Source organism: Halarcobacter bivalviorum, assembly GCF_003346815.1.
Classification (GTDB): Bacteria; Campylobacterota; Campylobacteria; order Campylobacterales; family Arcobacteraceae; genus Halarcobacter; species Halarcobacter bivalviorum.
Genome location: NZ_CP031217.1, coordinates 1,153,429 through 2,076,174, shown reverse-complemented (window position 1 = coordinate 2,076,174; position 922,746 = coordinate 1,153,429). Strand labels below are relative to the sequence as shown.

Sequence of the window (922,746 nt, the reverse complement as noted above, 5' to 3'; positions counted from 1 at the left end):
AAAACAAATAGAAGAAGAACTTCAAAATATAAATGTTTCAATAACTAGTAGTTCTAAAGAATATGCACCTCTTAAAGAACATATTGTAACTCTTAATTATCAAATTAAGGATAAAGAAAAAGAAAAGGCTAAAACTAGAGATAACATAAAGAGATATGAGAAGCTAATTAATGATTATTATGATGATAGATTAAAAATTGAAGGAGTATTATCTGCAAAACAATTAATAGGAAAAATTTCTCCAGATATTGCAATATGCCCATTATGTAAACATGATGTGGAACATATTAAATTAAAAGAAGAATATTCTATTCATAATGAAGAAAAGTTAGGCTCAGAAGTCAAAATATTAAATAAAAGAATTAAAGACTTAACAGGACTAATTGAAAAAGAAAAAGAATCTTTTAGAAACAGTGAAATAGAATTATCTAAACTTATAGAAGAAAGAGAACAATTTAAAAAAAGTGTTGATGAAGAATTAAAAGAACATATCTCTCCTTATTTGACAAAAAGAGATGAACTTATTAAACAACAATCTACTTTAATAGAAAAAGAACAACAAATAACAAAAGCTTTAAAAATTAGGAACGAAGAAAATAATTTGAATAAAGAAGTTGTTAAGTTAGATGAAGATTTGAAAGACCTAAAAGAAAAATTAGATGAATTAACTTCTTCCCAAGTTCAGATTGATAATGTTTTAAATGACTTAAAATTAATTTTAGAAACATACTTAAAATCTATTGATGTTAAAAATAGGACAGGAATTGGTATTAGTGAAAAAACATTTTTACCTATATTAAGAAATAAACAATACAATGAAATTACTTCTGGTGGTGTTAGAACTGTTTTATCTATGGGATTTTTATTGAATATTCTTGAATATAGTTTAAATAATGATATAAACCATCCTAGGCTATTAATGATAGATACAGTTGGAAAATATCTACAAAAAACTAAAAAAGAGTATTTATCAGATACTGATGAAAAAGAAGATATTAAAGAAGAAATAAGAAGTGCTGGTAAATATAAAGCTTTATACGAGTATATAATTAATTTATCAATAAAAATGGAAGAAGCTAATAAAAGTTGTCAAATTATTTTGGTTGATAATGATGTTCCTCCTTTTATAGAAGAAGAGTATAAAGGTTTTATTATTAGACGATTTAGTAAAGATGAAAATGATGATTTACCAATTGGTTTAATTGATGATTATAGTGAAGATATGTATTAAAAAACAATGATAGTAGGACTAGAATGGAATTAGTATATTTATGGGTTGAAGATTATAAAAATATAAAAGAACAAGGTTTTAATTTTAGTCCTAGATGTGAATGTAGTTATGATAAAGATACAGAAGAACTAACAATAACTGAAAAAGAATATATAAATATTTTTCCTGATAATCTTAATGTTAGTGCTATTGTAGGAGAAAATGGAAGTGGGAAGAGTAGTGTTGTAAAGCTAGTTTTGATGTTAATATTTTTTAAAAAGTATGATGCTACATCTGACTATAACCATGAAATAGCCATACTAAAACAAGAATTAAATGCTAAAGCTTTATTTCTAATTATTAATACAGTAGATGGATATAAAAAGATATGTTTAAATACAGATATTAAAAATGATAGAATAACCGAAATAGATAATGATGATATTGATTTTTATTCCATTTATTTTAGTTATATGCTTGACACTTTACAAAATAAAGAAGATTACTGGATGTGGAATTTATATCATAAGTCAGATAATTATGAAACACCAATACTATTAACTCCAAATAAATTTCATAAAGATTTTTTACAAAATAGTATAAACTTGGATGATATTGAGTATGTAAATATCAATCATAGTATTAAGTTTTATAAAAAAAATATAAAAACAAAAATTAACGACTTCTTTAATCCAAATAGAATTAAGTTATATTCAGATAATCCTTCTACTGTTCAAGAAGTTGAATTTGATTTTTTTGGAAAAGTTGCTGGAAAATTCCTAAACTTAGTTAATAAAAAAAATGTAAATATATATTATGAAGACATTGACAGTAAGAAAACAAAAAGAGAAAAAACTGAAAAATATTACAAAAATATAAACAAACAATTAAATATAATTAAAGATTTAGAAACTAAAAAACAATATAAAGAAATAAATTTATTATACATAGCTTTTAAAATACTATCATCTACAAAAAGTGGTTTTCAAGTTCAAGTTTATGATGCTATTGATAAGTGGTTTGATGGAAGACTTTATGAAGATAGTTTTTTAGAAGAAGGTATTATTTTAATTGAACAAAATATAGAACAAATATTTATTAATGATACTGTTAAATATAATAATGAAAAAATTAATAATTGTATCGGGTTCTATAAAAATACTTCAGATAATAAAGAAGAAATTTTAAATAAGCTATTAGATAGAGAAATACTTGAATTATCAGCTTTTGAAGATATATCTATTATATTAATCCCTTGGTTAAATTTAGAATTGTTAGAATATAACAAAAGTTTCAATAGTTTAAGCGGCGGTCAAAAACTATTTTTTACATTTATGGTAAATATGATGTATGAGGTATCAAATTTGATGCAAGTAGAGGAATATAAAACGATAAACTTATTTTTAGATGAAGTTGAATCAAGTTATCATCCAAACTGGCAAAAAGAGTTTATTAAAAATATATCAAAGGCTTTAGGAAATATTGATTTAGAAGATAAGAAAATTAATGTATTTTTTTCTACACACTCTCCATTTATTCTCTCAGATTTACCAAAAGAAAATGTGATTTTTTTAGAAAAGTACAAAAAAGATGAAGATGGAAATCAAGAAGTTGGCAATTGTAAAGTATCAAAACCAAATATAAAACAAACTTTTGGAGCAAATATTCACACCCTTTTATCCCATGGTTTTTTTATGGAAAAAGGGCTTATCGGGGAGTTTGCAAAAAAGAAAATACAATCTATAATTAATTATCATAATGAAATTAAAGAAGAAAAGATAACAAGTAGTATTAGAATAGAATATGAAACTAATAAACAAAAAGAGTTTTGGAATATTCAATCTATTATTGGAGATGAATATTTACAACAAGTAATTAAAAATCATCTTACAGAGATAGAAAAAATTGTTTTAGGAAATGATGCAGCAAAACAAAACGAAATCAATAGATTACAGAGTCAAATTGATTTTTTAAAGGGTGAAAATGCTTAAAGTTAGGTATTCTCCTGATATAGAAGAAAAATACTTCGATGTAATTGCAGATAGTAAAGCAGATAAATTTAATGGACTAACTTTTAAAGAATATTATAATAAAAATTATAAAAAAATATTACAATTTGATTTAAAAGAAATACTTTGTGGAGATTTTGAAAAATTACTTAGTATAAAAAATAAAATAGGAAAAAAGAATAATAATAGTGTAAAAAGTTTTTTTAATTATGACAAATCTAAAATTAATAAACAAAACCCTTTAATTTCAAAATTACAACCAAAAATATCTAAGTTTTTTGAACAAAATGTAGAGGTACATACTTGCTATTACTGTAATATTGATTTTATTAATATTTTTAAAAAACAAAATGAATTAAAAAATGGGTTTACTTTAGACCATGTTTTAGAGAAAGCAGAATATCCATACTTTGCACTTAGTCTTTATAATTTAGTTCCATCATGTTATGTATGTAATAGTAAGGTTAAAGATTCTAAAATTCCTTTTGATAATTTTTCTCCCACAAACAAGAATTTTGATTTTAATGAAAAAGTAAAGTTTAAGTCTTTTATTACAAATTATAATCTGCAAATAAAAAAAGAAGATGATTTTAATATCAGACTTATTGAAAATTTTTCAAATGTATATGACAAATATATTGAAAGTTTAAATTTAGATAATAGGTATAATTATCATAAATATAAAGTTTTAGAAATGATTGAAAAAAGAAGAAAATATCCAGATAGTAGAATAGAAGAATTAGCAAATCTAACAAATCAAAGTGTAGAAGATATTAAACAAGATTTATTTAGCATTTATATAAAAAAAGAACTTCATATCAGACCATTGAGTAAATTATTAAAAGATATAAGTAAAGAATTAGGATTGATTTAGATAAAAATTAGGAGTTATTGTGACATTAAATGGATTGTTAGAGTTTTTACATCAAACTTCAGGCTTATTTGTTATGTTATTTGTTCTATTACCTATAATTTTGTATTTGGAGAAAAAAGATAATATCAGACTAAATAAAAATAAAGATAAATACAAAAATTACTTGATGTCTGAACTAGAAAATGGACATATAAATAGTTCAAATGATTTAAGAAGAATTTATGGTACAGTTCTAAATAAACGATATTTCTTTCTAGAAGATTGGTCTAATGAGTGCTTAATTGAATACTCTCAACAAAAAGAATTTGATGAAATTAAATACAAAATTTTATATGATACAATCTATAATTTTAGTGTTGAAGAACCATTTTCAACACTACCTGAAGATGAAAGAAATTTGCTAGAAGATATCAAAGAATATAAGGATAAGGACAACACTATTTTTAATGAAAAACTTATTCAATTATCAAAAGTTGTCAAACTTCGTTATGATAAACAAAACAAAACTGAGAAAATAAATAAATATTTGACCTATTTTTCAATTATTATTACAACTATTTCAATTTTTAAATCTATTTAAGGTAAATGACTTTAAAAAAGCTTTAAAATTACTTTATCCGAATATTTGATAATGATGACCTTTTAGAGTTATAGATGATTGAATGTTAAACTACATTCATTACTACACCATAAAAGCCCTTTGAAAAAAGGGCTTTTATGACAGGTTAGTGTAGTAAATGTAGTAAATTCTGCAAACATATCAATTAAAATTTACATTCCAAACCATACCACTATTAGCTCTTTTAGAGGTAAACTTCAATTTTTTCATCTCTTTATTAAAAATAGTCTTTGTAATAGATTTCTCACCCTCATTTTTACAAAACTTTAAAAACCTATCATACATATTTTGAAAGCTAATAGTTTCATTAATAGAGTGTTTAATAGAATATTCTCTAACAAATCTTGCTGTTAAATTAGATTCTTGCATAAAGTTATCTAAAAAATCTTGACATCTTTTAGATATGAATATCTCCTCATTTTCCAAGACTTCTTCAATCCCTTCAATAATCCAATTTAAAACACCTGCTTTATTTTTTAAAATCTTTTCATGTAGCTTTTTATCTTGTTTATCTAAAGGTATAGTTTTTTCAAATGGAATAAAAATCATCCTTCTAAAAAAACCTACTGTTTGTTCAATGTCTGCATCATCAATTTTATTGATGTTGAAAATCATTTTTGCATATCTTTTCATGATAAAAGGTTGTTGATAAATTGGTCTAACTTGTATATGTTCCCCTGATGCCAATTGTTTAAATATTCCAAAATCAATTTTTTTCATATTTATATCTGAACAATAATTTATAAGTTTGTTCTCCAACTCTGCTCTTTCATAGCCTTTTTGATTAGTTAAAGTTTCTAAAGAATAATGTGTAATTAAACTTGGGTCAAGTAAGCCATCTATTATCTCAAAAGTTACTGATTTACCATTTCCTCCCGTACCATATAAAAAAGGAACTTTTTCAAGTTTAATAGAGTGAATAAAAAGACTCCCTATTGCTTGTTGCAATGTCTTTTGTGTATCTCTATTTGGTAAAACATAATCTAAATACTCTAATAGCCTATGATTTTCTCTATTTTTATCATATTCAAAGTCTAATTGATATGTTAAAAAATGATTAGGTTGAAAATTTAAAAGTTTTACACCATCAGAACGAATTTGTAGTGTGCCATTTTTTAGATTGATTAGTGTGATACCTGTAACTTCTATATTTACAAAAAAATCAGATTGTAATAATTGCTTATATATAGTATCAATAAACTTTGAATCAATATATAAAAATTCTGGTACATTTAATTTCATTACTATAATCTTCAAAAATTCTTTAAATAAATTTATCTCAATATTAACCCAATAAGTGTCATTATAGATATATATAGAATTCCCATCCTTTGAAAATTCCCAATTATAATCATCTTTTAAATCACATAGTGTTTTAAAAACTCCAATCTGATACTGTTTTTTTCCACTTGTTCTAATATTTAAAGGATTATTACTTGTCATTTGTTCTGATAGCACTTCCCAAAATGATTCATCTTTTGATGGAACATCTACTAAATAAAGGTTTAATAACCTTTTCAAGTCTTTAATTTTTATGCTATCAGTTCTTTTGGTAGAAATATGGTAGGTTGAGTTATCAATTTTTTGATACCTTTTATTAGATGATTTTCTTCTATTTTCAAATTGCTTTTGTTTGCTCTTTTCCTCTAAGAGAGCATCTTCTTCAAGATGCTTCTCATAGTCTTCATTTATTTCAAAGTCAGATTCATCAAACTCTTCATCCTCTGGATTGCAAGGAGGAGGATTATAATCTAAATCATCAATATCGAAATCATCAAACTCTTCATCTTCCGGATTACCATAACCAGGTGAGTTTAAATATGAATTATCCATTTATTTCCCCTCTATTATAGAGTCTTGAAAAAGAGGACTTTTATTTAAGTCATAACATTTTGAATTAATACCAAAAAGTTTACAAGTTATTTTTTTAGATTGTATGCCAAGTTTTTCTGAATAATAATTACCTATAATTTTATCTTTTTCCTCATAAGAGTTTTACAATAGTTTTTAAAAATAAAAAGGATTTGTAATGAAAAAGTTATTATTAGTAGCAGTAGGAGTAAGTGTAGTAGCTTCTGTAGCATTAGCACAAGGTATGATGGGACAAAATAGTAATGGGCATATGATGAACCAAAAAGAACAAGTTCAAAATAATCATATGAATAATTCTGGAAATCACATGAATAACTCAGAGATGATGAATCATGGGAAACAAGGAACTCAAATGAATAATTCAAAGATGATGAAGCACGGAAACTAACAAGCCAGTATAAAGTTTAATTTTTTGGTTAAACTTTATACTTAAAAAAACTACTCATTCTCTTCTAATGTTTTTTTCATCTGTTTATACTCTTCTTTTGTTATTTCACCTTTTGCTAGGCGTTTTTTTAAAATATCAATTGCTGAGCTTTTCTCTTTTTTAAACATAGATAATAAAAGAAAAAATATAATAAACCAGAAGATAAGCATTGTAAACCCATGAAACATTGTCATATTTGTATTCATATACTCAAACATTTTATATCCTTTTTTGTTTGATATAGTTTATATGTATAATGAGGAAGTAGTGTGTAAAACTATGTTTTAAACCTTATTTAAATAAAATACATTTTTAATAATTACTGTAAAGATAAATAGGACGATTATGGAAGAATTAGAGGTTTTAGTATTACTTGATGTATCAGGATTAGAAGACAAAGAGAAGTTTGAAAAACATGTAAAAAGAGAAGGTTTTAAAGCAGTTGAGGGTGAAAATTTTGTATATACTGCAAAGTCTACAACAACAACATTTTCTACAAAAGCATATATTTTAGAAGTATTTAAAAAGGGTCTTCAAAAAAATGAGTTTTTAGAAGCAAATTTGATTTTCTTACTTAATGAGACACCTTATCCTGCTTATTATTATGATAGAACTACAAATGACTTTGAAGAAGTAAAAGAAGAGAAATAGTGAAAAACATATATGAGTATTTAAAAAATTTAAAGGAAGAGAAGAAGTTAAAAGAGTGTGAGCTTTTAATCGTAAATGATGATAAACAAGCTCAAATAGCAAGTGATATTGTCTCTTTTTTAGGTTTTAAACCCTTTACTCTTGCTGATTTTAGAGCAAATTTTGGAGATGATTTATTATCTTTTTCTACTGAACTTCAAGATATAACAAAAGCTTTAAATGAGTACTACTCTTATAAAAAACAAGACAAAATCTTAATTGCTCCTATTAGAACAGCCTCTTTTCCTATGCCAAAAGATAAATGTTTTGACTCTTTTGAAATAAGTTTTGCAGATACTTTAAATTTAGAAGAGTTAAAAACAAAGCTTTATAACTGGGGATACTATTTTGTAGATATTGTTACAAGTGAAGCTGAGGTTTCTATTAGAGGAGATATTCTAGATATCTGCCCTTTAGGAAGTGAAACTGGATATAGAATCTCTTTATTTGATGATGAAGTAGAGAGTATTAGAGAGTTTGATATAGAAGACCAAAAATCTTCAAAAGAGGAGATTGAGAGTTTCAAAATTACTCCTGCTTTTTTAGCCTTAGAAGAGAGTGCTTTAGAAGAGATAAATGAACAAATACAGAGTGTTGAAAGTGATGCTTTTATTAAAGATATTCACTCTTTAGGTTTTTGGTATTTAGGAGAATTAGGAGAGTATTTACCTCAAAAACTAAACTCATATGTTACCTTAGAGGCTTTAGATGAGTTAGAAGAGGTTTATGTTTTTGAAGATAAAAGAGTAGCAAAAGAGAAGTTTTTGACTCTACCTCAAGTACGAAGGGCTAAAAACTATCAAGAAGTTGCTCCTGCAAATATAAAAGAGTTTTTAACTTTCCATGAAGACAAAAAAGTAACTATTATCTCTTCTTCTGAAGCTAAAGTAAAATCTTTTGATTTAGAGCTTTCAAACTCAAATATTAATTATATTTTTGAAAACTATATTATTAATCTTGTAGGAAATGATGAAGTAATTATTTCACTTAATAAAGAGATTAAAAAAAGAAGAAAGAAAAGAGTACGATTAGTTCTTGATGAGTTACAAGAAGGGGATTTTGTAGTTCATGAAACTCATGGTATTGGTCAATATAGAGGAATTGAACCTGTAGTTGTTATGGGAGCAAAAAGAGATTTTGTGATTGTAATGTATGCAGGGGATGATAAGCTTTTAATTCCTGTTGAGAATATTGATTTAATTGATAGATATGTAGCTGATGGAAACTCTTATGCTGTTGTTGATAAGTTAGGTAAGGGAAGTTTTGCCAAACTAAAAGAGAAGGTAAAAGATAAGTTATTTGCAATTGCAAATGATATTATTAAACTTGCTGCTGCAAGAGAGCTAGTAAATGGTATAAAGATAAATACTGAAAAACAGGTTTTAGCAAACTTCCAAAATAGTGCAGGTTTTGAATATACGAAAGACCAAACAAGAAGTGTTAGGGAGATTTTTGAGGATTTAAGTTCTGGAAGAGTTATGGATAGACTTCTTTCAGGAGATGTTGGTTTTGGTAAAACAGAAGTAGCTATGAATGCAATCTTAGCAACTGTATTAGAAGGACATCAAGCTATTTTTGTATGTCCTACAACTTTACTTGCTTCTCAACACTTCCATGGAATGAGAAAAAGATTTGAAGAGTTTGGTATAAGAATGGCTAAACTTGACGGAAAGTCAACTGCAAAAGAGAAAAATGAAGTTAAAAAATCACTTGAAGAGGGTAGTTTAGATTTAGTAGTTGGAACTCACTCTCTTTTAGGTGTGAAGACAAAAGATTTAGCTCTTGTAGTTATTGATGAAGAGCATAAGTTTGGTGTAAAACAAAAAGAGAAATTAAAAGAGCTTAGAGAGGATGTACACATTTTTTCTATGAGTGCAACACCAATTCCAAGAACACTAAATTTAGCCCTTTCAAAACTAAAAGGTATGAGTTCACTTCTTACTCCTCCAAGGGAGAGATTAGGTGTTAGAACTTATGTAAAAGAGTATAGTGATAAACTTATAAAAGAGATTATTTTAAGGGAAAAAAGAAGAGGTGGACAACTTTTCTATGTACACAACAATATTGCTTCAATAGAGGCAAAAAAAGCAGATATTGAAGAGATTGTACCAAATATTAAAATAGAGATTATTCATTCTAAAGTTAAACCAAAAGATGCTGAAGAGATTATTGAAAAGTTTGATAATAAAGAGTTTGATATTTTACTTGCTACTTCAATTGTAGAATCAGGACTTCACTTACCAAATGCAAACTCAATTATTATTGATGGAGCTGATAGATTTGGTATTGCTGATTTACACCAATTAAGAGGAAGAGTTGGTAGAAGTGACAAAGAAGGTTTCTGTTATTATGTGGTTGAAGATAAAAAGAAAATCACTAATGATGCAATAAAAAGATTAGTAGCCTTAGAGTCTAACTCATATTTAGGGAGTGGAACAGCTTTAGCACACCAAGATTTAGAAATCAGAGGTGGTGGAAATATTATTGGAGAAGCACAAAGTGGTCATATCAAACAAATAGGATATGGACTATATTTAAAGATGCTAGAAGATGCCCTTGCTAGTTTAAGTGGAGAGACAAAAGAGGAAGCTAAAACTGTTGATATTAAACTAGCTATCTCTGCTTTTATTTCAAGTGATTATATCGTTGAGGATAGAGTAAGACTTGAGCTTTATAGAAGACTTTCTAAATGTCATTCAAAACAAGAAGTTTATGAGATTGAAGAAGAGATGGAAGATAGATTTGGAAAGCCAGATATTCCAACAAAACAGTTTTTAGAACTTATTATTATAAAAATACTTGCACTTAGTCAAGGTATTAAAACTATCTCATCTTATGAGATGAATATAACATTTGTAAAAAGCGATGAAACTAAAGAGACTATAAAAAGTCCAAGTAAAGATGATGACGATATTATCGAAACAACATTAAAATTTTTAAATAAAAAAGGGTAGGGTAAACCTTACCTTTTTCTATTTGGAAGATAGCTAAACAGCATATAAATTACAAATACCATTACAAATACAATTGCAATAGAATTGAAACTTAATTCAACTTCTGGTCCCATACCTCTTTGATAGTTTTTAGGCATAAATAAAAACATTGTAGAAAGTAACATGAAAGAAGAAGTTACGATAGCAATTAGATGTGCAAAAATCATATGAAATCTTTGTTTATAAAAATCTTTGATGATTTTCCAAGTTATAAACGAAGCTGTAAATACAATAATTAGTACAATAATTTTATCATAATTTGGTTCCATATAAATCCTTAAAAAAAGTTATGATTATTGTATGTATATATTACTTAAACCCTTATGATATAACTATTTTATTTCGTCCTGTTCTTTTTGCAGTGTATAGATTTATATCAGCTCTTTTTATTGTATCTTCTATGCTTTCATCTTTTTTATAAATAGTAGCCCCAAAACTACAAGTAAGTTTTCCTATAATCTCAAAGTCATGATTAAAAACAATTTGTCTTAAATGTTCTAATGAATTATATAAAGTATTATTTGAACTATTTTTCATAATTAAAATAAATTCTTCTCCTCCCCATCTAATTAGAGAGTCCTCTTTTCTTGTAGAAGAATTTATTAGTTTCACAAGTTCAACAAGGGTTTTATCTCCTATATCATGTCCATAAGTATCATTTACCTTTTTAAAGAAATCAATATCAATAAAACATAGAGCAAAAGAGTTTGCTGGATTTTGCTCAAAATCATAAATAAATCTTCTATAAATTAATTCAAAATACTCTCTATTATAAGCATTTGTTAGTTTATCATGAATTGTTTTTTGTTGTAATTCTTGATTTATTAAAATTGTCTCAGTAATATCTGTAAATGTAACTATAAAATGATTATTTTCAAAGCTATTAATTGTTACAGAAAAGGCTTTTTTTATTCCTTTTTGATCATTTATAGCTACAACTCTATCAGGTTGGGGAAGTTTCTGTAGTTCTTGTACCCATTTGTTTTTCTCTTCTATTTTATTAAGATTAAAATAGTTGTCATCTTCTAAAAATAGGTCACAAATACAGTTATAATCTTCTAAAAAATGAGGAAGATTTCTATAATTGAAAAATTCAAAGAAACTTCTATTTGCAAATTGAAGTTTTTCTCCATCTGTAAGAATTACAATATTTAGTTGTAAATCAATAAATTTATATAGTTTATCATAAGCATTTTTTTGTGAATTAATATCACTAATAATACCTTCAATATAGTATTTACCATGATTTTTCATAAGTTTAAATCTATCTTTTACCCAAATATAATTTCCTGATTTGTGTCTTAGTCTATATTTTAATGTCACAGATTTTTCTATATTTTTATCAATTAGATTATTTAGAGTATATTTCACATGATTTAAATCTTCTTCTAAAATTAAATCTTCAAAAGATAGTTTTTGATTATTTATTAGGTCTTCACTTTTATATCCTAAAATAGTCTCTAAACTATTATTTAAATATATTACAGCTTGTTTTTTATCAATCCCTCTTTTATATACAATATCTGGAATATTTGATACTAATAATTCAAACTCTTTTTTTGAAACTTCAGACTCTATTTGATATTTTTTTATTTCAGTAATATCTCTTAATGTTCCTATAGAACGAATTACTTTTTTCTCTTCATCATAAATATGATGTGCTTCTTGTTTTATAAATTTAATATTTCCCTTTGCAGTTACAATTTTAAATTCAGTATTATAATCAATAAGGTTTTTAAAGAAGTCATTGTAAACAGAATTAATTCTTTTATAATCTTCTTTATGAATAAACTTCATAAAGTTTTTGTATGAAGGCTTTATTTCATCTTTTGAGATTTCTAAGATATTGAAAAATTCGTCACTCCAAATAAGTTTTTTATTTAGATTATCTCTTTCCCAATAACCAATATGTCCCATAACTTGTAGGTCATCTAGAATTTCATCTTTATGTTTTAATTGGATCTTTCTTTTTTCTGATTTAAATAAAAAATAGAAAAATAGAAAGTTTAGAATAAGAAAGAAGATTAAAGATAATTTAAATTTATCAATAGAATCTTGTAAAAGTGGATGTTCTCTTGAGATGATTAAGTAAGCAACATTCTCTTTTGAAATAGCATTTTTAATAGGCAAATAAGTTGTAATAAATCTTTTATTTTTATACATAGAAGTAAAATTAAATATTTGATTAGTCTCTTTTTTTGCTAAAAACTCTTTTGTATTTTTATCAATATAATCTTTACTAATATCTTCAATAAGAATATTTTTTGTACTACTTATTGTTTTTTCATGATAATACTTTGGATTTGTTTCACAAACCCTGTAGTTAAAAATCTCACTATTAAATACTTTTTTATCAACCACTTCTTTTTTTATTATAAAATCAATTGTTGAGTCTAAATCTTGTTTTAAAGAGTTGATTATTTCACTCATAGAAACAGAAATCTCTACACTACCTAAATATTTCATTTTATAACTAAGAGGGTAAACAAATCTATAACCATTAAAGATTCTTCCTTCTTCAAAACCTTGAATAGCTTGTTTATTATCATTTACATATTTTACAGTTGCTCTAATATTACTTAAGTTATCTCCAAATTTTTCAGGACGATGAAATCTCAGGAAACTCTCATTATCTTTTAGATGAAAGTGAAGTTGTTTTATTCTAAAACTATTCATATTTTCATACATATAAAGAAGTTCTTTATGAAGTTTTTCTCTTAATATTGCTTTTTGCTCAAAACTACTTTCATAGGCATCAAAAAGTATAGTTTTAACTTTTTTTGTATCAAGCATATTAAAATATATGATGTTTGAATTTGTTTTATGGGAATCAATTATTGTTTTATATGTGACTTCTACTATCTCTTTTTCAGAATTAAGTTGCTGTTCAATTTTATTATTTATCAAATAAAGAATGATGAAAACAAAAGTAAGAGATGTGACAATAAAAGTTATAAAAAGTATTTTTAAATTATTATTCATTATTATAATATATCTTTTATTTTAATTGTAATAAAAAAATACTTTCTATAAGATAAAAGTATTAGGAAATGTTATTAAAAAGTTTCTCCTAAAGAGTAACCTTTATTTGAGTGATTAACAATAATCCCATAGTAAGTTAAGTCTCTAATTCTTTTTACAATATTTCTCATTGTGAAAATAGACATTTTTTTGTTTTTCCATACTTCTTTATGAATCACATCAAAGTCTACAATTTTTCCTTTATTTTGCATAAGTAGGTTAAATAAACCATTTTGTAGTTTTGTAAATTGAATAATCTTTCCTGATTTGTCTAATAAAGCATTTTTTTGTTTATCATAATAGAAACCCTCGTCAAAAATAACTTTATTATTTATTTGTTCGTTAATTAATTGTTCTATTGTTTCTTCTATTGGAAGTTGAATTTCTTTTGCTTTTTCAGTTAAAAACTCTTCCATTTCACTTGATAGTTTTATAGTAATATCTTTACTCATTTCTTTCCTCATATATACAATAAAATATAATTATTATTGTAACACAAGTGCTTATCTTAAAAGTTTAATCCAAGCTAAAAATAATGTTAAATTTTAAAATTTGTCACAAAAATCACAAAAATTTTATCAATTTTGTATATTTTAGACTTTTTTTTGAAACAAATATGTGACATATAATATATTTTTGTATATTTTTTTACTCAAGATTTTTTATTAGTTTAATATGTTATAATCCGATAAAATAATAAAGTAATAAAGAGTTAATTACATCAAGGAGAATAAATGATAAAAAAATGCCTGTTCCCTGCTGCTGGATATGGAACAAGATTTTTACCTGCAACAAAAGCTATGCCAAAAGAGATGCTACCAATTTTAACTAAACCATTGATTCAATATGGAGTAGAAGAAGCAATGGAAGCAGGATGTGACGTAATGGCAATTATTACAGGTAGAGGGAAAAGAGCTATTACAGATCATTTTGATATTTCTTATGAATTAGAACATCAGATTCAAGGTTCATCAAAAGAGAAAATGCTTGCTGATATTAGACATATTATTGATAAATGTACTTTTACATATACAAGACAAAATGAGATGAAAGGGCTAGGAGATGCAATTTATAAGGGTAATGCCCTTTTAGGAGACCAAGACCCTTTTGCTGTAATCTTAGCAGATGACTTATGTGTAAATCCTGATGGAGATGGGGTATTAACTCAAATGGCAAAATTATACGAAAAATATAAATGTTGTATTGTTGCCTGCATGGAAGTTCCAACTGAAGAAGTACATAAATATGGTGTTATTGAGGGAAATGAAATAGAAGAGGGTGTATTTATGGTTTCAAATATGGTTGAAAAACCTGAAAATGATAAAGCACCATCAAACTTAGCAGTTATTGGAAGATATGTTTTAACTCCTGATATTTTTGAAATTATTAAAAATACTAAACCTGGTAAAAATGGTGAACTTCAAATTACAGATGCTCTTTGTACTCAAGCAAAAAATGGAATGGTAGTTGCTTATAAATTTAAAGGTACTAGATTTGATTGTGGTAGTGTAGATGGTTTTGTTGAAGCTACAAATTACTACTATAACTTAGAGAAAAAGAAAAAGGCTTAAAAGCTTTTTTCTTTATGTAAAACTAACTGTAAAATAACTGTCACTAAACAAGATATTACAATAAACACCCAAACAATAAAATCTAATTTTACACCATATAATAATGAGGCTAAAATAGCTACAATAGCTGGATTAATATAAGTATATGACATAATAATCTTTGGATTTAAAATAGCAGTTGCTTTTTGATATAAATAAAGAGTAAATAGAGTTGTCATAATAATTAAGTAAGCTATATTTACAGCATATTCTCCTCTTACTAAATGCCAATTTAATGGAATATCAAAGATAAGTAAAATTATAGCCATCCAAAAAGAACCACCAAGAAGAATTGAAAAAACCATTACAATAGGCTTTTCATCTTTTTGAAAAGTTTTTAAAAAGATAGAATAAAAAGCCATTAAAAACATACTAGAAAAGAAAATATAATCTCCACTATTTAAAGAAAAAGATAATAGTAAATCTAAACTTCCTTTAAAAATAACTCCACAAGTACTAATTGCAGCTAAAAAGAAAATTGCATATTGTTTAGGACTTATTCTATCTTTAAAAAAAGGAATACTTAAAAGAGCAGTTAACAAAGGAGTTAGTGTATATAAAGCCCCCGTATTTAAAGCAGTTGTTGTCTCTAGTGCAATAAGTTGAAGTACAAAAAACCCAGCATAAAAAGAACTTAGTATGGTACCTCTTCCTAGGGTATGAATAATAGAATTTCTATACTCTTTTTTAAATAAAACAAAAGGAGCTAAAATAATAGCTGAAACTAAAAACCTAAGTAGAATAAGAGAAAAAGGGTCAATTAAGCCTGCTAGATTTTCAACTGCAATAAACGAGCCACCAATTAAAATAGTGGCAAGTATGATATAAAAGTGACCTTGAAATGTAGTACTATTCAATTTCAATAGCTTTTTTTACACAAGCTTCAATTGAGGTATCATCTGCAATAAGAGGTTTTATATTTTTTGGAAAATGTTTTGCTGTTGTTTGACCAATTGAAATAGCATGAAAGCTATTATCCCATTCAAAGTTTTTTAAGAAGTATTCTATTGTAGATGGAGAAGAGAATATTATCTTAGAGCCTTTAGGAATTTTAACTTTTTTTTCTAATTTCTTGAAGTTGTTTTCATAAATAGAAATCTCTTCACAATTAACTTCCAAATCTCTTAGAATGTCAACTAATTTAGAAACAGTCTTTTCTCCTCTTAGGTATAAAACTCTTTTGCCTTTTAATTCTTCTGCTATCTCAAGTGCAAATTTATCTCCATGTTTCTCTTTACCTACAAATTCTAAATTACCATTTAGACTTCTCACAAGCTTTGCACTTTGTGGTGAGATTACATAAGAAGGGATTTTCTTCCATGATTTATTAAAAGAGTTTATAGATTGAATTGCATTTTTAGAAGTAAAAATTAAAGCATCATACTCTTCTAACTTTATCTCTTTTGGAATAAATTTAATTTCAAAAAGAGGGATGTTTTTTGCCCACTTTACTTTTTTGTTGCTAAGTACAAAAATATTTTTTCTATTGTTTTTAAAATTTTCAGCAACAGAATCTATTGCTCTTTTTATTCTTGACATAATTGAATTCTTTCCATTTACAATTATTGACCTATCTGGTAAGACATCAAACTGTATATGTTTTTTTGATAAATAATATGTGATTTTAGTGAATTCTCTTTGAGTATGAGAATTACAATAGTTTTGATCTAGTTTGATTATATTTGATTTTGGATCGTATTCATAATAGATTAGATTTAATGAATCAATCAGCTTCTTTATTTTCATAATCAATATTTCTCCTACATATAAATGTAATATATGTTTTTTATGATTAATATACTCTTAAATAAGGGGTATATTAGTCTAACTTTGAATTTAAATAATCAAAAATAATATTTTGGTTTTGGATAAAATCAAATAACTCTTTTTTTCCAACAACTTTTTTCAACTGATTTTGTAAACTTTCAATAAAAAAGTTTGCCTCCTCTAATAATGCTTTTCCTTTTTTATCCAGATTTATAATTTTCTCTTTTTTGTTTTTTTCTTGATTTAATGTGATATATGAAAGTTCACACAATCTATTTATACTCTTATGCGTAGCTTGTCTTGATTGATTTAATTTTTTTGCTAATTTAGAGATTGATAAATCATTTTCATTTTCTAAATATGGAAAAATTAATAAATTTGAAACTGATAATCCTTGATAACCCTCTTTTGAAAGATGATTTAAAATTAATTGATTAAAAACTTTTGAAGTTTCAAGGGATAAAAAACATATTGACATTGTAAACCTAGTTGACAAAAATTATTATTTTTGATACTCTTCTAAAAAGTAACAAGGAATTATACCATGAAATATCTTATTCAAATCGATTTCCCACATAATGGACCTTTTGGTAAAGAGATGTTAGGTTTTATGGCTTATTTAGCAAAAGATATTGCAAATGAAGCAGGGCTTGAATTTAAAATTTGGACTGAAAATGAAGAGACTAAAGAAGCAGGTGGAATATATGTATTTAATAATCTTGAAGATGCAAATAGATATTTAGACAAACATACAAAAAGACTACAATCTTTTGGATATGATAATATAAAAGCAAAAATATTTAATATAAATGAAGAGTTAAGTGTACTTTCTAAAGCTAGTTTTTTAAAGAATTAAATATCTTTAAAAAACTCAGTTATATCTACTTCTAATACATATGCAATCTTTGCAAGATGTTCAATATTAAAATGATAATTCTTATGACAAATCTCACAACATGAAATAACAGTTACTGATTTATGACCAATTGCATGAGCTAGGCTAAGTTGGGAAACTTTTTTTTCTTTTCTAATTCTTTTTACATTTTGTCCAATTTTGATATATATATTTTGAATATAATTTTTATCTAAATTTTTTATTTCTTTCATTCTAACTCTATATAAGAAGTTTTTAAATTATATATCGTTAGCATTTTAGCTGCAACTTTATATATAAAGTTAAATGGAATTTGAAAGGAATTTTTATGTTAGAAATTTCACTTATTTTTTTAAACTTTTGCCTAATAATAGCCCTTTTCAGAGAAATAAAATCTTTAAAACAAAAAGTTTATGAGATAAGTTTTCAGAAAGAATTATTAACAAAACAATTAATAAAAGAGTTAAAAAGTAACCTTTATGTTATTTCTGCAATTAGTAGTGGAATAGAAATGAATCTAGAATATAATAAATTAAATAAAGAAACTTTAATAAAATCATTAAAAGATATATCGTCAAATATCAAAACTTTTGAGAATAAAGTTAAATGTTTAGAGAAAAAATTATTTGAATAGAGGTTAAATTTTTATTTTGGTGGAGATGTCCGGAATTGAACCGGAGTCTTAAAACAGCTACTACCAGCGTCTACATGCTTAGAAGGGTTGAAAAATTTCACTTCACAACAGCTCAACCCGCAAAAGCAATTGCGAAGCTAAGATTTAAAAGTGTCTCAAATTAGCCAAATCAGTTCTAAGATGATAATCTATCTAGGGTGAACCCACTAAAATCTACTTAGATAGAATCAGTAGTGTGAGCCTCCGAGGCCTCAAGCCCTAAGGCGAGTCCTATAAGTTTGTTAAAACTTACGCAGCTTTTGCGTAAGCTGGAGCGTAATCAGTATTGTTTGCGTCTAAAAAAAATGAACCGCGTAACGGCATGTTCAGGCCGACATGCAACTGATCCTCACTGCTCTAATCGATACCAAGTCATCCCCATTAAATAAAGTGGAATCATAGCACTTTTTTTATATAATATTACTTATGAATTATATTGAATTAGATAAAAAACATACTTGGCACCCTTATAACTCTTTGCCAACGAAAACAAAAATCTTAGCAGTAAAGAAAACTTTTGCTCAAACAATCGTTTTAGAAGATGGTACAGAACTTGTTGATGCTATGAGTTCATGGTGGAGTGCAATCCATGGATATAACAATCCAAAATTAATAGAAGCTTTAGAAAAACAAGCAAATATTATGCCTCATGTTATGTTTGGAGGACTTACTCATGAGCCTGCAGCAGTTCTTTGTGAAAAGTTAGCAAAACTTACAAACCTTCCTAGTATTTTTTTAGCAGATAGTGGAAGTGTTAGCGTTGAAGTAGCACTTAAAACAGCAATTCTTTATCAAAAAGCAAAAGGTAAAAATGTAAATAAATTTATTGCTTTAGAAAATGCTTATCATGGAGATACTTTAGGTTGTATGGGGGTTTGTGACCCAAATAATAGTATGCACTCTTTATATGGAGAGTATTTACCAAATAATATTTTTACTTCAGTTGAAAATATTGAGCAGGCTATAATAAAACATCATAAAGAAGTAGCGGGTGTAATTTTAGAACCAGTAGTTCAAGGTGCAGGTGGTATGAAAATTCATAAACCTGACTATCTAAAAAGGGTTCGAGAATTATGTACTAAATATGATATAATTTTTATTGCTGATGAGATAGCAACTGGGTTTGGACACACAGGAAAAATGTGGGCTTGTGAATATGCAGAAGTTATACCTGATATTTTAACTATTGGTAAATGTTTAACTGGTGGTATGATGACATTAGCTGCAATGTGTACAACAAAGCAAATAAGTGATACAATTTCAAATTCAGAGATTGGTGTACTTATGCACGGTCCTACTTTTATGGGTAATGCCTTAGCTTGTAGTGTTGCAAATGCAAGTATTGATCTTCTTTTAGAATCAAATTGGCAAGAAAAAGTTTCTAATATAAATAAGATATTTAGTGAAAAACTATCTTCTTTAGAAGGTATTGAGATAGTAAAAGATATTAGAACAATTGGTGCAATTGGTGTAGTTGAGTTAAATAATCCTGATTTTGCACAATTTATTCAAGATGAATGTGTAAATCAAGGGGTATGGATAAGACCATTTGGAAAATTAATTTATTCGATTGTTGCATACACAATTACTAATGAAGAGTTAAATAAAATTTGTGATGCAATGATTTATGCTGTAAAAAAAGCAAATATTCAATTTAAAAATATGGAGCAAGATAGATGAAAAAAGGTATTTTAATCATTGGTGCAGGTGGAGTAAGTAGAGTTGCTACAGTTAAGTGTGCTATGAATATTGATACATTTGAAAAGATTACATTAGCGTCAAGAACACTTAAAAGATGTGATTCAATAGCAATGGATATTAAAGAGAGACTTGGAGTAGAGATTGAAACTGCACAAGTTGATGCTGATGATATTCCTCAATTAGTAAGTTTAATTAAAGAGGTTAATCCAAAGCTTGTTTTAAATGTTGCGTTACCTTATCAAGATTTAACAATTATGGATGCTTGTACGGAAGTAGGTGTTGATTATGTGGATACTGCAAACTATGAACACCCAGATGAAGCAAAATTTGAATATAAAGAGCAATGGGCAAGAGATGAACAGTTTAAAAAAGCTGGTATCAAAGCACTTTTAGGTTCAGGTTTTGACCCAGGTGTAACAGGTGTATTTTGTGCTTATGCTCAACAAAACTTATTTGATGAAATTCATTATATAGATATTATGGATTGTAATGCTGGTGATCATGGATACGCTTTTGCTACAAACTTTAATCCAGAAATCAACTTAAGAGAAGTATCTGCAAATGGTAGATATTGGGAAAATGGTGAGTGGATTGAAACAAAACCTTTAGAGATTAGAGTAGACCATGATTATCCAGAAGTTGGAGTTAAACCTTCATACCTTTTATACCATGAAGAGTTAGAGTCTTTATCTAAAAATATTAAAGGTTTAAAAAGAATTAGATTCTTTATGACTTTTGGAGATGCTTATATTCAACACATGAATTGTTTACAAAATGTAGGTATGTTAGGAATTGAGCCAGTTGAACACCAAGGTCAAAAAATTATTCCAATTGAGTTCTTAAAAACTTTATTACCAGATCCAGCATCTTTAGGACCAAGAACAGTAGGTCTTACTAATATTGGTTGTATTATTGAAGGTATTAAAGATGGAAAGAAAAAGAAAATCTATATCTATAATATTTGTGACCACCAAGAGTGTTATAAAGAGACGGGAGCACAAGCTGTTTCTTATACAACAGGAGTTCCAGCAATGATTGGTTCTAAAATGCTTTATAAAGGTATTTGGGATGGAACTGGTGTATTTAATATTGAAGAGTTTGATGCAAAACCATTTATGGATGAGTTAATGACTCAAGGACTTCCTTGGAAAATCCTTGAATTAGACGTATAATAAAATGACAAATACTGAAAAAATAACTGACATAAACAAATTACCTTCTCCCGCATTTATTTGCGAGGAGGAGCTTCTAGAAAGAAATCTAAAACTACTTAAAAAAGTGCAAGAAGAAGCAGACGTAAAAATTTTACTAGCTTTAAAAGGTTTTGCTTTAAAAGCTAGTTTTGAACTTTGTAGAAAATATCTTTATGGATGTTGTGCAAGTGGTTTACATGAAGCCCTTTTAGCAAAAGAAGAGTTCCAAAAAGAAGTACATACTTATTCTCCTGCTTTTAAAGATGAAGAGATAGATGAGATTATAGATATTTCAAATCACTTAGTATTTAACTCATTTTCTCAACTTGAAAGATATGGTAAAAAAGCATATGGAAAAACTTCTATTGGACTTAGAGTAAATCCTGAATATTCATCTGTTGAGGTAGATTTATATAACCCTTGTGGTGCTTTTTCAAGATTAGGTATTACAAAGAAAAATTTTCAAGCAGATAAACTAGAGCTTATAGAAGGTTTACATTTTCATGCACTTTGTGAGCAAAATGTAGATGCCCTAGAGGGTGCTTTAGCAAACTTTGAGAAAAACTTTGGGGAATATTTAGTAGGGATGAAATGGGTAAACTTTGGTGGTGGACATCATATTACAAGAGCTGATTATGATGTGGAAGGATTAATTAAACTATTAAAAGAGTTTAAGTTAAGATATCCTCATTTAGAAGTTTATTTAGAGCCAGGAGAAGCAGTAGGTTGGCAGACAGGTTACCTTATGGCAACTGTTTTAGATATTGTTGAAAATGGAATGCAAATAGCCATTTTAGATACTTCAGCAGAGGCTCATATGCCAGATACTTTAGCAATGCCATATCGTGCAGAGATTAGAAATTCTGGTTTAGCAAATGAAAAAAAGTATACATATCGACTAGGTGGAAACACTTGCTTAGCAGGTGATATTATCGGAGATTACTCTTTTGATGAGCCTTTAAAAGTAGGGGATAAAATTATTTTAGAAGATATGATTCATTATACTATGGTTAAAACAACTACTTTCAATGGAATTAAGTTACCATCTATTATAATAAAGGATAATAAGGATTGTTACCAAATTGTAAATAATTTTGGATATAATGCCTACAAATCAAGATTATAAAATAATAGATTGGAAAAGTTTATGGGTCAAGATAGAAAAATTATTAATGAAGAATTCAAAGATGAAGAAGAGATTGACACTCATAGAAGTGAGAAACATAAACCTAATAACTTTTCAAGAAAAAGAGAAGAGTTAAGAACTAGAGGCAAAAAAGTTCAAATTTGGGTTAAAAAAGAGACTTTAGAATATCAAAAGGAGTTAACAAAACTTCAAATTGAATTACTAAAGTTTCAAAACCATGTAAAAGATCAAGGCCTTAAAGTTCTTATGCTTTTTGAAGGTAGAGATGCTGCTGGAAAAGGTGGTACAATTAAAAGAATCACTGAGCATTTAAATCCTAGGGGTGCTAGAGTTGTAGCCTTAGAAAAACCAAGTGATGTTGAAAAAACTCAATGGTATTTCCAAAGATATACAAAACATTTGCCAAGTGCTGGAGAGATAGTTTTATTCGATAGGTCTTGGTATAATAGAGCTGGTGTTGAGCCAGTTATGAGTTTTTGTACTCCTGAAGAGCATCATGAATTTTTAAGAGAAGTTCCTGAGTTTGAACAAATGCTTGTAAAATCTGGAATTATTCTTCTTAAATTTTATTTCTCTGTATCAAAAAAAGAACAAGCTAGAAGGTTCAAAAAAAGAGAAATTGACCCATTAAAACAGTATAAATTATCTCCTGTAGATAAAGAGTCTCAAAAGCTTTGGGATAAATATACAGTAGCAAAATTTTCAATGCTTATGTCTTCTAATACAGACCATGCTCCATGGACAATTATTAGAAGTGATAATAAAAAAAGAGCAAGAATTAACTGTATAAAACATATTTTATCAATGGTTGATTACCCAAATAAGATTGATTCGCATGAAATTATAATGGATAGTGAAATATTAGTTTCTGGTACAAAAGAGCTAGAACATATGGAACAAAAAAATAAGTTTGCAAAGGCATAGTTAGAATGAATTTAAGTGATTTTGAAAAAACAGAATTTAGTGGCTTATATATCTCAAAAGCTGCACATCCAACTTTTGGAAAAAAATACATAGCAAGATTTCAATATGATAAAAAAAGATATGTGAAAGTACTTGGTTATACAAAAAAAGATAATCTTACTAAAAAAGCTGCACTTACTTTAATGCAGAAGTTTAAAGACTCAATAGTTGTTGATAAAGAAGAAGTTCCAACAAAAACAAATATCAATGATAAAAATTTTGATAAAAAATATCAAGAGTTATTTGAAGAAAATAAAAATTTAAAAACAATTTTAGGTGATTTTAAAGATTTAGACCCTGAGACATTAAGAGATGGGATTCAAAAAATTTATGACCTTGAAGAGTTAAAAAAATATCAAATTGAGTTAATTAAACTTCAAAACTATCTTGAAGAAGAGAATAAAAGAATGATTATTTTATTTGAGGGTAGAGATGCTTCAGGTAAAGGTGGTGCAATTAGACGAATCACTAGATATATGAATAACAAACACTATAGAGTTGTTGCTTTGGGTAAACCAACTGAAACACAAAGAAATCAGTGGTTCTTACAAAGATATATTCAACACTTCCCTACAGGTGGAGAGATGGTTTTATTCGATAGGTCTTGGTATAACAGAGCTATGGTTGAACCTATTTTTGGATTTTGTACAAAAGAAGAGTATGAAATCTTTATGGAAGATGTAGTAAATTTTGAGCAAGATTTAGTAAGGCAAGGAATGATTTTAATTAAACTTTATTTCTCTGTTTCTAAAGATGAGCAAAAAAGAAGATTTGATAGAAGAATCAATGACCCTCTAAGACAATGGAAGTTTTCAGAAGTTGATATGCAAGCACAAGATTTATGGTCAGAGTTTTCTGAGAAAAAATATGAAATGCTTAGGAGAACATCTTCAAGAGCTGCACCTTGGCATATTGTAAGAAGTGATGATAAACATAAAGCAAGATTAGAAGCTATGAAAATCATCTTAAATTCTGTTGATTATGATGGAAGAAACTATGCCTTAAATTTTGACCCAGATGAAACTATTAATATCTCTGTTCAAAAAGAGTTAATGCAAATGAGAAAAACAGCAGATTACTAGTAATCTGCTACCAAGGAGTTGAAGTCTCTTCACTTCGCTCTTTGGAATCAAACTTTTTAAGCATAACTGGAACCTCTTTTGAGTCTAGTTTATTTAGCCATTTTTGTTCTTCGGCTTCACTTATCTCTTCATTTTGTTTTATCTTCTTTTCTTCTGAGTTAGAGTTATTATTTTTCTTTTCTTGTTTTTGTTCATTTTCTTTATTATTTTTTTGATTTTTAGACTCTTCTTTTTGTTTGTCTCTCTCTTTTTGTTTTTCGTTATCTTGGTTTTGATTTTGCTGTTGCTGTTGGTTATTTTGTTGGTTTTGTTTCATTGCTTTTAAAACCTCTTCAAGATTCTCTTTTGTCTCTTTGTCCTCTTTTATTTTTAAAGCTTTTTCATAAACTCTTTTTGCATTTTCTAAATCATTTAATTTAACATAACTATTACCCATATTATGAAGTTTTTTATACTCTAGTTCTTGATTTGAAGTTACTATGTTTTTATAGTGCATTAAAGCTTTTTTGTACTCTTTTTCTTTATATAAAGAGTTTGCAAGGTTGTAGTGTGATTCAGGTGTTTTAATAACTTTTTGGAACTCTTTTGAAGCTTTTTCATACTCTTGTTTTTCATAATGTTTATTTGCTTTATCTATAGTCTTAAAATCAAACTCAAAAGCGTTTGCTTGATTGTTTGATAGAAATATAGCTAAGAATATTATTACAAGATTTTTACTCTTTCTAAAAAAGTCTGGTCTTGAAGAAAAAGCAATTAATAAAACAAAAAGAGCTAAAGCCAGTGGATAATAGAATAATTCAGTATATGTTTTATAGTTTTTTGATTCTTTTTTCTCTTTTTGAGAAGAGATATTTATTTCATCTATTAGCTGTTTTATATCCTTATTAGTTGTTGAAAAGTTAATAAATGCTCCATTTGTATTTAGACTTAAATTTTTTATATCTTCATTTAATTTCACAGTAACAATAGAACCATCCTCTTTTGTAAGAAAACTACCATTTTCAAGTTTGATAGGAGTTGGTGTATCTGTTGCAAGAGCAAGAGTATAGATTTTTATTTTATTCTCTTTTGCAAAATTTATCTCTTTTTCATAAGTAGAATTGTTTCCTCCATCTGTTATTAAGATTAAGTTTTTGTCTTTATAATCTTTTAATAGCTTTTTACTAACTTCCAAAGTAGAAAAGATATTTGAACCATTATCAAAGTTTAAACCAGTATCAAGTCTATTTACAAGTATTTTTAAAGAGTTAAAATCCTCTGTAATAGGGGAAAGGATAAAAGAGGATTTAGCAAATAAAATTACAGCTATAGAGTTTTGTTTTGCATAATCAATTATTTCAAGAATTTTTTTCTTTCCAAAAGTAAGTCTATTAGGAAAAATATCTGTAGCAAGCATTGATTTAGAAACATCAAGTGCAATTACAAAAGAGACGGTTTCTTGAGTAAGTTTATGCTCTTTTTCATCAAAAACAGGCCTTGCTAAAGAGATAGTCATAAGAATTAAAGCTATAAAAAATAGAATATTTCTTGTTGTCTTAGTCATATATTTATTTTTAACAGATAGTTTTGCCAATGCCTCTTTATCAAAATATTTTTGAAACTTATCTCTATTTGTGGTAATCAAAAACATTAAAATAATAATTGGAATTAACATAAAAAAAAGTACATTTGGATATAAAAATTGCAATAAAAAATCCTCATAAAATCTTAGTTTTTATATTTTATATAATACTTAGTAACTTTTAGATAAAATCACGACTAAAATTAAAATAATCGGAGTAGATTTAATGGAATTTAACGCAAACAGAGTTGACGAAGCTAATGCAGTTATCACTTCAACAATCTCTAAAGAAACAATTGAAAAAAATATAGATAAAGTAGCTCAACAAGCTGCTAGAACTATGGATATTCAAGGTTTTAGAAAAGGTAAAGTACCTGTAAGAGTAGTTAAGCAAAGATATGCAGATAAATTAACAGAAGATGCAGAGGGTGAAGCAGTTAGAGGTGTTTTAGTTGATGCACTAGCTGAATTAAAAATTGCAAATGAAGATTTAATTGGTGAGCCAACTTTTGGTAAATATGACAAAAAAGAAGATGGTTCAATTGAAGTTGAAATCAAAGTTGCTTGCAAACCAAATGTAGATTTAGGTGATTATAAATCATTAGTTCCTGCAGTTGAGAAAAAAGAAGCTGATGCAAAAGAAGTAGAAGCTAGATTAGAAGAAATTGCAAAACAATCTGCACCATTAGAAAAAATCAAAAGAAAAAGAATGGTTAAAGAAGGTGACTTCGCAGTAATCGATTTTGAAGGTTTTGTTGATGGTGTTGCATTTGAAGGTGGAAAAGCTGAGAAGTATCCATTACAAATCGGTTCTGGTGCATTTATTCCAGGATTTGAAGATCAAATTATTGGTATGAAATATGAAGAGGAAAAAGATGTAGTTGTTACTTTCCCTGAGTCTTACCAACAAAAAGATTTAGCTGGTAAAGAAGCTACATTCAAAGTAACTTTACATGAAATTCAAGAAAAAGTTGCTCCTGAATTAGATGATGAATTTGCAAAAAGAATGTTACCAGGTGAAGAAAACCCAACTGTTGAAACATTAAAAGAGAAAATTGCTGAGCAAATTACTGGTGAAGCAAAAGCTATTTATTATAGAGATGAATTAAAACCAGCATTTTTAGATAAATTAGTTGAAACAATCAACTTTGCATTACCTGCATCTGTAGTAGACCAAGAAGTAAACTACTCTTTAAATAATAAAGTTAGAACTATGACTGAAGAAGAAATCAAAGAATTACAAGAAGATGCTTCTAAAGTTGAGGCTATTAGAGATGAATTAAAAGCTGATGCTGAAAAATCTGTAAAAGCTACATTTATTGTTGATGCATTAGCAAAAGCTGAGTCAATTGATGTAACTGATCAAGAAGTTACACAAGTTATTTACTTTGAAGCAATGCAAACTGGTCAAAACCCTCAAGAAGTATTAAATCAATACCAACAAGCAGGATACTTACCAGCAATTAAAATGTCTATGATTGAAGAAAAAGTTATTACTAAATTATTAGACGAAAAAGCAGGAAACTAAAACCTAAAATAGGATTGAAAATGAGTTATATACCATACGTAGTTGAGAAAAGTGGAAGAGGTGAAAGAAGTTATGATATTTATTCAAGACTTCTAAAAGATAGAATTATTATGCTAAGTGGTGAAATTAATGACCAAGTAGCTTCTACAGTTGTTGCTCAACTTCTATTTTTAGAAGCTGAGGATCCAGATAAAGATATCTATTTATATATCAACTCTCCAGGTGGAGTAATTACAAGTGGTATGTCAATTTACGATACAATGAACTATATTAAACCTGATGTTTGTACTATTTGTATAGGACAAGCAGCTTCAATGGGTGCATTCTTATTATCTTCTGGGGTTAAAGGAAAGAGATACTCTTTACCTAACTCTAGAATTATGATTCACCAACCATTAGGTGGAGCACAAGGTCAAGCAACAGATATTCAGATTCAAGCAAAAGAGATTCAAAGAATGAAAGAAATGCTTAATAAGATGATTTCTGAGCAAACAGGACAAGATATTGAAACTGTAGAAAAAGATACAGATAGAGATAACTTTATGAGTGCTGATGAAGCTTGTAAATATGGTTTAATTGATGAAGTAATTTCAAGTCATAAGTAAAAAGATGATTAGAGAAGTTTTAACATATCCAAATAAACTACTTAGAACAAAATCAAGTGATGTAGAGAAGTTCGATAGTGAACTTCATACATTACTAGATGATATGTATGATACTATGATAGCTGAGAATGGCGTAGGCTTAGCAGCAATTCAAGTTGGGATTCCTTTAAATGTATTAATTATCAATTTACCAAATGAGGAAGACATACAAGAAAAAGAGGATTTAATTGAAGCAATTAATCCTGTAATTACTCATAAAGATGGAGTACAAATTTTTGTAGAGGGTTGTCTTAGTGTTCCTGGTTTTAATGAAGAAGTTAAAAGAGCACAACATATAATTGTTGAATACTATAATAGAGATGGTGAAAAACAAACTATGGAGTGTGAAGATTTTTTAGCAGTAGCATGGCAACATGAAATGGAACATTTATCAGGACATCTTTTTATAGAAAATCTATCAATTACAAAAAGAAAAAAATTTGAAAAAGAGTGGAAAAAGAGACTAAAAAATAAGAACTAGTATCTTCTCTTATTAAAATCATAATATAATACTCTACTAGCTAGGAGTATTATTATGAGTAATGAAAATTCAAAACTACAAACACTTCAATTAGAAGAAAAAATCTCAAAACTTACTTTAGAAAACGAGTCTTTAAAAAATCAATTATTTAAAATTGAATATTTATATAACTTCTTTAATAAATATGCTATTAACTCAGAAACAAATAAAAAAGGGGAAATTACATATGTAAGTCAACCTTTTATAGATATTTCTGGATATACTGAAGAAGAATTAATTGGCTCAAATCATAGTATTGTAAGACATCCAGATATGAACAGTGAAGTTTTTAAAGAGATGTGGGAAACTATTACTGCAAAAAGAGTTTGGAGAGGTGAAATAAAAAATCAAAAAAAAGATGGTGGTTTTTATTGGGTTGATTCTATTATTTTTCCTATATTAAATCAAAAAGATGAGATTGAAGGATTTAAATCTATAAGATTTGATATAACTGATTCTAAAAGAGTTGATGACATTTTTGAAGATATACTTGATGTGGATGATAGTATAGAATTTTAATAATATTTAAATTTATTTTATGTTGCTTTATATATAATTAATAAAATTATTTAAAGAGCTAACATGAAAATCATTAAATCAGCAACTTTAGTTAATATTGAAGCAAATGAAGTAAATGTTGAAGCAACTTTTACAAAAGGACTTCCTAGTTTTACTATAGTAGGGTTACCTTCTGACCAAATAAAAGAGTCAAAAGATAGAGTAAAATCTGCATTATTAACAAATGAATATAAATTCCCTCCTAAAAAAATTACAATAAATCTTGCACCTAGTGAAATAAAAAAAACTGGTACTCACTTTGATTTGCCTATTGCTCTTTTAATCTCATTATATGAAGATAAAAAAATAGTATTTGATGATATTCATATCTTTGGAGAACTCTCTTTAAATGGCGAAATAAAAGATAGTAATAATATCTTTCCTATCATATTATCCCTTGCAAAAGAGAACAAAATCAAAAATGTACTTGTTTGTAATAAAAGTGCAAAAAAGATAAGTAAGATACCAAATATAAATATCTATTGTGTAAAAAACTTATTAGAAGCAATAGCTTTTTTCCATGCAGAAGATAAAAAAATATATTTATATAAAAAAGAGATATTTAAATATGAAAAATTAAATATAAATGGAAAAGAGTACTATTTTGAAAACTTTTATGAGAATGATTTTATAGATATAAAAGGACAAGAAAATGCAAAAAGAGCAGCTTTGATTGCTGCTGCTGGAAATCATAATATATTATTAGAAGGAAGTCCAGGGTGTGGAAAGTCAATGCTTGCAAAAAGATTACCCTTTATAATGGCTCCTATGAGTTTAGATGAGATTTTAGAGATAGCAAAACTTCAAGCTTTGGATTTAAAAGAGCCTGACTTTAGACCTTTAAGAGTCTCTAGATCTCCTCATTGTTCTTCTACAAAAGCATCTATTGTTGGAAGCAGTAATAGTTTAGGAGAGATAGCCTTAGCCAATGCAGGAGTGCTTTTTTTTGATGAGTTACCTCATTTTCCTACTTCTATTTTAGAATCTTTAAGAGAACCTCTTGAAGATAACTCTTTATTAATTAGCCGTGCAAATTCTAAAGTAAAATATAAAACAAAATTTTTATTTATAGGAGCAATGAATCCTTGTCCTTGTGGAAATTTACTCTCTAGAAATAAGAGTTGTAGATGCAATGAGTTAGAAATAAGAAGATACAAAAATAGATTAAGTGAGCCTTTTTTAGACAGAATAGATTTATATGTAATTATGAATGAAACAAATATAGAAGATAAACCAAGTTTTAACTCTAAAAGTCTACATGAAAAAGTGATTGAAGCTTTTAAAATGCAAATTTTAAGAGGACAAGATGAATTAAATGGGAAATTAAATGACAAACAAGTAAATAAATTTTGTATTTTAGATGAAGAATCAAGAGATCTTTTATATAAAGCAACTAATAATTTTAATCTTTCTTTTAGAAGCATGAATAAAGTTTTAAAAGTTGCAAGAACTATTGCTGATTTAGAAAGCTCATTAAATATAAAAAAAGAACATATCTTAGAAAGTTTAAATTATAGAAAAAGATAAGTCTAAAAAAGCAATATTTTATGCTACAATTGAAATAAATAATATTTTTGAGATTAATTATGAAAAAAAAATTTATTCTAATTATATTTTTTATTACTCTAAATTTGTATTCAAATGAGCTTAAAATTGGAATGAGTGCAGACTTTTCTGCTTCTATTTCATATTTAGGTAATAATATGAAAAAAGGTATAGAATCTTACTTTCATAATATTAATAAGACCTCTTCTTTTAAGTATAAGTTAATTGCTTATGATGATAAGTATAATCCAGTTTTAGCAAGTCAAAATGTTGAACAATTAATACATAAAGATAATGTTGTTGCTTTACTTGGAAATACAGGAACTCCGACAACAACCGTAACTCTTCCTATAATAAATAAAAATAAAATTCCATTAATTGGTCCTTATTCTGGAGGAAAAATTTTAAGGGATTCTTTAACTAATAAATATAGCTTCAATTATAGAGTAGGTTATTATAATGAAGTTAGTCAAATAGTAATACATCTTTTGAATCAAGGTCTAAAGCCAGATGAACTTGCAGTTTTTTCTCAAAATGATACTTATGGAGATAGTGGATATCTTGGAGTTTTAGAAGCCTTTCGAAGTAAAAACTTAGAGATGAAAGAGATTATTCACGAAAGATATACAAAGGAGACTAGCAATATTGAGTTTGGGTTAAGTAAGTTACTTGATTATAATAAAGATTTTAAAGCTTTTATCATAGTAGGTGTTAATAAAGCAACTACAAAATTTATTGAATATGCAAAAGAAGATTTCCCAAATGCAAAGTTTTTCTTAATCTCAGCTATGAATATTTCTACAATCTCAAACAATCTTAAAAAGTATGAAGATGATATTTACTCAACACAAGTTGTTCCTTTGTTAGATAAAAATCTTGATATTGTAAATGAATATAAAAATGATTTTAAAGAGCTTTATCCAAACGAAAAATTTAATTTAATTTCTTTTGAAGGGTATATCATTGCAAAACTTTTTCATGAAGTTATAAAAGGGTTAAAATTTGAAGAAATAGATAAAAAAAGTATTGAAAAAAAGTTATTAACTATTGATAATATAGATATTGGTTTAGGTTTTAAATCAAGTTTTAATAATAAAAAACATCAATATAGTAATCGTGTTTGGCTTACAAAAATGAAAAATGGTCAGCTTCAAAATGTTTCTTGGGAAGAGATATTAATAAAGTAGGAGTTAGTTATGTTAAAAATCTTTCAAAAACTAACCAAAAATCTATCTATAAAAAATATTGTTTTACTTGGTGTTATTGTAATGGCTTTAATAATAACAGTCTTTGTAGTAACAATGACTTATCTCTCTTCAACCATCAAATATGATCAAAAGACTTTAAAAAATATTTTAGATTTAGAAAAACAAAATCAAAATGTATTAACAATAATTCGAAAAATAAACTATATAGAAAATAAGATTATTATTAGTGAAAGTTTAGATGAACTAGAAAAAATAGAGAATGAACTAATTAATAAAGATAGTGTAAATTTAATCTATAAAGAAGGAACATATTTAGTAAATTATAATAAAAAAGTTGAAGAAGTTTCAAAGAATTTACTTGATTTAATAGAAGCTCAACAAAATATATTTTCAAAAAAATATGTAGTTCTTTTCTATAAAGAAGAGATAAAAAGTTATAAGAAAAGAGTTGATAGTTCAATTAAAAAAATTATAGATGAAACAGAAGGTTTGTATGGTAAATCATCACTTTTTAGTAAAAGATATACAAGAAGAAATAAACAAAATATTGACTTAGCCTTTTTATATAAATTTGAAAGAGTTATGAGTCTAAGTAAAGATTTAGATAGTTCGGCAAGTATTCTTTCTGGTTTAATAGCAAATATATATTCTACAAATGATTTAAATGTGATTCGTTCAATAAAATTAAATAGTTTATCTCAGGTAGTAAGTTTATTTGAAAATAGTTCTATAAAAGTATTTGAATATAAAGAGTTTGACAAGAGATTTGAAGAGAACATTTACAGTATAAATCAAGAGTTTTATCGAATAAAGGATTTATTAACTCTTTTTATTTCAGCTAAAGAACAAATGCTTTTTGAAGAGAAAAAGTTATTTGATTTATTATCAGAAAGAACAATAATGAACAAAGATTTAGTAGAAAAAATAAAGAACTTAAATCAAATTTCAGAAAAAATTGAAAATGATATTTTATCTCATTCTGATTTTATATCAAAAACTACAACTATTGTAATTATTATTGTTGGAGTTGTTTCTTTATTTTTACTTTTTTTAGCTGCTAGTACATTAATTTATAGAATCAATTTCCCTTTAGATTTTATTATTAATTATATAGAAAAGATAAAGAGTAAAAAAACAGGACTTTCATCTAAACTGCCAATTGTTATAAATGATGAATTTGGAAAACTTTCTAAATCTTTTAATTCAATGACTTCTACTATAAATAAAAATATTAAAGAGATACAAAATTTAAATAAGGAGATTGAAGATACACAAAAAGAAGTTATTCTTACAATGGGTGCAATAGGTGAAACTAGGTCTAAAGAGACGGGTAACCATGTAAAAAGAGTTGCTGAGTATTCAAAAATATTAGCAATAAAATATGGATTAAGTGAAAAAGAAGCAAGCTTATTAAAAGAGGCAAGTCCTATGCATGATATAGGAAAGGTAGGAATTCCAGATTTTGTATTGAAAAAACCTGCAAAACTTAATGATGAAGAGTGGCAGATAATGAAAACCCACGCTCAACTTGGTTATGAGATGTTAAAGCATTCAAATAGAAAGATTTTAAAAGCAGCTGCAATTGTTGCAAAAGAGCATCATGAAAAATGGGATGGAAGTGGTTATCCTGAAGGTTTAAAAGGTGAAGATATTCATATATATGGAAGAATAACAGCTGTAGCAGATGTCTTTGATGCTTTAGGTAGCGATAGATGCTATAAAAAGGCATGGCCTTTAGAAAAAATATTAGAACTTTTTAAAGAAGAAAAAGGAAAACATTTTGATCCTAAGTTAGTTGACTTACTTTTTGAGAATATTGACGAGATAATATATATAAGAGATAAGTATAAAGATATTTTTGATTGAATTAACTAAGTCTTTAAAATTCCACATTAATTCCTCATATATTACATATTCCCTCCATATTAGACTTTTATAATGCTATTTATCAAAACAAAAGGATTTAAATATGAAAAAAATTGTAACTTCAGTTTTAGGAACTACTTTATTAGCTGGTTCGCTATTTGCAGCAGGTAATCAAGGAATGTCAGGAATGGAACACTCAAAGATGAATAAAGATCATATTCAAAAGTGTGAAGCTTTTATGAAAAAATATCAAGTAAGTCAAAGTAGTTGGACTCCTCCTCAAAATATACTTACAGACTTATATCAAGCAGCTGAAAGCTAATTTAAATTATTTATCTTAAATCTTCAAGATGATTATCTTGAAGATTTTTATAAATGACTCTAAAACTTTTGATTCTATTTTAGAAAGTCTATATGTTTTTCTAGTTCTATTAATAAAAAAATATGAATATGTTCATTTAAATTTGATATGAAATCCTATGAAATTTATGAGGATTGAGTATGGATATGTTATAATCCAAAAAAAATAGTAAGGATTTATATGACTAAATGTGGTTATGTATCTGTAGTTGGAAGACCAAATGCAGGGAAAAGTTCACTTTTAAACTGGTTAGTTGGTGAAAAAATTGCAATGGTTTCTCATAAAGCAAATGCAACAAGAAAAAGATCAAACATAATAGTGATGCATGAAGATGATCAAATTGTTTTTGTAGATACTCCAGGTATTCATGAAACAGAAAAACTTCTTAATCAATTTATGTTAGATGAAGCATTAAAAGCAATAGGTGATTGTGATTTAATTTTATTTTTAGCACCTGTTACAGATAAACTAACACATTATGAAAATTTTTTAGAAAAAAACAAAAAAAATACAAAGCATATTTTACTTCTTACAAAAATTGATAATGTATCAAACAATGAAGTATTAGAGAAAATGAAAGAGTATGAAGAGTATTCAGATAAATATGAGGCTGTAATTCCCGTATCAATTAAAAAACAAACAAAACATTCAGATATATTAGATGTTGTAGTAAAACATTTACCAGAACATCCATATTTATTTGATCCTGAAATTATGACTACAGAGCACTTAAGAGATATCTTTAAAGAGTTTATTAGAGAATCAATTTTTGAAAATATTTCAGATGAAATACCTTATGAAACAGATGTAATTGTTAATAGAGTTGAAGAGAAAAAAGATTTAGATGTAGTAAAAGCTACAATTATTGTTCAAAAATCAACTCAAAAAGGAATGATTATTGGTAAAGGTGCAAGTGCAATTAAAAGAATTGGTAAAGATGCAAGAATCAAAATCGAAAAACTTACTGGAAGAAAGTGTTATTTAGAGCTTTTTGTCTCTATTAGAAAAGGTTGGACGAAAGATAAAAAAGGTCTAAAAGAGCTAGGATACGACGTAACTTTTTAATTAAATAATATAAAATATCATTTTCATTAAACTATATTAAATCTTTTTAATAATAAAATAAATTATCTTTTGTTATTAAAGGATTTGATATAGAAACTTATGAAATAAAATCTACAGAAAAAATATCAGGCAAATATCTTAAAAGTTATATTTTAACAAACCTAAACAAAGATGAAATATTTATAGCTAAAGAGAATTTTATCTATGCCTCTTATTTATCTTCATTAAAAAAATATCAAATAATTATTTTTCATAAAAAAATAGTTCCAGAGATTTTTTTACATAAGTGTGAAAGCAGTAGTGAGTTACTACTTACTAAAAACTATTTTTGTGTTTTTCAAAATAAAAAAGTCTATTTTTATCAAGAAATAAAAGAAAATATAGAAGAAGAACAACTATTAGACTTTATTAAAAGTAGTTTTAATATTGAAAAAATAAAGATAATAAAAGCTATTAAGATAGATGAAAAAGTAAAGAAACAATACTTTTTTATAAGACAAAAAAATAGTTCTCTTTTTATGATTTTTTTAATTTATATTTTCCTTATTATCATATTTTTCTTTTTATATTTCATGGAAGATAAAAAAGAAGATACTCTTACTATTAAAAATTTAAAAGAAAAACTAGAGAAAGAAAAAACTAATAATAGTTTTCACTATATATCAAGTGAACTTATCAATTTATATATATTAGCAAAAGAGAAAAAAATCACAATATCTTTTTTTGAGTATAAAGATGATACTTGTGTTATTGAATTAAACTCTTTAAATAAGAAGAGTATTTATGAATTTTTAAATAAGTATAAAGCTGTGATAAATAGTTTCAGCTATGATGAGTTAAAAGGAGGTTATAAAGCAAATGCAACTTTTAAATCATTTAGAAGATAGTTTTGAAAAATCTTCTTTAAAAGTAAAAATAGAGTTATTTTTATTTCCTTTAATTCTTGCTTTTTTATTTTTTTATATTTTAAAAAATAGTGAAGATAATTATACAGGCAATACCTTTAGTGGAAATATTTTTATTCAAAAAAAGCAGATGGATAAATCATATATTGAGCTAATTAAAGATATTGAAAATTATCTTTCAAAAAATCAAATAGAGCTAATAAATATTTCAAATTTTAATGAAAAAATTCAGATGGAACTAAGTTCCCAACTTGTTAAAAGTTTAAAGTTTCTTAATTTTATTGAAAATTATAATAACTTCTCAAAAATTGAAAGTATAAAGATAGATAATACAAAGGTCTATCTAAATCTTAATTTTCAACAATCATATGTAAAAAAAGAGAATAAAAATATAGAAGAGCAATTGAAGTTTTTAGAAGAGTATGAAGAATATACAAAGAAACTTGAATTAAAAGCAATTGTAGGCAAAATGGTTTTGATAAATGATAAGTGGCTTACAATAGATGAAAAAATAAATAATAGTTTTACTCTTCTAAAAATAAATAAAGATAGTGTAATTTTAGAAAAAGAAAAAATAGAGTTTGAGTTAAGGCTTTATAAAAATGAATCTCTATAAACACTTAATAAATTATGATTATGTAAATAGTTTTGAAATAAGTAGTTTAAAAAAAGCCTTAGTTTTACCAATCTCAAATGATGGAATTTATTGTAAGTTTTTTGTTTGTAAAAACTCTGATCATTCTTTATTAGCACTTAATTTAATTATTGAAGAAATAGAGATAGAGCAAAAAGAGATAGAGTTTTTTTTAAGTGATATAAAAAGCAGAATAAAACTTTTTAAACTAAGTAAAGAGTTGTTAAGACAAAAAGAGATTAATCCTTTAAAAATGGAGGAGTTTTTTAATCATCTATTAACTAAAGCACTTATCTTAAGAGTTAGTGATATTCACTTTGAAACTTTAGAAATAAGTATGCTTATTCGTTTTAGAATAGATGGAGAACTAAAGAGTTTTTATATTTTTGAAAAAGAGTTCTTTAAAAGTATAAGTTCTTATATAAAGATGTTATCAAGATTAGATATTACAAAAATAAGAAATCCTCAAGATGGTAGATTTAGTTTTGAGAAAATTGATTTTAGAGTTTCAACAATGCCAACAATAAGTGGAGAATCAATTGTTATTAGAATATTAGATAACCTAAATGTAAAAGATAGTTTTGATAATTTAAATTTCTCTTCTCATATAATAAAAAGTTTTAAAGAGATTCTTTGTTTAAAAGAAGGACTTATTCTAATTACAGGACCTACAGGAAGTGGGAAAAGTACAACTTTATATTCTTTAATCAAACAATTGAATTCTCAAAATAGAAAAATCATAACTATAGAAGACCCAGTTGAATATAAAATTGAACAAGTACAACAAATCAATATAAATGAAGAGATTGATTTAGGCTTTAAAAGTGTATTAAAAAATATTTTAAGACAAGACCCTGATATTATTCTCATCGGGGAAATAAGAGATGCTTTTTCTTTATCTATAGCATTACAAGCTTCCTTAACTGGACATTTAGTTTTAGCTTCAATTCATGCAAACTCAAGTATTGAAACTATATCAAGATTAATAGATTTAAAAGCAGACAAATTTTTATTGGTAAGTACCTTAAGGTATATTATCTCTCAAAGATTAGTTCTAAAATTATGTACTTGTAATGAAAAAGGGTGTGAAAAGTGTAATTTTAAAGGTTTTTTAGGAAGAATAGGTATTGCTGAGAGTTTAAAAATTAATGAAAAGATAAAAAAATATTTGATGGAAGATGACTTTTTAATCAAGATTGAAAACTATTTAAAAAAACTTAACTTTAAAAGAATTTTAGATGATGGATTAAAAAAAGTTGAAGAGCAAAAAACTACACTAAAAGAGTTATATAAAGTAATAAGTTCTTAAGATGAAATATATAGTTAAATATCAAGAGAATAATAAGATTAAAACAAAATATCTTAGTGAAAAACAGTACCTTAATAAAGAACTTCCTAAAAATATAATTAGTATAAAAAAGAGTTTTGATTTTTTTAATATTTTTAAGAGCAAACAGAAAATATATAATAGAGTCTTAATAGATATTTTATATGAGTTAAATTTGATGTTGGAAGCTAATATCTTATTTGATGAAGCCTTTGATATTTTAATAAATTCAGCAAGCAATGAGCAGATAAGTCAATTTCTAAAGAGTTTAAAATATAGCTTTTCAAATCATATAAATATAAGTGATAAGTTAAAAGAGTTTGCTTTTGACTCTTTTATTATAACTCTTTTTAAAATTATTCAAGATAGTGGAAATCCTAAGAAACATATAAATATTTTATATGAGATATTAAAAGAAGAGGAAGAGCTAAAAAGAAGTATAAAAAAGGTTTTTGCTTACCCTTTGATTCTTGTTGTCTCTTTTATTTTTGCACTTATTGGAATTTTTAATTATGTTGTTCCAAAATTTGAGAGTATGTTTCTTCAAAATGATATAAAAATAACTCTTGCTACAAAAAGTCTATTTTTTATTAAAAGCCTTTTTGAACAATATTTTTTTCTTCTTATTTCATTAGTTATTTTAATTGTTTTTCTAATAGTTACAATTTACAAAAGGAATGAAAAATTAAGATATTTTTTAGATAAAAAGCTGTTTTTATCCTTGCCTTTAATAAGTCAAATATATAGATATAGAATCTTGTATAGATTCTTTTATCTTGTACATAGTTTGCTTCTTTCAAGATATGAGTTTAATGAAACTATTAATAAGTGTAAAACTTTAATAAACAACAAATACTTTTTAGATAGAATTACACGAATTGATAGTTCCCTTAAAAGTGGTAAATCTATTTACCAAAGTTTTAAAAAAGCAAATATCTTTGATGAGGTTGTTTTAAATATTATAAAAACAGCTGAAATATCAAACTCTTTAGAGAAAACAAGCTATGAAATTAGAACTATCTATAAAAAAAGATTTAATGAAAAAGTAGAAATTTTTTCTATATTTATAGAACCTATATTTTTTATTTTGATTATGGCACTTATTGTTTGGTTAATATTAGCAATATTTGTTCCACTTTGGAGTATAGGTGATATATTAAGAACTTAAGAGGATTTTTTATGAGTAAAGAGTTAGAGTTTGAAAACTCTGTTAAAAATATTTTAGAGTATATTGGTGAAGATGTAAATAGAGAAGGTTTAGAAAAAACTCCAAGTAGAGTTAGAAAAGCTTTTGAATTTATGTGTGGGGGATATAAACAAAACCCTGAAGATATTATTAATTCAGCACTATTTACAAGCTCAAATGATGAAATGGTTGTAATAAAAGATATTGAATTTTATTCAATGTGTGAACACCATATGTTACCAATTATCGGAAAAGCACATGTGGCTTATATTCCAGATGGAAAAGTAGTTGGGCTTTCTAAGATTCCAAGAGTTGTAGATGTTTTTGCTAGAAGATTACAGATACAAGAGCAGATGACAGAACAAATTTGTGATGCTTTACATAAAGCATTAAATCCAAAAGGTGTTGCAGTTATGATTGATGCAAGACATATGTGTATGGAGATGAGAGGAGTTGAAAAGATTTGTTCTACTACTGTAACTTCTGCACTAAGAGGATTATTTAAAAAAGATAAAAAAACAAAAGATGAGTTTCTTTCAATTGTAAACTCATCATTAAGAAAGTAAGCTTTAAAGCTTACTTTTTATAGCAAGATAACTTTCGCTAGCATTAAGAAACTGAAAAAACCTACAATATCTGTTACTGTTGTAAGTAATACTGTACTTCCAATAGCAGGGTCTATATTAAACTTTTTAAGTAAAAGAGGAATTGAAGCCCCAAAGAAACCAGCACTAAATAGATTTATTATCATTGACATTGCAATTACTAAACCAAGTAAGGCTTTATCAAACCAAACCCAAGCAATTAGACCAATAACTAAAGCAAAAACCAAACCATTTAATAAAGAGATAACTACTTCTTTTTTTATAGCACTTTTACTATTATCAAAATCAATATCTCCTAAAGCCATTTGCCTAACCATAACGGCAAGAGTTTGAGTTCCAGCATTTCCACCCATTGAAGCAACGATTGGCATTAAAATCGCAAGTGCTACATATGATTGAATTGTTTCATCAAAAAGACCAATTACAAGTGAAGCTAAAATGGCAGTACCAAGATTTAAAAATAGCCAAAACCCTCTTTTTTTTGCAATTGTAAATAGGTTATCATCATGCTCGAAATCATCATCAACCCCTGCTAATTGGTACATTTGTTCTGTTGCATTTTCTTCGATTACATCTAAGATATCATCCGAAGTAATTCTACCCATTAGCATACCTTGATAACCTACAACCGCAACAACAGAAAGGTCATATTTTTCAAACTGTTTTGCTACATCATCAATATCATCTTTATCTTGTACTACAAAAGGTCTAAATTTATTCTCTTCATGGGAATTAAGTATCTCTTCATAAGTTTTTGAAAAATCAAAAATAATTAAGTCTTCAAGTAAAATAGAAGCAAGAAGTTTTTTATCATCATTTATAATAAAAACTTGGTGAATATTCTCTAATTCATCTTTCTCTTTTCCCTCTTTTAGTCTATTAATTGAGTCTTGAATACTCTCTTTAATATTTGCAGAGAAAAGCTCTGTTTGCATATAAGAACCAGCTTCATCTTGGTTATATCTTTTAAGCCAGTTAATCTCTTCTTGGTCTTCCTCTTCTAAACCTTTAAAAACCTCTTTTGCTTTGTTTTGGTCAATACCTTCAATCTCTTGAATAATATCTGTTGCATCATCAGAATCTAGTTCATCAACAGCTTCTGTAAGTTGCTTAATAGAAAGTTCTTCATAAACATCTTCTCTTAGATATTCAGGAAGCTCAAGAATTACTTCTCCTAGAAACTCTTCTGGGATTTTTTTGATTGTGTCAAAGAAAGTTGCACTATTATCAGAGTGAATTTTTTTTAAAGAGTAAGCTATATCACTGGGATGAAGGTCTTCTATCTTATTTAGAAGTTCAACAGCATCAGTTATAACTCTTTGTTCTGACATTAAATATTCCTAATTGAAATTGGAGAGCTTAAAGTAGGGTCTTCAAGCTTAGTTGGAATTAACACATTTAACTCTTTTGTATGACCTTTTAATCTATTAGACATAGTTTTTGCATACTCTATAAAAACTTTTTTCTCATTTCCTTTAAGTTTACTCTTCGTAACCTTTATGATTCTTAAAGGATCAATTGCTTGTCCATTTCTATATAAACCTAAGTGCAAGTGTGGTCCAGAACTTAATCCTGTACTTCCTACATATCCAATATGTTGACCTTTTTTAACTTTGCTTCCACTTCTTAAACCACCTTTAAATTTATGTTGGTGAGCATAAAGTGTTCTTAATCCATCTTTATGTTGGATTATAATTGTATTCCCATATCCACCTTTTCTTCCTCTAAAAGTGATTCTTCCATCAGCAGCAGCATAGATTTTTGTTCCTCTAGGAGCTGCATAGTCTACTCCTAAGTGAGCTCTATATCTTTTTAAAACAGGGTGAAATCTTCTTTTTTGAAATTTACTAGAAATTCTTGAATAAGTAACTGGAGTTTTAAACGTAAAATTTGTCAAACTTTTACCATTTATATCATAATATTGACCATCTCTTTCATGTCTAAAAATAAAGTTATTATCTCCATTTATCTCAACCATCGCAGCAATAATTTCAGGTTGTCCAAAATATTTCCCAAGTCTTATTTTTTGTTTATATTTAATTACAACAAAATCACCTTTTTGCATTCCTCTAAAGTTAACACTTGATTTAAAAGCACGAATAAGTTCATTTGCAAGATTTCTATTATTTGTTTTCTTCATAATATCAATGTATGGTGAGTGTGAAGTTTCTAAAACTAAAGTCTCTTCAATCTCTTGATATGAAATAGGTAAGGTTTGGAATTTATAAGTACCATCTTTTTGTTTAGCTATATGAAGTTGAATATCTTCAGATACAGGGATTAAAACTTGATTTAAACTATTATCTTCATCTAAAAGTAAATGATATGAAATACCTGCATTTATCTCAGAACATAACTCTTTATCCTCTTTTTGTAGATCAAAATATAAAGATTGAGGGATTTTATATTGTTCTAAAAATGTTAAAAAGGTTTCCCCTTTTGGCCAACTTAACTCTTTTACCTCTTTTGCAAAAACAAAAGAGCTTAAAAACACAAAAATTAATAAAATGATTTTCTTCACATGACTTCTTTATACTAAAATTAGAAAAATTATTATACAATCCGCAACTTGAAGAGTTAATAAAATTTTTGGGGATTTTGATGAAAAAAACGGTACTTTTTTTATTTTTTATGTTTACTTTTTTATTTGCTGATTTAGTAGATATCTATCGAACACAGGGCTTAGATGCTGTAAAAGCAGAGCTTGAAAAAGAGTTAGTAAAAAAAGAGTATTGGGAAAATTACTTAAGTAATAAAAATGTTGAGTATGGTTACTATGAATCTAAAGAATATCTTATAGTTGCAGAAAAACAAAAAAAAGAATTAAAAGTATTTAAAGTAGAAAAAGATGATTATAATCTTCTTTTAAAAGATAATATTATTGTTGGAGAAAAAGAGGGAGATAAGCAGATAGAAGGGGATTTAAAAACACCTGAAGGTGCTTATGTTTTAACAAAAAAACTTACAAAACTAGACCAATTTTACGGACCATTAGCCCTTGTAACTTCTTATCCAAATACTTTTGATAAAACATTAAATAAAAATGGACATGGTATCTGGATTCATGGAATGCCATTAAATGAAAAAAGAGAAGAGTTTACAAAAGGTTGTATAGCTTTAGATAATGATAAACTAGAGATTATTGATGAGAGTATTGCTTATGATAAATCTATTTTATTAATAAGTGATGAACATCTTAAAAAGACTACAAAAGAAGAGATAAGCACAATTTTAGCAGCAATCTACAAATGGAGAGATGCTTGGAAAAGATCTGATATAGACGAGTATTTAAATTTTTATTCTGATTCTTTTAGAAGACATGATGGAATGTCTTTAGAAAATTTTGCAAAATATAAAGAGAGAATTTTTAATAAAAAAGAAGAGAAAAAGATTGAGTTTACAAATATTAATATTGCTCCTTATCCAAACTCATTAAATAAGCAAATGTATAAGGTTATAATGGATGAAGATTATAAAACAAAATTTTATACTTTTGTAGGGAAAAAAGAGCTATATATTGAGCTAAAAGATAATAAAGTAAAAATCTTAGCTGAGGGTTAAAACAAATACTAAGAGCTTTTTTTGTATAATCGCCTCTAATTATAAACTACCATAATTTAAGGCGGAAGATGCAAAAAGAAGAGATGAATCTTGAAGAGATAGCACTTGCACACTCTTTAACACTTGAAGAATTCGAAAATATCAAAGAAATTTTAGGAAGAGAACCAAACTATGTAGAGATTGGAATTTTCTCTGCAATGTGGTCTGAACACTGTTCTTATAAATCAAGTAGAAAATATTTAAAAGGTTTCCCTACAGAAGCACCATGGGTTATTCAAGGTCCAGGTGAAAATGCTGGTGTAATTGATATTGGTGATGGTTATGCAGCAGTATTCAAAATGGAATCTCACAATCACCCATCTTTTATTGAACCATATCAAGGAGCAGCAACAGGTGTTGGTGGAATTATGAGAGATGTATTTACAATGGGTGCTAGACCTGTTGCAAGTATGAACTTAATTCAATTTGCTGGAATTGAAGGTGATAGTGAAACTGCTAAAAAACACAGATATTTATTAAGAGGTGTTGTTGCTGGTATCGGTGGATATGGTAACTGTATGGGAGTTCCAACTATTGGTGGACAAACTAACTTTGAAGAGTGTTATGCAGGAAATAACCTAGTTAATGCATTTAACTTAGGTATTGCAAAAGCTGATGAAATTTTCTATGGAAGAGCTGAAGGTATCGGAAATCCAGTTATGTATGTAGGAAGTAAAACTGGTAGAGATGGACTTGGTGGAGCTGTAATGTCATCTGCTTCATTTGATGAAGATTCTGAATCAAAAAGACCAACTGTTCAAGTTGGAGATCCATTTACTGAAAAACTATTATTGGAAGCTTGTTTAGAACTATTTAAAGAGGATTTAATTGTTGGTATCCAAGATATGGGTGCAGCAGGACTTACTTCTTCTTCTTTTGAGATGGCAGGAAGATCTGGTTCAGGTATGATTATGCATTTAGATAAAGTACCAGCTAGAGAAGAGGGTATGACTCCTTATGATTTCATGTTATCAGAATCTCAAGAGAGAATGTTAATTTGTGCTAAAAAAGGTGCAGAGCCAAAAATTATTGAAATTTTTGAAAAATGGGAATTAGATGTTGCTGTAATTGGTGAAGTAACAAGTACTGGAAATATGGAACTATTCTGGCATGGTGAAAAAGTTGCTGATGTTCCAGTTCAACCAGTTTCTGAGCAAGCACCTGTTTTAGATAGACCAGTTGCAAAACCAGCATATTTAAATGATATTACAGAAATCTCTTTAGATAAAAATATCTCAAATCAAGAAGCATTTGATAAATTATTCTCTGATATGGAAGTAGTGGATAAATCTTGGGTTTATAATCAATATGATTCAATGGTACAAACAAATACTGTAAAAGGACCAGGTAAAAATGATGGTTCTGTAATTAGAATTAAAGAGACAGGAAAAGCTTTAGCTATGTCTGCTGATTGTAATACAAGACAATGTTATATTAACCCTGAACTTGGAGCAGCAGCAGCTGTTATGGAATCTGGAAGAAATGTTGCTATGACAGGAGCTACTCCTAAAGCAATTACAGATTGTCTTAACTTTGGTAACCCACAAAACCCTGAAGTAATGTGGCAATTTGCTCAAGCTTGTGAAGGTATTAAATCTGCTTGTAAAGAGTTAAATACTCCAGTAATTGGTGGAAATGTATCTTTATACAATGAAACTAATGGAATTGGTGTATTCCCAACACCTGCAATTGCAATGGTTGGTGTAAATGATGACCAAAATAAAGTTTTACCATCAGCTTTACAAGAAGATGGAAATACTCTATATCTTTTAGGTGATACTAAATCTGAGTTTGGTGCATCTTTATATCTTAAAAAACTATATGGAAAAGTTGCAGGAACTCACCCAGAAGTTGATTTTGCAAAAGAGCTTAACTTATGGAATACTGTAATTGAAGCAAATAATCAAGGTTTATTAAAAGCTGCAAAAGATGTTAATGTTGGTGGTTTAGCAATTGCATTAGCAAAAATGGCAGTTGTTGGAAACAAAGGTTTAGAAGCAAATATTAAATTAGCTGATGAAAAAGATTTATTCTCTGAAACTTTAAGTAGAGCAGTTGTTGAAGTAAGTGCTGAAAACAAAGCTGCATTTGAAAAACTTTGTACAACAAAAGGTATGAGTTTTACTGAGCTTGGATTAGTTGGTGGTGGAAGAATTGCTATCAATGATATTTATGTTGAGTTAGATGCTGCTAAAAAAGTATATTTCAATAGATTTAAAGAAGTAATTGAACAAGACTTATAATAAAGGTTTTAAAATGCAACAATATATTAAAGATTCTTCAAAAAGTGTTCAAGAGGTTGTAGATACAATTTGTGAAAAAGCATCAAACTATAAGTTTGGTGTTTTACATATTCATAATGTAAAAGAGACTCTTAACTCAAAGGGTGTAGAGTTTGATGATGAGTGTCAAATTCTTGATGTATGTAACCCTGGTGTTGCAAAAGAGTTTTTAACTGCAAATAGAAATCTATCTGCAATTATGCCTTGTAAAATCTCTGTGTATAGCAAAGATGGTCAAACAAGTGTAGTTATGAATCCAGTAGAGGATTTAGCTAGACCAATTGAGCAGTCTGTATTACCATTAGCAAAAACAACACAAGAGACTCTATATAAATTAATAGATGAAGCTATCTAAGCTTTATCTATTAAACACTATACATTATCTGCGATAAAAATATAATCATAATAACTAAAATAAATGGAAGTCTATGACCTTTAAATACAAAAGGTTGAATTCCAAAAAATACTTGTAAAACTCCCCTTAACCCAAGCCATAATCCTAAAACTGCTTTTAATGATAATAGGATTTGAAAAGAAGAGAAATTATAGTCTGGTGGAAGGTTTCCAAAACTAATATGAAATAAGTAGATTCCAGATATTACAGCTACAACTAAAGCTTTTGGAACAATTGCTCTTGTTAATTTTGCAAAATAACTTCTTACTTCTTTATACTTTTCTTCACTTAGACTTTTTTGCATTCTCATTAATATAAGATTATCAGTAAAAAGAAAACCTGCATAAATAAATACTGAAAAAATATGAATAAGTTTTACAAGTAAAAAACTCATTAAAAACTACCTAATTGTTGTTTTACATTTTCATTTGCCATTGAGATATTCCAAGCTGGCTCCCACACTAAATCTACTTTAGCTATTTGAACTTTAGGAAGTTCTCTTAGCACGGCTTCTTCCACCCACTGTACAATTAATTGATGTAAAGGACAAGCTTTAGTACTAAGTGTCATTGTTACAACAACTTCCATTTTCTCATTACAACTTGCATCATAAATAAGCCCCATCTCTACAAGGTTAAAACCAACTTCAGGATCAATTACAGTTGAAACTGCTTTAAAAATTTCTTCTTTAGAATACATATGTTTCCTCCTTTATTTTTGCCATATATAAAATATCTTTTAATAAAAATATTACACCAAGAGTTAAAAAGCATAAGCCACTTTTATAAAGAGTATCACTCTCCAAAAGAAAAGAGAGACTTACTATTATCACTCCAATAGAAGAGTTTAAAAATTGAAAATTTGAGCTTTTTTTAGGAATTAAATCATTTAACATTGGTACTCTTTTTTTACCTACAAATATTGAAAACCTTTCATACCAAACTAAAAAAGGTACAATTTTATATAAATGACCACTTATTAAAAAACCAATAAAACCTACAAAAAGAAGCCATGATGCACAAAGTAATAAGTTATCTTTAGAATAGAAAAAATAGATGAAAAACAGAGATAATGAAGTAAATAGACTAAAATAAGAAAACAGCATACTTTTAAAATAGATATCTACTTCAACACGAACTCTTTTTTTATAAATCACAAAGATTTGAAGAAAATATAAAAACAATGAACTTATACAAAGTGTATATGCAATATCCTCAACAAGAGTAATTGAAGAAAAAGTAAAAAAGAGCATAAAACAAATACTAAAACATAAAAGAATAAAAGCTGTTTTTACATAAACCCAAGTAAAACTATGACTTAACCAAAACATTGGAAGAAGTATTAAACTCATACTCATAACTGTAGTTCCAACATATCCAAAGAAAACTAAAAAAATATGTGCTTTTAAAAGTTTAAAAGAGTCAAAAGAGAAAATTCCAGAGTAATTTAAGGCTAAAGCAATCCCTATAATTACTCCTAAGAGTAAAAATATATTAGAGATGATAATTGTACTTATAATGAAATTTATTTTTTTAACTTTTAAGATTGTTAAAAAAGTCTCTATTAGAAATATAAAAAGAGCAATAAGAACTGTAACTCCTCCAAAGGGAAGTAAAATAGGTAAATTATAAAAGCCAAAAGCCATTAATAATGTCCCTAAAATCATTAAAGGGTAAATAGCATAATATAAATCAACTGCAAGATGTCCCACTTCTAAAACTACTGGAATTAGTTGAGCCATAGCTCCTAAGATAATAAGCATTACAAAAGCTAATAGAAAAATATGAACCCAAGCTAATGTAGAACTATTAAAGTAGTGTAAATTCTCAAACTCAAAGCCAAACATCAATAAAATTGTTACTACAAAAGTACTTACTCCTATAATAAAAAATGGGGCAACAAGTTTAAAAGGTGGTGCAAAAGCAGTTGAAATATTCATTAGTGATTACACCCTGAACCAGAACAACTATTTTGAGTAAAATCAGTAGTATTTATTGAACCTACTTTTTTTCTAAAAATAATTCTTGCAAAACCATTATCTAACTCTTCAACAAAATAGTTAAACTCCTCTTCTACTTTTGGAAATAGACCTGCTGGTGATTTATGATTAATCATAACTAATTGACTATTTTCATCTAGTAGTTGTAATCCTGCCATTGCATTTACCATTGGTTCTGGTGGTCCACATCTACTTGTATCAAAATGATAAGTAGTTAAGCCATCTTCTATTGATTTGAAAAAATCAACTGTAGCACCTTGAACTTCTATTTTTTCCATTTTATATCCTTTTTTTTTCGAAGTTTAACCTCTTTAGTAATTTAATTTGTTGATGCCAATCAATAAGTTTAAGTAATAGTGAAAAAGCGAGCTATAAACAAAACTTAAGTATAATCCGACTATTAAACTATCAAAAAAATAATCAAAAGGTAAAACTTAAAATGAGAGCATTAATCAGCGTTAGTGATAAAAGTGGTGTTGAAAATTTTGCAAAAGAGCTTGTAGAATTAGGTTATGAAATCATCTCAACAGGTGGTACATATAACAAACTTAAAGATGCAGGAATTGCAGTAATCGAAGCAAATGAAGTTACTAAGTTTCCAGAGTGTTTTGAAGGAAGAGTTAAAACTTTAAATCCATATATTCATGGTGGAATTTTACATAGAAGAGATAAACAATCTCATCTTGACCAAGCAAAAGAGTTAGGTGTAGAAGGTATTGATTTAGTATGTGTAAACCTTTATCCTTTCAAAGCTACAATTGAAAAAACTGATGATTTTGAAGAGATTATTGAAAATATTGATATTGGTGGACCTGCAATGGTTAGATCTGCTGCGAAAAATTTCGATTCTGTAATTATTGTAACTGATACGCATGATTATGATTTAGTATTAGAGAATCTAAAAAATAATACTAACACTGTAGAGTTTAGAAGAGATATGATGATTAAAGCATATGAGCATACTGCTGCATATGATTCAATGATTGCAAACTATATGAATAAAAGATTTAACAACGGTATGGGTGAAAAACAGTTCATCGTTGGAGAAAAAGTATTTGATACAAGATATGGAGAAAATCCACACCAAAAAGGTGCTTTATATGAGTTTGATAAGCATTTATCTGAAAAATTTATTCCAGTAAAAGGTGAAGCATCTTTTAACAATATGGGAGATATTTCAGGAGCTGCAAAAATTGCTGCTAACTTTGGTGATGATAATGCTGTATGTATTGTAAAACATGGTAACCCTTGTGGTTTTGCTATTAAAGATACTTTATTAGAGTCTTATACAGAAGCTTTAAAATGTGACCCTGTATCTGCATTTGGTGGAGTAGTTGCAGTTAATGGTGTAGTTGATGGTGAACTTGCTAAAAAAATGAATGAAATCTTCTTAGAAGTTGTATTTGCTGCTGATTTTACTGAGGAAGCACTTGAAGAGTTTAGTAAGAAGAAAAGACTTAAATTATTCAAACAAGGAACTGCTAAATTAGACCTTGCAAATGATGATTTCAATTTTAAAATTGTTGATGGTGGATTTGTTTATCAAGATTCAGATTCAGTTGGAGTTGATGAAGTTAAAAATGCTGAATTAAAAACTTCAAGAGAAGCAACAGAGCAAGAGAAAAAAGATATGGAAATCGCTGTAAAAGTAGCAGCAGGTACTAAATCTAACTGTGTTGTTTATGTAAAAGATTCTGTAGTTGTTGCTATTGGTATGGGTATGACTTCTAGAGTTGATGCTGCAAAAGCAGCACTTAGAAAAGCAGAAGATATGGGAATTGATGTAAGTGGTTCAGTTCTTGCTTCTGAAGCATTCTTCCCATTTAGAGACTCAATTGATGCAGCAGCAGCTGGTGTTAAATGTGTAATTGAGCCAGGTGGTTCAGTTAGAGATGATGAAGTTATTGAAGCTGCTAATGAACATGGAATGGCTTTATATTTTACGGGTGTTAGACACTTTTTACACTAATTAATATTATAAAAGAAAGATTACTTAAAAGGTAATTCTTTCTTTTTATTAAAGGAAAAAAATGAAATCTAAAGTTTTAAAATATATTTTACTAATAGGTTTGATTTTTTTTCCTACTTTCTTACTTTCAAATGACAGCATAATTCAAAATGCTTTTTTCTCTTCTAAAAGTGATGTTCAAGTAAAAGGTTCTGGAAAAGTTATCAAGATATTGAGTGATGATAATAAAGGTTCAAGACATCAAAGATTTATAATAAAATTAAAAAATCAAATGACACTTCTCGTTGCTCATAATATAGACTTAGCCCCTAGAATAAATAGTTTAAGAGTAAATGATTATATAGAGTTTTATGGTGAATATGAGTGGAATAACAAAGGTGGAGTAATTCACTGGACTCATAAGGACTATAGAGGAAATCATCCCCATGGTTGGATTAAGCATAAAGGTATTACTTACGAGTAAACCTTAAAAGTAAGAACTCTTACTTTTAAATGTCTAATTAAACTACTAATACTTAAAATTAAACCCTTGCTTCTAAACTGTGGAATTAAATTTACTAAAGACTCTTTACCATGTTCATTTATATGATTTACTATTAGGTCTCTTTTTGTATCTGAATCTAAAAGTAGTTCTTCTACTTTTGTTGCATTGTTTGTTTTTATTGCTTGTAAAAGTTGTGTTGATGCAGGAATAAATGTCATTATTAATACTCTCCAAAATAAATTTCGATGGAATAATGACAAAAAAACTCTTAGTATGTATAAGTTTTTATGTTACCATTTTGTAACTAAGGGTTAAATATCAACTAAAGTTTTCAAAACAATTTTTTATGTATGATTTAAACTCTAAAAATAGTTTACTTTTATATTTATTCTTATGGTAAACCATAAAAAGTTCTCTCTCAAATTTTAGATTTTTGATTTTAATTTCAAATAATTTTTTCTTTTCTAATTCCTCTTTTACTGCAAGTTTTGAGATACAAGTTATTGTCTCTTTATTATTAAGTAAAATATTTTTTATCTCTTCAAAATTTGATATCTCCATTATTATATTCATTTCATCTTGATACTTTAGTTTACTTAAAAATACTTCTCTTGTGGCAGAGCCTTTTTCTCTTAATAGCCAATTATATTTATATAGTTGGTCGATATAGTACTCTTTTTTAGTAAGCTCTTTATTTGATGAAACAATTATAAGTGAGTCATTTGCTACTTTTTCTTTTATAATATTTGCTTCATTAAAATCACTTTCCACAAAACCTATATCAATACTTGAGTTTAAAATAGAGTCTAAAATCTCTTTTGTATTTATAGAGTGTTTTGTAATATGTATTTCATGATTAGAGATAAATTTATAAATGCATTGAGATATGTTTATACTATTAAAGGTTTTACTTGCAGCAATTTTTAAATCACCTTTTAATCTATCAGAACTAAAACTCTCTTTTGCATGGATTAAATCTAAGAAAGGTTTATATGATTTTTCTTTAAAAAATCTTCCTCTTTCATTTAGTATAAGTTTTCTTCCTATTCTATCAAAAAGCTTTTCATCAAGTTTTTTTTCTAGAGAATTAAGACTAATAGAGATAGCTGATTGTGTCATATTAAGTTTTTTAGCCACATTTGAAAGGTTTGTTTCTTCACAAAGTTTAAAAAAGATATCTAGTTCTTTAAAAGTAATCAAGGAATTTCCTTATTAAAAATATTTATGATTATATCAAAAATAATTAATTTTACAAATATCTACTAAATTACTATAATTTCAAAAAAAGGAGAAAAAATGGAAAAATTTAAAGAAAAAAACTTTTATATTGGAATCCTTATAATCTTTATTTTAACACTGCTTGCTAACTATATTTCGCAGTTTGATTTTTTTAATAAACTTGGATTATCTTTACTAATTATCTCAATCTTAATTGGAATGATAATAACTAATATTTTTAAAATCAGATTGCCACAAAGTTTTGATAGTGCTATTGCTTTTTGTACAAAAGAATTATTAAGAATGGCAATTGTATTTTATGGTTTTAGATTAACTTTTAATGAGATATTAGATATTGGTTTTAATGGGGTGATAGTAAGTTTTTTAATTGTTCTTACAACTTTTATTTTAGGATATTTCCTTGGAACAAAGATTTTAAAACTAGATAAAGAGATTACTATTTTGACAAGTGCAGGAAGTGCTATTTGTGGAGCTGCTGCTGTATTAGCTACAGAAGGTGCTTTAAGAAACAAAGCTTATAAAAGTGCTATTGCAGTCTCTACTGTAGTACTATTTGGAACTATTGCAATGTTTTTATATCCATATTTAATAAAAGCAGGTTTCATAAACCTAAATAGTGAGCAAACTGCGCTTTATATAGGAGGAACCTTACATGAAGTAGCTCATGTAGTAGGTGCTGCAAATGGTTTTGAAAATGAACTTATAGAAGAGAATTCTGTTGTTGTAAAGATGTTAAGAGTTATGCTTTTAGCTCCATTTTTAATAGTGGTTTCACTATTTTTAATAAATACAAAAGAAAAAAAAGAGAAAAGTAAAGTTGTAATCCCTTGGTTTGCACTATTTTTTATCTTGGTTGCAGTTTTTAATTCATTTGATTTTTTACCTAAAGAAGTAGTTATTACAATAAATAAAATAGATACTTTTCTTTTAGCAATGGCAATGATGGCATTAGGATTAAAAACAGATTTAAAAAGTATAAAACAAACAGGGTTTAAACCTATTCTTTTAGCCTTAATACTTTTTGTATGGCTAATATTTGGGGGTTTATTTATAATAAAGATGCTTAGTTTATAAATAATGTTATAACATAGTAAAATTTTTAAGTAAAATAAGTTAGTTATTTTAATATAATAATCTAAATTTAAAAAGGGTTACTGTGTATATTAAGCTTTTTAAAGTGTTTGCTCTTACACTATTCTTTTTTCTTTCTTCCTCTTTATATTCAAAAGAGTTGAAGAAGGTAACTCTTCAACTCTCATGGTTTAATCAATTTCAATTTGCAGGTTATTATGTAGCAAAAGAGCAAGGTTTTTATAAAGATTATGGTTTAGATGTAGAAATAAAACCTTTTGATTTTGGAGTAAATGTTCCTGAGTTAGTTGATAGAGGTGAGGTTAATTTTGGAGTAGATAGAGAAACTCTAATTTTACAAAGAGTACAAGGTAGAAAGCTAGTAGCTCTTTATGCTCTTTTTCAAGATTCTCCACTTATTCTGATTTCAAAAGATGATAATAAAATAAATAGTGTAGAAGATTTTGAAGATAAGAAAATAATGACGACAATAGATGACTCAAGTGAAGTTTCTATTAAAGCAATGCTTCTTTCAAAAAGTTTAAAAGCAAGTGATTTAATTTTTGTAAAACACTCTCATAATATAAATGATTTAATAGATTCAAAAGTAGATATTATGTCAGCATATTTATCAAAAGCACCATATGAATTGCAAAAGTTAGATATACCTTATAAAGTATTTAATCCAAGAGACTATGGCTTTGATATGTATAGTGATTTTTTATTTACAAATGAAGATATGATAGAAAATCAATTAAATACAGTACTAGCTTTTAAACATGCTTCTTTAAAAGGGTGGCAATATGCGTATTCACATATAGATGAAACAGTTGATTTAATTTATAATAAGTTTAATGAACAAAATTTGTCAAAAGATGAATTAAAATTTGAAGCAGAAGTATTAAAAAGGTTGTCATTTTCAAAAACAGAGGAATTAGGTTTAATAAAAGCAGAAAAAATTCAAAGAATTTATGACTTGTACAATGTTATGGGCTTAGCTCCAAGAAAAATAGATTTAAATAAGTTTGTTCTTTATGATAATTTTAATGAAAACCTTGAACTTACAAAAACAGAGAGAAATTATATTCAGCATAATAAAGAAGTAAAAATGTGTATTCTTCCTAATTTAAAACCTTATAGTTTTATTGAAGATGGAAAATTTCATGGATATGTAGCAGATTATTTGGCTTTAATTGAAAAAAAATCAGGATTAAATTTTAAACTTGTAGAAACTCAAAATTTTAAAAATTCATTAGATTACGTAAAAAATGGTGAATGCGATATTTTAGCCTCTGCTCAAAATGTAAAAGAAAGAAAAATGTTTATGACTTTTACAGAACCTTTTCTTACAACTTCTTTAGTTTTAATTACAAAAAATACTACAAATTTTATTGATGATATTTCAATATTAAAAGACAAAAAAATAAGTATTTATAAAAGTTACTCTTTTAATAAGTTACTTAAAGAAAAATATCCAAAATTAGAGTTTGTAGATGTTGAAAATATAGATGAAGGAATTGAAAAAGTAGAAAATGATGAAGTTTTTGGACATGTTGACTTTTTATATTCTTCTTGGAATAAAATTCATGATTTAGATAGTCCTGATTTGAAAATTTCAAGTAAACTTGAAGAGAATGTCCCTTTATCGATAGCAATAAACAATAATAAAATTTATTTAAATAGGATTCTTCAAAAATCAGTAAAAAGTATTAGTGAAGAAGATAAAGAGAGATTACTTACGAAGTGGGTTGCTATTGAGTATAAAAAAGAGTTTGATTATAAAACTTTATATCAAATTATTTTTCTATTCTTAACAATTTTCATTATCTTTTTTTATAGACAGTTATTACTAAAAAAGATGAATACAAAGTTAACTCAAGTTGTAGAAGAAAAAACAAAAGAGTTAAAAAGAATAAATCAAGATTTAGAAAAAACAATAAAAGAAGAAGTAGATAAAAATTTAAAGAAAGATGCTCTTTTAACAAAACAATCAAAGATGGCAGCAATAGGAGAAATGTTACAAAATATTGCTCATCAATGGAGACAGCCTTTATCAGTAATTTCAACAGGAGCTAGTGGTTTAAAACTTCAAAAAGAGATGAATGGAAAAATTGATGATAAACTTCTTGAAGATACCTTGACAAGTATTGTAGAGACTTCTGTTCATTTATCTACAACGATTGATGATTTTATGCACTTTTTTAAACCTAATGAAGAGAAAAGAGTTTTTAATATTCAAGATACAATAAATAAGACCTTGAATATTTTTGATTATAATTTACATAGTGGAAAAATAAATGTTGTAAAAGATATTAAAGATATTAAGCTAATAAATTATGAGAGTGAATTAATTCAAGTTATGATGAATATTTTAAGTAATTCAAAAGATGCTTTTGTGGAGAGACAAATAGAAAATAGAATTATTTTTATCTCTACAAAATTAGAAGGAAATAAGATTTTAATCTCAATAAAAGATAATGCTGGAGGAATACCAGAAGATATTTTAGATAAGATTTTCAATCCTTATTTTACAACAAAACATCAATATCAAGGTACTGGTATTGGACTTTTTATGTGTCAAGAAATTATTACAAAACATATGAAAGGTGAAGTATTTGTTTCTAATATTGAATTTGAACATGAGAAAAAGAAGTATAAAGGTGCAGAGTTTATTATTACTTTAAGCACAAATTATAGTTAATAGAAAATATTATGAAGAAGATAAAATTAAAAAAACTTATAAAAAATCTACCTAAAAAACCAGGTGTAATGGCAAGGGATAGATTTTTTAATTCAGCTGTATTAATTCCTTTGATTAAAATAGATAAAAAATACTATGTTTTATTTCAAAAAAGAGCAGCTCATATTAGACAAGGTGGGGATATTTGTTTCCCTGGTGGAAGATATGAATCTAGTGATAAATCATATAAACATACTGCACTTAGAGAGACTAAAGAAGAGTTAGGAATAGATTCAAAAGATATTAAAATTTTAGGACAATTAGATACTTATGTTGCTCCTATTGGTGCTGTAGTAGAATCTTTTGTAGCAAAAATAAAGAAAAAAGCTTTAATGCATATGCATATTGATAAGAATGAAGTAGAAAAGACAATATTAATACCTATTGAGTTCTTTAAAAATAACCCTCCTATTGAATATACTTTAAAATATGAAGTACACCCTTTTTCTATCGATAAAAATGGCGAAAAACAGGTATACTTTCCCGTTGAAGAGCTAAATCTTCCAAAGATGTATCATAAACCTTGGGGACATAAAAAGCATAAAGTTTGGGTATATCAATATAAAGGCGAAGTTATTTGGGGACTTACAGCTGTAATAATAAATGATTTAATTAAAAAATTTTAAAAGGAATTTGATGAATTCAATCTTAATAAATCAAAGTGAAATTTTTCCATCAAAAGTAGTATGTATTGGAAGAAATTATGTTGACCATATAAAAGAGTTAAATAATGAGACTCCTGATTCAATGGTATTCTTTTTTAAACCAAACTCTTCAGTTTCAAAAGAGTTGATTTTCCCTAAAGGAAATAGTTCTTGTCATTATGAAGCTGAAATCTCTTTTTTAATTGAAGAGAATAAAATTTCTGCTGTTGCTTTTGGTTTAGATTTAACATTACGAGAAGTACAAAGTAAGCTAAAAGAGAAAGGTTTACCTTGGGAGAGAGCAAAATGTTTTAATAACTCAGCAGTATTTTCAAGATTTGAAAGTTTTAATGGAAATATAGATGAACTGGAAGTGGAACTTTATATAAATGATGAGTTAAAACAAAAAGGTGGTGTATCTTTAATGATAAACAAACCACAAGAGATTATTAAAGAACTTTTAACATTTTCTAGTTTTGAAGATGGTGATATATTGATGTCAGGCACTCCAAAAGGGGTTGGAGAGTTTAAAATAGGAGATATTTTTATAGGAAAAATTTTATATAAAGAGAAGGTAATAGTTGAACAAAGATTTGAAGTTCTTTAAGAGTTTTAACTATTTTGTTTTTTTATTAAAAGATTTTTTTCATTTTGATAAAATCATCAAATATTAATTCAATGAGGCTCTAATATGAAATATAATGAATTAACTGCTGAAGAGGCTTATGTTATCGAGAATAAAGGTACAGAAAGACCTTTTAGTGGAAAATATAATGACTTTTATGAAGAGGGTATTTATTTATGTAAAAAATGTAATGCTCCTTTATATAAATCAGATGATAAATTTTCATCAGGTTGTGGTTGGCCTAGTTTTGATGATGAAATAAGTGGTGCAATTAAAAGAGTACTTGATGCTGATGGTAGAAGAGTTGAAATAGTTTGTGCCAATTGTAATGCACATCTAGGACATGTATTTGAAGGAGAAGGCTTTTCTTCTAAAAATACAAGACATTGTGTAAACTCTCTTTCTTTAAAGTTTGAAAGTAAGAATTGTGAATGTCAAGAACACGCAGTTGCATATTTTGCAGCTGGATGTTTTTGGGGAGTTGAGTATTATTTTGAAAAACTAAAGGGTGTACATAGTGCTGTTTCTGGATATATGGGTGGACATGTGGAAAACCCAGATTATCATTCAGTTTGTACAGGAACAACTGGACATTTAGAAGTAGTAAAAATTGAATATGATGAGTGCCAAATTCCATATAAAGAGTTAACAAAATTATTCTTTGAGATACATGATTTTACTCAAACAAATGGACAAGGTCCCGATATAGGTAGTCAATATCTATCAGCAATTTTTTATTTAGATGAAAAACAAAAAAATGTAGCTTTAGAGTTAATAGATGAGTTAGAAGATATGAACTATAAAGTAGCTACCTCTCTTCATGAGGCAAGTAAGTTTTATGAAGCAGAAGATTATCATCAAGATTATTATGAGAAGACAGGAAAAGTTCCTTACTGTCACTCTTACAGAAAGGTATTTAAATAAAATAGAGAGAAAATCTCTATTTTATTAGAATTATAGAGCTCCTAAAATATAGTAAACTTCTTTTCCTTCTAGTTTTTGTAGTTGAATATTATATTTATTTGCCCAATGAGAAACTTCTTCATGAAACTCTTCTAAAATTTCATCAGCATCATTCTCATCACACTTAATTTTTAAGTATTTAGTTGAGTTAGATAATCCAACATAGGCATTCATTTTTTTTAGATGATCATTTAAACTAATTAAATGTTTTGAAAATTTATTAAAATCTTTTGTTTGTGAGATAACTTCTTCAGCTTGTTTAATTGAAGAGTCGTTTTTTGAGTAACCTAATTGTGAAAGTAAAACTTCAGGTGATACTTCTATATGCATATTTTCTTCCTTTTTATAATTTTGATAATCTTATCAAAAAAAATGTAAATTTGTATTAAAAAATATATATTATATAGAGAGTTTTACTTAAGGAATTAAAAATTCCTTTTTCATGTTTTCACTTAGTAGTTTTAAATTTTTTTCATCAACCTTACTCTTTGCATAAGTTATTAAGTTTTTTACATTATTATGAAATTTTTTGAAGAAATCAATCATCTTTGGATCTATTTTATTTGTATTATTTACATGGGCAAATTCATCAATCATAGTTACAACTAAATCAAATTTTCCCATAAATACAGCATAATTAATTGGTAGTACTCCATAATTGTCTGCAATATTTACAATACTATTATCATAAGAGTGAACTAATTTAAAAGTTCTTGTACAATCTCTCCATACCACATTATGAATAAATGTTCTACCTTTTTTGTCAACACTTTTTAAATTTGGTTTGGCTTCAAGTAAAAGTTTTAAAGTATAAATACATTTATTTAAAATAGCTTTGTGAATAACTGTTGATCCTAAATCATCTTTCTCATTTATATCCACTCCTAAATTAATAAGACTTTGTAAAGTTTTTAGATAAAGCTTTTGTTTTTGGGCAGTTGAAGTATCTGCTTTTTCTATTAGATAAAAAACAATATTATGATGATTTAAATCTTTTTGATTTATATTTATTCCATATTTTTTAAGAAGTTTAAAAACTTCAAAGTTATAATAAATTATTGTATCAAAGAATAGAGGTTTAGCTTTAGAATTATATTTTTTTAAATCAACCTTTGTATTTTTTAATAAATATTCGAGTAAGTCATAATAATTGTTATCATATGAACTTTTTTCAATTAAAGAGTAACTTATTATTTTTTGATTTCTATAGTGTAAAATCAGTTCAATAAGCTTTTCTATAATAGTTGAATCATGATTATCTCTAATATTAACATCAGCTCCTAATTCAATTAAAGATTTTATAATCTCAATATTTCCAAAACCTCTATAACAAGCCTCTGTTAAAACAGTTTGCCCTTGAATATTTTTTTGATTTATATTGAATTTATTTGTATTTAAAAAAAGCTCAATTAACTCTTTATCTTCACTTCTTATAGCTTGAAATAACACAGTCTCTTCTTCTTTATTTAAACTATTTAAGTTTATATCAAAAGAGATAAGTTTTTGAATTAATTTAAAATGAGAAAGTGCTTGTATAGCATTCAATTCGTTTTTTGCTTTTATATAATTATCAACAACATAATTTAATACAGTTTTATTTTGAAAATCTTTATTATTTACTTCACAACCATATTCTATAGCTTTTTCTACTAGTTTTATATTTTCAATTCCTTTTTCAATCGCATAAAAAAGGAAGTTTTTACCATTTTTATCCCCTAAAGTAGGGTTTGCACCATGTTCTAAGAGTTTTCTTGCTAATTCATAGTTATTAAAAGCTGGGTCTTTATGTAAGATTATATTTTTATTTTTATTTACACAGTTAATATCAATTTTTTCATTTTTTAAAACTGCATCTAAAATCTCACTACTTCCATTTGATACAGCATCAAATACTAGATTGTTCCCATAGAAATCTTTGTTTCTTATATCATCAGTTTTTTCTAATAAGTATTTATAGGTTTTACTTCCTGAAATAATTGCTTCTTGTAGAGCAGTACGGTGATAAAAATTTTTGTGATTAACATTAGCACCTTTTTCTACTAAGAATTTTACTACAGAAGTATTATTTGATTTTACAGCATAAAAGAGAACACTCTCTTTATCTGAGGTTAATGATTCTAGACTTAAACCTTTATTTATAAGCCATTTAATTGATTCTAAAAGTGCAGATTTTGCACATAAATGCAATAAAGTTTCTTTTTTTTCGGTAAGTTCATTTAAGTTAATATCATCAGTATAATTAAACTCAAGTTCATCAGGGTTAAAGACTTTGTTAAATAAAGCATTTTTGAAACCTTCTTTTGAAGGCTGCTTTCTGTTAAAAATTTTTTTTAGCATTGTTTTTTACTTTTCTAATATTTACATAGCTAAATTATATAACTAATAGCTAAAATAATTATTAAAAAATAGACCAAAAAGTTATAATTGTGACTTTTAAGGGTCAAATAGAGAACTCTTTTTTCATATTATCACTTAAAATTCTTAAATTTTTAACATCTACATTGTTTTTTGCATACTTTGTAAGTTCATTTAAATTATTATGAAATTTTTTGAAAAAATCTTTCATTTTTGGACTAATTTGATTTGTATTATTTACATGAGCAAATTCATCAATCATGTTGATTACTAAGTCATATTTCCCCATAAAAACTGCATAGTTAATAGGTAATATCCCATATTTGTCAGCAATATTAAGTACACTATTATCATAAGAGTGTACTAGTTTAAAAGTTTTCGTACAGTCTTTCCACACTATATTATGAATAAATGTTCTTCCATTGTTATCTACACTTTTATAATTTGGTTTAGCATCTAGTAAAACTTTTATTGTATAAATTGAACTATTTAAAATAGCTTTGTGAATTACTGTTGAACCTAGATTATCTTTATTGTTTATATTTACTCCTAAGTTTATTAGGCTTTGAAGAGTATTTAAATATAGCTTTTGTTTTTGTGTAGTTGAAGTATCTGCATTTTCAATTAAATAGCTTAATACATTATTATGTTCTAAATCATTTTGATTAATATCTATTCCACTTTTTTGAAGAAGTTTAAAAAGCTTAAAATTATAATAGATTATAGTATCAAAAAACAGAGGTTTTGATTTTGAAGTATATTTATTTAAATCTACTTTTGTATTTTGTAAAAGATATTTAAGAAGTTCAAAATAGTTGTTTTCATCAGAACTTTTTTCAACTAAATAAAAACTTATCTCTTTTTTATTTTCATAATAAAGAATTAAATCAATTAGTTTTTCAATTAAAGTTGAACCTTCATTATCTCTTTGATTAACATCTGCTCCTAATTCTAGTAAGACTTTAATTACTTCTATATTTCTATACCCTTTTAAACAAGCCTCTTCTAAAACAGTATAACCTAAATAGTTTTTTTGTTTGATATCTATTTCTTGAGATAAAAAAAGATTAATAAGTTTAATATCTTCTTCTTTTATAGCTTGAAAAAGAATATTCTCCTTTTTTTGATTTAAGTTATTTATATCTATTTTAAAATCTAGTAATTTTTTTATAAGTTTGAAATAAAAAAGAGATTTAGGAGACTCTTTTTCTTTCAAATAGTTATTTACAGCATAGTTTAATACAGTATCATTATTTTTATTTACACAGTTTATATTTAAATTTTCATTTTTTAAAACATTATCTAAAAGTTCATCGTCTCCACTAGAAACTGCGTGGAAGATTATACTATTTCCGTAAAAATCACTATTATTAAGATCTGTTGTTTTCTCTAATAAGTATTTATAGGTTTTACTTCCTGAAAGAATAGCTTCTTGTAAGGCTGTACGATGATAAAAGTTTTTATGATTTACATTTGCACCTTGTTCAACTAAGAATTTTACAGTAGCAATGTTATTTGATTTAACTGCATAAAATAATACAGTCTCTTTATCTTCTGTTTGAGCTTCAAGACTTAAGCCTTTATTTAGTAGCCATTTTATTGATTCAATGTAAGCAAATTTTGCACAAAGGTGTAATAAAGTCTCTTTTTTTTCAGTTGTTTTATATAAATTTACTTTTTCACTATAATGAAAGTTTATTTCATCAGGATTAAATATTTTATTAAATAAGGCATTTTTAAATCCTTCTACAGAAGGTTGTTTTCTGTTAAAAATATTTTTAAGCATCGTCATTTCTCTTATATCGATAATAAATATTATATAATCAATAGCTAAAAAAAGCATAAAAAATTTAATGTAAAAGGAAAATAATGAGTGTTTTGTTAAATATGGCAATGTTTCCCACAGATCAGACAGAGAGTAAAAGTGAATATGTGGCAGAAGTTATTAAAGTAATTAGAGATTCAGGTTTTTCTTATCAGTTAACTTCAATGGCAACTATAATTGAAACAGAAAAAATATCAGAAGCTTTAAATATTGTACAAAAATGTTATGAAAAACTTGAAGAGTTAGGTTGTAATAGAGTCTATTCTACTTTAACTTTTGATATTAGAAAAGGTAAAGAAAATAGACTTAAAACTAAAATTGAATCTGTAGAGAAGAAAATAGGGGAAGTATCAAAATAGAGTTGCTTGATTTTGGTCATCAATTCCTTTTACTTTAAAACTAAATCTATGTTCTAAAGATCTTCCATGTGTTTTAATTGCTTCAATATGAGCTTTTGTTCCATAACCTTTATGTTTTTCAAATGAATAATTAGGATAATCTGAAGCAATTTCACACATATATCTATCTCGACTGACCTTTGCAAGAATAGAAGCTGCACTTACTTCTTGAATAGTTGCATCTGCTTTTATTTTATATTGTAAATTTGAAATCCCAAATGAAGTATTACCATCCATTAAAAACTCACTTGCTTCATTTTTTAATTTTTCCATAATCTCTGTAATAGAGTTTTTTAAACAAGTACTTAGACCTTTTTCATCTAATGTTTTTGCATCAGTAAATACAATATGATACGAACACTTCTTTTTTATTTCATCAAATAGTTTTTCTCTTTTTTTTTCACTTAATTGTTTAGAATCATTTAAGCCCTCAACTTTTTCATTGATTATAGCTCCAGCAACAACTAATGGCCCTGCAATTGGACCTCGTCCTGCTTCATCTATTCCACATAACATCTATTCTCCAAATAATTAAATTGTTTTTTGTATAATAGTAGATTGTTTATTAAAAGTGGGAAGAGTATGTTTAAAGTTTTAGTAGGAGTTATTTTTCTAGGAATAGTAAGTTTTTATTATGGGATGAAAGAGGACTCAAATAGTATTAAAATAGGATTTTTAGGTGGTTTAAGTGGTAAGTATTCTAATTTAGGACACTCTTTATTAGATGGAATGACTTTAGCTTTTGAAGAAGAAAATTATAAAATAAATGGAAAAGAAATAGAAATTATTTCTAAAGATGATAGACAAAAAACAACTTTTGTAAAACTTGCAATGGAAGAGTTTAAAAAAGAAGAAGTTTCTTTAATTTTGGGAAGTGGTACAAGTTCTATGACAAAAGTTGCATTAGAGAGTATAGATGAGAGTTATAATCCTATTCTTATTTCTGCTTCTGCAAGTAGTAGTCTTTTTTCAAAAAAAGATGATAATTTTTTTAGAACGCAAGTTTCTCAGTCAATAGAGAGTTTTGAAAAATTAAGTAAGCATTTAATAGAAAACAAGATAAAAAATATCTATACGATTTATGATTCAAAAAATAAAGCTTATAGTGAAAGTTATGCAAACAATTTTGAAAAATCTTTTGTTTTACATGGAGGAAACCCTTTTGTTTCTGTAAAAGAGATTTCAAAAGATTTTTCATTTATTTTTAATGATATAAAAGAGAAAAAAGAGCTTGATGCTGTAATTATTATTGCAAATACAATTGATACTGCAAAGTTAGTTCAATATTTAAGAATAAATGGTTTAGAAAAATTAATTATAGGTTCAAGTTGGTCGAAAAGCTCTGAGCTTTTAGAAGATGGAGGAAAGTATGTAGAAAATATGCTTTTTCTAACATCATATAACAATAGCTCACAAGAAAAAAAATATTTAGACTTTGTAAGAAAATATGAAGAAAAATATAAAACCATACCTTCTGTTTTTGCTTCACAAGCTTATGAAACTGCAAAAATTATAATAAAAGCTTTAAAACATAATGAAGATTTAAATAAATTTAAAGATACAATATTGACTATTAAGAGTTTTGAAGGATTGCAAGGTACCATTGAATTTGATGAATATGGAGATATTAAAAGAGATTATATTTTAATGACTATTAAAAATGGTCGTTATGAACCTATTTAAGGATTTTTATGAAAAAGTTGATTTTTATTTTTGTATTAATATCTTTGGCTTTTTTAGCTATTTTTATAAGTTCTTCTAAAAAAGATGAAGAGATAAAAATAGCCTTTGTAGGTGCTTTAACTGGTAAATATTCAGTACTTGGTAATGCAATGGTAAATGGTATTTTATTAGCTTTTGAAGAGATTAATTATGAAATAGATGGTCGAAAAATAGCTTTTGTTTTAAAAGATGATAAACAAGATGAAGATTTAAATAAAAATATAATTAACAACTTAATAGCAAATAATACAAAAATTGTCATAGGAAATGTTACAAGCTCTATGTCTAAAGTCTCAATGTCAATAATTAATAATTATGATGATATTTTTATGATTTCAGCTTCTTCTGCAAGTAATGAGTTTTCAAAAAAAGATGATAACTTCTTTAGAGTTCATGTTGCAAATAATGCACAAAGATTTGACTCTTTCACTAATTATGTAATCAAAAACAACTTCAAAAAAATATATGGGATTTATGATCCTTATAATGAAACTTATGCAAAAGACTATTTAATTAATTTTGAAAAAAGTTTAGTCTCTAAAGGTGAGAATAAATTACTTACTTATGAAAAAACAGACATAAATTTAGATTTATTAGTAGATAATATAAAAAAGAAAAATCCTGATTTAATTTTGATTTGTGCAAACTCAGTAGACTTTGCAAGAATAATTCAATATGTGAGATTAAAAGGAATAACAACTCCTTTTGCTTCTGCTGAATGGGCAAGAACTCCTTCTTTTATAGAAAACTCAGGAAAAGCTTCAGAAGGAGTTATTTTTAATATCGACTATGATGAGAAGTCTTCTAATCCAAATTATAAAGAATTTGTGAATAAATATGTAAAAAAATATGGTATTCCTCCATCAATGTATGCTTCAAAAGCTTATGAATTAAGTAAAATTATTATTGAAATATTAAAAGTGGGAGATGAAACTGAGATTAAGCAGAATCTTTTAGCAAAAAGAGAGTTTGAAGGACTTCAAGATAAAATAATCTTTGATGAATATGGAGATGTAATTAGAAAATATTATAATTTTAAAGTTATTAATGGGGAGTTTGTACGAGTAGATGAATAAAATCAAAAGTTTAAAAAAAGAGATATTACAGCTATTAGTTTTATTTTCTATTTCTGTAATTGTAATTATTGGTATTTTAACTATTTGGAAATTATATGATTCAAAAATTGAAATAATAAAATATAATCAAAATTTAATTTTAAAGCAAGTTGATAAAGAAGTAGAAAAACTACTTAGTGATATAGAAAATATAGCTCTTTATATTTCAGAAAACTATTCATATAACTATTTACTTTTAAAAAATATTGTAGAAACTAATAATAATATCTCTTCTATTTTGATTTTAGACAATAAAGGAATAATTGAAGATTTTTATGCAATTTCAAATTTAAATATCTATAGAGGTTTTGATTATTCAAATAAAACTTATTTTAAAGAAATAAAAAACAATAAAAAATATTTTTGGAGTAATGTCTTTTTATCTTCAGTTGATGAAGAACCAAGTATTTCTTATAGTTTTAGAATGGGAAGTAAAATTGGTGTAATTATGATTAATTTAACAGAATTATCAAACTTTCTTCAAAGATTTAAAAATACAGATGGTTCTCATATGCTAAGAATTTTTGATAGAAGTGGAATTATGATTTTAAATCCAGATTCTAGACAATTTGTATTACAAAGGTTTAATGCAAGTTCTACTTCTTTATATACTGAATTAATAAATAAAGAAAAACCATTTACACAAGTAATTTTTTCTTCAGTTACAAAAAATGAAAATCAATTAGGCGCATATATTAAAGTTAAAAAGACAGATTGGAGTATTGTTGTAAGACAAAGTCATGATGATATTTTAAAATCACTTACTTCAATTATTGTCTCAATAGTTTTAATTGTTCTATTCTTTTCTTATATTGCAATATTTTTAGCTATTAAAATTTCAAAAAAAGTGTTTAAGTCTTTTGATGAAATGCAATCAATCACTTCAAAAATTGCTGATGGAGACTATAATATTAAACTCAATAAACTTCATTATGAAGAGCTAAATAATTTATTAAATAGTTTTAATAAAATGCAAGAAAAGATTGATAGAAGAGAAGATAATCTAGAAAAATCCTTAGCTAGTTTTAAATCTTTATTTAACTCAACAATGGAATCTATTGTCTTATCTCAAAATGGAAAGATAATAGATGTAAATGATATAACAATGAAACTTTTTGAGACTAAAAATAAAAAGGATTTTTTAAATAAATCAATGTTTGATTTCATAGAAAAAGAGTACCATGAAGTAGTTAAAATAAATTTATTTAAAAATACAGAACCTTATGAGGTAGAGTTAGTTAGACCAAATGGTAGAAAACTTCAAGCATTAGTACAAGGAAAAATAATAGAGTTTGAAGGAGAAGATATTAGATTAACAGCTATTATTGATATAACAGAGTTAAAACAAAAAGATAAACTTCTTTTCCAACAAAGTAAAATGGCTTCTATGGGAGAGATGATAGGTAATATCGCTCATCAATGGAGACAACCTTTAAATACAATTAGTACTTGTGCAAGTGGTATAAAATTTGAAAAAGAGTTTGGCATTTTAGATGATAAAAGAGTATTTGATACTATGGATATTATTGTTGAAAATACTCAGTTTTTATCTAAAACAATTGATGACTTTAGAAACTTTTTTAAATCAAATAAACAAGCAGAAAGTTTTGAAATAAAAGCTATTATTAAAAAAGGGTTAAAACTTTTAGATGCAAGTTTAAAGAGCCATGAAATTGAAATCAGAGAAAATTATTTACAAGAAGAACTTTTATATGAAGGCTTATCAAATGAATTTATTCAAGTTGTTGTTAATATAATTAATAACTCTAAAGATGCCTTTATTTCTAATAATATTGAAAAAAGAGTTATTCAAATTGATGAAAAAATTGAGTTTAATAATTATATCTTAGAGATAAAAGATAATGCAGGAGGAATACCTTTAGATATTATTGATAAAATCTTTGATCCTTATTTTACAACAAAACATAAATCTCAAGGTACAGGAATTGGGCTTTATATGTCTCATCAAATAATAGTTGATCATATGAGTGGAAATATTAGAGTTAAAAATAGTAACTTAATAGTTGAAAATAGGTTTTATAAAGGGGCTTGTTTTAGAATAGAGTTACCTTTACCTAAATAACTCTTGACAAACTATCACTCAAGTTGCTATAATTTCTTTAGCAGTTAAATACTAGGAGTGCTAAAATGAAAAAATTATTTGAAAAACTTACAAATCAGATGGCTGAAACTATTGATTCGTCAGTAGCATTAGCTTTACATAATAAAAACCAAGAAGTAGAAGTTATACACTTTTTATGGGCATTATTAACAAATACAAATTCTGTTTTAAATCAATTATTAAATAAAATGAATATAGATAAGGTTGCAATTGAATTAGAAGCAAAGTCAGCTGCAGCAAAATTAACTTCTGTATCTTCAGTGACAAAAGAGAATATAAAACTATCAAGAAACTTTGCAAACTCTTTAGAGAAAGCAGAAGGTCAAGCAATAAAACAAGGTGATAAGTTTATAGCTATTGATACTTGGTTGGTTGCTAACTTTGATACGAAAGAGATAAAAGAGATTTTAGGAAAATATCTTGACTTAAGAGAAGCAGCAAAAGAACTTGAAGCTATGAGAGCAGGTACAACAGTTGATTCTGCAAGTGCTGATGAAAATTTTGATGCTTTATCTAAATATGGAATAGATTTAAATAAAAAAGCTATTGATGGTGAACTTGACCCAGTAATTGGAAGAGATGAGCAAATCAATAGAATGATGCAAATTCTAATAAGAAAAACAAAAAATAATCCTATTTTATTAGGAGAACCAGGAACTGGTAAAACAGCAATTGCAGAAGGTCTTGCACAAAGAATAGTAAATAAAGATGTACCAACTTCTTTACAAAATAAAAAAGTTGTGACTCTTGATATGAGTGCAATGATTGCAGGTGCTAAATATAGAGGTGAATTTGAAGATAGATTAAAATCAGTTATAGATGAGGTTAAAAAAGCTGGAAATATAATTCTTTTTATTGATGAAATTCATACAATCATTGGAGCAGGAGCTAGTGAAGGAAGTATGGATGCCGCAAATATCTTAAAGCCAAGTTTAGCAAGGGGAGAGTTACATACAATTGGTGCAACTACTTTAAAAGAGTATAGAAAATATTTTGAAAAAGATGCAGCAATGCAAAGAAGATTTCAACCTGTAAATGTAAATGAGCCAAGTGTAAATGAGGCATTGCAAATTTTAAGAGGTATAAAAGAGAAACTTGAAACTCACCATAATGTAACTATAAATGATTCAGCCTTAGTAAGTGCAGCAAAATTGTCAAATAGATATATTACAGATAGATTTTTACCAGATAAAGCGATTGACTTAATCGATGAGGCAGCAGCAGAACTTAAAATGCAAATTGAGAGTGAACCAATTGCCTTATCAAAAATAAAAAGAGAGATTCAAACTATTAATGTAGAAAAAGAAGCTCTTAAAATGGAAAAATCTAAGAAAAATGAAGAAAGACTTCAAGCAATAGAAAAAGAGCTTGCAAACTTAAATGAAGAGAAACAATCTTTAGAGACAAGATTTCAAAATGAAAAAGAGACATTCAATGCAACAAGTTCTTTAAAAGCAAAAATTGATGAATTAAAAACAAAAGCAGCAAGAGCAAAAAGAGAATCAAACTTTGAAGAAGCAGCTTCAATAGAGTATGGAGAAATACCTACATTAGAAGCAAAAATAAAAGAGAATGAAGCAAAATGGGCAAAAATGCAAGAAGAGGGAACTCTTTTAAGAAACTCAGTTGATGAAGAGGCAATTGCAAGTATTGTTTCAAGATGGACAGGAATTCCAGTAAATAAGATGATGGATTCTGAAAAACAGAAAGTTTTAAAAGTAGAAGAGGTTTTAAGAAAGGATGTAATTGGACAAGATGAAGCTTTAAAAGCTATCTCAAGAGCAATTAAAAGAAATAAAGCAGGATTAAGTGAAGATAGTAGACCTATTGGTTCATTTATGTTCTTAGGACCAACAGGAGTAGGAAAAACAGAGAGTGCAAAAACACTTGCAAGATTCCTTTTTGATGATGAAAAATCACTTATAAGATTTGATATGAGTGAGTATATGGAAAAACATGCAGTATCAAGACTTATTGGTGCCGCACCTGGATATATTGGTTATGAAGAGGGTGGACAATTAACAGAAGCGGTTAGAAGAAAACCTTATTCAGTGATTTTATTTGATGAAATTGAAAAAGCACACCCTGATGTATTTAATATTTTATTACAAGTGTTAGATGATGGAAGATTAACAGATAATAAAGGTGTAACTGTAGATTTTAAAAATACAATTATAATATTAACTTCTAATATAGGAAGTTCTAAGATTATTGAAATTTCAGATAAAGAAAGTAGAAGAAAAGAGGTATTAAATGAGCTAAAGGCTTATTTTAGACCAGAATTCTTAAATAGATTAGATGATATTATAATTTTTGAACAATTAGGATTAGAAGCAATTACAAATATTGTTAATATTATGTTTGAGTCAATTAAAAGAAAAGTTGAACAAAAAGATATAACAATTTCATTAACTTCTAGTGCAAAAGAGTATATTGCTAAAATTGGTTTTGACCCTGTATATGGAGCAAGACCACTTAAAAGAGCAATTTATGAAATAGTAGAAGATAAGTTAGCAGATTTAATTTTAGAGGATAAAATAGCCGAAGGTTCGTCTGTTGAGTTTGATATTAAAGATAATGAAGTAGTTGTAAATATTAAATAAATTTAAGGAAACTCTTAAACTAAACAAAATTTAAGTATACTTTAAATATAATACGCGACTTAATTTGTGAATAGAGGAATTAGATTATGAAAAGAACATATCAACCACATAACACGCCAAGAAAAAGAACGCATGGTTTTAGAATCAGAATGAAAACTAAAAACGGAAGAAAAGTTATCAAAGCAAGAAGAGCTAAAGGTAGAAAAAGATTAGCTGTTTAAGTAAACTTCACCGTCTTAACAATTCAAAAGATTTTAATCAACTTTATAAAAGCGGCAAAAAGTGGCATACCCACACTTTTGTCGCTTTTTTTTCGTCTAGTGAAAAGTTAAACTTAGCATTTGTTGCTTCAAAAAAAGTAGGAAATGCTGTTAAAAGAGCTAAGGCAAAAAGAAAACTAAGAGCACTTTGTCTAAAATATGAAAATAGACTACTAAGTGGCAAATATATTTTTGTAGCAAAAGATATGATTTTTGAAAAAGATTATAAATCTTTTGAAAAAGATTTTTTATATGCTATGAAAAAACTTCAATTATTTAAGACAGATGAATAGAATATCTAAATACCTAATTAGGTTTTATCAAAAATATTTATCTGTTATATCTTTTGGGTCATGTAGATATTACCCATCTTGTTCTAATTATGCCCTGTGGCAATATGAGAACAATACTTTTTTTAAGGCAACTTATTTTACAATATCACGCATATTAAGATGTAATCAACTTTTTGCTGGTGGATTTGACTATCCTGTTGTAAAAATAGTAAAGCATAATAATATCAATTTTAAAAAAATCAAAATCAAATATTGGCTAGTTCCAATGGCAGATGATAAATACCTCATAGTAAAAAATCGGGAGTGGAAAAATAATAATGATGAATAACAATATGAACGACAATGGCGGTATGCAAAAAAGAATGCTAATAATGACACTTGTAGTGTTTGCATTTTTTATAGCTTATGAATTTTTAGTATTAAAGCCTCAACAAGAAGAGAAAGCAAAACAGCAAGAAATTGCAAAAGAGCAAAAGCAAAATAGTGCTCCTGATGTAACAAGTGTATCAAATGCTCCAGTAGCACAATCACAAGATGATATGAATAAATCAATTCAAGCCTTATCATCAAAAGCAATTGGTTCTTCAAATATTTTAACTACAATTAAAACTAACAGAAATATTATTGAAATTGATAGGTTAGGTAGAGTAGCACAAGTTACTTTATTAGAAGCAAAATATAAAGATGAAGATGGAAATCAAATTAAACTTTTTGAAGCTGATCAACTAAGACCTTTAGAAGTTAGATTTGCAAATACTAATATTAATGATGAAGCTTTTAAAGTATCTTATGAAACTACTGCAACAAATGTTGATGCAACTAAAGAGGCTCAAAAATTCACACTTGTTCAAAAACTATCAGATATTACATTAACTAAAAACTTTACTGTTTATCCAAATGGACACTACGATTTAGATATTTCAACAGATAAAAAAGAGCAATACTTTATTACAAATGGTTTTAGACCAAATGTATTAGCAGATATGTATGCTGACCATGGTTTATATTTAAAACTTAATGATGGAACAATGGAATTAACTTCAGATGAAGATTTAGATAAAGTTAAATCTTATACTGGAATTAAATTTGTTTCAAATTTTGATAGATATTATGCAACAGTTATTTATAACTTTGATAACTCTTTACAAGTATCTTTAATGCCAGATAACAACAATAACCCACAAGGTTTTGTTCATGTTACTGAAAAAATTTCATTCTCAGGTTATATGGGACCAAAGCACTTTAATGATTTAAAAGCTTTACACCCTGAATTAACAGATGTAATTGAGTATGGATGGTTTACATTTATTGCTAAACCTATGTTTACATTACTTCAATTTATTCAATCATATGTTGGAAACTGGGGTTGGACAATTGTTATATTAACAATTTTAATTAAACTTGTTTTATATCCTTTATCATATAAAGGTATGGTATCTATGAACAAGTTAAAAGAACTTGCTCCAAAAATGAAAGAGATCCAAGAAAAATATAAAAATGATAAACAAAAACAATCAATGCATATGATGGAGCTTTATAAAAAGCATAATGCAAACCCTATGGGTGGTTGTTTACCATTAATTTTACAAATTCCTGTATTCTTTGCAATCTATAGAGTTTTATTAAATGCAATTGAATTAAAAGGTGCAGAGTGGATTTTCTGGGTACACGATTTAGCAGAAATGGACCCATATTTTGTATTACCAATTTTAATGGGTGCTTCAATGTGGTTACAACAAAAAATTACACCTAATACTATGCAAGATGAGATGCAAAAGAAGATTTTCCAAATGTTACCAATCATCTTTACGTTCTTCTTCTTATGGTTCCCAGCTGGTTTAACTCTATACTGGTTTGTAAACAACGTATTTACTATTGCACAACAATACTATATAAACCAAATGTTTGAGAAAAAAAGAGCTGCTAAAAAATAGAGGAGTCTATTATGAAAAAATTTGAAGCAACGTGTTTAGAAGAAGCTTACGAACTCGCAACATCAGAGTTTGAATGTTCTATAACTGACTTAGATATTGATATTATCCAACAGCCAAGTAAAGGATTTCTTGGCTTTGGAAAGAAAAATGCTATTATTACTGCTTCATCAAGAAGACGAAGAAGAGATAATAGAAGACCTAAAGAACAAAAATTTAGAAAAAAAGATATTAAAATTGAAGATGTTTCTAAAAAAATAGAAGACTCAAATAGAAGAGACGAAGAGACATACACTTCAAAAACTTACAAAACTGAAAAAAAATTAAACTCTGTTCCTAATGTAGAATCAAAAGAAGAGATTTTTGATAAGTTCTATTCTGAAGCTGATAACAAAAATGAAATCTCAAAAATTATTGTAAAAAAAGAAGCACAAGAGATTATTACAGAAGTAAAAGAAGGTTTACGCTCTTTATTTGAAGATACTTGTTATGGTATTGATAATATAAAAGTAGAATTTTATGATGAAAATACTCTTTATATAGAGTTTACAGGAACTGATTCTGCTTTATTAATTGGTAAAGAAGGGTATAGATATAAAGCCTTATCATATATTTTATTTAACTGGATAAATGAAAAATATGGTCTTATGCTAAGACTTGAAGTAGCAGAGTTTTTGAAAAACCAAGAGGCTTCAATTCATACATACTTAGAACCAGTAATTGAAACAATTAAAGAAAAAGGTAATTTCAAAACTAAACCATTAGATGGTATTTTAGTTCATATTGCACTTAAAAAATTAAGAGAAGAATTCCCTGATAAATATGTTGCTGTTAAAACTAATATCAGAGGGGATAAATACGTACTTGTAAACGAATATAGAAGTAAAGAGCAATAAATTGTTGGATGATAATACAATTGTTGCCATTGCAACTGCAAATGGTATTGGCTCAATTTCTATTGTAAGAGTTAGTGGTAGAAATGCCCTAGCTATAGCTTTAAAACTTTCAAAAAAACAAGAACTTAAACCAAGAGTAGCAACTCTTGGGACTATTTACAATTCAAACAATGAAATCATTGACGAAGCTCTTTTAATCTATTTTAAAAACCCATACTCTTTCACAGGGGAAGATATTGTTGAGTTTCAATGTCATGGTGGAGTAGCAATTTCAAATATAATTTTACAAGAAGTATTAAAGTGTGGAGCAAGACTTGCTAATCCTGGAGAGTTCTCTAAACGGGCTTTTTTAAATGGAAAAATTGACCTTACAAAAGCAGAAGCAATTGCTAAGATTATTGAAGCAAGAAGTGAAGATGCTGTTAAACTTTTAGCAAAACAGTTAAAGGGTGAGTTAACAGAGTTTGTAAATGATATTAGAGAAGATTTACTTTTTATGCTTGCTTATACAGAGGTAAATATTGATTATGCAGAAGAGGATTTACCAAGCGATATTTTTGAGCAAATTCAAAATAAGCTAGATAAAATCAAAGATAAACTATCAAATACTTTAGATGCAAGTAAAAGAAGAGAAGGTTTAATAGAAGGTTTTAAAGTAGCAATTGTTGGAAAACCAAATGTTGGGAAATCTTCACTTTTAAATAAACTTCTTAATTTTGATAGAGCAATTATTTCTGATATTGCAGGAACAACTAGAGATACAATAGAAGAGTCTGTTAAAATAGGAACTCATATTATAAAAATAGTTGATACAGCAGGTATTAGAGAAGCTGATGATGTTATTGAAAAAATAGGAATTGAAAAATCTATAGAAGCAGTAAATGAAGCTGATATTGTAATTGCTCTTTTTGATAATAGTAAAGCTTTAGATAATGAAGATAAAAAGATATTAGAACTTTTAGAAAACAACTCTCAAAAAGAGATTATAACTGTTTTAAATAAATGTGATTTAGAAAATAGTTTTGAAAAAGAGAGTTTAGATAAAGAATTCATCTCTTTAAGTACGAAAGAGACAATAACTCCTCTTATTAAAAAAATAGAGACTATTTTAGACTCAAATACTCATAGTGATGATATGACTTTAGTATCTAAACGACAAGTTGATGAAGTTGAAAATACTTATTATCATATACAACAAGCTACACTACCTCTTGAAACAGGAGAGTTAGAGTTCTTTGCATATCATATAAATGAAGCATTACACTCAATCTCAAATATCACAAGACCATATGAACATGACCAAATGTTAGATGTAATGTTTGGCTCTTTTTGCTTAGGAAAATAGTAAAGAATGAAAGAAAGTTATGACTTAGTAGTCATAGGAGCAGGAGCTGCTGGTATGATAGCAGCAATTGTTGCTGCTAGAAACTCTTTAGATGTTATTATTTTAGAACAACAAGAAAAATTAGGTCCTAAATTAAAAGCCACAGGTGGTGGTCGATGTAATCTTACAAATACTCTTTCAAATGAAGACTTTATGAACTCTTTTGGAAAAAATGGTAAGTTTATGTATGAAGCATTAAGAGATTTTAATTATGAAGATTTAATCTCTTTTCTTGGAAATATAGGTGTTGAAACTCATATTCCCGATGGCTTTAAAGTCTTTCCTGTAACGCATAACTCTTCAACTATTATAAATGCCTTAGAACAAGAACTTATAAATGTTGGTGTAGAGATTGCATATTTAACAAAAGCAGATGATATTATTTTTGAAGAGAACCTTGTAAAAGAAATACTTACTTCAAAAGGTAAGATAAAAACTTCAAAAGTAGTAGTTGCTACAGGTGGTTTAGGTTATCCAAAACTTGGAGCAAATGGAGATGGATATACTTTTGCAAAAACTTCTGGACATAAAGTTACTTCTTTACATCCTGCTATGATACCCTTGCTTACAAAAGATACTTGGGTTGCACAATGCCGTGCAGATACAATTGCAAAAGCTCAACTAAGGGTTGATATAAAAAAATATAAAAACCTTAAAAAAACTGGGGATTTAATCTTTACAACTAAAGGTATTAGAGGACCCGTTGTTTTAGATTTTTCAAGGGAAATAACACCTTTGCTTGAGAAATATAAAGAAGTACCTATTTTAATAAATATGTTAAAAGGGATGAATGAAGAAGAACTTTTCTCTTATATAAAAAAAAGAACAAGTGAAAATATAGATTTTAATATCTTACAAACTTTAGAAACACTTTTACCTCAATCTGTAATAAAAGAGCTTTGCCTTTTAGTAGAAGCAGATTGTGAATTGAAGTTTAAAGATTTAAAAGGAGAAGTAAGACAAAATTTAGTGAAAATTTTGGTAAATACTCCTTTAACTATTAATGGCCATTTAGGTTTTGAAAGAGCGATGATAACAAGAGGTGGAATTAGCTTAAAACAGATTGACCCAAAAACTATGCAGAGTAAACTTGTGAAAGGTCTATATTTTTGTGGAGAAGTGGTTGATTTAGATGGACCATGTGGTGGTTACAATTTACAATGGTCTTTTGCAAGTGGAAATCTAGCAGGAAAATTGCTAGATTAATCTACTTTTATATGCTCTATTAACCTTGCATTTGATTTATCAATAGAAGTCCAAGAGTTACAATCAAACTCTATTTTTACAACTTCTCCCATTAAAATCTTCTCTTTTAATCCAGCTAAAGTAACTCCTAATGCAGTTAAAGAAGGATTATGACCTATAATCATAAGAGTATCTACATTATCAAAAGTATAAGTAATAGATTCAATAACTTCATTTACAAAAGCTTGGAATAAAACTTCATTATACATAATATTCTTTGAGTAACCAAGCTCTTTTGCTACAAGTTCAGCAGTTGTTTTTGTTCTTTTTGCTGGACTTGCAACTAATAAATCAGGTAAAATATTTTTTTCTTTTAATACTTTTGATATTTTTTTTACGTCTTCAAGACCTTTTTTTGTAACTTCAATATCATAATCATCTACATTTAGATTTGAAGTATCTTTTTGACCGTGTCTCATTATAAAAAGTGTTTTCATTTATTATGTACCTACGCAAGTAATTGTTTTAGATTATTTTAAGTACTTTTAACTTGTAAAGTAATAAAAAATAAAAAAATAGTAAAATTTTTTTAATACTTTTTTTTAGGATAATCAAAAGAGAGGAGTTTTGCTCTTTTTTTATTTACTTCTCGCCAGCTATCACAATCAAATTCTATTTCTAATATTCCACAAGTTGGAATATTTTCATTAAAGTCAACTAAATAAAATCCAAGCATGTTTAAACCTGGATTATGACCTACTAAAAAAACTGTATCATAATCATCATCTATAAAATTTATAACTTCGAGAATAGTCTTTAAAGAGGCTTCATAAAGATGTTCATCATAAAGAATAGGAGACTTATAAGCAATGTGTTTTTTTATGATTTCTGCTGTTTTTTTGGTCCTATAAGCAGGACTTGCAATTATTAAATCAGGATTAGCATTTTTTTGTCTTAAAATATCAGCCATAAAAGGGGCATTTTTTTTACCTCTTTTGTTTAAAGGTCTATCAAAATCATCTAAATTAGGATTTGACCAATCAGATTTTGCATGTCTTATTATATATAGCTTTTTCATCTTATCTCCTAAGCACAAATATTATATCTTTTTTTGTATAATTATTTAAGATATTAATAATGGAGTTTTATTTGGGTTATGATTTAGAAAAAAAATTAGTAATAGCAATCTCTTCAAGAGCCTTATTTGATTTAGAAAACGAGAATGAAATTTTTGAGAAAAAAGGACTTGATGAATATTATAAACATCAAATTGAAAAAGAGGATGAGCTTATTGAAAAAGGAACAGGTTTTAGACTTGTTAAAAATTTACTAAAAATAAATGAAGATTTTCCAAATGATAAGCAAGTTGAAGTAATTATTCTTTCAAGAAATAATGCAGCAACTTCATTAAGAATTACAAAATCAATTGAAAAATATGGCTTAGATATAGCTAGATCTGCTTGGAGTGGGGGTAATGATATTGCAAAATATTTAAAGCCTTTTAAAGTAGATTTATTTTTATCAGCTAATGAGTTAGATGTTCAAAATGCAATAAATGAAGGAATTGCAGCAGCAAGAATTTTGCCTTATAAAAATGAAGAAGATGAGTATTCAAATCAAGTTAAAATTGCATTTGATGGTGATGCCGTACTCTTTTCAGAAGAATCAGAAATTATCTATAAAACTCAAGGGTTAGAAGCTTTTTTAGAGTATGAAAAGAAAAATGCAAGTAATGCTTTACAATCAGGACCTTTTGCACAATTATTAAGAGTTATCTCTAATATTCAATCAAAATATCCTCAAGAGCAAACACCTATAAGAACAGCATTAATTACAGCAAGAAACTCCCCTGCACATGAAAGGGTAATTAGAACACTTTCTCAATGGGGAGTAAGACTTGATGAATCTTTCTTTTTAGGAGGAGTAGATAAGTATGAGGTTGTGGAGGCTTTTGGTGCTGATATTTTCTTTGATGACCAAGATGTTCATTTAGAGAGTACTTCTAAAAAAACACCAAGTGCAAAAGTACCATACCACGATGATTCCATACTAAAAAAGATATAATTATTTAACATCTATTAATTATTTGATGTTAAACTAAGAAAAAATTTAAAGGAGAATTATGGAACAAATTAAAACAGTATTTTTATTAACTCTTCTAACAGTATTATTTGTATTTATAGGATACTCTTTTGGTGGTTCAAATGGAATGTTAATTGCATTTTTACTAGCAGGAGGAATGAACTTTTATGCATACTACTATTCAGATAAACAAGTATTAAAGCATTATAATGCAACGCCAATAGAAGATAGCTCTCATCCAGTATATAGAATTACACAAAAACTTGTACAAAAAGCTAATCTTCCAATGCCAAAAGTCTATTTAATACCAGACCATACACCTAATGCTTTTGCTACAGGAAGAAACCATGAAAATGCAGCAGTTGCAGTTACCATGGGTTTATATGAAATGTTAAATGAGGAAGAACTTGAAGGGGTAATTGCCCATGAGTTATCTCATATAAAACATTATGATATTCTTATTGGTACAATAGCTGCAGTTTTTGCAGGAGCAATTGCAATGATTGCAAATATGATGCAATTTGGTGCAATGTTTGGAGGGAATAATAGACAAGGAGCTCATCCAATTGTGATGATTATTATGGCTATAATTTTACCTTTAGCAGCTTCAATAATACAAATGACAGTTAGTAGAAGTAGAGAATATATGGCAGATGAGGGTGCAGCAAGAATGACTAAAAATCCTGCTGGTTTACAAAGTGCTTTAGCAAAATTAGAAAATTATGCTAGAAGAGGGCATGAAATTCATAATGCAACAGAGCAAACAGCTCATATGTTTATTGTAAATCCTTTTTCAGGTAAAAAGACTTCATTTGGGGATTTCTTTAGAACGCATCCTACAACTGAGGATAGAATAGCTAGATTAGAAGAGTTAAAATATGAAATTCAATAAGAGAGTTTTCTCTTATTGAAATATATCTACAAGTTTATCTTCAGTGATTTCTTCTTGTAAAATAGGATAAATACCTTTTGCAATTAAAGAAATTTTTAAATCATAATCAATATTTTCAAGTAAAAAGTAGTTTGTTTTATAATCATACAAAATATCTGGTAAAACATTACAAGCTGCTTCTTCTTCATTTTCATACATTGGATTATTAATACAGTTAGAAGATTTTAATTTATAGTCTTTAATGAAGTAGATCCAGATATATTTTGCAGTTGCATCTGCATAATCTAATTCTGTATTGCTATTTGAACATACAGCAATATGAAATTCATTTTTAATTTCATGTACTTTGATATTACTTCCAGTAATCAAAGCAAGTGAGATTTTTTTTCTTGCACTTTTGATAATTCTTGCAAAAGTAGCTCTTGATACATTCATTTTTTTTGCAGCATCTTCTTGATACATACAAAATGAATCCATCAAATGGATAGCTTCAAGCTCTTCATGAAGTAAAATTACATCTTGCGTAGCTTTGAAATCTTTAGGTCCAAAGTACTTGGACACTGGTTTTAATTCAAGTTTTCTTTGAAGTTTTTCTCTAGCCATTAATAACCTTGTAATTTATATAGTGAAATTTTATCATAAAATGTTTAAAATATACTTGACATATGCTCAAAAAATTGTTATAATTCGGTCATATGTTCATAAAGTGATATAACATTCATTCCTACATGTTTGTAAAATAAGTGTGTGTGATCTTCTTTTTTAGTGTGACCTATTATGGTTTTCTTATTTTACATACTAAATATATTATATTTACTTATATGGAATATATTTTTAAACATCAGTTACAATTAGGAACAAAATATATAATTGTCTTTTCCCTAGTCATTACTTTTTTTTCACTCTTTCTAATTTGTACTGATGTTTTGAAAATCTTTCTTTTCCAACCCTATTTAAATTCAAGGAGTTACTATGTATAGAATAGTGTTCCCAACAAATGAAAAAATGAGTTATCTCTCAAAAGTAGAAAGCTCTTTCGAAGATTCAAAATATCTTACAGTACTTCATGTAACAGGACAACAAATAACTGAAGTAGAATTAGTTAAAAACACTCATCCTCATACAAAAGAAGATATTTTAAAAGAGTGTAAAGATAACCATTACAGAATTTTAATTTTACCTCAAAAAGAGAATCTGCCTCTTAATGAATTAAAAGTAAATGGTACATCAGTTTTTATTGCTTCAGAAAACAAAAGTGTTTTAAATACATTTAGTGATTTTGTTCAAGACAAATTAAAACGAGCATAAAAAAAGCGGAGAAAACTCCGCTGTCCTTTCAACTTGACCAAAGTAAAGGCTTGGATGAATACTACAGAAATATTCTTAAATCTTAAGTAAATTTACCTATTAATTGTAAACTTTTTTTATATTTTCAAGCTTACTACTCATATTTAAAAGTAGCATATCTGCAAGAACTAATGACATCATAGATTCAGCAACAACACTTCCTCTAATTGCAACACAAGGGTCATGTCTACCTTTTAGCTCACAATTAACTTCATTATTATTAATATCAACTGTCTCTTGCTTTAAGAAGATTGAAGGCGTTGGTTTAAAATAAACTTTTACATCAATATCAGCACCAGTACTAATTCCACCTAGAATTCCACCACAATGATTTGTTTTAAAGCCATCTGCTCTCATTTGATCATTGTTTTCTAAACCTTTTTTAGCACTTGCTTCTGTTCCATCTCCTATCTCTATAGCTTTTACTGCATTAATTCCCATCATAGCATTTGCAATTTGAGCATCTAGTCTATGATATAAAGGTTCACCAAGTCCAGCAGGAGAGTTTTTTACTTTTACTAAAGCAACTCCACCAACTGAGTTATGCTCTTTCTTTGCTTTTGTAATTGCATCTTTTTGAAACTCTTCTTTATCTTTATCAAGTGAAAAAATCTCTGAAGTTTTAGCAAAATCAAAATCCTCTTTAGAAGATTTAATACCATCTATTTCACAAATACCACTTAAAACTTCAATTCCAAGTTCTTTTAATAAAAGTTTTGCAATAGCACCAGCTGCAACTCTTGCTGCTGTCTCTCTTGCTGAACTTCTACCTCCACCTCTATAATCTCGAATTCCATATTTCTCAAAATAAGTGAAATCTGCATGACCTGGTCTAAATAGGTCTTTTACATTTGTATAATCTCTACTTTTTTGGTTTTCATTAAAAATAACCATAGAGATAGGTGTTCCTGTAGTTTTACCCTCAAATACTCCACTTAGAATTTCAACTTTATCTGACTCTTTTCTTGGAGTTGCATAAGCATTTTGTCCAGGTTTTCTTCTATCCATTTCTGCTTGAATAAAATCTTCATCAACAGTAATTCCAGCAGGTACACCATCAACGATACAACCTAATGCTCTACCATGACTCTCTCCAAATGTTGTAAATCTAAATTTACTACCAAAACTATTCATTTTCCCTCCCATTATGCTCAAAGCATATAATTTTCTACTTTTTTTTAGTTATTTGCTTTTAATTTATCAATAGCAATTTTTGCAACAGCTTGTTGTGCTAACTTTTTACTTTTTCCTATTGCTTTCCCATAAGATTTTCCATCAATCCAAATTGATACTTCAAACTCTTTTTTATGGTCTGGTCCATAAGAACCTTCTATTTTATATTCAGGAATAGTTCCAAACTGTGCTTGTGTTATCTCTTGTAATGCAGTTTTATAATCACTAAATAATACATCTAAATTGATTTTGTCATAAGAGTTTTCTAAAAGTTTTAAGATTATTGGTTTTAAAACTTCTAAACCTGATTCTAAATAAATAGCACCCATAATGGCTTCAAAAGCATCTGAAAGAATAGAGGCTTTACTTCTTCCTTTGTTTCTCTCTTCGGCATTTGATATAAAAATATAGTCACCTAATTTAATCTCATTTGCTAACTTAGTAAAACCTGTTTCATTTACTAAACTTGCTCTAATCTTTGAAAGTTCCCCTTCATTTGATTGAGGAAATTTTTTAAATAGATATTCTCCTACAATTAGGTTTAAAACAGCATCTCCTAAAAACTCCAATCTTTCATTGTTATAAGGCTTTTTATAGCTCTTATGAGTAAGTGCTTCGATTATCAGATCTTTGTTTTTAAACTGATAATCCAAACACTTTTCTAATTTTGAGTAATCACTCATTATTTTCTCCTTTTAATTTTTCAGCTTCAGTGCGTGCAAGTATATCACATCTTTCATTATGAAAATGTCCTGCATGCCCTTTAACCCAATTTGCTATTATAGTGTGTTTTTTTGAAACATCTACATATTCTTGCCATAGTTCTATATTTTTTACAGGTTTTTTTGAAGAATTTTTCCAATTATTTTTTATCCAAGCACTTAGCCATTCATTTATTCCTTTTACTACATAAGTAGAATCAGAAATAATATTAACTTTACAAGGTTCTTTTAAAGCTTTAAGTCCTTCAATTACCCCTTTAAGTTCCATTTGATTGTTTGTAGTATTATCTTGAGCTCCACTTAACTCTTTCTCTTTTCCTTTATACTCTAAGATAGTACCCCAACCACCAGGGCCTGGATTTCCTAAAGAAGAGCCATCACTGTAAAGATTGATTTCTTTCAACTAAGTCCTTTGTAAGATGATGTTTTACATCAAAAGTTAGAATATTTTGGCAGTTTGGACATCTTGTATCAAACATAGGATGAATATGCTTACAAGATTTACAGATAAATTCAAAGTCAATTGTTGCTGGAATTTTATGATCATGTGTATTAAGTGCAATTAAAATATCAAATACAAAATCATCACTATGATTTAAATTATTTAAATACCCCTTGGCATTATACAATTCAGTTAAAAAATTGCTTTTTGAAACTTTCTCAAAATTAATATCTTCAAAATTTAAAAACCACATTAAATCAATAAGTTTTTTCTCATCAAAAAGTTCCATATTCTCCCAAAAAAACTCTTTATTATATGAAAGATAAAATTTAGCAATTAGTCTTTGTACACTAGGATTATTTTTAAGTGTTTCTAATAACTCAATACTTTTCTTTTCGAAAGATTTAATGGGATCATTTATTAAAATAAGAGTTTCAATAAAGATTTTATCTTTAGTTGTCTCTTCTCCTATTTCATCTAAACAATCAATAATCTCTTTTGCATTATTATAATCTTTTAGTTTTTCATTTATCACTAATAAGTATTTTAAAGCATGAGTATTTCTAGGTGAAAATTTTAGAATTCTTAAGAAAATATCTTTTGCTCTTTGCATAAAACCACCTTTAAAATAAGTAGTTCCTAAAAGCTCAAGTAATTCCTCTTTTTTAACCCTATCTGTTACATGTTCTAAAAGAGCTAAATATACAGAAATAGCCTTATTGTAGTTTCCTTTATGAATAAAAGTTGAAGCTAATAAAATTATTGAGTCAAAAGGAAGGTTATATGTCTTATATAGATGAACATAATCCTCTTCTTTTAGTTTTCCTATTTCAAATCTTTTAAGTAGTTCTCTATAGTCTTTTCTTGCTTTTCTCTCTTTATATAAAGAGAAAGAATAAGTTAAAAATGAGATGGTAAAGATAAGAGTGAAAAATATAATTACACCAAATAATGGGTCTCTGTACTCAATTACAAAACTATCCAAAAAATGCCTTAAATATAAAATATAAATTATCATATCATAAAAGCACATATACTATTATAAATTTTTAGGTATAATCGCAAAATGATAACAAAAGACTCAATAGAAAATTTAAAAAATCACTTAGACGTAGTAGATGTAGTATCTCAATTTTTGGAACTTAAAAAAAGTGGTGCAAATTTCAAGGCTTGTTGTCCTTTTCATGGGGAAGATACACCATCTTTTGTTGTGAGTCCTCAAAAACAAATTTATCATTGCTTTGGTTGTGGTGCTGGTGGTGATTCTATAAAATTTGTAATGGAATATGAAAAGTTATCATATCCAGAAGCTTTAGAAAAGCTAGCTTCTATGTACAATGTATCTCTATCTTATGATAATACAAATCAAAAAAAACAAGATACTAAAGTTCTAGAAGAGGCTAATAAATATTATCAAAAACTATTTGTATATAATCAAACAGCAAAAGAGTATATTAAAAGTAGGGGAATTTCTGAGTTTTCAATTGAAAAATTTGAAATAGGTTATGCTCCAACTTCAAATGATACAGTTAACTTTTTAAAAACAAATCAATTAAATTTAGCAGAAGCAAAAGAGTTAGGTCTTATAGATACAGGACATAATGGTTTATATGCAAGGTTTATAGAAAGAATTACTTTCCCTATTTATTCAATTAGCGGGAAGATAGTAGGTTTTGGTGGAAGAACTATCTCAGGACATAGTGCAAAATATATAAACTCTCCTCAAACAAAACTATTTAATAAATCTAAATTACTATATGGATATAACTTAGCAAAAGAGAGTATTTATAAAAAAAATAGAATGATTGTTACGGAAGGGTATTTAGATGTGATTATGCTTCATCAAGCAGGTTTTGATACTGCTGTAGCAACTCTTGGAACAGCATTAACGAAAGAGCATTTACCACTTCTTAGACGAGGAGAACCTAAAATTATCTTAGCTTATGATGGAGATAAAGCTGGATTAGCAGCAGCTTATAAAGCTTCAGTAATGCTTTCTCAAAGTGATTTTGAAGGTGGAGTTGTAATCTTTACAGAGGGTAAAGACCCAGCAGATATGGTAAATGATGGAAAGATAGAAGAGTTAAATAAGATTTTCTCAAATCCACAAAATTTTATTTCCTATACACTTGATTATATTATTTCAAACTATGATATAAACATTCCAAGTCAAAAACAAAAAGCCTTAATAGAAACAAATGATTATCTTAAAACTTTAAATGAACTCTATCAAGATGAATACAAAAGATATTTAGCTCAAAAATTAAATGTAAGAGAAAATCTAATAAAAGTAAGTTCTGATATGAGTAGACGAAATGAAGTTAATTTAACTAAAATTGATATTGCAGAACTTTGTATTATTAGAGCAATATTAGAAAATCCTAAAAGATTAGATATGGTACTTGATATTGTTGATATCTCAATGTTTGAGTATCATAAAAATGAGTTTGAACTATTAATAAACGAACCTACAAATACCATATTAAATGGAATATTATTAAATGATAAACTTGAAGTTTATGATGAACAAAGATTAAAAGAAGAGTTAATTGTTTTATTATATACATTTTATACTAAGAAATTGACTTCTTTAAAATATGACCAAACTTTAAATTTAAGAGAAAAAGGTTTTAAATTAAGAAAAGTTCAAGATAATTTAAGACAATTAAAACAAGGTAAACTTGTAAGTTACAATCTTTAATAAAAAATTTATCTAAAATCAATATAATTTTTGTAAATTTTAATTCTTAGGAATATATATGGAAAAAATAAACTCTAATAGATTACCACAAGCAATAGGTCCTTACTCACAAGCTGTAAAAGCAAATGGTTTAATTTATACTTCTGGACAAGTTCCATTAGATGTAAATGGAGATATGGTAGAAAGAGATATTAAAACTCAAACAAGACAAGTATTTGAAAATTTAAGAGTTCTTTTAGAAGATGCACAAAGTGGTATGGATAAAGTAATTAAAATTACTATTTATTTAGAAAATATTGAAGATTTTGCAGTTGTAAATGTACTTTGTGCAGAAGCATTTGGAGATCATAAACCAGTTAGAAGTACCGTTTCTGTGAAGGGTTTACCTATGAATTCGATGGTTGTAATAGATGCAATTGCACAACCATATGATTATTATTAAAATAAAGATTTTCGCTTAAAGAAACTTTAAACTACAATTAGGTAGTATTTCGTCCCGTTAAAGCAAAAAGTTAATAAAGAATTGATAAGTTAGAGGAATAAATATGTACGCAATTATTAAGTGTGGTGGTAAACAGTATAAAGTAACTGAAGGTGATATCCTAGATATTGATTATACTGGAAAAGCTGCTAAAGAAACTCTTGAAATCACTGATGTTTTAGCTGTTAATGATGGTGAATTAAAAACTGGTGATGCTGTTTCTTCTGCAAAAGTTGAAGCAGAGGTTGTTTTAGATGGAACTGGTGTAAATAGAGCTAAGAAAGTTATCATTTACAAAAAAAGAAGAAGAAAAGATTCTAAATTAAAAAGAGGTTTCAGAAAAAGCTTCACTAAAATTAGAATTACTAAAATCGCTGCATAATTTAAGGAGATAAGAAATGGCTCACAAGAAAGGTCAAGGAAGTACTCAAAATAATAGAGATTCAGCTGGTAGAAGACTTGGTGTTAAAAAGTTTGGTGGAGAAAAAGTTAGAGCTGGTAATATCATTATTAGACAAAGAGGTACAAAAGTACACTGTGGAGAAAATGTAGGAATCGGTAAAGATCATACAATTTATGCACTAATTGATGGTGTTGTAAAATTTGAAGTGAAGAATAAAGATAGAAAGAAAGTTTCTGTATACGCTTCATAAAAAGTTTTAATAAGTTAATTTTCTCAAAGGGTGTAGTGCTTTTGCCTACACCCTTTTTTTTTATTTAAGCTTTATGTATAAAGCTCTTTTTATAAAGGAATTAATGTGTTTGTAGATAGTGTTAAATTCACTGTATCATCTGGAAAGGGTGGACAAGGTTGCTCTTCTTTTAGAAGAGAAAAGTTTGTTATCAAAGGTGGACCAGACGGTGGAGATGGTGGAAAAGGTGGGGATGTAGTATTTTTAGTTGATAGTAATACAGATACTCTATCTTGGTATAAAGGAAGAACAGTTCTAAGAGCTGAAAATGGAAAACAAGGTGAAGGTAGAAATAAAACAGGAAAGTCAGCACAACCACTTGTATTAGTTGTACCTCCAGGAACACAAGTAATCGATAATGAGACAGATGAAGTAATATTAGATCTTTTAGAAGAAGGACAAAGAGAAGTTTTCTTAGAAGGTGGAAAAGGTGGGTTAGGTAATACACACTTTAAAAACTCAAGAAATCAAAGACCAACATATTCTCAGCCAGGACTTCCAGGAGAGATAAAAGAGATTAGACTTGAATTAAAACTAATTGCAGATGTTGGTTTAGTTGGATATCCAAATGTTGGAAAATCAACATTAATCTCTACTACTTCAAATGCAGCTCCAGAAATTGCTAATTATGAATTTACTACTTTAACTCCAAAATTAGGTGTGGTAGAAGTAGGAGAATATAATTCATTTGTAATGGCAGACATCCCTGGTATTATTGATGGAGCAAGTGATGGAAGAGGTTTAGGATTAGAGTTCTTAAGACATATAGAAAGAACTAAAACACTTCTGTTTATGATTGATATTGCAAACTATAGAACTACAAAAGAGCAATATGATGTGCTAAAAGAGGAAGTTAAAAAATTCTCTGAAGAGTTAAGTGGTAGAAATTTTGCAATTGCATTAACAAAAATTGATGCTTATTATGGTGAAGATTTAGAAGGTGATATAAAAGATTTTATTGAAGGTTTAGGATTAGAAGTTTCAAATGAAAATTCTTATGGTTTTGATAAAAAGTTACCTTATTTTGTGCAAGATTTAACTTATTCTAAATTTGATGAAAATAAACCATTTTTTATTTTACCAATATCTTCTGTTACACATTTAAATACAGATTCAATTAGATTTGCTTTATATGAATTAATAGGACAAAATAAATAATGAAAAGAATCGTTATTAAAGTAGGGAGTGCTGTTCTAAGAGAAGGAAGCGCTTTAGCTGTTGAAAGATTAAATAATTTAGTTGATTTAATAGCAAAATTAAAAAAAGAGAAGGGACTAGAAGTGATTTTAGTTTCATCTGGAGCTGTTGCAGCAGGAAATACTGCTTTAAATCTTGATAAAACTCAAATTTTAAACAGACAAGCTCTTGCCGCAATTGGTCAGCCTCTTTTAATGAAACACTATAAAAAAAGATTTAGAGAACATGATTTAAAATGTGCTCAGATGCTTCTAGTAGAAGAGGACTTTGATTCAAGAAAAAGATCATTAAATGCAAAAGGTGTAATGGAGATACTTTTAAGTAATGATATTATTCCTATTTTAAACGAAAATGATGTAATTGCAAATAAAGAGTTACTATTTGGAGATAATGATCAGTTAGCAGCTCATGCAGCACACTTTTTTGATGCAGATTTATTAACAATTTTATCAGATGTAGATGGTTTATATGATTCTAATCCCCATGAGAATCCTGAGGCAAAAATGAGAAAAATTGTAAATCACATCGAAGAAGATGAATTACAAATGAAACATACACCTAATTCAGAATTTGCTACAGGTGGTATTGTAACAAAACTTAAAGCAGCAAATTTTCTATTAAAAAGAGATAGAAAGATGTATTTAACTTCAGGTTTTGATTTAACAAATGCATATGATTTTTTACTTGATGAAAATCATAAAAGTGGAACACTTTTTAAAAACGCATAAAAAAGGATAATATTGTGTCTAAACGAATTGTTTTTATGGGAACACCAGATTATGCAACAAAAATATTTGAGAGACTAATTAATAGCTCTTATGATGTTGTTGCTCTTTATACTCAACCTGACAAACCAGTAGGTAGAAAACAGCTTTTAACACCACCACATATAAAACAGTTTTGTTTAGACAATAATATAGAGCTTCCAATTTTTCAACCTGAAAAACTAAGAGGAAATAAAGAAGTAGAAGAAGAGCTAAAAGCTTTAAATCCAGATTTTATTATAGTTGCGGCATATGGACAAATTTTACCCCTAGAGATTTTAGAGATAGCTCCTTGTATTAATCTTCACGCTTCTTTATTACCAAAATATAGAGGAGCAAGTCCAATTCAAGAATCTTTATTAAATGATGATGAATATACAGGTGTTACTTCTATGCTTATGGAAGAAGGATTAGATAGTGGAGATATTTTAGCTTTACAATATCTAAAAATTACACCTACAATGGAAGTTGCAGAAGCTTTTGCAAAACTATCTGATATTGCAGCAGAACTTACAATCACAACTTTAGATAATTTTGAAAAAATTGAACCTAAAAAACAAAATGAAACAGAAGTAAGTTTTTGTAAAAAGATTAAAAAAGAGTATGGACTAGTTGATTTTTCAAATGCAAAAAGTTTATATTTAAAATATAAAGCTTACTCTTATTGGCCTGGAATATTTATTGAAAATGGTCTAAAACTAAAAGATATTAAATTAGTTGAAGAAACATCAAATAATAATGAAGGTGAAATCTTAGATATAAAAACTGATTCTATTATAATTGCTTGTAAAAAAGGTTCAATAGAGGTTCAAACTCTACAAGCACCATCTAAAAAAGCTTTAAATGCAGTAGAATATATAAAAGGGAAAAGAGTCTCTTTAGGCGATATTCTAGAGTAATTTTACTACTATGCTAAATAGTAGTAAAATCCTGTAACACTTAAAAGTGATAATAATACTCCAATAACTAAAGCATTAATTGCTAATCTTTCATCAAGACCACCTTTTATTGCTAATACTACAGCCATAGTCATAGGTGGCATAGCAGCTTCTAAAATTGTTGTTTTACTCCAAGTATCATCTAAATTATAAAAAGCAGAAAAAGCAAGTAATACAATTATAGGAATAACAAACATTTTAATAATAATCGCAGTTGTAACTATATTTAACTTATAGAAAATATTTTTTAACTCAAGTTTCATACCAATAGCAATCATAGCAATAGGAACTAAAGTTGCACCAATAGTTTCCATTGTATTCATAACAAATAGTGGCATCTCAAAGTTTTTTGCAAATACAGTTAAAAAGAACATAATAATTGGTGGGAAAAATATTACACTTCTAACTATACCTTTAAAGTTAACATGTTGACCACTTCCCCAATTTATAATAATCATTCCTAAACTAACTAATAAAAGAAACGAACCAAATAGATCATAAATAAGTGCGTATACTACATAATCTTGACCATAAAAAGTATCTATGTATGAAAGCCCAATAAATGAAGTGTTTCCAAAAGTTGCAACAATCATAAAAGTAGCAAGTATTTTCTTCTCTAGTTTGAGTAATTTTCCTACAAAATAAGCTAATAGCAAGTTACCTAAGATTATGGTGTTAAACATAAATACTAACTCTAAAGTTTCATAAGTTAAATTTAGAGGATAGATTTTTGCAAAAACAATAGCAGGAAGAGAAAAGTAAATAATAAACTCAACTAACTCTTTTGAATTATCTTTAAAAAATATTTTAAATAAATAACCAAAACTTAAATACAAAGCAATGGGTAAAACCGGATCTAGCATGTGACAATCTTCTCTTTTTAAAAAATTATATTTAATAATCTCTTGTAAGTTAATTATGTATAATCAAATATGGAAATAATAAATTTAGAAGAGGTAGATTCAACACATACCTACCTCAAAGAGTTGATAAAAAAAAATAGTTTTACAACTCCTTTATGTGTAACAGCAAATTATCAAACAAATGGTATAGGAAGTAGAGGAAACTCTTGGCAAGGAAAAGAAGGAAATCTTTTTTTCTCTTTTGTTCTTGACAAAAATAGATTACCTAATGATTTACAAATACAAAGTGCCTCTATATATTTTTCATATCTTTTAAAAGAAGTACTAAAAAGTCAAGGTTCAAAAATTTGGTTAAAATGGCCAAATGATTTTTATGTAGATGAAAAAAAAATTGGGGGAACAATTACCTCAGTTACAAAAGATTTAATATATTGTGGAATAGGTTTAAATTTATCCCATGTAAATAGTGATTTTGGGTATTTAGATATAAAAATCGATAAAATGTATATATTAAAATTATATTTTAGAAGTTTAGAAAAAAAAATTTCTTGGAAGGAAATTTTTAACTCTTTTAAGGTAGAATTCCAAAAGAGTAGAAAATTTAAAGCTACAGTTGAAAACAACAAAGTTTCATTAGAAAATGCTGTTTTAAATGGTGATGGTTCTATCCAAATTGACGATAAAAAGGTTTTTAGTTTAAGATGACTGAGGTTATTGCAATTGCAAATCAAAAAGGTGGTGTAGGAAAGACTACCACTGCCGTAAATTTAAGTGCTGCATTAGCACTTGAAGGTAAAAGAGTATTATTAATAGATGCAGATCCACAAGCTAATGCTACTACATCATTAGGTTTTCATAGAGATACATATGAGTATAATATTTATCATGTAATGTTAGGAACAAAAGAGTTAAATGAAATTATTCTTGATTCTGAAATTGAAAACTTAAAAGTAGCACCATCAAATATTGGATTAGTTGGAATTGAAAAAGAGTTTTATAAAAATGTCAAAGATAGAGAGTTAGTTTTAAAAAGAAAAATTGACCCTGTAAAAAAAGATTATGATTATATAATTATTGATTCACCACCAGCATTAGGACCAATCACTATTAATACATTAAGTGCAGCTAATTCTGTACTAATACCAATTCAATGTGAGTTTTTTGCATTAGAGGGTTTAGCACAGTTATTAAATACTATTAAATTAGTTAAGCAAACAATTAATAGACAACTACAAATCAGAGGTTTTCTTCCTACAATGTATAGTGCTCAAAATAATCTTTCAAAACAAGTTTTTGCAGATTTAGCACAACATTTTGAGAGTAAACTTTTTAAAGTTGATGAAAGCTCATATGTAGTTATCCCTAGAAATATTAAACTGGCAGAAAGCCCAAGTTTTGGTAAGCCTATCATGTTGTATGATGAAATGGCAGCTGGAACAAAAGCATATACAAACTTAGCAAAAGCAATTGCTGGATAATTTTAAATAAAGTAGGATTTTAATATGGCATTAGGTAGAGGACTTGGAGAATTATTAGGTGAAGTAGAAACGGCTTATGAAAATTCAAATTCAAAATCTCAATATGGAAAGATTATTGAAATTGATGTTGAAAAAGTTAAACCAAACCCAAATCAACCTAGAAAAATATTTGATCAAGATAAATTAAAAGAATTAGCAGACTCAATTGTAGAGCATGGACTTCTACAACCTGTAACAGTAATAGAAGATGAAAATGGATATATTTTAGTTGCAGGTGAAAGAAGATTAAGAGCTCATAAACTTGCAAAGTTAGAGACTATTAAAGCTACAATCGTAAATATTGAAGATTTTAAATTAAGAGAATTAGCTTTAATTGAAAATATTCAAAGAGACGATTTAAATATTATTGAATTAGCTTTTTCTTATGCCCAACTAATAAATGAGCATAATATTACACATGATGAGTTGTCAAAAAAGGTATTTAAATCTAGAACTTTAATTACTAATACCTTAAGATTGTTACAATTATGCTCATATGTACAACAGCTACTTGCTAATGACAAAATCTCTGCTGGTCATGGTAAGATAATGCTTGGACTAGATGAAGATACACAAAAAAAAGTTGCAGATTCTATTATTGGTCAAAAGCTTTCAGTTAGAGAAACTGAAGACTTAGTAAGGCAGTTAAAAGCTGATGATAATAAGGCTTTAAAGAAGAAAAAAACTATTAAAAATTATGATTTTAAACCACTTGATAATGTAATTGAGCATTTAAAAAAGAGTGATTTAAAAGTAAAAGCTGAAAAGAACTATTTTAAAATTGAAATTAAATCTCAAGAAGATATTGAGAAAATTTCTAATTACTTTCGTAACACTTTGTAAAATTCTTTCTTAGATTTCTATATTTTAATATAAATTTATACTACTTTTAGATAAAATTTAAGCAGTTTTAGTCAAACTAAACTGTAAAAAATATGGAGGAATGAATGTTAGACATAAGTCCTGTATTATTGCTAAGCACAGCAATAATCTTTCTTTTCGTTGTAGCAAGACTTAACAGTTGTCTATTTGTACCCCTATTAAAGCATATGGATGATAGAGATAAATCTATTAAAAAAGATTTAGAAAATGCTCAATCAAACTCTGCTGACGTAGATGGTATGTTAGAAGAAGCAAGCCATGTAATTGCCGAAGCTAAAAAAGAAGCAGCTGCTATAAGAGACCAAGCTTACAATGAAGCTAAAGAAGTAGCTGATGCTAAACTTGCAAGTGCTAAAGAGGAATTAGAAGCTAAAACTCTTAAGTTCGCTAAAGAACTTGAAGATGAAACTAAAGCTTTAAAGGAATCATTAGTTGCTGCAATGCCTCAATTTAATGAGAGCTTAAAAGCTAAGATTAGCTCAATTTAATTTAGGAGGTTAAGGTTGAAAAAATTATTACTACTTGGATTAGCTTTAGCTCCTATGGCGTTATTAGCTTCAGCTGAAGGTGCGGAGACAAACTACGATATCGTACAAAGAACCGTTAACTTTATTATTTTTGCTGGTATAGTATGGTACCTACTTGCAGACAAATTAAAAGCTTTTTTTGCTGGTAGAACTGCTTCTATTCAAGCTGAGCTTGATAAAGTTCAAGATACTTTAAAAGCTTCTCAAGAAAAAGTTGAAAATGCAGCTAAAAAACTAGAAGAAGCAAAAAAATTAGCAAATGAAATTGTTGAAAATGCAAAAACTGATATTGACTCTGTTAAGAAAAGAGTTGCTGATGCAGTTGATGCAGAAATTGCAAATCTTGACAAAGGTTTCGATGAAAAAGTAAAAATTGAAACATCAAAAGCTAAGAAACAAATCGTTTCTGAAGTTCTTGAAGAACTATTAAGTTCTGATAATGTTTCAATAACTCAAGATGAGTTAGCAAACATCGTACTTAAGAAGGTTGCATAATGAATGATTTAATAGCAAAAAGATATGTAAAAGCATTATTAGATGGTAGAACTGTAGAGTCTGCAACTACTATTTGTAATGATTTAAAAACTATTTCTTCTGCATTTGCTGAAGAAAAATTTATTTCTATTATTGCTTCTTCTGAAGTAAAAGCAGAAAATAAGATTGAATTAGTTTTATCATTTTTAGATAATACAAGTGATGAATTAAAAAACCTTGTAAAATTATTAGGGTCGAAGAAAAGACTTGACATTATTCCTGATATTGCAAGTGAATTAGAATCACAAGTAGCAAAAATGAATAATTCATATACTGGTGTAGTATATTGTAACAAAGAATTATCAGCTGATTATATCTCTACAATTGAGAAAAAATTTAGTGAAAAATTTAATGTACAATTATCGCTATCACAAAATGTTTGTGATTATGATGGTATCAAAGTTGATATTGATAGTCTTGGTGTTGAGATTTCATTCTCAAAAGATAGACTTAAGTCACAAATGATTGAACATATTTTAAAAGCAGTTTAGAACTTATAAAGGAGATATTGAATGGGTGCAAAAATTCAAGCAGATGAAATCAGTTCTATCATTAAAGAAAGAATTGATAACTTTGAATTAAATGTAGACGTTAACGAAACTGGGAAAATCATCTCATTTGCAGATGGGATTGCTCAAGTTTATGGTCTTAAAAATGTAATGGCTGGGGAGCTAGTAGAATTTGAAAACGGTGAAAGAGGATTAGCATCTAACTTAGAAGAGTCTTCAGTTGGTGTTGTTGTTCTTGGAGCTGGTGTTGGTCTTAGAGAAGGTACTTCTTGTAAAAGATTAGGAAAACTTCTTGAAACTCCAGTTGGTGATGCAATGGTTGGTAGAGTTGTTAACGCACTTGGTGAGCCAATTGATGGAAAAGGTACAATTGAAGCTGCAGAGCATAGATTCGTAGAAGAAAAAGCTCCTGGAATTATGGCTAGAAAATCTGTACATGAACCACTACAAACTGGTATTAAAGCAATCGATGCATTAGTTCCAATCGGAAGAGGGCAAAGAGAGCTTATTATTGGAGATAGACAAACTGGTAAAACTACAGTTGCAATCGATACAATTCTTAACCAAAAAGGTGAAGATGTAATTTGTATTTATGTTGCAATTGGTCAAAAAGCTTCTTCAGTTGCTTCTGTTGTTAGAACATTAGAAGAAGGTGGAGCAATGGATTATACAATTATTGTTAATGCATCAGCTTCAGAATCATCTGCTTTACAATTCTTAGCACCATATACAGGTGTTACTATTGGTGAGTACTTCAGAGATAATGGTAAACATGCGTTAATCGTTTATGATGATTTATCAAAACATGCAGTTGCATATAGAGAAATGTCTTTATTATTAAGAAGACCTCCAGGTAGAGAGGCGTTCCCAGGGGATGTATTTTATCTACACTCAAGATTATTAGAAAGAGCTGCAAAAATGTCAGATGAGTTAGGTGCTGGTTCTATGACTGCGTTACCTATTATTGAAACTCAAGCTGGAGACGTTGCTGCTTATATTCCAACAAACGTAATTTCTATTACTGATGGACAAATTTTCTTAGAAACTAACCTATTTAACTCTGGTATTAGACCTGCAATTAACGTTGGTTTATCAGTATCAAGAGTTGGTGGTGCGGCACAAATTAAAGCTACTAAGCAAGTTGCTGGTACTTTAAAATTATCTCTTGCACAATATAGAGAACTTGAAGCATTCGCACAATTCGCTTCTGACTTAGATGAGTCAACAAGAAGAGAGCTTGAGCTTGGACAAAGAATGGTTGAAGTATTAAAGCAAGGTGTTAATAAACCACTAGTAATTGAAAAACAAATTGTTATTATTTATGCAGGTACAAAAGGTTATTTAAATGATGTAGCTGTATCTGATGTTGTTAAATACGAAGAAGAGTTACACTCTTTCATCGAGCAAAAATATGCAAATATTTTAGATGATATCAAATCTAAGAAAAAATTAGATGATGAAACTGAATCAGCATTAAAAGCTGCATTAGAAGAGTTCAAAACTGTTTTTAATGCTAAATAAGGATTAGCACATGGCTAACTTAAAAGAGATTAAATTAAAAATTGGAAGTGTTAAAAACACTCAGAAGACTACAAAAGCTATGAAGCTTGTATCTTCTGCAAAACTTACTAGAACTAGACAACTATCTGATCAAGCTAGAAGTTATGCTAAGAAGATTAATGAAGTTCTTTCTGAGATCGCAAATAGAGTTAGCAAAGTTCAAGATGGGGGTAACCACAATAAAGCGTTTATTCCTAATGAGAACCCAAAAACTGTAGATTTAGTTTTTGTTACTGCTGACAAAGGACTTTGTGGTGGTTTTAACATGACTACTATTAAAAAAGTTAGTGAATTAGCAGCTCAATATGAGTCTCAAGGTGTAACAGTAAGATATAGAGTAGCTGGAAGAAAGGGAGTTGATTACTTCTCTTTCCAAGGTAAAGAGTTATTACAAAAAGTAACTGACTTATCTTCTGCACCAGATTATGATAGAGCTTCTGATTTTATTAATGAAGTAGTTGAAGATTTCAAAAAAGGTGAAACAGATAAAGTTGTATTAATTTACAATGGATTCTTAAATATGCTTACTCAAGAAATTAGAGTAAGAGATTTATTACCAATTAGTTTAGAAGATGTTGAGGCAACTGAACAAGAAACTTCTATGCTAGAAATTGAACCAGATGATGATGAAGAAGTGTTAGAAGAATTAACAGGTAAATATATTGATTTCAATATGTATTACTCATTAATTGACTCTTTAGCAGCAGAACACTCTGCAAGAATGCAAGCTATGGAAGCTGCAACTAACAATGCTAAAGATAGAGTTAACTCTTTAACAGTAGAATACAATAAAGCTAGACAAGCTGCAATTACAACAGAGCTGATAGAGATTATCAGTGGTGTTGAAGCATTAAAATAATTTAAAGGAGCTGCCCGTATGAAAGGTAATATTATTCAGGTAATGGGTCCTGTTGTAGACGTAGAGTTCGACGGATATTTACCAGAAATTAACGAAGCTATTGAAGTTACATTAGCGGACGTTAACCAAGATAGATTAGTTCTAGAAGTTGCTGCACACATTGGTGATAGTAGAGTTAGAACTATTGCTATGGATATGACAGAAGGTTTAAAAAGAGGACAAGAGTGTACTGCTACTGGTGGACCAATTAAGGTTCCAGTTGGTGAAGCTGTTCTTGGTAGAATTTTCAACGTAATTGGTGATCCAGTTGATGAAGGTGAAGCTATTCCTGCAGAAACTGAAAGATGGTCAATCCATAGAGCTGCTCCTTCTTTTGAAGAGCAATCAACTAAAACAGAAATGTTTGAAACTGGTATCAAAGTAGTTGACTTATTAGCACCATATTCAAAAGGTGGAAAAGTTGGACTATTCGGTGGTGCTGGAGTTGGTAAAACAGTTATTATTATGGAACTTATCCACAACGTTGCGTTCAAACACTCAGGTTACTCAGTATTTGCTGGTGTTGGTGAGAGAACAAGAGAAGGTAATGACCTTTATCACGAAATGAAAGACTCTAACGTACTTGACAAAGTTGCATTATGTTATGGTCAAATGAGTGAGCCTCCAGGTGCAAGAAATAGAATTGCATTAACTGGTCTTACAATGGCTGAATACTTCAGAGATGAAAAAGGTCTTGATGTATTAATGTTCGTTGATAATATCTTTAGATTTGCTCAAGCAGGTTCTGAGATGTCAGCATTATTAGGAAGAATTCCTTCAGCGGTTGGTTATCAACCAACATTAGCTAGAGAAATGGGTGCATTACAAGAGAGAATTACTTCAACTGCAAAAGGTTCTATTACTTCTGTTCAAGCAGTATATGTTCCTGCGGATGACTTAACTGACCCAGCTCCAGCTTCAGTTTTCGCACACTTAGATGCAACTACAGTACTTAATAGAAAAATTGCAGAAAAAGGTATTTACCCTGCAGTTGATCCACTAGATTCAACTTCAAGAATCTTAAGTGTAGATGTATTAGGTGAAGAGCACTATGGCGTAGCTAGAGGTGTTCAATCTGTATTACAAAAATACAAAGATTTACAAGATATTATTGCAATTCTTGGTATGGATGAGTTATCTGAAGAAGATAAACTTGTTGTAGCAAGAGCAAGAAAAATTGAAAGATTCTTATCTCAACCATTCTTCGTTGCAGAAGTATTTACAGGATCTCCAGGTAAGTATGTTGAATTATCAGATACAATTGCTGGATTCAAAGGTATCCTAGATGGTAAATATGACAACATTCCAGAAATGGCATTCTATATGGTTGGTGGAATCGACGAGGTATTAGCAAAAGCTGAGGGAATGAAATAACAAATAAGGCATGCTTATGGATACACTAAAATTATCAATAGTTGCACCAAATGGTCAAATCTTTAGTGATGACGTAAAATCTGTAACTCTTCCAGGAAAAGAGGGAGAGTTCGGAGTTTTACCAGGACATGCTTCTTTAGTATCATCATTAACTGTTGGCGTAATTATAATAGAAAAAGCAGATTCAACTGATGCAGTTGCAATTAACTGGGGTCACGTTAAAGTAAGTGAAAGTGCTGTTGACGTATTAGTTGACGGGGCTGTAGCTCTTACTTCTGGACAAGATTCTGAAATTGCAAGAAACATTGAAGCTGCAAAAGATTTAGTTAACTCTGTTAAAGATGCAAATGTATCATTAGCAGCAGTTGAGGCTAAAATCAACTCATTCGCTTAATAATGATTGATTCAGCTTTAAATTATTTAAGTAATGGTAGTGCCATAACACTTTTAGTGTTATGGTCACTTTCATTATATATGGTATTAGTTTTTTGGATATTTATCTACAGATTTCTATCTTTGAAATCTTCTATTCTTACTGAACAAAAATCACTTGAGGCATTAACTTCTAGAAGTTCAACATTAAGTCCAATGTCAGCACTTAATAAATGTGCAAATGGAGTTAATAATAAAGAGATTCTTGATGCTTGTGAAATAAATATAATTAAAGATGCTAGTGTTGGAATTTCATGGATGTCTATTATTGCATCTACAGCTCCTTTTATAGGTCTATTTGGTACAGTTGTAGGAATTCTTGAATCATTTGCAAAATTTTCAAGTCATTCAAAAGTTGGTTTTTCTGTAATTGCTCCCGCAATTTCTGAAGCTTTAGTTGCAACAGCAGCTGGAATTTTTGTGGCAATATTTGCATATACATTTCATCAAATTTTAGTAAGAAAAGTTTATGAGTTAAATACTTATATTAAGGCACAAGCAAAAATCTTAATTGCTAAAGGTTAATCATGTTTGATTATAATCAAAAACCTGATTTAAATATTACTCCTTTAGTTGATATTATGCTAGTGCTTCTTGCAATTTTAATGGTAACTGCACCTGTGGTAGAGTTTGAAGAGCCAGTAAACCTTCCAAAAGGAAGTAAATCTCAACAAATCCAAGCTGTTAAAAAAATCGATATTCTATTAACAAAAGATAAAAATATAAAAATTAATAAAAAGAGTTTTGAGTTTTCTACTTTTGCAGATAATTTTGTTCTTTTTGCAAAAGATAAAGATAGAAAAACACCTATACATATTCGTGCAGAAAAGACTTTGATGTATGATGATGTTATTTATATTTTAAAGTCAGTTAAAGAAGCTGGTTTTACTAAAGTTTCACTTATTACAGATGGATAATTATGCAGGATAAAAACTACTTTTATCTATCAGGTATCATATCTGTCTCTATTTATTTTATTGTTGGTTTCTTCTTTCTTTTATATATTAGTGCTCCAACAGCTAAAAAATTTGATATTAATACAAAAGCTACTGTTTTAGAGCTAGAATTAATTTCAACAAAATCAAATGAAAAAAAAGTTGCTAAGAAAAGTGAGAAAGTTGAAGAAGAGATTGTAAAAAAAGCTACTTCTCGTTCAGATAAACAACAAGCTGACTTTAAATCATTATTTGCTAATGTAAAAACAAATACAAATAAAGTTGTTGAAAAAGATGTTTCTACACAACAAGCATCAATAGATCCAAGTAGATTTAAATCAAAATTTGAAAAAGAGAAAAAAAGTGACAATACACAAGTTTCTAAACTTTTAAGTGATGTTAAAACAACTACAAATCAACCAGTTGTAAACTCTGCAAGTAAAGGGGAAGAACATGAATACTTTTCAAAAATTAAACAAATTTTATGGGAAAGATGGAATCCAAAATTATTAGAAGATGGTCTTGTTGTCAAAGTTCTTGTAATGATTACTAATAGCGGTGAATTTGATTATCGAGTAATAAAATATTCAAATGACATTCGTTTTGATGAATCATTAAAAGAGTTTTTAAATGCTCAAACTAAGGAAGTTTTTCCTACACACAATATTAACAGTAAAGTTGATATTATAATAAACTTTAAATCGGAAGGTTAAATATGAAAAAAATATTATCACTTTTATTTTTAATTACAACATTTGTTTTCGCTGCTGATGCAGAGTTAGATATTATTAAAAAGTCAGGTTCTCTTCCTAAAATCGAAGTTTCAGTTTCTCCAAAAGCTATGAATGCAGTTTTAACTAATAAAGTTGCAAAAATGATTGAAAAAGATTTAATGGTTAGTGGACATTTTGATGTAGTTGCTTCTTCTCAAGTGGTAGATTATAATTCAAATCCAGATATGCTGGTTTTATCAAATAAAGGAACAGACCTTTTTGTAAATCTTGATGCAAATGTAAGTAGTTTTGGTGGTTATACTGTAATGCTAAAAATGTATGATGTAAATGCAAAAAAGATGGTATTAAATAGAAGCTTCTCTACTTCAAAAGAGGATAGATTTCCTTTTATTGCACATAGAATTGCAATCACTATAAATAAACATCTAAATGCCCCTTTAATTGATTGGATGGATAAATTTGTAATCTTTTCACAATATAAAAGTGCAAGAAAAGCAGATATTATAATTGCAGACTATACTCTAACTTTTCAAATGCCTGTAATTAGAGGTGGATTAAATATTTTCCCAAAATGGGCTAGTGATAAACAAGATAGTTTCTATTACACAACATATGACAGTGGTATTCCAACTTTAGTGAAAACTAATATTTATACTAGACAAAGAGAAGTTATAATGCAAAGTGAGGGAATGCTTGTTGCTTCTGATGTAAGTTCTGATAGCAAAAAAGTTTTAATTACAGCTTCTCCAAATCATCAACCTGATATCTATCTTTATGATACTGTTACAAAAACAAAAAAGAGGTTGACTACATATAAAGGTATTGATGTAGGTGCTCATTTTATTGATAATGAAAAAAGAATAGTTTTTGTATCTGATAGATTAAAATATCCAAATATTTTTGCAAAAGATATTGGTGGAAGAGGTGTTGAAAGATTAGTTTATCATGGAAATAATAACTCATCTGCTACAACTTATAAAGATTATGTAGTTTATACAAGTAGAGATAGAAACAATGAATTTGGTTCTTACACTTTTAATCTTTATTTAATGTCAACAAAGAGCGACTTCCTTAAAAGATTAACTTCTAATGGAAGTAATCAATTTCCTAAGTTTTCAAAAGATGGGGAGTCTATTATTTTCTTAAAAACTGTAAATAATAGAAGTTCTATAGGAATAATTAGATTGAATTATTCAAAATCATTTACATTCCCATTAAAAAATGGAAAGATTCAATCAATAGATTGGTAATTATATAAACTTACATTTTATTTATACAAAGATATACTAGTTTTATTATAATACTTCAATAAAGGAGTTAAAATGAAACTAGGTGTATCTTCTTGCCTTATTGGAACAATGTGCCGATATGATGGTACTAACTCAAAAGATGGCTTTATTACAAATATTTTACAAGAGTACTTTGAATTTGTCCCTTACTGTCCTGAAAAGATGATATTCTCTACTCCTAGAGAAGCAATTAGATTAGTTAATATTAAAGATGAAATAAGAGTAGTTACTTCAAATACAAAAAAAGATGTAACTGAGGAATTAAAAAATATTTCTCAAGTATGTATTGAACAGATGCAAAAAGATGAATTATGTGGTTTTATCTTAAAATCAAAATCTCCTACATGTGGACTTGAAAGAGTAAAAGTTTATCAAGAAGTTGAAGCTCCAAGTGAAAAAAAAGGTGTAGGAGTTTTTGCTGAAAAAATAAAAGAGAATTTTCCTTTACTTCCTGTAGAAGAAGAGGGTAGATTAAATGACCCTTGGCTTAGAGAAAATTTTTTAATGCAAATCTTTGCTTATAAACATCTATTTGAGTTTTTAAAATCAAATCCTTCCTTTAAAGAGTTAGTTGAGTTTCATACTTCATATAAATATTTAATCTATTCAAAATCTCAAAGTTCATATAAAGAGCTTGGAAATATTGTTGCTAATCATGATAAAAATTCTATTGAAGAGGTTTTAGCTTTATATAAAGTAGCCTTTTTGGAGGCTATTTCACAAAAAGGAAGTATCTCTAAAACTTATAATGTACTCTTACATATTTTAGGATATTTTAAAAAGCTTATTTCTAAAGAAGAAAAACAAGAGATGTTAGAAGCAATGGAAGAGTTTAAAGAAGAGATTATCCCTTTAATTGCTGTAATCAAACTACTAAATATCTATACAAAAAGATTTAATTTAGAGTATTTATTACAACAAAAATTTTTAAACCCTTATCCAAAAGAGTTAGCACTTAGGTCAACGGTAAAGGCTTATAAATGAAACAAATTCTTTGGTTTAGAAGAGATTTAAGAGTTTCTAATAGTGCATTATTACACTATGCAAAAAATGAAGTTCTTCCTATTTTTATTTTTGATAAAAATATTTTAGATTCTTTACCTAAAGATGATAGAAGAGTTACTTTTATTTATGATTCAGTACTTAAATTAAAAAAGAGTCTAAAAACTTTAGGTTTAGATTTAGCAATATTTTATGATGAGCCAATAAAGGTATTTGAAAAACTAAAAAATGAGTTTGATGAAGTTTTATGTTCAGTTGATTTTGATTCATATGCAATAAAAAGAGATAAAGAAGTAGAAAAACTTCTTCCTTTAAGAAGATTTAATGACTCATTTATTTTAAACCCAAATGAACATCTTAAGAGTGATGGAACTCCTTATAAAGTATTTACACCCTTTTATAAATCACTTAATTTAATAACTGAAGCCTCTTCAATTGAAGAGTATAAGTTGAATGAAAATATAAGATTGTCTTCTTTTGCTTATGACAATACTCCTTCTATAAAAGAGTTAGGTTTTGAAAAACAAGAGTTACCCTCTTTTTTATATAAAGATGCAAAAAGTTTGTTGGAGGAATTTTTGTTAAAAATAGAAAGCTATCAAGAAGATAGAGATTATTTTTATAAAGATGCAACATCAAAATTATCAGCTCATTTAAGATTTGGTCTTATTTCTGCTAAAGAGATTTTTAATATTGTAAAAAAATCAAATGTTAATAATTATGAATTTTTCATAAGAGAACTTTTTTGGAGAGAGTTTTATAACTATATTCTTTTTCATTTTCCAAATTCTGAAAAAGAGAATTTTAATGGAATTAAAATAGAGTGGAATAAAGATGAAGAGGATTTTAAAAAGTGGTGTGAGGGGAAAACAGGAGTACCAATTATAGATGCGGCAATGATTCATCTAAATCAAACAGGACTTATGCATAATAGATTAAGAATGATTGTCTCTTCTTTTTTAACGAAAAATCTTTTTATAGATTGGAGAAAAGGAGAAGAGTATTTTGCTTTAAAGCTTTTAGATTATGAGGCTAGTTCAAATATTGGTTCTTGGCAATGGAGTTCTAGTACAGGAGCAGATGCAGCACCATATTTTAGAATTTTTAATCCCTATACTCAATCTTCAAAGTTTGATAAAGAAGGAATTTTTATAAAATCTGTAATAAAAGAGTTAAAAGATGTTGATGCAAGACTATTTCATACCGAAAATGCTTTATCTTCAAACTTATTTTTTGATTATCCTAAAGCAATGGTAGATATCTCTTTATCAAGAAAAAGAGCAATTGAACTTTTTAAAAAGGCTAAAGATGAAAGTTTATGATTTAGCTATAGTAGGCTCAGGAATGGGAGGAAGTATGCTTGCTTCTTTAAATAAAGAAAAGCATATTATTGTTTTTGAAAAAGATTCAAACCTTGGTGGCTGTGCAAGTACCTTTAAAAGATTTGGAAACTATTATAATAGTGGAGCTACAACTCTTGTAGGTTATGAAAAAAATCATCCTTTAAAAGAGATTTTTGATAGAGCAAATGTAAATTTAGATTTAGAGAAAAGTGAAATTGCAATAAGGGTTGTTCAAAATGGTAAAACAATAGATAGAGTTAAAGATTTTGAAGAGTTCTTAGTAAATATAGAAAAAGTATATCCTAATAAAAATAATAGAGTTTTTTGGCAAAAAATAAAAGAATTAGATGAGAAGTTTTGGAGTTTAAAAAAGTTATACTATTCTAAATATAGTTTAAAGGCTTATTTAAAAACTTTTCTTTCGGTATGTGAATTATTAAAAGTTTATAAATTTGATCTTTTTAAAAGTGCAAAGAGTTTTATAAAAGAAAGTTTAGGAGAGATTTCAAAGGAGTATCAAGATTTTATAGATGCTCAACTTTTAATTACTCTACAAACTACTTCAAAAGATATCTCTTTACTCTCTTTAGCTTTAGGTTTAGCATATCCTTTCCATGATGTTTTTTATGTAAAAGGAGGAATGGGTACTATTTTTGATGAGCTATTAAATAAAAGTGATGTTCATAAGAAAGAGGAAGTTCTTGAAGTCATTCAAGAAGAAGATATTTTTACAATAGTTACAAAAAAAGATAAATATAAAGCCAAAAAAGTAGTTCTTAATTCAACAATTTATGATAGTAATAAACTATTTAAAGATGAAAAAATAAAAAGTTACTATCAGCAGTTCTCTTTTAATGACCAAAGTGCTTTTTTATTAAACCTAACAGTAAAAACCTCTTTTGCTTTTTTATCACACTATCAAATAATATTAAAAGAGAATATACCTTTTTCTATCTCTAACTCATTTTTTGTTTCAACAAGCCTAAAAGAAGATGATAAAATGTCAAAAAATGGAATAAGTATTACAATCTCAACACATACAAAAGCAAACCTTTGGTTTAATTTGGAAAAAGAAGAGTATAAAAAAAGAAAAAAAGTAGTTGAGACTTTTATAATAGATAAATTTTTAGAATACTTTGATAAGATAGACAAAGAAGAGATTCTTATATCTTTTAGTGGAACGTCAAAGACCTTTAATAGATATATTAATAGAGCAAATTGTGGAGGTAAAGCAATTACTTTAAAAAATATATTTAAAGTACCAAGTTGCAAAACTCCAATTAAGGGTTTATATAATGTTGGTGATACAATATTCGCAGGACAAGGTTGGCCTGGTGTTGCCTTAGGGGTAAAGATTTTAGAGGAAGAGTTAAATGGATAGTGTAAAATTAAAAATCTCAATTCTTGATTGGTTATATATAATATTGATTGGAGCTTGCTTTGGTTTTTTAATCTCTTTATTTTTATATTTTATAAATGATGAAGTGCAAACTCTTTCTACTATTTTATTTAGTACTATAAGTGCTATTACTATCTCATTTTTTGCATTTATCTTAATTACAATTTCAAATGATTATATTTTACCCCGAGTAAATGAAAAATTTTGGTATTTAATTAGTTTTATTTTCTCTTTCTTTTCAGGCTTTTTAGGTTTTTCTTTCTCTTATTATATATTCTCTTTAAGTGAATTTAATATTATAACTTTTATAAAACCTTTTTGGTTCGATATTAGTATGACAATAGGTTTTCTTACTTTTCTTATTGGAGTAATACTTCATCAATTTATTTCAATGAAATATAAAAATGAATCAATAAATAGTGAGGTTTTAGAGACTAAGATTAAGGCTTTAGAAGGGGAGTTAAATCCTCATTTTTTATTTAATGCTTTAAACTCTATTTCGGAATTGATATATTTAGACCAAAAAAAAGCTGAAAAAGCAACCTTAGATTTATCACGATTTCTTAGAAATGCAATAAATAAAGATAGTTTAATCTCTTTAGAAAATGAATTAAAAATGGTAAAAACTTATTTAGAGATAGAAAATATAAGATTTGAAAATAATATTAATTTATCTATTAATATAGAAGAAGAGGCAAAGATAATTCAAGTACCAAAATTCTCTATTCAATTATTAGTTGAAAATGCAATAAAACATGGATATAAAACAGAACAGTTGGATATTGAGATTGAAGCTAAAGATAATCTTATAACGGTTACAAATAATGGAGTTTTACCAAGTAAAGTAGTATTTGGAACAGGTTTAACAAATTTACAAAAAAGATTAAATTTATTAAATGTTGGGAAATTAGAGTATAAAGTAGAAGAAAAGAAAGTCTCTTTTCTTATAAACATAAAAAGGTAAAAAATTTGAAGATACTAATTGTAGATGATGAAAAACTTGCACTTTCAAGATTAAAAAGAATTTTAAGTGAAGAAGGATATAACAATATTGTAGAGTGTTCAACTCCAATTGCTGCAATAAAAGAGCTTGCAAAAAATAGATTTGATGTAGCCTTTTTAGATATTTCAATGCCAACAATGAGTGGACTAGAATTAGCAAATACTATTTTAGAAATATCTTCTGATACTTTTATTATCTTCCAAACAGCACACGAGGAGTATGCCTTAGAAGCATTTAAAAGTGGAGGTTTGGATTATCTATTAAAACCAATCTCTAATGAGAGTGTACAAAAATGTATGGAGAAAATAAAAAAGTTTATCTCTTCAAAAACTGAGGAAAGTAGAAAAATTTTAGCAAAAAGAGGAAATAAAGTATATCTAATCTCTTTAGAAGATATCTATTATATTAAAGCAGATTTGGATGAAGTTATAATAAGAATAAAAGAGACAGATGCTTATGTTAGAAAAAAAATAGGAGATATGGAAAAAATCTTATCGTCTAAAAACTTTTTTAGAGTACATAGATCTTATATAATAAATGTAGATAAAATAAAATCAATGCAAAGCGTTGAACAATCAAAATTAGAGGTGTCTTTTACTGATATTGATGATTTGGTAACAACTTCAAAAGATGGAGCAAAAGATTTTAGAGAATATTTAGATAATAAAACTATATAATAAAGTAGAATATCTAATTAGAAAGGATTTCAAATGAAAACTATAGCTATTACTGGTTCAGGTGGATTTGTCGGAACAAATATAAAAAACTTTTTTTCTAAAAAAGATTTTGAAATAATTTCAATTAGAAGAGAAGATATTAAAAATAGTTCAAAATTAAAAGAAATTATAAATAAAGCAGATATTGTAATTAATCTTGCAGGTGCAAATATTATAAATAGATGGACAGATTCTTATAAAAAAGAGTTATATAGTAGTAGAATAGATACTACATCTGCATTAGTTCAGGCAATGGCAAGTGTTGAAAACAAACCTAAACTATTTATCTCTACTTCAGCAGTTGGAATTTATAGTAATAAAGATTGCTATGATGAAGAGTCTTTTGAATATGCAAATGATTTTTTAGCAAAACTTTGTCAAGATTGGGAAAAGGAAGCATTTAAAGCAAAAGAGTATGAAATAAGAACTGCTATTTTTAGATTTGGAATTGTTCTTGGAAAAGGTGGAGCTTTAAAAAAGATGTTATTACCTTTTAAACTAGGAGTAGGGGGAACAATTGGAGATGGAAATCAACACTTCTCTTTTATACACATAGAAGATTTACTAAATGCTTATAAGTTTTTAATAGAAAATATTGATTTAAATGGAGTTTTTAATTTAACTGCTCCAACTCCTACAACAAATAAAGGCTTAACACAAGCTTTAGGAAAAGCCTTAAATAGACCAACTATTTTCCCTGTTCCTGAATTTGTTTTAAATATGATTTTTAGTGAAGGTGCTAAGGTTCTTACAGATGGACAATGTGTAAAACCAAAGCGTTTAGTTGATGGTGGATTTATATTTAAACATACAACTATAGAAAACTCAATTAATAGTTTAATAAAAGAAAATGAATAAGTTTGAAAAGAGTAGCTTAATAAATTGTAAACAAGATGAACTTTTTGAGTTTCATCTTTCAATGGATAATTTAAAAGAAATTACACCAGATAATATCAAAATAATTTTTTTACAAGAGAACTTCTTTCCAAAAGAAAAAGAGATTTTAAAGATAAAAACAATAAAAAATTTTATTCCAATAATTTGGGAAGTTAAAATAGAAAAAATAGAGAAACCGAATCTCTTAGTTGATATTGCAATAAAATCACCGTTTTTATATTGGAAGCATTCACATATTTTTACTAAAAAAGGGAACTTGTGTGAGTTGAAAGATATTGTTGAGTATAAATTGCCTTTTGGTAAAATTGGAAATTTATTTAATTTTTTAATAGAAAAAGAGTTAAATAATATGTTTTCCTATAGACATAAGAAGACTAAAAAATTATTAGAAAAATAATATCAAGATAAACAAAAAATATTTGCTTCTATTAATAAATAACTTAAAATGAAGTAATGTACCATTAAGTTTAGATTTAGTAAAATCAATTCAAATTTCGAAAAAGGGAACTAGTTATGAAAAAATTAAGTATCTATACTTTTCTAGTTGCAGCAGTATTATTTACTGGTTGTAGTCAAAAAGAAGTTGAGGTTTCTAATGCTCAATCAGATAATTCTGAATCTGCATTAAACAATATTGATAATTCAAATATCCAAGATGAAGTTCTAAATGACTCATTAGTTGAAAGTAGTGAAGAGGGTTACTACTATATGATTAATGGTAAAAAAGAACTTATCAAAAATATCTATTTTGGATTTGATAAATATGATTTAACTTCAGATATGAAAAATGTTGCAAAAGAGAATGCATCTAAATTATCTGGTGTTCAAGCAGGAACTACTATCAAAGTAGAAGGTAACTGTGATGAATGGGGAACAGATGAATATAACTATGCATTAGGATTAAAAAGAGCTAAAATTGTTAAAGATACTTTAGTAATGGATGGTGTTGATGCAAATTCTATTAAAGTTGTTAGTTTAGGTGAGAGTAATCCAATTTGTTCTGATAAAAACTCAACTTGTTGGCAAAAAAATAGAAGATCTGAGCATAAATTAGTTAAATAATAGATGATTAAAAAATTACTATTTTCTAGTTTAGTAATCTCTAGCACTATAACTGTAACTGCAAATGAAGTTTCAGTTTTTGGTGCGGGGGACTTGGACTCAAAAAATCCTTATGGATTAAGTTCTGCAGAAAAAAATATTTTAAATAATAAAAAAACTCTAGGAAATATTGACTCAAAAGTAAAAGATGTTAAATATACAGTTGGTTCATTAAGTGAAAGAATTGATGGATTAGAATCAATTTATGAAGGTGATTCTCAAAAACTTAATAAAACAGTAATCAAATTAAATGAAGTTATTAAAAAGCTTGAAGAAAATTCTAGTATTTCTACTAAAAACTCTTCTGATATTGAAGCGTTAAAAACAGTTACAACTCAAATTCTAACAATGCAAGAAGAACTATCTTCTCAATATAAAACAAATATCACAAATTTAAAAGATGCGTTATCAAAATTAAGTCAATCAGTAAATAAACTAAATAATACATATATCTCTGAAAAAGAGTTTAAAGATAATATGAATCAATTTATTACTAGAGCAGAGTTTGAAGCCTTAAAAAATTCTTTAGGTGTAAAAACTAGTACTAAAACTACAACTAAAAAAAAGTCTAACAAGGTATTATCATACAAAGAAAAAGATGCAATGTTAGAAGAAGCAAAATCATTATTTAAAAAAGATCACTTTACCAAAGCAATTCCAATGTTTGAAGAGCTTGTAGCATTAAACTTTAAACCTGCGGAAGGTAATTTTTATCTAGGTGAGATTTGGTATTATAGAAAAAAATATGAAGATGCAATCTCTTATTTTAAAACTTCTGCGATGCTTTATGATAAAGCAGATTATATGCCAAAGCTTTTATTACACAGTGCTATTTCTTTCGAAAAAATAAAAGATTTTAGCAATGCAGCAAATTTTTATAACTCTTTAATTGGAATTTATCCAGACTCTAAAGAAGCTAAAATTGCTACAAAAAATTTATCAAATATAAAATAAACAATAATTAGGAGAAAAAATGTCAAAAGTAATTGGAATTGAATATACATTAAAAGATGCACATTCAGGTGAACAAATTGATTCAAATGTAGGTGGAGCAGCTTTAGAGTTCGTTTCAGGTAAAGGTCAAATTATTCCAGGTTTAGAGAGTAAATTAGTTGAGATGACTGAAAATGAGCAAGCAGATGTAATGGTTGAAGCTAAAGATGCATATGGTGAATTCAATGAAGAAGCTGTACAAACTTTACCGCTTGAGCAATTCGCTGGTATTGAATTAAAAGAGGGTATGTCTTTATATGGTACTGGTGAGCAAGGTGAAACAGTTCAAGTAACAGTAAAATCTTTCAATGATACTGATGTAACAATTGATTACAATCACCCATTAGCTGGAAAAACTTTAATGTTCTCTGTAACTATTTTATCTTTAAGAGATGCTACTGATGAAGAGATTCAAACAGGAGTTGTTGGTGGAATGGCTGCTATGGGTGGTGGTTGTTGTGGTGGCGGAAGCCATGACCATGGTTCTGAAGGTGGTTGTTGTAGTTCTGAACCACAACAACAATCTCATGGTGGATGTGGTTGTAGCCACTAATTTACTCAATCTATTAAATAAAAAGGCTCAGGAGTTCTCTTCTGAGCCTTTTTATTTTACTGACTATAAAACTTAAGTATAATTACAACTAAATTTATTTTAAAAGGTATACAATGAAAAAAGTAGCTTTTATCTTTCCTGGACAAGGTAGCCAATCTATTGGTATGGGAAAAGATTTTTTTGAAAATAGTGAACTAGCTAAAGAGATGATTTCAAATGCTAGTAAAAGATTAAATATTGATTTTGAAAAATTACTTTTTGAAGAAAATGATAAGATAGGACAAACAGAATATACACAACCTGCAATTTTACTTGTAAGCTCAATTGCAAATGCGATATTTAAAGAAAAATGTGATATTCAACCAGAATTTGTATTAGGACACTCTTTAGGAGAGTTTTCAGCATTAGTAAGTGCAGGAGCAATTGATTATTTAGATGCAGTTGAACTTGTACATAGAAGAGGTCTATTTATGACTGAAGCTTGTAGTGGACAAGATGCAGGAATGATGGCATTAGTAGGGCTTGATGATACAGTTGTTGAAAATATTTGTGAAGAGCAAAGAGAAACAGGAAAAAAAGTTTGGCCTGCAAACTATAATATGGATGGACAATTAGTATTAGCAGGAATTAAAGCTGATTTAGAAAGTTTAGTTGATACTTTTAAAGAAGCAGGAGCAAAAAGAGCAATTGTTTTAGATATGTCAGTTGCTTCACATTGTGAACTATTAAGAAGTTCAGTTGAGAACTTAAGACCATATTTACAAGAGTACTTAAAAGATGAATTCTCTCCTGTAGTTTCAAATGTTACAGCACAAGCTTACTCTACAAAAGATGAAGCAGTAGAATTACTTTCTTCTCAATTAACTAGTCCTGTAAAATATAAACAATCAGTTGCAGCAAATGCAAATAAAGTAGATTGTTTTATTGAGTTTGGGAATGGAATTGTATTAAAAGGTTTAAATAGAAAAATTTGTAAAGATGTTCCTACATTAAATGTAAGTGACTTTGCATCTTTAGAGAAAGTACTTGGAGAACTAAATGACTAAATTAGCAATTATGGGAGCAATGGAGGAAGAGATTGAACCTCTATTAGCTCATTTTGGTGAAGCTAAAATTACTGAGTATGCTCATAATAAATATTATGAAGTAACATATAATGGATTAGATATAGTAATTGCATATTCAAAAATAGGAAAAGTATTTGCTTCTTTAACTGCAAGTACAATGATTCAAAAATTTGGATGTGATACATTACTATTCTCTGGTGTAGCAGGGGGAATTAATCCTGCTTTAAAAATTGGAGATTTAATCATTGCAGATAAACTTTGCCAACATGACTTAGATATTACAGCATTTGGACACCCTCATGGTTTTGTGCCAGGAGGTAAGATATTAATTGAGACTACTAAACAATTAAGAGAAGTTGCTGTTGAAGTTGCAAATGAAAACAATATAAATGTAATTGAAGGAACAATTGCTACAGGTGATCAATTTGTTCATTCTGAAGAAAGAAAAGATTTTATTCAAAAAACATTTAATGCAGATGCATTAGAAATGGAAGGTGCAAGTGTTGCTGTTGTATGTGATTCTTTAAATATTCCATTCTTTATATTAAGAGCAATTTCAGATACTGCAGATGGTGGAGCAGATATCGATTTCGATGAATTCTTAAAATCATCAGCTAAAAACTCAGCAGATTATCTAGTAAAGATAATAAATAAACTTCAAAAATAATAATAAAATTATTAAAGCAACAAATATAACTAAAAAAAGTTATATTTGTTAAAAAAAACAGTAAAAGCCGAAGAATTTCAAAATTTAAGGAAACTTTTAGAAAAAAGCCTTGACAAAGGGAAAAAAATCTATTATAATTCCCGTCCAATTTCAGAGGAACGACTCAAAAAGAGAGTCACTAGAGTTTCGAAGAGATGGGAGATCTTTAACAATTTAGAAGGTTTATGAATAACTTTTATAAACCGAATATGAAATTACAACAAACAAGAATATATGTAAATATATCCTTGTCTATTTAACAAGTAATCTAAGATAATTAATTATCGAAGAGAGCTTAATAACAAAGCTAATGCTTTACAATGAGATTTATTTTGTAACTGAAGAGTTACTAAATAGTCAGAGAATTAAACTTTTTTTTATGGAGAGTTTGATCCTGGCTCAGAGTGAACGCTGGCGGCGTGCCTAACACATGCAAGTCGAACGAGAACGGACTTAAGCTTGCTTAAGTTGTCAGCTAAGTGGCGCACGGGTGAGTAATGTATAGTTAACCTGCCCTCGAGAAAGGAATAACAGATGGAAACGTCTGCTAATGCCCTATATGCCCATAATACATAAGTATGCTGGGGAAATGCTTTAGTGCTCGAGGATGGGACTGTATGGTATCAGATAGTTGGTGAGGTAATGGCTCACCAAGTCAATGACGCCTAACTGGTTTGAGAGGATGATCAGTCACACTGGAACTGAGACACGGTCCAGACTCCTACGGGAGGCAGCAGTGGGGAATATTGCACAATGGAGGAAACTCTGATGCAGCAACGCCGCGTGGAGGATGACACTTTTCGGAGCGTAAACTCCTTTTATATAGGAAGATAATGACGGTACTATATGAATAAGCACCGGCTAACTCCGTGCCAGCAGCCGCGGTAATACGGAGGGTGCAAGCGTTACTCGGAATCACTGGGCGTAAAGAGCGTGTAGGCGGGTTATTAAGTCAGAAGTGAAATCCTATGGCTCAACCATAGAACTGCTTTTGAAACTGGTAACCTAGAGTATGGGAGAGGTAGATGGAATTTCTGGTGTAGGGGTAAAATCCGTAGAGATCAGAAGGAATACCGATTGCGAAGGCGATCTACTGGAACATTACTGACGCTGAGACGCGAAAGCGTGGGGAGCAAACAGGATTAGATACCCTGGTAGTCCACGCCCTAAACGATGTACACTAGTTGTTGCCATGCTAGACATGGCAGTAATGCAGTTAACACATTAAGTGTACCGCCTGGGGAGTACGGTCGCAAGATTAAAACTCAAAGGAATAGACGGGGACCCGCACAAGCGGTGGAGCATGTGGTTTAATTCGACGATACGCGAAGAACCTTACCTGGACTTGACATTTACAGAACTTTCAAGAGATTGATTGGTGTCTGCTTGCAGAAACTGTAGGACAGGTGCTGCACGGCTGTCGTCAGCTCGTGTCGTGAGATGTTGGGTTAAGTCCCGCAACGAGCGCAACCCACGTCGTTAGTTGCTAACAGTTCGGCTGAGAACTCTAACGAGACTGCCTGGGCAACCAGGAGGAAGGTGTGGACGACGTCAAGTCATCATGGCCCTTACGTCCAGGGCTACACACGTGCTACAATGGGGTATACAAAGAGCCGCAATACCGCGAGGTGGAGCAAATCTCAAAAATATCTCCCAGTTCGGATTGTACTCTGCAACTCGAGTGCATGAAGTTGGAATCGCTAGTAATCGTAGATCAGCAACGCTACGGTGAATACGTTCCCGGGTCTTGTACTCACCGCCCGTCACACCATGGGAGTTGAACTCATTCGAAGCGGGGATGCTAAGATAGCTACCCTCCACAGTGGATTCAGCGACTGGGGTGAAGTCGTAACAAGGTAACCGTAGGTGAACCTGCGGTTGGATCACCTCCTTTCAGAGAAGAGAAGTTAGATTCGTTTCTAACTTCCAAAGCTATCAAAGATAGCAGTAATTCATGTTCGGTTTATAAAGGTTATTTAAAATAGGTGACAAATGGGCCTATAGCTCAGCTGGCTAGAGCGCTCGACTGATAATCGTGAGGTCCCAGGTTCAAGTCCTGGTAGGCCCACCATTATAAATAATCTGTTAAAGTTATAGGTTAAATGTTGGGGATATAGCTCAGCTGGGAGAGCGCCTGCCTTGCACGCAGGAGGTCAGCGGTTCGATCCCGCTTATCTCCACCATCTATTAAAAAGCTAAATATAAGTTCAAAAGAGATTGAATTTATATTTGGTTTTATACAACCAAAATGCGTTACCTTGAAAAAATGAGAATTTTTTTAAGATAGCATGATATTTAAAAATTTAATGTTAAAGTCTTTAATTTTTTCGTTTAAATCAATATCTTTCGTATGAAGATGATTTAAAAAACAAAAAATTTCATATCTAATAAAATAGATAGACACAACTAACTTATTTAATACAGAAGTATTTAATAAGATAGTAGCCAAGGAATAATTATTCAAAAAGGTTAAAGTAAGAAATTACTTTATCTCAAATAAATAAGCTATTAAGGGCTAATGGTGGATGCCTTGACTGTAAGAGGCGATGAAGGACGTACTAGGCTGCGATAAGCTTTGGGGAGCCGCCAAGAGGCATTGATCCAGAGATTTCCGAATGGGACAACCCAGCATATAGAGATATATGTTACACGAAAGTGGGCGAACCTGGTGAAGTGAAACATCTCAGTAACCAGAGGAAGAGAAATCAAATGAGATTCCGTTAGTAGCGGCGAGCGAACGCGGATTAGGGCAAACCCTATGCTTGCATAGGGGGTTGTAGGACCATAACATGAGACTAAAGAAGATAGATGAAGTAGTTGGAAAGCTACAGCATAGAAGGTGATACTCCTGTAATCGAAATTTTCAATAGCTCTAATGGTATCCTGAGTAGGACGGAACACGTGATATTTTGTCTGAATCCGGGGGGACCACCCTCCAACCCTAAATACTACTTACAGATCGATAGTGAACAAGTACCGTGAGGGAAAGGTGAAAAGTACCCCAGTGAGGGGAGTGAAATAGAACCTGAAACCATTAGCTTACAATCATTCGGAGCCCTATGATTTATCAGGGTGACGGACTGCCTTTTGCATAATGAGCCTGCGAGTTGTGGTGTCTGGCAAGGTTAAGTCAAGTACGAAGCCGTAGCGAAAGCGAGTCTTAATAGGGCGAATTAGTCAGATGCTGCAGACCCGAAACGAAGTGATCTATCCATGGGCAGGTTGAAGCTGGTGTAAGAGCCAGTGGAGGACCGAACCGGTAGGCGTTGAAAAGTCTTCGGATGACCTGTGGATAGGGGTGAAAGGCCAATCAAACTTCGTGATAGCTGGTTCTCTCCGAAATATATTTAGGTATAGCCTCTAGTAGTAGCATGTAGGGGTAGAGCTCTGACTGGGCTAGGGCTGCTCACCGCGGTACCAAACCCTATCAAACTTCGAATACTACATGTGTAATCTAGGGAGTCAGGCGATGGGTGATAAAATCCACCGTCGAGAGGGGAACAACCCAGACTAACAGCTAAGGTCCCAAAGTTACATCTAAGTGGAAAACGATGTGGAGTTACTGTGACAACCAGGAGGTTGGCTTAGAAGCAGCCACCCTTTAAAGAAAGCGTAACAGCTCACTGGTCTAGTGATTCTGCGCGGAAAATATAACGGGGCTAAGATGTACACCGAAGCTTTAGACTCAATTTATTGAGTGGTAGGAGAGCGTTCTATTCAGCGTTGAAGATGTACCGGTAAGGAGCGTTGGAGCGGATAGAAGTGAGCATGCAGGCATGAGTAGCGAGAAAAGAGGTGAGAATCCTCTTCGCCGAAAACCCAAGGTTTCCTACGCGATGCTCGTCATCGTAGGGTTAGTCGGGTCCTAAGTCGAGTCCGAAAGGGGTAGACGATGGCAAATTGGTTAATATTCCAATACCAACATATAAGCGCGATGTGGGGACGCATAGAGTTAATCGAGCTCACTGATGGAATAGTGGGTCGAAGGACGTAGGTTGTTACTTAGGCAAATCCGGGTAACGTTAGACCGAGATCTTACAGGCCGTTGACGCCCTCCGGGGAAGATTCGGAATCGATGATACTGTCGTGCCAAGAAAAGCCACTAAGTATATTATATGTTGCCCGTACCGTAAACCGACACAGGTGGGTGGGATGAGTATTCTAAGGCGCGTGGAAGAACCCTGGTTAAGGAACTCTGCAAACTAGCACCGTATCTTCGGTATAAGGTGTGCCTACTTCTGTATAGAGACTTGCTCTCAAAAGCGGAAGAGGTTGCAACAAAGAGTCCCTCCCGACTGTTTACCAAAAACACAGCACTTTGCTAACACGTAAGTGGATGTATAAGGTGTGACGCCTGCCCGGTGCTCGAAGGTTAACTGATGATGTTAGCGTAAGCGAAGCATTTGATTGAAGCCCGAGTAAACGGCGGCCGTAACTATAACGGTCCTAAGGTAGCGAAATTCCTTGTCGGTTAAATACCGACCTGCATGAATGGCGTAACGAGATGGGAGCTGTCTCAACCAGGGATCCAGTGAAATTGTAGTGGAGGTGAAAATTCCTCCTACCCGCGGAAAGACGGAAAGACCCCGTGCACCTTTACTACAGCTTGACACTGTAGCTTGGATATTCATGTGCAGGATAGGTGGGAGGCTTTGATACTAGGACGCCAGTACTAGTGGAGCCATCCTTGAGATACCACCCTTGAATATTTGAGTTACTAACTGGGATGAGTTATCCTCATTCAGGACAATGTCTGGTGGGTAGTTTGACTGGGGCGGTCGCCTCCTAAAAAGTAACGGAGGCTTACAAAGGTTAGTTCATGGCGGATGGAAATCGCCAGTTGAGTATAATGGCATAAACTAGCTTGACTGTGAGACATACAAGTCGAACAGAGACGAAAGTCGGTCATAGTGATCCGGTGGTTCTGTGTGGAAGGGCCATCGCTCAAAGGATAAAAGGTACGCCGGGGATAACAGGCTGATCTCCCCCAAGAGCTCACATCGACGGGGAGGTTTGGCACCTCGATGTCGGCTCATCGCATCCTGGGGCTGGAGCAGGTCCCAAGGGTATGGCTGTTCGCCATTTAAAGCGGTACGCGAGCTGGGTTCAGAACGTCGTGAGACAGTTCGGTCCCTATCTTCCGTGGGCGTAGGAAAGTTGAAGAGATTTGTCCCTAGTACGAGAGGACCGGGATGAACGTACCACTAGTGTACCAATTGTTCTGCCAAGGGCATCGTTGGGTAGCTATGTACGGATGTGATAAGAGCTGAAAGCATCTAAGCTCGAAGCCAACTCTAAGATGAACTTTCCCTGAAGATCCCAGCAAGACTAGCTGGTTGATAGGCTAGATGTGTAAGCGTTGTAAGACGTTTAGCTGACTAGTACTAATAGATCGTTTGGCTTTTTTATATAATTTCTTGGACTACTATCTTATTAAGTACTTAAAATAGTATTTAATAATTGTGAAAGACTTAACATTAAAACTTTAAACTCTTCAAAGAGTTGAGTATTAAGAGCGAAATTGAATAATAGCATTATTCATTATTCACTATTAATTATTCATTAGTATTAAATGCAACGCTTTTAATACTCAACTTGCTGGTGGTTTTAGCGAAGTGGAAATACCCAGACCCATTCCGAACCTGGAAGTCAAGCACTTCTGCGCTGATAATACTGCAGGGTCCCCTTGTGGAAACGTAAGTCGCTGCCAGCTCTTGAGTATTTACAAGGCTTATCTTTATCAACTTCTTTTAAGTTGCTAAGGGTAAGCCTTTTTTTTAGCCTTCTTTTATTTCCCCCCTCTAATTCTTCTTTTATTTTATTGTTTTAAAAGTCTCATTTTAGTTTTATTTTATTCTTTATCTTCTTTTTATACTTAAAATGTAATACAAAAATATCATAAAGTGATACAATGAAGTATAAATAAAAAAGGAGTCTGTCATGTATGAAGGAATTAAAATTCAAAATAGTAGTCAAACTGTTGATTTAAATACTTTACCTAAGACACAAAATGGTGAATTAATATTAACAGGTATTGAAACGTTGAAAGTTTATCTTTCTAATGGAGCTTCTTATATAGATGCAAAATTTGAAATTCTTGAAAATAATAATGATATTAAAGTTGCATTTGATGATGCAGAAGGTAATGAAGTCATTGTTATTTTAAGAGGATTAAATGATTTATTATTCGCTAATAGTGAAGAGATACCACTATTTGAAGTTTTTGATGGAAATATTAGCTTAGTTTCATTACGAACAGTGGATGATTTACAAGCAGCAGCTGCAGGTGGTACTACATCATCTGATGTAGCAACTGCTGATGAAATAGGTGCTGATAACTTAGATTTAAGTACTACTTTTGATGGGCCTTTAGATCCAAATGGGTTTGGAAGGCTTGGTGAACCAATTGTAGTTGAACCAGCAGCTGGAGATGTTCCAATTACTTTTTCAGGTGATTTAGTTGCAAATATTACCGAAGATAGAGGTCAAACTCAAGATGGTGTCTTTTCTGGAACTATTTCAAATAGTGCAAATTTAGATTTTGTTACTCAAACTATTACTACATCATATGGATTATTTTCTATTAACAGTGTAGGAAATTGGACTTATGATTTAAATGAAACGTTACTTTCAATTCAAGGACTTTCAAGTAATGAATCAATAGTTGATAATGTAATAGTTAATTTAGTAGATGGTAATAGCTCTTTTCTTATTGGTATTACCATTAATGGTTTAAATGATAAACCAGAAATAGAAGATATCACGATAGGTTTACTAGCAGATCAAGAAAGTGAAGCAGAAACTTTATTTGAAACATCTTCAAAAACTGATGTTCTTGGCTTAGATGATACAGAAAGTGAATCAAATAATCAATTTATAGGTCCTATAGATATAGTAGATAAAGATATAAATGATAGTCACGAATTAAATATAATTTCAGGTAGTGAAAATATATTTGATCCATCTAATTCAGGTGTTTCCTTAGATGATATCTCTATTTCTTTAGTTTATAATAATCAAACATCTCAATGGGAATATAATATTAATGGAGATTTCTCTAAACTTGCTGCAGGAGAAGTTTTAACTCTATCTTTTGATTATCAGGCTAATGATTTAGGTGGTTTTAGTGGAGATACTGGATTAGATGATACCTCAAATGAGGATTCTTTAAGTGATATAAAAACAATTACTTTATCAATTCTAGGAACTAATGATAAACCAATTATCACTGATATTTCAGCTTCTAAAAATATTGAAGAAACAAATTCAAGCTTATCAACAAGTGGTGAGATAACTGTTTTTGATACTGATACTACAGATAAAGTTAGAGTAGAAGTTGAATCTGTAACTATTAATGGAACTTCTACTAATAAACCAACAGAAGCTGAGGCTTTATCTATGTTTGGTTTTTCTTCAGCAGAAGTTTTAGATAGTACGCAAATTTCCAATTCAATAACTTGGGAGTTTAATTCGGGTAATGAATCTTTTGATTACTTAGCAGAAGGTGAAACAATTGTTTTATCATATAGAATTCAAGCAATTGATGATAATTCAATTTTAAATACGAACTCAATAAATGAATCATCGTCTAGTGAATATAAAACTGTAACGGTGACAATCACAGGAACAAATGATGAAGTAGTGTTATCATCAACAGTAGTAGATGGAGCAGTATTAGAAGATGCGAATGATCCAGTATTAAGTGATAGTGGAGAGATAGGATTTACAGATGTAGATTTAAGTGATAGTCATACAGTAAGTGTAGGGAATGCGTCAGCAGGAGCATTAGGAGTATTAACAGCAAGTATCACAGAAGGGAATGATGGCGATGGAGCCGGAGTAGTAAGCTGGGAATATGAAGTATCAAATGCAGACGTACAATACTTAAGTGCAGGAGAGACAAAAGAAGAGAGCTTTGATATCACAATAGATGATGGGAAAGGTTCAACAGATGTAAAAACTGTAACGGTGACAATCACAGGAACAAATGATGAAGTAGTGTTATCATCAACAGTAGTAGATGGAGCAGTATTAGAAGATGCGAATGATCCAGTATTAAGTGATAGTGGAGAGATAGGATTTACAGATGTAGATTTAAGTGATAGTCATACAGTAAGTGTAGGGAATGCGTCAGCAGGAGCATTAGGAGTATTAACAGCAAGTATCACAGAAGGGAATGATGGCGATGGAGCCGGAGTAGTAAGCTGGGAATATGAAGTATCAAATGCAGACGTACAATACTTAAGTGCAGGAGAGACAAAAGAAGAGAGCTTTGATATCACAATAGATGATGGGAAAGGTTCAACAGATGTAAAAACTGTAACGGTGACAATCACAGGAACAAATGATGCGCCAATAATCACAGGTGGACCAGATAGTGCTCAATTAATAGAAACTGATTCTAGTTTAACAGAGAATGGAGAGTTAACAGTATCCGATGTAGATATTTTAGATTTAGTATCAGCTTCGGTAGATTCTGTTACTATAGGTGGAACATCAACTACTAAACCAACAAATGCAGAGGTTCTAGCAATGCTTTCACTTTCACCACTTGCTATTTTAGATAATACAGAAACTACAGATACTTTATCTTGGAGTTTTGATTCTGGAAGTGAAGCTTTTGATTATTTAGCAGAAGGTGAAACATTAATTTTTGAATATACAATTAAAGCTACAGATGATAAGGGAGCTTTTGATACAGAAACAGTAACTATTACAATTACAGGTACTAGTGATAATGAACCACCTGTTTTACAAACTGATAGTTTTGATATAGTAGAAGATTCAGCTATTGGTGCTTATGTAGGTACGGTGGTTGCAACTGATCCAAATGGTGATTCTCTTACTTTTACACTGTTAAATCATACAGATAAGTTTGCTATTGATGCTAATGGAAATATTACATATATAGGAGATGAGTCTAATAAACTTAACTATGAGGATGTTAATCAATATACATTAAATATTCAAGTTTCAGACGGAGAATTAACAGATGTAAAAAACTACACAGTAGATATTCTTGATTTAAATGAAAATGTTTCAGGGGGAGGAACTGAAATTCTAAGTGGTGAAGGTTTTACTGGAACAGAAACAAATGATAATGCAAACCATATACATACTACATCAACTACAATTGATAGTGTTGTTATTGAGAATGGAGAGTCATTTGATTTTACCTTTGGTTATACTGATAATGGGGGTGCTGTTCATACAGCAAATGTTTATGATATAAATGGAGACCTTATTGTTTCTCAATCTTTTGTTGCTGTAAAAGGAGAAGGAAGTATTACCTTTGAATATACAAATACTGAAGGTTCTGATATAACAATAAGTAAATTAGAGTTAGTAAGTACAAATAGTGGATTTAACTTTGATTCATATAGTATTAATTACTCACTTACATCAGACCAGATTTTAACATTAGATGAAGTTGATACTGATGGAGATCAAATTGATTTTGCAAGATTACTTGAAGATTCAACAAATGATTTAACATCTCAAGAAGAACCAAACTCTTTAGATACTATTAATATGAATACAGGAGATCATATCTTATCTAATATAAGTGTTGAAAAAGTATTATCAATAACAGATTCAGACAATACTTTAAAAATTATTGGAGATAGTGGAGATAGTATAGATTTAGATTTAGGAAATCAAACTGACTATGATAATGGAACTCCTGTAAATGATAAATGGTATGTAGATTCAACTCAAAGTACAGTAAGTGAAACAGCTTATGTTTCAACAAATGGTTCAGATATTGTAACTTTACTAATTGAAAATGATGTAAATGTTATCTAACTGAACAGTAAACTAAAAGCCTAACTTTTAATGGTTAGGCTTTTTATATAGACTTTTGTTATAATATCAATAAAAAAGGTCTTTTTTGGAAAATATTGATATTGCACAAATACTTAAAAATGCAATTAATAATAGTGAAAATTCTTATAAAACAGAGCATATTCTTTCAGGAATAGATACAACTCAAGCCTCTATTTTAGCAAATGATAATAAAATCTTAAAAATTTATACTCAAGAAAATGATATTTTAACTCTTAATCTTGCAAATGAAAATAAAGAAAAAGGTGAATGGAAACAAATATCATCAAATGATAGTGAGAATTTTGCAACATTTATTTCTACAGTTGATAATGAAATTAAAATTTTAGTAGATGAAACTAAAGTAGAAACATTAATTTAGTTGATAGCCAATACCAAATATATTTTTTATTGAATCTTTTCCTATTTTAGTTCTTAATCTTGAAAATAGAGATTTAAAAGCAGATTTTGTGATTATCTCTTCTGCCCATAAATATTTTTCAATCTCTTCTTGTGTTAGAGTTTTTTCTTTATTTAATATAAGAAATTCAAGTAACCTATATTCGTTTTTTGTTAATTTAATCTCTTCATTGTTTTCATTATTAATAGTCTTGTTTTTATAATTGTAAGAATATCCATTATTTAATTGAACAGATAGCTCTCCATTATTTAAAATATATTTTGCAGTTTGATTTAATGCAAAGATAAACTCTTCTGTTTTAATAGGTCTTATTACAAAATCAATTAATTGTAATCTAATCATTTCATATAAATATTTTTTATTTGTTTTCTTTGATAATATTATTATAGGAATCTGAGAGTTAATTTTCCTAATTATTTTACAAAATTCAATACCACTCATTTGGGGTAAGTCTATATCACAAATAATTACATCTGCTCTTAATGAGACAAACCTTTTTAATGCTCTTTCTGCACTATTTATAATTGTAATATCTTTAAAAAAAAGCTCTAAAATATCGAGTTCTTTTTTAGAAATATTATTCTCTTTACTTATCATAACAACTTTAAGGTTTTTCAATATGTTTTTTAAATTGTAATTCATAATGTCTCATTGATAATAAGTTTTGTCATTTAAAAATTATAGTTTAAGTTATCTTAAAGAATTATATGATAGATTTAATTGTAATAAAAAAATTTACAATGGTTGGGAAATTATTAGGAGCATTACTTGTAATATACAAAGGATAAATTATGAAAAATCTAACAATCAAACTAAGTATTCCTCTTGCAATAATACTTAGCACAACAAATTTAAGTGCGGTCACAATAAAAGAGACAGTTGAGACTACAATGTCTACAAACCCTAAGATTCTTTCCATTATGGAAAACAATAAAGCCTTTAAGTACTATTTAGATGAAGCAAAGGGTGGATGGTATCCTAAGTTAGATTTAACTACTTACATTCAAACTAAAAAAACAAAAATTAATCCAGAAGATGGAGATAAAACTTCAAATATTTCAGGTGGTCCAAATATTCAATTAGATTTTGAACAACTGTTATTTGATGGTGGTTTAACTACTTCAGAAATGGATGAAGCTAAATATAGAGAAGAATCAAATAGATATGCAAATGAAAATCTTGTTGACAATGTGATTTTTGATAGTATTAGTGCATATTTAAATATGGTTAAGTATCAAAATAGTTTAGAAGTTACAAAAAATAACCTTGCAATATATGAAGATTATTTAAGAACAGCAAAAGATACAGAACAGATTAGTGGAGAGATTCTTCAAAAAGCTCAAGTAAATGCAAAAATTCACTTTACTAATAGTAAATGGCATGAACAATCTAATAATTACAATATTGCTGCAAGTTCATTTGAAAGATTTGTAGGGATAAAACCTGAGGGAGCTGTTTGTAGACCTTATATTGATTCAAAATTAGTTCCAGCTACTTTAAAAGAGTATATTGATCAAGTTATTGTAAAAAACAACTTGATTTTAGAACAAATTATTAATATAAAAGAACAAAGAGCTGTAGTAAGTCAAAGAGATTCTTCTTTCTATCCAACTATAAAATTTAAGGCTCAAGGTCTTTATGATAAAGATAATATTGAAGATAAAGAAAAAACTCAATTATATACAGCAAGAATTGAACTTAAATATAATCTTTTTAATGGAAATATAGATAAAGCTAAAAAAGAGAGAGAAAAACTATTTTTAGAACAAGTTCAAAAAGAGTTAGATGTTGTTACAAAACAAGTTATAGATGAGGCAACAACAGCATATAATAGTTTTCAATCTATTCAAAAAAGAATTGAAGAGTTAAAACTTTATATTAAAGATAATGAACAAGTTTTAGAAATCTTCAAAGATCAATTTGAAGGTGGAACAAGAACTTTTATCGATGTATTAAATATTGAAAGAGATTTATATAGTGCTAAAGAGGATTTAGTTTCTGCAGAGTTTGATTTAGATTTAGCATATTTCAGTATGTTTAATAGTATGTCTCAATTAAAAGAGTCAGTTTTATATGCAAATAATAGTTCATGTGAAAAAAGAACAGAAGTAAATAGTTCACAAAAAGCTGAAGCAACAAATGAACTTGATGGTTTATTAGAAGAGAGTGTTATTACAACTAAAAGTGTTGAAACAAACTCTGAATATGTATTATTCTTAGCTTCTTTTAAAAATGAGCAAATAGCAAATGAACAATTAGCTCTTGCAAAAGCTGAAGTAGGAACTACATATAAAACTAAAATAATTAAGTCAAATGGATTTAATACAGTGATTGTATATGATGTAAGAGAAAAAGAAGAGATTCTAAAAGTAAGAGAGATGTTAAGAGATAAATTTCCAGGTTTATATTTTAGAAAAACAATTACAAAATAATAGGATTCATTTTGGAAAATAGAGATTTTGACTTAAATGCAGACTTTGAAAAAATGTTAGATGAAAGAAAGGTAGATACTTTAGTTGAGTGTTTACTATTTCTTTCTAAATTTCATAAAAGAGCAGTATCAAGAGAATCTTTAGTTTCCGGCCTAGCAATACATGGTTCTTTAATGACTCCTACTTTATTTGTTGAATCAGCAAAAAGAATAGGGCTTATTGTAAAGTCTTCAGTAAGAGATATCAAAAGTATTTCACAATTAACTCTTCCAGCAGTAGCTTTATTAAATACAAATAAAGCTTGTCTTCTTTTAAAAATTGATGAAAATAAAAATCAAGTAACTTTGATATACCCAGATATAAGTTCAGGTGAAGTTGTTGTTGATATTGATGAGTTTAAAAAAGAGTATACTAGAAATCTTTTGATAATCAAACCTGCTTATAATTTTAGAAATAGAGTTGAAGATGACATAATCATTGAAAAAGATAAAAAATGGTTTTGGCATACTATGAAAAAAAATTTAGGTATCTATTATCTTGTAATTATTGCAGCAATATTAATAAATATATTTGTTTTAGCAATTCCTTTGTTTACAATGAATGTATATGATAGAGTTTTACCAAATAAAGCAACAGATACTTTAGTTGTATTACTTCTTGGAATATCTATGGTACTTGTATTTGATTTTATATTAAAAATTATGCGTGCATATTTTATTGAACAAGCTGGGAAAAGAGCTGATATTAAAATGTCTACAGCTATTTTCAATCAACTATTAAATATTAAGTTAAATGCAAAACCTGCTTCAACAGGAGTATTTGTAAGTAGATTACAATCTTTTGAGAGTGTAAGAGAATTTTTTACAACTGCAACAATTACTGCTTTTGTTGATTTACCTTTTGTAATTTTATTTATAGTGATAATCTTTTATATTGCAGGTCCTTTAGCTTATGTATCTTTAGCTTCAATGGTAATTGCAATTTTATTTTCATGGATTATGCAAAGACCTTTAAAGCAAACAATTTTAAATGCAGCAAAAGAAGACCAGATTAAACAGACAGTTTTAACTGAAGCTGTAACAGGTTTAGAGATTATAAAAAGTGTAAAAGCACAAAATAGAATGCAAACTCATTGGAATAACTCTGTATCTCAAACCTCTTATTTTGGAAATAAATCTCATTACTTATCTCAAATAGTAAGTTATTTTGTAGGTTTTATTTCTCAAATTTCAAGTATTGGTATAGTAGCAGGTGGAGTTATTCTAGCAAATGAGGGTCAAATTACTTTAGGTGCAATTATTGCAGCAATGATTTTAAATAGTAGAGTAATTGCTCCTGTCTCTCAAATTGTAGGAATGATAATAAGACTTGATAGAACAATGTTGTCTTTAAATAATATAGATGAGATTATGAAGATGCCATTAGAGAGAACAAATTCTCAACAATATTTAAGTAGACCTAATTTAGATGGAGATATTGTTTTTAAAAATGTAAGTTTTGCATATTATAAACAAAACTTTCAACTTTTAAGAAATATAAACCTTAGAATAAATAAAGGGGAAAAAGTAGGAATTATTGGAAAAATAGGCTCTGGAAAATCAACAATAATTAAACTACTGTTAAATCTGCATGAACCCTCAGAAGGTTCAATTTTAATAGATGGAACAGAGATTAGGCAAATAGACCCTGTAGATTTACGAAAAAATATAGGATATGTACCCCAAGAGACATTTTTATTTATGGGAACAATAAAAGACAATATTAGTATCTCTGACCAATTTGCAAGTGATGAACAGATATTAAAAGCTTCAAAGATTGCAGGAGTACATGATTTCCTTGGAAAACATCAAGCAGGTTATGATTTTATTGTAGGTGAAAGAGGCGATGGTTTAAGTGGAGGAGAAAGACAAGCTGTAACTTTAGCAAGAGCAATTGTCTCTAATCCAAATATTTTGATTTTAGATGAACCAACAAATTCGATGGATGATTTAAGTGAAGAACACTTTAAAAATAGATTAGCTCCAATAATAGAAGATAAAACAGTAATAGTAGTTACACATCGACCATCCATGTTATCTTTAGTAGATAGGATTATTGTAATTGATGATGGAAAGATTATTGCAGATGGACCTAAAAATCAAATTGTATCTGCATTTGGAAATTCTAAACAAGTAGTAAAAAAGGTATTAAAAGAAGATGAAAAATCAAAATGATATAAATTTTATCAATACTTTATATTCACAAGAAAATGCAAAAATAGAAAAAAAGATAATACTCTTATTCTTTTTAATAGTGATTTTTTTTATTTCTGCAATTGTTTGGGCTTTTTATGCTGAGGTAGATGAGTTAGCAAGAGGAAGTGGGAAAGTAATTCCTTCTGAAAAAATACAAACAATTCAAAGTTTAGATGGAGGTATTATTTCTGATATTTTAGTTAGTGAAGGTGACAAGATAAAAAGAGGGCAAGCCTTAATGAAAATTGATACTACAAGATTTCAAGCAAGCTTAGAAGAGAATCAAAATATTTATAATCACCTTTTAGTAACAAGAATAAGATTATTAGAAGAATCAAAAATTGATTTAGATAAAGAGATACCAAACTTAGATTTTCCAGAAGAGCTAAAAAAGAAAGTAAATGGTTTTGCTTTAAATGATGAGATTCTATTTCAAAAAAGAGTCTCTGAATTAAAAAGTACAATAAAAATATTGGATGACCAATATGAACAGAAAAAACAAGAATTAGTAGAAACAAAAAGTCAAATGGAACAACTTAGAAAAAGACTACTTATTATAAGAGAAGAGATGGACACTATAAAAAGATTAGTTGATAAGGGTTCTAAATCAATTGTTGAATTACTGAATATAAGAAAGGAATATAATCAATTAGAAGGCGAGTATATAAGTACAAAACTTTCAATTCCTAGATTAAAGTTAGCAATACAAGAGTTTACAAATAGAAAAGAAGAGAGAATAAGAAAATTTAAATCTGAAGTATTTAATGAATTACAAAAGTTAAATACAGAAATCAATAAATATGAATCTAAATTAGTATCAGCCCAAGATAAAATAGAAAAAACAGTTTTAGTCTCTCCTGTAAATGGAATAGTAAAACAAATAAATATAAATACAATAGGTGGAGTTGTTAGGTCAGGAGTAGACTTAATTGAAATCGTACCAAATAGTGAAACCTTATTAGTTGAAGTAAAAATAGACCCTAAAGATATTGCTTTTATAAATCCAAGTCAAGAAGCAGTTGTTAAATTAACTGCCTATGATTTTTCTATATATGGAGGATTAGAAGGTAAAATTGTAGAAATATCTGCTGATAGTATAAAAGATGAAGATTCAAAAGAAAATAGAACATATTATAAGGTAGTAATTAAAACAAATAAAAACCATTTAGAAAAAAATGGAGAGAAACTTCCTATTATACCTGGTATGATAGCCTCTGTTGATATTAAGACAGGGAAGAAGACTATTTTAGATTTTATTCTAAAACCTATTCTAAAAACTAAGCAAAATGCCTTACATGAAAGATAAAACTCAGTAAAGTAAAAAGAATTTCAAAATTTAAGGAAACTTTTAGAAAAAAGCCTTGACAAAGGGAAAAAAATCTATTATAATTCCCGTCCAATTTCAGAGGAACGACTCAAAAAGAGAGTCACTAGAGTTTCGAAGAGATGGGAGATCTTTAACAATTTAGAAGGTTTATGAATAACTTTTATAAACCGAATATGAAATTACAACAAACAAGAATATATGTAAATATATCCTTGTCTATTTAACAAGTAATCTAAGATAATTAATTATCGAAGAGAGCTTAATAACAAAGCTAATGCTTTACAATGAGATTTATTTTGTAACTGAAGAGTTACTAAATAGTCAGAGAATTAAACTTTTTTTTATGGAGAGTTTGATCCTGGCTCAGAGTGAACGCTGGCGGCGTGCCTAACACATGCAAGTCGAACGAGAACGGACTTAAGCTTGCTTAAGTTGTCAGCTAAGTGGCGCACGGGTGAGTAATGTATAGTTAACCTGCCCTCGAGAAAGGAATAACAGATGGAAACGTCTGCTAATGCCCTATATGCCCATAATACATAAGTATGCTGGGGAAATGCTTTAGTGCTCGAGGATGGGACTGTATGGTATCAGATAGTTGGTGAGGTAATGGCTCACCAAGTCAATGACGCCTAACTGGTTTGAGAGGATGATCAGTCACACTGGAACTGAGACACGGTCCAGACTCCTACGGGAGGCAGCAGTGGGGAATATTGCACAATGGAGGAAACTCTGATGCAGCAACGCCGCGTGGAGGATGACACTTTTCGGAGCGTAAACTCCTTTTATATAGGAAGATAATGACGGTACTATATGAATAAGCACCGGCTAACTCCGTGCCAGCAGCCGCGGTAATACGGAGGGTGCAAGCGTTACTCGGAATCACTGGGCGTAAAGAGCGTGTAGGCGGGTTATTAAGTCAGAAGTGAAATCCTATGGCTCAACCATAGAACTGCTTTTGAAACTGGTAACCTAGAGTATGGGAGAGGTAGATGGAATTTCTGGTGTAGGGGTAAAATCCGTAGAGATCAGAAGGAATACCGATTGCGAAGGCGATCTACTGGAACATTACTGACGCTGAGACGCGAAAGCGTGGGGAGCAAACAGGATTAGATACCCTGGTAGTCCACGCCCTAAACGATGTACACTAGTTGTTGCCATGCTAGACATGGCAGTAATGCAGTTAACACATTAAGTGTACCGCCTGGGGAGTACGGTCGCAAGATTAAAACTCAAAGGAATAGACGGGGACCCGCACAAGCGGTGGAGCATGTGGTTTAATTCGACGATACGCGAAGAACCTTACCTGGACTTGACATTTACAGAACTTTCAAGAGATTGATTGGTGTCTGCTTGCAGAAACTGTAGGACAGGTGCTGCACGGCTGTCGTCAGCTCGTGTCGTGAGATGTTGGGTTAAGTCCCGCAACGAGCGCAACCCACGTCGTTAGTTGCTAACAGTTCGGCTGAGAACTCTAACGAGACTGCCTGGGCAACCAGGAGGAAGGTGTGGACGACGTCAAGTCATCATGGCCCTTACGTCCAGGGCTACACACGTGCTACAATGGGGTATACAAAGAGCCGCAATACCGCGAGGTGGAGCAAATCTCAAAAATATCTCCCAGTTCGGATTGTACTCTGCAACTCGAGTGCATGAAGTTGGAATCGCTAGTAATCGTAGATCAGCAACGCTACGGTGAATACGTTCCCGGGTCTTGTACTCACCGCCCGTCACACCATGGGAGTTGAACTCATTCGAAGCGGGGATGCTAAGATAGCTACCCTCCACAGTGGATTCAGCGACTGGGGTGAAGTCGTAACAAGGTAACCGTAGGTGAACCTGCGGTTGGATCACCTCCTTTCAGAGAAGAGAAGTTAGATTCGTTTCTAACTTCCAAAGCTATCAAAGATAGCAGTAATTCATGTTCGGTTTATAAAGGTTATTTAAAATAGGTGACAAATGGGCCTATAGCTCAGCTGGCTAGAGCGCTCGACTGATAATCGTGAGGTCCCAGGTTCAAGTCCTGGTAGGCCCACCATTATAAATAATCTGTTAAAGTTATAGGTTAAATGTTGGGGATATAGCTCAGCTGGGAGAGCGCCTGCCTTGCACGCAGGAGGTCAGCGGTTCGATCCCGCTTATCTCCACCATCTATTAAAAAGCTAAATATAAGTTCAAAAGAGATTGAATTTATATTTGGTTTTATACAACCAAAATGCGTTACCTTGAAAAAATGAGAATTTTTTTAAGATAGCATGATATTTAAAAATTTAATGTTAAAGTCTTTAATTTTTTCGTTTAAATCAATATCTTTCGTATGAAGATGATTTAAAAAACAAAAAATTTCATATCTAATAAAATAGATAGACACAACTAACTTATTTAATACAGAAGTATTTAATAAGATAGTAGCCAAGGAATAATTATTCAAAAAGGTTAAAGTAAGAAATTACTTTATCTCAAATAAATAAGCTATTAAGGGCTAATGGTGGATGCCTTGACTGTAAGAGGCGATGAAGGACGTACTAGGCTGCGATAAGCTTTGGGGAGCCGCCAAGAGGCATTGATCCAGAGATTTCCGAATGGGACAACCCAGCATATAGAGATATATGTTACACGAAAGTGGGCGAACCTGGTGAAGTGAAACATCTCAGTAACCAGAGGAAGAGAAATCAAATGAGATTCCGTTAGTAGCGGCGAGCGAACGCGGATTAGGGCAAACCCTATGCTTGCATAGGGGGTTGTAGGACCATAACATGAGACTAAAGAAGATAGATGAAGTAGTTGGAAAGCTACAGCATAGAAGGTGATACTCCTGTAATCGAAATTTTCAATAGCTCTAATGGTATCCTGAGTAGGACGGAACACGTGATATTTTGTCTGAATCCGGGGGGACCACCCTCCAACCCTAAATACTACTTACAGATCGATAGTGAACAAGTACCGTGAGGGAAAGGTGAAAAGTACCCCAGTGAGGGGAGTGAAATAGAACCTGAAACCATTAGCTTACAATCATTCGGAGCCCTATGATTTATCAGGGTGACGGACTGCCTTTTGCATAATGAGCCTGCGAGTTGTGGTGTCTGGCAAGGTTAAGTCAAGTACGAAGCCGTAGCGAAAGCGAGTCTTAATAGGGCGAATTAGTCAGATGCTGCAGACCCGAAACGAAGTGATCTATCCATGGGCAGGTTGAAGCTGGTGTAAGAGCCAGTGGAGGACCGAACCGGTAGGCGTTGAAAAGTCTTCGGATGACCTGTGGATAGGGGTGAAAGGCCAATCAAACTTCGTGATAGCTGGTTCTCTCCGAAATATATTTAGGTATAGCCTCTAGTAGTAGCATGTAGGGGTAGAGCTCTGACTGGGCTAGGGCTGCTCACCGCGGTACCAAACCCTATCAAACTTCGAATACTACATGTGTAATCTAGGGAGTCAGGCGATGGGTGATAAAATCCACCGTCGAGAGGGGAACAACCCAGACTAACAGCTAAGGTCCCAAAGTTACATCTAAGTGGAAAACGATGTGGAGTTACTGTGACAACCAGGAGGTTGGCTTAGAAGCAGCCACCCTTTAAAGAAAGCGTAACAGCTCACTGGTCTAGTGATTCTGCGCGGAAAATATAACGGGGCTAAGATGTACACCGAAGCTTTAGACTCAATTTATTGAGTGGTAGGAGAGCGTTCTATTCAGCGTTGAAGATGTACCGGTAAGGAGCGTTGGAGCGGATAGAAGTGAGCATGCAGGCATGAGTAGCGAGAAAAGAGGTGAGAATCCTCTTCGCCGAAAACCCAAGGTTTCCTACGCGATGCTCGTCATCGTAGGGTTAGTCGGGTCCTAAGTCGAGTCCGAAAGGGGTAGACGATGGCAAATTGGTTAATATTCCAATACCAACATATAAGCGCGATGTGGGGACGCATAGAGTTAATCGAGCTCACTGATGGAATAGTGGGTCGAAGGACGTAGGTTGTTACTTAGGCAAATCCGGGTAACGTTAGACCGAGATCTTACAGGCCGTTGACGCCCTCCGGGGAAGATTCGGAATCGATGATACTGTCGTGCCAAGAAAAGCCACTAAGTATATTATATGTTGCCCGTACCGTAAACCGACACAGGTGGGTGGGATGAGTATTCTAAGGCGCGTGGAAGAACCCTGGTTAAGGAACTCTGCAAACTAGCACCGTATCTTCGGTATAAGGTGTGCCTACTTCTGTATAGAGACTTGCTCTCAAAAGCGGAAGAGGTTGCAACAAAGAGTCCCTCCCGACTGTTTACCAAAAACACAGCACTTTGCTAACACGTAAGTGGATGTATAAGGTGTGACGCCTGCCCGGTGCTCGAAGGTTAACTGATGATGTTAGCGTAAGCGAAGCATTTGATTGAAGCCCGAGTAAACGGCGGCCGTAACTATAACGGTCCTAAGGTAGCGAAATTCCTTGTCGGTTAAATACCGACCTGCATGAATGGCGTAACGAGATGGGAGCTGTCTCAACCAGGGATCCAGTGAAATTGTAGTGGAGGTGAAAATTCCTCCTACCCGCGGAAAGACGGAAAGACCCCGTGCACCTTTACTACAGCTTGACACTGTAGCTTGGATATTCATGTGCAGGATAGGTGGGAGGCTTTGATACTAGGACGCCAGTACTAGTGGAGCCATCCTTGAGATACCACCCTTGAATATTTGAGTTACTAACTGGGATGAGTTATCCTCATTCAGGACAATGTCTGGTGGGTAGTTTGACTGGGGCGGTCGCCTCCTAAAAAGTAACGGAGGCTTACAAAGGTTAGTTCATGGCGGATGGAAATCGCCAGTTGAGTATAATGGCATAAACTAGCTTGACTGTGAGACATACAAGTCGAACAGAGACGAAAGTCGGTCATAGTGATCCGGTGGTTCTGTGTGGAAGGGCCATCGCTCAAAGGATAAAAGGTACGCCGGGGATAACAGGCTGATCTCCCCCAAGAGCTCACATCGACGGGGAGGTTTGGCACCTCGATGTCGGCTCATCGCATCCTGGGGCTGGAGCAGGTCCCAAGGGTATGGCTGTTCGCCATTTAAAGCGGTACGCGAGCTGGGTTCAGAACGTCGTGAGACAGTTCGGTCCCTATCTTCCGTGGGCGTAGGAAAGTTGAAGAGATTTGTCCCTAGTACGAGAGGACCGGGATGAACGTACCACTAGTGTACCAATTGTTCTGCCAAGGGCATCGTTGGGTAGCTATGTACGGATGTGATAAGAGCTGAAAGCATCTAAGCTCGAAGCCAACTCTAAGATGAACTTTCCCTGAAGATCCCAGCAAGACTAGCTGGTTGATAGGCTAGATGTGTAAGCGTTGTAAGACGTTTAGCTGACTAGTACTAATAGATCGTTTGGCTTTTTTATATAATTTCTTGGACTACTATCTTATTAAGTACTTAAAATAGTATTTAATAATTGTGAAAGACTTAACATTAAAACTTTAAACTCTTCAAAGAGTTGAGTATTAAGAGCGAAATTGAATAATAGCATTATTCATTATTCACTATTAATTATTCATTAGTATTAAATGCAACGCTTTTAATACTCAACTTGCTGGTGGTTTTAGCGAAGTGGAAATACCCAGACCCATTCCGAACCTGGAAGTCAAGCACTTCTGCGCTGATAATACTGCAGGGTCCCCTTGTGGAAACGTAAGTCGCTGCCAGCTCTTGAGTATTTACAAGGCTTATCTTTATCAACTTCTTTTAAGTTGCTAAGGGTAAGCCTTTTTTTTAGCCTTCTTTTATTTTATGCCTGCATAGCTCCAACGGTAGAGCAATTCCATGGTAAGGAAGAGGTTACTGGTTCAAATCCAGTTGTGGGCACCACTTTTTAATGAACTCTATTTTTTCTTATTATTTGTTGTAATAACTTTAAATAACCTATCAAGATTATAATTGCTATATAAAATAGTTGCATTATTGTAAGTGATTTTTGTGCCATAATAAAATGTATAGTAATAAGAATTAGACTTAAATAGATTAATTTATGATAGGGTTGATAAATTTTAAATAATCTATTTGTTGATGTGATTGCCATAAAAATTAGGATTAAAAAAGCACCCATCCCTAAATAGATAAAAGGTTTATCTAAAGTCTCTTTAAAAATAAAATCAATATTTAATTCTGCATCTAAAACTGTAAAATTTAGAAAATGTATCAATGCATAAAAAAATCCATATAAACCTATCATTCTTCTATATTTTAAAATATTAAAGTGTTTTTTTATAAGGGATATTAAAATTGTAAAAAATAGTATAACTGTTGAACTAATACCACTTATTGTATAAATATATTTTATTGGGTCTTTTACATTTTCTAAGATGAAAAGTTCAAATAATGCAAATAAAAAAGGAATAAGTAGTAATAAAAATAGTAAAGATCTTTTCATATTTGTCCTTTAAAAATATTTTTTTAAATCCATTCCTTTATATAAATAAGAAACTTCTTTTTCATATCCATTGTACATTAGGGTATTTTGTTTAAAAAATTTTCCTAATACTCTCTCTTTTTTTTGTGACCATCTTGGATGATCTACATTTGGATTAACATTTGCATAAAAACCATACTCTTTCGGGTTTGATTTTTGCCAAGTATTTAGAGGTTCTTTTTCAACAAATGAAATTTTTGAAATAGATTTTATTGATTTAAATCCATATTTCCATGGGATAACTAATCTAATAGGTGCTCCATTTTGTTTTGGTATTTTTGAACCATATAGACCAACAGCTAAAATTGATAACTCATTCATTGCTTCATCTAATCTTAGTCCTTCAACATAAGGGTAATCAATAGCTGGAAAAAGCATATTAGCTTGATCTGGAAATATATCATCATCTAATAGGGTCTCAAATCTTATATATTTTGCTTTTGAATTAGGCTTTGCATATTTTATAAAATCACTTAGTTTTATACCTATCCATGGTACAACCATAGACCAGCCTTCTACACATCTAAATCTATATATTCGTTCATGTAGAGTAAATTTTTTAATTAAATCATCAAAATCTATTTCAAACTCTTTTTCTATTAAGCCATCAATACTTATTTTCCATCCAGTTGTATCTAAAGTATGGGCCATATCTTTTACTCTTTCTTTTGAAGTAGTAAATTCATAAAAATTATTATATGAAGTAATTTGTTCGTAGCTATTTAATTCTAAATTATTTAGATTTTTGTCTTTTATAAAACTTAGGTTTTTTATAGGAAGTTGTTCTTTTGCTAATAATTCTACAATACTACTTGATGCAATTACTGAAGCAGCACCAAGTTTAATAAAACTTCTTCTTTTATCAAATAGCTCTTTAGGGGTAATTTCTTTTTCATTTATATGCCAAGAGGGCTTTTTTAAATATTTCATTATAAAATCCTTTAGAGTAATTATAATGAATTTTAAATCTTTTCTGTTAAGTTAGTGTGTAGTATAAAATAGAGGAGTTCCTCTATTTTTTTATTGCTGTGAAAACAGCTTCATAATTAGGTTCATCTGTTATATCTTCACAAATCTCTTTATGTATAATTATCCCATTTTCATCTGTTACAAACATTGCTCTACATGTTACACCTTCAAGTGGTCCATCGGCAATTAATACTCCATATTTTTGAGCAAACTCTTTATTTCTAAAGTCACTTCCTACTTTCAAATTTTCAATACCTTCTGTTGTACAGAATCTACCAGCAGCAAAAGGTAAATCCATAGATACTACAACCATCTCAACATCAGTAGTTGATGCTTCTTCATTAAATTTTCTTGTCTCTTCTGCACAAACAGGAGTATCTAATGAAGGAACAGCTGCAATAATTTGTGCTTTACCACCAATTTTTACTTCAGATAAATCATGTGCAATAACTGTAACTTCTGGTGCTTTATCTCCAATATTTAGCTCATTACCAGATAGATTAACAATGTTTCCTTTCAATTTTGTTGTTGCCATTTTAAACCTTTTAAAAATTTTTTAAAGATTGTATCTAAATTAAAAATATAATGAACTTATGAAGATTTAGTTATTATTAAAAAAAATAATTACAATTAAAAAAAACTTTATTACTATTTTATTATAATTGTCTATTAATACTTAAGGTTAAATATGAAAAATATATCTATCCGTGCTAAATTAATTATTCTTTTTATTTTAATAAAAATAATTCCTTTGCTAATTATCGTTTTTATTGCATATGAAGGTGTAATAAGGTTGGAAACTTATTTAAATGATAGTACACGGTACTTATTCAATGAAAATAAAGAGATTATTTTAAATACTGCTAATGAATCAATTGAAGATAGTGTAAAGTATTTAGATAAAAAATCTCAACTCTCATTAGAGAGGTTAAGCCATGAAATTGCTAATAAAGTAGCAGAGTTTTTATATGAACGTGATAAAGACTTACTTTTTTTATCTAAATTAGATATTAATAATAAAGTTTTAAAAAGTTTTTATGAAACAAAAAATAGAGATATTATTCTCCATGAAGATTATATTTATGATGATAAAACTAGTTCTTGGATAAGTACAAATGAACCTAAACAAATCACTAGAGAAAAAACAACAGCTAGTTTAAAAGATAATGAAAAAGAGTTTAATTATACAGATCCTTTAATTTTAACAAGAAAATCAATTCCTCTTTATAAAGAAGTTGTATATTTTGATTTAAAAGGTAATGAAAAATATAAAATATCAACTATTAGCAAAGAGTTAAAAAATATCTCTAATAGAAAAAATACATATATTAACTCAGAGAAATATTTTAATGAGATTAAGACTTTAAAAGAGGGTGAAATATATGTATCTGATGTAATAGGTGAATATATAGGAACAAAAATTATAGGGCCTTTTACAAAAGAAAAAGCTCGAAAAATGAGTATTGAGTTTGAACCAGAAAAATATGCTTATGCTGGTAAAGAAAATCCAGTAGGAAAAGAGTTTGAAGGGATTATTAGATTTATTACTCCTGTATTTAAAAATAGTGTAAAAGTAGGATATATTTCATTAGCTTTAGACCATAAACATATTATGCAATTTACTGATACTTCAAATCCTTCAAGTAATGAAGCAATACAAAATATAAATGATGCTAAAAATGGAAATTATGCTTTTATGTGGGATTATGAAGGTAAAAATATTTCACATGCAAGAGATTATTTTATTGTTGGGTATGATAGAAATACTGGTGAAAAAGTTATCCCTTGGCTTAGTAGTGATTTAGCAAAAAAATTTAAAGAGTCTAAACTTGAAATTAATGAATTTTTAGCAACTTATCCAAAATTTGAAGAGCAATCTTTAAAGAAAAAACCTAATATTGAGCAGTTAAAAAAGAGTGGGAATGTAGGTTTAGATTGTAGATATTTAAATTTTGCACCTCAATGTGAAGGATGGATGCAGTTAACTCAAAATGGAGGTTATGGCTCTTTTATTATTTTTTGGAGTAATGTTTGGAAACTTACAACTGCAGCCGCAATTCCTTATTATACAGGTAAATATGGAGACTCAAAAAGAGGTTTTGGTTTTGTAACAATAGGTGCAAATGTTGAAGAGTTTCATGCAGCTGCAAATGAGACAAGAAGAAGTATTTCTAAGATTTTAGATACTCAAACAGAAAATATGAAAGAAGTTGTAGATGAAAATAAAGCAGAAGTTGCAACATTTATTCATGCTCTAATAAATGAGTTATCTATAGTAACTCTTGTGATGATTATATTAATAATTATAATTGCAATGTTAATTTCAAAATATATTACTTTAAAAATTGAGAAAATTTTAGAAGGTACAAAAAGATTTGCAAATAATGAACTTGACTATAGAATAGAAGTCTCTTCTCATGATGAAATTGGTAAGCTTGAAACCTCTTTTAATAGTATGGCAACTCAAATTAAATCATTAATTTCAAGTCAAATGAAAGCTTTAGAAAAAGCACAAAAAGCGGATGAAGCGAAATCAACATTCTTAGCAAATATGAGCCATGAGATAAGAACACCATTAAATGCAATAATAGGATTTTCAGAGATACTAAGTAATTCAAAAGAGTTAACAGTAGAAAATAAGAAACAAGCACAAATAATCCAAACAAGTGCAAGCTCATTATTAGCAATAATAAATGATATTCTAGACATAAGCAAAATAGAGAGTGGAAACTTTGAGATTTCAATAGAAAAAAATGACTTATATTTTATAAGTGAACATGTAGTAGAACTCTTTTCAAAAAGAGCAAGTCAAAAACATATAAGCCTAATCTTTAACATAGACCATAAAATACCATTATGTGTATATACAGATGGAGTAAGATTAAGACAAGTATTATCAAACCTTCTAGCAAATGCAATAAAGTTTACAGAAAAAGGGAAAGTATCTTTAAATATAACTCTTATAGAAGAAAAGAATAATAAAAGCAAAATAAGATTTGAAATAGAAGATACCGGAATAGGAATAGCAAAAGAGAAAGTAGATAATATCTTTAAACCTTTCGTACAAGTAGATAATAAATCAAATAGAGAATATGAAGGGACAGGTTTAGGTCTAAGTATCTGCTCTCACATAGTACAAGCTTTAGGATCAACTTTAAAAGTAGAGAGTGAAGAACAAAAAGGAAGTAAATTCTATTTTGAATTAGAATTAGAGAGTTGTGATGATAATCTACATATCTCAAAAAGCTTTTTAAATCAATTGAAATTTAAAGTAACAAAAGAAGATAGTGATTTATATCACTATATAAAAAGATACCTAAATATCTTTGGAACTATCACAAAAGAAGGTGAGAAACCAGATATTCTAATCTGCTCTTGTGATAAAACAAAAGAGAATCTAAATAGAATGAGAGAAGAGTATAAAGATATACCAATCTTAATTCTTTTTGAACATGAAAATGAGATAAAAGAGTTCGAAGTAAGAGCAAATGAACTTGCTTTAGTATTACCCTTTTATGCATCAAAAGTAAATGATTCTTTACAAGAGTTACTAAGAAAAACAAAACAAAGAAAAACAGTACAAGAAGAGATAAAAACAAACTATAAAGCAAAAGTATTAGTAGCAGAAGATAATGAAGCAAATCAAGAATTAATCTCTTATATCTTAGATAGTATGAATATAGAATACTCAATACAAGAGAATGGATTAAAAACCCTAGAAGAGTATAAAAATAACTCATATGATTTAATCTTAATGGATATAAATATGCCAATCTTAGATGGAGTAGAAAGTTTTAAACAAATAAGAATATATGAAGAAGAGAAACTCTTAAAACAAACACCAATAATAGCCTTAACAGCAAATGCAATAAAAGGAGATAAAGAGAGATTTCTTAACTTAGGAATGAATGATTATCTAAGTAAACCAATTAATACAGAAGAGTTAAAAAAGATTTTTGATAAATACCTTCCTAAAAAAGAGGAAGAAGAGATAAAAAAAGAAGAAATAGATATGACTAAAATAATAGATAAATTAGGAGTATCAGAAAATATAGCAATACTAATAATAAACAAATTTAAAAAAGATATTCTACAAGATATGCAAGAATTAGAAGATAAAATAAAAGCAGATGATAAAGAAGCAATATCACAAAAAGCACATTATATAAAGAATTCTTGTTTAAATCTTGCCTTAGATGAGATTTGTTCTTTATTAGAAAAACTTGAAAACCCTAAATTATCTAAAAAAGAGTATGAAGATATCTTTAATCCTCTTCTTATCTCAATAAAAGCTATTTTATAGCTTTTATTGAAGTTTCACTTAGAACTATTTTTTTATCATTAATTAGTTTTGTTAAAGCTGCTTTAAAAGCTTTTTTACTCATAGCAAAAGTCTCTTTTATCTCATCAGCTTCACTTTTATAAGTAAAGTTTAACTCTCTATTATTACTTTCTAAGATAGTTAAAATTTTATTTGGATTATCTTCTGTATTCTTTGCACCAATTTTTTGTAAAGAGATGTCTACTTTTCCATCTTCTCTAAGAAGTTTAATATAAGCTCTCTTTTTATCACCTATTTGAATTTTCTCAAAGATTTCATTATGATAAATAAGACCTTCATATTTATTATTTACAATTACTTTAAAACCTAAAGGTGTTTTTATAAAAGGAATAATTTCTACTTCCTCATTTTGTGCAAAATTTTTATCTGCTTTTTCTAATTTGAATTTTTCTGTACCTATTAATCTATGAGTCTTTTCATCTTCAACTATTTGTACAACTTTTTTATCTGAGATATTAAAAGTTGATTTTTGTCTATTTTTAGGAACTAATAAATCTTTTGGAAGCCCCATATCTAAAAAAGCTCCAAATTTTGCAGTATCTATTACTTCAAGTGCAACAAAATCATTTTTATAACCGTAAGGCTTAAGAGTAGTTGCAACTAATCTATCTTCACTATCTGTATAGATAAATACTTCAATTAAAGAGTCAATTTGCATCTCTTTTGTAATATAAGCATTAGGTAAAAGAACTTCTTCATCATCACCTGCTTTTAGATATAGTCCTGGTTCACTTACTCTTGATACTTTTAAAGTGTTTATTTCACCTAGATTTATTTTTTTATTCATTTCTTTCCTAATATTTTTACAAGTAGAAGAGTAATTACTCCTACAATAATGATACTAGCTCCAGAACTTAAATCATAAAAATATGAGATAAGTAATCCACAAACTGTAAAAAAGCTTGCGAATAATGAACTAATAATCATCATAGAAGAGAGTTTCTTTGCAAAAAACTCTGCTAAAAAAGTTGGAATAGTAAGTAAAGCTATTACTAAAATTAATCCAACAACTTTTATTGCTGCAACAACACTTAATGCTGCAAGAATAAGAATTAAAGTATAAAAGAATTTAACAGAGATACCTCTTAAACTTGCGAACTCACTATCATAAGAGACTGCTAATATCTGTTTATAAAATAGAGAAACTGATGTAATGATAAATAGATTTAATACTAGTAAATAATAAACATCTTCTTGTGATACTGCAATAATTGAACCAAAAAGATAAGACATTAAATCTACATTATATCCTGGTGTAATATCAATAAGAATTATTCCAATTGCCATACCTAATGCCCACATTATACCGATAATTGAATCTATTCTACTTCTATTTCTTAAAGTGATATTTGCAATGATTATTGCTGTAACAACTGCAAATAAAGTAGCTCCTAAAAGAATAGGAAGGCTTAAATAAACAGCAAGTCCAATTCCTCCATAAGCACTATGAGCAATTCCTCCTGCTAAAAAAGTAATTCTATTTACTACAACTAAAGAACCAATAATCCCTGCTGCAATAGAAACAAGGATACCGGCAATTAGTGCATTTTGAATAAAATCATATTGTAAGGCTTCAAGCATTTCTTCTCTTTATACATGTGTTGAGTTACAGCAAACTTGCTTTTTCCCAAGTGCTGAAAGTAATTCCACTTCACATAAGTGTTCGTTTTCATCATATTTTTCTTCAATATTTTTTAGATGATGATATACAAGTTTTTTATTTATGTGAGCAACATTTTTAGCATAGTTTAGTAAAACAGAGATATCATGACTTACAACTACAATAGCTATTGATTTATTTAACTCTCTTAATAAATCATATACTTCTTTTTGACCTTTTACATCAATACTTGCAGTTGGTTCATCAAGAAGCATCAATTTAGGGTTAGAACAAAGTGCTCTTGCAATAAAGACTCTTTGCCTTTGTCCTCCGCTTAAATCTCCAATTTTATTATTTGCAAAATTTTCCATACTTACTTTTTTTAAAGAGTTCATTGCACAGGCAATATCCTCTTTTGAATATCCAAAAAGTTTTTTCTTTTTAGGAGTATGTCCCATTAAAACTACTTCTAAAGCAGTAATAGGAAAGTCAATATTTAAATTTGTATTTTGAGGTACATATCCAATCTCATTTTTATTTAGATATTTTTTTATTTCACCTTTTTTAGGCTCTAAAAGATTTAATATAAGTTTTAATAGTGTAGATTTTCCTCCACCATTTGGACCGATAATTGCAAGAAAATCATCTTTTAAAATATCTAAATTAATATCTTCTAAAACATTTTGTTTATCATAAGAAAAAAAGATATTTTTTAGTTTTATAACAGTATTCATATATTTTTTGTTACCCCTTATAAGGGCGTGATTATACTATATTAAGTAAAGAAAAGTCAATCAGTAAAGATTTTGATTTTTTCTAAAATAGAGTGCCATAAAATTCCAAGATATTCATGCATTGCAGATTCTGTTTTTTTCAAATTTATAGCTTTAGGAATACTTAGATAAGTACCATCATTTTTTGATAGATAATCTGTTGGTGCTGCAATTGGATTTAACCATTGTGTTTCAAATATTTTCATAGCTCTTGGCATATGTGCAGCTGAAGTTACAAGAATAAAAGGTTCTTTATTTATAGTTTCTTTTGTTTTTATAGCTTCTTCTTGTGTATCTCTTACTTCTTCATGGGTAATTATATTCTCTTCTTTTACTCCAAATTTTAATGCAAGATTTTTCATCATAACAGCATTAGATACTTTTTGGTCATCTTTATATCCTGAAAGTACTAACTTTGCATTATCAAGTTCTTTGTAGATTCTTATTCCTTCTGAAAGTCTCATTAGTGCAGTTCTTGAAAGTTGCGAAACTTCAGATAAATCTTCATTGTTTATATGTCCTGAACCTAAAACTAAAACATATTTAATTGATTTGTCAATTTGAATATATGAAGGGTATTTATTCTCTAAAGGTTGAATAAGTGCATTTGAAAAAGGAGAATAGGCTATAAGTGCTGTCCATAAAAAAGCAATAATCATAAAAAAATTAGCTTTTCTTTGTTTTTGTATTAATAAATAGAAAAGACCAATAACAAATAAAGTTAAACCTATTGATAGTGGCATTAAAAAAGTAGAAATAATTTTTTTAAGAGTGAATAACATTATTTTAGATTTTTTCTCCAACTAAAAATGAAGTATATCCTACAACACTTTTATCATCTTTTGTTCTATCATAACTTGTACAATAATGAAGAAATTTAGTTTCATAATTATTTTTAATCGCAGTGTCAAGAATAGCTTTTATGCCAACCTTTCCACAAGCTTCACATTCTTTGTCAAGCAATGATAAATCTTTATTAATTATACCATTTAAGCAAATATTGTCAAGATAGTTTGCCTTTTTTAAAGAATAAAAATGACTTAAATCTGTACTTATTACAATTAAGTTATTTTTTGATTTTAATATTTCATCTATTAATGAAGATAATTCTTTATAATCCATATCTCCATAAACAATTTCTATAATTTTTGAGTTAGGAAAATAGTTTTTGATAAAAGGAGCTTGGGTTTCAGTTGAGTGTTCAAAGTGGGCATCTTCATCAAAGCATAGAAATTCAAATTTTTCTTTTAAATCTTTTACTAGCTCTTGAGCTATCTTAATATTTCCTAAAGGAGTTTCATACTCTTTATAGTCTGATATAGAGGCTCCTTTTAAGTAGTGTCTATGTGAGGGACCTATTACAATAATATTTTTAAATTGCTTTTTAGAAGAGATGTTATATGCTAAGTTTGCTGTAAAACCACTATAAATGTAACCTGCATGGGGAACAATTAAAGCTTTTACTTCTATCTCAATTTTATCTTCAAGAGTAAAATTAGAGTTAAAATGTTCAATATATCTTTTAATCTCTTCTTTAGTATCTGGATAAAAACTTCCACTTACTACAGTTTTTCTAATATCCATTAAATCCATCAAATACTCCTTCAAGTTTTTTATTACAGCTAGGACAAGAACTATTTTTTAGATTATATTTCTTTACATCAAAAAATTCTCTTGAAATAAGAAGTTCTTTACAATTTGAACAATAGGTATTGTTCTCATATCCAATATTCCCAATATAAACATATTTTAATCCCTGTTCTTTAGCTATATCGTAAGCCTCTTTTAGTTTTGCAAAAGAAGTTCTTGGAAGTGATAACTCTTTATAATCAGGATGAAAAGCAGAGATATGCCAAACTGTCTCTTCCCCAAGGTTTTCTTTTATAAATTTTACAATATTTGTTATCTCTTTTTTTGAATCATTTTTTGTAGGAACTAATAAGGTGGTGATCTCAGTATGAATATTATTCTTTTTTAGATGGATAAGATTTTCTAAAACTTGATGTAAATTTCCACCAAGACTTTTTTTATAATAGCTTTCATTGAAAGATTTTAAATCAACATTTATTGCATCAATTACACTGTTCATATCTTCAATTACTTCTTTACTTTCAAAACCATTACTTACAAATACAGATTTGATATTATATTTTTTAGCCTCAATGGCAATATCTTTTGCAAAGGGATAAAAGATAGTTGGTTCATTGTATGTATAAGAGATTGATTTACAGGCTCTTTGTTTTGCAATATTTACAACTTCTTTAGCAGAGATATAGTTTGATTTATCAATTTTCTTTTCTTGGGAGATTCCATGATTTTGACAAAAGTTACAATGAAAATTACATCCTACTGTACCTAAAGATAAAGATTTTGACTTTGGTAAAAAATGATATAAAGGTTTTTTCTCAATGGGATCTATATTAAAAGCACTAATATGACCATAAACTAAGCACTCTATTTTATTTTGAGTATGCTTGTTAACTCCACAAATACCTATATGTCCCTCTTTTAAATCACAATAATAAGAGCAAAGTAAACAAATTAGCTTACCATTTTTAGAACTCTTATAATATTTCATTTTAAGACTTTTTTATTTTTTGAACTTCATAGATTTGAATTTTTGGATATCCTGATAATTTATTAGGATTTAATCCTGCTTTTTTACAAAGATGAGAGATAAACTCTTCAAAATTTGGAAGTTGTTCCCAAACTTGAGGAAGAAAAGTTGCTTTTTTCCCATCAAGTTCTAAAATAACTCCGTGTTTATTTGGAATTAGTTTTTGTTTTAACTCTTCAAAATCATTATAAATAAGTTTTTCTGCTGGAGTTAGAATTGAGATTTCTATTTCTAAGTTTATAAATTCTTCAAAACTAAGTCTATTAAATCGTAAATCGCTAAAAGCAGCAGCTCTTGCATTTGAAATAATATCATCAAAAAGTGATTGGTAGGCATTAAGTGAACCTACACAACCTCTTAATTTCTTTTCTAAGTATAAAGTAACAAAAGTTGCTCTTTGTTCCTTTAAAATAGAAAATTGTTCTTTCAAAGAAGAATCTATTGAAATATTATCATTAAATTCACTCTCAATTGCATCAGAGGCTAGCTTTAAAAGAACATCTTCTATTTTCATTTGAGTCCTTAATTTAGTTTTGTAATATCTTTAATTGCTTCAATAAAAATATCATCATCATTTACACATTTACAAACTCTATAATCTTTAATTCCTATTTTATCTGCTTCTTCTTTATATTCAATAGACAATTCAAAATCTGTTTCAGAGTTATCTATTATAAAAGCAATAGGGTAAATAAGTACATTATCATCTTTATATTTTTCTAGTTCTTTATCTAAGGCTGGCTCAAGCCACTTCATTGGACCAACTTTTGATTGATAAGCTAAAGAGATAGATTTAAATTTAACACCTTTTTTTTCTAAAAGCTTTGATAAAATTTCAACATGATCATTTACTTGTTTTTCATATGGATCACCTGCGTCAACAATCTTTTGAGGAAGTCCATGGGCAGAAAAGATTAAGTTAAAATCTTCAGTTCTTGCATTTGAAACCTCTTTTGTAATTGAGTTTATAATTGCTTGATTATAGATTTCATTTTCATAAAAAGGTTCAATAATTGTTAAATTAAACTCATTTTTGGCTACTTGCTCAAAATCTTCCAAAGATGATTTTGTTGTCGTTGTTGAATATTGTGGGTATAAAGGAAGTAAAATTACATCTTTTATCTCTTTTTCTTTTAGTTGATTAATACACTCTTTTGCAAAAGGAGGAGTATATCTCATTACCTGAAAGGTTTCAGCTTCTTGTAGGCTTTTATTTAATTTATCTACAAGTTTTTCTGTTAAAGGGTTAAGTGGCGAAAATCCACCTATTTCTTCGTAGTTTTCCCAAGCTGAATTTAATCTTGAAGTAACTATAAATTTTGCAATCATTGATCTTAGAAAGTTGCTTTTTACAGTTAAAATATTTTTATCATTAAACATGTTTGTAAGGAACATTTTTAATTCATTTTTATTTCTTGCCCCACCCATATTTAAAAGTACTAATGCTTTTTTTGAAACTTGGCTCATATATTTTAATCCTTTTGTAATTCGTTTAAATTAATAATTTTATCGCTGCACCAGTTGGCAAGACTGTTATCGTGAGTAATTAAAAGCATACCACATTTATCTAAATTGTCTATTAATAAATTCATAACCTCAATTGCAACAATATTGTCTAAGGCTGAGGTAGGTTCATCTACTAATAATAAATCAGGTTCCATGAGTAGTGCTCTTAAAATAGAACATCTTTGAAGTTGCCCACCACTTAATTCATGAGGTTTTTTATTTATTAAATCAAAATCTAGATTTAGCTTATCTAAAAAGTTTTCTAATTTTCTTTTTATTTCTTCATTAAAAAAAACTACATCTTTGATTTGCTCAAGTATGATAAATGATGGATGAAAAGAGCTGTAAGGGTCTTGATAAACAGATGAAATTTTTTTAGAAGTAATAGTTCCTTTTTGTGGTTTTAAATTATTTGAAATAAGTTCAAATAGAGTACTTTTCCCACTTCCACTAGAACCTACAATAGAGATAAGTTCACTCTTTTTTACTTCTAAATTAAAATCTTTGTAAATAAGTTTATCTTTTGCGTACCCAAAAGATAAATTTTCTATGTTTAATACAGCATCTTCTTTATTCATTCTTTGTCCTATTTTAGAAGCTAACTATATAAAAAAAATGATTAAAATTTATTTTTATTGAATTACAATTTGATTTTTATGTGTAACATGAAAAGAAATATTATGTTTGTTTAATAAATCTGTTACAAAAACTAAAGCAGAAGTTGGGATATTATCAGAAAGAAAAGAGTCCCTATCCTTACAATACTCAAATTTTAAGTAGGGATATTCTATTTGAACTTTCTTTTTTATTTTTTTTAGTTTAAACTCTTTTTCTGAAAGAAATTCATTTTCACAAGTAAACTTTCTACTTAGAATTTTAGTTAACTGATTTTGAGAAAGAGGTTTAATAATAATATTCTTTTTAAATTTATCTTTACATAAATCGCAATTTCTTTCTAAAGGACAATCATAACTATCACTTAGTAAGAAAATTTTTTGCATAGGATTTTTTTCTACAATTTCTGTTACAAGTTTTTTACCTATATCATCATTGTAATCAATGAAAACTTTATCATATGTATGTTGTGAAATAAAATAGATAATATCATTATAGTCTGATGCTTTGTCTACTATAATTTCTATAGGGTAAAGATTAATCATATTACAAAACTTTTCTAAGTCCTGCTTATTGTTATCATATATTAAAATTCTCATAACTTATTGTACTAAAAAAGTGTCTCAAAAGTGTCTCATTTTATTAAAAAATATATGAAAAGTATATTTTTTAGATATATTTTTTTATAGTCAAATATAGATTTTCTATCTCTATTGGCTTTTTAAGATGAGCATTCATTCCACACTCATGAGATTTTTGAATATCTTCATCATAACTATTTGCAGTAAGGGCAATAATTGGTACTTTTTTATTGTATTCTCTAATAATTTTTGTTGTTTCGTAACCATCGAGTTTAGGCATTTGAATATCCATTAAAATAATATTTATACTAGGCTCTTTTCTTATAATTTTAATAGCATCTTCTCCTTTTGAAACAATTTTTAATGTAGCATTTGTATCTTTTAATAAACCAGCAATAATTTGTTGGTTTAATTTATTATCTTCTACTAATAAAATAGTTTTATTTGAGAAGTCAGGTTTTACTTTTTTCTCAATTTCTTTTACTTCTTTTTCACAATTTTTTAATTCAAGTTCAAAAAAGAAGGTTGTTCCTCTATTTTTTTGTGATTTTAACCAGATTTTTCCATTCATTAAATTTACTAAATCTTTAGAGATAGCAAGACCTAATCCTGTACCTTCATATTTTTTAGAGGTACTTAAATCTCCTTGAGAAAAAGATTCAAATATTTTTTTCTCTTCATTCTTATTTAAACCTATACCACTATCTTCAATCTCAAAATAGATTTTATTATCTTTTTTTTGTAAAATTTTTAATCTAATAAAGCCTTCATTTGTAAATTTTACAGCATTATGTAAGATGTTTGTTAATACTTGTGAAACTCTTAGTTTATCTCCATAGTAATATTCACTTAACTTTTCATCATACTCTAAAATGAACTCTAATTCTTTCTCTTCTAAATCTAAATCAATATAATCAATGCAATCACTAATTACTTCTCTTAAACTAAAAGGGGCATTATGAAACTCTATTTTTCCTGCTTCAATTTTAGAGAAGTCTAAAATGTCATTGATAATTCTAAGTAAAGAGTTTGCACTTTTATCAATTTTTTCCACATACTCTTTTTGTTCTTTTTTTAAATCAGTTTCAAGAACTAGATGACTCATTCCTATAATTGAGTTCATAGGTGTTCTAATTTCGTGACTCATATTTGCTAAAAATTTTGCTTTTGCTTTTGTTGCTTCATATGCTTTGTTTCTCTCTTTTTGCAACTGTTTATTAAGTATTGATAGTTTTCTATTCCAATAAAGAGTAATTAAAATAATGATTAAAGAAATTACAAATAGTTGCCAAACTAAAGTATAGTCTGTTTTGATTTGAAAATTTGTTTTAACCCATCTATTAAAAACTTCTTCTTTAATATTTTCATCAATTAAAGTTAAGAGTTTTTCAAAAATAGAGTTTAGTAAAGGAAACTCTTTACTTGAAGCAATTGATAAGTGCATCTCCCCATTTAATTTACCTGAAACAGCAAGGGAACCTATAAAGTTTTTCTGAATGATATGATTTATAACAATTGAATTATCTATAAAACCAAAAACTTCTCCTGTTTCTACTTTTGATAAACCTTCCTCTACTGAATCAACTTCAATAATATCAACTTTTGGATATTTTGTTTTAAGTGTTTCATATAAAAAGTGACTTCTTAAGACTGCAAATGATTTATCTTTTATTGAATTAATACTATCAAAGAAAGGAACATTTACTCTTGTTGCTACAACTATATTTGCTGTTATGTATGGTTTTGTAAAATTTAAATACTCTTGCCTTGATTGAGTTGTTGCCGCAAGTGGTAAAATATCACATCTTTTTTCTTTGATTTTTAATAATGATTCTTCCCAAGTATTTGTATGAATTAATTTTATTTTTACATTTAAATCTTTTGTAATAATTTTTAAAATATCTGCAGAAATACCTATGAATTGTCCATCTTCAATCTTTTCAAAAGGAGTCCAGTTAGGTGCAACACAAATATTTAAAACTGCTTTTTCTTTTAAAAAGTTTTTTTCTTCTTCTGTTAGAATAATATCTTTTTTATAGAAACTAGGAGCATTATAATAGATAGTTAGTTCTCCTAAGTTATTATATGTGTACTCTTTTTTTTCAATAATATCTTCTTTTATAAAGCTGTAGTGTTTATATTTTTCAGGAAGTTGATTTGTAAAAATAACTTGATTGTTTTCATCTTTATATGCACTAATTAAATTTTCATTTAAATAGATATCTTTTATCTCTATTGCTGAAATCAAGTTATTTTGGAAATCTAGTTCAATCTTCTCTTTTAGACCTTCAATAGCAAAATTAGAAAGATAAATTACACTTGACTTTGCAATAATTTCTGCTGTTTTTTGAATATTGTTTGTATTTATTGTTAGACTGGTGTAAGTTTTATCATTCGGAGTTTGCTCTAGCAAATATTTTTTTATACTAAAATCTATAAGTAAATAGATTAATACTGTAATTAATGCAGGTATAAAAGTATAAGCAAATCTTAGTAGAGGTCTTCTTCTCATCTTTTATCTATATCTTCCAATAATTTTATCATAGGTTCCATCTGCTTTTATTTCATCAAATGCAACTTGCCATCTTTTTATAATTTTATCATCAGTCTCTATATTAAATGCAATATAAAGTTTTGACTCATAAAAAGCTTCCATTTTTACTGGTATTATCTTTTTTTGCAAATTTAATTGTTTTAATTTATACATAAAAGAGTTTTCTTCAACTGGATATAAATCAGTTTTATTTTCTAATAATTTATTAAAACTATTATTTGCTAAAGTATTAATATCAAGATTTGTAAAACCAAATTCACTTAATACTTCTTTTGTAATAGTATCTTCTGCTACTGTAATAGAAGATACTTTTTTTGCATCTTCTAAAGAGTTTATATTTAAATCATCTCTAAAAGCATTCTTAAAAAATCTAATTTCCATTGAAGAGATAGGTCCTACCCATTTAAAAAGATTTTCTCTTTGTTTGGATTTAGTTGTTAAAAAAAGAGCATATCCTTTTTTCTTCAAAGTAATATTATAACCTCTTTTCCAAGGAAAAACTTTAATCTTTTTTTTATTTCCAATTCTTTTTTGAATCTCTTTTATTAAATCAATACTTATCCCTTCTAATCCATCTTTTGTCTCAATTTGATATGGAGTCCAAGGTTCTGTAAGAGGCTGTATCTCATCCTTTGAAAATAAAAAACTAATAAATAATAATAGTATAAATAAAATTTTCATGAGTTGCCTTAAAATAATTGATTAAAGATTATATAAAAAAAGTAATAAAAGTTCTTAAAATATTTATGATAATGGTTATCAATATAAAGAAAATTTAAGCTTTCTCTTGTTAGTATTCTGATATTCATTATCATTAAAGGATGAAAAATGTCAGTTTTAATTATCGGTGGAGACAAAATAGATACTATAAAAGGTATTTTAGACCAGTTGGGAAGTTTTTCTATTACCCATTGGGATACTAGAAAAAAATCAAGTGCTTGCAGAAAAGATATTCCTCAAAATACAGATTATGTATTAATGTTAACAGATTTCGTTAATCATAATGCTATGTATAAATATAGAAAAGAAGCAAAGAAAAAGAATATTCCTGTAATTTGTACAAAAAGAAGTGCAAGTTCTGTTTATTGTGAACTTTGTAAATTTCTTAATATTAATAAATGTGAGGACTAGATGAGTGAAATGATTATAAATGAACTTAATAGTTTTAAAAACTATAAGTATGAGTCAACAACAAGTAGGGTAGTAAATTTAAAAAACATCTCTGATGCAGATTTAGATGAGTTTCTAGCAATTACACATCTTTTGGATAGAAACTATATTAAATATAAATTTACAACAAATATTGATATTAGAATACTGGGTAAAAAATAAAGGAAATTAATGTCTAATTTAATTTTAAAAAAAGAGATAAGAAGTGTTATTAGAAACTCTGGACAAGAAGTAAATTCAAAAATGTTATGTTCAATTGTAAAACTAATGAATATGAGATATAGAGATTTAGATAAAAGAAGAGTAGTTCTATTAACAAATGAACTTCTATATGAGTCAAAAGCCTAATGAAAAAATTTGGTTTTAATAGTAAGAATGAGTTTCTTCCTTCTTTTGATAAGTTTCAAAGTAATATGAATAAAAGATTAATGTTTTTAAAGCTATTTAATCAACAAGTTCCTTGCTCTTTAAAATTTACAAAAAAGGAATTAAACTCATGTAAAGAGAATCAACTCTTTGATATTTTTATCAAAAAAGTATTTTATAATCTGCAAGTAAATAGTAAATACTCATCAAAAATTAATATTGATATAAAAAAGACACTTTTAATAAATAAGTTTTTTAAAAAACTAAGCCTAAGAACAGAATTAATGCCAACTAAATATTCTATTCTTACTAATGATATTTCATCATTAAAAAAATCTACTGACCTAATAAATATACTGCTAGAAAATGATTTTTCTTTCTTTTTAGATGGAGAAGAATCTTTTAAAAATTTTGTCTCAAATAAGATATTAAATTCTTCAAAAAATAGAGAAGTTAATATTTTCGAGGATTCAATTGATATTGTTTCAAAAGAGCTAATGTTTCAAACTAAAATTTTTACTTTTTGGGAGTTCATTAATAGTAAGAAACTAGACATTGATAAACATATTAAAAAAGCGATTGATTGTATTAATAAAAGTGAATTTAAACAAGTATATTTAGTATATCCCAAAAATGAAAAATTTTATAAACACGTAAGTGTTAGATGTAATGATGTTTTAAGTAGTGAATATGAGATTAAATTGATTCCATATTCAATGCGTTCAACACTAAGATAAATTTAAAAAGGAAAAAAATGAAAGCAATATTTTATGCAACAAGTACAGGTAATACAGAAGAGGTAGCAAATAAGATTCATGAAAAATTAGAAGGATTTGAGTTAATAGATATTTCAAGTGAGGGAGTATCTAGAATGAGTGAATGTGATTCAATTATTATTGGGGTATCAACTTGGGGAGAGGGGGAGCTTCAAGATGACTGGGAAGATTGTTTTGATGAACTTCAAGAAATAGATTTTTCTGGTAAAAAAGTTGCTCTTTTTGGATTAGGAGATCAGGAAAGTTATGGTCATGAGTTTGTTGATGCTTTAGGAATTATGTACGAAACACTAAATGAAAAGAATGCTTCAATTTATGGAAAAACTTCAATTAGTGGTTATGAGTATGAATATTCAAAAGCTGAGGTAGATGGGGAGTTTGTAGGTTTAGTAATTGATGAAGATAATCAAGCTGAACTAACAGATGAGAGAGTTACAAACTGGTGTAATGAGATAAAAGTTATATTATAGTATTGATAATTGTTCTTAAAATCAAGAAAAATTAAAGTTTATTTTGTTACTATTCAAGTTCAATTCAAGCTGGTTGAATTACACACAAGGAGAGTTATATGAAAAAAGTAAGTTTAATTGCAGCTTCATTATTAGTAACAACTAATTTAGTTGCAAATAGTTTTGATGAAGCATTTAAAGCTGGAACTGTAAGTGGTGATATTACACTATATGGTGAGAGACAAAATAATAGTGGTGGAAATAAAGACTCTGGTTTTACTATGGGTTCTATTGGTCTTTCTTATGAAACTGGAGAATTAAATGGTTTTAAAGCAGCAGTAGGTTTTAGAGGAAATCATGATTTTTCAGAAGTAGAAAAAGATGATTATTCTGATGGAAGTGAAAAAGAGGCTATTGTTCATACTGCAAATATCTCTTATGCAAATGAGTATTTAGGATTAACTCTTGGTAGACAAGAGGTTGATTTAGAGTGGTTAGGTGATTTTCATGAGGCTGCAGTACTTGGAATTAAAGCAATTCCAGATACAACAGTTATTCTTGGATATACAAAGAGAAAAGCTGTTGCAGATGCAGATGCACCTTTAGAAGATTTTGCAGATTTTGGAACTACTGATGAAAATAAAGAGATTGATTATGCAGCTGTAATAGATGCAAAATATGAAGGAATAAAAGGTTTAACTGTTAATCCATACTATTATGATGCTGATAATTTAGCAAATTGGTATGGTTTAAAACTTGATTATGATACTGACTTATTTGGAATAACTTTACATGGTGCAAAAAGTAGTGAAGATGTAAATAATGTAGATGATGGAGATATTGCTCATCTTGAAGGTAGATTAAATATTGCAGGATTTGGATTTAATCTTGGATATGTAACTACTGATAAAAGTGGTGGAGCAGGTTCTATGTCAACTCTTGGAGACAATATCAATCCTTTTGATACTTTAAGAGGTGGAGATGGAGAAAGAGTTTATGATGCAGATACTGATACAACTTATTTAAATGTAAACTATAAAATTGCAGATGTAGAACTTGGTGCAATGTATGGTGAAATGAAATATGGAAGTGATAAAGATAAAGAGTTTGATTTTACTGTAGATTATAGTATTACAGATAACTTATCTGTTGGAGCTCTTTATGTAAATTTAGATGCTGAAAATAGTGATGATGATTATGATAAAGTAACTTTAACTATAGAGTACTCATTTTAATATAAAAAAGAGCCTTTTGGCTCTTTTTACACTTTTAGATAATTTCATCTTTATCTAATTCTACAAACTCATTTTCATTTATTGCATCTTCATGAAAATACTCTATTTTATTTTCTGCCATTTCTAAGTGTTTTAATTTAGCAATATGAAATATTGCATCTCCTTCTTGAATTAAAGGAATTTCAGATTTCCCAATAATAATACCATCAAAAGTTGCTCTTATTTCATAGCTTATATCATCTAAAGGTTCATCTACATAAGCAATAATTTCATCCTCTTTTACTGTTTCTCCTAAACCCTTAATAGTTCTAATGATTCCACTCTCTGTTGACCTTATCCATTGACTATTCTTTGCAATAATTGGAAGTTTATATTTTTTTCTTTTTGTTGATTTAGGAAGCATATCTAAATCTCTTAGAACATTTACTATCCCTTTTACTCCAATTCTAATAGACTTTTCATCAAACCTTAGTGCTTCTCCTGCTTCATAAAGTAAGATGGGAATACCTTTATTTTGTGCTTCTTCTCTTAAAGAACCATCTCTTAATTCAGAGTGTAAAACAACAGGTGCTTCGAAGGATTTTGCTAAGTCATAGGTAAAAGGATTATTTATATCTGTTCGTATTTGTGGTAAGTTTGATTTATGAATAGAGGCAGTATGTAAATCGATACCAAAATCACATTTTGTAACGATTTCATCAAAAAAGATTTTTGCAATTCTACTTGCTAAAGAACCTTTTTTGGAACCAGGAAAAGAGCGATTTAAGTCTCTTCTATCTGGCATATATCGTGAAAGAGTAGTAACTCCATAAGTATTTACAATAGGAATTAAGATTAGTGTCCCTTTTAACTTTTTTAAAATAGTAAGTTTTCTTAATCTTCTAATTATCTCTATACCATTTAATTCATCCCCATGAATTGCAGCGCTTACAAAGATAGTAGGACCAACTCTTTTCCCTCTTATAATTCTTACAGGAAGCCTCATAGGAGAGTGATATAGCTTTGGAAGTTTTAAATCAAGGGTTATATTCGTCCCTTTCTCTATCTCCGTATCAGCTATTATTAACTTCTCCATTTTAAGCTCCTATATTATCTCTTTTAATTTTCCTTTTTTTATTTGGTCCTGCTTCTGGTACATTTTTTTCAATATAATCCATGATTTTTCCTGCAATATCAATACCTGTTGATTTTTCTATACCTTCTAATCCAGGGCTTGAGTTAACTTCCATAACAAGAGGACCACGACTAGATGGAATCATATCAACTCCACAAACTCCTAATCCCATAGCTTTTGCAGCAGCTAAAGCAGTAGCTTTTTCTTTTCTATTTAACTTATAAGAAGTAGCACTTCCTCCTTGGTGTAAGTTTGATCTAAAATCTCCTTCTGCACCTTGTCTTTTCATAGCCCCAACAACTTCTCCTCCTACAACCAAGGCTCTAATATCAGCACCTCCTGCTTCTTCAATAAACTCTTGTACAAGTAAGTTTACATCCATTCCATAAAAGGCATCTAATACTGACTTCGCAGCTTTTTCACTATCTACTAAAACAACACCAACACCTTGAGTTCCCTCTAAAATTTTAAGAACTAACGGAGCTCCACCACTTAGAGCAATAACATCTTTTGCTGTAGATTTATTTGAAGCAAAAACTGTTCTTGGCATATCAACACTATTTTTTGATAAAACTTGTAAACTTCTTAGTTTATCTCTACTTCTAGCAATTGCCAAGTTTCCAGAAGTACTAAATACATCCATCATCTCAAAGTGTCTAACCATAGCAGTACCATAGAATGTTCTACTTGCTCCGATTCTAGGAATAATCGCATCAGGAGTAGGAAGTTTTTTCCCTAAATAGTTGATTAATAGTTCACCTTTGATAATCTCAATTGTACACTTTAGATAATCAACAACTCTTACTTCCCAACCTTTACTTCTACCTGCTTCAACTAATCTTTTTGTTGAATATAATTTTGGGTTTCTTGATAATATATATACTCTCATATAGTCCTCTTTTATTGTTGTTTTGATAGATATTCTTTTGATACATCAACAAGAAATCTTTTACTTAAAAATTTTCTTCCAATTAACATAGGTAATTTCATATCTGCTCTATTTGTAAGTGTAATTATACTTTTATATCTTTTGCCCATAAACTCTACACTAACTTTAATAGAAGGTCTAATTTGTAGTTGTCCATTTGAACTTTTTACTTTTTTTAATTTGTATAAAGGCATACTCATTCTTTTTCCATGGTAAGATGGATGTACATCATCAACTAATGTAAAATGTACTATCTCATTTTCAATGATTATATCATCACAATGCAAAGCATTTGAGTCTGCACCAGTATCAATTTTGGCATCTAATTCTTCTAATTCTAAATCGATTATAGAAATAAGTTCTTTTTTTCCTACTATTTTCATATTGAAGTTTACTTTTTTTGGTTTAGATATAAAATTTAATTTATAATATTATGCTAGCATAAACTTATTAAAAATAGGGGTAAAGTAGTTTAAAAAGGGAAAAGAAGAGGGGATTATTCCTCTTCTAATAAGTGTTCATATCTTTTATCTGTTAGTAATTTCATAAAAGCAACTAAAGCTTCTACTTTTCTATCATTTTGTTTTTTAGCTTTTAACTCTTCTAAAGAGATAGTCTCTTTTACTTCTGGTTCATCCCAAGGTTTATTTGTTTCTGGATTAATTGTTCTTTCTTTATTATTATATTTATCATAAAACTCCACAACAGTTTTTAAATCCTTAAATACTCCATTGTGCATATATGGACCTGTAACTGCTACATTTCTTAAAGTTGGAACTTTATATTTTCCTAAATGTTTTTCATCGATAACTTTTGGATTTGCTAATAAACCTTTATCAATCTCTTTTACCCCATTTACTGCTCTTAGTTCATGGTTAATTGGTGTTCCTATATTATGGTATTCAAAATTTGTAAATGTTTCACCTTCTGAATCCTCTTTTTTGCTAAGGTGGCAATTTGCACAAGAGTTATTTGCATTTGAGAAAAATAGTGATCTTCCTAAATCCTCTAAAGGTGTTAAATCATACTCTCCTCTTAAATATCTATCATATTTTGAATCAAAAGGAGCAAACTCTTTTGTTTGTTCAAATTTTTCTATTGAATCTGTCATTGCACTATAGGCTTTCTCATTTGAAGAGAAAATATCTTCTCCATAAATAGTTTTAAAAGTCTCAATATAATATGAGTTCTCTTTTAATCTTTCAACAACAGCTTCTTTTGAAGGCATTCCCATTTCAATAGGATTTGTGGGAGGTCCTCCAGCTTGACCGGCTAAAGTATCTTCTCTTCCATCCCAAAATTGTCCACCAATATATTTATCATTTTTTTTATCATAGTGAAATTTTGGACTAAACATAGCATAAGCTGCACTTGGAGCTTGTCTATCACCTAAAGATTTCCCATCATCTCCTAGTGAAGCCATACTCTTAATTCCATTGTCTCTGTCATCTGCAAAACCAGCATCTGGATTATGACATGTGGCACAAGCTTGAGTTCTATTTTTTGAAAGGTTTTTATCAAAAAATAGAACCTTCCCTAATTGTTCTTTTTGCTTTGTCTGCTTTAAAATCTCTTCTTTTGATAATGTAGAGTTTGTACACGCAGTAAAAACTAAAGCAGTAGTTACCAAAGTAACTAAATTTAAATATTTCATTAACTTCTCCTTCTTAAAATATTTATAAATGGTAGTAGTAATAAGTTTTTAAGTGAGTTATACTCTTTCATTTGCTCTTTTCTTAGCCCAAATTTTAAAACCTGAACTTCATTTGAGAGTTTTAGTGTTCCAAAAACTCTATCCCAAATGGCTAAATATCCACCATAATTTTTATCAAAAAACTTTTTACTATGGTGAATTTGATGTTGTTTTGGAGAGATAAACCATTTCTCTAAAAAACTAAAGTAGTTAAGAGGAATATGAGAATGTCTTAAATTTGAACCTAATAATGAGAAAATAAAGACAAAGATATTTGCTCCAACTACTTCATAAACTCCAATTTTTGAGCCAAAAAAGTATAAAAAGATACCTGTTGTAAAACCAATACTTAATGAGTATCTAAATCCAAAAAGAATATTTTCAATGGGATGAACTCTATAAAAAGTTAAAGGGTTTAAAACTTTTGCACTATGATGTATCTTGTGAAACTCCCAAAGAAAAGGAATTGTATGAAGGAATCTATGTAACCAATATCTAGTAAAATCACTTACAACAAAAAGTGTAACTGTATAAAAAATAATAACAACTTCATAAGAGATTGAGTTTATATGATTAAAACCAAACTCTAAATATAGAACCTTTCTTATATATAAAGCAACACTATTTGCACTAATTACTATTGGAAAAATCATTAATGTCTTAATAAAATATGAAAGAATAAAGTAGTAATAATCTAGCTTTGCACTAGGGTGTAGCCAAAGAGTTTTAGAGAAATTTACTCTTTTATATTTTTTATTAAAGTATAAATAGATTATTCCAATAGCAATTGATGAGATAATATAAACCCAGAAAGTTCTTTTATCTGGGTTTATTAAGTACTCAAAGAGTAAAGGAGAATTCAAGTTTAATCCCCATCTGCATCAATGATTTTTGCATTGATTGATAACTCTTCAATCAAATCTAAAAATAGAACTACATGAATAGTGTTTGCTTCATCATAAAGCTTTTTTGCCTCTTTAAAATTATCATTTTTGATTTGTTTATTTAAAGAGATAGCTTTTGAAATAGACTCTCTTAAAACATTAACTTGTTTGTTATGAGTTAAGTCTTCTAAGTAGTTTCCATAATCGTAATAGGCTTTGTTATCAAAAACATTTTTATAAGTATTTAAAATTGCACCAATTGCTAAAGAGGAGTTTTTACTAAGAGCATATTCAGCTCTTTTATTATCAAAACTATCTTTATATTTTTTACTTAATCCTACAACATCTCCAATTCTCCACTCTTTTAGTTTGTAAGTATTTTGAATAAGTTTATTGATTAAAACTCCATTTGCTTTTTTTAAATCAGATAAAAAGTTTTTATGTTGTTTTTTATATTCAGTATTAATATCTTCTAAGTGAGAAGTGATTTTTTTAGTGATTGTTAATGCAAAGTCTTTAACTCTTTCATCTTTTAAATCTTTAGCATATAAAAGATATTCTAAGGCATTTATTGATTTAAGTGAGTTTTTAAACAGAGCAATTTTTGGCTCATCTTTGCTTAATAAAGCTCTATCCAGTTGTGCTTTTATATCTTCATTTCCATGATGATATATATCAATTAATCTAGGTGTATCAATATACTCTTCATTTAAATCTCCTAAGATATATAAAGATTGAATACTTTTCCAAGATACAATTAACTCTTGAAAACTTTTTTTACTTAGTTCAATGTTTTGTTGAAAAATAGCTTCTTGTAATTTTGTTGCATCTTCAACTGCTTTTTGTGAATCTTTTAAAATCACATTTTCATAAATTGTATTTAATACTCTCTCATTTTTTTTATCAATGGCTGCATTTGATAGAGTAATTAAACATACAAGTGTAAAAATTATCTTAAATAATTTCATCCTATAACCTCTCTAAAAATTTTAATAATTGTTCTCTTTTCTCTTTTGGTAAATTCATAAAAGCCTCTTTTGAAGCTTTTGCTTCACCACCATGCCAAAGTATTGCCTCTTGGAAATCTCTAGCTCTTCCATCATGTAATAATCTTGGTTTTTCTGTATTTATTTTGTCATGGAGAGATAATCCCCATAAAGGTGCAGTTCTCCACTCTTGTCCATTTGCTATAAATTCACTTCTTCCATCAGCTAAACCTTCTCCCATATCATGTAGAAGTAAGTCTGTAAAAGGTGAAATCTCAATACCACTTTTTGTAGTAAAAGAATCCATATGACATTTTGCACAAGAAATCTCTTTAAATAGGGCTAATCCCTCTTTATAATCTTTATCTTTTTTAGTACTAAAAGTCTCTCTTTTTTTAATATAAAACTCAATTGCTTGAAGTCTAAAATCAGGAAGATCTATCTTATCTCTTGCTTTTGGTGCTTCTTTACAAGCTTTTTGTTTTTCGGTACATCTATCTTCATTAAAGATAGTTGTTGTTAAACCCATATCATTTATAGCAGCATCAGCTGTTTGATGAATAATTGAGGTATTATTAGCTTTCCAAGAGTATTTTCCTAACTCTTTTTTCTTTGTAAGGGGAGAATAAGCAAAATTTGCTCGTCCAGAAATACCATCTTTGTTTTTATCAAATTCATCAACATTTGCTAAAATGTCTTCTTCTGAAATATCTTCTAAAAGCCCTAAACCATTTAATGAAGGTGCAATTCTAAAAGTAATAATTGTATCTTTATGAAGTTCTCCATACTGTAAATCATTTAATACATAAGTAGGTTTTAAAATAGTATCAACTTCTCCATCTGGAAATTTAACTTTTATCTCTTCAAATTTTATTTCAGGTTTAGCTTCATATTTTACATCATGAATACCATTTATTGCTATTTGTCCTCCATAAGTAGGCTCTGGAAGTAAAGCATTTTTTTCTAAAAACTCTAACTGTTCTTTTAAACCTTTTGAAGGAAGTGAAAGTTTAGCAATAACTGCTCTTGATAGTTTTCCCTCTTCATTAAAAAGATTACCTCTACCATTATTTGGATGACAACTATTACAGGTGTTTGCATTAAAAAGTGGTCCTAATCCATCCCTTGCTGTCGTTGCACTTGGAGCTTCAACCCAAGGAATTTTAAAAAAACTTCTTCCTAATATAAACTTGTCATACTCTTCATCACTAAGATTTTTTACAGGCTTTAATAAAGTAGTTTTGTCTCTTTTTTCTGTTATTTCAGAGCCATTAGCTAAAACTGCAAAAAGCCCAGTAGCAAAAAATGCTACGAGGCTTTTATTTATAAGGGTTTTATAGCTTGATTTGAACTTAGATTTTTGTTTCTTCTGGATCTGTAACATCATCTGTACTTAAAGAGATTCCATTTGCTTTTGCAACAGTTACCATTTCATCACCAAGTTTTCTCATCTCATTTTTAAGTTTTACAATAACTTTTGCCATTGGATTATCTGGTTGAATTTGATAATCAAAGTGCTCTTTTGTTTTTGCAGTTTTATCAACTAAAGCAATTTTTTCTTCGATTGAAGCCATTAATTTTTCAATTCTTGCTTTATCTTCTGTTGATACTTTATCTAATAGTGAAAGTCCATAAGACTTACCATTATATGTTGAAGTTAAAATATTTTTAAAACCTTGATAATTTGTTACTATATCTCTATGTGTATTATCAGAGAAGCAAGAGTGTTCATCCTCTTCTGATGGAGTTAAAACAGCAACTGCGATTCTTTCATTTGCAAGTTCTGATTTAATAAATACACCCATTCCTGCAATAACTTGTTTTAAAGCTTCTTCTCTTGATAGGTTTTTAGAACTATTTTCACCGCTTAGTTTTCCTTGGAAAGCAGCTTGATATAAACCATCTTTAGACCAAGCACTTGCAACTACTTCTAAATCTGCAACAATTTTTTCAGATGCAGCTTTTAAATATGCTAATCTTCTTTGAGAATTAACATCAGATGTAAAATCAGAAAGTGGTCTTTGTCCCGCAGTTTTAGCACCATTTGTTATTGCATCTTTTACAAAGTTTGAGTAATCTTGGTCTTGTCCCCATAAGATAAATTCAACGGCATGGTATCCAGTAGAAACATTAGCTTCTCCACCATTTTCATTTAAATCAGTTAACGCATCAATAGTGATAGTAGTTACATCTACAGCTTTTGAATCTTCTCCACCTGGATTAAATTCTCCAGTTGTATCAATAATATTCCCAGCAGTTCTTTTCCCATTTGCATCAATTGTATAGTCAATCATATTTTCATCTAAAGGCCAAGCATTTAATTGTCCTTCTAAAGCACCATATTTTTCAGATACCCAACCTTCTTCTGCATCAATTGGACCATTTGATAATCTGAAAATTTCAGTTTGTCCATAAGATTCTCTTGATTTTAACCAAGCATTTTTTGCTTCTTGTAAAGTCTCTTCTGTAGGGTTTTTAGCAAAGTCATTAATAGCACTCTGTAAAGCTTTTGCATCATTTAAAGCATCTGTATAATTTTCATTTGCAATTTTTGCATAAGCACTTAGGATATCTACTTTTTTCATTTGCATATGAGAATGAGTTTTAGCATCTGTATTTGAAGCGGCACAACCAGCAAAAGCTAATGCAGCTGCAAAACTAATACTTGCTGTTAATAGTTTTGTTTTATTCATAATTTTCCTTTTGATTGTTAAAATGATAGTCGTTATCAAATAATTTGAAATGATTTTAAAAAAAATACACTTAATCAATACTTAATATTGATAGCTCTTATCAATGAATTATAGATTTTTTAAATGATTTCTAATAGTATTTATTAATTCATTATTGATTGTTTTCATATCTATTTCATTTTTAAAACATTCATATTCTTCTAAAATGAACATATAGTTATTTAATGTATTGATTAGTTTCTTATCTTCTATTAGTAGGACGAGTTTTGAGATAATTGTTCTAATAATAACTTTTTTTTCTGTTAAGTTTTCACAAGTGATTGTTACAACTTCATCGCTTAAATTTGAGAAGGCACTAAGCTTTTTCTCTCTTAGCCATTTTTTACTGTCTTGTTTTTGAGAAATTTTTGAACTGATTACTGAATCAATTAGTTTTGTAGCAATAGTTCCAAATAGGGCATTGCTAGCAATTGTATTTATTGCAGGAAGTGCAATCATTTAAAATCCTTTTCATTGATAATAGCTATCAAAATTATAAGGGAAGAATTCTTAAAAACTGTTTAAAATGATAATAACTATCATTAATATAATATTAAGTATAGTTAATATAGTATTTTGATACTGATTATTAAGGTTAAAAGATGAAAAGTGATAATATAAACTCAAATTTGCATAAAAAAAATATAAAAATCCATAGTAATCTATGGAAAGTTTACACAGTAACTTTACTGCTTAGTCTAATAATTATTTATATAAAAGGGTAAGAATGAATAAAAAGCATGGAATAACTTTTGAAACATTTTTAAAAAACTTTAAACTGCATGTTTCTAAGTTAGGGTTTAAAAACTCAATTCAAAAAGATTATATTTTAAAGATTCTTTTCTATTGTGATGAACACTTAACTGCAGAACAGATTGCACATAAAGTAAAAGTTGAGTACAACATTGATGTTGGTATTGCTACAGTATATAGAACTGTAAAGTTTTTTGAAGATTTAAATTTAATTGATAGTTTAGATGTTGGAGACAGTGTAAAAAGATATGAGCTTAAAATTGCTGAACATCATGACCATTTAGTTTGCACTTCTTGTCATAAAATAATTGAATTTACAGATGAAGTAATTGAAGAAAAACAAGAAGATATTGCAAAAGAAAATAATTTTATCTTAAAAGATCATGCAATGATTATTTATGGTTTATGTGAAGATTGTCAATAAATTAAAATGAATATTAATAAAAAAGTTTCTCTTCTTTTTGTTTTGATTTTTATACTTTCTTTTTTATTCATTTCAATAATTGTAAAAAATAGAATAGTAAATATTGAAAATATAGAAGAGAAAATTATTATAAATAATATAAAAAAAGTTCAAAATATTCTTAATAACTATTATGAAAAGATTAAGAATATTAGTTATGAATACTCTACTCATAGCCATATTATTGATATTGTAAAAAATAGAGATAAGGAGAAACTAAATAGCTTTTTTAATAATAAACCAGATTTTATGAAGAAACTCAATTTAACTTATTTTATTCTTTTGGATAAAGATAAAAATCCTTTATTTTCTAAATATTATGATCTAACTTCAGATGAGGAACTATATGCTTCTAAAGAGCTTTTTACATATCTAAAAAAGAGTGATTTAAGTAAACTAGATTCTAAAAACAAATATCTAACTTTAAATTTTGAAAAGATACTATTTAGTGTTGAAAAGATTATAGTTAATAATGAGATAGAAGGTTATATTTTTACTGCAAGAGCTATTAACTCTACTTTTTTAACAAAAGTGAGTGAAGTAATAGAGGATTATGCAAGTTTAGTTACAAATTATGGTTTAAAAGATATTCAAAAATTAAAATATGAAAATGAAGAGATAAGTTATAGTATTAAAAAAAATAGTGAAGAGAATCTATTTTATTATTTAGAGTTTTATGATTTATTTGAAAAAGAGAATTTTTATATTAGATTCCAAAATAAACGAGAAGTTTACAATAATATGATTATTGAATTAAAGTATATTTTATCTCTTTTTTTAGCTATGTTTTTAATAACAATGATTATCTTCTTTATTTTTATGAATAAACTTTTTGTAAATAGAATAAATTATATTACCAGTGTAGTAAAAAAAGTCTCTTTAAATGAGACTTTAAAATATAAGTTGAAAGTTAGTTATGATGATGAAATTTCATATTTAGTAAGAAAAATAAATGAGATGTTTCGTGTTATAAATGCTCAGCAAGATTTAACATTAAAAAAAGAGAGAGATTTTTTACAGTCTGTTTTAGATACTCAACAAAATATTATTATGATTACAGATGGAAAAGAGATTCAAAGTGTAAATAGAAAATTCCATGAAATTTTTAATAGTACAGAAAACTTTTTAGAAAATATTGCCCTAATTGATAATAAAACAAAAGCAAATTTTATTGCTGTTGCAAAACGATATAACAATAAAGATATTCCTGCAAAATTTAAATTTACTGATGAAGAAAGATACTTTACTTTTCATGTTTCTAAATTAGATATTAGAAAATATTTAATTTGTATGAATGATGTTTCTACTTTAAATCATAAAATTAATCATCTAACTTTTAGAGCAACAACAGATGAGCTTACAAGTGTTTATAATAAAGCTACAATAACAAATTATGCAAAAAGATGGTTAGAGAATAAAGACTTCTCTATGATAATTTTTGATATTGATTACTTTAAAAAAATCAATGATACTTATGGACATTATGTGGGAGATGTAATTTTAAAAGAGTTATCAAAACTTATCTCTTCTGAAATCTCTAAAAATGATATTTTAGGAAGATTTGGTGGAGAAGAGTTCTTACTTTTGATAGATGATACTTCAAGTTTAAATATAATTAAAATAGCAAATAGAATAAGAAAAGTGGTTGAAGCCAAACTTTTCCTTGTAGATGAACATAAAATTTATATAACTATTTCTATGGGATGTACGGTTTGTATTTATGATGAAGAGTTTGAAATAATTTATAAAAGAGCCGATGAAGCTTTATATGAAGCTAAAAAAAATGGAAGGAATAGGGTTGTTTTTTATTAAAAAAAATAACATTTATTGATAGTGATTATAAGTTTATAATAAGTTAGCATTAAGTTTAAGATAGAATAATTATAAAAAGGAAATTGATGATAAGTACAGAAGATATTATTAAAATAGCAAGTTATTTTACAGTAATAGCTCATACTCCTGGAAGACTAAGAGTAAGAGTTAATCCAAAGATTAAAAGTGAAAGTGGAAATATCACTTTAGAAGATATTGAAAATCTTCCAAATAAAATAAATGGAATAAATAGTATTACTATAAAAAAAATAATAGCTTCAGTAACTATTACTTATGATCCAACAGTTTTTTCTCCAGCTCTTTGGGAAGATTTAATTGCCAATAGAAATTTAGATGAAATAACAGAGTTAATAAATAATCTAGCAAAGGAGGTTGTGTAGTTGCCAGTAAATTTAGATGAGGCTTTATTAATTAGCCAACGGATTGATGTGAATGATCCTCAACCAATAGTTTCTCAAGCTCTTAGAATTGCAATTTATGATGAATGTAAAGCCTATGAAGCTTATGTAAGAATTATTGAAAAGTTTGGGTTAGTTCAACCTTTTGTTCATATAAAAGAGTCTGAAGCTAGACACTATTCAGCTTTAATCTCTTTATTACAAAAGTATAATGTGGAAGTACCAGTTAATGATTGGCACTTAAAAATTGAAGCACCAAATAGTTTTATAGAAGCATGCGAACTAGGTGTAGCAAGTGAGATACAAAATATAGCTATGTATGATAATCTTTTACAACATGTTCAAGAAGCTGATATTAGAGATGTTTTTTATCAACTACAAGCACACTCATATAATAATCATCTTCCTGCTTTTAGAAATTGTATTTTAAACCATTATAGTGTAGCAAATGATGTTCAAGGTTTTAATCAAGAACAAGTTATGAATAAAATTGGCGAATATCAGATGATTTTAGAAGATATGTTAAATGGAAATATGGATGAAACAAAACTTACAAAGTTATTTTCAAAGTTAAATATCTCAATGGTTTCAGGTGCAGCATTAGGTGCAGCAGCGGTTGCGTTTTTAAATGACTATATGAATAAACAAAATAAGGAGTAAGTCATGGCTTTACCATTTGTATTAGGATTAGCAGTAGGAGCAGGTGCAGTTATTGCTTTTAGTAAATCAGATAAGATAAAAGAGAAAGCAGTATCTTTATTTTCTAAATCAAAAGATGTAGCAAATTCATCTTTAGAAAAAGGAAAAGAGAAAGTTGAAGATGTAAAAGATACAATCAATGCAACAGCAGCTTGCATTAAAGAAAAAAAAGAGCAACAGAAATTAGCAAAAGAGTCAGAAAAAAAGGAAGAAAAATAGATGAATCAACCTCTTATAAATAATCCAGCAAATCCAATTTTAAGAAGTGTTATTACAGGAGCCGTAGCTTCTGCCGTAGCTTCTGGAACTATAAATATGAGAAAAGTAAAAAATGAAGAAATCTCTACACAAGAGGCTTTAAGAGATACTTTAAAAAGAACTTCTCAAGGTGCAATTGCAACAGGAGCAGCAGTAGCTACAGCTAACTATTTAACACAAAAAGGTGGTTTATTTAAAGCTTTAACAACTATTTCAGTTGGAATGGCTGGTATTTATGCCCTTGAAGTTTTAGATGACAAGTTAAATAATCAATGCAATGAGTTAGTTTGTGAAGAGACTAACTTAGTAGAGCAGGAGTAATTTTATGAATCAAAACAATAATCAAAATATGAATATGAATCAAATGGGAATGAATCCAAATCAACAAAATATGTATGATTTAAATATAGATAATACAAGAGTTGGAGCAACTCCTTCAATGAATATAAATCAAAATCCATATATCAATCCTCAACCTAATCAACAGTTTGGGGCTCCTGCTACTCAAAATCAAGGTTTATTTAATAACTCTGATTTTGTAAAGGGTGCTTTAATTGGTGCAGCAGTAACTTTTCTTTTAACAAATAAAGGGGCTCAAGAGACTATTATGAAAGCAGCTTCAAAAGGAAGTGAACTTTTTCAAGCAGGAATGGAAGAGTTAAAAGAGAGATATGAAGATGCAAAAGCTCAAATGGAAGCAAATCAAAATCAATAGTTATGAATAATCAATTTAAAATAGTACACCAAACTAAAAATAGAATTAGATATAAATATTCACTTTTAGATAATCAATATTTAGATGAGAATATTTTAAAAAAGGATTTAGAAAAACTAAAGGGTGTAGAAGCTGTAAGAGTTAATAAAACAGCTAAAAGTGTTATTATAAATTTTGAAGATGAAGCTACTATAAAAGAAGTAGAGAAGAGATTAGTAACTTTAACTTTAGAGGATTTATTAGAGTCTTGTAAAAATGAGGCTGTATGCGTCTCTTGTATTAGTGAGGAAGACCCAAGTTTAAAAGGAATTATAAGAGCTAGTTCTGCATTACTTGCAGAAAGGCTTACTAAAAATGATTTTCTTAAAGCTTCAATCTCTTCTTTTGCTGCAGCTCCTTTATTACTTGAAGGAAGCAAAGAACTTTTTGAAGAAGGGCTTACTTCTAAAGTATTAGAAAGTGCAGCAGTTGGTATCTCTTTATATAGAAAAGATTATTTAGCTGCTAACTCTACAAATGCAATGTTAGAGTTAGGAGAGTATATAGAAGAAACAACTGTACATAAAAGTGATGATTTATTAAAAGAGCTTGCTAAGCCAAATGTTGAAGAGGCTTGGATTGAAAAGATTGTTAAGGGTAAAGTTACAGAGGTTTTAGTTAAAAGTAGTGAGATTAAAACAGGTGATGTTGTAATTGTAGGTGTAGGAAATACTGTACCTGTAGATGGACATATCTTAGATGGAAGTGCAAGTGTAAATGAAGTTTCAATGACAGGAGAAGCTGAACCTATTATGAAACAAAGAGGAGATAGAGTTATCTCTGGTACTATTGTAGAAGATGGAAGATTAAGAATTTGGGCTGAATACGTGGGTGCTGATACTGCAACACAAAGAATTAAACACTACATAGAAAACTCTTTAAATGAAAAATCTTCAGTACAATTAAAAGCTACAAAACTAGCTGATAAGTTAGTGCCTGTAACCTTAGGACTTGCTGGAACTTCATATCTTTTAACGAAAGATTTTGAAAGAATGGCTTCTATCTTACAAGCTGATTACTCTTGTGCTTTAAAGCTTGCAACCCCAGTTGCTTTTAAAACAACAATTTCAAAAGCAGGGCATAATGGTATTATGATTAAAGGTGCAAAATCTATTGAATCTTTAAGTAGTGCTGATACTTTTGTTTTTGATAAAACAGGAACTCTGACAGAAGGGGAACTTGAAGTTATCTCTGTAGAGTCATATGATGAGCAGTGGAGTGAAGAAGATTTATTAAATCTTACAGCTTCAACAGAAGAGCACTATTTCCATCCTGTTGCTGAAGCAGTTGTAAAAGCAGCAAAAGAGAAGGGCTTTGTTCATATGCACCATGAAGAGGTTGAGTTTATTGTAGCTCATGGGGTAAAAACAGAGGTTGAAGGAAAACAAGTTGTAATTGGAAGTAGACACTTCTTAGAAGATGATGAAAAGATTGATTTTGGAAATGCAAAAACAAGAATTCAAAAGTCTTTAGACAATGGGAAAACACTTCTTTATATAGGTTTTGATGGAAAACTTTTAGGCACAATCTCTTTAGCTGACAACTTAAGAAAAAATGCAAAAGCTTCAATTAAGAGATTAAGAGAGCTAGGTGTTAAAAATATTGTTATGTTAACAGGAGACACCAAGAAAAAAGCTTCAATGATTGCTGAAGAATTAGATATTGATGAGGTAAGAGCAGAGCTTTTACCAACTGATAAAGCAAAAATTGTAAAAGAGCTTATGGATGAAGGTAAAAAAGTAGCCTTTGTAGGTGATGGAATCAATGATGCTCCCGCACTTATTTCTGCTCATGTGGGTATCTCTATGAGTAGGGGAGCTGATATTGCAAAAGCAACAGCAGATGTAAGTTTATTAAAAGATGATATTGCGGCAGTTGTAGAGGCTAAAGAGCTGGCAAATGATACAATGAAATTAATCAACAATAATTTTAATGCAACAGTAGGAATAAACTCTGCTATTTTAGCAGGAGCTACCTTTGGACTATTTTCTCCAATACAAACAGCAGTACTACATAATGGTACAACTATTGGCTTATTATTAAACTCTATAAAAGGGGTAAAAGTAAAAAGTAAGAGTATTTAAACTCTTGCTTTTTATTTGAAAACCTCTTCTTCTAATTTATTTAATTTTTTATCAAATAAGCTTACAAAATAGTTTTCTTCATCTGTATATCTAATCAAATAATATTTTGGATTTGAGATAAGTTGTAGTCTCATCTTTTTATAATCAAACTCTTTTAAGTCAATTTTTTTAAACTCAAAACTATGGTAATCAAGCAAATAAAAATCACTATTTTTACTAATTGCATAACCAGCAAACTGCTTTTGTCTATTTTCACTTATTCTAATATAAGCTAAATCAATCTCTTTGGGATATGAAATCTCATTTAAATAAGTTATATCATCGGCTCTATTTAATCTAAAGAGTCTATTTTTTGAATCAAGAAAGAAGTATCCTAAATCAAAAGGTTTTAAATTTGTAGCTTTCCCCCACACTTTTTTGATAGGAAAAGATACCTTATGTTTTTTTGTTAAAGAGGTAAGTTCTTCACTTAGTTTTTTGTCAAGTTTTTCATCAAAATTATAAGCTGTAATTTTCTTATCTTCAAAAATTAAAACTTCTTCTGGAAATTTAATCATTCCTATTTTACTATTTGGATTTAAAAAAGGGTAGAGTTTAAGTTCTTGTTCTTTTAAAAATTCTGGTTTAAAAGAGAAGCTTAACCTTGAGTCTCGAATTAGCTCTTTATCAAAAGTTTCAGTATCAATCATAATAGGAAGCTTTTTTTGAATATCTAAATTTCTCCAATATACAAAAGGTAAATATGATTCATAAGTCTCTCTATCAAAAGTTTTTTTATCTTTTATTCCATACTCAAAATTATGCTCTCCAAAGTTTTTTTGATAAACAAACTCTTTTATAATAGGAGAGTAGAAAATATAATATTTATTAAACTCTTTTTTAAACTCTTCTTTATAGGAAATACTTGCAAAATAGCCTACTATAAAGATAGAACTTATAGTTAAAAACTTAAAAGAAATAGTATTTACTCTTTGCTCTTTAATACTATAAAAACTATCAAGAACTAGCGTTATCAGAAATAATGAGACAATAATCCATAATAAATCATTTGTATTAAAAATATTTTTATGAAAAATAAAAATAAATAAAATTGAAAGCGAGAGTTTTATAATACTTATAGTAGAGTTTTTTTCTATAATAGCACTACTTACTCCAAAATATAAAATCAAAGAGCCTAAAAAATAGAAGAAAAAATCTTTTAATGCAATAGTTATAATTTCACTTGGGTAATAAAAACTAAGAATATAAGAAGTAGAAGAACTTATAAACAAAGATAGAATAGATATATAAATAGCTCCTACAAAAAGATGTAAAAAAATAGATTTTGAGATACTTATTGGAAAATGAATTATCATTTTAACTCTATTTTTTACTCTTTCTGGAATAAACTGAAATAAAGAGATAGCAATACTTATTAAATAAAATAGATACGCTAAATAATCATAAGGTTTTTGTTCTAAACTAGAAAACCTATACCACATCATTGATTCTGGTTCTACAGTTTTAAATAGAAACTCTAAATTAATATAAAAGTGAATTAAGACAGAAATAGTAATAAGAAATAGAAATAAAACTAAATACTTGATTTTAAGCCACTCTTTTTTTATAATTGCTTTTATCATTAGTATTTCCCCACAAAACCTAAAAATTTATCTTCAAAAGTTGTTTCAAGTTCTTTTAAATTTTTAATATCATAAAAGCTATAAAGCTTTTTATTGTTTTTATACTCCTCAACCCTATGAATCAATCTCTTTTCTATCTTTTCATTATTAAATTCATAACATCTAAACTCTTTTATAAAGTTATTAATTTTGTTTTGATAGATTTCTCCACCTTTTTGAACTATTATAAAATCATCAATTAAATCAACTAAATCTTCCATTACATGAGATGTTATTAAAACTGTAATCTCTTTTTCTTTTATATACTCTTTTAAATAATCAATAAAAAGCCTTCTATATCCTGCATCTAAGCCCATTGAATAATCATCTAAAATTAGTAGTTTTGCATTTTGTGCAAAAAGACTTCCTAAAACTACTTGAGATTTTTGCCCAAAAGATAAGGTACTTAGTTTTTGTTCATAAGCAAAACCCATTAAATCAATTAGTTCATAAAATATCTTTTCATCCCAGTTTGTATAAAAAGATGAAAAAAATTTTTCATACTCTTTTATACTCATAAAGTCATAGGATATAAATCCTTCATGAAGTAAAGCTATCTCTTTTTTTGCTTTTACAGAAAGATTATGAGAGGGTTCATTAAATATTTTGCATAAACCATTTTTGGGTTTGATATAACCCATTAAGATATTGATTAAAGTAGATTTTCCTACACCATTTTTCCCTAATATTCCAAAGATTGAACCTTTTTTTATTTTTAGGTTAAGGTCTTTGTAAATGATTTTCTTTGAATAACTATGAGATAAATTCTCTATTTCTATTATATATTTGTTTTCCATAAAAAGCCTAAAGTATTTATAATTATGATAATTGATATTGATTATAGTCTAAAAAGCTTTATTTTCTATAAAAATATAAGTTATTAATAGTAATGTTGATTATTTATTAATTAGAAAGAAGTTATAATAAAATTATATTATAACTTATGGAATTATATGAAATCAAAATATAAAGTAGTATTGTTAATCACATTTTTATTAATTATTCTATCTCTTAGTATCTCTTTTTTAAACTATTATATCTCTTCTTCTTCAATGCAAAAGCAGCTTAGAAATCAAGCTTTACCATTGTCTTTAGATAATATTTATACTGATATTCAAAAGCATATTATTAGACCACATTTTCTTGCTTCAACTATGGCAAATAATAGTTTTTTAAAAGAGTGGTTAAAAAAAGAAGAAGACTTAGAAGAGATTAAAAATTATTTAAAAGATATAAAAAAAGAGTATGGCTTATTTAATACTTTTTTAGTATCTGAAAAAAGTAGAAAGTATTATTCACAAAATGGTTTTTTAGAGGTTGTGTCTAACGCAAACTCTTTAAATAGATGGTATTTTGACTTTATTTCTAAAGATAAAAAACATGAGATAAATTTAGATTTAAATAAGTTTATGTCAAATAACTTAATTATGTTTTTAAATTATAAAATTTATGATGAAGATAAAAAGCTTTTAGGAGTTACTGGTGTTGCTCTTAATATCTCTTATATAAATGAACTTTTAAAAACTTTTAGAACAAACCATAATTTTATAGTTACTTTTTATAATAAGAGTGGGAAAATTATTCTTTCTGAGAGAAATATAAATTCTGCAAGTAGTATCTTTGATAAAAAAGAGTTATTAAAGTATAAAGATGAAATTTTACAAGAAAAGTCAACAATCATTGAGTATAAAAAGGATGGGAATACTTATCTTTTAAATTCTAAGTTTATTCCAGAGTTAGACCTTTATTTAACAGTTGAAGCAAATCTAAAAGAGTTTAATTCAAAAGCTGTAAATGTATTATATTTCAATATTTTTGCTTCTTTAATAATAACCTTTGTAATAGCCTTTTTAGTATCTTTGATTATTAAAAACTATAGTAAAAAATTAGAGTTTCTATCACACCATGACACACTAACAAAAATCTCAAATAGAAGAGATTTTGAGGCTAAACTAAGATTACAATTTAGTCTAATGAAAAGAAAGAAAAACAATATCTCTTTAATTTTTATAGATATTGATAATTTTAAATATTTAAATGATAGATTGGGACATCATATAGGAGATAAAGTATTAGTAAGAGTTGCAAAAATATTAAAATCAGATATTCGAGAAAGTGATATTTTAGCTAGATGGGGAGGAGAAGAGTTTATTATTGCTTTAATTGATTCAAGTGTTAGTGATTCTAAAAATCTAGCCCAGAAATTAAGAGTTCTTATTGAAGGTGATATTACTTTAAATAAACTTATGAGTGGAACAATAACAGCAAGTTTTGGAATAACAAAATTAGATGAAAAAGACACGATAGAAGAGGCAATATCAAGAGCAGATAAAGCCATGTATCTATCTAAAAATAATGGGAAAAATCAAGTATCGATTTTATAAGAGTTTTTATCTATAAAAGATACAAGTTTATTTTTACCCTCTTTTTTTGCCACAGAAAGTGCATCATAAGTTTTGTGTAGTAAAGAGTCTAGATTATCTTGAGGACTTTCTAGTGCAGCAGCACCTATACTTGTAGTAATAGCTATTTTTTGTTCTTTAAATTCAAATTTTAATTCTCTTGTTTGTTCTAATAATCTTTTTCCTAAAGTTTGAGCAGCAGCAAGTGAAGTCATAGGTAATAGTAATAAAAACTCTTCTCCACTATATCTAGCTAAAATATCAGAATCCCTAATACTATCTTTTAATAAATTTGCAAATTCTTTTAGAATTGAATCTCCAAAGGTATGGCTACAAGTCTCATTTACTTGTGTTAAGCCATCAATATCTAAAACCATTAGTGTAAGGCAGCTATCATATCTATGTGCTAATGAGATTGCTTTATTAGCATGGTCATTTAAATATCTTCTATTTCCAATACCAGTAAGTGAATCTTCAAAAGCAAGTGCTTTTAATTTTTCATTTGCATTAAATAGCTCTTCATCTTTTTGATTGATTAACAAGTCTAGTTCTTTATTTAGTTTTTCTAAATTTTGTTTTGCAAGTTTTAATTCAGTAATTTCTCTTGAAATACCAATGATTTTTTTCTCTCCACTTTTTTCATCATTAATAGGAATAATCATTGTATTATAGTATCTTTCTTCTCCATCAACTTGAACTGATTCTTCTTCCATTATTGGAGTATTTTCTTCAAGACATTTAAGATACTTCTTTTCTAGAAAACAAGCATTTTCTTCTCCTAAAAAATCTTTTAGTTTTTTATTTATAATCTTTTCATTTTGACCTAGGTTTTCCATTTGAGAAGGATTCATTTCCTCAGCAATAAAATCTCCATCTTTATCCAATGTTGCAAGAAACATATTGTCTTTTGAGTTAGTCCAAAAATGTTCAAATAAGTTTAGTTTACCTTTTTCAATATTTGAAATATTATTCATGTGTTCTCTTCTTAAAAAATAATTTAATTAATGATAACTTAATGTCTATGAAAATTTTATTAAAACAGCTTTTTTATGTTTATTGATTATCAAATTATTTATTTAAATAACAAATAATTTTAATTGTTTTTTATGAATAATAACATATAATTTAACAAATTTTGAAATAGGGAATTCATGAGACTACTATTTATTTCTCTTTTTATTATAAGCTCTTTATTTTCTACGGAGTTAGAAAACTTATTAAAAGAGTATGAAAGTTCATCTAAGAACTCTTTGAAAACATTAAATGAAAAAATGGGTTATGTAATTGTTTATACAAAAGAAGAACTAGAACTTATGCAATACAATAATCTTTCTGATGTATTAAAAGAGATTCCAGCAAATAATTCTAATATAAATAGATTTGGTCTTAATACTATTTCTTTATCAGGTAGTAAAACAGATGTAACAGGCTTTTTTAGACTTTATATAAATGACCATGAAGTAAGTGCTATTTATAATCAATCTCCTTCTTTAACTTGGCTACAAATGCCAGTTTCTATGATAGACCATATTGAAGTGTATTATGGAGAGGGTTCTTTTACCTTAGGAAATGAAACAGGAATTCAATTTATTAGAGTATATACAAAAGATGCAAAAAAAGAGAATGGAAATGAACTTTATGTTACTCAATCAAATAAAAGTTCAAACTCTCAAAGCTTTACTCACTCTTCACTTTTAGGAAATGGGTGGGCTTATCTTTTACATTTTACAAATAACAATAGCTTTTCAAAAAGAGAATATAACTCTTCTTCAATTAATAATAATCTAAATTCTCAATATTTTTTTATAAACTTGAATAATGAAAAGAGCAATATTGATATTGGATATTCAAAAATTGAAAAAGATATTTATACTGGATACTCTTCTGACTTTATTCCTTCTGATGGAGAGTTAGATTCTAGTAATTTTTTTATTCATACAAGTAGATATTTTTTAAAAGATAATTCTTTAAAAGCAACTTTTTCTTATGATATAAATAATTTTACTTATGAAGAAAAAAATAAAGAAGGTATGTTTATAGTTCCTATAATTGATTTATCAAAGGTAGGTTTAACTATGCCAAAAGAGTACAATGAAGATATTAAACTTACAAAACTTTCAAGCTCTTTATCAAAAGAGTTTAACTTTGATAGACATGAAGTTTTTACTGCAATAAATTTTAAAAGAGAAGAATATAAAACAAATAATAGAGAAGCTATTAATTTTTTAGGTAATAAGAATGATATTGGTCAATACAATAATTTTGATAGAACAAATGTTTTTTCTTTTATGTTTCAAGATGATTATAAACTATTTGATAATCTACATTTAATAGCTAACTATAAAATTGATAAATATGAGAGAGCAGGAGAGGTTTTAAAAGATGAAACCCAACAACTTTATAGGGTTGGAGCAATTTATTTATTAAATGATTATTTAGGTTTTAAATCTTTTTATACAAAAAGTTATATACCTCCTACTTTTTATAACATAGATTTTAAAAGTAATAATAGTGAAGAAATAGATACTCAAAAATATAAATATTTTACTTTTGCAAGTGTATTTACTTTTGGTAATTCAAAATTGAATATTGATTATTATAAAGTAAATATAGATGATTTTGTTTACTTAACTCCTATTGGATTTGTAAATATTGAAGATAGAATTAAAACAAGTGGTGTTATTTTTGATTATGAATATATAATTAATAAAAATAATAAAATTAAACTGAACTATTATACAAGCAATTTAAATACAAAATTAAATAATTCTAATAAAGGTGGTTTTCTTAAATATATGGGAAAATATGAGAAAATTGATTATTTTGCTTCATTAATTTATAAAAACTCATATGAATATTTAGATGTTGAGATTGATGATAGTTATAACCTTAATTTAGGTTTTACATATAACTATACAAAAAATCTAAGTTTTAGCCTAAAAGCTGAAAACCTTTCAAATAAATCTACAGCTTCTCTTTTTAATAATGGGATTGGAGGAGAAAATATCTCTTTTGAAGATTATGAAAAAAAGGTAACTTTTGGAATTAGGTGGTTATTTTGATGAAACTATTTTTTATAACCATATTAATACCTTTAATACTTAATGCTAATAAATATACATATTTATTGGATAAATATCAAAAAGAGACGGAACTGGAGGCAAAAATTGTTACAAAAATAGCAAAAGATATTTTAGTAGATAAACCTATTTATTTGTATATTCCTCATATGCAAGAGTTAGATAAAAAAATCTATTCATTAAGTGTAAAAGTAGTACAAAATTGTAATAAAGCAAATTTTATTTTTGTAAAGTATAGTAAACCTTACCCTTGTGAGAAAAAACAAAATCCTCACTATCTTTTAACTAATAATTATAAACAGTTATTGTCAAATAACAATTTTTTAGGAGCTTTTTTTTGGAGTAAAAGTAGACCTAATATTGTTCTTGTAAGAGAACGATTAAAGCAAAAAAAAGTTGAATTATCAAAAGAGTATGAAAGATATATTGAGGATATAAAATGAAAACACAAAATCCTTTTTTAAGTAGATTTTTTTTAATTTTTATCTCTATTTTTGTCTCTATATCTTTATTTCTTCTTCTTTCTGGAATAACTAAATTTGAAGAGAGGTTTGAAAATAAAGTATTAGAGGTTGTAACTGCTGATATTATAGGTATTATAAAAAATACATCTAAGTCTATAGAGGATAATTTAAAAGGTTCAGATAACTATATAGAAACAATTAAAAAATCAACTATGACTAGAATAAATATTGAAAATAAGTTAAGTGTTCTTTTAACAGAAAATATTAAATATGCGTACTTACTTTATAAAGATAAAAATGATGTTTTTAGATTTTTAGCAGATGGAGCTTCTGGGGAATATAAAGCTTTTTTAAATCAAAAATTTGATGTAGAGAGTTCTCAATGGTATGATATTTATAAAACTAAAGAAGCTATCTTAATCAAACAACCTTTACTACACCAACTTTCAATTACTTATTTAGAACCTATCTTAAAAGATGAAAAAGTTGAACTTCTCTTAGTAATTGATTTTTCTATTGAAAAAACAAAGGATGTAAATGAAGTTATAACTTTAGTGAAAGATATTATTATCTCAATAAATATATTAGTTGTTATTTTTATTTTAATTTTAATAATTCAAACACTCAAATATTATACTGTTAAAAAAACTGCATATATTGATAAGCTTACAAATGTTTATAATAGAAACTATTTACAAGAGAATGAAGATAAAATAAATTTAGAGGATTATGTGTTAGCTGCACTTGATATTGACTATTTTAAAAAAGTTAATGATACTTTTGGTCATAATGCTGGAGATTTAGTCTTAAAAGAGGTTTCTAAAACTATCTTAGAATCTACTCGTTCTAAAGAAGATATTATTATAAGATATGGAGGGGAAGAGTTTATTATCCTTGCTAAAAAAATAAAAGGTAATGAAGAAAAAAGTTTAAGTGTAATTGAAAGAATTCATACAAATATTCAAAAGAAAAAATTTAGAACTTCAATTGGAGAAACAATCTCTATTAGTGTTTCAATAGGAGTAAATTTATATCCAAATGAGGCAAGAAATTTTAAAAATGCCTTTAAAATAGCAGATGAAGCACTTTATAGAGCAAAAGAAGAGGGAAGAAATCAAATAATTATTGCAAAAGAAAAAATATAAAATATAATATTTATTTATTGATAATTTTTATCCACTTAAAGAGATTTTTATCTTTTTTATGTGAAACTTGATTGTAGGTTAGATTTAATCTGATACAAATAATAAATAAGGAGTATGTCATGGGAGGAAAGTGTCCAATAACAGGTTTAGGTGGTAATCCAGCTGCAGGTAATAAGGGAACTTATAATAAAGATTGGTGGCCAAACCAATTAAATCTAAAGATTTTGTCTCAACATTCAAATAAGGTTTCTCCTCTAGGTGAGGATTTTAACTATGCAAAAGAGTTTGAAAAACTAGATTATGAAGCTTTAAAAGAAGATTTAACAGCTCTTATGACAGACTCACAAGAATGGTGGCCTGCTGATTATGGGCATTATGGACCATTATTTATAAGAATGGCTTGGCATAGTGCAGGAACATATAGAACAGGAGATGGTAGAGGTGGTGCTTCTACTGGAAATCAAAGATTAGCTCCACTTAATAGCTGGCCTGATAATGCAAACTTAGATAAAGCAAGAAGACTTCTTTGGCCTATAAAACAAAAATATGGAAATAAAATTTCATGGGCAGATTTAATGATTTTAGCAGGAAATGTTGCTTTAGAATCAATGGGCTTTAAAACTTTTGGTTTTGCTGGTGGACGAGAAGATATTTATGAGCCAGAAGAGGATATCTATTGGGGAAATGAAGAAGAATGGTTAGCAACAAGTGATAAAGAAAACAGTAGATATTCAGGAGAAAGAGATTTAGAAAATCCTCTTGCTGCAGTACAAATGGGATTGATTTATGTAAATCCAGAAGGACCAGATGGTGAACCAAATATTTTAGCCTCTGGAAAAGATATAAGAGAGACTTTTGCAAGAATGGCAATGGGAGATGAAGAGACTGTTGCTCTTGTTGCAGGAGGACATACTTTTGGAAAATGTCATGGTGCAGGAGATGCTTCAAATGTTGGTGCAGAACCAGAAGCTGAAGGTTTAGTGGCACAAGGTTTAGGGTGGCTTAGTAAATTTCTAAGTGGAAAAGGTGATGACACTATTACAAGTGGTATCGAAGGTGCTTGGACTGCAAATCCTACTCAATGGGATAATGGATATTTTGATATCTTATTTGGATATGAATGGAACTTAGAAAAGTCACCAGCTGGAGCTTGGCAATGGACTCCTATAAATCCTAAAGAAGAAGATTTAGCGCCAGCAGCTCATGATTCTAGTAAAAAAGTTAAAACAATTATGACAACAGCAGATATGGCGATGAGAATGGATCCGATTTATGGACCAATTTCAAAAAGATTCCATGAAAATCCAGAAGAATTTGCTGATGCTTTTGCAAGAGCTTGGTTTAAATTAACACACCGTGATTTAGGACCAAGGTCAAGATATTTAGGTCCAGAAGCTCCAAAAGAAGAACTAATTTGGCAAGATGTTGTTCCTCAAGCTAATTATGAGATGATAAATAAAGAAGATATCTCTTTATTAAAAGAGAAAATATTATCTTCAAATATTAGTATATCAAAGTTAGTATATACAGCTTGGTCATCAGCTTCAACATATAGAGATTCAGATAAAAGAGGTGGAGCTAATGGTGCTAGAATTAGACTTGCTCCTCAAAAAGATTGGGAAGCTAATCTAGGAACACAAGAAGTTATCTCTAAGTTAGAAGAGATAAAAAATGAGTTTGATAATTCAAGTTCAAAAAAAGTTTCACTTGCAGATATGATTATTTTAGGTGGGTGTGCAGCAATTGAAAAAGCAGCAAAAGAAGCAGGCTTTGAAGTAGAAGTTCCTTTTGATGCAGGAAGAACAGATGCTACACAAGAACAAACACATGCTGATTCTTTTATTCATTTAGAGCCTATTGCTGATGGATTTAGAAACTACCAAAAGAAAAAATATGCTATAAGTTCAGAAGAGTTACTTGTAGATAAAGCTCAATTACTAAATCTAACAGCTCCTGAAATGACTGTTTTAGTAGGTGGTATGAGAGTTTTAGGTGCAACATATAATAACTCAGCAAAGGGTGTATTTACTTATAGACCAGAAGTTTTAACAAATGATTTCTTTGTTAATCTATTAGATATGGAAAATATTTGGAAAAGTATAGATGAAGAGGAAGAAGAGTTTGAATGCATAACAAGAAGTTCTACAAAAGTAAAATGGACAGCAAGTAGAGTTGACCTTGTATTTGGTTCAAATTCACAGTTAAGAGCAATTGCTGAAGTTTATGCACAAGAAGATGCAAAAGAGAAATTTGTAAAAGACTTTATTTCTGCATGGAGTAAAGTTATGAATGCAGATAGATTTGATTTAAAATAAGAGTAAAAGGCTTTTGCCTTTTGCTTGTAAAATATGGTGCGACCGACGAGATTTGAACTCGTACACGCTGAGCGCACCACCCCCTCAAGATGGCGTGTCTACCAATTTCACCACGGTCGCAGTTAAAAGAGTGAAATTATAGCTTTTTCATCTTATAAATTTTCTTAACTAATTATTGATTTTAAGCAAAATTGTATTTAGAGAAAAGCCAAAGGCTTATTCTCTAAATTTCTTTTTATGTACATTTGCAAGAATTTTGTTTGCTAAGTCAGAAGTGTTTTTAGCAATATCGTGTGTTTGAGCTGCCACTGAAGCATTGTTTTGTGTTTGTTGGTCAAGTTTATTGATTACATCATTTATTTGTTCAATACTTGTTTTTTGTTCTTTTGAAGCATCAGAAATATCTTTTATTGCTCTTGTTGTTTTTTCAATGTTCTCATTTAATTTTGTATATCCAGCAATCATATGATCAGCTATTTTTTTACCATTATTTGTTTTATCTGTTGCATTTTCAACAAGTGTTTTAATCTCTCTTGCTGCTTCTGCACTTCTTGTTGCAAGGTTTCTAACTTCTTGTGCAACAACTGCAAATCCTTTTCCTGCCTCTCCTGCAGTAGCTGCTTCAACAGCTGCATTTAGTGATAGAATATTTGTTTGAAATGCAATTTGATCAATCACAGTAATAGCTTCAGCAATTGATTGTGTTTGTTCATTGATTTCATCCATTGATTTTACAGTTGATGTTGCTAGATTTTGACCTTGTGCAATAGATTGAGATAACTCATTTGAGTGTTCAGTCATTTCAGCTATTCTATTTGTGTTACTTACAACGGTACTTGTAATTTCTTCAATAGAGGCAGCAGTCTCCTCAAGTGATACAGCTGTTGTATTTGATGATCTATTTAAAGTATCAACATTAGATAAAAGTACATCAGAACTTTTTTGAAGTTCTAAACCATTTGCTTTATTTTCTTGAAGCATTTTATTGATGATATTACAAAGGTCATTTAATCCTTTTGCTACATTACCATTTGCATTTGGAATTGTGTCTACAAAGTTGAAGTTTGAGTACTCTTTTAATTGTTGTACAATTGGATTGATATCTTCATTTACATTTACTTGAATAGTTTCAATCATACTATTTAAGATATCTTTTAATTCATCAAGAGATTTATTTGTTGTACTTTTATTTACTTTGATATTTAATTTTCCATCATTTATATGATTTACAACTTGTTTTACTTCTTCTATAAGTTCTTTGTCTTTTTCTAAACTTGTTGCAACTGATACCATCTCTTGGTCAATCATATTTGCCATATTTCCAAATTCATCATTTGTTTTTATTTCAAGTTTAGAGATATTTGATTCTTCACCTTTTAAATATCTAAAGAAAAATTGTAATCCACTTTCAACTTTTTTAATTGGAGCAAGTACTTTTAATAGTGAATAGAAAATAAAAACTACAATAATAAGTAATAAAACAATATAAAGAACAATCTCTTTTAAGACATTATTATTTATCTCTTCATAGATTGAGTCTTTTTCTACTTCAATTACTGTTTTCCAGTTTGTATTTTCAATTGTACTATAAGCTACAAGTTTTTCAATATTATCTCTTGACGCTTCTTTGAAGTCTGATTTATTGTTTGTTAAAACTTGTGGAAGTATGCTATCTGGTTTATTTAAAAGTTCTTTGTTTTTATGAATGATTACATTGTTCTCTTTATTTGCTAAATAAGCAACTCCAATACCTGGAATTTTAATATTCAAAATAGTTTCAACAATTGTATCAATAAAAATATCAGAACCAAGAACACCTACAAGTTTTCCTTTTTGAATCAAAGGAGTATAAACTGATACTACTAATTTTTTTGTAGATACATCTACATAGGGATTTGATACACCAGATTTCTTTGTTTTAACTGCATCTTGATACCAAGGTCTTGTTCTTGCATCATAGTTGTCTTTTTCTATACTTAGAATATCTTTATTTGATAAGACTAAAGAACCACTATCTTCAAAACCAATATAGACATCAACAAAATTACCAGCTTTTGTTCCTAATCTTAATTTATCTATAACTACATCATTATCTGCTGTAATAGAAATATCTTGAAGTTCATCAACAATTGCTTCAAGAATATCTGTTTTTGACTGTATATAACTATTGATAAAATTAGAAGTATCAACTGCAATACTTAATTCCTCTTGTTTTACAAGATTATACTCTGAGGTATAACTACTTTTTGTATTATAAAAACCAAGTATAACAAAAGATATAAAGGTACTTAATAGTACAACTGTTAGAATTTTACTTTTGATACTATTTATTTTCATGTGAGTTTCCTTGAAAGATATTAAATAATGATAACATGAAAACATATCAAAAAGGTAACAAAAATGACCAAATTATAAAATTTATTTATTTTTTAATTCTTTACTCTTATTTAGATAATAAAATTTTAGATAAAAAAAATCTAGTTACTTGTCAAAGCCTATATAGTCACTTATTTGTCACTATTCTTATTATTTTATAAATTAAAAAAATTAATAATATATTTATAAAAAAATTAAGTAATAATAAAGTTAATAATCAATATCATTAACAAAATATATAAATATTTTTTATATATTTAAAAAAATAAAGGAAAAAATATGAAAAAAATGATTTTTTTAATTGTTTCTGGTTTTGTTCTTTCAAGTGACCTTTTAGCTCACTTTCAAATGGTATATACTCCAAATACTGCTTTAAAAAAGGCTAAAACAATAGAGTTTAGACACATCTTTACTCATCCTTTTTCTGATGAACATACAATGGATATGGTAGGAGTAGAAGAGTTTTATGTTATTAATAAAAACAAGAAAAAAGATTTAAAAGATAGCCTAAAAGAGATTACATTTAAAGGAACACATAATAGTGCAAAGGCTTTTGAATCTAAATATAAAGCCCAAAGAATGGGAGATCATCTATTTATTTTGAAGCCTAAGCCTTATTATGAAAAAAATGAAGATGCTTATATTCAACAAATCACTAAAACTATTATAAATGTAGCTGGAACTCCTACTGATTGGGATAGTGAACTTGGTCTAAAAGCAGAGATTGTACCTTTGACAAAACCATATGCACTTTGGGAAGGTGGAAGCTTTACAGGTATTGTAAAATCAAATAAAAAACCAGTACCTTATGCAGAAATTGAAGTAGAGTTTTTAAATAGAGATATTGATTTGGAAAATAATAAAATGGGAAAATCTTTAATTGAAGCTCCTCAAGACTCTTTTGTGACAATGACAATTAAAGCAAATAAAGATGGGGAGTTTACTTTTACTATCCCAAAAGCTGGTTTTTGGGGATTTTGTGCATTAGGTGTTGGTGTTGACAAAGAGTATAAAGGCAAAGAATTAAGTCAAGATGCAGTTATTTGGATTGAAGCAAAACCTATGAAATAAATATAATAATAGATACTATTTAATTCAAGTTTTTATTAATAGACAATAAAATAAAATTACAATTATACTTTTATTTTAGAGGATGAAAATGGCTGGATTATTAGGTTATTTATCTGTTTTATCAGATGATATTAGCTCCTTAGCTGGTAAAACAATGGCTACAACTACAAAAACGATTGCAACATCTTTTGATGATGTAGCAGTTCTTTTTGATGATATTGTAACTTATACAAAACTAGCAAGTGTTAAATCTTCAGGTTTAGTTATTGATGATTTAGCAGCAATTGCTAGTTTTACAAATGAAACTACTTCAGATATTTTAAAAAAAGAGTTAAAAGATGCAAGTAGTGTAGATGAGTTTAAAACAAATATTAAAAAGCTTCCAAAAGAAGAACAAGAAAAAATAGTAAAAGAGTTAGAGCAAATAAGAGAAGTTGCACTTTTTGAAGCAAAAAGAAAAGCTGCAAAAAGAGAACTTCCTATTGTTTATAAGATTGCCCTAGGGAGTTTAAAAAATAAGTTTGTTATTATACCTCTTGTTTTACTTATGAGCTTTTTAGCACCTTGGCTGATTGCTCCAACTCTAATTTTGGGTGGAATTTATTTAGCTTATGAAGGTGTTGAATCTATATTAGAAAAGTTAAGCAAATCACATGAACAAAAAGATGAAAAAGAGACTTTACAAGAGCTGTCAAGTGAAAGTTTAGAAGAAGAAAAAGTAAAAAGTGCAATAAAAACGGACTTTATTTTATCTTTTGAAATTATTGTTATAACTTTAAGTTTAGTGGAGAATAGTGATTTTGTTACAAAACTTTCAGTATTAGTATTAATAGGGCTTATCGCAACAATAGTTGTTTATGGTGTAGTTGCTCTTATTATCAAACTTGATGATATTGGTTTTTATCTTCAAGAAAAGAGAAATAGTATATCAAAAGCTGTGGGAACACTTTTTGTAAACTCTATGCCAAAAATTATAAAAGCTATTTCTATTATAGGAACAGTTGCAATGCTTGCTGTTGGTGGTGGGATTATTGCCCATGAAACTCATATATTAAGTACTTTACAAGAGTATTTAAAAACTATTGCATATATTGGTTCTACTTTCATTTTTCTAAGTGAAATAGTTTTAGGAGCAGTAGTAGGTTTTATAGCTGTAAAGTTACATGAACCTTTTTTTAAATTGATTTTAAAATTTAAATTAAGTAAGTGATTTTTCCATATGAACTGTTTGTAAAGAGTTCTTTTCATCAAGTATTATTTTAAACCCCATTTCCTTCCAAAAAGGGAACCCTCCCGGTAGGAAATAGTGGGTATGTAGATACATTTTCTCATATTTTTTCTCACTAGCAAATATATTACATAATTGGAGTAATTTTGAGGCTATACCTTTTCTTCTAAACTCTTCTTGAATATAACATCTTCCAATCTCAGCAATATTTTTCTTATCATATCTTTTCTGTAAATTAATGATTCTATTATCATATAAAGAGATGCTTATTGCTCCTATTATCTCTTCTTTTTCTGTTAAAGCAATAAAAAAAGCATTCTCTTTTTTATTCTTTATTAATTCTCCCATTTTTTCATAAAGTTTAATATATTGTGATTTTGAAATGCGTTTATCATAATGTTTAATATATTCTTTTATAATATAGTCTTTAGTCTTTTTTTCAAAGCTACTAGTTACTTGTAAAAAACTAAGTTCTAACTCATTTTTCATTTTTTTCCTTTATAAATATTACAGAATTAATTAATTCTTTTGTATAAGAATTTTGTGCTTTTTTTAAAGAATTTATTTTCAAGCTTTCTATAATTTTTCCTTTTTTTAATATTTTTATCTCATCACATAAAGAACTAGCAACTTGTAAATCATGGGTAATAAGAAAATAGTTTAAATTTTCCTCTTTTTTTAATCTTTTTAAAAAAGTAATAACTTTATTTTTAGTAAATATATCAAGAGCATTTAATGCTTCATCCAGAATTAAAAAAGAAGGTTTAGCTAGAATAGCCCTTAAAATACAAACTCTTTGTAATTGTCCTCCACTTAATTCATGTGGAAACTTATCTAAAATATTTGGTAAAAGATTTAACTCTTCTAAAAATTTATTTAATTTAATTTCATTAAAAAATTTCTTTTCTAACCAAAAGGGTTCTTTTATAATTTGCTTTACTTTAAATAAAGGATTTACAGAGCTTCTATAATCTTGAAAAACAATATTAATTTTGGGAATATTTTTTATTATCTTACCTTCAGAAGGTTTCTCAATATCTAAGATTAATTTACAAAGAGTAGTTTTTCCAGAGCCACTCTCTCCTATTACTGCAATAGAAGTTGAACTATCTATAGAAAGGTTTATATTATCTAAAGCTGTTTCTGTTTTGTATTTTTTAGATACATTTATTATTTCAAGCATGAAATAAAACCTTCAGATAAATTTTTTTGTGTTTTTAGCAAAAACTTTGTATAACTATTTTTGGGTTTATAAAAAATATTGTTTTTTGTTGATTTTTCTTTTATATTTCCCTCTTTTAAAATGATAACTTCATCAGCAAGGTATGAAATAAGAGCTAAATCATGGGATACAAATATTATTGTTTTTTTTAAATTTTTGAAAATTTCAATAATCTCTTTTTGATTTATAGTATCTAATGAAGAAGTAGGTTCATCAGCAACAATAATATGCTTATTTTGAACTAAAGCGATAGCAATCATTACTCTTTGTAGTTGACCACCACTTAATTCATGAGCATAACTAGTAAGTATTTTTTCAGTGTTATTTAATCCTACTCTTTTAAGGGTCTTCTTACAAAGCTCTATTTTTTTCTCTTTTGATAAAGGTATTTGAATACTCTCCAACATGTGAGATTTAATTTTATATAAAGGATTGAATGCATTCATAGCTTCTTGTAAAATAATAGAAAAACTATTTTTAATAATTTTACTATTTTCTAAAAGTTCAATATTATTTAATTTAATACTTCCTTTTACTTTTAAGTTTGAAGGAAGAATGCCTAAGAGTGTTTTACAAAGTAAAGATTTACCACTCCCACTCTCTCCTATTATTCCTAATATTTTATTTTTATCTATAGTTAAATTTATATTGTTTAATAAAATCTCTTTTGTTGTCTTATTTTCAATAGTTAAATTATTTATTTGTAAATAACTCATGATTCATCTTTCACATTTAAATTATAATGAGGATCTAAAGCATCTCTAATAGAATCTCCTAAAATATTAAAAGATAGTACAACAAGAAGTATCATTATTCCAGGAGGTAGCATTAAGTAAGGATTAATAGTCATTAACTCTTTTGCTTCATTTAACATAACTCCCCATTCACAAGCAGGAGCTTGAATTCCTAGCCCTAAAAAAGAGAGTGCAGAAATACTTAAAATAATTGTTCCAACATTTAATGTTGCAAGCATTATAAGGTCACTTAAAATTAGAGGTATAAGATGTTTTCTTAATATAATAGTAGAAGGAATACCAATAGCTTTTGAATAATGGATGTAATTTTTATCTATGTGTTCTATTGTAAAAGAGTATATCATTCTTGTATACCAAGCTACTTTCGAGATTATAGCTGCAATTATGATATTTTCTATACCTGTTCCTAAAAAACCAATAATTGCTAACATCATTAATTCACTTGGAAAAGATAACAAAATATCACAAACTCGTAAAATTATAGCTTGTAAACTTTTAAAAAAACTTGCCAAAACTCCTAATACTAATGCAATAAAAACAGTAATTATCATTGCAAGTAGGGCATAAAATAAAGTTGTTCTAATTCCATAAATAAGTCTTGAAGCAGTACATCTTCCTAAATGGTCAGTTCCTAAAGGATAAGTAAAACTTGAAGATAAAAGTTTGTTGTCTAAATCAACTAAATAAGGATCATTTGGAGAAACAAAAGGGGCAAAAACTCCTAATAAAATGATACAAAATATAAAACAAAAACTAGTAAAAGCAAGTTTGTCTTTTTGTATTTTTAATATAAAATCTTTTCTCATTTATTAGCTCTTAATCTAGGATCTCTTATTTGTATCCAAATATCTGCAAAAAGATTAAATATAATAAAAAGTATTGCAGTAAAAAGAACATAAGCTTGAATCATTGGATAATCTCTTGAAAAAATAGCATGAATACATAGTCTTCCTAATCCTGGTAAAGCAAAAATATTTTCAATGATTACTGTTCCTGCTAATAATCTAGGTATAGACATACTTAAAGCTATAATAAAAGGGTTAATTATACTTTTTATCTGATGTTTCAAAATTTGATATTTATATAATCCTCTAGCTTTTGCATAAGTAATAAATAAGGAGCTTCTTACTTGTATTAAAGAGTTTCTTATTATTCGAATAAAAGTACAAATATATACAATAGTTAAAGTAATTGCAGGAAGAATTAAACCATTCATTTTTTCCATGCCATTAGAAGGTAAAATATTTAAGTGAATAGAAAAAAGCCATATCAACAATAATGCAAGCCAAAAACTAGGTGTTGCAGATGAAATAAAAATAGCAATTCTAATCAGTTTATCAAAAATAGTGTTTTCATAAATAGCACAAATAATTCCAATTGTTAAACCAAAAAAAGCAATTAATATTAAAGCAATAATTGTTAAAGTTAGAGTAGTAGGAAGTGCTTTTAAAATCTCCTTTAGTACAGGCTCTTTTGTTTCATAACTAAGTCCAAGATTTCCTTTAAAAATATTTTTTAACCATAGAAGATATTGTATATGTAAAGGTTTATCTAGTCCTAATTCTTTTTCTGTTTCTTTAATGGCTTCAGGAGTTATGATAATAATATTATTGACTCTTAGAGTTACTTCTGCTGGACTACTTGGATTTAGATTCATAAGTATAAAACAGATTAAAGTAACACCTAAAGAAAGGGGAACTATTAGAAGAACTCTTTGTATTATAGACTTTATCATTTAGTATTATCAAAATAGAATTTCTCAAAAGGTATTTCATATTGAGAAAGATTGAAATCAACGCCTTTTAGTTTTGGATTAAAGACAACTTTTACTCTTGAATAACTTAATGGAATATATATATTTTCTTCATGAATATAAGTAAGAATATTTTTATATAGGAGCTCTCTTTTTATCTTATTTTCTTCAATTAATATATTTTTAATTGTTTCATCAAGCCAACTTTTTTTAGCTAAACCACTTTGTGCTTGAAAGTCTCCATGTGAGGGTATTCTCCATGATGAAATAAATGATTGTGGGTCATAAGGTATTCCCCATGATAGAGCGTACATCAAATCAAAATTACCAGTTTTCTGCCTATCAAAAAAAGCTTGTTTCTCCTCTCCAATAATATTTAATTTTATACCTATTGATTTTAGATTACTTTGAATGTATTCGCTAATTATTTTTTCTTGAGCATTATTTGCATTATAATATAACTTTAAAATAAGCTCTTGTCCATTTTTATATCGTAAGCCATTCTCTTGTAAAATCCATCCAGCATTATTTAGAATACTTTTTGATTTTTCTATATTAAATTCTTTTTTTTCTAAGTCAATATTGCAGTAAGGTGTAGTTTTAGAAAATAAGGTGTTTGCAATAGTTTCTGAATTATTTAAAATTCCTTTTATAATTGCTTCTTTGTTAATAGCATGTGATAAAGCTTTTCTAACCTCTATATCTTTAGTAAACTCTCTTTTTGTATTTAAAAGTATTGTTCTTGATGCGATAGGATTACTAATTAATGTTTTTAGTTTTTTTTCTTGTTGAATTTGAGTAAAAGCATTTAAATTTATCATATCTCCATTTGAACCAAAAATTAAATCAATTTCCTCTTTTTGAAGAGATAATAAAATTGACTGATGGCTAGGAATTACTCTCCATTTAATTGAATTAATTTTAGGAATATTATTCCAATGTTTTGAATTCTTTTCAAATAATGCATAATTGTTTTTTTGATATTCTTTTAATATCCAAGGTCCTGTTCCCACATAACAAGAGACTCCTTTTTTTGTTTCATTATTTTTAAAACAAGAAGGTGAAATAAATCTAAAAGGTCTTGTCATAGATAATTCTGTCAGGGTAGGATAATATGCATTTTTTAAATTTAATTCAAAGGTATATTCATTAATAACTTTAGTAGATTCAATTGTATTTACAAGTTCTAACCAAGCGTGCCTAGTTCTATTATTTAATATGGCATCAAAATTTGCTTTTATAGTATTTGCATTTAATTTTGTCCCATCTGTAAAAAAAATATTTTCTTTTAACTCAAAGGTATAAGTTTTTGCATTATTCGAAATTTTCCAACTTTTTGCAAGCCAAGGTTTTATACCTTCTTTAGTATTTATAACTAAAGGTTCAAATACCATATTTTGTGCAGCCATTTCTCCACTATACAAGTGTGGATTGATATCTCGTATATCTTTTGTACTAGCATAGACAAGTTCATTTTTTACTTTGTTATTGTTTGGTTCTGAGCAAGCAGTAAAAATTATTGCAAAAAGAGCAATAAGAAGTGTAGTTATTATGTTTTTCATTTAATTTCTTTTTAATTAATTATAAATTTTTTAAGTAAAATGAAAATAATTTTTTAGTCTTCTTATGTATTTTTAGAACTTGCAATATTTTAATAACTAGGATAAAAAGTATAAGAGAAAAATTTAGACATAAAAAAAGGCCAAGAGTAAAACTCTTGACCTTTTTAAGTATTTATAAAATCTGTAGTTTTATAAATTACCCTAGGAATGGGTTAGCATATAATGCGATCATCGCAATAACTAATGCATAAATAACTTGAGCTTCGATCATCGCTAATGCAATGAACATAGTAGTCATTAATTTTCCACCTAAACCTGGGTTTCTAGCAGTACCAGCGATTGTTGCAGCAGCAGTGTTACCCATACCGATAGCACCACCAAGTGCAGCAAGACCAAGACCAATACCTGCAGCAACTACAGAGTAAGCTTTTAAAGTTTCGTTTGCAACCGCACCATCAGCAGCGAATGCAGCACCAGCGATAGCTAGCATTAAAAGAACGATTTTTTTCATTCTAGATTCCTTATAAAAATTTTATATTCAAAGTCTGTTCGGCTTGCGTATCCCTACTTATCACTTTGATTGGCAAGATTTTACCTCAATGAACTTTAAAGTTCTATTAGAAAACAGCTGTTTTTATGAAAAAAATATTAGAAAAAATAAATAATAAAAAGTTCAATTTGTTTAATGTATAATTGGTCTTTATTCACAGAAGGAACTAATATGAAAAAACTCTTTATCTCTCTTACTATCTTGATTTTATTAATTATTGTCGCTGTTTACGGAATTCTCTTTACTTCTCCTGGAAACTCTTTTGTTGCATCAATAATTGAAAATAAAGTTAATGAAGGTCAAAAAGATGTGAGTTTAAAAGTAAATGATTTTGTTCTAACTCCAAATGATATTTTATTTAAAGCTACTATAGATGATAACTCAGTTATTAATATTGAAGGTAAGTTAAATATTTTTGCAAAGAGTGTAGATTTAAAATATGATATTAATATTAATGATTTAGCAAAATTAGAAAATCTAACAAAACAGAAACTAAATGGTTCTTTTGCTACGAAAGGTATAGTAAAAGGTAATCAAGAGTTTGCAGTTGTAGAAGGTGAGAGTTTTGTTGCTTCTGGTAAAACAACATATGATATTTCTTTAGTAAACTTTAATCCAAAAGAGATTTTATTTTCTATAAAAGACGCAAAAATTGATGAACTATTGCACATGGTTAATCAACCAAAATATTCAACAGGTCTTTTAAATATTGATGCTGTAATTAAAAATGCAGATATAAATAATCTTGATGGAATTGTTAGTTCTACAATTACAAATGCAGTTTTAAATAGAATGGCAATTCAGCCAAAAGCAGATAAAAGAGCATACCCTCCAATTGTTTACTCTTCTAAAACAACAACTAAGCTTTCAGGGAATATTGCCTCTTCAAAAGTTGATTTTGATAGTTCAATAGCAAGTTTAAATATTAAAAAAGCAGATTTCAATTTAAAAGATAGTTCTTTAGTTAGTGATTATAAACTTTTTGTAAAGAGTTTAGCAAACTTAGAGCAGTTAATAAATCAAAGATTTAATGGAAACTTTACAGCAAGTGGTGATGTTGAGTATAAAAATGGAAATTTAAAATTATCTGGAATAAGTGATATCTTTAAATCAAATACAACTTACAATATTACAACAGAAAATAATAAAGCAAAAACGGTAAAAGTTAAGGTAACTGATGCTGAACTTGCTTATATTTTAAACTTTTTAAATCAACCTAAATTTGCCATTGGAAAGTTAAATATTGATGCAAATATTTTAAATGCAGATATAAATAATTTAGATGGTAAAGTTCTTACAACTTTATCAAATGGAATAGTAAATAATGCTGTTGTAAATAAAGAGTTTGATAAAAAACTAATAGATAAAATAAGTTTTGATACTCAAATAGATACTTCTTTAGATAAAACTATTGCAAGTTCTATTGTTGATGTAAACTCATCTCTTGCAAATATTGATATGAAAGAAGCAGTTTATAATTTAAAAGATTTAGTATTTACAAGTGATTATCTTTTAACTGTAGCTAATTTAAGTAAACTTAATGATGTAACTGGACAAAAAATGAGAGGTGAAATCTTATTAAATGGAAATATTAAACAAGCAAAAGATGAGTTAAAAGTAGATGGAACTTCAAAACTTTTTGGAGGGGATTTTAATTTTACACTTTTAAATGATAATTTTAATGCAAAAATTGCTGGTGTTGAAGTAAAAGATTTAACACATATGATGTATTATCCAGAGATTTTTACTTCTAAATCAAATATTGATGTAAACTTTAATACAACTTCAAAAATGGGTACTATCAAGGGAAGTCTTGTAAATGGACAATTTATTGAAAATGAATTTTCAACAATAATTAATAGTTTTGCTAAATTTGATATTACAAAAGAGATTTATAAAAGTGTAGATATTGATAGTAAAATAAATGATAATATCATTAATACTTTAGTTGATATGCAAAGTAAATATACAAGAATTAAAGTTTCAAATAGTACTTTAGATACAAAGAAAAATAGTATTGACGTTTTAGTTAAAACTCAAATTAAAGAGTATGAGTTTGATACTAAAATTAAAGGAAATTTATCTAATCCAAAAGTAAAAGTAGATACAAGTAAATTTGTAAAAGATAAAATAAAAAGTAAAGTAAAAGAGAAGTTGGAAGAGAAATTAAAAGATTCTATTTTAAAAGATCTTTTTAATAAAGCTCCAACTCCTCAAGAACAGATTAGAAAGCCTGCTTCAAATGAAGAGATTGCAAGAGCTTTTAAAGAGATGTTTGGTCAAAACTAATAGTTATTTTAGTTCTTCTGTAAGTGGTAGGGAAACTCCTACCCAAGAAGCAACTCCTCCTCTATACCAAAGAATCTTATCCTTTGGAAATCCTATTTTTATCAATGTTTTTATAGCTCTAGGTGATTGCGCACACCATGAAGCATTACAAAAAAATAGAGCAGTTTTTACCTTTGAAAAATCATATTCATCTTTTTTTAGTATTTTTATTCCTAAAAGATTAAAGGCTCGCTTATACTCTAATTCAAAATCTTCATCATACTCTAACTCATCATAAGGAATATTTGTAGCACTAGGAATAGTTCCCTTATCAAACCAATCCTTTGTTCTACTATCTACTAAAATGTAGCTCTCTGGATTTTGTTTTAGATTGTTTTCTATAAACTCTAAGACTTCAAGTTCAGCATAAGTTTTGATATCTTTATGAAGTTGTAGGGGCTGAATGGTTCCTTTTGTAGTGATAAATGTTTTTTTACATTTTTCATTTACTTTAGAAGATGCTAGGTTCTCACTTTGGAAAGTTTCTACATCTACTGCAAGATTTAAACACTCTTTATAACTATTTCTTTCTATTAGATATTTCTTTTTTATCCCATTTGAGTAAGTATGTTCTACTTCTACTCCTTTTAGGGGAAGCATTATTGGATTCGTTGCATTTAGATAAACAAAAGCAAAAAGAGTAAGAATAAGACTTTTCATAAAGAACTCCTAAATTTAATTTATTGTAAGCTAATAGCTAAAATAATAGCTTTATTGATTTGAAAAAATGATTACAAGGATTTAATAATGTCAAAAAGAGTATTAGTAACGGGTGGAAATAAAGGAATTGGTCTAAAAGTTGTAGAGAGATTTTTAGAATTGGATTATGAGATTATTACTGTTGCAAGAAATTATGATGGCTTTCCATATAAGGATAATAAAAATATTACTACTATAGAGTATGACTTATCTGATGTTGATGGATTAGCTTCTTTAGCTAAAGAAGTAGGGGATATTGATATTTTGATTAATAATGCAGGTTATATGCAACCAAAATATACTTACAATAACTATCCAAAAGAAGCGAAAGAACATATTATGAATGTTGACCTTTATGCTCCAGTTGAATTAATAAATCTTTTTAGTGAGGGAATGAAAAAAAGAGGTTTTGGAAGAATTGTAAATACAGCTTCAATTGCAGGACAAATTGGACATCCTGATGTTTGGTATGGAATTGCAAAAGCAGGACTTATAAATGCTACAAAAATTTATGCTAAGCTTTTAGGAAGTGAGGGTATTACTGTAAATTGTGTTGCACCAAGTGCTGCTGAAACTGATATGCAAAAAGATAATGATGAAGCAAGAAAAGCAGCTTTTAAAGCTGCCGTTGTAACAAATAGATTTGCAGAACCAAAAGAGGTTGCAGAAGCAATTTTTTGGTTAGCAACTGATTGTCCAGAATATATAAATGGAATTACAATAGATATAAATAATTGTTTTTATCCAAGATAGGTTTTAAAACCTATCTTATAATTTTTCTACTTTTCCATTAACACCGATAACATTATATTTAAAACCATAACCATAATCCACATCCGTATTTATAGTTCCAGTAACTTTTATTTTATCACCAATTTTTACTTTTTCATCTTCATTCATTGACCTAAAAATCATTGCATCATTGTTGTTTTTAATTTTAATCCAAGTATTTCCCATAACTTTATTTGAAACTTCAACAACTTCACCTTCCAAAGTTACGTTTTTATTTTTATATTTCTCTTTGTTTTTTTGAATAGCTTCAATATTTGTTTGAATAGCTTTTTCATTTGAAGTTGTGATTTTGCCAAATTCTGGATTTGGTTTTTTCATAGCTTGTCCATGAATTCCATGAATATTGTCAACTCCATGAATAGCTTTCTTTTGACCATCTATCTCTGCAAAAAGTACTTTATCAAAAGTTCTTCCTAAAGTTTTACTCTCGAAGTTTTTCATCCATGTTGATTCTTTTAAAGTTACGTTATCTCCAACTTTTACATCAGTTTTTGGAATTGCAGCCCAAATATCTTCTTTCTCTTTTTTAATTTTAATATATACATAAGCACCAGAATCTTTTATCTCTAAAATTTTTCCTGTATGTAGTTTATCTGCTGCTAAAAGTGTATTTACTGTAAGTAATGTTCCCACACAAGCAATAGTTAATTTTTTAATCATTTTTATCCTTTACTGAATAGTTATTCATATAATTTTATCAGAAAAAGTATTTGAATTTATTGACATAGGTCATTAACATAAGTTTATGTATAATAGATAATTATTTTATATATAAAAGGTAAGTGATAATGTTAAAAAAACTTTGGTTTCAAGTTCTTCTTGGAATGATACTTGGGGTTGCTTTAGGTCTTATACTTTCTCCTAGTGCTTTTGCATTAGTACCAGAACATATTGCATTAAACATTGCACCTTGGGTTGCCTTAATAGGAAATATTTTTCTAGCTTTAATAAAAATGGTTGTAATTCCACTTGTTATGAGTTCAATAATACTAGGAATAACAAGTTCCCAAGATATGGATACTTTAAAAAACTTAGGAATAAAAATTGCTCCATATTTTGTTTTTACTACTATTGTTGCAGTTACTATTGGAGTTATCATCTCATATATTATTATGCCTGGAGATTTTGTATCAAAAGATATTTTAAATACTATTTCAACGGCTACTGTTGCTATTAAAGAAGTTACTACTTTTAATGAGATTTCTTTACCTGATTTAATAGTTGGATTAATACCTGTAAATACGGCACAAGCTAATTTGGATGGAAATATTTTAGCCTTTGTAATTTTAGCAATTTTTGTAGGAGTTGCTTTAATGACGATGAATGAAGAAGAGGCAAAGCCTATGAAGGATTTAGCAAAATCTTTTCAAGCTTTTTCTATGACAATTGTTCAATGGGCAATGAAACTTGCTCCATATGCTGTTTTTGGTCTATTATGTAGTATTACTATTAAAATAGGATTTGATGCTATTTTTTCTATGTCAATGTATGTTTTTACTGTATTACTTGGACTTTTTTCTCTTTTATGTTTTTATTTAATTATTGTTTATACTGTAGGCAAAATAAAACCATTAGATTTTTTAAGAAGAATTAGAGAAGTTCAACTTATGGCTTTTTCTACCTCTTCTTCAGCTGCTGTTATGCCTCTTTCTATGAAAACAGCAGAAGAGCAGTTAAATATTCCAACACCAATATCAAAATTTGTTATTCCTTTAGGAGCTACTATAAATATGGATGGAACTGCAATTTATCAAGTTATCGCAGCACTATTTTTAACCCAACTTTTTGGAGTTGAGTTATCCTTAGTAGAGGTTGTTGTTTTAGCTCTTACAACTGTTGGTGCTTCAATTGGAGCTCCAAGTACTCCTGGGGTAGGTATCGTTATCTTAGCAACAATTTTACAAGGTATTGGTGTACCAGTTGAAGGAATTGCTTTGATTTTAGGTGTTGATAGAATTTTAGATATGTGTAGAACTACTATTAATGTTACAGGAGATTTAACTGCTTCAATAGTGATGAGAAGACTAACAAATTTTTCAGTAGAGGCTAAAAAAGTTGCAGAAGAGATTAAAACTGCTTAAAATAAGTCTTTTTTAAAGACTTATTTTTTTAAATAGGTAAAAATAAATAGTGAAATAATTATTGATAAAATAATAATATTTGAAAAAATCAAAATAGTAAAAAACAGTATAGAAAGTATAAAAGAAGCACTTTTTAAAAAACCTTTTTCAAAAAGCATAATTGCAGTAATAAGACCAATTAAGGCATTTGCTATAAAAAAGGCATCTGAATAGGCTACTAATTCATCTAAGGTAATAAAATCTAAATAAACTAAAAACAAAGTAATAAGATATAAAGATGATAAAACATTTAATGCTCCAATTGGAGAGTTATTACTTGAATGCATTGATGTATATGAAGTAAGTTTTAGTGAAGCAATTAATCTTGCTACTGCTCCAACAAATAAGATTAATGTACCAATACAAAGAATTAAAGAGATAGTCGCTAAAACAATATTTGAAAAAGAACCAAAAATAGGTTCAATCAACCACACAAGTTTAAACTCTTGCTCTCTTGGGAACTCTCCTAAAGTAATCGCAAGAGCTAAAAAAATATAAACTATTGAAATAACTATTGCTGAAAAAACAATTGATTTTGTAAGTGTTTTTGTATCATCTACTTCTTTAGAGTAGTTTCCTATTACTTCCCATCCAACAATAGACCAAAAAACAACAAGTAATGAATATCCAAATTCATTAAAACTGATTTGTGGAAGAGTAAAACTATATTGGTTTACATTTAAAAGAATAATTATACTTGAAAGTAAAAAAACAACAGTTATTACTGAACTTACAATTAGCATTAGTTTTCCAATAAAATTAACCTTTGATAATAAAAGCAAATAAGTAACTAGATATACTAAAAGAGCTAAAACTTCAAGGTTTGTATTAGGGAAAAGATTTTGAATAAACTTTGCTGCAATAATAAGTACGGCAACTGGTCCAAAAAAAACAGCACAGATTAGATAAAAAGAGGTTAATAGTTGATATTTTTTACCCATAACTTCTTTAGTGGCTAAACTTACTCCACCTTCTCCTGGGAAAAGAGTTGCAAGTTTTCCAAAAATAAGTGCAAAAATAAAACCTAATATTAAGATTATCCCCCAAATTATTAAAGAGAAAGAGCCTATCATATTATAAACTAAAGGTGGAAGTAAAATAATCCCAGAACCTAAAATAGGGCCTATAATTAGACCCGATAGTGTAAAAGTATTTAATTTTTTATTGTTCAATTTTTTTCTTTTTATATAGTTTAATATTATTTAATATTTTAACTGCAATTATAGTCATTATTGTCCCAATAATAATTGAAATTGTGATATTTTCTTTTAAAAATATTGCACTTAGTGTAATTGCTGCAAAAGGTACTAAAAAAATAAAACTACTTACATTTGCCGCTCCTAATTTTTCTATGCCTAAGAAGAAAATAGTATTTGCAAAAGTAGATGCAAAAATAGTAATTGCAAATAGATTTATATAAAAAATATAATCAAATTTTTCATAAGCAATTGTAGAAAAATCCATAAAAAACATAGACATTAATGAAGTGACTATATACATATAAAAAGTAAAAACAATAGGTGAAATATTTGTAGCTTTAGAACTTACAATTGTTAATAAAGGCCATAAAATTGAAGCTAAAATAAAATATAAATTATGAACAACAAAAATTTCATCAAAGTTTGCACCCCAAACATTTAACATAGTTAAAACACCAATAGCACCTAAAAGTAGGGCAAAGTAATCTTTTTTTTCTATTTTTTTACTTCCTAAAAGTGCAAGGATTAAAAAAGTATTAATAGGAATAAGAGTCGTAACAAAAGCTCCACCTAAACTTGCAGTTCCTAATTTTGTACCTAGAAAAAAGTATTTCATATAAGCTACTAAAATTATAGAAGTAACAATTACAAGAAAAAAACTTTTTTTATCAATAGTAAACTTTTTTCTAAGAACTAGCATTATAGGTATCATTGTGATAGCTGTAATAATATATCTAAAGAACATAACAGCATATTCATTTATATAGCTACTTAGTATTTTTACATTTACCCAAGAGCCACCCCAGCCAATCATAGCAAAGAACATTAGTATATAAAAAATATTTTTATTTGAATCTGTCATAATATAATCTTTTTGATTGGATTATACTATTTAGTCAAGGTATTTGTCTAGAATAAAATTGCGAAATATAAAAATTATTTTTTTAAGTAAGAGGGAGAATAACCGAAGTATTTTTTAAAGTTTCTACCAAAGTGAGATTGGTCATTAAATCCAACATTTAAACTTGCTTCACTAATTTTAGAACCATTTTTTATTAGATTATTTGCTTGATTAAGTCTTTCATTTATAATAAAAGCATGGGGAGTTATTCCAAACTCTTTTTTAAATAGTCTTAAGAAGTGAAATTTACTTAAATTTACATTTTTAGCTAAAATATCTAATGTAAAGTCACAGTCAATTGAATCTTTAATAAATTCATAGGTATCTTTTACTATTTTTTTATCTTCAAATATTTTTTTATACTCTTTTATATAAATTGTATTTGATAGAATCAAACTTGAAAGAGCATCAATTAAAAGTGTTTCAATTACTAATTCTTCTTCTTTTTTAAAGTAAGCATTAAAAAAAATGTGAAGTTTAAAAAAGAGTTCTTTATTATCAATAATATGTCTTTCAAAAAAAGGTGTCTTTCTCTCATGAAAAATTTGTTCATAAAGATTTGAGATAAGCTCAACTGTTGGGTAAAAGTTTACATGAGACCATTGTGATGATTTTCCACAATGAACTTCTCCTGGATTATTTATTCTAATTGATTGTTCATATGAAGTATATGATTGATAAGTATTATAAGATTTTAATAGACCTTCATAGGTAAGACCAATTGTATAGGTATCATGGTAATGTTTTGTAAAGTCATCATTTGAAAGTTTAACATTTTCAAAAAGTATATTTTCTAATAGTCTTCCCATACGAAATTATAGCAAAACTATTAGAAATTACTAGAATAATATTGCTATTTTAAAATAGCTAAAAGACTCTCTTTTATTTTACTTGGATCAGAGAAATGGTCTACTTTTGCTACAAAGTTTCCTTCTTTATCAAATAAATAAATGTAAGAAGTATGAGATACAGAATAACCCATTGCTGAGTCATTTAATGCAACTTTCTCATAATAAGTATCATATCTTTTAGTTATATCATCAATATTTTGTTTATTTGAAGTTGCACCAATAAAGTTTTTATGAAAATATTTAGCATACTCTTTTAAGCTTGCTAATTTATCTCTATCTGGGTCTACACTTATAAATAAACCTGTAAAATCTTTTGTTTCTTCTTCACTAAAACTCTTTAAAGCTTGAGATAAAGAACTAAGAGAAGTAGGGCATACATCAGGACAGTATGTATATCCAAAATAGATTGCTAAAGCCTTACCTTTAAAATCATCTTTTGATATTTTTCCATCAACGGTTTCAACTGTAAAGTCATATTTTTGTTTCTCTTTATATTGTTCAACAAAAGGTTTTAAAAAAGAGATTAAAATAACTGAGATTACAAAAATTATCCCAAGTCTTAAAAAGTTTTTCATTATTAGTCCGTTTTAAATTGAAATCTTGCCCCAATATTTTCTGTGGCTTTTTCTATTCTTATATCTGCATTCCATTCCATTTTCCCTAAAGGACATGTAGGAAGTGTTCCTATCGCTTCATAATTACCATTTCCTAAGTTTTTAACAGGAAGATAAAATTCACCCATTGCCATATTTGTAGCATAGATATTTAAAGCTAAGTTTTTTAAATTGGCATTATTACTTTTAATAGTAAATTTAAGAGGTTTCATTAAAGGAATAGTTTTTGGTTCTACATCTAAAGTAAAAATAGTTCCATCTTGAATTTTGATAGTACAAGAGCTTTTATGTAGGTCACATTGACTATTTTGTGTAATAAATTTTGCTTCACCTTTTAAAGATTGATAAATTTTATTAAAGTCAATAAGAAAATAACCTACAACAATAAAAAGTACAATACCAAGTTGTAGTATTATACTTTTTATATTGTTTTGTTGTTTTTCAGCCATAACAATTAGTTTTTCATTCCCTTATGTCCGTGGTGTTTCATTCCACCCATTACAGTTTTAACAGGAGCAATTATAGTTTTTGTCTCTCCATTAGATAATTCTAATGTTAACTCAACATTTTCTCCTACTTTTAAAGGATTATATAATCCAATTAACATAATATGAAAACCACCTGGTTTTAATACTGTTTCAGAGTTAGCAGCTACATCAATTTTAGGAACTTGATACATCTTCATAACACCATCTTTCATGTCATGTGTATGAAGTTCTACAACTTTTGATACTTTAGATGTAGCTTTTACAATTGCTATATCTTTATCACTAATATTTACAACTGTCATAAATGCAGCTGAATTTGGTAATCCTGGAGGTGTCGCTCTAACATATGAATCTTTTACTTCAATGCTTGAAGCAAATAGAGCTGTTCCTGCAACTAATAAACCAAGTAGTGTCTTTTTCATTTATAAGCCTTTAATTAATTTTATAATTATTGTACAAATTATTTGTTAAATAATTGTTAATTTTTCTTAACTCTTAATAATAAAAACACACCAATTACAGCAGCAACGAATGAAGCTGCAAATACACCAAGTTTAACTGCTGAGATTACTTCTTCACTAGCAAAAGCTAAGTGAGTAATAAAAATTGACATTGTAAAACCAATACCTGCAATAAATCCAACTGCTAGGATTTCACTCCAAGAAATAGTATCTGGTTTTTTAACAATATTAAATTTGTGAGCTAAATATGTAAATCCTAAGATACCTACTGGTTTACCAAATACTAGACCTAAAACAACACCAAGAACGATTGGTAAGTTTGCATGAACAGTTGAGAAGTCAATTAAAACTCCTGCATTTGAAAATGCAAATAATGGCATAATAAAAAATGCTGATAAACCATGTAAATTATGCTCTAATCTTACTAAAGGGTTTTGAACTTTATCATATCCATATCCAATAGTTTCAAGTGCATCAATTTGATGATGATTTAAAACAGGAACATCATCCATATTTTTTTCAAACTCATCAATTGATTCTCTAGTATCACTAATAAACTCTTTTTCATCAATTTTAGAGCTAATTGGAATTGCAAATGCAAGTAATACACCAGCGATAGTTGCGTGAATACCAATGGCATGAATATAAACCCAAAGAGCAATACCTAATAAAAGGTAAGGTAAAAGATTAGTTACACCTCTTTTATTTAAAATCCAAATAAGTGCATAAACTATACCCGCATGAATAAAGTACTGTGATTGAATTTCACTTGTATAAACAGTTGCAACAACTAAAACAGCACCTAAATCATCAACTACTGCTAATGCAACTAAAAATAGTTTTAATGCAGGATTTACTCTTTTCCCTAATAGCATTAAAATACCAAGTGCAAAGGCAATATCAGTTGCCATGGGAACACCAAATCCTAATGGATTATCAGGATTTAAAGCAACATAAATTAATGCAGGAACTGCCATACCACCAACTGCTGCAATTAAAGGAAAAGAAGCTTTATTTACAGTTGAAAGTTCTCCAATTAACATCTCTCTTTTAATTTCTAAACCAACCATTAAGAAGAATAATGCCATTAATGCATCATCAATCCAATAAGTTAAGGTCATAGAGACTTTTATCTCACCAATATTTATTCCAAGAGGTAAATGCCATAAGTCGTAATAAGCTTGTCCAAGACTAGAATTAGCAACTATTACAGCAGCAACAGTTGCAACAAAAAGTAAAATACCACTTAGGGCTTCTTTATTGATAAACTTTTCTAAAGTAATCAATGGTTGAATCATACGTTAATTTCCTTTATGTAAACAATTTGGGCAGATACCCTTTATAACAATATTATCTATTTTATATCCTACTAAATTAAAAGTGGGTTTTTCGTGTATACACTCAATTTTCGAACAATTGGTGCATATGAAGTGAGAATGTACATTTTTTTGAATCTCAAAATATCTTTTTCTATCATTAGATTCAAAAGAGGTAATTATATTTTCATCCTCGAAAATAGAAATATTTCTATAAAAAGTAGCTTTATCCATAGATAACTCATCTTTTATATCTTCATAAGATAAAGGATGACTATTTTTAATAAGAATTTCTAAGATTGCTCTTCTTGCAGTTGTAAGTTTTACATTTGATTTATTGGCTATTTTTTCAACGTTCATGAATAAATTATATCTTATTAATTTTAAATTTCCTATACTTGAATATCTAAAAAATACAACTAAGTTGCATAAAAGTTTTAATATATTAATATTCCAAATAAAATGCAACTGTGTTGCAAAAATAAATTAAAGGTATAAGATGAAAAAAATTCTATTAGCTTTTTTTGCATTATCTTCTCTATTGATTTCTAAAGAGGTTACTGTTAGTATCACGCCTCAGAAGTTTTTTGTAGAAAAGATTGCAGGAGATAAAATAAATGTAAATGTTATGGTTAAACCAGGAGCTTCACCAGCAACTTATGAACCAAAAGTTTCTCAAATGAAAAAATTAGCAAATTCAGAAATTTATTTTTCAATTGGTGTTCCTTTTGAAAATGCTTGGTTAGAAAAATTTGAAAATGCTAATAAAAATATGAAAATTGTTGATACTTCAGAGGGTATAAAAAAGTTAGAAATGGAAGCTCACTCTCATCATGAGCATGAAGAACATCTTTCAAAACATGAAGAAGAAGGACATAATCATCATGACCATGGACCAGAAGGACATGAACATAAAGAAGAAGCCCATGAACATTCTGGATTAGATCCACATATTTGGTTAGAGCCAACATTAGTAAAAAATCAAGCAAAGATTATCTATAGAGAGCTAGTTAAACTTGACAAAGAGAATGAAGAGTTTTATAAAAAGAATTTAAAAAAGTTTTTAATTGAACTAGAGACTTTAGACCAAAATATAAAAACTATTTTAGAAAAATATGAACATAAAGCTTTTATGGTTTTCCATCCATCATGGGGATATTTTGCTAAAAAATATCATTTAGAGCAAATTGCTATCGAAATTGAAGGAAAAGAGCCAAAACCTTCTCAACTTATTGAATTAATTGATGAGGCTAAAAAACATGATATTAAAGTTGTTTTTGTAGCACCTCAATTTTCTAAAAAAGGTGCAAATACTATCTCTAAAAGTATAAAAGCAAATGTTGTAACAATTGATCCTTTAGCTCTAAATTGGGATGAAAATTTATTAAAAGTAGCAAATGAAATTGCAAACTCTTATAAATAGATTATTCCTACTATCTTTTCTTTTAAGTAGCACACTTTTTGGGTGTGCTATTTGTACTGTTTACTCTCCTGAAACAAAATTTTATATTGAAGTTAAAAGTTCAGAAAAAGAGATTGAAACTGCAAAAATCACTTGGGTACTTACAAGAGATTTTACTGATTCTTTAAAAGAGGTTTATGATACAAATGCTAATAACTTTTTCGATAAAGAGGAGTTAGAAGTAATTGGTGAGGCAATTTATGAGTATGTAATTCCTCGAAACTATTTAGTTCAACTATCTTATGGGAAGATTTTAGATAAAGAGAATAGTTTAGATGTAAAAGTTTCTAAAAAGAGTGTATATATTAAAAACTCTATTTTACATTTTGAGTATACTTTAGATTTAAATTTTCAAATCAAAAATGAACATGTCTTGTATTTTAGAATAAATGACAATGAAAACTATTTTATTCTGGTTCATTTTGATAAACTTTCAAAAATAAATAGAATAAAAGATATAAAAACTACAAAAATTTCTACAAGGGATGAACTTATTTTTAGTTTTTCTTTATTAAATGCAAAAAAAGAAGAGAGTTTAGAGCAAAATGAGTTTAAGCAAATAGAAAAAGTAGAAGAGAAAATAAATGAATCTTTATATGAAGAACAGAGCAAAGAGCAAGAAGAGACTATTTTAAAAGAGTTTGTAACAAAGGTAAAATATTATCTTGTAAGAATAGAAAATGGAGATAATCTAGCTTTACTTATGCTTTTAGTAGTCTCGTTTATTTATGGAATTATTCATGCTTTAGGTCCAGGTCATGGTAAATCTTTAGCCTTTTCATATTTTATGGCAAATAAGAGTTCTTACTCTAAAGCTTTTATGATTTCTCAAGCTAGTGCTTTTATTCATATTATTGGAGCTTTGATTTTAGTTATTGTTTCAATTTTTGTTTTACAATCAGTTTTAAACAATTTTGTAAATGATTCAGTAGAAATACTTACTAAGGTTTCAGCTGTATTGATTATGCTCTTAGCTATTTTTATTTTATATAGAAAAATTAAAAATAAAGGTTGTTCTTGTAGCTCTTGTTGTTCAAATTCTCCAACAAATAAGACTAATTCCCTTTGGAGTATAGACAAACCTAAAGAGGTAAATAGTTTAAAACCAAACTTTATGAAGCAAGATTTATATTTTGTTTTAACTTCTGGACTTATTCCTTGTCCTGGTACAGTAGTTTTATTTATTTATGCTTTTGTTTTAAAGACATATTTTGCAGTTATCTTAGCTTCAATTGCTATTAGTTTTGGGATGGGCTTAGTAATATTTGCAAGTTCATTTTTAGGAGTAAGTTTAAAAAATTTAAGTGAAAAATCGCATAGAGTAACTTATGCTTTAGAGATAATTGCACCTATAGTAATGTTTATTTTAGGTATTTTTTTATTTTTAAATGCACAAATTTTTTAATTGATTAAAATCAACAATTAAACTTTTCTAATTGATTATACTTCCAATAAAAAGGTTTCAAATGAAAAAGTTTAATATTTATGATAATTTAGAATATAGTCAAGAAAAAGTTTTAATTTCAGTTATGTTTGATGATGAAATAAGAAAAGAGATTCGAATTGTTTTTTCAAAAAATCAAATTATGAAAGACCATAAAACAAAGTTTCCTATTATTGTTGAGTTAGTAGAGGGTTCTATAGACTTTGGTATAGAAGAGCAAGTTTATACTCTAAAAAAAGGTGATATAATAGCTTTAGAGGGTGATATTATGCATAATCTAAAAGCAAATGAGAACTCAATTGTAAGATTAAGTTTATCTAAAAATGATAATACAAATAGAGTAAAAGGTGTACTTAAACTCTAATTGCTATTTTTTAATTTTTCGAACTCATTGATTATCTCTTCAATGGGTTCAACTCCTACAGAAATACGAATTAAATCAATAGGTAATCCGACTTCTTTTAAGTGTTCTCTTCCTTGTTTAGTTTGAATTAAATCATAATGAGCAAGATAAGTGTATGGCATAAGAAGTGTGAATTCAGTACCTAAGCTAGGTCCTTTTGCAAAATTAAGCTTATCATAGCTTTGTGTTAGAGGCTTAGTAAATTCAACTGAGATAACTCCACAATAAGAATTTTCATCAATTATTGCTTGTGAATAAAGTTCTTTATTGTTTTCATCCATACAGTGATATACTTTTTTTATAAAGCTTGCTTTTTCAAGATATGAGATTAATTTTTTTGTATTTGAAGAGATTGTTTTTACTCTTTTTTCATAATCTTTTATTTGAAAAGCAAGTCTTTGTATCTCTTTGATATAAACAGGCTCACAGTGTTTAAAAAATTCCCAATTCATATGTGATAGGGGATGCTTTTTATTTAAAATAATAGCTCCCATTAAAACATCTGCATTTCCACAGGCAAATTTTGTAAGAGATTCCACAAAAATATCTGCATATGAAGTTAGGTCAAGATTATAAGGCGTTGCAAATGTTGTATCAATGATTAAAGGAATATTATATTTATCACAAAGGGCTCTTACTCTTTTTAAGTCAAAACATTTTAAGAGAGGGTTAGTTGGTATCTCTGTAATAATTGCACTTACTTTTAAACCATTCTCTTTTAAGTACTCTTCTAATAACTCTAATTTATCAAGATGTGGAAAACTTTTCTGCTCTTGATAGTGATGATTTACTATATTCATGGTATCAAGATAGAGCCATCCTAATTGAACTAAAACAGTTCTTCCATTTTTGGCTTGTATTGAATTTATTCCTCTAACAACTGAATAAATAGCATTCATTCCAGATGGAGCTAAATGTACATTCTCTTTTGGTTGTTTATAAGCATTTGCTAAAGTTGATATAACTATATCTTTTGAAGTATCTTTATCTTCTAGTATTTCTTGATGTAAACTTGCAATTAAACCTTTTTCAAAAAGATATTTTTCTGCTAGTCTTGATGAAAGATTACAACCTACATGTTGGATATATGATAATACTCTTTGTAGTTGACAAGTTCCATTTTGTACTAAAATCACTCCAAAAGGTTCATATATCTCTATTTTATTGTGGATATAATATTTATCACTTACAAGTTTAACAGCTCTTTGTGAACTTAAAAGTACTACCTCATAACTATCACTTACTCCATATTTTTCTTTGATATAAGAGGCAAGTTGTTTTAAATAAGGATGAAGAATAAATCTTGGATAACCACTCTTTATTATTTCTAAAATTTCTGGTGTTTGTTCTTCATAATCAATCACATCTTGTAAGTTTGGCATTGAAACAGATACTGCGTGTACATTGTTTACAGGAAGTGTTTGCCCACAAGGAATATGATTGAAATAGGTATTACTCATTTTTATTTCACTGCCTGTTCAATATCAGCTATTAAATCTTCAATATTCTCTAATCCAATAGAAAATCTAACTGTACCTTCAGCTATTCCAATTGCTTCTAGTTCTTCTTTTGAAAAAGAGGCATGAGAAATTTTTGCAGGAATTTCTACCCTTGAATCAGGACTTCCAAAAGAGCACTTCTCTCCAAAGATTTTAGTATTTTCAATAAATTTTTCTGCTAATTCTAAACTTTCAAAGTCTGCACAAAAAACACCAGGAATATATTTCATCTGTTTTTTAGCTAAGTCATATTGAGAATGAGACTCTAAAGCAGGGTGAGTTACTTTTGTAATATATGGCTGTTCTTCTAAAAATTTAGCGATTTTTATAGAGATGTCTTGATGCTCTTTCATTCTAATTTTTAGAGTTGGAATTCCAAGAGAGATTAGATATACATCCATTGGATTTTGGCTTCTTCCTCCTGCATTTGCATAATAATGAATCTCTTTACTTAACTCTTCTGTTTTAGCAACAATTGCACCGGCAACTACTGCTCCATGTCCAGAAATATACTTTGTTGTAGAAAATAAAGAGAAATCTGCACCTAAATCTAAAGGTTTTTGAGAGATAAATGTTGCAAGAGAGTTATCAACTGCAAAAAGTGCATGGTATTTATGAGATAATTTAGCAACTTCTTCTAAATCAATAATTTTAAGCCCAGGATTTGTAGGACTTTCACAAAGAACTAAATCAATAGGATTGTTTTTTAATATCCCTTCTAGTTCCTCAAAGTTTGTAAAGTCAGCAAAATGAACTATTACATTATATTTCTCTTTAAATACTTTTAATAATCTAAATGTTCCACCATAACAATCAGCTTCAACTAAAATTTGTGAGTTTGCTTTTAAAACTGTTTCAAATAAAAGTGCAACTGAAGCAATCCCTGTATGAGTACAAACACAACCCGCTCCACCTTCTACTTGTGTAAATAAATTTTCAAGCATCTCTCTTGTTGGGTTATCACTTCTTGTATAGTCATAAATTTTATCACCATCTTGCTTTTTTAAATCAAAAGTTCCTGTATTATAAATAGGAAAGTGTGAAGCACCTGCTACATCTTCAAATGGAGCAAATTTAGCTATATGGCTTAATGAGGTTTCAACATGCAAATCTTTCATAATAGTCCTAGTTTTTTCGTGGATTATAGCCAATTTTTTATAAGAGATAAAATCAGTAAAAAAGAAGTATAAGATTTTATAATATAAGATTTTATTTAAAGAATTTCTTTTTTTAATCTATTGACACTTTTATGTCAATAGATTATTTGAGAAGATTAAATTCGTCCATTTAATAATTGGATTAAAGAGTTTTTTAGTTCTTTAAAACTTAAAACTCTTTTCCCATTATTATTTTTTGCAAATTTTTCAGCCTCTTCATATGTTTTAAAAGCAGGTAGGTCATCTCCTGCTGGTGAGATTTTATTACTTCCATATACATAATAAGCTTTTTTAGCATCAATTGCTTTAAGTGTTGAATAATCAGTAACAATCAACTCTTTTATTTCATCTTGTGTTTTTATATTTGCATCAGGCCATTTTTGAGGATTGAAGTAAAATTCTAACATAGATTTTGGACTTACAAAAAAGTACTCTTTTGACTCTTTATTTACAACTTTTCCAACCCAACTTGGATTTTTATAAACCAAGAATTTTCGGATTAGACCTTTAGTTTCTTTATCAAAATTCATTGAATAAGACTCTTTTGCATTAAGGTTTAAACCTAAGATAAAGCAACAAAATAAAATAATGTTTAATAAATTTTTCATAAATAAATCCTTTTAAATTAAATCTTTTTTAGCAAATATTTTATATCCAAAGATAGCAAATATAAATCCTAATAAGATAGGATAAAAAACAGAAAAAAGAACAAAAGTTGTCTGTTTAAATGTATCTAAAATATAAAAAGCAACAGGCCCCATAACTGTTAGTTCGGGGTCAAATAAAGATATAGCTGCCACTCTAAATATCTCCATTGGATTTAGAAGGGCTATTGTAATAATAAATCCTTCTTCAAACCTATTTTGCATCATAAGTGAAATAAGAGCAATATCTATAAAAGCTAATAAGAATATCCAAATAAAAAAAGAGACTCCCAAAGCTACTTCACTTGTTTTTACAAAAGAGGAGATAAAAAAAGCAATTCCTAAAAAAGCAGAAGTTAATGCAAATAATAAAGCTGTGTATAAAAAGAAAATATCCCAAGGAATAGTTGTACTTATTATCATGCCATAAAATAAGGCAAATAACATTGCTAAAAATACTGGTAAAAATACTGTAGTAAATCTTCCTAATATTTTCCCCCAATAATATTGTTTTAAAGAGATAGGGAAAGAGAGCATATACTCTAAAATATGAGTATCTCTATCTCCTGAAATAGAACGAACTGTAGTAATTAGTATAAAAATAGGCAAAATCACAATTGTAATTTGAATATACATAAGTAAAAGCCTACTTAATCCACTAAAACCCATAACTTGTGATTGAGTTACACCTGCTATAAAAAATAGAGCAATCATCCCTCCAAAAACTAAAGAGTAGACAATGAACCATTTTGTTCTAATTGATTCTTTTAAATCTAAATAGGCTATTAAAAATAGATTTTTCATTATCTTCCTTTTTCTAATACTCTTTTTTCTACTTCTTTAAAATCAATTATTTCAGAATTCTTTTCTGTGATTGATTCTTTTTTTTCATTTGCAGAAAAACCATAAGCCATTGGTGTTTTATGTACAGTATCGTAAAAAGCACTTCTAGCATCTATCCATTTTGAAGTTTTTACATCTGTAATCCAAATTTTTGCTTTATCTTTCCATGAGATTTTATTTTCTTTAAACCATAAAATAGCACAACCTATATCATCAAACTTATATATTTTATTATCTTCTTGATTTTTAACTTGTACTGTATGTTTTCTATCACTTAAAATCATTTTACATCTTTCACAAGTATCTCTATCCCAATGAATTTCTGCATATTCAGTTGGTGTTTTTTTCTCACAGGCACTAAATAATAGTGCTATAAAGAAAATTGATAAGATTTTAAATATATTTTTTTTCATAAAAACTCCTTTATTTTTTTATCTGAAATAACTTTTCCTAAATCCATATAAATTTGTCTATTTACAATATCTTTAACTTCATCAAGTCTATGAGTAACAAATAAAGAGATTTTCTCTTTTTCATTTTGTTTAAGAAGTCTGAAAAAATCATCTCTTGCTTCAGGGTCTAAATTAGCTGTTGGTTCATCATAAATAAGAATATCGCTCTTTTTAGCTAAACTAATTGCAATAAGCATCTTTTGTTTCATTCCTCCTGAGAGTTTAAAAAAAGATTTATGTAGATTGTTTTTAATATCTAGTTTTATCTCATTTGCATAGTGTAGTATTAACTCTTTTTCTACTTTTGCACTTATTTCAATGTATTTTATTAACTCCTCAAGATTTAATTTTATAGGAGGAGGAAGTTGTGGAACAAAAGAGATTTTTTCTAATATCTCAATTCTATTTTTTATAGGATTTAGCCCTTCAATTAATACTTCACCTGAAGTAGGGTGGTAATATCCCATAATTGATCGAATCAGAGTTGTTTTTCCTGCACCATTAGGTCCCATAATAGCGACATGATCATTTTTATTAAAAGCTATACTTACATCATCTAAGGATAGATGTGAAGCAAATTTTTTTGTAAGATTTGAAATTTCTATCATTTTATATTAACCCTTTTAATCTAAAATCATATTTTAAGGCATCAGAGTGACATACATCTATGCACCTACCACATAAAGTGCAGTCAGCACCTGTTATATACTCTTTTTTTATATTTTTCTCTTCTCTTTCTTTGTCATATTTGGCTTTTGTTAATTCTAAAACTTGATTTTCAAAACAAACATCATGACAAACCATACAATGGTCACAATTATCATTCCATTGGATTCTTAAAGCACTAACTTTTCCTAAATAACCATAAGTTGTTCCTATAGGACAAATATATGTACACCAAGCTCTTCTTGAAAAGAAGACTTCTATTAAAAACACAATTAAAACCCAAGAAAGAGCTAAACTCCAACCGTAGGCAACAAATCTACTTAAAATACCAACTATATTAATAGTTTCAAAAACTAAATAACCACTTGTAAAGGCTAAAATCATAAACATAATCCAAAAAACATGTCTTACTCTATGATTAAATCTTCGCTCTTTTATAATTTTTTTTGAAACCAAACTATTATGAATTTTTTCAGCAATTTCACTTAATAGTCCATAAGGACAGACCCATGAACAGTATGTTCTTCCTCCTATAAGAAGATAGAAAACTATAATTGTAGTTGTTCCAATTATTATATTTACAGGCATTTCATAAGTAGCAAGAAACATCTGAATGGTAGTAAAAGGGTCAATTAAATGAAAACCTAAAAATCTTGAGCCATTTAGTGTTCCTTCTAATATTTGAATATCAATTGAAAAAGATAAGAAAAAGAGTAAATGAATAGCAATTACTACTAACCATCTTTTCATTCTATAAGAAAAATATGTTTTCCCTTCTTTTGTTTTATCAAAGAATGTTGATATAAAGGATGAATTTTTTATTGTCTCTTTATTATTCCATTTATCCATTTTTAATCCTTATCTCTTTAATTATTTAAAGCTTCTTTTTTAGCTTTAAATTGTGAAATTTCTTTTGCAAAATCTTTAAGTTCTTCTTCTGAAAGATTTAATAATAAACCTTTCATAATAAGGTTCTCTTTTCTTCCTGCTTTAAAATCAACTAAATCTGTATATAGTTTTTCTTCTGATTGCCCAATAAGAGCAGGGCCCATTAGTTTTTTACCATTTTGTAAGCCTGAACCATCCACCCCATGGCATGAAGCACATTTACTTCTATAAGCATTACTGATTTCAAAAGTTGCAGTATTTCCCGCTTTATCCCTAAGTGCTTTTAGTTTTTCTTGTTCTATATCTTTTTCTTTAATAGGATCAATTTTAGTTTTTTGTTCAATTTTTGCTAAGTCTGAAATAGCATGGCTTCCTTTTCCTCCATGAAATGCTCTTCCATTATTGTAGGTGTATATCATTAAACCTAAAATACAGAGTGTAGAAAGAATAGCAATTATCTTTTTCATTTTATTTTCCTAACTTCTTTGTTAAACTCATAGATTTCATTTGCAAGTTTTTTTATATTTTCATCACTCATTTGTTTTACTAAATCAGTCATTAAAACATTTGCATCTTTATTGTTTTTAAATTTAAGAATAGAGTTATAAATAAAATCAGCATCTTTATCTAATAAAGAAGGACCTATTATTCCATTTGCGTAATCATTGTGACAAGCAGAACATTTGACAATAAATTCTTTACTAAGTTTTTTTACAAGTAATGAAATTTGTACTTGTTCATAAGGACTTCTAATATGAAGATTTGCTTCAATATTTGTACGAGGGGTAACTCTTACAGCAGCATCTTCATTTGCTGGCTTAGAATTAGGGTCATACTCACTTTTAACTCCATTATAATTGAAATAATAAGTTTCATTTTTTTTATTTACATGCTCTTTTTGAGCAACTTTTATCTCTTCTTTGTTTTGATTTTCTTCTATTTCAATTTTAAGTTCACTCTCTTTTTCTATAAGAGTACTTTTCTCTTTTTTTTCTGTACAACCAGAACTTATTAAAAGAAGTGCTACAAGTAATAATATTTTTTTTATCATGATTTTAATCCTTTGATATAATAATCTTCATATGTTAATCTAGGTTTTACAACAATAGCTGGTTCATTTGCTGGACATAACTCTTCACAAACACCACATCCAACACATCCTTCATATATTTCAGGTCTTTTTCCTTCTTCTTCAGGAACCATAGAGATTGCACTTAAAGGATTTGGTAAAGGGCACATATCTGCACAAATAGTACAAGGCTCTCCTTCAAACTTATCAAGTTTTTCTAACATATCAAGTTCTAGTTGGGTTATATTATTTTGCTTGTTAACAAAATCATGGATTCTTTTACTATGACCTTTAGGAACAGGAGTATTTGTTAATGCAATACACCTATTTTTAAACTCTAAAACTGCAATTCCCATTTGTATCTCTTCTGGTTTTTCAATTTTATGGTCTAAAGCTCCACTTGGACAGGCTAAAACACAAGGTACAGCACTACAAGCATAACAGCCTCTTTCTCTGGCATCTATATATGGAGTTCCTACTCCGTGCCCCTTTGCCATATCTGCTAATTTGATTGAGTGGTATGGACAAACTTGTAAACATTGTCCACATTTAATACAAAGTGCTAAAAACTCCTTTTCTTCTACTGCTCCAGGAGGTCTAAGTCTCATCTCTGCTTGTAGTGCATAAGGACTTATTATAATACCTCCACCAAGACTCAACCCTAAAATACCAAGTGTTGAGAACTTAATAAAATCTCTTCTTTTATTGCTCTTTTTTATCATAATTAAATCCTTGTTTTTTTAACTTTGGTTTTTCATCTTGTAATAAAAATATTGGTTCACTAAAAGGAGCTAGTTTTGCAAGAAAGTTTAATAATGAGATAACAGGAGAACCATAAAAAAATTTAACTGTTGGGTTATATACCCAAAGTTGATCTGCATATTGATATATTTTATGCGGAGTATCTCCTATATTGTCTCTATTTTTATCAAAACCTTCATAACTATCCCAATAATTTCCAACTATTTCATTTTGATAGGTTCTCGCACCTCTACTATCATTTACAACATCCTCAATATTTCCAGAAATATAGTTTCCTTTAATAATATTGTTTTCACTAAGTGAGTGAAAATGAATACCTTCTGAGTTATATAAAATTTGATTTTCTTCTATCCAATTATTTGTGTCTGGTTCAAAAGGAGAACGATCAATATAAATTCCTATTGCATTGTAAATAACTGTATTTTTTTTAAGAGTGAAATTTGAAACATCTTTAAGTCCTATTCCCATACCAGTAGTACCTAAAGAACTTTTTACAACATTTCCTGTAGCAATAGTGTCTTTACTATACATAAAGAAAATACCTACAGAGTTATATTGATAAGTATTATTTCTTACAAAGTTTTTACCTGCATACATAAAATGTAAAGAATATCTATTATATTCTCCAAAGTTTTCTGATATTTCATTTCCATGAGAGTACCAAACTACCATGTCTCTTGATTTTACTAATTTGTTTTTTGTAATGATATTGTCATTTGAATACCATAGTCTAACCCCATCACCTCTAAGGCCTAAATCTAACTTTTTTGAAGTTATATAGTTGTTTGAGAAAATTGAATTATTTGTTGTTGAGATATCAATACCAAAAAGAGAGTCTCTAATAATACAATTAGAAATTTCTGATTGTTTTGAATCTGAAATTTTTATTCCAGAGTCTATATTCTCATGTTTATCCCCACTTCCTTGAATAGTTAAGTTTTTTAAAGTAACATAAGGACTTTTAATTGTAACTACAGTACCTTCTCCTTCTCCATCAATGATTACACCTTCTTCTTTCCCAATAATTGTAAGAGGTTTATTTATTAAGATTGAACCTTTATATACTCCTTTTGAAAGTTTTAGAATTGAACCTTCTTTAGCTTTATCTATTGTCTCTTGTAATAGATTTGCTTTTAAAAAAGTAAAAGATAAAAAAAGAGTAAAAATCAATAGCTTTAGCATTTTTTAAACCTTATAATCAATCTTTGTTTCTTTCATTGCTTTATTTTTTGAAAGAATAGATAAAAGTGAAAATAGACCAATTAACAATAAAATATAAAATCCAATAGTAGGATATGAATGAGTTGTAAATTGAGCAATTTTTCCATCTCCAAAAACAGTTGGCATAAAGGGTTTTATTTTAAAAGCACCCCAATCATGTAGATTGTGGCCAAACCAATATAACCAATAAGAATAATCTGCAATAAATAAAAGAGGTAGTGCTGCAGGGATGTACATTATGTATGTAAAAATCTTTTTATGAAAAAGAATAAAATAAATCATAAATAAAGAAAGACCTAATAAAGCATATATTCCTATTTCTCTTTCAAGTACTCCACCTTTCCACATAGGGTCCATCCCTACATAGTGATTAATTGTATTCATCTCATGAACCTCTCCTGAAAATCCATCAAAATGGAAAAATACAGGAATTCCCTCTGGAAAAGCTTTTTTAGGATAGTTTGGTGCTTCTAAACTACAGGTCCAAATAGGAAGTGAAGCAACACCAATTTCAGAAGAAGTATCAATCATTTTTTCTAAATCATTGAAAGCTTCTTTTGGTACAGTTGTACTTTTATATCTACCTTGATTGTAAAAATTCCAAACCTTAATTGCTAAAGAAGAGATTTCATCTTCTTTTCCTGCATCAATTTTATTTAAAGTTCCATGGAAAGCAATCATTGGAAAAGTAAATGCTAAGGTCATTAATATTAGTGCAATTAGGGCATAAATTTTTGATTTTATAAAACTTGTATGCATTTTTTTTGTCCTTCTTCGTAGAGTTTTAAAATATAAGTTACTTTTCTTAGCTTATATTTTAAATCTTCGTGTATAAAGAAGAGAAGAGAGTATTTTCTTCTCTTCTTCTTCTTTTTTAGAAAAGGTTGGCATTTTCATCAATCCATTTTAGATATTCAATAATGTCTTTTGTCTCTTCTTCTGTCATATGTTGATTAGGCATTTTTAAATTAAAATAATCAATCATCCCTTTTACATATGGATCATCATACATTGTTTCTGGTTCTAGAATAAATTTACTAACCCATTTAACACCATTTTCATGTCTTTGTAAAACTCCTGTTAAGTCAGGTCCTGAAGATACTTTTCCTATTACGTGACATCCATTACAACCACCTTCTGCAAAAGCTTTTTCTCCTCTTGCAGCAGAAGCACTTTGCTTAGTTGCAATTTTTCTAACTAAAGTATCTTTTGCTCTAATCCCAACATCGGCTGTTTTAACCATTAGTTGCCAAATCATGTTTTCAAAAAGAATTGCTTTTTCAATATCTCCTTTTTTGAAAGCTTCATCTGATTTTTTCTTTTGTTCTGGAATTTTGTTGTATTGGTCAAGTGCATCTGTTACTAAATCTGCAACAACTTTATGGTTTTCAAATTTATTATCTTTTAAAAATTTAACTACTGATTGAATAACAGCATCTGTTGCTTTATTTACCGCAACAGTTTTGTCATATTCTGCTTTTAACTCTTGCGTAGTCATTGATTTCATTTTTAACTTTTGTGCACTCTCATATTTTTTGTTAGGATCTTTAACCATTAAATATCCCATCATTTCTAAGTGAAGCGCAGAACAAAACTCTGTACAATAGTAAGGGAATACCCCTTCCATATCAGCAACAAACTCTAAAGTTGTTGTTTCTCCTGGTTCTAATGAACCGTGTTGGTTATAGTTATCAATTGTAAATCCATGTGTTTCATCTTGTGCTCTTTCAAGATTTGTCATATGAATAGTTACTAAATCACCTTTATTTACAGTAATTCTTTCAGGGTTAATATGTGACCTAACTAAAGTAGCATACACGGTTACATGATTTCCCTTTCTTTCAATTCTTTCTTGTCCCGCAAGAGTTTTTCCAATATGCTCTTTTCCTGTTTTACTATTAGTTCCCATTTTGTATCTTACATGAGGATGTAATTTACTAGCTCTAATAGCAACAGCTTGATGAGGTTCTCCTAAAGGTAGAGGCATATCAACTAAAAGGTCCATTGTTTTACCAGAAATATCAATTAATTGGTGATTTTGAGGATGTAGAGGTCCTACATTTTGGAATCTATCAATTGAAAGTTTATTTAAAGCAATGATATATTCCCCTTGAGGATCTGCTGATTTTCCTTCCATTCCTGCAAGGTGACCAATGTTATAGTGAACATTCTCTTTATCTAAAACTTTTAGTTTTTTATAATCCCATTTTACAACTTGAGAATCAACATATAAAGAAGTATATACTTGTCCGTCAATAGGTGAATATTGATTATGTAAAGGCCCAAGTCCTAACTCTAATTGTCCATGTAATGATTTTTTCATATCAAGAATAGGAATTCCATAAGGGTCTTTCCCTGAATACTCTTTATTATCAATTAGTTTTTTGATTTTTCTAAAATCATAAACTGAAGCATGAGTATCTAGTTTCCCACAAACAATAATATATCTACCATCAGGAGATACATCTACTCCATGGGGAGATTTAGCTTCGGGAATTAAAAATAGGGCATTATTTTTAACTGCAACATCAATTGGAATAACTCTATGGTCATTAACAATTTTTACATTTTTAGGATTTTTTGCAAGTTCTGCAAGTTTTTTCCAGTTGTATACATGTAAAAAGTCAGTATCATTTCTTGACATACCAGCTTCATTTGGTGGCATTCCTACTTCTATTCCACCTGTATACATCTCTGTATTAAATGAGTTTGTAAATCCCCAACCATTACTCTCTCCTTTTCCTGCATCAGATAAATCTTGATGATAAGGAGGAAATTCAATAGTAAAAGAGTCTTTAGGTAAAATTCGCCCAATTTTTGGGTCAAATTTCCACATAGTTACTCCACCTCTATAAGTCTCTTTGTAGTCCTCTATAGGGTGATATTCATTATCAAAAGGTGCTGCATATTGAGCAGCTTCAATAATAAATTCAGAATTAGGTGTAAAGAAAGCACCACCATGGTCAGATTTGAAAACTGGATTTGGAACAATCTGTTTTGTTTCAAAATCTCCTAAGTCAATAATTGCAATTCTAGGATTTGCTTTATCATTAATTGCTAACCATTTTCCATCATATTTTCCATCAGTTTCAGATAAAGCAGGGTGGTGTGTATCTCCCCAGTTAATCTCTTTACCTCTGATATTTCCTTGTCTTAATATTGCAAGTGAGTCTTTATCGTATCCATACCCTTGCCAAGGCTCTGGGGTAAATACTCCAATATATTTTAGAATTCTCATTGAGGGAACACCATAAACAATTACTTGTCCTGATTGTCCACCTGATGAAAAAACAACATATTTGTCTTTGATTCCAGTAGGGTTATATGTTTTAGCTGCTCTAATAACATCAATTTCAGAGAGCCCTCTTTCTTTCATTACTTTAGATAATTCATTTGTTGCCCCTAATGCAACAGAAGTTGTAAGTGTACTACCCAAAACTAACGAAGAGAGTATTTTATATGACTTCTTCATCTTAACTTCTCCTTCTTACAAAAAGTTAATAGTATTAATATACTATTTTCGTCGACTGCATAAATTGACAAATATCAATAAAAAAAGGAAGTTTTAAAATTAATTAAAACTTATTTCATATAATTAATATTTAATCTTAAAGTAATTCTATAATAGGGTAAGTTTCTTTTGGGTCGCTGTAGTTTTAAATTTTTGAAAATGATAAAATTAGTTATTCTATCATGTAACCAAGCTTTGATACTGTTTTAATAATATCAACTTTTAGTTTCTTTCTTAATTTAAAAACTAAGTTTTTTAGGGCACTTGGTGGAGCTTCTTCATAGATATATAGTTTATCTTCTATTTTATATTTAGTTACTAGATTTCCTCTGTGACTTAAAAGTATTTCTATAAAATCAATCTCTTTATTTGTTAAAAGTGTAGTCTCTTCTTTATAAGTAAAGGTTTTATTATCATAATCATAATAACAATTTTCTGCTAGCTTAATTATTGTTCTTGAATGTTTTATTAGAATTTTTGCACATGATTCAAGAAGTTCTGATAAATTAATTTCTCTAATAGGTTTAACAGCATATTCAACTAAGGATAACTTAATTGATTCTAATAAAAATTCTTGATTTGTATAGGCACTTGTAACTATAATAGGAATCTCTTCATTTTCTTTTCTTATAGTTTTAATTAAGTCTAAACCATTTATTTTAGGCATTTTAAGGTCAGTAATAAGAATATCAGGTTTATGTTTATAATAGAGTTCTAAAGCTTCTTCTCCATCAGAAGCAGTATAGACTTTTTGTACATAAAGGAGTAATACCTTCTTAAAACTATCTCTTAAATTCTCTTCATCTTCTGCTAAAAGAATAGAAGATTTTTTAAGTTTAATCTCATATTTTTCTATCATTTTTATAGTCCATTTTTAAATCTGATGAAAACTATGATAGCATTATTAGATTAAAAATATTTAGGACTATTATGTTTGAAAGCTTAAGTTTTACTAAAAGATATGTATTAGCTTTAACGATTATTGCGTTTTTATCACTATTGGCTTTTTTTAATTTAAGTAAGCTTTTAAGTATTCAATCAAATGATGCCAAGCTCGTAAATATGAGTGGTAATCAGAAAATTATTACTAGAGAAATTGCCTTCTTTGCAATTTATTATAAAATTGATAAATTAAAAGTAAAAATTAAAGAGATGGAAGAAAATCATAAAACTTTAACTTCTTTAGAACTATCAGATGAATTAAAAAATGTCTATTATGGAGAAAAAATTTATTTAGATAAAAAAGTTAGAGAGTATCTTTTTCATGCTAAAAGATTTTATGAAAATAGAGATGGAAGAAGTCAAAACTATGTATTAAAAAACTCTGAAAGTTTATTGCTTGATTTAGAAAAAGCAGTCGTAGTTTATTTAAAAGAGGCACAGGAAAATACAAGAAAATTACAACGTGTAGAAACTTTTATTTTAATCTCAACTTTAATCACTTTACTCTTTGAAGCATTATTTATTTTTATGCCAGCAAATAGAAAAATAAATAAAAGAACTAATGATTTGATTATGGAAAAAGAGTTTTCAAATGCAGTAATTGAATCAAGTACAAATGCTATTATTACCCTTGATAGTAATTTTAAAATAAGAACATTTAATAAAGAAGCCCAAAATATATTTAAATATACAAAAGATGAGATGTTAAATAAATCAGAGTTTGAAAAAATTGTACCTAATATCTATGAAATATTAAACTCAAAAAATATAAAGAATGTTCAAGAAGTGGAAGCAGTAAATAAGAACTTAGAAAGATTTCCTATTAGAATCTCTTTTGGGACAAGTGGAGAAAATAAAGATATTGCAATTGTTGCAAATATTCAAGATATCTCTAAAGAAAAACTCAATGATAAAATACTTGAACAACAATCTAAGTTTGCAGCATTAGGGGAAATGATTGCTATAATCGCCCATCAATGGAGGCAACCCTTAGCTCAACTAAGCTTTAACTGTATGTATATAAGAAAAAAGACTAAAGATGAAGAAATCTTAAAAGAAGCAGTTGTAAATGAAGAGATTATTCAATTTATGTCAGAAACAATTACAAATTTTCAAGATTTTTATAAAAAGACAGAAAATACAGTTTTTAATCCTATTATTTCAATTGAACAGGCTTTAAAAATAGTAGATTCTATTTTAAGGTTAAATGAAGTGACTTTAATAAAAGAGATAGATTCTCAAATAAAAATCTATGGGAATTCAAATAGTTTAGCCCATATTGTTTTATCAATAATTCAAAACAGTATAGATATTATAAAATTAAACAAGATAGAAAACCCTATTCTTCAAATAACTCTTAAAGATACAAAAGAACATATTATTTTATGTATAAAAGATAATGCAGGAGGAATAAAAATAGAGCCAATATCAGATATATTTAAACCTTTTAATACAAAAAAAGAGAAGTCTTCTACAGGAATAGGATTATATATGTCAAAGATGATTATAAAAAATCAATTTAAAGGTTGTATTGAAGCTAAAAATGTTGAAAATGGTGCAGAGTTTACTATTTTCTTACCTCATTAACTGAGATATCTCAGTAAGTAAACTACTTACCGAAATATTCTTCTTCAAGCTCTTTTAATGTTTTTGCATTTTTGATTCCATACTCTAAAATTATGAGTTTACCATCTTTTAAAAATGCAATTGCAGGAACACCAAGTAAGTCAAAATGACTTGCAATATTCATCTCTTTTCCTACGTTAACTTTATAGATAGTTACATCATCTCGCTTGTTTTTACTATACTCTTTAATGTTCCAACCCAGAACCTTACAAGCAGGTCAATATACACTATAAAAATCTATGATTACATTTTTATTAGCAATTTTATCTTCAAAATCTATTTCTGAAAGTTCTTCAAAAGCGAATAGTGAAGAAAAGCTAAATAAAAATAAAAATAAAAACTTTTTCATCTTTTCTCCTTTTATATGTTATTTGTAATATACCTTAACTTTATAAAGTATTTGTTTAGTTAAATGAGAGAAAAAACATCTTATTTTATAATTCGGAAATTATATTAAGGTATTTAATGAAACTAAATGAATTAGAAGTAGATTGTGATTATTTTGAATTTGCTGAAAAGTTTTATCAAAAAGTAAAACCACAACCACTTTTAGAAGCACATCTTATAAGTTATTCTAAAGAAGCTTGCAATTTGATAGGCTTAGATTATGAAGAGTGTGAAACAGAAGATTTTATTGATTTTATAAATGGTAAAAATTTTTTAAAAAACTCTATACCTTATGCCCAAGTTTATTCAGGTCATCAGTTTGGATATTATGTTCCTCAATTAGGAGATGGACGAGCTATAAATTTGGGGAAAATTAGCAAATGGCATTTACAAACAAAAGGAGCAGGGCTTACTAAATATTCACGACAAGGGGATGGTAGAGCTGTTTTAAGGTCTAGTATTCGAGAATATATTATGAGTGAGGCTATGTATGCTTTAGGAGTACCAACTACGAGAGCATTAGCTCTTATTGGTTCAAGTAGTCCAGTTTATAGACCTTATGAACAAGAACAAACAGGTGCAATAGTTTTAAGACTCTCAACTTCATGGATTAGAATAGGAACCTTTGAATATTTTGCAAAACAAGATGATATAAAACATTTAAAACAACTTCTTGATTATGTAATTAAAAATTCATATCCTCATTTACAAGGAGTTGAATACTCTTATGAAAGATTCTATTTTGAGCTTGTAGATAGAACTGCAAAACTTATATCACAGTGGATGGCTTATGGCTTTATGCATGGAGTTATGAATACAGATAATATGTCTACTTCTGGACTTACAATTGATTATGGTCCTTTTGCTTTTATGGATAATTTTGAAATGGGATGTATTTGTAATCATACTGATATAGAAGGAAGATACTCTTATTCTAATCAACCTTATGTAGCAAGATGGAATTTAGAAGTATTAGCTCATGCTTTAAAAGATGTTTGTGATGAGAAAAAGTTATTAGAATATCTTCAAACTTTTATCTCTTCAAATCAAAAACATTATTTAGAACTTATGAATAAAAGATTAGGACTAGATATTGATTTAGCTGGCGATTCAAATATTGATTTAGTCCTTGAATTACTTGAAGCTTTAGAAGTATCAAAATGTGATTACAATTTCTTCTTTTGGCAATTGACAAATCTTGATTCTTTTGATGATTTTTCAGCTATTTTAGATTTTGTACCATATAAAGAAGCTTTATTAGATTGGCTTGATAAATATAAAGAAATAGTAAATAAACAAAATCAAGATTTAAAATTTATGAAAGAAATAATGAAAAAAACAAATCCTAAATATATCATTAAAAACTATATGCTTCAAGAGGCAATTGAGATGGCTGAAAAGAAAGATTTCACTTTAGTAAATGATTTGTTAAAGATAGCACAAAGCCCATTTGATGAGCATAAAGAATTTGAAAGGTATGCAAAACCAACTTTAAATAAGTTTGCAAATTTACAACTTTCTTGTTCTTCATAAAAGACCACTTTCTCTACACTTTTTTTTAATAAAATAAATAAAATAATTAGAAACTGACCAGTGGTCGGTTTTTAAATTTGATTTAAGCTTTCTTTTTCTATACTTCGATTTGAGTAATTGACCGACGGTCAGTCAAAAAGTAAAACTTTTGATTACTTTTATCTGAGAGGAGATAAAACGTGAGCCCAAGAAAAATAAATAAAGAAGAGAAAAGAAGAGAGATTGCACTATCTTGTTCTGATTTAATTCATGAAGTTGGAATGAAAAAACTTACTGTTGCTGAGGTTGCGAAAACAGCAGGAATAGGTAAGGGTACTATCTATGAATATTTTGAAAACAAAGAAGATATTATTTTTGAAATTATAAATATGCATATAGAACAGCACCATGAAGAGTTTACAAAAGAGGTTGCAAAGTTAAATACTATTGAAGATAAATTTGAACTATTTTTTGATTTTGTATTAAATAATTCAGAAGAAAACATGAAACACTTCAATGGATATAAAGAGTTTTTATCGATTGTTTTAGCAGAAGAAAACCCATCAATGAAAGAGTTTAATTGTGAGAAAAATGAATTTTTTGGTGGAGAACTAATTAAAATTTTAGAAGATTCTATAAAAAAAGGTGAGATAAAAGAGGATGCTCTTAACTTAGCAGATGGAATTTTAACTTATCATAAAGGACTTGCTCTAAGAAAAATGAGTCAAGCGAATTTCGATGTTAGAGCAGATTATGAAAAGTTTATTGGAACTATTTTACAGCTAATTGAGATTAAAAAATGATAAACCCAAAGTATAGAAGGCTAACTTTTGCCTTTTTTATGTCTTTATTTATGAGCTTTATTATGAGCATGGTTATTACCTTTATAAATCTAGGTTTTATTGATGGATTTATAGGTAAATGGATGGAAGCATTTGTAAAAGCCTTTATATGTGCTTTTCCAATAGTATTTTTTGTTGCTCCTATGGTACAGAAAATTACAAATAAATTAATTAAAGAGGAAAAATAATGATAAAAAAATTATTAAGTTTAACTATTTTTTCTGCTTCACTTTTTGCTATGGGAGGTCCTTCTTTAGTAGAGACTTCAAAAATTGTAAAATCAGAAGTTAACCCTTTACAAGAGTTTGTTGGAACTATTAAGTTTGATAAAAAGTCAGTATTAGCTGCACAAAACTCTGGTGTTGTAAAAGCAATCAATTTTGAAGTTGGAGACAAAGTAAAGAAAAATAAGACTCTTGTTCAAATTGATGCAGATATTTTAAATGCACAAGTTGAATCAGCAAGAGCAAATGCAACAACAACTAAAAAAGATTATGAGAGATATACAAAGTTATTAGAGCAAAAATCTATCTCTCAAAAAGAGTTTGATGATGTAAAACTAAAATATATTACTGCAAAAAGTACTTTAAAAGAATTAGAAATTCAAGCTATAAAAAAGCAAATTAAAGCTCCATATAATGCTGTTGTAGTTGAAAGACATATTGACTTAGGTGAATGGGTAAATGCAGGAACACCTCTTTTAACAGTAGTAAATACTTCTAAAGTAGAAATTACTTTTAATATTCCTTTATCAGTAGTTAATGGCTTAAAAAAAGATGATGTTTATGAAGTAACAGTTGCAAATAGTAGTTTAAAAGCAAGATTACTTGCTGCTATTCCAGCAGGAGATAAAGTAACAAGAACTTTTCCTGTTAAATTTAAAGCAGATATAAAAGATGAATTTGTATTTGATGGTCAAGAAGCAAAAGTAAGCCTTTCTAAAAATGGTAAAACTGAAGCTTTAGTTGTACCAAGAGATGCTGTTATTAAAAGATTTGGACAAAATGTTGTATTTACGGTTACAGATAAAATGACAGCATATATGACACCAGTACAGATTGTAGGTTATCTTGGAGATAAAATTGCAATTGCTGCGGAAGGTTTACACGAAGGTATGGATGTAGTAAAAAAAGGGAATGAAAGAGTATTCCCTGACTCTCCTGTAAAAGTATTAAATAAATAGAGATAAATTGTTATTTTTTTAAAAAAGAAATTATAAGCTAAAAGGTTCCCCTGAAATTTGGGGAACAAGTTAAAGGAATATATAAATGGATTTAATTAAGTTTTCCATAAAAAACCCAGTAACAATAATAGTTTCTGTACTAATAGTAGTATTATTTGGTTTTTTATCATTGTCAAAACTTCCTTATCAATTAACTCCTACAGTAACTAAACCTGAGATTAAAATTACTACGGTTTGGCCTGGAGCAACTCCCTATGAAATAGAGAGGGAAATTATTGAAGAGCAAGAAGATACCCTAAAAAGTTTAAATAACTTAATAGAATATGAATCAAGTTCAAAAGATGATTATGGAGAAGTTACACTAACTTTTAAATTAGGAACAGATTTAAGAGCTGCTTTACAAGATGTATCAAATAAATTAAATGAAGTAAGTTCATATCCTAGTGATGTAGAAGAACCTGTAATAGAAACAGCAACAGCAAGTCCTGTTATTTGGATGATGTTACAAACTTTAGATAATAACACAAGACATATTGATGAATATAAAACATTTTTTGAAGATGAAATCAAACCAGTTATTAGAAGAGTTGACGGTGTTTCTGGAACTATGGGTGGTGGAGGAAGAGAACAAGAGATGCAAATTGAGTTTGATGTTAACAAACTTGCTTCTTATGGTCTTACTATTCCTCAAGTTATAAATATTTTACAAAATGAGAATGTAGATGTATCTGCAGGACTTCAAAATTTAGAAAGACGTTCTTATAGAATTAGAACAGTACATAAATTTAAAAGTATAAAAGATATTGAAGAGGTTATTTTAATCTCAAATAGAGAACAAAGAGTAAGAGTAAAAGATATAGCAAAAGTAAATTTTGGATATGAAACTCCAAGTACTGTTGCTATGTTCTTAGGAAAAGATGGTATTTTTTTAGGTGTTCAACCAAGTTCTGAAGTAAATGTTGTAAAACTAACAAATGATGTAGAAAAAATAGTAAATGAATTAAATGCAGGTATTTTAAAAGATAATGGCTTAAAAATTCATTGGATTTATGATGAGAGACCATATATTGTTGGTTCTGTTGATTTAGTTCAACAAAATATTATTATTGGTGGTATTTTAGCCGTTCTTATTTTAATAATCTTTTTAAGAAGTATTTCTCCTACAGCAGTTGTTTCTGTAGCTATTCCAATTTCTATTATTGGAACATTTATTATTCTTTCTGCAATGGGAAGAAGTTTAAATACTATTTCGCTTGCAGGTATCTCTTTTGCTGTTGGTATGCTGGTCGATGCTGCTATTGTTGTTTTAGAAAATATTGATAGACATAGAAAAGCAGGGGAGAGTATTTCAGAAGCTGCTTATAAAGGTGCAAGTGAAGTATGGGGAGCTTTAATAGCTTCTGCTCTTACAACTATTGCTGTTTTCTTACCTATTATCTTCTTAGAAGATGAAGCAGGACAACTATTTAAAGATATTGCAATTGCTGTAACATCAGCTGTAACCTTCTCTTTATTTGTTTCAATTGCAGTTATTCCAATGCTTTGGAAAAAGTTTGCTTCTTTTTCTAAAAAAGAGATAAAAGAGAGTGGAAAAATAGTTGAAATAGGACATAAAGCAGTTAATATAATTATGTCAGTAGTAAATCTATCACTTAAAGATGTTAAATCAAAAGTAATTACTATTTTATCATTAGCTATTTTTTCTGTGGGAACAATTTATCTTCTATTTCCTAAGCTTGATTATTTACCACAAGGAAATAAGAATTTAATTTTTAATATCTTAATTGCTCCTCCTGGTTTATCATATGAAGAAAGATATGAGATGGGTGCATACTTAATGAAAGGTATAGAACCACATGTAAATAAAGATGTAGTCGATATTCCTGGTTTAAATAGAGCTTTTTATATCTCTTTTGGAGATTTTAATCTTTTTGGTGGAACATCTGTTCATGAAGATAGAGCAAGAGACTTAATTCCTATGTTTGCTCCACTTGTGAATTCTATGCCTTCTATTTTTGGTGTATCTATTCAATCAGGAGTTTTTGAAGATGGAATTGGAGAAGGAAATAATGTAAATATTGATATCTCAGGTGAAAAGATTGAAGATATTGCAAATGTAGGAGCACAGCTTTTTGGTGCAACAATGCAGACTTTACAAGGAAGTCAAGTTCGACCAGTACCATCAGTTGAGTTACTTTATCCTGAAGTAAGGTTAAAGCCCAATCAGGATGCATTAAGAGCTTTAGGTCTTAGTTCTAAAGATTTAGGAGTAACTGTTGATGTTCTAATGGATGGAAGAAAAATTGGTGATTTTGAACAAGAGGGTAAAAAGAAAATAGATTTAGTATTAAAAGCTGATGATGAGATGATTAAATCTCCTGAAGATATTTTAGCTTCTCAAATAGCTTTACCTAACTCTTCTTTAGTTCCTGTTTCATCTTTGGCTACAACAGAGTTTACTACAGGTATTAGTGAAATTAGACACCTAGATGGGAAAAGAACAATTACTCTTCAAGTAACTCCTCCTCAAGGTATGACTATTGAAGAGGCAATGAAGATTATTGGTGGAATGCTTGAGGGAATGAAAACTCAAGGAATGATTCCTTCATCAGTAGAAATTGGAATGTCAGGAACAGCAGATAAGTTAACTGAGACAATAGGTTTACTTTTAGGAAACTTTATATTAGCCTTAGTTATTGTTTATTTACTTATGGCATCACTATTTGGAAACTTTTTATATCCAATAGTTATTATGTTTACAGTTCCTTTAGCAACAGCAGGTGGGTTTATTGGTCTTGCTTTAACAAATACCTTTATTGCCCCACAAACTTTGGATATTTTAACTATGCTTGGATTTATTATTTTAGTTGGTATTGTTGTAAATAATGCAATTTTAATAGTTCACCAAAGTTTAAATTATATAAGAAATAAAGGAATGGAACATAAACAAGCAGTAATTGAAGCTACAAGAACAAGGGTTCGACCTATTTATATGTCTTCAATGACTTCTGTTTTTGGTATGTTACCTTTAGTTTTAATTCCAGGACCAGGAAGTGAGTTTTATAGAGGTTTAGGTTCTGTTATTACAGGTGGATTAGCCTTCTCAACTATCTTTACAATTTTTGTTACTCCTGCACTTTTAATGTTTTTCATTAAGTTAGAGCAAAGAGTTAAAAATAAAAAGAGTAAAGAGCCTGTTGATGTTAGTAAATCATAAGGAAGTTTTTATGAATAAAAAAATAGTAAAACTTTTACCCCTTACATTTTTAGGGGTAAATTTATATGCTTTAGATTTAAATGAAGCTATTGATATAGCTTTGATAAATAATAATAGCTATATTAAACAACAATATATTTATGATGAAGCAAAAGCAAATGTAAGAAAAAGTAGAGCAGGTTTTTTACCTAAAGTAGATACTTCTTATACATACAATGCAAATAAGTATGACTTAGGTGAGGGTAAAGATAATGCAAATGCAAGTGCTATAATTTCATATAATCTTTTTAGTGGATTAAAAGATTATTATACATTAGATGCTGCACAAAAAAATAAACTTGCTTCAAAATATACTTTAGAGGCTTCAAAACATGATTTAGTATATGAAACAAAAGTGAAGTATATAAATTATTTAAAGAGTTTAAAAAATATTGAGACCATAGAAAATGCATATAAACTTTTACAAAATCAATATAAAGATGCACAAAGTAAGTTTGAACAAGGTTTATTAGCAAAAAATGATTTACTTCAAGTAAACGCACAAATGCTACAAGCAAAACAAAATTTAGCAAGAGCAAAAGCAGATTCAAAAGTTTCTTGGTATAACTTAAAAAATATTTTAGGTGGCGAGTTATCTAAAGATGAGAATATTAAAGATTTAAATAAAGATACTTTTTTTATTTTTGATTATAAAGAGGATGAAATTTTTTCAAGAAGTGAGATTAAAGCATTGAAAAATAGTATTGAAGCTTTATTGAGTCAAAAAAATGCAAACTCTTATGGAACTTCACTACCATCTGTATCTTTAAATTTAGCACATACAAAATATGGAGAAGATTCTTCTTTAAATTCTGATACTTTAGAAAATGATGAGCAGTCAACTGCAACTGTAAATGTAAAATGGAATCTTTTTAATGGTGGAGCTGATTATGCTGAAACTATCATTTTAAGAAAAAAGAGTTTACAAGTTAAAGAGGATTTAGAGGAGTTAAAATTAAATATAAAACTTCAATATGAAAATGCAGTTGAGGAGTATGATGTTTCTAAGTTAAACTATGAGACTGCAAAAATCTCTTTAGAGCAATCAAAAGAGAATTATAAAATTGTAAATAATAGGTTTAAAGAGGGTTTATCTACAACTACAGATTTAATCAATGCAAACTTTTTATTAGCACAAGCAAAACAGAGTTTTGATAATGCTTTTTATGATAGATTTTTAGCTAAGGCTTCTTTAGACAGAATTTTAGAAAGATAAAGCTTGAAGTAATTTTACTTCAAGTCAATCAAAGAACTTGAATTCTTTTTCAAGTTCTTCTTTTGTTGCACCTTCTTCTTTTCTTTTTTTAAACTTTTTCATTGTTTTATAATATTTAAATGTTTGAAAAAGTGCAAAAATTATAAAAAATAGTACTAATATAGAAAAGATTAAAAAAATTATTTCCATATTATTCTCCTGTTATTTTGAACCAAATCCTAAAAAGTTTCCTGACTTCTCATTTTTTTCTTCAAGTTGTTTTTTACTAGGAACATTTTCTACTCCCTTGAAGTCATCGAACCATTTTAATTGTTCTGGTGTTTTAGTTTCAACCTTGTTTCTATCCGCTGAACTAAAGTCAAAGCCACCATTTGCAAAATCCATTTTGTCATAAATAAGATATGCAAAAATTATTATTGCTATTGTAACAAGTATTCTAAATGTCACTTGTGATACAGTTGTTGCAACTGTTTTTTTCTTTTGTATTTTATATTCTTTTGCCATAATAGACATTATTACATAAAAATTATTAAATCAACTTTTATAAAAAGAGGTATTTTTTTATAAAGTTATAATAATAAAAAAAATTTTTTGATACTATTTTGACACCTTTCTTTTGTAAAATTGGGTAAATTTTTCAGGACAAGTGATGGAGCGAATTAACTACAAATACTCTTTTTTAGCACTTTTTTTTATTTTTACTTTATGTCTTTTAGGTCTACTTTTTTTTGCTTTTCAAAGTACACATAAAAATGATATTAATAAGATTTCATTGGAACAAATGAGAAGTAAGGCTTATGAAAAAGAGAAAGAACTTTTGCTGTATATAAAAACATATAATCTTGCAATTTCTTCTTTAGCTCAAAGTGAACTTTTAAATAGGTATATAAATAAAAAAGAGAATAAAAAAGAGTTAGAAGAGTTATTTTTAGTTGTAAAAAAAAGCTTGCCTTCTGCAATACAAGTAAGATTATTAGATATAAATGGAATGGAAAAAATCAGAGTAGAAGGTGCTCCTAGTGGTAAATTTGGAGATGAAGAGATTTCATTTATAGTTCCTGAAGAAAGATTACAAGATAAATCTAGTAGAGACTATTTCATTCGTTTTAAAAATTTAGAAGAAGAAATAGGCTTTTCTAAACTTGATTTAGAAAGAGAATATGGAAAACTTGTTTTACCTAAAAAAGTATCATTAAGAATAGGAAAAGTTGTCTTTAATGAAAAGGGTGAAAAAGCTGGAGTTTTAATCATAAATATAAGTTTTGATGATTTTTTAAAGCAGTATGAAAATGCTTTGCTTTATGATGTTATGATTGTGGATAACTTAGGTAAGTTTATTTTACATTCAAATCCTGAATATGGTATAAAAAGTGATAAGTATGATACTTACTTATTAAAAGATGCTTTTGACTCTTTTGATGCAAGAAATGCACTATTTTATGAAGAGTATCTTTCAAGCACTTTTTATAGTAAAAAATTGCACTTTTTTGAAACAGGACAAGAGTTAAGATTAGTATTAGGCTTAAAATATCATGATTTAGCTGTTCAAAATAAAAAAGATAGAGATATTACTTATTTGGTTTTTATTATATTGATTTTATTAACTCTTCCTGTAATTATCTATTTTTCAAAAACTCCTGAGCTTTTAAAAAATAAGTTAAAAACACAAATGGTTACAGATAATTTAACTTATTTACCAAATAAAGAAGGACTTTTATTTAATTATAAAAATAATGAAAGCAGAAATAAAATTGTAATCATTTTAGAGATAGACAATTTCTCTAAAGTTACAAATGCTTATGGATATAAAGTAGCAAATCAACTTATTAAATCTATTGCAAAGTTTTTAACTTATTATGAATTTACTGATAGATTTTATGAGCTATATAAAATAGATAAAAACTCATTTGCTTTTATCTATAATTTTGATAATAAAGAGTTATTAAAAAAGGATGTAGAGACTCTTTTTAAAGATATTGAAAATGAAGAGTTTGAGATTAGAAATAACTTTAAAATTTTAGTTGAATGTACAATTGGAGTTAGTAGTACAGAAGAAGCAACAAATATTGCAAGAAAAGTTCAAGAAGCTGAGATCGCTTTAGAAACAGCAAACTTTATAAAAAGCAATATTTATATTTATAATAGAGAAGATAAAAGAGTTGAATTAAATAAAGATAATATTAGATTAGCAAATAAAGTAAAAAAAGCTATAGAAAATGATGATGTTATAGTTCACTTTCAACCAATATACAATAATAAACAAGAGATGATAGAAAAATATGAGACTTTAGTTCGTCTAAAATATGAAGATGAGTTACTCTATCCAGATAGCTTTTTATCTATTGCCAAAGATATTAAAAAATATAAAAAGCTAACAAAGTCTATTATAAAGAAGTCTTTTGAGTATTTTCAAAATCTTGAAACAGAATTTTCTATAAATTTAAGTGCAGAAGATATTTCTTCCGAGGAAATAAGAACTTATATTTATGAAAATATTGAAAAATATAAAGTAGGGCAAAAATTAGTTATAGAACTTGTTGAATCAGAAGCAATTGAAAACTATGAGGAGTTTTTAAATTTTATAAAAGAGGTAAAAGCTTTAGGTTGTAAAATTGCAATTGATGATTTTGGAAGTGGCTATTCTAATTATCAATATATTATTAATCTAAATGAGTATATTGATTATCTAAAGATAGATGGAACACTAATAAGAGATATTCATGAAAATAGAAAAACTCAACTTTTGGTTGGAACCTTAAAGTTTTTATGTGACAATTTAGGGATTAAAACTATTGCTGAATATATAGAAAATAAAGAAATTTTTGATTATGTAAAATCGATGGGAATAAATTATTCCCAAGGATATTACATAGGTAAACCTAATGAAAAAATAGTAGAAGATTAATTGAAATTTTTAAATAAACCTCTATTTATAAAAACAAAAAAGAAGATACCTACAAGCATAGATATAAATAAAAACATAGTTATATTCCAACCAAAATTTGCATATACAAATGATGGGGCAAAAGAACCAATTGCTCCACCAAAATAGTAGAAACTAAGGTACATTCCTGAAGTAAGTGCTTTTTGATTTTGTTTTAATGAATTTGCTATTCTTGTAGCAACTGTATGAATGATAAACATTCCTAAACAAAATAAGAATACAAGTGAAAATAAGAATAAGGCATTTGAACTAAAAAATCCTATTGTAGCAAGGAAGAAAATAGCAATTCCTGCTAAAACAGTTGGTAGCTCTGTTTTAAATAAAGCAATGATTTTATGTATAGTAAGTGAAACTACAATTCCAACACCATATCCAAGATATAAAAGACCAATTTGTGTCTCTGTAATATCTGGAACTTGTTCTTTTATTCTAAATGGTAAAATATTTAAAATACCACCAAAAATAAAGAAGATAACAAACATTAAAGAGTAGATTACTACAAACCTTTTATCTTTTAAAATATTAGTAATATCATTTAGTTTAGGTTTTGCTAATTGTGTATCCCCTTCAAAAGATAGTTTTCTTATAAAATAAAGACCAAGTAAAAGTGCTAATGAAAGTGAAAAGAATACAACTCTCCACCCAAATTCTGTAGCAATAAAACCTGAGAAAACTCTTCCTACAAGTCCACCAAATACAGTTGCAGCAACATAAATAGACATATTTACTTTAGTATTCTCTTTATCATTTGCTAAAATAGTCATACAAGCAGTTAAAATAGCAGGTACAATCATTGCTTCGATAGTTCTAATAGTCAAGAAAACTTCATAAGTATTTGAAAAACTTAAGGCTAAATTTGTCACAAAAAGTGTTATTGAAGCTACTGTTAACACAGTCTTTGTTTTTACTGACTCTAAAATATATCCATAAATAATAGGAGATATTGCTAAAAAAAGCATAATAACAGCTGTAAAAGATGAAGCTTTTACAACTGATACATTAAACTCTTTTGCTAATAGAGGTTGAATAGGTTGGGTAGCATACATTACAGATAATAAAACTGTAATTGTATAAATAATAATTAGAAGCTCATTTCTTTTCATTTAAATATGAGCTCCAGAAACAGCCATTACTTCCTTTCCTTCTTCACTAATCATTGAAGGATCCCAAGGAGGATCAAAAACTAAATGAACATATGCCTCATCAATAATATCTGCTGTTTGAGTTACATATTTAACTTGTTCTACTAAACTCTCTGCTACTGGACAAGCAGGAGAAGTTAGTGTCATCTCTATTGTTGCAAAAACATAATTGTTTTTCTCTTCAAAATCAATTTTATATATTAATCCTAAATCATAGATATTTACTGGTATTTCTGGATCATATACTGATTTTAATCTTTTAATTACATCTTCTTTTAAAGCCTCTTTATCTTCAATAAGTGACATTTATAATCCTTTTATGCTTTTAAAGCATACTCTTTAATTTTTTTCATCATACCAATTACTCCACTTTGTCTATTTGGAGTAATAACTTCACTAAGACCTAATTCATAAACAATATCCATATCTGCTTCTTTTAACTCTTCAATTGTTGAGTCAGAAAAGATTTTTAGAATAATATAAACTAGACCTTTAACAATAACTGCATCAGAAGTTCCTTTGAAAAATAGCTTATCTTCTTTTCTCTCACAAATTAACCAAACTTGTGAAGTACAACCATGAACTATATTTTCAGCAACTTTGTATTGAGAATCTAACTCCTCTAATTTTTTGCCTAAATCAATAATGTATTCATATTTTTGTAGTTCATCTTCAAAGAAGTCTAAATCCTCTTTTATCTCATGAACTCTTTTTTCAATAGTTGTCATTTTTATCCTTACCTTAGCATATCAAGAGCTTTTTTTAAAGCAGTAATTAACTTATCAATATCCTCTTTTGTATTATAAAAAGCTATTGAAACTCTAATAGTCCCTTTTATATTAAGTTGTTTCATTATGGGTTGTGCGCAGTGATGTCCTACACGTAAAGCAATTTTCATTTTATCAAGTAAAATTCCAATATCATCATGGATAATATTTTTGAAATTGAAACTTTTACTTCCAATAGAATCTTCTGTATCATTATAAAAAATAATATTTGGTAATTTGCTTAACTGATCAGTCAAATACTCATAAAGCTCATGCTCTTGTTTCATTATTGCCTCATATCCAACTTTTTCAAGATATTCTAAAGCCTTTGCAAAGCCTATAACTCCAGCAATATTTTGAGTTCCTGCTTCAAACTTATAAGGAGAGTCAAGCATTGTAGATGAAAGAAAATCTACCTCATGAATTGTTGCTCCTCCTGTTTGATAAGGTTCAAGCTCTTTTAATAAAGACTCTTTTACATAAATAGCCCCAACTCCTGTTGGTCCAAAAGTTTTATGTGCTGATATTGCAAAAAAATCTACATCTAAATCTTGAACATCAATATTCATGTGAGCTAAACTCTGTGCCCCATCGATCATTACTACAGATTTGTATTTATGAGCTAATTTTATAATTGCTTTAATATCATGGATTTTTCCAAAAGCATTTGAAATATGAGTAATACTTACAAATGAGTTTGGATTTTGTTTTAAAATATCTTCATACTCTACAAAATCAAAATCTAAATTATCATTGCAAGAGACTACTTCCAGTCCTTCACCTAAAGTTCTTCCTTGCATATGCCAAGGTACAATATTAGAGTGATGTTCTAAAGAAGAGATAATTACTTTATCAAATTTTTTAGCATATGAAGAGGCTATAAAATTAATAGATTCTGTAACCCCTTTTGTAAAAATAATTTGCTCTTTTGTTGGAGCATTTATAAATTTTTGCAAAGTTTTTCTTGCATTTTCATAATTTAATGTTGCTTTATTCGCATCCCCAAAAGAACTTCTATGTGTGTTTGCACAATATTTTTCATAATACTCTACTTGAGAAGTGATTACTTCTTTTGGTTTTTGTGTTGTTGCAGCATTATCTAAATAGACAATATCACTATTTGAAAAATAGGGAAAATCATTTTTAAACATAACTGCTCCTTTTATAATCTATTACAAAATCTTTTATTTTTGAGTCTAAAATAGTATCTAAAATCTCATTCTCTATAGCTTTTAATAAAATCTCTTTAGCCTTTTGTTTATCGATACCTCTTGATTGTAAATATAAAAGTTGCTCCTCATTTAATGAACCAGTTGTTGCTCCATGACTAGCTTCAAGTTCATCTATATTTATCTCTAAATGAGGTTTTGCAAAAATAGTAGCATCATCACTTAATAAAATAGTATCTGTGCTTTGATAAACTTTAGAATAAAAAGCTTTCTCATTTACTTTTGACATAGCTTCAAATACAGCTTTTGAACTATCATTTAAGATATGTTTATATCTTATTTGACTTTTATTGTTTCTATTTTCATGGACTGTGTTAAATATTGAAGAACTATTTGCACTTTGCTTTAGGTTTACAAACCCATTTATAGTTAAAGTTGCATTCTCTTTTTCTAAACTGGTGTTATAAATAGAAAGAGCAAAACCTTTACCTAACTCAAAGTTTGTATGATTTAGTTTTGAGTTATCAGCTAAGTTATTTACATAATTGATTAATAATGAGTTGTTTTCTTCTAAATCCTCTATTTTTAAATACTCTAAGCTTGAGTTTTCTAGAAGATTAAACTCTCTATTCACACTATAAAAATTATTGTTTTTTTCATTTATAAAAACTTCAATTACAGAGGCTTTTACATCTTTTGAAACATTTATTCTTAAAGAGTTAGTGTTTATACTATTTTCATTTTCTAATTTATGAATAATTATTATAGGCTCTTGACTATCTTCTTTAATATTTAGTTCATAGTTTTTTGTATTTAATCTCTCATTTATTTTTACTAATTCATTTGTTCTACATAAAATAGAGTGACTCTCTTCAAGTTCTAAATCTAGTTTATAGTTTTTTGAGTATTCAAACTCTTTTTCTAAGATAGGATTTAGATTTATTTTTCTAAAGTCTTCATCTTTTTTTGTTGGAAAGTTAATATCTTTTAAATCTATTAGTTTCATAATTACTCCAATCCTTGAAACCCAACACTATCAAGGTGTTGTGCTAAAGTGTAGTCTCCTGTTTTAACTATTTTCCCATCTTTTAAAATATGTACAAAATCTGGTTTTACAAGACTTAAGAGTTTGTCATAGTGTGTAATCATTAATAAAGATTTAGATTTGTCTTCTAATAGGTTATTAATAACTTTTGCTACACTCTTTACAGCATCAACATCAAGCCCAGAATCAATCTCATCAAGCATGATTAAATCAGGTTTTAAAAGAAGAAGTTGAATAAGTTCATTTCTTTTTTTCTCTCCACCTGAAAAACCATCATTTAAATCTCTTTGTAAAAGTGATTTATCAATCTCAAATTTAGATAGTTCCTCTTTTGTATATTTTAAGAAGCCCATTGCATCTAACTCTTCTTCATTATGATATTTTCTTTTTTCATTTACAATAGTTTTTAGAAAATAACTATTATTTACTCCTGGAATCTCAACTGGATTTTGAAAACTTAAAAAGATACCTTCTTTAGCTCTTTGTGAAACATCTAAATCTAAAAGATTTTTATCTTTATATGTAATTTCTCCACCAGTAACTTCACAATCATAATGGTCACTAATTGTTTTTACTAAAGTTGATTTTCCTGCACCATTTTGTCCCATAAGTACATGAATTTCACCTGGTTTTATCTCTAAATTTAAACCTTTTAAAATCTCTTTATTTTCTATATTTACTTTTAAATCTTTAATACTTAACATCTATTTTCCTTTAAAAATGTTCTCTTTTTCGTTTTATCCAACGCTTCCTTCTAAAGAGATACTTAATAACTCTTTAGCTTCTGCTGCAAATTCCATAGGTAGTTCTTTTAATACCTCTTTACAAAATCCATTTACAATCATAGCAATTGCATCTTCTTCATCAATACCTCTTGCTGATAGATAAAATAGTTGTTCTTCAGATATTTTTGAAGTAGTCGCTTCATGTTCAATATGTGCACTTGAGTTTTTAATTTCATGGTATGGATAAGTATGTGCTTTACATTTATGTCCAATAAGAAGTGAATCACACTCTGAAATATTTCTTGCATTTTTAGCATTTTTCCCTACACTTACTAAACCTCTATAGGCATTTACTCCATTCATTGCAGAGATACCTTTAGAGATAATAGTAGATTTTGTATTTTCTCCTAAATGAATCATTTTACTTCCCGTATCTGCTTGTTGAGAACGACTAGAGATAGCTACAGAGTAAAACTCTCCTACAGAGTTATTCCCTTTTAATACACATGAAGGATATTTCCATGTTAAACTAGAACCAGTCTCTACTTGTGTCCAAGAGATTTTTGAGTTATCTCCTTTACATAAACCTCTTTTGGTAACAAAGTTTAAAATACCACCTTTCCCTTCTTCATCTCCTGGATACCAGTTTTGAATAGTTGAATATTTAATCTGTGCATTTTCTAAGGCTACTAACTCTACAACTGCTGCATGAAGTTGTCTCTCATCTCTACTTGGAGCAGAGCAACCTTCATTATATGAAACATAAGAGTTTTCATCACAGATTATTAGAGTTCTTTCAAACTGTCCAGTATTTAAAGCATTTATTCTAAAATATGTTGAAAGTTCCATTGGACATCTAGTATTTGGTGGAATATAAACAAAACTTCCATCTGTAAACACAGCACTATTTAATGTTGCAAAATAGTTATCATTTTTACTAACAACTGAAGCTAAATATTTTTTTAGAAGTTCAGGATGATTATGTGCTGCTTCTGAAATAGAACAGAAAATAATTCCTAATTTTTCTAACTCTTCTTGATAAGTAGTTTTTACTGATACTGAATCAAATACTGCATCAACTGCAACTCCTGCAAGCATTTTTTGTTCTTCTAATGGAATCCCTAATTTTTCGTATGTTTTTAAAATTTCTGGGTCAACTTCATCCAAAGAGTCTAATGCTTTTTTAGGAGCACTAAAATATGAAATATCTTGATAATCTATTTTTGGGTATTTTAAATGTGCCCAGTCTGGTTCTTCCATTTTAAGCCATATTTTGTATGCTTTTAATCTAAAGTCAAGTAACCAAGCAGGTTCATTTTTCTTTTTAGAGATAGCTTTTATTACATCTTCATTTAAACCTTTTGGAAAAGTGTCACTCTCTACAAGTGTTTCAAATCCTAGTTTATAGTCTTGTTTAAGTATCTCTTTTAAATGTTTGTTGTCACTCATTTTAAAGCCTTTGTTTAATTAGGACTAAAATTGTCCTATTTAAGAAAATTTAACATATGTTCATTAAAAAATAGTATAAGTCTAAAACTAATATTTTACTTTAAATTAGTTTTCAATTTAGTTTCAAGATATTAATATGTGAAATAGAGTAGATTATGCGTTTCAATTTTACAAGGATAAATATAATGGAACTTATTTTTATAAAAAACAGAGATGATAAATATTTTAATGAAGCTTGGAATCTTTATTTAGATTCTTTTCCACAGATAGAAAGAAGAACTTTAGAAGAGCATTTTGAAGTATTAGAAGATGAAAATTTTAAGATGCTTTGTTATGTAAAAGATGAGGTTTTAATTTCAATTGTGTGTTTTTGGACAATCTCTTCTTATACTTTTTTAGAACATTTTGCAATAAATAAAAATTTGAGAGGTCAAGCATATGGTTCTAAGATTTTACAAAAATTTATAGATGAAAATAAAAATATTGTTTTAGAAATAGAGCCAATTATTGATGAAATAACTCAAAAAAGATTAAACTTTTATGCAAAGTTTGGCTTTGTAGTAAATGAGCATGAACATTTTCAAATACCTTTTAGGCAAAAAGCAGAAGAGTTAAAACTTCTTTTATTATCTCAAAATATTCTTTCAAAAGAGGAGTATGAAGAGTTTTATAAAGCCTTAAAAAAATCTCTTAAAAGATTTTAAGAGGCTTTATTTTTTGATTTTTGCTTCTAATTTATTTGTATAATAAGAGATAGGATAAGTTAGAAGTAAATAACCAAGAGCAAGAGGGATATAACTCTCTAAAGTTGAATAAGTATAAGCATTAACTTCTTGTGCATTCATTGTAAATTCACTAATTGAGATAATAGAAAGTAAAGATGAATCTTTTATTATACTCGCAAATTGACCAGTTAATGCAGGTAACATTCTTCTAAAAGCTTGTGGAAAAATCACATATCTATACATTTGGTAATTTGACATGCCAAGACTTAAGCTTGTTTCAAATTGCTCAACTTCTATAGATTCAAGAGCACCTCTTATAATCTCACTCACATAAGCTCCTGCAAAAAGTGCAAGAATTACAGTACCTACAATATATCTATTTTCAAAACCTAGATTATTTGCAAAAACATAAAAAAAGATAAGTATTTGTACTAAAAGGGGAGTGCCTCTTATAATCTCAATATAAAATCTGGAGAAAAACCTAAGAAGAATAAATTTTGAGTTTTGTCCATATGCAAAAAATAGTCCAATTGCAAAACTTAGAATAAGAGCAAAAAATGAGATTATAATAGTCATTATAAAACCATCAATAAACTTCTCTTTATATTCATAAACACTTTGCCAGTTGAAACTATAAGAGATATTTTTAAACATAAAATATAGTGTTACACAAACAAGCACTGTAAGTAGTAGTAAGTTAAAAAGATAAGAAACCCTTGAGAGTTTTTTATCTTTTTTAAATCCTAATTCATTTATAAATAGATATTTTAGTTTAATTTTTTAGTCCTAAAAGAAAAATGCAATGCCAAGTTCATCAAAAGTTTTTTTAGCATCAGTTAAATATTTATTTGCAAAAGAGTCAAATGTCCCATCTTCTTTTGCTTCTTTAATAAAAGCATCTACTTCTTTTTTTAGAGGCTCATCTTTTCTTAATGCCACTCCCCAATACTCAAAATCTTTTTGAAAAGGTTGAAGTAGTGCAACTGTAGTATCTTTATGTTGAGAATAGTTTTTATAAATAGTTAATTGATCATATAAAAAGCCATCTGCTTTTCCTTGAACAACTTCTAAAACACAAGCAGACTCTTTATCAAAAACTAAAACATCAGCTTTTGGTAAATTATCTTTAGCATAGAGATGTCCTGTTGAGCCTTTTTTTACTGCAACCTTTTTTCCCTCTTGATTTAAATCTTCAATAGTTTTAATTTCAGAGTTTTTATTTGCTAAAATTGCTAAAGAAGATTGAGCATAAGGTATTGAAAAATCAATTGACTTTTTTCTCTCTTGAGTAATAGTCATAGAAGAGATAATTAAATCTATTTTTCCTGTCTTAAGAGAAGGAATAAGACCATCCCACGCAATATTTTCAATAATTACTTCTCTTCCTAACTTTTTACCTAAAGCTTTAGCAAAATCAACAGATACTCCTGAAGGTGTTCCATCTTTTTCACTCATTTCAAATGGAGGATAAGCAAGTTCCATTCCTACTTTTAATACTTTCTTCTCTTCTTTTGTTTGAGAAGAGTTTTCATTACATCCAGAAATAAATACCATTAAAAACGGTACTATAAGAGTTAATAGTAATTTTTTTAACATAATTAATAACCTTTAAAGTTTTTTACATTATCTCATAAGAAACTTATTTTTTTATTAGAATTAATTAAAAATATCTACTTTTTTGAATTAAGACTATTTTTATCCTATTTAAAATATAATTACGCGATTTAATTAGAATTAACACAAAATTATGGAATAATAAAGTGTTAAAATGTAAATAAAATAGGAATAAGAATGGAAGTATACTTAGACAATAATGCCACAACTAAGGTTGATCCTGAAGTATTCAAAGCAATGGAGCCTTTTTTCTGTCATATTTATGGGAATCCAAACTCGCTACATAAATTTGGAGCAGGGACTCACCCAAAAATGGTTGAAGCTTTAGATTACTTATATGCTGGAATTAATGCAGCAGATCAAGATGATATTATTATTACTGCAAATGCAACAGAGAGTAATAACACTGTAATTAAAGGAATTTGGGTAGATAAAATTTTAAATGGAAATAAAAACCATATTATTACAAGTGAAGTAGAACACCCATCTATTACTGCTGTATGTAAATTTTTAGAGACACAAGGGGTAAGTGTTACATATCTTCCTGTAAATGAAGAGGGTGTATTAGAAGCACAACAAGTAGCAGATTATATTAAAGAAGAGACAGCACTTGTATCTATTATGTGGGCAAATAATGAAACTGGAAAACTTTTTCCAATTAAAGAAATAGGTCAAATCTGTAGAGATGCAGGAGTACCATTTCATACAGATGCAACTCAAGCAATAGGAAAAATTCCTGTAGATGTACAAGCTTGTAATGTAAACTATTTATCTTTTTCTGCACATAAATTTCATGGACCAAAAGGTGTTGGTGGATTATATGTTGAAAAAGGTTTTGAATTAACTCCATTATTACATGGTGGTGAACAAATGGGTGGTCATAGAGCTGGAACTGTTGATGTTGCATCTATGATTGGAATGGGAGTTGCTATGAAACTTGCAACTTCACCAGAGGCATTAGCGTATGAAAATACAGAAGTTAAAAGATTAAGAGATAAATTAGAGAGTGCAATTCTAGAAATTCCTGAAACAATTGTAATTGGTGGAAAAGAGAATAGAACGCCTAATACAACACTTATTTCAATTAGAGGTGTTGAAGGGGAATCTATGCTTTGGGATATGAACCAAAAAACTATTGGTGCATCAACTGGTTCAGCATGTGCTAGTGAAGATTTAGAAGCAAACCCAGTAATGAATGCATTTGGAAGTGATAGTGAATTAGCTCATACAGGTGTTAGGTTTTCATTAAGTAGATTTAATACAGAAGAAGAGATTGATTATGCAATTAGTGTAATCAAAGGTGCAATTGCTAGATTAAGAAGTATCTCTAGCTCATATGCATATACTCCAAAAAATCACGTATCAGAATTATAAAAGATAAAAGCAACTCGTTGCTTTCTTTAGAGTTTTGTTACTTTTAACAATTTTTTATAAATTGTGGTAAAAAGTAGAAAAAATTGAAGTCCCTTTTCAAATGGGACATTTTAAAAGGAATATTATAAATGGCAAAAAATGATTTAATTAGTGGATCAATTTGGGATGAATACTCAAATCAAGTTATTAGAAGAATGGATAATCCAACTCACCAAGGTGAAATCACTGAAGAAAGAGCAAAAGAGTTAGGTGGAAAACTAATTATTGCTGATTTTGGTGCAGAATCATGTGGAGATGCAGTAAGACTTTACTGGTGTATTGAAGAAGAGACTAATAAAATTTTAGAATCAAAATTTAAATCTTTTGGATGTGGTACTGCAATTGCTTCAAGTGACGCTATGGCTGAATTATGTGAGGGTAAAACAGTTGATGAAGCTGTAAAAATTACTAATATTGATGTTGAAAAAGCATTAAGAGATCATCCAGATGTTCCTGCTGTACCACCTCAAAAAATGCACTGTTCAGTAATGGCTTATGATGTTATTAAAAAAGCTGCAGCTACATATAAAGGTGTAGATATGGAGTCTTTTGAAACTGAAGTTATTATTTGTGAGTGTGCAAGGGTAACATTAGGAACTATTCAAGAAGTTATTAGAATTAATGATTTAAAAACTGTTGAAGAGATTACTGATTATACAAAAGCAGGAGCATTTTGTAAATCATGTATTAAACCAGGTGGGCATGAAGAAAAAGATATCTATTTAGTAGATGTATTAAAAGATGTTAGAGCTGAAATGGAGCAAGAAAAATTAAAAGAGGCTGCTGATGCAAGTGCTGCAGGTAGTGCAACTTTTGACAAAATGACAATTGTTCAAAGAATTAAAACAATTGATGAAGTATTAGATGCTGATATTAGACCAATGTTAATGATGGATGGTGGAAACATGGAAATTATTGATATTAAAGAAAATATGCCATTTTATGATTTATATATTAGATATTTAGGTGCATGTTCAGGATGTGCTTCAGGTGATACTGGAACACTTTATGCAATTGAATCAGTACTTAAACAAAAAGTTGATGAAAATATTAGAGTTTTACCAATCTAATTAATTAATTTTACTTTAAAATAAAAGGTCTATGCTTTGCATAGGCCTTTTTTTATGACTATAAATACCATCATAATTTATAATTTGATATAATCCAATTTAATTAGCTAAAAAGTAGGAATGTTATAAATGTCAAATCAAAATAATCAAATACTTAAAAATACAAATGCTCAAATTTTAGATGAATTTAATGCTTCAATTATGTTTGATAAAGAGTTATATGCTCAAGATATAAAAGGAAGTATTGCTCACTCTGCAATGCTTTGTGAACAAGGTATTTTAACAAAAGATGAACAAGAAGCGATAGAAAAAGGTCTATTACAAGTAAAAAATGAGATTGAAAGTGGAGAGTTTAAATTCTCACTTGTTTATGAAGATATTCATATGGCGGTTGAGTCTAGACTTACTGAAATTATTGGAGAGCCAGGGAAAAGATTACATACAGCAAGAAGTCGAAATGACCAAGTTGCAACAGATTTTAGACTTTATGTCCAAGAAAAATCTCTTTCTATAAAATCACAATTAAAAGAGCTAGTAGAAACTTTTGTAAATGTTGCAAGTAAACATACAAAAACTTTAATTCCAGGTATGACACATTTACAACATGCTCAACCATTAAATTTTGGATATCATATGTTAGCTTATGCAAATATGTTTAAAAGAGATTATGAGAGATTTGAAAGTTCATATGAAAGAAATAATTATTCTCCTTTAGGAAGTGCAGCCTTAGCGGGAACTCCACATAATATTAATAGAGATTCTACTTGTGAAAAATTAGGATTCAAAGCTCCTACGGCACATGCAATGGATACAGTATCAGATAGAGATTTTGCTTTAGAAATTCTATTTAATATCTCAACAAGTATGATGCATATTTCAAGAATTGCAGAAGAACTTATTACTTGGTCTTCATATGAATTCCAATTTGTAAGAATGTCTGATGAATATGCAACAACTTCTTCAATTATGCCTCAAAAGAAAAACCCTGATGTACCAGAATTATTAAGAGGAAAAACAGGAAGAGTTTATGGAAATTTAATCTCTTTATTTACAGTAATGAAAGGATTACCTCTTGCATATAATAAAGATACACAAGAAGATAAAGAGGGAGTTTTTGATTCAGTTAAAACAATTGAAATCTCAATTTCTATTTTAAATGAAGTAATCAAAACAATGATTGTAAATGTAGACAAAATGGAATCAGCTTGTAAAATAGGACATTTAAGTGCTACTGATTTAGCTGACTTTTTAGTACAGAAAAAAGGTATGCCATTTAGAACAGCATATTATATTACAAAAGATGTAGTTACTTGTGCAAACTCTTTAAATAAAGATATTTCAGAACTTTCTATAGATGAAATTAGAAGTGCAAATGATGAGTTAAAAGAGATAGATGATGAAATAGTTATGTATTTAGATTTAAGAAACTCAATGAATGCAAGAACATCATTTGGTGGGACATCAACACAACAAACAGAGATTCAAATAGAGAATTTTAAAAAGTGGTTAGAGAATAACTAATAAAAAAGACTAAATTTAGTCTTTTTTATTTTAGTTTGCTAAATATTGTTTAGCTGCTTCATATAAAGCTTGGATATCAGTTTTCCCGATAAATCCATCAACTCCAATACTATGCATTTTATTTTTTACTGCATCTGTAGTCATAGATGAGTTTACTACAACTGGAATATGAGCATATTTACTACTTTGTTTTACAAATGATGCAACTTGGAAACCATCAGTTTCTGGCATCTCAATATCTGTAATAATTAGTGCAACACTTTCAGGATCAATCTCTTCTAATCTATCAAGTAATAATGCACCATTATTGTAAATTTCATAATTGATTCCAGCTTTTTTGAAGAATTTACTTAATACTTCTCTTGCAACACCTGAATCTTCAGCTGCTAATACAAGTTTATGGTTATTGAACTTAGATTCAACATATTTATTTAATGTATCTTCTCCATCATCTGTCCAACCTAAATCTTTTAATAATTGCTCAGCATTAAATACAGTACATAATTCATCTTTGTTATTTACTTTTACATAAGTAGTATATGTAACTTTAGAGTTAGTTTCTTCTGTATGTCTTAATTCATCTGTTGTTTTTTCAACTATATCAAGCATGTCTCTAATTAAAAAACCAACTTTTTTATGATTAAATTCACAATAAATAATTAGTTTATATTCTTCTTGTTTTAATTTTGGAATACCAAGCCATGCATCAAGATTAATTAAAGTTACAGGTTCCCCTCTAATAGTTGCAATTCCAGCAACAACAGCACTATCTGATGGAGTATCGTTTATAGTTACTTCTTCTGCAATAACAAATGCTTTAACTTTTGCAATATTAATTGCATAAATATTATTATGACCAGTATAGAAAACAGCTAATTGCTGTACATTTCTTAAATGACCTTGTGTCATTTGCTCGACACTATTAATACCACTCATGTATGCCCTTTTTGACTAATATACTAGATTATATACGTTTTTATCTTACAATAAACTTTAAAATATTACTAAAATATTACTTTACTTGTCTCTGCTTAGTAACTTATTTATGGTAATTGCAGCCATCATAAAGCCGAATGAACCAGTTACTGCTTCAAAGCTACCTTTTTCTATACAATTAGGATTTTCTCCTGAAAAAACAACTTTAAATTTCTTTTTAAAACCTCTTTGTTTAAGTTCAGTTCTAATTTTTCTAATAAAAGGGTCATTATATGTTTCCCAAATAGATTTGTATTCAATCTTACTTGGGTCTAATCTTTTAGCCCCTCCACTTGTACTTATTATTTTAGTAAAGTATCTTTGAATTAAGTGAACTTTTGGTGCAACATCATCAATTGCATCTAAAATATAATCATATGAAGAGAAATCAAAATTATCAATCCATTCAGGAGTTATTTTTGCATGAATGGCTTCAACTTTAGGATATCTCTCTTTTAAAGCCTCAACTTTTACTCTTCCTACATTTCCATGACTTCCTAATTGTCTATTCATATTAGATTCTTCATAAGTATCAAAATCAACTATTGTAATATTGGTTAATCCTGTATTGTAAAGTGAGTCTAAAGCAAAACTTCCAACTCCTCCTACACCTAATAAAATTACCTTTGCATTTTTTATTTTTTCAAAATTCTCTTCACCAAATAGTTTTATGGTTCTATCATACTCTTGCATATCTACTCTTTTATTAATTTTTCGATATTATATCAAATTAATACATAATGAAAATAAAACAATATATAGGAGGCTTATCGTGGATAAAGAGCCAATGACAAGAGTAGGATATACAAAGATTACTGGGGAATTAGAATTTTTAAAAAATAAAGAGAGACCTGAAACTGTAATTGCTCTTGATGAAGCAAGACAGCTAGGAGATTTAAAAGAGAATGCAGAATATCATGCAGCAAAAGATAAATTAGCTTTAATAGATGCTCAAATTGCAGAATTAGGGTCTATTATCTCAAAAGCAATTATTATTGACCCAGAGAGCTTACCCCATGATAGAATAAGTTTTGGTTCAACGGTAGAATTACTTGATTTAGATAAAGATGAAGAGTTTACATACTCTATTGTAGGTGGAGTAGAATCAAATGCAGAGAAAGGATTGATTTCATTTAATTCTCCTTTAGCAAAACAACTTTTAGGAAAAGAAGAGGGAGAAGAACTAACTGCTTCATTACCTGGAGGAGAGACTACTTTTGAAATTTTAAATGTATATTATAAGGAGTTAGAACTATAATGAATGTAGCAATTATAGGTGCAAGTGGTTATACAGGATTAGAGTTAATTAAGATTTTAATTAACCATCCTACTTTTAATATTTCATATATTGCAAATTCAACAGGGAATGAAAATGTTCAAGAACTTCATCCTTGTTTAAAAGATGTACTTGATGTAGAGGTTTCTAAAGCTGATGCTAAAGATGTGGCAAAAGTTGCACAATTGGCTTTTTTAGCTCTTCCTCATAAAACTTCAATGTCTTTTGCTAAAGAACTTTTAGAATTAGGAGTAAAAGTAGTTGATTTAAGTGCTGATTATAGATTAGAACTTGAAACTTATGAAAAACATTATTGTCCTCATGAAGATAAAGAACATATACAAGATTCAGTTTATGGTTTGCCTGAATATTATAAAAATGAAATTAAAGATTCAAAACTTATTGCGAATCCAGGGTGTTATCCTACGGCATCACTTTTAGCTCTTTTACCTTTTATTGATTATATTGATACAGATGCACAAATTTTTATTGATGCAAAGTCAGGGATGAGTGGAGCTGGAAAAGGATTAAAAGAGGTAACTCATTTTGGAAACTTAAATGAAAATTGTCACTCATATAGTCCTTTTAATCATAGACATATGCCAGAAATAGAAGAGAAAGTAAGACTTATAAAAGGGGCAAAATGTCAGATTAATTTTGTACCACATCTACTTCCTGTAACAAGAGGTATGTTAGTCTCTGTATTTGCTACTTTAAAAGAAGAAATAGATGCTAAAAAAGTATTGGAAGAAGCTTATAAAGACTCTTCATTTGTGAGAATTAGAAATAATCCAGTAGATTTAAAATCAACTGCAGGAACAAACTTTTGTGATATTTTTGTAGAAACAAATGGTAAAGCTCTTTTTATTAATTCGTCAATTGATAATTTACTTAGAGGTGCTTCATCTCAAGCAGTTGTAAATGCAAATATCATGTGTGGTTTAGAAGAAGATGAAGGAATACCTAAAATAGCTTATGTTCCATAATTTAGAAAATAATTCATTATTTATAGCTGACTCTCATTTTAATAAAAAAAATCAAGAGTTGTTAACTCTTTTAGAAAAAATAGTTAATAAAGAATTGACCCCATCACAACTTTTTTTGATGGGGGATATGATTGACTTTATTTCAGGAGAGAGTAAATACTTTATTAAAATTAATAAAAAAGTGATTGATTTGATAAATAAAATATCTCAAAATATTGAAGTATTTTATTTAGAAGGAAATCATGATTATAATCTACAAAAACTATTTCCTTTTGTAAAAGTTTATAAAAGAGAAATGCAACCTATCTTTTTTAAATATGAAGATAAAACTATAGCTTTAGCCCATGGAGATATCTTTACTCCTTGGCATTATAATCTTTATTGCAAGATTATTAGAAATAGACCTTTATTGCATTTTTTAAATCTAATTGATTTTAATAATTTTATTTCAAAAAAAATAGAAGAATCACTTCTTCAAAAAAATATCTGTTCTATGATTAGTGATTTTGATTTATTTGCAAAAAAGAGATTAAAAAATTATGATGCAAATATTATTATAGAAGGTCATTTTCATCAAGGAAAAATATTCAAAAGTGAAAAACAAAAATATGTAAATATCCCTTCTTTATGTTGTAGTAAGCAATATATGATTTTTAATGGAGAATTTCAAGGAGTTAATTTATGATTAATGAAAATACAATTATGACTTTTCTAATTGTAATTGCTGTAATTATTGTAGTTTTATTAGTGGTTATAATTATGCTAATAATGCAAAATAGTCCTAATCGAAATGGTAAAAAGAGTAAAAATAAAACTTCTTATCATAAAGTAAATATGCCTAGTGTTGCAGGACTTAATTTACCTTCTCAACTTGAAAAAATGTCAAAAGCTGAGGTATTAAATATTACAAAAAAAGTATATGAATCTTATAAAATTTTTGATTATCAAAAAATGGATATTTATGAATTAGATAAAAAAGAGTGGCATACTTGGCAAATCTCTTTTTTATTTATGATGTTTAAAAATAACCAAGAGTTTTTTATTCCTGAACAAAACAAAATTTTCCATCCTTTTTTAATAAAGGCTTCTGCAAATGATATGAAAAGTTTTTTAAGAGGTTTAATTAAAAAATATGAAAACCATGTAGATACAACTCAAACAAGAGATTCTTTATGTAAAGAGTATTTATGGTCAAATAAAGATATCTCAATACTATTTTATTTTTTAGCAAATTATAAAAACTATTAAAAGGATATATCATCACACAATTTAAAGTTAATAGTGAATATGAACCAGCAGGAGACCAACCTAAAGCAATTGAAGATATAAGTAACTCTATTTTATCTGGAAATAAATATACAACTTTAGAAGGAGTTACTGGTTCTGGTAAAACTTATACTATGGCTAAGGTTATAGAGAAAACACAAAAGCCAACACTTATTATGACTCATAATAAAACCTTAGCAGCCCAGCTTTATTCTGAATTTAGACAATTTTTTCCAAATAATCATGTGGAGTATTTTATATCTTATTATGATTATTATCAACCAGAAGCATATATACCTAGAACAGACCTTTTTATAGAAAAAGACTCTTCAATTAATAGTGAACTTGAAAGATTAAGACTTAGTGCTACTGCTTCTTTACTTAGTTTTGATGATGTAATTGTTATTGCTTCTGTTTCAGCTAACTATGGTTTAGGGAATCCCCATGAATATAAAGCAATGGTTCAAAGAATTGAAGTTGGTTTTGAATACTCTCAAAGAGAATTTTTACTTAAACTTGTAGAGATGGGATATAAAAGAAACGACTCTTTTTTTGATAGGGCTGATTTTAGAGTAAATGGGGATGTAATTGATATTTATCCTGCATATTTTGAAGATGAGTATATTCGTGTTGAATTTTTTGGAGATGAAGTTGAATCAATCACTAAACATGAATATTTAACAAATGAAAAAACAAAAGAGCTAGAAGAAGCAATTATCTATTCTGTTAACCCTTTCGTTGTTACAAGTGAGAATTTAGGAAAAGCTGTAAAACAGATTGAAGAAGAGTTAGATGAAAGACTTGACTATTTTACAAAAGAACAAAAGTTAGTAGAGTACCAAAGATTAAAACAAAGAGTTGAGTTTGATTTGGAGATGATTGAGGGAACTGGTATGTGTAAGGGTATTGAGAACTATGCCAGACATTTAACTGGACTAAAACCAGGAGAGACTCCTTACTCTTTAATGGATTATTTTGAACAAATAGGAAAAGATTTCTTACTAATTGTTGATGAATCTCATGTTTCACTTCCTCAATTTAGAGGGATGCATGCTGCGGATAGAAGTAGAAAAGAAGTACTTGTTGATTATGGCTTTAGATTACCAAGTGCTTTAGATAATAGACCTTTAAAATTTGATGAGTTTATAAATAAAGCTCCTTCTTATCTTTTTGTAAGTGCAACACCAGCAGATTTAGAGTTAGAAAAGAGTGAAGTAGTTGCTAAACAAATTATTCGTCCAACAGGACTTCTTGATCCAGTTATTCAAATTGAAGATAGTGAATACCAAGTAGAAAAACTTCATGATGAGATAAAAAAAATAGTTGCCAAAAATGAGAGAGTTTTAGTAACAGTTCTAACAAAAAAGATGGCAGAAGAACTTACTTCTTATTATTTAGATTTAGGAATTAAAGTTAAATATATGCACTCTGATATTGATGCAATTGAGAGAAATCAAATAATACGAGAGCTTAGAATGGGAGAGTTTGATGTTCTTGTTGGAATTAACTTACTTAGAGAGGGACTTGATATTCCAGAGACTTCTTTAGTTGCGATATTAGATGCAGATAAAGAAGGTTTTCTAAGAAGTAGAACTTCTTTAGTTCAAACTATGGGAAGAGCTGCAAGAAACCAAAATGGAAGAGTGATTTTATTTGCTAAAAAGATTACTGATTCAATGAAATATGCAATTGATTTAACAAATGAGAGAAGAGCTTTACAAGAGGCATTTAATAAAGAGCATGGAATAACTCCAAAAACAACTAAAAGAGCAATTGATGAAAATTTAAAACTTGAAGAGTATGATGATGTTGCGTGGAAAAAACAAAAGCTTGAAAAAATGCCAGCAGCAGAGAGAAAAAAGATATTAATTGAGTTAAATAAGAAGATGCAAAAAGCAGCAAAAGATTTAAACTTTGAAGAAGCAATTAGACTTCGAGATGAGATTGAAAAACTAAAGAAGGCTTAAAATGAATATTGGAATTTACATTTACGATAATGCTGAAGTTTTAGATTTTTCTGGACCCTATGAAGTCTTTTCAGTAGCTAATAGATTTTTAAAAGAGAAACATAATCTATTTTTTATTTCTGAAAAAGATGAAGTAGTAAAAGCAAGAGGTGAGTATAAAGTATTAAGTGATTATACAATTAAGTCTCATCCTAAGCTTGATGTTTTAATTGTTGTAGGTGGTGTTCATACTGCTGAACTTGAAAAACAAAATGTAATTGATTGGATTTTTCAACAAACAAAAACAGCAAAACTTATTGCTTCTGTATGTACAGGTATTTTTTTATTAGCAAAAGCAAAAGTAGTGATAAATCATAGTGTAACTACTCACTGGGAAGATATTGAAGATTTAAAAAATAGTTTTCCAGCTTTAAAAGTAAAAGAGAATATAAGATGGGTTGATGAAGGAGATATTGTAAGTTCAGCTGGAATCTCAGCTGGAATTGATATGAGTTTACATCTTGTTTCAAAACTTTATAATGAAAAATTAGCCCTAAAAACAGCAAAACAGATGCAATTTGATTGGAAAAAAAACTAGAAGGAAAAGGCTTTGGCAAACTTAAAAAAAGCAACTAAAGAAGAGATACAAATAATAAAAGAGGCTTTTGCTGAAAAATATGCAGGTGCTGTAACAGAGTTAGAGTATAAAAATGATTATGAATTATTAATTGCAATTATCCTTTCTGCTCAATGTACAGATAAAAGAGTAAATATTATAACACCTGCACTTTTTGAAAAATATCCTGATGTTTTTTCTCTTGCTGAGGCTTCTTTAGATGATGTAAAAGAGTTACTTAAAACTTGTTCATTTTTTAATAATAAAGCAAAAAATATTATAAAAATGGCTCAAAGTGTTATTGAAAACTATGGAGGAGATATCCCTCACAATCAAAAAGAGCTTATCAAACTAGCAGGTGTTGGAAATAAAACTGCAAATGTATTTATGATTGAATTTGAGGGGGCAAATTTAATGGCTGTAGATACTCATGTATTTAGAGTTTCTCATAGACTTGGACTTTCATATGAAAAAACAGTTGAAAAAACAGAAGCAGAATTAGTAAAAAAATTAAAAGATGATTTACATATTTTTCATCAAGCAATGGTTCTTTTTGGAAGATATACTTGTAAAGCTTTAAACCCAGATTGTAATTCATGTCTTTTCCCTCATGTATGTAAAACAACAAAATCTTTTAAACCTCAATAATAAAAGAAAAAATTAGTTTTAAAATTTTATTTACAACTTTTATTATAATTGTTATTATTAATTAATTCCAAAAAAGGAGTTAATTATGAAAACAAGTACAAAAATAGATTCAATTAGATTAGCTCACCATTTTAAAAAAGATACAATAAATCTTTTTTATGTGGAAAAACCATATGGGGAATATAGTGACCCTGTAGTAAAAATAGAAATTTTAGAAAATGACAAACTTACAGGTCAATTAGAAATTCCTTTTGAAAATATTGATAACCTCATTGAGAGTTTACAAAAAGTTAGAGAAAAATATGAAAATGATAATGCTTTAGATATTCATGAAGAACTCTCTGCAAATATTGGAGGAGGGCAATAATCTATTTTAAGTTTTTTAAAATAGATTATTTTTTGAAGTTTATTGTTTTGTACACTTTTCTTCTAGTTTTTCAAAGTTTTCAAAAATGAACTCATCTTCTATTTTTTTAACTTTTACATTTTTAGAACTACAAATATATTCTTCATTATTTTTTACTACAATATAATCAAAGTTATAAATAAAATTAGTTTTTGAACTAACCATTTTATTATTTAATCTTTCATATGAAAATTTTTCAATTTTTGCATTATATACTTTCTCATATTTTGTTTTAAAGATTTGTGGTACTTTTTGCTCTTGATTTTCAAACAAATAATATACTAAACTAGAACCTAAAACTAAAATAGCAATTAAAATCATAAACTCTTTAGTCTCAAATTTATTGTTAATCTTATATATTGTAAAAGCAATTAAAATAATAAATAAAATAGCTATCAACATTATTTGCATATTAGTTTCCTTTTAATCTTTTTTTGAATTCTTCTTTACTCAAATATTTATTTGATTGAGGAAGTTTTTTTGTAGATTTATCAAGAGAACTTGAAACAGGTTTAATTGCTTTATATTGCTTATTTGTTGATATATCTTTTATTAAACCATCTTTTAAATTATCTAAAATAGTCATTACTGTTTTTAGATTTTTTTCCTCTACCTCAAGTGTAATTTTTGCCATTAAAATTCCTTTGGTGAAGTATATCATAAATAAAAATAAAAAATATTTTAATACAAAGCTTAATAATATATAAATTTTAACAATTAATTAACAGTTGAATATTAAAATTAACAAAAAAATCAAGGATGATTATGAAAAAGATTATTTCTTTATCAATGGCTTGTACTTTGTCTCTTTTAGCAAATGAAACAGTTGATTTACCAACTATTGAAGTTTCTGAAAAGATAAATAAAAAAGTTGTAAAAAATATAAGTAAAGAGGAGATTAAATCAGCAGATTTAGCTGAAACACTAACAAAAAAAGTTCCTTCTATCTCTTTAGTTAGAAGAAGTGGAATTGCAAATGATATTATCTTAAGAGGTGCAAAAAAAGATAATATAAATATCTTAATAGATGAAAGTAAAATTTATGGAGCTTGCCCTAATAGAATGGATCCTGCAACTTCTCATGTATTAACAAATAACATTGAAACGGTAGAGGTTATTGAAGGTCCTTATGATGTTGAAAATTTTGGTACTTTAAGTGGTTTAGTAAAAGTAAAAACTAAAAAACCAACAGAAGAGTTATCAGGAGAGGTAAATCTTAACTTTGGAAGCTATGGATATAAAAAAGGTTCATTTTCTGTAAGTGGTGGAAATGAGCATATAAAACTATTATTATCAGCTTCAAAAGAAGAATCTGACCAGTATGAAGATGGTGATGGAAATGATTTTTTAGAACAACAAATTGAAAAAGATGTACCTTATGCAAATAGATATAAAAGCAATGGACTTGAAGCTTATGAGAAAGAGACTATTCTTACAAAAGCAATTTTTAATATTGATGATTCTTCAGAAGTAACTTTATCATATACAGCAAATAGAAGTGATAATGTTTTATATCCAAATACACCAATGGATGCCGATTATGATGACTCAGATATTTATACTTTTGATTATACAAAAAGAAACTTAGGAGATTTTTCAAAAGAGTTAAATTTAGAGTATTATTATTCAAAAGTAGACCACCCAATGAGTACTGCATTAAGAAATAGAACAGCTGGCATGATGCCTCCTATGGCTATAATGACAAATCATATGAAATCATCAATTTGGGGAACTAAACTTAAAAATAAACTTGATTTTGCAAATGGAGAGTTAACTGTAGGACTTGATACAAGTACAAGAAACTGGAGAGGTAGAATGTATAACTCTATTGGAACAGTTGATAGTACTTCATTAACTTCAACGGATACAAGAAATATTGCATTGTTTTCTTTATATAAAAAATCATTTGGTGCTTTAGACTTAGAAGTGGGAGCAAGATATGATGATACTAATATTGATGCAACAGATTCAAGTAAAACTGATAAAAACTATAATCAATTAAATGGACATGTTTTCTCTATTTATAATATAGATAAAGATACTAAAATTTTTGCAGGTGTAGGTAAATCTTCAAGAGTACCAGACGCAAGAGAATTATATTATGGTGCAACAAATAATGATTTAAATGCAACTAAAAACTATGAAGTTGATTTAGGTTTTGAAAAAACTATTGGGGATTTCAATATAAAGACAAAACTATTTTATTCAAGACTTGATGATTATATTTATAATACAGGAGTATTTGAAAATATTGATGCAAAAGTTTATGGTACAAGTGTTAGTGGTTTTTATTTAATAAATGATGATTTTACTCTTGATTATGGTTTAGCTTATCAAAGAGGGAAAAAAGATGGAAATTATGAAGATAAAGATTTAGCAGAGATTCCACCTTTAAAAATGAATTTGGCTTTAGTTTATGAAAGAGATACTTCGAAATTTACAACTGAAGTTGTAGCAGTAGATGATTGGAATAACTATGATAGTACTGCAAAAGAACAAGAGTTATCAGGATATGCTGTATTAAATATGAAATATGATAATCAATTCCATAAAAATTTTAATATCACTTTAGGAGTTGATAATCTATTTGATAAAACTTATGCTTCAACAAATACTTATCAAGATGTAAGATATGTTGAAACAGGAGGAGATAGAGTATTATTAAATGACCCAGGAAGATATTTTTACGTTAATTTAAAATATAGTTTCTAAAAATTGACTAAGAAGTTTTTTCTTCTTAGTCAAAATCCATTCTAACTTGAGTTTGTCCTGTTGTACAAAACTCTTCATCTATTTTTCTAGCAATAGCTCCAAAATCGACACCTTGAATCTCTTTAAAAGATTTCATAATCTGTTTTTTACCATTTACTAGCTCTTTTGATTTAATTCCATGAGAGATAGATAGACTTGCTTCAACAAAAGCAGATAATTTATCACATTGTTTTAAAGCAACACCATCAATTGCATTGTATTTATCCATATTATATTTTGAAATATCATTTACTAATTTTATCTCGCCATCTTCATAAATTCTATTTTCAAATTCATCTTTATGGTTTTCAAACATACCTAATAAATAACAAAATTCATCATGAATAGAGTCTGGAATATTTGGTAAAATTGCATCATTTATTTTTTTGATTTCATATTCAGCAATAATATCTGATAAATCATCTACTGAATATTTTACAGGTGTTATAATATCTCTTGTAAGAGCTTCTGGTAAATCATGGAATAGTGAAACAAAGAAGTTGTTTTCTAATCTTTTTTCACAAGCATTTACTTTTATAGAATAAAAATAAGAGAAAATTGCAACTGTAAGCATATGCCCTAAAACAGAAGTTTCTGGTACTCTTGGTGTTTGTGCCCATCTTTTTTGGAATCTTAATCTTCCACTTAAATCAACAATTTTTGCTAATTTTTTATTTAGTGCAATCTTTCTAACACCAATTAATTCATAATAATCTTCAATCTCTTCATCTACACTTTTTTTAACATCTTCAATATCAGAAAGGAAAGCTGAAGTTTGATATACAATAGAAAACTCCCATCTAGTAGCAAGATAAGAGGCTGCTTTTAAAATAAATCTCTCTTTTTTATAGATATTTGGATTGTTTAAATACTCTTCAAACTTTTGTAAAAAGATACCATTATCAATCTCTTCTAATGAGTCTTTTAAATTTGCAATAACCCAAGAGTTTATCTCTTTGGCTCTTTTTTGTAAAGCATTTCTAAAAACATCAGGTCTAATATCAGTAACTACAACTCTTCTTAAGAACTCAAAAACACCAGCTTCTATTAGATGAGTATAGTTTATATCTTTTTCAAGTTTTGCTATAAAATAAGCAATAATAAATTTATGAGCTTGTTTATCAAGTTCAACTAACTCAACCATTCTTGGGTAGTCATTCCAGCGTTGAATAGAAGCAGAAGAAAAGATATAATCTATTATTTTGGGATTAATCATTTATCATCCTTTTTCTCTTTTGAGTCATCGGTAAAGAAAATCATTTTTTTACCTAATAACATTAAAGCAACAACTGTTAAAACTACTAAATATGCAACCCAATCTTCTCTCATTTTAACTCTTTTTTTTGCTATCGATTATCACATAATAATGATAAATAGGTGCTTAGAAATTATTTTTTTAATTTTTGACGCAAAATTAAAAATTAGGTGTATAATTCCGCAAAATTAATCTAAGGATAAATAATAAATGTCAACTTTGACAATAAACAATTATACGCTTAAACATTTTGATTTAAGAGCAAAAGAGGAAATGCAAAACTATTTAAAACAAGTAAATGTAAACCTAAGTGATTATACATTTTCTGGTAATTATGTTTGGTTATCAACAGCAACAGGTTTTTATGCTATTGTAAATGATACTTTTTGTCTTTTTATTTTAAACTCAGGTGAGATGTCAATGCTTCTTCCTCCTTTAGGGAAAAAGAAGAATACATATAAAGCGATATTAGAGTGCTTTGAAATTATGAATACACATAATAGTAATAGAAACTACTCTAAAATAGAGTATGTACATGAAAATATTCTTGAAGGTTTTGTTGATTATTTAGAAGAGGGTACTTTAATTTATGAAATGTTAAAAGACTTTATTATTGAAAAAAAGCTTGTTGATTATATCTATAAAGTAGAGGATTTAATTGATTTAAAAGGGGATGCTTATAAATCAAAAAGAAATGAGATTAATAAGTTTAAAAAGATATATCCAAATCATAGGTTAGAGATTCTTGATAAAGAAAAACATGGAGCAGATATTTTAAATCTTTTTAATAAATGGGTAAAAGATAGAACAACTTATATGCCAAAAGAAGAGGTTGAAGTATTTTTAGATGGTATCTATTTTGAAAGATTTGCAATTAAAAGATTAATAAATGATTATAATAATTTAGATTTAATTGGTTTAGTAATTTATATTGATGATGAGATAAAAGGTTTCACTGTAGGTGAAAATATAAATGAAGATACAGCTAGTGTAATCATTGAAAAAACAGATTTTGAGATTTTAGGTTGTGCACAATTTATATTTAGAGAGTTTACAAAACTTTTAAAAGATAAATATTTAGTTGAGTATATAAATGTTGGCGATGATATGGGATTTGAAAACTTAAAAAAAGTAAAAATGTCATATAGACCAAATATGTTAATTCCAAAATATACAATTTATCAAAAATGAAAATAAGTAGAGCTAGTAAAGAGGATATAAAAAGACTTTTTGAGATTGAAAATAGTCTCTTTAAAGATGATATTTTTGCTTTAAAACTTAGTTCTTTTTATTATCATATAAAAAGTAGTATTATCTATAAAGTAAAAATAGGCGAAACCGTAGGCTATATCCTTTGGTTAAAAAGGAAAAACTTTTTTCGTCTATATTCTTTAGCTATTTTGGATAAATATCAAGGTTTAGGTTTAGCTAGTTCTTTAATTGAATATAGTTTAAAAAATTTAGAGAAAAAGCCTTTACAGCTTGAAGTTAGAATTTCAAATAAAAAAGCAATAATGCTTTATAAAAAGTTTGGTTTTAAAGAAGTGAAGATTTTAAAAGAGTATTATAAAGATGAAGATGGAGTATTAATGAGGCTTGAAAGATAAACTTTCAAGTCTCTTATACTCTACAAGAACCAAATAAAGCGTTGATTTTTTCAACTCTTCCTTCATGTCTTCCACCTTCAAAAGAAGAAGAATCCCATGCATCAATGATAGCTTCAATCATTCCATATCCAGAAACTCTCTCCCCTAAACAAATTACATTTGCATCATTGTGTTCTCTTGCCATTTTTGCAGAATATTCATTGTGACAAAGTGCAGCTCTAATTCCATCAAATTTATTAGCTGCCATAGACATTCCAATACCAGAACCACAAATTAAAATTCCTTTGCTTCCTTCATTTGCTAATACTTCTTTACATAATTTAGCTGCAAAATCTGGATAATCAACTCTATCTTTTGTATTTGGTCCTAAATCGATTACCTCGTGACCTTTCTTTTCAAAAAGTTCTTTTACAAAAGCTTTAAAATCAATACCAGCATGGTCTGCTGCAATAAAGTATTTCATTTTAGTATATTCCTTTTTCATGATTTATTTCTATGTCTTTACCTTGCATATCTTCTTCTAAAGATTCAACAGTTCTAAATACTCTTTCCCATCTAACTTCTTTGTTCTCATCCCATGAGAAATAGATAAACCAAGGTTTTCCTACAATATATTTATAATTTACAGTTCCCCAGAATCTTGAATCATTTGAGTGGTCTCTATTATCACCCATCATAAAATATTCATCTTCTGGTATTTTAATAGGCATCATATCAAATAATTGATAAGGCTGTAAACCATCTCTTTTTACACTTGGGTCATTGTGAATACCAGGATGTTCATCTCTATATGGATTTACCACAAAAAGTTTTCCACCTGTTTCAATAATCTTCTCTTTAGGATAGTTTGCTCTTACGAACTCATTTCCCTCTTTTGGATGTAAGAATAGATGTTTCTCTTTTAATGCAACAATATCTCCTGGAAGTGCAACTGCTCTTTTTACATAGTGAATATTGTCATTATTTGGATATCTAAATACTACAATATCTCCTCTTTTTGGTCTAGGGCCATCTATTAAATGTCCATTTCCTTTAAAGTCAGGTAATACTTGTAGTTCTATCCATGGAATTCTAGGAACTGGAATACCATACGAAAACTTTTTAACAAAAAGCATATCTCCAATAAGAAGGGTATTTTTCATACTTCCACTTGGAATTACAAATGCTTGTGCAACAAAAAATATAATTGTTAATACAATTACAATTGTACCAGTCCATGAAGAGGACCAGTTATATAATTTTCTAAGCATTATTTACTTTCTCTTTTATCTCTTAAATATGCTGCTTTAAGAGTGTTTTTTAATAACATACCAATTGTCATTGGACCAACTCCACCTGGTACAGGAGTCAAAAATGAACATTTAGTTTTACAATCTTCAAAATCTGCATCCCCAGTTAACTTTCCAGTATCAAGTCTATTAATACCTACATCAATAACTACAGCACCTTCTTTTAACATATCACCTTTTAATAAGTGAGGAACTCCAACTGCAATTACAACAATATCAGCAGCTTTTGTGTGAGAAGCTAAATCTTTTGTTCTTGAGTTACAAACTGTTACTGTTGCTTTAGCATTAATTAAAAGTGATGCCATTGGTTTTCCAACAATATCAGATGAACCAATTACAACAACATTTTTCCCGCTTAATCCAATATTGTACTCTTCAAACATTCTCATTACACCAAATGGTGTAGCTGGTAGAAATGCATCTAAGTTAGATACCATTCTTCCTACATTATATGGGTGAAATCCATCAACATCTTTTAAAGGGTTAATAGCTTCTAAAACAGTAGTTGTATCTATATGTTTTGGTAATGGTAATTGAACTAAGATACCATCAAGTTTTGGGTCATTGTTCATCTTTTCAATTAACTCTAATAACTCTTCTTGTGTTGTAGAAGAATCTTTTGTATGAACTTCTGAATAAATACCTGCAGCTTCACATGATTTGTGTTTACTATTTACATAAGTTGCACTTGCTGCATCATCACCAACAAGAACTACAGCTAGTCCTGGAGTGATATTTTTTTCATTTTTAAGTTTTTCAACTTCAACTCTTACTTCTTCTTTAATCTTATCTGATAATGCTTTTCCATCTAGTAATGTCATTAGGTTCTAGCCTCATATCTATTTAATTTTAAGCTAGTATAATATCCAAAACTTTTTTAATATCGAATTACATAATAAAGGCTTATATTGAAGTTTATATCTTTTATTTTACTTATAGTAAGTGCTCTTTTTTCAAATCCCATTGATAACTCATTTATTACTAAGTTTGAGTATGGAGCAATGTTATATGAAAACCCAAGGGGAGTAGGGTGTATAAAATGTCATGAAAAAGGTAATAAACCAGTAGTTATTGCTAAATATAAAGAGATAGATAAAAAAACAAAAAAATTAGTAGAGAAAAAAATTATTGCTCCTGCCATAAATAATGTATCTTTTGAAGTTTTTTTAGATAAATTGAGATCAGATAAAACAGAGTCAAAAGTTATGCCTACATATTTTATGACAAATGAAGAATTAAAGTCATTATATTACTATATTAAGAATATAAAATAGGGCTTAAACAAATCTTAATAAAAATTTAAGTAAAATACGCGTTCAATTTTAAAACAAAGGAAAGTTATGTTAGAGGGTATCGCAAGAGATAGTATGACAAAACAAGCAACTAAAACTTTAAGAAGAGATGGTTACTTAATTGCTAACATTTATGGTAAAGGTTTAGAAAACGTTAATGCAGCATTCAAAAAGAATGATTTCATTAAATATTTAAGAAACAAAACAACTATCGCATTTGATGTAAATGTAGATGGAAATGTATTAAAAGTAGTTGTACAAGAATATCAAAAATGTCCAATCACTTCTGATTTATTACATGTTGATTTAATGGTTGCACAACCAGGTGTTAAGGCTACTTATAAAGTTCCTGTAACTGTTGAAGGTACACCAAAAGGTCTTAAAAATAAAGGTCTTTTTGTATTCCACAAGAAAAGAGTTCCAGTTAAATGTACATTTGAAAACTTACCAGAGTCTTTCCATTTACAAATTTCTGACTTAGATACTGGTGACAATATCTTAGTAAGAAACTTAGTATTACCAGAAGGTGTACAATGTTTCTTAGATCCAAGAGTACCAGTTGTAGGTGTAATTAAAGCTAAGTAATTTTAGGTTTACAATGCACTTAATTGTAGGTCTTGGAAATATTGGTGAAAAATACCAATTAACTAGACATAATGTAGGTTTTTTAGTTATCGATGAGATGACTAAAGGCTTACAGTCTTCTTCAAATATAAACAAATCAAACTTTAAAGCAGATCTTTTAAAATCTGGCTATAACTTATTTGCTAAACCAACTACATATATGAATAATTCTGGACAAGCTGTTGTCTCTATAAAAGATTATTATAAAATTGATATTGAAGATATTATTGTGATTCATGATGATTTAGATTTACCTTTTGGAACTGTTAAGTTTAAAATAGGTGGAGGACATGGTGGTCATAATGGTTTAAGATCAATTGATTCTCATATTGGTAAAGAGTATATTCGTGTGAGAATAGGTATTGGTAAACCAGCAGATAAAGCTGATGTTGCAAATTATGTATTATCAAACTTCTCAAAAGAGGAATTAAATAAATTAGAAGGTATAATCACTCATACTATTAAAGCAATTGAAGCACTTAAAAGTGAACCAATTGACGAAGTAAAATCAAAATTTACATTGAAATAATAATATGAGCATAATAACAAAATACATTCTAAAAAAATATCTAATTAATTTTATAATTGTACTAATGTCATTACAACTTTTTTTCGTTGGGATGGATTATTTACAAAATTCAAAAGATTTACCAAACTCTGCAAATTTACAACTTTTATATCTTATGTATAATAGTTTTTTTACTTTAACATTAACATTACCATTATCTTTAGTATTCGCTTGGATAGTTACTTTAGTGATTTTTGTAAGAAATAATGAGCTGGTTGCATTTTCTTCTTTAGGTGCAAGAAGAATAAATATTTATTTTCCTGCAGTAATTAGTTCTTTTTTATTACTAACTGTTTTAATAGGTATTCAAACAACACCACTTGCTTACTCTTATGAACAAAAAAAGAAAATACTTGATGGAAACTATTTTTCTAATACAAAAAGTGATATCTTTTTAAAATATGATAATAATTTTATCTATTTTAAAAAGCTTCATCCTTTAAGAAAAGAAGCAGAAGATATACATATTTATAAAGTTGAAGATAGAGATTTAGTTGAGACTATTATTGCTAAAAAAGCCTATTTTCAAAATAATAAATGGTATGTAGTTGATGCAAAAATAGTTAAAAAACCAAAAGAGATGAACTTTGAAACATCTAGACTTGAAGTACGATATGAGAAGTTTTTAAACACTTTAGAGGGCTTTAAACCAAAAATCTTAGATAATGTATACGAAGAGAAATCTAGTTTTTCTATTTTAGATGCAATTTCTGCATTATCTTTACTTGAAAAGCAAGGTGTAAATACAGATAAAATTCGTGCAGCTATTTATTATGAAATATTTATTCCTTTTTTCATACTGCCTTTAATTATGATTATCTTTATTTTTACTTCTTTAAATAGAAGATTTTTTAATATGGGTAGTTACACTTCTTTAACAATTTTTGGAACACTTGTTGTTTGGGGAGTTTTCTTTATGTTATATAAATTCTCTAATAGTGGAGTGATAAAACCAGAACTTTCTTTATTATTACCTCTATTTGTATGGTTTAGTATTACATATCTTATTTATAGAAAGAGAAAGAAATATGAGTAAAGTAAAAGCCTATGGAATTTTATTATATAAAATAGAAAAAAATAGCATTAAAATTTTACTTTGTAAATCAGTTAAAAGTTTAGATAGATGGGGTTGTTTAAAAGGTGTTATTCTTAAGAGCGAGAATGCCAAAGAGTGTGCAAAAAGAGAGTTTAAAGAAGAGTGTGGAATTAATGTTCAAACTTATCTTTTTGAAAAATATTTTTCTCAGGAAAATGAAGAAAAAGATATTGGTATTTGGATAGTAAATGCAAAAAAAATTGAGAATATAGATTCTTATTTCACAAAAGATAAACTTCAAGAAAACTATCTATCTTGGGAAAATTCAAAGGTTAAATTTTTTGATATTGATGATTTACCAAAAATAAAACATAAACAAGTTCATCTTATTGCAAAAATCAAGGATTTTTTAAAAAATATGAATCAATCCCATTAGCAATGCCTTCTGCTAAAGCCTTTTGATATTTTGAATTATATAGTCTTTTAGATTCTTTAGGATGAGTTATATATCCTAATTCTATTAGAACTGATGGCATTTGAGCTCCAACTAAAACCCAAAATGGTCCTTCTCTTACCCCTCCATCAATTACATCTTTATGAATTTTTCTTGTACTAAAAAGCATGTTTCTTTGAATATCAATTGATAGTTTATGAGAAGCAGTAATTCTTGGTCTATTAAGTGATTCTAAGAAAGCTTTTTTTGTTGAGCCACTCATATTTCTTACATCAGAACTATTCTCTTTTGCTGCAACTCTTTTAGCTCTTTCACTTCTTGCTGGACTTAAGAAGAAAGTTTCTATACCGTTTAGTTTGTTTACTTTTGATTTGTGAGCAGCATTAGCATGCACTGAAACAAAGATATCTGCTTTTTTTTCATTTGCTAAGATAGTTCTATTTCTCACTTTTATAAATCTATCTTTATTTCTAGTTAGATAGACTTTATATCCTCTTTTTTTCAAATAAGACTCAAGATATTTTGTCACTTCAAATACAACTATTTTTTCATATCTTTTATTAGGGCCAACTGCTCCTACATCTTTACCACCATGTCCAGCATCAATAACAACTACTTTATTAAGCCCTGGTCTATATTGAACTTTTTTTGCTTTTTTAACTATTTTATTTGTAGTTGTTTTATTCTCTTTTTCTACATCTAATACTTTTAAGATAAGTCTTTTATTATTTACAAAAAAGTATATAGTTTTTAGATTTTTATTATCTTCAAAAAGTATTCTTAGTGTAGTAGGTGTTTCTTGTTTTATTACTATTTGTTTTACACCATCAATTTTTAATTTTGTGGGATGTGCATCTTTAAAACTTCCTTTTATATCATATATATCTTGGAAGCCAGATTTAGCTTTTTCTTCTGAAAATTTTATAAAGTTTTTTGAAACAGGAGATTTAAAATCAATAATAACCATGTTATTTCTTGATTCTACAGATTTTATTGTATATTTGTAATTATCAGTATCTTCTTTTATTTTTTTAGAGATTTTAGCTTTTTCTATTTTTTTAGGTTCTTCAATTTTAATTGGTTCAATTTTGATATGTTTTTTATTTTCTTTATTATATTTATTTAATTCAGATTCATATTTTGAAATATTTTTATTTAGTTTTTTCCCAGTAGAAATAAGTATTTTTAAGTTATCAATTTCTTTGGCTTTATCATTGTTCAGAACAGCCTTTAGGTATTCCATTCTTGCATTATTATAATCATCAAGAGTATTTGCAAGAACAGAAAAGTTTGTTAATAGTATAAATAGAGTTAGAAGAAAAAACTTTTTAAGAATTTTATTCTCCTTTTATCAGTTTTTCCATTAGCTCATGAACTGAAATTATTTTATCCATTCTATAACCATTTGAACCTGTGAAGAATAAACCTGTATCTAAGTCACCTTGATAAGCAGCTCCTAGTCTATCTGCAATACAATATCCAACTGCTTTTGCTTCAACCCCTCTATGACATGGTGCAACACAGTTTGAGATACAAGCTACTTTAGGAGCAGTTTTATTTTCTATAGAAAATTGTAAGTTAGTTCTTACAGCTCTTGCTGGTAATCCAACAGGTGATTTCATAAGTTTAATATCTTCTTCTTTTGAGTCGATAAGAACTTTTTTAAGAGCAATATCAGCATCACATTCATGTGTTCCAATAAATCTTGTTGCCATTTGAACTCCAGCACAACCAAGATTTAAAAACTTGTCAATATCATTCTTATCCCAAATCCCACCAGCTGCAATTATAGGAATATCTTCTCCCCAGTTTTTTGCTTCTTCAATTACAGGTGGAACAATATTTTCTAATTGGAATTCCTCTTTAAAACAATCTTCATATTTAAATCCTTGGTGTCCACCACTTAAAGGACCTTCAACGATTACTGCATCAGGAATTTTATTATATCTTTTCCATTTTTTACAAATAAGTTTTAAAGCTCTAGCACTTGAAACAATAGGAACAAGAGCTACATCTGGATAATCTTTTGTAAATTCTGGCATATTTGTTGGGATACCAGCACCTGTGATAATTATATTAATACCTGCTTCACAAGCATCTTTTACAACTCTACCATAATCATTAATTGCATAAAGAATATTACAAGCTAAAGGTGCATCCCCACAGATTTTTCTTGCATTCTTTACAATTTCATTTAAGGCATCTTTTGAATAAAAGTTTGCAACATCTTTTGGTTTATCTTTTCTAGTTATAATATGTACATTTTCACTTTTATAGTATCCTGTACCAACTGCTGAGATTACTCCTAGTCCACCTTCTTTACTTACAGTTCCAGCTAATCTATCCCAGCTAATTCCAACACCCATTCCCCCTTGGATTATTGGATGCTTTATCTCATATTTACCTATTTTCAAACCTGACCTTCTTTATTTTATTATTATCTTAGCGAAACTTTTTTTACCTTTTTGTAAAACATATTCACCTATTTCTAAATTTAATTTATCATCACTAATTTTTTCTTGATTTACTGAAACAGCATTTGATTTCACATCTCTTCTTGCTTGAGAAGTAGAGTTTACTAATCCTGCATCAACTAATGCTTGACAAATCCAAATACCATTTTCAAATTCGAATTCTGGCATATCTGTTGGAATATCTTTTTTAGCAAATACTTTTTCAAATTCTAGTTTAGCTTCTTCTCCTGAACCTTTACCATGATATCTATCTACAATTTCTACAGCTAAGGCTTCTTTTACTTTTTTAGGATGTAATTTACCATTTTCTACATCACTTTGAATTTGTGCAATTTCTTTTAATGATTTTGCAGATAACAATTCATAGTATCTCCACATTAAATCATCAGAAATAGATAATACTTTTCCAAACATATCATTTGCTTCATCTGTAACACCAATATAGTTACCTAATGATTTAGACATTTTTTGAACTCCATCTAAACCTTCTAAAATAGGCATCATTAATACAGCTTGTTGTTTTTTACAGTTATATGCTTTTTGTAAAGTTCTTCCCATAAGTAAGTTAAACTTTTGGTCAGTTCCTCCCATTTCGATATCAGTATTCATTGCAACTGAATCATAACCTTGAAGTAGTGGATATGTAAACTCACTTACAGCAATAGGAGTGTTACTTGCATATCTATTAGCAAAATCATCTCTTTCTAGCATTCTTGCAACTGTTAAATTTGAAGCAAGATTAATTAATCCAGCTGTTCCTAGCTCTTTTAACCATTGTGAGTTAAACATTACTTTTGTTTTCTCTGGGTCTAAGATTTTAAAAACTTGCTCTTTATAAGTCTCCGCATTTTGTAATACTTGTTCTGTACTTAAAACTTTTCTTGTTTCACTTTTTCCTGTTGGGTCACCAATAGTTGCAGTAAAATCACCAATTAAAAATTGTACAATTCCTCCAAATTTTTGGAATGTTGCCATTTTTTGAATTAGAACAGTATGTCCTAAGTGTAAATCAGGAGCAGTAGGATCAAAACCAGCTTTTACATAAAAATTCTCACCGTTTTCATAATAGTTTCTAATAAGCTTTTCAATTCTTTCAATATCAATTATTTCCGCAGTTCCTCTTTGAATTTCCGCTAAAGCTTCTTTAATTTGTTCTTCCATAAATCCTCTTTTTAAACTTATTTGTTATATGCATCTTTTTTTGAAAAGAATTCAATAACTTTTGCTTTTTTTTCTATTAATTTTCTTACTTCTTCAATATTTGATTTATTAACTTCAAATTCAATATCACAATATTGTCTGTAAGAGTGTTTTTCTCTACCATAGTCAACAGATAAAATATAACCTTCAAATTGACTCATATACATAAGAAGTCTTGCTAACTCACCTTTAGTATTAGGTAAGCTAACTACCATTTTATAGTGGTAAAGTGTATCTTTTGTCCATTTACAAAAAAGCATTTCATCATTGCTCATGAGCTTTTTATAAGCTTTGTCACACATTTTATGATGAATAACTGCTTTATTTCCTTCCCTAAATGCTACGATTTCATCGGCAAACTTAGGGTGACAACAGTGGTCAAATGATACAGAATTAATACTAAAATTCGAATATATAAGTATATTATCAAATTTAAATTTTTTGATTTTACTAGTATACATTTTAAATCTAGCTACAAAACCTTGTTTTTCTATTACTTTTTTCTCAATTTCATGTTTTAAGTGTTTAAAGTAATCAAGATTTTGTGGAACCTTTTGTAAAGACTCTGTTTTTACTAGTGATGTAATGTTGTCAAAATATTTTGAAAAGAGTGTATTCAAAATATTTCTACCTGCTAACTCATCAATTTCTCTTAATCTTTGAGAACATAAAAACTTAATTTGTTTTTTAGCTCTAGTTGTTTTTACTAAATCAGTCCATGAACATCTAGGGATTGCATAGTCAACAGTTTTGATTGATACAATATCAGAACTTTTCAATTCTGTCAATAAAGGTTTTTTTACTTTATTGATGTGACACTCTACTGCATTTCTACCTACATCAGTATGTACTGCATATGCATAATCTAAAGCAGTAGAACCACGTGGAAGATTAAAAGTATCCCCATGGGGAGAATAAACTACTATATCTTCTGAAAATAGGTCATCTTTTGTATCTTGATAAAATTCTTCTATATTCTCAGTTGAGTATTCTAGGGATTTTAGCCAATTTAAATTTGGTTGATGCTTAGCTCCACTTTTGTACATCCAGTGAGCAGCAATACCATATTCAGCAATTTTATTCATTTCAAAAGTTCTAATTTGTACTTCATATATTTTAGAGTTATAAAATACAGTTGTATGAATAGTTTGATAACCATTTTCTTTAGGGGTCGAAACATAATCTTTAAATCTAGAAATAAGTGGTTTATACTCTAGGTGTAAAAATCCAAGAACTTTATAGCAATCAATATCTTCTTCCACTAAAATTCTAATAGCAAGTAGGTCAAGTACTTCATCTATACTTACACCTTTTCTTTGCATTTTTAAATAAATTGAATAGTGGTGTTTTATTCTACTATTGATTTGTATTTTACTTAAGTCATAACCATTTTTTTCAAGTAGCTTTTTAGTAGATGAAATAAATTTATTAAATGTTAGTTGAATAGCATGTTGATGTTCTTGTATAAACTCATCAATCTTTTTATACTCTTGTGGGTAGATGTAAAAAAAAGCTAAATCCTCTAAAGTATTTTTGATAGTAGAAATACCTAATCTATGTGCAATAGGAACATATACCACAAGGGTCTCTTCTGCAATTCTTAATTGTTTTTTATGAGGAAGGGCATCTAAAGTTAACATATTATGTAATCTATCACAAAGTTTTACAACTAGTACTCTTACATCATCAATAGATGCAATAAGCATTTTTCTAAAAGTAAGTGCAGATGCAATTAGTTTTTTATCTGAATCAGAAGGAGCTAATTCATGTTCTCTAATTTCATCAATCTTTGTAAGTCCATCAACCATATGGGCAACTTCATCTCCCCAATTACTTCTAATAAAATTAATATCATATTTAGTATCTTCAACAACATCATGAAGTAAAGCAGTAGCAATTACATTTTCTTCTTTTGAAAAGTGAGAAGCAATAGATGCCACAAGTATTGGATGAACTGAATAGGGTTCTCCACTTTTTCTATATTGTCCTTTGTGAGCCTCAATAACAAAGTCAATAATATCTTGAAGTTTTGGAGTGATTTTTGCTTCTGAATAAAGAAGGTGGATAGCATCATCAAGAGTATTTATACTCTCTATTTTTTCTATAAATGGATCCATATTGATCTTTTTAATTAATTATAAAAGCTTAAAGCTTTTATAATTAATTTTTATCTACTAAACCTTCTATTTTTAGTAGGCCTTCAGCAATCTCGTCAATTGCAATATCAGTATATTTCATATTTTGAGTATTTTTTTCAAGTAATGGTTTTGCACCTTTACTTAATTCATCAGCTCTTTGTCCAACAGCAATAGATAAAATATATCTATCATTATTTACTTTTTCTAAAGCTTTTGCCATTCTTTCTTCTAGTCTCATATTTTTCCTTTTGTTGGTTCCCAAAAAAGGGAGTTTTTATATTTTTTAAATGTTAGTTATGTTTATTTAACAATTGAACATTTTGAGTAGTCACCTTGGATAATCTTTAAAAGATTTCCTTTTTCATTCATATTTGCAACTACTATTGGAAGTTTATTATCTTTTGCTAATGCAATAGCTGTATCATCCATAACTTTGATATGATCTTCTAATGCTTTATCATAAGTTATTGTATCAAGTTTTACTGCATCTTCATATTTCATTGGATCTTTATCATATACACCATCAACTTTTGTTGCTTTAATTAACATTGCAGCATCAATTTCTGTTGCTCTTAAAGTAGCAGCAGTATCTGTTGTGAAATAAGGGTTTCCTGTTCCAGCAGAGAAAATTACAACTCTACCTTTTTCTAAGTGTCTTTGTGCTTTTCTTACAATAAATGGTTCAGCAATTTGCTCCATTTTAATTGCAGTTTGAAGTCTTGCACTTAAACCTTTGTGTTCTAAAGCTTCTTGCATAGCAACACCATTGATTACAGTTGCTAACATACCCATATAGTCAGCACTTGTTCTTTTAATAACACCATCAGCTGCAGCAGTAACACCTCTTATAATATTTCCACCACCAATAACTATCCCAACTTCGATGTTATTATTAACTAACTCTTTAATTTCATTTGCAATATAATCTAAAATTTGAGTGTCAATACCATATCCATCAGCACCAGCAAGTGCTTCACCTGAAAACTTTACAAGTACTCTTTTGTTCATTTTGTTCCTTTTATTATTGCGTGATTGTATCTAAAAGATTCTAAAAAAAAAGTTAATAAATTTAACTTAATGCCCATTCATAAAATGGTAAAACATTAATTTGTAAGGACTCTTTTTTTATAAATTCATTATTTGAAACAGTAATAATATAGATATTTTTGATTTTGTATTCATGTGCAGTTTTTAATACTTTTTTTAGTTGACTTGCCATTAGCATTGAGTTAAAAAAAGGTATAGAGCAGATTGCTATATTTTTGTTTGGTAAATAAAAATCAATATAATCTAGATAAAATATGTCATCTTTTTGATTTAATAACTCTTGAAAAATAATATTTGTTAATTCATTTTTAAATTTTTTCTTATGGGTAATTGAGTTTAAAAAAGCTGAATTATAAGAGTATATTTTTTTAGTAGCTTTATCTTGATTAAATTTTTTTATAAAATAAATAATTTTTTCATCTTCAAATTTTTTGCACATAGCATAAAACTTATCTTTTGAGATTTTTATCTCTTGTTTTAGATTAATAAAAAGTTGATTTAAGGATTTTTTTTCATCAATATTTTCAAATAATATTTTTAAAATCTTTTCTGTTGTTATATCATAAGCATAGAGTTTTAAAATATTTTGTAGCTCATAATAGACTTTATATTCAGGTAAGTTAACAGATTGTGGAAGATTTCCATGTTTTAAAAAGGTATTGAAACTTTGAGTAATATTTTGATTTTTATTTTCATGTAATAAATATTCTTCAAAATCTAAAGGAGTAAGAAAGAGATTTTTATAACCTTTTAACTCTTTTTTTTCATAAGTAGAGATAATAACACTTTCACAATAGGGTATTTTAAATGAGAAATCAAAATTTTCAAGTATTAGTACTTTTATATTATTTCTAAATATGTATTCTTCAAGATTTTTTTCAATAATCTCTTTAGAGTTTCTAATATCATTAAAATCAATATATAAAAACTCTTTTGTCTCAAAGTTTGAGAGATAATCAAAAATTAAGAAGGTTTTTCCAGACCTCAAAGGGCCTGAAATAATTGTTTTTGGATGAGTTATCCTAGTTTTTCTCTCTTTAAAGTTTATTTTTGAAAGTTCAAATTCATGACAATACTCTAAAGTATTCATTTTCTTTTTTCATATAAATTAACAGCTTCTTTTACTGCATTAATATAACTTTTTGTATTAAGTTTTCTATCTTTTTTATATGCAATATCAAAAGCTGTTCCATGGTCTACAGAAGTTCTAATAATAGGAAGATTTAGACTTACATTTATACTTTGGTCAAAATATAAAGCTTTTAAAGGGGCTAAGCCTTGGTCATGATACATTGCTACAAAATATTTGTAGTTTTTTCTTGACATTGGAGAAAAAGCTGTATCTGGAACTAAAGGACCTTTAAAAATATTTTCATTTAATATCTTATTTGCTTTTTTAATAGCTTTGAAAATCTCTACTTCTTCATCTCCTAAAACACCATTGTCACTTGCATGAGGATTTAATCCTAATACTGCAATATTATTTGAGTTTACACTTTTTTGGAAATCTATTAGAAAAGTGGTTAAATCTTTTTCATTGATTTTTTTAGGAACTTTTTTTAAAGCACAGTGTTCTGTGAATAAAGATACAAACATTTTTTTGCATCCTAACATCATAATTGCATTTTTACCAAAAAAGTCTCTTAATACTTCAGTATGCCCTTTATATTTTATGCCTGCTTTATTCCAAGACTCTTTATTTACAGGCAGAGTTACTATTGAAGAAACTCTGTTTTTAGAAGCTAAATCAATTGCTTCACAAAAAGAGTCATAAGAGAATTTACCACTTTTTTTTGTAACTATTCCAGGTTTTATTTCAAAATCACCTTTTATATTATGAATTTGAAAATCTTCTGGAATTTGAAGATTTAAAAGCTTTGCAGCTTCTTTTAGCATACTTTTATTTATACAATAAATAGGAATACAATATTTAGATATTTTTGCATGTGCAAGTAGTGCAATTTCTATTCCAATACCGTTTAAATCGCCAATTGAGATGGCAATTTTAGGTTTGTTTTCTAAACTCATAACAGTTCTTTCATATCTTTTATTGCTTTTTCTAAACCTGTAAACACAGATCTAGCAATAATACTTTGTCCTATATTTAATTCTTCAATTGCTTTTATAGATGAAATTAGTCCTACGTTTTGGTAATTTAAACCATGACCTGCAGCAACTTTAAGATTTAATTCTTGTGCTAAAGAAGCACCTTTTTTAATCTCTTTTCTACTTTTATGTAATAAGTCTTTTAATACTTTTTTAGGAAGTTCAAACTCTTCAATTGTATGATGTGTTTGACTTAAATTACTATGAAGCATTGCATAGATATTTGCAAAAGTTCCAGTATGTAATTCAATCCATTCAACTTTTAGTTTTGAACTTAATTCAATCATCTCTTTTGTTGGGTCAATAAATAAAGATACTTCAATTTCATTATCATGTAGTTTTTTAATTGCATTTTTGATTTTCTCAAAGTTTGCATCTAAATTTAAGCCACCCTCTGTTGTAACTTCTTCTCTTTTTTCAGGAACAAGTGTTGCTCTCGCAGGTTTTAGCTCACAAACTATATCAATAATCTCTTCATCAATTGAACACTCTAAGTTTACTGGTAAAGAGCTATGTTTAATAATTGCTTTTGCATCATTATCATGGATATGTCTTCTATCTTCTCTTAGGTGAATAGTAATCTGGTCTGCACCTGCAACTTTACAAATTCCTAAAGCATCTAAAGGGTTTGGGTCATTTATTTTTCTAGCTTCTCTTAAAACAGCAATATGGTCAATATTTACACCTAATAACATACTCTTCCTTTTTATGATAAATCTTTTAGTGTTGCAATATTTGCAGCAAGTTTATTATGAACTTCTAAATACTCTAGTTCAGGCTTTGAATCAGCTACTACTCCAGCCCCTGCTTGGAAGATAACTTTATCTTCTGTAAGCATTGTTGTTCTAATAGTAATTGCTGAATCCATATTTCCATCAAAACCAAAATATGCAATACTTCCAGAGTAGAAGTTTCTTTTTATTCCTTCAAATTGGGCAATTAATTCCATCGCACGAATTTTGGGAGCACCTGTCATTGTTCCTGCTGTAAAAGTTGCAGCAAAAAGGTCAAACATATCATATTTTTCATCATCAATCATAGCTTCAACATCGGATACAATATGCATAACATGAGAATATCTTTCAACTCTCATAAGGTCAGTAACTTTTACTGTTCCTTTTTTTGCAACTCTTCCCACATCATTTCTTCCAAGGTCAATAAGCATAATATGCTCAGCTCTCTCTTTTTCATCACTTAGTAGTTCTTGTTCAAGCTCTAAATCTCTATCAATATTTTTTCCTCTTTTTCTTGTACCAGCAATTGGTCTTAAGAGGATATGTCCATCTACAAGTCTTATCATTACTTCAGGAGAACTTCCTGCAATACAAAACTTTTCAAACTCTAAGAAAAATAGGTATGGACTAGGATTTTTACTTCTTAAGGCTCTATAAAAACTTAAATGGTCAACTTTAGCTTTTTGAATAAATCTATTAGACATAAGTATTTGAAAAACATCTCCTGATCTAATCATCTCTTTAGATTTTGCAACCATTTCAAAGAACTCTTCTTTTGTGTAATTAAATTTACCTTCATCTAAAAGTTCTGCTTTTTTTAGTGGTTGATAAATATAAGGAGAGTATAACTTCTCTTCTATTTTTTCTAAATCTTCTTTTTTCTCTTCTAAAGAAGTTATCATTACTAATTTTGAAGTTTTATGTGAAAATCCTAAAATAATTTTAGGTCTAACTAGGTCTAAATCAGGAATGTTTAATTGGTCAACTAAATTATCCATTGAAGCTTTTAGTTTTGGTTCAAACTCTTTTCCAATATCATAACCAACATTTCCAATAAAACCATCAATTAAGCCAATACCTAACTCTCTAGCTTTTTGTTTGTAAATTGATTTGTCAAATTGTTTATAATATTTTTGTAAAAATTTTAAAGGATTTGAATTAACTTCTTTTGTCTTTCCCTCTTCATTCTTAAAATAGGTTTTATTATTTTCATGCCAAACCCTTTCTCTTTGTCCAATAAAAATAAATGAGTAGTTCCCATCACTAGAGTTTATTGTACTTTCAAAAAGAAAAGTAAGTTCATCTTTATATAGTTCTTTAACTTTTTCATAGATCGAAACAGGTGTGAATTGATCTAGAAAAAGTTCTTTTGAATAAAATTGCATTATAGATATAGCCTTTTAGAATGTTAAAATAAATGCCCCAGAAATATTAAGTTCTTTTTTAATATTGTCTATCGCAAGTTTTGCCTGACCTCTTGAGTTATAAGGACCAATTAAAACTTTATGGAACATTTTATTGTTTATTGAAACTTTATAGATTTTATATTTGAAACCTTTTTGAGTAATTGTTGTTAAATATTTGTCATTTGGCATTTTAGAAAAAGCACCAACTTGAACATAAGTTCCCACTGGTTTTTGTGTAACAGTTGGAGTTACTTCTTTTTTAGGAGTTGTCTTTTTTACAACAGGCTTAGGTTCTTCTTTTTTAACAACTGGTTTTGGCTCAGGTTTTTTAACTACAGGTTTAGGCTCTGGTTTTGTCTCTTTAGTTACATTGAAAACATCTGGTTCTGTTTTTTCAACTTTTTGTTCAACAACCTTTTCTTTTTCTTCAATTTTTTGAAGATCAAGTTTTGGATCAGCTACTTCAGAAGCTGGCTCTTTTTGATTCTCTTCTTGAATATTCTTTAATTTCTCATTGATGATTTTTTGATATTGCTCTTCAATATTCTCATCTTCGATAATAGTTTGAGTATTCTCTTTTCCTGCTTTAGAAAAAGACTCATTTTCAGTTGAATCATTTGTTAAAAGACGAATAATTATAATTGTAAGTAAAAATAAAATTACTAGAACTAGACCTAATACTAAATACTTCTTTTTGTTTTCATTATTTGTACTTGAAGAAGTAGCTTTTCCTAGCATAATATCGCTATATTCTTGTTCTTCTTGCATTCTAATCTCTTTATCTAAATCAGGATTTAATCTAGGCTCTGGTTGTTCCTGATGATTTTGTTGTTCTTGATAAATAGCTTGTGCACTTTTAATTTCATTTAATCTTTGTTCAATCTCAGTTTCTTCTTGTTTTAACTGAACTTTTTTTATAAAATCTTCGCCTTTAATTTCCATAATTAATCCTTATTAATTTCGGTTTGACTCCCTTTAGTAAGTCGACTGGTTATAGATAACAAAGTTATTAGCTAAATCTTTAAGCTCTAACTTGATTTGCTCTTGTAAATCAGTATTATTAATATCATCTAAAATATCAGCAATCTTATTTGCAATGAATTCGAACTCTTTCTCTTTCATTCCACGTGCAGTTAATGCAGGAGAACCAATTCTTACACCACTTGTAACAAATGGAGATCTTGTCTCACCTGGTACTGTATTCTTATTTACTGTAATACCTGCATTTTGTAATGCTGCATCTGCATCTTTCCCTGAAAAATCTTTATTTAAAAAGCTTACTAATACTAAGTGATTATCTGTTCCACCTGATACAATATCATATCCTCTTGAAACTAATACCTCTCCTAGTTTTTTTGCATTTGCTTTTACTTGTTTTGCATACTCTTTCCATGATGGATCTAAAATCTCTTTAAATGCTACTGCTTTTGCTGCTATTACATGTACTAATGGTCCACCTTGTAATCCTGGGAAAATAGCTGAATTGATTTTCTTTGCAATCTCTTCATCATTTGTCATAATCATACCACCTCTTGGACCTCTTAAAGTCTTATGAGTTGTAGTTGTTACAACATCTGCATATGGAAATGGAGATTGGTGCTCTCCTGCTGCTACTAATCCTGCAATGTGTGCAATATCTGCAAATAAAATAGCTCCTACTTCATCAGCTATCTCTTTAAATCTTTTAAAATCAATCTCTCTTGCATATGCTGAAGCACCACATACTATGATTTTTGGTTGTACGATTTTTGCAATATCTAATACTCTATCATAGTTAATTCTACCATCTAGTTCTACTCCATAATAGAAGGCTTGATAGTTTTTCCCTGAAAATGATGGTTTTGAACCATGAGTTAAGTGTCCACCATGAGATAAATCCATACCTAAAATTTTATCTCCTGCTTGTAATAATGCTGCATATACTGCACCATTAGCTTGGCTTCCTGAATGTGGTTGAACATTTGCATAAGAACATCCAAAAATTTCACAAGCTCTATCTATAGCTAATTGCTCTGCTTTGTCAGCAAACTCACATCCACCATAATATCTTTTATATGGATAACCTTCTGCATATTTGTTTGTAAATACAGAACCCATTGCTTCCATTACTGCTGCACTTGTGAAGTTCTCACTGGCTATCATCTCTAAGTGTGTTGTTTGTCTCTCTAACTCTGCTTCTATGATATCATAGATCTCTTTATCTGCTTGCTCTAATCTTGCCTCTGTTACGTAGCTCATTATCATTCCTTCTTTGGTTCTTAGTTTTCTTAGCTCAAAAAAATAGTACTTTTAATACTATTTTTCATCTTCTTCATCAGCATGTAAATCAATCTCATGTTTGATTGGTTTCATTGCTGGGAATAGTAATACATCTCTAATAGAGTGTTCATTTGTTAACATCATTACAAGTCTATCAATACCAATACCTTGACCTGCACAAGGTGCCATACCATAAGATAACGCATTTACAAAATCTTCATCCATCTCATGTGCTTCATCATCTCCTGCATCTTTAGCTGCAATTTGACCTTCAAATCTTTCAAGTTGGTCAAGTGGATCGTTAAGTTCTGAGAAAGCATTTGCAATCTCTTTACCTGCAATAAATAATTCAAATCTATCAGTTAAGTGAGGTTTTTCATCACTTCTTCTAGCTAATGGTGAAATTTCAACTGGATACTCAGTAATAAATGTAGGGTTGATAAGTTTATCTTCTACATACTCATCAAATAACTCACCTTGTAATTGACCTAAATTCATAGCTTCATTTACTTCTAGGTTTTTCTCTTTCATGAAAGCAATAATTTTATCTTTGTCTTCAGTAATATCAGCTGGAACACCACCAATTGTAGTAAGTGATTCAATTAATGGAACTTCAGAAAATTTAGTAAAGTCAATTTCAACATCTCCATATGGAAGAGTCATAGGTAAATCTAAATGCTCAAAAAGATATTCAAAATACTCTTTAGTAATTTCAATTAAATCTTTATAAGTTTTATATGCCCAATAAAACTCAATTGAAGTAAACTCAGGGTTGTGAGTTGCATCCATACCTTCATTTCTAAAATTTCTATTAATTTCAAATACTGCTTCAAATCCACCAACAATTAATCTTTTTAAATATAATTCAGGTGCAATTCTTAAAAATCTATCTACACCTAAAGCATTGTGATGAGTAACAAATGGTTTAGCATTTGCTCCACCAGGAATTGGGTGCATCATTGGAGTTTCAACTTCTAAGAAACCTTTATCTTCAAAAAATCTTCTTGTTAAAGAGATAACTTTTGATCTAATATGAAAAGTTTTTCTAACTTGTGAGTTCATAATTAAATCTAAATATCTTTGTCTATATCTTAACTCTTTATCCTGAATACCGTGGTATTTTTCTGGTAGTGGAGAGATAGCTTTAGTTAATATTTTTAAGGCATGTACATGTAGAGATAATTCACCTTTTCCAGTAATAAAAGGGTATCCAGTTACTTCAATAATATCTCCAACTTCAATATTTTTCTTGAAAACATCATTATAAAAACCTTCAGGTAAGTTGTCTCTTGCTACATAAACTTGTAAAATTCCACTTTCATCTTCAATTTTTAAAAAAGATGCTTTTCCCATAAGTCTAAAGAATTTAATTCTTCCAGCTACTGTATAGTGCCTTTTTTCATCTCTTTTGTCTTCTTTTTGGAAAATATCTGTATTAACATTTAAATATTTACTAATTGTAGTATTTCTAGCACTATTATTTGCATATGGGTTTACACCTAATTCTCTTAAAACATTCGCTTTTTCTATTCTTTGTTGTATATATTTATTTTCAAACAATATTAATTTCCTTTTTCCGTATTTGTATTATTAGTTGTTTCTTCATTTGAAATTGAATTAACAATATTTTCAGTTGCTTCTTTTGTTGCATTTTCAATCTCTTGATTTACTGCTTCTTTTGTAGCTTCAATTGTCTCATTTGTTTTAGTTTTTAATTCATCAAATGTTTTCTTAGCTTCTTCTGTAATATTTACTTTTTGTCCATCTTCTGGAGAGATTTTTTCTTCAATTTTTTTAGTAAAATCTGCTGGGTCTAACTTAATAATAAAATCACCCGATTTCACTAAAAGAGGGAAAGTAATAGAGTTTGAAACTTTTTCATTCATAAGGTTTCTAAATGACTCAATTTGATAAACAGCATAAGTTATAACTGAAAATATAAAAAATATTTTTGCACTTCCAAATAGGAATCCTAAGATTCTATCAAAGATACCAAGTCCACTTGCAGAGAAGATATTACTTATAATAATTCCAGCAACATATAAAATAATCCAAAATCCAATAAGACCTAAAATAAAACCAATAAGTTTAATTGTTGCACCATTCTCTAGTGCTAAAATAGGAGCAATGATATTTCCTATATCTTCTGAAAGTCTTGATGCTATGAAAATACCACCTATTATTCCAACTAAACCAAATACTTCTTTAATGAAGCCCTTCATAAGTCCCTTTAGACCAAGTAAAACAGTAATACTTAAGATTATTATATCAAATGCAGTGAACTCTTGCATAAATATCCTTATATTTTATAATATGGCGCAATTATATCTTAGTTTTTCTAAAATAAAAGTTTAAGAGAAATTAATCTTTTTCTGCTAGAATTCTTCTATTATGAACAATGTAAAAAGATATCCAACAAAAAAGATTTTCGTAGGTGATGTTGCTATTGGAGGAGATGCTCCAATATCAGTTCAATCTATGACATACAGTAAGACTTCCGATGTGGAAGCAACAGTAGAACAAATTAGAGCATTGCATTTTGCAGGAGCAGATATTGTAAGAGTTGCAGTACCTGATTTAAGTGCAGCTAATGCCTTAAAAGCTATTAAAGAACAAACTTCATTACCGCTTGTTGCAGACATACATTTTAATTATAAATTAGCATTAATTGCAGCAGAAGTAGTAGATTGTATTAGAATTAACCCTGGAAATATAGGAGATAAAAAAAGGGTTACAGAGGTTGTGAAGGCTTGTAAACAAAGAAATCTTCCAATTAGAATTGGGGTTAATTGTGGTTCTTTAGAGTCTCAATTTGAAGATAAATATGGTCAAACTGCTCGAGGTATGGTTGAAAGTGCTGATTATAATATTAAATATTTAGAGGACTTAGGTTTTGATGATATTAAAGTATCTTTAAAAGCTAGTGATGTACAAAGAACTGTAGAAGCATATAGAATGTTAAGACCTATGAATAACTATCCATTTCATTTAGGTGTTACAGAAGCTGGAACACAGTTTCACTCTACAATTAAATCTTCAATTGCCCTAGGAAGTTTACTTCTTGATGGAATAGGAGATACTTTAAGAGTATCTATGACGGGAGAACTTGAAAAAGAGATTGAAGTAGGACGAGCAATACTAAAAGATGCAGGTTTAGTTCAAGAGGGATTAAATATTATTTCATGTCCAACTTGTGGAAGAATTGAAGCTGATTTAGTAAGTGCAGTTGCAGAAGTAGAAGAGAAAACAAAACATATTAAAACACCTTTAAATGTCTCTGTAATGGGATGTGTTGTGAATGCCTTGGGTGAAGCAAAAGCAGCTGATGTTGCAATTGCTTATGGAAAAGGTGTAGGACTTATTATTAAAAAAGGTGAAACAATTGCAAAGCTTCCAACTGACCAACTTTTAGATAGATTTTTAAAAGAGGTCGAGTTTGAAGCAAAGAAAGAGAGTAAGAATTAGTGGATAGTGTATATAGTATAAATATAGAAAGAGCAGTTTTAAGTTCAGTACTTTTTAATCCTGAAGAGTTAGAGGATATTTTAGGAGTTTTAAAACCTAAAGATTTCTATCTTCCTGCTCATCAAAAAATCTTTGAGGTAATGACTAGACTTCATGATGAGTCAATGCCTATTGATGAGGAGTTTATTAAAAAAAGAGTTAACTCAAAAGATGTTGATGACTCTATTTTACTTGAAATTCTTTCTGCAAATCCTATTACTAATACGCTAGCTTATGTAAGAGAGATAAAAGATGGCTCTGTAAAAAGAGAGCTTGCTACTCTTGCAACAACAATTAAAAAAGTTGCAATTGAAGATGAAGTTAGTGCAAATGATGCTTTAGATGTGGTACAAGGAGAACTTTATAAAATCTCTACAGATAGTGCAACAAGTGAATTAAAGCATATGGAAACTATCACAAGTGATACTCTTACTTATATTAAAAAAATGAAAGAGAGAGGTAATACTCACTTAACAGGAAGAACAACAGGGTTTTATGATTTAGATAAAAGAACAACTGGTTTTAATGAAGGGGATTTAGTAATTCTTGCAGCAAGACCAGCAATGGGTAAAACAGCCCTTGTTTTAAATATGGCTTTAGCCAATGTTGAAGCAGGAAATGGTGTTATCTTCTTTTCACTAGAGATGCCAGCAGAGCAACTTATGTTAAGGATGCTTGCAGCTAAAACTTCCATTCCTTTACAAAATCTTAGAAAAGGTGATATGGATGATAATCAATGGGCAAACTTAACAGCTGCCTTTGAAGATTTAAATCAAAAAAAGCTTTTTGTTGATGATGGTGGAAGTATTAATATTAATCAATTAAGAGCAAGAGTTAGAAAACTAGCACAAAATGAAGAGAATAAAATCTCTATGGTAATCATCGATTACCTTCAACTTATGCAAGGTACAGGGAATAAAGATAGACACCAAGAGGTTTCTGATATTTCAAGGGGACTTAAGATGCTTGCTAGGGAGATGAAAATTCCTATTATTGCTCTTTCTCAGTTAAACAGGGGACTTGAAAATAGACCAGATAAGAGACCAATGCTTTCTGACCTTAGGGAATCAGGAGCTATCGAGCAAGATGCTGATATTATCATGTTTGTTTATAGAGATGATGTTTATAAAGAGAGAGAAGAAGCAAGAAAAGAGAAAGAGGCTTCTGATAAAGGAGAAGAGTATAAATCTAAATTCGTAAATAAACCTGTAGAAGAGGCTGAGATTATTATAGGAAAACAAAGAAATGGTCCTATTGGAACAGTAAAACTTGACTTCCAAAAACAATTTACAAGATTTATTGATAAAGAAAATGCAAATGATGCTCCAATTGAAGTAGTTTTTGAGTCAATTGCAGATACTGAAAAAGAAGCAAATATAGAAGTTCCTCAGATTTTATAATATTTTAAATTATTTGTATTTAAGAAAGCTAAGGTCATAATTATAAATCTTTTTTAAAGGTTTTATTATGAAAAAAGCTTTCTCTTTACTTGAATTAATCTTCGCCATTGTTGTTATAGGCATTATTGCATCTTTTGCAATTCCTAAATATATTGATACTAGAGATAGTGCTCTTGCTTCTACTATAAAACGGGATTTAATTACCGTTATTACTTCTGTTCAAAGTTACTATTTAATAAATAATAAAATTGAAAAAATATCTGATGCTGTAAGTTTAAATGAATCAAATTGGAAAATTGATGATAAAAAATTAGTTTTTAATGACAAAAAAGAGGAGTGTCTAAGCTTAGAACTAAAAGAGTCTAGTATAATTATTACAATTGATCCCTCAAAAGGAAGAGTATGTAAAATACTTGATGAGATGGGAGTAAAGAATGAAACATTTGATTTAATTTAAGGAAATTGATGACAAAAGGACTTTTTTTAGATAGAGATGGTGTTGTAAATATTGAAAAAAACTATCTTTATAAAATAGAAGAATTTGAGTTTTTTGATGGGATATTTGATTCTCTAAAAAAAATACAAAAGCTTGGATATAAAATTTTTATAATTACAAATCAATCAGGTATAGGAAGAGGATATTATTCAGTTGAAGATTTTGAAAAATTAACTTCTTGGATGATAAAAGAGTTTAAAAATAATGAGATTGTAATATCGCAAGTTGAGTTTTGTCCCCATGGACCAAATGATAATTGTACATGTAGAAAACCTAAAACTGGTATGATTGATAAAATCTTAGAAAAACACCAAATTGATTTAGAAAATTCTTGGTTAGTAGGAGACAAATCTTCTGATATAAAATGTGCAAAAAATGCCGGAATAAGCAATACAATTCAAGTTAAATCAGGTCATGATTTTGATGAAAATGAGTCAGAAGCTAAATATATTTGTGAAACTATAAAAGATATTTCGGAAATTATACAGACATAATATTTATTTAGATAGAATAATTACACTTTGTAAAAAATATTGTTAGGATTAAAATGGAATTGACTAAAGAAGATAAAAAAATAATAAGTAATTCTATTAGAGATATAAAAGATTTTCCTAAAGAGGGAATCGTATTTAAAGATATTACAACACTTTTAAATAATAAAGAAGCTTACCAAACCTTAATGAATCACTTAGAAGAAAGATATAACTCATATAATTTAGATTATGTAGCTGGAATTGACTCAAGAGGTTTCATTTTTGGTGCAGCGTTAGCTGACAGACTAAAAGTAGGTTTTGTTCCTGTTAGAAAAAAAGGAAAACTACCAAGTACAACAGTTTGTGAAAAGTATGAACTGGAATATGGTTTTGATGAAGTTGAAATTCATTTAGATGCTTTTCCAAAAGCTAAGGCAAGAGTATTATTAATTGATGACTTAATTGCTACTGGTGGTACTGCAAATGCTGCAGCAAAATTAATAAAACATGTAAATGCAGATTTAGTTGAAGTTTGTTTTTTATTAAATCTTACATTTTTAGATGGTGCCAAAAAAGTAAGAGAACATGCACCTGTATATTCAATATTAGATATTTAAAGAAGCGATATGAAAGAAAATAACATTTATATTCCACAAAAAAGTAAATATGATCCAGATGAAAATGGTCACTTTGGAGAGTTTGGAGGAAGATTTGTTCCTGAAACTTTAATGCCTATTTTAAAAGAGTTAGAAGCAGAATACAATAAATATAGATTTGATAAAGAGTTTTGGGAAGAGGTTAATGCTTTATTAAAAGATTATGTAGGTAGAGAAAACCCTTTATATCATGCAAAAAATATTTCTGAAGAAATAGGTGCAAAAGTATATTTAAAAAGAGAAGATTTAAACCATACTGGTGCGCATAAAGTAAATAATGTAATTGCACAAGGTCTATTAGCAAAAAAACTAGGAAAAACAAAAGTTATTGCTGAGACAGGAGCTGGGCAACACGGCGTTGCTACAGCAACTATTGCAGCACTTTTAGGTTTAGAATGTACTGTTTTTATGGGTGCAAAAGATGTTGCTAGACAAGAGTTAAATGTATTTAGAATGAAACTTCTAGGTGCAAAAGTAGTTGCAGTTGAGAGTGGAAGTAGAACTTTAAAAGATGCAATGAATGATGCAATTAGATATTGGGTTACAAATGCAAGAGATACTTTTTATATCATTGGAACTGTTGCTGGACCACATCCTTATCCTTTAATGGTTAGAGATTTTCAAGCAATCATTGGATATGAAGCAAGAAAACAGATTCTACAAAAAGAGGGAAAACTTCCTGATTATGTAGTAGCCTGTATCGGTGGAGGATCAAATGCAATTGGAATGTTCTCACACTTCTTAGAAGATAAAGAAGTGACTTGTGTGGGAATAGAAGCAGGTGGTTTAGGACTAGATACAAATATGCATGGTTGTTCTTTAGAAAAAGGAAAACCAGGAATATTACATGGACAGTGTTCATATCTTTTACAAGACGAAAATGGACAGGTTTTAGAAGCTCACTCTATTAGTGCAGGGCTTGATTATCCTGGCATTGGACCTGAACACTCTTTTCATAAAGATAATAAAAGTGTTTCATATGACTCAATCACTGATGAAGAAGCTATAAATGCATTTGTTTGGTTAAGTCAAAAAGAGGGAATTATCCCAGCTTTTGAATCTGCTCATGCAATTGCTTATTTAAAAAAAGCAAAAGATAAATTAAAAGGTAAAACAGTTATTGTTAATTTATCGGGTAGAGGTGATAAGGATATGGTTCAAGCTAAAGAAATTTTAGATTTTGATTAAGGCTAAAAATGAAAGTAGTTCTAAAAAATAATTCAGGAAAAATACTTTTTGTAGTAGTAGCCTTATTTGTAATTTTTTTAGGTTATAGCTTATATCAAGCACCTGTTGAGGGTATTGAAAATAGATTTATTTATCTTCTAAAAACTTATGGATATATAATTTTATTTGCTTGGAGTATTTTAGAAGGTGAAGCTGGTCTTGTGATGGCAGGACTATTATCACATACTGGTGATATGAATATGTATATGGCAATATTTATTGCAGGACTTGGTGGTTTTGCAGGGGATCAAATCTATTTTTATACTGGAAGATTTAACAAATCTTATGTTCATAAAAAATTCAAGGGTCAAAGAAGAAAATTTGCTTTAGCACATATTTTATTACAAAAATATGGTTGGCCAATTATTTTTGTACAAAGATACATGTATGGAATGAGAACGATTATTCCAATTTCTATTGGATTAACAAGATATAGCGCAAAAACTTTTGCTTTTATTAATCTAATAAGTGCTTGGTGTTGGGCAGCTATTACTATTGTGCCTGTTTGGTATTTTGGTGAAGAGATTTTAATTGTATTAAAATGGTTAAAAGAACATTGGTATTATGCACTTCCATTTGCATTACTTATCGGTGGAAGTATAGTTTATTATTTTCATATAATGACAAAGAAAAAGGAGAAATAGATGATTTTAAATTTAGTTGAAAAAAATATAAAAAAAGTTAATGCAGATTTAGAAATTATTATTACAGATTCTATTAAAAATATTAAAGAAAAAGAGATATTAGAAAATTTAAGTTTTGAAGCAAAAGACGAAGCAGTAGTTCTTCTTCCTGAATCAAAAAAAATATTTGTAGGTCATGAAGCAAAAGATTATGACTCTATTGCAATTGCAATAGCAACAGCAGTTAAAAAGTTTACTTCTACAAAATTTACAAGTGCAAAAATTGTTGTTGAAAAACAAAATTTAAAAGCTTTAACTGAGGGTGCTTTATTAGGTGCTTATACTTTTGATAAATATAAATCAGAGAAAAAAGAAGAGAAAGAAAAAGAGCTAATTTTTTGTATTGAAAAACTTACAAAAACTACTAAAAAGATTTTTGAAGAATCAATTGAAATAGCAACAGCTGTTAATAGAACTAGAGATATGGTAAATACAGTTCCAGAAGATTTTTATCCTGAAACTATGGCAAATGAAGCAAGAAAAATTGCAAAAGAGGCAAACCTATCTTGTACTATTCATGGTGAAAAATATTTAGAAAAGAATGCAATGAATGCAATGTTAAGTGTAGGAAGAGCTTCAAGACATGAGTCTCAACTTATTCATTTAACATATAAACCAAAAGATGCAAAGAAAAAAGTAGTTTTAGTAGGTAAGGGGTTAACTTATGATTCTGGTGGTTTATCTTTAAAACCAGCTGATTTTATGACTACAATGAAATCAGATAAAAGTGGTGGTTGTGCAATTTTAGGTGTTATGAGTATTATTTCTAAATTAGAATTACCAATTGAAGTTCATGCAGTTGTTGGTGCAGTTGAGAATATGATTGGTGGAGATGCATATAAACCAGATGATGTTTTAAAAGCTAAAAATGGAACAACAATTGAAGTTAAAAATACTGATGCAGAGGGAAGATTAGTACTTGCTGATTGTTTATGTTATGCACAAGATGAGATTAAAGATATTGATTATATTTTTGATTATGCAACATTAACAGGTGCTTGTGTTGTAGGTGTTGGAGAGTATACTTCTGGAATTATGGGGAATAATAATGAGTTAGCAAATGAAGTTGTTTCTTGTGCTCATAAAGCAGGTGAGTATGCAACTGTATTACATTTCAATAGATTTTTAAAGAAGACTATTAAATCAGAAGTAGCTGATATTTGTAATATTGCAAATACAAGATATGGTGGTTCTATAACTGCTGGAATCTTTTTAGAAAAATTTATTTTAAAAGAAAATAAAGAAAAATGGGTACATCATGATATAGCTGGACCAGCATATGTAGAGAAGCCTTGGGGGTATAATCCATTTGGAGGAAGTGGTGCAGGAGTTAGAATGACTCTTGAGTTTTTAAAGAATATTAAATAATGTTATAGTATATTTTCATTAGGAGAAAAAATGATAAATATTGAGAAGAAACCTAAAGTTTTAGTAATTGGTGACTTAATGATTGATTCTTATCTTATTGGTTCTTGTGATAGGATTGCTACAGATGCACCTATTCCTGTTGTTGATATAAAAGAAGAAAAGTCAGTATTAGGTGGTGCAGGTAATGTTATTAGAAACCTTGCTTCCCTTGGTGCTAAAGTTAGTGTAATGTCTGTTGTTGGAAATGATGACAATGCTAAACTTTTAAAGCATCTATTAGATGAAATTCAAACAAAATCTTTTTTAATTGAACAAAAAGGAAGAAAAACATCTAAAAAAACTAGAATTATGGCAGGAATTTCTCAAGTATTTAGATTTGACCACGAAAGTAAAAACAATATCTCCTTTGATAATGTAAAAAGTCTTTATTCCAAATTAGTAGAAAAGATTAAAGCATATGATGTAATCTTATTAGCTGATTATGGAAAGGGAGTTTTAACAAAAGACTTTACACAAAAGATTATCTCTTATGCAAATAAAAATTCTGTTAAAACAATTGTTGATCCATATGGAAGTGACTATTCAAAATATAAAGGTGCAACTTTAATTATTCCAAATAAAGAAGAAGCACAAGCAGTAACAAAAATAGAAATTTCTAATGATGATAAATTGTTAGATGCTTTAAAAGTTATTAAAAAAGATTTTGAGACAGAATATGCAATTATAACTTTAGCAGAAGAAGGAATTGCAGTATTAAAAGAGAATAAGTTATCAGTAATGCCAACTGTACCATTAGAAGTATATGATGTAACAGGTTCTGGAGATACTGTTTTAGCATCTATTGGGTATGCATTATCTTTAAATAATAGCATTTATGATTCAGTTGAATTTGCTAATTTAGCTACAGGTGTAGTACTAAGAAAAACAGGAACAGCTACAGTTTCAATTGAGGAGATTCAATCTGATCAGGTTTATTTAGATAGAAAACTAATTGAAAAAAATTTAGCTTGTAAAGTAAAATAACAAAAATAGGAAACGACATGGAAAACAGTTATTCAGTTTTATATGCAGAAGATGACGAAAACGTAAGAAAAAACTATGTTTTATATTTAGAAAAATATTTTGACAAAATCTATGAAGCAAGTGATGGATTAGAAGCTTTAAATCTATATAAAGATAAAAAGCCAAATATCTTACTTCTGGATATTACTATGCCACAGTTAAATGGTTTAGAAGTTATTAGAAAGATTAGAGAAGTTGACCAAACTACACCAATTATTGTTTTAAGTGCTCACTCTCATAAAGAGTACCTTTTTGAAGCAATTAAATTAAATCTAGTAGACTATTTAATTAAACCAATTAACAGAAATGAATTTAAAGAGGTTATCGAAAGCTCTTTTGATAGATTAAAAAATAATACTGTTGAGCATGAAGATAAAGTTGTTATCAACAATAAGTGCTATTGGGATGCAAGATCTAGAATTCTTTTCTTTAAAGATAAAATCGTAGATTTAACAAAAAATGAGAGAATTCTTTTTGAATTACTATTAAATAAAAAGAATCAAATTGTAAAACCAGTAGAGATTTCATCATATGTATGGAACACTGAAAATAACATAAATGATGCAAGTATTAGAAACTTAGTAAAAAGATTAAGAAAAAAATTACCAGTAGATATTATTGATAGTATTTATGGTAGTGGTTATATTTTAAATTATTAATTAACTATCCTATATCAATAGATTAAAATTTTTTTGGTATAGGATAATTTTTGATTTATAATTTTAAAACTTAAGATATATGGAATAAATTCTATTTTCATATATAAATATCATTAAATATTTTTGATTTGCAAAAGTTGACGCTTTTAGCTGTTTTTTTGCCTTTTTCGTTTATAATCTATTTTAAGAATATTCCAATTTTGTTTATTAAATTACTAGCTTGAAAAGTATTTAGAATTATTAAAACAAATGAATTTATATAAAAAATAGAAAAAGGAAATAAATGGGATTAGGTGTAGGTATAGTAGGGCTTCCAAACGTAGGTAAATCAACAACTTTTAATGCTTTAACAAAAGCACAAAATGCAGAGGCTCAAAATTATCCTTTCTGTACAATTGAACCAAATAAAGCAATAGTTCCCGTACCAGATAAAAGATTAGATGAATTAGCAAAAATTGTTAATCCAGATAAGATTCAACATTCAACAATTGATTTTGTAGATATTGCAGGTCTTGTTAGAGGTGCTAGTAAAGGTGAAGGTCTAGGAAATCAATTTTTATCAAATATTAGAGAAGTAGAAGTTATCTTACACATGGTTAGATGTTTTGATGATGGAAATATTACTCACGTAGAAGGGGATGTAAATCCTTTAAGAGATATTGAAATTATTGAAACAGAACTTATTTATGCTGATATTACTCAGTGTGAAAAGAAAATTGAAAAATTAAAAAAACAATCTAAAGGTTCTAAAGAAGCAGCAGCTATGTTAGTTGTAGCAGAGGCTTTATTAAAACACTTAGAAGATCTTCAACCTGTAAAAACTTTTGAAGATATTGAAAATGATTTATTTCTTCAAATGGACAAAGAGTTAAGGTTTTTATCAAATAAAGATGTAATCTATGGTGCAAATATGGATGAAGACTCTTTAATGGAAGGTACAAATGAGTATGTTGAAGTATTAAGAGCTCATGCAAGTGAAGTAAATGCTGATGTAATTACTCTTTGTGCAAAGATTGAAGAAGAATTAGTTGGAATGGATGATGATGAAGCAAAAGAACTTTTAACTGATTTAGGTGTAGAAGAATCAGGTTTAGAACAAATTATTCATAAAGCTTTTGATAAATTAGGTCTTCAATCATATTTTACAGCTGGAAAAATTGAAGTTAGAGCTTGGACTATTAGAAAAGGAACGAAAGCTCCTCAAGCAGCAGCAGTAATCCATAATGATTTTGAAAAAGGATTTATTAAAGCTGAAGTTATCTCTTATGAGGATTTTATCTCTTTAGGTGGAGAAGCTAAATGTAAAGAGGCTGGAAAGTTAAGACTAGAAGGTAAAGATTATGTTGTTCAAGATGGTGATGTAATGCACTTTAGATTTAACGTATAATTTGATATAATTATGTTACAAAAAAATATAGTTGCAGGAGAATAAAATGACTGGTACTATTATTGAAAAAATTGAAGCCTTACCACCTCTTCCAAAAACAATTCTTGATATAGAAGAGTTTAGAAAAAAGAATGAGAAAGAGGCTTTTGAATTATTACAGATCATTGAAAAAGATGCTTTAATCACTTCAACATTATTAAAAGTATCTAATTCTGCAATGTTTGGATTTAGAAGTAAAGTTGAAACAGTAAGTAAAGCAATTAACTTACTTGGAATTAACTTTACAATCTCTATTGCAATTGGTGGAACAGTACAAAATCTTTTAAAATCAAACTTATCTGTTTATGGAATAAATAGTGATGATTTTATGAGAGCTTCAAATTTAGCTACAACTTTAACTGCTTTATGGTTAAATAAAGTATCATATGATTTAAAAGAGGAGCTTGTTCTTCCTGCATTATTACAAGAAGCAGGAAAGTTTATTCTTGCCGATGTTTTAGATAGTGAAGATAAAGCAGAAGAGTTTAAAAAGTTAATCTCTTCAGGATATACAATTGCACAAGCTGAGAGAGAGTGCTTAGGTGTTACTACTTCTCAAATTACAGCTAGTATTTTTAGACATTGGAAGTTAAGTGAGAATTTAATCTCTGTAATTGAACATGTTGATAATTTAGATGATTGTGATGAAACTTGTATTGCTAAATCTCAAATTTTAGAAGTAATTAAAACAATCTGTAATATACAAGACCCTTTAAGTGTTGAAAATATTGAAAAAGGTATTGCAAAAGCAACTTCTTATAAATTAGACACTAAAACTTTAAAAGAGGCTATAGAAAAACTAGAAGATAGGTTATTAGAAGAGTAATCTATCTTATAGCCCTTGAAGTAGAATATTCCATAAGTATTCAATCTCTTTATCATCAAAAAGTATTAAATTCTTATTTAAAAACAACTCTTTAATCTTTTTTTCATCAAATTTTTTACTATAACTACAAGAACTATGAGTAGGCATAAAACTTCTAACTAGTGAAAAATTTTTAGTAATTTTAGATTCACATAAAAAACACTCAAAATCTGTATGAAGTCTTCCTTCATAATCCAGTATTTCAAGATAATTTTTACAAATAGCTCTTTTAGGATTTTGTTTTATCATTTCATGAACAAGTTTATCAAGAAGATTAAAATAAAAATCATCTATTGTCTCCACATCTTTTAAGTGTGGATAAAATAATTTTATAAATCTTTGCCAGCAATAAAGTTTTTCTGTATCAAATATCCATTGAAAACCTAATTGAATAACATCTTTTAATCTAGGAATAGATGTTTTTATATTTGTTTCTAATTCAAAATCAATTTTATATCCAATATTTATATTAGAATGTCTTGCTCCATAAAATCTATAACAGGTATAAACATGATTTTCTGTTAATATAGTAACGATAAGGTCATCATCTTTAACCTTTTTTACATCTATAATATAACCTTGCATTCTCTTCTTTTCTCTAAAATTGGAAAAAAATTATAACAAAGATAAAATAGATATTTGCTTCAAATATTTATTATGATAGAATAAAACAAATTTTTTGAATTAAAAGGGAAAATTGATGGAATTTAGTAACGTAAGTATTGCTAAAGAAGCAAATATCTTATTTGATGGAAATATTACAAGTAGAAGTATTACATTTGAAGATGGAAGTAAAAAAACTTTAGGAATTATGCTTCCAGGAGAATATGAATTAAACACAGTAAATAAAGCAACAATGGATATTAGTTCAGGTGTGGTTTCAGTTATGTTACCTGCTGAAGATTGGGTTGAGTATGTAGCTCCTGCAACATTTAAAATTGCTCAAAACTGTAAATATAAATTAAGAGTAACTTCTTTAGTAGATTATTGTTGCTCTTTTGAAAAAGTTTCTTAATAGCAATATAGATTAAAAGAGAGAGTTTTATGCTCTTTCTTCTATCTCTTCATCCCAAAGAACTGATACTCCATATTCTAAATCAGTTATCACATATTTATAATACTCTTTTGTTCCTGCTTTTCCATGAAGTCTTACTATAATTTGTTCATTATTTAAAAGGTTTTTCATTTCATTTTCAGAGAAACTTCTTTTATTCCATCTTAAAAAAGCATTTGAATATACTCTAAATCTACAAGTTGAATCAGCAGTAAAAACATATTGTTCACTTTCATCATACTCTTTTTTTGCATTTTCACAAGAGTAAAGTTTGATATTTTTACCTTTTACATTTATTTTTTTAGAGATAACATTACCATCACAATAAGGGCATTTGCCAAGTATCATTAAAAACCTTTTTTCTTCTAATTTTATCAAAAAAGAGTATTTGGATTAAAATATTTGGCAAAATGCAATATTAATCTTTAAAAACAGATAGTACTAGAGTTTTTAATTCCTCTTTCATCTCTTCATTCATATTTTTTTTATTTGTATATAGATAAAAAGGAACAGTATTTCTCATAGATTGTTTTAATCTTTTTCTTAGCGTTGAGATTTCATCTAAATTGATTAAATTTTCACAATCATAAAGAGAAAAATCTTTTTGAATACCTATTTTAAAAGATACTGTTTGATAGGTAAAAAATAGTTCTTCTTCTTGGTTCTCCCATTTTTTTATAAAGTTATCAAGTAAACCTTGAAGTTTTACTAAATTTTTAGGAGTGATATAACCAAAACTCTCTCTAAATTGGTATCTTTCAACAGTAGAAAAACCAAGTACTTTATAAAATTCATTTAAATTCTTCCATGGACTTCTAAAAAATCTTTTTCCAAAAAGTACTTCTTCAAAACAGTATTTATACTTTTTTTCTAAGTGAGAAAGAGTGTTTTTATTTTTTAAAGTAAAGTACTCATTTTTAAATAAAGAGATTAACCAGTTTTCATCTAAAATTGAGATTAAATCTAGTTTTTTATCAGTATTTGTCTCTTTTTGAAAATCCCAAAGTAATGAAATACCATTTAAAAAATCAGTTTTTTTCTCTTTGCTTTCAAAATACTTTGAAGATAAAAACTGTACCACATTTTCTAGTAAAGCATCTGTTTTTGCAATTCCGTGATTATAAATCACTTTTTTATAAAGGTTAAATCTCATCTCTAACATATGCTCAATATCAATTAATCCCATATCAAAAAAGCTTAGATGGTATGAGTTTTCTTCTTTTACTAATACAGCTTGTTTTGTAATTCTTATATGATCACTTGGTCCTGTAATATAACCACTTGCTAGCATATCTCTATTAATATAATCAAGCCTATCAGCATCTACCGTTGAGTCAATAATCTTGTGTAGAGTTGAAAAGTTAAACTCTTTGTAAACTCTATCTTCTAAGATATAAATACATAATGTTTTAATAAGCTTAATTAACTCTTTTTCATTGCTATCTTTTATAAAATCAAAAATTTCAAATTCAAAAAGAAGTTTGATTAACTCTTTTCCTATTGCTTCGTGTAATACTAAAGTAGAGTTTTTAGTAATATCCTCATAAAGTTTTATAAATTCAAGTTCTTTTTCTTCAAGCTTTTCTTTTTTAGAAATTTCATAATATACTTTTTTTAAAGCATTTTCTATTTGATGAGAAAAAGGTAGGTGTCCTACATCATGCATTAATCCTGCAATTCTTATTGCTTGTAAAAAAATAGTATAAACTGCTCTATCTTTTTTATTTTTTGTTGGAATAGTAAATTCATATAAAGCTTTATTATCAAAATAACTTAAATCATCAAAATTGATATTTAATTTCTCTTCTTGAACTATTGCTTTTATAACTCTTTTTAAATCTTTTAAAAACTGATTTTTTGTCTCTTTGTTTGCATTTAAGAGTGAATTTTTAAAGATATAAGAGCTTAAATGCATTGTTCCTAAAGAGTGAATAAATCTTTTTGTTGTAATTGAAGGATAAGAGAAATAGGCTAAAGCATTTTGTGTAATAAACTGTAGCCTATTAAGTATTTTTGTTTGTAAAATTTTATCTTCAAGTTTTGTATATGGAATATGATTATATATCGTATCGTTTATTAATCTATTTTGTATTGTGTTTCCTTTCAAATATTCTTTCTGTAAATTCAGCAAATTTACCTCTTACTGCTTTTTCTAACTCAATGGCAAACATATTTATCTCATCATGTTTATGTCTGGTTTGTTTTAGAAGAGTTGTAAGACCATTATTATATTTATTTAAATATAAATTATCGATTTGTCTATTTGAACCAATTACAATCGCCATACAAGATTCATCAAGTCTACTTAAGATAAGTTGAGTAGTTTTCTCTGATGAGTTTTGCCACTCATCCATAATAACAACTGCACTAGAAAGAGTTCTACCTCTTGCTTCTCCAGGCCAAAGTGTTTCAATACAATATTTAGAAGTAAGCTCAGAGATTTTAGATTCTATTGACTCTTTATTTTCTCTGCTTTCATTTTTTTTAAGATGTTTCTTTGCAATGAATTCTAAAGTATCTTGAAGTGCCATATTATAAATACGAAATTTTTCATCATTTCCTGCTAAATATCCTACATCTGCACCTTTATCAAGAGATTCAATAGAGTTTCTTACATAAACAATTTTATCATAATGCCCTAAATCAATTAATCTCATGGCACTTACAATAGACATTAATGTTTTACCTGAACCAGCTTTTGCATCAATTACAAGTAAATCAAACATATCTGTTAAGATAGCTTTCATAAATAGTTTTTGTTTTAGATTTACAGGTTTTACTTGTAAGGATTTAAAATCGGCTTCACTTAAAAGGTTTATTTTTTCATTGATAATTATTCCATGGCAAGAGTTTCCATCTTCACTCTCAAAGATATAGCAAAAGTTTTCATTTTTGTACTCTTTATCATACTCTTTTATATCAGCTTTATCTAAAGAATTAAAAAGAGAAGAGTCAAGTTTTATATATTTTACAAATTCAAAATCTGGAACTGTAGATTTATCATCATGTAGAGTTTCAGCTTTAATACCTTTAAATAGGGCAAAAGTTCTTGCATAAACATCTAAAGATAAAAAGATAGTTTGATGACCTTTATAATAATCTTGTGCTATTGCAGCAACTTCGATTATTCTTTTATCATTACTTTCACTAAGATGAGTTTGCTCAATTTCTGATTCATATTTATCTTTAGAAATAATATGTAAAGTTAGTTCATCATTATAAAGTTTTACAACTTTAAAGCCTAGTTTATAATCAACTTCTTTTATTTTCATTTTTGCTAAAAGTCTTGCAAACTCTCTTGAATAAAATCCTAGCTCATTAGTTAACTTTTTTTTGTCTTCAAGTTCTAATAAAACAGTTTCTGGGATTACAATTGTATTTGTGCTGTTATCTGAGATTCTATTTAGATTTTGCATATTTTGCAAAATAATATTTGTGTCTATTACATAAATTTTATCTTTCATAGAAAAATTATAGCATTAATTAGTTGCAAGTCAATAACAAAGAGTATATTAATTATCACATGGTAGATAAATAATAAAAGAAGCACCTTTATAATCAATATTATTATAGTTGAAAGAGATATTTTCAACAAAGATTTCACCATTCATATTTTTAGTAATAATCTCTTGACTCATATATAAACCTATTCCTGTACCTTGTGCTTTATGTTTTGTTGTAAAATAAGGTTCAAAGATTCTTGAAATAATATCTTCTTTTATTCCTCCAGCATTATCTTTAATATTTATTTTAAGAAGTTTGCCTTTTTTTGAGACATTTATAAAAATATATTTTTTATATGAAGACTCTTTTTTTATAAGTTCATCTCTCGCATTGTTTAAAATATTTATTACTACTTGGATAAATTCATTTTCTAAATTTGTAATATTCATATCAAAACTATTTTTTATAATTTCAATATCTTTATTATGGAATTGTACATAAACTAATGATAAAGCTTTATCTAAAGCTTTCTGAATAGAGAACTCTATTTTATTTTTATCTATTCTAAAAAAGTTTCTAAAGTCATCAATAGTTTTAGATAAATATTGTGCTGAATTATTGATTCCTTCAAGACTATCTTCTAAAAAGCTTTCATCTAGGATTCCTAGTTCTTTTTGAAGTTTTAATCCTGTTGCTGTTGTAGAGATAGTAGAAAGTGGTTGTCTCCATTGATGAGCAATATTTCCTATCATTTCGCCCATTGCTGCCATTTTTGATTGTTGAGCTAAGATATTTTGTTGTCTAGTATTTTCTAATAGATGTTGTCTAATTTCATTTTTATATTTTTTAAATTTTCTTTGTAAAACTTTTGAAAAATAAATAGAACTAATAAGTAAGAAAATTGCTAAGAAAATAGATACTTTTAAGGTATTATAAAAACTCTCTTTATATTTATTTTCTATCTCCTCTTTTTTTCTATTAATTGCTTCTTTTAATTCATCTTCATAAAAACCTGTTCCTACAACCCATTGCCAATCTTCTAATCCTTTTACATAACTAATTTTTTTAATAGATTCTGTTCCATCAGGTTTTGTATGCTGAATATATTCATAAAAACCTTGACCTTTTTTTGATATTTCTATTAACTTATCAATTACACTTTTTACTTTTTCTGTGTCGTTATTAGTTATAGCATCATTGCCTATATACTCTTTTTTTATGTGGCTTAAATAAATAGAGTCATAAGTGATTATAAAGATATACCCATTTTTACCAAATCTTAATTTCTTAATATGTCCTAAAACTTTTTCTTGAACTCGTTTTTCAAACTCTTTTACATATTCTCCTGTACCTATAAACCAATCAAAAGGTGTAAAGTTCTTTACGAAACCAAGTTTTTCTCTCATAATATCTGGTTTTTTAGGATTATACCAATACCAAGAATAGAAAGTTTCATCTTTTTTAGAAAGAATTTCTTTCATATCTTGAATAATATAAGTTCCTTTTGAATCTTGATGATTTATTAGATTTTTACCTTCCCACTCTTCTTTATAAGGAAGTAGTAAATTCTTTCCACTTTTTTCATAGATAAAATAGTATCCTCTTCCTTCATTGAATCTAATATCTCTTAAGGCATCAATTATAAGTTTTTTTATTAAAGCAGGTTCTTTATCTTTGTTCTTTTGATATATTGAGTTAGCAATTGAATAAGCATTCTCAACTGCATTTTTTAAAGAGTGTTCTAATTCTTGTTGAGTATTTTGTTTTTCTCTTACAATAAAATCATATGTTGAATTAACTCTTGTTTCAATGATTTTTTTATTCTCTTCTATGTATTCTTGTGTAATTCTATTTTTTTCTTTTTCAAATGTTTGGTTCTTATCAATAAATTGAAAAATAATAATTATTAATGATAAAATAATAATAAAAAAGGAAGGTGTATATTTAATTATTTTTAAAAGTTGTTTTTCGTTTTGAAATATCATCCCACATAGCCTAAAAAATGTATAAAATTATAACTTTTTAGTAGTTAAACTTAGATATACTTCCTATAAAAAATGGAAAAATATGAAAAATTTTTTTACAAATCAACCTTTAATTGAGATTTATACTTTTTTTAATAATAAAAAAAATGAAGAAATAATAAAAATAAATGTTATTAATCCAGATTTATGTTTAAATAATTATGCAGGGGAAATAATAATAATTGATGAAAAAGAGTATATTTCAAGGTCATATAAGTCTTGGAATGATTTAGCAGAGAAATTTTATTTTAGAATGATGACTCCTAAAATAGTTGATAAACATTTTGTTGAGCTAAGTTTCATAAAGCTAGAAGAAAAGAGTTTTCATTCAATCAAAGAGGTTGAAGAAAAATATGGGGTTACTTCTGAATTTTCAAGAATTAATAAAAATGAAGAGCCGGAGTTTTTTTATTCATATCTGCAAGCTTTAAAGAATACAAAAATTGAAAAAAGAAAAAGAGTTTTAAATTTAGGTGTAAACAATGCTGAAGAATTTGAATTAATAAAAAGTGCTTTCAACGAAGAGTTTAAAAATATTGAGTTTACTGGGATTGATTATTGTTCTTCTGCTATAAAAAGTGCTAGTGAAAAGTTCAAAGAAGATAAAAATGTAAAGTTTTATGTACATGATATTAATTGTTTAGATGAATTAAATCTAGGTAAATTTGATCTTATTATTTCTATAGGAACTTTACAAAGTTCAAATTTAGAATTTAATTCTATTTTTATGCATATAGTTCAAAATTATTTAAAAAAAGATGGTGCAGTTATTTTAGGTTTTCCTAATTGTAGATGGGTTGGAGGAGAGGTTATATATGGTGCAAAAGCTCCAAATTATAGTTTTTGCGAACAATCATTATTATATAAAGATGCTTTCTTTTGTAAAAAGTATTTGCAACAAAAAAAGTTTAGAGTAACACTTACAGGTAAATATTATACTTTACTTACTGCTACTTCTATAAGAACATCATAAAAAAGTATTTTCTATAATAAGGCTTTATTTACACAGACTTTACACAAGAAAATTATAAAATAAAAGAAAAAATAGGACGTTTAGTTAGAATGAAAACAATTAATTCAAATTTTGTACTTGCGATGTTTATTATAGCTTCGCTTGCTACTTTGGGATCACTTTTTTTTAGTGAGGTAATGGAGTTTATTCCTTGTAGTATGTGTTGGTATCAAAGGATTTTTATGTATCCTTTAGTTTTAATATTTTTACTTAATCTGTTATATCCAGATGATAAGTTATTTAAATATTCAGCTCCACTTGTTGTAGTAGGTTTACTTTTTGCAATTTATCATAATCTATTAATGTGGGGTATTATTCCAGAAAGTGCAGTTCCTTGTAAACAAGGAGTTCCTTGTTCAACAGAATATTTTGAATATCTAGGATTTATTAATATTCCATTTTTATCACTTGCTGCTTATGTTTTAATTGCAATATTATTAATAAGTGGACAGAAAAAAATCAAATCATAAAAGGAAAAAATATGATAAAAAAATTATCTTTAGTTTTTATTTCATTGTTAGCGGTTTTCTTATTTACTGGTTGTAACTCAAATGATGAAGCAGCAACAGTAGTAGAAAATAACACAAATTTTGAAGAGCTAAAAAAACAGAGTAATAAGACATATAACTTAAAAACAACAGATGGTAGAGTTATTACTTTAAAAGTTGAAAATGATGTTTTAACATCAGAAGAGTTAAAAGGAAAGTATGTTTTACTTAATTTTTGGGCAACTTGGTGTCCTCCTTGTATAAAAGAGATGCCTGTATTTAATAAAATGTATGAAAAATATAAAGATAAGTTTGAGCTAATAGGGATTTTATTTGAAAGAGATAAAGATGCTCAAGAGTTAGCAGCTTTTATGGAAAAACATAATATTAAATTTCCTATTACAGTAGGTGAAGAAAACTTTAGAATGGCAAAAGCTTTTGATGATGTTAATAAAATACCAGAATCTTTTCTTTATGGAAAAGATGGAAGATTTTTAAAGAAATATGTTGGAGAAGTTGGAGAAAAGGACTTAGAAAACTATCTTAGTAAATAGTTTATGAGGTTTATTTTAGTATACTAATAACTATTTTTTACACTTAAAGGATAGTTTATTATGAATGATTTTTTAACTATTGCAAAAGAATCTAACTATAATTTATTTCAAATTTATAAACAAGCACCAAATGAGACTTTAATAATTATTGCAGGGCTACTAGTTTTAGTAGCACTTGCATATTTTTTTATAAATAATAGTATAAAACGTTCACTTGTTTTAAAAGAACTTTCAAAAATTGATGAAATTAAAAATTTCAATGACTTAAATGCTAAATTAGTACTTTTTGTAAATGAATTACCAAAAAGAGGAGTTCGTATTGCAAACTCACTTGATGAGAATAAAGAGAAACTTTTTTATAAAACTTTAAAAGTTTTATCATCTTTTTCTATAAAAGAAAAGATAGAGAAGTATCAAATTATAAGTAAAAGATTTGACTCTTTATCTTCTAATTCAAAAAAATATAACAATGATAAGCTTAGTTCGTATTTTAAAGAAAAAGCTTCTTCTCTTTTAAGTACTGACTTAAATAAAGAGATAGAAGAATATTTTAATTCAACATATTTTACTTGTGAAGAAGTAGAAAATGTAAACTCAATTATTAAATATGCAAATAAGCAAAACTCACCTTGGCAAATCCTAGATAAATTTTTTGCAAATTTAAGTAAGTTTAGTTTTTCATATAATTTAGAATTATTTAAATTTATAGAGAAATTAGATAAAGAGAACTCTAATCAAATCTTTGATTATTGTAATGAAAAAATTGAAAAGATATTCTCTTCTGGTGAAGATGAGGTATCAATCAATATCTTAGAGTATTTATATAATAAAGATGAAAAAAATAGAGTATATGAATATATTAAAAGTTTAAAAAATAGTTTTTATTTACAACAGCTTTATAATCAACTATTCAATAAAAAAGAGGATTTAAATTTAGATTTAGCTTTTATTGCAAATCCTACTAAAATTGAAAATGAGTACAAAGATTATATAGATAACTCTTTAACTACAAATTGGAGAGATAAAGAGCATATTGAATTTGTATCAAAATCTCCTGGTGTTTTAGAAGTTTTAGGACATACTGAGTTTAGAAGTTTAATTGAAAGAGTTGATAGAATTAAAACTGATATTGAAAATAATAAAAAGATTGAAGAGGCTTTAATGATTGCAAAAAGAGCAGAGTCAATTGCAATTGAAGCAAAATCTTTTAATCAGTCAAGTTCTAAAAAGAAAGAAAAACCAGTAGTTCAGCCAAGAGTTGATTAAGGTCTAATTTGGAACTTCTTTTATTTGTACTAATTGTAGCTTTATTTGCTTTTTTATTCTTCTTTTTTGCTGATAAAACAAAAAATAAAGAGTATCGTTCATCAGCTTTAAAAAAAGAGGAATTAATTCAAAAATATGAAGATGAGATGCTAGAAATTATTGAAAAATATAAAAATGATTCTTCATTATTAACAACTAAGAAAATCGAGTATTTAAAGAAAGCAAGTAATCAGTTACACAATAATATTTTTTTTACAGAGAAAGAAGCTAAAGCCTTAATTCAAAGGCTAGCCTCTTTTTAATTAAAACTCTGCACTAGCAACCCAGTTTTCTGGTTCTTCAAGAAAATGAACAATCTCTTCAAGTATTTTTTTGTGTTTAACCTCTTCATGAGCTATTTCTAGAAAAATCTGTCTTTCATTCTCATCATCAATATCTTTTGATTTTTCAATATAAAAATTATGAGAGTTTTCTTCTCTAGAAATTGCATCTTTATAGTAGTTTATCTGTTTCTCATCAAAAGCTACATTATCTTTCTCTTTTGAAAGAGTTGCAAAGATAGTATCAGTATCAGTAAGTAAGTTTAGATTTTCTAAATCTAATTTTTCTTTTTTCATCATGCTTTTAAAAACATTGTAGTGTTTTACTTCTTCATCTGCAAGCATAGTAAATATTCTTTTTAAACCTGCATTAGGTGATATTTCAGCCATCTCTCTATAGTAGGCTTCTCCCTCTTTTTCTACCTTCATTGCATATTCATAGACATTCATTTTCTTCTCCCTCTTGAAGTAACAATTAGTATTACTATAATATCAAACAAAAAAAATAAAGTCAATGAATATTTATGTTTTAATTATAAGGCTCACTAATAGGAGGAAAGCTTTCAAAGGATTTTTTTATTGCTTTTTCAATAGAGCCTTTAAACTTTGAAGCTTGCATTGGTGAAGCAAATTGGATAAAGTCTTCAGACCATTGTAAAGTTTTTTCTCTTTTATAAGCAAAAGCAACATTTTTGTTTAGTTCATCTTTACATCTTCTAAAAATAGTTTGTGCATAGTTATTAATATAGATAAACTCTTTAGGATTTACTTTTTCTCCCCAAGCAAAAAATACAAATTTTCCTTTTGGAATAATATTTTTACAATCTAAATACATGATATCTCTATCAAATTCAGTGTTTTGTTGAGAATAATAAATTTCTAAATCACTATCAAACTTCATTAATAGTGATGAAGCATCAATATTTTTTTCTACAAGATTAAATAGGTTAATTATTTCAACAAGTTTACCATCAAACTTACCTTGCATTGCATGTTTAAATAAAGTAATATAGTTCTCACATTTTAATTCAATCATTTCATCAAATTTATCAAAGTCTTGATCAAGTAAATACTTATTTGAATCATAGCCAATAGGAGTAACTACTGGGTTATATAAAATTATAGTACCAATAATATTTTTCTTTTTATCTTTAGTTGTTTTTATTAATTGTTTTAATTGTTTGGCATCAATCTCTTCATTTTCTTTATTAAAGTATAAATAACTAGATGTTAAAAACACCTCTTCATACTTAGTTTCAAGTGTTCCAAAATATTGCATGTTAATCCTTATAATAGTCTTGAAATAGTATCTAAAGAATTCTCATAATTTGTTAAAAGAAGATTAAAACTTAAATAAGACTAAAATACTCCTATTTGTTTTAAACTCTGTTTTTTAGTTAAGAGTAGTTTGATAAGATTTCAATACATTAAAAAATTTTGATGTAAACTACACAGCCAAAACTTAATGAGAGCGACATTTTTTATTCTTCTCCTTCGCTAATGCTTGCTCTCATTATTTTATAAATCTAACTTCATTTATAGTATAATCCACTTTTTAATTATTAGGATTACTTATGAGATATGAAAATATGAATTCTTTTATTGTTATGGATATAGTAAGAGAAGCACAAAAATATGAAGATACTATACATTTTGAAATAGGGCAACCAGATTTAACTCCAAATGAAAAGGTAAAAGAGGCTCTTAAAAAAGCTGTTGATGAAAATAAGTTTTCTTATACTGAGAGTTTAGGTCTTTTTGAACTAAGAGAGAAAATTGCAAAACATTATAAAAAAGAGTATGGTGTAAATATTGATGAATCTCAAATTTTATTGACTCCAGGAACTTCGGGTGCTTTTTTAATTGCTTATACATTAACGTTAAAACATAATGGTAAATTAGGACTTAGTGACCCTTCTTATCCTTGTTATAAGAACTTTGCAAATATGCTAGATATTGAACCTATTTTTATGAATATTAATAAAGAGTGTGATTATGAATTAAAAGTAGAACATCTAAAAAAACACAAGTTAGATGCTTTACAAATCTCTTCACCTTCTAATCCTACCGGAAATATCTATTCAAATGAAAATTTAAAAGAGTTAATTAATTATTGTGAAGAAAATAAGATTCATTTTATTTCTGATGAGCTTTATCATGGACTTATTTATGAAAAAGAAGCAGCAACTGCTTTAGAATTTAGTGAAAATGTTTTTGTTATTAATGGTTTTTCAAAGTATTATTGTATGCCAGGTTTAAGGCTAGGATGGATAGTAGTTCCTAAAAATTTAGTAAGAGAAGCAGAGATTATTGCACAAAATATATTTATTTCAGCTCCTACTTTATCTCAATATGCTGCTTTAGAAGCATTTGATTATGAATATTTAGAGCAGATAAAAAATAAGTTTAAAGCAAGAAGAGATTATTTATATACAGAACTAAATGAGATTTTTAGTGTTGATGCAAAACCTGATGGAGCTTTTTATCTTTGGGTTGATGTTTCAAAATATACAGATGATAGTTTTGCTTTTGCTAAAGAGCTTTTAGAGAATATTCATCTTGCTACAACACCTGGTAAAGATTTTGGTAAAAATGAAACAAATAAGTATCTGAGATTTGCCTATACAAGAGATATAGAGCATATGAAAGAGGGAATTAATAGGTTAAAAGAGTATCTAAAGAGTAGATAAGAGCTCTTTTAACTCTTCAAGTTTTTTTATATGATAACTTGCATTTGTAAAATCATGAGTTTTTGTAAATTCATTATGAACTATTACACATTCAATTCCTGCATTAAAAGCAGAACTTAAACCTCTTTGAGAATCTTCAACAACTATTGCCTCTTCTTTTTTTGCATTAAATCTTTTTAGTCCTGCAAGATAGGGGTCTGGTGCTGGTTTAGCCTTTACATACTCTTCAACACATAAAGAAAAATCCATAAAATCAACGATACCTCTATTTTTATGAATTAATTCAAAGTCAACTCTTCTTGATGTTGTAATAATTGCCATTCTATAAGATTTTGAAAGTTCTTCTAAAAGAGTTTTAACCCCTTTTATTTCGATATTTTTTGTTTGTAGGAAGTCTTGATAAAAAAGGTCTCTTTTTTCTCTTTGTTTGTTTACAAGCTCTTTTGAAACTCCTTCTTCAAAAGCAAGTTCCCATGCAGTTCCACCTCTTGCCATAATTTGAAGATATCTATTTAGTTCAAGATGAATATTTAGCTCTTTTAAAGCCTTTACATTGGCTTCATAATACCACTTTTCTGTTTCTACTAAAACTCCATCATTGTCAAATAAAATAAATTTTTTCATTTATCATCATATTTTTCAAACTCTTCATCATAAAAACATCCAAGTTGACAATGTCTTACTTTTATATCTGAGTTATTAATTGTTGAACCAACTTTTCTTAAACTTGAACCTTTATCTCTTGCTGTATACCAAGCTACTTCACAATCAATTTTTTTATCTTGGGCAAAATTTTTAGAGAGTTTATCATAGATGTTATCATCTAGCTCTGAGAAGTTTAGTTTACCAAAAACACCAAGTTCACAGTTAGTAATTTTAATATTCATTGATCTTGTTATTTCTGCCATGTCTTTTGGCTTCATACCTATAAGTCTAGCAACTTTAAATGCTTTTAAGCATGAAAGTTTACCATCTTCATCAAGATTTGTAAGAAGTAAATCTCTTTGAATATTATCAAGTTTTTTCATTAATTTATATAGCCTTAAAATTTTTTGAATTTTACAATTATAACATACTAATGTGTAGCATATGTGATAATCATATTTATATTAAAAAAAAAGCAGAGCAAGGAGAAGCTCTGCTTTTTATAAAGGAGATTGTTTGTTCGCAAAAATGCTCTGAGTAAGTTCGCGGTTACTCATCGCTTAATAAAATTATAATAGTTAACAATTAATTGAATAGTAACAAAAAATTAACAGTTGGTTAATGCCTTTAAAATCTCCCATTTATTCTTTGGTGGAGTATAGTTTTTGAAGTTTGTATATATCTTTTCAATATCATCACTAACAATAATTGAATCTAAATGTTCCTTTAGCATAAAGCCTTCATTTACTGCTGTATTTAAAAATCCAATCAATTTATCATAATAGCCATTTACATTATAAAAAGCACAAGGTTTATTAGAATAACCTACTTGAATAGAAGTAAGTATCTCTGAAATCTCCTCTAATGTTCCACAACCACCTGGATATGCAATAAAAGCATCAGAAAGTTCTTCCATCTTTGCTTTTCTTTCTCTAATACTATCTACTTTAATAATATTAGAAAGTTTTTCATTCTCTAGTTCTTTATTTGCCAAATCATGAGTTATAACTCCATAAACAGGAATATCTTTCTCTAGGGCATAATTAGAGATAACACCCATTAATCCTGCTTTACTTCCTCCATATACAATAGAACAAGACTTCTTTGCTAAAAAATCAACCATATTTAAAGCAGTTGTTTTATAAATCTCATTTTTCCCAAAACTTGAGCCACAATATATTGCTATATTCATATTTTTAAAGTCCTCATCTTTTTATCTCCATATGGTTTTAATAAGATTAATAATTTAGGAAGTAAAAGTAGGGCAGAGCTTAACATTGTTGCCATAACAATTACTGTTAGTAGTCCAAAATAAATAGTTGGAATTAAATTTGATAAAACTAAAATAGAGAAACCAACAATTACTACTAATGAGGTATAAGTCATTGCATATCCTATACTTTCATGACTTCTTTTCATTGCTTCTAAATAATTATGGTCTTTTTTATACTCTTCATGGAATCTGTGAATATAGTGAATTGTATCATCAACTCCAATTCCAATAGAGATAGCTGCAATAGTTATAGTCATAATATCAAGTGGAATATTTAACCAGCCCATAATCCCAAAGATAATTGAAATAGGTACAATATTTACAAGTATTGCAATTGTTGCAATTAATACAGACCTAAATAGAATTAAAAACATAATAAATAGAATAACTACAACAAAACCAAGAGTTTTTATTTGTGAATCAAATAGTGATTGAAGCATATTATTATATAAAACCATTAGATTTGATAATCTAAATTCAATATTTGAACTATTAATAACTTTAGGTAGCTCAGAGTTTATTTTTTTTAAAAGTTCATCTCTTCTTAACTCTGGATTTGAATCAATTATTCTTGTAGTGATTCTTGCTTGATTATTTTCAATATTTATATATGGGCTTAAAATGATTTTTTTATACTCTGGTGGTAATTTATTATATAATAAAGCAAGGGTAAAACTATCTAACTCTTTATCTTCATTTAATAGTTTTCCTACTTTAGTTAAAGTTGCTAATGATTGTACTTTTCCTATCTCATCAATTGTCTCTAAATAGTCATGTACTCTTGTAATAGCATCTAATTTATCTTTTGTAAACCAATATTGTTTATCATTTGAATCTATTGCAAATTCATCTTCAAAAGAGTCAAAACCACTCTCTTGTTTTTTCTTTTGTTTCTCTTCTTTAAAAGTAAGAACAACATCTAAAGGGGTTGTTCCTCCTAAATTTTCATCAATTACTTTCATTCCTTTATAAATTTGAGTAGATTCTTTAAAATAGTTAATAAAACTGTTTTCAACGATTAATTTTGTAGTACCAGTTAATGAAAAAATAACAACAAGAATACTACCTAGAATAATCTTTTTACCATGATTTTCTACTAAATATGTAGAGATTGAAATAGTATTTAATTTAAAGTTAGACTCTTTTGTACTATTAACTCTTTTTAGAAGAATTAATATAGCAGGAAAAACAATAAAGGCAATTAATAAAGAGATAGCAATTCCTGTACTCATCATCCAACCAAGGTTTTTAACTGGCTGAATTCCTGATAAAACTAAAGAACCAAATCCTGCAATTGTAGTAATAATAGCAAAGAAAGAGGGGTTTAGTTTTGAAAGAATAGTATTTATTACAAGTTTATATTGAGAAGCGTGTTTATATTTAGAACTAAGTTCTCTATATCTTACAATTAAGTGTAAAACAATAGAGATAGTAATAATTAATTGTAAAGCAATAAAGTTAGATGAAATAACTGTAACTTCCCAAGCAAAGAAACCTAAAGCACCTGCTGTTGAAACTACAGATAAAATACAAATCAATAAAGGAAGAGTAATCCAAATACTTTGTTTGAAAATAATCCATAAAATAAAAATAAGCAGTAAAATTAAAGTTGAACCATAAATCACTAAATCGTTTTTAACAAAAGTGATAATATCATCAGCAATCATATTTACTCCACCTAAAAAGAGTGAAGCTTCATTTTGATATTTTGATATGATATCTCTTATTTCTGAAATTGTTTGACTGTTTTCTGCTCTTTGAATATCTCTAAACTTTTTAAAGTCAATCTGGATTTGATTTAGTTTTATTAATTCTTCTTTTGAGATAGTGTTAGCTCTTTTTTTATCTAAAAGCTCTTTTCTTTTATCAATAAAGTTAAAATACTCTTTATTTTCTTTTAAATTTAAAACTAAAGCAGTTGTCTTAAAATCAGCACTAACTAAAGCATTTTTATATATTTCTGATTCTAAAAACTCTTTTTTCACTAACTCTTTATTTGGATTACTTTTTTCTAAAGTTCTTACATTATCAACTAGCTTTGATAGTTTTTGAACTGGAGATTGAAGTAAAGGAACATTTAAAATAGAAGTAACTGAGTCAATATTTTCTAATTTTACTAATTCATCAGATAATTTCTTTAAAGTTTTTAATGATTCTTCTGATAATAAATCCTCTTTAGGAGAGTAAGTAATAAGTAAAAAGTCTGGATTATAGTAAAGTTTAGAAACTTTTCTTGCAAATTGTAAATCTTTGTCATTATCTAATAATAGAGTTTCAGAAGAGGCATCAATTTCTAACTTTGTAGAGTAATATCCTAAAAATATTACTCCTAAAAGAAGAATAAAAACTGTTTTAAAAGGGTGCTTAATAACAGTTAAGTCGAAAATCTTTTTTGTCATATCTTAACTATTTTTTTGTATCTAAATTTTTTAGTAATTCATCAAAAGATTTATCTTTTAAAAATCCTGCAAATTGTTGTCTATATGTTTGAATAATACTTACTCCAACTAAGTTGATATCATAAATTTTCCATTCATCTTCTGTTTTTTGATAAAATTTATAATCAATGTCAAAGTTGTCTTTCTCACCAATTAACGTAGTATTTACTACCAATCTATTTTTCTTTGGCTCTTGAGTTCCTAAGAATTTAACTTTTTGGTCTGTATATAAATCAAGTTTATTTAAATAAGATTTTTTTAAAACTTCTGTAAATAAAAAAGAAAACTCTTTTTGTTTTTCACTTGATAATGAATTCCATTCTTTTCCTAACGATAATCTAGCCATTAGTGTGTAGTCAAAAACTGGGTCCATAATTGAGATAATTTTAGATGATTTTTCTTCTTTTTTTAACTCTTTATTTTTTAAAATTGATAATACACTATTTACTTTTTCTACCATAAAAGGTTCAATATTCTCTTTCTTTACTGCAAATAGTAGAGTTGTAGAAACTAAAAGAAGTATAAAATATTTTTTTAACATAATTATTCCTTAATCTCTTTTTCTCTTCTTTGATTATAAGCATCTTTTAGAAGAGAGTATAAATCAATAGCATCTTTTGTAAAGGCTTCATATTTACCTTGATTTAATGATGAATGATTTACAAATTTAATTGCTTGAATTGCTACTGTTTTCTCTGTATTATTAGGTATTTTATATCCATAAGAACTCATGTCTGTTAAAGGACTTATATAACCATCCGCAACAAGACCAATACTGTCTCTTAAGTTTGATGGTCCAAAAAATGGTAATACAATATGAAAACCTTCTCCTATTCCATAAAAAGCAAGAGTTTGACCAAAGTCTTCATCTCTTTTTTCTAAATCCATTTTTGTTGCGGGATCCATCAATCCTGCAAGTCCAAAAGTAGAATTAATTGTAAATCTACCTAACTCTTCAAATGCATATGCGAATTTCAATTGAAGAAGATTATTAACAAACCTAATAGGGAAAGTGATATTATCAATGAAGTTTGAAATACCTGTTCTCGCTACTTCAGGAACAACCTTTGCATATCCTTTTGCAGTTGGTGCTACAATGTTTAAATAAACATAATGATTAAATGAAGTCATAGAACGATTGTATCCTGAAAGAGGATCAAAACTTTCAGTCTTTGTACTAAATTCATTACTAAAATCATCTTTTTCTATTTCTTGTGCAAAACAAATGCTTGTAAGCATCAAAAAAAGAACAACCAGTTTTCTCATTTTAACTTTTCCTTGTGTGTGTAAAAGAATTTAGGATAGCAAATAATATTATAAAAGTAGCTTAATACTATAGATTATTATTTAATAACTCAATGGCTTGTAGCGGATCTACTAGGATACCATGAATTCTGAAAGAGAAGTGTAAATGTGGACCTGTTATTCTTCCTGTACTACCGCTTAAGCCGATAATATCGCCTTTCTTTACAAAGTCACCTACTTTAAAGTTCTTTTTACTTAAATGATAGTAACCACTATAAATTCCTTGTCCATGATCTATAACAATAGATTTTCCTGCATAAAACCTATCTTCTGCAATCACTATTTTTCCATTATTTATAGCTTTAATAATTGTTCCATTTTTTGCTCTAAAATCAGTACCACTATGATAAGATTTTAAAGTTCCATTATAGACTCTTTTTTTACCAAAATCACTAGTAATTTTACTATTTATAGGATAAATAAAATCATCTTTTATATATAATTTTGGGGTAGTTTTATTATAGATATTCATTGCTCGCTTGTATTCTTTGTCTACACGCTTCTTATTTTTATCATTTAAAGTTACTTTTGAGTTATCTGTTACTTTGATAATTTCACTTTTATAGTTTCCATCAATTACTTCAATATTAATACCTTTAAAAACTTTTTTATTGTTCTTTATATATGAAACTATTATCTTGTACTTATCAAACTCTTTATAATAAGAGATTGGTACTAAAGCATAATAGCTATCTTTTTTATTTGGTATTTCAAAAAAGTCAATGTTGTGTGAATCAATTGTTAATTTTGGATTTTTGATATTTTTCTCTTCAAGTTTTAAAAACAGAGTATTTGCATTTTTTATTTTTTGAGATGAGATATCAAGTGCAAAAATTAATTGATTAATAATAAATAAAAGTATTAGGATTTTTTTCATAAAGGAATATTAGCAAAAAAATATTATTACTATCTTATAAAGCTATTATAACAAAAAGGGTATAATACGCGAAAATTAAAAAAGTTTATGGAGTTTTTTATGGGTAGAGCCTTTGAGTATAGAAAAGCAGCAAAAATGAAAAGATGGGGAAATATGTCAAGAGTTTTCCCAAAACTAGCAAAAGCAATTGAAATTGCAGCAAAAGCTGGTGGTGGTGACCCTGACATGAATCCTGTTTTAAGAACTGCAATACTAAATGCTAAAGCACAAAACTTACCAAAAGCAAATATTGATGCAGCTATTAAAAGAGCAACAGGAAAAGATGCGACAAACTATGTTGATGTAAATTTTGAAGGGAAAGGTCCTCATGGTGTTCTAATTTTTGTTGAGTGTGCAACTGATAATAATACAAGAACCGTAGCAAATGTTAAAATGCATTTTAATAAAAATGGAGGACAAGTTGTTCCTACTGGTTCTTTAGAGTTTATGTTTGATAGAAAAGCTATTTTTGAATTTGATAAACCAGAGATGGAATTAGAAGAGCTAGAACTTGAACTAATTGATGCTGGATTAGAAGAGATTGAAGAAGAAGATGGTTTATGTATTGCAATTGCAAATTATACTGACTTTGGAAATATGAATACTAAATTTGAAGAGTTAGAAATTGAGCTTAAAAAAGCTGAATTAAAAAGAATTTCAAACAATCCACAAGAGTTTACAGAAGAGCAACAAGAAGAGATTGGTAAATTATTAGAAAAGCTTGAAGATGATGATGATGTTCAAGCAGTATTTACAAATATGGAGTAATAAATAACATAGATTTCTATGTTATTTACTCTTTTGAATTTTATTAATTATATTTTTAATATTATTAATTCTACTAGTTGAGTTAGGGTGAGTTGAAAGAAATTCAATACTTTCTTTTTTACCTTCACTCATATTTTCCCAAAACTTAATTGCTTCACTTAAATTATATCCTGCTTTATACATTAGATATATCCCAATTTCATCAGCTTCACTTTCTTGCATTCTTCCATATGGCATTAAAACTCCATATTGAGCTCCTAAACCATAAGCAATATTAAAAGCTTGAGAATATTGAGGAGCTTGGGAATTTAGGGCAATATTACCTATTGCTTGTAGTCCTTGAGAAAGCATACTTGCACTTACTCTTTCTGCTCCATGTCTTGCTAAAGCATGGGCTATCTCATGGGAAATAACTGTAGCAAGCTGGTCATCATTTTTAGCAACTTCTAAAATTCCAGTATAAACTACAACTTTACCTCCTGGAAGGCAAAAGGCATTTTTAGCTTTATTTTCTACTAAATTAAATTCCCACTTATAATTTTTATTTGCAACTTTTGCAATTTTCTTACCAATTTCAGCTACTCTTTTTGCATCTTTACTATTAGTTATAACTTTTGATTCTTTTAAGGCTTTTTTATAACTCTCTTCACCTAAAGCTAACTCACTCTCTGTTGAGATTAAAATCATTTGATTTCTATTTGTATATGGTGCTTTATTTGTACATGCAATAAAAAACATTGAAAGAAAGATTAGAAAAAATATCTGTTTTAGTTTCAAAGTGACTCCTTTTTTGTGATTTAATTTTATCAGAAAAAAAATTATTTTAAGAATAAGAGAGTAAAATCCAATTTTAGTATAAGAGGAGTATAAGATAGAATGAATCACTCAAAAGGAAATATATTAGGACTAATTACAATACTATTATGGTCTTCTTTAGCCTTATTTACTGTTTTTTCAGGAAATATTCCACCTTTTTTATTATTATCTATCTCTTTTAGTGTAGCTTCTTTTATAGGTTTTTTTGTATTAAAAAAACAGAAAAAATCTTTTAAAGAGTTATTAAAAATCTCTCCAAAAGTTTATTTAATTGGAATAGTGGGTCTTTTTGGTTATCACTTTTTCTATTTTTTAGCAATAAAAAATGCACCTGCTATTGAAGCAAATCTAATCAATTATTTATGGCCTTTATTAATAGTACTTTTTTCTGCATTTTTACCAAATGAAAAATTAAAATGGTTTCATATTTTAGGAACTATTCTTGCTTTTATTGGAGCTTTTTTACTTGTTTTAAAAGATGGAAGTTTAGAGTTTGATACAAAATATATTTTAGGATATAGTTTTGCTTTAGTTGCTGCTTTTTTATGGTCATCTTATTCAGTAGTTTCAAAAACTTTAACCCATGTTCCAACTTTTGCTGTTACGGGTTTTTGTATTCTTACTGCAATTTTGTCATTAGTTTCTCATCTAATTTTTGAAACAAGTTATTTGCCTAATTCTTTAGAACTTTTTTCAGCAATCATGTTAGGATTAGGTCCCGTTGGAGGAGCTTTTTATTTATGGGATTATGCTTTAAAAAATGGAGATATAAAACTTTTAGGTTCTTTATCTTATTTAGCACCATTACTATCTACATTACTTTTAGTTTTAGTTGGAATTTCAGAAATGACTATAATAATTGCTTTAGCTTGTAGTTTTATTATCTTAGGTTCTTTAATTAGCTCTAAACAATATTTAAAAATGATAAAAAAAGTTCTTTTTAAATCTTAATTACATAAATTCCTTCAAAATCAACACATACTTTATTATCTTCTATAATTTGAGATTTAATTCTTAACGAGCCACTTCCTTTTGTTTCAAGCTTCTCTTTTAATCTTTCTATTTCCTTTTGATTTGGGAATAGTGTTTTACAATATAAAGCTTTTTTTACAGGTGCTCTATATGCTGTATCACTTTTAATTACTGCAATCATTGTATCTTTATATTTTAGTTGTTCTTCAACAATTAAATAACAAGCACTCCACGAAGAAATTGTAACTAAGGTACTTAAACTTCCAGCAAAAGCAGTTTTCTTATCATTGATATTTGGCCCAATGGGTGCAGAAGTAAATAATTTGTTTTCTTCAATTTTTTCTATTTTCATTTGCATATATTTTGTTAAAGGTATTTGTTCATGAAGTTTGTTTTCTAGTTTTTTAAGCAAAAAAATCCTTTTATTTTTAATGGTTATATTTTAATATAAAAAATTTTTGTACTTTATTAATTATTTTTTATTTAATATATATGTACAATCCAATGCTTTAATGTACAAAAATTGTACACGATAAAAATCTAAAAAAAGTTTTTTATTTATTTTAATATTTTTAAGCTTCCCCTATTGTTCGAAAGGGCTTTGGCTTAGGCTAGTAAATATCTTTTTTATTACTTTTTGTAACTTTTTTTTAAAGAATAAAAAATTGTAACTTACTTAACAGAAATTGTACATTAAAGCAAATAAACATTATGCTATACTAGTGCTACAAATTTATTAGGAGATCTATATGAGTTTATTAGCTACTTATAAAGCACATACCCAAGAGAGATTAAACGAAGGTGGATTACCACCATTAGCGTTAACTGCTGAGCAAACTGCAGAGTTAGTTGAATTATTAAAAGCTAACCCAGTTCAAGAAGCAGAGTACTGCTTAGATTTATTTAAAAATAAAATCAACCCAGGTGTTGATGATGCTGCATATGTAAAAGCTGCATTTTTAAATGACATTGTTCAAGGAAATGTTACATGTTCAGTTCTTTCTAAGACTGAAGCTGTTGAAATTTTAGGAACAATGATGGGTGGATTTAATGTTACTCCACTTATTGAAGCATTAAAAGTAGAAGAAGTTGCAGAAGTTGCAGCTACTCAATTAAAAAACACTATTTTAGTTTATGATGCATTCAATGATGTAAAAGATTTAATGGATGCTGGAAATGCTAAAGCAAAAGAAGTTATTGAGTCATGGGCAAATGCAGAATGGTTCACAAACAAGCCAGCATTAGAAGAAGAAATTAAATTAACTGTTTATAAAATCCCAGGTGAAACAAATACAGATGATTTATCTCCTGCAACTGTTGCATTTACAAGACCTGATATTCCATTACACGCAACTGCAATGTTACAATCAAGAATGGAAAAACCATTAGAAAAAATGGAAGAGTTAAGACAAAAAGGTAATCCTTTAGCATACGTTGGTGATGTTGTTGGTACTGGTTCATCAAGAAAGTCTGGTATTAACTCTGTTCAATGGCATATGGGTAGAGATATTCCAGGTGTTCCAAATAAAAGAACTGGTGGTGTTGTAATTGGTTCTATTATTGCTCCAATTTTCTTCAATACTGCAGAAGATTCAGGTTGTTTACCAATCGAAGCTCCAGTTGATGCTTTAGAAACTGGTGATGAAATTATCGTTAAACCATATGCAGGACAAATTCTTAAAAATGGTGAAGTAGTTTCTGAATTCAAATTAGCTCCAAATACTATGACTGATGAGATGAGAGCAGGTGGAAGAATTCCTTTAATTATTGGTAAAGGATTAACTGCTAAAGCTAGAGATGTATTAGGATTAAGTGCATCTGATATGTTTATTACTCCTGAGCAACCAGCAGATTCTGGAAAAGGTTTCTCTCAAGCACAAAAAATGGTTGGTAGAGCTTGTGGAATTGAAGGTGTTAGACCAGGTATGTATGTTGAGCCAATCGCAACTACTGTTGGGTCACAAGATACAACTGGACCAATGACTAGAGATGAGATTAAAGAACTTGCTGCACTATCTTTTGGTGCTGATATGGTTATGCAATCATTCTGTCACACTGCTGCTTATCCAAAACCAGCAGATATTAAATTAAGACACACTTTACCAGATTTCATCAACTCAAGAGGTGGTGTTACACTTAAGCCAGGTGATGGTGTTATTCACTCTTGGTTAAATAGATTATGTTTACCAGATACAGTAGGTACTGGTGGAGATTCTCATACAAGATTCCCAATTGGTATCTCTTTTCCTGCAGGTTCTGGTCTTATTGCTTTCGCAGGTGTTACTGGAATGATGCCTTTAACTATGCCTGAGTCTGTATTAGTAAGATTTAAAGGTAAAATGCAACCAGGAATTACTTTAAGAGATTTAGTTAATGCAATTCCATATCAAGCAATTCAAGATGGATTATTAACTGTTCCTAAGAAAAATAAAAAGAATGTTTTTGCTGGTACAATTATTGAGATTCAAGGTTTACCAGATCTTAAAGTTGAGCAAGCATTTGAATTATCTGATGCAGCAGCAGAAAGATCAGCAGCAGCTTGTTCTGTTCAATTAAACAAAGAGCCAATTATTGAGTACTTATCTTCAAATATTGCATTAATTGAAAAAATGATTGAAGAGGGTTATGAAGATGCAAGAACTCTTCAAAGAAGAGCTGATAAAATGAAAGAGTGGTTAGCAAACCCTGAATTAATTGAACCAGATGCAGATGCTGAATATAAAGCAGTTATTGAAATCGATTTAGATCAAATTAAAGAGCCAATTTTAGCTTGTCCTAATGATCCAGATGATGTTGCTACATTATCAGAGATTTTAGCTGATGATAACAGACCTAAGAAAATTGATGAAGTATTCGTAGGTTCTTGTATGACTAATATCGGATTATTTAGAGCTTTAGGTGAAGTATTAAAAGGTGAGGGTGAAGTTCCTGCTAAATTATGGGTTGCTCCTCCAACAAAAATGGATGAAGCTCAATTAACAGAAGAGGGATATTATGCAGTATTCGCAGCAGCTGGTGCGAGACTTGAAATTCCTGGATGTTCTTTATGTATGGGTAACCAAGCACAAGTAAGTGAGGGTTCAACTGTATTCTCTACGTCTACAAGAAACTTTGATAACAGACTTGGTAAAAACTCTAAAGTATATTTAGGTTCTGCAGAAGTTGCAGCAGTTGCAGCACTTTTAGGAAGAATTCCTACAGTTGCAGAGTACATGGAAATTGTACCTAAGAAAATTACTGAGCAAAATAAAGATGGAGTTTATAAATACTTAAACTTCCACCAAGTATCAAAAGAGCATTTAACTACATTAGTTACTTCAAGATAATACTTCAAAAGATAAAGAGATTTTCTCTTTATCTTTTTTTTTCATATAAATATTATATGAATATTCATTTACTATTAACTTTTTTCATATTATAATAAAAATAACAAATTTTAAATCCAAGGAACAATGTGACTTTAAAAGAAGAAAAGAAAAATTCAATTATTGAAAAGTCTTTACTACTGTTCTCTAAAAATGGTTTTTATAATACAACAATTCCTGATATAGCAAAAGCTATGAGTATGAGTGTTGGGAATATGTATAACTATTTTAAATCAAAAGAAGAGTTAGCAAAGTTTGCCATTAAGTATTCAACTAATATCTTAGCTAGAGATTTAAGAGAAATCAATCAACTGCAAATTTCATCTAAAGATAAAGTATTCTTATTTACAAAAAAATATTTAGAAAATGTTCAAAAATCACCTGAAGTAATTGAGTATTTTTTAAGGGTTTATTTATCAAATAGAGAAGTTTTTAATAAAGATTGTGAAGGCTTTTTATGTGTAAGTGAATTTGTAACAGAAGTTATGATTTTACTAGATGAAGGTGCAGCGAGTAAAGAGTTTAGACAACAAGACTTTTTCCCTGCTTTTGCTATGATTATGGGTGCTCTTGGTGGTTTTGCTTTTCTTTCAGGAGAAAAGGTTTTAGATAAAGAGATTGTATCTTATTCTGATGCTGTAGCCCAAAACATCTATAGAGCTTTAAAGTATGACGAGTAGGGAGTGTAGTAAACCTAAAATAGTTTGGCTTCAAGCTATAACTTGCAATGGAAATACTCACTCACTTTTAAGTGCAAATGCAAATAGATTAAAACTATTTTTAGATAGTTTTAATCTTATTTATCATCCTTCTTTAACTACAGAACTTCTATTAGAAGAGTTACTTCAACAAAATGAAGAGATTGACTTTTTACTTGTTGAAGGAGCAATTACTTCAAATAAAGATTTCTTTCAAATATCTAATCAAACTACAAGTGAAGTTTTAAAAAAGCTTGTTTTAAAATCAAAATATTTAATTGCTGTCGGTTCATGTGCTTCTTATGGTGGAGTTCATAAAAAATTTGAACAAAATAGTGATATTTTTGGTTTAGAAGAGGCTTTAGAAAAAAAAGAGATATCTTCTTTATTTCATCCTATAATAAATCTTACTGGCTGTCCTGTACATCCTGAATGGATTTTTCAAACTCTATTTTCATTAAAAGAGTATAAAAAAATTGGACTTGATGAAAAAGGAAGGCCTAAAGAGATATATTCTCATTTAGCACATCATGGTTGTACTAGAAATGAATATTTTGAATGGAAAGTTGAAGCCAAATCTTTTGGATTAAAAGAGGGCTGCCTTTTTTATGAGCAAGGGTGTCGAGGACCTATGACTCACTCAAATTGCAATAGAGTATTATGGAATGATGTAAATACTAAAACAAGAGCAGGAATGCCTTGTATTGGTTGTACAGAGTTTGATTTCCCAAGGGATAATATGTTGGAAACAAAAAAGAATATAGGTATTCCTGACCAAGTACCAATTGGTGTTAGTAAAAGAGCATATCTATCTCTTGCTGGAGTTGCAAAAACTTTTAAAATTGAAAGATTACATGAAAGAATTATTAAATGAAAACTGTTGATATTGTAGAAAGAATAGAGGGTGAAGCAAAATTAGTTTGTCAATGGGAAAAAAATAAAATTTCTGATGTAAGAGTAGAGTTTTTAAATTTTAGAGGCTTTGAATATATTTTAAAAGGGAAAGCTCCTTTAGATGCTTTAGTTTATACTCCAAGAATTTGTGGGATTTGTGGACAAGCTCACTTAAAAGCAACAGTTGAAGCTTTAGAACAAATTTATAAAAATCATAATGAAGAATTAATTATAACAAATAAAGCAAAATTACTTAGAGAAGTAGGCTTAAATATAGAGATTATTGATTCTCATATAAAATGGTTTTATATGTTTATTATGCCTGATGTAGTTAAGTTTTCTAATAATGATTATTCAGAATATAAAGCGTTAAAAGGTAAAAAATGGTTAGAGGCTTCTGCTTGTGCAAGTGAAGTTATAAAAGTATTAGCTATTATTGGTGGTCAATGGCCTCATACTTCATATATGATACCTGGTGGAGTTGTTAGTGATCCTACTTTACTTGATTTAACTACTATGCAAAATTATATTGATTATGGAATTAAGTTTTTTGAAAATAATTTAGTTGGTATGGAAATTGAAAACTATTTATCTTTTAATGAAGCAGAAGACCTTTATAAAGTAAAAGCAGATTTAAAAGATTTTATTACTTTATCTTTTGAAAATGGTTTTGAAAAAATAGGAAAATCATATAATAGACATTTAGTGTTAGGAAGTTCTTTATCTTTTGAAGAGGGAAAAATCAATAAAAAACTAATCAAAAATATTGATTTCGAAAATATAGAAGAACTCTCTTTAAACACTTTTAATATTGATAAAAGTAAAAATTCAAAAGATGCATATACTTGGTCTAAAAGTGCTTTATATGCAAATAACTTTTATGAAACAGGTCCTTTATCAAGAACTTTAGTACAAAATAGAAAATTTATTTCAAGTGTACATAAACACTATAAAGACTCGATGTTTACAAGAGTAATGGCAAGAATGGATGAACTTGGTTTTTTACTTAAAAAAACAAAAGAATTAATAAAAAGAGTTGATATAAGTGAAGATTCTTTTATCAAACCTAAGATTTCTATAAATGAGTTTAAACATGGATTAGCAGAAGTTGCAGTTGAAGCTTGTCGAGGTTCACTATATCATGAAGTAGAAATTGAAGATGGAAAAATATCTAAATATGATGTTATTACTCCTACTGTTTGGAATTTAGGTCCTGGTATAGATGGAAAACTTTCAACTTCGCAAAAAGCAATAATAGGAACAAACTCTATAGAAAAAGCAAAACTTATTTTACGAAGTTTTGATGTTTGCTCTGTTTGTACTACTCACTAATTTTTGTTTCATTTAGAAACAAATCTTGAAAAAATAAAAAAAACTTTAAAGACTACATATCTTATGTAGTTTTAGAACTTAGCTTTCTTAAATTTCCCTTTAAAAAGATTGTCTTATTTTTCAATGCTACGCTCATGCTACGTTATTATAAGAAATTGTTATTTTTAGTAATTTGACATTAAGTAAGAAAAAGTTAAGTTTATAATGAGATAAATGAATGTTCATTTAATAAGTAAAAAGGAGAGGAAATGGTTGATTCTCAAGAGATGGTAAAAAAAGTTTTTACCCAGAATTCTGCAAGAATTGATACAAACAAAGGTGATGCTTATTACAACTCGCTTTTTGAAAAGGCAAAAGAGAGACTTAAAGCATTAAGAGCACAACCTGCACTAAAAGATATCGATATGATGGAAGTAGTGGAGAGTGAAGGTGTAAACAGAAGAGATTTTATGAAGTGGGCAAGTGCTACAACTGCAACACTTATGTTACCTCCTATGTTTACTCCTTTAGTTGCTGAAGCAACTGAGCTTATGAATAGAGTTCCTGTAATTTGGATTGAATTACAAGACTGTGCTGGTAATTCAGAAGCTATTTTAAGGTCTTCTACTCCTACTGTAGATGATTTACTTTTTGATGTTCTTTCATTAGAGTTTCACCATACTTTAATGGCAGCTTCAGGACATCAAGCAGAGCATCAATTAGAAGATGCAATGCATCATTTCAAAGGAAAGTATCTATTATTTGTTGAGGGAGCTATCCCGACAGCATTAAATGGTCAATATGGAACTATTGGTCCTAGTGGAGAGACTTTCCAAGAGCATTTAGCTAGATTATCAAAAGATGCAGCAGCAGTTGTAGCAGTTGGTACATGTGCAACTTATGGAGGTGTTCCTGCAGCAGCTCCAAATCCAACAGGTGCAGTTGGTGTAATGGATTTAGTAAAAGGTAAACCTGTTATTAATATTCCTGCTTGTCCCGCAAATCCTGCAAATATGGTTGGTGTAGTTTTACATTATGTATTAACAGGTCAAGTTCCAGAACTAGATTCACTTCTTAGACCAAAATTTGCTTTTGGTTATAGAATCCATGATAATTGTGAAAGAAGAGCTCACTTTGATGCTGGTGAATTTGTTGAAGAGTGGGGAGATATTGGAGCTCAAAATAATTTCTGTTTATATAAAGTAGGTTGTAAAGGGCCTATGACATTTAATAACTGTTCAATTATTAGATATAACGAAGGTGCGAACTGGCCTATTGGTGTTGGACGTGGATGTATTGGATGTTCTGAACCAGATTTCTGGGATAAATATGCATATGAAAGACCAATGGCAGATGCAAATATTAAAGCTCCTACTGGTGGAGTAGAAAAAACTGTTGATGAGTTTGGTTTAGGATTATTAACAGCAACAACAATTGGTATTGGTGTACATGCAGTTGCAAGTGCAGTTGCAGGGAAAAGAACAGTTCACAGTGAAGATGAGGAATAAGAGATGAGTAAACATGTAGTAATAGATCCAATAACAAGAATCGAAGGACATCTTAGAATTGAAGCAGTAATTGATGACAATAATGTTATTCAAGAGGCTTATAGTTCTTCAACGATGTTTAGAGGTATTGAAGAAATTTTAAAAGGTAGAGACCCTAGAGATTGTGGTCTTTTAGCTATGAGAATTTGTGGTGTATGTACAGGAACTCACTATCAAAGAAGTATTGAAGCAGTTGAACATGCTTTTGGTGTTACTATTCCAAAAAATGCAAGACTTGTTAGAAACCTTATGCAAGGTGGATTATATATTCATGACCATATTGTTCATTTCTATCATTTACATGCACTTGACTGGGTAGATATTACAAAAGCTTTAGAAGCTGACCCTAAAAAGACAGTTGAAGAGGCTCAAAAGTGGGCAAAACTTTCAGGTCAAAGACCATGGAATGCTTCTGAAGATAATTATGCAGCAGTTCAAGAAAGAGTTGCTAAGTATGTAAAACAAGGAAGACTTGGTATTTTTGGAAATGCATATTGGGGAAGTAAAGCATATAAATTAACTCCTGAGCAAAACTTAATTGGTCTTTCTCACTATTTAGATGCTTTAGAATTACAAAGAGAAGTAGCAAAAGCACAAGCTATTTTTGGTGGTAAAAATCCACACCCTCAATCAATTGTAGTTGGTGGAGTAACTTGTGTTCAAGATATTAAAAATCCTGTAAGAGTTGCAGAGTTTAAAGATATTATTCAAAGAGCTCTTAAGTTTACTAAACAAGCATATTTACCAGATGTTTATATGGCTGGAACAATGTATGCTGATGAAGCACTTGCTGGTGTTGGTGGTGGTCTTGGTAACTTTATGTCTTATGGAGACTTTAACTTAGATGATTTACCATTCTATGACTCTGCAAAACTATTCCCTTCAGGTGTAGTTATGAACAAAGATTTATCAAAAGTTTATGATTTAGACCAAACAAAAATTACAGAAGATGTAACTCACGCTTGGTATGAAGGTACAACAAATAAACATCCATATGATGGAGTTACTAATCCTAATTATACAGGGTTTAAAGAGAAAAAAGATGGTATTGCATATTTAGATACTGATAAAAAATACTCTTGGATTAAATCTCCATTATATGATGATGAGAGAATGGAAGTAGGACCATTAGCAAGAATGGTTGTAGGAGTTGCAAGAGGTGATGAAAGAATTACTAAATATGTAACAACATTCTTAAAAAATGGAAACTTACCAACAAAAGTTCTTTTTTCAACAGTAGGAAGAACAGCAGCACGTGCAATTGAAACTGAATTAATGTGTGAAGAAGTTATTAACTGGTGTGATGAATTAGCAGCAAATGTTGCAAGTGGTGATTTATCTACTTGGACTGAGTTTGATTTTGACAAAGTTGCAAAAGATGCACAAGGTTATGGTATGGCAGAAGCACCAAGAGGTGGTTTAGGTCACTGGGTTAAAATCAAAGATGGAAAAGTTATGAATTATCAAGCTGTTGTTCCTTCAACTTGGAATGCAGCACCAAAAGATTATAAAGGTAGATTAGGAGCATATGAAGCTTCATTAGTTGGAACTAAAGTTGTAAATCCTGATGAGCCTTTAGAGATTATTAGAACAGTGCATAGTTTTGACCCTTGTATCGCTTGTGCAGTTCATATTGTAGATACAAATGGTAAAGAGTTAGCCGTTTATAAAGTAGATCCTTTAGGAGGATGCCGTGCCTAAAATGAAGCGGGTTGAAAGAATGACCCCAATCATGCGAATCATTCACTGGATGAATGCTATTTGTATGATTGTAGCGGTTGCAACCGGGCTATATATTGGATACCCATACTATCAAACATTAATTGCAGACCCTGCAGTTGATAAATATGTGATGGCATGGAATAGATGGGGACACTTCATAGCTGCAATTATCTTTGATGTTACAGCTATCTTAATTGGTTATTTATATCTTTTTTCTAGGTTTGAAAAGCCATATAAAAAGATTTTACCAACAAAGAAAAACTTTATAGAGTTTTGTGAAGTATTCTTTAACTTAATGACATTTAATAGAAGAAAGAAATTTGATTCAACACATAGTGATTCTTATAACATTATGTTTTTTACACTTTTTCATATTCTATTAGTATTTATGTTATTAACAGGACTTCAACTTTATGTTCATGGTTTAGCATCTGGTACTAGTTCTATTGGAGCTTGGTGGCCTTGGATGTTACACTTTGCAACTGATTGGACTTTAGATGTATTTGGTGGAAATATGGGAGTTAGAATTGCTCATCATACAGCTATGTATTTAATTCTTATGTGGGTTATGTGTCATATTTATTACCAAATATGGAGAACAATTTTCTGGAGAGAAGGTGACATCAATATTGTATTTGGTGGAACAAAATTTGTTAACAAAAATATTGTTAATTCAAAAGGTGAAGTAGAAAAAAACGATTAAGATAGTTTTATTTTTACTTCAAGAGGCTATGGCTACAATGCTATAGCCTTTTTTTATGAAGATTCATTAAAATCAATAATTTTGATTTTAGTGAGTTTTTTAATTTAATAGGATTTTTTATGAAAAATATTGTAGTTGGGGTTGGAAATGTATTGTTTAAAGATGAGGGTGTAGGAATTTATGCTTCTAAATTTTTACAGGAAAATTATGAGTTTGATGATAGTTTAGAGATAATTGATGGTGGTACTTTAGGTTTTAAACTAATGACATATTTTCAAGAGTATGATAATGTTATTATTTTAGATACAGTTTCTGTGGAAGATGAAGCAGGTTCAATTTATAGATTGCCTTCTGAGGTTCTTCTTGGAATGGGGCAATATAGAAAAACTGCACATGAAGTTGAGATTGTAGAGATGCTTGAGATTTGTTCAGTTTTAGATAAACATGCAACAGTTACAATTCTTGGAATTATTCCAGAAGATATTGAATCAGTAGAGATAGGATTAACTCCAAAACTAGAAGAGAAGTTTGAGGCTTTTATTTCACAAGCTTTGCAAGAGATTGAGAATATTGGTGTAACTATTAAAAAAGTTGATAATAAAGATTTAAAAACAGTTGCACAAGGATTAATTGGAAGTTATAATGGTGAACATTTAACAAGAATTCCAAATGAGGAAGATACAACATGGAACTAATTTATAAAATTGATTTTAATAGTACAAATTTCTATTTTAAACATATTATAGATGATTTAATTCAAGAATCTACTATAAATGCATATTCTAAAATGTATAGAGGATTTATTCTTTTAGTTTGTGAAGATGAAGCTGAAAAAATTGAGAATTTTTTTAAAATACTTGAAGAGAAATTACCTTTATCAATCTTCATTTCAAAAGCACAAGTTCTTGAAAAGTTTGATTTTGAAGCATTTGAAGAGTTAGAAGAACAAGATGTAAAGTTAAATCTTTCATTACTTACAAATGATGAAATTACAAAAACTATAAATGAAAACAATATAGATTTTTCTAATGATATTGAAAAAATAAAAGGAGGTGGAGTATCTAGATTTGAGACTCATAATGGCTTAAAAGATTTATTTTTACCTTCAGTTGAACAAAGGGAAAAGTTTGAAAAACTAGGTTATGAAGTAAAACTTTTAATAACAAATATAAATAAAATCTCAAATCTAGTTGATATTTCACAAAAAGATTTACAACTATTATGTTCAATAGAGAGACCACTTATTAAACTTAAATTTAAACTTTTAAAAAATGCTAAATCAGAATTTTCAAGTACAAGATTTATTTATGCAAAAATACCAGATGATAAAGAGACTCTACTTTTTGCGCAAGCTTTAAAAGAAGCAGGAATTGATTATTTACTTTATATTAATGATGAGGTTTATCAAGATGGCTTAAAAGTTACATATAATGAAGAACAAAATATTATAATTCATGGAGAAAAGGGCCTTTTCCCTAAATATGATTTTGATTTAAAAAGAAGAGTAAATTCTAGTTTAGATTATTTTGAAGAGTATGGCTCTGTTTATAAAGCATGTATTGCACAATTTAATAAAAGATTAGTATCTACAATTGGAGTTTATTTCTCATATAAAAGTGATGAATCAGCAATAAAAATTAATAGTGTTGAACATGGTGAAAAAGATATAATTTTAGTTCCAAATGTAGTAAATAATATTGAAAAATGTTTTGAAGATATAAAAAGTATTGATGAGAATACAAATAGATTAATTGATAATTATAAAAATAAATTTTCAAACTATTTTGAAAAAGAATTTAAAGACAAAGATTTAGATGGTTTTGAAGCTATTTTAAATATGTTAGCTTATGTTTTAGGAATGAAAGATTATAAACAGTTTGAAGATACTGCTTTAATGTTTACTGGAAAAAGTGGACTTCAAATAGATATGAAAGTTGTAAAAATAGATGATAAAAACTATTTAGACTATAGAAGAATAATTCAAAGTACAATGAGTTATAAAATGGCAGGAGTAGAAAATAGTCTACTTGCATACTCTTTTTATGAGTCTTTATGTGATTTTATTTCAGATAATATAAGTGAAATACAAAATGAAATAAATGCAAAAGATATTATTCTTTGTGGTGATATGTTTGCAAACTCTATTTTACTTTCAAAAGTAAAGAAAAAACTTAACTCTATCAATATTTTAATTCCAAAAGAATATCCTTTAGATTACTAAATAATTTACAATAAATTGGCTCAAAGTTACAAAATGAGTCAATTTATTTAAAAAAATGAACAATCATTCATGTTTTTTGATTTCGGTCAAGAAACTTTAACCTTTTATAGTATAGAATTTTATTAAATTAATAAAATGAATATTCATTCATTAGGCGAAGGATGGATTTTGCAAGAGCAAAGACTATATGAAAAACTGACTAAAAGGTTAAATGACTTAGAGAGACTTCCTAGACTAAAAGAGAATAAATCTATAGAGAGTCATTTAGAAGAAAATGGTGTTTCAAGAAGAGATTTTATGAAGTGGGCTACTGCTATTACTGCAATGCTTGCTCTTCCTGGTTCTTTTACACCACTTGTTGCAAAAGCTGCTAAATTAAGTGATAGACTTCCAATTATCTGGTTACATATGGCTGAGTGTACAGGATGTAGTGAATCACTTCTTAGAACAGATGCCCCAACTATTGATTCATTGATTTTTGATTATATTTCATTAGAATACCATGAAACATTAATGGCAGCAGCAGGTTGGCAAGCTGAACATAATTTAGAACATGCAATTGAGGCTTATAAAGGGCAATATATTTTAATGGTAGAAGGTGGAATTCCTTCTGGAAATAGTGCTCACTATTTAACTATTGGTGGACATGGACATACGGGTGAGTATTCTGCTAAAAAAGCATCTAAAAATGCTGCAGCAATATTTGCTATTGGTACATGTTCTTCTTATGGTGGAGTTCAAGCAGCAATTCCAAATCCTACAGGAGCCGTTGCTCTTTCGAAAATCACTGATAAACCAGTTATTAATGTTCCAGGTTGTCCTCCAAGTGAGAAAAATATTGTTGGAACTTTATTACACTATATTCTTTATGGAACACTTCCTGCACTTGATGCATATAATAGACCAAAATGGGCTTATGCAAAAAGAGTACACGACTTATGTGAAAGAAGAGGGCACTTTGATGCAGGTGAATTTGTTGAAGAATTTGGTGATGAAGGTGCTAAAAAAGGTTATTGTTTATATAAAGTAGGTTGTAAAGGACCATATACTTTTAATAACTGTTCAAAAAATAAATTTAACTCGCATATGTCTTGGCCTATTCAAGCAGGACATGGATGTATTGGATGTAGTGAACCTGATTTTTGGGATACTATGGGACCATTTGAAGAACCAGTTGCAAATAGATTATATAACACAGTATTTAAAGGGCTTGGTGCAGATGCAACAGCAGATAAAATCGGTGTAGGATTATTAACTGTTACAGGTATCGGTATTGCAGCACACGCAGCTATTTCAAAATTTAAAAACCCGAAAGATGGAGAGGAGTAAAATATGGCAAATAAAAGAGTTATCGTAGACCCAATTACAAGGATTGAAGGACACTTAAGAATTGAGGTTGAAGTTGATGAAAACAATGTAATTCAAAATGCTTATTCTACTTCTACTTTGTGGAGAGGTTTAGAGACAATTGTTAAAAATAGAGACCCAAGAGATGCAGGTTTTTTAATGCAAAGAATTTGTGGTGTTTGTACTTTCTCTCACTATCGAGCAGGAATTGAAGCAGTTGAAGATGCACTAGGTATTGTTCCTCCATTAAATGCAAAACTTACTAGGTCTTTAATGAACATGGCTTTATTTATGCATGACCATGTGGTTCACTTTTATCATTTACATGGACTTGATTGGGTTGATGTTGTTTCTGCACTTGATGCAGACCCTGCAAAAGCTTCTAAAGAGGCATTTGATTATGCAGAGTTTCCAATTGCAACTGGAGAAAATGACCTTAAAAAAGTTAAAACAAGAGTAAAAGAGTTTGTTGCTAAAGGACAATTAGGACCTTTCGCAAATGCTTATTGGGGACATAAAACTTATAGATTAACTCCTGAACAAAACTTAATTCTTTTATCACACTATTTAAAAGCTTTAGAAGTTCAAAGAGAGTTAGCAAAACTTATGGCTATGTTTGGTGGTAAACAACCACACCCACAAAGTTTAACTGTTGGTGGTGTAACATGTGTGATGGATTTATTAGACCCAAGTAGAATGGGTGAGTATTTAACTCTATTTAAAGTTGGAGCAGACTTTATTGAAAATGCATATCAAGCAGATGTTGTAATGGCTGCAAAGATGTTTAAAGATGAGCCATCTGTTACTGCACCAGCTGGTGTTATGAATTTCATGTCTCATAAAGAGATGCAATTAAATAGAACAGAGTTTTTATTTGATTCTGGAATTATTGAAAATGGGGATTTAGCAAAAGTATTTGAAATCAATGAGGATTTAATTACTGAAGAGGCAACTCACTCTTGGTACTCTGATAATGAAGCTTTACATCCATATGAAGGGAAAACAAATCCTAACTATACTGGCTTTAGAGATATGGATACAGTTGGACCTGATGGTAAAATGATTCACTCTAAAGTAGTTGATGAAAAAGGAAAATACTCTTGGATTAAATCTCCTAGATATGATGGAAAACCAATGGAAGTTGGACCATTAGCAGCTATTTTAATCTCTTATGCAAAAGGAAATGAAAAAATTGTTCCACTTGTAAATGATTTCTTAGCTAAAACAGGTCTTCCAAAAGCAGCACTATTTACAACTTTAGGAAGAACAGCAGCTAGAATGATTCAGTCACGTGCAATTGCAAAACATGGATTAGAAGCATTTAATACTTTAATTGAGAATTTAAAAGTAGACCAAGATACATATACTTCATATAAAATTGATAAAGATAAAGAGTATAGAGGAAGATTTATTGGTGATGTTCCAAGAGGTATGCTTTCTCACTGGATTAGAATTAAAAATGGTGTTGTAGAAAATTACCAAGCAGTTGTTCCTTCAACATGGAATGCTGGACCAATTGATTCATTAGGACAAATGGGACCTTATGAAGCAAACTTAGTAGGATTAAAGGTTCAAGATTTATCTCAACCTTTAGAGATTATTAGAGTTATCCACTCTTTTGACCCTTGTATTGCTTGTGCTGTTCACGTAATGGACAAAAAAGGTAATGATTTAGGAACATATAAAGTAGATCCAATTTACGGACTATCTTGTTAAGGGAGTAGTCATGATAAAAAAACATTATGAGTTCTCGTTTTGGGTTAGAGTTACTCACTGGGTAAGAGCTATAGCAATTGTAGTTCTTACTTTTACTGGGTTTTATCTTGCAATTCCTTTTATTGCACCAGCACTTAATCAAGGAGAGCCAAATAACTATCTATATGCTTTAATGAGATCATGGCATATTATTTTTGGTTTCCTTTTAATTGCAGTTACAATAGGAAAATTTTATCTATTTTTATTTGATAAACAAAGTAAGATAGAAAGAGTTTCTTTTTGGGATTTTATTAATCCAAAAGTTTGGGTTAAACAGATTAAATACTATTTATTAATAGGAAAACATGCAAGATTAAAAGGTGTATATAATCCTTTACAATTTGTTGCTTATTTAGGTGTATATATTACTTTAGTAATAATTTGTATTACAGGTTTAATTTTACATATTCATGTTTATCATGGAGGTCTTGGTGGATTTTTATATGATTATTTAAGACCATTAGAAGTTATGTTAGGTGGACTAGCTTGGGTTAGACAACTTCATCATATAGCTATGTGGTTTTTTATAATCTTTTTACCAGTACATATTTATCTTGCAATTTTTAATTCTGTTTATGGAAAAAGTGGAGCAATGGATTCTATTATTTCTGGTTATAAATGGGAAGATGAACATAAATGAATATTTTAATATTAGGAATAGGAAATATCCTATTCCAAGACGAAGGAATAGGGGCTCACTTTATTCATTATTTAGATGAAAAATATGAGTTTGAAGCTAAAGAATCTACTGTTAGTATTGTTGATGGTGGTACTTTAGCACAAAGACTTATTCCTGAAATTGTAAAATATGATGAGGTTATTGTAATTGATTGTATTGATGCAGATAACTCAAAACCTGGAGATGTTTATTTCTTTGATTATCATAAAGCTCCTTCTTTTATCAATTGGCAAGGAAGTGCCCATGAAGTAGAGATGCTTCAAACACTTAATATGATTGATATGAATAAAGATTTACCTCAAACAAATGTATTAGGAGTTATTCCAAAAAGAGTAGCTGATGATACTACTTTTGAGTTAAGTAAAGAGATTATTGATGCCGTTAAATTAATGGAAGAAGTAATAATTAAACATCTTCAAAAATTAGATATTGAAATGAAGATTAAAAGAGAAGTGACAATTGAAGAGATTGCTCAAATCTCTTTTAAAAGAGATATTATAAATGGTCCTAAAATATAAATTTAAATATAAAGCTACAAATAAAACTTATGTAAATATTTTATACTCTATTGTAGAAAAGTATGAGTGTGAGTATAAAATCTTGCAGGATTTAGAGCATGTTTATTTATTAGTTGAAGCACAAGATGAAAAAATTATAGAAGAGTTATCAAATGACCTTTCTAAATATTTACCAATGTCAATTTACTATGAAGGACTTGAAGTTGATGTTGTAAAAAAAATGCCACAAATTGAGTCAATAAAAGCAGAAGTGAAATCCTTAAACTCATTTTGTCCTTCTTGTTTAGAAGAAGTAGAAAAAGAATCAAGTGCGAACTTTTATAATGCTTTCAATTTCTGCAAGACCTGTAGTACATTTGAGAATGCTACATTTATTTTAGATAATAAAGAAGAGAAATCATCAAAAGAGTTATTTGAAAGATTAGCTTTTTTAATAAATGAAAACAAACGAATAAAAATAAAAAGTGTTAGTGGGATATTTGTTTTCAAAAAACTTGAATCTCTTGAAGATGTAGATGTTCTTTTATGTACTAATTTAAAAAATATTTCAAAATTAGTAGTAGAAGATAAACAAGCAATTGTAGCTCTTGCAAGTATTGAAAAACCTCAAATTAAATTTAGAATAAATGAAATTTATAAGATGAAAAATCAAGCTATAAAAGAGAGTATAGAAATAAGAGTTGCAAATGATTTAACTCTTTATTTACTCTCTAAAGAGCTTGAAAAATATGAAATAGATTTTTTACAAATAGAAGATGAAAATTCTTCTTATAATAGTTTTTTAGATGTAAAAGCTGATGTTGAAGTAAATATTGATATTCCAAAAATTATCTATTGTGAGAATAAGAAGCTTATACTTGCTTCAAACTCTTATCCTAAGAATCTTGATGTGATTTATGAAAGATTTGAAGAAAAAAATAAAGCTCAATTTATGACTGTTTTATCAGAAAATATGCTTTTTGATAAAGCAATTTTAAACTTCTATCTTTCAAGAAAAAATGATGATAGATTTACTTTTTATTCTGAAGAGTTAAATGGTTTTGTTGATATTTCAAAAAGCTTTTCTTTACCTAAAGATATGAGTGAACTTTATAAACAAATAAGTGAATCAAAAAGTGGAGATAGACTTTTAGAAAACTATAAAAAGAAGTTTTCGCTTGAGTATGAAAACTCTTTATCTTTTGATTTTAAAGCTTTAGGAATAAAATCATTTTTATCATATTTTAAAGTAGCAAAAGAGATTTTAGGTTTTGAAAATGAGATTTTGATAAATGCACAAAATTGTCATTTAGAAAAAGGACCTAGAGTTGATTTTAAAATGATAGAGAATGAAAAACTCTCATTAAGAGAGTTTGATTATGTTTCTATGTTTAAATCAGCAATGAGTTTTAAACTAGCAGGAGTAGATGAAGTTACTCTGTCTTTAGGTTTTATTGATAGTTTAGCTAGTTTTATTGCAAGTGAAGTTGATAATATAAATGACTTTTATGAAGTTGAAGGTGTAAGTTTATGTGGTGATATGTTTACATATGATATATTTACTAAATTAGTTTTAAAAAATATTACAAAGAACTATAGAATCCATTTCAATAGGGAGTTTGTAATAGATAAATAAAGAGGTTAAATGCTTACATATAAAATTAGAGTAAAAGGTATTGTTCAAGGAGTTGGATTTAGACCTTTTGTTTTTAATTTAGCCTCAAAATATTCTATAAATGGTTGGGTAAATAATGATGAAAAAGGAGTAAATATACTTGCTTTTTCATCAAAAGAAAATATTGAAAACTTTATAAAAGAGTTAAAAGAAAACCCACCACCTCTTTCAAAAATTGATTCTATAGATATAGAAGAATTAAACTCAACAAAGATATATACGAAATTTGAAATAAAAAAAAGTGAAACAAATAATAACAAATCAACAATTATAAGTCCTGATATGGCTATTTGCCAAGATTGTATTGATGATATAAATGATGAATCAAACTTTAGAGCAAACTATGCTTTAACAAATTGCACCAACTGTGGACCAAGATACTCTATAATTAAAACAGTTCCCTATGATAGATGTAATACTTCAATGGCAGAGTTTATACTTTGTGAAACTTGTAAAAAAGAGTATGAAGACCCAACAAATAGAAGATATCATGCTCAACCAGTTGCTTGTGAAAAATGTGGACCACAAGTTAAACTTTATGATAAAAATAATGAGAAAATCCTTTCATCTTTTAAAGCTATAAAAGAAGTAGCAACTTTAATAAATAGTGGAAAAATAGTAGCCATAAAAGGCTTAGGTGGCTTTCATTTAGTTTGTGATGCAACAAATGAGGAAGTTGTAAATATTTTACGGCAAAGGAAAAATAGACCTACTAAACCCTTTGCAGTGATGTTTAAAAGTATAGTGCAAATAAAAGAGAATACCTCTTTAACAAAAAAAGAGGAAGAGCTTTTAACTTCAAAAGAGAAACCCATAGTTTTAGTTAGAAAAAAAGATAAGAGTAGTTTATCAAATAGTGTTGCCCCAAATATAAATAGGTTAGGGTGTTTTCTTCCATACACACCTTTACATCATCTGCTTTTTAGGTTTTTAGATAATCCAATAGTTGCAACAAGTGCAAACTTAAAAGATGAACCAATCATAAGATTTAAAGATGAAGTCTTAGAAAAACTTGGAAATGTTATAGATTTTGTACTGGATTTTAATAGAGATATTGTAAATGCTTGTGATGACTCTGTTGTTCAAGTTGTAAATGATGAGATTTCTAAATTAAGAAATGCAAGAGGTTATGCTCCTACTTCTTTGAAATTAGAGAAAAAAGTTTCTAAAAAAATATTAGCCCTTGGTGCAAATCAAAAATCAACCATAGCTTTAGCCTTTGAAGATAATCTTATTTTATCACCTCATATTGGGGATTTAAACTCAATTGAGTCAATGGAGTATTTTACAAGGACTATTGAGACTTTTAAAAACTTTTATGATTTTGAGCCTGATTTAATAGTTTGTGATAAACATCCAAATTATGAGAGTACAAAATGGGCAAAGAGTTTAAATAAAGAGCTTATTTTTATACAACATCATTATGCTCATATCTTGTCAACAATGGCAGAGTATAAGTTAAAAGAAAAAGTTCTTGGTTTTGCTTTTGATGGAACAGGATATGGAGATGATGGAAATATTTGGGGTGGAGAGGTTTTTATTTGTAATAATAAAACCTATGAAAGAGCCTATCATCTAAAATATTTTAAACTTTTAGGTGGGGAAAAGGCAGTAAAAGAACCTAGAAGAGTTGCATTATCCTTACTTTTTGATACTTTTACTTTAGAAGAGGTTTTATCTTTAGATAATAGTATTGTAAAGCAGTTTAGTGAGCAAGAAATTAAAATGTTTCATATGGTTTGGTTAAAAGGTTTAAATACTCCTCTTACTAGTTCTATGGGAAGACTATTTGATGCAATAGCATCTTTGGCTAATCTTGTACATTTTCAGAGTTTTGAAGGGGAAACTGGACTTGCAATTGAACAAAATTATGATGAAACTATTGTTGAGAGTTTTGATTTTGAAATTATTGAAAAGCAAATTGACTTATCCCTGATGATTAAACAAATAGTACAAGAAAATGATATAAAAGTTATTTGTTCTAAATTTTTAAATACTTTAGTTAAAATAATTTTAACTATCTCAAAAAATCATGAAAATTTACCACTGCTGTTTAGTGGTGGAGTCTTCCAAAATAAAAGCTTATTAGAACAACTATCAAAGGCTTTAAATCATAAGCAAATAAAATATTACTATTCAAAAGAAATTCCTTTAAATGATGGGGGAATTTCAGTTGGGCAAATCTACCATTCTTTATAATATATAATATTATAATAATATATAAAGAAATATTATTTTAAAATATAAAAAACTATAAGGAAGAAGAATGAAAAGTTTGTCAATTATATTTGGTGCAATTACTTCAGTTTTTATATTTACCGGATGTTCTGTAAATGTTCAGAATATAAATAATGTTTCTAAAAAAGAAGATTATTCTAAATTAAATGAGATAACAATGATTGGTTATAAAAAAGGAACTGAAATTAAGTATCGTAAAAGGACACTTAATAAATGTAAAGCTGATTATGAGTTAATTAGTAATAAAGTAATGAAGCTTGCTTTTTTAGAAGAAAAGTTTATTATGAGAGATATTGATATTAAATTTATAACAGATAATAGTGAGCCAATATCAAGAGTTTTAATAGTAAGACCTGCTTTGTATAATTGTGCATATAAATTAGTTGATGTTGAAGTTTCTCTTTATGATATAGAAGAAGTTACTCAAAAATGGAAAAGTCAAGAAAAGAAAAATAGTATAAAAGATTTAACAGAATTAAAAGATAGTAATATTATTTATAGAAAAGTTCTTACTCTTAACCAAGCTGATATTATGAAAAAAGATAGTGATATTCTTGCAGAAACTATAATAAAAGCTTTATCAAAGGTAATTGACCTTCCTAAAGTAACAAAAGATCTTGAAACTGTAAAAAAAGAGCAAGCACTTAAATATATAAGTTGTGATAATGCCCCTACAGAGTTTGGTTTATGGCAAAAAAACAATGGGACTTTATGTATTGGAAAGATTGGACTGCAAAAAGCTAAGCAAAAATTTTCACAATCAAGTAATGATATATTTAATATGGCTACAGGACAAAAGCATTATAAAATAGATAATACTACATGCAAAGATTTAGTTTTAACTTATGCAAGCGGAAAAAAAGAAGATGATACTGTTAGTTTAAGAGATACATATAAAAATCAATTATTAAAATATTATGATAATAAATGTGAAATAGATAATATAAATGAAGTTAATTTTATTTCTTGTAAAAAAGATAAAATAAAAGAATATTATTTGGAAAACAGTAAAACTTTTGAAAATAGAATTTATGATAAAAACCTAGTTCAAATGGATGAAATGTGTTTTAATAAATTTAAAAAAGCTTTTACTTTAAATAAAAATACTCAATTATGGCAAACTATTTATGGTTCAAATAATTTAGGGTGGAATACTTTTGGAGATAATAGTTTAACAAAAACAAAGTATGATATAAATGGATATGATATAAATGGTTGGAATAAAGAAGGAATTAATAAAGATACTCAAACAAAATATGACAAAAATGGTTTTACAAAAAATGGTGAAAATAAGTATGGAATTGATAAAGATGGATGGAGCCCAGTACTTAAAAAATTTGTAAAAACAAAGTCAGAAAAAGATAAAATCTCTACTTTTAAAGTAAGAGATTTCAAATCATTTTCTACAAATGATTTATATAATAGGTCTAACTATGATAAAGTTTACTTATTAAAAGAAAATGATGGTATGAAGTTAGTAGCTGAACAAAAAATTAAAAATAATGATAAAGTAGTAATGATAAAAAAATACTTTTTTAAAGGTAGAAATAAACCTATTTTTAATTTAAAAGATCCTAGTGCTCCTGCTTTTGAAGCAATAGAATTTGAAAAAATAATAGAAGAAAAAGTTAATTAATAAAAATTAAACCTAGGAGCTACTATTATCCTAGGTTTATAACTAAATAATATCATTTATCATAAATATAAAGTTTTTTCAAAATTTCAAAAAATTACATAAAAGTCACAACTTTATTTAACTTAAATTTTGCTAGAATCGTTGCTTTGTATTAAGGAGAAGCATTGATTACTTCAAGATTTAGTAAACTAGGATTCATTTTAGCTGCTGTAGGATCGGCAGTTGGTTTAGGTAATATCTGGAAATTTCCATATGTTACTGGAGAGTATGGTGGTGGTGCATTTGTACTTGTTTATTTAATTACTGCACTTTTTATTGGTGTTTTTGTTCTTATTTCTGAATTAGTTATTGGTAAATTAGGAAGAAGTGATGCTGTAACTATGTTTGAAACTTTAGCAACAAAACATAAAAAGTTATGGAAATATGCAGGTTTTATTATAATTGTTCCATTAATTATTCTTGCTTATTATTCTGTTGTTATTGGTTGGATTTTCCATTATATTGCAATCTCTATTCAAGGTTTACCTCAAACAGTAGAGCAGTCAAAAGATATTTTTATAGGTCTTTTAACTACTGATATTCAGACTCAATTACTTTATCATACTGTTGTTTTTGTATTAGTTACTGCAATTATTTTACAAGGTATTAAAGACGGAATTGAAAAAATAAATAAAATTTTAATGCCATTATTAGGTATTATCTTAGCAATTTTACTTGTTTATTCAATTAATGTGGATAGTTTCTCTAAAGCTTTCCAATTTATGTTTAACCCTGATTTTACAAAACTATCTTCTGAAGCAGTAGTTGTTGCAATTGGACAAGCATTTTATACACTATCTTTAGGTATGGGTATTATTATTACATATGCAGCTTCATTACCAAAAGATAGTAATGTTGTTAAATCATCTATTTTAATCTCAATTATTGATACAATGGTTGCAATTGTTGCTGGTCTTATCATCTTTACTCTTTTATTTGATAAAGGAGCTGAATCAACAAAAGGGGCTGGATTAGTATTTATCTCTTTACCATCAGTATTTTATGAGTTTGGTTCAATTGGTTCTTTTTTAGCATTATTATTTTTTATTGCTATTGCTTTTGCTGGTATTACTTCTGCAATCTCTATGTTAGAGCCAACAGTAGAGTATTTTGAAAATAGATTTAACTTCTCAAGAATTAAAGCTGCAATGATTTGTAGTATTTTCTTTTATGTATTAGGTATTGCTGCACTATTATCTAATATTGAATCTTACTCTTCTGTTCTTATGATAGGAGAAAAGGGTTTATTTGATTGGTTAGATTTTGTTTGTTCTACAATTTTAGTACCAATAGGTGGAATCTTAGTTGTTGTATTTATTGGACATTATATGGATAAAGAAGCAGTTGAAAATGAGCTTATTCCATTAATGGGTACTGCTTTAACAAAATTCTGGTTCTTTATGGTTAGATTTGTAATTCCATTTGCACTAATCATTGTAATTTTAAATGAGACAGGAATTTTTAAATTCTAATCTAAAAAAATGTACAATTAGAAAAAATAAAAAGCAGAGGCTTAGGTCTCTGCTTTTTTTATAAACTTTAAAAAGGAAACAGATGATTAAAACAACTAATGAAATCTCAACTGAAGATGGATATTCAAGATATAATTTTTTTGAAATACATCCAGATTTAGAAGCTATAATTCATAAAGATTATCAAAAATATGGAACTAAAGATTTTGATAGAGATGAGTATTGTGAAGAGATGTATAAACAAAACTTTTATGATAAATATGATGAAGTAGCATATAAAGAAGTTTATGAAAGATATATCAATAATCAAAATTTCAAAGATAAAGCAAAATTTATTTATAGCATTATTGATTTTGATAAGTATAAAGAGTTTGTAGCTTTAAATGAGACAATTGAAAATCCAGCTGAGTTAATTATTTCATATAGTATTTTAGATAATTCTGGAGTAAAAGTAAATATTTATAATATCTCAATAAGTGATATTGCTTTTGTATTTTAAATAAATAGTTAGAATTTTCTAACTATTTATCTTAATTGTATTTTTCCCTTCAAACTCTTTTTCATCAGCATTTTTTACAATAGTATTGGCAATTTCTGAGGTATTGATTGCAATATTTTGTGTCTTGCTAGCAATTTGTACATTGTTTTGTGTTTGTGTATCTAAAGAGTTAATAGCACTATTTATTTGTAAAATACCTATTTGCTGTTCTCTTGATGCATTTGAAATATCAGAAATAAGTTCTACAGTTTCATTGATATTCTCTTTTAAATTTGAATATCCTTCTTTCATCTCATTTGCTATTTCTTTACCTTCATTTGCTTTTATTGTTGCAGTTTCTACTAAGGTTTTTATCTGTTTTGCAGCTTCTGCTGATCTATTTGCAAGATTTCTTACTTCTGCTGATACCACAGCAAAACCTTTACCTGCTTCTCCAGCTGTTGCAGCTTCAACTGCTGCATTAAGAGAAAGAATATTTGTTTGAAAAGCAATTTGGTCTATTACAGAAATAGCTTCATTTATGGAACTAACTTGTTTATCTATTTCATTCATAGCTTCATTTGTTTTAAGGGCTAAGCTTTCTCCTTTATTTGCAGAGTTTGTTACATTTTTTGTTAAGTTATTCATTTGAGAGATTTTATTTGTTGTAAGAGCAATATTACTTGTAATCTCTTCTAAAGCAGAAGCTGTCTCTTCTAATGATGTTGCTGCTTCATTTGAACTTCTATTTAAAATATCAACATTTCCTAAAAGAGTTTTTGCACTATCATTTAAAACTAAACCATTTTTTTTGTTTTCAATTAACATTTTTGTAATAGAGATACCCAAACTATTTACTCCTGTAGCAAGTTTTTCTAAATGCTCTTTTATCCCTTTTGTATCGACTTTTTTAAGATAGTTGTAGTTTGAGAATTCTTCTAAAACATCTAAAATATTCTCAATATTATTTTCTAAAGTATTTCCCATATTATTTAATACATCTTTTAATTTATTTAAAGAGGGATTAGATACTTCAGTAGTGATTCTTTGACATAAGTCTCCTTGTTCAAACTCACTTAGAACTAAAACAGTCTCTTCTATTATCTTTTTATCTTCTTCAATACTCTTTTTAGTTTTTAAAATATTTTTATTTACTATTTCTGCCATAATTCCAATCTCTGTTTTTGAATTACTTTTAAATAATTCAATATCAGATATTTCTCTATTAACATATTTAAAAAAGTTTAATAAACCTTCTTGGAACTCTTTTAATTCACTACTAATATTTCTAGGAATAAAAATTGCTATTAATGCAATAAAAGTAAGAACAATAATAGAAACAAGAGTTAAAATAATTTGAATAGCACTATTAGTACTTGAAACATCATTTCCTATAAAAGTTTGTTCTTTTTTAACAGACTCTTTTATTGTTTCTGCTGTTTGAGCTATTTTTGGTTCTAAAATATTCATCTTATCAATAAAACTATTTGTTATATTAATTGCTTCTGTAATACCTTTTAAATCACTAATATAAAAGTTTATAAACTTAGTAGCCTCTTCAAAACTTTCAATATTATTTTTATTTTGAAGTTGTTCATTTATTATGGCAATTCTTTTTTTAAGTAAGGTAAACTCTTTTTTTGCTTCTTGATTATCTACTTCCTTACTTGAAATTAGAAACTTTGTTGTATGTAATCTTGCTAGAAGCAAAGTTCTAATACTTTGTGCTACTTCTAATGCAGTATTTGAGTTATTGCTTTTTTCAACTTCTTTCATAATTGAAGTTAAAAGTGATTCAATATTTTTTCCATATACACTTAGGTTTGTAAAGAGTTCATCTCTTAGACTCATATAAATAATTACATCTGCAAACTGTTTTTTGTACTCATTCAAATCAGTTTCCATCTCTTTGATTAAAGTAGCTCTTCTCTTATCTTCTACGCTACTTTTTACTTCTTTTATATATTTTTCATTTATATTAAAATAAGTCATAAATTCATCAATGTTTTTTTGTGAGCCTGTACTTATAAAATCTTTTACATTCATTTTTAAAATAAGCATATTAGCTTGAATTTGATTTATTAAGTGGGTTTCATTTGACATAGTTCTATAGGTTTTAAACCCAGTTATAGATTTGTCAATTCCAAAAATACTATATGCACTTACAAGTATAAGTAAAATAGAGATTATCGAAAAAGCGATAGTTAGTTTTCTTTTAATAGAAAAATTATTCATTTTTACTCCGATTAAAATTGATAATGAATATCAAAAAGAATTAATAAAAAGTAAAATAATAATTAAAAAATAAAAAAACTAGCTTAAAAATAAGGTATTTTGATTATAAATATTAGAATATATTATAAAGATAACAAATTAATAATAAAACCACTTTTTTAGTGGTTTTATTATGTAGGAATTATGTAGCTTAACTATTGATTTTAAGAGGCTTTACTCTTCTTTCAATAATAAAAGCTCCAAAAGGAATTAAAGATAAAACAAATAGTTGTAAAATAAATCCATTTTCCCACTCTTCTTTAATTTTTGCTTCTAAAAGAGAAATCATAAAAATAATAAATAAAACTCCGTGAGCCATTCCTACAATTTTAACTAATGATGGTTCTCCACCAATATATTTTATTGGCATAGCTATAAATACTAAAATTAAAAATGATAAACCTTCAATAGCAGAAATTACTCTAAATCGTCCTAAAGCATTACTAAGCATCTAATTTTTCCTCAACTTTTTATGAAATTATATTGTAAAAGGATTATACTTTGTTTAGAGTGGAAATTAAGTGTACTAATTAAAGTATAGATTTTTTAGGATTTTTATTTGCTCATTTTGTAGATAATTAAATTTGAATTCACACTCTTTTAAATAGAAGAAGAAGTTTTCTTCATCTATTCCTTTATACTTACGAAGATTCTTTTCTAAATATTTCCAAAAAATATTTAAAGGAGTAGAGTATGAATCTTTTGAAAAAACTTTATGCCATCTTAAAAAGTTTTCAAAAGTTTTGTTGTCTTCTTCATTGTTATAAACTGGAAGTTTTGGCATAAGTAGAGTATAGATTTTTTCATTTGAATAAAAACCTATAATATTTATTGCATTGTATAAAGACTTTTTTTTGATTTTTTTCTGTTTATCTGTAAAATAATAAAACTCTTCATATGAACTATTATCTTTGATTGAAGAATGATAAGCATCTTCTAGATAGTTTGCAATAAGTTTTCTAAAAAGGTCATATCTATTTTTGATTGTACGGTAATTTACATTTAAAAGTTTTGCACATTTGTTTGCACTAACTTGATTACAAAAAAACTCTATTACATTAATATCTGTTTCGAATTTTTTTACAGAAAACTTTCTTTTACAAAAGGAGCATTTTTTGTAATTGTCTTGTAAGTCATATAAATGTTTGTTGTTGCAAAAGGGACATCTTTTTATCATGGTAACAATTCTACTATTTTTGTCCTAAAAGTACATAAGTCTAGGATGATATTAGCTAAATTTCAGTTTTCTGTAAATAAACTGCTATATATAAATGAATATTCATTAAAAGGAAAAAATATGTGTAAAGATTGCGGTTGTAGCATCACAGACCATCACCATCATCATAGTCATGAACACTCTCATGACCATAGTCATTCTGATTCAGCTTCTCATCAAGCTGCTCATGAAACACTTCATCATAACCCACAATTAAATGATAGTAAAACAGTTGCAGTTATAAAAAAGATTTTAGATAAAAATGACCATGAAGCTGCTCATAATAGAGCACATTTTGATAAACAAAATGTTTTAGGTATCAATCTTATGTCAAGCCCAGGAAGTGGAAAAACAACTCTACTAGAGCATTTAGCACCTTTAGTTGATTTTAAATTTGGTGTAGTTGAAGGGGATTTAGAGACAAATAAAGATGCTGATAGATTAAAAGCAAAGGGAATTAAAGCTGTTCAAATTCAAACAGGAAGTGCTTGTCACTTAGATGCCTTTATGGTTCATAAAGGTTTACATGATATGCCTTTAGAGGACTTAGATGTATGTTTTGTAGAAAATGTTGGTAACTTAGTTTGTCCAGCTTCTTATGATGTGGGAACTCATTTAAATATAGTTTTAGTATCTGTACCAGAAGGGGAAGATAAAATTGCTAAGTATCCAGTAATGTTTAGAACTGCTGATTTAATTCTGTTTACAAAAGTAGACTTACTTCCATATTTTGAATATGATTTAGAAAAAGAGAAAGAGTGTGCAAGAAAATTAAAACCAAGCGTTGATATTTTAGAAGTTTCTACAAAAGATGAAGATAGTTTAAAAGCTGTTGTTGAGTGGATTAATTTTAAAAGAAAGATGAGATAAGCGTAATTCATTACGCCCTTTAGAGTTTGCTTCTTTAAATGGAATTTATTTCCATTGGTAAAAGAAGTTATTAAATATATAGGTCCCTTGCAAGGTACCCTAAAAAAATCTGATGATTTTTTTAGGCACCGATAATGGGACATTTTTTAAGGAGAATTAAAAGGTGTGTTTATCAATCCCTTCAAAAGTAACTCATATAGATGAGGAGAATAATATTGCAACTGTAGATACTATGGGAGTTGAAAGAAAAGCTTCTTTAGACTTAATAGATCAACCAGTTGTTGTTGGAGATTATGTATTAATCCATATTGGTTTTGCAATGAATAAAATAGATGAAGAGGATGCTTTAGCCTCTTTGGAAGTTTATAAAGAAATAATAGAAAAAATGGAAGAAGAGGAGCGTAGGCAAGCTATACTAGAAGATGATGCTTGCGCAAATAGAGGCTAAAATGAGTCAATTAAAGCTAAAGGATTTATATGATGGGTTTAGAGACCCTGAGACAATAAAAGCTTTTAAAAAAATCATTGAAGAAGATGCTAAAAAACTTGAAAAACCAATAAATATTATGGAGGTTTGTGGTGGACATACTCATACTATTATGAAGTATGGAATACCTCAATTATTACCTTCAAACATAAACTTTATACATGGTCCTGGATGTCCTGTTTGTATTATGCCAAAAGAGAGAATAGACCATGCATATATTTTAAGTATGCAAGAGGATGTAATCTTAGTAACTTTAGGGGATATGATAAAAGTACCTGGAAGTAATGGAAGTCTGCAAGATGCAAGAAGTAAAGGTGCTGATGTAAGATTTGTATACTCTCCTATGGATTGCATAAAAATTGCAAATGAAAATCCAAATAAAAAAGTTATCTTCTTTGCTATTGGTTTTGAGACAACTACACCTATGACTGCTGCTTTATTAGATGTTGTAATAAAACAAGATATAAAAAATATATACTTTCATATAAATCATGTGACAGTTCCTGAGGTAATGAAAGAGTTGATAGATAGTAGAGATGAACATGTTGATTCATATAACCATCAAATAGATGCTTTTTTAGGACCTTCTCATGTTTCTGTTATTAGTGGAAGTAAAATATATGAAGAGTTTCCAAGAGATTATAATAAACCAGTAGTAGTTGCAGGTTTTGAGCCAGTAGATGTAATGCAATCAATCTTAATGATAATTAAACAATTTATTGAAAATAGATGTGAACTTGAAATAGAGTATAAAAGATTAGTCTCTTATGAGGGAAATATAAAAGCACAAGAATTAATCAATAAATATTTTAAAAAAAGCTCTTTATTTAAATGGAGAGGTTTAGGAAATATCAAAGATTCTGGACTTAAACTTAGAGATGAATATTTAACATATGATGCAGAACATATTTATAAAGATATTTTACCTATAGGGGAAATAGAAGACCATAAACTTTGTATTTGTGGAGATATTTTAAGGGGAATGGCAACTCCTCCTGAGTGTACTATTTTTGGAACAGCATGTAAACCAAGTACTCCTATTGGTTCTTGTATGGTGAGCAGTGAAGGTGCTTGTGCGGCATACTATAAATATGGTAATCTCTTATAAAAGGATATTAGACTTCATCTTTATATATTATTTCATCGTTGAATCTAAAAATTTAAATAGTCATTTACTAGAAGTAAACTTCTACTTAAATTTTTAGCTCTGTCTTGAACTAGAAATAAAATATAAAATCTACTATCCTTTTATATAAGAAGAATAATTAAGAATAAATAGTTAAAGAGAAAAGAAATGAAAACAATAACTTTAGCCCATGGAAACGGTGGACAAGAGAACAATGAACTTATTTCAAAGGTTTTTTATAAAGCCTTTAAAAATGATATTTTAGACAAAAGTGAAGATGCAGCAGTTATTGAAGATGGTAATTTAGCTTTTTCAACTGACTCTTTTACTGTAAGCCCTCTATTTTTCAATGGAGCAGATATAGGAAAATTAGCCATTTGTGGAACTTGTAATGACTTAGCTATGATGGGTGCAAAACCTAAATATTTAACTTGCTCTGTTATTATTGAAGAGGGTTTTGATAAAAGAACTTTAGACAAGATTGTAAAGAGTATGAAAGAGGAGCTTGAAGTAAATGGTGCAATTATTGTAAGTGGTGATACAAAGGTAGTACCAAGAGGTAGTGTAGATAAAATCTTTATAAATACAACTGGTATTGGAGAAATACAATATAAAGGTATTAGTTCAAACAATATTACAAGTGAAGATACTATCTTAGTAAGCAGAGATATAGGAGCACATGGAGCAACTATTTTTGCAAGCAGAGAAGGTATTGATATGAATACAAACCTAAAATCTGATTGTGCTTCACTTTATCCACAAGTAAAAGCTTTAATTGATGCAGACCTTAAAATAACTGCTTTAAGAGATGCTACAAGAGGTGGAGTTAGTGCCGTTTTAAATGAGTGGGCAAAACAATCTAATATCTGTATCGAAGTAGAAGAGGCTTCTATTCCAATATCTGATGAGGTAACTGGTATTTGTGAATTACTTGGTTTTGAAGCAATGGCTTTAGCAAATGAAGGAACATTTGTACTTGCTATTAAAAATGAAGATGCACAAAAAGCTTTAGAGATTTTAAAACAGACAAATGAAACAGCTTCAATTATAGGTTCTGTATCTGCTGAACATCTTGGAAAAGTTGTATTAAACTCTGCTTGGGGAACAAAAAGATTTTTAGAGTTACCAACTGGTGAATTACTACCAAGAATTTGTTAAGAGTTTAGATGAAAATCCTACTTCTTATTAGCTCTTTTAATTCCTTATCTCAAAGAGTATTTTGTGAATTAAAAGAGTTAAACTATGAAGTTCGTATATGTTTATCTTCACAAGAAAACTTAATAGAAGAGATAAAAGAGTTTAACCCTTCACTTATTTTTTGTCCCTTTTTAAAAGAGTATTTAAAAGAAGATATAACTTCAAACTATTCTACTTTTATTTTACACCCTGGAATTATTGGAGATAGAGGTCATCAATCTTTAGACCATGCTATTAATGATGAAAAAAAACAATGGGGTGTGGTAATATTAAAAGCAAATGAAGAGTTAGATGCAGGAGATATTTATGCAAGTTCTAACTTTTTTATGAGAGATACAAGTAAAGCTTCAATCTATAGAAATGAAGTTTGTGATGCTACTTCAAAAGCTTTAAAAGAGTTACTTATTAATCTAAAAAACACAGAGTTTAAACCCATACCACAAATAAAAAATGAGATACATCCAAGATTAACACAAGAGAATAGAAAAATAGTTTGGGAAAAAGATACAACTCAAGATATTATCAAAAAAATAAATATGAGCGACTCTTATCCTGGCGTAAAAGAGGAGTTTTTTGGAATCACTTGTTTTCTTTATGGAGTACACAAAGAGAGTAATTTTAGAGGCAAACCCAAAGAGATAATAGCTAAAAGAGATGGAGCTATTTGTGTTGGAACAATTGATGGAGCTGTTTGGATAAGTCATTTAAAAGAAGAGAATAGGTTTAAATTACCTGCTACTTATGTTTTAAAAGAGAAGTTAAAAGGTGTAAAAGAACAAAGAATACCTTTAATCCTAGAAAATAAAGAAGAAACCTTTTATGAGATATATGTAAAAAGAGAAGCTGAGATTGCTTACTTATATTTTAATTTTCATAATGGAGCTATGAATTCAGAACAAGCAATAAGACTAAAATATGCAATTGATTTTTTAAAAGAGAATTGTAAAGTTCTAGTTCTTTGTGGAGGAGAAGAGTTCTTTTCAAATGGAATACATCTTAATATTCTTGAAGATAGTAAAAAACAAGGAGAAGATGGCTGGAGTAATATAAATGCAATGAATGATGTAGTTAAATCAATTCTTTTTGCAGAAGATATTATAACAGTTGCCTCTTTTTCAAAGAACTCTGGAGCAGGGGGAGTTTTTTTAGGACTTAGCTGTGATTATACTATTGCAAAAGAGGGCGTAGTTTTTAATCCTCATTATAAAACTATGGGATTAACTGGCAGTGAATATCATACATATACTTTTTATAAAAGAGTAGAAAAAAGTGTAGCTGATGAGATTCTTACAAAAACTATTCCTATAGGAAGTAAAAGAGCAAAAGAGATAGGAATGCTTGATGAGGTATATAAAGAAGAGGACTATGAACAAAACTTAGAAAAGTTTTGTCAAAGCCTAATCGAAGATGAAGAGAGTTTTGAAATTTTTATAGAAAAAAAGAGTGATTTTCTTTTTGAAAATGAGTCTAAGATAGAATTATGTAAAGAGAAAGAACTAAAAATAATGTATCCAGAATTTTGGGATAAGAGTAGTACCTTTCATAAATTAAGAAATGAGTTCATTTATAAAAAAGAGCATAAAGAGAGTTTAGAAAGATTAAAGGAGTTATCAAATGCATGAATATTCAATTGTTCAATCACTTTTAGAGTCTTGTGAAGAGCATGCAAGACAAAATGAATCAACAAATGTAACAAAAGTTATTGTTAAAATAGGAGTATTATCAGGAGTAGAACCAGACTTATTACAAACTGCATTTGATACATTTAAAGAGAAAACAGTATGTGAAAATGCCGACTTTATAATAAATAGACAAAAAGTTGTAATTACTTGTTTATCCTGTGATGAAGAATCAACTCTTGAAAAAAATGAGTTTGCTTGTCCCAAATGTAACTCAACACAAGTAAAAGTTATAGATGGAGAGGATATGTATTTAATGAGTTTGGAAATGAACTAATTTTTTATACTATTTTTCTATAATTTATACACAATTTATAAAAACTTTTTGCTTTTTTATGCTAATGTATTAAGTATTTTTTTTAAGGAGAGTGTATGAAAAAAGTAATTAGTTTAGCTCTTGCTTCAGCATTAACTGCTGGTGTAGCAATGGCAAAGGAGATTAAAGTTGGTGCAGTTATGCCTATGTCAGGTCCTTTAGCTGCATACGGACAAGTAACAAACTTAGGTGTTGAGTTAGCACACAAACTACAGCCTACGTTAAAAAATGGGGATACAGTTAAAATAGTACTTATTGATAATAAAGGTGATAAAGTTGAAACTGCAAATGCAACGACAAGACTTATTTCATCTGATAATGTAGTAGCTATTTTAGGTGCATTAACATCTACAAATACAGCACAAACAATTGCAATTGCAGACAAGAAAAAAGTTCCAGTAATTGCTTCTGTTGCTACAAATGATAAATTAACAGCAAGAAGAACATTTGCAAATAGAGTTTGTTTTACTGATTCATTCCAAGGGGAAGTAGTTGCAAATTATGCAAAAGAGCAAGGTTATAAGACAGCAGTTGTTGTAGTTGACCAAGCACAAGTTTACTCTTTAGGTTTATCTAAAGCTTTTGAAAAAGCATTTAAAGATAATGGTGGAAAACTATTAAAGAAAATTAAAGTTACATCTGGGGACAAAGATTTTAAAGCAGTTGTTTCTCAAATTAAAACATTAAATCCAGACTTCTTATTTTTACCTTTATATCATCCAGAAGCTTCTATGATTGCTAGACAATCTAAACAGTTAGGTTTAGAAAAACCAATGTTTAGTGGAGATGGTGTTGCAAATCAAACATTTATTGATTTAGGTGGAGAGTCAGTAGAAGGTTATATGTTTACAGACTTCTTTGATTATACAAATCCTCCATCACAAACTTCAGCAGAATTTATTAAATTCCATGAAAAAGAGACTGGTAAAAAAGAGGTTAACTCATTTACAGCACTTGGAGCAGATACTTATAATATCTTAATTGATGCAATGAACAGATGTGAAGATCCAACTGATTCAATTTGTGTTAATAATGAAATTAAAAAGACTACAAATTTTGATGGTGTTTCAGGGAAAATCACTATTAATAATGAAGGTAATGCAACAAGATCAGCAGTTATCAAAGAGATTAAAAATGGACAAGCAGGTTTTAAAGCAACTGTAAATCCATAATTTATTTTTACTTCAAAAAAGTCTAGCAAATGCTAGACTTTTTTTTTACAATAAAAAAAGTTATTACATTACAATTACAAATTACTTTTTTTATTGTATTTATTATGACAAGAATCGGGGAAAAGAATGGATATAACAACGTTTATACAACAAATGGTAAACGGTTTTAGTTTGGGTAGTATGTATGCCCTTATTGCAATCGGTTACACAATGGTTTATGGGGTGTTAAGGCTTATTAACTTTGCACATGGTGATATTATGATGGTTGGTGCCTTTTTAGGTTATACATTTATTTCAATTTTAGGATTACCTTTTCCTATTGCAGTTTTACTTGCAGTAGTTTTATCAGCTTTAGCAGGTATTATCACAGATAAAATTGCATATAAACCTTTAAGAGATGCACCTAGAATTTCTTTATTAATTACAGCAATTGGTATCTCTTTTTTCTTAGAAAATGCCTTTACAGTATTTGCTGGTGGAGTTCCAAGAGCTTTCCCAGTTCCCGAATATATGGAAAATATCTTTACTGTAGCTAATATCACTTTTTCAGTCTCTTCTATTATGGTTCCAGCTGTTACTTTATTTTTATTAGTAGGAATTTTATTTGTTTTATATAGAACAAAATACGGAATGGCAATTAGAGCTTTATCATTTGATATAAAAACAGTAAATCTAATGGGAATTGATGCAAATATGATTATCTCTATTGTTTTTGCACTTGGTTCTGCACTTGCAGCTGTTGGTGGAATTTTCTGGGTTGTAAATTATCCTTCTGTTGAACCTATGATGGGTGTTTTAGTTGGACTTAAAGCCTTTGCCGCAGCAGTTGTTGGAGGTATTGGTTCTGTAACTGGTGCTGTTTTAGGTGGATTTATTATTGGATTTACTGAAGTTGTTGTTATCGCTTTTTGGCCTGAATTAGGTGGTTTTAAAGATGCTTTTGCTTTTATTTTCTTAATTTTTGTATTAATTTTTAAACCAACTGGAATTATGGGTGAAGATTTAGAAAAGAGTAGGTTTTAATCATGATGAACGATACTATTTTCACAAAACAAAGATTAATAAATTTAGCTTTAATAGTTGTTGCAATATGGTTTACTCATTTTGCACAAGTTACTTTCGACCCATATACTGTAAGAATTATAAATAATGTTGCTATTTTTATAATTTTAGCTGTTTCATATAACCTTATCAATGGGGTTACTGGACAGTTTTCTTTAGAGCCAAATGGATTTGTTGCAATTGGTGCTTATGTTACAGCTATTTTAATTGTTGATGCAGATACTATGCTTTATCAATATGATATTGCTGACCCTTCTGAGTGGGTTTTAGCTTTACAAGCTGATTTTGCTTGGGCTTTATTAATAGCTGGTTGTTTTACTGCATTAGTTGCTTTAGCACTCTCTTTTCCAGTATTTAGAGTAAGAGGAGATTATCTTGCAATTGTTACTCTTGGTTTTGGTTTTATTATTAAAATCTTAGCAATTAATAATCCTCAAATCACAAATGGTTCTTTAGGGATGAATGATATTCCTGAGTATTCAAATCTATATTGGACTGGTGGTATTGCTATTTTTACAGTTCTTGCTATTTTAAATATTATCTACTCAAAATATGGTCGTGCTATGAAAGCAGTTCGAGATGATGAAGATGCAGCAACTGCAATGGGTGTAAATACTTTTAAAATCAAAACTTATGCTTTTACTACTTCAGCATTTTTTGAAGGTGTAGGTGGTGGATTATTAGCTGCTTTATTAACTTCAATTAGTCCAGATTTATTTACATTCTTCTTAACTTTCCAACTATTAATTATTATCGTTCTTGGTGGACTTGGTTCTACAACAGGAGCAATTTTAGGAACAATATTTGTTATGGCAGGATTAGAATGGATGAGATTCCTAGATGAGCCAATGAATATTTTTGGTTTTGAAACAGAAGGAACACCTGGTATGAGAATGGTTGTATTCTCACTAATTTTAATCATTGTAATGCTATTTGCAAGAGAAGGTTTAGTAGGTAAAAAAGAGCTATTTGAATTAAAATGGTTTAAAAAGAAAAAAGGTGGTAGCAAATGATTTTAGAAGTACAAAATGTAACTAAAAAATTTGGTGGTGTTACTGCTATAAAAGATACTACTTTTCATGTAAATGCAAAAGAGATTTATGGTCTGATTGGTCCAAATGGTGCTGGTAAAACTACTATGTTTAATATTATTACTGGAAACTATGAACCAACAGAGGGTGCTGTAAAGTTTCATGGACAAAGAATTGATGGGATAAAACCTCATAAGATTGTTCATAGAGGAATAGCAAGAACTTTTCAAAATATTAGACTTTTTAACTCAATGTCAGTACTTGATAATATTCTAATTGGCTTTGATTATCAAGCTGAATATAGCTATTTAGAGGCTATTTTTAGATTACCAAGATTCTTTAAAGAGGAAAAAAGAGTTAAAAAAAGAGCTTTTGAGATTATGGAAGTTCTTGGAATTGCCCAGTATGCAGATGAGATGGCAACTGCTTTATCATATGGAAGTCAGCGAAAAGTAGAAATAGCAAGAGCTTTAGCAGCTTCTCCACAACTCTTATTACTTGATGAGCCAGCAGCAGGTATGAATCCTCAAGAAACCCATGAATTAGCAGAACTTTTCTTTAAAATTAGAGATGAGTTTGATGTTACAATTTTACTTATTGAACATGATATGAAGTTTGTAAATAAACTTTGTGATAGAGTAATGGTTTTAGACTATGGGAAAACAATTTTTGAAGGGCATATTAAAGATGCTATTAAAGATGAAGAAGTAATAAAAGCTTATCTTGGAGATTTTAAACATGCTTAAAGTAAGAGATTTAAAAGTATATTATGGCTTAATTAATGCCGTAAAAGGTATTAATTTTGAAGTAGGTGAAGGTCAGATAGTATCACTAATTGGTTCAAATGGAGCAGGAAAAACTTCAACTTTACAATCAATTGTAAATGATGTTAAAAAAACAGGGGATATAGATTTTAAAAATAATAATATCTCAAAAATGAAGACTCATAAGATTATTCAAAATAGTATTGCATTAGTTCCAGAAGGAAGAAGATGTTTCCAAAATTTAACAATTGAAGAAAACCTAAGAATGGGTGCTTTTAACAATGATGAAAATTATGAAAGACTTCAAGACCATATGTTTGAACTTTTTCCAAGACTTATTGCTAAAAAAGGACAACTTGCTGGAACTATGAGTGGTGGAGAGCAACAGATGTTAGCAATTGCAAGAGCTTTAATGAGTTCTCCAAAACTTCTTATGCTTGATGAACCCTCTTTAGGGCTTGCTCCAAAAATTGTTGGAGAGCTTTTTGAGATTATTAAAAAATTAAGAGATGAGGGAATTACTATTTTATTAGTAGAGCAAAATGCTTTTGCAGCTTTAGAAATTTCTGATTATGCTTATGTTTTAGAAAATGGAGAAATAGCCCTTGAAGGAACTGGTTTAGAGCTTATTGATTCAGATGAAATTAGAAAAAAATATCTAGGTGGTTAAAAACCACACTAGATATACACTTTATTTAACTACTATTAACTTTAATTTTATACAATTCACTTTTATATTTATAAATACAAATATTTTTTAATTAGGATTATTATGCTTTTAATGAAATTAGAACCAAAAGAGAAATTCTCATTTTTACAACTAGCACACTATTTAGCGAGAATTGACAATGATTATGGAACAAGAGAACAAGAAGTTATTTTAGAGTATTGTGCAGAGATGGGGATAGAAAATGATAATGATTTTGAGTTAGAGAGTTTTGATTTAAAAACTACTTTAAAAGATTTTAAAAGCCAAAAGAGTAAAAAGATTGTTCTTTTGGAGCTTATGATTTTAATTCATGCAGATGATAAATTTGATTTTCAAGAGAGAAATCTTATTTTACAAATAAATGAAATTTTCCAATTGCCTCAAAAAGATATAGAGTTTTATTCTCAATGGGGGAAAGCTGCTGCTGCTTTATACACCCAAGGTAAGCTATTTATAGAGTAGTAAAATGAAACTTTTTTCATTTTAAATAATTTAATTGGTTTATTTGGATAAAATAATTGCTATGGATATCATCAGTACGTTAACTAAAAAAATTGAAAAACTTATACATGAATATGAACTTCTTAAAAAAGAGAATGAAATATTAAAACAAAATCTTGATGATTTAAAAAATGAAAATGATGAATTAGAGAGAAATAACCAAGATATGCTTTTAAAAATCGATAGTACTTTAACTTTCGTTGAGGCAAAGAGTAGTGGAAAATAAAGTGACATTTCATATAAATAATATGGCTTATACTATAAATGTAGATGATAAATTGAAAGAAGAGATTACAAGATATTTATCTACAGAAAAAAACTTAGATACAAAAGAGCTTTTAGCAGCTTATATTAGGGTGTCTCAACAATACCTTAGATTAAAAGATGATGTTGAGACTGTAACAAATAAGATACCAAATTTATAGTATCTATGAAGAGGGCATTTTCACTTATTGAAATTATTATTGTTATTGTAATTATCTCAATAGTTACAAGCTTCTTAATAGGTAAATATGCTAACTCTTTAACTAACTCTACAAAAATAACTATTAAAGCAGATATAGCTTTGATTAATAGTTCAATCTCAAAACAAAACTCTAAAAATACTCTTTTAAATGAAGAAAAAATCAACTCTTTAGATAATGCAACTTTTGATCAAAAGAACTCTTTACTTTTTACAAAGGTTTTAGATAAGCCTCTATTGTCTACTAATCAAATGGAAAAAAGTTTGGGTAAGTGGATTAAAATCTCAAACAATAGATATAGAGTATTTTTTGAAAAAGATAAATATTTAGAGTACCAATTTATTGATAATAGTTTTAAATGTAAAAGTAGCTTAGAGCTTTGTAGGGAGTTTGAATAATGAATTATTATGAAGTAGCAATATTAAAATCTCCCTTAGAAGCTTTAACTTTTCAAGCAGAAGAAGAGATAGAAATAGGTACTAAAGTAGAAGTTGTACTTAGAAATAGAAAAAACTTTTGTGAAGCAGTTATTATAAAAAAAGTAGAAGAACCTACTTTTAAATGTACTAATATTCATACTATTACAAACTTTTTTTATGATGAAAAGATGTTAGAAACAGCTAGATTTATCTCTTTATATTATGTTTGTTCAATGGGAGAGGCTTTATCTATTTTTTCTGCTTTCAACAAAGATTTTAGGGAAGAAGATTTAACTTTTAGTTTTGATTCTCAAATAGAGTTATCAGTAAAACAACAAGAGGCCTATGAGTTTTGTAAAGAAAAAAAGCAAGCTCTTCTTTTTGCAAATACAGGAAGTGGGAAAACAGAGGTTTATATTAAAGCTATTGAAGAGGTTTTAAATAGAGGTGGTCAGGCAGTTTTATTAATGCCAGAAATCTCACTAACTCCTCAAATGCAAAAAAGATTAGAAAAAGTATTTTCTAGTTCAGTTGCAATTTGGCACTCTAAAATCACAAAAAAGAGAAAAGAGAGTATTCTTCAAGAGCTACAAGAGGGAAAAATAAAACTAATTGCAGGAGCTAGGTCAGCACTTTTTTTACCTTTTAAAAATCTTCAAATAATTATTGTAGATGAAGAGCATGATGAGTCTTATAAAAGTGATAGTAAACCTAGATATCATGCAAAAGATTTAAGTGTTTATATTGCAAAAAAATATGATATAAGATTAATTTTAGGGAGTGCAACAGCTTCTTTGGCCTCTTTTAATAAAATTCCTTATTATAGATTAAAAGAGACTTTTTTTGATACAAGAAAAAAAATAGAGTTTGATGATTCTTCTTTAGATTTATCCCCAAAAGTTTTAAATAAAATAGGACAAACTTTAGCAAATAAAAATCAGGTTATTGTTTTTTTACCAACAAGAGCCAACTATAAATATCAGATTTGTACCTCTTGTGGAAAGTCTGTAGAGTGTCCTTATTGTTCTGTTTCAATGAGTTTACATAAAAATGATTTAGCCTTAAAGTGCCACTATTGTGGTTTTGCTCAAAAGATACCAGATACTTGTCCTTCTTGTAATAATGGAGTAATTCATAATTTAAGAGTAGGGACAGCTGAAATAGAGCAAAAACTTATTGAACTTTTTCCTGATAAAATAATCAAACGATTTGATAGAGATGAGATAAAAACTGATAATAAACTAAAAACAGTTTTAAATGATTTTAATAATAATAAAATTGATGTTCTTGTTGGAACTCAAATGTTATCTAAAGGTCATGATTATCATAATGTAAAACTTGCAGTAGTTCTTGGAATAGACTCTATTTTAAATATGAACTCATATAAAGCAAGGGAAAAAGCTCTCTCATTACTTATTCAAATAGCAGGTAGAAGTGGAAGAAAAGGGGATGGTGAAGTAATTGTTCAAACTCAAAATGCAGATTTCTTTGCTGAGTATCTTCAAGAAAATGATTATGCAGAGTTTTTAAAAGAGGAGTTAGAGTTTAGACAAGAGCTTTATCCTCCTTTTTTAAAGATGGCTAAAATCACTTTTGCTCATTCAAATGGTTTAAAAGTTAAAGATGAATTGGACAAATATGTAAAGCTTTTAAAACAAAAAGAGAATATCCAAGTTGTAGGTTTTGGACAATCTGCAATTTTTAAATTATCAAATAAATATCGTTATGAGATTATTTTGCGTTCTTCAAATGTAAAAGCTTTACTTCAAGCTTTACATTCGGTTACTTCTCCTATGGCAACAATTGACATGGATACAGTATATTAATTTATCTTTAGTCTCTTTATTGTATAATCCAAGCAAAAATAATAAGGAAAAATAATGGCTTTTACAAAAGATGATTTTAAAGAACTAGTATCAAATATCCAATCTCAAGCATGGTATAAAAACCCAATCGGTTTTGGTATCGCTAAAGTAGATAGAGGACAATTAAATCCTGATAAAATTTTACAAGCTACATATCCAGTAATTAACTGGGAAGAAAATTATGGAAGTGCAGCAATTTTCTTAAATGCTTTAAAAGAAGCAGGAGAAGAAATTGATACTTCAAAATCAGAATTAGTATTCAAAATTAGTGATAAATTTTTAACTTCTTGTATTGAATCTTTCAGGCCATATATTCCTGAAGCAAAAGGAAATGAACATAAAAATGTTCAAGTTATTTCTACATTAGCTTCTTTACCAATCGACTCTGGTCTTACTGCTGATGATTATAGAGTAGTATTTATTTTTGAAGATGCAAACCCTCTAAGTGCAGAATCTGTATATTTAAAACTTTATGCTTTATCAACTGGAAAAGCTGCATTAAGAAGCTTAAATCTAAATGGTGCATTTGGTCAATTACATAATAGTGCATGGGTTGGAAATAAACCAATTGAATTAGAGTGGTTAAGAGAGAATGAAATTACATTAAAATTATCTGGTAAATATCCAAGTATCACAAAAGTTGATAAATTCCCACAATTTTTAGACCATGTAATTCCTGCTGATAACACAAGAATTTTAGACACAAATAAAGTAAGAATGGGTGCTCAATTAGCAGCTGGAACTACTGTAATGCCAGGTGCTGCATATGTTAACTTTAATGCTGGAACAGAAGGTGCTGTAATGGTTGAAGGTAGAATCTCTTCTTCAGCTAAAGTTGGTGCTGGTTCTGATGTTGGTGGAGGAGCTTCAATTCTTGGTGTTCTTTCTGGAACAGATGGTGTTCCTGTAACTATTGGAGATAATACACTATTAGGTGCTAACTCTTGTACTGGTACTTCTATTGGAGATTCTTGTATTCTTGATGCAGGAGTAACAATTTTACCAGGTACAAAAATTACTCTTTCAGAAAAAGCTGTTGAGCAATTAAAAGAGATTAACCCAGGTAAAGAGATTTCTACTGTTATGAAAGGTATGGATTTCTTAGGTGTAAATGGAGTTCACTTTAGAGTAAATTCTCAAAATGGTCAAACAGTTGCGATGAGATCAACTAGAGAAGTTAAATTAAACGCTGACTTACACTAAATAAAAGAGAAGTTTCTTCTCTTTTATATCCCTATTGTTTCTCCATCTTCTGGAACTAAAACAGATTTTTCAATATTGTTTTTTTCAATAAACTCTTTTAACTCTTTTCTTGTGATGGCACTATGTCCTACTGCTTCTAAATGTGTTGCAATAATTGTTGCTTTAGGTAAAGTTAAATGAGCTTTTAAAGTATCCTCTTTTCCCATAATTATAGAACTTCCATCTGCAAGTTGTGCATCTCCTGCATTTAAAATTATAACTTCCGGTTGATACTTGTTTATTGTATTTTCTACTTCTTTACACCAAATAGTATCTCCTGCAAGATAAGTTGTTTTTTCATTTTTATGGGAAAAAATAACACCACTTACAACACCAAGTTTTTCTTTATAGTTTTTTATAAGTTCATCAGAGCCATGTTGACCCTTTGTAATAATAAGTGCTATCTCTTCAAAATAGCTATCTTCACTTAGTATTTTTATATTATTAAAACCTTTATGGGCTAAAAACTCTTTATCTTTTTGATTTTGTACGAATATAGTTTTGTTTTTATCTAAGTTTTGAATAGCTACTTCATCAAGATGATCTGGATGAGTATGAGTTACAATAACAGCATCACAGTCAACTATTTCATCTATTCTTATTGGAAGTTCAACCCTTGGCCAAGAAAGGTGGCTATTTAAAGTATTTTCAAATCCAGTATAGGCTTCTTTTTTTGCTAAAACGGGGTCTATTAAAAACTTTTTCCCTGCAAAATAAACATGTGCTGTTGCGTTTCTTATTTGTGTAAATTTCATAATAAATCCTTTTTCTTTTGTGGATTTTATTATTTCATAGTAAGAGTTTTTGCAAAAGAGGTAAAAATGACATAAAAAAGGTTATTTTAGACAAATTATAAAAAGAGAAGAAAATCTTCTCTTTTAAAGTTTTTTTAGTTTAAGTCTAAGTGAGTTTAATACAACTGTAACAGAACTAAAACTCATAGCAATTCCTGCATAAACAGGAGAAAGCATTAAACCAAAAAATGGATATAAAACTCCTGCTGCTAATGGAATACCTATTGCATTATAAATAAAGGCCCAAAAAAGATTTTGTTTGATAATCTTCATTGTCTCAATTGAAAGCTTGATACTTTTAGTTATAGAGTTAAGTTCATTGTTTATTAAAATTATATCTCCAGCATCTTTACTTATATCAGCTCCTGAATTTAGAGTAACACCAATATCAGCTTGTTTGATTGATGGAGCATCATTTATTCCATCTCCTACAAACATGACCTTGCCTTTTTTTTGAACCTCTTTTATTACATCATATTTTTGAGTTGGAATAACTTCACTATAAACTTTTTCAATACCAATTTTAGAGGCTATTTTAGAAGCAGTAATTTTATTATCACCTGTAAGTAAAATAGGTTTTATATTTTCTTTTTTTAGATTTTCAATTAACTCTTTAGCATTCTCTTTTAACTCATCTTCAAGGGCAAAAGAGCCAATACTTTCATCTTCAAATGAAGCTAAAATAACACCATTTGCTAATTCTAATCTCTCTTTATAAAACTCTAAATGAGAAGTTTTTATTTTGATATTATTCTCTTCTAAAAGTTGTATATTTCCAAGTAGAATTAGCTTTTTATCTATTTTTGCTTTTATTCCTCTTCCTGCAATAATCTCTAACTCTTCTATCTCAAAAGACTCTTTTTTTATATCTTTTAAATAAGTTACTATTGCTTTAGAAATAGGGTGTTCACTTAAGCTTTCAATAGCAAAGATTTTAGAAAAATACTTTTCATCTATATCTGTTTTTGTTACTGCTATTTCGCCTTTTGTAAGTGTTCCAGTTTTATCAAAAACAGCATATTTTATATCTTTTATAATCTCTAAGATTTCAGGGTTTTTGATTAGAATACCTTCCTTTGCACCTTTACTAACTGAACTTACAATAGCAATTGGAGTTGCAAGTCCTAAAGCACAAGGGCAAGAGATAATAAGTACAGAAATACTTGCTAAAATAGCATTTTGCATATCTCCAAAAGTAGCCCAAATTATAAAAGTAGCAAGGGCTATAATAATAACAGCAGGAACAAAAATATTTGCAATTTTATCAGCAAATCTACTAATAGGTATTTGTTTACTTTGTGCTGATTTTAGAAGCTTAATAATCTTAGATAAAGTAGTATCACTTGCTAGTTTTGTCACTTTTACAGTGATTACTCCATTTGTATTTAAAGTTCCAGATAATACTTCAGCTCCTATTTCTTTAAATACTGGCATTGATTCCCCGGTTATCATAGAAGTATCAATATCTGCACTACCTTTTATAATCTCTCCATCAGCAGGTATCTTTTCGCCAGTTTTAACTAAAATCTTATCCTCTAGTTTTAGTTCACTAGCTAGTACTTCTTTAATATTCTCTTTTTCATCAAATAAGTTTGCAATTTGAGGAGCTAAAGTCATTAACTTTTTTAAAAAATCACTCGCTTTTTGTTTTGAACGTTCCTCTAAAAATCTTCCTAATAATACAAAGGAGATAATAACAGCTGCTCCATCAAAGTACATAAACTTTAAATGTTCAGGGAAAAAAGATGGAAAGAAAACAACAAAAGTAGAATAGAAATATGCAGCACTAGTTCCAAGGGCGACTAAAACATTCATATCATAGTTTTTATTACTTAAAGCCTTATATGTTAACTTATAAAATCTTGCTCCACAAAAGAACTGCACAACTGTGGCAAGGGCAAAGATAGCATATTGTTTAACAGATGCATCAACTATACTTGAAAACATAATTACAAACATAAAAGCAGTTATCGTCATAGAAATAGAGAAAAGATTTTTTAGTTTTTTAAACTCTTTTTCTTGTGCTTTTTCAAGATGAGAAAAATCCTCTTCTACTTTATATCCTAACTGTTCAATTTTTTTTATTAAACTCTCTTTTGACATAGTTTCAGTATCAATAGTAAATTCTCCTTCACTAGAAGCAAAACTTACTTTTGAACTTTGCACACCTTTTTGTTTATTTAAAAATTTTTCTATTCCATTAGAACAGTTTACACAAGTCATTCCTGAAATATTTAAGTTTATTTTTTCTTTAGACATGATTACTTCTTTTCTTTGAGTATTAGTTTGAGCAACTCTTTTATATATTCATCTTTTATAAAATAAAAAGACATCTTTTTATCTTTTTCAAAATCAACTATTCCATATTTTTTTAATATTCTTAGTTGATGAGAAACATGAGATTGAGGGATTTGAAGTAAGTTTGTCATCTCTCCTACACAAATCTCATAATCAATTAAAGCGTATAATATTTTTGCCCTTGTTGGGTCTGCTAAAGCTTTGAAGACATTTGAAATATCAACTAAAGTCTCTTGTGAGGGAAGTATCTTATTTATATCAGAAATAAAACTGATATCTTCACAACAAGACCTGATTAGTTTTTTTTCTTTACAACAAGACATTTTATTCTTCTATAATCTCAAATCCAAGTTCTTTCATTTCTTCTTTAAACTTTATCTCTTGTTTTTCATCTTTTATTTCAACAGATACTTCTCTTGGTTCTTTACTTAAATCAATTGTAATTTCTCCAAACTCCTCTTCAAGTGAAGCTTTAATAAGGTTTGAACAACTTCCACAAGCTATATTATTTGCTCTATATAGTTTTTTCATCTTTAATCCTTTTATATGATAAATATTTCATATGATATTATCATCATGTGAAATAAATGTCAAGGTTTTTTTGGGTAAAATTTGACTTATAAAAAGTCATTTAGGACAAAAATGAAGATTGCAATAGTAGTTTTAAAGAATGTATTAAAGTCAACAGCTTATGGAATAGAGGAGATATTTTCTTTTAATAATAAGCTTTGTAAGTCAAAAGAGGAAGAGGAGATAGAGACTACTTTTGTAGGTTCTGAAGAGTTTAAATATTTTGATTGTAAACCTTTTGATGAAAGGATAGTTTATGATATCGTGATTATTCCTCCTATGTTAAAAGATAGACTTGAGGAGTTAATTACAAAAGAGTTAATCTCTTGGTTAAAGTTTCAACATTCAAAAAAAGCTCTTTTAGCTTCTGCTTGTCTTGGAAGTATAGTTTTAGCAAAAACAAAACTACTTGATAGAAAAAAAGCTACAACTCATTGGGCATATGAAGAGTATTTTAAACTTAATTTTCCCAAAATTAATATTGATGTAAATAAAATTTTAATTGATGAAAAAGATATTATAACTGCTGGTGGAGTAACTGCTTATGTGGATTTATGTCTATATCTTATTGAAAAATATTTTAGCAATAGAACTGCTACTCAACTTGCAAATTTACTAGTTGTTGATAAGGGTAGGGAGTCTCAACAATCATATAAAAGTTTTTCTACAGTTTTTTTATATGATGACAAAGAGATAAAAGAGCTTGTTTTTTGGTTGAAAGAAAATCTACATCAGCAAATATCGATAGAGGATTTAGCCAAACAAATAGATTCTTCTTCTAAAACCTTTACAAGAAGATTTAATAAGGCTTTAAATATTTCACCAATAAAGTATTTACAGATTTTAAGAGCTGAAAAGGCAAAAGAGTTATTGATTTGTACAAATAAAAGTTTTAGTGAAATCACTTTTGAGGTAGGTTATTTTGATGAGAATAGCTTTAGAAAACTATTTAAAAAACATACTTCTTTAAATCCTATAGAGTTTAGAAAAAAGTTTCAACAAGTAATAACTACTTAACCATAGATAATATCTCATGTAAAACTTCACTCTCTATTACAACTGAGATAAAAAAGATGATTTCAAATTTAAATAAAATGGCTCTGTTTATTCTTTCATTTAAAAAATTGAAATCATTTTTAAACATATCATGTGCATGCATAGAAAAACTATGTGTTACATTTTTTTTAAACCAATATATATAAGCCTCTCTTTTTACAATATCTTTTTTTGAAATAATTTCATGTAGAAAATAGAGATGTAAGATTGAAATGAAAAAAGAGGATATTAGAAATATATTTTCAGATAAGTAATAAATTAAGATGATTATAAAAGGATAAGTGATTAGAAAACAACTAATTTTTTTGTGATGATGATAAATGTAGTTAATAAAAAAGTATTTTGAACCTAAATCATTGGACATACTTTTATTAAAAATCAAAACATTTATGTAGATTATTATAAAAGTAATAAGATGTAAATGAAGTAATGAAAACATGCTAACTCCTTCAAATGACTGAATAGCAATCTTACCTCTTAAATTTATAAAAAGTTTAGTTAATTAAAATAGGGTATTAATAACAAAATTAAAATTTTAATCTATTTCTAAAGTAATAAAAGAGTATTTTTTAAATTACTCTTTTATTTATTATATTTGATAAAGTCTATAAAAATGATATCTAAAATTACAAAACTAGATAAAAAAATAGCATATTTCCCAACATGTTTGGTATGTAGAAAAGACTACCAACCAAAGATAAGTGAATATTTAAAAGAGATGGTGCTTTAATTTTATGTTCCAATAATAGTAGCAACTATTTTTCTAGAACCACCAAAATCTCTATGCTCCCCTAAATAGATACCTTGCCAAGTTCCAAGATTAAGTTGACCATTTGTAATAGGTATTGAAAGGCTTGTACCAAAAAGTGAAGATTTAATATGTGCTGGCATATCATCTTCTCCTTCATAAGTATGGTCAAAGTAAGATTTATTTGATACTACATCATTCATAAACTTTTCCATATCACTTCTTACAAGACTATCACAGTTTTCATTTATTGTAAGACTTGCACTTGTATGTTTAATAAAAAGATTTAATATTCCTACATTTATAGAAGATAGTTCAGGTAACTTTGAAAGAATTTCATTTGTGATTAAATGAAAACCTCTTGTTTTTGCATTAAGGGTAAACTCTTTTTGAATTGTTTTCATATTTTTAGTATTTTAAAATACTCTTCCCTTGAAATCTCTTTTGCTCCAAGACTTTCTAAGTGTTCATTATGAACTTGGCAGTCTATAATATTTATACCATTTTCTTTTGCTTGTTTACATAAATGGTAAAAGGCTACTTTTGAAGCATCTCTTTGTTTTGCGAACATACTCTCTCCACAAAAAACATCATCAATTAATACTCCATATAAGCCACCTACTAATTCATCTTCTAAATAAGTTTCAATAGAGTAGGCAAGTCCAAGTTTATTAAGGTTTGTATAGGCTTGAATATAATACTCATTTATCCAAGTATCATCTTCATGTTTTCGTTTTATATTTGCACAGTTTCTCATAACCTCTTCAAAATTCTCATTTGTCTTAACAATATATCCCTTGTTATTCAAGGTTCTTTTTAGACTTTTTGTTACTCTAAATTCCTCTGGATATAAAACCATTCTTTTTTGAGGGCTAAACCAATGAATATGATTGTGTTCATCCATAAACCAAGGAAATAGACCATTTTCGTAAGCATTAATTAGTCTTTGAGGGTGAAAGTCTCCACCTATGGCTACTAAATCATTATTCATCATATCTAAAGTGGGAAAGTCAAAATTGTCATCATCAAGTAAATAGATTTTTTCAACTGGTTCTAAAAGTTTCATAAATGAATATTATCCAAAAAAAGTTAAATGAACTTAAGTATTTGAAACTTTAATTATGTTATTCTACGACCTTGAATAAAAGGAGTTTGTATTGACAATTGGAAGTACACAAAAAGAGTTAGAAAAACATCTTAAATTTTTTAATGATAGTTTAAAGTCTAATAACTCTTTTTTACAAACATTATTTGATACAGTTCCTAATCCAATGTTTTATAAAGATAGAAAAGGTAAATACTTATACTGTAATGATGCTTTTTCAAAAACAATTTTGGGTATTAGTAAAGAAGAGATAGAAGGAAAATCTTTATATGATTTACCTGATCTTATACCTACAGAGTATGCAGATATTTATTACAAAATGGATGAAGAGCTATTTAATAATCCAGGTGTTCAAAATTATGAAACAAAAGTTAAGTGTGCAGATTCACAAGTTAGACACTATAATTTTTATAAAGCAACTTTTGTAGAAAATGATGATGTATTAGGTTTAGTAGGAGTTATGTTAGATATAACTTCTTATAAAGAAGCTTTAGAAGAGTTAGATAATAAAAATAAGTTATTGTCTAGTCTTAGTAATACTGATTATTTAACTAACTTAGGAAATCGAAGATATTTTGAAAATATCTTTTCAAAAAAGTTAGCTCATCTAAAAAGAACTAATCAAGAGTTTTCTTTTGCACTTGTTGATATAGATTTTTTCAAAGACTATAATGATACTTTTGGACACCAAAGAGGTGATGAGGTATTAGCAGAAGTTGCCTCAATAATACAAGATACCCTAACAAGAGAAAATGATTTTTGTTTTAGACTTGGTGGAGAAGAGTTTGGTTTACTATTTAATACAAATTCTGTAGAAGATTCATTTTTCTTAATGGAAAAACTTAGAACAAAAATCATAGATAAAAAGATTGAAGCAGCAAATAATTCAATCTCTCAATACCTTACTGTTTCTATTGGATTGGGAAATATTTTAAAAGCAAATAGAGATTTTACAACAAGGGATTTATATAATAAAGTAGATAAATTATTGTATGAATCTAAAGAGAATGGAAGAAATCAAACTAGAGTGAAAGATTTCATCTAGTTTGATTCTTTTTTATTTTTGATTAAATTTATTTCTATTTACAGCTTCAACAATATCATTTGCAATTGAGTTTGTCTCTTGTGCAATGAAGTTTGTTTTATCTGCAATTGAAGCATTTTCTTGAGTAAATCTATCTAATTGATTTACTGCATCACTAATTTGGTTCATTCCTGAACTTTGTTCATTTGCTGCATTTGTTACATCATTGATTAAATTATTAGTTAATTTGATATTTTCTTCTAATTCTTGGAAGCCATTAATCATTTCAGAACTAATATTTTTACCATCATTAGCTTTAATTGTGGCATCTTCAACTAACTCTTTAATCTCTTTAGCTGCTTCAGCTGACCTACTTGCAAGGTTTCTAACTTCAGCTGCAACAACAGCAAAACCTTTACCAGCTTCACCAGCAGTTGCTGCTTCAACAGCTGCATTTAATGAAAGAATATTTGTTTGGAAAGCAATTTGGTCAATTACTGTAATTGCTTCATTAATCATTGTAACTTTTTCATTTATCTCTTCCATAGAAACAGAAGTTCTAGTTGCTAAATCTTTACCTTTATGTGCAGAATTTTGCGTTTGAGAAGAGATTTTTAACATCTGTTGTGCTTTCTCATTTGTTTGTCTAATATTACCAGTAATCTCTTCAATAGAAGCAGCAGTCTCTTCTAATGAAGCAGCTTGACTTGTTGCATTTTCACTTAAAGTTCTAACATTAGTAGATAATTCTGTTGATTTATCTTGTAATGTCTCTCCATCTTCTTTATTATCTTGTAAGATAGTTGTAATCATTTTATTTAGATTTAAAATATCATTTCCAATTTTTCCACTTGTAGAAGAATCTAAAGTTTTAGTAAAGTCTCTATTTGCATATTGTTCAAGAACTTCACTTAGAGCATTAATATTTTTACCAACTAGTTTTTCAAGATTATCAAGCATATTATTAAGAAGATTTTTAAGCTCTTCTAATGATTCATTATTTGTAGTTGATGAAATTCTATTTTCTAAATAACCGTCACTAACTCTATTTACAATAGTTTTTACATCACTTATAACTTTGTTGTCTTGCTCAATGATAGTCTTTGTTTTATTGATATTTTCATTAATTAATGAAGCCATCTTTCCAATTTCATCATTTGCAGTAACTTCAATAGGATTAATATTCTCTGTTTCTTTATTAACATATTTAAAGAAATCTAATAATCCATTTTGGAAATAACTTAATGGGTTAAATACAACTTTATTTAGAATAAAAATTACTAAAACTGTTAAAACAACAAGTAAAATTAAAACTGTAATAACTGAATTTAAAATAGAAGAAGAGATATTCTCTTCTGTTAGTTTATTTAGCTTTTGTAATTGCTCTTCTGTATCTACGATATATGAACCAGTTCCTATAATCATATCCCAAGGTTCAAACCTTTGAACATAAGAGAATTTTTCAAAATCTCCTTCTCTTCCTGGAATAGTCCAGAAGTATTTAACTAAACCACCTTCTTTTGATGCATTTGCAGTTTTTACAATTTCTTGATAAAGATATTTACCTTTTTTATCCTGTAAATCTTTCATATTTTTACCAACTAAAGCATCACTTGCTCCATGTGCAGTAACAACATGATTTGAGTCATTTACCCAAAAATATCCATTATCTCCATATTTCATTGACGCAATTGCTTTTAAAGCCTCTTGCTTCATCTTTTCACTTATATCATCGATATAAGCTCCTGTACCTATAATCCAGTTGTAAGGTTTAAAAACTTTTACAATAGAAGCTTTAAATACAGTTTTTTTACTACTTGGATTATAAAAAGAGTATTCAATAAAAGTTTGATCTTCTTTTACTTTTTTCAAAGCATCAACACCAAGTTCTACAAAAGGAACTTTTGGTGTATTTTTAAAATATTGTCCACTAAGTTCTTTTTTTATTGGATGCATTACCATTTTATAGTTAAAGTCATTAATCCAAAAATAACCAGAAGTACCATACCTAGTACTTTCTACGATAGACATTATTTTTTCTTTTAATGCTTGTTCACTTAAAATATTTTTATTCTTTTCATATTCAGCTTCAATGATAGAGAATAAGAATCCCGATTGTTCTGTAATATAACTTTCTACTTCGCTTTTTACTTTCTCTTTAGAAGTTCTTTCATAGTATGATTCAACTGTTTCAAAAGCTAAAGATACATAGTTTTTTAATTCTTGTTCTTTATTCTCATAAGCAGTTTTTTCTGTTTGTGTAGTTACTATTTGAGCTTCATGTTTTAATGAAGAAATTAATTCAAACAACATATAAAATGCAACAACAAGTATTGCTATAATAACAGTTGATAAAAGCTTAACTTTGATAGAAGCATTATTTATCATTATTTATCCTTTATATTTTTGTCACATATATAAAATTATAGCATAATTTTTTTTTATTTTTTATAAAATGATTAAGAGAACACCCATTATATGGTGTTGATACTAATTATTATTTTTTGTTACTTTTATGACCGATAATCTAGTAAATGACACTTATAGGTAGATAAAAATCTAATTCAAAGTATTCATTATTGTTAATAAAATGATTTTTTTTGTAAATAGAATATGAAGGAATTGTTTTAGCTTCATAACCTGAATTAGGAAGCCAATCATTGTAAATATATGACATATATTTTAAAACATCTCCATATTTACCCTTTAAAGTAAAAATAGCACAAGTAGTACTAGGTAGTTCAAGTATAGGAAGGTTTTTAAATTTTTGATCATCGATTTTAATACAAGCAATATATGAAGCTTCGTTTTTATGAGTAATTGTTGGATTATCATGTTGGATTCCTATTTGAATAGGGTTTTCTATTTTTAATTCATGTGCTAAAGAGATTAATCTTTGCCAAGTATATTTGATATCTTCATTATAACCTTTATGTCTTATATACAAACATTTGATTTTTTCACACACTTTTATTGTAGGTTCAATTTTTTCTTTTATCTCTAAGCTTTCATAGCTTTTAATAATTTTTGAGGAAAATTTTTTATAGCCATCTTTTTTCCACTCTTTTGGAGTAAAATTAAATTTCTTTTTAAAAGCTTTAATAAAAGAAGAATGAGAGTTAAAACCACAAGCATTTGCTATTTCACTTATTGTTGAGTATTTATTTACTATTAAAAGATTTGCAGCTTTTTGTAATCTAATTGAAGTAATCATTTCAAAAAGATTAAGTCCTGTTTCTTCTTTGAAAATTCTATGAAGATGATATTTACTAATAGAGTTATTATGTGCTAATTCTTCAAGGGTAATATTTAGTTCAATATTTTTATTAATAAAATATATAGTGTCATTAATAATTTTAGAACGAATCATTTTAGTATCTTTTTTCATATCTTAATTATATCTAAAAATAGCAATATAAGACAAAAAAAATGAAATTTAAGATAAAGAATAAATTTTGAAAATATAGTAAAGTATTGTATATAAAAAAGAGGGAAGAGATGAAAACACTAAAAAGATCATATATTAGAGAAATTCTTGATGCAACAACTGAAGAGACAATCTCTTTTGCAGGTGGTTTGCCAAATGAGAAGTTATTTCCATTAAAACAGATTAAAAAAGCTACAAATAAAGTATTAAAAAATGTAAATGCTTTACAATATAGTAAATCAATAGGAGATATTAATCTAAGAAAAAAGATTGCAAAAATTTATACTGAAAAATTAGATTTTCCTACAAAAGAAGATGAGATTTTAATAACAACAGGTTCTCAACAATCATTTGACATTATTAGTAAAACTTTTGTTGATAAAACACTATTTGTACAAAAACCTAGTTATATTGGTGCTTTAGGTGCATTTAAAATTTTAAATAAAAAGTTAGAAGATTTTGAAACAATTGAAAACTTAGAAGGAAGACTTAATGAAGATGATACTTTATATTTAATGAGTGATTTTTCAAATCCTACTTCTATTTGTATGACAAATAAACAAAGAGTAGAGTATGTAAACTTATTAAGTAAAAAGAGTGCCTATTTAATAGAAGATGGAGCTTATAGTCTGTTAAGTTTTAATGGGAAAATTAAAAAACCAATTGCTTCTGCATATAAAAAGAGTTTTCATTTAGGTTCATTTTCAAAAATAGTAGCACCAGGTCTTAGAGTAGGTTGGATTAGAACTTCAAAAGAGAATATTGAAAAACTACTAATTGCAAAAGAGTCACTTGATTTACACACTTCAACATTAAGTCAAATGATTATAAATCAATATTTAGAAGATAATGATTTATTTAGACATATTAAAACTATCTCTTTTGAATATGAAAAAAAGATGCAGTATATGGCAAAATGTATGAAAGAGTATCTGCCTTCTTTTGAGTTTGAAAAACCCAAAGGTGGAATGTTTATTTATGGCAAATTTGAAGTTGATAGTTTAGAATTAGCAAAAAAAGCTCTTGAAAAAAATGTAGCTTTTGTTCCAGCTTGTGTATTTGATGTAAATGAGGAAAAATCTACTTATGCAAGATTTAACTTCACAAATACATCTAGAAAGCAGGTAAAAAGAGGTATTAAATTAATTGCAGAAATAATAAGTAAATCTTAATATTATTTTATATCAATAAGTTACATATTTTATACAGTTTTTTAGTAAAAATAGAGCTAACATTCTGTATAATTGCTCCTTAATTTTCAATTTTAAGGACAACTTTATGTTTAAGCTAAAAGAACATAAAACAAATGTTTTTACAGAATTTTCCGCTGGATTTACAACATTTTTAACAATGATGTATATAGTTCCTGTAAATGGTTTTATTCTAGCCGATGCAGGACTTCCAATGGAAGCTGTAATTACTGCTACTGCATTGATTACTATTTTAGCAACGCTATTTAGTGGATTATGGTCTAATACACCAATTGCTATGTCAGTTGGTATGGGACTAAATGCATATTTCTCTTATGGATTAGTATTAGGAATGAAAATACCTTGGCAAAGTGCATTAGGTATCGTATTTCTTTCTGGGGTACTTTTCGTAATTTTATCTTTTACAAACTTTAGGGTTTGGATTATGACTTCTATTCCAATGAATTTAAGACGAGCTATCTCTGCTGGTATTGGTACTTTTATTGCATTTATTGGTTTAAAACAAATGGGAATGATTGTAGATAATCAAGCAACATTAGTTTCACTTGGAGATTTCTCAAACTCTAATGTATTACTTGGTGTTTTAGGATTAGTATTATCTTTTGCTTTTTATTCGTATAGAGTAAAAGGAGCTTTTGTTCTTTCTATTGCTATTACTTCAATAGTAGCTTGGTCATTTGGACTTGGGGAATTACCAAAAGAGTTATTAAGTGCTCCTGCTTCAATTGCTCCAATTGCATTTGAGCTTGATATTGCAAGTGCATTAACACTATCATTACTTCCTGTAATTATTACATTCTTAATTACTGATATGTTTGATACATTAGGTACACTAACTGGTGTTGGAACAAGAGCAAAACTATTTCAAGAGAATAATAAAGATGATAAATCTTTACAAAAAACATTAGAAGCTGATGCTATTGCTACAACAGCAGGTTCTTTAATAGGTGTATCTACAACAACAGCATTTATTGAAAGTGCATCTGGAGTTGAAGAGGGTGGTAGAACAGGATTAACAGCTGTATTTACAGCAATGTTTTTTGTTTGTACGCTTTTTATGTTACCATTATTTAAGTCAATTCCAGGAAATGCAATTTATCCAGTATTGGTTGTAGTTGGTGTATTAATGTTTACAGAATTAGGTAAAATTAATTTTGAAGAGACAGATTTAGCAACAAGTGCAGGAGCATTTTTTATTGTATTTTTAATGCCATTAACATTTTCAATTACAAATGGTATTGCTGCAGGATTTTTAGTTTATACAATAATTAAAGTAGCTAAAAATGAATACAAAGATTTAAACATAGGAATTTTAGTAATAACATTCATAAGTTTATTAGCATTTATTTTATAAGGGTTTTATTTGGAAAAGTATTATTACGGATACGAAGAGTTTAGAGACGATACTCAAGTTTTAGTTGATAAGTGTAGAGATTTTGAACCAGATATTCTTCTAGCAGTAGCTAGAGGAGGTTTAACTTTAGCACATCTAATGTCACAAGCACTAGATATGAGAAATTTATATGCATTAAATTCAATTCATTATGAAGGTGAATTAAAACTTGATACATTTAACATTTTTAATATTCCTGATGTATCTCATGCAAAAAGAGTATTAATTATTGATGATATTGTTGATTCTGGTGAAACAATGAGAGAAATTTTAAAAGTATTACATGAAAAGTTTCCAACAGTTGAATTCAAATTAGCAACAATTTTTAGAAAAGAAACAGCAGTTTTACAACCTGATTATTCAGTAAAAGAAGCTGACAAATGGATTGACTTCTTTTGGGAAGTTGACGTTAAATAACAGTTTAGATTATTCTAAACTGTTGTTCTCTATAAATTATATACTTTCTACATAAATCTTTACTATTTCAGATTACTTTCAAGAGATTTTATAGTATAATGTTTTCACAAATTTTTAATTATGGAATAGGACATTATGACTTTTATCGAATTTAAAAAACTTTTATTAGATGCAGAACTTACGATACCAAAATTTACAGCTTTAATTAAAGTTAGTGAAAAAAACATTCAATCTTATAAGAAAAAAGAGCAAGTTCCCAATGCAATAGCTGCTGTAGCTGCATGTTTTGCAAAAATGAATCAAGAGGGAATTGATTATAAAACTTTAATTAATGATTTAGATTTAATTAAAAAAGAGAAAAAAGGTGCAGGTTTTTCTTCAAAAAAGAAAGATAAAAAATAAAGAAAACGATTAATCTTTTTTAGCTATACTTCCCAAAAAATTTTAGGGAAAGTATATGGAAATAAATAAAAATGTTAGATTCTTTCTAACAATTTCTTCTATTATGATGGCTTTAGCCATTGCAATCGGGGCTTTTGGAGCTCATGGTTTAAAATCAATTGTATCAGAACAACTTTTAGTTACATACAATACTGGTGTTGAATATCATTTCTATAATACTTTAGGTTTATTTGCAGCAACTTTTATGATCTATTTAAAACCAGAATCAAAAAGTGTAAGAGTATCTGCATGGCTTATTTTAATAGGAATGATAATTTTTTCATTTTCATTGTATGCGTTAGTATTATTAAATATGCCTATTTTAGGTGCAATTACTCCTATTGGAGGAACACTTTTAATTATCGCATGGATAATGTTAGCAATTTCATTTTATAAGGAAAAGTAGTAGATGAGTGTAATTGAAAAGATTGAAAAAATTAGAGACGCTAAGTGGTTCTCTAATCTAACAACTTTTATTATTTTAGCTTATGCTTCAGTTTTAGGATTTAAAACAATTGATGAAGTAGAAGCAAATTATGCAATATTTTTACAGTTTGCAGATGCTTTTGTAACTATATATTTCATTTTTGAAATAGCTATTAAGATGGCAGCAGAAAAGAAGTTTATAAACTTCTTTAAATCAGGTTGGAATGTTTTTGATTTCACTATTGTTGTAATAACTTTATTACCTTTAGAACAATCAGGATTTGCAGCAATTGCAAGGATGCTAAGAGTATTTAGAGTATTAAGATTATTTACTGCAAGACCAGAATTAAAAGCAATTATTGATATGCTAATTAAAGCTATTCCTTCAATAATTGATATTGTGATTTTAATGTTTATTATTTTCTATATTTATGCAATTATAGGAAACTTCTATTTCCAAGATTTACCATCTGGATTATGGAAAGATTTCTTAGTTTCAATGCTTACACTATTTAGGGTTCTTACTTTTGAAGACTGGACGGATGTAATGTATGAAGCAATGGAAGTTTATCCAATGGCTTGGATATATTTTGTATCTTTTGTAATTATTGCAGCTTTTGTATTTTTCAATTTGTTTGTTGCAGTTATTATTGGAGAGATGCAAAAAATTCAAGAAGCAGACTTCCATGATGAAGTTCACGAAGATAGCAAAAAATTAGATATTCTTTTAGAAGAGATGAGAACTTTAAAAGAAGAGATTAAAGAATTAAAGAAAAAAGAGTAATGAAAAAAACAGTTTCAATATTAGGTACAGGTTGGCTAGGTTTTCCCCTTGCTAAATCCTTCCAAAAAGAGTTTAATGTAAAAGTCTCTATGAGAGATGAAACAAAAAAACAAGAGTATATAAATGAGGGATTTATCCCTTATTTATTAAATGAAGAGAAGTTAGATTTTTTAGATGAACTTCTTGAAACAGACTATCTTTTTATCAATTTCCCACCTTCAAAATTTAAAGATTTTAAAAGTTTTTTAGAAAAAATTTATTCCCATGAAAAATTAACAAAGATTAAAAAAATTATTTTTGTAAGTTCTACTTCTATTTATCCAGATGAGGAAAAAACATTTACAGAAGATGAAGTTTTTACAAATCCTAAATCACAAAAAATTTATGAGATTGAAAAATTGATAGAGGATAAAACAGATATTATTTTTAGATGTGCTGGTCTTATGGGTGCAAAAAGAATATCTGGAAGATATTTTGCTGGTAAAGAGCTTGATTGTGAAGATGTAAAAGTAAACTATGTTCATTTGGATGATGTTATATTAGCAACTCATTTTGTAATAGAAAAAGATTTAGAAGGAATTTTTAATCTTTGTAGCCATGAACATCCAACAAGAAAAGATCTTTATTTTAAAAATGCAGAAGAGTTCGGTTTTGATAAACCAATTTTTAGTGAAAAAAAGAGATATCTTGAGAGATTAATAGATGGAAGTAAAATAGAGAAAGTAGGGTTTAAATATAAATATCCAAACCCTTTAGAGTATAAATACTAAGCGTTAGTATTAAATGCTCTATCTCCTGCATCTCCAAGACCTGGTCTAATATATTTATTATCATCTAGTCTTTCGTCAATTTGTGCAATATATATATCTACATCAGGATGAGCTTTTTGAACAGCTTCAATACCTTCAGGTGCACCTAAAATATTTAAAGAAACAATTCTTTGAGCACCTTTTTCTTTTAAATAATCAATACCATCAATTAAAGAACCACCTGTAGCAATCATTGGATCTAATAATAAAACAGTTTTACCTTCTAAGTTTGGTATATTTTCATAAAATAGTTTAGATAAAGCAGTCTCTTCATCTCTTTTCATTGCTAAGAATCCACTTTTTGCATATGGAAGAGTTCTTAAAATACCAGTAAGCATTGGTTCTCCAGCTCTTAAAATTGGAACAAGAACAAGTTTTTGAACTTCTAACATCTCCACATCTAAAGGACCTTGCCATGTTTCAATATTTGTAGTAATAGTTTGAAAATCTTGTAAAGCTTCAGCTGCAATAATTCTTGAGATTTCTTCTATAGTAAGTCTAAATTCATTTGAAGCAGTTCTAACATCTCTTAGTCTATTTACAAGATGTTTAACAACCACATTTGTACTTTCTTTATACATAATATAATTCCTGATTATTTTAGTTTTATGGGGTTTATCATAGCTAAAAATTACTTATAAATTGCAGATAAGTTTACTAAAAATTAACCTAAACTTAGCTACTATAATTAGTTTAAATTTTTACTAAAGAGGACTGATGAAACCTACTGACTATAACTTTAGAGTTAAAGACTCTCTTCTAGGTATTCAATTTCTATTTGTTGCTTTTGGTGCACTTGTTTTAGTTCCCATCTTAACTGGACTTGACCCAAATGTTGCATTATTTACAGCAGGAATTGGTACTTTAGTTTTTCAATTTGTGAATAGAGGTGCAATTCCTCCAATCTTTCTAGCTTCTTCGTTCGCTTTTATTGCTCCAATTGCACATGGTGTAAAGACTTGGGGAATAGCAGCAACTATGTCAGGACTTGTAGCAGCAGGTCTTTTATATGTAGCCCTTAGTTTTTTAATTAGATTAAAAGGTGATGGATTTTTACATAAATTATTACCACCTGTTGTTGTAGGGCCAGTTATTATGTCTATTGGTCTTATTCTTTCTCCTGTTGCTGTTAATATGGCTATGGGAAAAACAGGAGATGGTGCAATTGAGTTAATTGCTTTTGATAAAGCTATTGTTATTTCAATGGTAGCACTATTTACAATGGTATTTATCTCACTATTAGGAAAAGGAATTTTTAAATTAGTTCCTATTTTAGGTGGTATTATTGCAGGATATATTACAGCATTATTTTATGGGGTAATTGATTTTTCAGCAGTTGAAAAAGCTACTTGGTTTGCTATGCCTAATTTTACTGCACCAGAGTTTAACTGGCAAGCTATTTTATTTATTTTACCAATTGCAATTGCACCAGCAATAGAGCATATTGGAGATATGTTAGCTATTTCAAATGTTACAAAAAAAGATTATTTAAAAAAGCCAGGGCTTAAAAACACTCTATTAGGAGATGGTTTAGCAACATCAATTGCTTCACTTTTTGGTGGACCACCAAATACAACGTATTCAGAAGTAACAGGTGCTGTAACAGTTACAAAAGCTTATAATCCAGCAATTATGACTTGGGCAGCAATTTGTGCTATTTTATTAGCTTTTGTTGGTAAATTAGGTGGTTTATTAGCAACAATTCCAGTTCCAGTTATGGGTGGAATTATGCTTTTATTATTTGGAATTATTGCAAGTATTGGTATCTCTACTTTAGTTAGGGCTGATATTGATTTTAATTGTCCAAGAAATTTAGTTATTGTATCAATGATTTTAGTTTTCTCAATTGGAGGAATGACTTTTAACTTTGCAGGAGTTCCTTTCTCAGGAATTGGGCTTGGTGCAATTATTGGTATTTTCTTAAATCTTATTTTACCTAAAGCAAGAAAAGAAGACCATATTATATAGTTAGAGTAATCTAACTATATAATAGTTCTTAATTAATTCTACATAATATTTTTTCTATAATAAAATTTAAATTAATAATAGGAGTTCTTATATGGCAAAAGAACATAGTTTCGATATCTCTGCTAAACTTGATATGCAAGAGATGAAAAATGCAGTTATACAAGCTCAAAAAGAGATAGATAATAGATATGATTTTAAAGGTGTAACAAAAGAAATAGATTTTAATCAAGGTGCAAAAACTTTAACTTTAGTAAGTTCAAGTGATAATAAAATTGATGCAATGTATGATATTTTAATAGCAAAAATGAACAAAAGAGGTTTATCTATTAACTCTTTAGAAGAGTTAAAAAAAGAGGATAGCTCTGGAGCTAATAGAAGATTTGTTTATTCTATTGTTGATTCAATTAAAGCAGATGAAGCAAAACAAATCCAAGTTGAAATTAAAAAATTAAAAGTAAAAGTAAAAGCAGTAAATCAAGGTGATGAAATTAGAGTTACTGGAAAAAATATTGATGATTTACAAACAATTATGAGACATTTAAAATCACTTGAATTTAAATCTCCTTTAGTTTTTGATAACTTTAAGTAGTACTCTTCTTAGAGTACTATAAATAATCTCTACAAATGCTATTTTAAAGCTATTCTTCAATAAAAAAACTTTTTAAAAAACTAAAATTATCTAGCTAAAATATATATAATATTTAAAAAAATCTGTTACAATGAATGAAAAAATTTTGGTGAAGAGTGAAAGATTTAAATTTAAAGTGTTTAAAAGAGATTACAATTTTATATGCAGAAGATGATCTTGTAATTCAAAAACAAACAGCAGGTATTTTACAAAGTTTAGTAAAAGAAGTTCATATTGCTAATTGTGGGAAGGAAGCAATTGAATTTTATGAAAATAGTAATATTGATATTATTATTACAGATATAACGATGCCAAATATGAATGGTATAGACTTTGCAAAAGAGGTAAGAAAAAGTAATAGTGAAATACCTATTATTGTAATTAGTGCGCATAATGATAGTAATATTTTAATTCAAGCAATAGAAATAGGGATTAGTAGATTTATTTTAAAACCTTTAAATATCTCTGATTTAATTCAAATTGTTACTGAATTTGCTGAGAATATTTGTAATAAAAATGAAAAAGTTAATGTAACAAACCTTTTAGAACAATATAAAAATATTGTTGATACAGATTCTATTGTTTCTAAAACTGATAAAAATGGAATCATCACTTATGTAAATGAGCGATTTATAGATATTTCTGGTTATTCAAAAGAGGAATTAATTGGGAAACATCATAATATAATTAGACATCCAGATACTCCTAGTGAAGTTTTCAAAAAAATGTGGGATACAATTGCAAATAAAAAGCAAGTATGGCAAGGTGTAGTTAAAAATCTCTCTAAACAAGGTAAATCATATTATGTAAGGTCAACCATTAAACCTATTTTGGATGTAAATGGTAAAATTATTGAATATATTGCAATAAGACAAGATATTACTCCTCAAGAAAAGACGAGAAAGTTCTTACAAAAACAAAATTTTGAAAAAATCTCAAATTTAAATGATGCCCTAAAAAATCAAGAACAGTATGAAAATGTAATTAATCAAATAAATATAGTTTCAAGATTTGATTTACAAGGAAGAATAACCTATGTAAATAAAAGATTTTGTAAGTTAATTGAATATACAAAAGAGGAACTTATAGGTCAAACTTTCAAAAAAATAAGGCATGAAAAAACAAAAATAGAGACATCAAGACAGATGTGGAAAACTGTTAAAAGTGGAAAGCCTTGGAGTGGAAAATTAATGAATAAGTCAAAAACAGGTAAGACTTTTCATTTAGACGCTGTTATCTCTCCTATTTTTAATCAAAACAATGAAATTATAGAGTTTATTTCTGTTTGTCATAATATCACTTCAATTATTGAACTACATAAAGAGCTAGAAGATACTCAAAGAGAAATTATTTATAGAATGGGTGAAATAGGGGAAACTAGGTCTAAAGAGACTGGAAACCATGTAAAAAGGGTTGCTGAGTATTCTAAACTTTTAGGTAAACTTTCTGGATTACCTGATTTAGAAATAGAGATACTATTTATGGCTTCTCCAATGCATGATATTGGGAAAGTAGGTATTCCTGATAGTGTCTTAAATAAACCTGGAAAATTAAATGAAGAAGAGTGGGAGATTATGAAAGAGCATAGTGAGCTTGGATATAATATTCTTAAAAACTCAAAAAGAGAGATTTTAAAAGCAGCTGCAATTATCTCTTATCATCACCATGAAAAATGGAATGGAGCAGGTTATCCTCAAGGTTTAAAAGGTGATGAAATTCATATCTTTGGAAGAATAACAGCAATAGCAGATGTTTTTGATGCTTTAGGTAGTGATAGATGTTATAAAAAAGCTTGGGAATTAGATAGAATTCTTGAGCTTTTTAAAGAAGAGAGAGGAAAACATTTTGATCCTACTTTAGTGGATTTATTTTTCAATAATTTAGATGACTTCTTAAAGATTAGAGATACTTATGTAGATTAGTCTTTACACTTAGTAAACAAACTTTCAGTATAATTTTTTAGTTTTAAAAAAGGATTATACTTGAAAGTTCTACTTCTAGAAGATGACCCCGCACTAAATGATTTATTAAATGAACATCTAGTTGACCAAGGTTTTGATGTAACTTTATGCATAAATGGTCAAGAAGCCTTAGAGTATTTAGTTGATGATGTTTTTGATTTTGCACTTTTAGATATAAATACTCCAATACTTTCAGGTATTGATGTTTTAAAAACTATTCGAACTGATTATAAAAATCAAACACCAGTTATTATTTTAACAGCTTTTCAAGATATGAAGCATCTAAAAGAGTCTTTTGAGAGTGGAGTAGATGATTATATTAAAAAACCTTTTGATTTAGAAGAGTTAGACCAAAGAATAAAAAAGTTATGCAAACAGTTTAACTTGGATAATAATAGTGAGATAAAAATCTCAGAAGAGATGACTTTTTTACCTGAACTTTGCCAGTTACATTACAAAGGTACAATTAAACACTTAGCTCAAAAAGAGAGAGATATTCTTAGTTATTTTTGTAAACATAAAAATAGAGTGATTTCTAGTGAAGAGTTATTACAGAATATTTGGGCATATGAAGAGATGCCAACTGATGCTACAATAAGGGTTTATATAAAGAATTTAAGAGAAGCTTTGGGTAAAGATAAGATACAAACAATTAGGGGAATAGGGTATAAATTTGAATAAAAGTGAAAGAAACGCATTACTTAGTTTTTTATCAATATATATAAGTTCTGCAATGCTTCTTTTAGGAGTGTTGTTTTATTTTTATTATAAAGAGCAATATAAGTCTTTACAAAAGAGTTGTAGTATGGAGTTAATCAATGCTTCAATGAAGGTAAAAACTGATATTTTAAATGCCTATATGAATAATGAAAAATATATTCCCGTAGCTTTTGATAATAAAGATATTAGATATGCTCTTTATGATAAAGATAAAAACTATTTATTTTCAAATTTAGATAGAGAAGATGCAGTTGATTTTACAAGAAGATTTTATGAAAAAGCAGAACAACACTTCTTTATACAAAAACTTGAAGAAGATAATATTCCTATAAAATATATTGTTATTGAGACTTGTCAAGGTGTAGAGAGTATTAATAGATTAAAGGTTTATCTTACAATTATCTTTTTCTTAAGTTCTATTTTTATTGGTTTTGTTGCATTTTTCTTAGCAAAACTTTTACTAAAACCAGTACGGGAAAAAGTTGTTTCAATGGATAACTTTATAAAAGACTCTGCCCATGAATTAAATACACCAGTTTCTGTCTTAATGACTTCTGTTTCAATGTTAAAAAATGGGAAAAACCCAGAAAAGATGATGAAGTATATTTTAAGTAGTTCAAAGCAAATTTCTCAGATTTATAATGATATTCACTTCTCTGCTTTTAATGATATAAATGAGAGTCTAGAAGAGAAATTTAATTTAGCTCAATTAGTAGAAGATAGTGTAGACTTTTTTAATGATATTTCTGTTACTAAAAATATTAAAATCAAATCTGATGTTCGAGATTTAAAAGTTTTTATGGATAGAACAAAGGCACAAAAATTAGTAAATAATTTGATTTCAAATGCAATAAAATATAGTGGTTTTAATTCAACTATAAAAGTTACTCTTATTGATGGAATATTAAGGGTTGAAGATTTTGGAATAGGTGTAAGTGAAGAAGACCAAAAAGAGATTTTCAAGAGATTTAAAAGAGGAAAAAATATTGAAGGTGGTTTTGGTATTGGTTTAGATATTGTAAATAGAGTATGTAAATCTTATAATTTAAAGTTAAACCTTGAATCAAAAGTAAATCAAGGTTCAACCTTTTCAATAGACTTTAATTCTGTTATTTGCCTATAGGATTAATTTTTAGTGTAATTATAATAGGTTCTGAGTCACTTACTGCAAGTGTAGAGCCTATTGACCTTTTATTATGACAAGACAACTCTCCTTGGATTGTTTGTAAGACATGCCAGAACTTTTCATTAAAAGGTGTACTTATTTGTCTTAATTGATGTTCAAAAATATCATCTACTATAATCTCAATTAAATGGTGGTATATTATTTTATTAGTTTGTCTTTGAAGTCTATAGTTTTTCATAATAATTAGATTGTTTTTATAAGCTGTTTGCTCTTCAGGAACTAATTCTGTATGTTCTTTTACTTCTTCAATTTCTTTGTCTAATTCTTGCTCTAAAAGTTCAATTTGCTCTTTACAAACTCTTTTAAAATCAGGTTTTAGATTTATTATTTTATTTAATATAAGTTCATCTTTTAAAAGGTCTTTTTCCACTGTATGAGTATAGATTCTATTTCTTTCATAATCATGATGAATAGCATAGAAAATTTGCATGGCATAAGATATATATACATACTTATCTTCTTTCCCATCTTTAAAATCAATACCATGGGGAGAAATAATCTCTTTAGGTCCTGTATATTTTAATTGCATTTATAACCTTTTATAATAAAAATCTAGATAATTTAATTTACTAGCATTTTATTTAAAACTATATAAAATTAGGTATAAAGGTTAAAAATGAATAATAAAATAGAAGAGTTTAAAATAAAACCCTTAATTGAACCAAAATATGTACATCCAGTTAAGATAGAATATAAACAAAATGGTAAAGATAAAACTTGGGAAGCAGTAAGAAATTTTGACTCGGTATCAATTCTAATTTATCATGAAGAGAAGAAATCTTTTTTATTGGTAAAGCAGTTTAGACCAGCAGTTTATTTAAATGATAATAGTAAAAAATTTACTTATGAATTGTGTGCAGGATTAGTAGATAAAGATGCCTCTTTAGTTCAAATAGCGAAAGAAGAAATAGATGAAGAGTGTGGCTTTGATGTACCTTTAAAAGAGATTGAAAAGATTACCTCATTTTATACTAATGTTGGAGTTAGTGGAGGTTGTCAATATCTTTATTATGCAAAAATAGATGATAGTATGAAAATTCATGAGGGTGGTGGAATTCATGATGAACAAATAGAACTTATGTATTTACCCATTGAAGAGTATAAAGAGTTTATGTATGATGAAACAAAAGCAAAAACACCTGGATTAATGTTTGCTTTTATGTGGTTTATGGAAAATAAATTAAAATAATTAATTTAATACTTAAAGAGACAAAATTATTATTAATAAATTATAATATAAAAAATATAAAAATAATTTCTATTTATTATATGAGAGATATAATGCACCATTTTTATGTGAAATAGGACCTATACCCTTACCAAGGTTTGGTGCATTTTTAATTGCTTCATAGATAAATTTATTAGATATGATAATTGATTCTTCTAAACTTTTTCCAAGGGCTAAATTTGCTGTTATTGCACTTGAAAAACTACATCCTGTACCATGTGTATTTTTTGATTTAATATAGAGTGTCTTATATTTTTTAACTCTCTTGTTTATATATAAGATATCAACACTTTTTTCTTTTTCAATATAATTTTTTATCAATGTAGAACATTTTAAATTTTCTATTTCCTCTATTGATTTCTTACAATTAATTTGATAGTTTAAAAGTGCTTTTGCTTCAAACTGATTTGGAGTTATAATAGTTACATAGTCAAAAAGTGTTTTCAAATTTAAAAGTGCATTTTCATTTAATAATACAGAACCGTTTTTTGATATACATACAGGATCTAAAACTATAGGAATTTGTAAATCTTTTATGAACTCTCTAATTAGATTAATTATTTCATTTGAATAAAGCATTCCTATTTTTATTGCACTTATGTCAAAATCTTTGAATATCATTTCAAGTTGTTCTTTTACAAAAGATGGCTTAATCTCTTTTATACTTCTAACTCCAGTTGTATTTCCAGCAGTAAGTACTGTTAATACTGTACATCCAAAAACATTAAATGCTTCAAATGTTTTTAAATCAGCTTGTAATCCTGCTCCACCACTACAATCACTACCTGCTATACTTAATACAATTTTCATTCATAACCTTTAATCTAATTTTATATAGATAGTATATTGTAGTTGATAACTAAATGGAAGGTATAAAATAAACATAAATATATATTATTTGTACATCAGTTTTTTTTGTTCCCTAAATTCTAATGGAGAATATGAAGTATTTTGTTTGAAGAATTTTGAAAAGTGTGAACTTGTGTTAAATCCTAATTTATCTGAAATTTTTGCAATAGTTAAATTACTATAAGTTAGCTCTCTTTTTATTTCAATAATATTTCTTTCAAAAATTAATGAAGAAACAGTTTTATTTAGGTATTTTTTTGTTAACTCATTTAATCTTTTTGTAGTCAAATCTAGTTCTCTTGCATAAAAAGCTGCTGATTTTTCATTTATAAAATTTTTTTCAATTAAGTCTAACAGCAGATATATTCGTTCATCTTTATAGTAAAGATTTTCAGAAGATTTTTTAAATTTTAAGACATATTCTAAAATTGAACCAAATAAATATGCATTTAAAGAATTGTTTTGTTCTTCTTCTAGCATTAATATTAGTAAACTAATATTATCAAAGGTGTGTTTGGGTAATTCAATAATTGGAAAAGAACTCTCTTCATAAAGTTGATTTACCATATTATAAGAAGGTAGAAAATCTTTTGAGAAGTGAAAGATGATTCCTTTACAATCATCTGGAAATCCATCTTGAATCCACTGATGTACTTGTCCGGGTTTTATTATATATATAGTATTTGGTTTTAAATTATATACTTGAAAATCAATAGTTAATTTTAATTCTCCTTTTGATATACAAACAAGCTCATATAAAGAGTGTTGATGCAAATTAAAATCAAGATTATTAATTTTTTTTATATTAAATGACTTATTAAATATAGTCTTATTTGATTCTTTTTCCATATATTATTTTAACATTTTAGTTTATATATTTCTTTTAATGAAAGTTTTAATTCTACGGATTTTAAAAATAATAGACTTATCAAGATATAAATAAATGTAGTTAGAAACACAATATAAATTAATAAAGGAAACTTCATAGTATTAGAAAAAATAGGAAAAATTATTCTACTTATTAAATAAATCTTAAAATATTAAATTAGTATATTTTTATTACTAAAAAAACTAAAATGTTCAAATTATACAACTCATTGTATGAATCTGCTATTGAAAATATCCTATACCTCTTGTAGGATAGATGTATGAATTTGATAAATAATAAAACAGTAAAACAAATTGTTTTTGCACTACTAAGTACAAGTAGTTTATTTGCACAAACTAATTTGGATTCGCAGTTAAAAGAGTCTGCTGAAAAAGTTTTTAAAACCTATTGTTGGGGTTGTCATCATCAAACCTCAATTGCATTTGGACCTTCTTTTAAAGAAATAGCAAATAAAAGAGAGAAAGGAGAAATTATGGGATATATAGCAAGTCCCCTTTCATTATATAAAGAGCAAGGCTATAAAAGAAGTGTGATGCCATCATTTGCAAATCATCTATCAGCAAAAGAGTTAGATGTAATAGCAGATTATATTATTTCTTTTAAGGAGGATAAGTAATGTTTAGATTATCTGAACTAATAAAATCAACCTTAGAAGATATTCCAAGTAGAGGACATAGTGGTTCGATTATGATATGGAATTTTACAAATAGGTGTAATCTATTTTGCCATCATTGTTATAGTAAGGCAGATCCAAATAATATGGATTTATTAAGTTTTGATGAAATAAGAAAAACAATACCACAACTTATAGAATCAGGTATTAGATTTGTTATTTTTAGTGGTGGAGAACCCTTAATTAGAAGTGATATTTATGATATTGCCCAAGAGATGAAGAAGCATAAGATCATGACATATCTATCTACAAATGGAATGTACATAAATGAGAAGAATGTAGAAAAAATCATCACTACATTTAACTACATAGGAATAAGTATTGATGGTAAAGAAGAAGTACATGATTATTTTAGAGGACAAAAAGGTTCATATAAAAAAGCAATAAAAGCAATTAAATTAATCCAAAAGAATGGTGGAAATGCAGGAGTTAGATTTACTCTTACAAAAGAGACAAAAGATGATTTTTACTCAATATTTGAGCTTGTGGAGAATTTAAATGTAAATAAGTTTTATATTTCTCATCTTGTTTATTCAGGACGTGGAGAGGATAATTTAAAGATTGACTTGACAAAAGAGGAAAGACGTGAGTGTGTTGAGTACATAATTGATAAAGCTTTTGACTACTATAACTCAAAAAAAGGTATAGACCTTGTAACTGGAAATATGGAAATGGATTCTATATTATTATTAAAAAGATTTGAAAAAAATTATCCAAGAAAAGTTGATGATTTAATGAGAAGGTTAAAACTTTGGGGTGGTAATAATTCAGGTATTAGAATAGGAAATATGGATTGGAAAGGAGATGTTAAACCTGACCCTTTTTTCCCAAAAGTTATCGGTAATTATTTAAAACAACCATTTGAAAATATTTGGAGTAATACAGATGATGAGATAGTTAATAAGCTTCGAGAGATTCCAAGAAAAATATCAGGTAAATGTGAAAATTGTAAATATATATCAATTTGTAATGGTGGAAGTCGAAGTAGAGCTTATGTGATTCATAATGATTTATGGGCAGAAGATCCATCATGTTATTTAACAAATGAAGAAATAAAGGCATAAAAATGAAAAAAATATTTATATTACTTACTCTTTTGTTAGTAAATACTCTTCTATCAGAGGAGAAGCTTTTTATTATTGAAAGAGAAACAAACTCAGTTGCAGTTATAAAGAATGAAAAGAAAGTATCTAGGATGAATGATATGGGGAACACAAACCATAGTTTAATTAAATTTGATGGTGATAAAGGTTTTATTATAAGCCGTGATGGATATATTATAAAATTTGATAATAATACTGAAAAAATAGAAGCAAGATATAAAACAAGTAATAGTGCAATTGGTTTTACAATTGGCAAAAAATATGTAGCCGTTGCAAATTATGATGATACTAGTGTTGATATTTTAGATAAAGATTTAAACTTAATAAAAAAAATACAAACAGGTTCAAGAAATGTGGGCATTAAAATTTATAAAAATTATTTAGTTTTTGCACAAATGGATAGTGATACCTTATCTGTATATGAGGATATAACGAAGGGAGAAAAATTACCAGATTTTAGATTAGTAAAGAATTTTAAAAATATTGGAATTATGCCTTTTGATGCCATGATAAAAGATAATAAATATATAGTAGGTTTTTTTAAATCAAGTTTCTTTGGAACTATTGATTTAGACACAATGACTTATAAAAAAGTACAAATATATTTAGCTGATAGGAAATTAGTATTAAAAGTACCTCATTTTGGCTTATGGTCTATTTCAAATAGTAAAGTTTTTGTACCAGCTGTAGGAGACAATAAAGTTCTTGTATATGACTTAGATTTTAATTTTGTAAAAAATATAGAAATAGAAGGTTTGCCTGTTTTTACAAGTTTAAGCCCAAATCAAAGATATTTAGCTGTAACACATAGTGGTGATAAGTTTCCAGTAGTTCAAATAATTGATACTCAAGAATTAAAAGTTATAAAAAGATTTGAGTTTAAGGGAAAAGTTTTACATCTTAGATGGTCAAAACAGACACCAAATCTATATATATCTGTAAATGATACAAATTATGTAGCAGTTGTAGATTCAAAAAGTTGGAATGTAGTTAATCAAATAGAGAATATAGAAAAACCATCAGGGATTTTTCTATATGAAATAAAGGAAAAATAGTATGAAAAAAGTACATTTAATAGGGGCTGGGCCAGGAGATATAGAACTTTTAACAATAAAGGCTCATAAATTAATAAAAGAAGCAGAAGTAATTGTATTTGACAGACTTGCAAACTCTAAAATACTTGAACTTGCACCTAAATGCTGTAAATTTATTGATGTTGGTAAAACAGATGGACATCACCCTGTAAAACAGGATGAAATAAATAAGATACTTTATACACTAACTAATAAATATGACAATATCGTTAGGTTAAAAGGTGGAGATCCTTTTGTCTTTGGTCGTGGTGGAGAAGAAGCCCTTTATTTAAAAAACAGAGGAATTGAATTTGATATTATTCCAGGGATCAGTTCTTCTGTTGCAGTTCCTGCATATGCAGGGATACCAATTACGCAAAGAGGTATTACAAGCTCTTTTAGAGTTATTACAGGTCATGAATGTAAAAAATGTAAATCTCAGATTAATTGGGAATCTTTTAAAACAGATGAGACTTTAGTTTTTTTAATGGGCTTACATAATATCAGAAAAATTGCCAAAAATCTAATAAAAATAGGAAAAGAAGTGACTTTACCTATTGCAGTAATTAGTAAAGGGACAACAAGTGAACAAATTGTTGTGGTAGGAACTCTAGAAAATATTGTGGAAAAGGCAAAAGGTTTACCAACTCCTGCGTTAATAGTTGTTGGTAATGTTGTGAATTTAAGAGAAGAATTAAATTGGTTTAAATGAGATGGAACACTTAACTTTTGATTCATATGATTCATTTAAAATGATAAATATTGGGAAAGAACATAAAAAAGAGTTCTTCAAAGCCCATCGTCATGAATTCTATGAAATTATTTATATAACAAAAGGAACAGGGATACATAAAATAGATTTTGAGACTTATGAAATGAAAGAAAACTCAATCTATTTAATAAGACCCCATCAGGTTCATGAATGGATACTAGATGAATTTGATAGTCAATATGATGGATATATTCTTTGGTTTTCTGAAAACTTTCTTTTCCATAAAAAGATATTAACAAAATTATTTGATATCCATACTTGCTTAATTGAAGTTGATGAAGAAACAACAAATCAATTAAATTGTTTGATTAAAATGATGGAATATGAATTAAATAATACAAAGGAATTAACATCTAGGATATTTAATTTATTTTTGTTTTATATAAATAGAAATAAAGTAAAGAATAATAAATCAATATCAAAAGATCAAAGAATTTATAAATTAAATTCTCTCATTGAAGCAAATTTTGTAGAAGAAAAATCAGCAAAGTTCTATGCGGATAAATTAGAACTCACTACAAAAAGATTAAATGAATTAACAAAAAAAGACTTGGATAAAACATTGTCCTCTTTGATTATTGAGAGAGTTATTGTAGAAGCAAAAAGAGAACTTATTCATAGTAGTGATTTGACTATTAAAGAGGTGTCAGAAAAGCTTGGTTTCCAAGAAGTGGGTCATTTCTCAAGATATTTTAAAAAATATAATGGTTCTTGTCCACAAGCTTTTAGAAATAAAAATAATCTAATAGGATAGATAATGATAGATGAAATTTTATATATTATTCAAAAAGATTTTCCAATGGTTAAGAAGCCATTTGAAAATATAGGAAAAAAAATTGGTATAAGTGAAGATGAAGTTATTTCAATAATAAAAGAGCAAAAAGATAAAAAGATGATTAGACAAATTTCTGCAATCTTTGATACAAAAAGTTTAGGATACAAATCATCTTTAGTTGCATTTAAAATAGATGAATCAAATATTGAAAAATCAACATCAATAATTAATGCTCATCCTGGAGTTTCTCATAATTATGAAAGAGATCATTCTTTTAATATTTGGTTTACTGTTGCTGTCTCTCCAAGTAGTAAATTAGGACTTGAAAATACAGTTAAAAAATTAGCTGAACTTACAAGAGCTAAAGAGTATATAGTATTACCAACACTAGAGATGTTCAAAATTGCTGTAAAACTAGATACAACAGGTAAAGAAAAGAAGAAAGAATTTGTTAAAAAACATAAAAGGATAGACGTTGAAATAACACCATTACATTATACTTTGATAAAAGATTTACAATATGATTTAGATATTGTTTCAGAACCTTTTAAAAAGATTATAGAAAAGTATAAAATCTCTTATACTAAACTATTTGAAATAATTGATGACTTGAAAAAAAGTGGTATCATGCGAAGATTTTCTGCAATTTTATATCATAGAAATGCAGGATTTAATGCAAATGCAATGGTAGTTTGGGAGTTAAAAGATAAAGATTCAATGGAGGCTGGTAAACTTGCATCTACTTTTACTGCAGTAAGTCATTGTTACTTAAGACCTAGATATAAAAATTGGCCATATAGTTTATTTACAATGATTCACGGAAAAACAAACGAAGATACACAAGCTGTAATTGATGAAATAAATAAAGAAGTAAAAGCAAAATCTTATATGCCCTTATATTCGTCAAGAGAGTTTAAAAAGGTTAGATTAGAATATTTTACAGATAGTGAAGAAAAATGGGAAAAAAAATATTTTCCCTAATCTTCAAGAAGGTAAAGTTCTTTTTTGTGTAAATTATATACACCTAATTTTTTAGTTTATTTAATTGGTTTTTTAAATAATAAATTAAAAATAATGCAGTTAAATAAGTGATCATAAGGATACTTATCCAGATTTTTGTAATATCTAAATTTAGAATAGAAATAATCATATAGAAAACTATAGGAGATATGATGATTTGTCTAAGGAAGTTTACTGTAGGAATGATTTTTGGTTTTTTCAAACCTTGTAACATTGCAATGCAAACAAATATTAATGATGTCCCTATTAAAGCTAATGATTTATAAATTATATACTCATAAGCCATATTTATTACACTACTATCTTTATCAAAAAGTAGAAGTATATACTCTCCTAAAAGAGTTAAAATCGCAATACCAATGATACTAAATGTTAAAGTATATTTAATCGCTTTATAAAATATCTCTTTTATACGATTGATCTTTTTGGCTGCAAGGCTACTTGATACAAGAATGGTAATAGCAACATTGATTCCAAGTATTGGTAAAAGTATTAATTGTTCAATTCTATATCCTATTCCAAAAGCTGCAACTGCCTTATATCCATAGTAAGAAATAAAGTAGATTAAAAGTATATTTCCAAAAGACATAATAATCATATTTAAGCTTGATGGATATGCTTGTTGTAATAGCTTTATTATTGGCTTTTTTGATGGTTTAAATTTAAATATATTAGAGCAATTTATTAGTTTTTTATCAAGTAACTTTTTTAACATATAAATAAAAATAATATAGTAAATTAACGAAGTTGAAAATGCAACTCCAGAAAACCCTAAACTAGGAATAAAAGTAAATCCATATATAAAAATAGGAGTTAAAATTATATTTAAGATCAATCCTATTGCTAAAATATTTCTATAGCTTTTGGTATCTCCATGTGCAGCTAGAATGGCATTTATATTTAAACTTAAAAACATTGGAATAATACTAAATAACATAATTTGCATATAATTAATTGCAAAAATTATTGATTCTTCTTTTGCATTCATAAGTATAAAAATATCTTCTAAAAAGATATAAATGAATAAACTTAAAAAAAAGGCTAAAGAAAATACTAAAAAAATGCTATTTTGAATAAAAACACTTTTTAGTTTATTTTTTCTCTTTCCAATACAAAATCCAATATGAACTCTGGTTGCAATGCTGAAACCAAAATTTATTGCTAAAATAAAAAACAAAAGCATTGAACTAAAAGAAAGAGATGAGAGAGTGTGAGTAGATATTCTACTTACATAAAACGTATCTACAATGTGATATAAAATATTAAATAAAAGTCCAGTTGCCGCAGGGAATGCTATGTTTCTCAATAAAACATCAATATCTTCTGTAATAAGTTTATTTGCCCTTATCATGATTAACCTTAATAAAAAAACGATACTACCAAAGGGTAGTATCGTTTAAGACAGAAAGAATATATTGTATGAATATTAATTACCAACAACTACATTATCAGGTCTAGCAGCAGAGAAAATACCAGCTGGCACTTCCATATCTACAGTTTTAACAGTTTTAAGTGTTTTTGAATCTATAATTACAAGTTTGTTTCCTTGATATCCAGAACTGACATATAGATATTTACCATCAGATGTATACTCAGGGAAGTGTGAATGTCCACCTATATCAATAGTTTTTACAACTTCTAAAGTTTTCTTATCAATAAATTCAATTCTTCCATCATCTTTTCCTTTATTACTAACAATATCAACAGCTACATAAGGAGCTTTTGGGTGAGCAGCAGGTGACTCTGTAGCTCCTGATACCTTTATTTGTTTAATTACTTCAAAGGTTTTTGCATCAAATGCGGTAACAACTGATTTATCACAAGAAGGCCCACTTCCAATATTTGTACCAAAACCAACAAGTCTTGAACCAATCTTCGTAATAGCTCCTGAACCTGTATGTGGTTGACAACCAGCTTTTATGTCTTTAATTTTTGTTTTTTTCTCAAAATCAATAACAGCAAGTTTATTGTCATCATATGAAGCAATTATCATCTTCTTCCCATCTGGAGTTAACATTGCATCATGAAGATGTCTTCCTACATTTTTAATCTTTTTGATAGGTAAAGATTCTTTACTTGCATCAACTAACCAAACTTGACCAGATTGTTCTAATGCAAAGGCAATATGATTATTATATGGGGTTGCTGTGATACTTCCAGAATCTGACTCAACATATTTGCCATCAAGATCCATGCCTTCAAGTTCTAAATATTTTACAGGCATAAGTGTTTTAGAATCTAAAATAACTGCAGTATTTGGAACGAAAGAGCCAGCAGCGATATATTTACCATCATATGAAACTGCTAAAGACGGACCTGTGTAACCAACTTTTACACTTCTTACCACTTGCATTGAGTATAAATCAACTTTAAATACTCTACCTCCATCAGTTTTAATATAAGCCCATCTTCTATTTTTTGGATCAAAGTTAACTACATGTGGGGCATCTCTTGTAATAATTTCACCAACTATTTCATTCTTTTTATTAAAGAAAACAACTTTTGAATCTTTACCATTAGAGTATGTTCCTCTACTAACTACAGCCATTAAGTCATTGATTTCACCAATTTCTTTAAATGGTTTTTTAGGTAATTTAGCTTCATCCGCTATATTAACAATTAAAGAGTGCTGAATATCTCTTTTATCCCATTTTAAATTTTCTTGTGGGTAGTTTTTGATTAGTTTTGCAAGTGTATTAATTTGCTGTTTATTTAATCTATGTTTCCATGAAGGCATCAGTGTATTTGCTGTTCCTTCAGCAATCATTGCTTCTAAACCAGATATTGGCATCATATCATACTTTTCAATTGTTAATTTAGGGCCAATAAATCCACCTCTATCAGCTCCATGACAAGATGCACAATTTTCAATATATAAAGCATCAGCGGCAGATTTATCAAAATCTTCAGCTAAAACATTTGTTGTAGTACCTAGTAATACACCAAGTGTAGATATGGCAAGTAAACTATGTTTTACATTACTGATTAATTTATTAGTTTTCATTTTTTCTCCTTTAAAAACTAAACTGATTTTACTATTTCTTTAAATAACATTAAAATCTTATATTAAAAATTAATATTAAACAATAACTGATTTATACAATTTATTGTCAGATATGTACATTTAAAAGAGATTTTATACTAATGTTGGAGTTAGTGGAGATTGTCAATATCTTTATTATGCAAAAATAGATGATAGTATGAAAAATCATAAAGGTGGAGAAATTTATGATGAAACAAAAGCAAAAACACCTGGACTAATGTTTGCTTTTATGTGGTTTATGGAAAACAATAGAAAAGTATTACAAAAGTGAACTTTATCAAAATAGTTTTATAAACAGTCATAGTTATTGAAAAGGTATATATTTATTATTATATAATAATTTTAATATTTTTTCTAAGGCTATAAAATGAGTTTTTCTACACAACTTAATTTAATATTTGAAAATCCTTCTAAACATAGGTATGGGTACTTTGTACAGTTTTTTATATACTTAAATATTCTAGTAAGTATAGTTGTAATGTTTTTAGAAACAGAAAAAGAGTTAGTAGAGTATTTTGATATATTTAAAATGATTAATACTATTAATATTTTTCTATTTACTATTGAGTATCTTTTAAGGATTTATTCAAAAAGTAATAATAAATTAAAATATATGTTTACACCATTAATGATTATTGATTTAATAGTTCTTATTCCTTTTTATTTATCTTTTTTAAATATAGATTTAGGTTTCTTAAGAGGTCTAAGAATACTTAGAATTTTTAAACTTTTTAGACTTGCCAAGTTTAATGATTTTGATAAAATGATTATTGAAATAATAAAAGAAAAGAAAGAAGAACTATTATACATAGTTGTAGTTTTATTTATTTTACTTTTTACACTAACTCCTTTAGTATATTTTGTGGAATCAAAAGCTCAACCTGATGTTTTTACAAGTATGTCAAGTACTTTATGGTGGTCTATTACAACTTTTACAACTGTAGGCTATGGTGATATGTATCCTATAACTACTGTAGGAAGAATATTAACAACAATAGTTAGTGTTTTAGGGATTGCTTTTTATGCAATTCCAGGAAGTATTTTTACAAGTAGTCTACTTGATAAAATAAATGAAAAAAGAAAGAATAAAAGTAATAAAAGCTTATAAATCAAGCTTTTATTATTAATGCTCCTCCTGCAGTTATCATAACAGAACCGGCTGCAAGATTCATTTTTCTTTTTGCTTTTTTACTTTTGAATAACTTTTTTGCTCCACTTGCACTATAAGCATAAGTTAGCATTACTGAGCCAAGTACAAGTATAACAAGTAAACAAACAATAAAAATATCACTAAGAGTCAAGGTTTGTAAATTCATAAATGTAGGTAAAAAACCAAGATAAAAGAGAATAACTTTAGGATTAGCTAGAGTTATTATTAGTCCTGTCATAAAGTTTTTTTTCCAAGATAATTCTTTTACTGCATCTACATTAGTTTTTTCTTCCTTTGAAGTTAGGATTTTATATCCTAAATAGATTAAATATGCTCCACCTAGATATTTAACAAGAACAAAAAGTTCTCCTAAAATTGAGGCAATGGCATTTAAACCATAAATAGCAAGTAATAAGAAGATAATATCCCCAAGAACTAAGCCTGCAACTAAAATCGCAGCATGAGAAAAACCACTAGCCAAACCTCTTGATATAGTTGCAAATACACCAGGACCTGGTGTTATAGCTAACAAAAACATAGCTGAGGAAAAGGCTAAAATATTTAATAAATCCATATCTTTATCCTTTTTGATAGTTTGAAAGCTCTATTAGATTTTTATCTGGGTCTCTTATGTAAATAGATTCAATCTCTCCTAAAGCTCCGGTTCTTTTTACAATATCATATTCAAGTTCTATTCCAAAACTATTGATATGTTTTTTTGCTTCTTCTAAAGAGCAATTTATAATAAAACATAAGTCTGCACTTCCTTCTTTTACATTAAAAGCTTTTGGTTCAAACTCTTTTCCTAACTGATGTAAGTTTATTTTAGAGTTACCATATTTTAAAGCAACTCTTGACTCTTTGAAAATCTCTTTTTCCATACCTAAAACATTTGTATAAAACTCTACTGTTTTAGCTATATCCTTTACTGTTAAAACAAAATGGTCTAAGTTTTTAATAGTTAACATTCTTTTCCTATCTTGATAAAGAGATACCAAAATTTATTCTTGTAATATCTTCATTATAATCAATTAAACTATCTCCATAACCACTTGAAAGTTGAATATGTCCAAAAGTGTTTTTTGAACCAAAAAATGGGAAAGTCCAATCAAGTTGTCCATAGCTTCTATTATTATTTGATTTTAAATTATTTCTAAATAGAAGTTTAAAAGTATGCTCTTTATATGGATAAACAAAAGTTACATCCCCATAACCTAAATAGTCTTGAATATCATGGTTATCATCGCTATTTTTATCCTCTTTTATTCTATACCAAACTCTAGGGACTATAAATAAGTTTTCATATTGAAAAAAGCTTTCTAAATAGATTCTATTCCATGACCTTGACTTCTCTTCACTTTGTCCATTTGATTCATGTAAAAAACCTGCTTTAAAAGCTTTTAAGGCTGTTTTGTCTTTTTTCCCATATGGAATAGTTACAAAAACTTCAGGTTTATAATTTGTCTCTCTAAAAGGAGATGAATCATGGTATAACTGCCACCATGAAGTTTGGGTATAACCAAAATAGAAAGTTTCATCAAGACCAAAGAAGTCATGAATGATTGGTTTTTTTATACTTAATTGAAATTTTGTTTCATTTCTTTTTCTATCATCTCTTGATTTTGTATCATATGAGATAGGAAAGAAGTAGTTTTCTTGATAAGGATAAATATCAAAAGATGATTCTAAAATTTGCTCAATTGTAGATTTTGTCTCTTTATCTTCAATTGTATTAAGATTCTTCTTTATTGGTTTAATCTCTGGTTTTTCAACTATTGCAATAGCTTCTTCTTTTGGAAACTCTATTGTTTTATTTTCTGCAATTTTTTTATAAATAAGCATTGCATTTTTATAGTCTTGTTTTTTTTCATATTCTTGTGCTTGCTTTAAAAGCTCTTCTTTATCTTGAGCATTTAAAAGTAAACAAAAAAGAGGTAATAATAAAAGTTTTTTCATTTTATAATTCCTAAACTATACTCTAAGTTTGCACTATTTACTAAATGAGCATAATAGGTGTTTACAAGGTTTGATTTTGCTTGTGTATACTCTAATTTAGCATCATTTAATTCAAGTAAATCATTTAAACCTGCTTTATATCTTTGTTGTGCTAAATCTAAGTTTCTTGTAGCTAAATCTAAACTAAGTAAGCTAATCTTTATAGTTTCAAAGCTTTGTTTTGTATTTAGATGAGCATTTGTCACTGCTTCGATTATTGCTAATTCTTGTTGCTCTTTTTGTTTATATGAAGAGCTAAGATTTGAAAGGGCAATTTTTCTATTTGCATCCCTTGAAAAGCCTGTAAAAATATCCCATTTTAGATTTAATAAAACAGCAGTTTGATTTGAATCTAAAGAAGTAATATCATCAGAATCTTGTTCATTATAAGAAGCACTCACATCAATAGTTGGTAAATATTGATAAGTTGCATTTTTAAGATTTTGTTTATTTGCATTAATCAATGAATCATATTTTTTTATTTCAGCTCTATTTTTTAGCGCAATTCCAATTAGATTATTAGTATCTTGATAATTTAAAGTAGCATTTTTTGCAAGAGAGTTAATATTTCCTTTATCTACTTGAACACTTAAATCTTCACTTATATTTTTTCCTAAGATAGAGATAAGATTTGTTTTTGCTCTTTTTAAATCATATTGAGCTTGAATAAGTTTTAAATTTGAGTTTGATAATTGAAGTTGGGCATTTGTAATATCTATTTGAGTTCTAATACCTGCTTTAAAGTACTCTTCTGCTTGAGAGAGTTGTAATTCATCAAGCTTAACAGCCTCTTTTGCCACAATTATTTGTTGGTATTTATTTAAAATCTCAAAATATGCTTTTTTTACTGCTAATACTATCTCTTGTACTGTAGAAGTAACATCATTACTTGAAGCTTCAACATTATAACTTGAAGCTTTAATAGCACTTGTTGTTTTACCGAAATCATAAATAAGTTGATTTGCACTAAGGGTTACACTATTTACAGTACCATCTTCTTTTATTCCATTTTGTTTAATATCATACTCTCCTGTATTTGCTACAGAAGTAACTTGAGGAAGATATAAAGCTTTAGCTTGCCTAAGTTTTTGTTCACTTACATCTTTTTGATTTTTAGTTATTTGAATATTTGTATTATTATTTAAAGCAATATCTATTAGCTCCTCTAAAGATAACTCTTTTGCATTTGCTGATACTAGAAAAAAACAACAAAAGCTTGTAATTAAGAATTTTTTATTGAACATCTGTTTTCTCCTTTCTTGCTTCTCTTAATCTTTGTAAAACTACAAAAAGTACAGGGGTTAATAGTAGAGTTAAAAATGTAGACATAATCATCCCTCCAAATACAGCAGTACCTAAAGATTGTCTTGATACAGCTCCTGCACCACTTGCAAAAACAAGAGGTAAAATACCAAGTAAAAATGAGAAAATAGTCATTAAAATAGCTCTAAGTCTAAGAAGAGAGGCATTTATTGCTGCATCAACTATAGTTTGTCCTTTATCTCTTAACTCTTTTGCAAACTCTACAATTAAAATAGCATTTTTTGAACTCATACCAATAAGAAGTACAAGTCCTATTTGAGTATAAGTATTATTTAAAAGTCCTGCCATCATATTAGCGCCTAAAGCTCCAAACATAACTGTTGGAATAGGAAGCATAATCATTAAAGGCATCATCCATGATTCATATTGTGCTGAAAGGAATAAAAATACCATTAAAATCGATAATAAGAAGATATACATTGCTGCATTTCCTGCTTCTTTTTCTTGTAAGCTCATACCTGCAAACTCATATCCTACTTCACTTCCTAAAGTCTCTTTTGCAACTTTTTCAATTGCTTTAATTGCATCTCCTGAACTATAGCCATCTTTGATATTATGAACTCCATTTATTGCAATACTTTGGTATGAATTAAAGTGAGTAATTGTACTAACTCCACTTGTTCTTTTAATCTCAACAATAGCACTTAAAGGAACAATATCTCCTTTAGAATTTTTTACAAAGAAGTTATTTATTGAGTTCTTTTCTTCTCTAAAGTTTTGGTCAGCTTGAATAAAAACTCTATATGTTTTTCCATATTTATTAAAATCATTTACATATAAAGAACCAAGGTAGGTTTGAAGTACAGAGAAAACATCATTTAGTTTTAATTCTAAAGAAGCAACTTTATCTCTATTTATATCAATATAGTATTGAGGATAGTTACTATTAAAACTAGTATATGCCATCATAATAGATTTTTCTTCATTTAATTTTTGTATAAAATCATGTGCTCTTTGTTCAAACTCTTTAATATTCATTGATTGAAGATTTTGAAGTTTTACTTCAAAACCTCCAACTGCTGAAATTCCTGGAATTGAAGGCATATTAAATACTTGAATAGTAGCATTTTCAATTTGCTCACTAGCTTTTTTATTTATTATATTTGTAATAGAATCAACAGAAGTCTCTTTTGTAGTTCTTTTTTCCCAATCCTCTAAAACTAAGAATATTGTTGCATTAGATGAGTCTAAAGCTCCACTAATTAGATTGAATCCTGAAACAGAGATAACATCTTTTACCCCTTTTGTCTCTTTCATTAATTCAACTACTTTATTTGCTGTATCTTCTGTTTTATTTAAAGTTGTTCCTGCTTGTAAAGCAACTGAAGCTACAAGTGTTCCTTGGTCTTCATTTGGAATAAATCCAGTTGGTAAAGTTTTAAAAGCAAAATATGTTAATCCTAATAAAATAATATATACAAATGCTGCAACTTGCCAGTACTTTATAATCTTTTCTAAGATTTTTTTATAGATTACTTTAAAACTCTCTAAGGCATTATCAAATTTCTCAAAGATAATATTTTTTTTATCTTCTTGTGAGTTTTTTTGTTTTCTTTTTAAAAGTGTTGCACAAAGAGCAGGTGAAAGTGTAAGTGCATTAATAGAAGAGATAATTACTGCAAAAGCAATTGTTGTTGCAAATTGTTGATATAAAGCTCCTGAAATTCCTGGAATAAAAGTTACAGGAACAAATACGGCAAGAAGTACTAAGGTTGTAGAAATAACAGGTGCAAAAACCTCTTTCATAGCTGTTTTTGTAGCCTCTTTTACACTTAAGTCAGGATTTTTTTCTAAGTTTGATTCAACATTTTCAACTACAATAATAGCATCATCAACAACAATACCAATTGCTAAGATTAGACCAAATAAAGTTAAGGTATTAATTGAAAAATCCATAGCTAGAAGTAGGGCAAAAGTACCTATTAAAGATACAGGAATAGCAATTGCTGGAATAATTGTTGTTCTAAATGATTGTAAGAAGAAGTAAACTACAAGTAAAACAAGAAGTAAAGCTTCAAATAGTGTAACAATAACCTCTTTAATAGAAATCTCTACGAATTTTGTAGTATCATAAGTTGGTTTTACTACTACGCCTTCAGGAAATCTTTGTTTTAGTTGTTCTATCTTTTCTCCAACTTGTTTTGCTACATCTAAAGCATTTGCTCCAGGTAATTGATAAATACCTAACAATGCAGTAGGTTTATTGTTTAGTTTTGCAGACCAGCTATAGTTTTCTGCTCCTAATTCAACCCTTGCTATATCTTTAATTCTTACTTTACTTCCATCATTATTATGTCTTACTATGATGTCTTCAAACTCTTGTGCTGATTCAAGTTTTGTTTTTGAAGTAAGAGTGTATTGAAATTTATTTGAAGAGCTATTTGGACTTGAACCAATAGAACCTAAAGCTGCTTCTGTATTTTGTTCTTTAATTGCGGCAATAACTTCATTAATACCAAGGTTTAAACTTGATAATTTATCAGGATTCATCCAAATTCTCATAGAGTATTTTCTTTCTCCTAAGTTTTGAACATCTCCCACTCCATCAATTCTTTTTAATTCTTCTGAAATATTAATACTTGCAAAGTTTGATAAAAATAGAGCGTCATGGCTTGGATCGTTTGATTCTATTGTAAGAATTTGAACCATTGAAGTTGACTTTTTCTTTGTTGTAACTCCCCTTTGTTTTACACTATCTGGTAAAATTGGTGTAGCAAGAGCAACTCTATTTTGTACATCAATTGCAGCTACATCTAAATCATAGCCTGATTCAAAGTATAAATTTATAGTAGAGTTTCCATCTGAAGAGGAAGTTGAATCCATATAAATCATACCTTCAATACCATTTAACTGCTCTTCTATAGGAGTTGTAACAGAACTTTCAACTACTTGTGCACTTCCACCTGTAAAAGTTGCACTAACTTGTATAGTAGGTGGTGTTATTTGTGGAAACTGTGCAACAGGTAATAAATAAAGTGCAATAAGTCCTACAATCATAATAAAGATTGAGATAACTTTTGCAAAAATAGGACGGTCTATAAAAAATATTGAGAACATAAAATTCTCCTAAAATTTAATTGGGTTTGCTACTTGGGTAGCCTCTACACTCATACTGTTTCTAAGTTTAGTAATATCACTTACAACAACTTTATCTCCTTCTTGTAAACCTTCAGAGATAATTACTAAGTCATTATTACTATAATTTAATTTTAATTGTCTTGTCTCTATTTTATTTTCAGCATTTACAACTAGAACATAAGGTCCTAATTGGTTTTGACCTAAATTATTAGGACTAATAGCAATTACAGGAATTTGATCAGTAATAAATAGATTAATCTCTACAAAAGTTCCTGGAAGTAGAAGATTATCATCATTATTAATTATAGCTCTCATAGCAACTGTTCCTGTAGTTTCATTTGTAACACTATCAATAAAATCTACATAACCAGTTGTTTTTACAGTGTTGTATTCATTTTGAGACTGAATAACTTCAACCTTTGGTTTCTCTTCAGATTTATATTTTTTGATTAATGAAACTTCATCTGTACTAGGATTAAAATTTGTATATAAAGGGTTTGATTGAACAACTTTTGCTAACTCTGTAGAAGAAGCATTTATCATATTTCCAATATCAACTAAAGGTTTTCCAATAACTCCATCAATCGTAGCTTTTATCTCTGTATATTCAACATCAAGTTTTGCTTGTTTTAAAGTTGCAATATCTGCATCAACTACAGCTTTTAACTGTTTTTGTTCAGCAATTAATTGGTCAAGTTTCTCTTTTGGAGCAAGACCTTTTTCTACTAAAGGAGAATATCTTTTTACATTTGCAATAGCCAGATTTAAACTTGCTTTATCTTTTTGTAATGAAGCCTCTTTTTGCTCAACAATATTTTTATATTTGATATCATCTATTTTAAATAGAAGTTGATCTTTTTTTACTTGGTCTCCAGCTTCAAAATATCTATTTTTTAATTCACCTGTAACTCTTGACGTAATAGATACATCTTTAAATGCTTCTGTTTTTCCAGAAAAATTTACCCAAATAGGATAAGTCTGTTTTTTTATAGTATGAACATCAACCTTAACTTTTTTTTCTTCAAGGGGAAGTTTTTGTTCTTCTTTTTTATCGCTACAAGCAGAAAAAACAACTAAAGTAATAATCGTTAAGCTAAATATAAATAGTTTTTTTAATTTCATATCTTTTACCTTTGATATTTTAATTATTAATAATATACTATAATATACCTTTAAGAAAAAAAGGAAATACATTGTCCGAAGAGTTAGAGAAAATAACTATTTGTAAAGATTGTGGTCTTGTTTTAAATAAACCACAATTAGATTACAATCATCAATTTCATTGTCCAAGATGTAATGCTTTGATTTATAAGTATGGACAAGATTACTTAACAGTATTACTTTTTGCAATAACTTCAATAATTCTTTTTATACCAGCAATCTTTTTACCTCTATTAAGTCTTGAAATATTAGATTTGAAGCAGACTACAACTTTAGTAGAGACTCTATTAATATTTTTTAAAAATGGATATACCGCTGTTTCTATATTGATTACTTTTATTGGAATAATAGTTCCTCTTTGTATGTTAATATTAATTATGTCTATTTTAATTCCTTTAAAATTAGGTAAAAGTGCTAAATATGTTTCCAAACCATTGAAGTTTTACGAACATCTTTTAGAGTGGCAGATGGGTGAAATATATATGATTAGTATTGTAGTAGCAATTATTAAACTTCAAAAAATGGCAACTTTAGATATAGGTATGGGTTTTTATTTCTTTTTATGTTTTTTACTGATGATGTCTTTGACTATGGCATTATTTAATCCTTATGATGTTTGGAATGAAAATGAAATACAAAAGTGATAAAGACTTAGGCTTAGTTTTGTGTAAACATTGTAATAGTGTTTCAAAGGTAAAAGAAAAAGTTTGTAGAAAATGTAAGAGTAAATTAAAACAAAGGGATGAATATTCGTTAGTTAAAACATTTAGTTTTACTATTGTAGCAATTATTTTTTTGTTTCCAGCAAATATTTTACCAATGATGGAAGTTACTACTTTAGGTGTTGTTGAAGCAAATACAATTTTTGATGGTATTGTTTACTTTTTTCAAACAAAATCTTATTTAATAGCTTTTGTTATCTTTGTCGCTAGTATTGCTGTACCAATATTTAAATTAGTAGTTTTATTATATCTTTTGTATATAACTAAGTATAATAAAATATCATTAGCTAAAAATGCTACAAAATATTATAGGATTATAAAATTTATAGGTAAGTGGTCAATGCTTGATATCTTTGTTGTTGCTTTAATGATAGTAATGGTTCAATTTGGAAATTTATCAAATATTACAGCAGGATTAGCTGCTGTGGCTTTTACTATTGTTGTTATTTCAACAATGCTAGCAACCGAGAGTTTTGATACACGAACATTATGGGATAAGGATTAATAAATGAATGAAGAAATAGAACATGAAAGTGTAAAAAAGAGTAAAAAAATAGTATTTTTAATTTGGCTTCTACCTTTTATTGCTTTACTTATTTCTGCATCAATGTTATATAAACATTTTGATAAGCAAGGAGAAGAAATAGGTGTTTATTTTGATAATGCAGAAGGTTTTCTTGTTGATAAAACACCTTTGAAATATAAGGGAATAAAAATAGGAGTTGTGACAAGTATTGATGTTGATGAGACAAATTTAAATAGATTTTTAGTAAAAATAGAAGTTGATAAAAATGCTTTATCTTTAGTTGCAAAAGAGGGAACAAAGTTTTGGAAAGTGGAACCTAAAGCTTCACTTACAGAGATTTCAGGTTTAAATACTATTTTAAGTGGTATTTATATTGAAGCAATGCCAAATGCTCAAAGTATAGAAGAGATAGAAAAATTAGAGGAACAATATACTTTTGAAGCAGCTTTTGAAAGACCAATTAACTATTTTGAAGAGGGGTTGTTTTTAACTTTAAAATCTTCAAAGGGTAGTTTAGAAGTAGGTACACCTATTTTATATAAAAGTTTTGTAGTTGGTAAAGTAGTAAAGAAAAACCTGAAGAATGATAATATTTTTTATACACTATTTATTGAAGAAAAATATAAAAGTTTAGTGAAAAAAGATAGCAACTTTTGGAATATCAGTGCTATTGATTTAAAAGCCTCTTTAAGTGGTATAAAATTTAAAGTAAATACATTAGCTTCTTTAATTGCAGGAGGAATAGAGTTTGATTCAAATATATTAGCTTCTCCTTTAGCAGATACAAACAAAGTATTTAATCTTTATGATAGTAAAGAGGATATAGCTTATTTAGAAGACTATGTAATTTTAGAAACAGAATTTGAACATAATTTAGAAATAGAGTTTACAAAACTTATTTATAATGGAATTGAAGTAGGGTATGTTGATGATATTAGTTATTTATTAGAAGATAAAAAAAGCTATATTTTTGTAAAACTAAAAAAAGAGTTTGCTTCTTTATTAAAACATACACCATATTTTGAAATAGTAGAACCAAAGCTTTCCCTTGACAAGTTAGGAGAAATATCAAAACTTGCAAAAGGTACGTATATAAATATTACTAAAACTAAACTTGAAAAAACAGAAGAAAAAAGTATTTACTCTTTATATAATGAGCCTATAAAAAGAGATATTTATAAAATAGTTTTAAAAAGTGATGATACCTTAAAAATAGCAGAAAACTCTCCTGTTTATTTTAAAGATATAAAAGTAGGAAAAGTTAGTTCAAAAAAACTACATACAAAATCAGATGAATTAAGAGTTGAAGTTGAGATTTTCAAAGAGTTTAAATATTTAATAAATGATAGCTCAATATTTTATGTGCAAGCTCCTATAGAGGTAAATGCAAGTTTAGAAAACATATCTTTTAAAACAGCACCTTTAGGAGCTTTTCTTAACTCTTCAATCTCTTTTGAAACAAGAGATTTAAAAGAAAAAAGAAGTGTAAATAGATTTTATCTTTTTGATAGTTATGAAAAAATGTTAGAGGCAAAATATTTTTCTCAAAAAGGAAAAAGATATATAGTTACTTTAGATAATGCAAATAGAGTTTCAAAAACAAACTCTATTTATTATAAAGGTGTAGAAGCTGGTAAGGTAGTAAATAAAAAATATAATGAAAATACAAAAAAAGTTGAGGTAGAACTTTTTGTTTTTGATAGTTTTGCTAAATATATAAATGAGAGTACAAAGTTTTACTCTATAAGTGGTATTGATGTAGATGTCTCTTTAAGTAAATTAAATATAAAAACCCAATCTTTAAATACTTTAATTAAGGGTGGAATCTCTTTTGTAAGTTTTGATGAAAAAGCAAAAAATGTAAAAAATTATCATAAGTTTAGATTTTATAATAGCTTAGATGAAATAAATAATGAGATGAAATTTAATAATAAAGGCCTAAGAGTAGTAGTTCTTGCAAAGAGTAAAAGTTCTTTAAAGGAAAATTCACCAGTTTTATATAGACAATTACAAATAGGAGTTGTTGAAAATTATAAACTTTCTGCTGATGGAACAAGAGTTGAACTTCAGTTATATATTGATGAAAAATTTAAACACTTAATAAGAACAAACTCAGTTTTTTATAATGCAACTGCCTTTGGAATGAAAATAAATCTTTTAGGTGTAAAAATAAATACAGAAACTTTAGAAACTCTTCTTACAGGTGGTATTTCATTAGTAACTCCAACAGAATATAAAGAAAAAGCAGAGAATATGATGAGGTTTGAACTACATGATGATGTTCAAGAAGAGTGGTTAGATTGGAATCCTAAGTTTGAAAAACTATAAAAAGATTAAAATATTTTTTCAAGAAAAACAATGGTATAATCCCGAAATTAATTAAAAAGGTAATTATTTATGCTTGTAGCACCTTCGATTCTTTCTGCTGATTTTGGTAAGCTTAATGATGAGATAAAAGCCATCTGTGATGGTGGTTGTGATTATATTCACGTAGATGTAATGGATGGACATTTTGTTCCTAATATGACAATTGGTCCAGTGGTTGTAAACCCAGTAGCAAAAGTTGCAACAAAACCTTTAGATGTACATTTAATGGTTGAAAATAATACTTTTTTTGTGGAACTATTTGCACCTTTAAAACCAGAATTTATATCTTTTCATATTGAGAGTGAAAAACATCCTCATAGACTTATTCAAAAAATTAGATCATATGGAATAAGACCTGCAATAGTTCTAAATCCACATACTCCACCTGAAGCTATTGAGTACTTATTAGAAGATTTAGATATGGTTTTACTAATGTCTGTTAATCCAGGTTTTGGTGGACAAAAGTTTATTTCAAGTGTAGTTGAAAAAACAAAAAAATTAAAAGAGTTAATTAATAAAAGAAATCCTACATGTCTAATTGAAGTAGATGGTGGGGTAAATGATAAAAATATTCATGAGTTAAAAGAAGCTGGTGTTGATATGGTAGTTGCTGGTTCTTATGTATTTGGAAATGAAGATTATTCAAAAGCAATAAAGAGCTTGCAGGTTTAATATATGAAAGTTAAAATCTGTGGAATAACAAATTTAGAAGATGCTTTAGCTGCTGTAGAAGCTGGTGCTGATGCTTTGGGTTTTGTTTTTTACAATAAAAGTCCAAGATATATAGAACCTTTTGAAGCTAGAAAGATAGTTGATGCAATTCCTCCTTTTATTCAAACAGTAGGTTTATTTGTAAATGAAAACTGTGGTTTTATTAATCAAGTTTGTACAAATGCAAAAATGCAATTAGCTCAAGTTATTGATGATGATAGTTTTACTGACTTTGAAGCCTTAAAATTTAAATATATGAGAGTAATAAGAGCTAAAAGTGAAAAAGATATTATTGAAAATATCAATAATTATATTTTAGTAGATGCTTTTGTTGACTCTTTTGGTGGAGCAGGGAAGAGAGTTGCTTTAGAGTGGTTTAACCATGTGGATTGTTCTAAAATTGTTCTTGCTGGTGGTTTAACAGAACACAATGTATCTGAAATAAAAGGATACCCTTTTTATGGAGTTGATGTAAGTTCTGGTGTTGAAGCAAGCAAAGGCAAAAAAGAGAAACAAAAAATGATTAACTTTGTAAAAGCAGTAAATGAAATCCAATAAAAATTTCTATATGGGTCTTATTGATAGACTGAAAAAAGCTCCAATTGACTTTGATGATTTTTTAGATATTTTATCTAGACACAAAGAGAGATTTTTTGATAATCCTGAATTGGAGTTTGAATTACTTCTTTCAAATGGATTTCCTTTAGATATTGAAGAAAATAAAGTCTTTTTAAAAACTACTAAAACATTAATTCCTGAACAAACTTTTTGTATTGTTGATATTGAAACAAATGGTGGACATGTAAATAAAGGACATCAAATAATTGAAATTGGAGCTGTAAAATATAGAAATGGAGAAATTATTGATTCTTTTGAGTCTTTAGTTTATGCAAAAGATATTCCAGAATATATTCAAAGTGTTACAAATATCACTCCTAAAATGCTAGAAAATGCACCTTTTTTAAAAAATGTTCTTGAAAAATTTAAACTCTTTTTAGAAGATGATGTTTTTGTAGCACATGATATTAAGTTTGATTATAACTTTATTTCAAGTTCTTTAGAAAAATATCATTTAGGAAAGTTATATAATAGAAAACTTTGTACTATAGATTTAGCAAGAAGAACTATAAAAGCAGAGAAATATGGTTTAAAATCTTTAAAAGAGCTTTTAAATATAGATATAGATAATCATCATCGAGCTTATAGTGATGCTTTAAGTACAACATATATTTTAAAAGAGTCTTTAAAACATATAAGTAAAGAGATTCAAACAGTAGAGGATTTAATAAATTTCTCAAAATCTGCAAAACCTGTAATGCCTAAAATGGAAGTAAACCATGGTAAAAGAGAACAAAAGAAAGATAATATAGAAAAGGAAAACTAATGTTTACTCAAGAAAAATATTTAAAGGCTTTAAATTTTGCCGCAAAGGCACATGGTGAACAAAAAACACCTTATGGAGTTCCTTATCTAACTCATTTAGCTTCAGTAGCAATGGAAATAATTCATGCTTGTGAGCAATCACAGTTAAAAATAGAGAAAGCAGATTTAGCAATAACTGTTGCTTTATTACATGATACAATAGAAGATACTGATGTAACTTATGATGATTTATATAGTGAATTTGGAGCAGAAGTAGCAGAAGCAGTTGAAGCTTTAACAAAAGATAAAACAATAGAGTCTAAAAAAGATCAAATGGCTTTAAGTATAAATAATCTTTTAACACAACCTTATGAAGTGCAAATGGTTAAATTAGCAGATAGAATAACAAATATGCAAAAACCACCTGAGTCTTGGGATAGTTTAAAGGTTTTAAATTATCAAAAAGAAGCAAAATTTATTCTTTCTTGTCTTAAAAATTCGAATCTATATTTATCTAAAAGATTAGAAGATAAGATAAATGAGTATGTAGTTTATATAAATAGATAAGTTTAGTTAAGAACTTTTAAAATTAATTTTGTAAAAAGTTCTTGCTCCTCTTTTTTTAGTTTAGAAAAATAGTTATCTTCAAAAGATATTATCTCACTGATTGCTTTTACCGTAATCTCTTTACCTAAATTTGTTAATTGTACAAGTTTACTTCTTTTATCGAGACTATTTTCAACTCTTTTAATATATTTTTTTGATTCTAACTTCTTTAGAATTTTTGTCATTCCCCCTGAAGAAAATACCATTACTTCATAGAGTTCTGTTGGACTCATTGTATGAGTATTATTTGTCATATAAAATAGAGAAGATAAAATATCTAATTCACTTTGATTTAAAGAAAACTTCTCCTTTAAAAGTCTATCTCCATGTTCAAATAGTTTTCTATGAAGAATAAAAAAAGGAATAGTTACATTCATTGACTCTTTAAATACCTGAGGAGTTTGTTCTTTTATATTTTTTAAATTAGTTTCAAATTGTTTAATATCCATAAGTAATTATAACAGATTTAAACTTATCTTTCCAAGAAAGATAAAATTAAGTTTTTCAATGATATATTTCCATCTATCTTTCTAGGAAAGGTAATAAAAGGATTAAAATGACAGCATGGATGTATTTAATTTTAGCAGGTATTTTAGAGGTTGGTTTTGCTTCAATGTTGAAGCTTACAGAAAATTTTACTAGATTAATACCAACTATTATATTTTTAGTATTTGCAAGTGGAAGTTTTTATTTTCTAACAAAAGCAGTGGAGCAAATACCAATGGGAACAGCTTATGCAGTGTGGACAGGAATAGGGGCTTTTGGTACGATTATTATTGGAATATTTTTTTATAAAGAACCAGCAAGTGCATTAAGATTATTCTTTTTATTTACTCTTATTGCTTCAATTATAGGACTTAAATTAGTTAGTAAATAGTTTAGAAGATATCTTCTAAACTATTTTACTTTTTTAGCGTATTCTAAACCTAAATCAAAAGCTTTATTATTTATATCATGAACTTTTTCAGGAACTTTTGAAAGCATTGTCGCTCTTAAAGTATCATTATCAACTGTATAACCAGTCATATGATTTGCAATAGCTAAAGCAAGAACAGATTGGGTAATTACATTTCCTACTTCTTCTTTTGCAATAGTAATAATAGGAATTTCATAAATATTCCATCTTTGTCTATCTTCTTCAGTTGGTCTTACAAGATTAGGTTCAACTACAATAGTTCCTCCATCTTTAACACCACTTTTAAACTGGTCATAAGAGATTTGTGCAACTGAAAGCATAAAATCAATTTCTCCATCATTTGCATATGGATATAAAATCTCTTCATCTTCTAAAGTGATATCAACAACTGTAGGTCCACCCCTTACTTGAGAAGTATAAGTTGCAGTCTTTAATCCATATCCACCAGCTTTGATTTTAGCAGCTGCAAAAATTGCACCAGCAAGAAGAACACCTTGTCCACCAACACCAGTAAATCTCATTAATGTTTTAGCCATGATGTCTCCTAAAATTCTACTTTTGTATTATTTTGATGTGCTTGTTGCACAAGTTTATACATATCTGTATACTCTCTTGCTTCTGTATCATGTTTTAAAATACCAGTTGGAAAAAGTTTTCCTTTCTCTTCATTTTCTTCTAATTTATCATACTTAGTTTTTGCCATAGTGATTTCATCAATCCACTCTAAGTTTTCCATAGCAGTTGCCATTTTATTTTTTCTACCAAGGTTAACATGGCAATTTGAAAAAATATCAAAGAAAGAGTAACCTTTGTGTTCTAAACCTTTAACAAAAATTTTTTCTAATTTTTTAGGGTCAAGCATAGTCTCTCTTGCAACAAATGAAGCTCCTGCTGCCATTGCTAAATCACAAGCATTAAAAGTAGGGTCAATATTTCCTCTTTTTGCAGTAACTGTCCACATTCCTTGTGGAGTAGTTGGCGAAGTTTGAGAGTTAGTTAAACCATAGATAAAATTATTGATAACTATTTGGTTTATATCAATATTTCTTCTACAACCATGAATTGTATGGTTTCCACCAATTGCAAGACCATCTCCATCACCTGTGATACAAATTACATGTTTATCTGGATTTGCTAATTTAATTCCTGTTGCATAAGCAATTGTTCTACCATGAGTTGTATGCACAGTATTACAGTTAATATATGAAGAAAATCTTCCAGAACATCCAATTCCAGAAACAACACAAACATCATCCATATTCCAACCAAGTTTATCAATTGCACGGATAAGTGCTTTTAAAATAACACCATCTCCACAACCCCAACACCATAAAGTTGGCATTTTGTTAGTTCTTAAGTATTCATCATAATTAAATGCCATTTTATAATCCTTTTACTTTTTCAATAATCTCTAAAGGAGCGATTGGTCTACCATTTGCTTTAAATAATTTGTGAAAATCTCTTCTTCCACTTGCTCTTTCAATTTCTTGAATATATTGACCCATATTTAGTTCTATTACTAAAGTTTTTTGGATTTTATCGCACCACTCTTTGATTTTCTTTTCAGGGCTTGGCCAAAGTGTAATTGGTCTAAACATACCAATTTTTATACCTTCTTGTCTTAGTCTATTAATAGCCTCTTTTGCTGATAAGGCAACAGAACCATATGCAATAATCATAATCTCTGCATCCTCAAGTAAATACTCTTCAAAAGATTCAATTTCATCTAAGTGAGCATCTACTTTATTAAAAAGTCTATTCATTAAGTTTTGACATGTTGCAGCATCTTCCGTAGGGTGTCCTGTTGCATCATGATGTAATCCTGTGTAGTGATATCTATATCCTTTAAACATAGGATTTAAGATTGCTGGTTCATCAGCTGGTACATCATAAGGTCTATACTCTTTTGCTTCACCTTCAAAAACTCTTCTTGGTACAATTGAATTTTTTACTTCCTCTAAATCAGGAAGAGTAGCTTTACCACTCATATGTCCAATAGTCTCATCTAATAATACAAACACGGGTTGCATAAATCTATCTGCTAGGTTAAAAGCTCTTACTGTTTCAGTATAACACTCTTCAAGCGTTGAAGCACAAACAGTAATAGATTTGAAATCTCCATGAGTAGGAGCTTTCACTTGATTTATATCTCCTTGTTGTACTCTTGTTGGAAGTCCAGTTGAAGGACCACCTCTCATAACATCTATAATTACAAGAGGAACTTCAGCAATATATCCTAGTCCAATATTTTCAGCTTTTAAAGATATTCCTGGTCCTGATGTTGCTGTTAAAGATCTTTTACCACTCATTGCCGCACCTAATGCCGCACAAATACCTGCAATTTCATCTTCCATTTGAATAGCAGCCCCACCATTTTTTGGTAAAAGGTCTGAAATTGTATGCATAATTTCACTTGATGGAGTAATAGGGTATCCACCAAAGAATTCACAACCCGCATCAACTGCAGCAATAGCAGCTAAGTCATTTCCTGTTGAAATTAATTCTCTTGCCATTAATTCTCCTTAAGCATCAAGTTTTCTATAGTTGTTCTTTTTGATTGCTTCACCTCTTTGTCTTGCTTCATCACTTAATTTTGCAAATTTATACTCTTTTCTATCCGCAACATAAATAGCAAAATCTGGACATGACAATTCACAGTCTGTACAACCAATACAAGAATCTTTTTCAATAATTTCTACCATAGCACCTAGAGTAGAATGAGGCTCAGGTCTCATAGCAAGAACTCCAGCTGGACATACTGAAACGCAAACATCACAGGCTTTACATCTAGTCTCATCTACCCATACAGGAGTATTTTCAGGAGCTTTCATTATTGACATATGCTCTCCTTTAAATTTTTAGTAAATATAATTAGTTATTCTAAATTAATATTAAAGTATGATAACTAAATTAAATATATAAAAAAGAATTAATAATTGATATAAAACCTTATTTTATGGGCTTGTTACTATATGTTACAAGCATAAAAGTAAAAATTACATTTATTTTTTCAATCTATTTTTCACTATTTACTTGTATCACTAAAGTTAAATATATTATTAGGTATAATCACAAAAAATTATTTAGGGGTTCTTTTTGCTTTTATATCAGCCAAATGGTGGCTATTGTTACAATAGTGATACACATTTTTTATTTAACTTTATTTGTGATAATTTAAAAAAGTTTAAAAATATAAAAGGTGATTTGCTTGATATAGGAAGTGGAAGTGGAATTTTAGGTCTTTTAGTTGCAAGAGATTTTGAAAAATTGAATTTAAATCAATGTGAAATACAAAATACTTTTCAAGAGTTGTCTCTTAAAAATGCAAAGTGCAATAAAATAGAGACTACAATGCATAAAGGCTCATTTTTAGAGTTAGAGTTTGATAAACAGTTTGATATTTGTGTTTCAAACCCTCCTTTTTATCATAGTGATGTAATAAAAAGTGAAAATGAAAATATAAAAATAGCAAGATATAATGATAGTTTACCTTTAAATGAATTTATTAAAAAAGCTTCAAAACTTTTAAAAAGTAGTGGTAAATTCTTTTTTTGCTATGATGTTAAACAATTAAATGAAATTATATTTTATTTAAAAGAGCATAAGTTAAATCTTGAGTCTTTACAGTTTGTTCATCCTAAAAAAGATAAAGATGCTACTTTAGTATTAGTTTATGCAAGAAAAAACTCTAAGTCTTTACTTAGTGTTTTAAAACCTTTAGTTGTTTTTGAAAATGAAGATTTTACAGATGAAGTTAAAGAGATATATAAAAAATCTTCAACACATAGTATAAAAGTGGAAATATGAGTTTAATAAAAAAAGATGGATATGATTTTGCTTTTAACCCAAAGGGTTGTGAAACCTGTAATGGAAACTGTTGTATAGGTGAAAGTGGAAATATTTGGGTAAATAAAGAGGAAATAGAAAGATTAAAGAATCATTTAAATATTTCATTAGAAGAGTTATCTAAAAGTTATATAGAAAAAAGAGGTTATAAATATAGTATAAGAGAGGTTAAATTAGCAGAAGATAATTATGCTTGTATTTTCTTTGACTTAGAAAAAAAACAGTGTGGTATTTATGAGGCTAGACCAACTCAATGTAGAACTTTCCCTTTTTGGGAATATTTTAAAAAGAATAAAGAAGAGGTTATAAAAGAGTGCCCAGCTATAGAAACACTTTAGTAATTTTATTAAGTATATTTCTTTTTTTTGGTTGTTCTTTTCAATCAAATAATACTTTAGTAAAATATGATTTTGAATATAAACCTTATCAAAATGAAAATGAGTTAATTCTTCATGCCTTAGAGTATATTAAAGAAGGTAATAGAATAAAAGCAAGTAATCTTTTTTTAGAACTTTTTCATAAAACATTAAATGATGAATATCTTTTTGAATATGCTAGATTAGCTTTTTCAATTAGAAAGTATGATGAAATAATTAATGTAATTGAATCAAATCAAAATAATATAGTGAGAAATGAAGAGAAAGTATTAAAAATATATATTCTTTCTTTAATGCAAAAAAAAGAGCTTGACAAAGTAAAAATAAATTTAGATAAATTATTAAAAATATCTAAAAGTGATAGTAATAAAGAGTTATTAGCAAATTATTATTTATTAAAAAAAGATTATAAAGAAGCAAAAGATATTTTTGAAGAAGTATATGAAAAGTCTTTAACTTCTGCAACTTTATTAAATCTTGTAGATATTATGTATACTTATTTAGGGGAAAAGAAAGAAGCAATAAACTATTTAGAATCACATTTAAATATTTATGGTTGTGATAATTTAGTTTGTTCAAAATTACTTGGATTTTATCAAGAACAAAATGATATAAATGGAGTAATCTCAGTTTTAAAAAGAACTTATACAAGTTTTAAAGAGAATGATAATGTTTATACTCTTGATAAAGTTTATAAACTACTAATGTACTACTTAGAAAAAAAAGATATTAAAGAAGCTATTTCATTTTTAGAAGAGACAGGTGCAAATGATGAAAGACTTTTTGTACTTTATCAAAATGCAAGAATGCCAGAGAAAGCTTTTGCTTTAGTAAAAAAATTATATGATGAAACTGGAAATTTAGACTATCTTGCACAAATTGCAATGTTAGAATTTGAAGTGGCGAAAGATAGAAAAGAAGTATTACCAAGTGTAATTAAAAAATTTGAAGATGTTTTAGCAGTTTTAGATAATCATATTTATCAAAACTATTTAGGGTATATTTTAATTGATTTTGATATAGATGTTAAAAAAGGGCTTGGTTTAGTTAAAAAAGCATTAGAAAAAGCACCAAATAATTTAGCCTATATTGACTCTCTTGCTTGGGCTCAATATAAGTTAGGTGATTGTAAAAATGCAAAAATAAATATGAAAAAAGTTGTTGATAGCACTGGATTAAATGATGAAGAAATTAGAATTCACTGGGAAAAAATTAAGGAGTGTAGTAAGTGATATTAGATGAAATAAATAGAAGAACGTTAGAAGATGTTGAAAGAAGAAAAAAAGAGTATTCTCTTGATTGGTTAGGAAGAAGTTTAAGTGCAAATCCTTTTCCTCCTAGAGATGTAAAACCTTATTTAACTTCTACAAAAGAAGAGCCAATTAGAATTATTGCAGAGGTTAAGAAAGCAAGTCCAAGTAAGGGTGTAATTAAAGAGGATTTTGACCCTTTACAAATTGCACAAGATTATTCTGTAAATGGAGCAAATGCAATTTCAGTTCTAACTGAGCCTCACTATTTTCAAGGAAACTTAGAGTATTTAACTCAAATTAGAAGATATGTACCAACACCACTTTTAAGAAAAGATTTTATTTTAGATAAATATCAAATTGTTGAAGCTTTAGTTTATGGAGCAGACTTTATTTTACTTATTGCAAAGAGTTTAAGTACAAAAGATTTAAAAGAGCTTTATGAATATGCACTTCATTTAGGTTTAGAAGTATTAGTAGAGATACATGATAAAGAGGATTTAAAAAAAGCTATGCATTGTGGAGCTAATATTATTGGAATAAATCATAGAAATCTTGAGACATTTGAAATGGATATGAATCTTTGTGATGAGTTAATTCCAATGATTCCAAATGGAAAAATTATTGTAGCTGAATCAGGGGTTTCAAATATTGATACTATAAAAAGATTACACTCTATTGGAGCAGATGCTTTTTTAATTGGGGAACATTTTATGAGAGTTCCTTCTATTGAAGAAGAACTACAAAAATTTAAAAATGCTTTAGCATAATAGCTAAGGTATTTTTATTTCTAGTATAAGCGTAAGAGCTAGATTATAGCTCTTCGCTAAATACTTTACTTAGAATTTCACTTTCACTTAATTCTTTTCTAACTTCAGTTTTTGGTGGATTTTTAATAAGTAAAACCATCTCTTTTAAGTCATCTAAGTTATATTTTGTAAGGTTGTTGATTAAAGTATCGTTTATCATCTCTTTTTTTAAAGTATCGTTATTAATCATTTTTCCAATAACGGTTTGAAGATTTTTTCTTGTTCTATCAAATACTTTTTCTTCTTCTGTTAAAACTTTACACTCTTTTTCTAAATAAGTAATAAGACTATCACCTTTATATTTATATGTTTTAACCGTGTTATATACAAATTCTTGAGACTTAACATTTTCTAAATAAACATTTGTAAAAACATATCCTCCAACAGCAACAAGACCAACAAGAGATTTAACTGGGTTATGAGAACAAATAAAGTCTTCTTTTACTCTTACTGGTGCATACTCTAAAGAAGTGATATTATTTCTTAATACAATAAAGTTTTTATTTACTTCAATTGGTCCACCTTTTAAAGAGACCAATTCATTTTTAAATGCTAAGAAATCTCCATCAACTCTTTTAGGACTTCCTTCTAAAGTTGTAAGTTCATTATCACTAATATCAAAATCACCTTCCACTTCATGAAATCTAAGAGGAAGTTTTGATAGATTTTCCAATTTTCCTGATAATCTTACATCTCCATGTACTCTTACTGAGTTATCTGGAAGAACATGGTACTTTTTAATACCCATTCTATGTAACCATCTTTCTACTTCATCTTTAGTTGTTAATGCAAGTAAAGGTTTATAGATATGTCCAATTACCTCTTCACCTTTATATTTCCACATTTTTTTCTCTTCATCGAAGTTTCTAGAAATGTGATTTAGTGAGATATCAGTAAATAAGTTCCAAGAGATTTCATCTGCAATATCATTTAAGTTTTTAAGTTGATTCCAATAACAAATATAGTCTTGTCCAACTGTAATAGGACCACCTCTTAATAGTTCAAGTCTATTTTTAGAACAATCAAAAGTTCCTTCAACATATTTAGGACCACCTTCTAAAGAAGTAAGTACATTATTTGAGCAATTAAAATAGTTTGAAATACTTCTTGGAGCACCTTCAATAGACTCTAGTCTATTGTTTGAACAATTATAATAACCTGCTACTTCTTTTGGTCCATATGATAGGTTATTTTTAATTTCATTGTTTGAACAGTCGAAATCTCCAACTTCATTTGGTGCACCGAAAAGTGATGTTAATTTATTATGTGAACAGTTAAAGTCTCTAACTACTTTTTTTGGAGAACCTTTTAAACTTGTTAGATTATTGTTTGAAATGTTAAAATACCCATCTACAACGTCAAATTTTACAGGAAGTTCGTCTTCTTCAATTTTACCTTCTAGATTAACACTACCATGTACTGTGATATATAAGTCTTCAGATATAGTGAAATTTTCTATACCCTTTTTAGTTAACCACTTCTTAACCTCATTTACATCATTCATCAAATGCCTTTAAAATATTTAGAAATATTTTGAATATTATATTCATTATATCATATTTTATTTTACATTTTTATATACAAAATTAAAATAAATATGAAAGATTGAATAGTTTTAAAAAAAATAAATTAAAAGCCTATAAAATGGGCTTTTATAGAGTTTTTAAATAGTTCGAATTATTTGAAAAATATTATAGTTATAGATATAACTTACAATATTATTTAAAAGATTATTTTTTATATAGATTAAAAAGACACAAAAATTAATTTGTATCTTTTTTTCTTGTTTTTAGTAAAGAAATTATTCCAAAAATACCAAATAAAAAACCTAATGCAGATATGATATTTAAATATCTATCATAGGGAGTTTTTTCAAACTCTTTTACATTTTGTTTTTCATCTATTGTTACATGAAAACTTTTTAGATGAGAACCATGATCACTTGGAACATCAATATCAACTTTCCATTTTCCATGACTATCTGGAACAAAAGCAAAATTACCATTTAAATCAGTTTTTCCTTTTGTAAAAGGTAACGAGCTTTCAGGTGCATAAATAGTTATTTTAGCATTATCTATTGCAATATTATTAGGTGCTGTTACTCTAATTGCTACAGCACCATCAACAATATTATGAAATACTCCATGTGCAAAAACAGTAGCAGATAATAAAAGCGATAAAAATAGAGTTCTTAATATCATAACTATTTTACTTCAAATGAGATACTACTTTGAATAGTGATATTACTAACTTTTGGATCACTTATTTCACTTGAATAATATTGTGCTGCAATAATTTGTAAACCTTTTGATTTAACTGGAATATTAGCTATTCCAAATTTATTTGTTTTGATATTTAAGTCCTCATAATCTGATGTTTCAAATCCTGCTCCTTCTAAAGCTTTACCATCTTTTACTACTAATACAGGTAGGTTTTCTCCAGCTTTAATTGTAAGAGGATTGATTAAAGGAATAACTTCTAAAGGAAGTCCTGATGGTTTTAAAAAACTTTCATTCCATTCAAAAAATCTTTTTCCATATTTGATACTTTTTAAAGTATTGTAAACAATTCCTTTATACTTAGAAGGCTCAATATTTTCATATCCATTTTCACCTTTTACCCAATATCCTGCATCAAAAACTAAACTAATCATTGCAGGTTTTTTAGCAGTTAATAAAACAGGTTGTTTTTTTGAATAATCAATTCCTGTATTTATCTCTTTATTATTTGTATCAAAGGCTAAAGCACCTTTTAACTGATTAGATTTATATTCTTGAAATTTTCCATGTGCCCAAAAATTTGCTTCATATGTATTGTTTGGACCTTTTTGTGCTGTAACTTGATGTGCAAACAAAGTTGCAGTTGATAATAGTAATGAAATTGTAAGTTTTTTCATTATAATCCTTTCTAAATGATTTGTAGGATTCTAATTGAAAAAGAATAAACTTGAAATAATTTTTTTGTGATGTTATGTATTTTTAGAACTAAAGAGTTTTAAATAAAAGAAAAAATTCTTTTATTTAAATAGTGTTGAACCAACTCTAATCATATTTGAACCACAAGCAATTGCAAGTTCAAAATCAGAACTCATTCCCATAGAACAATATTTTGCTCCATAAATTTTAAGTTCATCAAAGATATTTTTAGTAGTCATAAAAGAGTCTTTGATAATATTTCTATCATCTACATGAGCTCCAATACTCATTACTCCTTTAAGTTTGATATTTGGACACTCTTCTAAGATTTTTTTATAAACTTCAATAGCTTCTTCTGGCATTACACCTGTTTTACTATCTTCTTTTGCAGAGTTTATTTGAAGTAAACATGACATTTTTTTGTTTTTTGCTTCAAGTTTTTTATCTAATTCTTGAGCTAATTCAAAAGAGTCAAGTGATTGCATTAAAGTAGGATTTAAATCAATAAGATTGTTAATTTTATTTTTTTGTAATCTTCCTACAAAATGCCACTCAAGAGGTAACTCTTCTAAGTCTATTGATTTTTGTTTTAAATCTTGAACTTTATTCTCTCCAAATGCTCTTTGTCCAGCACTGTATAAAGTGGCTACATCTTCACTTGTAGAGTATTTTGAAATACCAATAATTTTTACAATATGGTGTTCAGAAACTCTAAGTCTTGCAGCTTCTACTTTTGAAATTACTTTATCAAGATTTTCTACAGCTTTTGTTTTATCCATTTTCTATCCTAAAAATAATCTATTAATATCGTTATAAATACCAAGCAACATTAAAGAGCCTAAGATTACCCATCCTGCGATAGTTAGATACATAAATACTCTATCACTAGGTTTTCTTCTTGCAATTATCTCATAAAGGTTAAACATAATATGTCCACCATCTAAAGCAGGAATTGGAAGTAAATTTAATACTCCTAAATTCACAGAAATAAGTGCAGTAATTGCAAGTAGAGCAATTATAGAAGATTCACTTGCATCAGAAATAACTTTTCCAATAGTAATTACTCCACCAATTTCACTACTTGGAATAATTCCTTGAATAAGTTTTTGAACTCCTAAGAAAATCATCTTTGATGACTCAATAGTTTTATCCCAAGCAAAAGAGATAGCACTTACAGGGTCATGGTAGATTGTTACAACTTTAGGTGCAGGAGAGATACCAATCATTCTTTTTTTGATATTTTCTCTAAACATATTTTGTGCATCAGAAACATGAGGATTAATAACTTTTGAAATAAATTGTCCATCTCTTTTTATATAAAAGTTTAAGGCACCTTCAGTTGAGATAATAGTCTCTCCAATTTGTTCCCAAGTTTTAATTTCAGTATTATTGATTCTAATTATTTGGTCACCTGGTTTAATACCAGCTTTAAGTGCAGGAGAGTTCTCTTGTACGGTTCCAACAGTTGGGCTTAAAGAGTTTGCTCCTGCAAGTGCAATTACAAAATATAAAATTGCTGCAAGGACAAAGTTTGCAAAAGGTCCTGCAAAAAGTATAATTATTCTTTGCCAAGGTTTTTTATTGTTATATGAATCTGTTCCATCTTCATAAAGACCAGGTTTTGTATCATCTTGACCTTTCATTTGAACATAACCACCAAGAGGAATAAGAGCAATTTGCCATCTTGTTCCTCTCCATACTTTAGAGTAAATTTGCTTTCCAAAACCAATTGAAAAAACATTAACTTTTACTCCAAAATATCTAGCAGCTAAAAAATGTCCTAATTCATGAAAAAATACTAAAAATGAAAGTACAAGTAAAAAAGTTATAGTACCCAATTATTTTCCCTTATGCTTTTTAAATCTTATAATAGTCTCTTAAATATTCATATCCTGAATATAAAGTTAAGATAACTGCAATCCATAAAAGTGTGGTTGCAAATGGCCAGTTCATAATTAAAAATCCAATTGCAATCATTTGAACAACAGTTTTGATTTTTCCTGCCATTGTTGAAGCAACACTTTTACCTTCACTAACAGCAACAACACGAAGTCCTGTAATAAAAAACTCTCTTGATAGTATTAAAAATACTGCCCAAGCAGAAGCTCTATCTATAATCATAAGACCAATAAATCCTGCAAGCATTAACATTTTATCTGCAAGTGGATCTAAAATTGCACCTAATTTTGTCATTTGATTCCAACGTCTTGCTATAAAGCCATCAAAGAAGTCAGTAACAGAAGCAAGTACAAAGATTAAACCAGCAAAGTAATCAAGCCAAGACGGATGCCATGAAGCAAAAACAGAAGAGTCTCTTTCTAGTAAAAACCATAGCATTAGCGGAGCTAATGCTATTCTAAAAAGAGCTAAAGTATTCGGTAGATTTAAGGCTTTAGACATTATTTAAAAGTTGTCCCACCATCAACAATTAAAGTGTGCCCAGTAATCCAAGAAGCATCACTTGTACATAAGAAATAACAAGATTGTGCTAAATCTTCTGGCTGACCAATTCTATTTAATGGAGAGTATTCAGCAGTTTTAGCTTTAACTTCTTCATAGTTAGTAAACGCTTTAAGTGCATCAGTATCAATAGGACCACCAGATACAGCATTTACTCTAATATTCATCTCTCCAAGTTCAGTTGCTGCATATCTAACCATTGCTTCAACTGCTGCTTTATTTGTACCATGTCCAGAGTAGTTTTCAATATATACTAAGTTTCCTGTAGAAGATAAAGAAACGATTGCCCCTCCACCAACTTTTTCCATTCTTTTTGCTGCTTGCTGTGCTCCACAAACAAAAGCATTTACTGTAGCAGTATAGATATTATTTAATCCTCTAGGTTTTAGTTTCATAAATTTACCATATCCACCAACTACAGCTCTACCATAAATCATTGCATTTGAAATGAAGAAATCAACTCTATCAAAGTCTTTGTCAATCTCTAAAAATAGCTCTTTATAGTTTTCAGGCTCTAAGATATTAAAAGGATATGCTTTACACTTTACGCCAAATTTTTCTTCAACATCTTTGCATATATCTTCAGCAATTTGTGCATTTGAATTATAAGTAAAAGCAACATTTACACCATTACTAGCAAATTTATATACACACTCTTTACCGATACCTTTTGTACCACCAGAAATTACTAAAGTTTTACCTTTCATTTCGTTACTCATTATTTAATTACCTCATAATTTTTTAAAATTTTTTCTATCTCTTTTAAGTTTTGTGCACTTGGTGCAGTTAAAGGAAGTCTATACTCTAATGTATCTAATAATCCTGCTATATACATTGCTGCTTTGATAGGGATAGGATTACTTTCACAGAAAAGTACAGAATTTAAAGGATATAAATCCTCATTAATTTTTTTAGCTGTTGCAAAATCTCCTTCTAAAACCGAATGTACAAGTTTTGATTTTAAGTTAGGTAGAATATTAGCTGTTACTGAAATATTACCTTTACCCCCACTTGCTAAAATTGGAAAATCAATACCATCTTCACCAGAAACAATAACTAAATCTTTTCTTCTTGATTGTAATTCAACAATTTTTTCTAAAGACCCACTTGCTTCTTTAATTGCATATATATTTGAAACATCATCATATAATCTAATTACTGTATCAGTTTCAATTTCAACACCTGTTCTTCCTGGTACATTATAAAGCATAAAAGGAATTTCAACAGAGTTTGCAATTGCTTTATAGTGTTGATATAAACCCTCTTGTGTAGGTTTATTATAATATGGAGCTACCGATAATAGTCCATGTGCACCAACTGCTTGTGCATGTTTTGCAATATCACAAGCTTCATGCGTAGCATTAGAACCAGCCCCTGCAATAACTTTTGCATTTGTTCCCTTACAAGTTGCAACTGCAACAGAGATACAATCTTTATGTTCGGCATGAGATAAAGTTGCACTTTCACCTGTAGTTCCTACAGGAACAACTACATCAATACCTTGTTCAATTTGTCTTTTAATTAATGATTCATATTTTTCTAGATCAACTTTTCCATTTTTAAATGGTGTAATCAATGCGGTCATCGCACCGGTAATAATTTCCATATATTTCTTCCCTTCGTAAATTATTTTTCTTTTTTTAATATCACTGTTGTTGAGTTTTTCTTTGTTAAATATTTTTTAGCAACTTTTGAAATATCCTCTTTCTTTAGCTTTTCAATATTCTTTTCATACTCAAAAAGTGGTTTTGTATTTCCTCTTACAAAATAGCTACCATATAAAGAAGCTACTGAACTAGAACTCTCTAAAGAGAAAATAAAATCAGCTTTCGTATTTATCTTAATTCTTTCAATCTCTTTTTGGCTAATCTTTCCATCTTTAATATTTTTAATAATATTATCAATCTCTTTTTTTACATCTTTTGCTTTAATTCCTTCATTACACACAGCTACAAAAAGGAATAGACCTGGATCTGTAAGTTCTAAGTTATAAGCATATACTGAATTAACCAGTCTTTTTTCATCTACAAGGATTTTTTGTAAATAAGAACTTTTCCCTGCACTTAATAACTCACTTAAAGCACTTAATGCAACTTGATCCTCATGTTCATAGTTTGGAATATGAAAAGCCATTGCAAGCATTTCAACTTGGCTATCTTTATAGATAGTGATATTTTTTTCACCATCTTGTTGTGGCTCAACCATATGTACTTTTTGAGGAATCTCTTTTTCATTTTTGATTTTTGCAAAATACTTTTCGCTTGCTTCAAAAACTTCTTCTTTAGTAATATCTCCTGCAACTACAATAACTGCATTTTTTGGTTGATAATATGTAGAATGGAAATCTTTTATATCTTCAATTGACCAGTTCATAATATCTTGTGTAAAACCAATTGGAGTCCAATGATATGGATGGTAAATATAGGCATTGTTAAATAGTCTATATTGTAAATATCCCATTGGGTTATTATCAGTTCTCCATCTTCTCTCTTCTGCTACTACATCTCTTTCTGGTTGAAACTCTTCATCTTTTAAAGTTAGGTTTTGCATTAATTCTGCAAAAAGCTCTAAAGATTTTTCCATATTCTTTGAGCTAGATTTAATAAAATACTTTGTGTAGTCAAAAGATGTTGAAGCATTATTTACTCCACCAAATCCTTTAACAATTTCATCAAACTCACCAGCTTTTAGGTTTTCTGTAGATTTAAAATTTAAATGTTCTAGCATATGAGCAATTCCACTTTTACCCATAATCTCATTTCTACTACCTACATTATAAAAGATATTTGTAGAAACAACATCTGAACCATTATCCATCTCTATTGCAACTATTTGTAAACCATTTTCTAAGGTTTTAGTATGATATTTTAATAGACTATTAGCCATTAAATCTCCCGTAAAAATAATGAATAGCGAAAAGTGAATAATGAATAGTTTTAATCTTTTTATACTCATACTTTCCTCTATTTTTTTTATATTAAATCAGAACCTATTACTTCTGAAATGTTATTAAAACCATCTTTTTGCATTAGTTCTAAAATCTCTTCATTGATTTTTCTAACCATAGATGGACCTTCAAATACAAGCCCTGAATAAGCTTGAACAAGTGTTGCTCCAGCTTTTAATCTTTTATATGCTTCTTCTCCTGTTGAGATACCACCAACAGAGATTAAAATTGTTTTTCCAAATAACTCTTTTGCAATCTCTTTAAAAAGATCCCTTGATTTTTCAGTTAAACAAGCTCCACTTAAACCACCAAAATTTTGGCAATTTGGAACTAATGAATAATCAATAGTTGTATTTGTAGCAATAATACCTGCTGCACCTGCATTAACTGCTGTCTTACAAAGTTCAATTGCAACATCTACTTCCATATCAGGAGCAATTTTAAGAAAAATTGGTTTATCAGTAAGTTCTTTTGCCATAGAAAATAACTCAGTAATAAATTTTTCATTTTGTAAATCTCTTAAGTTAGGTGTATTTGGACTAGAAATATTAATAACTAGATAATCACTACTATCTTTAAATTTTCTTATTAGTGCTTTATAGTCTAATAAAGCATGCTCTTCAGGTGTTGTTTTATTTTTACCAATATTTGCCCCAACTGGAATAGTAAAAGGGTAAACTTTTTTTAGGTTTTCTAAAACAATTGAAGAACCTTCATTATTAAATCCCATTGCATTTTGAACTGATTTTTGCTCTGGATATCTAAACATTCTAGGTTTTGGATTTCCCTCTTGTGCTCTTGGAGTCATTGTTCCAATTTCAGTAAAACCAAATCCTAAAGCAGGCATAGATTTAATCATTGTTGCATTTTTATCAAATCCTGCAGCTAAACCAACTGGATTTTTAAATTCTATTCCAAAAACTTCTTGCGTAAGTTTTGGACTCATTACAAAATTTTTCTTTACCATATAATCATTTAAAATTCTGCAGTTAGGTAAAACTCTTAATGCGTACTCTCCTAAATGGTGAGCTGTCTCAGGTTGAAACAAAAATAATATTTTCTTTAATGTGTTATAGGTAAACAAATATTTCCTTTTTTATGAAATTTTAACATTTTATCTAAAAAGTATTGAAAAAAACTTGATATTAGATATTTGCAAGATTGTAAAGTCTTTGATACTCTTTACAATTATTTAATAACTCTTCTTCACTGCCTACACAAACAATTTCACCTTTTTTGAATACTGCTATTTTATCAGCATTTTTAATAGTACTTAATCTATGTGCAATAACAAAAGTAATTCTATTTTGACATACTTCATCTATTACTTCTGAAATAATTGATTCACTCTCATTGTCAAGGGCTGAAGTTGCTTCATCTAAAATTAAAATTTGAGGGTTTTTATATAAAGCTCTTGCAATAGCAATTCTTTGCCTTTGTCCTCCACTTAGATTTGTACCAAATTCATCTAAAGTAGTATAAATACCATTTTCCATATCTTTTACAAAATCATAAGCATGAGCCTGTTTTAGAGCTTCAATTACTTTCTCTTCATTTAACTCTTCACCATAAGCTACATTTGCGGCAACTGTATCATTAAAAATATAAACTCTTTGTGTAACTACAGATATATTTTTTCTTAAATCTTTTATGCAAATATCTCTTAGGCAAGTATTATTAAATAGAATTTGTCCTTTACTTGTGTCATAAAATCTAATAATAAGATTTATAAGTGAAGATTTTCCTCCTCCACTATCTCCAACAAGAGCAACTTTTTCTCCAAGTTTTGCAGTTAAATTAATATTTTTTAAGGCTACAAAATCTTCATATTTTAACTCTACATCTTTAAACTCAATAGATTCAACTTTTTGAGGAATATTTTGTTCCCCTGTTAAAATTGTAGGTTTGATTTCATAAACAGTTAAAATTCTTTCATGGGCTGCAATAGCACTTTGTAGTTTATTATAGATTGTTGATAATCTTTTAATTGGTGCATAAAGCATAAAAAGTGCAGCAATAAATGACATAAAAGTACCTGTTGTCATTTCTCCTTTAATTACTAAACTTCCACCATAAACTATTACAATAGCAGCTGCAATAGCCCCTAAAAACTCCATTAGAGGAGAAGTTAATTCTGAAGTTTTAACTGATTTAATATTTATATCAAAAAACTTTTTATTGTGTTTTTCAAATTTTTCTAACTCAGTTTTTTCTGTAGAGTTTGCTTTAATAATCTCAACATTATTAAAAATTTCACTTAAATGTGAAGTAATATCCGAAGCTTTTTCTTGTGATTTAAAAGATAGTTTTTTCATCTTTTTTGCTAAAACTGTAAGAGGATAAATAGCTAAAGGCATAACTACAAGTCCATAAAAAGCTAATTCAGCACTTTGATAAATTACAACACCAATTAAAGCAATAATTGTTAGGATTTCTCTAATCATTCCTGCAATTTGGCTTGAAACAGCAGATTGAATTTTATTAATATCATTTGTTACTCTTGAGATTAACTCTCCACCATGTTTTTTCTGGAAAAAATCTATATCTAAAGTTAGAATATGAGCTAAAAGTTTATCTCTTACAATTCTAATAATATCTTGACCAATATATGAAGTATAGTAGATTTGAATATACTTTCCAACACCTTGTGCTGTTTGTACGGCTATTAGTAAAACAGGTACTATATATAGCATTTGTTGGTCTTTTTCAATGAATACTTGGTCTAAAAGAGGTTTTACAATATAAGCAAGTCCTGCACTACCTGCTGCTACCCCTACAATACCTATAAGCGCAAAAAATATTTTTAGTTTATAATCTTTGTAATATGGTAAATAGTATTTAAAAAAATCTTTCATTATTTTCCTATGTTTATTTTAAAAAGGTAATATTATATCTAAAGTTTACTAAAATACAATGTTTTAAGGTTTTTTAGCCCAAACTCTTTTAAGGTTAAAATTAATAAAATAAATCCACTTAATGTACTTGCAAAAGCAAGTCCAGCTGCACCATAAGGTTTGATAAGTAATAATGAAAAAATAATATTAAAACCTAAAGCTTTCATAGAGATTTTTGCAGCTAAAAACTGCTTCTCATGTGAATATAACCAAAGAGAAAATATTTTTGCTAAACCATATGGTAAAAGACCAATAAGATACATTGTTAAAATAAGTGCTGTATTTAAAGTGTCTTCATTTGTAAAAGCACCTCTTTCAAATAGAAGCCAAATTATCTTCTTATCAAATACAATTCCAATTAGTGTTGCAAAAGAAAGTAGGGCAATTAAAATAATCGAAGATTTTTTCATAAGTTTTAGAGCTTGGTTTTCATCTTTATTTTTAATAGCTCTTGCAATCATTGGAAAAAGAGCAATAGAAGTTGCAATAGCAAAAAGAGCGAGGGGAAGTTGAAAAACTCTATTTGCGTAATAAAGATAAGAGATTGAACCACTTACTAAAAATGAAGCAAGCCAAGTATCTAAAAATGCAGAAATATGTGCTGTTGAACTACCAACTGTAGCACCTAAAAAACTTTTATAAAATCTATTTTCCTCTTTTTTTTGATGTTTTCTAAAGGTAAATATTTTACATAAGTTATATTTTTTTACTGCAAATAAATGTACTAAAACTTGTAAAATACCACCTACAAGTACCCCATATGAAAGATAAAAAGTAATCTCATATTTTTCTAAATCTTTTGAGATTAAAAGTGCTGCAATTAGTGCAAGATTCAAAAGAGCAGTAGAATATGCTGTTGTTGCAAAATGGTGTTTATATTGTAAAAGAGCTGCCATAAAAGTTACTACAAAAATAAGTGGTAGATAATAGAAGTTTATAGCCACTAAAGGTGAAGCTAATGCAACTGTTTGTTCATCAAAACCTAAAGCAATAGCTTTTGTAATAAGTGATGAAAAAAGAGTTACAACAAGGGATAGGACAATTAAAAAAGCAAAAAGTTGTAAAAAGATAATAGATGAAAATCTAATTTTATATTTTGCTTTTGCATATGAAGGAATAAAAGCTTGTGTAAAAGCTCCTTCTGCGAAGATTCTTCTAAAAAGATTTGGTAATTTAAAGGCTACAAAAAAGATATCTGAATAGATATTAGCACCTAAGATAGAAGCAGTTAATAAGTCTCTAACAAAACCTAAAATTCTAGAGACTAAGATACCACTGCTATTTGTAAAGATTGATTTAATTAACATATATAATATCGCTTTTATTGAAAATAACTAATTGAATTTTATCGACATAATATCCAATTTGTGCTCTTTTTATGATAATAGAAGAGCCATTGGGAGGAATAATTTCTTTATTTTTAAAATATATAGCTATTTTTTTATTATCAAAATAAAAGTATCCTTTATTAAAAGTTCCTCTTATCTCTTTTATAATCTCATTTTGATTTTTTAAATCAAAAGGGTTGATTTTTGTGATATCTAGATAAAGATTTTTATAATCAACTATTTTGCCCTTATAATTTTTTATTTCAAACAAGCTTATCTCTTTTAAACCATTATACGTTTTGATTTTTTTTATAATTAAATCATAAGAAAAACCTTCTGATAACTCATCACTTTTTTTATAAACAAAAATAGCTCTATTATTTTTTTGTTTGATAATGATATTTTTATCATCTTTTAATAAAACAATGCAATCTTTTAAAAGAACTTCTTTTTCTAAATTTTCTAGCTTATATAAGTCTTCTATTTTTTTTATCTCTTTTATATTTTGTTTCTCTTGTTTTAAGATAGAGAATTTTGCAAGTATTGGAAGATGGTCTGAATAACCTTTAGCTAAGTGAACTTTATTTTTAATTTGCCATCTATTTATTCTTTTATTTTTATATAAATAGGTTGGCTTAAAAATAGAAAAGCTATTTGAAACATAAGAGATTTTTTTATTATCAAACATAGAGTAGGGTAAAAGAATATTATCAGGAGTAACATTTCTTCCTCTAAACTTACTGGAAAATCTCTCTTCTATACTCTTTTCTAACCAAGGATTAAAATGAACTGTTGCTTCTTTATATTTTAATATATTCTCTTTTGTAATAATTTTATCTTCTATATAACTATTTAAAACATGGTTTATTCCTGTAAGTGCATTTGTAGTGTTTAATCTTTTTTCATTAAAGATAGTTTCATATTCATTATAATTTGAGTTAAAATCTCCTACTAAAATATAATCATAATCTTTAGGTAAAAGCTTAATTCTATCAAAAAGTTTTTTTGCATATTTTATTCTATAGTTTTCAGGAACTGCTTTTGAAGGCCAATGATTATTAAATACTTTAAACTCATTATTTTCAAAAAGAAAAGTAGTTTCTAAAATGGGTCTAAAAAGTTTATTTGAAAACTTAACTTCAATTGTTTTCTCTTCAATAATTTTTATTTTACTTAAAAATCCTAATCCAACACTTGAATTTTTATATTTATTAAAAGAGAGATATTTATATTGAGGGAGTTTTATTTGTAAAAGTTTTAGAAGTTCTTTATTTTCAATCTCTTGTAAAGCAATAATATCTGCATCAATCTCTTTTATTACTTTAATTATATTTTTTAATTTAATATCAAAAGTTTTTCTATTCCAGTTTGATTTTGTGTTAGGTTTGTACTCTTTATAATCACTTTTATTTAAAGTTAAGTCAAAAAGATTTTCAACATTATATGAAGCAATAGTAAACTCTTTTGAGAATAATAAAGTAGAAAAAAGAAGTAGTAGGCTTAAAAATCTTATCAAAAATATCTCCTAAAAGAAGATATTTTATCAAAGAATTGTTTTAATAATTATTTTTTACCGTTAAGTCTTGTTTGATACTCTTGTGGATGTTTACATACTGGGCAAACTTTTAGGGCTTTTTTACCTCTATGAACATGTCCACATACTTCACAAATCCACTCTTCTTCTTCATTTTCACTGATAAATTCTTCACCAGCTTCAAGTCTTGCTAGTAACTCTTTGTACATATTCTCATGTTCTATTTCAATATTTCCAATAAGTTTTAGCATATTTGAAATTTGTGTATGTCCTTCATCTTTAGCAATTTTTGCAAAATCTGGATACATAGTCACATTTTCATAACTTTCACCTGCAATTGCAATTTTTAAATTCTCTACAGTATCTCCAAACTCTTTTCCTGTTAGAAGTTCGTTACAGGCTCTTAACTCTAATTTAGCATGCATTTTTTCATTATCAGCTGCTCTTTGGAAGTGTGCTGCAATATCTCTGTATCCTTCTTTTTGAGCAATTTTAGCAAAATATTCATATTTGTTTCTTGCCATAGATTCCCCAGCAAAAGCTTTCATTAGATTTACAGCAGTTAAGTTTTCTGTTATCATTTCCATTTTTTCACCACAACAATGAAGTTCTCCACCACCAACTTTTTGTACTTCTACTACATTTCCGCATTTATTACATCTATATGACTCATATTGTCTCATATTTTATTTCTCCTTCATTAAGTTTGTGATTATTATGTTTAGGTGAACATATAATTAAAAATTATAGTTTACCTAAACTTAAGATGGAATATTAGATTAAGCTAAAGAAGCTTTTATCATCCAAATATTTTTTTCTAAGTGAGCAATATTGTCATCTGCAAAAGTTGCTGTTGTACTATCTTCATTTTCAGCTGCAAGTTTTGATAATTTTTTAAACTCTTTTAAAAATAGTTCAAAATCTTTAAGTATATTTTCTAAAACATATTTTGCATCAAAATCTGTTTTTTTATCTTCTTTAATAAAAGAATTAGACTCTATATCACTTAATAACACTAAAGGTTTATCTCCTACTTGAAGAACTCTTTCTGCACAGTCATCATATAATGTACTAAATTGTTCATACATTTTTTCAGTCATTTCATGAATAGGAAAAAACTGCATACCTTTTATATTCCAGTGGTAGTTATGTAGTTTTGTAAACATAACTAAAGAACTAGCTTGCATTATTTTTAATTGTTTAACTGTTTTTTTCATTTTAATTCCTTTTGGATAATTTTTTTCTTTTAAGAATTATAATCCATATAATCTTAAAGGAAAATTATTATCTTCTACTAAATTTAATTAATCAAATAATTTTTACATTTTTTGTATATTATTCACAATATAAAACTCTGCAAATAAAAAACTAAAGTTAGTTTTTAGTATTATTTTATGCAGGAAAGGGGATAGAAATGATTAATAGCTCAATTTTATTAAAAGAGTATAATTTAAAAGTTACTCCACAAAGAGTTGCAATTGTTGATGAATTATATTCAAATGGGCATATGAATATTGATGAACTTTATAAAAAGTTATTAGAAAAATTTCCTTCTATTTCTCTTGCAACTATATATAAAAATGTAAATGCAATGGTAGAAAAGGTATTTTTAAATGAAGTAAAAATTCCTGATGCAAAGTCTGTTTATGAATTAGCAAAAGAGGAACACTCTCATCTTGTATGTTCTTCTTGTGGAATGATAGAAGATATTATGATAGATACATCAATATTACAAAGCTCTATAAAAGCTCAATCTGCTTTTAAAATTCAAAATGTAGATGTAGTTTTTTCTGGACTTTGTAAATCTTGCCAAAAATAAATCAAAATAGTCTTTTAAAGACTATTTTGAATAACTAATCCTAGTACTACTAATAAAACAATACCAGCACTTTTATTATAAAGTTTATTAGCTGCAATAAATACTAACATTACAGATACTATAAATGCAGCTGCTATATCAAAGAAGTTTTTACTTAAATCTACACTTAAATCATTTAACATTGAACTTATACCTAAAACCATTGTAAAGTTTGCAACATTTGAACCAATAATATTTCCAATTGCTAAATCTGCATTATTATTCATTGCTGATTTGATTGAGATTGTAAGTTCAGGTAAAGATGTTCCAAATGCAACTAAGAATAGTCCAATAACCCATTCACTAATTCCAAAAGACCTAGCGATATTTCCTGCACTATCAATTGCAAAATCTGCACCTGCAACTACAAAAATAAAACCTACAGTTAATAAAGCTAAAGTCTTAGGCCATTCAAATTTCTCTTTTGCAAGTTCTTCATCAATTTCATCAACTTGATTTGAACCAATAAGAAAAAGTAAATAAGCTCCCATTAAACATACAAATAAGATACCATCTACAAAGTTTAGTTTTCCATCTATAGCCATTAAAATAAATACTAAAATAGGAAATAAAGACCAAGCAGAATCTTTTGCAAAAATATCTCTATTTGGATTGATTTTTTTAGCTAATAAAAATACTGCACCTAAAACTAATGAAATATTAAAAATAGTACTTCCAATAACATTTGCAACAGCAATATCTCCACTTCCTTTAATTGAAGCTGACATTGAAACTGCCATTTCAGGTAAACTAGTACCAACTGCGATTAGTGTTGCACCTATAATAAAGTGTGAAATATTATAATGAAGTGCAATTTTTTCACTTTGTTGAATAATAAACTCTGCACCATAAATTAGTGCTCCCATTGATACAATAAATATCAAAAAATCCATTTATGAATTCCTTACAATTAAACTATTTGGTAGATTGAATTTTTTAATCAACTCTTCCTCTTTTTGACGATGTTCTCCATTGTCAACTTCGTGATCATAACCTAAAAGATGAAGTAAACCATGAATAAATAAAAGTTTTAATTCATCTTCAAAACTATGTTCATACTCTTTTGCTTTTTGATCAACATAATCAACTGATATTACAATAGAACCTAAAGGCATATTTGGCATATCAAAATCTAATGGAAATGATAATACATCAGTCGCTTTATCAATATTTCTGTGCTCTTTATTTAATATTTGAATCTCTTCATTATTTGTAAAAATTAACTCAATTTCTTTTGTAGTTAATTCTTTCATAATAGTTTCAAGTCCTGAAATATCAATATCTAAATCAGTTTGATTATCTAAGTCAATCATTAAGCATTTCCATTTAATTTTCGCGGATTATATCTAAAATATTATAAAGAGGAGTATAAAAAAGATTTGCTTTATTTTTTGCTACAATAAATAAAAAACTTTAGGAGAGAAAATGGAATTAGAAATAGGGACACAAGCAACTATTGAGTTTAAAGTTAAATCTTCTGACTTAGCAAAAAATTTAGAAATCTCAAAAGAGGATGATTTTCCAGAAGTTTTTGCTACTGCAAGATTAACTGCTCTTATGGAGTGTGCTGCTGCAAAGGTATTAATTCCACTTTATGAAGAGGGACAACTATCAGTTGGAGTAGAAGTAAATTTAAAACATCTTGCACCAACTTTAGAAGGGGATATTGTAAAAGCTACTGCAACATTTATTGGAATGGAAGGCAAACTTTATAAGTTTGAAGTTGAAGCTGAAGATTCTGCTGGAAAAGTTGGTGTGGCAACACATACAAGAGCTATTGTTACAAAAGAGAGATTGATGGCTGGGGCAAATAAGAGAGTAGGAAAATAGATTGAGCTTAAAATAGCTCAATCATTTTAGAAACTTCATCAACTGCAAAAGCTTTTAAATCTAATTTTAAATTAGGTTTTTGTGCTACTACAGCTTTTTTTATACCTTGGGCTTGTGCCTCTTTTAACCTTAAATCAATTGAATAGACATCTTTTATTTCACCTGTTAAAGAAACTTCTCCAATAAATACAGACTCTTTTGAGACAGGTCTATCTCTAAAACTAGAGATAATTGCAGCAATAACTGCTAAGTCAGCTGAACTCTCTTTAATCTTTATACCACCTGAGATATTAATAAATACATCATAATGATTTAGGGGTAAATCGATTTTCTTTTCAAGAAGTGCAAGAAGCATATTTAATCTATTTGCATCAAAACCTGTAGCACTTCTTTTTGGATTTGGATAAGTGCTTTCTGTAACTAAGGCTTGTACTTCTATGATTAAAGCTCTTGTTCCTTCCATGGTAACAGTTAAAGCTGAACCACTTTGAGCTTTTGTTTTATCAAAAAACTTTGAGGCTATATCTTTTGCTGAGATTAAACCTTCTCCTGTCATCTCAAAGATTCCAATCTCTGATGTTGAACCAAATCTATTTTTAAAACCTCTAAGCATACGCAATTCTTTACTAGATTCACCCTCAAAATATAAAACAGTATCAACCATATGTTCTAAAACTCTTGGTCCTGCAATAGAACCATCTTTTGTAATATGTCCGATAATAAACATGGCAATATCAGAATCTTTTGCTTTTCTCATAAGTTCAAAGGTTATCTCTCTTACTTGAGAAACACTTCCTGGTGCACTTGTAAGATTTGAAGAGTAAATTGTCTGAATAGAGTCAATAATACAAACTTCATAATTTTCTCTTAAAAGTTCATCTTGAATCTCTTCAAGTTTTATTTCACTAAGAAGATATAACTCTTTATGGTTTGCATCTAATCTATTAGCTCGAAGTTTTATCTGTCCTGAACTCTCTTCCCCTGAAACATATAAAACTTTTTTACCACTTGCAGCAATTGAACCTGCTACTTTTAAAAGTAGAGTTGATTTTCCAACACCTGGACTTCCTCCTATAAGAGTTAAACTTCCAGGAACAATTCCTCCTCCTAGAACTAAATCAAATTCATCATTGTTTGAAGAAAATCTTACAACATCATCTTGTTTGATTTCCGTAATAGGTGTCGCTTTTGAAGTTGTATTTATTACTTTAAAGGTTTGTTTAAGTACTTCTTGTTGCTCTTGATTTAATTCCATAAAACTATCCCAAGAACCACAGTTTGGACATTTTCCTAGCCATTTTGTACTTTGTTCTCCACAAGCTTGACATTCAAAAAGTGTTGTTTTCTTTTTTGCCATTTTCTTTTCCTTTTAAATTCTGTTGCAATTATAATCACTTTTTTATTATGGATTAAAAAATATATCAAAATGTAAGATTTTAATATGAAATTCACATAACATATAATATTATGTAATTTATTATTTAAATTGGAGTTAATATGAAAGCTTTATTATTTATTGTTTTTATTTCTATATCGCTTTTTTCTAGGGAACTTAAATATGAAAATTTATTGCAAACTTTCCCAAAAGATTATAAGTTAGCATATAAAAAGATGCAAAATAATATATCTTTTTATGAGTTTATTCCTAAAAATGAAGAATTAGAAAATTGGACACAAATGATTACAACTAATATTTATCATAGAAATATAGGATATTCAGTTGATGAGTTTATAGAAGCTATGAAAGTAGCTTGGAAAAAAAGTTGTAAAGAGTCATTTTTTAAAGATATTGATGGTTCTAAAGAAAATGGTTATACTACAAAAACTATTATGCTTCATTGTAAATTGAGTCAAGTTACAAATAAAGAAGAGACTACTTATTTAAAGGCAATAAAAGGTAGAGATAGCTTTTATTCTGTGCAAAAAGCTTTTACTGGAAAATTTTCAAAAGAGAAAGAAAAAAATAGTATTGAATATTTAAAAAATGTAAAAGTATGTGATTCAAGACTTTTTACTTGCCCATAGATTATTTTATTTAAGTAATAATTTTATTTTTTATTAATAGTTGGTAAAAAATTATTTACTTAGGATAATAATTATTTATTTACAAAACCCCTGATATAGGAGATTTTAATAACTTATAAATTTAAATTTTATAAAAAAATTAAGTAAAAATTTATTTACTTTTAAAAGATTTGTTTATATGATATGCACCGAGGAGAGAAGGAGTGAAAAATGTTTAACAGTATTAAATTGAAATTAATGGCGTTAGTAGTACTTCCAGTATCATTAGCAATATTAATTACTACATTCATTACTATTAATTTAACATATAAAAATAGTAGTGAAACAATCAAAGAATTTGATAGCTCAATTGTAGGGGAAAAAAAAGAGCTACTTAAAAATCAAATTCTAACTGCATATACAATTGTTGATTCAATTGTTAAAGAGTCTTCAAATAAAGAAGAAGCAAAGCAAAAAGTAATAGATGTAATCTCTAAGGCTAGATTCTTAAATGGAAGTGGATACTTCTTTGCATATGAGAAGATAGGAGATGATTATTATTTTGGTTTTCATGCTACAAAGCCTGAATTAAATGGTGCTAAAACTGATATTATGAAACCAGATATTAAAGGATTTGCTTTTAGAAAAGCTTTAATTGATACTGCAACTGATGATACAAAGTTTGTAGAATATTTTTATAAAAAGCCTAATACGGAAGAGGTATTAAAGAAAATGGCTTTTTCAAAATATATCGAAGAATTAAATTGGACAATAGTTACAGGTATTTATGTTGATGATATTGAAGCTAAAATTGCAAAAGTTGAAGAAAAAGTTGATAGTGATGTAAATTCATTAATCTACACATTAGTAACAATTATAGTAGTTATTTTACTTATATTAGTTGCAGTTGTTTCTTATATTTCAAAAATTTCTATTGTTGATCCATTAGAAGTATTTGAAAAAGGTCTTCTTTCATTTTTATCATTTTTAAATAAAGAGAAAACTGATGTTGATTTAATTGAAGTAACAACAAAAGATGAAATAGGAAAGATGACTAAAAAGATTAATGAAAATATTACAAAAATTCGAGAAACAATCAAACAAGATGAAAAAGTTATTGAAGATGTTTCTAGGATTGTAACAGATGTTAGTTCAGGAATTTTAACAAATAGAGTTGAAGCAAAAACTAGTAATACGGTAATTAATGAATTAACTAAAAATTTAAATGAGATGATTTCTAGTTTAAATAGTACAATCACACATACAATTGATGTATTAAAAGCTTATGAAAAAAGAGATTTTACTAAACAAACTACTTTATCATGTCAAGGACAATTATGTTCTTTAATGAGTGGAGTTAATAATTTAGGAAAAGAAATTTCTTCTATGTTACAAACAAATTTAGATAATTCTAATGTATTAGATAGAAGTGCAGATGATTTATCTTCTAATATGGAGAGATTAACTGTAAGTGCTAATCAACAAGCAGCTTCGTTAGAAGAGAGTGCTGCTGCTTTAGAAGAGATTACTCAAACAATGAGAGAAAATGCGAATAATATTAATGAGTTATCATCAAACTCTGTTTCATTAAGAGATGAAGTAAATAAAGGCAAAGAGTTATCTAAAAAGACAAGCTCTTCTATGGAAGATATTAATTCTCAAGTTGAAGCAATTAATGAATCAATTACAATTATTGATCAAATTGCTTTCCAAACAAATATTCTTTCATTAAATGCAGCTGTTGAAGCAGCTACTGCAGGAGAAGCAGGAAAAGGTTTTGCCGTTGTTGCTGCAGAAGTTAGAAATCTAGCTAATAGGTCAGCCGAAGCTGCAAAAGAGATTAAGGATTTAGTTGAAAGTGCAACTTCAAGTGCAAATCAAGGAAAAGCAATTGTTCAAACAATGTATGAAGGGTACGAGCAATTAAATAGCAATATTTTAAATACAACAAGTATTGTTGATACCGTAACAACTAATTCAAAAGAGCAAATGCTTGGAATTGAACAAATCAATAGTGCAGTTTCTCAACTGGATAAAACAACTCAAGAGAATGCACAAATTGCTTCAGAAACAAATGATGTAGTTAAAAGTGTTAAAGAAATGGCTACTACAGTTGTTGAGGAAGTAAGAAAATCTAAATTCTAAAAGAAAAGGCTTTTGCCTTTTCTTCTTATTTTATCTATCAATTATAAAGCACTTTTTTGTAGAATGTCATTATTATTCTTTTAAGGAAAAACATGACAATAATATATATTCACGGCTTTGGAAGTAGTGGACAAGGTGGTAAAGCCTCTTTATTTAGAGAGTATTTTGAAGAAGAGATTATTGCTCCTTCTTTATCTTATGTTCCTAAACTTGCAATTGATACTTTAGAACAACTAATTGAACTTTTACTTGAAAAAGATGAAAAAATAGGTTTAGTAGGTTCTTCTTTAGGAGGATATTACTCTATTTATTTAGCTAACAAATATGATTTAAAAGCAGTTTTAATTAATCCTGCAATTTATCCTTATAAAACCTTAGATAAAGTTGGTATGTGTATGAACTATTATGATGGTACTTCTTTTGAAGTTAGTTCTGAGCATTTACAGACTTTAAAATCATTAGAAGTACATAAACTTGAGAATCAAGCTAATTTTTTAACACTTTTACAAACTGAAGATGAAGTTTTAGATTATAGTGAAGCAGTAGAAAAATTATCTCAATCTGAACTTGTAATAGAAGAGGGTGGTAATCACTCTTTTGAAAATATTGAGAGTTATTTTAGAAAGATTTACAGTTTTTTAGATAGGTAAAAATGCTTTTATTTTAAAGGAGTTTTTATGATTAAAAATAGTTTAAAAGGTATGTTAAAAGTTGTTTTAACTATATTTTTTTTAAGTACAAGTTTGGTATTTGCTAATACTATCACTGGTAACAATAGTTTTAATACAGCTTACCCAATAGGAACTTGGCAATATCATGGTTCTATTATAGGAGAGTTAAAAGCAGATCAGACTGAAGCATATTTTTCATTTAGAGTTAATATGGGAGATAGGGTTTATGTTAAAGTTTCTCATGAGGATTCAGATCAAGGAAGAAGTTTAGAAGTTTTTGATCAATTTCAAAATATTCATGATGCCAATGACGGAGTTTATGGTTCTTCTTCTTATTCACCTTTTATAATGGTATCAAATATAGAGGGTATTTCTTCAGGTCAGTTGTTTTATATAAAAGTTACAAGAGGAAATAATACTGGTAGTATATTTTTTACTGTAGCAATTAATAATAGAATAAGTGGAGGTTTAGCAACTTTTGATTTTGCAGGAACAGCTACTCATCCTGGAAATCCAAATATACTTGACCCTAATGGAGTTGATTCTTCAGTAATTTCTATGGACTTAACTGATAGCTCACGAGTTCCAGCAGGTGCTATTGTAAAATCTATAAGAACAGAAGGAAAGTTATCAAAAAATTTAGGAGGTATTGTTCATAAAATTTCTCCTGCTGAAAATAATATTTGGTATACTCAAGAAGGGTCAAGTTATAATATTTCTGCAGCTGATGATTTAGAACTTGCTCAAAGGTGGGATTTTAAATATAACTTTAGAGGTACAAGCCCTTCTAATATGAAATATGTAAAAGCAACTGTTACTTATGAGTATGATATAACATCAGGCTTTGAGCGTTAATTTAAAAAAGAGAACATTAAAAGTTCTCTTTTTTAATTAGTACTAAACATAAATAGGATTTATTTTTTTAGAATTTTGAAGGTCATCAATCCAATCAGTTTTTCCAGAACCAAAGTTTTCAGCTTGAAAGACATCATAAAAAGAGCCATTTTGATAATCAATAGATAAAAGTAAATCAGGAACAGAGTGAAAACCATTTTGAGCGAGATTATCTAAATCTTTTTTATAAGAAGAGGTAGCAAGACCTTTAAACTGATCAGGTATTTGATCACTATTTTTAATATTTTCTTTGTAAATTTCAAAAATATCAATACCCTCTTGAGTAAGAAACTTACCATCGACTAACTTTAAATCATTTAAATTATAACCAGTCATATCCATAGTATCTCTAATCACACTAAAACGATTGTACTTTTCATCAGAGACTTGAGAAGAACCATTAGATGCACTGTAAAGGATATGGTAAAAGAGTTGTTTAGCATTATTACCATTTAAAGCATCTTGTAAAGAATTAATAAGATTTTTATCTTCAAGTCCAGAAATAGAGACTTTATAACCATTAGGGTCAATAGTAAATCTAAGTTTAGTATCTTGAGGTAAAGAGAGCTTATTTACATCTAAAAGTTCAGAGAATTGCTTATTGACTTCTTGACGCTGAAAAGCTTTGTTTCTAGCGACTTCAACATCTCCATATAAAAAACCTCTTTCTCTAAAAATTGGGTCAGGGAAAGAAGCACCAGTAGTGAATTTCCCCCATTTTAAATAATTAAATTCATTTTTATAAGCAGCATTTCTCTCTTTATCTGTTAGCCCTTCTATATAGTATGGAGAGTGAGAGTTAAAGTATTTATCTTTCATATGATTAATAGGACTTTCAAATTGTTTAGTAAATTGAATAACTTTAGAATAATGTTCATTTAACATTTTTATTCTTAAAGCAAGTTCCCCTTTATATTCGTTTCTAGCTTTTATAAGAGTCTCTTCTTTTGAGAGTTTTTCTTCTTTATTATCAACATTGTTTTTATTTTCTTCATTAAGAACTTTTTTATTATTTGTTAAACTTATTGAAGAGTAAGAACTGTTTGAATTAATAATCATAAAAACTCCTTTAATAATTCTTTGTATGATTTTATTTGAATTCTACTTTATACATGATTAAAATATAAAATTATATTATTAATGATAATTTGATAAAATTTGAAATTATAGTTATTTTAGAAAGATTTACAGTTTTTTAGATAGTTAAAATAGGAAGATATTTTATCTTCCTATTTCTATAGAATTATTTTATAATTTTTCCGTAAGGTCCAAATTGATGCTCTTTTGATTCCATATTTGGTCTATAAACATCTGGAGCTTTTACTCTTTCATCTGGGAAGTCAGAAGTTCTATTTATTTTTTCAGGTCTATAGTGACTATCTTGATTCATATAAGCAGCTACATCGTAAGCCTCTTTATCTGTTAAGATAGGATTCTCTTTTGTTGCACCAAGTGGCATATTAGATTTAATAAAATCTGCTGCTTTTAGTATTCTATACATACCTGCACCTTTATTATAAGTGTCATCAGTTCCCCATAATGCTGGGAACATATATCCATTTGCTTTTCCAGGATTTTTAACACCTAATCCATCTGCTCCATGACATGAAGCACAGTGTTGTGTATATACTACTTTACCATTTTCTAAATCAGCTTTATTTTGTTTAATCATTTTTCTATCAATTTTAGCTAATCTTCTACCTTCAACATTTGCTCCACCAACTGGATAACCTTGGCTTAAGAAGTGCATATAAGCTTTCATAGCTTTCATCTCTTTACCTTCTGCTGGTAGAGGATAACCATTCATACTTCTTTGCATACAACCATTAATTCTAGCAGTTAAAGTTCCAATTGCATCTTCTCTTGGTCTATATTGAGGAAACTCTCCATAAGTTCCAATAAAAGGTGCTGAATATTTTTTTGTTCCTGCATCTAAGTGACAGTTTTGACATGAGTTATTATTACCAGCATATCTCATACTTACATCATCAACTTCAGGTCCAATATATTTATAAGTATGAACAATTAACTCTTTTCCATACTTAACAAGTTTTCCATATTCATTATCTGGAAGCTCATCAATATTTGGAACTACATATTCCATTTTAGGTTTTTTGAAACCTCTATCTTCTCTCTTTTTTAACTCTTTTGGTTCAAATGCAAGAGCACTTGTAGCAACAAAAGATACTAAAGCTGAAAGTAATACTAATTTTTTGCTAGTTAGTTTCATAACTTCTCCTTCTTATTTTCTAAGAGTATTATAGAAATATAAAGTTAGTTTTATGTTTACTTTTAATGATATGATTTAAGCTTAGTTAAAGAAAGTGTATTGAAAAAGAGTTCCATTTTCTTCATTTGATTCAAGAAAAATATCTATATTATTTATTTCACAAATATTTTTTACAATATTAAGTCCAATTCCAAAACCACCCTTTATATGGTTCTCTTTTTCATATCTATTAAAGATAGTTTTTTTATTTTTTATAGCTTTCCCTATATTATGAACACTAAAAATTATAGACTCATTTTTTTTCTTTAATATTATACTTATTGTGGTCTCTTGCTTTGAGTATTTTATCGCATTTGAGATTGTATTATCAATAATTCTTTGTAAATGGGTTCTATTTATTAAACTAAAAAGATTATCTTCTATTTTTAAATTAAATTTAATATTCCTAGTATTTGCTAAACTTTCAAATTGATCAATCCTTTGTTTTAGTAAGTAGCTAAAGTCAATATTCTCTTTATTATATTGAACGCTTTTCTCTTTTATTAAGTATTCAATATCTTCATAGACTAAAAATAGATTCTTTGTAGCATTTATTGAACGCTCTAACTCTTTAGACTCATTTCCTTTTGCTTCTAAGATTTCAAGATTTAATTGAATAATTCCAAGGGGTGTTTTTAATTCATGCATTGCATCATTAAAAAAAGCATCTAAATACTCATTTGCTTTTTTATATGGCTCAATACTAGCTTTTATGATTAAATAGATTGAGATAAAAATAAAAAGCCCAATACTAAGAGATAAGATTAAAATCTTTAGATATATTTCTTCAAAAGAGATTTTTTTCGTAAGGATTAAATACTTAGCATTTAATCTATTATTTGATAATTCAACCTCAATACTCATTTTAGAGTTATCATCTATATTTAAATCTCTAGTTTTATAAATGATCTTTTGCTCAGCTGTTAATAAGGTAGCTTCAAACTTGAAAGATTTTGGAAAAATAAAAGTATCACTTTTAGAGTTTGAAAAATCATAAATAGCTCTTTGAATTATTTGAGCATGCTCTATTAATAGTCTATTTTGAGTATTTTTATAACTTTCTAATTCAAGATTTGTATAAAAATATGTAGGAATAGCAATAAATATAAAAAATATTGCAGTATAAAATAAAGAGATTTTTAAAATAAAGTTTTTACTCTTCTCTATCAATTTTATATCCTATACCTCTTTGGTTTTTTATAAGCTCTTTTGAGGTTTTATCTCGTATTTTTTTAATGCAAACTCTAATATCTGCTTCACAAATATATTTATCTTCCCAAACTTCACTTCTAAGTTGTTCTATACTTATATATTGATTTTTATTTGAGACTAAACAAAACACAACTTCATTCTCTTTTTTTGTTAGAGTTATTACTTCTTCATTTAAATATAGCTCTTTTTTTAAAATATCATAAGTGAAGTTTGGTTTTAGTCTTATTTTTTGTGAGTTTTCATTTGCATAAAAAAGTTTAATAAGTTGTTCAATTCTATATTTTAACTCTTTTGGAGAGAAAGGTTTTTTTATATAATCATTACATCCAAGCTCATAACCTAAACTTAGATTATTTATATCTGTTAATGAAGTAATATAAATAACAGGTGTATTATCACCATTTTCTCTAATTGTTTTAACTAATTCATAACCACTTAAAGTAGGAACCCTAATATCAAGTATTAAAAGATGGTATTTATTTTCATATATGGCACTTAATGCCTCTTCCCCATCTTCAAAATCATCAATTTGATAAGATAATGATTCTAAATACTCTTTGATACTCTCTCTATAATCAATATCATCTTCAAGTAGTAGTAGTCTCATTTTATTTTTACCTCAGAACTTATATTTACAGTCTCATAATCATAGCTATTATTTATATTAATATGCTTATTGTTTTTTATTGCAGTTAGAATATATCCTAAATGATTGTTTTGTAAATCATAATAAGAAAAATATGCAAAAGAGTGCTCTTTATTTGAAATATAACCATAATCTTTTAGATTTTCTAAATCTAAATCCTTTAGAAAGTTGATTTTCGTTTTATTTACTAAAATATAGTTTGAAATCTTTTCATTTGCTTCTAAATCATTTGCTATATCTAAATATTTTTTATCTAAAAGTACAAAGAGTTTATAGCCTTTTTTCTTTAATTCTTTAGATAAGTATTCAAAATCAATAATTGCTTCAATTGAACCTACATACTCATTATTTATTATAATTGGAGAGATGGCTTTTATATTTAATCGTTTCCCTAGTTCGATTGAAACAATGGGTTTTTTTTCTTCTTTTACTTTAACTAAGCCTTGCCTAAAAGAAGCAAGAGGTACATCTTTTATATTAATATCCCAACTTCTTAAAAAAGTAGTAAGATTTTTATTATGAATTTGAACTTCAAAATTACTATCTTGTAACTGCTTTAGTGTTTTTATTTTTCTATTTACTATTTCAAAGGTTTGTTGTCTATTCTCATTTAAAAAACTATTTACAATCTCTTTATCTTCTGAAAGTAGAATTGCTAAAGATAAGGCATATCTTTTCTGTTCTTCAAAAAGGTTTTTTGTAGTTGTAAGAGAGTTTTCAAGGTTATTTAAAAGATTATTACTATTGTTTAAATTATTAAGAAAATAGAAAATTAAAAAGATAAAAAAAGAGGTGATTAATAGTATTATAGATAAATACTTATTTGTTTTTGAGTTTAAAAGTCTCAAGTTTCACCTCTTTTAGGAGTTGATTATTGTTCAGCAGTATAAATTTGGTCTAATAAAGAATCAACAAAATCATCTGGACTAAACTCAATTAAATCATCTTGCTTTTCACCAACTCCAACATAAAAGATTGGTAATTCAAGTTGATTAGAAATAGAGAATAAAGCTCCACCTTTAGCAGTACCATCAAGTTTTGTTACAATAATACCATCTACTCCAACCATCTCATTAAAAGCTCTTGCTTGTGCAATTGCAGTATTACCTTGTGTTCCATCTAAAATCATAAGTTTTTGATGAGGAGCACCATCTTGTGCTTTACCACATACTTTTACTATTTTTTTAAGCTCATTACTTAAGTTAGTTTGTGTTTGTAATCTTCCTGCTGTATCAATAATTACATTATCAATATTTTTTGCAACAGCAGAAGAGATAGTATCATATGCTACTGCACTAGCATCATGTCCTTGTTTTGTTTTAATAATAGGTACATTGATTTTGTCAGCCCAAGAACTAAGTTGCTCAATAGCAGCAGCTCTAAAAGTATCTCCTGCTCCTAAGATAACACTTTTACCTTCATTTTTACTCTTTTGTGCTAATTTTGCAATTGTAGTTGTTTTTCCTGCTCCATTAACTCCAATAATAAGTCTTACAAAAGGTTTAGGAAGATTTGATAAATCTACATCAGGTGCATGTTCAAAAAGCATTACAAGTCTATGTCTTAACTGTTTTCTTGTAATCATTTCAGGAAGACCATCCATTGCTTTTTCAATAATCTCATATTCCATATCAGCTTCAATTAGCATCTCTTCAATATCTTCAAATGCAATTTTTTCTTGTTTTTGAGGAACTACTGATTTTATATTTTCAAATGTTTTTGATAAGGCTCTTGTAAAAAAACCTTTTGAAGACTCTTCTTCTCTTTCTTCAATAACTTTAGGTTCTTCTTTTACGTCAGTTTCTTCTATTTTTTCTTCAATAGTCTCTTTATTTTCTTCTTGAAGAACTACTTCTTCAACAATTTCTTCTTCTTTTTTCTTTTTAAAAAAACTAAACATTAATTATTTTCCAAGGGCATTATCTATATCTAATTCCATCATCTCTTCAGGAACTATACCAATATACTTTTGAACAACTTTTCCTGTTGTATCAACTAAAAACATAGTAGGAATACTTTGTACTGGACCAACTAAATTTGCAATTTTAAAATTATCATCACTATTTGTAATAGGGTATTCTATTTCATACTCTTCAATAAATCTATTTAATTCTTCTTGAGTTAATAAAGTACCATCTTTTTTACCTAAGTTTAAACCAACAATTTCAAATTGCCCATTATATTTTTTCTTTAAATTATTTAAATGAGGAATTTCTGCTCTACATGGAGGACACCAAGTAGCCCAAAAGTTTAAAAGAACAACTTTTCCTTTTAACTCATTGATTAAAACTTCTTTATCTTTTACTTCAATATCTAAGCTTTTCATGTCATGTGTTTGTAATATAAATTTAGTTTGCTTTTTTTCTATAATTTCCTTTTTTTCCTCTTTTGTATCACATGCGGTAAACAAAAGTGTAACAGAAATTATTAAAAATGCTATTTTTTTAAACTGCATTTTAATTCCTTATTGGTAGAATATTTAAGGTAAGAATTTTACCCAAGTAAGGCTTAAATATGAAAGAAAGTCACAAAAGTGATTTTAGAAAATCGTGTATTAAAAGATTAGAGTTTTCAAGCCGCTTTTTAAAGTTTTATAAAGATAAAAAAACAGTAGAGAAATTAGAAAAATTTATAGAATTATATAATTTCAAAAATATATTGTTATATATTCCCATGAGTATGGAAGTAGATGTACTTCCTTTGATTAATAAGTTAAGAAAGAGACAAATTAATGTTTTTGTTCCTTTCATGTACAAGGACAGTTTTAAATTAGTAAGATATAGATTGCCATTACAAAAGAAGAGATTTGGCATTAGGGAGCCAAACAACTCTTTTTGTATTCAACCACGAATTGATTTAGCCATTGTCCCAGTAGTGGGAATGGATAAAGAGTGGAAGCGAATAGGTTTTGGTAAAGGAATGTATGACAGGTTTTTTTATAGGTTAGATTATAAACCTACTATTGTTTTTACTCAATTAACACTTTGTAAAGCTAACGAAACACTAAGTAATAAATACGATATTCAAGCTGATTTTGTAATTACAAATTAAGGTATTGATATGGAATTAGTAATCGTAGGTGTTGTGGTTGCAATTATAAGTGTTGCAATTACAGTATTCGTAGTAAAAAAAATAAATAAAGCAAAATTTGATATTTATATTGAACAAGCAAAAGCAAAAGCAAAAGTTATCGAGCACGAAGCTAAAGTAATCTTAAAAGATGCTCAAATTAAGGCAAAAAAAGATTATGATAGAGAGTTTAGAAGTGCGAGAAAAGAGTATGATGATATGCTTTCTCAAATTGAAAGAAAAGAGAAAGAGTTAAATCATCATTTAGAGTCTGAATTAAAAGCAATTAAAGAACAAAAAGCTGAGATAGTTGAGAAAAATGAAAAAATTACAACTATTAAAGAGGGTCTTAAAAGACAACAAAAAACATATGAAGAGAAAATTTCACAAGCTATTAAAGTTTTAGAAAATGCTTCTGGTCTAACAGAAAAAGAGGCAAAAGATCTTATGCTTGAGAAAGTAAAAGAAGATAGCCGTGCAGAGATTGCATCTATTTTTAGAAAGAAATATAAAGTAGCAGAATTAAAAGCAAAAGATGAAGTGAATAATATGCTTTCACAAGCTGTTACAAGATATGCAGGAGAGTTTGCTGCTGAAAGACTTATCAATAATATTCCAATTAATGATGAAGAGACAAAAGGAAAGATTATTGGTAAAGAGGGGCGAAATATTAAAGCTCTTGAGATGTTATTAGGTGTTGATATTATTATTGATGATACACCAAATACAATAACTATTTCATCTTTTAACCTTTATAGAAGAGCTATTGCTACTAAAACTATTGAAGAGTTATTAGAAGATGGAAGAATTCAACCTGCAAGAATTGAAGAGATATATAATAAAGTTAAAAATGAGTTTGATAACAATATCCTAAAAGAGGGTGAAGATGTTATTATGGAGCTTGGAATTAAATCTATGCATCCAGAACTTGTAAAACTTGTAGGAAGATTAAGATATAGAGCTTCATATGGTCAAAATGCTTTAAAACATACATTAGAGGTTGCTAATTTAGCTGGTTTATTAGCTGCTCAAATGGGTGGAGATGCTGTTTTAGCTAGAAGAGCAGGTATCTTACATGATATTGGAAAAGCATTAACACATGATATGCCAGGAAGTCATGTGGATTTAGGAGCTGAAATCTGTAGAAGATATGATGAGCCCGATACTGTTATAAATGCAATTTATGCTCATCATGGACATGAAGAACCAATCAATGTAGAGAGTGCCGCAGTATGTGCAGCAGATGCATTAAGTGCTGCAAGACCAGGTGCTAGAAGAGAAGTTCTTGAAAGTTTCTTAAAAAGAGTAGAAGAGGTTGAAAATATCTCTACTTCTAAAACAGGTGTTATTAATGCTTATGCAATTAATGCTGGACGTGAAGTAAGAGTTATAGTAAAAGCTGAGTTAGTAAATGATGATGAGGCTATTTTACTTGCTACTGAAATTGCTCAAGAGATTGAAGAAAAAGTTCAATATCCGGGAGAGATAAAAGTAAATGTAATTAGAGAGCTTAGAGCTTCTTCTTATGCTAGATAGAAAAAGGTTAATCCTTTTTTTATCTTTTTCTCTCTTTTCTTACACTAATAATCCAAAAATAATTTACAAATATAGCACAAACAATACTTGAAAAAACTCCAAGGACTAAAGCTCCTGTCCAAAGTGAAAGAGCTATTTGGTCAAAATTATCATACATAGAATCAAAATTAAACTCAACAGCGTCAGCAGCTCCTAGAATTAGGTTTCCTAGTTTATATTCAAAATAAAAAAGTGGTGGCATTGTAAAGGGATTACTTATAAAAATTAAAGCAAAACTTATTGGTAGATTTACACTAAAATAAATAGCTAAAAAAGTTGATAAAATCATTTGAAATGGCATAGGTAAACAAGCTACAAAAATGCCTATTAATACCCCACCTACAACTTTTCTTCTTGATAAACTCCAAAGCTCTCTTTTGTGAAGAAAATTACCAAATATTTTTAAAAATTTTTGTTCTTTTATTTTTTCATGAGTTGGGAGTACTTTTTTTAATTTCTTTCTTGGCAAAGAAACCCTTAATAATAAATTTTTTGAATTTTATCAAAGAAAATGTATTTTTTTTATTATAAGGATAACTTAAAACCTAATTTTTTATAAACTTAAAGATATAAAAATAATAAAACAAGAGCTACACCAGCAAGAGTAATGTAAATACCTCTTTGTCTAAATCCATATTTTCCTTTTACCATAAAAATAGCAGAAATAGCTAGAAAAAATAATATAACTGAATAAGCTAAAGCAAGATATGCCCATTTATCCTCACTTGAAGATTTATGTGCATTTACTAATACATTTATAAAAGTAGGGTATGCACTGATTGAATAGATTAACTCTCCTGAGTTTTTATAATATGTTACAAATTTCATATCTTTTTTTCTAGAAATTTGATATTTAATTAGTTCTGGATTTTCTTCTAAAAGCTCAAAATCATTTAAAACAGATTTTTTTAAAACATGAGTAGGAAGCTCTTTTTTCTCTTCATTTTTATCAAAAGCTAAAACTATTTTGTCTTTTAATCTCTCTTCTTGTAAGCTTTTTTCAATCTTTGCAGTTAGAATATACTCTTTTTCAAATAGATGCAAGTCTCTTACAGAAAGGATAATCCCTGATAAAGAGTAAATAATTGTTATCCCAATAACAAGATAACCTAAATCTCTATGCCATTCTCTAAGTAAAACTGATAGTTTTTTGTTTTTTTTCATTATAACTCCAAAAAATATTTTTTGGAATTATAATATGTATAGTTAAACCTAAGTTTAACAGTAAGGATTTTTTAGGCTTTTTTAAGTTCTTGAAGTAAAAGTAGTTCTTCTTGTGTATTTAAATATTTATTATCTGTTTTTTTCAGTTTTTTAAGCTCTTTTATCTCTTCTGTTAATTCATCTAATTTTTCTTTTATATTTTGTAAATTTAAAGAAATTACAGAATCACTGCTTTCTTCTTTATTCTCTTTTTTTATTTCATCTGCATCTTTAATTACAAGACCATTTCTAGATTTTTTAAATTCATTAACCATTTTTTCTAACTCGTTAATTAATCTTTCAATCTCTTTAGTATCAACAGAGCCATTCTCTCTTTTTTTATTAATCTCATTTAAAATCTGTTCTTTTAATTTTTCAAGAGCTTCAAGTTCATCTTTAGTGAAACCAGTTTTTAATAAAGAGATAATATCCTCAACTAACTCTCTTAAACTTTTTTCTTCTTCTTTTACGCTCTTTTTATCATCTGCTTTTTCTATCTCATTTTGGAATCCAGTTGTAGGAGTCTCTTTTGTTTTATTATTACTTTGAGTAGAGTAATTGCTTGTTTGAAAATTGTTTTCTATGTACAAAATCAATCCTTCTAATAATCTGCTTGATTATAATCTAAAAGTTTTTAAACTTCAACTAAAACAAAGGCTTAATAAAGTTTTACTATAATACGAAAAATTTAAGAATTAAGAGTATTATGAAAAATAGTAAACCAACTACAAAAATTATCGCAGGTAAGTTTAAAGGTAAGATACTAGAACTACCTTCTTTAGATGTTACTAGAAGTTCAAAAGCAAGACTGAAAGAGTCTTTTTTTAATGTATTACAATTTGATATTTGTGATAAAGTTTTTATTGAGAGTTTTGCTGGAAGTGGAAGTATTGGATTAGAAGCTATTAGTAGAGATGCTAAAAAAGCCTATTTTGTTGAGTTAGATAAAAACTCATATAAAATATTAATTAAAAATTGTAAAGTAACTGACCCAAATAAATGTCAAACTTTTTTAGGTGATACTTTTGTACAAACACCAGCAATTTTAGAAAATCTTAGAAATTCAAGTGATGAATTAATTTTATATATAGATCCACCTTTTGATTATAGAGAAGGGATGGAAGAGATTTATGAAAAGTCTTTTGAAATGATTAAAAATATTAAAAATGAAAATATTTTTTTAATTGTAGTTGAGCATGTCTCAACACTAGAAATACCAGAAGTTTTAGGAAACTTTCAACTACAAAGAACTAAAAAGTTTGGAAAAAGTTCTTTATCTTATTTTGAATATATAAAGTAGTAATATGACAAAAGTGGCTTTTAGTTTATTAATATCAATTATCTTATTAGTATTCTTTTTGCCATTTTTTTATGGAATTTCCCCTTATGAATTAAATCCTTCAAAAATACTTCTTGCTCCATCTTTTGAACATCTAATGGGAACTGATAGGTTAGGAAGAGATATTTTTGCAAGAATCTTACAAGGTGGACAAACTTCTTTAATAATTGGTTTTTTAAGTGCAAGTATTGCTTCTTTGATAGGGCTTTTTATTGGAATAAATGCAGCTTTTTTTAAAGGTAATGTAGATAAAGCAACAATAATTTTAATAGATTTATTTTTAACTTTTCCTACTTTCTTTTTATTACTTGCTCTTGTAGCTTATATTCAAGCTTCTATCTTAGTTTTAGTAATAGTGATTTCAATAACTGGTTGGATGGGAATGGCAAGACTTATTAGAAGTGAAAGTTTTGCAATAGGGAATCAACCGTTTATAAAAATTTTAAAACTTGCAAATGTATCAAAATCAAAAATTATTTTTAAATATTTTGCACTACTTTTAGCACCAATTTTTCTTATTTCATTTACTTTTGGAGTGGGTGGAGCAATTTTAGCTGAATCAGGTCTTTCATTTTTAGGTTTAGGTGTAAATCCTCCTGCTATGTCTTGGGGAAGCCTTTTAAGTGATGGAAAAGCTGTTATGGATATAGCTTGGTGGGTTAGCTTTTTCCCTGGGCTTATGATATTTCTAATTACCTTTTGTTTAATGCATATTTCTGATTATTTACAACAAAAGTTTAATACAAAAGAGATACAAAATCCTTAACTAATTTAAGTAGTTTTATTTTAAAGCTTTTATTTTTAACTTTTCTGTTACATTTGTTCAATAGAAAAAGGAAAATAAATGAGGCTAACTAATAATTTACTTCATCTGTCTTTAAGAGAAGCTTTTCTAGATATAGTTCCTTACTACATCATAAGTTCAATTGGAATTCTTTTAATTGATGTATTTAATATAGATAAACAAAATGCAAATGTAGTAGTACTTGCTTTATTAAATATTACAGATATCTTCATCTATGTATTTCCTCTTTTTCTAACTATTTGCATCGCGCATCATTTAGCTAATAATTATCATGTTCATCGATTTATTATAATTGGAGTCTCTTTACTTGTTTTTATAAGTCTTGCTTGGACTATTGATGAAAATCAAAACTTTCATTATGAAAAAAACATGACTCTATATGCTTTAATTATTCCTATAATTTGTATGTATTCTTATCTTTTTTTATCAAAGATTTCATTTCTTCAAATTATAAAAGAGGATTTGGTTAGTAAGCAGTTAAAAGTAGTTGTAAATTCGATAATTCCAGTATTAATTATTTATATCTTTTTTATTTTAATTCTTCCATATTTAAGTCTATTTGTTCAAACTATTTTATTTGATGTTTTTCATGATACTGTTGAGTCTTTATCTTTGATGGCAAAATCATTTATTCAGTTAGTTGTTACACATGTGGTTTGGTGGCTCACTGGTATTCATGGAACTCATGTTTATATGATATTTGCAGATACCAGCTATTTAAATGAAGAGATATTTAAAAATCTTACTGCTGATGTTTTCTTTTTTGCTTTTTTAGTTACAGGTGGAGCAGGGGCAACTTTATCTTTACTTATTGCAATTGTTTTAAAATCACGGAATGAATATGATAGAAAGATTGCATATATTTCTTTACCTTTTGCTGTATTTAACATAAATGAAATATTACTTTTTGGTTTACCTCTAATTATGAATTTAACTTTTGTAATTCCCTTTTTACTTGTACCTATTTTTAATTTTGCAATGAGTTATATGTTTTTCTCTTATTTTCCTATCCCTGAAAGTACTTATACTATTTCATGGACTACTCCTGTATTTTTAAGTGGATATTTTTTAGGAAATGGACAAACTTTCATTTTTGTTTTACTTCAATTAATTAATCTAGTAGTTGGAGTATTTATCTATTATCCATTTTTAAAAAAATATGAGGAAGATAAATCTTTAAATCAAGATGCAAAAAAATTAAGAGATAAATTTGGTATTAAAGAAGAGATTAATACTATGAATGAGCTTAAGTTTTTAAAAACTCAAGCCGAGATTATTCAAGAACAAAGTGACACTCATAAAATGGTTGATGAACTTATTTCAGGAGATTTATTGCTTTATTATCAACCAAAAATAGATGTTACTCAAAACAGATGTTATGGTTTTGAAGCTTTACTTAGATTTAGTAAACCAGATGGAACTATAACGGGACCATATTTTATTTCACAAATTGAAAAAGCAGGTTTTGCCTATGTAATTGATTTATGGGTGATAAAAAAAGTATATGAAGATTTAAATAGATGGAGTATACAAGGTTTTAATCCCAAAATTAGTATCAATCTTTCTCCTGAATCAATAAGTGATACCTATATTGTAGATAAAATTATCAAAAGATTAAAAGGTAAAAATATTGAAATAGAGATATTAGAAAGAACCTTTGCTGAAGAGCATAGTGTTTTTATGAATAATATTATGAAACTAAAAAGAAATGGTTTTGTAATTAGTGTTGATGACTTTGGTACAGGTTTTTCTTCTTTGCAATATCTTCATACTTTACCTGCAAATATAATTAAACTAGATAAGGCTTTACTTGATAATACAAAAACTATTGAAGGAAAAACTTTATATAGAAATATCTCTAAAATGTGCTTGGACTTAAACTATATTCTAATTGCAGAAGGAATTGAAACTCAAGAGGATAAAGAATTTGTACGAAGTGTAGGAATAAATATAATCCAAGGCTTTTATTTTTCTCAAGCAATCCCTTTTGAAAAAGTGAAAGATTACTGTAATAATTTTTGAAACTTTTTTGAAACTTTTAAATAATTAATGTTATAATTCCCGACTTTTTTACTAAAGGATTACTTTGAGTAGTACTATAAAATTATTATTAATTTTAGCTATTTTACCGATAGCTCTCTTTGCTGATGGAAAAGATAATGCTGTAACTTATGGTGCTTTAACTCTGCTTCCACCCTTGGTTGCAATTGTTTTAGCATTTATTACTAGAAATGTTATCTTCTCTTTATTTATGGGGATATTTACTGGAACATTTATGGTAAATATTAGTGGTGCAAATATTTTTGCTTCTTTTTTTAATGCCTTTGTTGATATGTCAGGGAAAATGGTTGGTTCTCTTGCAGATTCATGGAATGCAGGTATTGTTTTACAAGTATTAACAATTGGTGGTTTAATCGCAGTTATTACTAAAATGGGAGGACCAAGAGCTATTGCAGAAAAACTTGCTGCAAAAGCAAAAACTCCAGCAACTGCACAATTTTATACTTGGTTAATGGGTTTCTTTATTTTCTTTGATGATTATGCAAACTCTTTAGTAGTAGGTCCAATTATGAGACCTGTAACAGATAAACTAAAAGTTGCAAGAGAAAAATTAGCTTTTATTATTGACTCAACAGCTGCACCTATTGCAGGATTAGCACTTATTTCTACTTGGGTTGGATATGAATTATCATTAATCAAAGATGCTTATGTATCTATTGGGCAACCAGATATAAATGCTTTTGCTATTTTCGTAGAAACATTGCCATATAGATTTTATAATATTTTAATGCTGGCTTTTGTTTTTATCTCTGCACTTTCTTTAAGAGAATTTGGACCAATGCATACAGCTGCAAAAAGAGCTTATGAAAAAGGACAAGTTACAAATCCTAAAACTGATTCAAACTTAATGAATCAAGAAAACTCTTTTATGATGCCTAAAGAAGGAGTTTCTTACTCTATTTTTAATGCAATTATTCCAATCTTTGTTTTAATTATTGTTGCAATTGTTGGATTTTATATTAATGGTATTAGTGGCTTAGAAGGTGAGACGTTAAAAGCAGTACAAGCAGATCCATACTCTTTTGCTTCTATTCAATCAGCATTTGGAGCAGCAGATGCTTCTATTGTTATTTTTGAAGCAGCACTTTTAGCTTCTTTAGTTGCTATTGGAATGGGTTTACAACAAAAAATCTTCTCTTTACATGAAGCGATTGAAACTTGGGTATTTGGGGTTAAAGCACTTGTAATTACAGCTGTGATTTTAATCCTTGCTTGGTCTTTATCATCAGTTATGAAAGAGCTTGGAACAGCACAATATTTAGTAACAATGTTATCTGATACAACACCTCAGTTTATTTTACCAACTATTATTTTTGTATTAGGTTCTATTATCTCATTTTCAACTGGTACATCATATGGAACAATGGGTATTTTAATGCCTTTAACTATTCCATTAGCAAGTGCAATTGGTATTCATACAGGATTAGAGGGTACTGATTTACATAACTATATTGTATTAAATGTAGGGGCAGTTTTAACTGGTGCTATTTTTGGAGATCATTGTTCTCCAATTTCTGATACATCTATTTTATCTTCGATGGCATCATCTTGTAATCATATGGACCACATCTCTACGCAGTTACCATATGCACTTTTTGTAGGTTTTGTTGCAATTGTATTTGGATATTTACCTGCAGCATTTGGTGTATCTGTTTATGTATTGCTTCCTCTTGGATTAGCAATCATTTATTTAGTAATAAGATTCTACGGAAAACCTTATATGACAAAATAATAAAAAAGAGGAAAAACTCCTCTTTTTTATATTCTATTTAAAAGCTTATCAAGTAAGTTTGTACTTAATACTCTTTTTGCAAAACCTAAAATATGTGTAGCTTTCGTAACATAATACCTTGGCTTTGGTTTTTGTGTCTGCATAATTTTTAATACAATATTTGCAACTGAAGTTGCAGGAAGATTAAAAGGTGTTGTATCTTTGTCATTTTCAAGCCTATCTTTTAACTCTTTTTTATATGTTGGAGTAAAAAAACTATTTTCAATATCAATATTTTTATTAAACTTTTTAAGGGCATTTTCTCTAAATTTTGAAGTTACAGGCCCAGTATTTATTGTAGAGATATAGATATTACTATCACTAACTTCTTGTCTCATAGTATCTGCAAGACCTTCAATTGCATATTTAGAAGCATTATATGCACCTCTAAATTTAAGAGAGATAATTCCTAAGACAGAAGAGTGTTGAATAACCTTTCCATATCCTTGTTTTCTAAAGATTTTCATAGCTTGAATAGTTGCTTCATGTAGTCCAAAAAGGTTTGTTTCAAACTGTTCTTTTAGTGTTTCAGTACTAATATCTTCTACGGCTCCGGGTTGTCCATAACCAGCATTATTAAAAATAGCATCTAGTTTTTCATCTTTTTCTAAAATATATTCTAAGGCTTTTGTTATATCTTCTTTAATTGTTACATCAACTTTTAAGGCATTTAACCCTAAGTTTTTAAGTTTTTCTACATCTTCTTCTTTTCTAGCACTTGCATACACTTTGTATCCATTCTCTTTTAAAGTAAGTGCTGTTTGAAATCCTATTCCAGTGGAACATCCTGTTATAAAAATATTTTGCATTTATCGTCCAATTTATATTCATTTTTGAATGGAATTATATCAGAAAAGAGTAAGTAACTTCTAAAGAGTTTAATTGAATCTTTTTGATATGATACAAATAAAAAATAGAAATGAAAATGAATAAAATTAAAAAACTTTTAGACGAACAAGTTTGTAGTAGAAACTCTAAATGTGAACTTTCTTATGATAAACCAGACCCACTTTTAGTTGCTAGTAGATATAAAGATGAATATATAATACTTTTATGTGCTTTATTTGCTTATGGAAAGGCTTCTTTAATAGTAAAATTTTTAGATAGTTTAAATTTTGAATTATTAGATGAAAAAGAGGAAATAATAGAAAAAGAGCTTGATCGTTTTTATTATAGATTTCAAAATAGTGAAGATGTAAAGAGTATCTTTAAAACTTTTAGAAGAATGAAACAAGAAAATAGCCTAAATGATATTTTTCTTAAAACCTATAAAAAAGAGAATAATCTTTTAGAAGCACTTGATAGTGTAATTTTAAAGATATATAATCTTGCAAACTATAACTCACAAGGTTTTACTTTTTTAGTCTCTAGTCCATTAAAAAGAGATAAACAAGGAGTAATAAAAGAGATAGGAAATGCTCCATATAAAAGATGGATGATGTATTTAAGATGGATGGTAAGAGATGATAACCTTGACTTAGGTTTGTGGCAAGGAGTTGATAAAAAAGATTTAATCCTTCCTCTTGATACACATACTTTTAAAGTATCTCAAAAACTTGGATTACTTGATAGAAAAACTTATGATTTAAAATCTGCACTTTTAGTAACTGAGAAGTTAAAAGAGTTTGATAAACAAGACCCTATAAAATATGATTTTGCTCTATATAGAATAGGGCAGGAAAAAATAAAAATTTAAAAATAAATAATTAAAAAAATACTTAAATTTAATAATATGACTTAAAAACGACCTATTTTGATATTAATAACCTAACTTTAATAATAACTTAACAAATATATTTATAATATATTTAAATGCTTAATTAATTAATGAGAGTTTCCATGATTTACATAGTTTTAGCTTTTATAACAATCTTTTTTTCTTCTTGTAGTTCATTGAATATTAATTTTCCCAAAGAAGAAGTTGTATCAAAGAAAGTATTAGAAAGAAAAACTGTAGTAACACTTCTTTCAGATGAACAAAATAATAAAACAAATATAACTTATTCTGAAGATAGTGATTTATTAATCTATGGAGATAGAACAAATCCTAATAAGATAACTTATACGGATAAGGAAAATTTTCAAAGTTGGGGAAAAGATGATATATTTAATTTTATTTTTTAGTTTAATGTTTTTTATAGTTGTGCAAATTGAAAAAAGAATTATAGATTCTAAGTATTTAATAAAAAAAGCACATAAATATAGACATGCAACAAGAAAAGAGAGAGTTGAGCGAAGAAAAGAGATTGAAGAGTATAAAAAATCTTTAACTCATAAATATTATTTAGACAAAGGGTTAAAAGACCCTGAAATAAAAAAAATGCTTGATAAAAATAGATATAAAAGCTTAGATGCTTTTAGATTTGAAGCTAGACTTTTTTATTATGGTTTTTTTATCTCAATATTATTTGGTTTTATCTTTACTGTAACTGGGCTTTATAAAGATGAGTTTATCAGCTCTTTATATCCTTATATAGAACCATATTTTAAAGTATTTTATCACAACTTTGAAAAATACACTTTCAATCCTTTATCTTTTAAAGTTTGTTTTTCTTGGATTTTTGTTTTTAGTTGCTTTATGATAATTATTATTAGTTTCTATATTTTTAAATATCCTCAAAGAACAATTTATTTTGGTTTGATAGATAATACTATAAAAAGAAATCTTATAGCTTTAGGGATAGGGTGTTTTCTACCAATTTTAATATTTCATACTTTTAATAGCTATCATCAAGGATATTATATGAAATTAGGATTATATAAATTTCCAATATCATTTGGTATTTATTTTATTTTTATAATATGTTTTTTTATCTCTATTTTATTGCCATTTGCTGTTTTTAAACAATTAATAAACAAATTTTTATCATACCTAAAAGGAAAAACTCATGTCAACTAATCAAGAAAACAACTCAAATGTAAAAGACTTTTTAGATATAGATAATCTACAAATACCAGTTTCAAAAAAAGAAATAGAAGGTGGATATGGGAAAATAAATCAATATACTACACAAGATGTAGAGTATGTTTTTATAGTACCAAATGGTGATAGTTCAACAAGTACTTATGCTACATTTACAGATGGCTTTAATCAAAAGGGAGCATAATGAGAATATTATTTAAATGGTTGTTTAGTAAGGTAAAACCAATTTATATTATTCCTATTTTAATAATAGTTGGTTTTTTATCTATTTTTATATTTCCTACTTTTATAAGCTCAAATATATTAATTAAAGCAGAATTTCCTCTTGATAAATCACCAAATCCAGAAGCTAGTAAACATTTTATTAATGCAATGGAACATAAAACTAAAATAGCAAACTTACATAAATCTGTTGATTATGATAATCCTATAATGAAACCATTTCTAGATGATTTATATTTTGAATATGAAAAAGGCAAGTCCTTACTTCCAAAAAACTCAGCAGAAGATGTGTACTGGTATGTAATACTTTTTAGAGGGATTCATGGAATAGGAGGTTATCCTCAAAGAAAAGATATGTCTTTATCTTATAAAAATATGTATTCAAAAGAGGAATATAAACAACATTATCAAGAAATAGTAAATAAGATTAAAAGATTAGCAACTGATGATTTTAATTTTGATGTACCAAGAATCACTCAATACAAATATGAATTTATGGTTAATTTAATTGGTGAAGTTATGTCTTTATTAGGTGAATATACGTATGAAGATAATAAAGCTTTTTTAAATAAAGAATACTTGCAAGATATAACTGACATATATGTATATTATAAAAATTTTTCGAAAAAATATTTACCACTTGCAAATAAACAAAATGAAAATATTGTTAGAGATATTTATATGAAAATAAGACTTTCTACATATATTTTAACTTTTAAAATACAACAAACACGAAAAGCAAATTGTGAAGATATAGAGTATAGAAATTTAATAAAAAATATAAAACTATTAAAACAGATGAGTTTAAATCCAAAATATAAAAATCAAACTTTTTATTATGAAGGGATTTTTCATAGAGTAGAATGGGTATATAGTATATTAGAAGTAAGTGAAAAATATTGTCCTAAATTGAAAAAAGATACAGAAGAAATACTAAAATATGTTAATCCAAAATTACGAAAAAGACTAAATAAGGAGAAATAGATGGCAACTAATAAATATGAATTAAGTGTAACTGCATTTAAAAGTGAAGAAGAGTATAAGGATTATATTGAAATATCAAATAAAATAGATGCTTTTTGTAGTAAAGCTAAGATATTAGAAACTGTTGCAAAGTCAAATGAAAATATTGATTTTATTTTTTGAAGAAAGGTTACATAATGAAAATAATATTTAGTTTAATAATCAGTCTTATGATTTTAAATGATGGGATATGAGATTTTTAATAGAGTTTATAAAGAAAAGATAGCGTAATTGGAAAATAATATTGAACTAATTCCTGATAAAGATGGATTTTTATTTGAGATAGAAGATAAAGTTTATCTAGTAACACAAGTGTATATAATAGTTTTCTTTAGTGCATTGTTCCTACTTTTGTTTTATCTAGCTGATTTTAGTTTAACAAATCTATATGAACATGGCAGATTGGGAAGATTAGTCATAGTATTTAGTATACCTATATATTTATATTACATTATCAAAACTTTATACTATGTTTTAATACAGAAAAGAAAAAAAATCAAGTTTTATGAAACTAATATTTTACTATCAAATAGTGTTTTAATTGTCTTGAATGATACAAAAAAAATGTATAAATTAAAAATTAGTCTTATTTCTCAAAAAAAAGAAAGTTTAAGTGTATTGAATAAATTATTTGCTGTGTTGGTATTTCCTTTTGTTGCTATGGTTCTTTTATCAGCTATATGCAGTATATACCTTAGCTATAGAAAATTATATCTTGATAATTTACTTTTTATAACTAATAAAAATGAAAAAATAGGTGGAGTTGCTTATAATTTATTAAATCAAAAAGAACAAATAAAAGTCAAATTATATTTTGAAAAGTATTTAAATATAAATATTGATGAATTAGAACAAAGATTAGTTTTAATACCAAATGAATAATTAGGAGAGAAGTAAAATGGAAAATACTCAAAATAATACATTGGAATTCCAAATTGGTGTAACGGCAAATACAAATGAAGATAACTTTAATGATATTGAAAAATACAATTCAATGGAGGCTTTAAAAGACCCTTCTTTAGAGGAAAATTCTAAAAGAGCAATTGGTACAGGACTTATTGTTTTAGGAACGGTGTAGCTGTAAGTTCTTTACTTGTTATTGGTAGATTTTATTGGAAGACTTAAAAGCTACTAAGCCAGAAGAGTATCAAAATATGGTAAATAGTGGTTTTAGTAACTAGGAAGTTAAAAGAGTTTTATTACCAACTCTCTATAAAATATTACTTTAATCTATAAACATATAAATATTGAAAAATAAAAATATATATTATAAAAATAATATTATTAATACTTAATTATTTATTTGTCTACTAAAATACTCAAAATTAAATTTATCCATAAAAGTTACAATTTTTTTATGAATTTTTCTTTCTTTAAAATAATTTAAAAACTAACTATATTCTATTAAATATGAAAAAAAATAATTTAAAAACTTAAAAATAAGCATATTTTATATAAAAAATATTTATTTAAAATCATGTATAATTTTTGTAAGTAAGGAGTAGTTTAGTTCAAATTAATTTGAATTTAATTGTAGTTATATTTTAAAAAATAATTTTTTTATTTTTTATGAGATAAGAAAAGGGGAAAAAATGAGTATTCAAAAAAAGTTTTTTGGATTAAGTGTTTGTGTTTTAGTAGGATTACTTACAATTTTATTTATTCAGATGAATAGTTTAAGTCAAATTCATAAGCTTTCAAGTGCAAAAATTTTAGCACATGATTTAAAAATATCTCAACTTGAGTTACGAAAAAATGAAAAAGATTTTTTAGTTAGAAAGGAGTTAAAATATGAAGAGAGTCTTTTATTAACTTTCAAAAAAATAGAAAAAGAAATCTCTTCTTTAAATTCAATTTTAATTGATTTTGATATTTCTGAAGAGGCTTCAAATGAATTTCTATCAATAATTAAAGATTATAGAAATATTTTCTCAAAAATTGTTGAAATTCAAAAAGAGATAGGTTTAACTTCAAAAGATGGTTTATATGGTTCTTTAAGAACAAGTGTTCATAAAGTAGAAGATTTTGCTGAGAAAGTAAATGATTTTGAACTTTTAGCAAAAGTTTATGAATTAAGAAAAGTAGAAAAAGACTTTATGTTAAGAAATGATGATAAATATATTTCAAGTTTTAATACAAAAATTGATAATTTGATTGAAAATATCTCTAATACTGAAATGAAGTCGTATTTAGAAGCATATAAAAAAGATTTTATAAAATTATCACAAAGTGAACTTATAAAAGGTCTAAGTGAAAAAGAAGGGCTTTTAGGTGAACTTAGAAAAACTATAAAATTAACAGAAACTTCTATAGAAAAACTTGAAAAAGCTTTAGATGAAGAGATTGAAGAAAAAGAGAGTTTCAATGAATGGCTCTCAATATTGTTAACTCTGTTTATAATTGCATTTTTAATGGTTCTTTTCTATTTTATTGGAAAAAATATAGTTAATACTCTAAAAGATTTTGAGAAAGGACTTTTAAGCTTTTTTAGATATTTAAATAATGAAACTAGTTCAATAGAATTATTAAAAGATACAAGTAAAGATGAGTTTGCTCAAATGGCAAAAGTAGTAAATGAAAATATCACTAAGATAAATGAAGGACTTAAAAAAGATACAGAAGCTGTAAATGAAGCTTTAAATATTGTAGAAAAAGCAAAACTTGGGCATTTAAATTTACAAATTACAACAGTTCCAAATAATCCTCAATTAGTTCAATTAAGTAAAGCACTAAATTCTATGATTGAAAATATAAAAGGAAATATAGATTCTATTTCATCTGTATTAAAAGAGTTTAGTAATTATAAATTTGTAAGTAAAGTTGACAATAAAGGAATGGAAGGAGACATTGCTGCTTTAATTAATAGTGTTAATTTCTTAACAGATGAAATTTCTAAACTTCTAAAAGAGTCTTTGACTATAGGTATGACGTTAGATAGTTCTTCTGACCAATTAATTTCAAATGTAGATAAATTAAATATAAGTGCCAATGAAGCTGCAACTTCTCTTGAGGAAACAGCTGCTGCACTTGAAGAAATTACAAGTACTATTATCAATAACTCGGAGAACATTGCAAAAATGAGTAATTATGCTCAGGAATTAAGTTTATCAGCAAAAGATGGTCAAAACCTTGCAAATAAAACAACTATTGCAATGGATGAAATAAATACACAAGTGACAGCTATAAATGAAGCAATTATTGTAATTGATCAAATAGCTTTCCAAACAAATATTCTTTCATTAAATGCTGCTGTTGAAGCAGCTACTGCAGGAGAAGCTGGTAAAGGTTTTGCAGTTGTTGCACAAGAAGTAAGAAATTTAGCAAGTAGATCAGCAGAAGCTGCTAAAGAGATAAAAGATTTAGTTGAAAATGCAAACCTAAAAGCAAATGAAGGTAAAAATATTAGTGCAAATATGATAAGTGGATATGATAAATTACTTGAAAATATTGATAAATCAACTCATATGATTAATGAAATTACGAGTGCAAGTAAGGAGCAAAAATCAGGAATCACACAAATTAATGATGCAGTTACTCAACTAGACCAGCAAACTCAGCAAAATGCTGCAATTGCAACTCAAACACATGATATTGCATTAAGTACTGATAAAATAGCTAAAGAGATAGTATCAGATGCAAATGCCAAAGAGTTCTTAGGAAAAAATGAGGTAAATCTTAGTTCTTTAGATAATAAAAAAGAAATTAACAAGGAAGTAAAAGTAGATGAAAAAATAGAGGAAGATAGTGATGAAGAAGAACCAGACCAAAAGTGGGAAAGTTTTTAAAAAAGTAGAGTTATAAAAACTCTACTTTATTTCTTCCATTTTCTTTAGCTTTATATAAAGCTTCATCTGCTCTATTAATTAATTTTTCAGCATTATCATTATCTTTATAAACAGAAATTCCAAAGCTTGCAGTTTTATTTTTTATTACTGGAAAGTTATGTTTTTCAATTTTTTCTCTAATTTGATTTGCAAGTTGTTTTATACCTTCAAGATCTGTATGTGGACAAATGATAATAAACTCTTCACCTCCCCATCTTCCTACTGTATCTGTATTTCTAATATTTTCTTGTAAAATTTTAGAGATTTCTATTAGTGTTGTATCTCCTACTTGATGACCAAAAGTATCATTTACTTGTTTAAAATAATCAATATCTATTATCATTATAGAAAATTTTTCATTGTATCTTTCAGCTAGATTTAGTTGCTCAATCATAACTTCATCTAGTTTGATTCTATTATAAATGTTTGTTAATTTATCTGTAATAGAAAGTCTATGTAGTTCTAAGTTTTTCTCTTTTAGCTCTTTTGTTCTTTCTTTTACTTTTTGTTCTAATTTATATTGGTACTCATAGATAGATTCACCCATTTCAAGCATTGCATTTGATAGTTCTTGTATTTCAAATACTCTACTGTTGATTTTTTCAAGTTCTTCATATTTTCTATCTTTTACTTTATTACTTTCAAGTTTTAATTTTAATACAGGTTTTACAATTACAGAAGCAAAGTACCAAATTAATGGAAGTAAAAATATAAAAAGTAGTATTGTGAAAATAATCATTAGATTAAAGTATTTAGAGTATTGGTGCATTACTTCATCAACAGATACGATTGTTATTAGGTATTTGTATATTTCATCATCTAGTTTAGAAAAATTTATAATATACTCTTCAGAAGATATTTCATAAATTGATTCTTCTTTATTTTGCAGTTGCTCTTGTAGTAATAATTGTATTTCAGAGATAATTTTTTTATCATCTGTTGTTGCACTTATTAGTTCTTTATCTTGTGCAAAAACAAAACTATTCATAGTTTTCATAGAATTTAAACTTGCAACAGTTTTATTAAGGTTATTTAACAAAACATCAATTGCAAAAGTAACATTTTTATTGTATCTTTTTGCATAAGTCATTCCAGTAGAGTCTATATTTTTAAAAGAGTAGGGTTTACTTTTGATTATTTCTTTACTGTTTTTATCTGCTTTTATATACCAAGGCCTTGTTGTCGCTAAATAGCTATTATTATCCTCTTTTGTATCAATTAATTTAAGTTCATTATCATATGTATATAAAACTCTTTTTTTCTCATTTTTACCATCAATATAAATTAACAACCAACGAGATTGATTACTTAAAGAGTATTGGTTTCTTAACTCTTTATCAATATTTAAATTTATGATTTCAAAAAAGCTATTATCACTAAAAGCAAAATAAGCTGCATATAACTCTTCATTTTTTTCTAAAATTTTGGTTAGTACTTTGATATATGATTCTTTATCCTTATTAATCTCTTCAATTGAGTCTAATTTTGAAAATGAAGAGCTTATTGCATCAATAAAAAAACCATTTACTTTGTCTAATGTTTTTAGATTATTTTTTACCTCAGAAGATATTAGCTTAAAATTATTGTTTGACATCTTTTGAGAAAACTCTTTTCCGTAAACAGCTTGAATATATACCATAAATACGATAATAAACAAAGATAATAAAATAAACAAAGATAAAACAGTTACCCTAAATGGAATATTTTTTAACAACACTTTTCCCTTTTTTATAAAATGTAACATTGATTTTATCTAAATGATAATTATTTTCTACTGATATAAATTATATAATGATAGTGATTATTTAAATAGGTTGGAAATGTAATATTTAATTTGGATTAAATTTAGTATTTGAAGTAAAGAAGAGGGGAGAGTTTAAATAGTTGTCCCATCTTCTATAATGATTTTATTTCTTCCATTCTCTTTTGCTTGATATAAAAGCATATCTGCTTTTTGAATAGCACTTTCATATGAAGGGTGGTTATTTCTTATTGCAACTCCAGCAGAGAAACTTACATGAATTTTTTCTTTTTTATATAAAAAGTCATTGTCATTTATAATTGCTTTTATTCTTTTTAAATATTTTAATAATTCTCTTTTTAGATTAAAATGAACCACTGCTACAAACTCTTCTCCCCCATATCTTCCAACAATGTCAAACTCTCTTGTATTTTTATTTAAGACTTTTGCAAAAGTAGAAAGAATAATGTCTCCAGCTTGATGCCCATGTGTATCATTTATCTTTTTAAAGTGGTCTAAGTCAAAAAAGATAATTGCATATTGAGTATTATTTCTTTCAAAACTAGCTTCAATTTTTTTAACTTCTTCTTCATAAGCACCTCTTGTTAGAACACCTGTTAAGTGGTCTTTAGTACTTTGTTCTCTAGTTTTATCTAACTCTTCTTCTAGTTTTTTAATTTTTTGTTCTAAAGCTTCTACTTCAGATTTTCCAGAAGAGAGTTTTTCCCCTACATGAGACATCTCATTTTCAATTGTTAAAGCTGCATCAATAAGTTTACTTTGAAGTTCTGTTAATTCTTCAAAACCATTTGATTTTTGCATATCAATAGACTGAATTTGAGTTTTAATATTTGAAACCTCTTTTGAACCTTTTCCACTACTATGAATTGCATCATTAAAGTATTGACCCATAAGTGTTAAAAGTTTAGCTATATCAGAAGTTTTTTGTTTAACTACTTTTTTATCCGCTTCAAATCTTTTTGTAATAAACTCTTGCATCTCTTTTTGAATATCTTCTTCAAAAAGTAATGCAGGAGAATTTCCTATTTTTATAGAAAACTTTTGTAGGCTTTCATCAACATCAATACTAATTGACGGAGTTACTGCTTCTTGGAATAGTTTTGCCAAAGTATTTACATTATCTTTAGAAACTCTATTTAATAAAATAGGAATCATATCTTCAAAAGTTTGAATACCCTTTGTTTCAATTTCAATTTGCTCATTTTTTGAAAGTTTACTTACTAATTGTTTAAATTGTTTACACTCTTTTATTGAAAGATTGTAAGTTTTAGAAACATTACAAAACTCTTTATGGTACTCATTTGGAGTTGCTGGAATACCTTTTTGTTTTAAATTGATTAAAGTATCTTTTACAATACTATTTATTTGATTCTGCATTACTATTCCTAAAAAATTTAAATATTATCCAAGCAGTTTTTTTGTCATCTCATTAATTCTTTTTCCATCTGCAACACCTGCAAATTTCTTTGTTGCTTGTCCCATAACTTTTCCCATATCTTTCATTGTTGTAGCTCCAACTTCTAAGATAATCTCTTTCATACCTGCTTCAAGTTCTTCATCTGATACTTGTTGAGGCATATACTCTTTGAATACTTCAACTTGTTCTTGCTCTTTTTCTACTAAATCTTCTCTTGAAGCCTCTTTATATTGAGCAATAGATTCTTCTCTTTGTTTAATACCTTTTTGAATAAGTTTTAAAACATCTTCATCAGTTAACTCTTTTCTTTCATCTACTTCAATTTGTTTAATCATTGTATTAATAGCTCTAATAGAGTCTCTTTTTACAATATTCTTTTCTCTCATAGCTATTTTTAAATCATCTTTTAACTGTTGTTTTAAACTCATAAATTCCCTTTTCTTTAATTATTATTATCTAAAAAAATTATAACTTAATTTCGTTAAACTACTTGTTAAAGCTCTCTACTAGCTCTTCAAGCTCTAAAAATCTTTCAACTTTTTCTTCATAGATTGCTTCTACTTCTTCTAGCTCTTTTGAAACAGCAACAATTCCTTTTTGTTCATAACAAGCAGGATTAGCTAAACAAGAATTTATTTCTTCAATTTTCATTTCTAATTCTTCTATTTCTTTTGGTAAAGAGTCATAATCTCTTTGGTCTTTATATGAAAGTTTTGTTTGCTTTTTTTCTTTATTTGTTAGTTTTACAGTACTTGTATTTTCTTGTTTTGTACTCTCATATTCTAAAGCATCGAGTTCTTTTAACTCTTTTTCAATTTCTAAATATTCACTATAAGGTTGAAAACTCTCTTCTACAAGTCCATCTTGACCTTTAAATACAAATAGTTTTTTAGCAATCTTATCTACAAAATATCTATCATGAGATACAAAAATTAAAGCACCTTGAAAGTTTTGTAAATACTCTTCTAAAATATTAATTGTAGGAATATCTAAATCATTTGTAGGCTCATCAAGGATTAAACAATCTACTTTTTTTGTAAAAAGTAAGGCAAGTGCAACTCTATTTTTTTCTCCACCACTAAGTACACCAATCTTTTTGTCTAAATACTCTCTTGGAAATAAAAAGTTCTTTAAATATCCAAATACATGCATATTTCTTCCATCATCTAAAATAACTCTATCCCCACCATTTGGACAAAAAGTTTCCATTAGATTTTTAGAATCATCTAACATCTCTCTTTGTTGGTCAAAGTATCCAATATTAAAATCACCTTTTTTGAATTTTCCACTATCAACTTCTAATTTTTCCATAAATATTTTAAGCAAAGTTGATTTTCCACTTCCATTTGGGCCTACTATTGCGATTGTGTCTTTTTGTAAGATTCTAGTTGTAAAATCACGGATTAATTCTTTCTCTCCTAATTTCTTGCAAACATTATCTAACTCATAAAGCATTTTTTTTCTATTTTGTTGCTTTGCTTCTGTATTAAAAGCTTTTTGCTCTCGTTGTAGTTCAATAGACATTTTTTTGATAGCACCAGGATTAGTTTTTGCTTTTTTCTTTAATTCAAAGTACTCTGCTTTTCTTCTTTCATTTCTTTTTCTTCTAGCAGTAACACCTCTTTGCATCCAATGTGCTTCTCTTTTTACAAGTCGAAGAAGATTTTCATGGTCTTTTTGCATATTTTCTAAAATTTGCTGTTTTTGCTCTAAGTATGAAGAGTAACCTCCATCAAATCTTCTTAGTTTTCCAGCGTCAATTTCTACAACTGAAGTAGCAATATTGTCAATAAAATATCTATCGTGAGAGATGAAAAGTAGGGTAAAGTTGTTTTTTAAAAGTAAAGACTCTAAAAATTCAACCATATAAACATCAAGGTGGTTTGTAGGCTCATCAAGAAGTAATACATCAGGTTTTTTAAGTAAAAGTCCTGCTAAAGATACTCTCCTTTGTTCTCCTCCACTTAAAAGAGTTACATCTTTATCTTCGTATTGTTTTAATTGAAACTCTTTTAGAACTCTCTCTATTGTATTATCTAAATCCCAAGCATTATGAAAATCTATATAAGTAGCTAATTCACTTTGTCTTTTTAATAACTCTTGATTTTCATAATCAGTTGCTACTTTAAAAGTAATCTCTTCATACTCTTTTTTTGCTTGTTTAATTTCTGCTAATTGTTCTTCAATTGCATCTCTAACTTTAAGACCTGCTTTAAATTTTGGTTGTTGGTCAAGCATCTCAATTTTTAGAGATTTATCAATTGAAATTTCTCCATAATCAGCTTCAACTTGATTCATAATGATTTTAAAAAGTGTTGACTTTCCTTGACCATTTTGACCAATAACAGCTATTCTTTGACCTTCTAGTAGAGTAAAGTTTACATCTTTTAAAACGGTTTTTATATCATATTGTTTTGAAATGTTTTGTAAGTCGATTAATGCCATTTATTTATTAAAACTCCCATAAAATCTATATTCTTTATAGATTTAAATTGACTTGTATTTGCTGAAATATTGATAAGTTGTGTCTAACTTTGACAAATTAGACACAAGTGTCATAAATTATTAAAAACCGTATCATATAAGTACATATCAATACACAAATATCTTTTAAATTAAAGTATATATTTTATCTAAAAATCTGTTATAACTGGCTTTTTATTTTATATATTACATCTTGTAATACATTCTTATAATCAAAAGTTTATTTGGTATTATAAATTAACTTATAAATATAAAGGTCGTTATATGGACTTTAATAAATTACAATTGATAGCAGAAGAAATTGATAAATATGCTTTTTCAAATGATAAAAATAGTTTAGAAAATAAACTTATTGAACTTGAAAAACTTAATTTTGAAGATTCTTCTTTACAATCTATTACATATTACTTTATTGGTAATATTTGGTCTTCATTAAGAAGAATAAATCATATAGGAGAAAATAGTAATATTTGGAAAATTGAACAAAAAGAGCTTTTTAATGAAATATATTACTATAGAAAATCAATTAATGAAAAAGGTTTTGATAATTTACAACTTGAGTATAAATTATATATCTATACAAATTTAGCAAATGCCTTCAGTCATTATGGACGAACAATTAATGCTCTTAAATATTATGATAAAGCATTATCTTTATTTCCTAATTTTGAAATGGCTTTAGTTAATAAAGCAGAGTGTTTAAGAAGTTATTCACAACTAAGTTATGATTGGAGTCATAAAGAAATATTTCTTAAAAAATCTTATGATATATACCAAGTTGGAGCAGAGGTCTTATATAATATTTTACAAGAAAGAGAAGATGAATATTATTCAAACATACTGAGTAATATAATGCTTGATATATTTGAAATTGAAGAAGTTTTAGGAAAAGAACTTTTAGCGCAAGATTATGATTTAAATTCTTATCCTTTAAGAAACTATAAAAATGAAAGTGAATACAGAGAATGGGTTTTAAAGAATACTTTATTTTTAAATCCTATGAATGATTTAGGACTTAATAGTATTGCTACACATGACCCTCTTCATATGCCTGATATGAAAATAGAGATTGAAGTAGGTTTCCCGAAATATATAACACATTTTAATCAAATGAAACAAGAGTATATAACTTATCGTCATTTGTTATTTGAGGGAATAAATTCTTTTACAAAAAAATTCTATGATAAGGATACTCATATTATAGATGATTATGATTATAATTTATATGATATAAATATAGAAAAAGTTAAATTAGCATTTAAAAGTTTCTATTCACTATTTGATAAAATAGCTTTTTTTATAAATGATTATTTCGCTTTAGGTTTAGATGAAAGAAAAGTTGATTTTAGAAAAGTTTGGTATGTAAAAAACGATATTAATTCAAAATTTGATAACTTTGAAAACTTAGCACTAAGAGGACTTTTTCTTATTAGTAAAGATTTGTTCTTCAATGATAAAGATAAAAATTCAAAAGAGTATATTGAGGTGTTAGAACCTAATGCTAAAGAAATTAATAAAATACGAAATCATTTAGAACACAAATTTATAATGATTAAAATTTTTGATGTGGAGAACTTTGAAAAAGTAAAAGATAGAGAAAGATGTTTTTATATTACTGACAAAGATTTAATTAAAAAAACAATTTACTTAGGACAACTTTTACGAGAATCATTAATTTATCTTTCTTTTTCTGTTCATAGGGCTGAAAAGAATAAGTATAAAAATGGGAAATATTTGCCAATAAATCTAAATATAATTAAATAATGTTGCAATTTGACATATTTTTAAAATTTCTAAAATCTATTTGTTATTATTCTCAAAATATTACAAAGGAGTTTTATGGAATTTTATGATTTACTATTTAGATTTCTACAGTCAAAAGGTGCAAAAGACTCAATGTCAATATATGAAGAGTATTATACTGAATGTATAAAGAATAACTTACATGTTATTACAGCGGATAAAAATATGGCTTTAAACTTTCCTATATTTAAAGAAATTATGTCTTATGAAAATATTAAAACTATTTTTAAATATCCTAACTTATGTTTTCTAAATCCTGAAATTATGAAAGGAATGGAAAATGGTAAAGAGGCCCCATTAGCAATAGACTATTCTGTTAGCTTTGAAGCCAATACATCAAGGTATTTACATGATTATCTGAAATATGGAGAAGATAAAGTTCCTGAAAAGTTTATTAAAACATTAAAGTTTCTTTTAGATAATAACATTAATCTTGACCCAATGTTTTATATTTTAGAAAATGTTGCAAAAGGTGAAGATAGTTCAGAGTTTTATGAAAATCTAATAAGTATAAAAAAATTAATGACTTGTGATATGCAACATTATAATGACACAAAAAAAGACAACGATTCTATGGGTGAAATCAAGTCAATTTATACTGATGAAAAAGTTATCCAAGATGTAAAGAATGAAATAGGATCTTTAAAAACAGAATTTAAAGAAATGTTAGATGTTACACAAAAAAATCATTTAATAATGAGAGTACTTTTACTTTTAATCATTGTTGCAAGGTTCAAATATAAAAATAATATGAAACAACAACTTGAATATATTGTAAAATTTATGAATGATAAAATTAGGACTATGTTCTTAAGAGAATTATCTATAGGTGTAGAGTATTTTGAGAAAAAGCAATTAGAATTTTTTAATAAGACTAATAACAAAGAAACTTTTTTTGATGCAATAGATAATATGGCATGGGACTTTACAGTTATTAGGTTATTAGAAATGTATTTTTCTTCTAAACCCAATCCTGATGCAGACTTTTTTATTCCTTTTATATTCACTTTAGATAAAGGTTTATTAGAGTCAATTGAAATGTTCTATTGTAAAGATTTTTTAATTTTTAAAAATGAGAAAAGAACAGACCCAATCCCATATAAATCATTAATGCCAAAATTTGAAAAATATAAACTTGATAAATATTTTACAGTAGATGCATCTTTAAATAGAGTTAATTCAGAAGAAGCAGATTTTGAAGTTCTTTATAAAGAGTTAGAAGCGGAAGTAATCAAAGTTCGTAAGTTATAATAATTACTTACTGTGACACTTCATATAAAATAAGTCAAGAGAAAGAAGCCAACCAATCTAAAGATTGGCTGTCATCTTTCAAATCTTTTATAAAAAGAGGTAAAATATCTATCCATAGACCTTTTCAGTCTCTTTATCTATATATGGCACTTGTATTAAGCTTTTTTGGCTTGTAATACCATCTTTTAAAATCATTCGATTTCTGTTAAACTCTGTAACTTTAACTCTTGTAATATCTTCTATACTCTCTTTAGTTTCTATGCTATTGTTGATATTAAAATCTGATTTAGTTTTCATTAGTACTTTTGATTGGATATTTGCCAACACATTCGATGGTAGATTAATCGAATCTATCTTTAGAGCAAAAACTAAAAATATAATTTTGGCTGCTCTTCCTTTTTGAAATATTTCAATCATCAAGTTATAGATTTCATCTTTAATCTTTTTTGGATAAGCACTAATAGTTCCTATCTCATCAATTATTACAAGTAAAGTTTTACCTTGATATAGTAAATCTCCTGTTTCTTGCATAGCTTTAAATCTATTGTTCATTATCTGCTTTATCTCTTTTAATAGTTCAAGTATATCCTCAACATTGTCAATAAACTTTACATATGGAAGTTTTGAGTATATGTATAGTTCAACTTCTTTTAGGTCAATCATATATGTATAGTCTATATATTCCTCATTTAAAAGTATTGAATATACCAAGCAATTTAATAGATTACTTTTTCCATAAACACTTTCCCCGACACTTAATAATTGTGTCAAATTGACTTGTAAATTAGTGGTTTTGTTTTAATTACTTATTCAGAAATACCAAGAGTAGGGTGTTAATTGATTTTGGGAGAAGACAAGTTTTGTAAGTCGATTAATGCCATAAAGTTTTAATTCTCCCAAGAATTATTTTATAAAATATTTAGTTTATATAAAAAGTTTTTTACTATAAAGATAGATATATTATCTAAAAAGTAGTTAAATGTTTGTTACAAGAGAGTTTCAGGCTATTGTGTTATTATGCAATAATATACTATGAAAAATTTTTAAAGAAAAGTAAAATATAGAAAAGATTTATATAGAGTAGAAATGGATAAGTTTATATATAAAAATAATCAACTGGGTATTACAGCTTTATCAGCAAAAATGAATAAATTTTCTTATAAAAAACATGCCCATGAAGAATATGCTTTAGGTGTTACTTTAAAAGGAATTCAAGAGTATAAATTAGAAGGTTGGTCAAAAGCTTCATATGCAAATGGAATAATGCTATTTAATCCAGAACAAGTACATGATGGAAGAGCAAGAGATTATGAAGAGGGTTTAGAGTATGTAATGCTTTATATAAATCCAAAGCTATTTTTAGAGGGCTTAAATAAAAAAGAGATATTGACTTTTTCTGAGCCAATTGTTTATAAAGAGAAATTAAAATGGGATATTATCAACTTATCTAAAGCTATTTTAAATGGAAAAAATGAAGCTCTAACAAATGAATTATATTTAGAACTAGTAGATAATTTTGCTTCAAAAGATTTTTTCAAAGAGTATAAAAATGAAAATACATTAGTAAAAAAAGCAAAAGAGATTATCTTTTACGAACTTGATAATGTTTTATATCTTGAAGATATTGCAAAAGAATTAAGTATTTCAAAATTCGAGTTTATAAGACTTTTTAAGACAAATACAGGAATTACACCTTATCAATATTTTCTAAATTCAAAGTTAATTCATGCAAAAAAGTATTTAGAGATTACAAGGGATATTTACGGGGCAGTTGTTGAGTTTGGTTTTAGTGATTTATCTCATTTTAATAGACATTTTAAAAGAGTTTATGGATTAACACCTTTTCAGTATATTTCACAACTTTAAGAATAAAACTTATTGTTTTACACTTAAAGCAAACTCTTTTTCTAAAGCTTTTGGGTTAGTTAGCAGTTTTTTGTATATATCTTTTGAAAAATTATCTGGAAAAATCTCTTCTTCTTTATTTTCTATTCCTTCAAAAATTGCTTTTGCAATCTCTTCTGGAGAAGTTTTTGGCATTTCTTGACCCTTTGTCATAGCTGTATCAATAGGACCAGGAAGTATTTCATGAACATAAACTTCTTTATTAGCTAGTTCAGCTCTTAAAGCTTGTGTTATTGAGTGTAAAGCACTTTTAGAAGCACAATATAAAGCCATAATAGGAAGATTAATTAAGGCTAAAATAGAAGTGATATTAACTAATGAACCACCTTTATTTATCTTGTTTTTTAAAGATTCACAAATATTTAAGGTACCAAAAACATTTACTTCAAAATCAGTTTTTATATTGTCATTCAAAACTTGATTACTATTAAATCCTGCATTATTTATCACAACATCAATATTTTGAATTTGCATTGAAAAGTTTTCAACAGAAATTTTATTTGTAATATCAAGTTCTAAAATCTCTATGTTTTCTTGATTTTTTAAGTGATCTAAACTTTTGATATTTCTTGCTGTACAATATATCTTTTTTGCATTTAAGTTCTGTGCATATTTAACAAGTGCGCTTCCTAACCCACCATTTGCACCAGTTATTAAAATAGTTTTATTAGATAAATTCATTATTATCTCTCTTTATTTATTTCAAAATCATCATATGGATCCATATGAATATTTATAATCCAATCTTTTTTAGGGTCAAGATTTTTTATTTTGTCTTCAATTTTATCAGAAACTCTATGTGCATCCATTAGAGTAATTAAACAATCAAATACTAAATGAACTTCTACAAAAGTTTGACTTCCTGCCTCTCTTGTTTTAAGTAAATGATGAGTATTTACTTTTTCTTCATTTTTAATTATTTCAATTATCTTTTCTACAATCTCTTCATCAACTGCTCTATCAAGTAAAACTAAAATTCCATCTTGAATTAACTCATAAGCAGAATAGATAATAAAAAGTGAAATTCCTCCACCTACAATAACATCAATTAACTCAATTCCTGTAAAGTTAACTAAAATAAGAGAGATAAAAACAGCTGCATTAGTATAAACATCTGTTTTATAGTGTAAGGCATCTGCTTTAATAACCATACTACCAGTCTCTTTGGCAACACGATTTAAGTAAATAACTAAACTTACTGTGATTACTATTGAAATAGTCATTACAATTAATGAGATTTCTAAATATTGAGAAGTCTCTTCATTAATAGCTTTTTTAATTGCTTGATAAAGTAGAAATAAACCAGAGATACAAATAATTGTACCTTCAATAACAGAAGCTAAGGCTTCAATCTTTCCTCTTCCATAGTTAAAATGTTTATCGGCTGGTTTCTCTGAGTTGCTTATAGCAAAGTAGTTAAAAATAGATACAAACATATCAAGTACAGAGTCAATGGCAGATGCAAGTACTGCAACTGAACCACTTGCAATTCCTACAACTAATTTAATTAGTGTAAGAATTGCTGCAACGCTACTTGATACAACCGTTGCTTTTCTTTGTGGGGTCATATTATGCGAAATTCTCTTCTACAAATTTTCTAATTCTTCTAATACCTTCTTCAATTGTAGGTAAGTCAGTAGCAAAAGAGAATCTAAAATAACCTTCCGTTCCAAATGCAAGACCAGGAACAACTGCTACACCTTCTTTCTCTAAAAGGTCAGCAGAAAATTTCATAGAGTCTCCACCAATTTCTTTGATATTTACAAAAAGGTAGAATGCACCTTTTGGTACAACACAAGAGATTCCATTTATTGCATTGAAAGATTCAACAGCAACATTTCTTCTTTTTTCAAACTCAACTCTCATAGTCTCAATATCTGCATCAGCACTTCCATCTAAAGCAGCTACAGCAGCTTCTAAAGTGATAGAGTTTACATTTGAAGTAACTTGACCTTGTAGTTTAGTCATAGCTTTAATTAAAGCTTTATTTGGACTTGCCACATAACCATATCTCCAACCAGTCATAGCAACTGCTTTACTAATTCCATTGATAGTAACAGTTCTTTGGAACATATCTTCACTTACAGATGCAACAGCAGTGAAGTTTTCTCCATCATACATGATTTTTTCATACATTTCATCTGAAAATACTAAAATATCAGTATCTTTTAATACTTCAGCTAACGAAAGAAGTTCTTCTTTTGTATAAACAGAACCTGTTGGGTTTGATGGAGTATTTAAAAGTAAAACTTTTGTTTTTGGTGTAATTGCTGCTTTTAATTGTTCAGCAGTAATTTTAAATTCTGTTGAATCATCTGTTTCAATAAAAACAGGAACACCATCAGAGAATTTTACTTGCTCTGGATATGTTACCCAGTAAGGAGCAGGAATAATTACTTCATCACCTTCTTCAATTAGACATTGAAATAGATTAAATAATGAGTGTTTTGCACCATTTGATACAATGATTTCATCTAACTCATAGTTTAATCCGTGATCAGTTTTTAACTTCTTGATAATTGCTTTCTTCGTTTGAATGGTACCTTCTACAGCTGTGTATTTAGTATGTCCATCTTTTATAGCTTGGATTGCTGCTTGTTTGATAACTTCAGGTGTGTCAAAGTCTGGCTCACCTGCACTAAAACTTAAAATGTCTTTACCTTGTGCTTTTAACTCTCTTGCTAAAGCTGTAATTGCCATTGTAACTGATGGCGATAGGTTTTCCATTCTACTTGCAATTTTCATTTTATGTTTGTCCTTTAGTAAATTTAAAGTATGATTATATCTATTATATTCTTAGAAAGTGGTCTCAATAAGGTGATAGAAGAGTTTAAAGTTAAAATAAATCAAGAAATATATAATGTAACTATAAGAAAGAAAATATCTAATAAACACGTATATTTAAGGCTTAAAGATAAAAACTTATTGGAAATATCTTCATATAAATATTTTTCAAAAATTGATGCTCTTGATTTAATAAATAGACAAAAAGAGTGGATAGTTAAAAGAAGAGAATACTTTTTTAATAAAGAAAAAAATAATAATAGTTATTTATTATATGGAAAAAGATATTTAAAAAATAATTTAGATGATAAAGAGTTGGAGTTATATTATAAAGAAGAAGCCAAGAAAATAATCCCCAAATTAGTAGATGAATTTGCAAAAAAAATGAATCTTTTCCCAACCTCTATTAAATATAGAAAAAATAAGAGAACTTGGGGTTCTTGCAACTATAGAAATGGACTTAACTTTAATATCTTACTTATTCAGTTTCCCATTGAAGTAATAGAATATGTTGTAATCCATGAACTTGCTCATATAAAACATAAAAATCATTCAAAAAGTTTTTGGAATTTGGTTGAAAAATATTGTCAAGATTATAAGCAAAGAGAAAAATTACTTAAGAGTTTTTTATAATAGCTCTTATCTCTTCTACTTTTGCACGAAGTTTTTCATCTGTGATATAGTTGGTAAAAATACCGTGAGAACGCTCTATAAAGAAAGGAGCTTCCTCTTTTTTTTCTTCTTTTTTTTCTCTTTTATTAGTAACGAAAAATTTTAACTCATTTACTTCAATAGGTGGATACTTTTTTAATAGTGTATTTATTAAATTCTTGTTATACTCAAACTCCATTTTATAAACAGGATGGGTTAATACAAAGTATAAAATATCTGCTTTTATATAAGCAAATTTTACACCCTTTTTTAAGGTGGCTGGTAATAATTCAATAAAATCTTGAATTGTTTTTTGTGTATTAATCTTTCTGAATTCAGGACTATTCTTAAGATGACTAAGTATTTCGTTAATTTTTTTCATACTCTTATTATAGCAGGAGTTTTATTATCTTTTAGTGGATGTGGTTACAAAGCACCACCAACATATGTAGAAGATACTAAAAAAGAAGCTTCAAAATAATGGTATATGACTATATTATTATAGGTACAGGTGTTGCAGGATTAAATGCAGCAAGATTAATTCCAAAGGATAAAAAAGTATTAATACTTTGTAAAAAATCTCCTTGGGATTGTAATACTTTTTGGGCACAAGGTGGTGTCGCAACTGCAGTTGATAAAGATGATATAGAACCTCATATTAAAGATACTTTAGTTGCTGGTGTTAATCAAAATAATAAAGAAGCAGTAAGAGTTTTAAGTGAAAACTCGAGAGCTTGTATAAATGATTTGATTTCAGCAGGATTAGAGTTTGATTTAAATGATAAAGGACAATTAGCTTTTACAAAAGAAGCAGCTCATAGCAGAAGTAGAATTTTACATGCTGATGGAGATGCAACAGGTAGAATGGTTCATCTTTTTTTACTTTCACAATGTAACCATGAAATCAGAACAAATGTAGTAGTTAATGATTTTTTAATTGATGATGATATTTGTTATGGAGTTCAATTCTTTACTTCAGAAACTGATGAAGAAATAGCTTATGCTCATACTACAATTATTGCAAGTGGTGGTGTAGGCTCTATATATAAATATCATACTAACTCAACTGCAATAGCAGGAGAAATCCAAGGTTTATGTGTTGAAAAAGGTTTAAAACTAAAAGATATGGAAATGATGCAATTTCATCCTACAGTAGTAAAGGGTACACATTTTGCTAGAAAACCTCTATTGAGTGAAGCTTTACGAGGTGAGGGTGCTTATATTGTAGATGAAAATGATTATAGATTTTTATTTGATTACCATGAAGATGGAGAGTTAGCTCCTAGAGATGTGGTAAGCCGTTCTATTTTTGATTATCATAAAAAAACGGGATTAGGAATCTATTTATCTTTTGATAAATTTGAAAAGAATTTCTTTATAAAACGATTTCCAAATATCTATGCAAATTTAAAAGACTTAGGTTTTGAACTTCCTTTTGAAAAAGTGCCAATTTCTCCTGCCTTTCACTATGCAATGGGTGGAATTCAAACTGATATAAAAGCAAAAGTTATTGGAATGAAAAATCTTTATGCTATAGGTGAAGCAGCTTGCAATGGAATACATGGTGCAAATAGACTTGCTTCAAACTCTTTACTTGAAGGAATTGTTTTCTCAAAAATTGCTGTTGAAGAGACTTTAAAAAATGATTTTAAAATAGATGAGAAAAACTACAAAAAAGAGATAAAAAAGTATATAAGAAATAAACAAATAGACAAGAAAATAAAAGACTCTTTACGAAAACTAATGTGGGAAAATGCTGCAATTGTTAGAGATAGAAAGGCTTTACGACTTACTCTTGAAAAAATAGATAAATTTTTAGAAGAAGATGTGGGAAGACTGCTACATTTAAGGCTACTTACGGCAAAATCTATTTTAAAAGCTGCGGTTGAAAGGGAAGTCTCAATTGGAGCTCATTTTATTAAGGAGTAACAATGTTAAAACTGTTGATAGTATTTTTTCTGTCATCTATAACATTATTCGCTGCGGGTGGTGGTTCTGCCTCAGGAGAAGTTGCAGCTGATCTAACTATGACATGGGTTGGATTTGCGTGTTTGTTTATATTTGTTGTTGGTTATTATTTCGTTGCGGCGGAAGAAAAGTATGGTATCGATAAGGCTAAACCAGCTTTATTTATTGGTACATTTATGTTTATTTTAGTTGCGTTATATTATGCGTTAAATGGTTTAAATATGAGCTTAGTTCATACACAAGCGCAACACTTAATTTTAGAAATTGCTGAAATTTTCTTTTTCCTTTTTGTTGCAATGACTTATATTGAGTCATTAATTCATATGGGAGTTTTTGATAGATTAAAATATAACCTTGTTTCTAAAGGCTATAGTTATAAGAAGATGTTCTGGGTAACTGGATTTATCGCATTTTTCTTATCTCCAATTGCAGATAACTTAACTACTGCATTAATTCTTTCTACTGTATTAATTACAATTGAAAAAACAAGAAAAGATTTCTTAGTACCAGGTGCTATTAATATTGTTGTTGCAGCAAATGCTGGTGGTGCTTGGTCACCATTTGGAGATATTACAACTCTTATGGCTTGGACTGCAGGTAAAGGTACTTTCACAGACTTTTTATTCCTTTTCCCAGCATCAGTTACTGGATATTTAGTAACGGCATTTTTATTATCTAAATTTGTTCCTGAAGATAAACCATCTTTTGATGCTTCAAAAGAGTCTAAACCAGAGATGGCTCAAGGTGCAAAAGTAGTAATGGGACTTGGTGTATTTACAATTTTTTGTGCGGTAATGTCTCACCAAGTATTACATTTACCAGCTATGTGGGGTATGATGTTCGGTCTTTCTTTACTTAAAGTTTATGCTTATGGTTTAAAAAGAAAATTTGGAACAGATCACTTTAATATTTTCCACTCTATGGCAAAAATTGAAAATAATACATTAATGTTCTTCTTCGGTATTCTAGCAGCAGTTGGAGCATTATATTTTATTGGATGGTTAGGATTAGCAGTTGTAGTTTATCAACCAGATGTATTAGGTCCAACTTGGGCAAATATTGGTGTTGGTTTCTTATCTGCAATCGTTGATAACGTACCAGTTATGTCAGCAGTACTTAAAGCAAATCCTACAATGGGGCTTGACCAATGGATGCTTGTAACACTTACAGCAGGTGTTGGTGGTTCTATGATTTCATTTGGTTCAGCAGCAGGTGTTGGTGTTATGGGTAAATTACATGGTATTTATACTTTTGGTGCTCATATGAAACTTGCTTGGACTATTGTAATTGGATATTTTGTATCTGTTGCAGTATGGTATTTACAATACGAAATCTTAGGTTTTTATCACATAGCTTAAAAATATTATAATTGTATGAAGGCTTTTCCTTCATACAATATTTTCCTCTCTTAAATTCTCTATTAATTAAATTCAAATCACATTTTAGATATAATCGCGGATACTTTAAAACAAAGGAATCTGTTTAATGAAACATGTACCAATAGTTGTATTAGATTTTGGTAGTCAATATACACAAATTATTGCAAGAAAGCTTAGAGAAGCAGGTGTTTACTCTGAAATTGTGCCTTATAACGAAAGAATTGAAGATATCTTAGCAAGAACTCCTAGAGGTATTATTCTTTCTGGTGGACCAGCTTCAGTTTATGCTGCTGATGCTTATCATCCTGATGAAGAAATTTTTAATTTAGGTCTTCCTATTTTAGGAATTTGTTATGGTATGCAACTTATTTCTCAATTCTTTGGTGGTAGTGTAATTCCAGCTGATCATCATGAATATGGGAAAGCAAAACTTACATTTGAAAAAGAGTGTGAAATTTTCAAAGATACAAATGATGGTCAAACTGTATGGATGTCTCATGGAGACAAAGTAGACCAACTTGCAGATGGATTTGAAGTTATTGGAACTTCTGAAAACTCTCCTTTTGCAGCAATTGCAAATGAAGCTGAAAGAATTTATGCATTTCAATTTCACCCAGAAGTTTATCACTCTGAACAAGGTTCTTTAATCCTTAAAAACTTTGCAAAATATATTTGTGGATGTGAATCTACATGGAATATGGGTTCTTTTGCAAAAGAACAAATTAAAAAAATCCAAGACCAAGTAGGAAATAAAAAAGTTCTTTGTGGTGTATCTGGAGGAGTTGATTCTTCTGTAGTTGCAACACTTTTAGCTGAAGCTATTGGTGACCAGTTAATTCCTGTATTTGTAGATAATGGATTATTAAGAGCAAATGAGAGAGAACAAGTAGAAGCTATGTTTAAAAGTAGAGGTGTAAACCTTGTAACTGTAGATGCTTCTGAAACTTTCCTTTCAAGATTAGCAGGTGTTACTGACCCTGAAACAAAAAGAAAAATCATCGGAGAAACTTTTATTGAAGTATTTGATATAGAAGCTAAAAAACACGATGGTATTGAGTTCTTAGCACAAGGTACTTTATATACTGATGTTATTGAATCAGTTTCAGTTAAAGGACCTTCAAAAACAATTAAATCTCACCACAATGTTGGTGGACTACCTGATTGGATGACTTTTGAACTAATCGAGCCATTAAGAGAAATATTCAAAGATGAAGTAAGACTTTTAGGATTAGAGCTTGGATTACCAAAAGATATGATTGGAAGACACCCTTTCCCTGGACCAGGACTAGCTATTAGAGTTATGGGTGATGTTAATAAGCCTGATTTAGAACTTCTTAGAAAAGCTGATACTATCATGTTAGATGTATTACATGCAACTGGATTATATGATAAAACTTGGCAAGCATTTACAGTACTATTAAACGTAAAATCTGTAGGTGTTATGGGTGATAACAGAACTTATGATAACACTGTATGTGTTAGAATAGTAGAAGCTACTGATGGTATGACTGCTACATTTGCACATATTCCACATGATATTTTAGAAACTATTTCTAGAAGAATTATCAATGAAGTTGATGGGATTAATAGAGTGGTGTACGACATCTCTTCTAAGCCTCCTGCAACTATCGAGTGGGAATAATTTTTTTGTCGTAATTTCGACGCACCTTTCTAAGGATACGAACTTCGACGTACTTTAAGTACGTCTTTGTTTAGTTTTTTAATTGAATTTATACTTTTCTAATATAATTTAATAATATTATTTTATTTTTTTTGATAAACTTTACTTGCTTTATTAAAAAGGATAGTAATGTATAACAGTAAATCAACTATGTTTAATTCAAAACTTTTCTTGAATTTTTTTAATGATAAAACTGATTTTTTGGATAGTTTTTTTAATAAAAATCTATATTATAAAATAGCTCATTATTCTCAACAAGATAAAATTGACGAAGTCAAAAACTGGTATAAAAGTGAACGTCTTGTATTTGTTCTAGGTGCTGGAACTTCAATAGATTATGGTTTACCTAGTTGGGATGAATTATTACAAAAATTATTTCTACTTACAATTAAGTCAGATAATGACTCTCAAAAGGATAACAAGTCAAGTGTTCTTGCAAGAACTTTTAATAGTGTTTTTGAACCAAGTTCATTAATTTCAGCGCGTTATTTACATAGTTACTTTAAAAAAAATAATCCGAACTCAACAGTAGCATTTGAAAAATCAATAAGAGATGTTTTATATGAAAATATTGATAAAAACCTTAAAGATAGTGATTTATTAAAAGAAATTAGGCAATTTTGTATTGCAGCAGGAAGAAGTCCTAATTTAGATTCAATTATTACGTATAATTATGATGATATTATAGAAGAATGTCTTAGAAATATTGATGTGGATATTCCATTTACACCTATACATGCAAGAGGAATGAATTATAAAAAAAATCAATTACCAATTTATCATGTACATGGATACTTACCTAGACAAGGTAAGCTAACATCTAAAAATAAAGTTGTCTTAAGTGAGAATGGATATCATCAGCAATATACTGATACCTATGGTTGGAGCAATTTAATTCAAATCAATAAGTTTAAAGATTATAACTGTTTATTTATTGGAGTTTCTTTTTCAGATCCAAATTTAAGAAGGCTTCTTGATATTGCGAAAAATGAAAGAGGGGATGATGAAATTCATCATTTTTGTTTAAAAAAAAGATATGATAAAAAGAAAGTAAAAAAAGAACTAGAAAAGCTATTGTCAGAAGATCCCCGACTTTTAGATGAAAAACAAAGAGCAAATATTGAATTAGATGATGTTGTTAATGATTTAATTAAATTAATGCAAAAATTTGAGGAAAATGATGCAATTTCTTTTGGTGTTGGTTTAATTTGGGTTGATGATTATAACGAAATACCATTAATTTTAAAAAATATTAGAGAATAATCTGAAGGTTAAATAATGATTAATGATAATTTAGATTCTATAATAATTGAGGTGGAGAAATTAGTTAATGAGAGTCCTTATGAAATTACAAGTTTTCCTTCTAAGAAAAGATTAAAAGAAAAAAGAACACATCTTATTATGTTTCTTGAGCAAGCAAAGAATATTTTAAATGATAAAGAACAAGTAATTACTGATTTTATAGATTGGGAAAAAGATAAAAAACAACTATTAAAGCTTTTAATTGATGATATTAAACTTTATTTATCAGAAAATAATTTAAAAACTTCTAATACTTTAGTTTTTCTTACGCAAACAATAATAACATCTGACGCATTATTTCACATATCAAAGTCAAATATATATAAAAATGCATATTCATCAATTGATTTATTATCTAATAATAGTCAGCTTGATTTCTTTTCAATACCTTTTAAAATAAGACTGGCCATAGAAAATAAAATAAAAGAGATTATAGGATTTAAAAGTTGTAGCATTAAAAGAAATGGAAAAGAAGAGTCTAACTCTCAAAAGATTCCAATTACATTAGTTTTAAATGAATTAAAAGGGGTTAAGTCATTAAAGTTGCCTTGCTCAGTAGATGATATTACTAATATTTACATTTGGTCATGTAATTTTTGCCATACAGCTCAGAAAGAGTATATATGGACTATTCTTAAAGCTTTTGAACTTTTATATCCACTTTTTGATTACGAGTTAAAAAAAAGAAATGAATTTTCTATGTATGACTTCTGGAAAAATGAAGGATTAAGTGAAAATGAAATATCTGATAATATTATCAAATATAAAGGTACACTTTATCCTATATTGTATTTTGAAAAGCCTTCGGATTTAAAAGACTTAGAATTTAGATTAAATAATAGTAGAAATAACAAATTAAAGCCTTATACTTTTAATTTGTCATTAGAATCTGTGAGTGATATAGTTGGATTTTATTCAAGCAAAAATAACAAGTTTTATTAATGCTAGTTTTTGAAATTGCAAAAATTGAAAAATAGGGTCAGGTTATGAGTTTCCACTTTTACCTTTATTTATAGCTGAGTTTAGATGTTTAAGTTTAAAAGTGACAGAAAGCTATATATTTTATTTCATTCATCATTTATAACTATTACCTCTTTACAACTCCATATACGCTATTATTCTAAAAAATATTTAATAGGCAATAAATGCAACAAACAGCACTAAAAGTACTAAAGTCTGGTCAAAATGTTTTTCTAACAGGTTCAGCAGGTACGGGTAAAACTTATGTTTTAAACGAATATGTTTTATATCTAAAATCAAGAAAAATTATTCCTACTATTGTAGCTCCTACTGGTATTGCAGCTTCTCATTTAAATGGTCAGACGATACACTCTTGTTTTTCACTTGGGTTAAAAGATAGTGTAGATGAGCATTTTATCTCTTTACTTTTAGATAAAAAGAAATTACAAACTAGATTTAAAAAGCTAAAGATTCTTATCATCGATGAAATATCTATGGTGAGTCCAAATATCTTTACTGCTATGGATAAAATTCTTCAAGCCTTTAAAGAAAATGATAAGCCATTTGGAGGTATTCAAGTGATACTTTCAGGAGATTTCTTTCAGTTGCCTCCTATCTCTCAATCAAATGATTCAAAAAGATTTTCATGGCAAAGTCCTTCTTGGAAAGAGCTTGATTTACAAACGTGCTATTTAGAGAAGAAGTTTAGACAAGATGATAATCAACTAATCTTCGTGTTAGATGAGATAAGAAGTGGACAAATCTCACAACAAACCTATGATATTTTAAATCAAAGACATCAAAAAGAGTTAGGTATAGAGTTTACTCCTACAAAACTATATACTCATAACTTAGATGTTGATAGAATAAACAATAATGAGCTTAATAAACTTTCCACTGGGGCTGTTACATATAGCTATGAAAGTGAAGGTGCAAAAACAAATATTGAAAAACTATTTAAATCTGCTCTTGTTCAAGAAGAGCTAACACTTAAAAAAGATGCTGTTGTTATGTTTATTAAAAATAATCCAGAAAAATACTATATCAATGGTACCACTGGTGTGGTTATTGACTTCTCAAAAGATGAAAAACAACTTCCAATAGTAAAACTATCAAATGGTTATATCATAAAAGTAGAATATGAAGATTGGGTTATTGAAAACGACAAAGGAAAAGTATCAGCTAAGATTTCACAAATACCTTTAAAACTTGCATGGGCTATAACTATTCATAAATCTCAAGGTATGACTTTAGATGCTGCTCAAATTGATTTATCTAAGACTTTTGAAGTAGGGCAAGGATATGTTGCATTATCAAGAATCAAAAATATAGAAGGTCTAAAACTAATGGGATTTAATGAAAAAGCTTTAAGTGTAGACCCTCTTATTTTAAGTATCGACCCAAGAATCAAACAAGCTTCAAAAAAAGCATATGACAAAATAGAGTCATATGATGAAAGGCAATTAGAACTTATAAATCTAGCATATATAGAAAAGCTTGGAGGTTTAATCGACCAAAAAGCAATAGCTAAAGAAAAAGAGGTATTAGATAAAGAACCTCAAATAGAAGAAAAAATAGCAAATCATATCAAAACAAAAAATCTAGTGCAATCATCTGATACTTTAGAAATCTTAGCAAAAAATGCAGGGTTTTCAGTATCTACTATTATGAAGCATTTATCTTTGATAAAAGAAGAAGAACCACGATTTGACATCTCAAAATATATGCCAAACTTAAGTGTTATAAACAAAGTTAAAAAAGTAGTAAATGAAATAGAAGATGCTAATAATGAAGAAGACTTTACTGAAGATGGAAAGATAAAATTAAAACCAATATTTGTAAAGTTAAATGAAGAAATATCTTACAATGACATAAAAATGGTTTTAATTTAAAAGTTGTTAAAATCACGAATCTAAAATAAAAACCATTAAAGGCCATTTTAATGACAGCTATTAGTCAAGAAAATCAAGTTGAATCACACCACCACTTCAAAATGTTCAAACCATGGGGCTGTGTAAGTCAATTTAAACCAAGACCAAAAAAGAGTAAGACTTTGTTAGGTGATTTCTTTGACTTTCCAGAAGAGACTATGGCTATTGGTAGGTTAGATATGGACTCTGAAGGGTTACTTCTACTTACAACAGATGGGATGGTAAGTTACAAAGTTAGAGATAAGAGTATAGAAAAAGAGTATTATGTTCAAGTAGATGGGGAAATCACTGATGAAGCAATACAAAATCTACAAAGTGGTGTAGAGATTAGTACAAATGGTAGTATCTATAAGACTCTTCCTTGCAAAGCTTACAAGTTAGAAGATGAACCAAAATTGCCACCTCGTGCTAGAAATATTCGAAAATCAAAGCATGGTCCAACTTCTTGGGTATCGATTACTATTACTGAAGGAAAGTTTCGACAAGTACGAAAGATGACAGCAGCTATTGGTTTTCCTACTTTAAGATTAGTAAGAGTTCGTATAGGAAATATTCATCTAGGAAACTTACTTCCAGAAGATGTTATCGAATTAGACAACCTAGATGAAGCACTTACTTGATAAAATAGGATTTATACTTTTAAAGGAACTTTTCAATGCAAGAAAATGAACTAAAAGCTTTTATAAAACAAAACTCACACTTAATATTTCAGTATATAAACAAAGAACTATTAAAAGAGATAGGAGTTATGTCTCCTAATTTTTTTGTAAGATTAGTTGATGAGTTCTTCAAAAAAGAAGACAAAAGAATTTATTGTGATAACTTGACACCTGATACTTTAGGATACTTTTCTTTAGCAGAGATTTTAGGTGAGGCTAAACAGGCATTTCCTTTCTTTAGAAAAGATACTTTGACTTTAGATTATATATTTAAAGATGCAAAGGTATATTTCAACCATGTGAAATTTAGTATAAAAGACAACACTTTTTCTATCTATTTAATTCAAACAAAAGCAGGGGTTAGTACACTAGAAGAAGAGATTATAAAGTATTCAAAACAGTTTCCTATGAAAACAACTGGCTTAGAAGAGTTTATCTCTAAAAATAGTGATAATGTATTAGATGAAAGTTCAAAGAAACTAAAAGAAGATATAGAAAAGATTTTATAAAGTAGGAGTATTCATGAAAAGGATAGTACCTTTTGTAAGTGGTTGTGATGAAGAGACTACAAATTTATGGTTAGAGCATTTACAAAGACAAATGAGTGAATATAAAATAATTCCTTTTGAAGAGTTATCAGAAGAACAAAAACTATCTTCAACTGTAGCAATAGTAGCAAACCCAAATCCAAAAGATATAGCCCAACTAAAAAATCTAAAATGGATACAAAGCTTATGGGCTGGAGTTGAAAAACTTCTGCAAGACCTTCCAAACTCTTCTTTTAAAATAGTTCGTATGACTGACCTACAATTAGCTAAAACTATGGCTGAGTCAGTTTTAGCATGGACTTTATATTTGCATAAAAATATGCCACTATATTTAAAACAGCAAAAACAAAAGCAATGGAAACAGCATATAGAAACATTGCCAGAAGAGAGAAATATTTTAGTTCTTGGTTTAGGTAATCTAGGTTTGATGAGTGTACAAAAATTAAAAGAAAATGGTTTTAGTGTTTCTGGGTGGGCAAGAACTAAAAAAGAGATAGAAGGTGTTACTACTTTTTATGAAGAAGAGGGTTTAATACAAGCTTTAAAAGGTGCTGATATAGTAGTTTGCCTCTTACCTCTTACCGATGAAACAAAAAACTTACTTAATAAGCAAAAGCTAGATTTACTTCATAAGAAAGCTTCTCTTATAAACTTTGCTAGAGGGGCAATTATAGATTATGAGTACTTAGCTAAAAGATTAGATAAAAAAGAGCTTTGCCATGCTGTTTTAGATGTATTTGATATAGAGCCATTACCTAGTAGTTCTTCTTTTTGGGAAAATGAAAATATAACAGTATTACCTCATATCTCAGCTCCTACAAATATGAAAACAGCTTCAAAGATAGCTTCAAAAAATATTTTAGAATACTTTAAAAAAGGTATTATCCCACCTTTTGTAGATACAAAAAAAGGTTACTAAAAAAGGGAATAAACCCTTTTTATAACTCTTTTACATAAGTAATATAATCTTGTGTATATTTATTAAGAGTCTCTTCACTTAAAACTGTTTCTGTATCATAAGTAATATAAGCTTTTTTATAATTCATCTTTACATATTCTGCTGTAATCTCAAAAGGATACAAAAACTCTTCAACAGTTTTTTTATCTTTTCCTGTTGTACTAAATGCTTTTTTAGCTCCACCACAAGAAACAACAACTGCGAAAGACTTGCCTTTTAACATAGATGCTCCTGCATGGGCAAAACCTGGTGCTAATACTGTATCAAACCATTCTTTTAAAAGAGAAGGAGAACTAAACCAATACATTGGAAATTGAAAAAGAATAGTATCATGTTCTAAAAGTAGTTTTTGCTCCTCTTTTACATCTATTTTAAAGTCAGGATATTTTTTATATAAGTTATTAATTGTTATGTTCTTCATATCTTGAATACCTTCAACTAATCTTTTATTTACTATTGATTTTTCAATATCTGAATGTACTACATTTACTAATATTTTCTTCATTTTAAACCTTTTAATATAATTTGAGCGAATTGTATTGTAAAATAAAATAAAATGTAAGTATGTACTTTTTTGTAGTATACTATACAAAAGGATAGTATAAAAGTGAAACAATCAGACTTCAAGCCCCCTAATAGACACACCTTTTGGTTATACATTATCTCTAATATCAGGGAAATGGAAAATGGTAATTTTGTATTTATTAGATGAATATAAGGTCATAAGATACAATGAATTACAAAGAAAAATAGGTTCAATTACTTATAAAATGCTGAGTTCTCAATTGAAAGAGTTAGAATCAAGTAAATTAATAAATAGAAAAGAGTATCCTTCCATACCTCCTAAAGTTGAATATAGTTTGACAAAAAAAGGAGAGTCCTTAATACCTATTTTAGATGAAATGTGTAAATGGGGTTCAAAAGAAAGACCTGATTTACTTCAATATATAGAAGAATAATTTATAAATAAAAATTTCAAGGAATAAAATGAAAATAGCAATACCAGTAAAAGATGAAAAATTAAGCTTTTTCCCAAATGCAGGGCATACTCCTAAGTTTGCTGTATATACAATGAGTGGTTCAGGAATGTTCAAATCGTTTAATCTAGATGAAATAAAACAAAATCCTAGAAGTGATATCGACCATAGTAATCCAGAAGAAGAGCATGCCTGTGATCATTCACATGATGATGCTGATCATATTGAACAACACAATAAAATGGGAAGAGCTTTAAAAGAGTGTGATTATATTGTAGTTAAAAAAGCTTGTAAAAATACTGCAAAATCATTTACAAGTGAAGGAATAAAACTTATAAAATACAATGGTGATTCTTTTGAGTCAACTAAGATTTTAAATGAACTATCTTCAAAGTTTGTATAAACAATAAATTATAGATAAGAAAAATAGTGAAAATCTCATATCACCGTAGACGTAAAATGAAAACTAGAAGAATAGCTTTGCGAAAACTACTTGAAAGAGGAATTGAAGACCCGAAGGATTTAGCAAAAGAGCTTAAGGTAACAGTTCCTACTATCAAAAGAGATTTAGAAGCTATGGAAACTATGAGTGAGGAGGATTTCACTTTTCAAAAAAGACAAACTCCTCAAGAAATACTTGATAAAAAAGATGAAATCTTACGAATGTTAGATGATGAAGAGTATTACACCGAAAGTGGTGATATAAATATAAGTAAAATAATTCAAGAACTAAAGACAAGTAGAGCTACTGTTATGTCTGTATTAAATGGTGAATGATTTATTGAAAAACATCTTTTTTTAAAGTACAATACGCCAAATATACTATTTTAATAAGTTATCACTACAAATACTACTAAGAAAATAGAAGGAAATACTTGCCTCAAAATATTAACTCTTTTCAAAAAATAAAATCAATAGATACTGGTGTTCTTTTTATGCTTTTAAGTTCTCTTTTTGGAGCACTTAATGGAGCAATAGCAAAAATATTATCTGATTCTATGGACCCTGTTGAAGTGGTTTTTTATAGAAATTTGATTGGAGGTTTGATTATTTTATATAGTCTACAAAAGATAAAAGTCTCTTTTAATACTTCAAAAATTCATCTGCTTTTTTTAAGAGGTTTATTTGGTGGAACAGCGATGGTACTGTTCTTTTACACTATTTCAACTATTCCTCTTGGAGAAGCTGTTGTTTTAAATAAAACGTCGCCTTTTTTTGTGACAATTCTTGCATACTATTTGATGAAAGAGAAGATTAATCTAGCTACTTTTTTTGCTCTTATTATAGGTTTTATAGGAGTTATATTTATTATGAAACCTTTTGGTATAGAGATTTCTTTGGACCATATCTTTGGTATTTTAGGCGGTTTTTTCTCAGCTGCTGCTTATGCAACTATAAAGAAAATCAAAGATATTTATGATGCTAGAGTTATTATGCTTTCTTTTATGGGAGTTGGTATGCTTATTCCTTTAGGTCTATTTTTATTTACTCCTTATGTACAGTTTCAGATACATACTGACCCTTTTATTTGGAGTTTAATTGCTTTTATGGCTCTTATTTCTACTGCTTCACAATGGTTATTAACAAAGGCATATAGTCTAAGTAAGGCTAGTATCATTGGTGTTGTTAGTTATACTAATATTCCTTTTGCTTTAGGCTTTGGTGTTATCTTAGGAGATAGTTTCCCTGATATATATACATTTATTGGTATTGTACTTATTGTTATTGGTGGGATTTTAGTAAGTAAAAAAACTACAAAGAGTGAAAAAAGAGATTAGTATGAGTTTTAAAATAGATGATTATTGGGAAGAAGAGTTTGTAAAATACAAAGAAAAGGAACTTTATAAAATTTATTTTGATAATTGCACCTTTATAAAGTGTGATTTCTCAAAGGCTTTAATAGATTCTTGTAAATTTACAGAGTGTACTTTTATCAATTGTGATTTATCTTTGGCCTCTTTGAAATCCTCAACATTTAATGATGTTAAATTTGAAAACTCAAAGTTAATAGGTATCTCATGGAGCTCTTGTGATGAGCCTTTTGATGTTAACTTTGATTCTTGTAATATTTCTCAAAACTCTTTTCATCTTTTAGATTTAAGAAAGATGTTATTTAAAAACTCTATTATAAAAGATACTGGTTTTGAAGAGTGTAATTTAGAAAAAGCTATTTTTGATAACTGTGATTTAGAGCTTTCTTCTTTTATAAAGAATAATTTAAAAAAAGCAAACTTTGAAACATCAAAAAACTATCTTATTGACCCTAAATTAAATGATTTAAAAGATACCAGCTTCTCTTTACCTGAAGCTCTTAGTTTTTTAACATTACTTCCTATAAAGATTAAATAATTTATTTTAATATAAAGTTAAAATAATATTATTTTTATCAAATTAAATATATAATTCTTAAAATTATCAAAAGGTGGGATTATATATGAAAAATAATTTTAAAATAGTTGCAAGTTCATTGCTTGTATTATCATTATTTACAGGATGTTCTACTTGGTCTTCAAGTCAGGTTCAAATGACTCCTAATTCAAAAGTAGAGGCAAAAACTCAAAAAGAGGAAGTGATTCTTTCAGAAGGTGATATTACTGATAAAAAATATAGTGTCCTTGCAGAACTAAGTGTTGATGTAAATAAAACTACTCTTTTTCATCCAGATCCTACAAAAGAAGCTGTTAATGAAAAGCTAAAAGAAGAAGCATCAAAAATAGGCGCAGATGCAGTTGTTTTTGTAAGATATGGTACTGTAGGTATTTCAATGGTGAGCTGGGGGAGTTTAAATGGTAAAGGTCGAGCAATTAAGTTTGTTAAATAAAATTGTTTTTCTACTGTTAATAACAGTTTTTTTTAATTCATGTGCAAAAAATGCACCTGATTTACCTAAGGACTATAGTTCAGTTAATAGTAATGAGGAAATTCGAGAAACAGATTTTGAAAAAGAACTTTTAATTCTCTCATGTGATGAGATTATAATTCAGATAAAAGAGCTTAATACCTTCAATGAAAAAAATATTGATAAAATAAACTCTACTCGAACTCAAAATCAAGCAATTGGGTATGCTTCTACAATTCTTTTTCCTCCATTATGGTTTGCAATTGAAACTCATAGTGAGACAAAAGATAAGATAGATGAAGTTTATAAACAAAAAGATATATTATATAAACTTCAAAAATATAAAAGCTGTAATTAATTTTTATGTTAGAATAATCTAACTATAAAATAAGGGTAATAGTTATGAAAGAAGCTATAAAAATATCAGAAAATGAAAACTACAGTGCTATTGATTTAGGGGATTTAAATAAACTGATGGAGTACTCTTTAATTCATCCTATAAATAAACAAGAAATAGAAGGAAAAGTATTTTTAAAAGATGCTACAAAGTCAAGTGGTACAGAGATATCTTTTAATTCTCTTCCTGCAAATACTGCACAACCATATTTTCATATTCATAATAAAAATGAAGAGACATATATTATTTTAAAAGGTCATGGTTTTTTTCAAGTTGATGAGGACTGTTTTGAAATAAAAGAGGGTAGTACAATTAGAGTTGCACCTAAAGGTGTAAGGGGTATAAAAAACTCTTCTGATGATATTATGATTTATTTGGTAGTTCAAGCAAAAGAGAACTCTTTAGAAGAGTATACAACAGCTGATGGAACTAGAGTTCCTTATGAAGCTAAGTGGTAAAGTGATACCTACAAAGGTATCCTTTATTTTTAGTTGAAATCAAAGTTTTGAATATGATTATCTATATGCTCTTCTAGCATTTTTTTATATTCAGAAATAAAGTATTCCATAGCTTTCTCTTTTTCTGCTTGAAAATCTTCTGCTGATTTATATTCTCTTGCTGCTAACCATGCATTAAATCTTGCAACACCATACATAAAAGAAGCACTAACTTCTCCTGGAGTCACATATTCATTTATTTGTGCATTTGCAGTTTGAATATGCTCATCAGCTCTTCTTACAAACTCTTGTTTATTTTCCATTTATAGTTCCTTTTATTTTGTTTTATATATTAATTTATAGTTTCTATAGAAGTTTATGTTTTCCATTAGAAGTAGGGCAATTATTCCCATAACCCAGTATAAAAACCATAATGAAATCATACCTTCAAAACTTCCTTCACTAAAATAGTCAACTACTTGAAAGATAAGAAAAAACATAACAATAGATTTAAATGATAGGTTTGAGTTTTTATTAAAATCTATTAACTCATAATCTTTTAGTTTTATTTTAAAAAATATAAAAGCTACTATTAGAGGGATTAAAGCTAATAAAAATAGATATTCTTCTTTTATTATCTCTAAAGTTTTTTCTTGACCAAATACAAAAAAATAAGTTGCTATGATTCCTATTAGGGCTAGTGGAAATAGTATTTTTGGATTATTCAATTTTTGTGTCCTAGTTTTTATTTGGAATTCTATCTAAATAGAAATTAAAGCAAAAATGCTAGAATTCTTCAAACTATAAAAATAATGAAAAAGATTAGCCATGGAAAAACTATTAATTTTAACAGATATATTCGGGAAAAACTATTTTTCAAAGGAGTTATTAGCTTTTGATGAGTATTATATTTTAGACCCTTATTAAGAGGAGTTTATTTTATTTGAAGATGAACATGAAGCTTATAGTAAATATATAAAAGTGTGTGGACATGAAAAGTATTTACAAAAAGCAAAAGAGTTTTGTCTTAAAGAAAATAAAGAAAAATTAAAGATAGAAATAAGTGATTTTGAACACGGTTTTATGAATAAAAAATCAAAAAATTTTGATAAAAAAGTTTTTGGAAAATATAAAGCATATCTAAAAGCTAAGCTAAGAAGCTTAGCATTTTAGATTAAAACTTATAAGTATATTTAGCAGAGATTACATGGTTTGTATAATCACTACCTTCACCTTGAAAGTTGTAAGAGAAGTTAATATTTGTTAAATCATTAATATTATTTTCATAACCTATACCAAGGTCATAACTAAATCTACCATTGTCAATACCTTCTGTTTCAAAAGATAAACCAGAAGCACCTTGATAAGAAGAAGATACAATATTATTATCATCTTTTAAGTCATAACCAATATTTATATTTCCAAATAGATTTGAATTTTCATTTAATTTATAAAATCCAAGAGCTCCTATACCTAAGATAAGCTCATTTGCAGTAAATTTATCAACCTCTAAGTTTAAAGCATCAGCTCCACTTTCACTATAATTTGGAGATTCAAAATGTCTATAAGTAGTTGATACTAAAGGTTGTAATAGAAGTTTTTCATTTACTCTATAATCTCTTAATAGTCTTAAATCAATAGATGCTACGTTTGAAGTATAATCAGCTTTTGCACTAGTACCCATAAATTCAATACCTCTATTACTTGAAGTATCTTGCCAAGAGTATCCTACTTGATAAAGAAGATTTGTTTTATTATCAAAAATAGGTGTATTACCATAAACAATTAAACTATAAACATCAATATCAGAAGTTTGAGAAACATTATTTACTTCAACATCAGCATTAGTATAGAAGAAACCAAATCCAATTTGTTTATTTTCAGCATATTCCCCATCAAAACCAAATCCAATACCATAAGTATCAATATCAAAACCATTTATACCATCTTTATCATCTTGAGAACCTCTAGAACCATAAGGTTTAATCCAAATGTTTTTTTCAGATAACATTGAATCCCCAGAGTTAAGACCTGCACCATTTAGGTTTACATTTTGTCTTTGAGAAACAATATTTGAAACATTGTTTGAAATTTGATTTGCTGCAGTAAAACTTGATGTCGTTGTTTGTGGCGTCGTACTTTCAACTGCTTTTGCAACTGCACTGTCAGATGAAAGATTGTTAATCGCAATAATGACATTTTGCATTCTGGCATTACCACTTGAACTATCTAAAACACGTGCAGCATCTTGAGCAGGTTGTTTTCCTCCTCCTGAAATAGTAGAGTTTAAAATTGAAGAAGTTGCTTCTGGCTCAGAAGAAGTTGCTTCTGGATCAGTTGTTAAAGTAGTGATGATAACCCCATCTGGACCTGTCACTAAAAATTCAACGGTACCTGTTGCAGGATTATATGAAGTCGTAACAAGATAATAAGTTGTATCTGCACTCAATACCACATCATCAAGTAATGCGTGACCAGAACCTGCTCCATCATCATTTCCTACAATGATATTATTCATTGGATTGTCTTTGTCAAATGATGAATACAAAATTAAAAAAGGATCACCAACTGTTCCTCCTGTAGTTGAAAAATCATACGTACCTGCAGTTGTAACGTATACAGATTGAGAAAGGTAACTATACAGTGTTGTACTTTGGCTACTAAAGTTACTTGGAGTTATTTGATCTACATAATCAACATTTGAATCTGGTCTGTAGAATTGATTTGACTCATACAGTGTTGCTGAACTTGAAGTACCAGCTACTGCTCTTAACTCTTGTGTTCCTATAACTGATGAAAACAGTATAGCACTGGTCAGAAGTGAGAGTTTTGTTTTTGTTGTTTTCATAATTCTTCCCTTTTGTAATTTTATAAATTATTTAAAAGAATTCTATAAAAAAATAATCGGAAATCTGACGGATTTTTTTTTGTTCATTTTGATATAATACGGCTGGGAGAAGAAATTTGATTTTTAAATATATAATAATATTAAATATTTTATTGATGTCACTATTTGGAAATAATTTTTTTAATATAGAGATTAATGAAAGAGATAAAAGTGTTGATAATTTTGATTTTCTATACTATAAAAGTAATGAGAATATAACAATTAAGGAAATTGTAGATATAAACTTCAAAGAAAAATCTTCTAATAATTTTTCTTTAGGCTATGTTCCCCAAGAGCTTTGGATAAAGTTAAAAATAAAAAATAATAGTCAAAACTCAAATTTTATTTTAACAGTAAATGAGCATTTTTATGAAAAATTCAATCTATATTATTTTGATAAAAAATGGATAAAAAAAGAGAATGGTATGTTTACTTCTATAAAAAATAGAGAAGTAAAAACAAATAAATTATCTTTTATCATAAATTTACCACAAAATGAAACAAAAACTTATTATCTTCAATTAAAAGGTAAATATGCCTATTTTGGAAAGTTATTATTATATACTAATGATGAGTTTTATTTAAATAATCAATTGGGTATTAATACTTTTTATACTTTTATTTTTGGTATTTTTACAATTATTTTAATTTTTACTGCTTTTTTATTTTTTAAGTTAAAAGAGAAAGTTTATTTTTTCTATTTTGGTTATAGCTTTTTTTATTTAATTTATACTTTAAATATTAGTGGTGTTTTAGCATATGTAGATTTACATTATTATGTTTATGAATTACAAGCAACAGGAGCTTTTACTACAGCTTTTTTAACACTCTTTTCAATGAAATATCTTAATACAAAAAATCATTTAAAGTATTTTAATATTTTATTAACAGTCATAACTTATATTTTATTTATTTTAGGTTTTTTATTAATATATTCATATACACCTTGGAATAAAGTAATTAATAACACAGTAGGTTTTATAAATTTATTATTAATTATCTCTTCTATAATTTTATATTTTAAAGGTTATGTATATACAAAATATTATATTTTTATCATGCTTTTATTTTTTACTTTTATAATCTTATTTACTTCTATGGTTGGTGGAGTTTTTGAATACAATGTTATTACAAGACATGGTTATATTGGAGCTTCTACTTTAGAATTAATATTTTTTACACTTCTTTTAGTAAATAAATATGCAGTGGCAAAAAATAGACAAATTAAGTATCAAAATGAGTTGCTTTTATTTAAAAATAATCAAGAAATACTTTTAAAAGAAGAAGTTGAAAAAAGAACTGAAGCATTAAATAGAACAAATAAAAAACTTTCAAACTTAGTAAATGAAAGAGAACTTCTTTTAAAAGAAGTTTTTCATAGAGTTAAAAATAATTTTCATATGATTATAGGAATGCTTTGGTTTGAATCTCAAAAACATAAAGAAAATGATATTTTTACAGAGTTAACAAATAGAATTAAATCAATGTCTAAACTTCATGAATATTTACTTTATAGTTCAAAAGATTTAAAACATATTAGTACAAAAGATTATTTACATGGAATTATTGACAACATAATTATTTCCTACTCAAGAAAAGAGTTTTATCTTAACTATAAGATTGATGATACATTTTTAGAGTTTGAGGAAGCTCTAAGTTTAGGGGTAATTATAAATGAAATTATAAGTAATAGTATAAAACATAATAAAAATATAAATAATCATATCTCTTTGTCTTTTGAAGAAGTGAATAGTATTTTAAAGCTAGAAATAAAAGATAATGGAAAAGAATTCTCCCTTCTGGAAAAAGGCTTAGGTTTAAATTTAGTTGAGGAGTTTTCAAGAAAATTAAATAATTCAAAATACTTTTTTTCTTTTGAAAATGGTACTTGTTTTACTCTTGAATTTTTAAAAAAGGAGATAAATGAATAAAAGTGAATTTAATATATTAATAGTAGAAGATGAGTTTATTGCCTTTGCATATTTAAAAAATATTTTAGAAAAAATGGATTTTATAAATATTTATAATGCTAGAAATTCAAATGAGGCAAAAGATAAAGTTTCAACTTATAAAATTAATTTAATTTTTATGGATATAAATATTGATGGTTCAATTGATGGTATCGCATGTGCTAGATTAATAAATGAAAAAGATAATATTCCAATTATATATACGACAGCATATGCAGATATGAATACTATAAATGATACTAAAGAGACTAATATGTTTGGATATATAATTAAACCTTTCAATTATGAAGATGTAGATGTAACTTTAAGTGTGGCAATGAGATTTTTAGAAAAAGATAATACTACTTTAAATATTATTGATGAAGAACTTACCCTAACAAAAGATTATAAATATTATAAAAACTCTAAAACCTTAAAAAAAAGTGGAGTAGTAGTTAATCTTACGAAAAAAGAGTTAGAGATATTCAATCAACTCTCTTTAAAAATTAATCAAAATATATCTTATGAGTTCTTAATAGATGAAGTTTGGAAAGGAAAGGAAGTTTCACTATCAACAATAAGAGATACAATTTCAAGATTAAAAAGAAAAGTACCTGAGTTAAATATCCAGAATGTAGCAAATTATGGATACATATTAAAACTAAACGAGTGATTTTATGTCATAAACATCTTAATATGTTAAGATATCTTTTTTATTTATGAAGGACAATATTATATGAAAGAGAAGATATATTTAATTCCTGGTCTTATGACAGATGAAAGACTTTGGAGTAGAGTAAAACCTTATTTAGATGAAAAATATGAATTAATACATTTACCAATACCCTATAGTGAAGACTTTGATGAAATTAATAAAATATTAGATAAACAAATAACTGATGAGAAAATCAATTTATTAGGTTTTTCTTTAGGTGGTTATTTAGCAACTTATTATACAGTTACCTTTCCAAACAAAGTTAAAAGATTGTTTCTATTAAGCTCAACTCCTAGTGCAACAGAAGAAAAAGATATTCCAAGAAGAGAAAAAAAACTACAAGAAGCAAGAGAAGGAAATTTCACTTTATTAGATGAAAAAAAAGCAGTAGAGCTTTTAGAAGTTAAAGATGATAAACAGTTAGTGAAGCTTGTATGCGATATGTTTAATGAATTAGGAAATGAAACTTTTGCTTCTCAACTTGCACTTACACTAAAAAGAGAAGAACTTTTTACTAAGTTAAATGAGTTAAAAATACCAACATATCTTTATTATAGTTTAGAAGATAGGTTATTAAATCATACCTCTATAAAAGCTTTAGAAAAGATAGAGCATGATTTTAAAATAAACCATAGAGTAGGCACTAGCCATAATATCTCTTTAGAAGTTCCAAAAGAGTTTTGTAAAGAGATTGAACAATGGATGCAAATTTAAAAGGAAAGAGATGACATTTTATGAGTTTGGTTTAAAAGAACCAATAAATAAAGCCTTAACTGAACTTGGTTTAGAAAAACCAACACAAATTCAAGAGAAGGTAATACCTTTAGTTTTAGAAAAATTTGATGTAATGGCTAAAGCACAAACAGGAAGTGGAAAAACAGCAAGTTTTGTTCTTCCTATTTTAGAAAATTTTATGAATAATTCTTATGAAGGTAAAGCTAAAATAAGAACTTTAGTTCTTGCTCCTACAAGAGAGTTAGCTCTTCAAGTATCAAATAGTTTTCAAAGCTTAAGTAAATACTTTCATAAAAAACCAAAAATAACTACAATTATTGGTGGAGAAGATATTTCTCAACAACTTCTTGATGTACAAAAAGGAAGTGATATTGTAGTTGCTACAGCAGGAAGATTACTTGATATTATCTCTAAAAAACAAATCAATTTATCAAATTTGGAATATTTTGTATTAGATGAAGCTGATAAATTACTTGACTTAGGCTTTCAAGAAGAGTTAGATTTAATTTTAGAACAAATACCAAAAAAAAGACAAAATCTACTTTTCTCAGCAACTTATCCCCAAAAAGTTTTAGAAATAGCTTCAAAGATAACAAAAGAGGCAAAAGAGGTTTTTTTAGAGCAAAGTCAAACAGTTGAGCTTATAAATCAAAGAGCAATAAAAGTAAATAGTGAAAATCGTTCAGCGCTTTTAAGATATTTACTTAAAGAGTATAAGTGGGATAAAGTTTTAGTTTTTATGGCTACTAATAGAGCTGCTGATAATTTAGCAGCTAAATTTAGAAAATATGGTTTTAATGCAGAGTCTTTTCATGGGCATTTAGATCAAGAAGAGAGAAATTATACTTTAGAAGATTTTAAAAATAAAGAGATAGATATTCTATTTTCTTCTGATATTGCTGCAAGAGGTTTACATATAGAAGATATCTCTTGTGTTGTAAATTATGATTTACCAAGGTCTCCTGCTGATTATGTACATAGAATAGGAAGAACAGCAAGAGCAGGTAAAAGTGGAGAAGCAATCTCTTTTATTACTTTGGAAAACTATGAGCATTTTAAACTTATTGAGAAGCGTGCTAATATTAATCTTGAAAAAGAAGTGATTAAAGGTTTTGAGTTAGAAGGTACACCTTTAACAAAGAAAAAGGGTGAAGCTCCTGTAAAAGGGAAAAGAAAAAGTAAAAAAGATAAATTAAGAGAAGCTAGAGCTAAAAAGGATAACCTTTAGTTTCTAGCTAAAACTTCAATCAGATGAAACCCAAACTCTGTTTTAACAGGACCTACTACCTTATTAAGAGGAGTGTTTTTAGAAAAAACTACTTCATCAAACTCTTTTACCATATCACCTTTAAAAAAACTACCTAAAAATCCCTTTCTTTTTCCCGATGGACATTTAGAATATTTTTTAGCAGCTTTTTCAAAAAGTATCTCTCCTTCGATTAACTCTTCTTTTATTTGTTGTGCAAGTTTTTTATTTCTTACTAAAATATGTCTAGCTGTTGCAGATGCCATAATAATCCTTACTATTATTTGTTGTTATAAATTATTGTGGTAGTATATATTGTAAATACAAATCATTTGCTTATAGGAGCAGGTTATGATTAAAAAAATTGCTTTAATACTTGTGTTATTCCCTTTTTTAATATTTGCTAAAACAGATACTTTTAATTATAAATTAGAAAATTTAGTTTCAAATTTAGGAAAAGTTTGGGGAATGGTTGTTCTTGATAAAGATAGAGTTTTATTTACTGAAAAAAATGGAAAAATAGGAGTACTAACTCTTTCTTCAAAAAAAATAGCTTACTTAAATAATACACCAATTGTTTATTATAAAGGACAAGGTGGTCTTTTAGATGTACAAAAAAGTCCAAATTTTGAGAATGATAAAAGTTTATATTTTACCTATGTGAAAGAGTTGATGGGTAAAGGAGTTACAACTTTAGCAAGAGCAAAATTTATAGATAATAAGTTACAAGAATGGGAAGATTTACTTGTAACAAAATCAAGTAGTGACACCTCTAGACATTTTGGTAGTAGAATTACTTTTGATGAAGAGGGACATTTGTATTTTACTGTAGGAGATAGGGGTGTCAGACCAAATGCACAAGATTTAACAAATCATGCAGGAACAGTAATAAGATTAAATCTTGATGGAACTATTCCTAAAGATAATCCTTTTTTAGAAAATCCAGAGGCTTTAGATGAAATATACTCTTATGGACATAGAAATATTCAAGGAATTTTTTATGATAAAAAAACAAAGCATTTATGGGCTATAGAACATGGACCAAGAGGTGGAGATGAAATCAACTTAATAGAAAAAGGAAAAAATTATGGTTGGCCTATTATTTCCTATGGAAAAGAGTATTGGTCTCCTGTTTCAGTAGGAGAAGGAACACATAAAGCAGGTATGGAACAACCTATAAAATATTATTCTCCTTCTATTGCTCCAAGTTCACTAATTATCTATTCAGGAAAGCTTTTTAAGGAGTTAGAACATAAGTTTTTAATAGGGTCACTTAAACTTACTCATCTAAATATTATAACTATGAATAAAAATGCAAAATCTATAGATGAACAGAGAATTTTATAAGATTTATATGAGAGAATAAGAAATATAATTGAGTTAAAAGATGGTAGAATTTTATTCTCTACAGATAGCGGAAAAATCTATCTTTTAAAAAGATAGTTTCATAGTGTGAAACAGAAATAAATTAATATATTTTGTATATACTGTATTAATTCTTGTTTCAATAAGATTTCTTAAATTAAATAGGGGGAATTAATTATGGCAAAAAGAATTTTAGTATTAGCAGGTGATTTTGTAGAAGATTATGAGTTAATGGTACCTTTTCAATGTCTATTAATGTTAGGTCATACTGTAGATGTAGTTTGTCCTGATAAAAAAGCAGGAGAGCAGATTAAAACTGCAATTCATGATTTTGAAGGGGATCAAACTTATACTGAAAAACCAGGACATAATTTTACATTAAATGCAACATTTGATGAAATTGATGAAACAACATATGATGCACTTGTTGTTCCAGGAGGAAGAGCTCCTGAGTATATTAGACTTAATCCTAGAGTAATAGAGATTGTAAAAGATTTTAATAATAAAAATAAACCAATTGCATCTATTTGTCATGGGATTCAAGTTTTAGTAGCTGCTGATATAGTAAAAGATAGAACATGTTCTTGCTATCCAGCTTGTGCACCTGATTTAAATATGAGAGGTGGTTCTTGGATAGATATTGGATATGAAGCTGCTCATGTTGATGGAAACTTAGTTACAGCTGCTGCTTGGCCAGCACATCCAGCTTGGCTTGCAAAGTTTAATGAACTTTTATAAAACTTGTGCAAAACTATTAATTTAGTTTTGCATAAGGATTTAAATGTCAACTCAATTACAATCTCTAACAAAAGGTTTACAAGTTTATAAAGAGATAATAAACTATGGAAAACCTATCTTAGCCTCAGCTCTTTGTGAAAGATTAGATATAAATAAAAGTACTATGTCTAGGATTTTACAAACACTTAAAGAAGAGGATTATATTACTTATTTAGATAACTCAAATGAGATTATTCCTAAATCTTTAGAAGATAAAACTACTCAAAAGACAAAAATTCAAATTCTTGTAGAAAAAACAAAACCCATTTTAGAAAATATTTATGAATTAACAAATGAGTGTGCTTATTTTGGCGTATTTGATGATTATAAAGTTTTATATGTAAATCAACTTGATAAATCAAATAGAATAAAAACAAGAAATAGTATAGGACTTCAAGCTCCTTTACATACAAATGCCCTTGGGAAATCTATTTTAGCTTTTGGTAATTATGATTTAGAACTTATTAAGTTAAATCATTATACTCATAACACAATCACAGATATAAGCTTTTTAGAAAAAACCATTGATGAGGTAAAAGAAAATGGTTATTCAATTGATAATAGTGAATATCAAGATAATATGTGTTGTGTAGCAGTCCCTTTATTTAATCATGAAAATATTTTAATAGGTGCTGTAGGAATCTCAGGCTTAAAAGAGAGGTTATCTTTAGAGAAATTAAATTTTTTAGGGAAAGAGATTTCAAAATTAGTTTCAGAGCAAAGAGTTATTTGCTAAAGAGAGTTAGTGGCCTCGACCTAACATCTCAGTAGCTTCTGTAATGATTAAAAAACCTTCTTCAGGGTCTGTTTCTTTAAGCATTTGCCTTAAAACTTGAAGTTTATTTACTTCAACAATTAGTAAAATCATTCTTTTATCTTGTCCTTCAAAAAGGCCATCTCCTTTTATGATAGTTCCTTCAGGACCAAGTTGTTCAGTGATTTTCTTTTTAAGTTCATCTGTTTTTTTACTTACAAGGTAAACAACTTTTTTATTTAATCTACCAGTTAAAATTGTATCAATTATTCTAGTTGTTATATAAATACTTACAATACTGTATAAAACTCTTGCTGTATCTTCAAAAATAAATAAAGATGAAAGAATAATAAGTGAGTCAATTACTAAAATTACAGTTCCTGGTTTAATTTCAGTTTTAGAAGCAACTATTCTTGCAACAATAGTTGAACCTCCTGCACTAGAGTTTCCTTTTATAACAAGTGCAAGTCCAACACCAATAAAAATACCACCAAAGATAGAGGCTAAAGGCATTTCAAGTATAAAGGGGTTTAGGTTTACTACTTTGTCAAAAAAATCGATGGCAAGAGAGATTATTAAAATAGTTATAACTGTTCTAATTGCAAACATTTTACCTAGATATTTCCAACCAATAATTACTAAAGGAAGGTTAACTGCTGTGATAAGTGTACCTATTGTAAAAGGGGTAATATAGTGTAGTAATAAGGCAAGACCAGCAGTACCACCTGTAATAATCTTATTTGGAGAGAAAAAGCCAACAATTCCAAGAGCTAAAATAATTGAGGCAAAAACTATATAAGCATAGTTTTTTAATTCTTGATTGAGATTGAATTCTTTCATTAAAATCCTAAATTTTTAATGGAAGAATAGCAACTTTTGTGTAATAAAAAGTTTATTTGTGAAATTAATATGTAACTTTTTTAAATAATTACTTTGGTCTAAATCTTAATAAATCATCTAAATAGTTATCATAATTATATTGATAAGTAGTTAGTTTAATTTTAATTGTCATATCCTCTTTTGTGTCAAAACTTACATCAATTGTATAAAATGGTTTTAAAGAAGGAGTTGCATTATATTTAGATTTTAAAGATAAAATAGTCTCTCTTAAGGTTTTAAAATCTACATCAATAGCATTTATATATTCTATTAGAGTCTCTTTTGTTTTTTCTATATAAGGCTCTAAATCAAAATCATTACTAACTGTATATTTAAATTCTATATAGTCTAAATCTGAAACAGTTTTATGAATAATCTCTTTTTCATTTAATACTTTATTTTCTAAAGATAGAAGTTGTCCTGTCATCTCATTTTTATAGATAGTTTTAAAAAGATTTACCTTTGTAATTTTACAAATCTCATTTGGTTTTTCTTTAAAATAAAACTCCATTCCTTCATAAATTGTTGTTAGAATAGAAGATTTATAGGCTAAACCTAAGAAGATATTGTTTAATTGCTCTTTTATTGAAAAAAGTAAAATAAGAATTAGAGCTGATAGAACAGGAATTATTAATGCAAGATTATTATTTGAGATAATTAAAAATGAGATAAATAAAAATATAGCAATATATAGTTTTGATAAATTCTGTTTTTTTAGGTTTAAATTTGCCTCAAGATTGATTCTTTTTAACTCTATTTGAGTCTTATTTATTTTATTTTTATGGTATCTATGTAAAACAAAAATATTTATAAGATAAACAATTGTCATTGTAATTGTTAATAAAATAAGCTTACTATAGTCAAAATCATTAAATATGCTAAATAGGTTTTCTAAATCAGTAAAAAGGTTTTTAAGAACGTTCATTTATTATCCATTGAATTATTTAAAAGTGCATTATACTGTAGTTTCTTTGAATTAAATGAAAAGTAATATTAGATGAAGTGTTAAAATTGAGTAAAAAGCAGAGCTAAGTCTGCTTTTTAGTGGCTTTGTAGGTTTTTAGGTGTACATTTTTTAGAGATTATACATAGAGGACAAAAATCTGCAAGTCCAGCAATTAAAGGAATAATTCCTAAATAAAACCATGCGATACCTGTAAAAAATCCAATAGCAATTAGTACAATACCAATTAAGATTCTAAATTTTCTACAGAAATTTCTAAACTTATCAAACTTGTTCATTATAAGTTCCTTTTATATATTTTTTATAATTTTATCTTATTTAACTTAAATAAATTTTACTTATACTAATTAAATTTATCAAGATTAATGATTTTTTAATGCTACGCTTTGTTGATATAATATTTATTAAAATTATAAAAGAGGTTTTTTATGAATAAAGAGCAAGTAAAGAGAGAGTTTGCAGTAGTAATTAGAAATGCAAAAATAGCAGCTGCAATATTTTTTATACTTTTAACGCCAAGTATTGTAATGATTATAAAAGATGTTAATTATGTTTTAGGACAAGACCAAGACTTTTGGTTTCGTGCAGGAATTGCAGGTTTTGTAATATATATGGGGTTTACAATTTTTTTATGGAAATGTCCAAGTTGCAAAAAGTTTCCTGGAAGAGGGTGGTTTAGAAAAGAGTGCCAAAATTGTGGAGTAGAACTTTCTTAAAGGGTTAGTTTTAGCCCTTTAAGCCTTTGTTTTTACCTTTAATATTTATCTTATCTAAATTAATATTAGATTGATAAACTAAAACTTCAACACCTTCTTTTGTCACTTCTTCAAAAATTTCATTATATTTTTTATCTATTTCATATGCTATTCTAAAAGGTAAATCATCTGTTCTTTGGATAACATAAAGCATAACAGCTCTGTGACCTTCTTTTACCATATCTCTTAACTCTTCTAAATGTTTTTGACCCCTTGTAGTTTTTGCATCAGGAAAAGCTAAAGTCTCACCTAGGTTTAGACTTACACTTTTTATCTCTACAAAACATTTTTTATCACTGTCATTATTCCAAAGAAGAATATCAATTCTACTATTTTGATTTCCATACTTTTGTTCAGGTTTGATATTATCATATCCTTGAAGCTCTTTAATAGTTCCATTCTCAATAGCTTCAATTGCAATTTTATTAGCAATACCAGTATTTGTACAAATTAGGTTTTCTTTTATTTTTGTAAGTTCTAGAGTATATTTTAGTTTTCTTTTGGGGTTATCATGAAAAGATACCCATACCTCGCAGTTTTCTTCAATACATGAAGTCATAGCTCCACTATTTGGTACGTGAGCTGTAATCTCTTCTCCTGTATCAAGTGTAATATCCGCTAAAAATCTTTTATATCTTTTTATAAGTTTTCCATGAATAAGTTTTTCAAATTTCAAAATAGACCTTTTTGTTTTTTCTATTTTATAGAACTTGACTTATTTTCATATAAAATCTTGAATATAAATAAAATAGATATAATCTCATATGGAAAAAATTAAAAGAGTTTTTATTGATGGAAGTGTAAATCCAAAGAGTAAAATAGGTATAGGTGCATTTTATCTTTGTGATGAGATAGAAAAGTTTGATGAAAAAGAGATTATTACTAAAAAGTTTGAAGATACCTCTTCTACTAAACTAGAACTAGAATCTTTACTTTGGGCTTTAAAGCAGATTAATACAAAAGAAAAGCTTCATATATATACTGATTGTCAAAATATTTTTTCACTTCTAAATAGAGAAGATAAACTAAAAAAAAGTAATTATTTTACTTCAACAAATAAAAAAATCAAAAGCCATTTACTTTATGAAGAGTTTTTTTATTTAAATGAGCTTTATAATTTAGAGTTTATAAAAGTAAAAGGGCATAAAAAAAGTTCATTAAAAGATGAAGTTGATTTGATTTTTTCACAAGTAGATAAAAAAGCAAGAAAAGAGCTTAGAAATATTATTTTGGCTACAATTCCAAAATGAAAGAATTAATAACAGAATATGGATATCAAAAATTTATAAAAGAGTTCAATAATCTTCTAAGAGTAGAAAAACCTTATTGGGTAAAAGAGAAAGAGATAGCAGCTCAATTTGGTGATAGAAGTGAAAATGCTGAATATATCTCTGCAAAAGAGATGATTAGAAATATTGATAAAAGATTAAGATTTTTAGATAAGATTATTAAAAATAGTGACGTAATAGATATAGATAAAATCCCTCATAACAAAGTAAACTTTGGTTCTTGTGTGAAACTTTTAGATTTAGAGAGTGAAGAAGAAAAAACTTTTTGTATAGTTGGGACATATGAAACTAATCCAAATGAAAATTTAATCTCAAATAAATCTCCATTGGGAAAAGCACTTCTTGGAAAAGAGTTAAATGAAGAGTTTGAATTTAATATAAATGAACAAACTTTTGAATATGAAATAATAGAGATAAAAAAGTATGAATATAAGTGAGTTAGAGAATCTTTTAAAAGAGAATTTAAAAGAGAAAACAAAAGAGTTTAAAAGAATTTTTCATGGAAGAGGAAATCTTTATGATGGATACTCTTTTTTAACAATTGATAGTATAGATAAAATACTTTTTGCTACTTTCTTTGAAGAGATAGGGAAAGAAGTAGAAGAAAAACTTTTAAAGCTTTTAGAGTCAATTTATGAAGAGTATAGTTTTGAGTGTTTAGTTTTACAAAGAAGATATTTAAATGGTGGTGAAAATGAGATTTTAAAAGGTATTTTGCCCCGTGAAGCAGTAGCTTGGGAAAATGGTTTAAAATATCAGCTAAATTTTTCAAATAAAAATATTGGTTACTTTGCAGATATGAAAAATGGAAGAGAGTTTATCACTTCTATTTGTGAGGGTAAAAATATTTTAAATCTATTTTCATATACTTGTGCTTTTTCAGTTGCTGCAATAAATGCTGGTGCAAAACAAGTAGTAAATGTAGATATGGCTAAAAATGCTTTAAACACAGGAAGAGAGAACCATAGAATAAATAGTTTAGACTCTAAAAATGTAAAGTTCTTACCTTTTAATATTTTAAAATCATGGAGTAAAATAAGAAAGTTTGCTTCTTATGATATTATCATTATAGATCCACCTTCTTTTCAAAAAGGTAGTTTTGCAGCAAGTAAAGATTATAGAAAAATAATAAAAAAACTTGATGAGCTAGCAGCTGAAAATTGTATTGTATTATCCTGTCTAAATGCCCCTGAATTAGACTCTTCTTTTATAAGAGAGCTATTTCAGGATGAGGCTTCAAGTTTTAGATTTATAAGAAAAATTGATAATTTGAGTACATTTCCTACAAATGAGGAAGAAAGAAGTTTAAAAAATTTAGTTTTCCAAAAAGCTTAATATTTTTTTAGATAAAATCAGCCTACTTTAAGAATAGGGAAATGTTTATGGTTGAAAAAAATCGTTGGTTGATGGCTTTATCTGCTGTAGGTGTTCATATTTGTATTGGGTCTGTATATGCTTGGAGTGTATATGTAAATCCAATTCAAACACAAATGAACTGGACTTTGACAGATGTAACAATTGCATTTAGTATTGCAATTTTCTTCTTAGGATTAAGTGCAGCACTTATGGGAAAATTTGTTGAAAAAAATGGTCCTAGAGTTTCTGCAATAATCTCTGCTTCTTTATTTGCTTTAGGAACAGCTGGTTCTGGTTTAGCAATTTTAATGGAATCTAAAGCCTTATTATACTTTTTTTATGGTGTTTTAGGTGGCTGTGGTTTAGGAATAGGGTATATTGCTCCTGTTTCAACTCTAGTAAAATGGTTTCCTGATAAAAGGGGAATGGCAACTGGTTTAGCAATTATGGGATTTGGTTTTGCTTCTGCTATTTGGGGTCCTACAATTGAAATTCTAATCGAAAAAGTTGGAATTGCTTCTACTTTCTTTATTTTAGGTGCTATTTATTTTGTAGTAATGTTTTCATCTGCTTTATATTTAGAAAAACCAGAAGAGGATTTTTTACCTAAAAGATTTAAAAAGAAACTAAAAGAGGGTAAAAAGAAGTTAAAAAAAGATTTACAAATTTTAGGTTTAAGTGAAGCTATAAAAACACCAAGATTTTATGGTCTTTGGTTAATGTTATTTATTAATGTAACTTGTGGTATTGCTATTATTGGAGTTGCTTCTCCACTTTTACAAGAAGTAGTTGGAATCTCTGCAATTGCAGCAGCTGCAGCAGTTGGACTAATGGGTATCTTTAATGGTGCAGGAAGAATTTTTTGGGCTTCATTAAGTGATTATTTAACTAGACCAGTTGTTTATATTATCTTCTTTTTAACTCAAGCTATTGCTTTTTATGTATTACCATCAATTACTGAAATAGTGATTTTCCAAGTTGTTTTATATTTTATTATGACTTGTTATGGTGGAGGTTTTGCTTCAATTCCTGCATATATTGGAGATATCTTTGGAACAAAAGAGCTTGGAGCTATTCATGGATATATCCTAACAGCATGGGCAGCAGCAGGTTTAGTTGGTCCACTTATTATCTCTATTGTAAAAGATATGACAGGTAGTTATTCTCAAACATTATATGTTTTTGCAGCATTTTTTATAGTTGCTCTTATTGTTTCAATTGCAATGTTAATTAATATCAAAGCAATTCAAAAAAAACAAAAAGATAGTATTATCTAGATTAAAAATTGACTCTATGATATAATAAAATTTTATATTTATGGAGTCTTTTTTATGCCTTATGAAATAATCTTTTTCTCTTTTCTTGCTGGTTCAACAGTTTTTATTGGAGGGCTTTTCTCTTATTTTTTTGAAAAAACAGTTTTAAATAGACAAATCAAAATAAAAATCATTCATTTCTTAACTGCTTTTGCAACAGGTATTATGCTTGCTGCAGTTGCTTTTGTATTAGTACCAAAAGGGATGGATACTCTTTCTATAGGCTTTAGTATCTCTATTTTTTTACTTGGAGCCATTGTTTTTTATTTTTTAGATGATTATATAAATAAAAATTCTGCTTCAATTCCTCAATTTATTTCTATGCTTTTAGATTTTATCCCTGAATCTATAGCCTTAGGTGCAGTATTTGTATATGATTATAATACAGGTATTTTATTAGCAATATTTATTGCTTGTCAAAATTTACCTGAAGCCTTTACTTCTTATATAGAATTAAGAGCTTCTGCTTTCAGAAAAAGTAGAGCATTATTACTTTTATTCATTTTTAGTTTTATAGGAGTAGTTTTCTCTTTAATAGGTTTTTATTTATTAAGAGATAGGCCTGAATTAACTTCATCTTTAATGTTGTTTGCCGCAGGTGGAATTTTATATCTTATTTTTGAAGATATAGCTCCTTCTATGAAGTTAAAAGATAGTAGGTTTATAGCTTTTGGAGTAAATTTAGGTTTTATAGTAGGGATGCTATCAGAAGCGATGTTATAAGCTTTTATTTTAAGCTTATAAACTCTTCTGAAGGCTTACCAATATGATATCCTTGGCAGTAATCAATTTCTAACTCATCTAAAGTATCAACAATCTCTTGGCTTTCTACAAATTCAGCAATTGTCTGGATATTTAACTCTTTTGCTAAAGTTACAATAGAGTTTACAAAAGCTTTGTCTTTTTCATCTTTATTTATATTAATAATAAAATCACCATCAATTTTTAAATAATCAATAGGAAATTTCTTTATATAGTGGAAAGATGAAAAGCCTGAGCCAAAATCATCAATTGCAAATTTATAGCCTTCAAGTTTTAGATTGTGTACAAACTTTTCAAGTAAAGAGAAGTTTTTAACTGTCTCTCTTTCTGTTATTTCAAAAACAATTTTTTCTTTATTTATATTATATTTTTTTACTAATATATTTATTTGATTAATAAAATCATTTACTATTAAAGATTTTGGAGATAGATTAATAAACAATACTCCTTCATAGCCTGTTTCATAGATTTTCTCAAAGGCTTTTTCAATAACCATTAAGTCCATTTTATTGATTAACCCTCTTGCTTCTGCAATTTCAATAAACTCAAAGGCTGAGAAAATTTTATCTTTATGTTTTACTCTCATTAATAATTCATGAATAACTAGGTTATTATCATTACTAAGAGCAGGTTTTATTGGTTGGAAATATGGATGAATCTCATTATTTTCAATAGCTGAAATTAAAAGAGCAGATTTTTCTTGATTGATTTTTAAAATCTCTGAAACATTATCTTTAGTTGGAAGTTTTATTGAGTTTTTACCTTCATCTTTTGCTTCATACATCATGTGGTCTGCAATTATAAATAGTTCTTTTTGAGAAGTAGTATGGTCAGGATAAACTGAAATACCTATAGAAATAGTAACTCCTACATATGTTCCATCAGGAGCAAGAAGTTTTTCTTGAGAAATTCTTTGAGAAATTCTTTGTGCTACAGTATATGCTCCATTTGTATCACACTCAGGTAAGATAATTGTAAATTCATCTCCTCCATATCTAGCAACTATATCTTCATCTCTTTTTTCTTCTTCTAAAATATCAGCAATTGTCTGTAAAAACTTGTCTCCAAAAGCATGACCAAAGTTATCATTTATTGGTTTAAAGTTATCACAATCAATAATCATCAATGCAAAAGAGTAGTTATGTTTCTTAGCTCTTTTTATCTCATAAATCATCATATCATTAAATACTCTTTGATTAAAAAGGTCAGTTAAAGGGTCTCTTGCTGCATAATATTCTAAATCTTGAGTATATTTATTAATTGCTTTTACAGAACCAACTAAATTTGCCATTGTTGTTAAGATTGAGTCAACAACAATATATCTAATTGGGTCTGTTGATAAAACAGATTGTAAACCAATACCAACAATTCCTCCAATTTTTGGAGTATCTAAAAATAGTGATTTTGATCTATATTCAATATCAGCTTTTTGTAGGTTATAAAGTTTTTTATCTCTATTTGCAATAATATGTTTTATTTTAAAATCAGTCATTCCTTTGAAATATTCTGAAGTTTTAATTACACTATTAATATACTCTTCAAATACTTCTTTTACTTCATCTTGTGGATTACCAAGCCAGAAAATATCTACTTCAAATTGGTCATCATCAACTCTAAACATAGTCATTAGAGTATAGGTTTCCATAATTTTATTGATTTCAAGAAGTAAATCACAAATATATTCTCTCCAATCTTTTACTACATCAGAGGTAATAATAAATTTATCAAGAAGTTTAATTTCAAATTCTAATAACTCTTTATCAACAGCCACATTTTTAAGTTTTTCAGCCATATTATCTACGTTTTGAATTATTTCATTAAACTCTTTAAAATAGAGGTCTATATTTTTTGAATCAAATTGTTTAAAATCATCAACTGAATTTATATTTTCCACTTTTTCTTTAAATAGATCAAGGCTTTTTGTGATTTTTTTATTTGTATATCTTGAAGAGATAAAAGCAGAAATAAGGAAAATAGGGATAATGATTAAGAAGAAGATAATAAATTGAAATTTTGATTCATTAAAAATAGTATTTAAATCTTGTTTTACTTCAACCATTCCTAATATATCAGAAACCTTTGCATTAGCATGACACATAAGACACTCTTGAGAAGCCTTTAAAGGCATAATATTTCTTACAACATTATCTTCAAAAGATTTGTATTCAGGAATTCTTCCATTTAATACGTCTATTAAAGTTTTATCTTTTTGTTTTTCTTCCATTTCTCCAAAAAGCTCTTTTACTTTTTCTGAACGATAAATATTTATCTCATAATTACTTCCAGCAAAATTCTCTTCTAATGAAGCTGTAAAAAGATTTAAATCTTCTCTACTCCAACCTTTTCTCATAATTTGATACATAGAAGAGAATACTTGATTAGAAATAGTAGTTGAGTGTTCAATTGATTCTTTTTTTGTTAGAGAGGTATGTAAATATGTACTAAAAGCAAAGCAAATTATAAAAATTATTCCTACTAAAATAATTTTACTTGAGAAAATATAATTTTTAAATGTTTTTGTGTTCATATAGAGCCTTATAAAGAGTTAAATAATATTTTTTAAAATTATAAAGTATCAAAATAACCATTATATAAAGCTTATGTATAGTTGAAGTTAATTATATAATAAAAAGATTTTAGATTTTTCTTACATCAAAAAAAGAACCACTTTCAAATTTATTTTTTCTTTCTAAGGCTTGAAATAATCTTTTTGCTGCTTCAAAAGGTTTTTGAATTTCTCCATCTTTTAAAATTTTTGCAGAAGTAAAAATTTCATCATCAATATTAAATCTAATATAATCAGTCATAGGTGTTTCAATTACACCTGGTGCAATTGCAAATAATTTTGTATTTATCATCTCTTTTGCATAAAGGTTTAATAGCATATTTAGTGAAGATTTAGATAAAGAGTATGAACCCCAACCTTTTGAACCTTTTTTTGAAGCTCCTGATGAAATACCTACAATAGTATCTACTTTAATTGTTGCTAAGATATCAAGTAACTCTTTGTTTGCAAAAAGATTTAGGTTTAAAACTTCTTGAATCTCTTTTGTTGATAGTTTTGTAATCTCTTTTATTTCCCCTAACATACCTGCATTTAGAAACACAGTATCAAGATTATTAATCTCTTTTATAAAAGGTGTTAACTCTTTTTTTATTATATCTATTTTTGAAAGGTCAAAAGCTTTAAAAAAGAAGTTTTCATTTTCAATTTTTGGTTTGTTTCTACTTATACCAAAAACTTTGTACCCTTTTTCTAGATATAAGTTTGTAAGTGCCAAACCAAGTCCAGAACTACAACCTGTTATTAGAATATTTTTCATTTTAGCTCCCATTTATATTTTTTATCATCTTTTATTTTTGAAAAGTATAGTTTTCCTGCATCTCTCCAAGCATCTAATACAATACTATTTTCAAAATTTATATCTTTTCTTGTTAAGATAATGGCAGTATGTTCAAAATAATTATTTCGATTTGAAACAATTTTTTTAAATTTAAAACTTTTATATTTTTTATAATTTATATATTTTAATAAATCATTTGCATAATGATAACAAAAACCTTTTTGTTTTAAATTTAGATTTATTAAAGTGTTATGTATTAAAGGATGAGTGTTGACTTTATAGCTTTTAGCTAAAAAAACAGAGTGTAAAATGATATTTGTTGAGAAGTCACTAGCCTCGTTTTTATCAATATATTCTGAGGATTTAATAATCAAGTTATATAACTTTTTAGAATTATTATTTAGATTGTTTTTTGTTACATTATTCTTATTTGCACATGCAGTTAAAAATATAATAATGAATATATATAGTAGAGTCTTCTTCATGGCTTTATTATAATTTTATTTTATTAAAGAGACTTTACAAATGGTTATTCTTTGGCTATAATCCTCAAAAAACAATAAAATATGGAGAAAGAAGATAAAATCTTCTAGGTAGAGTGCGGCATTTAAAAATAAGTCAAGACATAAAAAATTTAAATTTTTCAAAAATTGAAGAAAACTTATTCTATTATAGATATGATTTACGAAATATCAAACCTTTATTAAAATCCAACGAACACGATGAATCAATTGAAAATCTTGCTACCTTTAATAGTTTTAGAGGTGAAGTTTATGAAAATATAATTTATGAATTATTATTACAGTATGCAGTAGAAAATGAATCAATTAAAGAGTTTGTGTTAAAAGGACCACATCAAAATAGGATTGATAAAGAGTATAAAACAGGTCTGATGATAGATAGAAGTCTACAAATAGTATATAAGTCAAATTATAAAGATATTTCTGAATTTGATGCACTGTTTTTTACAGAAGATGCTTTATATTTTGTAGAAATGAGTACTTCTAAAAAAACAGTAAGTTTAAATAAAAGACTTGATAAAAAATATGCTTTATTAAAGCTTTTATTCCCTCATCTTCATATTAGAGCTCTAATAATTCTCACAGAAGGTACAGTTGGTTTAAGACGATTTCCTTCTTATTGTACGATTTGGATTACAAAAGACTTAGAAGATATTGATTTTCTTAAAAAAATAGTATTTAATAGAAAGAAAAATGGTTTCAAAACCTCTTTTAATAGCTCAAAATTTATAGAAGCTTATACAATTGAGCATAAAAAATTTATATATTTTCAAACTTTAGAATGGATTTTAAGAAGATCAAGACAAGCAAAAGATTTTATTGTAGACTTTAGTTTCTTAAAATCTAAAAAACTTATGAATTATTTCGATATTTATACAAAGTTATATATAGGATTTCTAAAAAATGAAGAATTCAAAGAATTAGTTCCTTCATATGATGCAGAAATCTTAAATGTTTGTGTAACAATAGAAAAAATTAATAGTACAGACTTTGATATTATATATTATGTAAAAAATATCAATGGAAAATTAAGAAGAGTAAGATTAACTAAAAAAGAGACTTCAATTAAAGAAAAAGAGTTAGATGGTTTTACAAATGCAGAAGTTAGGTTTATGAAGTATCTAATTGAAGATAAATATTATTTAACTCTTGATGAAGTCAAACAGATAAAAGCTAATCTAAAAAGTGGACTAAAACAGTAGCCTTGACTGTATTTTATCATAGTCATAAATATCATCTCTAAATTGAAGTTTGTTATTTTCAACCCAAGCGGTTAAATAGACTATATGAATAGGTATCTTTTTTGATAGTTTAAAATCTTTTTCTTCTAAATTTTTTATGCTTTTATTTTTTTCAAAACTTGTTTCATCTTCCTTAAAAATAATTTTTTCAAATAATTCAAAGGGTCTTTCTAATCTAATACAACCATGAGATAAAGTCTTTTCATTTAATGTAAAATAGTGTTTTTCAGGAGTATCATGAAGATATACTGAATATTGGTTAGGAAATAGAAATTTGATTCTTCCTAAAGGATTTGTTCCTCCAGGTGTTTGAATAAATCTCATTGGAGCTTCTTTTGGTGTTCCTATTAAGTCATTATCTAAGTACATATTCCAATCAACATTACTTACATCAAATTTTAAAGAATTAGTATCCCAATTTTCATGGACATTTATATTTTCATTTTCTAAATAATCACTATTTTTTACTAACTTAGGAATAATCTCTTTTTTAACTATTGTTTGAGGTATTTTCCAGTAAGGATTTACTATTATTTCAGACATTCTATGACTAAAAATAGGAGTAGGAAATCTTTTTTTACCTACAATAATATCCATTTTTAATTGTACTTCTTTATCTTCATAAAACTTTAGTTTATATGCAGGAATATTTATAAGAATAAACTCATTTCCTAAATTTCTTGGTAGCCATCTCATTCTTTCTAGGTTTATTCGAACAGTTTTAATCTTTTCTTCAACAGGAGTATTTAGTTTTTCTATTGTTTTTTCACCAATTATTCCATCAGCTATAAGGCCATATCTTTTTTGAAAATTAATTACAGCATTAAAAAGAGTCTGATCATAATACTCTAAGCAGTTTTCTATTTCACTTTCACAAAAGATAGAATCTAAGTCATTACTTTGATATAATCTTTGCCTAATCTGTCTGATTTGAGGATAAGAATTACCTTTTTTTAGTATAGTTTTAGTTTCAGGAATAGTTATATATCCGCCACTTTGTGAGATTTCTTCTAATCTTTTTATTTCATTTTCTAAATCTTTTGCATAAGGAAAAGTATAATTTACTTCATTTATTGCAAGATTTATATCTTGTTTTTCAATAGCTTTTCTTAGAAGGGTAATAAAGTTTTTTCTTACTTCATATTTAGCCCACTTAGCTTTTATCTCATCTTTTTCTTCAATCTTTTTTAATTCATCTAAAAATATTTGCCAATTTATAACACCTTTAGCTAAATAAGTCATATATTCATGATAAGTTTTTGTTAAGAGTATATCTAATTCAATTAGGCTATTTTTAGTTAAATAGTCTCTGTGTTCTAATAAGTTTTCAATTTTCTCAAATTTAAAGAGCTTATTTATCTGTGGTTTTAAGATTTTATCTTGTTTTATTTTGTTAATTAAATCAAAAGCTAAATCTTTTATTTGATTATTATTTTGAATCCAAATAGCTTTATTTTCAAAATGATAATAATATTTTAAAATAGTTTTATCTTTAGGAGATATAACTATTTCAAAAGCTTTATTTTCAGCATATAGATTATAAATAAGAAAAGTCGAAAGAAAAAATATTTTTAAACTCATATTAAAATAACCAAATTAATTTTTTCAATTATAGGTTATTTTTACTAAAATGTAAAAAAAACAAATTAAATTTTTAATTCTCAAATAACAAGAAGTGTTACGTTTAAACTAATTTTAAGAAATGTGGCAATATAATTTATTTATTAAAAGGAGCTTATTATGGAAGCTGTAGAACTAAATTCAAAGAGTTTCAATAAGTATGACCTTCAATCAAATAAAAGTTTATCTTCTGAAAGAAGTGAACAAAAAATTGATACAAATAGAGAATATAAAGAGAATTCAATTCATAATTCTGCTGTTAATGTATCAATTTCAATGGAAAGCATAAAAGTATTTTTAAATATTAAGAGTGTTGAACTATCTCAAGCAAACACCAATGCTCAAAATTCTTTAATGAATATTATTAATAATACTGAACTATATGATTTCCTTTCAGGAAAAGAGATTGATGGAGGTTTTAGTCTAGCATCAATTGGTTATGAAGGAAAACCTATTACAAAGTTATCTCCTGAAGAAGCAAAAGAATTAGTTTCTGCTGATGGTTTTTTTGGAATAGATAAAACTTCACAAAGAGTTAGCTCTTTTGTAATTGATTTAGCCGGAGATAATATTGAAGCTTTAAGAGAAGCAAGAAAAGGTATTGTTCAAGGATTTGAAGAAGCAGAAAAAATGTGGGGAGGCAATCTTCCGGAAATCTCTTATCAAACACAAGAGAAGACATTAGATATAGTAGATCAAAAAATTGCAGAACTACTTAAAACAGATGCTCAAAAAGAGTTAGAGAATATAGAAGAAGTGAATCAATAGATTTTAAATCTAGGTTCACTTTTCTTTTCTGCACATTTTATCTGATAATCAACCATTTTCTCAAAAGGTTTACTCATATTATTTAACTCTTCAATTTTTAAATTCTCATAATTATAATTATTTAATAACTCCAAGATATATTGGGTTGATTCAATAGTTGAAAGACAGTATTCACTAGGTTGTCTTTTTATTTTAAAAGCAGATTTTATTTTAGTAGTAAAACTTAGCATTTTTAGTTTTTGTAGATTTGTACTCTCTTTAATGATTTTTTTAGAACAAGGCCAAGTAGAATCAATTATAAAAATAACTAAGTTTTTATCTGTATTAATTTTTTTACTACTTAAATCATGACTATTCTCATCTGGATAGAGTAAATAAGATTCATTTTCTGGATTTTCTATTATTTTATTTATTTTTTTATGGTTTGTAAAATTTATACCAATATAAAGTTCTGAGTTACTTAAACTATTTTTTGTAAATTGTCCTGTTCCATTTTTAGTTTTTCGAAACTCTTTAGGATGCATTAAAATTATAAATTTTGTTTTTGTTTCTATTGTATTTATATATTTGCACATACATGAACTCTCCGGTCTATAGCATGTATAGCAAAAATCTCTTTTTCTAAATTCTTCTTTTTTATTCATTATGCAATTTTACTTTATTTTTACTAAGTTTCTTGTTTTATGAGTATTTAAGAGAAATTTATACATAATAGATGTAATAAAATTACATAAAAAATGTAAAAAATAAATAAATGGAGTCTAAGATTAAATCTGAAAAAAAGAAAAAACTTATAGTAAAGAATGTTTTTAAGGTTTTTGGAAGTGAACCAAAAAAAGCTTTAAAAATGTTAAATGATGGTCTATCCAAAGAAGAAATATTCGATAAAACTGGAATGACTATTGGTGTTCAAGACGCTAGTTTTGAAATATATGAAGGTGAAATATTTGTAATTATGGGACTTTCTGGTTCTGGAAAATCCACTTTAGTAAGACTACTTAATAGGTTAATAGAGCCTACTTCTGGAAATATTTATATTGATGAAACAGATGTTACAAATTTAAATGATAAAGAATTAATTAATATTAGAAGAGAAAAAATATCAATGGTTTTTCAATCTTTTGCTTTAATGCCACATATGAATATTATTGATAATGTATCTTTTGGTTTGGAATTAAGTGGTATTTCTAAAGAGATAAGATATGAGAAATCTAGAAAAGCTTTAGAGCAAGTTGGTTTAGCCCAACATGAATTATCTTATCCTGATGAATTAAGTGGTGGAATGCAACAAAGAGTAGGACTTGCAAGAGCATTAGCCAATAATCCAGATATTATGCTTATGGATGAAGCTTTTTCTGCACTTGACCCTCTAATTAGAACAGAGATGCAAGATGAATTAATTGAGTTACAAAGTAAAGAGCAAAGAACAATTGTTTTTATCTCTCATGATTTAGATGAAGCTATTAGAATAGGGGATAGAATTGCAATAATGCAAAATGGTGAGATTTCTCAGATTGGAACACCTGAAGAAATTGTAAATAATCCTGCAAATGATTATATTAAATCTTTTTTTAAAGGTGTAGATGTAACTTCTGTATTAACAGCAGCTCATATTGCTAAAAAAGTAAAACCAACTATAATAAATAAAGATAGTACAGGAATTAATTCTGCTTTACAATATATTGCAGACCTTGATGAGGATTATGCTTATTTTATTGAAAAAAATGGAAAATACTTAGGGATACTAACTTTAGACAGTTTAAAAGAACAAAAAAAGTTAGGTGGGACAATTATGGATGCAATTTATTGTGATAAGTCAATAAATGAAAACCTACAAATATCTGAATTTATTTCAGATATTGCAGAACATAAATATCCTTTTTCTGTAGTTGATGATAATGGAAAATATAAAGGAACTATTTCAAAAAGTAGATTATTAAAAGTATTAGATGAAGGAGTTGACAATGAGTAATGATCCTTGGGGAAATGCTTCAACTGCACAAGAAAATAAAGAATCTTCTGTTGACTGGATGAATACAGAAGTTATTGAAGAAAAACCAAAAGAGTTTGATTTCTTTAATCCTTTTGAACAAAGTCTAATTCCTTTTGATACTTGGACAAATAATTCTATTGATTGGCTAGTAGCAAATTTTAGGGAGTTTTTTTTAGCAACAAAAATACCTATTGATATAGTATTAAAAGCAATAGAGGGATTTTTATTATATTTAAATCCTTATGTGGTAATTTTATTTTTTGTTTTTCTTGCCTTGCAGTTTTCTACAAAAAAGATGGCAATAGGAACATTAATTTCTTTTTTAATCATTGGTTTTATTGGTGCTTGGGAAGAAGCAATGATTACTTTAGCTTTAGTTATTACAGCAGTAGTTTTTTCATTGTTTATTGGAATACCTCTTGGTATTTGGAGTGCAAAAAGTGAAACTGTAAATAAGATTGTTCGTCCTATTCTTGATGCAATGCAAACTACACCAGCTTTTGTTTATTTGATTCCTATTGTAATGTTATTTGGAATAGGTAATGTCCCTGGAGTTATTGTAACTATTATTTTTGCCTTACCACCTCTTATAAGACTTACAAACTTAGGAATTAGACAAGTTCCAGAGGATTTAATTGAAGCTTCAAGGTCTTTTGGAGCTAGTTCGATGCAGATGTTATTTAAAGTTCAAATTCCAGTAGCAATGCCAACTATTATGGCAGGTATAAATCAAACTTTAATGTTAGCACTTTCTATGGTTGTAATTGCCTCTATGATTGCAGTTGGAGGTTTAGGACAAATGGTATTAAGAGGAATAGGAAGACTTGATGTTGGCCTTGCTGCAGTTGGAGGTTTAGGAATTGTTTTACTTGCAGTTATTTTAGATAGATTAACTCAAGAGATGGGGAAACGAGATAAAAATGATAAAAGAAAATGGTTTGAAAAAGGTCCTATAGGCTTTTTTTATAAATTATTAAATAAGGAGAAATAAATGTTTGCAAAAAAAATATTAATATCAGGAGTTTTATCTTTAGCACTTGCAAGTAACTTATTTGCTGCAAAAGTAACTGCACTTAAAACAACTATAGCAGAAGAAGCATTTCAAATGGAAGTTGTCGCAGAAGTTTTAAAAAAGATGGGACATGAAGTAAAAATTTCAAATGATATGGATTATGAAATTGCTTATCAAACCTTAGCAAATAATGCTAATAGTGATGAAGTCTTTTTTATTGCTTCAAGTTGGGATCCTTTACATAATGGAAAAATTGAAAATATTGGAAAAGATAAAATAGCTAAATTCTCAGAATATATTTCAAACTGTGCTCAAGGTTATTTAATAGATAAAAAAACAGCAGAGAAGTATAATATTAAATACTTTAATGATTTGAAAGACCCAAAGATTGCGAAACTATTTGATACTAATGGTAATGGAAAAGCGGACTTAACTGGTTGTAATGCTGGATGGGGTTGTGAGAAGGTTGTAGAGCATCAGTTAGATGCATATGGTTTAAGAGACACAGTTGAACATAATCAAGGTCAATACTCAGCTTTAATAGCAGATACGATTGCAACTTATAAAACAGGTAAACCAATTTTATATTACACTTGGACTCCTTATTGGGTAAGTGGAAAGTTAGTTCCTGGTAAAGATACAGTATTTTTACAAGTAACTCATAGTGCCAATCCAAATACAGCTTCAACAAAACTTCCAAATGGTGCAGATTATGGATTTAATGTAAATTCTCAAAAAATTGTTGCAAATGCAGGAGTTAAAAAGCATAAAGATATTGCAAAATTATTTGATATTATTAAACTAAGTGTAAATGATGTAAGTGGACAAAATATGCTTATGGCAAGTGGACAAAATAAAGAAAAAGATATTAAAAGACATGCAAAACTTTGGATTCAAAAAAATCAAACAAAAATTGATAGCTGGATTAAAGAGGCAAAAACTGCAAAATAGCAGAGTTTAATAGAGATTTTTATCTCTATTAACTTCTTTTTATATAAAAAGCTTTATAATTCATTAAAAAAAGGATAATGTTTGGCTTTACTTGATAATGCTAAAGATGTTCTTCCTTTAAGTAGTATTGCAGAGTTATTAACTGCAAAAGTAAGAACACTTAAAATGTATGAAGACAAGGGTCTTCTACCTTCTAAAAAATTAAATAAGAAACTTTACTCTATAAATGATGTAAAAATTATTGCATTTGTTCACTATTTAGCAAGTGTTAAAAAAATTAATGCAAATGGTATTAAATATATTCTTGAAATGTTAGATAATAATATGGATGAAAAAAATAGAACAGCATTTTTAGAGTTAGTTGAAAAAAATTTAGAAAAACTTTCTGGAGTTGATGTAACAGATGTAGAAGTTATATAACTTCTACTCTTTTTTGTGACCTGTTTGCTCTTTTCTATTTATAAGAGTAAAAATTTCTTCTTTTTCTATATTATAAGCTTTTCCAAAACCTAAAATTGCTTCACCTGAAATAACTTCAAACTCAAAAAAAGAGAAATCTTTCATTTCTTTTAGCATAGAAACTATTTCTCCATGTTTTTCTTCAAATAAAGAGATTAGTTTTATAAACTCTTCATTATCTCTTTGTAACTTTTTAGTTTTACATTGATAAACAACTCTTTTTCTAGCAAAGATATTATCACTTTTACTTTCATCTTCAATAAAAAATATTGAGCTATTTTCATTTAAAGTTAAATTATAAGAGTGTTTAGCCATAGAGCTTAGGTATACGTAAAACTTGCTATCTTCTAAGAGAAAAGGAGCATAACTTGTAAAAGGTATGTTATGCTCATCTAAAGAAGAGATTACTAAACTTTTAAAGCTAGATAAGAACTCTTTTATGCTTCTTTCGATGCTCTTTCCTTTCTTTTTGCTTTCATTTTATTTAAAGCAAGTCTTCTCATATCTGCTGTAGTATCAAGTTCATCCATAATTTCTAAACCAAGTAAGGTCTCAATACAATCTTCTAATGTAATAATACCTTCTGTTTGGTCATAGTTATCAAGAACGATAAACATATGCTCTTTCTTTTGAATAAACTTGCTTAAAGCTTTTCCTACGGGAATATTTTCATTTAAGGCAAAAACTGGTTTCATAATAGATTCCATAGTAGCATTTTTATCTCTAATCGCTTGTTTAAAAAGTTTTTTAGTAAGAACAACACCTACAATATTATCAATAGTTTCATCATATACAGGAACTCTTGAGAATTTGTATGTTCTTTTATCTTCTAAAATATCTTTTATTATAGAATCTTTATTAACAGAGTACATAACTGATCTTGGTGTCAAGATTTCTTTGATTTTTATCTCATTTAATGTTAGAGTATTTTCAATAATATCTGATTCCAAATCACCGATAACACCTTCTTCTTCACTAAGTAGTGTTGTATGAATTAGTTCTTCTCTTGAAATTGAATCACTTGTCTCTTTTCCTTTAATTTTTCTAGTAACAAACTGAGTTGTTTTAATTAAAGGATATGTAAAAAATATAAAAAACTTAATAATTCTTGCTGCAAGTGGAGCTAATTGTTTCCAATATACTGCACCAATTGTTTTTGGAATAATTTCAGCAAAAAATAAAATTGCAAATGTTAGAAAGATAGACACAAACATTACTAATGTTTTGTCTCCACTAAATACATTTTGTGCTTGTACCCCAATAGCAGTTGCACCTAAAGTGTTTGCAATAGTATTAAGAATTAAAATTGAAGCAATTGAACTATCAATATCTGTTTTTAAACTTTTAAGAAGTTTTCCTGTATCAGGATTTTTATTTTCTAAAACTGAGATATATGAAAAGTTTGTCGAGAGAATCACAGATTCTAAAACTGAACATAAAAAAGAAATACCAATAACGGCAATAAAGAGGAATATTAAAAGTTCCATAATGAACCTTTAAACAGTACTAAGCTACGCCTCTGGGAACTATCTTCCAATAATTACTCCTTCTATTTGAATAAAATTAACAACGTATAATACCAAAATTTATCTTTAAAACATTATTTTTGACAAAAAAATGAAAAATTTTGTATAATTAGGTATGTTGCAAAAGGAGGGTATCATGGAATATGGATTAATACCTAAGATTGACCAAGCTGCACAAAATTATCAGTTATTGGTTCAACAAGTTCAGCCTTCAAATGAAATTGCAAAACTAAAAGAACAAAATGAAGCAAAAGAGATTGTTAAAGAAAACTTTTTAAAACCAAAAGAGAAAGAAGAGGTTTCTGAGTCTTCAACTACTATAAAAGCAGTCCCTTATCAAGAAGTTGTTCTTACAAATTTAAATTTTGGATTTAACAATAGTTCAAAAGATTTTTATGTAAAGGCAATTAGAGGTGAAGCTGAAAATCAATATCCTACGGATGAAATGATGAGGCTAAAAGCTTATTTTATTGCACAAGCAAAAGCAGAAGCAGCTAAAGAAGCTATGTAAGCTTCTTGCTGTTTTTATTTAAGAGTTTATCTCTTTATCTAAATAGTATCCAGTGTAAGAGTTTGTTTTTTTATGATTTGCTGCTAACTCTTCAGGTGTACCTTCTGCTACAACTTTTCCACCTTTACTTCCACCTTCTGGTCCCATATCAATTACCCAGTCAGAATTTTTGATAATATCTAAGTTATGTTCAATTACAAGTACAGAGTTTCCTACTTCAACAAGATGATGTAATACTTTTGTTAATCTATCAACATCTGCAAAATGTAAACCAGTAGTTGGTTCATCTAATACATAAAGAGTATTTCCTGTATCTTTTTTACTTAATTCTTTTGATAGTTTAATTCTTTGTGCTTCTCCACCTGAAAGGGTAACTGCATTTTGTCCTAAAGTAATATATCCAAGTCCAACATCTGAAAGTGTTTGTAGTTTTGCTTTTATTTTAGGTACCTTTACAAAAAACTCTAAAGCTTCATCGACACTCATATTAAGTACATCTGAGATATTCTTACCCTTATATAGAATCTCTAAAGTTTGTGCATTATATCTTTGTCCTTGACAATCATCACATTTAACCATAATATCTGGTAAGAAGTGCATTTCAATTTTGATTTCTCCTTCTCCTTGACACTTCTCACACCTTCCACCTTTTACGTTAAATGAGAATCTTCCAATCTTATAGCCTCTAAGTTGCGCCTCTTTAGTTTTAGAAAAGAGAGTTCTAATCTCATCCATAAGACCTGTATAAGTTGCAGGATTTGATCTTGGTGTTCTACCAATAGGACTTTGGTCAAGGTAGATTACTTTATCAAGTTTTTCTAAACCTTCAATCTCTACCCCATCTACTTTTTTTACTTTTCTTGCATGGTTTAATAACTCTTTTGCAACTGGAAGTAGAGTTTGTAAAATTAAAGATGATTTACCAGAACCAGAAACCCCTGTAATTGATACAAGGTTTTTAAGAGGTAGTTGTACATCAAGGTTTTTAATATTGTTAATAGTTACATTTTTGATTTTTATAAAATCCTCTTGTGGTCTATTATGAACATAATCAATCTTTTTCTTTCCACTTACATATTGCGCAGTTAAAGTTTTTGCTTTATTCATCTGTTTTAATGTTCCAGCAAATACAATTTCTCCACCATATTTACCAGCCTTTGGACCAATATCCACAATATAGTCAGCTGCTTCAATTGTCTCCTTATCATGTTCTACAACAATTACCGTATTACCTTTTTCTTGTAATGCTTTAAGTGTTTTAATAAGTTTACTTGTATCTCTTTCATGAAGACCAATTGACGGTTCATCAAGTACATACATAACTCCTGTAAGTCCCGAACCAATTTGTGAAGCAACACGAATTCTTTGTGCTTCTCCACCTGAAATAGTTCTTGCATCACGTCCTAGCGTAATATATCCTAATCCTACATCATATAAAAAAAAGATTCTCTCTTTTATCTCTTTTAAAATAGGAGCAGAAATCATCTTTTCTTGGTCAGAGAAATATTCAAAGTTTTTTTCATCTTGGAAAAATTTATGTGCTTCTTCAATAGGTTTATTAATAATATCAGCAATAGTTTTTTTTGCTACAAATACACTTTGAGATGATGGTTTAAGTCTGTTTCCTCCACAATCTGAACAGATTTTTTCAGTCATGAATTCTGCCATCTCTTTTTCATCTTTAATCATATCATAGGCAATTTTTACTATACCTTCCCATTTTCTAGTAAGGTTATGTCTTTTCCAAGTAAATTTTGCTTCTTCAATTCCCCCATGTAAAACAGATTTTTTCTGATGTTCTGGTAATTCTGCAAAAGGTATAGTTATATCAATATTAGCAGCTTCACAATATGCCATAAGCATTTTAAAGTAGTAACCTTTATTAAAACCATAAATAATCTTAATAGCTCCATCTTCTAATGGTAACTCTTCATTGATTACTTTTTTCATATCAAGGGTATATCTAATTCCTAAACCATCACAAGAAGTACAAGCTCCTTTGGGAGAGTTAAAAGAGAATGATAGAGGTTCTAAAGGTTCAAAAGAGATTTTACAATCAAAACAAGCCATATGTTCAGAGTAGTGAATATGTTTATCACATCCTACTTCTTCATGATTCATAACTTCTACTTCCAATTCTCCAAAAGATTCTTTTAATCCTTTCTCAACATCTTGTGCAATTCTATCTTTGTTTTCATCTTTTACAACAACTCTATCAATTACAACTTTGATTGTATGCATTTTATTTTTTTCAAGCTCAATATCTTCATCAAGTCTTGCCATTACACCATCAATCATAGCTCTTACATAACCTTTACCTCTAAGGCTTTCAAGTAAATCTGCAAAAGTTCCTTTCTTTCTATTTACAAGGGGAGCTAAAATTACAATTTTTGAGTTTTCAGGTAGAGTTAAAACTTGTGCTATTACATCAGAAGCACTCATTTGAGAGATAGGTTCTCCACATTTATGACAATGTTGTTTTCCTACTCTTGCATATAAAAGTCTAAAGTAGTCATAAACTTCAGTAATAGTTCCAACAGTTGACCTTGGATTTTTAGAAGTTGTTTTTTGATCAATAGCAATAGCAGGTGTTAAACCTTCAATTCTTTCAACATCTGGTTTACCCACTTTATCTAAGAATTGTCTAGCATAAGCAGAAAGTGATTCAATATATCTTCTTTGTCCCTCTGCATATAAAGTATCAAAAGCTAAAGTTGATTTACCAGAACCACTAAGTCCTGTAAATACAACTAATTTATTCTTTGGTATTTCTAAGTTTATATTTTTTAAATTGTTTTCTTTGGCATTAAAAATTTTAATTGTATCTTGCATAATATTCCATTGTCATAAAAGTTTTAAGCAGGCATTATACCAAATAAAAATGAAACTAGATAGAGATAAAATGTTAGTTAATAAATTTTTAGTTTCTAGTAATAATAAATAAATTATATGGGTATTTATCTACTTCTAAAACTCTAATAAGTTTTTTAATACTTTATATTATAATAATAACACAATAGTAAATAGGGAAGAGTATTGAATAAGTATATAAATAGTTTTGAAATAGAGAATGAGAAGTTCTACTATTTTGATATTAGAAGAGTAATTAGTGAAAATAGTGAGTTATCAAAATTACCAATAGTTTTAAAAATTTTACTAGAGTTAAACTTACGAAATGCAAAAGATGAGTTTGAGTTTAATGAGATAGTAAAGGTTTTTAAAAGTAGGGAGGCTAAAGATATATATTTTTATCCTTCAAGGGTTATCTTACAAGATTATACGGGAATACCTATATTAATAGATTTAGCTTCAATAAGAGACTCTTTACAAAAGAGCAATAAAGATGTTTTAAAGGTCAATCCTAAAATAATGGTTGATTTAGTTATTGATCACTCTTTAGATTTTGATAATAGTGATGAGCTAACTGAAGAGTTAAATAAAGAGAAGTATGAGTTTATAAAATGGGCTCAAAAATCTTTTAGCAACTTAAGAGTTGTTCCTCCTGGTTCTGGAATTTGTCATCAAGTTAATTTAGAATATCTTTCAACAATCATACATTTAGATATTATAGATAATAAAAATTTTATATATCCAGAAACAATTATTGGTACTGACTCTAATACTAATATGATTAACTCTTTAGGTGTCTTAGGTTGGAGTGTAAATGAACTAGAAATAAAGAGTTCAATTTTAGGAATGCCTATTAAGTTTAAATTACCAAAGGTAGTTGGAGTAAATATCCATGGAAAACTAAAAGAGGGAATAACTTCTTCTGATTTAGTTTTAACTCTAACAAGTATTTTAAAAGAGCATGATATAAAAGGTAAATTAGTAGAGTTTTATGGAGAAGGATTAAAGCATCTGACTTTAGAAGATAGGTCTACTATTTCTAATATGGCACCTGAGTATAATGCAATCTCTTCTTTTTTTGCAATAGATAATAAAACAATTGAATATTTTAACAAAACAAGAGCAAGTGAAGATTATTCTCAATTATTAAAAGAGTATTTACAAAGACAAGAACTTTTTTATAGTGATGAGGTTTTAGATTTTGATGAAGTAATTGATTTAGATTTAGAAAAATTAATACCTTCTATTGCAGGACCTAATAATGTTCAAAATAGTGTTTCTATTGATGAGTTAAAAGAGCAACAAATAAATAAGAGTGGTTCTTATTTAAAAGACTTAGATATAGTTATTGCTTCAATAACTTCTTGTACTACAACTTCAAATCCTTATTTAATATTACATGCAGCTTTAGTTGCTAAAAAAGCTTATGAGTTTGGACTACATACAAAAGAGTATATAAAGAAATCTTTTTCTCCAGGTTCAATGGCTATAAAAAGATTTTTAGTAGAACTTGATTTGATGAAGTACTTAGAGCATTTAGGTTTTTATATAGTAGGCTACTCTTGTCAAAATCTTGGAAGTTTAGAGGATAAGTTTGAATTTGATATTAAAGATAATAAATTAGATGTATGTTCAATAACTTCAGGAAGTAAAAACTTTGAAAAAAGAGTTAATACTTTAGTAAAATATAACTACTTAAGTTCTCCTTCGTTAGTTGTAATTTACTCTATAATAGGAACTACAAAGTTTGACCTTTTTGATAATGTTATTAGTACTATAGATGATAAAGATATTTACTTAAAAGATTTATGGCCAAGTAGTAAAGAAGTAGGAGAGTATATGAGTAAGTTGGATTATACTTTATATAAAGAGATTTACAAAGATATATATAAAGGTAATGAGTTCTGGCAAAAACTAGAAGTTGAAGCTACTTCTACTTATAATTGGAATAAAGAGTCTATACAAATACAAGCCTTATCTTTTTATGAAGAGTTAAATTTAGATGATATAGAGATTTTAGATGCAGGAGTACTTACTCTTTTAGAAGATAATATCTCTTCTTCTTTAATAGCCCCAATGGGACAAATCTCTCTTTATTCTCAAGCTGCTAAATATTTAGAAAAAAGAGGTGTTAAGTCTTTTGAATATAATAGTTTCGAAAGTAGAAAAGCAAATGCTCATATTCAATTAAGAGCAGCATTTGATAATCCTAAAGTAAAAAATAAAATGGTTTCAAAAGAGGGTGGATATACAATTGATTATGAAACAAGTGAGATAGTTTCAATTTTTGAAAAAGCTGAAAAGTTTAAAAAACTTGATAAACCTTTACTTATTTTCGCTGGCGAAAATTTTGGAATAGGAGAAAAAAGAGAGTGGGCAGTAAAAAGTATAAAACTATTAGGAGTAAAAGCTATTATTGCAAAATCTTTTGATGAAGAGTATAGAAAGAGTTTAATATATTATGGAGTTTTACCTTTAGAATTTTTAGAAGATGATATTGACTCTTTAAAATTGAAAGGTGATGAAAATATTTCTATCTTAGCAGATAAAATAAAAGTTGAAGGAAAAGTAAAAGCATATATAAATAGAGGTTTCGATGAGGTAGTTGTTAGATTAAAAATAAGGATTGATACTCAAGAAGAAGTAGAATATTATAAAAAAGGAGGAGTTCTTCCTTTTTTATTAAATAGTTAAACTACTTTATAAACCATTGAAATAAAAATTACAAGATATAAAATAAGAATATACTTTTTGTAAGAAGTTGATTTTATACTATTTTTTAGTTTTATTCCAAAATATACTCCAATTAAAGAAGCAATACCAACGGTTGCTCCTTCTTGGAAAAGCATTTGATTACTTAGAGATAAAGAAGTAAATCCTGCTACAGAAGAGAAGATTACGAAAAATAGTCCTAAAGAAGTAGCTTTTTTTAAATCATAGTTTAAAAATCTAACAAGTAGGGGAGTTAATAAAATTGAACCTCCAACTCCAATACTCATGGCAATTGCTCCAATTAAAGCACCTACAATAAATAAAAAAAGTTTATTACTACTTTTCTTTTCATCTTCATGGATTTGAGCAGGAGATTTAAAGATAGAAACTATTGAGTAAAATAAAATAGCTATAAATATATATTGTAGAACTTCATTTGAAACATTAGTAATAATATAACCACTTTGAAGTCCACCAAAAAAGCCACCAATTCCAATTATTAAACCATCTTTTAAAACATCTTTAGCTTTTTTAGAATTTAGAAAAGAACCATAAATTGAAGAAAAAACCATTTGCATAATAGAGATTGCAACAGCTTCTTTCATAACAAACCCAGTAAATAAAAGCATTGGAACAAGTACCATTCCCCCTCCAACTCCAAAGAAGCCTGAGATAAATCCAGTCATTGTTCCAAATAGTAGAAGTTCAATCATTAGCTTACTTTTTTATAGAGTTCATTGCATTTATAAACTTATTATAATCTTCTTCTAATTTTTTATCTTTATCACTTACATCTATACCATCTTCTTCTTTTAGAGCCTCTTCTAAAATATGAATTCTTTCAATAAGATATTTAAACATCTCTTTATTGATATCTGGTAAATCATCATGTGCAAGTTTGCAGTTTTTCTTATCTTTTTTAATAATTTTTGCAGGAACTCCAACTGCAGTAGAGTTTTTAGGAACATTACAAACAACTACAGAGTTAGCACCAACTTTAGAGTTTTTATCTATAATGATATTCCCTAGTACTTTAGCACCACTTCCAATAACTGCATTTGATCTAATTGTTGGGTGACGTTTCCCTTTATCAAGACTAACTCCACCTAAGGTTACTCCTTGATAAATAAGTACATCATCTTCAATAATTGTAGTTGCACCAATAACAACTCCAATAGCATGGTCAATAAACACTCTTCTACCAATAGTAGCAGCAGGATGAATATCTGTTTTTGTAAATAAAGAACCAAAACCAGTAATTGCTCTTGCTAGTTTCTTCCAACCCTTTAAATATAATCTATTTGCAAGTCTATGATTTATAATTGCCCAAACACCTGGATAATTAAAAAATAGTTCAAAACTAGAATCTAAAGCAGGGTCATTTAGTTTAGGAACAGAAAAATCCTCTTTTATTTGTTTCCATAAAGAGAGTTTCTTTTGTTCTTCTAAAACTCTTTGTTTTATTTGCTCGTGTATATTTTTATCTTCTTGTTCCCTCATTAATGACTCCATGAAGTTTTTAAATAACTGTTCTCATTTAGGTATTTCTTTAAAATTACATAAGTACTTTTATCAAGGCTACTTTTTAGTATCTTTTTTATCTCTTTTGTATCGTAATCAATATCTTCTAGAATATCAATAATTTTTTGTGATTCAATTATCTTTTCTAGTTTTAATTCATTATTTTCAAAAACTACATTCACTTCAGTAGGATGAGAAAATAGATTATGTCTCATACCTAAAGTATCTTGGTATGCTCCTACATTAAAAAATGCAAGATAATACTCCTCTTTTTCAAGGTTTACATCGTGTAAATATAGAGGTTTTTTTGCATTAAACTCAATTTCTCCATCACTATCACAAGTAATATCCCATAAAGAAGCACTTCTTGTAGGTTTCTTATCAAGATGAGTGATAGGCATAATAGGGAATTCTTGATTTATTCCCCAGAAATCTGGAAGAGATTGGAAAATAGAGAAATTTAAAAGATATTTTTCTTGAATTTTATTATCTATTCTTTTCAACTCTTCATAATCAGCAATTTCAAGTAAACTAATTGCTTTTTTGATAATTAGCTGAGCTAAAATTTCTGCATTACTTCTATCTTGTAAATCAATATAACCTAAATCAAAAAGTTTTAATAGTGACTCTAAGTGGTCCATACTATCATGCATATATTCTAGAGCAGTTTTACCATTCATATCTTTATATAATTCATTTAACTCTTCAATTAAAGGAGGGTTTTCTTCTTTTAGTCTTAAGTTACTTAATTCATACTCTGCTGAAAAAAGTTCTAATACAGGAGTTACTAAAACTGTACTATTTGCAGAGATGAATCTTCCTGATTCTGTAAAGATATTTGGTTCTTCTACACCTTTTTGTTTTGCAATATTTTTTAATGTAAAGATTACATCATTTGCAAACTCTTGTAGATGATATTGTGTTGTTCTATGATATTGAGAATATTCAACTGCTAATCCACCACCAATATTAATTGCTTTTAAGTTTGTAGCACCCATGTTTTTTAGTTCAGCATAAATATGACCTGATTCTTTTAAAGCCTTTTTTAGTGGTTTAATATTTGTCATTGCTGAACCAATATGGAAATGAATCATTGTTAGATAGTGAAGAAGATTATTGCTTTTTAATAATTCATAAGCTTCTAAAATCTCAGTAGAACTTAATCCAAATTTTGAATCAATTCCTCCTGATTTAGCCCAAGCTCCACCACCACTATTAAATAGTCTTACTCTAATTCCTACATTTGGTGTTGGTAAAGAAGTCTCTTTTTCAACTTCTAAAATCATTTTTAATTCATTTAAACCTTCAATAATAACAGTAATATTGTGTCCCATTTTTTTTGCAATAAAAGCTAAATGAATCATCTCTTTATCTTTGAATCCATTTATTGTAATAGGTGCACCTATTTTATTATAAGTCATTGCTAAAAATAGTTCTGCTTTACTTCCTGCTTCTAATCCATAACCAAACTCTTCACCTGATTTTATTAGAGGTAATAAAAAGTTTGGAAGTTGATTAACTTTTAAAGGAAAAACTGCATTAAATTTTCCTTTATAATCATACTCATTTATTGCATTATTATAAAGAGTATATAGTTTCTCTATTTGTAATCTTGTCAAGTGAGGAAATCTAAGAAGAAGAGGTCCTTTGAAATCTTGTTCTCTAATATCTCTTACAATATCAACTAATGCTGGTTTTGATGCATAATTTAATTTAGCTAATCCATTTTCAATAATGAAGTTATCTTCACCCCAAATATCTATTCCATAAGTGTGCAATTAAAAATCCTCTACTTTTATAGTTTTTTCTTCTTGTGTTTTAATATTTTTTATATAAATTGTATTATCATTTAGTTCATTTTCTCCAACTAAAGCTACAATATTTGCACCATGCTTTTCAGCAATTTTAAAGTGCTTACTAAAACCTCTTGGTGTATATTCCATAATAGTTTTAGTAGTTTCTCTTTTTTTATTTGCAATTTTTGTTAATTGATTTAATGCTTTTTCATCCATTGCCCCAAGATAAATTATCTCTTCATCTTGCTCTTTTATTTTAATTAGTTCCAATAATCTTTCAATTCCAATTGCAAATCCAATTCCAGGAGTTTCTCTTCCACCTAAAAACTCAACAAGTTTATCATATCTTCCTCCACCTGCAATTGCACTTTGAGCTCCAATTTCATCTGAAGTAAATTCAAAAGCAGTTTGAGAGTAGTAATCTAAACCTCTAACTAGATTTGTATCTATAACATAATCAATACCATTAAAGTCTAAAATCTCTTTTAATTTTTCAAAGTCTGTATCACAATTTTCACATAGATTATTAGTGATTTTTGGAGCATTGTATAATAGTTTTTGACAGTTTTCATTTTTACAATCTAAAACTCTAATTGGATTAGTTTCAATCCTTCTATTACAGTCTTCACAAAGCTCTTCTTTAAAACTTGTTAAATGCTTAATTAGATTTTCTCTATACACAGGCATACAAGTTGGACAACCTAAAGAGTTTAGTTGTAATTTAAACTTAATACCAAAGAAATCTAAAATATCTTTTAACATCATAATAATGTTTGCATCTTCATACACTGAAGCTTGCCCAAATACTTCACAACCAAATTGGTGGAATTGTCTTAGTCTTCCTTTTTGAGGTCTTTCATATCTAAACATTGGCCCATAATAAAACCATCTATATGAACCACCAGCTCTATCAAATTTATTTTCAACAAAACTTCTTACAACACCAGCTGTTCCTTCAGGTCTAAGACACACATCATTTTCACCTTTATCTATGAATTGATACATCTCTTTATTTACAATATCAGAGCTTTCTCCTACAGATCTTTTAAATAAAGCTGTCTCTTCAAGAATAGGTGTTTCAATATAAGAAAAACCATAGTTTTTAGCAATTCTTGATGCATTTTCAATAAAGTAGGTAAAGTATTTACTATCTTCATTTAAAATATCATTCATTCCTCTTAAACTTTGAATATTAGCCATTAATAAATCCTTCTATTTTTTCTGCAATTTGTTCGATGCTTAGGCTTGCATCAATATAAATATGATTTAAATTTAACATTTCAATTGTTTTTTTCATTCTTTCTTGAATATCTAATAAATAGTCTATTCCCCGTGATTCTATAGAATCATTTGATTTATTTCCAAGTCTTTTTGTTAACTCTTCTTTTGAAAGTTCCAATAAAATAACATGTGATGGTAAAGTATTTTGAGTTGCTATTAAATTTAAGCTTGTAACAACTTCAAGGGGTAAATCTTTTGCATAAGAGATCCCACTAATAGCACTTCTATCACTTATAATCATTTTCTTTTCATTTGGTTTTATTATCTGTTCAATGTGCTCAGCACGATCTGCAAGAAATAAAAACATTTCAGCTGTTTTACTTTTAGCTTCCCCATTTAAAGCCATTTCTCTTAGCTTTAAACCAATTTCTGTTCCACCTGGCTCTTTTGTAAAAATAGCTTCAGTATGGTTCTTTTTTAAGATATCAAGTTGAGTTGATTTACCAGCAGTATCAACTCCTTCAATTACTACATACATTTTAAAACCTCGTCAGGTACAAGATGGCAGAACTTCCCATCAAATCTAATGATTTCTCTAACTATTGTTGAACTAACAAAAGCATTTTCAAGTGTAGGCATAAGATAAAGAGTTTCAAGCTTTTTATTAATTGAAGAGTTTGCATACCCCATTTGAAGTTCATATTCAAAGTCTGAAACAGCTCTAAGACCTCTAATAATAGTATGTATTTCTAAGTCTGTAGCTAAATCTACTAATAAAGTATCAAAGCCAATAACTTTAACTGTTTTCATATCTTTTGTTGCTGCTTTTGCAAACTCAACTCTTTGTTCATGGGTGAACATTGGGCCTTTTCTTTCACTTTTTGCAACAGCAATTACAACTTCATCAAAAATATTAGTAGCCCTTCTTATAATATCCATATGTCCATTTGTGATTGGATCAAAAGTACCACTGTAAATAGCCTTTCTGTAAGAATCAATAGGTTTTTTTGAGTTATTTGCCATTTTTATTCCCATCTTTTATATAAATTGTGGTCAATTTTTAGTAAATCAAACCATTTTCCTATTATAAAATCCTCCATCATTTCTAAAGAGTCTTGCTTTGAATAATAAGCTAAAATAGGTGGAGCTATAACTACCCCTAAATTAGAGAGTTTTAGCATATTTTCTAGGGCAATTGCAGAAAAAGGCATCTCTCTTGGAGCTAATACAATTTCTCTTTTTTCTTTAAGCATTACTGTAAATGCTCTAGTAATAAGATTGTCACTTATTCCAACTGCACATTTTGCAAGAGTATTCATAGAACATGGAAGGATAATCATCTTGTCTGTTTTAAAAGAACCTGATGAAATAGGAGCTTCTATTTGTGTTTCTTTATAGATAAAAGAGTTTTCTCTTAACTCTAAAAGATTTTTTATATTTAGATTTTCTTCAAGTTTTAAAGCTTTTTTAGCGCTTTTAGAAATAACTGCATGTACTTCAATTTCTTTAGGAAGTTTTTGTATGAATTTAAAACCTAGCCTTGAACCACTAGCTCCAGTTATTGCAACAACTAATTTCATTTAAAACCTTTACGATTATTTAGAAGAAATAGATGTTATCCAAAAATCACTTTATTTTCAAAAGAATTATAAAAAATCTTTAAAATAATTATCTTTGCTTGTATAAAAATTAATCTAATTTTAAGCATTGTTTGTATATCATTTTGTATAACTTTTTTATATCTTAAATTTAACAAAATGTTAATTTATAAATATAAAATAATACTTTTTGTAAAAGGAAATATCATGTCTAGAGTTTTAAGTTTTGTAAGAGTAAATAACAACAATGAAGTTTATACTAAGTCTCAAGTTGAGGGGATTGAAAAATATGTAGAAAAAAACAATATTTCTATTTCTCAAAATATTGAAATTGAGATTGATACACCTGACCAAGAAAAAAATATTTTAGAGTTTTTAAAAAATTGTGAAGCATCTTCTACACTTTTAGTTTATGATTTAAATGTTTTTGGAAGAACAATTGAAACAATTTTAGAGATTGTAAAATTTCTTTTATCTAACAAAATAAGAATTATTGTGATAAAACAAAACCTAGATTTAATTGATGATAAAGATATGTTAACTCAAATGATACTTGGAGTTATTTCTATGACTGTTGGTTTAGAAAAAGAGTTAATGAGTTTAAGAACAAAAGAGGCATTAACTGCAAAAAAATTAAAAGGTGAAAATTTAGGTAAACCAAAAGGTACAATTCAAAAATCTAAATTTGATAAACAAAGAGATAAAATTGAAGAATTATTAGCAGTTGGATTATCTGTTAGAAAAATTGCTAAACTTTTAGGTTATAATAATCACATAGGTTTAAATAACTATGTTAAAAAAAGAAATATTAGACATAATCTTCCTAATACTTTAGATATTGCTAGCTAGGAAGATGAAGAGAGCATGATATGTTTGCAATTTATAATAAGGGTGGCTTAAACTTTAGAAGTACAATAGACAATCTTTATTCTCTTTCTAATGTAGATTCATTAGCAAGAGCTAGAAACAATGTACAAGAAGGCTTACCTAAAGATCATTCTGTAAAAAATAAAAAAAGATCGTTTAAAGACTTTTTAGAAAAAGATGCAACACAAGCGTATAAAGAAGTTGCAAACATTGATACAAAAGAACCTATCTTTCATATAAGTGATTTAATGAATACTGAGGTAATCACTTTAAAATCAAATAATACAATTCAAGAAGCCTTTGATATTATGGAAGAGAAGCAAATTAGACAAATTCCTGTACTTGACAAAGAGACTAATAAAATAATAGGTATGGTAACTCATAAAGTTTTATTAGAATATATATTTAATGATTTAGAATATGCAGAACATAATGCCCAAAGAACTTTAGATATTTTAGAATTAAGAGAAGTTATTACGGCTGATCCAGTTACTGATATTAGAAGAGTAGCTAAAGTAATGGTAGATTTTAGTTTAACTGCAATTCCTGTTGTGGATAAAAATGATAATATTCAAGGAATTGTCTCACGAGCAAATATTTTAAAAGCTATTGCAAATACTCCCCCTTTACAAATTTGGGGTTAAATTTAATATATTTTTATTTTAAATAAAACAATCTAACAAATAATTAATAAATCAATTATAAAATATTTTCCTATAGATATTTTGGAGAATATATTTGAGTACAATAAAGATTTTAGTTTTAGAAAATGAAGACTATTCTAATACTCAGATTATTGATGTACTTAGAAAAAATGGTTTTATTGTAGAAATTTGTGAGAATGAAAATGAATTTCTTGAAAATATATATTATAAACATTACGATTTATATCTTATTGGTATAAATGAAGATTCTCTAGCACGATTTCAATTAATGAAAATATTAAATGAATTTCAAGATTCAACTTTAAAATTAGTTATCTCTTCTCTTCCTAATTTAATAAAAAAATCTTTTATTTGTGGTTGTGATGAATGTTTAATAAAAAATTTAATGGACGAAAAAGAGCTTATATTAAGAATTAAAGCTTTAGTAAGAAGAGAATTTAAAATTTGTAATGATTTTATAAAGATAGGGAAAAACATTAAATATGATATTTTTAATAAGAGGATTTTTAAAAATAAAAAAGAGATTAGTTTAGGAGAAAAACCTCTACTTATATTAGATTATCTTTTAAAATCAAGAGGTATTTTTGTTTCTTCTGAAAACTTAGAAAATGGAGTTTATCCTGCAAATAGTGAATCTAAAAATGGTTCAATAAGATTTCATATTCATAAATTGAGACAGTTAATTGGAAGTGATATAATTATTTCTAGTAGAACTAATGGATATAAAATAAACCTTGATAAATAAAAAGGAAGAAGAGAAGACTCTTCTTTCTTTTTTTATAGAGAGTTTTTAAATAGAATATAAAAGCCCCAAGCAAAATAGACTATACACCAACTAGAAAGAATCCAAAGCACAGAGTTTGCAAGCAGGGTAACTACTTTATCTTTTGAGGCATCAAAGTATCCATCATTTTTTCCAACTTTCCATGCTATGGTTGCAATAAAAGTAACACCTACTGCACCTAAAGAGATAAAAGTTAAAATGAACATACTAATTGAAGACCATTCTATATTTAATGGATATTCATAGATGTTATATCCTAAATTATTCATTATATTAAATCTTAAATATTCTCTAAATCCAGAAATTACTAAAAGAAAAACTAGAAATAATATTGATGTAAGATAACTATTTTTTAATTTAATAGTTGTAAAAATAAGTAAAAAGCCAAAGAGTATAATTAAAGATGAAAAAAAATCTGTAGCTTTTCCTATTTCTAATGACCAAATCAAAAAAAGAATTAAACTTAATAAAAAACCTGAACTTGCGATTTTAGTTCCAAAATTTTTAATTTTTATGAGAAATTTTTTATTTGCATTTTTAGTATTTTCTAAAAAATCACTATAGTTTTGTAAAAATAATCCCACTGCAGGAATACTTAAACTTATAAAAAATAGGTATCTAAAAGTTTCTGGATTAAATGTTAAACCAGAAGTATCTATTATGCCATTAGGGGCATACCACTCTAACCATTTTTCAGGTTGAATTGCTTGTACTGAAAAGATATGCATAAGTAGACCTGCAAATAGTAGCAGTAAAAAAGAGATGATACCTATTAATTTAGTAGAAGTAGCACCTTTTTTATTTGCATAATAGTACCAATAATACATACTATAACCTATAAGTAAAGTATAGATAAAAATAACAACCCATAGACCAGATAGGGTGTTTATAGTATACCAGTTTGGGTCATATATTACTTGAGTAAAAAGTAAAGGGGCAACTCCTAAAACAATAAGTAAAGAGACACTTACTTTTCCTGTTTGAAGTAAATGAGGTGTTAAAAATTTCCATGTTTCATCACTTTTTTGTTTATAAGTTCCATATAAAGATAGACCTAAACTTCCCAATGATAAAAATACAAATAAAGCATGAAGTGCCCAAGTTAAAATATATAGACCTTGAAATACAACAGGATAAAAAGGAACTCCTGCTGGATCTCTTAATAGATTTAAAATATCAGCATTCATTAGTTCTCCTTACTATTTTGTGCTGCAATCCAAGTTGCAATTGCGTCAAACTCTTCATCAGGTAGGTCAATTCTTGGCATATAAGAGATAGCACCTGTTGCTAAAGAGTATTGTAAAAATGATTTAATCATATCTTTATCTTGTCCTACAAACTTATCAAGAAGTGGTCTAAATTTTCCAGTCTTCTCTAATGAGTGGCAGTTTGAACAAGCTATTTTTGTCAAGATTTCTCCAACTTCTAATTTATTCTCTTCAGTAATTGTTTTTAGTCTTTGGGGAATCCAAATATTTGTTTTAAGTAAACCATGTTTAGCAATAATCTCTACTTCATTTTTGATATTCTTACCAGGAACTTCTCTTCCCATAATTTGATTACTATAAACATATTGACCTACCACATATGGTTTTCTAATACTCTCTCTTAATTTCTCTCCTGGCCAAAGACCAAAAATAGCAATTATAAAAAGCATAGTTATAGAGAAAGGTTTATTAATAATAAGTGGCTTAAAGATAGCAAGTGCAAAATATAAAGAGAATACTATTATTAAAATAGCCTTATTCATTATCATATCTGCCATATAAATTTCTAGCAAAAGTTTTGCATTATCTGGTAGTGTTGTCATGTACCACATAAAACATACTAAGGTTATAAAACCTCCAATAAAACTTATAATACCCATTTTTTTTGTTAGTTCTATTCTTAACTCTTTATTTCCTAAAGCAGAAGCAATAATTAAACCTATAACTCCTGACATCATAATCATAAATCCTATTCTTAGAAAAAGATGAGGAAAAGTTGTTAGTCCAAAGAAAGCATCACTTACTGAACCTGTTTGATAAAAGGCATCATTACCTGGCCACATCATAAAACTAATAATTCCGATAATTAAAAATAGTGTTCCAACTGAAGCTAAAGCAAAGGCATAAGTTAATTTTAGATGAGTTTTCTTATCAATTTTATTTATAAAGTAAACGAGGGCAAAAACACCAACTACTTCAAAAACAAAAAATACCCATTCTGTTGCCCATACCCACACAAAGTTGTGGATTAAAGCACTAATTCCTCTGGGACTTGCAGCTGTTGCAGTATACCAAATACCTGGTCCTGTAATAGAGCCAACAACATATGAAAATATTAGCAAAAACATTCCATATTTTTTCATATACTCATAAAGGTCATTTCTATTCTCTTTGTATGCCTTATGTGCAAGAAATGCAAAGAGTAAAGCAGCACCAACTGAAGTATGTGAGGCTAAAATATGAATTGTCCCAGTAATTCCCATAATCCAGGCTGAGCCTATTTCAGGAAAGTAAAAAAGAGGAAACATTCCAATTTGTTCCATTCTTGTTCTCCTTATATATATTTATTTTGCATTTTTGCAAAACTTAAATGCTATGTTAATGCTACACTGTTAATTTTATGTTATGTTTTATTTCTATGGTTATTAATACTTACTTCAATCAACTTATAGTAGAATATTCAACTTTTTACGATTGGAGATACTATGAAAGTACTATTATTAAAAGATGTTAAGGGAACTGGAAAAGAAGGTGAAGTTGTAGAGGTAAAAGATGGATATGGTAAGAATTTTTTAATTGGAAAAGGTCTTGCTCTACATGCAACAAACGAAGTTCTGAATAAATTTAAAGCACAACAAAGAAAAAAAGCTGAAATCGAAGCACAAGAGTTAGAAGAGGCTAAAGAGCTTGGAGAAAAATTAGATTCAACAAAATTAACTATTAAACACAAAGTTGGTGCAAATGGACACCTAATTGGTTCAGTAACTAATAAAGAGATTAGTGAAGAGTTAAAAACACAGTTTGATATCGATTTAGACAAAAAAGCATTAACTTTAAAAACAAAAATTAAAGCAGAAGGTATTTTTGAAGTTGATTGTAAATTAGGTCATGGAGTTCATGCAACTTTAAAAGTGGATATTATAGGAGTTGAATAGTGTTTGACGCAACTACGATACTTGCTTATAAAGGACAAGGACAAGCTGTAATAGGTGGAGATGGTCAAGTTACTTTTGGAAATACTGTTTTAAAAGGTAATGCTACAAAGATTAGAAGACTTTATAAAGATAAAATTTTAGCAGGCTTTGCAGGAAGTACTGCTGATGCATTTAATCTTTTTGATATGTTTGAAGCTCACTTAGAAACAACAAAAGGTGATTTATTAAAAGCAGTTATTGCTTTCTCTAAAGAGTGGAGAAAAGATAAAGTTCTTAGACGATTAGAAGCTATGATGATTGTTTTAAATAAAGAACATATCTTTATTCTTTCTGGAAATGGTGATGTTGTTGAACCAGAAGATGGAAGTATAGCTTCTATTGGAAGTGGAGGAAACTTTGCTATTTCTGCGGCAAGAGCACTTGCAAAGCACTCACAATTAAAACCAGTGGATTTAGTAAAAGAGTCATTAATGATTGCTGGAGAACTTTGTATTTATACAAATCAAAATATTAAAATATTAGAGATAGAGGATTAATAATATAATGAATATGACACCTAAAGAGATTGTTGCATATTTAGATGATTATGTAATTGGTCAAAATAATGCTAAAAAAACAATTGCTTTGGCATTAAGAAATAGATATAGAAGAATGAAGGTTGAACCAGAACTTCAAGAAGAGATTATGCCAAAAAATATTCTAATGATTGGAAGTACTGGTGTAGGTAAAACTGAGATTGCTAGAAGACTTTCAAAAATGATGGGTCTTCCTTTTATTAAAGTAGAAGCATCGAAATATACAGAAGTTGGTTTTGTAGGAAGAGATGTTGAATCAATGATTAGAGATTTAGTTTTTGAATCAGTTAATTTAGTAACAAAAGAATTTGAAGAAAAAATTAAAGATAAAATTGATGAAGAGATTAATAGAAAAATCATTGAAATTCTAGTTCCTCCACTTCCAGAGGGAGCAACTGACAGTGCAAGAGAATCTTTTATAAAAACATATAATAAGATGGAAGAAAAACTTATTGCAGGTGAGTTAGATGATAAAAAAATAGAGATTGAAGTTCCTAAAAAAGCTCATGTAGAGATTATTGATTCTTCTTTCCCTATGGATATGAGTTCTATGCAAGAGAGTCTTAATAAAATGCTTGGTGGAATGAATAAAGAAAAGATAAAAAAAGAAGTAACTATTAAAGATGCAAAAATCCTATTAAAAGATGTTGCAAGTGAGAGTTTACTTGATCAAGAAGCTATTAAGATTGAAGCTCTTAAAAGAGCAGAAAATGGTGGGATTATCTTTTTAGATGAAATTGATAAAATTGCCACTGGTTCAAAATCTCAAAATCAAGATCCATCAAAAGAGGGTGTTCAAAGAGATTTACTTCCAATTGTTGAAGGAAGTTCTGTTCATACTAAATTTGGTCAAATAAAAACAGACCATATTTTATTTATAGCTGCAGGGGCATTTCATGTCTCTAAACCAAGTGATTTATTACCTGAACTTCAAGGAAGATTTCCTTTAAGAGTCGAACTAGAAAATTTAGATGAAGAGGCTCTTTATAAAATTTTAACTAATACAAAAAATTCTTTGCTTAGACAATATAAAGCTTTACTTGCCGTTGAAGATGTAGAGTTAGAGTTTGATGATGAAGCAATACATGCCTTTGCAAAATATTCTGTAACAGCAAATGAAAAAACTGAGGATATTGGGGCAAGAAGACTTCATACAGTTATTGAAAAAGTTATAGAAGATATCTCTTTTGAAGCAGATACAAAAGCAGGTGAAAAAATTATTATTACTAAAGAGCTAGTTGAAGAAAAACTAGATGATATAGTAGATAATGAGGATACAGCAAGGTATATTTTATAAAATAAGCAAGAGTTTAACTTTATTTTTGATAAAATGAGTTAATTTGTAAATTGGAGTAAGTCAATGAAAATTGTAACATTTAAAGAAGTTGAAGAATCATTAATTGATAGTAGTAAACATACAGTTGAACATTTTCAAAGTGGTTGTAGTGGAGATGCTCAAGTTGCTATTATAGATATTAATACAATTTTTGATTTTGAAGAAAATAAGCATGAAGCTTGTGCTGAGAATTTTATTTCAGTTGCTATAATTGATGATGATAGTGATTATGAAGCATTTAAAAACTTTGGAATTGATGCTTGGATTAAAGGAAGTGACTTACAAGATTTAAATTCATTATTAAATTTAATTGAAAAAAGGCATTTCTCATAATTATAGATTCTCATTGTCATTTAGACAATATCCAATATCAAGATGATATTGATGAAGTAATTAACCGTGCACTTGAAAATGGAGTTAAAGGTTTTTTAATTCCAGGTGCAGACTTAAAAGATCTTCCAAAAGCTTTAAAACTAGCAGAAAAATATAAAGAAGTATTTTTTTCTGCTGGTGTTCATCCTTATGATATAGACACTTATGATAAAAAGACTTTAGAAGAGTATCTTACTCATCCTAAATGTATTGCTGTAGGTGAATGTGGTTTAGATTATTATAGACTACCAGAAGATGAAGAAGAGAAAAAAGAGAATATAAGAGTTCAAAAAGAGGTTTTTATTGACCAAGTAGAACTTGCTAAAAAGCTTAAAAAACCATTGATTATTCATATCAGAGAAGCTTCAAATGACTCTAAAATAATTTTAGAAGAGTATAAGGCTAAAGAAGTTGGTGGGGTACTACATTGCTACAATGCAAGCGAACATCTTTTACCTTTAGCTAAGCATAATTTTTATTTTGGAATAGGTGGAGTTTTAACTTTTAAAAATGCTAGAAAATTAGTTGAAGTTTTACCTAAAATACCATTAGAAAAATTGATTCTAGAAACAGATTGCCCATACCTAACTCCTCATCCTCATCGAGGAAAAAGAAATGAGCCTTATTATACAGTTTTTGTAGCTCAAAAGGTTGCAGAATTACTTGAAATGCCTTTATCAGAGGTTGAGAGACTTACTGTAAATAATACAAAAGAGTTATTTAAGCAGTTTTCTACAATAATTTAGATAAAATATTTCCTATTTTAAAAAAATAGGACAATATTTGAAAAGAGTAATTTCTCTAATACTAATTTTTTCTATATACTCTTATGCATCACTAATAGGTTCAGCTTACTCTCAAAGAGACTTACAAATTTTAGAGGATTTAGATATAAATCCATCTTTTATTAGTGATTATAAGCTACAAAAAGTATATACCCAATATCAAAGTAAATATAATTCAAGTAACTATGTTGAAAAATTAAATGAGGCTTCGTTATTTGTTCCAAAAATAAAAGAGATACTAAGAGAAGAAGGTATTCCCGATGTATTTATTTATATGGCAATGGCTGAATCAAACTTTACAATGGATGCAAAATCAAGAGTAAGGGCTACTGGTCTTTGGCAATTTATGAGTGCTACAGGAAAAAGATATGGTTTAGAAAATGATTTATATGTTGATGAAAGAATGGATTTAATTAAATCAACTAAAGCAGCAGCAGATTATTTAAATAGACTACATGATATTTTTGGGAAGTGGTATCTTGCTGCAATTGCATATAATTGTGGTGAAGGTAGAGTAATTGAAGCCATTGCAAGAGCTACAATTGATTTATATGTTGAAAGAAATCCTCATATGAAAAATGATAAGCAAATTGATGAATATAGAAATATTATAAAAGCCTATCAAGAAAAAAGAGTAAAGTTTAGAGAAGTTAGAAAAGTTTATAATGAAGTTAAAAAATGGAATATTGAACCTGATATCAATGATTTATTAACTGTTCAAACAAAAATTAGTAGACAATATATTCCTAGTGAAAGTAGAAGATATATTAGAAAAATTATTTCACTTGCAATGATGAAGTCTCAAAGCTTTATTAGACATGAAGAAAATTCACACTTATTAAATATGGGAATCTCTACTACAGTAGCAACTGTACAAGTAAAAGGTGGACTTCACCTACGAAATATTGCAAACTCAATAGGCATGAGTTATGATGAGCTTTTAAGCTTAAATAAACATATTAAACAATCAATTATTCCTCCTACAAAAGAAGTTTATGAAATAAATATTCCATATAGTAGATTAAGTAGATTTAATGAAACTAAAGATAGTATAAAAGATACTAAATTTGTAGTTCACATTGTAAAAAGAGGTGATACTTTATATGGACTTTCAAGAAAATATAGAATTCCATATAGTTTAATTAAAGATTACAATAAGCTAAAAACAAATAAGTTAGCTTTAAAGCAGAAGATTATTTTACCTATTCCTAAAGATATGATAGGAAAAATAAAATTTTCAAATGATAATAGCTATACAAGCAATAAAAAAAATTATACTGTTAAAAGTGGAGACTCTTTATATTCAATTGCAAAGAAATATAAAATTAATGTTGAAAAATTAAAAAGAGATAATAATTTAAAAACATCACTTTTAAAAATTGGAGATAAAATTGTTATTAGGTAAATCAATAAAAACTACTATTTTTTCTACTGTATGTGCAACAATTATTTTTACAGGTTGTTCAACTAAGTCTACATCAGGTTCATATATCCCTTATTATGGTGGAAGTGAAAAGAAGAATAAAACTTTTAAGCCATTAGGTGATCAAGCGATTAAAAATTCAAAAGCAATGCATCGTGCAACTATGAGACCTTATAAAGTTCATGGTAAATGGTATTATCCTACTTTAGCAAAGGTTGGAGATGTTCAAACTGGTATTGCTTCTTGGTATGGACCTAATTTTCATGCAAAACTAACTTCAAATGGTGAAATGTATGATATGTATGCAATGACAGCTGCACATAAAACTCTTCCTATGAATTCAATGGTAAAAGTTGATAACTTAGAAAATGGGAAATCAGTTGTTGTAAGAATCAATGATAGAGGACCTTTTATTACAGGAAGAATTATCGATTTATCAAATAAAGCTGCTCATGCAATTAATATGGTTGGAAAAGGAACAGCAAATGTTAGAGTTACTGTTTTAGGGTTTAATGCAAAAATTGCTCAAACAGAAGAAGAGAAACAAGAAACAGCAACTGTTGGAAGATATTATGTTCAAGTAGGTGCTTTTAGTAGATTAGAGGGTGCAAAAATTACAAAAAGAAAATTTGAGCTAATACTAGAAGATGGATATAATGTTATAATTAAAAGTACTGATTTACATAGAGTTTGGATTAGTGGATTTAGATCAGAACAAGAAGCACAAGATTTTAAAGAAGCAAATGGTCTAAAAGGTGCACTAATTATTGCAAAATAGGAAAAAACATGACAGAGATTAATAGAAAAACAAAAGAGACTGATATTAAATGTAAACTTGATATTAAAGGTAATGGAACATCTAAAATTAATACAGGTGTAGGTTTTTTTGACCATATGCTTGAAGCTTTATCAAAACATAGTGGTATTGATATTGAACTATCTTGTGATGGAGATTTACATATTGATGCACACCATACTGTAGAAGATTGTGGAATTGTTTTAGGAAAAGCTTTAAAAGATGAGATTTTTCCAATTGAAAATGTAGAAAGATATGGGAATGCGACAGTTGTTATGGATGAAGCAGCAACTACATGTGCCTTAGATTTATCAAATAGACCTTTTTTAGTTTATGAAGTTAATGTTAGTGGAAAAGTAGGGGAGTTTGATGTTGAGCTTGCTGAAGAGTTTTTCCATGCTTTAGTTATGAATGCCGGTCTTACATGTCATATAATTAATGAAAGAGGAAGAAATAAACACCATATTTTAGAAGCGAGTTTTAAAGCTTTTGCAGTAGCTTTAAGAAGAGCTATGGCTAAAAATGAAAAACTAGGTGTTCCTAGTACAAAAGGTGTTTTATGATTAAGTTAATTGTTCTTGATGTTGATGGTACATTAACAAATGGACAAATAACTTACACAAATAGTGGAGATGAATTAAAATCTTTTGATGTAGCTGATGGTTTAGCAATTGCAACATGGACCAAAAAATTAGATAAAAAAGCAGCTATTATTACAGGTAGAACATCTAAAATTGTAGAGCAAAGAGCAAAAGATTTAAAAATAACGCATCTTTACCAAGGTGTGCATAATAAAGATGAAATTTTAGAAAATATTTTAAAAGAAGAGAATATCTCTTGGCATGAAGTTGCTGTAATTGGAGATGATTTAAATGATTATAAAATGTTAAAAAAAGCTGGACTTTCATTTACTCCTGCAAATGGGTCAAAATATATAAAAGATATTGTTAATATTAAGTGTGAAGCCTTTGGTGGAAGTGGTGCAGTAAGAGAGATGATTGAATATATAGTAAAAGAAGATGGTATTGAAGAGGAATTTATAAACTCATGGCTATAAGAGCATTTGTTTTAATTCTTTTAGTTTTATCAGTAACTAGTTATTTTATTCCGGTTAAAAATATAGTTAAAAAAAATAGTGAGCAAGAGATACCTTTATTAGTTTTTAATGATTCTACAATGTATACACTTACAACTGATAGTATGAATAGAATTGTTTATGCAAAAGAGGTTTTTAGGTTTAAAGAGAGAGATGTAATGCATGAAGGTGCATTAACTCTTAAAAAATTAGATAAAGATAATAATTATGTTACAGATGTTTTATATTCTGATGTAATAGTTAAAAGAGCTGATATCTATAAGTTTTTTAAAAATGTAAGATTTAGAAGAGATAATATTATAGCTTTAGATACAGATGAGCTTTTTTATAATGTAAAAGATGAAGTTGTTACTAATACTTTACCATTTAATGGTATATATAACAATAATTTAATCAATGGAGAGAATCTTTATTTAGATATGAAGAGTTATTATATGAAATCAAATAATACTCATTTTGAAATTGATATGAAAAAATAGATGAAGGAAAATATTTTATGAAACTATTATTAAAACTAGCACTGCTATCTACTTTGGCTTTTGCTAATGCAAGTAGTGAAAAACTTATAATTGATGCAAAAAACTTTGAAACAGATGATAATAAAGGTATTTCAATCTTTACAGGAAATGTAAAATTAAAAATGGCAAAAGATAGGCTTAATTCAGATAAATTAGAAGTTTTTATGACGCCTAATGCAAAAGGTAAAAACTTAGAGCCTTTAAAATATATTGCTACTGGAAATGTAAGTTTTACAATTTTTTCAAATGGTAAACACTATAATGGAAAAGGTAATAAAGTAATTTATGATCCTAAAAAACTTGAATATACTGTAATTGGAAAAGGTTACTTAAATGAAGTAACAGAAGATAGAAAGCTTTATGGAGAGAAGATTTTTATTAATCAAGAGACAGGAAATGCAAAAGTTAGTGGGACAGATAATAAACCAGTAAGGTTTATTTTAAATATTGATAGTGGTAAAAAATAATGAAAATAGTAGATGCACAGTTTTTAACTTCAGCTCAAAGTATTGTAGATTCTCCAGCACCTGATAGAGCAGAAGTTGCTTTTTTAGGAAGATCAAATGTAGGTAAATCTTCTTTATTAAATACTTTAACAAATAGAAAAGGTTTAGCTAAATCTTCTTCTACTCCAGGAAAGACTCAATTAATTAATTATTTTGAAATTAAATTCAAAACAGGAAATGAAGAGTTACCTTATCTTTATGCTAGATTTGTTGATTTACCAGGATTTGGTTATGCAAAAGTATCAAAGAGTTTAAAAAGAGAGTGGAATAAGAATTTAACAGGATATTTAGAAGAGAGACCTTGTTTACAAATTTTTGTTCATTTAATTGATGCAAGACATCCTGAATTAGATATTGATAGAAATGTTGATGAGTTTTTATCAACTATTAAAAGAGGAGATCAGATTATTCTTCATGCTTTTACAAAAATTGATAAATTAAAACAAAATGATTTACAAAAACTAAAAAGAGCTTACCCAGATGGTGTTTTTATCTCTAATTTAAAGAAAAAAGGTTTAGAAGCACTTCAAAATAGAATTACAGGATACTTATTTGGAAATTAAATTTTATAAACCTGATGTAACTCATATTGCTTCAATGCAAGCATTAGTAAAAGAAGAAGTAGAAAGTGGAAAAATTCTTCTTCGAACAGAAGATGAAATGGCTAATACTATAAGATCTTATACTATTGTTGAAGTAGATGGAGAGATGGCAGGTTTTACAGCTTTACATATTCATTCTTGCAGATTAGCAGAAGTTAGAAGTTTAGTTGTATCTAAAAAATTTAGAGGCTTAAAACTTGGACAAAAACTTGTACAGGCCTGTATTGAAGAAGCAAAAAAATATAAACTTCAACAGATTTTATCTTTAACTTATGAACAAGGTTTCTTTGAAAGCGTAGGTTTTACAAAAATTGAGAAAGAAGATATTCCTGAACATAAAATTTGGGCAGATTGTATTAGATGCAAACACTTCCCTATTTGTGAAGAAATAGCAATGGTATACGACTTATGAAAAAAATTCTGCTTTTAGTAATTAGTACTTTTCTTTTATTAAAAGCAGATTCTTCAGTTATCTACAAAACTAATTTAATTAATCTTACAAAAGAGGAAAAACTCTTTTTAATCGAAAAACATATCAAATGTGTAGTAACAAAAAACTGGCCACCTTTTAATTATGAAGAAAATGGTAAATTAGTAGGTATTTCTCATGATTTTTGGGAGTTAGTTAAAAATAAAACTTTAATTGATTCAGAATGTAAAGCAGTTGATAGTTTTCAAGATGCAATTACTTTAATTAAAGAGAAAAAAGCAGATGTAGCTTTATCTACAGCAATTACTGACAATAAATTATATTATGGTAGATTTTCTAAACCTTATGTTTCTTATCCAATAGCAATTGCTACAACTTTAGATAAACAATATATCTCTAGTACAGAATCATTAAACAATAAAAAAGTAGCTGTGGGTAAATTTTATAGTACATATCAAATATTAAAAAGCAAATATCCAGAAGTAGAGTTTGTAGAGGTTAAAGATAATATTGAAGCCTTAAAACTTCTTTCAAAAGGAGAGGTTTATGCTGTAATTGATATTTTACCTGTGTTATCTCTTATCATTGCAGATTATGGCTTTAAAGATATAAAAATAAGTGGAACTACTGAGTTTAACTTTGATGTTAGATTTATGGTTAGAAGTGATTATGAAGAGCTTATTCCAATTATAAATAAGGGAATTGAATCAATAACTCATAAAGAATCAAATGAGATAAAAAATAGATGGTTGTCTGTAAGGCTTGAGAGTATTGTTGATTATTCTAGATTTTGGGAAATTAGTTTTATTGGTATTTTAGTTTTACTAATTTTATCATACAGACAATATATTTTAAATAGACATAATAAAAAACTTCAAGAAGCTAATGAAGAGATTGAAAAAAAGACAAAAGAGTTAGAACAAAAGACTAAGCAAGTTGCAAAACAAAAAGAGCTTTTTGAAAAGATTTACCATGAGTCAACAGATGGTATTTTATTAATGCTTTTAGAAACAAAAGAGATTATGGATTGTAATGATTCTGCATTAAGAATATTAAAGTATAAAAATAAACAAGAGTTTTTAGATTTAGAACTTTCAGACCTTTTCCCTACAAAACAACCAAGTGGGCTCTCTTCGGTTTTTAATATATATAAAATGCTTGATACTGCAATTGAAAAAGGTTCTAACTCTTTTGAATTTGTTTTTAAAAATAAAAGAAGTAAAAATATTTGGCTAGAAGTTGTTTTTACTACAATTACTCTTGATGATAAAAACTTAATACATGTTGTTTTAAGGGATATTGATAAAAGAAAAGAGATGGAAGAGGAGTTAAATATTTTAACTCATAATCTAGAAGATAAAGTAAAACAAGAAGTAAAAAAGAATGAAGAAAAAACAAAACAACTTCTTCAACAAAGTAGATTGGCTCAAATGGGAGAGATGATCTCTATGATTGCTCATCAATGGAGACAACCCTTAACGGCAATCTCTGCTACTACAAATAATTTATTACTTCGTATGATGATTAAAGATCGACCAAGTGATGAAAACCTAAGAAGAGAAATTTCTTTGATTTCTGATTATTCTCAACACTTATCAAATACTATTGATGATTTTAGAAACTTCTTTAAATCAGATAAACAAAAAATAGAGACTACCTTAGAGAGTATTGTTTCAAACTCAATAAATATTATAAGAAATTCATTAGAGGGGAATAATATAAAACTAACAGTAAATTTCAACTGTTATGAGAGTGTTAATGTTTTTGCTTCGGAAGTAAATCAAGTGGTTTTAAACCTTATTAAAAATGCAGAAGATGCTATTTTAGAAAATAAGGTTGAAAAAGGAGAAATCAAAATTTCAACTTCATGTGAAGATGATTTTTGTTTTATTGAAATAAGTGATAATGGGGGAGGAGTCCCTGAAATGATTATGGAAAAAATCTTTGATCCATATTTCTCAACTAAAAAATCAAAAGAGGGAACGGGATTAGGTCTTTATATGAGTAAGATTATTGTTAATGACCATTGTAAGGGAGAGTTATCAATTAAAAATAGCTCAGAGGGAGCTATTTTTAGAATTAAGATACCATTTTTGCCTAATTAATAATTTTATTAAGATGATTTTTGATAATCACAGGAACAAAGAACATTGATACTATATAAGATATTAATGTTCCTCCAATTAAAGCAACTCCTAAGCCACCAAATACAGCATCAGTAGCTAATAATGTTGAAGCAAAAACCATTGTTAAAACTGTTAAAATAATAGGTTTTGAACGTGTTGCTGTTGCTTTTGCAATTGCTTCATTTATACTAAGACCTTTTTCCTCTACTAACTGTTTAGAAAAATCGATAATAAGTGTTGAGTTTCTTGAGTTTATTCCAATAAGACCAATAAAACCTATTAAAGAAGTTGCAGTTAAATAAAAAGTATCACTTGTAATTAAATCCATAATTATATGAGCAAAGATAACTCCAATTATTGAAATAAAACTTGCAAGAACAATTCCTCCTGAAAGAGCAAAACTTTTATAATATACAACCATTAAAAAGAAGATTAGTACAAGAGCAATAATAAAAGCTCCACCTAAATCTATAAAAGTATCTATTGTGACTTTTAACTCTCCATCCCAAACTAATTTAAACTTCTCATTTGTAAGTTTATTTGTAAATTCAAGATTTAGCATATCAGCTTTTGTTACTTCATATTTATCATCAAAGTTTTCTAAAAAATCATTCCTTGCATCAAGTAGAGGGTAGATTTGACTATCTTTATTTGTTTCAGCAATAACATTTATCATAGAAGCTAAATTTTTTGAAGTAAGTGTTGCTTCTTTTTGAACTTTTTTTATTGAGATAAGTTCACTTAAAGGAACAGTGAAACCATGTTTATTTATAAGTTTTAATTTTGAAAACTCTTCTACAATAGCCTCTTTATCATTACTTTTGAAAATTCTATTTTCATTTAGTCTTAAAAAAATTGGTATTTGGCTTTGTTTATCACTTTCATTTACAACAGCTATTTCTAGACCTTCATAGGCTAAATAGATGCTATTTTTAACTTGTTCTAATGAGATACCACTTTGTATGATTTTATTGTTATCAAGTTTTATTTCAAACTTATTATAAGCCTCATCAGCCATAATATCAACATCAACTAAGGTTTTTTGCTTCTTTAAAATAGCTGCTACTTTTTCAGCAAATTCTCTTCTATTTTCAAAAGAGTCTCCTCCATAAATTTCTGCAACAATTGAGGCTAATACAGGAGGACCAGCAGGTAATTCAATAAGTTTTATATTTGCATCATATTGTGAACATCTCTTTTGTAACTCTTCTCTTATCTCACTTACAAAATTATAACTTTGAATATCTCTTTGTGAAGCTTTTTTAATATTTACCATTATTTCAGCTTGAGATTGTTTATCTTTTAAAGCACTTTGCTTAACTAAAGCTGCAAAATCTAAAGGTTGGCCTTCTGCAATAAAAACAGAGATATCTGTAACTAGCTCTTTATTTATTAGTATCTGCGAAATACATGAAGTAACTTCTTTAGTTTGTGAAGTAGAAGAACCATCTTTTAAATCTACATATACAGAAAAAGTATCAGAATCTTTACTTGGCAACATTTTTGCTTTTGTAATCTCTGTTGGAAAGGTTAAAACACTTAAAATAAATAAAACTAAAGTGATAAGATATATCATTAAAGATTTTGAAGGGTTTTCAAGTATTGAATAAATAAATTTTTCTAATTTCATCTTCAACCCTTATAAAAATTTTTTTACTAAATATGGAGTAAAAACATATGCAACTATTAGTGAAACAATAAGTGCAATAGGAACAAAAACAGGAAGAGGGTGCATAAATTGACCCATCATTCCCCCAACAAAGAACATAGGTATAAAAGTCATAATAATAGCAATTGTTGCAATATTTGTTGCATTTCCTATCTCATTTGTTGCATTTATTGAAAGAGTTTTTATATCAGTAACATTTTTATCCTCTTTTTTATGTCTTACTATATTTTCAATAACAATAATAGCTGCATCAACCAACATACCTAAACTAACTATAAGAGCAAAAAGGGTGATTCTATTTATGGTCTCATCAAATAAGAATCCTATAAAAAGAGTAAGAGATAAAATCATAGGAACTAATAATGATACAATCATAGCCTCCTTTAGTCCAAGTGAAAAAATTAGTAAGATAGCTATAATTACAATTGAAATTAAAAGGTTTTGTACTAAAGAGTTAACGGCATTATTTGCTGTATAACCATCATCTCTTGTAATTACATATTTAATTCCTTTTTTAGCAAATTCCTCTTTTTGTTCTTGCATAAAAGAGAAGACTTTTTCATTTATAGTAACTGAGTTTGTTCCTTTTAATTTAGAGATAGTCAATGTTACTTGAGAGATACCATCTTTTAACTCTTTTGTATAAAGTACTGCTTCTTTTTTATTTTGAATATCATGAGACTTTTCAATCCTTGCTATATCTTTTAAATAGATAGCTATTCCAAAATTATATGAAACAATAATATTCTCTAAATCCTCTTTTGATTCGATTGCATTTTTGATATTCAAAATTGTTAAATCATTTTGAAAATTGTCACTTGTTATAGTTGAAGAAGTATGTGCTAAGGCTTTTATTCTATTTGCAATTTGACCTAAAGATAGATTATATTGTGAGAGTTTATTCGCATCTATATTTATATTATATTGGTCTTTTTTTTCTCCTTTTAAATCAACAAGAGCAACATTCTCAATTTTGTTTATTTCATGTCCTAACTTACTTACTTCATTAAAAAGTTCTGCCTTTGAAATAGAGTTATCTTTTGCATAAAAAGCAATAGTTGCAATTGGAATATCTGTATCTATATCCATTGTTTTTACTATAGGAGGAAAAGCTCCTTTAGGAAGCATATCCATATTTCTCATTACTTGGTCATAAAGTTTTAAATTTGACTCTTCTTTATCTTCTCCAATAAAATATTGCACTTGAACAATGCCTAAAGAGTCTTTTGCATAAGAGTAGATATGTTCTACTCCTTCTATTTCTCTAATTTTTTTCTCTAAAGGCTCAATAATAACTTTTTGAATTTCACTTGGTTTTGCACCAGGAAGAGCAACTATTACAGCTCCACCACTTACTTTTATTTGAGGATTCTCTTCCCTTGGCATAAACTCCAAAGAGATAAAACCTAAAGTAAGGATAAATATCGCTAAAATAGCTGTAAGAGGGTGCTCAATAAAAGTTTTAGCAAGCCTTCCTGCAATATTTAATTCATTATTCATTTACAAATTCCAAAAAGAGTTTTGCATACATACCTGGGTAGAGTTTTTTATCTTGTTTATCAAAATCTATTTTTACAATAAAAGAGTGAGTCATACTTTGAGTATCTGGAATAATTGAAGTGATTTTACCTTCAGTTTGAAAAGCTAATGATTCAATAAATACTTTTACCTTTGTTCCAATTTTTACTCTTTGTAGGGCACTTTCAGGAATAGATGTTTTTATTTTTAAAGAGTCTAAATCTGTTAAAATAAGTGCTGGCATAGAAGGAATAGCAATCTCTCCTTCTTTTATACTCTTTTTAATAATTAAGCCATTATTTGAAGCTTTTATATTTAGATATTCATATTGAGTATTTACTTCTTTTATTTTTGCTTTTGCAATATTTAGTAAATTTTTTGTATTGTCAAGTTGTAGTTTTAATTGCTCTAATTCATATTTTGCAACTAAATCCTTCTCATATAGTCTTTTATATCTCTCATAATTTAATTTAATATTTGCAAGACTATTCTCTAACATCTCTTTATTATACAAAGCCTCTTTTTTTAAACTATCAATATTAGAAGAGTCAATTGAATAAAGAGAATCTCCTTTTTTTACAAAATCTCCCTCTTTTACATAAACTTTTTTGATAAGTCCCATAAATTTACTTGAGATAATCTTTTCATTATCAGAGATTACTGTACCACTTATTTCCATTGCTTGTAAATTTATAATTAATAAAATAGTTAAGATTAAAATTTTTTTCATATATTTTCTCCAAAAAGATTATTTCCAATTGCTAAATTAAGAGTTGCAAGAGCTAAAGATTTTTCATATAAAGCAAGTATATATAAAGCTTCATTATTTCTATAAATAGCCTCTTGTTTAAGAAGTTCAGACATTGAAATTAGTTTATTTTTATACATTAGTTTTGATTGTTCTAAGACATCTAGAGCTAACTCTTTTGCTTTAAGTTTCTCTTTTAAAACTTTTGTTTTTGCTTTTAATGTAAGTTTAGCTTTTTTGATTTCTAATTTAATACTATCTTCTAACTCTTGTTTTTGTAATAAAGATTTTTTATACTCTAATTTACTCTTCTCCAAATCACTTGCTCTACTTGGGTCAAAAAGTGCAATTTTTATTCCAATTAGGGCTAAGTAGTAATCCTTTTCATCATTACTTGTGATTTTATTATCATTTATTCCATACTCTAAATGAGAGTAAATATTGGGATAATAAGAGGCTCTATTTAAACTGATATTCTTTTTATAAATATCATTTGCAGTTTTAATAATCTTTATTTCATCTCTTGTCTCTAAAGCTTTTTCAAATGCACTTTGTTCATTTATATCTACTTCATAACTTTTTAGCTCTTCTACATCTGAGATATTTTCAATTCCTGTTAAGAATGAAAGATAAGCTAATGAGAGTTCAAAATTATTTTGAGCTTCAATTAAAGTACTTTGGGCATTTAATTTTTTAACTTGAGCCTGTTTTTTATCAATTTTAGTAACTAAACCCTCTTTATAAAACTCATAGGCTATGGTTTCATATTTTTCAACTGCTATTTTTGCCTCTTGTGCGGCTTTTACAAACTTTTTAGCCACAACACTATTATTATATGCTTTTAATACCTCTAGTGATAGATGATTTACATTGATATTTAATTTAATCTCTTCTGCTTTTTTTTGTAAGCTAATCATATCTTCTTGGTTTGAGAGTTTAAAACCTGTGAACAAAGGGATATTATAAGTGATTTTACTATTAAAATTTTTTCTACTTTCTGGGTAGTTTAAATCTTTTGGTTCTGTATTTATGGGCTCTTTAAATTGAGAAAAACCAAAATCCTCAAAAGTAGCCTCTCTTGAAGAGAGTTTATAATTAAAGACATAACCAGCATGGTTTGTTTTACTTGCTTCGTGAATTAGATTTAAATTTCCTAAAGAGTAAGATTTGATTTTAACTAAATCTTGATTTTTCTCTTCAATCTCAATCTTTTGTTGCTTTATTTTTTTACTATTTTCTAAAGTACTGTTAAGAGCTTTTTCAAAAGAAATTGTTTGAGAAAAACTAAGAGTTGATAGTAATAATAAATATAATATCAACTTATGCATATCTGCTCCTATGAATTATTTTGTGGGATTATACAATAAAAAATAGTATAAATCTATTATAAGAAAAAATTATTTAAATTTATCTTCTGTTTTTTTAGTTAGAAGTGCTAATAGTAACACAACAATAGCAATTATTAAAAAGCTAATAATTTCGTTTTGTAAATTTTCCATAAATGAGTTCCTTTAATTTATAGTATAATATTTTTCATAAATTTTAAAAGGGATAATATGTATTTAAAAGATTCTGACTCTATTGAAAAAAATCAAATTCCTAAAACAGTTGATGCAAGTATTGCTGTTTTAACACCAAATAGTGACAAAGATTTTATAGTAAGGAAGATATTATTAAAAAGTGGTGGTTCTATGCCAAATCATACAAATATAATTCAACACCAACAATATGTAGTAAGTGGAGAAGCTAAAGTTGTAGTAGGTAAAGAAGAGTATAGAGCAAAGCAGGGTGATTTTATATATATTCCAGCAGGAGTAGAACACTATTATGAAGCCTGTTATGGTAGTGATTATGAGTTTTTATGTATGATTACTACAAAAGAGGATGAGATTACTTTTATATAAAAGTAATTTTTTACTCTTACTTCCTTGTAAGTAAAAAGCTAATAGTATATATAAAAAAATATTATTAATTAGAGAAAATATTATGTATAAATTGCTATTAGTTCTTCTTATATCTACTTATTTATATTCAAACACTACTTTTTCAGAAGAAGAGCTATCTTATATCTCAAATAAAAAAGTTATTTATATCTCAAATGAATTTGATTATGAGCCATATGATTTTAATAGAGAGGGAAAACCTTCTGGTTATTCAATAGAACTTTTAAAACTTATTTTTAGAGATAGTGGACTTAAAATAGAGTTTATAACAAAGGATTGGGACTCTTTATTATCTGACGTAGAAAATAAAAAAATAGATTTAATTCATACAATTTATAAAACCCCACAAAGAGAAAAAAGTTTAATTTTTTCTACTGGATATTCAAAAGTAATTCAAAGTTATATTATCCGTAAAAATGAAAAAGATATAGATAATATAAAACAACTTTTTGGTAAAAAAGTAGGTATTTCAAAAGGTTGGAGTGAAGAGAGTTTTTTTAATAAATATCCTCAAATTGAAAAGATATATTATAAGAATATAGAAGAGAAGTTATCTGCACTTAGCCTTGGCAAAATAGATGCTATTGTAAATAGTGATAATGTTGCGAAATATTATATTAAAAAATATGGATATGGAACATTAAAGGTATCAAATCCTGTAAAAGAGCAGTTTGGTTCAAGATTAGATGACCATCATTTTGCAAGCCACAAAGATAATCAAATCTTAATTTCAATTATAAATAAAGCTTACGATAATACTTCTTTAGAAGAGATAGAGAAGCTTCATAAAAAATGGTTTGGTAGTTTCTCTATAAATCCTCTTATTTTCACTAATGAAGAGCATGAATATATTCTTACAAAAAAGAGTGTAAATCTTTGTATTGACCCAAATTGGTTACCCTATGAAAAGATTGATAAAAATGGTAATCATTCGGGAATGAGTGCTGATTATTTTAAAATCTTTTCAACACTTTTAAATTTAGAATTTAATTTAGTAGAGACTAAAACTTGGAGTGAATCTTTAAATTTAATAAAAAATAAAAAGTGTGATTTAGTCTCTTTAATTACAAATACAAAAGAGAGAAAAGATATTTTTAATTTTACTTCTACTTATTTAAAAACACCAATAGTTATAGCAACAAAACTTGATGTTTCGTTTATTGATAGCTTTAATAAAATTGGAAATAAAAAGATTGCTTTAGTTAAAGATTATGGTTTTGAAAAGATTTTGAGAGAAAAATATACAAATTTAAATATTGTTCATGTTGATAATATTTTAGAGGGTTTAGAGTTAGTAGCAAAAGGTAAAGTATTTGGATATGTAGACTCTTTTGGTACTATAAGTTATACTTTTCAAACACAGCAGACAAATGAGCTTAAAATAGCAGGAAAAGCAGATATTGAGTGGGAATTAAGTATGGGAATAAGAAAAGATGAACCTTTACTTTTATCAATAATGCAAAAGGCTATTGATAGTGTAGATTCAGAGCAAAAACAAGCTATTTTAAATAAATGGATTTCTATTAAGTATGAAAAAGGAATAAATTATAGTTTACTTTGGAAAATATTTTTTATTTTTTTACTAGTACTTCTATTTTTTATTTATAAACAGTATCTAATGAAAAAAGCAATAAATGAATTTTCAGAGTTAATTGATTCAACAATGGAAGCTATTTTAATTTTTAGAGATTATAGTGTAATAACTGCAAATAAAAGTGCAATTGATATTTTTAAATATAAAAGTAAAGAGGAGATAAATAAGGCATATTTCTTTAATTTTATTTCAAAAGAATCAAAAGAGTTAGTAGGTCAAAAACTAAAAGAGAAAACAAAAGAACCTTTTGAAATTTTAGCAAAAAGAGCTGATGGCACAAAGTTTAATGCTTTGATTAAAGAGGTTGAATTTAAATCAAAAAAAATTATGATCTTAAGTGTAATTGATATTACTCATATTAAACAATTAGAAGCCCAAACAAAACAAGCTCAAATGGGAGAAATGATAGAGAATATTGCACATCAGTGGCGACAACCTTTAAGTACTATTTCTACAATTTCTTCTGGAATAGGTTTGAATATTAGTTTAAATGTTCCCCCTTCATATGAAGAAATCTCAAAAGATATGGATAAAATTGTAGAGACTACTAAATATCTCTCTAATACTATTGAAACTTTTAGAAATTTTTTAAGAGAGAAAAAAGAGTTAAGAGAGGTTATTTTACAAGATAGAATAAATTTAGTATTAGATATTGTAAAAGACTCTTTACGCAATAGACATATAAAATTAATAAATAAAATAGAGGAAACACCTTTTAAAGTTGTAACTATTATTGGTGAGTTAGATCAGGTTTTAATTAATATTATAAATAATGCAAAAGATGCTTTAAAAGAGCAAAAAATAGAAAATCCTTGGATAGAAATAGAGTTAAAAAAAGAAGAGAGTATTTTTGTTATAACAATTGAAGATAATGCTAAAGGAATAAAAGAAGAGATAATGCCAAAAATTTTTGAACCTTACTTTACTACTAAACATAAATCTCAAGGAACAGGATTAGGTTTACATATGAGCTATAAGATAGTAACTGAGAGTTTAAAAGGTAAAATATATGCCCAAAATACAGAGAATGGAGCAAAGTTTTTTATTGAACTTCCATATTCTGTAGTTTGATTTATCATTTAAAGGATTGGGCTAGATTTCCAATAATTAATGACCATCCATCAATTACAATAAAGAAGATAATTTTTATAGGTAAGGAGATCATTACTGGTGGAAGCATCATCATCCCTAAAGACATTAAAATAGAAGCTACAATAATATCAATTACTAAAAATGGTAAGAAAATTAAGAAACCAATTTCAAATGCAGTTTTAAGTTCACTTACAATAAATGCAGGCATTAGAAGTGTTAAAGGTACATCATCAATATTCTTAGGATTTTCTTCTTTTTTTATTCTATAAAATAGTGCTAAATCTTTCTCTCTAGTATTTTTAATCATAAACTCTTTAAAGGGTTTAACCCCTTTTTCAAAAGCTACTTCATAACCAATTTTTTCATCCATATATGGTTTTATAGCATCATCCCAAGATTTTTTAAAATAAGGTTCCATAATAAAAATAGTTAAAATAAGTGATAATGAGATAATAATTTGATTTGGTGGTGTTTGCTGTAATCCAAGTGCTTGTCTAAGTAATGAAAATACAATAATAAGCCTTGTAAAACTAGTAACCATTAAAATAAGAGTTGGAGCTAGAACAAGTAGCGTTAAAATAATTGCAATATTAATTGTTTTTACAAATTGTGCTGGTTCTTCAAGTGCTGCAATAGATAGGTTTATCACAGGGGGAGTTGCTTCTTGAGCAAAAAGTGAAATAGAAAAAATGAATAAACTAATGATTAGTTTCAAATATCGTCCTCAAGTAAAATAAGAAATTACTATATCTAAAAAGTTATTAAATCTCAAAAGTGTTAGTTCGGGTCTTTTATATAACCAAACTCATAAAGTTTTTTATAAATATTTTTAACTAAAAGACCTGCCGCACTTCCACCATGTCCACCATGCTCAACAATAACAGTAACAACATATTTTTTATCTGCTTTATATGGTCCATAAGCTGTAATCCAAGCATGAGATCTATGATAATACTCTAGTTCACTCTCTTTCATTCTTTTCTTTTCTGATTGAGGGATAGCAACAACTTGTGCAGTTCCTGTTTTACCAGCCATAGTTACAATACTATTTCTTGAATATCTATATAAAGTACCATTTTTGTGGTTATTTACTTCATACATACCTTTTCTTATAAGTTCTAAATGTTTTTTATCATAGGGAATTTCAACTGGTTCTACATAACTATCTTTTGCAAAATGTGGAGTAGGAAGTTTTCCACTAGCTAAAAAGGCTGTATATCTAGCAATCTGCATAGGTGTAGTTAACATCTCTCCTTGTCCAATTGAAGTAATAACGGTTTCTCCTACATACCAAGGAAGATTATGTCTTTTTTGTTTCCACTCTTTATTTGGATTTGTTCCATAGTGTTCATTATCTAAATCAATACCAGTTTTTACACCTATACCATATTTTGCTAAGGTTTCTGAAATATTGTTTATTCCAATTTTTAAACTACCTTTATAAAAAAAGTCATCACAACTCTCTCTAATAGCTTTTATAAAGCCAACTTTTCCATGACCAGTAGTTTTCCAACATCTAAAGTTTCTTTTTCCTAAAGTAATAGCTCCTGTATCAAATACAGTATAACTAGGCTTAATACCATTTTCTAAAAATGCTAAAGCAACCCCCATTTTAATTACAGAACCAGGAGGATATTTTCCATTAATAAGTTTATTTGTAAAAGGGTGGTTAAAATCATTTCTCATTTTATCCCACTCATCAGTAGAAATACCATCAACAAAGATATTATTATCAAACTCTGGGAAAGAACCAGCTGTTAATAACTCTCCTGTTTGTGCATCCATAACTATAACAGCTCCACCTTTTCCTGGAAAATTATCTTGAATATATTTTTGTAGTTCAATATCAATTGAGATTGTTAAGTCATTATCACTTGAAGGTTTTTTCTCTTCAAGTACTTCTAGCTCTTTATTTAAAGCATTTACTTTAATATTTTTAAAACCTAATTCACCTTGTAATTTATTATTATAATATTTTTCAAGACCAATTTTACCTATTATTCCACTATGCTTTGAAAAAGGATTTCTTTCTATATCAAGTTTAGAAGCTTTTCCTACATAACCAATTATATGTGAAGCATTCTCTTCATAAGGATAAACCCTTTTTACCTCAGATTTGATTTGAATATCATCTAAAGAATTAAAAAGTGTGTATTTTTTAAAGAACTTGTCATAAGGGATATAATCAACTACTTGTACGAAATCATGTTTATAAGGAGAATCAGATTTTTTATACTCTTTATAAAGGAATTCTTTATCATACTCAGGAAAATGTTTATTTATTAGTGTAATTAGCTTATCTAATTTCTTTTTATTTTTATATGATCTTAAATGAGGTCTTAGATTAATAGAAAATCCTAACTTATTCATTGCTAGTGCTTTTCCATTTCTATCTTTGATTATTCCTCTATTTGGAACATCATAAACTTTTTTAATATAATTTCTTTTTGACAACTCTTCATAATAAGTATTTGATTTAATACTTAGAAAATATACCCTTGCTAATAGAGTAATTATTACAAGTAAAATAAAAATAAATATTAATTTTAATCTAATCAAATGAATATCCCAAATATTATTAAATCAAGTACTAAATTAATCAATAAAAAGAAATTTAGTTGAAAACTTATATCATTGTTTAAAAGCCACAATAGAAGTAAACCACAATAAAAAATTACAAGATAAACATATAAATTTATTCCATCAACAGATAAAACTCTGCTTACATAAGGAATAATGAAAGCATAAATAAAAAATGATAATAAAATAATTGAAAAGGGTTTGAAACCACTATTTATCTCAATAATTAAAATAGTGAAACCTAAGAAAAAGAGGGTGTAGTTATAGTTTTTTTCCATACAAATATAAAAAGCTATAAAAAGTATACCAAGAAGCATAATAGGGAAAAAATAGATTGATGAGATTGTATTAATAATTAGTGCAAAAATACAAAATAGAAAGATATAAAAAGGGTTGTCTAAATTATTAATTTTCATCAGTCATACAGTTCTTCATTTTTTAGGGATTATATTAAAACTATACTTACATAAATATCAAATTGTATCATTTACTTTTTCTTGTTCTCTTTTTTTTCTTTCAAGGGTAGTTAAATCATAGATAAAAGCAAAAATTTCTGAAACAGCTTTATACATACTAGGGGGAATCTCTTTATCTATATCAATTGCAGAAAGAAGTTCTACTAAGTCCTCATCTTTTTTTATGGGAATATCATTATCTTGAGCAATTTTTATAATATTGTTAGCAATTTCTCCTTTTCCTTTTGCTACAATTTTAGGAGCATTATCAATCTCCATTTCATAATCTAAGGCAACTGCTTTTTTTATCTCTCTTTCTTGCATTTTATACCTTTATATCGATTCCAAAACCAATATTATCACTGTTTTGAGTATAAATATCTGTTTTTTTAATCTCCTCTTTTTTCTCATTTTCAAAATTTAGAATATGAATGTTTATAGGAATTAACTCAACAGAGTTTAAAGCTCTTTTTAATTTATAAATATTTTCTTGAATAGCTTTTTTAAAATGCTCTTTTGAGGCATAAACAGTTAAGTCTAACTTATTTTTATCATAAAGACCTAATAATAATCTAGTCTCTCCAAACTCTTTTAGATTTAGATTTATCTCACAATAAAATTTTTCATCTTTTCCTTCTCTCATAGAGATAGAACCATCTTCTAAAATATCCCAAATAAAAGGAATATAGACATTATTGCTATTTGAAACTAAAGATAAGAGTTGATGATACTCGATTTGTGTAAGAATCTTATCAATTTGTTTAGAGTTCTCTGCTACTTTTGAATCCGGATTATTAACTAATTCTTCTTGCATTTTTAATAATAGAGTTTTCATATCATTTTGTAGAGTTGTACTACTATTTTGAGGCTTTTCATTTTTTAGTAAATGTTGGGCAAAGTTTTCTATTGTCTGTTCTAATTTCACAAGAGTTTTATTTATTTTTTCAAAACTATTTTGATTTGTATTTCCTAGATTCATTTGCTCTATTGTAGTTTTTAAATTTTTAATTAAACTATCAAGATTTGAACTTAAATTGTTTATTAAAGGTTTTAAAGAGCTACTGTCTAAATTTTTGTTTTGTAATAAGTTATCAAGCTGAGTTAAAACTGTTTGTTTATTTGGAATATTTTTATCCAATAAAATTTCATTTTTTAAATTTAAAAGAAGATCTTTTATTTGGCCTTGAGCTTCACTTTTTATTTGATTTGTTTGTATTTGAGAAGATAGAGTTTGTAAAATATTTTCTATTCTTTCTACTGAAACAATTTGCCTATTTTGTAAAGAAGAAAGTACATTTTTTAAATTACTTACTATTTCACTAAGCTGTTTATCTTGGGGTAAAATATTATTATTTAGAGTACTAGTTGTTTTAGCTGTAAACTCTTTACTTTGAAGTAAATTATCTATTTGAGTTAATAAAGCTTGTTTATTTGGAATATTATTGTTTTGTAGAATTTCACTTTTTAAATTAAGTAAAAGTTCTTTTGTTTTAGCTAGATTTTCTGTTTTATTATGAATTAATGTTTCAATTTGATTAACAGAACTATTATCTATTTTTGATTGAGTTAATTGAATTTGATTTGAAATATTTTTTAAACTACTTGTTAATTGCTCTAAAGTAGCTGTCTGCTTATTTTGTAAAGATTTTCCTATACTATCTAATTGTTGAGTTAAGTTTTTTAAATCTTTTACATTTTCACTAAGATTAGCTTCTTGTCCTTTTTTATTTTGAGACAAGATTTTATCGATTAATTGGGAAATATTTTTTGCTTGTGGTAATTCAATATCTTTTAAAATAGTTTTTATTTGATTTAATAGGTTTTCAAGATTTTTAGGCAAAGAAGTTTTTGATTCCGCTGCTGCTAACATTTTTGATTCTAAAAAGATACCAGACTTATCTAATGAACTTTTTAAACTCTTTTCATCAAGATTTGTTAAATTTTTTAGAAAATTTTCCAATAAAGGTTTAAATTTTTGTATAGTTTCGTTATTTGTTGGATTTTTTAATAAACTCTCTACATTTTTAGTAAAACTACCTAAGTCTTTAAAAACAGTTGAGTTTTTTAATAAAGTTTCAATAGAAGAGTTGGTTTTTGCTCCAACTTTAGCTTGATTGAATAAGTTTTTTAAAATATCTTCTACTGTAACTTCACCATTTTTTATATTTGAAAGAGTTTTAACATCTGCTTGTTTTAAAGCATCATTTAAAACCTTATTATTACTTGGTAAAAGAATTTTTAGTAGATTATTATTTGAAACTAACATGATTTAAGTATATCATAAATTATTATATATATTGACTTCAAATATTTATTTTTGTACAATCAATTTGATTAATAAAGGTTGAAGATGAAATTTGAAGTAGTTACTCCTATTGATGGCTTTGAGAAAGAAATAGAATTTGAATTATCAAAGTTAGATGATTTCTTTTTTATGATAAAAGGTGTTGAAACAGGTGAGACTATAAGGCTTATGAATTTTGGTGCCTTAAAATCTTTAGAGTTTGAACTTCCAGAAGATTTTGTTTCTAAATTAGAAATAGAAAGAATTGAAGATATCTCAATTTTTTATATCTTTGTCCTACAAACTACAACTTCAGATTCTTCAATGAATATTTTTGCCCCATTAATAATGAATAATAAATCAATGAAAATGGGTCAAATTCATTTAGACTTAGAAGAGCTAGGCTTAGATAGTTTAAATGATATACTTCCAAAATTTTAAAATAAAGACTTGAATATTTATGCACGAAAAACAACTAAGAGTTAGGTATATTAGAGTATTAGAAAAGTTTTTTACAAGAACTGTTTCTTTACTAAAATTAGAGAATTTTGATAAAGATCTTTTTAAAGAGAGAACTCTTAAAAACTATGAAGATATAAAAAGGGTTAAAGCAGTAGATTTAAATTCTCAATATCTTACTAACTTAATAGCTTTTATCAATAAAACACTACAATCTTTACAAAGTACTACAGATGAAGACTTTGAAAATGTAAGAACAACTCTTTTAAAAGAAGCAAATCTTTTACAAAAAGAGAAAAAAAGAAGTACTTATAAAAAAGATAAACACAAAAATTCTAAATTTGATGATGGATATTAAGATTGTCTCAATCAGAAAATCAAGAACATAAGACTTTTAATCTCTCTGGAGTTTTAAAAAAAGTTTTATATAAAAACGACGAAACAAACTATATTATTGCTGTTTTAGAAAACAATCAAAAAATTTGTGGAAACTATTTTGATACAGATATTGAAAAAATAGTAGGTGAAGAGGTTTTATTAAAAGGAAACTGGACAACTCATAAAAAATATGGAGTACAGTTTGAATTTGAAATTTTGGAGCTAAAAGAGGCAGAAATGTTCTTTTTTCTTACAAAAATAGTAAAAGGAGTTGGTAAAAAGTTTGCCCATGAACTTTTAGAGAAATATGAGGAAGAAGAACTTGTTGAAATTTTAAATGATAGACCAGGAGAGCTTCTACAATTTAAAGGTATAAAAGAGAAAAAGTTAGAAAAAATTGTTGCTTCTTGGCAAAAATTTAAACACTTAAGAGAGTTGGGTAAGTTTTTATCTAAGTTTGGAGTAACTTCAAATTTAATAAATAAAATCTATTCTCATTTTTCTGAGGTAGATAACTTAATAGAGAAAATTAAAAATAATCCATATATTCTTATACATATAAAAGGTATCGGTTTTAAAAGAGCTGATGAGATTGCAAAAGCTTTAGGAATTGACCCAAAATCAGATTTTAGAATTTCTGCTTGTATTAACTATACTCTAAGAGAGTTTTGTGACAATAATGGAAACTCTTCTATTGATAAATCACATTTGTATAGACTTTTAGATGAAAATTTACATTTTAAAAATGAAGAAATTTTATATGAAAAAGTAATCTCTGATATGCTTGTAGAAGAGGAAGTATTTCAAACAAATGAACATAGAATCTCTCCCTCAATGTTATATTTTGCAGAGAGAAGAATTTTAGAGTTTTTTCAAAGAAGAAAAGATGAAAGAAACAGAAAAATAATTGCCTCTTTTGATGAATATATAGTAAGAAAAGAAAAAACCTTAGGTTTTGAATTAAGTGAAGAGCAGAAAAAAGCAGTAGAACTTATAAATGATGGACATAAAACACTTTTTTTAATAGGTTATGCTGGAACAGGAAAATCAACTTCGAGTAGGGCAGTATTAGAACTTCTTGAAGAGATAGTCTCTTATGATGATATTATTACTATTGCTTTAAGTGGTATTGCAAGTCAAAGAATTTCTGATACTACAGGTTACAATAGTTCCACAATACAATCTTTATTTGTAAAACATGAAGATAAAGAGTTTTTCCCTCATAAAGTAATTCTTCTTGATGAAGCTTCAATGGTAAACTCTGTAATGTTTTATAATCTTATAAAAAAGATTTCTGATGATACAATTTTCATAATTGTGGGAGATGATGGACAGCTTCCTGCAATTGGTGCAGGTAATATTTTAGCAGATGCAATTAAATATGAGTTAGCACCAATTTGTAAATTAACAAAAATTTATAGACAAAGTGAAGACCAAGCAATTGCAGTTATTGCAAATGATATAAGACAAGGACAAGTTCCAGAGTATAAAAACAATTATAAAGATTTTGAATTTATAGATGTTTCAATTAATAACTATTATGCGGTTAAAAATTCCTCTTCTCAAAGTGAATTTTCTGATGTAAGGTCAAGAATCTCTGAATCAATTTTAAATATGATATTAAATATTTCTAGTCATTATATACGAAAATATTATGAATATATAAAGAAAAAAGAGATTTCTTCTGCTTTAACACTTTTTCAAGTAATTACTCCTATGAAAGCTGGAGTTTTAGGTGTTGAAAATTTAAATATGCAACTTCAAACGCTTTTTAATCATACAAAAGGGAAAGCTTATAAAAGCAAACTTTATGAATATAAAATGAGTGATAAAGTTATTCATATAAAAAATGAGAATATGAAAGCTCAAACAATGCAGATGTATAAAACTAATTCAACAGAGTTTTTAGAAAAAAGAGTTTTTAATGGTCAATTAGGTTTGATTATAAAACTTAATTTTGAAGAGAACCAATGTATCGTTTTATATCCAAATGATGATATGGTAGTCTTTTATGAATTTGATGAGTTAAGTTCTTTGTTATCCCTTGCATATTGTTTAACTATTCATAAAACACAAGGAATGGAGTATGAAAATGCATTAATTCCTATGAGTTTTTCTCACTATATTATGCACAATACAAAGCTTTTATATACAGCAATAACAAGAGCAAAAGATATGTGTTTTATTGTTGGAGAAGAAGAGGCTTTTAAAAGTGCTTGTAAAAGAATAGAAACTACTAAACGAGAATCGGTCATAAATGACCTTCTTTCAAAAAATCTTTAAAACAATTTTACCTTTATAAAAGTAATTATTATGTATTATATCTAAAATTTTTTAGAGGATAATATTTTATGATAACGTGGATGCAAAGACACAAAAAATGGCTTGTAATAACTATTTGGATAAGTACAATAGCCTTTGTAGGAGCTGGTTTTGTAGGATGGGGGTCTTACGATTATGGTTCTAAAGGTGGTGCAGTAGCTGTTGTTGCTGATAGAGAAGTAAGTGTAGATGAGTATCAAAGAGAGTACTCTAATCTTTATGAACAATATGCAAGAATGTTTGGAGATCAGTTTAATCAAGAGATGGCTGATAAATTAAAACTAAAAGATGCAGCATACAGATTAGTTATTCAAAAGAACCTTATTTTAGCTTTTGCAGATGAATTAGGTTTAGATGTTACAAATGAAGAGATTGCAAAAGAGTTAGTTAAAATACCTGCATTTTTAAAAGATGGAAAATTTGATAAAGATACTTATATCAAAGTTTTACAACAAAATAGATCAAACCCTACAGAGTTTGAAGCTTCTGTTAAAAGAGATTTACTTTTACAAAAAGTTGAGTCTTTATTCCAAATTAAAACATCACAAAATGAATTAAAAAATCTAAATGAATTACTTTTTGCTGAAGATAAAGTAAGTATTAAAATCTTAAATGCAAATGATGTAAAAGTAAATATTAGTGAAGAAGAGTTAAAACAATATTGGGAAGAGAATAAAAATAGCTATGTTTCAGAACCGACTGTAAAATTAGCAATTGAAGAGATTAATGTTGATTTAAAATCTTTTTCAGATGAAGAGCTACAAGAACATTATAATAATTTTAAAACAGATTATGTAAAAGAAGATGGAAAAATTAAATCTTTTGAAGAAGCAAAAGAGGATATGATTCAAGCTTTAAGTGAAAAAGATACAAAAAAAGATGCTTTAAAAAAATATTTAAAACTTAAAAAAGCAGAAGAAAACTTCTCTAAAGAAGTTGAAATAGAAGAGAGTAAATTAGCTTTCGCAGAAGAGGGAATTGAAAAAATCAATGAAGCTGTTCCTGGAGATGTTTTAAAACCATTTGTTAGTGATGGAAAATATCTTATTGTAAAAGTTTTAAATAAAGGTCTTCCTAAACCATTATCTTATGAAGCTGCAAAAGCAGAAGTTTCTAAAGACTTTGAAAATATTGCTTTAGGAAAAGAGTTAGAAAAAGTAGCAAAAAAAGAGCTTGAGAACTTTAATGGTACAAGCTTAGGATATGTATCAAGAAACTCTTTTGATAAAGTTCCTGGTTTACAAGCACAAGAGGCTTTACAGTTTTTAAATCAACTTTTTGCAAGTACTGAAAAACAAGGACAAGTTAATTTAGGAAATAAAATTGTATTATTTAAAATAGAAGATACAAGATTAGGAACATATGATGAAGCTAAAAATGAAGCTGTATCATCTACTGTTGATAGATTATTAAATCAAGAGTTAGTAAATAACTTAATCAAAAACTTACAAAATAGGTATGAAGTTCAATCTTCAATAACTTTAGAGGAGTAGTAATTGAATAAAACCCTTTTAGCAATTGACATTGGTTCATCTAATATAACAGCAGTTATTGCTAGAAACAATTTAGACTATAAAATTAATATATTAGGAACTGGCTCATCAAAAAGTAGTGGGATAAATAAAGGTGTGATATCAAACATTGAGGCTGCTTCAAAGAGCATAAAAGATGCTGTATTGATTGCTAAAAAAAATACAACTGAAGAGTTCGACTCTACAATTGTATCTATATCTGGGGCTTATACAAAAGGAATTAGAAGTGCAGGGAGCGTAAATGTTCCTAATGGTTTAATTACAGAAAATGAAATTAACCAAGTACTTCAAATGGCTTTATACAATGCTACAATTATCCCAGAGTATGAAGTTGTACATGTAATTCCTATTTCATATAAAATTGATGATTCTTCAGATGTAGAAAATCCATTAAATATGAATGGTTCAAGACTTGAAGCTTCTGTTTTTGTTTTAACTGCTAAAAAAACTGCTTTAACAAATATCAAATCTGCTATGAAAATAGCAGGGCTTACAGTAAATAATTTTATTCTTGATGGATATGCTGCTGCTATTTCTGTTTTAGATGAACAACAAAAAAAGTTTGGTGCAACAGTAATTAATATCGGTTCAACAACTACAGAATTTGTATGTTATAGAGGAAATTCTATGATATATAATGGTTTTATACCTGCTGGTTCAAACCATATTACAAATGACTTATCTGTAATGCTTCACACACCTCCAATTGCAGCTGAAAAAATTAAAACTGAATATGGTGATTTATTAAAAACAAGTGAAGAACTTTCAAATAAAAAAATTAGAACACCAAGAATTGGAGATGAAAAAAACTCTTCAGAAATCTCTTTAGAGTATGTACAAACTATTGTTCATGCTAGAGTAGAAGAAATTTTATCTTTAGTAAAAAAAGATTTAAGAAAGAGTGGAATTCATGAAAATTCAGGTGCAGGAATTGTTTTAACAGGTGGAATGAGTAAACTAAATGGAATTAAAGAATTAGCTTCTTTAGTTTTTGATAATTTCCCTACAAAAATCTCAAATCCAGTTAATATTGAAAATGGTTATTTAAGTTTTGAAGATTCAAAAATGGCAACAATTGTTGGTATTTTATTATATTCTTTAGATCCTAATAGGGGATTTGAATTAGATTCAAATAAGAACTTAATTAAAAAACTAAAAACAAATGATAATATTTCTAAAATTGATGATGATATAGCTTTATCTTCTGTAAAAGAAAAAGTAGTTCAAAAAGAGCAACCAAAAATTAGAAGAGAACAAGAAACAAGTACATTGTCTAAAACAAATCCAGATGGTGCGACAACACTAACTAGATTGCCAGAAAACAGCAAAAAGAAAGGTGTTGGGAAGATCTGGAATATGATCACGGAGTGGTTCTAATGGATAATAATTTATTTAAGGTGGATGATATTAAAGTGGAAATGCCAAATAAAACTCTTTCAGATAATGTAGCCAAAATATCAGTAATTGGTGTTGGTGGTGGTGGTTGTAATATGATTAACCACATGATAAATGAAGGTTCTCATAAAATTGATTTAATTGCCGCAAATACAGATTTACAAGTATTACATATTTCAAAAGCACCAAAAAAGATTCAATTAGGTATTAAACTTACAAAAGGTCTTGGTGCAGGTATGAAACCTGAAGTTGGAAGAGATTCTGCTGTAGAGAGTTATGAAGATATTAAATCTGCATTAAATGGTGCAGATATTGTATTTATTGCTGCTGGTCTTGGTGGTGGTACAGGAACAGGTGCTGCTGCTATTATTGCAAAAGCTGCAAAAGAGATTGGAGCTTTAACAGTATCTGTTGTAACTAAACCTTTTACTTGGGAAGGTAAAAAAAGAGCAGGGCTTGCAAATCTTGGTTTAGAAGAGATTAAAAAAGTATCTGATTCAATTATTGTCGTTCCAAATGATAGACTTTTAGAGATTATTGATGAAAATGTAGGGATGAAAGATGCCTTTAAAATTATTGATAATATTCTATATCAAGCAGTAAATGGAATGACAGAAGTTATTTTAACTCCTGGAAATTCAGATATTAATACTGACTTTGCTGATGTTAAAACAATTATGCAGCATAAAGGTATGGCTTTAATGGGTATTGGTAAAGCAAAAGGTGAAAATGCTGCCCAAAGAGCTTTAGAAGATGCTATTGACTCTCCTTTACTTGATAAAGTATCTTTAGGTGGAGCAAAAGGTATTTTAATTCACTTTAATATCCATCCACAAGTTTCACTTTTCGCTATTAATGATGTAATGTCAAAAATTCATGATACAATTGATTCAAATGCTGAGATTATTTTTGGTACAACTTCTGATAGTACATTAGAAACAGATGAAGTGAAAATTACCATTGTCGCAACTGGATTTGAGTCTAAAAATGACCCTATTGTAGAAACTGAAGATGTTCCAGATGCTAAAAATAATCAGATTACACCTGATGATGAGAATTATTTAGATATTCCACCATTAATGAGAAACTATAGAGTACAATATAGTTTAAATAAAGAGTAGAACTTCTCTACTCTTCAAAAATTACTACATCATAAGAACTTTTTTTAATAACTAAAGCCTTAGAGTTTGGAACAATTCCAAATTTATTAATATCTTTCATTTTAATTTGATATGTGCTAATCTCATCTTCTAAGTTTTGTATTTTTTTATTTAACTGTAAAATTAAATCAACTCCAGCTAAATTTATCCCTAACTCTCTTGTTAAAGTAAGCACATATTTTATATGGTCGATATCTTTTTGCGAATATAGTCTAATTTTTCCATTAGTACGAGAGGGTTTAATTAATCCCTCTCTTTCATACTGTCTTAAAGTTTGTGGATGAATATTTAAAATTTCAGCAACTGCTGAAATCAAGTATACTGGTTCATTATAAGCGTTAGTATCCATGATATCTTCTCCTATAAGTTTTCAGGTAGTTTCTCTTTTAAAATCTCTTTAAAATCTTCATCAAGCTCATCAACTTTTGGTAAAACAATATTAGCTTTTAAGTGAAGGTCACCTCTTGTTGAAGTTTTCCTATCAAGTACACCTAACTCTTTTACCCTAAATTTCTGATTTTGTTTTGTATTTTCAGGTACCTTTAGAGTAATTGTTTTATGTATTGTTTTAATTTCAATCTTTCCTCCAAAAAGTGCAGTTTTTAGCGGAATATCAAATTTTTTTGTAAGTGTTGAACCATCTCTTTCATATTCTGGACTAGAAGCTACATTTATTTTGATAATTAAATCTCCTCTTTGCCCTTGGTATGATTTACCTTTTCCTTTTGCTCTAATCTTTTGACCATCACTAATTCCTTCTGGAATTTTAATATCAAAAGAGTCATTGTTTAAAGAGATATGTTGTTTTCCTCCAAGGATTGCCACATCAAAAGGAATAGTTATTTGAGCTTGTGTATCTAAATCAGGCTCTTCATATCCTCCAAAGCCTCCAAAACCACCAAATCCTCCTTGAGAGAAACCAGATGAACCAAAGCCACCTTGTCCTCCACCAAACATTTGTCTTAAGATCTCATCTAAATCAACACCTTGCCCTTGACCTCTTGCAAAGTCATGGAAGTTTTGACCACCAAACATAGAATCACCAAATTGGTCATACTGTTGTTTTTTCTCTTTATCACTTAAAACTTCATAGGCTGCATTGATTTCTTTAAATTTATCTTCTGCACCTTCATCCTTATTTACATCAGGATGATACTTTCTTGCCAATTTTCTATAAGCTTTTTTAATTTCGTCAGCACTTGCATTTTCGCTAACACCTAATGTCTCATATAAACTTTTTGCCATTTTTTAACCTTTTAATTGTTCCAATTAAAAGGGACCTATTTATATCTGACTTCTTTTAACAAAATAGTAAACTATTTTTAAAGAAGCAAACCTAAAGAGAGCAATGAGTTGCTCTTTTATTCCCTTATAAATAGAACATAAAATCTATTAATTATAATAGATATTTTAGCATAAACTTGAGTCAATGTCAATCAAGTTTGGAATATAAATGAGTCATTATAGCTTAAGATAAAAGTAGATTTAACACTTTTTAATCATATTTTAGTAATGATTCTTTTATGTTTGAAAAAGATGAATGGACACAGCAAGAGCTGTTTAAATATACAAATGAATTAGATAAAGAAGGTATTAAAGTAGTTTTAATAGATACTATTTTAAAACCCTTGGAAAAAATAGAGACAATAACTTATAATCCTTATGAAATGATAGAATATCCTAAAGGAACAGTTTTTGTATTTTATTGTGATACTGGTAAAACTACAAAAGAGAGACTTGATTTTTATAAAAAGAAGTTCCCTGAATATAAATGTGTTAGTTTAAGAGGTGGAAGAGGTTATTGGAGACCTAATTATCAATTATTAGAAGAGATGAATTAAATGGATAAAAAAAGCTATAAATATGTTATTGTTGGAGCTGGAATTGCAGGTTGCAGTACAGCTTATTTTCTTTCTAAATACTCAGATTCAATTTTATTAATTGATAGAAATTGCTCTTTAGCTCAAGGAGCAAGTGGAGCAGCAGGAGCTTTTCTTTCTCCTCTTTTAGGAAAACCAAATAGTTTTAAAGATTTAGTTACGGAAGCTTTAAATTTTTCAACAGAGTTTTATAAAGAGATTTGTCCTGAAGAAATAACAAATTGTGGAGTTGTTAGAATTCCAAAAAATAACGAAGATGAAGAGAAGTTTCAAAGTTATAAACCTTATATGGATTTTGATTTTAAAGAAGAAGAAAATGGATATTTTTTTGAAATTGGCTCACAAGTAAACTCTTATAATATTTGTGAAGTTTTAGCTAAAGATGTAGAAAAAAAGTTTAAATATGAAGTAAAAACTTATAAAAAAGAAAACTCTTCTTGGCTTATAAATGATGAGATAAAAGCAGAAAATTTAATTATTTGTACTGGGGCTGACATCTCTTTAATAAAAGAAAAATACTTTAATATAAGAGCAGTTTGGGGGCAAAAGATAGATATTCATTCTACAACTTGTTTAAGTAAAAACTATCATAAGGCTTGTTCACTTTCTCATTCTACAAAGTTAGAGAATGAAAACTTATATTTAACTTCTATAGGAGCAACTCATAATAGGATCGATTGTAATCTTAAGGTTTGTAACTGTTGTTTATCAAAAGAGCAGTTAACTGAAAATGGTTTTAATAGCTATACAAGTGAGCTTGTGAGAAAAGATACCCAAGAACTTTTAATAAAAGCAAATGATATAAAACTTATACATGAACCAAAAGTAGTAGATATTAAGATTGGTCCTAGAGCTTCAAGTATTGATTATTTTCCTATGGTAGGAAAATTAATTGATTCTAAAAAAACTTTAGAAAAATTTCCTCATTTAAAAAATGGTTCACATATAAAAAATGAGATGTTAAGTACTATTGATAACTTATATGTATTAAATGGTGTAGGAGGAAGAGGTTATGTTCTTTCTCCATATTTAGCAAAAAATTTAGTTGATGAAATCCAAAAAAATAATTTTTTAAATGTGGAGATTTCTACACATAGATTATTTAAAAGATGGGTTAAAAAATTATTTTAATAAATCATTAATTTTATGTCGATATGATTTGTGAATTTTTTTTGAAGGACTATAAATGGCAAATTTACTAAAAGTTGTTTTTTTAGGTTTAATAGGTTTTGCACTACTGGTTTTTTTTACAGCAGAAAAGCCAAAGCAAATTGTTGCAAACGAAAATGTTGTTAATATTGTAAAGTATGATTCTTTACCATCAATTTTTGAAATTGTAGGAAAAGAAGATAAAGTTAAAAAAGAAGATCTATTTAAAAAAGACGAAGATACTTTAATTGTAGTAGGAAATCATGACTCTTTAGCTGTTGTAAAAGAGTTACCTAAATATTTTGAATTAACTAAACCATATGTTATGGTAGCAAATATTTCAGCTGCTCCTTGGTTTGTTAAAAAAATGTTTATCCCTGGAAAGTTAGAAGAGTTAAATAGTGATTCTAATATTCCTATGATTTATGATTTTGAAGGTGAGATGGTTAATGTTTTAAATGTTACAGATAACTCAAAAACAAAATTTATTGCATTTATCTTATCTAAAGATGGTGCTATCTCTAAACTTTATGAAGGTGAAGTTAAAGAGGGTGCTTTAGATGGTTCAATGAATGAAGAAGAAAAGAAAAAAGTATTAACTCCTCTTTTTGATTCTTTAAAAAATATATAAACTCTCACAAACTAATTAAGACAATTTTTGTCTTAATTAGAAAATCTACATTATTTTTATTAATTACTTTTTAAGTTAGTTTTGTATTATTATATTACGAATAAATTATTTTAAAAAGGAAAATTATATGAAACATGAATTAATGAAACTACCTTATGAATTAGATGCTTTAGAGCCACATATGTCTAAAGAGACTTTAGAATTTCACTATGGAAAGCATCACCAAACATATGTTACTAAATTAAATGGTTTAATTGAAGGAACAAAATATGAAAATCTTTCATTAGAAGAGATTGTAAAAGATTCTGAAGGTGGAGTATTTAATAACGCTGCACAAGTATTTAATCATGATTTTTTCTGGAATGGATTAACTCCTAATGGTTCTGAAATCCCTTCTGAAGTTGAAGCAGCATTATCTGAAGCTTTTGGTTCTGTTGATGGATTTAAAGAAGAGTTTACAAATGCAGCAGTTAATAACTTTGGTTCTGGTTGGACTTGGCTTGTTAAAAATGGAGGTAAATTAGAAATTGTTTCTACTTCAAATGCAGGTACACCTATTACTTCAGGATTAACTCCAGTGTTAACATGTGATGTATGGGAACATGCATACTATATTGATACTAGAAATGCAAGACCAGTATATTTAGAAAACTTCTGGAAACTTGTTAACTGGAATTTTGTAGCACAAAACCTAGCTAAATAATTATAATAAAAGAGGGTTTTACCTCTTTTATTTATTTAACCAAGATAAAGCTTCTTTTTCTGCTTTAAATGTTTTTATCTCTCCTGAGATAAACCAAGAAGATATTTTAGCTCCAATTTCAAGCCAGCTTTTATTTGTAATAATTGCAATCTTATCAAATTCATTTCCATGCTTTAAACCTAATTTTAAGTCATCCCAAGCAGCTTTTATTTCCCAACCTTCAAGTTCACTACAATCGAATAAAGCTTTAATTTTTGGCTCTTTAATCTCTTTTAATGCTTTATCTAACATTGGAGTAATAATTTGATAATCTTCGTGTGTGAGTTTTCCAATAGCCTTTAGATATAAATAAAACTCTTTATCTACTCTTTGTAAACCAATTGAAAGACCATGTTTATGAGTAATCATAATAGACTCCTTTTTTATAAAGATGTTCTATTATGATTGTATTAATATTTAGTTTAATATTTTAGAAAATAGACTATTTAGATGTAGCTACATTAAATTTACCTACTGCACAAGAAACAAAGCTTTTAGCAGTAGTTGCAGCCTTTTCAAAGCCACTTAATTCATCTGTTGTTAGAGGATAACCTAAACTTCTAAGTTTTAATTTTAACTCTTGCATTTTTTCATCATTTATATCTAAAGTAATTTGTCTTGGATGAACATCTAAATTTACTTCAACTTCTCCAAACTCTTCTTCTAGTCCTTTTATTAAAGTATTTGCACAACCACCACATTTTACATTGTGTACTTCAACTGTTTTTTTCATTTGGTAAACCTTTATTTACTTTTTGCAAGTATATCAAAATATAGTGTTTTTAAAAGAATTTTTCTTCTAAGACATCTACTAAAGTTTGTACTGATTTTACAGAGTTATCAAAAAGTGATTTTTGCATCTCATTTAACTCTAATTCAAAAATCTTTTCAACTCCTTTACTTCCAAGCATAACAGGAACTCCAGTTACAATATCTTTATATCCATACTCTCCATTTAGATATACAGAACAAGGATAGATTTTCTTTTGATTATTTAAGATTGCTTCAACCATAAGTGAAGTAGCATGGGCAGGAGCATAATATGCAGAACCTGTTTCAAGAAGTTTTACAATTTGAAGACCACCATTTTTTGTTTTTTCAACAATTTCAGTTATCTCTTCTTTTGAAAGAATTTCTGTAATAGCAACACCTGCAACAGTAGAGTAGTTTGGAAGAGGTACCATATCGTCTCCATGTCCACCCATTACAGAAGATTCTATTTGTCCTGCACCAAAACCAACTTTTTCTAAAATAAAGTGAGACATTCTTGCACTATCTAAAATACCAGCCATTCCTACAATTTGATTTGAAGAAAAACCTGAAGTTTTAAGTGCTGTATAAACCATTGCATCTAAAGGATTTGATACTACAATTACAATAGCATTTGAAGCATAAGTCTTTACATCTTCAATTACACTTTGCATTATCTTTGCATTTGTAAGAAGTAAATCATCTCTACTCATTCCAGGTTTTCTTGGAATACCAGCAGTAATAACTACTACATCACTATTTTCTAAATCTTTTCCATCTTTTGCAGCTTTAACTACAGTATGAGATTTTGCAGCATTTGCACTTTGTGAAATATCTAAAGCCATAGCTTGAACAATATTTTCACGAATATCTTTTAGTACAATTGAAGAGCAAATACCTTTATTTGCTAAAGCATATGCTAAAGTTGAACCTACATTTCCAACTCCAATAATACTTACTTTTTTATTAACCAAGATATTTCCTTTTTCTTTTTTGTGATTATAACTTTTTGGGTATAAAAAAAGGCAAAGCCAAAGCCTTGCCTTTTAATTTTTAAGAATTGGTTTATTAACCAATAATTGCGTTTAATGTAGCAGATGGTCTCATTGCAGCAGAAGCTTTTGCATCATCTGGTAAATAGTATCCACCAATATCAGATGGTTTACCATGACCTGCAACTAATTCAGCAACAATTTTATCTTCATTTTCAGCCATTGCTTTTGCAATTGGTTCAAATTCAGCTTTTAATTCAGCATCAACATCTTGTGCTGCTAATTCTTGTGCCCAATACATTGCTAAATAGAAATGGCTTCCTCTATTATCAATTGAACCTAATTTTCTAGCTGGAGATTTATCATTTAATAGGAAAGTTCCAGTAGCTTTATCTAAAGTATCAGCTAAAACTTGTGCTTTTTTGTTGTCTTGAGTATTTGCTAAGTGCTCAAAAGAAGCAGCTAAAGCCATGAATTCACCTAATGAATCCCATCTTAAATAAGACTCTTCAACAAATTGTTGTACGTGTTTAGGAGCAGAACCACCAGCACCAGTCTCAAATAATCCTCCACCTTGCATTAATGGAACGATAGATAACATTTTTGCAGATGTTCCTAATTCTAAAATAGGGAATAGGTCAGTATTATAATCTCTTAAAACATTTCCAGTTACAGAAATAGTATCTAAACCTTTTCTCATTCTCTCTAAAGATTTTTTAGTTGCATCTAATGGAGACATAATAGAGATATCTAAACCAGAAGTATCATGGTCTTTTAAGTATTCATTTACTTTTTTGATTAATTCAGCATCGTGAGCTCTGTTTTCATCTAACCAGAAAATTGCAGGAGTATTTGAAAGTCTTGCTCTTGAAACTGCTAATTTAACCCAGTCTCTAATTGGAGCATCTTTAGCTTGACACATTCTGAAAATATCACCTTCTTCAACATCAAATGCAAATACTTCATTTCCATTTTTATCAGTAACTTTGATAGTTCCTTTAGCTTCAGCTTGGAAAGTTTTATCATGAGAACCATACTCTTCAGCTTTTTTAGCCATTAATCCAACATTTGGAACAGTTCCCATAGTTCTTGGATCTAATGCACCATTCTCTTTACAATCATCAATAACTGCTTGGAAAGATTTAGCATAACATCTATCAGGAATCATTGCTAATGTATCTTCTTCTTTATCATCAGCATTCCACATTTTACCACCACCTCTAATCATAGCAGGCATAGATGCATCAACAATTACATCTGATGGCACGTGTAAGTTTGTAATTCCTTTTGCAGAGTTAACCATAGCTAGTCTAGGTTGTTTTGCATATACAGCTTCAATATCAGCTAAAATTTCAGCTTTTTTATCAGCATCTACTTCATCTAATTTAGAGTATAAATCACCAATACCATTGTTGAAATTTACACCTAATTCATCAAATAATGCTCCATGTTTTTCAATTAAATCTTTAAAATATACTTTTACTGCATATCCAAACATAATTGGGTCAGAAACTTTCATCATTGTAGCTTTTAAGTGTAAAGATAATAATACATCTCTTCTTTTTGCTTCATCAATAGCTTCTTGATAGAATTCTTGTAAAGCTTTTGCTCTCATTCTAGTTGCATCAATTACTTCACCAGCTTCTAATGGAGTTGAAGCTTTTAATACTTTTTCATTTCCATTTTCATCAACAAAAGAGATTTTAACATCATTTGCTTCAGTCATAGTAGTAGAAACTTCTGCACCGTAGAAGTCATCCCCAGCCATATAAGCAACATCAGTTTTAGAAGTTTTAAGCCACTCTCCCATTCTATGAGGGTTGTTTTTTGCATAGTTTTTTACAGCACCAGGAGCTCTTCTATCTGAATTTCCTTCTCTTAATACTGGGTTAACAGCAGATCCTAAAATTTTTGCATATCTAGCTGTAATCTCTTCAGATTCATCATAGTTAGGTACATTATAACCTTTTGATTGTAGCTCTGCAATCGCTGCTTTTAATTGTGGAATAGATGCAGAGATATTTGGTAATTTTACAATGTTAGCATTTGGATCTTGAGTTAATTCACCAAGTTCTGCTAAGTGATCACCAATTCTTTGTTCTTCAGTTAAGTTCTCAGGGAAGTTTGCGATAATTCTTCCTGCAAGTGAGATATCTTTTGTTACCATTTCAATACCAGAACTTTTCGTAAAAGCTTTGATAATAGGTAAGAATGAATATGTTGCTAAAGCTGGAGCTTCATCAACTTTTGTGTATATGATTTTTGACATGTCTATTCCTAAGTTTTGATTTTAAAGTAGAAACATCATATCACTATTTAAATTTATGATAAATGAATTTTTTACTTTCTAAACTTAGGAAATTTTCATTGTTTCAAATTTTCACATACTATTTAACATTATCCCATAAAGATTTGATAGAAGAAGGGTTCTGTTTTGTTACATCTGTACTCATTATTTTCTTCGCTTCTTTATCATATTTATTTTCAACTTTTTTTACTTTAGTGTATGTTTTTTCAACACCTCTATTAGCATTAATATTTTTTATGTGTTCTTGATAAGAGCTTGTAAACTTATGTAATCCCGTTGAATTATCTCTAACAAAATATAAATATTCACTCTTTACTGGAAATATTGCAGCTTTTATTGCATTTAAGCTAACTGCACAAACAGGATGCTCCGGAAGACCTCTATTTTTATATGTATTGTATGAACTATTATCTTCTCTAATTCTTTGAGCAGTTACTTTAACATGAGAATATTCTCCATAATTTAATGTTCCATCCATTTGTAAAGCCATACCACGTCTTAATCTATTATAAATAACACTTGATACAAGAGGCATCTCATCTACACTTGCTGCTTCTTTTTGAATAATTGAAGCCATAATAATATAGTAGTACCATTTTCTCTTATCGTAGTATCCAAAGATTTTTTTAGAAAACTCTTCATACTGTTTATTTGTATTAGAAAAAAGATAGAAAAGTAAATGGTCTTCTTTCATTCCATATGGTAAAGAGTATGTTTCTGCTAAGATATTACCATCTGCTTTATAAGCATGCTCTTGATAGATTTTATTTAGTTTATCTTCTGAAAGATTAAATTTTTCAGCAATCTCTTTTAAAAAGACATATGAAGTTTCACCTGGGATTAAAGTGATAGTTTTTAATGCTGCTTTTGATGTTGTTAATTTATATAAAAAATCAGCTTTTTTCATATATTGAGCTTTTAAATCAATCCACCCACTTTGTGGGTAACCTAAAAAATTTATTATATATTTATCTATATTATTTAATTCATAACCTGTTTTGTTTAAATGTGTTATAATACTATTTGTACTACCTTTAGGAATATATAATACTTTCGTTGAAGTTAACGGGATATTTACATAAAATAGTACTGTAATTGCTGCTATAAGGACAAACTCAATAATGCTAAAAGTTATTAAACTACTTATAATAACTCTCTTACTCTTTTTTTTATTTTCCATTTTTCTCATTTTTTCTGGGATTAAGATTGATTCATTTTCATTGGGTAATTTTTCAATTTCGAAATTGTATTTAAAATATGATAAAAAACTTATTTTAGAAGCTGAAGAATTGGTTTTTGATTATATTTCGAGCAAAGAAGAAGTCTCTAGTGAGGACCTTAAAAAGAGATTTTTACAAGTTCCAAAGATATTAGACTATTTTGAAAAAATAGATATTGAAAGATTAAAAGTAAAAAATAATGAAATTACAATTTTAATTGATAATGAAGAGATTTATGTAGATACAAAAGATATTAATGTTTCTGCAAATCTGAAGTTTATAGATGAAGAGCTTCAAATGCAAATATATTCTATATATGCAAAAGATTTAAATCTTACTCTTTATGGTGAATCTACAATTAATGCTTCTAAAGGAACAATTAAGTTCTTTGGTTACTTTAATAAAGATGATATGGATGGCGAATTAAATTTAAATTTAACGGAAGAACTTTTAGATTTTTATGTAAATACTACTCATTCAATTAAATCTTTAAAATTCTTGAAAAAGATGTTTAGACTTGATGAAGTTGCTGAAGCTTGGATGTATGACAATGTAGAAGGAAATATAGACTTAAACTATCTATATGGTCAAATTGATTTAAAAAAACAAGAGGCTATTTTAGATTCAATTAAAGGTCAAGCAGTTATCAAAAATGCAAAAATAAGATTTCATCCAGATGCAAAAACTGTAAATACTCCTACCTTAAAAATTGATTACAAAAATGATACTTTGTTTTTTGATTTAGAAAAGCCTATGTATGGAAATAGTGAGCTTTATGGAAGTAGGGTATCTATTCCTCATTTAACAAGTATGGAAAAAGGTACTGTTATTGTTGATTTAAAAACTAAATCAATATTAAATGATGATATTTTAGAAATTTTAAAAGCTTATGAGATAAAACTTCCTTTAAAACAAATAGATGGTAAAACAGACTCTTCTTTAGTATTAAATATTCCTTATCTGGCTTCAAAGAAGATGAGAGTAGATGGAAAGTTTATTGTAAATAATGCAAATTTAAAATTAAATGATTTTGAATTTTTTACTAAAAGTGCAAATGTTGTATTAAAAGATAATATGGTTCATATAAAAGACTCTTTAGTAAAACATAAAGAGTTAATTGAAGGGAATTTAAATTTAGATATAGATACTAATACCTTAACTGCAAAGGGTTCTGTTGATGTAATAGACTTTAATCTTAAAGCTGAGGATAAATCAATTTTAAATTTAAATAAACAACATATTCCTTTAGAGATTAGTTTTAAAGAAGAGACTAAAATTGATTTAAAAAGTTTAAAATCAAAAATTCTAATAAAAGATGAACTTTTCTCTTTATCTGTTGATGAGTTAGCTTTACTCTATGAAAACTCTGATTTATTAAAAGAGATTAATATTAAAAAAGGTAATTTAGAGGTTAATATCAAAGGAGAGAATGATATTACTTTTAAAACTAATGTAGAAGGATTAGATTTTCCTTTTGAAAAAAATGCAGAAAAAATCACTAAATTAGAAGCTGTTGGTGTTATTACAGATAAATTTACTGAAATAAAAACAAATGACTCTGATATTGATATTATCTTAAAAAAAGATGAGCCTGCTTTAATTAAATTGTCAAATATAGATATTGTTTTAGATGAAAAAGAAGGTACGTTAAAAGATGATTATCCTGAAATAAAATTAGATTTAAAAAACTCTAAAATTAAAATAGATAAAGATAATATATATAAAGCAACTTGGGCTAAAGTAGATATAAATAAAGAAAGAATATTTTTTAAAGCAAAAGCTATTGACCTATCATTACCTTTTTCAAAAGAGGGTCAAAAAGTAGAAGAACTAGAATTAGAAGGTACTTATAAAGATAAAGTTGTAAATATAAAGTCCACAGACAATAATCTAAAATTAGATTATGATATAAATAAAAACAAAATATCAGTTAATCTTAAAGATTATGATTTAGTTTATGATACAAATGAAGTCATTAAAGAAAAGGATACTCCTTTATCATACTATATTGAAGGAATGAACTCTGATATTATTGTAAATAAAGATTATGTAATAAAAGCTACTTCTTATAACTTTATATTTGCAGAATCTAAAACAGATGTTAAATTAAAATATAAAAATACATCTTTTATATATAATCAGGATTTTAATGGTAATTTGAAACTAGAAGCCAAAAATATGAATGATAAGTTTTTGAACTCTTTATTAAATAAAGATTTAATTAGTGGTGGTACTGTAAATATTTCTGCTCATGGTAAAAATAATGTAGTAAATGGGACAGCTTATATAAAAGATAGTAAAATTAAAGATTTAGCTATTTTAAATAATTTATTAATTCTTATAAATACTTCGCCTGCTCTTATTAATCCACTACTTGCAATACCATCAGTAGTTGGAATGGCTACAAATGGTGGATTTAATGTTAATGGGTATAGAGTAATAGAGGGAACTGTTGATTTCACTTATGATTTCACTAGTAAAGCTTTAAATATGTTTAAAATTTTTACTAAAGGAAATGGTGTTGATTTTGATGGTTATGCAAATATAAATTTTGCTAGTTCTAATATTGATTCAAAATTAAAACTTATCTTTTTAAAAGATTATTCTAGAATTGTTGGGGGAATCCCAGTGATTAATTATATTTTCTTAGGTGATGAAAAAAGGGTTGATACAGAAGTTGAGATTTATGGAACATTAGAAGATCCAAAATATAAAACTAACTTAACTAAAGATGGTGTGAGTGCACCTGTAAATTTCTTTAAAAGATTAATAGAAACTCCAAAGAAAATATATGATTCAATAAGTGAGTAGAAAAGTTTTTCTACTCATTTCTTAATACATCAATTACATCAATATTTGTAGCTTTTTTAGCTGGATAATATGATGAAATTAGTACGATAATTGCAGCTCCAATAACAATTGAAATAAAATCAAGAGTTGATAGGTCTAAAGGAAGTTTTGAAGTTCCATAAACATCTGCTGGAAGTGAGATTATTTCAAATGTATCTAAAATCCACATTCCTAAGAAACCTAAACAGATTCCTACAAAAATACCAGAAAAACCGATAATAGTACCTAATTTTAAAAATATTTTCTTAACTTCTTTTGTAGAAGCTCCCATAGATAAAAGTAGTGCAATCTCTTTTCTTCTACTCATAACTGTCATAAGTAAAGAAGAGATAATATTTAGTGAAGCTACTAAAATAATAAGCATTAATACAATAAATAGAGCTTTTTTCTCCATTTCCATTGCTGCAAAAAAGTTTCCATTTTGTTGCCACCAACCAACAACTCCTGCACCATTTAAAGCTAAGAACTCTTTTAAAGCCACAATATCTTTCATAGCATTATCAGAATAAACATGAATTCCATCATAAATTGTAGCAGGTTTTTTTAATAGTGTTTGTAGAGCTTCAATTGAAGTATAAACATAAGTTTTATCATAAGCATGAAGACCTGATTTAAATGAGCTTTTATATGTGAATCTTTTTAATTTAGGCATCATAGATAAGCCAGTAGGAGTTAGTGAAGTAAAATATAGAGTTACTTTCTCTCCTGAAGATAAATATAAATTTTCTCTAATTCCATCTCCAACTATAATATCATATTTACTTAGAGTTAAATTTTTAACAGCTTTTTCATAAATAGAGTTAATTGGAGCCTCTCTTTTTGGGTCAACTCCGAAAATCATACCTCCATTCATACTCTCTCCACTTTGTAAAATAACTTGAGAACTTAAATAAGGAGAAAATTTTAGTTTAGGAAACTCTTTTTCTAAAGAAGTAAGTAATTCTTGATTAACACTATTATGAAACTTAGGATAGATAGAAAGAGGGTAGTTCATTGTAAAAAGTTTATTTTCAAACTCTTTTGCAGTACCATTCATAATGGCCATAGTAATGATTAAAACCATCACCCCAATGGCAACACCAATAAATGCTAAAATAGCACTTATTGATATAAAAGGATTTTTTTTGTCAAATTTTAAATATTTTTTGACAATAAAATTTACTAATTCTTTATTCAAATTAGTTTCCTGCCACTAAACCTCTTTTAGGTCCACTTTTTCCATGGCAATGTTTATATTTTTTACCACTTCCACAAGGACAAGGTTCATTTCTTGCAATTTTCTTTTCATTTGAAAGAATTTGTTGCTCTTCTATATTTGTAATAGCACCTTCATTTGCTTCTTCCATTTGTGCTTTCATTCTCTCAAGTGCTTCTTGCTCTTTTTGTGCATCATCTCTACTTTGAAGTTGTACTGTAAAAAGAACTTTTATAATTTCATTTTTGATATTTCCAATTAATTCAATGAACATATTATATGACTCTTTTTTATACTCAACAAGTGGATCTTTTTGGTTATAACCTCTAAGTCCAATACCTGTTTTAAGAGTATCCATAGAGTATAAGTGTTCTCTCCAAGCCTTATCTAAAATTTGTAAATAAAGAATTCTTTCAATTTCACTTTTTTGTTCAGGTGCAGCAACACTCATTTTTCTTTCATATACTTCTTTTATAATAGAAATTAATTTCTCTTCTAAAGATGAGTAATCTTCAGCAAGAATATCTTCTTTTTCTACTAATAAGTTAAGCTCTTCTTTGAATTTTGAAATAATATATTCATAGTTGAAATCTTCAGAAGGCATACCATCAATAATCTCTGCATGCATAAGAAGGTTTTGAATATATTCAGCTCTATTTTCATCTAATTTTGAGTTTATATCATAGTCAGGATTTAGTAAATCATTTCTAAATGAGTAGATTACTTTTCTTTGCTCATTTGCTACATCATCATACTCAAGTAGGTGTTTTCTACTTTCGAAGTGCATTGCCTCAACTTTTTTCTGAGCATTTTCAACAGCTCTTGTAACCATTTTTGATTCAATATGCTCACCTTCTTCAATACCAATTCTTTCCATGATACCTTTAATCTTATCACTTCCAAAAATTCTAAGAAGATTATCTTCTAATGAAAGATAAAATTGAGACTCACCAACATCACCTTGTCTTCCTGATCTTCCTCTTAATTGGTTATCAATTCTTCTTGATTCATGTCTTTCTGTTCCAATAATAGCTAAACCACCTAAGGCTAAAGTCTCTTCATTTAACTTAATATCAACTCCACGCCCAGCCATATTTGTAGCAATAGTTACAGCACCTTTTTGTCCAGCATCTGCAATAATTTTTCCTTCTTTTTCGTGTTGTTTTGCATTTAATACTGTATGAGGAATTTTTAATTTAGATAACAGACTATGTAGATGCTCTGATTTTTCAATAGAAGCTGTACCTACAAGTACTGGTTGACCTTTTTCATGATACTCTTTAATCTTTTTTGCAACTGCATCAAATTTTTCTACTTCACTTTTATAGATTAAGTCATTTTTATCAATTCTTTGAATAGGTACATTTGTAGGAATAGATACAACATCTAAGTTATAAATTTCTGCAAATTCAGTTGCTTCTGTTTGCGCTGTACCTGTCATACCTGCTAGTTTGTTATACATTCTAAAATAGTTTTGGAAAGTAATATCTGCAAGTGTTTGAGACTCTTCTTGAATAGAAACACCTTCTTTTGCTTCTAAAGCTTGATGTAATCCTTCAGAGAATCTTCTTCCTTCACTTAATCTTCCTGTAAATTCATCTACAATAATAACTTCATTATCTTTTACTACATAATCAACATCTTTTACAAAAATATAGTTTGCTTTTAAAGCTTGGTCTAGATTATGTGATAACATTGCATTTTCTAAAGAGTATAAGTTATCTACTTCAAATAATTTCTCTGCTTTTTCAATACCTTCTTCTGTTAATAAAACAGATCTATTTTTTTCATCAACTGTAAAATCTCCAGTAGTGTATGGCTTTTGAGAGGCATCTTTAGGCTCAATTAATTCACCTTTTTCTAGTTGTAATGCTATTTGATTTGATTTTACATAATCTGCACTTTTATGATTTGTTGGACCAGAAATAATAAGAGGTGTTCTTGCTTCATCAATTAAAATTGAGTCAACTTCATCCACAATAACAAAATTGTGTTCTCTTTGAACTTTTTCTTCAAGTTCATAATGCATATTATCTCTTAAATAATCAAATCCAAACTCATTGTTTGTTCCATATGTGATATCTGCACTGTATTGCTCTTTTCTAAGGGTATCATCTTTTAAATCACCAGTAATTGCACCTACTTGAAAACCTAAAAAGTTGTATAAAGGTTCTAGTTCAGAAGCATCTCTACTTGCTAAGTAATCATTTACAGTAACAACATGAACTCCTTTTCCAGTCATTGCATTTAGAACAACAGGTAATGAAGCAACTAAAGTTTTTCCTTCTCCTGTCTTCATCTCTGCGATTCTACCGTCATTTAGAACCATCCCACCAATTAGCTGAACATCATGGTGTCTCATCTTTAAAACTCTTCTACTTGCTTCTCTTGTGATTGCAAAAGAGTCATTTAAAACATCATCTAATTTTAATTCTTCTTTTTGAACTTGTTCTTTTAAGTTGTTGAAAGTAGTTTGTAGCTCTTCATCACTCATTGCTTGATATTTAGCCTCTAAAGCAGTGATTTGATCAGCTCTTTTTCTATATCTTTTTACTTCTCTGTCATTTGATGTACCAAAAAATTTTGAAAAAACATTAATCATAAAATAAATTCCTTTTAACCAAATCCTTCGCCATACTTTTAGTTTAATTTGGTATTAGTTATAATCGCAAGATTATATAAAAAACAAGGTTAAACTATGGTTTATAAACTTTTACTATTGACAATTATTACAGTTTCAAATCTATTAGCAGTAGATGAATTAAAAGATATAAAAACTTTTCAAGCAGATTTTATTCAAACAGTTAGTAATCAATCTAATAAAACAATTTCATATGAAGGTAAGGTTTTTATTAAGAATAACGATAGAGTTTTATGGAAATATATAAAGCCAATCGAAAAAAATGTTTTTTTATTAAATGATATTGTTGTAATTGATGAGCCTGAATTAGAACAAGTAATTTATACACAATTAAAAGAGGAATTAAATATTCTTAGTATTTTACAAGAGTCTAAAAAAATCTCAAAAAATAAATATGAATCATTTTTTTATAATAGAAAATATGAAATTTTATTAAATAATAAAGAGATAAAACAAGTATCTTATAAAGATGAATTAGATAACACTATTATTATAGAGTTCACTAATGTTGTACAAAATGAGGAGATACCTACAGACTTTTTTAGATTTATTCCACCAGATAACTATGATATTATAAAAAAATAAAGAATATTTAGCTACTATTTCGCCCAAGGTACAACAGACAATAGCTTGAGTTTCTCAAGAGGAAAGTCTGGGCTGCAGTGAAGCATGGTTCCATTTAAAGAATGGCTAGGGTAACCTAAGGGACAGTGCAACAGAGAGTAGACCGCCAATTTATTTTGGTAAGGGTGAAAGGGTAGGGTAAGAGCCTACCAGCACTTTAAGTAATTTTAGTGGCTATGTAAACCCAACCAGCAGCAAGAAGAGCTTGGTAATAAGCTTCACGCTATTGTTCTTCGCACGATTGCTTAAGTAATTTAGCAACAAGATAAATTATTGTCAAATACAAAATCCAGCTTACAGTTGTACCTTCTTCTTATAAGCACATATTATTAGGCTTTTACTAAGCTTTAAATATCTTTTATTTTTACAATATTACTAAATAAATCAAAGTCTTTCCCTAAATCTATATTTATACTATTTATAGTTGTATATTTTTCTTATTTTTATATTATTTAATTAAAAATAATCTTATTGTATATCTTTATAAACTACTATAAAATAAGCTTTTTAGAAATATTAATTTTTCTTTTGTAAAATTCCAGTCGCATTATTATTACATTATTTATTGGAGTACTAATGAATTTAAAAAGAAAAATTGTAATACCTTTTTTATCTCTTTTTTTATTGACAAATTTAAATGCAAATGAAAAGATTGATTCTTTTTCAAAGGCAAAAAAATTGATGAAGAAAGTTTATAAAGAAAATCAAGTAACTTTTTATTCAAATTGTAAATATAACTATAGAGATAAATCAAATATGATTTTAAGAGATAGTTGTGGTTATGAGCCTAGAAATGAATATACAAAAAAGGGTAAAAAAAATCAAAGAGCTACTAGAATAGAGTGGGAACATGTGATACCTGCTGAAAACTTTGGTCGACAATTCGTTTGTTGGAGAGAAGGAAATAGTACCTGTGTTAAAGACAATGGAAAAACTTACAAAGGGCGTAAATGTTGTTCTTTCGTTGATGAAAAATTTAGATTTATGGAAGCAGATATGCATAATTTAGTACCTGCAATAGGAGAGCTAAATGCGGATAGATCTAATTTTAGATATGGAATTATTGAAGGTGAGAAAAGACTTTATGGTCAAAATATTGATTTTGAAGTAGATTTTAAAAATAGAATTGCAGAACCTGCTGATAATATAAAAGGAAATATTGCTAGAACATATTTTTATTTTGAAAAGCAATATGGTATGAAAATATCAAATAAAGATAAGAAACTATTTAATGCTTGGAATAATCTTGATCCAGTAGATGATTGGGAAAGAAAAAGAAATAATTTAATCTATAAAATACAAGGCAATAAAAACCCTTTTATAAATTAAAGTAAGAAGATAATATTTAGACACAAAAGTGTCTAAATATTTTAGAAACCTGCTGAGTATCCTCTACTTGAGTGACTCTTAATTAAACCATAATAAGTTTTATCTCTTATTTGTTTAATCATGTTTCTAAGTGTAAAGATTGATGTATTTTTATCTTTCCATGCACTCTTTTTGATTGCTTCTACATCAACAATTGTTCCTTGACTTTTAAGAATAGTATGAAAAATGTTCATTTGTGTTTTAGTAAGTCCAACATCAACATTTTTTCTATCAAATACTTTCTTTAAAACTTTATCATAGTAAAAACCTTTTCCAAGATCAATTCTACTATCAACTTGTTGGCTAATGATTTCTTTTAAAGTCTCTTCTAGAGGTAAGTTAAATTCTCTAGCTTTACTCTTTAAAAATCTTTCCATCTCTTTTGTTAAATCTATTGTAATATTGCTGCTCATAATGACACCTCATATTTTTATTTTAATTATAACACATATAATTATAGAAAAACTTAAAATTGAGACATTTGTGAGACAATTCTTGCCAATTTTTTAAAATTGTGACAAAAATGATAAGGAAGTGTATTATTTATTTTTATTCCAAAGCTCTAAAAACTCTTTTCTATTATAGATTTTTGCACCTAAATCAACTTTGTATTGTAGCTGAGGATGCCCTAGATTCCACATTTTAAAGCCATTTGTTTTTAAATAATTATTTAAAAGTACTAATTGTAATTTTCCCCAATTATTATATTTTTTATTTTTTGTTGTAAATCCTGATAAAGATGTATAAATTGAGCCAATTTGGTAGCCAATTTCTCCAGAAATGAGTTTTTTGTCATTTTTTTCGTATAATTCTATACTTATTAAATTAAAATTTTGATATAAGCTAGAATTAATTTTAATGTTATTTAATATATTGCAATACTCTTCTGTAAGCCATGAATTGGGATGATAAGCGTTTATTTGCTCTAAAACTTTTTCAAAATTTTGACTTATATCAAGAATATAGTTATTTTCTTGTATCAATTTTTTTACTTTTTTAGAGACTTTTATATCATTGAAGTCTAAAACAGCGTAGTCAAATTGAATTTCAGGTAGTAATACAAATTGATTGTTATGATACATTGAGGTTGTTATAAAACCTTTTTTTGCAGCTTCGACATAAAATTCACAAGATAAATCATCACTCCAGTAATAATTCTCTTTCATATTAGAATAGATATGATTATTTAAAATTTCTTCATCTTGTAAATCTTCTAGTGTCAAATAGTAAATAATAGCTTATCCTTTTATATAAGTTGATTCTTAATAAATTCCAAATAATGACCTTCTTCCTCTTCAAGTTCATTATGAGTTCCACTTTGGACAAGTTTACCTTCATTTAAAACATAGATTTTATGTGCATTTTTTACAGTACTTAATCTATGTGCAATAGTAATTACTGTTTTATCTTCTAAAAACTCTTTAAGAGCATTAAATAATTTAGCTTCTGTATGTACATCCAAAGCAGAAGTTGATTCATCAAAGATTACTACACTAGGATTTGAAATAATCATTCTTGCAATAGATAATCTTTGTCTTTGTCCTCCACTTAGCCTTATTCCATGTCTTCCAACTATTGTATCTAGCTTCTCTTTCATATTTAAAACAGTCTCTTTTAATTGAGCTATCTCTAAAGCTTGATATATTTGTTCATCATTTATAGTTTCATTTCCCATTGTGATATTAAATCTAAGAGTATTATTAAATAAAATAGGCATTTGTAGTACAAGAAAAATTGATTCTCTTAATGATTTTTTATTTATATCTTGAATACTGATATTATTGTATAAAATCTCTCCCGAATCTTTTTCATAAAAACCTGCAATAACTTGACTTAATGTAGTTTTTCCACTTCCACTTGCTCCAATCAGGGCAATTTTTTCTTTAGGTTTTATTTCAAATGAAAGATTTTCTAAAGTTTTTTTATCTTTATTATATGAGAAACTTAGGTTTTTTATTTGAATAAAGATATCTTGTTTTTTTTCTAATTCTAAAGTTCCACTGTTCTCTTCTTTTAGTGTAAAGATTTTATTTATTCTTTTCATTGCTGCATTTGCAGTAGTATAAGAGTATTGCATTGAAAGAATATCTTGAACAGGAGTCATAATAAACCAAATATAACCAAACATTGCAAACATCATACCAATACTTAAATCACTATATGCAACCATAAGTAAACCAGAAGCTCTTAATATCTCAAAAGCTGCCAGAAATACAGTGAAAGAGAATCTTTCATAAGCAACACTTTTGTAGTTATATTCATTTGAAGTCTCTTTTATATTATTTGCTTTTGAAATTGAGTTTTTAAAGAAGTAATTCTCTTTGTTACTTGCTTTTATTTGTCCAAAAAGTTCAAGTGTTTCTCCAATATCATTTTGAAACTCTTCAATTGCTTGATTCTCTTCTTTTTTTAAAGTACCTACTTTTTTAGAGATTTTTTTTGATATTAACATTATTATAGGTTGTATTAATAAAATCATTAATCCTAAAAGAGGATGAATTGCAATCATTACTATAGAAACGGCAATTAGGGTTAAAACAGAAGCAACAAATTTACTTGCACCTTTTATTATAAAGTCATCAAGAGTATTTACATCTGTTACTAAATTTGCAGCAATAGAACCACTTCCTAAACTCTCATATTCATTCATACATACTTTTTCAAGATGTAAAATAGCTTTTTTTCTTATTTCAAAAGTGATATATTTAGAGATTTTTGTAAAAATTTTTGTTGTAATTACATTTAAAACAAAGTGAATAAATCTTAAAAAGATTACAGCGATAGTTACTATTAGAATATAATAAAAAGCATTTCCCATTCCAATACTATTATTTATTGTATTTAGAAAGAAACCTGGTTTATTTAACAGTACTTCATCAACTAAAGCAGGTAACATTAAAGGTATTGGTACACTAATGCATATCGCAAAAATAGTTACTACTTGCCCCCAAATAAGGGCTTTTTTATTTTTAAGTAGTAATTTTAGTAAATACTTGAGATTTATTTGTTCCATTTAGATTAATTATTTGCTTAGTTGTTCACAAATATCTAATTTCATTCCTTCATGGTAAGTACAGTTTAATCCACACTGATAAGTACCTCTTTGTGTTAAACCTAAATTTTCTAGCTCTTTTTTTGATTCAACTTGACACTCTTGTAATGTTTTATAAACTCCATGTTTTTTACTTCTCTTTTCATTTGCTTTATCTGGATAAATTAGTGATGTCCATGTCTCTTCTTTTTGTTGTCCACCAAAACATCCTGAAAGAAGAAGTGAAGCGAAAATAGAAAGTAATAATGTTTTTTTCATATAGGTTTTTCCTTTGAAGTTTGAATATATAGTATTCTTTACGATTTTTCTACAATTAATATGTTATCATATCAAAAATTATTTAAGAGAAACAAAATGAAAAAATTAATAATTATTTTTATATTTGCACTTTTTGCTACATTTGCATATGCTGAAAACTATTCTGAAATGAGTACTCAAGAACTTATTTCTATTATGGGTTATGTTGATAAAAAAAATCAAACAAAATTTGAAAATGAATTAAAAAGTAGAATTTCAACAATGACTCCAAAAGAGAAAACTATGTATCAAAATAACTTAAAGAAGATGAAAAAATAATGAAAACAAAACTATTACTTCTTGAAGATGATTTAACATTAAGTGAAACAATAGTTGATTATTTTGAAGAGCAAGGCTTTGATGTTGTAGCTGTTTATGATGGGGATGAAGCAAATGAAATAATATATGAACAGAGCTTTGATCTTTTTTTATTTGATGTGAATGTTCCTTCAATAAATGGTTTTGAACTTTTAAAAGAAGTAAGAAAAGAGGGGAATAAAACTCCTGCAATTTTTATAACTTCATTAAATTCTATGGATTCACTAGAGCAAGGCTTTGAAAGTGGTTGTGATGATTATATTAGAAAACCTTTTGAGCTAAAAGAACTTTTATTAAGAGTTCAAACAATTATAAAAAGGGAGTATTCTAATAAAGAGGATTTTGTTCAGATTTCTGAGAATATAAAATTTAATACAAAAACAAATGAGCTTATAAAAGATAATGAAGTGCTTTTATTAAATTTTAAAGAGCTAAAACTTTTAAAATTCTTTTTACAAAATTCAGATGAGCTTTTATCTCATGAAAGAATATACGATTATGTTTGGGATTATGATGAAGAGCCAAGTGATAATTCACTTCGAACTTATATCAAAAACTTAAGAAAAGCCCTAGGGAAAGATAAAATTGTTAGTCTTAAAAAGCTTGGATATAGATTTAACTCAAAGTGAGAAAAAAACCCTTTTAGGCTTTTTAACTCTATATTCCTTTTTCACAATAGTTATTTTACTATTTATCTCTTTTTTATATTACTCTTTTCAGAAGAATTTAATGCTTCAAGAAAAAAGAGTATTAATGCAAAACTACTCTAGTGAACTAATTTTTAGACTAAAAGACTTACATATTAATTTTGATAAATATAAATTCTATCCAAGAGATGAGAAGTTTAATTCTGCAATATATGATAGTGATAAAAAACTGATTTTTTCTACTTTAGAGTCTAAAAAAATAGATTTTAATAGTGAAGTTTATACAAGTAATTCAAAACTTCATTTTGTAGAACAACCAGAATCTTACTATTTAGGTGCAAAATATGTTGTATTAGAAATAAATGATGACCTTATTTGGTTTGAAAATTTAAAAAAAGAGATAGCTTCTTTTATTTTACTTGCTTTTATTTTTATGGTTTTTCTAGGATATTTTTTATTAAGACTTTTTTTAAAACCAATGAGAGATGCTTTACATTTACTTGATAGATTTATAAAAGATACAACCCATGAATTAAATACTCCTGTTGCTGCAGTTATTTCAAATGTTGAAATGATTGATATTGATTCTTTAGATGAGAAGTTAGCAAAAAAGATAAAAAGAATAGACACAGGAGCAAAAACTATTTCAAATATCTATGAGGATTTAACTTATCTTACTTTAAATAATAAGATTATCTCTCAAGATGAAAAGTTAAATTTATCAAAAATAGTAAAACAAAGAATTGAGTATTTTAAAACATTAGCAGATGTAAAGAAAATTAGTTTTGAAACTTCAATAAAAGAGGAAGTCTCAATTTTTTGTGATAATAAAAAAATCTCTAAAGTAATTGATAATCTTTTATCAAATGCAATTAAATATAATAAGATAAAAGGCGTAATTAAAGTTACTCTAAAAGAGAACTCATTAATTATAGAAGATAGTGGGAAAGGTATGAGCCAAGTGCAAGTTGAGCAACTATTTCAAAGATATACTAGATTTGATAAGAGTGTAGGGGGTTTTGGAATAGGGCTTAATATTGTTTCTATGATTGCAAAAGAGTATAACTTTAAAATAAGTGTAAAATCAGAACTAAAAGTAGGTACAAAGATGGAGATTTTATGGGTAAATTAATTTTAATTTTATTGCTTTCAACACTTTTTTTATCTTCAAATGATGTATATGAACAAAATTGTGTAAAGTGCCATAATAACTTACCAGTATCAATAGATAAATACTTTTATCGATATCTTTTAAAATATAGTAGTGAGCGTAGTGTAAAAGAAGCAATGAAAACTTATTTAAAAGAGCCTACAAAAGAGACAACAATTATGCCGGAAGCTTTTATTAAAAGGTTTGGTGTAAAAAAAACAACAAAACTTACAGAAGAAGAACTACAAAAAGCTTTAGATATTTATTGGGATAAATATAAAGTTTTTGGAAAATTAAAATAAGAAAAAAACTTTCACAATCACTTCACGATTAACTTTTATACTTCTCTTATAAAAATTAAGGAGTATGAAATGAAAACTACAAAAATCTTAATGACATTAGCAATTTTAGCTGGTACATCTTTATTTGCAAGTGATGGAGCAAAACTTTATAACTCTTGTGCTGCATGTCATGGTGCAAATGCAGAAAAAAAAGCTTTAGGAAAATCTGAAATAATCAAAGGTTGGAATGTTGAAAAAACAGTAGCAGCTTTAAAAGGTTATAAAGATGGTTCTTATGGAAAAGAGATGAAAGGTGTTATGAAAGGTCAAGTTTCAAGACTTTCTGATGAAGATATAAAAGCAGTAGCAGAGCATATTGCTACTTTAAAATAAGGCCTAATTTAATTTAGGTCTTATAAAAGGATTTCTTATGAAAAAATTATTAATAGTATCAACTTTTTTAGTAAGTTCTCTTTTTGCTGGTGGTGATAGATTTCATGACTATGTAAAAGTGAAATATTCAGAACCTATTTATGAATATGTTTATGAACAAGTTCCTCAAACTCAATGTTCAGAAGTAAGAAAAAAAGTTAGAGCATATGATAATGATTCATATGTAAGAAATGATAACTTAGGAATTGATACTCTTGTTGGAGTTGCAGCAGGAGCAGTTTTAGGTAGTCAAGTAGGTAAAGGTAATGGTAGAGTTGCTGCACAAATCGTTGGTGGTTTATTAGGTGGTAAAGTTGCCCATGAAATTAGAAACAACTATAACTCAAACCAAAGCTATAGATATGTAAATACTACAGAGTGTTTTGATACTTATGAAAATGTTGAACGAAAAGTTATAACTGGATATAAAAATCATTTTGTATATAAAGGTATAAAACACTATAAAATCACTAAAAGACCTAAAGATAGAATAAAAATAACTCACTCAATAAGTTTTTAAAAGCTAAGGAAATAATTCCTTAGCTTTTAAGTAAGTAATCTAGTAACAATATTTTGATTTATATTGCTAGATTGTGCTGCCCCATAAGCTCCTATTTGAGCTAAAATATTTTGTTTATTAAAATTTGAAATCTCTTTTGAATAATCTAAATCAGAAAGTGTAGAGTTTGCAGCAGTTGTTGATGTATATTGTGAAAATAGATTTCTTCCAGAACTTTGTAATTGATTTTGAGTAGAACCTAATTCTCCTCTATAATCATTTACTCTTGTAAGAGCAGTATCAATATCTCCTAAGTAAGCTCTTGCTGTACTTGCATCAAAAGAAGAAGGATCTTGATTTAATAAATTTTCTAATCCAACACCAACTGTATTTGATTGTACAGTTTGAGTTTCAATAATATCATCTGTTGAAGTTCCTGCTTGAAATTGTTGTCCTACTGTTTCTGCTTGATCATCACTTGCTTTTTGTAATAAAGTTTGATCATTATATTTTGTACTAGAAGCAATATTGTCAAAGTTTTTAAGTAAATCTTTTATCTCTGTTAAGATTTGTTCTCTTCCTTCTTGTGAAGTTGTATCTGTTGATGCTTGAAGAAGTTTCTCTTTTACATTATCTAAAATATTAGATTGTTCACTTATTGATTTATCTGCAATTTGTAAAGAGGCAAGGGCACTATTAACATTGTCAATTGACTGAGTTAATCCACTTGCTTCGGTTCTTAATTTATCTGAGATAGATAAAGAAGCAGCATTATCAGCAGCACTATTTATCTCTTTCCCTGAGGAGATTCTATTTAAAGATTGATTTAAATTTAAATAAGGCGATTGATCCAGTTGTACATTATTGATTTGCATAACTTACTCCTTACAGTTATATAATAAATTGTATGACTTCTTACTTTAAATAAAAATTAAGCATAGTAATTAGTTTTTTATAAATAATTTAATAACAAGCTGAGATATATATTAAAAAAATGTTTTAAAATAATATTAATAGAAAAGAAAATTTAAAAAATTGATACTATTATAGTACTATTATCAAGGAGTTATATGAAAGTACTAAAAAAAGAAGATAAAATGTTTTTTAATAATAATGATATTTCATTTGGAAATGTAAGTATAAAAAATGATGTTCTTTTTTTAGAAATAATAAAAACTCTACCTGCTTTTAGAAATTTAAATTATGCTACAAATACTTTATTAGGAATTTTATCTTTTGTAAAAAGAGAGAGAAAGTATAAAAAAATTTATCTAAATCCTCTACCTCTTGATACAAATGGCTTAAATCTAGAAAAATTAATCTGTTTTTATGAAAAGTTTGGTTTTATAAAAAGTAGTGAAGCTAATAGAGCTTATCCATTTTTAATGGAAAAGAATCTATTAGTTTAAATAGTGCTTTCTTTTGCAATTTTAATAATAAAACTTGCACCATTATCTTTATTTTTGACAGTTATATCCCCATCAAAACTCTCTTGAATAATTCTTTTTGAAATGGTTAATCCAATTCCTGTTCCTTTATCTTTTTTTGTAGTAAATCTATCATCAAAAACTTTAGATAAATCCTCTTTTTCAATTCCACCTGCATTATCAGAAATTTCTAATAAAATATACTTTTCTTCTAGTATTGCTTCTATTATTATCTCTTTGTTTTCAGATATCTCTTTATTTACTAAAAATTGGTCTAAGGCATTATTTAATATATTTAGAATAACTTGACAAAGTTCACTTTTATATCCGTATACTCTCAATTCTTTAGGAACATTATTCTTTAGTTCTACTGAGTTCTTTTTAAATCTAAAGAAAAGTATCTTTAGAATTTTATTAATGCAGTCATGAATTACAAATTCACTTTTTATTTTATCTGGTGATAAAAAGTTTCTAAAATCAGTTGCTGTTTCACTCATAAAATCAACATTCTCTGAGATAGTTAGAATATAGTTTTTTCTTTGCTCTTCTGTTAAATTATGCATCTCTAAGTTTAGCTCTAATGCTTGAGAAGTTACTTTTATAATGCTTAGAGGTTGTTTCCATTGATGAATAATATTATCTATCATATTACCCATTTCTGCAAGTTTAGCTTTTTCTGTCAGTAATTTTTCTGTTCTTATTCTTTTATCTAACTCTTCACTAACTTTCTCTTCTAGTTTTTGATTTAAAGTTTTCATGGCAGTTATGTCAATAGCAATACTTAAAATATATGTTTTGTTGAATAGACCTAAAAAAGAGAGCTTTATAATTCTTGTATCATAATATAATTTCTTATTGTTTTTTAAAACAATTGTATCTACAAATTTAACTTTTTGTTTTTTTAAAACATCGATGTCTCTTTGTTTTGAAGTGTGGGGTAAGTGTTTATCTATGAAATCATAAGATTTCTTTCCAATAAGTTGCTCTTTAGAGGTAAATCCATAAAGTTTTACAAGAGAATCATTTACTAATAAAAATAGACCTTTATTATCTTTTAAGCAAATAGGAAAAGGAATATTATTAATAAGGCTATCTAGTATTTTCATTCTAATTGATTGAAGATATGCTCCTAATAAAACAAAAGGAATTGAAAGTACAAATAAAACAATAAAGAAAAAAGCAACTTTTTCTGTCGTTTCTTTCATATATGTATCATAAATCTCTTTTTTTATTGAATAGATAATATAAAAACTGTTATCTGTTAAATCTATTTTATTTAAATAAAAAATTAGGTTTTTATCAAAAGAGCCTTTTTCTGATTTTTCTTTATTAATTAAAGTATTAATATTTTTAATTTCATCTTCTACTTTATAATAAGTTTTTCTTTGAGTACTCCAGTTTTTATTCTCATCTGGATGAAGTAAGAAGTTACCATATTTATCCATAAAATAAACATTGAAAATATCTTTATCTTTTATCATTTTCAATAAATCACTTGCTAAAAAGTTAATTATTAAAATTCCTTCTAATTTATCATTTTTATAAATAGGAGTAGAAACTCTAATTGTAGGTTTAAAAGGTAATTCAATTCTTTTATTTTCTACATTTAAATCAAAGTCAGATATATAAACTTCGCCATCTTTTAATGATTTCGTTTTTATAAAATAGTATCTATCACTTTTATTTTGTAAGTTTTTTGCTATATTTATCTCTTCATTGTTTTTATCAATTCTTATTATTTCATTTCCATCTTTATCTAGAAATCGAAGTTGAAAAATATTTTCATTAGCTTTTGTAAAATCAATAAAGTCTTCAACTAAATATGGAAATATATTTTTTTCATTATTTATAAAACGATTTAAATCTTTATTCTCTTTTAGTGCTTTTAATATTAGTTTATAATGATTAATTTCAGATTGTAGTTTCTTATATGTCTCTTTAAATTCTGTTTTGGCAATATTCTGTTTTGAGTAATATAATAGTTCTTTTTGTTGATTATTAAAATATATAAAAACAATTATTGCAAGAAGGGTATTTATTATTCCAATTGTGATTAAAAAAAGTAAGGTATTTTTTCTTACAGAGATTAAATAAGACATAATCTACTCCTGTGTTAATAACAAATAATAACATTTAATAATACTTAAAGCAATAGATTTTAAGTAAAAATAAGATTATTTTTTTATACTAAAAAGGATTATAAAGTAGGGTTTAACATATGTCACGTATTTTAATCTCTAGTTAGGTACTCTATGTGACTTTCGAATTTTTCAAAGAAATTTTTTCTTGCTCTTCTTATTAATTCATCAAGTTCAAAGACACAAGATATAGCGTCAAGCTCTTTAATAAGAAATAGTTTGTTATCAATTAATCTATAAATATAAAGTTTTGTATCAATAGCTGAATTATTATGAATAATAATAGAGTAGTTTTCAAGATATTTTTCATTTAAAATTAGTTCTTTAAATTTTTTAAAGCTATACTCTTTATCTATATATCGTGCTTCTATATAATATACATTTTTTTCTTTTATATTATTATCAATATAACTATTTTCATATTCAATAAAATTTGATTTAATAAATTCAAAATCACAAGATTCAATATTGTTGTCTACTAGTTCTATTTTTATTTTTTCATTCTTTTTTTCTGTTTTTATAATATTTTCTTCTTTTATATCTCTTTTATTATCAATTTTTTCAATTTCATCATAAAATATAATATCTTCATAATTTTTTTCTTTTAAAAATTTTTTTAGAAGATTTGAAAAAGTAGGGTAATCTAATGAAGAGTTTTTATCATTTCTTGCTTTTTTTAAAGAACCTGCCTCTAAGAGTTTTAGATATAACTCTTTTGACGAAGGATTTTTTTCTTCTGAAATATAAAAAGCAATAGTTTTTATATTCCTAAAAAATAGAGTAAATAGTAATCCTTCTTCATACTCTTTTTTCAAAAACTCTTTACAATATTTTTCATATGATGAACGAGAGATTAAATCTATATCTTTACTATATCTTTCAATTTGTTTTTTTGTTGATAGGCCACTTTTAAGAAGTAATTTTACTTGATTTAAATTATTTAGAAAGATATCTTTCTTACATTCTATTTCTTCATCTAAATTACTTGAAGAGATTAAATCATTAAATATTTTTTCTTTTAGGGACATTTTAAGCCTTTAACTATTATATATCTATATTAAAACTATAATATAACTATTATTAAACTATATTGAAACTATGAAAAATAGAAAAAATTAAATCTTTGAAGTAAAATTAAAAAATTGAAGGATTAAAAATTAGGCATAAAAAAAGGATCCATCCGAAGATGAATCCTTTATAAGTTGTAATAATCTAAAAAAAGATTACTTAGCTACAGCTTCTTTTAAAGCTTTTCCAACTTTGAATTTTGCTACAGTTGTTGCTGGTACTTTAACAGTTTTATCAGTTCCAGGAACTTTTGCAGTTCTTTCAGCTCTATCAGCTGTAGTAAATGTTCCAAACCCAATGAAACTAACAGATTCTTTTTTTACTAAAGTTTCAGTAATTGTCTCTAATACTGCATCAACAGCACCCTTTGCATCTTTTTTAGAAAGACCAGCTTTTGCAGCAACTGCATCAATAAATTCAGCTTTGTTCATAGACGAACTCCTTGTGTAAGATAAAAATTTAATAAACTTTATAGTAACTAACCTTTAAAATAGCTAAAAAACCTGATATGTTGGGGTTAATTTACTATAAAATTTAACTATTTATTATTTATATGTCGATTTTATGCTTAAAAGTCGACAAGAATTCTCTAGAATAGCGATTCTCTTTACTAAATTATTGATGTCTCTATCGTATACATATGTACCTACACCTTTGATTACCATCACATGTTCTTCAGACTCTTTTAGATACTTTGTTATCTCTAAAGAGTTTCTATCGTACCATGAATTGAAATCTCCTGGATCATAAACTTTTATTTTAGAAAACTCTGTTTTTCCAAAATAATCATCAAATATAATCTCATCATGCTCAAAAGTATAAGCAGTTGTATAAATAGGCATTCCAAAAGCAATATATTTTGCTTCATGGATATTATTATATATAGTAGAGTGAATCTCTGATTCAATACTTGCTACATTCCATCTATAATCTCTTTTATTCATATTTAATTTACAAAATGACTTTTCTGTCATTTCATCAAAAATTGCATCAGAAGTATTAATTATAAATGTATTATGGTCAACCTTTGAAGATATAGCACCATGATAGATACCAAAGAAATTTTTTCTAAACATTGTTAAAGATAAGTCACTAAGTAGCTTCACTGTATTTGGGTCTATCATTTTAAAAAACCTTAAATAATTTTTTGGGTATTATACATAAAAATTACTAAGGACACTTTTAATGCAAATTCCCCATATTCCAGTACTTTTTCAAGAGACAATAGCTGCTTTTGAGAATATAAATGATGGCTATATAATTGACTGTACAACAGGATATGGAGGACATAGTGAAGGTTTATTAAAAAAATATCCAAATATATCTTTAATATGTAATGACCAAGATGATGAAGCTTTAAACTTTTCAAAACAGAGATTAAAAGATTATGAAAATAGAGTAACTTTTAATAAAGGGAACTTTGAACATGTAATTGAAAAATTTAAAGCTGAGAATATTAAAGGTGTTTTAGCTGATATTGGAGTATCTTCTTTACAATTAGATAAAGAAGAGAGAGGTTTTGGTTTTGAAAGTCCTGTTTTAGATATGAGAATGAATCAAAATCAATCTTTAGATGCTGCAATAGTTGTAAATACTTATTCTCAACATGAGTTAGAAAGAGTATTAAAAGAGTATGGAGAAGTAAGAGAGTATAAAAAAGTTGCTTCTTTAATTGTAAATAATAGACCTTTCTCTTCTGCTAAAGAGTTATCATCTTTATTAGCAAAAAAAATGCATAAGGGTAAAATCCATCCTGCAACACTTCCTTTTCAAGGAATTAGAATTGAAGTAAATGATGAATTAGGTGTTTTAGAGAGACTTTTTGATTCGCTGGAAAATGCAAAATTAAAAGATTGTATTATAGCTATTATCTCTTTTCACTCTTTAGAAGATAGAATTGTAAAAAACTATTTCAAAAAATGGAGTAAATCTTGTATTTGTCCTAGTGATGCTTTTAGATGTACTTGTGGAAATAACCATGCTTTAGGGAAAGTTATCACAAGAAAACCTATTATTCCTACAAAAGAAGAGATAAAACAAAACCCTAGAAGTAGAAGTTCTAAGTTAAGGATTTTTAAATTTGATTAAACTAAACTCTAAAAATTCTTTATTGTTTGTACTTGGTGCTTTAATTTTAGCATTAATTTTATTTTTTCCAAAAATTTATTTAGCAAATAATATATACTATGTAAGTAAAGATATTAATAAACTTTATGGACACTATATTTCATTAAAAGAAGAGAATAAATTCTTAGCACAACAATTAGAAGATATGAAGTTTAAAAATCAGATAGAAGATTCAATAATAATCTATTCAATAGAAGAAGCTTATGATAAAAACAATAATTAATTTTGCACTTAAAAAACCTATTCTTAATCATTTCTTACTTTTCTTTTTATTAGTCCTGTCAATACTTGCTTATTTTAAAATTCCTAAAGAGATTTTTCCTCCTGCTTCTTTAGATGCGGTTTCTATTACAGGAGTATATGCAGGTGCTAGTTCTGATTTACTTGATAAGATGGCTGTTGAAGATTTAGAAGATGAATTAGTCTCTTTAGAAGAAGCAAGTGATATTACTTCTATTGTAAAAAATGGCTTTTTCTCAATTAATATTAAACTAAAAGGTGGATATGAAGCTCAAGATGTTATTGATGATGTAAAAGATATTGTAACAAAAACAAAAGTTAATTTTCCTTCAGATATGGATGAACCAATTGTAAAAGAGGTTATAGGTGAGATTCCTCTAATTACAGTTGTTGTTTATGGAGATGAAACGAAAGAGAGGTTACTTGAAGTAGCTGATGATTTAAAATCAAGGATTTCAACTTTAAAAGATTTAAGTTCTATCTCTATTTGGGGAGACTCTGATAAAGAGTTATTAATTAAATTTGATGAAAATAAAATAGTTGCATATGGGTTAAATCTACAAGATGTTATTAATTCTGTACAAAATATTAGTTCAATATTTCCAGCAGGGATTATAAAAGATAGTACAAGACACTATTATTTAAGTACTTTTAATGGCGAAAAAGATATTAATAAAATCAATAACACTATAATTAAAGTTGCAAATCAAAGAGTTTTATTAAAAGATATTGCAAAAGTGGAGTTTAAACTTGCAGATGTAGATAATATCTCTCACTTTAATGGAAAACCTGATGTCTCTATTGGAATAAACAAAAGTGACACAGGAGATGCAATTGAGCTTGTACAAGATATTAAAAATATTTTAATAAAAGCAAAACAAGATTATCCTACTTTAGAGTTTGATACTCATACTGATACTTCTGTTTGGATTAAAAATAGACTTAATACTGTAGTTTCAAATATTCTTTTTGGTCTTTGTCTTCTTTTTATGGCACTTTTTTATTTTATTAATGTAAGAATTGCTGTTGTAATTGCAATAGGAATTCCAACTTCATTTATGATAGGTCTTATTGCAGCTGAAGCGATGGGATATAGTCTTAATATGTTATCTCTTCTTGGAGCTTTAATTGCTTTAGGAATGTTAGTTGATGAAGCTATTGTTGTGGGAGAGAATATATATAGACATATGGAGATGGGAAAAAATAGATTTCAAGCTGCTCTTGATGGAGCAATTGAGGTTTATCCTGCTGTTTTAACTGCAACTGCTACTACAATTTTTGCTTTTTTACCGATTTTACTTATGACAGGAGAGGTTGGTAAGTTTATGAAAATCTTACCAATTATGATTACAATACTTCTAATATCATCTTTAGTAGAGGCTTTTTTCTTTTTACCTTTACATGCAAAAGAGATTTTTGATGTTCATAAAAAAGAGAAAAGGTCTGATAGAATTTGGGAAGTAAATAAAAAAATCTATAAAACAGTTTTAGAGTTTTTATTAAAGAAAAAGTATATCTCTTTATTTATAATGGTTTTTTCTATAATTTTAGCAACTATATTTATCTCTTCTCAATCAAGATTTCAATTTTTGCCAGATTTTGATTCTACCCAAATATATTTAAATGGTTCAGTTGGAGTTGGTAAAAAAATTGAGCAAACAGAGGCTTTAGTTGAAAAGATAGAGAGAAAAATTATAGATGAATATGATTTTGCAAATAATATTGATTCAGTCTCTTCCGTAATTGGAATGAAATTAGATGGAAAAAATCTACCTCAAAATGAAGAGTTTTATTTTCAAATTTTTATAAATCTATATGAACGAGCACCACAAAATATTTTTGATAAATATGTTAATCCTTATTTATCTCCAAAATATGATGATAGAGATATGATTAGACAAAAATCAGCACAAGAGATTGAAGAGGAATTAAAGGTTTTACTTAAACCTTTAAGTAGTAGTAAAGATTATGAAGAGTTTAAACTTTATGTTCCTGGTGCAGGTATTGTAAAAAATGATTTAGAGTTAGCAATTTCGGGTTCAAATCAGCAAGATATTAATAAGGCAGTTAAAGTTATCAAAGAGAAGTTAAACTCAATTACTGGTGTTTCAAATGTTGCAGATGATATTTTAGTTGGAAATATAGAGTTAAAATTCAAAGTAAATGAGTATGGACAAAAACTTGGGTTTACAGAAAACTATATTGTTTCAGAAGTTCGACCTTTCTATTTTAAAGGTGCTTACTCTAAAATGTTTGATGATAAGGGAATTGTAGAGGTAGTTTTTCAAAGTAAGAATAAAGATGAATTAGACTCTATAAATAGATTTGAAGTTTTAATACCTGGAACAGAGCAGAAAGTTCTTTTAAAAGAGGTAGTAGAGATTGTAAGAAAAAATGCTCAATCTCAAATTTTTAAAGAGAATTCAAAAAGAATAGTTTCTATTACAGCAAGTATTGATAAAGTAACTTCTTCTGAGGTTTTTGAACAATTAAATCCTATTTTAGAAGAGCAGAAAAAATTTGTTTCTATTGATATAAAAGGAGAGCAAGAAGAGAATGAAAAAGTTCAAAAAGAGATGGCTCAGGCAGCTTTAATAGCTATAATTCTGATTTTCTTAGCTTTAATTTGGATGTTTGATTCTTTGGTTAAACCTTTAATTATTATTTCAACTATACCTTTATCAATTTTAGGTGTTTTAGTAGGGCACTTAATTTTAGGTTTACATATTACTATGCCAAGTTTAATTGGTATGGTTGGACTTGCAGGTGTTATTGTAAATGATGGAATTATTATGATGGACTTTATTAAAAAAGCTAAAAATTTAGAAGAGATGCAAGAGTATGCACTTATGAGACTTAGACCAATTCTTTTAACTTCAATTACTACAATTTTAGGTTTATCAACATTAATGTTCTTTGCTTCAGGACAAGCTTTGATTCTTCAGCCAATGGCAGTAGCTTTAGGTTTTGGTATTTTATGGGCTACAATTTTAAATCTATATTATGTACCCATGGTATATAGAATTGTATATTTAAGAAAAGCAGAATAGTTAAAACTTTTCTGCTTTTTTTATAATAGAGTTAATCATATTATTAAAAACCAAATAGTGTAGAGGGATTAAAGAGTACCAATATAATCTTCCCAATACTCCCTTTGGATAAAAATATGCAGATTGAATAAGTCGGTTTTCAACTATTTTAAACTCAAGCCATGCTGTTCCTGGAACTTTCATTTGAGCATAAAGAAGTAATCTTTCATTCTCTTTTATTTCAACAACTTTCCAAAAATCTAAGCTTTCACCTACACTTAATTTATATTGGTTTTTTCTTCCTCTATGAAGACCTACTCCTCCAAGTAATTTATCTATGAAACCTCGTATTTCCCATAAAGAATCATAGGCAAACCAACCATCTTTCCCTCCAATACTTGTAAAACTTTTGAATACTTGCTCTTTTGATAAGTTATTAAAACTTAACTCTTTTCTATCTAGAAAAATAGCATCAGCAATCTCTTTATCATGGTCTTTGTCCCAAATTTTACCAGAATAGTCGGTATCTGACCAACGACTTATAACTTGATTTGTCTCTATCTCTTTTACAGCTTTTTTTACAGCTTCAAGATAAGAGATTGTTTTAATATTTGGGAAATACTTTTTTGCATGATTATTTTGAATAATAACTTCTGATTTTAAACCTTCTATTAAAGCTTTTGCAACTTTAAATTGAACAGGAGTAAAAAGATTTAACCAATAAGATGAGAGTGTAATTGATAAAAAAGGAAGAGGGATTAACACTCTTTTTAAACCTAAAGCTTTTGCTGTTTGAAGCATCATCTCTTTGTAGGTTAATTGTTCACTTCCTATATCTATAATAAGATTTTGTTTCTCTTTTAAAACTAAAGCCTCTTCTAAATAGTTTAATACATCATCAACGGCAATAGGTTGAGCTTTTGTATTTACCCATTTAGGTGTAGTCATAATAGGAAGTTTTTCTGTTAGGTTTCTTATTATCTCAAAACTTGTACTTCCTGAGCCAATAATTACTCCAGCTCTAAACCAAAGTGTTTGTATATTTTTGTTTGAACTTAAGATTTCTCCTGTTTCTATTCTACTTAGTAGATGTTCACTTGTTTGTTCATTTTTTACTCCAAGCCCACCAAGATATATAATTTTTTTAACTCCACATTTTTGAGCTATTTCAACAAAGTTTTGTGCAGATTGTTTATCCAGATTCTTATAATCACTTCTTGAAAGAGAGTGTATTAAATAGTAGGCTACATCAACATCTTTAAGTGCTTTTTCTAAGTTATCTTTATTAAAAGTATCTCCTTCAAATACTTCTATATTTGCAGGTAGATTTGAAGAGAGAGTTTTTTTATTTCTTACATAAAGTCGTAGTTGAATATTTTTGTTTTTTAGCAGTCTTTGTTTTAATCTTCTACCGATATATCCTGTAGAACCAGTAAGTAGAACTTTCATGATATATCCTTTCTTTTTTTCTATTATAGCAAGCTTTAAAAATATCTTTTCTTAGTTTTTTTCTTCATCTAAAATAACAAAGCCTTGTAACTTATCAATAACAGTATTTGAATCATCATAGTTAAGTAATTCTTTTCCAAATTCTAAAGTAGTAATTACATTTTTACCTATAATATTTCTTCCTTTTTTATTTAGATAAACTTTTGTTTTTACTCCCCAAACATTATGCATTACAAGAGGTTCATTTTTACTAGCTCCAATATAAAGCATAATATGTCCTTTTAAATAAATAAGGGTTTTAAAAGGTTTTGCATTTTTTACAATAAACTCTTTTTTTTCTTTATTTGAAAGCTCTTTAATATTGAAATATTTTCCACTAAAGGTTTGTTGTCTAGAGTTTCTACCAAGATAAATACCAAAAGTAGTATAAAAATCTTGAGTAAAGCTAGAGCAGTCTCTAAATCCAAAGATTCCTCCCCAACCATATTGTTCAGCAATTAATTCATTTGCTATTTTTTCAATATTTTCATTATTAAAAACTAAAGGTTTTGTAGTAATATTTTCATCTTCAATTTCTATTTCTTTTAAATAGGCATTATGTTTATCATCTTTTTTTGCAAGAAGATATTTACTATTTTTTGAGATAGGAAAAATAGTACCTAGTTGAGTCTTTTCTATGAAGAACTCATCATAAATATTTAGTTTATCTTTGATTGTTATGGCATAGCTATTTGTTTTAAATTCTTTTATAAACTTTTCATCAACAAAAGCTAAATCGTTAGTATTAATCCAACCAAAGAAAGAGGGTGTTTTAATATAAGCCCAGGCTTTATCTTTAGAAAAATGAGAAATCAATACAGGTGTATTTATTTTTATATGAGAGTTTTGATTATAATCAAAAGGAAAACCTTGCCCTGCATTATAAGGATTGTAAAACATCATTTCTTTTGTAGGTAAAACTCTAACATTACTATTTTTTATAGTAATTGCTCTTATCAATTCTGTTTTAAACTCTTCAAAATTTGAATTCTCAAAATGTTTTTCAAACCATGATTTAGAGGCTTTTGAATAGTTTTGTAAATAGATATTTTCATTTTTAAATTTTACTGCCCAATTTGCTTCTTTTTTAGAGATTTTTATTATTGGATTATCCCATACTCTAAAATATATTTCAAAGAATTTATCATTATATTTTTCTTGTTCTTTAAATTCTAAATTTTTATTTAAATAGAATTTTGCTTCTTGTGGATACTTTTTAATATCTTCAATTTCAACATTTTTATTAGCACAAGAGGTAAATAATATTGTTATGGATATTAAAAAGCTTGATTTTATTAATTTAGATAAAAGCATTTAATACAACCTCCTTATTTTTTGGAGATTGTATCATAAGTAGAGTTTTTAAAAGTTGAATTTTCTTTTTAATTTAAAGAAGTAAATTATAGTTTTATATTGTATAAAAATAAAAGGAATCATTAATAGAAAATATGCAAGTGAATATTTAGCAATAACTTCATTAAATGTAAGTCCAAAGTTAATAAAAAACATTCCAAAAACAAAAAAAGCAACCCCTGGACAAATAAGTGCAAAAGAGACAGAAGATCTTGTTTTCTCTTCTTCTACATAAGTTTCAAAATATCGATTCATCTTCATTACTTTATATCCTAATATTCCAAAAATAATTTGAATTGAAAGAATTGTAGAAGTTAGAGTAAATAAAGAAGATTTACTCATATTTGAATCAAAGTTATGGTCAAGTCCAAAAGATACTCTTATCATCATAATTCCTAAAAGTGTAAGAATTGGTAAAATAATCCATAAAGAAGGACTTGCTTCTAAAGAGATACCTTGTTCAAACATATTTTTAAACCCCATTGTTATTTTAATAATTAGTAATAAAATAGCAAAAGAACCAAAAAAGATAGCACCAAAAATTCCTAGAGCATTTATTACAATATTATGACTCATAGCTCCTGGTGCTGCAAATCCAACTGAAACCATAGCTAAAGCAAAAATTGAAATCATCTGAGAAAGGTTATTGTTTTTTGTAAAATCAAAGTCACCTGTTACTAAAAGTCTTGAAAAATATGTAAAAACAATTTTTAAAGCATAATATCCAGCAATTACAAATCCAAGTAGAGCAAAGGGAAACATATATTCCACAATAGACCAAAGATTTGGTACAAAAACTGCTCCTAAAACAAAACATACATTTATAGTCATTGCATATGTTAAAGGAATAGTCATTAAAGTAATTTCTGCATTTGATGTTATTAAAGTTTTATAGTTTTCACTTTTTTTATAAAGATTAAATTGTTTTGTATTCCAAATTAGTAATTTAAAATGAAAAAAAGAAAATAATATTATTCCAAATAAAGCTAAAGCAATAATAAAAGAAAGCCAAGTTCCTTTTATAAGCTCAGGAAATATATGATTAAAAGTTGCCATCGGTGTATCTTTGTGCGGTACTAAAAACATTAAATACATAAAAAATGAGACAGAAAGTCCACCAGCACCTAGTGATGCTAAAAAGCACATAGGGTTAAATTTTTCTCTAAGAGTCATAAAAATCCTTTTTAATATGATATAAAATGATGAAAATATACTCATTTTTTGTTTAAAATATTATTAGTTTATTATAATATTTACTTATAGTTTAAAAATTACGCTACTTTATATTAAGTTCTTACTTGATAAGATATCTAATGTATAAAATTTCTGTAAGTAAAGAACTATTTAATGATATTCAATTAAAAAAATTAAAAATTCTAGAAAAGAGTACTTCCTCTTATTGGAAGCGAGAATTACTTGAACCCAAAATTATAAATGATAAAATAAAATATAGTATAAAACAGATTGATAAAATTAAAATAACTAATGGTTTGGGAGAAGAAAAACCTCAAATGATTATTGAGTGTATTAAGGTTGACTACTCTTTTAAAAAAGATCTTTTTGAGTTTCACTTAGGAAGAATTATTGAACAAAAAAATTCTAATTTAGATGAAAACTATAAAGATAGTTTAATTCAAGAGCTTCTTAGAGAAAGAGCATTATTAGAAGATAGTATGAATAGGGATCATTTAACAGGAGTTTATAATAGACGTAAAATGGAAAATGATTTAGCTATGTTTATACACCAAAATAATAAAGACCTTTTAACCGCTGTTTTTATTGATGCAGATAGATTTAAAGGAATCAATGATAATTTTGGACATGATACTGGAGATAAAGCTTTAGTATATTTAGCAAAAAAGCTACAAGAGTATTCAAATTTTTTAAATGGGGAAGTCTATAGATATGGAGGTGAAGAGTTTTTAATTCTTTGTTTTCTTCCTCAATATGAACTTAAACCAAAATTATTGGAATTAAAAGAAGAGATAAAAAATCAAAAAATTTATCATCCTAAACAAGATATTACTTTAACTGTTAGTATGGGTGTCTCTTTTTTTAAAGATTGTAAAACAAAAGAAGAATTACTTAAAAAAGCTGATAATGCAGTATATAAAGCAAAAGAGCAGGGAAGAGATTCTATTGTGTTAGTTTAAAAACTAGGAAAATTCCTAGTTTTAATTATTTAGCAATTTGATTAGCAATTGCTTCAATATCAGCTTCAGAAAGACCAGCTACTTGAGCTTTCATTAAACCTTTCATAGGTCCTCCATAAGAATCATCTTGGTAACCTTTCATTGCAGCAATGAATTCAGCCTTAGTCATATCTTTGATAACTTTAGACTTACCTAAAGCAACTTTTTCTCCATTTGCACCGTGACAAGCAACACATTTAGCATATGGGTTAGCGAATGCTACACATGCAAGAACAGAAGTTAAAAGTAAAACTTTTTTCATTTGAAATCCTTTTTTTTAATTAATTCTTAGAATTTTAACCTAATAAACTTAATTTTGCTTTGATTTATATCAAAGATAAACTAACTTTAAGTTTGATAATTAAAATCCTTATTTTTATCGCTAATTTTATGAACTCATTGTGTAGAAATTGTGGAGAAAATAGAGGAGTAATAACTAATATAGTTAAACTATATTAGTTATCTTTTAAAAGCTCTTGTTTAAGCTCTTCTTTGTTTATTTTACTTTTATCACTAGGAACTAAAGGTAAAGATTTTTTATAAATTATTTTATTTGGAATCATATATGAAGCTAAATGTTTTTTTAACTCAAAAACAATCTCTTTTGAAGCTATTTCACTTCTTGCACTATAAACCATTACAATCTCTTCTTCAATCTCTTCATTTGCAATTGAGAAAATAGCACATTGTTCAACCATAGGAAAGTTCTTAGCTACTACAGATTCAATCTCAAAAGGACTTACTCTAAAACCTCTTGTTTTGATCATATCATCATGTCTTGAAACAAAATAGAAGTAACCCTCTTCATCTTTATAAACATAATCCCCTGTTGCTACAACTATTTCATCTGTTAGTTGTCCCTCTAGGTTAATTACATCTTTCAAGATTTGAATAGATTTAAATCGCTCACTTGTTTCAACAGGAGCATTCCAATATCCTTTATAGATATATCCACCTCTATGAATTAATTCACCAATTTCTCTTGGTTTACACTCTTTACCTTCTTCATTAAGAACATAAAGTTCAACATCTGGAATAGGCTTACCAATTGAGTCTGGTCTTATCCAAATTTGTGATGGTTCTAAATATGTAGACCTAAAAGCTTCTGTTAATCCATGCATTGAATAAAATTTTGCATCAGGGAAGTACTTATCTAGATCATTTAACATTTTATGAGTTACATTACCACCTGAAGAAGTAAGAACTCTAACCTTTGCTAAAAGGTCAGCACTAGGAAGTTTGTGTTCATCTTCATCAAACATTGAAGAGATATTAATAGGCATTAAAGGTACTACTGTAACTTCATCATTTATTAAATGGTTAAAGAAATCACCAGCAAGAATAAATCTATGTAAAGCTAAAGTTGCTCTTTTATATAAAGAACAAAAAATTTGATTTAATCCATAATCAAGATTAAAAATAAGTGTCCCTGAGATAACATCATCTTCTTTTAAATCTAAATATGAAGATACTACCCTTGCTGAATCAATAAGATTTCTATGTGAAATTACAATACCTTTAGGTGTTCCTGTTAATCCAAATGAATATGTAATTACAGCATTATCATGTCCATTTATTGTACAAGAGTAAGGTTTATTATAATATTTAAAAATCTCTTCAAATGAAGCAATATCTTTATGTGTAGTTTCATAAGAAATAATTTGTCCATCAAAATTAATCTCTTCAATTGATTCTAGTTTTAATCTATCTGTAATAATACATTTAATATCACAATCTTTAATTATATACTCTACTTGCTCTGGTTTAAGTAGTCTTGTAAGAGGAACTAATACATAATCCGTTGATAAAATACCTAAAATAGCAATTACTTGTTCTATACTTTTTGTTGAGTAGATACCAATTCTACTACCTTTTGGTAAATTAAGTTCACTAAGGTAAAAGGCTATTTGATTAACTTTTTTTAGTAGGTCTTTATAATTTATCTCTTTTTCATTGAACTTTATTGCAATTTTTTCTGGATGAGAAACATTTGCATCTTCAATAAGTGTTCTAATACAGTTAATAGACATAGTAGCTCCTTTTTTATTTTTCTAACATTCCAAGTGTCCATACATCATAATTATTATCCATTACAATTGTAGGATTATGGCTTGAATTTAATATTTTTTTATAGAAGAATGTTACTATATCTTCTATTTCTTCTTGTTTTAATACTTTTGTTATACCACCAGTAAAAACTACTGAGTTAAGTGCAAGAAGTTTTAAATTTACATAGGCTTGTCTATATGCTGATACTTTACAAAGTACTAAGAAGATAGCAAGTTGCATTAAAACTCTTGTTGATTTTTCACTTGATTCATCAAAAATATTTTCTGTAACTTTTAAGTGAGCTAATAGTTCATATACAAACTCATTGTTTTTTGCAGCAAAGATTAAAGACTCTTTTGATTTATAAACACCAAGTTTTTTAAATACAAGTCTATCATACTCATTTTGGGTTACCATATTCTCATCAACTAAATCTTTTGAGTAGTGAATATCTGTAGTTGCTCCACCGATATCAATTAAGATATATGGATCTGCAACTTTAAATTTTGAGTCAATCATAGGTAGAGTTTTATTTACTATATATGGAGTTGAAAATATTTGATTTGAGGTAATATCATACAGGTGTTTAATATCTTCTTTCCCCATAATATCAGCTTGATAAAGATTTGTTAAATACTCTTTTAGATTCTCTTCTTCCACATGAAGTTTATCATTGATTATATTTGGTAAGATAACTAAGTTTTCAATATTTTTTTGTAAATAAGGAGCATCTTTTTTACTTCCTACATAAACAATATTTGAGTAGTTTAACTCTTTTAAAAATTTAAATAGTTTCTCATCAAAGATATTTGAAACAGAGTCAATTCCTCCTACAACTATTACAACATCAATTAAATCACTTGGAATAGAAGTTGTCTCAATATCTTTGTATAAGACTGTATCAATAATATTAATACCAGAATTAAAAGCGATATTTGTTGCATATTTTAAAGAAAAAGAGTTAGAAATACCAATAATAAGAGTACTTAATCCTCCATTTGCTGATGAACAAATATGAATATTTTCTTTTTCATAGTTTTTGATAATTTCACCACATTTATAAGTTAAATCATCATAAATATCTTTGTTAAAATCTCTAAAGTGTTGTTGTACACTATCTTTTGTACATAATTTAAAATATGTACTTCCTACATCAATTAATAGTTTGTTTTCTAATTTACTCATTGCATAATTCCTATATCATGGATAATATCATTTACAATAGATGTTGTATCTTTATTTAAATCACATTGATTTTTTTCATATTCAAAACATCTATCTGGAATTGGAACTTTCCCTCTTTTTATGATTCTAATATTCTTATTTCTATCTCTTACTGTAATCATCTCATTGTTATTTATAATATGAGGAGAGAAAGGTACATCAATTGTTCCATTTTTAATTGAGTTAAATACTTTTCTCCAAAGAGTATCAGCGGGGTCATTAAATACAGCTTCCATAATAGCCATAACTTCAGCTGTTAAAATTTCCTCTTCTTCTTTATCAACAATATTTGGTAATCCATTTAAAATTCTAAGAGTATATTGTGTATTTGCAACTGTTTCTGCATTTGCCTCTTTTGTAGGAATTCCAGAAGCTTCTTGTTTTGTTTTTGTAATAATTTTATTTGCACCAACCATAGCAGCAATTACTGTACTCATATTTATAAGTTGAGAAGCATAGTTTTGATCCATAGGGAATGCACCCATCCATTGGTGATAAACTAAGTGAATATCAGCATCAGTAACACCAATCTCTTCTGAATAGTGTTTTGCTAATTTTCTAAGTACTGCTCCCATTACAATATCTTGATTCATTGAACCAGTTTGAGAAAATGATACAGAGAATGATTTAACACCTTCTTCAAGTGATAATAACATCTCTAAAAGTTGGATTACAATAGTAATACAAGGAGGAACAAGTGTTGCTGTTAGTGGACCAAATGATTCTCTATTGATTGGTTCATTTAGTTTTGAGTATTCAGCACAAACTCTCTCTACATACTTCCAGTAAAGGAAAGCTTTATCTAAAGGAAAGTTTTTAGAATAAGGTAGTAAATATGTAATTGGTCCACCTTCAATTTCAAAGATACCAGAAGCAATTGCTGTTTCAATAAGTAGTCTTGCATCAGGAGTACCATGTCTTAATGAAATAGGTTTATTAAAATGTGTCATCATTTTTCTTGATGTTCTATATCCATGGTTAATTAAAGGATAACCATTTAACATATCAACTTCGTTCTCTTCACTAAGTCTTAACATCTTTTTTGCAGTTGCATAATCATTAAGTCTTGTATTTGAGTCAATAGTACAAGGTAAAACATCTACATTTGCTTTATCAAAGAACTCATAAAGAGCAAACATTTTATCGTATGTTGGGAAACCACCTCTTGGTTGAACCAGCATTTTATCTTTTGTTTTAAAATTATAAGAGATAAAAAGATCTTTTGAAGCATTTTTTACAAACTCTTCAACTTCAGCGAAATCAAAATTATCAACATATTCATTGTTTAAGATGATATTTCTTTCTTCTTGTAATAAACTCATTTATCTCTTTCCTTCATGAATTTTTCTAATTCATCTAAGCCTGTATTTAAATCAACCTGATGAAATACTAAGTCAAATCCATAATTTTTAAATCTTGGAACAATATCTTCTGCACTTCCTGTTCCTACAACTAAGTTTCCACCTATCATAAAAACTACATTATCAAGAAGATTTCCGTATTTTGCTTTTAAAATTTTCACTTCTCTACACCAACCTTCTGCTTCTCCATTTAATGAAGAGATTAAAAGAATGTCAGCATTTGTTTCAATCACTGCATCAACAAACTCTTCTAAGTAAGTATTAACACCTAAGTTAAATACCTCAAAGCCTCTTGCTTGCAGTGAAAGTTCTATAAGTCTGTTTGCTACAACGTGGATGTCGTTTCCAACTACACCTGTTACTACTTTCATATGATTACCTATTTTGTTTATTATTAAAAGGCAAATATTATATCTAATTAGTGGTTATAAATTTATTAGAAAAAGTTATGGTAGCTACCAAGAAAACAATCTCTTTAAAATAGTTTTCTAAAAATTATAAGAAAGTTTTAAATTAATTGCTTAACTAGTAGATAGGTGTTTACTAATCTCAGCTATAGACTCTTTCGCAATGATTTTTGCAAGTTCTGAATTATGTTTTTTGATTTGATAATCTCTATTTTTAACTAGTATGTAACTTGGTTTAAAAGAGTCTTTTATTTTTGTGCAAGAGCTTGAAATAAAAGTTTTTTTATAGATTTTTGAAAATAATAGTTCTTTATTTTGTTTTAATACATCAATTTTTGTCTCTAAGTAAAAAGTTTTTTTACTACAAGGTATTTTAACTTTGCCATATTCTATACAAATTCTTGAATTTTTAGTAATTCTATAATTTAAACATTTAGTTGTATTTGTTTGTTTATAAAAGTGTTCAAAATCCATTTTTGAACTTAGAATTCTAGTTTTAATTACAGCATCACTACTATTTTTATTTAAAGTTAACTCTTTTTTTAAATTTAAAAGTTCTTCTTTTAGATATTCATTTAAGTTTAATGTATCATTTTCAATTTTTTGTATATAAATAGTTTCAATTTCTTTATTTTCAGTAACTATATTTTTATTTGATATCTTTTCATTTTTTACACTGCAAGCTGTTATAAAAAGTCCTAAAAATATCGATATTATTGCATTTAAGATTATTTTCATTCTTTCTCCTTTTATAAGAAATGCAATTATAATATAAAAAAATTAATTAATTAAGATAATTAACACTCAATTAACATTTTTATATTAAACTTACATCATAAGAAAATTAAAACCTCCTACTACCAATAATTTTAATTTTCGTCAGCATAAATTGAATATATTTGAATATAGCTCTGTTAAAATTAGCAGAGCTTTTTTTATTTTCGTAGATTTAATCCAAGTTAATATATTATTATCAAAATTTTTTAGGTAAATAATGGAAAGTATTAGTATTCTAACAATAATCACAATAGCATTTTTAGGATCTTTCGGACACTGTATCGGTATGTGCGGAGGAATAGTTGTAGCTTATTCAAGTACAAAGGTAAATAGTACTTGGAATAAAAGAAAACAAGCAAGCTCTCATATTTTATACTCTTTTGGAAGAATTACTACATATGTGATTTTAGGTGCTTTTTTTGGACTTATTGGCTCAGTTATTACTTTTAATAATACAGCAGGTGGAATACTTTTAATTGTAACTGGAATTTTAATGGTTTTAGTTGGTCTATCTTTAAGTGGAAAGCTAAAATTTTTAACTTCAATTGAACACTCAGTTTCAAAGTCTGAACTTTATCAAAAAAGCTTTAGAAGGCTTTTAAGTTCAAACTCTTTATTTAGTTTCTATTTTCTTGGAATGTTAAATGGTTTATTACCTTGTGGTTTTGTATATGTTTTCGCAATTACAGCTGCAAGTACTGCAAATCCTATGTGGGGAGCATTTGTAATGCTTGTTTTTGGACTTAGTACAATCCCTGCAATGTTTTCTTTAGGTTTTTTTGTAGGAATCTTTAAACAATTAGCACTTAGAAATCTATTTATAACGCTTGCTTCAATTTTAGTGATTTTATTTGGACTTTATACTATGTATAATGGTTATAACTTTATGAAAGGGCAAGATAAAGTTATTCTTAATTCTATAGATTAAGTCTTAATTTATAAACACTTTTTATTTTAGTGCATTAAAATTCCTCAAAAATTTATAAGGAGGTAATAAAGTATGGCAAAAAGTTTTAAAAAATACTTCTCATTTTTTGGAATATTAATTGCAACGGTTAGTTTAAAAATAAGTTCTTTATTAACTAGCTTACATCATCTTATAGATGTTAGTATTCCAAAAATTATGAATAAACTTCATATCTCATCTTTAAAACCAATCAAACTTTATTCTACTAATAAATATAACACACAAGGAAAAAATTAATGCAAAAACAAAAAGCATGTTTAAGCGTAGTTGCTTCGCTTTTTTTAGCAACAAATCTATACTCTCAGACAGAACAATTATCAACTATCAAAGTTACATCTTCTTATTTGAATTCAAATGAAAAAACAGCAACTTTCTCAACTGAAATTTATACTAAAGATGAAATAGAAAAATCAAAATCAAAAGATGTTTATGATTTTTTAAATTCTCAAACATCAATTAATATCGCTCCTAATTATGGTAATACTTTTACTCAAATGATTGATTTACGAGGATATGGGATTGGTAGTGGATATCAAAATGTTGTTGTAACAGTTAATGGAAGAAAACTTAATAATGTAGATATGCAATCACAGTTATTATCAGCAATTCCTATTTCAAGTATTGAAAAAATAGAAATCATTAAAGGTAGTGGTTCTGTTCAATATGGAGATGGAGCAAATGCTGGAGTTATTAATATTATAACAAATGGTAAAAATGAGAACTATATCATGGCTCATATAGGAAATGATGATACTAAAGGTGGTACTTTAAGTTTAGGTTTTAATAATCAGGACTTAATTATAAATGCTCTTGTAGATTATAGTTCTACAAATGGTACAAGAGAAGATAGTTTAAATAATAAAGATTCAAACCATAATAGAAATAGAAAATTTGAAGTAATTTATTTCCCAACTGAAAAGTTAGAATTAAGAGCAGGAAGAGTGCTTTCAGATATGCGTTTAAAGTATGCAGGTCCTTTAACAAAAGATGAATATAAAGATAATCCAAATCATTCATCTAATTTAAATGAACAATATCTAAATAACTATGTTACTACACTTGGTTCAACATATAACTTTAATGATAACTACTCTTTAGATATTAATTATAGTGATGAAGATAAATTAAGTAGATTTTCTTCAGGATGGCAATCAAACTATGAGTATGAATCATTTAATGCTTCACTTAATATAAAACAAAATGATTATTCTGTTGTTGTAGGAGTAGATAGTTTTGATGGAGATAGAATAAGTTCTGCAGATATTACAAACAAAACAAATAAAGCACTATTTGTATCTGCTGATTATCAAGTTTTAAACGATTTAAAAGTTTCAGCAGGACTTAGAAGAGAAAAAGTAGAGTATGAATATAAGCCAACAGCAGGAGATAGTTTAAGTAATGATGAGTATTTAAATGCTTATGATATTGGTGTTAATTATTCTTTATCTAATTCTTCATCTATTTTTGCTAACTATAATAGATCTTACCAAGCACCAGATATTGATAGGTTCTTTAAAACTGATTGGATGACAGGGATAACTTCATTTAATGGTTTAATAAAACCTATGAAAGTAAAAAATTATACAGTTGGATATACCAATATTCAAAAAAACAATAAACTTAAAATCTCACTTTTTAGAAGTGATTTAACTAATGAAATTTATTTAGAACCAATTAATTATGTAAATACAAATATTGATAAGTCGCATAAATATGGTTTAGAAGTTTTTGATAAATATTTAATTAACGAAAATCTATATGCATCAATCAATTACTCTTATATTATTTCAAAAATTGATAGAGAAGATGAAGGAAATGGAGCTTATGATGGTAAAGATTTACCTGGGGTGTCTAAACACAATCTTACATTAAATTTAGGATATACTTACAAAAGATTAAATACAATTCTGTCATACACTTATAGAAGTAATGCATATGCTGCTAATGATTTTGAGAATAATTTTGATCAAAAGCAAGAAGCATATAAGTCAACAGACTTAAGTGTTTCATATAACTTTAATAATATAGAAGTTTTTGCAAAAGTACAAAATCTATTTGATGAAGATAATGGTTTATGGATTTCAGATGATAGAATTTATCCTGTTAATTTTGAAAGAACATATTATGCAGGAATAAAATACAAATTTTAAAATAAAATGACAAAAAGATTATGAAAAAATATTTAATAGCTTTTCTTTTTATTGTTAATCTCTTTGCTAATAATCAAGGCGAGCAAAGAATTATAACACTATCTCCTTCATTAAATGAGATAGTGTTTGCCCTTGGAAGTGGTAAAAATATAGTTGCAAACACGCAATATTGCAATTATCCATCAGAGTCTAAAAATATACCTAAAGTAGGGGGATACTCTTCAATATCTTTAGAAAAAATGCTTTTAGCAAAACCTACTTTAGTATTTGCTCAAAACTATGATGAAGAACTTCTTTTAAATTTAAAAAAATTAAATTTAAATTATCACTCTTTTAAGACAGATAATCTAACTTCTATAAAAAGTACAATAATAAATCTCTCTAAACTTCTTAATAAAGAGGAAAAAGCAGAAGAGTTAGTAGCAAATATTGACAATAGTTTAGAAAAATTAAAAAATATTGTTATAAATAAAAATATTTTAATAGTGATTAGTCCTAGAACTGATTTAAATAAAACAATTTATGTGACAGGAAATAATCTATATTTTAATGATATAATTAAAGCTTCTGGAAATCAAAATGCTTATAAATCTAAAAGTTTAGCTCAACCTATGGTAAATGTAGAAAAAATTATTAAAATGAATCCAGATATTATAATTTTATTAGCCCCTTATATTCACGAAAATAATATTAGTTTTGATGAGCTAAAAGAGCCTTGGAGAAAACTTCCAACAATAGCTTCAAAAAGTGATAATATCTATATTATAGATAAAGAATATGCTGGTATTCCTAGCCATAGGGTAGTTTATTTTATGGAAGATTTTAAAAATATATTAGAAAATGTTAGAGATAAATAAGTTTACAAATCATATTTTAAAAGATATAAGTTTCTCTTTGAAAGAGGAGGAACATCTAATAATTCTTGGTGCAAATGGTGCAGGTAAATCAACTCTTGCAAAAGTTTTATCTACACTTATTTCAAATGACAAAGTAAAACTATTTAATGAAGAGGTAAACTCTTTAAGTGATGAAAAAAGAGCAAGATTTATTAATTATATTCCTCCTAAACTAGAAATCTTTGATGAATATATAACTTTATATGAGTTTTTAGAACTTTCATTTATAGAGAAAATTAATAGAAAAAAATTAGAAGAGATTATCTCTTTATTAAAGCTTGAAAAGATTAAAAATAGGGCTTGTAATGATTTAAGTTCAGGAGAGAAACAACTTTTATTATTAGCTTCAAGTATTATTCATAATGCCAAAATCACAATTTTTGATGAACTTACTGCAAATATGGATATTACAAGAGTTCAAGAGGCTTTTTTGATATTTAACTCTAAATATTTACAACAAAAGATAATCATCACTCATAATTTAGACCTTGCCTTTCATTTAAAATATAAAATTCTTTATTTAGAAGAGGGTGAAGTTAAGTTTTTTGGGCAGAGTAAAGAGTTTTTTTCAAAAGAGATTTTATCTAAATTTTATCAAAACTGTTTAAAAGTTGTTGATGGACATTTGGTGGTAAAACTATGAAATATCTTATTTATATTTTATGTTTTTTACTTATTGTAGTTTCATGTTTTATAGGTGAAACAACAATTTTATTAAATGAAATTTTTGATAGTTCTACTACTTCATATATGATTTTTTGGGAGCTTAGAGTTCCTAGGATTATATTAGCCTTTTTTGTAGGAGCAGTTTTAAGTCTTAGTGGACTTATTTTTCAAACTATTTTTAAAAATATTCTAATAACACCATATACTTTAGGAATAGCCAGTGGAACTACACTTTTTACTGCAATTTCAATTGTTTTTTTCCCTATGCTTGCTCTTTATATTTCAGGTATTTTTGGCTCTTTTCTAACAATTTTTATTTTATATTTTATTTCAAAGCAGATAAATAAGAACTCCACTTTTGCTTCAACAAACTCAATACTTTTAATAGGAATAGCCCTTTCATTTTTTTACTCTTCAGCTTTAATGTTGGTGTTCTTTTTAAGTACTTTACAAGAGAATTATTCAATAGTTAGATTTACTCTTGGAAGCCTTGATGTAGTAGGTTATAATAGTTCTTTAGCTGTATTTGTTGTTGCAATATTTCTTCTTTTTATTAGTCTTTTTCATAAAAAAAATATAAAACTGCTACTTCTTTCAAATGATATAGCTTTTTTAAAGGGCTTAAATGTAAATAGAGTGAATTTAATACTTCTTCTTACAATCTCTTTAGCCGTTGGAGTTAGTATTAGTTTTGTAGGACCTATTGGTTTTGTTGGGCTTATTATACCACATATTTTAAGGCTTATTTATAAACAAAGTGCAGATAAACTTATTTTGCCTGTATTCTTTTATGGAGGAGTTTTTTTAGTGCTTTCTGACTTGATTTCAAGAGTTATAAGTACTGCTTCTGCTTTACCTATTGGAGTTGTTACTTCTTTTATTGGAGCTCCATTTTTTGTATATTTACTAATTAGAAGAAATAGAAAAACTCAATAAAATAATTTTTATCTGTTATTTAATAAATATTACCTATAATTCGCACATAGAAACTAATAAAGAATAATAAATGAATAAATTTTTTAAAAATAATGATACAAAATCTGCTTTAGAAGCACAATATGAAGCTCAAAAGATAGCTTTTGCTCCTATAATTTTTCAAGTTGCAAGGTCAATGAGAGATTTAGGAGTTTTAGAGGCTTTATATAAAAATAAAACAGGCTTAACTTTAGAAGAATTAACTTCAAAAATAGAACTTTCAAAATATAGTATTCAAGTTTTGTTAGAGACTTCACTTAGTGCTGATATTATAAAAATAGAAGATGAAAAATATTTTATAACTAAAACAGGTCAGTTTTTATTAAAAGATGAGATGACAAAAGTTAATATGAACTACAATCATTATGTTAACTATTTAGGGCTTTATGATTTAGATGAAGCTTTAAAAAATAATAAAGCAGAAGGATTAAAAAGAATAGATGAAAACAATGAGACTATCTATCCAGCTTTATCAACACTTCCTCAAAAGATAAAGAAGAGTTGGTTTGAATTTGATCATTTCTATTCAGATAATGGTTTTCCTCATGCTATAAAGATTGTACTTCAAAATAGTCCTAAAACTATTTTAGATATAGGTGGAAACACGGGAAAGTTTTCAAAAGCAGTTATTGACAATTCTACTGATACAAAGGTAACTATTGTTGATTTACCACAACAAGTAGCCCTTGCGAAAGAGAATACTTTAGCTGAAAAGTATCAAGAACGAATCAGTTTTATAGAACAAAATATCTTAGACCATTCAAAGGCTATTCCAAGTGGTTTTGATATTATTTGGCTTAGTCAATTTTTAGATTGTTTTGATGAAGAAAATATTATAAAACTACTAAAAAGAGTAAAAGAGTCTATGGGTGAAGATAGTAGACTTTATATTATGGAACCTCTTTGGGATAAACAAAGATTTGAGACATCAGCATATTGTATTATTAATACTTCTCCATATTTTACAGCAATGGCAAATGGTTATAGTAAAATGTTTAATTATGAAGATTTACAAGAGTATATTAATAAAGCTGGTTTACAAATAGAAAAAGAGATACATAATATAGGGATTTGTCAAAGTATAATTATTTGTAAATAATTATACTATTAGCAAAAGTAAAGAAGCAAGTATTAAAATATCCATTTTTAATTTTATTGAAATTGCTTTTTTTACATCCTCTTTTTTTATCTCTTTTTTTCCTTCTCCAAAATAAGGCTTTTCTTTAACTTTTCCAAAATAAGACGTAGGTCCTCCTAAAGAGATATTTAAAGCTAATGCCATAGCTGAAATTGGATGACCTGCATTTGGACTTTCGTGTTTTTTTCCATAGGTATAAAACTTTTGAAAAGCAGTTTTACTAAAAAATAGAAGTGAAATTAAAAGAGCAGTTATTCTTGCGGGAATATAGTTTGCTACATCATCAAGTTTTGCTGCAAACTTACCAAAGTTTTCATATTTTTCATTTCTATATCCAACCATTGAATCTAAGGTATTAATTGCTTTATAAATAAAAGCTCCAACAATACCAAAGAAAGCTAAATAAAACATTGGAGCTATAACCCCATCACTTAGGTTTTCAGCATAAGTTTCAATAGCAGCTTTATTTATATCACTCTCGCTCATTTCCTTGGTATCTCGACTAACAAGCATAGAAATAGCATATTTGGGATTATCTGAGCTTATTACTTCTTTTACACTATCATATAACATTTTAGAAGAGATAGTAAAAGAGCAAAGTAGGGCTTGAAAATATATATTATCAATTTTACTTAATAAAAAAGTAACTATAAAAACAAGAGACAATAAAGAAATAGTCAATAAGAATCCTCTAAAAATGGTATCTTTATAAAACTTTTTTTCAAACCATTTTATGTAATTCCCTAAAAGAATAATTGGATGGTAAAGAGTTTTGATTAGATGAAACTCTCCAAAGATAAAATCAATTAGATATGCAAAAAATAATAGTTCTAAATACATTTTGCTATATCTTCAAAGGCTTTATTTAGAAGTTCAATACTTTTTTTACTTTTTACAGCAATTCTTATATGCTTCTTTCCTAAAAAATCAAAGTTAGAACAATCTCTTATCATAATTTTATAAGGTAATAATTTTTCTTGAAGTTCTTTTGCTTTTATATCTTTTAGTTTTACTAAAATATAGTTAGCTTCACTTTGATGTATCATTTTGATAAAGGAATGTTTTTCAAGAGTAGAGCATAGTAGTTTTAAATTCTCTTTATTTCTTTTTTTTGCTTTTTTGTAGAACTTTTTATACTTTAAAACCTCTATTAAATAGTTCATATCGAAAGTAGAGATTTTCCACATAGGTTCTTTTTCTCTTAATTTTATGATATTCTCTTTTGATGAGATAATAGTACCAACTCTAATCCCAGCAGATGAATAAAACTTTGTCATAGATTTTAGAATATAAAGTTTGTCATACTTTCCTAAATATTTTGTAGTTGATTCATAATCTGTAAACTCTAAAAAGCTTTCATCTATTAAAATAGTACACTCTTTTTTTATCCAAAAATTTAGTAGTTCATTTATGTTATAACATTTTGCATCAGGGGTTGAAGGGTTTACAAATATTACAAAAGAACCTTTTTTTACCTCTTTTTTCATATCTTTAAATCTATTAATTAATTCAATTTCATATCCAAAATTTTGTGCAGCTTTCTTGTATTCTAGGTATGCAGGAGAGTAAATAGTACAATGTTTTAGTTTTAGATTTTCAAAAAGTTTAAAAATAGCAGAACTACCACCATTGTATAGTTCAATTTGTGATTTCATTACGTTGTAATGTTTTGAAATAGCTTTATAAAGTTTGTCATAATTTGGATATGAAGATATATCCAAACTATTAAAATCAATATCAAGTTTTGGTTTTAAAAAGTTTATATTTGAAGATAAATCAATTACCTCTTTAACTTGACATTTTGCTTTACGGGCAAAACTTTTTACATCTCCACCATGCTGAAATTCTTTCATTACTTTTCTAAAACCTTACCAGTTCTTAAGGCATATGCCCAATCAGGTCTTCTATTATCTTCTGCTTTTTTTGCTGCTTTTTCATAATCATAAGCAACTCTTACTTGTTCAATACTATATTGATTCTCTTCAACTGTTAAAATGGTATATGCAGCATCTGGAGTATGGTTTTGCATCTTGTGTTTTATGGGAAACTCATCCTCATATGCTTGAAGTCCTACAGAACCTGGATTAATAACTATTTGTCCAGTGTTTAACTTATGAACTCTAGGCAAATGAGAGTGCCCACAAAAGATAAAAGGTGTTTCAATATTATCTGTTAGTTTTATAATCTCTTCATCTCTTCTTAACGTTACTTCGCCATTTGAAATATCTTCTAATAGATATTGGCTATCATCAAAGTAAGTTCCATGAATCATATAATATGTTCCACCAATGATTTTTTCAAATTGTAAGTCTTGAATCCAATATAAAACCTCTTCTCCTAAGTTTTCATAGGTATATCGTAAAGTAGGGTTTTTTTCTAGTTGATCTAAACTTGCTTCAAGGATTTCTCTATCCTGATTTCCACAAATATTTATAAATTTGTTTTCTCTTATTATTTCATATGTAGCTTTTGGTTCTATTGGTCCATAAAACATATCTCCAAGATTTAAAACTACTTCAATATCTCTATTTTTAATATCTTTTATAACTTCTTGTAAAGCATAAATATTTGAATGAATATCAGATAAAATCGCTATTTGCATTTATTGCCTCTTTTAACTTATTTATTTTTTAGTTCGCCATCAAGTTCATATTTATTTAAATACCCTCTTGGTGTTAAAACTTTTCCATTTTTAGTTAGTTTTGAATTAGAATTGCAAATTATAATAAGTGTTGACATAGAAACAGCTGGATGCTCAATATCTTGGTCTATTAAATCTTGAGCAGTAGTTATAGTGATTTTCTCTTTTTCATCTCTCCCTACATGTGAAGCAATAATTGCTATTCTATCTTGATATCCATTTTCTAAAGCTCTTAAGAAATTTTGATAAGGAAGAATTCTCTTTTTAGATTTTGGATTATAGATACCTAAAACAAAGTCACAATCAAGTGCTGCTTTTACTCTTTTATCAATTAAATCTATATCTGTAAGCCTATCTGATAAAGAGATAATAGAAAAATCTTGTGATACAGGAGCACCAACTTTAGCTGCTGCTGCCAAGAATGAAGTAACTCCAGGAAGTGAGATAAGTTCGATTTCATCCCATAGGTTTTTTTCATCTATAATTTCTACAATTAAAGTAGCCATTCCATAAACATTTGCATCTCCATTTGAAACAATACAAGTTGTTTTTCCTTCACTTGCATATTGAATTGCTTGGTTACATCTCTCTATTTCATGTGTCATTCCAGATGTAAATAGCTCTTTTCCTTCAATTAACTCTTTTAATTCTCTTGCATATTTACTATATGAAACTACAACTTCGCAAGTTTCTAAAGCTTTTCTTGCTTCTGGTGTGATATATGATGTTCCACCAGCTCCTGAACTAACTATATATAATTTTTTTGCCATTTTATTTTCCTTTTTTATACTGCTGCTGCAATTGTGATTTTTTTGAAGATAACTTCTTTTTTAATTATTAACTCTTTATATTTTGAAATCAAAATAGAAGAGGGCTCTGCCACTCCTTTTAGTCCAAAAAACTTTGTAGCTTGTGAAGGACTAAACTCTTTTTCAAGGGAATTTATCTCTTTTTCATTATAAAATTTAATATCAAAACTGTATTTTTTTGCAAACTCTAAAAGTCCTTTTTCATCTGCTTTTGCTTCAAAGGAAGCTATGTTTTCTATTTGCTCTTTCTTTAGAGCATACTTTTTTAAAAACCAAAAAAAAGCTTCTTCAATATCTTCAAAAGAAGTTCCTCTATTACAACCAATACCTAAATATACTTTAGGTTTTAAGGTTAAATTCTCATCTGAAAATGGAGTTATATTTACGCAAAGCTCATTTGATGATTCATCTACTCTTTTTAGATTTGTTTTATTAGAAATTGTTTCAAAAATACTCTCATAAGTTTTAACTTCTACTTCTTTTTTGTTTAGAAGGGAGTTTGAGATTTTTGCTAAACATTTTAGGTTTTCTATTTCAAAACTGTTTTTCTTTGCAAACATATCAAAAGCAAAAGTATTTGTTTGGTCTGTTGCTGTTGATACAAAGTTCATGCAGTTTGGTAATCTTGAAGCAATAATTTCACTTAATTCATTTGCTCCACCAATATGCCCACTTAGAAGTGGAATGATTTTTGTTAAATCCATACTCATAACTATAATAGCTGGGTCTGTTGCTTTGCTTTCAAGTAGAGGTGCAATCTTTCTAACAACAATTCCCATAGCTAAGATACAAATTATTGCATCATATTTTTTCCAACCATCTTCTAAAACAGTATCTATTTTTTCATAAGTTTTAAAGTTGTTTAAAGAGTGTTCTAAATCTTTTTTTCCATAAATTACTACTTCATAATCTTTTAAATAGTCTACTAATCTTGAAGCTGAGTCAAGGCTTGGTTGATTTATAGAGACAAGAGCTATTTTTAATTTACTCATTTTTTCCCTTTAACTCTTTTACAAGTGGTTTAACATAAAGATGTGATTCCTCTGTCTCTTCTTGCTTTAGAAAGTCTCCAAATAGAATTAAAGCTACACCATTTATATGTGAAACTTGATTTTCAATATCAGAAATTGTTCCTTTGAAAATTTGTTCTTCTTTCCAAGTGGCTTTTTCAACTACCCAACAAGGAGTATCTGGTGAATATCCCATTTCAAGAGCTTTTTTCTTTAATTTTTTAAGAAGTAAAATTGATAGATAAAATACTAAAGATGAGTTTTTACAAGCAAGTATATTCTCTAATTTTTCAGGGTTTGGAGTTTTTCCTTCAACACGAGATAAAATAATTGTTTGAGAAACTCCTGGAATAGTGTATTCTATCCCAAGACTAGCAGCAGCACCAAAAGCTGCCGTGATACCTGGTATAACTTCATATTTTATATTTTGCTCTTGTAAGAATTCTATTTGCTTTGCAATAGTCGAATAAATAGATGGGTCCCCTGTATGAACTCTTGCTATTACTTTATCTTTGTATTTTTCTAAAAAAGCAAATATCTCTGGATATTTCATTCCTTGAGAGTCTTCTATGATAGCCTCATCTTTACACCAAGAAAGAACTTCTTTGGGTACAAGTGAACCTGTATATAAAACTACATCAGCTTTTTGAAGTATCTTTTGTGCTTTTACTGTTACTAAGTCTGGGTCACCTGGACCAGCACCTATAAAATATACCATCAGTTTTCCTCTTCTTGTTTTTTTATTTTTATTTGAAATAGTTGTCTCTCAGGTTCTACTAAATCAAGTTTTCCTTTATAAGTTGTAAGGGAGATTGAGTGAATTTCATACTCTATACTTGCTTCATTTAATACAGTTAACATTAGGTTTAGATGTTTTAAAGTAATTGCATTTATAAGCATAATTCCTTTTTTGTCCAACTTTTCATAAAGCTTTGGAAGTTGTTTTATAACTTCAACTCCACCACCACCTACAAATATTCTTTGTGGTATTTCTTCTAAGCTGTTAAAGTGTTCTTGAGCTTCACCAACTAGTAGTTTTGTATTTACTACATAATGATTTGTTAGATTATGTTTTATAAACTCTACTCTTGTTTCATTTTTTTCAAAAAGTGTTGTTTTAACCTTGTATCTTTTGTATGCTTCTATTGCACAAGAACCACTTCCTGCACCAATATCCCATAAAAGATTGTTTGGTTCTAAATCAAGGTTTTGTAAAGTAAGTTGTCTTTTATACTTTTTTGTAATCATACCTCGCTCAGTTTCAAACTCTACATCTTCACTAATGATATTTTTAGATTCGAACTCTTTTTTAATAAGTAATACAAAAGGTTGAGATAAATCAAGAGATTTTTCATCAAACTGAAGTAAATTTATCTCTTCTATTTTTTCATCTACAAATCCTAGCTTATAACCTATAGTTGTAGTTATACTTTTAGCTTTGAAAAAAGAAAGGGCAGATTTTAATCTTGCTATTGTAAACTTATCACAAAGTACAAATGTGTATTTATTTTGTAAAAAGTTTTGTAAATCAAAATCAACTCTTCCATGTAAAGAAACTACATCAATTTCAGTTTCACTAATAAAAAGTTTCTCGCACATATAAGTCTTAGAAGATGTGTTATTTACGATTTTCACTCTGTCTTTTGGCAAGTTTTTAGCAATAATTGTTCCAGCCGAAAAAAATAGAGGCGAACCAGTAACTACATATAAAATCTCTTCTTTGTCATAGTTTTCTAAAAGATACTCTTTTGCTTCTTTATATTTTAGTTTTAGAATATTTGAAGCCTCTTCTTTGAAGTTTGAATCACAGATAATCTTATCAAACCTGCTAATATCAAAGTCTAAATTTGTAAAGGTATAATCTCCCATACCATTACCAGCTATTGTTACCATGTTTTTACCATCCTAACACCTCTTTTTGTTCTAATATTATGGCTTTTACATTTGATGTTTTAAACCATTGTTTTATTTGTTTGTTTGCTTTTTTTGTAATCATTTCATAAAAAGCATCAAGTAATCCCACTTTTTCAAGCTCTTGGGATATACCTTTTACTGTTAAAGTTGCTTCAATATCAACTTCATAGCCTAGGTTCTCTTTTATGTCTAATTGAAGTTTTGTAAAGTCAATTACTCCAAATCTATTGTGGGTATTTTTAAAGCCTTGATAAACCTTTGTCATCTTTCCTATTCCACACAAAAAGATTACTTCTTTTGCATTTTGTTTTGTTGCAAGTTCAACTGAATCATAAACAAAATTTCCTATTTCTATGATTGCCTCTTCATCTGCTTTAGAACAAGCTACTTTAAAAGCAGAGTTTCCAAGGGTAAAATAGATGGTTTCATAGTTATTTTGTATAGCAAATTCTATTTCAGTTTTTACTGAGTCTATATACGCTGAACTTGATACAGGTTTTACAATTCCTGTTGTTCCAAGTATTGAGATACCTTCAAGTACTCCAACTTTTGAGTTTGCTGTTTGTTTGGCTATTTCTTGACCATTTGTAACGCTTACACAACATTTTAAATGTAAATCTTCTTTATTTTTTGTTTTTATTTCAAAATACTCTTGCATAGCTTCTAATGGAGCAGGGTTTATAGCAGGATAGGGGGCTTGTATTTTTAGTCCCTTTTTTGTTACTACTCCCACACCAAGACCAGCATATATTTCTAAACTATTTGTTCCACAAGAAAAAATTTGAGGTTTTTGAAAAGTTGGATTTAATAAAAAGTTTTCTATATCAAAATCTAGGCATACAACTATTTCACACCCTTTTGTTACATCTAAATCATCATTGTCTATTTTATTTGTTTTAGTTGTTGTTTGAGAATTTGTAACTAAAAATGTATCTAAACAAGACCTAAATGCAGCAACTGTGTGAGTTCCTGTTGTATAACCTTTTCTTAAAACTTTTTTTTCAGACATAAGCTATTATTGAATCTCTTTCATTGCGTGAATTGTTCTTCCAATAAATAGTATCGCTGGAGTAAGTTTTTTTAACTCTTCAAAAAACTCTTCATTTTGCTTGTTTACCTCATCAAGGGTAAATATTTTTTGTGAAGAATCATTTGTTGTTCCCTTACTTAATACTGCTATTGGTAAGTCTTTTGGAAAATCAATACTTAGAAGATACTCAACGATATTTTTAATATTGTGAACACCCATTGTAATAATTAGGTTTTCTCTATCATGGTATGATTTAACAATGCTTTTAAAAACATCAATATCATGTCCTGTAATAGTTCTATATGAGTCATTGAATTTTCTATCTACAAGTGGTAGCATAAAGCTTTCTGGTACAGAAGTTGTTGAACTTACTCCTGATACTATCTCTACATCAAAGCCAGCTTCTTTTATAGCTCTAACTTCTTCATATCCACGACCAAAAACAAAAGGAGTTCCACCTTTTAGTCTTACAACAACTTCATGGGTTTTTGCATACTCAACTAAAAGCTCATTTATCTCTTCTTGTTGTTTTAGGTGTTTACCTTTTCTTTTTCCTACATTAACTTTTAGACAATCTTCTTTACAGAACTGGAAAACCTCTTCATTTACTAAGGCATCATATAAAATTACATCTGCTTGTTCTATTATCTTTACAGCTTTTAGAGTAAGTAAATCTAACTCTCCAGGTCCTGCACCAACTAAATATATTTTTTTAATCATTTTTGTATGTGTCCATTTCTGACATAGGAACTATTTTAAATTCAGCCATGTCAAGTTTTTCATTATTGCTTAATGCTTTAAATAATTTTACCCACTTTTCTTTATCATACTGATGAACATTTTTAAGCCAAATAGCATTATTTTCCAAATATCCATTTCTTTGTGTATTTTCATAAATATTAGCAACAGATCTAAATCTACAAGCTCCAAAACAACCAGTTCTTACAACTTTGATTCTCTCTTCACCCTTTGATAGATTTAACTCTTTTATAACTTCTCTTAAAGTAGCTGCAACATCTTTTCCTTTGTGAGCCTTTGAACATCTTTCATCATCACATAAAAAAAGTTGAGTTTTAAAGTGCATAATAGGTTTATTTGCATCAAACTGTTTTGGTTTACAAGTAAAACCATCTGCTACAACACTACCCATTGTGTTGTAAAGTACTTCTTTTTTATTTTCCATTATATTTCTCATCTTTATCATAATCTTTGATTAGCTTATAGATGGCATGAAGAGTTGCTACTGTCATAGTAGAACTTCCAAATCTTCCTTCCATAATAATCCCTGCTACATCAAAATGGTCACAGAACTTTCTACCATAAGCTTTTGATTCAACAACATTTACAAAGCCAACTGGAAATAGTAGTAAAGCAACATTGTTTAAATCTACTTTTTGCTCTATTAACGTATTAATTGCAGCATAGATAAAAGTAGGGGCATTTCCACATGCAAGTACTAAAGGCTCATCTTTATGTTTTTTAATAGCCTCAACTACAGCTGCATAACTTCTTGTTGTTTTGTTTTTTTCTGCCATTTCATATGTAAATGGTTCGTTGATATAACATACAACTTCATTTTCATACTGCTTTAAATAAAAGTCACTAAGTCCAACTTTTATCATATTTACATCAACTATTATCTTTGCTTTGTTTAATAGTAGTTTTTGCACCTTTTTAATTGCATCTTTTGAAAAGTAGATATTGTTTAATACTTCATCAAAACAAGTAGTAGTATGAATAAGTCTACTTATTACCTCTTGTTGTGCTTCATCAAACTCATTTATTTTTTTATAATCTTTTAATTCTTCACTAATCATTTCAAATGATTTATTTGAAATATCAGCACCAATATTTATTGGTGGTTGTTCTAGTTTAAATTCCAAAGTAATCCTTTAATATATTTATATTATTTCTAAACATTGTATGTAGATAAGTTCCATATACATTTTTTTTCTTCCAAGCTCCTACTTCACCTTTTGAGTTAATCTTTTTACTTAAAATATCACAGCCCAAAGAAGTATCAAGGGGTTTTGTATAGTGAAAAGCATGACCTTTTAAACCACTTTGACTATAGTAATAGCCAAGACGTACTCTCTTATTGGTAAGTGAAAAGCTTACTTCTAAGATTTTTGCCATCTCTTTTTTATCTACACCCTTACTTAAATATAAAAGCCCTGCACACTCTGCATAGATATGTTTGTTTTTATTTATATGTTCAATTAATGATGCTTTGAAGTTTTGTGAATTTTTAACTCTTTCATAGGCTTCTTTTGTTTCTACATAACCTCCTGGTATAAATACAAAGTCACTATTAGAGCTAATTTTTTCATCTTTAGTTGAACTAATAACTTCTACTTCATTAAATAACTCTTTTAAAGTTTCTAAGTTATCATGATATAAGAAGGAGAAGTTTTTATCATAAACAACAGTAGCTTTTTTGTTTATCTTTTTTATCTCTTCAAAGGGATAGTTTGATATAGATTCTTTTTCATATAAAGATATCTCTTTTAAAGTTTCTAAATCAATATTCTCTAAAACCTCTTTAGAGATATTTTCTAAGACCTCTTTTTTTGCATCTTTTAAATCAAGTCCTAAGTGAGTATCTCTTAAACTTGGTAAATCTTTTTTTATCCAGCCAAGTACTTTTATCTCATTTTTACCTTGGAAGTCTTGTTCTATTTGTTTTTTGATTAATTCAAAGTGCATTTTTGAAGAGACTTTATTTAAAACAATAGCTTTTATAGTGTTATCTTCTTTATAGGTTTTAAGACCTTTTAATACAGCACTAATAGTTATATATGAACCGCTAGCATCAAGAAGTAAAATAGTTGGAATATTTAATAATTTTCCTATATCATAAGCTGAACAACCTTTATCCATACCATCATAAAAGCCCATTACTCCTTCTAAGATAGAAACTTCTTTATTTGAGTATTTATTAAAAAGCCATTTTACTTGAGGCTCATTCATTATAAAGGTATCAAGATTTATTGATTTTGTGTTGCAAACTATTTCATGAAATTGTGGATCAATATAGTCTGGACCAATTTTAAAAGGTCTTACACTCTTTTTAAAATAGTATAGTAATGCAGTAGAAAGAATAGTTTTTCCCTGATTTGATGAAACAGCAGAAATAAGAATTGAGTTCACTTTTACCTCTATATAATTTTTTTTAGCTATACTTCAGCCATGAAAAATCTTAGAGGGTATAATAAACGTTACTTTAAATTGTCAACAATTGCGATGTTTTCGACAATAAATAAGTTATGTAGTGTAGAAACTAATAACAACTTATACCACAAAAGAGCTTATGAAAACGAAATAAATTCTTTAGATCCCCCAGAAAATTCTCAAATTTTACTAACATTAACAAAATAATCAATTTTAGATTACAAATTTTACTTTACATTTTAATTTTTTAATAAAGGACTACCTATGCATATAGAAGCAGGTGTTGTGCATGGCGCAAAAATGGCTTTAAGTTATGGGACGGCTGCCGTTTCATTTGGTATTGCTACAAAATTAGCAGTTGAGACAATCAAAAACAGTGGGTTTTTACCTACAATAGTTAAAACATTAGTTGCTACTATTTTAGTATTTATGTTTTTTGAGGTGTTTCCTCATCATCCAGTTGGGGTATCTGAGGTACACTTTATTTTAGGTTCAACGCTATTTTTAATTTTAGGAGCTGCTCCTACAGCATTTGGTTTAGCAGCAGGTTTATTAGTTCAAGGTCTATTTTTCGCACCTTTTGATTTACCACAATATGCGATTAATGTTACTACTCTTTTAATGCCTTTATTTGCAATGATGTATGTAGCAAATAGAATTATTCCTAAAAATATGGCTTACAAAGATATTAAATATAAAGATGCTTTAAAACTATCTTTAATGTATCAAGGTGGTATTGTTACTTGGGTTGCTTTTTGGGCTCTATATGGACAAGGTTTTGGTGTTGAAAATTTAAATGCCGTATTAGCATTTAGTTCTGCATATATGAGTGTTGTTATTTTAGAACCATTTATTGATTTAGCAGTTCTTGCAGGTGCAAAAGCATTAAGTAGTTTCAAATCAAGTCCTTATGTTGAGGCAAGATTATATAATAGCGCAAAATAATGAAAAGATTTAGACATTACAATAGAAAAAGAGCTATTGTATTAGCTTGTTTTGGTTCAGTTATTGAACAACAAAAATATTTGGACTTAGAAGCTAAAGTAAAAGAGGAATACCCAGATTGTGAGGTGTTTACCTCTTTTTCTTCAAGAATGGTAATTAAACTTTTAAAGAAAAAGAAAAAAGAGATTTATAAAAATCTTCCACAAACTCTTGCAGATGTAGATATGCAAGGATACAAACATGTGGTGGTAGTTTCTGTAAATATCTATCCTACTGATGAACATGAGTTTTTAAAGAAAATTGTTGATGGTTTTAAACACTTTTCTTTGGCAAATCTTGGTATTACTAATGCTTTATTAACAACTACAAAAGATACAACATCGTATTTAAAAAATTTAAATGAGCAAGTAAGTAAAGAGGATACTGCAAACTTATATATTATTCATGGAACACCAAAATTAAATACAGTTGGAATTGATTCTATTTCTTATACAAGTGATTTGCTTGAGATGATTGACGAAAGAAATTTTGCCTGTTCTTTAGAAGGAGCTTTCCCATATTTTGCAATTAATGATGCAATAAAACAGAAGATTAAATCAAAAGGCTTTAAAAAGGTTCAAGTTGTTCCTTTACTTTTAGTTAGTGGAAATCATTATATAAAAGATATGTTTGAAATAAAAGATGATTTAAGTGATGAATTTGAGTCTTTTATTGCACCTTCTTTAACACAAAGTGAGAACTTTAATCTTTTAGAGTTACCTCAAACACAAGAGATTTTTATAAAGAATATCAAAGAGTCATTTAAGATGCTTGGTATTAGTCATAAAACAATGACATATTAGGAAAATATATGAAGTTATATATGGTATCTTTAGGCCCTGGTGATTATGAACTAATCACTTTAAAGGCCTTAAAAGCTTTACAAACATGTGATGCAATCTGTATTCCTACAAAAAGTGCAGATAATAGTTTTACTAGGTCAATGACTTATAAAATAGTTAAAAAACTTATGGATGAGTATGGTTTTGAAAAAGATATTATTCCAATGTATACTCCAATGAAGTTTAAAACTGATGATTGGCAAAGGCAAGTTGATATAATCGAAGACTCTTTTAAAAAATATGATAGCTTGTCTTTTGTAACCTTAGGAGATAGTGCTGTTTATAGTACTGTATACTATTTACTGGATATTATAAAAGAACAACATAAAGAAGTTTATGAAAATAGTGAAGTTATTCCTGGAGTTACTTCTTTTTCTCATGCTTCTGCAAAGGTTAAAAAACCACTTTGTGTAGGTGATAGTAGTTTTATTATAAGACCTTTACATAAAAGAAAAGTTCCTTTTACAACTGTTTATATGAGACCAAAAATTGGAATGACTACAGATAAAATAAAAGAAAAAAATGATATATATACCTTTGAAAATCTAAACTACAAAGGTGAGACGATTTTGGAACATAAAAAAGAGAAGGTTGATAAATATATGACTCTATTTATTGATTTTCATAATAGAAATGAACAAATTTAATAAAAAGGCTATTTCCTCATTAAAAGATATAATATCATCAAGAAGAGACATAAGAGGGAATAGATTTTTAAATAAAAAGATTGATGATACTATTTTAAATGAATTATTAGAAGCTGCTAATAATGCTCCTTCAGTAGGTTTTTCTCAACCTTGGAAATTTATAATAATTAAAGATAATAAACAAAGAGAAAAAGTCTACAAAAACTTTCAAAAAGAGAATAAAAAAGCAAAAAAGATTTTTAAAACAAATGAAATCTATCCAAACTTAAAACTTGAAGGTATAAAAGAGTCTTATTTAAATATTGCCGTTTTATATAAAAAACCTAAAAAAGATGTCTTAGGTCAAACTACTCAAAAAAAAGTCGGAGAATATAGCGTTGTTTGTGCTATTCAAAATTTTTGGCTTATGGCTAGAGCTTATGGTATTGGAGTAGGTTGGGTTAGTATTTTAAAACCAAAAAAGATTAAGAAAATATTAGATATAAATGAAGATTATAAATTGATTGCATATTTAACAGTTGGATATGTAAAAGAGTTTATAGATGAACCAGAACTTAAAAAAATTGGTTGGGAAAAGAAAAAAACTCTTGAAGAAATTACAAAGTTATAGGAAAAGTTATGATAAAAAATATTCTTGGTACAAATGATTTAATAGAGTTTTTAAGAGGTAAAAGAGCAACTTTTTTATTAGCAATAAGTAATACAAAAACTGCTGATATTGAAGGAATTACACAAGCTGGAATACCAGGGAAAATATATCTAACTCCTACATTAGATAGTGAGTTTTTAACATGTGGAGAAGTTAGAAGTTTAGAATCTATTGCAGAAACTCCTAAAGGCGTACCAACTCCGGCACTGCTTACAAGGGCTACTCATCTTTTAAAACCTTTTTCAAATATTGAAGTTTTAAACTTAGGAGTACAAGTATTACCTAAGATAGATTATTTTAAAACACATGATTTCAGTATTGCTCCTTCTGAAGATATTTCAACAGGTGCAAATATTGATGCAATGGATGTATTTAAAAAGGGTTTAGATTTTGGACAAGAGTTTGAGTGTAAAGATGATTATATTATTCTTGCTGAATCTGTTCCAAGTGGTACAACAACAGCCGCAACAACTGCTCTTGCTTTAGGTTATGAGTGTAAAGAGATGTTTAGTAGTAGTTTTAAAAATGTACCAAATGATATAAGAAATGAAACAATTGAAAAGGCACTTTCAAATATAAAAGAGAGTGATGATATTTTTGCCAGACTTTCAAAGGTATCAGATAATATGCTTATCTTTGTAGCAGGATTTCTTTTAGGTTTAAATAATCAAACAAAAGTAATTTTAGCTGGTGGTACTCAAATGGCTTGTGCTTTATTGATTGTAAATTCAGTTTTAAAACAGATGGAAGGACATTTAGAGACTTCAAATCTTGCTCTTTGTACTACAAAATGGGTTTATGAAGATGAAAAGAGTGATATAAAAGCACTTTTAGAATTAAATGATTTAAAAGTAAGTGCTTATTATGCTGACTTTGACTTTTCATTATCAGAACATCCTGCTTTAAAGCTTTATGATGAAGGGGAAGCAAAAGAGGGAGTTGGAGCAGGTGGTGCATTAACTTATGCTTTATTAAATGGAATTTCAAAAGAAGAGCTTACTCAAAAAGTAGAAAGTTTTTTAGGTTAAAAATGAAAATACTATATTTTGGTGGTCAAAAATCTGGTAAATCAAATCTAGCAGAAAAAAAGGCTTTAAGTCTAAGTTCTAAGAAACCATATTATCTAGCAACCTATGATAATAGTTTTAATGATAAAGAGATGCATAAAAGAATTGATAAGCATAAGCTTCAAAGAAAAGATGAATTCCTTACAATAGAAGAACCAAAAGATTTACTAAAGGTTTTACCAAAAAATTTAAAGGCTGAGGAAACTTTTTTAGTGGATTGTATGTCTATGTGGTTATTTAACAATATTCAAGAAGATGAAGAGTATTTAATAACTCAATTAGAAGAGATTTCAAAGCTTGATGCAAATATTGTTTTTGTTTTAAATGATGTAAACTCTGGAATCATTCCCTTTGATAGTGAAAGTAGAAAGTTTGTAGATATGACAGGAATTGTTGGACAAAAATTAGCACAGATTTGTGATGAAGTTTATGAAGTGAAGCTTGGCTTAGCAAGTAGATTAAAGTAAAGAAATGAAAAATATATCAATCTTTGGTACAAGTAGTGATGCTGGTAAATCTACAATCACTTTTGTAATAGCAAAAATTCTACAAAAGATGGGTTATAGTGTAGCTCCTTTTAAAGCTCAAAATGTTTCAAACAATGCTTTTGTTTGTGATGATGGTAGTGAAATAGCAGTAGCTCAATACTTTCAAGCAAAAGTTTTAGGAGTTGAAACCTCTTATCATCTAAATCCAGTACTTTTAAAATCAGGACGAGGAAGTTCTGCTTCTCTTATAGTTGAAGGTAAAGTTGTTACAAATAAAGATGTAAGAGAGTATTACCGAGACTTAGATTTACTTAAACCAGCTGTAAATAGATGTTTTAACTATCTTAATGAAAAGTATGATTGTATAGTTTGCGAAGGTGCAGGAAGTCCAGTAGAGCTTAATCTTATGGATAAAGACCTTTCAAATATTTATATGGCTGATGAGTTTGATACAAAAATTATACTTGTTGCAGATATTGAAAAAGGCGGAGTTTTTGCTTCTATTTATGGAGTTTACCATTTATTGCCCGAAAAACTTCGTAAGAATGTAATTGGTGTAATAGTAAACAAGTTTAGAGGAGATTTAACTCTTTTTGATGAAGGTGTTAGAATAATAGAAGAGGATTTTAAAATACCTGTTTTAGGGGTATTACCTTATACTCCTTTTAATTTAGGTTTTGAAGATTCTCAAAGCTTGAAAAACTACGCTCAAAATAGTAGAAATGCAATTTTAAATATAGCAGTTATTTTTTATCCGTATATGAGTAACTATAATGATTTTGAGCCTTTAATAGCCCATGAGCAAATCAATTTAGAGTTTGTAGAGACAAATATTTCATTAGATAAATTTGATATGGTAATAATGCCTGGTTCTAAACTTGTAATCAAAGATTTAAAATGGCTAAAAGAAAATGGCTTATTTGATAGAATAAAAGCATATCAAGGCAAACTTTTAGGTATCTGTGGTGGTTATGAGATGATGTTTGAAACTCTTAATGATTGTTATGCTTTAGAAAATGATAAGCCTACAAAAGAAGAGGGGTTTAGTTTCATAGATGATGAAATAGTTTTTGAAAAAGAGAAAACACTAGAAAAAGGAAGTTATGAAATCTTTGGTGTAGAGCTTGAAGGTTTTGAAATACATCACGGGAAGAGTAAAAAATATCCACTTTTTTATCAAAACAGAAATATCTATGGAACTTTTGTACATGGAGTTTTTGATTCAGATGAATTTAGAACTTATCTTTTTAAAGATTTACATCAAGAGTATAAAGAGTTTGATTTTAAAGCCTATAAAAAAGAGCATATAGATAGTTTTATTTGTTCTTTAGAAAAGAGATTAGATATAAAAAGAATAATAAATGAAATTAGTGAATAAAGATTTGATATTAGGACTAAAATTTGCCTTTAGTTACTTTTCAATAATACCAATAAAGTTTGATAATAATGTAGACTTATCAAAAAAAGAGATTATCAACTATTTAATGTTTTTTCTTCCTCTTGTGGGTGCTGTTTTATCTCTTGGGGCTTGTCTTGCTTTTTATCTTCTAGAAGATTTATCTTATCTTGGAGCAATTATTTGTGCTTTTTTATATATGATGTTTTATGGTTTTATTCATACTGAAGCTATTTTAGATGTGGTAGATGCTTTATACGCTAAACATAGTGGTAAAGATGCCTATAAAGTCATAAAAGAGCCTACAATTGGAGCTATGGGCTTTTTATATGCTTTAGGCTTTGTTTGTATTAAAGTAGCAGCCTTAGTGATGCTTTTTTTAAATCAAATGTATTTAGAAATAATTGCAATTGCTATTATAAGTAGAGTATCAGTACAGTTTATGACAAAAACAAATGAGTTTAAATCCTCTTTTGTAGGCTTAATGAAAAGCTCATTTACAAGCTTTAAAATAGCCTTTGCTCTTTATTTTATAGTATGTTTAGTTCTTATTGGTTTTAAAGCCTTTACACTATTTTTTATAGCTTTAGTTTTTACTTTTTTATTCTCACTATTTTTAGAAAAGAATCTTGGTTTTCTAAATGGGGATACTTTAGGTTTTAATTTGGAATTTGTTGAGATAGTTCTTTTTATAACAGTTTGCTTATTTTGGCTAAATTAAAAGAAAATCAATGGCTATTATAACTTTCCTAAGACATGCACCATTAGCTTTAAAAAATCAAAAGTGTTACAATGGACATATTGATTTAGAAATTGATACTTCACTTGTAGACTATAAAAAAATAGAAAGTTTACAAAAACAAAAATATGATTTAGTCTACTCTTCTGATTTAAAAAGATGTACACAAACTCTAGATTTACTAAAACTTTTTTATATAAAAGATGAAAGATTAAGGGAAATAAAGTTTAAAGATGAGTTTGAAGGGAAATCCTTTGATGAGATTTCAAAGATGCCCATCTATGATGAAAGATACTTATCTTCTTTTGAAGTTTGGCATGAGTTTATTGCTTTAGAATCAATTGAAAAGTACAAACAAAGAGTAAAAAACTTTTTAGCTACTCTTCCTAAAAATAAGGATATTTTAGTTTGTTCCCATGGAGGAACAATTAAGCTAATTCACTCTCTTTTAACAAATATAAAATATGAAGAGAGTAGTTATTCAATCTCATATTTGGAAAGCCTAGAGATTAAAATATAATCTAAGCTTATAATTAATAAATAAGTTTAATTAATAATAGTTTTAACTTATTTGATATATAATTCAACATTATAATGGTTTGATTTTTGATTTAACACTTTTTGGTAAGTGAGCAAAAACAATGGTAGTGCTTTCTATAAATTGACCGTTTTCCCAGATTGATATATCAACGGTCATACTCTTCTTATTGAAAGTTTTTAACTTTATTGTTTTATTATCCTGCTCATATTCAATATTCATTGAGTTTAAATCAATAAGTGGTTTTTTAGCCATCCTTCTCCTTCGTCAAACCATTATAAGCTATTTTTTTAAAAGGTATTTTACATGAAGCAATCTGAAACTATCAAACATATTCCTTCAAATAGACTTCAATTTTTTCCAATTATGATGTTTGCAGTTGTAATGGGATTTTCTGGACTTTCATTAGTTTTTTCAAAAATGGAAGAGATTTTATCTTTCTCTTATTTTATTTCTTTGGTTTTTACTATAGTTTCAACTCTACTTTTTTTTATAATTTTTTTTCTTTATGGAAAGAAGTTTTTTAAATATAAAGAGGAAGTAAAAAAAGAATTAGCTCATCCTATAAGAGTAAATTTTTTTGCTGCTTTTTCTATTTCTATGCTTTTATTGTCACTTTTATATAGAAATTTATGGCAAGAGTTATCTTTTGGCTTTTTTATTTTTGGAGCAGTAGTTCATATTTTCTTTACTTTTTATACTATTAAATATTGGATAAATAATAATCTTGAAGTACAACATTCAAATCCTGCTTGGTTTATCCCAATAGTTGGAAATATCATTGTTCCAATTGCTGGAAAAGGTTTTATTGATGATTCTATTTTATATTTTTATTTCTCAATAGGAATTTTCTTTTGGATAATTTTATTTGCTATTATTTTAAATAGAATTATCTTTCATAATCAATTTGCTGCAAAATTTATGCCAACACTATTTATTCTTATTGCTCCTCCTGCAATAGGGTTTATTTCATATATAAAACTTACTTCTTCTTTAGATTTTTTTGCACATATTCTTTATAGTTTGGCTCTATTTTTTACTATCTTAGTATTTGTGATGTACAAAAACTATATAAATATTAAATTCTTTATCTCATGGTGGGCTTTTACTTTCCCTATGGCAGCAGTTACTTTAGCGACTTTGTTGATGTATGATTTAACTTCTAATAGTTTTTATGCTGTTTTATCTTATATTTTAGCTTTTATTACAACTTTTGTGGTATTTTTAGTTGCAAAAGAGACTATTAAACATATGTTTAAAAAAGAGATATGTATAATGGAGTAATCTTCTTTTAGAAAGGATAATAATGAAATATAGATATATAGGAAGAAGTGGTTTAAGAGTTACTCCAATTTGTTTAGGAACAATGACATTTGGTTCTACTACAACAAAAGAAGAAGCTTTTAAAATAATGGATAAAGCATATGATAGAGGAATAAATTTTTTAGATACTGCTGAACTTTATCCCGTACCTCCAAAAGCAGATACAGCAGGAATTACAGAAGAGATAGTAGGGGAGTGGTTAAAAACAAAACCTAGAGAATCAGTTATTTTAGCTACAAAAGTAGCTGGAGCTGCTTCTGGATGGTTTGTACCTCCAATTAGACATGGCTTAACTTCTATTGATTCATTTCATATTAAAAGAGCAGTTGAAAAGAGTCTAAAAAAACTTCAAACAGATTATATTGACCTTTACCAAATGCACTGGCCTGATACAGTTGTACCAGTTGAAGAGAGTATGAAAGCTTTTGATGAGCTAGTACGTGAAGGAAAAGTAAGATATTTAGGAACTTCAAATGATAGTGCCTATGGTCTAACAAAAGCAAATGAAGTTTCAAAATATAATAATTTAGCTAGATTTGAGTCTATTCAAAATAACTTTTCTCTTTTAAATCCAAGATTTCATGATGAGTTAGCAAATGTATGCCGTAGAGAAAATATTTCACTACTTCCATACTCTCCAATAGGTGGAGGAGTTTTAAGTGGTAAATATAATGGTGGTTTTTATCCAGAAGATTCAAGATTTGGTATTTATATGAAAAACAAAAGTACAAGAGTACAAGCTATGGCAAATAGATTTGTAAATGATAAAACTTTAGAAGCTACAAAAAGATATATGTATCTTGCAGATGAGTATGGAATATCTCCTGTAACACTTGCAGTGGCTTATTCTATGCATTTTGATTTTATTGCTTCAACTATTATTGGAGCAAGAGTTTTATCTCAACTTGATGACTCTTTTGCTGCATTTGATTTCAAAATTGATAATGAATTAATGGGAAAAATAGAAGAGATTCAAAAAGATATCTTATATCCAATGGGTTAATATTTATAGGGAAAGTTCCCTATAAATATCTATTCTGTAATATCTTCACCTTTTACATGAATTTGATGTCCTTCTCCTGCATCAAACACTGCACTATATGAACCTTTTGGTATATTAAAAGTTATTTCACTATTTTCATTCATTTTTGTTTCTAAAATCTTTTTATCACCTTGTAATATAAAAAAGTTTACACCACTAGCACTACTTCCATCACTAAAACCACCCTCACAAGTGATAGTATTATCTCCATTATTAAAGCAACTCATTAAAGCACTATGTGCAAATAAGAAGTTACTTAATAAAGCCAAACCTATTAATGTTTTTTTCATTTTTTATCCTTTGTTTTTAATTTTTAAGCCACCATTCCAATTTTGATTTTTTTGTGGGAATAGGGCAATTATTATTGTAGTTAAGACTACACTTATATAAAAATAACTCATTGCCTCAAAACCACTCCAATCAAAAGTATTCCCTAAAGTAAATATTAGTGAAGCAAGAGTTATTCCTAAAAAGATTGGAAAGAAAATAGCAAATAACATCCACTTGTAACTATTAGTTTGCATTTTTACAACAATCATAGTTGCAATACAAGGTGGAGTTAAAATCATGAAAATTATAATTGCAGTAGCATGAAGAGGAGTATATCCACTATTTAAAGCCATAGCTTCTTCTGCTCTCATATTATCTGCTTTATTGTTTTCATATAAAGAACCAAGAGTTGCTACTGCACTCTCTCTTGCTGCGAAAGAGCTTAAAAAGGCAACATTTATCTTCCAGTCAAATCCAGCAAATTGAGAAAATGGTTCAATGGCACGACCTGTCATACCAAGTAAAGAGTTCTCTACTTTTTCATTTTTCATCTCTCTTAAAATAGCTTTTCTTTTTGAAGAGAGATCTCTAAGTGCTTTATTTATTTTTTTTGCTTCTTTATCCCTTTTTGGTTTTATATATTTAAAGAAAGGTTCATTTTTTATTAAGAATTTTCCATCAAGAGCTTTTGCAGCTTCATTTGAAGAGATTGTCATTCTTTTTGCTCTATAGTTATCATAATAGTTTAATAAGGCTATTACTTCTTCTTTTGTATTAATCTCTTCATAATAGATAGAATCTTTAACTTTCTTATCAAAATTATTTAGAGCAAGGATAGATTTATTTTCAAACTCAATTTTTGATTCCTCTTTTAAGCCTGGAAATTGAAGCATGGCAAAAAGTATAATAGCTACAGCAAGAACAATAGTCACAACTTTTTTAATATATATCCATACTCTTTGACTAGCTCTAATTATCACACCTTTAAAAGTAGGTAGATGATAAGGAGGTAATTCCATTAAAAAAGGAGCAGTCTCTCTTGTTTTTAAAATCGTACTAGTAATAAATTTTGCAACAATCATTGCAATAAATAGTGTAATAGTAGAGATAAAAAACATCATTATTGCCATATCAGGTTTAAAAAAGGCTCCTAAAAGAAGGGTATAAAATGGTACTTTTGCAAGGCAATTCATATATGGAACAGAGAATATTGTAGCCATTCTTGCTCTTTCATCAGCAATCCCTTTTGTGGACATTACCCCTGGCACAGCACAACCTCCAACCATAGCTCCACCTAAAACTAAAGGAAGAGTAGATTGCCCATGAAGCCCAAATCTTCTAAAAACTCTATCTAAAATAAAAGCCATTCTAGGCATATATCCTACATCTTCCATAATTGCAATAAGTGCAAAAAGTATAAAAAAGATAGGAAGATAGTTCATAAGAGCATTTGCACTATTTACCATCCAAATACCAAAATCTGTAATCATAGGAACATCAGTAAAATTAGCCTCAGGTAAAATATCAATTACAAAGTTTTTAAATGAAGCTAAAATAGGCCAAGTATAATCTGTAAGTTTATATCCCCATACAATAGAAATTTGATAAACCATAAACATAAAAAAGATTAGAATAGGAATAGCAAGGTATCTATTTAATATGATTTTATCAGCTTTATCTGTAAGGGTCTCTTTACCTTTATTTGTCTCTTGTATTGTTTTATGAAAAATAATATCGGCTGCTTCATATCTATAAGAAGCTAGAAAAGAGGCTGGATCTTTATCATAATTATTATGAAAAGAGTTTTCTTCTTTTTTAATAAGCTCTTCAATATCTATAACATCTTCTTTTAATCTATCTACAATAGTTTTATCATTTTCTAAAGCTTTGATAGCTAACCATCTTCTATTTTGAAGTGCATTAGTTTTAGAAATTTTAGATTCAACATTCTTTATATGGTGTTCAAACTCATCATAATTTATTTTAAATTCATTATAGTTGTTTTCATTTTTAGAAGTCTCTACAATACATTTCATAATATCTTCAGCACCAAGACCCTTTGCTCCACTTGCTTCTACAACAGGGCAATTTAGCATCTCAGATATTTTCTTTGAGTTGATTTTTATGCCTCTTCTTGTAGCAACATCCATCATATTTAAAATAACTACTACAGGTTTACCAATCTCAAGTAGTTGGAAAGTTAAATACAAATTTCTTTTAATATTTGAAGCATCAATAACATTCACTATTACATCAGGATTTTCATCTAAAATAAAATCTTTTGCAACTCTCTCTTCTAAAGAGTAAGAGCTAAAAGAGTAAGTACCTGGTAAATCAACCATCTCAATTCGGTGTTTATCATAAGTAAAATATCCAGTCTTTTTATCTACAGTTACTCCTGGATAATTTGCTATATGTTGTTCTATTCCACTTACTAAGTTAAAGATAGTTGATTTTCCACAATTGGGTTGACCAGCAAGAGCTACTTTGATTTTTTTCATTAAACTACTTCCTCTATCTCAATAAGTTTTGCTTCACTTCTTCTTATACTTAGATGATAATTATGAAGTTTTAGTTGCATAGGGTCAAAAAGTGGTGCTTCTCTGATTATTTCAACTTCAACATTATTTATAAAACCCATATCAAGAAGTTTGTGTAAAAGCTTTCCTTTAGTATGAAGTTTTTTTATTTTTGCTTTCTGTCCATTTTTTAAAAGAGCTAAACTTTTAATATCACTTTGCATAGTTTTAGTCATTTCTTTTTTGTTCCACAATTTTTGCTACCACAATTGCAACCATTGTTTTTAAATATTTTATTAAATAAGTAAAAAGCTGCAAGTAGAGCAATGATTATAATGATTAGATTTTCCAAGAGAGTCCTTTATAGGTATAATTATGATAATTACTATCAATAAATTAAAAAGAAATAGTAATATTAATAAACTTTACATATACTTAAAATTGAATTATTCATGATAATAAAAAATCAAAAAACTTATTAATAATTAATATTTGATAACAATTATCAGTTTTGTTTAAAGATAGAAAAGCTATAATTATGAGAATTATTATCAAGGAGTTTAATTTGCCTTTTTTATTACCTTTAGCTACAATACTTACAGCAGCAATTACTGTTAAAACATTAGATAAAACATCTAAAAAAATCAGTAAAAGAAAAGCAAGGAAAACAAAAAATGAAATTTGATAAAGAACTTCAACGAGAAGCTGCAAAAATAGGTATGACAGCAACTCTAGGTGTAACAGTAGTAACATCTTTATTTATGAAAAATAGTGCAGCAAAAAAAGCACATATAATTGCGGGTTCTGCATTTTGTGGTTTTGCTTTATGGCATACTTTTCTTTATGATTCAAAAAGTAAAAAAGCTATTAAATCAGTAGAAGTTGAGAATAAAGAGAATTAAATAATATAGTTATTATCAAAAATAACTCTATCTCTTCCTTCTTTTTTTGCTTGATAAAGTAAAGTATCTGCTTTTTTCTTAGTTTCAAGATAGCTTTCATATTTATATCTAAAGCTAACTCCCGCACTAAACTCAATATTAATACTTATATCTCTATATTTAAATTTTGTAGAATCAATAAGAGTTTTCACTCTTTTAATATATTTATAAAGCTCTTTTTCTTCTTCATAATTAATTAAAGCAATAAACTCTTCTCCACCATATCTAGCTACTGTATCTTCTTTTCTTGTTAAGCTTTTTAAAATGCTTCCAAAAGTTTTTAAAACAGTATCTCCAAATGAGTGTCCATAGGTATCGTTTATTTGTTTGAAATGGTCTATATCATAAAAAACTATGGCATATTTTGAGTTGAATATTTCATGTTTTTTTTCTATTTTTTTAACTTCTTCTTCATAAGCTCTTCTATTTAATAAAGAAGTTAGAAAATCTATAGATTTCTCTTTTTTTACAATGGCAAGCTCTTTTTGAAGGTTATCTATCTTTTCATTTAAACTATTGAACTTTTGTTTACTTTCCCCTAGGATAATTCTATTATCTTGCATTGAGTTTTCTATACTATAAATAGTATCAATAAGTTTAGATTGAAGTTGTCCCAGTTCTCTTTGTGAAGAGTTTGAAATATTTAATTCTTGAAGTTCATTTTTAATATTTTCTATTTTTTCACTAGCATTAGAACTCTCTAAAATAGTTTTATCAAAATATTTTTCCATTAAAGTACTAAGTTTAATAATATCATCTGTTTTATTTTTAAGAACTTGTCTATCAGCATTTACTCTATTTTTTGTAATAGTTATTAACTGATCAATTGAATCTTTTTTTAATAAATCAACTGGATTTTTTGAAATCATTTCAATAAAACTATTTATTTTATCATCATTATTAAAATCAATTGAAGGCATAATTATTTCTGATAAATTTTCAACAAAATATTGTAAATTTGTTTGAAAAATATTATCACATCCAGCTAATAATGGTAGCTCTTTCTCTTTTACTGTATCCAATGTAATTTTCATAATCTCTTTAGTACTTTTATTCACTAGAGTATTTTCCTTTAATTAAAATGCAAAGTATAACCGAAAGTATATTTATAATTATTTAAATTATAAAGTAATTTCTGTAATTTTGCTTTTTTAGAATTATTAGCTTTACTAATAATATAAAAATAAAAGTTACTATATAATCACAAAAATAGATTTAGTAGAAGTATGATGAAAGATAATTTAGAAAAAGAAGCTTATAGATTAAGATTTGAGTATTTTAATACTTATGAAAAAAAAGAGAATAAATGGCATGAAACTTATAAAAAACATCAACTATATGATGTTGTTGTAAAAAGCTTAGATTATAAGTTTCATGAGATAGGTCAGGCAATGCCAAAACTTCTTGAAGATATAAAAACATAATGGTTTTTTTATAGAAGAAATTAGTTAAACTTAAATATTATCTCTAAAACCTGCAAAGGCACTTTCAACACTTGGAATATTTTTATAATGAGTTTTAGTTAATCTTACATTTTTAGTTTTAAGATCACAAATTGCAATTCTAAAATTAGAACCCATAAATGGTTCTACTACACAAATTATTTCATCTCCAATCTGTCTTGTTGCATACACAGTTCCTTGAAGAGAATTAAAAAAGTATTTTGGATAACTTAATGGTGTTATTTCAACAATATCAATAGATTCTTGATTTTCTAGCGTTTGAACTATATCCATAGCATCTTCATAACTATCAAATTGAATACACCAATCATCAAAATATTTATTAAAATGTTCTAAATCTTCATCTAGAAATCCACCAGCTAAAGATTGTAAAGCAAAAATAGACACAAATCCCCTTAAATATATTAGTTTAAAACTAATTTTAACATATTTTGATTTTAAATATTGAATATATAAGAGTGGTATAGTTAAGCATATGATAAAAATTATACATAAACAGTATATTTTAACTTTGGTCAAACTTAAAACTGTGACATCAGTCGTGACACATTTTTGATATAGTTTTGATACAATTTTTTATAATTGTTAAGAAGATGATTATTTTTGTAATTAAATAATTTAATTAAAGGTATATAATGATAAAAGCATTTCTTTCTCATTCTAGCAAGGATAAGAGTTCTTATGTTAGGTTGGTAGCAGACAAGTTAAAGAATAAGTTAAGTATTCACTATGATGAATATACATTTGAAGCGGGAAACCTTACATTAGACGAAATTATGGATAGTCTAAAAAAAACTGATTTATTTGTTTTTTTTATATCAGATTCATCTTTAAATTCTGAATGGGTAAAAAAAGAACTATTAGTTGCAGAGAAAAGATTAGGAAAAGGGATTAGCCAGTTTTATCCTGTAATTATAGATAAAAATATTACATTTGAAGATAAAAGAATTCCCGATTGGCTAAAACAAAATTATAATTTAAAATATGTTTCAAAACCAACTATTTCAGCAAAAAGAATAGAACAAAAGCTAAGGCAAATTTCATTAGAAAAACATCCTAAATTAAAAAAGAAAAATAATTTATGTATTGGTAGAAACAAGATTCTTGATGAGTTTGAAGAAAGAATAGATGACTATTCTAAAAAAACTCCTAAGTGTATAGTTACCTCAGGCTTTCCTCAGATAGGTAGAAGAACTTTTTTGAAATTTGCAATGGAGAAAACTGATATTTGTAAACAATATTATTTACCTTATACTATTTATTTAGATATAAATGATAGTATTGAAGATTTTATTTTAAAAATTAATGATTTAGGTTATTTAGATATTGATTCAAAACTTCATAATTTACTTATGAAGAGCCAAGAATATAAAGTTCAATTGGCAGTAACAGTTTTAAAAGAATTACAAGATAACAATGAAATAGTTATTGTTCTTGATAATGGTGCAATTATAAATTATGAAAGGAAAATATCAAAATGGTTTAAAGATATTATCCTTTCTGAAGATCTTTCAGATAAGACTGTTATATGTACTGCATCAAAATATAAAGTTAATTTCTCTGAATTAAATAGTGATGAATTTTTTTCTATACATGTTGATGATTTATCTGTATCTGAGAGAAAAAGATTATTTAAACGCTTATTAGAAATATATGAAATAAATTTAAGTATAGATGACTTTATTTTAATAAGTAATCAATTTCAGGGTTTTCCAGAACAAATATTATATACTGTAGATTTTATTGCTAGAACAAATATTGAAAATGTAAAAGATAATCTTCATTTAATTAGAGAATTTAATGATGAAAAAGCATCAATGCTAATTAAACATTATAATGAGAATGAGCCTATATTGTCTTTTATTAGATTAATAGCACAATTTGAAATTATTAGCTTAGATTTCTTATTTAATATTGTTGATTCTAAAGTATTTATGCCTATTTTAGAACAATTAGTAACAGAAAATATTTGTGAATATTTTGGATATGATGGCCAGTTTATAAGGTTAAATGATTCTATCAGAGATTATATTATAAGAAATAAATTAGAAGTTAAAGAAGAGTTTAAAGAGAAAGTTAAAGAACATGTAATTGATTTTATTAAATCAGATAATAAGTATGAATTTGATTCTTCAGATTTCTTGTTTTCAATAAAAGAAGCAATATTAAATGAAGAAATAATTGATGAAACTTTACTTTTCCCTTCACATTTTTTAAGAACAATGAAAGATTTGTATCATAATAGAAATTATACACGGGTAATTGAATTAGCTGATAAAGTCCTTGAAAAAGAAGATTTTATTGATTATTATTTGGTAAATGATATAAAATACTATTTATGTCTTGCTTTAGCTAAGAGTAGAGAAAAAAGGGTACTTTCAGAAGTACAAAGATTAAATGGAGATCAACATAATTTTATTTTAGGATATTATTATAGAATAATAGGAAAATATGATTTGGCTATTGAGAGATTAAATAGAATAGTTAATTCAAAATATATACAAGCAAGAGCAAAAAGAGAAATGGTTCATATCTATATTCAAACAGAAGGGTATTCTAATGCATTAACATATGCAAAAGAAAATTATCTTGAAAATAAAAATAATATATATCATATATTACTTTACTTCACATGTATAATTTATAGCGATAAAAACCAAAATAATAAAAGTATAGCTTACCAATTAGCTACAGAACTAGAAGAGAAAAGTGAAGAAATACAAACAGATATGGGTAGAAGAGCACAAGCTTTATGTGTTGCTATTTATGAAAAAAATCATGAAAAATCAATACTTTTGATTAATGAAGCTATTTATGCATTTAAAGACAGTCATTATCCTTTATTAACAAAGTTCGATATTGCTACTTTTTTCAATGATATTAAATCAATGAAAGAAGCTATTTTTTCTTTAGAAGAATTTAATTTAAATGGAACAATTTCATTAAGAACGTATATTAAACAAAAAGCTTACTTGCTTGCTAGTGAAGGAGATTTATCATCAGCAATAGCTTTAGTAAATAAAGAGTTAAAATCATATCCAGATGAATCTAAAGATTTTATTTTACAAAAATTAAATAAATTATCAAATAAATAATAAAATATTAGTTCTCTAAATTTATTTGTAATTTTAATTTTATATGAGAAGATTTTTATAGTTTAGATTAGAATTAAAGAATAGGAAACTTGATATTTAAGTTGAGAATATATAGATTTTGTAAGAAATTAATATTAAAGAAAGAACTATATATAATCTTAGGTATACATTTGCAAGTACAATGATTACAAAAGGTCAAAATATCCTTTGGGTATCAAGAATGTTAGGATATAAAGATATATCAATAACATTAAAAGTATATGCAAGATTTATAAAAGAAAATGAAGAGGAAAGGTTAGAGAATTTATCAAAAATTGTTCCCTTTTTTGTCCCTTTTCTTAATAAATAAAATAAGAAGTTCTATTTTAAAGGTTATACAGAGTGAAGATAAGAGTTTATTATGACTTTACTTACTTTCATAAGAATACCTTAGAATAGGGCTTATTTAAGGCTTTATAATTTCTAAAATTGATGAAAATGTTGCATTTTTGAACATTTTTTGGCACAAATCTGGCACACGATTTTATATATTAAAGGATTTAAAATAAAACTTGAAAAAACTATAGATAACAATAACCGACATTTGGTAATTTTTATTCATGGACTTACCGGAAGTAAAGACACCTTTAAAAATGAAAATGATGAGTATTTTAGTGAGTTTTTTTCAAATAAAATAAAGTCTGTAGCAGATATTGCATATTTTGTATATCCTTCTAGTGCAAATATAAAAAAATATATATCTACATTATTAGCAAAGATACCAAAAGTCAATAAATATTTTGTAAAAAAATACAATGAAGATTTAGAAGTTATAATTAATCATTTAAGTGAATTAGTATCATTAGAAATACCTAATTATGAAAAAATTAGCTTTATTGGACATAGTATGGGTGGATTAATTGCTAAAGGAGTATTAATAAATCATTTAAATCATTTAAATAAATTTAATTTTTACATAACACTTGCCACACCACATAGAGGTGGTAATTTTGCAAAGATAGGGTCATTTTTTAATAATCATATTACTGCATTAAAAAAAGATTCACCTTTTTTACTTAAATTAGATACTGATTATGAAGTTAAAATCAATAAAATTAATACTCACTATTATCGTGCTATTTTTGATAAATATGTGACTAGAGAATCTTCTCATCCCATTCATCACAATATAAGACCTACCTCTATTGAATGTAATCATACTGAAATTGCAAAACCAATAGATAATTATGAATTAGGAGAGTTAATACAACATATTAATCTATTACTTGAGGATTTTTTAAATTTAAAAGACATTTCTTTTTCCAATAACTTTAAAGAAAGTAATTTGTTTCAGGGAATAGGTTACTCAATAGTAGATATACAACATCAAAATAACGATAATTATGTATTATTGAGTAAATTCGATAAAACTAGGAATGTTCTTTTAAAATTGAATGAAAACTTTGAAATAGATACTTCATTTTCAAATAATGGTATCTTTGAATATTCTGAATATGAAAATATTGATTTAAAAAAAATCTTATTTGATGATGAATTTATTTATATAATTGGTCATATTGTTATAAATAAATATTTTTCTATTTGTATTTTAAAATTAAAAAAATCTAATTCAAGTTTTAGTATTAAATTTTATGATGAGCAATTTGCTGACCATAGATATGCTATGGATTCAATAATGAATTTAAATAATGATATTTTTACTGTTGGTAAAAGTTTTAAAAATGAACAACTTTATTTAACTAAAATAAAAAGTAATGGGAATATAGATACTATTTTTGAAGAAAATTTAAATAACAATAATTTTATGGATAATGTTTGGTTGAATACAATAATTCAAAAAGATAATTATATAATAGTTGCAGGTCGAGATAACAATCATTCTGCATATATTGATAAGTTTTTTGATAATGGTCAAATTGATTTAAACTTTGGGAATAATGGAAAAGTTATAATTAAAGGTTTCTTGAGGGTTGAAAAGCTTGCCTTTGATTCAAAAGATAATATATTTATAGTGGGTGTTCAAAATGAAGCAAGAGTTGTAAAGATTAAAAAAGATGGTAATATTGACTTAGGTTTTGGTAATAATGGTATATTTGATTGTATTGCAAATGAAAGAACAGAAGCAGTAGATATTTTGGTTTTAGAGAATGACGATTTTATAATTTCAGGACATGAATATGATGGAAATAGTTATCAAAATGCATTAGTAGCTTACTGTAAAAAAGATGGTATATTAAATGAAAAGTATTTTAATAATGGAATCCTTTCATTTACAAATAATAACAAATGTAGTGCTAAGAAAACTATGTTAATAAAAAATGACTTATATGTATTCACAGAATATAATATTAGTTATGGTCATAACAATAGAATTAAAACATCAATTAATAAATTTGCACTTCAAGTTTTTTAATTATACTAAGAATTTAGTTTTTTATAGCTAACTCTTTGATAAAATATATATTATTGTGAAAGTCCGTATCTACTATCTAGATACTAAAAATGGCACATATTTGGCACAAGCATTAAATAAATTTAATAAAATAAGGGCTCACAATGCCCATAAATAAGGGATTTCAAACGTGAAAATTAGAGTGTATTATGATAATACCTTATTTCTTACCTTTTCCACTATATCAATATTTTAAATTCTTTATTTGTATTACTTTTTCTTTAAATTTAAGATAATTTTATTTTTTTGGGCATGATTTTAGACATTATTTGAACTAAAAATAAATTTTCTTTTAATCAAGATTTTAATTATTACTTTTTAATTTTTTATATTTAAATAATATAAAATTAAATGAAATCCTAAATTTTTTTAATTTGTGACACGAACTGTGACAACTTTTTATTATAATTACACAATAAATATTAAAAATATTAAAAGTGGACTTCTTTGATAATTAATTTAAGGATAAGTCCATTTTGTATAGAATGCATCAATTTAAAAAAGGTGCAGTATATGAAAGAAGAATTGTTGACTAGTGAAGAAACCATAGAAATTATTATTGATTTATTAAAAAATAATAAAAAAAATATAAAGACTAATATTAATAAATTAATTAAAAATCTATCTCAAACTGATAAAAGTTTATCTAAAAAAATTAAAGATGCTTATATTAATAAATATGAAAATAGTTCATTTCTAAGATCTGTTAATGAAAACATAGATAGACCTGTTTCTGGAGAGAATCTAAATTTAATAAAAGAAGAAGATTTAAATTTTGATAATAATGAATTTATTTTTCAAAAAAATGTTGATTTACTAATTGAAAATACATATAAAGAACATAAACAAAAAGAAAAACTTTTAGAGTATGGACTTGAGCCTACAAAATCTATATTGTTTCATGGTGCACCAGGTGTAGGTAAAACAATGACTGCAAAAATAATTGCAAAAAAGAATAATTTGCCATTATATATTTTAGATTTATCAACTATTATGAATAGTTATTTAGGTAAAACAGGTGAAAATATAAGAAAAGTTTTTGATTTTACTATGCAAAAAGAGTGTGTTTTTTTAATTGATGAATTAGATGCCATTGCTAAACAAAGATCTGATGAAAGTGAAGTAGGTGAATTAAAAAGACTTGTAACAGTTTTATTACAATCAATAGATAATTGGCCTTCTACTTCAATTTTAATTGCTGCAACTAACCATCCAGAACTACTGGATAGAGCAGTTTGGAGAAGATTTGATCATGTTCTTGAATTTGATTTACCTGATATAAAAGAAATTGAATTAATTGTAAGCCAGAAACTAAAAAATATTAGTGCAACAGAACTTGTTTTAAATACTTTTAATAAATCTTGTATCGGTTTGTCACATGGCTTGATAAAAAAAGAACTAAACAAAGTCTTAAAAGATATGATAATAAATAAAAAGAATATTGATATATGTCTTTTAGAAAACTTGTCAATAAGAAATAAAATTATTGATAGAAATGAAAGAATTATAATTGCAGATTTTTTTTATAAAAAAAAGTTACTTTCACAAAGAAAATTAAGTGAATTATTAGAAATCTCAAGGGATTCAATAAGACGATTTAATAATTAAAAATATTTAAAGGTTAATTTATGGAAAAGAATAATTTTATATTGATTAATGGAGAAAAATTAATATTAAAAGCTCAACCAAAAAAAAATTCAGGTGGGGAAAGACAAGAAGTTTATACTTTTGAAGAATCTGCAGAAAGACTTCAAAAAAATTTAGATCAATTAATTGAATATATAAATAAACTTCCAAATGAGGCAATGCCTCAAAATAAAGTTGTTTTTTCTCTTTATGTTCATCCTGCATATATAGCGAAATCTCATTTCCCTGTTAATATTCTAAAAAAATATTCTGCAAAAGTGGTTGGAAGTAAATATAGCGAAATAAACCCAGAAAAACAATTACCAAATCAAGATAAAAAAGATACAAATGTATATTATATACTAATATCAAGAGGTAATTTAGAGAACTTTAGAAATGAAATTTTTAATTTAAATCAAAAAAATCATAAGACAGATATTCAGACAATTGAGAAAATAAAACCTTTTTATAATAATGAAAAAATTAAATTTGAAGACCCTTTAGATAATGAGGAATATGAAATTGTATTGCATTCTTTTAATGATCCAGAAGATAGTTATATTTTAAAAGATTTGAGTAAATATACAAAAATACTTAATACGAAAATCATTAATGAGTTTACTGATAATGTTGATGGATTAACATTTATTCATGCAAAACTTGATAAAGAAAAGATAAAGAATATTGCAGATTATACATTTATAAGGGCTATTAGAATAGCACAAAGAATTAGGAATATCTCTATAAGATCAGACTCAGATACTACCTCAAATAATAAATTTACATTAAATACTGATTATATTGATCATAGTCTTAATGTTGCAATTTTTGATGGAGGTTTTAATTCGAATAGTTTTATGAATCAATTTGTTGAATATGAAGATCATACTATCTCTAAATCCAATAAATATATAAATCATGGAATAGGTGTTACTTCTGCTTGTTTATTTGGACATATAGAAGATGAAGAAGAATTAATACCATATTCAAATATTAAGAATTATAAAATATTAGAAGATTCTTGTTCATCGTATAGTATATTGAAAAGAATTGATAAAATATTGAGGTATGAAGATATAGAATTTATTAATTTAAGTATTGGTCCAAATCAAACTATTGAAGATGACGATGTTCATTATTGGACGGCTGTTTTAGATAAACATTTTTCAACGGGTGATTATTTTACTTGTATTGCTGCAGGTAATTCAAATGAAAGAGTACATGTACCATCAGATTGTGTTAATGCAATGGCTATAGGATCTGCAAATAGTAATAGTAATATTTGGGATAGAGCTTTTTATAGTAATATTGGACCAGGTCGTTCTCCTGGATTTATTAAGCCTGATGGAATTGCTTTTGGAGGAGATAGTAAAAATAATAAAATGTTTTACGTTTTTAATGAATATGATAATCTGATAGGAACTCAAGGAACGAGTTTTGCTTCTCCCTATGTATTAAGAACAGCAATTGGCATTAAAGCAAAATATGGAAGTAATTTGTTACCTATAACATTAAAAGCTATTTTAATTCATCATGCAGAACAGAGTGGAAATTCTTCTCAGGAAAAAATTGGATGGGGAAGATTTAATATGAATATTGATGATATGATGACTTGTCATAATCATGAAATTAAAGTTTTATATCAAGGAAAAATTAATGTAAAAGAGTATTATCGTGCAGAAATTCCATTGCCTGATATTGATATTGAAGGTATGTTAAAAATTAAAGCTACATTTTGTTTTTCTAGCTCTACAGATGCAGAACATCCTCCTAGTTATACAAATCATGGACTAGTGGCAACATTTATACCTCATTCTGAAAAAAAGCAAAAACGAAAAAATGGTGATTTATCTGAAAGTAATAAGACAGATTCTTTTTTTAGTAGTTCTGAAATGTATACATCAGAGCAAGAATTAAGACGAGATTCACAAAAATGGGAAACAGTTTTACATTCTGAAAAAAGAAAGCAAGCAAGTGGATTGTATAAACCATATTTTGAAATTAAGTATCACGAAAGAGCAAAAGGTTCTGATTCAAGTGATACAGGAGAATTAGCTTTTTCTTTAATTCTTACTATTGAAAGTGAAAAAGGAGTTGATATTTTTAATCCAGTACAAATTAAATATGCAAATATTTTAGAACAAATTCAGCCTAAAATTAATATTGGAACAAAAATTACTTTATAAAAGGTGGAGAGAAAGTGTCATTTTATTGGGTTAATATTGGAAAGTCAAAAGATGAAGTAAAGAATAATAGAAAGTAATCTATTACTCTTTACTTTTTTTCTCTAATATCATAAATAAGTTTTTCTATCTTTTTTAATCTTTCTACTTCTTCTTCAAGTGAAGGATTTTCAATAAAAAGTAAATCATTGAAAATTGGAAGATATCTCATATTTACATAGTTGAATACATCATCAATATTTCCTAAAACAAGATTTCTTATTAATTTAGATTTACTAATATTTAATTGTGCTGCTAAATTAGATATTAGTTTTTCTTCGTCTTCTGTTACTCTAATAATTATATTTTTAGTTTTATTTACTTTTTTAGACATAAATCTCCAATAATTAAGTAATAATTAAATTATTTACTTGTAAAATTTGTATATACAAAATAGTTAAATGTTAATACAAAAATGTAATAAATTTGTATTAACAAATCCTTGTTTGTATTTTATCATAAAAGTTTTGATTCTTTTTTAAAAGAATAAACAACGGTCAGAGTAGGGCTTATTTATACCAGATATTTCTTGAGTAAGTGCGTATGCAAAATTAAGCCTAAGTATTGTTGTTGCGGGTTGCAATTAAAGTGAATCTATGATTAAAAGTAGATTTTCCCCTTAAACAGATAAAAAGGTAAAAGAAATGAAAAAAGTAAATAATAACTTTAAACTCTACACTCAAATTGAAATTAATGAGAAGTTAGCCCAATTAGTACGGCTTTTAATCTCTCTTAATGCTTTTGGTTCTCTTGATTTAAAAGATTATAATTTAATTTGTATGGTTTTAAGTAATACATTTAATGTAGATATAGAAAACCTTGAATGTATAAGTTCTTCAAAGAAGTAGATTTCTTAATGTATTTTTTATTGCGAAGCATAGAAATAGAAAAGAATATGAAAAATGCGGAGGCATTTTTCATATTCCTTGTCTATTTATTAAAAACTTTCGGCATAACCTAAAAAAGGGGTCTTATGTATGGTATGACAAAAGAAACAAGAAAAATAGCTCTTAATAAAATTAAAAAACAAAAAGAGTTTTTTGAAAAGAACTACTTTACAGTAGGGAATGATGTAATAAAAATGGCTGATGTAATAAAAAATGCTTATCATAATACTACAAAATATATAGCAGAAGTAAATCAAAGAGTTTACTCATTAAAACAGTATGCAGATAATCATAATTTAAAACCAATTTTTGGAACTATTACTTTACCAACAGAGTATCATAGATTAATTGGTAATAATAGAAAAAACCCTAAATATAGAAATAAACATCTTTTAAATGAATTTGAAACTACATATTGCCCTTATAGTAGAAAGTGTGACCAATTAGATTATAAAAAATATTCTCCAAATGGAGGAAAAAAAGAGTTATCAAAGATATTTAAAAAGCTTTTAGATTCTCATTTTCTAAAAACTGATATATCAAAAGATGATAAGTGCTATTTTAGAGTTTATGAGCCACATAAAGATGGTACACCACATTTACATTTTTCTTTATTTGTACCAGCTGATAAGTTAGAAATTACACACCAAAAGATTACTAAGTACTTTAATGACAATTACCCAAATCAAAGAACAGATTTTCAAATAGATATTCAAAATCCAGTTGCATATCTTATGAAATATATTTTAAAAACATTTGATGATTTAAGAGCTAATCCTGATGATATAACCGACCTTTCTTTATGGTATATCCATAATAGAATTACTAGATTTTATACTTCTAAAACTCTTATAAGTCTTGAAATTTATAGAAAGCTAAATGGACAATATAGCTTACTAGAATTAACATATATGTATAAAAATAGAGAGATTTCCGTATTTGAGGATATTGTCACTAAAAAAGTTGTCTCTATTTGTAATACATATGGAGAAATATATACTAAAAAAACAGTAACTGTCGAAGAAGAAAATAAAACTATTAAATTAAAATATGAAAAGAAAAAAACAACTCCTTTACTTTTTATTGATGGAGAGCAATATATACAGTTACCTGATGGAAAATTAAAACTATTTGAGCCAATTATCCCAATTAATCAAAGAACTACACATCAAATAGTAGAAGATATTAATAACCTTGATTATGAAACTATGGATACTAATTATTATGGTTTATTGAATAATGAATTAATCTATAGAGATTTCAAATATTTTGATAATAAAACTAATGAAATTAAGTGTGATGAATTAATTTCACTTAATGAATATGGAGTGTAACATGACAATTGAAGCAAAATTAGATGTTTTAGAAAATCAGTTATCTAATGTGATTGAACTTTTACAAATTTCGATTACTTCTTTGAATACTAAAAAGGCTGTTTCTAAGTTTTTAAACAAAAGTGAGAAAACAATAGACAACTATATTAAAAATGAAACATTTATTGAAAATAAACATTATTTTATAAATGAAAATCAAAGAGTAGAGTTTATACCATCAGCAATATTAGAATTTAAAAAGAATCCAAATCATAAGATTAAAATTATAGAACAGAAAGAAGAGAAAATTATTCTTAGTGAAACTTCTTCTAAAATATTGAAAGGTATTCTTTAAATGAATTCTGTAAAAGTATTATATGGTGATTTAAAAATCACTATAAGATCTATAAATAGTTATTGGTGGTTAGATTTCTATTTTAATAAAAAAAGAATTAGAAGAAGTACTAATTTAAAAGTTAATGAAAAGAATTTAAAGCATATAAAATCTAAAATAATTCCTGAAATAGTAATTGCATTAACTGGAAATTCTCAAATAAAATACTTTGAAAAAGATTTATTAGTTAAGGATTTTTCGGTTGAATATTTTAATGTTTATAGAGGAACAGTAAGAGATCATGTATATAAAAGATCTAAAGCAAATTATGAGAATAAAATAAAACCATTCTTTGGTAATAAAATTTTAAAAGATATTACACCAATAGAATTAGAGCAATGGCAATTATCTCTATTAAAGAAGTATAAACCTCAATCTGTTAATAAGTACCGTTCTGTCTTTTTCTCAATCTTTGAAAAAGCATTGCAAAATGATTTAATAAAATTTAATCCTCTAACTAGGGTTAAATCTCCTTTAGTAATCAAAAAGAAAATTAAGCTACTTGTAGAAAAAGAGAGTGATACTGTAAATCCTTTTTCAATAAAAGAAATTAAAGAAATATTATCTAATGCAAGAGGTAATTTGTATTATGTAATACTTTTTATGTTTTTAACTGGTATTAGACCAGGGGAGTTAATATCTTTAACTTGGAAAGATATAGATTTTGAGAAGAAGAAAATAGCAGTTGAAAAAACTACTGTTCAAGGTAAAGTAGGGGATGTTAAAACACAATCAAGTGTTAGATATATTGATATGCTACCACAAACAGAAACTTTATTAAAAGATTTATATAATTTAACTGGTCAATATGATAATTTATTTATATCTCATTTTAAAAAGCCTTTTTATTCTCACGATATATTAAATCTTAGGTTTAAAGAGCTTTTGAAAGAAATTAATATCAAAGAAAGAACTATATATAATCTTAGGCATACTTTTGCAAGTTATATGATATCAAATATTCAAAATGGTATAGATATCCTTTGGGTATCAAAAATGTTAGGTCATAAAGACTTATCTATTACATTAAAAATTTATGCAAAATATATAAAAGAAGATGATGATACAAGGTTTACAAAATTAAATAAAATAGGCACGATTATGGGCATTATTTGATTTTTGTTAATTAAAAAGTTCTATAAATAGGGAGATACAGAGTGAAGATAAGAGTGTATTATGAAGATACAGATATCGGTGGTGTAGTTTACTATGCAAACTATTTAAAGTTTTGTGAGAGAGCAAGAAGCAATATATTTTTTGAAAAAGGTTTATCTCCGCATAATAATAATGAGTTTTTTGTAGTAAAAAAAGTAGAAGCAGATTATATTAAATCAGCAACTTTTGCTGATGAATTAGAAGTGACTTCAAAAGTGATTTCTAAAAAGAGTGCTTCATTAGAAATCTTTCATGAAATCTTTAGAAGAGAAGAACTTATTTTTACTGCAAAAGTAAAATTAGCTTATTTAAAAGATTATAAACCTACAAAAATTCCAAAAGAAATTTTAGAAATTTTTGCATAATTTTATTAAAATTTAAAAAACCCTTAATTTTGGTATTTAAAAACTTATTTAAAAAAATATAATTTTATCAATATTTTAATGGATAACTATAAATAGTATTAATAAGTATACAAAACAACTTTTGTATACTTATATTTACTGTAATAAATTATACAATTAATTTTTATTAAACTTAAATTTAGTTAAGATTTTTTCTTAATTTCTATTTAAAAAGTCTTAAAATGGGTAAATATATTATTGCTTGTGTTGAAAGTGATGTTGAATTATTAGATGAACTTTATAACAAAATTTCTCGTATTGTAGATTCTGATTATATAGTTGAAAGTTATATTAGTGCAGAGCAAGCACTTATAGGTTGTTATAATTATATTATTTCTAAAAATGAGATTTTAATCACTATTGTAGGTAATAATACTTCTACAATAAAGCCAGAAAAATTTATTACTGAACTTTATAAAAATTCTCCCAATACAAAGAATATTGTTTTTGAAGATATTGTAGATGTAAAATCCCTTAGTTCTATTATAAATGATGCCTCTTTATATCAAGTTTTACCAAGAAGATTAAATAAGATTGATTTTGAATTAATCATTTTAGAAGCTATTAAATTAAATGCTCAAGAAAGAAGATTAAAAGATTATCAAAGAGTATTAGAAAGTGCTGTTGAAAAAAGAACTAGAGAACTAAATGATATTAATGTAAAACTTGAAATCTTAGCAACTACAGATTCTTTAACTGGGGTTAATAATAGAAGAAGTTTTTATGAGTCTACATCTCCTATGATTCGATATAACAGAAGAGAAAATAAAAGTTTAGCTGTTCTTATGATGGATATTGATAAGTTTAAAATGATAAATGATATTTATGGACATGCAGTAGGGGACGATATTATTAAGCTTGTTGCACAAAAAATACAAGACATTCTTAGAGCTTCAGATATTTTTGGAAGATTAGGAGGAGAAGAGTTTGCAGCTGTTTTACCTAATACTTCTCAAAGAGGTGCATTAAAAGTTGCAGAAAATATAAGAAAAGAGATAGAAACTTTAGATTATTTGACTACAAAAGAAGAAAAAGTACATTTTACTATCAGTGTGGGTGTTGCAATTTTAGAAGGTACAGACCCTGATTTAGATGCAATTTTACATAAAGCAGATTTAGCTCTTTATGATGCTAAAAGAAAAGGAAGAAATAAAGTAATTCTTCATGAGGCTAAGACTAAATAATAAAACTATATAAACCTTTAATTTATAACAAGCTCAAAAAGGATAAAATATCTCTTTTGAAAATTAATTTTATTTAAAAGGATATTTTAGTGTTAGAAATTTTTGTTATTGGTTATTGTCTTTATTTTTTCTTTACAATTTATACTTCAATTATGCAAATTGGTTATGTAAATAAAGCTAAAGCATTAGAACCGATTATTTTAGAAAATTCAAAATATATAGAAGCTGCAAATTATTCAATTGAGAAAGAAAAAGTAGCTATGGCTTCAGCTTTTTATAGTTTTGTATTATTTGTTTTTTGGATTGGTTTTGGACTTTCTTCTTTAGACTCATTAATTACAACTCAATCTTATTGGTTAAAAGCAATTATTTTTGTAGATTTATTTATTATTATAAATTGGATTTTAGGTTTACCTTTTGATTTATATTCAACTTTTAAACTAGATAAAAAGTATGGATTTTCAAATATGACACCAGCACTTTTTATAAAAGACACTCTTAAATCAGGAGTTCTATTTTTAATTTTTGGTTCTGCTGTAATTGCAGCTATTTCTTGGATTATAAATAGTTTTCAAACTTGGTGGGTTTGGGGATTTGTATTTATTTTTGCTGTAATTATTTTAATAAATATGCTTTATCCTGTTATTAGAGATAAGATGTTTGATAAATTTGAATCTTTAAAAGATAAAGAGTTAGAAGCAAAAATTGAAAATCTTTTAGACCAAGTAGGTTTTAAAAGCTCAGGTGTTTTTTCTGTAGATGCTAGTAAAAGAGATAATAGATTAAATGCTTATTTTGGTGGTTTAGGAAGTACAAAAAGAGTTGTATTGTTTGATACTTTAGTTGAAAAGTTAAGCCATGATGAATTATTAGCCGTACTTGGACATGAATTAGGACACTTTAAAAATGGAGATATCTTAAAAAATATTGGTATTATGGGTGTTGTTATGTTTGTATTTTTTGCTATTTTTGGAAATTTAAGTGAAGAGATATTTTTAGGCTTATCAATTAACAATGAGCCATACGCTATTATTGCTCTGTTTTTAATCTTTTCTCCTATTTTATCATTTTTCTTAATGCCTTTAATCTCTTTAATTAGTAGACATAATGAGTATGCAGCTGATGAGTTTGGTTCAAACTTGTCATCTAAAAAAGATTTAGTGAGTGCTTTATTAAAATTAGCAAATGAAAATAAATCTTTTCCTCTTTCTCATCCTCTGTATATTTTCTTTTATTACTCTCATCCACCTTTAGTTGAAAGATTTAAAGAGCTAGGTTATGATGTACATGAAAATAGTGCAGAAGCATTAAAAGATAGCGTATTTAATAAGTAGTATGGAAAACTTAATTTTAATCTCAAGCTTAAGTTTTGTAGTTGGAGTATTACTGGCTTCTTTAGTGGTATGGTTTATTTTAAAACAGAAAATAGACCTTACTACAAAAGAGTTGCAATTGGTTAAAGACTCTTATGAAAATCTTATTGCAAGTCTAAAAGAGAATATTAGAAACTTAGAAGAGAGTATTTTAAATATAGAAAAAAGTTCTCAAGAAAAAATTTTGTTAGAGAGAAAGTCTTATGAGACAAAGATAGAGTCTTTAGAGAATCTAATTCAAGATAAAAAAGAGCAATATGAGAATGAATTTAGAATAAAAGAGGATAGTTTAAAAGAAAAAATAGAACTTTTAGAGACCTCAAAAGATAGATTAAAAGTAGAGTTTGAAAATCTTGCAAATAAACTTTTTGAAGAGAACAATAAAAAATCTTCAACAAATCTAAACCAACTACTTACACCTTTCAAAGACCAATTAAATAGTTTTGGAAAGAGAGTAAATGATATTCATAATGAAGAGACTAAACAAAGAGTAAATCTTCTTTCAGAGATTAAAAACTTAAAAGAGTTAAATAATCAAATCTCACAAGATGCATTAAATTTAACAAAAGCCTTAAAAGGTGAGAATAAAACTCAAGGAGATTGGGGAGAACTTATTCTTTCTAAGATTTTAGAGCAAACTGGACTTAGAGAAGGAGTAGAATACTCTACACAAGGCTCTTATACCGATGAAAATGGTAAAAGATTAAGACCTGATGTAATAGTACACCTTCCTCAAAATAAAGATATTGTTATTGACTCAAAAGTATCTTTAACTTCATATGTAAGTTATACAGAAGCTCAAGATGATACTCAAAGAGAAAATGCAAGTAAAGAGCTTATTAAATCTTTATATACTCATATTAAAGGCTTAAGTGCTAAAAGTTATGAAAATATAGAAGAGGTTAAGACTTTAGATTTTGTAATTATGTTTATTCCTATTGAAGGAGCTTTTATGCTTGCTGCTTCAAAGGATAATAATCTATTTAAAACTGCTTTTGAAAATAATATCATGCTTGTTTCTCCTTCAACACTTTTTGCAACATTAAGAACAATAGAAAATATCTGGAGATATGAACATCAAAATGAGAATGCTCTTTTAATCTCTAAAAAAGCAGCTGATTTATATGATAAGTTTGCTAGTTTTGTTACAGATATTGAGAGTATAGGGACTCATTTAAATAGAACTCAAAAATCTTATGATGAAGCTATGAAAAAACTAAGCCTTGGAAAAGGAAATCTTCTAAGAAGAAGTGAAGAGTTTATTGAGCTTGGTGTAAAAGCTAAGAAAAAGATTGACACCCAAAAATTATTGGGTGAGTAATCTTCTCTTTTTTATTTTTATATCATTTAAAATATAAATTGCAACTATCGTACAAATAGTTCCAAGTAGGGTGTTAAAACTTATTTTTTCATCTAAGAAGATAGCACTTAAGATAAGTGCTGAACTTGGAACTAAAAAGATAAATGAACTAACTTTTTTAACTCCTAATTTTTCAGAACCAATAAAATATGTAGTTGTGGCAAAAGCACTACTTAAAGCTGTAAGACAAAAGATATTAATCCAAAAAACATAATCATAATCTAAAACTCTAACTACATCTTTAAAATCAATAGTAAAAGCACTTATTATTGAACAAAAGATATAGATATAAAAGTTAAAGATAATAGGTGTAGTTCTTATAGCTTTAGCAGTAATAATTGTAAGAATAGGCCAAAGAATAGAAGCTATTAAAAAATATATATTATGTTTTGAAAAAACTTGCTCTATATCAAAATACCAAATATTTAACATAGTTAAAACTCCAAAGCCTCCTAAAATAAGAGCAAAAGAGTGTTTTAAAGAGATAGTTTTTTTATGTAAAAATGCAAGTATCACAAAAGTATTGATAGGAATCAAGGTAGTTACTAATGCTCCACCTAAACCTGCTGTTCCATAGTTTACACCAAAAAATAGAGATATTGAATATAAAATCATTACACCAGAAGCTAAAAGAACCAGTACTGAGGTTTTTAAATCTATTTTAAAATCAACTCTTAAAAATAGTAATAGAGGTAACATAAATAAAGCAGAGAAAAATACCCTTAAAAATACAATCTCATACTGGTCTATATATAGTGTTAAATATTTTGTATTAATCCATGAACCACCCCAAAAAATCATAGATAAAATCATTAGGGGATAAAAAAGGTTTTTATTCATTTATTTTCTTTTTTAAAAAAAGACTAAGGTATATACCTAAAGCTATCATAACTGCACCTGCAATATGATATGAGTCTAATCTTTCATTTAAAAAAATGAAAGCTAAGATTGAACCAAATAGAGGCATTAAATGAGCAAATTGCCCAGTTTTTGCAGCACTTATTGTGTCAACACCAATATGCCAAAAATAAAAAGATAGAATAGAAGGAAATATTGATACATATAAAAAGATATGCCATTGCTCTTTTATTAATGTTATTTCTCTATCAATTGTATATCCTTGATAAAAATAGAAAGGAAGTATTAAAATAAAACCTAAAAATACTAAACTTACAAAAAGTTCTAAATGTGATAACTCTTTTGGTTTGAATTTCAATAATACAGAATAAATTGCCCAAGTTAAAGAACTAACTAAAATCCATAAATCTCCATCTTGAAACTTTATAAATAGAAGATTTGTAAAATCACCTTTTAATACTAAAAATATTACTCCAATAGTAGAAAGAGTAATTCCTGTTATTTGGAGTTTTGAAATCTTTGCTTTTAGAATAAAGTAAGATAAAATAAGTATTAAAATAGGTGTAATAGAGTTTATTAATAAAGCATTTGTTGCTGTTGTTGTTTTTAATGCTAAATAAACAATTGTATTAAATAGTGTAATACCTAAAAAAGAGAGTATTATAAGAATAAGAAAATTGTTTTTTATTGCACTAAGAGTTTTTTTTATATCTATATATAAAAGAGTAGGTAATAAAAATACAAGAGTAAAAAGCCATCTAAAAAAAGATAACTCTATTGCCTCAATATCTTCATTTACATATCTTCCAATAATGAAATTTCCAGACCAAAAAAGCACACAAAGTGCTAATAGGATATAAACCCGTTGTGTGCTTATCATTTAGTTTAACTCATTAAGTAGTAATATATCTACCATGTCACCTTGTTTTAAATCAGTTCCATTTTCTTTTTGGATTAAAAGAGCAGGTGAACCTAACATATTAGTTAAAATAGCACTTGTTCCTTGTTTTTTTCCAGAGAAGTCAATTTTATATTTTCCATCTTCATAAAATACATTACAAGCTGTAAAAATTGTTTTTGCCATTTTTTGAGGGAAGTTTTCAGTTATTTCAGCTTTTACAATAGGAAGTTTTTTTTCTGAGTTCTCAAACTTATAAATCATAGGTAATAGATATAAAATAGCACATACAGTAGATGAGTAAGCAAAACCAGGAAGTGAAATAATTAGTTTATTATCTTTCTTTGCTACTAAGATATGCATTCCTGGTTTAATCTTAACACCATGAAATAAAACCTCTGCACCAATCTTCTCTTTTACTACATCTTGAACAAAATCATAATCTCCTACAGATACACCACCAGTAGTTACAATAATATCAGACTTTTCTAAAGCACTTTGTAATAGTTCAGTTATTGAATCCATATCATCTTTTACAACACCCATTTGTATTGTTTGTGCTCCTGCTGTTTTAGCTAAGGCTTCAACTGTTAGATGGTTTGAACTTCTAATTTGTGCATCATTTTCTTGTTCTTCACCTAAATCAAGAATTTCACTTCCAGTACTTGCAATAGAAACAATAGGTTTAGCATAAACTTCAACTTGAGATATATTTAATGAAGCTAATACTCCAATCTCTGCAAATCCAATTTTAGTTCCTTTTTTTATAAGAATTTCATCTTTCTTATAATTCTCACCAATATCTCTAACTGCAAATTTAAAAGGTACTTCTTTATTAATAATAATTTTATCATCTTCTACAGTTACATTCTCAATTGGTATTAAAGTATCACTTCCTTCTGGCATTAAAGAACCTGTAAAAGTTTTAATACATACTCCAGTTGTAACTTTAGATTCTACAACTTCTCCAGCTGGATTTTTATCTATAATTGTTAGTTTTTTCAAGTTTTGATCTTCAGCTTTGATTGCATATCCATCCATCCCTGAAGTTTTGTATTTTGGTGAATGGTCATTCGCTATAATATCCCTAGCTAGCGTCCTTCCTATAGAATTTGTTAAAAAAAGCTTTTCCTTAGCTTTACCTTTAAAATCTATACTAGATAGGATGTTTAAAGAGTCATCATAATTAATAAAATTTCTCATATTTATCTCCATTTTTTTAAAAAAGAATAGTAGCATATAGTAGATAAAAAAGTAACTTTTAGTAAATTATTGAGTATTTTTGTATGGTTTCTATAGCATAAGTATAGCAAATAATACAAAGTTGTTACGAAATCACATAAAATTATAGATTTTTACAAAAAATAATTGACTTACATCAAAAAAATGGCAATAATTTACCATAGTTATATAACATTTACTTATATAATTGGGCGTTATATTACATATAAGAAAAAGTTAATTTGCTTATAAAATGATTTAATTAATCTCTAAATAATATTAATTGTCATTTTTGCTTAATTTTGTGTTATTATATGTGTGTAGCTAATTTTCAAGGAGGAATGATGACGAAGTCAAGTAAAAATTCTGAAATGTCACTTACTAAAGGTTCTGAGCAGAAACTAAGTAGAAGAGATTTTTTTAGAAAAACTGCAGTTTATTCAGCTGGTGCTATTGCTGCAGCTAATGTTTTGTCACCTGTGAAGCTTAAAGCCGATGATCCGGCTATTGTAAATGAAGCTGAATGGGGAACAAAACTTGGTGATCTGGTTACTAAAAACTTATATGGAGTACCTTCACCTTATGAACACAATGTTATTAGAAGAACTACTGATCTTTTATCTTCAGGTGATATGTATGCTTCTGTTTCAATGTGTCCTATTCATGAGTTACAAGGTATTATAACTCCAAACGGTCTATTCTTTACTAGAAATCATGGTGGTACAGCTCATGTTGACCCTAAAGAGTTTAGATTAATGATTCATGGAAAAGTTAAAAGAGAAGTTGTTTTAACTTTAGATGAATTAAAAAAATATCCAAGTGAAAGTAGAATTCACTTCATTGAGTGTCCTGCAAATGGTTCAACTGGATGGAGAGGGCCTCAATTTAATAATCTTCAATTTATGAAGGGTATGATGAGTTCTGCTGAATGGACAGGAGTAATGCTAAAAACTGTGTTAGAAGATATTGGACTTGAAGATGATGCAGTTTGGATGTTAGCAGAAGGTAGTGATAATGCTGGTAATCCAAGAACTATTCCTGTTGAAAAAGCTTTAGATGATGCAATGTTAGTTTGGGCTCAAAATGGGGAAGCTTTAAGACCTGAACAGGGTTATCCATTAAGACTTCTTGTTCCTGGTTGGGAAGGAAATTTAAATACTAAATGGTTAAAAAGATTAGAATTCTCTGATAAACCATGGCATGCAAAAGAAGAGACTTCTAAATATACAATGTTACAAAAAAATGGTAAGGCAATTAGATATTTCTGGCCAAATGAAGTTAACTCTGTTATTACTTCTCCATGTCCAGAGAAACCTTGGACACACCTTAAAAAAGGTGATATGATTGAAATCGAAGGTTTAGCTTGGTCTGGACACGGTACAATCAAAAATGTTGACATCTCATTTGATGGTGGAGACAACTGGGTTGAAGCTAATCTTAAAGGATTAGTATTACCAAAATCATGGACAAGATTCTCTTATATTATGAAGTGGGAAGGGAAACCTTTATTACTTTCTAGTAGAGCTGTTGATGATACAGGAAATGTACAACCAACAATTGATCAAGAGACTTCAGCAGTTGGTGTTGAATCTGTTTATCATAGAAATGCAATTGTAACTTGGGAAGTTAGTGAAAAAGGGGAGGTTAATAATGTTCACATTAGAAAACACAATGCTTAAAAAATCTTTATTAGCTACTAGTGTTGTAACTGTAGGTTTATTAATCTCTGGATGTGTTTCAAACGGAGAATTTGAAAGAGCAGTTGATGGTGCAGTTAAATATGAAGTTAAAGATGGGAAATATACACAATATCATGTAAATACACAAGGTATTAAACAATTTAACTTTGGTAGAACTCCAACTAAAACTGAAGTTGCTGCATGGGATAAAGATGCAATGCCTGATGGAACAGGATTACCAGAATTCGATATGAAACATGGAAAAATTGTTTTAGATGAAGATGGAAATCCTAAAAAAGCAGAAGGTTCTGTTGAGTTAGGAAATGAATTATATGATTCTCAATGTGCAATGTGTCACGGAGAGTTTGGTATTGGTGGAAAAGGTTATCCTGCATTATCAGCAGGTAGTGCTTCTACAAAAACATTAACTAACCAGTTATTAAATCCAGCAGACAAAGAACCTGGAATGGAACCTCCAACAAAAGTTATTGGAACATATTGGCCGTTTGCTAGTACACTATTTTGGTATATTCAAGATGCAATGCCTTTCCCTCATCCAAAATCATTAACAAATAGTGAAACATATGCTTTAGTTGCATATTTACTAATGGAAAATGGTGTTAAAATTGATGGTGTAGAGTTAGATGAAGAATATGTTTTAAATAAAGAAAAATTTTTAAAAATTAAAATGCCAAATGAAGATGGTTTTTATCCAAAAGTTGATACACCAGAAGATCCTAAGCAAGGTGTAAGAAACATGAAAGCATACTTAAGTGACCCGAAAAACTATGGTACGGGTGAAAGATGTATGACTGATTGTATCAAGGGTGAAGTACCAGTTCTTAGAATTAAAAATGAATTAAATGATTTTAATCCTCCTGCTTCTACAGAAAGATCTTGGAAGGTTCAAGAATCAGGTTCAGCAAATTCTAAAGCTGCAACTACATATGAAACATCTTGTGCTGCTTGTCACTCTAATGATGCAATTGGTGCACCAGTATTAGGTGACAAAGAAGCTTGGTCTGCTGTTGTTGCTAAAGGGATGGATGTTGTTTATGCTAATGCAATAAATGGTATAAATGCAATGCCTCCAAAAGGTGGAGCAATGGATCTTTCAGATGCAGAGTTTAAAGAAGTAGTTGATTATATGATTAACTCTAGTAAATAAAGGAGAAAGCAATGAAATTAATCAAGAAGTTATTTATAGCTTCTGCTATATGCGGATTATCTTTTTCTAGTTCTTTTGCAGATGCAGAACTAGTTAAAAAAGGTGAAAAAATTTTTAATACAAAAAATTTAGGTAATTGTTTAGCATGTCATGCTGTAAATGGTAAAAATATTGATGGACCAGGTAGTATGGGACCAAAATTAACTGGTTTACAGTATTGGCCAGATGAGCTTCTTTATAACACTGTATATGATATTTATAGTGCAAGAGATGCTAAAATTACTTCAATGCCAGCTTTTGGTAAAACAGGTTGGTTAAGTGATGAACAAATTAAAGCTGTAGTAGCTTATTTAAAAACAATTCAATAAATTAAAAGGATAGATGATGATAAATAGAAGAAATTTTTTAGGTTTAGGTTTAGGTGCATTAGCAGTATCAATGGCTCCTTCTACATTAAGTGCTATTGATTTTAGAAAAGAAAAACCAAATGCATGGACTGCAAATAAAGTAGAGCCTGCAATTAAAGAGATTTTTGGTACTAGCCAAACAATCAAAGGTAAAGTTAAATTAAAAGCTCCTGATATTGCTGAAAATGGTGCAGTTATTCCTGTAACAGTTTCATCTGATTTAGCAGGTTCAAAAGTAGCAATTTTACAAGATGCTAACCCAGAAACATTAGTTGCAGTATTTACTGTTCCAAAAGGTGGAATCATTGATTATTCTGTAAGAATTAAAATGGCAAAAACTGGAAATGTAACTGCAATCGTTGAAGAGAATGGAAAATTATATTCTGATTCTAAAGAAGTAAAAGTAACTATTGGTGGTTGTGGTGGTTGATTTAGTTCAACTAAATTATAAAGAAATAAAAAATTTAAAAAATAAAAGATATATAAAAGGAATTTATAATGGCTAAAAAAACTAGAATTAAAGCAAAGTTAAAAAAAGGTGTTGTAACTGTTAAAGCTCTTGCTAACCACGAAAACTTAAGTTATCAAGAAGCAGAAAGAGCAAAAAAAGAAGCTAATTTTATTACTTATGCAGTAGCAAAAGTAAATGGTAATATCGTATATGAAGTATCTTCAAGTCAATTTTTATCTAAAAACCCTTATATGAAGTTTTCATTCAATGCAGATGCAATTGGTGTAAAAGCTGGTGATATGTTAGAGTTCACTTGGGTTGATTTAAAAGGTAATACTAGAGCTGATAAAGCAGAAATTAAATAATTAATCACTCTTTTGAGTGATTAATCTTACAAGGAGATATGTATGTTATTAAAAATTGCTAAAACAACTGCATTAGCTGCTCTTACTTTATGTACATTAAATGCAGCAGAATACAATGCACAAGCAGAAAAAGATAGATTAGCTTTAATTGATTATTTTGAAGCAAAATTTGAAAATCCAGAAAAAAATAGAGCTACTTTTTTCCCTTATTCTACAGATGAAGAATTAAAAGAGAATATTATTAGTGGACTTAAATTTGAAGATTTTTCTATTGGAAACTATGCGTTTTCTAAAAATGGAAAAGTATCATATGAAGAGATTAATGAATTTCCTCCATATGAAGAGTTCTTAGAAAATGGTGAAAAACTTTATAATACAAAGTTTGCAAATGGTAACTCTTTAGCAACATGTTTCCCTGATCCAGTAGAAGCAGGTGCTAAATACCCTTATTTTGATGAAAAAAGAAAAGAAGTAATAAGTTTAACTGTAGCTATTAATGAATGTAGAACTTCTAATGGTGAAAAAGCATGGAATACTTCTAAAGGAGAGATGGCTCACGTTCAAGCATATTTTGCTTCATCTGCAAAAGAAGAAGAGAAAACAGTTGATGTAAAAATTGAAAGTGCTGAAGCTGCTGCTGCATATGAAAGAGGAAAAGAGTATTACTATACTCAAAGAGGTTATTTAAAACTTAACTGTGCAGAGTGTCACGTACAAGGTGCTGCATTAAGAGTTAGAAATGAATCTTTATCTCAATTATTAGGTCAAACAACACATTTCCCTGTATATAGATTAAAATGGGGAGCTGCAAGTGCGAAAAATGATGGTTTAGGTACATTAGAAAGAAGAATGGGTGGTTGTGTTAAAGATCAAGGTCAAGTTCCACCAAAAGCTGAATCTCAAGAAATGAGAGAACTTCTATTTTTCATGGCTTATATGAGTAATGGACTAAAAATAGATGGTCCAGATATTAGAAAGTAAGTAGGAGATGGTTATGAAAAAATTATTATTAAACTTATCAATTGCAGCTACTACTGCATTAGTATTTACAGCTTGTACAGGAAATAATACACCAACTCCTCAAAGTGCAGCAAAAGTAGATGAAAAAGCTCTTTGTAGTGTTGAAAAAAATGGTATTGAAAAAGTTCTTGCTACTGCTAAATTATATAATGAAGCAGCAAAACAAAATAAATTAGAATTTAGAAGATTAGAAGTAAATAATAGTGATTTAATTATTGCTGTTGAAGAAGGGATTAAATCTGGTGCTAAAGAAGTTAATCCTAAAACTTTTAAAGGTAAAAAGTCTAAAACTGTATTACCTATTGAATTTGCAGCAACAAGAGCTTGTAAATTTGGTATTGCAGCATTAAGTCAAGCTTATGAGGCAAAGACTACTTGGAGAGCAGCTGTTCCAGGTGACGGTTTTAAATACTAATTTAAACTAATTAAAAATAGTACAAAAAGTCAAGGATAATTCCTTGACTTTTTTTCTTTAAAATAAAAAAAGCTAGGGAGAAGAGATGACAATTTTAAAAAAACTATTAGCAGTTTCTGCTGTTTTTGCAGTATGTTCTACATCTGTATTAGCAGAAGGTACTTCAAAATTTGTACCTATTTCAAAAGGTGTTAAATCAATTGAAATGGATTTAAATGGTGAAAAATTTACTTTAATGAGAAATCAAAAAGCAGGAAATATTATTTCTGACCTTTATAATACTACTGATAGAGGTGCACCACAGCCAATGGTTATTTCTGAAGGAATTGAGACTGTTGGAGAATTAGAATTTATTGAATATATGAAAAAAGCTCAAACAGATAAATCAATTGTAATTATTGACTCAAGAAAACCAGGATGGTTTGCAAAACTTAGAATTCCTGGGGCTGTAAATGTTCCTTTTACAAATTTTAATGAAAAAGCAACTGCTATTGAAATGATGGAAGATGAAATGGGTGTTGTAGATAATGATGGTAAATTAGATTTCTCTAATGCTAAAACAATAGTATTATATTGTAATGGATATTGGTGTGGACAAACACCAGCAATGGTTAAAAGAGCTAAATACTCACTTTTAAGCATGGGATATCCTGCTGAAAAAATTAAGTATTATAGAGGTGGAATGCAAGCTTGGACTTCATTAGGATTTACTGTAGTTGGAAGCGGAAAATAGTTTAAGAGTTGTCAAAAATATAAAAGAGGATTTATAAATGAGTAAATTAAGTAGAAGAGAATTTGTTTATATGATGGCAGTACTTGGTGCTGCACCTGTATTTGCAAACTCTCATACAAGAATGACAAATACAAATAAGATGGAAGACTATTATAAGTTAAAACCATTTGGTAATGCAAGATTTATGCATATGACAGATTCTCATGCACAACTTTTACCAGTATACTTTAGAGAGCCAAGTGTAAACCTAGGTTTTCATGGTAATTATGGTAAGCCTCCGCATATTGTTGGAGAAAAGTTTTTAGATTATTATGGGATTAAAAACGATAAAAGATTAACTTATGCATATTCTTGTATTGATTTTGAAAAACATGCAAGAGTAATGGGTAGAACTGGTGGTTTTGCTCAAATTAAAACGGTTGTTGATTATTTAAGAAAGAGTTTTGGTGAAGATAAAACTCTTTTAATGGATGGTGGAGATACTTGGCAAGGTAGTGCAACAGCTCTTTACACAAGAGGTAAAGATATGGTTGGTGCTATGAACTTATTAGGTGTTGATGTTGCTGTTGGTCACTGGGAGTTTACATATAAAGCTGAAGAAGTTTTAGCAAATGTAAAAGAATTAAAAGCAGAATTCTTAGCTCAAAATGTTAAAGTTAAAGAAGATGCTTTATTTGAAGAGACTGATGTTGCAATGCAAGCTTATGATAAAGATTCTGGGCATGCATTTAAACCATATACTATTAGAAAAATGGGTAATGCTAGAGTTGCAGTTATTGGTCAAGCATTCCCTTATACAACTATTGCAAATCCACAAAGATTTATTCCTGATTGGTCATTCTCAATTAATGATGAAGGAATGCAAGAATTAGTTGATGAAGTAAGAGAAAATGAAAAACCAGATGCAGTAATTGTATTATCACATAATGGTTATGATACTGATAAAAAAATGGCAGAGGTTGTTACTGGTATTGACTTTATCATGGGTGGACATACTCATGATGGTGTTCCTGAAGCATATCCTGTTAAAAATGAAGAGGGTGTTACTTATGTTTGTAATGCTGGTTCAAATGGTAAATTCTTAAATGTACTTGATTTAGATATTCAAAATGGAAAAATCAAAGACTTTAAATTTACATTACTTCCAATCTTCTCTGATTTAATTCCTGAAGATAAACAAATGAAAAAATATATTGAAGATGTAAGAGCTCCATATAAAAAAGATTTAGATAGAGTTATTGCAACTACTGAACAAACACTGTTTAGAAGAGGTAACTTCAATGGTTCTTGGGATCAAATCATTTGTGATGCTTTAATGGATGTAAAAGGAGCAGATATCTCTTTATCTCCAGGATTTAGATGGGGAACATCAGTAATTCCAGGACAAGATATTACTTTTGATGATTTAATGACTCAAACAGCAATGACTTACCCTGAAACTTATGCTAGAGATATTTCTGGTAAAGATATTAAACTTATTTTAGAAGATGTAGCTGACAACTTATTTAATGAAGACCCTTTCTACCAACAAGGTGGAGATATGGTTAGAACAGGTGGAATCTCTTATAGAATTAATCCAACTGCAAAAATGGGTGAGAGAATTACAGATATTACTCTTACTAAAAATGGTAAGAAATTAGAAGCAAATAAATCTTATAAAGTAGCAGGATGGTCTACAGTTGGTGCTAAATCACCAGGTGAACCTGTATGGGAAACTGTAGAGACATATTTAAAAAATGTAAAACATATTGCTAATTTGAAAATTGATACTCCTGATATCGTAGGTATCAAAGGAAATCCAGGAATTATTTAATAGTTTCAAAATGATAAAACATAAAGGAATATCCTTTATGTTTTTGATTTATAAAGTATTTAAGAAAGTATTTTATAAATCAAAAGAAGGACAAAAAATGATTAAAAAGGCGTTTATAATTCTATTTGCCTGTTTTTTATCAACAAATTTATTTGCAGATTTTCAAGAAGGGAAAAAACTTTTTGAACAAAAATGTGCTGAGTGTCATAAAGGATTTATCTCTTTTAAAAAATTAAAAGAGAATTTTTATGAGAGAAATAATAAGTTACTAAATTTGGAAATACCAACAGAAAATATGCTTGCATGGGCTATTATGGATAGTAGTAAAAAAATTGGTGACCCAAATGATGTTGATATGAGAGTTGTTGAAATAGAAGAGTATTTAAAAAACTATTTAGCAAATCCTGATGTAAATAATAGTATCTGTGACCAAGCAGCATTAAAATACTATAAAAAGAAAGAACCTTTAAAAATAAGTGATGAAGAAGCAGAACTTTTAGCACAATATTTTATGGGATATAAAGCTGATAGATTAAAAAATATGCCAAAAGCAAATAAAGAGCTCTCTTCAAATTATAATGAGAAAGAGATTTTAAAAGAAGCACAAGCACAAGGTAAACATATTATTGTTTATGCTACTTCAAAAACATGTTATTTCTGTAAAAAAATGGAAAAAGATGTATTAAATTTAGAGGATGTTAAAGAAACAATGTCAGAAGATTATATCTTTTTAAAAGTAGATGTTGATTATGTTAGTTTACCCTTTGGTTTAAAAAAACATTTTAAAGGGATGACACCGACATTTTTTGTTTTAACTTCTGGTGGAGAGCTTTTAAATACTTATCCAGGAGCTTGGATTAAAAGTGATTTTTTACAAATTTTAAAAGAGAATTTATAATTAATGATTATAGGAAAAGTAATAGGTACTTTTAGTGCTTTAAAAGGGCAGAGTGGGCTTCCTAGACCTACTGTTAACTCTTTAACTTTAGTAAAAGATTTTGGTATAGAAAATGATAAATTTGCAGGAAAAGATTTAGATAAAACTGTAATGATTGTAGGTTTTAATAGTTATGCTCTTGCAAAAGAAAAGAAAATAAACTTAGAGTATGGAAGTTTAGGGGAAAATATTTTATTTGATTTTAATCCCCATAAATATAAAGTAGGTACAGAGTTTAAAATAGGGCAAAGTATAATAAAAATAACTGAAAACTGTACCATTTGTAATCATTTAGCAGTTTTTGGAAATGAACTACCTTCTTTAATTAAAGATTGTAGAGGTATTTATTGTACTATTGTACAAAGTGGGATTATAAAAGAAAATGATTCTATAGAACTATTAAAAAAAGGATAATTTATGAAAAAAATTTTTATATTAATGTTTGCCTTAGCACTATTTTTATTTGCAAAATCAGACTTTAGTGAACCGTTTCCAACATTTGATGACCCAAGAAAAGTTGCAATTCAGTTGTATGATTCGGATTTAGAGAAAGTAAATCATAATTTAAGCACTATTTATAATATCTTAAAAGAGTATCCAGCAGAATCTTTAAAGGTTGTAGTTATTGCATATGGTAATGGTGTTAGAGCTTTAAGAAAAGATTATGACGCAGCAACTTTAAAAAGAATTATCTCTTTAGTGGAGTATGATGTAGAGTTTATTGTATGTAAAAATACAATGGAAACTATGAAATGGACTGAAGATGATTTTATTGGTGAAGCAAGTTTTGTTCAAGCAGGAATTGTTGAGCTAATTGAAAGACAAGTTGATGGATATATAGGTATTATAGCTTACTAATAAGGAGTAATTATGTTAAAAAAAGTTTTAAAAGCAAGTTTTCTATCTTTAGTTTTATCTTCTTCTTTAATGGCTTCTTCTGTTACTAAACAAGAGTGTGAAGCAAAAGAAGGAAGTTTTATTTTTGCAGGTAATGAGTGTATAGAATATAGAGCCTTTGAAGGTGAAAACAATGATGTAATTACAGTTATTGTTCATGGAACTTGGGATTTAGGTACAAATACTTTAGGAAGATATGCTCCTTTTGCAGAGAGTATGAATATGATGACAGATTTAACTACAATTGCTGTTGCTCTTCCTGGGTATTCAAAATCTTCAACAAATAATTTAAAGCCATTAGCAAGTAAAGAAGTGAAAAATTTAGCTGCTACAAAAGAGTATGTAACTTTTTTAGGAGAATTAATTTCTGCTTTAAAAGAGAAGTATGAAGCAAGTAGTGTTAATTTTATTGGGCATAGTGCAGGGGCTATGATGGGTGGAACACTAATTGGAGTAAAACCTGAATTAATCCAAAATATTGTACTTGCTGGTGGAAGATATGATATTCATAAAATTAATAAAGATAAAGGTTTAATCTCAATGGTTGATATTTTAGATAATATTGACAAAGAGACAAAAATCTTATTTGTATATGGAAGTGAAGATAAAATTTCTGAACCAAGTGTTACAACAGAGTTTTTTGAAATTGCTAAAAATAAAGGTTTAAATGTAAAACTTGTAGAAGTAAAAGGTGCAGCTCATCTTGATTTAGATATGACAGATACTGCAACTGCTGCAACAGTTGAACTATTTGAAGAAGAGTAATTACTCTTCTTCATAAAACTCTAACTCCGAATAAGCATCAAAAACATTTCTTGAATTTAACTCTTCATATAAAGCTTTATCTTTAAACTCTTCCATTTTTACATGTTTTGTTATATTAGCTGCTCCAACTTCTTCTTCAACAGCTTCTAAAACTCTTTGTTTTAAAAGAGTAAAGTATTGTTTTGTTTCATTTATAGCGTTTTTACTGGTATCAAAGCCATGTCCAGGAATTAGATTATTATAATCCATCTTTTCAATCATCTCTACAGCTTTTAATTGTCCTATAACTGAACCATCTCTATTTGAAGTAATTCTTCCATTCATAACTACATCACTAGCAAAAAGAGTTTTGTTTGAAGGTACATAAACAAATAGATCATCACTTGAATGAGCTTTTCTACCTATAGGTATTATTTGAAACTCTACCTCATCAACTTTAAGAGTTTTTACCTCTTTAATTTCTTCATCAACTTTAATAATAGAGGTATTTTTTATAGCATCTTCAGATAACATTTTAAACATTCTTGTTTTAGAGTTTTCATTATAGTTTTTATTTATTAAAGAGCTTCCTATTAACTTAGAATTAAACTCTTTTTTATAAAAAGAAGCACCTAACCAATGATCATCATGTTCATGGGTTAAAATTATTGTACTCACAGGAAGTTTTTTTATTTCACTCATCTTCTCATAAGCTTGTTTTGCAAGTTCATAAGTTGCTCCTGCATCTATTAAAACATAATTTTTTCCAGTATTCACATAACAGTGATTTGACATAAAACCACCATTGTTTTTTGTAGGAGCTTCAAGCTTACCTAAAAAGCACCAAGTATTGTCATTTATTTTTTTTGGTTCAAGCTTATAGTCATGTGCAAAAACTGAAGTACTTAAACCTAAAATAGCCATAGTTGATATGATTTTTCTCATCTTTCTCCTTATTTGTTTTTCTTATATTTCTAGTTTTAGTATTTTAGTAGATTTAATGTATAATTAGTATTAATATTGTAGGATATTTAATAAAACTTAGGAACTTTTATGGATAAGAAAAAACAAATGAATTTTAATTTAAATAATTTTTTACTCTCTTTTTCAAATGCCTTAGATGAAATAGAATCAAGATATTCTAAAACAAGTAAAAATCACTCTAAAAGAGTTGCTTATCTTTGTTTAAAATTGGCCTTAGAGTTTAATTATAAGCAAGAAGCTTTATTTGATTTATGTGCATACTCACTTATGCATAATATTGCTCTATTAAAAACAAAAGAAGATAAAAAAGAGTTCTGTCTTTTAGCAAATAATTATGTAACTCTTTTTCCTTTTAGTTTTGAGGAACAAAAAGATGTTTTACTCTATCAAGAAGAGTTTTTTGATGGCTCAGGAGTTTTTGGTTTAAAAGATTATGAAATCCCACTTTTTTCTCAGTTTATCTCTTTTTCAAATCTTCTTGATACAAAATTTGATTTAAGTAATCCAGCTATTGAAAATAGAGAGAAGATATTGAATTTTTTAGAAAAGAAAAAGAATATACTTTTTTCAGAAGATTTAGTTGAATGTTTTGAAGAATTTAGTAAAAACCAAAGTTTTTGGCTTGATTTACAAAATGAAAATGAGCTTCTTACTTTTATTTTTTCTACTTTACATGATAAAACAATAGTTCTAGAATTTGAAGAGATTTTAAAAATCACTTCTATTTTTACACTATTTACAAATGAGAATTTAAATATTATTACCAATGCTTCAAAAGTAGCAGACTTTTATAATTTTGAACACAAAGATAAACAAACTTTTATGATAGCAGCTTCTTTATGTAATATTGGAAAACTCTATATTGATGAAAAGATATTAAATAAAAAAAGCTCTTTAGATAAATTAGAGTATGAGCTTATTAAAGCTTATCCTTATTATACAAAAAAGATTTTATCTAATATAATTGGTTTCTCTGATATTTGCTCGTATGCTTATAAAGTACAAGAGCAAATAGACTCAAAAGGTTATCCTTTTTCTTTAGAAGCAAGAGATTTGAGCTTAAAGGATAGGGCACTTGCTTTAATAAATATCTACACAAGTTTAACAAGTAAAAACTCTTATAGAGAGGCTTTTTCTAAGGAACAAACTTTTGAACTTATTAGTTCTATGGCAGAAGAAGGAAGAGTTGATAAATCTTTAGTAATAGATTTTAAAGAGATTTTTAAATAGTAAATCAAATTAATGATTTACTATTCTGAAGTTGTAGTTAAATTTAACATCTTCCAAGAATACATTCCACCTCTGTACCAAGAGATTTTTTCTTGAGGATAACCTATTTTTATTAGATTTTCAATTGCAAATGTAGATTGAGGACACCAAGCTCCATTACAAAATAGTAATAACTCTTTTGCATCTGTAAAATCATACTTACCAGCTGAAACCTCTTTTACTCCAATCATCTCTAATACATCATAGAAATCATCTGGATATTTACTTTTATCAAAGTATGTAAAAGGAATGTTTTCTGCTGTTGGGATAGTCATTTGTAAAAACCAATCAGGAAGCCTTGCATCAATAAGTAACATATCTTCTTTATCTTGAGCTTTTTTAATAAATTCAATAACCTCTATTTCACCAATAGTTTTTATAGTGTCATTGATTTTCATAGGAGTAATTTTCCCTACAGTAGTTACAAAACTTTTAACACATTTTTGAGGTAAACCCTCTTTTGCATAGTTTCCAGACCAAATATTCTTAGGGTCAGCACCATTTATAGTTTTACACTCTTCATCATGCATTCTTTTGATTGTAAACTCTTTCTCATTATAAGTAATATCTACACCTTCACCTCTTAGGTTAAAATCATTTGCATTTAATGATAAACCTAAAATAGTCGATAAAGCACTAATTTTTAATACTTTTAAAATCATAACAGCTCCTTTTTTTATATAATAAATTATTATAAAAAGAAGATATATTTAAACTTAAAAATAATTAATAATATTCTTCTTAACATTCAAGTAAGTAAATATTATATTAGCTGTGGTACAATTTGCAAAAAACATGGAGAAATAAGATAAAATCTCAATCACAAGCCTATAAATTTGCATTGATTGCAGTTTTTTTATGGTCAACTGTTGCTACGGCATTTAAATTCTCATTACAATATTTATCTCCTGAAGAGTTAGTCTTATTCTCTTCAATAACATCATTATTTGCACTATTTTCTATATTAATAATAAATAAGAAACTAAATCAAGTGATTCCTTATATAAAGAGTAATATAAAATTAGTTTTTATTTTAGGACTTATTAATCCTTTTTTATACTATTTAGTTCTTTTTAAAGCTTATGATTATTTACCAGCACAAGAGGCACAAGCAATAAATTATACTTGGGCATTAATGTTAGCTTTTCTTTCTGTACCTTTTTTAAAACAGAAATTATCTTTAAATGATATTGTAGCTGGAATTATCTGCTATTTTGGAGTTTTAATTATCTCTACAAAAGGAGAACCTTTCTCTTTAAACTTCTCAAATCTTGATGGAGTTTTATTGGCTCTTTTTAGTACTATCCTTTGGTCTTTATATTGGATATTTAATACAAAAGCTAAAGGAGATTCAACTGTAATGTTGTTTTCAAACTTTTTAGTTGCTACACCAATTATTATTATATATTTTATTTTGACACAACCTTTTGTTATTCCAAATACAAATGGGCTATTAGCTGCTATTTATGTTGGACTATTTGAGATGGGTATTACTTTTCTTTTTTGGTTAAAGGCAATGCAAAATGCAACTAACACATCTAAGATAGCAAATCTTATTTTTATCTCACCATTTATCTCATTAATTTTCATCTATTTTATTCTAAATGAAAAAATTTATATATCTACTTTAATGGGCTTATCTTTTATTATTGTAGGACTACTAATTCAGCAAAAAAAGACAAAAAAGTAGCATTAAAATAGCATTTTAAGAAAATTACTATAAAATGACCTATTAGTTATAAAAAATGGTCTTTTTTTAAGTCTTAATTTATTTTTACTGTGAAATAATGAATAGTTTTTAAAAGTCATTACTTTTAGTACTACTAAAAAAACATTAGAGGTTTTTACCTAGGCTAAAGAAAGATTTATTTTAATGAAAGGGGATTAAATGAAATTAACAAGACTTGCTAGTGCACTTGCACTAAGTGCTGCTGTTTGTACTTCTGTATTTGCAGCTGATACAGTTAAAATTGGTGTTCAAGCTCCAATTACAGGGAAATATGCAAATGAGGGACAGGGTATTGATAACTTTGTTAGACTTATTGTAGATGAAAAGAACAAAGAGGGTGGATTACTTGGTAAAAAAATTGAAGTAGTTACTTGTGATGACGAAGCAAAAGCTCAAAAAGCTGCTGTTTGTGCTAAAAAATTAGTAAATGAAGGAGTATTTGCAGTAATTGGTTCTTATACTTCAGGAGCAACAGAAGCTGCTCAAACAACTTATTATAGAAATAAAGTACTTCAAACTTCAGATGGTACTTCAGATTCTTTAATTAAAAGAAAATATTGGACATTCTTTAGAAACTCATTTCCAAACTCTGCACAAGGTGAGTTTACAGCTGATTATTTTGTAAATCAAAAAAAATATCAAAGAATTGCAATTTTATCTGACTACTCTTCTTATTCTGATGGTTTAGCAAATTCAGTAGTTGATTCAATTGAAAAACTTGGTGGAAATATTGCATTTAGAGGAAAAATTAAATCAGGTACTCAAAACTTTACAGCAATCTTAACAAAAGTAAAAGCTTTAAATCCAGATGTAATTTATTATTCTGGTTATTATACTGATGGTGGACTTTTAAGAGTTCAACAAGAGCAATTAGGTATTAAAGCTGATTTTGTTGGTGGAGATTCAAATGATAATCCAGACTTCTTAAAACTTGCTGGAAAATCAGCAGAGGGTGTATATTTAGTAAATGTACCAACTCCTGATATTTTACCTTATGAAGCTGCTAAAAAGTATTTAACAGCATACGAAGAGAGATTTAATATGAAGCCTCCTTCAATTTGGGCAGTTGTTAATGCAGATGGTTTAAGAGCTGTTATGGAAGGTGTTGAAAAAACTAAATCTTTTGATACTAAAAAAATCTCTGATTATATTAGAAATGATATGAAAGACTTCCCAGGAATTACTGGACCATTTAACATTAGAGAAGATGGGGAAAGAGTTGGAGCATCATTAATGGTTTATCAAATCCAAAATGACGGAAGCTATAAAGTATCATTTAATAAATAAAAGAGAGTCTAAATGGATATTTTTCTTCAACAGTTAATCAATGGTTTAACGATAGGAAGTTTGTATGCATTAGTTGCTTTAGGATACACAATGGTCTATGGGGTTATGAAGTTAATTAACTTCGCCCATGGAGACCTTGTGGCTTTCTCAGCTTATGTAGGACTTACTATTTTCTCTCAATTATTTGGTGCAAGTGCAGTTTCTTTTGTTAATGTAATTATTATCTTCTTATTAACTGCTATTATTGTTGCTTTTGTGGGTGTTCTTCTTGAGCGTCTTGCATACAGACCTTTAAGAACGGCACCAAGACTTAGTGCTGTTGTTTCAGCATTAGGAGCTGCTTTAGTTATTCAAAATGGAATTATGCTTATTTGGGGACCAAATATGCAAATTTTTCCAGCAGATTTACTTCCTAGTACAACATGGAATATATCAGGAGTAATTATCTCATTTACTCAAGTTTGTATTTTAGCTCTTTCTGCTATTTTAATGATTGCTTTATATTTCTTTATTAATAGAACAAAAATTGGTACAGCAATTCGAGCAACAGCTATTGACCAAGATGCTGCAAAACTTATGGGTATAAATGTAAATAGAATTATTATGATAATTTTTGTTGTTGGTTCTATGCTTGGAGCAATAGGTGGTTTGTTTATTGGTTTATATTATAGATCTTTAACTTTTGATATGGGTTGGGTTTATGGTCTTAATGCCTTTATTGCTGCAATTATTGGTGGAATTGGTTCAATTCCAGGAGCTATGATAGGTGGATTATTACTTGGATTATTTAATGCTTTAATTGCAGGTTATATCTCAACAGAATGGGCTGAGACATTTACTTTTGTTCTTTTAATTATTATTCTAATAGTTAGACCAACAGGTATTCTTGGTGAAAAAACAGCGGAGAAAGTATAATGAATAAGACTACTTTAATTGCTACTATTTTTATTTTAGTAATGGCTGTTTTTCCTTTTACTGTTGATTCAGCTTGGCTTTCTATTGGTATTACCTTTTTAGTATTTGCTACAGTTGCTTTCTCTCAAGATATTATTCTTGGAAGAGCAGGTGTATTTAATATGGGGCATGCAATTTTCTTTGGTATTGGAGCTTATACAACGGCTATTTTAAATGTACATTTTGGATTAGAAATTATTGCAACAATTCCTTTTGCAATTATTTTTCCTGTAATAGTAGCAATTGTTTTAGCCGGGCCTATTATTCACTTAAGAGGAGATTATTTACTTGTTGCAACAATTGGTTTTAATATTATCTTTGAACAAGTTTTATCAAATGATTTATTTGGTTTAACTGGTGGCCCAAATGGTATTTTTGGAATTGATGTTGTAAGAATCTTTGGATATGAATTATTTTCAGATAAAGCGATTTATTATATGGCATTTGGTCTATTATTAGTTACTTTATTAATAATTAGAAATCTTGATAATTCAAGATACGGAAGAGCTTTATATTATATAAATAAAGATGAGATTGCAGCAAAATCTATGGGTATCAATATTCCTTATTATAAACTATTTGCTTTTGCTTTAGGTGCAGCAATTGCGGGTGTTGCAGGTTCTATTTTTGCTATTCAATACTCAGCAGTAAGTCCAGAGTCATTCTCTTTCATGCAATCTGTTATGTTCTTTGCTATTGTTCTTGTTGGTGGTTCTGCTTCACTTCCTGGGGTAATTATTGGAACATTTGTAATGTTTGTATTACCTGAATTATTTACAGAATTTAAAGAGTCAAGATATTTAATCTTTGGTGCAGCAATGGTTTTAACTATGGTTTTAAGGCCAAATGGTGTTTGGCCTGCAAGTTTTGGAAATATTCCAAAATATCTTAAAGAGAAAGCTTTAAAAGCGAAACCAAAAGGAGAAACTAAATAATGAAATATGTACTAGAAATAGACAATGTATCAAAGTTTTTCCATGGACTTGTTGCAATTGATGATTTAACTATTAAAGTAAAACCTGGTCAAATTTATGGAATCATTGGTCCAAATGGAGCAGGGAAAACAACACTTTTTAACTGTGTTACAGGTATTTATACTCCTGAGCAAGGAACTATTAAATATAAAGGTGAAGATATTACAGGAATGCAACCTCATAAAATTGCTCAAAAAGGAGTTCTAAGAACTTTTCAAAATATTAGGCTATTTAGTGACATGAGTGTTGCAGAAAATATTATGGCAGGGTATCATACTAAATCAAAACAGAAATGGTACCATGCAATTTTTCATACACCAGCATATAAAAAAGATGAAAAAGCTGCTTGGAAAAAAGTAGAAGAGTTAATGGAGTTTTTTAATTTAACTCACCTAGCTACAAATCCTACGGGAGATTTATCTTATGGAAATCAAAGAAAAGTAGAGATGGCAAGAGCATTAGCAGCAAACCCTGAACTACTTATTTTAGATGAACCAGCAGCTGGTTTAAATGAAAATGAAACAATAGAATTAACAGAAATTATTAGAAAAATATCTCAAATGGATATTGGAATTATGATGATTGAACACGATATGGAAATGGTAATGAGTTTAACTGATTACATTACTGTTATTAACTTTGGAAAAGAGATTTCTCAAGGTGAACCAAACTTTGTTCAAAATGATCCAAGAGTAATTGAAGCATATATTGGAAGTGATGATGACGAGGAGGATGAATAATGGTAAATAATGAGATTTTATTAGAAATAAAAAACCTTCACGTCTCTTATGGGGCAATTACAGCAATAAAAGGTATTTCTATACAAGTTAGAAGAGGAGAGGTTGTAACTATTTTAGGTGCAAATGGTGCTGGAAAAACTACAACTTTAAGAACTATTTCTGGTCTATTAAAAGCGAAAGAGGGAAGTATAATTTTTGATAAAAATGATATTACTGATACTCCTGCTCATGATATAGTAAGTCTTGGAATGTCTCATTCTCCTGAAGGAAGAAGAGTTTTTGGAACTTTAACAGTAGAAGAGAATCTAATGATGGGTGCTTATACTTTAAAAGATCATGATAAAGAGACTCTATCTTGGATTTATGATATTTTACCAAGATTAAAAGAGAGAAGAAAACAACTTGCAGGAACACTTTCTGGTGGGGAGCAACAAATGCTTGCTATTGGAAGAGCTATTATGTCTAAACCAAAACTTTTAATTCTTGATGAACCATCATTAGGACTTGCTCCAATCTTAGTAAAGGCTATTTTTAAAGCAGTAAAAGAGATTTCACAAAGTGGAGTTACAGTTTTATTAGTAGAACAAAATGCAAAGGCTGCATTAAAGTTAGCAGATAGAGCTTATGTTTTAGAAGTAGGAAAGATTACACACCAAGGAACAGCTGACGAGTTGTTAAAATCAGAAAAAATCCAAGAGGCTTATCTTGGTAAAAAACATTAATTAGAAGGGATTACCCTTCTAATCTCTTTTAAATAAGATATTTTCTAAACTAAATTTTCCAGAATTATATGAAAATAGAATGAAAAGAATAGACATATAAGCTAAATTTATCTCATAACCAAAATTTGGTGCTGTATTAAATCCATTATGTATATTAACTGTTAACATTGCAACTAACATAATAAGAAATAAAGGTATAGCAAAAACTCTTGTAAATAGTCCTAGAATAATAGCTACTCCTCCAACAATTTGAAAAAAGATAACTAAACTTAGGCTTAACTCAGGAAAAGGTATTCCTAATTTATCTGTAAACCAAGGTAGATAGAAACTCTCAAATTTTTGAATTTTTGAAATTCCATAACCTAGAAAAGTTCCACCAATAAATAGTCTTAAAAGCAATAAAGATAAATTTTCAAATAATGCTTTTTGATTAAATAAAAAATTGTTCAAGACAACTCCTTCAATAATAAATTTTAAGAATCTTATTCTTTTATTATAAAGGAATTGTTTAGTTTAAATTATGAGAATTATAACTTTAGTTTATTTGTAGAAAGGTTCAATAATATAACAGCTCATTGACCACTCTTCGTCATTATCTGTTTTATTTATCTCTCCACCTTTAAAAGTAGCCTTTAAATTATCGTATTGAGCAACTACTTTATCGAAGTTTTTGATAATCTCAGGAATTCTTTTATCAAGTTTTTTTCTTGCATCTTTTGTAATATCTGAATAAAAAGTAAATACTCCATAATCTAAGCTTGATTCTTTATATTCTTCATCTCTTTGTACCATTTTACATATTCTATCAATCTCATCTAAATACTCTTTTTTTGTATTAATTACATTGTTTTTAACAGAAATAATTACTCTTGAAATTGAATCATTATTATTACTATGAGGAATTCTTTCATCTAAAGTTATACTAAAAGTTCCTTCTGTAAGTCCTCTTTTAGCCATAAAATTTGGATATTCAGTTCTATCAGGTAAAGTACATCTTAAAATATCTGTAACTGTGGCATTAATAAAAATTTCTGGTGCTTTTTCTTTTATTTTAGCAATCTCTTGTGCTATATGAATAGTTACAATTTTATGAGGACCATATGAAAGGCTTAATCTATTATTTGTCCAAAATAAAAAATTATTCTTAGCTTGTACGATTCCATTTAAAATTGCATCTACTACTTCATTTTGTTTTGGAAAATTACTCATAATAGTTTTCCTCAACTTCTTCAATAATGCCACTTTCATAAAGAATATTTTCGATAAGTCTATTTTTAGAGATATTAATTTTATCAGATAGTGTTGCAAGTGCATCATCTAATTTTGAATCAATTTTTATGGTTAATTGAGTAATTTCTTTTTTATTCTTTAAACTCTTATCTATAACATTTTTAATAATCTGTCTATCATATTTTTGTTTAGCCAAAAAACAATCCTTTGTTTCTATATGTATATATTATATTACTTTGATTTCTTTTAAAACTCCTTGAAGTAATGCTAAAGTATTTTTATATCTGTAACTTTCACAAGTACTATAAATAAGTAATTATTAGATAAAAAATAGATAAAAATTAAGACCTATTTAAGTTTTAATGTGGGATAATTTTTTAAAGGTAGTACTTTTTGTATTACTATAATTTGATTATGTTTAAAATATAAGGATAAACGAATGATAAATGAAAAAGAAGTAATTGAATCAGCTGTAAAACTTGCTGAAAGATGGCAAAATAGAGCTACAGAACTTGTAAGTGATTGGGATAGAGAATTTTACATAAAAATGAATAAAATGCTTGAACATCCAAAAGATAAAGCACTATTAATTGAGTTAATGGATCAATGTTTTAGAGCAGAGTCAAATAGTAGAGTTGCAAATCAAATTGTTTTTTTATTAGAAAAACATGGGATGGCACACTTTTTTACAACAAAAGATAGAACTCTATTATGGTTATTTCAAAATATTGGTAAATATTTACCAAATATTTCTGTTCCTATGTTTGTTAATCAAATTAGAGAAGATACAAAAACAGTAGTTTTAAAAGGAGAAGATGAGCCTTTTAATAAACATCTTAAAATGAGAAGAGAAGAGAATACAAGAGTAAATATTAATTTAATTGGTGAAGTTGTTCTTGGTGAAGAAGAAGCAAGTGAGAGAATGGAAAAATATTTAAAAGCTTTAGCTAATCCAAATATAGACTATATCTCAATTAAAATTTCTACAATTTTTTCTCAAATCTCTGCTTTAGACTTTGAGCATACCGTTGAAGTTTTAGTAGAAAAATTAAGTACAATTTATAGACAAGCACAAAAATATCCTTATATTGCACCAGATGGCACAAAATCAAATAAATTTATCAATCTTGATATGGAAGAGTATAGAGATTTAGCAATTACTGTTGAAGTATTTAAAAGAACTTTAGAAAAAGAAGAGTTCAAAGATTTTTATGCAGGAATTGTTTTACAAGCATATCTACCAGACTCTTATTTATGGCAACAAAAGTTATGTGATTGGGCAAGAAAAAGAGTTGAAAAGGGTGGTAGTCCTATTAAGTTTAGACTTGTTAAAGGTGCTAATATGGAGATGGAAGAGACAGAAGCATCTCAAAAGCATTGGGAAATGGTAACTTATACAGATAAAAGTGATACTGACTCAAACTATAAAAGAATGATTAGATATGCATTACAACCAGAAAATGCTCCTTTTATGCATGTAGGAACAGGTTCACATAATCTATTTGAATTAGCTTTTGCTACACAATTAGCACAAGAGTTAGGAACAAGCGAATATCATACAATTGAGATGTTAGAAGGAATGAGTGAACCAGCAAGATTAGCAATTAAAGAGATCTCTAAGAGTGTAATTTTATATGGTCCTACAGCCTCAAAAGAGCAGTTTACAAATGCAATTGCATATTTAGTAAGAAGATTAGATGAAAATACAGGTCCAAATAACTTTATTAGATACTCATTTGGATTAAAAGTAGGTTCAAAAGATTGGAAAATGCAAGAAGAGTTATTTAGAAAATCTTTTGAAAAAGAGGCTACTTCTTTTGTTGGAGCAAAAAGGAAACAAGATAGATTAAATGAAAAATGGGCAGATTTTAGCCACTCTTCTTATGATACAAAAGAGTATCATGCAGAAGCTGATACGGATTTTGTTTTACCAAATAATCAAGAGTGGGCAAGAAATATTGTAAAAAAATGGAAATTCTCAAAAGATATTGAACATAAAGTAGTTCCAGTTGTAGTTGGTGCAGAAGAGTTAACTGAAAATAGAAAAATTATAGAAGCAATAGATAAATCTCAATTAAAAGAGGGTGTATTAGCAGGAAAATTTGCAAATGCTACAGCTGAAGATTTAGAAAAAGCAGTTGAAGTTGCTGCTGCTGATATTGATGGTTGGAGAAGTAAAACTCATGAACAAAGACATGAAGTATTAAAACAAGTAGCAATAAAGGTTAGAGAAAGAAGAGATGATTTAATTGGTATTGCAGCAGCTGAAGTTGGAAAAGTATTTACAGAAACAGATGTAGAGGTTTCTGAAGCAGTTGACTTTTTAGAGTTTTATCCTTATTCTGTAAACTATTTTCAAAAATATCAAAACTTAGAATTCTCAGGTAAAGGAGTAGGGGTTGTTGTGCCACCTTGGAATTTCCCTGTTGCAATTCCATTAGGAGGGATTGCTGCAATTTTAGCAGCTGGAAATACTGTTATTATTAAACCTGCTTCTGTAGCTGCTTTAACTGCATATGAAATGTGTAAATGTTTCTGGGATGCAGGAGTTTCAAAAAATACTTTACAGTTTGTTCCTTGTCCTGGTGCTTTAGCTGGAGAACATCTTATTGCAAATAAAAAAGTTGATTTTGTAATCTTAACAGGTGGAGAAGATACTGCATATAAAATGCTTGAAACAAGAGCAGATCTATTTTTAACTGCTGAAACTGGTGGAAAAGATGCAACTATTGTTACAAATATGGCAGATAGAGACCAAGCTGTTAAAAATGTTTGTCAAAGTGCTTTTGGAAACTCAGGACAAAAATGTTCGGCTACTTCACTTTTAGTATTAGAAGAGGAAGTTTATAATGATAAATCTTTCAAAAAAGCTTTAATTGATACTGCAAGATCTATGAGTGTTGGTTCAGTTTGGGATTTTAAAAATAGAATTGGAACATTAGCAAATCCTGTTAGTGGAGCTTTAAAACAAGCTATCTCTGAATTAGAAGAGGGTGAAGAATGGGCATTAGAGCCTTCATATGCTGAAGATAATGAATATATGTTAAAACCAGCAATTAAATGGGGAATAAAAGAGGGAAGTTTTATTCATAAAACAGAACTTTTTGGACCTGTACTAGCTGTAATTAAAGCAAATGATTTAAGACATGCAGTTGATATTGTAAATTCTACTGGGTATGGATTAACTTCTGGTATTGAATCATTAGATGAGAGAGAAGTGGCATATTGGAAAGAGAACTTAAAAGCAGGAAATCTATATATTAATAGAGGTACAACAGGAGCAATTGTTTTAAGACAACCTTTCGGTGGTATGGGTAAATCTGCAATTGGAGCTGGAAGAAAAGTAGGTATTTTTAACTATATTACACAGTTTGTTAATTTTGAAGAGATAAATACTCCTTCAGTATCAAAAAAATATTCAACAGATTTAACAAGATTTATAGAGTCTTATAAATCAAAAACTGAAAATAAAGAGGATTTTGAAAAACTATCTTTTGCTCTACAATCATATTATGAAAACTATGAGAATGAGTTTTCACAAGAGAAAGATTATTGTAAAGTTAGAGGAGAAGATAATCATTTTAGATATCTTCCATTAAATAATGTATTAATTAGAGTATCAAATGATGATACACTTTTTGAAGTATTATCAAGAATCTTAGCAGCAAGAGTAGCAAAAGTTCATTTTAAAGTATCTCTTGATGAAAATGCAAAAGTAAAATCTTTCCTAGAAGAGGCTTATTCAACTCTATTTACTGCTAGAGATAACTTAGTAGTGCAAGATGAAGAGAAATTTAAAAAAGAGATTTCAAAATATGATAGAGTAATCTTCTCTGATATCTCAAAGGTTTCAGAAGAGGTATTTAAAGAAGCTGCAAAAACAGTAACATTTATAGTAAGAGCTAAGCCTATGATGGAAGGAAGATTAGAACTTCTAAACTATTTTATAGAGCAATCAGTTTCTCATTCATACCATAGATATGGAAATATTGGAGCAAGAGACTTAGAAAAGTAAGAAGGAGACTTCTTACTTTTAGAAATGTTCCTTAGCAAAAGCAACTTTCTCTTCTAAACTTTTATTTTTATCTTTTAACTCATCAATTAAATTAAATTTTTTTAAAGCACCTATATCATTTGCAATTTGAATAGCTAAACCAGGTCTAGCATTTAATTCTAAAACTAAAGGTCCTCTTATTTTATCTATAACAATATCAGCACCTAAATAACCCATATTTGTCATTTCATAACATCTTGCAGAAAGATGTAGTATTTCATCCCAATAAGGAACTACTAACTCTTTTAAATTTCTATTAGTATCAGGATGAGTAGTGATTGGTTTTCCAAATTGAACAGCATTTAGAGCTTTACCTGTTTTAATATCAATTCCTACACCCACTGCACCTTGATGTAGATTTGCTTTTCCATCACTATTTGAAGTTGATAGTCTCATCATTGAAAGAGTAGGGAAACCTTGATAAACAATAACTCTAACATCAGGAACACCCTCATAACTAAACCCGTCAAAGGCATTATCAAAGTCAACTAATTTCTCAAAAACAGCAACATCATTTCTTCCACCTAAAGAGTATAGACCACTTAGGATATTAGAGATATGTCTTTTAATATCTGTATAGTTTAGCTCTTCACCACTAGGTTTAATAAACTTATCATTAACTCTTTTTACAATTACAAGAATACCTTTACCTCCACTTCCTTGTGCAGGCTTTATTACAAAACCATCTTGATTTTTAATATAATCTTCAAAGTGATTGATTTCAACTTGGTATTGAATATATCCTAAAAGCTCTGGTACAGAAATATTATGTTCTTGAGCTAGTTTTTTTGTTTTTAGCTTATTATCAACAAGAGGAAAGTTTTTTCTATCATTATGCTTTCCTATATAGTTGATATTTCTATTATTCATACCTAAAATACCAAGTTTTTTTAGTTTGAAAGGATTTGCAAGCATTTATTTTACCATTGATTTAAATCTATAAAGTTCACTTAATCTATAGCCACTATATCTTCCAAGAAGAATAATTAACCCTAATACTGCTAATAAAACCTCTGGAAAGTTAAATGTAATAAAACTTAGAATAGGGTTTGTCATTGCAAAATATGCAATAATAGCAACAATTAATGAACCTCCACCTTGTAAAAACACCTCTCTAGGCCCATCTTCTTCCCAAATAATAGACATTCTTTCAATTGTCCAAGCTAAAATAATAATTGGAAAGAATGTAATACTTGTAGCATATTGTAGTTCTAACTTTTGAGAAAGTATTGCAACAAATGCCATAATACCAACTACTACAATTAATACAGAAGAGATTCTTGCAACTAATAGAAGATTTAAATGGGATAAATAAGACCTAACAATTAACCCCATAGTTACAACTAAAATAAACATCATAATACCAGGTAATAGACTTGTTTCAATAAATGCCATTGATAATAAAATAGGCATAAAAGTTCCAGAAGTCTTAAGTCCTATAATAACTCTCATAATAACTACAACTAAAGCTCCTAGTGGAACTAACAATAGAAGTTTAAATGTATTTTGAGACTCATTAGGTAAAGTAAATAAAGAAAAGTCTAAAATAGTACTTTGATTTTTTAAATCCTTTGATAAAGCTGCATTTCTAGCTGGAACAATATTTTTTGTAACAGAAAATTTAACATCAGAGTTTTTTACACCTTCAGCTTCAAGTAAATATTGAGAACCTCTTTGCCAAATAAATATATTACTATTATTTTCAATTAATCCTTTATCTATATCAAATAAATACCAGCTATCTTTATGGAAAACTTCAAACATCGGAGTTAATTCAATATTTCTTTGTTTATCTTCTAAAGATAAAGCACCAATAGTTCTAACTTGATATTTCATTTTATTTAAAAGTTGAACTAAAGTATCTCTTTTTTCTTTTTTAGAGTTCATATAGTTATTTTTAATCATTTTAGCAGCTTGTGAAGGTTCACTAAGAGTAAATTCTTTTATAAGCAGAGAAGTAAATGTTAATGAATCTGAACTTTTGTCATAAATTTTATGTAGTAATGATTCAGCAGCTTGAACTATTACTGATGGAACTTCAATAGGTTCTAAATTAGTATATTCTTCTTCTTTTGAAGCTTTATAATACTTATCTTTAATTAAATCTATAGAGTAGTAGATTACTTGATTACCTTCAATCTCTCTTTTTGACCAAACCCCTCTATTTACACCTTCTAATTCTCTTTTTGTAAATCCATAGTCAGCAGAGCTTGATTCTTCATTTATGATTATTAATCCATTTTGATTAGTTGGTAGAGCCATTGAGATAAGTGCACTTTGATTTTTTTTACTATCAAAACTAATTTTTGCTTCTACATTCCAAATATTAGTTGTCTCTTCTTGGAAAAGAGGAAAGTTTAAAACTTTAACTTTATAAGTCATCAATAAAATTGATGTTAGTATTAAAACTATTGAAAAAAGTAAAATCTGATTTTTTGAAGTCATTTTTACTCTTTATTTAATTTTGTTGTAGGTTCATGCATATATTTTTTAGATACATCAACTAAAATTACGCCATTTAAATAGTTTTTTCCTATTAAAACAGGATAAGTAAATTTACTTCTATCTGTAAGTGTTACATCAACAAGTTGGCTACTTGTAGCTAGATTAATTCTCATTTTAACTACATATCTTTTTTGATTTTTTGCACCATGCCTTTTTATATAAACTGTTCTACTTATAGGTAAAGCTTTGTTTATAAGTTTTCCATCACTATCTACTAAATCAAATTTAATCCATTTTTTACCATCTCGTTCAAAAGGCTTAATATTTAATGCATGAATTGATGTTGTTGTTGCACCAGTATCAATTTTTGCTTTTAACTTTAGTTTTTCAGATGGAATATAAATATATTCATTTTTCCCAACTATAATTTTAGAGTCTTTTACTTTCTCTTCAACATATACAATTTTTTCTTTATATATTATTTTTTCAACAGGTTTTGTTACTTCTTCTACTTTTTCAATAGATTTTGAAGGAACATCGACTTGTTCTTCTTTTGTAGCAGTTGAACAACCACTAAATAATATAAATATTAGAAAATAAATCTTAAATTTAAAAAGAATTTTATTCATTATTTTATCCTTTACAACCATTATAAAAATCATGATTATAGTATTTTTATCTAAAAGTGCAGTAAAGAAATTACTTTAAAGGTTTAAATGCTTTTATGGAAAATATTATTAATGTCTTCCATTATATTTCATAATTAATATTTGTTCATAAAGCATATTTCCGAAACCATCTGGTAAATCTTTATGTTCTTTCTCAACTATCTTAATTATGTCTCTAATTTGCTCTTCTGTCATATTCTGAACTATTGGAATAATTGTTCTTGCAATAGTCTCTTTAAATTCTTTTATTTCTTCTTGTGTCATATCAATCTTATCTTTACTAGGTATAATTAAAAAAGAAATTATATTCAATTTATCTAAAAAAGCAGTTAATTTAGTTTTTTTTGTTATAATCGCGAAAAAATTATTAGGAAAGAAATTTTGGTAAACTTAAGTAAAAAGATTTCAAGTTTAGTGGGTAAAACAAACGCAGAATACGGACTTATACAAGAAGGAGATAGAGTTTTAGTAGGTTTCTCAGGGGGAAAAGACTCTACAACTTTAATCCATGCATTAAACCATCTAAAAAAAGTTACTCCTTTTGATTTTGAATTTAAAGCAGTAACAGTAACTTATGGAATGGGAGAACAAGTTCAATTTTTAGCAGATCATTGCAAAGAGCATGGTATTGAACATGAAATTATTGATACAGAAATTTTTGACTTATCAAAAGATAAAATTAGAAAGAACTCTTCATTTTGTTCTTTTTTCTCAAGAATGAGAAGAGGATACCTTTATTCAACTGCTCAAGAGCAAGGATATAATAAATTAGCCTTAGGACATCATTTAGATGATGCTATGGAATCATTCTTTATGAATTTCTTATATAATGGAGCTTTAAGATCAATGCCTCCTATTTACAAAGCAGAAAATGGTTTACAGGTTATTAGACCGTTAATTTTTTGTAGAGAAAGACAATTAAGAGCATTTGCACAAACAAATGAAATCTCTGTAATTGGTGATGAAGCATGCCCTGCAATGAGATTTGATATTAAAATGCCTCATGCAAGAGCAAAAACAAAAGAACTTTTAGAAAAAATGGAAGAAGAAAATCCTCAAATGTTTATCTCTATGAAATCAGCTTTTAATAATATTCAAACATCTACATTCTTTACAAAAGAATTACTGGATAGAGATTAACATATGAAGATATTAATCTCTTCTTGTTTACTTGGTGAAGATGTAAGATATGATGCAGAAAACTCATCTGTAGCATATAACCCAAATTTCTCTTTTGCTTTAAAAGAACTTTTTATGGATATTTTATGTGATAATGAAATTTACTCTTTTTGTCCAGAAGTTCAAGGAGGATTATCTACTCCTAGAGATCCTGCTGAAATTACAAGTTTAACAAAACCTTTTAGAGTTGAAACTATAAATAATGAAGATGTGACAATTAATTTTTTAGTTGGTGCAAAAAAAGCTTTAGATTTATGTTTGGAAGAGAAAATCAAAGTTGCTTTATTAAAAGCAAAATCACCATCATGTGGAAATATTGAAATTTATGATGGAACATTTTCAAATAATTTAATTGAAGGGCAGGGAATGACTGCAAGACTTTTAAATGAAAATGGAATTACTGTGTTTAATGAAAATCAATTAAAAGAATTAAAACAATTTATAAAAACTAATAATTAGTTTTTATAAATGTTCATTTACTAAACTTGATAATCTTAGTGGGTCTAAAGCTCCACTAACTCTTTTTACTTCATTTCCATTTTTATATACTATTAAAGTAGGAATAGATCTTATTTGATATTTAGCACCTAAGTTTTGTTGTTCTTCAGTATTAACTTTTACAAAAAGGGCTTTTAATGCATATTTTTGAGAAACTTCATTAAAAATAGGTGACATCATTTTACATGGACCACACCAAGGTGCCCAAAAGTCAACAATTACAGGTATCTCTGAATTTACAACAACATGATCAAAATTTGATTCATCTAAGTTTATAGGTGTTGTATCTAGTAGAGAATTTTTACAAGAACCACAATTTGCTTTTGCATATGACTCTTTTTTAGGAATTTTATTTACTTTTAAACAGTGAGGACAAACAATATTAATTTTATCCATATATTTATGCCTTTAGATTTAATAAAGTATCTGCAGCTGCTTGTTGCATTTCAATACCTTTTGCATTTACTTCATAAGCAATAATTTGTGGAATTTGTCCTACAATTGCATTAATTATATCATCAGTAACTTCCATATGTTCAGGATCCCCCACTGTCTCAGCAATTGTTGCAAGTGTTTGAGCTGATTCATTTATCTGCATTTGTGCAGCAATCATTCCATTTAAATTATTATCTATTCTCATAAGAGTCTCCTTGAGCTTGTAATAACATTTTATTTAAGTTAGCAGTTCTTGCAATTTGAGCATCTACACTACTTAAAGCATCAACAGCAGTTGAAGCACTTTTTAACTCTTCAAGTTTTGCATTTGCACTTCCTTCTTCCTTAGGAATTGAAGTATCTAATCTAACAGAACCTCCATTTGCATAGAGTCTTCCATCTGGTCCAAGATGATAATTGTATTGAATTGGAGCAGTTGTTGTTCCTCTTGAAGCATGAGTTTGTTCATGACTTTTAACATCTGCATCTAGGTTTTTATATTTTTCTAAAACTCTTTGATAATCTTTTTGCTCAAACTTTTCATTTGAAGCATTAGTTTTGTCATAATTATCAGAAGCAGTTTTCTCAAGCTCTTTTTTATCAATATTAGATAGTTCAGCTCTTTTTTGAGCTAATTGTTGATAAATAGATGATGCTGATTGAGAGTAAGAATTTATTTCCATATATTAAACCTTTAATAGAACAATTTTAGCAAATTGTTCTAAAAAAGTAAAGTAAATAAGCTTAATAATTGATAGCTACTTTATAGTTAGGATCATCCTCTTCATAAGTACAAAAAGGACCTGCATTCTTAAGTATTTTTTTACAATCTTCACTTAAGTGTCTTATTGTAAGTTTTTTTCCTGCATCGGCATATTTCTTAGTAATATTATCAATAGCTTCTACTCCTGAAATATCCATAACTCTTGCATCTTTAAAATCTAAGATAATATTTTCTGGGTCATGTTTTGTATCAAATAGTTCAAAAAATGAAGTTGTTGAACCAAAAAATAAAGGACCATCAAATTCATATATTTTTGTTGTATCATCTTCTCTATATGTTCTTGACCTAACTTTAGAATGATTCCAAGCAAAAACAAGAGCTGAGATAATAATCCCTGTGATAACTGCAATTGCTAAGTCAGCAAATACTGTAATAACAGTAACAGCAATTAATACAAATCTATCAGAGTTTGGCATATATTTTAATCTATTTGCACTTTCCCACTCAAATGTTCCAATTGAAACCATAAACATAATTCCTACAAGTACTGCAACAGGAATTAATGCAATATAAGAACTTAAAGAAACAACAAAAGAGATTAATAAAACAGCAGCTGTTATTCCAGAAAGTCTTCCCCAGCCACCATTTGAGAAGTTAATAATTGATTGTCCAATCATAGCACAACCAGCCATTCCTCCGAAAAACCCACAAGTAATATTTCCTGCACCTTGTGCAATACACTCTTGATTTCCACTTCCTCTTTTCCCACCCATTTCATCTAAAACAGAAAGAGTAAGTAAAGACTCAATAAGTCCTACAAGAGCAACTAATACAGAATAAGGAAGTATCATTAAAATTGCATCCATATCAATATGTAAAGTAGGAATTCCAAATGAGGGTAAGTTTCCTGAAATATCAGCTAAATCTCCAACTCTTTTTGTATCTAAATCCATACCAATTACTAAAGCAGAGATTACTACAATTGCAACAAGACCAGAAGGTACTGCAGATGAAATTTTTGGGAAAAATTTAACTATTATCATTGTTAATAATACAAGTGCATACATAATCCAATTTTCACCTTTAAAAAGTGGAAATTGAGCAAGTGCAATTACAATTGCAAGACCATTTACAAATCCATACATTGCAGGTTGGGGTACTAATCTGATTAATTTTCCTAATTTAAATACACCAATTAAAACTTGGAAAATACCAGCAAGAATTGTAGCTACCAAAATATATTGAAGAATATATGTTGCTAACTCTCCATTTTGTGTAAGTTGAGCCATTAATTCTTCTGAAATAGACTCTTTAACTTTTATTCCAAGTCCCACTAAAACAACGGCTATTGCACCAGTTGCACCAGAAATCATCCCAGCTTTACCACCAATAATAGCAGTAATTAATCCTAAAATAAAAGCAGTATATAAACCCACTAAAGGTGATACTCCAGCAATAATTGAAAAAGCAATTGCTTCTGGAACTAAAGCAATAGCTACAACTATTCCTGATAAAACATCACTTTTAATTGATTTACCTATTATTGTCTCTTTTATATTTAACAAAATAAAACCCTTTCTTATATAAAGTCGCGAGTATATCTAAAATATGTTTAAGATTAAGTTAAGCTAAGTTATAAGCCTTTTTAATTCTTATTTGATATAATTTTCCCATGAAAAAAGAGTTTTATAAAAGTGTAAGTTTTAAATTAGGTGTATTAAGTTTTATTATTTTGGCTTCTTTATTTACATCTAGTTTTATGTTTAATTCACAAATTGATAAGTTGAAAAAACAGATTGATTATATATATTTTGGAAACTATATTCCAGTATTAAAATTACATACAATTGAAGAAAATTATAGTGATTTAATTAAATGTATGAGAACTTACAAAAAATGTGAGAGAGAACCATATTTTAAGAGTATTAAAAAAGATTGGGACTATTATAATAACTCTTATAAAGATATTGAAGAGAAAAAAGTAGTAAATAAAATAGATATAGAGGTTAAAGCTTCATTAAACAATAAAGCAAAAATATCTACATATACTTCAGTTATTAAAAAAATAGATTTTTTAAAAGAGTATGAAAAAAATATAGCTTATAAAAAAAGAGTAAAGTTTTTAAAAGAGTATAGCTCTATGAAAGATTACCTTTTTTACAATATGATTGCACTAATAGCTGTATCTTTTCTTTTTATTTCCTTTATTATTTATTCAATTATTAAAAAAGACAACCAATTAAAAATACTTACAAAAAAATATGCCATAGAATCAATTACTGATTCTATGACAAAACTTTATAATAGAAAATATTTTGATAAGATATTTGATAATATGCCTTTTATTTCTAATCAAAACTCTTGGCATACAGCTTTTATAATGATTGATATAGATTTTTTCAAACAATATAATGATACTTATGGTCATGATATGGGAGATGAAACTTTAAAAGCAGTTGCTTCTGAGCTAAAGGCTTATTTTAATAAAGATTATGAATATGTCTTTAGATTAGGAGGAGAAGAGTTTGGTGTAATTTTATTTGATATTGATGAAGATATCTTAAAAGAGTGTCTAAGTGATATAAATAAAAATGTACAATCATTAAATATTGAGCATAAAAATAGTAAAATATCAAATGTAGTAACTATCTCCATTGGAGCAGTAATATATAAGCCATATTCATATGTTTCATGTAATAAACTTTATAAAGTAGCAGATGAATGTTTATATAAATCTAAAGAAAATGGAAGAAATCAGTTTACGATTTATAATGAAGGAGAATAATTGACATTTCTATTTAATAAAAATAGCCATTTCAACTTAGCTAATTTGGCTACTTTTTTTAATATTGCTGCGGGGATGTTAGCAGTTTACTATCTAACACACGATAATTTTTTTGCAGCTGCACTTTTCGCTTGGCTTGCAGGTGCTTTTGATATTGTAGATGGGAAGATTGCTAGAAAATACAATCTATCTACGGAGTTTGGTATTCAGTTAGACTCTTTTGCTGACTTTTTATCATTTGTTATTGTTCCAACAATGTTTATTTTCTTTGCAGTAATTGATGGAAAAGAGTTAATGCTTTTTACGCCTTTAGTTGCATTTGCTTTTATCTATTATGTAATTTCAGGTCTTAGAAGATTAATTCAGTTTAATATTAATGCTGAAGAAGGGCAAGTTGAAAAATATTTTGTTGGTGTTCCTACGCCTTTAGGAGCAATTCTTTTATGGCTTGTATATTTAGTTTGGTTAACAGGTCTTATAAATGAAAATATTGTTTTAATCTCAATGATTATCATTGGATATTTATTAAATTCAAAACTAAAAATTAGACATCCATAAATGAATCAAGTTACAGCTATTGATTTAGGCTCTAATTCTTTTAGAGTTCTAGTATATGATTGTTTAAATCATGAGGTATTAGGTGAATACAATGAAGTAGTAGGTATGGCTGATGGTTTAAGCCATACTCAAAATATTTCATTTGAAGCTCAGCAAAGAGTAATCAAGGCTATAAAAAACTCATCAGAACAATTATCTTATGATCCAAGTAAAGCAGTTTGTGTAACAACAGCTGCTATGAGATTAGCAAAAAACTCTTCAGAAGTATTAAAATATATAAAAGATGAAGTTGGTGCTAATTTTAAAATAATAGATGGGCAAGAAGAAGCAAGACTTACTCTTTTAGCTGTAAAATATGCTTTGAAAAGAGAAAAAATTAATTCATCAAAATTTATTTTATTAGATATTGGTGGAGGCTCAACGGAAATTATTGTTAATAATCAAGATGAGTTTATATCAAATAGTTTTAATTTTGGAATAGTTACCTTAACACAAAAATATGATAATTATGAAGATTTAAATAAAGAGTTACAAGCTCATAAAAAAGATATTAAAAACTTTTTAGAAGAAAATAATATAGCTTTAGATGAATATACTTTTGTAGCGACAGCAGGAACTCCAACTACAATAGCTGCTATAAAATTAGGGCAAGATTTCTTTCATTATGATAAAGATGCAGTAAATGGTACAAAAATCAAAATAAAAGACTTAGATGAGTGTTTAGAGCTGTTTAGAAACTCTTCAACTTCAACTATCACAAAATTAGTAGGACGAGGGAGAGTTGAATTTATAGAAGTTGGTGTTTATATTTATAAAGCTATCTTTGAAGTATTAAATAAAAAAGAGTCAATTGTTTTGGATGATGGCTTAAGAGAAGGTGTAGCTATTAATTCTTGTCTATTTAGACAATAGTCTTACACTCTGCTCTTGCATTATATTTGCTTGTGAAGCGGCTAAATAACCCATATTAGAAGTAATATTTGATTTAGAGAAATCATTCATTTCTTTACCAAAGTTTACTTCTTTATTTCTCATATTTTGTTTTGATAAATTAATTTGTTGACTTATTGAATCTTTTGCACTATCTTGAAGTTTACTTGATAAATCACTAAACTCTTCTTTAATCCCAAGAATCTCTTTTTTTGCTAGTTGAACTTGATCTTTTGTAAGATTTAAAGACTCTTCATTGTTAAAATCATTTCTACTGAATTCTTGAGCTAAACTATTTGCAATTTGAGGTGTATTAGGTTTATTTATAGAATAATGAGCCTCTTTTGTTGACACTGTAATTGCTAAATTTTCTTCATATTCATCTAAAGCAATTAAATTTTCTCTTTTATATTTTGTTTGGAAAGCTTCTTCTTTAAATTTTAGAAGCTCTTTATTTATATCATTTTTAATTTCATTTTTATTTTGAGTATCTTCATTTAAACTATCTAATTTTGATTGAATACTATTTAAAATATCTTCTTGTTTTGAAAGCCCAACTTCAGCTGTTTTAGTAATAGCAATGCCATTATTAAAAGCTTGTAAAGACTCTGATAATTCATCTCTTTTTTTATTATACTCATTTATTGTAAGTCTTAAAAAGTCACTACTTTTATCTTCGATTTTTGAAGATTCATTTGTTTTATTTAATTGGTAATCAACTGAATTATTTAATGAATTTATATTATTATTTACGTTATTAATATCCATCAAAAACCTTTTATAGTAGTTTAAATCTTATACATTTTAGCCAAAAAATAATAAATCTAAGCTAAATTTAAATTTAATCATTTAATTGCTTATTAAACTGCTATTAATCAATACTTCTGTATAATCTTTGATTATTTTATAAAAGGAAAAGACAATGAGAATAAGTGGCGCAAAAATGGTTACAGAATCATTAAAAGAGGAAGGGGTAGATGTAGTATTTGGTTACCCTGGTGGCGCTATTATGAATGTCTACGATGAAATTTATAAGCAGAGTTTTTTTCAACATATATTAACTAGACACGAACAAGCAGCTATTCATGCTGCTGAAGGTTATGCTAAATCTACTGGTAAAGTAGGTGTTGCAATTGTTACAAGTGGACCAGGTTTCACAAATGCAGTAACAGGACTTGCAGATGCATATATGGATTCAGTTCCTATGGTTGTTATTTCAGGACAAGTTCCAACGGCAATTATTGGTACAGATGGATTTCAAGAGATTGATGCAGTAGGTATTAGTAGACCATGCACAAAGCATAACTATCTAGTAAATAATATTAATGATTTACCAAGAATTATAAAAGAGGCATTTCATATAGCAGCAACTGGAAGACCAGGTCCTGTCCATATTGATATTCCTAAAGATATTACAGCTGAAGTTGCAAATTTTGAGTATCCAAAAGAGGTTGATATTCCAACATATAAACCTACAGTTAATTACAATAAAAGACAATTAAAAAAAGCAATGGATGCAATTGCAAAATCTAAAAAACCTTTACTTTATGTAGGTGGGGGAGCAATTCTTTCAAATTGTGCATATGAGATTAGAGAGTTTGCAAAAATTGCAAATATTCCTGTAGTTGAAACACTTATGGCAAGAGGTGTTATGGGTGATGATAATGAATTATTTGTAGGAATGTTAGGTATGCATGGTGAGTTTGCAGCAAATATGGCAACATATGATACAGATTGTATTGTTTCACTTGGAGCTAGATTTGATGATAGAGTTACAGGAAGACTTGATGAATTTGCTAAAAAAGCAAAAGTTATTCATGTTGATATTGACCCAACATCTATTGATAAATTAGTTCATACAAATTTTCCAATAGTAGGTGATTTAAAAGTAACTGTTGAAGGTATGATTGAAGCTGCAAAAAATATGAAATTTAATGATTATACTAACTGGGTTTCTTTATTAAAAGATTATAGAGAAAAAGAACCTTTAAGATATCAAGATTCAGATGCAGTTATTAAACCACAATGGGTTATTGAAAGAGTAGGTCAAACTTTAGGAGATAAAGCTATTATCTCTACAGATGTAGGACAACATCAAATGTGGACTGCACAATTTTATCCATTTTCATTTCCTAGACAATGGAATACTTCTGGTGGTTTAGGAACTATGGGATTTGGACTTCCTGGTGCAATGGGAGTTGCAAGAGGGAATCCTGATAAAATTTCTATTAATTTTACAGGAGATGGTTCAATTTTAATGAATATTCAAGAGTTAATGACTTGTGTTGAATATGAATTACCAGTTATTAATATTATTTTAAATAATAACTATCTTGGAATGGTAAGACAGTGGCAAACACTATTTTATGAGAATAGATTATCTGAAACAGATTTAAGTGCACAACCAGACTTTAAAAAACTTGTAGAAGCATTTGGTGGAAATGGATATAGAGTTTCAAGTAAAAAAGAGTTTGACGAAGCATTAAAAGATGCAGTAGAAAAGAAAAAACCTGCAATGATTGATGTTATTGTAGCAAGAGATGAAATTGTACTACCAATGGTTCCAAATGGACATGCTTTAAATGAAATGACTCTATTAGGAGATAACAATGAATAATTTTAACCACTATTATGATTCAGAAACAACAAGACAAGTTATCTCTGTAATTGTAATCAATGAACACAACGTATTATCTAGAATTGTAGGACTATTCTCAGCAAGAGGATATAATATCGATTCTTTGACAGTAGCTCCAATTTCTGGAACTCAATACTCTAGAATGACTATTGTAACTACTGGAAGTAAAAGAGTAATTGATCAAATTGTTAAGCAATTAAATAAATTAATTCCTGTTTTAAAAGTAAATGAACACCAAAATGTTATTGAAAAAGAGACAGTATTAATTAAAATACCAATTGATCAACCACTTAGTGATATAGAAGTAATTGCAAGAGCATATAATGGACATATTCAAAATGTTACTACTGATGCAATTGTTATCTCAGCAACTGATGCACCAAGTAGAATTGCAAATTTTACAAATATTATGAACAAATACAAACCACTAGAAGTTGTAAGAAGTGGTGTTGTAGCAATGGAAAGATAGGAAGTAAATTGATTTTATCTGAAATACTAGAAAAAGTTGATATCAAGATTGATTCTAAAATAGAAGTTTCTGGTCTAAATACACTTTTAGATGCAAATAAAAATGAAATCTCTTTTTTAGAAAATAAAAAATATATTAATGATTTAGAGAAAACTAATGCAGGTGCTGTTTTAGTAAAAGAAGATTTTAAAAATATGGTTCCAAAAGATACGATTGCAATTGTATGTGAAGAGCCATATTTAACACTTGCAATGTTAAGTAAGTTTTTTGCACCAAAAATTATTGAAACACAAGGTAAAGATTGTATTGTTGGAGAAAATAGTACAATAATGCCTAATGTTTATCTTGGAAAAAATTCAAAGATTGGTAAAAACTCTACTATCATGTCTGGTAGTTTTATTGGAGATAATGTAACTATTGGAGATAATACTATAATTTATCCTAATGTTTCAGTTTATAGAGATTGTACTATTGGAGATGATTGTATAATCCATTCTGGAACAGTTATTGGTAGTGATGGCTTTGGTTTTGCACACACTAAAACTGGTAAATATATTAAAATTTATCAAAATGGTAATGTAACTATTGGAAATGATGTTGAAATAGGAGCAAATTCTTCAATTGATAGAGCTGCTTTTAACTCAACAATTATTGGAAATGGTGTGAGACTTGATAATTTAGTTCATATTGCACATAATTGTATTTTAAAAGATGGTTGTATTTTAACAGGACAAGTAGGTTTATCTGGTTCTACAATTTTAAATGAATATGTAATTATGGGTGGACAAAGTGCTACTGCAGGGCATCTAGAAATTGCACCTTTTACAACTATAGCAGCACGTGGGGGAGTAACAAAATCAATTACTGAACCAAAGAAACAGTGGGCAGGATTCCCTTTATTTGAGCATAGACAATGGTTGAAGCTTCAAGGTAGAATTGCAAAATTATTAAAATAAAGGCTCTAAAATTTTAAAAAAAATTTTTTCATTAATTATACTTTTTTTAATTGTATATTTTGAATATGCAACTTTTGTATCAGATAAAAGTAGTGTGGGGCAAATAGGTTCACTATTTGCAAATTTCTCACACTCAAATTTTGGATTTTTATCTTATGCATATCTATTTCTTTTTTTATATCCATTATATATTGTAAATTTTAAAGATAATTTTGATTGGAGTGATTTTTCAATTAAAACTATCTCTATTTTATTATTATTACTTACATTATTAACCTTTCAGTCTTTAATTGTAGATGGTACTTTGAGTGGAGCAATAGGAAACTTTATAGTTGATTCAATGATGCCATTTATCGGGAATGCAGGACTTTGGATATTTGTACTTATTGGTTTTGTAATCTCTTTTTTAATACTATTTGAAGATATGAATTTTAATATTGATATAAAAAAAATAACTCCAAGTTTTAAAAAAGTTGATACATCAGCTAAGCCAAAAAGAATTACAAGTAGACCAAAAGAGAAAAGAGAGAAGAAGCAAGTTTCTGCACCTATAGAAGAAAGAGTATCTATAAAAGAAGAAGATAATATTCCTCAAATAATAATTGAAGATAGTGAAGAAGAGATTGCAAATATTAGAGTTGATGATTTAAATATTATCTCTTTAGATCAAGCAGAAGAGTTTACTAATAAACAAATATTAAATATGGAAGATGAGATTTCTGATATTTCTATAGTTGAAGAATCAGCTTCCCATGGAATTATAGTAGATGAACTTGAAGAAAATAAGAAGTTATTAGAAGATATAGAATTAGGGAAAACAGAAAAACCAAAGGATTTTGAACTTCCTCCAACAAAGTTTTTCCAAAGTCCTCCAAAAGATAAAAAATCAAAAATTTCTGAAGCAGTTATAGATAAGAAAATAGAGGATTTATTAGAAAAACTATTAATGTTTAAAATTGAAGGAGATGTTGTAAGAACTTATACAGGCCCTGTAGTTACAACTTTTGAATTTAAACCAGCACCAAATGTTAAAGTTTCTAAAATTTTAAATCTTCAAGATGATTTAGCGATGGCTTTAAAAGCTCAAACAATAAGAATCCAAGCTCCAATTCCAGGTAAAGATGTTGTTGGTATTGAAGTTCCTAATGAAGATATGCAAACTATTTATATAAGAGAACTTTTAGAGAGTGAAATTTTTCAAAACTCTAAATCATCATTAACTATGGTTTTAGGAAAAGATATTGTAGGAAAACCTTTTATTACTGATCTTAAAAAATTACCACATTTACTTATTGCTGGAACTACTGGTTCAGGTAAATCTGTTGGGATTAATGCAATGATTTTATCATTATTGTATAAGAACTCTCCAGATAACCTTAGACTTGTAATGATTGATCCAAAAATGCTTGAGTTTTCTATGTATAATGATATTCCTCATCTTTTAACACCTGTTATTACAAAACCAACAGATGCAATAAATGCTCTATCTAATATGGTTGCTGAGATGGAAAGACGATATACTTTAATGTCTCAAACAAAAACTAAAAATATTGAAAACTATAATGAAAAAGCTACAAAAGAAGGTTTTGATAAGATACCTTATATTGTTGTAGTTATTGATGAGTTAGCAGATTTAATGATGACAAGTGGAAAAGATGTTGAACACTCAATAGCAAGACTTGCTCAAATGGCAAGAGCAAGTGGAATTCACTTAATTGTTGCAACACAAAGACCTTCTGTAGACGTTGTTACAGGACTTATTAAAGCAAATCTTCCGAGTAGATTATCATATAAGGTTGGTCAAAAAGTAGATTCTAAAATTATTTTAGATTCATTAGGTGCAGAATCATTATTAGGTCGAGGAGATATGTTATTTACACCTCCAGGTACTTCAAATATAGTAAGAATTCATGCTCCTTGGTCAAAAGAAGATGAAATTGAAGCAGTTGTTGATTTCTTAAAGTACCAAAGAGAAGTTCAATATGATATGAATTTTGTAAAAGATAGAAGTTCTTCTGATATAGCTGGTGCAACTGGAGTTGAATTAGGTGAATTAGATGAGCTTTATGAAGATGCAAAAGATGTTGTATTAACAGATAGAAAAACTTCTATTTCATATATTCAAAGAAAACTAAGAATAGGGTATAACAGAGCAGCAACAATTGTAGAACAATTAGAACAAACAGGTGTTCTAAGTGAAGCAAATGCAAAAGGTAACAGAGAAATATTAATTTAGTCATCTATTTTAATATTATATATGCTGCTTTTATTTATTTTGTGCTAAAATATCTTTATTATATAAGCAAAGGAGTATGTTATGAATACAAGTATTGTAGGAAGACACATAGAATTAACAGAGCCAATTAAAGATTATATTAATAGCTCAATTGAAATTTTCAAAAAATATAATTTAGATATTATATCTGTGAATGCAATTATTGCACAAGAAGAAAAAAATGGTAGAAAAGCTTTTACTTTTGAATTCACTTTAAATATTGCACATTTAGATACTGTAGTTGTAAAACAAAAAGATAAAGATTTATATGCAGCAGTAGATATTGCTGTAGATAGAGTATCAAAAGTTTTAAGAAGACATCATGATAAAATTACTGGACACAAAGCAACTAAGCTTACAGAAGTAGTTTCTCAAGAAATTGAAGATCAAATTGCTAATGAATTAGATAAATTAGATACAGAAATTTTCCCAGTAAGACTTTCTTCTTATAAACCAATAGATATTGAAGAAGCATTAACTGAATTAAAAGCTTCAGATGCTATCTTCAAAGTATTCTATGATAAAGATGATAATATGAGAGTATTATACAAATCAAAAGATGAAGGAAAATTTGGACTATACTAATAAGTAGTCTAAATTGATTAACTTAAGGTATTAGCTTTTTTGCTAATACCTTTTTTACTTTTTAAAGGACATAAAAACTAAATGGACAAAACACTTAAAAAAATTGCCTTAATTGGTCAACCAAATGTTGGGAAATCATCACTATTTAATAGAATTGCAAAAAAAAGAATTGCTATTGTATCTGATATGGCAGGAACAACAAGAGATATTAGAAGACATGAAGTAGAGATTCTTGAAAAAGATGCATTAATGTTAGACACAGGTGGTATTGACGAAACTAATGATGCAATTTTTACAAATGTTAAAAGAAAAGCTATTGAGTGTGCAAAAGAGGCTGATATAATACTTTTTATGGTGGATGGTAAAAAAATACCAGATGATAAAGATAAAGAACTATTTTATGAGCTTCAAGATTTAGGGAAACAACTTGCTTTAGTTGTAAATAAAATTGATAATGATAAAGAGAAAGAGAGACTTTGGAGTTTCTACGAATTTGGAATTGATGATGAAAATCTTTTTGGTATCTCTGTTTCTCATAATAGAGGAACTAAATCTTTATTGGAATGGGTTGCGGCAAGACTTCCTGCTAGAGAAATAGAGCCTGAACTTATTATAAATAGTGAAATAGAAGATGAAGACCTATCTTTAGAAGAATTTTTAGATCCTATCGAAGATATAAATGAGACTGCACAACTTGATGATGGAGAAATTAAAGTTGCTATTATTGGAAGAGTAAATGTAGGAAAATCTTCTATCTTAAATGCTCTTGTAGGAGAAGAGAGATCTGTTGTTTCTCCTATTGCTGGAACTACTATTGATCCAGTTGATGAATCATTTGAATATAAAGATAAAAATATTACTTTTGTTGATACAGCAGGTTTACGAAGAAGAGGAAAAATTGAAGGAATTGAAAAATTTGCTTTAAATAGAACTACAGAGATGTTAGAAAAAGCAAATTTAGCTCTTCTAGTATTAGATGCTTCTTCTGAATTAGTTGATTTAGATGAAAAAATTGCAGGACTTGTTGATAAATATGGTTTAGGAACTATTATTGTATTGAATAAATGGGATGAAAACATGGATACTTTCCAAAAACTTGAAGAGAAAGTTAGATCAAAATTTAAATTTTTATATTTCGCTCCAATTATTGCAGTTTCAGCTAAAACAGGAAGAAGTATTGATAGATTAAAAGATAAAATTATAGAAATTTATGAAAACTATGCACAAAGAATACCAACATCAGTTTTAAATAAGGCTATTGAAGAAGCAACAATTAGACATGCTTTACCAAGTCCAAATGGTGCATACTTAAGAATTTATTATACAACACAATTTGAGGTTAAGCCTCCAAGAATCGCACTTATTATGAACAAACCTAAACTACTACATTTTTCATATAAAAGATATTTAATTAATTTTTTAAGAAAAAATATTAACTTTGAAGGAACTCCAATTCATATCGTTGCAAGAGGAAAAGGTCAAAGAGATATTGATGAGGATGAAGTAGAAGATTTCTAATAAGGAGTTCTTCTTGAATATAAACACTTTTAAAAATGATATTTTTGGGGGTGTAACTGCAGCAATTGTTGCACTTCCATTGGCTTTAGCCTTTGGAGTAGCAAGTGGTGCAGGTGCAATTGCAGGACTATATGGAGCTATTATTTTAGGCTTCTTTGCTTCACTTTTTGGTGGAACCTCTACTCAAATTTCTGGACCAACAGGTCCTATGACAGTTATTACAGCATCTGCTATAGTGGCTTTTCAAAATAATCTAAGTGCTGTATTTACAGTTATTTTTTTAGCTGGATTAATTCAAATCTCATTTGGAGTTATTAAAATAGGACAATGGATAAAGTATATTCCTTATCCAATAATTTCTGGCTTTATGACAGGAATAGGGCTTATTATAATTATTCTACAAATAAACTCTTTTTTAGGAGTAGAATCTTATGGTTCAGTTATACAAACAATAGTAGAATTACCTCAAACTATTAAAAATAGTAATAGTCAATCTTTTTTTATTGCTTTATTGACTTTAATTATAATGTTTTTCACTCCAAAAAAAGTCTCTAAATATATTCCACCTGCTTTAATTGCTTTAGTTTTTGTAACTCTTTTAACTGTTTTTTTAAACTTATCTATCTCTACAATTGGTGAGATTCCCATGGGATTACCAGAGATAACTCTTCCTTTTAGTTTTGATATTCTACAGTTAAGTACTATTATTACTTTAGCTATTACTCTTGCTTTATTAGGCTCAATTGACTCTTTACTTACCTCTTTAGTCGCAGATTCAATGACAAAAACAAAACATAAACCAAATAAAGAGCTTATAGCTCAAGGAATAGGAAATTCATTATGCTCTTTTTTTGGAGCAATCCCAGGTGCGGGTGCTACAATGAGAACTGTTATAAATATTAAAAGTGGAGGGACAACAAGAGTTTCAGGAATAGTTCACTCTTTAACTCTTCTTTTGATTGTTTTAGTTCTTGCTCCTTTTGCTTCAAGTATTCCACTTGCTGTTCTTTCTGGTATTTTAATTAAAGTAGGATTTGATATTTTAGATTATAAATTTATACGATTAATAAATAAAGTTTCAAGACAAGATTTATTAATTATGATTACTGTTGTACTTTTAACAGTTTTTGTTGATTTAATTATGGCTGTTGGTGTAGGAATAACCTTTGCCTCAATAATTGCAATATACAAAGTTTCAAAAAACACTAAAATAAAAACAATCTATCCAAAGAAAAATATAGGGTTTGATATTGATATAGAAGATAAATCAACCAAAATAATAAAAATTAAAGGTTCTCTATTTTTTGGTACAGCATCAATTTTAGATAGAAGAATTGATAAGGTAAGAGAAAGAACAAAAACTATCATCTTAGACTGTTTAGAGGTCTCAGATTTAGACCTTTCTGCTATTTTTATGTTGCAAGAAGTTATAACAAAATTAAATAGTAGAGATATTGAAGTAATATTATTATTAGGAATAGGTAATAAGAAACGTATTATAAAACTAGATGAAAACAATGTATTTGGTAATATTAAAATTTTTAATAAAATAGATGATGCTGTAAATGCCATACAAGAAAATAATTATAAAAAAGCCCTTGTATAGCACGATTTAATGTTTAATTCATATATAATTAGCTAAAATAATATATATCTAAGTGGCACGGGATTTCCATTGTTGAGGGTCCGATACTATATTTTTGTGGGTAATGTAACTCATACGGTGTGTAGCGTTTACCTTTGGTATTTCTGCTCCTGAAGTATGTTTCTTACCTGCTAACGTTGGCTTTTGTGGGCCATTTGATGGTTAACGACTACTTGGATACTTTTATAATTTTTTTAGGGGAAATAAAAGTGAATATTTTAATACTTGGTAGTGGTGGAAGAGAATACTCTATTGGTCTTGCACTTTCAAAAGAAAAAGAAGATCATAAATTATATTTTAATCCAGGGAATGGTGCAACTTCTCAACTTGCAGAGAATATTGATATTAAAGATTATAATGAATTAGCAATTTGGGCAAAAGAGAACTTTATTGATTTAACTATCGTTGGACCAGAAGCTCCACTAGTAGATGGTGTTGTTGATATTTTTAAAGAACATGGTTTAACAGTATTTGGACCAAGTAAGGCTGCAGCACAGTTAGAGGGTTCTAAAGTTTATATGAAAAATATTTTAAAAAAATACAACATACCAACAGCAGCATTTATTGAAACTACAAGTGAAAAAGAAGCACATGATTTTATTGATACAATGAGTGAACCAATTGTTGTTAAAGCAGATGGTTTATGTGCTGGAAAAGGTGTAATCATTGCTCAATCAAAAGAGGAAGCTAAACAAGCAGCATCTGATATGCTTAGTGGAGAATCTTTTGGAGATGCAGGAACTTCAATTGTTGTTGAAGAGTACTTAGATGGTTATGAATTATCTATTTTTGCCATTTGTGATGGAGAAAACTATAAAGTTTTACCAGCAGCTCAAGATCATAAAAGAATAGGGGATGGAGATACTGGACCAAATACAGGTGGTATGGGTGCTTATGCTCCAACACCATTAGTAAATGATGATATTTACAAAAAAGTAGAAGAGAGAGTAATTAAACCAACTTTAGAAGGTATGAAAAAAGAAGGTGCTCCTTTTGAAGGTGTTTTATTTATTGGAGTAATGGTTGTAAAAGGTGAACCAATTATTTTAGAATATAATGTAAGATTTGGTGACCCAGAATGTGAAATTTTAATGCCTTTATTAGAAACACCTGTTTCTGAATTATTTTATAAAGGTGCTACAAAACAACTTGATAAATTAGATATTAAAATTAAAGATGATTATGGTGTTGCTGTTGTTATGGCAAGTGGTAATTATCCTTATGGTTCTAGTGAACCAGCAGAAATTATTGTAGATGAAATAGTTGATGAGGATTTAAAAGAACATACTCATATTTCATATGCAGGTGTTTCATTAGAAGATGGTAAACTAATGGCAACAGGAGGAAGAGTTCTTCTTTGTGTTGGTTTTGGTAAATCTATTCAAGAAGCAAGAGATAGAGCTTATGCACTTTGTGGACAAGTTCATTTTGCTGGTAAAAAAATTAGAACAGATATTGCTTATCAAGCATTAAAATAAAAAGTATGAATACAGAAAATTTAGAATTAGCTTCAAATAGAAAAAGAGCTTTAGCTTATGTAATTGATGACTTCTTAGTTACATTTATTATTGTAGCAATGTTTTGGGATAATATAGTATTAAATGGGACAGATTTAGTTTCTGTTCTTGCTGTAATGAATGCTTTTATTTGGCAAGTACTACTATTGAAATTTATTTATCAAACTTTTTTTATTTGGTATTATGGTGCAACAGTTGGTAAAATTATTACTAAAATTAGAGTTATTGATTTTAATAACTTTGGAAGAGTAAGTTTACTTACTTCTGCTACTAGGTCAGTATTTAGACTTATTAGTGAGATGTTTTTCTATTTTGGTTTTATATTTGCTTTTTTTACAGAGAGTAGACAAACATTACATGATAAAGTAGGAAGGACATTAGTAATTAATGCTTAAAAAAGTTTTAGCAACAGCAATCTTAGTTGTATTTTTACATGCAGAAAATGAAAAGTTTCAAGTAATTGCTAATAATTTAAATACAAAGAATAATATCTTAGTAGCAAATGGAGATGTAGTTGTTTTTTCTCCAAGCTACTATATAACTGCACAAAAAATAATTCATGATAAAGATAAAAATACTTTAGAGCTTTTTGATGATGTTGTTATTGTTAAAAATAATAATGTTCAAACAAAAAGTGATTATGCATTTTTAGATTTAAATACAGATGACTTATATCAAAAACCAAATATTTTTTATGAAGAAAAAAGTGCTATTTGGATTAATTCAAAAGAGTCTGATAAAAAGAATGATTTAATTACTTTAGGTAAATCTATTCTTTCTAGTTGTGATTGTGTAGATCCAGATTGGAGTATTCGATCTTCTAGTATGGATTATGATACTAAAGATATGTGGATTAATACATATAACACAACTTTATATGTAAAAGATTTTCCAGTAATTTATACTCCTTATTTAGGATTCTCTACTGATACAAGAAGAAGAACAGGTCTTCTTATTCCTTTATTAGGTTATTCAAGAAATGAAGGATTTTACTATAATCAACCAATATATTTTGCTCCAGCACCAAATTATGATATAGAATTAGTTCCACAAATTAGAACTAATAGAGGATATGGTTCTTACTTATATTTTAGATATGCAGACTCACCAGATTCTATGTTAAGAATTGGAACAGGATATTTTAAAGAAAAAGATTCTTATGTAAAAGAGCATAATCTAAGAAATGATGAACACTATGGATTTAATTTAGATTATGAAAGAGTAAATCTTTTTGCAGATACTTTTGACTCAAAAGATGGTCTATATGCATCTATTAGATATTTAAATGATGTAGAGTTTAACTCTTTAGAAGATAGTAGATATCAAGAATCTATTGAGAAAAAAATTGAATCAAAAATAAATTATGTATATGATACACCAAATTATCTTTTAGGTGCATATTCAAGATACTATATTGATACTCAAAAAGAGTCAAATGCAGATACCTTACAGGAATTACCAAAACTGCAAGCTCACTCTTATACAAGACCTCTATTTTTTGATAGATTATTATATTCTACAGATTTAAAATATACAAATCATTATAAAAGAGAAGGTTTAACAGCTGATCAATATGAATTTTCTATTCCTGTTTCTTACTCATTTTCACTATTTGATGACTATTTAACACTTACTCTTAAAAATCAAATTACAGCAAATAAACTGAAATATAAAAATGAATCTTCTATTGATTTTGAAGATGCAACATTTGTTGAAAATTCAACAAGTGTTATTTTAAACAGTGATTTAATAAAACCTTATGAAAATTATATTCATACAATGAATTTAAGTGCAGAATATAATCATTTCAATACAGTTACTGAAGAGGGTGACTTATATAGTATTTCTACTGATAATGCTCAATTAAGTCCTTTCCCTATTTCAGAAAGCTCTGATAATATTATATTTGGTCTTAATCAATCAATTTATGATAAAGAAGATTTAAGTCAAATTATTAATCATAGAATTAGACAATCAATAATCTATGATGATGCAGATAATGCTAAATTACATAATTTAGAAAATCAAATTACTTATAATTATGGTTTAGGTCAAATTTCAAATAAAGTTGTTTATAATCATCAAGATAAAGAGTTTATTGAGCACTCTTCTAATTTTACTTTTAATTATGAAGACTATTATTTAGGGTTAGGATATTATATGTCTAAAGATACTCCTAATTCAGGGAAAGAAGAATTAGAATCTTATAATATTGCAACAAGCTATAAATTATCTCATGATTATAAAATTACTTATTCAACAACTTATGATTTAGAAAGAGATTATAGAAGTAAAGAGGCTATCTCTTTTAATATTAATGATATGTGTTGGAACTTTGATATTAGACTTGAAAGAGAAACAGAGCCTGCTTCAACAAATGATTTAACACCAATTAGGCAAGATATTTTTTATGTTCAGTTAGTATTAAAACCTCTTGGTACATTAAAACAACAATTTGAATTAAAAAGAAATGATTAATTATGACTCCTGATAAGATTTTCTTTAAAAATAGAGAAGTAGCTGCATATAGACTTATTGATGTTCTTCCTGTAAATAAAATGAAACTTGAAGAATGGATTGTAATTGCTACTTCTTATGGAGGGTACCCTGTTGCTAAAATTATTGCAAAAGAGTTAGAAGGTAGTTGTGATGTAATGTTTTCTAGAAAAATTTTATCTCCAAACAATGAAGACTGTGAAGTTGCAATTGTTACAGAAACAGAAGAAGTTGTAATACATGAAGAGTTAGTTAAAGCTTTTGATATTAGTTTAGATTTTGTTTTTTCAAAATCTAGATATATTTATGATAATGATTTATCTAAAATGGTGTGTAAACATAGAAGAGGTAAAAAATTAGGAAGTTTTACAAACAAAAATATACTTCTAGTTGATGAAGGTTTAAATACTAGTCTTACAATGATGGCTTGTATTAAAACAGCAATTAACTTAGGAGCAAAATCTGTTTCTGTAGCAACACCAATTTTACCAAAAGTAAGCATAAATACTATAGAATCTATTGCAGATGACTTATATTATGTAGAGAGTCTTGATCATTTTATAGATATTGGATTTTATTATGATCAATTAGAAGAAATTACTTATGATGACTTATTAAAAATTATGAATAAAGGATAAAACTTATGTCAACAGTATGTGAATTTGAATTAAATGGGAAACAAGAGGTTTTCGAATTTAATAAAGTAGCTAAGCAATCAAACGGATCAGTATTAGCTAAATTAGGAAATGCAGTTGTTCTAGCAACTGTAGTTAGTGAGTTTGATAATCCTGTTGAAGAAGATTTTACTCCTTTAACAGTACAGTATGTTGAAAAAACTTATGCTGCTGCAAAACTACCAGGTGGTTTTATAAAAAGAGAAGCAAAACCTAGTGAGTTTGAAACATTAACATCAAGGGTTATTGATAGAAGTTTAAGACCATTATTTCCAAAAGGATATGTATATCCAACAACTATTACTGTAATGGTATTAAGTGCCGATAAAGATGTTGATTTACAAGTTTTATCATTAAATGCAGCAAGTGCAGCTTTATATACTTCTAATTTACCAATAAGAAAATCTGTTGCAGGTGTTAGAATTGGAAAAATCAATGGAGAGTATGTAGTTAATCCTAAAAATGATGAAATGGATGATTCAACATTAGACTTATATGTAGCTGGTTCAAAAGAAGAACTTTTAATGATTGAAATGAAATCAATCTCATCAGAAGAGATGGTTGAAGTAGATATTGAAGCATTTACAAAAGTACACCAAACAAATGAGATGAGTGAAGATGATTTAGTTGAAGCTATTTCAGTTGCGCAAAATGCTTTAAAAGAATCAAATGAAACATATGAAAAAGGTTTTGAATCAGTTTGTAAAGAACTTGCAGATGTAAAACTAGTAGAATTTTCAATTGATGAAGCAATTATCAATCATGTAAGAAATAACTACTTAGAAAATATCAAAGAAGCTATTAAAAAATTAGCTAAAAGTGAAAGAGCTACAGAGTTAAAAGAAGTAGCAAGATTAATTTTAGTTGATGAATATTGTGTTGAAAAAGAACTTGAGTTTAGTACTATTTATGAAGCTGTTTCAATAGTAAAAAGAGAAGCAGTAAGAGAAATGATTGTAAATGAGAAAGTAAGAGCTGATGGAAGAGGGCTTAAAGATGTAAGACCTATCTCTATTGATACAAATATTTTACCTTCTGCACACTCTTCTTGTCTTTTTACAAGAGGTGAAACACAAGCTTTAGTTGTAGGTACTTTAGCAGGTTCTAAAGATGGTCAAATGTATGAAATTTTAACTGAAAAATCAACTTCTACTGAAAATTTCATGGTTCACTATAACTTTCCAGGTTTTTCTGTGGGTGAAGCTAAACCTATGTTTGGAGTAGGGAGAAGAGAATTAGGACATGGAAACTTAGCTAAAAAAGCATTAGAAGCAACAATTGATAAAGATTATAGTGAAACAGTAAGATTAGTTTCTGAAATTTTAGAATCAAATGGTTCTTCTTCAATGGCTACTGTTTGTGGTGGTTCTTTAGCTTTAAAAGCAGCAGGTGTTCCTATTTCTAACTTAGTAGCAGGTGTTGCTATGGGTATGGTTGTAGAAGGTGATAACTACTCTGTATTAACTGATATTATGGGTCTTGAGGACCATGATGGAGATATGGATTTTAAAGTAGCAGGAACTAAAGAGGGTATTACTGCTCTTCAAATGGATATTAAACTTGGTGGAATTGAACTTTCAGTATTAAAAGAGGCTTTACTTCAAGCAAAAGAGGGAAGAGAGCATATTTTAGGTCTTATGGAAGAAGCAGCACAAGAGATTGTTCCAAGTGAAGCATTACCATTAATTGAGCAATTTGCCATTGATCCAAGTAAATTTATGGTAATTATTGGTAAAGCAGGTGCAACAATTAAAGAAATTATTGAAAAATTCTCTGTTTCTATTGATTTAGATAGAGACACAGGAAATGTTAAAGTAAGTGGAGAAAACAAACAAAATGTTTTAGATGCTTGTGAACATATTAAAACAATTTCTAATAATGCTCCTGAGAGAAAAGATAATCAAAAGAAATATATTGATTTTGAAAAACTATATAGTATTGATGAAATTCTTACTGGAAAAGTAGTAAGAATTGCTGACTTTGGTGCATTTATAGAATTACCAAAGGGTGGGGAAGGTCTTTTACATATTTCAAAGATTTCTAAAGAGAGAGTTAATAAAGTAGAAGATGTTTTAAAAGTAGATGATAATGTTGAAATTAAAGTGTTAAAAGTTAAGAAAGATAGAATAGAACTGGCTTCAGCTCAGTTTTAAAATTTAATACTAAATTAATATATGTTTAGTTAAGATGATTTAAATAATATATTTTTATTACAAATAAGGGGTTTATATGGCTAAGCTTTTAATCGTAGATGATTCTACAATGTTAAGGGATATGCTAAACTATGCGCTGAACGAAGGTGGTTATACTGACGTAACAGAGGCAATTGATGGAGTTGATGGTTTAGAAAAAGCTAAGGCAACTTCATATGATTTAATTATTACTGATGTTAACATGCCTAATATGGATGGTTTAACATTAATTGGTGAATTAAGAAAATTACCACAATATGCTTCAAAACCTATTTTAGTTTTAACAACTGAAAGAAGTGATGAAATGAAAGCTAAAGGTAAAGCTGCAGGAGCTACTGGTTGGATTGTAAAACCTTTTGTACCAGAGCAGTTACTAAAAGCAGTAAACATAGTTTTAAGTAGATAATAATTTAAAAAGATAAATATAAAAAGGTTTTATCATGTCTGGTTTTGATATATCTAAATATAGAGAGATGTTTGTAGAGGAAGCTGAAGAGCTTTTTGAATCTGCAGATAATGTTTTACTTGAAGCAGAAAGCAATGGAACACTTACTGATGAAGAGATGGGACAACTGTTCAGAGATGTTCATACTCTAAAAGGAAGTGGAGCTTCTGTTGAATTAAATCTTTTTGCTGAATTTACTCATGATGTTGAAAATATGATGGATAAATTAAGAAATCATCAAATTGAATTCCAACCAGAAATGGCAGGAACTTTGATAGATGGTTTAGATGTTATGAAAGAACTTCTTGAATTAGAAGTTGCAGAAGAACTTACAAGAGAAATGTTTGAAGAAAAGACATCAGAACTTTTAACTGTTATTAGAGCATACATAAATGGAGAAACACCTACTGAAACTCAACAAGAAACACCTGTTGTAGTTGAAACTGTTGCTGCTCCAGTAGAAGTACCTCAAACAAATACAGATAATATAGGTCTTTATGATGAAAATATTAATGATAATAAGTTTAATGTAACTTTTGGATTTTTTAATGATGAAATCAATCAAGACAATGAGAATTATGGTTTCTTCGATGAAGAATTAGATAAATTATCTCAAACAGCGCAAACCCCTGTAATAGAACATGATGATAATGATGATTTTGGTTTCTTTGATGATATGGCAGCAATTACTGCGGATTCAAAACTTGAAGCAAATAATAGTGATCAAAAAGAAGAATTAATTGCACAAGAAGAGAAAGCTACTCCTATAGCTCAAGAAACTAAGCCTGTAGCAACTCAACAAACTCCAACAGCTTCAGCAGCTAGTAAAAAAATACCTGAAAGAAAAGAGAAAGATACAGGTAAAAAAGTTGCAGCTTCAAATAATAATAATATTAGAGTAAATCTTGAAAAGATCGATTTACTAATGAATAATGTTGGAGATTTAGTTATTACAAATGCTATGTTAACTCAATTTTCTACAACGATTGAAGCTGATAAAACTAGAAATGCTGTTCTTGAAAGATTAGAATTATTAGAGAGACATATTAGGGAGATGCAAGACTCTATTATGAGTATCAGAATGGTACCTATGGATGCTATTTACTCTAAATTCCCTAAAGTTGTAAGAGATATCTCTAAAAAATTAGGTAAAAAAGTAGAATTTAAGCATTATGGTGATGGTGTTGAAATTGATAAAGCAATGATTGAAGGATTAACAGATCCTTTAATGCATATTATTAGAAATTCTTTAGACCACGGTTTAGAGACACCTGATGTAAGAATTGCAAATGGAAAAGAAGAAGTTGGTATTATTGCAATTTCTGCTGAACAAGCAAATGGTCAAATGATTATTACTATTGAGGATGATGGTAAAGGTATTGATGGAGAAAGAGTTGCACTTAAAGCTTTAGAGCAAGGGCAAATTGATGAAAATCAATATAATACAATGAGTGACAATGAAAAAGCAATGCTTGTATTTGGAGCAGGAGTTTCAACAGCAGATAAGATTACTGATATCTCAGGAAGAGGTGTTGGAATGGACGTTGTTAAAACTAATATCCAAAAACTTGGTGGTGCAATTAAATTAGATACTACACCAGGAGCAGGTACTATAATTACTATTATGTTACCTCTAACTCTTGCAATTCTTGATGGCTTAGATATAGCAGTAGGAAATCAAAAATATATTTTACCATTAAGTTCAATTGTTGAATCATTACAACCAACTTCAGAAATGATTAAAAAGATTGGTGATGGTTCTCAAGATTTATTAATGTTAAGAGAAGAGTTTATTCCTGTAGTAAGGCTACATCAATTATTCGGTGTTGAACCAACTTTTGAAAACTTAGAAGATGGAATGTTAATTGTTGTTAAGTCAGGTAATCAAAAAGTTGCAATTTCTATTGATGAGTTCTTAAATCAACATCAAGTTGTTGTAAAACCTTTAGATAAAAACTTTAGAAGTGTAGAAGGAATAGGTGCTGCAACAGTAAGAGGTGATGGAAGTATTGGTCTAATTTTAGATGTTCTAGGTATTATCAATGCACAAATCAAAATTGAAAAAGATTTAACTGCAGCTCAATTCGCTTCATAATAAATATGGCAAGTGATAGAGTTTTACACGAGAGAGTTAAAAAAATCCTTTATTCTCTAACAGGGATTACCCTAGCAGAGAACAAGGATATTATGATAGCAAACAGGCTTCATAAGTTAAAAAGAGATACTAAATACACTGGTGATATTGATCATTTACTTGATGCAATAGAAGAGGGTTCTTTCACTATGGAATTTATTAACTCTTTTACAACAAATAAGACTCATTTTTTTAGGGAAGAGTTTCATTTTACAGATTTAAGAGATAGAGTTCTTCCTCAATTTGCTAATTCTGGAAGAGATGTTAAAATGTATTGTTCTGCTTCATCAACAGGAGAAGAACCATATTCGATGGCAATGACTGTTTTAGAGACACAAGATTTACTAAATAGTCGAATTAATGCCTCAATTATAGCAACAGATATAGATACTAATGTATTACAATATGCAGCAAATGGTGTATATAGATATGCAAAATCATCAAAAGAGTTTCCAAACTGGATAAAACCACCTAAATTTTTTAAAAGAAGAGTTAATAAAACTTTAACTACAGAAGAAATTTTAATAAAAGTTAAACCAGAACTTCAAAAAATGGTTACTTTTCAGGTTAACAATTTAAATGATTCATCATATCCTTTTCAAAAAGATTATTTTGATGTGATATTTTGTAGAAATGTATTAATTTATTTCTCTTCTGAAGATCAAAATAAAATTTTAAAAAGACTATTTTCTCATTTAAAAATAGGTGGAACATTATATTTAGGGCATTCTGAGAATCCTCATGATTTAGTTAATTATGTAGATAGAATAGGTCAAAATATATTTATTAAAAAAAAGGAATATAATTGATTGTTATAGGTCACAAAGATGGAAGCATTGAAAAAGCTTCTATATCAAGATTTACTCAAAAAACAAAAGGTTACAACACTCATACCGTAATTGGTGGAGAGTTTGCTGTGGGTAAAGATCTAGATAATGTGGCTTTTAAAACTCTTTTAGGTTCATGCGTAGCTATTATGTTTTATGATAAAGTTCAAAAAATAAAGGGTATGAACCACTTTTTATTACCTACAACAAATAGTACAAATGATGATATGAAGTATGGTTTATATTCAGTTGAAGCAATGCTAAATGAGATGTATAAACTAGGATGTAGCAAAAAGAATATGTCTGCAAAAATATCAGGTGGAGCAGATATTATGCAACTAAATGTATCTTCTGTTTCAATTGGTCATAGAAATGTAGAGTTTGCAAAAGATTTTTGTAAATCAGAGGGATTTCAATTAATTAGTGAACATACAAGAGGAGAACATGGTAGACTTATTCTCCTTGCTGATGCTTTTCAAACTTTTATTAAAGTAACTCAGAAAAGTGAAACAGATAATAAAATTCTTAAAGAAGAAAAAGCATTACAGACAGAAATTACAAAAGCACCAGTTATCAAAGAATATGTTGGTGCTGTTGACTTATTTGATGATGATTCAAGTAAAGCTCAACCAGAGATGGAAATCGAATTATTCTAATAAAGTAGGGTAGAATTAAATGTATACAGTTTTAGTAATTGATGATTCTCCTTCAATGAGAAGAATTATTAAAGATATGGTTAATAATATTGAAGATTTTGAAGTTATTGCAGAAGCTTTTGATGCTTATGATGCAAGAGAAAAAATCAAAGAATATGAGCCAGATTTAGTAACAATTGATATAAATATGCCTAAAATGGATGGTGTAACATTCTTAAGAAACCTTATGAGACTTCATCCAATGCCTGCTGTAGTTATATCAGGAGAAAGTGTAAGAGGTAATGATATTTTTGATGATGGTGCAGTTGGGTTTATACCAAAACCTGAAGCAGGGGAATCAATGATATCTTTTGGAGAAAGAATTAAAGAAAATCTACTAAACCTAACATTCCTTTTAAAAAGATATACATTAAAAAAACCTAGACCAAAAAAAGAAGTAAAAACTAGAACTTTAGAAGTTAATAAGAAAAATCATCCAGATATGCTTATACCTTTAAGACCTGCACCACTAATGGGGAAGAAAATTATAGCTATTGGTTCTTCAACAGGTGGAGTTGAATCATTGTTAAGGGTCTTTAAGAATTTAACAAATGATCTTCCTCCTATAGTAATAACACAACATATACCTTATGGTTTCTCAAAATCTTTTGCAGATAGACTTAATGATAACTCTTCACTTAGAGTTCAACAAGCAGAAACAGGTATGGTTTTAGAAAATGGTCATGCTTATTTAGCACCAGGAAATATGCATATGACTATAGAAAGAACTGCAAGGGGTGAATATCAAATTAGATTACTAGATGATATTAAGATTAGTCATCATAGACCAAGTGTAGATGTTATGTTTAGATCTGTTAATAATGCAGTTGGTGGAGCAGCAATGGCAGTGATGATGACAGGAATGGGTGATGATGGTACAATTGCCATGAAAGAACTTCATGATAATGGAGCATACACAATTGCTCAAAATGAAGCAAGTTGTGTTGTTTTTGGTATGCCTGCAAAAGCAATTCAAGCTGGAGCTGTAAAAGATATTGTTCATTTAGATGAAATTGCACAATATATAATAGAATTCTCTAAAAATAAAAGAAGATAGTATTCTTCTTTTATCCCAATGTAAAAGTTTGAAAATTATAGTTTTCAATACTAATTAATATATATTTAGTTATAATCTCTTTTATTTAAATAAAAGGCTTATAAATGAGATATGAATTAGATTTCTGTAATAGCTTTGATAAAACACTTCTATTTTGGATAGAAAGATTTATTAGATACAAATTAACAACACTTTCAAACTCAAATGTTTTAGATAAAGAGAAACTTGCACTAATAATTCAAGAGTTAGTTAAAGGTACAGATTCTATTGAGAGTTTGAAAACTCTAGTTAAAGAAGCAAGAAATATTGGTTTAAGTGGAATTAATACCTATTATAATCCTTTAGAAAAACTTTTTAATTTCTTAACAAAACTTGGCTTAGCTTCAATGAAAGAGATAGATGAAGAGCTACTAAGTGATTTTTTAGCATCATATACAAGTGGTTTATCAGATGCAAGTAAAAAGAATCATAGAATTGCCCTACTTGGTCTATTTTCTTATATTGATAAACAAAATGAAAATCAGGATGGAAGTTCTCATCTTTTTAAAATAGAACTTAAAAACTGGGGTGGTTTAAAAGGTCAATCAGGTACAAAACTACCTGCTTTTATGAATAAGGCAGAAATAGATAGGTTTTTAGAAGCTATTAATAATTTTGAATTCTCCCTTGATACTCAATATAGAAATAGACTTATCCTTAAAATTATAATTTATACAGGTATTAGGGTTTCAGAGATGTTAAATTTGAGGCTAAAAGATATATACAAAGAAGATGATGTTTATATTTTACAAGTTAGAGGAAAAGGTAATAAGCCTCGAGTTGTAATGATTAAAACTAAGATTATTGAAAATGATTTAGCTTTTTGGTTAGAACAAAGAGATGCAAATGATGATTTGCTTGTTTGTAACAAAAAAGGAAATAGGTTAACTCAAGCTTATGTTAGTAGAATAGTAGAAAATATATTAACTTTTGCAGGGATTAGAAAAGAGAAAAATGGTGCTCATATGTTAAGACACTCTTTTGCAACCCTACTTTATCAAAAACATCAAGATTTGATTTTAGTACAAGAAGCTTTAGGACATGCAGATATAAATACATCTAGAATTTATACCCACTTTGATAAACATAGACTAAAAGCAACTACTAATCTTATGGATTAGTAGTTTTTACCATAAAGAACCTGTTTCAAAATCTTGAAGATTATCTTCTATTTCTAAATAAACTTCATCATCATAATCTAAATATATTGAAAATTCTCCAATACTAATACTATCTTGTATACTTCTTTTATTTAAATAAGTATCATCTACTCCATTTGATAAATCAGATAAGTAGTAATCTACCATAGAAGGTGCCATACTACTTATTGCTAAATCTAAGTCTTGAAATGTATTTACTCCAAAAGTAGAAAAGAGTGAATCTTTATTTAATAAAAGTATCATATTTTTATATTAGTTATTAAAACCGTTTAATAATGATGCCATTCTATTTAAATCAATTTTTTCTGAAGAACTACTACTTGTTGTTGAAAAAGTAGAATCTTTTTTATCTTCTTTTTCTTCAGTTTCCTCTTCTTTTTTCTTATCAACAATTACTTCTTGTATTGTTTCTCTTGCTTTTGATGTTTCATCATACTCATATTTATGTTTTTCTGGATGAGCTTTTTTACTTAAAAGTCCCTCAATCTTACTTAACATTGAGTTGATATTTGAAGAATCTTTTTCACTACTATCTTGTAAATTATTTAGATTATCCTCTAAATTTCTCGTCTCAGCTTCTAAAGCTGAAATTTTATCTTTTAGTTTATTATTCTCACTATTTAATTTTTCGTTTTCATCTTCTAAAGTATTATGCTCATCTTGAAGCTGGTCATAAGAGTTTTGTAATTGTTCGTATGCAACTATTAATTTTTCTAAAGCTTCATTAAGTTTTGCGATTGTTTCTGCGTTTGTCATATAAATAACCCTTATAAAATTCTATATATTAATTAAAAGTGATATTATTACAAAAACTAGCTAATAATTCCATCAATTTTCAATAAAGAATCAACACTTGGCTCTCTAGAGGCAAATTCATAGAAAAGTTTATTCATATCTTCAGAGCCACCTTTTTCTAAAATAGACTTTTTATATTTCATTGCTAACTCTTTGTTAAATACTTTCTTAGAGTTGATAAACATATAAAATGCATCTGCACTTAAAACTTCTGCCCATTTATATGAGTAGTATCCAGCAGCATACCCACCTGCAAAAATATGAGAAAAACCATTTTGAAACTTATTGTATTCAGGTGGCTTAATAGCGGCATATTCATCTCTTATGTTATTTAATAAACCCTGTATTTCACTTTCCGTTTTGTATAACTTTTGATGCAGTTTAAAATCAAACAATGCAAACTCAATTTGTCTTAACATTGCTAAGGCTGATTGAAAGTTTCTTGCTTTTATTAACTTATCAATAGCTTCATCATCTAAAACCTCTCCTGTTTCATAATGCTTTGCAAACATCTTTAAAACTTCTTTATCATAAGAAAAGTATTCAAGGAATTGAGAAGGAAACTCTACAACATCCCAAGCAACACCAGCAATACCACTTACAAAAGCTTCTGGAACTTTACTAAATAAGTGATGTAAAGCATGTCCCATTTCATGAAATAGTGTAACTACATCAGAGTGTCTTAAAAGTGAAGGAACACCCTCTTTTGATTGAGGAAAATTACAAACAATATAAGCTGTTGGTAATCTTTTTTCACCATTTTTGTTTACATAATGAGAGTGCCAATTATTCATCCATGCACCCCCTCTTTTCTCTTTTTTAGCCTCTAAGTCAATATAAATTCTTGCAAATACTTTTGAATTTTCTTTTATATTGTAAACTAGTACATCTTTATCCCAAGCTTTAGCATCTGAAGCTTTTTCAAACTCAACTTCAAAGATTTTATTTAAGAAATTAAAGAAACCATTTAAAACAGAATTCTTTTCAAAATAAGGTCTATAGTACTCTTCATCAATATCATATTTTTCCTCTTTTAATTTCTCACTATAATATGCTAAATCATAACTTTCTATCTTAGAAATACCATCTTTTAAAGCATATTTTTTTAGTTCTTCAATCTCTTCTTTTGCTCTATTCTTTCCTTTTTTTGCAAGCTCTTCTAAGAAAGTAACTACCTCAATTTCTTCATTTGCCATTTTAGTTTGTAAAGAATATTCAGCATAGTTTTTAAAACCTAAAATTTTAACTTTTTCATCTTTTAATGAAAGTATTTCAATTATTATTTTTTCATTCTCTGGTGCTCTAGTCGTGTATACTTTATAGATTTCTTCTCTTCTTTCTCTATTTGAACCATATGTAATATATGCTAAATAAGAAGGCATTTGAAGAGTAAATTTATATTTAGTTTTTCCATCTTCTTCAAACTTTGCAAACTCTAAATCTGATTTAGGAATCTCTTTTACATCTTCATAATTTTCAATTATCATTTCATAGGCATTTGTTGCATTTAAAAGATTTTGAGAAAAAATTTGAGATAACTCACTAAGTCTTAAATTGATCTCTTTTAATCTTTTTTTATCTTTTTCTTCTAAGTGACAACCACTTAATTTAAAATCTCTAATCTCATTTTCTAATACTTTTTTTTGTATATCATTTAAAGTTGTATAATAGTTATCTTGTATATCTTTTAAAGACCTATAAATATTATCATTTTGTGAGATCTCAGTTTCGTAATTTGAGATTAATGGTAAGCACTCTTCGTAAACTTTTTGAGTTGTTTCTGAATTTTTTACTGAATCAATATGAAAGATTGGAGTTATAAATTCATTAATACTCTCCCCTATCTCTTCATATGGTTTTACAAAATTTTCATAACTTTTGTTTTCTATTGTTAATAACGCTTCAATCTCTTTTTTACTATTTTCTAAAATCTCTTCTAATTTACTTTTACTATTTTCTAAATTTGTTAAATCAAACTCTTTAAACATTTATATTCCTTTTAATTTTTAAATTCTATTGTAAAACCTCTATCAAACTTTTCATAATCTTGATAAAAAGAGTAGTCTTTTATATTAAAATTATTTAAATAGTTTTCTAAAGGTTTTTTTTGGTCATATCCCATTTCACAAAGTAGATATTTTATCTCTCTTTTTGAAGTTTCATCTATGATATTTTTTAATAATTCATCCCCTACTTCTCCACCAAAAAGTGCATTGCTTGGTTCGTACTTTACATTTGTTGGTAACTTATAATTATTTGCAATATATGGAGGATTTGAGATAGTCATAAAAATATCTTCATTCTTATCAATATCTGTATATAAATCACTTTTAATAAAGGTGATTTTATCTTCTACTGAATGTTTTTTTGCATTCTCTTTTGCTAAAGCTAATGCATCATCATTTATATCAACAGCTATAATTTTAATATCTTTAATTAAAAGAGCTAACATTACAGAAATAATTCCAGAACCAGTTCCTATTTCTAAAACTGTTTTATTTTGAGTTTCTTTTAATATTTCTATTGCATTATCAACTAATATTTCTGTTTCTGGTCTTGGTATTAATACATTTTCTCTTACTAGAAAACTCTCTCCATAAAAAGAGGCTTTTCCTATTAAGTACTCTAAAGGATAATCTTTTTCTCTTTTATTAATAAGTTTTTCTAGTTTTTCTATTTGATTAAATTCATTATTATAATTTAGATGTAACCAAATATTGTTTTTCTCTAAAATATGACAAATTAATATTTCAACTTCCTTTGCTGGAATATGAGTAATTTGTTTTAATCTTTGAGAATAGTTTCTTACAACTTCTTTTATTGTCATTTATATCCTTATATATAAAGGTGATATTATATCAAAAAGAGTTTACTCTAATATATAAAGAGAAATTTCATCTGCTAAAAGAAAGTTTTTATTAAAAACATTTTTATCTTTTATATAGATTTTTTCTTCTTCTATTAAATGATTTACTCTTTTTAACTCATCTTCTGTAAAAACTGAAAGTTCTACTCCTAAAATACATCTAAAACCTAAAAGTACTTTTTCAACTTTTATATCATCATTTGATAACTCTTCTACCTCATAAGAAGTTGGATTTTTAATATACTCATCTAAATCTTTATTTGGATAATATCTTTGATTGTTTACATATCCAACAGCTCCAGCACCAACTCCTAAATACTCTTTATGTTGCCAATAACCAAAATTATGTTTTGAGTGATAATTTTTACCTCTTGCAAAGTTTGATATCTCATATTGAGAAAAACCATTGTTTTCTAAAAAATCAAATATTTTATATGATAACTCTTCATCATCAATTTTAACTTCACTTTTATTGAAAAATTTTGTACCCTCTTCAAGGGTTAAAGAGTAAGCACTTAAATGAGTAATAGGTAATGAAAATGCTAAAGAAAAATCCTCTTTTAAGTTATCAAAAGTATCTGTTTTGAAACCATAAATAATATCACAGTTAATACTATCAAAACCTATACAAGAAGCATTTTGTATAGCTGTTATTGCACTTTTTGCATTATGCGCTCGATTTAATTCTTTTAGCTTATTTTCTTGAAAACTTTGTACTCCAAAACTAATTCGATTTACTCCATAGTTTTTCATTCCTTGCAACCAATCTTTTGTTGCAGAGTTTGGATTTGACTCACTTGTTATTTCTGTATTTTTATCTATATAGTTTTCTAAAATTTTGAAAGTCTCTTCATAATCTTCAATTTTTATAGTACTAGGTGTTCCTCCACCTATAAAAACTGTTTCTAATGTTTTATCTTTACAATAATTTTCTAAATCATGTTTTAACTGTATATTTAAAGCCTTCATATAATCTTTTTTTAGATTAAATTTAGTTGTATATGAGTTAAAAGCGCAATAGTGACACTTACTATCACAAAAAGGTATATGTATATATAAAAGCAATTTTTAATCCTAATTTTATTATAATATCCGGCTAATTATAAGGGAAAAAATATTTATGACTGATAAAGAAATGAAAGATACTAAAAATAAAAAGAATTACAGACCAAATGTAGCAGCAATAGTATTATCAGCAAAATATCCTGAAAAATGTGAAATTTTTATAGCTTCAAGAACAGATGTAGAGAATGCTTGGCAATTTCCACAAGGTGGAATTGATGATGGTGAAAAGCCAAATGAAGCATTGTTTAGAGAGCTTGAAGAAGAAATTGGAACAAGGGATGTTGAGATAATCGCAGAATATCCAAAATGGGTAAGCTATGATTTTCCGCCTGTGATTGCCAAAAAAATGCACCCTTATGATGGACAAATCCAAAAGTATTACTTGGTAAAATTAAAAAAAGGTGCAAAAATAGATATTAATACTCATATTCCTGAGTTTAGTGAATATAAATTTGTTCCTACTGAGAATATTTATGATTATATTACATTCTTCAAAAGAACTGTATATAAGCAGGTTTTAAAATATTTTAAAAAAGAGGGTTTTATTTAAAAAAATGTTAAAAGTTCTAAAATTTGGTGGTACAAGTGTAGGTTCACTTGAAAGAATACAAAATGTTGCCAACATTATAAAAAGTATGAAAGATGAAGGTCACGACATTATTGCAGTTGTTTCTGCAATGAGTGGTGAGACAAATAAGTTATTAGACTATGCAGCACACTTCTCTAAAAATCCTGTTGCTAATGAAATAGATATGTTATTAAGTTCAGGGGAAAGAGTTACCTCTGCACTACTTTCAATTGCATTAAATGAACAAGGATATAAAACAACTTCAATGAGTGGAAGAGAAGCTGGTATTGTTACAGATAATGCGCATATGAAAGCAAGAATTGAATCTATTGATACAACAAATATGGAAAATGCTATTAAAGAAGGTAAAATAATTATCGTAGCAGGTTTTCAAGGTGTAACGCAAGATTCAAGTAGAGTTTCTACTTTAGGTAGAGGTGGTTCTGATTTAACAGCAGTTGCAATTGCTGGTGCAATAGATGCAGACGTTTGTGAAATCTATACTGATGTTGATGGTATTTATACTACAGACCCAAGAATTGAACCTAAAGCTAAGAAGTTAGATAAAATTTCTTATGATGAGATGTTAGAACTTGCAAGCTTAGGTGCAAAAGTATTACAAAATAGATCAGTTGAAATGGCGAAAAAATTAAATGTAAATTTAGTATCAAGAAGCAGCTTTACGCCAGAAGTTGAAGGTACATTAATTACTAAGGAAGAAAATATTATGGAAAAACCAGTTGTAAGTGGTATTGCTTTAGATAAAAATCAAGTAAGAGTTGGAATGTATGGAGTAACTGATAGACCAGGTATTGCATCATCAATTTTTACTGCACTTGCAGATGCTAATATAAATGTTGATATGATTGTTCAAACAGTTGGTGTTGATGGTAAAACAGATTTAGACTTTACAATTCCTGTAACTGATTGGGAAAATTGTAAATTAGTAATGGAAAAATTTAAAAATGATGCAGAAAACATTGATTACAATGAATCAATTTGTAAAGTATCAATTGTTGGTGTAGGTATGAAATCTCATACTGGAGTTGCTTCTAAAGCTTTTACAGCTTTAGCAAATGAAAACATCAATATTAGAATTATTTCAACTTCTGAAATCAAAGTTTCTATGATTATTGAAGAAAAATATGCAGAGCTTGCAGTAAGAGCTCTACATGATGCTTATAACTTGGATAAATAAACGTGCAAGAATTTCTGAATTGGACAGTAGATACAATTAGAGAAGATAGGCTTATTTCACCTTGGTTAGAAGAAAAAAAGTATGAATGGGTTCCTTTAGTTTCTAAATCAATTACAAATATTTTAGAAAAAGGAAGATCAGTATTAGTTATTACAGATAGTGATAGAGATTGGTTTTTAAAATATGTTTTAACACATATTAATTCTCAAAAGAAAAATAGACCATTCTTACCTTTTTATAACTTTAAATCTTTCTATAAAGATTTAGATGAAGTAAAAACAGAAGATGAGATAAAATTCATCAAAGATATGTTAAATATATCTTTTCCAAATGGATATTGCTTTTGGTATATTGGAAGAAGTCAAGATGCAAGAGCAATCTTACCTAAATTTTCAAAGAACTCTTTTCTTTGGATTTTTGATGAAGAGATACAAGATGCATTTAATTTAAAAAATAATGATGAGGCTTTAGATATGAAACTTTTACAAATGTTTAGGCTTTATGATAAAACTTTAAGTGCGGCACTTTTTGCGGAGATTAATGTAGAACACTAATGATGTTTAATGAAAAAATTGAAACTGCTCATATTTTAATTGTTAATGATATTGATGAGGCATTAAACTCTTTATTGCCTTTTTACTCTAAACATAATATAAGAGTAATAAAGAATGAGGAGAAAGAGGAGTTTCAATTAGCTCAAGCAACAGCTACAATAAAAGAAGCATATATCTCTTCAAATGAAAAAAAATATATTTTTCTTTGTGGAAAAGTATTTAGAAAAGAGGCGCAAAACTCTTTATTAAAGATTTTAGAAGAGCCTCCTTCAAATATTGTATTTATAATAATTACAAACTCAAAATCTACTATTTTACCTACAATTTTTTCAAGAATGCCCCATAAAATTCTTAGAAAAACTAAAGAGAAAGAGGAACTTAGTTTAGATATAAAAAAACTTGATTTAAAAGATGTATATGAATTTTTAAAAACGAATCAAAGAATAGATAAAAAAGAGTCTATCTCTTTTGTTGAGTCTTTACTTTTAAAAATAAATAAAGAGAAAATAACTCTATCTCAAGCAGAATTAGAACTATTTTCTAAATCTATTAAACTTTTAAATCTAAATTCTAGACCAATAAATGTGTTAACTACCCTACTTTTAACACTAATAAATAGAAAAAATAAATATTAAGATGAAGCTACAAAAAATAAATATTAATGACAAAAAAAAAGTTTTTGAAGCCTTAGGTTGTGATAAAGGTGGAATCTCTATTCTTTCAAAGAAATCATCTTTACAAACTATTTTAATTAAAAACCTACATGTAGGAGCAGCAAATATTTTAAAACAAGATGCTCTATCAATTGGAGCAGATTTAGCTGTACCAACAGGGGTTATTGTTGCAAAAGAGAAATATGTAGATGCAATTTTAATAGCTACAAATAAGCATTTAGAAATACTTTCAAGAAAAGAGCTATCTCAACCTTTTGGACTAAAAGAGTTTGCAAAAGAGCTTAAAGCCTTTATTAACTTAAAAAAATATCCTACAAAAATTATGGGTGTATTAAATGCAAATGAAGACTCTTTTTTTAAAGATAGTAGATTTAGCCAAAAAGATGCCCAAGAAAGAATAATCAAGCTTATAGAAGATGGAGCTTCTATTGTTGATATTGGAGCTGTTTCAAGTAGGCCAGGTAGTACACCTGTATCTTGGCAAGAAGAACTTCAAAGAGCAAAACCAATAATAGATACAATTTATGAAAATAATTTATATGAAAAAGCTAGATTCTCTTTAGATTCATATGAGCCAAAAGTTTTAGAATATGCTTTAGATAAGGGTTTTTCTATTGTAAATGATATTACAGGTTTAGCAAACAATGAGGTATGTAAAGTTGCTGCAAAATACAATGCGGAAGTAGTAATTATGCATATGCAAAAAGATCCAACTGTTATGCAAGAGAATCCTGTTTATGAAGATTTGATTCAAGAAATTGATGATTTTTTTCAAGAAAGAATTGTAAAAGCAAAAGATTTTGGAATAAAAAATAACATTATATTAGATGTAGGAATTGGTTTTGGTAAAACCTTAACTCATAATTTACAACTTCTAAAAAATTTAGAACATTTTAAACATTTTAACTGTGAATTATTAATAGGTGCAAGTAGAAAATCTATGATTGATAAGATTATTCCAACCCCTACAGAAGAGAGGCTTCCTGGTACTTTAGCAATACATTTAGAATCAATAAATTATGGAGCTTCAATTATTAGATGCCATGATGTAAAAGAACATTTTCAGGCTCTTAAAGTTCAAGAAGCTATAAATACACAAGAGATTTTATAAAATCTCATGTAGTGTATTTGCTTTTTTCATCCACTCTTTTAAAGAAGAATAATCTTCAGTCTCAATCATTTCTCGTACTTTTTTCATGTGATTTTCAAATAAATCGATTGAAGCTAAAAGATTTTTTCTATTTTGTTTAAAAATATCAGTCCACATATCAGGACTTGATTTAGCGATTCTACTCATATCTTTAAAACCACCTGCTGCTAAAGCAATAATTGATTTTGGGTCTTCATGTCCCATTACTGTATTTGCTAAAGAGTAAGAGATAGCATGAGGTAAATGAGACATATAACAAGCATGAATATCGTGCTCATCTGCATCCATTGCAACAATTCGCATTCCTATTTCTTGAAAAACCTTAAATGCTCTATTAACATGTTGATTTTCATTTTCTTCAAGATTACATAAAACTACTGTTTTCCCTTCATATAAATTATCAATTGCAGCTTTTGGACCTGACTTTTCAGTTCCTGTCATTGGGTGTGCTGCAATAAAATTTTTTCTAATTTTAGGAGGTACACTTTTAATAATAAACTCTTTTGTTGAACCTAAATCCATAATTGTAGTTTTATCTTTAATATCTAAAAATTCTGGAAGCATCGAAATAATATTATCTACAGGGATTGCAAGAACAATTAAATCACATTTTTCTTTCATTGTTTTAATATCAACTAGTTGGTCAACTAAATTTAATTCTTCAATCTCTTTTTTTGTCTTTTCATTTCTTGCATATCCGTAAACTTCTGTGGCAATTGAGTATTTTTTTACAGCCTTTGCAAAAGAACCACCCATTAAACCTAAACCAATAATACCTATATTCAATTTTATAACCTTTAAAATATATTTAAAAAGCGATTATATCTTAAACATCCTATAAAGTTTATTTAGATATATTTTAGCTTTAATTATTAAAATAAGGATAACTGTGAAAAAGAAAAGTATCTTATTATCTATCACTCTGGCTTCACTTTTACAAGCTGAACAAATTACTTCTATTGAATATGTTAATCTAACTAAAATTTCTTTACCTGTAGCAAACGAAACTTTAAAACTAAAAGTTGGCGATGAAATTGATGTAGAATCAGTAAATAAAGCAATAAAAGATTTTTATAAATTTAATTATTTTGAAGATATTAAAGTTAATATTGATAATGGAAAATTACAATTTATTTTTGATGAAAAACCTTCAATTGCAAATGTTGATATTACTGGTTATAAATCAAGAGAAGATGATATTAATATCTTAAGAAAACAAATAGGTCTTGAAAAAGGAAATATGTACTCTGAAAAAAGAATAAAGAGTGCAAAAGAGAAGCTTTTAAAAGAACTTGAAAGAGAAGGATACATAAACTCAGTTGTTGAAGCAGAAGTTGAACATCTTAATGAAGATTCTGTAGCTATTACTTTTAATGTAAATAAAGGTGATGAGATTATTATCAAAAAAGTAAACTATTTTGGTTCTGAGAACTTAGAAGCAAGTGATTTTGAACCAGCAACTGCAAACAAAGAAGTAGAATTTGCTTCATGGTTTATTACACAAAATAGTGGTGAACTAGCAGCAGAACAATTAGAATATGATAGTAAAAGAATACAAGAAGTATATTTTGAAAATGGATACTTAGATGCAAAAGTAAAAGATCCTTTCTTAGAAGTTGATTTTTCTTCAAATCAAGCAGAACTTGATTTTTATATTGAAGAAGGTAGACAATACAATGTAAATGATATTGCTATTTATGTTAATTCTGAAATTGTAAAAGCAGAAGATATTTATCCTGAGTTAAAACTAAGAAAAGGTCGAACTTTCAATATAAAAAGACTTAGAAAAGATGCAGACTATATTAAAACTTTAGTAGCAGATAAAGGTTATGCATTTGCACAAGTTAAATATGATATCAAAAAAGATGAAAAAAATGGAACAGCAGATTTAGTATATAATGTAATTCCAGGGGAAAAAGTTTATATTAGAGATGTAAAAATTTCAGGAAATACAAGAACTCTTGATAGAGTTATTAGAAGAGATGTATATTTAGCACCAGGAGATCTATTTAGTTTAACTGATTTCAATGATTCTAGAAATAAACTAAGAAGAACAGGTTATTTTGAAGATGTAATTATTGAACAAAAAAGAGTTACAGCTGATAAAATGGATATTGTAGTTAAAGTTAAAGAAGCTGCAACTGGAAATATTATTCTTGGTGGGGGATATGGTTCTTATGATGGATTCATGATTAATGGTTCTATTGTTGATAATAATATCTTTGGTTCAGGTCTTTCGTTAGGTGTTTCAGTTGATTTATCTAAAAGAAAAACAGACCTTTCAATTAGACTTAAAAATCCAGCAATTGCAGATAGTAAATATCATGGTGATTTAGATATTCACTCAGATGAAATTGAAATTGATAGCTCTAAATATGAATTAAATAAAGATGTTAAAGGTTTCACAGTTGGTGTGGGTAAAGAGTTTATTAGAAACTTAAGAGCTGGTGCAAAATATAGATTAGACTTTATTAAAGAAGAATATGATTATGAAGATGATGCGGGAGTTCCAGAAAGTAAAAGATTTGTTGATACTGATTATGTAACAAGTTCTATTACTCCATATCTAAACTTTGATAATACAGATGATTATTTAAACCCAAGAAGTGGTATTAGAACAGGTTCTTCTTTAGAAATAGCAGGACTTGGTGGAGATTCAGAATATCTTAAGAGTTCTTCTTATTTTAAATACTTCTATTCTTTAAACGATCTTTATGATTTAGATTGGATTTTTAGATATAAGCTACAAGCAAACTTTCTTGTGGATAATGGTCAAATCAATCAAGGGGATTCATTGTACTTAGGTGGAACAAAATCTTTAAGAGGATTTAAATCTTATGCTTTCCCTAAAAATGAATCAGGAGAAAGAGTTGACCCTTATAAACAGATGGCAGCAACATCTTTAGAAATGAGTTTTCCTATCTCTCAACAAGCTAAGATGAGATGGGGTGTTTTCTATGATTATGGTATGATTGGGGAAGATAATATGTCAGATGTAAAAAGATCTTCAACAGGTGCCCTTTTTGAATGGATTTCACCATTTGGACCATTACAACTAATTTTTGCTCAGCCATTAGATGATGAAAAAGGTGATGATACATCATCATTTGAATTCTCATTAGGGTCTAGTTTTTAATATATAAAATAAAAATTGGATAATTTATGGTAAAAAAAATGGATATTATAGATAGAAGAATCACTGATGAAGAGGCATTAGATTTAATTCAAAATGCTTCTTTAGTAAAACTAGGTGAATTAGCTTCTAAGAAAAAAGCACAATTACACCCTGAAAAAATAACTACTTTCGTAGTAGATAGAAATATCAACTATACAAATGTATGTTGGGTTGACTGTAAGTTCTGTGCTTTTTATAGACATGGAAGAGATGAAGATTCTTATGTTTTAAAATTTGATGAAATTGATAAAAAGATAGAAGAATTATTAGAAATTGGTGGAACACAAATCTTAATGCAAGGTGGAGTTCATCCAAAACTAAAAATAGATTATTATGAGGAATTAGTTGAACATATTCATACAAAATTCCCTCAAATCACTCTACACTCTTTTTCTGCTATTGAAATTTGTTATATTGCAAAGGTTTCAAAAATCTCTAGACTTGAAGTACTACAAAGACTTCAAGCAAAAGGTTTAAGTTCAATTCCAGGAGCTGGGGCTGAAATTTTATCAGATAGAGTAAGAGATATTATTGCTCCTAGAAAAATTGATACTGAAGATTGGTTAGATGTTCATAGATTAGCTCACTCAATTGGTATGAAAACAACTGCTACAATGATGTTTGGAACAGTTGAGACAGATGAAGAGATTATTGAACATTGGAACAAAATTAGACAACTTCAAGATGAAACAGGTGGATTTAGAGCCTTTATTATGTGGTCTTTTCAAAGTGCAAATACAAAACTAAAAGAAGAAATTCCTGATTTAAAACCACAATCGTCAAATAGATATTTAAGATTACTTGCTGTTTCAAGACTATATTTAGATAATTTTCCAAATATTCAAAGTTCTTGGGTGACACAAGGAAGTTATATTGGTCAAATGGCTCTTAAGTTTGGAGCAAATGATTTAGGAAGTACAATGATGGAAGAAAATGTTGTTGCAGCTGCTGGAGCGACAAACTGCATGAATCAAGAAGAGATGATTCAATTAATCCAAGATGTTGGTGAAAATCCAGCCAAAAGAAACACTGCTTATGAGATTTTAGAGAGGTTTTAACATATGAACCTCTTTAAATCTTTTTTATTACTACTATTAATTCAAGGATATTTAATGTCTGCTACAGTTAAGCACATAAAAATAAATAATATAGATATTCCAGTAATTTTTGAGCAAGATAAAAATTTACCAATATTAAATTTACAACTTGTTTTTAAAAACTCTGGTTATATGCAAGACAAAAAGAAAAGTGGTCTTGCTTCTCTTTCATCAAAATTACTTGATGAAGGAACAAAAGAGTTAGGTTCTACAAAATTTGCTCAAAAACTAGAAGATTCTGCAATCTCTTTAAGCTCAAGTGTTGGATTTGAAACTTTTGTAATAGAACTTTCATCTATCAAAGAAGTAAATGATAAAGCATTAAAACTTCTAAAAGAGCTTTTAAATGATCCTAATTATGACAATAAAGTTTTAGAAAAAATAAAAACAATAAAAACAGGTTCATTAAAAAGAAAAGAGAACGATTTTGATTATATTGCAAGTAAAGAACTAAAAACATTACTTTTTAAAAATAGTGCTTTAGAAAACCCTGCAAGTGGTACAATTGAATCTATATCAAAGATTAAACTAGCTGATATAAAAACTTTTTTAGAAAAAACAATTGATTTAAATAATTTAATTATTGTCGCTGGTGGAGATATTGATTTTGATGAATTATCAATAAAATTAACAAAGTTACTTAAAAATCTAAATGCAAATAAAGAGAATAAATTTATTAGTGTAACAACTAATGATAAAGCTCAAACTAAAACTATTACGAAAGATACACAACAAGCTTATATCTATTTTGGTAGCCCTTTTAATACAACAGTAACAAATGAAGAAAATTATAAAGCTAAAGTTGCTTCATTTATTCTTGGGGGAAGTGGTTTTGGAAGTAGATTAATGGAAGAGATAAGAGTAAAGAGAGGTTTAGCTTATTCTGCTTATGGATATGTTTCTATAAATAAATCTCACAACTATTTTACTGGATATTTACAAACAAAACTAGAGAGTGCGGATGAAGCTAAAGAGCTTGTTTCAAAGATTATTACAGATTTTGTAAAAGATGGTGTTACACAAGTAGAACTTGATGCTGCTAAAAACTTTCTTTTAGGAAGTGAACCTTTAAGAACGGAAACTTTATCTCAAAGATTAAATAGAGCATTTACCCTATTCTATAAAGGTTTAGACTTTAATCATACTCAAAAAGAGTTAGAAAAAATAGAAAATCTTAAATTAGAAGATTTAAATACTTATATCAAATCTCATGATGAGATTAAAAATTTATCATTTTCAATAGTAAGGAAGTAGTTTGTTAAGATTTGCACAAAGTCCAACAAGAGATATGCATTTAGGTGATTTAAGAGTAGCAATATTTAATTATATTGTTTCAAAACAAAAGAATCAAAAACTTTTAATTAGAATTGATGATACAGATAAAGAGAATAATATAGAAGGAAAAGAGAAAGAGATTTTAGAATTATTAAATCTTTTTTCAATTGATTACGCGAATGTTGTTTATGAGAGTGAAAATTTAAAATATCATCAAAAAATTGCTATGCAATTAATGGGACAAAAAAATGCTTTTGCCTGTTTCTGTTCTGATGCAAAAATTGAAGAGTTAAAAGAGAGTGCAAAAAAAGAAAATAAATCTTATGAATATGATGGTTTTTGTCAAACACTTTCTGATGAAACAATTTTAAATGTAAACTCTCCTTTTATTGTAAGAATTAAAAAACCTGAAGAAAATATTGAAATAAAAGATCTTTTAAAAGGAAATCTTTTATATAAGTCTTCTGAAATAGACTTTTTCCCTATTTTAAGGCATGATAAAACACCAACAGATAACTATGCAAGTGCTATTGATGATATGTTATATGATATTTCTGATGTTATTACTTCAGAAGAGCAATTAATTGAGAGCCCAAGGCAAGTTCATATAAGAAAGCTTTTAAATTATGATAAAGAGATAAACTATACTCATATTCCTAATGTAAGTAGTGATTTAGAGAACTCTTCTGTAAAATATTTAATTGATGAAGGTTTTTTACCAGCAGCAATTGCAAACTATTTAGTTTTACTTGGAAATGATGCACCTAAAGAGTTTTTTACTTTAGAAGAGGCTATAGAATGGTTTGATATTAAAAATATATCTAAAGAAAATGTACATTTTGATATTAAAAAACTAAAAGAATTAAATAAAAAACATCTTCAATCATTTGATGAGATGAGACTTTCAAAAATTTTAGGTTTTGCAGATACAGATATTGGCAGACTTGCCAAACTTTTTTTAAATGAAGTAAGTACAATTAAAGAGCTTAAAGAGAAAATTAACCTTATTTTTTCTCCAAAATCAACTTGTGAAGGTTTTGAAGAAGAATTTGTTGAATTAAAATTATGTTTAAAAGATGCTCCTTATATTGAAAGTTTTAATGAGCTAAAAACTTATATAATAGAAAAAACAGGATTAAAGCAAGAAAAGCTATTAACTCCTCTGTCTTATCTTCTTACAGGGACAAAAACAACTGATATTTCAGAAGTTTATCCTTTAATCAAAAACTATTTAGGAGAAATCGTAAAATGATAGATGCACTTTTAAGTTCAGTTTTTACAGTTGTATTAACTGTAATATTTTTATATAAATGGGTAATTATAATTTCAGCAATCATTTCATGGGTTAAACCTGATCCTTATAATCCAATTGTACAGATGCTTTATAGATTAACAGAGCCTGCATATAATTTAGTTAGAAGATTTATTCCAACAGTTTTTGGAGGAATGGATTTTGCACCAATAATTTTAATTTTTGCATTAATTTTCTTAGAGACTTTCTTAGGAAAACTTTTTATGGGAATGTAAAATGAAATACCCCTCTTCTCTTTTTTTAATTACACTATTATCTTCAAGCTTATATGCAAGTAATTTCTTAAGCTTAGATACAATAGAAAAAGAGAAAAAAGGTATTAAAAGAGACTTTTTAATAAATGAGTTTCTAAAAAAAGAAGCAACTACAAGTGAAGAGGCTTTTAGTACCTTACAATTTATTGATAATATGAACACTACACTATTTACAAATTTTGCTAATAAATATGCAGATGATGAAACTTTAGCAGTAGTTCAATGTATGAATATGCCTACGAATCAGCTTTTATCTTCATATGATGATTGTATAAGAGTTGGTTTATCTTATAATGAAATCTCAAAACTAAACTCTTTAGAAGCTGAACAAATTATAAATATAACTTCTGAAAAGTACCCTAAATATGCGAAGAAAGTAAAACTTTTGTCTTCTTCAATACCTTTTACGAGATTAATTACCCTAGAAAAAGATGAGTTTTATGAGCTATATTTAAATATTTCTAATGAATTTAGAGAAAACTATTTTAATTATAAACTTCCACGAAAAACCTTTTTTAAAATTTTTGAAGATAAAGAGAATTTTGAAAAATATTTAGAAGTAAATATAAAAAATAGAAAATTAGATATCTTAAACTACTCTCTTTTAGCTATTGATGAGACTACTTTAAGTGCCAATGCTTCTTTTTTATTAGGACTTAATGCTTTTGCCTTTAATGAAAAAGACAAAGCACAAAACTTTTTTTTAAATGCCTTAGCAAAAGATAAAGAGAACCAAAATAAAATTCTATTTTGGCTTTATAAAACAACAAAAAATGATAGTTTTTTAAAAGATATTATTCAAGAAAAGAAAATAGATATTTATACTATTTTATCATATGAGATTTTAAAAGAAGAGCTTGTATTAACTTCAAATCTTAATCAAAACAATGAATTCATTAAAGCTACAAAAAACTATAAAATAGGAGATAAAGCCTTTTTATATGCAATGATTTCAAATGAATCAAACTTTAACAATAAATTTATTTCAAAAGACTTTAAAATAGGACTATTAAATACAAAATATGATTTAATAGATATTGAAAAGTTCTTTTTAGAAGGATTACCTTTAGAAAAAAGTCTTAAATTAATTGAAAATAACTTTTTTGAAGAGAATAGAGATGAAAATATTATTATAAAATATCTACTATTTAAAAAAGAAAAAGAGAAACTTGAAATAATTTATCAAAATGAAGAAAGTGATAGAGATTTTATTTTTGAAATACTTTCTGATAAGAAATTAAAAGAGTTTTTATTTACTTATTACTCTTTTTATAATTTAAAAAGTAAGAAGAAAGAGACTCTCTCTTCTATTTTTGAAAACTTAAAGTAGTTGTTCCATACTTAGTATGTATGAAGTTTAAAACTAACTCTCTTTTCTCTTCTTTATTATTAAATTTAACTAAATAGTATCTAGCCCAAGGGTTTTTTAGAGGTATTGATTTTACTAACTCAGAGTTAGAATCTAATCCTTTAATAGAAAGGGCTTCTTTATCTTCCAATAAAAGTTTATAAGAGTCTTTGAAAAAGTTTTCTTTATCTTTATTTGCAATTTGTACACCAAAAATAAAAGTTTCTATTTTATCATCACTATATTTTTTATCAACTTTATTTAAGTAAGTTAAAAAAATCAAAGCCTCTACTTCATTATTTACAAGCAAATCTCTTTTTTTTGTATATTGAATTGCTTTTGCACTTAGTTTATCATTTTCAAAATGATTTAATGCACTTGTTTTATCTGCACATCCTGTAAAAAAAAGTATTAAAAATAGTATAAAAAAACTACTAATTATCTTCATAAAAAACATCCTAAAATATTGTAAGATGGTATCTTACCCTAATTTTACTTTAACATATATTTAGATAAAATCCCTCTTATGAATAATCAATATAAAAAACTTGCAGTTGCTTTTAGTGGCCCGTCAAATAGCGGTAAAACAACACTTATTATTAAAGTATCAACTCTTTTACAAGAAAGAGGATATAAAGTGTGTATAGTAAAACATGACCCGGGAAATAAAGCAACTTTTGACATACCTAAAAAAGATAGTTTTAGATTCTTTGAAACAGGTGCTGATGTTGCTGTAGTAAGTCCTAAAAGAACTACATATTTTAAAAATGAAACTTCATCAATTGATGAGATAATTGAAACTTTTAAAGATTTTGATTATTTATTAGTTGAAGGATTAAAAACACTACCTCTTCCTAGAATTACTATTTTTAGGGATGAAATAGATGAAACTTATTTTAAATATAGTAATTCAATAGCTTTTGATGAAACTATTAATAAAAATGAAATTCCTTCAAACTTAGATAAACTAGACTTAAACAATCCAGAAGAGATTATAAATTGGATTGAAAATAATGCAAAGAGAGTTTAATGCAAGAGATATTTGAAGCAATAAAAGAAGCTAGTAAACAGATTCAAGATGTTATAGAATTAGGTGATACAGCAAAAAGTGAAAATGAAAACTCTACAGGTGATACTCAACTAAAACTTGATATTGCTAGTGATGTTATTATTGAAAAAGTTTTTGCTACTGTACCTAGTATTAAAGCTATAGTTAGTGAAGAGCAAGAAGAGATTGTACACTTAAATGATAAGGGTGAATACCTAATTGCATATGATCCATTAGATGGTTCTTCATTAGTTGATGTAAATTTATCAGTTGGTTCTATTTATGGTATTTATAAAAATGATTTTACTGGAGATAATATTATTGCTTCAGTTTATGTTGTTTTTGGACCAAGAGTTGAAATGGTTGTTGCATATAAAAATAGTGTAAAATTATATAGACTTTTTGATGGAGAATTTAATTATATTAAAGATATTAAATTAGAAGAAAAAGGAAAGTTAACTGCAACAGGTTCTACTCAAATGTGCTGGCCAGAGCACCATAAAGAACTAATAAATAGTATGTATAAAGATGGTTATTATTTAAGATATTCTGGAGGAATGGTTCCTGATTTACATCAAATTCTTCTAAAAGGTGGAGGATTATTCTCTTATCCTGGTACTACAGATAAACCAAAAGGTAAACTAAGACAACTATTTGAAGTTTTCCCTTTTGCTTTAGCATATGAATATGCAGGTGGACAAGCAGTTAATGGGAAAAGTAGAGTTCTAGAGATTGAAACAACTCATATTCATGATACTAGCCCTTGTTTTTTTGGTTCAAAAGATGAGATTAAAAGAGTTTTAGAAGTTTACAAAGATCATGTCTGAAAATCAAGAAAAAGATCAATGGGAACAAAACCTAGAAAATGTTAAAGCAGAATTAAATAGTTGCCAACTCTCTTTACATCAAAAAGAGTCTTGTCAACCTAATAATAATTTTTGTGAAAAGTTTTTTGAGTGTGAACTTAGAAAAAAATATGTAATTGCTGTTTATGAGTCTATGAACAAAGGCTCTGGCGGTGGATTTGAATTTTAATTAAAAAAGAAGGTATTTATATGGAAAATTCTTGTAAAAATGTTTATATTACAACTCCTATTTATTATGTGAATGATGTAGCTCATATTGGTCATGCATATACAACAATTATTGCTGATATGTTAGCTAGATATTCAAGACTAACTGGATATAACACATATTTTTTAACAGGAACAGATGAACATGGGCAAAAAATTGCTCAAAGTGCAGAAGCTAGAGGAAAAACTCCTAAAGAGTATGCAGATGAAGTTTCTGGAAAGTTTAGAAAACTTTGGGATGATTTTGATATCTCTTATGATAAATTTATTCGTACTACAGATGAAGAACATAAAATTGGTGTTCAAAAAGCTTTTGAAAAAATGTATGAAAAAGGTGATATATACAAAGGAGAATATGAAGGTTTTTATTGTGTATCATGTGAAACTTTCTTTACAGAAAAACAGTTAATTGATGAGCAATTCTGTCCTGATTGTGGGAAACCTACAAATATTGTAAAAGAAGAGAGTTATTTCTTCAAATTATCTAAATATGAAGATAAACTAATTAAATGGTATGAAGAGAATGAAGACTGTATTCTACCAAGAGCAAAGAAAAATGAAATTTTAAATTTTGTTAAAGGTGGATTAAAAGACCTTTCTATTTCAAGAACTTCATTTGATTGGGGTGTAAAACTACCTGAATCTTTAAATGAACCAAAACATGTAATGTATGTTTGGTTAGATGCGTTAATGAACTATGTAACTGCTTTAGGTTATGGAAATGATGAAAAAAATATGAATTTTTGGCCAGCTAAAGTTCATTTAGTAGGTAAAGATATTTTAAGGTTTCACTCTGTTTATTGGCCAGCATTTTTAATGTCTTTAGATTTACCATTACCAGACCATATTGCAGCACATGGTTGGTGGACAAGAGATGGTGAAAAAATGTCTAAATCAAAGGGAAATGTTGTTGATCCAAAAGAAGTAGCAGATGCTTATGGGTTAGATGCATTTAGATACTTTATGCTAAGAGAAGTTCCTTTTGGACAAGATGGAGATTTTTCTCAAAAAGCTCTAATGGATAGAATCAACTCAGATTTAGGAAATGATTTAGGAAATCTTTTAAATAGAATTTCTGGTATGTCGGGAAAATATTTTGACTATAAAATTGATTCTAAAGATGTTGAAAAATATCATCAAAAAGAGTTAAATGAAGTTCAAGAGATTTTAGATAATGTAGAAAACTATGTATTTAAAATGCAACTAAATAAATACCTTGAAGATATTTGGAAAGTATTAACAATTGCTAATAAAGCAATTGGAGATTATGAGCCTTGGGCAAAAATGAAAGATGGGAAAGAAGAAGAAGCTATGGCATTAGTAGCCTTAATTACTAATATTATGGCTAAAGTTGCCCTACTTCTAGATTCTGTAATGCCTGAAAAAATTGCTAAAATTGCTACTTCATTAGGTTTAGAAATTAATAATGACTCATATACTAAACTTATTGTTAATAAAGAACTAATAGGAGAAACAACTATTACAAAAGTTGAGCAACTTTTCCCAAGAATTGAAGATATCTTATTAGAACAAGCAAAGCCAACAGAGGTTTCAAAAGCTGAAGCAGAAAAGAAAAAAGAAGTAAAAAAAGAGGAAAAAGTTGAAGAAGATAATCTAATTACTATTGATAAATTCTTTGAAACTACTCTAAAAATAGGAACAATTATAGAAGCCGAAGAAGTTCCAAAATCAAGTAAACTATTAAAACTACAAGTTGATGTAGGAGAAGAAAAACCAAGACAAGTTCTTGCTGGAATTAAAGAGTTCTATTCTGCTGAAAGTTTAGTTGGTACACAAGCTTGTGTTGTAGCAAACCTTAAACCAGCAAAACTAATGGGAATGCTAAGTGAAGGTATGCTTCTTGCTGCAAAAGATGAAAATGGTTTATCATTAATTAGACCAGAAACTTCTAAAACTAATGGGACAAAAATAAGCTAGTGCAAATAACATCTATTCTTGATATAGTTGATGGTAGGTTATTAAACCAACCATCAATTTCATTTATTTACTCAATTAAAACAAATGTTAAAAAAGTAAAAGAAGGTGACCTTTTTATTGTTCAAAATAAAGAGGATATTAATGAGGCTCTGGAAAATGGAGCTTTTGCTTTGATTGTAGATGAGAATATCGATATTATAGATAAAGAGATAGCTTGGATAAAAGTTCAAAGTATAAAAGAATCTATTACTAAATTAATAAGATTTCAACTTTCAAATAAAAAACTTACTGCATTTTATTGCAATGTAGTAAGTTATAATTTATTTGAAATACTTAGAAAAACAACTTCTCATACAAAAATTAAACTAATTCCTAAAGATTTATCTAAATTCTTTAGAATTATTGATGATATTGAAGAGAATGATACAATTATTTGTTCTTGTCAAAAAACATTAGAGAATATCTATCCTGTTAATTTTAATTTTAATACAAAAGATTATGAAATTAAAAACTTAATAGAACACTCTATTTTTGAAACAACTTTTTCTTATCAAGATAAATATTTTTCAAAAATAAAGATACCAAGCCTTTATTTAAAAGAGTTTCTTGATGTATATAGTTTTTTAGGTTTTGATGCAGATTTAAATAAATTAAAAAAATTTAATAAATTAAAACCTATTTTTGTAGATAAATTAATAAACCATACAGAACATGGAAGAACTGATAAGTTTTTATTGGCTCAAGAAAATAAAGAGCTAATGGAAGCAGAAATTGCATATTTAAAAAATAAATATAAATATGCAAAAATACTATATTTAACTTTAGAAGAGATAACAGATAATACACATATAGAGTTCACACATCTTGATTCTTTAGATGATTTAAAATTCTTTTTAAAGAAAAACTCATTTAATGCTGTATATTTTGTAGGATTAGATTATGAAACTCTTTATGAACAAGTTTCTAAAGAGAACAATGAACCTACTTTAATCTAAGTACTTTTAGTAAATCATACCAAAAGTACTTACAACTTTTCCAATTATATTTAGTTCTCTATTTTCTAAAACTTGAATAGGATAATCTTTATTATCAGAGATAACATCTAACTTTCCATCAACTCTTTTTTGAATTCTTTTTACAAATAAACCATGATTTGTAGTAAAAGCATAAATTCCATCTCTTGCTACATCTTTTTTACTCTTATCAATAAAAATTATATTATCACTATTTAATGTTGGCTCCATAGAGTCCCCTACTACATTGATTGCCTCTACATTTTTAAGATTATCTTGTCCACCTAACATATTAATAAAATAAGGAGGAACTTCTAAACTCTCATATTCATCATCATTTTCATAAGCACCTCCACCAGCACTTACTCTAACTTCAGGATAGTATCTAATCCAATATTTATCTGTAGAATCTACTAATGAACCTGGATTTTGATTGTATAGTAACCAGTTAATAGAGATTTTTTTTCTTGCACAAAAGTCTAAAATATTAGAAAAAGGTATTTTTCCTCTATTCTTCATTGTTGCAAAATTTACTTGGCTTAACTCTAATGCACCAGCAACATCTTTATCAAAAACCTTACCATCTTTTCCATCTTTACTTATAATGTCTTTTAATTTTTCTATTATTTCTGATACAGCTAACATAATAACTCCTTTTAGTAATTATATTACAAAATGCAATATTTTTCAAGTCTTTTATGAAAAAATTATAAAATTTTGACATATTATTAAAAAAAGGACTTTAAAATGTCAGCAAAAATTACTAAAGCAACAAATTCTGTAATGAATTTTTTACTAAAAATTGATAATTTATTATTAGTTGTTGGTAAAAAAATATTATAAAAATTAATAATAAAGTTAAATTCTCAAATTTATAATCACTTAGTGTTAAAAATAAATTTTACTAAAGCAAAGTTTATATAAAATTACTTTACTAATTACACGATGGTAACCACGGGGAGTAATATGGAAACAAACTTAGTTGCAGAAGCGATAAAGTTTATGGTCTTGGGGATGGGGATAGTATTCTTATTCTTGATCGTAATGGTCTATGCTTTAAAACTGCAAGCAAAAATAATTGGTAAGTATTTTCCGCAAGGAGAGACACCAGCACCTACAAAGCCAAGAACTACAGAGGCTTCAAAAGAGAAAACTGCAAAGATAGCGGCTATAGTAGCAGCTGTTCAACATCATAAAAATCTAAAAGGTTAAATTAAATGTCAAAAAAATATATTGATGTTATGGATACTACATTTAGAGATGGATTCCAATCTGTCTTCGGAGGTAGAGTTTTAATGGAAGATTTTTTTCCAGCTGTTGAAGCTGCGAAAGAAGCAGGTATCAATCATTTCGAGTTCGGAGGAGGAGCAAGATTCCAATCTTTATTCTTCTATCTACAAGAAAACGCATTCGAAATGATGGATAAATTTAGAGAAATTGTAGGACCAGAAGCGAATCTACAAACCCTAGCAAGAGGTATAAATACAGTAATGCTAGATACAGGTTCAAGAGAACTAGTAGAGATGCACGCAAAAATGTTTGCAAAACATGGTGTAACAACAATAAGAAACTTTGATGCATTAAATGATGTACAAAACTTAGAATATAGTGCAGAATGTATAAAAAAATATGGACTAAATCATGAAGTAGTAGTAACATTAATGGACTTACCTCCAGGATGTGAAGGAGCTCATGATGTACCATTCTATGAAAAGACATTAAGAAATATCCTAGATAGTGGCTTACCATTTGACTCTATTTGTTTTAAAGATGCAAGTGGAACATCTTCTCCACAAAAAGTATTTGATACTATTAAAATGGCAAGAAAATTAGTAGGTGAAGATACTCATATTAGATTACATACACATGAAACAGCAGGAGTATCAGTAGCTTGTTACTTAGCAGCATTAGATGCAGGAGCAGATGGAATAGACCTAGCAGCATCTCCTGTAAGTGGAGGGACATCTCAACCAGATATCCTAACAATGATGCACGCAGTAAAAGGTATGAATTATGATTTAGGTGGATTAGAAATCTCTAAAGTATTAAAATATCAAGATACTTTACAATCTTGTTTAAAAGATTACTTTATGCCACCAGAAGCAACACAAGTTTCTCCTTTAATCCCATTCTCTCCAATGCCAGGTGGAGCATTAACAGCAAATACACAAATGATGAGAGATAATGGAACTTTAGATAAATTCCCAGAAGTAATAAAAGCAATGCAAGAAGTAGTAGAAAAAGGTGGATATGGAACATCAGTAACACCAGTTTCACAATTCTATTGGCAACAAGCATACGCAAATGTAATGTTTGGACCATGGAAACAAATTGCACCAGGTTATGGAAAGATGGTATTAGGATACTTCGGTAAAACACCAGTTGAACCAGACCAAGAGATTGTTAAATTAGCTTCTGAAAAACTAAAACTTGAACCAACAAGTGAAAACCCACTAGATATAGCAGATAGAGATGAGAAGAAAACTATGTCTTACTGGGAAGGAAGATTAAAAGAAGAGAATATCGAAACAAGTGATGAGAATATCTTTATAGCAGCAGCTTGTGATGAAAAAGGAATTGCTTTTCTAAAAGGTGAAAGCCCATTAAATGTAAGAAAAACAAATGATGCAACATGCGAAAATGATAAAGAATGTAAATTAGGAGAGAAAAATAGTATGAGTAATGCAACAGGAAACTATACAGTAGTTGTAGATGGACAAAAATTTAATGTAACTGTAGCTGAAGGTAATGCAGATATTCAAGTAACACCAGTAGAAACATCAGCATCAGCAGCACCAGTAAGTGGTGGTGGAGCAGAAGTTGGAGCAACTGTTGCAGGAAATGTATGGAAAGTAAATGTTAAAGTTGGAGATACAGTAAAACAAGGTGATATCGTAGCAATTCTAGAAGCAATGAAAATGGAAATTGATGTAGAAGCTCCTTGTGATGGAACAGTAAGTGCAATTTTAGCTAATCCAGGTGATGCTGTTGAAGAAGGTCAAGCAATAGCAACAATTAGCTAAGCTATAAAGAACTGGAGAAATATTTAATGAATAAAAAAATACTAGCTTCAATGCTACTGTTGTTTTTTACACTATTCACAACAAACTCTTTTGCAAGTGCAAATGCAGCACCTGCAGAAGAAGTAAAACATGAATATCATGAAAAATCATTAGGTCAATTATTAGAGTCATTCTATAAAACAACAGGGATTTATGCTTTTACAAATCCAAGTGATGATGTAATGACTTCAGAAGCTCATGCCGAAGATGCAAGAGTTATGACTACTTTTGAACAAACTTGGGGTAGATTAATAATGATAGCAATTTGTCTATTCTTATTCTACCTTGCAATTGCAAAAGGATTTGAACCATTATTATTAATGCCAATAGCCTTTGGTGGTATCTTAGCTAATATTCCACTAGCTGGAATTGGTGGAGAGACTGGAATGCTTGGTATTATTTATAATATGGGTATTGCAAATGGATTTTTCCCATTATTAATTTTTATGGGAGTTGGAGCAATGACAGACTTTACTCCACTATTAGCAAATCCAAAAGCAGCAATCCTAGGAGGAGCAGCACAGTTTGGTATCTTTGGATCACTAGTAGGTGCAGTAGTTTTAGGATTTGATTTACAGTCTGCTTCAGCTATTTCTATTATTGGTGGAGCTGATGGACCAACATCAATCTTTATTGCAAATAGATTAGCTCCTGAATTATTAGGTGCAATTGCAGTAGCAGCATACTCTTATATGGCATTAGTACCAGTAATTCAACCTCCAATTATGAAGGCACTTACTTCAGAGGCTGAAAGAAAAATCAAAATGCCAAAATTAAGAAAAGTGCATAAATTAGAGAATTTAACACTGCCAATTGTTATATTATTGTTAGCAATTCTGTTCTTACCAGAGTCAACTCCACTAATTGGAGCATTTTGTTTAGGAAATTTCTTCAAACAATCAGGAGTTGTTGAGAGACTTTCTGATACAATGCAGAATTCATTAATCAATATAGTAACAATTTTCTTAGGATTAGGGGTTGGTTCAAAACTAGCTGCTGATAAATTCTTAGTGTTAGAGACACTTGGGATTATGGTTATTGGATTAATTGCATTTGCAGCAGGAACAGCAGCAGGTGTAATCATGGCAAAGATCATGAATAAATTTTCGTCTGATGAGAATAAGATTAACCCTCTTATTGGTGCTGCAGGAGTATCAGCTGTACCAATGGCAGCAAGAGTTGTTAGTAAAGTTGGACAAGAATATGACAAATCAAATGTATTATTAATGCATGCGATGGGTCCTAATGTTGCTGGTGTTATTGGCTCTGCCGTAGCTGCTGGTGTACTTTTATCGATTTTTTAAAATTTTAATTAGTAGGGAAAATAGGAAATGTCTGAAATTAAAGACTCACTTGGTTTAGAAAATGTAGGTAAAGTTTATAGAAACTTAGATATAGATAGCTTAATACAACACGCCGTAGAGAATGAAGGAGCAAAAGTTTCTTCAACTGGTGCATTAATGGTTGATACAGGGATTTTTACAGGAAGAAGTCCAAAAGATAAATTTTTTGTAAATCAAGATCCTTCAAATAAATATATTGCTTGGGGTGATATTAATAGAAAAGTTTCTAAAGAAGTATATGAAGATTTAGAAGTAGTAGCTAAAAAACAACTTGGTGGAAAAGATTTATATGTAACTGATGTATATTGTGGTTCATCTTTAGATAGTAGAAAATCTGTAAGATTTATTACTGAAGTAGCTTGGCAAGCACATTTTATTCAAAATATGTTTATTGTTCCTCCTAAAGAAGATTTAGAAGACTTTAAACCAGAATTTACTGTTTATAATGCTTGTAAAACAGTTGATATGGCTTATGTAAGTCATGGTTTACACTCAGAAGTATTTGTTGTATTTAATGTAGAAGATAATACAGCACTTATCGGTGGAACTTGGTACGCAGGTGAGATGAAAAAAGGTGTTTTCTCTATGATGAACTATTGGTTACCTTTAGAAGGTAAACTTCCAATGCACTGTTCAGCAAATATTGGAGAAAAAGGTGATACTGCCCTATTCTTTGGTTTATCAGGAACAGGAAAAACAACTTTATCAACTGATCCAAAAAGAAGATTAATTGGTGATGATGAACATGGTTGGGATGATAATGGAGTATTTAACTTCGAAGGTGGTTGCTATGCAAAAGTTATTAACTTAGATGGTGAATCTGAACCTGATATTTTCAATGCTATTAAAAAAGGTGCTATTTTAGAAAATGTAGTAGCTGATGAAAATGGTGTTGTTGACTATACAGATGGTAGTAAAACAGAAAATACAAGAGTTTCATACCCAATTGATCATATTCCTAATCATACTCCAGATATGAGAGGTGGTCATCCTGAAAATATTATCTTCTTATGTGCAGATGCATTTGGTGTATTACCTCCTGTTTCAAAATTAGATAAAAGACAGGCAATGTACTACTTCCTAAGTGGATATACTGCAAAAGTTGCAGGAACAGAAAGAGGTATTACAGAACCAGTTGCTACATTTAGTTCTTGTTTCGGAGAAGCTTTTTTACCTTTAAACCCTACTGTTTATGCTGAATTACTTGGTAAAAAAATTGATGAGCATGGTGTAAATGTATACTTAGTAAATACTGGTTGGACTGGTGGTCCATATGGTATTGGTTCAAGAATGAGTATCAAAAATACAAGAGCTTGTATTGATGCAATTTTAGATGGTTCAATTGAAACTTCAGAATTTGAAACTCTTCCAATTTTTAATTTAAACATTCCAAAAACACTAAGTGGTGTTGATACAGAAGTATTAAATCCAAGAAATACTTGGGAAGATAAAGAGTCTTATGATGAGACAGCTATTAAATTAGCAGGTATGTATATTGATAACTTTAAAAAGTATTTAACATTAGAGAGTGATTACGACTTTACGTCAGCTGGTCCTAAACTACAATAAAAATATAAATAGAGTGTTTTTAACACTCTATTTGAATTTCTTCAACTATTTCTAAACCAAATCCATTTAATCCTACAAACGAGTGTTTCCCTCCACTTGTCATTAGTTTAATTTTCTTTACATTTAATGTATTAAGAATTTGTGCTCCTATCCCATAATCTTTTTGAGATTCTTTTTGGATTTTATCTTGTGCTAAGAAGATTAATAATCCACCTTTTGATTGAAGAAAGTTAATTGTTTTTAACATTGAATTTAATTTTTCATCATTTAAAAATAGTTCAATATCTGGAATTACTGTATGAAATTTCACATGAGTTAATTCTTCTGTCTCTCCAAATAGTATTGCAGTATGGATATTTCCTAGATGATCTTTAAACTCTTTTTTTATAGCTTTTGTTCCAAAGAAAGAGATTTCCTCTTGTTTAATCTCATCAACTAATTTTTCATGACTTAATCTATACTCTACTAAATCAGAAATATAGATTTGTTTCATATTATGAACTTGAGCAAAAATATCTAAATCATCTCTTCTTGCCATTGTTCCATCATCTTTCATAATTTCACAAATAACAGCTTCACCATTTAGTCCAGCTAATTTACATAAATCAACACTTCCTTCTGTATGTCCAGTTCTAACTAGCACCCCACCATCTTTTGCTATTAATGGAAAGATATGTCCAGGTTTTACAAGTTCTGTCTCTTTTGAAATTGGGTTTGCAAGAATTTTAATAGTATCATCTCTCTCCCCTGCACTAATTCCTGTTGCTGCATCTGCTGCATCAACTGATACTGTAAATGCTGTTTCATAAGAAGAAGTATTAGATTCAACCATTGGATTTAATTTTAATCTATGAGCTGTATCTTTTGTAACAGATACACAAATTAAACCTTTGGCATGAGTTGCCATAAAGTTTACTTTTTCAGGAGTACTTAATGCTGCTGCATATACTAAATCTCCCTCATTCTCTCTATCTTCATCATCTAACATGATTACCATATTACCTTTTTGTATCTCTTCTATTGCCTCTTTTACTCTTTGTATTGCATTCATATTTTCTTCTTTCATATTATTATATATTTCGTAAATTTCTAACATTATATCAAAAATTTCAAAATTTTTTCTAAAAACCCTTGACAAACCAAACGTTTTTTACTATAATTTCGGCACTTAAAAAGTTGGGGTATCGCCAAGCGGTAAGGCCCTGGTTTTTGGTACCAGTATTCGCAGGTTCGAATCCTGCTACCCCATCCACTTTTAAGTAAACAACTCGCGGAATAGAGCAGTCCGGTAGCTCGTCGGGCTCATAACCCGAAGGTCGTTGGTTCAAATCCAGCTTCCGCAACCAACTTTAATAAATGATGTCTTTATGTCAAGGTAGCTCAGCTGGCTAGAGCGCTGGTCTCATAAGCCGGAGGTCGAGGGTTCAAGTCCCTCTCTTGACACCATTTAAAACTTAGAATCGCTAAGTTGGATGGACATCACTTTATTTATTTTCCCTTATTTTTTATATTGTTAAACTTCAAATATTTAAGGGTTAATTTTTTATTTGCTGGTGTAGCTCAGTTGGCTAGAGCAGCTGATTTGTAATCAGCAGGTCGGGGGTTCAAATCCCTTCACCAGCTCCATTTTGCGAATAAAAATGAAATAGAATTACTTTTTATACATATAATTGAATTAATTTTCCCTCCTAAAAAATTTAAATACTTTTTTATTCTATTTCATTTTTATATTCTTTTATGTAAAATCCTTTAATGAACAAAAAACTACTTATGATACCAGGTTTAATGTGTAATGAAAAACTTTGGTCAAAAATAGAACTTAACAACTATAAAAGCCTCCCTATTCCCAAAGAAGATTCTATAGAGAAAATGATAAAAAGTTTAGATAAAACTATTTCAAAAGAAGAGAAAAAGGTAAATATCATAGGTTTTTCACTAGGAGGATATTTATCATTAAATTACTTAACAAAATATCCAAACAAGGTAAATAAGGTATTAGTTGTCTCTTCTAGTATCAATAACTTATCTTCAAAAGAGATCCTTTTAAGGCAAAATAATCTCAAAAGAATGGATACACATAAAATAAGAACTCTTAGCAATAAGGCAATTTGTCAACTTTTAGAAGATAAAAACGATACTGAGAATATCTCTTTAATAAAAGAGATGTTTGATGATTTAGGAGTTGATACATATAAACAGCAATTATTAGCAACATTAGAAAGAGAAAACCTTTTTAACATGTTAAAAGAAGTTAGTAATGAAGTCTTATTTATTGCTAGTAACAATGACTCTTTAGTTGATTTAACTAACATAAAAAAACTTTGTAACACAAATAAGAACTTTGATTTAAAACTATTAGATTCCTCTTCTCATATGATTCCTTTGGAGTATGATTACTTTTTATACAAGGAAATCCTAAACTTTTTTTAATAAATGATGTTATAATTTTTTATGGAAAGTTTAATTAACTTAAAAAAGCTAACAATAGTTTATTTTATTGTATTTATATCACTTATATTTTGGGCATTTTTTGCATTTTCAACAATGAACCAAATGATTGCAAGTCAAAAGATATATGCAAAAATAATAAATATTACTGGAAAACAAAGAATGCTTTCACAAAGAACAGCTCTAATGGCTAAATTAAGTTTTGAAAGTGGAAGTAGCTATCATATAGATAAAACAAAAGAACTACTAGAAAAAATGCGAACTGATCACAACTTTATTATTTCTAATATTACTTCTGACAAAATTAAAAAAATCTATTTTGAAGAGAAATATAGACTTGATTTTCATGTTCAAACTTATCTTAAATTAATTGAAGAGTTCTTAAATAACAAAAGTAAAGAGAACTTACTAAATATAGAAAAATATTCAAATGAAATCCTTCCAAAACTCGATTATGCAGTAGTTAATTTTGAAAAAGAGAGTGATGAAAAAATAGAGAGTTTAAAAAATCAAGAACTTTATATTTTATTAGGTACTTTATTAACTATTCTTCTTGAAGCAATTTTAATTGTAGTTCCTTCAATACGATATAACAAAAAGAAAGAACAAGAATTAATTGATTTAAATACAAGTTTAAAAAAACAAATAGAAGAAGAAGTAAGTAAAAATAGAAGACAAAACCTAATAATTGCAGAACACTCAAAAAATCTTACAATGAAAGAGATTTTAAATAATATTGCCCACCAATGGAGACAACCTTTATCTATAATAACTACTTGTGTTAGTGGTTTACGGTTAAAAAAGGATTATAATAACCTGAGTGATGAAGATTTACAAAAAAGTATTGATATTGTATTAGAAAACTCAACTTATCTTTCAAATACAATAGAAAACTTTAGAGCCTTTTTTGATGAGACTAGTAATACATATTATAGTTTTAACACTATTATCTCAAAAGCAAAAGAACTTCTTTCTCATAAATTAGATAATAGCCATATTAATATTATTGAAGAAATTGAAGAAATTTCTTATTATGGTAATGAAACAAAAATAACACAAGTATTTATTCATATTTTAAATAATTGTATTGATGTATTAAAAGAGAAAGAGGCTAATAATAGATATATTTTTATAAATATTAAAAAATATAATGATTTAATTCTTATAAAAATACAAGATAATGGAAAAGGTATTAGCCTTGCTATTGAAAATAAAATATTTGAGCCATATTTTACAACAAAACATCAATCTTTAGGAAAAGGTATTGATTTATATAATTGTAAACAAATTATAGAAACAATTTTTAAAGGAAAAATTGTAGCAAGAAATGAAGTTAAATCTTATAAAGAGAAAGAATTTAAAGGGGCTTGTTTTACAATAACAATCCCCTTAAAAAATCAATCAGTAGCTTCATGAATAGCTTCTTTAGTAGCATTATAAGCTTTATTTGTACCTTTTTTTGTAGCTTTCCATGCATCAGATGAATCTTTTTTCACCCCTTTCCATGTTGCACAACCACTAAGTATTGCAATTACTCCAAGTGAAATTAAAAAAGTTCTCATAATATCTCCCTTCTTTAAAATAAATTATATTGTAATCTCTTTTATATCTGCAATCTTTTTAAATGCTTGATATACTTTACCTATAATATTTTTTCTATTTGCTTTTATTTTTTCATCTTCATGATTAACAAAAACATTGTCAAAGAAATTATCCAGTTGAGGCTTTAATCCAAATAAAGCATCTAACTCATCTTCATAATTTAAGTATTCTTTAGAAACTACATTATTAAATGAAGAGTATAACTCTTTTTCTTCTTTATCTTCAAAAAGTGTCTCATCTACAGTTAATTCAGAATCTACATTAATATCTTTGATAATATTTGCAACCCTTTTAAATGTTGCTGAATACTCTTTAAAATTATCACTTAATACAATTGGATTTAAAGCACATAATTTCTTAGAAATTTCATAAACATCTGTCTCTTTTGAACCAAGTACAGCTTTTAATACAGATGGGTTTACATCAAAAATTTTAAATAGTCTTTCATTAAAAAACTCAATAAGTTTTTGTTTATCTAAACCTTTATAATTCTCAAGTAAGGCATCAATAATTTTCTCTAAATCAATTGGTAGTTTATGCTCTATTGCAATCTTAACAATACCTGCTGCTGCTCTTCTTAATCCAAATGGATCTTTTGAGCCACTAGGAATTTTTCCAACAGAGAATAATCCCATTAAATTATCAAGTTTATATGAAAGAGCTACAATTGATGAGAAAACCGTAGATGGTAAATCTGAGTCTTCTCCATCTGGTAAATATTGCTCTTTTAATGCTGTATAAAGTTCTTCTTTTTCTCCAGCAATTTTAGCATAGTAGTATCCCATAAGACCTTGTAACTCTGTAAATTCATAAACCATTTCTGACATTAAATCAGCTTTTGAAAGCATTACTGCTTTTTGAACCAGCTCTTTATCTTCTAGTTTAAACTCATTTGCTAAAAATGTTGCTATCTTAGCTTCTCTTTCACATTTTTCATACATTGAACCTAAACCTTCAACAAATACAAGCTTTTTAAGTCCCTCATTTGAAAGTCCATTTGCAATATCATTTTTCCAGAAAAACATTGCATCAGCAAGTCTTGGTCTTAATACTTTTTCATTTCCAGCAACTATTAATGAGAAATCTTCAGTTTTAGAGTTTGATACTACAATAAAGTTATTTGTTAATTCTGTATCTTTATAAACAGCAAAATATCTTTGATGTTCTTTCATAGAAGTTACAATAACCTCTTCTGGTAACTCTAAGAACTCTTCATCAAATTTACCAATTAAAGCAGTTGGATATTCAGTAATTGCAACTACTTCTTCTAATAATTCTTGGTCAATTTCAATTTTTACAGAATTCTCTTCTTCTATTTTTTTCATTTGTTCTAAAATAGTTTTCTTTCTTTCATCAGGATAAAGAATAACACCATTTTTATCTAATTTACAAAAATAATCACCTGCAAAATCATATGTAAATGGCTCATATGAAACCATTCTATGTGCGAATGAGAAGTTAGAAGATTTTACTCCAAAAAGTTCAGCTTCAACTATCTCTTCTCCTAAAATAATAGATAATGATCTAATAGGTCTAATAAAGCTATCACTTCTACTTGACCATCTCATTGATTTACCAAACTCTAAAGAGGCAATAAATTCATTAATCATCTCATTTAATAAATCTTTAGCTTCAATTCCTGAAACCTCTTTTTTATAATATAATACTTCCCCTCTTCCTTGGTCAACTTTTCCTAATTCGTCAACGTTTACACCACATTTTTTAGCAAAACCTTCTGCTGCAGGAGTTGGCTTACCATCTTTAAAAGCAATTTTTACAGGAGCTCCAAATAGTTCTTCTACTGAATCTTCTTGTTTAATTTGAAATTCTCTATGCCATAATACTAATCTTCTTGGTGTATAAAAGAAATCAAAATCACATAATAATCTATTCTTTTCTAAAATATCTGCCCATTTTTTCTCTATATTTGGTAACTCTTTTAAAAATGGAATTGCTGGTAATTCTTCTACACCAATCTCTATTAATAATGGTTTATTCATTTATATTATCCTTAAATTAACTCTATGAAGTATTTATCTGTCTTAAAAAGTAGATATTTTATCTAATGAAGGCTTATTTTTTGGTTAGTAAAAAGTAGAGGAATACCCTACTCTTCTTTAGTTGTATTCTCTTTTGTTGTAGGATCAACTCTATTTTTATGTTTTTCAATTTGTTGTTTATTAAAACCTTTTATAAACATGAAAACAAAGAAAACAAAAAGAACTAAAACAACAATATCTAATATTTCTTTCATTTTATTTTTCCAGTAAGAAAGAGTAGATTACTCCATCTATTTCATTTAATGCAATCTTTTCAATTTCACTGCTATCTTCAATAATAGCAAGTATTTTTGAATCAAACATATAGTTTTCTGCAATTTTTTGAATATTTTTTGCTTGTTTTTTATCAGAGATAATATATTTACAATTTAAAGCATTACAATAAATTGCTTCTGTTATACTCTTTACAACAACTGCAAAATCTAAATCATTTTTACTACAATAAAGTAATAAATTTTCATCATAATTAAAGATTAAAGTTGAATTTGCAACTGTATATTCTATATCATCAATTGCATCAATAAAACTCAAATTTTCATAAGGAACAAGATTATCACCTATTAAAATCAATTTTTACTCCTATTTATTTAATAAACAATCTTTTGAACAAAAGTATTTGCCATTACTTATTATTGCCTCTTTTTTAGAAACATAAGTACCACAAGTTGGACATTCAACCATAACATCTTCAATTTTTTCATTTTCTTTAGATTTATTATTTACACTTTTTTCTCTATCTTTTTTAAACAAAACAATATAGATTAAAAATAGGACAAGAGCTACTGCTAAAATCTTTAAAATCATATTTTACCTTTTAAATATAAGTAGTTTCTATCTTTTCTGCTATGAATAATACAATTTTTTAGTTTAGCCTCTTCAATTTCACTTTCTAACAAAGAACCTTTATAAAATAAAAAAGATGTTTTATCAGTAGAGATGTTTGCTGTAATATCCAAGAGAAGTTTTGTATTAGTAACTGCTCTTGAAGTAACTAAATCAACTTTTAACCCTTCAACCTCTTCAACTCTTTTACAAAGAACTTCTACATTTTTTAAACCTAGACTATTTTTTACAAAATTTAAAAAAGCAACTCTTTTTTGTCTTGGCTCAATTAAATAAGATTTTTTATCTGCTTTTGCCATAGCTAAAATAAGTCCAGGATAACCTGCTCCTGTACCAATATCAGCAAAGCTATCATAATTATCAATGAACTCTAAAGGAGAGATTGAATCAATAATATTCTCTTCAATGTCTTCTTTAGTTAATCTTCCACTTAAATTATGAACTTTACCCCATTTTTGAAGTAAAGTGATAAAAATATCACATCTATGAAAAAACTCTTTGTCTATCTTTAGTTTTTCTAAATCTATATTATGAAGCATTAAAACATATGCCCCATTTTCTCTTTTTTTGTATTTACATAGTGTTCATTATGAACATTTATTTTTGTAATAGCAGGAATTCTTTCTACTATTTCAACTCCTAAAGATTCAACATAAGCAATTTTTTCAGGATTATTTGTAATTAATTTAATCTTTTTTAAACCTAAATCTTTGAAGATTTCATCAACTACAGAGTAATCTCTATCATCTTCACCAAATCCAAGCTCTAAATTTGCTTCAATTGTATTTCTACCTTGGTCTTGTAAAGCATAGGCATTAACTTTATTTAATAAACCTATGTTTCTTCCTTCTTGTCTGTGATAAATTACTAAACCACCCTCTTTTGAGATAAATTTAAGTGCTAAGTCAAGTTGATTTTGACAATCACATTTTAAGCTTCCTAGTGTATCACCAGTTAAACATTCAGAGTGAATTCTTACATAAGGAGATTCAATATTTTCAAAGTTTTCACTCATTATTGCTAAATGTTCTTGGTTATCTTGCTTATAAGCTCTTATTTTAAATTTTCCATATTTTGTAGGCAGGTTAGCAATATTCGATTTTTCTATATTCATATCTTTTTAAACCTTAAACTGTTAAAATAGCGAGATTATAGCTAATAAAGGTAAATATTATGTTTAAAAGATTTAGAAGATTAAGAATTAATGAAACTCTAAGAAATCTAGTACAAGAGACTACTCTTACATCAAATGATTTTATCTATCCACTATTTGTAAGAGAAGGTAAAAATATTAAAAAAGAGATTGAATCAATGCCTGGTGTATTCCAAATGAGTATTGATGAAATTTTAAAAGAGTGTGAATATATAAGAACAGTTGGATTAAATTCAATTATTCTTTTTGCGATTCCAGATGTAAAAGACTCTGTTGGAAGTGAGTGTTTATGTGATGAGAGTATTATTGCAAGAACAATTAGAGCAATAAAAGCAAAATTTCCAGATATGTTTATTGTAACTGACCTTTGTTTTTGTGAGTATACAGACCATGGACATTGTGGAATTTTAGATCCTAAAACAGGAACAGTTGATAATGATAAAACATTAGAAATATCTGCACAACAAGCAATTGTTCACGCAAAAGCTGGGGCTGATATGATTGCTCCTTCTGGAATGATGGATGGAATTATTGAATGTTTAAGAACAGCTCTTGATTCAAATGGTTATAAAGACCTTCCTATTATGGCTTATTCTACAAAATTTGCAAGTGCATATTATGGACCATTTAGAGATGTTGCAGAATCAACTCCATCTTTTGGAGATAGAAGAACATATCAAATGAATCCTGCAAATAGATTAGAAGCTTTAGAAGAGTCTTTAGAAGATGAAAAGCAAGGTGCAGATATTTTAATGGTTAAACCTGCTTTAGCATTTATGGATGTAATAAGAGATATTAGAAATAACTCAAATCTTCCTATTTGTGCATATAATGTAAGTGGAGAGTATGCAATGCTTAAACATGCAGGTGCAGCTGGACTTATTGATTATGAAAGAGTAATGTTAGAGACATTAATAGGATTTAAAAGAGCTGGTGCTGATTTAATTATTACTTATCATGCAAAAGAGGCTTGTGAACTTTTAAATAAAAAATAGTCTTATGAGTCAAACATATCAAGAAGCAATTGAAAACTCAAATATAGTATCAAAAACTGATATTAATGGAATTATCACTTTTGTAAATGATGAATTCTGTAAAATTTCAGGTTTTACAAAAGAAGAGCTTCTTGGTAGTAATCATAATATCGTAAGACACCCTGATGTTCCAAAGGAGAACTTTACTCTTCTTTGGAGTACAATTCTTTCAAAAAAGCCCTATAAGACTACAGTTAAAAACCTTTGTAAAAATGGTCAGACAGTATATTTAAATACCACTATTACTCCTATTTTAGATGAAAATGAAAAAATCAAAGAGTTTATTGCTATTAGATATGATGTTACACAAGAAGTAGAATTAAAAAAAGATTTAGAACAAAAAGATAAAGAGTTAAAGCTATTAAATAAAACTTTAGAACAAAAAGTTAAAGAGCAAACAGCAAAACTTCTTGAATTAAATCAAACTTTAGAACAAAGAATTGAAAAGGAAGTTGAAAAAAACAAAGAGAAACAAAAACTTCTTTTTTGGCAATCAAGAATGGCAAGTTTAGGTCAAATGCTAGCAAATATTGCCCATCAATGGAGACAACCTCTTACTGAACTTACATTAACCCTTTATAATTTAAAAAAAGCTTCTAAAGTGCAAAAAGAAAAGAGTATTGATTTATATTATAAAGAATCATTAAAAATAATCAATAATATGTCAAAAACTATTGATGATTTTTCTAACTTTTTTAATCCAAACAAGGAAAAAAAGAAATTTTGTGTAAAGACTTGTATAGAAGAGGCTTTAACTATTACAAAAAAAATGCTTGAAAAACAGGGTATAAATATAAGTACTGATATTGAAAGATTTAGTATTTTTGGTATCTCAAATGAACTTTCTCAAGTTATTATTAATTTATTGCAAAACTCTACAGACGCCTTAAAAGATAAAGAGAATGAAAAGAAAATTCATATAAAAACTTTTATTGAAAACTCTAATGCCATAATTGAATTTAGTGATAATGCAGGTGGAATAGAAGAGCAAACTTTAGATAAAATATTTGAACCCTATTTTACAACGAAACACCAAGCAAATGGTACGGGACTTGGACTATTTATGTCTAAAATGATTATTGAAAAAAGTTTAAATGGAAAAGTTAGTGCAAAAAATTATAATAATGGACTAAAACTAGAAATAAAAATTCCTTTGGAGAAATAAGTGCAAAAAAATTTATTAAATGATTTAAAGATTTTATGTGTTGAAGATGAAGAAAATATTTCAAAACTATTAAAAAATGCAATTGGAGAGAACTTTTACTCTTTTGCAATTGCAAAAGATGGTATTGAAGGTTTAGAAAAATTTGAAAAAGTTTCACCTGATATTATAATTACTGATATTATGATGCCTAAACTTGATGGTTTAGAGATGACAAAAAAAATCAAAGAATTAAATGATTCTATCCCTATTATTATTTTAAGTGCTTTTTCTGAAAAAGAGAAACTTTTAAAAGCAATTGATTTAGGAATAAGTAAATATTTTATAAAACCTTTTGACCCTGAAGAGTTATTAGAATATATAACAGTATTAGCACAAAAGATTGATAAACAAAGGGTTATTTGTTTAAATAAATATTTCTCTTTTGATGTAAATAGTAAAAATCTTTTTGAAAAAGAGAGCTTAATAAAATTAAGTAAAAGAGAGAAAGAATTTATTAATTTATTAGTTAAAAGTAAAAAAGATTTTGTATCAATTGATACAATGAAAACTATCTTATGGGAAGATGAGGTTGTTTCAGATGAAAGAATTAGAACTTTTATTAAAAGATTAAGACAAAAAACAAATAAAGAACTAATTGTAAATATTTCAGGACAAGGATATTTAATTTCTAAAGATGAGCTCTAAATTATTTTCAATTTTATTTTTATCATAAGCAGTATGGCTCTCTTTTAAATTCTTAAAGTTTGTTGTTTCTAAAAAATTTTGAAGATAAAAGCTTTTTTTATAACCTCTATTTATCAAAGTATTTTGCATAAGATTAATATCGTCTTCATCTAATAAATCTCTATGCAAAGTTGTTCTTACTTCATAATTTATTTTTGATTTATTTAATAACTCTAAAGTTTCTAAAAATCTATCATATAACAAACTTTTCGTAATCATTTTAAATTTTTCTTCTGTAGCTTTAAAATCTAAAGAAACAAAGTCTAATAGATTTCTATCAAGTAGTGTTTTAATTAGTTTTGGGTTTGAACCATTTGTATCAAGTTTTATTTTAAAACCAAACTCTTTTATCTCTTTACAAATAGGTAAGAGATTATGAATTGTAGCTTCTCCACCACTTAATACAACAGAATCTAAAAGCCCTACTCTTCTTTTTAAAAAATCATATAAATCTTCTACTGTATATTGTCCATTTTTTGCAGAGACAATATTACTATTATAGCAATATTGACACTGCATATTACAATGAATAAACCATACAATACAAGAAAGATGGTCTTTATAGTCAACTGTTGTAAAGGGTGTAATACTATAAATGATCTTTTTCAAGAAACTTTATCCTTTGTTTATGTTCACCTTTTTTACCAATATTAAAACTTTCAACTGGTCTATGATATCCCATAACTCTCGTATATACAATACATCTTGTTCTTCTTTCTTGTAACTTTTTAAGCTCTATGCTTTGCATTTTCTAACTCCTCATCTAAGATTTCTTGGTCACATTTTGGACAATATTCATACTCCCCACTTATATATCCATGTTTTGGACAAATTGAAAAAACAGGTGTTATTGTTATATAAGGTAGAGTATAATTTGAAATTACATTTTTAACTAACTTCCTACAAGCTTCTACACTTGAAATTTTTTCTTGCATATAAAGATGTAAAACTGTTCCTCCTGTATATTTAGTTTGTAAATTATCTTGTAAATCTAAAGCTTTAAAGACATCATCTGTATAATCAACTGGAAGCTGAGATGAATTTGTATAATAGATATTTTTCCCAAATCCTGCTTGTAAAATATCTTTATATCTTTTTTTATCTTCTTTGGCAAAACGATATGTTGTACCCTCTGCTGGTGTAGCTTCTAGATTATATAGGTTTCCTGTCTCTTCTTGATAATGAACCATCTTGTCTCTCATAAATTCTAAGATTTCATTAGCAAAAGAAATACCATACTCACTTGCAATATCAAACTCTTTTTGAGTAAAGTTAATTATCATTTCATTAATACCATTTACACCAATTGTTGAAAAATGGTTATTAAAACTAGGAAGATATCTTTTTGTATAAGGGAATAATCCTCTTTCATACATCTCATTTACAAAAACTCTTTTTTTCTCTAAAGTTGATTTTGCTAAGTCCATTAACTCTTCAAGTCTAGATAATAAGCTATCTTTATCTCCTTGAAACAGATACCCAAGTCTAGCCATATTAATTGTTACGACACCAATACTTCCTGTCATTTCTGCACTTCCAAAAAGACCACCACCTCGTTTAAGAAGTTCTCTTAAATCAAGTTGTAATCTACAGCACATTGACCTTACGTGACCAGGTTTATAAGCCTTATCATTTAAAATTAGATTTCCTTTTTCATCTTTTGTATATTGGCTTCCTATAAAGTTTTGAAAATATGAGCTACCTATTTTTGCAGTATTTTCAAAAAGTAAATCAGTATTTTCTCCATACCAGTCAAAATCTTCTGTAATATTAACAGTTGGAATAGGAAAAGTAAAAGGTTGCCCTGTTTTATCTCCTTCTGTCATTACTTCATAATAAGCTTTATTTATCATATCCATCTGCTTTTGAAAAGCTTTATAGGTCATTGAAGTTAAAGAGTTATAACCTTTTGCTTTTGCTTTTTCTAAAAGCTCTTCATCTTCTATTCCTTTAAAAAGATGCTCTTGATTTTTTGTTGGAATTTGATCTTTTAAATCTTCAGGAACGGTCCAATCAATAGTTACATTTGTAAAAGGGCTTTGTCCCCATCTTGCAGGAACATTTAAATTATAAATAAAACTTCGAATATTTTTCTTTACTTCATTAAAAGATAATTTATCTTTAAAAACATAAGGAGCTAAATAAGTATCAAAAGAAGAAAATGCTTGTGCACCTGCCCATTCGCTTTGTAATATTCCTAGAAAATTTGCCATTTGACCTAAGGCTTCTCTAAAGTGATTAGGAGCAGTACTCTCAACTCTTCCTCTAACACCATTAAAACCCTCATCAAGTAATACTCTTAAACTCCATCCAGCACAATACCCACTTAAACAATCCAAATCATGGATATGATAATCTGCATTTCTATGAGCTTGCCCTTCTTCCTTTGAATAGACTTTATCTAACCAATAATTTGCAATAACTTTTCCTGCAGTATTATTTATAAGTCCAGCATGAGAATAACCTGTATTAGAGTTTGCTTTAATTCTCCAGTCACTTCCATTTATATACTCTTCAATTGTTTGTGTAGAATTAATATAAGTTGTATCATCATTTAAACCTAAAACTTGTTCTCTTTGTAATTTATGAAGATGTCTATATAACATGAAAGATTTCATTACATCAAAATATCTTGCCTTAAAAAGTTCATTTTCTATTGCATCTTGAATATCTTCTACTGCAACTACTCTTTTTTGATCAATAATTGCTAATACATTAAAAAATATTGAAGAATCAAAAGTGAGGTGTGCACTTTTAAAAGCTTTTTTTACTGCATCCTTAATTTTATAAGGATGAAACTCTTCATAATTTCCATCTCTTTTTAATATTTTTTTTACCATAATTTAACCTTTCGCAAAAGAAATATTAGAGCTTTAGTACTTAAAAAATAATAATTAAAAATGTCACAAAAAAGTCACTAGAAAGCCTATTTAACGCTATTATTGAAATAAATAATTTCTATCAACTTTTTTCATTTTATAAAAAGCAAATATTAGATATAATATTGCCTTTTAAAACAATTATATATAGTGTTTATTTACTTAGACAAAAAACAGATGGAGAAAAGATTAATGGATAAAAACTTTAACTATTCTAGTTTAAAGCTTGGAATTATTGGTGGTGGACAATTAGGTAAGATTATGTCTCAAAAAGCAAAAAAAATGGGATTTCATGTAACTATTTTAGACCCAACATTTAATTGTCCTGCAGCACAAGTTTCAGACAAACATATCATGGGTGGCTTCTATGATAAAGAAAAACTAGAACAGTTAGTTCAAGAAAGTGATGTTACTACTTTTGAATTAGAACATGTTGATACTTCTATTTTAAAAGAGTTATATGATAATGGTCATAATATTCATCCCTCTCCATATGTAATGGAATTAATCCAAAATAAATACGAACAAAAAAAACTTTTAGATGAAAAAGGTATTCCAGTACCTGCATATAAAGATGTGAAATCAGAAGAAGATTTGTGTGCTTTTGGTTTTCCAGTTGTACAAAAAGCTAAACTTGGTGGATATGATGGACAAGGTGTTCAAGTATTAAAATCACTTGAAGATGTAAAAACAAAAGCACTAAAAACAGACTCTTTTATTGAAGAGATGGTTGATATTGATAAAGAACTTGCAATTATTGTAGCTAGAAACATTGAAGGTGAAATTAAATGTTATCCAGTGGTTGAGATGCTTTTTGATGAAAGAGTAAATATTTGTGATTCTGTTATGGCTCCTGCTAGAATATCTAAAGAAGTAGAAGAAGAAGCAATTAGAGTATCAACAGAGTCTATTAAGGCTTTAGATGGGGTTGGTATCTTTGGAGTTGAACTATTCTTAACAAAAACTGGTCAAATTCAAGTAAATGAAATTGCTCCAAGACCACATAACTCAGGACACTATACTGTTGAAGCATGTGCAACATCACAATTTGAACAGATTATTCGTGCAGTTACAAACTTACCATTAGGTTCTACAAAATTAATTTCTCCTGCTGTTATGGTTAATTTATTAGGAGAAGAAGGATATGAGGGAGAACCTTTTATTGATGGAATTCATGATGCATTAGAGATTCCTGAATTATCTTTTCACTTTTATGGAAAATCATTTACAAAACCATTTAGAAAAATGGGACATATCACTGTTTTAGATGATGATATTAATGTAGCATTAGAAAAAGCAAATAAAGCAAAAAATATTTTAAAAATCAAAGGGAGCAAAAAAGTATGAGTAAGCCACTAGTAGGAATTATTATGGGAAGTGACTCTGACTTACCAGTTATGAGTGCTGCCGCAGAGATGTGTGAAAAATTTGGAATTGAATATGAAGTAACAATTGTTTCAGCACATAGAACACCAGAAAGATTAGTTAATTATGCTACTGGTGCAGAAAAAAGAGGTTTAAGAGTTATTGTAGCAGGAGCTGGTGGAGCAGCACACTTACCAGGTATGGTAGCTTCAATGACAGCACTTCCAGTAGTAGGAGTTCCAGTTAAAGGTTCTAACTTAGAAGGAATGGATTCTTTATTATCAATTGTACAAATGCCAGGGGGAGTTCCAGTTGCAACTGTTGCAGTAAATGGAGCTAAAAATGCAGGTATCTTAGCTGCACAAATGATTGGTATTAAATCTAAAGAGATTAGAAAAAAAGTAGCTGAATATAAACAAGAGATGCTAGATGAAGTAAATGCAAAAATTGAAAAACTAGATGAATTAAAATACAAAAAATATTTAGAGCAAATGCCTAAAAAAAAATAAAACAATATAAGTTAAAGTAAAGGCACTTAATATATAATTTGTGCTTTTATTATAAAGGGGTACCCGATGAGACATTTTTTAACATTAAAAGATTATTCAAAAGAAGAAATTTTAGAGATTTTAGAAGTAGCACATAAAATAAAAAAAGAGACTAAAAATAGAGTTTTTAAAGACTATATGCCTAAAAAAGCATTAGGGATGATTTTTGAAAAATCAAGTACAAGAACAAGAGTTAGCTTTGAAGTAGGTATTTACCAATTAGGTGGAATTGGTCTTTTTTTATCTTCAAATGATATTCAATTAGGAAGAGGAGAACCTATGTCAGATACAGCAAGAGTTGTATCTAGTATGGTTGATATGGTTATGATTCGAACTTTTGAACAATCAAAAATTGAAGAATTTGCTAAATATTCTAAAGTTCCAGTTATTAATGGACTTACAAATGAATATCATCCGGTACAACTTATGGCTGATTATATGACAATACAAGAAGCAGGACTAGAAAAAAATTTAGTAGTTGCTTATATTGGAGATGGAAATAATCTAGCTCATTCATGGCTTATGTTAGCTTCAAAACTAGGATTTGAACTTAGAATAGCTACTCCAAAAGGTTATGAAGTAGATGAAAATATTTTAAATGATGCTCTAACTTTTGCAAAAGAATCTGGTGCTAAAATTATTGTTGGAAATGATCCTAAAGAAGCATGTAAAAATGCTACTATTATTACAACTGATACTTGGGTTTCTATGGGTCAAGAAGATGAAAAAGAGCAAAGATTAAAAGATTTTGATGGATATATTGTAGATGAAGAGATGATGAAATTAGGAACTTCAAATGCAATTTTCTTACATTGTTTACCAGCTTATAGAGGTTATGAAGTAAGTCCTGATGTAATTGAAGGAAACCAAAGCTTAGTATTTGAAGAGGCTGAAAATAGATTACATGCTCAAAAAGGTGTAATGGTTTGGCTAAATAACCTATTAGAAAAGAAAAATAATGATTGATTTTAAAAAATTTGAAAAATATTCAAGACCAGGACCTAGATATACTTCATATCCAACTGCACCTGAGTTTTCTGAAGAGTTCACTCAAGATGATTTAATTAACTACTTTAAAAATCAAGAAGATACTAGAAGTTTATCTTTATATGTACATCTACCTTTTTGTAGGTCTGCTTGTTATTTCTGTGGATGTAATGTTATTTTTACATCAAAAGAAGATAAAAAAGTAAGATATTTAGAGTATTTGCAAAAAGAGTTAAATATTTTAAAAAAACACTTGAATACTAAAAGAGTTGTAACACAAATGCACTTTGGAGGAGGAACTCCAACATATTTCTCTCCTACTCAGCTACAAGAAGTAATCTCTATGATAAAAACTGTTTTCCCTAATTTTAGTGAAGATGCTGAGATTTCATGTGAAGTTGACCCAAGATATTTTACTAAAGAACATATGAATGTACTTAAAGCTGGTGGTTTTAATAGACTAAGCTTTGGTGTTCAAGATTTAAATGAAGAGGTTCAAAAAACAATTCATAGAATTCAACCATATGAAACTACACAAAATGTAATGAATATAGCAAGGGAAGCAGGAATTAAATCTATAAATATAGATTTAATTTATGGACTTCCTCATCAAAATAAAAAAACATTTCATGAGACAATTGAGCAAGTAATCAAGTTAAATCCAGATAGATTAGCTGTATTTAATTATGCTCATGTTCCATGGCTTATGAAAACAATGAGAAAATTTGATGAATCAACATTTGCTCCTCCATCTGAAAAATTAGAAATTTTAAAAGATACTATTGAGTTTTTTACTACAAATGGTTATAACATGGTTGGGATGGATCACTTTGCTAAACCAGAAGATGAACTTTTTAAAGCAATTGAAAAAGGTGAACTTCATAGAAACTTTCAAGGCTATACAACAAAAGGTGGTGCTGATTTAATTGGTATTGGTGTAACTTCTATTGGAAATGGTGTAGATTATTATGCACAAAACTTCAAAGATTTAAAACAGTACGAAGCAGCTATTGATAATGGTGATTTACCAATTTTTAAAGGTTATAAATTAAGTGATGATGATATTTTAAGACAATATGTAATTATGGAACTTATGAGTAACTTCTCTTTAAATATTAAAAGAGTTGAAGAGACATTTAACATCTCTTTTAAAGAGTATTTCAATGATGCTCTTGAAGCCTTAGCAGAGTTTGTTGAGGCAGAACTTGTTGAGATTACAGAAGATAAAATCCAAGTTTCAACTACTGGAACAATGCTAATTAGAAATATTTGTATGCCATTTGATGCATATTTAAATAAAATTCCAGAAAACAAAAGAAGATTTTCTAAGACAATTTAGTCTTAGAAAATTATGCACTTTTCTTACAAAGTATTAACACTTTTTATAGTATAATCCCCACAATTTAAGAAATATAATTAATTTTAAAATAAATAACTAAGGTTATAAAAAGTGGCTACAAAAAAATTTGACTATACTTCAATTTCAGATGAATGTGTGAAATGTGGTAAATGTAAACCTGTATGTACTATTTTTAATATCAATCAAGATGAAGCGACAAGTCCTAGAGGATTTATTGATTTATTAGGTGCATATGAAAGAAATGAATTAGAGCTTGATAAAAATGCAAAAGATATTTTTGAGTCATGTTTTCTATGTACAAACTGTGTAGAAGCCTGTCCAAATGATTTACCAACAGATATGATTATTGAGCAAGTAAGAAGTGATATTGCAAAAAAATATGGTATTGCTTGGTATAAAAGATTGTTTTTCTTCCTTTTAAGACATAGAAAAACTATGGATTTCTTATCAAAACTTGGTTGGATGTTCCAAACTTGTGCTTTAAAAATCAATGAAACAAAAAAATCAGCACTTCCTAGATTTTCTCTACCAATTGTAAAAAAAGATAGAGCTTTACCTTATGCTGACTCAAAATCATTTTTAAATAAATATCCAGAAACAATTTTTGCAAAACACAAAAAACAAGAAGAAGAGAAAAAAAATAAAGTTGCTATTTTTATTGGTTGTATGAGTAACTATACTTACACTAATACAGGTGATTCTTTAGTAAAAATCTTAAAAAAATTAGAGCTAGATATTTTTATTCCTAAAAAACAGCTATGTTGTGGAGCACCTGCATATTTTACAGGAGCTTTTGATACTGTTGATTTTCTTGTAAAACATAATATTGAGTATTTTGAAACTTGGATTGATGATGTAGATGCAATTATTATTCCTGAAGCAACTTGTTCAGCAATGATTAATCAAGATTGGGAACACTATTTACATGACCAACCAGAATGGAAAGCAAGAGCAGCTAAAATCTCTAAAAAAGTATTTATGGCTACAAAATGGCTTGAAAATTCTACACAATTAAAAGATTTACTTGCAAAATCTAATAAAAAAATGGATGAACTTGTAACTTATCATGATCCATGTCATGCTAAAAAAATGCAAGGTGTTTGGCAAGAACCAAGAAATCTTTTAAAGCAAAACTATACATTAAAAGAGATGAGTGACTCAAATAGATGTTGTGGATTTGGTGGAGTTACAATGCAAACAGAAAAATATGATTTTGCAAAAGCTGCTGGTATGCCAAAAGCTGCAATGATTAAAGATACAAAAGCACAAATTGTTAGTGCTGAGTGTTCTGCATGTAGAATGCAAATTACAAACTCTTTACATCAAGCAGATGTAGACGTACAGTTTAAAAACCCAATAGAATTAATAGCGGAAGCACTAGACTAATGGAACTTTGGCAAAATATATATTCTCATTTTGACCCCGTAGCTTTTAATCTTGGTTCTATAGCCGTACACTGGTATGGAATCATGTATGCCTTAGCCCTTTTATCTGCTATTTTTGTAGCTAAATGGTTAATTAAAAAAGATAAGCTACCTATTTCAAATGACCTTTTTGATTCATATATTTGGTGGGTTGAAATTGGTGTTATTTTAGGTGCAAGATTAGGATATATAATTTTTTATGATCCAAATTCTATGTACTATTTAACACATCCTTGGCAAATATTTAATCCTTTCATTAATGGAGAGTTTACAGGTATCTCTGGTATGAGTTATCATGGAGCTTTTATAGGATTCTTAATTGCTTCATTACTATTTTGTAAAAAGCATAAAGTATCTTTTTGGTTTTTAGCTGATATTGCTGTATTAGGTATTAGTGCAGGATATGTTTTTGGAAGAATTGGGAACTTCTTTAATCAAGAGTTAGTAGGAAGAGCTACAGATGTTTCTTGGGGAATTTATGTAAATGGAATATTAAGACATCCTTCTCAACTATATGAAGCAGTTTTAGAGGGTCTTTTAATTTTTGCTATTCTTTATATAATAAGAAATAAAAAGAGCTTTGATGGACAGTTAGCAATCATGTATGGAGTATTATACTCTTTAGCAAGAATTATTGCGGAACTATTTAGAGAACCTGATGTTCAATTGGGATTTATTTATAGTGATTGGTTAACAATGGGAATGTTAATCTCAGGAATATTTGCAATATTTAGTTTAAGTGTTTTATTTATTGTAGATAAAAAAAGAAAGACTACCTAACGGTAATCTTTCCATATTGTTTCTCATAGGCTTCTATTAAATCTTCTAAATCTGCTATCTTTTTTCTATACTCATCAATATAACCTTGTAAGGTTTTAATTGCTTCTTGTGATTTCTCAATTTTTTCAGTAATAAGTATATTTTTCTTTTTAAAACTATTATATTTTTCTAAAGATATAATTGCTGTTTTATGAAGTTTCTCGACTTTTTCTTGATATAATTTTTGCATATTATCAAGTTTTTCAGTTGATTCTTTATATTTTCTTTCTAAAGATAAGATTCTACCTTTATCATCTGTATGCTTTTCTCTAAGACTTTTAATTTGTTCATTAAGTCCTTGAATAAATTTAGCCATTTTCTCATCATTTTCCATTTTCGCAGCATGTACTGCATCATGAAACTCTTCTTGTAGCTGTTTTTCATGTTTTACTTTTTGAGACTTTTGATGCATAATATATTTTTTTAGTTTATGCTTTTCTTCTTCTTGTTCTGTAATTAAAAATCGACTTCCTACATATTTTTCAATATTACCTTCTGCATCTAAAATAGGAAAAATTGTAGCTTGTACATAGTAAGTAGTACCATCTTTGGCTTGATTTTTTAATTTACCTTTCCAAGTATGCTTACTTTGAATAGTTTCCCAAAGATTTTTATATAACTCTTTAGAAACATCAGGATGTCTAACTATATTATGTGGTTTACCAATTAATTCTTCTTGAGTATACCCAGATATTTTACAAAAAATTTCATTGGCATAAGTGATATTACCATCTAAATCAGTTTCACTAACTAAATTCTCTTTATCTAGAATATCTTTATAAATAACTAGTTCATTTCTTTGTTTTTCTACTAATTTTTGATTTGCAATATCCTCTAAAATCTTAGTCATGATTTTAAGAGTTGTATTTAATTGCATAGGTTTTACAATATAGTCAGTAATTTTTAATTTAATAGTGTTTAATAATTGATTTATGTCGTTAAAAACTGTAACTACAAGAACAGGTATATCTAAATCAACTTCTCTTATTTTAGAAATAAAATTTATTCCATCAAGAATAGGCATCTCGATATCTGTTAAGATTAAGTCAATTTCTGACTTATGTTGATTAAATAGATCTAACCCCTCTTTTCCATCAGCTCCAACCAAAACTTTTTCAAATATTTTTTCAAATATTGAAAGAGTTTCTTTTCTTATAGATTCATCAGCTTCTAAATAAAGTATTGTTGATTGATTTAAAATAGTGTCAGAATAATTTTTAATTTGACTCGATATATCCATATTCTATTGCCAATTCTTCAATTTTTTTCTGCAATAGATCAATTCTCCAGCCATGTCTATTCCCGAAGTTTTCTATTTCCACTTCTCTTTGTTCAGGCGTACAGAAAACAAAGATTCTTTTTAAAAATGGTTTAGGTACTTGAATTGCAATTAATTGAAAATAATTCTCTTTACAGCTTCTTGAACAAAAAGCCTTACTCATTGCAATTTTTTTACCACAATATGGACAATGTGACATTATTATCTTCTCCTCTCTTCTTTATGTATTACTTTATAAAATTTTGCGTTAGATACATCTTGTAAATATTTGGGTTCAACATCATGTAAAGCAATTATTTCAATCTCTTTGCCATTCATTAACCAAGCTTTACCTGAGTCAATGATAACTTCATCTTCAAAAAGTTGAATTAATTCACTTTTAGATAATATTTGTTCTTCCATATTCTACTTCATATAAAAAATATCAATTTAAAAATATCAATCTTTAAATTCTAAAGTATACCCTTTATTAGAATGATTTCTAACAATTTCATAATAAGTTTTTTGTCTAATTTTATTTACAATATTTCTCATTGTATAAATAGACATATTCTTACCTTTCCAAACAACACTTTTAATTGTATCATAATCTACAACTTCACCTCTTTTAGCAATAAGAAGTTTCATAAATCCTTTTTCTAATCTTGTGAAATCTATAAGATTACCACCTGATTTAAAAAATTGATCTCTATATTCATCAAAATAGATTCCATTATTGAATTCTACTTTATCTCCTCTTTTTGTTTGGTTTAAACACATAATTACAGATAACCTAATATCTTCAGGTCTTAATGGTTTAGTTAAAAATGTATATGCACTGTTATTTATTGCAGTAACAATATCTTCATTACTTCCTCTATCAGAAATAATTATTTTAGGTAAAGTAGGTGCTACTTGAGTAATACTTGAGCATGCTTCATCAAAATCTTTTGCTTCAATATTAGTATCAATTATTGCCATATCAAAGCTGTTATTTTTCATTAAAGAAACAGCCTCTTTTGAACTTTTCACTAATACTAATTCTTTAAAGTAATCATCAAATTCTGCTTCTATACTAGTTTTAACTTCGTCATCGTTACTTACTACTAATAGCTTTGCATTATATAGTTTTCTTATGTTTTTTAAAGTTTTAAGCATAATATCACTCTTTATTTATTAAATTTCCATTATTTTATCTAAAATCTTTACAATTGTCAAAGAAAAATTATTAAAAAATAAATTTATTATACATTATTTAGGTACTATTTTAATTCTTGCCAAGTTAAACCTACACTTTTTGACACCTTTAACGGTATTTCTAAAGTATAAATATTTTCCATTATTTCAACTAATCGATTAGTTATTTTATCTACTTCTGTCTCTTTTACTTCGAATATAAGTTCATCATGAATTTGTAATAGCATTTTTATATCTTCGCTATTTTTAAACTCTTTGTAGATTTTAATCATTGAAAGTTTTATTAAATCTGCAGCACTTCCTTGAAAAAGTGTATTTACAGATTCTCTTAAAAATGCTGCTCTCATCATCGCATTAGCTGAATCAAAATCAAATAATCTTTTTCTTTTAAGTAAAGTCTCTACATACCCATTATCTAAAGAACCATCTTCTACTGATTTAAAATAATCTTTTACGCTAACAAAAGCTTTAAAATATGAATCAATATACTGTTTAGCTTCTTTTGTAGAAATACCTAAAGTATCAGCAAGTTTTCTACTTCCCATTCCATAAAGCAATCCAAAGTTAATTGATTTTGCAATTGATCTTTTCTCTTTTGCTTCTTCTTCCCCGAAAATTTTAACTGCTGTTTGATGATGAATATCTAAATTGTTGTTAAAAGCATCAACTAAAGCCTTATCTTTACTAAAATGAGCAAGAAGTCTTAACTCTATTTGAGAATAATCAATACCTACTAGTTTATACCCTTCTTTTGGAATAAATACACTTCTAATTTGAGCACCAGCTTCTGTTCTTACTGGAATATTTTGTAAATTTGGATTTTTTGAACTAAGTCTTCCCGTTGCAGTTCCTGTTTGTAAAAATGAAGTATAAATTCTATTATTTTCATCTTTTGAAGCAAACTCAATTAAAGGTTCAATATATGTTGATTGAAGTTTAAATGCCTCTCTATATTCTAGAAGATAAGGAACAACTTCATGCTCATTATATAGCTTTTGTAAAACTACTTCATTTGTACTATATCCACTTTTTGTCTTTTTTGAAGGAGGAAGTTTTAAAGTATCAAAAAGTACTTCTCCAAGCTGTTTAGGAGAGTTTATATTAAATTCACACCCTGCACTACTATAAATCTTTGATTTTAACTCTTGAATATGTAAATTATTTTTTTCTTTTAACTCTTCAAGTTTTTTAACATCTAATTTTATTCCATTCTCTTCCATATTTGCCAAAACATAAATAAAATCAAACTCTACATCATGAGCTAGTTGGATTAAATGCTCGCACTCTTTCTCTTTAAATTCATCAAGAAGTTTAAAATAGATATTTCTAGTTATTAGAGCATCTTCTGCTGCATATTTACAAGCTTCATTTATATCTACATTTGAGAAGTTTTCACCTTTTTTTACCACATCTTTAAAACTTATCATTTCATGGTCAAAATATTTTAAAGCTAAAGCATCTAGCCCTACTTTTGAACTTGTATCTAAAAGCCAAGCTAAAATCATTGTATCAGCATAAAGATTTAACTCTATTCCTAATTGATTTTTTATAATTGCATAATCATATTTAAAATTTTGAAGAACTAGTTTTCTTTTATTTAAAATTTCTATAGCCTCTTTTGCTACTTCTTTTGAAACTTGATTTGGAACACCTAAATAGTAATGTCCTATTGGGACATAATAACCTTTGCCTTCTTCAAAAGAGAAAGAAAATCCCACTAAAGAAGCATGTCGTACATCTAAATCTGTCGTTTCTGTATCAAAAGCAACTATTGCAATTTCTGGAATTGATGCTACTATTTTTAAAAGCTCTTTTTCATCATTTAAAAGAATAAATTCTGTTTTTATCTCTTTTTTTGTTTCTAATGTTTTTTCTTCATAACCTTTAGGTACAGAAGTTTTATAACTTAATCCATCTTTTTCAACTTTTGTAATAATTCTGTTTAAATCATATTCTATTAAAGTATCTGCTATTTTTAAGATAGGATTTTCTTCTGGTAATACATACTTATCAATATCATCAATGCAGTGACATTCTGTATAAAGTGTTACTAATTTTTTAGAAACATATGCTAAATCTCTACCTTCTACTAAAAGATTTTTCCATCTTGTTTTTTCAATATTTTCAATATTTTCATAAATATTATCTAAACTTCCATACTCTTTTATTAAAGCCTCTGCTGTTTTAGCACCAACACCTTTAACTCCTGGAACATTATCCGCACTATCTCCTAATAAAGATTGATAATCTGTAAACTGTAAAGGAGTTACTCCATATTTTTCAAAACATTTTTCTTCATTTACCACTGTTTTTTTAATAGGGTCAAAAAGATATACTTTATTATCGTCAATTAGTTGATATAAATCTTTATCATGAGAAACAATTCTTACTTCTAAATCTTTTTCTTTTGCATCTTTTGCAATTGAAGCAATAACATCATCTGCCTCATATCCATCTTCCATTGCAATTTGAAAACCCATTTTCTCAATCCACTCTATTGCCACTGGAAGTTGTTTTAATAAATCTTCTGGAACATCTGGTCTATGTGATTTATACTCATTATAAATCTCTTTTCTAAAAGTATCTCCTTTTGAATCTAAGGCAAATACTAAATAATCTGTTTGAAAATCTCTTCCTATATTTGAAATAAAATTCATAAATCCTGTTAAAAGTCCTGTAGGAAAACCATTTTTTGATTTTAAAGGTGGTAAAGCATAATATGCTCTAAATAAAAATCCAAAGGTATCAATTACTGTAATTGTTTTTTTCATAAAATATTTCTCTCAAAATTATATTTTTTTAATAAAGTACTCTTGTTTAAAGATTTTATATTATAATAAAAAGAACTGAAATAAGGTTTATGTGTTAATTATGTTAGAACTAGAGAAACTAAAAAGAAATAATCAAGAACTACAAGAAATTATTAATAACTCTTGGGATGGTATAGGTATTTTAGACTATGATACACAATTAGTTTATCTAAATAATGCCTTTATTCCTATGCTTGGATATAATAAAGACGAACTTAAATCAAAAAAGTTTATTGATTTTATGGAAGAGGAATATAAAAAACCTTTCAAAGATTTATTAATAAAAGATTTTCAAGAAAAAAAATATAAAGCTGAAATTGATATTGCCTGCATAAGAAAAGATAAACAAAAAATCTTTTTAAAAGTAACTATCTCTTCGATGTTAAATAAAAATCTTTTTGTAATAAATACAAAAGATATTACATCTTTAATCTCTGATGAACAAATTATTGATGATTATGTAATCTCTATGCACACAGATTTACATGGACATATTACAAATGTAAGTAAAGCTTTTATTGAATTTTTTGGTTTTGAGAAAAACTCTTTAATTGCAGAACACTATAGTAAAATCATACATAAAGATATAGACCCAATTGTATTTAAAAATATAAGTAAATCTTTACAAACATATCAAGAATATAGTGGGAAACTTAAAGGCTATAACCATTTAAAGCAAGCTTTATGGTTAGATATAAAAGCTAAAGCAATATTTAATAAATATGGAGATATTACAGGATATACTTATTTACTTTTTGATGTTACAAATGAAGTTACTCTAAATGATGAAAAAAATATTTTGAACGAACAAGTTGAAACATCTAAAAAAGAGATTGAAATAAAAAATAGATTAATTAAAGAGCAATCTAAACTTTCAATTATGAGTGAAACTCTACAAAGACTCTCTCATGAGTGGAGACAACCTTTAAATTATATTTCAATACAAGCACAAAAATTAGAGTTAGAGTACTCTTTAGGTAATGAGCCTACAACAGATGAAACACTAGATGTCTTAGATAATATAAAAAACAAAGCAAATAGCCTTTCCAATACAATAGAAGAGTTTCAAGGCTTCTTAAAACCAAGTTCTCAAAAGAGTTCTCTTGATTTAAAAGAGTTTTTTGATGAACTTAAATTAGATTTTTCAAATAAATTTAAAGAAGAGAATATTGATTTTAATATTCAGATAAATAAAAATTTAAGATTTATGTCTTACAAAAGTGATTTTAAAACTCTATTCATAAATATTTTGAATAATTCAATAGAAAATTTCCATAAAAATAAAATAACAAATAAAAAAATTGATATAATTCAAAACTTTGAAAATGGAAGACTCTATTTAAATATTCAAGATAATGCTGGAGGAATAGAAGACTCTATCATAAATAAAATATTCGAACCCTATTTTTCAACGAAAGAAGAGAGAAATGGTGTGGGGTTAGGTTTATATATCTGTAAGATGATTGTTAATTTACACTTAGATGGTATAATAACAGCTATAAGTGAAAATGAAAATACTAAAATAAAAATTTCCATACCAATAGAAGAGGATTTAATTAAATGATAATAATACCAGCTAGATTAAACTCTAGTAGATTTGAAAATAAAATATTAGTTGATATCTTAGGTTTACCTATGGTAATTAGAACTGCTAAACAAGTAAGTGCATTAGATAAAGTTGTTATTGCAACAGACTCACAAGAAGTTATTGATTTAGCAAAAGAGCATGGTTTTGATGCAGTAATGACTTCATCAAAACACCAAAGTGGTACAGATAGAATTAATGAAGCCGTAAATAAATTAAATTTAAAAGATGATGAAATTATTGTAAATGTTCAAGCAGATGAACCTTTTATAGAAGAAGAAGTTATTAAAGCAGTAATAAATAGAGTTCAAAAAGTAAGTGAAGAAAATGAAGATATTATGATTACTAGCTGCTATAAAAAAATCACTTCTGAATTAGCAGATGATCCAAACCATGTAAAAGTTGTTTTAGATGAAAATAAAAATGCAATCTATTTTTCAAGGGCAAAAGTGCCATATCATAGAGACCATTATGAAAACTCTCAATACTATGGACATTTAGGAATTTATGGTTTTACTAAAAAATCATTAAATGCTTTTTGCAATTTAAAAGCCTCAAGTTTAGAAAATATAGAAAAATTAGAGCAGTTAAGAGCTATAGACAATGGACACAAAATTGCTATGGTAGAAGTACAATCAAAATCTTTTGGTATTGATACTCAAGAGGATTTACAAAACGCCCTTAAAATTTTTAACAAGTAAAACTTGCTATAATGTAACAAAATAATATTAAAGTATAAATACAAAGGCACTATTTATGAATAAAGAGATATTAAAAGATATTAATGTTTTATATGTAGAAGATGAAGAAGATGTAAGAGAGTTTACAAGTAAAACAATTAGTACTATAGTAAATAGTGTAATTACAGCAAAAAATGGAAAAGAAGGACTTGATAAATTTTTAGAAAATAGAGATATCAATCTAATTCTAACAGATATAAATATGCCCAAAATGGGTGGTCTTGAAATGTGTGCTGAAATTAGAAAAGTAGATAATGAAGTCCCCATTGTAATTACAAGTGCCCATAGTGACCCAGATTTCTTAAAAAAAGCAATTGATGTAAAAGTTAGTGCTTATGCTATGAAACCTATTGATTTATATCATCTTTTAGAGAGTATGATTAAAGCTGTAGAACCAATTTTTTTAAGAAAAAAACTTGAACATATTAATTTAACTTTAGAGAATAAAGTAGAAGAAGCAATAAGACAAACAAAGTCTATTTTAGATGCCCAAGATAATATGGTTATTTTGACTGATTTAGAAAATCCTATTGATGCAAATAAAAAGTTTTTTGAATTTTTTCAAGTTGACAGTTTAGAGGCATTTCTAAATAAATATAGTTCAATTCAAGAGGTCTTCAAAAAAGATAATAGTCTTTCAAATAAAAAAATATTTGAAGAGACTAATAATTGGATAACTAAACTTTCTCAGTTAAATGAAATAGATAGAACTGTAAAAATAGAAAATAAAAATGGTGAAGATAGAATCTTTACAATAAATATTGATGATTATGAGCAAAAAGGAGAACACTATGTTCTCTCTTTTACTGATATTACAGAATTAAAAGAAAAGTCAAACCTTTTAGAGTATCAAGCAAATCATGATCAACTTACAGGTCTTTTTAATAGACAAAAATTTAATGAAATTTTTAATAAAGAGATTAAAAGAGAAAGAAGATATGAAAATAATCTCTCTTTAATTATTTTTGATATTGATAATTTTAAAAACTTTAATGATGACTTTGGACATAATATTGGGGATGAGGTATTAAAAGTTATTTCAAAAGTTGTTCTCAATAATATAAGAGAGCATGATACTGTTGCAAGATGGGGTGGAGAAGAATTTTTAGTCCTCTTACCTCAAACAGATGAAATAGGTGCTAAAAATGTTGCTGAAAAGATTAGAACAGCAATAGAAGAGTATGAAAGTGAAATCATACCAAGACAAATTACTGCAAGTTTTGGTGTTACAAGACTAAAAAAAGATGATGATGAAATTTCAATTTTAAGAAAAGCTGATGAGGCTTTATATAAAGCAAAAGCAGAAGGAAAGAATAGAGTTATAGTTAATTAAAAACTAAAACTCTCTCCTAAGTAGTGTTCTCTTACACTACCATCACTTTTTATATCTTCAGCATTTCCTGAAGCTAATAGTGCTCCATTTTTCATTACATAAGCTCTATGACAAATTTGAAGAGTCTCTCTTACGTTATGGTCTGTAATTAAAATACCAATGCCAAATTTTGTTAGCTCATTAATAATCTCTTGAATATCTTTTACTGCAATTGGGTCAACTCCAGCAAAAGGTTCATCAAGAAGTAAAAACTTTGGTTTAGATACTAAAGCTCTTGCTATTTCCGTTCTTCTTCGTTCCCCTCCAGATAAAGAGATACCCTTTCTTTGTCTAATAGGTTCAATATTAAATACTTCTAGTAAATCCTCTACTCTTTTTCTTTGCTCATCTTTATCTTTTGTAATAATTTCAGCAGCCAATAAAAGATTTTCTTCTACACTTAAGTCTTTAAAAATAGATGATTCTTGTGGTAAATAACCAATACCTTTTAAAGCTCTTTTATGTAAAGGAAGTTTTGTTATCTCTTCTTCATCAAAAAATACTTTACCACTTGTTGGAGCTACTAATCCACATACTGTATAAAATGTAGTTGTTTTCCCTGCTCCATTTGGTCCTAATAAACCTACGATTTCTCCTGAGTTTACCTCTAAAGAAATACCATGTAAAATTTGTGTTTTTTTAATATTCTTTTTAATATCTTCAATTCTAAGTTTACTCATTTATTGTATATTGCCTTTTATCATCTTCTTTTTTTATATTTAATACAAATACTTCAAATCCATAAGATTTTAATAACTCTTCTAATTTTTCATCACCCCATTCTACAAAATGAATACCCTCTTTCTCAAACTCTTCAAGTAATCCTAAAGAGATAAACTCTTGTAAGCTTTTATTATAAACATCATAATGAAAAACTCTATTAGAATAGATTGATTGTAGGGAGAAAGTTGGTGATGTAACTTCATCATCTAAACCTAACTTCTTTACAAAATGTTTTACAAATGTAGTTTTTCCACTAGCTAAATCACCTCGTAATATAACAATACAGTTATTATCTCTTTTTTGTGTTAAAGAAAAAATACTGTCAACTATTTTATTAATTTGTGTTAAAGGTAAAATCAAACTATAGCCTAATTTAATTTTGATGAAATATCAATGATTTGTTCTAGTTTTGTTTTTGCTTTACCACTTTGAATAGTCTCTCTTGCTATTTCTAATCCCTCTTTAATATCTCTTGCTTTTCCATCAACTTCAAGTGCTGCTGCTGCATTTATTAAAACAATATCTAACATTGCACCATCAAGTTTATTTGATAAAATATCTCTTGTAATTTGTGCATTTTGCTCAGCTTCTCCACCAATAATTGCCTCTATTGGAGCAAGTTTTAGACCATATGCTTGAGGATCAATTTCAAAATCTTCTATCTTTCCATTATCTAATCTTGTAGCATAAGTAATATCTGAAATAGAGATTTCATCCATTCCATCTCTTGAAGATACAACAATAGATTTTTTTGTTTCAAGTAAATCTAGAGCTGTAGCAATTTTATTTATATATGATTTATCAAAAACTCCAATTAACTGTTTTGAAACAGTTGCTGGATTTGATAAAGGGCCTAAAATATTAAAAATTGTTCTATGGTCAATTGATTTTCTAATAGGCATAATATATTTCATTGCAGGATGATGATTTTGTGCAAACATAAAACAAAATCCTGTCTCTTCTAACATTTTTGCTGTATTTTCTAATGAAAGATTTAGATTTATTCCTAATGCCTCTAGCATATCAGCACTTCCACTTTTACTAGTTACACTTCTATTTCCATGTTTTGCAACATAAGAACCTGCTGCTGCTAAAACAATTGAAACTGTACTTGAAATATTAAAACTATAACTTTTGTCTCCACCCGTTCCTACTACATCAATTGCTTTTTCTTTTAATTCATAATGAAGAGGTAAAGGGATTAAATGCTCTCTCATAGCACTTGCTGCACCAGCTATTTCTGCCGCAGTTTCTCCTCTTTCATATAGTTCAATTAGATATTCTCTTACCTCTTCTTGGGGTAATCTATTTTCAAAAATATCATCAAACTTTAATTTAGCTATATTAAACATCTAGTTATCCTTGTAATCTTTTTACGTATTCATCCATCTTTGATTTAGGAGTAGATTTTGTTGTTGGTATTTGTAAAACTTCAAATTTATCAGTTTTTTCAAGATATCTAATTTCAATAATATCCCCAACTTTTACCTCTTTTGCTTTTTTTACGGCTTGTCCATTTATAAAAACTACTTTATGTTCAAGCATGTCTTCAGCAACTGCTCTTCTTTTTGTTATATTAACTGCATTTAAAAATTTATCACATCTCATAGTGTAGATTATATCTAAAGAGTACTAAAATAAACAGGGGATAAATAATTAAATTAAAATATTTTCTATTAAATAATTAAACAGAATTATATTTAAAATTAGCTATTATATCTCTCTTAAAATTATGATAATCATAGGATAAGTTAATGAGTAAAAAAGATGTAAAAAAAGTTGTTTTAGCTTACAGTGGTGGGCTAGATACTTCTACTATTTTAAAATGGCTTCAAGATGAGTATAACGCAGAAGTTATAACTTTTACTGCTGATTTAGGTCAAGGTGAAGAAGTTGAACCTGCAAGAGCAAAAGCTTTAGCTTGTGGAATTAAACCAGAAAATATTTTTATTTTAGATATTAAAGAAGAATTTGTAAAAGATTATGTGTTCCCAATGTTCCGTGCAAATGCAATTTATGAAGGAGAGTACCTATTAGGTACTTCAATTGCTAGACCACTTATTGCTAAAAAGCAAATTGAAATTGCTAATAAAATGGGTGCAGATGCTGTTTCACATGGTGCAACTGGAAAAGGAAATGACCAAGTTAGATTTGAACTTGGATATTTAGGATTAAACCCTGATATTACAGTTATTGCTCCATGGAGAGAATGGGATTTAAATTCAAGAGAAAAATTATTAGCATATGCAAAAGAGCATGGTATTGAAATTGATAAAAAACATATTGATGAAAATGGAAATCCAGCTGTAAGTCCATACTCTATGGATGCAAACCTTTTACATATTTCATATGAAGGATTATCTTTAGAAGATCCATCAAAAGAGCCTTCAGAAGATATGTGGTTATGGACTAATTCTCCTGAAGAAGCTCCAAATGAGCCAGAATACATCACTATCTCATATAAAAATGGAGATCCTATTGCAATCAATGGTGAAGAGATGTCTCCTGCAACTATTTTAGAAACTTTAAATAAATATGGAAACAAACACGGTATCGGAAGAATTGATATTGTTGAAAATAGATATGTTGGTATGAAAGCTAGAGGATGTTATGAAACTCCAGGTGGAACTATTATGTTAAAAGCTCACAGAGCAATCGAATCTATTACACTTGATAGAGAAGCTGCTCATTTAAAAGATGAGATGATGCCAAGATATGCTAAGTTAATCTATCAAGGATATTGGTTCTCACCAGAAAGAGAAATGCTTCAAGCAGCAATTGATAAAACACAAGAAAATGTAGAGGGAACTGTAAGGTTAAAACTTTATAAAGGAAATGTAATCGTTGTTGGAAGAGAGTCTGAAAAATCTTTATTCTCTGAAGCACACTCTACTTTTGAAGAAGATGAAGTATATAATCAAAAAGATGCAGAAGGTTTCATTAGACTAAATGCATTAAGATTTATTATTGCTGGTCAAAATCAAAAAAAATAAACCTTTAAAAAGTCAAGTTGTAAAACTTGGCTTTTTTACTCACAAATAAAAATAAACAAACTTTCTTTTTAATTCCCTTGAATTTTTCATTTCCAATAGTTATAATTTATTGATAAAAAGTAATACTACTATTAGGGAGAAATAATATGTTATTAAAATTCAAAGAACATTATCCAGAGGTTCATCCTACAGCATGGATTGCACATAGTGCTGATGTTATAGGAGATGTAAAAATTGGAGAAAACTCTTCAGTATGGTTTCAATGTGTTATTAGGTCAGATGTAAATAAAGTAAGAATAGGAAAAAACACAAATATTCAAGATTTATCTATGATTCATACAGACGTTGATTCTCAAACAATTATAGGAAATAATGTAACAGTAGGACATAAAGTAATGCTTCATGGCTGTACAATAGAAGATAATTGTCTTATTGGTATGAGTGCAACTATTTTAGATCATGCTGTAATTTCAGAAGGAAGTATAGTAGGAGCAAACTCTCTTGTAACTTCGGGTAAAAAGTTTCCACCAAGAAGTTTGATTATGGGAAGTCCTGCAAAAGTTGTAAAAGAATTAACACAAGAAGATGTAGAGAAACTAATAAAACACGCAGCTCATTATGTAGATTATAAAAATGATTATTGCTAAGAATTAGAGTATTTTAATACTCTAGTTTTGTTTACAATAACTTCTAATTTCATATTCACCAGTTCTAAAATTAAGTACTTTCTCTTTTTTGAATTTTAAACCTAAAGCTTGACACTCTTCTTTTGTAACTACATCATTACTTGCACAAGAAATAAAAAATACTCCTATAAAAGAAAAGGCAAATAAACTTAATAAAAACTTTTTCATTAGAAATCTCCTTATTCTAACTTTAGTATCTCCATACTATTATCTAATAATTCTCTCATATCAAAAGGTTTTGAAATACATTTACAAACATTCAAACTTTTAATTTTTTCAATCATATCTAAATCAAGTGCAGAAGTTATAATACATGGAACATTTGGATTAATTTCTTTAATATCTTTTAACATTGTAATTCCATCTTTTAAAGGCATATTAACATCAGTAATAACTAAATCTACACATTCATTTTTAAATTTTTCTAAGCCATCTTTTCCATTTTCAGCAATTATTACATTAAAAAGATAATTTAAACATACTTCAACATTTGATCTAACAATTTTTTCATCTTCTACATATAATACAGTATATTTCTTATAATTATTTGATGTATTTAACACGATACACCTCCAATAAAAAATTATACTGATTAAAAGTACTAAAAAAGTATCATTATTTTAAATTAATCCTATATCCAAAGCCATAAACATTTTCTAAATCTAACTCTGGTATCTTTTTTCTAAGTCTTGAAATGATATTTTTCAGATTTGAGATATTTGGTGTTTTTTCGTCATCTTCAGCCCATAATACAGATAATAATTCTTCAATAGTATGAGTTTTTTCACAATACTTTAAAAGAAGTTCTACTAAAAGTATCTCTTTTTTTGTAAGTTTAATACTTTGTTGATTTTTTAATAATTGCTTTGTTTCTTTATTCCAAGAAAGATTATCATTTATCTTTAAAATATTACTATTTATATTATTGTCTTTATTATTATTGTCATATAACTCTTTTAACTTTGTATATAGAACATGAACAAATGAGTCATAATTTAATGGCTTAGTAATAAAATGAGAAATACCAATATTTACTAACTCTAATAAATAATGTGATTCACTATGTGCAGATAAAACTATTAAAAGTTGTTCTTTATTTATATTATAAACTTGTTTAGAAAGCTCTATTCCATCCATATTTGGCATTTTTATATCACTTATCACTACATCATAATATGAGTTTGTATGTTTATAATAGTCTTTATATTTTTCTATTGCTTCTTGTCCATCATAAGCAACATCAACCTTAGAAAAAATTAATTCTAAAAGTTCACTCGTCTCTTTTATAATGTCTTTATCATCCTCTACAAAGAGAACACTTTTATCTTTTGCATATTTTTCCAATAAAATATAATCAACCATTTTAGCTCCTAAACAGTGTTATTAAATTATACTATAAAGATATTTTATTCTAATTAGGTACATAATGGATACTAAACAATTTGAATGTTTTTTTGATAACACGATAGAAGGAATTCTTATTATAGAAGATGGATTTATTATTAATATAAATCAAGCAATGTTAGATATTCTAAAATATACAAACAAAAGTGAAATAATAGGTAATTTAGCAACGGGTATATTAATCCCAACAATTCATCATAAATATCTTGAATATAATAATGCAACCTTTGAAGAGATTTCTCTTATTTCTAAAGATGGAGATATTATTCCTGCAATTATTAGAATAAAAGATATAAAAGAGAATAATAAAAAATATAAAATGGTTTTTATTCAAAACTTAACAGAATTAAAAGAGAAAGAGAGTCTCTTAATTGAACAATCAAGAATGGCTGCAATGGGAGAGATGATTTCTATGATAGCTCATCAATGGAGACAACCTTTATCCTCAATTGGTACAGCTATTTCAAATTTAAAATTTCGTATAAATATAAAAAAATATGATGAAAAAACTTTTGAAAAAAAGTTAGATGATGTAGAAAAGTATTTAGAGTATATGTCTGCCACTATTGATGACTTTAGAAACTTCTTTAAAAGAGACAAAGAAAAAGAACTTGTAAATATACAATATATCACAAGTATTGCTTTAGATATGATTCAAGAAGCTTTTGAAAGAAACAATATTTCAATAGTAAATAAAAATGATATTAAAATTGAAAATATCTATTTATATAAAAATGAACTTCTACAAGTAATTATAAATATTTTAACAAATGCAAAAGATGCTTTTATCAATAAAAAAGATAAAAAAAATCAAATTACAATAGAATACAAAGAGTTAAAAAAAGTTCAAAAAATAATTATTAGTGATAATGCAGGAGGAATTAAAGAAGAGATATTAGAAAAAATATTTGACCCTTATTTTTCTACTAAAGATAATCAAAATGGTACAGGTATTGGTTTATATATGTGTAAAACAATTATTGAAAAACATTTTGAAGGAAAAATAAAAGCCTCTAATAAAAATGAGGGGGCTTGTTTTGAGATAACAATTTCAAAGTAAAGAATTTCTCTTTACTTTGTTATTTAGAAGGATAGCTCTCTTCTAACTTTTCATATAACTCTTTGAAACTTACATTTTCCATCTCTTCTAAAACTCTAACCATCACAACATTATCTTCTTCGTTGTTCCAAGTTTTAATATAAGTTCCCTCTTTATAACCATGGTCTTGTCTAAATTTATTTAAACAGTTTTTACCAATATAAAGTTTTTGTAGCCAAGTAAAAGAAAGTCCAGAAATTTTACAACATCTAAAAAATTGATCGATAAATCTTTCAATACCACTAAAAGTTGGCATATTCCCAGTTTCTATTGCTAAAGAGATATAAGAAAGTTTTTCAGCTTCTTTTACCATAAGTTTTACATCAATATCTTCTAACGCTTCATAAATACAATGAGTATTTACTAGAGATACTGCTCTTGGTACATTTGTTTCTTGTAAAATATACGACATTAAAAAGTGCCAAATATCTACTAACTCAACATGAATATTATTCATATCAGGCTCAGAGTTAATATTTTTCCAATGTTTCCATGGAGTTGAATCAATTAATTCTGCAACTTCCATATGAATACATCTTAACCAATTAATCTCTTTTCCATATTTATTTCTTCCTAATTCCCAGTTTTTACCATTTGTAGAATCATTTAACTCTTTTTGTAATAAAAACATCTCTTCTAACTTATGAGGAAAAGATGATGCTTCTTCTAAAAGTTCTGCTAAAGGTAAACACTCTTCTACTAAATTATCAAGAGTCTCATTATTTGGCAAGTTTTTATCACCTTTTAAAAGATGAATAATTAATGATACTGTATAAGGAACTTCATCTTTTTCTTCCCATTCTAAAATATCAGAAGGTGTAACACCAATATAGTGTACAAAATCTTCAATAGAAAGGAAACCAAGAACTTTGATACTATCTTTCATATCTTTATATAACAATTATAACTCCTAAACTAACTTAAAACTTAGATTATACTCTAAACTAACTTACAAAAAATATTTATCTTTCTGGATTTTTTAATTGATAAAAAGCACAGGGAAAACCACTACTATTTTTAACAACAATAGAAGGAATTATCTGAGATTTAAAACCATATGCTTTACATCCATGAGGTTTTCCTTGTTGCCAAGTTACAAAGTAATGAATACATTTTTGACAAACTATTCTTTCATTCATCTTATATATCCACCCTACTTTGTATAGCCTTTGCTAAAGATAACATATCTACATTTTCTAAACTAACTCCGGTAGGAACACCTTGGGCAATTTTTGAAAAAGTAATTTCAAACTCTTTTAATTTATCTTCTATATATAACATAAATGCATCGTTTGATAATGATGGTGTTATTGCAAAAAGAGCCTCTTTTGTTCTATTATCTGAAACAAATTTAATTAATCTCTCTATATTATCTATTTCAAGCTCTTCTATTACAAAATATAAACCATCAAATTGCTTTGAATCTTCAATTAAAAATATATCTTTTGCACTTTGTACAATGCAAACCTTTGTTGAGTCTCTTCTTTCATCTAAACATATTTCACATATTTCATGTTCACTCATAGAACCGCATTTAACACATCTTTTTATACTTTTTAATGCACTTTCTATACTATGAGCTATTTTTATACCACAATAATTGTCAGTCATTGTTACATGATAAGCTAATCTTAATGCAGACTTTTTACCAATTGTTGGTAAAGACTCAAAGGCTTCAACTAAATTATAAAACTTTTCTAAACCTTTCTTCATATAAAGATTATATCAAAAATTAATCCTATTTTAGATAAAATCGCGAAAAATTATACATAGGAGATAGCAATTGACTGAAATAGATTACTACGAATTATTAGAAGTTGCTAGAGACAGTGATAAGGGTACTATAAAAAAAGCCTACAGAAAAATGGCTATGAAATATCATCCAGATAAAAATCCAGATGATAATGAAGCTGAAGAAAAATTCAAAGCTGTAAATGAAGCCTATCAAGTTCTAAGCGACGAAGAAAAAAGAGCAATTTACGACAGATACGGAAAAGCAGGATTAGAAGGACATGGTCAAGGAGGTAGAGGTTTCTCTGGTGGTTTTGATGACTTAAGTTCTATTTTTGAAGAGATGTTTGGTGGTTCTGGTTTTGGTGGTTTTGGTTCAAGCTCAAGAAGAGAAAGAAAAAACTATAACTATAATTTAGATATTGCCATCGAACTAACAGTTGAATTCAATGAAGCTATTTTTGGTGCAAAAAAAGAGATTAAATACTCATACAAAAATGCTTGTAATGATTGTAAAGGTACTGGAGCAAAAAATGGTAAGCTAAATACTTGTCCTCATTGTGAAGGTCATGGTCAAATTCATATGAGACAAGGATTTATGACATTTGCACAAACTTGCCCTCATTGTTCAGGAACTGGCCAAACAGTAACTAGTAAATGTAATACATGTTCTGGAACAGGATACGATGAAGTAAAAGAGACTTTTGAAGTAAGTATTCCTGAAGGTGTAAATGATGGTAATAGAATCAGAATTTCAAATAAAGGAAATGTTGCACCTGATGGAACAAGAGGTGATTTATATTTACAAATTAGAGTAAAAGAGGATTCTCATTATGTTAGACACGATGATGATATCTATTTAGAAGTTCCTATTTTCTTTACACAAGTAGCATTAGGAGCAACAATTAAAATTCCTGGTTTAAGAGGAGAATTAGAGCTTAAAATTCCTGCAGGAACAAAAGATAAAGAGCAATTTAAATTTCATGGAGAAGGTGTAAAATCTGTTCAAGGTTATGGAAAAGGAGATTTAATAGTTCAAATAAAAATCAACTATCCAACTTCTTTAAATAATGAACAAAAAGAGCTATTAGAAAAACTTCAAGAGAGTTTTGGTTTAGAGAGTAAGCCTCACGAATCAAACTTAGAAGGAATGTTTGATAAAGTTAAAAAATGGTTCTCTTAAACTCTTATTTGGTATTCGTACCAAATAAGAACTCTTCAATAATTTGCATAAAGCCCTGAATATAAAGTATTATTAAAAAAAATATAAATATAATTATAATAAATAACAAAACTCTAAAAATTTTACTACACACAAGAAGGAAATAGATGTCAAACTATTTAGAAAATATACCTGATGAAAATGGATACTTTGGAAGATTTGGTGGTTCTTTTATTCCCCCAATTTTAGAAAAACCTTTTGAAGATATTAAAAAAGCATATGAAAAAATTAAAAAAGATCCTAATTTTATAGAAGAATTAAAATATGTAAGAAAACACTACCAAGGAAGACCTACTCCTATTAGTTATGCAAAAAATTTAACTCAATTTTGTGCTGGAGCAAAGATATATTTAAAAAGAGAAGATTTAAACCACTCTGGTGCACATAAATTAAATCACTGTATGGCTGAAGTAATTCTAGCAAAACATATGGGATACAAAAAAGTTATTGCTGAAACTGGTGCTGGACAACATGGTGTTGCACTTGCAACTGCTGCTGCTTATTTTGGATTAGAGTGTGAAATCCACATGGGAGAAGTTGATATTGCTAAAGAGCATCCAAATGTTGTAAGAATGAAAATTCTTGGGGCAAAGGTAATTCCAGCAACACATGGCTTAAAAACTTTAAAAGAAGCAGTTGACTCTGCTTTTGAATCATATATTTCACAAGCTGATACTGCAATTTACTGTATAGGTTCTGTTGTTGGACCACATCCGTTTCCTATGATGGTAAGAGATTTTCAAAGTATTATTGGAATTGAATCTCGTGAACAATTTTTTGAACATGAAGAGAATCTACCAAATAATGTTGTTGCTTGTGTAGGTGGAGGTTCAAATGCAATGGGTATTTTTGCTGGTTTTATTGATGATAAAGAAGTAAATCTTTATGGTGTTGAGCCAATGGGTAAAGGTGAAAAAATAGGAGAACATTCTGCAACATTAACATATGGAGAAGAAGGTATTATGCATGGTTTTAATTCAATTATGTTGAAAGATGAAAAAGGAGAACCAGCTGCTGTTCACTCTATTGGTTCAGGAATTGATTATCCATCAGTTGGACCAGAACATGCTTACTTAAAAGATATTGGTAGAACAAAAGTTGGCCTTTGCAATGATGAAGAAGCAGTTGATGCTTTTTATAAACTTTCTCAACTTGAAGGTATTATTCCAGCACTAGAGTCAGCTCATGCAGTAGGTTTTGCAATGAAGTTAGCAAAAGAATTACCAGAAAATGAAACAATTTTAGTAAGCTTAAGTGGCAGAGGAGATAAAGATATTGATTTTGTAGTTGAGAACTTTCCAATTCCTAATGCAAAATTCTAAAAACTTTTTTATTGAAAAACTTTTATTCTTAGTTTTTCTTTTTTTTATCTCTTTTGCACAAGCAACAATAAATAGTTATGAAGTGTATTACTACAATGACCCTAGTAGTACACTTTCATTAAAAGATATAGAGAATAAAGAATTTGAAAAAATTAATAAAAACTTCTCATTGGGATATAAAAAAGGTAATAGTTGGTTAAAAATAAAATTCTATAACAATCAAGCTTCAAATAAATTTTTTGTAGAATTAAATGAGTTTTTTTATGATAAAGTAACCTTTTATGAACAAGTATTTGGTACTTGGTTAGAAAAAAACTATCAACTTAATAAAAAACTTTCATATAGAGATATTCCAACTGTAAACCCTGTATTTAGTTTTTCTGCAAATAAAAATTCAAATAAAATTTTCTATATAAAATTCAAATCAAAATATTCTCATTTTGGAAAAATGAATATTTATCCAAGAAATTACTATTTATTAGGATTAAAAAATTATGATTATTTACATCTATTTACAATAATCTCTTTATTAATTGCTTTTATAATTTCTACAATAATATATTCTAGACAAAAAGAGAAAATATATATTTATTACATGCTTTATACTCTTTTTTTAGCAATATATATATTTAAAATGAGTAGTTTTATTGTTTATCTAAATTTACAAGAGTATATTTATCAATTTCATTTTATAACAGGTATTGCAGTGGGTTTTTTTATTCTTTTTTCAAAAGAGATATTAGAAATAAAAAAATATTTAAAGAAAATAGCTATCATAATTGATATTTCAGCCATACTAATGTTTTTGATTTCTTTTATGATTTTAATAGAATATAATCCTTGGAATATCTTATTAAACACATTGATTACTTTTATTTTTTTACTATTACTTTTTATTTCTTTTTACACATATAAAAAAGGAAATACAAATAGTAAATACTATTTTTTAGTAGTATTCTTATATTTTATTGCAGCAATACTTTTTACACTAATGTTAGCAGGAATATTAGAATATAATATATTAACAAGATATGGGTATTTATTTATCATTACATTGGAAATAGTTGCTTTTACACTCTTATTAATAAATAAATATAATAAAGTACATCCAAAAGAGAAACTATTTAGTTAAAAGAGAAATTTAATTATTTATAATTTTTTCAAGCAATTTTATAAACTCTTTTTTTGATTCTTCTTCAGAAAAAGAGTTATCAAATTCAATTAAATTTCTAGCCTCTATTTTATCATAAGACCTATTTAGTCTTTTCTCTATCTCCACTTTTGTTTCTCTTCCTCTTTTCTCTAATCGAGACTTTAAAACTTCTCTTTTTACACTAATATTTACAGTAAATACTTTTTCATAATTCTCTTCAAAATCCTTTATTTTAGATCTTGAAATAGATATTATATTTACTCCTTTTTTTATAGATGTTTTTGAGATTCCATATGAGTTTTCATGGGCTTGCCAAGAAGAAATGAAAAAATTATTTGTTTGTAAAATGCTAAAAGCACTCTCTTCTATAAAAAAGTTATCTTCATTTTTATCTGGGATACGAGAAATATACCTTCTTACAAAGTTTACTCTATCTTTATACTCTTTTTTTATTGACTTTAATAAAGTATCTTTACCAACTCCACTTGGACCAATAATTAAAATTATTTTATCATCCATATTACCCACTTTTAATATTTAAATTTACTTTGTTACTTTAACATTTGAGTTATTATAAACTATTTTATTTTTCTATTTTTTTCATCATATCTAACTTCAAGGTGTAAGATACTTCTATATATTGTAACCATTATTAATCCCAACTTCTATTTTAAACTAATAAAAGTATAAAAGAGCATTATTACAAAAGGATTACAAGTTATCTAGACAAGTTAGAAATCTTGCCTAGAAAATAAAAATTAGTAAAGAAATTGATTAATTACAATCTTTTTGTTTAGATAAAAATTTAAGTTCATCACAAGAAAAGCCAGCTTTCTTTCGTGCTTCAAAGTTAAGTTGATATTTTTTTGAAGTGCTTCCAGGGTAAACCTTTTCAAGTAGTTCAAAATATGTTTTTTCTACTTCTAAATTTAGTCGTTCACATTCATATTTAAACCATCTATCCCCTTTACTTACATGGTCTATCTCTTCTTCTAAAATAAGCTCTAAAGCTTTTAATATTTTTTTATTAAACTCATCTGGATTTGATATTAGTTTTTCCATTATTTTTGGATTTTGTTCTAAGCCATTTGCCTCTAAATATCTTGGAACAACTGCCATTCTAGATAAAAAATCTGGAGTTTTTTTCATAGCTTCAAAAAGGTTTGTATGAACTTCTAACTCTCCATAATAAGAACCTAGTTCAGTTAGTAACTTTTCAAGCATTTCAAAATGTCTTACTTCATCATTTGCAACTTCTAACCAATCATCATAATACTCTTTTGGTAAATCTTTAAATCTCAAAGCTGCGTCAAGAGCTAAATCAATTGCACTATATTCAATATGAGCAATTGTATGTAATAAAATAATCTTCCCCTCATTTGTATCAAAATATTTAGTTTTTTTTACACTTTTAGGTAAAACAATTTTCAAAAAATCTATATAAGATGGATTTTTTATCTCATATGGGGTATAATTGTAATCGAATTGTAAATTATTATTCAGATAATCGTTATAAAAGGCTTTAAAGTTTCTAATTTTTTTCTTGGGCTCAGCTTCAAGTACGATACTTTCTAGCCTTAAATGGTAATGCATAATCTTCCTTACAGTTATTTTTTAATATACTAAGGTAAATTTTATCTAACTAAGGATTAAAAAATTATGTCGTTAAAAGTCCAACCAATGGGTGACTACCAAACTAACTGTTATATTATTACTGTTGAAGGAAAAGATTTTATAATCGATCCAGGTGTAGATGCAACAAGATGGGTTTTACAAAATGTAAATAATCCCGTTGCCATTTTAAATACACATGGACATTTTGATCATGTATGGTCAAATAAAGAACTAAGTGATAAACTTGGTTTAAAAATCTATACGCCAAAAGATGATAATTTTATGTTAGAAAAAGATCCCTATGGATTTGGAATGACTCCTTCATGTGCTGATATTTTAGTTGAGCCAGATGAGGAGTTTGATTTTGATGGAGTGAAAGTAAAATTTCACTATTTTCCTGGTCATACTCCAGGATGTTCTGCAATTGAAATAGATAAACACTTATTTTCAGGTGATTTTATTTTTAGAAATTCAATTGGAAGAACTGATTTTCCTTTTTCTAGCCCAGAAAAAATGAAACAGAGTATTGACAAAATATTAAAATGGGAAAAAGATATAAGAATTTATCCAGGACATGGTTCAGCAACAACTTTAAATAGTGAAAGAGACTCTTTAATTAACTGGAAAAATTATTTATAAAATAATACGTTAGGTAAAAGAATGAAATATAAATTAAACTCTTATAATTTTCAAATGATTATTGCTTTAAATGACCATATTAAAACTTTAAAAAAATTAGATGATATATTTTCATATTTATCATATTATTTAAATAAAGATTTTGGAATTAATAAATTTGAAGCTTCTATTAATCATCGAAAAATCTATTCAAATGTAACTGAAATAGAAAATAACAAAGCTGAGAGTTTATTTATAAAACTAAATGAAAATGACAAATTAGAAGTAACTTTTTATTATGATTCAAGTTTAGAACAAGAAAAAATTGAATCTAGTGTCGAAGCTATCAAAACTACCTTCAATCTAATTTCTCAAACAATTTATAATAAATATTTAACATATCAAATAAAAGAGTTCTCTTTAAAAGACTCTTTAACTGGTTTATACAATAGACAATATATCGATGAATACTTAAAAACAATACTTCCTTTATCAAATAGAGAGAAGAAAAAAATTGCTTTTTTAAAAATTGGTATTGACCATTTTAAAGCAGTAATTGATGAGTTTGATTATAATATTGGTGATAAAGTATTACAAGAATTAGCAGTAAGCTTAAAAAATTCAGTTAGATCTTCAGATGTTGTTGCAAGAATAGATTCTGATGAATTTTTAGTAGTTTTACATAATGTAGATAGTGAAGAGAATACAATCAAAGTTGCTCAAAAAATCATAGAAAACTTTAAGAAGAAAAAAGTTATTGTAAATAATATAACAAACCAAACACTTATGAAAACCATTTGTGCAGGTATTTCTATGTTTCCTGATGATGCAAGTAAAATTGAAGAGATTTTTAGGTCTTCAGATATTGCATTATATGAAGCAAAAAATAGAGGAAGAAGCCAGTTTTTTAAATTTAAAAAAGAAGAAACAAATACAATAGAGCTTTTTTAAGGATTAAAATGAAGAATAATATATTAGAATTAGTAAAATCAGCAAGAACAAATGAACAAGACTTTAAAGCACTAGAAAATATCTATAAACTTTATGACCAGATTCAATATTCTTCAAATTTAAAGCAAATGGCAGAAGATATATACCTTTGGTTACATACTAACTTTGAAGTAGATAATGTAACTTTTGCTCTATTTGATATAGAAAGAAATAGTAGAGAGAATATTTTTATTGAAGGTGATGAATTTTATCTAGATGATTCTTTATCATTTTTCTTTATTATTAATACACATACAAACCTAAATGCTATCGTATCTTTCTGTGCCTCTTCAAAAGAGCATCATGATGTATTATCTAAACAATATAACGTAATAGAGTCTGCCCTATTTCAAATTTCACCAATCATTCAAAATGGAATAATTAAAAAGAACTTTATTGAGTCTTTATCTTTAGATTCTGTAACAAAAGTTTATAATAGACACTACTTAATTGAAAATTTAAATAAACAAATTACTCTATCTAAAAAAGAGTATAAGAAAATTTATTTTCTTATGGTGGGTGTAGACCATTTTAAAGCAGTTATTGATGAGTTTGACCATGAAATTGCAGACCAAGTATTAGTTGAACTAGCAAGAATTATTCACTCAAATATCTCTGAGTTTGATATGGTAGCACGACTTAGTGGAGATGAATTCTTAATCTCTATGTTAAGTACTTCAAATGAGATTGAAGTTGCAAAAATAGCAGATAACATAATAAAAGATTTTGCAGAAATAAAAGTTACTGTAAATGATTTTGGACATACTTTACAAAAAACAGTCTGTATTGGTTATGATGTTTATGAAACAACTAATACAAGTGATACTATAGATAAAACAATTAAAAATGCAGATATTGCTCTTTATGAGGCTAAAAATAGAGGTAGAAGTCAAAAGTTTAGTTATAAAGATTTAACTCCTGATGACACAATAGATTTATTTTAATCTATTGTATCTTTCTTGCTTTCATATACACTCTTTTAGGTGCAGGATAACCTTCTACTGTTTTATTTGGGTCATCTTTATCTAAAAAATCTTCTAAACTTTGATCAAAAGACCATTTAGTTTTTCTTTGCTCTTCACTTGTCGTTGTAGTAGTAGCAATAACCTCAATATCTTCAAACCCAGCTCTTGTTAACCAATTTTTTAAAGCAGGAATAGTTGGAATAAAATAGATATTTGGAATTTTTGAGTATCTTTTATTTGGTGTTAAACAAATTTCATCTTCTCCATCAATCATAAAAGTATCAATTAAAATTTCTCCTTTAGAGTTTAATCCTCTTGCTAATGATTTTAAAGTTCCAACAGGATCTGGTCTATGATATAAAACGCCAAGCATAAAGATAAAATCAAATTGATGATTGTAAAACTCTAAATGCTCTACTCCTAACATTTCATAAATAATATCTGACTTCACAAAATAATTTATAAACTCAAATTGATGTAATGTTAAAGGACTTGGGTCAAAACCTATTAATCTTTTAGGTTTATCTTCAAGCATTCTAAACATATAATAACCATTATTGCAACCAATATCAGCTACTACCTTATCTTTTAAATTAAAGTGAGGTCTTATTAAATTATATTTTATATTACTTTGCCATTCACTATCAATTTCAAGACCAAATAGATTAAAAGGCCCTTTTCTCCAAGGAATAAGTTTTTTAGCTGTTTCTTCTATTAAAGCAAATTCGTTATCAGTTAAATTTTCTCTTTTACCTACTGTAAACCAGTCAGAATAACTAATGAAAGGTGCTTTTACATTTAAGTCAGAAACCTTTAATATTTGAGTATACCAAGGCTCAACATTTTTCCATTTTCGACAATCGTCTTTTTTCTTTTTAAGTTCATCTAAATTCATTCTTGAATTATAATCTTAATTTATTTAAAAACTTGTTTTAAATCAAGTTCAAGTAAAGTTTTTTGGTTATAATAACGAAATTTTGTAAAAAATTCTTACTACACGTTAATTATATAATTAAGTCGTATAATTAGCCTGTAACTTTTTAAAAAGGATATATATTGAAACAGCTAACTGACGTCTTGTTCTCCTTCAAGACAACACTTATTTTATTAGCTATTCTAGCAATTGGCGCAGGAGTAGCAACTTTCATTGAAAATGATTTTGGTACATCAACTGCAAGAGTTCTTGTTTATAATCATTTTTGGTATGAAGCAGTATTAGTTCTTACTACTGTGAATCTTACTGGTATTATTTTTAAATATAAAATGTGGAAACACAAGGCAAGATTTATCTTTCACTCTTCATTTGTAGTAATTTTAATTGGTGCTGCAGTGACAAGATATGTAGGATATGAAGGAATTATGCAAATTAGAGAAGGTCAAACTGAGAATAGAATGCTCTCTTTAGAACCTTATTTACAAGTAAAAATTACTCAAAAAGATGCGACTTACTATAAAGAGTATCCAATGGAATTTGGTGCTTTAGGAAGCAATAGTTTCTCTCATTCAATCTCTTTTAAAGATAAAGAATTAAAAGTTGATTATAACAATTACTTTTATGCAAAAAAAGGTAAAAGTGATATGGGGATTTTAACTGTTGATGTTACTTTAAATGGAGAAACAAAAACTATTAAACTACCAGGGAAAAGAGGAATGAAAGGTGTTCCAAAGGTTGAAGATTTTGGAGATACTGTTGTAACTTTAGAATATGGTTCAAAAACATTAGAACTTCCTTTTGCAATTAGACTTAATGACTTCCAACTAGATAGATATCCTGGAAGTATGGCTCCATCTTCTTATGCTTCTGAAGTAACTGTTATTAAACAAGATGGGAAAAAGTATGATTATAGAATTTTCATGAATAGAACACTACATGAAGGAAACTTCTTATTCTTCCAAAGTTCTTATGATCCAGATGAAAAAGGAACTGTATTGTCAGTAAACAATGACCCAGGGAAATGGCCAACTTATTTAGGGTATTTCTTACTTACTTTAGGTCTTATTTGGAATTTATTTGATAAAAAATCAAGATTTTGGAAACTTACTAAATATGTAAGTACTAAAAATGTAGCTTCAATTGTTGCTGCCTGTTTAATCTCTTTTGGAAGTTTAAACTTACAAGCAGAAGATAAACTTGCAAATGTAACACCAGAAAAAGCAGAGATTGAACAATACTTAGAAAGATTTAAAAAAGACTCTTTAGAGACAGCTGATAGATTCTCTAAATTAGTTGTTCAAAGTAATGGTGGAAGAATGAAGCCAATGGATACTTTAAATCATGAAATTCTAAGTAAACTTGCTGGTAAAAAAGAGATGTTTGGTATGAACGCAGATCAAGTTATACTAGGAATGCTTACTAGACCAGAAGTTTGGCGAAACATGAAAATGATTAAAGTTACAACACCAAAACTAAAAGAATTTTTAGGTGTAGAAAAAGATAGAAAATATATTGCTTTTACTGAAGTTTTTAAAGAGAATAAATATATTTTACAAGAAGAGACACAAAAAGTATCTATGATTAGTCCTAACCAAAGAGGAACTTATGAAAAAGATATTGTAAGACTTGATGAAAGATTAAGTATTTCATATATGGTTTACAATGGTAGTCTATTTAATATCTTCCCAAAAACAAATGCACATGAAGCAGAAAACAATAAATGGTATGCACCTTTAGAAGCTATGCAAGCATTTGAAGGAGACAATCAAAAAGCTATAGAAACACTAATTAGAGGTTTCTTAAATTCAGTTATTAGTGAACAATGGGATATTGCTAATAAATTTATTGATATGATGCAAGAGTATCAAACTCAAGTAGGAAAAGAGGTTATGCCTCCAAAAGCTCAAATTGATAGAGAGATTGCATTTAATGGATTACAAATTTTTGAAAAATTAACATTAGCATATTTATTTGTTGGATTTATCATGCTTGTTGTTGCCTTTACAGTTGTATTTAATCCAAAAATTCAACCAAGAAAAACAACACTATTCTTCTTTATTATGTTAAGTTTATTATTTGCAGCACATACTTTTGGTATGGGATTTAGATGGATTATTTCAGGACATGCACCTTGGTCTGATACTTATGAATCTCTATTGTATATCTCTTGGTCAGCAGTATTTGCAGGAGTTGTATTCTTTAGAAAATCATTACTTGCATTAAGTGCTTCTGTTATTGTCGCAGCTATTTTTATGTTTACTGCACACTTAACAAGTATTGATCCACAAATTACAAACTTAGTTCCAGTTTTAAAATCATACTGGTTAACTATTCACGTTTCAATATTAACAGCTTCTTATGGTTTCTTTGGTCTTAGTGCAATCTTAGGATTCATGGCTCTTATTCTATTTATTTTTAGAAAGAAAAAGCCTCACTTAGATGAAACAATTAAACATATTACAGCTATTAATGAAATCTCATTAATCATTGGTCTTAGTGCAATCACAATTGGTAACTTCCTTGGTGGTGTTTGGGCAAATGAGTCTTGGGGTAGATATTGGGGATGGGACCCAAAAGAGACTTGGGCTTATGTTTCAATTGTAATTTATGTACTTGTAGTACATATGAGATTTGTAAAAAAACTTAATAATCCATATGCTTTCTCAGTAGCATCATTATTATCTTTTGCATCTATTTTAATGACATATTTCGGAGTAAACTTCTACTTATCAGGACTTCACTCTTATGCAACAGGTGATCCTGTTCCAATCCCGATGTGGGTTTACTATGTAACTGCTTTAGTATTTGCTACAATTGCTTTAGCATACAATAATAGAAATCTAAAAGATGACGTTTGTCATGCTAAACAATAAGGATTAAGTCTTAGGACTTAATCTTTATCCTCTCTTTAAACTTTACTTAATATTTTTAAAATCTAAAACAGACTATAATTTGCTTGTGAAGGATAGTTATAAGATGAATCAAGATAATCTTCAAAATATTATAAAATCAACTAAAAACTTACGATTATTATATATCGAGGATAATGAAGATGTAAGAGAACAAACTCTTAAAATGCTTCAAATATTTTTCGATGATATTACTGTTGCAGTTGATGGTCAACAAGGCTTAGAAGAATTTCAAAAAAATAATAAATTTGAATCTACTTCGTATGACTTAATTATTACAGATATTGAGATGCCTCAAAAAGATGGTATTTCTATGATTACTACAATACGAGAATTTGATAGTGATATTCCTATTTTAATCTTTTCTGCACATAGTAATACTGATTACTTTTTAAAATCAATTAATGCAGGAATTGATGGATATATTTTAAAGCCATATAATATTGAACAAATTTCTAATTCACTTAATAACATTATTGATAAGAATAAACTTATGCCAACAAACGAGCATATTATTCATCTACATGATGACTTTATTTGGAATAGTCAAGAACAAGTATTATTCAAAGATGAAGAACCAATAAAACTAACTAAAAATGAGACTAAACTATTTAAATTATTTATAAAATCAAAAGGTTCACTAAAAACTTATGATGAAATAGATAACTATATTTTTAATGATTTTAGTGATACAAACAAAAGAGTTAGAAACTTAGTATCAAGATTAAAAAATAAACTTAATTGTGAACTTTTTGAATCTATTTATGGTCATGGTTATAAACTTAAATATAAAAAATTTATCTAAGCTAGGAAATAAATGGCACTTATAATGTTTGATATGGATGGTACGTTAATTAATAGTAGTACTCCATTAGTAAATACAATAAATTATGTAAGAGAAAATCTTGGTTTTGATACACTTGAAAGAGAACTAATTTTAGAAAGTGTAAATGACCCTAAAATAAATGCTGCTCAATTTTTTTATGGGACAGCAGATTTTACTTTAGAGCAACAAAAACTATTTGAAGAGTATTATGATGCAAATTGTTTAAATGGTTTAGAACTATATTCAGGAATAAAAAAACTTATTGATGATTTAAGCTCTGAATTTACTTTAACAGTTGCAACAAATGCTAACTCTTTTTTTGCAAAAAAGATGCTTGAGCACTTAGAAGTGGGTCATTATTTTAATACTATTTTAGGTTACGATAGTGTTATAAATCCTAAACCACATCCTGAGATGGTTAATAAAATTTTAGATAAACATAATATAAAAAATACACGAGCCCAACTAATAGGCGACTCCCATAAAGATATTATGGCAGCAACTAAAGCTGGAGTTGATTCTGTTTTAGTAAATTGGGGATTTTCAAATCATAAAGAAGATGCTATTGAAACAATAGAAGAGTTAGAACAAAGAATTTTTCAAAAGTTTAATTAATAAGAAGAGAACGAATTCTCCTCTTATATCTTAAAAGGCTCTATTTCCTTGCCCTTTTCCTTGATTGTTCATCATTTTATTACTATTAAATCTTTTTTCTTGATGTTTTTGTAGTTCTTCTTTTGAAATAGAACCATCATTATTAACATCAATATCAGAAAAAGAAGGTGAGTTTCCTGCATTTCTCATTGGCATTCCATTATTTGCTTTTTGATTCATTCTATATTGTTTAATAGCATCAAACTCTTTTTCAGAGATAAGATTGTTATTATCTTTATCATAAGCAGAAAATGGTAAAGGACCTCTTGTAGGTAAATTTTCAGCAACTAAAAAACTAGTTGCACCAAGTAAACAAAAACATGCTGCTATAAGTTTAACTTTTTTCATAATCCTCTCCTTTTTATATATGTCAAATTATAACATGAAGATATTAATGATTATTTAACTGAATATTAATTCAGTATTAAATTAATTTATATGTAATAGGGACTTTTATTATAATATTTTTTTTAACTTCTGGAAAATATGCAGAAGCTTCAATGATAGCTTTTATAGTACTTTTTCTTAAAAGTCTATGCCCACTTAGAGTTAAAATATCTCCTTCTATTCCATTTTTAGTTAATTTAAATTTTACTAAAACTTCACCTTCAATATTCAATCTTTTTGCTTTGTTTGAATACTTCACATGTTTTTGTATAATTCTTTGAATTGCTAAAAGATGCTCTTTTAAAAACTCTTCTTCATAACTATATTTAGGTTTAGAAAGCTCTTTTTTTTCTTCTGTATCAACTTTTAGTTCTTCTGCTTTATTTTCTTTTACAAGCTCTTTTATCTCTTCTTTTTGTTTTACAACTTTTTTCTCTAAAATTTTTTTAGGTTTAATTTTTTTAGGAATCTTCTTTTCGACTTTTTTCTTTACCTCTTCTTTTTTTATTACTTTTTTTTCTTGAACTATTGGAGCTATTTGTTTCTCTTTTTCTAGCTGAACAAAATTTAAAGAAATCTTTTTCTCTTTTTTATTAATTTTCTTTGTTTCAAAACTACTAAAACTTAAAAAAATTAAAGCAAAAGCGGAAGTATATAAAACTAAGGTTATAAAAAAAGAGAAAATATATCTAGTCATTTTCTGTCACTATAGAGATATTTAAAAATTCTAAGGTTTTTAAAAAATCTAAGAGAGATACAAAAGTTTCGAAATCAGCTTTTTTATCACTTTTAATTAAAATTAATGAATTTTTCTCTTTAGTTGAAAGCTCTATTTGTAGCTCTTCAAAAGAGATTTTATTTTTGTTTGTATAATAAAAATTTTGGGAATCAATATAAATTGTAAACTCTTTTTTTTCTTTCATTTTTTGAGCACTTTTAGTCTCTGGTAAAGAGACAGGAATTACTCCTTTTGCAATAAAAGTTGAAGTCATAAGAACTATTGCTAAAAGTACTAATAAAACATCAATAAAAGGTATCACATTAATTGAATCAAACTTTTTAATCTTCATATTTACTCTCTAAAACTTCTGCATATCTTGATAAAATATTATAAAAAATCATTGAAATAATTGCTACAACTAAACCTATTGCCGTAGCTTTTAGTGCAAGGGCTAAAGAAGCCATTATCTTTGTAGCTTCTATATCCCCTTCACTCATTGTCATAAAAGTAAGCATTATTGCTAATACTGTTCCTAATAATCCTATATAAGGAGAGTTTGAAGCGATTGTTCCTATGAAAGTAAGATTTTTTGTTAAGGCAACATCTAATCTTTTTTTTGACTCAAAACTATTTACATCAAGTTTTCTATAAAAAAGTAATCTCTCAATAAAAAGCATAAAGGCAATAAAGCTCATAAAAATAAGTACAGAAATTACCCCATAATCTACTAAAATCTTTAATGTTTCAATATTCATTCTTACCCCTTATTCTCTTTTATGATAATAATATTCAAAGAGGAATGATTTGCTTGTTTTTGTTGCTGCATATGATTATGCCCTCCTCTTTTTTGAGCACCATATGTTTTAAAAATATAACCAGTATAAAAATTTAAACCCATATAAAAGATTATAAGAGCTGAGGCAAAAGGAAAAGCAACTACTTTTCTAAAAGTTGTTGACTCTAAAAGTTTAATTCTTCCTATCATAATAATAAAAGCCCAGATATAAGCAAGATGATTAAACATTTTGAAAATATGTAACCAAGAGTCCTTTCTTGTAGCAAGTGGTTCCATATAATTTATATTTAAAGAGAAAGCTTGAACAAATCCATTTACTATATTTGAAGCATAATGTAAAAAGAAAAACTCAACAACATGAGATAAACCACCAATGATAAATAGAGGTGCAAAAGCATAACCTAAAGTATAAAATGTTTTTTCATAATCAACTTTTAAAATCCTTGAAGCTACAAACATTCCTACTACACTTGTAATTATTACAAAAAGTATTGCATATGAAAAAGCAAAAAGACCTATTGTATCAATAGTTCCAAAGTTTATAAAACTCTCAAAATATCTTGCTGTTTTAGTCCAAATAAACTCTTCTACAATTGCACTTCTTCCTAAAGCATGATGAAATCCCATAGTAATAGAGATTGCACCTGTTAGAAGGATTAGTGCCCAAACATCAGCTTTTCTTGGTTTAAATTTTTTAAATAATGAAGATGAAGGTTTTGTAACTTTAAAAGCTACTGCTTCACAAGAACTAGCACAATCCATACATAAAGTACAATCTGCCATAGAGTTTTTCTTTTCAAAAGTGAAAGGTTTTAAATCATAAGAACAAGCCTTAGCACAATCAAATGTTTTACATGAACTACAGGCGTCTTTGTATGTTTCTAGTTTTGTAAAACCTACTTTTGAAAAAGCATTTGTAACAGCACCTATAGGACAAAGAGATTTACAATATGCCATTTTTTCAAAAACAAAAAAAGTAATAATTGCAATAATAGTTAAAACTAAAAAAACTAGAGCGGTTGATACTGGTGTTTTATAAAAAGATGGGTACATATAATACACAAGCCACCAAGCAAAGAATAAAACTAATAAACCTATAAAAGGATTAGCTAAAAACTTTGGCATCTTTTTATTTAGTCCCCATTTTGTAAGATATTTACCAATAAATCCATGGGGACAAATTCCACAAAAAATTCTTCCAAATGTTCCTAAAGTTATAACCATAAAAAATGGCCAAAAAAGATTCCAGAAAATACCTTTTGTAAATAAATTATCAGTTGAATTATTTATAAAACCATAAGTCATTGCATATAAAAACAGTGCAAAAACTGATAGTTTTAAAATAAATAAAAATCTAGGGTTTTTAAATAAAAACCCTAAAACTGGTATACCATAGATATCACTTTTTTCTCTATTTATTTTTTCTACCATTTTTTATTCCTAAAATTTATATACATATGTAATCATAAAACTTCTTGGAGCGGCTGCTTTATATGTTTCATTTCCATAAACATCTTTGCTTGCTTCCATTGCATAATATTTGTTTGTTAAGTTTTTAATATTTAATTGAAGGGAATGATCTTTTTTCTCATAACCTAACATTAAATCTGTTACAAACTTGTATCCTTCATACTTTTCAGTATTTGCATTATCCATATAATAACTTCCCCAAGTTTTAGTACTTAGTCTTGCTTTTAAACCATTATCTAAATTAAGTGTTGTAAATAAAGAGTATTGATGTTTTGGAATATATGGTAAAATATTTCCATCTCTTGATTCTGTAGTACCTCTTACTTGCTCTTCAAAAGTCTTAAATTTGAATTTACTATAAGCATAATTTGCTCCAAATGAAATATATTTATTTATATTGTAAATACCACTTACTTCAAAACCTATTTTCTTTGTTTCACCTGCATTACTATAGATAGTATCACCATTTGCATTTTTTACTTGAATGATTTCATCTTCTACATTGTTTTGATATAAAGCCATATCATAAGCATATGTTTTTGTTCTTGATTTTAACCCAATCTCATAATTAATACTATTTGTTTTTTCTAAATCAATTCCATCATCATCTGCACTTTGTAACTCACTTCCTGTAGGAGCTTGATTTGCTTTTGCAACAGAAGTATAAATATTTGTATTATCAGTTAAACTATAATTTAGTCCTAATTTTGCAGAACTTAAAGTAAAATCTTTTTGTAAAGAGTATTCACCTTTTCCAGTAGCATAATTTTCTTTACTATAATCATATTTAATTAATTCATTTCCATCAATATCAAATTTTAATTTATCAACTCTTGCACTAATATCAATAGATAAATCTTCAATAGGTTTAAATCTTTCCATTACATAAAGGCCATAAAGTTTTGTATCACTATTTTCAATTCCAGCTAAATCACCTTTATCATTTGATAGTGTTTGTTCAATCTTTGAAACTGGACCCATCCAAGTCATTTGCGTTTTTGTACTATAATCTTCATATGTATATTTTTTTGAATCATTTGTTTTATCTCTTTTTGCAGTAAGACCAGCTACAAACATTGCATCATTTGAGAAAAGAGAATGTTTAAAATTTAACTCTAAATCAGTACCATAAACTTTATTATCATCACTATCATTAATCATTCCAGTTACAGGGTGAAAGTGTTCCCATTTATTAAAGTAAAATCTTGGTTTATAAGTAATATTTCCTACTTCTTTTTCATATTTTGCATTTAAAGATAAGATTTTAGAGTCTCTTGCACTATGTTGCCATTGACTACTTGTATCTTCTTGTGTTCCACTTGCTTTAAACTCTTCAAATTCATCTAAAGTCATTGAAGCTGGTAGATTTACATTTGATTCAGTATATGAAAGTTCTGTTTCAAAAGTTGAATCATCACTAAAGATATGTCCATATTTTAAACTTCCTTGTGTTGAATCAAACTCATTATTTTCTCTCCAGCTATTATCATTTTTTCTTGAAGAAAAAGAGAAAGACATAAAGTTAGAATCATCAAAAGCATTTCTAAGTTTAAAATTTAGATTTCTTTGATTATCATTCCCTGCTCCCACTTTTATACTATTTTTATCTTCTTTAAATACAGATTTTGTAATTAATTGAATTACTCCACCTGTAGTATTTGAAGCATTAATAGAACCAGGACCTTTTTGAACTTCAATTGCTTCTACATCTTGCATATCAATATAATCAAATCTTGTAAAAGAATCAGGGTCAGTCATAGGAACCCCATCTTTCATAACCATAATCTCTCTTACACCATATCTTGCTTTAAGACCAGCTCCTCTTATGATTAATCTAGGACTTTGAGAATTACTTGATGATTCAGCTTGTACACCTGGAATATGGTCAATAGCTTCTTGAATATTTAAAATATTTTTATCTGCTATCTCTTTTTCATCAACAATAGCAATTGATTGAGAAACATCTTTTGAGGCTGTTTGTACTTTTGTAGCAGTTACTGACATTTTTTCTAATTCTACAACTTCATTTGAAAAAGATGAAGTTGCTAAAATAATTGAAGTGATTAATGATAATCTGATTTTCAAAACAAATCCTTAAGTTTTTATTAGGATTTTAAACTAGATTTGTTAATTAATAATTAAATAATTGTTAAATATTTGTTAAATTTTACTTTTGTGATACTATATTTTTTAAATTTAAAATAAATTTATTTCCTTGTTTTGAAGGTTCAATTTTAATAGTAATTAGATTCTTATCACAAAATTCTTTTACCATTGAAAGCCCTAAACCAAAGCCATCACTACTATTGTTTTCTTGAAAATATTTATCAAATACAATAAATAAATTCTTTGTATCTATCTCTTTGCCTGTATTATAAAAAGTAAGATAAGTCTCTTCTAATGTAATTTTTACAATTCCTTCTTTCTCAAGATTATATTTCAATGCATTTGATAATAAGTTATCAATAGTTTTTTCAAAACCATTAATATCACTTTTAAGTAAAATATCATTTTCTAAATTTACTTCTATTTTTATATCTCTTTTTATATCTGCAAATTTTTCTAAACTATCATTTATAATATTTTTTAAACTAAACTCTACAATATCTATTTTATCAATCTCTTTTTTTATTTGGTACTCCATATTTTCATAAAGCTTAAGTAAATCATCTGAAGCTTTCTTAATCCTATTTAATCTCTTTAAAGTCTTTTCATCACTTATTTTTTTTTCAAGCATTTGAGTATTTAAATTAATAGTTGAGATTGGAATATTAAGTTCATGAAGTGTCTCTTTTACCGTTTTTTGCAAATTTTCATCACTTTTAAATAGAGGTTCAAAAATTGATTTACTAAGAAGTAAATATAAAACTAATCCAAAAAATAAAACAGTAATAGTAATAAATAAAAAAGTATTTTGATTTAGACCAAAAAATGAGGTTAAGTAGTAATTTAAAAATAGTGATAATAGAAGTACAAAAACTATTACAATAGAGTTTGTAATAAGAAAATTTCTTTTTTTAAAGTTCAAATTTGTACCCTATTCCTTTTAGATTTTTAATTGTATCTTTTCCAAATATCTTTTTTAAATTATTGATATAAACACGAATTGAGCCTTCACTATAATCTTCATTATAGTTCCATAATCTACTAATAATCATCTCTTTTGTAACGATACAATCTTTTTTCTCTAAAAAAAGTTCTAATAAATCAATTACTTTACTAGTAAGGTTTAAATCCTCTTTTGCCTTTAAAAGCCTTCTATTTTTTACATCAAAAACTAACTCATCTTTTAAAAAAATCTCTTCTTTAAACTTTCCACTTCTTTTTAATAAAGAGTTTATTCTTAAAAGAAGTTCATCTAAATCTACAGGTTTTTTTAAATAATCATCACAACCACTTAAAAAACCTTTTGTAAGCATATCTTTATCTTTGTGTGAAGTTAGATAAATAGTTGGGGTAGTATCATTTGCTTCTCTTAATCTTTTTAATAGCTCTATTCCACTTATTTTAGGAACATTAATATCAAGTAAATATAAATCATACTTTTCTTCAAAACAATAATCTAGTACTTCTTCTCCATCAATTGCACACTTTACTTCAAAACCTTCATCACTTAAAAAATCTTCTAAGGTCTCTAAAAATAGTTCATCATCTTCTAAAATTAGTATCTTTAACAAAAAATAATCCTAAATCTTTATTTTTATAAAAAAATATATTATAATACCCGATGGTTAAAAAAACGTTAATTATCTCAATTTTGCTTATCATAGCATATTTTGTTATTTCTGAAGATAACATAAAAATCATTCTTTCTGGTATCGCGATTTTCCTAATTGGTATGCACTTTATGGAAGATGGCTTTAAACTTTTTTCTGGTGGAACTTTAGAAAAGATCTTAGAAAAGTTTACTAGCACAAATGCAAGAGCACTTACAACAGGTTTTATTACAACTTCAATAGTACAAAGTTCTTCATTAATATCTGTTATAGTAATCTCTTTTTTATCTGTAGAACTTATTTCGCTAGCGAAAGGTATTGCTATAATCTTTGGTGCAAACCTAGGTAGTACAACAACTGCTTGGATTGTCTCTTCTTTTGGATTAAATCTAAAAATCTCTATTTATGCAATGCCAATGATTATCTTTGGTGTAATCTTTAGATTTTCTAAAAATAGTACTTATGTAGGTTTAGGGAATATTCTTTTAGGTTTAGGATTTATCTTCCTTGGTATTTCATATATGAAAGAAGGGTTTGATACTTTAAAAGATTCTATTGATTTAGCAGCTTATTCAGTAGGTGGTTATTTAGGGATTTTTATTTATATTTTAATTGGTGCTATTGCAACAGTAGTAATACAATCAAGTAGTGCCACAATGGCAATCATTATTACAGCACTTGCTGGTGCAAATATTTTATATATCGATGCTTTAGCTCTTGCAATTGGAGCAAATGTTGGTACAACGGTAACTGCTGTAATTGGGTCTTTAACTTCAAATGAAAATGGAAAAAGACTTGCTTTTGCTCACTTTGTATTTAATATCTTCACAGGTTTACTTGCTGTTGTATTAATCTATACATTAAGAGATTTAGTTGAATTTTTATCTCCAATGTTAGGCATTGCGGCAGATAACTATACTATGAAGTTAGCACTATTTCATACTCTATTCAATCTTCTTGGTATTATTGTTTTATATCCTTTTATCTCAAAGATTGTAACTCTTGCAGAAAAACTTATAAGTGATAAATATAAAAAGAGTTCAAAACCTCTTTATCTTGCACAAGCAAATATCAAAATACCATACAATGCAATGGTTTCAATTCAAAAAGAGACTATTAGATTATATGACAATGCACAAAAAGCAATTCTTCATGCTTTATCTGTACATACAAGTCAACTAAATACAAAAGAAGATATTGCAAAAGTAGTAAACCAAAACTCTAAAATTGATACAAACTTAGATGATATCTATCAAAAAGAGTTAAAATCTTTATATAGTGATATTATTGAGTATGCTCTTATTTCTCAACAAAATATGAATCAAGAACAAAGTAAATATGTAACAGATTTAAAAATTATCTCTAATCTAATAATTAAAACACTAAAAGATACAAGAGACATTCAAAAAAATGTAAACTTCTATTTAAATAGTAAAAATGAGTATATTAAAGAAGAGTATAGATTTATTAAAGAAGAGTTAGTTACTTTTATTTTTGAAGTAAATGAATTAAAAAAAGATTTTGAAAGTGATAGTGAAACTGATGAATTAGAAGTTTCTACTCAAATTCAAGTTGATAAAGAGAGATTACAAAAACTAGATGTAATTCATAATGGAAGAATAGATTCTTTAATTAAAGATGAAAAAATCACTTCAAAAATGGCTACTTCAATTATAAATGATACATCAACAGCATATACTATTTGTACAAACCTTTTAAATATTGCCAATGTAATGTTTATTAGAGATAAAAACCTAAGAGAACTAGGAGAATTAGATGAAGTTAAGTAAAATAATTGACTCTTTTGAAGATATTCTTCAATGGGATGAAAAAGAGATAAAAGAGAATAAAAAAGAGATAGAAGAGTTAAAAGAAAAACTCCTCGAAAAAAGAAAAACTCTAAATAAAAAAGCTAAAAAATGTGATGATTGTGATGAAAAAAAAGAGTTAGAAAAAAAATTAAAGGCAGTTAAAAAGCTTATAAAAAAGCTTAAGAAAAATCTTTTCTAAACTGCCCAAAGTTTTGTTTTAAAGCTTCATAAGCTACGATTGATACAGAGTTTGCGATATTTAAACTTCTTGCATTATTTGTCATTGGAATTGTAATACAACCCTCTTTATGCTTATTTAAAATATCTTCAGGAAGTCCTGCATCTTCTCTTCCAAAGTAAAAATAATCATCAGCTTCATATTCTGCTTCAAAATATAGTTTATCTGTTTTTGTAGTAGCTAGAAAATGTCTCTCATTTAAAGGGTGCTTTGCCCAAAAAGCTTCAATATTTTCATATTCATAAACTTCTAAATCAAACCAATAATCAAGTCCTGCACGTCTTACTTCTTTTTCTGTAATTTCACCAAAACCATATGGTTTTATAAGATGAAGTTTACAGTTTAAAGCAAAAGCAAGTCTTCCTATTGTTCCTACATTTCCTGGAATTCTTGGTTCGTGAAGTACAATATTAAACATTATAAAATTACCGTTTTATTTTCATAAACAAATACTCTATCTTCTAATAAAAGCTGTAAAGCATTTGATAATACAATTTTTTCAACATTTCTACCTGCTCTTCTCATATCTTGCCAAGAATAAGAATGGTCAACATTTACAACATCTTGAAAAATAATTGGACCTTCATCTAAATCATCAGTTACATAGTGTGCAGTAGCTCCAATAATTTTTACACCTCTATGGTGTGCTTGTTTATATGGATTAGCTCCAATAAATGCTGGTAAAAATGAGTGATGAATATTTAATACTTGTTTAGGAAAAGTTTTTACAAACTTAGGAGTTAAAATTCTCATATATTTAGCAAGTACAATTAACTCTGGAGTATACTCTTGAATTTTTTCAATAACTAAATCCTCATGAGTCTCTCTTTCCATATCATCTGCACTAATACAATGAAAAGGAATATCAAACTTCTCAACTAAATCTCTTAAATACTCATGATTTGCAATTACTGCTTTTATATTTGCATCTAACTCACCATCAATATATCTAATAAGTAAATCTCCTAATACATGAGACTCTTTTGTTGCTAAAATAACAATATCTTTTTTAGATTTTTGATTTAATTTAATTGTTGAATCTTTTGGTAAAGCTTCATTTAGCTCTTTAAGAAGTAAATTAGGATTTACATCTCCTGAAATAACAGTTCTCATAAAAAATTTATTTGTATCTTTATCAACAAATTCAGCATTTGTTTCAATATTTAAGTTATTTGCAAAAAGGATTTTAGAGACATTGTATACAAGTCCCTTAGAGTCATGAGTATCAATTAAAAGTATATATTCTTTCATTTTGTTCCTAATATAAAGTTCCTTTAAAAATAGAATTTCTAAAGGAACTTGTTAATTCCAATTTATTTAAAGATTGGAATAATAGCAAAATAAAGATTTAAATCATTTTAGATAGTTTATCTTTGTAACTTTCTAAATCAAATTCTTTTACTCTTGCAACACCAGTTTCTACTGCTGCATTTGCAACTGCACTAGAAACTTCAATGAAAAGTCTTTTATCAAATGGTACTGGAATAATATACTCTCTACCAAAAGTTAAATCTCCAAACTCTTTTTTAAGTTCATCTGCAAGAGGCTCTTTTGCTAAATCTGCGATTGCTTTAGCTGCTGCCATTTTCATAGTCATATTAATTTTTCTAGTTTGTACATCTAATGCACCTCTAAAAATAAAAGGGAAACCAAGTACATTGTTCACTTGATTAGGAAAATCACTTCTTCCTGTACCAACAATTGCTTTTGGTCTTACTTCTTTTACTTCTTCTGGAAATAATTCAGGAGTTGGATTAGCTAAAGTAAAAATAATTGGTTCTTCACTCATTAAAGCAATATGCTCTTTTGTAAAAGTTCCAGGTCTAGATAGACCTAAAACCATATCTGCATCAGTAAAAGCATCTTCCATTGTCATAACTTCATCAACCATAAAATCTTTTTTATATTTATTTAAATCAGTTCTTTCTTTGTGGATAACACCTTTTGAATCACACATAATTAGATTTTTTACACCTAACTCTTTATACATAGTAGAACAAGCAATTGCTGAAGCCCCAGCACCAACAACAACTACTTTCATCTCTTCTACATTTTTATTCATCATTTCACTTGCATTCATAAGTGCAGCTGTAGTAATAATAGCTGTACCATGTTGATCATCATGCATTACAGGAATATTTAGCTCTTCAATTAATCTTTTTTCAATCTCAAAACACTCAGGTGCTTTAATATCTTCTAAATTGATTCCTCCAAATGTAGGAGAGATAGCTTTTACAGCTTCACAAAATTTATCAACATCAGTTGCATCAATTTCAATATCAAATGAATCAACTGCAGCAAACTTTTTAAATAATACAGCTTTACCTTCCATTACTGGCTTTGAAGCTAGGGCACCAATGTCACCTAGTCCTAGTACAGCTGTACCATTTGAAATTACTGCTACAAGATTTCTTTTTGAAGTATATTCATATGCTAATTCTGGATTTAACTTAATCTCTTCACAAGGATAAGCTACTCCTGGTGAATATGCTAAAGATAAATCTCTTTGAGTATTTAACTCAGTTGTCGTAGAAATTGCCACTTTCCCCGGATTTGGCACTCTATGATAGTCTAATGCTTCTGTCTTAGTTACTTTTACACTCATTACATAACCTTTATATATAAATTGAAGTGCAATTGTAACTAAATGAAACTTAAAAATTTTAAATAATTATAATTTCAGCTTATTAACTTTAATTTAAGTTTAAGGTACATGATTTTGACATGATATTTACATAATTTTTACATAATTGACTACTTGATGGTAATTAGACCAGCAAACCTACCACACTTTTTATCCACTCTATATGAGAAATATGGTTTACCTGAACACTTAGTACATGTATTAGATATACTTATATTTCTTACTCCTATATCATTTAGTAACATTTTATTTATACCTTGTAAATCAATATTGTTACCAAAAATAAACTCCTTTGAAAAACTATTTTCAACAATACTTTTTAACTCTTCATTCACTTCATAGCAACATCTATTTATAGCTGGTCCCATTATTACTTCAATATCCTCTTTCTTACAAGAGAAGTTTTTAATCATCTTCTCTACAGTAAGAGGAGCAATCTTTTGAAAAGTAGAGTTTCTTCCTGCATGTACAGCTGCAATTACATCTTTTTTTCTATCCATAAATAAAATAGGTATACAATCTGCAACCATTACCATAAGTGTTAAGTTTTTTGAAGCAGTTATAATTCCATCACAACTATCTATAACCCTATTTGAGTTTTCATCTATAAGCTCTACATTATTCCCATGTACTTGATTCATATAAAATAGATTTTCAATTTTAATATTATATTTTTCTTCTAAATTCTTTCTGTTTTTATCAACATTATCTTTATCATCATTTACATGGTAAGCTAAATTACCATCATTTTTATCTGTAAAAAAATATTCAATTTTTGACATAATTTTTCCTAGTAGTTATTTCTTTTTTATTTTACTATGTGAAGATTAAACTTTAATCTATTCTAATATTATTTCTGATAAAATCCCCATAATAAAGGATAAGTATGAGTGAAAATAAAAATTTATTTGCAATATTTGGAAACCCAGTTGAACATTCAAAATCACCTCAAATGCAAAATGCAGGTTTAAAAGAAATCAACTTTAATGGACTATATCAAAAACATCATCTTGAAGATGGAAATAAAATAAAAGAAGTTTTTTTACAAAGCAACTATAAAGGTGCAAATATTACTGTCCCTCATAAAGAGTTTGCATATAGAAATGCAGATGAAGTTAGAGGAATAGCACAAAAAATAGAAGCTGTAAATACTTATATAAATGAAAATGGAAAAGTTATTGCTTATAATACAGATGCTCCAGGTTTTATAAAAGCAATTGAATCTTTTGGTACTGTAAAAAATGTCCTACTTTTAGGGGCAGGAGGTACTGCAAAAGCTATTGCTTTAGCACTTCAAGAAAAAGGTATTAAAGTAACTGTGTTAAATAGAAGTGAAGGAAAACTTGATTTCTTTAAAAAAGAGAATATCCTTGCTTATTCTTGGGATGATTTTCAAGCAGAAGATTATGATTTAGTAGTAAACTCAACAAGCGCTGGATTAAAAGATGAATACTTACCTTGTGATAGAGAGATTTTAGAGCCAATACTGAAAAAAGCTTCGTATGCTTTTGATTGTGTATATGGAAAAATCACACCCTTTTTAGCTTTGGCACGTGAGAATAACTGTGAAATAAAAGATGGGGAAGATATGCTTTTATTTCAGGGCTTACTTGCATTTGAGCTATTTACTAATACAAAAGCCGATAATTCAGTACTTGAAGCAATGAGAAAAGGATTAAGAGGAGAGTAAAATTCTCTTCTTAGCTACCCTATAGCTACCCATATATAGAAATTAGTAAATTTTTATGGAACTATTTTTTTATATAAATATCTTTTTCTTTTTCAAAATATTCTTCAAAAAAGTATATGTAGTCTTCTAATGATAGATTGAATTCAGTATTACCACTTCTAAATTTTTTAAACTTAAAATTCTCAAATTGTTCTTCATATGTTTTAAAAGCAAGAATAACTCTTATCATCTCTTGCATATTATTTGCAAAAAATATATTCTTTTTATATTTTATATAGTCAGATTTGAGATAAGTTTTTAAATACTTTAAATATGTTTTTTCAGAAACACTACAGTTCTTAGGTAAAGTCTTATTTATAATTCTAAGTTGTTCTGAAACTGGATACAAATGATTTAAAAGTAATATTATAGAATCACTAATACTAGATAAAAGTTCTTCTTTAGGCTTTCTCTTATTTCTTTTTTGTTGCATAATTACCTTCCTTGAAAATAAAAAACTAAGTAGCAAAATATTATAAATTTTTAGAAGATAAATAAAGGGTATTTTTTATGAAATAAAATTTAACCATAAAAGATATTATAAAAAAGAGTAAGCGAGTTTGCCAAGTGTGGCCACAAATTTCTACCGCAATTTATACCCAACTTGACACCTCTTTTTGCACCCAAATTATCACCGTAATTTGTACCGCAATATTTTATAAAATTTTGAAAATTTATTTAAGTTTTGATTTTAATATATATATCATAAATTAAAATAATATTTTTATAAATATTATTTAATAGGTTTTAGGCTATTTTATATATAATTTAATAAATATAATGATGTTGGAGAATATAATGGATTTTTTTCAAAAAACATTCAATGATGTAGGTTGGTTCATCCCACCATATGTTAGGATTGGTTATCTTATAGATATTATTAAGGATGTAAATCTAAATGAACATAATAACTTAGAAGAATTACTTTCTCATATTTATAATGCTGATGGGTTATCAGCAATGGTTGTGCATAGATACCCCTTTGTTCCAATAATATCTGAATATTCTCAAATTATTAGTGAATCAATTAAAGCTCATTTTCTTGGTCTACATCATATTGCTGTTTCAGGACTAATACCTGTGGTAGAAGGTGTAGCTAGAAAAATAGCTGAATCAAAAGGTATTCAAGAGGAATATATTAAACCGATATTTATAAAATTATCAGAACACACAAAAAATGATGTTGAAAAAAACCAGTTAGGTATGGTCTCAGAAATAATACCTATGTTAGAATCTTTTAAGAACTTTGCAACAAATAACTTATACATAAAATCTCAAAAATATTCATTAGAAGATAAGACTAATCGTCATGGTATATTACATGGTGAATACAGTGATGGGGACTATGGTAAACCAATAAATTTTTATAAAGTTATTGGATCCATAGATTTTTTATGTTTTATCATATCAATAAGGGAATCAATATCCTTTTTTGCTCCAGATATAACAGTTAAATCACAACAACTTAGTAGAATATACAAAAAATTAGAAACATTAGCTAAAACTTAGTATTTCTATATCTATTTTTTATTCTTATTATAGTGTTTGTATTAATTTTATAGATAATTAATATAAAAGAGATATTAAAAAACCTCTTTTATATTTCTAATGATATCTTTTAGAACTTTAGTTTTTAATTCTTTATCTTTTTGTGGTAAATCAGATTTTTGAACTTCAATAAGCATTCTATTTGCTTCTTGAAGATCTTTCTCTTGATTAAAAGATACTTCTTTTAGTAAATCTAAATTTTTAATCACAAAAGCTCCTTTTAAAGATTTGAATCAAGAGACATTTCATAAGCTCTATCGCTTTGAAATTCTCCACAATATTCTACTATAAAATCATAAGAATCAACTGGAAAAATATCTTTAAAATGTTCAATTCCTTCACTTAATGCAGTAGTTTCATTATCACTATAAGTATAATAACTATTTATACAATAGTGTTCACCTTTTTTGAATACTTGAATTTCATAATTTGGTTCTAATTCGTCCATAGGATAACCTTTATAATTTTTATAAATTATAACATTAATCTTTCTTTTTTATCAAAAAAATTACATTTTGAAATAAAAACAACAACATATCAGGTAATTTTTACCTAGCACTATTCTTCTATATTCTCTTGAATAAAAATCTTCATACTTGGAAATTCTAAAGCACATAGCTTAGCATTAGCATCTATATCTTTATAACAGCAACCTAAATCAATGCTAGCTTTATAATCTTCTAATATTGGATTTTGAGTAGGAGTATGTCCATAAACATTAAATATTTCTAAATTATCACAATTTTTAAATCTTGAATTTAAAACTGTATTTTCAAAAGACATAAACTCTTTTGAATCTTTTGGATAATCTTTATATTTCCATTTATCAAAAACATGTGAGTGTGAAACAACCAGATATCTATTTTTAATTTTCATATCTTTGTATTCAAGATATAAAGGTAATGATTGTAACCATTTTGCATGATCTAAATGAGCTGCTTCATCTAATATCCCATTTACTCTATATGAATTAATAGTCTCTTTCCCACCATTTTTACCAAACCAACTTTTTATGTCAAAATATGATAATCTTTTCTCTAAATATTGAGAGTATTCAATAAAGTATTTTTCATGATTTCCTAATACGCAATCATAGTTATTATCTCTTACAAAATCTAGTACAGCTTTAGAATTAGATCCTCTATCAACTAAATCACCCACAAAACAAATTTTGGAGTTTTGTTTATTTGGAAACTGTTCTATTAAAGCTAATAAACTTTTATAACAGCCATGAACATCACCTATAATATAAATTGGTTCTTTATTCATCTTAAACCTCTATTTGTCTAATATTAACCCATACACCAAATCCACTTTCATTAGGATATCCAAATGGACTACAGATACATTTAACATTATGTTCTTCATACTCAAGTTCTTCATGAGTATGGCCAAATATCCAATATTTCATAGAACCATTTTTTAAATACTCTTCTCCTTCAAAAGTAAAGAATGTATTTGTTTGATTCTTTTGATATCTTTCACTTATGTTTTCATCTTTGCATGATGGATTTATATGAGTTATCATTACATCACAATTTTTATAAACTGCTTCAATCTTAGGTTTCTCAATTTCAAATATGTCATTAAAATTTTCTATACCTAATATAAAGTTAGAATCATTCATACAGTTATGCCACATTTGATTAGTTGATTTAACTGGAAAATTTTCATTAGGATATTTTCTCTTTAAATAACCATCGTTATACCAAGAATCACAACCACCAAATTTAATTCCCTCTATTTCTATTATATTTCCATCAAGACAATATAAGTTATCTTCTCTATTAATTCTTAATCTCATTTCTTCAGTTCTTGCAAATGAATCTTTAAATTGAAGTTTTGAATCTTTACAAACTAAATAATAATCATGGTTTCCAAGAATACAGATTATATATTTATAATAGTGTTCTTTAAAGTATTTTAATACTTTTATATTTTGATGATTATAGTGTCCTATATCTCCTGGAACAATAAGAACATCACCTATTTCTCTATTATCTTTTTTAATAATAGGTTCATATAGTTTTTTTATTTGTGCATCTTCTATTTTTTCCTTAGGATTAAAATAAAAATCTATATGTAAATCACTTAATATATCTATTTTCATTTTTTGTTTCTTTTTTCAATATTTTTACTCACTATATTTTATCCCTAATTTATCTAAGTTCTTTTTCATAGTATCAGATAACTTTATTTTCTTTATTGGATAATCTGTATTTATTACCTCTTGCAGCTTTCTAAAAGCCAAATCACAATTTTTTAATAAAAAATCTTTTGCAAATTTAATATCATTTTGCATAACTTCACTCTTGTTAATAACTTCATCTAAACTATTAATATTTTTCAAAATTAGATCATTATGAAGATCATAAAAATTTACTCTTACATTTGAGTGTTTTTCTTTTATTGTATTTACAGCATTTATAGAGCTTATGAACCCACTGTAAAAAGTGTTTTCAAGTATCTCTATACTCTTTATTGCAATATCTAAAGGTCTATATACAAAATTTATTTCAATATCATAATTCTTTTCTAACGCACTATCTATAAACTCAAAAAAAGTACCATCTAAAATAAAAGAGTACCTTTTATTTAAAACAGTATCCATAAGAATATTAACACCCTCTAAACTTGCTTTATCAAATAAATGTGAATTTGAACCATTATAGTATTTACAATATTTTTTAATTTCTGTATGCTCTATAAAATCAATTTGATAAAGTTCATTTAATGCACTTGCAAACTCTTTTTTACCTGAACCATATCCACCAAATATGAAAAATGCTTTCTTGTCTTTATTTTTGTTTCTAAGAAAGACATCTTCTAAAAGTGCTTTCTTAGATTTTATTTCTTCATATGCAAGTTCACTTATAGTTTTTTCATCAAGTGTTAGAGTATTATTTAGTAAAGTTTTTGCGTAGTTGATTAAATCTTTTTCTTTCATTTGATTTTCTTCTTATTTTAATTTCTGATGAAAATTAGTGAAAAATGGCACTTGTTTAAGTTTTATTTAACACTAACTATTAGTAGAAACTAACAAACTTACTTTAAGTCGTTCATTCTCTTCTTTTAAGATCTTGTTTTCATCTTCTAAAGAATTTATTTTATCTTCTAGTATAAATTTTTCATATAATAGCTCTTCATAGTTTTTCACTAAGTCTTCTTTACTAAATTTATCTAGCATAGATTGATATTTGTCTTGTTTCTGTTCTTTTTTATAATCTGAAACCCAACTTGACATAAAACTTGATGCTTCTTTTAGTGATATTTCTTCTTGCATTTTGACCCCTTTGATTTATTAAATCAATTTTACACTATTTTTCTAAGTCATTTTAAAATTATTACATATTGCAACATAAATATCGCTATATGACGATTGCAATAAAAAACATTATAAGTTATGATTTTTTACAAAAATTTTGGAGAATATTAATGTTTGAAGATATAGAGCCAATTTTACGAGACTTTTTATTATGTGAATTAGATAAGCATGAAGTATTTCAAAATGAAAAAGATTTACTTGCTATTGATTTATATTGGGATAGCTTAGAACATCAGAAAAAAGTTAACTTTTTAACAAACCTTTTAAAATCTAACTTTTATTATCGTACTGATTATATTTCATATTTTAATAAACCTATATCAATCAAGCACACTGAATTAAAAAAGATTTTACTAACCTTTGAAGAATTTAGAATTATTATACAACTAATTTTAGATAATAATTTAACAGGTACAAATATAGAAGAAGTACTTCTTTCAACAAGAAAAGAAGGTTTTGACGATGAATTTAAAAATGAAATAGAACAGTACCCTAGGATTCCTACATTTATGACTAAATTCTTTTGTGCGCAACTTATTAATGGTAACAGTAAAAATATAGATGAGAAAATACAAAAAGAAGTAGTTTTTTATCCAAAACTTTTGAATACAGTTAAATCTTATGATGAACTAATTGAAAAAGTAGAATATTATATTTATATAGCTTATTATCACTTTATTGGAAAATATTCAAACACTCAAATCACTAAAACTATTAATAAGAATATTGTATCTACTGTATATAAATACAACTCTGATATTAAACGAATCCTTCAAGAAAAAGATAAGAAAAGCTTTTTTAAACAGCTTACAGAAAAGCCCCAAATTGAATTAGATAAAAATTTATAAATAATCCCCTATTTTTAAATCTTTAAACTTATTAAACTTCTCTCATCCATAAATATTTAGAGCTCGGCAAGCGAATAAGGCTCTTATAACAATATCGCCTGATATTGTTGAGCTCTAAGTATTTACAATTGAATTATGAGTTTGCCGACTTACTTTCAATTTCAAAACTTAATTTCATTTTTATGTACAAGGTAATGTTTTGAATATTTCATCTGAAATCATTTTTACATCAATGCTACAAGCTTTAATCTCCAAGTATGGAGTAATGCTTACATCAAAAGATTGTGCTGAAGCTTTAGGAATAAGTACAAGAACTCTTGATGAAAGAAGAAAAGCAGCAATTGACTGTCCAGAATTCATTGAAGCAAAAAAAGGGATTATGTTTCCTGTTCAAAATGTAGTTAATTATCAACTTGAGAAAAGTAAACAATGTATAAAAGTGGACTATTAATATCTCAAGACAAGGAGGTTCTAGCAATTCTTCCTTGTTAGTTTGGCGACTATAAGAATTGCTAAAAAGTATAACATCTTAACAAATATCTAAATAAATTTCAAGCTTTTAATCCAAAAAATTTCAAAAAAATCAACTTAAATGTTGAGGATAAAGCAATGTTCATAAAAACTATATAAGCGGTAGAATGTAAGGACTGTACAGTAAGCGAAATCTTACAATAAAAAATAAAAACTTGCATAAGGTGAGAATGAACTCACCGAAAATAATCACAGCCAAATAAATAAGAGACCAAATCAGCAAGGTGTGAGGAAGTGTATGTGGTACGATTCACCTTGGAGATGCCCGCTCATCTGCGAAAGCAGTAGCAAGAACATTCCTATATATTTACTAGTTAATATATAAAACAGAGGTTTTTAAAGAAGTAATGACACTTTTACTAGATTTTTAAATATATAGGTTATTAGATAAGGGGAGCCGTCTAGTGTAATTATGTTGTAGATTAAGAGCTGAACAATAATCTACTTAAGTCGTAGCGTAGTGTCCTGCAAAAGCCGAGTCATTAGCACATTATAGACTAACTTGTCCTATACTACTTTGTTAAATTCAAAGTAGTATAAGGGCAAGTTGTCTTCACTTCGGAGCCATTCCCTACCAAATCATTTTGACATGGCCAAAGATGAACGGCAAAATTAACTTGAATAAGTGAAGACAACTGAGACAAAAAAGGTGGGAATCTTAACAACCTATGCTTGTAAATTTATTACTTGTTATCTAAACACTCGATTAATTTAGTTTTGAGTCAATTTATTATAATTGTTTAATTTCTTTTATTATTGTTTTTTTCATATCAAGTAATCTATTTACCTTTTTATCATTAAAAAGAAGATTATATAACTCTTCATATTTTACTAAAGACATGGATTTTATATGTGCATGTTCATTTCGTAAATTTATAACTTTTTTCATAAAAGTAATTAATTCCAATACAAAAAAAGTTCTATCAATATTAGTTATTTCATCAAATTCAACTATCGTATTGTTATCTTGTAATAATAAACTAATACTACCTAACATCAAACCTTGCAGTTTAGTATTATCATTATACTCATATTGATTTAATTTTACTCTTTTCCCATTTTCTAAATCTTGAGTAATACTTCTTCTTGAATTAGATATATTTGTCCATGGACAAGTATTATCACATACATTACTTTTTATTCTAAGAAACCATGAAAAAGATGTATTTAGCTCTAATTCTACTAATTTCCATAAACCACTAGCAGGCATAGAATAATCAAAATGTTCAAAATTTTTATCTTTATAGTAATTATAAATAGAAGATGATGATTTTAGGAATTTTATACTATCTTCTTCTAATACATTTTCATAAATATCTAGAATATTTTGTACTTCAGGGGAAATTTTTTCTTCTAGTGATTCTAATAATTTATCTGATGATTTAATTAAAGCATCATCAAGTTGTGCAAAAATTTCTTCCTTATCTTCAAAATTTTCACTATTTAATAGCTTTGTTATTACTTCACTTCTTTTATCTTCAATATCTTCAATAAATTCTTGTGTAGATTCTTTTATAATAGCTTCTCTACTATCTAATTCAATCTGTTTTTCTATTTCTTCAAAATCATATTTAAAATCTATACTATTATTTTCTTCAGTAAAATTCATATCTATTTGTAAAATACCAAAATTAAACAATGAATCATCATCTTTTAAAATACTAATATGATCTTGATTATTCAAGTAATATGGATATATTAAATAAGGAATTATTTTTGATTCTAGTTTTTTTAACAATAAAGCATCTCTTTGTAATTTTAAGAAGTCATTTGAATCAATTTTTCCTAAGCTATTAATACTTTTCCATTTTGCATCTAGTACTATTTTTATGTTTTTTGATTCATTTAATAATACATAATCAGGATTTGCACTTCTTTCTTTATCTTTGCCATATTCATTTGAAATTAAATCATATTCAACGGTTGTTTTGTTTTCCTTATTACTATGCTTATCAAATAAAATTTTATAACTATTTTTATAAGCAAAATCTTTTAATATATCATAAACATACCATTCATAAAAACTTGTAGGATTTATAAAAAATGATGTTGTTTTTAGATCATATCTATTTGTTACTGCTATCTCACTATCATCATACATTTGCTCAAAACCAAATAATGATTTAATATCTACTAATAAAAGCTTCATATCACTTTTCTTGCTAAATATTTTTGATGTTTTAAAATTACCTAGTTTTGATAAAGTAAATTTATACCCTTTATCAAAACTATATTTTTTAGCTATAAAGGACACAACTTTTTGGGTGTTTTGATGTAGTTCTTTTTGATATTTACTATCTTTAATAGCTTCTATTCTTTTTTTTGAAAACAATTTTAATGCCCCATAGCATATAGTTGCTATTTCTGAATACATTAAATCTCTATTTTGAACTTGATGTATTTTTGTATTATCTAGTTCTTTTATATTTTTTGATAGATTTAGTTTATATTTTATGTCTTGTGATTTATAATCAACTTGAACTCTTTTATAGTTTTTATGTCGCTTAAAAAATATTTCTATTTTATCAATAATAGATTTGTATTTATAGTATTCAAATACTTCTATTGGATTATGTGCATTATTTTCTTTTTGATTGTTTGATTCAAACGCCAAACTTAAAAGTGAATTTGGTATTTGCTTTGTTTTATCAAATTTGTATTTATTATTTACTCTATAATAGTGAAGTAAATAATCAACAAATTCTTTTTGAGCAGTAGGATTTTTTTCTTCTATAGTTTTAGGTAAAACAATAATTTTATAAATCTTTTCATCTTGTTCAAAGATATAATAGCCCACTTCATTGTTATACATTTTATTGAATAAATCAATGAAATGATGCTCAAATTTAGAAGAATCTATCCCTTGTTCTTTAAGAGTCTGGAAAATATTTTTTTCATTTTCTCTTAAAAAGATTATATTAATCGATGAATTCATATTTGATTTTCGATTGTATATCTTTAATCATTTCATAGTAACTATTTTCAACATTAATACTTAGATCAGCTGGAAAAGGCAAATCTTCAACGATAGATTTAAAAATGTCAAATTCTATTTCTCTTATGTCCTTAAACTCTATTATCAATTTAGAAAATGCTTTATAAAATGCTTCTTTATCTTTAACATCTTTCCAAATAGCATGACCTATTAAAAATCTATCAGGATGAATTTCTCCTTGTTTTTCCATAATAGTATTAATTGATTTATTTAATTTATCAAAAAAATCTTTTGCATAATCATTAACAATAGTTTCCTTTGGATAAATTTCAATAACTTCAAATCTTCTTAATAAATTATCTTCTATGACCTTTTTATCATCTCTATAATTTGATGTACAGAAAATATATAAATTATTTGGCATTATCATTTTCTTATAATCTGTGCTATCATTTACAAGATAAGGTATTTCAACATAATCTAAAGTATCATCTTTTTTTACTAATTTATCTACAAGTTCTTCATAAGTTTCATATTCTAGATTGTCTGCAATTAATTTTGCTCTTTTATCATCTTCAATTAAATAAATTAAATCACCAATAAGCTCATTTAGACTATTTTCTTGTATCTCTTCAAGTATTAAAACAAAAGGTTGATTTGGATTGAATGTAGCTCTTTTAATGATATCTAGAATAAGACCTTGTTTTTCACTATATTTTATATTTCCATTATTAGTTGTAGATATTCCTATACCTTGCATTAGATCACTATTTGAAGATGCAGAGTGAATATTAATTCTCAATACATTTTTATCATTTTTTGCTAGTTCTAATTTGTTTCTGATAATCTCATTTATAGCTCTACTTTTCCCTGTACCTGGAACACCTTTGAAAAGAATGTTTTTATACGGAAAATTTAAATTACCTTTTACTTCATCTGAAAATTTTCTTTTTTTTATTTTTGTATTGTCTAATTGAATTTTATTCACATTCGTCGATTCAGTTTTAAGAACACCATTAAAATCATTTTCTGTTTTATTTTCTTCTAGTTCTTCCATAAGTTCTCCAATATCTAAATCTTCTTCATTAGAACTTTTTTCTATTTCACAATTTTCATTTTCTATAAATTCATTATTTGTATATTCATAGCAAACTTTCTCTTCAGCCTCTATGTCGTAGCAAACATATAAAGACTGACTTCCATCTAAATATATTTTTTTATATTTAAATTCAGAGAATATCAATTCTTGAAAATCTTCTTTCCAACCTCTAAAAATAACAAGTGAATTAGGCTTTAATATTTTAGATAATGTTTTATTTAAAGCATCAAAATCTTTATTTTCTTTATTAATAAAGTCTTTTTTTGTTGGTTTACCGCCATGAGTAGGATTAAAAATAAGCAAATCAACACTATTTTCTTCAAAACAATCAGAATTAAAAAAATTACATTGGTTCAATTCACAATTTTCTAATAAATTTTCTAATTCCTGATTACATTCATCTAAAAAGTAATCATTTAAAATAATATTTTGATATTCTATTTGATTTTCTAGCAATATATGTGAAGTTAAATTCCCACTACCAAAACATAAATCCATCACAGTTTCTATAGAATCTAATTTTTCTTTAATAACTGTATCATTTTGTATTTCATTTATAAATTGTGATTTTATCAATGCTTCATCTGAATTAATATAGTAATATTTATTGTTTTTAGTTTCTTTTGAATTTACTATATTAATATTGAATTTGTCTATTTGGCTATATATTTCTTCTTTTGCCATCATTATCTCCATTCTATTTTGCTAAAAGTTCTATATAAAAAAGCTTCATCAACTTTATCTGTCAATCTTTCTATATTATCAAATTTTGTAAATCTTTCATCCATATTATTTAAAATCATTTCCCAAAATTCAACTAATATTTTTTGTATATCAAACGAAGAAAGTGTATTGTGAGATGGAAGAGTTATTTCTATACCAAATTTTGGTAAATCTTTTGGTGTTGGTCGATTTTCACGATTCATACTATATTTATCTCTCATGTTAATGATTTGATTTAAAATATATAAACTATAAAAGTCATTATCATTTTTAAATGATATAACTGTTCTCTCTTGATTAACAAAGTATTTATCTGTATGTACAAAAAAGTTTCTACCTGCAGAGCCATCACCGTTATTTGCAAAGGAAATATCTGGATTTTGATAATTTGGTACAAATATTTTATTTGGATACTTTGATTCATCAACTTTACACAATTGTTCTATAGCACCAGAATAGACTGGGTAACCATTATTTGAAGAGTTTTGTAAGATTAAATCTTGATTTTTCTCTAGTTTTTTAGGAGATAGTAAATCATTTTTTTTAATATTAAAAAAATCTATTTTTTTGAACGTAACTTCTTCAAGTTTTATTTTATAATTATTTGATTTTGTAAACTCATTAAAACTTTTTACAATAGTTTTGTCATGTCTAAAAGTTGCAGGAATTAAAGCTTTTTTTATTTTTTCTAATATTGGTTTTTGGTGTGTAACGGTTTGTCTAAAAACATCTGTATAGTTTATTTTCCAAAACTCTAAAAATTCAACGATAGCTTTTTGAATATCTATTGATTTACATTTTTCATTATAGTCTTTTGGAACTGGAATCACTAAAGGCTTAATCTTATCCATACTTAACTCTACTTGTCCACCAGAACCTTCAGCCATAGCCTCAAGCTTTTTAAAACCATAATTCACAAAAAAATGAAGCAAATAAAATTTATTAAAACTGTTTAAATCATATCTCAGAGCTGTAATATGGCTATCAGATACATAACCCCCGTCAAGATCAAAAAGAGTTACTCTACCTGCGGTACCAACACCTGTCGTATTGATTAAAATGTCACCTTTCTGTAAATATTTTGGATTTTTTACTTTGGTTAAATCTAAATAAGCTGTATTTTTAAAATCAAACACATTGTAATTACCTCTAGCTTGTCCTGATTTTATCACAATAGTATTTGTCGAAATTGATGAATATTTTGGAGTTGAACCTTTAATAAATTCATCAATAACATCACTGATTGTTTTCTTGTCAAACTCAACATCTTCAATATTCAAATCATTATACTGGTTCGTTTCAGTTTGGAACTCTTTAAACTTTTCAATAACTTGACTATCTAAAGTACCTATCATCTACTTTATCCCAAATAGTGGATTATTTTGAAACTCATCACACATCTGTTTCATAAGCATATTTAACTCATTTGTAAGTTCATCAAAACTTACATCTTCACTATCATCTTTGAAGCCTATTTCATTTGATATATTTATCTCATATCTGTCTTTAGATTTTATAGTTTTTGAAATATGTTCATAATCTTTTTTTCTTTGAATATATTTTATGATATCTTTAATATTTTTTTCACTATAGCTATGTTTCATCTTATCTTTTGGCATAGGATGTCCACTAAAAAGTTCATCTTCTTTTGTATCTGCTTTTACTATCTTTATAGAATCACTTTTGTCACTATCTAGGAACCAAATATGAGAGCTAATATCTGTATTTGTAAACATTGCATTAGGTTGTTCTAAAATAGCATTTACAAAACCAGTATTAAATATTGCTTTTCTTATCTTTGCTTCACTACTTGTTTCACTCCCTGTACTTATAAGTGTAGATGAACTTATAATAGCTGCTTGAGCTTTTTTACCTTTGCCTTTTTCAGATTGCATAAGTTTAAGTATATGTTGCATAAATAAAAATTGTCCATCTGATTTTTTAGGAGTTATAATTTTATTTTTATCTTTTATTACAAAAAAATCACTTTCAGAATCTTTTTTCATATTATTAAATATATCTTCATAGTTATGTTTCCAGTCTACACCAAATGGCGGATTAGCTATGATGAAATCGAAACTTTTATGATTGTCAATTCCTTTTGCAAAGGCAGGATTAGTTAAAGTATTTCCATAAGCAATAGTATTTTTAATTCCTTGTTTTTTACCATCAATAGAACTAATTTCTAGAAATATTTTTGCTAATAGCCATGTTTGTCCGTGAAGTTCTTGTCCATATACTTCTATATCTTGCTTTTTATTTTTGTTATAAAAATAATGGGCTGATTCAATCAACATACTTGCAGTCCCGCATGTTGGATCATATATCGCAATTTTTTCTCTCGTACGAACATCTATTGATGATGCTTCACACATCAAATGAATAATTGATTTTTGTGTAAAATGTTGACCTGTTAAATCACCACTTAGTTTTTTCATTCTAGATATTGTAGTTTCATATAAGTCTTTATATAACTCTTTTGGATAATCTTTAAAATTAGCCCTGCATGTATAAATATCTAATACATTTTCAAGATAGTCATTTGGTAGTTCTTGAATATATCTTTCAAGCTCAAATGTTTTAAAATGATTTAAATAAGTTAATATATTTGTAGAAATATCTGGATTATATTTGCTTTCTTGTTTAAAATAATTTAGATTTTGTCCAAAGCTTTCAATATTTTGAACTATATTTAAAAATGTAGACTTTGTATTATCTTTTTTATATTTATTATAAAGTGCAGTTGTTAAACCAAATTTGTTATCATATTCGAAATTAAATTTTAATTTTTTATTATCAATCAAAAGTTTTAAAGCCATAAAAGCCAAAATTCTTTGGTCATAAGTTGATTCATTAATACCTATATCTCTAAGAATATCAGAATAAGCCCAATAATAATCACCTAAAGTTTTATTTTGAAATAATTTTGATTTTACTTGCATTGTCATAATATTTTGCCTTTTTTATTTTCTCAAAGAAAATATAACAAATTTTTAACTAGTTTTTAAAAAATATTACATTTTGTTAAGTATTTTGTACAATTTAAAAATACTAATTGTAATTAGGTTAATATTATATCTAAAAACAACTTATACAGGATTGACCATACAGGCTATATTTATACTTTTAAATATTATTAAATTCTATAAACCAATAAAATCATTCCTAGAGACAATAATATATTGATTATCTTCAAAAAAGACAACTCCTTTTTTAATTCATCTATACGGACTTTATAGTTTTAATTTCTATGTTTCATTTAGTGTAGTCAAGTTATAAAACTTATAAAATTGTTTTATAGTATATTATTAATAAAAGCATCCACATGCTTCTCTCCACTACTCTTACTTAACTTTGCATATCTCATCGTTGCATTTATATCATTATGATTCATAAGTTTTTTAATTGTAAGTATTGGTGTTTCATTTATAGCTAGTTGACTTGCAAATGTGTGCCTTAGTGTATGAATAGTTACTTTATTTAAGGGTTCTGTTCCCTCTGGATTAAAAAGAATATCAAAGATAGGTTGTAGTTTTCTATAGTAGTATTGATTTGTATAGTTTTGATTTTTTGTAGTTTTAAATAGATAGTCATCTTTTTTTATGTTTAATTCAGATATAAACTGCTCTACTTCTTTTTTAAGTTCTTCATTTAAAAATCCATAGTACTCACTATTGTTTTTAAAATCATATAGTTTTATTGTTCCATTTTCTTTTATGTCAGATGGTTTTATATGGCATATCGTTTGTAGTCTTCCTCCTGTAGCTAAACTTAGCATTACAAAGTAGTATGCTATCTTATCATTTTTAAGAGTTTGTGTAAGTATTTTTATTTCATCTATTTCAAGGTATCTAAGTCTTGAGTTATTTACTTTTAGTTTTTTTATTCCTTTACAAGGGTTTTTATCAAGTATTTCATTTTCTATCGCCCAAATAAATATTCCACCTACTTGTTGTATTATAAAATTAACTGTTGCAGGCATAAGATCTTTTTGTATTTCTACTTGAAAGTTTTCCATATCAGCTTTTGTTATTGTTTTAACAGCTTTAGTGCCAATAAAGTGTCCATTTAGTCTATTTTCTACTCTTGATCTGGTTTTTTTATTTTGTTTGTTATAAAGCTCTTTATAATCATAAAACTCTTTTGCAAGTTCTAATAGTGTCTTAGAAGTCTTTTTTGATGCTATATGAGGTAGTTCTTCTCCTAATCTTTGCTTAGTTACTATTTCATTTCTTTTTTGATGACAGTATGCTTCTCTTATACCCTCACTATGTAAGCCTATTTTTAGCCAAACTTTTTTATTATCAACTTTATAAGTTATATCATACGACTTATCACCATTACTTAGCTCTCTATAATAAACACCAGGATACTTTTTAGATTTTATTCTTTGTGCCATAATTTTACCTACTTTTTATGCTACCCCAATAGGTTATTTTAGCTACCTTACAGCTACCCTAAAAGTGTAGAAATATGTTTTTAAATGTATTTATTTGTAAAATCATAACTAAAAAAAGCTTATTCAAAAGCCTATTTTCAAGGCTTTTGTATCTATTTGTATTTTTATGTAGATTTAATAGTATAGATGATATGCTTTTATATCAAGGTGTATTAGCTTTTGAATATTTTACTAATTCTAAAGCAGATAAAAAAGTTATTGAAGCGATGAGAAAAGGTTTAAAAGATTAATAATGCAATTAAAAATATATCAAGTAGATGCTTTTACAGATAAGTTATTTAAAGGAAATTCAGCAGCTGTGATTATTCATGAAGAGTGGTTAGATGAAAAACTTATGCAAGAGATTGCAATAGAGAATAATCTTTCAGAAACAGCTTTTGCAAAAAAATGTGAAGATTTAACTTATGAGATTAGATGGTTTTCTCCCATAACAGAAATTGACTTTTGTGGTCATGCTACTTTAGCTACTGCTTTTATACTATTTCAAAACTTTGGACTAAAAGAAGTTACCTTTAAAGCAGAAGCGGTAGGAAATTTAAAAGTAAAACAAGTAGAAAATGATTTTATAGAGATGAGTTTTCCAAATAGAAAACCTCAAAAAGTTGAGACTATTCCTGAAGAGTTAAAAAAAGGACTCTCTCTTGAGCCAATAGAAGTTTTTGTAAATCAGCAAACATACTTTGTAGTTTATCCAAAAGAAGAGGATATTTATAATATCGAAGTTAATTTGGATGAAATTAAAAAATTAAAACCTTTAGATGTAACAGTAACTGCTGTATCAAAAGAGTATGACTTTGTTTCAAGATATTTTTGGCCTGCAAATGGAGGAGTAGAAGATCCTGTAACTGGTTCTATGCATACAGGGGTAGCTCCTTTATGGGCAGAAAAATTAAATAAAAATGAACTATTAGCATATCAAGCTTCACAAAGAGGTGGTATTTTAAAATGTATAGTAAAAGAAGATGAAGTAGTTATCTTAGGAAAAGCTGTTTTATATCTTGAAGGAACTATAAATATTTAATTAAAAGATAGAGTTTTTCACTCTATCTTCTATTTTTTAGGTATATAAATTAATAAATCACTCTTTAGATTTTCCATTAGAAATGAAGTTGTTGACCCAAAAAAGAAAGTATTTGGATTACTAACTCCCGTTGAACCTAAAACAACTAAATCATTGCCATTTGAAGCTACATAATTAGTAAGAGCACTATTTACACCTATATTACTCTCAATAAGTTCTGCATTTGTAATTTTAAATTCTTCAACAAATTTTTCAAATTTTGCACTCTCTTTTTGTTTAATTCCTAATTGGATTTTATCTTTGTTTTTATCTTCATTATAATATCTAAGAGCAATTTCACCCATTTGCTTATAAGCATAAACAGTTTTTATATCTTCTTGTTTAAAAAACTCTTTTGCAAAAACTAAACTTTTAAATGAAACTTCTGATAAATCACTAAAAGCTACAATATTTTTATAGTTATCATTGCAAGGGTTTTTTACAATAATCATAGGAAGTTTACCATTTTGAGCTATTTTATGTGCTGTTGAACCTAATACTGCCACTTCATTATTATCTTTTTCATTTGCTCCAATAATAATTAAATAAGCTTTTAAGCTCTTTGCAGTATCAACAACAAAAGTTGAAGCAGTCTCTTTTTCTACTAAAACAGAATACTCTACTTCTTTTGTATCAACCTGAGATATTTGGCTTTCAATACTTTTAGTAGCATGATCTTTTAGCTCATCAAAGTTTGAAAATAAATCACTAAACCAACTATTATCAATAGCATGAACTATTGTAACTTTAGAATTATTCTCTTTTGCTAATAAAAATGCTCTTTGTAAAACAAAAGTACTATTTTTAGATATATCTAAACCAACAACAATATTTTTAAATGTTTCCATTTGTAAACTCCTTTTAATAATAAACCTACACTAAACCTTGTTCAATCATTGCATCAGCTACTTTTTTAAAGCCTGCAATATTTGCTCCAAGTACTAAGTTTGTAGGTTCTCCAAATTCTGATGCAGCTTCAGTTGCTGTATCAAAAATATCTTTCATTATTTGTGATAGTTTAGCATCAACTTCTTCAAAAGTCCATTTAACCATTGATGCATTTTGAGCCATTTCTAATTGACTTGTTGCAACTCCACCTGCATTTGCAGCTTTTCCTGGTCCATATGCAATTTTTTCTTCTACAAATAAATCAACTGCTTCTGGAGTTGAAGGCATATTTGCACCTTCACTAACACATTCACATCCATTTGCTAAAAGATTTTTTGCATCTTTTAAATTTAATTCATTTTGAGTTGCACTAGGAAATGCAGCAAAACAAGGAACAGAATAAACACCATTTGTTCCTTCTTCATACTCTTCTATTGGAATATATTTTGCATTTGGCTTTTGCTTAGCATATTCAGTAAGTCTTTCTCTTCTTACTTCTTTTAACTCTTTTAATAATTCTAAGTCAATACCATCTTCATCAATAATCATTCCTTTTGAATCACTACATGTAATAGGTAAAGCTCCTAAATGATAAAGTTTTTCAATTGTATAAATAGCAACATTTCCACTTCCAGAAACTACACATTTTTTACCTTCTAAACTTTTTCCTCTTGCATCAAGCATATATTTTGCGAAATAAACAGCACCATAACCTGTTGCTTGTGTTCTTCCTAAAGAACCACCCCAATTTATTGATTTACCAGTAAATACACCTTCATATCTATTTACTAATTTTTTATACATACCAAACATATAACCAATTTCTCTAGCTCCAACTCCAATGTCACCAGCTGGAACATCTGTATTTGGACCAATATGTCTATATAATTCAGTCATAAAAGCTTGACAAAATCTCATAATTTCATTATTAGATTTTCCTTTAGGGTCAAAATCACTTCCACCCTTTCCTCCACCAATTTGTAATCCTGTAAGAGCATTTTTAAAAATTTGTTCAAATCCTAAAAACTTAATTACACCTGCATTTACGCTAGGGTGAAATCTTATTCCACCTTTATATGGTCCTAATGCAGAATTAAATTCAACTCTAAATCCTTTATTTACCTGAATTTCACCATTATCATCAACCCAGTTTACTCTAAAAAAGATTTGTCTTTCTGGTTCAACAATTCTTTCTATGATTTTATGATGTCTATATTCAGGATGTTTTTGCATTAAAGGTCTAAGTGATTCTAAAACTTCTTCTGCTGCTTGATAAAACTCACATTGAGAGGGACTTGTTCTTTTTAAATAGTTAAATACTTCTTTTACGTATGGCACATAATTCCTTTGCTTAAAATTTTAAGTTGAATTAGCCAAATTATCAGTATATTATCAATATTACAATTTCCTAAAAATTATCCCTGTAAAATTGACTTACTTGATATAAGCTAATCTTATTTTACTCTTAATTTTTCTTCCCTAGATTTTTTTTATTTTTTATATAAAAAAATTATCACTTGAAATTAGTTTATTAAGTACTAATAATTTACCTAATTCACCTAAATAAAACATAAATTAAAGATAAACAGCTGTTTATTTTGTATACAATGCTAATAAAAGTTACAAATTAATATTTAAATTATATTTTTTATTAATAAAACTATAGTATTTAATCAAGTTTAAAGTTTTTTAAAAGTTATTTTTTATTCAAAATTAACAAAAAATAAATAGCTATAAAAAGACTCATTAAAGATATAGCTTAATTTTAGTACTATTAGCCAAAATTTTTTGTAACTATAACAATAAAAAGGACTATAACTTGGAAAAGAGAAAAAATCATATTAAAAAACTATCTAATTATGCACTTGTTGGAGGTTTAGGAGCTTTCTTAGTAACAGGACTTACAGGATGTTTTGATTCAGGTTCTAATAACAATGAACAGCAAGGTCAAAATGATGCTTTTACAAATGCTTCTCAAAAACAAGGTGCTTTTGTTATTATTGAAGAATCTGTAGATGGTAAATATGCAATTGCTGATGAATTTCCAGCTTCAAAAACTACAATTGTTTTAAGAAAACCTGATGGAAGTGAAAAAATACTTTCTCAAGAAGAAATTGATAAATTAGTAAAAGAAGAAGCTGCAAAAATTGATGCAGGAACTTCAGCTTTAACAAACCCAGATCAATCACAATTAACAAATGGAGGTATGGGACTTGGTGGAGTTTTATTATCTTCAATTGCAGGTGCAATGATTGGTTCATGGATTGGAAATAAACTATTTAACAATCAAAACTATCAAAATCAAAGAAAAGCACAATATAAGTCTCCACAAACATATAGTAGATCACAAAGTTCTTTTAATAATACTTCAAAAACAACTTCAAATTCTACTAAAAAAAGTGGATTTTTTGGAAATAAATCTTCAACAACTAGTGGAACAAAAAGTTCATTTAGTTCAACAAAATCTTATGGTGGATAATATTATATGAAATTACAAAAACTACAACCTTTAACAACTGATTATTTAGAATCAATTGGATTTGTATGGCATACTGATACTGATAACAGTTCATATATTGCCGATGAAATTGTAGAGATTACAGAAGAAGAAGCAGGTGCATATTATGAGGCTTGTAATGAGCTTTATGATATGTTTTGTGAAGCAGGAGAATATGTAATAGAGAATAATCTATTCCATGAATTAAATATTCCTTTTAACTTAGTTGAAGTAATTAAAGAATCATGGGAAAATGATGTTCATTGGCATCTATATTCAAGATTTGATCTTGCAGGTGGTATTGATGGGAAACCAATTAAACTAATTGAGTTTAATGCTGATACTCCAACTTCACTTTTTGAAACTGCAATTATTCAGTGGGCTTTATTAAAAGCAAATAATCTTGATGAAGCAAGCCAATTCAATAATTTGTATGATGCTTTAAGAGATAACTTTAAAAGAATAATTACTCTTGATAATGATGTAGAAAAATTTGAAGAGTATTATTCAAAACTTGGTTGGAAAATTTTATTCTCATCTATTTCTAGTTCAAGTGAAGATGAGAATACTACTAAATTGTTACAACATATTGCAAATGAAGCTGGTTTTAATACTGACTTTGAATATATTGATAGAGTTGAATTTAGTGATGATGGTATCTTTAAAGATGGTGAAAACTTTGAGTTTTGGTTTAAACTTATTCCGTGGGAAGATATTGCAATTGATGAAAGTGAGTTAGCTTTAATGCTAACAGAAATTGTTAAAGAGAAAAAAGCAATTATTTTTAATCCAGCTTATACTTTAATCTTTCAATCAAAAGCTTTTATGAAGATATTATGGGATTTATTCCCAAATCATCCTTTATTACTAGAAACGTCTTTTGAACCTTTAGAAAATAAAAAACAGGTTGAAAAAAGATGTTTTGGAAGAGAAGGTGCAAATACAAAAATTATAAATAGTGATGGTTCTATTGATATTGAAACTGATGGAGAATATGAAGGACATAAAGCTATTTATCAAGAGTTTGTAGAACTTCCAAAAGATGAAGAAGGAAACTACTATCAAGCAGGAGTATTCTTTGCTTATGAAGCTGCTGGGCTTGGTTTTAGAAGAGGTGGAAAAATTTTAAATAATATGTCAAAATTTGTAGGTCATATTATCAAATAACTAAGGAAGCTTTCCTTAGTTATAATATAACAAAAGGTTAGCAGTGATAGAACTAAATAAACTACTTTTCTTAAAAAGAATCAATAAAAATAATCTAAAAGAATTTGCAACAGTTTACTTTTTTATCTTTTTAAATACCCTTGTTTTTTTAATAGATTCTTTTAATCTTATTAATATCTCATCATATACTTTAACTGGTTTTTACTTATTAATTATTATAAGTTTAGCTTTTAAATTTTTAATTGAATCTAGAAAAGTTAATATTTTCTATTATATTTTAGCTATGTTTATCTCAGCTATTATTATCTTTAGTTCTTTAACCTTTTATCCGGATAATATACCATTTTTACTTACTGCTATTTGTTCTTTTCTTTTTATTTCTCCTTTTGTTTTAAAAAAAGAGAATTCAAATACTAAGTTTCTAAACTTTTCATTAAATCTTATATATTTATCTTGCTTTGCCCTATTTTCTACTTTTATACTTTTTCTAGGATTATATGGTACATTTAAAACTATTGCTTATCTTTTTGAGTTTGGTATTTCAAATAGAATTTATGAACTTATAACTATTTTAATTTTCTGTGCAATATTACCTATTTTTATTGTTTCAAATCTAAATAGAAAACTATATGCAGATGCTTTTAATAAACCATTAGTTTTCTTTGTATCAAATATTTTAATACCTATTTTAACTATTTATATTTTTATTTTATATCTATATTTTTTAAAAATTATCTTTACATTTGAGTTACCCAAAGGTGAACTTTCAACACTAATTCTAGCCTATGCTATTTTAGGGATTTTTGTTTATTTTTTAAGCCTTAAAATACCTACTAATAAACTAGTAAACTTATATAAAAAGTTTTTCATTTATACTCTTTTTTTACCAATAGTTTTTTTATATATTGCAATTTTTATTAGAGTGAAAGAGTATGGAATAACAGAACCTCGATATGCAATTATACTCACTGCTTTTTGGCTTACTTTATCTTTTATCTATTTATTAAAAAATAAAAATGGATTTGAGATAAAATATATATTTTTACTAATCACTTTTCTTTGTTTATTTGCTTCAATTGGAACTTTTAATGCAAGCAAAGTAGCTAGTAAATCACAAGTAGAAAGATTTAAACAAATTCTAGTAGTAAATCAACTTCTAAAAAATAATCAAGTCTTAGCAGTAAAAAAAGATTTAAGTTATGAAAATAAAAAAGAGTTGACTCAATTAAGTTCTTACATAAACTCAAATAGCTTAGCAATACAAGAATTAGAACCCTACTTTAAAGAGCTTATGGATAAAAACAATAAAAAAACATTAAGATATAATATCTTAGTTCTTCTACAAATAGAACCTACTTATAGTAAAATAGAAGATAGTATCAAATCTAATAATATTGCCTTCTCAAAAGAGATGGTTGATATATCAAATTATAAAAAAGTTATTAAACTTCAACTTATTGAAAAGCAAACAGAAAAAGTTTTTTATAAAAATGAACTTAAAACACAAATTGAAGTATCAGTAAGATTAGATAAAAATAAACTTATTATCAATAAAAAAGAGAAAGAAATAGTTTTTAATATTTTAGAGTATCTAAACACACTAGAATATAATGAAACTACAAACTTCGGATATATAAAAGCTGTTTTAGAAAAAGAAGGCATTAAAATTCGAATTGAATATTTAAATAAAAACAACTCAAATGAGATAAAAAACTGCACATTTTATTTAATTTTATAATAATATTTATTATATATAATTATTTATAGAAAATTTCATTAAAAATAAAGATTGTTATTATTAGAATATTATTAAAACTTTATTTAGGTGAAGAAATGCATACACAAGAAAAAATTTTAGATAAAATATTTAAAATAAAAAAAGAACTAAAAGATAATCCAAAGGATAGTTCTTTATATTTAAAACTTGGCAAGCAATATTTAAAATTAGAAGACTTTAAATTTACAGAAGATGCTATTAACTGTTATAAAATAGCTTATAAACTAAATAAAAATTCAAATACAGCCTTAAAAATAGCAAATTTATATATGAATAATGCAAATGCTGCATATGCTTATAAATACTATTTGAAAGCAATAAAATTATCTCCTGAAAATGAAGATATTATCTGTAAGGCAAAGGAGTGTGCTTTCGAATACTATCTTGAAGAGTATGTTGAAGAAAAGTATAAAAATGAGATAGAAGAAAAGCTAATTAAATATACAAAAAAAGATTAGTTACTATTTATAATTTTTTATATATTCATCAATAATATTTAATTTATCTTCTTCATCTATTTGAAGTTCAAGATTCATTAAATATAAATCATCTAAATTAAATTTTTGTAATTTTACAAAATCTTTTTCAGTTGTAATAATTGAATAATCTTTATATTCAACTAAAATCTTATCAATATCATCTTGTGTAAAATTATGATGATCAGGGAAAGCTTCTAATTTAGTATATTCTGGTAAAAAATCTAAAACTCTTTTTGGTTTTGAAATTGCAGTTAATAAAAGTAGTTTCATTGGTAAAATATCAATATATTTACCATCTTTTGAAAAAGAGACAACTCTTTTAAAATCTCTTCCTTCTTTTAATTCTAAATCTGCATATGAATAAGCCATTTTAGGCTCTCTATATCCACCACTTGGAAGACAAAATAAATTTGTAGGTTCATCTTTAGGACGAATTAAAATATCAAATTTTTTAATATCATATTTTGAAAAACCATCATCTAAAAAAACCACTTTACAACCTAACTCTTTAGCCTTTAAAATAGCTTTTTTTCTATCTTCACTTACAATAATTGTAGTATTGCTTAAACTATTTGCTAAAAGCATAGCTTCATCACCACTTGTTTTTACATCTTCTAAAATTTTACCCTTATTTGATACAACATAAAGTCCTTTTGATTCTCTACCAAAACCTCTAAGAATAACACAAGCATTAGAGTATTTTTTCGCTAAAAAGATTGTAAAAGGTGTTTTTCCACTTCCACCAACAATAATATTACCTACAGAAACAACAGGTATTCCAAACTCTATAACCTTTGCATTTGCTCTTTTTAAAGCAATTATTAACATATAGATAAAAGTAAAAGGTAGAAGGAAGAAAGATATTATTTGCTGAAAAGTGTTAGGGAAGAAGAGATAATCTTCAACCCATAAAAATATTTTTTGTTTCAAATATTATATCCATTCAGATGCAATATCAATTATTTGATCACAAATATAATTAACTTCATCATCTGTTAATCCTGGATACATAGGGATTGATAAAATTTGTTGATAAGAAGTTAATGCTGAACTAAATTCTGTAATCTTAATTGAATATTTATTTTTGTAATAAGATAAAAGATGTAAAGGAATATAGTTTAACCCTGTTGCAATTCCTCTTTCTTTTAATGCTCTAGCAAAAGCATCTCTGTTTCTAGAAATTTTGATAATAAAATGAGTAAAAATATGTTCATCTTTATGTTGAGGAAGCATAACATGCTTAATATTCGATAATCTATCTTTATAGATTTTTGCAATCTCTTTTCTTCTTTTAATAAATTTATTAGTCTTTTTTAATTGAGCTAAAGAAAAAGCAGCATCTAACTCAGAAATATCATATTTATGACCAATATCAACAACATCATAGATATAATCTAAGTTTCCAAAATCGTCATAAGTAGTAGTAATAGCATGAGTTCTTAATAGTTTAGCTCTTTCTGCTATCTCTTCATTATTTGTAACAATCATTCCTGATCTACTTACAGAATATTTACCATTTGATGGGTTTGTAGAAAAAATTGTCATATCAGCTCGTAAGCTTCCAACAGTTTCATCATTATATGTAACACCTAAAGCACACGTTGCATCTTCAATAAGAATAATTCCATACTCTTCTGCAATATCATAAATTCTATCTAAATCAGGAGTTTGTCCTGCAACAAAAGTGATAATTGCACCTCTTAGTTTTTTTGTTTTATTTTCAGCAAGAGCTTTTTCAAATTTATTAACATCAATATTCATATCTTCTGTATTAATATCAATAAAAATTGGCTCTGCATCAAAGTGTCTTACAACTTCAGGAACATTAACAAAAGAGTTAACAGACATTAAGATTTTATCACCTCTTTTAAGCTTGATAGCACTTAATGCTAAATGAATTGCTGCAGTTGCATTACAAGTCGCAACGGCATACTTAGCACCAACAAAATTTGCAATATTTTCTTCTAACTCTAAAACTTTATTATTATCTTTGTTTTGAATTAATACTGCTTTAATTTGATCTAACTCTTCATCAGCAATTGATGTTTGGTAAAAAGGTATTTCTTTCATTGTTAACTCCATTTAATTTTTGCTATTACAGGTAATTTACCTTTAAATGCGTTTGCTTTAATTCTATATTCTAATAAATCTATTAATTTTTCTTCATAACCTAAAGTAATTAATTCTTCTTTTGCTTTTTTCTCATCTACTAATAATTTTAAAACTTCATCCATTTTAGCATAAGAATAACCTAATTCTTCTTCATCACTTTGACCTTCCCAAAGATCAGCACTTGGTTTTTTATTTATAATTGCTTGGGTTACACCTAAATATTTTGCAAATTCAAATTCATCACTTTTATAAATTTCACCAATTGGATTAATTGCACAGGCAATATCTCCAAAAATTGTTCCATATCCAAGAAGTAACTCACTCTTATTTGAAGTACCAACTACAATAGACTTATCCCTTGATGAAACATCATATAAAACTGACATTCTCATTCTAGCACTAAAATTACCTATTCTAAGTCTATCTTCTTGCATTTCATCTATAAAAGCCTCAACCATTGGTGCAATAGATTTTATTTCATATTTTATATTAAATTTTTCACATAGTTCTATCGCATCATCTATACTCTCTTTTGAAGAGAATTGAGAAGGCATAAGTACACAACTCATATTATCACCAAAAGTCTCTTTACATAAAACAGCTACAACAGCAGAGTCAAGTCCACCAGAAAGACCAACTGTAACTCTATTAAGTCCTGTTTTTGCTAATTCGTCAATTAAAAACTCTTGTAATTGTTTTTTTATATTTTGCCAATTAATCAAATTTAATCCTTTAATAATAATTATTATATAGAATCTTCCTTTGTTTTTTCATAAATTTCATCTAAATATTCATAACTATCTTCTCTAATATTATTTTTTTTAACAATTAGACGTTCTTTGATAGCAATTAGCTCTTCTAGCTGAAAATACTCAAGAAAGTTAGGATTAATATCAACCTTATCATCGTCATTTGTAGATATTAATAATTTAATATCATTTATTAATTCTTCTTTATTCATTACTTCACAAACTTATTTATAATTTCATCAAGATACAGTTCCATTTTTTCAGTTCCAAAATCACTTTCAGGATTTTGACAACATTTACAACATGTACCTGCATCTGTTAATTCACCAATCTCTTTAATATTTTTAGCATTTCTCTCTTTAATTGAATGAATTACCTCTCCTAAAGTAACATGTTTACACTTACATACTTCAAAGGAGTGCGGAAAACTTTTAGCCATTAATTACCTCATTTAATATTGTTTTACAATAAATTTTTTTCTTCATTTTACCAAAATCACCTTCTTCAAAAATACAATGTCTACATTCAGTACCTGCTTTGGTAACTTCTTGTAAGTCTCTTAAGGTTTTAACATTACTATTTTTAATAGAATCAATAATATCTTTTATTGTAACTTTTACACAATTACAAACTTCATAATCTAAGTCAAAATCTTTAATCAATTATATTCCTCTATGTTTTTTTATTATTTCATAGGCTTCATTAATCTCTTGAAGTTTGCTTGTAGCCTCATCAATAATACTTTGACTAGCACCCTGCCCTGAAACAATATCTGGATGATGTTGTTTTACAAGTTTTCTATAATTTTTCTTTAAAGTATTATTATCATCATTTTCATTTGATTCTAAAATTACATATGCTTTCTCTAAAGATAAAGCTTGATTCTCTTTTTGTTGTCTATAAAAGTTTTCAAAACGATTTACCAGATTTTCAAAATCTGCTCTTTTGATTTTTAAAGCATTTGCAATATCTTCTGCAATCATAAACTCTGTTTGAGAAAAATCTTTATCAATAAATGCTAAGTTTAATAGATACTCTATTATTTTAACTCTTTTTTGGTAGTGATTTTTTGTCACTTTATATAATTTATCACAAATTTCAATTGTATTATCAAAACTCTCTTTCTCTTTTGCATATATCTGTTTTAATTTTTCTCTTATCTCTTCTTGATTTTCAAAATGTCTTGAAATATCTGTAAAAGTATGTTTTAACATCTCTGCTTCTAATTCGCAAACTTGTCCATCAGCTTTTGCAACTTTTGCCATAAGAGCAACTAAAAGTCCTGCTTCATGATTCATTAAATCACCATCAAATCTCTCTTTTATATCAAGCTTAATATTTTCAAACTTTTCTGTTTTATAATTTCTAGCAATAAAGTAAAGAATTATTCCAACAATTAGTAAAAAAATTAATTTCATAAATTTTCCTTATCAGTTTTAATCAATAATATAGAGATTTTATCAAAAATAAGGTAAAATCTTCACCCTCAAATAGTCAATGGAGTATTATAAATGTTTGGAATGGGTTTTATGGAAATACTTTTAATTGCAGTAGTTGCAATTATCGCTTTAGGTCCCGATAAACTACCTGGTGCGATGGTAGAGATAGCTAAGTTTATTAAGAAATTTAAGTCTGGTATTGAAGATGCAAAGTCTACTCTTGATAATGAATTAAATATTAGTGAGATGAAAGAAGAAGCTGCTAAATATAAAGCTCAAATAGAAAATGCAAAAAATACTCTAAATGTGAAAGAAAATATGAACTTAGATTTAGACAATATTCTAAGTGATGATAATGAACCTTCTAAACCTAAAATAGAAGAGCCAAAAATTGAGGCTAAAGAAGATGAAAAAAAAGAACAAGTTTCATTAAAAGAGCCAAAGAAAAATAAGAAAAAAGAAAATAGTGATAAATTCAAAGTGAATTTTGATGAAGAAGTTAAGGAAGAAAAATAATGCTTGATGATTTAAAACCCCATATAGCGGATCTTAGAAAAAGATTAATAAATTCAGCAATAGTGCTAGTTATTGCATTTTTTGCTTGTTTTTTCTTCTATGAACCTATTTTAGGTTGGATGATGGTTCCAGTAGAGGCTGTACTTCCACCAAATTCACAAATGGTTGCAGTTGAAATCCAAGAGACATTCTTTACTGCTTTAAAAGTTGCATTTTTTGCTGGTTTTATTGTTTCTCTTCCAGTTATTTTCTGGCAAATGTGGTTATTTTTAGCACCTGGTCTTTATGAGCATGAGAAAAAATTAGTTGTACCTTTTGTATTTTTTGCAACTTTAATGTTTTTAGTTGGTGCTTCATTTGCATATTATGTAGTTGTACCTTTTGGTTTTGAATTTCTTATCAACTTTGGTTCTGCTGTTGTAACAGTATTACCAAGTATTGGTAAATATGTAGGTTTCTTTACAAAACTATTATTTGGTTTTGGTGTTGCTTTTGAGTTACCAGTTATTACATTCTTTTTAGCAAAGATTGGACTTGTTGATGATAAAACATTAAAAGATTTCTTTAAATATGCAGTTGTATTAATCTTTATTGTAGCTTCATTATTAACACCACCGGATGTATTAACACAATTTTTAATGGCTGGACCACTAATTTTACTTTATATAGTATCAATATATATTGCAAAAGTATTTAATCCACATCAACCATTAGATGAAGATGATGAAGAGTAATTTGGACCCTTTAAAAACTTCTAGCTATGATTATCATTTACCTAAAGAACTCATAGCTACGAAGCCAGTTTATCCCGCTGATAGTGCAAAACTTCTTGTTTATAATAGACAAACAGATACTATAACTCATACAACTTTTAAATCTCTAATGGAGTTTTTACCTGAAAACCTATCTATTTTTCTAAATGATACAAAAGTTATAAAAGCTAGAATATTTGGACAAAAACAATCTGGTGGAAAAGTAGAATTACTTTTTAACAAACCTCTATTTATGGATAGATATTTAGTAATGATTAGAGGAAAAGTTAAAGTTGGTACAAAACTATTTTTTCCAATGGATTTAGAAGCAGAAGTTTTAGAAGTAAATGAAGATGGAAGTAGAATTGTAAACTTTATTCAAAAAGATAAAAAATTGGATTTTTTAACTCTTGTTGAAATTTTAAATGAGATTGGGCATCTTCCTTTACCTCCTTATATGAACAGAGAAGATGAAGAAAAAGATAATGAAGATTATCAAACTTTGTTTGCTAAAAACTATGGAGCAGTTGCAGCACCAACAGCTTCTTTACACTTTACAGAAGAGTTATTAGAAAAAATAAACAATAAATATAAAGTAGATTATCTAACTTTACATGTTGGAGCTGGAACATTTAAACCAGTAGATAGTGAAGAGATTTTAGAGCACCCTATGCATAGTGAATATTTTGAAATAGGAATTGAAGCTAAAAAAGCATTAGATGAAGCACAAAAAGTTCTTGCAGTTGGTACTACAGTTACTAGAACTATTGAATATTATGCTAGAACAAATAAAATACAAGGTGAATGTGACCTATTTTTAAATCCAGTAAACAAACCAATAAAAGTAGACCATCTACTTACAAATTTTCACCTTCCTAAATCAACACTAATTATGCTTATCGCATCATTTGTTGGATTAGAAAAAACTTTAGAGATATATGAAGAAGCCATCAAAGAGAGATATAGATTTTACTCTTATGGGGATGGAATGCTAATTATCTAAGAATATTTAATCTTAGAAAATCAAACTAACTAAAAAAGTTCCTCTATAAATAGAGGAACAAAAAAGAAAAAGGAAACTACATGCCACATTACGTACTATTTGATACAGAAACAACAGGAAATCAAGAAGAAGATAGAGTAATTCAATTTGGTGCAATGATTGTTGATCAAACAGGAAAAGTTGAAGCTTATGATGAATTTTGTTATTCTGATGTTGAAATTAAACTTGAAGCTATGGAAGTTCATAATATTACACCTAATCTAATTGAAGGAAAGCCAAAAGCTACTGAAACTTCATTTTATAAAAGATTAGAAGAGTTAAACTCAAATGAAAATTTTCTTATAGCACATAATATCTCTTTTGATATGGGAATGATTGAAAAAGAGGGATTTATAAATAACTATCAACTAATTGATACTTTAAGATGTGCAAAACATCTATTTCCTGATATGCCATACCATAGATTACAATATTTAAGATATGCTCTTGAACTATATAAAGTTGAAGAGGCAGAAGCAGCTAAACATAATATTACAATCAAAGCACATGATGCTATTGGTGATGTGTTAGTAATGAAACTATTTCTTACAAAATTAGTAGGAAAATGTAGAGAGATTTATCCTGATTATAACCCTATTGAGAAGTTAGTAGATCTAACAAAAACTCCTGTTTTAATAAAATCTTTTAAATTTGGTAAATACAAAAATAAAGAGATTGCTAAAGTTGCACAAGAAGATCCAGGTTACTTAAATTGGATGAGAACAAATATGGATTTAGACGAAGATTTAAGATACACTTTAGACAAAGTTTTAAATTAAGCTAAAAATTATATAAAAGTTTCATAAAAATTTCATCTTAATTCACTATAATTATAACAAATATTTTTACACAAGGATTATGGTGACAAGATTTACTAGGATTGGTTTCATTCTAGCAGCTGCTGGTTCTGCTGTTGGACTGGGGAATATATGGAAATTTCCATATGTAACGGGTGAATATGGTGGTGGAGCTTTTGTTATAGTCTACCTATTAGCAATTTTATTCATTGGACTTACTGTATTTATTGCTGAAACAGTAATTGGGCAAAATGGACAAGCTGATGTTTCTACATCATTTGTAAACTTATCAAAATCAAAAAACAAAAATTGGAAGTTTGCTGGTTTTATGGTATTTACTGGTTTAATTATCCTTTCATTCTATTCTGTAGTATTAGGATGGATATTAAACTACGTATTTACATCTTTTGTAAGTTTACCAACAGAAGCAAAAGTAGCTGGTGCAAATTTCGAGAAACTTATCTCTAATGATATTGGGTCTTTAATTCTATATCATACTTTAATTGCAGGGTCAGTTATTTATATTGTACTTAAAGGAATTAAAGAAGGTATTGAAAAGATAAACCTTATCTTAATGCCTCTATTAGGTCTTATTCTTTTTGGTTTATTACTTTATGCTTTAACTCTTGATTCTTTTTCTCAAGCTATTTCATTTATGTTTTCACCGGATTGGAGTAAAATAAATGGAGATGCTCTTTTAGCTGCATTAGGACAAGCTTTCTTTACACTATCTTTAGGGGTAGGTACAATTTTAACTTATTCAGCTTCATTATCAAAAAAGACAAACTTTATTAAAACTTCTATCTCTGTTGCAGTAGTTGATACATCTATTGCTATTATAGCTGGATTAATCATTTTCTCTTTTCTTTTTGAAGCTGGTGCACCAAGTGCTGCTGGTCCAGGACTTGTATTTATCTCATTACCTGTTATTTTTTCAGGATGGGGTCTATTAGGACAAGTTATTGCAGTATCTTTCTTTGTTGCTTTAATTTTTGCTGGTATAACTTCTGCTGTATCAATGATTGAACCATCTTTAAGATTTTTCATTGAAAGATTTAATATTACAAGATCAAAAGCAACTTTAATCTCTGGTAGTACTTTTTATCTTTTAGGTATTGTTGCTTTATTATCAATGAGTAAATCATATGGAGCAGAACTTACTTTCTTTGGTAAAAATGCCTTTGATTTAATGGATTTCATGACTTCATCTATAATGATGCCTCTTGCAGCTATTTTAACTTGTATCTTCTTAGGATATTTTGTTGAGAAACAAAAACTTCAAGATGCTTTTACACAACATGTACCTTTAGCTGTATTTAACTTCTGGTATTTCTTAATTAAATTTATTGTTCCTATTGCAATTATAATTTTATTATTAAATAAACTTGGAGTTATTCAATAATAGTTTAGGATTTAATCCTAAACTATTATTATCTTCTGAAGCTTCTATTAGCGTCTCTTTTTGTAGTTTTCTTAGATTTAGCACCTGTTTTTTTAGGTTCAGTTGAAGGAGTTTTTCTTCCTTTTTTCTCACTAAGTTTTTTCTTCTTTTGTAATTTTTGTCTTGGTTGTCTATCTTTTAAAGGGAAATCTTCATGAATCTCTCTTTTAACATTTAATTTTAAATCTCTTTCAATCTTTGTAAAGTGATTATAATCTTCAACAGTTAAGATAGTAATAACCTCTCCTTTATTTCCAGCTCTTCCTGTTCTTCCTACTCTATGAGTAAAATCATCAGTTGTTTCTGGTAAAGAGTAATTTATTACAAGAGGTAATTTTTCTATATCAAGTCCTCTTCCTGCAATATCTGTTGCAATTAATACTTGAATTTTTTTATTTCTAAAATCTTTTATAGCTTGAATTCTTTGTTTATATTCAATCTCTCCATGAATAGGTGCAGATTTTACGCCATGGGCTGCAAAATGTTCTTGTGCAGCATTTGCTGCATCTTTTTTATTTACAAATAGAAGTATTTGTTTATCTTTAGATTCTTTAACTAATTTTGTAACTAGCTCTTTTTTCTTTTTTACATCTATCTTGTAAGCTTTATGGTCAATTAAACTTACAGTATCTCTTCTATCATGTACTTGTACTACAACAGGGTCTTTCATAAACTCTTTTGCAACTTTTCTGATATTTTGTGAAATTGTTGCTGAACACATTACAATCTGTTTATAAGGAGAACATAAAGAAAAAATCTCTTCAATTTCTTCTATAAAGCCCATTTCTAACATAGTATCTGCTTCATCTAAAACAAGATAGTTAACACTACTTAAATCAAGTATTTCATTCTCTACTAAATCTAATAATCTTCCTGGAGTAGCAACAATAATATCAATACCACCACTTATAATTTGCTCTTGTTTTGATTTACTTGTTCCACCCATGATTTTTGTATGTTTTAATTTTAAAAACTGACCATAATCATTTAATGACTTTGAAACTTGTTCTACAAGTTCTCTTGTAGGAACTAAGATTAAACCTCTTAAAACTCTATTTCTAAAGTTTAATTTTGCATTAACTTTATCTAATAAAGGTAAAACATATGAAGCTGTTTTACCCGTTCCTGATTTTGAAGCAGCAATTGTGTCTATTCCTTTTTGAATAATCGGAATAACTTTTCTTTGAACCTTTGTTGGAGTATCATAACCCTTTTGTTCAATAGCTGTATTAATTGCTTTATGAAAGTTAAATTCTAAAAACTTTTTGATAATTTATCCTTTAATATACTGTTGCTAATTCATCATCTAAATATAAATCAAGTGTTTTTACTAAAGTTTCATAAGGAGTATCTCCTTGTTTATTAAAAACAACCATCTCTTCACCATATTCATCTTTAATATAGTGCTCTTCTTTTATAACTTTTTTGTAAAGTTCTTTAATATCATCTGGTGAATCTAAATCATTATATAAAAACCAATAAGCTGTAGTAGCTTCATATCTGATTAGACCAAAAGTTTGTGCTTCATCTATATAATCTTGAATAGTTCCATTTTCAAACTTAGCACCAACTACCATATCATATTCATTTAAAATCATTTCCATTAATAAAATACCTTAAATCTTATATTTATGATGGAATAATACCTAGATTTTAATTAAAGCTAAAAAATTATAGAATTATGCCAATATGAAAAAATTATTATTGATACCTTTAGCTTTTTTATTTACGGGATGTAGTGTGCATGATGCCTATAGAATTACAAATGCTGCACTAAGCAAAGATCCTTCTGTTGCTTTAAAATCTTTAGCAAAATCACAAGCCATTTCTTACTCAACAAATCCAAAAAAATTAATTAGTGATTTAAAGTTTTTATCCTCTTTAATAGAAAATATTGATAAAGAATGGGGAGAAGGAAATAGAAAAATCCCTCAACCCAAAGAGTATGTAAAATATATGCAAAACTATAAAAGTAGAGCTTTTATTGATTTTGATAAAGGACTTGTAACAGTTGAAACAATTGATGAAAAAAATATAAATGAGAGTCTTAAAAATGCAATTGTAACTACTCTACTTTTACCTGAAGACCCTAGAGCTTTTGACCTGTTTGGAACAGCAGAAGTAAAATTAGGAAAAACCCCTTATTTATACAAAGAAATAAGAGATGACCAAAATAAAGATATTAGATATCAATGGAGAGCTACAAGATATGCAAATATTTTAATAGACTCAAAATTAAAAACAAAAACTATTAAAAATGAAAATAAGAGTTTAAAAGTTAGTTATGTAGAGATTCCAATGGTAAAAGACCACGCAAATATTAGAGTTGCAAAGGTTAAACCCTATGTAAAAAAATTTGCAAAAAAATATAATATAAGTGAAAATCTTGTTTATGCAATAATTAAAACAGAGAGTAATTTTAACCAATTTGCAGTAAGTCATGCAGGAGCAATAGGTTTAATGCAAATTGTTCCAAGTACAGCAGGAATTGATGCTTATAAACATACAAAAGGTAAAAACTGGAAACCTTCAAACTCTTATTTATTTGATGCTAAAAATAATATTGAACTAGGTGCTGCTTATATTGATATTTTAAACTCTAAATATTTAAATGGTATTTCAAATAGTGTTTCAAAAGAGTATTGTGTAATTAGTGCTTATAATACAGGTTCTGGAAATGTTTTAAAAACTTTCTCTTCTAATAGAACTCAAGCTATAAATAAAATCAATAGTAAACAACCTATTGAAGTTTTTAGAGAATTAAGGGAAAACCTTCCCTATGAAGAGACAAGAAACTACTTAAAAAAAGTAGTTTCAAATAAAAAGGAATTTATTAATATCTAAGCTCCACTTAACATAGTGGCTTGGAACTCCTCAAACCTACTCTCTTGTATTTTTAATTTCTCTTTTAACTCTTTATTCTGTTTTTTAAGTTCATAAAGTTCAAATAAAATCTTTTGTGCATTATTTACATTTTCATCAACTTGTTCTTGAAGTTTTACTGCTAATTCAGAGTAATACTCTTTTTCATTTTTTAATTTAGTATTTGTTTTTAGGTTTTCACTTTTTAATAAATATATGTGTTTTCGTAAAGATAAAACTTCATTTTCATATTTAGAGATTAAAGTTGAAAACTCAATGTATTTTTTAATTCTTCCATCATTAAAAAATATAGGAAGTATTGTTGAATGAGTATAATAGTTTGTACCTTGTTTTGTAAGTTTTTTGCTCAAACCTACCCAAGTTTTACCTTTTTTGAGCATTTCCATAATCTTTGTATCTGCCATTTCTGAACTTTTAAAAATTTGATTATCATTAAATTTCATTCCTATTAATTCATCAAGTCCAAATTCAGAGTTAATTAAAAAAGCATCATTTGCTGATGTAATTTTAAAGTCTAAATCCATTTCACAAATAATATTACAAGAGTCTAAAATAGCCATAAATTGTCTTAACTCATTGTTTTTGGCTGCTAACTCTTTTTTCTGTTGTTTTCTTTTCATTACTTCTGACATAATTTTAAGTGTAGTATTTAACTGAATAGGTTTTACAATATAGTTTGTAAGATTAAATTTTATGGCTCTTACTAAAATATTCATATCAGAAAAAGAAGTTGTAATTAAAATCGGAACATCCCAATCTAAACTTCTAATTTGAGTTAAAATCTCTATTGCTTTATAATTAGCAAAATCAACATCAGTTAAGATAATATCTATATTTGTTCTATTTTCTAAATAGACTCTAATAGCTTCATCTACTTCTTTTGCAACTAATACATTTTTAAAAAGAGCAGAAAATATTTCTGAAGTTTCAAATCTTATTTTGTCATTATTTTCAATAAATAAAATTGTTGCATTAGAAAGATAATTTTTATCAAATGAGCAAGTGTTCGCGTGTGACATAATTTGTGTCCTAGTTTTAAGTTTCTAAAAAATTATGATTTAAATATTATTTTTAATTTAATTTTAATTTATTTAAACTTAGAAAAACATTGTAACATTGAATATTATTAATAGAAAATTTAATAAAATAAAAGCTCTTTTATTAAAAATACTTATAAGACTAATCAGAATATAAAGAGTAAAAAAAGACAAAGAAGTTTCAAAGGAATAAACACTCATTTTATATTCTAAAAACATAGCTATATATTTATCTAAAAGAGTTGCAAAGTTAAAAAGATGCAAAATAAGTTCAAAGGGATAAAAGATAGTAAAAAAAATAGTTAAAAAAGGAGATAGTAGCTGTTCATATGAGGTATTTGGAAAAAAGAAATGAACAATTGGATTAAAAACAAAAAAAATCCAAAAGTTAAACAAAAAGATAGAAAAGACTTTAGGAAGAGTTTTAAAGTACTGTATATATAAAAAAATATAAAAGACTCCAATTATAGAGAACCATAAAGAGATTGAAAAAAGATATTTAGGAAAGAATGCGATTATCAATAAAAGAGTTATCAATAGAGTTTGAAAAGAAAATACCTTTATATTTGCTCTAAGATATGCAAAGGCTAATACAAACATAATAAAAGCACGAAAAAGAGATGCAACAAGATTTGTCAGTATTAAATAGTATAAAAGAATGAAAATTGTTAAAAGTAAAACATCTGCTTTTTTATTTCTATAAGGAAAATATCTTTGATGAAAAAAAGAGTAAGGATAATAAATTAAAGTAAACAGAATAGAAGATAAAATTCCTAAATGAAAACCAGAAATTGCTATTAAATGGCTAATTCCAAAATCTGTATATATTTGCCTATTCTCTTTTAAAATAGGAATTGCTAAAAATAGAGCATTAAATAGTTCTTGAATTTTCTCATCTTTATGGGAATTATTTATATAAGTAAAAATACTCTTTTTAAAACTATCTGTTTTTTCTATTTTTTCAATAAAAAGTGATTTTGTATAAAAGCCTTTTAAAAATTCATAAAAGCTTATTCCCTTTGAAACCACTGCAATGTTAATATAATCTAACTTTTGTAGCTTCTTTGATTTATCAACTGAAGTAAAGAGAGTTAATTTTTGATTTTGTAGTTTTAAAATATTGAAGTCATCTTTTTTATAGATATTTATAATCTCATATCTATCTAAATAGACCTCTTCTTTTATAAAGTCTTTATATTTAAAATACTCATAAAAGATATTAAAAATAAAAATTAAAAAAAGAGAGATAATAAAGTATATAAACTCTTTTTTTGAAGATATTAATTGTAAACTATCCATAAGGATAAGTTTACAATAATTTTATTTATTATTTAATCTTCTTCCAAATACTCATTTGAGAGATTGCATGTTGGTGTTTTTTTGCAGAATCTTTCTTTAAAAAAAGCTAAATGTGAAAGAATTTATGAAGATGAACAAAATGGAACAACCATGATTCTCCAGATCTTTTAAAAGCTCTTAAGATGATAAGAAAAAATGATACTTTAGTTGTATGGAAACTTAATAGATTAGAAAGAAGCACTAAAAAACTTTAAGAATTAGATATTACACCAAAAGATGTGGCGAAAGGTTTATGTCTATCTTTAGCCACACTTTATAGGTAGATTTCTGCTAATCAACTGAATCCAAAATTAATATAGGTTCTTCTAACTTGCCATCATAAGCATCAACTTATTCTTTTAGATTATATATCAAAGAATTTAACCCATCTCTTAAGTCATTAAAATCATAACTATATTCAGGAGATTAATTTTTAATAAAATAATCTAATTTTCAACTCTGTATTTAAAGAATTCTATTAAAATATCAAATATAAAGTTGTTGTATTCTTTAGAATCAGCTTCATTTTTTAGATTTATATTATCAGTAAAAGTAAATTTATGATCTTTGTGTTTTTCTAAATTTAGTTTCTTTAAATCTTCTAATTTTACTCCAAAATCGGCAAGTAATTCTTAAAAACTTCAAGGACGTCTCTTACTTTTAGGAAACCTATTAAAAATAGAATATACTACATAAAAGCATCTTCATGATTTAAACTATTAAGAGTTTTCATTACAGCATTTTTCAATGGTTCATTATCAATCAAATGAACTCATGTTTTTATATCTCCATAGACTAAATTACCTATTTGACGAGCTCTTTGTTTATCATAATCAAATAATCCTGCTTCTGCATAAAAAACTGCTCTTGCATTAGCTATGTCTTTATTTATCTATTTCTTCACAAAAGCTCCAAATCAGGGCATCTTATACTTATTTCCATTTGTTGCACTTTTAATTGTATTCACCATTCATAATCTTTAGGATCATTTTTTTAGATTAATTTCGGCTTTTATATTATCAAGATCATGAGCATATTGCATATGAAGAAAAACCAATTGATTTTTCCATTTAACTGATATTGGTTTTTCATAGCTTACACTAGAAGTTGACAAAATAATTGAACTCTCATAATATGCAGCTGATATTTTTAACTTATCTGTATTAAATGAGTTATTTATTTCCATAACTTTTTATACATCTAATTCCTCTTCCTGTTGCTCTTAGATCACCATTTCTTTGACTACCTGAGTATTCATCATAAACTAAACTTGTTCCATATTTTAAATTTGTATTATCTGGAGTTTGTGACCAAACACCACCTGAATCACCTTTATAATATACTTTATTTGCTGTATTGTATGATTTATAGCCATTTAATGGGAATTTTAAGACATTTATAAAATTTGTCATATCTTCTGCTTCTTTCATCAATTCACTCATTGTTGGTACTCTAAATCCTACTGGACATATATATGTTCCATCTATTTTGTTTAAAAGAGTAACTCTATTTTTCCCATCTGTGTCATTATTTGCCCAATCATAATAAGTATTAGAATTATCTGTTAATACAAAAGAACTACTTGTAGTAGTATACCTTAATAAAGATGAAGTCGTAGCACTTGAAACAATTTGATGTCCATCTGCGCCTCTTCCCCACTGGTAATAGTCCCCAAAACAATCTTTTTGAGAATTTTCATACTCTAAAGGTGATGGAACTGTATTTTGCTCTTGTTCACAAACTTTTGATGCACCTAAATTTCTATCTAGCCAAACATATTTTGTTATTGGAGAGGTAACTGTCTTATATGTAAATCCTTTATAAATAATATCTGGTTCAGTTGTTGAAACTGTACAATTTCCTGTTGCATTAACAATAAAGCCTTGACCTTTTGATATCTTTATTAGTGGATCAAATGTTCCTGGTGGAACTTCATTAACATTACGAACTGTAACTTTTCCATTATTTAATAAATCTTTATGATAAACATAATTTACACATTTATTTTCAAATATAGTAAAATCAGTTATTTCTTCAACTGCTCCAAGTATTTGTTCACCTGATGATATTTGATAATCAAATGCATTTAATGTAGTATTTAAAGCTACTCCCATACTTAATAAAATTAATTTCTTCTTCATTTATTTCCTTTTTTGAATAATTAAAAAATCTTAATATAAATAAACTTATACTTGAATAAAATATAATATTATATAATATTTTATTAAACTCAACATAGTACTATTATATAGGCGTTATGTAGTTTATTTATAAATTTTATAAATTTATAAAGATAAATCAGATATAATGTTTTTTATTTTTTATTAAGGAATTAATTTGAAGAATGCCTTCTCGCTTATGGAATTGATGGTTGTAATTATTATATTAGGATTACTGGCAGCTTTTGTTTTACCAAACTTGACTGGAAAAAGTGAGGAAGCAAAAGAAAAAATAGTATGTATACAGATGAAAAGCATCTCTCAAACTTTAAAACTTTATAAACTAGATAACTCAGCATACCCTACAACTCAAGTAGGATTAAAAATTTTAGTTGAGAAAAACTATTTTGAGGATGGAAACCTTCCTAAAGATACTTGGGGAAATGATTTTATTTATGTTCAAAATGAAGAGTCTTTTGACCTTATCTCAATGGGTATTGACAAAAAAGAGAGTACTGAAGATGATATATATTTTTCAAAATGTCTAAAATAGAGGAGTATGAGTAAAAAATATGAAAAAATCTTTTACTCTTATTGAACTTATGATTGTAATACTTCTTATCTCTTTGGTTTATGCTTTGAGTATTAGTTCTTTTAAAATGGAAAAGAAAAAAGAGTTTAATCTAGATATTTATAATATAAAAGATTTTTTAATAAAAAATTTTGAGTATACAAAAAATTTATCTTTTGTTTGTACAAAAGAGCAAAATCTTCCTTGTTATGTCTTTATAGATGAAAAGCTGGTAGAAAATTTAAAGATTGAAAACTTTTTTAGCCAAGAAGTTAGAGTATACAACTATGATAAACTTTTAAGTGATTATGAGTTTAAAACTGTATCTATAAACAATAGTGAGTATCAACCTTTTTTTGAATTAACTTTTAACAAAGATTTTAAACATAAAAATATGATAGTGGAAACTTCAAATTCAAAGATTTTTTTACTAAGTTCACTCTCAAACGAAGTTAAAGTTTTCAACTCGACAAATGAGATTTTAGATAGATTTAATGATTTAGAAATAGAGGTAAAAGATGCTTTTTAAGTATAGTGGTTTTGATACAAATGGAGTAAAAATAAAATCAAAAATTGAAGCATCAAGTTTAAAAGAGGTAAAGATAAAGCTAAAAGCAAAGGGTATTTTATATACTTCTTTGAAAGAGGACTCTATAGATTTTGGAAAAGTAAACTTTAAAAGAAAAAGAAAATTAAATCTATCTATTCTTTCATATTTAAGTAGAGATCTAAGTATCTATCTAAGTTCAGGAATTACTCTAATAGGTTCTATAAACTTACTTAAACAAAGATACAAAGAGGATAAAACATTATTTACTTTTTTTGAGACAGTTAAAACCTATTTAGATGAAGGAAAAAGATTTTATGATGCCTTAGAGTCTCAAAAGATTGTAAAGCTTCCAGAGTTTTATAAACAATCTATAAAAGTGAGTGAAAATGGAGGTTTGTTAGAATCTGTTTTGATGGAGTTGTCTATATTTTTAAAAGAGCAAGACAGAATCAAAAAACAAGTAAATTCAGCTATGGCTTATCCACTTTTTATATTTGCTGTTTCTATTTTAATGGTTGGATTTATGCTTAGTTTTATTGTACCTAAAATTACATCTATTTTTACACAATTTGATCAAGAACTTCCTACAAGTACAAAAGTAGTTATAGCCTTGGGGGATTTTTTTTTAAACAACTATCAGCTTTTACTTTTTTTTACTATTCTGTCAATTTTTATATTTATTTTATTATTAGCCAAAAGCAAGGGCTTTAAATATTTTATAGATAAATCAATATTAAAGGTGCCATTTTTTTCAAAGCTTAGTGAACAGAGTGAATTAGCTAGATTTTCATATATGAATTCAATACTTATAAAGTCAGGTATACCAATAGTGCAAGCTATAAACTTAAGTGCAAATATTTTAGAAAATTCAGTAATAAAAAAAGTTTTTGTAGAAGCATCTTTGAGTGTGGTTGAAGGTAAAAGACTTTCTTCTTTGTTAAGACAAAATAAAATATATAAAATAGATGAATCTTTTATACACTCAATAGCAATAGGTGAAGATACAAGTAGATTAAGTGAAATATTAAATAATCTTGCAAACTTATATAATGAATCAAATAAAGATAAAACTAATATGTTTTTATCTCTACTTGAACCAATATTTATGTTAATTGTTGGATCTATTATTGGTTTTATAGTTGTAGCTATGTTACTTCCGATATTTTCTATGAATTTAGGTTGATTATGAAAAATGGAATTGTATTATTAGTTACACTTTTTTTTATTATAGCTTTATCAGTATTAGTTATAAAAAATCTAGATGATACAGATAAATATCTTCAAAAGAATGAATATATTTCAAATAGCAATCAATTACTAATAAATATTAAGAATACACAAATAGAGGTCTCAAAACTCCTGAAAACAAAAAGTAGTAGTTTTGAAGATGATGATTTAAATGTAAGCTTACCTTTAGTAAGTAAAGACTTGAAAATATCTTTTTACCTACGTAAATATGACAAAGTTGATATTAATAGTATAAATATTAAAGATAATAACGAACTTCATAATCTTTTTGAAAACTATAATGTGTATAATTATGACTATTTTGTTGATATATATAAGCAAATTTTAAATGAAAAAAAAATATCAAAGATAACTAGTAGTGCTCAGTTGGATTATGTAATTGATAAGTTTAAAATAAAAACAGAAGATATTCAAATAAAAACCATCAATGATATGATTGGTTTTTTAGAAAACAAAGATTTGTTTGAGCTAAATATAGATGCAAAATATTTTGATACTAAATTAAAAGCATACTATATTTTAAGTAAAACTGGAGAGGTTAAGTATTTTGACATTAGTTTCATCTAATAAAAAAACAAAAAAACTATTTTTGACCACAAAAACAAAGTTAAGCAATGCAATTGATACAAAACTAGACATTATAGTTTCTCCTGAGTTTTATTGGGTAAGAAAATTTGAAATTCCTGTAAAAACTGAAGCACAAGCTAAAGATGTTTTACCTTCACTTTTTGAAGATATTACAAATGAGACTTCATCTTTGACTTATCAAGTTAAAAGGTTAGAGGAAAATCTTTTTTTATGTTTTGCTTTTAATAATAAAAAAATATATGAAGCTATAAAAAGTTCTGGAATATTGGTATCAAATATAGCTTCAATTTATTTTGCTCAAAATGAGTGTGTAGATTATAAATGTTTTAAAATTGATGGACTTTGTTTTGCTTATGTTAGCGATAATATTTTAGTAAAGATTCCTAATGTTTTAATTGATGAGTGCGTAGATTTTGTTGGTGTTATAGGAAATATAAAACTAAGCTCCATGAGGCTTCAAATAAAACTTTATAATGATTTGTTCAATACAAAACTTCTTTATACTTTTTATTTTATATTTGCTGTTTTGATTTTATTAAATATAGCTAGATATGTTGATTTTACTTTACAAATAGAACCTTTGGAAGATAAAATAGAGAATATAAAAAGGGTAAATGATTTTCCAAACTCTATGATACAAGCAAATTCTATTTTAAATGATTTTGAAAAGAAAATTAGAGTTGAAAAACAAAAAAGAGAAGCAATCTCTTATATACTTACAAACCAAAGATTAAGTTTAAAATCTTTTGATATGCAAAATGACGAAATAATTTTAGAGTATCAAACTTCAAATAAAAATGAAGTTCAGCTTTTTTTAAATAAAAATTTCAAAAATATTAAAATAACTACAGTTAAAAATCTAACAAAAGTAGTGGTGAAACTATGAATAGAATAAATCCTTTATATATATTAGTTTTACTTTTAACCCTTTTTTTAATCTCATTTAATATCTATTTGAATAAAAAAGATGAGTATTCAAAGCTTTTAAGTGAAAAAAGAGTTATAGAGATAAAAGCAAAAAATTTTAATCAATACAAAAATAATTGGTTTGACAATGGAAAAATTGAGAGAAAGATTGAGACCATTTTAAAATTAAAAGAGTTTGAGACAGAAAAAATATCAAAAATATTAAATAAAAAATCTGTAAAAATAGTTTTAGAGAGTAAAGACACAAGAAAGCTACAAAGTTTTTTAACAAAATTTTTAAATGAGAATTTAATTGTAAAATCATTACAACTTGAAAGAGATTCTATCGTCATTCAAATAGGAAAAATGTAATGAATTTTTTAGTTAAATTATTTTTAATATTTGTACTTTTTATTTTTTCCTTAATTGTTTTTTTACCAAAAGAACAGTTATTTTATCAATTTGAAAAACTACTTTTAAAAAAAGAGATAATAGTATCCAATGAATTATCAAAAGATAAGTTTTTTTATTTAGTCATAGAAAATCCAGATGTTTTTTACAAAAAAATTTTATCAACAAATATAGAAAAAGTACAATTCTATTCTTACTTATTATTTACAAAAGTAAATATTGAAAATATATTTGTTTCAAAATCATTTAGAGATTATTTACCAAAAAGTATTGAGAATTTAACTCTTTCACATTCTATTTTAGATTTTAAAAATATAAATATTAACTCATCTGGAAAGTTTGGAAGACTAAGTGGATCTTATAATATATTTAATAAAAAAATCAAACTAGAACTAAAACCATCAAATAGTGTTGATTTGTCATTTTTAAGAAGGTTTAAAGAAAAAGAGGGAAGGTACATATTTGAACAAAGCTTCTAATATAATCATAACAAAGTTTTTAATATATATCTATACCATATTAGTTGCATATATTTTAAGTGTAAGTGTATCATTTTTTTTACCTAAAAACTCTATAGAGTTTCAAGAGAGTTCTGCTATAAAAATAGACTATGATAGGTATATGGGATTTTATTCTACAAAGACAATTAATATAAATAATAGAAAGCAAATTATCAATCAAACATTGAATAAATATGAACTAAAAGCTATTTACTCAACTACAAATCATAGTGGTTGGGCTATTGTTCAAAATAAAACAACAAAAGAGAGCTCAATTCTTACACAATTTTCAAAACTTGATAACTATAAATTAATAAGATTATACAAAGATAATATTGTATTTGAACTAAGTGGAAAAGAATATAACCTTCAAATACAAGATCTAAAAATAAAGCTCGGAGATAAATAATGAAACAAATTAAAATAATATTTTTAATGATACTATTAAATTTTTTTGCCTATGGAAATGAAGAGAAAATAAATATAAATTTTAAAGATTTAGAAATTATTGATTTAGTGAAAATTACTTCAAAAGTTATTAACAAAAATATTTTATTAACAGATGAAATAAATGGTAATGTTGATTTCATTTCAAACAAACCTTTAAATAAAAATGAGTTGGTAAAAATCCTAATTTATGTATTAGAAAATAAAGGTTACACTCTCATAAATAATGGAAGTATTCTTAGAATAGTAAAACTTAATGAAAGTGCAAAAAATAATGTTCCTGTAACTACTTCAAACTTAAAAACAAACTATAATCAAATAATAACAGAAGTTTTTAAAGTAAATAATGCAAATGTTGATTATATAGCATCAAGAATAAGACATCTCATTTCAAAAGAAGCAAAACTTGTTACAAATAAAGAATCAAATACTATTGTGCTTACAGATTTCCAAGACAATATCAAAACAGTAAAAAAAATATTAAATATAATGACGGTTGGAGCAAAAAAAACAATGCTTACAATTAAACTTACAAATATGATCGTAACTGATACAAAGAAAAATTTAGATGAAATAAAAAAAGCAATCTTTGATGAAAAGATTGAAACAGAAAAGGTTGAAATAATAGCAAATAAAGAAAATAATTCTTTAGTACTTATTGGAAACAAAAAGAATACAAACTATTTAAAAGATTATATTAAAAACTTAGATAGAAATGACTCATTAAGAAAAAGAATAGTAAATGTTTATGCACTAAAAAATATAGAGGCTAAAAATGTAATTAAAATTGTAGATGATATAGTTGGTAAAAAAACATATCTTGATCCAAATGATAAACCTCTTGCTTCAATAGATGAAGAAACAAATTCAATTATTCTTATGGGACCTTCAAATGAACTCAAATTTATTAAAATACTTTTAACACAACTTGACAGAGATAAAGCTCAAGTATATGTTCAAGCTAAAATTATTGAATTAAGTGATAGTTTATTGGATGAAATTGGCATAAAATATGGAATTTTTGGAGGGAAAACTAATAATTCTGGAATAGGAACCTTTGCATCCTCATTAAATGGAGGAAATGCTTTTGCATTTGAGTATTCTGATATTGGATTAGAGATACCAGATTTAACATCAGGGTTAGCTTTAGGTGCATCAATATCTTTATTAAATCAAGATGGAGCATTAGATATTGTATCTGAACCATCTATTTTAGCTTTAAATAATAAAGAAAGTTCTATATATGTTGGAGAAACTATTTCTATAAAAACTTCAAGTACAACAACAGATGGTGGAAACACTAATGATAATTACCAAAGAGAAGATGTAGGTTTGACATTAAAAGTCAAGCCTAGAGTTTCAAATGATAATAAAGTTATGCTTGATATTAATACAATATTAGAAGATGTAAAAACAACTCAAACAAATAGTGGAAACGCTGATACATCTAAAAAAGAGATTAAAACAACTGCTATTGTAAATAATGGAGAAAGTGTAATTTTAGGTGGACTTATTCAAGATAAAGATGAATCTACTATTAGTAAAATTCCAATTTTAGGAGATATTCCAATTCTTGGAAATATTTTTAAACACAAAAAGATGAATACCTCAAAAAAAAGTTTAGTTGTTATTGTAACACCATATATAATTCCTAAATCAAAGGATTTAACTTATATTAGAAATCAATTGGCAGAGTTAAAAATACTTGAAGGAAAGTATTTAAGACAATCTCTTATAAGGCTTAAAGAAAAACAGTTAAAACAAAAAGAAAATGATAAAGAATATAAAAAGAAAGTAGACAAACTTGATAAAGAGTTAAACTCAAGTAAAGAAGAGAAAATAAAGAACTTTAATCAACAAACTTCAATACAAAAATATGATTTAATGATGAAAAAACTAGGGTATTAATGATGAATATTACTGAGATACATAATATTAATCTTTTACCATATGATCAAATAGAAAGATATGATATTGCACTTAAGAATTATGTCTTATTTACTAAAATTGATGAAAAAATTATTATAGCTTTAAGTTCTGAAAATTTAAGTTCATCATTTGATTATCTTTCAAAGTATGATTATGAGTATGAAATAATTTATTTAGATGAAATTTCTTATGAAAAGCTTTATACTAAGTTCTTAGAACTTAAAACTGATAAAGAAATGAGTGCAATTCAACAAGAACAAGAGAGTGCAACATTAGATGATGAAGAGTTTTCAGTTAGTGAGTTTTTAAAAGTTGGAAATGATATATTAACCTCTGAAGAATCTGCTCCAATTATAAAATTTGTAAATTCACTTTTTTATCAAGCCATTAAGAAAAAAGCATCAGATATTCATATTGAGATGCATGAATATAAAGCAGAAATTAGATATAGAGTTAATGGGGTTTTAGTAAAGCATATTGAACTTGATAAAAATATTATGTTTTTAGTTATTTCAAGAATTAAAGTTATCTCAAATTTGGATATTAGTGAAAAAAGAATACCTCAAGATGGACGTACGCAGATTAAAATTTCTGGAAGAACTTTAGATATTAGGGTTTCAATATTACCTACTTTTTATGGGGAAAGAGTTGTAATGAGAATCTTAATGCAAAGTGATGATCTGCTTAGTATCAATGAGTTAGGTTTTCCTTCTTATATAACTGATGAACTTGAAAAAGTTGTTAAAAATTCTTATGGAATGGTTCTGGTAACTGGTCCAACAGGAAGTGGTAAATCTACAACATTACACTCTCTTTTACACCAAGTTGTAAATGAAGAGAAAAATATTATAACAATAGAGGATCCAGTAGAATATAAATCAAATGAGTTTTCACAAATACAAGTTAATAACAAGGTTGGACTTACTTTTGCTTCTGGTCTTAGATCTATTTTAAGGCAAGATCCTGATATAGTAATGCTTGGTGAGATTAGAGATAGAGAAACAGCTTCAATTGCAGTTCAAGCAGCATTAACCGGACACTTACTCTTTTCAACTCTACATACAAATAGAGCAACAGCAGCTGTGACAAGACTTATTGATATGGGGGTGGAGAAGTTTCTAATCTCTTCTGCACTCTTAGCAGTCCTTGCTCAAAGATTAGTTAGAAAGCTTTGTAATAAATGTAAAGAAGAAGACCATTCTCATGCTTCTCATGAACTTTTTAGATTAGATGATGGTAATGTTATTTATAAAAGTGTAGGATGTAAAGCTTGTAATTTTACAGGTTATGCGGGAAGGATTGCATTAGGTGAATTGTTTGTAATTACTGATGATATAAAAGAGTATTTAAAAGGAGAGATTGATGATAACTCTTTGCTTAAACTTGCTATTGAAAATAAAATGATCCCTTTACAAGAACAGTTAAGAATGATGCTTAAAAATGGTGACACATCAGTTGATGAGGCAGTAAGAATAGGTATAAAATAAATGAAATCATCTTTTTCCTTAATAGAAGTTATTATAGCTACAGTATTGTTATCTGTAGTGATTTTATCTTTATACCAAGTAAAAAACAATAATATTTTTATTTTACAAAAAGGGATAGAAAATAAAAAAAATAAAGAGTATCTACAGCTTGTATACGATACACAAAGCTATTCAAAAAGAGATAAAAATATATACTTAGATAAGTTTTATAATATAAAGGATGATGAGTTAAGACGTGAGTTTAAAGAAATAAAAATAAAAATAAAAGATAAAATTTTAGAATCAACTCAAGCTCAAACAAAAAGTTTCAAATTAAATATTAAAAACTATACAACTTTATATACTATAGAAAACAAAACTTCAAAAGATATTTATAGATTTGAGTTAGAATTTTGATAAATGGTAACGAAATCATGTTTAAAGCTAAAAAGGCATTTACTCTTTTAGAAGTAGTTATATCTATCACCATATTTATAATTTTGTTAATTTTTTTATATAGAGCTTTGGATGACACAAAATTAGGAAATAGGAAGTTTGAGAAATATCTGCAAGAGTATGATAACTCAAACTATTTATATAAGATATTTAGTAAAGATATAGCTCAATCTATAAGTGATGTAAAAATTACTCAAGATTTAAATGGTAACTCTATAATCATATTTGAATCAACAAATAACTATTATAATCCTTTTTATAAAAATATAGCCTACATTATCTCTTCAAATAATAATTTAATGAGAATAGAAAGCGAAGATAAATTTGAAAAAGCAAATGGCTCAACTGAATTTTATAATAAGTGTTATATTACAAAATTACTTGAAAATGTAGATAAGTTCTTAATATTGAAAAAAGAGGATAAAATTGTTTTTATAGTAAATCAAAAAAATAAGGATAGAATTTACTATCCAACTTATAAAATAAAATGATTCTTTTTTTTTGAAATTTACTTTGAAAAAATTATACTAATCAATGAGAACTTGCATTACACAAGAATCATAAATTTAGAAGAACTCTTTTTTTGAAGATATTAATTGTAAACTATCCATAAGGATAAGTTTACAATAATTTTATTTATTATTTAATCTTCTTCCAAATACTCATTTGAGAGATTGTATGTTGGTGTTTTCTAGCTGTCTCTTTTATCACAAATGGTACATCAATAGTTTGAACAAGTTCAAATCTATCTTTTAAGTTCTGTTTTAAAGTATCTAAAGTTTTTATCTCTTTATTGTCTTTTAAGAAGCCTCCTAACCAATTTTGCTTTGGAGTATACTCTTCTAACCAAGTATATGGAGATAAAAGAACAAGAAGTCCATCTTTATTTACTCTATTCGGAATATCATCTAAAAACTTTTGAGGATAATATAATCTATCTATTAAGTTTGAACAAAAAATTAAGTCATAATCAATATAGATATCTTTTAAATTACAAGCATCCCCTTGCATAAAAGTAACTTTATCTTTTATCTCTTTTAAATCAAAATCATTTAAAGAGATAGTTTTTTCTTCATAAAGTTCACCCTCTGTTGCAACTTTATAGGTTAAGGTGTCATATTTTTTAAGTTTTACTCCAACATTAATAAAGTTAGCACTAAAATCTATTCCTACTACTTCATCAAAATATCTAGCTAACTCAAAAGAGCTTCTTCCTACAGAACATCCTAAATCTAACGCTTTGGTAGTATTAATTGTCTCAAAATATGGTTTTAATAATTCAACACTTGCTTTAGGAAAGTTTCTTATCCCAAAATTCTCTTCTCCATAATGAAATTCACAATATTGAGAGATTTGTTCATCTGTTTCATATACATTATCATTTAGTTCAGTTCTGTAATCATTTGAACTTTGAACATATCTAAAACCTGCATGTTGAAAGAAATGTTTTCTAAAAGCATATCTTGCACTTCTTAAAATCTCATTTCCTAAAGAGATAAAAGAACCACCTTTTATAAGAGCATGTCTATCATCAAAAGTTGGAGTTGTAAAATCATCATATACAGGATGAGTTTTAAAACCATCAAAAGGGTATGTAGGAGTTATACTCCATTGCCAAACATTTCCAACAACATCATAAAAATCATCCATCTTATACTTATCAACTGGTGTTTGATTAAAATATTTAAAACCTATATTTGCCTCTTTTTCTTGAGCTTTTACATAATCATTTAATCTATAATATTCATCTTCACTTGGAAGTCTTACTTCAAAGCCAAGTTTTTCACTTTTATATTTACAAAAAGCTTCAGCTTCATAAACATTTATATCAACTGGAAAATTTAAAGGTAAAGGAACTACTCTATTTATCTCTCTTAAATAGTATCTCCCCTCTTTTTTAAGCCAAAAAGTTGGATGTTTCGCCTTTGAGAACTCTAACCACTCTTTTCCATCTTTAGAGAAGTATTCAGGTTTTAAATAACCATTGTCTTTTACAAACTCTAAAAACTCTCCATTTGATACTAAATATTTTGAAGCTTTAAAATCTTTTATATAAGCTTTATGAAAAGCAAATTCATTATCCCAACCATAAAAAATTGGCTTATCATAATCCTTTTCTAAAATTACTTCTCCACCTTTTACTTCTACTAATTCATTTGTAGGAAAAGTATCTGAAAACTCATTGCAATAAGTAAAGTCTTCTCTTTCATTTAAATATTTTATATTTAATTCTCTAAGTAATACAGAAGAGGTCTCAATATGAATATTTTCATGTTCAATTCCCATTAAAATAATCCACATAGGACTATCCCAATTTATTGGAAGAGTAAACTCCATAGTATCTATTAAATTTAAAACTATCTCTTTTACTTCATCTCTATAGGTTTTAGTCTCTTCATAAGTTGGCCAAGAATAGTTTTCACTATTTAAATCATCCCAACTCATTTCATCTACACCAATAGCAAAGATAGATTCAAAAGTTTTATTTACTCTTTTATTTATAATATTTGCAATATTTAGTTTATTGATAAAAAATGTTGCTGTGTGTCCATAATAGAAAATTAAAGGGTGTCTTAATCTGTTTGGTTGTTTATAAAGATGTTTTTTATCTTCTAATAAATCAAATAGTTTTTCATCTAGTTCATAGGTTTGAAGAAAATATTTTTTTATCTCTTCTCTTTTTTCCTCTACCGTTCCCTCACTTAAATTTATTGTCTCTTTAATATAGTCCATTGCTTTCCTTTTATAGTTCATCCAAATAATTAATAGTCGATATTTTATTAGCTTTTTTAAACTCTTTGTATAGATTTAATAGTTGTTTTAACTCATTTTCATCTATTTTAGTTAAATGATTTTCCAATCTAATTACTATATCTGTAAACTCCATATTGAGTAAAGATTTACAAACAATATTTTCTAAAAACAACATTCCTAATCTTTTTATAGAGTTTGTTGAATCTAAAATAGAAATAGCATCTGAAGTTAGTATTAACACTTCATTTAATAACTTTTCATCTAATTCATTTTCAAAAAGTTGCTTATATAAAATATTTAAAGCTTGGTTATGTTGAACAACAGGTAACTCATCTCTATCCCCAACCGATTGTTTTAATTGATAACCTACTTTTCCATAACTTATTGATTTTTTTATATTATCAAGATTTTGTTTAGTACTTGTTAGATAGATAAATCTATATGCAATTGCCATATTTACAAAAGTTGCACCATATTCAAAAGCACCTAATGTTGGAATACTTAAACATTTTTTGTAGTGTTCAATTGCTTTTTCATAATCACAATTCCACTCATCATAATTTGCTTTTATATTGTAATAGTGCCATAACCAAATAGGTTCATTATCAAAATTATGGGAATTAATTAAAAGATAAAGTTGCTCTAAAGAAGATACTCCTTCTTCCTTTAACTGCTCTTTTCTTTGACTTACAATAATCCAAGCTTTTCTTTGTAAATATCTAACTTCTAAAGCTGTAGGTTTTTCTTTTCTTGTAAACTCTATATTATTTGGTAAAGTAGAATATGCCTCTTCAAAGCGTCCCATTCTTTCAAATAAAGAAGAGATAATTACTGAATATTTACTTGGATTTATTTCAAATAGATATTTTGCTAATAAAATAGCTTGTTCAAAATAACCATTTCTTTCAAATAGAGCTAATAATTTATCTAAACTATTAATAGAAAGTTTTCTATATAAAGACTCTTTTGTTTGCTCAAAGTTTTCTAAATCCCTTGGATCAAACATTTGTCCTGCAATATCAAACCAATAATTATCAATTAGTTTATATTGTTGTTTCTTTTCTACAGTAGCAATAAATTTCTCTAAAATATTTAAAACTCTTTTTTCATCAAGTACAATATTTTTTACATAATTATATAAAATCAATAAAGAGATAGGATTTTCAAAATACTCTATACACTCTTCTATATGATTTCTTAAGAAATAAGATAATCTTCTTTGTTCATCATCTAAATTTTTAAAAAAGAAGTTTTTTGTAAAGTAGATTCTTGAAGAGTCTTCTTGAACTAAAAACTTAAAATCATCAAAACTTCTATTTATAAAATTTTGAAATCCAAATACTAATTGATTTGATTTTTCTGCTTCTTCAAATAAGTTTTTACCGCAATACTCAAAAAGCTCTAAAGAGATATATACCTTTTGGGTATCAAACTTTTTTGTAGAACATAATTGAAGTAAAGAGTTTAATCTCTCCTCTTTTGAAGAGAATAAAAAGTCTATATTTTTATTTGGGATAATTTTTAAATCTCTTATTATCTCAATATTTTTAACCGAAGAAGAGAGTAATCTTTTTTGAATCACCTTTACTTCATCATTTCTTACATGAATATTTATTTCATTGAAGTTTTTAAGTAGAGCTTTTAATAAAACACTATTTGCCCAATGCTCTTTAGGTAAGATTTCAAGATTATATAAATCAATTTGTGTTTTTTTATCATATTGAGAAAAAGCTAGATTTAATCTTTTTTGTTTTTTTATATCTTTATTTAACCATGAAGACAAGATATTTTTAAACTCACTTCTTTCTGCTTCTAAAATAGAGGGCATTAAAAAAAGTCCAAATAAAAAAATCAAAACAAAAATTAAAGAGATAGAGTCAGGTAGTTGCCAATCAAAAGGCATTTCAAAGATGATTTTTTTAGATAAATCCTCAAAAATTGAAACAGAAAGAAAAGCAAACATAATCACAATAATTGAAAAAATTGAGATAAAAGAAGAGGAGATTCTTTTTTTAAGAAAATATGAAAATGAGTTTCCACATAAAGAACTTAACTCCTCTTCAAATTTATCAAAACTATCCTCTTCACATAAACATATATCAATACAGTTATTTTCTTTAACTATAATTTTATCACTACTTGAAACTCTTTGTGTTTTATAAAGAGTTGAAGAGTAAATGGTACACTTTGTACTATAGTTCATCTATTTTCTAATACCCTCTTTTGCTAATTTATTTTGTAAAGCATCGGCAAACTTATATACTCCCTCTTTTAATTCGAAAGGAAAGTTTTCTAAACACTCTTTTTTATAACTTTCTACAAACTCTTCATCATAATTTTCAAAAGCAGAAGTCAAAATTTCAATATATTTTGCAGGGATATAAGTATTTTCATCCCCTATTTTTGCTAATTTATCAGTTTTTGTAGTCATAAAAGCTACAGCATTTTCTTCTAAAAAAGCACCCTCTATGTTTTCAGCTTTTATCTCTATTTGTGAATAGTTTTTTTCTCGTTGTTTTAAAACCTCAAACTCTTCAGTTGAAAGTTTGATAACAACTCCGGTAGTTGTACTATTTTTATCTTCTTGTAGATTTAAAAATACCCCATTTACTTCTTTATTATCAAAAGTAATATACTCAATTGAATTCCAAACTTTTTTATATCCTTTTACTCTTACAGGAATTAAGTCTTTATAACTTAACTCTCTTTGAAAAGATTTTTGAGCACTGCTTAAGTTAATTAAAGAACCAAAACCAAAAAGATACATTATACAAGTTTCTCTTTAGTAAGAATGATACCGTCTACATCGGCATAAACATAATCCCCATCATTAAACTGTACACCACAAAATGATAATTCAAGGTTTCTTTCAGCTTCCGTTACTGGAATATATTTTCTTGGACAAGTTCCCCTTGCAAATAATCCTACTGGAATATCTTTTATTTGTTCAGTATCTCTTACATAACCATTTACAATAATTGCTTCATAATTATTTGCATGGGCAAATTTCATTAAGTTTTCTCCAACTACTGCAAAATACTCATTTTCTACATCAACTACAACAATTTTTCCAGTACCATTTTCATCTCTTAAAATTTTAATTAATTCACTGTTATTTCTATCTAATTTTACTGTTACAACAACTCCAGAAGCTTTTTGTTTTGCTCCATAGTTTTTAAACTCATTATCTAAAACATAAACCTTATCTGGATGTTCATCACAAATATCAGCAGTATAAAAACTCATTCTTTTCCTTTTATTATTTTCTTTTTACTAATTATCTCTAAATAGCTTTAAGGTACTCTTATTTTAATTAAAATAGGAATTAATCTAAAATAATATATAATTAAACTACAATGAATAAAATAACTACTCTATTTATAATTTTTCTATTATCTTTTACTACTTTATTTGCACAAAATAGAGTTTTATTAACACAAGAAGAAAAAAACTTTTTAAAAGAGAACTCTCCTTTAAGACTACATAATGAACTAAATTGGCCTCCTTATAACTACTTTGAAGATGGTAAACCAAAAGGTTTTTCTATTGATTATATGAACCTTCTAGCAAAAAAGCTAGATGTAGAAGTTGAGTATATTACAGGTCCTTCTTGGGATGAGTTTATGCAAATGCTTCAAGAGGATAAGATAGATGCAATAATAAATATTTCTAAAAATAAAAAAAGAGCAAAAACTATTGCTTTTACCTCTGTTTTTCATACAGCTGCAAATGCTATTTATGTAAAAGAGGGAAATAATCATCTTGATTCCCTTGAGAGTTTAAAAGGTAAAACAATAATTATGCCTAAAGGCTTTTTTGCTCAAAAAGCAATTGAAAAGTTTTATCCAGAGATTAATCAAATCCTTGTAAAAGACTCTTTAGAAGCTTTAAAACTACTCTCTTTAGGAAAAGCTGATGCAACTGTTGGTAAAAAAAATGTTTTAGACTATGTGATTACTACAAATAATATTTCAGGAGTTGTTCCTTCTGCTTTTGTTGATGATAATAGAATGGTAAGTTTAATCTCAATTGGAACTTCAAAAGATAAAATTATTTTAAGAGATATTCTAAAAAAAGCACAAAAAAGTGTAAGTGATGAAGAGCTTTTAGAGTTAAAAAGAAAATGGTTTGGTACAAATAATCTTATAAAAAAGAAAGATATCTCTTTTTTAAATAAAGAAGAACTTGAATATATTCAAAATAGAAAAGTTATTAGAATGTGTAATATAACTGATTTAAAACCTATCTCTTTTGAAGATGAAGGAAAAATAAAAGGTATTTCTATTGATATTTTGAAAAAAATAGAAGAGATGATAAATGTTAAATTTATACCTATTCCTACTGTTTCGTGGGAACAAACAAAAGAGTTTTTAAAAATCAAACAGTGTGATATTATACCAACTGTTACAAAAGATGAGGACATACAAAGTTTCTCAAATCTTACAAAAGCATACTTAAATTATAAACTTGCAATTATTACTCAAAAAGATAAATCTGTTGTTTCTAGTTTAGATGAAGTTTTGGATAAAACCATGGCAGTAAGATATGACTCATTTTTAATAAAAGAACTTAAAAAAACTAATCCAAATCTTGATATTTTAATCACAAAAACAGATAGAGAGACATTAGAAAAAGTAAGTAATGCAGAAGCTTATTTTGCAATTCAACCTCTTCCAATTGCTTCTTATTATATGTCAAACTATGCTTTAAAAAATCTATATATTTCAAGATATACAGATATGAATTATTCAGTAAGCATGGCTATTCATAATGAGAATAAAATTCTATTAGATATTTTAAATAAAACCTTAGAAAAAATCACAGAAGAAGAGCATAGAGAAATTTTCAATAAGTGGACTGCTGTATCTTTTAAGGAAGGTCTTAACTATAAACTTATTTGGCAAATTGTAATTCTAAGTTTTTTAGTTTTTGGTATTTTTATATATAGACAAAATATTTTAAATAAGCATAATAGAAAATTGCAAGAAGCAAACAATAAAATTGAAGAAAAAACAATGCAACTTGCAAAACAAAAAATCTTATTTGAAACTCTTTATAACAAATCTTCAGATAGTGTTCTTCTAATTAAAAACAAAGTAATAACTGATTGTAATGAATCAACTAAAAATATTTTAGGCTTCACAAAAAAAGAGGTAATAAACAAACATCTACACGATTTAGCACCAGAATACCAACCAGATAATACCTCTTCTCAAAGACTTTTTGAAAATAAAATTGAAAAAGCTTTAATCTTTGGGGTTAGTAGTTTTGAAGCTATTCTTTTAAATTATCAAAGAAGAGAACTTTGGGTAGAGATAGTTTTAACTTCTATTGAGATTGAAAATAGAAGAGTTATTCATACAGTTATTAGAGATATTTCTACTAGAAAAATATTAGAACAAAGATTAGAAGAGTTAAATGCAAATTTAGAAGAGAGAATAAAAAAAGAGATTAGAAAAAATGAAAATAGTACAAAACAACTAATCCAACAAAGTAGATTAGCTCAAATGGGAGAAATGATTTCTATGATTGCTCATCAATGGAGACAACCATTAGCTGCAATATCTGCTACTACAAATAACTTACTTGTAAAACTTATGATTGAAGATAAAGTAGAGAAAAATACTTTAGAAGATGAATTAATGTTAATAACCGAATATTCAAAACATCTATCTTCAACTATTGATGATTTTAGAAACTTCTTTAAAAGTGATAAAGAGAAAGAAGAGTTTGATTTAGAAGAAGTAATAAAAAAAGCAATTAGTATTACAAAAACTTCTATGGCAGCAAAAAATATAAAACTAGAAACAAGTTTTGAAAAAGATTTACGTTTATACTCTTATTCAACAGAGCTACAGCAAGTAATTCTAAATATAATAAAAAATGCCGAAGATATTTTATCTGAAAAAAATAGTAATGATAAACAAATTTCTATTTCAACATACAAAAGAAATGAGAATAATATTGTTATAAAAATTCAAGATAATGGTGGTGGAATAGAAGAGTCACTTATTGAAAAAATCTTTGACCCTTATTTTTCTACAAAAAGTGATAAAGAAGGAACAGGGCTTGGTCTTTATATGAGTAGAATCATTGTTAATGACCATTGTAAAGGTAATTTAAAAGTTATCAATGAAAATGAAGGAGCAACATTTTTAATTGATTTACCTATTAAATAAAAGGACATAAAATGCAGAATCTAAAAGAGTTAGTAGAATATAGTAAAACATTAAATATTCTTTTTATAGAAGATAATAGTGATGTTAGAGAACAACTAAATAAACTTTTTAAAAACTTTTTTTCTCATATAGATATTAGTTTTAATGGCTATGAAGCTTTACAAGAGTATAAAAACTTTAGAGTAAAAAACAATAAATTTTATGACCTAATAATTACAGATATAAGCATGCCAAAACTTGATGGGATAGAGCTTTGTAAAGAGATTTTTAAAATTAATAAAGAACAAAAAGTTATGATAATCTCAGCTCATACAGAAAAAGAAAAACTAACTCAACTAAATGAAATAGGTATAAACCATATTCTGCAAAAACCTGTTGAACATACTAGTTTAATAAGTACTCTCTCAAGCTTAATATCTAGTATTAAAGAGAGTAAATAGAAGAGAATTAAATCTGCAGACTATTCTGGATTTTGTGTCAAAAACTACAGGTTTTGAATCAGAATTTAACAATCAATATTTATTCATAAAATTTAAAAATCCAATGGTGATTTAATATCACCTTTATTTAATTCTTTCACAACGTGTGTATATATCATAGTTGTTTCTATAGATTTATGTCCTAGTAGTTCTTGTATACTTCTTATATCTGTACCATTTTGTAAAAGATGAGTTGCATAAGAGTGTCTAAAAATATGTGATGTAACTCTTTTATCTATATTTGATTTTTTAACTGCATTTTTTATATTTCGACTTAGAGTTACATCTAAAATATGATGCCTTCTTTGTTTACCTGTTCTAGGGTCTTTTGAGATTTTACTCATAGGAAAAACATATTGCCATTTTGTATCATATTCAATATTTTTAAACTTTTTACTTAAAGCATATGGAATATAAACACTACCAAAGCCATCAGATAAATCCCTTTGATGTAATTCTTTTACTTTTTGAGTTTGTATTTGGAGTTCATTTTTTATACTTTGTGGTAAAGGGATAGTTCTATCTTTTAAAGATTTACTATCCCAAACATAAATTTTATCGAATCCAAAATCAATATCTTTGATACGAATATTTTGTACTTCCTTCATCCTTAAACCACAACCATACATAAGTTTAACTATAAGTTGATAAATACCCGCCATATTTAATATAATACTTTTGACTTCATCTATAGTTAAAACTACAGGAATATGTTTTCTTTCTTGAGCTCTTAAAGCTTGAATATTTTCATTTTTTAATGATATGTTTAATACTTGTTCGTAAAGAAATACAATGGAGTAAAAGGCTTGGTTCTGTGTAGTAGGAGATACATTTAGATTTTTGGCTAGATAAGTTAAATACTCTTCAATCTCTTTTTTACCCATAGTATTAGGATGTCTTTTATTATGAAATAGAATATATTTTTTTGCCCAATATATGTATACATTTTCAGTTTTTAAACTATAGTGTTTTACTCTGATTTTATCTCTCATTATATCAAGTAGTTTTTTACCCATAATATCTCCTAAATTATAAAAATGTTTTTTAAAGTTAAATTTTTCACTTTTAACATACATTATGTATACTAAAGTTCTAAATATGACATAAAATAAACATAAAAATTATAACTTATAATAAAAATATATAGAAAAATTATTGTATTTTGTAATATTTTTTCTATAAGTATGCATAAAATAAGCTTTTTAATAAATATATAATAAATAAGTGGATTTAAGTACTTTATTTATATAATGTATATTCAATAAATAGTTGTATCTATGATGAAACTAAAGTTTATAGACGAGGAAATTAAAGTGAGAAACTATACACTGGAATTATCAGTATCTACAAAATATACATTAGACACTATTATAGAAGTAGACAAACAATCCGAAAAAGAACTATTTGAAGAAGTTTATAAACTTGCAAAATATTTTAAAGAAGAACTTAACTATGATTTTGTGCCCTTTTGTTCATATGGTGATTTGAAAGAAGAATATAAAGCTTTACTATTCACAGAACAAGCTCTTGATAAATTTATAGAAGAACCAATGCCATATCGTATTTATGGAGCTTGTACCTTTGCTATTCAAAAGTTTACAAAAGAACCTGATCGCTGGGTTCTTAAATGGATTTGGCTTCATCCTTTTTTTAGAAACAGAGGGAATCTAAAAAAGAATTGGAATAAGTTAGAAGAAAAGTTTGGTAATTTTTTAATAGAATCTCCAATATCTAATGATATGAATAGTTTTTTGGAAAATATAAATTCTAAATATGAACACATAATAATATAGATACAACAAAACATTGGAGAGAAATAAATTACCCTGCGGAAAATTTATTGGCTCATTTTAAACGTTATGTAAAAAGGTTAACATATGATAAAAATTCTGACGATTGCTTTGTTGACTGTTGTTGTATATTTTGCGTACAAAAAATTTCGGGAAAACCAGAAACAAGATAAGCTACACTCATTAAAGTACAATCTACAAAGATTACATCTTAAAGTGATCAAAAGAATCGAGGAGCTTATTAAGATAGACGGTTTCGTAGAAAAATACTACAAAGAGATATTTAAGCATGTTCAAAATGATTGTATTAATCATCCAGAACAGTGTGATTTACTTCGAAAAAATCCGATACACCAAATATTAGTTAGAAGAATACCCGATACTGAAAAAAAAATCTTTTCAAAGCTTTCCCAAAATCAAATACATTATTCCAAAATGACAGAACTGGAAAACATTTATACCCACAAACAAATCAAAAGACTAAAGAAGTATTTGATAGCTAATTTTTTATCCGAATTCAAAAAATGCGTACATTTAAAACAATGCAAAGTTATTGATTTATTGAATTATGATATTGAGCATTTTTTCCCCGACATGGTGCTAAAAGAGCTTAAAGGCAGTATTAAAGAAATGGAAGAAAAAGCTTTACTACTAATTACACAACATTCTCATCAAAACAGTAATGATCTTACGAAATATTTAGAAATATTTTATCATGGTCATTGGATAGACAATTAGCATGTGGTGGTATCTCCACTTACATAACAAATCAGTGGAACCAATAAATTACCCTGCGGGCAATTTATTGGCTCATTTTAAACGTTATACAAGGAAATTTAAATGAACTTAAAAATAATAATGACTCTTATGGTTCTCATCAATTTTGTTTTTGGGAATGATATATATATCAAAAACTATGATGATTTAATAACTGCAACAAATAATCTAACAAAACCAATAGATCAAAGGTGGATATTTGTTGATAAAGATAATAAAATTGCTTTTGAGGATGACCCTAATTTAACAAAATATTTTCATAAATATTTTTATTATATGTTAGATAATCAAGTTGAAATTCAAGTTAAAAGTATTCCAACAAAAGCCATGGAAAACACAATATATAAAAATGAATCAGTTTTTGTATTCAAAGGCATAAATAGATTATTTCGGGGAGGTGTTTTTGCCTTTTATTACCCTAAAGATAAAAAAACAATATATTTAAAAAGGTGTATGGCAACAGGAGGTGATGTTATATTTTTAAAGGATAAGGCATTATATTTTCATCCAGTTGAAGGTAATGAATTCGTTAAAAAGAATTATAAAGGTTATAAAACTGAAACTATACAGCAGAAAATATTTGTTAAAGAACCATATAAAAAACAATATAATGGAATACATTATGATTTAGATGTTACAAAAAAAAGTAATAATGTTCCTCAATTATTTGATAGTGATTTAATTACTGTACCAAACAATGAATGTTTTATGATTGGTGATAATAGAGATCATAGTAATGATAGTAGATTTTGGGGAAGTGTGCATCAAGACCTAATAATAGGCATATCACTTCCAGTTAAATTAAAGCGTCGTTTAAAACATTAAGAAGATTGTATAACAAATCAGTGGAGCCAATAAATTACCCTGCGGGCAATTCATTGGCTCATTTTAAACGTTATATAAAGGCAAATTGATTGAAATATTTTATTCTTTTATTTTTTTCAGGTATTTTATTAGACATAGTGCTGAAAAAGTACAAATATTCAAATAAATTACTTAATTATTTTTTAGTTTTTATTATGGTGTTTGGGCATCCATTGTATTTTGGTTTATCTTTAATAATTGCAATTATTATAAATGGTACGTTATCACAAGACCCATTATTTAACCATTTTACGTTTGCAGGATATATAGTGCTCATTTTAAGTGCAATTGTCTTTGCATTTTTTAGATTTATTGTGTATTATAAATATTTTATTAAAAAAGATTTTAGAAATTATACTTGTAATGATTTGTATCGTTATTCAAGATTTTATATTTTTACACTTTTTGGAATTGCATTATATTTAAGTACGGTTGGTACTGAATTAGAGTTTTACACTGTCTATATGTTGCAACTATTTTTACCTTTTTTAGTTATATTCGTTCTTATGTATTCTCTTATTAAAGTATCCATTATAAAAGATAAGTATCAATCTAATACAAACTATTTTGAACAAAGAAAAAAGAATCTATTAAATAAAAAAAAATGATAATTATATAACAAATTATTGGAGAGAAATATTTGACCCTGCGGCTCAAATATTTCTCAACTTAAACGTTATACATACGAAAGGAACTAACATTGAATATTGAAGTAGAATATTTAGATAAATATGGGAGTATGTCAAATCAAAATCATTATATATCCAAACTTGGATTAGTTAAACATATGGCTATCGTAGGACAAAGATATGCTCCAACTTCAAAAAAAATATTTAAAACAATTGGAATGTTCCTACAATATAGTTATTTTTTACAATCTAATGCTTTAAATAAAGACAAATTTTCATTACCTCCTCATAATTTATATGACCCTACAGAAAAAGGACAGTTTTCCAATATTGTAGGAAAAGGAATAGCTGATTTTTTAGCAAAAAAATTAGACAAAGCTCTTCATACAGTTAATTATGAGGCTGCTATGAAAATAAAAAATATGCGAATATCTGGAAGCCGTCCTGATTTATTAGCTTTTACAAATAATGAAACTTTTGCAATTGAAGCAAAAGGTTATACAAAAAACTCTGTAAATGATATGTTCAGTCATAAAAATCAGTCTCAAGCTGGCGCTATCCCAGTGAATTTTACTGTAGCAAGTGTGTCTTATAATTTATACGATAAAGTAAAATGTAAATATCATGACCCATATAATGCAAATATTCCATTTGATGAAGAATTATTATCAGAAATAACCAAGAGATATTACTCTGGAATAATGAATTTTTTAGATTATGCAGATTACAAAGAAGTAGAATATAAAGATGAAAATTTTTATGAAATAGATATTTTATCTTCAAATTTTATTGATGGACATTATAATAGAACTTTTAGATATTTTTTTCATGATTTACTTCATCACAATCGATTTAAGTTAGTTTTACCGAAGAGCATAGAAAAATATTCAAAAGAAGGTTTGAACAGTCATACAGAACCTTTTTTATATGATAGTAATGAAGAGATTTATATTGATAACGATAGAATAGGATTAAAAATCACATAGTATGTATAACAAATCAGTGGAGCCAATAAATTACCCTGCGGCTAATTTATTGGCTCATTTCAAACGTTAGTTCAAATACTTCTAGTTTTTGGAACAAAATTAGAAAATCTAACTTACTGGCTTTATAACCTTTATTTAAAGATATAACTTGTTCCAAAAAATATTCAAGAAGTAGAACTTATAGATTCTTTTAAACTCTTAGGACTTTTTGAACAACAAAAATCACTTTTTAAGTCATAAGTTTAAGAATTCATCTAGTATGACCTCAAACAATATTGCCAACTATGAAATAGTTAGCAGTCAATTCCAAATACCCATATAAAAAAGTTTGAGAAAACTATTTTCATTTGGAAAAGTTCCACTCCCTAAATCTCTTCTAACTTCTTATCATATAAAGCCATCAACTCATCTAATTCTAGCTGTTTTTCTTCAAGAAGTTCAAACTTCTCTTCTACTTCTTTTTCATGTTGCGTTACAATTTTAGATAGTTCAATAACTTTACTATTATCACCTTGATTAGAAGCTTGAATTAATTGGGCTTGCTCTTTTTCTATCATATCTTCAATTTCCATAATAGAGTTTTCAAGTTTATCTACCTCTTTTTTTAAAGGAGAAGTTAATTTATTTCTTTCTTGAATAAGAGCAGCTCTTAACTTTTTATTCTCCTTTTTATTTACTTTAGGTTCTTTTACTTTCTCTTTTTGCTCATCTTGTTCTTCTTCATCCCAACCAATTTTTTCTAAAAATTCATCATAAGTCCCATCAAAATAATCAGCTCCCTCTTTTGCAAAAACAATAAGTCTATCACATACTTGTCTTAATAACTCTTCTGAGTGAGTAACAATAATAGAAGAACCAGCAAAGTTTTTAATAGCTTTTGTAAGTGAATCAATTGATTGCATATCAAGGTGGTTTGTAGGCTCATCAAGGAATAATAGATTTACATCTTTTGCTAAGATTTGTCCTAACATTACTCTACTCTTTTCTCCCCCTGACAGAAGTGATATTTTCTTTTTAACATCATCTTTACTAAACATCATAGAACCACAAATCCCTCTTACAGTAGATTCAGGAAGTCTAGAGTTTGCAACATAAATTTCATCCATAATTGTATTATTCGGATTTAAGTGTGCTATATTTGTTTGACCAAAATGTCCAAAAGTAGTAGTTCCATGATACTCAATAGTTCCACTTAAAGGAGTCAACTCTTTTGCAATATTATTTAAAAGTGTAGATTTACCCTTTCCATTTTTACCAATAATCCCTAAAGTCTCACCTTTTTTTAGAGTAAAAGAGATATTTTTAAAAAGTATTTCATTTTCTTTATATCCAAAACTTAAATCTTTTACATCTAGTAAAACTTTTGCAGGAGTATCTTTATAGTTAAAGTCAAACTCTAAAGTTGCTTCATCTACAATTGAATCCATCTCATCCATTTTTTCTAAAAGTTTTACTTTTGACTGAGCTTGCGCAGCGGTTGAAGCTCTTGCTTTATTTTTAGCAATAAACTCTTCTAGCTCTTTTCTTTTTTTATCTTGTGTTTCTTTTTGTTTTTCATAGTGTTCATCATTTGCTTCAAGTTGAGCATAAAACTTATGAGTATTTCCTTCAAGCATAAATAAAGATTGTCTTACAATACCCATAGTATGAGTACAAACAGTATCCATAAAGTCTCTATCGTGAGTGATAAGTATAACTTCCCCATCAAAACTTTTTAAAAAGTTTTTTAGCCATCTTAAAGAAAGGATATCCAAGTAGTTTGTAGGCTCATCTAGTAATAATAAATTTGGTTCTGTAATTAAAAGTTTTGCTAGATTTATCCTAATTTGATAACCTCCAGAAAAAGATAAAGGATCTTTTTGTAAATCTTCATGACTAAACCCAAGACCAAAAAGTATTTTCTCAACTTTATAAATAGAGTACTTATCATCTTCTGCTAAAGCCAAAGCTGTTTCATCTACTAAAGTCTTTTCTGTAAAAACTAAATGTTGCTTTAAAGCTCCTATCTTATAGTTTTTAGGAATTAAAATCTCTCCATCTTCAGCTTGTTCTTCACCTAAAATAAGTTTAAATAGTGTGGATTTACCTGTACCATTTCTTCCTACAAGCCCTACTCTTTGACCTTGTCCTAATATTAAATTTAAATCTGTAAATAATGTTTTATTTCCAAAATGTTTTGAAAGATTTTTTAGTTGTATCATAATGCTCTTTGTATATTTTGTTTTAAAAAGTGATTGTACTGTAAAGTCAATTACAGCTTACTCAAAGAAAAACTACCAACTTTGCTCAAAAGTTTTATTATTGTAAATATCCTTTGTAAGTTCTGTTAAGCCTGTATTTTCTAAGACCTTGATTACTTTTACTGGCCAAGTTTTCCTATAGTTAAAAGAGTTTTTCTTTCCACCAATTTGATTTATAAACTCTTCATTAAGCTTCTTTGTAAAAAGTATTTTTTTCCCATGCTTTTTAACTTCTTTGTCTAAAAAAACTCTTGCATCTTTAAAAGCTTTAAAACGATTATTATAACTTATCCAAAGAGTGCAAAACTCTTCTATATTTTGTAAGTTTGCTTTTTTCTTTTCTTCTAGCTCATAATCAAAATAATCTAGATTTGTAGTAGTTCCTGCTAAACCTTTGGGTCTATAATCTTTTTTAAGACTCTTTGGTCTTTGCTTCCAAACTAACTCATCTTTATTGAAAATAGCTATCTCTTTTGAATTATAGATAACTCTATATGGATTTTTAATATTAGGAAGATATAAAGAAGGAAGAGCTTTATCATTTTTATTTGCTCCAAGACTTAAAATATTTCCTGTAATAGAAGCTACATAACCTCTTCCATATCCTGACTCTACACTTGCAATTGCTAAAATAGCTGCTGGTGGCATATTATGTTTTAAAGCTATATCTACTGTCTCTTTTACTAAAGAAGAATAAAACTTCTTTACATGAATATATTTTCTATAAGAGAAGTTTTTATCATAAGAAAATAAAAAACTTGTAAGCATTAGTAATAATAAAATTTGTTTCATAATAGACTTTAACATAATTTTCTTTTTATTGAAATATATTATAAAGTTACCTATAAAAGAGTATACTTTAAAAAGAGGAAATAAAATGGAAAAGTCTCATAAAATCATCTATGGTATTTATATATTGATTTGGATTATTATGGCTATAAATCCTAAATATCCAGAGGATTGGCTTTTAGAAAACATTTTAGTATTTCTATTCTTTCCCTTTGTTCTTTGGTTAGATATAAAATATAAATACACACTGTTAAGTATCATCTTTCTTTTAATATTTGCAAGTCTTCACTCTTTGGGTTCTCATTTTACTTATGCCCAAATGGAGTATTTTAATTTTATAACACAACTCTTTGGTTTTGAAAGAAATCATTTTGATAGAGTAGTACATTTTCTTTTTGGACTACTTGTTTTTAGAAGTTTATTTGAGATAATTGTTGTTTATTCAAATAGTTTAAAAAGTGCCTTATTTTTTACTTTTTCTATGATTGTTTGCATTGCTACAATTTATGAATTACTTGAATGGTTAGCAGTAGTTACTTTTTATCCTGAATTAGGAATGGCTTTCTTAGGAACACAAGGAGATATTTGGGATGCACATAAAGATACACTTTTAGCTTGTATTGGTGCATTTATCAATATAATGTTTTATAGAAGTTATAAAAAACTATGGAGTTTAAAGAGATAAAAAAGCCCACCTTCACAAAAGAAGATGGGCTTTATTTCAAATTGTTTAAACGATTTAAACTATTTTTTCTTTACAGCTTTTTTGTTTGGTAAGTCAGTAATACTTCCATGGAAGATTTCTGCACACATACCAACAGATTCATGTAAAGTAGGATGTGCATGAATTGTTAATCCAATATCTTCAGCATCACAATCCATTTCAAGTGCTAATGAAATTTCACCAAGTAATTCACCTGCATTTTCACCAACTAAAGCACCACCGATTAATTGATGTGTATCTTTATCAAAAATTAACTTAGTCATACCAGTTTCAGATACATCTGAAGCTAATGCACGTCCAGAAGCAGACCAAGGGAATGATGCAACCTCATAGTTAATACCAGCCTCTTTTGCTTCAATTTCACTCATACCAGCAGTTGCAATTTCTGGGAATGTGTATGCAATACCAGGAATTTGTTTAGGTTCAAAGAATACTTTGTGACCTGCGATAACTTCTGCTGCAACATGACCTTCATGTACTGCTTTATGAGCAAGCATTGGTTGACCAATAATATCACCAATTGCAAAGATATGAGGAACTTTTGTTCTCATTTGTTTATCTACAGAGATAAACCCTTTATCATCAACTTCAACACCAGTATTTTCTAATCCTAGGTTTAATCCATTTGGAGTTCTACCCATAGCAACTAATACTGCATCATAAGTTTGAGGTTCAGCAGGTGCATTGTCACCTTTGAACTCTACATAGATACCCTCTTGCTTAGGAATAATAGCTTGAGTTTGAGTTTTAAACATAAAGTTAAACTTCTTCTCATTTGCTTTTGTATATACCTTAACGATATCTTTATCAGTTCCTGTCATAACTTGAGGACCACGTACTACTACATCAATCTGTGAACCTAATCTTTGATATACAGTAGCCATTTCAAGACCAATAATTCCACCACCCATTACAAGTAGTCTTTTTGGAACTTCTTTTACTTCTAAAGCATTTGTAGAATCCCAAATTCTTGGATCTTCATGAGGAATGAATCCCATTTTAGAAGACTGAGAACCAGCTGCAATGATACAAGAATCAAAAGTTACTTTAGTTTGCTCACCAGCATTATCAGTATGTTCAACTACTACTGTATGCTCATCTACAAACTTAGCAACACCTTGAATAACATTTACTTTTCTCATTTTAGCCATTGCAGATAGACCTTCAGTAAGTTTTTTTACAACTCCTGATTTATATGCTGCAACACCTGGTAAATCAATTTCTGGTTTACCAAATTTAACTCCAGCATGCTCAATATGAGCAGCTTCGTCAATTACTTTAGCAACATGAAGTAAAGCTTTTGAAGGGATACAACCAACATTTAAACAAACTCCACCTAAAGTTGGGTGTCTCTCTACTAAAACAGTATCTAGACCTAAGTCAGCACATCTAAAAGCAGCAGAATAACCACCAGGTCCTGCTCCAATTACTAATACTTGACCTTTTACTTCTTTTGCATTTGCACTTACTTCAACATTTGAAGGTGCTGGTTTAGAAGCAGTAGGTGCAGCTGTAGGAGCTGCTTTTACTTCTTCTTTTGCAGGTTCAGCAGAAGCTTCTTCTTGAACTTCTACACGAGCAATTAAATCACCCGAATTCATTTTGTCCCCTACTTTTACAAGAATCTCTTTAATAACTCCTGCATGTGTAGTAGGAACATCCATAGAAGCTTTTTCAGTCTCTAAAGTAATAAGACCATCTTCTACTTCAACTTCATCACCTATTTCAACCATAACGTCGATTAAATCAACATCTTTATCTGCACCTAAATCAGGAATAAGAATATCAACAATTTTACCCATCTTAACTCCTTATAGACTTAGTAATCTAATATCACTTAAAAGCTTTGATAATGTAGTTGTAAATCTAGCACCATCTGCTCCATCGATTACTTTGTGGTCATAAGATAATGATAATGGTAACATTAATCTTGGTACAAAGTTCTCTCCATTCCAAACTGGTTTCATTTCAGATTTAGATAATCCTAAAATAGCTACTTCAGGAGCATTGATAATTGGAGTAAATTTAGTTCCTCCAATTCCACCTAAAGAAGAAATTGTAAATGAAGCACCTTGCATATCTTGTGATTTAAGTTTACCTTCTCTTGCTCTACTTGAAATATCTGCCATTTCAAGAGCAATCTCTTTGAAACCTTTTTTATTTACATCTCTAATTACAGGTACTACAAGACCATTTGGAGTATCAACTGCAATCGCAATATGGAAGTATTTCTTCATAATTAGACTTTGTCCATCTGCGCTTAATGAAGCATTGAATTTTGGATGTAATTCAAGAGCTTTTGCTACAGCTTTTACTACAAATACTAATGGAGATAATTTAAATCCATCTGCAATTGCATTTTGAGCTTTTCTGAAATCTTCCATTTCAGTAATATCTGCTTCATCAAATTGAGTAACGTGAGGCATTGAAACCCAGTTTCTATGTAATGATGGTCCAGAAATCTTTTGAATTCTACTAAGTTCAATAGTTTCAATCTCTCCAAATTGTGAGAAATCAACTTCTTTAAGCTCTGGGAAATTAAATCCAAGACCTGTTCCAGTTCCAGAAGCTGCAACTACTGGTTTAGATAATTGCTCTTTTACATAAGCTTTAATATCATCTTTAAGAATTCTTCCTTTTCTACCAGTTCCTTTTACAAAACCTAAATCAACACCAAACTCTCTTGCTACTTTTCTAACTGATGGAGAAGCATAAACTTTTTTAGCTTTTTCAGTTAATACAGCAGTTGCTTCACTAGATGAAGTTGCTGCTACTTCTTGAACAGTAACTTGTTTTGGCTCTTCTTTTTTAACTGGTGCTTCTGTTTTAGCTGGAGTTGGAACTTTTGATTCCATAACAACTGTTTTAACAATTTTCGCAATTAAATCACCAGAATTTACTTTCATTCCTGCTTCAACAAATAATTCAATAATTTCACCTGCAAATGGAGCTGGAACATCCATAGAAGCTTTTTCAGTCTCTAAAGTAATAAGACCATCTTCAAACTCTACAGTATCACCAACGTTAACCATAACATCAATTAAATCAACATCTTTATCTGCACCTAAATCAGGAACATGAACTTCTTCAACTACAGAACAAACAGTTTGCTCATTTACAAACTGACAAGAAACTTGTGCACCAGCTGCTGAAATAGCTTGTAACTCAGCTTCTGCTGCTTCTAATCCCATTGGTTCTGATGAACTTGCCGCTGGAGTTGCTGCAACTTCTTCTTTTACTTCTTGTACTGGTGCTGAAACAGGTGCTTCTACTGTAGTTTCTTCAGCAGCACCCTCTTCTTGAACTTCAACTCTAGCAATTAAATCACCTGAGTTTACTTTATCTCCAACTTTCACAAGAATTTCTTTAATAACTCCTGCATGAGTTGTAGGAACATCCATAGAAGCTTTTTCAGTCTCTAAAGTAATAAGACCATCTTCAACTTCTACAGTATCACCAACTTCAACCATGATTTCAATTAAATCAACGTCTTTATCCGCTCCTAAATCAGGAATAAAAATATCTACTAAAGTACTCATCTTTTACTCCTTATGCTTTTAATGGGTTTGGTTTATTTGCATCAATATTGTATTTTTTCATAGCTTCAGTAACTACTGATTTTTCAATTTTACCTAATTTAGCTAATTGTGCTAGTGTAGTAAATACAATAAAGTTAGTATCAACTTCAAAGAACGTTCTTAAGTTTGCTCTTGAATCTGATCTACCAAATCCATCAGTTCCTAATGCTTTAAATGTTCCTTTTACAAATGGAGCAATTTGCTCAGAGTAAGATTTCATATAGTCAGTTGCAGAAATAATAATATTCTCATCATCTGATCCAAGAACTTGGTCTACATATGAAACTTCATTTCCATCAACATTTAATAAGTTTCTTCTTTCTACATCTTGTGCTTCTCTTGTTAATTCATTATAAGAAGTTGCAGAGTAGATATCTGAAGCAATTCCATACTCATCAGCTAAAATATCAGCTGCTGCTAATACTTGTTGGAAAATTGAACCAGAACCTAATAATTTAACTTTGAAGTTATTTTTTGCATCAACAGTTTTAAATTTATAGATACCTTTTAAAATTCCTTCTTCAACACCTTCTGGCATTGCAGGTTGTTTATAGTTTTCATTTAATGTTGTAATATAGTAGAAAATATCTTCTTGATTTTCTCCATACATTCTTTCAATACCTTTTTGAACTACAACTGCAACTTCATATCCAAATGTTGGGTCGTAAGATACACAGTTAGGTACTGTATTTGCAATAATATGAGAGTGACCATCTTCGTGTTGTAAACCTTCACCATTTAATGTAGTTCTACCTGAAGTACCACCAACTAAGAAACCTCTTGCCATTTGATCTCCAGCTGCCCAAGTAATATCACCTGTTCTTTGGAATCCAAACATTGAATAGAAAATATAGAATGGAATCATTGGACAATCATTTACAGAATATGATGTTGCTGCTGCAATCCAAGAACCCATAGCACCAAGCTCATTAATACCTTCTTGAAGTACTTGACCTTTTTTATCTTCTTTATAGTATGCAACTTGATCTCTATCTTGAGGAATATATCTTTGACCTTCAGAAGAGTAGATACCTAATTGTCTAAACATACCTTCCATACCAAAAGTTCTAGCTTCATCTGGAACAATTGGAACAATTCTTTTTCCAATTTTTTTATCTTTAACTAAAACATTTAAAATTCTTACAAATGCCATTGTTGTAGAGATTTCTCTATCACCACTTCCACCTAGAATTGCTTCAAACTTATCTAAAGTAGGAATTTCAAGTTTTTCAGAGAATGCAGGTCTTCTTTGAGGAAGGTATCCGTGTAACTCTTCTCTTCTAGCTTTCATATATTTCATCTCTTCTGAATCTTCAGCAAATGTATAATATGGGTATTTTTCTAACTCTTCATCAGAAACTGGAATTCTAAATCTATCTCTAAATTGTTTTAATGAATCAGTATCAACTTTTTTAACACCGTGAGCAATATTTTTACCTTCTGCTGCTTCACCCATACCGTAACCTTTTACAGTTTTTGCTAAAATTACAGTTGGTCTATCTTTAGTCTCATTTGCTGCTTTATATGCTGCATAAACTTTTAATGGGTCATGTCCACCTCTATTTAATGCAAAAATTTCAGCATCTGACATATTTTCAACTAATTTTGCAGTTTCAGGATATTTATTGAAGAAGTTCTCTCTTGTGTAAGCTCCACCTTTTTGTTTAAAGTTTTGATACTCACCATCAACAGTCTCTTCCATAAGTTGAAGAAGTTTTCCAGATGTATCTTTTCTTAATAACTCATCCCAGTGTCTTCCCCAAATTACTTTTACTACTCTCCATCCATTTCCTCTAAAGTTACCTTCAAGTTCTTGAATGATTTTACCATTTCCTCTTACAGGTCCATCAAGTCTTTGTAAGTTACAGTTAATAACAAATACTAAGTTATCTAGTCCTTCTCTACCAGCAAGTCCAATTGCACCTAATGATTCTGGCTCATCACACTCACCATCACCCATATAACAATATACTTTTTGCTCAGAACAATCTTTGATTCCTCTATCTGTTAAATATTTTAAGAATCTTGCTTGATAAATTGCTTGAATTGGTCCAAGACCCATAGATACTGTTGGGAATTGCCAATAGTTAGGCATTAATTTTGGGTGTGGATATGAAGATAATCCATCTTCTAAAGCCTCTTGTCTAAAGTTATCCATTTGAGATTCAGTAATTCTACCTTCTACAAAACTTCTTGCATAGATACCAGGGGCAATGTGTCCTTGATAAAAAATTAAATCTCCACCATCTTTTTCATTTGGTGCTCTAAAGAAATGGTTAAAACCTACATCATACAGTGTTGCAGATGATTGAAAAGACGCAATATGTCCCCCAAGCTCTAAATTCTTTTTAGATGCTCTTTGTACCATCATAGCTGCATTCCATCTAATAGCAGATCTGATTTTTTTCTCAATATCTCTATCACCTGGCATTTTAGGTTCATCTTTTACATCAATACTATTTAAATATGCTGTTGTTGCTTTAAAAGGTAAGTAAGTACCCTTTCTTCTCGCTTTATCAATTAGTTTCTCTAAAAGATAGTGAGCTCTTCTAGGTCCTTCAGTTTCTAATACTGCATCTAAAGCCTCTATCCACTCTTGCGTTTCAGCTGGATCAATATCATTTAAGTTTAAATCTGACATTTGCGTTTCCTTGTAAAGAATTTACTAGAATTTCTAGTGTTTTTTGAATGAACATATGTTCATTGTGTATAAATTGTGTAGCTATTCGTACCGTCAAGTCGAATTATGAACATATGATACTTTATTAAGTTAAATTTTTTCTTAATTTATATTTTAGTACTATTCACTTAAGTTTTATGATAAAAAAATGAAATATAATGGAAAAAAGAGTCAGGAAAGTAAACTATTTTTTCACGACTTTTTAAATTAATTTTTTGGTTAACTTTGAAAATGAAAGATATAAAAAGTAAATTTAGAGTAATAAATTCTTCAAAAGCTAGTGCAAAAATAAATATGGCAACAGATGATGCTTTATTATCATGTTTTGAAAAAAATAACCTTCCAATATTAAGGGTTTATTATTGGGATAAATCCTTTACTGTAGGTATTTCTCAAGATGTAAATACATATAGTTTTAAAGAAGAATATAACGAAAATTTTGCCAAGAGAATTACTGGTGGTGGAGTATTATTTCATGGTCATGATATCTCATACTCTTTAGTAATTCCGACTACTCTTTTAGAGGGATTAAATATAAAAGAATCTTATGAGTTTATATGTAGATTTATTATTAATTTCTACAGGAAATTAAACTTAGATGCAAGATATGCAAAAGATATTGAAGAGATTAATTTATCTAAAAGTGAGTTCTGCCAAGTAGGTTTTGAAGCCTATGATATTATTGCAAATGGTAAAAAAATTGGTGGAAATGCTCAAAGAAGAACCAAAAAAGCGATATTTCAACATGGTTCAATACCATTAAAAAACTTAAGTGGTAAATATGATGAAAAAATAGGTACTACTTTGAAAGATTTTAACATAAATTTAGAGTATGAAAAAGCTTCAGTGTTACTAATTGAAGCATTTAATGAAACATTTAATGTTGAATTAATTCAAAGTGAACTTACAGAAGAAGAGAACATTAAGAAAAATGAGCTATTAAAGGATAAATATGACTATAGCAGAAAATAGACTTACACCAGCAAAAAAAGTTGATTTTAAAAAGCCAGAATGGTTAAGAAAAAAATTAGTGCCTAATGCACAAAAAGAGATGGAAGCACTACTTGGAGAACATGGACTTCATACAATTTGTCAAGAAGCAAAGTGTCCTAATATTTCAGAATGTTATGCAAAGAAAAATGCTACCTTTCTTATTTTAGGTAATATCTGTACTAGAAGATGTACTTATTGTAATGTACATACAGGGAAACCTACAGAAGTAGACCTTTCTGAAATTGATGGAGTTACACAATCAGTTATCAAGTTAGGACTTAGATTTGTTGTTATTACAAGTCCAGCAAGGGATGACTTAGCTGATGGTGGAGCAAATCAATTTTATAGAGTTACAAAAAATATTTTAGAAAAATCTCCTGGAACACAAGTAGAGATTTTAATTCCTGATTTTAAAGGAAATGAAGAATCACTACAAAAAGTTGTAGATAGTGGAGCAGTTATTATTGGACACAATGTTGAAACTGTACCATCTTTATATCATATTAGGAGAAATGCTTCATATGAAAGATCATTAGAAGTTCTTAAAAAAATCAAAGAGTTAGGTAAAGATAAAGTAAAAACAAAATCTGCACTTATGGTTGGACTTGGAGAAACAGAAGAAGAGATGGTTCAAGTATTTAAAGATTTAAGAGCTGTTGGCTGTGAGTTTTTAAGTATTGGTCAATACTTAGCTCCAAGTGGAGATTATGAAAAAGTAAAAGAGTTTGTAACTCCAGAGCAATTTGCAAGATATAAAGAGTTAGCATTAGAGTTAGGGTTCTCTTTTGTACACTCTACTCCATATGCTAGAAGTTCTTATTTAGCACATGAATATCTATCTAATAATGAAGGAACTCTTTAAGAGTTTACTTCATTAGATATTATGTTTATTTACAATCATAAATATCTCTTGCCCCAGTTTATGTAACTTTTCAATATCTAATCTAACTGAAAGTCCCGAAATACCTATCGTAGCAATAAGCTTGTTTTTTTGATTAAAATATGGAACTGCAACTGACCTTAATCCAAACTCATGCTCTTCATTTCCAATAGCATAACCTCGTTCTTGAATAAGCTCTAACTCTTTTTCAAGTTTTGCAGTTGAAGTAATTGTATTACTTGTATGTTTTTTTAATTTTAGATTTTTTAATTCTACATCAGAAAAAGCTAATAAAATTTTACCAAACCCATTTGTATGAAGAGGTGTTTTTAAACCAACAGAGTTTCTTGTCTTTAAAACTCTATTTGAGTAATCAATTTGATTTAAATATAAAACAGCTCCCTCTTCTAATACTCCTACATATGCACATTCATTTGAAACTTCATGTATCTCTTCTAATATAGCTTTTGTTTTTTCAACAATTCTATCCCTATCTTCATCTTCAAGGATATTTTTCATAAAGTCACTTAATATAATCTCTTTACTATTTTCTTTGTACTCTATAAATTCTTCATCAATTAGCGTTGTAATAAGTCTAGACATTGTACTTTTATCAACTAAAAGTTTTTGACATAATGTATTTGCAGTTAAAGGTTTATTGGCAATCATAATCTCTTTTAAAATTCTAAGTCCTCGAGACAAAGATTTATTTCGATTGTTCTGAACCAATTTCACTCCTACTCATATCTATTAAGGTCATAATATTAGCATCTTTGTATTTAAAAATAGAGAAAATGTTACTAAATATATATTTTCGTTACAATATCTTTAACAAATTTCAAAAAAAATATTTTACTATCTGTGACAACTTTTTTAAATTTTCTCATTATATGCAACTTTTTTTTGAGCATATTCTACAATCCCCTTTTTACGGTATCTACATAAATTATTTAAAAAAGCTTAATTATTTTTATTAGTTTTTAAATTTTGGTTTCACTTATGTAATCTATGGATTAATTTCAGTGTCAGAAGAATAAATAGTCTGAAAAATTATTGAAAAATTCTTCAATAAAATAAAAAAAAAGAGGTAACTATCATGACTGCATCAGTTATAGATTTATCAAAACTAACAGCAAATGATGATTTAACTCCTGTGTTAGGTGGACACTGGCCAGGAATTCAAATATATTATCCGCCAATTAAATACAATCCATTAGATGGAAGTTATGAAACAATGGAGCAAGCTAAGCTTAGATTACAAAAGCATGCTTATAAAACAAAAGCTCACACTGTTTTATTTGACCTGGAAGATGGTTGTAGACAAAAAGCTATGTCTAGAAAACTTTTAATTGAAGAATTACCAAAATTTCCAGAAAGAGATTTCCAAATAGCTATTAGAATTAATCCTTTTAGAACTGAAGAGTATGAAGAGGATTTAAAAATGTTAAAACAAGTGCACAAATATATTGATGCAATTGTATTAGCAAAAGCTGGTGAAGTATATGGAGATGCAGAGATTAGAGACTTATCTTCATGGTTAGTTTCAATTGGTGCAAATTTACAAATTCAACCAATTATTGAGCACCCAAAATCTTTACAAATAGCAGATAAATTGATGAGTCACTCTACAGTTAAACACGTAGTATTTGGTATTCACGATTTCTCTAAAGCAATGGCTTATAAAATTACTCCTGAGGGATGGATTGATGAGTTAGAGACTTTCTTTAATATGCTTACAATGGAAGCAAGAGTTAAAGGAAAAGGTGTAATTGGTGGAGTTGAAGTATTATTAACACCAAACTCATTACCAGATTCTTGTGTTGAGAAAAAAGATATTAGAAGATGGTTAGACTTACATGGAGATGAAGCTTCAAGACATGTTTATTCTCATGCTCAAAGAGAGTGTGCTATGGGATTAACTGGAAAACAAGTTATTACTCCAAACCATATTAATGTTTGTAAAGTTGCATTTACTCCATCTCCAAATGAGATTGCAAAAGATGTATCTATACTACAAGCTGCTATTGAAGCTGATGCACTATTATCTGGTGCTATTAGATATGAGGGTGAAATGTTAGATCCACCAATGTTTGGTAAATCTTTACAGAACCTGTTAAGAGCTTATGCTTTAAATAGTCTTTCTAAAAAAGATGAAGCATTTGCAATAAATGTATTAAATAGAATGCCTTTACATACATTTAAAGAAAACTGGCCTTACGGTCTAATTTAAGAAGGGAGTTAAATAACATGAGTTCAACTATTGAAATTGAAGTACCTGAATTTTTAAATATCGGTGTTGCTTGTACATCTGCACACCTTGGGGGAAAAAACGAAAATAATACAGCAATGATTATTGAAGATGATAAATTAGGAACTGATGAAATAACTTATAAAGAGTTAGCAGAAAAATCTGACCAAATTTGTAACTTCCTTACATCAATTGGAATCGGGCCAAGAGATAGAGTTTTAGTTTGTTTAAAAAACTCTTTAGCTTATCCTATTTCATTTTTTGGAGCTATTAAAGCAGGAATTATCGCAGTTCCTACATCAACACTTTTAAGTGGTTCAGAAGTTAAATATTTAGCAGAAGATTCACAAGCAAGTGCTATTGTTTTATCTGCTTCTATGTATGAAAACTTAGTTCCATATTTAGAGAACTTAGATAACCTAAAAACAATTATCGTTGCAGCAACTGATAGTGTTGAGGATTTAAAAAAGCCTAAAGGGATTAATGTATATGCATTAAATGATATTTTAAAAACTGCAGATAAAACACCTAACCACTACAATTCAAAAGCTGGTGAGCCTGCATATTTAGTATATACATCTGGAACAACTGGTTTTCCAAAGGGTGTTTTACACTCGCATAGATCATTAGTTGGAAGAACTCCTGCTACTGAATATTGGTTTAACTTTAAAGAGAATGATAGAATCATGCACTCTGGTAAGTTCAACTGGACATATGTATTAGGTTCTGCATTAATGGATCCATTATTTAATGGACATACTGTTATTGCATATGAAGGTTCAAATGATGCTGGAACTTGGATTGATTTAATTAAAAAGCATAAATGTACTATTTTCATTGGTGTACCAACGATTTATAGACAAATTATCCAAAAAACAGATTTTACAATTGAAGATTGTCCATCTTTAAGATATTGTATGTCTGCGGGAGAGCATTTATCAACTGAGATGATTGAATTATGGAGAGATAGATTTAAACAAGATATCTTTGAAGCAATTGGTATGTCTGAGTGTTCATACTATATTTCTCACTCTGTAAATAATCCAATTAGACCAGGAAGTGCAGGATTCGTTCAACCAGGTCACACAGTTAAACTACTTGACCCTGATACACTACAAGAAGTTGGTGTTGAAGAAGAAGGTATGATTTGTATCGGTATTGATGATCCAGGTCTATTTTTAGAGTACTGGCAGCTTGAAGATGAAACAGCTAAAGCTAAGCATGATGGATACTTCTTTACAGGAGATTATGCAAAAAGAGATAAAGATGGTTATATCTGGTTCATTGGTAGAAAAGATGATATTATCAATACATTTGGATTTAGAGTATCACCACACGAAGTTGAAAGAGTTGTAAAAACTCATCCTTTAGTAGCAGATTGTGTAGCATTTGGATTTGACTTAGCTAAAGATAAAACATTAGTGGCGATTGCTGTAATTGGACATGAGGAATTAACTGAAGCTCAACAAGAAGAGGTTCTTAAATTCTCTCAAGATAATCTTGCAAAATATAAAGCACCAAAGAAGATTTTTGCAATGGCAGATTATCCAAGAACTAAAAATGGAAAAGTTCTAAGAAAACAACTTGTAAAGAATCTACATGAGCTAGAAAGTGCACATGCAAGAGGTGAAGAAGTAATTGAATATAAAGCTAGAAGATCTATGTTATTCGTACCGTCATACAATAAACATAATGTAGAGAAAGCTAAATCTGTACTTGCGGACACTGTTATATTCGATCTTGAAGCTATCTTACATGAGCAAAGAGCTGTTGGTAGAGAAGTTATTAGAGAAGTTTACAAAGACCAAGGTTGTAGATTTGGAGAGTCTGAAAGAGTTCTAAGAATCAATAACTTAGGAAGTGAAGATTTACAAAAAGATTTAGAGCTTGCAAGAGAGATTGAATTAGATGGTTTATTATTCTCTAAAATTGATACAAAAGAAGATGTATTAGAAGCAGTTAGATTAATTGATGAGATTAACCCTGAGTTATCATTAATGATTATGATTGAAACTCCACTATCTGTATTAAATATCCAAGAGATTTGTGCAGCTAGTCCAAGAGTTGAAGTTGTAGTTGTTGGTTCAAATAAATTAGCTAACAGATTACATATTGATATCAAAAAAGGTTCAAAAGCTATGTTTAATTACCTATCGCAAGTTGCATTAGCAGCAAAAGCATATGGTAAAACAGTTATTGATGGACCACACTTTGATGTACATGATGAATTTGCTTGTGAAGATTCAACTAAAGATGCATTCAACTTAGGATTTGATGGTAAATCATTAATCCACCCAGTACAAATTGAATATATTAATGATATCTTTACTCCAAAACAAGCTGAAGTTGAAGATTATGAAGAGATGATTAATTCATATGAGCAAGCTAAAAAAGATGGTAAAGAAGTAATTATGCACAACAATAAACTTGTTGATGGTTCAAGAATTAAATGGGCTAAAAAAATGATTACACTTTATGAAACATATAAAGCTTTAGGTCAAAACCTATTTAACAAGTAAGGAGAAAGTAGTGTCTAGTAAGATTAATATGGGAAACTTTTTTGAAGATTTTTCAATTGGACAAAAAATAGTTCACCCTCTTCCTAGAACAATCACTGATGGTGATGTATCTTTATACATTGCTTTCACTGGTTCTAGATTTGCACTTCACTCTTCTGATGTTGTTGCAACTGAGATGGGATATGAAAAAAGACCAATTGATGATGTATTAATGTTCCACTTAACATTTGGAAAATCAGTACAAGATATTTCATTAAATGCAATTGCAAACTTAGGTTATGCAGAGATTTCTTTTCCTAATCCAGTTTATATAGGAGATACAGTTTCTATGACTTCGACTGTAATTGGATTAAAAGAGAATTCAAATGGAAAATCTGGAGTTGTTTATGTTCACTCTATTGGTGTAAACCAAAATGGAGCAGAAGTACTTAACTTCAAAAGATGGGTTATGGTTCATAAAAAAGATAAGGAGACTTTAACTGGTATTAAAGAAGTTCCTACTTTTGCAGAAGCAACTCCTATTTGTGAAGAGATTAATATTCCTGAGATTAAATGTGTTGATGTCTTCGCATCTGGTGGAAACTTCTTCTTTGAAGATTATGAAAAAGGTGAAAGACTAAATCACCCAGAGGGTATTACAGTTGATAATAGTGACCATACTTTAGCAACTAAGTTATACCAAAACAATGCGAAGGTTCACTTCAATGACCACATGATGAAATCTACTCCTATGGGGCAGAGATTAATGTATGGTGGAATTGTTATCTCTATGGCTAGAGCAATTTCATTTAATGGTTTACAAAATGCACAATGGATGTATGCTATTAACTCTGGTGCACACGCTAATCCAACATATGCAGGAGATACTATCTATGCATATACAGAAGTTTTAGATGTAATTGAACATAAAAGAGATGATATAGGTTTATTAAGATTAAGAACAATTGCTGTTAAGAATCAAAGACCAGAAGAGATTGAGTCACCAAAAGATAAAGATGGTAAGTATCTACCAAATGTAGTACTTGATTTAGATTACACAGTAATCATTCCAAAAAGAAAGACTCAAAAATAATTTTGAATCAAAGGCAACTCGTTGCCTTCTTTAGGATTTTGCTACTTTAGCAATTTTTTATAAATTGCGTTAAAAAGTAGATAAAAAATAAAAGGTCCCATTTTTATTAAATTTGGGAACTAAAATTTTATAAAAAAGGAAAATAATATGACACACCCTAATGAAGCACTATTTGAATCTGGAAAATCTTTACCGATTATTCCTACTTGTGAGCACTTTGCAGGAAGCGAAAAACTAATCAAAAAAGGTTTTGAAATGCAAAGAAAACTTGGACCTGTTTTCGATATCACTTGTGATTGTGAAGATGGAGCTGAGACTGGTAAAGAAGTTGAGCATGCAGAAATGATCGTTAGAGTTGTAAATTCTGATGAAAATCCATATGCTATGGCTGGAACTAGAATCCACGATTTCTCTCATCCAGATTGGAGACAAGATGTTGATATTCTTGTACCAGGTGCTGGTGAGAAATTAGCATATATTACATTACCAAAATCTACTTCTTATGAAGATGTAAAAACTCAAGTTGAATATATTCAAGAAGTAGCAAAAAAAGCTGGTATTAGTAGAGAGATTCCAATTCATATCTTAATTGAAACTCATGGTGCATTACAAGATGTAGAGAAAATTGCTACATTACCATGGCTACAAGTATTAGATTTCGGTCTTATGGATTTTGTATCAGGATACCAAGGTGCAATTCCTGCATCTAACATGAGAAGTCCAGGGCAATTTGATCATAGATTAATTGGTGCAGCAAAAGCAAGAGTAGCACAAGCAGCTATTCAAAATCATGTTATTCCTTGTCACAACGTAACATTAGATCTTAAAAACCCATACCAAACTTATAAAGATGCTGAAAGAGCAAGAAACGAGTTTGGATTTATGAGAATGTGGTCAATTTACCCAACACAAGTACAAGCAATTGTTGATGCTATGAAACCAGACTTTACTGAGTTAGAAGCTGCACAAAATATTTTATTAAATGCACAAGATGCTGAGTGGGGACCAATCCAATATGATGGTGAGTTACACGATAGAGCAACTTACAGATATTTCTGGGAATTAGTACAAAGAGCTAAATACTCTGGTGTAAAATTAATGGATGAAGTAGAAAAAAGATTTTTCTCTTAATAATTAATTTTAAAAATAAAATTTATAAAACTTTTTAGATAAGAGGAGTATTCTTCTTATCTAAAATAAAACAAAAGGACAAACAGATGAAACTATTAGTCATTGTCAAGCTCATGAAGTTCAGTGAGGAAAGATTTACTTCCAGGTAGAACATCAGACAATATAACTACCCTGTAAAACTTCACAAATACCCTCACTTAAATAATCAATCCAACTTAATAAAAAACTTATTGTCAACTATTAAACAAAAGGTAAAAAATGAATAAAAACCAAGCAAATTTAGAAGAATTAAAAGATTATTTAGGGTTTGGTGTTGCAGGTAATTTTGCAAACCATTTAGGTGAAGCTGGTGAGGCAGATGAATTTTCTGTTATTGAAACTAAAGAGAAAGATGCTCCAAAAGGACTTTTTCCTTTTTATATTCCAAATCATGATAGCTTTTTAGGTGAATATCCAATTAGTACTGATATTATTAACCATAATAATATGGATAAATTACAAGTTGAAGCTGAAGTTGCTTTACTTTGTGATTTTGTATATGAAAATGAAAAGTTAGTGGATATAGTTCCAAAACTTTTTGGTGCATTTAATGACTGTTCAAATAGAGTACAAGATGGTAATAAATTAAGTACAAAAAAGAACTGGGGTCCAAATTCAAAAGGATTAGCTTCTGATTTAATAGAGATTGATTCTTTTGAAGAAGATGGTATTCTAAGTAAATATCATATTGCTTCTTTTGTGAGAAGAGATGGTATCTTAAAAGATTATGGAACAGTTAGTGCTGTTAAATCATACTCATATTTCTTTAATCAATTAAAAGATTGGATGATTGATAAATTCAATACTCAAGAAGATATGGGACCATTAGAAGAGCTTAAACCTTTTATTCAAGACATGAGTAAGTACAAAGGTCTTTTAATAGCTGCTGGAGCAACTGCATATACAGATTTTGGAAAACATAACTTCTTAGAAAAAGGGGATGAAATTTTTGTTTATGTGTATGATGCACACTTCCACTCTTTTGAAGATATAATCCAAGATATGTCAGGTATGGACTTACATCTATCAAAATGTAGTAAGCTGCATCAAATAGTAGAGTAATTCTTTTTTATATTAGTTTCCAACTTTGTTGGAAGCTAATTCATTTTGTTATATCCAAGTTAAACAACAACAAACTTCCCTAAATATAGTAATCTAAAGCTATTTTTTATTGTTAAACCATTTTGAAATATTATTGAGCTAGTATAAAGTCTTTGTATTTTTTAGCAGTGTTATAACTAATTTCAGCAGTTTTTGCAACACTATAAACAGTTATATCTCTATTTTCTAATCTTAAAATATTTACAGCATTTACTACTGCATTTTTACTCTTTTTTCTTTTTGCATTATTTGCTTTTACTGTTGCTTTAATCTTTTTACTTGTTCTTGATAAAACTGATTTTTGAAACTCTTCATTTATTCTATTATATAAAGACATATCATTTTGAACTAATATTTTTTGTAGTGCATTAAATTCATTATTTGTTATTGTAATTCTCATTATTCTCCTATCTCTGCTGTTTTTGGGGACGGAAGTATACAAGAATAAACTTAAATTTATCTCAAATTGTTATAACATTTTGAGATAAATTTAAGAAAAAAAAAGCTTCACAAAAAAGTGAAGCTTTTTCTCATTTTTTAATAATAAAAAGATTATAAATCAACCATTGCTTTAAAGAAGATTCCACTTCTTCCTACATTTTCTACTTTTATATGTAATTTCTCATTTATTCTATCATCTTCTATATATTGTTTTTTTATTTCAAGAATTAATGGTGTTGTTTTTCCTGGTAGTTTTACTACATCATATAAATCACAAAAAAGTGCTGTTTGAGTTGAGCTAATCATTGGAGGAAAATCCTCTAAAGGCTTCTCTACTTCAATTTCATACTCATTTACTTCACTTTGCTCTTTATCTAAAGTATTAGCACAAAGTTTAACTTTATCTACATTATCTTTGTTTACAAAGCAAATAGTAGCTTTTTTATGTTTTAAAATATTTGCAAGAGTATCTTTAGGAACACCCTCTTCTTTTTCTCCAATTGCAACTATAAGTGTTGCAGGATTACTAGAGATTGGAATAAAGTATGAGAATGGTGCTGCATTTATTACTCCTTCATCTTCTGTTACTATCCAAGCAATAGGTCTAGGAACAACAGTATCAGACATGATTTTATATCTATTTAAATCATTTACTTCTTCATAATCAATTATCATTTATTTCCCCTATTTTTAATAATTTTTATAATATTGAAATCTCTTTATAAATAGCTTAAAATCATGCTTTTTTTCTTATGTAAAATTTAATACAATTTGCTATAATCCAAATAAAAAAGGTAAATTTTAATGCAGAATGTTATAGAGATTTTTAAAGAGATAACTGCCTTAAATAGATGTAGTGGAAATTATGAAGATTTTATCTCTTATATTAAAGGGTTTTCTTCTAAATATGAGTACGAATGTTTAATAGATAATTACAACAATATTTTATGTAAAAAAAGAGATTCAAAAGCAACTTTATGTTTTCAAAATCATTATGATATTGTTTGTTTAATTGATAATAATATTCCAAAAATAGTTGAAGAAAATGGTTTTTTTAAAGCAGAAAATTCTACCCTTGGAGCAGACAATGGAATTGGTTGTTCTTATATGTTAAGTCTAATGTCACAAGGGTATGATTGTGAGTTTTTATTTACAAGTGATGAAGAGATTGGACTAATTGGAGCAAACAATTTAGAGCATAATTTAAATGCAAAATATATGCTAAATATTGATAGTGAAGAGGAAGGAGAAATCTGTATTGGATGTGCAGGTGGAGTTGATATCTTTGGTAAACATTATGGCAAAAAAATTATAAAAAATAGTGATAATTATGAACTATATGAAATAGAAATTTCAAAACTTCCAGGAGGTCATAGTGGGGTAAATATCCATGAAAATAGACCAAATGCAATTAAACTATTTGGAAAACTTGTAAAAGAAAATGGAGGGTTATTATTAGACATAAATGCAGGAGAGAGAATAAATTCAATCCCAGTTAATGTTAAAGCGATAGTAGCCTTTAAGGATTATCCAACTAATTTTGATGAAGAATTTATTTGTATAAATAAATGTGATACTAAAAGTGAACATTTAAATATTTGGAGTAGTGATATTACTACTTTTATTTATACATTTGCAAATGGAGTAAGAGCTTATGATAATAATTTAAATGTAGTTTTAGACTCTATAAATCTAGCTAAAATCAAAACAAATATTGATTCAATAGAAGTAGAACTTAGTGCAAGGTCAATGGATAATAAAAACTTAGAAACTATAAAAAAAGAGACTGCCTCTTTATTAGAGCATTTTGGTTTTGAAGTTAAAACTGCTGGAAAATATCCAGCTTGGAAACCTGATGTAAATGAGTTTACAAATGAGGTTCTAAATATATATAAAACTTATGATTTAAATGCTTCTTTAGAAGCAATTCATGCTGGCTTAGAATGTGCTATTTTTAAAGATAAATTTCCTCATATGAAAATAGCTTCTATAGGTCCAAATATTTTTAATCCTCATTCAAATAAAGAATCAGTTGAGATAAATTCAATTAAAAAAATTGGAAAAATTGTTAAAGAAATAGCAGACAAATTTTAATATAAAAAGAGTAAGAATTTTGAAAATAATTCTTACTCCTTTTAACAATTATTTTTAATATTATTTATTATTTGCTACATTTTAATTACTCTTTAATTTCAAATTATTAAGATATAATTTCATTTCTAAAAGGTAGAAAATGAATAATAAAAATGAACTAACTATTTTAAATATAATTAAATATGGACCTATTCTTTTTATTTTATCCTTATCTATTATTATCTCTCTTACTTTATATATAAATTACAATAGTGCTTTTGCAGAAGAGAAAGCATTAATTGAAAAAGAGTTTATTCAAAAAAATAAAAATGACATAAAGAATCAAGTTGATTCAATCTATAACTTTATCTTAGAAGAACAAAAAACAACAGAAGTAAAACTAAAAAATAATCTTAAAAAAAGAGTTAATGAAGCACATAGTATTGCAATGAATATTTATAATGAAAACAAACATCTAGGAAAAGAAGTTGTTTCAAAAATGATAAAAGATGCTTTAAGAACTATTAGATTTAACAATGGAAGAGGATACTTTTTTATCTATTCTTTCGATTATGAATGTATCTTATTACCTGTAGCAAAACAATTAGAAGGGACAAGCTTCTATAATTTTCAAGATGGTCAAAATAAATATTTAACAAGAAATATTATAAAAAGTTTAGAAAAAGAAGATGAAAGTTTCTTAAGATGGTGGTACCATAAACCCAAAGATATGAAGAACCAGTATGAAAAAATTGGTTTTAATAAAAAGTTTGAGCCTTATAATTGGTATATAGGAACAGGAGAATATATAGAAGATTTTGAAAATGATATGAAAGAAGATGTATTAAGACATATTCAAAATCAACAATTTCAAAATAATGATTATATATTTATTATAGATTATGATTCAACTTACTTAGCTCATAAGAATAAAGCTTTAATAGGTGAAAATGCTTTAGAAATATATGATAAAAAAACCTATAAAATTATTGAAGACATAATTAGCATAGCTAAAAAAGAAGGTAATGGTTTTTTAAGTTATGAACATATTAGACCGGAGACAAATCAATTCGCAAAAAAAACTAGCTATATAAAAGGTTTACAAAATTGGCAATGGGCCTTAGGTGTAGGTTTCTATGAAGATGACTTAAATAAAAAAGTTGAAGCTCAAAGAAAAGTACTTGATAAAAGATTTGAAGATGATTTATATAGACTTTTAATTTTATCTTTATCTTTTACAACTATCTTACTTGTTCTTTCAATTAAGATTTCAAAATATTTAGAAACAAGATTTAAGCAGTATCAAGAACAGATAAAAGAGCATTTAGAAGAGATCACTCATCAACAAAATATTTTAGCTCAACAATCAAAGATGGCTGCTATTGGAACAATGATAGGTAATATTGCTCACCAATGGAGACAACCTCTTTCTTTAATCTCTACAGCTGCAACAGGAATGAAATTAAAAAGAGAGATTGGAGATTTAAGTGATAAAGAGTTTAATGATAATTTAGAATATATAAATCAATCAACACAATATTTATCTAAAACTATTGATGATTTTAGAAACTTTTTTACAAGTAATAAAACAAAAAAAGAGTTCAGTATTGATGAAGCCTTTGAAAATACTTTTAACTTAATAAAAGTACAGTTTAAAAACCATAATATTGAAGTTTTCAAAGAGATTGGAAACACAGAGATTTATGGTATTCAAACTGAATTAGTTCAAGTATTAATAAATGTCTTAAATAATTCAAGAGATGAATTAATAAAAATGCCTAACAATACTAGAAAACTAATCTTTATTAAAACTTTTGAAAAAGAAGAACAACTATTTATAGAAATAACAGATAATGCAGGTGGAATTGAAGAAGAAATTTTAGAACATGTTTTTGAACCTTATTTTACTACTAAAAATCAATCACAAGGAACTGGTATTGGACTTTATATGAGTCAGGAGATTATAGTAAAACATATGCATGGAACAATAGAAATGTATAATGCTTCATATAATTATGATGAGGAAGAGTACAAAGGTGTTAAAACTATTATAAAATTAAATATAAACAAATGATTTGTGAATATGAGTAACTTCTAAGACTCTTAAAAACTTTTTTCCCATTTAATTATTCTTTTTAATAAACTCTTATTAGATATAATCAATTTTAAATTTTAATGAAAAGGTTTTGAGAAAATGGGAAAAATTACTGAAAAAGATATTATCGATAGTATTGCTGATGCCTGTCAATACATCTCTTTTTACCATCCAGAAGATTTCGTAAAAGGAATGGTAGAAGCTTATGAGAAAGAGCAGTCTGAATCAGCTAAAAATGCAATTGGACAAATTTTAATTAACTCTAAAATGTGTGCAATGGGACATAGACCATTATGTCAAGATACTGGTTCTGTAAATATTTTCATCAAAGTTGGTTTAAAAGCTGACCTAGACATCTCTAGAGATTTAGAAGATATTTTAAATGATGGTGTTGCTAAAGGTTATACTGACCCAGATAACACATTAAGATTCTCTGTTGTATCTGATCCTGCAGGAGAGAGAAAAAATACTAAAAATAATACTCCAGCAGTAATTCACTACTCTGTAGATGCAAACTCTGATAAACTTGATATTACAGTTGCAGCAAAAGGTGGAGGAAGTGAAAACAAATCTAAATTTGCTGTATTAAATCCATCTGACTCTATTTATGACTGGGTTATGGAAAATGTAAGAAATATGGGAGCTGGATGGTGTCCTCCAGGTATCTTAGGTATTGGTATTGGTGGAAATCCAGAAAAATCAATGCTACTTGCAAAAGAAGCTTTAATGGGGCATGTTGATATCCATGAGTTAAAAGAAAGAGGGCCTCAAAATGCTTTAGAAGAGTTAAGATTAAAACTTTATGAAGATATTAATAAAATTGGTATTGGAGCACAAGGTTTAGGTGGTTTAACAACTGTACTTGATGTTAAAATCTTAGATTACCCATGTCACGCTGCTTCTTTACCAGTTGCGATGATTCCTAACTGTGCTGCAACTAGACATATCCATTTTGAATTAGATGGAAATGGTGCTGCTACATTCAATAAACCTGATTTAGACCTATGGCCAGATATTGAATTACCAATGGATACAATCAAAAAAGTAAATATTGAAGATTTAACAAAAGAGAAACTTCAAGAGTTTAAATCTGGAGATACTCTATTATTATCTGGAAAAATCTTAACAGCAAGAGATGCTGCTCACAAAAAAATCGTTGAGTACAAAAATGCTGGTAAACCACTTCCAAATGGTGTTGATTTAAAAGATAGATTTATCTACTATGTTGGACCAGTTGATCCAGTAAGAGATGAAGTAGTAGGACCTGCGGGACCAACAACTTCTACAAGAATGGATAAATTTACTGAAGATATGATGGAAATCGGTATCATGGGTATGATTGGTAAAGCTGAAAGAAAGCAACCAACTATTGATTTAATTAAAAAGTATAAATCAATGTACCTTATTGCTACTGGTGGAGCAGCATATTTAATTTCTCAATCAATTAAAGGTGCTAAAATCTTAGCATTTGAAGAGATGGGAATGGAAGCTATTTACGAATTTGAAGTAAAAGATATGCCTGTTACTGTTGCTGTTGATACTGAGGGTAACTCAATTCACACAACTGGACCAGCTAAATGGAGAGCTATCTAATTTTAATTACAAAGTGAAGTTTACTTCACTTTGTAACTCTTCTCTTTTTTTTTATATCTTTTTTGATACTAATTATTAAAATTAAATGATAATCTATGATATAATTACTTTATCTTGAAAAAGGATTGTAGATGAAAAATTATAGAATTGAAAAAGATACAATGGGAGAGATGCAAGTACCAAATGATAAATATTGGGCTGCACAAACTCAAAGAAGTATTGAGAATTTTCCAATTGGAAATGAAACGATGCCAAGTGAAATAATTGAAGGTTTTAGCTTTTTAAAAAAAGCTTGTGCAATAGTTAATTATAAGCTTGAAAGACTTGATAAAAAGAAATGTGAAGCTATAAAAGAAGCTTGCGATGAAGTTATTGAAAAAAAACTTGAAGGAAACTTTCCTCTTGTAGTTTGGCAAACAGGTTCTGGAACTCAATCAAATATGAATATGAATGAAGTAATTGCAAACAGAGCTACTGAAATTTTAGGAAGTGATTTTAGAAAAGAGAAACTTGTTCATCCAAATGATGATGTAAACAAGGGGCAAAGTTCAAATGACACCTACCCTACTGCAATGAGAATCTCTTTTGTACTTGAACTACAAAAACAGCTAATCCCAGCTATTAAAATCTTACGAAAAACTTTTAAGAAAAAAAGTAAAAAATTTAACAATATAGTAAAAATAGGAAGAACTCACTTACAAGATGCAACTCCACTTACTTTAGGACAAGAATTAAGTGCCTATGTTGATATGTTAAATAAAGCTTTAGAACAAATTAATGATAGTATGAAATATATTTGTGAACTAGCAATTGGTGGAACAGCTGTTGGAACAGGACTTAACTCTCATCCAGAGTTTTCACAAATGGTTTGTAAAGTTTTAAATAAACAGACAAAAACAAAATATAAATTTAAATCTCATCCAAACAAATTTCATGCCTTAACTGCCCATGATGGAGAAGTTGTATTAAGTGGAGCTTTAAATGCTCTTGCTTCAAATCTTATGAAAATAGCAAATGATATTAGATGGTTAGCTTCTGGTCCTAGATGTGGAATTGGTGAGCTTAATATTCCTGAAAATGAACCAGGAAGTTCTATTATGCCAGGAAAAGTAAACCCTACTCAAAGTGAAGCTATGACTATGGTTGCTGTTCAAGTGATGGGAAATCACACAACTGTCTCAGTTAGTGCATCACAAGGAAACTTTGAACTAAATGTATTTAAGCCTGTGATTGCATATAACATTTTACAATCAATAAAACTTCTAAGTGATACTATGCTTGCCTTTAATGATAAGTGTGCTGTAGGGATTGAGCCAAATAAGAAAAACATAGAAAAATATCTAAATGATTCATTGATGTTAGTAACAGCTCTTAATCCATATATTGGATATGAAAATGCTGCACTTATAGCTAAAACAGCTCATAAAAATGGAACAACATTAAAAGAAGAAGCTATTAAGTTAAAACTTTTAAGTGAAGAAGAGTTTGAAAAATATGTTAAACCAGAAGAGATGACTTATCCTAAAAAATAGTAGAAGTAAAAGGTAGTTTTACCTTTTACTTTTAAGCATGAATATTTGGTGTATTCATATTGATTCTTATTTGTTGATTGTATTTATTTAAAATATCTGTATATTCATACTTGACTTCTTCAAACTGCTTTCTAACTTCATCAGTTTTTGCATTTTCAATACCTTCTTCTGAACTATTTATCATATTAAGTAACATATTAAAAGCTTCATTATGAGAAAGTTTATATTCAGAAGGTATAAGTTTCTTCATATTTTCATTTAATTCAAATTTTCCATCCGTTCCTTGACTAAACATATTTGAATTTACTACAAACCTTTGACCTGTTCCTGTAGTTTTATAATGATACTGCTCACTTGCTTTTTGAAAATAAAAGCTACCAGCTTCTTTAGGTGACATTTTCTTAGCTTCTTCAAATAATGTTTTATTTAAAACTTCATTATCACTCATGTTTGAGATATGATGTAAATTTGCTAATTTATTAACTTCATCTTCAGATAAATCACTATATATCTCATCAATTTTTTTAATATCTAGATTTTTAATAAAATTATATGACATTCTATCTATCTTCTTAAACTGTATTTCTTCTGTTTTAGCTTTTTGGGCTTCTATATTATCCTTATGCTCTAACTCTTTTTCAAAATTTGAGCTTTGTTCTTTTTTTGTAGTTGTACTTTGTTGAGCATAAGTATTTACTTGAGTTACTGTATTAGACACTATCATTATCAGTCCTTCAAAATTATTTAATATATTATACTCTCTTTTTGTCACAAGCTCGTCACACTTAATATCTAAGTTAATTATTTTATTTATCTCATATAAACACATTAAAAAAGCTCTTATGCTAAAATTCCACTTAGAAAAATTACAAGGCTAAATTGATGAACAATAAATATACCTACAAAGGTAATAACTACTATGTTTTAGAAGATAAGGTTAAAATCCAAATCGATGATGTTTGGGTAGAAGGTGTTTTATATACAACTGATGATTGTGAGTACAAGTTTGTAAGAAGCAAAGAAGAGTTTTACTCAAAATTTAAAAAGGTAGAAGAGTAGTTTTTAAGATAGTTTATCTATCCATTAAAACTTCTGCTTCACTTCTAAGTTTTTTATTTAAAAACTTTTTTTCTCTATCAGAAAATTTTGAGTTACTTTTTTGTTTAGTTTCTTTATAAATTTTCTGCTTTTCTGGTTTTTCTTCTACTTCTTTTAAAACAGTATTGTTTTGTTTAAAAAGTGTTAATAATATATATGCTGATACACCTATATTTAGTAAAATTACAAACCATTTTATAGGAAGAATATAATTTAGATATTGAGTTTTTTCAGTCAACTTCAAATACTCTATAATATCTGCATATATCCACTGAGATAACAATACAGTTGAAAGTAGTAACACTACAAGGGTAAGTCGCTTTCTAAACTTATATACAAGTGTCCAAAATATTGCTGATTTAACTTGTCTAAACATACATTACACCAAAAAATCAAGGCCAAGTAATGCTAATGCTCCAACTAAGGTTGTATTTTTCATAGTATCTTTAATTTTTTGTTTTTGGGCTGTTAGCATTACTTCAATCTCTTCATCTGTATAATCATCAAATGACTTATGTCTCATTGCAAGTTCAGCTTTTAAATTGATTATTGCTTTTTCTTGTATTTTAAAATCTATTTTTTCTTTTACACTATCACTTTTTATTTTGGCATAATCATAAGATTTATCAAATTGTTCTTTTGTGATATTTACCAAGTTTTGTGATGATGTTTTAAACTTTTCAATTAGTGCCATTAAAATACCTTAATATGTTTATAGGTATCGATTGTAGCGTAAATACTTTTAAATGATTAACTTAAAAGTTAAAATTTATACATCAAAGATAATGCCATTACTTTAGTATCTACATCATCTCTATTCTCAGGAAGTTCTTTCCCATTTTGAAATGAATACTTAGCAATAATATCAAAGTTCTTAAATTTCTTACCAAAACTTAGCATATAGGTTTTATCTTGTTGCATAGCATGATGTTGTACCTTTGTTCCATCATCTAAAACTGTAAAAATTCTCTTTCCAAAAAAAGCGCCAACACCAGCTACATAACTTTGATAGCTTGCTGCAAACTTTATACCAGTAGTAAAATAGTCTTTGTCTTTAAATACATAGTTTCCATAAGTTTTACCATCAATATCAATCTTTTTAGCAAGAGCAGTTGCTTTTAATTTGATATCTTTTATTTTAAAACCTTTTGAAATAGCAAAATCATATTGCTTTACATCAAAATCTTTATAATCACTTTTGTATGCACTTAATGAAGTACTTAAACCTTTTGAGAACTGATAAGTTCCACCTAAACCATATACTTTACCTTGGTCTGTTGGTGCTAGATTATCTATAATTTTTATATAGCTAGTTTTTAAAGCAAAAGAGTCATTTATTTTATAGTTATATTTAATACTATATTTTTCTACATCTAAAGATTTCAAGTTTACTTTTGAAAGAGAATGCTCTCTAATAACATTATCCCCTTGATAAGATAAATCAATTTTATGATTTGACACCTTGTGTGAAATACCTACAGTTTTAACATTTCCATCTTTTTTTGTCATAGAATTTTTATAGTCTTTAACTCCATACTCATAAGAAATACTACTATTATTTGCATATGAAATGACACTTAATAAGAAGAAAAAGATTATTGATTTCTTCAAAATTTATCCTTTTTTTGCAACTTAGTTGCATTTTAGGAATTATAAGTTAAAACTATTTAAATGCAACTTAGTTGCATAAGTATTTTTTATTAAATTAAGCTTCATAGTTGCGGTCAATTGTTAGTAACTTATCATTAATGACCGCAATTATCAAACATATAAAAGAGTTAGTTAAACTAACTCTTTTTAAAGTATTATTAAATTAAGACATAATCTCTTCAATTGTAATATAATCACCAACTCTACCTGTCATCTTTTCAACATCTGTATTTACAGGAAGTGTTTTTTTACCAGGAACCCATCCTGCAGGACAAACTTCACCAGTTTTTTCTGCATGTTGCCAAGCTCTAACTTGTCTTAAAAATTCATGTACATTTCTTCCTACCATTGGAGCTTGTACTTCTTGTGCTACGACTGTTCCTTCAGGATTGATTAAAAATCTACCTCTTAATGCAACACCCTCTTCTTCAATCATTACACCATATGCTCTACTAACTTCTCCAGTAGGATCTGCTGCAATTGTAAGTTTTAACCCTTTTAAAATTGGTTCAGTCTCAACAAATCTTTTATGAGAAAATTTTGTATCTGTTGATACAGCAGTAATTTCTACACCTAACTCTTGAAACTCATCATATTTAGCATTCATTGCTGCAATTTCTGTTGGGCAAACAAATGTAAAATCTGCTGGATAAAAACATACAACATGCCATTTACCTTTCATATCTTCACTATTTACTTCAGTGTAGTGACCTGATTTTGAATCATATGCTTCCATTTTAAATGCTGGTGCTTTTCTTAATACTAAACTTGAACTCATTTGTTTTTTCTCCTCATGAATATTATTTTCTTCTTTTATAGTTTTAGAAGTTTCTTCTATTGCTTTAACTCCTGTATCGCAAGCCATTTTTTATCCTTTCATTTAAGATAATAAATATTAAAAGATAAAATTTATCCTTTAATTGAAGAACTTTACCACTCTTATATTTAAAGTTTTATTAAAAAATTATTAGTTTTACTTATAATACTATAATAAGTTTACGTAATATATAACAATAGATTTTTTATTTTAAAATAATCTATTGTCTAAGTAGGTATGTATTTACTTTTAAAATATCATTTAAAGAATTAAAGACCTCAGTTGTAGCCTCTTCTATTTCTGAAGCTGAGTTTTTAAGAGTTTTATTATCAACTCTTGAAGCATTTAGATTTATATAGTCTTGTACTTTATTATGTACTAATTCATGTTTATTTTTTAATACTTGCCACTCTTTTGAATTTACATAATCTCTATTTTCTGTTTCACAAGTTAGAACCCATTTTCCTAAATTACAAGACTTACAATCTGAAACTGTACAAGTTTTAAACTCATCTAAATCATCAAAATATTTTCTTTTGAAATTGATATGGTCATTTTTATATTTTGAAACCTCTTGAATTAAAGAGATATCATCAACCATATCATAATATTTATCATCGATTTGAGCTTGAGAAGTAATTCCTAATAATCTTCTAGATAAAGAAGCAACTTGCTTTGAAAGATTATCAATATTTGAAGAGGTTGTTGCATTTTTTTGCGTCATTTGATCAAGTAGATTTATTGCATTATTTATTTGAACCATTCCACTTTCTTGCTCTTTGATTGCAGTACTTACATTATTTATAATCTCTCTTGTTTGAGAGATTTTATTTGCAAGACTATCATATCCTTGAATCATCTCATTTGCAATTGTTTTACCTTCATTTGATTTTATACTTGCATCTTCTACAAGTTTTTTAATCTCATTTGCAGCTTCTGCTGACCTATTTGCTAAGTTTCTTACTTCTCCTGCAACAACGGCAAAGCCTTTTCCAGCTTCTCCTGCTGTTGCAGCTTCAACTGCTGCATTTAGTGAAAGGATGTTTGTTTGGAAAGCAATTTGGTCAATAACAGAAATTGCTTCACTTATAGCACTTACTTTTTCATTTATTTCATCCATTGAGTATGAGGTTTTATTTGCAAGTTCATTTCCTGTATTTGCACTACTATTTAATTCACTTGCGATGGTTAACATCTTACTTACATCATTTGAACTTGATTGCATATTACTTGTAATTTCTTCTATTGCTGCTGCTGTTTGCTCTAAACTTGAAGCTTGTTCATTTGCACTTCCTGAAAGCATTTTTGAAGATTGAGTAAGAGTTTTAGTATTGTGTTCTAACTCTTTTCCTGCATTTGTAATCATTGCTATAAGTTGAGAAGTCGATTGTCCTAAAAGAACAGAACCAGTTGATAAAGTACCAAAGTCTCCATACATTCCTATTTTTTCTTCTTCACTTAGTCTAAAGTTATATTTACCCATGGCATAATGGTCTAATACTTTATTTATATTATTTACTTTTTGTTTTGTGTAAGTAATCATTTTATTGATAATTTGTTTTAAAGATTCAACCTCATTTGTTGCAGCTACTTCATGAACTTTATACTCAAAAAACCCATTTGAAACTTTTCCCATAACATCACTAATTTCTACTACAACTTTTTTATCTTGTTCTATTGAAGCCTCTATCTTTTGGATTTTTTCATTCATATCTTTTGTCATTAAAGCAAACTCATCACTACCTTTTACTTCCATAGCTTGAATATGTTCTTTTTCTCTAATAACATACATAAAGAAGTCTTCAAGTCCTGCTTTAAAGCTTTTTAGTGAATTTACTATTACTCTTGTCATAAAAAGACTTATTGCAAAAACTATCACTAACATAATAATATTAAATGAAACCATCATTATAAAATCTTTATTTAAACTAGAGTTTTTTTCATCAATATAGTTTTTTATTTTTACGGCTAAACTATTTGATAAAGAGTTAAAATAATCAATTCTATTTGTAGATACTAAAAACCATTTATTAGAATCAACTCCATACATATTTGAACTAAGTTGTTGTAAGGCTTGTATTGCTTCAGTATCATCTACTTGAATTAAAGAGTTAATCTCTTTTATGCTTTTATTTAAAGAGTAAGCATCCATTACTTCTAAAGAATTTCCTAAATAAGCATCAAAAATTCTTTTAATATCTTTTAAAAATCTTTTTTCCTCTTTTGTTATACCAGCTATTCTTCTATATTTATTTAGATTTCTAGAGATTGAAGTATGAAATTTTTGAATATTATTTAAATATTTATCTTCTCCACTTAAAACATAATCTTTAAAATTGTGGATTAAACCTCCATATCCTGAATAAGTCTGAATATCTGAGATTATTTGGTCTTTTGTACTTTTGTTATAAATTATATCTCTAAAGTTTTCTACTTGTTTACACTCTTCACAAGTAGACATTTTTTCTAACAACTCTAATTGTTCACTTGTAGCTACTTTTTTAAACAATTCTAAAAAAGTTTGTTGAGCTGCTACAGAAGAAGTAAAAGTATAATAATCTTCATTTGTAAGTTGCCCTTTTTCAAAAACTTCTCTTACTACTCTTCTTTCTAGAGTTGCTTTTTCAATAATATTTGCAATTGAGATATAAGCTTGAAGTTTTTTTGATAAGATTCCATCATTACTATAACTTAAGATTTCATCCATAAAAGATAAAATTGTATCTACTATTGAAGTATAATAGATTAATAAATCCTCATCACTTATAGAAATAGAATCTATTTTATTTCTTGTATCATTTATTAAAGATAGTTGTTTTTTTAAATTATCTATTTTTGTATTTATATCATTTGAGTATTTAGAAGTATCAAAGTTTTTAATATATTCATCTAAAGCAGAAATTCTCTCATTACTCTCATTTCTTACAGTTTTTAATTCATTTTTTTTTGTTTTTCCATAACTTGTTGTAAAAATTAAACTGATTTCTCTCTCTTCTTGTATAGAACTTAACAGTTTATTAGAAAGAATTGATAACTCTAAATAATTTTTTGTATTAATCATTGCATTTTTTTCTTCTAATTTACTAAGTGAGATATCTACAGAAAGAAAAATAATAGTAAAAATTGGAAGTGCTAAAATAAGTAAGATCTTATTTTTTAAAGAGATATTGTGCATTAAGTTGTCCCTCATATTATTTTTTAAGGTGACATCTTATCTTCCAATGGTTACATGGCGATTACATTTATTATTTATCTAAAATAAAAGATAAAAAAATGAGTAAAAAGTATAGTTATTTAATCTTATTTTTTGCTAATTGAATATCATTTCTATATTTATAAATCATATAATCAATTAAAGTTGTTCCTTTATTTTTAGAGAAGAATGATAACATTTCAAAAATTCTATAACTCATTCTAAAAAATGCAGTAAAAGGAATAAGATAAGTAACTAAAGTCTCATATTTCCTATAAGGGTAATAAAAATCAAATTCAGCTTTTAACTCTGATAATACTTCATTTTCTTGAAGTAACTGTTCTCTTGATTTTTGATTCATGGTTCTAATTGCAAGTGCTAGGTTTGTCAAAAACATTAAAAGGTTTAAGTTCCAACCTAAAATAAAAATCTCTTCGTATGTCAATTTTATATACTCCCTTATTTTGATAAGTTATTTTAACAAAATAGCCATGTGTTTATTCTTTTACATATGTTCTTTTTGTATAATAGAGTTTTCAAAAGGATTTACTTGAAGTTATTAGAAAACAATATTACTCAAACTATTGAAGAGATTTATTTAATAGAGACTCTTAACTTAAATAATAAAAAAATATTAGAGCTTGGTTGTGGAAATGCCACAATGACAAAAAAAATTGCAGAAAATGGTTTTGATAGGCAAATCATTGCTTGTGAAGTAGATAAAATTCAGCATGAAAAAAATCTAAAAGAACAAATAGAAAATATAAAATTTCTTCTTGCAGGAGCAGAAAATATTCCCCTAGAAGATAACTCTATTGACTTTGTTTTTATGTTTAAATCATTTCATCATGTTCCAAAAGATATGATGAATAAAGCATTAAGTGAGATAAAAAGAGTTTTAAAACCAAATGGTATTGCTTATATTTCTGAGCCTCTTTTTCAAGGTGAGCAAAATGAACTTATAAGACTATTTCATGATGAAGAGCAAGTAAGAATTAATGCCTTTGAAGCTATAAAAAATGCAGTAGAAAAAGAAGAGTTTAAACTTTTTAGAGAAGTTTTCTTTCAAAGTGAAGTTACATATAAAAGTTTTGAAGATTTTGAAGAAAAGATGATGAAAACAACTTATAATGATAATAATATAGATGAAACTTTAAGACAAAAAGTTAAAGATAAATATGAAAGTTTTAGTGATAAAGAAATCACATTTTTAAAACCATTTAGAGTTGATATATTACAAAAGGTATAAAAAATATGGAAGAATTAATTACACAAGAAGAGTATGACAAAAATATACAAACACTTATTTCATGGGCTCATGCTTATTATGTAGAAGACAATCCTCAAGCAAGTGATGAAGAGTATGATAAGTTAGCAAGAACTTGTTTAGCCTATGAGCAAACTTACCCACAAAATTCCCACCCAAACTCTCCAAACAAAAGAGTTGGAGGTATGATTCTAGAAGGATTTCAAAAAGCAAGTCATCTTTCAAGAATGTGGTCTCAAGAGGATGTATTTAATACAGAAGAGTTAATTGACTGGATAAACAGAGCAAAAAAAGTAAATACAAATTTAGAGTTTATGTGTGAACCAAAATTTGATGGAGCTTCATTAAATCTTATTTATGAAAATGGTGTTTTAAAACAAGCTATTACTAGAGGAGATGGAAGTGTTGGTGAAGATGTAACAAACAATGTTAAAACAATACACTCTATTCCACTACAGATAAAAGAAAAGTCTCTTTTAGAAATAAGAGGTGAAGTTGTTATCAAAAAAGCTGATTTTGAAAAAATCAATGAACAAAGAGCTAAAAATAATGAACAACTTTTTGCAAATCCAAGAAATGCAGCATCAGGAAGCTTAAGACAATTAGACCCTTCTATTACAGCTTCGAGAAAACTATTTTTCAATGTTTGGGGAGTAGGACAAAACTCTTTAGAGTTTAAAAGAATCTCTGAAAAGATGGATTATATCTACTCTTTAGGCTTTGTAAAACCTCCAATGCAAGTTGTTGTAAATGATGTAGAGGGTATTGAAAAAGTTTACCATGAGATAATTGCTTCAAGAGATGATATTCCTATGATGCTTGATGGGATGGTTGTAAAAATTGATGATATAGAGACACAAGAAGAGTTAGGATATACAGTTAAGTTTCCAAGATGGTCTTGTGCATATAAATTTCCAGCAGTAGAAAAAACAACAAAAATAAAAGATATTATCCAACAAGTTGGACGTACCGGAGTTATTACTCCTGTTGCCGTTGTAGAACCTACACATATAGATGGAAGTATGGTTGAAAGAGCCTCTTTACACAACTATGATGAAATAGAAAGACTTGATTTAAGAATCAATGATGAAGTTATTATTATCAAAAGTGGAGATATTATTCCAAAGATTACAAAGGTATTTCATGAAAGACGTGACGGAACACAAGAGAAAGTTTTAAGACCAACAAATTGTCCAAAATGTGATAGTCTCCTTCATGATGAAGGAACTTTAATTAAGTGCCAAAACCTTGATTGTCCAAGTATTGTTACAAACTCTATTATCTATTTTGCATCTAAAAACTGTATGAATATTGATGGTTTAGGAAACAAGATTGTAGAACTACTTGTAAATGAAAAAAAGATTTATGATATTTTAGATTTATACTCTTTAAAATATGAGGATTTACAAGATTTAGAAGGCTTTAAAGAGAAGAAAATATCAAATTTATTAAATGCGATTGAAAAAACAAAAGGAACAACTCTACATAGAGTTATAAATGCTTTAGGAATTGAGCATATTGGAGAAGTAGCTTCTAAGCAAATCTGCTTAGAGTTTGGTTTAGAAGTTATAAATATTGATTTAGACTCTTTAATTGCCCTTGATGGTATTGGAGAGCAGATGGCTAAATCTTTTGTTGATTTTATGGGAGTAAATAAAGAGTTAGTTACAAAACTAATTGATATTATAAATCCAGAAGTAGAAGTAAAACAAGAAGTTTTAGAAAATGCTTTTAAAGGTAAAACTGTTGTTTTAACTGGAACTATGAGTAGAAGTAGAGGTCTTATTAAAAAGGAGCTTGAAGCTTTAGGTGCAAAAGTTAGTTCATCTGTATCAAAAAAGACTGACTTTCTTATTTATGGAGAAGATGCAGGAAGCAAATATGATAAAGCTATTGAGTTAGGTGTTTCTGCCATAACAGAAGAAGAGATGATAGAAATGATTTAATCATTTCTACTCACTCTTATCTTTTTTGAAATCCTTATTAACTAAATTATGTAAATCAACTAAGCACTCATCTAAATCTAATAAATCTTTATAGTTTGTATCTAATTCCTCTATCATACTATTTATTTTAATTTGTTCTAGATATAACTTATCTTTTTCTTGTAAATCTTGTTTATGTTTTTTATTTTCAGAAAAAAGATTTAAATAGACTCTTAATTTAGAACAAAAAATTTCATCATCTATAGGCTTTGCTATAAAA

General features: G+C 27.7%; 920 protein-coding genes, 10 tRNA genes, 6 rRNA genes, 2 other RNA genes and 5 pseudogenes (2 of these 943 cut by a window edge). 538 read left to right on the top strand and 405 right to left on the bottom strand.

Features of this window, described 5'->3' with window-relative positions; all coding sequences use genetic code 11:
• The 4 genes in view from ABIV_RS10565 to ABIV_RS10550 are tightly spaced (at most 23 nt apart) and all read left to right on the top strand, a layout consistent with a single transcriptional unit that may run on beyond the window.
• Positions 1-1,231, top strand: the 3' portion of a protein-coding gene (locus ABIV_RS10565; RefSeq protein WP_162918007.1) for an AAA family ATPase. The gene continues 716 nt to the left of window position 1, outside the view; 1,231 of the gene's 1,947 nt are visible here — the last part of the coding sequence; its start codon lies beyond the left edge, outside the window; the stop codon is at positions 1,229-1,231.
• A 23-nt stretch (positions 1,232-1,254) separates the two neighbouring features.
• Entirely contained in the window at positions 1,255-3,201 is a 1,947-nt protein-coding gene (locus ABIV_RS10560; RefSeq protein WP_114839843.1) for an AAA family ATPase, read from the top strand.
• Entirely contained in the window at positions 3,194-4,093 is a 900-nt protein-coding gene (locus tag ABIV_RS10555) for an HNH endonuclease (RefSeq protein WP_114839842.1), read from the top strand. Before ABIV_RS10560 ends, ABIV_RS10555 begins: the two co-directional genes overlap by 8 nt.
• A gap of 19 nt (positions 4,094-4,112) precedes the next feature.
• On the top strand, positions 4,113-4,673 hold the full coding sequence (locus ABIV_RS10550; protein ID WP_114839841.1) for a hypothetical protein: 561 nt from the start codon (positions 4,113-4,115) through the stop codon (positions 4,671-4,673).
• 180 nt (positions 4,674-4,853) lie between these two features.
• Here ABIV_RS10550 and ABIV_RS10545 read toward each other — a convergent pair whose 3' ends face one another.
• On the bottom strand, positions 4,854-6,545 hold the full coding sequence (locus ABIV_RS10545; RefSeq protein ID WP_114839840.1) for a DNA primase family protein: 1,692 nt from the start codon (positions 6,543-6,545) through the stop codon (positions 4,854-4,856).
• 196 nt (positions 6,546-6,741) lie between these two features.
• On the opposite strand from ABIV_RS10545, the gene ABIV_RS10540 reads away from it, so the two are divergent.
• Positions 6,742-6,972, top strand: a complete 231-nt coding sequence (locus tag ABIV_RS10540) for a hypothetical protein (RefSeq protein WP_114839839.1) — start codon at positions 6,742-6,744, stop codon at positions 6,970-6,972.
• Positions 6,973-7,022: 50 nt separating this feature from the next.
• Here ABIV_RS10540 and ABIV_RS10535 read toward each other — a convergent pair whose 3' ends face one another.
• Positions 7,023-7,229, bottom strand: coding sequence for an SHOCT domain-containing protein (locus ABIV_RS10535; RefSeq protein WP_205526927.1), 207 nt, complete (start codon positions 7,227-7,229; stop codon positions 7,023-7,025).
• 127 nt (positions 7,230-7,356) lie between these two features.
• Here ABIV_RS10535 and ABIV_RS10530 point away from each other — a divergent pair, with 127 nt between their 5' ends.
• Positions 7,357-7,662, top strand: a complete 306-nt coding sequence (locus ABIV_RS10530) for a hypothetical protein (RefSeq protein WP_114839838.1) — start codon at positions 7,357-7,359, stop codon at positions 7,660-7,662.
• Positions 7,662-10,655 (top strand): transcription-repair coupling factor, encoded by a 2,994-nt coding sequence (gene mfd, locus ABIV_RS10525; RefSeq protein ID WP_114839837.1) that lies wholly within the window; start codon positions 7,662-7,664, stop codon positions 10,653-10,655. Before ABIV_RS10530 ends, mfd begins: the two co-directional genes overlap by 1 nt.
• Before the next feature lie 8 nt (positions 10,656-10,663).
• Here mfd and ABIV_RS10520 read toward each other — a convergent pair whose 3' ends face one another.
• The 3 genes from ABIV_RS10520 to ABIV_RS10510 form a co-directional block, all read right to left on the bottom strand.
• Positions 10,664-10,963: a hypothetical protein gene (locus ABIV_RS10520; RefSeq protein WP_114839836.1), complete on the bottom strand. Its 300-nt coding sequence runs from the start codon at positions 10,961-10,963 to the stop codon at positions 10,664-10,666.
• Positions 10,964-11,015: 52 nt separating this feature from the next.
• Positions 11,016-13,676, bottom strand: coding sequence for a sensor domain-containing diguanylate cyclase (locus ABIV_RS10515; protein WP_114839835.1), 2,661 nt, complete (start codon positions 13,674-13,676; stop codon positions 11,016-11,018).
• Between the two features lie 74 nt (positions 13,677-13,750).
• The gene (locus ABIV_RS10510; protein ID WP_162918006.1) at positions 13,751-14,167 is read right to left on the bottom strand and encodes a hypothetical protein; all 417 of its coding nucleotides are present in this window, start codon (positions 14,165-14,167) and stop codon (positions 13,751-13,753) included.
• A 282-nt stretch (positions 14,168-14,449) separates the two neighbouring features.
• Between ABIV_RS10510 and galU the strand changes: the two genes are divergently transcribed.
• Positions 14,450-15,286 carry a UTP--glucose-1-phosphate uridylyltransferase GalU gene (gene galU / locus ABIV_RS10505; protein ID WP_114839833.1) on the top strand — a complete coding sequence of 279 codons (837 nt, stop codon included), beginning with the start codon at positions 14,450-14,452 and terminating at the stop codon, positions 15,284-15,286.
• On the opposite strand, the gene ABIV_RS10500 is transcribed toward galU, so the two are convergent.
• The 3 genes from ABIV_RS10500 to ABIV_RS10490 form a co-directional block, all read right to left on the bottom strand.
• Positions 15,283-16,182, bottom strand: coding sequence for a DMT family transporter (locus ABIV_RS10500; protein WP_162918005.1), 900 nt, complete (start codon positions 16,180-16,182; stop codon positions 15,283-15,285). The two genes, galU and ABIV_RS10500, sit on opposite strands and share 4 nt — an antisense overlap.
• A complete protein-coding gene (locus ABIV_RS10495) occupies positions 16,175-17,071 on the bottom strand; it encodes a uroporphyrinogen-III synthase (protein ID WP_228254294.1) in 897 nt (298 codons plus the stop codon). Before ABIV_RS10495 ends, ABIV_RS10500 begins: the two co-directional genes overlap by 8 nt.
• A 73-nt stretch (positions 17,072-17,144) precedes the next feature.
• Positions 17,145-17,570, bottom strand: a complete 426-nt coding sequence (locus ABIV_RS10490) for a MarR family winged helix-turn-helix transcriptional regulator (protein WP_114839831.1) — start codon at positions 17,568-17,570, stop codon at positions 17,145-17,147.
• A gap of 66 nt (positions 17,571-17,636) precedes the next feature.
• Here ABIV_RS10490 and ABIV_RS10485 point away from each other — a divergent pair, with 66 nt between their 5' ends.
• Positions 17,637-17,948, top strand: coding sequence for a monooxygenase (locus tag ABIV_RS10485; RefSeq protein ID WP_114839830.1), 312 nt, complete (start codon positions 17,637-17,639; stop codon positions 17,946-17,948).
• On the opposite strand, the gene ABIV_RS10480 is transcribed toward ABIV_RS10485, so the two are convergent.
• Entirely contained in the window at positions 17,945-18,199 is a 255-nt protein-coding gene (locus ABIV_RS10480) for a helix-turn-helix domain-containing protein (RefSeq protein ID WP_114839829.1), read from the bottom strand. The two genes, ABIV_RS10485 and ABIV_RS10480, sit on opposite strands and share 4 nt — an antisense overlap.
• Before the next feature lie 95 nt (positions 18,200-18,294).
• Here ABIV_RS10480 and ABIV_RS10475 point away from each other — a divergent pair, with 95 nt between their 5' ends.
• The gene (locus tag ABIV_RS10475) at positions 18,295-18,600 is read left to right on the top strand and encodes a hypothetical protein (RefSeq protein ID WP_114839828.1); all 306 of its coding nucleotides are present in this window, start codon (positions 18,295-18,297) and stop codon (positions 18,598-18,600) included.
• 17 nt (positions 18,601-18,617) lie between these two features.
• On the opposite strand, the gene ssrA is transcribed toward ABIV_RS10475, so the two are convergent.
• Positions 18,618-19,019, bottom strand: a transfer-messenger RNA (tmRNA) gene (gene ssrA / locus ABIV_RS10470).
• Positions 19,020-19,065: 46 nt separating this feature from the next.
• On the opposite strand from ssrA, the gene bioA reads away from it, so the two are divergent.
• Genes bioA through ppk2 (ABIV_RS10445) form a run of 5 tightly spaced genes read left to right on the top strand, consistent with a single transcriptional unit; the run spans position 19,066 to position 24,725 of the window.
• Positions 19,066-20,319 (top strand): adenosylmethionine--8-amino-7-oxononanoate transaminase, encoded by a 1,254-nt coding sequence (gene bioA, locus ABIV_RS10465; protein WP_114839827.1) that lies wholly within the window; start codon positions 19,066-19,068, stop codon positions 20,317-20,319.
• The gene (locus ABIV_RS10460; protein WP_114839826.1) at positions 20,316-21,512 is read left to right on the top strand and encodes a saccharopine dehydrogenase family protein; all 1,197 of its coding nucleotides are present in this window, start codon (positions 20,316-20,318) and stop codon (positions 21,510-21,512) included. Before bioA ends, ABIV_RS10460 begins: the two co-directional genes overlap by 4 nt.
• A 4-nt stretch (positions 21,513-21,516) precedes the next feature.
• Positions 21,517-22,659, top strand: a complete 1,143-nt coding sequence (gene nspC / locus ABIV_RS10455) for a carboxynorspermidine decarboxylase (protein ID WP_114839825.1) — start codon at positions 21,517-21,519, stop codon at positions 22,657-22,659.
• A 21-nt stretch (positions 22,660-22,680) separates the two neighbouring features.
• On the top strand, positions 22,681-23,604 hold the full coding sequence (ppk2, locus tag ABIV_RS10450) for a polyphosphate kinase 2 (protein WP_114839824.1): 924 nt from the start codon (positions 22,681-22,683) through the stop codon (positions 23,602-23,604).
• Positions 23,605-23,609: 5 nt separating this feature from the next.
• Positions 23,610-24,725, top strand: a complete 1,116-nt coding sequence (ppk2, locus tag ABIV_RS10445; RefSeq protein WP_114839823.1) for a polyphosphate kinase 2 — start codon at positions 23,610-23,612, stop codon at positions 24,723-24,725.
• Between the two features lie 7 nt (positions 24,726-24,732).
• Here ppk2 (ABIV_RS10445) and ABIV_RS10440 read toward each other — a convergent pair whose 3' ends face one another.
• A complete protein-coding gene (locus tag ABIV_RS10440) occupies positions 24,733-26,412 on the bottom strand; it encodes a VWA domain-containing protein (protein ID WP_114839822.1) in 1,680 nt (559 codons plus the stop codon).
• A 100-nt stretch (positions 26,413-26,512) separates the two neighbouring features.
• Between ABIV_RS10440 and tig the strand changes: the two genes are divergently transcribed.
• The 14 genes from tig to folE all read left to right on the top strand — a co-directional run bounded on the left by tig (position 26,513) and on the right by folE (position 40,199).
• A complete protein-coding gene (tig, locus tag ABIV_RS10435; RefSeq protein ID WP_114839821.1) occupies positions 26,513-27,814 on the top strand; it encodes a trigger factor in 1,302 nt (433 codons plus the stop codon).
• Between the two features lie 20 nt (positions 27,815-27,834).
• Positions 27,835-28,419, top strand: a complete 585-nt coding sequence (clpP, locus tag ABIV_RS10430) for an ATP-dependent Clp endopeptidase proteolytic subunit ClpP (RefSeq protein WP_114839820.1) — start codon at positions 27,835-27,837, stop codon at positions 28,417-28,419.
• A gap of 4 nt (positions 28,420-28,423) precedes the next feature.
• Positions 28,424-28,939, top strand: coding sequence for a peptide deformylase (gene def, locus ABIV_RS10425; protein ID WP_114839819.1), 516 nt, complete (start codon positions 28,424-28,426; stop codon positions 28,937-28,939).
• Positions 28,940-28,993: 54 nt separating this feature from the next.
• A complete protein-coding gene (locus tag ABIV_RS10420; protein ID WP_114839818.1) occupies positions 28,994-29,497 on the top strand; it encodes a PAS domain-containing protein in 504 nt (167 codons plus the stop codon).
• 63 nt (positions 29,498-29,560) lie between these two features.
• Positions 29,561-31,063 carry a YifB family Mg chelatase-like AAA ATPase gene (locus ABIV_RS10415; protein ID WP_114839817.1) on the top strand — a complete coding sequence of 501 codons (1,503 nt, stop codon included), beginning with the start codon at positions 29,561-29,563 and terminating at the stop codon, positions 31,061-31,063.
• 59 nt (positions 31,064-31,122) lie between these two features.
• Positions 31,123-32,268: an ABC transporter substrate-binding protein gene (locus ABIV_RS10410; RefSeq protein ID WP_114839816.1), complete on the top strand. Its 1,146-nt coding sequence runs from the start codon at positions 31,123-31,125 to the stop codon at positions 32,266-32,268.
• A gap of 9 nt (positions 32,269-32,277) precedes the next feature.
• On the top strand, positions 32,278-34,155 hold the full coding sequence (locus tag ABIV_RS10405; RefSeq protein ID WP_228254293.1) for an HD-GYP domain-containing protein: 1,878 nt from the start codon (positions 32,278-32,280) through the stop codon (positions 34,153-34,155).
• Between the two features lie 103 nt (positions 34,156-34,258).
• A complete protein-coding gene (locus ABIV_RS10400) occupies positions 34,259-34,477 on the top strand; it encodes a hypothetical protein (RefSeq protein WP_114839815.1) in 219 nt (72 codons plus the stop codon).
• 219 nt (positions 34,478-34,696) lie between these two features.
• Positions 34,697-35,581, top strand: coding sequence for a GTPase Era (gene era, locus ABIV_RS10395; RefSeq protein ID WP_114839814.1), 885 nt, complete (start codon positions 34,697-34,699; stop codon positions 35,579-35,581).
• A gap of 572 nt (positions 35,582-36,153) precedes the next feature.
• Entirely contained in the window at positions 36,154-36,468 is a 315-nt protein-coding gene (locus ABIV_RS10390; protein ID WP_129088504.1) for a hypothetical protein, read from the top strand.
• Positions 36,440-37,102 carry a hypothetical protein gene (locus tag ABIV_RS10385; protein ID WP_114839812.1) on the top strand — a complete coding sequence of 221 codons (663 nt, stop codon included), beginning with the start codon at positions 36,440-36,442 and terminating at the stop codon, positions 37,100-37,102. The genes ABIV_RS10390 and ABIV_RS10385 overlap by 29 nt, the downstream gene beginning before the upstream one ends.
• Complete coding sequence (locus tag ABIV_RS10380; RefSeq protein WP_114839811.1) at positions 37,089-38,429, top strand: GspE/PulE family protein; 1,341 nt, start codon at positions 37,089-37,091, stop codon at positions 38,427-38,429. The genes ABIV_RS10385 and ABIV_RS10380 overlap by 14 nt, the downstream gene beginning before the upstream one ends.
• Before the next feature lies 1 nt (position 38,430).
• Positions 38,431-39,615 carry a type II secretion system F family protein gene (locus tag ABIV_RS10375; protein ID WP_114839810.1) on the top strand — a complete coding sequence of 395 codons (1,185 nt, stop codon included), beginning with the start codon at positions 38,431-38,433 and terminating at the stop codon, positions 39,613-39,615.
• Between the two features lie 11 nt (positions 39,616-39,626).
• Positions 39,627-40,199, top strand: a complete 573-nt coding sequence (gene folE / locus ABIV_RS10370; RefSeq protein WP_114839809.1) for a GTP cyclohydrolase I FolE — start codon at positions 39,627-39,629, stop codon at positions 40,197-40,199.
• A gap of 17 nt (positions 40,200-40,216) precedes the next feature.
• Here the strand turns inward: folE and mgtE are convergent, their stop codons facing one another.
• Both mgtE and ABIV_RS10360 read right to left on the bottom strand, forming a co-directional pair.
• Positions 40,217-41,569: a magnesium transporter gene (mgtE, locus tag ABIV_RS10365; protein ID WP_114839808.1), complete on the bottom strand. Its 1,353-nt coding sequence runs from the start codon at positions 41,567-41,569 to the stop codon at positions 40,217-40,219.
• On the bottom strand, positions 41,569-42,759 hold the full coding sequence (locus tag ABIV_RS10360; protein ID WP_114839807.1) for a peptidoglycan DD-metalloendopeptidase family protein: 1,191 nt from the start codon (positions 42,757-42,759) through the stop codon (positions 41,569-41,571). Before ABIV_RS10360 ends, mgtE begins: the two co-directional genes overlap by 1 nt.
• An 80-nt stretch (positions 42,760-42,839) precedes the next feature.
• On the opposite strand from ABIV_RS10360, the gene ABIV_RS10355 reads away from it, so the two are divergent.
• From ABIV_RS10355 to ABIV_RS10345, 3 genes are all read left to right on the top strand, one after another.
• Positions 42,840-43,799, top strand: a complete 960-nt coding sequence (locus ABIV_RS10355; RefSeq protein ID WP_114839806.1) for a L,D-transpeptidase family protein — start codon at positions 42,840-42,842, stop codon at positions 43,797-43,799.
• A 68-nt stretch (positions 43,800-43,867) separates the two neighbouring features.
• Positions 43,868-46,081, top strand: coding sequence for a phosphoribosylformylglycinamidine synthase subunit PurL (purL, locus tag ABIV_RS10350; RefSeq protein WP_114839805.1), 2,214 nt, complete (start codon positions 43,868-43,870; stop codon positions 46,079-46,081).
• Positions 46,082-46,094: 13 nt separating this feature from the next.
• The gene (locus ABIV_RS10345; protein WP_114840505.1) at positions 46,095-46,475 is read left to right on the top strand and encodes a DUF302 domain-containing protein; all 381 of its coding nucleotides are present in this window, start codon (positions 46,095-46,097) and stop codon (positions 46,473-46,475) included.
• A 10-nt stretch (positions 46,476-46,485) separates the two neighbouring features.
• Here the strand turns inward: ABIV_RS10345 and ABIV_RS10340 are convergent, their stop codons facing one another.
• Genes ABIV_RS10340 through ABIV_RS10325 form a run of 4 tightly spaced genes read right to left on the bottom strand, consistent with a single transcriptional unit; the run spans position 46,486 to position 48,791 of the window.
• Entirely contained in the window at positions 46,486-46,908 is a 423-nt protein-coding gene (locus tag ABIV_RS10340; RefSeq protein ID WP_228254292.1) for a hypothetical protein, read from the bottom strand.
• Entirely contained in the window at positions 46,908-47,213 is a 306-nt protein-coding gene (locus tag ABIV_RS10335) for a metal-sulfur cluster assembly factor (protein ID WP_114839804.1), read from the bottom strand. The genes ABIV_RS10340 and ABIV_RS10335 overlap by 1 nt, the downstream gene beginning before the upstream one ends.
• Positions 47,203-48,453, bottom strand: coding sequence for a hypothetical protein (locus tag ABIV_RS10330; RefSeq protein WP_114839803.1), 1,251 nt, complete (start codon positions 48,451-48,453; stop codon positions 47,203-47,205). Before ABIV_RS10330 ends, ABIV_RS10335 begins: the two co-directional genes overlap by 11 nt.
• Complete coding sequence (locus ABIV_RS10325; RefSeq protein WP_114839802.1) at positions 48,453-48,791, bottom strand: sulfurtransferase TusA family protein; 339 nt, start codon at positions 48,789-48,791, stop codon at positions 48,453-48,455. Before ABIV_RS10325 ends, ABIV_RS10330 begins: the two co-directional genes overlap by 1 nt.
• 161 nt (positions 48,792-48,952) lie before the next feature.
• Between ABIV_RS10325 and purH the strand changes: the two genes are divergently transcribed.
• Together purH and ABIV_RS10315 are read left to right on the top strand one after the other, a co-directional pair.
• A complete protein-coding gene (gene purH / locus ABIV_RS10320; RefSeq protein WP_114839801.1) occupies positions 48,953-50,482 on the top strand; it encodes a bifunctional phosphoribosylaminoimidazolecarboxamide formyltransferase/IMP cyclohydrolase in 1,530 nt (509 codons plus the stop codon).
• Positions 50,483-50,543: 61 nt separating this feature from the next.
• Positions 50,544-50,945 (top strand): DUF3465 domain-containing protein, encoded by a 402-nt coding sequence (locus ABIV_RS10315; protein WP_114839800.1) that lies wholly within the window; start codon positions 50,544-50,546, stop codon positions 50,943-50,945.
• Here ABIV_RS10315 and ABIV_RS10310 read toward each other — a convergent pair.
• Entirely contained in the window at positions 50,936-51,184 is a 249-nt protein-coding gene (locus ABIV_RS10310) for a hypothetical protein (protein WP_114839799.1), read from the bottom strand. The two genes, ABIV_RS10315 and ABIV_RS10310, sit on opposite strands and share 10 nt — an antisense overlap.
• A gap of 100 nt (positions 51,185-51,284) precedes the next feature.
• The gene (locus ABIV_RS10305; RefSeq protein ID WP_205526926.1) at positions 51,285-52,166 is read right to left on the bottom strand and encodes a LysR family transcriptional regulator; all 882 of its coding nucleotides are present in this window, start codon (positions 52,164-52,166) and stop codon (positions 51,285-51,287) included.
• A gap of 96 nt (positions 52,167-52,262) precedes the next feature.
• On the opposite strand from ABIV_RS10305, the gene ABIV_RS10300 reads away from it, so the two are divergent.
• The 5 genes from ABIV_RS10300 to ABIV_RS10280 all read left to right on the top strand — a co-directional run bounded on the left by ABIV_RS10300 (position 52,263) and on the right by ABIV_RS10280 (position 58,209).
• Entirely contained in the window at positions 52,263-53,279 is a 1,017-nt protein-coding gene (locus ABIV_RS10300) for a YeiH family protein (protein ID WP_114839798.1), read from the top strand.
• A gap of 82 nt (positions 53,280-53,361) precedes the next feature.
• Entirely contained in the window at positions 53,362-55,977 is a 2,616-nt protein-coding gene (locus ABIV_RS10295; protein WP_228254291.1) for an ABC transporter substrate-binding protein, read from the top strand.
• 11 nt (positions 55,978-55,988) lie between these two features.
• A complete protein-coding gene (locus ABIV_RS10290) occupies positions 55,989-56,642 on the top strand; it encodes an NUDIX hydrolase (RefSeq protein ID WP_114839797.1) in 654 nt (217 codons plus the stop codon).
• A 10-nt stretch (positions 56,643-56,652) separates the two neighbouring features.
• A complete protein-coding gene (locus tag ABIV_RS10285) occupies positions 56,653-57,267 on the top strand; it encodes a fumarylacetoacetate hydrolase family protein (RefSeq protein WP_114839796.1) in 615 nt (204 codons plus the stop codon).
• Between the two features lie 84 nt (positions 57,268-57,351).
• Entirely contained in the window at positions 57,352-58,209 is an 858-nt protein-coding gene (locus ABIV_RS10280; protein ID WP_114839795.1) for a bifunctional methionine sulfoxide reductase B/A protein, read from the top strand.
• A 30-nt stretch (positions 58,210-58,239) separates the two neighbouring features.
• On the opposite strand, the gene ABIV_RS10275 is transcribed toward ABIV_RS10280, so the two are convergent.
• From ABIV_RS10275 to ABIV_RS10265, 3 genes are all read right to left on the bottom strand, one after another.
• Positions 58,240-58,578 (bottom strand): hypothetical protein, encoded by a 339-nt coding sequence (locus tag ABIV_RS10275; protein ID WP_114839794.1) that lies wholly within the window; start codon positions 58,576-58,578, stop codon positions 58,240-58,242.
• A gap of 87 nt (positions 58,579-58,665) precedes the next feature.
• Positions 58,666-60,585, bottom strand: a complete 1,920-nt coding sequence (locus tag ABIV_RS10270; protein ID WP_114839793.1) for an ankyrin repeat domain-containing protein — start codon at positions 60,583-60,585, stop codon at positions 58,666-58,668.
• A gap of 103 nt (positions 60,586-60,688) precedes the next feature.
• Complete coding sequence (locus tag ABIV_RS10265; RefSeq protein ID WP_162918004.1) at positions 60,689-62,389, bottom strand: ankyrin repeat domain-containing protein; 1,701 nt, start codon at positions 62,387-62,389, stop codon at positions 60,689-60,691.
• An 83-nt stretch (positions 62,390-62,472) separates the two neighbouring features.
• On the opposite strand from ABIV_RS10265, the gene ABIV_RS10260 reads away from it, so the two are divergent.
• Positions 62,473-62,787, top strand: coding sequence for an MTH1187 family thiamine-binding protein (locus ABIV_RS10260; protein ID WP_114839791.1), 315 nt, complete (start codon positions 62,473-62,475; stop codon positions 62,785-62,787).
• On the opposite strand, the gene ABIV_RS10255 is transcribed toward ABIV_RS10260, so the two are convergent.
• A complete protein-coding gene (locus ABIV_RS10255) occupies positions 62,779-63,342 on the bottom strand; it encodes a ribonuclease HII (protein WP_114839790.1) in 564 nt (187 codons plus the stop codon). The genes ABIV_RS10260 and ABIV_RS10255 overlap by 9 nt on opposite strands.
• Positions 63,343-63,408: 66 nt before the next feature.
• Between ABIV_RS10255 and ABIV_RS10250 the strand changes: the two genes are divergently transcribed.
• The 11 genes from ABIV_RS10250 (at position 63,409) to ABIV_RS10200 (ending at position 76,358) form a co-directional block, all read left to right on the top strand.
• Complete coding sequence (locus ABIV_RS10250) at positions 63,409-64,509, top strand: ABC transporter substrate-binding protein (protein WP_114839789.1); 1,101 nt, start codon at positions 63,409-63,411, stop codon at positions 64,507-64,509.
• A gap of 8 nt (positions 64,510-64,517) precedes the next feature.
• Positions 64,518-65,624 (top strand): ABC transporter substrate-binding protein, encoded by a 1,107-nt coding sequence (locus ABIV_RS10245; protein ID WP_114839788.1) that lies wholly within the window; start codon positions 64,518-64,520, stop codon positions 65,622-65,624.
• Positions 65,617-67,746: an ATP-binding protein gene (locus ABIV_RS10240; protein ID WP_114839787.1), complete on the top strand. Its 2,130-nt coding sequence runs from the start codon at positions 65,617-65,619 to the stop codon at positions 67,744-67,746. The genes ABIV_RS10245 and ABIV_RS10240 overlap by 8 nt, the downstream gene beginning before the upstream one ends.
• A gap of 65 nt (positions 67,747-67,811) precedes the next feature.
• Positions 67,812-70,388, top strand: coding sequence for an ATP-dependent Clp protease ATP-binding subunit (locus ABIV_RS10235; RefSeq protein WP_114839786.1), 2,577 nt, complete (start codon positions 67,812-67,814; stop codon positions 70,386-70,388).
• An 86-nt stretch (positions 70,389-70,474) separates the two neighbouring features.
• Positions 70,475-70,609, top strand: a complete 135-nt coding sequence (rpmH, locus tag ABIV_RS10230) for a 50S ribosomal protein L34 (RefSeq protein ID WP_044417745.1) — start codon at positions 70,475-70,477, stop codon at positions 70,607-70,609.
• Positions 70,597-70,941, top strand: coding sequence for a ribonuclease P protein component (gene rnpA / locus ABIV_RS13805; RefSeq protein ID WP_114839785.1), 345 nt, complete (start codon positions 70,597-70,599; stop codon positions 70,939-70,941). Before rpmH ends, rnpA begins: the two co-directional genes overlap by 13 nt.
• Entirely contained in the window at positions 70,934-71,269 is a 336-nt protein-coding gene (gene yidD / locus ABIV_RS10220; protein ID WP_114839784.1) for a membrane protein insertion efficiency factor YidD, read from the top strand. Before rnpA ends, yidD begins: the two co-directional genes overlap by 8 nt.
• Positions 71,270-71,273: 4 nt before the next feature.
• On the top strand, positions 71,274-72,875 hold the full coding sequence (gene yidC, locus ABIV_RS10215) for a membrane protein insertase YidC (RefSeq protein WP_114840501.1): 1,602 nt from the start codon (positions 71,274-71,276) through the stop codon (positions 72,873-72,875).
• Positions 72,876-72,886: 11 nt separating this feature from the next.
• Complete coding sequence (locus ABIV_RS10210) at positions 72,887-73,768, top strand: Jag N-terminal domain-containing protein (protein WP_114839783.1); 882 nt, start codon at positions 72,887-72,889, stop codon at positions 73,766-73,768.
• A 4-nt stretch (positions 73,769-73,772) separates the two neighbouring features.
• A complete protein-coding gene (mnmE, locus tag ABIV_RS10205; protein ID WP_410471244.1) occupies positions 73,773-75,113 on the top strand; it encodes a tRNA uridine-5-carboxymethylaminomethyl(34) synthesis GTPase MnmE in 1,341 nt (446 codons plus the stop codon).
• Positions 75,114-75,119: 6 nt separating this feature from the next.
• Positions 75,120-76,358 carry a BaiN/RdsA family NAD(P)/FAD-dependent oxidoreductase gene (locus ABIV_RS10200; RefSeq protein ID WP_114839781.1) on the top strand — a complete coding sequence of 413 codons (1,239 nt, stop codon included), beginning with the start codon at positions 75,120-75,122 and terminating at the stop codon, positions 76,356-76,358.
• Here ABIV_RS10200 and ABIV_RS10195 read toward each other — a convergent pair.
• Together ABIV_RS10195 and ABIV_RS10190 are read right to left on the bottom strand one after the other, a co-directional pair.
• On the bottom strand, positions 76,355-76,834 hold the full coding sequence (locus tag ABIV_RS10195) for a SixA phosphatase family protein (RefSeq protein WP_114839780.1): 480 nt from the start codon (positions 76,832-76,834) through the stop codon (positions 76,355-76,357). The two genes, ABIV_RS10200 and ABIV_RS10195, sit on opposite strands and share 4 nt — an antisense overlap.
• Before the next feature lie 92 nt (positions 76,835-76,926).
• Positions 76,927-77,415, bottom strand: a complete 489-nt coding sequence (locus tag ABIV_RS10190; protein ID WP_114839779.1) for a SixA phosphatase family protein — start codon at positions 77,413-77,415, stop codon at positions 76,927-76,929.
• 71 nt (positions 77,416-77,486) lie between these two features.
• Here ABIV_RS10190 and ABIV_RS10185 point away from each other — a divergent pair, with 71 nt between their 5' ends.
• On the top strand, positions 77,487-78,401 hold the full coding sequence (locus ABIV_RS10185) for a 5'-nucleotidase (protein WP_114839778.1): 915 nt from the start codon (positions 77,487-77,489) through the stop codon (positions 78,399-78,401).
• A gap of 58 nt (positions 78,402-78,459) precedes the next feature.
• Positions 78,460-79,311: a zinc metalloprotease HtpX gene (gene htpX / locus ABIV_RS10180; protein ID WP_114839777.1), complete on the top strand. Its 852-nt coding sequence runs from the start codon at positions 78,460-78,462 to the stop codon at positions 79,309-79,311.
• Between the two features lie 12 nt (positions 79,312-79,323).
• Here the strand turns inward: htpX and ABIV_RS10175 are convergent, their stop codons facing one another.
• Entirely contained in the window at positions 79,324-79,914 is a 591-nt protein-coding gene (locus ABIV_RS10175; RefSeq protein WP_114839776.1) for a DUF134 domain-containing protein, read from the bottom strand.
• A gap of 369 nt (positions 79,915-80,283) precedes the next feature.
• Between ABIV_RS10175 and ABIV_RS10170 the strand changes: the two genes are divergently transcribed.
• Positions 80,284-80,619: a hypothetical protein gene (locus ABIV_RS10170; protein WP_114839775.1), complete on the top strand. Its 336-nt coding sequence runs from the start codon at positions 80,284-80,286 to the stop codon at positions 80,617-80,619.
• A gap of 99 nt (positions 80,620-80,718) precedes the next feature.
• Here ABIV_RS10170 and aroC read toward each other — a convergent pair whose 3' ends face one another.
• The 4 genes from aroC to ABIV_RS10150 are packed head-to-tail and all read right to left on the bottom strand — an operon-like array spanning position 80,719 to position 83,980.
• The gene (aroC, locus tag ABIV_RS10165; RefSeq protein WP_114839774.1) at positions 80,719-81,792 is read right to left on the bottom strand and encodes a chorismate synthase; all 1,074 of its coding nucleotides are present in this window, start codon (positions 81,790-81,792) and stop codon (positions 80,719-80,721) included.
• Positions 81,793-81,836: 44 nt separating this feature from the next.
• Positions 81,837-82,514, bottom strand: coding sequence for a ribonuclease III (gene rnc / locus ABIV_RS10160; RefSeq protein ID WP_114839773.1), 678 nt, complete (start codon positions 82,512-82,514; stop codon positions 81,837-81,839).
• Entirely contained in the window at positions 82,507-82,956 is a 450-nt protein-coding gene (gene rnhA, locus ABIV_RS10155; RefSeq protein WP_114839772.1) for a ribonuclease HI, read from the bottom strand. The genes rnc and rnhA overlap by 8 nt, the downstream gene beginning before the upstream one ends.
• Positions 82,931-83,980 (bottom strand): tetratricopeptide repeat protein, encoded by a 1,050-nt coding sequence (locus ABIV_RS10150; RefSeq protein ID WP_114839771.1) that lies wholly within the window; start codon positions 83,978-83,980, stop codon positions 82,931-82,933. Before ABIV_RS10150 ends, rnhA begins: the two co-directional genes overlap by 26 nt.
• 81 nt (positions 83,981-84,061) lie before the next feature.
• Here ABIV_RS10150 and dnaG point away from each other — a divergent pair, with 81 nt between their 5' ends.
• From dnaG to fmt, 7 genes are all read left to right on the top strand, one after another.
• Positions 84,062-85,696 (top strand): DNA primase, encoded by a 1,635-nt coding sequence (gene dnaG / locus ABIV_RS10145; protein WP_114839770.1) that lies wholly within the window; start codon positions 84,062-84,064, stop codon positions 85,694-85,696.
• Positions 85,697-85,754: 58 nt separating this feature from the next.
• A complete protein-coding gene (locus ABIV_RS10140; protein ID WP_114839769.1) occupies positions 85,755-86,138 on the top strand; it encodes a Rid family detoxifying hydrolase in 384 nt (127 codons plus the stop codon).
• A 103-nt stretch (positions 86,139-86,241) separates the two neighbouring features.
• Positions 86,242-86,559 carry a 50S ribosomal protein L21 gene (gene rplU / locus ABIV_RS10135; RefSeq protein ID WP_114839768.1) on the top strand — a complete coding sequence of 106 codons (318 nt, stop codon included), beginning with the start codon at positions 86,242-86,244 and terminating at the stop codon, positions 86,557-86,559.
• A gap of 16 nt (positions 86,560-86,575) precedes the next feature.
• Positions 86,576-86,830, top strand: a complete 255-nt coding sequence (rpmA, locus tag ABIV_RS10130; RefSeq protein ID WP_114839767.1) for a 50S ribosomal protein L27 — start codon at positions 86,576-86,578, stop codon at positions 86,828-86,830.
• A gap of 105 nt (positions 86,831-86,935) precedes the next feature.
• On the top strand, positions 86,936-88,027 hold the full coding sequence (obgE, locus tag ABIV_RS10125; protein WP_114839766.1) for a GTPase ObgE: 1,092 nt from the start codon (positions 86,936-86,938) through the stop codon (positions 88,025-88,027).
• Positions 88,027-88,794, top strand: a complete 768-nt coding sequence (gene proB / locus ABIV_RS10120; protein WP_114839765.1) for a glutamate 5-kinase — start codon at positions 88,027-88,029, stop codon at positions 88,792-88,794. Before obgE ends, proB begins: the two co-directional genes overlap by 1 nt.
• A gap of 14 nt (positions 88,795-88,808) precedes the next feature.
• Positions 88,809-89,729, top strand: a complete 921-nt coding sequence (gene fmt, locus ABIV_RS10115) for a methionyl-tRNA formyltransferase (protein WP_114839764.1) — start codon at positions 88,809-88,811, stop codon at positions 89,727-89,729.
• Positions 89,730-89,737: 8 nt separating this feature from the next.
• Here fmt and ABIV_RS10110 read toward each other — a convergent pair whose 3' ends face one another.
• Positions 89,738-90,631, bottom strand: a complete 894-nt coding sequence (locus ABIV_RS10110) for an AEC family transporter (RefSeq protein ID WP_114839763.1) — start codon at positions 90,629-90,631, stop codon at positions 89,738-89,740.
• A gap of 69 nt (positions 90,632-90,700) precedes the next feature.
• Between ABIV_RS10110 and ABIV_RS10105 the strand changes: the two genes are divergently transcribed.
• The 33 genes from ABIV_RS10105 to ABIV_RS09940 all read left to right on the top strand — a co-directional run bounded on the left by ABIV_RS10105 (position 90,701) and on the right by ABIV_RS09940 (position 122,806).
• The gene (locus tag ABIV_RS10105) at positions 90,701-91,336 is read left to right on the top strand and encodes a biotin--[acetyl-CoA-carboxylase] ligase (protein ID WP_114839762.1); all 636 of its coding nucleotides are present in this window, start codon (positions 90,701-90,703) and stop codon (positions 91,334-91,336) included.
• Positions 91,333-92,109 (top strand): ParA family protein, encoded by a 777-nt coding sequence (locus ABIV_RS10100; protein WP_114839761.1) that lies wholly within the window; start codon positions 91,333-91,335, stop codon positions 92,107-92,109. Before ABIV_RS10105 ends, ABIV_RS10100 begins: the two co-directional genes overlap by 4 nt.
• A 24-nt stretch (positions 92,110-92,133) precedes the next feature.
• Positions 92,134-92,991, top strand: coding sequence for a ParB/RepB/Spo0J family partition protein (locus ABIV_RS10095; RefSeq protein ID WP_114839760.1), 858 nt, complete (start codon positions 92,134-92,136; stop codon positions 92,989-92,991).
• Positions 92,992-93,095: 104 nt separating this feature from the next.
• Positions 93,096-93,518, top strand: coding sequence for a F0F1 ATP synthase subunit B family protein (locus ABIV_RS10090; RefSeq protein WP_114839759.1), 423 nt, complete (start codon positions 93,096-93,098; stop codon positions 93,516-93,518).
• Between the two features lie 15 nt (positions 93,519-93,533).
• The gene (locus ABIV_RS10085; protein WP_114839758.1) at positions 93,534-94,052 is read left to right on the top strand and encodes a F0F1 ATP synthase subunit B; all 519 of its coding nucleotides are present in this window, start codon (positions 93,534-93,536) and stop codon (positions 94,050-94,052) included.
• On the top strand, positions 94,052-94,582 hold the full coding sequence (locus ABIV_RS10080; RefSeq protein ID WP_114839757.1) for a F0F1 ATP synthase subunit delta: 531 nt from the start codon (positions 94,052-94,054) through the stop codon (positions 94,580-94,582). The genes ABIV_RS10085 and ABIV_RS10080 overlap by 1 nt, the downstream gene beginning before the upstream one ends.
• Positions 94,583-94,603: 21 nt before the next feature.
• On the top strand, positions 94,604-96,121 hold the full coding sequence (atpA, locus tag ABIV_RS10075; RefSeq protein ID WP_114839756.1) for a F0F1 ATP synthase subunit alpha: 1,518 nt from the start codon (positions 94,604-94,606) through the stop codon (positions 96,119-96,121).
• Positions 96,122-96,131: 10 nt separating this feature from the next.
• Positions 96,132-97,019 carry an ATP synthase F1 subunit gamma gene (gene atpG, locus ABIV_RS10070; RefSeq protein WP_114839755.1) on the top strand — a complete coding sequence of 296 codons (888 nt, stop codon included), beginning with the start codon at positions 96,132-96,134 and terminating at the stop codon, positions 97,017-97,019.
• A gap of 18 nt (positions 97,020-97,037) precedes the next feature.
• Complete coding sequence (gene atpD, locus ABIV_RS10065) at positions 97,038-98,432, top strand: F0F1 ATP synthase subunit beta (RefSeq protein ID WP_114839754.1); 1,395 nt, start codon at positions 97,038-97,040, stop codon at positions 98,430-98,432.
• 16 nt (positions 98,433-98,448) lie between these two features.
• Positions 98,449-98,826, top strand: a complete 378-nt coding sequence (atpC, locus tag ABIV_RS10060; protein WP_114839753.1) for an ATP synthase F1 subunit epsilon — start codon at positions 98,449-98,451, stop codon at positions 98,824-98,826.
• 2 nt (positions 98,827-98,828) lie between these two features.
• Positions 98,829-99,389 carry a MotA/TolQ/ExbB proton channel family protein gene (locus ABIV_RS10055; protein WP_114839752.1) on the top strand — a complete coding sequence of 187 codons (561 nt, stop codon included), beginning with the start codon at positions 98,829-98,831 and terminating at the stop codon, positions 99,387-99,389.
• A 2-nt stretch (positions 99,390-99,391) separates the two neighbouring features.
• On the top strand, positions 99,392-99,781 hold the full coding sequence (locus ABIV_RS10050; RefSeq protein WP_114839751.1) for a biopolymer transporter ExbD: 390 nt from the start codon (positions 99,392-99,394) through the stop codon (positions 99,779-99,781).
• 2 nt (positions 99,782-99,783) lie between these two features.
• Complete coding sequence (locus ABIV_RS10045; RefSeq protein ID WP_114839750.1) at positions 99,784-100,512, top strand: TonB C-terminal domain-containing protein; 729 nt, start codon at positions 99,784-99,786, stop codon at positions 100,510-100,512.
• 2 nt (positions 100,513-100,514) lie between these two features.
• On the top strand, positions 100,515-101,783 hold the full coding sequence (gene tolB, locus ABIV_RS10040; RefSeq protein WP_114839749.1) for a Tol-Pal system protein TolB: 1,269 nt from the start codon (positions 100,515-100,517) through the stop codon (positions 101,781-101,783).
• Positions 101,784-101,855: 72 nt separating this feature from the next.
• The gene (locus tag ABIV_RS10035; RefSeq protein ID WP_114839748.1) at positions 101,856-102,806 is read left to right on the top strand and encodes a YbgA family protein; all 951 of its coding nucleotides are present in this window, start codon (positions 101,856-101,858) and stop codon (positions 102,804-102,806) included.
• A complete protein-coding gene (locus ABIV_RS10030; RefSeq protein WP_114839747.1) occupies positions 102,803-104,146 on the top strand; it encodes a cryptochrome/photolyase family protein in 1,344 nt (447 codons plus the stop codon). The genes ABIV_RS10035 and ABIV_RS10030 overlap by 4 nt, the downstream gene beginning before the upstream one ends.
• Entirely contained in the window at positions 104,133-105,548 is a 1,416-nt protein-coding gene (locus ABIV_RS10025; protein WP_114839746.1) for a phytoene desaturase family protein, read from the top strand. Before ABIV_RS10030 ends, ABIV_RS10025 begins: the two co-directional genes overlap by 14 nt.
• The gene (locus ABIV_RS10020; protein ID WP_114839745.1) at positions 105,541-106,530 is read left to right on the top strand and encodes a sensor histidine kinase; all 990 of its coding nucleotides are present in this window, start codon (positions 105,541-105,543) and stop codon (positions 106,528-106,530) included. The genes ABIV_RS10025 and ABIV_RS10020 overlap by 8 nt, the downstream gene beginning before the upstream one ends.
• Positions 106,531-106,535: 5 nt before the next feature.
• Complete coding sequence (locus tag ABIV_RS10015; RefSeq protein ID WP_114839744.1) at positions 106,536-107,246, top strand: LytR/AlgR family response regulator transcription factor; 711 nt, start codon at positions 106,536-106,538, stop codon at positions 107,244-107,246.
• 33 nt (positions 107,247-107,279) lie between these two features.
• On the top strand, positions 107,280-108,143 hold the full coding sequence (locus tag ABIV_RS10010; protein ID WP_114839743.1) for a TIGR01777 family oxidoreductase: 864 nt from the start codon (positions 107,280-107,282) through the stop codon (positions 108,141-108,143).
• Positions 108,136-108,579 carry an SRPBCC family protein gene (locus ABIV_RS10005; protein ID WP_114839742.1) on the top strand — a complete coding sequence of 148 codons (444 nt, stop codon included), beginning with the start codon at positions 108,136-108,138 and terminating at the stop codon, positions 108,577-108,579. The genes ABIV_RS10010 and ABIV_RS10005 overlap by 8 nt, the downstream gene beginning before the upstream one ends.
• Positions 108,580-108,695: 116 nt before the next feature.
• Positions 108,696-109,244 (top strand): OmpA family protein, encoded by a 549-nt coding sequence (locus tag ABIV_RS10000; protein WP_114839741.1) that lies wholly within the window; start codon positions 108,696-108,698, stop codon positions 109,242-109,244.
• A gap of 3 nt (positions 109,245-109,247) precedes the next feature.
• Entirely contained in the window at positions 109,248-110,237 is a 990-nt protein-coding gene (locus ABIV_RS09995) for a tetratricopeptide repeat protein (RefSeq protein ID WP_205526925.1), read from the top strand.
• A gap of 19 nt (positions 110,238-110,256) precedes the next feature.
• Positions 110,257-110,829, top strand: coding sequence for an FKBP-type peptidyl-prolyl cis-trans isomerase (locus ABIV_RS09990; RefSeq protein ID WP_114839740.1), 573 nt, complete (start codon positions 110,257-110,259; stop codon positions 110,827-110,829).
• Between the two features lie 113 nt (positions 110,830-110,942).
• A complete protein-coding gene (fabD, locus tag ABIV_RS09985; protein ID WP_114839739.1) occupies positions 110,943-111,875 on the top strand; it encodes an ACP S-malonyltransferase in 933 nt (310 codons plus the stop codon).
• Positions 111,868-112,563, top strand: coding sequence for a 5'-methylthioadenosine/adenosylhomocysteine nucleosidase (locus tag ABIV_RS09980; RefSeq protein WP_114839738.1), 696 nt, complete (start codon positions 111,868-111,870; stop codon positions 112,561-112,563). The genes fabD and ABIV_RS09980 overlap by 8 nt, the downstream gene beginning before the upstream one ends.
• A gap of 415 nt (positions 112,564-112,978) precedes the next feature.
• A 16S ribosomal RNA gene (locus ABIV_RS09970) occupies positions 112,979-114,496 on the top strand.
• A gap of 100 nt (positions 114,497-114,596) precedes the next feature.
• Positions 114,597-114,673: transfer RNA gene (locus tag ABIV_RS09965), tRNA-Ile, on the top strand.
• Between the two features lie 36 nt (positions 114,674-114,709).
• Positions 114,710-114,785: transfer RNA gene (locus tag ABIV_RS09960), tRNA-Ala, on the top strand.
• A 315-nt stretch (positions 114,786-115,100) separates the two neighbouring features.
• Positions 115,101-118,011, top strand: a 23S ribosomal RNA gene (locus ABIV_RS09955).
• Between the two features lie 188 nt (positions 118,012-118,199).
• Positions 118,200-118,315, top strand: a 5S ribosomal RNA gene (rrf, locus tag ABIV_RS09950).
• Together the 16S, 23S and 5S rRNA genes with 2 tRNA genes alongside form the textbook arrangement of a ribosomal RNA operon.
• A 227-nt stretch (positions 118,316-118,542) precedes the next feature.
• Positions 118,543-122,406: a VCBS domain-containing protein gene (locus ABIV_RS09945; protein WP_114839736.1), complete on the top strand. Its 3,864-nt coding sequence runs from the start codon at positions 118,543-118,545 to the stop codon at positions 122,404-122,406.
• An 85-nt stretch (positions 122,407-122,491) separates the two neighbouring features.
• Positions 122,492-122,806 (top strand): hypothetical protein, encoded by a 315-nt coding sequence (locus tag ABIV_RS09940; protein ID WP_114839735.1) that lies wholly within the window; start codon positions 122,492-122,494, stop codon positions 122,804-122,806.
• Here ABIV_RS09940 and ABIV_RS09935 read toward each other — a convergent pair.
• On the bottom strand, positions 122,798-123,487 hold the full coding sequence (locus ABIV_RS09935; RefSeq protein WP_114839734.1) for a response regulator transcription factor: 690 nt from the start codon (positions 123,485-123,487) through the stop codon (positions 122,798-122,800). The genes ABIV_RS09940 and ABIV_RS09935 overlap by 9 nt on opposite strands.
• Before the next feature lie 149 nt (positions 123,488-123,636).
• On the opposite strand from ABIV_RS09935, the gene ABIV_RS09930 reads away from it, so the two are divergent.
• The 9 genes from ABIV_RS09930 (at position 123,637) to ABIV_RS09890 (ending at position 134,675) form a co-directional block, all read left to right on the top strand.
• A complete protein-coding gene (locus ABIV_RS09930) occupies positions 123,637-125,277 on the top strand; it encodes a TolC family protein (protein WP_114839733.1) in 1,641 nt (546 codons plus the stop codon).
• 11 nt (positions 125,278-125,288) lie between these two features.
• Positions 125,289-127,490, top strand: a complete 2,202-nt coding sequence (locus tag ABIV_RS09925; RefSeq protein WP_228254290.1) for a type I secretion system permease/ATPase — start codon at positions 125,289-125,291, stop codon at positions 127,488-127,490.
• Positions 127,474-128,817, top strand: a complete 1,344-nt coding sequence (locus tag ABIV_RS09920; protein ID WP_114839732.1) for an HlyD family type I secretion periplasmic adaptor subunit — start codon at positions 127,474-127,476, stop codon at positions 128,815-128,817. Before ABIV_RS09925 ends, ABIV_RS09920 begins: the two co-directional genes overlap by 17 nt.
• Before the next feature lie 361 nt (positions 128,818-129,178).
• Positions 129,179-130,696, top strand: a 16S ribosomal RNA gene (locus tag ABIV_RS09915).
• A gap of 100 nt (positions 130,697-130,796) precedes the next feature.
• Positions 130,797-130,873, top strand: a tRNA-Ile gene (locus tag ABIV_RS09910).
• 36 nt (positions 130,874-130,909) lie between these two features.
• Positions 130,910-130,985, top strand: a tRNA-Ala gene (locus tag ABIV_RS09905).
• Positions 130,986-131,300: 315 nt separating this feature from the next.
• Positions 131,301-134,211, top strand: a 23S ribosomal RNA gene (locus ABIV_RS09900).
• 188 nt (positions 134,212-134,399) lie between these two features.
• Positions 134,400-134,515: ribosomal RNA gene (gene rrf / locus ABIV_RS09895) — 5S ribosomal RNA — on the top strand.
• An 84-nt stretch (positions 134,516-134,599) separates the two neighbouring features.
• Positions 134,600-134,675, top strand: a tRNA-Thr gene (locus ABIV_RS09890).
• A 4-nt stretch (positions 134,676-134,679) separates the two neighbouring features.
• Here ABIV_RS09890 and ABIV_RS09885 read toward each other — a convergent pair.
• From ABIV_RS09885 to tpx, 3 genes are all read right to left on the bottom strand, one after another.
• The gene (locus ABIV_RS09885) at positions 134,680-135,237 is read right to left on the bottom strand and encodes a protein-methionine-sulfoxide reductase heme-binding subunit MsrQ (RefSeq protein ID WP_114839731.1); all 558 of its coding nucleotides are present in this window, start codon (positions 135,235-135,237) and stop codon (positions 134,680-134,682) included.
• 9 nt (positions 135,238-135,246) lie between these two features.
• Positions 135,247-136,206 (bottom strand): protein-methionine-sulfoxide reductase catalytic subunit MsrP, encoded by a 960-nt coding sequence (gene msrP / locus ABIV_RS09880; protein ID WP_114839730.1) that lies wholly within the window; start codon positions 136,204-136,206, stop codon positions 135,247-135,249.
• 82 nt (positions 136,207-136,288) lie between these two features.
• Complete coding sequence (gene tpx, locus ABIV_RS09875) at positions 136,289-136,780, bottom strand: thiol peroxidase (protein ID WP_114839729.1); 492 nt, start codon at positions 136,778-136,780, stop codon at positions 136,289-136,291.
• 153 nt (positions 136,781-136,933) lie between these two features.
• Between tpx and ABIV_RS09870 the strand changes: the two genes are divergently transcribed.
• Complete coding sequence (locus ABIV_RS09870) at positions 136,934-140,548, top strand: ATP-binding protein (RefSeq protein ID WP_114839728.1); 3,615 nt, start codon at positions 136,934-136,936, stop codon at positions 140,546-140,548.
• Here the strand turns inward: ABIV_RS09870 and ABIV_RS09865 are convergent.
• The 12 genes from ABIV_RS09865 to ABIV_RS09810 form a co-directional block, all read right to left on the bottom strand.
• Positions 140,538-141,374, bottom strand: coding sequence for a CvfB family protein (locus ABIV_RS09865; protein ID WP_114839727.1), 837 nt, complete (start codon positions 141,372-141,374; stop codon positions 140,538-140,540). The two genes, ABIV_RS09870 and ABIV_RS09865, sit on opposite strands and share 11 nt — an antisense overlap.
• A complete protein-coding gene (locus ABIV_RS09860) occupies positions 141,371-142,168 on the bottom strand; it encodes a metal ABC transporter permease (RefSeq protein ID WP_114839726.1) in 798 nt (265 codons plus the stop codon). The genes ABIV_RS09865 and ABIV_RS09860 overlap by 4 nt, the downstream gene beginning before the upstream one ends.
• 9 nt (positions 142,169-142,177) lie before the next feature.
• Positions 142,178-142,921 (bottom strand): metal ABC transporter ATP-binding protein, encoded by a 744-nt coding sequence (locus ABIV_RS09855; protein ID WP_114839725.1) that lies wholly within the window; start codon positions 142,919-142,921, stop codon positions 142,178-142,180.
• 56 nt (positions 142,922-142,977) lie between these two features.
• The gene (locus tag ABIV_RS09850; RefSeq protein ID WP_129088506.1) at positions 142,978-143,742 is read right to left on the bottom strand and encodes an ElyC/SanA/YdcF family protein; all 765 of its coding nucleotides are present in this window, start codon (positions 143,740-143,742) and stop codon (positions 142,978-142,980) included.
• A gap of 4 nt (positions 143,743-143,746) precedes the next feature.
• Positions 143,747-144,553, bottom strand: a complete 807-nt coding sequence (amrB, locus tag ABIV_RS09845) for an AmmeMemoRadiSam system protein B (RefSeq protein ID WP_228254289.1) — start codon at positions 144,551-144,553, stop codon at positions 143,747-143,749.
• On the bottom strand, positions 144,534-145,538 hold the full coding sequence (amrS, locus tag ABIV_RS09840; RefSeq protein WP_114839723.1) for an AmmeMemoRadiSam system radical SAM enzyme: 1,005 nt from the start codon (positions 145,536-145,538) through the stop codon (positions 144,534-144,536). Before amrS ends, amrB begins: the two co-directional genes overlap by 20 nt.
• A 1-nt stretch (position 145,539) precedes the next feature.
• Positions 145,540-146,091 (bottom strand): AmmeMemoRadiSam system protein A, encoded by a 552-nt coding sequence (amrA, locus tag ABIV_RS09835; protein ID WP_114839722.1) that lies wholly within the window; start codon positions 146,089-146,091, stop codon positions 145,540-145,542.
• An 8-nt stretch (positions 146,092-146,099) separates the two neighbouring features.
• Complete coding sequence (gene hemH / locus ABIV_RS09830) at positions 146,100-147,044, bottom strand: ferrochelatase (RefSeq protein WP_114839721.1); 945 nt, start codon at positions 147,042-147,044, stop codon at positions 146,100-146,102.
• Between the two features lie 5 nt (positions 147,045-147,049).
• Entirely contained in the window at positions 147,050-147,661 is a 612-nt protein-coding gene (locus ABIV_RS09825) for an ATP-binding cassette domain-containing protein (protein ID WP_114839720.1), read from the bottom strand.
• A 54-nt stretch (positions 147,662-147,715) separates the two neighbouring features.
• The gene (locus ABIV_RS09820) at positions 147,716-148,297 is read right to left on the bottom strand and encodes a response regulator (RefSeq protein WP_129088507.1); all 582 of its coding nucleotides are present in this window, start codon (positions 148,295-148,297) and stop codon (positions 147,716-147,718) included.
• Between the two features lie 70 nt (positions 148,298-148,367).
• Positions 148,368-150,791, bottom strand: coding sequence for an ATP-binding protein (locus ABIV_RS09815; protein WP_114839718.1), 2,424 nt, complete (start codon positions 150,789-150,791; stop codon positions 148,368-148,370).
• A 3-nt stretch (positions 150,792-150,794) separates the two neighbouring features.
• Positions 150,795-151,514, bottom strand: coding sequence for a substrate-binding periplasmic protein (locus ABIV_RS09810; protein WP_114839717.1), 720 nt, complete (start codon positions 151,512-151,514; stop codon positions 150,795-150,797).
• Positions 151,515-151,661: 147 nt separating this feature from the next.
• On the opposite strand from ABIV_RS09810, the gene ABIV_RS09805 reads away from it, so the two are divergent.
• From ABIV_RS09805 to ABIV_RS09785, 6 genes are all read left to right on the top strand, one after another.
• Positions 151,662-151,964 (top strand): DUF2325 domain-containing protein, encoded by a 303-nt coding sequence (locus tag ABIV_RS09805; RefSeq protein WP_114839716.1) that lies wholly within the window; start codon positions 151,662-151,664, stop codon positions 151,962-151,964.
• Positions 151,965-152,165 (top strand): hypothetical protein, encoded by a 201-nt coding sequence (locus tag ABIV_RS09800; RefSeq protein WP_114839715.1) that lies wholly within the window; start codon positions 151,965-151,967, stop codon positions 152,163-152,165. It abuts the gene before it with no gap.
• 9 nt (positions 152,166-152,174) lie between these two features.
• Positions 152,175-152,351, top strand: a complete 177-nt coding sequence (locus tag ABIV_RS13635) for a hypothetical protein (RefSeq protein ID WP_162918003.1) — start codon at positions 152,175-152,177, stop codon at positions 152,349-152,351.
• Entirely contained in the window at positions 152,351-153,106 is a 756-nt protein-coding gene (locus ABIV_RS09795) for a hypothetical protein (protein ID WP_114839714.1), read from the top strand. The genes ABIV_RS13635 and ABIV_RS09795 overlap by 1 nt, the downstream gene beginning before the upstream one ends.
• A gap of 17 nt (positions 153,107-153,123) precedes the next feature.
• Positions 153,124-153,615 (top strand): flavodoxin, encoded by a 492-nt coding sequence (locus ABIV_RS09790; RefSeq protein ID WP_114839713.1) that lies wholly within the window; start codon positions 153,124-153,126, stop codon positions 153,613-153,615.
• A 98-nt stretch (positions 153,616-153,713) separates the two neighbouring features.
• Positions 153,714-154,829 (top strand): Opr family porin, encoded by a 1,116-nt coding sequence (locus tag ABIV_RS09785; protein ID WP_114839712.1) that lies wholly within the window; start codon positions 153,714-153,716, stop codon positions 154,827-154,829.
• A gap of 34 nt (positions 154,830-154,863) precedes the next feature.
• Here ABIV_RS09785 and ABIV_RS09780 read toward each other — a convergent pair whose 3' ends face one another.
• The 9 genes from ABIV_RS09780 to ABIV_RS09740 all read right to left on the bottom strand — a co-directional run bounded on the left by ABIV_RS09780 (position 154,864) and on the right by ABIV_RS09740 (position 163,625).
• Positions 154,864-155,904 (bottom strand): succinylglutamate desuccinylase/aspartoacylase family protein, encoded by a 1,041-nt coding sequence (locus tag ABIV_RS09780; RefSeq protein ID WP_205526924.1) that lies wholly within the window; start codon positions 155,902-155,904, stop codon positions 154,864-154,866.
• Between the two features lies 1 nt (position 155,905).
• A complete protein-coding gene (gene rimK, locus ABIV_RS09775) occupies positions 155,906-156,832 on the bottom strand; it encodes a 30S ribosomal protein S6--L-glutamate ligase (RefSeq protein ID WP_114839711.1) in 927 nt (308 codons plus the stop codon).
• 11 nt (positions 156,833-156,843) lie between these two features.
• Positions 156,844-157,254 (bottom strand): ATP-dependent zinc protease family protein, encoded by a 411-nt coding sequence (locus ABIV_RS09770; protein WP_114839710.1) that lies wholly within the window; start codon positions 157,252-157,254, stop codon positions 156,844-156,846.
• A gap of 113 nt (positions 157,255-157,367) precedes the next feature.
• On the bottom strand, positions 157,368-158,525 hold the full coding sequence (locus tag ABIV_RS09765) for a cytochrome-c peroxidase (RefSeq protein WP_114839709.1): 1,158 nt from the start codon (positions 158,523-158,525) through the stop codon (positions 157,368-157,370).
• Entirely contained in the window at positions 158,525-159,427 is a 903-nt protein-coding gene (locus ABIV_RS09760) for a sterol desaturase family protein (RefSeq protein ID WP_114839708.1), read from the bottom strand. The genes ABIV_RS09765 and ABIV_RS09760 overlap by 1 nt, the downstream gene beginning before the upstream one ends.
• 2 nt (positions 159,428-159,429) lie before the next feature.
• Positions 159,430-160,416 (bottom strand): imelysin family protein, encoded by a 987-nt coding sequence (locus ABIV_RS09755; RefSeq protein WP_114839707.1) that lies wholly within the window; start codon positions 160,414-160,416, stop codon positions 159,430-159,432.
• Between the two features lies 1 nt (position 160,417).
• Positions 160,418-161,818: a di-heme oxidoreductase family protein gene (locus tag ABIV_RS09750; protein WP_228254288.1), complete on the bottom strand. Its 1,401-nt coding sequence runs from the start codon at positions 161,816-161,818 to the stop codon at positions 160,418-160,420.
• The gene (locus ABIV_RS09745; protein ID WP_228254287.1) at positions 161,787-163,127 is read right to left on the bottom strand and encodes an imelysin family protein; all 1,341 of its coding nucleotides are present in this window, start codon (positions 163,125-163,127) and stop codon (positions 161,787-161,789) included. Before ABIV_RS09745 ends, ABIV_RS09750 begins: the two co-directional genes overlap by 32 nt.
• A gap of 108 nt (positions 163,128-163,235) precedes the next feature.
• Complete coding sequence (locus ABIV_RS09740) at positions 163,236-163,625, bottom strand: hypothetical protein (protein WP_114839705.1); 390 nt, start codon at positions 163,623-163,625, stop codon at positions 163,236-163,238.
• Positions 163,626-163,893: 268 nt separating this feature from the next.
• Between ABIV_RS09740 and ABIV_RS09735 the strand changes: the two genes are divergently transcribed.
• From ABIV_RS09735 to ABIV_RS09700, 8 genes are all read left to right on the top strand, one after another.
• A complete protein-coding gene (locus ABIV_RS09735; RefSeq protein WP_114839704.1) occupies positions 163,894-164,343 on the top strand; it encodes a Fur family transcriptional regulator in 450 nt (149 codons plus the stop codon).
• A gap of 6 nt (positions 164,344-164,349) precedes the next feature.
• Positions 164,350-166,194, top strand: a complete 1,845-nt coding sequence (locus ABIV_RS09730) for a sensor domain-containing diguanylate cyclase (RefSeq protein WP_114839703.1) — start codon at positions 164,350-164,352, stop codon at positions 166,192-166,194.
• 86 nt (positions 166,195-166,280) lie between these two features.
• Positions 166,281-166,595, top strand: a complete 315-nt coding sequence (locus ABIV_RS09725) for a hypothetical protein (RefSeq protein WP_114839702.1) — start codon at positions 166,281-166,283, stop codon at positions 166,593-166,595.
• A complete protein-coding gene (locus ABIV_RS09720) occupies positions 166,596-167,273 on the top strand; it encodes a ferritin-like domain-containing protein (RefSeq protein WP_114839701.1) in 678 nt (225 codons plus the stop codon).
• A gap of 3 nt (positions 167,274-167,276) precedes the next feature.
• Positions 167,277-167,531, top strand: coding sequence for a hypothetical protein (locus ABIV_RS09715; protein ID WP_114839700.1), 255 nt, complete (start codon positions 167,277-167,279; stop codon positions 167,529-167,531).
• Positions 167,532-167,891, top strand: a complete 360-nt coding sequence (locus tag ABIV_RS09710) for a magnetosome protein MamC family protein (protein WP_114839699.1) — start codon at positions 167,532-167,534, stop codon at positions 167,889-167,891.
• 4 nt (positions 167,892-167,895) lie between these two features.
• Positions 167,896-168,285 (top strand): YtxH domain-containing protein, encoded by a 390-nt coding sequence (locus ABIV_RS09705; protein WP_323808135.1) that lies wholly within the window; start codon positions 167,896-167,898, stop codon positions 168,283-168,285.
• A 2-nt stretch (positions 168,286-168,287) separates the two neighbouring features.
• A complete protein-coding gene (locus ABIV_RS09700; protein WP_114839698.1) occupies positions 168,288-170,408 on the top strand; it encodes a heavy metal translocating P-type ATPase in 2,121 nt (706 codons plus the stop codon).
• Between the two features lie 11 nt (positions 170,409-170,419).
• Here ABIV_RS09700 and ABIV_RS09695 read toward each other — a convergent pair whose 3' ends face one another.
• Together ABIV_RS09695 and ABIV_RS09690 are read right to left on the bottom strand one after the other, a co-directional pair.
• A complete protein-coding gene (locus tag ABIV_RS09695) occupies positions 170,420-172,030 on the bottom strand; it encodes a DUF4857 domain-containing protein (RefSeq protein WP_114839697.1) in 1,611 nt (536 codons plus the stop codon).
• Positions 172,030-172,866, bottom strand: coding sequence for an ABC transporter ATP-binding protein (locus tag ABIV_RS09690; RefSeq protein ID WP_114839696.1), 837 nt, complete (start codon positions 172,864-172,866; stop codon positions 172,030-172,032). Before ABIV_RS09690 ends, ABIV_RS09695 begins: the two co-directional genes overlap by 1 nt.
• 156 nt (positions 172,867-173,022) lie before the next feature.
• Between ABIV_RS09690 and ABIV_RS09685 the strand changes: the two genes are divergently transcribed.
• Entirely contained in the window at positions 173,023-174,453 is a 1,431-nt protein-coding gene (locus tag ABIV_RS09685) for a sensor domain-containing diguanylate cyclase (protein WP_114839695.1), read from the top strand.
• On the opposite strand, the gene ABIV_RS09680 is transcribed toward ABIV_RS09685, so the two are convergent.
• Positions 174,435-175,445, bottom strand: a complete 1,011-nt coding sequence (locus ABIV_RS09680) for a sensor domain-containing diguanylate cyclase (RefSeq protein ID WP_114839694.1) — start codon at positions 175,443-175,445, stop codon at positions 174,435-174,437. The genes ABIV_RS09685 and ABIV_RS09680 overlap by 19 nt on opposite strands.
• Positions 175,446-175,622: 177 nt before the next feature.
• Between ABIV_RS09680 and ABIV_RS09675 the strand changes: the two genes are divergently transcribed.
• From ABIV_RS09675 to katG, 4 genes are all read left to right on the top strand, one after another.
• On the top strand, positions 175,623-177,533 hold the full coding sequence (locus ABIV_RS09675; RefSeq protein WP_114839693.1) for a TonB-dependent receptor plug domain-containing protein: 1,911 nt from the start codon (positions 175,623-175,625) through the stop codon (positions 177,531-177,533).
• Positions 177,533-177,994, top strand: a complete 462-nt coding sequence (locus ABIV_RS09670) for a hypothetical protein (protein WP_114839692.1) — start codon at positions 177,533-177,535, stop codon at positions 177,992-177,994. The genes ABIV_RS09675 and ABIV_RS09670 overlap by 1 nt, the downstream gene beginning before the upstream one ends.
• Positions 177,991-179,160 (top strand): GGDEF domain-containing protein, encoded by a 1,170-nt coding sequence (locus tag ABIV_RS09665; protein ID WP_114839691.1) that lies wholly within the window; start codon positions 177,991-177,993, stop codon positions 179,158-179,160. Before ABIV_RS09670 ends, ABIV_RS09665 begins: the two co-directional genes overlap by 4 nt.
• Before the next feature lie 119 nt (positions 179,161-179,279).
• Positions 179,280-181,475 carry a catalase/peroxidase HPI gene (katG, locus tag ABIV_RS09660; RefSeq protein ID WP_114839690.1) on the top strand — a complete coding sequence of 732 codons (2,196 nt, stop codon included), beginning with the start codon at positions 179,280-179,282 and terminating at the stop codon, positions 181,473-181,475.
• Between the two features lie 34 nt (positions 181,476-181,509).
• Here the strand turns inward: katG and ABIV_RS09655 are convergent.
• Positions 181,510-181,595: transfer RNA gene (locus ABIV_RS09655), tRNA-Leu, on the bottom strand.
• Positions 181,596-181,691: 96 nt separating this feature from the next.
• A complete protein-coding gene (locus ABIV_RS09650) occupies positions 181,692-183,812 on the bottom strand; it encodes a methyl-accepting chemotaxis protein (RefSeq protein WP_114839689.1) in 2,121 nt (706 codons plus the stop codon).
• A gap of 318 nt (positions 183,813-184,130) precedes the next feature.
• Here ABIV_RS09650 and ABIV_RS09645 point away from each other — a divergent pair, with 318 nt between their 5' ends.
• Positions 184,131-184,922: a DUF4198 domain-containing protein gene (locus tag ABIV_RS09645; RefSeq protein ID WP_114839688.1), complete on the top strand. Its 792-nt coding sequence runs from the start codon at positions 184,131-184,133 to the stop codon at positions 184,920-184,922.
• Between the two features lie 88 nt (positions 184,923-185,010).
• On the top strand, positions 185,011-186,132 hold the full coding sequence (locus ABIV_RS09640) for a DUF808 family protein (RefSeq protein ID WP_114839687.1): 1,122 nt from the start codon (positions 185,011-185,013) through the stop codon (positions 186,130-186,132).
• Here the strand turns inward: ABIV_RS09640 and ABIV_RS09635 are convergent.
• The 7 genes from ABIV_RS09635 to ABIV_RS09605 all read right to left on the bottom strand — a co-directional run bounded on the left by ABIV_RS09635 (position 186,121) and on the right by ABIV_RS09605 (position 191,953).
• A complete protein-coding gene (locus ABIV_RS09635) occupies positions 186,121-186,639 on the bottom strand; it encodes a GNAT family N-acetyltransferase (protein ID WP_114839686.1) in 519 nt (172 codons plus the stop codon). The two genes, ABIV_RS09640 and ABIV_RS09635, sit on opposite strands and share 12 nt — an antisense overlap.
• Positions 186,629-187,333 (bottom strand): ABC transporter ATP-binding protein, encoded by a 705-nt coding sequence (locus tag ABIV_RS09630; protein ID WP_114839685.1) that lies wholly within the window; start codon positions 187,331-187,333, stop codon positions 186,629-186,631. The genes ABIV_RS09635 and ABIV_RS09630 overlap by 11 nt, the downstream gene beginning before the upstream one ends.
• Positions 187,321-188,088, bottom strand: a complete 768-nt coding sequence (locus tag ABIV_RS09625) for an ATP-binding cassette domain-containing protein (RefSeq protein ID WP_114839684.1) — start codon at positions 188,086-188,088, stop codon at positions 187,321-187,323. Before ABIV_RS09625 ends, ABIV_RS09630 begins: the two co-directional genes overlap by 13 nt.
• Positions 188,085-188,933, bottom strand: coding sequence for a nickel/cobalt ABC transporter permease (gene opp1C, locus ABIV_RS09620; protein WP_114839683.1), 849 nt, complete (start codon positions 188,931-188,933; stop codon positions 188,085-188,087). The genes ABIV_RS09625 and opp1C overlap by 4 nt, the downstream gene beginning before the upstream one ends.
• A complete protein-coding gene (opp1B, locus tag ABIV_RS09615; RefSeq protein WP_114839682.1) occupies positions 188,930-189,862 on the bottom strand; it encodes a nickel/cobalt ABC transporter permease in 933 nt (310 codons plus the stop codon). The genes opp1C and opp1B overlap by 4 nt, the downstream gene beginning before the upstream one ends.
• A complete protein-coding gene (nikA, locus tag ABIV_RS09610) occupies positions 189,859-191,442 on the bottom strand; it encodes a nickel ABC transporter substrate-binding protein (RefSeq protein ID WP_114839681.1) in 1,584 nt (527 codons plus the stop codon). Before nikA ends, opp1B begins: the two co-directional genes overlap by 4 nt.
• 196 nt (positions 191,443-191,638) lie before the next feature.
• A complete protein-coding gene (locus ABIV_RS09605) occupies positions 191,639-191,953 on the bottom strand; it encodes a F0F1 ATP synthase subunit C (RefSeq protein WP_079579822.1) in 315 nt (104 codons plus the stop codon).
• A gap of 210 nt (positions 191,954-192,163) precedes the next feature.
• Here ABIV_RS09605 and ABIV_RS09600 point away from each other — a divergent pair, with 210 nt between their 5' ends.
• Positions 192,164-194,281, top strand: a complete 2,118-nt coding sequence (locus tag ABIV_RS09600; RefSeq protein ID WP_114839680.1) for a hypothetical protein — start codon at positions 192,164-192,166, stop codon at positions 194,279-194,281.
• Between the two features lie 3 nt (positions 194,282-194,284).
• On the opposite strand, the gene ABIV_RS09595 is transcribed toward ABIV_RS09600, so the two are convergent.
• Positions 194,285-194,980, bottom strand: coding sequence for a rhodanese-like domain-containing protein (locus ABIV_RS09595; protein WP_114839679.1), 696 nt, complete (start codon positions 194,978-194,980; stop codon positions 194,285-194,287).
• A gap of 87 nt (positions 194,981-195,067) precedes the next feature.
• Here ABIV_RS09595 and ABIV_RS09590 point away from each other — a divergent pair, with 87 nt between their 5' ends.
• On the top strand, positions 195,068-195,772 hold the full coding sequence (locus tag ABIV_RS09590; protein ID WP_114839678.1) for an SDR family NAD(P)-dependent oxidoreductase: 705 nt from the start codon (positions 195,068-195,070) through the stop codon (positions 195,770-195,772).
• Positions 195,773-195,787: 15 nt separating this feature from the next.
• Here ABIV_RS09590 and ABIV_RS09585 read toward each other — a convergent pair whose 3' ends face one another.
• On the bottom strand, positions 195,788-196,471 hold the full coding sequence (locus ABIV_RS09585; RefSeq protein WP_114839677.1) for a hypothetical protein: 684 nt from the start codon (positions 196,469-196,471) through the stop codon (positions 195,788-195,790).
• Between the two features lie 128 nt (positions 196,472-196,599).
• On the opposite strand from ABIV_RS09585, the gene ABIV_RS09580 reads away from it, so the two are divergent.
• The gene (locus ABIV_RS09580; protein WP_114839676.1) at positions 196,600-197,892 is read left to right on the top strand and encodes a dicarboxylate/amino acid:cation symporter; all 1,293 of its coding nucleotides are present in this window, start codon (positions 196,600-196,602) and stop codon (positions 197,890-197,892) included.
• Positions 197,893-197,912: 20 nt separating this feature from the next.
• Here the strand turns inward: ABIV_RS09580 and ABIV_RS09575 are convergent, their stop codons facing one another.
• The 8 genes from ABIV_RS09575 to ABIV_RS09540 form a co-directional block, all read right to left on the bottom strand.
• Complete coding sequence (locus ABIV_RS09575; protein WP_162918002.1) at positions 197,913-199,103, bottom strand: APC family permease; 1,191 nt, start codon at positions 199,101-199,103, stop codon at positions 197,913-197,915.
• Positions 199,093-199,992: a DMT family transporter gene (locus ABIV_RS09570; RefSeq protein WP_114839674.1), complete on the bottom strand. Its 900-nt coding sequence runs from the start codon at positions 199,990-199,992 to the stop codon at positions 199,093-199,095. The genes ABIV_RS09575 and ABIV_RS09570 overlap by 11 nt, the downstream gene beginning before the upstream one ends.
• Positions 199,993-200,066: 74 nt before the next feature.
• Positions 200,067-200,840: an AraC family transcriptional regulator gene (locus ABIV_RS09565; RefSeq protein WP_114839673.1), complete on the bottom strand. Its 774-nt coding sequence runs from the start codon at positions 200,838-200,840 to the stop codon at positions 200,067-200,069.
• Between the two features lie 44 nt (positions 200,841-200,884).
• Complete coding sequence (locus tag ABIV_RS09560; protein WP_114839672.1) at positions 200,885-201,457, bottom strand: SCO family protein; 573 nt, start codon at positions 201,455-201,457, stop codon at positions 200,885-200,887.
• 2 nt (positions 201,458-201,459) lie between these two features.
• On the bottom strand, positions 201,460-201,945 hold the full coding sequence (locus ABIV_RS09555; RefSeq protein WP_114839671.1) for a hypothetical protein: 486 nt from the start codon (positions 201,943-201,945) through the stop codon (positions 201,460-201,462).
• Positions 201,946-201,950: 5 nt separating this feature from the next.
• A complete protein-coding gene (locus tag ABIV_RS09550; protein ID WP_114839670.1) occupies positions 201,951-202,406 on the bottom strand; it encodes a copper chaperone PCu(A)C in 456 nt (151 codons plus the stop codon).
• Between the two features lie 56 nt (positions 202,407-202,462).
• Complete coding sequence (gene nhaA, locus ABIV_RS09545; protein WP_114839669.1) at positions 202,463-203,743, bottom strand: Na+/H+ antiporter NhaA; 1,281 nt, start codon at positions 203,741-203,743, stop codon at positions 202,463-202,465.
• 3 nt (positions 203,744-203,746) lie between these two features.
• Complete coding sequence (locus ABIV_RS09540) at positions 203,747-204,121, bottom strand: Fur family transcriptional regulator (protein WP_114839668.1); 375 nt, start codon at positions 204,119-204,121, stop codon at positions 203,747-203,749.
• Positions 204,122-204,260: 139 nt separating this feature from the next.
• On the opposite strand from ABIV_RS09540, the gene ABIV_RS09535 reads away from it, so the two are divergent.
• From ABIV_RS09535 to ABIV_RS09525, 3 genes are all read left to right on the top strand, one after another.
• Positions 204,261-205,184 (top strand): metal ABC transporter solute-binding protein, Zn/Mn family, encoded by a 924-nt coding sequence (locus tag ABIV_RS09535; RefSeq protein ID WP_114839667.1) that lies wholly within the window; start codon positions 204,261-204,263, stop codon positions 205,182-205,184.
• Entirely contained in the window at positions 205,159-206,628 is a 1,470-nt protein-coding gene (locus ABIV_RS09530) for a nickel/cobalt transporter (protein ID WP_114839666.1), read from the top strand. The genes ABIV_RS09535 and ABIV_RS09530 overlap by 26 nt, the downstream gene beginning before the upstream one ends.
• A gap of 61 nt (positions 206,629-206,689) precedes the next feature.
• Positions 206,690-207,031, top strand: coding sequence for a cupin domain-containing protein (locus tag ABIV_RS09525; RefSeq protein WP_114839665.1), 342 nt, complete (start codon positions 206,690-206,692; stop codon positions 207,029-207,031).
• Here ABIV_RS09525 and ABIV_RS09520 read toward each other — a convergent pair.
• The 14 genes from ABIV_RS09520 to ABIV_RS09455 all read right to left on the bottom strand — a co-directional run bounded on the left by ABIV_RS09520 (position 207,028) and on the right by ABIV_RS09455 (position 220,641).
• Positions 207,028-208,530 carry a PLP-dependent transferase gene (locus ABIV_RS09520; RefSeq protein WP_114839664.1) on the bottom strand — a complete coding sequence of 501 codons (1,503 nt, stop codon included), beginning with the start codon at positions 208,528-208,530 and terminating at the stop codon, positions 207,028-207,030. The genes ABIV_RS09525 and ABIV_RS09520 overlap by 4 nt on opposite strands.
• A gap of 2 nt (positions 208,531-208,532) precedes the next feature.
• Positions 208,533-209,687, bottom strand: a complete 1,155-nt coding sequence (locus ABIV_RS09515) for a trans-sulfuration enzyme family protein (protein ID WP_114839663.1) — start codon at positions 209,685-209,687, stop codon at positions 208,533-208,535.
• Positions 209,688-209,842: 155 nt separating this feature from the next.
• Entirely contained in the window at positions 209,843-210,334 is a 492-nt protein-coding gene (locus tag ABIV_RS09510) for a nitrous oxide reductase accessory protein NosL (protein ID WP_114839662.1), read from the bottom strand.
• 12 nt (positions 210,335-210,346) lie between these two features.
• Positions 210,347-211,174, bottom strand: a complete 828-nt coding sequence (locus ABIV_RS09505) for an ABC transporter permease (protein ID WP_114839661.1) — start codon at positions 211,172-211,174, stop codon at positions 210,347-210,349.
• On the bottom strand, positions 211,174-211,626 hold the full coding sequence (locus ABIV_RS09500; protein ID WP_114839660.1) for a nitrous oxide reductase accessory protein NosL: 453 nt from the start codon (positions 211,624-211,626) through the stop codon (positions 211,174-211,176). Before ABIV_RS09500 ends, ABIV_RS09505 begins: the two co-directional genes overlap by 1 nt.
• Positions 211,623-212,273, bottom strand: coding sequence for an ABC transporter ATP-binding protein (locus ABIV_RS09495; protein WP_114839659.1), 651 nt, complete (start codon positions 212,271-212,273; stop codon positions 211,623-211,625). The genes ABIV_RS09500 and ABIV_RS09495 overlap by 4 nt, the downstream gene beginning before the upstream one ends.
• 1 nt (position 212,274) lies before the next feature.
• Positions 212,275-213,180 (bottom strand): NapH/MauN family ferredoxin-type protein, encoded by a 906-nt coding sequence (locus tag ABIV_RS09490; protein WP_114839658.1) that lies wholly within the window; start codon positions 213,178-213,180, stop codon positions 212,275-212,277.
• Positions 213,181-213,197: 17 nt separating this feature from the next.
• The gene (locus ABIV_RS09485) at positions 213,198-213,686 is read right to left on the bottom strand and encodes a c-type cytochrome (RefSeq protein WP_114839657.1); all 489 of its coding nucleotides are present in this window, start codon (positions 213,684-213,686) and stop codon (positions 213,198-213,200) included.
• Entirely contained in the window at positions 213,683-214,270 is a 588-nt protein-coding gene (locus ABIV_RS09480; protein ID WP_114839656.1) for a c-type cytochrome, read from the bottom strand. Before ABIV_RS09480 ends, ABIV_RS09485 begins: the two co-directional genes overlap by 4 nt.
• Positions 214,267-215,010, bottom strand: coding sequence for a 4Fe-4S dicluster domain-containing protein (locus ABIV_RS09475; protein ID WP_114839655.1), 744 nt, complete (start codon positions 215,008-215,010; stop codon positions 214,267-214,269). The genes ABIV_RS09480 and ABIV_RS09475 overlap by 4 nt, the downstream gene beginning before the upstream one ends.
• On the bottom strand, positions 214,991-216,232 hold the full coding sequence (locus tag ABIV_RS09470; protein ID WP_114839654.1) for a nitrous oxide reductase family maturation protein NosD: 1,242 nt from the start codon (positions 216,230-216,232) through the stop codon (positions 214,991-214,993). Before ABIV_RS09470 ends, ABIV_RS09475 begins: the two co-directional genes overlap by 20 nt.
• Before the next feature lie 3 nt (positions 216,233-216,235).
• Entirely contained in the window at positions 216,236-217,030 is a 795-nt protein-coding gene (locus ABIV_RS09465; protein WP_114839653.1) for a cytochrome C, read from the bottom strand.
• A gap of 115 nt (positions 217,031-217,145) precedes the next feature.
• Positions 217,146-219,743: a Sec-dependent nitrous-oxide reductase gene (gene nosZ / locus ABIV_RS09460; RefSeq protein ID WP_114839652.1), complete on the bottom strand. Its 2,598-nt coding sequence runs from the start codon at positions 219,741-219,743 to the stop codon at positions 217,146-217,148.
• Positions 219,744-219,954: 211 nt separating this feature from the next.
• Entirely contained in the window at positions 219,955-220,641 is a 687-nt protein-coding gene (locus ABIV_RS09455) for a response regulator transcription factor (RefSeq protein WP_114839651.1), read from the bottom strand.
• Positions 220,642-220,712: 71 nt separating this feature from the next.
• Here ABIV_RS09455 and ABIV_RS09450 point away from each other — a divergent pair, with 71 nt between their 5' ends.
• Positions 220,713-222,311, top strand: coding sequence for a PAS domain-containing sensor histidine kinase (locus ABIV_RS09450; RefSeq protein WP_114839650.1), 1,599 nt, complete (start codon positions 220,713-220,715; stop codon positions 222,309-222,311).
• Between the two features lie 22 nt (positions 222,312-222,333).
• Here the strand turns inward: ABIV_RS09450 and ABIV_RS09445 are convergent, their stop codons facing one another.
• Positions 222,334-222,552, bottom strand: a complete 219-nt coding sequence (locus ABIV_RS09445) for a thioredoxin family protein (RefSeq protein WP_114839649.1) — start codon at positions 222,550-222,552, stop codon at positions 222,334-222,336.
• 15 nt (positions 222,553-222,567) lie between these two features.
• A complete protein-coding gene (locus ABIV_RS13760) occupies positions 222,568-222,699 on the bottom strand; it encodes a hypothetical protein (RefSeq protein ID WP_265936985.1) in 132 nt (43 codons plus the stop codon).
• A 116-nt stretch (positions 222,700-222,815) separates the two neighbouring features.
• On the opposite strand from ABIV_RS13760, the gene ABIV_RS09440 reads away from it, so the two are divergent.
• The 6 genes from ABIV_RS09440 to ABIV_RS09415 all read left to right on the top strand — a co-directional run bounded on the left by ABIV_RS09440 (position 222,816) and on the right by ABIV_RS09415 (position 230,746).
• Complete coding sequence (locus ABIV_RS09440) at positions 222,816-224,270, top strand: protein adenylyltransferase SelO (protein WP_114839648.1); 1,455 nt, start codon at positions 222,816-222,818, stop codon at positions 224,268-224,270.
• A gap of 179 nt (positions 224,271-224,449) precedes the next feature.
• Entirely contained in the window at positions 224,450-225,052 is a 603-nt protein-coding gene (locus ABIV_RS09435) for a TetR/AcrR family transcriptional regulator (protein WP_114839647.1), read from the top strand.
• Positions 225,049-225,279, top strand: coding sequence for a DUF2798 domain-containing protein (locus ABIV_RS09430; RefSeq protein WP_114839646.1), 231 nt, complete (start codon positions 225,049-225,051; stop codon positions 225,277-225,279). Before ABIV_RS09435 ends, ABIV_RS09430 begins: the two co-directional genes overlap by 4 nt.
• The gene (locus tag ABIV_RS09425) at positions 225,279-226,274 is read left to right on the top strand and encodes an efflux RND transporter periplasmic adaptor subunit (protein ID WP_114839645.1); all 996 of its coding nucleotides are present in this window, start codon (positions 225,279-225,281) and stop codon (positions 226,272-226,274) included. The genes ABIV_RS09430 and ABIV_RS09425 overlap by 1 nt, the downstream gene beginning before the upstream one ends.
• Positions 226,275-226,359: 85 nt before the next feature.
• Entirely contained in the window at positions 226,360-229,491 is a 3,132-nt protein-coding gene (locus tag ABIV_RS09420) for an efflux RND transporter permease subunit (RefSeq protein WP_114839644.1), read from the top strand.
• A 10-nt stretch (positions 229,492-229,501) separates the two neighbouring features.
• The gene (locus tag ABIV_RS09415) at positions 229,502-230,746 is read left to right on the top strand and encodes a TolC family protein (protein WP_162918001.1); all 1,245 of its coding nucleotides are present in this window, start codon (positions 229,502-229,504) and stop codon (positions 230,744-230,746) included.
• A gap of 24 nt (positions 230,747-230,770) precedes the next feature.
• On the opposite strand, the gene ABIV_RS13630 is transcribed toward ABIV_RS09415, so the two are convergent.
• Together ABIV_RS13630 and ABIV_RS09410 are read right to left on the bottom strand one after the other, a co-directional pair.
• A complete protein-coding gene (locus tag ABIV_RS13630) occupies positions 230,771-230,935 on the bottom strand; it encodes a hypothetical protein (protein ID WP_162918000.1) in 165 nt (54 codons plus the stop codon).
• Between the two features lie 12 nt (positions 230,936-230,947).
• Complete coding sequence (locus ABIV_RS09410) at positions 230,948-231,250, bottom strand: hypothetical protein (protein ID WP_129088508.1); 303 nt, start codon at positions 231,248-231,250, stop codon at positions 230,948-230,950.
• A 145-nt stretch (positions 231,251-231,395) separates the two neighbouring features.
• Here ABIV_RS09410 and ABIV_RS09405 point away from each other — a divergent pair, with 145 nt between their 5' ends.
• Complete coding sequence (locus ABIV_RS09405; RefSeq protein ID WP_114839641.1) at positions 231,396-233,651, top strand: EAL domain-containing protein; 2,256 nt, start codon at positions 231,396-231,398, stop codon at positions 233,649-233,651.
• Here the strand turns inward: ABIV_RS09405 and ABIV_RS09400 are convergent.
• From ABIV_RS09400 to sufB, 7 genes are read right to left on the bottom strand one after another with little or no spacing between them, the layout of a single operon-like run.
• Complete coding sequence (locus ABIV_RS09400; RefSeq protein WP_114839640.1) at positions 233,648-234,793, bottom strand: MFS transporter; 1,146 nt, start codon at positions 234,791-234,793, stop codon at positions 233,648-233,650. The genes ABIV_RS09405 and ABIV_RS09400 overlap by 4 nt on opposite strands.
• Positions 234,794-235,138, bottom strand: a complete 345-nt coding sequence (locus tag ABIV_RS09395; RefSeq protein WP_114839639.1) for a metal-sulfur cluster assembly factor — start codon at positions 235,136-235,138, stop codon at positions 234,794-234,796.
• Positions 235,139-235,149: 11 nt separating this feature from the next.
• Positions 235,150-235,560, bottom strand: a complete 411-nt coding sequence (locus ABIV_RS09390; RefSeq protein ID WP_114839638.1) for a SufE family protein — start codon at positions 235,558-235,560, stop codon at positions 235,150-235,152.
• An 8-nt stretch (positions 235,561-235,568) separates the two neighbouring features.
• Positions 235,569-236,750: an aminotransferase class V-fold PLP-dependent enzyme gene (locus ABIV_RS09385; protein ID WP_114839637.1), complete on the bottom strand. Its 1,182-nt coding sequence runs from the start codon at positions 236,748-236,750 to the stop codon at positions 235,569-235,571.
• Positions 236,743-237,774 carry a SufD family Fe-S cluster assembly protein gene (locus ABIV_RS09380; protein WP_114839636.1) on the bottom strand — a complete coding sequence of 344 codons (1,032 nt, stop codon included), beginning with the start codon at positions 237,772-237,774 and terminating at the stop codon, positions 236,743-236,745. The genes ABIV_RS09385 and ABIV_RS09380 overlap by 8 nt, the downstream gene beginning before the upstream one ends.
• Before the next feature lie 2 nt (positions 237,775-237,776).
• Positions 237,777-238,517 carry a Fe-S cluster assembly ATPase SufC gene (gene sufC / locus ABIV_RS09375; RefSeq protein WP_114839635.1) on the bottom strand — a complete coding sequence of 247 codons (741 nt, stop codon included), beginning with the start codon at positions 238,515-238,517 and terminating at the stop codon, positions 237,777-237,779.
• Positions 238,518-238,550: 33 nt separating this feature from the next.
• Positions 238,551-239,987 carry a Fe-S cluster assembly protein SufB gene (sufB, locus tag ABIV_RS09370; protein WP_114839634.1) on the bottom strand — a complete coding sequence of 479 codons (1,437 nt, stop codon included), beginning with the start codon at positions 239,985-239,987 and terminating at the stop codon, positions 238,551-238,553.
• A gap of 185 nt (positions 239,988-240,172) precedes the next feature.
• On the opposite strand from sufB, the gene ABIV_RS09365 reads away from it, so the two are divergent.
• Positions 240,173-240,691, top strand: coding sequence for a GNAT family N-acetyltransferase (locus ABIV_RS09365; protein WP_162917999.1), 519 nt, complete (start codon positions 240,173-240,175; stop codon positions 240,689-240,691).
• A gap of 6 nt (positions 240,692-240,697) precedes the next feature.
• Here the strand turns inward: ABIV_RS09365 and ABIV_RS09360 are convergent, their stop codons facing one another.
• Positions 240,698-241,366, bottom strand: a complete 669-nt coding sequence (locus tag ABIV_RS09360) for an amino acid ABC transporter permease (RefSeq protein WP_228254286.1) — start codon at positions 241,364-241,366, stop codon at positions 240,698-240,700.
• 132 nt (positions 241,367-241,498) lie between these two features.
• The gene (locus tag ABIV_RS09355; RefSeq protein WP_410471245.1) at positions 241,499-242,281 is read right to left on the bottom strand and encodes a transporter substrate-binding domain-containing protein; all 783 of its coding nucleotides are present in this window, start codon (positions 242,279-242,281) and stop codon (positions 241,499-241,501) included.
• A gap of 222 nt (positions 242,282-242,503) precedes the next feature.
• Here ABIV_RS09355 and ABIV_RS09350 point away from each other — a divergent pair, with 222 nt between their 5' ends.
• The 3 genes from ABIV_RS09350 to argH all read left to right on the top strand — a co-directional run bounded on the left by ABIV_RS09350 (position 242,504) and on the right by argH (position 246,330).
• On the top strand, positions 242,504-243,700 hold the full coding sequence (locus tag ABIV_RS09350) for a NifS family cysteine desulfurase (RefSeq protein ID WP_114839630.1): 1,197 nt from the start codon (positions 242,504-242,506) through the stop codon (positions 243,698-243,700).
• 128 nt (positions 243,701-243,828) lie between these two features.
• On the top strand, positions 243,829-244,809 hold the full coding sequence (locus ABIV_RS09345) for an iron-sulfur cluster assembly scaffold protein (protein WP_114839629.1): 981 nt from the start codon (positions 243,829-243,831) through the stop codon (positions 244,807-244,809).
• Positions 244,810-244,938: 129 nt separating this feature from the next.
• Positions 244,939-246,330, top strand: coding sequence for an argininosuccinate lyase (gene argH, locus ABIV_RS09340; RefSeq protein ID WP_114839628.1), 1,392 nt, complete (start codon positions 244,939-244,941; stop codon positions 246,328-246,330).
• Positions 246,331-246,360: 30 nt separating this feature from the next.
• Here the strand turns inward: argH and ABIV_RS09335 are convergent, their stop codons facing one another.
• Together ABIV_RS09335 and ABIV_RS09330 are read right to left on the bottom strand one after the other, a co-directional pair.
• Positions 246,361-247,266: a chemotaxis protein CheV gene (locus tag ABIV_RS09335; RefSeq protein WP_114839627.1), complete on the bottom strand. Its 906-nt coding sequence runs from the start codon at positions 247,264-247,266 to the stop codon at positions 246,361-246,363.
• Between the two features lie 81 nt (positions 247,267-247,347).
• Positions 247,348-247,998 (bottom strand): tRNA threonylcarbamoyladenosine dehydratase, encoded by a 651-nt coding sequence (locus ABIV_RS09330; protein ID WP_114839626.1) that lies wholly within the window; start codon positions 247,996-247,998, stop codon positions 247,348-247,350.
• Positions 247,999-248,077: 79 nt separating this feature from the next.
• Here ABIV_RS09330 and greA point away from each other — a divergent pair, with 79 nt between their 5' ends.
• The 8 genes from greA to ABIV_RS09290 all read left to right on the top strand — a co-directional run bounded on the left by greA (position 248,078) and on the right by ABIV_RS09290 (position 254,410).
• Positions 248,078-248,563, top strand: a complete 486-nt coding sequence (gene greA, locus ABIV_RS09325; RefSeq protein ID WP_114839625.1) for a transcription elongation factor GreA — start codon at positions 248,078-248,080, stop codon at positions 248,561-248,563.
• The gene (gene argC, locus ABIV_RS09320; RefSeq protein WP_114839624.1) at positions 248,563-249,567 is read left to right on the top strand and encodes an N-acetyl-gamma-glutamyl-phosphate reductase; all 1,005 of its coding nucleotides are present in this window, start codon (positions 248,563-248,565) and stop codon (positions 249,565-249,567) included. The genes greA and argC overlap by 1 nt, the downstream gene beginning before the upstream one ends.
• Positions 249,557-250,252: a UDP-2,3-diacylglucosamine diphosphatase gene (locus ABIV_RS09315; RefSeq protein WP_114839623.1), complete on the top strand. Its 696-nt coding sequence runs from the start codon at positions 249,557-249,559 to the stop codon at positions 250,250-250,252. The genes argC and ABIV_RS09315 overlap by 11 nt, the downstream gene beginning before the upstream one ends.
• Positions 250,249-250,815 (top strand): hypothetical protein, encoded by a 567-nt coding sequence (locus tag ABIV_RS09310; protein ID WP_114839622.1) that lies wholly within the window; start codon positions 250,249-250,251, stop codon positions 250,813-250,815. Before ABIV_RS09315 ends, ABIV_RS09310 begins: the two co-directional genes overlap by 4 nt.
• 11 nt (positions 250,816-250,826) lie before the next feature.
• Positions 250,827-252,800, top strand: a complete 1,974-nt coding sequence (gene uvrB / locus ABIV_RS09305; protein WP_114839621.1) for an excinuclease ABC subunit UvrB — start codon at positions 250,827-250,829, stop codon at positions 252,798-252,800.
• A gap of 1 nt (position 252,801) precedes the next feature.
• Entirely contained in the window at positions 252,802-253,377 is a 576-nt protein-coding gene (locus ABIV_RS09300) for a DJ-1/PfpI family protein (protein WP_114839620.1), read from the top strand.
• A gap of 12 nt (positions 253,378-253,389) precedes the next feature.
• On the top strand, positions 253,390-254,043 hold the full coding sequence (gene nth, locus ABIV_RS09295) for an endonuclease III (RefSeq protein WP_114839619.1): 654 nt from the start codon (positions 253,390-253,392) through the stop codon (positions 254,041-254,043).
• A gap of 85 nt (positions 254,044-254,128) precedes the next feature.
• Entirely contained in the window at positions 254,129-254,410 is a 282-nt protein-coding gene (locus ABIV_RS09290; protein WP_114839618.1) for a hypothetical protein, read from the top strand.
• 39 nt (positions 254,411-254,449) lie between these two features.
• Here ABIV_RS09290 and ABIV_RS09285 read toward each other — a convergent pair whose 3' ends face one another.
• A complete protein-coding gene (locus tag ABIV_RS09285; protein WP_114839617.1) occupies positions 254,450-254,860 on the bottom strand; it encodes a hypothetical protein in 411 nt (136 codons plus the stop codon).
• A gap of 1 nt (position 254,861) precedes the next feature.
• Positions 254,862-255,083, bottom strand: coding sequence for a hypothetical protein (locus ABIV_RS09280; protein WP_114839616.1), 222 nt, complete (start codon positions 255,081-255,083; stop codon positions 254,862-254,864).
• 131 nt (positions 255,084-255,214) lie between these two features.
• On the opposite strand from ABIV_RS09280, the gene ABIV_RS09275 reads away from it, so the two are divergent.
• Positions 255,215-257,161: a TonB-dependent receptor plug domain-containing protein gene (locus ABIV_RS09275; protein ID WP_114839615.1), complete on the top strand. Its 1,947-nt coding sequence runs from the start codon at positions 255,215-255,217 to the stop codon at positions 257,159-257,161.
• Between the two features lie 25 nt (positions 257,162-257,186).
• Here ABIV_RS09275 and ABIV_RS09270 read toward each other — a convergent pair whose 3' ends face one another.
• Positions 257,187-258,416, bottom strand: a complete 1,230-nt coding sequence (locus ABIV_RS09270) for an HD domain-containing protein (protein ID WP_114839614.1) — start codon at positions 258,414-258,416, stop codon at positions 257,187-257,189.
• A 249-nt stretch (positions 258,417-258,665) separates the two neighbouring features.
• On the opposite strand from ABIV_RS09270, the gene ABIV_RS09265 reads away from it, so the two are divergent.
• Positions 258,666-259,646 (top strand): DUF2156 domain-containing protein, encoded by a 981-nt coding sequence (locus tag ABIV_RS09265; RefSeq protein WP_114839613.1) that lies wholly within the window; start codon positions 258,666-258,668, stop codon positions 259,644-259,646.
• Positions 259,643-260,062, top strand: a complete 420-nt coding sequence (locus ABIV_RS09260; RefSeq protein ID WP_114839612.1) for a GNAT family N-acetyltransferase — start codon at positions 259,643-259,645, stop codon at positions 260,060-260,062. The genes ABIV_RS09265 and ABIV_RS09260 overlap by 4 nt, the downstream gene beginning before the upstream one ends.
• Positions 260,063-260,075: 13 nt before the next feature.
• Here ABIV_RS09260 and rpiB read toward each other — a convergent pair whose 3' ends face one another.
• The 3 genes from rpiB to folD are packed head-to-tail and all read right to left on the bottom strand — an operon-like array spanning position 260,076 to position 262,172.
• The gene (rpiB, locus tag ABIV_RS09255; protein ID WP_114839611.1) at positions 260,076-260,525 is read right to left on the bottom strand and encodes a ribose 5-phosphate isomerase B; all 450 of its coding nucleotides are present in this window, start codon (positions 260,523-260,525) and stop codon (positions 260,076-260,078) included.
• 1 nt (position 260,526) lies between these two features.
• Entirely contained in the window at positions 260,527-261,312 is a 786-nt protein-coding gene (lepB, locus tag ABIV_RS09250; RefSeq protein ID WP_114839610.1) for a signal peptidase I, read from the bottom strand.
• Positions 261,312-262,172 carry a bifunctional methylenetetrahydrofolate dehydrogenase/methenyltetrahydrofolate cyclohydrolase FolD gene (gene folD, locus ABIV_RS09245; protein ID WP_114839609.1) on the bottom strand — a complete coding sequence of 287 codons (861 nt, stop codon included), beginning with the start codon at positions 262,170-262,172 and terminating at the stop codon, positions 261,312-261,314. Before folD ends, lepB (ABIV_RS09250) begins: the two co-directional genes overlap by 1 nt.
• Before the next feature lie 87 nt (positions 262,173-262,259).
• Here folD and ABIV_RS09240 point away from each other — a divergent pair, with 87 nt between their 5' ends.
• The 5 genes from ABIV_RS09240 to ABIV_RS09220 all read left to right on the top strand — a co-directional run bounded on the left by ABIV_RS09240 (position 262,260) and on the right by ABIV_RS09220 (position 265,307).
• Positions 262,260-262,625 carry a c-type cytochrome gene (locus ABIV_RS09240; protein WP_228254285.1) on the top strand — a complete coding sequence of 122 codons (366 nt, stop codon included), beginning with the start codon at positions 262,260-262,262 and terminating at the stop codon, positions 262,623-262,625.
• A 66-nt stretch (positions 262,626-262,691) separates the two neighbouring features.
• Complete coding sequence (locus ABIV_RS09235; protein WP_114839608.1) at positions 262,692-263,228, top strand: 50S ribosomal protein L25/general stress protein Ctc; 537 nt, start codon at positions 262,692-262,694, stop codon at positions 263,226-263,228.
• A gap of 13 nt (positions 263,229-263,241) precedes the next feature.
• Positions 263,242-263,796: an aminoacyl-tRNA hydrolase gene (gene pth / locus ABIV_RS09230; protein ID WP_114839607.1), complete on the top strand. Its 555-nt coding sequence runs from the start codon at positions 263,242-263,244 to the stop codon at positions 263,794-263,796.
• Positions 263,797-263,800: 4 nt separating this feature from the next.
• On the top strand, positions 263,801-264,871 hold the full coding sequence (locus ABIV_RS09225) for an LptF/LptG family permease (RefSeq protein WP_114839606.1): 1,071 nt from the start codon (positions 263,801-263,803) through the stop codon (positions 264,869-264,871).
• A complete protein-coding gene (locus ABIV_RS09220; protein ID WP_114839605.1) occupies positions 264,864-265,307 on the top strand; it encodes an NUDIX domain-containing protein in 444 nt (147 codons plus the stop codon). Before ABIV_RS09225 ends, ABIV_RS09220 begins: the two co-directional genes overlap by 8 nt.
• Here the strand turns inward: ABIV_RS09220 and ABIV_RS09215 are convergent.
• From ABIV_RS09215 to ABIV_RS09150, 14 genes are all read right to left on the bottom strand, one after another.
• Positions 265,270-266,568: an N-acetylmuramoyl-L-alanine amidase gene (locus ABIV_RS09215; protein ID WP_114839604.1), complete on the bottom strand. Its 1,299-nt coding sequence runs from the start codon at positions 266,566-266,568 to the stop codon at positions 265,270-265,272. The two genes, ABIV_RS09220 and ABIV_RS09215, sit on opposite strands and share 38 nt — an antisense overlap.
• Before the next feature lie 94 nt (positions 266,569-266,662).
• On the bottom strand, positions 266,663-267,739 hold the full coding sequence (locus ABIV_RS09210) for a nitronate monooxygenase (protein WP_114839603.1): 1,077 nt from the start codon (positions 267,737-267,739) through the stop codon (positions 266,663-266,665).
• A gap of 12 nt (positions 267,740-267,751) precedes the next feature.
• Entirely contained in the window at positions 267,752-268,960 is a 1,209-nt protein-coding gene (tyrS, locus tag ABIV_RS09205) for a tyrosine--tRNA ligase (protein ID WP_114839602.1), read from the bottom strand.
• Between the two features lie 17 nt (positions 268,961-268,977).
• Positions 268,978-271,116 (bottom strand): RelA/SpoT family protein, encoded by a 2,139-nt coding sequence (locus tag ABIV_RS09200; RefSeq protein ID WP_114839601.1) that lies wholly within the window; start codon positions 271,114-271,116, stop codon positions 268,978-268,980.
• Positions 271,117-271,159: 43 nt separating this feature from the next.
• On the bottom strand, positions 271,160-271,375 hold the full coding sequence (locus ABIV_RS09195) for a DNA-directed RNA polymerase subunit omega (RefSeq protein ID WP_114839600.1): 216 nt from the start codon (positions 271,373-271,375) through the stop codon (positions 271,160-271,162).
• Positions 271,376-271,437: 62 nt separating this feature from the next.
• Positions 271,438-272,145, bottom strand: a complete 708-nt coding sequence (pyrH, locus tag ABIV_RS09190; RefSeq protein ID WP_114839599.1) for a UMP kinase — start codon at positions 272,143-272,145, stop codon at positions 271,438-271,440.
• A gap of 61 nt (positions 272,146-272,206) precedes the next feature.
• Positions 272,207-273,274 carry an AAA family ATPase gene (locus tag ABIV_RS09185; protein WP_114839598.1) on the bottom strand — a complete coding sequence of 356 codons (1,068 nt, stop codon included), beginning with the start codon at positions 273,272-273,274 and terminating at the stop codon, positions 272,207-272,209.
• Complete coding sequence (gene pdxA / locus ABIV_RS09180) at positions 273,271-274,212, bottom strand: 4-hydroxythreonine-4-phosphate dehydrogenase (protein ID WP_114839597.1); 942 nt, start codon at positions 274,210-274,212, stop codon at positions 273,271-273,273. Before pdxA ends, ABIV_RS09185 begins: the two co-directional genes overlap by 4 nt.
• The gene (locus tag ABIV_RS09175) at positions 274,209-274,985 is read right to left on the bottom strand and encodes a pyridoxine 5'-phosphate synthase (protein WP_114839596.1); all 777 of its coding nucleotides are present in this window, start codon (positions 274,983-274,985) and stop codon (positions 274,209-274,211) included. The genes pdxA and ABIV_RS09175 overlap by 4 nt, the downstream gene beginning before the upstream one ends.
• Positions 274,986-274,996: 11 nt before the next feature.
• Positions 274,997-276,409: an anthranilate synthase component I family protein gene (locus ABIV_RS09170; RefSeq protein ID WP_114839595.1), complete on the bottom strand. Its 1,413-nt coding sequence runs from the start codon at positions 276,407-276,409 to the stop codon at positions 274,997-274,999.
• Positions 276,410-276,424: 15 nt separating this feature from the next.
• Positions 276,425-277,372 (bottom strand): SPOR domain-containing protein, encoded by a 948-nt coding sequence (locus tag ABIV_RS09165; RefSeq protein WP_114839594.1) that lies wholly within the window; start codon positions 277,370-277,372, stop codon positions 276,425-276,427.
• Between the two features lie 33 nt (positions 277,373-277,405).
• Complete coding sequence (locus tag ABIV_RS09160; RefSeq protein ID WP_114839593.1) at positions 277,406-278,668, bottom strand: serine hydroxymethyltransferase; 1,263 nt, start codon at positions 278,666-278,668, stop codon at positions 277,406-277,408.
• Positions 278,669-278,725: 57 nt separating this feature from the next.
• Positions 278,726-280,252 (bottom strand): lysine--tRNA ligase, encoded by a 1,527-nt coding sequence (gene lysS, locus ABIV_RS09155; protein WP_114839592.1) that lies wholly within the window; start codon positions 280,250-280,252, stop codon positions 278,726-278,728.
• Positions 280,252-280,980 carry a CvpA family protein gene (locus ABIV_RS09150; RefSeq protein ID WP_114839591.1) on the bottom strand — a complete coding sequence of 243 codons (729 nt, stop codon included), beginning with the start codon at positions 280,978-280,980 and terminating at the stop codon, positions 280,252-280,254. Before ABIV_RS09150 ends, lysS begins: the two co-directional genes overlap by 1 nt.
• 100 nt (positions 280,981-281,080) lie before the next feature.
• On the opposite strand from ABIV_RS09150, the gene ispG reads away from it, so the two are divergent.
• From ispG to ABIV_RS09090, 12 genes are all read left to right on the top strand, one after another.
• Complete coding sequence (gene ispG, locus ABIV_RS09145; protein WP_114839590.1) at positions 281,081-282,154, top strand: flavodoxin-dependent (E)-4-hydroxy-3-methylbut-2-enyl-diphosphate synthase; 1,074 nt, start codon at positions 281,081-281,083, stop codon at positions 282,152-282,154.
• A complete protein-coding gene (locus ABIV_RS09140) occupies positions 282,154-283,593 on the top strand; it encodes a replicative DNA helicase (RefSeq protein ID WP_114839589.1) in 1,440 nt (479 codons plus the stop codon). The genes ispG and ABIV_RS09140 overlap by 1 nt, the downstream gene beginning before the upstream one ends.
• 67 nt (positions 283,594-283,660) lie before the next feature.
• Positions 283,661-284,050 carry a type II secretion system protein gene (locus tag ABIV_RS09135; protein ID WP_114839588.1) on the top strand — a complete coding sequence of 130 codons (390 nt, stop codon included), beginning with the start codon at positions 283,661-283,663 and terminating at the stop codon, positions 284,048-284,050.
• Between the two features lie 8 nt (positions 284,051-284,058).
• Complete coding sequence (gene gmhB / locus ABIV_RS09130; protein ID WP_205526923.1) at positions 284,059-284,583, top strand: D-glycero-beta-D-manno-heptose 1,7-bisphosphate 7-phosphatase; 525 nt, start codon at positions 284,059-284,061, stop codon at positions 284,581-284,583.
• 53 nt (positions 284,584-284,636) lie between these two features.
• The gene (locus tag ABIV_RS09125; RefSeq protein WP_114839586.1) at positions 284,637-285,179 is read left to right on the top strand and encodes an adenine phosphoribosyltransferase; all 543 of its coding nucleotides are present in this window, start codon (positions 284,637-284,639) and stop codon (positions 285,177-285,179) included.
• Positions 285,180-285,188: 9 nt separating this feature from the next.
• Positions 285,189-286,406: a tryptophan synthase subunit beta gene (gene trpB, locus ABIV_RS09120; RefSeq protein WP_205526922.1), complete on the top strand. Its 1,218-nt coding sequence runs from the start codon at positions 285,189-285,191 to the stop codon at positions 286,404-286,406.
• An 8-nt stretch (positions 286,407-286,414) separates the two neighbouring features.
• Complete coding sequence (locus ABIV_RS09115) at positions 286,415-287,089, top strand: DedA family protein (RefSeq protein WP_114839585.1); 675 nt, start codon at positions 286,415-286,417, stop codon at positions 287,087-287,089.
• Entirely contained in the window at positions 287,090-288,496 is a 1,407-nt protein-coding gene (locus ABIV_RS09110) for a leucyl aminopeptidase (protein ID WP_114839584.1), read from the top strand. It abuts the gene before it with no gap.
• A gap of 30 nt (positions 288,497-288,526) precedes the next feature.
• Positions 288,527-289,519 (top strand): bifunctional heptose 7-phosphate kinase/heptose 1-phosphate adenyltransferase, encoded by a 993-nt coding sequence (locus ABIV_RS09105; protein WP_114839583.1) that lies wholly within the window; start codon positions 288,527-288,529, stop codon positions 289,517-289,519.
• A gap of 17 nt (positions 289,520-289,536) precedes the next feature.
• Positions 289,537-290,217, top strand: a complete 681-nt coding sequence (locus ABIV_RS09100) for a response regulator transcription factor (protein ID WP_114839582.1) — start codon at positions 289,537-289,539, stop codon at positions 290,215-290,217.
• Between the two features lie 283 nt (positions 290,218-290,500).
• On the top strand, positions 290,501-291,604 hold the full coding sequence (ychF, locus tag ABIV_RS09095; protein WP_114839581.1) for a redox-regulated ATPase YchF: 1,104 nt from the start codon (positions 290,501-290,503) through the stop codon (positions 291,602-291,604).
• A 46-nt stretch (positions 291,605-291,650) separates the two neighbouring features.
• Complete coding sequence (locus tag ABIV_RS09090; RefSeq protein WP_114839580.1) at positions 291,651-292,469, top strand: HDOD domain-containing protein; 819 nt, start codon at positions 291,651-291,653, stop codon at positions 292,467-292,469.
• Positions 292,470-292,475: 6 nt separating this feature from the next.
• On the opposite strand, the gene recO is transcribed toward ABIV_RS09090, so the two are convergent.
• Complete coding sequence (recO, locus tag ABIV_RS09085; protein WP_114839579.1) at positions 292,476-293,093, bottom strand: recombination protein RecO; 618 nt, start codon at positions 293,091-293,093, stop codon at positions 292,476-292,478.
• A 115-nt stretch (positions 293,094-293,208) separates the two neighbouring features.
• Between recO and ppnP the strand changes: the two genes are divergently transcribed.
• A complete protein-coding gene (gene ppnP / locus ABIV_RS09080; RefSeq protein WP_228254284.1) occupies positions 293,209-293,523 on the top strand; it encodes a pyrimidine/purine nucleoside phosphorylase in 315 nt (104 codons plus the stop codon).
• Positions 293,524-293,550: 27 nt separating this feature from the next.
• Here the strand turns inward: ppnP and ABIV_RS09075 are convergent, their stop codons facing one another.
• The 4 genes from ABIV_RS09075 to ABIV_RS09060 form a co-directional block, all read right to left on the bottom strand.
• Positions 293,551-293,910, bottom strand: a complete 360-nt coding sequence (locus ABIV_RS09075) for a hypothetical protein (protein ID WP_114839577.1) — start codon at positions 293,908-293,910, stop codon at positions 293,551-293,553.
• 70 nt (positions 293,911-293,980) lie between these two features.
• Positions 293,981-295,669 carry an HD domain-containing protein gene (locus tag ABIV_RS09070; protein WP_228254283.1) on the bottom strand — a complete coding sequence of 563 codons (1,689 nt, stop codon included), beginning with the start codon at positions 295,667-295,669 and terminating at the stop codon, positions 293,981-293,983.
• Positions 295,644-297,026, bottom strand: a complete 1,383-nt coding sequence (locus ABIV_RS09065) for a PhoH family protein (RefSeq protein WP_114839576.1) — start codon at positions 297,024-297,026, stop codon at positions 295,644-295,646. Before ABIV_RS09065 ends, ABIV_RS09070 begins: the two co-directional genes overlap by 26 nt.
• A gap of 48 nt (positions 297,027-297,074) precedes the next feature.
• Positions 297,075-298,991 (bottom strand): sensor histidine kinase, encoded by a 1,917-nt coding sequence (locus ABIV_RS09060; protein WP_114839575.1) that lies wholly within the window; start codon positions 298,989-298,991, stop codon positions 297,075-297,077.
• A gap of 82 nt (positions 298,992-299,073) precedes the next feature.
• Here ABIV_RS09060 and ABIV_RS09055 point away from each other — a divergent pair, with 82 nt between their 5' ends.
• The 5 genes from ABIV_RS09055 to ABIV_RS09035 all read left to right on the top strand — a co-directional run bounded on the left by ABIV_RS09055 (position 299,074) and on the right by ABIV_RS09035 (position 302,652).
• Positions 299,074-300,003, top strand: coding sequence for a class I SAM-dependent methyltransferase (locus ABIV_RS09055; RefSeq protein WP_114839574.1), 930 nt, complete (start codon positions 299,074-299,076; stop codon positions 300,001-300,003).
• An 89-nt stretch (positions 300,004-300,092) separates the two neighbouring features.
• On the top strand, positions 300,093-300,512 hold the full coding sequence (locus tag ABIV_RS09050) for a disulfide bond formation protein B (RefSeq protein WP_114839573.1): 420 nt from the start codon (positions 300,093-300,095) through the stop codon (positions 300,510-300,512).
• An 11-nt stretch (positions 300,513-300,523) separates the two neighbouring features.
• Positions 300,524-301,084 (top strand): TlpA family protein disulfide reductase, encoded by a 561-nt coding sequence (locus ABIV_RS09045; RefSeq protein WP_114839572.1) that lies wholly within the window; start codon positions 300,524-300,526, stop codon positions 301,082-301,084.
• A gap of 60 nt (positions 301,085-301,144) precedes the next feature.
• A complete protein-coding gene (locus ABIV_RS09040) occupies positions 301,145-302,350 on the top strand; it encodes a hypothetical protein (RefSeq protein WP_114839571.1) in 1,206 nt (401 codons plus the stop codon).
• A gap of 8 nt (positions 302,351-302,358) precedes the next feature.
• Positions 302,359-302,652, top strand: coding sequence for a hypothetical protein (locus ABIV_RS09035; protein WP_114839570.1), 294 nt, complete (start codon positions 302,359-302,361; stop codon positions 302,650-302,652).
• Here the strand turns inward: ABIV_RS09035 and ABIV_RS09030 are convergent, their stop codons facing one another.
• The gene (locus ABIV_RS09030) at positions 302,653-303,120 is read right to left on the bottom strand and encodes a ferritin family protein (RefSeq protein ID WP_114839569.1); all 468 of its coding nucleotides are present in this window, start codon (positions 303,118-303,120) and stop codon (positions 302,653-302,655) included.
• Between the two features lie 79 nt (positions 303,121-303,199).
• Entirely contained in the window at positions 303,200-303,949 is a 750-nt protein-coding gene (locus ABIV_RS09025; protein ID WP_114839568.1) for a hypothetical protein, read from the bottom strand.
• A gap of 295 nt (positions 303,950-304,244) precedes the next feature.
• On the opposite strand from ABIV_RS09025, the gene ABIV_RS09020 reads away from it, so the two are divergent.
• On the top strand, positions 304,245-305,360 hold the full coding sequence (locus tag ABIV_RS09020; RefSeq protein WP_114839567.1) for a pyridoxal phosphate-dependent aminotransferase: 1,116 nt from the start codon (positions 304,245-304,247) through the stop codon (positions 305,358-305,360).
• On the opposite strand, the gene ABIV_RS09015 is transcribed toward ABIV_RS09020, so the two are convergent.
• The 7 genes from ABIV_RS09015 to pgp3 form a co-directional block, all read right to left on the bottom strand.
• On the bottom strand, positions 305,346-305,984 hold the full coding sequence (locus ABIV_RS09015) for an HAD family hydrolase (protein ID WP_114839566.1): 639 nt from the start codon (positions 305,982-305,984) through the stop codon (positions 305,346-305,348). The genes ABIV_RS09020 and ABIV_RS09015 overlap by 15 nt on opposite strands.
• A complete protein-coding gene (locus ABIV_RS09010; RefSeq protein ID WP_114839565.1) occupies positions 305,981-306,388 on the bottom strand; it encodes a ModE family transcriptional regulator in 408 nt (135 codons plus the stop codon). The genes ABIV_RS09015 and ABIV_RS09010 overlap by 4 nt, the downstream gene beginning before the upstream one ends.
• A gap of 224 nt (positions 306,389-306,612) precedes the next feature.
• A complete protein-coding gene (locus ABIV_RS09005) occupies positions 306,613-307,197 on the bottom strand; it encodes an LOG family protein (protein WP_114839564.1) in 585 nt (194 codons plus the stop codon).
• The gene (locus ABIV_RS09000) at positions 307,194-309,677 is read right to left on the bottom strand and encodes an efflux RND transporter permease subunit (RefSeq protein ID WP_114839563.1); all 2,484 of its coding nucleotides are present in this window, start codon (positions 309,675-309,677) and stop codon (positions 307,194-307,196) included. The genes ABIV_RS09005 and ABIV_RS09000 overlap by 4 nt, the downstream gene beginning before the upstream one ends.
• Positions 309,678-309,684: 7 nt before the next feature.
• On the bottom strand, positions 309,685-310,257 hold the full coding sequence (locus ABIV_RS08995) for an MlaC/ttg2D family ABC transporter substrate-binding protein (RefSeq protein ID WP_114839562.1): 573 nt from the start codon (positions 310,255-310,257) through the stop codon (positions 309,685-309,687).
• A 2-nt stretch (positions 310,258-310,259) separates the two neighbouring features.
• Positions 310,260-310,982 (bottom strand): MlaA family lipoprotein, encoded by a 723-nt coding sequence (locus tag ABIV_RS08990; RefSeq protein WP_114839561.1) that lies wholly within the window; start codon positions 310,980-310,982, stop codon positions 310,260-310,262.
• A gap of 67 nt (positions 310,983-311,049) precedes the next feature.
• Positions 311,050-311,898, bottom strand: a complete 849-nt coding sequence (pgp3, locus tag ABIV_RS08985) for a peptidoglycan metallopeptidase Pgp3 (RefSeq protein ID WP_114839560.1) — start codon at positions 311,896-311,898, stop codon at positions 311,050-311,052.
• 99 nt (positions 311,899-311,997) lie between these two features.
• Between pgp3 and ABIV_RS08980 the strand changes: the two genes are divergently transcribed.
• Positions 311,998-312,705: a YebC/PmpR family DNA-binding transcriptional regulator gene (locus ABIV_RS08980; RefSeq protein WP_114839559.1), complete on the top strand. Its 708-nt coding sequence runs from the start codon at positions 311,998-312,000 to the stop codon at positions 312,703-312,705.
• Between the two features lie 21 nt (positions 312,706-312,726).
• Here the strand turns inward: ABIV_RS08980 and ABIV_RS08975 are convergent, their stop codons facing one another.
• A complete protein-coding gene (locus tag ABIV_RS08975; protein WP_228254282.1) occupies positions 312,727-313,482 on the bottom strand; it encodes a M48 family metallopeptidase in 756 nt (251 codons plus the stop codon).
• A 99-nt stretch (positions 313,483-313,581) separates the two neighbouring features.
• On the opposite strand from ABIV_RS08975, the gene yddG reads away from it, so the two are divergent.
• Positions 313,582-314,472 carry an aromatic amino acid exporter YddG gene (gene yddG, locus ABIV_RS08970; RefSeq protein WP_114839558.1) on the top strand — a complete coding sequence of 297 codons (891 nt, stop codon included), beginning with the start codon at positions 313,582-313,584 and terminating at the stop codon, positions 314,470-314,472.
• Here yddG and ABIV_RS08965 read toward each other — a convergent pair.
• Complete coding sequence (locus ABIV_RS08965; RefSeq protein WP_114839557.1) at positions 314,462-314,905, bottom strand: YiiD C-terminal domain-containing protein; 444 nt, start codon at positions 314,903-314,905, stop codon at positions 314,462-314,464. The two genes, yddG and ABIV_RS08965, sit on opposite strands and share 11 nt — an antisense overlap.
• A gap of 337 nt (positions 314,906-315,242) precedes the next feature.
• Here ABIV_RS08965 and ABIV_RS08960 point away from each other — a divergent pair, with 337 nt between their 5' ends.
• From ABIV_RS08960 to ABIV_RS08875, 18 genes are all read left to right on the top strand, one after another.
• Complete coding sequence (locus tag ABIV_RS08960; protein ID WP_114839556.1) at positions 315,243-317,819, top strand: bifunctional aconitate hydratase 2/2-methylisocitrate dehydratase; 2,577 nt, start codon at positions 315,243-315,245, stop codon at positions 317,817-317,819.
• 128 nt (positions 317,820-317,947) lie between these two features.
• Entirely contained in the window at positions 317,948-318,538 is a 591-nt protein-coding gene (locus tag ABIV_RS08955) for a TetR/AcrR family transcriptional regulator (protein WP_162917998.1), read from the top strand.
• Complete coding sequence (locus ABIV_RS08950) at positions 318,528-319,430, top strand: NADH-quinone oxidoreductase subunit B family protein (RefSeq protein WP_114839555.1); 903 nt, start codon at positions 318,528-318,530, stop codon at positions 319,428-319,430. The genes ABIV_RS08955 and ABIV_RS08950 overlap by 11 nt, the downstream gene beginning before the upstream one ends.
• Positions 319,427-320,782 (top strand): nickel-dependent hydrogenase large subunit, encoded by a 1,356-nt coding sequence (locus ABIV_RS08945; protein ID WP_114839554.1) that lies wholly within the window; start codon positions 319,427-319,429, stop codon positions 320,780-320,782. The genes ABIV_RS08950 and ABIV_RS08945 overlap by 4 nt, the downstream gene beginning before the upstream one ends.
• Positions 320,783-321,030: 248 nt before the next feature.
• On the top strand, positions 321,031-322,269 hold the full coding sequence (locus ABIV_RS08940) for a hydrogenase small subunit (RefSeq protein ID WP_114839553.1): 1,239 nt from the start codon (positions 321,031-321,033) through the stop codon (positions 322,267-322,269).
• 3 nt (positions 322,270-322,272) lie between these two features.
• A complete protein-coding gene (locus ABIV_RS08935; RefSeq protein ID WP_114839552.1) occupies positions 322,273-324,009 on the top strand; it encodes a nickel-dependent hydrogenase large subunit in 1,737 nt (578 codons plus the stop codon).
• Position 324,010: 1 nt separating this feature from the next.
• Positions 324,011-324,733, top strand: a complete 723-nt coding sequence (locus tag ABIV_RS08930; protein ID WP_114840489.1) for a cytochrome b/b6 domain-containing protein — start codon at positions 324,011-324,013, stop codon at positions 324,731-324,733.
• Positions 324,734-324,852: 119 nt separating this feature from the next.
• Positions 324,853-325,428: a HyaD/HybD family hydrogenase maturation endopeptidase gene (locus ABIV_RS08925; RefSeq protein ID WP_114839551.1), complete on the top strand. Its 576-nt coding sequence runs from the start codon at positions 324,853-324,855 to the stop codon at positions 325,426-325,428.
• Complete coding sequence (locus tag ABIV_RS08920) at positions 325,419-326,954, top strand: Kae1-like domain-containing protein (protein ID WP_114839550.1); 1,536 nt, start codon at positions 325,419-325,421, stop codon at positions 326,952-326,954. Before ABIV_RS08925 ends, ABIV_RS08920 begins: the two co-directional genes overlap by 10 nt.
• Before the next feature lie 135 nt (positions 326,955-327,089).
• A complete protein-coding gene (locus ABIV_RS08915; protein WP_228254281.1) occupies positions 327,090-328,283 on the top strand; it encodes a hydrogenase small subunit in 1,194 nt (397 codons plus the stop codon).
• Between the two features lie 3 nt (positions 328,284-328,286).
• Positions 328,287-330,017, top strand: coding sequence for a nickel-dependent hydrogenase large subunit (locus tag ABIV_RS08910; RefSeq protein ID WP_114839548.1), 1,731 nt, complete (start codon positions 328,287-328,289; stop codon positions 330,015-330,017).
• Positions 330,018-330,027: 10 nt separating this feature from the next.
• Positions 330,028-330,696, top strand: coding sequence for a Ni/Fe-hydrogenase, b-type cytochrome subunit (gene cybH / locus ABIV_RS08905; protein WP_114839547.1), 669 nt, complete (start codon positions 330,028-330,030; stop codon positions 330,694-330,696).
• The gene (locus ABIV_RS08900) at positions 330,693-331,253 is read left to right on the top strand and encodes a HyaD/HybD family hydrogenase maturation endopeptidase (protein WP_114839546.1); all 561 of its coding nucleotides are present in this window, start codon (positions 330,693-330,695) and stop codon (positions 331,251-331,253) included. The genes cybH and ABIV_RS08900 overlap by 4 nt, the downstream gene beginning before the upstream one ends.
• On the top strand, positions 331,237-332,868 hold the full coding sequence (locus ABIV_RS08895) for a hypothetical protein (RefSeq protein ID WP_114839545.1): 1,632 nt from the start codon (positions 331,237-331,239) through the stop codon (positions 332,866-332,868). The genes ABIV_RS08900 and ABIV_RS08895 overlap by 17 nt, the downstream gene beginning before the upstream one ends.
• A gap of 9 nt (positions 332,869-332,877) precedes the next feature.
• A complete protein-coding gene (gene hypF / locus ABIV_RS08890) occupies positions 332,878-335,106 on the top strand; it encodes a carbamoyltransferase HypF (protein WP_114839544.1) in 2,229 nt (742 codons plus the stop codon).
• 67 nt (positions 335,107-335,173) lie between these two features.
• Positions 335,174-336,781: a hypothetical protein gene (locus tag ABIV_RS08885; protein ID WP_114839543.1), complete on the top strand. Its 1,608-nt coding sequence runs from the start codon at positions 335,174-335,176 to the stop codon at positions 336,779-336,781.
• A 164-nt stretch (positions 336,782-336,945) separates the two neighbouring features.
• Positions 336,946-338,292 (top strand): sodium-dependent transporter, encoded by a 1,347-nt coding sequence (locus ABIV_RS08880; RefSeq protein ID WP_114839542.1) that lies wholly within the window; start codon positions 336,946-336,948, stop codon positions 338,290-338,292.
• Positions 338,293-338,374: 82 nt separating this feature from the next.
• On the top strand, positions 338,375-338,791 hold the full coding sequence (locus ABIV_RS08875) for a hypothetical protein (RefSeq protein WP_114839541.1): 417 nt from the start codon (positions 338,375-338,377) through the stop codon (positions 338,789-338,791).
• Between the two features lie 18 nt (positions 338,792-338,809).
• Here the strand turns inward: ABIV_RS08875 and ABIV_RS08870 are convergent, their stop codons facing one another.
• The 3 genes from ABIV_RS08870 to ABIV_RS08860 all read right to left on the bottom strand — a co-directional run bounded on the left by ABIV_RS08870 (position 338,810) and on the right by ABIV_RS08860 (position 342,221).
• Entirely contained in the window at positions 338,810-341,005 is a 2,196-nt protein-coding gene (locus ABIV_RS08870) for a methyl-accepting chemotaxis protein (protein ID WP_228254280.1), read from the bottom strand.
• A gap of 190 nt (positions 341,006-341,195) precedes the next feature.
• Complete coding sequence (locus tag ABIV_RS08865; RefSeq protein ID WP_114839540.1) at positions 341,196-341,495, bottom strand: DUF3817 domain-containing protein; 300 nt, start codon at positions 341,493-341,495, stop codon at positions 341,196-341,198.
• A gap of 75 nt (positions 341,496-341,570) precedes the next feature.
• Complete coding sequence (locus tag ABIV_RS08860; RefSeq protein WP_114839539.1) at positions 341,571-342,221, bottom strand: hypothetical protein; 651 nt, start codon at positions 342,219-342,221, stop codon at positions 341,571-341,573.
• 120 nt (positions 342,222-342,341) lie between these two features.
• Here ABIV_RS08860 and hypB point away from each other — a divergent pair, with 120 nt between their 5' ends.
• The 17 genes from hypB (at position 342,342) to ABIV_RS08775 (ending at position 357,125) form a co-directional block, all read left to right on the top strand.
• Positions 342,342-343,130 (top strand): hydrogenase nickel incorporation protein HypB, encoded by a 789-nt coding sequence (hypB, locus tag ABIV_RS08855; RefSeq protein ID WP_114840487.1) that lies wholly within the window; start codon positions 342,342-342,344, stop codon positions 343,128-343,130.
• Between the two features lie 163 nt (positions 343,131-343,293).
• Positions 343,294-343,578, top strand: a complete 285-nt coding sequence (locus ABIV_RS08850; RefSeq protein ID WP_114839538.1) for a HypC/HybG/HupF family hydrogenase formation chaperone — start codon at positions 343,294-343,296, stop codon at positions 343,576-343,578.
• Position 343,579: 1 nt separating this feature from the next.
• Positions 343,580-344,725 (top strand): hydrogenase formation protein HypD, encoded by a 1,146-nt coding sequence (gene hypD, locus ABIV_RS08845; protein ID WP_114839537.1) that lies wholly within the window; start codon positions 343,580-343,582, stop codon positions 344,723-344,725.
• A gap of 186 nt (positions 344,726-344,911) precedes the next feature.
• Entirely contained in the window at positions 344,912-345,901 is a 990-nt protein-coding gene (hypE, locus tag ABIV_RS08840) for a hydrogenase expression/formation protein HypE (RefSeq protein ID WP_114839536.1), read from the top strand.
• Between the two features lie 8 nt (positions 345,902-345,909).
• On the top strand, positions 345,910-347,562 hold the full coding sequence (locus tag ABIV_RS08835; RefSeq protein ID WP_114839535.1) for an enoyl-CoA hydratase-related protein: 1,653 nt from the start codon (positions 345,910-345,912) through the stop codon (positions 347,560-347,562).
• A complete protein-coding gene (hypA, locus tag ABIV_RS08830) occupies positions 347,555-347,896 on the top strand; it encodes a hydrogenase maturation nickel metallochaperone HypA (RefSeq protein WP_114839534.1) in 342 nt (113 codons plus the stop codon). The genes ABIV_RS08835 and hypA overlap by 8 nt, the downstream gene beginning before the upstream one ends.
• Before the next feature lie 95 nt (positions 347,897-347,991).
• Complete coding sequence (locus tag ABIV_RS08825; protein ID WP_114839533.1) at positions 347,992-349,107, top strand: ABC transporter substrate-binding protein; 1,116 nt, start codon at positions 347,992-347,994, stop codon at positions 349,105-349,107.
• 126 nt (positions 349,108-349,233) lie between these two features.
• Positions 349,234-350,130: a branched-chain amino acid ABC transporter permease gene (locus tag ABIV_RS08820; RefSeq protein ID WP_114839532.1), complete on the top strand. Its 897-nt coding sequence runs from the start codon at positions 349,234-349,236 to the stop codon at positions 350,128-350,130.
• A 2-nt stretch (positions 350,131-350,132) separates the two neighbouring features.
• Positions 350,133-351,182: a branched-chain amino acid ABC transporter permease gene (locus tag ABIV_RS08815; RefSeq protein ID WP_114839531.1), complete on the top strand. Its 1,050-nt coding sequence runs from the start codon at positions 350,133-350,135 to the stop codon at positions 351,180-351,182.
• A complete protein-coding gene (locus ABIV_RS08810) occupies positions 351,179-351,946 on the top strand; it encodes an ABC transporter ATP-binding protein (protein WP_114839530.1) in 768 nt (255 codons plus the stop codon). The genes ABIV_RS08815 and ABIV_RS08810 overlap by 4 nt, the downstream gene beginning before the upstream one ends.
• Complete coding sequence (locus ABIV_RS08805; RefSeq protein WP_114840486.1) at positions 351,939-352,634, top strand: ABC transporter ATP-binding protein; 696 nt, start codon at positions 351,939-351,941, stop codon at positions 352,632-352,634. The genes ABIV_RS08810 and ABIV_RS08805 overlap by 8 nt, the downstream gene beginning before the upstream one ends.
• 102 nt (positions 352,635-352,736) lie before the next feature.
• On the top strand, positions 352,737-353,135 hold the full coding sequence (locus tag ABIV_RS08800; protein WP_114839529.1) for a TerB family tellurite resistance protein: 399 nt from the start codon (positions 352,737-352,739) through the stop codon (positions 353,133-353,135).
• A 43-nt stretch (positions 353,136-353,178) separates the two neighbouring features.
• Positions 353,179-353,400 carry a hypothetical protein gene (locus ABIV_RS08795; RefSeq protein ID WP_228254279.1) on the top strand — a complete coding sequence of 74 codons (222 nt, stop codon included), beginning with the start codon at positions 353,179-353,181 and terminating at the stop codon, positions 353,398-353,400.
• A gap of 1 nt (position 353,401) precedes the next feature.
• Entirely contained in the window at positions 353,402-353,599 is a 198-nt protein-coding gene (locus tag ABIV_RS08790) for a hypothetical protein (RefSeq protein ID WP_228254278.1), read from the top strand.
• Between the two features lie 5 nt (positions 353,600-353,604).
• Complete coding sequence (locus ABIV_RS08785; protein ID WP_114839527.1) at positions 353,605-354,036, top strand: prepilin-type N-terminal cleavage/methylation domain-containing protein; 432 nt, start codon at positions 353,605-353,607, stop codon at positions 354,034-354,036.
• Complete coding sequence (locus ABIV_RS08780) at positions 354,036-355,883, top strand: primosomal protein N' (RefSeq protein ID WP_114839526.1); 1,848 nt, start codon at positions 354,036-354,038, stop codon at positions 355,881-355,883. Before ABIV_RS08785 ends, ABIV_RS08780 begins: the two co-directional genes overlap by 1 nt.
• Positions 355,884-355,937: 54 nt before the next feature.
• Positions 355,938-357,125 (top strand): tetrahydrodipicolinate N-succinyltransferase N-terminal domain-containing protein, encoded by a 1,188-nt coding sequence (locus ABIV_RS08775; protein ID WP_114839525.1) that lies wholly within the window; start codon positions 355,938-355,940, stop codon positions 357,123-357,125.
• Between the two features lie 23 nt (positions 357,126-357,148).
• On the opposite strand, the gene ABIV_RS08770 is transcribed toward ABIV_RS08775, so the two are convergent.
• The 4 genes from ABIV_RS08770 to ABIV_RS08755 form a co-directional block, all read right to left on the bottom strand.
• Positions 357,149-357,919, bottom strand: coding sequence for an MBL fold metallo-hydrolase (locus ABIV_RS08770; RefSeq protein WP_114839524.1), 771 nt, complete (start codon positions 357,917-357,919; stop codon positions 357,149-357,151).
• Positions 357,920-358,042: 123 nt separating this feature from the next.
• On the bottom strand, positions 358,043-360,217 hold the full coding sequence (locus ABIV_RS08765; protein WP_114839523.1) for a heavy metal translocating P-type ATPase: 2,175 nt from the start codon (positions 360,215-360,217) through the stop codon (positions 358,043-358,045).
• A 2-nt stretch (positions 360,218-360,219) separates the two neighbouring features.
• On the bottom strand, positions 360,220-360,579 hold the full coding sequence (locus ABIV_RS08760) for an ArsR/SmtB family transcription factor (RefSeq protein WP_114839522.1): 360 nt from the start codon (positions 360,577-360,579) through the stop codon (positions 360,220-360,222).
• Position 360,580: 1 nt separating this feature from the next.
• Positions 360,581-360,787 carry a heavy metal transport/detoxification protein gene (locus ABIV_RS08755; protein WP_114839521.1) on the bottom strand — a complete coding sequence of 69 codons (207 nt, stop codon included), beginning with the start codon at positions 360,785-360,787 and terminating at the stop codon, positions 360,581-360,583.
• A 111-nt stretch (positions 360,788-360,898) separates the two neighbouring features.
• On the opposite strand from ABIV_RS08755, the gene ABIV_RS08750 reads away from it, so the two are divergent.
• On the top strand, positions 360,899-361,843 hold the full coding sequence (locus ABIV_RS08750; RefSeq protein WP_114839520.1) for a GlxA family transcriptional regulator: 945 nt from the start codon (positions 360,899-360,901) through the stop codon (positions 361,841-361,843).
• On the opposite strand, the gene ABIV_RS08745 is transcribed toward ABIV_RS08750, so the two are convergent.
• From ABIV_RS08745 to aat, 3 genes are all read right to left on the bottom strand, one after another.
• Positions 361,836-362,321, bottom strand: a complete 486-nt coding sequence (locus ABIV_RS08745) for a hypothetical protein (protein ID WP_114839519.1) — start codon at positions 362,319-362,321, stop codon at positions 361,836-361,838. The genes ABIV_RS08750 and ABIV_RS08745 overlap by 8 nt on opposite strands.
• Positions 362,322-362,614: 293 nt before the next feature.
• Positions 362,615-363,034 (bottom strand): secondary thiamine-phosphate synthase enzyme YjbQ, encoded by a 420-nt coding sequence (locus ABIV_RS08735; RefSeq protein ID WP_114839518.1) that lies wholly within the window; start codon positions 363,032-363,034, stop codon positions 362,615-362,617.
• Positions 363,031-363,696 (bottom strand): leucyl/phenylalanyl-tRNA--protein transferase, encoded by a 666-nt coding sequence (gene aat / locus ABIV_RS08730; protein ID WP_114839517.1) that lies wholly within the window; start codon positions 363,694-363,696, stop codon positions 363,031-363,033. Before aat ends, ABIV_RS08735 begins: the two co-directional genes overlap by 4 nt.
• A gap of 91 nt (positions 363,697-363,787) precedes the next feature.
• Between aat and ABIV_RS08725 the strand changes: the two genes are divergently transcribed.
• The gene (locus ABIV_RS08725; protein WP_114839516.1) at positions 363,788-364,780 is read left to right on the top strand and encodes a GGDEF domain-containing protein; all 993 of its coding nucleotides are present in this window, start codon (positions 363,788-363,790) and stop codon (positions 364,778-364,780) included.
• A 12-nt stretch (positions 364,781-364,792) separates the two neighbouring features.
• On the opposite strand, the gene ABIV_RS08720 is transcribed toward ABIV_RS08725, so the two are convergent.
• The gene (locus ABIV_RS08720; protein WP_114839515.1) at positions 364,793-367,147 is read right to left on the bottom strand and encodes a methyl-accepting chemotaxis protein; all 2,355 of its coding nucleotides are present in this window, start codon (positions 367,145-367,147) and stop codon (positions 364,793-364,795) included.
• Between the two features lie 139 nt (positions 367,148-367,286).
• Positions 367,287-368,129: an AraC family transcriptional regulator gene (locus ABIV_RS08715; RefSeq protein ID WP_228254277.1), complete on the bottom strand. Its 843-nt coding sequence runs from the start codon at positions 368,127-368,129 to the stop codon at positions 367,287-367,289.
• Between the two features lie 128 nt (positions 368,130-368,257).
• Between ABIV_RS08715 and ABIV_RS08710 the strand changes: the two genes are divergently transcribed.
• From ABIV_RS08710 to ABIV_RS08680, 7 genes are all read left to right on the top strand, one after another.
• Positions 368,258-369,358 (top strand): aminotransferase-like domain-containing protein, encoded by a 1,101-nt coding sequence (locus ABIV_RS08710; protein WP_114839513.1) that lies wholly within the window; start codon positions 368,258-368,260, stop codon positions 369,356-369,358.
• 106 nt (positions 369,359-369,464) lie between these two features.
• The gene (locus tag ABIV_RS08705; protein WP_114839512.1) at positions 369,465-370,751 is read left to right on the top strand and encodes an NCS2 family permease; all 1,287 of its coding nucleotides are present in this window, start codon (positions 369,465-369,467) and stop codon (positions 370,749-370,751) included.
• Between the two features lie 9 nt (positions 370,752-370,760).
• The gene (locus ABIV_RS08700; RefSeq protein ID WP_114839511.1) at positions 370,761-371,207 is read left to right on the top strand and encodes a phosphoribosyltransferase; all 447 of its coding nucleotides are present in this window, start codon (positions 370,761-370,763) and stop codon (positions 371,205-371,207) included.
• A gap of 135 nt (positions 371,208-371,342) precedes the next feature.
• Positions 371,343-371,609: a hypothetical protein gene (locus ABIV_RS08695; RefSeq protein WP_114839510.1), complete on the top strand. Its 267-nt coding sequence runs from the start codon at positions 371,343-371,345 to the stop codon at positions 371,607-371,609.
• 55 nt (positions 371,610-371,664) lie between these two features.
• Positions 371,665-372,054, top strand: a complete 390-nt coding sequence (locus ABIV_RS08690) for a DUF423 domain-containing protein (RefSeq protein ID WP_114839509.1) — start codon at positions 371,665-371,667, stop codon at positions 372,052-372,054.
• Positions 372,055-372,057: 3 nt separating this feature from the next.
• Positions 372,058-372,858 (top strand): ion transporter, encoded by an 801-nt coding sequence (locus tag ABIV_RS08685; RefSeq protein ID WP_114839508.1) that lies wholly within the window; start codon positions 372,058-372,060, stop codon positions 372,856-372,858.
• Positions 372,858-373,628, top strand: a complete 771-nt coding sequence (locus ABIV_RS08680; protein ID WP_114839507.1) for a Rossmann-fold NAD(P)-binding domain-containing protein — start codon at positions 372,858-372,860, stop codon at positions 373,626-373,628. The genes ABIV_RS08685 and ABIV_RS08680 overlap by 1 nt, the downstream gene beginning before the upstream one ends.
• Here ABIV_RS08680 and upp read toward each other — a convergent pair.
• The gene (gene upp / locus ABIV_RS08675) at positions 373,625-374,248 is read right to left on the bottom strand and encodes a uracil phosphoribosyltransferase (protein ID WP_114839506.1); all 624 of its coding nucleotides are present in this window, start codon (positions 374,246-374,248) and stop codon (positions 373,625-373,627) included. The genes ABIV_RS08680 and upp overlap by 4 nt on opposite strands.
• 136 nt (positions 374,249-374,384) lie before the next feature.
• On the opposite strand from upp, the gene ABIV_RS08670 reads away from it, so the two are divergent.
• From ABIV_RS08670 to ABIV_RS08650, 5 genes are all read left to right on the top strand, one after another.
• Positions 374,385-375,635, top strand: a complete 1,251-nt coding sequence (locus tag ABIV_RS08670; RefSeq protein WP_114839505.1) for a uracil-xanthine permease family protein — start codon at positions 374,385-374,387, stop codon at positions 375,633-375,635.
• Positions 375,636-375,726: 91 nt separating this feature from the next.
• Positions 375,727-376,224: a YajQ family cyclic di-GMP-binding protein gene (locus ABIV_RS08665; protein WP_114839504.1), complete on the top strand. Its 498-nt coding sequence runs from the start codon at positions 375,727-375,729 to the stop codon at positions 376,222-376,224.
• Between the two features lie 155 nt (positions 376,225-376,379).
• A complete protein-coding gene (locus ABIV_RS08660) occupies positions 376,380-378,185 on the top strand; it encodes a response regulator (protein ID WP_114839503.1) in 1,806 nt (601 codons plus the stop codon).
• Positions 378,186-378,245: 60 nt separating this feature from the next.
• Entirely contained in the window at positions 378,246-378,905 is a 660-nt protein-coding gene (locus ABIV_RS08655; protein ID WP_114839502.1) for a response regulator transcription factor, read from the top strand.
• Complete coding sequence (locus ABIV_RS08650; protein WP_114839501.1) at positions 378,898-380,067, top strand: sensor histidine kinase; 1,170 nt, start codon at positions 378,898-378,900, stop codon at positions 380,065-380,067. The genes ABIV_RS08655 and ABIV_RS08650 overlap by 8 nt, the downstream gene beginning before the upstream one ends.
• Here ABIV_RS08650 and ABIV_RS08645 read toward each other — a convergent pair.
• Complete coding sequence (locus ABIV_RS08645) at positions 380,054-380,659, bottom strand: hypothetical protein (RefSeq protein ID WP_114839500.1); 606 nt, start codon at positions 380,657-380,659, stop codon at positions 380,054-380,056. The two genes, ABIV_RS08650 and ABIV_RS08645, sit on opposite strands and share 14 nt — an antisense overlap.
• An 87-nt stretch (positions 380,660-380,746) precedes the next feature.
• On the opposite strand from ABIV_RS08645, the gene ABIV_RS08640 reads away from it, so the two are divergent.
• Positions 380,747-381,319: an NUDIX domain-containing protein gene (locus ABIV_RS08640; RefSeq protein WP_114839499.1), complete on the top strand. Its 573-nt coding sequence runs from the start codon at positions 380,747-380,749 to the stop codon at positions 381,317-381,319.
• Between the two features lie 69 nt (positions 381,320-381,388).
• On the opposite strand, the gene thiD is transcribed toward ABIV_RS08640, so the two are convergent.
• On the bottom strand, positions 381,389-382,168 hold the full coding sequence (thiD, locus tag ABIV_RS08635) for a bifunctional hydroxymethylpyrimidine kinase/phosphomethylpyrimidine kinase (protein WP_114839498.1): 780 nt from the start codon (positions 382,166-382,168) through the stop codon (positions 381,389-381,391).
• A gap of 84 nt (positions 382,169-382,252) precedes the next feature.
• Positions 382,253-383,056, bottom strand: coding sequence for an AraC family transcriptional regulator (locus ABIV_RS08630; protein WP_114839497.1), 804 nt, complete (start codon positions 383,054-383,056; stop codon positions 382,253-382,255).
• 299 nt (positions 383,057-383,355) lie between these two features.
• Between ABIV_RS08630 and ABIV_RS08625 the strand changes: the two genes are divergently transcribed.
• The 6 genes from ABIV_RS08625 to ahbA are packed head-to-tail and all read left to right on the top strand — an operon-like array spanning position 383,356 to position 388,473.
• Positions 383,356-383,712 (top strand): c-type cytochrome, encoded by a 357-nt coding sequence (locus ABIV_RS08625; RefSeq protein WP_114839496.1) that lies wholly within the window; start codon positions 383,356-383,358, stop codon positions 383,710-383,712.
• Positions 383,712-384,833, top strand: a complete 1,122-nt coding sequence (locus ABIV_RS08620; RefSeq protein WP_114839495.1) for a radical SAM/SPASM domain-containing protein — start codon at positions 383,712-383,714, stop codon at positions 384,831-384,833. Before ABIV_RS08625 ends, ABIV_RS08620 begins: the two co-directional genes overlap by 1 nt.
• Positions 384,834-384,835: 2 nt before the next feature.
• On the top strand, positions 384,836-385,927 hold the full coding sequence (locus tag ABIV_RS08615; protein ID WP_114839494.1) for a cytochrome D1 domain-containing protein: 1,092 nt from the start codon (positions 384,836-384,838) through the stop codon (positions 385,925-385,927).
• Between the two features lies 1 nt (position 385,928).
• Complete coding sequence (gene cobA / locus ABIV_RS08610; RefSeq protein ID WP_114839493.1) at positions 385,929-386,657, top strand: uroporphyrinogen-III C-methyltransferase; 729 nt, start codon at positions 385,929-385,931, stop codon at positions 386,655-386,657.
• Position 386,658: 1 nt separating this feature from the next.
• Positions 386,659-387,471: an AraC family transcriptional regulator gene (locus ABIV_RS08605; RefSeq protein WP_114839492.1), complete on the top strand. Its 813-nt coding sequence runs from the start codon at positions 386,659-386,661 to the stop codon at positions 387,469-387,471.
• Positions 387,472-387,474: 3 nt separating this feature from the next.
• Positions 387,475-388,473, top strand: coding sequence for a siroheme decarboxylase subunit alpha (gene ahbA / locus ABIV_RS08600; protein ID WP_114839491.1), 999 nt, complete (start codon positions 387,475-387,477; stop codon positions 388,471-388,473).
• 43 nt (positions 388,474-388,516) lie between these two features.
• Here ahbA and ABIV_RS08595 read toward each other — a convergent pair whose 3' ends face one another.
• Positions 388,517-389,863, bottom strand: a complete 1,347-nt coding sequence (locus ABIV_RS08595) for an MATE family efflux transporter (RefSeq protein ID WP_114839490.1) — start codon at positions 389,861-389,863, stop codon at positions 388,517-388,519.
• A gap of 75 nt (positions 389,864-389,938) precedes the next feature.
• The gene (locus tag ABIV_RS08590) at positions 389,939-391,516 is read right to left on the bottom strand and encodes a cytochrome D1 domain-containing protein (protein WP_114839489.1); all 1,578 of its coding nucleotides are present in this window, start codon (positions 391,514-391,516) and stop codon (positions 389,939-389,941) included.
• A gap of 406 nt (positions 391,517-391,922) precedes the next feature.
• On the opposite strand from ABIV_RS08590, the gene ABIV_RS08580 reads away from it, so the two are divergent.
• Positions 391,923-392,663 carry an ion transporter gene (locus tag ABIV_RS08580; protein ID WP_114839488.1) on the top strand — a complete coding sequence of 247 codons (741 nt, stop codon included), beginning with the start codon at positions 391,923-391,925 and terminating at the stop codon, positions 392,661-392,663.
• Position 392,664: 1 nt separating this feature from the next.
• On the opposite strand, the gene ABIV_RS08575 is transcribed toward ABIV_RS08580, so the two are convergent.
• From ABIV_RS08575 to ABIV_RS08550, 6 genes are read right to left on the bottom strand one after another with little or no spacing between them, the layout of a single operon-like run.
• Entirely contained in the window at positions 392,665-393,279 is a 615-nt protein-coding gene (locus tag ABIV_RS08575) for a LysE family translocator (RefSeq protein ID WP_114839487.1), read from the bottom strand.
• Positions 393,280-393,283: 4 nt separating this feature from the next.
• The gene (locus ABIV_RS08570) at positions 393,284-393,673 is read right to left on the bottom strand and encodes a VOC family protein (protein ID WP_114839486.1); all 390 of its coding nucleotides are present in this window, start codon (positions 393,671-393,673) and stop codon (positions 393,284-393,286) included.
• 7 nt (positions 393,674-393,680) lie between these two features.
• Positions 393,681-394,661, bottom strand: coding sequence for a phospholipase A (locus ABIV_RS08565; RefSeq protein WP_114839485.1), 981 nt, complete (start codon positions 394,659-394,661; stop codon positions 393,681-393,683).
• Entirely contained in the window at positions 394,658-395,944 is a 1,287-nt protein-coding gene (locus ABIV_RS08560; RefSeq protein WP_114839484.1) for a TolC family protein, read from the bottom strand. Before ABIV_RS08560 ends, ABIV_RS08565 begins: the two co-directional genes overlap by 4 nt.
• On the bottom strand, positions 395,934-399,080 hold the full coding sequence (locus ABIV_RS08555) for an efflux RND transporter permease subunit (RefSeq protein WP_114839483.1): 3,147 nt from the start codon (positions 399,078-399,080) through the stop codon (positions 395,934-395,936). The genes ABIV_RS08560 and ABIV_RS08555 overlap by 11 nt, the downstream gene beginning before the upstream one ends.
• Before the next feature lie 9 nt (positions 399,081-399,089).
• The gene (locus ABIV_RS08550; protein WP_162917997.1) at positions 399,090-400,223 is read right to left on the bottom strand and encodes an efflux RND transporter periplasmic adaptor subunit; all 1,134 of its coding nucleotides are present in this window, start codon (positions 400,221-400,223) and stop codon (positions 399,090-399,092) included.
• 71 nt (positions 400,224-400,294) lie between these two features.
• Here ABIV_RS08550 and ABIV_RS08545 point away from each other — a divergent pair, with 71 nt between their 5' ends.
• The 7 genes from ABIV_RS08545 (at position 400,295) to ABIV_RS08515 (ending at position 406,517) form a co-directional block, all read left to right on the top strand.
• Positions 400,295-400,906 (top strand): paraquat-inducible protein A, encoded by a 612-nt coding sequence (locus ABIV_RS08545; protein WP_162917996.1) that lies wholly within the window; start codon positions 400,295-400,297, stop codon positions 400,904-400,906.
• On the top strand, positions 400,890-401,489 hold the full coding sequence (locus tag ABIV_RS08540; protein WP_162917995.1) for a paraquat-inducible protein A: 600 nt from the start codon (positions 400,890-400,892) through the stop codon (positions 401,487-401,489). Before ABIV_RS08545 ends, ABIV_RS08540 begins: the two co-directional genes overlap by 17 nt.
• A 3-nt stretch (positions 401,490-401,492) precedes the next feature.
• The gene (locus ABIV_RS08535; protein ID WP_114839479.1) at positions 401,493-403,838 is read left to right on the top strand and encodes an MlaD family protein; all 2,346 of its coding nucleotides are present in this window, start codon (positions 401,493-401,495) and stop codon (positions 403,836-403,838) included.
• Between the two features lie 69 nt (positions 403,839-403,907).
• A complete protein-coding gene (gene rpe, locus ABIV_RS08530; protein ID WP_114839478.1) occupies positions 403,908-404,549 on the top strand; it encodes a ribulose-phosphate 3-epimerase in 642 nt (213 codons plus the stop codon).
• A gap of 3 nt (positions 404,550-404,552) precedes the next feature.
• On the top strand, positions 404,553-405,146 hold the full coding sequence (locus ABIV_RS08525; RefSeq protein WP_114839477.1) for a phosphoribosylanthranilate isomerase: 594 nt from the start codon (positions 404,553-404,555) through the stop codon (positions 405,144-405,146).
• The gene (locus tag ABIV_RS08520; protein ID WP_114839476.1) at positions 405,133-405,972 is read left to right on the top strand and encodes a 3'-5' exonuclease; all 840 of its coding nucleotides are present in this window, start codon (positions 405,133-405,135) and stop codon (positions 405,970-405,972) included. The genes ABIV_RS08525 and ABIV_RS08520 overlap by 14 nt, the downstream gene beginning before the upstream one ends.
• Positions 405,972-406,517 (top strand): HD domain-containing protein, encoded by a 546-nt coding sequence (locus tag ABIV_RS08515; protein ID WP_114839475.1) that lies wholly within the window; start codon positions 405,972-405,974, stop codon positions 406,515-406,517. Before ABIV_RS08520 ends, ABIV_RS08515 begins: the two co-directional genes overlap by 1 nt.
• A 2-nt stretch (positions 406,518-406,519) precedes the next feature.
• On the opposite strand, the gene ABIV_RS08510 is transcribed toward ABIV_RS08515, so the two are convergent.
• Positions 406,520-407,005: a MarR family winged helix-turn-helix transcriptional regulator gene (locus ABIV_RS08510; protein WP_114839474.1), complete on the bottom strand. Its 486-nt coding sequence runs from the start codon at positions 407,003-407,005 to the stop codon at positions 406,520-406,522.
• A gap of 107 nt (positions 407,006-407,112) precedes the next feature.
• Between ABIV_RS08510 and ABIV_RS08505 the strand changes: the two genes are divergently transcribed.
• A complete protein-coding gene (locus ABIV_RS08505; RefSeq protein ID WP_114839473.1) occupies positions 407,113-407,433 on the top strand; it encodes a DMT family transporter in 321 nt (106 codons plus the stop codon).
• A gap of 20 nt (positions 407,434-407,453) precedes the next feature.
• On the opposite strand, the gene ABIV_RS08500 is transcribed toward ABIV_RS08505, so the two are convergent.
• The 4 genes from ABIV_RS08500 to ABIV_RS08485 are packed head-to-tail and all read right to left on the bottom strand — an operon-like array spanning position 407,454 to position 410,312.
• The gene (locus ABIV_RS08500; protein WP_114839472.1) at positions 407,454-408,008 is read right to left on the bottom strand and encodes a 2-oxoacid:acceptor oxidoreductase family protein; all 555 of its coding nucleotides are present in this window, start codon (positions 408,006-408,008) and stop codon (positions 407,454-407,456) included.
• A gap of 8 nt (positions 408,009-408,016) precedes the next feature.
• Complete coding sequence (locus ABIV_RS08495; RefSeq protein ID WP_114839471.1) at positions 408,017-408,853, bottom strand: 2-oxoglutarate ferredoxin oxidoreductase subunit beta; 837 nt, start codon at positions 408,851-408,853, stop codon at positions 408,017-408,019.
• Between the two features lies 1 nt (position 408,854).
• The gene (locus ABIV_RS08490; protein ID WP_114839470.1) at positions 408,855-409,985 is read right to left on the bottom strand and encodes a 2-oxoglutarate synthase subunit alpha; all 1,131 of its coding nucleotides are present in this window, start codon (positions 409,983-409,985) and stop codon (positions 408,855-408,857) included.
• Between the two features lie 9 nt (positions 409,986-409,994).
• Entirely contained in the window at positions 409,995-410,312 is a 318-nt protein-coding gene (locus tag ABIV_RS08485; protein ID WP_114839469.1) for a 4Fe-4S dicluster domain-containing protein, read from the bottom strand.
• Between the two features lie 256 nt (positions 410,313-410,568).
• Here ABIV_RS08485 and ABIV_RS08480 point away from each other — a divergent pair, with 256 nt between their 5' ends.
• The 4 genes from ABIV_RS08480 to trpC are packed head-to-tail and all read left to right on the top strand — an operon-like array spanning position 410,569 to position 413,715.
• The gene (locus ABIV_RS08480) at positions 410,569-411,279 is read left to right on the top strand and encodes a tRNA1(Val) (adenine(37)-N6)-methyltransferase (protein ID WP_114839468.1); all 711 of its coding nucleotides are present in this window, start codon (positions 410,569-410,571) and stop codon (positions 411,277-411,279) included.
• Complete coding sequence (locus tag ABIV_RS08475; RefSeq protein WP_114839467.1) at positions 411,276-411,656, top strand: YkgJ family cysteine cluster protein; 381 nt, start codon at positions 411,276-411,278, stop codon at positions 411,654-411,656. Before ABIV_RS08480 ends, ABIV_RS08475 begins: the two co-directional genes overlap by 4 nt.
• Positions 411,632-412,927 (top strand): tetratricopeptide repeat protein, encoded by a 1,296-nt coding sequence (locus ABIV_RS08470; RefSeq protein ID WP_114839466.1) that lies wholly within the window; start codon positions 411,632-411,634, stop codon positions 412,925-412,927. The genes ABIV_RS08475 and ABIV_RS08470 overlap by 25 nt, the downstream gene beginning before the upstream one ends.
• The gene (gene trpC / locus ABIV_RS08465) at positions 412,924-413,715 is read left to right on the top strand and encodes an indole-3-glycerol phosphate synthase TrpC (protein WP_114839465.1); all 792 of its coding nucleotides are present in this window, start codon (positions 412,924-412,926) and stop codon (positions 413,713-413,715) included. The genes ABIV_RS08470 and trpC overlap by 4 nt, the downstream gene beginning before the upstream one ends.
• Before the next feature lie 43 nt (positions 413,716-413,758).
• Here trpC and ABIV_RS08460 read toward each other — a convergent pair whose 3' ends face one another.
• From ABIV_RS08460 to ABIV_RS08390, 15 genes are all read right to left on the bottom strand, one after another.
• A complete protein-coding gene (locus ABIV_RS08460; RefSeq protein ID WP_114839464.1) occupies positions 413,759-415,258 on the bottom strand; it encodes a hypothetical protein in 1,500 nt (499 codons plus the stop codon).
• A 259-nt stretch (positions 415,259-415,517) separates the two neighbouring features.
• The gene (locus ABIV_RS08455) at positions 415,518-415,955 is read right to left on the bottom strand and encodes a hypothetical protein (RefSeq protein WP_114839463.1); all 438 of its coding nucleotides are present in this window, start codon (positions 415,953-415,955) and stop codon (positions 415,518-415,520) included.
• Between the two features lie 2 nt (positions 415,956-415,957).
• Positions 415,958-416,650: a DUF4198 domain-containing protein gene (locus tag ABIV_RS08450; RefSeq protein ID WP_114839462.1), complete on the bottom strand. Its 693-nt coding sequence runs from the start codon at positions 416,648-416,650 to the stop codon at positions 415,958-415,960.
• A 120-nt stretch (positions 416,651-416,770) separates the two neighbouring features.
• A complete protein-coding gene (locus tag ABIV_RS08445; protein ID WP_114839461.1) occupies positions 416,771-417,448 on the bottom strand; it encodes a YggS family pyridoxal phosphate-dependent enzyme in 678 nt (225 codons plus the stop codon).
• A gap of 3 nt (positions 417,449-417,451) precedes the next feature.
• The gene (gene rseP, locus ABIV_RS08440) at positions 417,452-418,507 is read right to left on the bottom strand and encodes an RIP metalloprotease RseP (RefSeq protein ID WP_114839460.1); all 1,056 of its coding nucleotides are present in this window, start codon (positions 418,505-418,507) and stop codon (positions 417,452-417,454) included.
• Between the two features lie 19 nt (positions 418,508-418,526).
• Positions 418,527-419,069: a CDP-diacylglycerol--glycerol-3-phosphate 3-phosphatidyltransferase gene (gene pgsA, locus ABIV_RS08435; protein ID WP_114839459.1), complete on the bottom strand. Its 543-nt coding sequence runs from the start codon at positions 419,067-419,069 to the stop codon at positions 418,527-418,529.
• Positions 419,069-419,848 (bottom strand): enoyl-ACP reductase, encoded by a 780-nt coding sequence (locus tag ABIV_RS08430; protein ID WP_114839458.1) that lies wholly within the window; start codon positions 419,846-419,848, stop codon positions 419,069-419,071. Before ABIV_RS08430 ends, pgsA begins: the two co-directional genes overlap by 1 nt.
• Positions 419,848-420,735, bottom strand: a complete 888-nt coding sequence (gene dapA / locus ABIV_RS08425) for a 4-hydroxy-tetrahydrodipicolinate synthase (protein ID WP_114839457.1) — start codon at positions 420,733-420,735, stop codon at positions 419,848-419,850. The genes ABIV_RS08430 and dapA overlap by 1 nt, the downstream gene beginning before the upstream one ends.
• Positions 420,736-420,755: 20 nt before the next feature.
• Complete coding sequence (locus ABIV_RS08420; RefSeq protein WP_410471240.1) at positions 420,756-422,084, bottom strand: M16 family metallopeptidase; 1,329 nt, start codon at positions 422,082-422,084, stop codon at positions 420,756-420,758.
• A 17-nt stretch (positions 422,085-422,101) separates the two neighbouring features.
• A complete protein-coding gene (locus ABIV_RS08415) occupies positions 422,102-423,160 on the bottom strand; it encodes a quinone-dependent dihydroorotate dehydrogenase (protein WP_114839455.1) in 1,059 nt (352 codons plus the stop codon).
• Positions 423,161-423,221: 61 nt separating this feature from the next.
• A complete protein-coding gene (locus tag ABIV_RS08410; protein WP_114839454.1) occupies positions 423,222-424,931 on the bottom strand; it encodes an ABC transporter ATP-binding protein in 1,710 nt (569 codons plus the stop codon).
• 38 nt (positions 424,932-424,969) lie between these two features.
• Positions 424,970-426,277: a murein biosynthesis integral membrane protein MurJ gene (gene murJ, locus ABIV_RS08405; protein ID WP_114839453.1), complete on the bottom strand. Its 1,308-nt coding sequence runs from the start codon at positions 426,275-426,277 to the stop codon at positions 424,970-424,972.
• Positions 426,267-427,814 (bottom strand): endonuclease/exonuclease/phosphatase family protein, encoded by a 1,548-nt coding sequence (locus ABIV_RS08400; RefSeq protein ID WP_114839452.1) that lies wholly within the window; start codon positions 427,812-427,814, stop codon positions 426,267-426,269. The genes murJ and ABIV_RS08400 overlap by 11 nt, the downstream gene beginning before the upstream one ends.
• A gap of 47 nt (positions 427,815-427,861) precedes the next feature.
• Positions 427,862-428,515, bottom strand: coding sequence for a ferritin family protein (locus ABIV_RS08395; protein WP_114839451.1), 654 nt, complete (start codon positions 428,513-428,515; stop codon positions 427,862-427,864).
• A gap of 96 nt (positions 428,516-428,611) precedes the next feature.
• Positions 428,612-429,049 (bottom strand): Dps family protein, encoded by a 438-nt coding sequence (locus tag ABIV_RS08390; protein ID WP_114839450.1) that lies wholly within the window; start codon positions 429,047-429,049, stop codon positions 428,612-428,614.
• Positions 429,050-429,246: 197 nt separating this feature from the next.
• Here ABIV_RS08390 and ABIV_RS08385 point away from each other — a divergent pair, with 197 nt between their 5' ends.
• Positions 429,247-429,651, top strand: coding sequence for a Fur family transcriptional regulator (locus ABIV_RS08385; protein WP_114839449.1), 405 nt, complete (start codon positions 429,247-429,249; stop codon positions 429,649-429,651).
• Between the two features lie 14 nt (positions 429,652-429,665).
• Here ABIV_RS08385 and ABIV_RS08380 read toward each other — a convergent pair whose 3' ends face one another.
• The gene (locus ABIV_RS08380; protein WP_114839448.1) at positions 429,666-430,583 is read right to left on the bottom strand and encodes a calcium/sodium antiporter; all 918 of its coding nucleotides are present in this window, start codon (positions 430,581-430,583) and stop codon (positions 429,666-429,668) included.
• Entirely contained in the window at positions 430,584-431,003 is a 420-nt protein-coding gene (ybeY, locus tag ABIV_RS08375) for an rRNA maturation RNase YbeY (protein ID WP_114839447.1), read from the bottom strand.
• A gap of 112 nt (positions 431,004-431,115) precedes the next feature.
• Between ybeY and ABIV_RS08370 the strand changes: the two genes are divergently transcribed.
• Positions 431,116-431,520, top strand: a complete 405-nt coding sequence (locus ABIV_RS08370; protein ID WP_114839446.1) for a thioesterase family protein — start codon at positions 431,116-431,118, stop codon at positions 431,518-431,520.
• 7 nt (positions 431,521-431,527) lie between these two features.
• On the opposite strand, the gene radA is transcribed toward ABIV_RS08370, so the two are convergent.
• On the bottom strand, positions 431,528-432,877 hold the full coding sequence (radA, locus tag ABIV_RS08365; protein WP_114839445.1) for a DNA repair protein RadA: 1,350 nt from the start codon (positions 432,875-432,877) through the stop codon (positions 431,528-431,530).
• 140 nt (positions 432,878-433,017) lie between these two features.
• On the opposite strand from radA, the gene ABIV_RS08360 reads away from it, so the two are divergent.
• From ABIV_RS08360 to ABIV_RS08345, 4 genes are all read left to right on the top strand, one after another.
• A complete protein-coding gene (locus ABIV_RS08360; RefSeq protein WP_114839444.1) occupies positions 433,018-433,545 on the top strand; it encodes a hypothetical protein in 528 nt (175 codons plus the stop codon).
• A 210-nt stretch (positions 433,546-433,755) separates the two neighbouring features.
• The gene (locus tag ABIV_RS08355) at positions 433,756-435,669 is read left to right on the top strand and encodes a methyl-accepting chemotaxis protein (protein ID WP_114839443.1); all 1,914 of its coding nucleotides are present in this window, start codon (positions 433,756-433,758) and stop codon (positions 435,667-435,669) included.
• Between the two features lie 92 nt (positions 435,670-435,761).
• Positions 435,762-436,319 (top strand): YqiA/YcfP family alpha/beta fold hydrolase, encoded by a 558-nt coding sequence (locus tag ABIV_RS08350; protein ID WP_114839442.1) that lies wholly within the window; start codon positions 435,762-435,764, stop codon positions 436,317-436,319.
• 27 nt (positions 436,320-436,346) lie between these two features.
• Positions 436,347-437,195, top strand: a complete 849-nt coding sequence (locus ABIV_RS08345) for a hypothetical protein (protein ID WP_114839441.1) — start codon at positions 436,347-436,349, stop codon at positions 437,193-437,195.
• A gap of 42 nt (positions 437,196-437,237) precedes the next feature.
• On the opposite strand, the gene ABIV_RS08340 is transcribed toward ABIV_RS08345, so the two are convergent.
• From ABIV_RS08340 to ABIV_RS08310, 7 genes are all read right to left on the bottom strand, one after another.
• Positions 437,238-438,293 carry a DUF4885 family protein gene (locus ABIV_RS08340; protein WP_114839440.1) on the bottom strand — a complete coding sequence of 352 codons (1,056 nt, stop codon included), beginning with the start codon at positions 438,291-438,293 and terminating at the stop codon, positions 437,238-437,240.
• A gap of 184 nt (positions 438,294-438,477) precedes the next feature.
• Positions 438,478-439,464, bottom strand: coding sequence for a c-type cytochrome (locus tag ABIV_RS08335; protein ID WP_114839439.1), 987 nt, complete (start codon positions 439,462-439,464; stop codon positions 438,478-438,480).
• Positions 439,465-439,545: 81 nt separating this feature from the next.
• Positions 439,546-440,673: a sensor histidine kinase gene (locus ABIV_RS08330; protein ID WP_114839438.1), complete on the bottom strand. Its 1,128-nt coding sequence runs from the start codon at positions 440,671-440,673 to the stop codon at positions 439,546-439,548.
• Positions 440,657-441,322 carry a response regulator transcription factor gene (locus tag ABIV_RS08325; protein WP_114839437.1) on the bottom strand — a complete coding sequence of 222 codons (666 nt, stop codon included), beginning with the start codon at positions 441,320-441,322 and terminating at the stop codon, positions 440,657-440,659. Before ABIV_RS08325 ends, ABIV_RS08330 begins: the two co-directional genes overlap by 17 nt.
• A complete protein-coding gene (locus ABIV_RS08320) occupies positions 441,319-442,209 on the bottom strand; it encodes a cache domain-containing protein (protein WP_114839436.1) in 891 nt (296 codons plus the stop codon). The genes ABIV_RS08325 and ABIV_RS08320 overlap by 4 nt, the downstream gene beginning before the upstream one ends.
• A gap of 23 nt (positions 442,210-442,232) precedes the next feature.
• Complete coding sequence (gene ftsY, locus ABIV_RS08315) at positions 442,233-443,261, bottom strand: signal recognition particle-docking protein FtsY (protein WP_114839435.1); 1,029 nt, start codon at positions 443,259-443,261, stop codon at positions 442,233-442,235.
• A 3-nt stretch (positions 443,262-443,264) separates the two neighbouring features.
• The gene (locus ABIV_RS08310; protein WP_114839434.1) at positions 443,265-443,816 is read right to left on the bottom strand and encodes a TlpA family protein disulfide reductase; all 552 of its coding nucleotides are present in this window, start codon (positions 443,814-443,816) and stop codon (positions 443,265-443,267) included.
• A 59-nt stretch (positions 443,817-443,875) separates the two neighbouring features.
• Between ABIV_RS08310 and ABIV_RS08305 the strand changes: the two genes are divergently transcribed.
• Positions 443,876-444,412 (top strand): 5-formyltetrahydrofolate cyclo-ligase, encoded by a 537-nt coding sequence (locus tag ABIV_RS08305; protein WP_114839433.1) that lies wholly within the window; start codon positions 443,876-443,878, stop codon positions 444,410-444,412.
• 9 nt (positions 444,413-444,421) lie between these two features.
• The gene (rny, locus tag ABIV_RS08300; protein WP_114839432.1) at positions 444,422-445,966 is read left to right on the top strand and encodes a ribonuclease Y; all 1,545 of its coding nucleotides are present in this window, start codon (positions 444,422-444,424) and stop codon (positions 445,964-445,966) included.
• A 19-nt stretch (positions 445,967-445,985) separates the two neighbouring features.
• Here rny and ABIV_RS08295 read toward each other — a convergent pair whose 3' ends face one another.
• The 3 genes from ABIV_RS08295 to ABIV_RS08285 all read right to left on the bottom strand — a co-directional run bounded on the left by ABIV_RS08295 (position 445,986) and on the right by ABIV_RS08285 (position 447,798).
• On the bottom strand, positions 445,986-446,474 hold the full coding sequence (locus ABIV_RS08295) for a DUF2062 domain-containing protein (RefSeq protein ID WP_114839431.1): 489 nt from the start codon (positions 446,472-446,474) through the stop codon (positions 445,986-445,988).
• 92 nt (positions 446,475-446,566) lie between these two features.
• Positions 446,567-447,169: a hypothetical protein gene (locus ABIV_RS08290; protein WP_114839430.1), complete on the bottom strand. Its 603-nt coding sequence runs from the start codon at positions 447,167-447,169 to the stop codon at positions 446,567-446,569.
• Between the two features lie 71 nt (positions 447,170-447,240).
• Complete coding sequence (locus ABIV_RS08285) at positions 447,241-447,798, bottom strand: hypothetical protein (RefSeq protein ID WP_114839429.1); 558 nt, start codon at positions 447,796-447,798, stop codon at positions 447,241-447,243.
• A gap of 116 nt (positions 447,799-447,914) precedes the next feature.
• On the opposite strand from ABIV_RS08285, the gene rsmD reads away from it, so the two are divergent.
• The 4 genes from rsmD to ABIV_RS08265 all read left to right on the top strand — a co-directional run bounded on the left by rsmD (position 447,915) and on the right by ABIV_RS08265 (position 453,145).
• Entirely contained in the window at positions 447,915-448,508 is a 594-nt protein-coding gene (gene rsmD, locus ABIV_RS08280; protein WP_114839428.1) for a 16S rRNA (guanine(966)-N(2))-methyltransferase RsmD, read from the top strand.
• A 4-nt stretch (positions 448,509-448,512) separates the two neighbouring features.
• Positions 448,513-449,313: an ABC transporter permease gene (locus tag ABIV_RS08275; RefSeq protein WP_114839427.1), complete on the top strand. Its 801-nt coding sequence runs from the start codon at positions 448,513-448,515 to the stop codon at positions 449,311-449,313.
• A gap of 78 nt (positions 449,314-449,391) precedes the next feature.
• Complete coding sequence (locus tag ABIV_RS08270) at positions 449,392-451,374, top strand: EAL domain-containing protein (RefSeq protein WP_114839426.1); 1,983 nt, start codon at positions 449,392-449,394, stop codon at positions 451,372-451,374.
• A 64-nt stretch (positions 451,375-451,438) separates the two neighbouring features.
• Complete coding sequence (locus ABIV_RS08265) at positions 451,439-453,145, top strand: Na+/H+ antiporter NhaC family protein (RefSeq protein WP_228254276.1); 1,707 nt, start codon at positions 451,439-451,441, stop codon at positions 453,143-453,145.
• Positions 453,146-453,171: 26 nt separating this feature from the next.
• On the opposite strand, the gene ABIV_RS08260 is transcribed toward ABIV_RS08265, so the two are convergent.
• A complete protein-coding gene (locus tag ABIV_RS08260; protein WP_114839424.1) occupies positions 453,172-453,993 on the bottom strand; it encodes an SDR family NAD(P)-dependent oxidoreductase in 822 nt (273 codons plus the stop codon).
• Positions 453,994-454,103: 110 nt separating this feature from the next.
• On the opposite strand from ABIV_RS08260, the gene ABIV_RS08255 reads away from it, so the two are divergent.
• The 9 genes and pseudogenes from ABIV_RS08255 to ABIV_RS13820 all read left to right on the top strand — a co-directional run.
• Positions 454,104-454,880: a TIGR02757 family protein gene (locus ABIV_RS08255; RefSeq protein WP_114839423.1), complete on the top strand. Its 777-nt coding sequence runs from the start codon at positions 454,104-454,106 to the stop codon at positions 454,878-454,880.
• Between the two features lie 143 nt (positions 454,881-455,023).
• Entirely contained in the window at positions 455,024-455,308 is a 285-nt protein-coding gene (locus ABIV_RS08250; RefSeq protein WP_114839422.1) for a hypothetical protein, read from the top strand.
• Positions 455,283-456,083: a hypothetical protein gene (locus tag ABIV_RS08245; RefSeq protein WP_114839421.1), complete on the top strand. Its 801-nt coding sequence runs from the start codon at positions 455,283-455,285 to the stop codon at positions 456,081-456,083. The genes ABIV_RS08250 and ABIV_RS08245 overlap by 26 nt, the downstream gene beginning before the upstream one ends.
• On the top strand, positions 456,073-456,291 hold the full coding sequence (locus tag ABIV_RS08240; protein WP_114839420.1) for a hypothetical protein: 219 nt from the start codon (positions 456,073-456,075) through the stop codon (positions 456,289-456,291). Before ABIV_RS08245 ends, ABIV_RS08240 begins: the two co-directional genes overlap by 11 nt.
• Complete coding sequence (locus ABIV_RS08235) at positions 456,291-457,313, top strand: hypothetical protein (RefSeq protein WP_114839419.1); 1,023 nt, start codon at positions 456,291-456,293, stop codon at positions 457,311-457,313. The genes ABIV_RS08240 and ABIV_RS08235 overlap by 1 nt, the downstream gene beginning before the upstream one ends.
• Positions 457,314-457,475 (top strand): hypothetical protein, encoded by a 162-nt coding sequence (locus ABIV_RS13625; protein ID WP_162917994.1) that lies wholly within the window; start codon positions 457,314-457,316, stop codon positions 457,473-457,475.
• Positions 457,476-457,583: 108 nt separating this feature from the next.
• Positions 457,584-458,234: a hypothetical protein gene (locus ABIV_RS08230; protein WP_114839418.1), complete on the top strand. Its 651-nt coding sequence runs from the start codon at positions 457,584-457,586 to the stop codon at positions 458,232-458,234.
• Between the two features lie 16 nt (positions 458,235-458,250).
• On the top strand, positions 458,251-458,430 hold the full coding sequence (locus ABIV_RS08225; RefSeq protein WP_114839417.1) for a hypothetical protein: 180 nt from the start codon (positions 458,251-458,253) through the stop codon (positions 458,428-458,430).
• A 2,029-nt stretch (positions 458,431-460,459) separates the two neighbouring features.
• Positions 460,460-461,137, top strand: a pseudogene (locus ABIV_RS13820) (methyl-accepting chemotaxis protein); the annotation flags it as partial.
• 10 nt (positions 461,138-461,147) lie between these two features.
• Here ABIV_RS13820 and ABIV_RS08215 read toward each other — a convergent pair.
• The 4 genes from ABIV_RS08215 to abc-f all read right to left on the bottom strand — a co-directional run bounded on the left by ABIV_RS08215 (position 461,148) and on the right by abc-f (position 466,800).
• Positions 461,148-462,890 carry a sensor domain-containing diguanylate cyclase gene (locus ABIV_RS08215; RefSeq protein WP_114839415.1) on the bottom strand — a complete coding sequence of 581 codons (1,743 nt, stop codon included), beginning with the start codon at positions 462,888-462,890 and terminating at the stop codon, positions 461,148-461,150.
• Positions 462,891-463,052: 162 nt separating this feature from the next.
• Positions 463,053-464,315 (bottom strand): GGDEF domain-containing protein, encoded by a 1,263-nt coding sequence (locus ABIV_RS08210; protein WP_114839414.1) that lies wholly within the window; start codon positions 464,313-464,315, stop codon positions 463,053-463,055.
• 24 nt (positions 464,316-464,339) lie between these two features.
• On the bottom strand, positions 464,340-464,783 hold the full coding sequence (locus tag ABIV_RS08205) for a GatB/YqeY domain-containing protein (RefSeq protein ID WP_114839413.1): 444 nt from the start codon (positions 464,781-464,783) through the stop codon (positions 464,340-464,342).
• A 58-nt stretch (positions 464,784-464,841) separates the two neighbouring features.
• A complete protein-coding gene (gene abc-f / locus ABIV_RS08200) occupies positions 464,842-466,800 on the bottom strand; it encodes a ribosomal protection-like ABC-F family protein (RefSeq protein WP_114839412.1) in 1,959 nt (652 codons plus the stop codon).
• Positions 466,801-467,103: 303 nt separating this feature from the next.
• On the opposite strand from abc-f, the gene ABIV_RS08195 reads away from it, so the two are divergent.
• Both ABIV_RS08195 and ABIV_RS08190 read left to right on the top strand, forming a co-directional pair.
• Positions 467,104-468,603, top strand: coding sequence for an LA2681 family HEPN domain-containing protein (locus tag ABIV_RS08195; RefSeq protein WP_114839411.1), 1,500 nt, complete (start codon positions 467,104-467,106; stop codon positions 468,601-468,603).
• Positions 468,604-468,678: 75 nt separating this feature from the next.
• Entirely contained in the window at positions 468,679-469,893 is a 1,215-nt protein-coding gene (locus ABIV_RS08190; RefSeq protein WP_114839410.1) for a hypothetical protein, read from the top strand.
• Positions 469,894-470,001: 108 nt separating this feature from the next.
• Here ABIV_RS08190 and ABIV_RS08185 read toward each other — a convergent pair whose 3' ends face one another.
• Positions 470,002-470,664, bottom strand: coding sequence for an FtsK/SpoIIIE domain-containing protein (locus ABIV_RS08185; protein ID WP_114839409.1), 663 nt, complete (start codon positions 470,662-470,664; stop codon positions 470,002-470,004).
• 315 nt (positions 470,665-470,979) lie between these two features.
• Between ABIV_RS08185 and ABIV_RS08180 the strand changes: the two genes are divergently transcribed.
• Positions 470,980-471,759, top strand: coding sequence for an AraC family transcriptional regulator (locus tag ABIV_RS08180; RefSeq protein ID WP_114839408.1), 780 nt, complete (start codon positions 470,980-470,982; stop codon positions 471,757-471,759).
• A gap of 9 nt (positions 471,760-471,768) precedes the next feature.
• On the opposite strand, the gene ABIV_RS08175 is transcribed toward ABIV_RS08180, so the two are convergent.
• The 3 genes from ABIV_RS08175 to ABIV_RS08165 are packed head-to-tail and all read right to left on the bottom strand — an operon-like array spanning position 471,769 to position 474,543.
• A complete protein-coding gene (locus ABIV_RS08175) occupies positions 471,769-472,479 on the bottom strand; it encodes an SDR family NAD(P)-dependent oxidoreductase (RefSeq protein WP_114839407.1) in 711 nt (236 codons plus the stop codon).
• Between the two features lie 2 nt (positions 472,480-472,481).
• On the bottom strand, positions 472,482-473,366 hold the full coding sequence (locus ABIV_RS08170) for a cation diffusion facilitator family transporter (protein ID WP_114839406.1): 885 nt from the start codon (positions 473,364-473,366) through the stop codon (positions 472,482-472,484).
• Position 473,367: 1 nt separating this feature from the next.
• Positions 473,368-474,543 carry a pyridoxal phosphate-dependent aminotransferase gene (locus ABIV_RS08165; RefSeq protein WP_114839405.1) on the bottom strand — a complete coding sequence of 392 codons (1,176 nt, stop codon included), beginning with the start codon at positions 474,541-474,543 and terminating at the stop codon, positions 473,368-473,370.
• 72 nt (positions 474,544-474,615) lie between these two features.
• Between ABIV_RS08165 and ABIV_RS08160 the strand changes: the two genes are divergently transcribed.
• The gene (locus ABIV_RS08160) at positions 474,616-475,215 is read left to right on the top strand and encodes a M48 family metallopeptidase (protein ID WP_228254275.1); all 600 of its coding nucleotides are present in this window, start codon (positions 474,616-474,618) and stop codon (positions 475,213-475,215) included.
• On the opposite strand, the gene ABIV_RS08155 is transcribed toward ABIV_RS08160, so the two are convergent.
• The gene (locus ABIV_RS08155; RefSeq protein ID WP_114839403.1) at positions 475,199-475,615 is read right to left on the bottom strand and encodes a DciA family protein; all 417 of its coding nucleotides are present in this window, start codon (positions 475,613-475,615) and stop codon (positions 475,199-475,201) included. The two genes, ABIV_RS08160 and ABIV_RS08155, sit on opposite strands and share 17 nt — an antisense overlap.
• Before the next feature lie 98 nt (positions 475,616-475,713).
• Here ABIV_RS08155 and ABIV_RS08150 point away from each other — a divergent pair, with 98 nt between their 5' ends.
• The 9 genes from ABIV_RS08150 (at position 475,714) to ABIV_RS08110 (ending at position 486,580) form a co-directional block, all read left to right on the top strand.
• Positions 475,714-477,162, top strand: a complete 1,449-nt coding sequence (locus ABIV_RS08150) for an L-aspartate oxidase (protein WP_114839402.1) — start codon at positions 475,714-475,716, stop codon at positions 477,160-477,162.
• Positions 477,163-477,164: 2 nt separating this feature from the next.
• Positions 477,165-478,559, top strand: coding sequence for a sodium:proton antiporter NhaD (gene nhaD / locus ABIV_RS08145; protein ID WP_114839401.1), 1,395 nt, complete (start codon positions 477,165-477,167; stop codon positions 478,557-478,559).
• Between the two features lie 127 nt (positions 478,560-478,686).
• Positions 478,687-480,222: a glutamine-hydrolyzing GMP synthase gene (gene guaA, locus ABIV_RS08140; RefSeq protein WP_114839400.1), complete on the top strand. Its 1,536-nt coding sequence runs from the start codon at positions 478,687-478,689 to the stop codon at positions 480,220-480,222.
• 168 nt (positions 480,223-480,390) lie between these two features.
• Entirely contained in the window at positions 480,391-481,524 is a 1,134-nt protein-coding gene (locus ABIV_RS08135) for an SIR2 family protein (protein WP_205526921.1), read from the top strand.
• Positions 481,525-481,539: 15 nt separating this feature from the next.
• Positions 481,540-482,505 carry a hypothetical protein gene (locus tag ABIV_RS08130; RefSeq protein ID WP_114839399.1) on the top strand — a complete coding sequence of 322 codons (966 nt, stop codon included), beginning with the start codon at positions 481,540-481,542 and terminating at the stop codon, positions 482,503-482,505.
• 203 nt (positions 482,506-482,708) lie between these two features.
• Positions 482,709-484,415, top strand: coding sequence for an AAA family ATPase (locus ABIV_RS08125; protein ID WP_114839398.1), 1,707 nt, complete (start codon positions 482,709-482,711; stop codon positions 484,413-484,415).
• 50 nt (positions 484,416-484,465) lie between these two features.
• The gene (locus ABIV_RS08120) at positions 484,466-485,074 is read left to right on the top strand and encodes a pseudouridine synthase (protein ID WP_114839397.1); all 609 of its coding nucleotides are present in this window, start codon (positions 484,466-484,468) and stop codon (positions 485,072-485,074) included.
• 35 nt (positions 485,075-485,109) lie between these two features.
• Positions 485,110-485,622, top strand: a complete 513-nt coding sequence (locus tag ABIV_RS08115) for a hypothetical protein (RefSeq protein WP_114839396.1) — start codon at positions 485,110-485,112, stop codon at positions 485,620-485,622.
• A gap of 13 nt (positions 485,623-485,635) precedes the next feature.
• A complete protein-coding gene (locus ABIV_RS08110) occupies positions 485,636-486,580 on the top strand; it encodes an NAD(P)-dependent oxidoreductase (RefSeq protein ID WP_114839395.1) in 945 nt (314 codons plus the stop codon).
• A gap of 19 nt (positions 486,581-486,599) precedes the next feature.
• Here the strand turns inward: ABIV_RS08110 and ABIV_RS08105 are convergent, their stop codons facing one another.
• The gene (locus ABIV_RS08105) at positions 486,600-487,124 is read right to left on the bottom strand and encodes an NAD(P)H-dependent oxidoreductase (protein WP_114839394.1); all 525 of its coding nucleotides are present in this window, start codon (positions 487,122-487,124) and stop codon (positions 486,600-486,602) included.
• Between the two features lie 130 nt (positions 487,125-487,254).
• Here ABIV_RS08105 and ABIV_RS08100 point away from each other — a divergent pair, with 130 nt between their 5' ends.
• The 8 genes from ABIV_RS08100 (at position 487,255) to ABIV_RS08065 (ending at position 491,290) form a co-directional block, all read left to right on the top strand.
• Positions 487,255-487,578 carry a winged helix-turn-helix transcriptional regulator gene (locus tag ABIV_RS08100; protein ID WP_114839393.1) on the top strand — a complete coding sequence of 108 codons (324 nt, stop codon included), beginning with the start codon at positions 487,255-487,257 and terminating at the stop codon, positions 487,576-487,578.
• Positions 487,579-487,606: 28 nt separating this feature from the next.
• Positions 487,607-487,999, top strand: a complete 393-nt coding sequence (locus ABIV_RS08095; RefSeq protein ID WP_114839392.1) for a NifB/NifX family molybdenum-iron cluster-binding protein — start codon at positions 487,607-487,609, stop codon at positions 487,997-487,999.
• A gap of 56 nt (positions 488,000-488,055) precedes the next feature.
• Entirely contained in the window at positions 488,056-488,373 is a 318-nt protein-coding gene (locus ABIV_RS08090) for a hypothetical protein (protein WP_228254274.1), read from the top strand.
• Between the two features lie 98 nt (positions 488,374-488,471).
• Entirely contained in the window at positions 488,472-489,374 is a 903-nt protein-coding gene (locus ABIV_RS08085; RefSeq protein ID WP_228254273.1) for a DMT family transporter, read from the top strand.
• Between the two features lies 1 nt (position 489,375).
• Positions 489,376-489,945: a pentapeptide repeat-containing protein gene (locus ABIV_RS08080; protein WP_114839390.1), complete on the top strand. Its 570-nt coding sequence runs from the start codon at positions 489,376-489,378 to the stop codon at positions 489,943-489,945.
• Between the two features lie 85 nt (positions 489,946-490,030).
• Positions 490,031-490,417: a YbjQ family protein gene (locus tag ABIV_RS08075; protein ID WP_114839389.1), complete on the top strand. Its 387-nt coding sequence runs from the start codon at positions 490,031-490,033 to the stop codon at positions 490,415-490,417.
• Positions 490,383-490,793, top strand: a complete 411-nt coding sequence (locus ABIV_RS08070; RefSeq protein WP_129088495.1) for a hypothetical protein — start codon at positions 490,383-490,385, stop codon at positions 490,791-490,793. The genes ABIV_RS08075 and ABIV_RS08070 overlap by 35 nt, the downstream gene beginning before the upstream one ends.
• A gap of 44 nt (positions 490,794-490,837) precedes the next feature.
• Positions 490,838-491,290, top strand: a complete 453-nt coding sequence (locus ABIV_RS08065; protein ID WP_114839387.1) for a cupin domain-containing protein — start codon at positions 490,838-490,840, stop codon at positions 491,288-491,290.
• A 29-nt stretch (positions 491,291-491,319) separates the two neighbouring features.
• Here the strand turns inward: ABIV_RS08065 and ABIV_RS08060 are convergent, their stop codons facing one another.
• Together ABIV_RS08060 and ABIV_RS08055 are read right to left on the bottom strand one after the other, a co-directional pair.
• Positions 491,320-491,592: a DUF3144 domain-containing protein gene (locus ABIV_RS08060; protein WP_114839386.1), complete on the bottom strand. Its 273-nt coding sequence runs from the start codon at positions 491,590-491,592 to the stop codon at positions 491,320-491,322.
• Between the two features lie 12 nt (positions 491,593-491,604).
• Positions 491,605-491,997, bottom strand: coding sequence for a hypothetical protein (locus ABIV_RS08055; protein WP_114839385.1), 393 nt, complete (start codon positions 491,995-491,997; stop codon positions 491,605-491,607).
• Between the two features lie 253 nt (positions 491,998-492,250).
• Between ABIV_RS08055 and ABIV_RS08050 the strand changes: the two genes are divergently transcribed.
• The gene (locus tag ABIV_RS08050; protein WP_114839384.1) at positions 492,251-492,442 is read left to right on the top strand and encodes a hypothetical protein; all 192 of its coding nucleotides are present in this window, start codon (positions 492,251-492,253) and stop codon (positions 492,440-492,442) included.
• A gap of 1 nt (position 492,443) precedes the next feature.
• Here ABIV_RS08050 and ABIV_RS08045 read toward each other — a convergent pair whose 3' ends face one another.
• Entirely contained in the window at positions 492,444-494,117 is a 1,674-nt protein-coding gene (locus tag ABIV_RS08045; RefSeq protein ID WP_114839383.1) for an autotransporter family protein, read from the bottom strand.
• A 116-nt stretch (positions 494,118-494,233) separates the two neighbouring features.
• Between ABIV_RS08045 and ABIV_RS08040 the strand changes: the two genes are divergently transcribed.
• The 4 genes from ABIV_RS08040 (at position 494,234) to ABIV_RS08025 (ending at position 498,783) form a co-directional block, all read left to right on the top strand.
• Positions 494,234-496,087 carry a 7TM diverse intracellular signaling domain-containing protein gene (locus tag ABIV_RS08040; RefSeq protein WP_129088496.1) on the top strand — a complete coding sequence of 618 codons (1,854 nt, stop codon included), beginning with the start codon at positions 494,234-494,236 and terminating at the stop codon, positions 496,085-496,087.
• Complete coding sequence (locus tag ABIV_RS08035; RefSeq protein ID WP_114839381.1) at positions 496,080-496,778, top strand: response regulator; 699 nt, start codon at positions 496,080-496,082, stop codon at positions 496,776-496,778. Before ABIV_RS08040 ends, ABIV_RS08035 begins: the two co-directional genes overlap by 8 nt.
• Positions 496,779-496,841: 63 nt before the next feature.
• Positions 496,842-497,534 (top strand): alpha/beta fold hydrolase, encoded by a 693-nt coding sequence (locus tag ABIV_RS08030; RefSeq protein ID WP_114839380.1) that lies wholly within the window; start codon positions 496,842-496,844, stop codon positions 497,532-497,534.
• Between the two features lie 10 nt (positions 497,535-497,544).
• Positions 497,545-498,783, top strand: a complete 1,239-nt coding sequence (locus ABIV_RS08025) for a DEAD/DEAH box helicase (RefSeq protein WP_114839379.1) — start codon at positions 497,545-497,547, stop codon at positions 498,781-498,783.
• On the opposite strand, the gene ABIV_RS08020 is transcribed toward ABIV_RS08025, so the two are convergent.
• Entirely contained in the window at positions 498,780-499,067 is a 288-nt protein-coding gene (locus ABIV_RS08020) for a peptidylprolyl isomerase (RefSeq protein ID WP_162917993.1), read from the bottom strand. The two genes, ABIV_RS08025 and ABIV_RS08020, sit on opposite strands and share 4 nt — an antisense overlap.
• A gap of 85 nt (positions 499,068-499,152) precedes the next feature.
• On the opposite strand from ABIV_RS08020, the gene ABIV_RS08015 reads away from it, so the two are divergent.
• From ABIV_RS08015 to ABIV_RS08005, 3 genes are all read left to right on the top strand, one after another.
• Entirely contained in the window at positions 499,153-500,148 is a 996-nt protein-coding gene (locus ABIV_RS08015; RefSeq protein ID WP_205526919.1) for a PQQ-dependent sugar dehydrogenase, read from the top strand.
• A 195-nt stretch (positions 500,149-500,343) separates the two neighbouring features.
• Entirely contained in the window at positions 500,344-500,904 is a 561-nt protein-coding gene (locus ABIV_RS08010; protein ID WP_205526918.1) for a DJ-1/PfpI family protein, read from the top strand.
• A 43-nt stretch (positions 500,905-500,947) separates the two neighbouring features.
• Entirely contained in the window at positions 500,948-501,679 is a 732-nt protein-coding gene (locus ABIV_RS08005) for an IclR family transcriptional regulator (RefSeq protein WP_114839376.1), read from the top strand.
• Positions 501,680-501,685: 6 nt separating this feature from the next.
• Here ABIV_RS08005 and ABIV_RS08000 read toward each other — a convergent pair whose 3' ends face one another.
• The 3 genes from ABIV_RS08000 to ABIV_RS07990 form a co-directional block, all read right to left on the bottom strand.
• Positions 501,686-502,537, bottom strand: coding sequence for a YitT family protein (locus tag ABIV_RS08000; RefSeq protein WP_114839375.1), 852 nt, complete (start codon positions 502,535-502,537; stop codon positions 501,686-501,688).
• Positions 502,538-502,625: 88 nt separating this feature from the next.
• Complete coding sequence (locus ABIV_RS07995; protein ID WP_114839374.1) at positions 502,626-503,501, bottom strand: hypothetical protein; 876 nt, start codon at positions 503,499-503,501, stop codon at positions 502,626-502,628.
• 116 nt (positions 503,502-503,617) lie between these two features.
• Positions 503,618-503,818, bottom strand: coding sequence for a YgaP family membrane protein (locus tag ABIV_RS07990; protein WP_114839373.1), 201 nt, complete (start codon positions 503,816-503,818; stop codon positions 503,618-503,620).
• Positions 503,819-503,968: 150 nt separating this feature from the next.
• On the opposite strand from ABIV_RS07990, the gene ABIV_RS07985 reads away from it, so the two are divergent.
• Complete coding sequence (locus ABIV_RS07985; protein ID WP_114839372.1) at positions 503,969-504,256, top strand: hypothetical protein; 288 nt, start codon at positions 503,969-503,971, stop codon at positions 504,254-504,256.
• 10 nt (positions 504,257-504,266) lie between these two features.
• Here ABIV_RS07985 and sfsA read toward each other — a convergent pair whose 3' ends face one another.
• Positions 504,267-504,971 carry a DNA/RNA nuclease SfsA gene (gene sfsA / locus ABIV_RS07980; RefSeq protein ID WP_114839371.1) on the bottom strand — a complete coding sequence of 235 codons (705 nt, stop codon included), beginning with the start codon at positions 504,969-504,971 and terminating at the stop codon, positions 504,267-504,269.
• Between the two features lie 88 nt (positions 504,972-505,059).
• Here sfsA and ABIV_RS07975 point away from each other — a divergent pair, with 88 nt between their 5' ends.
• From ABIV_RS07975 to ABIV_RS07955, 5 genes are read left to right on the top strand one after another with little or no spacing between them, the layout of a single operon-like run.
• Positions 505,060-505,545, top strand: a complete 486-nt coding sequence (locus tag ABIV_RS07975) for a ribonuclease HI (protein ID WP_114839370.1) — start codon at positions 505,060-505,062, stop codon at positions 505,543-505,545.
• The gene (locus ABIV_RS07970) at positions 505,542-506,021 is read left to right on the top strand and encodes a GreA/GreB family elongation factor (protein WP_114839369.1); all 480 of its coding nucleotides are present in this window, start codon (positions 505,542-505,544) and stop codon (positions 506,019-506,021) included. The genes ABIV_RS07975 and ABIV_RS07970 overlap by 4 nt, the downstream gene beginning before the upstream one ends.
• A complete protein-coding gene (locus ABIV_RS07965; protein WP_114839368.1) occupies positions 506,008-506,919 on the top strand; it encodes a class I SAM-dependent methyltransferase in 912 nt (303 codons plus the stop codon). Before ABIV_RS07970 ends, ABIV_RS07965 begins: the two co-directional genes overlap by 14 nt.
• A gap of 47 nt (positions 506,920-506,966) precedes the next feature.
• On the top strand, positions 506,967-508,217 hold the full coding sequence (locus tag ABIV_RS07960) for an L-lactate MFS transporter (protein ID WP_114839367.1): 1,251 nt from the start codon (positions 506,967-506,969) through the stop codon (positions 508,215-508,217).
• A gap of 54 nt (positions 508,218-508,271) precedes the next feature.
• Positions 508,272-508,979, top strand: coding sequence for a ZIP family metal transporter (locus tag ABIV_RS07955; RefSeq protein ID WP_114839366.1), 708 nt, complete (start codon positions 508,272-508,274; stop codon positions 508,977-508,979).
• A gap of 4 nt (positions 508,980-508,983) precedes the next feature.
• On the opposite strand, the gene ABIV_RS07950 is transcribed toward ABIV_RS07955, so the two are convergent.
• The 3 genes from ABIV_RS07950 to ABIV_RS07940 all read right to left on the bottom strand — a co-directional run bounded on the left by ABIV_RS07950 (position 508,984) and on the right by ABIV_RS07940 (position 512,847).
• Positions 508,984-511,545, bottom strand: a complete 2,562-nt coding sequence (locus ABIV_RS07950) for a putative bifunctional diguanylate cyclase/phosphodiesterase (RefSeq protein WP_114839365.1) — start codon at positions 511,543-511,545, stop codon at positions 508,984-508,986.
• Positions 511,546-511,654: 109 nt separating this feature from the next.
• Positions 511,655-512,341, bottom strand: a complete 687-nt coding sequence (locus ABIV_RS07945; RefSeq protein ID WP_162917992.1) for an SDR family NAD(P)-dependent oxidoreductase — start codon at positions 512,339-512,341, stop codon at positions 511,655-511,657.
• Positions 512,338-512,847 carry a hypothetical protein gene (locus tag ABIV_RS07940; RefSeq protein WP_129088497.1) on the bottom strand — a complete coding sequence of 170 codons (510 nt, stop codon included), beginning with the start codon at positions 512,845-512,847 and terminating at the stop codon, positions 512,338-512,340. Before ABIV_RS07940 ends, ABIV_RS07945 begins: the two co-directional genes overlap by 4 nt.
• Before the next feature lie 113 nt (positions 512,848-512,960).
• On the opposite strand from ABIV_RS07940, the gene ABIV_RS07935 reads away from it, so the two are divergent.
• Complete coding sequence (locus ABIV_RS07935; RefSeq protein ID WP_114839362.1) at positions 512,961-514,085, top strand: hypothetical protein; 1,125 nt, start codon at positions 512,961-512,963, stop codon at positions 514,083-514,085.
• On the opposite strand, the gene ABIV_RS07930 is transcribed toward ABIV_RS07935, so the two are convergent.
• Positions 514,074-515,705: a L,D-transpeptidase family protein gene (locus ABIV_RS07930; protein ID WP_114839361.1), complete on the bottom strand. Its 1,632-nt coding sequence runs from the start codon at positions 515,703-515,705 to the stop codon at positions 514,074-514,076. The two genes, ABIV_RS07935 and ABIV_RS07930, sit on opposite strands and share 12 nt — an antisense overlap.
• A gap of 159 nt (positions 515,706-515,864) precedes the next feature.
• Here ABIV_RS07930 and ABIV_RS07925 point away from each other — a divergent pair, with 159 nt between their 5' ends.
• Positions 515,865-516,512: a hypothetical protein gene (locus tag ABIV_RS07925; RefSeq protein WP_114839360.1), complete on the top strand. Its 648-nt coding sequence runs from the start codon at positions 515,865-515,867 to the stop codon at positions 516,510-516,512.
• On the opposite strand, the gene ABIV_RS07920 is transcribed toward ABIV_RS07925, so the two are convergent.
• The gene (locus tag ABIV_RS07920) at positions 516,506-517,156 is read right to left on the bottom strand and encodes a tRNA-uridine aminocarboxypropyltransferase (RefSeq protein ID WP_114839359.1); all 651 of its coding nucleotides are present in this window, start codon (positions 517,154-517,156) and stop codon (positions 516,506-516,508) included. The two genes, ABIV_RS07925 and ABIV_RS07920, sit on opposite strands and share 7 nt — an antisense overlap.
• A gap of 110 nt (positions 517,157-517,266) precedes the next feature.
• Between ABIV_RS07920 and proV the strand changes: the two genes are divergently transcribed.
• The 4 genes from proV to ABIV_RS07900 all read left to right on the top strand — a co-directional run bounded on the left by proV (position 517,267) and on the right by ABIV_RS07900 (position 520,888).
• Entirely contained in the window at positions 517,267-518,484 is a 1,218-nt protein-coding gene (gene proV / locus ABIV_RS07915; protein ID WP_114839358.1) for a glycine betaine/L-proline ABC transporter ATP-binding protein ProV, read from the top strand.
• Positions 518,477-519,496: a glycine betaine/L-proline ABC transporter permease ProW gene (gene proW, locus ABIV_RS07910; RefSeq protein ID WP_114839357.1), complete on the top strand. Its 1,020-nt coding sequence runs from the start codon at positions 518,477-518,479 to the stop codon at positions 519,494-519,496. Before proV ends, proW begins: the two co-directional genes overlap by 8 nt.
• Positions 519,497-520,468: a glycine betaine/L-proline ABC transporter substrate-binding protein ProX gene (gene proX / locus ABIV_RS07905; RefSeq protein WP_114839356.1), complete on the top strand. Its 972-nt coding sequence runs from the start codon at positions 519,497-519,499 to the stop codon at positions 520,466-520,468.
• An 81-nt stretch (positions 520,469-520,549) separates the two neighbouring features.
• Positions 520,550-520,888 (top strand): MerR family transcriptional regulator, encoded by a 339-nt coding sequence (locus ABIV_RS07900; RefSeq protein WP_114839355.1) that lies wholly within the window; start codon positions 520,550-520,552, stop codon positions 520,886-520,888.
• Positions 520,889-520,891: 3 nt separating this feature from the next.
• Here ABIV_RS07900 and ABIV_RS07895 read toward each other — a convergent pair whose 3' ends face one another.
• Positions 520,892-521,332 carry a HugZ family pyridoxamine 5'-phosphate oxidase gene (locus ABIV_RS07895; RefSeq protein ID WP_237673236.1) on the bottom strand — a complete coding sequence of 147 codons (441 nt, stop codon included), beginning with the start codon at positions 521,330-521,332 and terminating at the stop codon, positions 520,892-520,894.
• A gap of 32 nt (positions 521,333-521,364) precedes the next feature.
• Positions 521,365-522,414 carry a hemolysin family protein gene (locus ABIV_RS07890; protein WP_114839353.1) on the bottom strand — a complete coding sequence of 350 codons (1,050 nt, stop codon included), beginning with the start codon at positions 522,412-522,414 and terminating at the stop codon, positions 521,365-521,367.
• Between the two features lie 175 nt (positions 522,415-522,589).
• On the opposite strand from ABIV_RS07890, the gene ABIV_RS07885 reads away from it, so the two are divergent.
• The gene (locus ABIV_RS07885) at positions 522,590-522,964 is read left to right on the top strand and encodes a hypothetical protein (RefSeq protein WP_114839352.1); all 375 of its coding nucleotides are present in this window, start codon (positions 522,590-522,592) and stop codon (positions 522,962-522,964) included.
• Positions 522,965-522,982: 18 nt separating this feature from the next.
• Here ABIV_RS07885 and uvrA read toward each other — a convergent pair whose 3' ends face one another.
• Entirely contained in the window at positions 522,983-525,796 is a 2,814-nt protein-coding gene (gene uvrA / locus ABIV_RS07880) for an excinuclease ABC subunit UvrA (RefSeq protein ID WP_114839351.1), read from the bottom strand.
• Positions 525,797-526,000: 204 nt separating this feature from the next.
• Here uvrA and acnA point away from each other — a divergent pair, with 204 nt between their 5' ends.
• Positions 526,001-528,508 (top strand): aconitate hydratase AcnA, encoded by a 2,508-nt coding sequence (gene acnA, locus ABIV_RS07875; protein ID WP_114839350.1) that lies wholly within the window; start codon positions 526,001-526,003, stop codon positions 528,506-528,508.
• Here acnA and ABIV_RS07870 read toward each other — a convergent pair.
• Genes ABIV_RS07870 through ABIV_RS07840 form a run of 7 tightly spaced genes read right to left on the bottom strand, consistent with a single transcriptional unit; the run spans position 528,505 to position 534,644 of the window.
• Positions 528,505-529,239, bottom strand: coding sequence for a sulfite exporter TauE/SafE family protein (locus tag ABIV_RS07870; RefSeq protein ID WP_114839349.1), 735 nt, complete (start codon positions 529,237-529,239; stop codon positions 528,505-528,507). The genes acnA and ABIV_RS07870 overlap by 4 nt on opposite strands.
• A gap of 4 nt (positions 529,240-529,243) precedes the next feature.
• The gene (gene cysE, locus ABIV_RS07865) at positions 529,244-530,026 is read right to left on the bottom strand and encodes a serine O-acetyltransferase (RefSeq protein WP_114839348.1); all 783 of its coding nucleotides are present in this window, start codon (positions 530,024-530,026) and stop codon (positions 529,244-529,246) included.
• Positions 530,026-531,825: a biosynthetic arginine decarboxylase gene (gene speA, locus ABIV_RS07860; protein ID WP_114839347.1), complete on the bottom strand. Its 1,800-nt coding sequence runs from the start codon at positions 531,823-531,825 to the stop codon at positions 530,026-530,028. The genes cysE and speA overlap by 1 nt, the downstream gene beginning before the upstream one ends.
• On the bottom strand, positions 531,826-533,043 hold the full coding sequence (hisS, locus tag ABIV_RS07855; protein ID WP_114839346.1) for a histidine--tRNA ligase: 1,218 nt from the start codon (positions 533,041-533,043) through the stop codon (positions 531,826-531,828).
• Positions 533,036-533,602 (bottom strand): dTMP kinase, encoded by a 567-nt coding sequence (gene tmk / locus ABIV_RS07850; RefSeq protein ID WP_114839345.1) that lies wholly within the window; start codon positions 533,600-533,602, stop codon positions 533,036-533,038. The genes hisS and tmk overlap by 8 nt, the downstream gene beginning before the upstream one ends.
• Entirely contained in the window at positions 533,593-534,087 is a 495-nt protein-coding gene (coaD, locus tag ABIV_RS07845) for a pantetheine-phosphate adenylyltransferase (protein WP_114839344.1), read from the bottom strand. The genes tmk and coaD overlap by 10 nt, the downstream gene beginning before the upstream one ends.
• A 2-nt stretch (positions 534,088-534,089) precedes the next feature.
• Positions 534,090-534,644, bottom strand: coding sequence for a UbiX family flavin prenyltransferase (locus ABIV_RS07840; RefSeq protein ID WP_114839343.1), 555 nt, complete (start codon positions 534,642-534,644; stop codon positions 534,090-534,092).
• A gap of 225 nt (positions 534,645-534,869) precedes the next feature.
• Between ABIV_RS07840 and ABIV_RS07835 the strand changes: the two genes are divergently transcribed.
• The 3 genes from ABIV_RS07835 to ABIV_RS07825 all read left to right on the top strand — a co-directional run bounded on the left by ABIV_RS07835 (position 534,870) and on the right by ABIV_RS07825 (position 536,939).
• Positions 534,870-535,511 carry a recombinase family protein gene (locus ABIV_RS07835; RefSeq protein ID WP_114839342.1) on the top strand — a complete coding sequence of 214 codons (642 nt, stop codon included), beginning with the start codon at positions 534,870-534,872 and terminating at the stop codon, positions 535,509-535,511.
• A gap of 20 nt (positions 535,512-535,531) precedes the next feature.
• Complete coding sequence (locus tag ABIV_RS07830; protein WP_114839341.1) at positions 535,532-536,173, top strand: CBS domain-containing protein; 642 nt, start codon at positions 535,532-535,534, stop codon at positions 536,171-536,173.
• A 94-nt stretch (positions 536,174-536,267) separates the two neighbouring features.
• Positions 536,268-536,939 carry a response regulator transcription factor gene (locus ABIV_RS07825; protein WP_114839340.1) on the top strand — a complete coding sequence of 224 codons (672 nt, stop codon included), beginning with the start codon at positions 536,268-536,270 and terminating at the stop codon, positions 536,937-536,939.
• A 32-nt stretch (positions 536,940-536,971) separates the two neighbouring features.
• On the opposite strand, the gene ABIV_RS07820 is transcribed toward ABIV_RS07825, so the two are convergent.
• Entirely contained in the window at positions 536,972-538,165 is a 1,194-nt protein-coding gene (locus tag ABIV_RS07820; RefSeq protein WP_114839339.1) for a hypothetical protein, read from the bottom strand.
• A complete protein-coding gene (locus ABIV_RS07815; RefSeq protein ID WP_114839338.1) occupies positions 538,165-539,508 on the bottom strand; it encodes a c-type cytochrome in 1,344 nt (447 codons plus the stop codon). Before ABIV_RS07815 ends, ABIV_RS07820 begins: the two co-directional genes overlap by 1 nt.
• A gap of 162 nt (positions 539,509-539,670) precedes the next feature.
• Between ABIV_RS07815 and rplI the strand changes: the two genes are divergently transcribed.
• The 14 genes from rplI to ABIV_RS07745 all read left to right on the top strand — a co-directional run bounded on the left by rplI (position 539,671) and on the right by ABIV_RS07745 (position 550,664).
• On the top strand, positions 539,671-540,120 hold the full coding sequence (gene rplI / locus ABIV_RS07810) for a 50S ribosomal protein L9 (protein ID WP_114839337.1): 450 nt from the start codon (positions 539,671-539,673) through the stop codon (positions 540,118-540,120).
• Positions 540,120-540,656 carry an ATP-dependent protease subunit HslV gene (gene hslV, locus ABIV_RS07805; protein WP_114839336.1) on the top strand — a complete coding sequence of 179 codons (537 nt, stop codon included), beginning with the start codon at positions 540,120-540,122 and terminating at the stop codon, positions 540,654-540,656. The genes rplI and hslV overlap by 1 nt, the downstream gene beginning before the upstream one ends.
• A 7-nt stretch (positions 540,657-540,663) precedes the next feature.
• Positions 540,664-541,992 carry an HslU--HslV peptidase ATPase subunit gene (hslU, locus tag ABIV_RS07800; protein ID WP_114839335.1) on the top strand — a complete coding sequence of 443 codons (1,329 nt, stop codon included), beginning with the start codon at positions 540,664-540,666 and terminating at the stop codon, positions 541,990-541,992.
• Between the two features lie 63 nt (positions 541,993-542,055).
• Positions 542,056-542,364 carry a hypothetical protein gene (locus ABIV_RS07795; protein WP_114839334.1) on the top strand — a complete coding sequence of 103 codons (309 nt, stop codon included), beginning with the start codon at positions 542,056-542,058 and terminating at the stop codon, positions 542,362-542,364.
• Positions 542,361-543,149 (top strand): TatD family hydrolase, encoded by a 789-nt coding sequence (locus tag ABIV_RS07790; RefSeq protein WP_114839333.1) that lies wholly within the window; start codon positions 542,361-542,363, stop codon positions 543,147-543,149. The genes ABIV_RS07795 and ABIV_RS07790 overlap by 4 nt, the downstream gene beginning before the upstream one ends.
• 37 nt (positions 543,150-543,186) lie before the next feature.
• Positions 543,187-544,593: a lytic transglycosylase domain-containing protein gene (locus ABIV_RS07785; protein WP_114839332.1), complete on the top strand. Its 1,407-nt coding sequence runs from the start codon at positions 543,187-543,189 to the stop codon at positions 544,591-544,593.
• On the top strand, positions 544,580-545,389 hold the full coding sequence (locus tag ABIV_RS07780) for a septal ring lytic transglycosylase RlpA family protein (protein WP_114839331.1): 810 nt from the start codon (positions 544,580-544,582) through the stop codon (positions 545,387-545,389). Before ABIV_RS07785 ends, ABIV_RS07780 begins: the two co-directional genes overlap by 14 nt.
• A gap of 8 nt (positions 545,390-545,397) precedes the next feature.
• Positions 545,398-545,970, top strand: coding sequence for an imidazoleglycerol-phosphate dehydratase HisB (gene hisB, locus ABIV_RS07775; RefSeq protein WP_114839330.1), 573 nt, complete (start codon positions 545,398-545,400; stop codon positions 545,968-545,970).
• Positions 545,967-546,464 carry a KdsC family phosphatase gene (locus ABIV_RS07770; RefSeq protein WP_114839329.1) on the top strand — a complete coding sequence of 166 codons (498 nt, stop codon included), beginning with the start codon at positions 545,967-545,969 and terminating at the stop codon, positions 546,462-546,464. Before hisB ends, ABIV_RS07770 begins: the two co-directional genes overlap by 4 nt.
• Entirely contained in the window at positions 546,455-546,982 is a 528-nt protein-coding gene (locus tag ABIV_RS07765; RefSeq protein ID WP_114839328.1) for a hypothetical protein, read from the top strand. The genes ABIV_RS07770 and ABIV_RS07765 overlap by 10 nt, the downstream gene beginning before the upstream one ends.
• Positions 546,983-546,999: 17 nt before the next feature.
• Positions 547,000-547,488: an LptA/OstA family protein gene (locus ABIV_RS07760; RefSeq protein ID WP_114839327.1), complete on the top strand. Its 489-nt coding sequence runs from the start codon at positions 547,000-547,002 to the stop codon at positions 547,486-547,488.
• Positions 547,488-548,090, top strand: coding sequence for a ribosome biogenesis GTP-binding protein YihA/YsxC (yihA, locus tag ABIV_RS07755; RefSeq protein WP_114839326.1), 603 nt, complete (start codon positions 547,488-547,490; stop codon positions 548,088-548,090). The genes ABIV_RS07760 and yihA overlap by 1 nt, the downstream gene beginning before the upstream one ends.
• Positions 548,080-548,541, top strand: a complete 462-nt coding sequence (locus tag ABIV_RS07750; RefSeq protein WP_114839325.1) for an N-acetyltransferase — start codon at positions 548,080-548,082, stop codon at positions 548,539-548,541. The genes yihA and ABIV_RS07750 overlap by 11 nt, the downstream gene beginning before the upstream one ends.
• Positions 548,538-550,664: an ATP-binding protein gene (locus ABIV_RS07745; protein ID WP_114839324.1), complete on the top strand. Its 2,127-nt coding sequence runs from the start codon at positions 548,538-548,540 to the stop codon at positions 550,662-550,664. The genes ABIV_RS07750 and ABIV_RS07745 overlap by 4 nt, the downstream gene beginning before the upstream one ends.
• Here ABIV_RS07745 and ABIV_RS13695 read toward each other — a convergent pair.
• The 3 genes and pseudogenes from ABIV_RS13695 to ABIV_RS07725 form a co-directional block, all read right to left on the bottom strand.
• Positions 550,657-553,854: pseudogene (locus ABIV_RS13695) on the bottom strand (efflux RND transporter permease subunit). The gene ABIV_RS07745 and the pseudogene ABIV_RS13695 overlap by 8 nt on opposite strands.
• Entirely contained in the window at positions 553,847-554,602 is a 756-nt protein-coding gene (locus ABIV_RS07730) for an efflux RND transporter periplasmic adaptor subunit (RefSeq protein WP_114839321.1), read from the bottom strand. Before ABIV_RS07730 ends, ABIV_RS13695 begins: the two are co-directional and overlap by 8 nt.
• On the bottom strand, positions 554,599-555,948 hold the full coding sequence (locus ABIV_RS07725) for a TolC family protein (RefSeq protein ID WP_114839320.1): 1,350 nt from the start codon (positions 555,946-555,948) through the stop codon (positions 554,599-554,601). Before ABIV_RS07725 ends, ABIV_RS07730 begins: the two co-directional genes overlap by 4 nt.
• 228 nt (positions 555,949-556,176) lie before the next feature.
• Here ABIV_RS07725 and ABIV_RS07720 point away from each other — a divergent pair, with 228 nt between their 5' ends.
• Positions 556,177-556,524, top strand: coding sequence for a cupin domain-containing protein (locus ABIV_RS07720; protein WP_114839319.1), 348 nt, complete (start codon positions 556,177-556,179; stop codon positions 556,522-556,524).
• A gap of 82 nt (positions 556,525-556,606) precedes the next feature.
• Entirely contained in the window at positions 556,607-559,228 is a 2,622-nt protein-coding gene (locus tag ABIV_RS07715; protein WP_114839318.1) for a transporter substrate-binding domain-containing protein, read from the top strand.
• Between the two features lie 4 nt (positions 559,229-559,232).
• Here the strand turns inward: ABIV_RS07715 and fliP are convergent, their stop codons facing one another.
• The 5 genes from fliP to ABIV_RS07690 all read right to left on the bottom strand — a co-directional run bounded on the left by fliP (position 559,233) and on the right by ABIV_RS07690 (position 564,550).
• Positions 559,233-559,964 (bottom strand): flagellar type III secretion system pore protein FliP, encoded by a 732-nt coding sequence (fliP, locus tag ABIV_RS07710; protein ID WP_114839317.1) that lies wholly within the window; start codon positions 559,962-559,964, stop codon positions 559,233-559,235.
• 62 nt (positions 559,965-560,026) lie between these two features.
• Positions 560,027-561,805, bottom strand: a complete 1,779-nt coding sequence (mrdA, locus tag ABIV_RS07705) for a penicillin-binding protein 2 (protein WP_114840482.1) — start codon at positions 561,803-561,805, stop codon at positions 560,027-560,029.
• A complete protein-coding gene (locus ABIV_RS07700; protein WP_114839316.1) occupies positions 561,805-562,245 on the bottom strand; it encodes a hypothetical protein in 441 nt (146 codons plus the stop codon). Before ABIV_RS07700 ends, mrdA begins: the two co-directional genes overlap by 1 nt.
• 57 nt (positions 562,246-562,302) lie before the next feature.
• Positions 562,303-562,608: an EscU/YscU/HrcU family type III secretion system export apparatus switch protein gene (locus ABIV_RS07695; RefSeq protein WP_114839315.1), complete on the bottom strand. Its 306-nt coding sequence runs from the start codon at positions 562,606-562,608 to the stop codon at positions 562,303-562,305.
• A 1-nt stretch (position 562,609) separates the two neighbouring features.
• On the bottom strand, positions 562,610-564,550 hold the full coding sequence (locus ABIV_RS07690; RefSeq protein WP_114839314.1) for a ring-infected erythrocyte surface antigen domain-containing protein: 1,941 nt from the start codon (positions 564,548-564,550) through the stop codon (positions 562,610-562,612).
• Between the two features lie 84 nt (positions 564,551-564,634).
• On the opposite strand from ABIV_RS07690, the gene fliW reads away from it, so the two are divergent.
• The 6 genes from fliW (at position 564,635) to ftsZ (ending at position 571,775) form a co-directional block, all read left to right on the top strand.
• Positions 564,635-565,009: a flagellar assembly protein FliW gene (gene fliW, locus ABIV_RS07685; protein WP_114839313.1), complete on the top strand. Its 375-nt coding sequence runs from the start codon at positions 564,635-564,637 to the stop codon at positions 565,007-565,009.
• A gap of 19 nt (positions 565,010-565,028) precedes the next feature.
• A complete protein-coding gene (locus ABIV_RS07680) occupies positions 565,029-565,385 on the top strand; it encodes a hypothetical protein (RefSeq protein ID WP_114839312.1) in 357 nt (118 codons plus the stop codon).
• A 2-nt stretch (positions 565,386-565,387) separates the two neighbouring features.
• Positions 565,388-567,688 carry an SF1B family DNA helicase RecD2 gene (gene recD2 / locus ABIV_RS07675; RefSeq protein WP_114839311.1) on the top strand — a complete coding sequence of 767 codons (2,301 nt, stop codon included), beginning with the start codon at positions 565,388-565,390 and terminating at the stop codon, positions 567,686-567,688.
• Positions 567,689-567,756: 68 nt separating this feature from the next.
• Positions 567,757-569,220: a peptidylprolyl isomerase gene (locus tag ABIV_RS07670; protein WP_114839310.1), complete on the top strand. Its 1,464-nt coding sequence runs from the start codon at positions 567,757-567,759 to the stop codon at positions 569,218-569,220.
• A gap of 3 nt (positions 569,221-569,223) precedes the next feature.
• Entirely contained in the window at positions 569,224-570,636 is a 1,413-nt protein-coding gene (gene ftsA, locus ABIV_RS07665) for a cell division protein FtsA (RefSeq protein ID WP_114839309.1), read from the top strand.
• Complete coding sequence (gene ftsZ, locus ABIV_RS07660) at positions 570,636-571,775, top strand: cell division protein FtsZ (RefSeq protein WP_205526917.1); 1,140 nt, start codon at positions 570,636-570,638, stop codon at positions 571,773-571,775. The genes ftsA and ftsZ overlap by 1 nt, the downstream gene beginning before the upstream one ends.
• A gap of 7 nt (positions 571,776-571,782) precedes the next feature.
• Here ftsZ and ABIV_RS07655 read toward each other — a convergent pair whose 3' ends face one another.
• On the bottom strand, positions 571,783-572,163 hold the full coding sequence (locus tag ABIV_RS07655) for a heat shock protein transcriptional repressor HspR (protein WP_114839308.1): 381 nt from the start codon (positions 572,161-572,163) through the stop codon (positions 571,783-571,785).
• Positions 572,164-572,174: 11 nt separating this feature from the next.
• The gene (locus ABIV_RS07650) at positions 572,175-573,059 is read right to left on the bottom strand and encodes a DnaJ C-terminal domain-containing protein (protein ID WP_114839307.1); all 885 of its coding nucleotides are present in this window, start codon (positions 573,057-573,059) and stop codon (positions 572,175-572,177) included.
• A gap of 278 nt (positions 573,060-573,337) precedes the next feature.
• Between ABIV_RS07650 and ABIV_RS07645 the strand changes: the two genes are divergently transcribed.
• The 4 genes from ABIV_RS07645 to ABIV_RS07630 all read left to right on the top strand — a co-directional run bounded on the left by ABIV_RS07645 (position 573,338) and on the right by ABIV_RS07630 (position 576,177).
• A complete protein-coding gene (locus ABIV_RS07645; protein ID WP_114839306.1) occupies positions 573,338-573,655 on the top strand; it encodes a hypothetical protein in 318 nt (105 codons plus the stop codon).
• Positions 573,656-574,825: an FAD-dependent oxidoreductase gene (locus ABIV_RS07640; protein ID WP_114839305.1), complete on the top strand. Its 1,170-nt coding sequence runs from the start codon at positions 573,656-573,658 to the stop codon at positions 574,823-574,825.
• A gap of 55 nt (positions 574,826-574,880) precedes the next feature.
• Complete coding sequence (locus ABIV_RS07635; protein ID WP_114839304.1) at positions 574,881-575,474, top strand: hypothetical protein; 594 nt, start codon at positions 574,881-574,883, stop codon at positions 575,472-575,474.
• A gap of 127 nt (positions 575,475-575,601) precedes the next feature.
• Positions 575,602-576,177, top strand: a complete 576-nt coding sequence (locus tag ABIV_RS07630; protein ID WP_114839303.1) for a superoxide dismutase — start codon at positions 575,602-575,604, stop codon at positions 576,175-576,177.
• Positions 576,178-576,204: 27 nt separating this feature from the next.
• Here ABIV_RS07630 and ABIV_RS07625 read toward each other — a convergent pair whose 3' ends face one another.
• The 5 genes from ABIV_RS07625 to mltG all read right to left on the bottom strand — a co-directional run bounded on the left by ABIV_RS07625 (position 576,205) and on the right by mltG (position 581,446).
• On the bottom strand, positions 576,205-576,585 hold the full coding sequence (locus tag ABIV_RS07625; protein WP_114839302.1) for a SpoIIAA family protein: 381 nt from the start codon (positions 576,583-576,585) through the stop codon (positions 576,205-576,207).
• Between the two features lie 73 nt (positions 576,586-576,658).
• Complete coding sequence (locus tag ABIV_RS07620; RefSeq protein ID WP_114839301.1) at positions 576,659-576,949, bottom strand: heavy-metal-associated domain-containing protein; 291 nt, start codon at positions 576,947-576,949, stop codon at positions 576,659-576,661.
• A gap of 49 nt (positions 576,950-576,998) precedes the next feature.
• The gene (gene mdh / locus ABIV_RS07615; RefSeq protein ID WP_114839300.1) at positions 576,999-577,940 is read right to left on the bottom strand and encodes a malate dehydrogenase; all 942 of its coding nucleotides are present in this window, start codon (positions 577,938-577,940) and stop codon (positions 576,999-577,001) included.
• Positions 577,941-578,034: 94 nt separating this feature from the next.
• A complete protein-coding gene (locus ABIV_RS07610) occupies positions 578,035-580,227 on the bottom strand; it encodes an NADP-dependent isocitrate dehydrogenase (protein ID WP_114839299.1) in 2,193 nt (730 codons plus the stop codon).
• 118 nt (positions 580,228-580,345) lie between these two features.
• On the bottom strand, positions 580,346-581,446 hold the full coding sequence (mltG, locus tag ABIV_RS07605; protein WP_205526916.1) for an endolytic transglycosylase MltG: 1,101 nt from the start codon (positions 581,444-581,446) through the stop codon (positions 580,346-580,348).
• 64 nt (positions 581,447-581,510) lie between these two features.
• On the opposite strand from mltG, the gene ABIV_RS07600 reads away from it, so the two are divergent.
• Positions 581,511-584,297 (top strand): YhdP family protein, encoded by a 2,787-nt coding sequence (locus tag ABIV_RS07600; RefSeq protein WP_162917991.1) that lies wholly within the window; start codon positions 581,511-581,513, stop codon positions 584,295-584,297.
• Between the two features lie 10 nt (positions 584,298-584,307).
• Here the strand turns inward: ABIV_RS07600 and ABIV_RS07595 are convergent, their stop codons facing one another.
• Together ABIV_RS07595 and secA are read right to left on the bottom strand one after the other, a co-directional pair.
• Positions 584,308-585,513 (bottom strand): ABC transporter permease, encoded by a 1,206-nt coding sequence (locus tag ABIV_RS07595; protein ID WP_114839296.1) that lies wholly within the window; start codon positions 585,511-585,513, stop codon positions 584,308-584,310.
• Position 585,514: 1 nt separating this feature from the next.
• Positions 585,515-588,133, bottom strand: coding sequence for a preprotein translocase subunit SecA (gene secA, locus ABIV_RS07590; protein WP_114839295.1), 2,619 nt, complete (start codon positions 588,131-588,133; stop codon positions 585,515-585,517).
• 96 nt (positions 588,134-588,229) lie between these two features.
• On the opposite strand from secA, the gene lolA reads away from it, so the two are divergent.
• The 3 genes from lolA to ABIV_RS07575 all read left to right on the top strand — a co-directional run bounded on the left by lolA (position 588,230) and on the right by ABIV_RS07575 (position 590,125).
• Complete coding sequence (gene lolA / locus ABIV_RS07585) at positions 588,230-588,757, top strand: LolA-like outer membrane lipoprotein chaperone (protein WP_114839294.1); 528 nt, start codon at positions 588,230-588,232, stop codon at positions 588,755-588,757.
• A gap of 25 nt (positions 588,758-588,782) precedes the next feature.
• An RNA gene (rnpB, locus tag ABIV_RS07580) (RNase P RNA component class A) lies at positions 588,783-589,109 on the top strand.
• 263 nt (positions 589,110-589,372) lie between these two features.
• Positions 589,373-590,125: an endonuclease gene (locus ABIV_RS07575; RefSeq protein WP_114839293.1), complete on the top strand. Its 753-nt coding sequence runs from the start codon at positions 589,373-589,375 to the stop codon at positions 590,123-590,125.
• A gap of 41 nt (positions 590,126-590,166) precedes the next feature.
• Here the strand turns inward: ABIV_RS07575 and ABIV_RS07570 are convergent, their stop codons facing one another.
• From ABIV_RS07570 to ABIV_RS07555, 4 genes are all read right to left on the bottom strand, one after another.
• Positions 590,167-590,577, bottom strand: a complete 411-nt coding sequence (locus ABIV_RS07570; protein ID WP_114839292.1) for a hypothetical protein — start codon at positions 590,575-590,577, stop codon at positions 590,167-590,169.
• A 126-nt stretch (positions 590,578-590,703) separates the two neighbouring features.
• The gene (locus tag ABIV_RS07565) at positions 590,704-591,387 is read right to left on the bottom strand and encodes a GNAT family protein (RefSeq protein ID WP_228254272.1); all 684 of its coding nucleotides are present in this window, start codon (positions 591,385-591,387) and stop codon (positions 590,704-590,706) included.
• A 23-nt stretch (positions 591,388-591,410) separates the two neighbouring features.
• The gene (locus tag ABIV_RS07560) at positions 591,411-593,177 is read right to left on the bottom strand and encodes an ABC transporter ATP-binding protein (protein WP_114839291.1); all 1,767 of its coding nucleotides are present in this window, start codon (positions 593,175-593,177) and stop codon (positions 591,411-591,413) included.
• Positions 593,178-593,186: 9 nt separating this feature from the next.
• The gene (locus ABIV_RS07555; RefSeq protein WP_114839290.1) at positions 593,187-593,474 is read right to left on the bottom strand and encodes a hypothetical protein; all 288 of its coding nucleotides are present in this window, start codon (positions 593,472-593,474) and stop codon (positions 593,187-593,189) included.
• A gap of 96 nt (positions 593,475-593,570) precedes the next feature.
• On the opposite strand from ABIV_RS07555, the gene ABIV_RS07550 reads away from it, so the two are divergent.
• The 6 genes from ABIV_RS07550 to ABIV_RS07525 all read left to right on the top strand — a co-directional run bounded on the left by ABIV_RS07550 (position 593,571) and on the right by ABIV_RS07525 (position 596,861).
• Positions 593,571-593,792, top strand: a complete 222-nt coding sequence (locus ABIV_RS07550; protein ID WP_114839289.1) for a DUF1104 domain-containing protein — start codon at positions 593,571-593,573, stop codon at positions 593,790-593,792.
• Complete coding sequence (locus ABIV_RS07545) at positions 593,792-594,460, top strand: response regulator transcription factor (protein ID WP_114839288.1); 669 nt, start codon at positions 593,792-593,794, stop codon at positions 594,458-594,460. Before ABIV_RS07550 ends, ABIV_RS07545 begins: the two co-directional genes overlap by 1 nt.
• Before the next feature lie 100 nt (positions 594,461-594,560).
• A complete protein-coding gene (locus tag ABIV_RS07540) occupies positions 594,561-595,610 on the top strand; it encodes a sensor histidine kinase (protein WP_228254271.1) in 1,050 nt (349 codons plus the stop codon).
• Positions 595,598-595,930 carry a hypothetical protein gene (locus tag ABIV_RS07535; RefSeq protein WP_114839286.1) on the top strand — a complete coding sequence of 111 codons (333 nt, stop codon included), beginning with the start codon at positions 595,598-595,600 and terminating at the stop codon, positions 595,928-595,930. Before ABIV_RS07540 ends, ABIV_RS07535 begins: the two co-directional genes overlap by 13 nt.
• A 69-nt stretch (positions 595,931-595,999) precedes the next feature.
• Positions 596,000-596,302 (top strand): c-type cytochrome, encoded by a 303-nt coding sequence (locus ABIV_RS07530; RefSeq protein ID WP_114839285.1) that lies wholly within the window; start codon positions 596,000-596,002, stop codon positions 596,300-596,302.
• A 37-nt stretch (positions 596,303-596,339) separates the two neighbouring features.
• Complete coding sequence (locus ABIV_RS07525) at positions 596,340-596,861, top strand: glycine zipper 2TM domain-containing protein (protein ID WP_114839284.1); 522 nt, start codon at positions 596,340-596,342, stop codon at positions 596,859-596,861.
• Positions 596,862-596,887: 26 nt separating this feature from the next.
• Here the strand turns inward: ABIV_RS07525 and ABIV_RS07520 are convergent, their stop codons facing one another.
• Positions 596,888-597,715, bottom strand: coding sequence for a flagellin (locus ABIV_RS07520; RefSeq protein WP_114839283.1), 828 nt, complete (start codon positions 597,713-597,715; stop codon positions 596,888-596,890).
• 195 nt (positions 597,716-597,910) lie between these two features.
• Here ABIV_RS07520 and ABIV_RS07515 point away from each other — a divergent pair, with 195 nt between their 5' ends.
• Complete coding sequence (locus ABIV_RS07515) at positions 597,911-598,249, top strand: hypothetical protein (protein WP_114839282.1); 339 nt, start codon at positions 597,911-597,913, stop codon at positions 598,247-598,249.
• Here ABIV_RS07515 and ABIV_RS07510 read toward each other — a convergent pair.
• The 4 genes from ABIV_RS07510 to ABIV_RS07495 all read right to left on the bottom strand — a co-directional run bounded on the left by ABIV_RS07510 (position 598,246) and on the right by ABIV_RS07495 (position 602,597).
• Positions 598,246-600,366 carry an ATP-binding protein gene (locus tag ABIV_RS07510; RefSeq protein ID WP_114839281.1) on the bottom strand — a complete coding sequence of 707 codons (2,121 nt, stop codon included), beginning with the start codon at positions 600,364-600,366 and terminating at the stop codon, positions 598,246-598,248. The two genes, ABIV_RS07515 and ABIV_RS07510, sit on opposite strands and share 4 nt — an antisense overlap.
• Before the next feature lie 131 nt (positions 600,367-600,497).
• Positions 600,498-601,433 carry a hypothetical protein gene (locus ABIV_RS07505; protein WP_114839280.1) on the bottom strand — a complete coding sequence of 312 codons (936 nt, stop codon included), beginning with the start codon at positions 601,431-601,433 and terminating at the stop codon, positions 600,498-600,500.
• 195 nt (positions 601,434-601,628) lie between these two features.
• Positions 601,629-601,904, bottom strand: a complete 276-nt coding sequence (locus ABIV_RS07500) for an HU family DNA-binding protein (RefSeq protein ID WP_114839279.1) — start codon at positions 601,902-601,904, stop codon at positions 601,629-601,631.
• A gap of 114 nt (positions 601,905-602,018) precedes the next feature.
• Positions 602,019-602,597: a class II aldolase and adducin N-terminal domain-containing protein gene (locus ABIV_RS07495; protein WP_114839278.1), complete on the bottom strand. Its 579-nt coding sequence runs from the start codon at positions 602,595-602,597 to the stop codon at positions 602,019-602,021.
• A gap of 61 nt (positions 602,598-602,658) precedes the next feature.
• Between ABIV_RS07495 and rsmH the strand changes: the two genes are divergently transcribed.
• From rsmH to ABIV_RS07480, 3 genes are read left to right on the top strand one after another with little or no spacing between them, the layout of a single operon-like run.
• Positions 602,659-603,561 (top strand): 16S rRNA (cytosine(1402)-N(4))-methyltransferase RsmH, encoded by a 903-nt coding sequence (rsmH, locus tag ABIV_RS07490; protein WP_114839277.1) that lies wholly within the window; start codon positions 602,659-602,661, stop codon positions 603,559-603,561.
• Complete coding sequence (locus ABIV_RS07485) at positions 603,554-603,823, top strand: hypothetical protein (RefSeq protein ID WP_114839276.1); 270 nt, start codon at positions 603,554-603,556, stop codon at positions 603,821-603,823. Before rsmH ends, ABIV_RS07485 begins: the two co-directional genes overlap by 8 nt.
• Complete coding sequence (locus ABIV_RS07480) at positions 603,804-606,890, top strand: efflux RND transporter permease subunit (protein ID WP_114839275.1); 3,087 nt, start codon at positions 603,804-603,806, stop codon at positions 606,888-606,890. Before ABIV_RS07485 ends, ABIV_RS07480 begins: the two co-directional genes overlap by 20 nt.
• On the opposite strand, the gene ABIV_RS07475 is transcribed toward ABIV_RS07480, so the two are convergent.
• Genes ABIV_RS07475 through ABIV_RS07465 form a run of 3 tightly spaced genes read right to left on the bottom strand, consistent with a single transcriptional unit; the run spans position 606,891 to position 610,883 of the window.
• Positions 606,891-608,318 carry an SDR family oxidoreductase gene (locus ABIV_RS07475; RefSeq protein ID WP_114839274.1) on the bottom strand — a complete coding sequence of 476 codons (1,428 nt, stop codon included), beginning with the start codon at positions 608,316-608,318 and terminating at the stop codon, positions 606,891-606,893.
• A 51-nt stretch (positions 608,319-608,369) separates the two neighbouring features.
• Complete coding sequence (locus tag ABIV_RS07470; protein ID WP_114839273.1) at positions 608,370-609,671, bottom strand: SH3 domain-containing C40 family peptidase; 1,302 nt, start codon at positions 609,669-609,671, stop codon at positions 608,370-608,372.
• 48 nt (positions 609,672-609,719) lie between these two features.
• Positions 609,720-610,883, bottom strand: coding sequence for a TsoY family (seleno)protein (locus ABIV_RS07465; protein WP_114839272.1), 1,164 nt, complete (start codon positions 610,881-610,883; stop codon positions 609,720-609,722).
• A 140-nt stretch (positions 610,884-611,023) separates the two neighbouring features.
• On the opposite strand from ABIV_RS07465, the gene ABIV_RS07460 reads away from it, so the two are divergent.
• A complete protein-coding gene (locus ABIV_RS07460; RefSeq protein ID WP_114839271.1) occupies positions 611,024-611,863 on the top strand; it encodes a GGDEF domain-containing protein in 840 nt (279 codons plus the stop codon).
• A 25-nt stretch (positions 611,864-611,888) separates the two neighbouring features.
• Here the strand turns inward: ABIV_RS07460 and ABIV_RS07455 are convergent, their stop codons facing one another.
• The 6 genes from ABIV_RS07455 to ABIV_RS07430 form a co-directional block, all read right to left on the bottom strand.
• Positions 611,889-612,164 carry a c-type cytochrome gene (locus tag ABIV_RS07455; RefSeq protein ID WP_114839270.1) on the bottom strand — a complete coding sequence of 92 codons (276 nt, stop codon included), beginning with the start codon at positions 612,162-612,164 and terminating at the stop codon, positions 611,889-611,891.
• A 193-nt stretch (positions 612,165-612,357) separates the two neighbouring features.
• Entirely contained in the window at positions 612,358-613,932 is a 1,575-nt protein-coding gene (locus tag ABIV_RS07450; RefSeq protein WP_114839269.1) for an AMP-binding protein, read from the bottom strand.
• 13 nt (positions 613,933-613,945) lie between these two features.
• Positions 613,946-615,136, bottom strand: a complete 1,191-nt coding sequence (locus ABIV_RS07445; protein WP_114839268.1) for a glutamate mutase L — start codon at positions 615,134-615,136, stop codon at positions 613,946-613,948.
• Complete coding sequence (locus ABIV_RS07440) at positions 615,133-616,497, bottom strand: methylaspartate mutase (protein WP_114839267.1); 1,365 nt, start codon at positions 616,495-616,497, stop codon at positions 615,133-615,135. Before ABIV_RS07440 ends, ABIV_RS07445 begins: the two co-directional genes overlap by 4 nt.
• On the bottom strand, positions 616,494-616,907 hold the full coding sequence (glmS, locus tag ABIV_RS07435) for a methylaspartate mutase subunit S (protein WP_114839266.1): 414 nt from the start codon (positions 616,905-616,907) through the stop codon (positions 616,494-616,496). Before glmS ends, ABIV_RS07440 begins: the two co-directional genes overlap by 4 nt.
• 150 nt (positions 616,908-617,057) lie before the next feature.
• Positions 617,058-617,681, bottom strand: coding sequence for an LptE family protein (locus ABIV_RS07430; protein WP_114839265.1), 624 nt, complete (start codon positions 617,679-617,681; stop codon positions 617,058-617,060).
• A 256-nt stretch (positions 617,682-617,937) separates the two neighbouring features.
• Between ABIV_RS07430 and ABIV_RS07425 the strand changes: the two genes are divergently transcribed.
• The 7 genes from ABIV_RS07425 (at position 617,938) to ABIV_RS07395 (ending at position 624,473) form a co-directional block, all read left to right on the top strand.
• On the top strand, positions 617,938-618,648 hold the full coding sequence (locus ABIV_RS07425) for a sulfite exporter TauE/SafE family protein (RefSeq protein WP_114839264.1): 711 nt from the start codon (positions 617,938-617,940) through the stop codon (positions 618,646-618,648).
• 72 nt (positions 618,649-618,720) lie between these two features.
• Entirely contained in the window at positions 618,721-618,924 is a 204-nt protein-coding gene (locus tag ABIV_RS07420; RefSeq protein ID WP_114839263.1) for a hypothetical protein, read from the top strand.
• Positions 618,924-620,837 carry a TonB-dependent receptor gene (locus tag ABIV_RS07415; RefSeq protein WP_114839262.1) on the top strand — a complete coding sequence of 638 codons (1,914 nt, stop codon included), beginning with the start codon at positions 618,924-618,926 and terminating at the stop codon, positions 620,835-620,837. The genes ABIV_RS07420 and ABIV_RS07415 overlap by 1 nt, the downstream gene beginning before the upstream one ends.
• Positions 620,838-620,857: 20 nt before the next feature.
• A complete protein-coding gene (locus tag ABIV_RS07410; RefSeq protein WP_114839261.1) occupies positions 620,858-621,694 on the top strand; it encodes an ABC transporter substrate-binding protein in 837 nt (278 codons plus the stop codon).
• Positions 621,678-622,376: an ATP-binding cassette domain-containing protein gene (locus ABIV_RS07405; protein WP_114839260.1), complete on the top strand. Its 699-nt coding sequence runs from the start codon at positions 621,678-621,680 to the stop codon at positions 622,374-622,376. Before ABIV_RS07410 ends, ABIV_RS07405 begins: the two co-directional genes overlap by 17 nt.
• Complete coding sequence (locus ABIV_RS07400; protein WP_114839259.1) at positions 622,373-623,335, top strand: FecCD family ABC transporter permease; 963 nt, start codon at positions 622,373-622,375, stop codon at positions 623,333-623,335. Before ABIV_RS07405 ends, ABIV_RS07400 begins: the two co-directional genes overlap by 4 nt.
• Before the next feature lie 70 nt (positions 623,336-623,405).
• Entirely contained in the window at positions 623,406-624,473 is a 1,068-nt protein-coding gene (locus ABIV_RS07395; RefSeq protein WP_114839258.1) for a class I SAM-dependent methyltransferase, read from the top strand.
• On the opposite strand, the gene cbiB is transcribed toward ABIV_RS07395, so the two are convergent.
• From cbiB to ABIV_RS07335, 12 genes are read right to left on the bottom strand one after another with little or no spacing between them, the layout of a single operon-like run.
• On the bottom strand, positions 624,474-625,352 hold the full coding sequence (cbiB, locus tag ABIV_RS07390) for an adenosylcobinamide-phosphate synthase CbiB (RefSeq protein WP_114839257.1): 879 nt from the start codon (positions 625,350-625,352) through the stop codon (positions 624,474-624,476).
• Positions 625,343-626,365, bottom strand: coding sequence for an aminotransferase class I/II-fold pyridoxal phosphate-dependent enzyme (locus ABIV_RS07385; RefSeq protein ID WP_114839256.1), 1,023 nt, complete (start codon positions 626,363-626,365; stop codon positions 625,343-625,345). The genes cbiB and ABIV_RS07385 overlap by 10 nt, the downstream gene beginning before the upstream one ends.
• Positions 626,365-627,114: a metallophosphoesterase family protein gene (locus ABIV_RS07380; protein WP_114839255.1), complete on the bottom strand. Its 750-nt coding sequence runs from the start codon at positions 627,112-627,114 to the stop codon at positions 626,365-626,367. The genes ABIV_RS07385 and ABIV_RS07380 overlap by 1 nt, the downstream gene beginning before the upstream one ends.
• 17 nt (positions 627,115-627,131) lie before the next feature.
• Positions 627,132-627,923 carry a precorrin-3B C(17)-methyltransferase gene (locus ABIV_RS07375; RefSeq protein WP_114839254.1) on the bottom strand — a complete coding sequence of 264 codons (792 nt, stop codon included), beginning with the start codon at positions 627,921-627,923 and terminating at the stop codon, positions 627,132-627,134.
• Between the two features lie 14 nt (positions 627,924-627,937).
• A complete protein-coding gene (locus ABIV_RS07370) occupies positions 627,938-628,954 on the bottom strand; it encodes a cobalt-precorrin 5A hydrolase (protein ID WP_114839253.1) in 1,017 nt (338 codons plus the stop codon).
• Entirely contained in the window at positions 628,947-629,690 is a 744-nt protein-coding gene (cobM, locus tag ABIV_RS07365) for a precorrin-4 C(11)-methyltransferase (RefSeq protein ID WP_114839252.1), read from the bottom strand. Before cobM ends, ABIV_RS07370 begins: the two co-directional genes overlap by 8 nt.
• Positions 629,690-630,865: a precorrin-6Y C5,15-methyltransferase (decarboxylating) subunit CbiT gene (cbiT, locus tag ABIV_RS07360; RefSeq protein ID WP_114839251.1), complete on the bottom strand. Its 1,176-nt coding sequence runs from the start codon at positions 630,863-630,865 to the stop codon at positions 629,690-629,692. The genes cobM and cbiT overlap by 1 nt, the downstream gene beginning before the upstream one ends.
• Before the next feature lie 4 nt (positions 630,866-630,869).
• Positions 630,870-631,895, bottom strand: coding sequence for a cobalt-precorrin-5B (C(1))-methyltransferase CbiD (cbiD, locus tag ABIV_RS07355; RefSeq protein WP_114839250.1), 1,026 nt, complete (start codon positions 631,893-631,895; stop codon positions 630,870-630,872).
• 6 nt (positions 631,896-631,901) lie between these two features.
• Positions 631,902-632,636 carry a uroporphyrinogen-III C-methyltransferase gene (gene cobA, locus ABIV_RS07350; RefSeq protein WP_114839249.1) on the bottom strand — a complete coding sequence of 245 codons (735 nt, stop codon included), beginning with the start codon at positions 632,634-632,636 and terminating at the stop codon, positions 631,902-631,904.
• Complete coding sequence (locus tag ABIV_RS07345; RefSeq protein ID WP_129088498.1) at positions 632,629-633,099, bottom strand: (2Fe-2S) ferredoxin domain-containing protein; 471 nt, start codon at positions 633,097-633,099, stop codon at positions 632,629-632,631. The genes cobA (ABIV_RS07350) and ABIV_RS07345 overlap by 8 nt, the downstream gene beginning before the upstream one ends.
• The gene (locus ABIV_RS07340; protein ID WP_114839247.1) at positions 633,089-633,799 is read right to left on the bottom strand and encodes a precorrin-8X methylmutase; all 711 of its coding nucleotides are present in this window, start codon (positions 633,797-633,799) and stop codon (positions 633,089-633,091) included. The genes ABIV_RS07345 and ABIV_RS07340 overlap by 11 nt, the downstream gene beginning before the upstream one ends.
• On the bottom strand, positions 633,789-635,066 hold the full coding sequence (locus tag ABIV_RS07335) for a cobyrinic acid a,c-diamide synthase CobB (RefSeq protein ID WP_114839246.1): 1,278 nt from the start codon (positions 635,064-635,066) through the stop codon (positions 633,789-633,791). The genes ABIV_RS07340 and ABIV_RS07335 overlap by 11 nt, the downstream gene beginning before the upstream one ends.
• 285 nt (positions 635,067-635,351) lie before the next feature.
• Here ABIV_RS07335 and ABIV_RS07330 point away from each other — a divergent pair, with 285 nt between their 5' ends.
• From ABIV_RS07330 to ABIV_RS07290, 9 genes are read left to right on the top strand one after another with little or no spacing between them, the layout of a single operon-like run.
• Positions 635,352-636,032 (top strand): energy-coupling factor ABC transporter permease, encoded by a 681-nt coding sequence (locus tag ABIV_RS07330; protein ID WP_114839245.1) that lies wholly within the window; start codon positions 635,352-635,354, stop codon positions 636,030-636,032.
• Positions 636,032-636,874 carry a sirohydrochlorin cobaltochelatase gene (locus ABIV_RS07325; RefSeq protein ID WP_114839244.1) on the top strand — a complete coding sequence of 281 codons (843 nt, stop codon included), beginning with the start codon at positions 636,032-636,034 and terminating at the stop codon, positions 636,872-636,874. The genes ABIV_RS07330 and ABIV_RS07325 overlap by 1 nt, the downstream gene beginning before the upstream one ends.
• An 8-nt stretch (positions 636,875-636,882) precedes the next feature.
• Positions 636,883-637,560 (top strand): precorrin-2 C(20)-methyltransferase, encoded by a 678-nt coding sequence (locus ABIV_RS07320; protein ID WP_114839243.1) that lies wholly within the window; start codon positions 636,883-636,885, stop codon positions 637,558-637,560.
• On the top strand, positions 637,547-638,170 hold the full coding sequence (gene bluB, locus ABIV_RS07315) for a 5,6-dimethylbenzimidazole synthase (RefSeq protein ID WP_114840479.1): 624 nt from the start codon (positions 637,547-637,549) through the stop codon (positions 638,168-638,170). Before ABIV_RS07320 ends, bluB begins: the two co-directional genes overlap by 14 nt.
• An 8-nt stretch (positions 638,171-638,178) precedes the next feature.
• Positions 638,179-639,237 carry a nicotinate mononucleotide-dependent phosphoribosyltransferase CobT gene (gene cobT / locus ABIV_RS07310; RefSeq protein ID WP_114839242.1) on the top strand — a complete coding sequence of 353 codons (1,059 nt, stop codon included), beginning with the start codon at positions 638,179-638,181 and terminating at the stop codon, positions 639,235-639,237.
• Between the two features lie 2 nt (positions 639,238-639,239).
• Entirely contained in the window at positions 639,240-639,743 is a 504-nt protein-coding gene (locus ABIV_RS07305) for a bifunctional adenosylcobinamide kinase/adenosylcobinamide-phosphate guanylyltransferase (RefSeq protein WP_114839241.1), read from the top strand.
• Between the two features lie 4 nt (positions 639,744-639,747).
• Entirely contained in the window at positions 639,748-641,142 is a 1,395-nt protein-coding gene (locus ABIV_RS07300) for a cobyric acid synthase (RefSeq protein ID WP_114839240.1), read from the top strand.
• Positions 641,126-641,881, top strand: coding sequence for an adenosylcobinamide-GDP ribazoletransferase (locus tag ABIV_RS07295; RefSeq protein WP_114839239.1), 756 nt, complete (start codon positions 641,126-641,128; stop codon positions 641,879-641,881). Before ABIV_RS07300 ends, ABIV_RS07295 begins: the two co-directional genes overlap by 17 nt.
• Before the next feature lie 10 nt (positions 641,882-641,891).
• Positions 641,892-642,419 carry a histidine phosphatase family protein gene (locus ABIV_RS07290; protein ID WP_114839238.1) on the top strand — a complete coding sequence of 176 codons (528 nt, stop codon included), beginning with the start codon at positions 641,892-641,894 and terminating at the stop codon, positions 642,417-642,419.
• Between the two features lie 69 nt (positions 642,420-642,488).
• On the opposite strand, the gene ABIV_RS07285 is transcribed toward ABIV_RS07290, so the two are convergent.
• Positions 642,489-642,692, bottom strand: coding sequence for a malate dehydrogenase (locus tag ABIV_RS07285; RefSeq protein WP_114839237.1), 204 nt, complete (start codon positions 642,690-642,692; stop codon positions 642,489-642,491).
• Between the two features lie 51 nt (positions 642,693-642,743).
• On the opposite strand from ABIV_RS07285, the gene ABIV_RS07280 reads away from it, so the two are divergent.
• Entirely contained in the window at positions 642,744-643,721 is a 978-nt protein-coding gene (locus ABIV_RS07280) for an SLAC1 anion channel family protein (RefSeq protein ID WP_114839236.1), read from the top strand.
• A 22-nt stretch (positions 643,722-643,743) separates the two neighbouring features.
• Positions 643,744-644,763 carry an aldo/keto reductase gene (locus tag ABIV_RS07275; protein WP_114839235.1) on the top strand — a complete coding sequence of 340 codons (1,020 nt, stop codon included), beginning with the start codon at positions 643,744-643,746 and terminating at the stop codon, positions 644,761-644,763.
• Between the two features lie 29 nt (positions 644,764-644,792).
• Here ABIV_RS07275 and ABIV_RS07270 read toward each other — a convergent pair whose 3' ends face one another.
• From ABIV_RS07270 to ABIV_RS13815, 4 genes are read right to left on the bottom strand one after another with little or no spacing between them, the layout of a single operon-like run.
• Positions 644,793-645,092, bottom strand: coding sequence for a hypothetical protein (locus tag ABIV_RS07270; protein ID WP_114839234.1), 300 nt, complete (start codon positions 645,090-645,092; stop codon positions 644,793-644,795).
• Positions 645,093-645,095: 3 nt separating this feature from the next.
• The gene (gene feoB, locus ABIV_RS07265; RefSeq protein ID WP_114839233.1) at positions 645,096-647,573 is read right to left on the bottom strand and encodes a ferrous iron transport protein B; all 2,478 of its coding nucleotides are present in this window, start codon (positions 647,571-647,573) and stop codon (positions 645,096-645,098) included.
• Positions 647,573-647,827 carry a FeoA family protein gene (locus ABIV_RS07260; protein ID WP_228254270.1) on the bottom strand — a complete coding sequence of 85 codons (255 nt, stop codon included), beginning with the start codon at positions 647,825-647,827 and terminating at the stop codon, positions 647,573-647,575. The genes feoB and ABIV_RS07260 overlap by 1 nt, the downstream gene beginning before the upstream one ends.
• Positions 647,824-647,943 carry a FeoB-associated Cys-rich membrane protein gene (locus ABIV_RS13815; RefSeq protein ID WP_114839232.1) on the bottom strand — a complete coding sequence of 40 codons (120 nt, stop codon included), beginning with the start codon at positions 647,941-647,943 and terminating at the stop codon, positions 647,824-647,826. The genes ABIV_RS07260 and ABIV_RS13815 overlap by 4 nt, the downstream gene beginning before the upstream one ends.
• 322 nt (positions 647,944-648,265) lie before the next feature.
• On the opposite strand from ABIV_RS13815, the gene ABIV_RS07250 reads away from it, so the two are divergent.
• A complete protein-coding gene (locus ABIV_RS07250; protein WP_114839231.1) occupies positions 648,266-648,493 on the top strand; it encodes a hypothetical protein in 228 nt (75 codons plus the stop codon).
• On the opposite strand, the gene ABIV_RS07245 is transcribed toward ABIV_RS07250, so the two are convergent.
• The gene (locus ABIV_RS07245) at positions 648,490-649,590 is read right to left on the bottom strand and encodes a GGDEF domain-containing protein (protein ID WP_114839230.1); all 1,101 of its coding nucleotides are present in this window, start codon (positions 649,588-649,590) and stop codon (positions 648,490-648,492) included. The genes ABIV_RS07250 and ABIV_RS07245 overlap by 4 nt on opposite strands.
• 171 nt (positions 649,591-649,761) lie before the next feature.
• On the opposite strand from ABIV_RS07245, the gene ABIV_RS07240 reads away from it, so the two are divergent.
• Positions 649,762-649,956 carry a hypothetical protein gene (locus tag ABIV_RS07240; protein WP_228254269.1) on the top strand — a complete coding sequence of 65 codons (195 nt, stop codon included), beginning with the start codon at positions 649,762-649,764 and terminating at the stop codon, positions 649,954-649,956.
• Positions 649,957-649,986: 30 nt separating this feature from the next.
• Here the strand turns inward: ABIV_RS07240 and ABIV_RS07235 are convergent, their stop codons facing one another.
• The gene (locus tag ABIV_RS07235; RefSeq protein WP_114839228.1) at positions 649,987-650,382 is read right to left on the bottom strand and encodes a hypothetical protein; all 396 of its coding nucleotides are present in this window, start codon (positions 650,380-650,382) and stop codon (positions 649,987-649,989) included.
• 248 nt (positions 650,383-650,630) lie between these two features.
• On the opposite strand from ABIV_RS07235, the gene ABIV_RS07230 reads away from it, so the two are divergent.
• The 5 genes from ABIV_RS07230 (at position 650,631) to ABIV_RS07210 (ending at position 659,354) form a co-directional block, all read left to right on the top strand.
• Entirely contained in the window at positions 650,631-653,090 is a 2,460-nt protein-coding gene (locus ABIV_RS07230) for a toll/interleukin-1 receptor domain-containing protein (protein WP_114839227.1), read from the top strand.
• Positions 653,091-653,271: 181 nt separating this feature from the next.
• Positions 653,272-653,439, top strand: a complete 168-nt coding sequence (locus tag ABIV_RS07225; RefSeq protein WP_114839226.1) for a hypothetical protein — start codon at positions 653,272-653,274, stop codon at positions 653,437-653,439.
• Positions 653,440-653,589: 150 nt separating this feature from the next.
• A complete protein-coding gene (locus ABIV_RS07220; protein WP_228254268.1) occupies positions 653,590-655,503 on the top strand; it encodes an alpha/beta hydrolase in 1,914 nt (637 codons plus the stop codon).
• A 552-nt stretch (positions 655,504-656,055) separates the two neighbouring features.
• Complete coding sequence (locus tag ABIV_RS07215; RefSeq protein WP_114839224.1) at positions 656,056-657,150, top strand: AAA family ATPase; 1,095 nt, start codon at positions 656,056-656,058, stop codon at positions 657,148-657,150.
• A 20-nt stretch (positions 657,151-657,170) separates the two neighbouring features.
• Positions 657,171-659,354 (top strand): S8 family peptidase, encoded by a 2,184-nt coding sequence (locus ABIV_RS07210; RefSeq protein ID WP_114839223.1) that lies wholly within the window; start codon positions 657,171-657,173, stop codon positions 659,352-659,354.
• 88 nt (positions 659,355-659,442) lie between these two features.
• Here the strand turns inward: ABIV_RS07210 and ABIV_RS07205 are convergent, their stop codons facing one another.
• Complete coding sequence (locus ABIV_RS07205; RefSeq protein ID WP_114839222.1) at positions 659,443-659,724, bottom strand: DUF6290 family protein; 282 nt, start codon at positions 659,722-659,724, stop codon at positions 659,443-659,445.
• Positions 659,725-660,034: 310 nt separating this feature from the next.
• Between ABIV_RS07205 and ABIV_RS07200 the strand changes: the two genes are divergently transcribed.
• The 8 genes from ABIV_RS07200 (at position 660,035) to ABIV_RS07165 (ending at position 667,421) form a co-directional block, all read left to right on the top strand.
• Positions 660,035-660,238 (top strand): hypothetical protein, encoded by a 204-nt coding sequence (locus tag ABIV_RS07200; RefSeq protein WP_114839221.1) that lies wholly within the window; start codon positions 660,035-660,037, stop codon positions 660,236-660,238.
• 134 nt (positions 660,239-660,372) lie between these two features.
• Entirely contained in the window at positions 660,373-661,611 is a 1,239-nt protein-coding gene (locus ABIV_RS07195; protein ID WP_162917989.1) for a replication endonuclease, read from the top strand.
• Between the two features lies 1 nt (position 661,612).
• The gene (locus ABIV_RS07190) at positions 661,613-661,945 is read left to right on the top strand and encodes a hypothetical protein (RefSeq protein WP_114839219.1); all 333 of its coding nucleotides are present in this window, start codon (positions 661,613-661,615) and stop codon (positions 661,943-661,945) included.
• A complete protein-coding gene (locus tag ABIV_RS07185; RefSeq protein WP_114839218.1) occupies positions 661,946-663,100 on the top strand; it encodes a site-specific integrase in 1,155 nt (384 codons plus the stop codon). It abuts the gene before it with no gap.
• Between the two features lie 41 nt (positions 663,101-663,141).
• Complete coding sequence (locus tag ABIV_RS07180) at positions 663,142-663,504, top strand: YbgC/FadM family acyl-CoA thioesterase (protein WP_114839217.1); 363 nt, start codon at positions 663,142-663,144, stop codon at positions 663,502-663,504.
• 221 nt (positions 663,505-663,725) lie between these two features.
• A complete protein-coding gene (locus ABIV_RS07175; protein WP_114839216.1) occupies positions 663,726-664,727 on the top strand; it encodes a GGDEF domain-containing protein in 1,002 nt (333 codons plus the stop codon).
• 89 nt (positions 664,728-664,816) lie between these two features.
• A complete protein-coding gene (locus ABIV_RS07170; protein WP_114839215.1) occupies positions 664,817-666,061 on the top strand; it encodes a M48 family metallopeptidase in 1,245 nt (414 codons plus the stop codon).
• A gap of 1 nt (position 666,062) precedes the next feature.
• Positions 666,063-667,421, top strand: a complete 1,359-nt coding sequence (locus ABIV_RS07165) for a DNA recombination protein RmuC (RefSeq protein WP_114839214.1) — start codon at positions 666,063-666,065, stop codon at positions 667,419-667,421.
• Here ABIV_RS07165 and ABIV_RS07160 read toward each other — a convergent pair.
• Genes ABIV_RS07160 through ABIV_RS07150 form a run of 3 tightly spaced genes read right to left on the bottom strand, consistent with a single transcriptional unit; the run spans position 667,407 to position 670,419 of the window.
• Complete coding sequence (locus ABIV_RS07160) at positions 667,407-668,300, bottom strand: DMT family transporter (protein WP_114839213.1); 894 nt, start codon at positions 668,298-668,300, stop codon at positions 667,407-667,409. The genes ABIV_RS07165 and ABIV_RS07160 overlap by 15 nt on opposite strands.
• Positions 668,293-669,198, bottom strand: a complete 906-nt coding sequence (locus ABIV_RS07155) for a DMT family transporter (protein ID WP_114839212.1) — start codon at positions 669,196-669,198, stop codon at positions 668,293-668,295. The genes ABIV_RS07160 and ABIV_RS07155 overlap by 8 nt, the downstream gene beginning before the upstream one ends.
• Positions 669,199-670,419 carry a molybdopterin molybdotransferase MoeA gene (locus ABIV_RS07150; RefSeq protein ID WP_114839211.1) on the bottom strand — a complete coding sequence of 407 codons (1,221 nt, stop codon included), beginning with the start codon at positions 670,417-670,419 and terminating at the stop codon, positions 669,199-669,201.
• Between the two features lie 362 nt (positions 670,420-670,781).
• Between ABIV_RS07150 and soxC the strand changes: the two genes are divergently transcribed.
• The 13 genes from soxC (at position 670,782) to ABIV_RS07085 (ending at position 681,087) form a co-directional block, all read left to right on the top strand.
• Positions 670,782-672,116, top strand: a complete 1,335-nt coding sequence (gene soxC / locus ABIV_RS07145; RefSeq protein ID WP_205526914.1) for a sulfite dehydrogenase — start codon at positions 670,782-670,784, stop codon at positions 672,114-672,116.
• A complete protein-coding gene (locus ABIV_RS07140; RefSeq protein ID WP_114839210.1) occupies positions 672,088-673,284 on the top strand; it encodes a c-type cytochrome in 1,197 nt (398 codons plus the stop codon). Before soxC ends, ABIV_RS07140 begins: the two co-directional genes overlap by 29 nt.
• An 11-nt stretch (positions 673,285-673,295) precedes the next feature.
• Positions 673,296-673,652 carry a sulfur oxidation c-type cytochrome SoxX gene (gene soxX, locus ABIV_RS07135; RefSeq protein WP_114839209.1) on the top strand — a complete coding sequence of 119 codons (357 nt, stop codon included), beginning with the start codon at positions 673,296-673,298 and terminating at the stop codon, positions 673,650-673,652.
• Between the two features lie 16 nt (positions 673,653-673,668).
• Complete coding sequence (gene soxY, locus ABIV_RS07130) at positions 673,669-674,121, top strand: thiosulfate oxidation carrier protein SoxY (protein ID WP_114839208.1); 453 nt, start codon at positions 673,669-673,671, stop codon at positions 674,119-674,121.
• Between the two features lie 68 nt (positions 674,122-674,189).
• Positions 674,190-674,507: a thiosulfate oxidation carrier complex protein SoxZ gene (gene soxZ, locus ABIV_RS07125; protein WP_114839207.1), complete on the top strand. Its 318-nt coding sequence runs from the start codon at positions 674,190-674,192 to the stop codon at positions 674,505-674,507.
• Positions 674,508-674,549: 42 nt separating this feature from the next.
• On the top strand, positions 674,550-675,488 hold the full coding sequence (soxA, locus tag ABIV_RS07120) for a sulfur oxidation c-type cytochrome SoxA (protein WP_114839206.1): 939 nt from the start codon (positions 674,550-674,552) through the stop codon (positions 675,486-675,488).
• 13 nt (positions 675,489-675,501) lie between these two features.
• Positions 675,502-675,942 (top strand): hypothetical protein, encoded by a 441-nt coding sequence (locus ABIV_RS07115; RefSeq protein ID WP_114839205.1) that lies wholly within the window; start codon positions 675,502-675,504, stop codon positions 675,940-675,942.
• A gap of 85 nt (positions 675,943-676,027) precedes the next feature.
• A complete protein-coding gene (locus ABIV_RS07110; RefSeq protein ID WP_114839204.1) occupies positions 676,028-676,675 on the top strand; it encodes a rhodanese-like domain-containing protein in 648 nt (215 codons plus the stop codon).
• A gap of 37 nt (positions 676,676-676,712) precedes the next feature.
• Positions 676,713-678,488, top strand: a complete 1,776-nt coding sequence (gene soxB / locus ABIV_RS07105; RefSeq protein WP_114839203.1) for a thiosulfohydrolase SoxB — start codon at positions 676,713-676,715, stop codon at positions 678,486-678,488.
• Positions 678,489-678,585: 97 nt separating this feature from the next.
• Positions 678,586-679,386, top strand: a complete 801-nt coding sequence (locus ABIV_RS07100; RefSeq protein ID WP_114840476.1) for a thioredoxin family protein — start codon at positions 678,586-678,588, stop codon at positions 679,384-679,386.
• A gap of 3 nt (positions 679,387-679,389) precedes the next feature.
• The gene (locus tag ABIV_RS07095; RefSeq protein WP_114839202.1) at positions 679,390-679,839 is read left to right on the top strand and encodes an MOSC domain-containing protein; all 450 of its coding nucleotides are present in this window, start codon (positions 679,390-679,392) and stop codon (positions 679,837-679,839) included.
• A gap of 3 nt (positions 679,840-679,842) precedes the next feature.
• A complete protein-coding gene (locus ABIV_RS07090; protein ID WP_114839201.1) occupies positions 679,843-680,283 on the top strand; it encodes a DsrE family protein in 441 nt (146 codons plus the stop codon).
• A gap of 12 nt (positions 680,284-680,295) precedes the next feature.
• Positions 680,296-681,087 carry an alpha/beta hydrolase gene (locus ABIV_RS07085; protein ID WP_114839200.1) on the top strand — a complete coding sequence of 264 codons (792 nt, stop codon included), beginning with the start codon at positions 680,296-680,298 and terminating at the stop codon, positions 681,085-681,087.
• Here the strand turns inward: ABIV_RS07085 and ABIV_RS07080 are convergent, their stop codons facing one another.
• Positions 681,088-682,011: an MBL fold metallo-hydrolase gene (locus ABIV_RS07080; protein WP_162917988.1), complete on the bottom strand. Its 924-nt coding sequence runs from the start codon at positions 682,009-682,011 to the stop codon at positions 681,088-681,090. It lies immediately after the preceding gene.
• A gap of 108 nt (positions 682,012-682,119) precedes the next feature.
• On the opposite strand from ABIV_RS07080, the gene ABIV_RS07075 reads away from it, so the two are divergent.
• A complete protein-coding gene (locus ABIV_RS07075; protein ID WP_114839199.1) occupies positions 682,120-683,280 on the top strand; it encodes an HD-GYP domain-containing protein in 1,161 nt (386 codons plus the stop codon).
• A gap of 20 nt (positions 683,281-683,300) precedes the next feature.
• Here the strand turns inward: ABIV_RS07075 and ABIV_RS07070 are convergent, their stop codons facing one another.
• Positions 683,301-683,981, bottom strand: a complete 681-nt coding sequence (locus ABIV_RS07070; protein ID WP_114839198.1) for a rhodanese-like domain-containing protein — start codon at positions 683,979-683,981, stop codon at positions 683,301-683,303.
• A 122-nt stretch (positions 683,982-684,103) separates the two neighbouring features.
• Here ABIV_RS07070 and ABIV_RS07065 point away from each other — a divergent pair, with 122 nt between their 5' ends.
• The 6 genes from ABIV_RS07065 to ABIV_RS07040 all read left to right on the top strand — a co-directional run bounded on the left by ABIV_RS07065 (position 684,104) and on the right by ABIV_RS07040 (position 689,725).
• A complete protein-coding gene (locus ABIV_RS07065; protein WP_205526913.1) occupies positions 684,104-685,009 on the top strand; it encodes a DMT family transporter in 906 nt (301 codons plus the stop codon).
• 198 nt (positions 685,010-685,207) lie between these two features.
• Positions 685,208-686,335, top strand: a complete 1,128-nt coding sequence (locus ABIV_RS07060; protein ID WP_114839197.1) for a branched-chain amino acid ABC transporter substrate-binding protein — start codon at positions 685,208-685,210, stop codon at positions 686,333-686,335.
• A gap of 12 nt (positions 686,336-686,347) precedes the next feature.
• The gene (locus ABIV_RS07055) at positions 686,348-687,250 is read left to right on the top strand and encodes a branched-chain amino acid ABC transporter permease (protein WP_114839196.1); all 903 of its coding nucleotides are present in this window, start codon (positions 686,348-686,350) and stop codon (positions 687,248-687,250) included.
• On the top strand, positions 687,250-688,224 hold the full coding sequence (locus tag ABIV_RS07050) for a branched-chain amino acid ABC transporter permease (protein WP_114839195.1): 975 nt from the start codon (positions 687,250-687,252) through the stop codon (positions 688,222-688,224). Before ABIV_RS07055 ends, ABIV_RS07050 begins: the two co-directional genes overlap by 1 nt.
• A complete protein-coding gene (locus tag ABIV_RS07045; RefSeq protein WP_114839194.1) occupies positions 688,224-689,003 on the top strand; it encodes an ABC transporter ATP-binding protein in 780 nt (259 codons plus the stop codon). The genes ABIV_RS07050 and ABIV_RS07045 overlap by 1 nt, the downstream gene beginning before the upstream one ends.
• Positions 689,003-689,725 carry an ABC transporter ATP-binding protein gene (locus ABIV_RS07040; protein ID WP_114839193.1) on the top strand — a complete coding sequence of 241 codons (723 nt, stop codon included), beginning with the start codon at positions 689,003-689,005 and terminating at the stop codon, positions 689,723-689,725. The genes ABIV_RS07045 and ABIV_RS07040 overlap by 1 nt, the downstream gene beginning before the upstream one ends.
• 18 nt (positions 689,726-689,743) lie before the next feature.
• Here ABIV_RS07040 and ABIV_RS07035 read toward each other — a convergent pair whose 3' ends face one another.
• The 3 genes from ABIV_RS07035 to ABIV_RS07025 all read right to left on the bottom strand — a co-directional run bounded on the left by ABIV_RS07035 (position 689,744) and on the right by ABIV_RS07025 (position 691,151).
• Positions 689,744-690,175 (bottom strand): DoxX family protein, encoded by a 432-nt coding sequence (locus ABIV_RS07035; protein ID WP_162917987.1) that lies wholly within the window; start codon positions 690,173-690,175, stop codon positions 689,744-689,746.
• A 90-nt stretch (positions 690,176-690,265) separates the two neighbouring features.
• Positions 690,266-690,934: a hypothetical protein gene (locus ABIV_RS07030; RefSeq protein ID WP_114839191.1), complete on the bottom strand. Its 669-nt coding sequence runs from the start codon at positions 690,932-690,934 to the stop codon at positions 690,266-690,268.
• Positions 690,927-691,151: a hypothetical protein gene (locus tag ABIV_RS07025; protein WP_114839190.1), complete on the bottom strand. Its 225-nt coding sequence runs from the start codon at positions 691,149-691,151 to the stop codon at positions 690,927-690,929. Before ABIV_RS07025 ends, ABIV_RS07030 begins: the two co-directional genes overlap by 8 nt.
• A gap of 243 nt (positions 691,152-691,394) precedes the next feature.
• On the opposite strand from ABIV_RS07025, the gene ABIV_RS07020 reads away from it, so the two are divergent.
• Positions 691,395-694,970 (top strand): bifunctional proline dehydrogenase/L-glutamate gamma-semialdehyde dehydrogenase, encoded by a 3,576-nt coding sequence (locus ABIV_RS07020; RefSeq protein WP_114839189.1) that lies wholly within the window; start codon positions 691,395-691,397, stop codon positions 694,968-694,970.
• 18 nt (positions 694,971-694,988) lie between these two features.
• On the opposite strand, the gene ABIV_RS07015 is transcribed toward ABIV_RS07020, so the two are convergent.
• From ABIV_RS07015 to ABIV_RS07000, 4 genes are all read right to left on the bottom strand, one after another.
• Positions 694,989-695,924: an alpha-L-glutamate ligase-like protein gene (locus tag ABIV_RS07015; RefSeq protein WP_114839188.1), complete on the bottom strand. Its 936-nt coding sequence runs from the start codon at positions 695,922-695,924 to the stop codon at positions 694,989-694,991.
• A complete protein-coding gene (locus tag ABIV_RS07010) occupies positions 695,925-697,454 on the bottom strand; it encodes an inactive transglutaminase family protein (RefSeq protein WP_114839187.1) in 1,530 nt (509 codons plus the stop codon). It abuts the gene before it with no gap.
• Positions 697,455-697,456: 2 nt separating this feature from the next.
• Positions 697,457-698,083 (bottom strand): ATP-dependent zinc protease family protein, encoded by a 627-nt coding sequence (locus ABIV_RS07005; RefSeq protein ID WP_121499732.1) that lies wholly within the window; start codon positions 698,081-698,083, stop codon positions 697,457-697,459.
• Positions 698,084-698,191: 108 nt separating this feature from the next.
• Complete coding sequence (locus ABIV_RS07000) at positions 698,192-698,386, bottom strand: hypothetical protein (protein ID WP_114839185.1); 195 nt, start codon at positions 698,384-698,386, stop codon at positions 698,192-698,194.
• 117 nt (positions 698,387-698,503) lie between these two features.
• Between ABIV_RS07000 and ABIV_RS06995 the strand changes: the two genes are divergently transcribed.
• Both ABIV_RS06995 and ABIV_RS06990 read left to right on the top strand, forming a co-directional pair.
• Positions 698,504-699,262, top strand: coding sequence for a tRNA 2-thiocytidine biosynthesis TtcA family protein (locus ABIV_RS06995; RefSeq protein WP_114839184.1), 759 nt, complete (start codon positions 698,504-698,506; stop codon positions 699,260-699,262).
• Between the two features lie 3 nt (positions 699,263-699,265).
• The gene (locus ABIV_RS06990) at positions 699,266-699,760 is read left to right on the top strand and encodes a 2-thiouracil desulfurase family protein (RefSeq protein WP_114839183.1); all 495 of its coding nucleotides are present in this window, start codon (positions 699,266-699,268) and stop codon (positions 699,758-699,760) included.
• A gap of 3 nt (positions 699,761-699,763) precedes the next feature.
• Here ABIV_RS06990 and trxC read toward each other — a convergent pair whose 3' ends face one another.
• The 4 genes from trxC to ABIV_RS06970 all read right to left on the bottom strand — a co-directional run bounded on the left by trxC (position 699,764) and on the right by ABIV_RS06970 (position 702,523).
• Positions 699,764-700,195 (bottom strand): thioredoxin TrxC, encoded by a 432-nt coding sequence (gene trxC / locus ABIV_RS06985; protein WP_205526912.1) that lies wholly within the window; start codon positions 700,193-700,195, stop codon positions 699,764-699,766.
• Positions 700,196-700,199: 4 nt separating this feature from the next.
• Entirely contained in the window at positions 700,200-700,439 is a 240-nt protein-coding gene (locus tag ABIV_RS06980; RefSeq protein ID WP_114839182.1) for a hypothetical protein, read from the bottom strand.
• Positions 700,426-700,917 (bottom strand): putative metalloprotease CJM1_0395 family protein, encoded by a 492-nt coding sequence (locus ABIV_RS06975; protein WP_114839181.1) that lies wholly within the window; start codon positions 700,915-700,917, stop codon positions 700,426-700,428. Before ABIV_RS06975 ends, ABIV_RS06980 begins: the two co-directional genes overlap by 14 nt.
• Positions 700,918-700,978: 61 nt before the next feature.
• Complete coding sequence (locus ABIV_RS06970; RefSeq protein WP_114839180.1) at positions 700,979-702,523, bottom strand: SulP family inorganic anion transporter; 1,545 nt, start codon at positions 702,521-702,523, stop codon at positions 700,979-700,981.
• Between the two features lie 107 nt (positions 702,524-702,630).
• Between ABIV_RS06970 and ABIV_RS06965 the strand changes: the two genes are divergently transcribed.
• From ABIV_RS06965 to ABIV_RS06955, 3 genes are read left to right on the top strand one after another with little or no spacing between them, the layout of a single operon-like run.
• Positions 702,631-703,743: a GGDEF domain-containing protein gene (locus tag ABIV_RS06965; protein ID WP_114839179.1), complete on the top strand. Its 1,113-nt coding sequence runs from the start codon at positions 702,631-702,633 to the stop codon at positions 703,741-703,743.
• Positions 703,744-704,301, top strand: coding sequence for a CDP-alcohol phosphatidyltransferase family protein (locus ABIV_RS06960; RefSeq protein ID WP_114839178.1), 558 nt, complete (start codon positions 703,744-703,746; stop codon positions 704,299-704,301).
• Positions 704,302-705,213, top strand: coding sequence for a Ppx/GppA phosphatase family protein (locus ABIV_RS06955; RefSeq protein ID WP_114839177.1), 912 nt, complete (start codon positions 704,302-704,304; stop codon positions 705,211-705,213).
• On the opposite strand, the gene ABIV_RS06950 is transcribed toward ABIV_RS06955, so the two are convergent.
• Entirely contained in the window at positions 705,199-705,999 is an 801-nt protein-coding gene (locus tag ABIV_RS06950; protein ID WP_114839176.1) for a hypothetical protein, read from the bottom strand. The genes ABIV_RS06955 and ABIV_RS06950 overlap by 15 nt on opposite strands.
• A 154-nt stretch (positions 706,000-706,153) precedes the next feature.
• On the opposite strand from ABIV_RS06950, the gene ABIV_RS06945 reads away from it, so the two are divergent.
• The 18 genes from ABIV_RS06945 to ABIV_RS06860 all read left to right on the top strand — a co-directional run bounded on the left by ABIV_RS06945 (position 706,154) and on the right by ABIV_RS06860 (position 728,514).
• The gene (locus tag ABIV_RS06945) at positions 706,154-707,848 is read left to right on the top strand and encodes an acetolactate synthase large subunit (protein WP_114839175.1); all 1,695 of its coding nucleotides are present in this window, start codon (positions 706,154-706,156) and stop codon (positions 707,846-707,848) included.
• Entirely contained in the window at positions 707,841-708,338 is a 498-nt protein-coding gene (gene ilvN / locus ABIV_RS06940) for an acetolactate synthase small subunit (protein ID WP_114839174.1), read from the top strand. The genes ABIV_RS06945 and ilvN overlap by 8 nt, the downstream gene beginning before the upstream one ends.
• An 8-nt stretch (positions 708,339-708,346) precedes the next feature.
• Positions 708,347-709,294, top strand: a complete 948-nt coding sequence (lpxD, locus tag ABIV_RS06935; protein ID WP_114839173.1) for a UDP-3-O-(3-hydroxymyristoyl)glucosamine N-acyltransferase — start codon at positions 708,347-708,349, stop codon at positions 709,292-709,294.
• Between the two features lie 94 nt (positions 709,295-709,388).
• Positions 709,389-711,530, top strand: coding sequence for an FtsK/SpoIIIE family DNA translocase (locus ABIV_RS06930; RefSeq protein WP_410471241.1), 2,142 nt, complete (start codon positions 709,389-709,391; stop codon positions 711,528-711,530).
• Positions 711,531-711,611: 81 nt separating this feature from the next.
• Positions 711,612-712,154 (top strand): ribosome hibernation-promoting factor, HPF/YfiA family, encoded by a 543-nt coding sequence (gene hpf / locus ABIV_RS06925; protein WP_114839171.1) that lies wholly within the window; start codon positions 711,612-711,614, stop codon positions 712,152-712,154.
• Between the two features lie 81 nt (positions 712,155-712,235).
• The gene (der, locus tag ABIV_RS06920) at positions 712,236-713,672 is read left to right on the top strand and encodes a ribosome biogenesis GTPase Der (RefSeq protein ID WP_114839170.1); all 1,437 of its coding nucleotides are present in this window, start codon (positions 712,236-712,238) and stop codon (positions 713,670-713,672) included.
• Between the two features lie 13 nt (positions 713,673-713,685).
• Positions 713,686-715,278, top strand: coding sequence for a SulP family inorganic anion transporter (locus tag ABIV_RS06915; protein ID WP_228254267.1), 1,593 nt, complete (start codon positions 713,686-713,688; stop codon positions 715,276-715,278).
• A 248-nt stretch (positions 715,279-715,526) separates the two neighbouring features.
• A complete protein-coding gene (purD, locus tag ABIV_RS06910) occupies positions 715,527-716,795 on the top strand; it encodes a phosphoribosylamine--glycine ligase (RefSeq protein ID WP_114839169.1) in 1,269 nt (422 codons plus the stop codon).
• A gap of 5 nt (positions 716,796-716,800) precedes the next feature.
• Positions 716,801-717,229, top strand: a complete 429-nt coding sequence (locus tag ABIV_RS06905; RefSeq protein ID WP_114839168.1) for an RDD family protein — start codon at positions 716,801-716,803, stop codon at positions 717,227-717,229.
• The gene (locus ABIV_RS06900) at positions 717,222-719,312 is read left to right on the top strand and encodes an LPS-assembly protein LptD (RefSeq protein ID WP_114839167.1); all 2,091 of its coding nucleotides are present in this window, start codon (positions 717,222-717,224) and stop codon (positions 719,310-719,312) included. Before ABIV_RS06905 ends, ABIV_RS06900 begins: the two co-directional genes overlap by 8 nt.
• Before the next feature lie 2 nt (positions 719,313-719,314).
• On the top strand, positions 719,315-719,968 hold the full coding sequence (locus ABIV_RS06895; RefSeq protein ID WP_114839166.1) for a phosphoribosyltransferase: 654 nt from the start codon (positions 719,315-719,317) through the stop codon (positions 719,966-719,968).
• Between the two features lie 5 nt (positions 719,969-719,973).
• Positions 719,974-722,157 (top strand): polyribonucleotide nucleotidyltransferase, encoded by a 2,184-nt coding sequence (locus ABIV_RS06890; RefSeq protein ID WP_114839165.1) that lies wholly within the window; start codon positions 719,974-719,976, stop codon positions 722,155-722,157.
• A 76-nt stretch (positions 722,158-722,233) separates the two neighbouring features.
• Positions 722,234-722,602, top strand: a complete 369-nt coding sequence (locus tag ABIV_RS06885; protein ID WP_114839164.1) for a response regulator — start codon at positions 722,234-722,236, stop codon at positions 722,600-722,602.
• A gap of 34 nt (positions 722,603-722,636) precedes the next feature.
• Positions 722,637-724,736, top strand: coding sequence for a chemotaxis protein CheA (locus ABIV_RS06880; RefSeq protein WP_114839163.1), 2,100 nt, complete (start codon positions 722,637-722,639; stop codon positions 724,734-724,736).
• Positions 724,737-724,828: 92 nt separating this feature from the next.
• A complete protein-coding gene (locus tag ABIV_RS06875) occupies positions 724,829-725,584 on the top strand; it encodes a CheR family methyltransferase (RefSeq protein WP_228254266.1) in 756 nt (251 codons plus the stop codon).
• A complete protein-coding gene (locus ABIV_RS06870; RefSeq protein ID WP_114839161.1) occupies positions 725,581-726,258 on the top strand; it encodes a chemotaxis protein CheD in 678 nt (225 codons plus the stop codon). Before ABIV_RS06875 ends, ABIV_RS06870 begins: the two co-directional genes overlap by 4 nt.
• 19 nt (positions 726,259-726,277) lie before the next feature.
• The gene (locus ABIV_RS06865; RefSeq protein WP_114839160.1) at positions 726,278-727,354 is read left to right on the top strand and encodes a protein-glutamate methylesterase/protein-glutamine glutaminase; all 1,077 of its coding nucleotides are present in this window, start codon (positions 726,278-726,280) and stop codon (positions 727,352-727,354) included.
• A gap of 104 nt (positions 727,355-727,458) precedes the next feature.
• Positions 727,459-728,514 (top strand): tyrosine-type recombinase/integrase, encoded by a 1,056-nt coding sequence (locus ABIV_RS06860; protein ID WP_114839159.1) that lies wholly within the window; start codon positions 727,459-727,461, stop codon positions 728,512-728,514.
• A gap of 6 nt (positions 728,515-728,520) precedes the next feature.
• On the opposite strand, the gene ABIV_RS06855 is transcribed toward ABIV_RS06860, so the two are convergent.
• From ABIV_RS06855 to hemW, 5 genes are read right to left on the bottom strand one after another with little or no spacing between them, the layout of a single operon-like run.
• Positions 728,521-728,796, bottom strand: a complete 276-nt coding sequence (locus ABIV_RS06855) for a hypothetical protein (RefSeq protein WP_114839158.1) — start codon at positions 728,794-728,796, stop codon at positions 728,521-728,523.
• A 9-nt stretch (positions 728,797-728,805) separates the two neighbouring features.
• Complete coding sequence (locus ABIV_RS06850; protein WP_114839157.1) at positions 728,806-729,309, bottom strand: kinetochore Spc7 family protein; 504 nt, start codon at positions 729,307-729,309, stop codon at positions 728,806-728,808.
• Between the two features lie 56 nt (positions 729,310-729,365).
• Entirely contained in the window at positions 729,366-731,336 is a 1,971-nt protein-coding gene (locus ABIV_RS06845) for a M3 family metallopeptidase (protein WP_114839156.1), read from the bottom strand.
• An 11-nt stretch (positions 731,337-731,347) separates the two neighbouring features.
• The gene (gene prmC, locus ABIV_RS06840; protein WP_114839155.1) at positions 731,348-732,175 is read right to left on the bottom strand and encodes a peptide chain release factor N(5)-glutamine methyltransferase; all 828 of its coding nucleotides are present in this window, start codon (positions 732,173-732,175) and stop codon (positions 731,348-731,350) included.
• Between the two features lie 42 nt (positions 732,176-732,217).
• Positions 732,218-733,279 (bottom strand): radical SAM family heme chaperone HemW, encoded by a 1,062-nt coding sequence (hemW, locus tag ABIV_RS06835; RefSeq protein ID WP_114839154.1) that lies wholly within the window; start codon positions 733,277-733,279, stop codon positions 732,218-732,220.
• Between the two features lie 55 nt (positions 733,280-733,334).
• Between hemW and ABIV_RS06830 the strand changes: the two genes are divergently transcribed.
• The 5 genes from ABIV_RS06830 to folP are packed head-to-tail and all read left to right on the top strand — an operon-like array spanning position 733,335 to position 737,384.
• On the top strand, positions 733,335-733,829 hold the full coding sequence (locus tag ABIV_RS06830) for an RNA pyrophosphohydrolase (RefSeq protein ID WP_114839153.1): 495 nt from the start codon (positions 733,335-733,337) through the stop codon (positions 733,827-733,829).
• A 4-nt stretch (positions 733,830-733,833) separates the two neighbouring features.
• On the top strand, positions 733,834-735,045 hold the full coding sequence (locus ABIV_RS06825; protein ID WP_114839152.1) for an aspartate kinase: 1,212 nt from the start codon (positions 733,834-733,836) through the stop codon (positions 735,043-735,045).
• Positions 735,046-735,047: 2 nt separating this feature from the next.
• Positions 735,048-735,599 (top strand): HobA family DNA replication regulator, encoded by a 552-nt coding sequence (locus tag ABIV_RS06820; protein ID WP_114839151.1) that lies wholly within the window; start codon positions 735,048-735,050, stop codon positions 735,597-735,599.
• Positions 735,599-736,234, top strand: a complete 636-nt coding sequence (locus ABIV_RS06815) for a DNA polymerase III subunit delta' (protein WP_114839150.1) — start codon at positions 735,599-735,601, stop codon at positions 736,232-736,234. Before ABIV_RS06820 ends, ABIV_RS06815 begins: the two co-directional genes overlap by 1 nt.
• Position 736,235: 1 nt before the next feature.
• A complete protein-coding gene (folP, locus tag ABIV_RS06810) occupies positions 736,236-737,384 on the top strand; it encodes a dihydropteroate synthase (protein ID WP_114839149.1) in 1,149 nt (382 codons plus the stop codon).
• On the opposite strand, the gene ABIV_RS06805 is transcribed toward folP, so the two are convergent.
• Positions 737,379-738,209, bottom strand: a complete 831-nt coding sequence (locus tag ABIV_RS06805; protein ID WP_162917986.1) for a prephenate dehydrogenase — start codon at positions 738,207-738,209, stop codon at positions 737,379-737,381. The two genes, folP and ABIV_RS06805, sit on opposite strands and share 6 nt — an antisense overlap.
• A 103-nt stretch (positions 738,210-738,312) precedes the next feature.
• Here ABIV_RS06805 and bamA point away from each other — a divergent pair, with 103 nt between their 5' ends.
• From bamA to ABIV_RS06775, 6 genes are read left to right on the top strand one after another with little or no spacing between them, the layout of a single operon-like run.
• Positions 738,313-740,559, top strand: coding sequence for an outer membrane protein assembly factor BamA (bamA, locus tag ABIV_RS06800; RefSeq protein ID WP_114839147.1), 2,247 nt, complete (start codon positions 738,313-738,315; stop codon positions 740,557-740,559).
• Between the two features lie 26 nt (positions 740,560-740,585).
• Positions 740,586-741,656 (top strand): dehypoxanthine futalosine cyclase, encoded by a 1,071-nt coding sequence (locus tag ABIV_RS06795; RefSeq protein ID WP_114839146.1) that lies wholly within the window; start codon positions 740,586-740,588, stop codon positions 741,654-741,656.
• 54 nt (positions 741,657-741,710) lie between these two features.
• Positions 741,711-742,949, top strand: coding sequence for a M16 family metallopeptidase (locus ABIV_RS06790; protein WP_114839145.1), 1,239 nt, complete (start codon positions 741,711-741,713; stop codon positions 742,947-742,949).
• 1 nt (position 742,950) lies between these two features.
• Positions 742,951-744,222 carry a glutamate--tRNA ligase gene (gltX, locus tag ABIV_RS06785; RefSeq protein ID WP_114839144.1) on the top strand — a complete coding sequence of 424 codons (1,272 nt, stop codon included), beginning with the start codon at positions 742,951-742,953 and terminating at the stop codon, positions 744,220-744,222.
• Positions 744,219-744,497, top strand: a complete 279-nt coding sequence (locus ABIV_RS06780; protein ID WP_114839143.1) for a YggT family protein — start codon at positions 744,219-744,221, stop codon at positions 744,495-744,497. Before gltX ends, ABIV_RS06780 begins: the two co-directional genes overlap by 4 nt.
• Before the next feature lies 1 nt (position 744,498).
• A complete protein-coding gene (locus ABIV_RS06775) occupies positions 744,499-745,866 on the top strand; it encodes a hypothetical protein (protein WP_114839142.1) in 1,368 nt (455 codons plus the stop codon).
• Here the strand turns inward: ABIV_RS06775 and ABIV_RS06770 are convergent.
• Positions 745,844-746,332, bottom strand: coding sequence for a hypothetical protein (locus ABIV_RS06770; protein WP_114839141.1), 489 nt, complete (start codon positions 746,330-746,332; stop codon positions 745,844-745,846). The two genes, ABIV_RS06775 and ABIV_RS06770, sit on opposite strands and share 23 nt — an antisense overlap.
• 78 nt (positions 746,333-746,410) lie before the next feature.
• Here ABIV_RS06770 and mobB point away from each other — a divergent pair, with 78 nt between their 5' ends.
• The 5 genes from mobB to ABIV_RS06745 are packed head-to-tail and all read left to right on the top strand — an operon-like array spanning position 746,411 to position 750,938.
• Positions 746,411-746,914, top strand: a complete 504-nt coding sequence (gene mobB, locus ABIV_RS06765; RefSeq protein ID WP_114839140.1) for a molybdopterin-guanine dinucleotide biosynthesis protein B — start codon at positions 746,411-746,413, stop codon at positions 746,912-746,914.
• Positions 746,914-747,759: a class 1 fructose-bisphosphatase gene (locus tag ABIV_RS06760; protein WP_114839139.1), complete on the top strand. Its 846-nt coding sequence runs from the start codon at positions 746,914-746,916 to the stop codon at positions 747,757-747,759. The genes mobB and ABIV_RS06760 overlap by 1 nt, the downstream gene beginning before the upstream one ends.
• Complete coding sequence (locus ABIV_RS06755; protein ID WP_114839138.1) at positions 747,752-747,967, top strand: hypothetical protein; 216 nt, start codon at positions 747,752-747,754, stop codon at positions 747,965-747,967. Before ABIV_RS06760 ends, ABIV_RS06755 begins: the two co-directional genes overlap by 8 nt.
• 20 nt (positions 747,968-747,987) lie before the next feature.
• Entirely contained in the window at positions 747,988-749,943 is a 1,956-nt protein-coding gene (gene metG / locus ABIV_RS06750; RefSeq protein ID WP_114839137.1) for a methionine--tRNA ligase, read from the top strand.
• Positions 749,943-750,938 carry a peptidoglycan synthetase gene (locus tag ABIV_RS06745; RefSeq protein ID WP_114839136.1) on the top strand — a complete coding sequence of 332 codons (996 nt, stop codon included), beginning with the start codon at positions 749,943-749,945 and terminating at the stop codon, positions 750,936-750,938. The genes metG and ABIV_RS06745 overlap by 1 nt, the downstream gene beginning before the upstream one ends.
• A 6-nt stretch (positions 750,939-750,944) precedes the next feature.
• Here ABIV_RS06745 and ABIV_RS06740 read toward each other — a convergent pair whose 3' ends face one another.
• Positions 750,945-751,601, bottom strand: a complete 657-nt coding sequence (locus ABIV_RS06740; RefSeq protein WP_114839135.1) for a S24 family peptidase — start codon at positions 751,599-751,601, stop codon at positions 750,945-750,947.
• Between the two features lie 321 nt (positions 751,602-751,922).
• On the opposite strand from ABIV_RS06740, the gene ABIV_RS06735 reads away from it, so the two are divergent.
• The 4 genes from ABIV_RS06735 to pckA are packed head-to-tail and all read left to right on the top strand — an operon-like array spanning position 751,923 to position 756,930.
• The gene (locus ABIV_RS06735; protein WP_114839134.1) at positions 751,923-752,168 is read left to right on the top strand and encodes an OadG family protein; all 246 of its coding nucleotides are present in this window, start codon (positions 751,923-751,925) and stop codon (positions 752,166-752,168) included.
• Positions 752,169-752,173: 5 nt separating this feature from the next.
• Positions 752,174-753,979, top strand: a complete 1,806-nt coding sequence (locus ABIV_RS06730) for a biotin/lipoyl-containing protein (RefSeq protein WP_114839133.1) — start codon at positions 752,174-752,176, stop codon at positions 753,977-753,979.
• Positions 753,980-754,005: 26 nt separating this feature from the next.
• Positions 754,006-755,322 carry a sodium ion-translocating decarboxylase subunit beta gene (locus ABIV_RS06725; RefSeq protein WP_114839132.1) on the top strand — a complete coding sequence of 439 codons (1,317 nt, stop codon included), beginning with the start codon at positions 754,006-754,008 and terminating at the stop codon, positions 755,320-755,322.
• Positions 755,323-755,349: 27 nt separating this feature from the next.
• The gene (pckA, locus tag ABIV_RS06720; RefSeq protein ID WP_114839131.1) at positions 755,350-756,930 is read left to right on the top strand and encodes a phosphoenolpyruvate carboxykinase (ATP); all 1,581 of its coding nucleotides are present in this window, start codon (positions 755,350-755,352) and stop codon (positions 756,928-756,930) included.
• A 19-nt stretch (positions 756,931-756,949) separates the two neighbouring features.
• On the opposite strand, the gene ABIV_RS06715 is transcribed toward pckA, so the two are convergent.
• Entirely contained in the window at positions 756,950-757,981 is a 1,032-nt protein-coding gene (locus ABIV_RS06715) for a bifunctional 3,4-dihydroxy-2-butanone 4-phosphate synthase/GTP cyclohydrolase II (RefSeq protein WP_114840471.1), read from the bottom strand.
• Positions 757,982-758,107: 126 nt separating this feature from the next.
• On the opposite strand from ABIV_RS06715, the gene ABIV_RS06710 reads away from it, so the two are divergent.
• The 6 genes from ABIV_RS06710 to ABIV_RS06685 all read left to right on the top strand — a co-directional run bounded on the left by ABIV_RS06710 (position 758,108) and on the right by ABIV_RS06685 (position 760,794).
• Positions 758,108-758,182 (top strand) — tRNA-Gln (locus tag ABIV_RS06710).
• Positions 758,183-758,199: 17 nt separating this feature from the next.
• Positions 758,200-758,276: transfer RNA gene (locus ABIV_RS06705), tRNA-Met, on the top strand.
• 23 nt (positions 758,277-758,299) lie between these two features.
• Positions 758,300-758,376: transfer RNA gene (locus ABIV_RS06700), tRNA-Met, on the top strand.
• 103 nt (positions 758,377-758,479) lie between these two features.
• A tRNA-Thr gene (locus tag ABIV_RS06695) sits at positions 758,480-758,556 on the top strand.
• Positions 758,557-758,682: 126 nt separating this feature from the next.
• A complete protein-coding gene (locus ABIV_RS06690) occupies positions 758,683-759,360 on the top strand; it encodes an alpha/beta fold hydrolase (protein ID WP_114839130.1) in 678 nt (225 codons plus the stop codon).
• 21 nt (positions 759,361-759,381) lie between these two features.
• The gene (locus ABIV_RS06685) at positions 759,382-760,794 is read left to right on the top strand and encodes an ATP-binding protein (RefSeq protein ID WP_114839129.1); all 1,413 of its coding nucleotides are present in this window, start codon (positions 759,382-759,384) and stop codon (positions 760,792-760,794) included.
• On the opposite strand, the gene ABIV_RS13620 is transcribed toward ABIV_RS06685, so the two are convergent.
• The 7 genes from ABIV_RS13620 to ribA form a co-directional block, all read right to left on the bottom strand.
• Entirely contained in the window at positions 760,776-760,940 is a 165-nt protein-coding gene (locus tag ABIV_RS13620; RefSeq protein ID WP_162917985.1) for a hypothetical protein, read from the bottom strand. The genes ABIV_RS06685 and ABIV_RS13620 overlap by 19 nt on opposite strands.
• 24 nt (positions 760,941-760,964) lie before the next feature.
• Positions 760,965-762,980, bottom strand: coding sequence for a glycine--tRNA ligase subunit beta (gene glyS / locus ABIV_RS06680; RefSeq protein WP_114839128.1), 2,016 nt, complete (start codon positions 762,978-762,980; stop codon positions 760,965-760,967).
• A 107-nt stretch (positions 762,981-763,087) separates the two neighbouring features.
• Positions 763,088-763,234: a hypothetical protein gene (locus ABIV_RS13615; protein WP_162917984.1), complete on the bottom strand. Its 147-nt coding sequence runs from the start codon at positions 763,232-763,234 to the stop codon at positions 763,088-763,090.
• A gap of 1 nt (position 763,235) precedes the next feature.
• Complete coding sequence (locus ABIV_RS06675) at positions 763,236-763,610, bottom strand: hypothetical protein (RefSeq protein ID WP_114839127.1); 375 nt, start codon at positions 763,608-763,610, stop codon at positions 763,236-763,238.
• A 9-nt stretch (positions 763,611-763,619) separates the two neighbouring features.
• A complete protein-coding gene (locus ABIV_RS06670; protein ID WP_114839126.1) occupies positions 763,620-763,844 on the bottom strand; it encodes a PP0621 family protein in 225 nt (74 codons plus the stop codon).
• The gene (rsmG, locus tag ABIV_RS06665) at positions 763,841-764,422 is read right to left on the bottom strand and encodes a 16S rRNA (guanine(527)-N(7))-methyltransferase RsmG (RefSeq protein WP_114839125.1); all 582 of its coding nucleotides are present in this window, start codon (positions 764,420-764,422) and stop codon (positions 763,841-763,843) included. The genes ABIV_RS06670 and rsmG overlap by 4 nt, the downstream gene beginning before the upstream one ends.
• Positions 764,422-764,997, bottom strand: a complete 576-nt coding sequence (gene ribA / locus ABIV_RS06660; RefSeq protein ID WP_114839124.1) for a GTP cyclohydrolase II — start codon at positions 764,995-764,997, stop codon at positions 764,422-764,424. Before ribA ends, rsmG begins: the two co-directional genes overlap by 1 nt.
• 59 nt (positions 764,998-765,056) lie before the next feature.
• On the opposite strand from ribA, the gene hemB reads away from it, so the two are divergent.
• The 3 genes from hemB to ABIV_RS06645 are packed head-to-tail and all read left to right on the top strand — an operon-like array spanning position 765,057 to position 767,919.
• On the top strand, positions 765,057-766,031 hold the full coding sequence (gene hemB / locus ABIV_RS06655) for a porphobilinogen synthase (protein WP_114839123.1): 975 nt from the start codon (positions 765,057-765,059) through the stop codon (positions 766,029-766,031).
• Positions 766,032-766,035: 4 nt separating this feature from the next.
• Positions 766,036-767,235 (top strand): PAS domain-containing sensor histidine kinase, encoded by a 1,200-nt coding sequence (locus ABIV_RS06650; RefSeq protein WP_114839122.1) that lies wholly within the window; start codon positions 766,036-766,038, stop codon positions 767,233-767,235.
• Positions 767,236-767,919 (top strand): response regulator transcription factor, encoded by a 684-nt coding sequence (locus tag ABIV_RS06645; protein ID WP_228254347.1) that lies wholly within the window; start codon positions 767,236-767,238, stop codon positions 767,917-767,919.
• Here ABIV_RS06645 and ABIV_RS06640 read toward each other — a convergent pair.
• Genes ABIV_RS06640 through ABIV_RS06630 form a run of 3 tightly spaced genes read right to left on the bottom strand, consistent with a single transcriptional unit; the run spans position 767,896 to position 770,798 of the window.
• Complete coding sequence (locus ABIV_RS06640; RefSeq protein WP_114839121.1) at positions 767,896-768,567, bottom strand: anaerobic ribonucleoside-triphosphate reductase activating protein; 672 nt, start codon at positions 768,565-768,567, stop codon at positions 767,896-767,898. The genes ABIV_RS06645 and ABIV_RS06640 overlap by 24 nt on opposite strands.
• Positions 768,548-768,706 (bottom strand): anaerobic ribonucleoside-triphosphate reductase, encoded by a 159-nt coding sequence (gene nrdD / locus ABIV_RS13755; protein ID WP_114839120.1) that lies wholly within the window; start codon positions 768,704-768,706, stop codon positions 768,548-768,550. The genes ABIV_RS06640 and nrdD overlap by 20 nt, the downstream gene beginning before the upstream one ends.
• Positions 768,687-770,798, bottom strand: coding sequence for a ribonucleoside triphosphate reductase (locus tag ABIV_RS06630; RefSeq protein ID WP_114839119.1), 2,112 nt, complete (start codon positions 770,796-770,798; stop codon positions 768,687-768,689). Before ABIV_RS06630 ends, nrdD begins: the two co-directional genes overlap by 20 nt.
• Positions 770,799-771,029: 231 nt before the next feature.
• Between ABIV_RS06630 and ABIV_RS06625 the strand changes: the two genes are divergently transcribed.
• The 6 genes from ABIV_RS06625 to lgt all read left to right on the top strand — a co-directional run bounded on the left by ABIV_RS06625 (position 771,030) and on the right by lgt (position 777,301).
• A complete protein-coding gene (locus tag ABIV_RS06625; protein WP_205526963.1) occupies positions 771,030-772,184 on the top strand; it encodes a 5-(carboxyamino)imidazole ribonucleotide synthase in 1,155 nt (384 codons plus the stop codon).
• Positions 772,181-772,711, top strand: coding sequence for a 5-(carboxyamino)imidazole ribonucleotide mutase (gene purE / locus ABIV_RS06620; protein ID WP_114839117.1), 531 nt, complete (start codon positions 772,181-772,183; stop codon positions 772,709-772,711). Before ABIV_RS06625 ends, purE begins: the two co-directional genes overlap by 4 nt.
• Positions 772,712-772,777: 66 nt before the next feature.
• Positions 772,778-773,716 (top strand): ornithine carbamoyltransferase, encoded by a 939-nt coding sequence (gene argF / locus ABIV_RS06615; RefSeq protein ID WP_114839116.1) that lies wholly within the window; start codon positions 772,778-772,780, stop codon positions 773,714-773,716.
• The gene (gene hemN / locus ABIV_RS06610; RefSeq protein WP_114839115.1) at positions 773,709-775,076 is read left to right on the top strand and encodes an oxygen-independent coproporphyrinogen III oxidase; all 1,368 of its coding nucleotides are present in this window, start codon (positions 773,709-773,711) and stop codon (positions 775,074-775,076) included. The genes argF and hemN overlap by 8 nt, the downstream gene beginning before the upstream one ends.
• Before the next feature lie 111 nt (positions 775,077-775,187).
• On the top strand, positions 775,188-776,483 hold the full coding sequence (locus ABIV_RS06605) for a (Fe-S)-binding protein (RefSeq protein ID WP_114839114.1): 1,296 nt from the start codon (positions 775,188-775,190) through the stop codon (positions 776,481-776,483).
• On the top strand, positions 776,483-777,301 hold the full coding sequence (lgt, locus tag ABIV_RS06600; protein ID WP_114839113.1) for a prolipoprotein diacylglyceryl transferase: 819 nt from the start codon (positions 776,483-776,485) through the stop codon (positions 777,299-777,301). The genes ABIV_RS06605 and lgt overlap by 1 nt, the downstream gene beginning before the upstream one ends.
• On the opposite strand, the gene ABIV_RS06595 is transcribed toward lgt, so the two are convergent.
• The 5 genes from ABIV_RS06595 to polA all read right to left on the bottom strand — a co-directional run bounded on the left by ABIV_RS06595 (position 777,294) and on the right by polA (position 782,566).
• Positions 777,294-778,580: a PAS domain S-box protein gene (locus tag ABIV_RS06595; protein WP_114839112.1), complete on the bottom strand. Its 1,287-nt coding sequence runs from the start codon at positions 778,578-778,580 to the stop codon at positions 777,294-777,296. The genes lgt and ABIV_RS06595 overlap by 8 nt on opposite strands.
• On the bottom strand, positions 778,558-778,818 hold the full coding sequence (locus ABIV_RS06590) for a DUF2116 family Zn-ribbon domain-containing protein (RefSeq protein ID WP_114839111.1): 261 nt from the start codon (positions 778,816-778,818) through the stop codon (positions 778,558-778,560). Before ABIV_RS06590 ends, ABIV_RS06595 begins: the two co-directional genes overlap by 23 nt.
• Before the next feature lie 2 nt (positions 778,819-778,820).
• Positions 778,821-779,021 carry a hypothetical protein gene (locus ABIV_RS06585; protein ID WP_114839110.1) on the bottom strand — a complete coding sequence of 67 codons (201 nt, stop codon included), beginning with the start codon at positions 779,019-779,021 and terminating at the stop codon, positions 778,821-778,823.
• 36 nt (positions 779,022-779,057) lie between these two features.
• The gene (locus ABIV_RS06580) at positions 779,058-779,756 is read right to left on the bottom strand and encodes a response regulator transcription factor (RefSeq protein ID WP_114839109.1); all 699 of its coding nucleotides are present in this window, start codon (positions 779,754-779,756) and stop codon (positions 779,058-779,060) included.
• Positions 779,757-779,860: 104 nt separating this feature from the next.
• A complete protein-coding gene (gene polA, locus ABIV_RS06575; RefSeq protein ID WP_114839108.1) occupies positions 779,861-782,566 on the bottom strand; it encodes a DNA polymerase I in 2,706 nt (901 codons plus the stop codon).
• Positions 782,567-782,666: 100 nt separating this feature from the next.
• Here polA and ABIV_RS06570 point away from each other — a divergent pair, with 100 nt between their 5' ends.
• From ABIV_RS06570 to ABIV_RS06560, 3 genes are read left to right on the top strand one after another with little or no spacing between them, the layout of a single operon-like run.
• On the top strand, positions 782,667-784,169 hold the full coding sequence (locus ABIV_RS06570; protein ID WP_114839107.1) for a PAS domain-containing sensor histidine kinase: 1,503 nt from the start codon (positions 782,667-782,669) through the stop codon (positions 784,167-784,169).
• Positions 784,166-784,891, top strand: a complete 726-nt coding sequence (gene kdsB, locus ABIV_RS06565; RefSeq protein ID WP_114839106.1) for a 3-deoxy-manno-octulosonate cytidylyltransferase — start codon at positions 784,166-784,168, stop codon at positions 784,889-784,891. Before ABIV_RS06570 ends, kdsB begins: the two co-directional genes overlap by 4 nt.
• A 55-nt stretch (positions 784,892-784,946) precedes the next feature.
• Positions 784,947-786,263: a GGDEF domain-containing response regulator gene (locus ABIV_RS06560; RefSeq protein ID WP_114839105.1), complete on the top strand. Its 1,317-nt coding sequence runs from the start codon at positions 784,947-784,949 to the stop codon at positions 786,261-786,263.
• Here ABIV_RS06560 and lptB read toward each other — a convergent pair.
• From lptB to ABIV_RS06540, 4 genes are read right to left on the bottom strand one after another with little or no spacing between them, the layout of a single operon-like run.
• Positions 786,260-786,982, bottom strand: coding sequence for an LPS export ABC transporter ATP-binding protein (lptB, locus tag ABIV_RS06555; RefSeq protein ID WP_114839104.1), 723 nt, complete (start codon positions 786,980-786,982; stop codon positions 786,260-786,262). The genes ABIV_RS06560 and lptB overlap by 4 nt on opposite strands.
• Complete coding sequence (gene tsaE, locus ABIV_RS06550; protein WP_228254346.1) at positions 786,975-787,385, bottom strand: tRNA (adenosine(37)-N6)-threonylcarbamoyltransferase complex ATPase subunit type 1 TsaE; 411 nt, start codon at positions 787,383-787,385, stop codon at positions 786,975-786,977. Before tsaE ends, lptB begins: the two co-directional genes overlap by 8 nt.
• Positions 787,386-787,393: 8 nt before the next feature.
• Positions 787,394-788,377: an anthranilate phosphoribosyltransferase gene (gene trpD / locus ABIV_RS06545; protein WP_114839103.1), complete on the bottom strand. Its 984-nt coding sequence runs from the start codon at positions 788,375-788,377 to the stop codon at positions 787,394-787,396.
• A gap of 4 nt (positions 788,378-788,381) precedes the next feature.
• Complete coding sequence (locus ABIV_RS06540; RefSeq protein WP_114839102.1) at positions 788,382-788,633, bottom strand: S4 domain-containing protein; 252 nt, start codon at positions 788,631-788,633, stop codon at positions 788,382-788,384.
• Positions 788,634-788,779: 146 nt separating this feature from the next.
• Between ABIV_RS06540 and ABIV_RS06535 the strand changes: the two genes are divergently transcribed.
• The gene (locus ABIV_RS06535; RefSeq protein WP_114839101.1) at positions 788,780-790,018 is read left to right on the top strand and encodes an argininosuccinate synthase; all 1,239 of its coding nucleotides are present in this window, start codon (positions 788,780-788,782) and stop codon (positions 790,016-790,018) included.
• Between the two features lie 146 nt (positions 790,019-790,164).
• Positions 790,165-790,665, top strand: a complete 501-nt coding sequence (locus ABIV_RS06530) for a gamma carbonic anhydrase family protein (protein ID WP_114839100.1) — start codon at positions 790,165-790,167, stop codon at positions 790,663-790,665.
• Positions 790,666-790,686: 21 nt separating this feature from the next.
• On the opposite strand, the gene ABIV_RS06525 is transcribed toward ABIV_RS06530, so the two are convergent.
• The 3 genes from ABIV_RS06525 to ABIV_RS06515 are packed head-to-tail and all read right to left on the bottom strand — an operon-like array spanning position 790,687 to position 792,066.
• Complete coding sequence (locus ABIV_RS06525; protein WP_114839099.1) at positions 790,687-790,872, bottom strand: hypothetical protein; 186 nt, start codon at positions 790,870-790,872, stop codon at positions 790,687-790,689.
• A gap of 11 nt (positions 790,873-790,883) precedes the next feature.
• Positions 790,884-791,267 (bottom strand): response regulator transcription factor, encoded by a 384-nt coding sequence (locus tag ABIV_RS06520; protein ID WP_162917983.1) that lies wholly within the window; start codon positions 791,265-791,267, stop codon positions 790,884-790,886.
• Between the two features lie 52 nt (positions 791,268-791,319).
• The gene (locus ABIV_RS06515; RefSeq protein ID WP_114839097.1) at positions 791,320-792,066 is read right to left on the bottom strand and encodes a response regulator transcription factor; all 747 of its coding nucleotides are present in this window, start codon (positions 792,064-792,066) and stop codon (positions 791,320-791,322) included.
• A 64-nt stretch (positions 792,067-792,130) separates the two neighbouring features.
• On the opposite strand from ABIV_RS06515, the gene ABIV_RS06510 reads away from it, so the two are divergent.
• A complete protein-coding gene (locus ABIV_RS06510) occupies positions 792,131-793,168 on the top strand; it encodes a sensor histidine kinase (protein ID WP_114839096.1) in 1,038 nt (345 codons plus the stop codon).
• A 19-nt stretch (positions 793,169-793,187) separates the two neighbouring features.
• Here the strand turns inward: ABIV_RS06510 and ABIV_RS06505 are convergent, their stop codons facing one another.
• The 3 genes from ABIV_RS06505 to recR all read right to left on the bottom strand — a co-directional run bounded on the left by ABIV_RS06505 (position 793,188) and on the right by recR (position 794,920).
• Positions 793,188-794,108, bottom strand: a complete 921-nt coding sequence (locus ABIV_RS06505; protein ID WP_114839095.1) for a dUTP diphosphatase — start codon at positions 794,106-794,108, stop codon at positions 793,188-793,190.
• A 61-nt stretch (positions 794,109-794,169) separates the two neighbouring features.
• Positions 794,170-794,346 carry a uracil-DNA glycosylase gene (locus ABIV_RS06500; RefSeq protein ID WP_114839094.1) on the bottom strand — a complete coding sequence of 59 codons (177 nt, stop codon included), beginning with the start codon at positions 794,344-794,346 and terminating at the stop codon, positions 794,170-794,172.
• 1 nt (position 794,347) lies between these two features.
• Positions 794,348-794,920, bottom strand: a complete 573-nt coding sequence (gene recR / locus ABIV_RS06495; RefSeq protein WP_114839093.1) for a recombination mediator RecR — start codon at positions 794,918-794,920, stop codon at positions 794,348-794,350.
• 70 nt (positions 794,921-794,990) lie between these two features.
• On the opposite strand from recR, the gene dnaJ reads away from it, so the two are divergent.
• The 3 genes from dnaJ (at position 794,991) to ABIV_RS06480 (ending at position 798,614) form a co-directional block, all read left to right on the top strand.
• Positions 794,991-796,121, top strand: a complete 1,131-nt coding sequence (dnaJ, locus tag ABIV_RS06490) for a molecular chaperone DnaJ (protein ID WP_114839092.1) — start codon at positions 794,991-794,993, stop codon at positions 796,119-796,121.
• 146 nt (positions 796,122-796,267) lie between these two features.
• On the top strand, positions 796,268-797,482 hold the full coding sequence (trpB, locus tag ABIV_RS06485) for a tryptophan synthase subunit beta (RefSeq protein WP_114839091.1): 1,215 nt from the start codon (positions 796,268-796,270) through the stop codon (positions 797,480-797,482).
• Positions 797,469-798,614, top strand: a complete 1,146-nt coding sequence (locus tag ABIV_RS06480) for a 7TMR-DISM family protein (RefSeq protein WP_114839090.1) — start codon at positions 797,469-797,471, stop codon at positions 798,612-798,614. Before trpB (ABIV_RS06485) ends, ABIV_RS06480 begins: the two co-directional genes overlap by 14 nt.
• A gap of 9 nt (positions 798,615-798,623) precedes the next feature.
• On the opposite strand, the gene ABIV_RS06475 is transcribed toward ABIV_RS06480, so the two are convergent.
• Both ABIV_RS06475 and ABIV_RS06470 read right to left on the bottom strand, forming a co-directional pair.
• Positions 798,624-799,154, bottom strand: a complete 531-nt coding sequence (locus tag ABIV_RS06475; protein ID WP_114839089.1) for a nucleoside/nucleotide kinase family protein — start codon at positions 799,152-799,154, stop codon at positions 798,624-798,626.
• Positions 799,155-799,409: 255 nt separating this feature from the next.
• Entirely contained in the window at positions 799,410-800,228 is an 819-nt protein-coding gene (locus ABIV_RS06470) for a ferritin-like domain-containing protein (protein WP_114839088.1), read from the bottom strand.
• A 66-nt stretch (positions 800,229-800,294) separates the two neighbouring features.
• On the opposite strand from ABIV_RS06470, the gene ABIV_RS06465 reads away from it, so the two are divergent.
• From ABIV_RS06465 to ABIV_RS06455, 3 genes are read left to right on the top strand one after another with little or no spacing between them, the layout of a single operon-like run.
• Complete coding sequence (locus tag ABIV_RS06465; RefSeq protein WP_114839087.1) at positions 800,295-800,888, top strand: MBL fold metallo-hydrolase; 594 nt, start codon at positions 800,295-800,297, stop codon at positions 800,886-800,888.
• 21 nt (positions 800,889-800,909) lie between these two features.
• On the top strand, positions 800,910-801,818 hold the full coding sequence (locus ABIV_RS06460; protein ID WP_114839086.1) for a GGDEF domain-containing protein: 909 nt from the start codon (positions 800,910-800,912) through the stop codon (positions 801,816-801,818).
• Between the two features lie 8 nt (positions 801,819-801,826).
• Positions 801,827-802,801, top strand: coding sequence for a GGDEF domain-containing protein (locus ABIV_RS06455; protein ID WP_114839085.1), 975 nt, complete (start codon positions 801,827-801,829; stop codon positions 802,799-802,801).
• A 1-nt stretch (position 802,802) separates the two neighbouring features.
• Here the strand turns inward: ABIV_RS06455 and cmoB are convergent, their stop codons facing one another.
• A complete protein-coding gene (gene cmoB, locus ABIV_RS06450) occupies positions 802,803-803,717 on the bottom strand; it encodes a tRNA 5-methoxyuridine(34)/uridine 5-oxyacetic acid(34) synthase CmoB (protein ID WP_114839084.1) in 915 nt (304 codons plus the stop codon).
• A gap of 161 nt (positions 803,718-803,878) precedes the next feature.
• Between cmoB and ccsA the strand changes: the two genes are divergently transcribed.
• From ccsA to ABIV_RS06435, 3 genes are all read left to right on the top strand, one after another.
• Positions 803,879-806,629, top strand: a complete 2,751-nt coding sequence (ccsA, locus tag ABIV_RS06445; RefSeq protein ID WP_114839083.1) for a cytochrome c biogenesis protein CcsA — start codon at positions 803,879-803,881, stop codon at positions 806,627-806,629.
• Between the two features lie 103 nt (positions 806,630-806,732).
• Positions 806,733-807,470, top strand: a complete 738-nt coding sequence (locus ABIV_RS06440; protein ID WP_114839082.1) for a response regulator transcription factor — start codon at positions 806,733-806,735, stop codon at positions 807,468-807,470.
• A gap of 12 nt (positions 807,471-807,482) precedes the next feature.
• Positions 807,483-808,106 carry an HAD family hydrolase gene (locus ABIV_RS06435; protein ID WP_114839081.1) on the top strand — a complete coding sequence of 208 codons (624 nt, stop codon included), beginning with the start codon at positions 807,483-807,485 and terminating at the stop codon, positions 808,104-808,106.
• A 30-nt stretch (positions 808,107-808,136) separates the two neighbouring features.
• On the opposite strand, the gene ABIV_RS06430 is transcribed toward ABIV_RS06435, so the two are convergent.
• The 8 genes from ABIV_RS06430 to ABIV_RS06395 all read right to left on the bottom strand — a co-directional run bounded on the left by ABIV_RS06430 (position 808,137) and on the right by ABIV_RS06395 (position 815,196).
• Positions 808,137-808,493 (bottom strand): EF-hand domain-containing protein, encoded by a 357-nt coding sequence (locus tag ABIV_RS06430; protein WP_114839080.1) that lies wholly within the window; start codon positions 808,491-808,493, stop codon positions 808,137-808,139.
• 76 nt (positions 808,494-808,569) lie between these two features.
• On the bottom strand, positions 808,570-809,229 hold the full coding sequence (locus tag ABIV_RS06425) for an energy transducer TonB (RefSeq protein WP_114839079.1): 660 nt from the start codon (positions 809,227-809,229) through the stop codon (positions 808,570-808,572).
• A complete protein-coding gene (locus tag ABIV_RS06420; RefSeq protein ID WP_114839078.1) occupies positions 809,222-809,602 on the bottom strand; it encodes an ExbD/TolR family protein in 381 nt (126 codons plus the stop codon). Before ABIV_RS06420 ends, ABIV_RS06425 begins: the two co-directional genes overlap by 8 nt.
• Entirely contained in the window at positions 809,592-810,008 is a 417-nt protein-coding gene (gene exbB, locus ABIV_RS06415) for a TonB-system energizer ExbB (protein WP_114839077.1), read from the bottom strand. Before exbB ends, ABIV_RS06420 begins: the two co-directional genes overlap by 11 nt.
• A 2-nt stretch (positions 810,009-810,010) precedes the next feature.
• Positions 810,011-811,480: a 4Fe-4S binding protein gene (locus ABIV_RS06410; RefSeq protein ID WP_114839076.1), complete on the bottom strand. Its 1,470-nt coding sequence runs from the start codon at positions 811,478-811,480 to the stop codon at positions 810,011-810,013.
• 9 nt (positions 811,481-811,489) lie between these two features.
• The gene (locus ABIV_RS06405) at positions 811,490-813,604 is read right to left on the bottom strand and encodes a TonB-dependent receptor (RefSeq protein WP_114839075.1); all 2,115 of its coding nucleotides are present in this window, start codon (positions 813,602-813,604) and stop codon (positions 811,490-811,492) included.
• An 82-nt stretch (positions 813,605-813,686) separates the two neighbouring features.
• Positions 813,687-814,547, bottom strand: a complete 861-nt coding sequence (locus tag ABIV_RS06400; RefSeq protein ID WP_114839074.1) for a sensor histidine kinase — start codon at positions 814,545-814,547, stop codon at positions 813,687-813,689.
• Positions 814,537-815,196: a response regulator transcription factor gene (locus tag ABIV_RS06395; protein WP_114839073.1), complete on the bottom strand. Its 660-nt coding sequence runs from the start codon at positions 815,194-815,196 to the stop codon at positions 814,537-814,539. The genes ABIV_RS06400 and ABIV_RS06395 overlap by 11 nt, the downstream gene beginning before the upstream one ends.
• Positions 815,197-815,246: 50 nt before the next feature.
• Between ABIV_RS06395 and ABIV_RS06390 the strand changes: the two genes are divergently transcribed.
• Complete coding sequence (locus ABIV_RS06390; protein WP_114839072.1) at positions 815,247-817,025, top strand: Na/Pi cotransporter family protein; 1,779 nt, start codon at positions 815,247-815,249, stop codon at positions 817,023-817,025.
• A complete protein-coding gene (locus ABIV_RS06385; RefSeq protein WP_114839071.1) occupies positions 817,012-817,245 on the top strand; it encodes a hypothetical protein in 234 nt (77 codons plus the stop codon). Before ABIV_RS06390 ends, ABIV_RS06385 begins: the two co-directional genes overlap by 14 nt.
• Here the strand turns inward: ABIV_RS06385 and ABIV_RS06380 are convergent.
• From ABIV_RS06380 to pgeF, 4 genes are all read right to left on the bottom strand, one after another.
• Complete coding sequence (locus ABIV_RS06380; protein ID WP_114839070.1) at positions 817,226-817,702, bottom strand: tRNA (cytidine(34)-2'-O)-methyltransferase; 477 nt, start codon at positions 817,700-817,702, stop codon at positions 817,226-817,228. The genes ABIV_RS06385 and ABIV_RS06380 overlap by 20 nt on opposite strands.
• Positions 817,702-818,535, bottom strand: a complete 834-nt coding sequence (purU, locus tag ABIV_RS06375; protein WP_114839069.1) for a formyltetrahydrofolate deformylase — start codon at positions 818,533-818,535, stop codon at positions 817,702-817,704. The genes ABIV_RS06380 and purU overlap by 1 nt, the downstream gene beginning before the upstream one ends.
• A gap of 97 nt (positions 818,536-818,632) precedes the next feature.
• Positions 818,633-819,889, bottom strand: coding sequence for a malic enzyme-like NAD(P)-binding protein (locus ABIV_RS06370; RefSeq protein WP_114839068.1), 1,257 nt, complete (start codon positions 819,887-819,889; stop codon positions 818,633-818,635).
• A 149-nt stretch (positions 819,890-820,038) separates the two neighbouring features.
• Positions 820,039-820,710, bottom strand: coding sequence for a peptidoglycan editing factor PgeF (pgeF, locus tag ABIV_RS06365; protein ID WP_114839067.1), 672 nt, complete (start codon positions 820,708-820,710; stop codon positions 820,039-820,041).
• A gap of 104 nt (positions 820,711-820,814) precedes the next feature.
• On the opposite strand from pgeF, the gene ABIV_RS06360 reads away from it, so the two are divergent.
• Positions 820,815-821,618 (top strand): shikimate dehydrogenase, encoded by an 804-nt coding sequence (locus ABIV_RS06360; protein ID WP_114839066.1) that lies wholly within the window; start codon positions 820,815-820,817, stop codon positions 821,616-821,618.
• A gap of 61 nt (positions 821,619-821,679) precedes the next feature.
• Here the strand turns inward: ABIV_RS06360 and ABIV_RS06355 are convergent, their stop codons facing one another.
• Positions 821,680-822,090, bottom strand: coding sequence for a hypothetical protein (locus ABIV_RS06355; RefSeq protein WP_114839065.1), 411 nt, complete (start codon positions 822,088-822,090; stop codon positions 821,680-821,682).
• Between the two features lie 365 nt (positions 822,091-822,455).
• On the opposite strand from ABIV_RS06355, the gene ABIV_RS06350 reads away from it, so the two are divergent.
• Entirely contained in the window at positions 822,456-823,166 is a 711-nt protein-coding gene (locus tag ABIV_RS06350; protein WP_114839064.1) for a hypothetical protein, read from the top strand.
• A gap of 74 nt (positions 823,167-823,240) precedes the next feature.
• Here the strand turns inward: ABIV_RS06350 and ABIV_RS13610 are convergent, their stop codons facing one another.
• From ABIV_RS13610 to ABIV_RS06325, 6 genes are all read right to left on the bottom strand, one after another.
• A complete protein-coding gene (locus ABIV_RS13610) occupies positions 823,241-823,414 on the bottom strand; it encodes a hypothetical protein (RefSeq protein ID WP_162917982.1) in 174 nt (57 codons plus the stop codon).
• Positions 823,415-823,425: 11 nt separating this feature from the next.
• Positions 823,426-823,653 (bottom strand): hypothetical protein, encoded by a 228-nt coding sequence (locus tag ABIV_RS06345; protein ID WP_114839063.1) that lies wholly within the window; start codon positions 823,651-823,653, stop codon positions 823,426-823,428.
• 110 nt (positions 823,654-823,763) lie between these two features.
• Positions 823,764-824,474 (bottom strand): metallophosphoesterase, encoded by a 711-nt coding sequence (locus ABIV_RS06340; RefSeq protein WP_114839062.1) that lies wholly within the window; start codon positions 824,472-824,474, stop codon positions 823,764-823,766.
• A 1-nt stretch (position 824,475) separates the two neighbouring features.
• Positions 824,476-825,315, bottom strand: coding sequence for a metallophosphoesterase (locus ABIV_RS06335; protein ID WP_114839061.1), 840 nt, complete (start codon positions 825,313-825,315; stop codon positions 824,476-824,478).
• A gap of 24 nt (positions 825,316-825,339) precedes the next feature.
• Positions 825,340-826,152, bottom strand: coding sequence for a zeta toxin family protein (locus ABIV_RS06330; RefSeq protein WP_114839060.1), 813 nt, complete (start codon positions 826,150-826,152; stop codon positions 825,340-825,342).
• 72 nt (positions 826,153-826,224) lie between these two features.
• Positions 826,225-826,488, bottom strand: coding sequence for a hypothetical protein (locus ABIV_RS06325; RefSeq protein WP_114839059.1), 264 nt, complete (start codon positions 826,486-826,488; stop codon positions 826,225-826,227).
• 152 nt (positions 826,489-826,640) lie between these two features.
• On the opposite strand from ABIV_RS06325, the gene ABIV_RS06320 reads away from it, so the two are divergent.
• Positions 826,641-827,378 (top strand): hypothetical protein, encoded by a 738-nt coding sequence (locus tag ABIV_RS06320; RefSeq protein ID WP_114839058.1) that lies wholly within the window; start codon positions 826,641-826,643, stop codon positions 827,376-827,378.
• A 199-nt stretch (positions 827,379-827,577) separates the two neighbouring features.
• Entirely contained in the window at positions 827,578-827,829 is a 252-nt protein-coding gene (locus ABIV_RS06315; protein WP_114839057.1) for a hypothetical protein, read from the top strand.
• 810 nt (positions 827,830-828,639) lie between these two features.
• Here ABIV_RS06315 and ABIV_RS06310 read toward each other — a convergent pair.
• The 5 genes from ABIV_RS06310 to ABIV_RS06290 form a co-directional block, all read right to left on the bottom strand.
• Positions 828,640-830,844, bottom strand: a complete 2,205-nt coding sequence (locus ABIV_RS06310; protein WP_114839056.1) for a hypothetical protein — start codon at positions 830,842-830,844, stop codon at positions 828,640-828,642.
• The gene (locus ABIV_RS06305) at positions 830,828-832,627 is read right to left on the bottom strand and encodes an AAA family ATPase (RefSeq protein ID WP_114839055.1); all 1,800 of its coding nucleotides are present in this window, start codon (positions 832,625-832,627) and stop codon (positions 830,828-830,830) included. The genes ABIV_RS06310 and ABIV_RS06305 overlap by 17 nt, the downstream gene beginning before the upstream one ends.
• Positions 832,628-832,629: 2 nt before the next feature.
• A complete protein-coding gene (locus ABIV_RS06300; RefSeq protein WP_114839054.1) occupies positions 832,630-834,021 on the bottom strand; it encodes a restriction endonuclease subunit S domain-containing protein in 1,392 nt (463 codons plus the stop codon).
• A complete protein-coding gene (locus tag ABIV_RS06295) occupies positions 834,022-835,614 on the bottom strand; it encodes an HsdM family class I SAM-dependent methyltransferase (RefSeq protein WP_114839053.1) in 1,593 nt (530 codons plus the stop codon).
• A gap of 347 nt (positions 835,615-835,961) precedes the next feature.
• Complete coding sequence (locus ABIV_RS06290) at positions 835,962-837,065, bottom strand: tyrosine-type recombinase/integrase (RefSeq protein ID WP_114839052.1); 1,104 nt, start codon at positions 837,063-837,065, stop codon at positions 835,962-835,964.
• A 74-nt stretch (positions 837,066-837,139) separates the two neighbouring features.
• Here ABIV_RS06290 and ABIV_RS13690 point away from each other — a divergent pair, with 74 nt between their 5' ends.
• Both ABIV_RS13690 and ABIV_RS06280 read left to right on the top strand, forming a co-directional pair.
• The gene (locus ABIV_RS13690) at positions 837,140-837,355 is read left to right on the top strand and encodes a hypothetical protein (protein WP_228254345.1); all 216 of its coding nucleotides are present in this window, start codon (positions 837,140-837,142) and stop codon (positions 837,353-837,355) included.
• 2 nt (positions 837,356-837,357) lie between these two features.
• Complete coding sequence (locus tag ABIV_RS06280; protein ID WP_114839051.1) at positions 837,358-838,146, top strand: PhzF family phenazine biosynthesis protein; 789 nt, start codon at positions 837,358-837,360, stop codon at positions 838,144-838,146.
• Positions 838,147-838,175: 29 nt separating this feature from the next.
• Here ABIV_RS06280 and ABIV_RS06275 read toward each other — a convergent pair whose 3' ends face one another.
• Both ABIV_RS06275 and gdhA read right to left on the bottom strand, forming a co-directional pair.
• Entirely contained in the window at positions 838,176-839,033 is an 858-nt protein-coding gene (locus ABIV_RS06275; protein ID WP_114839050.1) for a universal stress protein, read from the bottom strand.
• 25 nt (positions 839,034-839,058) lie between these two features.
• Positions 839,059-840,411 carry an NADP-specific glutamate dehydrogenase gene (gene gdhA, locus ABIV_RS06270; protein WP_114839049.1) on the bottom strand — a complete coding sequence of 451 codons (1,353 nt, stop codon included), beginning with the start codon at positions 840,409-840,411 and terminating at the stop codon, positions 839,059-839,061.
• 481 nt (positions 840,412-840,892) lie between these two features.
• Here gdhA and ABIV_RS06265 point away from each other — a divergent pair, with 481 nt between their 5' ends.
• The 4 genes from ABIV_RS06265 to ABIV_RS06250 all read left to right on the top strand — a co-directional run bounded on the left by ABIV_RS06265 (position 840,893) and on the right by ABIV_RS06250 (position 844,972).
• Positions 840,893-841,552: a UPF0323 family lipoprotein gene (locus ABIV_RS06265; protein WP_114839048.1), complete on the top strand. Its 660-nt coding sequence runs from the start codon at positions 840,893-840,895 to the stop codon at positions 841,550-841,552.
• A gap of 6 nt (positions 841,553-841,558) precedes the next feature.
• Complete coding sequence (locus tag ABIV_RS06260) at positions 841,559-842,737, top strand: glutathionylspermidine synthase family protein (RefSeq protein WP_114839047.1); 1,179 nt, start codon at positions 841,559-841,561, stop codon at positions 842,735-842,737.
• A gap of 43 nt (positions 842,738-842,780) precedes the next feature.
• The gene (locus tag ABIV_RS06255; RefSeq protein ID WP_114839046.1) at positions 842,781-844,475 is read left to right on the top strand and encodes a DUF4153 domain-containing protein; all 1,695 of its coding nucleotides are present in this window, start codon (positions 842,781-842,783) and stop codon (positions 844,473-844,475) included.
• A gap of 95 nt (positions 844,476-844,570) precedes the next feature.
• Positions 844,571-844,972 (top strand): tetratricopeptide repeat protein, encoded by a 402-nt coding sequence (locus ABIV_RS06250; protein WP_114839045.1) that lies wholly within the window; start codon positions 844,571-844,573, stop codon positions 844,970-844,972.
• A gap of 3 nt (positions 844,973-844,975) precedes the next feature.
• On the opposite strand, the gene ABIV_RS06245 is transcribed toward ABIV_RS06250, so the two are convergent.
• The 7 genes from ABIV_RS06245 to ABIV_RS06215 are packed head-to-tail and all read right to left on the bottom strand — an operon-like array spanning position 844,976 to position 849,272.
• Complete coding sequence (locus ABIV_RS06245; RefSeq protein WP_114839044.1) at positions 844,976-845,923, bottom strand: tetraacyldisaccharide 4'-kinase; 948 nt, start codon at positions 845,921-845,923, stop codon at positions 844,976-844,978.
• A gap of 3 nt (positions 845,924-845,926) precedes the next feature.
• Entirely contained in the window at positions 845,927-847,063 is a 1,137-nt protein-coding gene (locus ABIV_RS06240) for a DegT/DnrJ/EryC1/StrS family aminotransferase (RefSeq protein WP_114839043.1), read from the bottom strand.
• A 2-nt stretch (positions 847,064-847,065) separates the two neighbouring features.
• Positions 847,066-847,827 (bottom strand): NAD+ synthase, encoded by a 762-nt coding sequence (locus ABIV_RS06235; RefSeq protein ID WP_114839042.1) that lies wholly within the window; start codon positions 847,825-847,827, stop codon positions 847,066-847,068.
• A gap of 23 nt (positions 847,828-847,850) precedes the next feature.
• Positions 847,851-848,066 carry a hypothetical protein gene (locus ABIV_RS06230; RefSeq protein ID WP_114839041.1) on the bottom strand — a complete coding sequence of 72 codons (216 nt, stop codon included), beginning with the start codon at positions 848,064-848,066 and terminating at the stop codon, positions 847,851-847,853.
• Entirely contained in the window at positions 848,066-848,293 is a 228-nt protein-coding gene (locus ABIV_RS06225) for a (2Fe-2S)-binding protein (RefSeq protein ID WP_114839040.1), read from the bottom strand. Before ABIV_RS06225 ends, ABIV_RS06230 begins: the two co-directional genes overlap by 1 nt.
• Positions 848,286-848,516, bottom strand: a complete 231-nt coding sequence (locus ABIV_RS06220) for a (2Fe-2S)-binding protein (protein WP_114839039.1) — start codon at positions 848,514-848,516, stop codon at positions 848,286-848,288. Before ABIV_RS06220 ends, ABIV_RS06225 begins: the two co-directional genes overlap by 8 nt.
• Positions 848,517-849,272 (bottom strand): TerB family tellurite resistance protein, encoded by a 756-nt coding sequence (locus tag ABIV_RS06215; RefSeq protein ID WP_114839038.1) that lies wholly within the window; start codon positions 849,270-849,272, stop codon positions 848,517-848,519. It abuts the gene before it with no gap.
• Positions 849,273-849,365: 93 nt separating this feature from the next.
• On the opposite strand from ABIV_RS06215, the gene tatB reads away from it, so the two are divergent.
• From tatB to ABIV_RS06190, 5 genes are all read left to right on the top strand, one after another.
• The gene (gene tatB, locus ABIV_RS06210) at positions 849,366-849,809 is read left to right on the top strand and encodes a Sec-independent protein translocase protein TatB (RefSeq protein ID WP_114839037.1); all 444 of its coding nucleotides are present in this window, start codon (positions 849,366-849,368) and stop codon (positions 849,807-849,809) included.
• Positions 849,809-850,543, top strand: coding sequence for a twin-arginine translocase subunit TatC (gene tatC, locus ABIV_RS06205; protein WP_114839036.1), 735 nt, complete (start codon positions 849,809-849,811; stop codon positions 850,541-850,543). Before tatB ends, tatC begins: the two co-directional genes overlap by 1 nt.
• Positions 850,530-851,564 (top strand): tRNA preQ1(34) S-adenosylmethionine ribosyltransferase-isomerase QueA, encoded by a 1,035-nt coding sequence (gene queA / locus ABIV_RS06200; RefSeq protein WP_114839035.1) that lies wholly within the window; start codon positions 850,530-850,532, stop codon positions 851,562-851,564. The genes tatC and queA overlap by 14 nt, the downstream gene beginning before the upstream one ends.
• Positions 851,565-851,644: 80 nt before the next feature.
• Positions 851,645-852,382, top strand: coding sequence for an exonuclease domain-containing protein (locus ABIV_RS06195; RefSeq protein ID WP_114839034.1), 738 nt, complete (start codon positions 851,645-851,647; stop codon positions 852,380-852,382).
• Between the two features lie 79 nt (positions 852,383-852,461).
• Positions 852,462-853,802, top strand: coding sequence for a sodium-dependent transporter (locus ABIV_RS06190; RefSeq protein ID WP_228254344.1), 1,341 nt, complete (start codon positions 852,462-852,464; stop codon positions 853,800-853,802).
• Positions 853,803-853,830: 28 nt separating this feature from the next.
• Here ABIV_RS06190 and ABIV_RS06185 read toward each other — a convergent pair whose 3' ends face one another.
• On the bottom strand, positions 853,831-855,063 hold the full coding sequence (locus ABIV_RS06185; RefSeq protein ID WP_228254357.1) for a DEAD/DEAH box helicase: 1,233 nt from the start codon (positions 855,061-855,063) through the stop codon (positions 853,831-853,833).
• 58 nt (positions 855,064-855,121) lie between these two features.
• Positions 855,122-855,445, bottom strand: a complete 324-nt coding sequence (locus tag ABIV_RS06180) for a hypothetical protein (RefSeq protein WP_114839031.1) — start codon at positions 855,443-855,445, stop codon at positions 855,122-855,124.
• Positions 855,446-855,530: 85 nt separating this feature from the next.
• Here ABIV_RS06180 and ABIV_RS13750 point away from each other — a divergent pair, with 85 nt between their 5' ends.
• Positions 855,531-856,685: a murein transglycosylase domain-containing protein gene (locus ABIV_RS13750; protein WP_114839030.1), complete on the top strand. Its 1,155-nt coding sequence runs from the start codon at positions 855,531-855,533 to the stop codon at positions 856,683-856,685.
• Here the strand turns inward: ABIV_RS13750 and ABIV_RS06170 are convergent.
• Together ABIV_RS06170 and ABIV_RS06165 are read right to left on the bottom strand one after the other, a co-directional pair.
• Complete coding sequence (locus tag ABIV_RS06170; protein ID WP_114839029.1) at positions 856,682-857,743, bottom strand: response regulator; 1,062 nt, start codon at positions 857,741-857,743, stop codon at positions 856,682-856,684. The two genes, ABIV_RS13750 and ABIV_RS06170, sit on opposite strands and share 4 nt — an antisense overlap.
• 78 nt (positions 857,744-857,821) lie before the next feature.
• On the bottom strand, positions 857,822-859,060 hold the full coding sequence (locus ABIV_RS06165; RefSeq protein ID WP_114839028.1) for a ComEC/Rec2 family competence protein: 1,239 nt from the start codon (positions 859,058-859,060) through the stop codon (positions 857,822-857,824).
• A 164-nt stretch (positions 859,061-859,224) separates the two neighbouring features.
• Between ABIV_RS06165 and ABIV_RS13795 the strand changes: the two are divergent.
• Positions 859,225-859,314: pseudogene (locus ABIV_RS13795) on the top strand (DNA-invertase); the annotation flags it as partial.
• A 770-nt stretch (positions 859,315-860,084) separates the two neighbouring features.
• Here ABIV_RS13795 and ABIV_RS06155 read toward each other — a convergent pair.
• Together ABIV_RS06155 and ABIV_RS06150 are read right to left on the bottom strand one after the other, a co-directional pair.
• Positions 860,085-860,285: a hypothetical protein gene (locus ABIV_RS06155; RefSeq protein WP_114839027.1), complete on the bottom strand. Its 201-nt coding sequence runs from the start codon at positions 860,283-860,285 to the stop codon at positions 860,085-860,087.
• Entirely contained in the window at positions 860,272-861,240 is a 969-nt protein-coding gene (locus tag ABIV_RS06150; RefSeq protein WP_114839026.1) for a fibrobacter succinogenes major paralogous domain-containing protein, read from the bottom strand. Before ABIV_RS06150 ends, ABIV_RS06155 begins: the two co-directional genes overlap by 14 nt.
• A gap of 196 nt (positions 861,241-861,436) precedes the next feature.
• Here ABIV_RS06150 and gspG point away from each other — a divergent pair, with 196 nt between their 5' ends.
• From gspG to ABIV_RS06090, 13 genes and pseudogenes are all read left to right on the top strand, one after another.
• Entirely contained in the window at positions 861,437-861,811 is a 375-nt protein-coding gene (gspG, locus tag ABIV_RS06145; protein ID WP_114839025.1) for a type II secretion system major pseudopilin GspG, read from the top strand.
• 19 nt (positions 861,812-861,830) lie between these two features.
• Positions 861,831-862,358, top strand: coding sequence for a pilus assembly FimT family protein (locus ABIV_RS06140; protein ID WP_114839024.1), 528 nt, complete (start codon positions 861,831-861,833; stop codon positions 862,356-862,358).
• Positions 862,348-863,562, top strand: a complete 1,215-nt coding sequence (locus ABIV_RS06135) for a type II secretion system F family protein (protein ID WP_114839023.1) — start codon at positions 862,348-862,350, stop codon at positions 863,560-863,562. Before ABIV_RS06140 ends, ABIV_RS06135 begins: the two co-directional genes overlap by 11 nt.
• A gap of 2 nt (positions 863,563-863,564) precedes the next feature.
• Positions 863,565-864,194, top strand: coding sequence for a hypothetical protein (locus ABIV_RS06130; protein ID WP_114839022.1), 630 nt, complete (start codon positions 863,565-863,567; stop codon positions 864,192-864,194).
• Entirely contained in the window at positions 864,175-865,101 is a 927-nt protein-coding gene (locus tag ABIV_RS06125; protein ID WP_114839021.1) for a hypothetical protein, read from the top strand. Before ABIV_RS06130 ends, ABIV_RS06125 begins: the two co-directional genes overlap by 20 nt.
• Positions 865,098-865,493 (top strand): hypothetical protein, encoded by a 396-nt coding sequence (locus ABIV_RS06120; protein ID WP_114839020.1) that lies wholly within the window; start codon positions 865,098-865,100, stop codon positions 865,491-865,493. The genes ABIV_RS06125 and ABIV_RS06120 overlap by 4 nt, the downstream gene beginning before the upstream one ends.
• Complete coding sequence (locus ABIV_RS06115; protein WP_114839019.1) at positions 865,493-866,011, top strand: hypothetical protein; 519 nt, start codon at positions 865,493-865,495, stop codon at positions 866,009-866,011. Before ABIV_RS06120 ends, ABIV_RS06115 begins: the two co-directional genes overlap by 1 nt.
• A complete protein-coding gene (locus ABIV_RS06110) occupies positions 865,995-866,441 on the top strand; it encodes a hypothetical protein (RefSeq protein ID WP_114839018.1) in 447 nt (148 codons plus the stop codon). The genes ABIV_RS06115 and ABIV_RS06110 overlap by 17 nt, the downstream gene beginning before the upstream one ends.
• Positions 866,441-868,387, top strand: a complete 1,947-nt coding sequence (gspD, locus tag ABIV_RS06105; RefSeq protein ID WP_114839017.1) for a type II secretion system secretin GspD — start codon at positions 866,441-866,443, stop codon at positions 868,385-868,387. The genes ABIV_RS06110 and gspD overlap by 1 nt, the downstream gene beginning before the upstream one ends.
• On the top strand, positions 868,387-869,895 hold the full coding sequence (locus ABIV_RS06100) for a GspE/PulE family protein (protein WP_228254343.1): 1,509 nt from the start codon (positions 868,387-868,389) through the stop codon (positions 869,893-869,895). The genes gspD and ABIV_RS06100 overlap by 1 nt, the downstream gene beginning before the upstream one ends.
• Entirely contained in the window at positions 869,896-870,291 is a 396-nt protein-coding gene (locus ABIV_RS06095; protein ID WP_114839016.1) for a type IV pilus modification PilV family protein, read from the top strand.
• 17 nt (positions 870,292-870,308) lie between these two features.
• Positions 870,309-870,380: pseudogene (locus ABIV_RS13790) on the top strand (prepilin-type N-terminal cleavage/methylation domain-containing protein); the annotation flags it as partial.
• A gap of 18 nt (positions 870,381-870,398) precedes the next feature.
• Positions 870,399-870,821, top strand: a complete 423-nt coding sequence (locus ABIV_RS06090) for a hypothetical protein (RefSeq protein ID WP_228254342.1) — start codon at positions 870,399-870,401, stop codon at positions 870,819-870,821.
• Between the two features lie 148 nt (positions 870,822-870,969).
• On the opposite strand, the gene ovoA is transcribed toward ABIV_RS06090, so the two are convergent.
• The 4 genes from ovoA to rraA are packed head-to-tail and all read right to left on the bottom strand — an operon-like array spanning position 870,970 to position 876,330.
• The gene (gene ovoA / locus ABIV_RS06085; protein WP_114839014.1) at positions 870,970-873,063 is read right to left on the bottom strand and encodes a 5-histidylcysteine sulfoxide synthase; all 2,094 of its coding nucleotides are present in this window, start codon (positions 873,061-873,063) and stop codon (positions 870,970-870,972) included.
• 10 nt (positions 873,064-873,073) lie between these two features.
• On the bottom strand, positions 873,074-875,287 hold the full coding sequence (locus tag ABIV_RS06080) for a tetratricopeptide repeat protein (RefSeq protein ID WP_114839013.1): 2,214 nt from the start codon (positions 875,285-875,287) through the stop codon (positions 873,074-873,076).
• Positions 875,288-875,851, bottom strand: a complete 564-nt coding sequence (locus ABIV_RS06075) for a gamma-glutamylcyclotransferase (RefSeq protein WP_114839012.1) — start codon at positions 875,849-875,851, stop codon at positions 875,288-875,290. It lies immediately after the preceding gene.
• The gene (gene rraA, locus ABIV_RS06070; RefSeq protein WP_114839011.1) at positions 875,851-876,330 is read right to left on the bottom strand and encodes a ribonuclease E activity regulator RraA; all 480 of its coding nucleotides are present in this window, start codon (positions 876,328-876,330) and stop codon (positions 875,851-875,853) included. The genes ABIV_RS06075 and rraA overlap by 1 nt, the downstream gene beginning before the upstream one ends.
• Before the next feature lie 110 nt (positions 876,331-876,440).
• On the opposite strand from rraA, the gene ABIV_RS06065 reads away from it, so the two are divergent.
• Positions 876,441-879,263, top strand: a complete 2,823-nt coding sequence (locus ABIV_RS06065) for a transporter substrate-binding domain-containing protein (protein WP_114839010.1) — start codon at positions 876,441-876,443, stop codon at positions 879,261-879,263.
• Positions 879,264-879,274: 11 nt separating this feature from the next.
• Positions 879,275-879,703, top strand: coding sequence for a response regulator (locus ABIV_RS06060; protein ID WP_114839009.1), 429 nt, complete (start codon positions 879,275-879,277; stop codon positions 879,701-879,703).
• A gap of 92 nt (positions 879,704-879,795) precedes the next feature.
• Here ABIV_RS06060 and ABIV_RS06055 read toward each other — a convergent pair whose 3' ends face one another.
• Positions 879,796-880,758 carry an integron integrase gene (locus ABIV_RS06055; protein ID WP_114840466.1) on the bottom strand — a complete coding sequence of 321 codons (963 nt, stop codon included), beginning with the start codon at positions 880,756-880,758 and terminating at the stop codon, positions 879,796-879,798.
• A gap of 297 nt (positions 880,759-881,055) precedes the next feature.
• Between ABIV_RS06055 and ABIV_RS06050 the strand changes: the two genes are divergently transcribed.
• The 5 genes from ABIV_RS06050 (at position 881,056) to ABIV_RS06030 (ending at position 884,788) form a co-directional block, all read left to right on the top strand.
• Positions 881,056-881,535, top strand: a complete 480-nt coding sequence (locus ABIV_RS06050; RefSeq protein WP_129088494.1) for a hypothetical protein — start codon at positions 881,056-881,058, stop codon at positions 881,533-881,535.
• Between the two features lie 84 nt (positions 881,536-881,619).
• Positions 881,620-882,270, top strand: coding sequence for a hypothetical protein (locus ABIV_RS06045; protein WP_114839007.1), 651 nt, complete (start codon positions 881,620-881,622; stop codon positions 882,268-882,270).
• A gap of 102 nt (positions 882,271-882,372) precedes the next feature.
• Positions 882,373-883,134, top strand: coding sequence for a signal peptidase I (gene lepB, locus ABIV_RS06040; RefSeq protein WP_114839006.1), 762 nt, complete (start codon positions 882,373-882,375; stop codon positions 883,132-883,134).
• Positions 883,135-883,223: 89 nt separating this feature from the next.
• Entirely contained in the window at positions 883,224-883,781 is a 558-nt protein-coding gene (locus tag ABIV_RS06035; RefSeq protein ID WP_114839005.1) for a hypothetical protein, read from the top strand.
• Positions 883,782-883,873: 92 nt separating this feature from the next.
• Positions 883,874-884,788, top strand: coding sequence for a hypothetical protein (locus ABIV_RS06030; RefSeq protein WP_114839004.1), 915 nt, complete (start codon positions 883,874-883,876; stop codon positions 884,786-884,788).
• A 365-nt stretch (positions 884,789-885,153) separates the two neighbouring features.
• Here the strand turns inward: ABIV_RS06030 and ABIV_RS06025 are convergent, their stop codons facing one another.
• Together ABIV_RS06025 and ABIV_RS06020 are read right to left on the bottom strand one after the other, a co-directional pair.
• The gene (locus ABIV_RS06025) at positions 885,154-886,989 is read right to left on the bottom strand and encodes an ABC-F family ATP-binding cassette domain-containing protein (RefSeq protein WP_114839003.1); all 1,836 of its coding nucleotides are present in this window, start codon (positions 886,987-886,989) and stop codon (positions 885,154-885,156) included.
• 72 nt (positions 886,990-887,061) lie between these two features.
• Positions 887,062-887,835, bottom strand: coding sequence for a glucosaminidase domain-containing protein (locus ABIV_RS06020; protein WP_114839002.1), 774 nt, complete (start codon positions 887,833-887,835; stop codon positions 887,062-887,064).
• A 70-nt stretch (positions 887,836-887,905) separates the two neighbouring features.
• On the opposite strand from ABIV_RS06020, the gene ABIV_RS06015 reads away from it, so the two are divergent.
• Positions 887,906-888,502, top strand: a complete 597-nt coding sequence (locus ABIV_RS06015; RefSeq protein WP_114839001.1) for a DUF2238 domain-containing protein — start codon at positions 887,906-887,908, stop codon at positions 888,500-888,502.
• Positions 888,503-888,561: 59 nt separating this feature from the next.
• On the opposite strand, the gene lpdA is transcribed toward ABIV_RS06015, so the two are convergent.
• Genes lpdA through aceE form a run of 3 tightly spaced genes read right to left on the bottom strand, consistent with a single transcriptional unit; the run spans position 888,562 to position 894,760 of the window.
• Positions 888,562-890,343 (bottom strand): dihydrolipoyl dehydrogenase, encoded by a 1,782-nt coding sequence (gene lpdA, locus ABIV_RS06010; RefSeq protein WP_114839000.1) that lies wholly within the window; start codon positions 890,341-890,343, stop codon positions 888,562-888,564.
• Positions 890,344-890,352: 9 nt separating this feature from the next.
• Positions 890,353-892,080: a dihydrolipoyllysine-residue acetyltransferase gene (gene aceF, locus ABIV_RS06005; protein ID WP_114838999.1), complete on the bottom strand. Its 1,728-nt coding sequence runs from the start codon at positions 892,078-892,080 to the stop codon at positions 890,353-890,355.
• A gap of 10 nt (positions 892,081-892,090) precedes the next feature.
• Positions 892,091-894,760, bottom strand: coding sequence for a pyruvate dehydrogenase (acetyl-transferring), homodimeric type (aceE, locus tag ABIV_RS06000; RefSeq protein ID WP_114838998.1), 2,670 nt, complete (start codon positions 894,758-894,760; stop codon positions 892,091-892,093).
• Between the two features lie 270 nt (positions 894,761-895,030).
• Between aceE and ABIV_RS05995 the strand changes: the two genes are divergently transcribed.
• Together ABIV_RS05995 and lipA are read left to right on the top strand one after the other, a co-directional pair.
• A complete protein-coding gene (locus ABIV_RS05995) occupies positions 895,031-895,771 on the top strand; it encodes a lipoate--protein ligase family protein (RefSeq protein ID WP_114840465.1) in 741 nt (246 codons plus the stop codon).
• On the top strand, positions 895,752-896,654 hold the full coding sequence (gene lipA / locus ABIV_RS05990; protein WP_114838997.1) for a lipoyl synthase: 903 nt from the start codon (positions 895,752-895,754) through the stop codon (positions 896,652-896,654). Before ABIV_RS05995 ends, lipA begins: the two co-directional genes overlap by 20 nt.
• 12 nt (positions 896,655-896,666) lie before the next feature.
• Here the strand turns inward: lipA and ABIV_RS05985 are convergent, their stop codons facing one another.
• Positions 896,667-897,401 (bottom strand): IclR family transcriptional regulator, encoded by a 735-nt coding sequence (locus ABIV_RS05985; protein ID WP_129088493.1) that lies wholly within the window; start codon positions 897,399-897,401, stop codon positions 896,667-896,669.
• A gap of 367 nt (positions 897,402-897,768) precedes the next feature.
• Between ABIV_RS05985 and ABIV_RS05980 the strand changes: the two genes are divergently transcribed.
• From ABIV_RS05980 to ABIV_RS05960, 5 genes are all read left to right on the top strand, one after another.
• On the top strand, positions 897,769-898,902 hold the full coding sequence (locus ABIV_RS05980) for an HpcH/HpaI aldolase/citrate lyase family protein (protein WP_114838995.1): 1,134 nt from the start codon (positions 897,769-897,771) through the stop codon (positions 898,900-898,902).
• Between the two features lie 17 nt (positions 898,903-898,919).
• Positions 898,920-901,439 carry an aldolase/citrate lyase family protein gene (locus ABIV_RS05975; RefSeq protein ID WP_114838994.1) on the top strand — a complete coding sequence of 840 codons (2,520 nt, stop codon included), beginning with the start codon at positions 898,920-898,922 and terminating at the stop codon, positions 901,437-901,439.
• Between the two features lie 10 nt (positions 901,440-901,449).
• Positions 901,450-902,511, top strand: coding sequence for a MaoC family dehydratase (locus ABIV_RS05970; RefSeq protein WP_228254341.1), 1,062 nt, complete (start codon positions 901,450-901,452; stop codon positions 902,509-902,511).
• Between the two features lie 147 nt (positions 902,512-902,658).
• Positions 902,659-903,642, top strand: a complete 984-nt coding sequence (locus ABIV_RS05965; RefSeq protein WP_114838993.1) for an HpcH/HpaI aldolase/citrate lyase family protein — start codon at positions 902,659-902,661, stop codon at positions 903,640-903,642.
• Between the two features lie 258 nt (positions 903,643-903,900).
• On the top strand, positions 903,901-904,743 hold the full coding sequence (locus tag ABIV_RS05960; protein WP_114838992.1) for a DUF5718 family protein: 843 nt from the start codon (positions 903,901-903,903) through the stop codon (positions 904,741-904,743).
• Positions 904,744-904,873: 130 nt separating this feature from the next.
• Here the strand turns inward: ABIV_RS05960 and ABIV_RS05955 are convergent, their stop codons facing one another.
• Together ABIV_RS05955 and ABIV_RS05950 are read right to left on the bottom strand one after the other, a co-directional pair.
• Positions 904,874-905,182 carry a hypothetical protein gene (locus ABIV_RS05955; protein ID WP_114838991.1) on the bottom strand — a complete coding sequence of 103 codons (309 nt, stop codon included), beginning with the start codon at positions 905,180-905,182 and terminating at the stop codon, positions 904,874-904,876.
• A gap of 152 nt (positions 905,183-905,334) precedes the next feature.
• Positions 905,335-905,898, bottom strand: coding sequence for a flavin reductase family protein (locus ABIV_RS05950; RefSeq protein ID WP_114838990.1), 564 nt, complete (start codon positions 905,896-905,898; stop codon positions 905,335-905,337).
• A 129-nt stretch (positions 905,899-906,027) separates the two neighbouring features.
• On the opposite strand from ABIV_RS05950, the gene ABIV_RS05945 reads away from it, so the two are divergent.
• From ABIV_RS05945 to fumC, 4 genes are all read left to right on the top strand, one after another.
• Complete coding sequence (locus ABIV_RS05945) at positions 906,028-907,317, top strand: M20/M25/M40 family metallo-hydrolase (protein ID WP_114838989.1); 1,290 nt, start codon at positions 906,028-906,030, stop codon at positions 907,315-907,317.
• 139 nt (positions 907,318-907,456) lie between these two features.
• Positions 907,457-909,370, top strand: a complete 1,914-nt coding sequence (locus ABIV_RS05940; protein WP_114838988.1) for a sensor histidine kinase — start codon at positions 907,457-907,459, stop codon at positions 909,368-909,370.
• Positions 909,371-909,490: 120 nt separating this feature from the next.
• Positions 909,491-910,984 carry a fumarate hydratase gene (locus ABIV_RS05935; protein WP_114838987.1) on the top strand — a complete coding sequence of 498 codons (1,494 nt, stop codon included), beginning with the start codon at positions 909,491-909,493 and terminating at the stop codon, positions 910,982-910,984.
• 131 nt (positions 910,985-911,115) lie between these two features.
• Positions 911,116-912,516: a class II fumarate hydratase gene (fumC, locus tag ABIV_RS05930; RefSeq protein ID WP_114838986.1), complete on the top strand. Its 1,401-nt coding sequence runs from the start codon at positions 911,116-911,118 to the stop codon at positions 912,514-912,516.
• A 31-nt stretch (positions 912,517-912,547) separates the two neighbouring features.
• On the opposite strand, the gene ABIV_RS05925 is transcribed toward fumC, so the two are convergent.
• Positions 912,548-913,240 carry a hypothetical protein gene (locus ABIV_RS05925; protein WP_129088492.1) on the bottom strand — a complete coding sequence of 231 codons (693 nt, stop codon included), beginning with the start codon at positions 913,238-913,240 and terminating at the stop codon, positions 912,548-912,550.
• Positions 913,241-913,398: 158 nt separating this feature from the next.
• On the opposite strand from ABIV_RS05925, the gene ABIV_RS05920 reads away from it, so the two are divergent.
• Entirely contained in the window at positions 913,399-913,575 is a 177-nt protein-coding gene (locus ABIV_RS05920; RefSeq protein ID WP_114838984.1) for a DUF1653 domain-containing protein, read from the top strand.
• Positions 913,576-913,588: 13 nt separating this feature from the next.
• Here the strand turns inward: ABIV_RS05920 and ABIV_RS05915 are convergent, their stop codons facing one another.
• From ABIV_RS05915 to ABIV_RS05890, 6 genes and pseudogenes are all read right to left on the bottom strand, one after another.
• Complete coding sequence (locus ABIV_RS05915) at positions 913,589-913,990, bottom strand: hypothetical protein (protein ID WP_114838983.1); 402 nt, start codon at positions 913,988-913,990, stop codon at positions 913,589-913,591.
• Between the two features lie 3 nt (positions 913,991-913,993).
• Entirely contained in the window at positions 913,994-914,308 is a 315-nt protein-coding gene (locus tag ABIV_RS05910; RefSeq protein ID WP_114838982.1) for a hypothetical protein, read from the bottom strand.
• 68 nt (positions 914,309-914,376) lie between these two features.
• Positions 914,377-915,225: a hypothetical protein gene (locus ABIV_RS05905; RefSeq protein ID WP_114838981.1), complete on the bottom strand. Its 849-nt coding sequence runs from the start codon at positions 915,223-915,225 to the stop codon at positions 914,377-914,379.
• 202 nt (positions 915,226-915,427) lie between these two features.
• Positions 915,428-916,129, bottom strand: a complete 702-nt coding sequence (locus ABIV_RS05900) for a peroxiredoxin (RefSeq protein ID WP_114838980.1) — start codon at positions 916,127-916,129, stop codon at positions 915,428-915,430.
• 733 nt (positions 916,130-916,862) lie between these two features.
• A pseudogene (locus ABIV_RS05895) lies at positions 916,863-919,256 on the bottom strand (methyl-accepting chemotaxis protein); the annotation flags it as partial.
• A gap of 115 nt (positions 919,257-919,371) precedes the next feature.
• Positions 919,372-919,719 carry a hypothetical protein gene (locus ABIV_RS05890; RefSeq protein ID WP_114838978.1) on the bottom strand — a complete coding sequence of 116 codons (348 nt, stop codon included), beginning with the start codon at positions 919,717-919,719 and terminating at the stop codon, positions 919,372-919,374.
• A gap of 66 nt (positions 919,720-919,785) precedes the next feature.
• Here ABIV_RS05890 and ABIV_RS05885 point away from each other — a divergent pair, with 66 nt between their 5' ends.
• On the top strand, positions 919,786-920,523 hold the full coding sequence (locus ABIV_RS05885) for a class I SAM-dependent methyltransferase (RefSeq protein WP_228254356.1): 738 nt from the start codon (positions 919,786-919,788) through the stop codon (positions 920,521-920,523).
• Positions 920,524-920,540: 17 nt separating this feature from the next.
• On the top strand, positions 920,541-922,487 hold the full coding sequence (gene ligA, locus ABIV_RS05880; protein WP_114840463.1) for an NAD-dependent DNA ligase LigA: 1,947 nt from the start codon (positions 920,541-920,543) through the stop codon (positions 922,485-922,487).
• A gap of 6 nt (positions 922,488-922,493) precedes the next feature.
• Here ligA and ABIV_RS05875 read toward each other — a convergent pair whose 3' ends face one another.
• Positions 922,494-922,746: the 3' portion of a response regulator gene (locus ABIV_RS05875; protein WP_114838976.1), read on the bottom strand. 320 nt of this gene lie beyond the right edge of the window; the window shows 253 of its 573 coding nt (coding positions 321-573); its start codon lies off the right edge, out of view — the gene reads right to left on this strand; its stop codon occupies positions 922,494-922,496.

Excerpts from the sequence above, each read along its gene's own strand:
- ABIV_RS08785 (WP_114839527.1), top strand. The coding sequence starts at position 353,605 with ATGAAGAGGGCATTTTCACTTATTGAAATTATTATTGTTATTGTAATT.
- yddG (WP_114839558.1), top strand. The coding sequence starts at position 313,582 with ATGAATCACTCAAAAGGAAATATATTAGGACTAATTACAATACTATTA.
- ABIV_RS06685 (WP_114839129.1), top strand. The coding sequence starts at position 759,382 with ATGGAAAGTTTAATTAACTTAAAAAAGCTAACAATAGTTTATTTTATT.
- proX (WP_114839356.1), top strand. The coding sequence starts at position 519,497 with ATGTTTGCAAAAAAAATATTAATATCAGGAGTTTTATCTTTAGCACTT.
- ABIV_RS09440 (WP_114839648.1), top strand. The coding sequence starts at position 222,816 with ATGAAACTAAATGAATTAGAAGTAGATTGTGATTATTTTGAATTTGCT.
- ABIV_RS07510 (WP_114839281.1), bottom strand. The coding sequence starts at position 600,366 with ATGTCTTATTTAATCTCTGTAAGAAAAAATACCTTACTTTTTTTAATC.
- ABIV_RS08745 (WP_114839519.1), bottom strand. The coding sequence starts at position 362,321 with ATGTTTTCATTACTTCATTTACATCTTATTACTTTTATAATAATCTAC.
- guaA (WP_114839400.1), top strand. The coding sequence starts at position 478,687 with ATGAAACATGTACCAATAGTTGTATTAGATTTTGGTAGTCAATATACA.
- ABIV_RS06275 (WP_114839050.1), bottom strand. The coding sequence starts at position 839,033 with ATGGAAACATTTAAAAATATTGTTGTTGGTTTAGATATATCTAAAAAT.
- ABIV_RS10310 (WP_114839799.1), bottom strand. The coding sequence starts at position 51,184 with ATGACATTTATTCCTGCATCAACACAACTTTTACAAGCAATAAAAACA.
- ABIV_RS08210 (WP_114839414.1), bottom strand. The coding sequence starts at position 464,315 with ATGCAGAATCAAATAAATAGTATTGTAAAAGATACTTTAATCAATTTA.
- ABIV_RS06195 (WP_114839034.1), top strand. The coding sequence starts at position 851,645 with ATGCCACATTACGTACTATTTGATACAGAAACAACAGGAAATCAAGAA.
- ABIV_RS06130 (WP_114839022.1), top strand. The coding sequence starts at position 863,565 with ATGAAAAATGGAATTGTATTATTAGTTACACTTTTTTTTATTATAGCT.
- ABIV_RS08275 (WP_114839427.1), top strand. The coding sequence starts at position 448,513 with ATGACAAAAGTGGCTTTTAGTTTATTAATATCAATTATCTTATTAGTA.
- ABIV_RS06510 (WP_114839096.1), top strand. The coding sequence starts at position 792,131 with ATGGATACTAAACAATTTGAATGTTTTTTTGATAACACGATAGAAGGA.
- ABIV_RS06025 (WP_114839003.1), bottom strand. The coding sequence starts at position 886,989 with ATGATACAACTAAAAAATCTTTCAAAACATTTTGGAAATAAAACATTA.
- pyrH (WP_114839599.1), bottom strand. The coding sequence starts at position 272,145 with ATGAACAAAAGAGTACTTGTAAAGTTTTCAGGTGAAGCACTTGCTGGT.
- ABIV_RS09175 (WP_114839596.1), bottom strand. The coding sequence starts at position 274,985 with ATGTTATTAGGTGTAAATATTGACCATATTGCTGTTTTAAGAGAAGCT.
- ABIV_RS06155 (WP_114839027.1), bottom strand. The coding sequence starts at position 860,285 with ATGGAAATAAATAACTCATTTAATACAGATAAGTTAAAAATATCAGCT.
- ABIV_RS07030 (WP_114839191.1), bottom strand. The coding sequence starts at position 690,934 with ATGAGTAATTTTCCAAAACAAAATGAAGTAGTAGATGCAATTTTAAAT.
- ABIV_RS09945 (WP_114839736.1), top strand. The coding sequence starts at position 118,543 with ATGTATGAAGGAATTAAAATTCAAAATAGTAGTCAAACTGTTGATTTA.
- hypD (WP_114839537.1), top strand. The coding sequence starts at position 343,580 with ATGAGTCAATTAAAGCTAAAGGATTTATATGATGGGTTTAGAGACCCT.
- ABIV_RS08135 (WP_205526921.1), top strand. The coding sequence starts at position 480,391 with ATGTATAACAGTAAATCAACTATGTTTAATTCAAAACTTTTCTTGAAT.
- ABIV_RS08205 (WP_114839413.1), bottom strand. The coding sequence starts at position 464,783 with ATGAGTTTAAAACAACAGTTAAAAGATGATTTAAAAATAGCTATGAGA.
- ABIV_RS09935 (WP_114839734.1), bottom strand. The coding sequence starts at position 123,487 with ATGAATTACAATTTAAAAAACATATTGAAAAACCTTAAAGTTGTTATG.
- hypE (WP_114839536.1), top strand. The coding sequence starts at position 344,912 with ATGAAAACAATAACTTTAGCCCATGGAAACGGTGGACAAGAGAACAAT.
- ABIV_RS07320 (WP_114839243.1), top strand. The coding sequence starts at position 636,883 with ATGAAGTTATATATGGTATCTTTAGGCCCTGGTGATTATGAACTAATC.
- ABIV_RS06465 (WP_114839087.1), top strand. The coding sequence starts at position 800,295 with ATGTCGTTAAAAGTCCAACCAATGGGTGACTACCAAACTAACTGTTAT.
- ABIV_RS09425 (WP_114839645.1), top strand. The coding sequence starts at position 225,279 with ATGATAAAAAAATTATTAAGTTTAACTATTTTTTCTGCTTCACTTTTT.
- katG (WP_114839690.1), top strand. The coding sequence starts at position 179,280 with ATGGGAGGAAAGTGTCCAATAACAGGTTTAGGTGGTAATCCAGCTGCA.
- ABIV_RS08595 (WP_114839490.1), bottom strand. The coding sequence starts at position 389,863 with ATGATAAGGGCAAATAAACTTATTACAGAAGATATTGATGTTTTATTG.
- metG (WP_114839137.1), top strand. The coding sequence starts at position 747,988 with ATGGAAAATTCTTGTAAAAATGTTTATATTACAACTCCTATTTATTAT.
- gspD (WP_114839017.1), top strand. The coding sequence starts at position 866,441 with ATGAAACAAATTAAAATAATATTTTTAATGATACTATTAAATTTTTTT.
- ABIV_RS06725 (WP_114839132.1), top strand. The coding sequence starts at position 754,006 with ATGAATAAAAAAATACTAGCTTCAATGCTACTGTTGTTTTTTACACTA.
- ABIV_RS06240 (WP_114839043.1), bottom strand. The coding sequence starts at position 847,063 with ATGAAAGAAATACCTTTTTACCAAACATCAATTGCTGATGAAGAGTTA.
- ABIV_RS07680 (WP_114839312.1), top strand. The coding sequence starts at position 565,029 with ATGCACGAAAAACAACTAAGAGTTAGGTATATTAGAGTATTAGAAAAG.
- ABIV_RS06165 (WP_114839028.1), bottom strand. The coding sequence starts at position 859,060 with ATGGATAGTTTACAATTAATATCTTCAAAAAAAGAGTTTATATACTTT.
- ABIV_RS10210 (WP_114839783.1), top strand. The coding sequence starts at position 72,887 with ATGAAAAAATTTGAAGCAACGTGTTTAGAAGAAGCTTACGAACTCGCA.
- ABIV_RS10520 (WP_114839836.1), bottom strand. The coding sequence starts at position 10,963 with ATGGAACCAAATTATGATAAAATTATTGTACTAATTATTGTATTTACA.
- ABIV_RS07725 (WP_114839320.1), bottom strand. The coding sequence starts at position 555,948 with ATGCATAAGTTGATATTATATTTATTATTACTATCAACTCTTAGTTTT.
- ABIV_RS07095 (WP_114839202.1), top strand. The coding sequence starts at position 679,390 with ATGATTATAGGAAAAGTAATAGGTACTTTTAGTGCTTTAAAAGGGCAG.
- ABIV_RS08820 (WP_114839532.1), top strand. The coding sequence starts at position 349,234 with ATGGATATAACAACGTTTATACAACAAATGGTAAACGGTTTTAGTTTG.
- ABIV_RS08190 (WP_114839410.1), top strand. The coding sequence starts at position 468,679 with ATGGAATTTTATGATTTACTATTTAGATTTCTACAGTCAAAAGGTGCA.
- ABIV_RS07175 (WP_114839216.1), top strand. The coding sequence starts at position 663,726 with ATGGGTAAATATATTATTGCTTGTGTTGAAAGTGATGTTGAATTATTA.
- nhaD (WP_114839401.1), top strand. The coding sequence starts at position 477,165 with ATGTTAAAACTGTTGATAGTATTTTTTCTGTCATCTATAACATTATTC.
- ABIV_RS08355 (WP_114839443.1), top strand. The coding sequence starts at position 433,756 with ATGTTTAACAGTATTAAATTGAAATTAATGGCGTTAGTAGTACTTCCA.
- ABIV_RS09540 (WP_114839668.1), bottom strand. The coding sequence starts at position 204,121 with ATGAACGTTGAAAAAATAGCCAATAAATCAAATGTAAAACTTACAACT.
- ABIV_RS09525 (WP_114839665.1), top strand. The coding sequence starts at position 206,690 with ATGAAAAAGTTTAATATTTATGATAATTTAGAATATAGTCAAGAAAAA.
- ABIV_RS10090 (WP_114839759.1), top strand. The coding sequence starts at position 93,096 with ATGTTAGACATAAGTCCTGTATTATTGCTAAGCACAGCAATAATCTTT.
- tolB (WP_114839749.1), top strand. The coding sequence starts at position 100,515 with ATGAAAAAAATATTATCACTTTTATTTTTAATTACAACATTTGTTTTC.
- ABIV_RS08640 (WP_114839499.1), top strand. The coding sequence starts at position 380,747 with ATGAATAATAAAATAGAAGAGTTTAAAATAAAACCCTTAATTGAACCA.
- ABIV_RS08720 (WP_114839515.1), bottom strand. The coding sequence starts at position 367,147 with ATGATAAATAATGCTTCTATCAAAGTTAAGCTTTTATCAACTGTTATT.
- ABIV_RS09015 (WP_114839566.1), bottom strand. The coding sequence starts at position 305,984 with ATGAAAAAATTTATTTTATTTGACAATGATGGAGTTTTAGTAGAAACA.
- ABIV_RS10235 (WP_114839786.1), top strand. The coding sequence starts at position 67,812 with ATGAAAAAATTATTTGAAAAACTTACAAATCAGATGGCTGAAACTATT.
- ABIV_RS07005 (WP_121499732.1), bottom strand. The coding sequence starts at position 698,083 with ATGAATAAAATTCTTTTTAAATTTAAGATTTATTTTCTAATATTTATA.
- aceE (WP_114838998.1), bottom strand. The coding sequence starts at position 894,760 with ATGTCAGATTTAAACTTAAATGATATTGATCCAGCTGAAACGCAAGAG.
- ABIV_RS10410 (WP_114839816.1), top strand. The coding sequence starts at position 31,123 with ATGAAAAAAAAATTTATTCTAATTATATTTTTTATTACTCTAAATTTG.
- ABIV_RS09000 (WP_114839563.1), bottom strand. The coding sequence starts at position 309,677 with ATGACAAAAAAGATTTTCGACTTAACTGTTATTAAGCACCCTTTTAAA.
- ABIV_RS09580 (WP_114839676.1), top strand. The coding sequence starts at position 196,600 with ATGTTAAAAAAACTTTGGTTTCAAGTTCTTCTTGGAATGATACTTGGG.
- ABIV_RS07210 (WP_114839223.1), top strand. The coding sequence starts at position 657,171 with ATGGAAAAGAATAATTTTATATTGATTAATGGAGAAAAATTAATATTA.
- ABIV_RS09770 (WP_114839710.1), bottom strand. The coding sequence starts at position 157,254 with ATGAAAATAGTAGGAAAAAAAGAACTTATTTCTATAATCGATTTAGAA.
- ABIV_RS08420 (WP_410471240.1), bottom strand. The coding sequence starts at position 422,084 with ATGAGTATAAAAAGATTAAAACTATTCATTATTCACTTTTCGCTATTC.
- ABIV_RS07715 (WP_114839318.1), top strand. The coding sequence starts at position 556,607 with ATGTATAAATTGCTATTAGTTCTTCTTATATCTACTTATTTATATTCA.
- ABIV_RS08105 (WP_114839394.1), bottom strand. The coding sequence starts at position 487,124 with ATGAAGAAAATATTAGTAAATGTAGTACATTCAGATATTGAAAAATCA.
- ABIV_RS06845 (WP_114839156.1), bottom strand. The coding sequence starts at position 731,336 with ATGTTTAAAGAGTTTGATTTAACAAATTTAGAAAATAGTAAAAGTAAA.
- ABIV_RS06905 (WP_114839168.1), top strand. The coding sequence starts at position 716,801 with ATGAATACAGAAAATTTAGAATTAGCTTCAAATAGAAAAAGAGCTTTA.
- ABIV_RS07380 (WP_114839255.1), bottom strand. The coding sequence starts at position 627,114 with ATGCAAATAGCGATTTTATCTGATATTCATTCAAATATTTATGCTTTA.
- ABIV_RS09150 (WP_114839591.1), bottom strand. The coding sequence starts at position 280,980 with ATGCAAGAGTTCACTGCATTTGATATAATAATCTTAAGTATTACTGTT.
- ABIV_RS10545 (WP_114839840.1), bottom strand. The coding sequence starts at position 6,545 with ATGGATAATTCATATTTAAACTCACCTGGTTATGGTAATCCGGAAGAT.
- ABIV_RS07495 (WP_114839278.1), bottom strand. The coding sequence starts at position 602,597 with ATGATAGACCCAAATACAGTGAAGCTACTTAGTGACTTATCTTTAACA.
- ABIV_RS08155 (WP_114839403.1), bottom strand. The coding sequence starts at position 475,615 with ATGAAAAAAATTAACGAAATACTTAGTCATCTTAAGAATAGTCCTGAA.
- ABIV_RS08095 (WP_114839392.1), top strand. The coding sequence starts at position 487,607 with ATGAAAATAGCAATACCAGTAAAAGATGAAAAATTAAGCTTTTTCCCA.
- ABIV_RS08710 (WP_114839513.1), top strand. The coding sequence starts at position 368,258 with ATGAAAACACTAAAAAGATCATATATTAGAGAAATTCTTGATGCAACA.
- ABIV_RS08390 (WP_114839450.1), bottom strand. The coding sequence starts at position 429,049 with ATGAAAAAAACAGTTAAACAATTAAAAATAATGCAAGCTAGTTCTTTA.
- clpP (WP_114839820.1), top strand. The coding sequence starts at position 27,835 with ATGAGTTATATACCATACGTAGTTGAGAAAAGTGGAAGAGGTGAAAGA.
- ABIV_RS09855 (WP_114839725.1), bottom strand. The coding sequence starts at position 142,921 with ATGAATACTGTTATAAAACTAAAAAATATCTTTTTTTCTTATGATAAA.
- atpG (WP_114839755.1), top strand. The coding sequence starts at position 96,132 with ATGGCTAACTTAAAAGAGATTAAATTAAAAATTGGAAGTGTTAAAAAC.
- lepB (WP_114839610.1), bottom strand. The coding sequence starts at position 261,312 with ATGCTTAGAAAATTATATAACTGGTCCTCTTCATGGACTGGTACAATT.
- ABIV_RS07205 (WP_114839222.1), bottom strand. The coding sequence starts at position 659,724 with ATGTCTAAAAAAGTAAATAAAACTAAAAATATAATTATTAGAGTAACA.
- ABIV_RS09265 (WP_114839613.1), top strand. The coding sequence starts at position 258,666 with ATGTCAACTTTGACAATAAACAATTATACGCTTAAACATTTTGATTTA.
- ABIV_RS09385 (WP_114839637.1), bottom strand. The coding sequence starts at position 236,750 with ATGTTTAAAAATGATTTTCCCTATTTTTCAAATAGTGATATTGTCTAT.
- glmS (WP_114839266.1), bottom strand. The coding sequence starts at position 616,907 with ATGAAAGTAGTAACAGGTGTAGTTGGAAACGACATCCACGTTGTAGCA.
- ABIV_RS06500 (WP_114839094.1), bottom strand. The coding sequence starts at position 794,346 with ATGAATGAAAGAATAGTTTGTCAAAAATGTATTCATTACTTTGTAACT.
- ABIV_RS08550 (WP_162917997.1), bottom strand. The coding sequence starts at position 400,223 with ATGAAATTAAAAAAACTATTTATATTTAGCTTAACGATTATTACTTTA.
- ABIV_RS07835 (WP_114839342.1), top strand. The coding sequence starts at position 534,870 with ATGTCTAGAGTTTTAAGTTTTGTAAGAGTAAATAACAACAATGAAGTT.
- ABIV_RS10460 (WP_114839826.1), top strand. The coding sequence starts at position 20,316 with ATGAAAAAAGGTATTTTAATCATTGGTGCAGGTGGAGTAAGTAGAGTT.
- ABIV_RS07215 (WP_114839224.1), top strand. The coding sequence starts at position 656,056 with ATGAAAGAAGAATTGTTGACTAGTGAAGAAACCATAGAAATTATTATT.
- ABIV_RS07015 (WP_114839188.1), bottom strand. The coding sequence starts at position 695,924 with ATGCTTGCAAATCCTTTCAAACTAAAAAAACTTGGTATTTTAGGTATG.
- ABIV_RS08445 (WP_114839461.1), bottom strand. The coding sequence starts at position 417,448 with ATGGATAAAACAAAAGCTGTAGAAAATCTTGATAAAGTAATTTCAAAA.
- ABIV_RS05960 (WP_114838992.1), top strand. The coding sequence starts at position 903,901 with ATGAATAAAAACCAAGCAAATTTAGAAGAATTAAAAGATTATTTAGGG.
- ABIV_RS09825 (WP_114839720.1), bottom strand. The coding sequence starts at position 147,661 with ATGAATAAAGAAGATGCTGTATTAAACATAGAAAATTTATCTTTTGGG.
- ABIV_RS08705 (WP_114839512.1), top strand. The coding sequence starts at position 369,465 with ATGTTTAAGCTAAAAGAACATAAAACAAATGTTTTTACAGAATTTTCC.
- ABIV_RS06360 (WP_114839066.1), top strand. The coding sequence starts at position 820,815 with ATGAGTGAAAATAAAAATTTATTTGCAATATTTGGAAACCCAGTTGAA.
- ABIV_RS08980 (WP_114839559.1), top strand. The coding sequence starts at position 311,998 with ATGGGTAGAGCCTTTGAGTATAGAAAAGCAGCAAAAATGAAAAGATGG.
- ABIV_RS10045 (WP_114839750.1), top strand. The coding sequence starts at position 99,784 with ATGCAGGATAAAAACTACTTTTATCTATCAGGTATCATATCTGTCTCT.
- ABIV_RS06860 (WP_114839159.1), top strand. The coding sequence starts at position 727,459 with ATGAGATATGAATTAGATTTCTGTAATAGCTTTGATAAAACACTTCTA.
- ABIV_RS09590 (WP_114839678.1), top strand. The coding sequence starts at position 195,068 with ATGTCAAAAAGAGTATTAGTAACGGGTGGAAATAAAGGAATTGGTCTA.
- ABIV_RS09055 (WP_114839574.1), top strand. The coding sequence starts at position 299,074 with ATGAAAAATTTTTTTACAAATCAACCTTTAATTGAGATTTATACTTTT.
- proV (WP_114839358.1), top strand. The coding sequence starts at position 517,267 with ATGGAGTCTAAGATTAAATCTGAAAAAAAGAAAAAACTTATAGTAAAG.
- ABIV_RS07640 (WP_114839305.1), top strand. The coding sequence starts at position 573,656 with ATGGATAAAAAAAGCTATAAATATGTTATTGTTGGAGCTGGAATTGCA.
- ABIV_RS09410 (WP_129088508.1), bottom strand. The coding sequence starts at position 231,250 with ATGGCAAAAGAATATAAAATACAAAAGAAAAAAACAGTTGCAACAACT.
- ABIV_RS09530 (WP_114839666.1), top strand. The coding sequence starts at position 205,159 with ATGAAATTGCAAACTCTTATAAATAGATTATTCCTACTATCTTTTCTT.
- ABIV_RS07890 (WP_114839353.1), bottom strand. The coding sequence starts at position 522,414 with ATGGAACTTTTAATATTCCTCTTTATTGCCGTTATTGGTATTTCTTTT.
- ABIV_RS07260 (WP_228254270.1), bottom strand. The coding sequence starts at position 647,827 with ATGACTAAAACTATGCAAAGTGATATTAAAAGTTTAGCTCTTTTAAAA.
- ABIV_RS10420 (WP_114839818.1), top strand. The coding sequence starts at position 28,994 with ATGAGTAATGAAAATTCAAAACTACAAACACTTCAATTAGAAGAAAAA.
- ABIV_RS06850 (WP_114839157.1), bottom strand. The coding sequence starts at position 729,309 with ATGACAAACGCAGAAACAATCGCAAAACTTAATGAAGCTTTAGAAAAA.
- ABIV_RS09565 (WP_114839673.1), bottom strand. The coding sequence starts at position 200,840 with ATGGGAAGACTATTAGAAAATATACTTTTTGAAAATGTTAAACTTTCA.
- ABIV_RS06525 (WP_114839099.1), bottom strand. The coding sequence starts at position 790,872 with ATGAAAAAGTTTTTATTAAGTTTATTTGCCTTTTCTTTTATAGGAGTA.
- ABIV_RS10245 (WP_114839788.1), top strand. The coding sequence starts at position 64,518 with ATGAAAAAGTTGATTTTTATTTTTGTATTAATATCTTTGGCTTTTTTA.
- ABIV_RS08005 (WP_114839376.1), top strand. The coding sequence starts at position 500,948 with ATGTCAACTCAATTACAATCTCTAACAAAAGGTTTACAAGTTTATAAA.
- ABIV_RS06530 (WP_114839100.1), top strand. The coding sequence starts at position 790,165 with ATGTTATTAAAATTCAAAGAACATTATCCAGAGGTTCATCCTACAGCA.
- pckA (WP_114839131.1), top strand. The coding sequence starts at position 755,350 with ATGTCTGAAATTAAAGACTCACTTGGTTTAGAAAATGTAGGTAAAGTT.
- opp1C (WP_114839683.1), bottom strand. The coding sequence starts at position 188,933 with ATGAGAAAAGATTTTATATTAAAAATACAAAAAGACAAACTTGCTTTT.
- ABIV_RS09270 (WP_114839614.1), bottom strand. The coding sequence starts at position 258,416 with ATGATTAATCCCAAAATAATAGATTATATCTTTTCTTCTGCTTCTATT.
- ABIV_RS08555 (WP_114839483.1), bottom strand. The coding sequence starts at position 399,080 with ATGTTCTCAATATTTTTTATAGACCGTCCTATTTTTGCAAAAGTTATC.
- ABIV_RS09500 (WP_114839660.1), bottom strand. The coding sequence starts at position 211,626 with ATGAAAAAAAATATATTTAAAATCTTATCAATTTTCTTTATAGCACTA.
- ABIV_RS10385 (WP_114839812.1), top strand. The coding sequence starts at position 36,440 with ATGCAACTTTTAAATCATTTAGAAGATAGTTTTGAAAAATCTTCTTTA.
- lepB (WP_114839006.1), top strand. The coding sequence starts at position 882,373 with ATGAACTTAAAAATAATAATGACTCTTATGGTTCTCATCAATTTTGTT.
- ABIV_RS10100 (WP_114839761.1), top strand. The coding sequence starts at position 91,333 with ATGACTGAGGTTATTGCAATTGCAAATCAAAAAGGTGGTGTAGGAAAG.
- sufC (WP_114839635.1), bottom strand. The coding sequence starts at position 238,517 with ATGTTAAGTATTAAAGATTTAAAAGTAAATATAGAAAATAAAGAGATT.
- ABIV_RS07155 (WP_114839212.1), bottom strand. The coding sequence starts at position 669,198 with ATGATAAGCACACAACGGGTTTATATCCTATTAGCACTTTGTGTGCTT.
- ABIV_RS10080 (WP_114839757.1), top strand. The coding sequence starts at position 94,052 with ATGAATGATTTAATAGCAAAAAGATATGTAAAAGCATTATTAGATGGT.
- lipA (WP_114838997.1), top strand. The coding sequence starts at position 895,752 with ATGACTATAGCAGAAAATAGACTTACACCAGCAAAAAAAGTTGATTTT.
- ABIV_RS09090 (WP_114839580.1), top strand. The coding sequence starts at position 291,651 with ATGACTGGTACTATTATTGAAAAAATTGAAGCCTTACCACCTCTTCCA.
- ABIV_RS06735 (WP_114839134.1), top strand. The coding sequence starts at position 751,923 with ATGGAAACAAACTTAGTTGCAGAAGCGATAAAGTTTATGGTCTTGGGG.
- ABIV_RS09860 (WP_114839726.1), bottom strand. The coding sequence starts at position 142,168 with ATGCTTGAAGCCTTACAATATGATTTTATTCAAAATGCACTAATTGCC.
- rpiB (WP_114839611.1), bottom strand. The coding sequence starts at position 260,525 with ATGAAATACTTTATTGCAGCAGACCATGCTGGTATTGATTTTAAAGCT.
- ABIV_RS09625 (WP_114839684.1), bottom strand. The coding sequence starts at position 188,088 with ATGAGTTATTTACAAATAAATAATTTAACTATTGAAAATAAGACAACA.
- ABIV_RS09765 (WP_114839709.1), bottom strand. The coding sequence starts at position 158,525 with ATGAAATATTTAAATTTAGTTACTTTGGTAACTACTGCTTTAGTTTTT.
- radA (WP_114839445.1), bottom strand. The coding sequence starts at position 432,877 with ATGGCAAAAAAGAAAACAACACTTTTTGAATGTCAAGCTTGTGGAGAA.
- atpC (WP_114839753.1), top strand. The coding sequence starts at position 98,449 with ATGGATACACTAAAATTATCAATAGTTGCACCAAATGGTCAAATCTTT.
- ABIV_RS08715 (WP_228254277.1), bottom strand. The coding sequence starts at position 368,129 with ATGATTCGTTCTAAAATTATTAATGACACTATATATTTTATTAATAAA.
- ABIV_RS08515 (WP_114839475.1), top strand. The coding sequence starts at position 405,972 with ATGTTTACTCAAGAAAAATATTTAAAGGCTTTAAATTTTGCCGCAAAG.
- ABIV_RS08495 (WP_114839471.1), bottom strand. The coding sequence starts at position 408,853 with ATGGCATTTAATTATGATGAATACTTAAGAACTAACAAAATGCCAACT.
- ABIV_RS07515 (WP_114839282.1), top strand. The coding sequence starts at position 597,911 with ATGAAAGTACTAAAAAAAGAAGATAAAATGTTTTTTAATAATAATGAT.
- ABIV_RS05980 (WP_114838995.1), top strand. The coding sequence starts at position 897,769 with ATGACTGCATCAGTTATAGATTTATCAAAACTAACAGCAAATGATGAT.
- ABIV_RS08615 (WP_114839494.1), top strand. The coding sequence starts at position 384,836 with ATGAAAAAAATATTTATATTACTTACTCTTTTGTTAGTAAATACTCTT.
- argF (WP_114839116.1), top strand. The coding sequence starts at position 772,778 with ATGAGACATTTTTTAACATTAAAAGATTATTCAAAAGAAGAAATTTTA.
- ABIV_RS07610 (WP_114839299.1), bottom strand. The coding sequence starts at position 580,227 with ATGTCAAAAATCATATACACAAAAGTTGATGAAGCTCCAGCTTTAGCA.
- ABIV_RS09740 (WP_114839705.1), bottom strand. The coding sequence starts at position 163,625 with ATGATTGCACTTCCTGCAATAAATACAATTGCTAGCAATGCCCTATTT.
- ABIV_RS09280 (WP_114839616.1), bottom strand. The coding sequence starts at position 255,083 with ATGGCAAAAATTACACTTGAGGTAGAGGAAAAAAATCTAAAAACAGTA.
- ABIV_RS07650 (WP_114839307.1), bottom strand. The coding sequence starts at position 573,059 with ATGGCAAAAAGTTTATATGAGACATTAGGTGTTAGCGAAAATGCAAGT.
- ABIV_RS08875 (WP_114839541.1), top strand. The coding sequence starts at position 338,375 with ATGATTAAAACAACTAATGAAATCTCAACTGAAGATGGATATTCAAGA.
- ABIV_RS09600 (WP_114839680.1), top strand. The coding sequence starts at position 192,164 with ATGAAAAAACTCTTTATCTCTCTTACTATCTTGATTTTATTAATTATT.
- ABIV_RS08240 (WP_114839420.1), top strand. The coding sequence starts at position 456,073 with ATGTCAACTAATCAAGAAAACAACTCAAATGTAAAAGACTTTTTAGAT.
- ABIV_RS06730 (WP_114839133.1), top strand. The coding sequence starts at position 752,174 with ATGTCAAAAAAATATATTGATGTTATGGATACTACATTTAGAGATGGA.
- ABIV_RS10020 (WP_114839745.1), top strand. The coding sequence starts at position 105,541 with ATGGATAGTGTAAAATTAAAAATCTCAATTCTTGATTGGTTATATATA.
- ABIV_RS09865 (WP_114839727.1), bottom strand. The coding sequence starts at position 141,374 with ATGAATAAAAAAATAAATCTAGGTGAAATAAACACTTTAAAAGTATCA.
- ABIV_RS13760 (WP_265936985.1), bottom strand. The coding sequence starts at position 222,699 with ATGAAAAAGTTTTTATTTTTATTTTTATTTAGCTTTTCTTCACTATTC.
- ABIV_RS07165 (WP_114839214.1), top strand. The coding sequence starts at position 666,063 with ATGGAAAACTTAATTTTAATCTCAAGCTTAAGTTTTGTAGTTGGAGTA.
- ABIV_RS07730 (WP_114839321.1), bottom strand. The coding sequence starts at position 554,602 with ATGAAAAAAATTTTAATCTTAACTATTTTATTAATTATAAATTTACAA.
- ABIV_RS06690 (WP_114839130.1), top strand. The coding sequence starts at position 758,683 with ATGAACAAAAAACTACTTATGATACCAGGTTTAATGTGTAATGAAAAA.
- ABIV_RS10255 (WP_114839790.1), bottom strand. The coding sequence starts at position 63,342 with ATGTTATGTGGAATAGATGAAGCAGGACGAGGTCCAATTGCAGGGCCA.
- feoB (WP_114839233.1), bottom strand. The coding sequence starts at position 647,573 with ATGAAAAAAATCAAAGTAGCTCTTGCTGGTCAACCCAATTGTGGAAAA.
- tatB (WP_114839037.1), top strand. The coding sequence starts at position 849,366 with ATGTTTGGAATGGGTTTTATGGAAATACTTTTAATTGCAGTAGTTGCA.
- ABIV_RS07370 (WP_114839253.1), bottom strand. The coding sequence starts at position 628,954 with ATGAGTAAATTAAAAATAGCTCTTGTCTCTATAAATCAACCAAGCCTT.
- recR (WP_114839093.1), bottom strand. The coding sequence starts at position 794,920 with ATGAAGAAAGGTTTAGAAAAGTTTTATAATTTAGTTGAAGCCTTTGAG.
- ABIV_RS06150 (WP_114839026.1), bottom strand. The coding sequence starts at position 861,240 with ATGAAGAAGAAATTAATTTTATTAAGTATGGGAGTAGCTTTAAATACT.
- ABIV_RS07465 (WP_114839272.1), bottom strand. The coding sequence starts at position 610,883 with ATGACTCTTAGAGAAAAATTTAACCCTATGTGCTTTTTAGCATCACTA.
- ABIV_RS08170 (WP_114839406.1), bottom strand. The coding sequence starts at position 473,366 with ATGACCCCACAAAGAAAAGCAACGGTTGTATCAAGTAGCGTTGCAGCA.
- ABIV_RS06310 (WP_114839056.1), bottom strand. The coding sequence starts at position 830,844 with ATGAATTCATCGATTAATATAATCTTTTTAAGAGAAAATGAAAAAAAT.
- ABIV_RS10375 (WP_114839810.1), top strand. The coding sequence starts at position 38,431 with ATGAAATATATAGTTAAATATCAAGAGAATAATAAGATTAAAACAAAA.
- ABIV_RS09535 (WP_114839667.1), top strand. The coding sequence starts at position 204,261 with ATGAAAAAAATTCTATTAGCTTTTTTTGCATTATCTTCTCTATTGATT.
- ABIV_RS07670 (WP_114839310.1), top strand. The coding sequence starts at position 567,757 with ATGATAACGTGGATGCAAAGACACAAAAAATGGCTTGTAATAACTATT.
- ABIV_RS07970 (WP_114839369.1), top strand. The coding sequence starts at position 505,542 with ATGAAAGAATTAATAACAGAATATGGATATCAAAAATTTATAAAAGAG.
- ABIV_RS09475 (WP_114839655.1), bottom strand. The coding sequence starts at position 215,010 with ATGATAAAAAAGAGCAATAAAAGAAGAGATTTTATTAAGTTCTCAACA.
- ABIV_RS09105 (WP_114839583.1), top strand. The coding sequence starts at position 288,527 with ATGATAAATATTGAGAAGAAACCTAAAGTTTTAGTAATTGGTGACTTA.
- tig (WP_114839821.1), top strand. The coding sequence starts at position 26,513 with ATGGAATTTAACGCAAACAGAGTTGACGAAGCTAATGCAGTTATCACT.
- ABIV_RS09790 (WP_114839713.1), top strand. The coding sequence starts at position 153,124 with ATGAAAGCAATATTTTATGCAACAAGTACAGGTAATACAGAAGAGGTA.
- ppk2 (WP_114839824.1), top strand. The coding sequence starts at position 22,681 with ATGGGTCAAGATAGAAAAATTATTAATGAAGAATTCAAAGATGAAGAA.
- ABIV_RS08505 (WP_114839473.1), top strand. The coding sequence starts at position 407,113 with ATGACAGCATGGATGTATTTAATTTTAGCAGGTATTTTAGAGGTTGGT.
- ABIV_RS07555 (WP_114839290.1), bottom strand. The coding sequence starts at position 593,474 with ATGAAAAAAACATTATTACTTTCTATTTTCGCTTCACTTCTTCTTTCA.
- rpmH (WP_044417745.1), top strand. The coding sequence starts at position 70,475 with ATGAAAAGAACATATCAACCACATAACACGCCAAGAAAAAGAACGCAT.
- ABIV_RS08605 (WP_114839492.1), top strand. The coding sequence starts at position 386,659 with ATGGAACACTTAACTTTTGATTCATATGATTCATTTAAAATGATAAAT.
- ABIV_RS09640 (WP_114839687.1), top strand. The coding sequence starts at position 185,011 with ATGGCTGGATTATTAGGTTATTTATCTGTTTTATCAGATGATATTAGC.
- ABIV_RS07050 (WP_114839195.1), top strand. The coding sequence starts at position 687,250 with ATGAATAAGACTACTTTAATTGCTACTATTTTTATTTTAGTAATGGCT.
- ABIV_RS08520 (WP_114839476.1), top strand. The coding sequence starts at position 405,133 with ATGAAATCCAATAAAAATTTCTATATGGGTCTTATTGATAGACTGAAA.
- ABIV_RS07570 (WP_114839292.1), bottom strand. The coding sequence starts at position 590,577 with ATGAGCAGCAATATTACAATAGATTTAACAAAAGAGATGGAAAGATTT.
- ABIV_RS06305 (WP_114839055.1), bottom strand. The coding sequence starts at position 832,627 with ATGGCAAAAGAAGAAATATATAGCCAAATAGACAAATTCAATATTAAT.
- ABIV_RS05910 (WP_114838982.1), bottom strand. The coding sequence starts at position 914,308 with ATGGCACTAATTGAAAAGTTTAAAACATCATCACAAAACTTGGTAAAT.
- ABIV_RS10475 (WP_114839828.1), top strand. The coding sequence starts at position 18,295 with ATGTTAGAAATTTCACTTATTTTTTTAAACTTTTGCCTAATAATAGCC.
- ABIV_RS08940 (WP_114839553.1), top strand. The coding sequence starts at position 321,031 with ATGGTTGATTCTCAAGAGATGGTAAAAAAAGTTTTTACCCAGAATTCT.
- ABIV_RS10140 (WP_114839769.1), top strand. The coding sequence starts at position 85,755 with ATGGAAAAAATAAACTCTAATAGATTACCACAAGCAATAGGTCCTTAC.
- ABIV_RS07080 (WP_162917988.1), bottom strand. The coding sequence starts at position 682,011 with ATGAGAAAAATCATATCAACTATGGCTATTTTAGGTTTAAGTACTTCA.
- ABIV_RS08485 (WP_114839469.1), bottom strand. The coding sequence starts at position 410,312 with ATGTCAATAATGAAAGCTCCTGAAAATACTCCTGTATGGGTAGATGAG.
- ABIV_RS08260 (WP_114839424.1), bottom strand. The coding sequence starts at position 453,993 with ATGCAAAATATTTTTATAACAGGATGTTCCACTGGAATAGGATTTCAA.
- ABIV_RS09395 (WP_114839639.1), bottom strand. The coding sequence starts at position 235,138 with ATGTCACTTATTGAAGATAAAGAGGCTTTAAAAGAAGATGTAATTAAA.
- ABIV_RS06975 (WP_114839181.1), bottom strand. The coding sequence starts at position 700,917 with ATGGAAATAAATTCTTACTCTCAATCAGCATCATCTATTTATCAACAA.
- ABIV_RS07445 (WP_114839268.1), bottom strand. The coding sequence starts at position 615,136 with ATGAGTAAATTAGAAAACAAACTATTAATTGATGTAGGAAGTACATAT.
- ABIV_RS05950 (WP_114838990.1), bottom strand. The coding sequence starts at position 905,898 with ATGATAATTGATTATGAAGAAGTAAATGATTTAAATAGATATAAAATC.
- ABIV_RS07195 (WP_162917989.1), top strand. The coding sequence starts at position 660,373 with ATGACAAAAGAAACAAGAAAAATAGCTCTTAATAAAATTAAAAAACAA.
- ABIV_RS13620 (WP_162917985.1), bottom strand. The coding sequence starts at position 760,940 with ATGAGAACTTTTTTAATTTCACTTGGAGTAATTGCAATACTTAGTGGT.
- ABIV_RS07300 (WP_114839240.1), top strand. The coding sequence starts at position 639,748 with ATGAAAAATATATCAATCTTTGGTACAAGTAGTGATGCTGGTAAATCT.
- ABIV_RS06100 (WP_228254343.1), top strand. The coding sequence starts at position 868,387 with ATGATGAATATTACTGAGATACATAATATTAATCTTTTACCATATGAT.
- ABIV_RS07990 (WP_114839373.1), bottom strand. The coding sequence starts at position 503,818 with ATGAACAAGTTTGATAAGTTTAGAAATTTCTGTAGAAAATTTAGAATC.
- ABIV_RS07160 (WP_114839213.1), bottom strand. The coding sequence starts at position 668,300 with ATGAATAAAAACCTTTTTTATCCCCTAATGATTTTATCTATGATTTTT.
- ABIV_RS10280 (WP_114839795.1), top strand. The coding sequence starts at position 57,352 with ATGAAATATAATGAATTAACTGCTGAAGAGGCTTATGTTATCGAGAAT.
- ABIV_RS06475 (WP_114839089.1), bottom strand. The coding sequence starts at position 799,154 with ATGGATGATAAAATAATTTTAATTATTGGTCCAAGTGGAGTTGGTAAA.
- ABIV_RS10480 (WP_114839829.1), bottom strand. The coding sequence starts at position 18,199 with ATGAAAGAAATAAAAAATTTAGATAAAAATTATATTCAAAATATATAT.
- ABIV_RS08120 (WP_114839397.1), top strand. The coding sequence starts at position 484,466 with ATGACAGCTATTAGTCAAGAAAATCAAGTTGAATCACACCACCACTTC.
- ABIV_RS08075 (WP_114839389.1), top strand. The coding sequence starts at position 490,031 with ATGAAAAATAATTTTAAAATAGTTGCAAGTTCATTGCTTGTATTATCA.
- ABIV_RS05965 (WP_114838993.1), top strand. The coding sequence starts at position 902,659 with ATGACACACCCTAATGAAGCACTATTTGAATCTGGAAAATCTTTACCG.
- ABIV_RS07960 (WP_114839367.1), top strand. The coding sequence starts at position 506,967 with ATGGTTGAAAAAAATCGTTGGTTGATGGCTTTATCTGCTGTAGGTGTT.
- ABIV_RS09685 (WP_114839695.1), top strand. The coding sequence starts at position 173,023 with ATGAAATCAAAATATAAAGTAGTATTGTTAATCACATTTTTATTAATT.
- purH (WP_114839801.1), top strand. The coding sequence starts at position 48,953 with ATGAGAGCATTAATCAGCGTTAGTGATAAAAGTGGTGTTGAAAATTTT.
- ABIV_RS09110 (WP_114839584.1), top strand. The coding sequence starts at position 287,090 with ATGATTTTAAATTTAGTTGAAAAAAATATAAAAAAAGTTAATGCAGAT.
- ABIV_RS09980 (WP_114839738.1), top strand. The coding sequence starts at position 111,868 with ATGACTAAATTAGCAATTATGGGAGCAATGGAGGAAGAGATTGAACCT.
- ABIV_RS08670 (WP_114839505.1), top strand. The coding sequence starts at position 374,385 with ATGAAACCTACTGACTATAACTTTAGAGTTAAAGACTCTCTTCTAGGT.
- cybH (WP_114839547.1), top strand. The coding sequence starts at position 330,028 with ATGATAAAAAAACATTATGAGTTCTCGTTTTGGGTTAGAGTTACTCAC.
- ABIV_RS09010 (WP_114839565.1), bottom strand. The coding sequence starts at position 306,388 with ATGAAAAAACTTGATAATATTCAAAGAGATTTACTTCTTACAAATCTT.
- ABIV_RS08150 (WP_114839402.1), top strand. The coding sequence starts at position 475,714 with ATGGTATATGACTATATTATTATAGGTACAGGTGTTGCAGGATTAAAT.
- ABIV_RS06335 (WP_114839061.1), bottom strand. The coding sequence starts at position 825,315 with ATGAAAATAGATATATTAAGTGATTTACATATAGATTTTTATTTTAAT.
- ftsZ (WP_205526917.1), top strand. The coding sequence starts at position 570,636 with ATGGATAATAATTTATTTAAGGTGGATGATATTAAAGTGGAAATGCCA.
- ABIV_RS06370 (WP_114839068.1), bottom strand. The coding sequence starts at position 819,889 with ATGAGTGTAAAAGTAACTAAGACAGAAGCATTAGACTATCATAGAGTG.
- ABIV_RS08245 (WP_114839421.1), top strand. The coding sequence starts at position 455,283 with ATGATATATTTAATTTTATTTTTTAGTTTAATGTTTTTTATAGTTGTG.
- ABIV_RS07965 (WP_114839368.1), top strand. The coding sequence starts at position 506,008 with ATGAATATAAGTGAGTTAGAGAATCTTTTAAAAGAGAATTTAAAAGAG.
- ABIV_RS08535 (WP_114839479.1), top strand. The coding sequence starts at position 401,493 with ATGAATGAAGAAATAGAACATGAAAGTGTAAAAAAGAGTAAAAAAATA.
- ABIV_RS06020 (WP_114839002.1), bottom strand. The coding sequence starts at position 887,835 with ATGTTAAAGTCTATTATGAAACAAATTTTATTATTACTAATGCTTACA.
- ABIV_RS06280 (WP_114839051.1), top strand. The coding sequence starts at position 837,358 with ATGCAATTAAAAATATATCAAGTAGATGCTTTTACAGATAAGTTATTT.
- ABIV_RS13615 (WP_162917984.1), bottom strand. The coding sequence starts at position 763,234 with ATGAAAGAAATATTAGATATTGTTGTTTTAGTTCTTTTTGTTTTCTTT.
- ABIV_RS06990 (WP_114839183.1), top strand. The coding sequence starts at position 699,266 with ATGAAGATATTAATCTCTTCTTGTTTACTTGGTGAAGATGTAAGATAT.
- ABIV_RS06670 (WP_114839126.1), bottom strand. The coding sequence starts at position 763,844 with ATGATTTTAAAGATTTTAGCAGTAGCTCTTGTCCTATTTTTAATCTAT.
- ABIV_RS08290 (WP_114839430.1), bottom strand. The coding sequence starts at position 447,169 with ATGAAAAAAAACAAAAAACTATCAGTTTTACTTAGAGAATGGCATAGA.
- yihA (WP_114839326.1), top strand. The coding sequence starts at position 547,488 with ATGAAAATAGTAGATGCACAGTTTTTAACTTCAGCTCAAAGTATTGTA.
- ABIV_RS06790 (WP_114839145.1), top strand. The coding sequence starts at position 741,711 with ATGTCTGCTACAGTTAAGCACATAAAAATAAATAATATAGATATTCCA.
- ABIV_RS08755 (WP_114839521.1), bottom strand. The coding sequence starts at position 360,787 with ATGAAAAAACTATATAGAGCAAATAATATAGCTTGTGGAAGTTGTTCA.
- ABIV_RS08780 (WP_114839526.1), top strand. The coding sequence starts at position 354,036 with ATGAATTATTATGAAGTAGCAATATTAAAATCTCCCTTAGAAGCTTTA.
- pgeF (WP_114839067.1), bottom strand. The coding sequence starts at position 820,710 with ATGTCAAAAATTGAATATTTTTTTACAGATAAAAATGATGGTAATTTA.
- ABIV_RS07110 (WP_114839204.1), top strand. The coding sequence starts at position 676,028 with ATGACAATTTTAAAAAAACTATTAGCAGTTTCTGCTGTTTTTGCAGTA.
- ABIV_RS07620 (WP_114839301.1), bottom strand. The coding sequence starts at position 576,949 with ATGAAAAAAACAGTTGAAGTACACAATGTAAAATGTGGTGGTTGTGCA.
- ABIV_RS09675 (WP_114839693.1), top strand. The coding sequence starts at position 175,623 with ATGAGACTACTATTTATTTCTCTTTTTATTATAAGCTCTTTATTTTCT.
- ABIV_RS07280 (WP_114839236.1), top strand. The coding sequence starts at position 642,744 with ATGAAGCAATCTGAAACTATCAAACATATTCCTTCAAATAGACTTCAA.
- ABIV_RS07285 (WP_114839237.1), bottom strand. The coding sequence starts at position 642,692 with ATGGCTAAAAAACCACTTATTGATTTAAACTCAATGAATATTGAATAT.
- ABIV_RS09045 (WP_114839572.1), top strand. The coding sequence starts at position 300,524 with ATGATAAAAAAATTATCTTTAGTTTTTATTTCATTGTTAGCGGTTTTC.
- ABIV_RS05920 (WP_114838984.1), top strand. The coding sequence starts at position 913,399 with ATGAACAATAAATATACCTACAAAGGTAATAACTACTATGTTTTAGAA.
- ABIV_RS09570 (WP_114839674.1), bottom strand. The coding sequence starts at position 199,992 with ATGACAGATTCAAATAAAAATATTTTTTATATACTAATGTTCTTTGCT.
- secA (WP_114839295.1), bottom strand. The coding sequence starts at position 588,133 with ATGATTAATGTTTTTTCAAAATTTTTTGGTACATCAAATGACAGAGAA.
- ABIV_RS07290 (WP_114839238.1), top strand. The coding sequence starts at position 641,892 with ATGGCTATTATAACTTTCCTAAGACATGCACCATTAGCTTTAAAAAAT.
- hemB (WP_114839123.1), top strand. The coding sequence starts at position 765,057 with ATGTTTAAAAGATTTAGAAGATTAAGAATTAATGAAACTCTAAGAAAT.
- ABIV_RS09725 (WP_114839702.1), top strand. The coding sequence starts at position 166,281 with ATGATAAGTACAGAAGATATTATTAAAATAGCAAGTTATTTTACAGTA.
- ABIV_RS08945 (WP_114839554.1), top strand. The coding sequence starts at position 319,427 with ATGAAAACTGTTGATATTGTAGAAAGAATAGAGGGTGAAGCAAAATTA.
- ABIV_RS06855 (WP_114839158.1), bottom strand. The coding sequence starts at position 728,796 with ATGATACTTTTATTAAATAAAGATTCACTCTTTTCTACTTTTGGAGTA.
- ABIV_RS06535 (WP_114839101.1), top strand. The coding sequence starts at position 788,780 with ATGAGTAAAAAAGATGTAAAAAAAGTTGTTTTAGCTTACAGTGGTGGG.
- ABIV_RS06380 (WP_114839070.1), bottom strand. The coding sequence starts at position 817,702 with ATGTTTAATATTGTACTTCACGAACCAAGAATTCCAGGAAATGTAGGA.
- ABIV_RS10275 (WP_114839794.1), bottom strand. The coding sequence starts at position 58,578 with ATGCATATAGAAGTATCACCTGAAGTTTTACTTTCACAATTAGGTTAC.
- ABIV_RS08015 (WP_205526919.1), top strand. The coding sequence starts at position 499,153 with ATGATTAAAAAAATTGCTTTAATACTTGTGTTATTCCCTTTTTTAATA.
- ABIV_RS08925 (WP_114839551.1), top strand. The coding sequence starts at position 324,853 with ATGAAAAATATTGTAGTTGGGGTTGGAAATGTATTGTTTAAAGATGAG.
- ABIV_RS09470 (WP_114839654.1), bottom strand. The coding sequence starts at position 216,232 with ATGCTAAAGCTATTGATTTTTACTCTTTTTTTATCTTTTACTTTTTTA.
- ABIV_RS06420 (WP_114839078.1), bottom strand. The coding sequence starts at position 809,602 with ATGAAGATTAAAAAGTTTGATTCAATTAATGTGATACCTTTTATTGAT.
- pgp3 (WP_114839560.1), bottom strand. The coding sequence starts at position 311,898 with ATGAAAAAAATCCTAATACTTTTATTTATTATTAATCAATTAATTTTT.
- ABIV_RS09995 (WP_205526925.1), top strand. The coding sequence starts at position 109,248 with ATGATTAAAAAATTACTATTTTCTAGTTTAGTAATCTCTAGCACTATA.
- ABIV_RS10515 (WP_114839835.1), bottom strand. The coding sequence starts at position 13,676 with ATGAATAATAATTTAAAAATACTTTTTATAACTTTTATTGTCACATCT.
- ABIV_RS06780 (WP_114839143.1), top strand. The coding sequence starts at position 744,219 with ATGATAGATGCACTTTTAAGTTCAGTTTTTACAGTTGTATTAACTGTA.
- ABIV_RS10315 (WP_114839800.1), top strand. The coding sequence starts at position 50,544 with ATGAAATCTAAAGTTTTAAAATATATTTTACTAATAGGTTTGATTTTT.
- ABIV_RS09480 (WP_114839656.1), bottom strand. The coding sequence starts at position 214,270 with ATGATAAAAAAAATATTATTACTTGTAGCACTTCTTTTAATAAGTTCT.
- ABIV_RS07995 (WP_114839374.1), bottom strand. The coding sequence starts at position 503,501 with ATGAACGTTCTTAAAAACCTTTTTACTGATTTAGAAAACCTATTTAGC.
- purE (WP_114839117.1), top strand. The coding sequence starts at position 772,181 with ATGAGTAAGCCACTAGTAGGAATTATTATGGGAAGTGACTCTGACTTA.
- ABIV_RS08020 (WP_162917993.1), bottom strand. The coding sequence starts at position 499,067 with ATGGCATCTGCAACAGCTAGACATATTTTAGTAAGAAATAAAAAACTT.
- ABIV_RS06120 (WP_114839020.1), top strand. The coding sequence starts at position 865,098 with ATGAATAGAATAAATCCTTTATATATATTAGTTTTACTTTTAACCCTT.
- ABIV_RS09785 (WP_114839712.1), top strand. The coding sequence starts at position 153,714 with ATGAAAAAAGTAAGTTTAATTGCAGCTTCATTATTAGTAACAACTAAT.
- ABIV_RS09780 (WP_205526924.1), bottom strand. The coding sequence starts at position 155,904 with ATGGAGAAGTTAATAATAGCTGATACGGAGATAGAGAAAGGGACGAAT.
- ABIV_RS09415 (WP_162918001.1), top strand. The coding sequence starts at position 229,502 with ATGAATAAAAAAATAGTAAAACTTTTACCCCTTACATTTTTAGGGGTA.
- ABIV_RS07045 (WP_114839194.1), top strand. The coding sequence starts at position 688,224 with ATGAAATATGTACTAGAAATAGACAATGTATCAAAGTTTTTCCATGGA.
- ABIV_RS05925 (WP_129088492.1), bottom strand. The coding sequence starts at position 913,240 with ATGATAGTGTCTAATACAGTAACTCAAGTAAATACTTATGCTCAACAA.
- ABIV_RS07450 (WP_114839269.1), bottom strand. The coding sequence starts at position 613,932 with ATGTCTATTAACTGTATTAGAACACTTATTGAAGATGCAAATGTTTCT.
- ABIV_RS09220 (WP_114839605.1), top strand. The coding sequence starts at position 264,864 with ATGAGTAAAGTAAAAGCCTATGGAATTTTATTATATAAAATAGAAAAA.
- ABIV_RS06260 (WP_114839047.1), top strand. The coding sequence starts at position 841,559 with ATGAAATTACAAAAACTACAACCTTTAACAACTGATTATTTAGAATCA.
- ABIV_RS09405 (WP_114839641.1), top strand. The coding sequence starts at position 231,396 with ATGGAGCGAATTAACTACAAATACTCTTTTTTAGCACTTTTTTTTATT.
- ABIV_RS09695 (WP_114839697.1), bottom strand. The coding sequence starts at position 172,030 with ATGATAAAAGCAATTATAAAAAAAGAGTGGCTTAAAATCAAGTATTTA.
- ABIV_RS07940 (WP_129088497.1), bottom strand. The coding sequence starts at position 512,847 with ATGAAGAAGACTCTACTATATATATTCATTATTATATTTTTAACTGCA.
- ABIV_RS08475 (WP_114839467.1), top strand. The coding sequence starts at position 411,276 with ATGAGTTTAATAAAAAAAGATGGATATGATTTTGCTTTTAACCCAAAG.
- htpX (WP_114839777.1), top strand. The coding sequence starts at position 78,460 with ATGGAACAAATTAAAACAGTATTTTTATTAACTCTTCTAACAGTATTA.
- hslU (WP_114839335.1), top strand. The coding sequence starts at position 540,664 with ATGAATATGACACCTAAAGAGATTGTTGCATATTTAGATGATTATGTA.
- ABIV_RS07765 (WP_114839328.1), top strand. The coding sequence starts at position 546,455 with ATGGCTATAAGAGCATTTGTTTTAATTCTTTTAGTTTTATCAGTAACT.
- ABIV_RS10030 (WP_114839747.1), top strand. The coding sequence starts at position 102,803 with ATGAAACAAATTCTTTGGTTTAGAAGAGATTTAAGAGTTTCTAATAGT.
- ABIV_RS10530 (WP_114839838.1), top strand. The coding sequence starts at position 7,357 with ATGGAAGAATTAGAGGTTTTAGTATTACTTGATGTATCAGGATTAGAA.
- ABIV_RS07020 (WP_114839189.1), top strand. The coding sequence starts at position 691,395 with ATGATAAATGAAAAAGAAGTAATTGAATCAGCTGTAAAACTTGCTGAA.
- ABIV_RS07455 (WP_114839270.1), bottom strand. The coding sequence starts at position 612,164 with ATGAAAAAAGTTTTACTTTTAACTTCTGTTCTTGCATGTGTAGCATTC.
- ABIV_RS09715 (WP_114839700.1), top strand. The coding sequence starts at position 167,277 with ATGGCTTTACCATTTGTATTAGGATTAGCAGTAGGAGCAGGTGCAGTT.
- ABIV_RS06625 (WP_205526963.1), top strand. The coding sequence starts at position 771,030 with ATGGATAAAAACTTTAACTATTCTAGTTTAAAGCTTGGAATTATTGGT.
- ABIV_RS08665 (WP_114839504.1), top strand. The coding sequence starts at position 375,727 with ATGGCAAAAGAACATAGTTTCGATATCTCTGCTAAACTTGATATGCAA.
- amrS (WP_114839723.1), bottom strand. The coding sequence starts at position 145,538 with ATGAAATATTATAAGAGTTCTAAAAATGGTAAGCTAATTTGTTTACTT.
- prmC (WP_114839155.1), bottom strand. The coding sequence starts at position 732,175 with ATGACAATAAAAGAAGTTGTAAGAAACTATTCTCAAAGATTAAAACAA.
- ABIV_RS06435 (WP_114839081.1), top strand. The coding sequence starts at position 807,483 with ATGGCACTTATAATGTTTGATATGGATGGTACGTTAATTAATAGTAGT.
- ABIV_RS09360 (WP_228254286.1), bottom strand. The coding sequence starts at position 241,366 with ATGTTTAAAAATATCTCTTATAGTTTCAACTGGCAAAGTGTTTATGAA.
- cbiB (WP_114839257.1), bottom strand. The coding sequence starts at position 625,352 with ATGTATTTAGAACTATTATTTTTTGCATATCTAATTGATTTTATCTTT.
- ABIV_RS06945 (WP_114839175.1), top strand. The coding sequence starts at position 706,154 with ATGAGAATAAGTGGCGCAAAAATGGTTACAGAATCATTAAAAGAGGAA.
- ftsY (WP_114839435.1), bottom strand. The coding sequence starts at position 443,261 with ATGTTTAGTTTTTTTAAAAAGAAAAAAGAAGAAGAAATTGTTGAAGAA.
- ABIV_RS08000 (WP_114839375.1), bottom strand. The coding sequence starts at position 502,537 with ATGAAAGAATTCAATCTCAATCAAGAATTAAAAAACTATGCTTATATA.
- ABIV_RS07460 (WP_114839271.1), top strand. The coding sequence starts at position 611,024 with ATGTATAAAATTTCTGTAAGTAAAGAACTATTTAATGATATTCAATTA.
- ABIV_RS09060 (WP_114839575.1), bottom strand. The coding sequence starts at position 298,991 with ATGATATTTCAAAACGAAAAACAACTTTTAAAAATAATTAAATATACA.
- ABIV_RS06115 (WP_114839019.1), top strand. The coding sequence starts at position 865,493 with ATGAATTTTTTAGTTAAATTATTTTTAATATTTGTACTTTTTATTTTT.
- ABIV_RS09805 (WP_114839716.1), top strand. The coding sequence starts at position 151,662 with ATGTCAGTTTTAATTATCGGTGGAGACAAAATAGATACTATAAAAGGT.
- ABIV_RS08460 (WP_114839464.1), bottom strand. The coding sequence starts at position 415,258 with ATGAATGATGTAAATGAGGTTAAGAAGTGGTTAACTAAAAAGGGTATA.
- tmk (WP_114839345.1), bottom strand. The coding sequence starts at position 533,602 with ATGTATGTAGTAATTGAAGGAGTTGATACTGCTGGTAAATCAACTCAA.
- ABIV_RS07840 (WP_114839343.1), bottom strand. The coding sequence starts at position 534,644 with ATGAAATTAGTTGTTGCAATAACTGGAGCTAGTGGTTCAAGGCTAGGT.
- ABIV_RS07560 (WP_114839291.1), bottom strand. The coding sequence starts at position 593,177 with ATGGAACAAATAAATCTCAAGTATTTACTAAAATTACTACTTAAAAAT.
- ABIV_RS08310 (WP_114839434.1), bottom strand. The coding sequence starts at position 443,816 with ATGCAGTTTAAAAAAATAGCATTTTTAATAATTTCTGTTACACTTTTG.
- fabD (WP_114839739.1), top strand. The coding sequence starts at position 110,943 with ATGAAAAAAGTAGCTTTTATCTTTCCTGGACAAGGTAGCCAATCTATT.
- ABIV_RS06140 (WP_114839024.1), top strand. The coding sequence starts at position 861,831 with ATGAAAAAATCTTTTACTCTTATTGAACTTATGATTGTAATACTTCTT.
- ABIV_RS09635 (WP_114839686.1), bottom strand. The coding sequence starts at position 186,639 with ATGAAAAATGAGTTAGAACTTAGTTTTTTACAAGTAACTAGTAGCTTT.
- rsmD (WP_114839428.1), top strand. The coding sequence starts at position 447,915 with ATGAAAAATAGTAAACCAACTACAAAAATTATCGCAGGTAAGTTTAAA.
- ABIV_RS10555 (WP_114839842.1), top strand. The coding sequence starts at position 3,194 with ATGCTTAAAGTTAGGTATTCTCCTGATATAGAAGAAAAATACTTCGAT.
- ABIV_RS06190 (WP_228254344.1), top strand. The coding sequence starts at position 852,462 with ATGGTGACAAGATTTACTAGGATTGGTTTCATTCTAGCAGCTGCTGGT.
- ybeY (WP_114839447.1), bottom strand. The coding sequence starts at position 431,003 with ATGATTGACTTAGATAATCAAACTGATTTAGATATTGATATTTCAGGA.
- ABIV_RS09670 (WP_114839692.1), top strand. The coding sequence starts at position 177,533 with ATGAAACTATTTTTTATAACCATATTAATACCTTTAATACTTAATGCT.
- argC (WP_114839624.1), top strand. The coding sequence starts at position 248,563 with ATGAATGTAGCAATTATAGGTGCAAGTGGTTATACAGGATTAGAGTTA.
- ABIV_RS06350 (WP_114839064.1), top strand. The coding sequence starts at position 822,456 with ATGGATTTTTTTCAAAAAACATTCAATGATGTAGGTTGGTTCATCCCA.
- ABIV_RS08385 (WP_114839449.1), top strand. The coding sequence starts at position 429,247 with ATGATTAATAGCTCAATTTTATTAAAAGAGTATAATTTAAAAGTTACT.
- ABIV_RS08860 (WP_114839539.1), bottom strand. The coding sequence starts at position 342,221 with ATGATAAAAAGATGTCCCTTTTGCAACAACAAACATTTATATGACTTA.
- ABIV_RS08070 (WP_129088495.1), top strand. The coding sequence starts at position 490,383 with ATGGTAAAGGTCGAGCAATTAAGTTTGTTAAATAAAATTGTTTTTCTA.
- ABIV_RS09680 (WP_114839694.1), bottom strand. The coding sequence starts at position 175,445 with ATGAATAATATTTCAAATATTGAAAAAGGTAAACTAAACTTATTTGAA.
- ABIV_RS09930 (WP_114839733.1), top strand. The coding sequence starts at position 123,637 with ATGAAAAATCTAACAATCAAACTAAGTATTCCTCTTGCAATAATACTT.
- ABIV_RS07690 (WP_114839314.1), bottom strand. The coding sequence starts at position 564,550 with ATGTTAGTTTCAAATAATAATCTACTAAAAATTCTTTTACCAAGTAAT.
- amrB (WP_228254289.1), bottom strand. The coding sequence starts at position 144,553 with ATGGATTTAATGGATATTAGAAAAACTGTAGTAAGTGGAAGTTTTTAT.
- ABIV_RS07000 (WP_114839185.1), bottom strand. The coding sequence starts at position 698,386 with ATGACACAAGAAGAAATAAAAGAATTTAAAGAGACTATTGCAAGAACA.
- ABIV_RS08430 (WP_114839458.1), bottom strand. The coding sequence starts at position 419,848 with ATGAGTAACGAAATGAAAGGTAAAACTTTAGTAATTTCTGGTGGTACA.
- atpA (WP_114839756.1), top strand. The coding sequence starts at position 94,604 with ATGGGTGCAAAAATTCAAGCAGATGAAATCAGTTCTATCATTAAAGAA.
- ABIV_RS06775 (WP_114839142.1), top strand. The coding sequence starts at position 744,499 with ATGAAATACCCCTCTTCTCTTTTTTTAATTACACTATTATCTTCAAGC.
- ABIV_RS06595 (WP_114839112.1), bottom strand. The coding sequence starts at position 778,580 with ATGGATATATCGAGTCAAATTAAAAATTATTCTGACACTATTTTAAAT.
- ABIV_RS10355 (WP_114839806.1), top strand. The coding sequence starts at position 42,840 with ATGAAAAAAACGGTACTTTTTTTATTTTTTATGTTTACTTTTTTATTT.
- ABIV_RS07250 (WP_114839231.1), top strand. The coding sequence starts at position 648,266 with ATGAAATTTGATAAAGAACTTCAACGAGAAGCTGCAAAAATAGGTATG.
- ABIV_RS06590 (WP_114839111.1), bottom strand. The coding sequence starts at position 778,818 with ATGTCACATTGTCCATATTGTGGTAAAAAAATTGCAATGAGTAAGGCT.
- ABIV_RS07760 (WP_114839327.1), top strand. The coding sequence starts at position 547,000 with ATGAAACTATTATTAAAACTAGCACTGCTATCTACTTTGGCTTTTGCT.
- uvrA (WP_114839351.1), bottom strand. The coding sequence starts at position 525,796 with ATGCAAGATACAATTAAAATTTTTAATGCCAAAGAAAACAATTTAAAA.
- ABIV_RS08090 (WP_228254274.1), top strand. The coding sequence starts at position 488,056 with ATGAAAACTAGAAGAATAGCTTTGCGAAAACTACTTGAAAGAGGAATT.
- ABIV_RS10330 (WP_114839803.1), bottom strand. The coding sequence starts at position 48,453 with ATGAATATTTCAACTGCTTTTGCACCACCTTTTAAACTTGTTGCCCCA.
- ABIV_RS09645 (WP_114839688.1), top strand. The coding sequence starts at position 184,131 with ATGAAAAAAATGATTTTTTTAATTGTTTCTGGTTTTGTTCTTTCAAGT.
- ABIV_RS07230 (WP_114839227.1), top strand. The coding sequence starts at position 650,631 with ATGATAAAAGCATTTCTTTCTCATTCTAGCAAGGATAAGAGTTCTTAT.
- ABIV_RS09810 (WP_114839717.1), bottom strand. The coding sequence starts at position 151,514 with ATGAAAATTTTATTTATACTATTATTATTTATTAGTTTTTTATTTTCA.
- ABIV_RS09350 (WP_114839630.1), top strand. The coding sequence starts at position 242,504 with ATGGAAGTATACTTAGACAATAATGCCACAACTAAGGTTGATCCTGAA.
- ABIV_RS08750 (WP_114839520.1), top strand. The coding sequence starts at position 360,899 with ATGAAGATTGCAATAGTAGTTTTAAAGAATGTATTAAAGTCAACAGCT.
- bioA (WP_114839827.1), top strand. The coding sequence starts at position 19,066 with ATGAATTATATTGAATTAGATAAAAAACATACTTGGCACCCTTATAAC.
- soxB (WP_114839203.1), top strand. The coding sequence starts at position 676,713 with ATGAGTAAATTAAGTAGAAGAGAATTTGTTTATATGATGGCAGTACTT.
- ABIV_RS07695 (WP_114839315.1), bottom strand. The coding sequence starts at position 562,608 with ATGCAAGAAAGAGAGATAAAAAAAGCAGTTGCCTTAGATTATGAAATG.
- ABIV_RS07440 (WP_114839267.1), bottom strand. The coding sequence starts at position 616,497 with ATGAGTTTATTACAAGAAGAAAGAAATATCATCTTAAACAATGAATAT.
- ribA (WP_114839124.1), bottom strand. The coding sequence starts at position 764,997 with ATGAATATAGAAAAATCGAATATTGCTAACCTGCCTACAAAATATGGA.
- ABIV_RS09560 (WP_114839672.1), bottom strand. The coding sequence starts at position 201,457 with ATGAAAAACTTTTTAAGACTTGGGATAATTTTTGTAATCTCAGTTATT.
- ABIV_RS07655 (WP_114839308.1), bottom strand. The coding sequence starts at position 572,163 with ATGGATACTAACGCTTATAATGAACCAGTATACTTGATTTCAGCAGTT.
- lolA (WP_114839294.1), top strand. The coding sequence starts at position 588,230 with ATGGTTTATAAACTTTTACTATTGACAATTATTACAGTTTCAAATCTA.
- ABIV_RS08865 (WP_114839540.1), bottom strand. The coding sequence starts at position 341,495 with ATGCTTAGTAATGCTTTAGGACGATTTAGAGTAATTTCTGCTATTGAA.
- ABIV_RS09315 (WP_114839623.1), top strand. The coding sequence starts at position 249,557 with ATGTTCCATAATTTAGAAAATAATTCATTATTTATAGCTGACTCTCAT.
- ABIV_RS09235 (WP_114839608.1), top strand. The coding sequence starts at position 262,692 with ATGTTAGAGGGTATCGCAAGAGATAGTATGACAAAACAAGCAACTAAA.
- exbB (WP_114839077.1), bottom strand. The coding sequence starts at position 810,008 with ATGAATATTGAAACATTAAAGATTTTAGTAGATTATGGGGTAATTTCT.
- ABIV_RS09345 (WP_114839629.1), top strand. The coding sequence starts at position 243,829 with ATGGCAAAAAATGATTTAATTAGTGGATCAATTTGGGATGAATACTCA.
- ABIV_RS07425 (WP_114839264.1), top strand. The coding sequence starts at position 617,938 with ATGGAAAGTATTAGTATTCTAACAATAATCACAATAGCATTTTTAGGA.
- ABIV_RS08685 (WP_114839508.1), top strand. The coding sequence starts at position 372,058 with ATGAGTGTAATTGAAAAGATTGAAAAAATTAGAGACGCTAAGTGGTTC.
- ABIV_RS06740 (WP_114839135.1), bottom strand. The coding sequence starts at position 751,601 with ATGTTAGCTGTATCAGAAATAATAGAAAAATTAAAAGACATTATAAGT.
- ABIV_RS08060 (WP_114839386.1), bottom strand. The coding sequence starts at position 491,592 with ATGGAAAATAAACAAGAGTTTGTAAGAAGAGCTGATGAGCATATTCAA.
- ABIV_RS10340 (WP_228254292.1), bottom strand. The coding sequence starts at position 46,908 with ATGAGTTTTTTACTTGTAAAACTTATTCATATTTTTTCAGTATTTATT.
- rraA (WP_114839011.1), bottom strand. The coding sequence starts at position 876,330 with ATGAGTTTTTATACTGCTGATATTTGTGATGAACATCCAGATAAGGTT.
- ABIV_RS09335 (WP_114839627.1), bottom strand. The coding sequence starts at position 247,266 with ATGAGTGGTATTAATAGTGTCGAGCAAATGACACAAGGTCATTTAAGA.
- ABIV_RS09870 (WP_114839728.1), top strand. The coding sequence starts at position 136,934 with ATGAAAAATATATCTATCCGTGCTAAATTAATTATTCTTTTTATTTTA.
- ABIV_RS07240 (WP_228254269.1), top strand. The coding sequence starts at position 649,762 with ATGAAAGATAATTTAGAAAAAGAAGCTTATAGATTAAGATTTGAGTAT.
- ABIV_RS06770 (WP_114839141.1), bottom strand. The coding sequence starts at position 746,332 with ATGAAGATAATTAGTAGTTTTTTTATACTATTTTTAATACTTTTTTTT.
- coaD (WP_114839344.1), bottom strand. The coding sequence starts at position 534,087 with ATGGCAAATAACTCAAAAAAACCTATTGATTCTTACAGAAAGGCTATT.
- ABIV_RS07975 (WP_114839370.1), top strand. The coding sequence starts at position 505,060 with ATGGAAAAAATTAAAAGAGTTTTTATTGATGGAAGTGTAAATCCAAAG.
- ABIV_RS07635 (WP_114839304.1), top strand. The coding sequence starts at position 574,881 with ATGGCAAATTTACTAAAAGTTGTTTTTTTAGGTTTAATAGGTTTTGCA.
- ABIV_RS10035 (WP_114839748.1), top strand. The coding sequence starts at position 101,856 with ATGAAACTAGGTGTATCTTCTTGCCTTATTGGAACAATGTGCCGATAT.
- ABIV_RS08380 (WP_114839448.1), bottom strand. The coding sequence starts at position 430,583 with ATGGATTTTTTGATATTTATTGTATCAATGGGAGCACTAATTTATGGT.
- mgtE (WP_114839808.1), bottom strand. The coding sequence starts at position 41,569 with ATGTCAGAACAAAGAGTTATAACTGATGCTGTTGAACTTCTAAATAAG.
- ABIV_RS09160 (WP_114839593.1), bottom strand. The coding sequence starts at position 278,668 with ATGAGCTACGTAACAGAGGCAAGATTAGAGCAAGCAGATAAAGAGATC.
- ABIV_RS06060 (WP_114839009.1), top strand. The coding sequence starts at position 879,275 with ATGCAGAATCTAAAAGAGTTAGTAGAATATAGTAAAACATTAAATATT.
- ABIV_RS08125 (WP_114839398.1), top strand. The coding sequence starts at position 482,709 with ATGCAACAAACAGCACTAAAAGTACTAAAGTCTGGTCAAAATGTTTTT.
- recO (WP_114839579.1), bottom strand. The coding sequence starts at position 293,093 with ATGCAAGGTTATATTATAGATGTAAAAAAGGTTAAAGATGATGACCTT.
- ABIV_RS06355 (WP_114839065.1), bottom strand. The coding sequence starts at position 822,090 with ATGCAACAAAAAAGAAATAAGAGAAAGCCTAAAGAAGAACTTTTATCT.
- ABIV_RS08025 (WP_114839379.1), top strand. The coding sequence starts at position 497,545 with ATGACATTTTATGAGTTTGGTTTAAAAGAACCAATAAATAAAGCCTTA.
- hpf (WP_114839171.1), top strand. The coding sequence starts at position 711,612 with ATGAATACAAGTATTGTAGGAAGACACATAGAATTAACAGAGCCAATT.
- ABIV_RS08690 (WP_114839509.1), top strand. The coding sequence starts at position 371,665 with ATGGAAATAAATAAAAATGTTAGATTCTTTCTAACAATTTCTTCTATT.
- ABIV_RS06225 (WP_114839040.1), bottom strand. The coding sequence starts at position 848,293 with ATGGCTAAAAGTTTTCCGCACTCCTTTGAAGTATGTAAGTGTAAACAT.
- ABIV_RS07475 (WP_114839274.1), bottom strand. The coding sequence starts at position 608,318 with ATGAAAGTTCTACTTACTGGTTCTACAGGATATATCGGTAGAAGATTA.
- ABIV_RS07295 (WP_114839239.1), top strand. The coding sequence starts at position 641,126 with ATGAAATTAGTGAATAAAGATTTGATATTAGGACTAAAATTTGCCTTT.
- ABIV_RS08995 (WP_114839562.1), bottom strand. The coding sequence starts at position 310,257 with ATGTTAAAAAAATATTTTATACTTCTTTTAGTTTCTACAACTCTACTA.
- ABIV_RS07575 (WP_114839293.1), top strand. The coding sequence starts at position 589,373 with ATGAATTTAAAAAGAAAAATTGTAATACCTTTTTTATCTCTTTTTTTA.
- abc-f (WP_114839412.1), bottom strand. The coding sequence starts at position 466,800 with ATGGCATTAATCGACTTACAAAACATTTCAAAACAATATGATATAAAA.
- ABIV_RS09885 (WP_114839731.1), bottom strand. The coding sequence starts at position 135,237 with ATGAAAAGATCTTTACTATTTTTATTACTACTTATTCCTTTTTTATTT.
- aat (WP_114839517.1), bottom strand. The coding sequence starts at position 363,696 with ATGAAACTTTTAGAACCAGTTGAAAAAATCTATTTACTTGATGATGAC.
- ABIV_RS09820 (WP_129088507.1), bottom strand. The coding sequence starts at position 148,297 with ATGAGAATTTTAATATATGATAACAATAAGCAGGACTTAGAAAAGTTT.
- ABIV_RS08235 (WP_114839419.1), top strand. The coding sequence starts at position 456,291 with ATGAGAATATTATTTAAATGGTTGTTTAGTAAGGTAAAACCAATTTAT.
- soxA (WP_114839206.1), top strand. The coding sequence starts at position 674,550 with ATGTTATTAAAAATTGCTAAAACAACTGCATTAGCTGCTCTTACTTTA.
- ABIV_RS09490 (WP_114839658.1), bottom strand. The coding sequence starts at position 213,180 with ATGGATAAATGGAATAATAAAGAGACAATAAAAAATTCATCCTTTATA.
- opp1B (WP_114839682.1), bottom strand. The coding sequence starts at position 189,862 with ATGATAAAGTCTATAATACAAAGAGTTCTTCTAATAGTTCCCCTTTCT.
- ABIV_RS08815 (WP_114839531.1), top strand. The coding sequence starts at position 350,133 with ATGATGAACGATACTATTTTCACAAAACAAAGATTAATAAATTTAGCT.
- ABIV_RS05900 (WP_114838980.1), bottom strand. The coding sequence starts at position 916,129 with ATGGCTTGCGATACAGGAGTTAAAGCAATAGAAGAAACTTCTAAAACT.
- ABIV_RS07270 (WP_114839234.1), bottom strand. The coding sequence starts at position 645,092 with ATGAAAAAAACATTAATAGGTTTGGCTTTATTAAGTAACTTCTTATTT.
- argH (WP_114839628.1), top strand. The coding sequence starts at position 244,939 with ATGTCAAATCAAAATAATCAAATACTTAAAAATACAAATGCTCAAATT.
- ABIV_RS07040 (WP_114839193.1), top strand. The coding sequence starts at position 689,003 with ATGGTAAATAATGAGATTTTATTAGAAATAAAAAACCTTCACGTCTCT.
- ABIV_RS10560 (WP_114839843.1), top strand. The coding sequence starts at position 1,255 with ATGGAATTAGTATATTTATGGGTTGAAGATTATAAAAATATAAAAGAA.
- ABIV_RS09700 (WP_114839698.1), top strand. The coding sequence starts at position 168,288 with ATGAATAATCAATTTAAAATAGTACACCAAACTAAAAATAGAATTAGA.
- rplU (WP_114839768.1), top strand. The coding sequence starts at position 86,242 with ATGTACGCAATTATTAAGTGTGGTGGTAAACAGTATAAAGTAACTGAA.
- ABIV_RS08565 (WP_114839485.1), bottom strand. The coding sequence starts at position 394,661 with ATGAAAAAACTTTTATTATTACCTCTTTTTTGTTTACTTTTAAATGCT.
- ABIV_RS07830 (WP_114839341.1), top strand. The coding sequence starts at position 535,532 with ATGTTTGCAATTTATAATAAGGGTGGCTTAAACTTTAGAAGTACAATA.
- ABIV_RS07430 (WP_114839265.1), bottom strand. The coding sequence starts at position 617,681 with ATGAAAATAATCTTAAATGCAATAATATCGATATTTTTAGGACTTTTT.
- ABIV_RS07955 (WP_114839366.1), top strand. The coding sequence starts at position 508,272 with ATGCCTTATGAAATAATCTTTTTCTCTTTTCTTGCTGGTTCAACAGTT.
- ABIV_RS07885 (WP_114839352.1), top strand. The coding sequence starts at position 522,590 with ATGGAATATGGATTAATACCTAAGATTGACCAAGCTGCACAAAATTAT.
- ABIV_RS07070 (WP_114839198.1), bottom strand. The coding sequence starts at position 683,981 with ATGATTTTAAAAGTATTAAAAATTAGTGCTTTATCGACTATTTTAGGT.
- ABIV_RS10415 (WP_114839817.1), top strand. The coding sequence starts at position 29,561 with ATGAAAATCATTAAATCAGCAACTTTAGTTAATATTGAAGCAAATGAA.
- trxC (WP_205526912.1), bottom strand. The coding sequence starts at position 700,195 with ATGGATAAAATTAATATTGTTTGTCCTCACTGTTTAAAAGTAAATAAA.
- queA (WP_114839035.1), top strand. The coding sequence starts at position 850,530 with ATGATGAAGAGTAATTTGGACCCTTTAAAAACTTCTAGCTATGATTAT.
- rplI (WP_114839337.1), top strand. The coding sequence starts at position 539,671 with ATGAAAGTACTATTATTAAAAGATGTTAAGGGAACTGGAAAAGAAGGT.
- ABIV_RS06345 (WP_114839063.1), bottom strand. The coding sequence starts at position 823,653 with ATGGACGAATTAGAACCAAATTATGAAATTCAAGTATTCAAAAAAGGT.
- ABIV_RS09275 (WP_114839615.1), top strand. The coding sequence starts at position 255,215 with ATGAAAAAGATTATTTCTTTATCAATGGCTTGTACTTTGTCTCTTTTA.
- lpdA (WP_114839000.1), bottom strand. The coding sequence starts at position 890,343 with ATGGGTAAAATTGTTGATATTCTTATTCCTGATTTAGGTGCAGATAAA.
- ABIV_RS09585 (WP_114839677.1), bottom strand. The coding sequence starts at position 196,471 with ATGATTAAAAAATTAACTATTGCTTGTGTGGGAACATTACTTACAGTA.
- tatC (WP_114839036.1), top strand. The coding sequence starts at position 849,809 with ATGCTTGATGATTTAAAACCCCATATAGCGGATCTTAGAAAAAGATTA.
- hypF (WP_114839544.1), top strand. The coding sequence starts at position 332,878 with ATGCTTACATATAAAATTAGAGTAAAAGGTATTGTTCAAGGAGTTGGA.
- ABIV_RS06390 (WP_114839072.1), top strand. The coding sequence starts at position 815,247 with ATGGTTAAAAAAACGTTAATTATCTCAATTTTGCTTATCATAGCATAT.
- ABIV_RS09170 (WP_114839595.1), bottom strand. The coding sequence starts at position 276,409 with ATGCAATTTTATTCAAAAGAACTTTTTCTAGATCAATTCACACCTGTT.
- ABIV_RS09400 (WP_114839640.1), bottom strand. The coding sequence starts at position 234,793 with ATGAAAAGAAATGAGCTTCTAATTATTATTTATACAATTACAGTTTTA.
- cysE (WP_114839348.1), bottom strand. The coding sequence starts at position 530,026 with ATGAGGGAACAAGAAGATAAAAATATACACGAGCAAATAAAACAAAGA.
- ABIV_RS06135 (WP_114839023.1), top strand. The coding sequence starts at position 862,348 with ATGCTTTTTAAGTATAGTGGTTTTGATACAAATGGAGTAAAAATAAAA.
- ABIV_RS09595 (WP_114839679.1), bottom strand. The coding sequence starts at position 194,980 with ATGAAAAGTCTTATTCTTACTCTTTTTGCTTTTGTTTATCTAAATGCA.
- ABIV_RS09200 (WP_114839601.1), bottom strand. The coding sequence starts at position 271,116 with ATGGATCCATTTATAGAAAAAATAGAGAGTATAAATACTCTTGATGAT.
- ABIV_RS09215 (WP_114839604.1), bottom strand. The coding sequence starts at position 266,568 with ATGGAATACCTAAAGGCTGTTCTGAACAATGATAAAGCCAAAGAAATT.
- era (WP_114839814.1), top strand. The coding sequence starts at position 34,697 with ATGACTAAATGTGGTTATGTATCTGTAGTTGGAAGACCAAATGCAGGG.
- ABIV_RS09795 (WP_114839714.1), top strand. The coding sequence starts at position 152,351 with ATGAAAAAATTTGGTTTTAATAGTAAGAATGAGTTTCTTCCTTCTTTT.
- ABIV_RS08490 (WP_114839470.1), bottom strand. The coding sequence starts at position 409,985 with ATGGCAAGAGAATTAATTTCAACAGGAAATGACTTAGCTGCTATTGCT.
- ABIV_RS10510 (WP_162918006.1), bottom strand. The coding sequence starts at position 14,167 with ATGAGTAAAGATATTACTATAAAACTATCAAGTGAAATGGAAGAGTTT.
- ABIV_RS07550 (WP_114839289.1), top strand. The coding sequence starts at position 593,571 with ATGAAAAAATTAATAATTATTTTTATATTTGCACTTTTTGCTACATTT.
- ABIV_RS10055 (WP_114839752.1), top strand. The coding sequence starts at position 98,829 with ATGATTGATTCAGCTTTAAATTATTTAAGTAATGGTAGTGCCATAACA.
- ABIV_RS07410 (WP_114839261.1), top strand. The coding sequence starts at position 620,858 with ATGAAAAAATATTTAATAGCTTTTCTTTTTATTGTTAATCTCTTTGCT.
- trpB (WP_205526922.1), top strand. The coding sequence starts at position 285,189 with ATGAAAGAAAATAACATTTATATTCCACAAAAAAGTAAATATGATCCA.
- ABIV_RS06295 (WP_114839053.1), bottom strand. The coding sequence starts at position 835,614 with ATGACAATGCAAGTAAAATCAAAATTATTTCAAAATAAAACTTTAGGT.
- msrP (WP_114839730.1), bottom strand. The coding sequence starts at position 136,206 with ATGAAATATTTAAAAAAGCCCTCTTGGCATATAAATGAAAAAGAAATT.
- rsmH (WP_114839277.1), top strand. The coding sequence starts at position 602,659 with ATGCAAATTCCCCATATTCCAGTACTTTTTCAAGAGACAATAGCTGCT.
- ABIV_RS10025 (WP_114839746.1), top strand. The coding sequence starts at position 104,133 with ATGAAAGTTTATGATTTAGCTATAGTAGGCTCAGGAATGGGAGGAAGT.
- ABIV_RS08130 (WP_114839399.1), top strand. The coding sequence starts at position 481,540 with ATGATTAATGATAATTTAGATTCTATAATAATTGAGGTGGAGAAATTA.
- ABIV_RS07505 (WP_114839280.1), bottom strand. The coding sequence starts at position 601,433 with ATGTCCCTAAAAGAAAAAATATTTAATGATTTAATCTCTTCAAGTAAT.
- ABIV_RS07525 (WP_114839284.1), top strand. The coding sequence starts at position 596,340 with ATGAAAAAATTATTAATAGTATCAACTTTTTTAGTAAGTTCTCTTTTT.
- ABIV_RS07190 (WP_114839219.1), top strand. The coding sequence starts at position 661,613 with ATGACAATTGAAGCAAAATTAGATGTTTTAGAAAATCAGTTATCTAAT.
- ABIV_RS08180 (WP_114839408.1), top strand. The coding sequence starts at position 470,980 with ATGGATAAGTTTATATATAAAAATAATCAACTGGGTATTACAGCTTTA.
- ABIV_RS10010 (WP_114839743.1), top strand. The coding sequence starts at position 107,280 with ATGAAAACTATAGCTATTACTGGTTCAGGTGGATTTGTCGGAACAAAT.
- ABIV_RS08760 (WP_114839522.1), bottom strand. The coding sequence starts at position 360,579 with ATGTCTTGTTGTAAAGAAAAAAAACTAATCAGGTCTTGTTGTGAAGAT.
- ychF (WP_114839581.1), top strand. The coding sequence starts at position 290,501 with ATGGGATTAGGTGTAGGTATAGTAGGGCTTCCAAACGTAGGTAAATCA.
- nikA (WP_114839681.1), bottom strand. The coding sequence starts at position 191,442 with ATGAAAAACATAATAACTACACTTCTTATTGCTCTTTTTGCAATAATT.
- ABIV_RS07420 (WP_114839263.1), top strand. The coding sequence starts at position 618,721 with ATGGCAAAAAGTTTTAAAAAATACTTCTCATTTTTTGGAATATTAATT.
- ABIV_RS08165 (WP_114839405.1), bottom strand. The coding sequence starts at position 474,543 with ATGAAAATTGCAAGTAGAATGGAAAACCTATCGCCATCAGTTACAATG.
- ABIV_RS08255 (WP_114839423.1), top strand. The coding sequence starts at position 454,104 with ATGAAAATGAATAAAATTAAAAAACTTTTAGACGAACAAGTTTGTAGT.
- ABIV_RS06515 (WP_114839097.1), bottom strand. The coding sequence starts at position 792,066 with ATGGTTGATTATATTTTATTGGAAAAATATGCAAAAGATAAAAGTGTT.
- ABIV_RS07060 (WP_114839197.1), top strand. The coding sequence starts at position 685,208 with ATGAAATTAACAAGACTTGCTAGTGCACTTGCACTAAGTGCTGCTGTT.
- ABIV_RS09380 (WP_114839636.1), bottom strand. The coding sequence starts at position 237,774 with ATGAAACTAATAGATTTAAAAGATATTAACTTTCCAACAAAAAAAGAT.
- ABIV_RS06585 (WP_114839110.1), bottom strand. The coding sequence starts at position 779,021 with ATGGAAGAACAAATATTATCTAAAAGTGAATTAATTCAACTTTTTGAA.
- ABIV_RS07920 (WP_114839359.1), bottom strand. The coding sequence starts at position 517,156 with ATGAATAAAAAAGAAGAATTTAGAAAAAGAGATTTTTGCTATACATGC.
- ABIV_RS09730 (WP_114839703.1), top strand. The coding sequence starts at position 164,350 with ATGAATATTAATAAAAAAGTTTCTCTTCTTTTTGTTTTGATTTTTATA.
- ABIV_RS07075 (WP_114839199.1), top strand. The coding sequence starts at position 682,120 with ATGGATAAGAAAAAACAAATGAATTTTAATTTAAATAATTTTTTACTC.
- ABIV_RS08065 (WP_114839387.1), top strand. The coding sequence starts at position 490,838 with ATGAAAGAAGCTATAAAAATATCAGAAAATGAAAACTACAGTGCTATT.
- fliW (WP_114839313.1), top strand. The coding sequence starts at position 564,635 with ATGAAATTTGAAGTAGTTACTCCTATTGATGGCTTTGAGAAAGAAATA.
- ABIV_RS05935 (WP_114838987.1), top strand. The coding sequence starts at position 909,491 with ATGGGAAAAATTACTGAAAAAGATATTATCGATAGTATTGCTGATGCC.
- ABIV_RS08540 (WP_162917995.1), top strand. The coding sequence starts at position 400,890 with ATGAAATACAAAAGTGATAAAGACTTAGGCTTAGTTTTGTGTAAACAT.
- rimK (WP_114839711.1), bottom strand. The coding sequence starts at position 156,832 with ATGAGAGTATATATATTATCAAGAAACCCAAAATTATATTCAACAAAA.
- ABIV_RS07925 (WP_114839360.1), top strand. The coding sequence starts at position 515,865 with ATGGAAGCTGTAGAACTAAATTCAAAGAGTTTCAATAAGTATGACCTT.
- ABIV_RS09550 (WP_114839670.1), bottom strand. The coding sequence starts at position 202,406 with ATGAAAAAGACACTACTTGGTTTATTAGTTGCAGGAACAGCTCTATTT.
- ABIV_RS07820 (WP_114839339.1), bottom strand. The coding sequence starts at position 538,165 with ATGAATGCTGATATTTTAAATCTATTAAGAGATCCAGCAGGAGTTCCT.
- ABIV_RS09420 (WP_114839644.1), top strand. The coding sequence starts at position 226,360 with ATGGATTTAATTAAGTTTTCCATAAAAAACCCAGTAACAATAATAGTT.
- ABIV_RS09285 (WP_114839617.1), bottom strand. The coding sequence starts at position 254,860 with ATGCAAATAATGTTGATAGCTATTTTATTTATTATTTTAATTGCTTTT.
- ABIV_RS09165 (WP_114839594.1), bottom strand. The coding sequence starts at position 277,372 with ATGGAAATTAAAGGCGAAGATTTTATAAAAAAAGTTCAGTTAAAACAA.
- ABIV_RS06045 (WP_114839007.1), top strand. The coding sequence starts at position 881,620 with ATGATAAAAATTCTGACGATTGCTTTGTTGACTGTTGTTGTATATTTT.
- ABIV_RS07795 (WP_114839334.1), top strand. The coding sequence starts at position 542,056 with ATGAAAATTGTAACATTTAAAGAAGTTGAAGAATCATTAATTGATAGT.
- ABIV_RS06540 (WP_114839102.1), bottom strand. The coding sequence starts at position 788,633 with ATGAGATGTGATAAATTTTTAAATGCAGTTAATATAACAAAAAGAAGA.
- tyrS (WP_114839602.1), bottom strand. The coding sequence starts at position 268,960 with ATGGAAGAACAAATTAAAGAAGCTTTAGCGGAAATTCAAAGAGGAACT.
- cobA (WP_114839493.1), top strand. The coding sequence starts at position 385,929 with ATGAAAAAAGTACATTTAATAGGGGCTGGGCCAGGAGATATAGAACTT.
- ABIV_RS08045 (WP_114839383.1), bottom strand. The coding sequence starts at position 494,117 with ATGAAAACAACAAAAACAAAACTCTCACTTCTGACCAGTGCTATACTG.
- ABIV_RS10285 (WP_114839796.1), top strand. The coding sequence starts at position 56,653 with ATGAATTCAATCTTAATAAATCAAAGTGAAATTTTTCCATCAAAAGTA.
- nspC (WP_114839825.1), top strand. The coding sequence starts at position 21,517 with ATGACAAATACTGAAAAAATAACTGACATAAACAAATTACCTTCTCCC.
- ABIV_RS08030 (WP_114839380.1), top strand. The coding sequence starts at position 496,842 with ATGAAAGAGAAGATATATTTAATTCCTGGTCTTATGACAGATGAAAGA.
- ABIV_RS10400 (WP_114839815.1), top strand. The coding sequence starts at position 34,259 with ATGAAAAAAATTGTAACTTCAGTTTTAGGAACTACTTTATTAGCTGGT.
- ABIV_RS07325 (WP_114839244.1), top strand. The coding sequence starts at position 636,032 with ATGAAAAGATTTAGACATTACAATAGAAAAAGAGCTATTGTATTAGCT.
- ABIV_RS10240 (WP_114839787.1), top strand. The coding sequence starts at position 65,617 with ATGAATAAAATCAAAAGTTTAAAAAAAGAGATATTACAGCTATTAGTT.
- rsmG (WP_114839125.1), bottom strand. The coding sequence starts at position 764,422 with ATGCTTCATAATATAGATTTAGAAAAACTAAAGATAGACAAAGAGTTT.
- ABIV_RS07400 (WP_114839259.1), top strand. The coding sequence starts at position 622,373 with ATGAAATATCTTATTTATATTTTATGTTTTTTACTTATTGTAGTTTCA.
- ABIV_RS06560 (WP_114839105.1), top strand. The coding sequence starts at position 784,947 with ATGAATAAAGAGATATTAAAAGATATTAATGTTTTATATGTAGAAGAT.
- ABIV_RS06760 (WP_114839139.1), top strand. The coding sequence starts at position 746,914 with ATGCAAGAGATATTTGAAGCAATAAAAGAAGCTAGTAAACAGATTCAA.
- ABIV_RS09330 (WP_114839626.1), bottom strand. The coding sequence starts at position 247,998 with ATGCAAGAGTATGATAGAACCATAAAACTATTTGGTGAAGAGAATTTT.
- ABIV_RS06950 (WP_114839176.1), bottom strand. The coding sequence starts at position 705,999 with ATGGATATTAATAACGTAAATAATAATATAAATTCATTAAATAATTCA.
- ABIV_RS07630 (WP_114839303.1), top strand. The coding sequence starts at position 575,602 with ATGAAACATGAATTAATGAAACTACCTTATGAATTAGATGCTTTAGAG.
- hisS (WP_114839346.1), bottom strand. The coding sequence starts at position 533,043 with ATGGCTAATATTCAAAGTTTAAGAGGAATGAATGATATTTTAAATGAA.
- ABIV_RS08695 (WP_114839510.1), top strand. The coding sequence starts at position 371,343 with ATGACTTTTATCGAATTTAAAAAACTTTTATTAGATGCAGAACTTACG.
- ABIV_RS07745 (WP_114839324.1), top strand. The coding sequence starts at position 548,538 with ATGAAAAAAATTCTGCTTTTAGTAATTAGTACTTTTCTTTTATTAAAA.
- ABIV_RS07010 (WP_114839187.1), bottom strand. The coding sequence starts at position 697,454 with ATGACTTCAAAAAATCAGATTTTACTTTTTTCAATAGTTTTAATACTA.
- ABIV_RS08370 (WP_114839446.1), top strand. The coding sequence starts at position 431,116 with ATGGAATTAGAAATAGGGACACAAGCAACTATTGAGTTTAAAGTTAAA.
- ABIV_RS06425 (WP_114839079.1), bottom strand. The coding sequence starts at position 809,229 with ATGACTAGATATATTTTCTCTTTTTTTATAACCTTAGTTTTATATACT.
- polA (WP_114839108.1), bottom strand. The coding sequence starts at position 782,566 with ATGAAAAAAACAATTACAGTAATTGATACCTTTGGATTTTTATTTAGA.
- ABIV_RS08345 (WP_114839441.1), top strand. The coding sequence starts at position 436,347 with ATGATTAAAAATAGTTTAAAAGGTATGTTAAAAGTTGTTTTAACTATA.
- ABIV_RS06825 (WP_114839152.1), top strand. The coding sequence starts at position 733,834 with ATGTTAAAAGTTCTAAAATTTGGTGGTACAAGTGTAGGTTCACTTGAA.
- soxY (WP_114839208.1), top strand. The coding sequence starts at position 673,669 with ATGATAAATAGAAGAAATTTTTTAGGTTTAGGTTTAGGTGCATTAGCA.
- ABIV_RS05940 (WP_114838988.1), top strand. The coding sequence starts at position 907,457 with ATGAATAATAAAAATGAACTAACTATTTTAAATATAATTAAATATGGA.
- ABIV_RS08340 (WP_114839440.1), bottom strand. The coding sequence starts at position 438,293 with ATGATTATTAATTCAAACAGTTCTTACTCTTCAATAAGTTTAACAAAT.
- ABIV_RS06430 (WP_114839080.1), bottom strand. The coding sequence starts at position 808,493 with ATGAAAAAAGTTAAACTTATAGCAGCATGTTTTTGTTTACTTGGTGCA.
- ahbA (WP_114839491.1), top strand. The coding sequence starts at position 387,475 with ATGATAGATGAAATTTTATATATTATTCAAAAAGATTTTCCAATGGTT.
- ABIV_RS10300 (WP_114839798.1), top strand. The coding sequence starts at position 52,263 with ATGGAAAAATTTAAAGAAAAAAACTTTTATATTGGAATCCTTATAATC.
- proB (WP_114839765.1), top strand. The coding sequence starts at position 88,027 with ATGAAAAGAATCGTTATTAAAGTAGGGAGTGCTGTTCTAAGAGAAGGA.
- ilvN (WP_114839174.1), top strand. The coding sequence starts at position 707,841 with ATGAATAATTTTAACCACTATTATGATTCAGAAACAACAAGACAAGTT.
- ABIV_RS08900 (WP_114839546.1), top strand. The coding sequence starts at position 330,693 with ATGAATATTTTAATATTAGGAATAGGAAATATCCTATTCCAAGACGAA.
- ABIV_RS06300 (WP_114839054.1), bottom strand. The coding sequence starts at position 834,021 with ATGATAGGTACTTTAGATAGTCAAGTTATTGAAAAGTTTAAAGAGTTC.
- ABIV_RS06290 (WP_114839052.1), bottom strand. The coding sequence starts at position 837,065 with ATGGCACAAAGAATAAAATCTAAAAAGTATCCTGGTGTTTATTATAGA.
- rnc (WP_114839773.1), bottom strand. The coding sequence starts at position 82,514 with ATGAGTGATTACTCAAAATTAGAAAAGTGTTTGGATTATCAGTTTAAA.
- ABIV_RS08525 (WP_114839477.1), top strand. The coding sequence starts at position 404,553 with ATGAAAGTTAAAATCTGTGGAATAACAAATTTAGAAGATGCTTTAGCT.
- thiD (WP_114839498.1), bottom strand. The coding sequence starts at position 382,168 with ATGAAAATTGTATTAAGTATAGCAGGTAGTGATTGTAGTGGTGGAGCA.
- sufB (WP_114839634.1), bottom strand. The coding sequence starts at position 239,987 with ATGAGTGACAACAAACATTTAAAAGAGATACTTAAACAAGACTATAAA.
- murJ (WP_114839453.1), bottom strand. The coding sequence starts at position 426,277 with ATGTTAATTAAATCAATCTTTACAAATAGCAGTGGTATCTTAGTCTCT.
- ABIV_RS08930 (WP_114840489.1), top strand. The coding sequence starts at position 324,011 with ATGAAGCGGGTTGAAAGAATGACCCCAATCATGCGAATCATTCACTGG.
- ABIV_RS08805 (WP_114840486.1), top strand. The coding sequence starts at position 351,939 with ATGCTTAAAGTAAGAGATTTAAAAGTATATTATGGCTTAATTAATGCC.
- ABIV_RS09605 (WP_079579822.1), bottom strand. The coding sequence starts at position 191,953 with ATGAAAAAAATCGTTCTTTTAATGCTAGCTATCGCTGGTGCTGCATTC.
- ABIV_RS07150 (WP_114839211.1), bottom strand. The coding sequence starts at position 670,419 with ATGAGAAATTTTATTAATTATGATGACTCTTTAAACATCCTATCTAGT.
- ABIV_RS10485 (WP_114839830.1), top strand. The coding sequence starts at position 17,637 with ATGAAATATCTTATTCAAATCGATTTCCCACATAATGGACCTTTTGGT.
- pgsA (WP_114839459.1), bottom strand. The coding sequence starts at position 419,069 with ATGTCTAAAGCCTTAAATCTACCGAATACTTTAGCTCTTTTTAGAATA.
- ABIV_RS09650 (WP_114839689.1), bottom strand. The coding sequence starts at position 183,812 with ATGAAAATAAATAGTATCAAAAGTAAAATTCTAACAGTTGTACTATTA.
- tpx (WP_114839729.1), bottom strand. The coding sequence starts at position 136,780 with ATGGCAACAACAAAATTGAAAGGAAACATTGTTAATCTATCTGGTAAT.
- ABIV_RS10270 (WP_114839793.1), bottom strand. The coding sequence starts at position 60,585 with ATGCTAAAAAAAATTTTTAACAGAAAGCAGCCTTCAAAAGAAGGTTTC.
- ABIV_RS06830 (WP_114839153.1), top strand. The coding sequence starts at position 733,335 with ATGACTGATAAAGAAATGAAAGATACTAAAAATAAAAAGAATTACAGA.
- ABIV_RS08620 (WP_114839495.1), top strand. The coding sequence starts at position 383,712 with ATGTTTAGATTATCTGAACTAATAAAATCAACCTTAGAAGATATTCCA.
- upp (WP_114839506.1), bottom strand. The coding sequence starts at position 374,248 with ATGTATAAAGAAAGTACAAATGTGGTTGTTAAACATCTTGTAAATAGA.
- ABIV_RS08835 (WP_114839535.1), top strand. The coding sequence starts at position 345,910 with ATGAAAATCCTACTTCTTATTAGCTCTTTTAATTCCTTATCTCAAAGA.
- cbiT (WP_114839251.1), bottom strand. The coding sequence starts at position 630,865 with ATGGTAACAATAGCTGGTAATGGTATGGGAGATTATACCTTTACAAAT.
- ABIV_RS07700 (WP_114839316.1), bottom strand. The coding sequence starts at position 562,245 with ATGAAAATTAATAATTTAGACAACCCTTTTTATATCTTTCTATTTTGT.
- rpmA (WP_114839767.1), top strand. The coding sequence starts at position 86,576 with ATGGCTCACAAGAAAGGTCAAGGAAGTACTCAAAATAATAGAGATTCA.
- ABIV_RS10050 (WP_114839751.1), top strand. The coding sequence starts at position 99,392 with ATGTTTGATTATAATCAAAAACCTGATTTAAATATTACTCCTTTAGTT.
- folE (WP_114839809.1), top strand. The coding sequence starts at position 39,627 with ATGAGTAAAGAGTTAGAGTTTGAAAACTCTGTTAAAAATATTTTAGAG.
- ppnP (WP_228254284.1), top strand. The coding sequence starts at position 293,209 with ATGGAATTTAGTAACGTAAGTATTGCTAAAGAAGCAAATATCTTATTT.
- ABIV_RS08225 (WP_114839417.1), top strand. The coding sequence starts at position 458,251 with ATGGAAAATACTCAAAATAATACATTGGAATTCCAAATTGGTGTAACG.
- der (WP_114839170.1), top strand. The coding sequence starts at position 712,236 with ATGGACAAAACACTTAAAAAAATTGCCTTAATTGGTCAACCAAATGTT.
- ABIV_RS08590 (WP_114839489.1), bottom strand. The coding sequence starts at position 391,516 with ATGAAAACTAATAAATTAATCAGTAATGTAAAACATAGTTTACTTGCC.
- ABIV_RS05915 (WP_114838983.1), bottom strand. The coding sequence starts at position 913,990 with ATGTTTAGACAAGTTAAATCAGCAATATTTTGGACACTTGTATATAAG.
- ABIV_RS09125 (WP_114839586.1), top strand. The coding sequence starts at position 284,637 with ATGGAATTGACTAAAGAAGATAAAAAAATAATAAGTAATTCTATTAGA.
- ABIV_RS05955 (WP_114838991.1), bottom strand. The coding sequence starts at position 905,182 with ATGAGAATTACAATAACAAATAATGAATTTAATGCACTACAAAAAATA.
- ABIV_RS09115 (WP_114839585.1), top strand. The coding sequence starts at position 286,415 with ATGAAAGTAGTTCTAAAAAATAATTCAGGAAAAATACTTTTTGTAGTA.
- ABIV_RS07480 (WP_114839275.1), top strand. The coding sequence starts at position 603,804 with ATGATAAAAACAATAATTAATTTTGCACTTAAAAAACCTATTCTTAAT.
- ABIV_RS09195 (WP_114839600.1), bottom strand. The coding sequence starts at position 271,375 with ATGAGACTAGAAGAAAGAATGGCAAAAGCTTTAGAAAAAGTAAATAAT.
- ABIV_RS09630 (WP_114839685.1), bottom strand. The coding sequence starts at position 187,333 with ATGCTTGAAATAATAAATGTATCTAAAAAATACAAAACAGAAACAGCT.
- cobT (WP_114839242.1), top strand. The coding sequence starts at position 638,179 with ATGATAAAAAATATTCTTGGTACAAATGATTTAATAGAGTTTTTAAGA.
- ABIV_RS08270 (WP_114839426.1), top strand. The coding sequence starts at position 449,392 with ATGAGGCTAACTAATAATTTACTTCATCTGTCTTTAAGAGAAGCTTTT.
- ABIV_RS07405 (WP_114839260.1), top strand. The coding sequence starts at position 621,678 with ATGTTAGAGATAAATAAGTTTACAAATCATATTTTAAAAGATATAAGT.
- ABIV_RS06795 (WP_114839146.1), top strand. The coding sequence starts at position 740,586 with ATGGTAAAAAAAATGGATATTATAGATAGAAGAATCACTGATGAAGAG.
- ABIV_RS13625 (WP_162917994.1), top strand. The coding sequence starts at position 457,314 with ATGGCAACTAATAAATATGAATTAAGTGTAACTGCATTTAAAAGTGAA.
- ABIV_RS08960 (WP_114839556.1), top strand. The coding sequence starts at position 315,243 with ATGAGTTTATTAGCTACTTATAAAGCACATACCCAAGAGAGATTAAAC.
- lptB (WP_114839104.1), bottom strand. The coding sequence starts at position 786,982 with ATGAGTAAACTTAGAATTGAAGATATTAAAAAGAATATTAAAAAAACA.
- ABIV_RS09815 (WP_114839718.1), bottom strand. The coding sequence starts at position 150,791 with ATGAGAAGAAGACCTCTACTAAGATTTGCTTATACTTTTATACCTGCA.
- ABIV_RS09465 (WP_114839653.1), bottom strand. The coding sequence starts at position 217,030 with ATGCATACAAGTTTTATAAAATCAAAAATTTATGCCCTAATTGCACTA.
- soxC (WP_205526914.1), top strand. The coding sequence starts at position 670,782 with ATGACGAAGTCAAGTAAAAATTCTGAAATGTCACTTACTAAAGGTTCT.
- ABIV_RS06900 (WP_114839167.1), top strand. The coding sequence starts at position 717,222 with ATGCTTAAAAAAGTTTTAGCAACAGCAATCTTAGTTGTATTTTTACAT.
- ABIV_RS10105 (WP_114839762.1), top strand. The coding sequence starts at position 90,701 with ATGGAAATAATAAATTTAGAAGAGGTAGATTCAACACATACCTACCTC.
- pdxA (WP_114839597.1), bottom strand. The coding sequence starts at position 274,212 with ATGAGTTTAGAAAACAAACCTAAAATTGCCATCTCAATTGGCGATTTA.
- nrdD (WP_114839120.1), bottom strand. The coding sequence starts at position 768,706 with ATGCAAAGCATAGAGCTTAAAAAGTTACAAGAAAGAAGAACAAGATGT.
- ABIV_RS08195 (WP_114839411.1), top strand. The coding sequence starts at position 467,104 with ATGGACTTTAATAAATTACAATTGATAGCAGAAGAAATTGATAAATAT.
- ABIV_RS06480 (WP_114839090.1), top strand. The coding sequence starts at position 797,469 with ATGCAAAATTCTAAAAACTTTTTTATTGAAAAACTTTTATTCTTAGTT.
- ABIV_RS07385 (WP_114839256.1), bottom strand. The coding sequence starts at position 626,365 with ATGAAAGAATTTCAGCATGGTGGAGATGTAAAAAGTTTTGCCCGTAAA.
- ABIV_RS10380 (WP_114839811.1), top strand. The coding sequence starts at position 37,089 with ATGAATCTCTATAAACACTTAATAAATTATGATTATGTAAATAGTTTT.
- bluB (WP_114840479.1), top strand. The coding sequence starts at position 637,547 with ATGAACAAATTTAATAAAAAGGCTATTTCCTCATTAAAAGATATAATA.
- ABIV_RS08645 (WP_114839500.1), bottom strand. The coding sequence starts at position 380,659 with ATGCAATTAAAATATACAGGACCTAAAGAGATTATTTCTCCCCATGGT.
- hypB (WP_114840487.1), top strand. The coding sequence starts at position 342,342 with ATGTGTAAAGATTGCGGTTGTAGCATCACAGACCATCACCATCATCAT.
- ABIV_RS06715 (WP_114840471.1), bottom strand. The coding sequence starts at position 757,981 with ATGAATGCAATACAAAGAGTAAAAGAGGCAATAGAAGAGATACAAAAA.
- ABIV_RS07930 (WP_114839361.1), bottom strand. The coding sequence starts at position 515,705 with ATGAGTTTAAAAATATTTTTTCTTTCGACTTTTCTTATTTATAATCTA.
- ABIV_RS06180 (WP_114839031.1), bottom strand. The coding sequence starts at position 855,445 with ATGGAAATGATTTTAAATGAATATGATATGGTAGTTGGTGCTAAGTTT.
- ABIV_RS09850 (WP_129088506.1), bottom strand. The coding sequence starts at position 143,742 with ATGTTATTCACTCTTAAAAAAATTATTTCTACTTTTTTAATGCCACTA.
- ABIV_RS06230 (WP_114839041.1), bottom strand. The coding sequence starts at position 848,066 with ATGAATAAAGAAGAATTAATAAATGATATTAAATTATTAATATCTACA.
- ABIV_RS10335 (WP_114839804.1), bottom strand. The coding sequence starts at position 47,213 with ATGTATTCTAAAGAAGAAATTTTTAAAGCAGTTTCAACTGTAATTGAT.
- hisB (WP_114839330.1), top strand. The coding sequence starts at position 545,398 with ATGACAGAGATTAATAGAAAAACAAAAGAGACTGATATTAAATGTAAA.
- ABIV_RS09040 (WP_114839571.1), top strand. The coding sequence starts at position 301,145 with ATGAATGATTTTTTAACTATTGCAAAAGAATCTAACTATAATTTATTT.
- ABIV_RS09705 (WP_323808135.1), top strand. The coding sequence starts at position 167,896 with ATGAATCAAAACAATAATCAAAATATGAATATGAATCAAATGGGAATG.
- ppk2 (WP_114839823.1), top strand. The coding sequence starts at position 23,610 with ATGAATTTAAGTGATTTTGAAAAAACAGAATTTAGTGGCTTATATATC.
- ABIV_RS06815 (WP_114839150.1), top strand. The coding sequence starts at position 735,599 with ATGATGTTTAATGAAAAAATTGAAACTGCTCATATTTTAATTGTTAAT.
- ABIV_RS08885 (WP_114839543.1), top strand. The coding sequence starts at position 335,174 with ATGAAAAGTTTGTCAATTATATTTGGTGCAATTACTTCAGTTTTTATA.
- ABIV_RS07395 (WP_114839258.1), top strand. The coding sequence starts at position 623,406 with ATGAATAAATTTTTTAAAAATAATGATACAAAATCTGCTTTAGAAGCA.
- ABIV_RS07305 (WP_114839241.1), top strand. The coding sequence starts at position 639,240 with ATGAAAATACTATATTTTGGTGGTCAAAAATCTGGTAAATCAAATCTA.
- ABIV_RS08115 (WP_114839396.1), top strand. The coding sequence starts at position 485,110 with ATGCAAGAAAATGAACTAAAAGCTTTTATAAAACAAAACTCACACTTA.
- ABIV_RS08765 (WP_114839523.1), bottom strand. The coding sequence starts at position 360,217 with ATGTCTAAAGAAAAAATAAACTTAAATATTTCAGGAATGACTTGTGTA.
- ABIV_RS09485 (WP_114839657.1), bottom strand. The coding sequence starts at position 213,686 with ATGAAAAAGATAATTGCTATTCTTTCTACACTCTGTATTTTAGGTTTA.
- ABIV_RS07770 (WP_114839329.1), top strand. The coding sequence starts at position 545,967 with ATGATTAAGTTAATTGTTCTTGATGTTGATGGTACATTAACAAATGGA.
- ABIV_RS10095 (WP_114839760.1), top strand. The coding sequence starts at position 92,134 with ATGGCATTAGGTAGAGGACTTGGAGAATTATTAGGTGAAGTAGAAACG.
- folP (WP_114839149.1), top strand. The coding sequence starts at position 736,236 with ATGAAGCTACAAAAAATAAATATTAATGACAAAAAAAAAGTTTTTGAA.
- ABIV_RS06095 (WP_114839016.1), top strand. The coding sequence starts at position 869,896 with ATGAAATCATCTTTTTCCTTAATAGAAGTTATTATAGCTACAGTATTG.
- ABIV_RS09430 (WP_114839646.1), top strand. The coding sequence starts at position 225,049 with ATGATAAACCCAAAGTATAGAAGGCTAACTTTTGCCTTTTTTATGTCT.
- ABIV_RS09365 (WP_162917999.1), top strand. The coding sequence starts at position 240,173 with ATGGAACTTATTTTTATAAAAAACAGAGATGATAAATATTTTAATGAA.
- ABIV_RS07720 (WP_114839319.1), top strand. The coding sequence starts at position 556,177 with ATGTATTTAAAAGATTCTGACTCTATTGAAAAAAATCAAATTCCTAAA.
- ABIV_RS09710 (WP_114839699.1), top strand. The coding sequence starts at position 167,532 with ATGAATCAACCTCTTATAAATAATCCAGCAAATCCAATTTTAAGAAGT.
- ABIV_RS06570 (WP_114839107.1), top strand. The coding sequence starts at position 782,667 with ATGTTAGAACTAGAGAAACTAAAAAGAAATAATCAAGAACTACAAGAA.
- ABIV_RS08250 (WP_114839422.1), top strand. The coding sequence starts at position 455,024 with ATGATTTACATAGTTTTAGCTTTTATAACAATCTTTTTTTCTTCTTGT.
- ABIV_RS09450 (WP_114839650.1), top strand. The coding sequence starts at position 220,713 with ATGTTTGAAAGCTTAAGTTTTACTAAAAGATATGTATTAGCTTTAACG.
- ABIV_RS08870 (WP_228254280.1), bottom strand. The coding sequence starts at position 341,005 with ATGAATAATTTTTCTATTAAAAGAAAACTAACTATCGCTTTTTCGATA.
- ABIV_RS07985 (WP_114839372.1), top strand. The coding sequence starts at position 503,969 with ATGAATAAAGAGCAAGTAAAGAGAGAGTTTGCAGTAGTAATTAGAAAT.
- ABIV_RS09505 (WP_114839661.1), bottom strand. The coding sequence starts at position 211,174 with ATGAAAAATCTATTTTTAATAGCCTATTTAGATTTAAAAGAATCAATT.
- ABIV_RS09065 (WP_114839576.1), bottom strand. The coding sequence starts at position 297,026 with ATGAAAGATAAAATTTATGTAATAGACACAAATATTATTTTGCAAAAT.
- ABIV_RS06470 (WP_114839088.1), bottom strand. The coding sequence starts at position 800,228 with ATGCATTACCATTTAAGGCTAGAAAGTATCGTACTTGAAGCTGAGCCC.
- amrA (WP_114839722.1), bottom strand. The coding sequence starts at position 146,091 with ATGAAAATAGAAGATGTTCTTTTAAAGCTAGCCTCTGATGCAATTGAG.
- gmhB (WP_205526923.1), top strand. The coding sequence starts at position 284,059 with ATGACAAAAGGACTTTTTTTAGATAGAGATGGTGTTGTAAATATTGAA.
- ABIV_RS10535 (WP_205526927.1), bottom strand. The coding sequence starts at position 7,229 with ATGTTTGAGTATATGAATACAAATATGACAATGTTTCATGGGTTTACA.
- ABIV_RS10390 (WP_129088504.1), top strand. The coding sequence starts at position 36,154 with ATGGAAGATAAAAAAGAAGATACTCTTACTATTAAAAATTTAAAAGAA.
- ABIV_RS10190 (WP_114839779.1), bottom strand. The coding sequence starts at position 77,415 with ATGAAAAAGCTATATATAATAAGACATGCAAAATCTGATTGGTCAAAT.
- ABIV_RS09665 (WP_114839691.1), top strand. The coding sequence starts at position 177,991 with ATGAAAACACAAAATCCTTTTTTAAGTAGATTTTTTTTAATTTTTATC.
- ABIV_RS08410 (WP_114839454.1), bottom strand. The coding sequence starts at position 424,931 with ATGAAAGATTTTTTTAAATACTATTTACCATATTACAAAGATTATAAA.
- ABIV_RS09050 (WP_114839573.1), top strand. The coding sequence starts at position 300,093 with ATGAAAACAATTAATTCAAATTTTGTACTTGCGATGTTTATTATAGCT.
- ABIV_RS08800 (WP_114839529.1), top strand. The coding sequence starts at position 352,737 with ATGCTTTTAATGAAATTAGAACCAAAAGAGAAATTCTCATTTTTACAA.
- glyS (WP_114839128.1), bottom strand. The coding sequence starts at position 762,980 with ATGAATAAACCATTATTAATAGAGATTGGTGTAGAAGAATTACCAGCA.
- ABIV_RS06650 (WP_114839122.1), top strand. The coding sequence starts at position 766,036 with ATGAGTCAAACATATCAAGAAGCAATTGAAAACTCAAATATAGTATCA.
- pth (WP_114839607.1), top strand. The coding sequence starts at position 263,242 with ATGCACTTAATTGTAGGTCTTGGAAATATTGGTGAAAAATACCAATTA.
- ABIV_RS07055 (WP_114839196.1), top strand. The coding sequence starts at position 686,348 with ATGGATATTTTTCTTCAACAGTTAATCAATGGTTTAACGATAGGAAGT.
- ABIV_RS09100 (WP_114839582.1), top strand. The coding sequence starts at position 289,537 with ATGGAAAACAGTTATTCAGTTTTATATGCAGAAGATGACGAAAACGTA.
- ABIV_RS09515 (WP_114839663.1), bottom strand. The coding sequence starts at position 209,687 with ATGAAAGATTTGCATGTTGAAACCTCATTAAGCCATATAGCTAAATTT.
- ABIV_RS10265 (WP_162918004.1), bottom strand. The coding sequence starts at position 62,389 with ATGCTTAAAAATATTTTTAACAGAAAACAACCTTCTGTAGAAGGATTT.
- ABIV_RS08810 (WP_114839530.1), top strand. The coding sequence starts at position 351,179 with ATGATTTTAGAAGTACAAAATGTAACTAAAAAATTTGGTGGTGTTACT.
- ABIV_RS09455 (WP_114839651.1), bottom strand. The coding sequence starts at position 220,641 with ATGATAGAAAAATATGAGATTAAACTTAAAAAATCTTCTATTCTTTTA.
- ABIV_RS07500 (WP_114839279.1), bottom strand. The coding sequence starts at position 601,904 with ATGAACAAAGCTGAATTTATTGATGCAGTTGCTGCAAAAGCTGGTCTT.
- ABIV_RS08010 (WP_205526918.1), top strand. The coding sequence starts at position 500,344 with ATGGCAAAAAGAATTTTAGTATTAGCAGGTGATTTTGTAGAAGATTAT.
- ABIV_RS08080 (WP_114839390.1), top strand. The coding sequence starts at position 489,376 with ATGAGTTTTAAAATAGATGATTATTGGGAAGAAGAGTTTGTAAAATAC.
- ABIV_RS08360 (WP_114839444.1), top strand. The coding sequence starts at position 433,018 with ATGAAAGCTTTATTATTTATTGTTTTTATTTCTATATCGCTTTTTTCT.
- ABIV_RS07520 (WP_114839283.1), bottom strand. The coding sequence starts at position 597,715 with ATGCAAATCAATAATGTACAACTGGATCAATCGCCTTATTTAAATTTA.
- ABIV_RS09290 (WP_114839618.1), top strand. The coding sequence starts at position 254,129 with ATGAAAACAAGTACAAAAATAGATTCAATTAGATTAGCTCACCATTTT.
- dnaG (WP_114839770.1), top strand. The coding sequence starts at position 84,062 with ATGATAACAAAAGACTCAATAGAAAATTTAAAAAATCACTTAGACGTA.
- ABIV_RS10250 (WP_114839789.1), top strand. The coding sequence starts at position 63,409 with ATGTTTAAAGTTTTAGTAGGAGTTATTTTTCTAGGAATAGTAAGTTTT.
- ABIV_RS09555 (WP_114839671.1), bottom strand. The coding sequence starts at position 201,945 with ATGGCTGAAAAACAACAAAACAATATAAAAAGTATAATACTACAACTT.
- ABIV_RS08895 (WP_114839545.1), top strand. The coding sequence starts at position 331,237 with ATGGTCCTAAAATATAAATTTAAATATAAAGCTACAAATAAAACTTAT.
- ABIV_RS08825 (WP_114839533.1), top strand. The coding sequence starts at position 347,992 with ATGAAAAAAGTAATTAGTTTAGCTCTTGCTTCAGCATTAACTGCTGGT.
- ABIV_RS06890 (WP_114839165.1), top strand. The coding sequence starts at position 719,974 with ATGTCAACAGTATGTGAATTTGAATTAAATGGGAAACAAGAGGTTTTC.
- kdsB (WP_114839106.1), top strand. The coding sequence starts at position 784,166 with ATGATAATAATACCAGCTAGATTAAACTCTAGTAGATTTGAAAATAAA.
- ABIV_RS08575 (WP_114839487.1), bottom strand. The coding sequence starts at position 393,279 with ATGGATTTATTAAATATTTTAGCCTTTTCCTCAGCTATGTTTTTGTTA.
- ABIV_RS06320 (WP_114839058.1), top strand. The coding sequence starts at position 826,641 with ATGTTTGAAGATATAGAGCCAATTTTACGAGACTTTTTATTATGTGAA.
- ABIV_RS08950 (WP_114839555.1), top strand. The coding sequence starts at position 318,528 with ATGACGAGTAGGGAGTGTAGTAAACCTAAAATAGTTTGGCTTCAAGCT.
- nhaA (WP_114839669.1), bottom strand. The coding sequence starts at position 203,743 with ATGATTCAACCATTGATTACTTTAGAAAAGTTTATCAATAAAGAAGCC.
- ABIV_RS05885 (WP_228254356.1), top strand. The coding sequence starts at position 919,786 with ATGTTCTTTTTGTATAATAGAGTTTTCAAAAGGATTTACTTGAAGTTA.
- ABIV_RS10345 (WP_114840505.1), top strand. The coding sequence starts at position 46,095 with ATGCAACAATATATTAAAGATTCTTCAAAAAGTGTTCAAGAGGTTGTA.
- hypA (WP_114839534.1), top strand. The coding sequence starts at position 347,555 with ATGCATGAATATTCAATTGTTCAATCACTTTTAGAGTCTTGTGAAGAG.
- ABIV_RS09075 (WP_114839577.1), bottom strand. The coding sequence starts at position 293,910 with ATGATACTTGGCAAATGCCCTTATTGTGATGGTAATGTTATCTCTAAA.
- ABIV_RS06055 (WP_114840466.1), bottom strand. The coding sequence starts at position 880,758 with ATGGGTAAAAAACTACTTGATATAATGAGAGATAAAATCAGAGTAAAA.
- ABIV_RS05995 (WP_114840465.1), top strand. The coding sequence starts at position 895,031 with ATGAAAGATATAAAAAGTAAATTTAGAGTAATAAATTCTTCAAAAGCT.
- ABIV_RS07090 (WP_114839201.1), top strand. The coding sequence starts at position 679,843 with ATGAAAAAAATTTTTATATTAATGTTTGCCTTAGCACTATTTTTATTT.
- ABIV_RS08395 (WP_114839451.1), bottom strand. The coding sequence starts at position 428,515 with ATGAGACAATATGAGTCATATAGATGTAATAAATGCGGAAATGTAGTA.
- ABIV_RS08920 (WP_114839550.1), top strand. The coding sequence starts at position 325,419 with ATGGAACTAATTTATAAAATTGATTTTAATAGTACAAATTTCTATTTT.
- ABIV_RS09690 (WP_114839696.1), bottom strand. The coding sequence starts at position 172,866 with ATGGAAAACAAATATATAATAGAAATAGAGAATTTATCTCATAGTTAT.
- trpB (WP_114839091.1), top strand. The coding sequence starts at position 796,268 with ATGTCAAACTATTTAGAAAATATACCTGATGAAAATGGATACTTTGGA.
- ABIV_RS06580 (WP_114839109.1), bottom strand. The coding sequence starts at position 779,756 with ATGCTTAAAACTTTAAAAAACATAAGAAAACTATATAATGCAAAGCTA.
- ABIV_RS09310 (WP_114839622.1), top strand. The coding sequence starts at position 250,249 with ATGATTAATGAAAATACAATTATGACTTTTCTAATTGTAATTGCTGTA.
- nosZ (WP_114839652.1), bottom strand. The coding sequence starts at position 219,743 with ATGAAGAAGTCATATAAAATACTCTCTTCGTTAGTTTTGGGTAGTACA.
- ABIV_RS10195 (WP_114839780.1), bottom strand. The coding sequence starts at position 76,834 with ATGAAAACACTTTTTATAATGAGACACGGTCAAAAAGATACTTCAAAT.
- dapA (WP_114839457.1), bottom strand. The coding sequence starts at position 420,735 with ATGGAAATTATTACCGGTGCGATGACCGCATTGATTACACCATTTAAA.
- lgt (WP_114839113.1), top strand. The coding sequence starts at position 776,483 with ATGGAACTTTGGCAAAATATATATTCTCATTTTGACCCCGTAGCTTTT.
- ABIV_RS10005 (WP_114839742.1), top strand. The coding sequence starts at position 108,136 with ATGAATAAGTTTGAAAAGAGTAGCTTAATAAATTGTAAACAAGATGAA.
- ABIV_RS09495 (WP_114839659.1), bottom strand. The coding sequence starts at position 212,273 with ATGATAGAAATTTCAAATCTTACAAAAAAATTTGCTTCACATCTATCC.
- ABIV_RS08915 (WP_228254281.1), top strand. The coding sequence starts at position 327,090 with ATGAATATTCATTCATTAGGCGAAGGATGGATTTTGCAAGAGCAAAGA.
- ABIV_RS10260 (WP_114839791.1), top strand. The coding sequence starts at position 62,473 with ATGAGTGTTTTGTTAAATATGGCAATGTTTCCCACAGATCAGACAGAG.
- ABIV_RS07225 (WP_114839226.1), top strand. The coding sequence starts at position 653,272 with ATGATTACAAAAGGTCAAAATATCCTTTGGGTATCAAGAATGTTAGGA.
- ABIV_RS08775 (WP_114839525.1), top strand. The coding sequence starts at position 355,938 with ATGGCTTTTACAAAAGATGATTTTAAAGAACTAGTATCAAATATCCAA.
- ABIV_RS09030 (WP_114839569.1), bottom strand. The coding sequence starts at position 303,120 with ATGAATGTCTATGAATATGCAATGAAGGTAGAAAAAGAGGGAGAAGCC.
- ABIV_RS06065 (WP_114839010.1), top strand. The coding sequence starts at position 876,441 with ATGAATAAAATAACTACTCTATTTATAATTTTTCTATTATCTTTTACT.
- ABIV_RS09990 (WP_114839740.1), top strand. The coding sequence starts at position 110,257 with ATGTCAAAAGTAATTGGAATTGAATATACATTAAAAGATGCACATTCA.
- ABIV_RS07100 (WP_114840476.1), top strand. The coding sequence starts at position 678,586 with ATGATTAAAAAGGCGTTTATAATTCTATTTGCCTGTTTTTTATCAACA.
- def (WP_114839819.1), top strand. The coding sequence starts at position 28,424 with ATGATTAGAGAAGTTTTAACATATCCAAATAAACTACTTAGAACAAAA.
- ABIV_RS10490 (WP_114839831.1), bottom strand. The coding sequence starts at position 17,570 with ATGTCAATATGTTTTTTATCCCTTGAAACTTCAAAAGTTTTTAATCAA.
- ABIV_RS07815 (WP_114839338.1), bottom strand. The coding sequence starts at position 539,508 with ATGGAACAAATTGGAATGTTTCCTCTTTTTTACTTTCCTGAAATAGGC.
- ABIV_RS08500 (WP_114839472.1), bottom strand. The coding sequence starts at position 408,008 with ATGGCTAAAACATTAATGAGATTTACTGGTGTTGGTGGACAAGGTGTT.
- aroC (WP_114839774.1), bottom strand. The coding sequence starts at position 81,792 with ATGAATAGTTTTGGTAGTAAATTTAGATTTACAACATTTGGAGAGAGT.
- ABIV_RS08910 (WP_114839548.1), top strand. The coding sequence starts at position 328,287 with ATGGCAAATAAAAGAGTTATCGTAGACCCAATTACAAGGATTGAAGGA.
- ABIV_RS06895 (WP_114839166.1), top strand. The coding sequence starts at position 719,315 with ATGACTCCTGATAAGATTTTCTTTAAAAATAGAGAAGTAGCTGCATAT.
- ABIV_RS10200 (WP_114839781.1), top strand. The coding sequence starts at position 75,120 with ATGAAAGAAAGTTATGACTTAGTAGTCATAGGAGCAGGAGCTGCTGGT.
- ABIV_RS07535 (WP_114839286.1), top strand. The coding sequence starts at position 595,598 with ATGGGTAAATTAATTTTAATTTTATTGCTTTCAACACTTTTTTTATCT.
- ABIV_RS06440 (WP_114839082.1), top strand. The coding sequence starts at position 806,733 with ATGAATCAAGATAATCTTCAAAATATTATAAAATCAACTAAAAACTTA.
- ABIV_RS07530 (WP_114839285.1), top strand. The coding sequence starts at position 596,000 with ATGAAAACTACAAAAATCTTAATGACATTAGCAATTTTAGCTGGTACA.
- ABIV_RS08035 (WP_114839381.1), top strand. The coding sequence starts at position 496,080 with ATGAATAAAAGTGAATTTAATATATTAATAGTAGAAGATGAGTTTATT.
- purU (WP_114839069.1), bottom strand. The coding sequence starts at position 818,535 with ATGAAAGAATATATACTTTTAATTGATACTCATGACTCTAAGGGACTT.
- ABIV_RS06955 (WP_114839177.1), top strand. The coding sequence starts at position 704,302 with ATGAATCAAGTTACAGCTATTGATTTAGGCTCTAATTCTTTTAGAGTT.
- ABIV_RS08735 (WP_114839518.1), bottom strand. The coding sequence starts at position 363,034 with ATGAAAACAATTCAAAAAGAGTTTACCCTTAATGCAAAAACAAGAGGT.
- ABIV_RS09520 (WP_114839664.1), bottom strand. The coding sequence starts at position 208,530 with ATGAGTAATACCTATTTCAATCATATTCCTTGTGGGCAAACACTTCCT.
- ABIV_RS06885 (WP_114839164.1), top strand. The coding sequence starts at position 722,234 with ATGGCTAAGCTTTTAATCGTAGATGATTCTACAATGTTAAGGGATATG.
- ABIV_RS09745 (WP_228254287.1), bottom strand. The coding sequence starts at position 163,127 with ATGAATAAAACAAAACTATTAACAGCAAGTATTAGTTTTGCAGCTGCA.
- ABIV_RS13750 (WP_114839030.1), top strand. The coding sequence starts at position 855,531 with ATGAAAAAATTATTATTGATACCTTTAGCTTTTTTATTTACGGGATGT.
- ABIV_RS08580 (WP_114839488.1), top strand. The coding sequence starts at position 391,923 with ATGAGTTTTTCTACACAACTTAATTTAATATTTGAAAATCCTTCTAAA.
- ABIV_RS08770 (WP_114839524.1), bottom strand. The coding sequence starts at position 357,919 with ATGAAATTTACACAAATAAGAAACGCAACAGCACATGTTTATTTTGCA.
- ispG (WP_114839590.1), top strand. The coding sequence starts at position 281,081 with ATGAACAATGTAAAAAGATATCCAACAAAAAAGATTTTCGTAGGTGAT.
- ABIV_RS07185 (WP_114839218.1), top strand. The coding sequence starts at position 661,946 with ATGAATTCTGTAAAAGTATTATATGGTGATTTAAAAATCACTATAAGA.
- ABIV_RS07275 (WP_114839235.1), top strand. The coding sequence starts at position 643,744 with ATGAAATATAGATATATAGGAAGAAGTGGTTTAAGAGTTACTCCAATT.
- ABIV_RS08350 (WP_114839442.1), top strand. The coding sequence starts at position 435,762 with ATGACAATAATATATATTCACGGCTTTGGAAGTAGTGGACAAGGTGGT.
- ABIV_RS06755 (WP_114839138.1), top strand. The coding sequence starts at position 747,752 with ATGTCTGAAAATCAAGAAAAAGATCAATGGGAACAAAACCTAGAAAAT.
- atpD (WP_114839754.1), top strand. The coding sequence starts at position 97,038 with ATGAAAGGTAATATTATTCAGGTAATGGGTCCTGTTGTAGACGTAGAG.
- ABIV_RS06250 (WP_114839045.1), top strand. The coding sequence starts at position 844,571 with ATGCATACACAAGAAAAAATTTTAGATAAAATATTTAAAATAAAAAAA.
- ABIV_RS06330 (WP_114839060.1), bottom strand. The coding sequence starts at position 826,152 with ATGAAAGAAAAAGATTTAATCAACTACGCAAAAACTTTACTAAATAAT.
- ABIV_RS06455 (WP_114839085.1), top strand. The coding sequence starts at position 801,827 with ATGAAGAATAATATATTAGAATTAGTAAAATCAGCAAGAACAAATGAA.
- hemH (WP_114839721.1), bottom strand. The coding sequence starts at position 147,044 with ATGAGCCAAGTTTCAAAAAAAGCATTAGTACTTTTAAATATGGGTGGG.
- ABIV_RS06015 (WP_114839001.1), top strand. The coding sequence starts at position 887,906 with ATGGAAAAGTCTCATAAAATCATCTATGGTATTTATATATTGATTTGG.
- ABIV_RS09755 (WP_114839707.1), bottom strand. The coding sequence starts at position 160,416 with ATGAAATTATTTAAGATAATTTTTACACTTGTATGTTTAATTACTCTA.
- ABIV_RS06385 (WP_114839071.1), top strand. The coding sequence starts at position 817,012 with ATGAAGTTAAGTAAAATAATTGACTCTTTTGAAGATATTCTTCAATGG.
- ABIV_RS09135 (WP_114839588.1), top strand. The coding sequence starts at position 283,661 with ATGAAAAAAGCTTTCTCTTTACTTGAATTAATCTTCGCCATTGTTGTT.
- ABIV_RS08935 (WP_114839552.1), top strand. The coding sequence starts at position 322,273 with ATGAGTAAACATGTAGTAATAGATCCAATAACAAGAATCGAAGGACAT.
- ABIV_RS06880 (WP_114839163.1), top strand. The coding sequence starts at position 722,637 with ATGTCTGGTTTTGATATATCTAAATATAGAGAGATGTTTGTAGAGGAA.
- ABIV_RS06875 (WP_228254266.1), top strand. The coding sequence starts at position 724,829 with ATGATAGCAAACAGGCTTCATAAGTTAAAAAGAGATACTAAATACACT.
- galU (WP_114839833.1), top strand. The coding sequence starts at position 14,450 with ATGATAAAAAAATGCCTGTTCCCTGCTGCTGGATATGGAACAAGATTT.
- ABIV_RS10540 (WP_114839839.1), top strand. The coding sequence starts at position 6,742 with ATGAAAAAGTTATTATTAGTAGCAGTAGGAGTAAGTGTAGTAGCTTCT.
- proW (WP_114839357.1), top strand. The coding sequence starts at position 518,477 with ATGAGTAATGATCCTTGGGGAAATGCTTCAACTGCACAAGAAAATAAA.
- ABIV_RS07945 (WP_162917992.1), bottom strand. The coding sequence starts at position 512,341 with ATGAAAAATATTCTAATAACAGGTTGTAGTTCTGGACTTGGTTTGGCA.
- ABIV_RS08325 (WP_114839437.1), bottom strand. The coding sequence starts at position 441,322 with ATGAGACTACTACTACTTGAAGATGATATTGATTATAGAGAGAGTATC.
- ABIV_RS08510 (WP_114839474.1), bottom strand. The coding sequence starts at position 407,005 with ATGGATATTAAACAATTTGAAACTAATTTAAAAAATATAAAAGAACAA.
- ABIV_RS07140 (WP_114839210.1), top strand. The coding sequence starts at position 672,088 with ATGTTCACATTAGAAAACACAATGCTTAAAAAATCTTTATTAGCTACT.
- ABIV_RS07330 (WP_114839245.1), top strand. The coding sequence starts at position 635,352 with ATGCATATAGAAGCAGGTGTTGTGCATGGCGCAAAAATGGCTTTAAGT.
- ABIV_RS05975 (WP_114838994.1), top strand. The coding sequence starts at position 898,920 with ATGAGTTCAACTATTGAAATTGAAGTACCTGAATTTTTAAATATCGGT.
- ABIV_RS06075 (WP_114839012.1), bottom strand. The coding sequence starts at position 875,851 with ATGTATCTTTTTGGTTTTGGTTCTTTAATTAACTTAAGCAGTGCTCAA.
- ABIV_RS10325 (WP_114839802.1), bottom strand. The coding sequence starts at position 48,791 with ATGGAAAAAATAGAAGTTCAAGGTGCTACAGTTGATTTTTTCAAATCA.
- ABIV_RS08570 (WP_114839486.1), bottom strand. The coding sequence starts at position 393,673 with ATGTTAACTATTAAAAACTTAGACCATTTTGTTTTAACAGTAAAGGAT.
- ABIV_RS06325 (WP_114839059.1), bottom strand. The coding sequence starts at position 826,488 with ATGCAAGAAGAAATATCACTAAAAGAAGCATCAAGTTTTATGTCAAGT.
- mobB (WP_114839140.1), top strand. The coding sequence starts at position 746,411 with ATGAATAATCAATATAAAAAACTTGCAGTTGCTTTTAGTGGCCCGTCA.
- ABIV_RS09390 (WP_114839638.1), bottom strand. The coding sequence starts at position 235,560 with ATGACAACTATTGAAAAAAGAGTTCATGAGATAAAAGAGGATTTAGAC.
- ABIV_RS10175 (WP_114839776.1), bottom strand. The coding sequence starts at position 79,914 with ATGGCTAGAGAAAAACTTCAAAGAAAACTTGAATTAAAACCAGTGTCC.
- ABIV_RS08630 (WP_114839497.1), bottom strand. The coding sequence starts at position 383,056 with ATGGAAAAAGAATCAAATAAGACTATATTTAATAAGTCATTTAATATA.
- ABIV_RS08625 (WP_114839496.1), top strand. The coding sequence starts at position 383,356 with ATGAATTTGATAAATAATAAAACAGTAAAACAAATTGTTTTTGCACTA.
- ABIV_RS06865 (WP_114839160.1), top strand. The coding sequence starts at position 726,278 with ATGTATACAGTTTTAGTAATTGATGATTCTCCTTCAATGAGAAGAATT.
- ABIV_RS10405 (WP_228254293.1), top strand. The coding sequence starts at position 32,278 with ATGTTAAAAATCTTTCAAAAACTAACCAAAAATCTATCTATAAAAAAT.
- ABIV_RS06080 (WP_114839013.1), bottom strand. The coding sequence starts at position 875,287 with ATGAACTATAGTACAAAGTGTACCATTTACTCTTCAACTCTTTATAAA.
- ABIV_RS07115 (WP_114839205.1), top strand. The coding sequence starts at position 675,502 with ATGAAAAAATTATTATTAAACTTATCAATTGCAGCTACTACTGCATTA.
- ABIV_RS09020 (WP_114839567.1), top strand. The coding sequence starts at position 304,245 with ATGAGATATGAAAATATGAATTCTTTTATTGTTATGGATATAGTAAGA.
- ABIV_RS07540 (WP_228254271.1), top strand. The coding sequence starts at position 594,561 with ATGCTTCAAGAAAAAAGAGTATTAATGCAAAACTACTCTAGTGAACTA.
- ABIV_RS09225 (WP_114839606.1), top strand. The coding sequence starts at position 263,801 with ATGAGCATAATAACAAAATACATTCTAAAAAAATATCTAATTAATTTT.
- ABIV_RS07950 (WP_114839365.1), bottom strand. The coding sequence starts at position 511,545 with ATGAACACAAAAACATTTAAAAATTATATTTTCTCAAGTAAAATTATT.
- ABIV_RS05945 (WP_114838989.1), top strand. The coding sequence starts at position 906,028 with ATGCAGAATGTTATAGAGATTTTTAAAGAGATAACTGCCTTAAATAGA.
- ABIV_RS07645 (WP_114839306.1), top strand. The coding sequence starts at position 573,338 with ATGTTTGAAAAAGATGAATGGACACAGCAAGAGCTGTTTAAATATACA.
- ABIV_RS09005 (WP_114839564.1), bottom strand. The coding sequence starts at position 307,197 with ATGAATATAGCAATATATTGTGGCTCAAGTTTTGGGAAAAATGAGATT.
- ABIV_RS09750 (WP_228254288.1), bottom strand. The coding sequence starts at position 161,818 with ATGTTACAGATCCAGAAGAAACAAAAATCTAAGTTCAAATCAAGCTAT.
- ABIV_RS06410 (WP_114839076.1), bottom strand. The coding sequence starts at position 811,480 with ATGGTAGAAAAAATAAATAGAGAAAAAAGTGATATCTATGGTATACCA.
- ABIV_RS06965 (WP_114839179.1), top strand. The coding sequence starts at position 702,631 with ATGAAAAAAGAGTTTTATAAAAGTGTAAGTTTTAAATTAGGTGTATTA.
- ABIV_RS13690 (WP_228254345.1), top strand. The coding sequence starts at position 837,140 with ATGTTTTTAAATGTATTTATTTGTAAAATCATAACTAAAAAAAGCTTA.
- ABIV_RS08175 (WP_114839407.1), bottom strand. The coding sequence starts at position 472,479 with ATGAATTTATCTAATAAAACTATTTTAATAACTGGTGCAAATGGTGGG.
- ABIV_RS07085 (WP_114839200.1), top strand. The coding sequence starts at position 680,296 with ATGTTAAAAAAAGTTTTAAAAGCAAGTTTTCTATCTTTAGTTTTATCT.
- fumC (WP_114838986.1), top strand. The coding sequence starts at position 911,116 with ATGAAAAATTATAGAATTGAAAAAGATACAATGGGAGAGATGCAAGTA.
- ABIV_RS13630 (WP_162918000.1), bottom strand. The coding sequence starts at position 230,935 with ATGGAAATAATTTTTTTAATCTTTTCTATATTAGTACTATTTTTTATA.
- yidC (WP_114840501.1), top strand. The coding sequence starts at position 71,274 with ATGAACGACAATGGCGGTATGCAAAAAAGAATGCTAATAATGACACTT.
- ABIV_RS08305 (WP_114839433.1), top strand. The coding sequence starts at position 443,876 with ATGAAAGAAAGTCACAAAAGTGATTTTAGAAAATCGTGTATTAAAAGA.
- ovoA (WP_114839014.1), bottom strand. The coding sequence starts at position 873,063 with ATGGACTATATTAAAGAGACAATAAATTTAAGTGAGGGAACGGTAGAG.
- cbiD (WP_114839250.1), bottom strand. The coding sequence starts at position 631,895 with ATGTCTGAAAAAAAAGTTTTAAGAAAAGGTTATACAACAGGAACTCAC.
- ABIV_RS09185 (WP_114839598.1), bottom strand. The coding sequence starts at position 273,274 with ATGAATACTTTAGAGTATTGTCATGAATTTGAACTTTCAAAAATAAAC.
- ABIV_RS07625 (WP_114839302.1), bottom strand. The coding sequence starts at position 576,585 with ATGATTACTCATAAACATGGTCTTTCAATTGGTTTACAAAGAGTAGAT.
- ABIV_RS07545 (WP_114839288.1), top strand. The coding sequence starts at position 593,792 with ATGAAAACAAAACTATTACTTCTTGAAGATGATTTAACATTAAGTGAA.
- folD (WP_114839609.1), bottom strand. The coding sequence starts at position 262,172 with ATGACATTACTAGATGGAAAAGCATTATCAGATAAGATTAAAGAAGAA.
- cobM (WP_114839252.1), bottom strand. The coding sequence starts at position 629,690 with ATGGTATATTTTATAGGTGCTGGTCCAGGTGACCCAGACTTAGTAACA.
- ABIV_RS07870 (WP_114839349.1), bottom strand. The coding sequence starts at position 529,239 with ATGATTGAACTTCTACTATTTGGAACAATGACTGGATTTATCTCAGGC.
- ABIV_RS09735 (WP_114839704.1), top strand. The coding sequence starts at position 163,894 with ATGAATAAAAAGCATGGAATAACTTTTGAAACATTTTTAAAAAACTTT.
- ABIV_RS07375 (WP_114839254.1), bottom strand. The coding sequence starts at position 627,923 with ATGGCAAAAAAATTATATATAGTTAGTTCAGGAGCTGGTGGAACATCA.
- soxZ (WP_114839207.1), top strand. The coding sequence starts at position 674,190 with ATGGCTAAAAAAACTAGAATTAAAGCAAAGTTAAAAAAAGGTGTTGTA.
- soxX (WP_114839209.1), top strand. The coding sequence starts at position 673,296 with ATGAAATTAATCAAGAAGTTATTTATAGCTTCTGCTATATGCGGATTA.
- ABIV_RS07200 (WP_114839221.1), top strand. The coding sequence starts at position 660,035 with ATGAAAAAAGTAAATAATAACTTTAAACTCTACACTCAAATTGAAATT.
- cobA (WP_114839249.1), bottom strand. The coding sequence starts at position 632,636 with ATGATTAAAAAAATATATTTAGTTGGTGCAGGACCTGGAGAGTTAGAT.
- cmoB (WP_114839084.1), bottom strand. The coding sequence starts at position 803,717 with ATGAATTTAGATGAACTTAAAAAGAAAAAAGACGATTGTCGAAAATGG.
- ABIV_RS06460 (WP_114839086.1), top strand. The coding sequence starts at position 800,910 with ATGAAATATAAATTAAACTCTTATAATTTTCAAATGATTATTGCTTTA.
- rny (WP_114839432.1), top strand. The coding sequence starts at position 444,422 with ATGGAATTAGTAATCGTAGGTGTTGTGGTTGCAATTATAAGTGTTGCA.
- hemN (WP_114839115.1), top strand. The coding sequence starts at position 773,709 with ATGATTGATTTTAAAAAATTTGAAAAATATTCAAGACCAGGACCTAGA.
- purL (WP_114839805.1), top strand. The coding sequence starts at position 43,868 with ATGCAAAAAGAAGAGATGAATCTTGAAGAGATAGCACTTGCACACTCT.
- ABIV_RS06170 (WP_114839029.1), bottom strand. The coding sequence starts at position 857,743 with ATGTCACACGCGAACACTTGCTCATTTGATAAAAATTATCTTTCTAAT.
- ABIV_RS08990 (WP_114839561.1), bottom strand. The coding sequence starts at position 310,982 with ATGAGAAAACTGGTTGTTCTTTTTTTGATGCTTACAAGCATTTGTTTT.
- ABIV_RS08680 (WP_114839507.1), top strand. The coding sequence starts at position 372,858 with ATGAAAAAAACAGTTTCAATATTAGGTACAGGTTGGCTAGGTTTTCCC.
- aceF (WP_114838999.1), bottom strand. The coding sequence starts at position 892,080 with ATGAGTACTTTAGTAGATATTTTTATTCCTGATTTAGGAGCGGATAAA.
- ABIV_RS09920 (WP_114839732.1), top strand. The coding sequence starts at position 127,474 with ATGAAAAATCAAAATGATATAAATTTTATCAATACTTTATATTCACAA.
- ABIV_RS08455 (WP_114839463.1), bottom strand. The coding sequence starts at position 415,955 with ATGATATTAAGAACTCTATTTTTATCGCTTTTATTATCTGCTACTGTT.
- ABIV_RS06215 (WP_114839038.1), bottom strand. The coding sequence starts at position 849,272 with ATGAAATTAATTTTTTTACTAATTGTTGGAATAATTCTTTACTTTATT.
- trpD (WP_114839103.1), bottom strand. The coding sequence starts at position 788,377 with ATGTTTAATATAGCTAAATTAAAGTTTGATGATATTTTTGAAAATAGA.
- ABIV_RS10000 (WP_114839741.1), top strand. The coding sequence starts at position 108,696 with ATGAAAAAATTAAGTATCTATACTTTTCTAGTTGCAGCAGTATTATTT.
- ABIV_RS09260 (WP_114839612.1), top strand. The coding sequence starts at position 259,643 with ATGAAAATAAGTAGAGCTAGTAAAGAGGATATAAAAAGACTTTTTGAG.
- ABIV_RS08335 (WP_114839439.1), bottom strand. The coding sequence starts at position 439,464 with ATGAAACTAACTAGCAAAAAATTAGTATTACTTTCAGCTTTAGTATCT.
- ABIV_RS09800 (WP_114839715.1), top strand. The coding sequence starts at position 151,965 with ATGAGTGAAATGATTATAAATGAACTTAATAGTTTTAAAAACTATAAG.
- ABIV_RS06630 (WP_114839119.1), bottom strand. The coding sequence starts at position 770,798 with ATGGTAAAAAAAATATTAAAAAGAGATGGAAATTATGAAGAGTTTCAT.
- ABIV_RS07415 (WP_114839262.1), top strand. The coding sequence starts at position 618,924 with ATGCAAAAACAAAAAGCATGTTTAAGCGTAGTTGCTTCGCTTTTTTTA.
- ABIV_RS09025 (WP_114839568.1), bottom strand. The coding sequence starts at position 303,949 with ATGCAATATTTTGGAACACTTGAAACTAAGTATGAAGAGGTGTTTTTA.
- ABIV_RS07470 (WP_114839273.1), bottom strand. The coding sequence starts at position 609,671 with ATGCTTTTATCTAAATTAATAAAATCAAGCTTTTTAATATCCATAACA.
- ABIV_RS08560 (WP_114839484.1), bottom strand. The coding sequence starts at position 395,944 with ATGTTCAATAAAAAATTCTTAATTACAAGCTTTTGTTGTTTTTTTCTA.
- ABIV_RS06980 (WP_114839182.1), bottom strand. The coding sequence starts at position 700,439 with ATGAGAATAGATAATAATTTAAATGGAATGATTGCTGCACAAATGCAG.
- ABIV_RS08450 (WP_114839462.1), bottom strand. The coding sequence starts at position 416,650 with ATGAAAAAACTTACAATTTCATTACTATTATCAACTGCAACTTTGTTT.
- yidD (WP_114839784.1), top strand. The coding sequence starts at position 70,934 with ATGAATAGAATATCTAAATACCTAATTAGGTTTTATCAAAAATATTTA.
- ABIV_RS07345 (WP_129088498.1), bottom strand. The coding sequence starts at position 633,099 with ATGGAAAATAAAAAAGAAGTACTTTACAACACAATGGGTAGTGTTGTA.
- mltG (WP_205526916.1), bottom strand. The coding sequence starts at position 581,446 with ATGGAAAATAAAAAAAAGAGTAAGAGAGTTATTATAAGTAGTTTAATA.
- ABIV_RS08110 (WP_114839395.1), top strand. The coding sequence starts at position 485,636 with ATGAAAAGGATAGTACCTTTTGTAAGTGGTTGTGATGAAGAGACTACA.
- ABIV_RS09300 (WP_114839620.1), top strand. The coding sequence starts at position 252,802 with ATGAATATTGGAATTTACATTTACGATAATGCTGAAGTTTTAGATTTT.
- ABIV_RS13635 (WP_162918003.1), top strand. The coding sequence starts at position 152,175 with ATGTCTAATTTAATTTTAAAAAAAGAGATAAGAAGTGTTATTAGAAAC.
- ABIV_RS10170 (WP_114839775.1), top strand. The coding sequence starts at position 80,284 with ATGTATAGAATAGTGTTCCCAACAAATGAAAAAATGAGTTATCTCTCA.
- ABIV_RS10110 (WP_114839763.1), bottom strand. The coding sequence starts at position 90,631 with ATGCTAGATCCGGTTTTACCCATTGCTTTGTATTTAAGTTTTGGTTAT.
- rpe (WP_114839478.1), top strand. The coding sequence starts at position 403,908 with ATGCTTGTAGCACCTTCGATTCTTTCTGCTGATTTTGGTAAGCTTAAT.
- ABIV_RS10495 (WP_228254294.1), bottom strand. The coding sequence starts at position 17,071 with ATGAAAATAAAGAAGCTGATTGATTCATTAAATCTAATCTATTATGAA.
- ABIV_RS09510 (WP_114839662.1), bottom strand. The coding sequence starts at position 210,334 with ATGAAAAATTTATTAAACATTATTTTATTTTGTTGCTTTATCTTAGGT.
- ABIV_RS06340 (WP_114839062.1), bottom strand. The coding sequence starts at position 824,474 with ATGAATAAAGAACCAATTTATATTATAGGTGATGTTCATGGCTGTTAT.
- ABIV_RS10290 (WP_114839797.1), top strand. The coding sequence starts at position 55,989 with ATGAAGAAGATAAAATTAAAAAAACTTATAAAAAATCTACCTAAAAAA.